Source organism: Bacillus sp. JZ39, from assembly GCF_053903145.1.
This window is the reverse complement of sequence record NZ_CP096389.1, coordinates 100001-1022746: the sequence shown is the minus strand read 5'-3', so window position 1 is coordinate 1022746 and position 922746 is coordinate 100001. Positions and strand designations below refer to the sequence as shown.

At 44.5% G+C, this 922746-nt stretch carries 872 protein-coding genes, 39 tRNA genes, 17 rRNA genes, 23 pseudogenes, 5 riboswitches and 3 other annotated features (2 of these 959 only partly in view); of the genes and pseudogenes, 279 read left to right on the top strand and 672 right to left on the bottom strand.

All coding sequences use genetic code 11. From position 1 onward, the window contains the following. The 6 genes from spaC to M1D65_RS05275 all read left to right on the top strand — a co-directional run. Nucleotides 1-141, top strand: the 3' end of a protein-coding gene (spaC, locus tag M1D65_RS05300) for a spore coat associated protein SpaC (protein ID WP_032725304.1). The gene continues 951 nt to the left of window position 1, outside the view; the window shows 141 of its 1092 coding nt (coding positions 952-1092); its start codon lies off the left edge, out of view; it ends in the stop codon at nt 139-141. After that, nucleotides 131-1492 (top strand): spore coat associated protein YheD, encoded by a 1362-nt coding sequence (yheD, locus tag M1D65_RS05295; RefSeq protein ID WP_077670572.1) that lies wholly within the window; start codon nt 131-133, stop codon nt 1490-1492. The genes spaC and yheD overlap by 11 nt, the downstream gene beginning before the upstream one ends. A gap of 149 nt (nt 1493-1641) precedes the next feature. Then, a complete protein-coding gene (locus tag M1D65_RS05290) occupies nt 1642-1860 on the top strand; it encodes a YheE family protein (RefSeq protein ID WP_010886462.1) in 219 nt (72 codons plus the stop codon). A gap of 209 nt (nt 1861-2069) precedes the next feature. Then, a complete protein-coding gene (gene sspB, locus M1D65_RS05285; protein WP_003233287.1) occupies nt 2070-2273 on the top strand; it encodes a beta type acid-soluble spore protein SspB in 204 nt (67 codons plus the stop codon). A 104-nt stretch (nt 2274-2377) separates the two neighbouring features. Beyond that, complete coding sequence (locus M1D65_RS05280; protein WP_003245136.1) at nt 2378-2503, top strand: hypothetical protein; 126 nt, start codon at nt 2378-2380, stop codon at nt 2501-2503. A 38-nt stretch (nt 2504-2541) separates the two neighbouring features. Further along, nucleotides 2542-3162, top strand: coding sequence for an SDR family oxidoreductase (locus M1D65_RS05275; protein WP_049140667.1), 621 nt, complete (start codon nt 2542-2544; stop codon nt 3160-3162). A gap of 49 nt (nt 3163-3211) precedes the next feature. Here the strand turns inward: M1D65_RS05275 and bmrD are convergent, their stop codons facing one another. From bmrD to M1D65_RS05260, 3 genes are all read right to left on the bottom strand, one after another. After that, nucleotides 3212-5233, bottom strand: a complete 2022-nt coding sequence (bmrD, locus tag M1D65_RS05270; RefSeq protein ID WP_128740161.1) for a multidrug resistance ABC transporter ATP-binding protein/permease BmrD — start codon at nt 5231-5233, stop codon at nt 3212-3214. Then, on the bottom strand, nt 5230-6987 hold the full coding sequence (bmrC, locus tag M1D65_RS05265; protein WP_128740160.1) for a multidrug ABC transporter ATP-binding protein BmrC: 1758 nt from the start codon (nt 6985-6987) through the stop codon (nt 5230-5232). Before bmrC ends, bmrD begins: the two co-directional genes overlap by 4 nt. A 119-nt stretch (nt 6988-7106) precedes the next feature. Continuing rightward, a complete protein-coding gene (locus tag M1D65_RS05260; RefSeq protein WP_010886461.1) occupies nt 7107-7268 on the bottom strand; it encodes a hypothetical protein in 162 nt (53 codons plus the stop codon). A 163-nt stretch (nt 7269-7431) separates the two neighbouring features. On the opposite strand from M1D65_RS05260, the gene M1D65_RS05255 reads away from it, so the two are divergent. Both M1D65_RS05255 and nhaC read left to right on the top strand, forming a co-directional pair. Further along, nucleotides 7432-7932: a universal stress protein gene (locus tag M1D65_RS05255; protein WP_015252456.1), complete on the top strand. Its 501-nt coding sequence runs from the start codon at nt 7432-7434 to the stop codon at nt 7930-7932. Nucleotides 7933-8058: 126 nt separating this feature from the next. Beyond that, complete coding sequence (gene nhaC, locus M1D65_RS05250) at nt 8059-9420, top strand: Na+/H+ antiporter NhaC (RefSeq protein ID WP_049140665.1); 1362 nt, start codon at nt 8059-8061, stop codon at nt 9418-9420. 42 nt (nt 9421-9462) lie between these two features. Here nhaC and dat read toward each other — a convergent pair whose 3' ends face one another. Continuing rightward, nucleotides 9463-10311, bottom strand: coding sequence for a D-amino-acid transaminase (dat, locus tag M1D65_RS05245; RefSeq protein WP_017695386.1), 849 nt, complete (start codon nt 10309-10311; stop codon nt 9463-9465). A gap of 284 nt (nt 10312-10595) precedes the next feature. Here dat and M1D65_RS05240 point away from each other — a divergent pair, with 284 nt between their 5' ends. Further along, the gene (locus M1D65_RS05240; RefSeq protein WP_064671180.1) at nt 10596-11444 is read left to right on the top strand and encodes a polysaccharide deacetylase family protein; all 849 of its coding nucleotides are present in this window, start codon (nt 10596-10598) and stop codon (nt 11442-11444) included. Nucleotides 11445-11467: 23 nt separating this feature from the next. On the opposite strand, the gene srtN is transcribed toward M1D65_RS05240, so the two are convergent. The 3 genes from srtN to M1D65_RS05225 form a co-directional block, all read right to left on the bottom strand. Beyond that, nucleotides 11468-12211: a sirtuin NAD-dependent deacetylase gene (gene srtN / locus M1D65_RS05235; protein ID WP_064671179.1), complete on the bottom strand. Its 744-nt coding sequence runs from the start codon at nt 12209-12211 to the stop codon at nt 11468-11470. Between the two features lie 69 nt (nt 12212-12280). Then, a complete protein-coding gene (gene mscY / locus M1D65_RS05230; protein WP_015383218.1) occupies nt 12281-13396 on the bottom strand; it encodes a small-conductance mechanosensitive channel protein MscY in 1116 nt (371 codons plus the stop codon). Nucleotides 13397-13544: 148 nt separating this feature from the next. Further along, nucleotides 13545-13652, bottom strand: coding sequence for a YhdX family protein (locus M1D65_RS05225; protein ID WP_009966908.1), 108 nt, complete (start codon nt 13650-13652; stop codon nt 13545-13547). A 233-nt stretch (nt 13653-13885) separates the two neighbouring features. Between M1D65_RS05225 and M1D65_RS05220 the strand changes: the two genes are divergently transcribed. From M1D65_RS05220 to crcB, 3 genes are read left to right on the top strand one after another with little or no spacing between them, the layout of a single operon-like run. Beyond that, nucleotides 13886-14617 (top strand): glycerophosphodiester phosphodiesterase, encoded by a 732-nt coding sequence (locus M1D65_RS05220; RefSeq protein WP_120027933.1) that lies wholly within the window; start codon nt 13886-13888, stop codon nt 14615-14617. Continuing rightward, the gene (locus M1D65_RS05215; protein WP_014479308.1) at nt 14604-14999 is read left to right on the top strand and encodes a fluoride efflux transporter FluC; all 396 of its coding nucleotides are present in this window, start codon (nt 14604-14606) and stop codon (nt 14997-14999) included. The genes M1D65_RS05220 and M1D65_RS05215 overlap by 14 nt, the downstream gene beginning before the upstream one ends. Continuing rightward, nucleotides 14996-15352: a fluoride efflux transporter CrcB gene (gene crcB / locus M1D65_RS05210; RefSeq protein ID WP_003233320.1), complete on the top strand. Its 357-nt coding sequence runs from the start codon at nt 14996-14998 to the stop codon at nt 15350-15352. The genes M1D65_RS05215 and crcB overlap by 4 nt, the downstream gene beginning before the upstream one ends. A 13-nt stretch (nt 15353-15365) precedes the next feature. Here crcB and M1D65_RS05205 read toward each other — a convergent pair whose 3' ends face one another. After that, nucleotides 15366-16751: a hemolysin family protein gene (locus tag M1D65_RS05205; RefSeq protein ID WP_120027932.1), complete on the bottom strand. Its 1386-nt coding sequence runs from the start codon at nt 16749-16751 to the stop codon at nt 15366-15368. Between the two features lie 326 nt (nt 16752-17077). Then, nucleotides 17078-18259, bottom strand: a complete 1182-nt coding sequence (locus M1D65_RS05200; protein WP_015383213.1) for a pyridoxal phosphate-dependent aminotransferase — start codon at nt 18257-18259, stop codon at nt 17078-17080. Between the two features lie 155 nt (nt 18260-18414). On the opposite strand from M1D65_RS05200, the gene cueR reads away from it, so the two are divergent. Together cueR and M1D65_RS05190 are read left to right on the top strand one after the other, a co-directional pair. Beyond that, nucleotides 18415-18846: a Cu(I)-responsive transcriptional regulator gene (gene cueR / locus M1D65_RS05195; RefSeq protein ID WP_010886460.1), complete on the top strand. Its 432-nt coding sequence runs from the start codon at nt 18415-18417 to the stop codon at nt 18844-18846. A gap of 60 nt (nt 18847-18906) precedes the next feature. After that, nucleotides 18907-20241, top strand: coding sequence for a hemolysin family protein (locus M1D65_RS05190; protein WP_009966903.1), 1335 nt, complete (start codon nt 18907-18909; stop codon nt 20239-20241). 67 nt (nt 20242-20308) lie between these two features. Here the strand turns inward: M1D65_RS05190 and M1D65_RS05185 are convergent, their stop codons facing one another. Continuing rightward, nucleotides 20309-20908: a 1-acylglycerol-3-phosphate O-acyltransferase gene (locus tag M1D65_RS05185; RefSeq protein WP_003233335.1), complete on the bottom strand. Its 600-nt coding sequence runs from the start codon at nt 20906-20908 to the stop codon at nt 20309-20311. Between the two features lie 391 nt (nt 20909-21299). Continuing rightward, nucleotides 21300-22295 carry an aldo/keto reductase AkrN gene (gene akrN, locus M1D65_RS05180; protein ID WP_003245422.1) on the bottom strand — a complete coding sequence of 332 codons (996 nt, stop codon included), beginning with the start codon at nt 22293-22295 and terminating at the stop codon, nt 21300-21302. 196 nt (nt 22296-22491) lie between these two features. Here akrN and sigM point away from each other — a divergent pair, with 196 nt between their 5' ends. From sigM to M1D65_RS05165, 3 genes are read left to right on the top strand one after another with little or no spacing between them, the layout of a single operon-like run. Beyond that, on the top strand, nt 22492-22983 hold the full coding sequence (gene sigM, locus M1D65_RS05175; RefSeq protein ID WP_003224177.1) for an RNA polymerase sigma factor SigM: 492 nt from the start codon (nt 22492-22494) through the stop codon (nt 22981-22983). Then, nucleotides 22973-24049, top strand: coding sequence for an anti-sigma factor (locus M1D65_RS05170; RefSeq protein ID WP_072175830.1), 1077 nt, complete (start codon nt 22973-22975; stop codon nt 24047-24049). Before sigM ends, M1D65_RS05170 begins: the two co-directional genes overlap by 11 nt. After that, nucleotides 24037-24327, top strand: a complete 291-nt coding sequence (locus M1D65_RS05165) for an anti-sigma-M factor (protein ID WP_003233341.1) — start codon at nt 24037-24039, stop codon at nt 24325-24327. Before M1D65_RS05170 ends, M1D65_RS05165 begins: the two co-directional genes overlap by 13 nt. Before the next feature lie 30 nt (nt 24328-24357). Here M1D65_RS05165 and M1D65_RS05160 read toward each other — a convergent pair whose 3' ends face one another. After that, nucleotides 24358-24786: a GNAT family N-acetyltransferase gene (locus M1D65_RS05160; protein WP_009966899.1), complete on the bottom strand. Its 429-nt coding sequence runs from the start codon at nt 24784-24786 to the stop codon at nt 24358-24360. Between the two features lie 109 nt (nt 24787-24895). On the opposite strand from M1D65_RS05160, the pseudogene pdxR (M1D65_RS05155) reads away from it, so the two are divergent. Continuing rightward, nucleotides 24896-26304 (top strand): annotated as a pseudogene (gene pdxR, locus M1D65_RS05155) (MocR-like pyridoxine biosynthesis transcription factor PdxR). Between the two features lie 34 nt (nt 26305-26338). Here the strand turns inward: pdxR (M1D65_RS05155) and M1D65_RS05150 are convergent. The 4 genes from M1D65_RS05150 to citA all read right to left on the bottom strand — a co-directional run bounded on the left by M1D65_RS05150 (nt 26339) and on the right by citA (nt 31502). Beyond that, complete coding sequence (locus tag M1D65_RS05150) at nt 26339-27694, bottom strand: sodium-dependent transporter (protein ID WP_003233348.1); 1356 nt, start codon at nt 27692-27694, stop codon at nt 26339-26341. Between the two features lie 118 nt (nt 27695-27812). Next, nucleotides 27813-29210, bottom strand: a complete 1398-nt coding sequence (gene bcaP, locus M1D65_RS05145) for a branched-chain amino acid transporter BcaP (protein WP_003233350.1) — start codon at nt 29208-29210, stop codon at nt 27813-27815. A gap of 248 nt (nt 29211-29458) precedes the next feature. Continuing rightward, nucleotides 29459-30328 carry an SDR family oxidoreductase gene (locus tag M1D65_RS05140; RefSeq protein WP_021479668.1) on the bottom strand — a complete coding sequence of 290 codons (870 nt, stop codon included), beginning with the start codon at nt 30326-30328 and terminating at the stop codon, nt 29459-29461. Between the two features lie 73 nt (nt 30329-30401). Then, entirely contained in the window at nt 30402-31502 is a 1101-nt protein-coding gene (gene citA, locus M1D65_RS05135; RefSeq protein WP_049140659.1) for a citrate synthase CitA, read from the bottom strand. A 108-nt stretch (nt 31503-31610) separates the two neighbouring features. Between citA and citR the strand changes: the two genes are divergently transcribed. Further along, a complete protein-coding gene (gene citR / locus M1D65_RS05130) occupies nt 31611-32486 on the top strand; it encodes a transcriptional regulator CitR (protein WP_003233357.1) in 876 nt (291 codons plus the stop codon). A 70-nt stretch (nt 32487-32556) separates the two neighbouring features. Here citR and lytE read toward each other — a convergent pair whose 3' ends face one another. Continuing rightward, the gene (lytE, locus tag M1D65_RS05125) at nt 32557-33561 is read right to left on the bottom strand and encodes a peptidoglycan endopeptidase LytE (protein WP_021479670.1); all 1005 of its coding nucleotides are present in this window, start codon (nt 33559-33561) and stop codon (nt 32557-32559) included. Nucleotides 33562-34090: 529 nt separating this feature from the next. On the opposite strand from lytE, the gene phoA reads away from it, so the two are divergent. Beyond that, nucleotides 34091-35476: an alkaline phosphatase PhoA gene (gene phoA / locus M1D65_RS05120; protein WP_085186388.1), complete on the top strand. Its 1386-nt coding sequence runs from the start codon at nt 34091-34093 to the stop codon at nt 35474-35476. A 29-nt stretch (nt 35477-35505) separates the two neighbouring features. Here phoA and spoVR read toward each other — a convergent pair whose 3' ends face one another. After that, nucleotides 35506-36912, bottom strand: coding sequence for a stage V sporulation protein SpoVR (gene spoVR, locus M1D65_RS05115; protein WP_014479295.1), 1407 nt, complete (start codon nt 36910-36912; stop codon nt 35506-35508). 162 nt (nt 36913-37074) lie between these two features. On the opposite strand from spoVR, the gene M1D65_RS05110 reads away from it, so the two are divergent. The 3 genes from M1D65_RS05110 (at nt 37075) to lytF (ending at nt 40762) form a co-directional block, all read left to right on the top strand. Then, nucleotides 37075-38601 (top strand): mechanosensitive ion channel, encoded by a 1527-nt coding sequence (locus M1D65_RS05110; RefSeq protein ID WP_038829249.1) that lies wholly within the window; start codon nt 37075-37077, stop codon nt 38599-38601. A gap of 106 nt (nt 38602-38707) precedes the next feature. Continuing rightward, complete coding sequence (nsrR, locus tag M1D65_RS05105; protein ID WP_014476271.1) at nt 38708-39148, top strand: nitric oxide-sensing transcriptional repressor NsrR; 441 nt, start codon at nt 38708-38710, stop codon at nt 39146-39148. Nucleotides 39149-39301: 153 nt separating this feature from the next. Further along, nucleotides 39302-40762, top strand: coding sequence for a peptidoglycan endopeptidase LytF (gene lytF, locus M1D65_RS05100; RefSeq protein ID WP_038829247.1), 1461 nt, complete (start codon nt 39302-39304; stop codon nt 40760-40762). A 41-nt stretch (nt 40763-40803) separates the two neighbouring features. Here lytF and M1D65_RS05095 read toward each other — a convergent pair whose 3' ends face one another. Next, a complete protein-coding gene (locus M1D65_RS05095) occupies nt 40804-41127 on the bottom strand; it encodes a YqzG/YhdC family protein (protein ID WP_014476269.1) in 324 nt (107 codons plus the stop codon). Between the two features lie 200 nt (nt 41128-41327). Here M1D65_RS05095 and M1D65_RS05090 point away from each other — a divergent pair, with 200 nt between their 5' ends. Next, nucleotides 41328-41570, top strand: a complete 243-nt coding sequence (locus M1D65_RS05090; protein WP_003233373.1) for a YhdB family protein — start codon at nt 41328-41330, stop codon at nt 41568-41570. Nucleotides 41571-41584: 14 nt separating this feature from the next. Here M1D65_RS05090 and yhdA read toward each other — a convergent pair whose 3' ends face one another. The 14 genes and pseudogenes from yhdA to M1D65_RS05020 form a co-directional block, all read right to left on the bottom strand. Then, entirely contained in the window at nt 41585-42109 is a 525-nt protein-coding gene (yhdA, locus tag M1D65_RS05085) for an FMN-dependent NADPH-azoreductase (RefSeq protein WP_038829245.1), read from the bottom strand. Then, a complete protein-coding gene (gene yhcZ, locus M1D65_RS05080) occupies nt 42106-42753 on the bottom strand; it encodes a two-component system response regulator YhcZ (protein ID WP_038829243.1) in 648 nt (215 codons plus the stop codon). The genes yhdA and yhcZ overlap by 4 nt, the downstream gene beginning before the upstream one ends. After that, entirely contained in the window at nt 42750-43889 is a 1140-nt protein-coding gene (gene yhcY / locus M1D65_RS05075; RefSeq protein WP_032721229.1) for a two-component system sensor histidine kinase YhcY, read from the bottom strand. The genes yhcZ and yhcY overlap by 4 nt, the downstream gene beginning before the upstream one ends. A 148-nt stretch (nt 43890-44037) precedes the next feature. After that, on the bottom strand, nt 44038-45783 hold the full coding sequence (gene pgcA, locus M1D65_RS05070; protein WP_032721227.1) for a phosphoglucomutase: 1746 nt from the start codon (nt 45781-45783) through the stop codon (nt 44038-44040). Nucleotides 45784-45914: 131 nt separating this feature from the next. Beyond that, nucleotides 45915-47582: a glycerol-3-phosphate dehydrogenase gene (gene glpD / locus M1D65_RS05065; RefSeq protein ID WP_128740148.1), complete on the bottom strand. Its 1668-nt coding sequence runs from the start codon at nt 47580-47582 to the stop codon at nt 45915-45917. A 140-nt stretch (nt 47583-47722) separates the two neighbouring features. Then, on the bottom strand, nt 47723-49213 hold the full coding sequence (glpK, locus tag M1D65_RS05060) for a glycerol kinase GlpK (RefSeq protein ID WP_003233384.1): 1491 nt from the start codon (nt 49211-49213) through the stop codon (nt 47723-47725). A gap of 18 nt (nt 49214-49231) precedes the next feature. Continuing rightward, nucleotides 49232-50056, bottom strand: coding sequence for a glycerol uptake facilitator protein GlpF (gene glpF, locus M1D65_RS05055; protein ID WP_003233386.1), 825 nt, complete (start codon nt 50054-50056; stop codon nt 49232-49234). A 178-nt stretch (nt 50057-50234) separates the two neighbouring features. Next, a complete protein-coding gene (gene glpP / locus M1D65_RS05050; protein ID WP_276353903.1) occupies nt 50235-50813 on the bottom strand; it encodes a glycerol uptake operon antiterminator GlpP in 579 nt (192 codons plus the stop codon). A gap of 27 nt (nt 50814-50840) precedes the next feature. After that, nucleotides 50841-52193 carry an aspartate aminotransferase family protein gene (locus M1D65_RS05045; RefSeq protein WP_003233390.1) on the bottom strand — a complete coding sequence of 451 codons (1353 nt, stop codon included), beginning with the start codon at nt 52191-52193 and terminating at the stop codon, nt 50841-50843. 145 nt (nt 52194-52338) lie between these two features. After that, a pseudogene (locus tag M1D65_RS05040) lies at nt 52339-52440 on the bottom strand (AEC family transporter); the annotation flags it as partial. 170 nt (nt 52441-52610) lie between these two features. Then, complete coding sequence (locus M1D65_RS05035; protein ID WP_032725279.1) at nt 52611-54152, bottom strand: bifunctional GNAT family N-acetyltransferase/carbon-nitrogen hydrolase family protein; 1542 nt, start codon at nt 54150-54152, stop codon at nt 52611-52613. 15 nt (nt 54153-54167) lie between these two features. After that, on the bottom strand, nt 54168-54830 hold the full coding sequence (locus tag M1D65_RS05030) for an HAD family hydrolase (RefSeq protein WP_033883027.1): 663 nt from the start codon (nt 54828-54830) through the stop codon (nt 54168-54170). A gap of 127 nt (nt 54831-54957) precedes the next feature. Next, nucleotides 54958-55380: a CBS domain-containing protein gene (locus M1D65_RS05025; protein ID WP_003245462.1), complete on the bottom strand. Its 423-nt coding sequence runs from the start codon at nt 55378-55380 to the stop codon at nt 54958-54960. Between the two features lie 136 nt (nt 55381-55516). Continuing rightward, nucleotides 55517-55912 carry a YhcU family protein gene (locus tag M1D65_RS05020; protein ID WP_003233401.1) on the bottom strand — a complete coding sequence of 132 codons (396 nt, stop codon included), beginning with the start codon at nt 55910-55912 and terminating at the stop codon, nt 55517-55519. A 110-nt stretch (nt 55913-56022) separates the two neighbouring features. Between M1D65_RS05020 and M1D65_RS05015 the strand changes: the two genes are divergently transcribed. Then, complete coding sequence (locus M1D65_RS05015) at nt 56023-56931, top strand: RluA family pseudouridine synthase (protein ID WP_003233404.1); 909 nt, start codon at nt 56023-56025, stop codon at nt 56929-56931. A 29-nt stretch (nt 56932-56960) separates the two neighbouring features. Here the strand turns inward: M1D65_RS05015 and srtA are convergent, their stop codons facing one another. Together srtA and yhcR are read right to left on the bottom strand one after the other, a co-directional pair. Then, nucleotides 56961-57557 (bottom strand): sortase SrtA, encoded by a 597-nt coding sequence (srtA, locus tag M1D65_RS05010; protein WP_003233407.1) that lies wholly within the window; start codon nt 57555-57557, stop codon nt 56961-56963. Beyond that, on the bottom strand, nt 57554-61207 hold the full coding sequence (gene yhcR / locus M1D65_RS05005; protein WP_456270800.1) for an endonuclease YhcR: 3654 nt from the start codon (nt 61205-61207) through the stop codon (nt 57554-57556). Before yhcR ends, srtA begins: the two co-directional genes overlap by 4 nt. Before the next feature lie 82 nt (nt 61208-61289). Between yhcR and M1D65_RS05000 the strand changes: the two genes are divergently transcribed. Continuing rightward, entirely contained in the window at nt 61290-61943 is a 654-nt protein-coding gene (locus tag M1D65_RS05000) for a spore coat protein (protein ID WP_009966881.1), read from the top strand. On the opposite strand, the gene M1D65_RS04995 is transcribed toward M1D65_RS05000, so the two are convergent. After that, nucleotides 61875-62843, bottom strand: a complete 969-nt coding sequence (locus M1D65_RS04995; protein WP_064671171.1) for a hypothetical protein — start codon at nt 62841-62843, stop codon at nt 61875-61877. The two genes, M1D65_RS05000 and M1D65_RS04995, sit on opposite strands and share 69 nt — an antisense overlap. A gap of 120 nt (nt 62844-62963) precedes the next feature. Beyond that, the gene (locus M1D65_RS04990) at nt 62964-63539 is read right to left on the bottom strand and encodes a YhcN/YlaJ family sporulation lipoprotein (RefSeq protein WP_038829230.1); all 576 of its coding nucleotides are present in this window, start codon (nt 63537-63539) and stop codon (nt 62964-62966) included. A gap of 149 nt (nt 63540-63688) precedes the next feature. Here M1D65_RS04990 and M1D65_RS04985 point away from each other — a divergent pair, with 149 nt between their 5' ends. Continuing rightward, nucleotides 63689-64135, top strand: coding sequence for a hypothetical protein (locus M1D65_RS04985; protein ID WP_064671170.1), 447 nt, complete (start codon nt 63689-63691; stop codon nt 64133-64135). 43 nt (nt 64136-64178) lie between these two features. On the opposite strand, the gene tcyP is transcribed toward M1D65_RS04985, so the two are convergent. Further along, nucleotides 64179-65570, bottom strand: a complete 1392-nt coding sequence (gene tcyP, locus M1D65_RS04980) for an L-cystine transporter TcyP (RefSeq protein ID WP_456270799.1) — start codon at nt 65568-65570, stop codon at nt 64179-64181. Nucleotides 65571-65742: 172 nt separating this feature from the next. On the opposite strand from tcyP, the gene dgcK reads away from it, so the two are divergent. Continuing rightward, entirely contained in the window at nt 65743-66822 is a 1080-nt protein-coding gene (gene dgcK, locus M1D65_RS04975; protein WP_021479688.1) for a diguanylate cyclase DgcK, read from the top strand. Between the two features lie 2 nt (nt 66823-66824). Here the strand turns inward: dgcK and M1D65_RS04970 are convergent, their stop codons facing one another. After that, entirely contained in the window at nt 66825-67655 is an 831-nt protein-coding gene (locus tag M1D65_RS04970; protein ID WP_072175845.1) for a MetQ/NlpA family ABC transporter substrate-binding protein, read from the bottom strand. Between the two features lie 435 nt (nt 67656-68090). On the opposite strand from M1D65_RS04970, the gene cspB reads away from it, so the two are divergent. Continuing rightward, complete coding sequence (gene cspB / locus M1D65_RS04965; RefSeq protein ID WP_003224086.1) at nt 68091-68294, top strand: cold shock-like protein CspB; 204 nt, start codon at nt 68091-68093, stop codon at nt 68292-68294. A gap of 91 nt (nt 68295-68385) precedes the next feature. Here the strand turns inward: cspB and M1D65_RS04960 are convergent, their stop codons facing one another. From M1D65_RS04960 to queG, 19 genes and pseudogenes are all read right to left on the bottom strand, one after another. Further along, nucleotides 68386-69327 carry an ABC transporter permease gene (locus M1D65_RS04960; RefSeq protein WP_273797442.1) on the bottom strand — a complete coding sequence of 314 codons (942 nt, stop codon included), beginning with the start codon at nt 69325-69327 and terminating at the stop codon, nt 68386-68388. Further along, the gene (locus M1D65_RS04955; protein WP_021479692.1) at nt 69320-70237 is read right to left on the bottom strand and encodes an ABC transporter ATP-binding protein; all 918 of its coding nucleotides are present in this window, start codon (nt 70235-70237) and stop codon (nt 69320-69322) included. Before M1D65_RS04955 ends, M1D65_RS04960 begins: the two co-directional genes overlap by 8 nt. Before the next feature lie 16 nt (nt 70238-70253). Then, nucleotides 70254-70952, bottom strand: coding sequence for an ABC transporter ATP-binding protein (locus M1D65_RS04950; RefSeq protein WP_015252494.1), 699 nt, complete (start codon nt 70950-70952; stop codon nt 70254-70256). Between the two features lies 1 nt (nt 70953). Then, nucleotides 70954-71319, bottom strand: a complete 366-nt coding sequence (locus M1D65_RS04945; protein ID WP_003233424.1) for a GntR family transcriptional regulator — start codon at nt 71317-71319, stop codon at nt 70954-70956. A 2-nt stretch (nt 71320-71321) separates the two neighbouring features. Next, complete coding sequence (locus M1D65_RS04940) at nt 71322-72083, bottom strand: hypothetical protein (RefSeq protein ID WP_038829220.1); 762 nt, start codon at nt 72081-72083, stop codon at nt 71322-71324. Between the two features lie 4 nt (nt 72084-72087). Next, nucleotides 72088-72244, bottom strand: a pseudogene (locus tag M1D65_RS04935) (hypothetical protein). After that, nucleotides 72244-72618: a hypothetical protein gene (locus M1D65_RS04930; protein WP_003233427.1), complete on the bottom strand. Its 375-nt coding sequence runs from the start codon at nt 72616-72618 to the stop codon at nt 72244-72246. Before M1D65_RS04930 ends, M1D65_RS04935 begins: the two are co-directional and overlap by 1 nt. A 12-nt stretch (nt 72619-72630) precedes the next feature. After that, complete coding sequence (locus tag M1D65_RS04925; protein ID WP_003233428.1) at nt 72631-73161, bottom strand: NAD(P)H-dependent oxidoreductase; 531 nt, start codon at nt 73159-73161, stop codon at nt 72631-72633. Nucleotides 73162-73183: 22 nt separating this feature from the next. Next, nucleotides 73184-74782, bottom strand: a complete 1599-nt coding sequence (locus tag M1D65_RS04920; RefSeq protein WP_003233429.1) for an MFS transporter — start codon at nt 74780-74782, stop codon at nt 73184-73186. Between the two features lie 40 nt (nt 74783-74822). Beyond that, on the bottom strand, nt 74823-75488 hold the full coding sequence (locus M1D65_RS04915) for an HlyD family efflux transporter periplasmic adaptor subunit (RefSeq protein ID WP_014476241.1): 666 nt from the start codon (nt 75486-75488) through the stop codon (nt 74823-74825). 35 nt (nt 75489-75523) lie between these two features. Continuing rightward, entirely contained in the window at nt 75524-75988 is a 465-nt protein-coding gene (locus M1D65_RS04910; protein ID WP_003233431.1) for a MarR family transcriptional regulator, read from the bottom strand. 159 nt (nt 75989-76147) lie between these two features. After that, entirely contained in the window at nt 76148-77326 is a 1179-nt protein-coding gene (yhbH, locus tag M1D65_RS04905; RefSeq protein ID WP_003233432.1) for a sporulation protein YhbH, read from the bottom strand. Nucleotides 77327-77505: 179 nt separating this feature from the next. Next, nucleotides 77506-79401 carry a serine/threonine protein kinase PrkA gene (gene prkA / locus M1D65_RS04900; protein ID WP_003239626.1) on the bottom strand — a complete coding sequence of 632 codons (1896 nt, stop codon included), beginning with the start codon at nt 79399-79401 and terminating at the stop codon, nt 77506-77508. Between the two features lie 348 nt (nt 79402-79749). Further along, the gene (locus M1D65_RS04895) at nt 79750-80457 is read right to left on the bottom strand and encodes a hypothetical protein (RefSeq protein ID WP_032725262.1); all 708 of its coding nucleotides are present in this window, start codon (nt 80455-80457) and stop codon (nt 79750-79752) included. A gap of 11 nt (nt 80458-80468) precedes the next feature. Then, nucleotides 80469-81182, bottom strand: a complete 714-nt coding sequence (locus M1D65_RS04890) for a bactofilin family protein (protein WP_021479697.1) — start codon at nt 81180-81182, stop codon at nt 80469-80471. Beyond that, nucleotides 81173-81814: a YhbD family protein gene (locus M1D65_RS04885; protein ID WP_003245603.1), complete on the bottom strand. Its 642-nt coding sequence runs from the start codon at nt 81812-81814 to the stop codon at nt 81173-81175. Before M1D65_RS04885 ends, M1D65_RS04890 begins: the two co-directional genes overlap by 10 nt. A gap of 125 nt (nt 81815-81939) precedes the next feature. Further along, nucleotides 81940-82422, bottom strand: coding sequence for a tRNA (uridine(34)/cytosine(34)/5-carboxymethylaminomethyluridine(34)-2'-O)-methyltransferase TrmL (trmL, locus tag M1D65_RS04880; protein WP_010886453.1), 483 nt, complete (start codon nt 82420-82422; stop codon nt 81940-81942). Between the two features lie 37 nt (nt 82423-82459). Then, complete coding sequence (locus M1D65_RS04875) at nt 82460-83395, bottom strand: amidase domain-containing protein (protein WP_015252502.1); 936 nt, start codon at nt 83393-83395, stop codon at nt 82460-82462. A gap of 66 nt (nt 83396-83461) precedes the next feature. Continuing rightward, entirely contained in the window at nt 83462-84622 is a 1161-nt protein-coding gene (queG, locus tag M1D65_RS04870) for a tRNA epoxyqueuosine(34) reductase QueG (RefSeq protein ID WP_029317521.1), read from the bottom strand. Nucleotides 84623-84704: 82 nt separating this feature from the next. On the opposite strand from queG, the gene M1D65_RS04865 reads away from it, so the two are divergent. Further along, a complete protein-coding gene (locus M1D65_RS04865) occupies nt 84705-85328 on the top strand; it encodes a B3/B4 domain-containing protein (RefSeq protein ID WP_064671167.1) in 624 nt (207 codons plus the stop codon). Nucleotides 85329-85418: 90 nt separating this feature from the next. Here M1D65_RS04865 and M1D65_RS04860 read toward each other — a convergent pair. Continuing rightward, a tRNA-Gly gene (locus M1D65_RS04860) sits at nt 85419-85492 on the bottom strand. A 193-nt stretch (nt 85493-85685) separates the two neighbouring features. Here M1D65_RS04860 and M1D65_RS04855 point away from each other — a divergent pair. After that, nucleotides 85686-85886: a helix-turn-helix transcriptional regulator gene (locus M1D65_RS04855; RefSeq protein WP_009966860.1), complete on the top strand. Its 201-nt coding sequence runs from the start codon at nt 85686-85688 to the stop codon at nt 85884-85886. Between the two features lies 1 nt (nt 85887). Further along, entirely contained in the window at nt 85888-86361 is a 474-nt protein-coding gene (locus M1D65_RS04850; protein WP_064671166.1) for a hypothetical protein, read from the top strand. A 17-nt stretch (nt 86362-86378) separates the two neighbouring features. On the opposite strand, the gene rpsN (M1D65_RS04845) is transcribed toward M1D65_RS04850, so the two are convergent. The 6 genes from rpsN (M1D65_RS04845) to M1D65_RS04820 form a co-directional block, all read right to left on the bottom strand. Next, nucleotides 86379-86648 carry a 30S ribosomal protein S14 gene (gene rpsN, locus M1D65_RS04845; protein WP_003233455.1) on the bottom strand — a complete coding sequence of 90 codons (270 nt, stop codon included), beginning with the start codon at nt 86646-86648 and terminating at the stop codon, nt 86379-86381. A gap of 111 nt (nt 86649-86759) precedes the next feature. Further along, nucleotides 86760-87296 (bottom strand): hypothetical protein, encoded by a 537-nt coding sequence (locus tag M1D65_RS04840; RefSeq protein ID WP_064671443.1) that lies wholly within the window; start codon nt 87294-87296, stop codon nt 86760-86762. A 103-nt stretch (nt 87297-87399) separates the two neighbouring features. Beyond that, nucleotides 87400-88530, bottom strand: a complete 1131-nt coding sequence (ssuD, locus tag M1D65_RS04835) for an FMNH2-dependent alkanesulfonate monooxygenase (protein ID WP_049139582.1) — start codon at nt 88528-88530, stop codon at nt 87400-87402. 21 nt (nt 88531-88551) lie between these two features. Further along, nucleotides 88552-89382, bottom strand: a complete 831-nt coding sequence (locus M1D65_RS04830) for an ABC transporter permease (RefSeq protein ID WP_010886451.1) — start codon at nt 89380-89382, stop codon at nt 88552-88554. Continuing rightward, nucleotides 89379-90377, bottom strand: a complete 999-nt coding sequence (locus M1D65_RS04825) for an aliphatic sulfonate ABC transporter substrate-binding protein (RefSeq protein ID WP_029317518.1) — start codon at nt 90375-90377, stop codon at nt 89379-89381. The genes M1D65_RS04830 and M1D65_RS04825 overlap by 4 nt, the downstream gene beginning before the upstream one ends. Before the next feature lie 17 nt (nt 90378-90394). Further along, nucleotides 90395-91162, bottom strand: a complete 768-nt coding sequence (locus M1D65_RS04820; protein WP_021479704.1) for an ABC transporter ATP-binding protein — start codon at nt 91160-91162, stop codon at nt 90395-90397. Between the two features lie 406 nt (nt 91163-91568). On the opposite strand from M1D65_RS04820, the gene katA reads away from it, so the two are divergent. Further along, nucleotides 91569-93020, top strand: coding sequence for a catalase KatA (gene katA, locus M1D65_RS04815; RefSeq protein WP_014476225.1), 1452 nt, complete (start codon nt 91569-91571; stop codon nt 93018-93020). Between the two features lie 26 nt (nt 93021-93046). Here katA and senS read toward each other — a convergent pair whose 3' ends face one another. Further along, nucleotides 93047-93244, bottom strand: a complete 198-nt coding sequence (gene senS, locus M1D65_RS04810; RefSeq protein ID WP_003245192.1) for a transcriptional regulator SenS — start codon at nt 93242-93244, stop codon at nt 93047-93049. A 312-nt stretch (nt 93245-93556) separates the two neighbouring features. Between senS and M1D65_RS04805 the strand changes: the two are divergent. After that, nucleotides 93557-93727: pseudogene (locus M1D65_RS04805) on the top strand (BBE domain-containing protein); the annotation flags it as partial. A gap of 37 nt (nt 93728-93764) precedes the next feature. Here M1D65_RS04805 and thiC read toward each other — a convergent pair. Next, nucleotides 93765-95537 carry a phosphomethylpyrimidine synthase ThiC gene (thiC, locus tag M1D65_RS04800; protein ID WP_017697515.1) on the bottom strand — a complete coding sequence of 591 codons (1773 nt, stop codon included), beginning with the start codon at nt 95535-95537 and terminating at the stop codon, nt 93765-93767. A 132-nt stretch (nt 95538-95669) separates the two neighbouring features. After that, nucleotides 95670-95777: riboswitch (TPP riboswitch) on the bottom strand. A 69-nt stretch (nt 95778-95846) separates the two neighbouring features. Then, a complete protein-coding gene (locus M1D65_RS04795) occupies nt 95847-96539 on the bottom strand; it encodes a Type 1 glutamine amidotransferase-like domain-containing protein (RefSeq protein WP_032725255.1) in 693 nt (230 codons plus the stop codon). Nucleotides 96540-96580: 41 nt separating this feature from the next. Here M1D65_RS04795 and M1D65_RS04790 point away from each other — a divergent pair. Continuing rightward, nucleotides 96581-96852: pseudogene (locus M1D65_RS04790) on the top strand (spore coat protein). 84 nt (nt 96853-96936) lie between these two features. On the opposite strand, the gene M1D65_RS04785 reads toward M1D65_RS04790, so the two are convergent. Next, nucleotides 96937-97140, bottom strand: a complete 204-nt coding sequence (locus M1D65_RS04785) for a hypothetical protein (RefSeq protein ID WP_014479229.1) — start codon at nt 97138-97140, stop codon at nt 96937-96939. A gap of 141 nt (nt 97141-97281) precedes the next feature. Here M1D65_RS04785 and spo0M point away from each other — a divergent pair, with 141 nt between their 5' ends. After that, the gene (gene spo0M, locus M1D65_RS04780) at nt 97282-98058 is read left to right on the top strand and encodes a sporulation control protein Spo0M (protein ID WP_064671163.1); all 777 of its coding nucleotides are present in this window, start codon (nt 97282-97284) and stop codon (nt 98056-98058) included. Nucleotides 98059-98106: 48 nt separating this feature from the next. On the opposite strand, the gene M1D65_RS04775 is transcribed toward spo0M, so the two are convergent. From M1D65_RS04775 to M1D65_RS04680, 20 genes are all read right to left on the bottom strand, one after another. Next, nucleotides 98107-98188, bottom strand: a tRNA-Leu gene (locus tag M1D65_RS04775). A gap of 265 nt (nt 98189-98453) precedes the next feature. After that, nucleotides 98454-98542 (bottom strand) — tRNA-Leu (locus tag M1D65_RS04770). A gap of 7 nt (nt 98543-98549) precedes the next feature. Continuing rightward, nucleotides 98550-98620: transfer RNA gene (locus M1D65_RS04765), tRNA-Cys, on the bottom strand. 5 nt (nt 98621-98625) lie between these two features. Then, nucleotides 98626-98700, bottom strand: a tRNA-Gly gene (locus M1D65_RS04760). 49 nt (nt 98701-98749) lie between these two features. Further along, nucleotides 98750-98821, bottom strand: a tRNA-Gln gene (locus tag M1D65_RS04755). A gap of 9 nt (nt 98822-98830) precedes the next feature. Further along, nucleotides 98831-98906, bottom strand: a tRNA-His gene (locus tag M1D65_RS04750). A gap of 24 nt (nt 98907-98930) precedes the next feature. Next, nucleotides 98931-99004 (bottom strand) — tRNA-Trp (locus M1D65_RS04745). 5 nt (nt 99005-99009) lie between these two features. Further along, a tRNA-Tyr gene (locus tag M1D65_RS04740) sits at nt 99010-99094 on the bottom strand. A 22-nt stretch (nt 99095-99116) separates the two neighbouring features. Continuing rightward, a tRNA-Thr gene (locus tag M1D65_RS04735) sits at nt 99117-99189 on the bottom strand. 5 nt (nt 99190-99194) lie between these two features. Then, nucleotides 99195-99270 (bottom strand) — tRNA-Phe (locus M1D65_RS04730). Between the two features lie 12 nt (nt 99271-99282). After that, a tRNA-Asp gene (locus M1D65_RS04725) sits at nt 99283-99359 on the bottom strand. Nucleotides 99360-99370: 11 nt separating this feature from the next. Next, nucleotides 99371-99447 (bottom strand) — tRNA-Met (locus M1D65_RS04720). Nucleotides 99448-99456: 9 nt separating this feature from the next. Beyond that, a tRNA-Val gene (locus M1D65_RS04715) sits at nt 99457-99532 on the bottom strand. A gap of 9 nt (nt 99533-99541) precedes the next feature. Continuing rightward, a tRNA-Glu gene (locus M1D65_RS04710) sits at nt 99542-99613 on the bottom strand. A 34-nt stretch (nt 99614-99647) separates the two neighbouring features. Beyond that, nucleotides 99648-99739, bottom strand: a tRNA-Ser gene (locus M1D65_RS04705). A 5-nt stretch (nt 99740-99744) separates the two neighbouring features. Continuing rightward, nucleotides 99745-99819 (bottom strand) — tRNA-Asn (locus tag M1D65_RS04700). Nucleotides 99820-99828: 9 nt separating this feature from the next. Then, nucleotides 99829-99944 (bottom strand): 5S ribosomal RNA (rrf, locus tag M1D65_RS04695). A gap of 111 nt (nt 99945-100055) precedes the next feature. Continuing rightward, nucleotides 100056-102983, bottom strand: a 23S ribosomal RNA gene (locus tag M1D65_RS04690). A gap of 170 nt (nt 102984-103153) precedes the next feature. Further along, nucleotides 103154-104703, bottom strand: a 16S ribosomal RNA gene (locus M1D65_RS04685). The 16S, 23S and 5S rRNA genes sit together here with 16 tRNA genes alongside, the layout of an rRNA operon. A gap of 294 nt (nt 104704-104997) precedes the next feature. Further along, nucleotides 104998-105882, bottom strand: a complete 885-nt coding sequence (locus M1D65_RS04680; protein ID WP_015715543.1) for a nucleotidyltransferase-like protein — start codon at nt 105880-105882, stop codon at nt 104998-105000. Between the two features lie 207 nt (nt 105883-106089). Between M1D65_RS04680 and M1D65_RS04675 the strand changes: the two genes are divergently transcribed. Further along, a complete protein-coding gene (locus M1D65_RS04675) occupies nt 106090-106443 on the top strand; it encodes a YgzB family protein (RefSeq protein ID WP_014113119.1) in 354 nt (117 codons plus the stop codon). 34 nt (nt 106444-106477) lie between these two features. On the opposite strand, the gene perR is transcribed toward M1D65_RS04675, so the two are convergent. Then, complete coding sequence (gene perR, locus M1D65_RS04670; RefSeq protein WP_003223285.1) at nt 106478-106915, bottom strand: peroxide-responsive transcriptional repressor PerR; 438 nt, start codon at nt 106913-106915, stop codon at nt 106478-106480. Nucleotides 106916-107037: 122 nt separating this feature from the next. Then, on the bottom strand, nt 107038-107511 hold the full coding sequence (gene bcp / locus M1D65_RS04665; RefSeq protein WP_003233532.1) for a thioredoxin-dependent thiol peroxidase: 474 nt from the start codon (nt 107509-107511) through the stop codon (nt 107038-107040). A gap of 152 nt (nt 107512-107663) precedes the next feature. On the opposite strand from bcp, the gene M1D65_RS04660 reads away from it, so the two are divergent. Both M1D65_RS04660 and M1D65_RS04655 read left to right on the top strand, forming a co-directional pair. Continuing rightward, nucleotides 107664-108953, top strand: coding sequence for a glutamate-1-semialdehyde 2,1-aminomutase (locus M1D65_RS04660; protein ID WP_015715541.1), 1290 nt, complete (start codon nt 107664-107666; stop codon nt 108951-108953). 220 nt (nt 108954-109173) lie between these two features. Further along, on the top strand, nt 109174-110235 hold the full coding sequence (locus tag M1D65_RS04655) for an aromatic acid exporter family protein (RefSeq protein WP_003233537.1): 1062 nt from the start codon (nt 109174-109176) through the stop codon (nt 110233-110235). Between the two features lie 76 nt (nt 110236-110311). On the opposite strand, the gene M1D65_RS04650 is transcribed toward M1D65_RS04655, so the two are convergent. The 5 genes from M1D65_RS04650 to fabL all read right to left on the bottom strand — a co-directional run bounded on the left by M1D65_RS04650 (nt 110312) and on the right by fabL (nt 114323). Then, nucleotides 110312-112054, bottom strand: coding sequence for an ABC transporter ATP-binding protein (locus M1D65_RS04650; protein WP_009966836.1), 1743 nt, complete (start codon nt 112052-112054; stop codon nt 110312-110314). Between the two features lie 86 nt (nt 112055-112140). Next, nucleotides 112141-112671, bottom strand: a complete 531-nt coding sequence (ntdP, locus tag M1D65_RS04645; RefSeq protein WP_003223272.1) for a nucleoside tri-diphosphate phosphatase — start codon at nt 112669-112671, stop codon at nt 112141-112143. Between the two features lie 143 nt (nt 112672-112814). Beyond that, the gene (locus M1D65_RS04640; protein ID WP_031315502.1) at nt 112815-113075 is read right to left on the bottom strand and encodes a YgaB family protein; all 261 of its coding nucleotides are present in this window, start codon (nt 113073-113075) and stop codon (nt 112815-112817) included. 172 nt (nt 113076-113247) lie between these two features. Beyond that, a complete protein-coding gene (sspE, locus tag M1D65_RS04635; protein ID WP_014476214.1) occupies nt 113248-113502 on the bottom strand; it encodes a gamma type acid-soluble spore protein SspE in 255 nt (84 codons plus the stop codon). 68 nt (nt 113503-113570) lie between these two features. Further along, complete coding sequence (gene fabL / locus M1D65_RS04630; protein WP_003223262.1) at nt 113571-114323, bottom strand: enoyl-[acyl-carrier-protein] reductase FabL; 753 nt, start codon at nt 114321-114323, stop codon at nt 113571-113573. Nucleotides 114324-114404: 81 nt separating this feature from the next. Here fabL and M1D65_RS04625 point away from each other — a divergent pair, with 81 nt between their 5' ends. Then, nucleotides 114405-114629 (top strand): hypothetical protein, encoded by a 225-nt coding sequence (locus M1D65_RS04625; RefSeq protein WP_003233542.1) that lies wholly within the window; start codon nt 114405-114407, stop codon nt 114627-114629. A gap of 7 nt (nt 114630-114636) precedes the next feature. On the opposite strand, the gene mutY is transcribed toward M1D65_RS04625, so the two are convergent. Further along, nucleotides 114637-115746, bottom strand: a complete 1110-nt coding sequence (gene mutY, locus M1D65_RS04620; RefSeq protein WP_456270798.1) for an A/G-specific adenine glycosylase — start codon at nt 115744-115746, stop codon at nt 114637-114639. A gap of 215 nt (nt 115747-115961) precedes the next feature. Here mutY and M1D65_RS04615 point away from each other — a divergent pair, with 215 nt between their 5' ends. After that, nucleotides 115962-116945, top strand: coding sequence for a metal-dependent hydrolase (locus M1D65_RS04615; RefSeq protein ID WP_014476212.1), 984 nt, complete (start codon nt 115962-115964; stop codon nt 116943-116945). Here the strand turns inward: M1D65_RS04615 and M1D65_RS04610 are convergent. The 6 genes from M1D65_RS04610 to M1D65_RS04585 all read right to left on the bottom strand — a co-directional run bounded on the left by M1D65_RS04610 (nt 116938) and on the right by M1D65_RS04585 (nt 123011). After that, nucleotides 116938-119523, bottom strand: coding sequence for a YfhO family protein (locus M1D65_RS04610; RefSeq protein WP_064671932.1), 2586 nt, complete (start codon nt 119521-119523; stop codon nt 116938-116940). The genes M1D65_RS04615 and M1D65_RS04610 overlap by 8 nt on opposite strands. Before the next feature lie 71 nt (nt 119524-119594). After that, nucleotides 119595-120584 carry a glycosyltransferase family 2 protein gene (locus M1D65_RS04605; RefSeq protein ID WP_003244113.1) on the bottom strand — a complete coding sequence of 330 codons (990 nt, stop codon included), beginning with the start codon at nt 120582-120584 and terminating at the stop codon, nt 119595-119597. Nucleotides 120585-120814: 230 nt separating this feature from the next. Beyond that, nucleotides 120815-121675 (bottom strand): epoxide hydrolase EphM, encoded by an 861-nt coding sequence (ephM, locus tag M1D65_RS04600; RefSeq protein ID WP_014479220.1) that lies wholly within the window; start codon nt 121673-121675, stop codon nt 120815-120817. A gap of 1 nt (nt 121676) precedes the next feature. Next, nucleotides 121677-121994, bottom strand: a complete 318-nt coding sequence (spdL, locus tag M1D65_RS04595; protein WP_021481164.1) for an SdpC immunity protein SpdL — start codon at nt 121992-121994, stop codon at nt 121677-121679. Between the two features lie 84 nt (nt 121995-122078). Continuing rightward, nucleotides 122079-122597, bottom strand: a complete 519-nt coding sequence (locus tag M1D65_RS04590) for an SH3 domain-containing protein (protein WP_064671931.1) — start codon at nt 122595-122597, stop codon at nt 122079-122081. Between the two features lie 144 nt (nt 122598-122741). After that, nucleotides 122742-123011: a YfhJ family protein gene (locus M1D65_RS04585; protein ID WP_003243789.1), complete on the bottom strand. Its 270-nt coding sequence runs from the start codon at nt 123009-123011 to the stop codon at nt 122742-122744. Between the two features lie 124 nt (nt 123012-123135). Between M1D65_RS04585 and M1D65_RS04580 the strand changes: the two genes are divergently transcribed. Then, nucleotides 123136-123288, top strand: a complete 153-nt coding sequence (locus M1D65_RS04580) for a small, acid-soluble spore protein K (protein ID WP_003223241.1) — start codon at nt 123136-123138, stop codon at nt 123286-123288. A gap of 31 nt (nt 123289-123319) precedes the next feature. Here M1D65_RS04580 and M1D65_RS04575 read toward each other — a convergent pair whose 3' ends face one another. From M1D65_RS04575 to recX, 3 genes are all read right to left on the bottom strand, one after another. After that, nucleotides 123320-124513: an MFS transporter gene (locus M1D65_RS04575; RefSeq protein WP_080474520.1), complete on the bottom strand. Its 1194-nt coding sequence runs from the start codon at nt 124511-124513 to the stop codon at nt 123320-123322. A 142-nt stretch (nt 124514-124655) separates the two neighbouring features. Beyond that, nucleotides 124656-124970 carry a YfhH family protein gene (locus M1D65_RS04570; protein ID WP_003244592.1) on the bottom strand — a complete coding sequence of 105 codons (315 nt, stop codon included), beginning with the start codon at nt 124968-124970 and terminating at the stop codon, nt 124656-124658. A gap of 1 nt (nt 124971) precedes the next feature. Further along, entirely contained in the window at nt 124972-125766 is a 795-nt protein-coding gene (recX, locus tag M1D65_RS04565) for a recombination regulator RecX (RefSeq protein WP_308154101.1), read from the bottom strand. An 88-nt stretch (nt 125767-125854) separates the two neighbouring features. On the opposite strand from recX, the gene M1D65_RS04560 reads away from it, so the two are divergent. The 3 genes from M1D65_RS04560 (at nt 125855) to M1D65_RS04550 (ending at nt 127189) form a co-directional block, all read left to right on the top strand. Further along, nucleotides 125855-126766 (top strand): TIGR01777 family oxidoreductase, encoded by a 912-nt coding sequence (locus tag M1D65_RS04560; protein WP_456270797.1) that lies wholly within the window; start codon nt 125855-125857, stop codon nt 126764-126766. A gap of 54 nt (nt 126767-126820) precedes the next feature. Continuing rightward, a complete protein-coding gene (locus tag M1D65_RS04555; RefSeq protein WP_003223230.1) occupies nt 126821-126931 on the top strand; it encodes a YfhE family protein in 111 nt (36 codons plus the stop codon). Nucleotides 126932-126997: 66 nt separating this feature from the next. After that, nucleotides 126998-127189 carry a YfhD family protein gene (locus M1D65_RS04550; RefSeq protein WP_003233561.1) on the top strand — a complete coding sequence of 64 codons (192 nt, stop codon included), beginning with the start codon at nt 126998-127000 and terminating at the stop codon, nt 127187-127189. A 38-nt stretch (nt 127190-127227) separates the two neighbouring features. On the opposite strand, the gene M1D65_RS04545 is transcribed toward M1D65_RS04550, so the two are convergent. The 4 genes from M1D65_RS04545 to M1D65_RS04530 all read right to left on the bottom strand — a co-directional run bounded on the left by M1D65_RS04545 (nt 127228) and on the right by M1D65_RS04530 (nt 130925). After that, nucleotides 127228-127812: a nitroreductase family protein gene (locus M1D65_RS04545; protein ID WP_342412014.1), complete on the bottom strand. Its 585-nt coding sequence runs from the start codon at nt 127810-127812 to the stop codon at nt 127228-127230. An 87-nt stretch (nt 127813-127899) separates the two neighbouring features. Beyond that, nucleotides 127900-128781: a PhzF family phenazine biosynthesis isomerase gene (locus tag M1D65_RS04540; protein ID WP_125121377.1), complete on the bottom strand. Its 882-nt coding sequence runs from the start codon at nt 128779-128781 to the stop codon at nt 127900-127902. A 114-nt stretch (nt 128782-128895) separates the two neighbouring features. Next, nucleotides 128896-129927 (bottom strand): FecCD family ABC transporter permease, encoded by a 1032-nt coding sequence (locus M1D65_RS04535; protein WP_003233568.1) that lies wholly within the window; start codon nt 129925-129927, stop codon nt 128896-128898. Then, on the bottom strand, nt 129924-130925 hold the full coding sequence (locus M1D65_RS04530; protein WP_003233570.1) for a FecCD family ABC transporter permease: 1002 nt from the start codon (nt 130923-130925) through the stop codon (nt 129924-129926). The genes M1D65_RS04535 and M1D65_RS04530 overlap by 4 nt, the downstream gene beginning before the upstream one ends. A 130-nt stretch (nt 130926-131055) precedes the next feature. Here M1D65_RS04530 and M1D65_RS04525 point away from each other — a divergent pair, with 130 nt between their 5' ends. After that, nucleotides 131056-132033: an ABC transporter substrate-binding protein gene (locus tag M1D65_RS04525; RefSeq protein ID WP_014476203.1), complete on the top strand. Its 978-nt coding sequence runs from the start codon at nt 131056-131058 to the stop codon at nt 132031-132033. Between the two features lie 18 nt (nt 132034-132051). Here M1D65_RS04525 and mprF read toward each other — a convergent pair whose 3' ends face one another. After that, nucleotides 132052-134622, bottom strand: coding sequence for a bifunctional lysylphosphatidylglycerol flippase/synthetase MprF (gene mprF / locus M1D65_RS04520; protein WP_014476202.1), 2571 nt, complete (start codon nt 134620-134622; stop codon nt 132052-132054). A gap of 171 nt (nt 134623-134793) precedes the next feature. Between mprF and M1D65_RS04515 the strand changes: the two genes are divergently transcribed. Further along, nucleotides 134794-135276: a MarR family transcriptional regulator gene (locus M1D65_RS04515; RefSeq protein ID WP_003233577.1), complete on the top strand. Its 483-nt coding sequence runs from the start codon at nt 134794-134796 to the stop codon at nt 135274-135276. 111 nt (nt 135277-135387) lie between these two features. Then, entirely contained in the window at nt 135388-136944 is a 1557-nt protein-coding gene (locus M1D65_RS04510; RefSeq protein ID WP_434517706.1) for an MFS transporter, read from the top strand. Here the strand turns inward: M1D65_RS04510 and bstA are convergent. Then, nucleotides 136941-137477 carry a bacillithiol transferase BstA gene (gene bstA / locus M1D65_RS04505; protein WP_456270796.1) on the bottom strand — a complete coding sequence of 179 codons (537 nt, stop codon included), beginning with the start codon at nt 137475-137477 and terminating at the stop codon, nt 136941-136943. The genes M1D65_RS04510 and bstA overlap by 4 nt on opposite strands. A gap of 123 nt (nt 137478-137600) precedes the next feature. Here bstA and M1D65_RS04500 point away from each other — a divergent pair, with 123 nt between their 5' ends. Beyond that, on the top strand, nt 137601-138854 hold the full coding sequence (locus M1D65_RS04500) for an MFS transporter (RefSeq protein WP_128992550.1): 1254 nt from the start codon (nt 137601-137603) through the stop codon (nt 138852-138854). Next, nucleotides 138820-139437, top strand: coding sequence for a TetR/AcrR family transcriptional regulator (locus M1D65_RS04495; protein WP_042978133.1), 618 nt, complete (start codon nt 138820-138822; stop codon nt 139435-139437). Before M1D65_RS04500 ends, M1D65_RS04495 begins: the two co-directional genes overlap by 35 nt. A gap of 35 nt (nt 139438-139472) precedes the next feature. Here the strand turns inward: M1D65_RS04495 and M1D65_RS04490 are convergent, their stop codons facing one another. Both M1D65_RS04490 and estB read right to left on the bottom strand, forming a co-directional pair. After that, a complete protein-coding gene (locus M1D65_RS04490; RefSeq protein WP_029317461.1) occupies nt 139473-140561 on the bottom strand; it encodes an acyltransferase family protein in 1089 nt (362 codons plus the stop codon). 218 nt (nt 140562-140779) lie between these two features. Continuing rightward, entirely contained in the window at nt 140780-141412 is a 633-nt protein-coding gene (gene estB, locus M1D65_RS04485; protein ID WP_003243184.1) for an esterase EstB, read from the bottom strand. Between the two features lie 271 nt (nt 141413-141683). Between estB and padR the strand changes: the two genes are divergently transcribed. Continuing rightward, nucleotides 141684-142232: a transcriptional regulator PadR gene (gene padR, locus M1D65_RS04480; RefSeq protein ID WP_003233588.1), complete on the top strand. Its 549-nt coding sequence runs from the start codon at nt 141684-141686 to the stop codon at nt 142230-142232. A gap of 72 nt (nt 142233-142304) precedes the next feature. On the opposite strand, the gene lnrN is transcribed toward padR, so the two are convergent. The 12 genes from lnrN to glvA all read right to left on the bottom strand — a co-directional run bounded on the left by lnrN (nt 142305) and on the right by glvA (nt 156580). Beyond that, a complete protein-coding gene (gene lnrN, locus M1D65_RS04475; protein ID WP_038829492.1) occupies nt 142305-143462 on the bottom strand; it encodes a linearmycin resistance permease LnrN in 1158 nt (385 codons plus the stop codon). A 13-nt stretch (nt 143463-143475) separates the two neighbouring features. Beyond that, nucleotides 143476-144666 carry a linearmycin resistance permease LnrM gene (gene lnrM, locus M1D65_RS04470; protein WP_064671923.1) on the bottom strand — a complete coding sequence of 397 codons (1191 nt, stop codon included), beginning with the start codon at nt 144664-144666 and terminating at the stop codon, nt 143476-143478. Nucleotides 144667-144678: 12 nt separating this feature from the next. Continuing rightward, entirely contained in the window at nt 144679-145614 is a 936-nt protein-coding gene (gene lnrL, locus M1D65_RS04465) for a linearmycin resistance ATP-binding protein LnrL (RefSeq protein WP_064671922.1), read from the bottom strand. A gap of 142 nt (nt 145615-145756) precedes the next feature. Next, the gene (lnrK, locus tag M1D65_RS04460; RefSeq protein ID WP_032726622.1) at nt 145757-146419 is read right to left on the bottom strand and encodes a two-component system response regulator LnrK; all 663 of its coding nucleotides are present in this window, start codon (nt 146417-146419) and stop codon (nt 145757-145759) included. After that, entirely contained in the window at nt 146416-147618 is a 1203-nt protein-coding gene (locus M1D65_RS04455) for a sensor histidine kinase (protein ID WP_021481181.1), read from the bottom strand. Before M1D65_RS04455 ends, lnrK begins: the two co-directional genes overlap by 4 nt. A 117-nt stretch (nt 147619-147735) precedes the next feature. Further along, entirely contained in the window at nt 147736-148593 is an 858-nt protein-coding gene (catE, locus tag M1D65_RS04450; protein ID WP_064671921.1) for a catechol 2,3-dioxygenase, read from the bottom strand. 17 nt (nt 148594-148610) lie between these two features. Beyond that, a complete protein-coding gene (gene catD, locus M1D65_RS04445; protein WP_003244204.1) occupies nt 148611-149015 on the bottom strand; it encodes a DoxX family oxidoreductase CatD in 405 nt (134 codons plus the stop codon). Between the two features lie 153 nt (nt 149016-149168). Then, the gene (locus M1D65_RS04440) at nt 149169-150983 is read right to left on the bottom strand and encodes an ABC transporter ATP-binding protein (RefSeq protein WP_085187149.1); all 1815 of its coding nucleotides are present in this window, start codon (nt 150981-150983) and stop codon (nt 149169-149171) included. Next, complete coding sequence (locus M1D65_RS04435; protein ID WP_276354730.1) at nt 150977-152698, bottom strand: ABC transporter ATP-binding protein; 1722 nt, start codon at nt 152696-152698, stop codon at nt 150977-150979. The genes M1D65_RS04440 and M1D65_RS04435 overlap by 7 nt, the downstream gene beginning before the upstream one ends. A 105-nt stretch (nt 152699-152803) precedes the next feature. Next, the gene (malP, locus tag M1D65_RS04430) at nt 152804-154387 is read right to left on the bottom strand and encodes a PTS maltose transporter subunit IIBC (RefSeq protein ID WP_003233606.1); all 1584 of its coding nucleotides are present in this window, start codon (nt 154385-154387) and stop codon (nt 152804-152806) included. A 14-nt stretch (nt 154388-154401) separates the two neighbouring features. Next, the gene (glvR, locus tag M1D65_RS04425; protein WP_014476181.1) at nt 154402-155166 is read right to left on the bottom strand and encodes a MurR/RpiR family transcriptional regulator GlvR; all 765 of its coding nucleotides are present in this window, start codon (nt 155164-155166) and stop codon (nt 154402-154404) included. A gap of 64 nt (nt 155167-155230) precedes the next feature. After that, nucleotides 155231-156580 carry a maltose-6'-phosphate glucosidase gene (gene glvA, locus M1D65_RS04420; protein ID WP_021481187.1) on the bottom strand — a complete coding sequence of 450 codons (1350 nt, stop codon included), beginning with the start codon at nt 156578-156580 and terminating at the stop codon, nt 155231-155233. 354 nt (nt 156581-156934) lie between these two features. On the opposite strand from glvA, the gene M1D65_RS04415 reads away from it, so the two are divergent. The 11 genes from M1D65_RS04415 (at nt 156935) to M1D65_RS04365 (ending at nt 164295) form a co-directional block, all read left to right on the top strand. Beyond that, nucleotides 156935-157309 carry a YwqH-like family protein gene (locus tag M1D65_RS04415; protein WP_050496048.1) on the top strand — a complete coding sequence of 125 codons (375 nt, stop codon included), beginning with the start codon at nt 156935-156937 and terminating at the stop codon, nt 157307-157309. A gap of 15 nt (nt 157310-157324) precedes the next feature. Continuing rightward, nucleotides 157325-157603 carry a DUF5344 family protein gene (locus M1D65_RS04410; RefSeq protein ID WP_032726630.1) on the top strand — a complete coding sequence of 93 codons (279 nt, stop codon included), beginning with the start codon at nt 157325-157327 and terminating at the stop codon, nt 157601-157603. A 23-nt stretch (nt 157604-157626) separates the two neighbouring features. Beyond that, nucleotides 157627-159153, top strand: a complete 1527-nt coding sequence (locus M1D65_RS04405; protein WP_064671918.1) for a ribonuclease YeeF family protein — start codon at nt 157627-157629, stop codon at nt 159151-159153. A gap of 11 nt (nt 159154-159164) precedes the next feature. Continuing rightward, nucleotides 159165-159422, top strand: coding sequence for a hypothetical protein (locus tag M1D65_RS04400; RefSeq protein WP_032726631.1), 258 nt, complete (start codon nt 159165-159167; stop codon nt 159420-159422). A gap of 21 nt (nt 159423-159443) precedes the next feature. Further along, on the top strand, nt 159444-159698 hold the full coding sequence (locus M1D65_RS04395) for a DUF4176 domain-containing protein (protein WP_014476176.1): 255 nt from the start codon (nt 159444-159446) through the stop codon (nt 159696-159698). Between the two features lie 754 nt (nt 159699-160452). Continuing rightward, nucleotides 160453-160767, top strand: a complete 315-nt coding sequence (locus M1D65_RS04390; protein WP_003243177.1) for a WXG100 family type VII secretion target — start codon at nt 160453-160455, stop codon at nt 160765-160767. A gap of 5 nt (nt 160768-160772) precedes the next feature. Continuing rightward, nucleotides 160773-161996, top strand: coding sequence for a hypothetical protein (locus M1D65_RS04385; protein ID WP_014476173.1), 1224 nt, complete (start codon nt 160773-160775; stop codon nt 161994-161996). Between the two features lie 11 nt (nt 161997-162007). Continuing rightward, nucleotides 162008-162775 (top strand): hypothetical protein, encoded by a 768-nt coding sequence (locus tag M1D65_RS04380; RefSeq protein WP_003243767.1) that lies wholly within the window; start codon nt 162008-162010, stop codon nt 162773-162775. A gap of 31 nt (nt 162776-162806) precedes the next feature. After that, nucleotides 162807-163364 carry a YfjD family protein gene (locus M1D65_RS04375; RefSeq protein WP_003244496.1) on the top strand — a complete coding sequence of 186 codons (558 nt, stop codon included), beginning with the start codon at nt 162807-162809 and terminating at the stop codon, nt 163362-163364. 9 nt (nt 163365-163373) lie between these two features. After that, nucleotides 163374-163916 (top strand): YfjD family protein, encoded by a 543-nt coding sequence (locus M1D65_RS04370; RefSeq protein WP_456270795.1) that lies wholly within the window; start codon nt 163374-163376, stop codon nt 163914-163916. A 49-nt stretch (nt 163917-163965) separates the two neighbouring features. Next, entirely contained in the window at nt 163966-164295 is a 330-nt protein-coding gene (locus M1D65_RS04365) for a YnfA family protein (RefSeq protein WP_010886445.1), read from the top strand. A 35-nt stretch (nt 164296-164330) separates the two neighbouring features. Here the strand turns inward: M1D65_RS04365 and M1D65_RS04360 are convergent, their stop codons facing one another. The 12 genes from M1D65_RS04360 to M1D65_RS04305 form a co-directional block, all read right to left on the bottom strand. After that, the gene (locus M1D65_RS04360) at nt 164331-164510 is read right to left on the bottom strand and encodes a small acid-soluble spore protein H (protein ID WP_064671914.1); all 180 of its coding nucleotides are present in this window, start codon (nt 164508-164510) and stop codon (nt 164331-164333) included. Between the two features lie 53 nt (nt 164511-164563). Continuing rightward, complete coding sequence (acoR, locus tag M1D65_RS04355; protein ID WP_456270794.1) at nt 164564-166381, bottom strand: acetoin dehydrogenase operon transcriptional activator AcoR; 1818 nt, start codon at nt 166379-166381, stop codon at nt 164564-164566. Between the two features lie 116 nt (nt 166382-166497). After that, nucleotides 166498-167874 (bottom strand): acetoin dehydrogenase complex dihydrolipoyl dehydrogenase, encoded by a 1377-nt coding sequence (gene acoL / locus M1D65_RS04350; RefSeq protein WP_273797109.1) that lies wholly within the window; start codon nt 167872-167874, stop codon nt 166498-166500. Nucleotides 167875-167894: 20 nt separating this feature from the next. After that, complete coding sequence (acoC, locus tag M1D65_RS04345) at nt 167895-169091, bottom strand: acetoin dehydrogenase complex dihydrolipoyllysine-residue acetyltransferase (protein ID WP_456270793.1); 1197 nt, start codon at nt 169089-169091, stop codon at nt 167895-167897. 13 nt (nt 169092-169104) lie between these two features. Continuing rightward, nucleotides 169105-170133 carry an acetoin:2,6-dichlorophenolindophenol oxidoreductase subunit beta gene (gene acoB, locus M1D65_RS04340; protein WP_024572068.1) on the bottom strand — a complete coding sequence of 343 codons (1029 nt, stop codon included), beginning with the start codon at nt 170131-170133 and terminating at the stop codon, nt 169105-169107. A 3-nt stretch (nt 170134-170136) separates the two neighbouring features. Next, nucleotides 170137-171138: an acetoin:2,6-dichlorophenolindophenol oxidoreductase subunit alpha gene (acoA, locus tag M1D65_RS04335; RefSeq protein ID WP_015383114.1), complete on the bottom strand. Its 1002-nt coding sequence runs from the start codon at nt 171136-171138 to the stop codon at nt 170137-170139. A 230-nt stretch (nt 171139-171368) separates the two neighbouring features. Then, nucleotides 171369-172058, bottom strand: a complete 690-nt coding sequence (locus tag M1D65_RS04330) for a YfjL-like protein (protein ID WP_014479179.1) — start codon at nt 172056-172058, stop codon at nt 171369-171371. Nucleotides 172059-172087: 29 nt separating this feature from the next. Further along, complete coding sequence (locus M1D65_RS04325) at nt 172088-172540, bottom strand: DUF6884 domain-containing protein (RefSeq protein ID WP_134992008.1); 453 nt, start codon at nt 172538-172540, stop codon at nt 172088-172090. 195 nt (nt 172541-172735) lie between these two features. Next, nucleotides 172736-173713 (bottom strand): tRNA dihydrouridine synthase, encoded by a 978-nt coding sequence (locus tag M1D65_RS04320; RefSeq protein ID WP_015715509.1) that lies wholly within the window; start codon nt 173711-173713, stop codon nt 172736-172738. A gap of 728 nt (nt 173714-174441) precedes the next feature. After that, entirely contained in the window at nt 174442-174726 is a 285-nt protein-coding gene (locus M1D65_RS04315; protein WP_021481197.1) for a YfzA family protein, read from the bottom strand. Between the two features lie 622 nt (nt 174727-175348). Then, on the bottom strand, nt 175349-176749 hold the full coding sequence (gene rlmD, locus M1D65_RS04310) for a 23S rRNA (uracil(1939)-C(5))-methyltransferase RlmD (RefSeq protein ID WP_015252551.1): 1401 nt from the start codon (nt 176747-176749) through the stop codon (nt 175349-175351). Nucleotides 176750-176862: 113 nt separating this feature from the next. Beyond that, complete coding sequence (locus tag M1D65_RS04305) at nt 176863-177726, bottom strand: DNA-3-methyladenine glycosylase family protein (protein WP_014479176.1); 864 nt, start codon at nt 177724-177726, stop codon at nt 176863-176865. A 117-nt stretch (nt 177727-177843) separates the two neighbouring features. Here M1D65_RS04305 and corA point away from each other — a divergent pair, with 117 nt between their 5' ends. Both corA and M1D65_RS04295 read left to right on the top strand, forming a co-directional pair. After that, nucleotides 177844-178803 (top strand): magnesium/cobalt transporter CorA, encoded by a 960-nt coding sequence (gene corA, locus M1D65_RS04300; protein WP_003233650.1) that lies wholly within the window; start codon nt 177844-177846, stop codon nt 178801-178803. Between the two features lie 98 nt (nt 178804-178901). After that, complete coding sequence (locus M1D65_RS04295) at nt 178902-179762, top strand: NAD(P)-dependent oxidoreductase (RefSeq protein WP_456270792.1); 861 nt, start codon at nt 178902-178904, stop codon at nt 179760-179762. A gap of 37 nt (nt 179763-179799) precedes the next feature. Here the strand turns inward: M1D65_RS04295 and pdaA are convergent, their stop codons facing one another. Next, nucleotides 179800-180591 carry a delta-lactam-biosynthetic de-N-acetylase gene (pdaA, locus tag M1D65_RS04290; protein ID WP_064671909.1) on the bottom strand — a complete coding sequence of 264 codons (792 nt, stop codon included), beginning with the start codon at nt 180589-180591 and terminating at the stop codon, nt 179800-179802. Between the two features lie 100 nt (nt 180592-180691). Further along, the gene (locus M1D65_RS04285; RefSeq protein WP_003223132.1) at nt 180692-180877 is read right to left on the bottom strand and encodes an SE1561 family protein; all 186 of its coding nucleotides are present in this window, start codon (nt 180875-180877) and stop codon (nt 180692-180694) included. A gap of 144 nt (nt 180878-181021) precedes the next feature. On the opposite strand from M1D65_RS04285, the gene yfkAB reads away from it, so the two are divergent. Beyond that, nucleotides 181022-182143 (top strand): radical SAM/CxCxxxxC motif protein YfkAB, encoded by a 1122-nt coding sequence (gene yfkAB / locus M1D65_RS04280; RefSeq protein WP_003233655.1) that lies wholly within the window; start codon nt 181022-181024, stop codon nt 182141-182143. Next, complete coding sequence (gene mscC / locus M1D65_RS04275) at nt 182144-182986, top strand: mechanosensitive ion channel protein MscC (protein WP_010886444.1); 843 nt, start codon at nt 182144-182146, stop codon at nt 182984-182986. Between the two features lie 38 nt (nt 182987-183024). Here the strand turns inward: mscC and M1D65_RS04270 are convergent, their stop codons facing one another. Both M1D65_RS04270 and cax read right to left on the bottom strand, forming a co-directional pair. Then, nucleotides 183025-183819 (bottom strand): YfkD famly protein, encoded by a 795-nt coding sequence (locus M1D65_RS04270; protein WP_003233657.1) that lies wholly within the window; start codon nt 183817-183819, stop codon nt 183025-183027. A 70-nt stretch (nt 183820-183889) separates the two neighbouring features. Next, a complete protein-coding gene (gene cax / locus M1D65_RS04265; protein ID WP_003242902.1) occupies nt 183890-184945 on the bottom strand; it encodes a calcium/proton exchanger in 1056 nt (351 codons plus the stop codon). Between the two features lie 167 nt (nt 184946-185112). Between cax and M1D65_RS04260 the strand changes: the two genes are divergently transcribed. Beyond that, nucleotides 185113-186288, top strand: coding sequence for an MFS transporter (locus M1D65_RS04260; RefSeq protein ID WP_003243008.1), 1176 nt, complete (start codon nt 185113-185115; stop codon nt 186286-186288). 198 nt (nt 186289-186486) lie between these two features. Here M1D65_RS04260 and M1D65_RS04255 read toward each other — a convergent pair whose 3' ends face one another. Genes M1D65_RS04255 through yfkJ form a run of 3 tightly spaced genes read right to left on the bottom strand, consistent with a single transcriptional unit; the run spans nt 186487 to nt 188146 of the window. Next, nucleotides 186487-187314 carry a YihY family inner membrane protein gene (locus tag M1D65_RS04255; RefSeq protein ID WP_160244134.1) on the bottom strand — a complete coding sequence of 276 codons (828 nt, stop codon included), beginning with the start codon at nt 187312-187314 and terminating at the stop codon, nt 186487-186489. A 23-nt stretch (nt 187315-187337) separates the two neighbouring features. Next, a complete protein-coding gene (locus M1D65_RS04250) occupies nt 187338-187658 on the bottom strand; it encodes a hypothetical protein (protein WP_003233665.1) in 321 nt (106 codons plus the stop codon). A 17-nt stretch (nt 187659-187675) separates the two neighbouring features. Further along, a complete protein-coding gene (gene yfkJ / locus M1D65_RS04245; protein ID WP_019712686.1) occupies nt 187676-188146 on the bottom strand; it encodes a protein-tyrosine-phosphatase in 471 nt (156 codons plus the stop codon). 202 nt (nt 188147-188348) lie between these two features. Between yfkJ and M1D65_RS04240 the strand changes: the two genes are divergently transcribed. After that, nucleotides 188349-188564: a DUF1128 domain-containing protein gene (locus M1D65_RS04240; protein ID WP_003243712.1), complete on the top strand. Its 216-nt coding sequence runs from the start codon at nt 188349-188351 to the stop codon at nt 188562-188564. Between the two features lie 92 nt (nt 188565-188656). Beyond that, on the top strand, nt 188657-189847 hold the full coding sequence (locus M1D65_RS04235) for an MFS transporter (protein WP_103803346.1): 1191 nt from the start codon (nt 188657-188659) through the stop codon (nt 189845-189847). A 39-nt stretch (nt 189848-189886) separates the two neighbouring features. Here the strand turns inward: M1D65_RS04235 and yfkM are convergent, their stop codons facing one another. Then, nucleotides 189887-190405, bottom strand: a complete 519-nt coding sequence (gene yfkM / locus M1D65_RS04230; RefSeq protein ID WP_456270791.1) for a general stress protein 18 — start codon at nt 190403-190405, stop codon at nt 189887-189889. A gap of 242 nt (nt 190406-190647) precedes the next feature. Between yfkM and M1D65_RS04225 the strand changes: the two genes are divergently transcribed. Further along, a complete protein-coding gene (locus tag M1D65_RS04225; protein WP_456270790.1) occupies nt 190648-195036 on the top strand; it encodes a multifunctional 2',3'-cyclic-nucleotide 2'-phosphodiesterase/3'-nucleotidase/5'-nucleotidase in 4389 nt (1462 codons plus the stop codon). Nucleotides 195037-195072: 36 nt separating this feature from the next. Here M1D65_RS04225 and M1D65_RS04220 read toward each other — a convergent pair whose 3' ends face one another. The 4 genes from M1D65_RS04220 to treP form a co-directional block, all read right to left on the bottom strand. After that, on the bottom strand, nt 195073-195738 hold the full coding sequence (locus M1D65_RS04220) for an NAD(P)H-dependent oxidoreductase (protein ID WP_014476144.1): 666 nt from the start codon (nt 195736-195738) through the stop codon (nt 195073-195075). Between the two features lie 139 nt (nt 195739-195877). After that, nucleotides 195878-196594 (bottom strand): trehalose operon repressor, encoded by a 717-nt coding sequence (gene treR / locus M1D65_RS04215; protein WP_003233679.1) that lies wholly within the window; start codon nt 196592-196594, stop codon nt 195878-195880. A gap of 20 nt (nt 196595-196614) precedes the next feature. Continuing rightward, complete coding sequence (gene treC / locus M1D65_RS04210) at nt 196615-198300, bottom strand: alpha,alpha-phosphotrehalase (protein ID WP_049140621.1); 1686 nt, start codon at nt 198298-198300, stop codon at nt 196615-196617. Between the two features lie 70 nt (nt 198301-198370). Next, the gene (gene treP, locus M1D65_RS04205) at nt 198371-199783 is read right to left on the bottom strand and encodes a PTS system trehalose-specific EIIBC component (protein WP_003233682.1); all 1413 of its coding nucleotides are present in this window, start codon (nt 199781-199783) and stop codon (nt 198371-198373) included. A 188-nt stretch (nt 199784-199971) separates the two neighbouring features. Between treP and M1D65_RS04200 the strand changes: the two genes are divergently transcribed. From M1D65_RS04200 to M1D65_RS04185, 4 genes are read left to right on the top strand one after another with little or no spacing between them, the layout of a single operon-like run. Further along, complete coding sequence (locus tag M1D65_RS04200; RefSeq protein ID WP_038829526.1) at nt 199972-201513, top strand: spore germination protein; 1542 nt, start codon at nt 199972-199974, stop codon at nt 201511-201513. Then, complete coding sequence (locus M1D65_RS04195; RefSeq protein WP_021481206.1) at nt 201494-202648, top strand: Ger(x)C family spore germination protein; 1155 nt, start codon at nt 201494-201496, stop codon at nt 202646-202648. Before M1D65_RS04200 ends, M1D65_RS04195 begins: the two co-directional genes overlap by 20 nt. Before the next feature lie 15 nt (nt 202649-202663). Continuing rightward, nucleotides 202664-202864 carry a hypothetical protein gene (locus tag M1D65_RS04190; RefSeq protein ID WP_003233686.1) on the top strand — a complete coding sequence of 67 codons (201 nt, stop codon included), beginning with the start codon at nt 202664-202666 and terminating at the stop codon, nt 202862-202864. A gap of 23 nt (nt 202865-202887) precedes the next feature. Further along, entirely contained in the window at nt 202888-203964 is a 1077-nt protein-coding gene (locus M1D65_RS04185) for an endospore germination permease (protein ID WP_172861558.1), read from the top strand. Here M1D65_RS04185 and M1D65_RS04180 read toward each other — a convergent pair. The 3 genes from M1D65_RS04180 to M1D65_RS04170 form a co-directional block, all read right to left on the bottom strand. Continuing rightward, a complete protein-coding gene (locus M1D65_RS04180) occupies nt 203961-205376 on the bottom strand; it encodes an alanine/glycine:cation symporter family protein (RefSeq protein ID WP_015252561.1) in 1416 nt (471 codons plus the stop codon). The two genes, M1D65_RS04185 and M1D65_RS04180, sit on opposite strands and share 4 nt — an antisense overlap. A 124-nt stretch (nt 205377-205500) precedes the next feature. Next, nucleotides 205501-205893 carry a DnaJ family domain-containing protein gene (locus M1D65_RS04175; protein WP_411226289.1) on the bottom strand — a complete coding sequence of 131 codons (393 nt, stop codon included), beginning with the start codon at nt 205891-205893 and terminating at the stop codon, nt 205501-205503. 18 nt (nt 205894-205911) lie between these two features. Continuing rightward, nucleotides 205912-206049: a hypothetical protein gene (locus M1D65_RS04170; RefSeq protein WP_072557053.1), complete on the bottom strand. Its 138-nt coding sequence runs from the start codon at nt 206047-206049 to the stop codon at nt 205912-205914. A 100-nt stretch (nt 206050-206149) separates the two neighbouring features. Here M1D65_RS04170 and ltaS point away from each other — a divergent pair, with 100 nt between their 5' ends. Continuing rightward, nucleotides 206150-208099, top strand: coding sequence for a lipoteichoic acid synthase (gene ltaS / locus M1D65_RS04165; protein WP_003233694.1), 1950 nt, complete (start codon nt 206150-206152; stop codon nt 208097-208099). A 33-nt stretch (nt 208100-208132) separates the two neighbouring features. Here the strand turns inward: ltaS and nagE are convergent, their stop codons facing one another. Further along, entirely contained in the window at nt 208133-209491 is a 1359-nt protein-coding gene (gene nagE / locus M1D65_RS04160) for an N-acetylglucosamine-specific PTS transporter subunit IIBC (protein ID WP_456270789.1), read from the bottom strand. A gap of 171 nt (nt 209492-209662) precedes the next feature. Here nagE and map (M1D65_RS04155) point away from each other — a divergent pair, with 171 nt between their 5' ends. From map (M1D65_RS04155) to M1D65_RS04140, 4 genes are all read left to right on the top strand, one after another. Beyond that, on the top strand, nt 209663-210412 hold the full coding sequence (gene map / locus M1D65_RS04155; protein ID WP_003233698.1) for a type I methionyl aminopeptidase: 750 nt from the start codon (nt 209663-209665) through the stop codon (nt 210410-210412). Nucleotides 210413-210493: 81 nt separating this feature from the next. Continuing rightward, a complete protein-coding gene (locus M1D65_RS04150) occupies nt 210494-210808 on the top strand; it encodes a DUF3243 domain-containing protein (protein WP_003242951.1) in 315 nt (104 codons plus the stop codon). A gap of 106 nt (nt 210809-210914) precedes the next feature. Beyond that, a complete protein-coding gene (locus M1D65_RS04145; protein ID WP_003244572.1) occupies nt 210915-211070 on the top strand; it encodes a hypothetical protein in 156 nt (51 codons plus the stop codon). Nucleotides 211071-211226: 156 nt separating this feature from the next. Next, complete coding sequence (locus M1D65_RS04140; protein WP_003239885.1) at nt 211227-211364, top strand: YflJ family protein; 138 nt, start codon at nt 211227-211229, stop codon at nt 211362-211364. A gap of 40 nt (nt 211365-211404) precedes the next feature. Here the strand turns inward: M1D65_RS04140 and M1D65_RS04135 are convergent, their stop codons facing one another. Next, nucleotides 211405-212070 (bottom strand): MOSC domain-containing protein, encoded by a 666-nt coding sequence (locus M1D65_RS04135; protein WP_456270788.1) that lies wholly within the window; start codon nt 212068-212070, stop codon nt 211405-211407. Nucleotides 212071-212136: 66 nt separating this feature from the next. On the opposite strand from M1D65_RS04135, the gene M1D65_RS04130 reads away from it, so the two are divergent. After that, the gene (locus tag M1D65_RS04130; protein WP_003233709.1) at nt 212137-212412 is read left to right on the top strand and encodes an acylphosphatase; all 276 of its coding nucleotides are present in this window, start codon (nt 212137-212139) and stop codon (nt 212410-212412) included. Here M1D65_RS04130 and nosA read toward each other — a convergent pair. The 10 genes from nosA to M1D65_RS04080 all read right to left on the bottom strand — a co-directional run bounded on the left by nosA (nt 212403) and on the right by M1D65_RS04080 (nt 222692). After that, on the bottom strand, nt 212403-213494 hold the full coding sequence (gene nosA / locus M1D65_RS04125; RefSeq protein WP_070548708.1) for a nitric oxide synthase: 1092 nt from the start codon (nt 213492-213494) through the stop codon (nt 212403-212405). The two genes, M1D65_RS04130 and nosA, sit on opposite strands and share 10 nt — an antisense overlap. A gap of 118 nt (nt 213495-213612) precedes the next feature. Then, on the bottom strand, nt 213613-214407 hold the full coding sequence (locus tag M1D65_RS04120) for an MBL fold metallo-hydrolase (RefSeq protein WP_456270787.1): 795 nt from the start codon (nt 214405-214407) through the stop codon (nt 213613-213615). Between the two features lie 55 nt (nt 214408-214462). Further along, nucleotides 214463-215764 carry a citrate transporter CitM gene (citM, locus tag M1D65_RS04115; RefSeq protein WP_003242978.1) on the bottom strand — a complete coding sequence of 434 codons (1302 nt, stop codon included), beginning with the start codon at nt 215762-215764 and terminating at the stop codon, nt 214463-214465. Nucleotides 215765-215807: 43 nt separating this feature from the next. Beyond that, nucleotides 215808-215933, bottom strand: coding sequence for a hypothetical protein (locus M1D65_RS04110; protein ID WP_257475330.1), 126 nt, complete (start codon nt 215931-215933; stop codon nt 215808-215810). 26 nt (nt 215934-215959) lie between these two features. After that, nucleotides 215960-216919 (bottom strand): tripartite tricarboxylate transporter substrate binding protein, encoded by a 960-nt coding sequence (locus tag M1D65_RS04105; protein ID WP_456270786.1) that lies wholly within the window; start codon nt 216917-216919, stop codon nt 215960-215962. Nucleotides 216920-216921: 2 nt separating this feature from the next. Beyond that, the gene (citT, locus tag M1D65_RS04100) at nt 216922-217602 is read right to left on the bottom strand and encodes a two-component response regulator CitT (RefSeq protein WP_014479151.1); all 681 of its coding nucleotides are present in this window, start codon (nt 217600-217602) and stop codon (nt 216922-216924) included. Further along, entirely contained in the window at nt 217574-219202 is a 1629-nt protein-coding gene (gene yflR, locus M1D65_RS04095) for a two-component sensor histidine kinase CitS (RefSeq protein ID WP_064671899.1), read from the bottom strand. Before yflR ends, citT begins: the two co-directional genes overlap by 29 nt. Before the next feature lie 127 nt (nt 219203-219329). Continuing rightward, nucleotides 219330-220766 (bottom strand): anion permease, encoded by a 1437-nt coding sequence (locus M1D65_RS04090; RefSeq protein ID WP_015383080.1) that lies wholly within the window; start codon nt 220764-220766, stop codon nt 219330-219332. A gap of 126 nt (nt 220767-220892) precedes the next feature. After that, entirely contained in the window at nt 220893-222155 is a 1263-nt protein-coding gene (locus tag M1D65_RS04085; RefSeq protein ID WP_038829543.1) for a pectate lyase, read from the bottom strand. A 189-nt stretch (nt 222156-222344) separates the two neighbouring features. Continuing rightward, complete coding sequence (locus M1D65_RS04080) at nt 222345-222692, bottom strand: general stress protein (RefSeq protein ID WP_003233729.1); 348 nt, start codon at nt 222690-222692, stop codon at nt 222345-222347. A 243-nt stretch (nt 222693-222935) separates the two neighbouring features. Between M1D65_RS04080 and M1D65_RS04075 the strand changes: the two genes are divergently transcribed. The 6 genes from M1D65_RS04075 (at nt 222936) to M1D65_RS04050 (ending at nt 228369) form a co-directional block, all read left to right on the top strand. Further along, complete coding sequence (locus M1D65_RS04075; RefSeq protein WP_003233730.1) at nt 222936-223304, top strand: YfmB family protein; 369 nt, start codon at nt 222936-222938, stop codon at nt 223302-223304. 108 nt (nt 223305-223412) lie between these two features. Then, nucleotides 223413-224360: a Fe(3+)-citrate ABC transporter substrate-binding protein YfmC gene (yfmC, locus tag M1D65_RS04070; RefSeq protein ID WP_046160190.1), complete on the top strand. Its 948-nt coding sequence runs from the start codon at nt 223413-223415 to the stop codon at nt 224358-224360. Nucleotides 224361-224432: 72 nt separating this feature from the next. Beyond that, nucleotides 224433-225434 carry a Fe(3+) dicitrate ABC transporter permease FecD gene (gene fecD / locus M1D65_RS04065; protein WP_014476116.1) on the top strand — a complete coding sequence of 334 codons (1002 nt, stop codon included), beginning with the start codon at nt 224433-224435 and terminating at the stop codon, nt 225432-225434. Beyond that, a complete protein-coding gene (gene yfmE / locus M1D65_RS04060) occupies nt 225431-226432 on the top strand; it encodes a Fe(3+)-citrate ABC transporter permease YfmE (protein WP_069703760.1) in 1002 nt (333 codons plus the stop codon). The genes fecD and yfmE overlap by 4 nt, the downstream gene beginning before the upstream one ends. 12 nt (nt 226433-226444) lie before the next feature. After that, complete coding sequence (yfmF, locus tag M1D65_RS04055; RefSeq protein WP_003233737.1) at nt 226445-227245, top strand: Fe(3+)-citrate ABC transporter ATP-binding protein YfmF; 801 nt, start codon at nt 226445-226447, stop codon at nt 227243-227245. A gap of 104 nt (nt 227246-227349) precedes the next feature. Continuing rightward, a complete protein-coding gene (locus tag M1D65_RS04050; protein ID WP_038829549.1) occupies nt 227350-228369 on the top strand; it encodes an NADP-dependent oxidoreductase in 1020 nt (339 codons plus the stop codon). Nucleotides 228370-228421: 52 nt separating this feature from the next. Here M1D65_RS04050 and M1D65_RS04045 read toward each other — a convergent pair whose 3' ends face one another. Both M1D65_RS04045 and M1D65_RS04040 read right to left on the bottom strand, forming a co-directional pair. Then, nucleotides 228422-228868 carry a GNAT family N-acetyltransferase gene (locus M1D65_RS04045; protein WP_021481220.1) on the bottom strand — a complete coding sequence of 149 codons (447 nt, stop codon included), beginning with the start codon at nt 228866-228868 and terminating at the stop codon, nt 228422-228424. Nucleotides 228869-228936: 68 nt separating this feature from the next. Continuing rightward, nucleotides 228937-230067: a DEAD/DEAH box helicase gene (locus tag M1D65_RS04040; RefSeq protein ID WP_032726670.1), complete on the bottom strand. Its 1131-nt coding sequence runs from the start codon at nt 230065-230067 to the stop codon at nt 228937-228939. Nucleotides 230068-230239: 172 nt separating this feature from the next. Between M1D65_RS04040 and M1D65_RS04035 the strand changes: the two genes are divergently transcribed. After that, the gene (locus tag M1D65_RS04035; RefSeq protein ID WP_456270785.1) at nt 230240-231796 is read left to right on the top strand and encodes an ABC-F family ATP-binding cassette domain-containing protein; all 1557 of its coding nucleotides are present in this window, start codon (nt 230240-230242) and stop codon (nt 231794-231796) included. A gap of 109 nt (nt 231797-231905) precedes the next feature. On the opposite strand, the pseudogene M1D65_RS04030 reads toward M1D65_RS04035, so the two are convergent. Further along, nucleotides 231906-232059 (bottom strand): annotated as a pseudogene (locus M1D65_RS04030) (hypothetical protein). Nucleotides 232060-232090: 31 nt separating this feature from the next. Here M1D65_RS04030 and M1D65_RS04025 point away from each other — a divergent pair. Continuing rightward, nucleotides 232091-232215, top strand: a pseudogene (locus tag M1D65_RS04025) (GNAT family N-acetyltransferase); the annotation flags it as partial. A gap of 36 nt (nt 232216-232251) precedes the next feature. On the opposite strand, the gene M1D65_RS04020 reads toward M1D65_RS04025, so the two are convergent. The 6 genes from M1D65_RS04020 to yfmT all read right to left on the bottom strand — a co-directional run bounded on the left by M1D65_RS04020 (nt 232252) and on the right by yfmT (nt 238978). Next, complete coding sequence (locus M1D65_RS04020; RefSeq protein WP_003233759.1) at nt 232252-233442, bottom strand: MFS transporter; 1191 nt, start codon at nt 233440-233442, stop codon at nt 232252-232254. Between the two features lie 65 nt (nt 233443-233507). Continuing rightward, entirely contained in the window at nt 233508-233930 is a 423-nt protein-coding gene (locus tag M1D65_RS04015; protein ID WP_133953933.1) for a MerR family transcriptional regulator, read from the bottom strand. A 124-nt stretch (nt 233931-234054) separates the two neighbouring features. Continuing rightward, nucleotides 234055-234501, bottom strand: coding sequence for a YfmQ family protein (locus tag M1D65_RS04010; RefSeq protein WP_032726672.1), 447 nt, complete (start codon nt 234499-234501; stop codon nt 234055-234057). A gap of 122 nt (nt 234502-234623) precedes the next feature. After that, entirely contained in the window at nt 234624-236513 is a 1890-nt protein-coding gene (locus M1D65_RS04005; RefSeq protein WP_456270784.1) for an ABC-F family ATP-binding cassette domain-containing protein, read from the bottom strand. 133 nt (nt 236514-236646) lie between these two features. Next, entirely contained in the window at nt 236647-237051 is a 405-nt protein-coding gene (locus M1D65_RS04000; RefSeq protein ID WP_369888597.1) for a methyl-accepting chemotaxis protein, read from the bottom strand. A 469-nt stretch (nt 237052-237520) separates the two neighbouring features. Further along, the gene (gene yfmT / locus M1D65_RS03995) at nt 237521-238978 is read right to left on the bottom strand and encodes a benzaldehyde dehydrogenase (protein ID WP_456270783.1); all 1458 of its coding nucleotides are present in this window, start codon (nt 238976-238978) and stop codon (nt 237521-237523) included. A gap of 249 nt (nt 238979-239227) precedes the next feature. Between yfmT and M1D65_RS03990 the strand changes: the two genes are divergently transcribed. The 3 genes from M1D65_RS03990 (at nt 239228) to M1D65_RS03980 (ending at nt 242753) form a co-directional block, all read left to right on the top strand. Next, on the top strand, nt 239228-240613 hold the full coding sequence (locus M1D65_RS03990) for an amino acid permease (RefSeq protein WP_003233771.1): 1386 nt from the start codon (nt 239228-239230) through the stop codon (nt 240611-240613). A gap of 91 nt (nt 240614-240704) precedes the next feature. Beyond that, nucleotides 240705-241412, top strand: coding sequence for a YjjG family noncanonical pyrimidine nucleotidase (locus M1D65_RS03985; protein ID WP_101501751.1), 708 nt, complete (start codon nt 240705-240707; stop codon nt 241410-241412). A 111-nt stretch (nt 241413-241523) separates the two neighbouring features. Beyond that, nucleotides 241524-242753, top strand: a complete 1230-nt coding sequence (locus M1D65_RS03980) for an MFS transporter (protein WP_014479139.1) — start codon at nt 241524-241526, stop codon at nt 242751-242753. 29 nt (nt 242754-242782) lie between these two features. On the opposite strand, the gene M1D65_RS03975 is transcribed toward M1D65_RS03980, so the two are convergent. The 7 genes from M1D65_RS03975 to cypD form a co-directional block, all read right to left on the bottom strand. Next, entirely contained in the window at nt 242783-243718 is a 936-nt protein-coding gene (locus tag M1D65_RS03975) for a putative nucleotide-diphospho-sugar transferase (protein ID WP_015252589.1), read from the bottom strand. Further along, nucleotides 243719-244897: a glycosyltransferase family 2 protein gene (locus M1D65_RS03970; RefSeq protein WP_456270782.1), complete on the bottom strand. Its 1179-nt coding sequence runs from the start codon at nt 244895-244897 to the stop codon at nt 243719-243721. It abuts the gene before it with no gap. A 28-nt stretch (nt 244898-244925) separates the two neighbouring features. Next, entirely contained in the window at nt 244926-245837 is a 912-nt protein-coding gene (locus M1D65_RS03965) for a putative nucleotide-diphospho-sugar transferase (protein ID WP_021481234.1), read from the bottom strand. A 23-nt stretch (nt 245838-245860) separates the two neighbouring features. After that, on the bottom strand, nt 245861-246829 hold the full coding sequence (locus M1D65_RS03960) for a GDP-mannose 4,6-dehydratase (RefSeq protein ID WP_003233783.1): 969 nt from the start codon (nt 246827-246829) through the stop codon (nt 245861-245863). A gap of 6 nt (nt 246830-246835) precedes the next feature. Next, nucleotides 246836-247600: a glucose-1-phosphate cytidylyltransferase gene (locus M1D65_RS03955; RefSeq protein WP_064671890.1), complete on the bottom strand. Its 765-nt coding sequence runs from the start codon at nt 247598-247600 to the stop codon at nt 246836-246838. 237 nt (nt 247601-247837) lie between these two features. Next, nucleotides 247838-249757, bottom strand: coding sequence for a lipoteichoic acid synthase LtaS1 (ltaS1, locus tag M1D65_RS03950; RefSeq protein ID WP_031315513.1), 1920 nt, complete (start codon nt 249755-249757; stop codon nt 247838-247840). Nucleotides 249758-250203: 446 nt separating this feature from the next. Next, nucleotides 250204-253389: a bifunctional P-450/NADPH--P450 reductase gene (cypD, locus tag M1D65_RS03945; RefSeq protein WP_446015328.1), complete on the bottom strand. Its 3186-nt coding sequence runs from the start codon at nt 253387-253389 to the stop codon at nt 250204-250206. A 149-nt stretch (nt 253390-253538) separates the two neighbouring features. Here cypD and M1D65_RS03940 point away from each other — a divergent pair, with 149 nt between their 5' ends. Beyond that, a complete protein-coding gene (locus M1D65_RS03940; RefSeq protein WP_124073305.1) occupies nt 253539-254609 on the top strand; it encodes a DUF3900 domain-containing protein in 1071 nt (356 codons plus the stop codon). Between the two features lie 212 nt (nt 254610-254821). Here M1D65_RS03940 and M1D65_RS03935 read toward each other — a convergent pair whose 3' ends face one another. Further along, nucleotides 254822-255928 (bottom strand): restriction endonuclease, encoded by a 1107-nt coding sequence (locus tag M1D65_RS03935; RefSeq protein ID WP_080480836.1) that lies wholly within the window; start codon nt 255926-255928, stop codon nt 254822-254824. A 246-nt stretch (nt 255929-256174) separates the two neighbouring features. Next, on the bottom strand, nt 256175-257284 hold the full coding sequence (locus tag M1D65_RS03930; protein WP_124048439.1) for an FAD-dependent oxidoreductase: 1110 nt from the start codon (nt 257282-257284) through the stop codon (nt 256175-256177). 162 nt (nt 257285-257446) lie between these two features. Between M1D65_RS03930 and yetL the strand changes: the two genes are divergently transcribed. After that, entirely contained in the window at nt 257447-257950 is a 504-nt protein-coding gene (gene yetL, locus M1D65_RS03925; protein WP_446015326.1) for a transcriptional regulator YetL, read from the top strand. Nucleotides 257951-257973: 23 nt separating this feature from the next. Here yetL and M1D65_RS03920 read toward each other — a convergent pair. From M1D65_RS03920 to M1D65_RS03905, 4 genes and pseudogenes are all read right to left on the bottom strand, one after another. Next, a pseudogene (locus tag M1D65_RS03920) lies at nt 257974-258965 on the bottom strand (DMT family transporter). Continuing rightward, a complete protein-coding gene (locus M1D65_RS03915) occupies nt 258965-259609 on the bottom strand; it encodes a Bax inhibitor-1/YccA family protein (protein ID WP_003244397.1) in 645 nt (214 codons plus the stop codon). The pseudogene M1D65_RS03920 and the gene M1D65_RS03915 overlap by 1 nt, the downstream one beginning before the upstream one ends. 109 nt (nt 259610-259718) lie before the next feature. Next, the gene (locus M1D65_RS03910) at nt 259719-259886 is read right to left on the bottom strand and encodes a YezD family protein (RefSeq protein ID WP_003244522.1); all 168 of its coding nucleotides are present in this window, start codon (nt 259884-259886) and stop codon (nt 259719-259721) included. Nucleotides 259887-260040: 154 nt separating this feature from the next. After that, complete coding sequence (locus tag M1D65_RS03905) at nt 260041-260913, bottom strand: STAS domain-containing protein (RefSeq protein ID WP_029317447.1); 873 nt, start codon at nt 260911-260913, stop codon at nt 260041-260043. 197 nt (nt 260914-261110) lie between these two features. On the opposite strand from M1D65_RS03905, the gene M1D65_RS03900 reads away from it, so the two are divergent. The 3 genes from M1D65_RS03900 to hmoA all read left to right on the top strand — a co-directional run bounded on the left by M1D65_RS03900 (nt 261111) and on the right by hmoA (nt 262537). Continuing rightward, entirely contained in the window at nt 261111-261653 is a 543-nt protein-coding gene (locus tag M1D65_RS03900; RefSeq protein WP_031315514.1) for a hypothetical protein, read from the top strand. A gap of 91 nt (nt 261654-261744) precedes the next feature. Further along, nucleotides 261745-262107: a VOC family protein gene (locus M1D65_RS03895; protein ID WP_213419651.1), complete on the top strand. Its 363-nt coding sequence runs from the start codon at nt 261745-261747 to the stop codon at nt 262105-262107. A gap of 103 nt (nt 262108-262210) precedes the next feature. Continuing rightward, on the top strand, nt 262211-262537 hold the full coding sequence (gene hmoA, locus M1D65_RS03890; RefSeq protein WP_003243958.1) for a heme-degrading oxygenase HmoA: 327 nt from the start codon (nt 262211-262213) through the stop codon (nt 262535-262537). A 36-nt stretch (nt 262538-262573) separates the two neighbouring features. Here hmoA and M1D65_RS03885 read toward each other — a convergent pair whose 3' ends face one another. From M1D65_RS03885 to M1D65_RS03710, 36 genes are all read right to left on the bottom strand, one after another. Continuing rightward, nucleotides 262574-263269 carry a DUF421 domain-containing protein gene (locus M1D65_RS03885; protein ID WP_032726686.1) on the bottom strand — a complete coding sequence of 232 codons (696 nt, stop codon included), beginning with the start codon at nt 263267-263269 and terminating at the stop codon, nt 262574-262576. A gap of 74 nt (nt 263270-263343) precedes the next feature. Next, complete coding sequence (gene lplD, locus M1D65_RS03880) at nt 263344-264684, bottom strand: alpha-galacturonidase LplD (protein ID WP_161619323.1); 1341 nt, start codon at nt 264682-264684, stop codon at nt 263344-263346. A gap of 8 nt (nt 264685-264692) precedes the next feature. Next, complete coding sequence (locus M1D65_RS03875; protein ID WP_003242715.1) at nt 264693-265580, bottom strand: carbohydrate ABC transporter permease; 888 nt, start codon at nt 265578-265580, stop codon at nt 264693-264695. Between the two features lie 13 nt (nt 265581-265593). Further along, on the bottom strand, nt 265594-266550 hold the full coding sequence (locus M1D65_RS03870) for an ABC transporter permease (RefSeq protein WP_003233808.1): 957 nt from the start codon (nt 266548-266550) through the stop codon (nt 265594-265596). A gap of 54 nt (nt 266551-266604) precedes the next feature. Then, on the bottom strand, nt 266605-268113 hold the full coding sequence (locus M1D65_RS03865; RefSeq protein ID WP_041851200.1) for an extracellular solute-binding protein: 1509 nt from the start codon (nt 268111-268113) through the stop codon (nt 266605-266607). A 121-nt stretch (nt 268114-268234) separates the two neighbouring features. Next, complete coding sequence (locus M1D65_RS03860; protein WP_213419653.1) at nt 268235-270808, bottom strand: exo-rhamnogalacturonan lyase family protein; 2574 nt, start codon at nt 270806-270808, stop codon at nt 268235-268237. A gap of 43 nt (nt 270809-270851) precedes the next feature. Then, a complete protein-coding gene (yesZ, locus tag M1D65_RS03855; protein ID WP_064671882.1) occupies nt 270852-272843 on the bottom strand; it encodes a beta-galactosidase YesZ in 1992 nt (663 codons plus the stop codon). 7 nt (nt 272844-272850) lie between these two features. Further along, nucleotides 272851-273504 carry a rhamnogalacturonan acetylesterase gene (locus M1D65_RS03850; RefSeq protein ID WP_161619319.1) on the bottom strand — a complete coding sequence of 218 codons (654 nt, stop codon included), beginning with the start codon at nt 273502-273504 and terminating at the stop codon, nt 272851-272853. Between the two features lie 156 nt (nt 273505-273660). Next, complete coding sequence (gene rhgX, locus M1D65_RS03845) at nt 273661-275499, bottom strand: rhamnogalacturonan exolyase (RefSeq protein ID WP_064671881.1); 1839 nt, start codon at nt 275497-275499, stop codon at nt 273661-273663. A 45-nt stretch (nt 275500-275544) separates the two neighbouring features. Then, nucleotides 275545-277389 carry a rhamnogalacturonan lyase gene (gene rhgW / locus M1D65_RS03840; protein WP_064671880.1) on the bottom strand — a complete coding sequence of 615 codons (1845 nt, stop codon included), beginning with the start codon at nt 277387-277389 and terminating at the stop codon, nt 275545-275547. A 138-nt stretch (nt 277390-277527) separates the two neighbouring features. Beyond that, the gene (locus M1D65_RS03835) at nt 277528-278154 is read right to left on the bottom strand and encodes a YesL family protein (RefSeq protein WP_047182244.1); all 627 of its coding nucleotides are present in this window, start codon (nt 278152-278154) and stop codon (nt 277528-277530) included. Beyond that, complete coding sequence (locus M1D65_RS03830) at nt 278151-278813, bottom strand: YesU family protein (RefSeq protein WP_124073316.1); 663 nt, start codon at nt 278811-278813, stop codon at nt 278151-278153. The genes M1D65_RS03835 and M1D65_RS03830 overlap by 4 nt, the downstream gene beginning before the upstream one ends. Then, complete coding sequence (rhgT, locus tag M1D65_RS03825) at nt 278806-279504, bottom strand: rhamnogalacturonan acetylesterase (protein WP_124073317.1); 699 nt, start codon at nt 279502-279504, stop codon at nt 278806-278808. Before rhgT ends, M1D65_RS03830 begins: the two co-directional genes overlap by 8 nt. Nucleotides 279505-279517: 13 nt before the next feature. Continuing rightward, nucleotides 279518-281803, bottom strand: a complete 2286-nt coding sequence (gene yesS, locus M1D65_RS03820) for a transcriptional regulator YesS (RefSeq protein WP_456270781.1) — start codon at nt 281801-281803, stop codon at nt 279518-279520. Between the two features lie 22 nt (nt 281804-281825). Further along, nucleotides 281826-282860, bottom strand: coding sequence for a rhamnogalacturonyl hydrolase YesR (gene yesR / locus M1D65_RS03815; protein ID WP_032677444.1), 1035 nt, complete (start codon nt 282858-282860; stop codon nt 281826-281828). 15 nt (nt 282861-282875) lie between these two features. Beyond that, nucleotides 282876-283766 carry a carbohydrate ABC transporter permease gene (locus M1D65_RS03810; RefSeq protein WP_015252615.1) on the bottom strand — a complete coding sequence of 297 codons (891 nt, stop codon included), beginning with the start codon at nt 283764-283766 and terminating at the stop codon, nt 282876-282878. Between the two features lie 3 nt (nt 283767-283769). Beyond that, on the bottom strand, nt 283770-284699 hold the full coding sequence (locus M1D65_RS03805; protein WP_003233835.1) for a carbohydrate ABC transporter permease: 930 nt from the start codon (nt 284697-284699) through the stop codon (nt 283770-283772). After that, on the bottom strand, nt 284696-285979 hold the full coding sequence (locus M1D65_RS03800) for an ABC transporter substrate-binding protein (protein WP_456270780.1): 1284 nt from the start codon (nt 285977-285979) through the stop codon (nt 284696-284698). The genes M1D65_RS03805 and M1D65_RS03800 overlap by 4 nt, the downstream gene beginning before the upstream one ends. Before the next feature lie 103 nt (nt 285980-286082). After that, nucleotides 286083-287189 carry a two-component system response regulator YesN gene (gene yesN / locus M1D65_RS03795; protein WP_032726697.1) on the bottom strand — a complete coding sequence of 369 codons (1107 nt, stop codon included), beginning with the start codon at nt 287187-287189 and terminating at the stop codon, nt 286083-286085. Then, complete coding sequence (gene yesM / locus M1D65_RS03790) at nt 287189-288922, bottom strand: two-component system sensor histidine kinase YesM (protein ID WP_019712808.1); 1734 nt, start codon at nt 288920-288922, stop codon at nt 287189-287191. The genes yesN and yesM overlap by 1 nt, the downstream gene beginning before the upstream one ends. Next, on the bottom strand, nt 288919-289548 hold the full coding sequence (locus tag M1D65_RS03785; RefSeq protein WP_019712807.1) for a YesL family protein: 630 nt from the start codon (nt 289546-289548) through the stop codon (nt 288919-288921). Before M1D65_RS03785 ends, yesM begins: the two co-directional genes overlap by 4 nt. A 114-nt stretch (nt 289549-289662) precedes the next feature. Further along, nucleotides 289663-289965, bottom strand: coding sequence for a YesK-like family protein (locus M1D65_RS03780; protein ID WP_029878379.1), 303 nt, complete (start codon nt 289963-289965; stop codon nt 289663-289665). 22 nt (nt 289966-289987) lie between these two features. After that, nucleotides 289988-290530, bottom strand: coding sequence for a GNAT family N-acetyltransferase (locus M1D65_RS03775; protein ID WP_064671876.1), 543 nt, complete (start codon nt 290528-290530; stop codon nt 289988-289990). A gap of 124 nt (nt 290531-290654) precedes the next feature. Then, entirely contained in the window at nt 290655-291224 is a 570-nt protein-coding gene (cotJC, locus tag M1D65_RS03770; RefSeq protein ID WP_003233850.1) for a spore coat protein CotJC, read from the bottom strand. Nucleotides 291225-291238: 14 nt separating this feature from the next. After that, on the bottom strand, nt 291239-291502 hold the full coding sequence (gene cotJB / locus M1D65_RS03765; protein WP_003219491.1) for a spore coat protein CotJB: 264 nt from the start codon (nt 291500-291502) through the stop codon (nt 291239-291241). Then, on the bottom strand, nt 291486-291734 hold the full coding sequence (cotJA, locus tag M1D65_RS03760) for a spore coat-associated protein CotJA (protein WP_003219489.1): 249 nt from the start codon (nt 291732-291734) through the stop codon (nt 291486-291488). Before cotJA ends, cotJB begins: the two co-directional genes overlap by 17 nt. Before the next feature lie 146 nt (nt 291735-291880). Continuing rightward, the gene (locus M1D65_RS03755) at nt 291881-292729 is read right to left on the bottom strand and encodes an NmrA family NAD(P)-binding protein (RefSeq protein WP_021481271.1); all 849 of its coding nucleotides are present in this window, start codon (nt 292727-292729) and stop codon (nt 291881-291883) included. Beyond that, nucleotides 292726-293169, bottom strand: coding sequence for a nuclear transport factor 2 family protein (locus M1D65_RS03750; protein ID WP_038828344.1), 444 nt, complete (start codon nt 293167-293169; stop codon nt 292726-292728). The genes M1D65_RS03755 and M1D65_RS03750 overlap by 4 nt, the downstream gene beginning before the upstream one ends. A 79-nt stretch (nt 293170-293248) precedes the next feature. Further along, nucleotides 293249-293833 carry a TetR/AcrR family transcriptional regulator gene (locus tag M1D65_RS03745; RefSeq protein ID WP_064671875.1) on the bottom strand — a complete coding sequence of 195 codons (585 nt, stop codon included), beginning with the start codon at nt 293831-293833 and terminating at the stop codon, nt 293249-293251. A gap of 113 nt (nt 293834-293946) precedes the next feature. Further along, on the bottom strand, nt 293947-294375 hold the full coding sequence (locus tag M1D65_RS03740; RefSeq protein WP_064671874.1) for a hypothetical protein: 429 nt from the start codon (nt 294373-294375) through the stop codon (nt 293947-293949). Between the two features lie 133 nt (nt 294376-294508). Continuing rightward, nucleotides 294509-295228, bottom strand: coding sequence for a YebC/PmpR family DNA-binding transcriptional regulator (locus tag M1D65_RS03735; RefSeq protein WP_003233863.1), 720 nt, complete (start codon nt 295226-295228; stop codon nt 294509-294511). Nucleotides 295229-295385: 157 nt separating this feature from the next. Further along, the gene (phrH, locus tag M1D65_RS03730) at nt 295386-295559 is read right to left on the bottom strand and encodes a phosphatase RapH inhibitor PhrH (protein WP_038828348.1); all 174 of its coding nucleotides are present in this window, start codon (nt 295557-295559) and stop codon (nt 295386-295388) included. Beyond that, nucleotides 295549-296679 carry a response regulator aspartate phosphatase RapH gene (gene rapH, locus M1D65_RS03725; protein ID WP_064671873.1) on the bottom strand — a complete coding sequence of 377 codons (1131 nt, stop codon included), beginning with the start codon at nt 296677-296679 and terminating at the stop codon, nt 295549-295551. The genes phrH and rapH overlap by 11 nt, the downstream gene beginning before the upstream one ends. Nucleotides 296680-296826: 147 nt before the next feature. Beyond that, complete coding sequence (locus M1D65_RS03720; RefSeq protein ID WP_064671872.1) at nt 296827-297987, bottom strand: lysozyme inhibitor LprI family protein; 1161 nt, start codon at nt 297985-297987, stop codon at nt 296827-296829. Between the two features lie 155 nt (nt 297988-298142). Next, nucleotides 298143-299063: a DUF5655 domain-containing protein gene (locus M1D65_RS03715; protein ID WP_064671871.1), complete on the bottom strand. Its 921-nt coding sequence runs from the start codon at nt 299061-299063 to the stop codon at nt 298143-298145. Between the two features lie 12 nt (nt 299064-299075). Then, the gene (locus M1D65_RS03710) at nt 299076-299414 is read right to left on the bottom strand and encodes a hypothetical protein (protein WP_456270779.1); all 339 of its coding nucleotides are present in this window, start codon (nt 299412-299414) and stop codon (nt 299076-299078) included. A gap of 166 nt (nt 299415-299580) precedes the next feature. Here M1D65_RS03710 and M1D65_RS03705 point away from each other — a divergent pair, with 166 nt between their 5' ends. From M1D65_RS03705 to M1D65_RS03680, 6 genes and pseudogenes are all read left to right on the top strand, one after another. Then, complete coding sequence (locus tag M1D65_RS03705) at nt 299581-301590, top strand: T7SS effector LXG polymorphic toxin (protein ID WP_456270778.1); 2010 nt, start codon at nt 299581-299583, stop codon at nt 301588-301590. Nucleotides 301591-301596: 6 nt separating this feature from the next. After that, a complete protein-coding gene (locus M1D65_RS03700) occupies nt 301597-302085 on the top strand; it encodes an immunity protein YezG family protein (RefSeq protein ID WP_064671935.1) in 489 nt (162 codons plus the stop codon). Nucleotides 302086-302101: 16 nt separating this feature from the next. Then, nucleotides 302102-302563, top strand: coding sequence for an antitoxin YezG family protein (locus M1D65_RS03695; RefSeq protein ID WP_064671869.1), 462 nt, complete (start codon nt 302102-302104; stop codon nt 302561-302563). A 34-nt stretch (nt 302564-302597) separates the two neighbouring features. Further along, a pseudogene (locus M1D65_RS03690) lies at nt 302598-303069 on the top strand (antitoxin YezG family protein). Nucleotides 303070-303162: 93 nt separating this feature from the next. Beyond that, on the top strand, nt 303163-303627 hold the full coding sequence (locus M1D65_RS03685) for a TIGR01741 family protein (protein ID WP_080474521.1): 465 nt from the start codon (nt 303163-303165) through the stop codon (nt 303625-303627). Nucleotides 303628-303663: 36 nt separating this feature from the next. After that, nucleotides 303664-304107 (top strand): annotated as a pseudogene (locus M1D65_RS03680) (immunity protein YezG family protein). A gap of 287 nt (nt 304108-304394) precedes the next feature. Here the strand turns inward: M1D65_RS03680 and M1D65_RS03675 are convergent. From M1D65_RS03675 to srfP, 5 genes are all read right to left on the bottom strand, one after another. Continuing rightward, entirely contained in the window at nt 304395-305114 is a 720-nt protein-coding gene (locus M1D65_RS03675; RefSeq protein WP_064671866.1) for a hypothetical protein, read from the bottom strand. A gap of 163 nt (nt 305115-305277) precedes the next feature. Further along, nucleotides 305278-306711, bottom strand: a complete 1434-nt coding sequence (locus M1D65_RS03670; protein WP_064671865.1) for a hypothetical protein — start codon at nt 306709-306711, stop codon at nt 305278-305280. Between the two features lie 605 nt (nt 306712-307316). Beyond that, a complete protein-coding gene (rlmD, locus tag M1D65_RS03665; RefSeq protein ID WP_456270777.1) occupies nt 307317-308699 on the bottom strand; it encodes a 23S rRNA (uracil(1939)-C(5))-methyltransferase RlmD in 1383 nt (460 codons plus the stop codon). A gap of 55 nt (nt 308700-308754) precedes the next feature. Further along, complete coding sequence (locus M1D65_RS03660) at nt 308755-309666, bottom strand: diacylglycerol kinase (protein ID WP_003233894.1); 912 nt, start codon at nt 309664-309666, stop codon at nt 308755-308757. Between the two features lie 151 nt (nt 309667-309817). Further along, entirely contained in the window at nt 309818-312976 is a 3159-nt protein-coding gene (gene srfP, locus M1D65_RS03655; RefSeq protein WP_456270868.1) for a surfactin resistance protein SrfP, read from the bottom strand. Nucleotides 312977-313107: 131 nt separating this feature from the next. Between srfP and M1D65_RS03650 the strand changes: the two are divergent. After that, nucleotides 313108-313978, top strand: a pseudogene (locus tag M1D65_RS03650) (TetR/AcrR family transcriptional regulator). Nucleotides 313979-313992: 14 nt separating this feature from the next. Here the strand turns inward: M1D65_RS03650 and gatB are convergent. Genes gatB through gatC form a run of 3 tightly spaced genes read right to left on the bottom strand, consistent with a single transcriptional unit; the run spans nt 313993 to nt 317200 of the window. After that, complete coding sequence (gene gatB, locus M1D65_RS03645) at nt 313993-315423, bottom strand: Asp-tRNA(Asn)/Glu-tRNA(Gln) amidotransferase subunit GatB (RefSeq protein WP_003219444.1); 1431 nt, start codon at nt 315421-315423, stop codon at nt 313993-313995. Nucleotides 315424-315436: 13 nt separating this feature from the next. Further along, nucleotides 315437-316894, bottom strand: a complete 1458-nt coding sequence (gatA, locus tag M1D65_RS03640) for an Asp-tRNA(Asn)/Glu-tRNA(Gln) amidotransferase subunit GatA (protein ID WP_003242878.1) — start codon at nt 316892-316894, stop codon at nt 315437-315439. 15 nt (nt 316895-316909) lie between these two features. Continuing rightward, nucleotides 316910-317200 carry an Asp-tRNA(Asn)/Glu-tRNA(Gln) amidotransferase subunit GatC gene (gene gatC, locus M1D65_RS03635; RefSeq protein WP_003219442.1) on the bottom strand — a complete coding sequence of 97 codons (291 nt, stop codon included), beginning with the start codon at nt 317198-317200 and terminating at the stop codon, nt 316910-316912. A 413-nt stretch (nt 317201-317613) separates the two neighbouring features. Between gatC and opuE the strand changes: the two genes are divergently transcribed. Together opuE and M1D65_RS03625 are read left to right on the top strand one after the other, a co-directional pair. Continuing rightward, on the top strand, nt 317614-319092 hold the full coding sequence (gene opuE, locus M1D65_RS03630) for a proline transporter OpuE (RefSeq protein WP_003233905.1): 1479 nt from the start codon (nt 317614-317616) through the stop codon (nt 319090-319092). A 106-nt stretch (nt 319093-319198) separates the two neighbouring features. Continuing rightward, nucleotides 319199-319897, top strand: coding sequence for an MgtC/SapB family protein (locus M1D65_RS03625; RefSeq protein ID WP_010886431.1), 699 nt, complete (start codon nt 319199-319201; stop codon nt 319895-319897). 37 nt (nt 319898-319934) lie between these two features. On the opposite strand, the gene M1D65_RS03620 is transcribed toward M1D65_RS03625, so the two are convergent. From M1D65_RS03620 to pcrB, 5 genes are all read right to left on the bottom strand, one after another. After that, nucleotides 319935-320945, bottom strand: coding sequence for a phosphotransferase enzyme family protein (locus M1D65_RS03620; protein WP_080474515.1), 1011 nt, complete (start codon nt 320943-320945; stop codon nt 319935-319937). Between the two features lie 160 nt (nt 320946-321105). Then, nucleotides 321106-322296 (bottom strand): CamS family sex pheromone protein, encoded by a 1191-nt coding sequence (locus M1D65_RS03615; RefSeq protein ID WP_003242795.1) that lies wholly within the window; start codon nt 322294-322296, stop codon nt 321106-321108. A 15-nt stretch (nt 322297-322311) separates the two neighbouring features. Continuing rightward, the gene (gene ligA / locus M1D65_RS03610; RefSeq protein ID WP_021481294.1) at nt 322312-324318 is read right to left on the bottom strand and encodes an NAD-dependent DNA ligase LigA; all 2007 of its coding nucleotides are present in this window, start codon (nt 324316-324318) and stop codon (nt 322312-322314) included. A gap of 23 nt (nt 324319-324341) precedes the next feature. Further along, nucleotides 324342-326561, bottom strand: a complete 2220-nt coding sequence (pcrA, locus tag M1D65_RS03605; protein WP_015715450.1) for a DNA helicase PcrA — start codon at nt 326559-326561, stop codon at nt 324342-324344. 61 nt (nt 326562-326622) lie between these two features. Beyond that, nucleotides 326623-327309: a heptaprenylglyceryl phosphate synthase gene (pcrB, locus tag M1D65_RS03600; protein ID WP_003233922.1), complete on the bottom strand. Its 687-nt coding sequence runs from the start codon at nt 327307-327309 to the stop codon at nt 326623-326625. A gap of 264 nt (nt 327310-327573) precedes the next feature. Between pcrB and M1D65_RS03595 the strand changes: the two genes are divergently transcribed. Continuing rightward, nucleotides 327574-329151, top strand: a complete 1578-nt coding sequence (locus M1D65_RS03595; RefSeq protein WP_064671860.1) for an FMN-binding glutamate synthase family protein — start codon at nt 327574-327576, stop codon at nt 329149-329151. A gap of 37 nt (nt 329152-329188) precedes the next feature. On the opposite strand, the gene M1D65_RS03590 is transcribed toward M1D65_RS03595, so the two are convergent. From M1D65_RS03590 to M1D65_RS03580, 3 genes are read right to left on the bottom strand one after another with little or no spacing between them, the layout of a single operon-like run. Next, nucleotides 329189-329503 carry a YerC/YecD family TrpR-related protein gene (locus tag M1D65_RS03590; protein WP_003219429.1) on the bottom strand — a complete coding sequence of 105 codons (315 nt, stop codon included), beginning with the start codon at nt 329501-329503 and terminating at the stop codon, nt 329189-329191. A 2-nt stretch (nt 329504-329505) separates the two neighbouring features. Beyond that, nucleotides 329506-330501, bottom strand: a complete 996-nt coding sequence (locus M1D65_RS03585; protein WP_064671859.1) for a DUF3048 domain-containing protein — start codon at nt 330499-330501, stop codon at nt 329506-329508. Nucleotides 330502-330527: 26 nt separating this feature from the next. Continuing rightward, nucleotides 330528-332270, bottom strand: coding sequence for an adenine deaminase (locus M1D65_RS03580; protein ID WP_064671858.1), 1743 nt, complete (start codon nt 332268-332270; stop codon nt 330528-330530). A 128-nt stretch (nt 332271-332398) separates the two neighbouring features. Here M1D65_RS03580 and M1D65_RS03575 point away from each other — a divergent pair, with 128 nt between their 5' ends. Continuing rightward, nucleotides 332399-332626 (top strand): YgaP family membrane protein, encoded by a 228-nt coding sequence (locus M1D65_RS03575; RefSeq protein ID WP_456270776.1) that lies wholly within the window; start codon nt 332399-332401, stop codon nt 332624-332626. Between the two features lie 14 nt (nt 332627-332640). Here the strand turns inward: M1D65_RS03575 and M1D65_RS03570 are convergent. Continuing rightward, nucleotides 332641-333916, bottom strand: a pseudogene (locus tag M1D65_RS03570) (APC family permease). Nucleotides 333917-334059: 143 nt separating this feature from the next. On the opposite strand from M1D65_RS03570, the gene M1D65_RS03565 reads away from it, so the two are divergent. Further along, complete coding sequence (locus tag M1D65_RS03565; RefSeq protein ID WP_456270775.1) at nt 334060-334479, top strand: Lrp/AsnC family transcriptional regulator; 420 nt, start codon at nt 334060-334062, stop codon at nt 334477-334479. 40 nt (nt 334480-334519) lie between these two features. On the opposite strand, the gene purD is transcribed toward M1D65_RS03565, so the two are convergent. The 24 genes from purD to mneS all read right to left on the bottom strand — a co-directional run bounded on the left by purD (nt 334520) and on the right by mneS (nt 360867). Further along, entirely contained in the window at nt 334520-335788 is a 1269-nt protein-coding gene (purD, locus tag M1D65_RS03560) for a phosphoribosylamine--glycine ligase (RefSeq protein WP_456270774.1), read from the bottom strand. A 15-nt stretch (nt 335789-335803) separates the two neighbouring features. Beyond that, nucleotides 335804-337342: a bifunctional phosphoribosylaminoimidazolecarboxamide formyltransferase/IMP cyclohydrolase gene (purH, locus tag M1D65_RS03555; RefSeq protein WP_003233940.1), complete on the bottom strand. Its 1539-nt coding sequence runs from the start codon at nt 337340-337342 to the stop codon at nt 335804-335806. Further along, nucleotides 337339-337926 carry a phosphoribosylglycinamide formyltransferase gene (gene purN, locus M1D65_RS03550; RefSeq protein WP_411263170.1) on the bottom strand — a complete coding sequence of 196 codons (588 nt, stop codon included), beginning with the start codon at nt 337924-337926 and terminating at the stop codon, nt 337339-337341. Before purN ends, purH begins: the two co-directional genes overlap by 4 nt. After that, a complete protein-coding gene (gene purM, locus M1D65_RS03545; RefSeq protein WP_021481302.1) occupies nt 337923-338963 on the bottom strand; it encodes a phosphoribosylformylglycinamidine cyclo-ligase in 1041 nt (346 codons plus the stop codon). Before purM ends, purN begins: the two co-directional genes overlap by 4 nt. Nucleotides 338964-339063: 100 nt before the next feature. After that, complete coding sequence (gene purF, locus M1D65_RS03540; RefSeq protein WP_003233947.1) at nt 339064-340494, bottom strand: amidophosphoribosyltransferase; 1431 nt, start codon at nt 340492-340494, stop codon at nt 339064-339066. Further along, complete coding sequence (gene purL, locus M1D65_RS03535) at nt 340470-342698, bottom strand: phosphoribosylformylglycinamidine synthase subunit PurL (protein ID WP_411263169.1); 2229 nt, start codon at nt 342696-342698, stop codon at nt 340470-340472. Before purL ends, purF begins: the two co-directional genes overlap by 25 nt. Beyond that, entirely contained in the window at nt 342682-343365 is a 684-nt protein-coding gene (gene purQ, locus M1D65_RS03530) for a phosphoribosylformylglycinamidine synthase subunit PurQ (RefSeq protein WP_003243954.1), read from the bottom strand. The genes purL and purQ overlap by 17 nt, the downstream gene beginning before the upstream one ends. Next, complete coding sequence (gene purS / locus M1D65_RS03525) at nt 343362-343616, bottom strand: phosphoribosylformylglycinamidine synthase subunit PurS (RefSeq protein ID WP_003219409.1); 255 nt, start codon at nt 343614-343616, stop codon at nt 343362-343364. The genes purQ and purS overlap by 4 nt, the downstream gene beginning before the upstream one ends. Beyond that, a complete protein-coding gene (purC, locus tag M1D65_RS03520) occupies nt 343609-344334 on the bottom strand; it encodes a phosphoribosylaminoimidazolesuccinocarboxamide synthase (RefSeq protein ID WP_456270773.1) in 726 nt (241 codons plus the stop codon). Before purC ends, purS begins: the two co-directional genes overlap by 8 nt. 73 nt (nt 344335-344407) lie before the next feature. Beyond that, nucleotides 344408-345703 (bottom strand): adenylosuccinate lyase, encoded by a 1296-nt coding sequence (gene purB / locus M1D65_RS03515; RefSeq protein ID WP_456270772.1) that lies wholly within the window; start codon nt 345701-345703, stop codon nt 344408-344410. Then, a complete protein-coding gene (purK, locus tag M1D65_RS03510; RefSeq protein ID WP_456270771.1) occupies nt 345700-346842 on the bottom strand; it encodes a 5-(carboxyamino)imidazole ribonucleotide synthase in 1143 nt (380 codons plus the stop codon). Before purK ends, purB begins: the two co-directional genes overlap by 4 nt. After that, nucleotides 346835-347323: a 5-(carboxyamino)imidazole ribonucleotide mutase gene (gene purE, locus M1D65_RS03505; RefSeq protein WP_003244134.1), complete on the bottom strand. Its 489-nt coding sequence runs from the start codon at nt 347321-347323 to the stop codon at nt 346835-346837. The genes purK and purE overlap by 8 nt, the downstream gene beginning before the upstream one ends. A gap of 141 nt (nt 347324-347464) precedes the next feature. Then, nucleotides 347465-347566, bottom strand: a riboswitch (purine riboswitch). Nucleotides 347567-347645: 79 nt separating this feature from the next. Further along, nucleotides 347646-347843, bottom strand: coding sequence for an NETI motif-containing protein (locus tag M1D65_RS03500; protein WP_003219403.1), 198 nt, complete (start codon nt 347841-347843; stop codon nt 347646-347648). Next, a complete protein-coding gene (locus M1D65_RS03495) occupies nt 347843-348397 on the bottom strand; it encodes a DUF2179 domain-containing protein (RefSeq protein ID WP_015482896.1) in 555 nt (184 codons plus the stop codon). The genes M1D65_RS03500 and M1D65_RS03495 overlap by 1 nt, the downstream gene beginning before the upstream one ends. Before the next feature lie 213 nt (nt 348398-348610). After that, nucleotides 348611-348778, bottom strand: a complete 168-nt coding sequence (locus M1D65_RS03490) for a Fur-regulated basic protein FbpA (protein ID WP_003244066.1) — start codon at nt 348776-348778, stop codon at nt 348611-348613. Nucleotides 348779-348936: 158 nt separating this feature from the next. Then, nucleotides 348937-349740: a hypothetical protein gene (locus M1D65_RS03485; protein WP_014476025.1), complete on the bottom strand. Its 804-nt coding sequence runs from the start codon at nt 349738-349740 to the stop codon at nt 348937-348939. 210 nt (nt 349741-349950) lie between these two features. Next, on the bottom strand, nt 349951-351273 hold the full coding sequence (gene pbuG, locus M1D65_RS03480) for a hypoxanthine/guanine permease PbuG (protein WP_069837337.1): 1323 nt from the start codon (nt 351271-351273) through the stop codon (nt 349951-349953). Between the two features lie 135 nt (nt 351274-351408). Next, nucleotides 351409-351510: riboswitch (purine riboswitch) on the bottom strand. Nucleotides 351511-351657: 147 nt separating this feature from the next. Further along, nucleotides 351658-353124 (bottom strand): DUF4179 domain-containing protein, encoded by a 1467-nt coding sequence (locus M1D65_RS03475; RefSeq protein WP_308154147.1) that lies wholly within the window; start codon nt 353122-353124, stop codon nt 351658-351660. Beyond that, entirely contained in the window at nt 353106-353639 is a 534-nt protein-coding gene (locus M1D65_RS03470) for a sigma-70 family RNA polymerase sigma factor (protein WP_017695646.1), read from the bottom strand. Before M1D65_RS03470 ends, M1D65_RS03475 begins: the two co-directional genes overlap by 19 nt. A gap of 107 nt (nt 353640-353746) precedes the next feature. After that, on the bottom strand, nt 353747-355288 hold the full coding sequence (guaA, locus tag M1D65_RS03465; RefSeq protein WP_003233970.1) for a glutamine-hydrolyzing GMP synthase: 1542 nt from the start codon (nt 355286-355288) through the stop codon (nt 353747-353749). Nucleotides 355289-355450: 162 nt separating this feature from the next. Next, nucleotides 355451-357664 (bottom strand): DUF4129 domain-containing transglutaminase family protein, encoded by a 2214-nt coding sequence (locus M1D65_RS03460; RefSeq protein WP_064671852.1) that lies wholly within the window; start codon nt 357662-357664, stop codon nt 355451-355453. A 21-nt stretch (nt 357665-357685) separates the two neighbouring features. Then, nucleotides 357686-358882, bottom strand: coding sequence for a DUF58 domain-containing protein (locus M1D65_RS03455; RefSeq protein ID WP_456270770.1), 1197 nt, complete (start codon nt 358880-358882; stop codon nt 357686-357688). Further along, nucleotides 358882-359844 (bottom strand): AAA family ATPase, encoded by a 963-nt coding sequence (locus M1D65_RS03450; protein ID WP_064671850.1) that lies wholly within the window; start codon nt 359842-359844, stop codon nt 358882-358884. The genes M1D65_RS03455 and M1D65_RS03450 overlap by 1 nt, the downstream gene beginning before the upstream one ends. A gap of 150 nt (nt 359845-359994) precedes the next feature. Further along, the gene (gene mneS, locus M1D65_RS03445; protein WP_015382984.1) at nt 359995-360867 is read right to left on the bottom strand and encodes a manganese transporter MneS; all 873 of its coding nucleotides are present in this window, start codon (nt 360865-360867) and stop codon (nt 359995-359997) included. Between the two features lie 73 nt (nt 360868-360940). Between mneS and M1D65_RS03440 the strand changes: the two genes are divergently transcribed. From M1D65_RS03440 to M1D65_RS03410, 7 genes are all read left to right on the top strand, one after another. Then, nucleotides 360941-361228: a hypothetical protein gene (locus M1D65_RS03440; RefSeq protein WP_064671848.1), complete on the top strand. Its 288-nt coding sequence runs from the start codon at nt 360941-360943 to the stop codon at nt 361226-361228. Between the two features lie 37 nt (nt 361229-361265). After that, a complete protein-coding gene (gene gabP / locus M1D65_RS03435) occupies nt 361266-362675 on the top strand; it encodes a GABA permease (RefSeq protein WP_014479049.1) in 1410 nt (469 codons plus the stop codon). Nucleotides 362676-362826: 151 nt separating this feature from the next. Beyond that, complete coding sequence (gene cotA / locus M1D65_RS03430; protein WP_029317398.1) at nt 362827-364368, top strand: outer spore coat copper-dependent laccase CotA; 1542 nt, start codon at nt 362827-362829, stop codon at nt 364366-364368. Between the two features lie 98 nt (nt 364369-364466). Further along, complete coding sequence (locus M1D65_RS03425) at nt 364467-365453, top strand: DUF4003 domain-containing protein (protein WP_456270769.1); 987 nt, start codon at nt 364467-364469, stop codon at nt 365451-365453. A 12-nt stretch (nt 365454-365465) separates the two neighbouring features. Then, on the top strand, nt 365466-366281 hold the full coding sequence (locus tag M1D65_RS03420) for an alpha/beta fold hydrolase (protein ID WP_038827716.1): 816 nt from the start codon (nt 365466-365468) through the stop codon (nt 366279-366281). 82 nt (nt 366282-366363) lie between these two features. Then, complete coding sequence (locus M1D65_RS03415; RefSeq protein ID WP_003234008.1) at nt 366364-366573, top strand: cold-shock protein; 210 nt, start codon at nt 366364-366366, stop codon at nt 366571-366573. Between the two features lie 189 nt (nt 366574-366762). Next, nucleotides 366763-366921, top strand: coding sequence for a hypothetical protein (locus M1D65_RS03410; RefSeq protein ID WP_015382979.1), 159 nt, complete (start codon nt 366763-366765; stop codon nt 366919-366921). 33 nt (nt 366922-366954) lie between these two features. Here M1D65_RS03410 and M1D65_RS03405 read toward each other — a convergent pair whose 3' ends face one another. Together M1D65_RS03405 and walM are read right to left on the bottom strand one after the other, a co-directional pair. Continuing rightward, nucleotides 366955-368001: a PD40 domain-containing protein gene (locus M1D65_RS03405; protein WP_032726739.1), complete on the bottom strand. Its 1047-nt coding sequence runs from the start codon at nt 367999-368001 to the stop codon at nt 366955-366957. Nucleotides 368002-368066: 65 nt separating this feature from the next. After that, entirely contained in the window at nt 368067-368438 is a 372-nt protein-coding gene (gene walM, locus M1D65_RS03400; protein WP_003234013.1) for a cell wall metabolism protein WalM, read from the bottom strand. A gap of 437 nt (nt 368439-368875) precedes the next feature. Here walM and bdhA point away from each other — a divergent pair, with 437 nt between their 5' ends. Then, nucleotides 368876-369916: a (R,R)-butanediol dehydrogenase gene (bdhA, locus tag M1D65_RS03395; RefSeq protein WP_003234015.1), complete on the top strand. Its 1041-nt coding sequence runs from the start codon at nt 368876-368878 to the stop codon at nt 369914-369916. Between the two features lie 47 nt (nt 369917-369963). On the opposite strand, the gene iolT is transcribed toward bdhA, so the two are convergent. Then, nucleotides 369964-371385, bottom strand: a complete 1422-nt coding sequence (gene iolT, locus M1D65_RS03390) for a myo-inositol transporter IolT (RefSeq protein ID WP_021481323.1) — start codon at nt 371383-371385, stop codon at nt 369964-369966. Nucleotides 371386-371969: 584 nt separating this feature from the next. Here iolT and M1D65_RS03385 point away from each other — a divergent pair. Then, complete coding sequence (locus tag M1D65_RS03385) at nt 371970-372995, top strand: potassium channel family protein (protein ID WP_456270768.1); 1026 nt, start codon at nt 371970-371972, stop codon at nt 372993-372995. Between the two features lie 47 nt (nt 372996-373042). On the opposite strand, the gene M1D65_RS03380 is transcribed toward M1D65_RS03385, so the two are convergent. The 7 genes from M1D65_RS03380 to gutB form a co-directional block, all read right to left on the bottom strand. After that, a complete protein-coding gene (locus M1D65_RS03380; RefSeq protein ID WP_370957232.1) occupies nt 373043-374014 on the bottom strand; it encodes an SPFH domain-containing protein in 972 nt (323 codons plus the stop codon). A gap of 30 nt (nt 374015-374044) precedes the next feature. After that, nucleotides 374045-374809, bottom strand: a complete 765-nt coding sequence (locus tag M1D65_RS03375; protein ID WP_456270767.1) for a TPM domain-containing protein — start codon at nt 374807-374809, stop codon at nt 374045-374047. After that, nucleotides 374809-375834, bottom strand: coding sequence for a TFIIB-type zinc ribbon-containing protein (locus M1D65_RS03370; RefSeq protein ID WP_032726741.1), 1026 nt, complete (start codon nt 375832-375834; stop codon nt 374809-374811). Before M1D65_RS03370 ends, M1D65_RS03375 begins: the two co-directional genes overlap by 1 nt. Nucleotides 375835-375899: 65 nt before the next feature. Then, nucleotides 375900-376583, bottom strand: coding sequence for a PspA/IM30 family protein (locus tag M1D65_RS03365; protein ID WP_072173431.1), 684 nt, complete (start codon nt 376581-376583; stop codon nt 375900-375902). Between the two features lie 195 nt (nt 376584-376778). Continuing rightward, entirely contained in the window at nt 376779-377741 is a 963-nt protein-coding gene (locus M1D65_RS03360; protein ID WP_064671843.1) for a carbohydrate kinase family protein, read from the bottom strand. A 94-nt stretch (nt 377742-377835) separates the two neighbouring features. Then, nucleotides 377836-379227, bottom strand: a complete 1392-nt coding sequence (locus M1D65_RS03355) for an MFS transporter (RefSeq protein ID WP_456270867.1) — start codon at nt 379225-379227, stop codon at nt 377836-377838. Between the two features lie 73 nt (nt 379228-379300). After that, nucleotides 379301-380362 (bottom strand): sorbitol dehydrogenase, encoded by a 1062-nt coding sequence (gene gutB, locus M1D65_RS03350; protein ID WP_038827707.1) that lies wholly within the window; start codon nt 380360-380362, stop codon nt 379301-379303. A 201-nt stretch (nt 380363-380563) separates the two neighbouring features. On the opposite strand from gutB, the gene gutR reads away from it, so the two are divergent. Both gutR and M1D65_RS03340 read left to right on the top strand, forming a co-directional pair. Continuing rightward, nucleotides 380564-383065 carry a glucitol operon transcriptional regulator GutR gene (gene gutR / locus M1D65_RS03345; protein ID WP_446015293.1) on the top strand — a complete coding sequence of 834 codons (2502 nt, stop codon included), beginning with the start codon at nt 380564-380566 and terminating at the stop codon, nt 383063-383065. 209 nt (nt 383066-383274) lie between these two features. Next, nucleotides 383275-383697: a very short patch repair endonuclease gene (locus tag M1D65_RS03340; RefSeq protein WP_064671841.1), complete on the top strand. Its 423-nt coding sequence runs from the start codon at nt 383275-383277 to the stop codon at nt 383695-383697. A gap of 21 nt (nt 383698-383718) precedes the next feature. Here the strand turns inward: M1D65_RS03340 and M1D65_RS03335 are convergent, their stop codons facing one another. Further along, on the bottom strand, nt 383719-384912 hold the full coding sequence (locus M1D65_RS03335; RefSeq protein ID WP_064671840.1) for a DNA cytosine methyltransferase: 1194 nt from the start codon (nt 384910-384912) through the stop codon (nt 383719-383721). A gap of 450 nt (nt 384913-385362) precedes the next feature. Here M1D65_RS03335 and M1D65_RS03330 point away from each other — a divergent pair, with 450 nt between their 5' ends. The 3 genes from M1D65_RS03330 to M1D65_RS03320 are packed head-to-tail and all read left to right on the top strand — an operon-like array spanning nt 385363 to nt 387931. After that, nucleotides 385363-385902, top strand: a complete 540-nt coding sequence (locus M1D65_RS03330) for a hypothetical protein (protein WP_064671839.1) — start codon at nt 385363-385365, stop codon at nt 385900-385902. Then, entirely contained in the window at nt 385895-387505 is a 1611-nt protein-coding gene (locus tag M1D65_RS03325; protein WP_064671838.1) for an AlwI family type II restriction endonuclease, read from the top strand. The genes M1D65_RS03330 and M1D65_RS03325 overlap by 8 nt, the downstream gene beginning before the upstream one ends. Nucleotides 387506-387538: 33 nt before the next feature. Further along, a complete protein-coding gene (locus M1D65_RS03320; RefSeq protein WP_154818087.1) occupies nt 387539-387931 on the top strand; it encodes a hypothetical protein in 393 nt (130 codons plus the stop codon). Between the two features lie 399 nt (nt 387932-388330). On the opposite strand, the gene M1D65_RS03315 is transcribed toward M1D65_RS03320, so the two are convergent. From M1D65_RS03315 to M1D65_RS03305, 3 genes are read right to left on the bottom strand one after another with little or no spacing between them, the layout of a single operon-like run. Beyond that, entirely contained in the window at nt 388331-388777 is a 447-nt protein-coding gene (locus M1D65_RS03315; protein WP_064671837.1) for a DUF6339 family protein, read from the bottom strand. Then, on the bottom strand, nt 388774-388929 hold the full coding sequence (locus M1D65_RS03310; protein ID WP_350223104.1) for a DUF6339 family protein: 156 nt from the start codon (nt 388927-388929) through the stop codon (nt 388774-388776). Before M1D65_RS03310 ends, M1D65_RS03315 begins: the two co-directional genes overlap by 4 nt. Next, on the bottom strand, nt 388919-389608 hold the full coding sequence (locus M1D65_RS03305) for a BA5345 family protein (RefSeq protein WP_456270766.1): 690 nt from the start codon (nt 389606-389608) through the stop codon (nt 388919-388921). Before M1D65_RS03305 ends, M1D65_RS03310 begins: the two co-directional genes overlap by 11 nt. Before the next feature lie 494 nt (nt 389609-390102). Here M1D65_RS03305 and M1D65_RS03300 point away from each other — a divergent pair, with 494 nt between their 5' ends. Further along, the gene (locus M1D65_RS03300) at nt 390103-390276 is read left to right on the top strand and encodes an IS3 family transposase (RefSeq protein ID WP_080474514.1); all 174 of its coding nucleotides are present in this window, start codon (nt 390103-390105) and stop codon (nt 390274-390276) included. 490 nt (nt 390277-390766) lie between these two features. Here M1D65_RS03300 and M1D65_RS03295 read toward each other — a convergent pair whose 3' ends face one another. Both M1D65_RS03295 and M1D65_RS03290 read right to left on the bottom strand, forming a co-directional pair. Then, a complete protein-coding gene (locus tag M1D65_RS03295) occupies nt 390767-391768 on the bottom strand; it encodes a PD-(D/E)XK motif protein (protein ID WP_064671835.1) in 1002 nt (333 codons plus the stop codon). Continuing rightward, the gene (locus M1D65_RS03290; RefSeq protein ID WP_064671834.1) at nt 391768-394443 is read right to left on the bottom strand and encodes a Z1 domain-containing protein; all 2676 of its coding nucleotides are present in this window, start codon (nt 394441-394443) and stop codon (nt 391768-391770) included. Before M1D65_RS03290 ends, M1D65_RS03295 begins: the two co-directional genes overlap by 1 nt. 357 nt (nt 394444-394800) lie before the next feature. On the opposite strand from M1D65_RS03290, the gene M1D65_RS03285 reads away from it, so the two are divergent. Then, entirely contained in the window at nt 394801-395145 is a 345-nt protein-coding gene (locus M1D65_RS03285) for a hypothetical protein (protein ID WP_080474513.1), read from the top strand. A gap of 315 nt (nt 395146-395460) precedes the next feature. Continuing rightward, the gene (locus M1D65_RS03280) at nt 395461-395676 is read left to right on the top strand and encodes a tyrosine-type recombinase/integrase (protein ID WP_064671833.1); all 216 of its coding nucleotides are present in this window, start codon (nt 395461-395463) and stop codon (nt 395674-395676) included. A gap of 113 nt (nt 395677-395789) precedes the next feature. Here the strand turns inward: M1D65_RS03280 and groL are convergent, their stop codons facing one another. Together groL and groES are read right to left on the bottom strand one after the other, a co-directional pair. After that, complete coding sequence (groL, locus tag M1D65_RS03275; RefSeq protein ID WP_041336750.1) at nt 395790-397424, bottom strand: chaperonin GroEL; 1635 nt, start codon at nt 397422-397424, stop codon at nt 395790-395792. A 46-nt stretch (nt 397425-397470) separates the two neighbouring features. Further along, entirely contained in the window at nt 397471-397755 is a 285-nt protein-coding gene (groES, locus tag M1D65_RS03270; RefSeq protein ID WP_003155970.1) for a co-chaperone GroES, read from the bottom strand. A gap of 238 nt (nt 397756-397993) precedes the next feature. On the opposite strand from groES, the gene M1D65_RS03265 reads away from it, so the two are divergent. Next, nucleotides 397994-398728 carry a CPBP family intramembrane glutamic endopeptidase gene (locus tag M1D65_RS03265; protein WP_064671832.1) on the top strand — a complete coding sequence of 245 codons (735 nt, stop codon included), beginning with the start codon at nt 397994-397996 and terminating at the stop codon, nt 398726-398728. Then, nucleotides 398725-398916, top strand: coding sequence for a YdiK family protein (locus M1D65_RS03260; protein ID WP_003225680.1), 192 nt, complete (start codon nt 398725-398727; stop codon nt 398914-398916). Before M1D65_RS03265 ends, M1D65_RS03260 begins: the two co-directional genes overlap by 4 nt. A 37-nt stretch (nt 398917-398953) precedes the next feature. Here M1D65_RS03260 and tatC (M1D65_RS03255) read toward each other — a convergent pair whose 3' ends face one another. The 4 genes from tatC (M1D65_RS03255) to moaC are packed head-to-tail and all read right to left on the bottom strand — an operon-like array spanning nt 398954 to nt 401076. Then, entirely contained in the window at nt 398954-399718 is a 765-nt protein-coding gene (gene tatC, locus M1D65_RS03255) for a twin-arginine translocase subunit TatC (RefSeq protein ID WP_015252680.1), read from the bottom strand. Nucleotides 399719-399724: 6 nt separating this feature from the next. Next, the gene (gene tatAY / locus M1D65_RS03250) at nt 399725-399898 is read right to left on the bottom strand and encodes a sec-independent protein translocase protein TatAY (RefSeq protein WP_003234072.1); all 174 of its coding nucleotides are present in this window, start codon (nt 399896-399898) and stop codon (nt 399725-399727) included. A gap of 21 nt (nt 399899-399919) precedes the next feature. Further along, nucleotides 399920-400567 (bottom strand): redox-sensing transcriptional repressor Rex, encoded by a 648-nt coding sequence (locus M1D65_RS03245; RefSeq protein WP_003234073.1) that lies wholly within the window; start codon nt 400565-400567, stop codon nt 399920-399922. Further along, on the bottom strand, nt 400564-401076 hold the full coding sequence (gene moaC, locus M1D65_RS03240) for a cyclic pyranopterin monophosphate synthase MoaC (RefSeq protein ID WP_064671831.1): 513 nt from the start codon (nt 401074-401076) through the stop codon (nt 400564-400566). Before moaC ends, M1D65_RS03245 begins: the two co-directional genes overlap by 4 nt. 125 nt (nt 401077-401201) lie before the next feature. On the opposite strand from moaC, the gene M1D65_RS03235 reads away from it, so the two are divergent. Next, a complete protein-coding gene (locus M1D65_RS03235; RefSeq protein WP_087614378.1) occupies nt 401202-403130 on the top strand; it encodes an ABC-F family ATP-binding cassette domain-containing protein in 1929 nt (642 codons plus the stop codon). Between the two features lie 230 nt (nt 403131-403360). Here M1D65_RS03235 and tsaD read toward each other — a convergent pair whose 3' ends face one another. From tsaD to M1D65_RS03175, 12 genes are all read right to left on the bottom strand, one after another. Continuing rightward, nucleotides 403361-404401, bottom strand: coding sequence for a tRNA (adenosine(37)-N6)-threonylcarbamoyltransferase complex transferase subunit TsaD (gene tsaD / locus M1D65_RS03230; protein WP_032726747.1), 1041 nt, complete (start codon nt 404399-404401; stop codon nt 403361-403363). Then, a complete protein-coding gene (gene rimI, locus M1D65_RS03225) occupies nt 404394-404849 on the bottom strand; it encodes a ribosomal protein S18-alanine N-acetyltransferase (protein ID WP_276354898.1) in 456 nt (151 codons plus the stop codon). Before rimI ends, tsaD begins: the two co-directional genes overlap by 8 nt. Before the next feature lie 9 nt (nt 404850-404858). Beyond that, a complete protein-coding gene (gene tsaB, locus M1D65_RS03220; protein WP_124073349.1) occupies nt 404859-405548 on the bottom strand; it encodes a tRNA (adenosine(37)-N6)-threonylcarbamoyltransferase complex dimerization subunit type 1 TsaB in 690 nt (229 codons plus the stop codon). Further along, a complete protein-coding gene (tsaE, locus tag M1D65_RS03215; protein WP_021481343.1) occupies nt 405529-406005 on the bottom strand; it encodes a tRNA (adenosine(37)-N6)-threonylcarbamoyltransferase complex ATPase subunit type 1 TsaE in 477 nt (158 codons plus the stop codon). The genes tsaB and tsaE overlap by 20 nt, the downstream gene beginning before the upstream one ends. 14 nt (nt 406006-406019) lie before the next feature. Further along, entirely contained in the window at nt 406020-406997 is a 978-nt protein-coding gene (gene thiL / locus M1D65_RS03210) for a thiamine-phosphate kinase (protein ID WP_077671586.1), read from the bottom strand. Between the two features lie 181 nt (nt 406998-407178). Further along, nucleotides 407179-407255 (bottom strand) — tRNA-Asp (locus M1D65_RS03205). A gap of 60 nt (nt 407256-407315) precedes the next feature. Next, nucleotides 407316-407392, bottom strand: a tRNA-Met gene (locus M1D65_RS03200). A 14-nt stretch (nt 407393-407406) separates the two neighbouring features. Continuing rightward, nucleotides 407407-407522: ribosomal RNA gene (rrf, locus tag M1D65_RS03195) — 5S ribosomal RNA — on the bottom strand. 54 nt (nt 407523-407576) lie between these two features. Beyond that, a 23S ribosomal RNA gene (locus tag M1D65_RS03190) occupies nt 407577-410504 on the bottom strand. A 170-nt stretch (nt 410505-410674) separates the two neighbouring features. Further along, a 16S ribosomal RNA gene (locus M1D65_RS03185) occupies nt 410675-412224 on the bottom strand. Between the two features lie 160 nt (nt 412225-412384). Then, nucleotides 412385-412458 (bottom strand) — tRNA-Gly (locus M1D65_RS03180). A 13-nt stretch (nt 412459-412471) separates the two neighbouring features. Beyond that, nucleotides 412472-412548 (bottom strand) — tRNA-Arg (locus tag M1D65_RS03175). A 326-nt stretch (nt 412549-412874) separates the two neighbouring features. Here M1D65_RS03175 and M1D65_RS03170 point away from each other — a divergent pair. After that, entirely contained in the window at nt 412875-413729 is an 855-nt protein-coding gene (locus tag M1D65_RS03170) for a manganese catalase family protein (RefSeq protein ID WP_014475997.1), read from the top strand. A gap of 58 nt (nt 413730-413787) precedes the next feature. Here the strand turns inward: M1D65_RS03170 and gmuG are convergent, their stop codons facing one another. The 8 genes from gmuG to M1D65_RS03130 all read right to left on the bottom strand — a co-directional run bounded on the left by gmuG (nt 413788) and on the right by M1D65_RS03130 (nt 421034). Further along, nucleotides 413788-414876 (bottom strand): mannan endo-1,4-beta-mannosidase, encoded by a 1089-nt coding sequence (gene gmuG / locus M1D65_RS03165; protein WP_456270765.1) that lies wholly within the window; start codon nt 414874-414876, stop codon nt 413788-413790. Between the two features lie 18 nt (nt 414877-414894). Beyond that, on the bottom strand, nt 414895-415842 hold the full coding sequence (gene manA / locus M1D65_RS03160) for a mannose-6-phosphate isomerase, class I (protein WP_456270764.1): 948 nt from the start codon (nt 415840-415842) through the stop codon (nt 414895-414897). Then, nucleotides 415839-416738 carry a fructokinase GmuE gene (gene gmuE, locus M1D65_RS03155; protein ID WP_120027839.1) on the bottom strand — a complete coding sequence of 300 codons (900 nt, stop codon included), beginning with the start codon at nt 416736-416738 and terminating at the stop codon, nt 415839-415841. Before gmuE ends, manA begins: the two co-directional genes overlap by 4 nt. A gap of 28 nt (nt 416739-416766) precedes the next feature. Next, nucleotides 416767-417480: a transcriptional regulator GmuR gene (gene gmuR, locus M1D65_RS03150; RefSeq protein WP_144453520.1), complete on the bottom strand. Its 714-nt coding sequence runs from the start codon at nt 417478-417480 to the stop codon at nt 416767-416769. A gap of 148 nt (nt 417481-417628) precedes the next feature. Continuing rightward, nucleotides 417629-419026 carry a 6-phospho-beta-glucosidase GmuD gene (gene gmuD, locus M1D65_RS03145; RefSeq protein ID WP_456270763.1) on the bottom strand — a complete coding sequence of 466 codons (1398 nt, stop codon included), beginning with the start codon at nt 419024-419026 and terminating at the stop codon, nt 417629-417631. A 17-nt stretch (nt 419027-419043) separates the two neighbouring features. Beyond that, entirely contained in the window at nt 419044-420372 is a 1329-nt protein-coding gene (gene celB / locus M1D65_RS03140) for a PTS cellobiose transporter subunit IIC (protein ID WP_003244271.1), read from the bottom strand. 18 nt (nt 420373-420390) lie between these two features. Next, nucleotides 420391-420723 (bottom strand): PTS lactose/cellobiose transporter subunit IIA, encoded by a 333-nt coding sequence (locus M1D65_RS03135; RefSeq protein ID WP_021481624.1) that lies wholly within the window; start codon nt 420721-420723, stop codon nt 420391-420393. Further along, nucleotides 420723-421034 carry a PTS sugar transporter subunit IIB gene (locus M1D65_RS03130; protein WP_014112863.1) on the bottom strand — a complete coding sequence of 104 codons (312 nt, stop codon included), beginning with the start codon at nt 421032-421034 and terminating at the stop codon, nt 420723-420725. The genes M1D65_RS03135 and M1D65_RS03130 overlap by 1 nt, the downstream gene beginning before the upstream one ends. A gap of 176 nt (nt 421035-421210) precedes the next feature. After that, nucleotides 421211-421310, top strand: a riboswitch (purine riboswitch). Nucleotides 421311-421365: 55 nt separating this feature from the next. On the opposite strand from M1D65_RS03130, the gene pbuE reads away from it, so the two are divergent. Then, entirely contained in the window at nt 421366-422532 is a 1167-nt protein-coding gene (gene pbuE, locus M1D65_RS03125) for a purine transporter PbuE (protein ID WP_003234105.1), read from the top strand. Nucleotides 422533-422547: 15 nt separating this feature from the next. Here pbuE and M1D65_RS03120 read toward each other — a convergent pair whose 3' ends face one another. After that, nucleotides 422548-423165 (bottom strand): YdhK family protein, encoded by a 618-nt coding sequence (locus M1D65_RS03120; RefSeq protein WP_080474531.1) that lies wholly within the window; start codon nt 423163-423165, stop codon nt 422548-422550. A gap of 142 nt (nt 423166-423307) precedes the next feature. Then, on the bottom strand, nt 423308-424285 hold the full coding sequence (locus M1D65_RS03115; RefSeq protein ID WP_021481627.1) for an HD domain-containing protein: 978 nt from the start codon (nt 424283-424285) through the stop codon (nt 423308-423310). A gap of 82 nt (nt 424286-424367) precedes the next feature. On the opposite strand from M1D65_RS03115, the gene M1D65_RS03110 reads away from it, so the two are divergent. Together M1D65_RS03110 and M1D65_RS03105 are read left to right on the top strand one after the other, a co-directional pair. Next, a complete protein-coding gene (locus M1D65_RS03110; protein ID WP_080474526.1) occupies nt 424368-424850 on the top strand; it encodes a GNAT family N-acetyltransferase in 483 nt (160 codons plus the stop codon). Nucleotides 424851-424868: 18 nt separating this feature from the next. Further along, nucleotides 424869-425363, top strand: a complete 495-nt coding sequence (locus M1D65_RS03105) for a YdhH/YoaO family protein (protein WP_064672004.1) — start codon at nt 424869-424871, stop codon at nt 425361-425363. A 75-nt stretch (nt 425364-425438) separates the two neighbouring features. On the opposite strand, the gene fra is transcribed toward M1D65_RS03105, so the two are convergent. Next, complete coding sequence (gene fra / locus M1D65_RS03100; protein ID WP_064672003.1) at nt 425439-425810, bottom strand: iron chaperone frataxin; 372 nt, start codon at nt 425808-425810, stop codon at nt 425439-425441. A gap of 358 nt (nt 425811-426168) precedes the next feature. Between fra and phoB the strand changes: the two genes are divergently transcribed. After that, entirely contained in the window at nt 426169-427557 is a 1389-nt protein-coding gene (gene phoB / locus M1D65_RS03095) for an alkaline phosphatase PhoB (protein ID WP_017695992.1), read from the top strand. A gap of 65 nt (nt 427558-427622) precedes the next feature. Beyond that, nucleotides 427623-428333, top strand: coding sequence for a membrane lipoprotein lipid attachment site-containing protein (locus M1D65_RS03090; RefSeq protein ID WP_064672001.1), 711 nt, complete (start codon nt 427623-427625; stop codon nt 428331-428333). A gap of 39 nt (nt 428334-428372) precedes the next feature. On the opposite strand, the gene M1D65_RS03085 is transcribed toward M1D65_RS03090, so the two are convergent. From M1D65_RS03085 to M1D65_RS03075, 3 genes are all read right to left on the bottom strand, one after another. Beyond that, on the bottom strand, nt 428373-429560 hold the full coding sequence (locus M1D65_RS03085; RefSeq protein WP_003234124.1) for a macrolide family glycosyltransferase: 1188 nt from the start codon (nt 429558-429560) through the stop codon (nt 428373-428375). 161 nt (nt 429561-429721) lie between these two features. Next, complete coding sequence (locus M1D65_RS03080; RefSeq protein ID WP_064672000.1) at nt 429722-430984, bottom strand: glycoside hydrolase family 18 protein; 1263 nt, start codon at nt 430982-430984, stop codon at nt 429722-429724. A gap of 126 nt (nt 430985-431110) precedes the next feature. After that, complete coding sequence (locus M1D65_RS03075) at nt 431111-431785, bottom strand: GntR family transcriptional regulator (RefSeq protein WP_038828168.1); 675 nt, start codon at nt 431783-431785, stop codon at nt 431111-431113. 248 nt (nt 431786-432033) lie between these two features. Between M1D65_RS03075 and M1D65_RS03070 the strand changes: the two genes are divergently transcribed. Beyond that, a complete protein-coding gene (locus tag M1D65_RS03070) occupies nt 432034-432771 on the top strand; it encodes a sulfite exporter TauE/SafE family protein (RefSeq protein WP_015252701.1) in 738 nt (245 codons plus the stop codon). A gap of 35 nt (nt 432772-432806) precedes the next feature. Here the strand turns inward: M1D65_RS03070 and M1D65_RS03065 are convergent, their stop codons facing one another. Continuing rightward, entirely contained in the window at nt 432807-434015 is a 1209-nt protein-coding gene (locus M1D65_RS03065; protein ID WP_014475975.1) for an MFS transporter, read from the bottom strand. Between the two features lie 310 nt (nt 434016-434325). Here M1D65_RS03065 and M1D65_RS03060 point away from each other — a divergent pair, with 310 nt between their 5' ends. Next, entirely contained in the window at nt 434326-434820 is a 495-nt protein-coding gene (locus M1D65_RS03060; RefSeq protein ID WP_015252703.1) for a MarR family transcriptional regulator, read from the top strand. Nucleotides 434821-434835: 15 nt separating this feature from the next. After that, the gene (locus M1D65_RS03055) at nt 434836-435465 is read left to right on the top strand and encodes a nitroreductase family protein (protein ID WP_069703796.1); all 630 of its coding nucleotides are present in this window, start codon (nt 434836-434838) and stop codon (nt 435463-435465) included. Between the two features lie 131 nt (nt 435466-435596). Here the strand turns inward: M1D65_RS03055 and M1D65_RS03050 are convergent, their stop codons facing one another. Together M1D65_RS03050 and M1D65_RS03045 are read right to left on the bottom strand one after the other, a co-directional pair. After that, nucleotides 435597-438269 carry an MMPL family transporter gene (locus tag M1D65_RS03050; RefSeq protein WP_032727125.1) on the bottom strand — a complete coding sequence of 891 codons (2673 nt, stop codon included), beginning with the start codon at nt 438267-438269 and terminating at the stop codon, nt 435597-435599. Next, a complete protein-coding gene (locus M1D65_RS03045; RefSeq protein ID WP_021481637.1) occupies nt 438266-438724 on the bottom strand; it encodes a MarR family transcriptional regulator in 459 nt (152 codons plus the stop codon). The genes M1D65_RS03050 and M1D65_RS03045 overlap by 4 nt, the downstream gene beginning before the upstream one ends. A 168-nt stretch (nt 438725-438892) precedes the next feature. On the opposite strand from M1D65_RS03045, the gene dinB reads away from it, so the two are divergent. From dinB to vmlR, 3 genes are all read left to right on the top strand, one after another. Further along, nucleotides 438893-439411 (top strand): damage-inducible protein DinB, encoded by a 519-nt coding sequence (gene dinB, locus M1D65_RS03040; RefSeq protein WP_456270762.1) that lies wholly within the window; start codon nt 438893-438895, stop codon nt 439409-439411. A gap of 171 nt (nt 439412-439582) precedes the next feature. Beyond that, nucleotides 439583-440959 carry an amino acid permease gene (locus tag M1D65_RS03035; RefSeq protein ID WP_014475969.1) on the top strand — a complete coding sequence of 459 codons (1377 nt, stop codon included), beginning with the start codon at nt 439583-439585 and terminating at the stop codon, nt 440957-440959. A gap of 319 nt (nt 440960-441278) precedes the next feature. Next, entirely contained in the window at nt 441279-442925 is a 1647-nt protein-coding gene (vmlR, locus tag M1D65_RS03030) for an ABC-F type ribosomal protection protein VmlR (RefSeq protein ID WP_101501904.1), read from the top strand. A 160-nt stretch (nt 442926-443085) separates the two neighbouring features. Here vmlR and M1D65_RS03025 read toward each other — a convergent pair whose 3' ends face one another. The 3 genes from M1D65_RS03025 to M1D65_RS03015 form a co-directional block, all read right to left on the bottom strand. Next, the gene (locus M1D65_RS03025) at nt 443086-443559 is read right to left on the bottom strand and encodes a GNAT family N-acetyltransferase (protein WP_077671252.1); all 474 of its coding nucleotides are present in this window, start codon (nt 443557-443559) and stop codon (nt 443086-443088) included. A gap of 162 nt (nt 443560-443721) precedes the next feature. Continuing rightward, nucleotides 443722-444066, bottom strand: coding sequence for a DoxX family protein (locus M1D65_RS03020; RefSeq protein WP_077671253.1), 345 nt, complete (start codon nt 444064-444066; stop codon nt 443722-443724). Next, complete coding sequence (locus M1D65_RS03015) at nt 444063-444662, bottom strand: TetR/AcrR family transcriptional regulator (protein ID WP_015382890.1); 600 nt, start codon at nt 444660-444662, stop codon at nt 444063-444065. The genes M1D65_RS03020 and M1D65_RS03015 overlap by 4 nt, the downstream gene beginning before the upstream one ends. Nucleotides 444663-445018: 356 nt before the next feature. Here M1D65_RS03015 and M1D65_RS03010 point away from each other — a divergent pair, with 356 nt between their 5' ends. Genes M1D65_RS03010 through cotP form a run of 3 tightly spaced genes read left to right on the top strand, consistent with a single transcriptional unit; the run spans nt 445019 to nt 445991 of the window. Next, nucleotides 445019-445291 carry a spore germination protein gene (locus M1D65_RS03010; RefSeq protein ID WP_038827544.1) on the top strand — a complete coding sequence of 91 codons (273 nt, stop codon included), beginning with the start codon at nt 445019-445021 and terminating at the stop codon, nt 445289-445291. Between the two features lie 13 nt (nt 445292-445304). Beyond that, nucleotides 445305-445547 (top strand): spore germination protein, encoded by a 243-nt coding sequence (locus M1D65_RS03005; protein ID WP_014475957.1) that lies wholly within the window; start codon nt 445305-445307, stop codon nt 445545-445547. Between the two features lie 12 nt (nt 445548-445559). Beyond that, the gene (cotP, locus tag M1D65_RS03000; RefSeq protein ID WP_021481645.1) at nt 445560-445991 is read left to right on the top strand and encodes a spore coat protein CotP; all 432 of its coding nucleotides are present in this window, start codon (nt 445560-445562) and stop codon (nt 445989-445991) included. A gap of 14 nt (nt 445992-446005) precedes the next feature. On the opposite strand, the gene M1D65_RS02995 is transcribed toward cotP, so the two are convergent. After that, complete coding sequence (locus M1D65_RS02995) at nt 446006-446713, bottom strand: DUF421 domain-containing protein (protein WP_014478990.1); 708 nt, start codon at nt 446711-446713, stop codon at nt 446006-446008. A gap of 206 nt (nt 446714-446919) precedes the next feature. Between M1D65_RS02995 and M1D65_RS02990 the strand changes: the two genes are divergently transcribed. The 4 genes from M1D65_RS02990 to M1D65_RS02975 all read left to right on the top strand — a co-directional run bounded on the left by M1D65_RS02990 (nt 446920) and on the right by M1D65_RS02975 (nt 448625). Beyond that, nucleotides 446920-447504 carry a DUF421 domain-containing protein gene (locus M1D65_RS02990; protein WP_276354673.1) on the top strand — a complete coding sequence of 195 codons (585 nt, stop codon included), beginning with the start codon at nt 446920-446922 and terminating at the stop codon, nt 447502-447504. Between the two features lie 123 nt (nt 447505-447627). Next, complete coding sequence (locus M1D65_RS02985) at nt 447628-447858, top strand: spore germination protein (RefSeq protein ID WP_217001203.1); 231 nt, start codon at nt 447628-447630, stop codon at nt 447856-447858. 32 nt (nt 447859-447890) lie between these two features. Beyond that, the gene (locus M1D65_RS02980) at nt 447891-448184 is read left to right on the top strand and encodes a hypothetical protein (RefSeq protein WP_009969672.1); all 294 of its coding nucleotides are present in this window, start codon (nt 447891-447893) and stop codon (nt 448182-448184) included. Between the two features lie 204 nt (nt 448185-448388). Then, nucleotides 448389-448625, top strand: coding sequence for a spore germination protein (locus M1D65_RS02975; protein WP_125121444.1), 237 nt, complete (start codon nt 448389-448391; stop codon nt 448623-448625). Between the two features lie 51 nt (nt 448626-448676). On the opposite strand, the gene M1D65_RS02970 is transcribed toward M1D65_RS02975, so the two are convergent. The 4 genes from M1D65_RS02970 to M1D65_RS02955 form a co-directional block, all read right to left on the bottom strand. Further along, nucleotides 448677-449015, bottom strand: a complete 339-nt coding sequence (locus M1D65_RS02970) for a thioredoxin family protein (RefSeq protein ID WP_014475948.1) — start codon at nt 449013-449015, stop codon at nt 448677-448679. 186 nt (nt 449016-449201) lie between these two features. After that, nucleotides 449202-449591 (bottom strand): DoxX family protein, encoded by a 390-nt coding sequence (locus M1D65_RS02965; RefSeq protein ID WP_014475946.1) that lies wholly within the window; start codon nt 449589-449591, stop codon nt 449202-449204. A 98-nt stretch (nt 449592-449689) separates the two neighbouring features. Next, the gene (locus M1D65_RS02960) at nt 449690-450628 is read right to left on the bottom strand and encodes a ring-cleaving dioxygenase (RefSeq protein WP_077671256.1); all 939 of its coding nucleotides are present in this window, start codon (nt 450626-450628) and stop codon (nt 449690-449692) included. 14 nt (nt 450629-450642) lie between these two features. Then, nucleotides 450643-451263, bottom strand: a complete 621-nt coding sequence (locus tag M1D65_RS02955; RefSeq protein ID WP_122895065.1) for a nitroreductase family protein — start codon at nt 451261-451263, stop codon at nt 450643-450645. Nucleotides 451264-451738: 475 nt separating this feature from the next. Here M1D65_RS02955 and mneP point away from each other — a divergent pair, with 475 nt between their 5' ends. The 3 genes from mneP to M1D65_RS02940 all read left to right on the top strand — a co-directional run bounded on the left by mneP (nt 451739) and on the right by M1D65_RS02940 (nt 454337). After that, entirely contained in the window at nt 451739-452632 is an 894-nt protein-coding gene (gene mneP, locus M1D65_RS02950) for a manganese transporter MneP (protein ID WP_038428417.1), read from the top strand. Nucleotides 452633-452745: 113 nt separating this feature from the next. Then, nucleotides 452746-453558: a MerR family transcriptional regulator gene (locus M1D65_RS02945; protein ID WP_430630113.1), complete on the top strand. Its 813-nt coding sequence runs from the start codon at nt 452746-452748 to the stop codon at nt 453556-453558. A gap of 89 nt (nt 453559-453647) precedes the next feature. Beyond that, a complete protein-coding gene (locus M1D65_RS02940; protein WP_015252719.1) occupies nt 453648-454337 on the top strand; it encodes a DUF554 domain-containing protein in 690 nt (229 codons plus the stop codon). 57 nt (nt 454338-454394) lie between these two features. Here M1D65_RS02940 and M1D65_RS02935 read toward each other — a convergent pair whose 3' ends face one another. The 3 genes from M1D65_RS02935 to ydfH form a co-directional block, all read right to left on the bottom strand. Continuing rightward, a complete protein-coding gene (locus M1D65_RS02935) occupies nt 454395-456566 on the bottom strand; it encodes an MMPL family transporter (protein WP_430630114.1) in 2172 nt (723 codons plus the stop codon). Between the two features lie 115 nt (nt 456567-456681). After that, nucleotides 456682-457323: a two-component system response regulator YdfI gene (gene ydfI, locus M1D65_RS02930; RefSeq protein ID WP_003244318.1), complete on the bottom strand. Its 642-nt coding sequence runs from the start codon at nt 457321-457323 to the stop codon at nt 456682-456684. After that, a complete protein-coding gene (gene ydfH, locus M1D65_RS02925) occupies nt 457316-458539 on the bottom strand; it encodes a two-component system sensor histidine kinase YdfH (protein ID WP_103803982.1) in 1224 nt (407 codons plus the stop codon). The genes ydfI and ydfH overlap by 8 nt, the downstream gene beginning before the upstream one ends. Before the next feature lie 267 nt (nt 458540-458806). Between ydfH and M1D65_RS02920 the strand changes: the two genes are divergently transcribed. The 3 genes from M1D65_RS02920 (at nt 458807) to M1D65_RS02910 (ending at nt 459655) form a co-directional block, all read left to right on the top strand. Beyond that, complete coding sequence (locus tag M1D65_RS02920; protein ID WP_014478971.1) at nt 458807-458950, top strand: hypothetical protein; 144 nt, start codon at nt 458807-458809, stop codon at nt 458948-458950. After that, the gene (locus M1D65_RS02915; protein WP_010886421.1) at nt 458947-459126 is read left to right on the top strand and encodes a hypothetical protein; all 180 of its coding nucleotides are present in this window, start codon (nt 458947-458949) and stop codon (nt 459124-459126) included. Before M1D65_RS02920 ends, M1D65_RS02915 begins: the two co-directional genes overlap by 4 nt. 85 nt (nt 459127-459211) lie before the next feature. Further along, on the top strand, nt 459212-459655 hold the full coding sequence (locus tag M1D65_RS02910; RefSeq protein ID WP_430630115.1) for a carboxymuconolactone decarboxylase family protein: 444 nt from the start codon (nt 459212-459214) through the stop codon (nt 459653-459655). Between the two features lie 67 nt (nt 459656-459722). Here the strand turns inward: M1D65_RS02910 and M1D65_RS02905 are convergent, their stop codons facing one another. After that, nucleotides 459723-460403 carry an ArsR/SmtB family transcription factor gene (locus M1D65_RS02905; protein WP_014478969.1) on the bottom strand — a complete coding sequence of 227 codons (681 nt, stop codon included), beginning with the start codon at nt 460401-460403 and terminating at the stop codon, nt 459723-459725. An 89-nt stretch (nt 460404-460492) separates the two neighbouring features. On the opposite strand from M1D65_RS02905, the gene M1D65_RS02900 reads away from it, so the two are divergent. Then, the gene (locus M1D65_RS02900) at nt 460493-461116 is read left to right on the top strand and encodes a flavin reductase family protein (protein ID WP_029725823.1); all 624 of its coding nucleotides are present in this window, start codon (nt 460493-460495) and stop codon (nt 461114-461116) included. A 117-nt stretch (nt 461117-461233) separates the two neighbouring features. Here the strand turns inward: M1D65_RS02900 and M1D65_RS02895 are convergent, their stop codons facing one another. Further along, complete coding sequence (locus M1D65_RS02895; RefSeq protein ID WP_446015283.1) at nt 461234-462682, bottom strand: aminotransferase-like domain-containing protein; 1449 nt, start codon at nt 462680-462682, stop codon at nt 461234-461236. A 132-nt stretch (nt 462683-462814) separates the two neighbouring features. Between M1D65_RS02895 and M1D65_RS02890 the strand changes: the two genes are divergently transcribed. The 6 genes from M1D65_RS02890 to M1D65_RS02865 all read left to right on the top strand — a co-directional run bounded on the left by M1D65_RS02890 (nt 462815) and on the right by M1D65_RS02865 (nt 469354). Continuing rightward, nucleotides 462815-463717, top strand: coding sequence for a DMT family transporter (locus M1D65_RS02890; protein WP_125121446.1), 903 nt, complete (start codon nt 462815-462817; stop codon nt 463715-463717). Between the two features lie 243 nt (nt 463718-463960). Further along, nucleotides 463961-464662 carry a response regulator transcription factor gene (locus M1D65_RS02885; protein ID WP_031315634.1) on the top strand — a complete coding sequence of 234 codons (702 nt, stop codon included), beginning with the start codon at nt 463961-463963 and terminating at the stop codon, nt 464660-464662. A gap of 3 nt (nt 464663-464665) precedes the next feature. After that, complete coding sequence (locus M1D65_RS02880; RefSeq protein ID WP_038827559.1) at nt 464666-466114, top strand: HAMP domain-containing sensor histidine kinase; 1449 nt, start codon at nt 464666-464668, stop codon at nt 466112-466114. Continuing rightward, nucleotides 466111-467250 (top strand): hypothetical protein, encoded by a 1140-nt coding sequence (locus M1D65_RS02875; RefSeq protein WP_021481660.1) that lies wholly within the window; start codon nt 466111-466113, stop codon nt 467248-467250. Before M1D65_RS02880 ends, M1D65_RS02875 begins: the two co-directional genes overlap by 4 nt. Before the next feature lie 234 nt (nt 467251-467484). Beyond that, complete coding sequence (locus tag M1D65_RS02870) at nt 467485-468312, top strand: polysaccharide deacetylase family protein (RefSeq protein WP_031315635.1); 828 nt, start codon at nt 467485-467487, stop codon at nt 468310-468312. 154 nt (nt 468313-468466) lie between these two features. Further along, nucleotides 468467-469354 (top strand): LCP family glycopolymer transferase, encoded by an 888-nt coding sequence (locus M1D65_RS02865; protein ID WP_077671268.1) that lies wholly within the window; start codon nt 468467-468469, stop codon nt 469352-469354. 69 nt (nt 469355-469423) lie between these two features. Here M1D65_RS02865 and M1D65_RS02860 read toward each other — a convergent pair whose 3' ends face one another. The 5 genes and pseudogenes from M1D65_RS02860 to M1D65_RS02840 all read right to left on the bottom strand — a co-directional run bounded on the left by M1D65_RS02860 (nt 469424) and on the right by M1D65_RS02840 (nt 473817). Then, on the bottom strand, nt 469424-470215 hold the full coding sequence (locus M1D65_RS02860) for a GNAT family N-acetyltransferase (protein WP_080474523.1): 792 nt from the start codon (nt 470213-470215) through the stop codon (nt 469424-469426). Between the two features lie 195 nt (nt 470216-470410). Then, nucleotides 470411-470656: pseudogene (locus M1D65_RS02855) on the bottom strand (hypothetical protein). Between the two features lie 58 nt (nt 470657-470714). Next, nucleotides 470715-472022 carry an arsenical efflux pump membrane protein ArsB gene (locus M1D65_RS02850; protein WP_021481665.1) on the bottom strand — a complete coding sequence of 436 codons (1308 nt, stop codon included), beginning with the start codon at nt 472020-472022 and terminating at the stop codon, nt 470715-470717. A gap of 12 nt (nt 472023-472034) precedes the next feature. Continuing rightward, nucleotides 472035-472370, bottom strand: a complete 336-nt coding sequence (aseR, locus tag M1D65_RS02845) for a metal-responsive transcriptional regulator AseR (RefSeq protein WP_014478961.1) — start codon at nt 472368-472370, stop codon at nt 472035-472037. 574 nt (nt 472371-472944) lie between these two features. Beyond that, entirely contained in the window at nt 472945-473817 is an 873-nt protein-coding gene (locus M1D65_RS02840) for a YitT family protein (protein ID WP_021481667.1), read from the bottom strand. Nucleotides 473818-474071: 254 nt separating this feature from the next. Here M1D65_RS02840 and M1D65_RS02835 point away from each other — a divergent pair, with 254 nt between their 5' ends. Both M1D65_RS02835 and M1D65_RS02830 read left to right on the top strand, forming a co-directional pair. Further along, nucleotides 474072-474401 carry a winged helix-turn-helix transcriptional regulator gene (locus tag M1D65_RS02835; protein WP_049140453.1) on the top strand — a complete coding sequence of 110 codons (330 nt, stop codon included), beginning with the start codon at nt 474072-474074 and terminating at the stop codon, nt 474399-474401. A gap of 82 nt (nt 474402-474483) precedes the next feature. Further along, nucleotides 474484-475056 carry an alpha/beta hydrolase gene (locus M1D65_RS02830; RefSeq protein WP_031315637.1) on the top strand — a complete coding sequence of 191 codons (573 nt, stop codon included), beginning with the start codon at nt 474484-474486 and terminating at the stop codon, nt 475054-475056. Between the two features lie 52 nt (nt 475057-475108). Here the strand turns inward: M1D65_RS02830 and M1D65_RS02825 are convergent, their stop codons facing one another. After that, nucleotides 475109-475534 carry a MaoC family dehydratase gene (locus M1D65_RS02825; protein ID WP_048654930.1) on the bottom strand — a complete coding sequence of 142 codons (426 nt, stop codon included), beginning with the start codon at nt 475532-475534 and terminating at the stop codon, nt 475109-475111. Between the two features lie 195 nt (nt 475535-475729). After that, nucleotides 475730-477121, bottom strand: a complete 1392-nt coding sequence (pdxR, locus tag M1D65_RS02820; RefSeq protein WP_456270866.1) for a MocR-like pyridoxine biosynthesis transcription factor PdxR — start codon at nt 477119-477121, stop codon at nt 475730-475732. Nucleotides 477122-477275: 154 nt separating this feature from the next. Here pdxR (M1D65_RS02820) and M1D65_RS02815 point away from each other — a divergent pair, with 154 nt between their 5' ends. Both M1D65_RS02815 and M1D65_RS02810 read left to right on the top strand, forming a co-directional pair. Continuing rightward, complete coding sequence (locus M1D65_RS02815) at nt 477276-478139, top strand: DMT family transporter (protein WP_456270761.1); 864 nt, start codon at nt 477276-477278, stop codon at nt 478137-478139. A gap of 421 nt (nt 478140-478560) precedes the next feature. Next, entirely contained in the window at nt 478561-479220 is a 660-nt protein-coding gene (locus M1D65_RS02810) for a hypothetical protein (RefSeq protein WP_120027820.1), read from the top strand. 360 nt (nt 479221-479580) lie between these two features. Here M1D65_RS02810 and M1D65_RS02805 read toward each other — a convergent pair whose 3' ends face one another. The 4 genes from M1D65_RS02805 to M1D65_RS02790 form a co-directional block, all read right to left on the bottom strand. After that, on the bottom strand, nt 479581-480174 hold the full coding sequence (locus M1D65_RS02805) for a YdeI/OmpD-associated family protein (protein WP_021481674.1): 594 nt from the start codon (nt 480172-480174) through the stop codon (nt 479581-479583). A gap of 235 nt (nt 480175-480409) precedes the next feature. Then, a complete protein-coding gene (locus tag M1D65_RS02800) occupies nt 480410-480784 on the bottom strand; it encodes a hypothetical protein (RefSeq protein WP_032727150.1) in 375 nt (124 codons plus the stop codon). A gap of 230 nt (nt 480785-481014) precedes the next feature. Then, on the bottom strand, nt 481015-482307 hold the full coding sequence (locus M1D65_RS02795; protein ID WP_124048524.1) for an MFS transporter: 1293 nt from the start codon (nt 482305-482307) through the stop codon (nt 481015-481017). A 109-nt stretch (nt 482308-482416) separates the two neighbouring features. Next, the gene (locus M1D65_RS02790) at nt 482417-483805 is read right to left on the bottom strand and encodes an aminotransferase-like domain-containing protein (protein WP_124073373.1); all 1389 of its coding nucleotides are present in this window, start codon (nt 483803-483805) and stop codon (nt 482417-482419) included. 226 nt (nt 483806-484031) lie between these two features. On the opposite strand from M1D65_RS02790, the gene M1D65_RS02785 reads away from it, so the two are divergent. Continuing rightward, the gene (locus M1D65_RS02785) at nt 484032-484904 is read left to right on the top strand and encodes an AraC family transcriptional regulator (RefSeq protein ID WP_103803471.1); all 873 of its coding nucleotides are present in this window, start codon (nt 484032-484034) and stop codon (nt 484902-484904) included. A 152-nt stretch (nt 484905-485056) separates the two neighbouring features. Here M1D65_RS02785 and M1D65_RS02780 read toward each other — a convergent pair whose 3' ends face one another. Then, on the bottom strand, nt 485057-486016 hold the full coding sequence (locus M1D65_RS02780) for a DMT family transporter (RefSeq protein ID WP_277709273.1): 960 nt from the start codon (nt 486014-486016) through the stop codon (nt 485057-485059). 112 nt (nt 486017-486128) lie between these two features. Between M1D65_RS02780 and M1D65_RS02775 the strand changes: the two genes are divergently transcribed. The 3 genes and pseudogenes from M1D65_RS02775 to M1D65_RS02765 all read left to right on the top strand — a co-directional run bounded on the left by M1D65_RS02775 (nt 486129) and on the right by M1D65_RS02765 (nt 488465). Further along, nucleotides 486129-487010: an AraC family transcriptional regulator gene (locus M1D65_RS02775; protein ID WP_326153847.1), complete on the top strand. Its 882-nt coding sequence runs from the start codon at nt 486129-486131 to the stop codon at nt 487008-487010. 71 nt (nt 487011-487081) lie between these two features. Then, nucleotides 487082-487351, top strand: a pseudogene (locus M1D65_RS02770) (DMT family transporter); the annotation flags it as partial. A gap of 652 nt (nt 487352-488003) precedes the next feature. Then, complete coding sequence (locus M1D65_RS02765) at nt 488004-488465, top strand: CarD family transcriptional regulator (RefSeq protein WP_031315640.1); 462 nt, start codon at nt 488004-488006, stop codon at nt 488463-488465. Nucleotides 488466-489147: 682 nt separating this feature from the next. Here M1D65_RS02765 and cspC read toward each other — a convergent pair. Continuing rightward, on the bottom strand, nt 489148-489348 hold the full coding sequence (gene cspC, locus M1D65_RS02760; RefSeq protein WP_003234247.1) for a cold shock protein CspC: 201 nt from the start codon (nt 489346-489348) through the stop codon (nt 489148-489150). A gap of 410 nt (nt 489349-489758) precedes the next feature. Further along, on the bottom strand, nt 489759-489884 hold the full coding sequence (locus tag M1D65_RS02755) for a molecular chaperone TorD family protein (RefSeq protein ID WP_226465865.1): 126 nt from the start codon (nt 489882-489884) through the stop codon (nt 489759-489761). Between the two features lie 172 nt (nt 489885-490056). On the opposite strand from M1D65_RS02755, the gene M1D65_RS02750 reads away from it, so the two are divergent. Further along, the gene (locus M1D65_RS02750; protein ID WP_151870406.1) at nt 490057-491085 is read left to right on the top strand and encodes a fatty acid desaturase; all 1029 of its coding nucleotides are present in this window, start codon (nt 490057-490059) and stop codon (nt 491083-491085) included. A 429-nt stretch (nt 491086-491514) separates the two neighbouring features. On the opposite strand, the gene M1D65_RS02745 is transcribed toward M1D65_RS02750, so the two are convergent. Next, complete coding sequence (locus M1D65_RS02745) at nt 491515-491868, bottom strand: DUF2178 domain-containing protein (protein ID WP_456270760.1); 354 nt, start codon at nt 491866-491868, stop codon at nt 491515-491517. After that, nucleotides 491865-492098, bottom strand: coding sequence for a helix-turn-helix transcriptional regulator (locus M1D65_RS02740; RefSeq protein WP_446015240.1), 234 nt, complete (start codon nt 492096-492098; stop codon nt 491865-491867). The genes M1D65_RS02745 and M1D65_RS02740 overlap by 4 nt, the downstream gene beginning before the upstream one ends. A gap of 206 nt (nt 492099-492304) precedes the next feature. Here M1D65_RS02740 and M1D65_RS02735 point away from each other — a divergent pair, with 206 nt between their 5' ends. Further along, the gene (locus M1D65_RS02735; RefSeq protein WP_164971893.1) at nt 492305-492442 is read left to right on the top strand and encodes a hypothetical protein; all 138 of its coding nucleotides are present in this window, start codon (nt 492305-492307) and stop codon (nt 492440-492442) included. A gap of 385 nt (nt 492443-492827) precedes the next feature. On the opposite strand, the gene M1D65_RS02730 is transcribed toward M1D65_RS02735, so the two are convergent. From M1D65_RS02730 to M1D65_RS02710, 5 genes and pseudogenes are all read right to left on the bottom strand, one after another. Further along, nucleotides 492828-493400 carry a class D sortase gene (locus tag M1D65_RS02730; protein WP_049140442.1) on the bottom strand — a complete coding sequence of 191 codons (573 nt, stop codon included), beginning with the start codon at nt 493398-493400 and terminating at the stop codon, nt 492828-492830. 6 nt (nt 493401-493406) lie between these two features. Then, nucleotides 493407-496988 (bottom strand): annotated as a pseudogene (locus M1D65_RS02725) (isopeptide-forming domain-containing fimbrial protein); the annotation flags it as partial. 934 nt (nt 496989-497922) lie between these two features. Next, complete coding sequence (locus M1D65_RS02720; protein WP_003234253.1) at nt 497923-499233, bottom strand: MFS transporter; 1311 nt, start codon at nt 499231-499233, stop codon at nt 497923-497925. Nucleotides 499234-499426: 193 nt separating this feature from the next. Next, a complete protein-coding gene (locus M1D65_RS02715; protein WP_003234254.1) occupies nt 499427-500191 on the bottom strand; it encodes an MBL fold metallo-hydrolase in 765 nt (254 codons plus the stop codon). 552 nt (nt 500192-500743) lie between these two features. Beyond that, entirely contained in the window at nt 500744-501286 is a 543-nt protein-coding gene (locus tag M1D65_RS02710; RefSeq protein ID WP_003234256.1) for a cysteine hydrolase family protein, read from the bottom strand. Nucleotides 501287-501400: 114 nt separating this feature from the next. Here M1D65_RS02710 and lrpB point away from each other — a divergent pair, with 114 nt between their 5' ends. Next, nucleotides 501401-501850, top strand: a complete 450-nt coding sequence (gene lrpB / locus M1D65_RS02705) for a transcriptional regulator LrpB (protein ID WP_032727157.1) — start codon at nt 501401-501403, stop codon at nt 501848-501850. Between the two features lie 122 nt (nt 501851-501972). Here lrpB and lrpA read toward each other — a convergent pair whose 3' ends face one another. Beyond that, a complete protein-coding gene (lrpA, locus tag M1D65_RS02700; RefSeq protein ID WP_003246601.1) occupies nt 501973-502383 on the bottom strand; it encodes a transcriptional regulator LrpA in 411 nt (136 codons plus the stop codon). A 259-nt stretch (nt 502384-502642) separates the two neighbouring features. On the opposite strand from lrpA, the pseudogene M1D65_RS02695 reads away from it, so the two are divergent. Then, nucleotides 502643-503661, top strand: a pseudogene (locus M1D65_RS02695) (LLM class flavin-dependent oxidoreductase). 306 nt (nt 503662-503967) lie between these two features. Here M1D65_RS02695 and M1D65_RS02690 read toward each other — a convergent pair. The 8 genes from M1D65_RS02690 to M1D65_RS02655 form a co-directional block, all read right to left on the bottom strand. Then, nucleotides 503968-504051: transfer RNA gene (locus M1D65_RS02690), tRNA-Leu, on the bottom strand. A gap of 81 nt (nt 504052-504132) precedes the next feature. Continuing rightward, nucleotides 504133-504214: transfer RNA gene (locus M1D65_RS02685), tRNA-Leu, on the bottom strand. 11 nt (nt 504215-504225) lie between these two features. Further along, nucleotides 504226-504301: transfer RNA gene (locus M1D65_RS02680), tRNA-Lys, on the bottom strand. Nucleotides 504302-504327: 26 nt separating this feature from the next. Beyond that, nucleotides 504328-504402: transfer RNA gene (locus tag M1D65_RS02675), tRNA-Gln, on the bottom strand. Between the two features lie 11 nt (nt 504403-504413). Further along, nucleotides 504414-504485, bottom strand: a tRNA-Glu gene (locus tag M1D65_RS02670). 29 nt (nt 504486-504514) lie between these two features. Next, nucleotides 504515-504605: transfer RNA gene (locus M1D65_RS02665), tRNA-Ser, on the bottom strand. 4 nt (nt 504606-504609) lie between these two features. Continuing rightward, a tRNA-Asn gene (locus tag M1D65_RS02660) sits at nt 504610-504684 on the bottom strand. Between the two features lie 122 nt (nt 504685-504806). Beyond that, entirely contained in the window at nt 504807-505259 is a 453-nt protein-coding gene (locus M1D65_RS02655; RefSeq protein ID WP_003234309.1) for a SprT family protein, read from the bottom strand. A 103-nt stretch (nt 505260-505362) separates the two neighbouring features. On the opposite strand from M1D65_RS02655, the gene cmpA reads away from it, so the two are divergent. Next, entirely contained in the window at nt 505363-505476 is a 114-nt protein-coding gene (gene cmpA, locus M1D65_RS02650) for a cortex morphogenetic protein CmpA (protein WP_003225207.1), read from the top strand. Between the two features lie 9 nt (nt 505477-505485). On the opposite strand, the gene M1D65_RS02645 is transcribed toward cmpA, so the two are convergent. The 19 genes from M1D65_RS02645 to acpS form a co-directional block, all read right to left on the bottom strand. Then, on the bottom strand, nt 505486-507645 hold the full coding sequence (locus tag M1D65_RS02645; protein ID WP_456270759.1) for a Tex family protein: 2160 nt from the start codon (nt 507643-507645) through the stop codon (nt 505486-505488). 93 nt (nt 507646-507738) lie between these two features. Then, nucleotides 507739-508182, bottom strand: coding sequence for a MarR family winged helix-turn-helix transcriptional regulator (locus tag M1D65_RS02640; RefSeq protein WP_014475883.1), 444 nt, complete (start codon nt 508180-508182; stop codon nt 507739-507741). Then, entirely contained in the window at nt 508166-508606 is a 441-nt protein-coding gene (locus M1D65_RS02635) for an EVE domain-containing protein (RefSeq protein ID WP_003246529.1), read from the bottom strand. The genes M1D65_RS02640 and M1D65_RS02635 overlap by 17 nt, the downstream gene beginning before the upstream one ends. Next, the gene (locus tag M1D65_RS02630; protein WP_228394539.1) at nt 508603-508839 is read right to left on the bottom strand and encodes a hypothetical protein; all 237 of its coding nucleotides are present in this window, start codon (nt 508837-508839) and stop codon (nt 508603-508605) included. The genes M1D65_RS02635 and M1D65_RS02630 overlap by 4 nt, the downstream gene beginning before the upstream one ends. Then, nucleotides 508790-508951: a hypothetical protein gene (locus M1D65_RS02625; protein WP_003246653.1), complete on the bottom strand. Its 162-nt coding sequence runs from the start codon at nt 508949-508951 to the stop codon at nt 508790-508792. The genes M1D65_RS02630 and M1D65_RS02625 overlap by 50 nt, the downstream gene beginning before the upstream one ends. Beyond that, complete coding sequence (locus M1D65_RS02620; protein ID WP_120027795.1) at nt 508912-509028, bottom strand: hypothetical protein; 117 nt, start codon at nt 509026-509028, stop codon at nt 508912-508914. Before M1D65_RS02620 ends, M1D65_RS02625 begins: the two co-directional genes overlap by 40 nt. 110 nt (nt 509029-509138) lie before the next feature. Further along, nucleotides 509139-509744 (bottom strand): phosphoserine phosphatase RsbX, encoded by a 606-nt coding sequence (gene rsbX, locus M1D65_RS02615; RefSeq protein WP_456270758.1) that lies wholly within the window; start codon nt 509742-509744, stop codon nt 509139-509141. Then, on the bottom strand, nt 509744-510532 hold the full coding sequence (gene sigB, locus M1D65_RS02610) for an RNA polymerase sigma factor SigB (RefSeq protein ID WP_003246715.1): 789 nt from the start codon (nt 510530-510532) through the stop codon (nt 509744-509746). Before sigB ends, rsbX begins: the two co-directional genes overlap by 1 nt. Next, the gene (gene rsbW / locus M1D65_RS02605; protein ID WP_021481702.1) at nt 510498-510980 is read right to left on the bottom strand and encodes an anti-sigma B factor RsbW; all 483 of its coding nucleotides are present in this window, start codon (nt 510978-510980) and stop codon (nt 510498-510500) included. Before rsbW ends, sigB begins: the two co-directional genes overlap by 35 nt. Beyond that, entirely contained in the window at nt 510977-511306 is a 330-nt protein-coding gene (rsbV, locus tag M1D65_RS02600) for an anti-sigma factor antagonist RsbV (protein WP_014475877.1), read from the bottom strand. Before rsbV ends, rsbW begins: the two co-directional genes overlap by 4 nt. Before the next feature lie 68 nt (nt 511307-511374). Then, nucleotides 511375-512382 carry a phosphoserine phosphatase RsbU gene (gene rsbU, locus M1D65_RS02595; protein WP_456270757.1) on the bottom strand — a complete coding sequence of 336 codons (1008 nt, stop codon included), beginning with the start codon at nt 512380-512382 and terminating at the stop codon, nt 511375-511377. Nucleotides 512383-512393: 11 nt separating this feature from the next. Continuing rightward, nucleotides 512394-512795 carry a serine/threonine-protein kinase RsbT gene (rsbT, locus tag M1D65_RS02590; protein ID WP_003225192.1) on the bottom strand — a complete coding sequence of 134 codons (402 nt, stop codon included), beginning with the start codon at nt 512793-512795 and terminating at the stop codon, nt 512394-512396. 3 nt (nt 512796-512798) lie between these two features. Next, nucleotides 512799-513164, bottom strand: a complete 366-nt coding sequence (gene rsbS, locus M1D65_RS02585) for an RsbT antagonist protein RsbS (protein ID WP_003225190.1) — start codon at nt 513162-513164, stop codon at nt 512799-512801. 4 nt (nt 513165-513168) lie between these two features. Continuing rightward, nucleotides 513169-513993 (bottom strand): RsbT co-antagonist protein RsbRA, encoded by an 825-nt coding sequence (rsbRA, locus tag M1D65_RS02580; RefSeq protein ID WP_009966610.1) that lies wholly within the window; start codon nt 513991-513993, stop codon nt 513169-513171. Nucleotides 513994-514108: 115 nt separating this feature from the next. After that, on the bottom strand, nt 514109-514459 hold the full coding sequence (gene ndoA, locus M1D65_RS02575) for a type II toxin-antitoxin system endoribonuclease NdoA (RefSeq protein ID WP_003156187.1): 351 nt from the start codon (nt 514457-514459) through the stop codon (nt 514109-514111). 4 nt (nt 514460-514463) lie between these two features. Continuing rightward, complete coding sequence (gene endB, locus M1D65_RS02570) at nt 514464-514745, bottom strand: type II toxin-antitoxin system antitoxin EndoAI (protein ID WP_003225183.1); 282 nt, start codon at nt 514743-514745, stop codon at nt 514464-514466. Nucleotides 514746-514860: 115 nt separating this feature from the next. Continuing rightward, nucleotides 514861-516030, bottom strand: a complete 1170-nt coding sequence (gene alr, locus M1D65_RS02565; RefSeq protein WP_015252766.1) for an alanine racemase — start codon at nt 516028-516030, stop codon at nt 514861-514863. Nucleotides 516031-516144: 114 nt separating this feature from the next. After that, nucleotides 516145-517161 carry a LolA family protein gene (locus M1D65_RS02560; RefSeq protein ID WP_003234282.1) on the bottom strand — a complete coding sequence of 339 codons (1017 nt, stop codon included), beginning with the start codon at nt 517159-517161 and terminating at the stop codon, nt 516145-516147. Nucleotides 517162-517326: 165 nt separating this feature from the next. Continuing rightward, complete coding sequence (gene acpS / locus M1D65_RS02555) at nt 517327-517692, bottom strand: holo-ACP synthase (RefSeq protein ID WP_015252768.1); 366 nt, start codon at nt 517690-517692, stop codon at nt 517327-517329. 94 nt (nt 517693-517786) lie between these two features. On the opposite strand from acpS, the gene M1D65_RS02550 reads away from it, so the two are divergent. After that, nucleotides 517787-518386 carry a rhomboid family intramembrane serine protease gene (locus tag M1D65_RS02550; RefSeq protein WP_041850724.1) on the top strand — a complete coding sequence of 200 codons (600 nt, stop codon included), beginning with the start codon at nt 517787-517789 and terminating at the stop codon, nt 518384-518386. Here M1D65_RS02550 and M1D65_RS02545 read toward each other — a convergent pair. The 5 genes from M1D65_RS02545 to M1D65_RS02525 form a co-directional block, all read right to left on the bottom strand. Further along, nucleotides 518383-519861 carry a PH domain-containing protein gene (locus M1D65_RS02545; protein ID WP_038827771.1) on the bottom strand — a complete coding sequence of 493 codons (1479 nt, stop codon included), beginning with the start codon at nt 519859-519861 and terminating at the stop codon, nt 518383-518385. The two genes, M1D65_RS02550 and M1D65_RS02545, sit on opposite strands and share 4 nt — an antisense overlap. After that, nucleotides 519851-520330 carry a PH domain-containing protein gene (locus M1D65_RS02540; protein ID WP_003234318.1) on the bottom strand — a complete coding sequence of 160 codons (480 nt, stop codon included), beginning with the start codon at nt 520328-520330 and terminating at the stop codon, nt 519851-519853. The genes M1D65_RS02545 and M1D65_RS02540 overlap by 11 nt, the downstream gene beginning before the upstream one ends. 172 nt (nt 520331-520502) lie before the next feature. Next, entirely contained in the window at nt 520503-521987 is a 1485-nt protein-coding gene (gene cshA, locus M1D65_RS02535; RefSeq protein WP_070548594.1) for a degradosome RNA helicase CshA, read from the bottom strand. Between the two features lie 399 nt (nt 521988-522386). Then, complete coding sequence (locus tag M1D65_RS02530; protein WP_411263215.1) at nt 522387-523760, bottom strand: UDP-N-acetylmuramoyl-tripeptide--D-alanyl-D-alanine ligase; 1374 nt, start codon at nt 523758-523760, stop codon at nt 522387-522389. Between the two features lie 71 nt (nt 523761-523831). Continuing rightward, nucleotides 523832-524917, bottom strand: coding sequence for a D-alanine--D-alanine ligase (locus M1D65_RS02525; protein ID WP_041850722.1), 1086 nt, complete (start codon nt 524915-524917; stop codon nt 523832-523834). 153 nt (nt 524918-525070) lie between these two features. On the opposite strand from M1D65_RS02525, the gene M1D65_RS02520 reads away from it, so the two are divergent. Continuing rightward, a complete protein-coding gene (locus M1D65_RS02520; RefSeq protein ID WP_003234326.1) occupies nt 525071-525391 on the top strand; it encodes a thioredoxin family protein in 321 nt (106 codons plus the stop codon). A 14-nt stretch (nt 525392-525405) separates the two neighbouring features. Here M1D65_RS02520 and M1D65_RS02515 read toward each other — a convergent pair whose 3' ends face one another. Next, entirely contained in the window at nt 525406-526278 is an 873-nt protein-coding gene (locus M1D65_RS02515; RefSeq protein WP_014475869.1) for a cation diffusion facilitator family transporter, read from the bottom strand. A 247-nt stretch (nt 526279-526525) separates the two neighbouring features. On the opposite strand from M1D65_RS02515, the gene M1D65_RS02510 reads away from it, so the two are divergent. Then, nucleotides 526526-526690, top strand: a complete 165-nt coding sequence (locus M1D65_RS02510; RefSeq protein WP_014478893.1) for a Fur-regulated basic protein FbpA — start codon at nt 526526-526528, stop codon at nt 526688-526690. After that, complete coding sequence (gene fbpB / locus M1D65_RS02505) at nt 526644-526823, top strand: Fur-regulated basic protein FbpB (protein ID WP_072592579.1); 180 nt, start codon at nt 526644-526646, stop codon at nt 526821-526823. Before M1D65_RS02510 ends, fbpB begins: the two co-directional genes overlap by 47 nt. 23 nt (nt 526824-526846) lie before the next feature. Here fbpB and M1D65_RS02500 read toward each other — a convergent pair whose 3' ends face one another. From M1D65_RS02500 to dctS, 8 genes are all read right to left on the bottom strand, one after another. Further along, a complete protein-coding gene (locus M1D65_RS02500; RefSeq protein WP_015715274.1) occupies nt 526847-527992 on the bottom strand; it encodes an acyl-CoA dehydrogenase family protein in 1146 nt (381 codons plus the stop codon). A 127-nt stretch (nt 527993-528119) separates the two neighbouring features. Then, entirely contained in the window at nt 528120-528455 is a 336-nt protein-coding gene (locus M1D65_RS02495; protein WP_456270756.1) for a hypothetical protein, read from the bottom strand. 94 nt (nt 528456-528549) lie between these two features. Then, entirely contained in the window at nt 528550-529290 is a 741-nt protein-coding gene (locus M1D65_RS02490; RefSeq protein WP_231573535.1) for an ABC transporter permease, read from the bottom strand. Nucleotides 529291-529309: 19 nt separating this feature from the next. Continuing rightward, a complete protein-coding gene (locus M1D65_RS02485; protein WP_021481708.1) occupies nt 529310-530236 on the bottom strand; it encodes an ABC transporter ATP-binding protein in 927 nt (308 codons plus the stop codon). Nucleotides 530237-530507: 271 nt separating this feature from the next. Next, on the bottom strand, nt 530508-531560 hold the full coding sequence (locus tag M1D65_RS02480) for an AI-2E family transporter (protein ID WP_038827763.1): 1053 nt from the start codon (nt 531558-531560) through the stop codon (nt 530508-530510). 147 nt (nt 531561-531707) lie between these two features. Further along, entirely contained in the window at nt 531708-532973 is a 1266-nt protein-coding gene (gene dctP, locus M1D65_RS02475) for a C4-dicarboxylate transporter DctP (protein ID WP_064671969.1), read from the bottom strand. A 120-nt stretch (nt 532974-533093) separates the two neighbouring features. Beyond that, nucleotides 533094-533774, bottom strand: coding sequence for a two-component system response regulator DctR (dctR, locus tag M1D65_RS02470; protein WP_064671968.1), 681 nt, complete (start codon nt 533772-533774; stop codon nt 533094-533096). Further along, nucleotides 533764-535371 (bottom strand): two-component system sensor histidine kinase DctS, encoded by a 1608-nt coding sequence (gene dctS / locus M1D65_RS02465; protein WP_003234348.1) that lies wholly within the window; start codon nt 535369-535371, stop codon nt 533764-533766. The genes dctR and dctS overlap by 11 nt, the downstream gene beginning before the upstream one ends. Nucleotides 535372-535440: 69 nt before the next feature. Here dctS and dctB point away from each other — a divergent pair, with 69 nt between their 5' ends. Beyond that, nucleotides 535441-536493: a C4-dicarboxylate TRAP transporter substrate-binding protein DctB gene (gene dctB, locus M1D65_RS02460; protein WP_003234350.1), complete on the top strand. Its 1053-nt coding sequence runs from the start codon at nt 535441-535443 to the stop codon at nt 536491-536493. Nucleotides 536494-536577: 84 nt separating this feature from the next. After that, entirely contained in the window at nt 536578-537399 is an 822-nt protein-coding gene (locus tag M1D65_RS02455) for a manganese catalase family protein (RefSeq protein ID WP_015715268.1), read from the top strand. 36 nt (nt 537400-537435) lie between these two features. Here the strand turns inward: M1D65_RS02455 and M1D65_RS02450 are convergent, their stop codons facing one another. The 4 genes from M1D65_RS02450 to M1D65_RS02435 form a co-directional block, all read right to left on the bottom strand. Then, nucleotides 537436-537795 (bottom strand): YdbC family protein, encoded by a 360-nt coding sequence (locus tag M1D65_RS02450; protein WP_456270755.1) that lies wholly within the window; start codon nt 537793-537795, stop codon nt 537436-537438. After that, on the bottom strand, nt 537789-538130 hold the full coding sequence (locus tag M1D65_RS02445) for a cupin domain-containing protein (protein WP_326153853.1): 342 nt from the start codon (nt 538128-538130) through the stop codon (nt 537789-537791). Before M1D65_RS02445 ends, M1D65_RS02450 begins: the two co-directional genes overlap by 7 nt. 130 nt (nt 538131-538260) lie before the next feature. Further along, complete coding sequence (gene gsiB, locus M1D65_RS02440; RefSeq protein WP_003246542.1) at nt 538261-538632, bottom strand: glucose starvation-inducible protein GsiB; 372 nt, start codon at nt 538630-538632, stop codon at nt 538261-538263. Between the two features lie 128 nt (nt 538633-538760). Then, nucleotides 538761-539579 carry an EcsC family protein gene (locus tag M1D65_RS02435; protein ID WP_456270754.1) on the bottom strand — a complete coding sequence of 273 codons (819 nt, stop codon included), beginning with the start codon at nt 539577-539579 and terminating at the stop codon, nt 538761-538763. Between the two features lie 117 nt (nt 539580-539696). On the opposite strand from M1D65_RS02435, the gene M1D65_RS02430 reads away from it, so the two are divergent. From M1D65_RS02430 to M1D65_RS02410, 5 genes are all read left to right on the top strand, one after another. Beyond that, complete coding sequence (locus M1D65_RS02430) at nt 539697-540149, top strand: DUF2188 domain-containing protein (RefSeq protein WP_003246574.1); 453 nt, start codon at nt 539697-539699, stop codon at nt 540147-540149. 77 nt (nt 540150-540226) lie between these two features. Further along, nucleotides 540227-540484, top strand: coding sequence for a GlsB/YeaQ/YmgE family stress response membrane protein (locus M1D65_RS02425; protein ID WP_003246519.1), 258 nt, complete (start codon nt 540227-540229; stop codon nt 540482-540484). A 229-nt stretch (nt 540485-540713) separates the two neighbouring features. Then, entirely contained in the window at nt 540714-541991 is a 1278-nt protein-coding gene (locus M1D65_RS02420) for an Nramp family divalent metal transporter (RefSeq protein ID WP_032680356.1), read from the top strand. Nucleotides 541992-542094: 103 nt separating this feature from the next. Beyond that, nucleotides 542095-542361, top strand: a complete 267-nt coding sequence (locus M1D65_RS02415) for a hypothetical protein (RefSeq protein WP_064671966.1) — start codon at nt 542095-542097, stop codon at nt 542359-542361. Nucleotides 542362-542389: 28 nt separating this feature from the next. Next, on the top strand, nt 542390-542527 hold the full coding sequence (locus M1D65_RS02410; RefSeq protein ID WP_064671965.1) for a hypothetical protein: 138 nt from the start codon (nt 542390-542392) through the stop codon (nt 542525-542527). A 56-nt stretch (nt 542528-542583) separates the two neighbouring features. Here M1D65_RS02410 and M1D65_RS02405 read toward each other — a convergent pair whose 3' ends face one another. The 10 genes from M1D65_RS02405 to lrpC form a co-directional block, all read right to left on the bottom strand. Further along, entirely contained in the window at nt 542584-544308 is a 1725-nt protein-coding gene (locus tag M1D65_RS02405; RefSeq protein ID WP_021481718.1) for a pyruvate oxidase, read from the bottom strand. A 66-nt stretch (nt 544309-544374) separates the two neighbouring features. Then, a complete protein-coding gene (gene mutT, locus M1D65_RS02400; RefSeq protein ID WP_172861431.1) occupies nt 544375-544824 on the bottom strand; it encodes an 8-oxo-dGTP diphosphatase MutT in 450 nt (149 codons plus the stop codon). Between the two features lie 58 nt (nt 544825-544882). Then, complete coding sequence (gene kimA, locus M1D65_RS02395) at nt 544883-546706, bottom strand: potassium transporter KimA (RefSeq protein WP_021481720.1); 1824 nt, start codon at nt 546704-546706, stop codon at nt 544883-544885. Between the two features lie 192 nt (nt 546707-546898). Beyond that, nucleotides 546899-547042: riboswitch (cyclic di-AMP (ydaO/yuaA leader) on the bottom strand. A gap of 135 nt (nt 547043-547177) precedes the next feature. Next, nucleotides 547178-549289, bottom strand: a complete 2112-nt coding sequence (locus tag M1D65_RS02390; protein ID WP_172861430.1) for a cellulose biosynthesis cyclic di-GMP-binding regulatory protein BcsB — start codon at nt 549287-549289, stop codon at nt 547178-547180. Between the two features lie 5 nt (nt 549290-549294). Then, nucleotides 549295-550557, bottom strand: coding sequence for a glycosyltransferase family 2 protein (locus tag M1D65_RS02385; RefSeq protein ID WP_014475851.1), 1263 nt, complete (start codon nt 550555-550557; stop codon nt 549295-549297). Further along, nucleotides 550550-552259: a DUF2334 domain-containing protein gene (locus tag M1D65_RS02380; RefSeq protein WP_456270865.1), complete on the bottom strand. Its 1710-nt coding sequence runs from the start codon at nt 552257-552259 to the stop codon at nt 550550-550552. The genes M1D65_RS02385 and M1D65_RS02380 overlap by 8 nt, the downstream gene beginning before the upstream one ends. Nucleotides 552260-552269: 10 nt before the next feature. Beyond that, nucleotides 552270-553121, bottom strand: a complete 852-nt coding sequence (gene epsK / locus M1D65_RS02375; RefSeq protein ID WP_120027786.1) for a cyclic-di-GMP receptor EpsK — start codon at nt 553119-553121, stop codon at nt 552270-552272. Beyond that, nucleotides 553102-554190 carry a hypothetical protein gene (locus M1D65_RS02370; protein WP_064671960.1) on the bottom strand — a complete coding sequence of 363 codons (1089 nt, stop codon included), beginning with the start codon at nt 554188-554190 and terminating at the stop codon, nt 553102-553104. The genes epsK and M1D65_RS02370 overlap by 20 nt, the downstream gene beginning before the upstream one ends. A 202-nt stretch (nt 554191-554392) precedes the next feature. Then, a complete protein-coding gene (locus M1D65_RS02365) occupies nt 554393-556576 on the bottom strand; it encodes a DNA topoisomerase III (protein WP_038827751.1) in 2184 nt (727 codons plus the stop codon). A gap of 64 nt (nt 556577-556640) precedes the next feature. Continuing rightward, nucleotides 556641-557075, bottom strand: coding sequence for a transcriptional regulator LrpC (gene lrpC, locus M1D65_RS02360; protein WP_003246585.1), 435 nt, complete (start codon nt 557073-557075; stop codon nt 556641-556643). Between the two features lie 184 nt (nt 557076-557259). Here lrpC and M1D65_RS02355 point away from each other — a divergent pair, with 184 nt between their 5' ends. Continuing rightward, nucleotides 557260-557550 (top strand): DUF3817 domain-containing protein, encoded by a 291-nt coding sequence (locus M1D65_RS02355; protein WP_014475846.1) that lies wholly within the window; start codon nt 557260-557262, stop codon nt 557548-557550. A gap of 46 nt (nt 557551-557596) precedes the next feature. Here M1D65_RS02355 and amj read toward each other — a convergent pair whose 3' ends face one another. The 5 genes from amj to M1D65_RS02330 form a co-directional block, all read right to left on the bottom strand. Further along, nucleotides 557597-558406, bottom strand: a complete 810-nt coding sequence (amj, locus tag M1D65_RS02350) for a lipid II flippase Amj (RefSeq protein ID WP_015715258.1) — start codon at nt 558404-558406, stop codon at nt 557597-557599. 507 nt (nt 558407-558913) lie between these two features. Further along, the gene (locus M1D65_RS02345) at nt 558914-559336 is read right to left on the bottom strand and encodes a pyridoxamine 5'-phosphate oxidase family protein (protein ID WP_014475844.1); all 423 of its coding nucleotides are present in this window, start codon (nt 559334-559336) and stop codon (nt 558914-558916) included. Nucleotides 559337-559413: 77 nt separating this feature from the next. Next, nucleotides 559414-559965, bottom strand: a complete 552-nt coding sequence (locus M1D65_RS02340) for a GNAT family N-acetyltransferase (protein WP_015715257.1) — start codon at nt 559963-559965, stop codon at nt 559414-559416. 86 nt (nt 559966-560051) lie between these two features. Beyond that, nucleotides 560052-560555: a D-lyxose ketol-isomerase gene (gene lyxE, locus M1D65_RS02335; protein WP_003234400.1), complete on the bottom strand. Its 504-nt coding sequence runs from the start codon at nt 560553-560555 to the stop codon at nt 560052-560054. Nucleotides 560556-560570: 15 nt separating this feature from the next. Further along, complete coding sequence (locus M1D65_RS02330; RefSeq protein WP_003234401.1) at nt 560571-561431, bottom strand: SDR family oxidoreductase; 861 nt, start codon at nt 561429-561431, stop codon at nt 560571-560573. 155 nt (nt 561432-561586) lie between these two features. Here M1D65_RS02330 and M1D65_RS02325 point away from each other — a divergent pair, with 155 nt between their 5' ends. Then, nucleotides 561587-562183 carry a class I SAM-dependent methyltransferase gene (locus tag M1D65_RS02325; RefSeq protein ID WP_021481730.1) on the top strand — a complete coding sequence of 199 codons (597 nt, stop codon included), beginning with the start codon at nt 561587-561589 and terminating at the stop codon, nt 562181-562183. 19 nt (nt 562184-562202) lie between these two features. Here M1D65_RS02325 and M1D65_RS02320 read toward each other — a convergent pair whose 3' ends face one another. The 4 genes from M1D65_RS02320 to pbpC all read right to left on the bottom strand — a co-directional run bounded on the left by M1D65_RS02320 (nt 562203) and on the right by pbpC (nt 569205). Then, nucleotides 562203-563714 carry a class I adenylate-forming enzyme family protein gene (locus tag M1D65_RS02320; RefSeq protein WP_163117837.1) on the bottom strand — a complete coding sequence of 504 codons (1512 nt, stop codon included), beginning with the start codon at nt 563712-563714 and terminating at the stop codon, nt 562203-562205. Nucleotides 563715-563925: 211 nt separating this feature from the next. Continuing rightward, the gene (gene mtlR, locus M1D65_RS02315) at nt 563926-566010 is read right to left on the bottom strand and encodes a mannitol operon transcriptional activator MtlR (RefSeq protein ID WP_369877777.1); all 2085 of its coding nucleotides are present in this window, start codon (nt 566008-566010) and stop codon (nt 563926-563928) included. A 185-nt stretch (nt 566011-566195) separates the two neighbouring features. Next, nucleotides 566196-567098: an aldo/keto reductase gene (locus tag M1D65_RS02310; RefSeq protein WP_032726507.1), complete on the bottom strand. Its 903-nt coding sequence runs from the start codon at nt 567096-567098 to the stop codon at nt 566196-566198. A 100-nt stretch (nt 567099-567198) separates the two neighbouring features. Beyond that, on the bottom strand, nt 567199-569205 hold the full coding sequence (gene pbpC, locus M1D65_RS02305; RefSeq protein WP_014478860.1) for a penicillin-binding protein 3: 2007 nt from the start codon (nt 569203-569205) through the stop codon (nt 567199-567201). A gap of 150 nt (nt 569206-569355) precedes the next feature. Here pbpC and M1D65_RS02300 point away from each other — a divergent pair, with 150 nt between their 5' ends. Next, nucleotides 569356-569643 (top strand): antibiotic biosynthesis monooxygenase family protein, encoded by a 288-nt coding sequence (locus M1D65_RS02300; protein WP_014478859.1) that lies wholly within the window; start codon nt 569356-569358, stop codon nt 569641-569643. Between the two features lie 5 nt (nt 569644-569648). Here the strand turns inward: M1D65_RS02300 and M1D65_RS02295 are convergent, their stop codons facing one another. The 9 genes from M1D65_RS02295 to M1D65_RS02255 form a co-directional block, all read right to left on the bottom strand. Continuing rightward, nucleotides 569649-569894 carry a YczI family protein gene (locus M1D65_RS02295; RefSeq protein ID WP_003240256.1) on the bottom strand — a complete coding sequence of 82 codons (246 nt, stop codon included), beginning with the start codon at nt 569892-569894 and terminating at the stop codon, nt 569649-569651. Between the two features lie 172 nt (nt 569895-570066). Beyond that, entirely contained in the window at nt 570067-570708 is a 642-nt protein-coding gene (lipC, locus tag M1D65_RS02290; RefSeq protein WP_087614303.1) for a spore germination lipase LipC, read from the bottom strand. Between the two features lie 63 nt (nt 570709-570771). Beyond that, the gene (locus tag M1D65_RS02285; RefSeq protein WP_014478857.1) at nt 570772-571524 is read right to left on the bottom strand and encodes an IclR family transcriptional regulator; all 753 of its coding nucleotides are present in this window, start codon (nt 571522-571524) and stop codon (nt 570772-570774) included. 15 nt (nt 571525-571539) lie between these two features. Continuing rightward, a complete protein-coding gene (gene pxpC / locus M1D65_RS02280) occupies nt 571540-572547 on the bottom strand; it encodes a 5-oxoprolinase subunit PxpC (protein WP_072175535.1) in 1008 nt (335 codons plus the stop codon). Nucleotides 572548-572549: 2 nt separating this feature from the next. Then, nucleotides 572550-573272, bottom strand: coding sequence for a 5-oxoprolinase subunit PxpB (gene pxpB, locus M1D65_RS02275; RefSeq protein ID WP_029317303.1), 723 nt, complete (start codon nt 573270-573272; stop codon nt 572550-572552). A gap of 44 nt (nt 573273-573316) precedes the next feature. Further along, entirely contained in the window at nt 573317-574090 is a 774-nt protein-coding gene (locus tag M1D65_RS02270; protein WP_172861434.1) for a putative hydro-lyase, read from the bottom strand. A 23-nt stretch (nt 574091-574113) separates the two neighbouring features. Continuing rightward, a complete protein-coding gene (locus M1D65_RS02265; protein WP_003234422.1) occupies nt 574114-575328 on the bottom strand; it encodes an NRAMP family divalent metal transporter in 1215 nt (404 codons plus the stop codon). A gap of 14 nt (nt 575329-575342) precedes the next feature. Then, nucleotides 575343-576116: a 5-oxoprolinase subunit PpxA gene (pxpA, locus tag M1D65_RS02260; protein ID WP_064671949.1), complete on the bottom strand. Its 774-nt coding sequence runs from the start codon at nt 576114-576116 to the stop codon at nt 575343-575345. 205 nt (nt 576117-576321) lie between these two features. After that, entirely contained in the window at nt 576322-577071 is a 750-nt protein-coding gene (locus M1D65_RS02255) for a phosphoglycolate phosphatase (protein ID WP_003234424.1), read from the bottom strand. Nucleotides 577072-577203: 132 nt separating this feature from the next. Here M1D65_RS02255 and M1D65_RS02250 point away from each other — a divergent pair, with 132 nt between their 5' ends. Then, the gene (locus M1D65_RS02250) at nt 577204-577368 is read left to right on the top strand and encodes a hypothetical protein (RefSeq protein WP_003234425.1); all 165 of its coding nucleotides are present in this window, start codon (nt 577204-577206) and stop codon (nt 577366-577368) included. Nucleotides 577369-577400: 32 nt separating this feature from the next. Here M1D65_RS02250 and M1D65_RS02245 read toward each other — a convergent pair whose 3' ends face one another. After that, on the bottom strand, nt 577401-577793 hold the full coding sequence (locus M1D65_RS02245) for a 3-hydroxyacyl-ACP dehydratase FabZ family protein (protein ID WP_161621351.1): 393 nt from the start codon (nt 577791-577793) through the stop codon (nt 577401-577403). A gap of 85 nt (nt 577794-577878) precedes the next feature. On the opposite strand from M1D65_RS02245, the gene M1D65_RS02240 reads away from it, so the two are divergent. Beyond that, a complete protein-coding gene (locus tag M1D65_RS02240) occupies nt 577879-578487 on the top strand; it encodes a dienelactone hydrolase family protein (RefSeq protein ID WP_031315645.1) in 609 nt (202 codons plus the stop codon). 68 nt (nt 578488-578555) lie between these two features. On the opposite strand, the gene sipU is transcribed toward M1D65_RS02240, so the two are convergent. The 6 genes from sipU to M1D65_RS02210 form a co-directional block, all read right to left on the bottom strand. After that, on the bottom strand, nt 578556-579119 hold the full coding sequence (gene sipU / locus M1D65_RS02235; RefSeq protein WP_021481743.1) for a signal peptidase I sipU: 564 nt from the start codon (nt 579117-579119) through the stop codon (nt 578556-578558). Between the two features lie 133 nt (nt 579120-579252). Further along, complete coding sequence (locus tag M1D65_RS02230; protein ID WP_003234436.1) at nt 579253-580317, bottom strand: tartrate dehydrogenase; 1065 nt, start codon at nt 580315-580317, stop codon at nt 579253-579255. An 89-nt stretch (nt 580318-580406) separates the two neighbouring features. After that, a complete protein-coding gene (locus tag M1D65_RS02225) occupies nt 580407-581528 on the bottom strand; it encodes a mannitol-1-phosphate 5-dehydrogenase (RefSeq protein WP_041850703.1) in 1122 nt (373 codons plus the stop codon). Nucleotide 581529: 1 nt separating this feature from the next. Beyond that, nucleotides 581530-581961 carry a PTS sugar transporter subunit IIA gene (locus M1D65_RS02220; protein WP_003246714.1) on the bottom strand — a complete coding sequence of 144 codons (432 nt, stop codon included), beginning with the start codon at nt 581959-581961 and terminating at the stop codon, nt 581530-581532. 24 nt (nt 581962-581985) lie between these two features. After that, the gene (locus M1D65_RS02215) at nt 581986-583422 is read right to left on the bottom strand and encodes a PTS mannitol transporter subunit IICB (RefSeq protein WP_041850702.1); all 1437 of its coding nucleotides are present in this window, start codon (nt 583420-583422) and stop codon (nt 581986-581988) included. 172 nt (nt 583423-583594) lie between these two features. Then, nucleotides 583595-583948: a hypothetical protein gene (locus M1D65_RS02210; protein ID WP_017696160.1), complete on the bottom strand. Its 354-nt coding sequence runs from the start codon at nt 583946-583948 to the stop codon at nt 583595-583597. Between the two features lie 164 nt (nt 583949-584112). Between M1D65_RS02210 and ycnK the strand changes: the two genes are divergently transcribed. From ycnK to M1D65_RS02195, 3 genes are read left to right on the top strand one after another with little or no spacing between them, the layout of a single operon-like run. Then, nucleotides 584113-584685, top strand: coding sequence for a copper uptake transcriptional regulator YcnK (gene ycnK, locus M1D65_RS02205; RefSeq protein ID WP_041850701.1), 573 nt, complete (start codon nt 584113-584115; stop codon nt 584683-584685). A 34-nt stretch (nt 584686-584719) separates the two neighbouring features. Beyond that, nucleotides 584720-586345, top strand: a complete 1626-nt coding sequence (gene ycnJ / locus M1D65_RS02200; RefSeq protein ID WP_153257389.1) for a copper transporter YcnJ — start codon at nt 584720-584722, stop codon at nt 586343-586345. A gap of 12 nt (nt 586346-586357) precedes the next feature. Continuing rightward, nucleotides 586358-586972: a YcnI family copper-binding membrane protein gene (locus M1D65_RS02195; protein ID WP_064671944.1), complete on the top strand. Its 615-nt coding sequence runs from the start codon at nt 586358-586360 to the stop codon at nt 586970-586972. Between the two features lie 43 nt (nt 586973-587015). Here the strand turns inward: M1D65_RS02195 and gdh are convergent, their stop codons facing one another. The 4 genes from gdh to gabT all read right to left on the bottom strand — a co-directional run bounded on the left by gdh (nt 587016) and on the right by gabT (nt 591573). Then, nucleotides 587016-587801, bottom strand: a complete 786-nt coding sequence (gene gdh / locus M1D65_RS02190; protein WP_032726518.1) for a glucose 1-dehydrogenase — start codon at nt 587799-587801, stop codon at nt 587016-587018. A 19-nt stretch (nt 587802-587820) separates the two neighbouring features. Next, a complete protein-coding gene (glcU, locus tag M1D65_RS02185) occupies nt 587821-588684 on the bottom strand; it encodes a glucose uptake protein GlcU (RefSeq protein WP_003234455.1) in 864 nt (287 codons plus the stop codon). A gap of 121 nt (nt 588685-588805) precedes the next feature. Beyond that, on the bottom strand, nt 588806-590194 hold the full coding sequence (gene gabD, locus M1D65_RS02180) for a succinate-semialdehyde dehydrogenase (protein WP_456270753.1): 1389 nt from the start codon (nt 590192-590194) through the stop codon (nt 588806-588808). Nucleotides 590195-590262: 68 nt separating this feature from the next. Next, entirely contained in the window at nt 590263-591573 is a 1311-nt protein-coding gene (gene gabT, locus M1D65_RS02175; protein ID WP_038828440.1) for a 4-aminobutyrate--2-oxoglutarate transaminase, read from the bottom strand. A 106-nt stretch (nt 591574-591679) separates the two neighbouring features. Between gabT and gabR the strand changes: the two genes are divergently transcribed. Beyond that, the gene (gabR, locus tag M1D65_RS02170; RefSeq protein WP_049141370.1) at nt 591680-593119 is read left to right on the top strand and encodes a MocR-like transcriptional regulator GabR; all 1440 of its coding nucleotides are present in this window, start codon (nt 591680-591682) and stop codon (nt 593117-593119) included. Between the two features lies 1 nt (nt 593120). On the opposite strand, the gene M1D65_RS02165 is transcribed toward gabR, so the two are convergent. Then, entirely contained in the window at nt 593121-593435 is a 315-nt protein-coding gene (locus M1D65_RS02165) for an ArsR/SmtB family transcription factor (protein WP_003234476.1), read from the bottom strand. 139 nt (nt 593436-593574) lie between these two features. Here M1D65_RS02165 and M1D65_RS02160 point away from each other — a divergent pair, with 139 nt between their 5' ends. The 4 genes from M1D65_RS02160 to M1D65_RS02145 all read left to right on the top strand — a co-directional run bounded on the left by M1D65_RS02160 (nt 593575) and on the right by M1D65_RS02145 (nt 597108). Continuing rightward, complete coding sequence (locus tag M1D65_RS02160; RefSeq protein WP_003234477.1) at nt 593575-593862, top strand: putative quinol monooxygenase; 288 nt, start codon at nt 593575-593577, stop codon at nt 593860-593862. Nucleotides 593863-593878: 16 nt separating this feature from the next. Then, complete coding sequence (gene nfsA, locus M1D65_RS02155) at nt 593879-594628, top strand: oxygen-insensitive NADPH nitroreductase (protein ID WP_032726528.1); 750 nt, start codon at nt 593879-593881, stop codon at nt 594626-594628. A gap of 163 nt (nt 594629-594791) precedes the next feature. After that, nucleotides 594792-595670, top strand: a complete 879-nt coding sequence (locus M1D65_RS02150) for a TetR/AcrR family transcriptional regulator (protein ID WP_003246592.1) — start codon at nt 594792-594794, stop codon at nt 595668-595670. A gap of 19 nt (nt 595671-595689) precedes the next feature. Then, nucleotides 595690-597108, top strand: a complete 1419-nt coding sequence (locus M1D65_RS02145) for an MDR family MFS transporter (protein WP_014478836.1) — start codon at nt 595690-595692, stop codon at nt 597106-597108. A gap of 46 nt (nt 597109-597154) precedes the next feature. Here M1D65_RS02145 and yclQ read toward each other — a convergent pair whose 3' ends face one another. Genes yclQ through yclN form a run of 4 tightly spaced genes read right to left on the bottom strand, consistent with a single transcriptional unit; the run spans nt 597155 to nt 600772 of the window. Then, complete coding sequence (yclQ, locus tag M1D65_RS02140) at nt 597155-598108, bottom strand: petrobactin ABC transporter substrate-binding protein YclQ (RefSeq protein ID WP_014478834.1); 954 nt, start codon at nt 598106-598108, stop codon at nt 597155-597157. A 21-nt stretch (nt 598109-598129) separates the two neighbouring features. Then, nucleotides 598130-598888, bottom strand: a complete 759-nt coding sequence (gene yclP / locus M1D65_RS02135; protein WP_014475806.1) for a petrobactin ABC transporter ATP-binding protein YclP — start codon at nt 598886-598888, stop codon at nt 598130-598132. Beyond that, a complete protein-coding gene (gene yclO / locus M1D65_RS02130) occupies nt 598882-599829 on the bottom strand; it encodes a petrobactin ABC transporter permease YclO (protein ID WP_014475805.1) in 948 nt (315 codons plus the stop codon). Before yclO ends, yclP begins: the two co-directional genes overlap by 7 nt. Beyond that, the gene (yclN, locus tag M1D65_RS02125) at nt 599822-600772 is read right to left on the bottom strand and encodes a petrobactin ABC transporter permease YclN (RefSeq protein WP_456270752.1); all 951 of its coding nucleotides are present in this window, start codon (nt 600770-600772) and stop codon (nt 599822-599824) included. The genes yclO and yclN overlap by 8 nt, the downstream gene beginning before the upstream one ends. A 384-nt stretch (nt 600773-601156) precedes the next feature. Here yclN and M1D65_RS02120 point away from each other — a divergent pair, with 384 nt between their 5' ends. The 3 genes from M1D65_RS02120 to M1D65_RS02110 all read left to right on the top strand — a co-directional run bounded on the left by M1D65_RS02120 (nt 601157) and on the right by M1D65_RS02110 (nt 602958). Then, the gene (locus tag M1D65_RS02120; RefSeq protein WP_021481755.1) at nt 601157-602521 is read left to right on the top strand and encodes an aspartate kinase; all 1365 of its coding nucleotides are present in this window, start codon (nt 601157-601159) and stop codon (nt 602519-602521) included. Between the two features lie 152 nt (nt 602522-602673). Next, the gene (locus tag M1D65_RS02115) at nt 602674-602787 is read left to right on the top strand and encodes a YjcZ family sporulation protein (protein ID WP_014478831.1); all 114 of its coding nucleotides are present in this window, start codon (nt 602674-602676) and stop codon (nt 602785-602787) included. A gap of 81 nt (nt 602788-602868) precedes the next feature. Further along, nucleotides 602869-602958 (top strand): YjcZ family sporulation protein, encoded by a 90-nt coding sequence (locus tag M1D65_RS02110; RefSeq protein ID WP_015482794.1) that lies wholly within the window; start codon nt 602869-602871, stop codon nt 602956-602958. Nucleotides 602959-603057: 99 nt separating this feature from the next. Here the strand turns inward: M1D65_RS02110 and phrC are convergent, their stop codons facing one another. The 4 genes from phrC to yclJ form a co-directional block, all read right to left on the bottom strand. Next, nucleotides 603058-603180 (bottom strand): phosphatase RapC inhibitor PhrC, encoded by a 123-nt coding sequence (gene phrC / locus M1D65_RS02105; protein ID WP_003224994.1) that lies wholly within the window; start codon nt 603178-603180, stop codon nt 603058-603060. Then, nucleotides 603164-604312, bottom strand: coding sequence for a response regulator aspartate phosphatase RapC (rapC, locus tag M1D65_RS02100; protein ID WP_014475800.1), 1149 nt, complete (start codon nt 604310-604312; stop codon nt 603164-603166). The genes phrC and rapC overlap by 17 nt, the downstream gene beginning before the upstream one ends. Nucleotides 604313-604474: 162 nt before the next feature. Next, on the bottom strand, nt 604475-605896 hold the full coding sequence (yclK, locus tag M1D65_RS02095) for a two-component system sensor histidine kinase YclK (protein ID WP_072173981.1): 1422 nt from the start codon (nt 605894-605896) through the stop codon (nt 604475-604477). After that, nucleotides 605883-606566 (bottom strand): two-component system response regulator YclJ, encoded by a 684-nt coding sequence (yclJ, locus tag M1D65_RS02090; RefSeq protein WP_015482792.1) that lies wholly within the window; start codon nt 606564-606566, stop codon nt 605883-605885. Before yclJ ends, yclK begins: the two co-directional genes overlap by 14 nt. A gap of 212 nt (nt 606567-606778) precedes the next feature. On the opposite strand from yclJ, the gene M1D65_RS02085 reads away from it, so the two are divergent. Both M1D65_RS02085 and M1D65_RS02080 read left to right on the top strand, forming a co-directional pair. Further along, nucleotides 606779-608239, top strand: coding sequence for an ABC transporter permease (locus tag M1D65_RS02085; protein WP_338732276.1), 1461 nt, complete (start codon nt 606779-606781; stop codon nt 608237-608239). 15 nt (nt 608240-608254) lie between these two features. Continuing rightward, nucleotides 608255-608935: an ABC transporter ATP-binding protein gene (locus M1D65_RS02080; protein WP_338732274.1), complete on the top strand. Its 681-nt coding sequence runs from the start codon at nt 608255-608257 to the stop codon at nt 608933-608935. Between the two features lie 104 nt (nt 608936-609039). Here M1D65_RS02080 and gerKB read toward each other — a convergent pair whose 3' ends face one another. The 3 genes from gerKB to gerKA are packed head-to-tail and all read right to left on the bottom strand — an operon-like array spanning nt 609040 to nt 613033. Beyond that, on the bottom strand, nt 609040-610161 hold the full coding sequence (gene gerKB, locus M1D65_RS02075; protein WP_161986457.1) for a spore germination protein GerKB: 1122 nt from the start codon (nt 610159-610161) through the stop codon (nt 609040-609042). Between the two features lie 24 nt (nt 610162-610185). Further along, complete coding sequence (gene gerKC / locus M1D65_RS02070; protein WP_021481760.1) at nt 610186-611409, bottom strand: spore germination protein GerKC; 1224 nt, start codon at nt 611407-611409, stop codon at nt 610186-610188. Further along, on the bottom strand, nt 611399-613033 hold the full coding sequence (gerKA, locus tag M1D65_RS02065) for a spore germination protein GerKA (protein ID WP_038828426.1): 1635 nt from the start codon (nt 613031-613033) through the stop codon (nt 611399-611401). Before gerKA ends, gerKC begins: the two co-directional genes overlap by 11 nt. 125 nt (nt 613034-613158) lie before the next feature. On the opposite strand from gerKA, the gene M1D65_RS02060 reads away from it, so the two are divergent. Beyond that, the gene (locus M1D65_RS02060) at nt 613159-613380 is read left to right on the top strand and encodes a hypothetical protein (RefSeq protein WP_014475793.1); all 222 of its coding nucleotides are present in this window, start codon (nt 613159-613161) and stop codon (nt 613378-613380) included. A 14-nt stretch (nt 613381-613394) separates the two neighbouring features. Here the strand turns inward: M1D65_RS02060 and M1D65_RS02055 are convergent, their stop codons facing one another. After that, nucleotides 613395-615149 carry a right-handed parallel beta-helix repeat-containing protein gene (locus tag M1D65_RS02055; protein WP_021481762.1) on the bottom strand — a complete coding sequence of 585 codons (1755 nt, stop codon included), beginning with the start codon at nt 615147-615149 and terminating at the stop codon, nt 613395-613397. 279 nt (nt 615150-615428) lie between these two features. Between M1D65_RS02055 and M1D65_RS02050 the strand changes: the two genes are divergently transcribed. Beyond that, nucleotides 615429-616907: a peptide MFS transporter gene (locus M1D65_RS02050; protein ID WP_003246610.1), complete on the top strand. Its 1479-nt coding sequence runs from the start codon at nt 615429-615431 to the stop codon at nt 616905-616907. Between the two features lie 40 nt (nt 616908-616947). Here M1D65_RS02050 and M1D65_RS02045 read toward each other — a convergent pair whose 3' ends face one another. From M1D65_RS02045 to M1D65_RS02025, 5 genes are all read right to left on the bottom strand, one after another. Then, the gene (locus M1D65_RS02045) at nt 616948-617793 is read right to left on the bottom strand and encodes an alpha/beta fold hydrolase (RefSeq protein ID WP_137200578.1); all 846 of its coding nucleotides are present in this window, start codon (nt 617791-617793) and stop codon (nt 616948-616950) included. Between the two features lie 65 nt (nt 617794-617858). Further along, on the bottom strand, nt 617859-618323 hold the full coding sequence (locus M1D65_RS02040; protein ID WP_456270751.1) for a pyridoxamine 5'-phosphate oxidase family protein: 465 nt from the start codon (nt 618321-618323) through the stop codon (nt 617859-617861). Then, a complete protein-coding gene (bsdD, locus tag M1D65_RS02035) occupies nt 618320-618547 on the bottom strand; it encodes a phenolic acid decarboxylase subunit BsdD (RefSeq protein WP_010886405.1) in 228 nt (75 codons plus the stop codon). Before bsdD ends, M1D65_RS02040 begins: the two co-directional genes overlap by 4 nt. A 16-nt stretch (nt 618548-618563) precedes the next feature. Further along, complete coding sequence (bsdC, locus tag M1D65_RS02030) at nt 618564-619985, bottom strand: phenolic acid decarboxylase BsdC (RefSeq protein ID WP_003234529.1); 1422 nt, start codon at nt 619983-619985, stop codon at nt 618564-618566. Between the two features lie 2 nt (nt 619986-619987). After that, the gene (locus tag M1D65_RS02025; RefSeq protein ID WP_014478815.1) at nt 619988-620602 is read right to left on the bottom strand and encodes a non-oxidative hydroxyarylic acid decarboxylases subunit B; all 615 of its coding nucleotides are present in this window, start codon (nt 620600-620602) and stop codon (nt 619988-619990) included. 89 nt (nt 620603-620691) lie between these two features. Here M1D65_RS02025 and bsdA point away from each other — a divergent pair, with 89 nt between their 5' ends. From bsdA to M1D65_RS01995, 6 genes are all read left to right on the top strand, one after another. Then, nucleotides 620692-621564, top strand: coding sequence for a transcriptional regulator BsdA (gene bsdA / locus M1D65_RS02020; RefSeq protein ID WP_003234533.1), 873 nt, complete (start codon nt 620692-620694; stop codon nt 621562-621564). 115 nt (nt 621565-621679) lie between these two features. After that, nucleotides 621680-622486 (top strand): cystine ABC transporter substrate-binding lipoprotein TcyA, encoded by an 807-nt coding sequence (gene tcyA, locus M1D65_RS02015; RefSeq protein ID WP_032726543.1) that lies wholly within the window; start codon nt 621680-621682, stop codon nt 622484-622486. Next, a complete protein-coding gene (gene tcyB / locus M1D65_RS02010; protein WP_003234541.1) occupies nt 622473-623177 on the top strand; it encodes a cystine ABC transporter permease TcyB in 705 nt (234 codons plus the stop codon). Before tcyA ends, tcyB begins: the two co-directional genes overlap by 14 nt. Before the next feature lie 13 nt (nt 623178-623190). Next, nucleotides 623191-623934, top strand: a complete 744-nt coding sequence (tcyC, locus tag M1D65_RS02005) for a cystine ABC transporter ATP-binding protein TcyC (protein ID WP_003234543.1) — start codon at nt 623191-623193, stop codon at nt 623932-623934. Between the two features lie 320 nt (nt 623935-624254). After that, nucleotides 624255-624902 (top strand): YczE/YyaS/YitT family protein, encoded by a 648-nt coding sequence (locus tag M1D65_RS02000; RefSeq protein WP_014475783.1) that lies wholly within the window; start codon nt 624255-624257, stop codon nt 624900-624902. 104 nt (nt 624903-625006) lie between these two features. Continuing rightward, a complete protein-coding gene (locus M1D65_RS01995; RefSeq protein ID WP_003234549.1) occupies nt 625007-625681 on the top strand; it encodes a 4'-phosphopantetheinyl transferase in 675 nt (224 codons plus the stop codon). Here M1D65_RS01995 and M1D65_RS01990 read toward each other — a convergent pair. Then, nucleotides 625676-627010 (bottom strand): aminotransferase-like domain-containing protein, encoded by a 1335-nt coding sequence (locus tag M1D65_RS01990; RefSeq protein WP_141949516.1) that lies wholly within the window; start codon nt 627008-627010, stop codon nt 625676-625678. The genes M1D65_RS01995 and M1D65_RS01990 overlap by 6 nt on opposite strands. A 123-nt stretch (nt 627011-627133) precedes the next feature. On the opposite strand from M1D65_RS01990, the gene M1D65_RS01985 reads away from it, so the two are divergent. Both M1D65_RS01985 and M1D65_RS01980 read left to right on the top strand, forming a co-directional pair. Further along, nucleotides 627134-628072 (top strand): DMT family transporter, encoded by a 939-nt coding sequence (locus M1D65_RS01985; RefSeq protein ID WP_163117823.1) that lies wholly within the window; start codon nt 627134-627136, stop codon nt 628070-628072. Nucleotides 628073-628125: 53 nt separating this feature from the next. Then, on the top strand, nt 628126-628683 hold the full coding sequence (locus M1D65_RS01980) for a YcxB family protein (RefSeq protein ID WP_163117822.1): 558 nt from the start codon (nt 628126-628128) through the stop codon (nt 628681-628683). Nucleotides 628684-628697: 14 nt separating this feature from the next. Here the strand turns inward: M1D65_RS01980 and M1D65_RS01975 are convergent, their stop codons facing one another. The 6 genes from M1D65_RS01975 to hxlR form a co-directional block, all read right to left on the bottom strand. Then, on the bottom strand, nt 628698-629924 hold the full coding sequence (locus M1D65_RS01975) for an MFS transporter (RefSeq protein ID WP_277709249.1): 1227 nt from the start codon (nt 629922-629924) through the stop codon (nt 628698-628700). A gap of 101 nt (nt 629925-630025) precedes the next feature. Next, nucleotides 630026-630754, bottom strand: a complete 729-nt coding sequence (gene srfAD, locus M1D65_RS01970; RefSeq protein ID WP_003234568.1) for a surfactin biosynthesis thioesterase SrfAD — start codon at nt 630752-630754, stop codon at nt 630026-630028. A gap of 28 nt (nt 630755-630782) precedes the next feature. After that, the gene (srfAC, locus tag M1D65_RS01965) at nt 630783-634610 is read right to left on the bottom strand and encodes a surfactin non-ribosomal peptide synthetase SrfAC (RefSeq protein WP_277709248.1); all 3828 of its coding nucleotides are present in this window, start codon (nt 634608-634610) and stop codon (nt 630783-630785) included. Between the two features lie 36 nt (nt 634611-634646). Then, nucleotides 634647-645398 carry a surfactin non-ribosomal peptide synthetase SrfAB gene (srfAB, locus tag M1D65_RS01960; RefSeq protein WP_456270750.1) on the bottom strand — a complete coding sequence of 3584 codons (10752 nt, stop codon included), beginning with the start codon at nt 645396-645398 and terminating at the stop codon, nt 634647-634649. A gap of 12 nt (nt 645399-645410) precedes the next feature. Next, nucleotides 645411-656174, bottom strand: a complete 10764-nt coding sequence (gene srfAA, locus M1D65_RS01955) for a surfactin non-ribosomal peptide synthetase SrfAA (protein WP_456270749.1) — start codon at nt 656172-656174, stop codon at nt 645411-645413. A 575-nt stretch (nt 656175-656749) separates the two neighbouring features. Then, entirely contained in the window at nt 656750-657112 is a 363-nt protein-coding gene (hxlR, locus tag M1D65_RS01950) for a transcriptional activator HxlR (protein WP_003246265.1), read from the bottom strand. 231 nt (nt 657113-657343) lie between these two features. Between hxlR and hxlA the strand changes: the two genes are divergently transcribed. The 5 genes from hxlA (at nt 657344) to nin (ending at nt 661413) form a co-directional block, all read left to right on the top strand. Then, nucleotides 657344-657976 carry a 3-hexulose-6-phosphate synthase gene (gene hxlA, locus M1D65_RS01945; RefSeq protein ID WP_021481819.1) on the top strand — a complete coding sequence of 211 codons (633 nt, stop codon included), beginning with the start codon at nt 657344-657346 and terminating at the stop codon, nt 657974-657976. 5 nt (nt 657977-657981) lie between these two features. Continuing rightward, the gene (gene hxlB, locus M1D65_RS01940) at nt 657982-658539 is read left to right on the top strand and encodes a 6-phospho-3-hexuloisomerase (protein WP_021481820.1); all 558 of its coding nucleotides are present in this window, start codon (nt 657982-657984) and stop codon (nt 658537-658539) included. 110 nt (nt 658540-658649) lie between these two features. After that, the gene (gene tlpC / locus M1D65_RS01935; protein ID WP_103803501.1) at nt 658650-660371 is read left to right on the top strand and encodes a methyl-accepting chemotaxis protein TlpC; all 1722 of its coding nucleotides are present in this window, start codon (nt 658650-658652) and stop codon (nt 660369-660371) included. A 167-nt stretch (nt 660372-660538) separates the two neighbouring features. Continuing rightward, nucleotides 660539-660988 (top strand): DNA-entry nuclease, encoded by a 450-nt coding sequence (gene nucA / locus M1D65_RS01930; RefSeq protein WP_070548532.1) that lies wholly within the window; start codon nt 660539-660541, stop codon nt 660986-660988. Nucleotides 660989-661014: 26 nt separating this feature from the next. Beyond that, nucleotides 661015-661413, top strand: a complete 399-nt coding sequence (gene nin / locus M1D65_RS01925; RefSeq protein ID WP_021481824.1) for a DNA-entry nuclease inhibitor — start codon at nt 661015-661017, stop codon at nt 661411-661413. Between the two features lie 36 nt (nt 661414-661449). Here the strand turns inward: nin and bglC are convergent, their stop codons facing one another. The 4 genes and pseudogenes from bglC to M1D65_RS01905 all read right to left on the bottom strand — a co-directional run bounded on the left by bglC (nt 661450) and on the right by M1D65_RS01905 (nt 664112). Further along, complete coding sequence (gene bglC / locus M1D65_RS01920; protein ID WP_038828490.1) at nt 661450-662883, bottom strand: 6-phospho-beta-glucosidase; 1434 nt, start codon at nt 662881-662883, stop codon at nt 661450-661452. Nucleotides 662884-663036: 153 nt separating this feature from the next. After that, the gene (locus M1D65_RS01915; protein WP_032724908.1) at nt 663037-663369 is read right to left on the bottom strand and encodes a YckD family protein; all 333 of its coding nucleotides are present in this window, start codon (nt 663367-663369) and stop codon (nt 663037-663039) included. 80 nt (nt 663370-663449) lie between these two features. Then, nucleotides 663450-663875: pseudogene (locus M1D65_RS01910) on the bottom strand (RDD family protein). A 48-nt stretch (nt 663876-663923) separates the two neighbouring features. Next, nucleotides 663924-664112: pseudogene (locus tag M1D65_RS01905) on the bottom strand (hypothetical protein). Nucleotides 664113-664273: 161 nt separating this feature from the next. Here M1D65_RS01905 and M1D65_RS01900 point away from each other — a divergent pair. Further along, nucleotides 664274-665137, top strand: coding sequence for a transporter substrate-binding domain-containing protein (locus M1D65_RS01900; RefSeq protein ID WP_072173917.1), 864 nt, complete (start codon nt 664274-664276; stop codon nt 665135-665137). Between the two features lie 9 nt (nt 665138-665146). Continuing rightward, nucleotides 665147-665827 (top strand): amino acid ABC transporter permease, encoded by a 681-nt coding sequence (locus tag M1D65_RS01895; protein WP_003234624.1) that lies wholly within the window; start codon nt 665147-665149, stop codon nt 665825-665827. Between the two features lie 48 nt (nt 665828-665875). On the opposite strand, the gene zinU is transcribed toward M1D65_RS01895, so the two are convergent. From zinU to M1D65_RS01870, 5 genes and pseudogenes are all read right to left on the bottom strand, one after another. Beyond that, nucleotides 665876-667069 (bottom strand): zinc metallochaperone ZinU, encoded by a 1194-nt coding sequence (zinU, locus tag M1D65_RS01890; protein WP_033883103.1) that lies wholly within the window; start codon nt 667067-667069, stop codon nt 665876-665878. Between the two features lie 27 nt (nt 667070-667096). Next, nucleotides 667097-667243: pseudogene (locus M1D65_RS01885) on the bottom strand (hypothetical protein). A gap of 256 nt (nt 667244-667499) precedes the next feature. Then, nucleotides 667500-668084 (bottom strand): L,D-transpeptidase, encoded by a 585-nt coding sequence (locus tag M1D65_RS01880; RefSeq protein WP_072173916.1) that lies wholly within the window; start codon nt 668082-668084, stop codon nt 667500-667502. Further along, nucleotides 668081-668995, bottom strand: coding sequence for a GTP cyclohydrolase FolE2 (gene folE2, locus M1D65_RS01875; protein ID WP_072173915.1), 915 nt, complete (start codon nt 668993-668995; stop codon nt 668081-668083). Before folE2 ends, M1D65_RS01880 begins: the two co-directional genes overlap by 4 nt. Nucleotides 668996-669111: 116 nt before the next feature. Further along, entirely contained in the window at nt 669112-670317 is a 1206-nt protein-coding gene (locus M1D65_RS01870) for an MFS transporter (protein WP_038828500.1), read from the bottom strand. 179 nt (nt 670318-670496) lie between these two features. On the opposite strand from M1D65_RS01870, the gene nasB reads away from it, so the two are divergent. The 5 genes from nasB (at nt 670497) to cobA (ending at nt 679353) form a co-directional block, all read left to right on the top strand. After that, nucleotides 670497-672812: an assimilatory nitrate reductase electron transfer subunit NasB gene (nasB, locus tag M1D65_RS01865; RefSeq protein ID WP_456270748.1), complete on the top strand. Its 2316-nt coding sequence runs from the start codon at nt 670497-670499 to the stop codon at nt 672810-672812. Nucleotides 672813-672818: 6 nt separating this feature from the next. Beyond that, nucleotides 672819-674951 (top strand): assimilatory nitrate reductase catalytic subunit NasC, encoded by a 2133-nt coding sequence (gene nasC, locus M1D65_RS01860; RefSeq protein ID WP_032724898.1) that lies wholly within the window; start codon nt 672819-672821, stop codon nt 674949-674951. Nucleotides 674952-675071: 120 nt separating this feature from the next. Continuing rightward, nucleotides 675072-677489 (top strand): NADPH-nitrite reductase, encoded by a 2418-nt coding sequence (gene nasD / locus M1D65_RS01855; protein ID WP_103803503.1) that lies wholly within the window; start codon nt 675072-675074, stop codon nt 677487-677489. 31 nt (nt 677490-677520) lie between these two features. Further along, nucleotides 677521-677841 (top strand): nitrite reductase small subunit NirD, encoded by a 321-nt coding sequence (gene nirD / locus M1D65_RS01850; RefSeq protein WP_003246252.1) that lies wholly within the window; start codon nt 677521-677523, stop codon nt 677839-677841. A gap of 60 nt (nt 677842-677901) precedes the next feature. Next, a complete protein-coding gene (gene cobA, locus M1D65_RS01845; protein WP_456270747.1) occupies nt 677902-679353 on the top strand; it encodes a uroporphyrinogen-III C-methyltransferase in 1452 nt (483 codons plus the stop codon). 31 nt (nt 679354-679384) lie between these two features. Here cobA and ffoR read toward each other — a convergent pair whose 3' ends face one another. Further along, complete coding sequence (gene ffoR / locus M1D65_RS01840; RefSeq protein WP_456270746.1) at nt 679385-680395, bottom strand: ferredoxin--NADP(+) reductase; 1011 nt, start codon at nt 680393-680395, stop codon at nt 679385-679387. A 159-nt stretch (nt 680396-680554) separates the two neighbouring features. Here ffoR and M1D65_RS01835 point away from each other — a divergent pair, with 159 nt between their 5' ends. From M1D65_RS01835 to M1D65_RS01825, 3 genes are all read left to right on the top strand, one after another. Then, entirely contained in the window at nt 680555-681409 is an 855-nt protein-coding gene (locus tag M1D65_RS01835; RefSeq protein WP_456270745.1) for an alpha/beta fold hydrolase, read from the top strand. 99 nt (nt 681410-681508) lie between these two features. Next, nucleotides 681509-682393, top strand: coding sequence for a permease (locus M1D65_RS01830; RefSeq protein WP_010886400.1), 885 nt, complete (start codon nt 681509-681511; stop codon nt 682391-682393). 4 nt (nt 682394-682397) lie between these two features. Then, nucleotides 682398-683255, top strand: a complete 858-nt coding sequence (locus M1D65_RS01825; protein ID WP_003234649.1) for a TIGR03943 family putative permease subunit — start codon at nt 682398-682400, stop codon at nt 683253-683255. Nucleotides 683256-683291: 36 nt separating this feature from the next. Here M1D65_RS01825 and putR read toward each other — a convergent pair whose 3' ends face one another. From putR to M1D65_RS01790, 7 genes are all read right to left on the bottom strand, one after another. Beyond that, the gene (gene putR, locus M1D65_RS01820) at nt 683292-684527 is read right to left on the bottom strand and encodes a proline utilization transcriptional regulator PutR (protein WP_003234651.1); all 1236 of its coding nucleotides are present in this window, start codon (nt 684525-684527) and stop codon (nt 683292-683294) included. 152 nt (nt 684528-684679) lie between these two features. Further along, the gene (putP, locus tag M1D65_RS01815) at nt 684680-686101 is read right to left on the bottom strand and encodes a sodium/proline symporter PutP (protein ID WP_010886399.1); all 1422 of its coding nucleotides are present in this window, start codon (nt 686099-686101) and stop codon (nt 684680-684682) included. 123 nt (nt 686102-686224) lie between these two features. Beyond that, nucleotides 686225-687772 (bottom strand): L-glutamate gamma-semialdehyde dehydrogenase, encoded by a 1548-nt coding sequence (gene pruA, locus M1D65_RS01810; protein WP_003234655.1) that lies wholly within the window; start codon nt 687770-687772, stop codon nt 686225-686227. Nucleotides 687773-687788: 16 nt separating this feature from the next. Beyond that, nucleotides 687789-688700 carry a proline dehydrogenase PutB gene (gene putB / locus M1D65_RS01805; RefSeq protein WP_003246421.1) on the bottom strand — a complete coding sequence of 304 codons (912 nt, stop codon included), beginning with the start codon at nt 688698-688700 and terminating at the stop codon, nt 687789-687791. A gap of 189 nt (nt 688701-688889) precedes the next feature. Beyond that, nucleotides 688890-689672 carry a nucleotidyltransferase domain-containing protein gene (locus M1D65_RS01800; RefSeq protein WP_456270744.1) on the bottom strand — a complete coding sequence of 261 codons (783 nt, stop codon included), beginning with the start codon at nt 689670-689672 and terminating at the stop codon, nt 688890-688892. Nucleotides 689673-689757: 85 nt separating this feature from the next. Beyond that, the gene (gene cah, locus M1D65_RS01795; RefSeq protein ID WP_021481842.1) at nt 689758-690714 is read right to left on the bottom strand and encodes a cephalosporin C deacetylase; all 957 of its coding nucleotides are present in this window, start codon (nt 690712-690714) and stop codon (nt 689758-689760) included. 71 nt (nt 690715-690785) lie between these two features. Continuing rightward, complete coding sequence (locus M1D65_RS01790) at nt 690786-691760, bottom strand: LysR family transcriptional regulator (protein ID WP_021481843.1); 975 nt, start codon at nt 691758-691760, stop codon at nt 690786-690788. 117 nt (nt 691761-691877) lie between these two features. Here M1D65_RS01790 and M1D65_RS01785 point away from each other — a divergent pair, with 117 nt between their 5' ends. Beyond that, complete coding sequence (locus M1D65_RS01785; protein WP_021481844.1) at nt 691878-692639, top strand: class I SAM-dependent methyltransferase; 762 nt, start codon at nt 691878-691880, stop codon at nt 692637-692639. 27 nt (nt 692640-692666) lie between these two features. Here M1D65_RS01785 and M1D65_RS01780 read toward each other — a convergent pair whose 3' ends face one another. Beyond that, complete coding sequence (locus M1D65_RS01780) at nt 692667-693227, bottom strand: shikimate kinase (RefSeq protein WP_003246473.1); 561 nt, start codon at nt 693225-693227, stop codon at nt 692667-692669. A gap of 277 nt (nt 693228-693504) precedes the next feature. Here M1D65_RS01780 and tmrB point away from each other — a divergent pair, with 277 nt between their 5' ends. Beyond that, nucleotides 693505-694098 carry a tunicamycin resistance ATP-binding TmrB gene (tmrB, locus tag M1D65_RS01775; protein ID WP_038828516.1) on the top strand — a complete coding sequence of 198 codons (594 nt, stop codon included), beginning with the start codon at nt 693505-693507 and terminating at the stop codon, nt 694096-694098. 49 nt (nt 694099-694147) lie between these two features. On the opposite strand, the gene nadE is transcribed toward tmrB, so the two are convergent. Together nadE and M1D65_RS01765 are read right to left on the bottom strand one after the other, a co-directional pair. Beyond that, entirely contained in the window at nt 694148-694966 is an 819-nt protein-coding gene (nadE, locus tag M1D65_RS01770; RefSeq protein WP_003246440.1) for an ammonia-dependent NAD(+) synthetase, read from the bottom strand. A gap of 129 nt (nt 694967-695095) precedes the next feature. Continuing rightward, on the bottom strand, nt 695096-695692 hold the full coding sequence (locus tag M1D65_RS01765) for a DUF1989 domain-containing protein (RefSeq protein WP_456270743.1): 597 nt from the start codon (nt 695690-695692) through the stop codon (nt 695096-695098). 129 nt (nt 695693-695821) lie between these two features. Between M1D65_RS01765 and M1D65_RS01760 the strand changes: the two genes are divergently transcribed. Next, entirely contained in the window at nt 695822-697162 is a 1341-nt protein-coding gene (locus M1D65_RS01760) for an amino acid permease (RefSeq protein WP_021481846.1), read from the top strand. 1 nt (nt 697163) lies between these two features. Here M1D65_RS01760 and M1D65_RS01755 read toward each other — a convergent pair whose 3' ends face one another. The 3 genes from M1D65_RS01755 to M1D65_RS01745 form a co-directional block, all read right to left on the bottom strand. Continuing rightward, the gene (locus M1D65_RS01755) at nt 697164-697922 is read right to left on the bottom strand and encodes a YqcI/YcgG family protein (RefSeq protein WP_124073434.1); all 759 of its coding nucleotides are present in this window, start codon (nt 697920-697922) and stop codon (nt 697164-697166) included. 71 nt (nt 697923-697993) lie between these two features. Further along, nucleotides 697994-698623, bottom strand: a complete 630-nt coding sequence (locus tag M1D65_RS01750; RefSeq protein ID WP_003246469.1) for a LysE family translocator — start codon at nt 698621-698623, stop codon at nt 697994-697996. Nucleotides 698624-698696: 73 nt separating this feature from the next. After that, entirely contained in the window at nt 698697-699161 is a 465-nt protein-coding gene (locus M1D65_RS01745; protein ID WP_014475735.1) for a MarR family transcriptional regulator, read from the bottom strand. A 112-nt stretch (nt 699162-699273) separates the two neighbouring features. On the opposite strand from M1D65_RS01745, the gene bmr3 reads away from it, so the two are divergent. After that, complete coding sequence (gene bmr3, locus M1D65_RS01740; protein WP_032724880.1) at nt 699274-700812, top strand: multidrug efflux MFS transporter Bmr3; 1539 nt, start codon at nt 699274-699276, stop codon at nt 700810-700812. A 43-nt stretch (nt 700813-700855) separates the two neighbouring features. Here the strand turns inward: bmr3 and M1D65_RS01735 are convergent, their stop codons facing one another. The 5 genes and pseudogenes from M1D65_RS01735 to M1D65_RS01715 all read right to left on the bottom strand — a co-directional run bounded on the left by M1D65_RS01735 (nt 700856) and on the right by M1D65_RS01715 (nt 707933). Continuing rightward, nucleotides 700856-702481: an L-lactate permease gene (locus tag M1D65_RS01735; RefSeq protein ID WP_032724877.1), complete on the bottom strand. Its 1626-nt coding sequence runs from the start codon at nt 702479-702481 to the stop codon at nt 700856-700858. Nucleotides 702482-702512: 31 nt separating this feature from the next. After that, complete coding sequence (locus M1D65_RS01730) at nt 702513-703478, bottom strand: L-lactate dehydrogenase (RefSeq protein WP_014478761.1); 966 nt, start codon at nt 703476-703478, stop codon at nt 702513-702515. Between the two features lie 176 nt (nt 703479-703654). Continuing rightward, nucleotides 703655-705634 carry an alpha-amylase gene (amyE, locus tag M1D65_RS01725; protein ID WP_038828525.1) on the bottom strand — a complete coding sequence of 660 codons (1980 nt, stop codon included), beginning with the start codon at nt 705632-705634 and terminating at the stop codon, nt 703655-703657. 148 nt (nt 705635-705782) lie between these two features. Then, a pseudogene (locus tag M1D65_RS01720) lies at nt 705783-706384 on the bottom strand (DUF6773 family protein). A 115-nt stretch (nt 706385-706499) separates the two neighbouring features. Then, nucleotides 706500-707933, bottom strand: a complete 1434-nt coding sequence (locus tag M1D65_RS01715) for a YfcC family protein (protein WP_119898978.1) — start codon at nt 707931-707933, stop codon at nt 706500-706502. A 148-nt stretch (nt 707934-708081) separates the two neighbouring features. Between M1D65_RS01715 and M1D65_RS01710 the strand changes: the two genes are divergently transcribed. Continuing rightward, nucleotides 708082-709233: a M20 peptidase aminoacylase family protein gene (locus tag M1D65_RS01710; RefSeq protein ID WP_456270742.1), complete on the top strand. Its 1152-nt coding sequence runs from the start codon at nt 708082-708084 to the stop codon at nt 709231-709233. Nucleotides 709234-709271: 38 nt separating this feature from the next. Here M1D65_RS01710 and opuAC read toward each other — a convergent pair whose 3' ends face one another. The 3 genes from opuAC to opuAA are packed head-to-tail and all read right to left on the bottom strand — an operon-like array spanning nt 709272 to nt 712259. Further along, nucleotides 709272-710153: a glycine/proline betaine ABC transporter substrate-binding protein OpuAC gene (gene opuAC, locus M1D65_RS01705; RefSeq protein WP_003246462.1), complete on the bottom strand. Its 882-nt coding sequence runs from the start codon at nt 710151-710153 to the stop codon at nt 709272-709274. After that, nucleotides 710153-711001: a glycine/proline betaine ABC transporter permease subunit OpuAB gene (opuAB, locus tag M1D65_RS01700; RefSeq protein WP_003234703.1), complete on the bottom strand. Its 849-nt coding sequence runs from the start codon at nt 710999-711001 to the stop codon at nt 710153-710155. Before opuAB ends, opuAC begins: the two co-directional genes overlap by 1 nt. Before the next feature lies 1 nt (nt 711002). Beyond that, on the bottom strand, nt 711003-712259 hold the full coding sequence (gene opuAA / locus M1D65_RS01695) for a glycine/proline betaine ABC transporter ATP-binding protein OpuAA (protein WP_003246301.1): 1257 nt from the start codon (nt 712257-712259) through the stop codon (nt 711003-711005). A 289-nt stretch (nt 712260-712548) separates the two neighbouring features. Between opuAA and M1D65_RS01690 the strand changes: the two genes are divergently transcribed. Together M1D65_RS01690 and M1D65_RS01685 are read left to right on the top strand one after the other, a co-directional pair. Further along, nucleotides 712549-712851 (top strand): ArsR/SmtB family transcription factor, encoded by a 303-nt coding sequence (locus M1D65_RS01690; RefSeq protein WP_010886398.1) that lies wholly within the window; start codon nt 712549-712551, stop codon nt 712849-712851. Nucleotides 712852-712919: 68 nt separating this feature from the next. Next, nucleotides 712920-714092, top strand: a complete 1173-nt coding sequence (locus M1D65_RS01685; protein WP_456270741.1) for an MFS transporter — start codon at nt 712920-712922, stop codon at nt 714090-714092. Between the two features lie 286 nt (nt 714093-714378). On the opposite strand, the gene niaP is transcribed toward M1D65_RS01685, so the two are convergent. The 7 genes from niaP to M1D65_RS01650 all read right to left on the bottom strand — a co-directional run bounded on the left by niaP (nt 714379) and on the right by M1D65_RS01650 (nt 721147). Further along, the gene (niaP, locus tag M1D65_RS01680; RefSeq protein WP_015715206.1) at nt 714379-715581 is read right to left on the bottom strand and encodes a niacin permease NiaP; all 1203 of its coding nucleotides are present in this window, start codon (nt 715579-715581) and stop codon (nt 714379-714381) included. Nucleotides 715582-715702: 121 nt separating this feature from the next. Beyond that, the gene (locus M1D65_RS01675; protein WP_003234715.1) at nt 715703-716794 is read right to left on the bottom strand and encodes a toxic anion resistance protein; all 1092 of its coding nucleotides are present in this window, start codon (nt 716792-716794) and stop codon (nt 715703-715705) included. A 15-nt stretch (nt 716795-716809) separates the two neighbouring features. Then, complete coding sequence (locus M1D65_RS01670; RefSeq protein WP_456270864.1) at nt 716810-718423, bottom strand: YceG family protein; 1614 nt, start codon at nt 718421-718423, stop codon at nt 716810-716812. A gap of 83 nt (nt 718424-718506) precedes the next feature. Next, on the bottom strand, nt 718507-719280 hold the full coding sequence (locus M1D65_RS01665; RefSeq protein ID WP_003246458.1) for a TerC family protein: 774 nt from the start codon (nt 719278-719280) through the stop codon (nt 718507-718509). Nucleotides 719281-719331: 51 nt separating this feature from the next. After that, nucleotides 719332-719910, bottom strand: coding sequence for a TerD family protein (locus M1D65_RS01660; RefSeq protein ID WP_003241242.1), 579 nt, complete (start codon nt 719908-719910; stop codon nt 719332-719334). Nucleotides 719911-719944: 34 nt separating this feature from the next. After that, nucleotides 719945-720526, bottom strand: a complete 582-nt coding sequence (locus tag M1D65_RS01655) for a TerD family protein (protein ID WP_003234723.1) — start codon at nt 720524-720526, stop codon at nt 719945-719947. A 21-nt stretch (nt 720527-720547) separates the two neighbouring features. Continuing rightward, entirely contained in the window at nt 720548-721147 is a 600-nt protein-coding gene (locus M1D65_RS01650; RefSeq protein WP_003234725.1) for a TerD family protein, read from the bottom strand. A gap of 283 nt (nt 721148-721430) precedes the next feature. On the opposite strand from M1D65_RS01650, the gene M1D65_RS01645 reads away from it, so the two are divergent. Then, entirely contained in the window at nt 721431-722426 is a 996-nt protein-coding gene (locus M1D65_RS01645) for an LLM class flavin-dependent oxidoreductase (RefSeq protein ID WP_456270740.1), read from the top strand. 37 nt (nt 722427-722463) lie between these two features. Here M1D65_RS01645 and znuB read toward each other — a convergent pair whose 3' ends face one another. The 6 genes from znuB to rapJ form a co-directional block, all read right to left on the bottom strand. Then, nucleotides 722464-723306 carry a zinc ABC transporter permease ZnuB gene (gene znuB, locus M1D65_RS01640; RefSeq protein ID WP_003246340.1) on the bottom strand — a complete coding sequence of 281 codons (843 nt, stop codon included), beginning with the start codon at nt 723304-723306 and terminating at the stop codon, nt 722464-722466. Further along, nucleotides 723264-723959, bottom strand: a complete 696-nt coding sequence (gene znuC / locus M1D65_RS01635; RefSeq protein ID WP_014475714.1) for a zinc ABC transporter ATP-binding protein ZnuC — start codon at nt 723957-723959, stop codon at nt 723264-723266. The genes znuB and znuC overlap by 43 nt, the downstream gene beginning before the upstream one ends. 54 nt (nt 723960-724013) lie before the next feature. Next, nucleotides 724014-724973 carry a metal ABC transporter substrate-binding protein gene (locus M1D65_RS01630; RefSeq protein WP_003234733.1) on the bottom strand — a complete coding sequence of 320 codons (960 nt, stop codon included), beginning with the start codon at nt 724971-724973 and terminating at the stop codon, nt 724014-724016. 187 nt (nt 724974-725160) lie between these two features. Continuing rightward, nucleotides 725161-726846, bottom strand: coding sequence for an alpha-glucosidase (locus M1D65_RS01625; RefSeq protein ID WP_456270739.1), 1686 nt, complete (start codon nt 726844-726846; stop codon nt 725161-725163). Between the two features lie 24 nt (nt 726847-726870). Next, nucleotides 726871-727647 carry an SDR family oxidoreductase gene (locus M1D65_RS01620; RefSeq protein WP_003234739.1) on the bottom strand — a complete coding sequence of 259 codons (777 nt, stop codon included), beginning with the start codon at nt 727645-727647 and terminating at the stop codon, nt 726871-726873. Nucleotides 727648-727754: 107 nt separating this feature from the next. Continuing rightward, entirely contained in the window at nt 727755-728876 is a 1122-nt protein-coding gene (rapJ, locus tag M1D65_RS01615; protein WP_003234740.1) for a response regulator aspartate phosphatase RapJ, read from the bottom strand. 122 nt (nt 728877-728998) lie between these two features. On the opposite strand from rapJ, the gene cwlK reads away from it, so the two are divergent. Next, nucleotides 728999-729502 carry a peptidoglycan L-alanyl-D-glutamate endopeptidase CwlK gene (gene cwlK / locus M1D65_RS01610; RefSeq protein WP_021481861.1) on the top strand — a complete coding sequence of 168 codons (504 nt, stop codon included), beginning with the start codon at nt 728999-729001 and terminating at the stop codon, nt 729500-729502. A 7-nt stretch (nt 729503-729509) separates the two neighbouring features. On the opposite strand, the gene M1D65_RS01605 is transcribed toward cwlK, so the two are convergent. Both M1D65_RS01605 and M1D65_RS01600 read right to left on the bottom strand, forming a co-directional pair. Continuing rightward, nucleotides 729510-730871, bottom strand: coding sequence for a YcdB/YcdC domain-containing protein (locus M1D65_RS01605; protein WP_456270738.1), 1362 nt, complete (start codon nt 730869-730871; stop codon nt 729510-729512). Nucleotides 730872-731057: 186 nt separating this feature from the next. Beyond that, nucleotides 731058-732473, bottom strand: a complete 1416-nt coding sequence (locus tag M1D65_RS01600; protein WP_456270737.1) for a YcdB/YcdC domain-containing protein — start codon at nt 732471-732473, stop codon at nt 731058-731060. A 173-nt stretch (nt 732474-732646) separates the two neighbouring features. On the opposite strand from M1D65_RS01600, the gene M1D65_RS01595 reads away from it, so the two are divergent. Both M1D65_RS01595 and M1D65_RS01590 read left to right on the top strand, forming a co-directional pair. Then, entirely contained in the window at nt 732647-732799 is a 153-nt protein-coding gene (locus M1D65_RS01595; RefSeq protein WP_021481864.1) for a hypothetical protein, read from the top strand. Continuing rightward, nucleotides 732800-733864 (top strand): DUF4352 domain-containing protein, encoded by a 1065-nt coding sequence (locus M1D65_RS01590; RefSeq protein WP_003234750.1) that lies wholly within the window; start codon nt 732800-732802, stop codon nt 733862-733864. Between the two features lie 39 nt (nt 733865-733903). Here the strand turns inward: M1D65_RS01590 and M1D65_RS01585 are convergent, their stop codons facing one another. The 3 genes from M1D65_RS01585 to natA all read right to left on the bottom strand — a co-directional run bounded on the left by M1D65_RS01585 (nt 733904) and on the right by natA (nt 736873). Then, nucleotides 733904-734836 (bottom strand): aldo/keto reductase, encoded by a 933-nt coding sequence (locus M1D65_RS01585; protein WP_456270736.1) that lies wholly within the window; start codon nt 734834-734836, stop codon nt 733904-733906. A 135-nt stretch (nt 734837-734971) separates the two neighbouring features. After that, entirely contained in the window at nt 734972-736132 is a 1161-nt protein-coding gene (natB, locus tag M1D65_RS01580; RefSeq protein ID WP_072173729.1) for a sodium ABC transporter permease NatB, read from the bottom strand. Continuing rightward, entirely contained in the window at nt 736133-736873 is a 741-nt protein-coding gene (natA, locus tag M1D65_RS01575; protein WP_015252894.1) for a sodium ABC transporter ATP-binding protein NatA, read from the bottom strand. 143 nt (nt 736874-737016) lie between these two features. Here natA and natR point away from each other — a divergent pair, with 143 nt between their 5' ends. Next, the gene (natR, locus tag M1D65_RS01570; RefSeq protein WP_116316155.1) at nt 737017-737718 is read left to right on the top strand and encodes a two-component system response regulator NatR; all 702 of its coding nucleotides are present in this window, start codon (nt 737017-737019) and stop codon (nt 737716-737718) included. A 12-nt stretch (nt 737719-737730) separates the two neighbouring features. Further along, nucleotides 737731-738687 carry a two-component system sensor histidine kinase NatK gene (gene natK / locus M1D65_RS01565; RefSeq protein ID WP_088325262.1) on the top strand — a complete coding sequence of 319 codons (957 nt, stop codon included), beginning with the start codon at nt 737731-737733 and terminating at the stop codon, nt 738685-738687. Nucleotides 738688-738726: 39 nt separating this feature from the next. Here the strand turns inward: natK and M1D65_RS01560 are convergent, their stop codons facing one another. Beyond that, nucleotides 738727-739803: a helix-turn-helix domain-containing protein gene (locus M1D65_RS01560; protein WP_003234762.1), complete on the bottom strand. Its 1077-nt coding sequence runs from the start codon at nt 739801-739803 to the stop codon at nt 738727-738729. 234 nt (nt 739804-740037) lie between these two features. On the opposite strand from M1D65_RS01560, the gene M1D65_RS01555 reads away from it, so the two are divergent. Continuing rightward, nucleotides 740038-740421 (top strand): RDD family protein, encoded by a 384-nt coding sequence (locus tag M1D65_RS01555; RefSeq protein ID WP_015482755.1) that lies wholly within the window; start codon nt 740038-740040, stop codon nt 740419-740421. 37 nt (nt 740422-740458) lie between these two features. Here M1D65_RS01555 and lipA read toward each other — a convergent pair whose 3' ends face one another. Both lipA and ansZ read right to left on the bottom strand, forming a co-directional pair. Further along, nucleotides 740459-741097, bottom strand: a complete 639-nt coding sequence (lipA, locus tag M1D65_RS01550; RefSeq protein WP_014478727.1) for a lipase LipA — start codon at nt 741095-741097, stop codon at nt 740459-740461. Between the two features lie 160 nt (nt 741098-741257). Then, the gene (ansZ, locus tag M1D65_RS01545; protein ID WP_456270735.1) at nt 741258-742385 is read right to left on the bottom strand and encodes an asparaginase AnsZ; all 1128 of its coding nucleotides are present in this window, start codon (nt 742383-742385) and stop codon (nt 741258-741260) included. Between the two features lie 216 nt (nt 742386-742601). Here ansZ and lmrA point away from each other — a divergent pair, with 216 nt between their 5' ends. Both lmrA and lmr(B) read left to right on the top strand, forming a co-directional pair. After that, nucleotides 742602-743168, top strand: a complete 567-nt coding sequence (gene lmrA, locus M1D65_RS01540) for a transcriptional regulator LmrA (protein WP_103803523.1) — start codon at nt 742602-742604, stop codon at nt 743166-743168. Nucleotides 743169-743206: 38 nt separating this feature from the next. Then, on the top strand, nt 743207-744646 hold the full coding sequence (lmr(B), locus tag M1D65_RS01535; RefSeq protein WP_003234772.1) for a lincomycin efflux MFS transporter Lmr(B): 1440 nt from the start codon (nt 743207-743209) through the stop codon (nt 744644-744646). 41 nt (nt 744647-744687) lie between these two features. Here lmr(B) and M1D65_RS01530 read toward each other — a convergent pair whose 3' ends face one another. Beyond that, nucleotides 744688-745800 (bottom strand): aminotransferase class V-fold PLP-dependent enzyme, encoded by a 1113-nt coding sequence (locus tag M1D65_RS01530; protein WP_015715189.1) that lies wholly within the window; start codon nt 745798-745800, stop codon nt 744688-744690. Nucleotides 745801-745878: 78 nt separating this feature from the next. On the opposite strand from M1D65_RS01530, the gene pcp reads away from it, so the two are divergent. Continuing rightward, nucleotides 745879-746526 carry a pyroglutamyl-peptidase I gene (gene pcp, locus M1D65_RS01525; protein WP_070548470.1) on the top strand — a complete coding sequence of 216 codons (648 nt, stop codon included), beginning with the start codon at nt 745879-745881 and terminating at the stop codon, nt 746524-746526. On the opposite strand, the gene tatC (M1D65_RS01520) is transcribed toward pcp, so the two are convergent. The 6 genes from tatC (M1D65_RS01520) to cwlJ all read right to left on the bottom strand — a co-directional run bounded on the left by tatC (M1D65_RS01520) (nt 746523) and on the right by cwlJ (nt 750828). Next, nucleotides 746523-747251: a twin-arginine translocase subunit TatC gene (gene tatC / locus M1D65_RS01520; RefSeq protein WP_003234779.1), complete on the bottom strand. Its 729-nt coding sequence runs from the start codon at nt 747249-747251 to the stop codon at nt 746523-746525. The two genes, pcp and tatC (M1D65_RS01520), sit on opposite strands and share 4 nt — an antisense overlap. A gap of 60 nt (nt 747252-747311) precedes the next feature. Then, a complete protein-coding gene (gene tatAD / locus M1D65_RS01515; protein ID WP_449237462.1) occupies nt 747312-747524 on the bottom strand; it encodes a sec-independent protein translocase protein TatAD in 213 nt (70 codons plus the stop codon). Nucleotides 747525-747536: 12 nt separating this feature from the next. Continuing rightward, complete coding sequence (phoD, locus tag M1D65_RS01510) at nt 747537-749288, bottom strand: alkaline phosphatase PhoD (protein WP_032724845.1); 1752 nt, start codon at nt 749286-749288, stop codon at nt 747537-747539. An 18-nt stretch (nt 749289-749306) separates the two neighbouring features. Next, nucleotides 749307-749483, bottom strand: coding sequence for a hypothetical protein (locus M1D65_RS01505; protein WP_003234785.1), 177 nt, complete (start codon nt 749481-749483; stop codon nt 749307-749309). Between the two features lie 79 nt (nt 749484-749562). Further along, complete coding sequence (locus tag M1D65_RS01500) at nt 749563-750294, bottom strand: vWA domain-containing protein (protein ID WP_031315684.1); 732 nt, start codon at nt 750292-750294, stop codon at nt 749563-749565. A 105-nt stretch (nt 750295-750399) separates the two neighbouring features. Then, nucleotides 750400-750828, bottom strand: a complete 429-nt coding sequence (gene cwlJ / locus M1D65_RS01495) for a cell wall hydrolase CwlJ (RefSeq protein ID WP_015715185.1) — start codon at nt 750826-750828, stop codon at nt 750400-750402. A gap of 313 nt (nt 750829-751141) precedes the next feature. Between cwlJ and M1D65_RS01490 the strand changes: the two genes are divergently transcribed. Together M1D65_RS01490 and M1D65_RS01485 are read left to right on the top strand one after the other, a co-directional pair. Then, entirely contained in the window at nt 751142-751528 is a 387-nt protein-coding gene (locus M1D65_RS01490; RefSeq protein WP_003246313.1) for a YndM family protein, read from the top strand. Further along, entirely contained in the window at nt 751488-751622 is a 135-nt protein-coding gene (locus M1D65_RS01485) for a hypothetical protein (RefSeq protein ID WP_119122840.1), read from the top strand. Before M1D65_RS01490 ends, M1D65_RS01485 begins: the two co-directional genes overlap by 41 nt. Here the strand turns inward: M1D65_RS01485 and M1D65_RS01480 are convergent. From M1D65_RS01480 to glnK, 15 genes are all read right to left on the bottom strand, one after another. After that, on the bottom strand, nt 751583-752269 hold the full coding sequence (locus tag M1D65_RS01480) for an ABC transporter permease (RefSeq protein ID WP_072173741.1): 687 nt from the start codon (nt 752267-752269) through the stop codon (nt 751583-751585). The two genes, M1D65_RS01485 and M1D65_RS01480, sit on opposite strands and share 40 nt — an antisense overlap. Before the next feature lie 18 nt (nt 752270-752287). After that, the gene (locus tag M1D65_RS01475) at nt 752288-753211 is read right to left on the bottom strand and encodes an ABC transporter ATP-binding protein (protein WP_003234797.1); all 924 of its coding nucleotides are present in this window, start codon (nt 753209-753211) and stop codon (nt 752288-752290) included. Between the two features lie 91 nt (nt 753212-753302). Continuing rightward, nucleotides 753303-754238: a two-component system sensor histidine kinase YcbM gene (gene ycbM / locus M1D65_RS01470; protein WP_456270734.1), complete on the bottom strand. Its 936-nt coding sequence runs from the start codon at nt 754236-754238 to the stop codon at nt 753303-753305. Between the two features lies 1 nt (nt 754239). Further along, nucleotides 754240-754920: a two-component system response regulator YcbL gene (gene ycbL, locus M1D65_RS01465; RefSeq protein ID WP_076458515.1), complete on the bottom strand. Its 681-nt coding sequence runs from the start codon at nt 754918-754920 to the stop codon at nt 754240-754242. A 96-nt stretch (nt 754921-755016) separates the two neighbouring features. Further along, entirely contained in the window at nt 755017-755955 is a 939-nt protein-coding gene (locus M1D65_RS01460) for a DMT family transporter (protein ID WP_456270733.1), read from the bottom strand. Nucleotides 755956-755975: 20 nt separating this feature from the next. Beyond that, on the bottom strand, nt 755976-756137 hold the full coding sequence (rtpA, locus tag M1D65_RS01455) for an anti-TRAP regulator (RefSeq protein ID WP_003234807.1): 162 nt from the start codon (nt 756135-756137) through the stop codon (nt 755976-755978). A 97-nt stretch (nt 756138-756234) separates the two neighbouring features. After that, nucleotides 756235-756482: a binding site (T-box leader), on the bottom strand. Nucleotides 756483-756538: 56 nt separating this feature from the next. Beyond that, entirely contained in the window at nt 756539-757459 is a 921-nt protein-coding gene (gene mphK / locus M1D65_RS01450) for a macrolide 2'-phosphotransferase MphK (RefSeq protein ID WP_049140296.1), read from the bottom strand. Nucleotides 757460-757735: 276 nt separating this feature from the next. Continuing rightward, a complete protein-coding gene (gene garD, locus M1D65_RS01445) occupies nt 757736-759268 on the bottom strand; it encodes a galactarate dehydratase (protein ID WP_217018693.1) in 1533 nt (510 codons plus the stop codon). Between the two features lie 90 nt (nt 759269-759358). After that, on the bottom strand, nt 759359-760060 hold the full coding sequence (locus M1D65_RS01440; protein ID WP_003234813.1) for a FadR/GntR family transcriptional regulator: 702 nt from the start codon (nt 760058-760060) through the stop codon (nt 759359-759361). A 69-nt stretch (nt 760061-760129) separates the two neighbouring features. Then, entirely contained in the window at nt 760130-761497 is a 1368-nt protein-coding gene (gudD, locus tag M1D65_RS01435) for a glucarate dehydratase (protein ID WP_032724840.1), read from the bottom strand. 36 nt (nt 761498-761533) lie between these two features. Next, nucleotides 761534-762901 (bottom strand): glucarate transporter GudP, encoded by a 1368-nt coding sequence (gudP, locus tag M1D65_RS01430; RefSeq protein ID WP_003234818.1) that lies wholly within the window; start codon nt 762899-762901, stop codon nt 761534-761536. 84 nt (nt 762902-762985) lie between these two features. Beyond that, nucleotides 762986-764452, bottom strand: coding sequence for an alpha-ketoglutaric semialdehyde dehydrogenase GucD (gene gucD, locus M1D65_RS01425; RefSeq protein WP_456270320.1), 1467 nt, complete (start codon nt 764450-764452; stop codon nt 762986-762988). Nucleotides 764453-764481: 29 nt separating this feature from the next. Further along, the gene (gene kdgD, locus M1D65_RS01420) at nt 764482-765408 is read right to left on the bottom strand and encodes a 5-dehydro-4-deoxyglucarate dehydratase (RefSeq protein WP_003246372.1); all 927 of its coding nucleotides are present in this window, start codon (nt 765406-765408) and stop codon (nt 764482-764484) included. Nucleotides 765409-765635: 227 nt separating this feature from the next. Further along, entirely contained in the window at nt 765636-766580 is a 945-nt protein-coding gene (gene glnL / locus M1D65_RS01415; RefSeq protein ID WP_085186686.1) for a glutamine utilization two-component system response regulator GlnL, read from the bottom strand. Nucleotides 766581-766590: 10 nt separating this feature from the next. Beyond that, entirely contained in the window at nt 766591-767823 is a 1233-nt protein-coding gene (gene glnK / locus M1D65_RS01410; RefSeq protein ID WP_072692859.1) for a two-component system sensor histidine kinase GlnK, read from the bottom strand. A gap of 301 nt (nt 767824-768124) precedes the next feature. On the opposite strand from glnK, the gene M1D65_RS01405 reads away from it, so the two are divergent. From M1D65_RS01405 to mmuP, 4 genes are all read left to right on the top strand, one after another. Then, the gene (locus M1D65_RS01405; protein ID WP_021481886.1) at nt 768125-769108 is read left to right on the top strand and encodes a glutaminase; all 984 of its coding nucleotides are present in this window, start codon (nt 768125-768127) and stop codon (nt 769106-769108) included. Between the two features lie 22 nt (nt 769109-769130). Further along, nucleotides 769131-770567 (top strand): alanine/glycine:cation symporter family protein, encoded by a 1437-nt coding sequence (locus M1D65_RS01400; protein WP_021481887.1) that lies wholly within the window; start codon nt 769131-769133, stop codon nt 770565-770567. Between the two features lie 128 nt (nt 770568-770695). Further along, nucleotides 770696-771643 carry a homocysteine S-methyltransferase gene (gene mmuM / locus M1D65_RS01395; RefSeq protein WP_456270732.1) on the top strand — a complete coding sequence of 316 codons (948 nt, stop codon included), beginning with the start codon at nt 770696-770698 and terminating at the stop codon, nt 771641-771643. A 119-nt stretch (nt 771644-771762) separates the two neighbouring features. Further along, nucleotides 771763-773175, top strand: coding sequence for an S-methylmethionine permease (gene mmuP, locus M1D65_RS01390; protein ID WP_064672057.1), 1413 nt, complete (start codon nt 771763-771765; stop codon nt 773173-773175). Nucleotides 773176-773211: 36 nt separating this feature from the next. Here mmuP and M1D65_RS01385 read toward each other — a convergent pair whose 3' ends face one another. From M1D65_RS01385 to gamR, 3 genes are all read right to left on the bottom strand, one after another. Then, nucleotides 773212-774282, bottom strand: a complete 1071-nt coding sequence (locus tag M1D65_RS01385) for a branched-chain amino acid aminotransferase (protein WP_019712566.1) — start codon at nt 774280-774282, stop codon at nt 773212-773214. Between the two features lie 209 nt (nt 774283-774491). Then, the gene (locus tag M1D65_RS01380; protein ID WP_064672058.1) at nt 774492-774767 is read right to left on the bottom strand and encodes a DUF1648 domain-containing protein; all 276 of its coding nucleotides are present in this window, start codon (nt 774765-774767) and stop codon (nt 774492-774494) included. A gap of 33 nt (nt 774768-774800) precedes the next feature. Further along, entirely contained in the window at nt 774801-775508 is a 708-nt protein-coding gene (gene gamR / locus M1D65_RS01375) for a transcriptional regulator GamR (protein WP_003234841.1), read from the bottom strand. A 218-nt stretch (nt 775509-775726) separates the two neighbouring features. On the opposite strand from gamR, the gene nagB reads away from it, so the two are divergent. The 3 genes from nagB (at nt 775727) to gltP (ending at nt 779781) form a co-directional block, all read left to right on the top strand. Next, complete coding sequence (nagB, locus tag M1D65_RS01370; RefSeq protein WP_153257208.1) at nt 775727-776476, top strand: glucosamine-6-phosphate deaminase; 750 nt, start codon at nt 775727-775729, stop codon at nt 776474-776476. A gap of 20 nt (nt 776477-776496) precedes the next feature. After that, nucleotides 776497-778392, top strand: coding sequence for a glucose-specific PTS transporter subunit IIBC (ptsG, locus tag M1D65_RS01365; protein WP_456270731.1), 1896 nt, complete (start codon nt 776497-776499; stop codon nt 778390-778392). Between the two features lie 144 nt (nt 778393-778536). After that, entirely contained in the window at nt 778537-779781 is a 1245-nt protein-coding gene (gene gltP / locus M1D65_RS01360) for a glutamate-aspartate/proton symporter GltP (RefSeq protein ID WP_014478694.1), read from the top strand. Between the two features lie 35 nt (nt 779782-779816). Here gltP and trhO read toward each other — a convergent pair whose 3' ends face one another. From trhO to purT, 10 genes and pseudogenes are all read right to left on the bottom strand, one after another. Then, complete coding sequence (gene trhO / locus M1D65_RS01355; RefSeq protein ID WP_032724818.1) at nt 779817-780785, bottom strand: oxygen-dependent tRNA uridine(34) hydroxylase TrhO; 969 nt, start codon at nt 780783-780785, stop codon at nt 779817-779819. 248 nt (nt 780786-781033) lie between these two features. Further along, a pseudogene (locus tag M1D65_RS01350) lies at nt 781034-781126 on the bottom strand (hypothetical protein); the annotation flags it as partial. An 86-nt stretch (nt 781127-781212) separates the two neighbouring features. Further along, a complete protein-coding gene (locus M1D65_RS01345) occupies nt 781213-781491 on the bottom strand; it encodes a hypothetical protein (RefSeq protein WP_021481898.1) in 279 nt (92 codons plus the stop codon). Between the two features lie 54 nt (nt 781492-781545). After that, complete coding sequence (locus tag M1D65_RS01340) at nt 781546-782337, bottom strand: phosphatidylserine decarboxylase (RefSeq protein ID WP_003234858.1); 792 nt, start codon at nt 782335-782337, stop codon at nt 781546-781548. Beyond that, complete coding sequence (locus M1D65_RS01335; RefSeq protein ID WP_003234861.1) at nt 782330-782818, bottom strand: DedA family protein; 489 nt, start codon at nt 782816-782818, stop codon at nt 782330-782332. The genes M1D65_RS01340 and M1D65_RS01335 overlap by 8 nt, the downstream gene beginning before the upstream one ends. After that, nucleotides 782809-783342 (bottom strand): CDP-diacylglycerol--serine O-phosphatidyltransferase, encoded by a 534-nt coding sequence (pssA, locus tag M1D65_RS01330; protein WP_038827915.1) that lies wholly within the window; start codon nt 783340-783342, stop codon nt 782809-782811. Before pssA ends, M1D65_RS01335 begins: the two co-directional genes overlap by 10 nt. 195 nt (nt 783343-783537) lie before the next feature. Continuing rightward, nucleotides 783538-784428: an enantioselective carboxylesterase CesB gene (gene cesB, locus M1D65_RS01325; RefSeq protein ID WP_021481900.1), complete on the bottom strand. Its 891-nt coding sequence runs from the start codon at nt 784426-784428 to the stop codon at nt 783538-783540. A 171-nt stretch (nt 784429-784599) separates the two neighbouring features. After that, a complete protein-coding gene (locus M1D65_RS01320) occupies nt 784600-784998 on the bottom strand; it encodes a YbfJ family protein (RefSeq protein WP_064672061.1) in 399 nt (132 codons plus the stop codon). Then, nucleotides 784961-785902 (bottom strand): extracellular metalloprotease Mpr, encoded by a 942-nt coding sequence (gene mpr / locus M1D65_RS01315; protein ID WP_015252930.1) that lies wholly within the window; start codon nt 785900-785902, stop codon nt 784961-784963. Before mpr ends, M1D65_RS01320 begins: the two co-directional genes overlap by 38 nt. Nucleotides 785903-786045: 143 nt before the next feature. Further along, complete coding sequence (purT, locus tag M1D65_RS01310) at nt 786046-787200, bottom strand: phosphoribosylglycinamide formyltransferase 2 (RefSeq protein ID WP_103803533.1); 1155 nt, start codon at nt 787198-787200, stop codon at nt 786046-786048. A 372-nt stretch (nt 787201-787572) separates the two neighbouring features. Here purT and M1D65_RS01305 point away from each other — a divergent pair, with 372 nt between their 5' ends. The 4 genes from M1D65_RS01305 to M1D65_RS01290 all read left to right on the top strand — a co-directional run bounded on the left by M1D65_RS01305 (nt 787573) and on the right by M1D65_RS01290 (nt 792549). Beyond that, nucleotides 787573-789615: a T7SS effector LXG polymorphic toxin gene (locus tag M1D65_RS01305; protein WP_456270730.1), complete on the top strand. Its 2043-nt coding sequence runs from the start codon at nt 787573-787575 to the stop codon at nt 789613-789615. Between the two features lie 12 nt (nt 789616-789627). Further along, entirely contained in the window at nt 789628-790653 is a 1026-nt protein-coding gene (locus M1D65_RS01300; RefSeq protein WP_015252933.1) for an ADP-ribosylglycohydrolase family protein, read from the top strand. A 151-nt stretch (nt 790654-790804) separates the two neighbouring features. After that, nucleotides 790805-791632 carry an AraC family ligand binding domain-containing protein gene (locus tag M1D65_RS01295; RefSeq protein WP_003246321.1) on the top strand — a complete coding sequence of 276 codons (828 nt, stop codon included), beginning with the start codon at nt 790805-790807 and terminating at the stop codon, nt 791630-791632. Next, entirely contained in the window at nt 791629-792549 is a 921-nt protein-coding gene (locus tag M1D65_RS01290; RefSeq protein ID WP_124048568.1) for a DMT family transporter, read from the top strand. The genes M1D65_RS01295 and M1D65_RS01290 overlap by 4 nt, the downstream gene beginning before the upstream one ends. 259 nt (nt 792550-792808) lie before the next feature. On the opposite strand, the gene M1D65_RS01285 is transcribed toward M1D65_RS01290, so the two are convergent. The 3 genes from M1D65_RS01285 to M1D65_RS01275 form a co-directional block, all read right to left on the bottom strand. Continuing rightward, entirely contained in the window at nt 792809-794059 is a 1251-nt protein-coding gene (locus M1D65_RS01285) for an MFS transporter (protein ID WP_021481911.1), read from the bottom strand. Then, the gene (locus M1D65_RS01280) at nt 794056-794973 is read right to left on the bottom strand and encodes a bifunctional helix-turn-helix transcriptional regulator/GNAT family N-acetyltransferase (RefSeq protein ID WP_021481912.1); all 918 of its coding nucleotides are present in this window, start codon (nt 794971-794973) and stop codon (nt 794056-794058) included. Before M1D65_RS01280 ends, M1D65_RS01285 begins: the two co-directional genes overlap by 4 nt. Before the next feature lie 91 nt (nt 794974-795064). Beyond that, the gene (locus tag M1D65_RS01275) at nt 795065-795313 is read right to left on the bottom strand and encodes a YbeF family protein (protein ID WP_015715167.1); all 249 of its coding nucleotides are present in this window, start codon (nt 795311-795313) and stop codon (nt 795065-795067) included. Nucleotides 795314-795609: 296 nt separating this feature from the next. Here M1D65_RS01275 and glpT point away from each other — a divergent pair, with 296 nt between their 5' ends. Both glpT and M1D65_RS01265 read left to right on the top strand, forming a co-directional pair. After that, a complete protein-coding gene (gene glpT / locus M1D65_RS01270; protein WP_003246460.1) occupies nt 795610-796944 on the top strand; it encodes a glycerol-3-phosphate transporter in 1335 nt (444 codons plus the stop codon). A gap of 98 nt (nt 796945-797042) precedes the next feature. Beyond that, entirely contained in the window at nt 797043-797930 is an 888-nt protein-coding gene (locus M1D65_RS01265) for a glycerophosphodiester phosphodiesterase (RefSeq protein WP_456270729.1), read from the top strand. 54 nt (nt 797931-797984) lie between these two features. On the opposite strand, the gene M1D65_RS01260 is transcribed toward M1D65_RS01265, so the two are convergent. Together M1D65_RS01260 and M1D65_RS01255 are read right to left on the bottom strand one after the other, a co-directional pair. Further along, on the bottom strand, nt 797985-799865 hold the full coding sequence (locus M1D65_RS01260; RefSeq protein WP_456270728.1) for a glycosyltransferase family 2 protein: 1881 nt from the start codon (nt 799863-799865) through the stop codon (nt 797985-797987). Between the two features lie 304 nt (nt 799866-800169). Further along, entirely contained in the window at nt 800170-801789 is a 1620-nt protein-coding gene (locus tag M1D65_RS01255) for an APC family permease (protein WP_456270727.1), read from the bottom strand. Nucleotides 801790-802057: 268 nt separating this feature from the next. Here M1D65_RS01255 and M1D65_RS01250 point away from each other — a divergent pair, with 268 nt between their 5' ends. Beyond that, a complete protein-coding gene (locus tag M1D65_RS01250) occupies nt 802058-802318 on the top strand; it encodes a hypothetical protein (RefSeq protein ID WP_003234883.1) in 261 nt (86 codons plus the stop codon). 40 nt (nt 802319-802358) lie between these two features. Here M1D65_RS01250 and cypC read toward each other — a convergent pair whose 3' ends face one another. Then, on the bottom strand, nt 802359-803612 hold the full coding sequence (gene cypC / locus M1D65_RS01245; RefSeq protein WP_021481914.1) for a fatty-acid peroxygenase: 1254 nt from the start codon (nt 803610-803612) through the stop codon (nt 802359-802361). 172 nt (nt 803613-803784) lie between these two features. Here cypC and blaOXA point away from each other — a divergent pair, with 172 nt between their 5' ends. Next, entirely contained in the window at nt 803785-804588 is an 804-nt protein-coding gene (blaOXA, locus tag M1D65_RS01240) for a class D beta-lactamase (RefSeq protein WP_456270726.1), read from the top strand. 26 nt (nt 804589-804614) lie between these two features. On the opposite strand, the gene M1D65_RS01235 is transcribed toward blaOXA, so the two are convergent. The 4 genes from M1D65_RS01235 to M1D65_RS01220 form a co-directional block, all read right to left on the bottom strand. Then, nucleotides 804615-804806, bottom strand: a complete 192-nt coding sequence (locus M1D65_RS01235; protein WP_003234886.1) for a DUF5370 family protein — start codon at nt 804804-804806, stop codon at nt 804615-804617. 16 nt (nt 804807-804822) lie between these two features. Continuing rightward, nucleotides 804823-805071, bottom strand: a complete 249-nt coding sequence (gene csgA, locus M1D65_RS01230; protein ID WP_003234887.1) for a sigma-G-dependent sporulation-specific acid-soluble spore protein CsgA — start codon at nt 805069-805071, stop codon at nt 804823-804825. Between the two features lie 111 nt (nt 805072-805182). Continuing rightward, nucleotides 805183-806571, bottom strand: a complete 1389-nt coding sequence (locus M1D65_RS01225) for an amino acid permease (RefSeq protein WP_064672072.1) — start codon at nt 806569-806571, stop codon at nt 805183-805185. Nucleotides 806572-806879: 308 nt separating this feature from the next. Continuing rightward, nucleotides 806880-808064 (bottom strand): DUF4885 domain-containing protein, encoded by a 1185-nt coding sequence (locus M1D65_RS01220; RefSeq protein ID WP_326153899.1) that lies wholly within the window; start codon nt 808062-808064, stop codon nt 806880-806882. A gap of 131 nt (nt 808065-808195) precedes the next feature. Here M1D65_RS01220 and M1D65_RS01215 point away from each other — a divergent pair, with 131 nt between their 5' ends. Next, entirely contained in the window at nt 808196-809053 is an 858-nt protein-coding gene (locus tag M1D65_RS01215) for a hypothetical protein (protein ID WP_326153900.1), read from the top strand. Nucleotides 809054-809138: 85 nt separating this feature from the next. Then, a complete protein-coding gene (locus M1D65_RS01210; RefSeq protein ID WP_017694962.1) occupies nt 809139-809909 on the top strand; it encodes a serine/threonine protein kinase in 771 nt (256 codons plus the stop codon). Here the strand turns inward: M1D65_RS01210 and M1D65_RS01205 are convergent. The 11 genes from M1D65_RS01205 to M1D65_RS01155 form a co-directional block, all read right to left on the bottom strand. Continuing rightward, the gene (locus tag M1D65_RS01205) at nt 809894-810157 is read right to left on the bottom strand and encodes a hypothetical protein (protein WP_124073472.1); all 264 of its coding nucleotides are present in this window, start codon (nt 810155-810157) and stop codon (nt 809894-809896) included. The genes M1D65_RS01210 and M1D65_RS01205 overlap by 16 nt on opposite strands. Nucleotides 810158-810295: 138 nt before the next feature. Next, nucleotides 810296-810637, bottom strand: coding sequence for a hypothetical protein (locus tag M1D65_RS01200; RefSeq protein WP_038827944.1), 342 nt, complete (start codon nt 810635-810637; stop codon nt 810296-810298). Nucleotides 810638-810845: 208 nt separating this feature from the next. Continuing rightward, nucleotides 810846-812018, bottom strand: coding sequence for an MFS transporter (locus tag M1D65_RS01195; RefSeq protein WP_021481923.1), 1173 nt, complete (start codon nt 812016-812018; stop codon nt 810846-810848). Between the two features lie 126 nt (nt 812019-812144). Then, nucleotides 812145-812447: an ArsR/SmtB family transcription factor gene (locus M1D65_RS01190; protein WP_003234907.1), complete on the bottom strand. Its 303-nt coding sequence runs from the start codon at nt 812445-812447 to the stop codon at nt 812145-812147. Nucleotides 812448-812917: 470 nt separating this feature from the next. Continuing rightward, a complete protein-coding gene (locus M1D65_RS01185; RefSeq protein WP_003246482.1) occupies nt 812918-813292 on the bottom strand; it encodes a DUF2294 domain-containing protein in 375 nt (124 codons plus the stop codon). Nucleotides 813293-813349: 57 nt separating this feature from the next. After that, nucleotides 813350-813640 carry a DUF6407 family protein gene (locus M1D65_RS01180; protein WP_015252954.1) on the bottom strand — a complete coding sequence of 97 codons (291 nt, stop codon included), beginning with the start codon at nt 813638-813640 and terminating at the stop codon, nt 813350-813352. A 60-nt stretch (nt 813641-813700) separates the two neighbouring features. Beyond that, nucleotides 813701-814231, bottom strand: a complete 531-nt coding sequence (locus M1D65_RS01175) for a carbonic anhydrase (protein WP_128441301.1) — start codon at nt 814229-814231, stop codon at nt 813701-813703. A 76-nt stretch (nt 814232-814307) separates the two neighbouring features. After that, the gene (locus M1D65_RS01170; RefSeq protein ID WP_456270725.1) at nt 814308-816923 is read right to left on the bottom strand and encodes a DUF2309 domain-containing protein; all 2616 of its coding nucleotides are present in this window, start codon (nt 816921-816923) and stop codon (nt 814308-814310) included. A gap of 14 nt (nt 816924-816937) precedes the next feature. Continuing rightward, complete coding sequence (locus M1D65_RS01165; protein WP_072173700.1) at nt 816938-818455, bottom strand: NADH dehydrogenase subunit 5; 1518 nt, start codon at nt 818453-818455, stop codon at nt 816938-816940. 518 nt (nt 818456-818973) lie between these two features. Next, on the bottom strand, nt 818974-819516 hold the full coding sequence (adaB, locus tag M1D65_RS01160) for a methylated-DNA--[protein]-cysteine S-methyltransferase (RefSeq protein ID WP_032724778.1): 543 nt from the start codon (nt 819514-819516) through the stop codon (nt 818974-818976). Beyond that, nucleotides 819500-820138, bottom strand: a complete 639-nt coding sequence (locus M1D65_RS01155; RefSeq protein WP_163182445.1) for a bifunctional transcriptional activator/DNA repair enzyme AdaA — start codon at nt 820136-820138, stop codon at nt 819500-819502. Before M1D65_RS01155 ends, adaB begins: the two co-directional genes overlap by 17 nt. Before the next feature lie 272 nt (nt 820139-820410). Here M1D65_RS01155 and alkA point away from each other — a divergent pair, with 272 nt between their 5' ends. Then, nucleotides 820411-821322 carry a DNA-3-methyladenine glycosidase II gene (gene alkA, locus M1D65_RS01150; RefSeq protein ID WP_032724774.1) on the top strand — a complete coding sequence of 304 codons (912 nt, stop codon included), beginning with the start codon at nt 820411-820413 and terminating at the stop codon, nt 821320-821322. 265 nt (nt 821323-821587) lie between these two features. On the opposite strand, the gene M1D65_RS01145 is transcribed toward alkA, so the two are convergent. The 12 genes from M1D65_RS01145 to M1D65_RS01090 form a co-directional block, all read right to left on the bottom strand. Continuing rightward, nucleotides 821588-821728 carry a hypothetical protein gene (locus M1D65_RS01145; protein WP_124073479.1) on the bottom strand — a complete coding sequence of 47 codons (141 nt, stop codon included), beginning with the start codon at nt 821726-821728 and terminating at the stop codon, nt 821588-821590. A gap of 46 nt (nt 821729-821774) precedes the next feature. Beyond that, nucleotides 821775-823577, bottom strand: coding sequence for a glutamine--fructose-6-phosphate transaminase (isomerizing) (gene glmS / locus M1D65_RS01140; RefSeq protein WP_015252962.1), 1803 nt, complete (start codon nt 823575-823577; stop codon nt 821775-821777). Nucleotides 823578-824010: 433 nt separating this feature from the next. Continuing rightward, entirely contained in the window at nt 824011-825357 is a 1347-nt protein-coding gene (glmM, locus tag M1D65_RS01135) for a phosphoglucosamine mutase (RefSeq protein WP_326153903.1), read from the bottom strand. Between the two features lie 18 nt (nt 825358-825375). After that, on the bottom strand, nt 825376-826830 hold the full coding sequence (gene cdaR / locus M1D65_RS01130; RefSeq protein ID WP_064672083.1) for a CdaA regulatory protein CdaR: 1455 nt from the start codon (nt 826828-826830) through the stop codon (nt 825376-825378). Then, nucleotides 826823-827644 carry a diadenylate cyclase CdaA gene (gene cdaA / locus M1D65_RS01125; protein ID WP_003223651.1) on the bottom strand — a complete coding sequence of 274 codons (822 nt, stop codon included), beginning with the start codon at nt 827642-827644 and terminating at the stop codon, nt 826823-826825. Before cdaA ends, cdaR begins: the two co-directional genes overlap by 8 nt. A 160-nt stretch (nt 827645-827804) precedes the next feature. Further along, nucleotides 827805-828431, bottom strand: coding sequence for an anti-sigma-W factor RsiW (gene rsiW / locus M1D65_RS01120; RefSeq protein WP_029317269.1), 627 nt, complete (start codon nt 828429-828431; stop codon nt 827805-827807). 13 nt (nt 828432-828444) lie between these two features. Then, complete coding sequence (sigW, locus tag M1D65_RS01115; protein WP_003223646.1) at nt 828445-829008, bottom strand: RNA polymerase sigma factor SigW; 564 nt, start codon at nt 829006-829008, stop codon at nt 828445-828447. Between the two features lie 230 nt (nt 829009-829238). Continuing rightward, nucleotides 829239-829310, bottom strand: a tRNA-Gln gene (locus M1D65_RS01110). Between the two features lie 4 nt (nt 829311-829314). Beyond that, nucleotides 829315-829399, bottom strand: a tRNA-Tyr gene (locus M1D65_RS01105). Nucleotides 829400-829421: 22 nt separating this feature from the next. Further along, a tRNA-Thr gene (locus M1D65_RS01100) sits at nt 829422-829494 on the bottom strand. 4 nt (nt 829495-829498) lie between these two features. After that, a tRNA-Val gene (locus tag M1D65_RS01095) sits at nt 829499-829574 on the bottom strand. Between the two features lie 3 nt (nt 829575-829577). Next, nucleotides 829578-829652 (bottom strand) — tRNA-Glu (locus M1D65_RS01090). Between the two features lie 179 nt (nt 829653-829831). On the opposite strand from M1D65_RS01090, the gene M1D65_RS01085 reads away from it, so the two are divergent. From M1D65_RS01085 to M1D65_RS01025, 13 genes are all read left to right on the top strand, one after another. Then, complete coding sequence (locus tag M1D65_RS01085; RefSeq protein ID WP_021481932.1) at nt 829832-830287, top strand: DUF523 domain-containing protein; 456 nt, start codon at nt 829832-829834, stop codon at nt 830285-830287. Between the two features lie 12 nt (nt 830288-830299). Next, the gene (locus M1D65_RS01080; RefSeq protein WP_014475628.1) at nt 830300-830782 is read left to right on the top strand and encodes a GNAT family N-acetyltransferase; all 483 of its coding nucleotides are present in this window, start codon (nt 830300-830302) and stop codon (nt 830780-830782) included. Nucleotides 830783-830893: 111 nt separating this feature from the next. After that, complete coding sequence (gene murQ, locus M1D65_RS01075; protein ID WP_041850631.1) at nt 830894-831808, top strand: N-acetylmuramic acid 6-phosphate etherase; 915 nt, start codon at nt 830894-830896, stop codon at nt 831806-831808. A 16-nt stretch (nt 831809-831824) separates the two neighbouring features. Then, the gene (locus M1D65_RS01070; protein ID WP_041850630.1) at nt 831825-832676 is read left to right on the top strand and encodes a MurR/RpiR family transcriptional regulator; all 852 of its coding nucleotides are present in this window, start codon (nt 831825-831827) and stop codon (nt 832674-832676) included. A gap of 25 nt (nt 832677-832701) precedes the next feature. Then, nucleotides 832702-834069, top strand: a complete 1368-nt coding sequence (locus M1D65_RS01065; protein WP_014478646.1) for a PTS transporter subunit EIIC — start codon at nt 832702-832704, stop codon at nt 834067-834069. Nucleotides 834070-834125: 56 nt separating this feature from the next. After that, nucleotides 834126-835451 (top strand): N-acetylmuramoyl-L-alanine amidase, encoded by a 1326-nt coding sequence (gene amiE / locus M1D65_RS01060; protein ID WP_456270724.1) that lies wholly within the window; start codon nt 834126-834128, stop codon nt 835449-835451. A 27-nt stretch (nt 835452-835478) separates the two neighbouring features. Continuing rightward, a complete protein-coding gene (gene nagZ / locus M1D65_RS01055; protein ID WP_085187800.1) occupies nt 835479-837407 on the top strand; it encodes a beta-N-acetylhexosaminidase in 1929 nt (642 codons plus the stop codon). 13 nt (nt 837408-837420) lie between these two features. Continuing rightward, nucleotides 837421-838665 carry an exo-beta-N-acetylmuramidase NamZ family protein gene (locus M1D65_RS01050; protein ID WP_456270723.1) on the top strand — a complete coding sequence of 415 codons (1245 nt, stop codon included), beginning with the start codon at nt 837421-837423 and terminating at the stop codon, nt 838663-838665. 190 nt (nt 838666-838855) lie between these two features. Next, on the top strand, nt 838856-840445 hold the full coding sequence (gene btr / locus M1D65_RS01045; RefSeq protein WP_124073483.1) for a bacillibactin transport transcriptional regulator Btr: 1590 nt from the start codon (nt 838856-838858) through the stop codon (nt 840443-840445). A 90-nt stretch (nt 840446-840535) separates the two neighbouring features. Then, nucleotides 840536-841489, top strand: a complete 954-nt coding sequence (feuA, locus tag M1D65_RS01040; protein ID WP_064671155.1) for an iron ABC transporter substrate-binding protein FeuA — start codon at nt 840536-840538, stop codon at nt 841487-841489. Between the two features lie 18 nt (nt 841490-841507). Further along, nucleotides 841508-842512, top strand: coding sequence for a FecCD family ABC transporter permease (locus M1D65_RS01035; protein ID WP_015715127.1), 1005 nt, complete (start codon nt 841508-841510; stop codon nt 842510-842512). Further along, nucleotides 842505-843515: an iron ABC transporter permease FeuC gene (feuC, locus tag M1D65_RS01030; RefSeq protein WP_003234980.1), complete on the top strand. Its 1011-nt coding sequence runs from the start codon at nt 842505-842507 to the stop codon at nt 843513-843515. Before M1D65_RS01035 ends, feuC begins: the two co-directional genes overlap by 8 nt. After that, a complete protein-coding gene (locus M1D65_RS01025; protein WP_041850625.1) occupies nt 843512-844264 on the top strand; it encodes an alpha/beta hydrolase in 753 nt (250 codons plus the stop codon). Before feuC ends, M1D65_RS01025 begins: the two co-directional genes overlap by 4 nt. Before the next feature lie 8 nt (nt 844265-844272). Here M1D65_RS01025 and M1D65_RS01020 read toward each other — a convergent pair whose 3' ends face one another. From M1D65_RS01020 to M1D65_RS00940, 17 genes are all read right to left on the bottom strand, one after another. Further along, the gene (locus tag M1D65_RS01020; RefSeq protein ID WP_080474448.1) at nt 844273-845193 is read right to left on the bottom strand and encodes a bile acid:sodium symporter family protein; all 921 of its coding nucleotides are present in this window, start codon (nt 845191-845193) and stop codon (nt 844273-844275) included. Nucleotides 845194-845338: 145 nt separating this feature from the next. Continuing rightward, on the bottom strand, nt 845339-846775 hold the full coding sequence (locus M1D65_RS01015; RefSeq protein ID WP_064671157.1) for a SulP family inorganic anion transporter: 1437 nt from the start codon (nt 846773-846775) through the stop codon (nt 845339-845341). A 557-nt stretch (nt 846776-847332) separates the two neighbouring features. After that, a 5S ribosomal RNA gene (gene rrf, locus M1D65_RS01010) occupies nt 847333-847448 on the bottom strand. Between the two features lie 55 nt (nt 847449-847503). After that, a 23S ribosomal RNA gene (locus M1D65_RS01005) occupies nt 847504-850431 on the bottom strand. A 170-nt stretch (nt 850432-850601) separates the two neighbouring features. After that, nucleotides 850602-852151, bottom strand: a 16S ribosomal RNA gene (locus M1D65_RS01000). 187 nt (nt 852152-852338) lie between these two features. Further along, nucleotides 852339-852454, bottom strand: a 5S ribosomal RNA gene (rrf, locus tag M1D65_RS00995). Nucleotides 852455-852509: 55 nt separating this feature from the next. Further along, nucleotides 852510-855438: ribosomal RNA gene (locus M1D65_RS00990) — 23S ribosomal RNA — on the bottom strand. A 170-nt stretch (nt 855439-855608) separates the two neighbouring features. Then, a 16S ribosomal RNA gene (locus M1D65_RS00985) occupies nt 855609-857162 on the bottom strand. A 172-nt stretch (nt 857163-857334) separates the two neighbouring features. Then, a tRNA-Ala gene (locus M1D65_RS00980) sits at nt 857335-857410 on the bottom strand. Nucleotides 857411-857417: 7 nt separating this feature from the next. Next, nucleotides 857418-857494: transfer RNA gene (locus tag M1D65_RS00975), tRNA-Pro, on the bottom strand. Nucleotides 857495-857521: 27 nt separating this feature from the next. Beyond that, nucleotides 857522-857598, bottom strand: a tRNA-Arg gene (locus M1D65_RS00970). 31 nt (nt 857599-857629) lie between these two features. Further along, a tRNA-Gly gene (locus M1D65_RS00965) sits at nt 857630-857704 on the bottom strand. 60 nt (nt 857705-857764) lie between these two features. Next, nucleotides 857765-857837: transfer RNA gene (locus tag M1D65_RS00960), tRNA-Thr, on the bottom strand. Between the two features lie 2 nt (nt 857838-857839). Continuing rightward, nucleotides 857840-857914: transfer RNA gene (locus M1D65_RS00955), tRNA-Asn, on the bottom strand. A 45-nt stretch (nt 857915-857959) separates the two neighbouring features. Further along, nucleotides 857960-858075: ribosomal RNA gene (rrf, locus tag M1D65_RS00950) — 5S ribosomal RNA — on the bottom strand. Between the two features lie 55 nt (nt 858076-858130). After that, a 23S ribosomal RNA gene (locus tag M1D65_RS00945) occupies nt 858131-861058 on the bottom strand. A 170-nt stretch (nt 861059-861228) separates the two neighbouring features. Beyond that, a 16S ribosomal RNA gene (locus M1D65_RS00940) occupies nt 861229-862778 on the bottom strand. Nucleotides 862779-863127: 349 nt separating this feature from the next. Here M1D65_RS00940 and pdaB point away from each other — a divergent pair. Next, nucleotides 863128-863892, top strand: a complete 765-nt coding sequence (pdaB, locus tag M1D65_RS00935) for a polysaccharide deacetylase family sporulation protein PdaB (RefSeq protein ID WP_070548379.1) — start codon at nt 863128-863130, stop codon at nt 863890-863892. Here the strand turns inward: pdaB and kbaA are convergent, their stop codons facing one another. Further along, nucleotides 863893-864489: a KinB-signaling pathway activation protein gene (kbaA, locus tag M1D65_RS00930; RefSeq protein WP_004399693.1), complete on the bottom strand. Its 597-nt coding sequence runs from the start codon at nt 864487-864489 to the stop codon at nt 863893-863895. Nucleotides 864490-864598: 109 nt separating this feature from the next. On the opposite strand from kbaA, the gene gerD reads away from it, so the two are divergent. Then, complete coding sequence (gerD, locus tag M1D65_RS00925) at nt 864599-865156, top strand: spore germination lipoprotein GerD (RefSeq protein WP_003235126.1); 558 nt, start codon at nt 864599-864601, stop codon at nt 865154-865156. 35 nt (nt 865157-865191) lie between these two features. Here the strand turns inward: gerD and salA are convergent, their stop codons facing one another. The 75 genes and pseudogenes from salA to M1D65_RS00550 all read right to left on the bottom strand — a co-directional run. Beyond that, complete coding sequence (salA, locus tag M1D65_RS00920; protein ID WP_003235124.1) at nt 865192-866250, bottom strand: iron-sulfur carrier protein/transcriptional regulator SalA; 1059 nt, start codon at nt 866248-866250, stop codon at nt 865192-865194. Nucleotides 866251-866345: 95 nt separating this feature from the next. After that, nucleotides 866346-867059 (bottom strand): N-acetylmuramoyl-L-alanine amidase CwlD, encoded by a 714-nt coding sequence (cwlD, locus tag M1D65_RS00915; RefSeq protein ID WP_015252979.1) that lies wholly within the window; start codon nt 867057-867059, stop codon nt 866346-866348. Nucleotides 867060-867118: 59 nt separating this feature from the next. Beyond that, nucleotides 867119-867562 (bottom strand): YbaK family protein, encoded by a 444-nt coding sequence (locus M1D65_RS00910; protein ID WP_003235118.1) that lies wholly within the window; start codon nt 867560-867562, stop codon nt 867119-867121. 185 nt (nt 867563-867747) lie between these two features. Beyond that, a complete protein-coding gene (locus M1D65_RS00905; RefSeq protein ID WP_072173580.1) occupies nt 867748-868515 on the bottom strand; it encodes a class I SAM-dependent methyltransferase in 768 nt (255 codons plus the stop codon). A gap of 459 nt (nt 868516-868974) precedes the next feature. Next, nucleotides 868975-869367: a 30S ribosomal protein S9 gene (gene rpsI / locus M1D65_RS00900; protein WP_004399691.1), complete on the bottom strand. Its 393-nt coding sequence runs from the start codon at nt 869365-869367 to the stop codon at nt 868975-868977. 20 nt (nt 869368-869387) lie between these two features. Continuing rightward, nucleotides 869388-869825 (bottom strand): 50S ribosomal protein L13, encoded by a 438-nt coding sequence (gene rplM, locus M1D65_RS00895; protein WP_003241966.1) that lies wholly within the window; start codon nt 869823-869825, stop codon nt 869388-869390. Nucleotides 869826-869986: 161 nt separating this feature from the next. Next, on the bottom strand, nt 869987-870730 hold the full coding sequence (gene truA, locus M1D65_RS00890) for a tRNA pseudouridine(38-40) synthase TruA (RefSeq protein WP_004399657.1): 744 nt from the start codon (nt 870728-870730) through the stop codon (nt 869987-869989). Between the two features lie 9 nt (nt 870731-870739). Continuing rightward, entirely contained in the window at nt 870740-871537 is a 798-nt protein-coding gene (locus M1D65_RS00885; RefSeq protein ID WP_004399656.1) for an energy-coupling factor transporter transmembrane component T family protein, read from the bottom strand. Beyond that, complete coding sequence (locus M1D65_RS00880) at nt 871534-872403, bottom strand: energy-coupling factor ABC transporter ATP-binding protein (RefSeq protein WP_123374470.1); 870 nt, start codon at nt 872401-872403, stop codon at nt 871534-871536. Before M1D65_RS00880 ends, M1D65_RS00885 begins: the two co-directional genes overlap by 4 nt. Continuing rightward, nucleotides 872379-873224, bottom strand: a complete 846-nt coding sequence (locus M1D65_RS00875) for an energy-coupling factor ABC transporter ATP-binding protein (RefSeq protein WP_004399689.1) — start codon at nt 873222-873224, stop codon at nt 872379-872381. Before M1D65_RS00875 ends, M1D65_RS00880 begins: the two co-directional genes overlap by 25 nt. Before the next feature lie 127 nt (nt 873225-873351). Then, entirely contained in the window at nt 873352-873714 is a 363-nt protein-coding gene (rplQ, locus tag M1D65_RS00870) for a 50S ribosomal protein L17 (RefSeq protein ID WP_003225836.1), read from the bottom strand. A gap of 77 nt (nt 873715-873791) precedes the next feature. Continuing rightward, the gene (locus M1D65_RS00865; protein WP_003225835.1) at nt 873792-874736 is read right to left on the bottom strand and encodes a DNA-directed RNA polymerase subunit alpha; all 945 of its coding nucleotides are present in this window, start codon (nt 874734-874736) and stop codon (nt 873792-873794) included. A 176-nt stretch (nt 874737-874912) separates the two neighbouring features. Then, complete coding sequence (rpsK, locus tag M1D65_RS00860) at nt 874913-875308, bottom strand: 30S ribosomal protein S11 (protein WP_009966385.1); 396 nt, start codon at nt 875306-875308, stop codon at nt 874913-874915. 20 nt (nt 875309-875328) lie between these two features. Then, the gene (gene rpsM / locus M1D65_RS00855; protein WP_003235095.1) at nt 875329-875694 is read right to left on the bottom strand and encodes a 30S ribosomal protein S13; all 366 of its coding nucleotides are present in this window, start codon (nt 875692-875694) and stop codon (nt 875329-875331) included. Nucleotides 875695-875716: 22 nt separating this feature from the next. Next, nucleotides 875717-875830: a 50S ribosomal protein L36 gene (gene rpmJ / locus M1D65_RS00850; RefSeq protein WP_003156543.1), complete on the bottom strand. Its 114-nt coding sequence runs from the start codon at nt 875828-875830 to the stop codon at nt 875717-875719. A gap of 33 nt (nt 875831-875863) precedes the next feature. Then, entirely contained in the window at nt 875864-876082 is a 219-nt protein-coding gene (gene infA / locus M1D65_RS00845) for a translation initiation factor IF-1 (RefSeq protein WP_003156508.1), read from the bottom strand. Then, nucleotides 876060-876328 (bottom strand): annotated as a pseudogene (locus tag M1D65_RS00840) (ribosome-binding protein ybzG). The gene infA and the pseudogene M1D65_RS00840 overlap by 23 nt, the downstream one beginning before the upstream one ends. Nucleotides 876329-876393: 65 nt before the next feature. Continuing rightward, nucleotides 876394-877140, bottom strand: a complete 747-nt coding sequence (gene map / locus M1D65_RS00835; protein WP_003225828.1) for a type I methionyl aminopeptidase — start codon at nt 877138-877140, stop codon at nt 876394-876396. Further along, complete coding sequence (locus M1D65_RS00830; protein WP_003241987.1) at nt 877137-877790, bottom strand: adenylate kinase; 654 nt, start codon at nt 877788-877790, stop codon at nt 877137-877139. Before M1D65_RS00830 ends, map (M1D65_RS00835) begins: the two co-directional genes overlap by 4 nt. 54 nt (nt 877791-877844) lie before the next feature. After that, nucleotides 877845-879140: a preprotein translocase subunit SecY gene (gene secY / locus M1D65_RS00825; protein WP_004399662.1), complete on the bottom strand. Its 1296-nt coding sequence runs from the start codon at nt 879138-879140 to the stop codon at nt 877845-877847. A 1-nt stretch (nt 879141) separates the two neighbouring features. After that, nucleotides 879142-879582 carry a 50S ribosomal protein L15 gene (rplO, locus tag M1D65_RS00820; RefSeq protein ID WP_003225819.1) on the bottom strand — a complete coding sequence of 147 codons (441 nt, stop codon included), beginning with the start codon at nt 879580-879582 and terminating at the stop codon, nt 879142-879144. Nucleotides 879583-879612: 30 nt separating this feature from the next. Then, nucleotides 879613-879792 carry a 50S ribosomal protein L30 gene (gene rpmD, locus M1D65_RS00815; protein WP_003156497.1) on the bottom strand — a complete coding sequence of 60 codons (180 nt, stop codon included), beginning with the start codon at nt 879790-879792 and terminating at the stop codon, nt 879613-879615. Between the two features lie 13 nt (nt 879793-879805). Then, nucleotides 879806-880306 carry a 30S ribosomal protein S5 gene (gene rpsE, locus M1D65_RS00810; RefSeq protein WP_003328273.1) on the bottom strand — a complete coding sequence of 167 codons (501 nt, stop codon included), beginning with the start codon at nt 880304-880306 and terminating at the stop codon, nt 879806-879808. A 24-nt stretch (nt 880307-880330) separates the two neighbouring features. Continuing rightward, a complete protein-coding gene (gene rplR, locus M1D65_RS00805; protein ID WP_003225816.1) occupies nt 880331-880693 on the bottom strand; it encodes a 50S ribosomal protein L18 in 363 nt (120 codons plus the stop codon). Between the two features lie 32 nt (nt 880694-880725). Then, nucleotides 880726-881265 carry a 50S ribosomal protein L6 gene (gene rplF, locus M1D65_RS00800; protein WP_004399690.1) on the bottom strand — a complete coding sequence of 180 codons (540 nt, stop codon included), beginning with the start codon at nt 881263-881265 and terminating at the stop codon, nt 880726-880728. Between the two features lie 29 nt (nt 881266-881294). Further along, entirely contained in the window at nt 881295-881693 is a 399-nt protein-coding gene (rpsH, locus tag M1D65_RS00795) for a 30S ribosomal protein S8 (RefSeq protein WP_003241998.1), read from the bottom strand. A gap of 31 nt (nt 881694-881724) precedes the next feature. After that, on the bottom strand, nt 881725-881910 hold the full coding sequence (gene rpsN, locus M1D65_RS00790; protein WP_003156488.1) for a 30S ribosomal protein S14: 186 nt from the start codon (nt 881908-881910) through the stop codon (nt 881725-881727). A 22-nt stretch (nt 881911-881932) separates the two neighbouring features. Beyond that, nucleotides 881933-882472 (bottom strand): 50S ribosomal protein L5, encoded by a 540-nt coding sequence (gene rplE / locus M1D65_RS00785; protein ID WP_003225809.1) that lies wholly within the window; start codon nt 882470-882472, stop codon nt 881933-881935. Between the two features lie 26 nt (nt 882473-882498). Then, nucleotides 882499-882810, bottom strand: a complete 312-nt coding sequence (rplX, locus tag M1D65_RS00780; protein ID WP_003156486.1) for a 50S ribosomal protein L24 — start codon at nt 882808-882810, stop codon at nt 882499-882501. Between the two features lie 36 nt (nt 882811-882846). Then, entirely contained in the window at nt 882847-883215 is a 369-nt protein-coding gene (rplN, locus tag M1D65_RS00775; RefSeq protein ID WP_003225805.1) for a 50S ribosomal protein L14, read from the bottom strand. Nucleotides 883216-883255: 40 nt separating this feature from the next. After that, nucleotides 883256-883519: a 30S ribosomal protein S17 gene (rpsQ, locus tag M1D65_RS00770; protein ID WP_003225804.1), complete on the bottom strand. Its 264-nt coding sequence runs from the start codon at nt 883517-883519 to the stop codon at nt 883256-883258. A 22-nt stretch (nt 883520-883541) separates the two neighbouring features. Beyond that, nucleotides 883542-883742 (bottom strand): 50S ribosomal protein L29, encoded by a 201-nt coding sequence (rpmC, locus tag M1D65_RS00765; RefSeq protein ID WP_003156482.1) that lies wholly within the window; start codon nt 883740-883742, stop codon nt 883542-883544. Further along, complete coding sequence (gene rplP / locus M1D65_RS00760) at nt 883732-884166, bottom strand: 50S ribosomal protein L16 (protein WP_003225801.1); 435 nt, start codon at nt 884164-884166, stop codon at nt 883732-883734. The genes rpmC and rplP overlap by 11 nt, the downstream gene beginning before the upstream one ends. Nucleotide 884167: 1 nt before the next feature. Then, a complete protein-coding gene (gene rpsC, locus M1D65_RS00755) occupies nt 884168-884824 on the bottom strand; it encodes a 30S ribosomal protein S3 (protein ID WP_003242001.1) in 657 nt (218 codons plus the stop codon). A gap of 3 nt (nt 884825-884827) precedes the next feature. Next, nucleotides 884828-885169 (bottom strand): 50S ribosomal protein L22, encoded by a 342-nt coding sequence (gene rplV, locus M1D65_RS00750; protein WP_003156475.1) that lies wholly within the window; start codon nt 885167-885169, stop codon nt 884828-884830. Between the two features lie 16 nt (nt 885170-885185). Further along, a complete protein-coding gene (gene rpsS, locus M1D65_RS00745; RefSeq protein WP_003156472.1) occupies nt 885186-885464 on the bottom strand; it encodes a 30S ribosomal protein S19 in 279 nt (92 codons plus the stop codon). Between the two features lie 57 nt (nt 885465-885521). Then, nucleotides 885522-886355 (bottom strand): 50S ribosomal protein L2, encoded by an 834-nt coding sequence (gene rplB / locus M1D65_RS00740; RefSeq protein WP_003225795.1) that lies wholly within the window; start codon nt 886353-886355, stop codon nt 885522-885524. 31 nt (nt 886356-886386) lie between these two features. Beyond that, a complete protein-coding gene (gene rplW / locus M1D65_RS00735) occupies nt 886387-886674 on the bottom strand; it encodes a 50S ribosomal protein L23 (protein WP_003156467.1) in 288 nt (95 codons plus the stop codon). Then, nucleotides 886674-887297: a 50S ribosomal protein L4 gene (gene rplD, locus M1D65_RS00730; protein WP_003225792.1), complete on the bottom strand. Its 624-nt coding sequence runs from the start codon at nt 887295-887297 to the stop codon at nt 886674-886676. The genes rplW and rplD overlap by 1 nt, the downstream gene beginning before the upstream one ends. Before the next feature lie 27 nt (nt 887298-887324). Continuing rightward, a complete protein-coding gene (rplC, locus tag M1D65_RS00725; RefSeq protein WP_004399671.1) occupies nt 887325-887954 on the bottom strand; it encodes a 50S ribosomal protein L3 in 630 nt (209 codons plus the stop codon). Nucleotides 887955-887993: 39 nt separating this feature from the next. Then, a complete protein-coding gene (gene rpsJ, locus M1D65_RS00720; RefSeq protein ID WP_003156464.1) occupies nt 887994-888302 on the bottom strand; it encodes a 30S ribosomal protein S10 in 309 nt (102 codons plus the stop codon). Between the two features lie 236 nt (nt 888303-888538). Beyond that, nucleotides 888539-889495: an alpha/beta fold hydrolase gene (locus M1D65_RS00715; protein WP_456270722.1), complete on the bottom strand. Its 957-nt coding sequence runs from the start codon at nt 889493-889495 to the stop codon at nt 888539-888541. A 98-nt stretch (nt 889496-889593) separates the two neighbouring features. Continuing rightward, nucleotides 889594-890784, bottom strand: coding sequence for an elongation factor Tu (tuf, locus tag M1D65_RS00710; RefSeq protein WP_003235058.1), 1191 nt, complete (start codon nt 890782-890784; stop codon nt 889594-889596). A gap of 119 nt (nt 890785-890903) precedes the next feature. Continuing rightward, nucleotides 890904-892982 (bottom strand): elongation factor G, encoded by a 2079-nt coding sequence (gene fusA, locus M1D65_RS00705; protein ID WP_003235056.1) that lies wholly within the window; start codon nt 892980-892982, stop codon nt 890904-890906. 53 nt (nt 892983-893035) lie between these two features. After that, entirely contained in the window at nt 893036-893506 is a 471-nt protein-coding gene (gene rpsG / locus M1D65_RS00700; protein ID WP_003225784.1) for a 30S ribosomal protein S7, read from the bottom strand. Between the two features lie 41 nt (nt 893507-893547). Further along, nucleotides 893548-893965 (bottom strand): annotated as a pseudogene (gene rpsL, locus M1D65_RS00695) (30S ribosomal protein S12). 113 nt (nt 893966-894078) lie between these two features. Continuing rightward, nucleotides 894079-894327, bottom strand: a complete 249-nt coding sequence (locus tag M1D65_RS00690) for a 50S ribosomal protein L7ae-like protein (RefSeq protein WP_003225778.1) — start codon at nt 894325-894327, stop codon at nt 894079-894081. Between the two features lie 178 nt (nt 894328-894505). Next, nucleotides 894506-898105 (bottom strand): DNA-directed RNA polymerase subunit beta', encoded by a 3600-nt coding sequence (rpoC, locus tag M1D65_RS00685; protein WP_004399688.1) that lies wholly within the window; start codon nt 898103-898105, stop codon nt 894506-894508. 61 nt (nt 898106-898166) lie between these two features. After that, nucleotides 898167-901748: a DNA-directed RNA polymerase subunit beta gene (gene rpoB / locus M1D65_RS00680; RefSeq protein WP_009966326.1), complete on the bottom strand. Its 3582-nt coding sequence runs from the start codon at nt 901746-901748 to the stop codon at nt 898167-898169. A gap of 245 nt (nt 901749-901993) precedes the next feature. Beyond that, entirely contained in the window at nt 901994-902599 is a 606-nt protein-coding gene (locus M1D65_RS00675) for a class I SAM-dependent methyltransferase (RefSeq protein ID WP_003235045.1), read from the bottom strand. Between the two features lie 89 nt (nt 902600-902688). Further along, nucleotides 902689-903060 (bottom strand): 50S ribosomal protein L7/L12, encoded by a 372-nt coding sequence (gene rplL, locus M1D65_RS00670; RefSeq protein WP_003156436.1) that lies wholly within the window; start codon nt 903058-903060, stop codon nt 902689-902691. 45 nt (nt 903061-903105) lie between these two features. Then, nucleotides 903106-903606 (bottom strand): 50S ribosomal protein L10, encoded by a 501-nt coding sequence (gene rplJ, locus M1D65_RS00665; protein ID WP_003235042.1) that lies wholly within the window; start codon nt 903604-903606, stop codon nt 903106-903108. Between the two features lie 65 nt (nt 903607-903671). Next, nucleotides 903672-903812 (bottom strand) — a sequence feature (ribosomal protein L10 leader region). A gap of 45 nt (nt 903813-903857) precedes the next feature. Next, nucleotides 903858-904556: a 50S ribosomal protein L1 gene (gene rplA, locus M1D65_RS00660; protein WP_003235040.1), complete on the bottom strand. Its 699-nt coding sequence runs from the start codon at nt 904554-904556 to the stop codon at nt 903858-903860. Between the two features lie 94 nt (nt 904557-904650). After that, a complete protein-coding gene (gene rplK / locus M1D65_RS00655; protein WP_003156430.1) occupies nt 904651-905076 on the bottom strand; it encodes a 50S ribosomal protein L11 in 426 nt (141 codons plus the stop codon). Between the two features lie 167 nt (nt 905077-905243). Beyond that, complete coding sequence (gene nusG / locus M1D65_RS00650; RefSeq protein WP_003225764.1) at nt 905244-905777, bottom strand: transcription termination/antitermination protein NusG; 534 nt, start codon at nt 905775-905777, stop codon at nt 905244-905246. A 178-nt stretch (nt 905778-905955) separates the two neighbouring features. Next, nucleotides 905956-906135 (bottom strand): preprotein translocase subunit SecE, encoded by a 180-nt coding sequence (secE, locus tag M1D65_RS00645; protein WP_004399676.1) that lies wholly within the window; start codon nt 906133-906135, stop codon nt 905956-905958. Between the two features lie 33 nt (nt 906136-906168). Next, nucleotides 906169-906318, bottom strand: coding sequence for a 50S ribosomal protein L33 (rpmG, locus tag M1D65_RS00640; protein ID WP_003156421.1), 150 nt, complete (start codon nt 906316-906318; stop codon nt 906169-906171). Between the two features lie 92 nt (nt 906319-906410). Beyond that, nucleotides 906411-907067, bottom strand: a complete 657-nt coding sequence (gene sigH, locus M1D65_RS00635) for an RNA polymerase sporulation sigma factor SigH (RefSeq protein ID WP_003225758.1) — start codon at nt 907065-907067, stop codon at nt 906411-906413. A gap of 62 nt (nt 907068-907129) precedes the next feature. After that, the gene (gene rae1 / locus M1D65_RS00630; protein WP_003235032.1) at nt 907130-907642 is read right to left on the bottom strand and encodes a ribosome-dependent mRNA decay endonuclease Rae1/YacP; all 513 of its coding nucleotides are present in this window, start codon (nt 907640-907642) and stop codon (nt 907130-907132) included. Nucleotides 907643-907648: 6 nt separating this feature from the next. Then, on the bottom strand, nt 907649-908398 hold the full coding sequence (rlmB, locus tag M1D65_RS00625; protein ID WP_014475598.1) for a 23S rRNA (guanosine(2251)-2'-O)-methyltransferase RlmB: 750 nt from the start codon (nt 908396-908398) through the stop codon (nt 907649-907651). Beyond that, nucleotides 908382-908813, bottom strand: coding sequence for a mini-ribonuclease 3 (locus M1D65_RS00620; protein WP_014475597.1), 432 nt, complete (start codon nt 908811-908813; stop codon nt 908382-908384). Before M1D65_RS00620 ends, rlmB begins: the two co-directional genes overlap by 17 nt. A gap of 3 nt (nt 908814-908816) precedes the next feature. Beyond that, on the bottom strand, nt 908817-910217 hold the full coding sequence (cysS, locus tag M1D65_RS00615) for a cysteine--tRNA ligase (RefSeq protein ID WP_038427269.1): 1401 nt from the start codon (nt 910215-910217) through the stop codon (nt 908817-908819). After that, the gene (gene cysE / locus M1D65_RS00610) at nt 910214-910867 is read right to left on the bottom strand and encodes a serine O-acetyltransferase (protein ID WP_003225749.1); all 654 of its coding nucleotides are present in this window, start codon (nt 910865-910867) and stop codon (nt 910214-910216) included. Before cysE ends, cysS begins: the two co-directional genes overlap by 4 nt. A gap of 68 nt (nt 910868-910935) precedes the next feature. Next, nucleotides 910936-911166: a binding site (T-box leader), on the bottom strand. Nucleotides 911167-911168: 2 nt separating this feature from the next. Next, nucleotides 911169-912620: a glutamate--tRNA ligase gene (gltX, locus tag M1D65_RS00605; RefSeq protein ID WP_014478617.1), complete on the bottom strand. Its 1452-nt coding sequence runs from the start codon at nt 912618-912620 to the stop codon at nt 911169-911171. Between the two features lie 90 nt (nt 912621-912710). Beyond that, a complete protein-coding gene (ispF, locus tag M1D65_RS00600) occupies nt 912711-913187 on the bottom strand; it encodes a 2-C-methyl-D-erythritol 2,4-cyclodiphosphate synthase (protein WP_014475594.1) in 477 nt (158 codons plus the stop codon). Beyond that, complete coding sequence (ispD, locus tag M1D65_RS00595; RefSeq protein ID WP_124073490.1) at nt 913180-913878, bottom strand: 2-C-methyl-D-erythritol 4-phosphate cytidylyltransferase; 699 nt, start codon at nt 913876-913878, stop codon at nt 913180-913182. The genes ispF and ispD overlap by 8 nt, the downstream gene beginning before the upstream one ends. Before the next feature lie 14 nt (nt 913879-913892). Further along, nucleotides 913893-914993, bottom strand: coding sequence for a PIN/TRAM domain-containing protein (locus tag M1D65_RS00590; protein WP_003235014.1), 1101 nt, complete (start codon nt 914991-914993; stop codon nt 913893-913895). 115 nt (nt 914994-915108) lie between these two features. Beyond that, nucleotides 915109-916191 (bottom strand): DNA integrity scanning diadenylate cyclase DisA, encoded by a 1083-nt coding sequence (disA, locus tag M1D65_RS00585; RefSeq protein WP_003225736.1) that lies wholly within the window; start codon nt 916189-916191, stop codon nt 915109-915111. Between the two features lie 3 nt (nt 916192-916194). Further along, nucleotides 916195-917571 carry a DNA repair protein RadA gene (gene radA, locus M1D65_RS00580; RefSeq protein ID WP_014475593.1) on the bottom strand — a complete coding sequence of 459 codons (1377 nt, stop codon included), beginning with the start codon at nt 917569-917571 and terminating at the stop codon, nt 916195-916197. Between the two features lie 91 nt (nt 917572-917662). Further along, nucleotides 917663-920095: an ATP-dependent protease ATP-binding subunit ClpC gene (gene clpC / locus M1D65_RS00575; protein WP_014475592.1), complete on the bottom strand. Its 2433-nt coding sequence runs from the start codon at nt 920093-920095 to the stop codon at nt 917663-917665. After that, entirely contained in the window at nt 920092-921183 is a 1092-nt protein-coding gene (locus M1D65_RS00570) for a protein arginine kinase (protein ID WP_003235007.1), read from the bottom strand. Before M1D65_RS00570 ends, clpC begins: the two co-directional genes overlap by 4 nt. Next, nucleotides 921183-921740, bottom strand: coding sequence for a protein-arginine kinase activator protein McsA (gene mcsA, locus M1D65_RS00565; protein ID WP_015252993.1), 558 nt, complete (start codon nt 921738-921740; stop codon nt 921183-921185). Before mcsA ends, M1D65_RS00570 begins: the two co-directional genes overlap by 1 nt. Nucleotides 921741-921753: 13 nt before the next feature. Then, nucleotides 921754-922218 (bottom strand): transcriptional regulator CtsR, encoded by a 465-nt coding sequence (ctsR, locus tag M1D65_RS00560; protein ID WP_003225724.1) that lies wholly within the window; start codon nt 922216-922218, stop codon nt 921754-921756. 240 nt (nt 922219-922458) lie between these two features. After that, nucleotides 922459-922574: ribosomal RNA gene (gene rrf / locus M1D65_RS00555) — 5S ribosomal RNA — on the bottom strand. 55 nt (nt 922575-922629) lie between these two features. Beyond that, nucleotides 922630-922746 (bottom strand): 23S ribosomal RNA (locus M1D65_RS00550) (it continues 2811 nt past the right edge of the window).

Here is a 922746-nt window from a genome sequence, read left to right as displayed (position 1 = left end):
ATCAATTCCAAACCAGGCAGGAAGTCAATCCTGCGTGTCTCTCCCGAGCAAAAAGAACAGCTGTACACTTGTCCCCTAAAGCGCTGCCAATATCTGTTTTCTGAGCAAAGCCAGAAAGGAGTTCTTCCGCGTGAATCCTAAACGGTTTTTGATCGGCATAGACAAAACCAGTGAAAACACCCTGTTTCTGCCCTCTTCGCTGAAGCGAGACGGACTTTTGCATGCCGCATTCGGAACGAAGGTTGTCAGATGCCACGTTGCTTACAGACGGCATCTGGAACAAACCGTGCTGCTCTCTGAAAATCTGTTTCATGAGCTTTTGCTCCCCCACCGAAGCAGGGCTGATATACTGATTCATGATCATACAGTGCATATCGGGCCGTTAGTCGGCATCTTTACGGCAGGGTTTACTGTATCTCTTGAACGTCCATTTAAGGATCGTTCCCTCTTTTTTTCAAAGCTAGTCACGTTACACGAGCAAGCCGGAGGCTACTGCTTCGTTTTTGGCGCGCACCAAATCAATTGGGAGGAAGGAACGATTGAAGGGCTCCTTTACAGGGAAAACGGCTGGGAGAAAAAAATCGTTCCATTGCCGAACGTCGTTTATGACCGTTTGCCGAACCGAAAAATTGAAGATTCACTCCTCTTGCAACATACAAAAAAGAGGCTGATCGATGAATATCAGATCCCATGGTTTAATAAAACGTTTTTCAATAAATGGAACGTTCATCAATTGCTCGAAAAAGATCCAAGAACGGCACCCTTTTTGCCTAGATCCGAGCTGACACCGTCTGTGGAGCTGATTGATGAGCTCTGTGGCGCATACAAAAAAATCTATATCAAACCAGCAAATGGAGCACTCGGCACCGGCATTTATCAGCTGACAAGAACAGATGATGGCCTGACGGTAAAGCATACGAATGACGCCAAAACATTTACTTCGATTGATTATTCCGATGCCGCCTCATTCCTTGCAGAATTTCAAAAACAGCACAACCCGTCCGACTTTCTCATTCAGCAAGGTGTTGATCTAATCGAATTTCAAGGCAAACCAGCGGATTTCCGTGTCCATACCAATAAAAATAGAAAAGGAAAATGGACAGTGACAGCAATCGCCGTAAAAATTTCCGGAAAGAACAGCATTACAACACATCTTTCTAACGGCGGCACTGTAAAGACACTTGCGGAAGTATACGATGATCCCGCTGAAAGAGTTGAGGTCATAAAAAAGCTTTCTGCAGCGGCACTGACGGCAAGCCATGTCCTTCATGATCATATCGAGGGGTTTATCGGGGAGATTGGTTTCGATTTTGGCATTGATCAGAACGGTAAAGTATGGATGTTTGAAGCGAATTCGCGCCCAGGCCGAAGCATTTTTTCTCATCCAAATTTGCATCATGTTGATTCTCTTACAAAACGAAGAAGCTTTGAATACGCGTCATATTTATCTGAGAAGGCAATCACATCTCCTGAAGCATTGTGGCCTTCGTAACCTGTCCGCTTTTTTAATAAAGCGGGCTTATCTTTATCCAAAGCTGGGACAATCTGCATATTAAGGCCTCTTCAATGATGTTCTGAAACAATGATACAATGAACATAAGCCGTTTTTATTTAGGTCAATTGATACCAAATGTAAGGAGCGTGGCCGTAATGATTTCTCATTTCAGCTGGAAACCTTTGTTCCCAAAAGAAAAGCTGCCCGGATGGAAAATTTCATTTTATTATAAAGGGACCCATTATGAAGGCATCTATCATAAGAGCGGTGAGATTGAATGGGGAGACTTGTTTCCCGCCCGCGCTGACGAGCCTGCTCTTACAAACGAGATACATGAACTGATGCTTTTTCATATTTATGACTAGCTTAGCCTAAACGGCTAAGCTTTTTTTGCTTTCTCAAGATTTACCACACAATTCTCCGCATGAGTTTCCGGCCATTTTAACATAATACGTAGTAACAAGCCGGCAAAGCATTGGGTTACGCCGAGGCGGCAGTGACACCCGAGAAGGGTTCACAGATTGGTGCAACTCCAGTTAACCCAACCATACTAAATAAAAAGGAGATTTTACACATGGCTAACCAAAACTCTTCAAATGACTTACTAGTTCCTGGCGCAGCTCAGGCTATCGATCAAATGAAACTTGAAATCGCTTCTGAATTCGGCGTTAACCTTGGAGCGGACACAACTTCTCGCGCTAACGGTTCTGTTGGAGGAGAAATCACAAAACGTTTAGTATCTTTCGCTCAGCAGCAAATGGGCGGCAGAGTTCAATAACAATTCAATATATGGCTATAGAGGGCGCGGTTTCCGCGCTCTCTTTATTTTGTCACCCTTTTTTCCTGCTCCACATATCCTAGAAAAAAAGGGAGGGAATCGGGGTGTCATTCATCACCATTGTGAATTGGGAGCTGGTTCAATTCGTAAGTGTATCCATGATTCATGAATATGTTTCCCATCGTTCTGTTTATTTGTACAGGTATTCTTTCCCGCGCTGTTCAAACTGAGAACATCCTTTTATAATGAAAGGCGAGGAGGTTTTTTGATGAAAATCGCTTTATTAGGAGCCAGCGGCCGCGTCGGACAAGCCTTTTTAACACAAGCTGCAGCAGATGAAAGATTTGATATTTTCGCTCTGATCAGATCTCAACATGCTGATCTTCCCCTTTCAAAAGACAGAACCATCATGGGGAACGCCCGCCGCTTAGAAGATGTGAAAAAAATAATGGAGAATGCTGAAATCGTGATCAGCTGTCTAGGCACAGATGGTGATGATACCTTGTCAACTGCTATGGCACACATTCTCTCCGCTATGGAGGAACAGCATATCAAACGGCTTATTACGATCGGCACCGCAGGGATCCTAGATTCCCGATATGAACCGGGAAAATACCGGTTTGAAACAAATGAATCGAAACGAAAGCAGACCCGCGCAGCCAAGGAGCATGCAAAAGTATACGAAATGCTTAAAGAATCATCATTAGACTGGACAATCATCTGCCCCACTTACCTCCCGGACGGAACAGCAACCGGCGTTTATCGTACGGAGCGTAACGTTTTGCCTGAGGGCGGCACAAGCATTTCGGTCGGCGATACTGCGGACTTTTTATATCGTGAGCTTGTTACAGGTAAGTATGTCGGATACCGTGTCGGACTGGCTTATTGACTACATAAACCAAAAACCCAAAACACGATTGTTTTGGGTTTTTAGAGCGTTATGCAATGGAATGTTTCTGTCCCTTTTGCAGTTCATACATTTGATAATATTGGCCTTCTAATGCCATCAGTTCCTCGTGGTTCCCTCTCTCAACAATTTCTCCTTTATCAAGAACCAAAATCTGATCAGCATTTCTGATTGTTGAAAGCCGGTGAGCGATGACGAAGGTGGTGCGTCCTTGTTTGACGACATCAAGCGCCTTCTGGATCACGGCCTCTGTCTCTGTATCAATATGCGCCGTTGCCTCATCTAAAATCAAGATCGCGGGATCAAACGCCAAAGCTCTAGCGAAAGAAATTAACTGCCGCTCTCCAGAGGATAGCGTGCTGCCTTTTTCAATCACGGGCTCATTAATGCCCTTCGGAAGCTTCTTAAGAAGAGGCTCAGCACCGACTTGCCGCAGTGCATTTTTTATTTCTTCTTCAGTCATTCTTTCGTCATCCAGACTTACGTTAGATCCGATTGTACCCGAGAATAAGTACGGGTCCTGAAGCACAATGCCCATATGGGATCTGAGTTCCTGTCTTGACATGTTGTAAATGCTTTTTCCATCAATTAAGACATCACCTTTTTGCGCATCATAAAAACGAAACAGCAGATTCAAAATCGAGCTTTTTCCTGATCCGGTATGGCCGACGAGCGCTACGGTTTCGCCTTTTTGCGCAGTAAAGGAAATATGCTTTAATACCTCTTCACCTTCTTGATACGCAAATGACACATCACGAAATTCAACCCGCCCCAGCGCGCGCTCCTTCGCCGGTTCACCCGCTTCTTCCGTATTCTTTTCTTCAAGCAGTTCAAAAACACGCCCGGCGGAGACCCTTGCAAGCTCCAGCTTTGAAAACTGATTGACGATGCCTGTGATCGGCTGAAATAACCGGTTCAAATAATCGACAAACGCGTACAGCACACCGATAGAAACAATCCCGGCCGCATTCAGGCTCGCACCGCCAAAATGCCAGATCAGACAGACGAACGCAAGATTGCGGATGACATTGACCAAATTATGGGACATTAAGGAGTTTAAATTCAGCATCCTGTTTTGGAAATAAAAATGTGATTCATTTAATTCATCAAATTCTCTCATTGTTTCCTTTTGATGGCGGAAAGCCTGAATAATGGTCATGCCTTGAATTGACTCATTCATTTTTGCGTTAATGTCACTGTTGATCGAGCGGATTTTTTGGTTGTAATATGACGCATATCTCCGGTATATGACAGACCACAGCCAGATAATCGGCACAATTGCCAGACATACAAACGCAAGCTTCACATCAAGCAGAAACAAAGCCGTGAATATCCCAAACATATAGATTCCGCTTGTCACAAATGTTGAAAGCACTGTGACATATAAATCCCTGATAGCCTCCGTATCATTGGTAATCCGCGCAACGACTTTTCCGGCCGGAAGGTTGTCAAAATAGCGAATCGGCATACTCTGTATGTGCGAAAACACGTCCTGCCTCATCTTTTGAATAATCCGATTGGCGCTCATCTGCAGCAGATAATGCTGTCCGTATTGAAAGAATACCGAAAACACAAGCAAGCCCCCATACAGGCAGATCAGAAACACCATTCCCTTTATTTCCGGCTGATAGAACTGGAAAAGTTCCTGCTTAGTCAGCTTTTCGGCAGCATATGCCCGGCTCTTGTCTCCGTTTGTGATCGTCAGCTTCCCGTCAGAAACCGTTCTATTCCCGTCGAAGCTGACAGCCTGATCAACAAAATAGAACGCCATTCCCACTTGATAAATATGCGCTTCTTTTGCTTTTGAAACAGGCTCCTGCAACCGGTCCTCTCTGACATATGAGACGCCGTGAAACTGAACGGCATTTTTATCTTTTTCCGCAGCTTCATACCATGTTTTCTCAATGCCGAGGATATGGTCGTCTATCATTTTTTTGCCAATAAAGGGCCCAGTCAGTTCTGCACCGACGGCAACAGTTAGCAAAAGGACGGCTGTGATCAGCAATTTTCGATAAAGAAGTGCGTATCTCCATAACGTTTTTCCTATTTTCATGCCCCTGCTCCCCCTTCTTCCGCAGTGAACAGCTGCTGTCTTTCATATTGTTCCCGGTACCACCCATTAATGGCCAGCAGTTCTTGATGCGTGCCTCTCTCAGCAATGACGCCGCCGTCCATCACAAGGATCAGGTCAGCGTGCTCTACCGCGGATAATCGGTGTGTCAAAATAAATGTCGTTTTTCCTTTGCGGTTTTCTCTGATGTTCTTGATAATTGCAGCCTCTGTTTTGGCATCTACAGCGGAAAGTGAATCATCCAGAATCAAGATTTCCGGATTCGCCATGAGTGCTCTCGCAATCGAAATTCTTTGTTTCTGCCCGCCTGACAGTGCCACGCCTTTTTCACCGACCATTGTCTCCAGACCGGACGGAAGCATGTGCAAATCTTTTTCAAAATGTGCTTCGGCAATGGCTTGCTGAACCTCTTTATCAGTTGCATCCTGTTTTCCGTATAAAATATTTTCTTTTACAGTCCGTGAAAACAGTAAATGATCCTGAGGCACATATCCGATCCATCCGCGGAGACGGTCAAGAGGGATTTGCTGAATCGGTACGCCTGAAAATGTAATGCTCCCTTCACCTGGAGGATACTGGCGCAAAAGCTGCTTAATAATTGTCGTTTTTCCGCTCCCGGTTTTACCTGCAATCCCGACAGTCTGCCCTTTTCGCACCGTAAATGAAATATCCTGAAGATTGTCACTTGTTGAGCTTGGATATGTAAAGCTGACATGACTGAAAACGATATCTCCAGGCTCTTTAAGATCAGCGGGCTGTTTTGGATCTGTCACATCCGTTTCATAAGAAAGAGTTTCATTTACCCGGTCTAATGACGCATTGCCGCGCTGCATCACGTTAATGAGTTCACCGATTGCAAACATCGGCCAAATCATCATGCCGAGATAAACGTTAAAGGACACTAACTCTCCAAGCGTCAGCTCGTTCCGGAATACAAGAAACGCTCCGTAGCCGAGCCCAATCAGATAGCTTGCGCCGACAAGCAGTTTCACCGTCGGCTCAAACAGTGAATCAATAAAAGCCACTTTCATATTTTTCTGATAAACATCAGCGGTCATTTCATTAAACCGGCGAACATCGTTTGTTTCCTGAACATACGCGCGAATCACCCGCACGCCTGAAACAGATTCCAGCACTCTGTCATTCAGCGCCCCGAACGCGTTTTGGGCCTCAGTAAACCGCTCATGAATTTTACTTCCATATAGACTGATTGCAATCGCCATGACTGGAAGCGGGATAATGGCGGCAAAGGTCAGCTTCCAGCTGATCAAAAACCCCATTGTCAAAAAGATCGTCATCATAAACATCGTAGAATCAACTAACGTCAAGATGCCAAACCCTGTGGTTAAACTGACGGCCTGAAGATCATTTGTCCCTCGTGCCATTAAATCGCCTGTTCGGTTTTTTTCATAAAACGGCGGCGACATAGTCAGCAAATGCCCCATCAGCTTCGTACGAAGAATTTTCTCCATCAGATTCGCTCCGCCAAACAGCTGATGCATCCAAAAATAAGACATGATATACACGGCCGCCGTCAGCACAAAAAAGATACCGATATAAAACAGCAGCCCTTCCGCAGTAAATGCCCCTGCTTTCATATCATCTATGGCGTTCCCCAAGAGCTTAGGCGGAAACATTTCAATGACATTGACTGCTAATAAAAGGACAATCGCAATCGTATAGCGCAGCCAGTACGCCTTAAAAAACCAGCCAAGCTTTTTCAAAACTGAAAACATCTATCCCCATCTCCTCATCAGCCGCCTTCTATTTTTTCCTTGCAGCTTTTTTCATCCAATTTGGCACGAACAGCCCTCGCCTCTGTATTGGTCTTCACATCCCATACACCTGTCTTTCCTTAGATTTTGTATATAAAAAAGGCATGAAGCGTCAGCTCCATGCCTTTTTTAACCGATATGTTACGCACAGCGCTTTTCAGCGCGCGGTCCGACCTAAAAAACCGTTCACGAAAACAGAACAAAAGGTTTGCCGCGCCAATATGAAACTGTTTGATAAACACGCAAATTCCTTGGCATAGCAAACCCTCCTTCCATTCTGATTTCATCTTTTTATCATCATATAAACAAAACCTTTTATTGTCAATCATTACTTGAATAGGAAAAGGTTAATGGTGCTCAAATTCGGGTAGTAGTGTTGTAAGACGCTTTGAAAGGGTGAGAAGGATGTTCCATGCTGACCGTATCATTGTTGCGTTTGACGGAAGTGAAAATAGTAAGAAAGCGCTTCAGACAGCCATTGATCTTGCTAAAACCGTAAATGCCGCTATTACCGTCGCCCATTCACATGATATGAAAGACAATCAGACCGTCATCGACCCGCCCAGACCCGCAGCTGAGGCAAGCTATATCAGCGGAGGCATGACAAGTGTTCCTGATCCGCTGATATCGGATGTAACATCACCTGAGCCAATGATCTATGAAGACCGTACGGAAGAAGTCATCGCCGAAGCAAGAATGATGCTGAATGAACAGCAGGCAGATGGAGATATCGATATATTAGAAGGCGATCCGGCTGAATCAATTATCGAGCATGCAAACCGCATTTCTGCCGATATGATCGTAACCGGAAGCAGAGACCAAAACAGGCTGAAAAAGCTAATATTCGGAAGTGTAAGTGAAAAGCTTTCAGCGAAATCGGATATACCCGTCCTGATTGTAAAGTGAGCACGCCCTGTGCTCACTTCTTTTATATTCATAATTGTGAAAAAACATAGATTTTCGTTTTTTTCTGTTATAATGCTTTCGTGCCCAAAAGCACAAAAGCATTAAAGATAAATATGGGGTGTTATTTTGGATTCTCAAAAAAAGCTGACGTTTCCGTTAGCCGTCGGTTTATTTATATTGATGTTATGCATTATTATTTCTTGCTTATTCTTGCTTCATGTAGAACCTCATATCCCGCTGTTTTTAAGTGTTGTCATGCTTTCAGCAGCAGCTTTATGGTTTGGATTTTCCTGGAAGAGTATTGAAAAAGGGATTGTAGACGGGATCAAAAACGGCGTACAGCCGATTATTGTTCTAGCGCTGATCGGCATCTTAATCGGCGCCTGGATGTACAGCGGCGCAATACCGACTGTGACAGTTTATGCCCTATCCTTTATTGAACCAAGCCACCTTCTGTTGACTGCTTTGTTTTCATGTATGATCATCAGCACACTTGTTGGCTCAAGCCTGACAACTGTAAGCACAATCGGAGTAGCGCTGATCGGCGTGGCGAGCGCGGCTAGCGTTCCGCTTGAATGGACAGCAGGCGCAGTCATATGCGGCGCTTGTTTTGGGGATAAAATGTCGCCGATGTCGGACACAACCAACTTTGCAGCCGGGATAGGCGAAATACCGATCTTTGAACACATTCGCCATATGATGGGCACAACCATTCCAGCTTTGCTCATCACTGTCGTTCTGTTTTACTTTCTCGGTTCATCAGTGTCAGCGGACGCTGCTTCAACCGAGAATATTCAGCAGGTCATAACCGGAATAAAAGATGCCGCAAACGTGACACCGTGGGCCCTTCTTTCTCCGCTCTTAGTCGTTTTGCTGGCAATAAAACGGGTATCAGTAATCCCCGTTCTGACTGCCGGAATTATTTCCTCGGGAATTTTGACTGCTATTTTTGTACCCGACAGCAGCCTGCAGGCGTTTATGACAGCTTTACAAAATGGCACAACTTTCGAAACTGACAATGAGGCAGCCGCTAAAATTATTAACAGAGGCGGACTGCAATCCATGATGGGCTCTGTCTCTCTCATTATGATTGCTTTTGCACTCGGCGGATTGATGGAGAAAATCGGATTGATTTCTGCACTATTGGAAGGCGTCATGAAAGGCATCCGCTCAAAAGGCCGTCTTGTTGCAGCAACTGTCTGCTCAAGCATCGGCGTCAACTTGGCAACGGGCGAACAGTATTTATCGATATTAATACCGGGACAATCATTTAAATCTTTATATGACAAACGAAACATCCAGCGAAAATTTCTGACAAGATCATTAGAGGACGGCGGAACATTAATTAACCCATTGATTCCTTGGGGCGTCAGCGGCGCATTTATGGCGAGCGCACTTGGTGTTCCAGTCATAGACTACATCCCGTTTACGTTCTTCCTCTATATATCGCCAATGATCTCCATTTTGATTGGATTTGTTAAAAAATAAAAAGAGCCCCGCTGTAAAAAGCGGGCTCTTTTCTTCGTTCATTTATGAAATGCTAGCAGCCTGTTGAATGCTTTCTTGAAAAGCAGCCTGAAGCTGTTTGGTCACCGGTCCGGGTTTCCCGCTTCCGACCGATTGTCCATCGAGCGTCACAACCGGAATAATTTCTGCCGTCGTTGACGAAATAAAGATCTCTTCCGCCTGTTTCAACTCTTCTTCACTGACAGGAGTCTCATCCAGTTTAATCCCATTCTTCTCAATCAGTCCTAAAATATTCATCCGTGTAATTCCATTGAGAATGAGCCGGTTAGCCGGATGTGTTCGCACCGTGCCGTTGATAACGGCATAAACGTTAGAGGATGTACCCTCCGTAACAACGCCGTCCCTAAGCAAAATGGCTTCAAATGCTCCCGCTTCATAGGCCCTTTGCTTCGTCATGACATTATACAGTAAATTCAGACTTTTGATATCACATCTTAACCAGCGAAGATCCTCATCTGTAATGGCCGCCACTCCGTATGCCTGCTCTTGCTCCGGTTTTTTCACCGTAAACGTATAAGCAGTAGTCTGCGGCTCGAGGCCGGCTTCATACTGGTGTTTTCGAGGGGCCACACCTCTTGTTGTCTGAATGTATACCGCTCCCTCACTGACCGCATTTTCCTGTACAAGCTTTTGCAGGTCCCACTCGAGATCTTCTATACTGAATGGCAGTGAAATTCCGATTTCAGCAGCACTTCTGAAAAAACGCTCTGCATGCTCACGTAAGCCGAACAATACTCCTTTGTACACCCTGATCACTTCATAGATGCCGTCACCAAACTGATAACCGCGATCTTCCAAATCGATTGATGCTTCACTGCGCCCAATCAGCCGGCCATTGACTAAAACCTTCATAAAAGCCCTCCCTTTTCGAGATGTCCCTGATGTCATTCAAGCTGTCATTGTCACTAATTCTACCATATTGGACAAGCTGAAAAACAGAAAGATCAAGAGATCTATAGCGGAAAGGAGTTTATTTTTTCCTTAAAATCTGACATTTCGACAAATTTTCTATGTGCTTTCCAGTTTTATTCCTGTATACTTGACTGGTAATACATAGGTTGTAAACATAAGGCATCTTCATAAGCTGCCTGCTGTACAGCATTATGTAGAGATTTTATGCCAATGGAGAGATTGTTATGCGACAAACGAGAGGAGAGGCTTCTCCTTCTGCAGTTTCGCTTGCTTTTAAATTTGCAAGTTTAGCAGTTTTATGTGTGCTGCTTTTGCTTATGGTGATTTTGGGTTATTCTAACAGTTTAACGAAAGCAAAGGAAGTCACTGTCACAACTAACGGACAGCTTCGAGATGAGAAGGAAAGCCTTAAGCTGAAAAACGACTCCCCCGATCTGCTGATAAAACATCTGCAGACAAAGCAGGACATGGGAGATAAAACGGTTTACTTAACCTTCGATGACGGCCCGTCAGCCTTTACAAACCGCTTGCTCGATGTGCTGAAAAGCGCTGATGTAAAAGCGACGTTTTTTATGCTGTCACCGCGGATGAACGAATTCAAACAAGCTGTGAAAAGAGCAGAAAAGGAAGGCCACGCACTCGGTTTACATGGCGTTACCCACAATAACAGATTGTTCTATCAAACACCGACATCTCCGCTAAAAGAAATGCAGGAGGCGCGTGACACGCTGCAGGACATTACAGGATATAAAACCGCTCTTGTCAGAACGCCATACGGAAGCAAGCCGTCACTAACCCCCTCACAAATCCGCAATCTTGAGAAAGACGGTTTTGTGTACTGGGATTGGACGATTGACAGCATGGACTGGAAATACCGAAATTCAAAGTATGTGACGGCCGTGTTAGAGCAGCTTGAAAATATGGAACACAGCTCTTCAGGCCGCCCGAATGTGATTCTCATGCATGATCTTCCCGCTACCGTAAACGCGCTGCCGGTACTAATCAATAAATTAAAAGAAAAAGGCTATTCCTTCGGAGTGTTAGAGGACACAATGGTTCCTGTTCATGAATAAAAAAGTGAGGCGCATAAGGCGGCTCACTTTTTTATGCCCAAACTTCGGGCAAACTCACCGATTTTTTGATGGATGACCATGTCAAACAAGCTGTCGCAATACGTTGGTTCAAGGTTTATGATGACTTTCTTCATGCCGGGAATCAGACTTGCATCCTCAGGCACAAATCTAGCCGGAGCCACTTCGAGAGACGTGCCGATAACCAATAAAAGATCTGCTTGATCCAGCTTTTCATAAAGGGTGTCAAAGTGCATGACGGCGTCGCCAAAGAGAACAACATCGGTTTTTAATACCGTTCCGCAAATGTCCCCATTGTTTCCGGCCGACGTGCACTCCGGCACCTCCCGCTCCAGCAAATGGGGAAGATCATATCGGGCGCCGCATGCCGGACAAGCTGCTGTCTGGATAGAACCATGCAGTTCGTATACATGCCTGCTCCCCGCTTTTTTATGAAGACCGTCAATGTTTTGCGTGAAAATATCGACCTGCTTCCCTTGCTTCTCCAGCTCAGCTAAAAGCAAGTGTCCTTCATTCGGTTCAAAGCTGCCGCTCATTTTCATCTGGAACAATTCTTTGAATTTGGGCCAAAACAGACGCGGATGACTTAAAAAATAATCAAGGCTCATCGCTTCCATTCTTGAGGCATCTTCCGTCCAAATGCCCCCTGCTGAACGAAAGTCGGGAATCCCTGATTCTGTGCTCATTCCCGCTCCGGTCAGCACAACAATTCGCTGTGCTTCATGTAGAATATTTTTGAATGCTTCCAACTCAACACCGCCTTTTTCTCTTATTTTACCATGAAAAAGACTCCGCCTCTGTCAGACGAAGTCTCTCTTTTAAGCCCGTTCCTTTTCCTCTTTATTTAGATTCACCTGGAATGGGTCGCTTTCGTGCTTTTGCTTGACAACAACCATTTGGCCGGGATATGCAAACTGGACACCTTCTGCACCTAAAATCTCAATAATTTTATAGTTGATATCCTCTCTAATATTAAGGTTTTCAGCCCAAACCGTCGTTTTTGTATAGAAGTTAAAAAATAAATTGTAGTAGCTGTCGGCAAACGTATCAAAGTTGACCATGATTGTTTCATTATCAACGCCCTCATGCTCTAAGAGCATTGTTCTGAGAGAATGAATGGAGCGTTCAAGGTTCTCAATCGGCGTAGCGTAGGACACATGGATGGAAAACGTAATCTGGCGTTTGGTCATTCTTGTCCAGTTCGTGATCGCTTCCATCGACAGCGTAGAGTTCGGCACCGTTACAAGCGCCCCCTGTGCTGTTCTGAATCTCGTGCTCCTAAAGGTAATATCCTCGACTGATCCTGTTACTGTCGACGTCTCCACCCAGTCACCAATTGTAAACGGCTTTTCAGTAATAATAATAATACCGCCGAAGAAGTTGCTGATGGTATCCTTCGCGGCAAGCGCAAAAGCCAGCCCGCCAAGACCTAGGCCCGCTACAAATCCGTTGACATCATAATTGAATTCCTGAGCGATCACACTGACACTGAGCGCAATGATCACAAAACGGAGCAATTTGGATAAAAACGGGGCCAGAATGTCATCCATGTCAAGCTCAAAGCGCTGATTCACCTTATGGAAGATAAACGACGATGTTGCGGTCAAATTACAAAGACCCCAGCACAAGAGCGCCACAATCAGTGAGCGGTATATTTTGCTGATGACCGGCATTTGCTCATCTAAAAACGGTGAATACCGGATCGCTAAAAACAGCCCAAGGGCAACAAAAAACCATCTGGCCGGTTTATCAAACGCCAGAACCACCTGTTTAAAAATTTCTGTTTTCGGCCGGTTTGTCAAATTAAAAAGCAGGTTAAAGAAATATCTTGTGAATAATTTTCTAAGTATAAGAAACACCAGCAAAATCGCCAAGCTGATGCCGATTTGAATGATGATATCAAGCGTAAAATACTGCTGCAGATAATCCGGCATGACTGTCTCCCCTCTATCCCAATCAATTGTTTATTATACTAAAATATTCGTAAGGATGTTCATTTAAATGTCTTTTGCAGCACAAAACCCCGGCGAAACGCCGGGGTCATTTCTCAATTCATCTATCAGCCAGATTCAATAGGGACAGTCACTTACCTTTTTTCGTTTGTGTCTGATCAAGGAGAGTTGCTTTTTGCATTTCAGCATCCGTTTCGGCTTTAATTCTTTCCTCCACTCTGATTCTCCCTTTTCCCATGATCTCGCCTCCTTTTTTGCTATTATAAAGGATCATATTTTGTTGTGAACATGTCGAAAGACCTAATTTTCTGACGAAATGTGTTCTGATACGCTGAGTGTCTTTTTTTAGTTATACGCATTCCTCAGCCCGGACCATTCCGATATGGCAGAAAAAATTCACCAGTTTGTATCGCGGTGCATATATGGATTTGATACAATAACAGAAATGCCCATACGAGGAGCTGACTTAGCTTGTACATCATTGCCCATCGCGGAGCATCCGGCTACGCTCCGGAAAATACGATTGCCGCATTTGACCTTGCGGTGAAAATGAATGCAGATATGATCGAACTGGATGTCCAGCTTACAAAAGACAGGCAGATTGTTGTGATACACGATGACAGGGTTGACCGAACAACAAACGGATCGGGCTTTGTTAAGGATTTTACCTTGGAGGAATTGCAAAAACTCGATGCAGGAAGCTGGTACGGTCCCGCTTTTCAAGGAGAGCGTATTCCGACCCTGGAAGCGGTGCTCAAGCGCTACCACAAAAAAATCGGCCTTTTAATTGAACTAAAAGGCCATCCGTCTCAAGTCAGAATTGAAGAAGAGGTAGGACAGCTATTAGGGCAATTTTCTTTTTCTATCAATAATATTGTTCAATCCTTTCAGTTCCGCTCCGTCCAAAGGTTCCGCGAGCTTTATCCTTCGATTCCGACAGCGGTCATTACAAGGCCCAACTTTGGCATGCTGTCCAGAAATCAGATGAAGGCCTTCCGCTCTTTTGCAAACTATGTCAATATAAAACACACACGGCTCAACCGTCTGATGATCGGCTCCGTCCATAAAAATGGCTTAAACATATTTGCATGGACTGTCAACAATCAAAAGACAGCGGCAAAATTACAAGCCATGGGCGTGGACGGCATCGTTACAGATTACCCGGATTTCATCATAAAGGATGGCAAACATGAAAATATATAGCGCGGTTTTTATCGGAGGCGCGCTTGGCGCCTGCCTCCGATACGGATTAAACTTATGGATACACACCGGTCAGTTCCCGGCGGCAACCTGGCTGGAAAATGCGGCAGGCAGCCTTCTATTAGGCATTTTGACCGGATTTTTTATGATCGGGGCAAAACGGCCTCTGCTGTCGGCTTTTTTAGGCACCGGCTTTTGCGGAGGCTTCACAACAATGTCCACGTTTTCTAAGGAAACGGTGATGCTTTTGCAAGGACAACCCTCATTGGCTCTTTTATATGTGGCAGCCTCATTGATATCAGGGATCATATTTGCACTGATTGGTGTTTTTGCGGGACGGCGCATAGCAGGCATTCAGCAAAGAAAGGGGCTGCAGGAAAGATGACACTAGCGGGTATTTTCATAGGGGGCGGACTTGGCGCAATGCTTCGGTTCTGGCTTGGCAATGTCATAACCGCCAAAACCAAAGGTCTGAGCCTGCCCATTGGCATACTGACAGTCAATATTCTCGGAGCTCTCGGGCTCGGAATATTTACAGGACTTCACGTTGCAAATGCTTCGGTCTCGCTTATCATCGGCACGGGGTTTTTTGGCGCCTTTACGACCTTTTCCACCTTCAGCGTTGAAAGTATTCAACTCCTTATGGCCAAACGTGTAATAGAAAGCATCTTGTACATCGCCCTGACACTTTGCGGGTCGCTTTTGGCATTTTGGTGCGGCTGGACAATCACAATATAAAAAAACCTTGAGCTTATTTCTCGCTCAAGGTTGCACTGTTCAGCATCACAGGCTCAGGCAGCGGCAGCTTGTGGTGCGCCATAATCCCGGTTGTGTTGCTGGCTTCTTCTTTTATATCGATTTGCTTGATTAATCGGCCGTCCATCTTCAGCACCTTTATCGTATATGAACCGATGCGAATGGATTCACCAGCCTCAATATCGATGTTTTCTTTTAATATCAGCCCGCCGATCGTATCGACGTCTTCTTGAATCGATGCGCCAAGAAGGCTGTTCACCTGATCGATCCGAACCTTTCCATCCATCACATAATGGCCGTCGCCAAGCTTTTGGATCAGCGGCTGTTCATCTTCATCAAATTCATCTCTGATCTCTCCGACAATTTCCTCAAGAATATCCTCTGTCGTCACAAGTCCCGAGGTTCCTCCGTATTCATCCGACAATATAGCCATATGAATGCGCTCGCGCTGCATTTTAATCAGCAAGTCATGAACCGGGATCGTTTCAATCACTTCGATGACCGGCCTCACATACGGATGGATCGTCATCTTCATTCGTTCTTCTTCTGTCATAAACAGCAAATCAGAAAACAAATGCTTCGTATTGACCAAACCGATCACACTGTCTTTGTCTCCATCTGTGACTGGCCAGCGCGTGTATTTTTCCTTCAGCATGACTTCAAGCATCTCGGCCATCGTCATCTCAGTTGACACAGCAGCCATTTCCTTCCGCGGTATCATAATCTCTTTGGCGATCCGATTATCAAATTCAAAAATCTTATTCACATATTTATATTCAGACGGATTAATCTCTCCGTTTTTTAAACTCTCAGATAACAGCATCCTGAGTTCTTCCTCAGAATGGGAACCATCATGTTCTGACGCAGGCTTCAAACCGAACATCCCGCATAAAAGCCGCGCCGATCCATTGAGGATCCAAATAAACGGAAACAGGAGCAAATAGAATAAACGCAAAGGGCCCGCTATCAGTAAAGTCAGCTGTTCTGCCTTTTGAATCGCGACCGTTTTCGGGGCCAGTTCACCAACAACAACGTGCAGGAACGTGATCAAGCCGTACGCGACTGCAAAAGAGGCTGCATGTGAAACCGAGTCCGGCAAGCCGAGCGGTTCAAACAATGGATGCAGCAGCCGTTCAAAGGCCGGTTCACCCAGTACGCCAAGCCCGATTGATGTCAATGTAATGCCCAGCTGGGATGCGGATAAATATTCATCCAAATCTGTAATGACACGCCTTGCGAGTATCGCCCGTTTGTTTCCTTCTGTGATAAGCTGATCTATTCTGGATCTCCTTACTCTAACAATCGCAAACTCGCTTGCAACGAAAAACGCGGTTAAAGCAATGAGCACGCCAATTAAAATCAGACTGTCAATATCGTCCATTTAACCCTATCCTCTCAACAAAGGATAAGGAGTCACCTCCTGATATAATCATTTTTCCTTAACATTGAGGTACGCGGTGTATTGTTGCCTAAGCAGAGGGCCCCATCATACCACCTCCAAAAGTCAAAGTTTGATTATAAATTGTATATTTTATTGTAACACAACTCATTCCAAAAATGATTTTTAATTTTTAGACTTTTATCATGAAGAAAGCCTTAACTGCATGCCTGCTTGTCAATTCTGCGCCTGTCTGGATTGGAAGAGGAAGGATTTTGCGGATATAAAAAGAAAACAGCCTTGAAAACTGTTTTCTTTTCTTTGACTTCTTAAGCAAAATCTTTATATAAAGAAATGAAAATGTCCCGTGAGTTTTTAATCTGCTCGATCGGCACACTGAAGGATAATCGGAAATGCCCGCTCATTCCAAAACCGCTGCTCGGCACAATTAATAATTTGTATTTTTGGGCGGCATGCACGCAAAATGCAACTTCATCTTCAATCGGCGATTTTGGAAAAACAAAGAAACCTCCCTTTGGCATTTCAAATTCAAAACCGGCTTCTTTTAAAATGTCTACCATTAAATCCCGGCGCTCTTTATAAGCGCTCGCGTCTACTCTTAAATCATCCATTCGTGCCACAGCCCGCTGCATCATGACAGGGGCATTCACAAATCCAAGCGTTCGATTACAATACACAAAAGCGTTGATCAAAAGGTCCGCATCCGGCATTCGGCTGTCCAATCCGATATACCCGAGCCGCTCCCCGGCTATGCCGAGATCTTTACTGAATGAGCTGGCCAATATCACACGATGGTACGATTGAAACGGATTTGCCAGCTCTTCATCATAGATTAATTGACTGTACGGTTCATCAAACAGCACATAAATCGTCTGGCCGCTCTTCTCTTCTATTTCTTTTAATAAAGCGCCTAAATCGTCTATATTTTTCTGGCTGAGAACCGTGCCTGTGGGGTTATGCGGTGTATTGAGAATCAGCCCTTTCGTCTGTGGAGTGATCGATTGCCTTACCGCTTCAATGTCGATCTCAAACCGGCTTGTCAACGGGCAGCTGACGGCCTTTCCCCCGTAGTTCTCAATATACAACTTATATTCGGCAAAATAAGGTGCGAGAATAATGACCTCTTCCCCAGGGTTTACGATGCTTTTTAACGCAACATTCAAAGCGCCTCCCGCACCCACCGTCATGACGATACGCTCCGCTGAGAAATCAGCTTCAAAACGCGACCCCAGAAATTGCGCGACTTTTTCTCTCGCTGCAGGAAGCCCTTGATTTTGTATGTATCCGTGGCTGCCTTTTTCAGCTTCCTCTATTAACGCTCTCTTAAAAGCTTCAGGCGGTTCAACAATCGGGTTGCCGAGTGAAAAATCAAATACCTGGTCTTCCCCGAACTCCTTCTTCAGCCTTGCACCTTCATCAAACAGCTTGCGAATCCATGATCCTTTATTTAAATTTTCTTCAACTTCCCGGGATAACCCAGCCAATTTCATCTGTCCCTTCCGCATATAAAAATTTGAAAATTCTATCTTCCTATGTTACTTCAATCAGATGATGAATTCCACAACTTCCAATTCCGGTCTAAAAAAACAATAAACTTGTGCAAGACACCGTTCATATATTAAACTATTCTCATAACTATAACGTGATGGTTGGGAGGGATATAGATGGGGCTGAGACTTATCGCATCAGTGAACTAGCGGCACTCGCCGGAGTAACGAAACGGACAGTTGATTATTATACGAATCTCGGTCTGCTTACGCCGGCCAGATCCTGTTCAAATTACCGTTACTACGACGAAAATGCACTCAAACGACTTATATTTATTGTAGATTGCAAGAAGCAGCGATTGGCCCTGTCCGATATTAAAGATCGACTGGAGAACCAGTTTCCCTCTTCAGCTAAACTTGATGATGAAATTGGAAATCTGGCATTAGAAATTGATCATATGAATCAAAACATCTCCGGAATCTTGCATCGGTTTGAACGGCTGAAGCCCGAGGATCGTGACAAGCTGAAAAGCAAACTCCCGCCTGAAAAGCTCGCCGTGTTCCAATCATTTATGCTGCTGTTAAGTTAAAACCATTTTATCTAACAGGAGGTGTTACCTTCATTCTCATTGCTAGAGTGAAGGTTCTAATTGGACATAGTGAATTTGATTTTAGTTGCTGTTTTAATCGCCCTGACGGCATTTTTCGTGGCATCTGAGTTTGCCATTATCAGAATCAGAGGCTCACGGATCGATCAGCTGATCGCGGAAGGAAATAAAGCAGCAATAGCCGTAAAAAAAGTGACCACGCATCTTGATGAATATTTATCTGCGTGTCAGCTCGGAATTACATTGACTTCCATCGGATTAGGGGTTTTAGGTGAATCAACGATCGAAAGGCTGCTTCACCCGCTTTTCGTCCAAATGAACGTTCCAGGTTCCCTTTCACATGTCATATCGTTTATTTTTGCGTATGCCATTATCACGTTCTTACACGTTGTTGTCGGAGAACTTGCACCTAAAACAGTCGCTATCCAAAAGGCGGAAGCAGTGTCTATGCTGTTTGCGAAACCGCTGATTTGGTTTTACCGCATCGCGTTCCCATTCATTTGGCTTTTGAACAATTCCGCACGGTTATTGACCAAAGCATTTGGCCTGGAGACCGTTTCAGAAAACGAACTGGCTCACTCAGAAGAAGAGCTGCGAATCATTTTGTCTGAAAGCTATAAAAGCGGTGAAATCAACCAATCAGAGTTTAAATATGTGAATAAAATCTTTGAATTTGACGACAGGCTCGCGAAAGAAATTATGATTCCGCGGACCGAAATTGTCAGCCTTCCGCATGATATCAAGATTTCTGAAATGATGGACATCATTCAGATTGAAAAATATACCCGCTACCCTGTGGAAGAGGGCGATAAAGATAACATTATCGGGGTTATTAACATTAAAGAAGTGCTGACCGCCTGCATCAGCGGTGAGGTATCTGTTGATTCCACCATTTCTCAATTCGTCAACCCTATCATTCATGTCATTGAATCTGCGCCGATCCAAGACCTGCTTGTCAAAATGCAAAAAGAGAGGGTCCACATGGCCATTTTGTCTGATGAATACGGCGGTACTGCCGGGCTTGTGACGGTTGAGGACATCATTGAGGAAATTGTCGGTGAAATCCGCGACGAATTTGATATTGATGAAATTAGCGAAATCCGCAAAATCGGCGAAGGCCATTATATTCTTGACGGAAAAGTGTTAATTGACCAAGTAAACGACCTGCTAGGCATTCATTTAGAGAACGAAGAAGTCGACACAATCGGCGGCTGGTTCCTTACTCAAAAATACGATGTTGAAAAAGATGATTCCATCATCGAAGAAGGCTGCGAATTCATCATTAATGAAATTGACGGCCACCACGTCGCATATATTGAAGTGAAAAAGCTTCAAGAAGAAGAACTTCTGGAGACAGCTAACCAGCAGGAAGCATAATAAGAAAAGCACCTTGTATAAGGTGCTTTTCTTATTTTCACAGTTCAGGGCAATCTCTCAGAACGCCTTATAGCTGATCAAGCTTATTCTCTAGTTCTTTAATCCGCTGATTCAAAGCCTCTGTCATTGCTGCAAGTCTTTCCTTTGAAGGCAGGTGGGCAAAATCAGCCTGGTGAAGAGGCTCACCGATAATCAGCTTCATTTTTCCTTTTTTGAATAATTCTTTTCCGCTTGAAGGGCCCTGATATGCAGCGGGGACAAGCGGCGCTTTCCCCATTTGCGCAATCGTCACCGCACCTCTTTTCAAAGGCACATCCTCAGAGGTTCTTGTTCCGCTTGGGAAGATACCGACGATCTCTCCTTCTTTCAGCAGCTTAATCGGCGTTTTAATACTGCTTGGCCCGGGATTTTCCCGATCTACCGGAAAGGCATGAATTTTCTTCAGAAACGAACCGATCCATTTATTTTGAAAAAGCTCTTTTTTCGCCATGTAGTGTATTTGATAAGGAAGAATCCCGACTCCGAGTGTAATCACATCAACCCAGCCGGAATGTGTACACGCGATGACAAAACCTGAATCGGCCGGAAGGTTTTCTTTGTTATACACCTTCACTCCTCCGCGAAGAGAAAGAATAACTTTTAAAGCATTTGCACAAAACTTATACATATCGCACTTCCTTTGTCGTAATCAATGATTCTTTCTGTCATCTATTATAACAACATTTTTTATTACCTGGTACTAATTTTTAAGATTTCTCCCGTTAAAACGCCAAAAAGCTGAGGATTCGCCCTCAGCTTTTAGATTGTTGATAAAATCATAAAATGGTTTTCATTTTATGTTTTTGTCATCTATTCAGCGTGATTGAAAATCCTTGAGTCTAGGAAAGGCTAGCATGGAGCAGACTTTCACAGGATGTGATGACAGCGGTGTTTGAGCAGGACGCCTAAGCATTTAGCCGCTGTTTCTTCATCATTCGTGAGCACCGACGCGTAGGCCTGACAACGAATGCGAGGGTTTGTCGACACGCTGAAAGCTGAGGATTCGCCCTCAGCTTTTGTTATATTTCCTCTCTGGTCGGCGGGGCCATAAACTCCGGTCCGACAGGGTCTGATATCGTATTTTCCAATATAGTATTGATATCTTTCTGATCTTCACTGTTCAACGTCCAGCCTGTAATCTCAGATAGGGCCTCAAGCTGCCCAGGCTTTCTTGCTCCCCAAAGAGCGATATCCGCTCCCGGCTGATCTAAGATCCATCTGACAGCCAAGTGAATCACTGATTTTCCATAACGTGTCTTCGCCAGCTTATCCAATTGATTCACAGCAGAAAGATACTCTTTAAAGCGGGGCTTCTGGAATTTTGGATCGTGATTACGCAGATCATCGCCCTCAAATGTATATTCTTCAGTCATTTTGCCTGTTAACAGCCCTCTGCATAAACTGCCGTATAATAATGTTGTTATCTTGTTATCTTTCGCATAAGGAAGGACACTCTCTTCCATCTCTCTTTCAAACAGATTATATGGAGGCTGAATCGTATGGAGAGGTGCGACGGCGCGAAATGTATCCATTTGCTCAATTGAAAAATTGCTGACGCCAATCGCCCGGATTTTTCCCGCATCATATAATTCCTTCATGACTTCAGCCGTTTCTTCAATTGGCACAAGCGGATCGGGCCAATGCACCTGATAAAGATCAATATAGTCTGTTTGAAGCCGCTTCAAAGAATTCTCAACTTCCTCTACAATTCTCGCTCTGTTCGCATGGCGGAACAGCTGGTTGTTCTTCCAGTCCAGAGCCGTTTTCGTTGCGAGAATCACCTGGTCTCTTTTGCCGTACTCTTTGATTGCCTTTCCGACGATTTCCTCGGACTGCCCGAAGCCGTAAGCCGGCGCGGTGTCAATCAGTGTAATCCCCTGATCAAGAGCGGCGCGGATTGTTTCAATCGATGTTTTTTCGTCAGTGCCTCCCCACATCGTTCCGCCAATGGCCCATGTGCCGAGGCCGATTCTGGAGGCTTCTATTCCTGTATCTGCTATACTGGTATATTCCATTGTGCCACTCCTTCACTTTTTCACTATCTTTTCCCCTCTGGAAAAAATGTTAAACATTTCTCCGCACTATCTTTTGGGGCCATTTTTGGGTACTATATAGTAATGGTGTTTGATTAGGTATAAAAAAGCCGTTTGCATGTAATGTGCAACTTTAAACCTTTCTTATGCGTGTATAACATAGAGGGGAGAAAAGGCAGTGACGATCGATGAAATTTACCAAATGTACATGAATGATGTTTACAGGTTCCTGCTCTCCATGACAAAAGACAAGCATCTTGCTGAAGACTTGCTGCAGGAAACCTTTATGCGGGCATACATACACATTCACTCCTATGATCACAGCAAAGTAAAGCCCTGGCTTTTTCAAGTGGCGCGAAACGCCTTCATTGATTACGTCAGAAAGCATAAGAAAGAAGTAACCATTTCTGATGACTTAATCGGAAGCCTCTTTCAAAATGCTGTTCAAAGTCCTGCCCATCAGGTAGAGATAAAGGAAGTGCTGACTGGTTATATGTCCGAGCTCCCCGATAATTATCGGGAGGCCTTAACGCTATATTATTTAAAAGAGTTAAACTACAAAGAAGCATCCCATATTATGAATATTTCAGAGGCGAATTTTAAAAGTGTTTTATTTCGTGCCAGACAGCGGCTGAAAGCACTTTATAATAGAGGTGTTAATGATGAATGAAGAATTTAAAAAGCGTTTTGATCAATATAAAAATGGGGAAATGAGCGACCAGGAAATGACTGCATTTGAGGAAGAACTTGAGAAGCTCGAAGTATATCAGGAACTGATTGACAGCGAACTAGAGGACGATAACGATTGGGATCTCAGCATCAGTCCTGAAAAACAAAAAGCGATTTTAGCCTACGGCAAACGCAAGTCTTATTTGCGAATTTCTGTGCTTGCCGTCATTTCGACATTGATGATTTTGCCGCTTTGTACGCTGGGAAGCTACCTCTATTACGGAATGGGTGGGAAACACAGCACCGGCAATGAGTTTATGGAAACTGCCGCAGTCACTGTAGCCCTGACCATGCCGAATGTTCTTGTTGATACTTCCGGACTGAAAAGCCAAGTGAAGCTATTTGGAATGAATACGGAATTCCCGCTGCAAAAGCAGATTGGCACGAAGACGGCTGCCGTAGGGAATGAACGGGTTGAAATGTTTTATAACAAAGTAAAAGCGCCGGCAGTAAACTACTATGACTTAGAAGTGAATAAAACCGGCCATTACTTTACACATCCTTCAAACAAGTCTGAACAAACGACCGCAAAAGCAGAAAAAACGTTAAGCACATTGCCTGAAGGAACGGTATCAGAGGTCTACCTTTCATATGACCGTGCATATCCGACAAAAGACGTGTATAACAAATTCAAAGGCTATGATGTGAGCTTTTTGTGGAACGCAATCGAAACAGAGAAAAACACAAATAAGACAGCTTCCACAGAACCTCTTGGCTATCCTGGAAAGGATTCAAAGTTCTTGGCCGCCCTTAATACAAAAGGCAAGTCGAATGGCGATCAGTTTATCAACGCCCTAAAATTCATGTCCAAACACGAAAAATGGGCTCAGGTCATTTCAAAACGGAAAGACCTGAATGTAGATAAACGATTAGATTATGTAGAGAAAAACGGTGTCAATGTATACGGTTCGGTCGTTACAGGGCCAACCAAGGAAATCCAGCGCATGCTGAAAAATAAATCTGTAAAATCAGCGAATGTCGGCGAGGTGGAATTATGGAACTGGTAAGAATTTTTAAAGAACACAATGTATTCGGCTGGATCTCTGTCGGGACAGCGGTTCTGTCCCTGCTGTTGCTGAATTTGGCCATTATCAGCAACGTCACGTTTTATTCCTATCAAATGCTTCCGTTCGCCATGGCTGCCGTTCCGTTCGGCGTTGTTGAACTCTTCATCAAGAGAGGGCGCACAGGTCCAGGCCTGCTCGGCGTCATCCTTAATCTCTTTGTGATTATTTGTGTGTATACCATTGTATCTGTAGATACGAATTTACAGTTTGGCTTTTAAAAAAGACGCCTTTTCAGGCGTCTTTTTTCGTTATACCGGTTTTCGGAACAAATAACTTTCTATAGTAAAACCCATTTTATCTGTATAAAATCGATGTGCGTCTTTACGCTGCAGGCCAGATGAAAGACTGACAAAACCGAGTCCGGCTTTTCTCGCCCAGTCTGAGGCATAATCCAAAAGCATTTTGCCGTATCCCTTTGATCGGCAAGGTGCCGTTGTAACAAGATCCGCAATCCACAAGTGCTCTCCTTTATGAATGGAAACTCTCGGCAGAGCCCCGCACAGCGCTCTGATTGCTGTATTTTCATATAAGGCAAACAGCATATACGATTCTTTCTGCACACAGGCTTCAAGCCTTTGTAAATACGTCTCTATATCCAGTTCTGTTCTCAATTCACTCATAATCGGATACGACTCAGCCCATTCTTCTTTCGAGGTTAATTGTTTCATATGGATCATCTTCTCAATCCCCTTTCCTTTCGTTACAATGATCATAGCTAATAAATGGCATTTGCCAAATAGCCAATATCAGAAAAAATGACCATGCCAGCTACAAAGGAGACATGAGATGGATATTACGCCGTTTCTTGATAAAAAGAGCAAAACACCGCTGTATGAACAGCTTTATACCTTTTTTAAACAAGAAATTTCACATGCGCGAATCACAAAGGGAACAAGACTTCCGTCAAAACGCAGGCTCTCCAGCTTGCTCGATGTCAGCACGGCAACTATAGAACGAGCTTATGAGCAATTAACTGCTGAGGGCTATGTCAAAAGCAAGCCGAAAATCGGCTGGTTCGCGGCGGAAGTAGAACCAGGATTCCCGACAGCTCCTGACCATTTTCAGCAGTCTGTACAGCCGGGATTACATCAAAAAAACGCACCTGCTATTGACTTCCATCAGGGCAGCGTTGATCCGACCCTCTTTCCCTTTAACGCATGGAGAAAAAGCATAGTAAAAAGTCTTAATCGCTATTCCGGATCGTTTCACACCTCTGGCGACCCTCAAGGAGAATACGAACTCAGGCACATGATTGCCCGATTCGTCAGGCTGTCTCGGGGAGTAAATTGTGAACCCGGCCAGATTATCATCGGCGCAGGAACCACCGTGCTTCTGCAAATTCTTTGCCTTTCGCTAAAGCCAGGTACAAAAATCGGCTTTGAAGAACCGGGCTTTCACCGTTCAAGAAGGATGTTTGAAGCAAATCACATGGATGTCACTCCGATTTGTTCTGATGCAGAAGGCGTCCTGCCGGATGAGCTCTACCGTCAGAATCCTTATCTCATGTATACGACTCCTTCGCATCAGTTTCCGATTGGGACCATTATGACGATTACCCGCAGACAGGAGCTGCTGGCATGGGCGGCAGAAACAAATTCATTCATTATAGAAGATGATTACGATGGAGAATTTCGCTACAGCGGCCATCCCATTCCGTCTTTACAGGGTCTTGATCCGAATGGCAGAGTCATATATCTGGGCACTTTTTCAAAGTCACTTCTGCCTTCCTTGGGCTCAGCTTCATGATTGTGCCCCCTGAACTCATGGAACCGATCCAAAACAATGCTCAGTTAATGAAGCAGACCGTTTCTGCCCACTCGCAATTGGCACTGGCAGACTTCATCGAAACCGGAGAGTGGCAAAAACACATAAATAGAATGAGAAGCTTATACCGAAAAAAACACGCTATCCTGTTAGAAGCCATTCGCTCTGAACTGGGAAACACCGTTGAGATTCTCGGTAAGAACTCGGGGCTTCACATTCTGCTGCGCCTTTTGTTTCCAGCAAGTGAGGAAGAAGCAATACAAGCAGCCGCAGACCACGGTGTAACTATCTATCCCGTGTCTCCCTCATATAAAGAACAGACGCCTTTTGCTTCTGTCTTAATCGGTTATGGCGGTTTGTCAGAAGAGGACATCAGGCTCGGCATCCAAAAACTGAAAACGGCATGGGCACCGTTGATATCATCTTATTAAATAAAAAACAGGCCCCGGAAACGGAGCCTGTTTTTTAAAATGATAAAATTCCGATTAAATTTAAGAACACGATAATAATGGCAAGCGGCACGATAAAACGAAGCAAATAAAACCACGTGTAAAAGAATGCTTTACCTGCATTTGATCCATTTCGCATTTCAGCCAAGAGTTCGCTTTTCGAAATTTTCAGCGGGATAAATAGAGAAATTAACAGAGCGCCTGAAGGCATCAAAACATTGCTGACGGTAAAATCGGCAATATCAAAAAATGTTTTGCCAAATAGGTGCACATCACTCAATACGCCATAAGACAAGCAGCATGGGATTCCGACCAAAAAGATCAAAAGCCCGCTCGTCCATGACAGCTTTTTTCTCTTCTTTTCGTCCCCTTTTCCGATTGTGGCAACGATAATTTCAACCATCGAAAATGCTGAGGTTAAGGCTGCAAATAAAAATGCAACGAGAAAGCCGATAAAAAACAACGTGCCGAACGGAAGCTGTTCAAAAACGGCCGGAAGCACTGTAAACAGCAGTGTCGGTCCTTCATTTGGCTGAAAACCGAATGAGAAAACCGCCGGAAAAATAGCCAAACCTGCCAAGAGTGTCACAATGATATTCATCAAGACAATGGAGGCTGCCGAACGAGGGATATTTTGTGTTTTCGGCAAATAGGAGCTGTAGGTCACCATCACCGAAACCCCCAGTGTTAACGTAAAGAAGGCCTGTCCCAGCGCGAATAATATGGATTCCGGAGTCAAATCGCCGAAATGAGGCACAAGCAGAAACTTTACGCCTTCCATTGCACCATTAAGCGTAAGAGACCGAAGAACGAGCAGAATAAACAATAAAAACAAAATCGGCATCATCACCGCGCTTACCCGTTCAATCCCTTTTTGAACCCCTCTTGCGACAACGATGACAGTAAGTACCATAAAGACAAGCTGAGCCGCGAGCGTCTGCACCGGATTTTGGATAATAGAAGCAAAAAGAGCGCCATACTGTGCTTGAGAAAGCCCGGACAGTGATCCTGACGCTGTTTTCACGATATACAGCAAAATCCATCCCCCGATTACACTGTAAAACGACAGCACTAAGAAACACGCGGCTACGCCGATCCACCCTGTAAGAAACCAAGCTGATCGCGGCGCTTCTTTTTTATATGCATCAATGGCATTCGTCTGGTTCCGTCTTCCAAAAATAAATTCCCCCACCAAAAGCGGATAGCCTAAGAGGATGGTAAATAACACGAAGATAAGAAAAAAGGCTCCTCCCCCATTGGTCCCCGCTACGTAAGGGAACTTCCAAATCGCGCCCAAGCCGATAGCCGAGCCGGCCGCTGCCATGACGAAACCGATTTTCGAAGCCCATTGGACTGGTTTTTGCTCAGACAATAAACGTCACTTCCTTTCCAGCCTATATTATCTCTTATTTTTGTCTTCATTTCTATAGATTCATTTGCCAAGAACAGAAAAGAGAGCGGCCTGTATGGCCGCTCTCTTTATCAAAAGGTTATTGATTTAATTTTGAATGCTTTCTTGAATACAGGAAATAGATTACCAAGCCGATTAACAGCCACACTAGGAAGCGAACAATCGTCACCCACCCCAGATTTAAAATCAAGAACAGGCAGAACAGAATCGCCAGGCCTGGGATAAACGGAACTCCCGGGCATTTAAAGGCTCTCGGAAGATCCGGTTGCTTCTTTCTCAAAACGATAACTGCCACAGAAATCAGTACAAATGCCGACAGCGTCCCGATGTTCACCAGCTTTGCAAGTTCATCCAGCGGAACAAGTGAGCCGAGAAGCGCCGACATCGTTCCGAAAAACCAAGTGGCTACATAAGGTGTTTTGTGCTTTGGATGCACTTTAGAAAGTGAGCCCGGCACAAGCCCGTCACGCGACATGGCAAACATGACGCGTGTCTGCCCGTAAAGCATGACGAGCATAACTGTTGTCATTCCCAGCACGGCGCCAATATCAATGATGCCTGCCACCCAATTTTGCCCTGCGCTTTGAAGAACTAGAGAAACCGGATGATCCACACCCGCAAATTGAGCAAACGGGATAACCCCAGTCATGATCGCTGATACGGTGACATATAAAATCGTGCAAACCAATAAAGAGAAAATAATGCCTTTAGGCAGATCCTTCGCGGGATTTTTCGTTTCTTCCGCAGCAGAGGATACAGCGTCAAATCCGATAAAAGCAAAGAATACGAGCGCCGCTGCACTGAACACGCCGCCAAAGCCCATTGGCATAAACGGCTGCCAGTTGTGCGGCTTCACGTAAACGGCTGCCACCGCGATAAACAGCAGAACAACCAGTATCTTCAAGATAACCATGATATTGTTGACTCTTTTTGATTCTTTGATGCCTAAATAAAGCAAATATGTGATCGCCATTACAATGACGAATGCAGGAAGATTAAACAGGGTAAAGGTGCCTTTCACTGCGCCCGGTGCCGCTGTTAAAGCAACCGGAAGATGAATGCCGAGCCCTGATAAAAACGATTGGAAATAACCAGACCAGCCGACCGACACTGCACTTACCGCCAGCATGTATTCTAAAATTAAATCCCACCCGATAATAAAGGCCATAAGCTCTCCCAATGTCGCATAAGTGAATGTATACACCGAACCTGAAACAGGCACACTTGACGCAAATTCCGCGTAAGACAGGGCGGCGAATAAACAAGCCAGCGCCGCCACAACAAATGAAATCGTCAGCCCGGGACCGGCCGTGACTGCACCTGTTCCCGTCAGAACAAAAATCCCTGTGCCAATAATGGCGCCGATTCCAAGCAACGTTAAATCAAATGCCCCTAATTCTCTTTTTAAAGACTTTTCACCGCTCGTCGCAGCGATTAAATCCTGAATGCTTTTCTTCCTAAAAACGCTCCCTTTCATTCCCCTTCAACTCCCGATCATCTATTTTTATATATTTTATTTGAATTTTCTGAATTTATGAGCAACAATGGTCATTTTTCTTTTTTTCTACTATATTTGTACTGGTCGCGAATCATTCCTTTCTCCTACTCAATATTATATATAAAATTGCAAAAATGAAAACAAAATTGTTAGAAAAATCGACAAATTTTTTATTTTTAATTTTTTACCGCACAAAAAAACCAGCTCTAGAGCTGGTTTTTCGTTGATTACGTTGAAATAAAACGGCCGCCATTCACATGAATGGTCTGCCCTGTCATATAGGAAGATTCGTCAGACGCCAGCAGAACATAGGCGCCTGCATGCTCAACCGGCTGTCCCGGTCTTCCCATTGGGGTATCCAAGCCGTGCTGTTTCACTTTTTCCTCAGGGAATGTCGCCGGAATAAGCGGTGTCCAAATCGGACCGGGCGCCACCGCATTCACTCTGATGCCTTTATCTGCAAGCGACTTCGCCATGGAACGCGTAAAGGAGACAATCGCACCCTTTGTGCTGGAATAATCAATTAACGCCGTATCCCCTTCATAAGCGGTAATCGATGTCGTATTAATAATGGCACTCCCCTCTTCCAGGTGAGGCAAAGCTTTCTTCGTCATATGAAACATGGAAAAAATATTTGTGCGAAAGGTTTTTTCCAGCTGTTCTGTTGAAATATTAAGAATGCTGTCCTGCGGATGCTGTTCAGCGGCGTTATTCACTAAGATATCAAGTTTACCAAAATGGTCCACTGTTTGCTGCACAGCTTGTTCACAATGGTTCTCGTCCCCGACATCTCCCGGGATAAGCAGGCAGCGGACATTCTCCTTTTCGATCCGTTTACGTGTTTCCTCTGCGTCCGAATGCTCGTCTAAGTATAGAATGGAGATATCAGCCCCCTCTTTAGCAAAGGCAATAGCTGCTGCTCTCCCTATTCCGCTGTCGCCTCCAGTAATGATCGCGACTTTTCCTTTCAGTTTTCCGCTTCCTCGATAATCCTCGTCCTCTGACAGCGGCAGCGGGTTCATTTTTGATTCAATGCCCGGCTGTCTGTCCTGATGCTGCGGTTCTTGTCCTTCTGTTTGTCTGTCCATTGGGTTCACATTCATCACTCCTAGACATGTGGTTGATACTGAACGTTACCACACGACAGAAATGAATAAACGCCAAAATATGTTATGAAAGAACTTCCTCGGGAATGGCACCGGTATATTTCGCTGACGGGCGGAAAATCATGTTGTTTTCTGCCTGTTCCAGCACATGGGCGCACCACCCTACCATTCGGCTTGCTGAAAAGGTCGGAGTAAACAATTCATCGTCAAAATCGATGGCCTTCATCACTGCAGCCGCGTAAAATTCAACATTTGTGTACAGCTTTCGTCCCGGTTTGTAGATTTCAAGCAAACGAATCGCTTCTGCTTCTACATGCAGCGCAAGATCAAGATCACGGTCATTGCCGGCCACCTCTTCTGCTTTCTGTCTTAAAGCTTCTGCCCGCGGGTCTTTTGTTTTGTACACCCTGTGGCCGAATCCCATCAAGCGCTCTCCTTTTTCGAGTTTTTCTTTCAGATATGCTTCAGCATGTTCTTTTTCTCCAATGTCTTCAAGCATTTTTGTCACCGCAGAAGGAGCGCCTCCGTGCAGCGGACCTTTCATCGTGCCGAGAGCAGACGTGACGGCTGACACTAAATCACTCTCTGTTGATAACGTGACTCGTGCCGAAAAAGTGGATGCGTTCATGCCGTGCTCCATGGCCAGAATCATATAGGTTTCAAGCGCTTTCTTTTTTGCCTCTGAAGGCTGTTCACCTGTGAGCATATAATAGTAGTTTTCGACATGTCCGTACTGGGAAGAAGGTGCAATTGCTTGTTCACCGCGCGTCCATCTTTTTCTGTATGCAATGATAGAAGGCGTGATTGCAACCAGCCGGATTGCTTCCTCTGTTTTCGGATGGAATGTGTACGTATTTTCCCCCAATGCTGAAACAACCGTTCTCAGCACCGACATATCGTCCATGTTGTTTGGCAGTGATTGAATCAAGCGCTCAATGTGTTCCGGAAGATTCCGTTCCGCAGCCAGCTTATCTTTAAATACCTGCAATTCTTCAGTTGAAGGCAGTTTTCCAAATAAAATCAAATAAGCCGCTTCTTCAAAGCTATGATTCAGTGCGATGTCTTTTGCATGATGTCCTCTGTAAATCAGACGCCCTTTTTCACCATCAATATGGCTGATGGATGTTTCTACACATGTAATTCCCTTTAATCCGTAATGTACCATTTGTATTCCCCCTATCCTTTTCTGTTATTATAGTAAATATAATATTTAAAAAATAATGAATATTTTAAAGGGAATTAATTAAAAATATTAATCAGAGGGAGAATAGAAATGGATTTCAAATGGCTTCACACCTTTGTGACCGCTGCAAAATATGAAAACTTCCGAAAAACGGCGGAAACGCTTTTCTTATCTCAGCCCACTGTGACCGTACATATCAAGCAATTAGAAAAAGAAATCAGCTGCAAGCTGTTCGAGCGTAAAGGCAGGCAAATCCAGCTGACTGATGAAGGCAGGGCGTATTTGCCGTATGCGCTCAGGCTTCTTGATGATTATGAAAACAGCATGGCAGAACTTCACAGAGTGAGACAAGGCTACTCTCAAACCTTACAGCTCGCGGTTTCTCCGCTTATTGCAGATACTGTGCTTCCTTCTGTCATGAAACGGTACACAGCAATGAATACGGAAACAGAAATGGCGGTTACGATTTTCGAATCAGCGGAAATCGCGTCACTGATTAAAGCCGGGGAAGCAGATATCGGACTAAGCTGTTTAAAGGTACAGTCTTCTTCTTTAAGCTGCCACTGCTTATACAAAGACCCTGTCGTCCTTGTTGCCCCGCCCGATAAGCGTTTCATAGAAGACAACGAAATTGATGCCAAAGAGGTGCTCGAACAATACCTGCTTTTGACCCACAATCATCCTGATTACTGGGACGACTTGCTCCGTCAAGTCAGAATGACATTTCCATTTGTGAGAACAATGAAGGTCACTCAAACACATATAACGAAACGGTTTATCAAGGAAGGACTCGGAGTTTCATTTCTGCCTTTATCTACAGTAAAGCGTGAGTTAGCAGAGAAACAGATGATCAGAATTCCTTATCAGTCTGTACAGCTGCCCTATGCCGGCGCTTACGCGATTGCCCTTTATGAAAATAAGAAAGAAAAAAAATTCTTGGATTTTTTATCACATTTTCATTTTTAGGAGCAACCAAAACGCCTGTGCTCCGTCTAATGAAAAAAACCCGTTCCAATGAACGGGTTTTCTCTAAAAATTAGAATCTTTTCGCACCGAGGTAACGAGGCTTCCAGTAGCTGTTGTTCAGACTGCTGATTTGTACGCCGTCTGATCCTGCATGAATGAAACTGTTGTTTCCAATGTAAATCCCCATGTGAGAAGGGCCGGATTTATATGTTGTGAAGAAGACGAAATCACCAACAGACGGGCTGGCAATGCTCTTCATAGAACTCCAGTATCCTGCAGTGCTTGTTCTGCCCACACTTGTTTGTTTATTCAGTACGTACCAAATGAATCCGCTGCAGTCAAAGCCGGAAGTTGTCGTTCCGCCCCATTTATATGGCGTTCCGACTAACGCTTTTGCATCAGAAACCAGTTTGCTCACATTAAGTGATGTAGATGACGTTTTGCTGCTTGAAGATGATGAAGATGAAGCAGGTTTTGAGCTGCTTGTGCTTGTTCCTTTCACCTTCAATACTTGGTTGACATAGATTACATCTGATTTTAAGCCGTTTAAGCTTTTTAATTTGCTAACCGTAGTACCATATTTGCTCGCAATTTTAGAAAGGCTGTCTCCGCTCTTCACTTTATAAGTAGAAGTGGAAGACGATGACACTTTTGATGAGCTGGAGCTGCTTGAACTAGTTGAACCTTTCAGTTTCAGGACTTGTCCAACACGAAGCAAATCTGATTTTAAGCCATTCAGCTTCTTCAGTTCATTGATTGTCATGCCGTATTTTTTTGAAATTTTCCAAAGGCTGTCCCCGCTCTTTACTTTGTATGTAGAAGAAGAGGTAGAAGAACTGCTGCTTTTTGAACTTGTAGATTTGCCGTTAATCGATAAAGTTTGTCCCACATAAATAATGTCTGAACGAAGGTGGTTCTCTGATTTAATTTTACTGATCGTTGTGTCGTATTTTCTTGAAAGATCCCATAACGTGTCGCCTTTTTTCACCTTAATGCTTTGTGCAGATGCCGCTCCTGCAAATAACGTCGATCCTAAAACAACTGCTGTCGTAGCTGTAATGATTTGCTTTTTCATATTTTCCTCCCCAAATGTTAACTCTCTATATATGTATCTCTTTTTTTAAATTAATCTTATTGATTTCTATTATAAGGATAGATTCCCATCAGAAATAGTCTTGACTTCATGTGACAAATTTCTTAATTATTCGTTCTAAAAAAAAGTTTTTAAGGGTATTAAATATTTCATTTTCGTTGCAAAGGTGACAAAAAACGAGTGCTTTTGTCATGTTTTATGGGATGTTTTTCAACATAAAGGAAATAAATGAAAAACTTTCGGGGTCGGCTCATATATCGGAAAAATGAGTGATAAAGAATATTCGAGGAGAGCTGTGGTTATCCGCAGTTTTTTTATTTAAACAAACATATCATGCAAAGACAGAGAGGTAAAGATTTTTCTGAAAAATGAATGCTTTACATCAAATAAGGCAAGATAACGAAAAGCGTTTTTTCATTTCCTTACAAGGCTTTACTTATTGTTTACATGATCAGCAGCCGCATTTAACAAAATTTCCCTAACATGATAAACGGAATACATTAAAGGAGGCATGAAAAAAATGAGTTTGTTTCAAAATATGAAATCAAAACTTCTGCCAATCGCCGCTGTTTCTGTCCTTACAGCTGGAATCTTTGCCGGAGCTGAGCTTCAGCAAACAGAAAAGGCCAGCGCCAAAAAACAAGACAAAGCTGAGATCAGAAATGTCATTGTGATGATAGGCGACGGCATGGGGACGCCTTACATAAGAGCCTACCGTTCCATGAAAAATAACGGTGACACACCGAATAACCCGAAGTTAACAGAATTTGACCGGAACCTGACAGGCATGATGATGACGCATCCGGATGACCCTGACTATAATATTACAGATTCAGCAGCAGCCGGAACAGCATTAGCGACAGGCGTTAAGACATATAACAATGCAATTGGCGTCGATAAAAACGGAAAAAAAGTGAAATCTGTACTTGAAGAGGCCAAACAGCAAGGCAAGTCAACAGGGCTTGTCGCCACGTCTGAAATTAACCACGCCACTCCAGCCGCATATGGCGCCCACAATGAATCACGGAAAAACATGGACCAAATCGCCAACAGCTATATGGATGACAAAATAAAAGGCAAACATAAAATAGACGTGCTGCTCGGCGGCGGAAAATCTTATTTTAACCGCAAGGACAGAAACTTGACAAAGGAATTCAAACAAGCCGGCTACAGCTATGTGACAACTAAACAAGCATTGAAAAAAAATAAAGATCAGCAGGTGCTCGGGCTTTTCGCAGATGGAGGGCTTGCTAAAGCGCTCGACCGTGACAGTAAAACACCGTCTCTCAAAGACATGACGGTTTCAGCAATTGATCGCCTGAACCAAAATAAAAAAGGATTTTTCTTGATGGTCGAAGGGAGCCAGATTGACTGGGCGGCCCATGACAATGATACAGTAGGAGCCATGAGCGAGGTTAAAGATTTTGAACAGGCCTATAAAGCCGCGATTGAATTTGCGAAAAAAGACAAACATACACTTGTGATTGCAACTGCTGACCATACAACCGGCGGCTTTACCATTGGCGCAAACGGGGAAAAGAATTGGCACGCAGAACCGATTCTCTCCGCTAAGAAAACACCTGAATTCATGGCCAAAAAAATCAGTGAAGGCAAGCCGGTTAAAGATGTGCTCGCCCGCTATGGCAATCTGAAAGTCACATCTGAAGAAATCAAAAGCGTTGAAGCAGCTGCACAGGCTGACAAAAGCAAAGGGGCCTACAAAGCCATCATCAAGATTTTTAATACTCGCTCCAACAGCGGATGGACGAGTACCGATCATACCGGCGAAGAAGTACCGGTATACGCGTACGGCCCCGGAAAAGAAAAATTCCGCGGATTGATTAACAATACGGACCAGGCAAACATCATATTTAAGATTTTAAAAACTGGAAAATAAAAAGGATGCAGAACGCTGCATCCTCTTTTTTATAAATATCTGCGGTGAACACCTTTTCCGTCGTACGAAAACATGACTTCCTTATCCTCAAGCACAGACTCAATGTGCACGCTTCTTCCCCAAAGCTGGAATAAATAAGGAAGCACCTTCTCCAAATATTTCAAATCTAACTCTATTCCTTCATACCAATGCTTAATATAGAGCTCGTTATTTTTCATATAATCGCCGTCGTTTACTGTCAAATATGGAAAACCGCCATTTACCCGCATGCTTACGAGCTGGTCGCGCACCGACTTCCACTGTTTATCGATGATTTTATAATCTCGGCCCTGTTTTTGAAATAAATAAAGATCCTCGCGCATGACTAATTCTTTGGTTAAATAATTGCGGATGAAAGAGATATCGGATTCAATCTCCCTGACCTCAAACATTTTCTCCCGGCCGGAGTCAGGCTGCACGCCCATTTTCTTCATTTCCTCCGTCGGGTTGTTGTACCTCTCCTCAATGTCTTCAAATATTTTCAGCCCTAAATAATAAGGATTAATACCTGTTTTGGACGGCTGAACGACACCTGCATTCAGCTTGGCGAACTCGATCGCTTCATCAGAGGTTAAATCAAGCTCACGTATAATTCGCTGGTGCCAATAGGAAGCCCAGCCCTCATTCATAATCTTGGTTTCCAGCTGAGGCCAGAAATAAAGCATTTCCTCTCTCATCATCGTTAATATATCACGCTGCCATGGCTCCAGCTCCCGGGAATGCTCCTCGATAAAAAGCAGGATATCTTTTTCAGGCCGCGGCGGGAACGGTTTTTTCGATTTTTTCACTTGTTTTTTCGGTTTCTTTTCATCCAAAGACCATAGATCATCGTAAGGCGTGGCTGCCTCTTCAATCTCCTCTTCCTCATCATCCACACTCCATTGAAGCTTTGGTCGGACCAACGACGGATCGATATGCTCCTGAATCGAAAGGATCGCATCTAAAAAAGATTCCACTTCTTTTATCCCGTGAACCTGTTCATAGTGTTTTATCCGTTCAGCTGTTGCCGCCATGCTTTCCACCATATCGCGCTTCGTGTTTTGGAAACGGCAGTTGTTTTTGAAGAAATCGCAATGGGCAAGAACGTGTGCGACAATCAATTTATTTTGGATCAGTGAGTTGCTGTCCAGTAAAAAAGCGTAGCATGGATCTGAGTTAATGACCAGCTCATAGATCTTACTTAACCCTAGATCATAGTGCAGCTTCATCTTATGAAACTGCTTGCCGAAGCTCCAGTGGCTGAATCTTGTCGGCATCCCGTACGCGCCAAATGTATAAATAATTTCAGCCGGGCAGATTTCATATCTCATCGGGTAGAAATCAAGGCCGAATCCTTTTGCAATTTCGGTAATTTCCTCAATTGCCCGCTGTAATCCCTTCTTCTCCTCCGCGTTCAACCGAATCCCCCCTACTTGGACTTATCTATAATGTATGAGCCCGCCATACAAAAGATGATAGTCTCACTCGGGCAAGAAAAAATTCCCCCGGCACATTCATCTGTTTGCTTATTGGATCAGTGGGTAAACACACACCATACTACGAAAAAGGAGCGATACCAATTGAATGTAGCAGACGTGCTTTCTTCTTATCTCAGTAAGCTGCCAAACGTAATCATTGCTTTACTCGTCTTATTAATCGGCTGGGCTATTGCTAAAATCATTGAAAAAGCGGTATACAAAGGACTCAGCAAAACAAAAATCGACGACAAGCTCTTTGCTGGGAAAAAGCCTTCACGCTATTCCTCAGAAAAAGTGATAAGCAAGGTCGTTTATTTTATCGCACTGATCATCGTCTTTATTTTATTCTTTAACATTTTGCACCTGACAACAGTGGCATCGCCGTTTGTCAGTATGCTTTCGGCGATTGCAGCTGCGATCCCAAGCGTGCTGAAAGCCGGACTCATTCTGCTGTTAGGATGGGCTGCAGCCTCTGTTTTGAGCTTCCTTGTCAAAAAAATCGGGATGAAGCTGAACACGAGTGACAAACTGCGCAAGTGGAATTTGGTGTCTGAAGGAAAAGATATTCACCAGGCTGTCAATACCGCTTCACAAATTGTCTTTTATCTCGTGCTGCTTGTTTTTCTGCCAGGGGTCTTATCTTCTTTGAAAATCAGCGGCATTTCAGGTCCTTTTACAAATATGATGGAAAGCGTGCTCGCTTTTCTGCCGAAATTATTTGCAGCGGCGCTTATCGTATTAATCGGCTGGCTTGTTGCCCGCCTTGTCCGTGATATCATTACGAATTTCCTTGCAAGCATCGGCACGGAAAGATTCGCGGCACGTATGGGTTTATCAATTTACTTAAAAGACACAAGCCTTTCAGCAGTCATCGGAACAATCGCTTATGTGCTCATTATGATTCCGGTGGTCATTTCAGCGCTTGATCAGCTGGATGTCGCCGGCATTTCAAAACCAGCTGTCTCTATGCTGAATACGATTTTAAACATGCTTCCGAACATCATGATTGCCATCGTGCTTGTATTAGCGGGTATCTGGGCAGGAAAATGGGTGAAATCCATGGTGTCCGGACTGCTCCATCGCGCAGGCTTTGATTCTGTCTTAGGGAAAATGGGCATGGAAGCCGGAACGCCTGCAAAGCTGTCCTTGTCTCAAGTTGTCGGTATGATTGCGCAAATCATTGTCATTCTGCTCTTTACAGCTGAGGCGCTTCAAATTGTTCGGCTGCACTTCCTCGTAGAAATTGCCACCGGCATCATCGCGTATCTGCCGAATGTCCTTGTCGCAGTATTCATTCTCGGACTCGGCCTTTACGCAGGAGAATTGGTGAGAAAAGTGCTCTCAAGCATGATAAAAGGCCAGGAATTCAAGTCTTTAGCGCCTATTGCTAAATATACGATTATCGCACTTGCTTTCTTTATGGCCCTGGATCAGCTTGGTGTCGCTGCGACAATCGTCAATTCCGCGTTCATCATCGTACTTAGCGGCTTCGCACTTGCTTTTGGTTTATCCTTCGGCCTTGGCGGTAAGGATTTTGCATCACGTTATCTGTCTACATTTGAACGCAAAATGCAAAACACAGAAATCGAAAAAAACCGTAAAAACCAAAATCCGCCGAATGACATGTAAGCAAAAAACATGCACCCAGCTGGGTGCATGTTTTTTAATTCCTTTTTTTTCATTTTTCAATCGATTATGATAAGATATAGAAAATGTCTTATTCTGAGGTCTTATTATGAAGTTAACCAATTATACAGATTATTCATTAAGAGTGTTGATTTTTCTGGCTGCAGAGCGTCCCGGAGAACTTTCAAATATAAAACAGATTGCCGAAACGTATTCTATTTCAAAAAATCATCTCATGAAAGTCATATACAGGCTCGGCCAGCTCGGCTACGTAGAAACGATACGCGGACGGGGCGGCGGCATACGATTAGGCATGGACCCTGAAGACATCAACATCGGTGAGGTTGTCAGAAAAACGGAGGACGATTTTAATATTGTTGAATGTTTTGATGCGAACAAGAATCTCTGCGTTATTTCCCCGGTGTGCGGCTTAAAACATGTGCTGAATGAAGCGCTTTTGGCCTACCTCGCAGTTTTAGACAGATACACACTGCGCGACCTCGTCAAAAACAAAGAAGATATCATGAAGCTTTTAAAAATGAAGGAATGAATCAAGATTCCTTCTTTTTTTTATGCCCTTTTTCCCCCTTATTGTTAAGATAATATGGCTAATTTTATAAAAAGGCAAAACGATGAGACAAATGTGCCGATATAAAAAAGAAACAGCAAATGCAAAATCATTGGGGGAAAAAGGAGAGCTAAGATGAAAAAGAAATTAGCAGCAGGGCTGACAGCATCTGCGATTGTCGGCACAACTTTAGTAGTGACACCAGCTGAAGCAGCAACGATTAAGGTCAAAAGCGGAGATTCTTTATGGAAACTGGCCCAAACCTATAACACAAGTGTGGCGGCCCTCACATCCGCCAATCATCTTTCGACTACTGTTCTGTCGATCGGCCAGACGCTTACTATTCCAGGCAGCAAATCCAGCACTTCTTCATCTACTTCAAGCTCAACAACCAAGAAGAGCGGAAGTTCTGTTTACACAGTGAAAAGCGGAGATTCACTTTGGCTGATCGCAAATGAGTTTAAAATGACGGTGCAGGAACTGAAAAAATTAAACGGACTAAGCAGCGATTTAATTCGTGCTGGGCAGAAATTAAAGGTGTCCGGTACTGTTTCTTCAAGTTCCAGTACAAAAAGCAGTTCCAATAAGAGTTCAAGCTCAAGTTCAAAAAGCAGTTCTAATAAGAGTTCAAGTTCTTCATCTTCTACGGGAACATATAAGGTGCAGCTTGGAGATTCACTTTGGAAAATTGCAAACAAAGTCAATATGTCCATCGCTGAATTGAAGGTCTTGAACAACTTAAAATCAGACACCATTTACGTGAATCAGGTGTTGAAAACAAAATCAAGCGGCTCTGATACGTCTTCTAAAGACAATTCATCCAAATCGAACCAAACTTCAGCAACAACTAAATATACCGTTAAAAGCGGTGATTCACTTTGGAAAATCGCAAATAACTATAACCTGACTGTACAGCAAATCCGAAATATCAACAATCTGAAATCAGATGTGCTTTACGTTGGACAAGTATTGAAGCTGACAGGTAAAGCATCTTCAGGCTCTTCATCATCGTCGTCTTCTTCGTCAAATGCAAGCTCCGGCACGACGACTACATACACGGTGAAAAGCGGTGATTCCTTATGGGTGATTGCACAAAAATTTAATGTAACAGCTCAGCAGATTCGTGAGAAAAACAATTTAAAAACGGATGTCTTGCAGGTTGGCCAAAAGCTGGTCATTTCCGGAAAAGCTTCATCATCGTCTTCATCCGGTTCTTCAAACACCACCAGCTCAACGAGTGCGAAGATTAACACAATGATTTCGGCCGCTAAAGCGCAGCTTGGGGTTCCGTATCGCTGGGGAGGCACGACACCGTCCGGGTTTGACTGCAGCGGATTCATTTACTATGTACTGAACAAAGTCACATCCGTATCTAGATTAACGGCAGCGGGATATTGGAACACAATGAAATCAGTTAGCCAGCCTGCTGTCGGAGATTTCGTTTTCTTTACAACATATAAAGCCGGCCCTTCCCACGTCGGAATTTACCTAGGCAACGGGGAATTCATAAATGCCAACGATTCCGGAGTTGTCATTTCCAATATGAATAACTCTTACTGGAAACAGCGCTATCTCGGTGCAAAACGATATTTCTAAAAACAGAAACTGTGCGGCCTTAACGGCTGTACAGTTTTTTATTAGAGCCTAAAGACGTTGATGCTGATCATATGATTTGTCACCGGATGAAAATAGACTTCGGCCCGAACAGAAAAAGTGTCATCTTTTTGTCTGACTGTCACCCGAAAGACATCTTTCGTCTGCTGATCATTCACCTCTGTACGCCCCATATAAGCATAATCAGAAAATGAAGCACCCTTATATTCATCCTGAATTTTGCTCCAGGCAAGCTGTTCCCACTTTTGAACGGACTCGTTTGTGTCCGTTGAATGACCTTTTGCAGCCATTGACACGATAATCAATCCGCAAAAAAGAAGCGCAATGGTATACGGCAGAGATTTCATTTTTTCAGTCTCCTGTACCCAGAATATGTTCCCTCATAGGTTTACCAAAAGCGATATCTTCATTCAGGCATTTTGATTTTATGTCTCCCTCATATTGCTACCCCTTTACTGACGCAGACGGCAAGTTTTGCCCCGTCAATAACAGAGGATGCGGCATAAACTAATCATGAACTTCTCACCCAAGAAAGGAGAAGCGATTCATGGATTATGCCGATTACGATAAAGCGCTTTATTACACCCATCGTTCTCAATGGGATAATTTATTAATTTTAATGGTGCGTACAGAGGACGATTTGTTATCAAAACGAATTGAGCATTTTCTGCATGCGTATCATTTTGAACAGGATTACGCCGTTTTAGAAAAGATGCTGTATTCCCTTCTCCGTTATATTGATCATGCCACTGAGCTGACTTATGAAGATCAAATAGCCCTTCTCACATAAACAAATCCCGGCGTTTAGACGCCGGGATTTCCTGTTTTTGCGAACATGCTGAGTTCTTCGACAAGCTCTTTTATGCTTTCCTTAATGTTTTCAGCCACTGTAGCATTTTCAACATCAATATGCACCGGATCAAGCACCAGCTGCTTTGGGATGACATTGGCGTAGACACCCCGCATCACAGTTCTCATATTGTTCAGCGCATTGATGCCGCCTTTTCCGCCTCCCGCTACTGCCAATAATGCAACGGGCTTATATTTGAATTGTTCGTTGCTTAGAAAATCCAAGGCATTTTTTAAAGCGCCGCTCATGCCGCTGTGATATTCAGGCGATAATAATACAATCGCATCCGCTTTTGTAACGCGTTGCTTAAGCTCCTGTACCTTCAACAGTTCAGATTGATCCGCTTCACCGTTAAAAACCGGCAATACAAACTCGCTTAGATCAATCAAATCCGTGTGATACAGAGCTGCAATATAGGATGCTGCAATTCTTGTTCTGCCATGTTTTCTAGGCGTGCCATTTATGACTAACATGTTCATTTTAAGATCTCTCCATTCAGGTTATATTTCACTGCGAAAAGCGCTGCTTGCGTGCGATCGGCCACTTCAAGTTTTGCTAAAAGATTCGATACATGGGTTTTTACTGTTTTTTCTGAAATAAACAAGGCTGCTGCGATTTCTTTATTGCTTTTCCCGTTCGCTATTTCAGTCAGAACGTCTTTTTCCCTTCTTGTTAATTGATAGTATTTTTCTTTTTCCGGGTCGTGCTGATTTTTCATATGTGTCAGCACATGGGGCATAATAGCTGTAGAAAGCTTGTATTCGCCAGCATGCACTTGTCTTAGTGTTTTCACCAATTCCTCGGGCTCCGTATCCTTTAATTGATACGCCTTCGCGCCTGCCTGAAGCGCGGGGATGACGTGCTCCTGATCAGAGTAGCTCGTCAGCACAATGATATTCGTATCCGGAAATTGCTGTATTGCTTTTTTAATGGCTTGAATGCCGTCCATCTCGGGCATAGACAGATCCATTAGCACAAGATCCGGCTTTGTCTCTTCGATGACACGGAGAGCTTCTATTCCAGTTGCAGCTTCTCCGACAACTTCAATATCATCCTGGGTGGCAAAGAAAAAACGCAGACCCTTTCTGACAACATGATGATCATCAGCAATGACAATTTTCATACCGCCCCTCCTTTTCGGCTTGTTAGCGGAAGCCTGATGGACAGCTTTGTTCCAGTTCCAAGCGCTGACTCAATCCAAAACTTAGCTCCGGCTTTTTCCGCTCGTTCTTTCATACCCTTGATGCCAAGTGAAGGCAGATCGGCATGGGCTTCATAGCGAAATCCTGCCCCATGATCGATGATATCCAGCTCCGCATGGCACAAAGAAGCAGTCAGACTAACATACGCCGTATCCGTTCCGGCATGCTTTTTGCAGTTATTTAAAGCTTCCTGTACGACACGCCATAGCATATGCTCCTGCTCATCAGTCAGAACAGGACAGCCTTTTTGTGTAAAAATGATCTTCAATCCAATGAGCGCACCATAGCTTTTAATGGCTTCAGCCAACCCTTTTTCCAATCCTCCGGGGCGAAGCTGCCAAATTAACGCTTTCATTTCTGCGAGCGCGTCCTGTGATAGGTTTTGGATGAAATCAATCATCTGCTGTAAATTTTCATCTTTTGTTAGTGTCTTCGCAGCTTTGGCAGTTAAACTGACGGAAAACAGCATTTGATTGACTGAATCGTGAAGCTCCTGAGCGAGGCGGTTACGCTCCATTAAAAGAGCATTTTTTTGTTGATATTCAGAAAGCCTCATACGCTGGATTGCCGTTCCGATCTGAAAGGCGACAGACTCGAGTAAATGCAGCTCTTCCTCATCAAACATGGTTTTTCCGGCCGCCGCTACATTTAACAATCCGAATCTTCTGTCCCCGTCTTCTAAAGGCACAGTTGCATGATGCGTAATCCCTTCTGTGTCAAAACAATGCAGGTTTTCTGCTGATTCGATGCGTTTGCAGTTCATGATATTTGCAGCCTTTCTAAGCCCTCCGTTATTGAATTTCGTCAGGCAGTAACACTCCCCTTCGCACATCAGCACTTTTTCCTTACGGCTTAAAGCCGGGGGCAGATAAGCGTCGGCCGCTAACGTATAAGACCCATCTTCTTCGATCAGAAAAATCCATCCGGATTGAAGGTTTGTCAGACTCAGCAACTCTTTTAAAACCTCATCCAGTGTTGCTTTGATATCGTGCCCTTGATTTAAGGTTTCCGCAATCGTTTTCAGCGTTTTTAATTTTTCCATCCTCGTTTTGCTCACGTTTCTCACTCCGGCATTGATCTTGTATTTAAGATTATACCAGTTTTTTGTATTTCATTACTTCACTGATGGGATGATTTTCTTTCAGACTTTTGGATGAGAAAAAGAAAAAGCTGGATCATTTACAATGACCCAGCTCATACTTGAATTATTTTGCCGTCGACTCAACAATTTCATCAACCGTCTTCATTACATCTTCAGAAAGGACGGCAAGTCGCTTTTCACTGTCTTCCAAAGATGACCCTTTTACGGCGAAATAAAATTTCACCTTCGGCTCAGTTCCAGAAGGACGAAGACAGAACCAAGACCCGTCTTCCAGGAAGTATTTCAGTACATTTGATTTTGGCAAGTCGATAGCTTCTTCTTTGTTTTCAGTCAGAAGCGTCCGTTTGCTTACAGCGTAATCTTCTGCTGTGACAACCTGTTTGCCCGCCATTTTCTGCGGCGGATTTTGTCTGAAGGAAGCAAGAATCGCTTCAATTTGCTCTGCTCCTTGTTTGCCTTTCAGCGTCAGGGATTTCAGCCCTTCACGATAAAAACCATACTCGTTAAAGAGATTGATGAGCGCCTCATACAAAGACATTCCCAGTTTTTTATAGAACGCGCAAACTTCAACTGCCAAAAGCGCAGCCTGAATGGCGTCCTTATCGCGGGCAAAATCCCCGATTAAATAACCGTAGCTCTCTTCATAACCGAATTGGAAGGTATACTGGCCTGATGCCTCGTATTCCTTAATCTTTTCACCGATAAACTTAAAGCCTGTCAGCGTATCAATCGTATCAAGGCCGAATGAAGAAGCTACAGCACGGCCGATTTCGCTTGTGACGATCGTTTTGAGAACAACACCATTATCAGGCAGGATGCCTTGTTTTTTCTTTTCAGAAAGAAGGTAATGAAGCAGCAGCGCTCCGGTTTGGTTTCCTGTCAGCACTGTATATTTGCCTTGATCGTTTTTCACCGCGATGCCGAGGCGGTCAGCATCAGGATCTGTCGCGATGAGAATATCTGCATTCTGCTCCTCCCCAAGCTTAATGGCATATTCGAATGCCGCATGCTCTTCCGGGTTCGGCGATGTAACAGTGGAGAAGTTTGAATCCGGCAGTTCCTGTTCTTTGACAACCGTTACATTTTTGTAGCCGAGTGCTTCAAGTCCGCGTCTGACCGGTTTATTTGCAGTTCCATGCAACGGTGTGAAAACAACCTTTACATCTACTTCTTCCGATAATTCAGGATGTACAGAAATCGACGTCAGTTTTTCTGTATAAACTTTATCAATATCTTCACCGATGATTTTGATTAAGCCTTTTTCTTTTAACTTATTTTCTTCGTCCACTGTGATCGTCAGCTCATTTTCAATCGCGTTTACCTGCTCAATGACGATGTCCGCTTCCTTTGGAGGCAGCTGGCCGCCATCATCCCCGTATACTTTGTAGCCGTTATATTCAGGCGGGTTATGGCTTGCCGTTACCACAATTCCCCCATAAGCGTTCAGCTGTCTGACAGCGAATGACAGCTCTGGCGTCGGGCGAAGCTCATCAAACACGTATGTTTGAATGCCTTGTGTCGCAAGTGTTTTTGCCGCTTCCATCGCGAACTCCGGAGATTTATGGCGGGAATCATAAGCAATGACAACGCCCCGTTTTTTCGCTTCCTCACCTTGCTTCGAGATGTATGCCGCAAACCCGGCCGATGCTTTGCGCACAGTGTAAATATTCATCCGATTTGTCCCGGCGCCGATTTCCCCGCGCATTCCGCCGGTACCGAATTCAAGGTCTTTATAGAAACAGTCCTCAAGGGCCTGTTCATCCCCCTCTAATTCAATAAGGCGCTCTTTTAATTCCGGATCTAAATGTTCTGTCTGTTTCCAGCGTTCATAGCTCTTTCTCCAAGTCATATTCGTCCTCCTATGTATCAGCTTATGCCATTATTTTATATGAAGCGGGTGCCTCTGTCACTTGATAACCTGAGATCTGGCCCTTTCGGCACGTAAAAAGAAATAACGGGCTGCAGACAGCCCGTTATGATTTATTGCTCAAGCGGTACGACCGCATCGTGTAAAAGCTTGTTGAGGTTTTCTGTATGTTTGTTTTTCGCCTGCTCATCCCATTGGAATCGCTCGCTCATAAAATCAATAACGGCATCTTTATATGTTCTTACCCAATTGATATCAAAAAATAAACGTCCCGTTCTGCGGACAAAGAAGTCAGCAGGGGTTGCAGTCATCTCTTCTTCTATACTGTATTCTGCCTCAGCAAGAATATGAACCGGAATGTTGCGTTTCGCGGCCTCATCTTTCAGCGCTTCTACCCGGTCAAAGACGCGATCTACGTTAGAGCCGTATCTGATCGCAAGCTGTTTTGCGTCTTTTTCTGATAAACCAGCTGCAATTCCTTCTTTTGTTTTCGCGGTAACGAAGGACATAAGATTTTTCGAACCGCCGACGTGCCCGCCAGAGATTGGCATGTTTTTCGTTTTACATGGTCCAAAATCCTTTTCGCCCTCTTCTTTTAAGCGATCACGGACAAGATCAACGATGTGCTCCGCCATTTTTCTGTATCCAGTCAGTTTTCCGCCGGCAATGGTGATCAGACCTGAGTCAGATGTCCAAATCTCGTCTTTCCGTGAAATTTCAGAAGGATCTTTGCCTTCTTCATGAATCAGCGGACGCAGCCCCGCCCAGCTGGATTCGATGTCATTCACAGTAATATTCAGTTCCGGGAACATGTAATTGATTGATTTGATGACATAATCACGATCCTCCGTTGTCATCCGCGGATGCTCCAGCGCCTCTTTGTAAACAGTGTCTGTTGTTCCCACGTATGTTTTGCCTTCACGAGGAATCGCAAATACCATCCGGCCATCAGGTGTATCGAAATATACAGCCTGTTTCAGCGGAAAGACAGACTGGTCAAATACAAGGTGAATGCCTTTTGTATGCTGCAAATGCTTTCCGTTTTTCGAATGGTCTTTTTCTCTGAGCTGATCGACCCAAGGGCCTGTAGCATTGACAATTTTTTTCGCATACACTTTATATTCTTTCTTTGTCAGCACATCTTCAATTAATACGCCGACGGCTTTGCCTTTTTCGTAAAGAAGCTCCTTCACTTTGGAGTAATTCACAGGCTCTGCCCCGAATTTCACCGCTTCCTTCATGACTTCGATGGTCAGTCTCGCATCGTCAGTGCGGTATTCCACATAGTACCCGCCGCCTTTTAAGCCGTCTTTTTTCACCAAAGGCTCTTTTTGCAGCGTTTCTTTTGCTGAAAGCATGCTTCTTCGTTCTGACTTTTTCACACCTGCAAGGAAGTCATAAACTCTTAACCCGATAGATGTTGTAAATGAACCGAATGTGCCGCCTTTATGAAACGGAAGCAGCATCCATTCCGGTGTAGTGACATGCGGGCCGTTTTCATACACAATCGCCCGCTCTTTTCCTACCTCAGCGACCATTTTCACTTCAAATTGTTTTAAATAGCGCAAGCCGCCATGTACCAGCTTCGTTGATCGGCTTGATGTTCCCGCCGCAAAGTCCTGCATTTCGCTTAGTGCGACCTTCATTCCCCTTGATGCCGCGTCAAGAGCTGTTCCGGCTCCTGTAATTCCTCCTCCGATAATAAATAGGTCATATGTTTTTTTCGTCATGTCTGTCAGCATGCGATCTCTTTCAAGACTTGAAAATTGATGTTTCATCATTACGTTTCCTCCTTGTTGTCACGGTAAATAGAAAAAGAGACCACAACAGCCAAAGTGCATGCTTACACTTTGGTGCTGTGGTCTCTCCTCATCTCAGGACCGTTCTTATTAACTTGTAATCATTATACCATAGTATTACTTTATTTGAAAGCCATAGCTGCTTTTACGGCTTTTTGCCAGCCTTTATACAGCTCATTTCGTTTTTCTTCTTCTAATTCAGGTTCAAACCGTTTATCCAGATTCCACTGGTTCGCGATTTCAGAACGGTCCTTCCAGAATCCCACAGCGATACCTGCCAAATAAGCCGCGCCAAGTGCAGTCGTTTCATTAATTTCCGGGCGCTCCACAGGAACATTCAACAGGTCTCCTTGGAACTGCATTAGGAAATTGTTTTTTACAGCTCCTCCGTCTACACGAAGCGTCTTTAATGAAATGTTTGAATCTGCTTCCATTGCGTCAAGCACATCTTTGGTCTGATAAGCCAATGACTCCAGTGTCGCACGGATAAAGTGCTCTTTTGTTGTCCCTCTTGTCAGGCCGAAAACCGAACCGCGCACATCGCTGTCCCAGTAAGGCGTTCCCAGTCCGACAAAGGCCGGAACGACATATACGCCGTCAGTTGAATCCACTTTCTCTGCATAAGATTCGCTAAGCGAAGAGTCCTGGAACATTCTCAATCCGTCTCTAAGCCACTGGATGGCAGAGCCAGCGACAAAAATGCTTCCTTCTAACGCATAGTTCACTTTTCCGTCAATGCCCCAAGCAATTGTTGTCAAAAGCCCATGTTCGGACTTAATTGCTTTTTCCCCGGTATTCATCAGCATGAAACATCCTGTGCCGTAAGTGTTTTTCCCCATGCCTTCTTCAAAGCATGCCTGGCCGAACAATGCGGACTGCTGGTCGCCTGCCGCTCCAGCAATCGGGATATTTTTTCCGAAGAAGTGATAATCAACAGTCTCCGCATACACATGAGAGGACGGCTTCACTTCAGGGAGCATGGATTTCGGTACGCCTAGAATGTCGAGCAGTTCATCGTCCCATTTTAAATCGTAAATATTAAACATCAGTGTTCTTGAGGCATTGGAGTAATCGGTCACATGCGCTTTTCCGCCTGACATTTTCCAAATGAGCCACGTATCAATCGTTCCAAACAGCAGCTCGCCTTTTTCCGCTTTTTCTCTTGCGCCTTCCACATTGTCTAAAATCCACTTCACCTTCGTGCCGGAGAAGTATGGATCGATTAAAAGCCCAGTTTTTTCTCTGAATTTATCATTATATCCTTTTTCACGAAGTTCCTCACAAATGCCGGACGTCTGTCTGGACTGCCAAACGATTGCATTATAGACAGGACTTCCTGTATCTTTATCCCACACAACCGTCGTCTCGCGCTGGTTCGTGATGCCGATGCCGGCAATTTGAGAAGCGCTGATTCCTGATTCAGAGATGACTGAGGCGATAACCGCAAGGACAGAGCCCCAAATTTCATTGGCATTATGCTCAACCCAGCCAGGATGCGGGAAGTATTGTGTAAATTCCTTTTGAGCAGAGTGGACAATTTTGCCTTCTTTATTAAACAGAATCGCTCTTGAACTTGTCGTCCCCTGATCTAAGGATAAAATGTACGTTTCCATAAGATGTCTCCCCTTTGATTAAATATATTTAGAATTTGATAATGTTTTAGCAGAATGTGATTTCGTATAAACATAGAGTCCTAACAATACCACAACCAATATAACGCTTACAATCCAGAAGCTGCTTGTGATGTGCCCTTTAAATGCAGCGTTGTAAAATACGCCGCCGAATGATCCGCCTAAAATCGGGCCGACTACCGGAACCCATGCGTATTTCCAGTTTGATGAGCCCTTCCCCGGAATCGGAAGAAAAGCGTGGGCTATCCGCGGACCTAAGTCACGTGCAGGATTGATAGCATAGCCGGTGGTGCCTCCCAGAGAAATACCGATTGCTACAATGAGGAAACCGACGATTAAAGGATTAAGTCCTTCTGTAAATTGATTTGCCCCAATGGCCAAGATTCCAAGTACAAGGACAAATGTCCCAATCACTTCGCTTAAAACGTTTGCAAATGTATGCGGAATGCTGGGCCCTGTTGAGAAAACACCCAGCTTGGCAGCGGGATCATCCGTTGACTTCCAGTGCGGGAGGTAATGCAGATAAATAATCACCGCACCGATGATCGCTCCGATCATTTGCGCCGCAATATAAACCGGAACCTCTTTCCAAGGAAAATCTCCTACAAATGCAAGCGCTATCGTTAGCGCCGGATTCAAATGGGCACCGCTGATGCCGCCAACCGCGTATGCCGCCATGGCAACACCCAATCCCCATCCAAATACAACAACAATCCAGCCAGACTGGAATGAAAGCGATTTCTTTAAATTGACACCTGCACAAACACCTGCACCAAAAATGATAAGCAGCATCGTACCGATGACTTCTCCCCAAAATGCTGTCATAGCACATTCCTCCTAAAGTCACGATTAAAAAGCATGATAGAGAAGAAGAGAATAAAAAAACCACAACAAACCGCTTTACGGGTGCATAAACATTTGCCGTAAAGAGCTGCTGTGGTCTCCGAGTTCTCCATCACAATGTATTAACCTAGTGCAATTGTATCAGTGCATGAAAGCGGTGTCAATCACTTTCCGTCAAAAAGTTTTCATATTTTTTCCACAATTTGGTATTAGACGTTGTGACAGCTACAGCCCCCGCTTTCAATGCCTGCTCTACATCCTCTTCCTTACGGATGAAACCCCCGGCAAAGATGGGAATCCCTGTTTTCTCTTTTATTTCCTGAATGAGTGACGGAACGATGCCGGGAAGCACTTCGATGAAGTCAGGCTTATGCTTGCCGATAAACTCCATGCTTTTCTCCATCGCGCTTGTATCAAGCAAAAACAGGCGCTGAATGGCATAAATTTTCTTCTGCTTCGCTTTGGCAATCACGTTCGATCTTGTGGAAATAATCCCAGCGGGCTTGATATCCTGACATATAAATTCCGCACCGTATTCGTCATGCTTAATCCCTTGAATGAGATCGACGTGCACCATCATGTTCTTTCCGTGCTTTTGCGCTTCTTTGATCACGCCCTTCAGCTGCCCGAGATGAATATCAAGAATAACACCGTAAGAGAACGAACTGCTCAAAAACTCATCAAATTGCTTCATATTGCGAATAGCCGGTAAGATCGGCTGGTTGTGAAAACTCATCATGTGCTCCTTTAATAAATCACTTTTATATTATATCGTTTGAAAGCTTTCTTTCACCGTTTTCACGATAAAGGAAAGGTCCTCTTCTGTCAGGCAAAATGGCGGCGCAAGCTGGATGACATTGTTGTAGCCGGCGACTGTATCGCCGTTTTTGCCGATGATCAGCCCTTTTTCTTTGCACGCCGCAACCACTTGGTTTACTTTGGCTGCATCAGCCGGCTCTTTAGTCAATTTATCTTTGACGAGTTCGATTCCGATCAGCAGCCCTTTTCCTCTAACATCCCCGACTGCCGGGTGTTCTCTCAGAGCTTGGAGCTCACCTAAAAGCTTTGCTCCAAGATCGCGGGATCGCTGAATCAGCTGTTCGTCCTCCATAATTTGCAGGTTTTTCAACGCCAAGGCACAGGCAGCCGGGCTTCCGCCGAACGTGTTCACGTGGCGGAAACGGTCATAAGGAGCTTCCCCCTGATACGCTTCGAAAATGTCCCGTTTCACAGCAGTCGCTGACAATGGCAGATACGCGCTTGTGATTCCCTTTGCCATCGTAATGATATCAGGCTTCACACCGTAGTGCATAAACCCGAACGGCTCGCCTGTCCGTCCAAACCCGCAGATCACTTCATCGCAAATCAAAAGGGCTCCGTGGCGCCGGCAAATGTCCTCCACCTTTTTCATATATCCGTCCGGCGGCATTAGGATGCCTCCGCCTGTAATGATGGGCTCCATAATGACCCCGGCAATCGTTTCGCTTAATTCCCATGTCATGATGCGGTCGATTTCATTTGCGCTTTCAAGCGTGTCTGCATCATCAGGATTCCGGTATATATCTGGCGGAGCTGCATGCAGAAATCCTTGGCTCAAAGGCTCGTATTTATATTTCCGCTGCGCCTGTCCGGTAGCTGAGAGCGCTCCCAATGTATTGCCGTGGTATGCCCGATATCTTGAGATGAATTTATAACGGCTGTGGTCGCCGTTTTGCAGATGGTACTGGCGGGCAATTTTAAAAGCAGTTTCGTTTGCTTCCGATCCGCTGTTGGAAAAAAAAATAACATAATCGCCGCCAAGCCATTCATTCAGCTTTTCCGCCAGTTGAATTGCGGGTGCGTGACTTTGCGTTAACGGGTAGTAAGGCAGCTCCTTTAGTTGCTCATAGGCAGCCTCCGCAAGCTCCTTTCTGCCGTAACCAATGTTGACGCACCACAAACCGGACATCGCATCCAAATAGCGGCGTCCGTCTATGTCGGTTACCCAGGCCCCCTCGGCCTTCTGGGCTATCAGGCTGTCCGCTTGATGCGCTCCCTTCATGGCATGCCACACAAATTGCTCATCTTTTTGCTTTAATCCCTGATTTTGCTGAATGTTTTCCATCCCCATCATCTCCATTTCATTAGCGTTCCCTATAATGCCAATTCAATTGAAACAGACCTTCTCTTTATGTGATGTCTTGGTGATGATTTCCCTGCCTTCAATATAAAGCCAGACCGGGTCAGAGTCAATAAACCGCGTAAATAATAAAACATCCCCTTTCTCAAGAAGAAAGAGGATGCAGCTTCCAAAGCAAAACAGGCAAAGTGACAATGCTTAGGATCGTACTGATAAAGGTCGCACTCGAAACAACTTGGACAGCCATTGCAATAGCAATGGAAGCCTAGCCGATTTCTGTATGATATAGGAAATGGCGAAAATACAGAAACTCCATAAGGCTCCTCCACTATACAATTTACTTTTTTTAAAGAAAGCACCTAAACAATTCCGCTTTTGTTTTAAAAAACCCGCCAATTCAGGCGGGTTTTTTGGGGATTATTTTTTATATTGAATATGATAAATATCACGCCGTCTGTCTTTTAGCTGGCGCACTGTACCGTTTTGGCGCTGTCTTCTGAGAATTTCCAGGTCAACATCGCCGATGACGACCATTTCAATATTCGGGTTTGTTTCGCCGACAATGCCGTCTCGGGCGAATTCAAAATCAGACGGGGCAAAGATGCCTGACTGGGCGTATTGGATATCCATGTTTTCCGTTTGCGGAAGGTTTCCGACCGTTCCAGAGATAACCGTATAAATTTGATTTTCAACCGCTCTAGCCTGCGAACAGTATCTGACACGCAGATAGCCTTGACGGTCTTCTGTACAAAATGGCGTAAAGATGATTTTGGCTCCTTTATCAGCCGCAATCCGGGCAAGCTCAGGAAATTCAATGTCATAACAGATCTGGATCGCGATTTTCCCGCAGTCCGTATCAAACACGCGAACCTGGTCTCCTGCGCTGATCCCCCACCATTTGCGTTCATTCGGCGTAATATGGAGTTTGTATTGCTTCTCGATCGTTCCGTCCCGTCTGAACAGGTAAGCGATATTATAGATCTTGCCTTCCTCTTCGACGAAATGAGATCCGCCGATAATGTTGACGTTATACTTCACAGCCAAGTCAGTAAACAGGCTGATGTAATCTTCTGTATACTCGGTAATTCTCTGCACCGCCAAGCTCGGTGACCGTTCCTCAAGGAAGGACATCAGCTGGGTTGTGAAAATTTCCGGGAACACCGCAAAATCAGATCTTGCGTCTGAAGCAACATCGACATAGTATTCTACTTGATTCGCAAATTCCTCAAAGGAATAAATTTTCTTCATTTCGTATTGGATCACACAAATTCTAACAGGGAACGCCGATTTATAATAGCGTTTTGTCTGCTGAGGTAGATAATCGACATTATTCCATTCCATCAGCGTCGCATACTTGATCGAAGCTGTATCATCCGGGAGATAGTTCGGGTTAATTCGCATAAGGGTAAAGCCGTTCATCAGCTGAAAAGAAAGAACCGGATCGTAAATTTGGTGGCGTGTCACCTGTTCAACATACTCTCTCGCTGTCATTTCCTCTGCATATTTGTGATAGTTTGGAATCCGTCCGCCTATGATGATACTTTTCAGGTTTAAGCGTCTGGCTAAGTCCTTTCTCGCCTCGTACAAACGGTGGCCAATCTTCATTCGTCTGTACTTCGGGTCCACCATGACTTCAATTCCATACATATTCAAGCCGTCTGGATTATGGTTGGTGATATAACCGTCATCTGTAATGTCCTGCCATGTATGACGGTCATCATATTCATCAAAGTTAATCAGGAGACTTGAGCACGAACCGATAATTTCACCTTCGAATTCTGCACAAAACTGCCCTTCTGGAAAATGCTCCAAATGGCTGATTAAATGCTCCCGCTTCCAAGGCTCCATTCCTGGAAAGCAGTCCTTTTGAAGATCGATAATCTTGTCGATGTCTTTCTCTTCGATATTGCGGATCACCATTTTCTTTTCAAACCGGGTCAAATCTAATTTCTCAGACAACCTACTCGCTCCTTTCTAGTTTTGTGAGTTCAGATGATCAAGCAATAGGGCGAGCTCCATCTCCGCCATTGATTCAAGCCTGTGATCATAGTCTTCAAACATCAAGGTACCCGTTACTTTATTCGGGACAATGACACACTTCATGCCTGCACGTTTCGCAGCAATCGAACCATTGACAGAATCCTCAAACGCGAGACATTCCGCTGGCGATACCCCGAGGTTCTTTGCCGCCAATAAATAGAGTTCAGGATTCGGCTTCACCTCTTCCACATCATCAGCCGTTTGAATAACTTCAAAATCATCAAACAGGCCGATTTGCTTCAAATGGCCGGACACCCATTTATAATCAGAGCTGGAGGCAAGGCCTACTTTTAAGCCTAAATCCTTTGCCGCATTCAAATACGCTTCGACACCAGGTCTCGCTTTTTCTGTTTCCATGCGTTTGGCGAACCGCTCTCTTCTCAATTTTGTGAGCTCTTCATGGTTCAGCTTTTTCCCGATCTGCTCTTCTAAATAGTCAAAAGGCCGGAATCCCGCAGCAGTTCCGATGACCTTCCCCCAGACAGATAGCGGCAGCACTGAGCCGTGCTCTTCAAATATTTCCTGAAGAACCTCATATTCGTGTGTTTCTGTATCTAGAATAAGCCCGTCAAAATCAAAAATTAACGCTTTAATCACTGGGTACAACTCCTTTAGTCCGAATTGAGACATATGTATACACTCAACTATACCCCGAAACAAGTCTGCTTTCAAAAAGTAAGGTTTTATGTGAAGAAAGAGCCTGCACACTGCAAGCTCTTTCTTATTAATGAATGTTTTGGTGAGAAATGTTTGTCAGCGCTGATCCCGCAGACTCGTTCGACATCTGATTGACTGCCAGGTCTCCAAGCGCAACGATCCCGACTAGATTGTTTTGATCTACAATAGGAAGGCGGCGGATTTGGTGCTGGGCCATCAGCTGCGACGCGTCTTCCAGACTCATATTAGGGTTTCCTGATACGAGTTCTGTTGACATCACTTCTGAAACGGGTGTCTGGCCATCACGGCCCTGAGCTGTAGTTCTTAATGCAATGTCACGGTCAGTCAGCATTCCTTTTAAAACACCTTGCTCTACAACGGGGATCGCCCCGACGTTATGCTGTTTCATTAGAGAAGCCGCTTCCTGAATCGTTTGATTCGGAGAAACGGTTGCCACCTGCGTTGTCATTGTATCTTTAACTGAACTCATTGTCAGCACCCCTTTCAATCATTAGTATGTTCAGACACGAGCCGTTTAAAAAGGGAGTTAGAGGAAAGGTTTTATGATATGATTTCTCTGATACAAAAAGAGCTTTTCTAAAAATAGAAAAGCCCTTGCCGCATGATTATATCAGCCTTCTTTGACCGAAAAAGGCTTTGTTAGTCTTCTTTTGAAAGTCAGAAAAAGCAAACGGAAAATAAATCCCAAAATCATTCAGCATCTTGCTGTTTTTTTCAAAAATCGCCTGATCACTCAAATCAGAGTGCGGCGAAGGCTTGGTCAGGATAATATGTATCATTTGCAGACAAGCCATAATTTGAAATGCTTCTTTTAATGTTCCTTGGTAATAATGGTTATTTAAAGACAGAACGCCTTTCTTTTTAAAGCGCTGAATGTCCAGTTCGGAGAAATAAAGAGGAAATACATCATGGATCAGCTCCATAGACAGCTCCTTGATAAAGCTCTCCTGTTCTGCAGTTGCTGCGTTCACAATTCTCACGTCAATCACCTTTCTTGCCATCGAATATCCTAAGTCTTACTCAAGAATAGCACAGAAAAAAACGCGAAAGCTAAGGTAAGTGTTTCCTATGAGAAACAGCAGCCTTCCGCTTCGAAAAGGAGCCATTTAACATGAACCAAAAAGGCAGAGGGCTTGAGATCCTCATCAATGAAAAACAGGACGGCCAATGGCTGTTTTCCGTACTCAAAACAGCGCTCAAAGCTTCTAAACCAGTGATACAAGACTGGATGTCCCATCAACAGATAAAGGTCAATCACGAATCCGTCTTAAACAATATGATTGTAAAAAAGGGAGACCGCGTGTTCATTGATCTTCAGGAAAGTGAAGCATCTTCGGTCATTCCGGAGTATGGCGAGCTTGATATTTTATATGAGGACAATCATATGCTCATCGTCAATAAACCCGCTGGCATCGCGACGCATCCGAATGAGGATGGGCAAACCGGCACACTGGCTAATTTGATCGCTTATCATTATCAGATAAATGGCGAAACATGTAAGGTGCGCCACGTCCATCGTCTTGATCAGGATACATCTGGCGCTATCGTTTTTGCCAAGCATCGTTTGGCACACGCCATCTTAGACCAGCAGTTAGAGAAAAAGACGCTGAAGCGTACGTATACCGCCATCGCTGAAGGTAAGCTACGGACGAAAAAAGGGACAATTAATTCACCAATCGGCAGAGACCGATCACACCCGACAAGACGCCGGGTTTCACCAGGCGGGCAAACAGCCGTCACTCATTTCAAGGTAATGGCCAGCAATGCGAAAGAACGGCTGTCGCTCGTTGAATTAGAGCTGGAAACAGGCAGAACACACCAAATCCGTGTTCATCTGGCGAGCCTCGGCCATCCGTTGACAGGAGACTCGCTTTACGGAGGCGGGAGCAAGCTGCTAAACAGGCAGGCACTGCACGCCAATAAAGTACAAGCGGTTCACCCGATAACAGACGAGCTCATAGTTGCTGAAGCCCCTTTCCCTGCTGATATGAAAAACCTTTGTCGCACATATTTTTCATGAAGAAAAGCCGCAGGCACTGCCTCGGCTTTTTAAGTCACTCGTTTTCCATATATAATATAGCGCTTCGGGGCATTTCCGACGTATGAAAACGGATAACAGGTCGTCAGAATCAGCTCTTCCTTTTCATGCTGGAGCGTGATAATAGATGTGTCATCCTTATCGACAATTTTTGTTTTTACAATTTCATATGTGAATTCTCCATATGACAGGAGAATGCGGAGCCGATCCCCCTTTTCCAGCTCTCCCGTCCGGCGAAACACGGTATCCCGATGCCCCGACAGCACAATTTGTCCGTTTTCATCAGGATAATAGCTGTCCTTGTAATGCCCGACACCTTTTTCTAAATCATCAGCATCAGTGCCCTCCACGATCGGAAGCTCTGCATTGATTTTCGGTATTTCCAAAATGCCGCTCGCTTGGCCGGTCTCAGGCTTAAATGATGCTTTGTTCTTTGCTTGATCTGTGCTATTTTTCGTCCCCAAAAGTTCCTGCGGCTTTTCAGCCGCCAGTTTTGCTTCTTTTAATGTCTGTTCTGTTTTCATATTCGTATCGATCAATTTAAAGCCTCCATAGCCTGCGATCAATAGGCCGGCAGCAATGATGAATAGTGGAATAACTTTTTTCACGTTCTGGAGGCGCTCCTTTTTCTTCTGACATATAGATAAGTTCCTGACAATGTCACCGCCGCACCGATTACGATAAAGTTATAGTAGTTTGCTGATGTATCTGGAAGCGGATGCTCAGACCCGCTTTCCCCGCCATCGTTTCGTAACGGCAATGTGCTGATGCTATTAGCAGTATCAGCGTTTTTTGTGTTGTTGATTGGTATTTCATTGAATCTCGAAATGGCTGAAGGCGGCAGCTGATGAACCGGTGCTGTTCCCGGAGTTTCTTTTATATCAGGCAAATCTTCACCTGGCCTTGGATCCTCTTTAATCGGATCCTCCGTCACCGGATCATCTCCAGGCTCTTCCGTAATAGGGTCTTCTGTTACAGGGTCTTCAATATCACTGGCTTCAGCAAGCTTAATTCTTCCCTCTTTTGTATACGCAATTGGCTCATCAAAACTTTTCACGTACTCAACTGTCGCTTCCAAATCCTCAGGCCCTGTCACCGGATTTTTTCCCAGCAGTCCGATTGGCTGATATTTGGTCCCTGTCGCCGTCGCCATAAAGTTGTTGACAGTCAATGTATATGTGGCATCGGGCTGGATCTCGGTGCCATCTGCCATTTTTAAATCAACTGCTTTTCCGGTTTCTTTATCCCACGTATACGTAAACCCGCTGATGCTGTAGTCAGGCCCAAAAACCGGCGAGATTTGAGCATTGATAATCTCTCTTAAATCTTTTCCTTTAATCTCAAGCTTCGTTAACACATTTCCAAATGGCTGAATATTGTAAAGATCTCCCCACGTAATTGGGCCCTTCTTCAGCGCTTCACGTATGCCGCCGCCATTCATAAGGGCAAAATCCGTTTTCATGGCAGTTCTCATACCATCCGCAATCAGGTTTCCAAGAGGTGTATCGCCGTCATTTGAATACCCCCCTTCCATATCAACAGCGGCTTCGCCGACTACCTCGCTGATAATCGGTTCCGCAATTGTTTCGTATTTCTTTAAAATGTCTGACTCGCTGACATCCGGTTCGATTTTACTTTGATCAACATATACGATTTCCGCGGACTTTTTGACAATGTCTTTTGTCGTTTTATCGATCTCTACATCAACGACACCTATCGCTTTTCCATATTCAAACGCTTGAACAATCAGTTTTCCATTCACTTCACCGTTAACAACCTGATGATTATGCGCGGCAAAAATCACGTCAATTTCAGAATCTGTTTTGTTTGCAAGATCAGCGGACTCACCGGTAATGGCGTTGCCGTTTTGTTCAGCTGACATATGTGCGAGAACCGCGATGGCCTTCACGCCTTTTTTCTTCAGCTCTTTGGCCGCCTTATTCACCGCTGTTGCTTCATCTGTAAACTCGATATTTTTTATTCCTTCAGGCATAACCATGCCAGCTGCCGACTGTGTGACAACTCCGATAAAAGCAACGGGTACGCCCTCCACATTTATGATGTCATAAGCCGGCAAAAAGGGCTCTCCAGTTGATTTCATTTTACAATTGGCACATACAAGGGGAAAGTTCTGTCCATCATATCCGCTTGTGCCTTTCGGATGATCACCGCCATTTAAGATCCTCAGCAGTTCATCCGTGCCTTCATCAAATTCGTGGTTTCCCACGGTTCCGACATCAAATCCGATGTCCTCCATCAGTTCTACAGTCGGTTCATCCTGAAGAAGAGAGGAAACTGGAGAGCTTCCGCCGATCATATCTCCTGCGTGCACAATCAGCGAGTTTTTCTTTTCAGCCTTTTTTTCTTTTAAATATGCGGCGGCATAATCCATGCGTCCAAACGTGCCGTCTACAGTTCCATTTCCATCAAGATCAAGCTCATATTGCTGATCGATTTTGCCATGCAAATCATTCATGCTGAGAATTCTAAGCGGCACATGTTCTTGAGGTGCCGTTTGCCTTTTTTTATATCCCGCGCTCTCCGCTTCACTTGCTGAAGCGAAGAAAATTCTGTTTTCCACAGCTACCTTCTTCCAGTCAGCTGGCTTCACATATGTTTTATTCGACGAATCCCCTACATATCTTGTCAAGCCTTTCCCTTGCTCTCTGGCTCTGAATTCAAACGGCATTTCCATGAGCGGGTCGTTTTCATTCCAGATTCCTTTTTGGTCTTTTTTTGCAGCGGCTACTGCGGCCTGAAACTGCTGGTAATCCTCTTCATTGTCAACCGGCCAAATAAAATACGTCGGAGCATATCCATTTTTCACAAGCTCTAAGTTCACGTTTGATCCTGATTCGGTTATGACTTGTCCGAGAAGTCTGCCATAGCTGTCCTTGGCTTCACTTCCGACCTTGACAGTAATTTTATCACCTGGGGACAGAACCGTTTTTAGATAGTCAGATGCTTTTTTGCCAAATCTTAATTGATTTTCATCTGCGTCATTTTTTGGTGTGTGATATGTTTCGGGTGTATCTACATTTACAAACCGGATTTTTGTCGTTCCAAGCACCGGAGATTTGAGATGAATGGTATCGCCGTCAACGACCCGGTCAACAATCCCTTCATATTCTCCCTCCGCAGACGGAGGTGCGGGCTGCTCTTCAAGCAGCTTCAGGTCAGCCGATTTTCGCGGAAGCAGCTGAAAGGTTTGGTATCTGCTTAACACACCGGTAAAGTCATACCATTTGCCCTCATCAAGCTCGTTTATCACCCCTGTTTCATTCATAACCCGGAGCGTCATTGCATGATGGTCGTCATCAATCATTGTTACATTGTAACCGCCGCCGGCAGGAGAACTTGGAATTGAGGAAACAAAAGCGGTTAGTTTTACAAGGCGTCCTTCATACTGATCACCTAGGCTGCCGTTAATAAGTTCATTGATTGTTAAGTGTTTGGGGGCGGGGAGGGATTGGTTTGACTGGTTGATTTTGATGCCTGATGAGCTTGGAACGATTTCTTTCAGCCCCTGGTAAGACGCGATTTTCCCTGTCACCGTGACATCCATACCCTCTTTTAATTCGGGAAATTGTTCAGGGGATGGCGAATAAATGTTAATGCCTCCGGTTTCATCTTGCAAAAAGGTCGACAGCTTCCCGCCTCCGATTGCGTTTTGATCAGCTGTAATGATCCCTTTTATCGTTACTTCTTCATTCAGCCTTCCCCGGGCTTCATTTATGGTCACTGGCTGTTCAGCCGGCGGAGTTTTCGTGTCATCGGTTACGTTCATCGACTGAACGTTTTTAAGTCCTGTCGTGTTAAAGTAATTTTCAAGCTTTCCTTGAACCGTTATCTTTTTCCCAAGAAGAAGCGGATTGGTTTGCAGCCCAAATTGGCTTCTGAAGGCGGAGGGGATTTGCACAGGAAGGATGTGATCAGGCGATGTCTCGTTTTTACGGTCTGCCAGCGCGACATTATAATCATTTGAAAAAGGACTTGTCAGCTTATAATGCTGCGGGGAAACAGCCTGGCCGACTGCATATCCTTCGATAAGCGCCTGTCCTTCTTTTTGCTGTATTGCCTTCTCAATCGATATAGGCTGTTGCGGTTCAGCTGCCTTTACAGCTTCGAACGTGTACATTACATTTAAGAACATTAATGCCGTGAACAACACAATATGCAGAATACGCCTCATCATATTTCCTCCCTTATACACATAATGACAATGACTTTGTCTGTCTATCATTTCGACAGACAGCATATAATTCCTTTCAGGCTTCTGCATAATAAGCGGCAGACTGACACAAAATACAGCTGATCTGAAAAAAAAGGAGGAATTCGGTTTGGATCAGTTCAATCAGCAGCAGCAATCCCAAATGAACAAAGGTATTCCTGGCAAACCGCATAAAAACCATGGCGGACATGAAATGTTTGATATGCATGAGGTGCTTTCCGGAACACTTACTGTGCTTGATCAGTTTATGATGCTGAGACAATTCTGTAAGGATCAAGAATTATTAAACATCCTTGATCGTCAACATCAATTCATCACATCTCAATACAATATAACTGCAGAATGCTTCAAAACAGGAAGCGAACCTTCACAAAAAACAGCAACTTATATGATGAAGGAAGACAACCAGACTGTTTACGGCATGCAGCCGTCACAGCCTAAAAAACCTGTTCAATCCATGAATGATATTGATGACAGCATCATCAGCCGACAAATGCTTTGCGCGATTAAAGCACAAGCTTCTATGCTGACGATGGCTTCTCTGGAAATGACAAATCCGGCCGTAAGACGCGTACTGTCTGCGCAAATTCAGGAGTATGTTGAAATGGCATTTGAAATTTTCCTATACCAAAACAAACACGGCTATTACCAGGTTCCTCAGCTTGATGCGCAGGATATGGAACAGCTGAGAAATTCATTCGCCCCTGCCCAAGGACAAATGCCTCCGACACAAGGCGGAATGGGCCAGCAAGGACTTCACTAATAACAAAGGCATTGGATAGATACTATCCAATGCCGCACTGTTTTTTTCGAATTTTTTCTTGAAATCTTTTTCAAATTGATCAAGACTTTCCTTTGTTGCTGATTTAAACCCTTTTTCAAAGTCCCCTTTTCTTGCTGTTTCCTTAATCATTTCTGAAATAATGTCTTTCCCATATTTGTCCGTCAGCTCATCGATCATATAAAAGCTTTGCAAATAGACATCAGTGTCATATTCGGCTCTGGCTTCCTGCCAGTCTCGATCAGTCTGCAAACGGTCAAAGGGCACGACAGAAAACGTGATCGGATCTATGAGCAATTCATAGTTCGCAATCCACTCGCTTAACCCTTCATGAAACCATAACGGAAACTCATCGGGATCCGTCTCAAGCTCCTTCAATTTCTGATGAAACGCATGGTGCGAGTATTCATGAATCAACAATCTCTGGTACAAATAAACCGCTACCTCGTCCCCTTCTAACAGTTTCTTTTTCTCTTCAGGCAACAGTCCAATCAACTGCTCCCGCTCAGAATAAAAACCAACTACATCCAATAAACCGGAGTAAACCTCCATCTGTTTTTCATTAGGAAAAAAAATAATGTCAATAGGCTTTTGATTCGAATCTCCAATCATAATCTGATTAATACTGACCGCATATTCAAGCGTTTCTTTCGTCAATGGCAGTAGGGGCTTTTCCTTAGAAGTGTAATAAATATCGGCCTGTTTGAATGACTCTTTCTTCATGTGCTTCGTCACTTGTTCTTTTGTTATTCCAGATGCCTGACCTGGAAAAGACAGGATATACATCGCGCTTGATACGATGGCTGAGCTTACAGCCAGCATCACAAGGACTCCGCACAGGAATAGAGCGGATGCCGCACGCTTTCCTATGCCATCCCGCAAACGTCTCCCTCCCTGAGCCGGTCCGTCTTGTACCTTTTTATTTTTACTCTATGCAGCCTGAGTTCGCAGTGTGTCATTAACGCAAAGAAAAAGCCGCACAAATTGTGCGGCTTTTTTTATTTATTCAGCGTTAGGGAATACGCGCTGTACAGTTTGTGTAAATTCATCAAATAATCCGGCGATTGGGTCACCATTTTGAATGCGCTTTCCATATCCTTGCATACGCTCTACAAAATCAGGGTTAGCTGAAACGTAAACATTATCAATGTTTTTGTCAGTAGATCTTACCTTTTTGGCTATTTTTTTCTTCAAATTGTCTTCTACTGCACCTTTATTTCCATTAGTTAAAACGACTGCAACGTAAGCTTGATTTCCAGCAACAATGACATCGGCATGTTTTACTTCTTTTAGGTCTGTTACTTTATCAGCTGCTTCATCAGCAACCTCGAGTTTCCGGTCGTTGTTATTATCGTCATTTACACGATTGTTATTGTTATTGACATTATCAGTAACATTGTTGTCAACATTATCCCGGTTGTTTACATTGCGCATATCGTCATTGGCCGGATTTCGATAATTTACATTTCTTACATCATTATTATCACGTCTGCCCTCACCTTGGTCGGCCACACCGCAGCCAGTCATAAGCAAAGGGATAAGAAGCACAGACGCAAGGACTTGTTTTTTTCCAAGCATGTGAATTCCTCCTTTATCACTTTACGTATAGGTTTTTCTAACTGGCTTTAATTATGCATGCAAATCTGGAGGAAATGCTTTCCCGGGAAATATAACGGTTAATTTGTCTAATGAGGGGGAAAATATGAATACATTGCAAAGGAGGGATCATGTTGTTCAACCAGCGAAGAGGAATCAGCCCCACAGCATTGATCATAGGATCAACTATGCTTATTGCTGCATTATCACCTCAGATCCGCCACAGAATCAGCGGGTTTATCACAGGACAAATGAACAGACGAAATTCAGAAAATAACACGTTCGATGCTTCTAATGTAGGAAACATAGTCAAACAAGCATTTGGCGGCGGCAGCGGTGATAACCAGGACCGTTCGCAGCATCAAAGCCAGCGGCAAAATGGCCGTCAGCACCAGCACGCAGGACAGCAGCAACCACAGCATCAGCATACACAGTCTCAAACTAGGCAAACTGAGACTGCCGCGAAAAAAAGACAGCCGCATTATGCTGAACCCATCCATTTTGAACAAAGCGCAATGAATGTCATGGACGACAACACGATGATGGAAATGCTGGAGGACTTAGAACCCGGCCGTTAAAAAAACGTGTAATCCTTGTTTGGGGATTACACGTTTTCATATGTTACGCTTCTTCAGCTTCAATCACTCTGGATTGATCATGAAATGCCCCTTGATCAATTTCCTTTGTGACCTTACTTGTAATAAGACCGGATGTCATGCTTCCGCTGACATTCAAAGCAGTACGCCCCATGTCGATTAACGGTTCAATTGAGATTAACAAACCAGCGAGCGCGACAGGCATGTTTAATGATGATAAAACAAGAAGCGCCGCGAATGTGGCTCCGCCGCCGACTCCGGCAACACCGAAGGAGCTGATGGCAACGACTGCGATAACAGTGATAATAAACACCGGGTCAAATGGATTTTGGCCAACAGTCGGAGCAATCATCATCGCCAGCATCGCAGGATAAATGCCGGCACATCCATTTTGGCCGATCGAAAGACCGAACGAACCGGCAAAGTTTGCGATTCCCTCCGGTACACCCATGCTTCTCTGTGTTTTAATATTCAGCGGTAAAGCACCTGCGCTAGACCTTGACGTAAATGCAAATACAAGTACAGGCACCGCTTTTTTCAAATAAATCACCGGATTCAAGCCACTGAACGTCAGCAGCAGCAAATGAATGATAAACATAGTGATTAACGCGGCATATGAAGCAATCACGAACATGCCCAGTTTTAAAATGCTGTCAAGATCACTCGTGGCAATCGTTTTTGTCATGATGGCCAGCACCCCATAAGGCGTCAGTCTCAAAATGAGTGTGACAACACGCATAACAATGGCATAAACGGCATCAACCAGTTTTTTAAATGTTTCTGCCTGTTCCGGCTGTTTGTGTTTTACGCCGAGGAATGCCACTCCAAGGAAAGCGGCAAAAATAACGACAGCGATCGTTGAAGTCGGTCTAGCTCCCGTGAAATCTAAAAACGGGTTTCCAGGCAGCAGTTCAACAATCTGCTGCGGCAGCGTTTTCGCTGTCATATCCTCTGATTTCTGCTGAAGCTCCTGTCCCCGTGAAAGCTCTGTACTTCCTTGGTCAACCTGAATCGCCTGCAGATCAAATGAAAGTGCGGACGCGATACCGACAGCTGCAGCAACAGCTGTTGTTGCTACTAAAATCCCGATAATCAAACCGCTGATTTTTCCAAGACTTTTTGTCAGCTTCAGCTTTGTAAATGCGCCGAGAATCGAAATAAAGACGAGCGGCATAACAACCATCTGAAGCAATTTGACATATCCGCCCCCGGCAATATTAAACCAGTCGGCTGTTTGAATGACTATATTAGAAGTCGGGCCGTAAATCAGCTGAAGCGCAAATCCGAATACAATTCCCAGCCCCAGCGCAGTAAATACACGTTTAGAGAAGGAAACATGTTTTTTCTGCATAACAAAGAGCCCTAAGATAAGTAAAAATAAAATAAATACATGTAATACAACCAGTAAAGTCTCCAAAGCAGGTAAACTCTCCCTTCGAATTTTCTCATTTACTATATTACACTAATTCCGATGGGTCAAGTGCGAATTATTTTAACTTATCAATTCAAGTAAAAAAACCTTATATAATGCCTTTTTTGTTCTTTTCTTTCCCTTCCATCTTTAGTACCTTATATAAGGGTGATAATATTTGCTGAAAGAACTGTTTGTAAATTTGACCATTTTAATCACATTTAATTATCTCTTCACCCACCTGTTTAAAGAAAGGCTAGTACATAAAAAAGACAGCATATCCTTTCAAGCTGTTAAAGGACTGGCCTGCGGTTTGCTCGGGGTTATTCTGATGGTTTTTGGATTTACCTATCAGCATTCAATTATTGATCTTCGAAATATCCCTATTATGATTGCCGCTCTTTATGGAGGCTGGGTTTCAACGGCAACGGCCCTGGCCATGATCACTGCAGGCCGCTTGCTGATTACGATGAACACATCTGCACTATACTCGGTTATTATCATTTGTATCGCTGCCATTCCGTCACTCATTGTTTCTAGAAGAAAAAAAGTTCAACTAAAACATGCTTTCTATCTTTTAATAATCACAAATAGCTTGATCTCCTTTTCCTTTTATTTTCTTATAGATTTACATTCATACGAACTTCATTTGTATTTTTGGATCATATCAATAGCGGGCGGCATGCTCAGTTTATATATTATTGATCATGAAACAAATGCACATCTTCTTTTTAAACAATATAAGTTTCAGGCGCACTTTGACTTTTTAACAGGCGTGTATAACCGAAGAAAGTTTGAAGAAACCACAAAAGCTCTGTATCAGCAGGCGGCCGATACCCCGCATTTTCAATTTGCACTGATTTATATGGATATCGATCATTTTAAGACCATCAATGACCAATATGGCCATCATGAAGGAGATCAGGTGCTCAAAGAGCTGGGGTTACGTCTGAAGCAGAGCATCCGAAATACAGATCCTGCCGCTCGGATCGGCGGTGAAGAATTTGCCGTTCTCCTGCCGAACTGTTCTCTTGATAAAGCAGCCCGAATCGCTGAACGGATCAGGAGCGCTGTAAGCGATGCACCGATTGTATTAACAAACGGCGAAGAGCTTTCAGTTACGATATCACTAGGAGCCGCTCATTACCCCAATAATACGGAACAGCCAGGATCCTTGCCCATTCTTGCCGATCAAATGCTTTACAAAGCGAAAGAAACGGGACGGAACAGAGTGTGTTTTTCAGAAAAAAAAGAATGAATTCAATGTTCGAATTCATTCTTCCAATCTGAAAGACGTTTCAAAGGCAGAAAAGCCGGGACAAGATCTCCCTGATATTCTTTTTCTATAAATGCCGCTGTATCATCAGCTTGATAAAGCTCAAGAATGGTTTGCAGCGCTTCCCGGTCTTGATCCTCCGCTCTGACAACAATCAAATTCATCTCTTCCTCAGACATGAGTCCGCCGCTCTTTAGCGTATGCTTTTTCGGGTTCAGGCCCGCTTTTTTTGCTTCTGATGGTTTCATGACAAACACGTCGGCACCGCTCACTGCATCCTGTTGCCGGACAGCTTTTAATTTCAGGTGTCTCGGATTATCTTTAATCATATCAACTGAACCTGTTCCGTTAAATCCGTTTTTCAGCGTTAGCAAACCCGCTTCCTGGAGCACCGTAAGCGCCCTGCCAAAATCGAACGCTTTATCCGGAACAGAAACGATAGCTCCTCGCGGTATATCTTGGATTCGGTCATATCGTTTTGAATAAATGCCCATAGGCGTTATGTATGTCGTCCCGAGCGGCGTCAAATTAAGTTTGTATTTTTGGGTGAACGACTGAAAATATGAAATGGTTTGAAAGGCGTTGGCATCAATTTCTTTGTTAGCAAGTGCGATATCAGACTCCGCATAATCAGAAAAAGGGATCAGCTGAATATCCAGCCCTGCCTCTTCAGCCTTTTGAGCAATATAGTTCCATATTGCCCCGTCAGACTCAGCAATCCCGATTTTTATCGATTCATGTTCTGCAGACGGTGAACATGCAGTAAATGAAACGAGAAGAACAAGGACGAAACTGCATATAAGCCACTTTTTCATTGTGACCATACTCCTATCTATGTATTAGAGCATGCAAGCAATATCAGACATAAAAATCATACGCTCTCTTAGTTGATAAACGTTGTCATTTGTAATATTGATTAACTTTTACCTTACTCATATCCAATAAGGTTGTCAATTCCTATTACTTATCTTCCCAAAATGAAGGAATACTAAGGCAAACGTATGATCACATATCGAGAAAGCAGATGAATTTCCGCAAATAAATATCAAATTGAAAAATAAATATGGTATTTTCCGAAAAAAGTTTCAATAAGCAGTTGTTTTTTCTGAAGATTACTGGTAGAGTAAAGGTAATTATTTTTGTTCGAACTATCTTTAAGAAGAAAGTTTTGTAAGAGTTTTCGTCTTGAAAGTTTGTTAAGAGCAAGAATAGTGAATTTAAGCGTTATGATCGCTTTAGGAGGAAATTTCATGTTAGAAGGTAAAGTAAAATGGTTCAACTCTGAAAAAGGTTTCGGATTCATCGAAGTAGAAGGTCAAGACGATGTATTCGTTCATTTCTCTGCTATTCAAGGCGAAGGCTTCAAAACTTTAGAAGAAGGCCAAGCTGTTTCTTTTGAAATCGTTGAAGGAAACCGCGGACCACAAGCTGCTAACGTTACTAAAGAAGCGTAAGCATAAATTGATATGAAAAACTGCAGGTGCAAACCTGCAGTTTTTATTTTGACAAAAAAGCTGTTTTGCTTATGCAAAACAGCTTTCTTTATTAGTTTGCAATATCCCGCTTCATGAAGATTCCGAAAGCAAGCAACAAGAAGATGATAAAGTAGATCGCCAGCATGACGATAGAAAACGTCATAGTCATCCCTTTTATTAACGGTGTGCCATCCACATACTGAGTCAAGTCGACATTAGCAAACAATATATACTTTGCCCAGTCAAATTTCGCTGCAATAAATGCAGTTGCAGTCGTACCGGCAACCAACAAGAAGATGGAAAAACCAACCGCAAGAGAGCTGTTTCTGAATACCGCAGACAGCATAAATGCCATCGTCGCCACCATTAAAGCCGAGACGGATTCAGAAAGATACGTTGTGGCCAAATGCCCTATCATGTTTTGCTCAATGACATGGCCATCCTTATAGATTAAATGAATATTCGCGGCGATTTCACCACCCGTCCCGAAGAAGATCAACCCTAATAAAGTAGAACCGATAAATAAAATCAACAGCAACAGGAGCCCAAACAGGAGAACTGTAATATATTTGGACATCAAAATTTGAAAACGGCTGAGCGGCCGAATCATTAATAGCTTAATCGTTCCCCAATTAAATTCGTTCGCGACAATTCCGGCCGCGATGATAATAGTAAACAGACCGGTAAGGATGGTAAAGTTTGCTGAATCCGTTACATAAGACCATACCGTATAGCCCGTGTCACTAGGGATATTATGCTCGATGCGATAGTCGTTGAGTGTGATTGTTTCTTTATACCCATCTTTCAGTGAAGGATCTTCTTTGATTTCTTTCTTTAATTCGGCGTTTTGTGCTTGAAGTTCTTGTTTCCAATGGGAATTTGATTCACCAGCAGAAAAATGATTCGCCAAAAATGCAAATCCAACCATTGTCAGCCCCAGAATTCCGATCATCACCCATGTTCCGGCACGGCTGAAAATTTTGAGCCACTCATTATAAATCAAATTAAGCATGCTGAACCTCCTCTTTTGTTTCACCTGTCATTTCTAAGAAACGGTCCTCTAATGATTTTGTTATGACCTTAACCTCATAAATACGGATTTGCTGCATCACCAGCAATTCAATAACCGCAGGGACTTCGTCTTTAGCCAGTTTGATTTCTACACCATTTGTCTTACTCAGCAAATCGTACTGATTTAAAACAGCAGCGGCTTCATTCGGCTGCTCAACCTGGAAGAAATATGTATCGTTCTCATCAATGTTTTCATCTTTTACATTTTGAATATCGATCAGCTTTCCTTTTTGCAGAATCGCAATTCGATCACACATCAGTTCCATTTCTGACAGCAGGTGGCTTGAAACGATGACAGCCATTCCTCTTTCTCGGGTCAGCTTCTTTAAATGATCTCTGATTTCTCTGATCCCCGCCGGATCAAGGCCGTTTGTCGGTTCATCCAAAATCAGCACTTTCGGATCGTGCAGAAGGCATTGTGCCAAGCCAAGACGCTGTCTCATCCCCAGAGAATATGTTTTCACCTTGTCGTGGATTCTGTCTGTTAAACCGACCAGTTCAACAACTTCATCAATTTTTTCCTTCGTGACACCCTTGACCATCCTTGCGTATTGCTGGAGATTTTTATATCCGCTCAAAAATTTATACAGCTCGGGATTCTCAACGATCGCTCCAATATGCTTAATCGCCTTGGCATATTCTTTCGTAATTGATTGGCCGCAAATGAGGACATCACCTTTCGACAGCTTCATTAACCCCACCATCATCCGGATGGTTGTCGTTTTCCCCGCTCCGTTTGGTCCCAAAAAACCGAATACCTCGCCTTCACGAATCGTAAAACTGAGATCATCAATGATCGTTCGGCCTCTGATGTTTTTAGTCACGTTTTTCAATTCCAACACTGTTTTCATCATATTCCTCCTCTTTCTAGCAAACTTCCATTTTTGATTTAAACCATTGCAACACAGACATGCCTTCCTGTTCACGAATATCTTCTACTTCACGCTGCGCAACTTTTTCTCCATTGGCGAGGATGATTACTTCGTCTAACAAAGTCTCAATTTCATCAATTTCATGTGTCGCGATCACGACAATCTGCTGCTCAAAATCAATGTACGACACAAGGCTGTTTACGATGGAATCCCTGACCATCGGATCAAGCCCGGAAAAAGGTTCATCAAGCAAGATGACGTCTGCCCGTCTCGCTAAAGCAAGAACGATTTTCAGCCGGCCCCGATTTCCTTTTGATAGCTTTTTGATCTTTTTTTCCGGATTCAGCTGCATCTCATTCAATAGCTTATAAGCCTGTTCTGTTTGAAAATCAGGAAACTGCGACTGATAAAAATTCACCATATCTTTAACAGTGAAATGCGGATAAAACATATCAAGCTCAGTAAGATAAGCCGTTTGACGCACCATTTCTCTCGTAACCTGCTCTTCATCAACTTTCACAAATCCTGAAGTCGGAAACAGAAGGCCAGCCATCATTTTCAGGGTCGTTGACTTGCCGCTGCCGTTCGGTCCGATCAGGCCATAAATCCGTCCGGATGATAGGGTGATTGACACATCATTGACGGCCGTATGGCGGCCGTATTTTTTTGATACATGTTCTAGCTTGATTTCCATTTTAGCCTCCCTCTGTGAATGTTTTAATCCCTTCTAACATTTCCTCTTTCGTTAGCCCTAGCTCTTTCATTTGCTTGACAAAGCCTTCCAGCACCTCTCGTGTCAGCTTGTCTTTCAGCTCGTCTACGATTTCTGCTTTTTCCGCAATAAACGTCCCTTGACCTCTTCTTGTCTCCACAATACCCAGCCTTTCCATCTCACTGTACGTTCTTTGAATTGTATTGGGATTTACCTTAGTTTGAATCGCCATTTCTCTTACTGAAGGAAGCTTGTCTCCTGGGAGCAGCTCCTTCCTGACCAGCCTATAAAAGATCTGATCAGCGATCTGCAGATAAATCGGTTTCGAGGATTGGAATTGATTGTCCATATTTACACCTCTACTTTACGATCAAGCAGTTTTGAAGCCATGATGAGCAGCAAGAACGTGATGACTATAGCAATAGGAAACCCTAGCACAGACAGATGGATAGGTTTTAGTTCCAATCTCCAAACATTGTGGAAGTGGAAATCAAAATTGCAATAGACTGTTACAGGCCAGAAATGCTTTTGAGATTCAACCAAAGGGCTTATGATGTATTCATCGAAGAATAACCACACTGCAACCAACAGAACCATCGCAGCCCACCGCATTCCGCGCCAATTTCTGAGAGAGTGAAAAACAGTCCAAAATACAATGACTGTTACTGACATATCTAACGAAGAAATAAGCCCATACATATTCAGCAAAGCCACTGTACTCGTTATATCAACTTGATGCTCCAGCAGATTTTTTACAGAGAGCATATGATACATCCATATGCCATAGGCTGTTAATGCCAACTGAATCACAAATTGATAGAGCAAAGATGCTGCCAATTTAGAAGAAAACAGCCATAAGCCGCCATTTGGATTGTACAGCCAAAGCTGTGATTTCCCTTCCTTGCGAAGGTGATAAAACACAAAAACAGGAGATAAGAAAAGCAGAAAAAAAGCAACTGCAACAAAAAAACCAAAAATGACTAGAGGTTCTTTCGTGCGAGAAGCTATAATATGGCCTGTTCCCAATAAGAAAATGATTCCGCATATCCATACTAGCAGCCACATTCTTGAAAGCTTGATATCTTTCTTTAATAAACCTAAAAAAGAATTCATGTCTTTACCTCCCGGAAAAAATCCTCGGTGTATGAGTAACATAGTACACTAGATCAAGATGGAATACAACATATTCCATGGATTTATTTGATAAAAACATAATTGATGGAAACAGCAAAAAAGGCAAACCCGCCATGAGTAAACGGATTTGCCTTTTTCATTACTTTTTCTTATTTTTCATAGAGAGCAGCGCATCACGATAGCTGCGGTCCTGCATTTTGTCACTTTCCTCAGTGACCTCTTCTTCTGCATGAACTTCATCAGAATGCTTAAACTTTTGCAGCGCCTGCCTGTAAATATCATCACCCATTGTGTCACGCTTCTCTTTTGGAGAATCGTTTTTGACAACGGATGGCGTATGCTCGGCAGCCCTTGCTTCAGCAGGGTAATGCGCTTCGTTTTTTTCCTCTTCTGGAGGTGCGATTCTATCGGTTGCTTCTTGCTTCTCAGGTCCAGGTGAGGCGTTGCGGACGTTAAATGTAATAAGGGCCGCAATGACAATGACAGCAGCAATTATTGCTATAATAATGGCCATTTCAACCTCTCCTTACTGTCCTGCTGTTAGGTTTCCTGTGACTTGGCTGACACGTCTTCCCAACGCGCGTCCAAGCTGAATACCTTCCTCAGACATTAACTCATCACTGTCTACCGGACAAGTGACACCTGCTCCGTAATAAGAGCCATAAAGTGCGTTTTCAGGCACGTTGCCAGGCAGTCCGACAACAATCATGCCTTGGTGGAACATCGGCGTGATTAAATTGTGCATTGTCATTTCCAAGCCACCGTGTGTTGTTGCCGTTGTGCAGAAGACAGCACCGACTTTGTTGATCAGCTCGCCTTCAGCCCACAAGTAGCCAAGTCTGTCGATCCAAGTTTTAAGACCGGAGCTGATTGTTCCGAAATGCCCTGGGCATCCCCAAATAATCGCATCCATATCTTTAAGCTTGCGGATATCAGCCTGGTCTACATGGTCGATGAACACTTCAGCCGCGTCGTTTTCTCGCGCGCCTTCAGCAATTGCTTCTGCAAGCACTTTAGTATGTTCGCCTTCACTATCATACACTACATAAATTTTCATTCAGGAAACCTCCCTGTACAGATTAAGATTCCTTAGCTTCTTTTGGAGCAGGAAGTAATGAAAGCTCCTCTTTTTTCTTCTTACGCAATTTATCTTTTCTGACGTCACGCAGGAAGATACTTAAAATCAAACCTGCTACACAGAATAAGGTTGCCCACATAAAGGCATCATTTATCCCCATGACATTGGAATCGAGTGACGCGTGTTTATAAATATGTGAGTACACATATGTTTTCGCCGTATCATAAGACACATTCATATTCACCATTAAATTCGAAACTGCATTTTGGAACGCATGGAGGAAGTTCGGGTCCGCCGTGCTTGTTTTATCTGCAATTTGTGAATAATGGAATGTCGTCCGGTTTGTATAAATCGTCGTAATTAAACTTGTTCCGATTGATCCGCTGATTTGGCGAAGCGTGTTGCTCATCGCCGTTCCGTGGCTGTTCAGACGGGCAGGAAGCTGGTTCATCCCGGCTGTCATGACTGGCATCATTAAGAGAGACATACCAAATGCACGAATTGAATAGATCAGCATGATGTGTGTATATGGTGTATCAATTGTCAATTGCGTGTATTGATATGTTGTTACCACTGTCACGAGAAGCCCGATAATCGCAAGCGGTCTCGGTCCGAATTTATCGAACAAAATACCTGAGATCGGTGACATAATCAGCATAACGATCGCACCCGGAAGCAGAAGCAGACCGGATTGAAGCGCCGTAAAGCCGACCAGGTTTTGCAGATAGATCGGTAAAAGGAACATACCAGTGTAAAGTGCCACTGTAATAATGATATTAATGACACTCGAGAGTGAGAAAATGTCATATTTAAACACTCTGAAATCAAGCATCGGATCATCATGACGCAATTGCTGAACAACAAAAGCAACAATTGCAATGGCTCCGATAATAACTGTAGACAATACAATCGGGTCGGTCCAGCCGTCAGACCCGGCTTCACTGACTCCGTATAATAAGGAGGCGAATCCGACAATCGAGAGGATTGCGCCAAGAGTATCGAGTTTGATTTTTTGCGGCTCCACCATATTTTTAAAGATGAAGAAAGCCACAATGATAACAATTGCGCCGATCGGCACAAGTCCGTAAAACATAATGCGCCATGTATAATGCTCAATAATCCACCCGGAAAGAGTCGGGCCGACCGCTGGAGCAAACATCATCGCTAGCCCGAAAATCCCCATTCCTTTCCCCCTGCTTTCAGGCGGGAAAATTAACAGAATGGTTGTCATAACGAGCGGCTGCAAGATACCTCCGCCCACGGCCTGAATCAAACGGCCGATCAGCATTGTAGAGAAGTTAGGTGCGATACCGCAGACTAACGTACCGAGCGTAAAACAAAACATCGCGACGAGAAAGAGACTCCGCTGGCCAAATCGTGTAATCAGGAAAGCAGATAACGGAATCAATACACCGTTAACAAGCATGTAACCTGTTGTCAGCCACTGAATCGTCGTTGCACTTACGCCAAATTCAGTCATTAAGTGCGGCATTGCAACATTAAGCAGTGTTTGGTTTAGAATTGCCAAAAATAAACCCGCCATTAGCACAATCAGCAATGACATAGGGTTTTTTGCATTTTTTTCTTTGCCTGTAGCCATCTAAGACAACCTCCTTTCATGGTTTGATGACTGATCTGTTTTACTCAGAAATTTTAACAGATGCATTCATTCCAGGAAGCACCTTATCAGATGGGTTTTTGATTGAAATTTTCACAGGAATTTTTTGTGTTACTTTTGTGTAGTTTCCGCTTGAATTTGTAGAAGGAAGCATATCAAAAGTTGAGTTAGTCGCATAACCAATTTCTTCTACAGTACCGTCAAATGTAGTATCAGGATCTCCGTCAACTACTACGTCTACACTATTTCCTACTTCAATATCCGCAATATCTGTTTCTTTAATATTTGCTGTGATGTATAGGTTGTCCATGTCAATCGTTTGTGCAATTGTTGTACCAGCTTGTACGGTTTGTCCGTTTTTCACTTCGTTTTTCACAATTGTTCCATCCATAATGGATTTTACGTCAACAGTTTGTTCGCCTTTGATTTTTGCAACTGTGTCGCCTTTTTTCACTGTTTTTCCTTCGTCCAGATCCCAGTCAGATACTTTACCTGCTGCTGGAGCAGTAATAGCAGCCATATCGCCCGCTACTTTTGCTTCATCTGTTTTTACGTAGTTTGTGCTTTGATAATAGTAGTAAGCACCTCCAGCTATAATTGCAAGAACAACAATCAAACCGATAATGTTGGTCAGAATTAAACGTCCTCTGTTCATTTTGTTTTCTCCTTTCGTTTCATCCTCTATCATTTTGCGGAAAGCTGGTGAAAATATGTGAGAAGTTTTTAATTACCGCTTTTTTCTGAACAGCCTTCAGCAAGCTTCGTTAAGCTTCCGGCTAGTTTGCGCAAATACTGCAGCTGGGAGGTATCAAGCTTTTGGTACAAGCCGGCACCCATTTTTGCATATTGCACAGCGGCTTTTTCTATCAGTTCTTCCCCCTCTTCGGTTAACTGAATCATGACGATACGGCGGTCATCCGGACTGTCATATCGATTCATCAATTGGCGCTTATACAGAATATCTGTCATCCGCGTCACAGAAGCAGGCTTAAGATCAAGCGACATTGCCAGCTTGCTTAGCGGGGTGCTTCCGCTTTGATGAATTTTAAACATCAGCAAATATTGAAGGACTGTAATATCAAAAGGCTCAAGCACAATCTCCAATATCTTCTTCTGTTTTTTATATATCGCCCGAGACGTATCGAAGAGCTGTTCAAAAGTGAGCAAAGCACGTTCTGATTCAGTCAACTCCTTTTCACCTCATTCCTCAATAATAGTTCACAAGATAAAATATTAATAAATGAAAGAAGATTTGTCAAAGGAAAAATTTCTTTTTCTCCCGTATTTTTTTCGCAAGCGTTTTCTTGCTTTTATTAAATAAAAAAAAGCCCTGAAATGGGCTTTTCATTACGAAAATTGATGGCTTACACCAGACTCTTCATTTCTGAAAAAGTTCTTTAGAGCCTGAAAAACATCAGATTTCTGTTTTAAAATATAGTACTTAAATTTCTCATCTTTTACATTTTTATATGCAGACATTAACGTTGAATGCCTGTTGTACTGATTGACCTCGCCGTAACAGAATAGATTGGCCTTCTTCATAATATCATTGACCAGTTTCACACAGCGCGCGTTATCAGATGTCAGGTTGTCACCGTCAGAAAAATGAAACGGGTAGATGTTATAGCGGGCGGGATTATACTTTTCATCAATAAGCTCAAGCGACTTCCGATATACGGAAGAACAAATTGTTCCGCCGCTTTCTCCCTTTGAGAAAAAATCCTCCTCCGAGACCACTCTTGCTTCTGTATGATGGGCAATAAATTCAATTTCCACAGTCTCGTATTTTGTCCGCAAAAAACGGGTCATCCAGAAAAAGAAGCTTCTGGCCATGTATTTTTCCCAAACCCCCATACTGCCGCTTGTATCCATCATGGCTAAAACGACGGCTTTTGATTCGGGCTTTGTGATGTCATTCCACGTCTTATATTTCAGGTCCTCCGGATAAATTGGGTAGAACGACGGTTTTCCTGACATTGCGTTTCGTTTAAAGGCTGACATCATCGTTCTTTTCTTATCAATATTACCGGTTAACCCTGTTTTACGGATATCATTAAACTCGATATCTGTATGAATGATATTGTCCCGCTCTTTTTGCTGGAGATTCGGAAGCTCTAATTCTTTAAAAAGCGCTTCTTCTAAATCCATTAATGAAACTTCCGCTTCATAATAATCCTCGCCTGCCTGATCACCGGCACCCTGCCCTTTTCCAGGCCCTTGTTTTTTGTCTGATCCATCCCGGGCCACAACATCTCCAACCTGGCTCTCGCCGTCTCCTTGCCCTACATGTTTATTTTTATCATAGTTATAACGGATTTTATACTCATCAAGTGAACGGATTGGGATCTTCACTACATCTTTTCCATTAGACATAATAATGCTTTCCTCAGTTACGAGGTCCGGAAGATTGTTTTTGATCGCTTCCTGCACTTTTTTCTGGTGGCGCTGCTGGTCATCGAAGCCTTTGCGATGGAGGGACCAGTTTTCCTCAGAAATCAAAAAATGGCCGCTGTCATTTTGGGACATGAATTCCCCTCCTTAACCATTTGTGGTCGTGATACATACGTATTCCGGCTTGTGCCAGATTATGAAACAAGTCTTTTGAAAAGATTTATATTCATCATATGCACATATGCACGTTTAATTGACAAACTATTTAGAAAATGGGACAAAATAACCCGCCCTATTCGGACGGGTCACGTTGCTTATCGGTTCAGCAGGCTGCCGACATATTTCAGCAGCTCATTGGCGCTCGTCGAGTTGTAGCCGTGCTCATCAATTAAACGGGCCACGACTTCATTTACCTTTTTCAGCTGCTGCTCATCCGGCGTTTTTGTTGAGGTCGTAATTTTAACGACATCCTTCAGATCAGCAAACAGCTTTTTCTGAATAGCTTCACGCAGTCTTTCATGGGAATTGTAATCAAACCGCTTGCCTTTTCTCGCATAGGCCGAGATGCGGATTAAAATTTCTTCGCGGAACGCTTTTTTGGCGTTTTCCGAAATGCCGATCTGCTCTTCGATGGATCTCATCAGCTTTTCGTCAGGGTTCATTTCCTCTCCTGTCAAAGGATCACGAAGCTTATTTTTATTGCAATAAGCCTCTACGTTATCGAGGTAATTGTCCATAAGTGTTTTTGCTGATTCTTCATACGAATACACAAACGCTTTTTGAACTTCCTTTTTCGCAATGTCGTCATATTCCTTGCGAGCGGCAGAAATAAAATTCAAATACCGCTCTCTGTCCTCGCTTGAAATTGATGGGTGCTGATCAAGACCTTCTTTTAAGGAACGAAGGACATCGAGAGAATTAATCGATTCCATATTTTTTCTGATAATCGTTGAAGAAATCCGGTTGATCACGTACCGCGGATCAATGCCGCTCATACCTTCATCATTATATTCTTTTTTCATATCCTCAACGTCGACAGAATTATATCCTTCCACACTTTCTCCATCATACAGTCTCATTTTCTTGACCAGATCAATATCCGACCGCTTCGGCTCTTTTAACCGGGTAAGGATTGAGAACATCGCGGCGACCTTCAACGTATGCGGGGCAATATGAACATCCGCCACATCGCTTTCTGCGATCATTTTTTCATAAATTCTCTCTTCCTCAGACACTTTTAAATTATAAGGAACCGGCATCACAATGATTCTTGAGTGCAGGGCTTCATTCTTTTTATTAGAAATAAATGAGCGATACTCCGTTTCATTCGTGTGAGCCACGATCAGCTCATCAGCAGAAATTAACGCAAACCGCCCAGCTTTAAAATTCCCTTCCTGTGTCAAGGAAAGCAAATGCCAGAGAAATTTCTCATCACATTTCAGCATCTCCTGAAACTCCATCATCCCGCGGTTCGCTTTATTCAGCTCTCCGTCAAACCGGTAAGCGCGCGGATCCGATTCTGAACCGTACTCGGCGATTGTTGAGAAATCAATACTCCCCGTCAAATCGGCAATATCCTGAGATTTCGGATCAGAGGGACTGAATGTTCCAATTCCCGTACGCTTATCTTCTGAAAAGAAGATGCGCTCCACCTTCACATCCTCAATTCTTCCTCCGTACTCTTCCTCCAGCCTCATGACATTTAAAGGAGAAAGACTTCCTTCTATTCTAATGCCGTATTCCCTGTAAAAGTCATCGCGTAAATGATGGGGGATTAAATGTAGAGGGTCCTCGTGCATCGGGCAGCCTTTAATCGCATATACAGCGCCATTATCTGTCAGCGTGTACGCTTCGAGACCTTTTTTAAGCATCGTGACCAGCGTGGATTTACCGCCGCTCACAGGCCCCATCAGCAATAGAATCCGCTTTCTGACATCTAGACGTTTGGCAGCCGGATGAAAATACTCTTCCACAAGACGCTCCAGAGATTCTTCAAGCCCGAACAGCTCGCGGTCAAAAAAACTGTACTTCTTGCGTCCGTCAATCTCCTCTATCCCGCTGTCTTTTATCATATTAAAAACTCGAGAATGAGCAGATTGCGCGACCATCGGATTTTCTTTAATAATCTCCAAATAATCGGCGAAAGTTCCTTCCCATTTCAGCCGCTGCTCTTCCTCTCTGTACTGTTCAATTTTCTTTAATATATCCATAAGGACCTCCTCTATCATGTTTGATACACTATGCAAATAAGGTACTTTGATACAATCTATGCCGCCATCTCGTGATACATGCTTTGGTTTCTTAAAAATAAAGATACTTATACATCGTTGACAAGGCAGACTGCGACCGTTCATAATAAAGAAAAATACAGAATCATCCAGACTCGGACAGCACGGAAAAATTGAAGAGGGGGAGAGACGGTGAAAACAATCATCATGATGGGTGTCATTGTCACTTTTTTAGTATCAATTTTTACCGCAGGATACGATAGCAAGCCTGGAAAAGAATAAAAAAGGGTGCTCCTGAAAGAGCACCTTTTTGTATAACAGAACAATGTTTTACAGTTTTGTTTTTTCTTTGATCTGTGAATGCGGATCGCACTCACATTTGTTTTCGTACTCAATCGTTCCGATGCTGCATCCCGGCCCGATGATCACTTCTTTTCCCCTGACAACTGCCGCTTCGGTATTCTCCAAATAAACCCGATCTCCTTCTATGACATCGGCGATCAGCTTCCCTTTCTTCCGGCTAAAAAAACTCGCGCGTCTTTTCACTGTAATTGTTGTTCCGCCGATTTCCTGCACATGGCTTATATCATGGCTCAATCTCAGCTTGATCTCACCCGAATTTAATAACCCCGATACATCAACACAGCCTGTGACATGGAACATTTCTGTTTCACAATCACCTATTACGCTAAGCTTCCCTTTCACATCGCAGGATTCTCCAGTCATATTCCCGCCAATTTCAGTCTGGCCTTTCAGATTGAATCGATCAAATTGAAGTGAGCCGCTGACTTTCATTGTCCCATATATATTGATTTTGCCGGCTGTCAGATCGCCTTTACATTCACTTTCTCCGAGCACACGCAGCCGCTCAGTCTCTGCTTTTCCGAGAAAAAGGCCCGTTCCGTATATGCGGCAGCCTACAGCAGACAGCCCTTCTCCAACTACACCTTCTCCTTTGATGCTGACATTATGATACGCGCCTCCTGCGGCATGCCCAGCGCCATATAATTTTAAATTTCCCAGTTTTGTTGTCTCCATTACGATCCTCCTTACAACTTTGTGGATGTTTCAACCGACGCGCTTGGATCACAGGTATAGTCCCCACTGTATTCGACGGTTTCAATCTGGCAATCCGGGCCGATGACCACTTTATTTCCGCGCACGGTTTTCGCCTTTGTATTTGTCAATTCAATCACGTCACCTTCGATCAGCTCTGCTGTTAGAACAGGCTGCGGCATCAATCTGAGCAATGTCAGCATTCCTTTTCTGCAGGTCACTTGAAGATGGCGGCAGCCGATCTCCCGCACATAGCTTTCCCCTGCAGAAAGCTTAATGATCACCTGGTCTGCATTTAAAAGCCCGCTGATTTTGCATTTCCCTTCTGATTGAAAGGTTTCTGTTTCACAATCTGCTTCCATGACAGCTTTTCCGCTAATGTCAATGCCATCAGCCTTGACAGTGCCGCCAAATGTTGATGATCCAGCGATTTTCAATTGTTTTGCAGATACCTCTCCTTGAATAAAACCAGTGCCATTCATCCGGATAGATTCTGCTTCAACGTCTCCATGTATCTTTCCTGAACCGCTGATGGTTACCGCTTTCGCTTTGACGCTGCCGTCGGCTTTTCCGTTTCCATTAAAAGAAAAAGTGTCACACTCCACGTCCCCGGCCACTGTCCCGCTGCCATTAATCTCAACAGATTGAAATGTTCCTCCCTTTGAACTTCCTGACCCGTTTATCACCAGCTTTTCCACTACATCCATTGATGGCCCTCCTGCATAAATGTTGTTTTTAATTCCTCTGAAGCTTTTAATAAATCTACCCGTTCCACAACCTTTACGGATGATTCAAACAAAATGCTGTCCGCCGCAGCCGCTATAAAACAAGTTGTGACACCGAGCTTGCGGAGCACAATCAGCTCCGTCTGTTTTTCAATCTCTTCAGTATCATGCTTCTTTAATACCTCTGCAGCCATTTTTGCTTCTGCAAGGCTGACATTTCCAGACTGCAGCAGGCCCTCAAGCACAAACAGCGAAAGCAAATCGCTGGATGAAAAAACCGGACTTCCTCCGTCTTCTGAATAGGCTTCAAGAGCAGGCCTTGAAACCAAACCTTTATGAAGCAATTCATCAGCGGTCATGCTGACATCCTTCATTTTCGGCGACAGCATTTCCCTCATTTCATCCAAAGACAAATTTTCTTTCATCTTTTGAATCATTGATATACGTTTTAAAATCTCCTCTCTCGGAAAAAACGTCTCTTGCCCTGTAAATGTGGATTTACGAATAAACCATTCCTCAGGTATTAAGTTTTTCCGCTTCCATCGATACAGCTGACCGTATGAAATCGATGTTCTTTCAAGTAATTCTTTTTTAGAGATTAATTGTTCTTCCATAAGTCCAGCTCCTTTGATGGGTACATTGTAACATAACACTGTTACGTTGTTAAGCCCAAAAACGAAACAAAGCATTTCAACATCCGCAAAAAAACCCGCCCATCATCGATGAGCGGGTTTTTTCACTATTTTAAATCACGGTAATTTTGCTGGCGCAGCGCTTCATAAACAAGAATCGCGGCAGTATTGGACAGATTTAACGATCTGACGTGCTCTGTCATCGGAAGACGCAGGCAGCGGTCCATATTATTTTGAATTAAATCTTTTGGCAAACCGCTTGTTTCTCTTCCGAACACGAAGAAATAATCCTCGTCAAGATCAGTGTAATCAAATGATGTATGAGGCTGCTGGCCAAATTTTGTAATAAAGAAAAACTTGCCTTTTTTATATGCCTCAAACAATTCTTCTAACGAATCATGATACACAACGTTAACAAACTCCCAATAATCGAGTCCGGCACGCTTCAGCATTTTATCATCCGTTGAAAAGCCGAGCGGACGAATCAGGTGTAGCGTTGTATTGGTTGCTGCACAAGTACGTGCAATATTCCCTGTGTTAGCGGGAATTTCTGGTTGATATAAAACGACATGTAATGCCACAATGTTCACCTCTGTTTTTCTTATCCGCCCATCATTATAACATTAATTACTCTTTTGTCGTATCATCAACGATATGAAAAAAGGCATATCGTATTGACGGCGTGTATGCCGTAGAATCCTCATATGACCAATACCTCATCCGGCTGTCATAGGTCTGGGCGTTGACAAGCGGCATATTGCCTTTGTCCTTTGCCACGACAATCGTTGTATGATTAAACCGGCCGTCTCCTTCGAAGTCATAGCAAATCACATCGCCCGGCATCAGTTCTTCCGCTGATTTCACCCGCACCGCACGCAGTCCGGCCTTTGAATTCGACAAATACATTTTCATAGAGTGAGCCACCGTCCAGCTGTAGCTCCATGAGCTTTGTTTCATCCACCAGCCTGATCCCCTGTTCGGATGACCGCGCATCGGCGCGCCTCCTGCATGAAGACACTGAGAAATAAAATTTGTACAGTTATCGCTGAAATTTTTATAAGCAGGATTGCGCTTGTTCCAAAATTTCTCGGCATATTGGACAGCGCCGAGACGATCGTATTGAAAAGCCCTGCCAAACGCTTCTCTTTCCTCTTCAGCTTCAGAATAGTCAATAATACTGGTCCCTTCATGAAATCCAGCCGGCTTTTTCGCAATTTCCTGATCACTAATCAAAATGTGATCATACAGGAAAGCCATTCGCTCCTCTATGTGCTCTTCTATATACAAGCTGTCATCTTGTTCCTTACACACGTATTCGTAATGGATGGTATACGAAAGGCAGGTCGTTCCGTCATCCTCAACCCGCACATGATTAATCACGGCCTTTGCTTTCGCTTTTATGATGTCAACTTTACGTTTTTCCAGAAGCTTTTTCTTACGCTCCATGACTTTAAGGTCTCCGACTTGAGACTCCTGTCTCATAGCATGCCCGTTAACCAGAAAGCCCAGCCGCTCCTCCGCTAATTGTTCTAAAATGTGCTTCAAGCTCACCCCACCCGCCATACTTTTTTATAGAGAAAAAACACTTGGATGATCTCAAGTGTTTTTTCCTTCTGCTCTATACGTATGTCAGGACAAGCCTTGTTTAGTCATGCCTGAAGCTTTTAGCAACTCAATTCCTTTTTCAATTTCCAGCTTTGCCTCTTCATCCTTCTCTTTTTCCAGCGCTTTTTCAAGCTCTTCCGCGTATGCGGGGTCTCCGATTTTTCCGATTGCCCATGCGGCTGTCCCCCTGATGACAGGACGCGGATCCTTATGCATCAGTTCCGCCAATTCAGGCAGTGCGGAAGCATCCTTAAAATGCGCTAGCGCGAGAATGGCGTTTCGCTGAATCGGTTTTTTCCCGCGCCAAGAACCTGAGACATGCCCGAATTTCTCCTTAAATTCCCGATTGCTGATGGTCAAAAGCGGCTTCAATAACGGTTTGGCAATCTCAGGATCAGGCTCCATTTCCGGATGAAGATGAAAATCCTTCCCTTTATTGAGAGGGCATACCGTTTGGCACGTATCGCACCCGTACAGGCGGTTTCCGATTTTTGTCCGGAATTCATCAGGTAAAAATCCTTTTGTCTGGGTTAGAAAAGAGATGCAGCGCTGCGCATTAAGCTGCCCGGGATTAACCAGGGCTCCCGTCGGACAGGCATCCAAGCATTTCGTGCAGGACCCGCACATATCTTCAATCGGCACATCAGGCTCAAAAGGGATATTTGTGATCATTTCCGCCAAATACACATAAGAGCCATACTCGGGTGTTGTGATCATACAGTTTTTCGCACTGAATCCAATTCCGGCACGTTCCGCAACGGCGCGATCAGACAATTCACCTGTATCAACCATTGACTTCGTTCTGATATCCTCATGCTTGCTTTTTAGAAAATCCTCCAGCAGATCAAGCTTTTCCCTCAACACATCATGATAGTCTTTTCCCCAGGAAGCTCTGCAAAAAATGCCCCTGCGCTCAGTTCTCGTGCTTCTCGGCGCATCCTTCATTCTGGAAGGATATGCGAGAGCAATTGCAACTATAGATTTCGCTTTCGGCAAAAGAAGCTTCGGCGTCACCCTTTTTTCGATATCCGGCTCTTCAAAGCCGGAGAGATAGCCGAGTGATTCTTGAAGAATCAAACGGTCTTTTAAACTGTCAAAAGTATCAGCGGTCGTAAAACCAATCTTGTCCACGCCAATGCTTTTCGCGTATTCAATTAATTCTTCTTTGAGCTGATAAACGTTCATGTTTTGCACAGCCTCCTTTCTTTGTGATAAAACGATACAGCGTTTATAATAGGTTGATATCACGTAACTGGAGTGAATGCTAGTGAATATCAAACTTGATTCTGTTATTACTGAACGTGCGGCCGGCTTACATGCAGCTGCTGTCATTTATGAGAATATCGAAGTCGGCTCCTCACCGCAAATGCTGAAAGGCAGACTCCGCCTGTTTCAAGAATCCTTGTTTTTCGACTATGCGGACGGCGGTATATCCGATGAATCCTTCGTCAAGGAATGGCAGGAACTCTTTAAACAGCTTAACCCTTCATTTGAGGGAGAAACAACCCCAATGGAGGACATGCTGGTCCCGATATCCAAGGAACAATTCATGGAAAGTAAAGACTCGGCCCATGACACAATCGATTTTTTCGCATTAAAATATTCTCTGCCTATTATGATTTATGATGCCGGAAAGCTTCATGAGCCGGTCCGGATCTCATTGGGAGAAAAAGAAAACATATTGCTTTTCTCTGATGAAAACGGTATTTTTGGCGATTTCAAAAACAGCGTCAACCACTATCCCGTTTCAAACGAGACTAAGAATATGCTGCAAATCATTTTTTTCCCGCCATCGATTGAGAAAAGCAGCTCTGTTAACCTCTTATCATCATTAACGAAAATGTTTGAACAAATTCACGGCGGCACCCATACAGTACATTGGCTTACGTAAAAGAACACGAATACCGTGTTCTTTTTTACATAAAAAAACGCAATACTTCGTTTATCTGAGAAACGAAACACTGCGTTAATAACGTATGTATGGAGCGGGTGATGAGAATCGAACTCACGACATCAGCTTGGAAGGCTGAGGTTTTACCACTAAACTACACCCGCATTTGTGGTTGTCAGCAACAGTACCGCTCTGACTTTTTTTATATTACATGTTTATTTATTTTTCGTCAAGGGAATATAAAAATTTTGTCGAAAAAAAGTTATCTTTTTGTAAAGTTGTTAAGTTCCATTTACATAATGTTAAGTATACTATACAATATAATCAATCGAGATTGTGAAGGGGACAGACGTCATGATGAAAAATAAAGTAAAAGAGCTGAGGGCACGCTTCGGCTATTCTCAGGAAAAACTCGGAGAAACGGTCGGCGTCACAAGACAGACTGTGGCTGCTATCGAAAAAGGCGATTATGTTCCCTCACTGCTGTTAGCACTGAAAATCTGCAAAGCCTTCTCCATGAAAATGGAGGATGTCTTTTGGTTAGAGGAGGAAAACTAAGATGAGCATGAAAACAAAAGCAGCTTTTCACCTTGTGTTATTTGGCCTTGCATGCTGGACGCTGATTGCATACTTTGAAGCCTCAGAAGGCATAGCATCTTTTTTCGGCACAAAGAGCGGCGGGATGGTATTTGAATTAAACCTCACCCCCTTTATTCTGTTTGTTGCGGCGTCTGCGGTTTATTTGTACTTACAGAAAAAAAGCCGCCCTGCCAGAAAGCAGCTTCTTCTGCCTGATGAGTTTGAAGAGCAGGATGAAAGAGAGCAGATGATGACGGCAAAAGCATGTCGCGCGTCATATATCGCTGTCTACTTCTCGCTGCCTGCCGCAGCGGTTCTTCTCATTTTTTATCCGCTATTTCAATCGCGTATTCCGTTTTTCCCTATTATTATTGTGTTTATCATCATGATCATCCAGCACCTTTCCTACGTCATCTCTTTCAAGAAAAACGAAAAAAACTCCGGCGCGCTGTAATCGGCCGGATTTTTTTCTTACCAGCTTGCTTTTTTCACACCGGGAATCTGGCCTTTATGGGCCAGCTCCCTGAAAGCGATTCTGGACATTTTAAACTTCCTCATATATGCTCTCGGGCGCCCCGTTACCATGCAGCGGTTGTGAAGCCTTCCCGGTGCTGAATCTCTTGGCAGCTTGCTGAGTGCCTCGTAATCTCCTTTTTCCTTCAACTCGCGTCTAATACCAGCGTATTGCTCAACAAGCTGTTGGCGTTTTAACTCTTTTGCCACTTTTGATTTTTTAGCCAAGTCACATAGCCTCCCTTTAAATCGAAATTGTTACGATTTAAAATGTATCATGCACCATTCAAAAAAGCAAGCATACCGCTTTGTAAAACAGACGGCTTGAAGCCGCCCACTCTAATGATGCAATTCCACATAATACAGTAACGCATCTTGATGCTTAATGAGCTCTTTTTTATGTTCAGAGGTGTGCATTGTCTCGTCAGTCCCTCTAATACTGCTGCCGATCAAAGCAGGCTTCTCGAAAGTAATCGGTTCCGGCGATGAAATATTCTGAGTCATTTCCTGTGTTGTGCTATCGTCGCGTTTCACCGATGAATCAGCCGCTATATTTCCCTGTTTATCCACAATGCCAAAATGAAGGGTGGTATGTTTATTCTTTCCTTCCCCCTCTTCATTCTCAAAATAAACAAATTGTATGGTATCGGGTTTTTCCTCTGAATAATCTGCACGAACCGGTCCAAACCTCTCAACAAGCTTTCCCTTTTGATAATGTTCGATGTACATGTCAGCTGAAGAAATACCTTCACCGATATTGACGGCTTCGGCAGTGAATGCCTGTGAAGCTGCGACATCCATTCTGTTTTTTTCAAGATCTGATATGTCCGCCGCTTTGATTTCCATCTGTTTTGAATGTCCGCATGCAGACAGCATAGCTATGAGGCAAATGACTGCCGCGCTTCTCAATGTTTTCAGAAAAAAAGCCCCCTTTTTTTGAATATCATACCATGTTCGGGGGGCTGTATTTTAGTTAAACTCATGCATTTTTCTCTTTGACAAAATAAGTGTTTCCTACCGCTTCTCCCCTTTTGTTCTGAAGCTTTCTCGTCCGATCATTTTCAAACGGCAAAAGCGGAAATACAAGCTCTGCAAAATAATACGCTTCTTCTAAATGCGGATAGCCGGAGAATATAAACGATTCTATGCCGAGTGCCTGGTACTCCGCTATCCGGTCGGCAATCGTCTGCGGATCACCGACAAGAGCTGTTCCTGCCCCTCCTCTGACCAGGCCGATCCCCGCCCACAGATTCGGGCTGATTTCAAGCTTCGTCCGATCGCCTTGATGAAGGACGGCCATCCGCTGCTGGCCTGAAGAGTCGTAACGGCTCAAAGCTGCCTGCGCTTTGGCAATGGTGTCATCATCCAAGTGGCTGATCAAGCGCTCTGCCGCTTCCCATGCCTCTTGTTCAGTTTCACGGGCAATGACATGCAGCCTAATGCCAAATCGAACGGATCTCCCTTCTTTTGCCGCTTGCTTTTTGACTCTTTCTATCTTTTCTTTTACTTGTTCAGGCGGCTCACCCCATGTCAAGTACACGTCTGTATGCTTTGCGGCAGCTTCAATCCCAGCCTGTGACGAACCACCGAAATAGATGGGCGGATGCGGCTCTTGCTGCGGCGGGAAAAGCAGATTGCTGTTTTCCACTTTTATATGCTTTCCTTCATAGGAAACCGTTTCTCCCTGCAAAAGGCTCCGCCAAACGGTTAAAAATTCGTCTGTTGCTTCATAGCGCTCATCATGGCTGATAAACAGGCCATCGCCTGCCAGCTCATACGGATCGCCCCCAGCCACAACGTTGATCAGCAGCCGGCCGTCTGAAATGCGGTCTAGGGTGGACGTCATTCTGGCTGCCAGAGAAGGCTGCATTAAACCAGGTCTTACCGCGACTAAAAACTTTAAGTCCTTTGTTTCTCCTGCCAGTGCCGACGCTGTAAGCCACGGGTCCTCGCACGATCTTCCCGTCGGCAGAAGAACTCCTGTATATCCCAGCCTGTCTGCCGCCTGCGCGACTTGTTTAAAGTAAAGATGATCCGCAGTCCGTCCATCACTTTCAGATCCTAAATATCTCGCGTCTCCATGAGTCGGTATAAACCAAAGAATTTCCATATTCATCTCCCCTTATATCTTTTATCCTTCGTAGCTGTTTCTCCACTTTAACAGCTTTCGTTCAAGCAGCCTGACGAAGGAATCCGTCAGCTTTCCAACCACTGCAAAAATGATAATCCCTGCAAAGACTTTATTCGTTTGTGAAAACTGTCTCGCATCCATGATCATATAGCCGACTCCCGAGCTTGAGCCCATCAGCTCTGCCACAACGAGCCCGAGCCATGCAATGCCGAGCGATAAGCGAATGCCTAGCAATATATTGGGCAGGGCTGCCGGCAATATCACTTTGGATATCTGCTGATGCCATTTAAATTCAAGCACCCGGGCGACTTCAAACAGCTTCGCGTCAACCCCGCGGATGCCGTTAAACGTATTGATATAGACAGGAAAGAAGGCACCGAGCGCAATCAGCAAAATTTTAGATACTTCGTCAAATCCGAACCATAAAATAAACAGCGGCGTGACGGCCAGATGAGGTACGGTTCTAAGCATTTGCAACGACGGATCAAGATACAGCTCCGTCCGTTTGGAAAATCCGGCCAAAATCCCGATCATCAATCCAAGCCCCGCGCCAAGCAAAAAACCAAGCGCCGCCCGATAAATGCTGATTTGCAGATGGCCGAACAGTTCGCCGGACAAAATAAGCTCCTTAAAGGTCAGAACAATCGTAACAGGTGTAGGCAGCACTGTAGCGGACACAACCCCCAGCCCGCCGATGACCTGCCAGATGGCAATGATGACAGCGGGCAGTAAAAGCCCCTTCATCCAGCCGTATCTCTTCCTTCCGGGCTTTTTTCGCACCGCTTCCGCATTCGTTTTGGGCAGCGAGCCCGCAGCCTCTGCTTTCATCATTGATCACCTCCTGAGGAATGTTCCTTTAATGCTTTTTTGATAAAAGTGTTATCGACAACATCCTTCACATCAATCTTCTTATCTATCGCCTTTGTTCGAAATTGAAAATCTGCTGTTTCCTGCTGCGCTTTCACAATGTCGTCACTGATGACCTCATTCAGAGGTTCAGTATTTTTCAGCACATTTTCGACGACCTTTTTATCGAGATCTTTAATGTCAGAATACAAGTCCGCTGCTTCATCCAGATGTTCCTTTTGCCATACAACGGCTTTATTAAACACCTTCAGAAAACGGACCACTTCGTCTGGATGCTCTTCTGAAAACTTTGTTCTTACTAAAGTAAAACCCGGTGAATATAAATCTGTGCTTTCTCCGTTCACAAGGATTTTTGCTCCGTGTTTCATTGTTTCTAAGGACAAGTACGGCTCCCAAATGGACCAGGCATCAACAGATCCGTTTTCAAATGCGGAAGCTGCTTCATCAGGCTGAAGCTGAATAATTGTCACATCATTAGCTGACAACCCCACTTGATCAAGCGCTTTATACAAAAAATCAAACCCGCTGCTGCCTTTAGCGACTGCAATTTTCTTCCCCTTTAAGTCCTTAACGTCTTGAATGCCGCTGTTTCGATTGACAAGGATGCCGTTTGCTTTCAAGCCGTCCTGAGACAAACCGATTTCTTTAAAGTCAATGCCTGCCGCCTGTCCAGCGATCACAGGCGAATTACCGACTTGAGAAAAATCAAGTTTGTCTGCCGCAAGGCCTTCAAATTGGGGCGGACCGCTTTGAAACTCCACCCATTTCACTTTGATGCCTTCTTTTTCAAATGCATCTTCGAACCAGCCTTTTTCTTTTGCGATCAAAAGCGGGCTTAAGCTTTGCTGAATACCAATACGAATTTCCTTCAATTGTTTGTGGTCACCGCTGGCTCCATTTGCTCCACAGCCTGCGAGCAGAAAAATAACGGCAACCAATACAATGAGTCCTTTTTTCATTTCCGCTTCCGCCCTTTCTATATCCCTGATCCTTCTGCGTACTCCAAATCTTCTGTTTTCTCGAATTCCGACAGCACTCTCTGTCTGATCGCTTGGAAATCCGGAGTCGTCCGGTTCCGCGGATACGCCAGGTGAATGGGCATCAGCTTATGGATTTTCCCCGGTTTGGCCTTAAGGATCGCAAGCTCATTTCCTAAATAAACAGATTCATCTATATCATGAGTCACGAGAATCATCGTTGTTTTTTTCCTCCTCCATATATCCAGCAGCACGTCCTGCAGGTGTTTTCTTGTAAAAGCGTCGAGTGCACCAAACGGTTCATCTAAAAGCAGCACCTCAGGCTCCCGCAGAAGGGCCCGGGCGATGGCTACTCTTTGTGACATGCCGCCTGACAGCTCGCGCGGATATGCTTTTTCCGATCCTTTCAATCTGACAATCTCGATCAGTTCATCCACCTTTTGTTTGACTTTTGGGTCCTTCAAATTCAAGTCGGCTGCAATATTCTGCTCAACAGTCAGCCAAGGAAAGAGGCGGTGTTCCTGAAAAATAAATCCTTGCTGAATACCCGGAGCTGTTACGCTGCGGCCGTTAATTTCCACACTCCCGTCATATTCAGAATCAAGCCCTGCAATAATCTTTAACAGGGTGCTTTTTCCACACCCGCTCGGTCCGATAAGCGTTAGAAATTCGCCTGGTGCGATTGATAATTCTATGTTCTCTAAGACCGTGTTTTTGCGGCCCTCTTGAACAAATGCCTTTTCTTTGATGCTGATGGTCACAGCCACTTTTATCCCTCTCTTTCTGCCAACCCTGCCTTCAAAAAAACAAAAAGGCCCCCATCTCTGTTCTTGTAGAGATGAGAGCCTTCGGCGGTCCGATCAGCTGCCCAATTGTTTTTTTGTTTGAATAACATGTTAATTCAAATTATTCCGATATGTCAACTCTTTTTTAAATACGATTTTTGATATCCTTGTTTATCACTTACTCTGCTTGTTTCGCAAATAGAGAAGGAAAAATTATTTCTCCAAAAATTATTAAGTGTCATAAAAAGCTGTTACAACAAGGTTTTTCAACAATTTCGATACTAGATATCGATTAATAGAGATAACTATTTTATAATAATTATAAAATAATATTGACTTTTTACTTAGAGATGATATTATGTTCTTATAAATTCCAAGAGGTGATAACATGAGTTCAAATAAACTGACAACTAGCTGGGGCGCTCCGGTTGGAGATAATCAAAACTCAATGACTGCCGGTTCTCGCGGACCAACTTTAATTCAAGATGTACATTTACTCGAAAAATTGGCCCATTTCAACCGAGAACGTGTTCCTGAACGTGTTGTTCACGCCAAAGGAGCAGGCGCACACGGATATTTTGAAGTGACAAACGACGTAACAAAATACACGAAAGCCGCTTTCCTTTCTGAAGTCGGCAAACGCACACCGTTGTTCATCCGTTTCTCAACAGTTGCCGGTGAACTTGGCTCTGCTGACACAGTTCGCGATCCGCGCGGATTTGCTGTTAAATTTTATACTGAAGAAGGAAACTACGACATCGTCGGCAACAATACGCCTGTATTCTTTATCCGCGATGCGATTAAGTTCCCTGATTTTATCCATACACAAAAAAGAGATCCAAAAACACATCTAAAAAACCCTACGGCTGTATGGGATTTCTGGTCACTTTCACCAGAGTCACTTCACCAAGTGACAATCCTGATGTCTGACCGCGGAATTCCTGCAACACTTCGCCACATGCACGGCTTCGGAAGCCATACATTCAAATGGACAAATGCCGAAGGTGAAGGCGTATGGATTAAATATCACTTTAAAACAGAACAAGGCGTGAAAAACCTTGATGTCAATACGGCAGCAAAAATTGCCGGTGAAAACCCTGATTACCATACAGAAGACCTTTTCAACGCAATCGAAAACGGTGATTATCCTGCATGGAAACTATATGTGCAAATCATGCCTTTAGAAGATGCAAATACGTATCGTTTCGATCCGTTTGATGTCACAAAAGTTTGGTCTCAAAAAGACTACCCGTTAATCGAGGTCGGACGCATGGTTCTAGACAGAAATCCGGAAAACTACTTTGCAGAGGTAGAACAAGCGACATTTTCACCTGGAACACTCGTGCCTGGTATTGATGTTTCTCCTGATAAAATGCTTCAAGGCCGACTTTTTGCTTATCATGATGCACACCGCTACCGTGTCGGTGCAAACCATCAAGCGCTGCCAATCAACCGCGCACGCAACAAAGTAAACAATTATCAGCGTGATGGGCAAATGCGTTTTGATGATAACGGCGGCGGATCTGTGTATTACGAGCCTAACAGCTTCGGCGGTCCGAAAGAGTCACCTGAAGATAAGCAAGCAGCATATCCGGTACAAGGTATCGCTGACAGCGTAAGCTACGATCACAACGATCACTACACTCAAGCCGGTGATCTGTATCGTTTAATGAGTGAAGATGAACGTACCCGCCTTGTTGAAAATATCGTTAATGCTATGAAGCCGGTAGAAAAAGAAGAAATCAAGCTGCGCCAAATCGAGCACTTCTACAAAGCGGATCCTGAATACGGAAAACGCGTGGCAGAAGGCCTTGGATTGCCGATTAAAAAAGATGCTTAATGTAGAAATGCAAAAACCCGCTGTAGTCAGCGGGTTTTTTTATATTTAGTTACACATTGCGTATGCTTCTCATCAATCTTCATATAAATTTCTTCCATGAGTTCCGCGCTGTTTATAATCTCTCGTTTGTTTTTTTCAATCAGCAGCTCAAGCGGCAAAATCTGATTCCCGTAGGTTTTTCGCTTCCTGAATCGTTTTCTCCCCTTTTCTTTTTTGACTCCCATCAATAATCCCTCCTTTTTCATACAAAAAAGGCCCTTATCTAAAAGATAAGAGCCTTCGGTGTCCCGATCAGCGCGATAAATTTGAAAAATTTGTACTGACCATGTTAATTCATACAATACCGACCTGTCAACTATTTTTTGAGGGTATTGATACTATATCAGATTGCATCCCCGCTTTTTCCTTATACATTCTTATCCCCTGACGCATAAGCTAGAGAAACTAGAATACGAGAGAAAGAGATGTGGGTGTGTGGAAAAGACAAAATTGACCGGACGTATCGTGACACGGGATGATCCGGACTTTCGAGTTAAACGATGGGAGACTACGTAAATTGGCCAGATATCAAAATCAGAAACTGGCCAAGAACATATTACGGCGAAAACGTTGAACGACTCCGCCGTGTCAAAACGAAATATGATCCAGAAAATGTTTTCCGCTTTGAACAGAGTATTCCTCCGCTTCGACGCTCTCTGTTTTTCTAAAAAAATGAAGATGGAGCATTCTCCATCTTCATCTTATTTATTGATATAAATTGCTTCCCGTATCGACAAACTCTTTTGCTTTTTCTTTTAATCCTTTATTTATGGCTTCTGCTTCACTGAGATCGTTTTTCTTCGCATAATCCCGAATATCCTGTGAAATTCTCATGCTGCAAAATTTCGGACCGCACATGGAACAAAAGTGAGCGGTTTTTGCTCCTTCAGCAGGCAGGGTTTCATCATGGTATTCAAGGGCTCTCTCCGGATCAAGAGATAAATTAAACTGATCCCGCCAGCGGAATTCAAAACGGGCTTTCGATAACGCATCATCCCGGATTTGCGCTCCGGGATGCCCTTTTGCAAGGTCCGCAGCGTGCGCAGCGATCTTATATGTAATGACTCCTTCACGAACATCATCACGGTTTGGCAGCCCCAAATGCTCCTTCGGCGTTACATAACAAAGCATTGCTGTCCCATACCAACCGATCATCGCCGCTCCGATCGCTGAAGTAATATGGTCATATCCCGGCGCAATATCCGTTGTCAACGGCCCCAATGTGTAAAAAGGCGCTTCTTTACAAATGTCCATTTGTTTATCGACGTTCTCTTTGATTTTATGCATCGGAACATGTCCAGGACCCTCAATCATCACCTGAACATCATGCTTCCAGGCAATTTGCGTCAGCTCTCCAAGCGTCTCTAATTCAGCAAACTGCGCTTCGTCATTGGCATCAGCAATTGATCCGGGACGCAAACCATCCCCAAGTGAGAAAGCAATATCATACATTTTCATAATCTCACATATTTCTTCAAAATGTGTGTATAAAAAGCTTTCTTGATGATGAGCCAGACACCACTGCGCCATAATCGCTCCCCCGCGTGACACAATACCAGTTGTCCGTTTGGCAGTCAGCGGTACATACCTAAGCAAAACACCCGCGTGAATCGTAAAATAATCCACTCCCTGCTCTGCCTGCTCGATTAGCGTATCACGATAAATCTCCCACGTTAAATCCTCCGCTACGCCGTTTACTTTTTCAAGCGCCTGATAAATCGGAACAGTTCCCACAGGCACGGGGCAATTGCGGATAATCCATTCACGCGTCGTATGAATATCTTTTCCGGTAGAGAGATCCATCATCGTATCCGCTCCCCAGCGGATGGCCCACGTCATTTTTTCCACTTCTTCTTCAATGGATGACGTAACCGCTGAATTCCCGATATTCGCATTAATCTTCACATGAAAATTCCGGCCGATAATCATTGGCTCACTTTCAGGGTGATTAATGTTTGAAGGAATAATCGCCCGGCCGCTGGCTACCTCGTCTCTGACGAATTCAGGAGACACATGCTCACGAATGGCGATAAATTCCATCTCAGGTGTAATGATCCCCTTTTTTGCATAGTGCATTTGTGTGACATTTTGACCTGCCTTCGCCCTCAGCGGTTTCCGCTTTAATCCTGGGTAGCTTACGTTTGGATTTGCTTTTTTATAACCGTTATCTTCTGGTTTTATAGCCCGACCTTCATACTCTTCCACGTCACCGCGCTCTGTGATCCATTTTTGGCGGAGCGGCTTTAATCCTTCTTGAATATTAATGGTTACTTCAGGGTCCGTATACGGTCCGCTTGTATCATAGACACGCACAGGCGCGTTTTCCTCTTCGCCGAACGATCCCGTCGTCGGACTCAATAGGATCTCCCTCATCGGCACTTGGATGTCCGAAGAAGAACCCTCCACGTATACCTTCTTGCTGCCTGAAAAACTTGACATAATGGAAATGTTGGCTTGCTGCACTGAATTGTTTTGCATTACTTTTCCTTCCCCTCTCTACGTTTGAAAGGACAAAATCAAGCCCATAACCAGCACAAAAAACCGGATTCATATAAATGAACCCGGTTACAGTCAGAAAGAAACATATTATTGCCCAGCAAGACAATAACAAAAACAATTCCTCTACTTCCCCACGCTGGTACGAACCAGATCAGGTCCAAAGGGTTAAGAAGCTTACCTTCTCTCTCAGCCCGAAAGCGGGCACCCCCAGTAACTATTGATTTCGCACTCATCTTATCATAAAATCAATCTGAAAAAAAGAGGAATATAGATAATATTCAGCCAATTTCACCCTAAATATTTGACCGGCAACGGGATTTCAGCTATTTCATGTTCAGCCATCATCACCCGATATGCCTTTCCTTCCGACCTTGAACTCACAGTCTGAAACAGCTGATCATTTATGAAATGGAGAGCAGCCCCATCATCCGCTGCATAGCCACTGCATAAGAACTTGTTAGATATCAGCTGGTGGTATGCCGGTCTCCGATCCTTTTCCCCGTCATAATGGGGACAAAAGCTCCCTTGCAAAAAACCTAAACTTTTCAAACTTGTCAGCGGTCCGGCTGAATCCGTCACCCCTTCTTCAAACCAGCAGATCGCACCGGCACTTAATCCAGCTAAAACCACACCGTTCTTCCATGCTTCCCTAAGAATCTGGTCAAGCCCCCACTCTTTCCATAACACAAGTAAATTCCGCGTATTTCCCCCGCCAACATAAATCACGTCCATTTCCATAACAAAAGAAGTTAAATCTGTTGATGGCGGCTTAAACAAAGATAAGTGAGACGGCACACAATCCAGTGTTTGAAATGCATGATAAAACCGCTGAATATAGTTTTGGGAATCTCCGCTCGCCGTCGGCAAAAAACAAATACGAGGCTGCTCTCGTTTTGATTGATTGAGGATATATTGATCGAGGGACAAATTATCCGGCTCCATCGAAAAACCCCCGCCCCCCATCGCAATAATCTGCTTCATCATCACACCCCCCAACAAAATTTGTTGCTTATTATAGCATTTTGTATAGAAGCAAGAAACAAAGCCAAATACTTTCTTATCAGAGCTGCTAAAAAAACAAAGGGGGTGGTTTCCCATTGAACAAAGTCTTTGTCCCAAAGATATTCTTGATTTGTTAACAACAATAAAAACCAGCATTAACAAATACACTGTCGCAATAACAGAAGCCGAAAATCCCCACATCAGAAGAGCATTGCATGATCAATTAGATACAGCTGTGTATCTCCATGATGAACTGTCAGATTTTCTGTTAGAAAAGGGGTGGCTCGGGTGAGCAATTTCAAATCGATTCACTTTTATCTTGTAGCAAAAACCACAAAAAGAGACGGGATCTCAAAGATGAGATGCCGTCTCTTTTTTATTGCTCCACTCTTCTTAAAGCCTCATTTACCGTTTCTTTTATAAACGCGTCTTCACCGCTTAATCGGTCTAAACTGAGATCGCCGTTTCTCAGCCTTTCGGAAATATTGTTTATATCCTCCTCTACTGTGATTTGCAGCTCACCTGCCAAAAACATTCTGTGTAATTCATCTGCAACCAAACTTTCTTTATTCACTTCCATCCACTCCTTTATTTTCAATATTATTCTTAGTCTGTCCCTAGGCCGAGACGAATAATAGGAAAAAAGTATGAATCAAACGAATCTTTTTTCCTCCTTCTTGCGTATATCTGTTGAGAAAAAAGAAAAAGGGGAAGATCTAACATGTCATTTTTTAAGAAACTTGCGGCAAGTGCCGGAATTGGAGCTGCAAAAGTAGATACAATTTTAGAAAAAGACGCATATTTTCCAGGAGAAGAAGTACAGGGAACGGTACATGTCAAAGGCGGAAAAATCGCTCAGGACATCCGTTATATCGATTTACAGCTTAGCACACGGTATGTCATTGTAAAAGACGATGAAGAGCACCGGAAATACGCTACAATTCATTCTTTCCGGGTCACTGGTTCATTTACCATACAGCCTGGTGAAGAGCATCAATTTCCGTTCACATTCACTCTGCCTCTAGATACGCCGATGACTGTAGGGAAAGTAGAGGTTGCCGTGGTGACAGACCTTGACATTCAAGGCGGTATCGATAAATCCGATCATGACCGCATTTTCGTTGAAGCGCACCCTTGGATTGAAAATGTGCTGGAAGCAATCGAAAACCTGGGCTTCCGTCTTAACGAAGCAGACTGTGAACAAGCGCCCTACTTCCAGCGTCGTCTTCCGTTCGTTCAAGAATTCGAATTCGTTCCGACTTCCGGATATTATCGTCAGATGCTTGATGAATTAGAACTCATTTTCCTTTTAGACGAAGACGGTTTGGAAATCATTTTCGAAGTCGACCGCAGAGCAAGAGGACTCCGAGGGTGGCTGGAAGAGATGTATAATGACGAAGAACAGCTTGTACGCGTCCGTTTCAGCCAATCAGAGCTTGAAGATACAGAAGAGCTAGAAGAGGTGCTAGAAGAGATCCTAGACCAATACGCTGAGTAAGCATAAAAAATAAAAACCCGTTTCTGTTAAGAAACGGGTTTTTCAGTATACCGGTGGTCGGGGTCGAACCGACACTCCAGAAGGAACACGATTTTGAGTCGTGCGCGTCTGCCAATTCCGCCACACCGGCAAGTTTTACGTCGTATCTAACCGACGAATATAAATATATCATGGATCTCATAAAGTGTCAACGTATTTCAAAAAAGTTTTTTTGGAAATATAAAATAAAAGTGTTGAAAGACTAGCTATACAGCCGCTTTATAATAGGCCTCGAAACTTAACTTGTTATGATAAATCAAAGCATTAAAAAAATGATCTACTTATGTAGATCATTAATATGATTAGTTATAATGATAAAACACAAACACCAATTCAACTTACCATGTAAGTAAAATTGGTGCCGAGGGCCGGACTTGAACCGGCACGGTAGTCACCTACCGCAGGATTTTAAGTCCTGTGTGTCTGCCAATTCCACCACCCCGGCAATAAGAAGGCGACACCCGGATTCGAACCGGGGATAAAGGTTTTGCAGACCTCTGCCTTACCACTTGGCTATGCCGCCGTAATTGGAGCGGAAGACGGGATTCGAACCCGCGACCCCCACCTTGGCAAGGTGGTGTTCTACCACTGAACTACTTCCGCATTTTAAATGGACTTAATACATTATATGCAGTTGATATAAAAAGTGAGACTGGGCTAGCTGGATTCGAACCAACGCATGACGGAGTCAAAGTCCGTTGCCTTACCGCTTGGCTATAGCCCAATGATAATATGGGGCGATTGATGGGAATCGAACCCACGAGTGCCAGAGCCACAATCTGGTGCGTTAACCACTTCGCCACAACCGCCATAATCTCAAGATGTCATAAATTTGGCAGGGGCAGTAGGAATCGAACCCACACCGGAGGTTTTGGAGACCTCTGTTCTACCGTTAAACTATGCCCCTATAAATGGTGGAGGGGGGCAGATTCGAACTGCCGAACCCTGAGGGAGCGGATTTACAGTCCGCCGCGTTTAGCCACTTCGCTACCCCTCCACATTAAATTTTGAAAAAACAGTGCCGGCAAGAGGACTTGAACCCCCAACCTACTGATTACAAGTCAGTTGCTCTACCAATTGAGCTACACCGGCATAGGTGGTGGCTCGGGACGGAATCGAACCGCCGACACACGGATTTTCAGTCCGTTGCTCTACCAACTGAGCTACCGAGCCTAAGTATTTAAATGGCGGTCCGGACGGGACTCGAACCCGCGACCTCCTGCGTGACAGGCAGGCATTCTAACCAACTGAACTACCGGACCATTTTAAAATTTGGTTGCGGGGGCAGGATTTGAACCTGCGACCTTCGGGTTATGAGCCCGACGAGCTACCGAACTGCTCCACCCCGCGATGATATAATGGTGGAGGATGACGGGCTCGAACCGCCGACCCTCTGCTTGTAAGGCAGATGCTCTCCCAGCTGAGCTAATCCTCCATCATATAATGACCCGTACGGGATTCGAACCCGTGTTACCGCCGTGAAAGGGCGGTGTCTTAACCGCTTGACCAACGGGCCCAGACTTTCAATTGTAATTATGTATAAGTATAAGTGGCGGAGAGCAAGGGATTCGAACCCTTGAGACGGAGTTGACCGCCTACACGATTTCCAATCGTGCTCCTTCGACCACTCGGACAGCTCTCCAATAATGGCTCCGCAGGTAGGATTCGAACCTACGACCGATCGGTTAACAGCCGATAGCTCTACCACTGAGCTACTGCGGAATGAAGTCTGCCTGGCGATGTCCTACTCTCACAGGGGGAAACCCCCGACTACCATCGGCGCTGAAGAGCTTAACTTCCGTGTTCGGCATGGGAACGGGTGTGACCTCTTCGCCATCATCACCAGACAATTTCAGTGACATTTAACATTATACTATGTATTCTTGAGAAAAACAAGTGTTTTTTTGAAAAAACTTATTCTCTCAAAACTAGATAACAGGTGTGACATCATTCAAAATGTGGTTAAGTCCTCGATCGATTAGTATCTGTCAGCTCCATGTGTCGCCACACTTCCACCTCAGACCTATCAACCTGATCATCTTTCAGGGATCTTACTTCCTTGCGGAATGGGAAATCTCATCTTGAGGGGGGCTTCATGCTTAGATGCTTTCAGCACTTATCCCGTCCGCACATAGCTACCCAGCGATGCCCTTGGCAGAACAACTGGTACACCAGCGGTGCGTCCATCCCGGTCCTCTCGTACTAAGGACAGCTCCTCTCAAATTTCCTGCGCCCGCGACGGATAGGGACCGAACTGTCTCACGACGTTCTGAACCCAGCTCGCGTACCGCTTTAATGGGCGAACAGCCCAACCCTTGGGACCGACTACAGCCCCAGGATGCGATGAGCCGACATCGAGGTGCCAAACCTCCCCGTCGATGTGGACTCTTGGGGGAGATAAGCCTGTTATCCCCGGGGTAGCTTTTATCCGTTGAGCGATGGCCCTTCCATGCGGAACCACCGGATCACTAAGCCCGACTTTCGTCCCTGCTCGACTTGTAGGTCTCGCAGTCAAGCTCCCTTGTGCCTTTACACTCTGCGAATGATTTCCAACCATTCTGAGGGAACCTTTGGGCGCCTCCGTTACCTTTTAGGAGGCGACCGCCCCAGTCAAACTGCCCACCTGACACTGTCTCCCCGCCCGATAAGGGCGGCGGGTTAGAAGGTCAATACAGCCAGGGTAGTATCCCACCGATGCCTCCACCGAAGCTGGCGCTCCGGTTTCCAAGGCTCCTACCTATCCTGTACAAGCTGTACCAACATTCAATATCAGGCTGCAGTAAAGCTCCACGGGGTCTTTCCGTCCTGTCGCGGGTAACCTGCATCTTCACAGGTACTATAATTTCACCGAGTCTCTCGTTGAGACAGTGCCCAGATCGTTGCGCCTTTCGTGCGGGTCGGAACTTACCCGACAAGGAATTTCGCTACCTTAGGACCGTTATAGTTACGGCCGCCGTTTACTGGGGCTTCAATTCGCACCTTCGCTTACGCTAAGCGCTCCTCTTAACCTTCCAGCACCGGGCAGGCGTCAGCCCCTATACTTCGCCTTACGGCTTCGCAGAGACCTGTGTTTTTGCTAAACAGTCGCCTGGGCCTATTCACTGCGGCTCTCTCGGGCTTGCACCCTAACAGAGCACCCCTTCTCCCGAAGTTACGGGGTCATTTTGCCGAGTTCCTTAACGAGAGTTCTCTCGATCACCTTAGGATTCTCTCCTCGCCTACCTGTGTCGGTTTGCGGTACGGGCACCTCTCACCTCGCTAGAGGCTTTTCTTGGCAGTGTGGAATCAGGAACTTCGCTACTATATTTCGCTCGCCATCACAGCTCAGCCTTATGGGAAACGGATTTGCCTATTTCCCAGCCTAACTGCTTGGACGCGGATATCCAATACCGCGCTTACCCTATCCTCCTGCGTCCCCCCATTGCTCAAATGGTGAGGAGGTGGTACAGGAATATCAACCTGTTGTCCATCGCCTACGCCTTTCGGCCTCGGCTTAGGTCCCGACTAACCCTGAGCGGACGAGCCTTCCTCAGGAAACCTTAGGCATTCGGTGGAGGGGATTCTCACCCCTCTTTCGCTACTCATACCGGCATTCTCACTTCTAAGCGCTCCACCAGTCCTTCCGGTCTGGCTTCACAGCCCTTAGAACGCTCTCCTACCACTGTTCGAAGAACAGTCCGCAGCTTCGGTGATACGTTTAGCCCCGGTACATTTTCGGCGCAGAGTCACTCGACCAGTGAGCTATTACGCACTCTTTAAATGGTGGCTGCTTCTAAGCCAACATCCTGGTTGTCTAAGCAACTCCACATCCTTTTCCACTTAACGTATACTTTGGGACCTTAGCTGGCGGTCTGGGCTGTTTCCCTTTCGACTACGGATCTTATCACTCGCAGTCTGACTCCCAAGGATAAGTCATTGGCATTCGGAGTTTGACTGAATTCGGTAACCCGGTAGGGGCCCCTAGTCCAATCAGTGCTCTACCTCCAAGACTCTTACCTTGAGGCTAGCCCTAAAGCTATTTCGGAGAGAACCAGCTATCTCCAGGTTCGATTGGCATTTCACCCCTACCCACACCTCATCCCCGCACTTTTCAACGTGCGTGGGTTCGGGCCTCCATTCAGTGTTACCTGAACTTCACCCTGGACATGGGTAGATCACCTGGTTTCGGGTCTACGACCACGTACTCATGCGCCCTATTCAGACTCGCTTTCGCTGCGGCTCCGCATCTTCTGCTTAACCTTGCACGGGATCGTAACTCGCCGGTTCATTCTACAAAAGGCACGCCATCACCCGTTAACGGGCTCTGACTACTTGTAGGCACACGGTTTCAGGATCTCTTTCACTCCCCTTCCGGGGTGCTTTTCACCTTTCCCTCACGGTACTGGTTCACTATCGGTCACTAGGGAGTATTTAGCCTTGGGAGATGGTCCTCCCGGATTCCGACGGAATTTCACGTGTTCCGCCGTACTCAGGATCCACTCAGGAGAGAACGAAGTTTTGACTACAGGGCTGTTACCTCCTATGGCGGGCCTTTCCAGACCTCTTCATCTACCTCGTTCCTTTGTAACTCCGTACAGAGTGTCCTACAACCCCAAGAGGCAAGCCTCTTGGTTTGGGCTAATCCCGTTTCGCTCGCCGCTACTCAGGGAATCGCATTTGCTTTCTCTTCCTCCGGGTACTTAGATGTTTCAGTTCCCCGGGTCTGCCTTCTCATATCCTATGAATTCAGATATGGATACCACTCCATTACGAGTGGTGGGTTTCCCCATTCGGAAATCTCCGGATCAAAGCTTGCTTACAGCTCCCCGAAGCATATCGGTGTTCGTCCCGTCCTTCATCGGCTCCTAGTGCCAAGGCATCCACCGTGCGCCCTTTCTAACTTAACCGTTAAAAAGAATCACTATGTGATATCTTGTGTTACTAATTGAATGTGATGTCTACTGTTATCTAGTTTTCAAAGAACACGTTTCGAAGGAATGATCCTTCAAAACTAAACAAGACAGGGAACGTTCTGTTTATAAGACCCAAGGTCTTATATTCCGTATAATATCCTTAGAAAGGAGGTGATCCAGCCGCACCTTCCGATACGGCTACCTTGTTACGACTTCACCCCAATCATCTGTCCCACCTTCGGCGGCTGGCTCCTAAAAGGTTACCTCACCGACTTCGGGTGTTACAAACTCTCGTGGTGTGACGGGCGGTGTGTACAAGGCCCGGGAACGTATTCACCGCGGCATGCTGATCCGCGATTACTAGCGATTCCAGCTTCACGCAGTCGAGTTGCAGACTGCGATCCGAACTGAGAACAGATTTGTGGGATTGGCTTAACCTCGCGGTTTCGCTGCCCTTTGTTCTGTCCATTGTAGCACGTGTGTAGCCCAGGTCATAAGGGGCATGATGATTTGACGTCATCCCCACCTTCCTCCGGTTTGTCACCGGCAGTCACCTTAGAGTGCCCAACTGAATGCTGGCAACTAAGATCAAGGGTTGCGCTCGTTGCGGGACTTAACCCAACATCTCACGACACGAGCTGACGACAACCATGCACCACCTGTCACTCTGCCCCCGAAGGGGACGTCCTATCTCTAGGATTGTCAGAGGATGTCAAGACCTGGTAAGGTTCTTCGCGTTGCTTCGAATTAAACCACATGCTCCACCGCTTGTGCGGGCCCCCGTCAATTCCTTTGAGTTTCAGTCTTGCGACCGTACTCCCCAGGCGGAGTGCTTAATGCGTTAGCTGCAGCACTAAGGGGCGGAAACCCCCTAACACTTAGCACTCATCGTTTACGGCGTGGACTACCAGGGTATCTAATCCTGTTCGCTCCCCACGCTTTCGCTCCTCAGCGTCAGTTACAGACCAGAGAGTCGCCTTCGCCACTGGTGTTCCTCCACATCTCTACGCATTTCACCGCTACACGTGGAATTCCACTCTCCTCTTCTGCACTCAAGTTCCCCAGTTTCCAATGACCCTCCCCGGTTGAGCCGGGGACTTTCACATCAGACTTAAGAAACCGCCTGCGAGCCCTTTACGCCCAATAATTCCGGACAACGCTTGCCACCTACGTATTACCGCGGCTGCTGGCACGTAGTTAGCCGTGGCTTTCTGGTTAGGTACCGTCAAGGTACCGCCCTATTCGAACGGTACTTGTTCTTCCCTAACAACAGAGCTTTACGATCCGAAAACCTTCATCACTCACGCGGCGTTGCTCCGTCAGACTTTCGTCCATTGCGGAAGATTCCCTACTGCTGCCTCCCGTAGGAGTCTGGGCCGTGTCTCAGTCCCAGTGTGGCCGATCACCCTCTCAGGTCGGCTACGCATCGTTGCCTTGGTGAGCCATTACCTCACCAACTAGCTAATGCGCCGCGGGTCCATCTGTAAGTGGTAGCCGAAGCCACCTTTTATGTTTGAACCATGCGGTTCAAACAACCATCCGGTATTAGCCCCGGTTTCCCGGAGTTATCCCAGTCTTACAGGCAGGTTACCCACGTGTTACTCACCCGTCCGCCGCTAACATCAGGGAGCAAGCTCCCATCTGTCCGCTCGACTTGCATGTATTAGGCACGCCGCCAGCGTTCGTCCTGAGCCAGGATCAAACTCTCCGATAAATGGATCACAGGTTAGGTTCACCGCTTCCTGCGGCGACACCTGTGTGACCTGCGTCGTGCAGGCCCTAGTTTGACTGACTACGCACATCGCTGTGCGATTTTTTTAAAAACTGAATTAACAGGTACGTTTTGTCTTGTTTAGTTTTCAAAGATCATTTTCACTTCTTGTTGAAGCGACTTTATTAATATAACATTTTGACTTTCTTTTGTCAAATGTTTTTTTGATTTATTTTCCCGCCGCTGTGAGCTTGTTTTCTCAGAAGCGCATCAGCGACGTTTAATAATATAACACGGTCAAGAATCAGAGTCAACACCTTTTTTAAAAGAATATCCTCGGTGATAGACAGCCTGTCCTTTCGTTTCTATCTGACAGACGTTGATAAGTCCCTTTTCTGTCAAGTAATCAAGCATAACGCCAAGATCTTGGGTAAAGTGCTTTAGGTCATGATGTTGAAGAAGCTCACCGAATTGCCAAATGTCTTTTTCTTTCATTACTTCGAAAAGATGCGCCGAACCGATCTCGGCTTTGGAATGGATGAGAAAATCATTTGCTAAGAATAATAATTCAAGTCTTTTTTCCAGGCTCTCGTGACTTTCAATCAGCTCGGAATATAACTTGTACACTTGCGGCTCCATCTGGCGCACTTGGCTCCACACCGTGGTTTCGGGATGGAATCCTCTGTCGATTACTTCAATACGTGCTAAATGATGCAGCGCATGAACAACGGCGTTGTAGGCATCTAAAAATTGATTGGCTTCAAAAAAAGCTTTCCCTTCAACATACCTTCTGATTAATTTGCCGTATTCGAGTCCGATCTTCAGTTTACGTTCGGCAAACGGAAATGTATTCAGCCTGTCAATCAGTTCAACTACGTATTCATTACGGTCAAACAAAACTCTGCCATTTACAATCCAATCTATGATTCTTCTATTTGTTCCGAGCAAAATCCATTCTTGAATCTGAGAATCTGTTACCACATGCAAAGAAGCTGTTTGATGATCAAATTCATAATGCTTTATAAAAACTGGATCATCAGCATCCTTTACAATTACCAGCAAAGCTGCATCAAAGTTATCTGTTAAGGAAGATGTTTTGTTTCTTCTCTCAATCATAATGACAGCCAATGTATTGGGGTGACTTGCTCTTTCTTGGTAAATTGGACGGAGAAGATTTTCCATCACTATTCCTCCAATGCAATTGTTCAAATTTTTTTATTCTCTATTTGATTCAATTCTATGGTTAAAACGAAATTCCTTTTTTCTAAACACATTGAACTATTATAAACAATTTCACAGTAAGTCTCCATAAGTAAATTCCAATTCAACCGAAAACATGAAGAAAATCCCATCGAGTTTGTGCTATAGTTAAATCAGAGGGGGATGGACATGGCGAAATACTCCAGCAAAATTAATAAAATCAGAACATTTGCGTTAAGTTTGGTTTTCGTTGGGTTTATCATTATGTACATCGGGATCTTTTTCAAAGAGTCAGTTTTGCTATCTAGTTTGTTTATGATACTTGGACTTTTATCCATCGGTCTCAGCACGGTTGTTTACTTTTGGATCGGAATGCTTTCGACCAAAGCGGTTCGCGTCATTTGTCCGGGCTGTGAAAAAGAGACAAAGGTTTTAGGAAGAGTCGATATGTGCATGCATTGCCGAGAGCCGCTGACTTTAGATAAGGGATTAGAAGGAAAAGAATTTGATGAGTCTTATAATAAAAAGAAAATGTCGAAATAAAATAAGCTGACCGTTTCGTGCGGTCAGCTTATTTTTAATGATTTTCTTTTTTCGAACACTCTTGGCAGACGCCGTAAATTTCTAAACGGTGGTGGCTTACCTTGAAGCCCGTGACGTGGGCAGCGAGCTGTTCCACTTCATCAAGGCCCGGGTAGTGGAAGTCCACAATTTTACCGCAGTTTTCGCAAATCGCGTGATAGTGATCAGATGTCACAAAATCGAATCTGCTGGAAGCATCACCGTATGTGAGCTCTTTTACCAAACCTGATTCCCGGAACACACGCAAATTGTTATATACTGTCGCTACGCTCATGTTAGGAAATTTCCCTTCCAGAGCTTTATATATATCGTCCGCTGTTGGATGAGCCATAGAGTTAACGAGATATTCCAGAATCGCATGACGTTGAGGAGTAATGCGAACTCCGGTTTCCTTCAACGTTTCTAAGGCTTCTTTTAGTTCATGTGCAGCCATCCGTCATGCACCTCTCTTCTAAAAAAAATTCTTACATTGTAATGTTTATAATTAGTGTAACTCTTTCTACGATAATTTGTCAATTGATATCAGGGTAAAAGTAAGCATAGGCTCATAGAGACTTACTTTTCCGACATATCTTTGAGGGTTTGAAGCGCTTCGGCTACATGGTCCTTTACTTTTACTTTTCTCCATTCTTTAATGAGCCGGCCTTCTTTATCAATTAAAAAAGTGGAACGCTCGATTCCCATATACTCTTTTCCGAAGTTTTTCTTCAGCTTCCACACATCAAACGCTTCCGCCAGCTTATGCTCGTCATCAACAAGAAGCAGAAATGGAAGGTTATGCTTCTCTTTAAATTTTCCGTGTTTTTCCTGGCTGTCCGGGCTGACGCCGATAATGACGGCATCCAGTTCGGCGAAGCTTTCGTGACTGTCCCGAAAATCGCATGCTTCAGTTGTACATCCCGGTGTCATGTCCTTTGGATAAAAATAAAGCACGATGTACTTTCCTTTATAATCCGATAATTTTACTGTTTCCCCATGATCGCCTTTTAACTCAAGATCAGGCGCTTTTTGTCCGATTTCTATAGTCATTACGTTACCTCCGGATGTTTTTTTATTAAGCGTATCCAATTCTTGTCCAGATTACAACCATCTCAGCTGAATCTGAAGCCCGAAGCCATTGTTCTTGTTCGGAAGCATGCTACAATAGAAAGGACGCATGGAGATATAGGAGGTTTTTATTCTTGCATACAAAATCAATTGAACTTCACAATGAGGCATTACAGCACATTGTCGGCGGTGTAAACAGCCCGTCTAGATCATATAAAGCAGTCGGCGGCGGTTCTCCTGTTGCAATGGAGAAAGCAAGCGGCGCTTATTTTTGGGATGTGGACGGCAACAAATACATCGATTATTTAGCGGCGTACGGTCCGATTATTACAGGACATGCCCACCCGCATATTACAGAAGCGATTAAAAAAGCGGCAGAGAACGGTGTATTGTATGGAACACCAACGAAACACGAGGTTACATTTGCAAAGATGCTCAAAGAAGCCATTCCCGCTATGGACAAAGTAAGATTCGTCAATTCGGGTACAGAAGCCGTTATGACGACCATCCGCGTGGCTCGCGCATATACAGGCCGGACAAAAATCATTAAATTTGCGGGCTGTTATCACGGGCATTCGGACCTTGTGCTTGTCGCCGCAGGCTCCGGCCCGTCTACTCTCGGCACACCAGACTCAGCCGGTGTACCGAAAAGCATTGCAAACGAAGTGATCACAGTACCATTTAATGATATCGATAGCTATAAAGCGGCTCTTGATAAATGGGGCAGTGAAATCGCGGCAGTTCTCGTTGAACCGATTGTCGGCAACTTCGGTATCGTCGAGCCGAAAGAGGGCTTCTTAGAAAAAGTAAATGAATTGACACATAATGCAGGCGCTCTCGTTATTTACGATGAAGTCATTACGGCTTTCCGCTTTATGTATGGCGGCGCGCAGGATCTCTTACAGGTGAAACCAGATTTAACAGCACTCGGGAAAATTATCGGCGGCGGACTTCCGATTGGCGCCTATGGCGGCAAACAAGAAATCATGGAGCAGGTAGCTCCGCTAGGGCCTGCTTATCAGGCAGGAACAATGGCAGGGAACCCCGCTTCCATCCTATCAGGCATCGCTTGTCTGGAAGTGCTCAAAGAAAAAGGCGTGTATGAAAAGCTTGATCACCTTGGCGCTATGCTTGAGGAAGGCATTTTGAAGCACGCAGAAACACACGGCATCACCATTACGGTCAACCGGTTAAAAGGTGCGCTCACGGTATACTTCTCTGATGAGAAAGTGGAAAATTACGAGCAGGCTGAACGGAGTGACGGAGAAACATTCGCTACGTTTTTCAAGCTGATGCTGGAACGCGGAATTAATTTAGCACCTTCTAAGTATGAAGCTTGGTTTATTACCACAGCACATACAGAGCAGGATATTAAAGACACGCTTGCAGCGGTCGAGGATGCATTTAAACATCTAAAAAACTAGAATCAAATACCTTGAACAGGAGCTTTGAGCTCCTGTTTTTTTTATGGAATCAAACAGCGTGTAAGATTTTGGTCTTTTTCTAGAAAAATAGCTTGAATATTTGTATCGATCCCTGTATATTACTTAATTGTTTAGCAAATAAACTAACCGGGAATTTTAAGGATTAGCCCATTTGCTATGTCACACAATTTACTATAGAAAGGAATGCACGCACAAACCAATGAAACTTGGTGCCCGCATTTTCAAAACCGGGATTGCGATTACACTTGCCCTTTATTTGGCTTCGTGGATCGGGCTTCCCGCGCCGATTTTCGCTGGAATTGCAGCGATATTTGCGATCCAGCCGTCGATTTACCGCTCTTTTCTCATTATTATTGACCAGGTTCAAGCAAATATCATCGGAGCTGTGATTGCCACAGTGTTCGGCCTTATTTTCGGACCCAGCCCGATTATGATCGGGTTAACAGCAGTTATTGTCATTACAATCATGCTGAAACTTAAAATTGAACATACAATTTCAATTGCTCTTGTAACAGTCATTGCGATATTAGAATCTGCCGGTGACGACTTTTTAATGTTCGCGCTGATCAGAACAAGCACAGTCATCTTAGGGGTGCTTTCTTCCTTTATCGTCAACCTTGTGTTTTTGCCTCCTAAGTACGAAACAAAGCTGATTCATAATACCGTCGAAAACACCGAAGAAATTATGAAGTGGATCAGATTGTCCATGCGGCAGTCGACAGAGCATTCGATTTTGAAAGAGGATATTGAAAAACTGAAAGAAAAAATGATCAAGCTTGATCAGACATATCTTCTATATAAAGAAGAAAGAAGTTACTTTAAGAAAACGACTTATGTGAAATCAAGAAAGCTTGTCCTGTTCAGACAGGCCATTATTACTGCAAATCGGGCGCTTGATACATTGAAGAAGCTGCATCGTCTGGAAAACGAGATCTATCATATGCCGGAAGAGTTTCAGGAAACATTGACTGAAGAACTTGATTACCTGCTTTACTGGCACGAACGGATTTTGATGAGGTTTGTCGGAAAAATCAAGCCGCATGATGACGCGGTTGAAGAAGGCATCCGGTATAAGCAGCTTTTAACAAAGTCATTTTTAAAAAATCAGCAGAATACGGATGAGGAGCTTATTGATTACAACATGCTCAATATTATGGCAAGCGCCGTGGAATATCGCGAGCAGCTTGAACATTTAGAAACACTTATCACAAGTTTTCAAACGTATCATCCGAAAGACTGCGAAATAGAAACAGAAGAGTAACCCGGTTAAACAGCCGGGTTTTTTTATATACAAAAAAATCTTATATCCTTCGTTAAAAGGATATAAGATTGATGTTTTAGTTCAAATTTTGAATGGTAAATAAGTGCTTGTATTGGCTCTCATAGTCCATGAGTTCATCATGGGTTCCGATTTCAATGATTGTCCCGTTTTCCATGACAACAATCTTATCCGCATGGGTGATTGTCGATAAACGGTGGGCGACAACAAAAGTTGTTCTATCCTTCGCCAGTTTGTCCATCGCTTCTTGAATGTAATGCTCACTTTCCAAATCCAGAGCTGATGTAGCTTCATCTAAAATGAGGAGCGGCGGATTTTTCAGGAATACCCGCGCAATTGAGATCCGCTGCTTTTGTCCGCCTGAAAGCTTAACGCCTCGTTCCCCCACCCGGGTCTCATATCCTTCTGGAAAACTCATGATAAATTCATGGGCATTTGCAGCTTTGGCGGCTTCGATTATCTCTTCAAGTGTGGCATCAGGCTTGCCGATCGCGATATTTTCCCGAATCGTTTCACTAAATAAAAAGGTATCCTGAAGCACCATACCAACCTGGTTGCGAAGGCTTCTTGCTTCATAATCGCGAATATCCGTCCCATCAATCAGCAGTCTGCCGCTTGTTACATCATAAAATCTTGGGATCAGGCTGACGAGCGTTGATTTTCCTCCTCCGCTCATGCCGACGAGAGCTACAGTTTCTCCTCTATTTACTTTTAAGGATACATCATGAAGAATATTTTCTTTGTCCTTCTCATATTGAAACGAAACGTTTTGAAACTCCACTCCTCCGCGAATCTGATCGGCCTTTATCGCATTTGGTTTGTCAGTGAGTTCGTAGGGCTCGTCAATAAATTCAAATACCCTGTCCATTGATGCGATTGACTGTGTCAAAGTTGTAGAGGAATTGATCAGCCTTCTAACAGGGTTGTACATTCTGTCAATATATCCGACAAACGCGACCATTGTTCCGACTGTCAGCGGTCCATTAATGACAAAATACCCGGCGCACGCTATGACGATGAGCGGCGCCAAATCTGTAATGGTATTAACGACCGCAAAGGTTTTGGCGTTCCAATTCGTGTGGCGGATGGCTTTATCTAAGAAATGCCCGTTTTTCTCATTAAATTGAGCCTGTTCATGATCTTCTATCGCAAAGCTTCTGATGACAGGCATGCCTTGAATGCGTTCGTGCAAATGCCCCTGCACTTGAGCAAGAGCCTGTGAGCGCTCCCTTGTCAGCTTTCGTAAACGGCCGTAAAAATACTTCACTGATATTCCGTATAATGGGAATAATACGATAGAGATCAGCGTTAATTTAACGTCCAGTGTGAGCATGATCGAGATTACAATCAAAATCGTCAGCATATCGAGCCATATATTCATCAGCCCTGTGATAACGAAATCCTTTGTTTGTTCTACATCATTAATCACTCGGGAAATGACTTCTCCTGTTCTTGTATTCGCGTAAAAACGCAGGCTCAGTTTTTGTATATGGTCAAACAGCTTAGCTCTTATGTCATAAAGCACCTTGCTGGCAGTCCACTGGGCAAAATATTGCCGGTAATATTCAACAGGCGGGCGCAAAATTAAAAATAAGGCGAACATGATCGCCATAATCGTGAACAATGACGTTGTTTTGTCACTAGCCGTGCCGCCTCCTTGAATAATGTCGTCAACTACGTACTTCAGAAGCAATGGGAGAGCAAGCGGAATGGAGAATTTTACGATCCCGATTAACACTGTAACGAAAATTTGCTTCTTATAAGGTTTGACGAATTGCATGTAGCGTTTCATAACCCCCACGTTGATTCCCCCTCTCTCTTTATCATGATGTGTGTGAGCCCATGTGAAAAACCTGTTGTACCCCGCAACAGGTTTTTACGTAACCATTATTTTGTGTAGCGCAAATACCGTTCATACCACATATCGACAAACTCGGGCGCAAACGGTCCCTGACGCTGGTGAATCCAATGGAGCAGCGTATTTAAGTAGTCTCTTAAAATACTGTCGATTTCTTTTGGATAATTCATGGCTTTCCGATGATCATCATATTCGTCTTCATCGAGAATATTGTAGGTCATGTCAGGAAAAACCTTAACATCTAAGTCATAATCAATATATTTAATTGCTTCGCCATCATAGGCAAACGGAGAACTGATGTTGCAATAATAATGAACCCCGTCTTCCCTCAGCATCCCGATGACATTAAACCATTGTCTTGCGTGAAAATAACAGATTGCGGGCTCTCTGGTTATCCATGTCCGGCCGTCTGATTCGGTTACCATCGTCCGGTCATTGGCTCCGATGACACACATTTCTGTACTTTTTAAGATTGTTGTCTCATTCCAAATTCTATGAATCAGCCCGTTGTGCTTATAGCTGTGAATTTGAATGGTTTCTCCTTCCTTGGGATAGCCCATATTTCTCCCCTACTTTCTATAAAGCCCTACAGTTAGTATGTCCAAATTTGCTTACCGACAACGTCTTTTACCTATTATAACGTTACAAATTGAAAAATGAAAATAAAAGAGCCATTCCGGCCGGGGAATGGCACATTCCTGCACTACACAAAGGAAGACGGCTTTTCTGAGCTGCGATATGAACGAATGACCTGCTCTGTCTGCTTTTGAAACATATCCTGTATATCGGCAAGGTGTTTCCGTTTTACCGCAATTTCAGCCTGAATCCCACGCAGCTTTGCATCCCTTTCCAAATGCCGGAGTTCCGCCTCAATTTGTTTGCAGCGGTCGAGCTCTGATTGGAGATCGAGAAGCTTATCCATCGTTTTCATCTGTTCACTTACCAGCTTTTCAAATTCCGTCATCGGTTCCTCCTTCAGCCTGATGAAAGTATAAACATTTCCTCCTTTAATCATTTCGATCTCCATAAAGCAAACCCTTTGACTCATTCTGTAGACCTTCCACAAGTTTTGTCGTTTTTCAAACAGAAAAAAGCACTTCCACCCGAAGATGAAGTGCTTTTTTCTGTTTCAGTGATTAGCTGTTTTGTTGTTTGTTTTGTTCAGCAGATTGGTTTTGCTGTCTTACCTGCTGTACGTCAGTTTCACTAGCGAATTCAGTGCCGAATTGACCTTGTTGGCCAGCTGATTGCTGGTTTTGTTTTCTGACTTGCTGAGCGTTTGTTTCGCTAGCAAATTCAGTGCCAAATTGACCTTGACCAGCAGCTGATTGTTGGTTTTGTTTTCTAACTTGTTGAGCGTTTGTTTTGCTGAAGTTATTTGAGTTAGCCATTGTTATCACCTCCACGGTCATTAGAATGTGCAGGTGATCGTATAGCTATTCCTCTTTTTTAAAAATTTTTAAACGAGCAGTGAGCGTCCGCCGTCAACGATAATTGTCTGTCCGCGGATCATGTCAGCCTTGGAAGACACTAGAAACTCCACAGTATCAACCATGTCTTTAATTTCGACCATGCGTCCCGCCGGCGTATTTTGGCGCGCATCCTCAAGCAGATCTTCTCTATTCGGGAAGTGCTTCAGCGCATCTGTGTCGATCGCTCCGCCTGAAACAGCATTGACGATAATTTGTTTTGGTGAAAGCTCAACGGCAAGATAACGGGTTAAAGCCTCTAACGCTGCTTTTGATACACCGACCGTGGTGTAGTTTTCAAGATAGCGGATAGAGCCTAATGAACTGATGCTGACAATATGTCCGCCACCGTTCTTCTCCATTAGCTTGGCAGCTTCCTGAGCGCAGAAAAGCAATGCTTTCGCATTAATGTTCATCGTCCAGTCCCAGTGTGTTTCTTCTAATTCCATAACAGGTCTTAGTACTCCTGATGCGGCATTATTGACAAAAACATCAAGTCTGCCGAACGTTTCATCAATTTGCTGAAACATTTCTTTGATTTTTGCAGGCTGTCCTACGTTTGCTTTTACGACAAGCACTTTAACGCCAAGCTTTTCGATTTCTTCCGCTGTTTCTAATGCTGCTTTTTTGCTGCGTGCATAGTTAATGACGATGTTATAGCCGTTCTCAGCAAGTCTGATCGCGGCCGCTTTTCCGACACCGCGGCTGCTTCCTGTTACGAGTGCACATTTATTTTGTTCCATTTTTCCTCATCTCCTTGTAGCGTATAGTTCTTTTATTTCCACAAACAATAATGGCAAGAACTTTAAAGGGGGTCTTCTGTTATGTATGTCGGACGTGATATGAGCGAATTGAACATGGTTTCCAAAAAAGATTGGAAGAACAGTGAACTCGCTTATTTCCATCATGCCTTTCAGCAAATTATGCCTTATTTGAACGAAGAAGGCCAATCAAAATACCGGGAATTAACGCAAGAAATTGAAGCGCGCGGCGGAATGAAGCGCAATGAAGCGGACTACAGCCACGGCACGCGCGTCTCTTACGATTAAGAATGGTTTACGGAGCAACCGAGATGGCGGCTGCTTCTACTGCCATCTTCCAGATTTTTTGATGTGACACCGGGAACGCAAATTGTTCGAGCTCTTCTTTCGTTACTTTTTTCAGCTCGCTGGTATCCGACACTTGTTTTACTTTACCGAAAAACACTGAAATATTCCATACCAGGTGGGTGAAAACATGCTCGACTACACCTTGCAGATCACTGATATCAGCTTGTATGCCATATTCGTTTTCTAAGAAAGCAATGAGCTGTTCACGCTCAGTTTTGATCCCTTTTTGTGTTTCAAGATTAGGGAATTCCCACAGGTTGGCGAGCAAACCTTTAGACGGCCGTTTGTGGATATACACTTGTCCGTCTTCATCAGTCAGTACGATCGCGGCCATGGTTTTGATCCCGGGCTTTTTCTTTTTGCTTTTTACCGGAAGCTCCCGTTCAGTGCCTTCTTCAAATGCTGAGCAATGCTGCTGAACCGGGCATAGTAGGCATGAGGGTGATTTTGGCGTGCAAATCAAGGCTCCAAGCTCCATCAAGCCCTGATTAAATTCAGATGGTTTTTCTTTGGAAATAAAAGCTCGTATGGCGTCTTCAAAGATCGTTCTTGTTTTTGGTTTGGCAATATCATCCCAAATAGAAAGAATTCTGGACATGACACGCATCACATTTCCGTCAACCGCGGGAATGGGTTTATTGTAGGCAATGCTGAGCACCGCTCCCTTTGTATAAGGGCCGACGCCTTTTAACCCGCCAAAATCTTTCTCGTCTGGAGGGACAATGCCGCCGTATTCCTGTTTCACTTCTTTTACCGCGCTTTGCAGGTTTCTGACTCGCGAATAATAGCCGAGCCCTTCCCATGCTTTCAGCACCTTTTCTTCATCAGCATCAGCGAGCGCTTCCACTGTCGGGAATTGTTCCACAAACCGCAGAAAGTAAGGAATCACTGTCTCTACTCTCGTTTGCTGCAGCATCACTTCAGATACCCATACCTTATAAGGATCTTGGTCCTCTCTCCACGGCAGAACGCGCTGCTCTCGTTCAAACCATGAGATTAAATCATCGCGAAATTGCTGTATGTCTTTTTGTTTTAATTTGTCTTCAAGTACGTTCATATGTGTTTCTCCCCAGTCTTTCGCGCCCCGCTTTTCTTTAGACTGTTTTTTGTTGTACACTAAGGGCACAGTACGATAATATGTTACATTAAATAGTAATAAAGAAAAAGCGGAAACATATGAGAACGATTGAATCAGTTTAAAAATTGGGTATATGAAAATGGGGAATTTCTTACAAAGTGAATGTGCAGGATCATCCTGCAAGGAGGTCACCTATGGATACGGGCACACATGTCGTTATGGGCATCGCACTGGGCGGTATTGCGACGCTTGATCCTGTTGTCGGATCAGATCCGGCAATGGCTCACGCTGTTATGATCGCAACGCTTGCGGGCTCTCAGGCTCCGGATATTGATACTGTGTTAAAGCTTAAAAACAATGCTGTTTATATAAGGAATCACAGAGGATTTACCCATTCAATTCCCGCCGTTTTGTTTTGGTCTGTCATCATCCCGGCGATTCTGTATTTATTTTATCCTCAGGCCGATTTTCTGCACCTGTGGCTGTGGACACTGCTGGCAGTCGTTCTGCATGTCTTTGTTGATATATTCAACGCCTATGGAACACAAGCCATTCGTCCGTTTTCGAAAAAATGGGTTGCGCTCGGGCTGATTAATACGTTTGATCCGTTTATTTTTATCAGCCATCTAGCAGCTATCGCGATTTGGTATGCAGGCGGGAGTCCCGGCATCACGTTTCTCAGCTTATATATCATATTGGCAGGCTATTACTTGGTGCGCCTGATCATGCAGCTGAGAATTAAACGGAAGCTTCATGAGATGATTCATGATGAGATCGAAAGCATTATTATTTCTCCAACGATGAAATTCAGGCAATGGCGAATCGCAGTGACGACAGCACATGCTTTCTATGTAGGAAGAAGCATGGAAGGACATGTCGTGATTCTGGATACATTTAATCGGGTGCCTGTTCCTGAAACCGATGTAATGCATGCGGCAAAGCAGGATGATAACATCGCGGCGTTTCTGTCCTTTTCTCCGGTTTACCGGTGGGAAGTGGATACGTTTAAAGATCATTATGAGGTGAGATTTATCGACCTGCGTTATCGGAGCAAAGGCCATTATCCGTTTGTCGCAATTGTTCATATCGGCCATGATCTCACGATTCGTTCGTCTTATACGGGATGGATATTCAGCGAAGAAAAACTTCAGAAAAAATTAAAGCTCGGCTCTATATAGAGCCGGGCTTTTTACGTCTTATATAGAAAACAGCAAGCAGCAGACTGACGAGAGATATGATCGCCGATATTTTGAAGTATGGCGGATAGTAAGTCAGCTCAATGTGATTGTCTCCCTTTTGCGCCTTGAAGCCTATAAAAGCATAATCAGCTTTTTCGATCTTCTGTGTTTTTCCATTGATCTTCAGCTCCCAGCCTTTTTCATATGGGATCGGAAGCATGATGTACTGGTCTTTTGACAGATGATAGGCAAAGGTCAGTCGATTTTTGTTCCAATTCAGTTTGTCTGCTTTCTCTGTTTTATTTTGCATTACAACGTTTTTCAGCGTTTGGTAATTTTCTTCATAGAGCGCTATGTTTCTCAGCTCATAGGTTCCTTTCGGAAGATTGATTGAGATATGGCGTGATTTAGGCACTCTTACCGTTATATTATTTACTCCGGTTTTATATATCGATTTGTTCGATTTCCTTGTTGTGACATAATCATTTACCTTTAACGTAAATCCTTTGTCTTTTGCTTTGCTTTTCAAATAAAAGCTGACATAGTAGTCTCCCGGAGCAGATGATGGCTGTTTCGGGGTGATGATCAGTTCTCCTCCGTTTTCTCCAGTTACGGTTAGCAGCCCCTTTTGATACTGGGCTTGTTTTGCGGTGATGTCCGACTTGGTGATCAAATTGGACGGTTTTGGTGTCTGCTCCGTTTTTCCTGATGGATCTTTTAATATGATTCCTTTCAGCATCGCCTGTTCTTTCGCAAGAGCGGGCAATCGGTCCAGCTCACTTTCGCTGTATATGGCATCCGCTGTTTTGACGAATGGAAGCATGTACTGATTCTCATAAACTGCATAATGCTCTGTTTCTAAATGCTTTTTGAAGCCGTACGGAACGCTGGCTTCGTTCGTTTTTTCGGTCATATAATATTTGCCGTAAAGCAGGCTGTATAAATTCGCCCTGTCTCCCAATGACGCGTAACGGCTGACGCTTTCCCTGCCCATATCGATGCTTAAATCATTCCAATAGAAGGCCAGCAGATCTTTGTTTAAAATGCTGGAATAGGCGCTGAAGCCATTAAACCCGTAAATGATTGGCGTATTATTGCGGACCCCGTTCATCCAGTCGATTCTCATGAGCGGATCATCGTTTTCCTTCTGTAAACGTCTGATGAGCTCAGATGATTCCCGCCCTCTGTATTCCTCACTTGTAAGATATTCTTTTGTCACACTATCCAAATCGCCGCCTTCTGAGAGCGCGTATTTTTGATAGGAGTTGGCGACAAACAGCGAAGAAAGAATGATTATACCGTACACAGCCATTTTTGCCCGTTTTTTCGCAAAAGCTGCAGCAAACAAGGCTGCGATTGTCATGAGTAAGAGCAATAGAATACTTTCATTCGCAGGCTTCCATATATCGAGCTTATACCTTTGAATATGATACAAGTAAAGAAGCAGGACGACAGCTGCGGCCGGGAGCAGTTCTTTCCGTTTCAATTCAGACAGCTGTGACAAACCAGCCGCAGCTGCTCCCGCAATGGTAAAGGCCAGAACATATTCAAACCGGTTTTGCGGGGCGGAAAAACCGTTAAAGACGCTTGCCGCATACGGACTGAAATGAAACAGAATAAACAGCAGGCTCAACCCGGCAAAGAGACGAAACACACGGTTTTTGTAAAAAGAAATCATAAACAAAAACAGCAGAAAAGCGGCCGGCACAATGATGATCCGGCTCGAAAATAAGATATTATCATCGAAATTGAGCCACTCTATTTTCTGGCTGTATGGAGGGCGCAGGTTGTTTAAAAAACCGTATACTACCGGCACAAACGCCGCCGCACTGATGCCAAAAGAAATGAAGCCTGAAACGAGAAATAATCTGATTTGAATCCATCTTTTCTCTTCATGTGGTTCCAAACGGATCAGCCATCTGAACAGCACATAGATTCCGATGAATATAAGGTTTATGTATGCAAAGTAAAAGTTATTGATTAACGTCAGCGAACACGCAACGATAAACCACGCCGGACGCCGCTCTCTAATAATTTTTTCTGCGCCAAGCACAAGCAGCGGAAGCCAAACCATTGTATCGGTGAAAAATTCCCAATACGCTTCGTGACGGAAATAAATAATTGAGACGCCGTATAACACAGCTCCCGTGAACGATGCCGCCCTGTGCTTGAGAAGATAATGAAAAACAGAAGCGGACGTGAAGATGATCAAGCTCAATTTGAAAATACTGATAAAAACAGCTGACTCAGCCCAAAAAAGCGTATCCGCTTCTCCGATCAGCTGGACGGCTTGAAGCATCCAAACAGCGGCGGACACAGCAAGAAAAAGAAAAGACGCAGAAAAATAATAGCCGAGCTGACTGAATGTGCCGCCGCCAAGTCCGAATGAATAATTGTAGAAAAAATTCCCGTGTGTATATTGGTCAAATAATAATTTTTTAAATACGATCATTTGCGCAAGCCCGTCACCCGGACCTGTCATATACCTGCCTTCCGCCCATTCTTTCACAAAAAAAGCGTGTGCCAGAACGGACACCAGCAAACTGGCCGCATAGATCATGATATGTTTTCTTTTCATATGAATTCTCCAGTCTTGCTTTTAAGATAATAGACACGCAAAAAAAGCACTGCCAATGGCGCTTGGTATTTTCAGTGCATTTTTGTCAGACGCCGCATGCTTTTTAATTCGTTCGTTTCAGGCAGGTCTTTGTTCGGGATATTCGCTTCTTTGATCAAATAATGCGGGCGTTTTTTTGTTTCATAATAGATTCGGCCGATATATTCACCTATAATTCCAAGGCTTAACAGCTGTACTCCGCCGAGAAATAACACTGCTGAGATAATGGTGAAATACCCAGGCACAGAAATACCGTTAGTCAGAATTTTAACGAATGTGGCAATGATATAAATGATGGAAAGCAGCAGGATGAAAATGCCTGTATAAAAACATAATCTCAGCGGCTTATGATTAAATGAAACGACGCCGTCCATGCCGTAATTAAACAGACTGCTGAACGACCATTTGGAGGTGCCGTTTTTTCGTTCGACATTTTCATAAAATACAATTTTCTGATCAAAGCCAATCCAGCAAAAAAGACCTTTTGAGAAGCGATTTCCTTCGCTCAGCTTCAAAAGTGCATTCACAGCTTGGCGGCTTAACAATCTGAAGTCACCCACACCGTCACGCAAATCGACTTCCACCGCTTTATTAATGAACTTGTAATACATAGATGATAAGAGTGAGCGGACAAAGCTGTCCCCTTTTCTGTTCCTTTGGGCAATGACTTGATCATACCCTTCTTCGTAGCCTTTGATAAATTCCTTCAGCAAATATGTCGGATGCTGCAGATCGGCATCCATTACAATAACCGCCTCGCCCTGAACATGCTCAAAGCCCGCCAAAATTGCGGCTTCTTTTCCAAAGTTTCGAGAAAAAGATATATATTTTACCCGGCTGCACGTCGCTGCCAAGTCTTTGATCTGCTGAAGCGTGTCATCAACACTTCCGTCGTTTATGAAGAATATTTCATAGTCATAATGAATGTTTTTAAATTCCTTTTTTAAAGATTCATGAATGAGTTTGACATTATACCCTTCATTGTAAGACGGGATAATAATCGAGATTAATCCTTGCTTCATTAAGGCACCTTCTTTTTTTATTCTTTTTAAGTATTGCCTTAGGGGAGTTTTACACAAATCTTCAGTAAGGCTATTCCTTTTTTTAAAGTCGTTTAAACCTGTTTTTTGTTACAATTTTATGGTGACATTCATGATTTTTAATGTTATTTTGTCATGTTTAAAACAGACTATGAAAAAAACGCACAGAAAAAGTCTGCCATTATGACAGACGGATGGAGAGAAATTTTGGCTTATTGGTTCTTAAGATATTCCAAAATCAGCTGATTGACGATGGCTGGCTTTTCGTGGTTAATCCAATGGGAAGCTTCATCAACAAAGATGAGATGTCCATTCGGGCAATGCCTTTCCGTCTCTTTCGCAAGCTTTCTGCTCAAAAAGCGGTCTTCCATTCCCCAGATCATTCGGTAAGGTACTGTTTCGTAAGAGGGTTTCTCTGCCAAGCTTCCTTTTCTGAGGGCTCTGTACCAGTTCAGCATAGCTGTCAGCGCGCCCGGCTGTTTCCACGCTTCTTTGTACCTGCTGACATCCTCGGATGTAAAAAGCGCAGGACGGTCGGATAATCCAATCGCTTTGTCTAATGTTTCATAATCATTTTCCCTTAGTGATGCCTCCGGTATATCGGGGAGCTGGAAGTATGCGATATACGAGCTTTTCAGCCATTGCGGCGGATAAAGCGGCGTTACGGTTTTCATGACGTGCGGGTGCGGGATATTGATCGCGATCAGTTTTTCAAGATATTCCGGGCGTGTGGAGGCCAAATGCCATGCAACAGCCCCTCCCCAGTCATGCCCGATGACAATTGCTTTTTCATCAGTGAATTGCGTAATAAGCCCGATGATATCATCTCTTAATGTATCAATCCGATACGAATCAATTCCTTCCGGTTTGTCACTGAGATTGTAGCCCCGCTGATCAGGAGCAATGACCCGGTAACCCGCATCAACAAGCGGTTTGATTTGATTTTTCCAGCCGTACCAAAACTCAGGAAATCCATGGAGCAGGACAATTAACGGGCCGTCTTCCGGTCCTGCGGCTGCAACGTGGAGCGTGATTCCGTTCGTATTGACAAACTGGCATTTAACTCCGTCCACTTCAATCTCCTCCTTGACTGTGCGTCATGATTTTCAGCCTTTTCTCCGTTAGCATAAATGTTATGACACAGGCGGCAATCAGCAGGATAAGCTGAAGAATAATCAAGTTTGATCCCAGCAGCAAACCCATTCCCGCAATCACCAAGCCTGACAGGATCATTAATGATGCACTGTAACGGTTCGCTTCATTCCATAATCTTTGATCTGACATTGAGCGTCTCGTTCTGTATCCATACACACTGTTGATCGATTTGGGAGGAAACAGTTTGATCAGTATGCCCGCAATGATCATAAGCCCTCCGCCGACTAAACCCGTCATATCATCATCTCCTTTCTCATTGTTACGTGCAGAAAGAAGAAATGTTTCATGCATAGGCAAAAAGACAAGCCTCGGCCTGCCTTTTTATCGCATTTGTAAATCCTTTGTGTGAATATAGCCTTTAACTCCGCCATAATCCACGAACGCCCAAGTGAAGTCAAATCCGCCGTTTTCACTGAATCCCCACCCAAGTATTGTCACCTCTGTTCCAGATGGGAGCTGTTTAGCTTTTCCATTTTCGGGCGTCGGTGCATAGAAGGCTGTCTGTTTCATTGTTTTCGCTTGGCTTGCGGTTTTCATTAAAAAGTGGGTTGAAATATACGCTTTTTTTCCTTTGAAATGAATTTGAGCCCAATCGGCATTTACAAATCCATAGACTTTTACTTCTTGTTCTGATGATACAGTGCCGAGAATGTCACCTTTATGATTTGGCTCAGTCCGGACATTCAGCTTTCCTGTTTTTATGATGTAAGAATCGGATGATGGCATGCTGACAGATATGTCGTGAAGGGGCGCAGCTTTTGCTGCGGGAGCGGAATGAAGTGCTGTCAAACCCAGTCCTGCGGCAGCTGTTAAAGCGAGCATTACTTGTTTCTTTTTCATATAAAGCTCCTCCTCGCATTTTGACAAGATATTAGTGGTATTCCCTGATTGACAGGCTGGTGAAACATGTTTTGTTTATGATTTCTTCCTTTTAAGGTAATTTTAAGAAAATGAAAAAACCTGCCGGTCGTTAACGGCAGGTTTTTAGTGCAAAAGGCCTCTGCTTTGATTTAAGTAATCATTCACGTCGTTACGGGAGCTTTGAAAAAGGTGGAGCTGGCCGCCATAGTTTTCAATCCATTGTGTGACGATTTTTTCAGTCATTTTTTCACCTTGATAGGCGTGTCCGGCTTTTGCATAGGTTGCTTCGAAATCGCTCCATAACAATTCCACCCACGTTTTTGCCTGTATATAGCTGATCATCTCGTTCTTTTCCAGAAGCAGATTAGTCAGTTTCTCAATGTACATATTCATGTGTGCAGTCTCCTTTCTTCAGGAAAAAAATAACGCTTTATTACGTGGTGTTCTCCATATACTAACCTTACGTCTTCATCTGGAAAGACGCAACTTTTTGATCTCGAACCTAGGGGGATATGACATGGTCCGAAATAAAGAAAAAGGATTTCCTTACGAAAACGAAAACAAATTTCAGGGTGAACCGAGAGCAAAGGACGACTATGCTTCAAAGCGTGCTGACGGATCTATCAATCAGCATCCTCAAGAAAGAATGAGAGCCTCAGGCAAACGGTAAAGAAGAACAGCTGCATACACTGCAGCTGTTTTTACCCTTTATTGACTTGATATTCGTAGACGCTCTTCTTTTCTGATAAGTGTGCGAAGGTAGAAAGCACAAGTCCGCATGCAGTCATAAGCGCACCTCCTGCAAACAGCCAGGAATAAGAGCCTGTTCCGTTTAAAATCATTCCGCCGATCCATGCACCAAGGGCATTGGCAAGGTTAAATGCTGATACGCTGACAGCTGCGGCAATGGTTGTGCCGCCCTCAGATGAGGAAATGACCTTTGTTTGCAGAAGAGGCGGCGTGCCGAATGCGCATGCCCCGAATAGGAACGTTGCCACAATGGCTGCAGCCGGGTAAATGGCGATGTAAGGAAATACAGCCAGAACACCGATTAAACCGATCATTACGCCGATCATCGTCCGAGTCAGCAAAGGCAGCGGTACTTTTCCAGCAAAGAAATTCCCGGCAACGCCTCCCAATCCATACGCAAAGAGAGCACCTGTAATGCCAACCGTGCTGAATCCGGCTGAATGCCTTAAAATGGGTTCGATAAAGGTGTAGGCGATAAAGACACCGGAATAGCCTAAAATGGTAATCGCGAAGGAAAACAGCACTTGTTTGTGTTTAAAAACCCCCCACTCATTCATAAGCATTGGGATCACTTTTGGTTTTCTGTTCGGCACGGCAGCCATAAGGCCTAAAAATCCGATGACACCAAGAGCCGTAATGATGGAAAACACCGCTCTCCAATTCAGGACATCTCCGAGATAAGAGCCGAATGGAACACCAACCATTAGAGCCACTGTCAGTCCGCCGTTCATTGAAGCAGCAGCTGCAGCACGCTTTTCCGGCGGAACCATTTCACTTGCGAATACCATGGCAATCGCGAAGAAAGCGCCGTGAATGGACGCAGATAAAATTCTTGAAATGGCCAATACCGCAAAATTCGGCGCCAGTGCGCTCATCAGGTTTGAAAGGATAAATATCGCCATAAGCCCAAGAAGCACAGGCTTTCTCGGAAGCTTGACGGAAATGATGGTGACGAGCGGCCCTGTCAAACAAACGCTTGCCGCATAAGCCGTGACAAGAAGCCCTGCGGATGAAACCTGTATATGAAAGTCATTGGCAATCGACGTCAAAATACCCATCACCGCGTATTCTGTATAGCCGATTGAAAATGTACAAATCATAAGAACAAATATAATAAATTTTACAGATGGGTTTTTGATACTCAACGTCATCGCCTCCTTTGATTTTAAAAAACAACGAGTTTCATCTTAAAAGATTTTTCAAGTGAATTCAATGATTTTTTCTTTAAGAATTCGTGTGAATGTGCTGCAAACAAAAAGAGGCTGATCATCAGCCTCCTGTTACGCTTTATTCTTTTTCTTGCAATACTGAGATTGGCAGCGCTTCTTCTTGCTGAGGGGAAGAGGTTCTGTATCCCCATGCGAAAACGCCATTTAAATAACTGATGGTAAACTCGTCCTCAGTGTTTTCCACACGATATGTTTCTCCCGGTGAGTAATCTTCCGGGTTCAGCAAATATGCTTTTGCCATCGTAATTTTCCGTTCGAGCACTGCCAGTTCGTTTATGATTCCATGCTGTTCGGCTTTTCTTGCTTTTTCAGAAAGTAATGCGATTTCGGTATTGAGTTCGTGCGGTGTCATTTGACTGTATCGTTTCTCCATTTCAGTACTCCTCTTCCTGCAGTAATTGCTCGATTAAATCGAGTGAGAATCCTTTGCGGAATAAAAATTGTCTGACCTTCATGGCGCTTTCATATGAGCCGTCATAGCGGTATTTTCTAAACGCTTTTTCCGCGTGAAGGCGCAGCGCTTCTTTCTCTGTGTCTTCATCATTTTCATATTCAATCTGATCCATCGCCGCGCTGATAACATCAAATGAGAAGCCCTTGCGCTGAAGCTGCAGCTGGGCGCGCTGTTTGAGTTCTTTCGTCGAAAGCTTTTTATCTTTTTTGAGAAGCTTTTCAACATGCTTGACCGCTTCTCTTATCTGATCTTCAAAGGAAAAGGAACTTAGCGCCTCCTTAATTGTATCGTCATCAATTCCCTTCGCTCTTAGCTCTCTGAACAAAACATCAGGGCCTTTTCCGTTTGTTTTTTTGTGAGTGCTGACATAGGCTGCGGCAAATTCCTGGTCGTTTAAGTACTTGTAATCGTTAAGCCTATGGATGACTTCCGCAATGACGGGGGGCGAGGTTTCTTTTTTCTTTAAGTGGTCCTCGACCTCTTTCGTCGACCGCATTCGATAGGATAAAAAGTCAAGCGCACGGTTGAAGCCTTTCTTCACTTCATCGCCGTATTGAATCTCAATGATGTCAAGATCATCGAGTTCTTTTCCCTTCTTGAGCTCAAATTTCACGAGCACATCCGCGTCCACACTGAAGGCGTATTTATCATCCAGAAAAATATTGAAGCGTTCCGTATTCTTTTTTTGCGTTGATATTTTTGTAATAAACGGCATCTTAATCTCCCTTCTCAGGCCTGAAACGCGTTTTCTTTTATTACAATGAGGTAAAGTATATTTATTAGAACGATGAGGAGAGATGTTCATGAATATCGCAATGACGGGCGGAACCGGTTTTCTCGGCCAGCATCTGACAGGCGTTCTTACCCGCCAGGGACACCATGTTTATATTTTATCAAGAAACGCAAGGGAAACTGAACAAAAAAATATGACATATGTCCAATGGCTGACGGAAGGAGCCGCCCCGGAGCAGGAACTTACTCATATTGATGTCTGGATAAACCTTGCGGGAAAATCGATTTTTGGCCGCTGGACAGAAAAAACGAAGCAGCACATTCTCTCCAGCCGTATCAATGCGACGCGTGAAGTGCAGCGGCTTATTCAGAAACAGAAGGAGAAGCCGAAGACATTGATCCAAGCCAGTGCCGTGGGCATTTACGGCACAAGCCTTGAGAAAACTTTCACAGAGGATTCTGCAACGTCAGATGAGGATTTTCTCAGCCATACTGCACACCTGTGGGAAAAGGAAGGACAGCATATTGAAGCGATGGGTATCCGGACAGTTTATGCGAGATTTGGCGTGATGCTTGGAGAAAAAGGCGCTTTACCGCTTATGGTTCTCCCCTATAAGTTTCTGGCCGGCGGAACGATTGGAACGGGAAGGCAGTGGCTGTCATGGATTCATGTCGAGGATGCGGCCCAGTTGATCCGATATGCGGTGGAAAACGCCGGCATCTCAGGCCCAATGAATGTCACCGCGCCCAATCCTGTGGACATGAAGCAATTCGGAAAAGCGATTGCACGGGTGAAGCACCGCCCGCACTGGCTCCCCGTCCCGGAATTCTTTTTATCAAAAGCATTGGGTGAAATGAGTCTTTTGATTGTGAAAGGACAGCGCGCTCTTCCTAAAAAAGCGATAACCTCTGGATTTCGTTTTACATATTCGGATCTTGAATTTGCACTCTCACAGCTGATAGCGGACCGAAAGACTGTATAAAAACAGCAGGAAGCGTCAACCTTAAGAATAACATGGTTGAAGGAGGTCCTTTTTATGGAAAAAAAGAGGGAGAAGCACCAGCAAGGCGCCAACCTGAAAAAAATGCAGGAAGTTCTTTATTCAGGCGAATTTAAAAAAGCGGAAAAAGCTGCTAAGCGGAAGTAGGAATACATAGCCCCTTAAAACCAAATACTATCTTTGTTTGATATCACTTTTTAGGGGGAATTTGATATGGGCAGAAATCATATCCACAAAAACCGTGATAAAAACAAACAAAAGCTTCCACAAGTTCCCGATGCATTAAAAAGGGAAACTGACGGCGTTTACGAAGAATATTCAACCGAGCTTGCTGATGCAGATGACCGCGAAGCGCAAGAGCGTGCGAAAGCAGCCGACAACAGAGCGAAAAAGAAATCTCGTTAATGAAAAACCCCTTGTCTCCGTTTGAGACAAGGGGTTTTTTACATTTCAGTGAACCGGTCGCGGATCGGTGTGCGTTTTTTCACTTCCGGCGCCTCGTCAGGATAACCTGTTTGTATGATGGCGGCGAAACGCTCATTATCATGCAAACCAAAGGCCTGATGGACTTCTTTGTCATAAAGGATTTTTCCGCTTTTCCAAACCATGCCGATTCCTTTTTCCCAAGCAAGAAGCTGAAGATTTTGAATCAACGAGCTTGTTGCCGCAAAATCGTCGTCCCGCGCTCTTTCGTTTTCATCTTCCTGAAACACGACGAGGAGAAATCCCGGAACGCGCCCAAGTGTGTTTTTGAAATTTTGAAGCTTTTCCTCTGTCATATCCGGCTTGGATTTCATAGAGAACGCTGCAAATGTATTGATGAGGTTCGCTTTACCTGTCTCACTGGAAACGTAAATAAATCTCCATGGCTCTGTCACTCTGTGATTTGGCGCATATTTTGCCGTTTCAAGCATGTCAAGAATGACTGCTGAAGGTACTGGCTCTTGTTTAAACTTTCGAATTGATCTTCTGCTGCGTATGATGTCCCGCAGTACTGAATGCTGATGTATTTGTTCGGTTTGAGGCATACCGTCTCACCTTCCTATGCAATTGAAAATGATTATCATTTCATAATGATAACGGAAAGTGCATCTTTTTGTAAACCATCATCCGTATTAGATTTTAAGAATACGGGTTTCTGAGTAAACGGCTGTTCCTGTCATGTTCACTTTCACATGGCCGCCGGCTTCGTTCATTTCGATCTCCACTTTTCCGTCTTTTCCAATTTCCTGCCCTTGTTCAATGATAAATTTATGCTGCTCGGCATTGCCATAATGTTTCATATAAGCCCCCATCACGCCGGATGCTGTGCCGGTCACGGGGTCTTCAATCGTTCCCGAATACGGGGATGAAAAGTGGCGTCCGTGCAGGTCGCTGTCGGGATGAACGGTTTCAAAGGTAAACGGATGGACTGAAGCTTTTGGCAGATCAATTAGCACTTCCGGAAATTGTTTGTTATCTGGCACCATTTTTTTGGAAGCCTCCAATGATTTAAGCGGAACGATGGCTGTCCATATGCCAGTGCTGCCAAACACAATCGGAAGGTCTTCATGAAAATCCTCTTCGGTGATACCCAGTGCGTCCGCAAGTTTTCTCCGATCGCCTGTAAATGGTTTGAATTGCGGAGAGGCCTGTTCAAGCGTGATATGAATACGGCCATCTTTTTCAGAAATCTTCACAGGCAGGATACCCGCTTTCGTTTGGATGCTGTACGTTTTACCGCTCTCCAGCATTCCTTTCTCACATAATGCGTAAAGAGACGCAACTGTCGCATGACCGCACAAATTCATTTCGTGTCCAGGTGTAAAGTAACGGAGTTCAAGATCGGCCGACTCGCTTTTTCGGATAAAGGAGGTTTCTGAATACCCGGCACGCTCAGCTATGATCTGCATCTCGTCTTCCGTATAAACGTCTCCCCGCAAAACGACGCCTGCGGGGTTTCCTTTGCCGGGACTGCTTGTAAATGCTTCATATTTTAATACCTCTGCTTCTTTCATTCATCTGCCGCCCTTTCTTTATCAATGTCTCTGTCAGTATAGCAAAAATAATTACGAATCTTCAGTCATTATCAAAAAAACCCATTTTCTTTTTTAAGAAAATGGGTGTAACGATCAAGAATTTCTTGTTTTATAGAGCAAATAAATAAAATAAGGTGCGCCGATAGCCGCTGTAAAGACGCCGGCCGGCACTTCCACCGGAGCAAATAAGGTTCTGCCGACGATATCAGCTGTTAAAACGAGCAGAGCTCCAATAAGTGCCGACGCTGGGAGCAGCGCGCCATAAGATGAGCCGACAAGCCGTCTTGCAATATGGGGCGCCATCAGCCCGACAAAACCGATTGTGCCGGCAACTGAAACTGCACAACCAGTAAGAGCCGTACTCAAAAGTAGCAAGAAAAAACGATTTCGCTGCACAGCGCTTCCTGCACCCGCCGCAATATCTTCACCCAGCACCTGTATATTCATATTTTTTAGCGCGACAAAACAAATGAATAAGAGAATGACAGATAAGATAATAGCTATTTTTACATGCTGCCAGTTTGACCCATAAACTGACCCAGTGATATATACATTGGCTTGTGATGCCCGGTAAATCGGGCCTTTGATCATCAACAGGGTAGTCATCGCCTGCGCCGACATTGAAAATCCGATTCCGATAAGCACCAGCCGAAATGTGGAGGCGCCATTTTTGTATGCCAGTAAATAGACGATGAGCCCGACAGCCGATGCGCCGATAAATGCGGCTGCTGGAAGCCATGACAGACTGATCGTAAGTGAACTGCTGCGGTCTGAGAAGAACATCATTAAAAGCACGACCGCTACCGCCGCTCCTCCTGTTATTCCGATAATATCCGGAGATGCGAGAGGGTTTCTGACGAGCCCCTGCAATATCGCGCCTGCCGCTGCCAAGCAGACACCGGCGCATAAAGCCGTCAAAATTCTTGGCATGCGGAACGACATGATCATCAGTTCATCCAGCTTGGAACCTGCACCAAAGAATGTTTTTGCTACATCCCAGGGAGGAATAAACCTTTGTCCGAGACCTGCGCTTATGATGAGTACAGCAGCTGTTAACCCCAGTAAAATTAAAAAGACGATCCATGCTTTCTTTTCAGCCGCAGTAACGCCAAAACGAAGTTTCATAGCTTCGCCCCCCTTCTTGCGATGTACACAAACACAGGCATTCCGATGATGGCGGTCATGACCCCGACAGGAACCTCCTGAGGCATAATGATATATCGCGCACCGATATCCGCGCAAACAAGCAAAATGGCACCCAAAACAGCGGAAAATGGCAGAACCCAGCGATAATCATTACCAACGACAAAGCGGGCAAAATGCGGAATAATGATGCCGATAAAAGAAATCGGCCCGGCAATGGCGACAGCGGACCCTGCAAGCATGACAACACAAAGCGCCATCACAAATTTCAGCAGGCCTGTTTTTTGGCCGAGTCCTTTTGCCACATCTTCTCCCATAACGAGGAGATTAATTTTTTGGCCGAGAAAGAAGCAGATTACCAGCGCTGCCGCTGCATATGGAAACATCGTCATCAACAGATCCAGACTCCGGCCCTGCACAGAGCCAGTCAGCCAAAAAAGCACCTGGGCAAGCTCGAGTTCGTTGACAGACAGCAAGCCCTGTGTCAGAGAAGAAAACATGGCTGCCATGGCAGCTCCCGCCAGCGTCAGTTTGATTGGCGTCAGCCCTTCCCTCCCAAGCGAGCCTGCTGCATAGACGATCGCGGCGGTAAATGCTGCCCCCAGAAACGAGCTCCATACTAATGCCTGAGGTGACTGAATATGCAGAAAAAACGATCCGGCAACAATAAAAAAACCTGCACCGGCGTTAATCCCGAAAATCCCCGGTGACGCAAGCGGATTTTTTGTGAGCGCCTGCATGAGAGCGCCCGCGGCTGCAAGCGAGGCGCCGACGACTGTCGCAACCAAAGCGCGCGGAAGCCTGACATCCTTGATGATGACATGCTCATTTGTTCCGTTGAAGGAAGTAAACGCCTGATAGACCTGTCTCCATGACGTACCTGTATAGCCGTACACGACGCTTGCGCAGACAGCCGCCAGTAAAATGAAAATCAGACATACTAACACAATCCATTTTGAAGATGCCTTTTTGCAGATCATGATCTAATTCTCCTAGTTATTTACTATGTAATGTTTGTTTTTGAGAATAATCCTCAATTAGGGATTGACACTCTTAACACTGCTTATTATGATCTAAATGATAATGAATTTCAATATTGGGAGGAAAAAGATGAAAAAGCATATCAGCATGCTATTCGTATTTTTAATGGCCGTTATGGTACTTTCTGCCTGTAATAGTTCAGAAAGTTCAAGCAACAGCGAGGGGTCAAGCAGCAAAACAAGAACGGTCAAACATGCAATGGGGACATCAGACAACATTCCCGCCAATCCAAAACGGATTGTTGTTTTAACTAATGAAGGAACAGAGGCGCTCTTAGCGCTTGGCATTAAGCCGGTCGGAGCCGTAAAGTCATGGAAGGGCGACCCGTGGTATGACTATCTGAAAGATGACATGAAAGGTGTTAAAAACGTCGGTCTTGAAACGGAACCGAATGTGGAAGCCATCGCAGAATTAAAGCCTGATTTGATTATTGGAAACAAAGTGCGCCAGGAAAAAATTTATGATCAGTTAAATGCGATTGCGCCGACTGTTTTTGCTGAATCTTTGGCCGGGAACTGGAAGGATAACCTGACTCTATACGCCAACGCGGTGAATAAGGCGGACAAAGGCAAGGAAGTCATTGCCGATTTTGATAAACGTGTTTCTGATTTAAAAAACAAGCTGGGCGACCAGACAAACAAAACCGTTTCAGTCGTACGCTTTTTATCCGGTGAATCAAGAATCTATTATACCGATTCATTCTCAGGGATTATTTTAGACCAGCTTGGCTTCAAACGCCCTGAAAAACAAGTAGAACTGTTCAAGAAACAAAAGGACCAATTTACGTTCTCAACTGACAGTAAAGAATCTATTCCTGATATGGATGCTGATGTGCTGTTTTATTTCACTTATAAAGCCGATAATGCAAAGGAAAATGAAAAATGGGCCAATCAGTGGACAAGCAGTTCACTATGGAAAAACCTAAAGGCCGTGAAATCAGGTAATGCGCATGAAGTCGATGACGTCGTATGGACAACCGCAGGCGGAATTAAAGCCGCAAACTACCTGCTTGATGATATTGAAACCTACTTCTTAAAAACGAAATAAAAAAAAGACTCCGTCTTATTAGACGGAGTCTTTTTTGCTTTTGCCAATCAGACGTGTAACGAGGAACATGGTAACAGAAAGAGATCTGTTTTTCCGATACGCTAAGTATTTCCCTCGCCACTCCGGTTTGTATTTTTCTTTAAAGGCTCTTAGGCCGCTGAAGCTGTACATGTATCTGACATTATTAAAAATGACAGCGGCAAACCTTTCGGACCAGAAGGATGTAAAGGCAGTGCCGACATTAGCCAAGGGTGCCATCCCCATATTAAATGACGTGCAGCCCTCTTCCTTTGCCCATAAAAACATACGGATAAACAATGCGTCCATAATGCCATTTGGAGCGTCGCCGCGATAGCGCATTAGGTCAACCGATATCTCTCCCTCCTGGTACATCGGCATGACATTTGCGAATGCAACGATCTCTCCTTCTGCATTTTTCATATAGGCGATCGGCGCTTTCTGTAAATAGGAAGGATCAAAAAATCCGAGCGAGAATCCCTTCTCCTTTTTCGAGCCGAGCCATTCGTCTGAGATTTGCTTCAGCTCCTCCAAAAACGCATCAGAAAATGGGGGATGATCCACATGGAAAGTATACTCCTCCCGCTCAAAGCGGTTATTGATTGCCCGAAGGCCAGCTTTTTTCTTCCCAGTCAAGGTGAATGTATTTAAATCTACATATGCTTCCTCGCCAAGTTTAAAGAAGTTGTAGCCAAAATCGTGATACAGCGCCATGTCCTCTCGTTCAATTTGATAGAACAAAACACTGAATCCCTTCTGATGCGCTTCGTTCAGAAATTCTTCCAGCACGAGCGGGAATGATTCTCTTTGGCCAGACGGATCGCCGAGCACGACCAGCCTTCTGGCGATTTTCCCGAATAGAAGCAGTGCATTCCCATCACTGGAAAAATAAAACCGCTTATCTCCAAGAAAACCAAGATGGCTCAGCGCGTTGCCGCCTTTTTCATTGAGAAACGCAGCAAGACGCTCAGGGTCAGCTTTCTCTCCGATCGGTTTCGTTCTCTTATGATAGACCACTGTAAATATCAAGAAGAACAGCGGCACAATAATGATCGCCATGATGGTTGCATGTGTAATATGCGAGGTGCTGTGGACGAAATATTCGTGACGCAGCACCTTCTTCATCCGGTCCCAAATAAAGCCCGCGATCAGATTGTAGTTAAAGAGCGCCACAGTAAACAGCGCCACAGCGAATATCAATTGTCCCAGTGTATAGGATGCCTGTTCGCGGACAAATTGTTTTTTCAATAGCACAAGCAATACGATAATCATCGGCAGTACGAATATCGCGCTGATGTTAAGCCCTTTTAAAAAGCTGAACACAAAGCCGCCGACAAGCGCTGTAATGGCCATCGTATAGGAACGTTTTGTCCGTTTATAAAGCTCGATCGGCAAAATTAGCAGAATGAGCGCTGAGCTTAAGGACAGGCCGTTGAACAGCAAAAGCGCCGGGCGCGGAATGTGCGGTATAACCGTCAGCCTGTCAATCGGCAAGGAAACAGAGGCCAAGACAATCAGACCTGCTACGAACACAATAAGGGAAAGCGAGCCTTGCAAAATTCTCACTAATACCGCACGCTGAACAACAAGCAGAACGTTTGTCGTCTCAATTGCCGGTGCGATGCGCGGGTTCGTTTCGAGCCGCTTCATTGTATTTTCCGTCAGGTCGCCGGCGGCAAAGAACAGTCCCAAGATAAATGGGATAAATGAGTAGGCGAGCCTGTACAACACAATAGAAGTAACGATGGCCTCCTGATGATAGCCAAGCTGCTCCATCCCCAGCAAAAATAAAAGGTCAAACGAGCCGAAGCCGCCCGGCACGAGGCTGATCATTCCTCCGATCGCCGCAATGACGAACACCCCGAACACATACCTGATATCTGCATGAATGCCCATAGCGAACAAAGCAAAATAGATGACGATCCCGGCCATGAGCCATTCAACAACTGAAGCTCCAATATATGCGAAAATCGGATTTTTCACTTTATCCGCATTCTCTTCGTCCCCAGCTTTGCGGTCTTTTATTTTGGACACCGCCAAAGACAGCGGCAATATCAGCGCAAAACCGATAACGACCGCCCATAGCCAAGGCTTTTCATGAATCACTTCATCCACTGGCAGCACTCTCGCAGCGACGAAAATGCTGAAAACAGATAATCCGAGCAGCATAGATGATGTGAGCCAGGCGATTCCTTTCACGAGTGCCTTATGGTCTTTCGTATGCTCCTTATAGAACATCATTCTTAACCCGACGCCGGCTAAACCGCCGAAGCCCAGCACATTATTAAATGAATTGGCGATCCAGGAAACCCTGAATACTTTTCCGTTTGTGATCGATAGACGCAGTGAGTATTTCAGGACGTAATCATACAGCGACATGGCCGCAACAGCCAGCAAGCCGATCAACACAAGCATGAATAAGTCCGTTCGTTCCAGTCCGTTGATGACCATGAGCGTACGTTTGAAAGACAGATTTGTCAGTTCTTTTTTCGATTGATAAATAACAAATAGCAAAACAGCAATAGGAAAAACGATTTTTAATATTGATAAAGCATTCTTTTTAATCAGCAATGGTCTCTCCAATCATATTCTAGTTCGATCCTCTCCCCCAATAATCTCCAACTCATTATACACTACCGTTATTTTTCGGACAAAGTCCCGCATGCGGTTTCTGCTCACTTTCTTTCAGGAGTGAAAATCGAGTAATATGGTAAGAGGAGTGAATGATGAGGAAGTGATGAAATGGAATATAATTTACACGATACAACAGTATTAAACGAAAACATTCTTTCATCGGAGGAACGGGAAATATGGGTGCTCTATATGAAAGTCTTAACTTCCGCCGGGCTCGGTGATGTGTCCGAGTGGATGAAGCTGGATATGAGCATGCCGCAAATGAAGGTGCTGATGCTATTAAACAACCATGGAACATTGAAAGTGAGCGACATTGCTGAAAAAATGGGGGCTTCCCTGTCCAATACAACTGGGCTGCTTGACCGGCTTGAAAAATCAGGATTTGTCAAACGCTCACATTCTGAAGAGGACCGCCGCTCTGTAGTTGTTCAGTTGACAGAGAATGCGAAAAAGATTTTCCGGGGTTTGTATGAAAAAGGCCACCTGAAATTGAAGCGTTCATTAGAGCTGCTGTCCCCTGAAGAAAAGCAGGCTGTTTCCGAAGGGCTGTCTATCCTTTCAAGAGCATTAGAGAAAGCGAAAAAAGAATAAATCTGTAAGTCTGTCATCCGCAAACTGCGGGAGCAGGCTTTTTTTATTTGACATTTAGTTCATTTAAAATGAATAATATACTTTGAATGAATAAAAAAGGGGTTGATGAATATGTCTGAAGCATTAACAGAGCAGAAAGGCCAAAAGTGGGCGATCAGCCTGTTTACGATTGGTGTATTTATGGCTGCGCTAGATAACGGAATTATTTCAGCTGCCTTAACAACGATAAACGAGTCGTTTTCCGTTTCTCCTTCCTGGGGATCATGGGGCATTACCCTTTATACGCTTGGTCTTAGCGTCAGTGTGCCAATCGTCGGAAAGCTTTCCGACCGCTACGGCAGAAAAAAACTCTTTCTCATTGAGGTTTGCCTGTTCGGACTTGGTTCTTTGCTTGTTGCTTTGAGCCAAAGCTTCCCGCTCTTTCTGATATCGCGGCTGATTCAGGCGCTTGGAGGCGGCGGGATTTTCATCATCGGCAGCTCTCACATTCTCGCGACTCTCCCAAAGGAAAAACAGGGGAAGGCCCTTGGGCTGCTTGGCGCAATGAACGGGATGGCCGCTGTGCTAGGGCCAAATATCGGAAGCTTTCTGCTTGATTGGACCGGGTCTTGGCATTGGCTATTTTTGATTAATTTGCCGATTGCCGTGCTATTGGTTGTTTTCGGCGCATACTTTATCGCGGAAACAAAAGCACCTGAAGCTAAGCGCCTCGACACGGCCGGAATCTTCCTTCTATCCCTGTCGATTTTAGCCGTGATGTACGGCATGACGAACCTTGACGGGGCAAATCTCTTACACAGCTTGGGGAATCCGGAGGTTTATGGATGTATTATTTTTGGCATACTTTGTTTTGCAGCGCTTATCTCGTATGAAAAGAGAGTTGAAATGCGAGGAGGCGATCCCATTTTGGCGTATTCTCTGCTGCGAAACCATATGTTTCAGCGCACGCTTATCATCGGTTTGTTATCCGGGGGGCTCTTGGCGGCAGTCATTTTTATCCCGTCATATGTCGAGCAGTATTTGGGTGTCCCTGCCGCAAAAGCAGGCTATTGGATGACACCGCTTGCGTTGGCTTCCGGAATCGGCGCTTGGCTTGGCGGAGCGCTTACCGACAAAAAAGGTCCTGTAAAAACCGTTATTCTTTCGGGAATCATCTCATGTGCGGGGTTTGCTTTATTTCCGCTCTGGGTGACGGAAAAATGGGAGTTTGTGATCGCAAGTGTGGCAGCTGGGATCGGTTTTGGCTTTCTGTTAGGCGCTCCGCTGAACGTCCTTGTATCAGAAGCGGCAAAAACAAATAAGGGTACAGCTCTTGGCACGCTTTCATTAGTAAGGCAAATTGGACTGACCTTGGCGCCTACTCTTTATGCAGGTTTTATCACAGCCGGGTTTGACCAAATAGGTGATGAGATCAGCAGCCGCTTATCGGACAGCGGATATTCAGAAAAGGCGATGCAGATGATTCCGGAGATCGACAGTTCTGATGTTTCTTCTTTACAAGAACAAATCGAACGCATTCCCGTTCCTGAAGTCAAAACCGCGATAAGCGACGCCATTCATGCGAGTGTCGCCAGCGGCTATGATCATTTATATGCAGCGGCTGCTGTGATCTCACTTCTGGTGATTGCTGCTATCAGTATTCCGGCTTTCCGCCGGCAAAAGCGTTAAGACCACCCCATCCGTCTGGAAAGCTCCGTAATATGAGCGATATGGTGATGTGAGTGCCAGACATACAGGCCGAGCGCGTTCTCCAGGGTAATGATCTCCTTTGTATCAGGGTGATAAAATCCGCGCTTAAATTGCTGATCCGTCAGGGTGCGGAGCAGAGCCGTCCATCTTCCGTGAAGCTCCTGCAAAAGCGAAAGTGAGCCGCTCGGATCTGCCGTTTTCGAGTCTTTTAGCTCCGACCATGCTTTTTCATCATACGGACGGATAGCCGGTGTCTCTTCCGTCAAGCTCAATTTAAAACGAATATAGCTGTTCATATGACTGTCAGCCAGATGATGAATAACTTGCCGAACGGTCCATCCACCGTCCCGGTACGGTGTGTCAAGCTGGCTGTCCGTCATGCCCTCTACAGCTTGCTTCAATTTTGCCGGCACTTCTTCAAGCACTTGAATCCATTTATCTTTTTGCTCCTTCGATATGGATTCCATCGGCTTGTATTCTCCTATTGGGTAGCTTAGATTGACTGATGTCATGCATGTTCTCCCTTCTATTCAAGCTTCACCTTTATTTTACAAGAAAAAGATTGTGTATTGCGTCTTTTTCCCATACAATAAAAACGACACTCGTGTCATTTTTATTATTTAGGAGGATGAATCATGGAAAAACCGTTGTTTTGCACTCAAAAAGGGCTGATGACACTGTTAGCCTCGCAAACCATTTCTTCACTTGGAGACTGGCTTCACATTTTGGCCGTGCTAACCTTAGCCGCTTTTCAGCTGGATGCTTCACCATTAGATATGTCGCTTTTAATGATGTCATTTGCTTTGCCTGTCATTGTACTTGGACCTGTATCGGGCCTACTCGCCGACCGTTTTGACAGAAAAACGATTATGTTTCTATCTGAAATCGGCCGTGCCCTCACTGTTATCAGCTGCGTTTATGTCAGTGAGCTTTGGCAGCTTTACGTATTGCTATCCGTTCAGAGCTGTTTTTCTTCACTTTTTTTACCTGCTAAAAACGGAAAGCTTAAGGAATTGGCTCCGGAAGCACACATTCAGCAGGCCGTTTCCGTCAGCAGCATCATTGATAACAGCTCAAAAATCTTCGGCCCTGCCCTTGGCGGCACGCTGATCGCTGCTTTCTCGATACACTCTGTTTTTTATATAAACGCCGGCGCCTTCTTTCTTTCCGCTGTCATTTTGTTTTTCCTTCCCAGAGATGCTTTTTTACAAAAAGCCAATACACCTCAAGAAAAAACATCAGCACTTACTTCTATCAAGGAAGGCCTTCAGTTTTTGAAACGGATGCCGCTTCTATTAACAGGCTTACTCACAGCTTGCGTCGTTCTCTTTGTTTTGCAGATTGGTGATTCCCAAGCGATTATTCTTATCCGCTCCTTTTCAGGAGCTCCGCCCGAGCTTGCAGGCTGGTGCATGGCCGTCAGCGGAGCCGGGATGCTCCTTACAGCGGCCATTACCGGCAGACGGCGAATCACTTCTTATTTGCTTTATTTCTCAGCTGGAACCCTTCTTCTTGGACTAGCAACTGGAGGTGCGCCATTCCTAAGCGGTATGGGAATTGCCGGCATCACTCTCTTTATATTTGCTTTTTTCATCATGGGGGCGGCTTTCGGCCTCGTCCATATTCCATTTCAGATTCTCGTGCAAACAACAGTGCCTGTCGATTACAGCGGTAGGGTGTTCGGCGCTATTCAGAGTGCGACAACCCTCGCCTCTATCCTCGGCATGGCGGGCGGGGGCGTGCTGGCGGAATGGATCGGTGTATCACTTGCTTTTCTTGTCTGTGGCTGCTTGCTGATCATGATTGGGTTGATTACACTTATAGGTAAGAAAATTGCAGAAAGCAGGCGATATCTTGTCACCAAAAGTAACAAAGGAGCACAAGGATAAACGACAGGCAAAGATTTTAGAGGCTGCCAAAACGGTTTTTAAACGTAAAGGATTCGAATTAACGACGATGAAGGACGTTGTAGAAGAGTCAGGTTTCAGCCGGGGCGGTGTCTATCTTTATTTTTCAAGCACTGAGGAGATGTTTCGCCGCATTATTGAAACAGGGCTGGATGAAGGACTCCGAAAGCTTGATAAATCAGCTGAACACCAAAGTGTTTGGTCCGCCATTTCAATCTATTTGGATGAACTGACTGAGGGCCTGCGTGATGTAGCAGATACGCTGGCGCCGGTGCAATTTGAATATTTAGTGACAGCTTGGCGGAATGAGGAACGTAGACAGTATTTGGAGAAAAGGTATGATCTTTTTGTGGAAAGATTTTCAAAGCTATTGCAAAAAGGGATCGATCAGGGAGAGTTTCAGCCGCTTCAGCCTCTTGCGACTATCGCCAAGTTTTTCCTCAATATGAATGACGGCATCATTCAAAACGCCCTGTATTTCGATGAAGAAAAAGCTGATGTATCTGGACTTGCTGAGTCTGCAAAACTATATTTAAAAACAGTTCTGCAAGCGGATGAGAAGTAAAGAAACGCGGCAGGAGCCCTCCTGCCGCTTGTTTTTCACCCTGCGTGATCACGCACTTCGACTGTTACCTTCTTCTGTTTTGGCTGATAAATTTTCCCCACAAATAAATACCCGTATTTGAATTTATTCAGTGCCCACGAGGTCAGAATCGGGCCGGCTGTACACACGGCAAACAGCAGGAGAACAGCCGGTACGGCAGGAATTTCGGGCATATTCAAAAGCAACACGTAGCCTATAATCATAAAATAGGCATGAAGCAGATAAATCGAAAAGGAATAGTTGCTGATAAACATCATGATTTTCGGCACATGCTTCATTTTGGAAAACAAGTGAAAACACAGGAAAATCATGCTTGTTGAATACAGCATGATATCAGGCCGCTTCGAGCTGATCATGCCGATTTCACCGACATAAGAAACAGTGACAACCAGCGCCCCAGAAGCAATTGCAGCGCCGTACACCACCCAGCGGTATTGGTTCAGCAGCGCTAAAAAACGCTTGTATTCTTTTCCGCAATAGTAGGCTAGACAAAAGTAGAAAAGCCAGCCTGCGAACGGAACCCAGAAGAACGGAAATGCCCCTCCCTCTTCAGAAGCAGGAGCCGGGCTGGCTGCGGAGAAATAGCCTAAATAAGCGGCTGTCACCACAAATGAGATAGACAGCACCCATTTCGGCGATGCTTTTTTCAAATACTCATGAAACATCATATGCAGCATGTAAAATTGAAAGATGACGAGAATGAAGTATCCGATAAAGTTTCCTAAGAATACGTTCTCCAGATATTTTTGCACAAACGCGAGAAAGGTTACCTCTCCCCCCATCGCACTGGTCATCAGCAGCGCATCGATGGCCGCGATAAATAGAAAAGGAACAAAAATCACTTTTCCCCGCTTCTTTAAAAAACCGTCAGGCACCCCATCAGGATAAGAACGGGCCAGTAAAAATTCAGAGATGAAAATAAAAGCGGGCGTGCTGAACATCAGGAGTGTTCGGAAAGAATCAACAGTGTGAGAAATATCTGCAAGAGCTTCTGCCTGAAGCATCAGGACCATTGAAATGATATGGAGCAAGACGACACTTAAGCACGAAATGCAGCGGATCATAAAAATTTCTTTAATTTGCATAACAGCGCTCCTTTTATTTCAAATTGATAGAAATCGATGGTTGTACCTTAACATGTCCGCTCTATTTGAAAAAGTGCCTGATGTCATAAATTGACGTATGCATGATAGACTAAGGTCATAAACCCCTCTGGCTTATTGGTGTATCTTTCTCAGACGAGATTGCTAGAAAAATGCAAAAAACCTGCCGTAACGGAGACTGCAGGTTTTTTATGAAGATATTAATTTGTATTGAGGCCTCCGCCATTCAGCCCTTCTTTGATATAGCCGTTCACTTGGCTATTAGAGAGCAAGCCAATATGACCGATGCCATAAAGCTGGATGTTTCGCGCTCCTTGTAACCGAGACAAGCTATTGATTACAATTTGATCATTGAGACTGTAAATAGATGTATAGAGGATCTTTTGATTAGGATCTGTACCCGGCAGCGCCGTTGATGACACTAAACCATTAGCCCCTCCAAGCGTTACGACATTTTGAATCTTATTGCCCCCGCCTAAATATTTAATATAGTACAGCGTATTGGCGCCTCCCATACTATGAGCCACAATATCTACTTTTTTTGCCCCCGTCTCTTTTAAAACACGGTCAACATATGAAGCAAGCTGCGGGCCGTTATTTAGGTTATTTCCTGTTTTATCATAAAAATCAATTGCGTACAGTTTGTTGCTTTGCCAGCCTTGAGAAATTAAGTAGTTTTTAATAGCGAAAAAGTTGTATGATGCGCCACTTATTCCATGAACAAGAACGACAGGATTATGTACTGATTCAGCTTTTGCGCCAGACGGCGGAGCGGCTAAAACAGATAGAATCAGCGATAAACAAATAATGAATGCCATAAGTACTTTTTTCACGTTTATTCCCCCTTAAAATGTTGATACCACCAATTTCCTATCATACATAAAAAATCAATATGGTTAATATTTTTTCTGAAAATTAAATTTAAATTTCTTTTATATGATGGAGATAAATCGGATACCTTCTGACAAACCTTTTATCTTCATTTCCAAAGAGCCCGGTTGTGTTCCCTTCCTCCCTTTTCTATAATAAGGGGAATAGGCAGTTAGAATCACAGTTGAGCACCGGCTCATCTGTTTTGCGAAACAGCCAGACACGGAGGATAGCATGAGAGTATTAAAATACGCCATATTAGGGCTTTTGCGAAAAGGCGAATTGAGTGGATACGATATTACGAGTTATTTTAAAGAGGAGCTCGGCCAGTTTTGGAGCGCCAAGCACAGCCAGATTTACCCTGAGCTCAAAAAGCTGACGGATGAAGGATTTATCACGTTCCGGACAACGATTCAGGGCACAAAGCTGGAGAAAAAGATGTACACCCTGACAGACAGCGGAAAGCAGGAACTTCATGACTGGCTGATCCGCCACCAGCCGATACCCGAGACGGTGAAGGATGAATTTATGCTGAAGGCTTATTTCATTTCTTGTCTATCGCGCCAGGAGGCTTCTGATTTGTTCAAAGACCAGCTGCAAAAACGCCAGGCCAAGCTTTCTGACTTACAGGGAAGCTATGAAAAGCTTATGGCTTCAGCAGAGCCGATGTCATTTTCTTCACCGGACTTCGGCCACTATCTTGTGCTGACGAAAGCGCTGGAGCGGGAGAAAAATTACGTTTCTTGGCTGGAATCAATTTTAGCTATGATAGATAAGGATTAACCGCAGTTCAGGCTGCACCCATACGAATGTACCTACATGCAAAAAAACATCTGCCTAAACGGCAGATGTTTTTTAGGCTCGGAGCGCTTTCAGCCCCGCTGCGAAAGTGATTGCTGCAAAAGCAAGCAAGATGCCGCAGATTCCGAGAATATCTGTGACGCGGGCACCGTTAGCGATAATCTCTGTCAGCCCGCTCATCGCCCACTTTTGCGGAAGAAATTCAGCGATGGATTGCATAAATTTCGGTTCAATGTCGATCGGCCAATACATCCCGCTCACCATACATGTTGCGATGACGAACAAGTTACCGAACGCAAGCTGCTGTTCTGGCGTTCTGACATTGGCCGCAATCATCAATCCAATGCCGACAACGGTCAGCAGAAAAAGCGACACCAACACCATAACCGCAGCCGGATTCCCCCAGTTGATGCCAAACAGCCAATGGGTTGCGAGAAGCAATATGCCAAATTGAATCCAGCCAATGACAAAGAAGGACAGCACATACCCAGCACCGATTTCGGCTCGGCTGACAGAGGCTGTAAGCAATCTGGACCATACGCCGTTTTTTCTTGCTTCTAAAATGGTTCCAGCCGCTCCCATCATGGTCAGCATGACAAACAGGATGGAAAACCCTGCTGCTCTGGAGGCTGTGTCACTTGCTTCCGCACCCTCTTTTTTATCACTGAGCGTCTGTCGTGTTACAGCCGGAACTGTATCTTCATGTTTTTTGGCGAAAACGGTTTTATACGCAGCCTTCCAGTTCTCTCCAGCTGTCTGCGATGCCGTTTTTGCCGCGGTCACCTGAATATTGAGCGTTGCCAATGTGCTTTCTGCATATTGTTTGACCATCGGCGCTTCCGACAGCTCAGGGCCGTGACGGAAAATCAGTTCAGGATGTTTGTCTTTTTCCAGCTGTGTCTGGAACGAGCGGGAAATGACGATGATCCCGGCAATTTTCTTTTGTTTCAGCTTTTCTGACGCTTTGCTTTCAGACATGTTTTCGAATACATACATATCATCGTGTGCCTTCAGCTGCCGAATATAATGCTGTGAGAGAATCGTATCGTCCTGATCAACGATTGCAAGCCGCACCTTATCATCATTGCCGCTGAGCATACTCCCAAATACAAAGGTAAGCAAAAGCGGGGCAGCAAACATGATCAAATAGTTCTGTGGCTTCTTAAAAATGAGAGAAAGCTCAATGCCGCAAATGGCTAGAATTTTTTTCACCTTTTGTACCTCCTTATCTTGTATGAAGCCGTCTGATACCAATTACAAGTGAACAAAAGCCGATCGCCGCAAAAAGAAGCACAGGCTTTTGAAGGTCAGCCCAGCCTCCCCCTTCCATTAAAGAAAGAAAGCCGTCAAGCGCCCAGCGATTTGGCACCGCTTTGGATACAGACTGCAAGACGTCCGGAAATTGGTACAGCGGCAGCATGGACCCGCCGAGAACCGCAAGCAATTGAATGCCGAAGCCGCCTATCGCATCTGCAGTTTTCATATCGCTGATGCACGACGCAAGCAGCATTGAAATACCAGATACAGCTGCGGCGTAAGAAAGCCCGAGTACACTCACGAACAGCAGATTACCGCCCCAGTCCACACCAAATACATTGATTGTGACGATCAGAAATATGAAAAATTGTATGATGGCAAACAGATACGTCCCAAGCCATTTTCCGAAGAGAATGACGGATTTTTGCGCAGGCGTCATCAGCATTCTGGCAAGCGTCTCCGTATCCTTTTCCTGTAAAAATGATTTCGCCCCGACTGTGATATGAAACAGCATAAACATGCAAAGCATTGCCGCCGAATAGTATTGAAAACTGGTAACGGCTTTGCTGCCCACAGATTTTTCCGCAATAGTCAGCTTGTCACCTGTTTCTTTTTCTAGCGTCTTTGCCAGCTTTTCTGCAAACTGTGCAGGGTCAAGTTTTCCTTGCTGTACAGCTTCCGTTTTGCTGATGTAGTCCATTGAGGCTGACGCGGCTTCCTTTACCGCTTTATATTGCTCTATAAATGAGCTTGCAGCTGTTTCAATGATGGAACTTTTCAATGTTTGATCAGGAGCGGCATTAACAACAGCTGAGGTTTTGCCGGCTTCCCAATGGTTCGGGATAACGATGCCTACATCGATTTTCTTTTCATCAATCAGTTTTTTCATCTTGTCTTTGCTGCCGGCTTTTGTGGCCTTTATCGACTTCATTTTTTTGAGAACATCTTTTGTAAACATGTTTGCTGCATCTGACTGGTCTGATTGAATGTAGCCGACTTTGATGTCATCAATCCGGCTGCCTCCGTCAACAACTGATCCGAGCGCTGCCCCTAAAATACACGTTAGGATCAGCGGCATTAGGATAAGCATCATAAACCCTTTTCTGTCCGTGATTCTGATTTTGACATCTTTCCATGCGATCCATATGCTTTTTTTCATTGCCGTCCCTCCTCAATCCCGCAACGTGCGGCCGGTCAGATTCAGAAACAGGCGCTCCAGATTCGGTTCCTGCACCTGAAGGGACAGCAGGTTTATATGATGAGCAGCAGCTTCAGCAAGCAGGCTGGTGACGACTTTCTCATGATGAGCCACAGAAATGTCAATTTTGAGCTCTAATTCATGTACTGTTACATCATTCACATGGGCCAGAGATCGGATCGCCACAAGAAACGCTTCATTGATCCCGCTGACCGTGAGCTGAATGATGGTATCGCCCCCAAGGCGGCTGCACAAATCAGTTTTTGTGCCAATCGCAATCATTTCCCCCTGATCAATTATCCCGATCCTGTCGCATAAAAACTCAACTTCTTCCATGTAATGACTCGTATAGATCACCGTCATGCCCGTTTCGTTGAGCTGTTTAACCGTTTCTAAAATGTGATTTCTCGATTGAGGGTCAATACCGACAGTCGGCTCATCCATAATCAGCAGCTCGGGCTTATGCATTAAAGCCGCACCGATGTTGATTCTTCGTTTCATTCCCCCGGAGAATGTTTCAATCTTATCTTTAGCCCGCTCAGTCAGACCGACATATTCAAGGACCTCTGCCGATCTTTTTTTGGCCTCACCATGCGTAAGTCCGTACATTTTCCCCCAAAACATAAGATTCTCATGAGCCGTCAGCGTCGGATATAATGCAATTTCCTGCGGAACAATGCCGATTTTTTGTTTCGCTTTGGCCGTTTCTTTTCCGATGACATAGCCGCCCACCGTGATGTTCCCGCTGTCATGCGGCACAAGGCCGGAAATCATCGAGATGGTTGTGGACTTCCCCGCACCGTTTGGCCCGAGCAGACCGAACGACTCCCCCTTTTGGAGGGAAAAAGAAATGCCTTTCACGATTGTTTTTTTCCCATATGCCTTTTTGATATTTTCTGCTTGCAGCACGTCGTCTCACTCCTTTTTTGATCCATTGCCATTGTAGAAGAAAGAAAGGCGTGCGGCATGTAGCGGCAGATAGAACATAGGGCATGAAAAAAAGGCCTGTAAAAGGCCTTTTCAGAGAAGCGTATATGCAAAACGTCATATGTCAAAAGACAGATACACCATATCTGACCGAGTAAATGGCGGCTTGGGTTCTGTCCCTGACAGCCAGCTTACTGATAATATTTGAAACGTGGTTTTTGACTGTGCCTTCTGTAATGTAAAGCTTTTCGGCAATTTCTTTGTTATTCAGCCCGTATCCCAGCTCAGCCAGAACTTCGATTTCGCGCTCGGTCAGGCCGAGCAGCTCCTTAGGTTTTTCTATCTCATTTATTCCTTTCAGTTGTTTTTCACGCTTCCATTCATTCAGCATTTGGGCAGTCAATTCCGGCGGAAGCACCATTCCGCCAGAATGAACAGTCATCACCGCTTTTACAATCGTATCTGCCGACATATCCTTCAGCAGGTACCCGCTTGCTCCTTCTTCAAGCGCTTCAGCAATCAGCGCTGAATCCTTAAAGGTTGTCAGCATCAAAACCTTTACGCCGGGCAGCGAGCTTGTGATTAATTTTGTTCCCTCCACCCCGTTGGAAACCGGCATGCGGATGTCCATTAATACGATATCCGGCTCCAGCTCTTTCGCCTTTTCGAATGCTTCCTGTCCGTTTCGCGCCGTTGCGATCACATCGAGCTCTTCTCGGAGCTGGAGCAGGGATGCCAGCCCTTCTCTGACGATATCCTGATCGTCGGTAATGATGATCTTAATCATGATAAACTCTCCTTTTGCTGCACGGGCCTGAAGCTCCATTTTTTATTGGCAAGTGAAAATTCTGCATTCACAGTAAATCCTTGATCCTGTTCGCTTTCAAAGCGGATCATTCCGCCATGTTCCGCTGCCCGCTTTTTCATATTCAAGAGACCAAAACCAAGTGCTGCCTCGGGATTGCCTTTGCCGTCATCCTTAATGACAAGGCTGATGCTGTCCGTTGTGCAGGCAAGCTGTATCGAACAGGCTGTGGCGCCGCCGTGCCGTTTGGCATTGGTCAGTGCTTCCTGCACCGTTCTGATCAGGGTCGGATGGAGAGACAGCGGGATGATTGCTGGATCACCGCTGACCGCAAATTCTGTTGTGACTCCTGCATTTTTGCAAAAGTCCTCTGTCAGCTGTTTCAGCGATTCGATTAGCGAAGGATCGTTTTCAGTTTGCAGAGTGCGTACTGATAAGCGGACATCATCAAGCGCTTCACGGGCAAGTGTTTCACAGACACCTACTGTCTCATCCGCTTTTTGGCTGTCTCTTTTTTGCCATTCACGCAAAAGCTGCAGCTGGACAAGAAGGGCCGTCATTTTATGCCCCACTGTATCATGGATTTCCCGCGCCATTCTGTTCCGCTCGTAAATGGCAGTCAGCTCTTCAACTTGCTTCGCATATAAATGGAGCTCCTGATGTGCGGCAGACAGCGCCAGATGGGACTCCGTCAGTTCCTGAAACTGCTGTTTTGCCGTATCCTGAGCCTCCAACAGCTTGCGGATTAATTTGCCCACGACACCGCAGAAGACAACGAATGTCATGCTGATGCAATGATCCATCACATATTCATCACCAAGCATATGATATGTGCGTAATAGAACAATCAGCCACATCATAAAACAAAAACACAGGACAGACCATACCGTTTTTCGGTCAAATCCCTTCAGAAAAAAGGTAACAGCAACCGGGCTGAGCAATGTAATATATAAACCTGTACCCGGAAACATGAAACCGAACGAAAAGCCAACTGCAATATCAATTAGACAAAAAATAATTGCATATTTCTGTACCCTTAATAAGAGATGATTTGCTAAGAATACACTCGCACCGCCAGCGATGAACAAATACTCAAACCAGCTGTCATCCTCTACAAGAAAAAAATAAACCGAACAGCTTACCATTAAGGTGAAAATCCTAGTAAAAAAAAGAGCCTTCACGCTCATCACTCCCGATGCCCAATTCCCTTCTTATCATACCTGCCTGAGGGCATTTTTGACAGGAGTTTCTGGAAAATAAAAAATCCCTCTGCCGTTTTTTCGGCAAGGGGATTGCAGTTAAATCACAAATGTAATATAGGCGCCGGAAACAGGGTCTTTCACACGAAAACTGTTTTCCGTCTCTTCAATCGAATACCCGGCATGTTTGACTCGGTTCGCCACTAAAACCAGCTCCTCTTGGTGAGGCAGGACAACAGTGTAATAGTCTAGTCCGCTGGCATTTGTCGGTTTAGGCGGCGCATTTCTTCCCGCCCAAATGTTTAAGCCGATATGATGGTGGTACCCCCCGGCTGAAACGAAGAGGGCGGACATGCCCGCATAGTTTCCGACAATGTCAAAGCCCAGTACATCTGTATAAAACGCCTTTGCTTCTTTCAAATCACTGACATGCAGATGAATGTGTCCGATGATTGTATCGTTCGGAAGCGATGTTTTCCGCTCATCTCCTGCCTCTTCCAGAAGGCCCTCAATGTCAACAGCGGTTGTCGTCATGACATAGTTTCCTTCCAGATCACGCTGCCACGTGCTGCGGGGGCGGTCAGCATACATTTCAATGCCGTTTCCGTCAGGATCAGACAGGTAGAGCGCTTCGCTGACAGCATGGTCCCCATGTCCGATAGCAATGCCGTGTTCAATCAAGCGGGCGAGCGCGATCCCAAGTTCCTTCCTGTCCGGAAGAAGAATCGCAAAGTGATAAAGGCCTGTCACAGACCGTTCAGGCAAGACGACAGCGCTCGGATTTTCTTCAAGAATAAGCAGTACGCGTTTCCCGTCAGCCGTTAATTCAGCTTGGCGATCCGTCTTTTTTAAGACTTGAAAACCGATGACGTTACAGTAGAACTGAAGCGAACGCTCCAGACTGCGAATTGTGAGTTTGGCATAGCCAATGTGTGTATCCTCATGAATGCTGGTCATGCTGCATGCCTCTTTTCTTATGCTGAAACGTTTCCGTTCTTTTTTCCTTTAAACACAAATGGGTCCAGCGCCAGGAATCGACTTCCAGTAAGCGCCAGGTGAATGGATGTCAAAAGCAGAAGGTAATCAAATTCTGCATTGCCCATGAATGGCGCTTTCAGCTTAACAGTGATGATGGCGCCGATCAGTGTAAGAGCGAACAGTACACCGACAATACGTGTAGCCAATCCGAAGAAGACCAGCACTCCGCCAATGAGTTCAATCGCTGCGATGACATACGCCATAAAGCTTGGAAGGCCTATGCTGCCGAAAAATTGGATGGTGCCCTCCATTCCCTGAAACTTTGATAAACCGTGAACAAAAAAGATAATACCTGTAATAACTCTTAAAAGTAATGTGCCAATTTCAAATGATTTATTCATTTTATCCTCCTTGATAAATGTTATCACTTACTTAATGTAAGCTAGTATATATACATAACTTGTTTACGTCAAGTAATTTTGTTACATTTTACGAAAATGAAATAAAAGTACTATAAATCTGTAACAAAAAAGACCTCTGTGCAGGACAAAGGTCTATTTCTCAAATTGGCTTTCATATAAGTCACCGTAAAATCCTTTTTGCCGAATCAGCTCGTCATGGCTGCCTTTTTCAATCATTTCACCGTCTTTTAGCACCACAATCTGGTCCGCTCTTTGAATGGTGTTCAGCCTGTGGGCAATGATGACGCTTGTTCTTCCTTCCATTAAACGGGCGAGCGCTTCTTGAATGTTGACTTCTGTTACGGTATCAATGTTGCTTGTCGCTTCATCCAAAATGAGAAGAACCGGATCGGCAAGCACCGCCCGCGCTATAGAAATCAACTGCTTCTGTCCTTGACTGATGCCCGAACCGTTTTGCGTCAGCACGGTGTCATACCCTTTTGGTAGCCTTTCAATAAAACTATGGGCATTCGCTGTTTTTGCAGCGGCTTCGACTTCCTGATCAGAAGCATCGAGCCTGCCATAGCGAATGTTTTCTCTGATCGTTCCCTGAAATAAGAAAGAATCCTGAAGAACAAACCCCATGTTTTTTCTGAGGCTTGCTCTAGTAAGGGTTTTAATATCTGTACCGTCGATTAAAATTTTTCCTTCGTTAGGCTCGTAAAAACGGGCGAGAAGGTTAGTGACGGTTGTCTTCCCCGCCCCCGTCGGCCCGACAAACGCGATGGACTGCCCGGCAGGCACGGTAAACTGTAAATGCTTCAGCGTCTGCTGCCCTTTATCGTAACCGAAGGACACATCCCGGAATTCAATGCTGCCTGTTTGGATGGGCTGATGCACGGCGTTCTTTTCATCCTCGCGCTCTTCTTTTTCATCAAGCACGTCAAACACCCGTTCAGCGCCGGCGATTGCGGACAGCATCGTATTAAACTGGTTGGCCAGATCGTTTAAAGGGCGTGTAAATTGTCTTGAATACTCGGCAAAGACGACGATGGAGCCGATCGAGATCCAGCCTTTCAGCGCAAACAAACCGCCGATTGCCGCTATCATTGTAAAGCTTAAGTTATTCAAAGAGTTCATGACCTTCGGGATAAACCCGGAAATCGTCTGCGCCCAAAAGCCCGACGTCTTGAGTGCAGCGTTTTTTTCGAGAAATTCAGCAGTAATCTGCTTCTCACGTGAATATGCTTTGATGACCTTTGCGCCTGAAACAGATTCCTCAATATACCCATTCAGATCACCAAGGTTTTTCTGCTGTTCTTTAAACAGCTTTCCCGTTCGGTTGGTGATCCATTTCAGGCTCGCTGCCATCACCGGAATAATGGTCAGCGTAATCAATGTAAGGAGCGGGCTCATGTACAGCATCACCGCAATCGTCCCGACAAAGGTGATCACGCTTGACAAAATTTGAATGACTGACGTGTTTAAGGTAGAACTGACATTTTCGATGTCATTCGTCACCCGGCTCATCAGCTCGCCGTGCCGCTGTTTATCAAAAAATGGAATCGGCAGCTCATGCAGATGGGTGAACAATTCGCTTCTCATTCTGAAAACCGTGCCCTGCGAGATCGTAATCATCCAATAGTTTTGAAACCAAAGCGACAGGGACTGAATGATATAGATAGCGAGCAGAAGAAGCAAAACGGGAATCAAGCCGCTGACCGTTTTCCCGACGATAAAATGGTCAATGGCCTTTCCGATCACAAAGGGGCCAAGGAGCCCGAATATCGCGCTGATGACAACCATCAGCATGACAAGTATGAGCAGTCCTTTTCTTTCAGCCAAGTAAGACCAGATTCGTCTCAGTGTGCCCTTTGTATCCTTTGCTTTCGCCCGCTTTTTCGCGCCTTCTTTTTTGTCAATTGGCAGTTTGGGATATTGGAAAGGCTTGCGGATGTCTTTTAGCATGACTCGCTCCCCTCCCTTCCGAATTGTGACTCGTAAATGCGCTTGTATAACTGAGATGCAGAAAGCAGCTCACTATGAGTGCCTTTTTCAATCAGTTCGCCGTCCTCAAGCAGCAAAATCTGATCAGCTTTCATCGCCGTGGTTATTTTTTGTGTAATGATCAAAGTTGTGCAATGGTATGTGCTGATTGCTTCAAGCAGCTTCGCCTCCGTTTGCAGATCAAGCGCGCTTGTGCTGTCATCTAATAGAAGGATAGCCGGTTTTCGAATCAGTGCCCGCGCAATGGAAATTCGCTGTTTTTGGCCGCCGGACAGGTTGACGCCTCTTTGCCCCAAAACTGTGTCATATCCATTTGGGAGCTTCAAAATCGTTTCATGAATTTGCGCATGTTTGGCCGCATCCATTATTTCATCTAGTGAAGCATTTTCTTTGCCCCAAGCGATGTTTTCTTTGATTGTGCCGGAAAACAAGAGGACTTCCTGAGGTACATATCCAATTTGCCTGCGCAGCCCTTCAGCCGGAAAATCTTGAACCGGCTTTTTATCTATGTAAATGCGGCCTGAATCCGGCTGATAAAGCCGCGGAATGAGCTGAAAAAGCGTGGACTTGCCCGAGCCCGTCGCACCGAGAATCGCGATCGTTTCTCTTGGTTTTACAGAAAATGAGACATCCCTGAGCGCTTCTCTGTCCATTTCAGGATAGCGAAAGGATACATGCTGAAACTCAATCCGTCCTGACAAACGATCAGATATGATGCCTTCCTCCCGCTCATCGCCTTCTGTTTCAAGCACCTCGCCGATTCTATCCCCTGAAGCTTTCGCCCTGGTGAAAATCATAATCAAAAATGGAAACATCGAAAGCGCGCCTGTAATTCGTGTTGCGTAGTTAATTATCGCAACAACATCGCCAACCTGAGTGCTTCCGCTCGTGATACTGTAGGACCCCGCCCACAAAATCAAAAGGATGCAGAGATTCATCAAAAGCATCAGTACAGGCATCGTGAATTCCACAAGCTGAAAGGCCGAAACCGTTTTTTCCATCAGCCTTGTGTTGGCTTTGATAAATCGTTTGACTTCGTGGCTGCCGCGAAGCAGCGCTTTGATCAGCTTGATTGCAATTAAATTTTCCTGCATGATAGTGTTCACTTGATCCAGCCTTTTCTGCACTGAGCGGAACAGTGCCCCGCCTTTCCTTAATACCCATAGCAAAAACAAGATCAGGATCGGAATGGTCACAAGCAGAAAAAAGCCGAGTTTCACATTAACGGCAAGCGATAGCACAATGCCGCCTGCAATCATTAAGGGAGCCCGCAGCATAAACCGCAAACTCATAAAAATCATATTTTGAACCTGTGTGACGTCGTTTGTCAGCCTTGTGATATAAGAAGAGGACGAAAACTGTCCAAATGTGGAATAGGAGAAGGACTGGATTTTTTGAAAAAGCACTTTTCTCGTATCATAGGAAAAGCTTTGGCTGACATGGGCGGCATAAAAGGAATTCAGCATCCCCGCCGCAAAGGATAACACGGTCAGCCCGATCATGACCGCGCCCCATATCCATACATGCCGCAGATCTTGCTTCAATATCCCATCGTCGATGATTTTTGCAATCAATAAAGGCTGCATCAGTTCAACTGCAAGCTCCGTCAACATAAGAATCAGAGCAATTCCCGCCAGCAATGAATATGGTTTTAAAAACGACAAAGCCTTTTGCATGTAAAAGCCTCCAAACCCCTTTTTACTCGATTGTCTCTTTCTTTACTTTACTATGGCGGTCTTTTTGACGGCAAACGAAAACCCTCCCGAAAAGGAGGGCTGTCTTTATTGATTCAATATTTTTTCCACACGCTCCCGCATCTGCGGTACGCTTAATCCGATAATTACCTGAAACGCCTTCCCGTTCCTGACAACGCCGTGTGCGCCAAGCGCGCGGAATACGCTGTCGGGTTCAACCTTTGTTTCATCCTTGACACTGACTCTGAGGCGGGTGGCGCAGTTTGTGACTTCAGTGATGTTGTCTTTTCCGCCCAGCGCTTCAATATACAGAAAAGCGGTGTCATCAGCAGTTTCAGCAGCAGAGGCCGTTTCATCCTTGTTTTTTCTTTCTCTGTATTCCTTTTTCGAATACAGCTTTGTTTCCTGCTGTTCATCCTTTTCCCGTCCTGGTGTAGCGATATTGAATTTGAGGATTAAAAATCTGAAGACGAAAAAATAAATTGCTGTAAACGAGAGCCCGATCAAAATTTGATACACATATGTCATACCGTGGCTGCCAAAGAGCGGAATCCAGTTCAAGGTCACCGCCTCAATCAGTCCGCCTCCCATATTTCCGACGACGCCGGCCATATACATAACTGTCGACATTGTGGCGGCAAGCACGGCGTGAACCGCAAATAAGAAAGGTGAAATGAATAAGAACGTAAACTCAATTGGCTCTGTAATACCGGCGACAATCGCTGTCAGTGTGACAGGAATCAGCAGCCCTGCGACGAGTTTTTTCTTTTCCTTTTTGGCTGTCACATAAAAAGCCAGGGCGATACCCGGAATACCGAAGATTTTCGAGTTGCCGTGAAGCGCGAATCCGCCTTGCGGAAAGAGCTCCTTCAGCGGTTTGGCGCTTTGCGAATATTCGCCGAGATGCTGTGCCCAATACGTGACGATCCCGCCTTCCGCTACAGCCGGGCCATAAATAAACGGCGTGTAAATAAAGTGATGAAGGCCGGTCGGAATTAAAATCCGTTCCAAAAACGTGTATATCCAAACGCCCACCGCCCCAGAAGCAACCAGGAAGCTTTGAAGCGAGCCGATTCCCGATTGAACCATCGGCCAAATATAAGACACAGCCAAGGCAATTGGGATCATAATAAAGAAGGAAATCATCACGATATATGTTGAGCCTTGAAAGATGCCGAGAAAATCGGGCAGTTTTTTATCAAAATAGCGATTATGCAAAAAGACGACAATTGAAGAAATAAAGATCGCTCCGATAATGTTGGTATCGAGCGTTTTTATGCCCGCAATCATCGTTAACCCGCTCGTTCCGCCGACCTCTTGATTCATGTCGACGCCAAATGCTCCTCCCCATACCGTCAATATCGCGCTGACAAAATAGTTGAATGTCAGGTAGACAGTAAGCGCTTCCAAACAAGCGCGTGCCTGAGCTTTCTTCGCCAAAGCAACCGGGATGCCAATGGCGAATAAGAGCGGCATTTGGTTAAAGACAGTCCAGCCGCCCTGCTCAATGATATACCAGCACTGATACCAAAAACCGTCAGGATCGGCGAGCGGTCCCATGAGGGTTTTATTTTTAAAGAGCGTGCTGATACCGACGATAATGCCGGCGAACGCGAATAATAAAACAGGCACAAACATCGCGCTTCCAAAGCGCTGAATTTTTTGCATCATACCAGAACCCCCTGCTACTCATTGTCATTTTTTTCTGCCTCTTTGTAATCAACATATGCGCGGAACAATGCTTCGCCAACGAGAAAAAACGGTGCAAAAGCGACAATTTCCGTTTTATCGCTTAATGTCACAGGTTTGCTTGTCGCATAAAGATTATGCGGAGTCAGCTGGGCGAGGACATTGTTTTTTAAATTCGTAATGGAAATAAAGGGAATACCCTTTGCAGAAAGCATTCTTGCCTGAGGAATCAGCTCCGGTGTTTCTCCGGAAAGAGAAATGATGATAAACAGATCGTTCACTTTAAAATCCCCGCGCATCAGATTAAATTCATTCGTGTCTTCAATCAAAATAAGATAGCGATGACGCGGAATAAACATTCTTTGCAGGTCGCGGGCGCATATCTTTTGCGCATTTCCAGAACCGTAGACGAAAATGCGGTCAGCTTCATCAATCAGCTGGCACATGTCCGTCATGTCCTTTGTCCTTAAGAACTTCAAATTTGCTTCAATATCATCAAGCAGCTTTTCAAAACTCATACTCTCGCCTTCTTCCGGCTGATCTTCCCACTTTAAAAAGACGCGAAATTCACTGTAGCCACTGAAACCGAGCTTTTGGGCAAGCCGTAAAATTGAGGAACGCGATACACTGCAAGCTTTGGCCAGCGCGTCGATTCCAAGGTGATAGCATGTGTGCTTATGATTCAATATATATTTTAAAATATGAAAATCGTTGTCATTCAATTTGCTGTAGTGCTGATTGATCAGTTCTTCGAGCTGCATATCAGATCCCCCCATTTTCTTTCTATTATATACAATTACAGATTCGAAAATGGGGGAATTTCAGTTATGATATACGGGTCGGGCTTTGATCAAGCTCAGGCCAGAAGTCTTTGTTGGCCTCCATTAAATCCTCGAGAATGAGTCTTGCCACACGCGCGTTCGGCACTGTTTTTGACAAAATTAGCGCCTGCCACAGCTTTTGGAACGATTTCTCCGCCCATGCTTCAACAGTCAGCTTCTCAACGGATACCTGCTGCTCCATAAGCCCTTTTTGGAATTGCGGAATGGTGCCGACGGTAATCGGTTCAGGCCCATTTGAGCCGACAATGCATGGCACCTCGACCATCGCAGTCGGGTCAAAGTTCGCAATTGCGCCGTTATTTTCAACGATCAACAGCATTCTTTCACCTGTGTTGTAGGCAATCGCCCGGGCAAGATCAACGATATATGATGCGTGGTCATCGATTTTGATTTCGCTGTTTTCCGTGGACTGCTCACGTGTAATCATGTCACATTGGCTGAAAATAAAAGCTTCGCGACCTTCCATCACTTCATTTGCCCGCGTATGATTCGGATTTGATTTTTTCACCATATCATCCGGGAACAAATAATATTGCAAATACGTATTCGGCAGTGTGTCAGGATCTGCGGCCTGCACGTCACGCGCTTTGGCGAATGTGTCATTCCAGCTCGCCTCCACCGCTTCAGCCTCTGTTTTCGGAATATAGCCGTATTGAGATACATGCTCCTTCAGCTTCGGCATTAAATCGTTGCCCTCTTGATCCTGAATTGATGTCCACCAGCCGAAGTGATTTAATCCGTAATAGCGGACCTTCATTTCTTTTCTTGAAGCTAAGCCAAGAATTTGCGCCATCCGGTCTTCGATCCCAACCGGCATATCACAGATATTGAGAATTTTAGAATTCGGTCTAAGGCGTCTCGTAGCTTCAGCCACAATCGCCGCCGGATTGGAATAATTGAGCATCCAAGCATCAGGCGAGTATTTTTCCATGTAATCTAATATCTCAAGCACACCGCCGATCGAACGCATACCGTATGCGATCCCGCCCGGCCCGCATGTCTCCTGGCCGACAACTCCGTACTTTAACGGAATTTGCTCATCAAGCGCACGCATCGCGTATTTCCCTACTCTGATGTGCGCCATAACAAAATCGACATCTGTAAAAGCTTCTTCCGGGTCAGTCGTCGCTTCAAATTCAATATCCGGCGCTTTTTCTCTGATAAAAACGTCGCAGGCGCCTGCAATGCGATCCTGTCTTTCCTTATCATTATCATACAGCTTCAGCTTTCTGATCGGAAACTCCTCCAAATGGTCCAAGAGCATGAGTACGATCCCTGGAGTGAAAGTGCTCCCTCCGCCCGCTATTACGATTGAGAATGATTTTTTCTTCATATGACGACCTCCTTGATAACGTTTACAATTCCATTTATACCATGAGATAGCCCGTCCCGTAACACGTTTGGCGCACTTAGGTCATTTGATCAACTTTAGTGTTTTTTCCCATAGAGCGGGAAATTTCTCATTTGCAGGGAATCCTTACAATAGGTAAAAACAACTGATCTAATAGGCCTATTCATACTTAACACCTCCATTAATTTAAAACCAACATAACAAAGAAATCATTATATAATCTATATTTCCTATTTATCCATTACATACCATCATGTAACATTAGGAAAGTCTCCCTTTTGTTTTTAATAACGGTTCAAAAGAATTACATATTATGTGACAATGAGGTGTTTACAGTTGTTTGGTGAAATGTTGGGATTATCCTTTGTAAAAACACAACTAAGTTTAAAAAAGGAGAATTTAGAAGATCTCAAAGCTTGCAAAACTAACTTGACAAATATCCAGCAAGAATTTTTGGAGTCAAAAAATAAAATAACTGAGCCATCTCTGTCCTCGGATACATGGCAGGGAAGTTTAGCAAATAAATTCGAACTTATTCGAGACGAGATACACTCAGAATATCAAGATTTAAAAGGTAAACAATTAGATGAGGTTATAACTAAAATTGAAGACAAAATTAATACATTAATTGATGATATAGATGGGTTGAAAAATCAGATCACTTCTATTGAAAAAGAAATAGAAAAACAAAAAAATAAAAATTCACACTGATAAGGAAGAGTTTGTATGGGCAATGAAATAAAATTTGATTTACCTGAAGTTGAAAAAGCAATTACAAAATTAAAAAATGCAACTGAAGTTATTAAAGTATCTATTCCTACTAATTTAACAGACCACAATAACCTTGATGTCACAAAGAAACTGAATGTGCTGAATAACAAATTAAATAAACTGGCTGAGAAATATGCTTCTTCCTTAAACAAACAAATCTCACAAACAGAACAATTAGTTAGGTCTATGCAAGAAACAGATGAAGTGCTTTCCAAATCAATAACTAATAAATAATGTAAAGAAGGAAGGAACGTTGTTTGAAAACTCTTGATGTACATTCATTTCTCATCTCTATAGACAAGACCATAAAACAATTAGATAAACAAGCTGAGAAATTAACAGATGTAATTAAAAGTACACAAGGAATTGCATCATTAGATGATTCCCTTAAAGGAGAGGGCGGAACTGCGATTCGAACATTTTTTAGTGAATGCCACACTCCCTTTCTTCTTTTTTATTCTTGTGTAATCAGTGATTATAAAGAAGTATTAAATAAAATAAAGAGTGCATTATATTCATTAGAACCAACAAACACAGGTTTTATTTCGCAAAGTTTTTTAGAGAATGATTTGAATAATGGGTTAACAGCTACTAAGAGATCAATAACATCTCTAACAGATAAAGCAAATGAGGAGATTGAAAAAGTTAAACACATTGTAAGTCTCAAAGATTTGAATGACGAAAATTTTGTAGAAAAAATAAAAAAGGCTGAAAGTAATATAGACGAAACATTGGAACATCTATATACCTTTGATCGTGAAAACACTAGTTCTCTAGATTCAATCGATCAAGATATCACCACAATGGAAGATTATTTAAAACAACTTGATGCAAAATACGGTGGTCCTCGAATTGAAATTAATAATTATATAAGTGGCTCAGTACTAAAACCCGAATTTAGCAACGATTCACTGAAAAGTAATAATAGTTATACCCCTTTTAACAATGCACAACTAGATAAAGACTCTCCGATGTGTAAAATGTTAGATAAAATTAATGCTAAAGATGAGCAAGAAATTATCGAATTTTTCGGTATTTCAAATTCAGATGATCCTTCGATAGGAACTAAGAACATCGGTTCAAAGAGCGAAGCAGATCATGGTATTAATAAAAATAAAAGTGATGATGAAGGCATTACTCAAAAAATATATAACACTTTTGATGCCATTAACAATTTAAAGTATGCTAAGAATAAAGAAATTAACGGAGCTATTTATAAAGGTTTCGGTAATGGATATGCCAATATAGATATAAGCAATCAAAAAGTAAATTTTAAAGCTGGCGCAAGTCTCATAGATACAAATAGTGCATATAAGGAAGAAAAGTTAGAATCTAAAGAATTATTCTTTAGAATGGCTGAAGGTAATATAGAAGTGTCATTACCATATTTACAAAGTTTTACGGACTCTTTTTTATCTGGTGAGATGATTGGCGGTGCAGCAGAAGCTAATATAATTAATGCAAACTTTGACCATAAAAAATCTCCAGCCTTATTTAAGGTTAAAATTGGTCATGGTGAAACAAAAGCTGGCATTGAAAATTACTCGGTTGGTATAGGAGCATCAGCAAGTATTGCTGATGCAGAGCTTACCATACATCCATTTAATTGGTTCGGCTATGAACCACTTGAAGAGTGGTTTGGAATTGAATATGATCCCTATTTTGGGGTAACTGCATCTATTGGCAGCGTCGGGGTAGAAGTGAAGACAGGTCTTGAAAATGAACTTTATGCTGCAGAAGGTATTGGTTTAGGGATAAAATTTGGAGCAGAAAAAGATGACTAGGAGGTATATAAATGAGTGAAAAAAATGGGTTTTTACCAAAAAAAATTAATGAAGCACTATTAATAGGTTCTATTTTTCCAGTTCCTTTCGGTATCTTTAGTTTATTCATGCTATATTGGTTAATTGATAGTGAAACCCCTCAGGAAGTAATATATTTAATTACTTTTATTATTTCAGTATTCACTTTTCTTATACCTTTATGCTTACATATTTTCAGAAAAAAATTCTGGTTAAAAAAACATCCACACCTGCTTAAGAAAAAAAATTAATATAGAAAGAGTGAGAAATTAATGTCTAATACATTGCTGCCTATCGGTAGTGTGGTGAAAATTTTAAATGTACGAAAAACTGTAATGATTTATGGGAGAAATCAGCTTCAAACTTCTTCACAAAAAAAGTACGATTATGTTTCAGTTCCTTATCCAGAAGGTAATATCAATGAAAATTATAATTTGTTCTTCAATCACGATATGATAGAAGAAGTTCTTTTTGAGGGATATCAAACACAAGAAGAAAAAGCTTTTCAAGAAACTTTTAAAGGCTAATAAAATGGACTATTTAATAGTACGATTTTGGAAAAAGTATAAAAAACCATTCATTTTACTATATTATCTGTTTTTCATGATTTGTATGACATTAATTACTTTTATGCTTCCTGGCATCCAAATCGGTATAAGGATCGTTTTACTTTTTTTATTGTATTTGATTACTACTGTAACAATCTATACAGGTTATAGAGTTACCAATAAGATGCTTTTAAAAGAACAAGGAGATAGACAATGAAAAACACTTGGAATACATATAAGAAAAAAATCTTTTTAATTCTCTATTTGCTTCCTATGATTGGCATGACACTCGGGATCTCAGCAGTCCCCGACATGACATTAAAACAAAAATTGATTTTACTGGTAATTATGTATGTGATGAGTGGCTTGTTTATATTCTTTGTTTATTTAGCAATAAATAAGATTATAAAATCTATTTTTAATGATTAGTAAGCAATACGCAATTTGTTTAGAGCCTATTTTAGGCTCTTTTTTATATACGGTTACCTCGAAAACATTCGTCTTCCAAACGTAGAAACTCCTAATATTAAGTTGACTCCCTCTTACAGGTTCCTTTCTTTACCTTTTTTGTAATCTTAAAGTCTCACCAACTGTGAATTTTAAGTGAATATACGCCCTTCCAATTCTTATGAAAAGGTTCTTTTGTACGATTCGGATACATGCCGAATTATTTATAATCATTTATATAAAACATCCAATTGTGCGTGAATTTAGAAAAGGCAGGGGACAAAAGTTGGACTCATATAAAGTCATTGAGCTGGCAAACAAGTATAGTGCGGCCGCAGAAGAGGTCAGAAGCTCCAAAATGCTGCTTGAATCCCGGTTATCTGCATTGGGAGATGCTTGGCAGGGCAAAGCAAGAGATTCGTTTGACCAGGATTTCGAGGAAACAAAAGCCGCCTACGATCAATTCGAACAGGAGCTGCTTGAAACAAGCCAAGAGCTGAAGGCTGCCGCTGTCAAAATAGAAGAACGAAAAGCTGAAATTGCCAGAATGGAAGAACTGGAGCGTAAAGCAAGAGAGGAAAGACATAAACTCGGGAGGTGAACGGTGTGTCAGGAAACATTGCAGTTGATCCGGATAAGCTCGAACAGCTTGCAAATGATGTAGTCACTGAATTAACTGATATGGAAAACAAATATAAGGACCTGCATGTGGAGCTGGGGCAGATGATTTTGCAATGCGATCCCCGCTACAGCAGCTGTTTTTCCGGAGTGGGCGATGCGTGGAGCTCAGGAAAAGCGCTCGTCACTAAGCTAAGTGACAATGAGATTTTCATCAGAAAAACGGGCGATAAATTTGTGGAACAAGATGATATTTTGCGAAAGCTCTACAATGCCTACGACAAATACGGTACGTTGACAAGCTTAACCGCCCTTATGCTGACGCAGGGAAAATATTACGGATTAGGGCTTACGAAATTTGTGAAACAGCCAAGCGGCTTGCATACAGCACAGCACTCAAAACTGCTCTTGGATATTTCCAGGGCCGTTGACAGCTCACGTTATCAAAAAGCGGCAAGAGTGCTTTTGAATCCTAAATATTTGTTGAAAAAGACAAACCGTCCTTTTTCAGATTTGGTACATAAAAAGTTTACAAAATACTTCCCTCAGGACACGGTGGATTTTTCAAACAGCGTCAGAAGCTACACAAAAGGATTTCTTAATGAAGCCGGCGTACGCTCCACTTTGAAGGATGTGGGAAAAACGGGCTTGAGATTCGCGAAAGGAAATGCCATTACCGCCACACTGATTACCGGTGCAACCGAAACATTCGGAGCAGGCGTGAAAATTGCTGAAAATTATGCAAAATACCAGGACAAACCCGAAGTTCTCAAGCGTGAAAACGCCAAGGCCGTCGGTAATGCTGTGAATAATACGATTTTTGTTGCCGGCGGTGCGACAGCTGGTGCTGTCATCGGCGGTGCAATCGGAAGCTTTGCAGGACCTGTGGGTACTGTCCTTCTTGGGGCAGCAGGTTCATACATTGGCGGAGTCGTCGGAGAACAAATCGCCAAATATACAGCCGGTTTTGCTGAAAAAGCAGCCTTAAAGCTGAAAGAACCGATCCATGCTGTCGTTGATACAGCCAAAAAAGGGCTGGAATCAGCCGGCAAAGTCGTCAAATCAGTGAATGACGGCATAGATGCGGCGAATAAATCGATACATAAAGGGATAGACAGCGCGAAAAAAGGAATGGAAAAAGCAAAGAAAACAGCGGATTCGCTCATACACGGCGCAACCCATTTCCTTAAAGGGAAATTTTCATTTGGATAGGAGAATAAACAATGAAGCAGTTTACAATTAGCATAGAAGAACTCTTATTTTGCTTTTACAGCGAAGGGTTTTTTGAACAGGGGATGGCCTTGAAGCAGGCCTATTTTCCGGAAATAGAAGATGAACAGCTCGGCGCTTTGTTCGAAGCAGCTTGCCGCTCACTCTTAGCTAAGGATGCAGCGGAATATCGGAACCATCAATATCGGTTAAAGGACGAGTACTGTCCGTTTATCCATGTATTAAACGACGCTGACTATACAGTGAAGCTTTCTAAATTTAACGGGCAAGGCGCCGAACAGAATGTGTCCTGCCATGTATCAAAATTCGGCACCTACTCTCACGAACTCCTTTTTGATGAACAAGTCCATCGCATTACAAAAATGGAATCAAGTGAAGGGTTACTTGCTAAGACAGATGAGTTTTTACATATAATAGATACAGAGGATAAAAGAGAATCGATTGTGACATTGACATCAAATGAATTTGAAAAACTCTTGGAGGGCGCTTCAGACAACCCTTCATATCTAAAAGAGTTCCTTGAAAAACATGACCACCAAGAGGACGTTACCCGATTTGCAAATGATCTGGCTTTGCGGAAAGGGAAAATGGATACACTTATGCGTCTGGCATATGGCAAAGATAACACTCCTGAAGTGGCTGACATGGCATTTGTCCTGCCGGGGGCCCACCATACTTGGCTTGTCACAGGCATCACCCAGAATGAATTTTCTATCCTCCCTGCTCATAAGGATGTTGTAAATCAAATCATTTCAAAATGATAAGAATTGAATTAACAAAAGGAGAAAAGCATTGAAAAACCAAGAAATCATTGAAGTCAAAAGCAAAATGTTCCTGAGAATATGGGCTTTTGTCGGATCTGCCGGTATGGGATTAGCATGTTTGTGGCTCTTTTATATGGGTATTACGTTTCAAACGAAATATTACCTATTAGCCATTCCTGCTGGCTTTCTGTTCACCTTGTTTTGTTTATATTTATTTATCATCTTCTTTCCGGCTTTCACCCCGCGGGGAAATACCATTTTTCGCATCAAGACAGGAAAAAATGGAGAAGTGTTCACTGACAAAGTGTCTGTTACGTTTACTGATATAAAGAAAATTGAGATGAGCCGCCATAAATTTAGTCTAAAAGGAATTTTCCAAGAAGATATATTGATCCAAACCGTTGATCAGAAGACCATTCGCATTCCCACTTGGAACATCATTCCGAATCCGTTGTTTTTCGAAGCGGTTGAACGCTATATCCTTCCCCATCTGAATGAAGAGGCGAAAAGCAATTGGATCGGACAGTTTACAGACATCCAACGCAGTGCGTATTTGAAGGAATTTGAGAATCATCCGAAGCTTTAGGGGCAGCACATGATTGAAGTAAAAAGCATGATGTTTCTAAGGGCTTGGCTGTTCCTCGCTACAGGGGGCGCCTTTATTGTGGGCGTCTGGCTGGTGTCTGAAGCTCTCACGTTTGAATCTAAATATGCCCTGCTTTATTTGGGCGGCGGATTACTGGCGATGATTTATGGATTGATCACATTCTTTATGGCTTTTCCTGCGTTCACAAGCCGTGGAAATGTCATTTTCAGCATAAAGACCGGACCTAGTGGAGAAATCTTCTCGAGAAAGCGCAGCGTGCTGTTTTCCGAGGTGAAGCGGCTTTATATGGGACGCCATCAATACAGTTTGAAAGGGATCTTTTTTGAGGATATTATCATCGAGAAAACAGACGGCAAAATCGTTCGCATCCCGACCTGGAACATCATCGCGAATCCGCTGTTTTTCGAAGCGGTTGAACGCTATATCCTTCCCCATTTGAATGAAGAGGCTCAAAACAATTGGATCAGCCGATTTACAGAGGTTCAGCGAAAAGCGTATTTGAAGGAATTTGAGAATCATCCGAAGCTTTAAAAGCTCTCCTCCTCTATAATGAAAGATAAATGCAAATTGAGGAGTGCTCATGATGCTGATTACCATTCTTTTATTTCTCGCGGCAGGGCTTGCCGAAATTGGCGGCGGATATCTGGTTTGGCTATGGCTGAGAGAGGCAAAGCCAGCCGGCTACGGAATCGCCGGGGCGCTGATCCTCATTGTATACGGCATTCTTCCGACGTTTCAGTCCTTCCCATCTTTCGGCCGTGTATACGCCGCTTATGGCGGAGTATTCATCGTGCTTGCGGTCCTGTGGGGATGGCTTGTTGACCGGAAAACACCTGATCTGTATGACTGGATCGGCGCATTCATTTGTCTCATCGGTGTCTGTGTTATTTTATTTGCGCCGCGCGGATAACAAAATGGCCTGCTTATGAAGCGGGCCATTTTTGTTTAATCCTCTTTTAAGCTGTTCAGCTGCACTTCATGCTCCTCTTGCGGTTCGTCAAGCGGATAAATTCTTGCTGTTCCGTTTTCTTCATTCACGTGCTGAATGTATATAGGAACGCCGTTGTATGTTACTTTTTTCATATCGGGAGATTCTACAATTTCTTTCGCCCTTTGAATATTCATCGTAACACCCTCCTTCAATACATAACGTTTCCATTTCCTGAAGGAAGTATGCTTTATGATTCAGCGGACAAGTTGAATTTTTTCAGGCGTTTGTAGAAAGTGCTACGGGGGATCCCGCTGATTTTTGCGGCTTGAGAGACGTTTCCTTTTGCTGATTCAAGCGCTTTGATCATCATATCCTTTTGGATTTGCTCACGAAAGGTAAGCACGCCGGCAGCAGCCGGCTTTTTTTCTGCAGAGCTGGCCGGCAATCCAGCGGCTTCCAGTAAAGCGGGTAGCGGTTCATCCCTCAGCCGGCCGTCCGGAAATCTGATAGAAAGACGTTCAAACACATTAAACAGCTCACGGATATTCCCCGGCCACTTCCATTGCTTCAGCACATTACAAAAATCAGAAGGAAGTTCGCCTGGCCAATGATTCTTCTGTTTGTAGTGCTCTAAGAGGTCCGGGATATCCTCGGTGCGATCGCGTAATGGAGGGAGTTCAATTGGATAGACATGAAGACGGTAAAACAAGTCCTCTCTGATTTTTCCGTTTTCGGCAAGCTCGCGTAAATCACAATGTGTGGCGGCAATAACTCTGATATCAACCGGAATTTCTTTCGTCCCGCCGATTGGCGTTATCTTACGTTCCTGAAGCACTCGTAAAAGCGCAACCTGCATCGAGTGGGAAATTTCTCCGATTTCATCTAAAAATAATGTGCCTTGATTCGCTTTTTGAAAGGCGCCCTTATAGCCATTTCGTTTCGCTCCCGTAAAAGCGCCCTCTGCATATCCGAACAGTTCGCTTTCAATCAAATCAGACGGAATCGCTCCGCAATTGACAGCAACAAACGGACCGTGACGTCTCTCACTGTTCTCATGAAGCGCGCGAGCCGCGACTTCCTTTCCCGTACCAGTTTCGCCCGACAAACAGACCGTTGCATCTGCCGCAGCTGCACGTTCAAGGTTCATCAGCATCGCTTGCGATCGGCCGCTTTTCCCGATCACTCCATTGAATCGAAACACCTTCTTTTTCTTATGTTCCGAAAGATAAAAACAAGTGCCGCCATCTCCTATGGTGACAGCTTTTTCGATTGAGTAGCCCCGTTCCTTCAACTCATACAGGTGCCGGCCCTGCCAATCAGGCATTGAGGTTCGAATCGGTATGCTCGCACTGATGATGTGCTGCTTGTTATTGCATAGCACCATCGGCACACTGGATGCAGCCCTCTCTCCAAAACGGCTGATCAGCTCGAGCTCTTTCTCACGGCTTTTAGCTGCGAGTTCCCGTTCAGCTGCATAGGCGATCGCAGTGGCAATACCGAGCATATGAGGATGAGCGCCTGCCGCCGGACACGATATGTCAATCACACCCGCAAGGCTGCCATCCTCATGGTGAATCGGAGCGGCTGAACAGTTCCAAAGATGGGAAGCAATGGAGTAATGCTCTGATCCTTGTATCGCAACCGGCTCGCTAATGTGGAGTGCCGTGCCAATCGCATTTGTTCCGACAGCCGTTTCCGTCCAGCATGCCCCTTCGACAAAGTTGATGCGTTTGGCTTCATAGAGCGCGCGGGAATGGCCGTCCAATGCCAAAACAACACCGTCTGAATCAATTAACAGCGCCATCATTTCCATTTCTTTTATGGCAGGCAGCAGTTTTTCGAGGTAAGGCTTTGCGGTCGTCAAGAAGAATGAATGTTTTTTTGACTGCTGATCCAGCTCCGTTTGCTGTAAAACCTTCGGGCCTTTTTCTAAATATGGATTGACCTCAGCTTTTTTGCAGCGATGCCATGACTCGGCAATCCGTTTTCTTAATCGGGCTTCGTCAAGCACACCGTCTTTCACAAAACGTTTCCAGGTTTGCAAATCGTTTGGGACCGAATTCATTTCCTTGATCGCTCCTCCCTTACACGCCGTTTTCATCTATTGTAGGGGAAAAATAAAGCGCTTTCAACAATAAAAAAAGCAGGCGCCTTATATCCATGCGCCTGCTTTTTCCTTTATTATGCATGTACTGCAAGCCCGATCGTGCTTAACAGCGCCTCATGCAATGTTTCCGATAAAGTCGGATGCGCGGCGATAAAATGCTCCGCCATATCTGCCGTCATCTCACCATTCATGATCGCTGCCGCTTGGCCGATGAGCTCGGTTACGTCCGGGCCAATCATCGAGACACCTACGATTTCGCCGAATTCCGGTTCAGCCACGATTTTGACCTTTCCTTCCGCTTGCTGTTTAATGAGTGCCTTGCCGTTTGCGGAAAAAGGAAATTCGCCAATTTTCACATCGCCGTATATGCTTCTTGCCTGACGTTCTGTCATTCCGATACAAGCGATTTCCGGGGACGTATAGATGCAGCGCGGCACATGTTTCTCATTGATTTTGACATCCCTTCCGGAAGCATGAGAAGCAGCGATGATGCCCTCATGAAAAGCGGCATGCGCCAGCTGAATGCCCCCTATAGCATCTCCGCACGCGTAAATATGAGGCACGTTCGTCTGCATGTGCCCATTCACCGGAATGCCCTTTGGAGAAAAATCAACTCCGGCCTGTTCCAGCTGCAATCCGTCAAGACGGGGTTTTCTGCCGATCGCCACTAGCACATAATCGGCCTTCGTTTTAAACTCTCGCTGACCGCTTTTCCATATTGCCGTTTTGGCCGTTTGATCCACCCGCCCTAATCTGGATGAAGTATGCACTTCGACACCGTCTTCCTCAAGTTTCTCCTGAAAGAGACGGGCAATATCTTCATCTTCAGCCGGGATCAGCTGGTCCGCTGTTTCAATGATGGTCACCTTCGATCCCAATCTGGCGAACAGCCCTGCATACTCACACCCGATGACACCGCCGCCGACAATGACTAGTGAAGACGGAATCTCGGAAAGAGAAAGCGCGTCTTTGCTGTCGATGATCCATTCGCCGTCAAACGGGGCAAAAGGCAGCTCGATTGGCTCTGACCCGGAGGCAATCAATACTTGGTCCGCCTCTCTGATTTCTTTTCCGTTTTCTCCTTCGATCAAGAGCTTTCTTTCAGAAAGAAAGGAGGCTGTTCCCTTTACAACCTGTATTTGATTTTTCTTCATTAGGTACTGAACGCCTTGGACAAGCTGACTGACAACCTGTTGTTTTCGGCTTTGCATTTTACTCCAATCGACTGATATTGCACCTGCCGGAAGTTCAATTCCAAAGCTGTCGGCATGCTTGATTTTATCAAGAACGTTTGCGCTTTCTAACAAAGACTTTGTCGGGATGCAGCCTTCATTCAGGCAGGTTCCCCCAAGCTTGCCTTTGTCAATGAGCAGCACGTTTCTGCCCTGCTGTGCCGCGGAGACCGCAGCCGCATAGCCTGCAGGTCCGCCGCCGATAATGGCTAATGTCATGTCGTTTTCACCTGCTTTTCTTATAAAATTAATGCTGCGGGTTCTTCCAAATATGTTTTCATCGCCTTCAGGAATGCAGCGGCTGGGGCGCCGTCACACGCTCTGTGATCAAATGTCAGGCTGAGCGGCAGGATCGTGCTTCTGACGATCTCCTCCCCTTGATACACCGGCGTGTCATAGCTTGCTCCGATGCCGAGAATGCCTGTTTCCGGCGGATTTAGTATCGGTGTGAAATGCTCAACTCCAAACGCGCCAAGGTTTGTAATGGAGAAGGTAGAGCCTTGCAGTTCTTCGCTTCCCGCACGTCCCTCGCGTGCTTTTTTGGCATTTTCTGAGATGGATTGAGCCAGTTCAATCAGCGATAGCTTTTCAGCATTGCGGATGACAGGCACCACTAAGCCATTTTCCAAGGCTACAGCCATACCAAGGTGCACATGGGGATGTGTGATGATGCGCTCATTTTGATAAAAGCTGTTCAGCACAGGGTGAGCTTGCAGAGCGAGAACGGCGGCTCTTGAGACAAAATGAGTGATCGTCAGTTTTGTGCCGTATCTCTCTCCCGCAGTTGGTGAAAGCTGTTTTTGAAGAGTGGCAAGCTTGGTGATGTCAGCTTTCATCGTGATCGTCAGCTGCGCGCTGTTTGCCAAGCTTTCCTGCATTCGGGCAGCGATGACCTTTCTCATGCCTGTCACCGGGATTTCCTGCGCTTTCTGCTCCGACACAGGCTTTGCCTGATCTTTTTTCTGTTCAGCAAGGGCCTTTGTCACGTCATCCTTCACGATTCGTCCGCCTGGTCCAGTTCCTTTCAGCTGTTTTAGGTCTAATCCTGCTTTTTCTGCTATTTTCCTGGCGACTGGAGATATTTTCATTCGATCTTTTTTGGAGGCTGCGGGTTTGTTTTCTTGTTTGACGGGCTGGATGGCTTGCGGCACACTGTCTTCAGCAACAGGCGCGCTCGCCTCTTCCTGCACCGACTCATTGGCGTCCCCGATATAGCAGATTGCTGTGCCGGGCGGAACCTCTTCTCCCTCTTTCACTTTGATATCGATCAGCGTTCCTTTTTCAGGCGCTTCGATCTCCATTTCAATTTTCTCCGATTGAATGCTGGCAATGCTTTCTCCCTTTTCAACCGGGTCGCCTACTTTTTTATTCCATATCGATACTTCCCCTTGTTTCATAGCCATTCCCAATTTTGGCATCACTACTTTTACCGCCATTTGTGTCCCCCCTTTAATTCATTGCCGGCTCGCCAAGCAATTCAAGCGTGACGCTGACAATTTTATCTGGTGTCGGCAAATATTGATCTTCAAGCACTGGTGAAAACGGAACCGGTGTATGCGGCGCTGTAATCCGTTTAATCGGCGCATCAAGCAAATCAAAGCCCTTGTCAGCGACAATCGCAGCAATATCCGTGGCAATGCTGCATCGCGGATTGGCTTCATCAATGATGATCAGCCGGTTTGTTTTTTCTAACGATGTGAAAATCGCATCCTCATCCAGAGGGGACAGACTGCGCGGATCAAGGACCTCGGCTTCGATGCCCCTCTCTGAAAGCTGTGCAGCCGCTTCAAGCGCAGTATTGACCTGCTTGCCGACTGCAAAGAGCGTAACATCATTGCCCTCGCGTTTGATGTCCGCCTTTCCGAGCGGAATTGTATAATAATCTTCCGGCACCTCGCCCTTCATGTTGTAGGACGTTTTGTCTTCAAAGAAGAACACCGGATCATTATCTTCTATTGCTGCAAGCAGAAGACCTTTGGCATCATACGGATTGGATGGAACAACTGTCTTCAGTCCAGGGATGCTCGTGAAAAGGCCATACAGCGCTTGTGAATGCTGGGCAGCGGCCCGGAACCCTGCTCCGTATGTGGTGCGGACGGTAATCGGCACTTGCGCTTTTCCGCCGAACATGTAACGGAATTTCGCCCCTTGGTTGATCACCTGGTCAAAGCACGTGCCGATAAAATCGTTAAACATCAGCTCGGCAATCGGTCTCAAACCGGTTGATGCCGCAGCCATAGCCGCACCCATATAGCCCGCCTCAGAAATCGGTGTGTCCAGCACTCTTGTACGCCCGAATTCCTGTACGAGCCCCTTTGTGACCCCTAATACACCGCCCCATGCTTCATCATCCTGCAAATGATCGACAGCCGCTCCCCCGGCGACATCCTCACCGATCAAAAGCACATTTTCATCTCTTCTCATCGCAAGCTTCATTGCTTCATTGATCGCGTCTGACATGCTTATGACTCTCGCCATCTCTTACATTCCTCCTTTTTCATATGACACGTACACATCTGTCAGCAGCTCCGAATCTTTTGGATATGGGCTGTCTTCGCTGAACGAAACGGCTTTTTCAATCGATTCGCTGACACGCTGTTCAATGTCTGACAGCTTATTAGCATCTGTTTCTTTTAAAAGGTAGTTTTTAAAACCTTGAATGGCATCTTTTTCTTCAAGGTGCTCAACTCTTTCATCCTTCGTTTTATAGGTCTGGGCATCTCCTTCGAAATGGCCGTAGTTTCTGTAGGTCATACATTCAATCAAAGACGGGCCGCCGCCGTTTCTTGCTCTTTCTATCGCTTCCTCGGCTGCCTGGTAAACTGCTAAAATATCTTTGCCGTCAACTGTAACCCCCGGCATGTTATAAGCAGCCGCCCGATCGGCGATTGAATCACAGGCTGATGCGTACTCAAATGGGGTGGCTTCGCCATAGCCGTTATTTTCGGCGACAAACACGACAGGAAGGTTCCATACAGCCGCTAAATTCAGCCCTTCGTGGAAGGTGCCTTGGTTATTTGCCCCGTCTCCGAAAAAGCAAACGCTTACATTTTTAGTCTGTTTATATTTAGCCGTGAGCGCTGATCCGCATGCGAGCGTAAAGCCGCCCCCGACGATTCCATTTGCGCCTAACATGCCTTTATCAAGATCCGCAATGTGCATAGAACCACCCTTGCCTTTGCACAATCCGGTCGCTTTTCCGAAAATTTCCGCCATCATGCCGTCCAAATCACAGCCTTTGGCGATACAATGTCCATGTCCCCTGTGGGTGCTTGTAATGCTGTCGCCATCATGTAAATGAGCGCACACCCCTACAGCCACAGCTTCCTCACCGGCATATAAATGAACGAATCCGGGAAGCACTCCCTGGGCGAACAGTTCATGCACTTTGTCTTCAAAGCCCCTGATCTCCAGCATCTTTTGGTACATCCACAGCGCTTTTTCCTCAGTTAATGATAAGCCTTCTCGTTTTAACAATTCCATTTTGTGCGCCTCCTTCTATTTAGGGTTCACCATTATAAATGCAAGAAGTGTGCCAGTCTTTTGAGCCCGTAAAACCAGTCTTCTCGTCTTCACTTTGGAGACAGTTTGAGACGTGTGTCTCGTTTTGTCTCAAACTGATTCATTTGTCTCGTTTTACAGCATGCAAAAAAAGACCGGATATCACCCGGCCTTTGACAATGATCGACGTATTTATTTCCTTGGAAATCTTTTTAACTTCCTAGTTCCTCTGCATCGTTTGACTGAGTAGCTGCTTTTGAAAGAAAATCAATTGAATATTTGACATATCCAATACCGCCGACCCCGTCCTTCTGCATACAGTCTATCGTGCCGTTTGAGTATGTATATCCCTTTTCATTAAGCGTTTTTCTGACCGTTTCCGCCATCTTTGCGGCATCTGTTTTTGATAACCCGCTGGCGTCTAACTGAATCGTCATGCTCATAGGCGCTTTTTCAGCCAGCTGTTTGTTCCATTTTGTATCTAACGTGAACTGTCCGTTTTCAATACTCAAAGCAGCATCAGCTTTTATAAGTCGAGGAACCGCTTTTTTCAGATCTGCTTCGATTGCCTTCGTTGCTTCTTCATTTACATGTTTTGATACTGATTCGGTATACGCTTCTTCAATTCCATCGCACGTTACTTTAGGATGCAGAAATCCCTTCGTACACATTGGGTAGCGATGAGATTGGGAGGTTGCTTCGAATACATATTCAGAGGTTTTAGCGTTATATACCCCATTCGTGATCTTGATTTCTTTCTTAGGATAGGTTTGTTTCACATAAGAGACTAGCTTCTGTTCTGCAGCATTTTTCGAAAATGGATCACCGAACCATACATGATAGATATATAGTCCGCATCCGAATAATGCAATGGCAAGCAAGCCAAACACAAGTTTTTTCATGTTCACACTCTTTTCTTCATATGTATGTGCTACAGTTCATGCTTTTCTTCAACAGCCCGGTTCAGCGCTTGGAGCATATAGCCTATGCCTTTGTAAGATGATAGCGGCCAGCTGATATGCTGGTGTTCTCCGATGACGGCGTTTAGAACGCTTCGATATTTTTTTCCGCCAAGCATGACTAGCTCTTCGATATCAGAAAAGCCTTTTTCGTGAAATTGGCGGCTCAGCTCGTCCGCTGTCATGATTTCCGGATGACCGGTGCCAAAAGTGACATCGTAATTTCCCGAAACGAGATCATTAGGGCGAAGAAAGCCATGCTTCGCCGACAAAGTCACCCACTCATCGAAAAATGCTTTCGCATACCGCTCGCACGCCTGATGAAACGGGCTGAGATAAGCGTCCTCTGCTCTTACCGGCCCGGCATCAGGCTGGACGTCCCAGATTTTTTTCTTGCCGCAGGGGATGATGCATAGCCGTTTCATTTTTCTCTCCCCCTTTATAAGATATCTCCACTAAATATACCATTATTTTCTTACAATAAATTAGAGAAAAGACAGGCTGAGTAAAAGCTTCGTACAAAAAAGACCCGGATTTACCGAAAATCCAGGTTTATTTTAGTCAAGAATGGTGTAAAAATCCCTTTATTTTGTTAGCCTTTTTTGAATCAAGCACTGCAGTTACTCTATCCCATCAAGATACTTTCTCTCAAAGTCGTCGAGCAATGCACGCACTTCATCTGTTGACTTTGTGTTCATGCATTGATTTCTTAATTCACTTGCCCCTCGGAACCCGCGGAGATAAATTTTAAAAAAGCGAGGAAGAGGCTTGTACGGACGGGCTTCTAATGCTGAATATTTATCATGAAGATCCAGATGCAGCCTTAAGAGATCAAGCAATTCCTTGCTGCTATGCTCTTTCGGCTCCTTTTCAAAGGCAAATGGATTTGTAAAAATACCACGCCCAATCATAATTCCATCAACACCGTATTGTTCAGCAAGTTTCAAGCCAGTTTGGCGGTCAGGGATATCCCCGTTTATTGTTAACAATGTATCTGGTGCCACCTCGTCACGAAGTTTCTTAATCTCCGGGATGAGTTCCCAATGCGCATCTACTTTGCTCATTTCTGCTCTTGTGCGCAGATGAATAGAAAGATTGGCAATATCCTGTTTCAAAATGTGTGTCAGCCACTCGCGCCATTCGTCTACATCCGTGAAACCAAGTCTTGTTTTTACGCTTACGGGCAATCCCCCTGCTTTTGCTGCTTGTATTAACTCTGCTGCAACTTCCGGCCGGCGGATAAGACCGCTTCCCTTACCGTTCTGTGTCACATTAGGCACAGGACAGCCCATATTGATATCTAGTCCTTTAAATCCTAACTCTGCCATGCCAATACTCATTTTACGGAAGTTTTCAGGCTTATCTCCCCATATATGGGCCACAATTGGCTGTTCATCCTCTGTAAAAGTCAAACGGCCGCGCACGCTATCCTTCCCATCCGGGTGGCAATAGCTCTCTGAGTTTGTGAACTCTGTAAAAAACACATCCGGTCTGCCTGCTTCACTTACTACATGCCGGAAAACAACATCTGTCACATCTTCCATTGGTGCCAGTACAAAAAATGGCCGTGGTAATTCACGCCAGAAATTTTCTGTCATAACAAAAATCAAATCCTTTCATTAGGGGATACGGCTATACCTGTATCTCAATATTAAAAAACTGACCATGCTTCTTTTCGCATGCGAAAGCATTTCTTATCAATCTATAGTAAATTTTGAACATTTCACGTGGGATGATTATCTACCCTATTTTTTATATTGTGGTTAACTGGCGCTGACCTTCGTCTTTCTTAGTGGCCTTACTTTTGAACTTTTTGGATAAAAAGGATTCCAACCTAAATAGAATATCATATGAGTTCTCCATATTACCAACGCAAAATAATTGCCCTGTTATTGAAGATAAGATATTTAACACTACACCATATCCGTATCTCTATATCATATTTGCGGAAAAACTAATAGAGATAAAGCAAATTGAGTTGGGGGTGGTATAACTGAGTACTCAAGAGAATGAAAAAACCTCTACTTAAGCTGCTAACACTTGTGAATCACATGGAGTAAAGAGGATGAGAAGAGAAAATAAATCCTTATTTAAAAGAATTCAAGAACTTCAATCTGAATCATTTGGGATTTGCTCATGATTTAGAAAATAACCAACGCAGCAAGTGGCAACCTACTATATATTTGTATAGGGTTATAATTCGGTAATCCTGATCCAGAACCAATAAAATAGACTGCTGACTAAATGTCGCAGTCTTCACTCATAAGATAATTAAGAAAGTGTTCATTTTCTTTCATCATTAAATAAGGCATCAGAAGTTATTGCTTTAATTTCGAATATCCTTTGTTATCCCTGTAATTATTTGTATAATAGTGAAAACTCCCAAGAAAACAGTAATAATATTAAACCATGGATTATCATAGAATGAAAGATATGTTTGAAAGAAATCTAGTTCAACTATGTTTGCTGGGAATCCATTCATTTCTCTATACTTAGGACCCCATCCCGTTAATTCTACAAAATTAAAATAAAGCTGAGATACTAAAAATGCCAAAAATGTTTGAAACCAACTTCTTTTATATAACGGTCGTTTTTTATATACTTTATCCATTTAGTTATCCATTTCCTTCTCTGCAATACTTTTTAGCCAAGTGTCAATCTAAAATCATTATATTATGTAGCATGATTGTCGCAATAATTACTTATTAAAGGTATAACCACTGTAGGTATTACTGTAATAGTTGTTATCGTCTCGGCACTATTATTTAATTGTTGTAGTGCTCATACGTTATTCATTTTAAAATGGGGTTGGCCATCATTTTCACCTCTTTCATTTAATTACAATGTTTCAACTTTTTACATCGAATGACTCTTGAAATGATATACGCCATACCTTTCCTTATATTCCTATAATCAATATTTCACACGTAATAACTGCAAGTCAATATATATTTTTACAAATTATGAAAATATATCTATTATTTTACATCATTCTACTCATGTATTTTAAACATACTGGAAGGAAATTTCTCCGGTTAAATAACGCTGTTTTTCACCCGCTTTTCAACACGTTTTTTCAATTCTTTTCGCCAGTTAAAATAAAGATCTCCGAGAATGAGAAGGAAGATAAAATTGGGGAAAGACAGTTAGGACAAGGGCTGCGCACGAAAAAGACCCGGAAATCGGAATTGTTTATTTTACCGAAATCCAGGTCTTATTAGGTATTGTTTATTTTAGTTAGACGATTTCAATACAAGTCTCGCCACTGCTTCAACATGCGCCGTCTGCGGAAACATATCGACAGGCTGAATATAGTCCACGCGATAGTCCTTCGACAGCGTCTGCAAATCCTTCGCAAGCGTGGATGGATTGCAGGAAACGTAGACGAAGCGTTTCGGTTTGACTTTTTTGATCGTGTCCAGGAACGTGCTGTCACAGCCCGTTCTTGGCGGGTCTACAATGACGACGTCCGGGCGGAAGCCTTCTTTCGTCCATTTCGGGAGCCAGTGTTCGGCTGTTCCTGTTACATATGTGGCATTTGCCATGCCGTGTTTTTTGGCGTTTTTCTTAGCATCGTCAATTGATTCCTTGATGACGTCCATGCCGCGGACTTCCTTTGCTCCGTCCGCCACCCACATGCCGATAGTGCCGACGCCGCAATACGCATCAACGACTTTTTCTTTACCGGTCAGCTGCGCCGCTTTTTTCACTTCATCATACAGCTTGACGGTCTGTTCCGGGTTGAGCTGGAAGAAAGCGCGGGCGCTTAATTCAAAAGATACGTCGCCGAGCACTTCTTGAATTACTGTTTTTCCGGCGAGCGGTTTTGTTTTCTCACCGAAAATCACTGAAGTTTTCGCACCATTTACATTCTGAATAATGGATTTGACCTCTGGCAATCGCTTTTGAATCGCTTTGACGATTTCTTCCTTGTGCGGAAGCGTTTCTTTTGCGGTTACAAGCACGACCTGCACTTCGCCTGTTTCAAAGCCGACTCTCGTCACGATCGTGCGAACGTCGCCTTTTCGTTTTCTTTCATTATAAACAGACACATTGAAGTCCTCTAAAATGCGGCGGACGATGCCTGTTGTTTTGTTCGTTGCCGGATGCTGAACGATACAGTCTTTAATCGGAACGATGTCATGAGAATCAAGGCCGTATAAGCCGGCGATGATGCTGCCGCTTTGCGAGCGCCCGATCTGGAATTGGCTTTTATTGCGGTAATTCCACGGGTTGTCCATGCCAATCGTTTCTTTGATTTCCATATTTTCAACTTTAAACTTCGTATGGCGTTCAAGAGACTGAATGACGATATCGCGTTTTTCCCGAAGCTGCTGGCTGTATGCAAGGTGCTGAAGCTGACAGCCGCCGCATTGTTCATAAACAGGGCAAGGCGGTGCCACCCGGTGCTCAGATGCCTTGCGGATTTTCTTAATGCGGCCCTCCGAAAACTTCGGCTGGACCTTTGTAGCCTGCACAACAACTTCTTCGCCAGGAAGCGCGCCGGGCACGAAGACGACTTTTTTCTTAAAATAGCCGACACCTTCTCCGTTAATGCCGAGACGCTTAATCGTCAGCGGAAAAGTTTGTCCGACCTTCAGTTCGACGGGCGCCTGTTTCTTTTGTTGGTTCACGTTGTTCTCTCCGTTTCTATATAAAGCTTTCTGCAGATGGCAGAAAGTGAAATGGTTTTTTCACATCTTTCTAGTATAACACGTTTGCAGGATTTCCTTCATTGTCAGATGAATTATTCTATACTCCTCCACAAATATAAAGACGCATAGCTTAAATAAGGCTCCCACTCCTTGCTCATCGCCAGCATGACATCCTTTGCCGGCTTATCGTCCAGCTGAAAGTGGCGTTTGATGGCATTCTGGAGGCCGATATCGGCAAGCGGGAATAAATTGGGACGGCCAAGTCCGAACATGAGGATATTTTGCACGGTCCACGGGCCGATACCCCTAATTTTGATCAGTTTCTTCATAATGTCTTCATCCGCCATATGCGGCAGCTCTGACAAGCTGAGTGTGCCTTCTGCGATCATCCTTGATGTATCAATGGTGTATTCCGCTTTTCTCATGCTGAATTGCAGATCACGCAGATCCTGATAATCGAGTTCTGCAATCGTTTCCGGCTTTGGGTAGCACCACACGCCATCCTTCTGCTCGCCAAACGCATGAACAAACCGTTCTGTTAGCGTGTAAGCGAAGGAAAGATTGAGCTGCTGGTGGATAATGCATTTCATCATGCAGTTGTACACGCTGTAGTCCAGAACAAGCGGAGTCCCTGCATGCTCTTCAAAAATAGCGGACAGGCTCGTTTTTGAAAAATGATCCAGAACGTGCTGCAAATGATTTTCCCATTGAAAAATCCGCTTGATTTCCTTCATCATTTCTCCCTGATCCGTTTCCCCGCTGACGAGGAACTCAGGATCGCCCGCATGTCCTAACGCTTGTACCTTTACAATACATACGTCCCCCGCTTGATTTCTGATTGGCACACGGACTTCCCTCGCCTCTCGATCAACAGCATTGAGGGGGTCTAAAGACAGCCTGTCCAGCACGCGGTCAAAATGATACGGAGGCGTGACAGATACTTTTTCCTTCCACATGAGATCCACCCTTTTTCCGTTTTTGTTCAGTATAACATGCCGCTTGAATTAGGCAGAGAGTACCGTATACTTTTCTCATAAAGACCGCATGATATAATGGCAGGTGGAGGGTTGTTTATGATCAACATTACCGCAATCACAACAGAGCATCAGCTGCTGAAAAATATACCGATCGAACGAGTGGAACAGCCTGATATTGCATGGTACTGGGTTGATTTTTACGGCCCGGAGGATACGGAAACGGCGTTATTGAGAGATTTTTTTCATTTTCACCCGCTTGCCATTGAGGATTGCTTCCAGCATATGCAGCGGCCGAAGCTTGACCATTATGACGGCTATCGTTTTTACGTGATTCATGCGCTGAATAAGGAAACACTTGAGACGGAGGAAGTCGATATCTTTCAAGGCGAAAAATTTGTCGTCACCTTTCATTTACACGAAACGCCCGGTATCGCTAAAGTCCGGGAGCGTTTGTATGCTTCACCGGATATATTGAAAAAAGGGCCCGGGCATATTTCTTATATGATCATGGATCAGCTTGTTGATGAATATTTTCCTCTCGTGTATAAAATTGAAGACCGGCTGAATGAAATTGAAGAAAGCCGTCCCCACAAAACGTATGGAACGCTGATGAACGAGGTGTTTGATCTCAGAACAGACCTATTGCATTTGAGACGGACGATTATCCCGATGCGTGATTTGCTCTACCGGATTTTAAGCCTTGACCATGTGAAAGAGCAGCGGGAAACGAAAGCCTACTTCAGTGACATATACGATCATTTGTTAAAGTTGTCTGAAATTGTGGAATCCAACCGTGACATGACGTCCGACTTGCGTGACAGCTACGTGACGCTAAACTCAAACCGGATGAATGCGATTATGATGACACTGACGATCGTATCAACCATTTTCATCCCGCTCACCTTTATTGCCGGTGTATACGGTATGAACTTCGACTTTATGCCGGAGCTGCATTGGAAATACGGATATTTCGCTGTACTTGGCCTGATGGCCGCGCTTGTGATTGGAATGCTGATTTGGTTTGTACATAAAGGATGGTTCAATATTTTTAAATGAGGACAGCGAGCAGCTGTTCTTTTTTGTTGTAAGCCGATCGCTATGCATATTCTGTTCATATTGTTTATAATGGAAAAAATATTCAGGGAGTGATCAGATTGAAAATTGCTGTCATCGGACTCGGCAATATGGGACAGCCCATTGCCCGAAATGTTCTTCAAGCAGGCTACGAATTGACTGTCTATAACCGGACGAAACAAAAGACAGAAGACCTTGTCACAAAAGGCGCACAGGCAGCTGATACGCCGCGGCTGGCGGCAAAGTCCGCTGATATTGTCATTACTATGCTTGCAGATGATGATTCTGTCAGCGCCGTGACATTCGGAGAAGACGGGCTGCTTGAAGGATTAGCAGAGAACGGCATTCACATCTCGATGAGCACAATCAGTGTTGAGTTCTCAGAAAAGCTCGCAGCAGCTCATGCAGAGAAAGGACAATTTTTTCTCGCCGCTCCTGTTCTTGGCAGACCGGATGCCGCAGCCAAAGCCGCGCTCCGTATCATAACAGCCGGACCGGCGGAAGCAAAGCAAGCTGCCAAGCCTCTGCTCGACAGCCTGAGCCAGCAGGTATTTGACGTCGGCGAAGAAAGCAAGACGGCAAATGCAGCCAAAATCAGCATCAATTTCTTGCTTGTGTCCATGCTGGAGGCGTTATCTGAATCCTTTTTAATGATGGAGAAATACGGCTTAGAACAAAAACAATTTTTAGAAATCGCCAGCGCGCTCTTTGGTTCTCCAGTCTATCAAAATTACGGAACCATTATGGCCGAGCAGAAATTTGAGCCGGCCGGCTTCAAAATGTCTTTAGGGCTGAAGGATACCAACCTGGCACTCGCCGCCGCAAAACAGGTTTCTGCAAATCTTCCTCTTGCCGAGCTGGCCAAGAGCCATTTTGAAAGCGGGATTGAGAAAGGCTTTGGGGATCTGGACTGGGCCGCACTGATTAAATGTATAAAATAATAAAAAGCCTCTCCGTTTAAGGAGAGGTTTTTCTCTTTTACAAAGACGGCAGCCTCATTTCTTTATCAAACATCAGATCATCAATGCTTTTAAAAGTGTAGCCCTGTTTTTTCAGATCTGTAATCGCATCATCCAGCGCTTCTGCATTGTCCCTCGATACGGTGTGAAGCAGGTAAATGGCTCCCGGGTGCGCCTGCTTGATCATATGATCGTAGGCATATTTCTTTCCCTTTTGGTTGTTGATTTTCCAATCAACAAAAGCGACCGACCAGAAAACGGTTTGATAGCCGAGGCGTTTCGTTTCTTTCAGTACGTACTCACTGAACACGCCGCGCGGCGGACGCAAGTACAGATTGTCCTGCTTTCCCGTAATTTTATAAACCTCTTCGTTGACTGAATCAAGTTCATCCTGAATCTGATCAGCTGTTTTTGTCGTTAAATCCGGATGGTGAAAGGAATGGTTGCCGATAATATGGCCCTCATCTGACATACGTTTGATTAGCTGAGGCTGGTCCTTTACGAAATGCCCGGTGACAAAAAACGTTCCTGTTACGCGATGTTTTTTTAAGACATCAAGCACTTTTGGCGTATAGCCATTTTCATATCCGTTATCAAACGTTAAGTAAATCGTTTTTTCCTTTGTATTCCCTAAATAAAACGCGTCATATTTTTCAATTAAACTGTTCAGCTGCTTCCCGGCATCTGGCGGCTGATGATTGACACTTCGTTTAAAGCCCCAATTAATCGGCTCATTCGGCACCGCTTCCGCCTGTGCTGCACCTCCGGCAAGCAATACGGCGGCGCAGCATATTGAACACATCCACTTCATGGCCAGCGCTCCTTCTGCATTTTTTCTTATTTTACAGATAGGGGCTTTGTTTTATACTGTTGCTTTATGCCAATAAAAAAACCGCGGCGGGCGCGCGGTTTTATTCCCAATCTTTTTTAAAACGTTCGTATTTGGCTTCCAGGTCATCAAGCATGCTGATAAGCCTGTCTATATCTTCAACGTCGGTTGCTTCAGGGTCTAATGAATCGATGACGTTCATAAACATGTCAAGTCTGTTCTTTAAATAATCAATCTGCTGATCTTTATTGTTTACGGCGTTCCCCATTCTGTTCCTCCATTCATTTTTTATTATGGTAGCTCATTTTTTGCCGTTTTTCAATCGCCGCGCTACTTGCGATCTTGGCAAATCAGGTCTAAAATTAACTGTTGGCAGCGTTAGTATGCCCATTTATAAAGGAGTTAGATAGTCATGACACAAAACACGAAGCTGCGTCCGATTACGCCCGAGTTTGACCCTTGGGAAGCCTATATGGATGTTGACCAATACGGAGACATGCAGCTGACAAACGTTGAATTCACAACGACGACACTGTGCAATATGAGATGCGAGCATTGTGCTGTAGGCTATACATTGCAGCCTAAAGACCCGAATGCTCTGCCAATAGATCTTCTGTTAAAACGGCTGGAGGAAATCCCGCGCCTCAGATCCATCAGCATCACAGGCGGAGAGCCGATGCTTTCGTTGAAATCAGTAAAAGAATATGTTGTTCCTTTATTGAAATATGCCCATGAACGGGGTGTGCGGACACAAATTAATTCAAATCTGACCCTCGACATCGAGCGGTACGAATGGATCATTCCGTATCTCGATGTGCTACATATTTCTCATAACTGGGGTACAGTTGAAGATTTTGCTGAAATCGGCTTTGCCATGATGGACAGAAAACCGACCTTCGAACAGCGCGCGCGCTATTTTGAAAAAATGATCGAAAACAGCCGCACGCTCGTGGATGCCGGAGTAATGGTATCTGCGGAAACGATGCTGAACAAACGAACTCTTCCGCATATTGAGCATATTCACCGCCAAATCACAGAAGATATGAAATGTCAGCGTCACGAGGTCCACCCAATGTATCCAAGCGATTTCGCAAGCGCTCTTGAATCCCTCAGCCTGAAAGAAATGAGACAGGCCATTCACCGCTTGCTGGATATTCGTGATGAAAATACGTGGATGCTGTTCGGAACGCTGCCGTTTTATGCCTGCAGTCCGGACGAAGACGACCAAAAGCTGCTTCGCCGGCTTCGCGCGGCGAAAAACGTCACAGTGCGAAATGACCCTGACGGCCGATCCCGCCTGAATGTGAACATTTTCGATGGAAACATTATCGTGACCGATTTCGGTGATACCCCGCCGCTTGGCAACATTCAGACGGACAGCCTCCCTTCCGCCTATGAAAAGTGGAGAGAGACCAAGCTTGCGAAGGAACTAAGTTGCCACTGCCCGAATGTCCGGTGCCTCGGACCGAATGTTCTTGTCAAAAACAGTTATTATCAGGATACAGACTTCACAAAACGTCAAGCCAGGAGTTAGATGCGGATGAAAGAAACACTTACGGAGATTTTTCAAAATAAAATCGTCGATATTCTCCTCGTTGCCGTTATCCTTTGGATCGGTGTCTTTATCATCAACCGGCTGGTACAGCTATTTTTTAAACGGACGGATTTTATTGAAGAAAAAAAGGAAAAAACGATTGAAAGCCTTGTCCGTTCTGTCACCCAGTATACGGCGACAATTGGTTTTATCTTTTATGTTATTTCTTTATTTGTGCATGATTTCGGCAAGATATTGGCCGGGGCGGGCGTAGCAGGTATCGTGATCGGTTTTGGCGCCCAATCGCTGATCAAAGATGTGCTGGCTGGTGTGTTCTTAATATATGAACGCCAGCTGCACAAAGGCGATTATGTCACCGTCAACAACTTGTTCAACGGAACAGTGGAGGAAATCGGCCTCCGCTCGCTGCAAATCCGGGAATGGAGCGGGAAGCTGCTCACCATCAGCAACGGCGAGGTCAGACAAATAGAGAACTATAATATTGATTTTATGCGGATTACCGAATCCTTTCTTATCAGCTTTAAAGAAGATCCGGACCGCGTGTACAGCGTGTTGGAAGAGGCATGTGACATGCTGAATGAAGAGCTTCGTGATTCATTGAAGCGGGATGAATTCGGCAATCCGACAGAACCATTTCAAATCCACGGCATCACCGCATTGAATAAAATCAATCGCGGCGTCGAATTTACGGTTAAAGGCATGGTGAAAGATGATGATTATTTCAGTGCCAGCCTTGCAGTAAGACGGGTTCTCGTTCGCCAGCTCTACCAAAACAATGTGCAAATGCTTGAGGAAGCGGTCCGAATTGAGAGAACCCAATAAACAAAAAAACTGATTCCGAGTTGGAATCAGTTTTTTATTTATCTTGGCAGTGAGGAAAGCTGAAAGCCAAATGTGACATGATCTTGAACCGGAATCCACGCGCCGATGCCCTGTGACGTGACATTTTTCACGACGAGTTTTCGTTTATTTCCTTTCAGCACTAAGTACACTTCTCCGTAAGTCACTTTTCCTTTTTCATTCACAGCCGGTGCATATGCATGTAAATAACCGATTTTTTTAGGAGCGACTTTATAAATCTGATCCCGTTTTGTGCCAGCCCCAATGACCGTCTCAAATGCAAGCGGAAGGTTCGTTTTCTTCATTGCTTTTTGCATCATCATGCTTTTGACATCTTCAGCATTTGGAACTTTAGCTGTCAGGCCGCCCTTCACTCTGTACTGCTGTTCCTGGGCATAATGCATTTCAGCCGTTTCTTTCCCGCCGCGGTTATCCGCACGGTTTGTATTGATTTTTTTATATTCCCAGTTTGCGACTGTTTCATTTGATTCATAGCCTAGCGCCCATTTCCCGAGAAATATTGTCGCCCGGTACCCTACTGCAAGCGGTGTGCCGGATATGTTGGATTCATTCAGCATTTTGATGAGATGCGGATTTTCAATCTTCACCTCAGAATGATCGAGCAATTCCTTTGCCAGCTTGCTCGGCTGAAGCATTGGCTGATCCTGTGAAGCATTCGGATACGTGTTTTCCTTTGAAATGCTTGCGACAGAATTAGGAACCTTAAACTGCTTTTTCGCGTGGATGGGCTGAACGCCGAAAAAACTAAAGAATAACAACACGATAAGTGTGGAATGAAATAGCTTTTTCATCATATCACTCTTTCTATGGCATTTTCCCTTAGTCTTTTCATCCCGCTTTGTTGTTATCCATTATTTTTTCAGGTTAAAGAAGGAAAAAGCCGATCGCCATAATGACATATGCAGCAAGCAGTGTCGCACCTTCAAACCAGTTGGAATCCCCGTCATTCGAAATCGCGATCATCAAGAGAACCGCTGATACCATCGCGACGAGCTCAGGCAATGTAAAAACAAGCGGCATGCTTGTCGGAAAAAAGATAGAACAGATGACGAGAACCGGTGCGACAAACATAGCGATCTGCAGCGTAGAGCCGACTGCAATTTCAACCGCAATGTCCATTTTATTTTTGAAGGCCATAATAATCGCTGACGCGTGCTCCGCCGCATTTCCTACAATCGCCACGATGATGACCCCGATAAACAGCTCGCTCCACCCGAACTGTTCAGCAACCGAGTGAAAGGTATGTACCAGGTTTTCGGATATGTATGCAACCACAATCGTTGCCGCAAACAAGACAATCGTCGCAACCTTCCCTGACCATTCCGGCTCTTCCTCTTCTTCAGTCTGAGCGGCATTATTCGGCTGATAAACGCCCCGATGCGTGACAAGTTTAAAGTACAGCGCCGCCACATACAACAGAATCATAATGATGCTGATGCCGATGCTTAAATTGAGCTTGCTGGCGTTTCCCATACCAACAGAGAATACCTCCGGAATCACAAAGGCGACAATGATGGCAAAAATCAGAAGCCCGGAGTTATGGCGGGCATCATGGATATTAAATTCCTGCCGCTTATATTTTAAACCGCCGACAAAAAACGATAGGCCCGCTACCAGCAGCAGGTTCCCCAGCACTGAACCGGTTAAAGAGGCAAGCACGATTCCTGTCAGGCCTTCTTTTAATGCAAAAAGGGAAATAATCAGCTCCACCGCATTCCCGAAGGTTGCATTCAACAAACCGCCGATACGCGGTCCTGCAATGATGGACAGTGATTCTGTCGCCCTCCCCATATAGCTTGCAAGCGCGATAATCGTCACGCAATAAACGGCAAATAGAACCGCGGAAGGCCAATGCATCAAACTGCCAATCACAGAAAGCGGAACACCGGCCGCCACTAAAATAAAAAAGATACGATTCATGGTGAAATAGCTCCTTTTTTATGACTTGTTTTATTTTTATTCTTCACAAAAACCTTCATGATTACACGAGGGCAAATGTTTAGCTTGATATAGGCTTTTTTCAGGTTGCCTGCTTTTGGAAAACATTGTACGATCAACATAGATTCCACATAAGGAGAACTGACACGATGTCACGATTTCATTTCTTTATCCTTGTCTTGCTCGTATCCATTTCCGGGTTTTCACAAGGCATGCTGCTGCCTGTCATTTCAATCATTTTTGAAACAAATGGAGAATCCGCTGCTATCAACGGCCTGCACGCGACCGGGCTGTATATCGGTGTGCTTTTGGCTTCGCCGTTTATGGAAGCGCCGCTCAGAAAGCTCGGGTTCAAGCCGCTGATCGTCATGGGCGGAAGCATTGTCATTTTAAGCTTATTCGGATTTATTTGGCTTCAGTCAGTTTGGGTCTGGTTCCTGCTTCGCCTGTTCATTGGAATCGGCGACCACATGCTTCACTTTTCTACGCAAACGTGGGTGACCTCCATGTCATCAAAACAAAATCGCGGAAGAAACCTGTCTATTTACGGGCTTTCCTTTGGCCTTGGCTTTGCCGCAGGCCCGTTCATGGTGCCGCTTGTCAAGCTGAGTCCGTCGCTTCCTTTTATCGTGTCCGGCTGCATCAGTCTGTTTGCGTGGCTTTTTGTTTTCTTTCTACAAAATGCATACCCGGAAACCAGTCCTCATGAAACCAAATCAGACAATAGTTTCAGGCGATTTTATCAGGCCATGCTGTTTGGGTGGGTTGCCTTTATGCCTACATTTGGCTATGGCTTTTTGGAAACGGCGCTGAACGGAAGCTTTCCGGTGTACGCGCTCCGTTTGGGGATATCAGTAGACGCAGTAGCGATCATCCTTCCCGCATTTGCGATTGGAAGCATTATTTTTCAGTTTCCGCTCGGCATCCTCAGCGATAAATACGGCAGGCGGAATGTGCTGCTGGTGATTTTACTGACTGGGGCTCTTTGCTTTTTCATCGCCGGTGTATTTCCTTCGCCTTACGTGATCGGCGGCTGCTTTTTTATTGCGGGAATGGCAGTCGGATCAACCTTTACACTTGGCATCAGCTATATGACAGATCTTCTTCCGCCTCATCTCCTGCCGGCGGGAAACCTGCTTTGCGGCATTACATTCAGTCTCGGCAGCATCCTCGGTCCGGTTGCCGGCGGCTGGTATATGCAGACATTTGAAAGCGCAAACTTGTTCTACTTCATTACGCTCACGCTTAGCGCTGTGTGGCTGGCCCTTGTGCTGGGCAAACCGAAAAGCTGGTCACCGGCTGAAACCTATTCTTCATCTTCTTAATCAAAAAGCCTCCCGACATCATGTCAGGAGGCTTTTATGCTAATGGTAGCCGTTTTGTCCGTTGGCGCTTCCGCTTGTTTTATGGCTCGATTTGCTTTTCGAATTTTGTTTGTTATGGCTTCCGCCTTTTTTCGTATGCTTGGTCATCACGATATCCCCCCGACTTCTTTTTGAACCGAAGTTCGTTTATAGGGTGCGCTAATGGTAGGGATTTTCATCAGGAAGCTTTTTACGTTTATGTAAAAGAGCGTTGATTTCTCCGCCTAGGATAATTAAAATGCCGCTCAAGTAAAACCAAATCATCAGAACGATGATTCCCCCGATGCTCCCGTAAGTGGCGCTATAGTTCGCAAACGTGCTGACGTAAAATGAAAACAATGTGCTGACAACGATCCAGCCGATGGTCGCAAAGACCGCACCCGGCATGACAAACCGGAGAGACAGCTTTTTGTTCGGCGCAATCACATACAGCGCGGAAAAAACAATCAAAAGCACAAGCGGGCTGACACCCCAGCGAATGGCGGCCCAGACGGATAAAAACAGATCCGACGCGCCGACAAAGTCAGAAGCGAGCCTTCCAACCTCCCGGCCAAATACCGGCAGAAGCAAAGCCACTAAAATCGTAAATACCATGGCAATCGTCAAAAAAATAGAGGTTAGACGAACAATGATAAAAGAGCGGTTTTCTTCCACATCATACGCGTGGTTCAGCGACCGGACGATCGCGTTCATTCCATTAGACGCAGACCATAATGCGGCGATAATCCCGAATGACAGCAAACCGCCATTTCGATTATTTAAGGTTTGATGGGTAATGGATTCAACGAGAGACATCGCACTGGCGGGAGCATATTGTTCTATGACTCCTAAAACATCATCGGTAGAAAGCGGAAGATACGCGGTGAGCGTCAGCATAAAAATCAAAAACGGAAACAGTGACAATAGAAAAAAATACGCCAGCTCCGCTGATTTACTTTGTCCTTCATGAAGGGTATATCTGCTGAAAAGCTCTTTCAAAAAACTCATGTCGTCTCACCTCGCATGTTTGATCATTTTTTTGAAAAATGCTCTTTCGTTTCTTGCACGAGTTCCATCACTTGCGGCGTTGTTTTCTTCAGCTCTTTCACCTGCTGGTTCACAAAGTCGACTTCCTTTGAAAGCGTTTGGGCGAGCTTTTTGGCCTCATCCACTTTTGTGATAACAGTGTTTTTTAACAGCTCCGGATTGCTTTTATACAGTGAAAGTTTATGCTTGCATGTCAGCCATCTCATGCCGCACGCCTGTCTTGTCGGCTTATGGAGCAGTGATAACGCCGCGCCTGCCGCAGCTCCGAGAAATATCCCTTTCAGCATTAAACGTTCGTTGTTCATGCAAATTCTCCTTTCACTCACAATTGTTTTTCTTTTTGAATAGACGCAAGCAGATGCTCACAGCCCGATTTGATTAATTGGCAGACTTCTTCAAAATTCCCTGTGTAGTAAGGATCGGGAACGTCGGCAAGATCTGAATCTTCAACATAGTCCAAAAGCCTTTTGATATGTGAGGTGTTTTTAAATCCCGCCATGCTTCTGAGACTTCCGATATTTTCTGCATCCATTGCAATGATGTAATCAAAATCGGCCAGATCCTGTTCGCTGACTTGACGCGCCAGCATGCCATCAAAGCTGATTCCTTCTCTGCGCAATATCTCCTGCGTTCCCTCATGCGGCGGATTGCCGATGTGCCAGCCGCCGATTCCCGCTGAGTCCGCCTTGATTTTCTCCTCTAATCCTTTTTTGGCTGCAAGGTCCCGAAAAATCGCTTCCGCCATCGGAGACCGGCAAATGTTTCCTAAACAAACAAATAACACGCTTATCATATTGTCCAACCTCCCTATTCTTTGCCCCTATTTCTCTAAAAAGAAACCTTCATGACTATCTTAGTAGGATGTTCATTTTCTTTTCAACTGATGTCTTCACTTTTTTGGAATGAACAGCCTGCTTTTAGAATAGGTTTTTTTTCTGATGGAATTCTGTTAGAATAAAACATACCTATATTGCGCATAGAAAGGATGGAACCCTTTGTCCAGCCCAAATACAGAAACATTAACTCAAATGATTGAAGAGATTTCCCAAAAGCTGAACATGCTGAACGTCGGCGTAATCAAAGCGGAGGATTTCAGTGATGAGAAGATTGAAGACCTCACGTACCTTCACAGAATGGTGATGAAAAAAGAATCATTCAGCCCAAGTGAAATGCAGGCGATTGCTCAAGAATTAGCCTCGCTTCGTAAATAATGGAGACTGGCCGGAAACTCGGCGAGTCTTTTTTATCATTTCCCCAAACCAAAACAGCAAAGTGTTCGAATAAGATTTGAAGGAGTACAAGCATGCAAACGACATCTATCAAAACAGCATCCGGAATGTATATCAACTACTTCTTTCTGGGGATGGTCAACATCATTCTCGCATCCAATATGTCTTCATTAACAAAACAGTGGAATACCGATCCGACCGGCATCAGTTATGTCATTGCCGCTATCGGGTTTGGCAAACTGCTGACATACGGCATTTCCGGAGTTCTATCAGATAAAATCGGCAGAAAGCCGCTTGTTGTCGCTTCTGCGGGAATTATGGCCGTCTTTTTAGTCGGTATTCCTTTATCACCGAGCTATGAGCTGGCGTTTGTGTTCGCCTTATTAGCCGGAGTCGCAAATTCAGCGATGGATGCCGGAACATATCCGGCCCTAACCGAGCTCTTTCCGTCTGCTTCCGGTTCGGCGAATGTCTTGGTCAAAGCCTTTATGTCTGTCGGGGCCGCACTTTTGCCGCTTTTGATTACATTTTTATCAGACCACAGCATGTTTTACGGATTTGCTTTTTATCTGCCGGCAGCGGTCTATCTCCTGAATATTATTTATTTATCAACGCTTTCGTTTCCTAAAAAACATAAGAAACCAACTAATAGCGGCCAACAGGAATCTCCTGTTTTCTTGTCTGAACCCGTTTTTCAGAAGGAAGGCACCGCACTGATTATCATCGGTTTTACATCCACGGCTTTATTTACGGTTTCTCAAATCTGGCTCCCGAGCTACGCGCAAAAGGCAGCCGGTTTAGCTGAATCAGCATCTGTACAATTGCTGAGCTATTATAGTATAGGATCTCTGGCATCTGTTTTATTATTAGCCGTTTTGCTGAACAGATGGGTCAAACCTGTCTTCATAACGCTCTTATATCCTATTATTACTTTATGTACGCTCGCAGTCATGCTGACCGTTCACATCCCAGTTGTGCTGGACATCACTGCCTTTTTCTTAGGCTTTTCAACTGCGGGTGTGTTTCAAATTACCATTACGTTAATGACAGAGCTTTTCTGGAAGCGAAAAGGAACCGTTACCGGTATTGTAGCGACCGCTTCAAGTCTTGCATCGATTCTGCTGCCGATTGCAACAGGGCTTATCGCAAAAGCGGGGGGCATCGCTCATATTTTCATATTCGACTTCGGCATTGCGGTCATCGGAACGGCTGCAGCTGTTTTCTTGTATTACAGGTACAAGAAACTGACAGGTGCTCAAGCCTAAGCAACAAAAAAACGGACGCCCAAGAGCGTCCGTTTTTTCTTATTTCTCAAGCAATGCCAATGACTCGCGGTTAAATGCCGGTATATCGTCCGGTGTGCGGCTAGTGACCAATTGATCCTGGCAAACAACCACTTCCTTGTCCACAACGTCGGCACCGGCGTTTTCCATGTCAACACGAATGGACGTATAGCCCGTCGCTTTTCGGCCGTCGAGCGCTTTCGCATTGATTAAAAGCTGCGGGCCGTGGCAAATGGCGAATACCGGTTTTTTGTCAGTCATAAACGCTTTTGTAAATTGGACGAAACGATCGTCAGCGCGAAGCTGGTCTGGTGAAAATCCTCCAGGAATCAAAAGCGCATCAAAGTCTGAAGGATTTACGTCGTCAATGGACGCGTCAACCGTCACTTCCGCTGTTCCCTGCTTGCCTTTTACTGTTTTTCCTTTTTCATTTTCGATGACAGTCAGTTCATGTCCCGCTTCTTTAAAAGCTTTCGCAGGCTCAGTGTACTCGCTGTCCTCAAAATAATCTGTTAAAACCACTGCAATTTTTTTCCCCATGATTCATAACCTCCCGCTTTATATGTCTACATAAAACACTCTACCCCAGCCACACTATAATAAACATTCCGCGATTGTGACAAACGATAAGCATAAATACCCAGTATTTGTCGCTTGATACTGCTACATAATACTCATTTTTCTCCCTTTTACAATAATCATAAAGAAACACCTACAAATAGTTACAAAATATTCTTACAATAGGAGCTGTAACACAAATTTCGTTGAAAGGTGGAGAACTGGTGAGAATACAGAAAAGACGAACACACGTCGAAAACATTCTCCGTATTCTTTTGCCCCCAATTATGATACTTAGCCTAATCCTCCCAACACCACCCATTCATGCAGAAGAAAGCGCGGATCCTCAGGTGCATCTGAGTATTTTGGCTACGACTGATATTCATGCCAACATGATGGATTACGATTACTACAGCGACAAAGAAACGGCGGATTTCGGTCTGGCGAGAACAGCGCAATTGATCCAAAAGCACCGCGAGCAAAACCCTAACACCCTGCTTGTGGATAACGGCGACTTGATTCAAGGGAATCCGCTGGGTGAATACGCGGTGAAATATCAAAAAGACGACATTATCTCCGGCACGAAAACCCATCCGATTATCAGCGTCATGAATGCGCTGAAATACGACGCCGGAACGCTTGGCAATCATGAATTCAACTACGGGCTCGACTTTCTCGACGGCACAATCAAAGGAGCCGATTTCCCGATTGTAAATGCCAACGTCAAAACAACTAGCGGTAAAAACCGTTATACGCCGTATGTGATTAATGAAAAAAACCTCATTGATGAAAACGGTAATGAGCAGAAAGTAAAAGTCGGTTACATAGGCTTTGTCCCGCCGCAAATCATGACATGGGACAAAAAGAATCTCGAGGGGCAGGTTCAGGTGCAGGATATCGTAGAATCCGCCAATGAAACGATCCCGAAAATGAAGGCGGAAGGCGCAGATGTCATTATTGCCCTCGCCCACACCGGCATTGAAAAGCAGTCACAATCATCAGGTGCAGAAAACGCCGTGTTTGACCTTGCCACCAAAACGAAAGGCATTGACGCGATTATCTCGGGCCATCAGCACGGACTCTTTCCTTCCGCCGAGTATGCGGGTGTTGCTCAGTTCAATGTGGAAAAGGGAACAATAAACGGCATTCCTGTCGTCATGCCAAGCAGCTGGGGCAAATATTTAGGCGTGATTGACCTCAAGCTTGAAAAGGCGGACGGCTCATGGAAGGTAGCAGATTCCAAAGGAAGTATTGAATCTATTGCTGGCAACATCACATCAAGAAACGAGACCGTTACAAACACCATTCAGCAAACACACCAAAACACACTGGAGTATGTCCGAAAGCCAGTCGGCAAAACCGAAGCAGATATTAACAGCTTCTTTGCACAGGTCAAAGATGATCCTTCCATTCAGATCGTGACTGACGCGCAAAAATGGTATGCCCAAAAAGAAATGAAGGATACTGAGTACAAGGACCTTCCAATTTTGTCTGCGGGGGCGCCGTTTAAAGCAGGCGGCAGAAACGGAGCCAATTACTATACAAACATTCCAGCCGGAGATCTTGCGATTAAAAATGTCGGTGACTTGTACCTTTACGATAATACTGTTCAAATCGTCAAGCTGACAGGCAGCGAAGTGAAGGACTGGCTGGAGATGTCAGCAGGCCAATTCAACCAAATTGATCCAGCCAAAGGCGGCGATCAGGCCTTGCTGAACGAGAATTTCCGCTCCTATAATTTTGACGTGATTGACGGTGTCACATATCAGGTCGATGTGACAAAACCGGCTAAATACAATGAGAACGGAAAAGTGATCAATGCGGATTCATCCCGGATCATCAACCTTTCCTATGAAGGCAAGCCGATCAGCCCAAGCCAGGAATTTCTCGTAGTCACCAATAACTATCGTGCGTCCGGAGGCGGCGGGTTCCCTCATCTGACAAGCGATAAAATTGTCCACGGCTCTGCGGTTGAAAATAGGCAGGTGCTGATGGATTACATTATTGAACAAAAAACAGTCAATCCAAAGGCAGACAACAACTGGTCAATCGCGCCTGTTTCCGGCACGAATCTGACGTTTGAATCCTCGCTTTTGGCCAAGCCATTTGCCGATAAAGCAGACGACGTCGCTTATGTAGGCAAGTCTGCGAATGAAGGCTATGGTGTGTATAAGCTGCAATTCGATGATGATTCAAATCCAGATCCTCCTAAAGACGGACTGTGGGACCTGACCGTCATGCACACCAATGATACGCACGCACATCTCGATGATGCAGCGAGACGAATGACGAAAATCAACGAAGTACGCAGCGAAACAAATCACAACATTCTCCTTGATGCGGGAGATGTGTTTTCCGGCGATCTGTATTTTACTAAATGGAACGGTTTGGCCGATCTGAAAATGATGAACATGATGGGCTATGACGCCATGACCTTCGGAAATCATGAATTTGATAAAGGCCCGACAGTGCTTTCTGATTTTCTAAGCGGAAACAGCGCAACCGTTGATCCGGCGAACCGCTATCACTTTGAAGCGCCGGAATTTCCGATTGTCAGCGCAAACGTAGATGTGTCAAATGAGCCCAAACTGAAATCATTTGTCAAAAAGCCGCAAACCTTTACGGCAGGTGAAAAGAAAGAGGCCGGCATCCATCCTTACATTCTGTTAGACGTTGACGGGGAGAAAGTCGCCGTATTCGGCCTGACAACGGAAGATACGGCCACCACATCAAGCCCGGGCAAAAGCATCGTATTCAATGATGCCTTTGAAACAGCACAAAACACCGTCAAAGCGATTCAGGAAGAAGAACAGGTAAATAAAATTATTGCTTTAACCCATATCGGTCATAACCGTGATCTTGAGCTAGCCAAAAAAGTAAAAGGCATTGACTTGATCATCGGCGGACACACTCACACCCTCGTTGACAAAATGGAGGTCGTAAACAGCGAAGAACCGACGATCGTGGCGCAGGCAAAAGAATACGGCCAATTCTTGGGGCGCGTTGATGTCGCGTTTGATGAAAATGGCGTTGTGCAAACAGACAAATCAAATCTGAGCGTGCTGCCAATTGATGAGCATACAGAAGAAAACGCAGAAGCAAAACAAGAGCTTGATCAGTTCAAAAGTGAATTAGAAGACGTGAAAAATGAAAAAGTCGGCTATACGGATGTGGCGCTTGACGGCCAGCGTGAGCATGTGCGCACGAAGGAAACAAATCTCGGAAACTTCATTGCGGACGGTATGCTGGCAAAAGCGAAAGAAGCAGCCGGCGCCAGAATAGCGATAACAAATGGCGGCGGCATCAGAGCCGGCATTGACAAAGGGGATATCACACTCGGCGATGTGCTCAACGTGATGCCGTTCGGCAATACGCTTTACGTGGCCGATTTAACCGGAAAACAAATTAAAGAAGCCCTTGAACAAGGCCTAAGCAATGTGGAAAATGGCGGCGGCGCTTTCCCTCAGGTGGCCGGAATCGAATATACCTTTACATTAAACAACAAACCTGGACACCGTGTGTTAGAAGTGAAAATTGAATCGCCTAACGGAGACAAAGTTGCTATAAATACGGATGATACCTACCGCGTGGCAACAAATAATTTTGTCGGTGCCGGAGGAGACGGATACTCTGTCTTTACAGAAGCCTCCCATGGTGAAGACCTTGGCTACGTTGATTATGAGATTTTCACCGAACAGCTGAAAAAACTAGAAAACAAGGTCTCTCCTAAGCTTGAAGGACGGATCAAAGAAGTATTCCTGCCGACAAAGCAGGAGGACGGCAGCTGGACACTTGATGAAGACAAATTTGCGATTTACGCTAAAAATGCCAACACGCCGTTTGTCTATTATGGAACACATGAAGGATCTCAAGAGAAGCCTATCAATCTTAAAATGAAAAAAGATCAGGTCAAACTTTTGAAAGAAAGAGAATCAGATCCTTCATTGACGGTGTTCAACTACTGGTACAGCATGAAGATGCCAATGGCGAACCTTAAATCAGCAGACACTGCAATCGGAATCAAGTCGACGGGAGAATTGGATGTGTCACTGGCAGATGTATATGACTTTACAGTGAAGCAAAAAGGAAAAGAAATAAAATCATTCAAGGAGCCCGTTCAGCTTTCGCTTCGCATGTTTGATATTGAAGAAGCCCATAACCCTGCCATTTACCACGTCGACAGGAAAAAGAAAGCTTTCACAAAGACAGATCACGGATCAGTCGACGATGATATGGTGACAGGATATACAAACCACTTCAGCGAATACACGATCTTAAATTCCGGAGAGAACAACAAACCGCCTGCATTCCCGTCAGATCAACCGACAGGCGGTGATGACGGCAATCATGGCGGCGGCTCCGACAAACCAGGCGGAAAACAGCCAACTGACGGAAACGGAGGAAATGATACGCCTCCCGGCACTCAACCGACTAACGGCTCTGGAGGAAACGGTTCGGGCGGATCAGGAACAGACGGTCCGGCTGGCGGCCTGCTTCCGGACACAGCCACATCCATGTACTCGGTCCTGTTGGCCGGATTTCTGATCAGCGCACTCGGAACGGCAATGTACTTACATCAGAGGAGAAAACAGAATAGAGCGAATCAGGCATAAAAAAGAGCTGCTCGCTAAGCGAGCAGCTTTCTTTATTTAAACCCACTTCACAACATCTTCAACAGCAGATCTTGTTTTCGGACGAGGGTCTCTCACTCGGTAGCCAAATGCCACCATCACAGAAATATCGAAGCTTCCGTTTTCCAGAAGGCCTTCTTCTTCAAGAATACGGTGAATGTGATCGTACTGGAAGCCTTCTATCGGGCAGGAATCAACACCGATTTGCGCAGCGGCAGTCATCATGTTGCCAAGCGCGATATAGGTTTGTTTTGATGCCCAGTCAAACAATGTTCTGTCACTTTCAAGCAAATGCAAATCGTTTTTCTGGAATTCTTCTGTTTTGCTTAAATAGCCTTCGTACACGTCTTGCGGCATTTGTTTTACTTCTTTTAAATGACGTTTGATGTAGTCCGCATTATATTTGATATCCTTCGCTGTACGCGCAAGAATCAGGACGAAATGGCTTGCGGTCGGCAGCTGCTTTTGCGCGCCCCATGTGTATTCACGAAGCTTCTCGCGGAACTCCGGATTTTGGACGACGACAAATTTCCAAGGCTCAAGGCCGAGTGAGCTCGGAGACAGTCTTCCTGTTTCTAAAATAAATTCAAAATCGCTGTCTGACACTTTTTTATTCGGGTCAAATTCCTTAGTCGCATGCCTGAAATTGTATGCATCCAGAATTTGTTTCTTTAGATCTGCCATGTAAAACACCTCTCCTTTAGGTTACTCTCATCTCTATTGTAGCCATTATGATAAAAAGTAAAAGTACGCACATTTTTGTTGGATAGTATCAATTTTGATACCAAACAAAAAAGCGCGCTGCCGCAGGCAGGCGCCTCTCTCATTTCCCCCGCCGCGCAAAATCAACAAATCGGAATTTGTCGAGACGGTGTCTGCTTTCCGTATATTGAAACAAACTGGTATCCTCCAAAAAGACGTAGTTTCTCACCACGACCATATGGTCATAGCCGCGTAAATCGAGCAGCTCTCTGTCCTCGTCCGTACACGGCTCGGCGACAATTTCTTTTTGGGCGTAACTGATCGAAAGACCGAGCTCTCCTTCTATATATTCATATATGGAGTTTTCACAAATTTCTTTCGTCAAGTGAGGGACATGCTTTCTGAAAAAGTAATCCTTGTCCAAAATCACATGTTCCCCGTCAATCTTTCTAGACCTGATGACTTCCCAGATGTCGTCATCCAGATTGGCCCGGAGCTGTTTTTGGATCAGCTCTGACGGAGGCTCCAGCCCGAATTTGTGTACAGTTGTTTTCGTTTCTTTGCCAAGCGTTTGCGCGAGCTCCTTGAAGCTGACAAGGCCCGAAACGGGAAACTGCATTTTTTCACGATTGAGCACGACGGAGCCTTTTCCCCTGATTTTCTGGATATAACCGTTTTGCGCGAGCATATGAAGCGCCTTTCGGACCGTTTCTCTTGATGTACCGTACTGTGCGGTCAACTCATGTTCAGACGGAAGAATCTCCTCCGCTTTCCATCGGCCGCCTTCAATTTGCTGTGCGATGTCTTTATAAATTGTGATGAATTTATTCACCTTCATTATGGACCACCCAGCTTAGTTTAACACGGTTTCGTTAAACGATAAACAATGGACTCATACGGGCGAAGCGTCATGTTCTGAAGCCCTTCCCTTGCTTCATCGTTCGTCAACAGCACCTCTGCCTTCCATTCGTCAGGCGCTAAAGAGTCCGGCAGTGTAAAGGCCGCCTCTGTCCCGTAAAAATTATTGATCACGAGCAGCTTTTCATTGCTGCCGTGTCTGAGATACGCAAAAATGTTCGGGTCATCCTTTGCGATTATCTCATACGTACCCTCTGTCACAATGTCATACATTTTGCGAATCTGAATCAATTTTTGATAATGGTAAAACACCGAATTCTGATCCCTCAGCGCCGCTTCAGCATTGATTTCCCGGTAATTTCCTGCAACCGGTATCCATGGTGTGCCCGTTGTAAAACCGCCATTCTCCGTAGCATCCCACTGAACGGGGGTTCTGGAATTGTCACGGGATTTCGCCTGTAAAATGGCTGTAATCTCTTGATCAGCCATTCCTTTTTCCTTAAAGGCGTGATACATGTTCAGCGATTCGACATCCCGATAGGAGCTTATGTCAGTAAACTTCGGATTCGTCATCCCCAGCTCCTCGCCCTGATAAATATAAGGCGTGCCCTGCATCATATGAATGGCCGTAGCAAGCATTTTCGCCGATTTCACCCTATATGCGCCATCATCTCCATATCTTGATACAACGCGCGGCTGATCATGATTGCACCAGAACAGAGCGTTCCATCCCCCTCCTGCGTGCATCCCCGTTTGCCAGTCGGATAGGATCTCCTTCAGCTTCAAAAAGTCAAACGGCGCCAAGGCCCATTTTTCGCCGTTAGGATAGTCAACCTTGAGATGATGGAAGCTGAATGTCATATCAAGTTCTTTATTGTCAGGATTCGTATACCGGATACAGTGGTCTACGGTTGTTGAAGACATCTCACCGACCGTCATGCTGTCGTAATGCGAAAACACCTTTTCGTTCATTTCATGCAGAAATTCGTGTACCCGCGGCCCGTCAGTGTAAAAAGAGCGGCCGTCGCCTTCCTCCGCATTCGGAAAGCGCTGATCTTTAGAAATCAGGTTGATGACATCAAGCCTAAAGCCGTCTATTCCCTTTTCAAACCAAAAATGCATCATGTCATAGACATGCTTTCTGACCTCTTCATTTTCCCAATTCAAATCAGCCTGCGTCACATCAAACAGATGCAAATAGTATTGGCCTGATGCTTCGTCAAGCTCCCATGCCGAGCCGCCGAATTTCGATTCCCAGTTCGTCGGAACAGAACCGTTTTCCTGCGGGTCTTTCCATATATAAAAATCACGGTACGGGCTGTCTATTGAAGAGATCGCCTCGCGAAACCATTTGTGCTCTGTTGACGTATGATTGACAACAAGATCCATGACGACTTTCAGGTCTCTTTTATGTGCTTCGGACACTAGCCGCTCAAAATCCTCCATCGTTCCGTATTCAGGATAAATCGAGTAATAATCACGAATATCGTACCCATTATCATGTTGCGGAGAATCATAAATCGGCGTCAGCCAAAGCACATCCACCTGAAGTGTTTTTAAGTAATCAAGCTTTTCAATAATGCCGTTCAGATCGCCGACACCGTTTCCTGTCGTATCGTTAAAGCTTTTCGGATAAATTTGATAAACCACAGCTTTTTTCCACCATGGCGTTTGTTCTGTTTTCATCTGTTTCCACCACCATATTTAAATTGAAAACGGGAAAAGGGAACGTTCAACACGTCCCGCTCCCCATTTGTTATTTATGTTTGAATCTCGCATACGCGTATGTTCCGGCAAACGGCACGATCAATACAATAGCCATCCCGATTGCAAACGCGCCCCAGTACTGGCTCATGATTGAGAAAATCCCCGGCACACCGCCGACACCGACGGAGCTTGCCAGCACACCTTGAGAAGAAATATACATTCCGGCCAGGCCAGAGCTGACCATTGCAATGATAAACGGAAATCTGTATCGCAGATTCACCCCAAAGATGGCAGGCTCTGTAATGCCAAGATAAGCAGAAATCCCTGATGTGAGGGAGAGGCCTTTTTGTTTCTCATCCTTCACGATAAACATCATGGCCAGAGCGGCCGAACCTTGTGCGATATTAGAAAGCGCCAGCATCGGCCATAAAAAGGTGCCGCCGAGCTTTGAACCGATGAGCTGCAGGTCGACTGCAAGAAACGTGTGATGCATACCGGTAATCACGAGCGCTGAGTAGAAACCGCCATATAACAGACCGCCCAGTGCGGCAAAAGAACCAAACACCGAGATAAGCCCTGAAGTCAGTACATTACCGATCGCAAATGTAATCGGGCCGATAATGATAAAAGAGGCAAATCCTGTTAAGAGAAGCGTAATTGGTGCGACAACGAGCAGCTGTATGCCCTCAGGTGTGCGTTTTGTTAAAAATACCTCAATCTTCGCCAGCATATAAGAAGCAAGCAAAATTGGGAGCACCTGGCCCTGATAGCCGACTTTCTGCACCTCTAGGCCGAATAGATTCCATACCGGGATCTCTCCGCTTTGTTCTGCCGCGCCATATCCCCACGCATTCAGCAAATCAGGATGCACGAGCATAACCCCGAGCACAATGCCGAGAAGCGGATTGCCGCCGAACCGCTTGACGGCAGACCATCCGATTAACGCAGGCAAAAACGTAAAGGCCGTGCCTGCAATCAGGTTAATCATATTAGCAAGATCCGCCCACTGCGGATAAACCTGCACAATCGATTTTGTGCTGAAGAAAATGCCTTCCGCCGTTAAAATGTTATTGATCCCCATTAAAAGACCCGCCGTGACAATCGCAGGCAATATTGGAATAAAAATGTCTGCAAGCGTTTTCACAGCACGCTGCAAAGGATTCATATTTTTTTCTGAGGCCTTTTTCACTTCATCCTTTGTTGACTCGCCAATTCCCGTTTCCTTGACCAGTTCAGCATATACTTTGTTGACAGTTCCCTGGCCGATTACGACCTGAAACTGTCCGTTTGTCGAGAATGATCCCTTTACCACATCAATTTGATCAAGCATCTCTTGGTCAACCTTGCTTTCATCTATTAAAGCAAAACGCAAACGTGTAACACAATGAGTTGCCGCTGCAATATTTTCAGCACCGCCGACTGCTTCGACAATCTGACGTGCCGATTTGTTCAGTTCCCCCATGCCAACCCCTCCGTATCCGTTTTTATAACTTGTATATACAACTTATAATCATATTGTATTCCTGTATATACAGGTAGTCAACACTTTTTTATAGCGCTTTCATCCTAGTCTGGAATATATGAAACAGACAAGGTTACCCTAAAAGTCACAAGCACTTATTGTGACATTAAAAAGCAGGGTGAGTCTCTATGAATAAACGCGACAAAGCGCTTCAGCTCATCAAAGAGCTTGAAGACAATCAGGACAGGCCGATCTCTCCCAATTTGAAGGAAAACCTCGATAATCTGACCTTATTAACAGAAGACTGCTCAGACATCGTATTTAGACAATTTGACTTTGGAAACGGGCTGTGCGGATTTATTGTTTATATCGAAGGAATTGTAAAATCTGAACATATTCAGGATCACGCCCTCCGCCCTTTCTTAATGCATTTGACGGATCAAATAGATGAACATGAAGAGGCGCTGCAAAATACTCTATCAATTTCAAGTGTTGCAATAGAAACGAGTATGAGCAAAGTGGCTGCATCCATCATTGAGGGGAACGCGGTTTTATTTGCCGACGGGCACTCAAAAGGCCTGATCTTAAATATAAAAGGCGGACAAAGAAGAAGCATTGAAGAGCCGATAACAGAATCGACCATCAGAGGGTCAAGAGAGGGCTTCACAGAAAGCCTCAGGGTCAATACCGCTCTTGTGCGGTTTCGCGTCAAAACGTTTCAGCTTAAAATGATCTCATTTAAAATCGGCACAAAAACCAAAACAGATGTTGTCTTGGCCTATATTGACGGGCTTGCCGATCCAAAGGTCATTGACAAAGCAAAAAAAAGAATCAAAAAGATAAAGATTGATGCTGTCTTAGAAAGCGGATATATTGAAGAATTTATCGAAGACGACACGTACTCGCCATTCCCCCAGCTGCAATACACAGAAAGGCCGGACACCGTCGCCGCCCAGCTTCTCGAAGGCCGATTTGCCATTTTCACAGATAATACGCCCTTTGTCTTAACAGGCCCGATTACGTTTTGGCAGCTTATGCAGGCCAGTGAAGATTACTATGAGCGTTATTTGATGTCTAACTTAATCCGCTGGCTTCGCTATATGTTTTTATTCGTTGCTTTATATTTGCCGGCTATTTATGTTGCCGTTATTACATACCATCAGGACTTAATGCCGACAAACTTAATGTTCAGTGTGGCCTCCGCGCGTGAACCGATTCCTTTCCCCGCCATCATAGAAGCATTGATTATGGAAATTTCTTTTGAGGCTCTCCGTGAGGCGGGAGTGCGCCTGCCGAAAACCATCGGCCAGACCGTCAGTATTCTCGGGGCCCTAGTCATTGGGACAGCCGCTGTTGAAGCGGGAATTGTGTCTGCCCCCATGGTGATCATCGTATCGTTAACAGGGATCGCGTCATTTACAATTCCGCGGTTTAACTTAGCTATCTCCATCAGGATGCTTCGTTTCCCGCTTATGTTTTTGGCAAGTATTTTTGGGATATTCGGCATTATGCTCGGCACGATTATCTTAGTGCTTCATTTATGCAAGCTGCAATCTTTCGGCATTCCTTATTTATCCGGGATTTCTCCGTTTAAACGAGATGAAGTAAAAGATATTTTTGTCAGGGCGCCTTGGTGGACGATGACCAGAAGGCCGGGCACGTATTCGCGCGGCAACGGACAGAAGGGAGCGAAAAGAGAGGACCCAAAAGATGAAGAAAACAATATATAAGTGTGTTTTGCCGCTTCTCATTTGTATCCTTCTAACGGGGTGCTGGGACCGGACAGAAATCAATGACATTGCATTTGTTGTCAGCTCAGCCATTGATAAGAAAAAAGATCAGTATCGAGTGGCCATGCAGATTCCCTTGGTCGGTCAATTAGGCGGACAAACAGGGGGCGGCGGCGGAACTGCCGGTTCAAAAACATGGTATGTTGATTCAGCTTCCGGCACTACGATCAGAGAAGCGAACAACAAGCTGCAAACCTCCTTGTCACGGACAATCAATACGTCCCACAGACGTACAGTCATTATTGGAGAGGATATGGCGAGAGACGGCGTTGCCCCAGTCTTTGATATTTTAACGCGAAATCCGCAGAACAGATTAACGGCGCTCATTTTAGTCAGCCGGGGAGAAGCGCGGGACATTTTAAACACCGATGTTCAGCTTGAACAGTTTCCGGCGGAAATGATTCGGGAGCTGGCCATTATCGCAACGAGCCGCCCCGTTTTCTTAAGCAGATTCATGTCTGATCTAGTAGAAATAGGCAGTGATCCGTATGCACCGGTCATCTCTGCATCTAAAACAAAACCTGGAGGGAAAGGCAAATCTAATTTGAAAATTGACGGGCTTGCGATCTTTAAAAAGGACAGATTGATGGATATTTTCAAAGATGAACACATGACAGCAGCCCTGATGTTGCTTAATCAAGCCCGCCAGCCAGAATTCATAGTAGACCTGCCGAATCAAATGGGACAAGCATCCATTCAGCTTCAAAAGTCCAATTCATCCTTTCATGCCGCTGAAAAAAACGGAAAGCTGTCAATGACAATCGAGATCAGAGCCAAAGGAATTATTATGGAAAACCAATCAACCTATGAGACGAGAGAAACTGACCAGTATTACATCATTCAAAAAGCATTAAACAGAACCATAAAGAAGGACGTGATCAGCACCGTTCATCGTTTGCAAAAGCTAAAGGCGGACCCGGCCGGCTTTCAAGACAGGACCATCAGAAGCACGGCAACCACGAAGAATCTGCTGAAAAAGGAATGGGAAGAGGTATATAAGGATATGGAGGTTCACGTCGTCCCAATTGTGACGATTGAGCAGGGCGGTGTCCTATACAAAACGATCAGCCATTAATGGAGGTGCGTCAGCATGATCAGCTATATCGTACAGACATTGATTGTGTGCATTGCCATATACGCATATGAATGGAAGAATTTTCGTTCCGCTAACAATCTAACAAAATGGGCCTTCAGCCTGCTAATTGCAGGAAGTGCTTTTCTATGGATTTATATGAGAGTGAATCCCCTGCTTCCGCGGCTGGGGCACCTGTTTAAATATATTCCGTTTTGAACATGACAGAAAGGATGTGCTTTATGGACAAGACCTCTGCATACCAAGGATTATTTTTCGGAGCTCTGTATACGTTAGCGGTCGGATTAAAGCATGCTCCGATTCTCATGATCGAATCAGCAAAACAAAATGCCTGGCACAGCTACATCCTCGGCGTTGTCATCGTGATTCCGGCACTCTGGCTGATGCATAGGCTGATGAAAAAGCATCAGGATAAAAATATCTATCAGCTGCTGAGCGATTCCTCACCAATCGCAGGCCGGATTATCATTTTACTGTTTTCTTTGTATTTCCTGTTAATCAATGCTCATGATATACGTTTTTTCATCAATTTGATTAACATTTTATTTCTCCCGAGAACACCAATGGCTGTTCTTGGCGGTGTTATTATCTTTGTGGCGATCTGTATTGCCAGAGAGGGAAAAGAAACATTGACCAGAATGGCGCAGATATTCCTATTTCCATTCGGCATCCTGGTCTTGTTCCTTCCATTTACGCTGGCCACACAAATTGAGCTTCAAAACTTGACGCCTGTTTTTGAAGGTCTAATCCCATATCTTCAATCAGGCTATTACGCGTTTGGGACAATGGGGGAATTGATTATCCTTCCGCTTCTCTTCTCAAACCGGAGCGTCCCGCTAAAATACACCATTTCCGCGATACTGCTGGGCGCTTTATTGCTGGCCGTGATGTTATTTTCTTCAATTTCTGTCTTTGGTCCCAACCTGACATCTACTTTCTTTGATCCTGCTTATATGGTCATCAGGCAGATCCGCATTACGGATTTTCTGGATCGCTCAGACCTGATCATCGCGGCCTTTTGGATTCCGGTCATTATGGTGAAGATAGCAGGTTCCCTATATATCGTGGTATACGGCCTTTCGTTTTTACACTCAAAAATCGACCCGAAAGCCATGTATACACCAATCGGCATGTTCTCAGTCGTATGCAGCTTTTGGTTCTTTTTAAATACAAATCAGCTAATCGACTTTAACAGAATCAAACCAATCATTAATGTAGTGATTTCTCTTTTGCTGCCTTTACTCATTTATTTGATCATAAAAAGCAAAGCGTTGTTCGGCGCCAAAGCAAAGCACTAGGAGTTTTTAGCTTCTTTTGTTTGATAAACAGGATTCTGTTTTGTTTTTCTTATATCTTTCAGGTAGTACTGTTCAGATGTAAAGAATTCGGTGTACAGCGCTTTTACCTTTCTGCTCAATAACAACAGCGCAATCACATTTGGGACGAGAATAAAAGCCAATGCTAAGTCCAAAAAGCCCCAAATGGCTTTTGCTCCGCCTGCGGCACCTATGATAATAGCCGCTAAATAAACGAATTTAATCACGTGTCCTGCCAGCCGCCCGAACAGAAATTCAGCTTGCTTTACGCCGTAAAAAATGACAACCATAATGGTTGATACGACAAAGAAGACTAGGGAAACCGAAACGAAGTACCCTCCGCCAGAACCGAAATAATGCTGAAATGCAGCCGTCGTCAGTGCTGCCGGGTCAATTGAGGCGTTCTTCCCTGTCCAGACACCAGATGCAAGAACGACAAAAGCGGTGGTCGTGCAGATGATCAAGGTGTCAATGACAATGCCGATCACAGACCAAAACCCTTGCCGCACAGGATGATCAGTCATTGCTGCCGCATGTGCAATCGGGGCTGTTCCCATTCCGGCTTCATTAGAATAAAGCCCGCGGGCAAATCCCCAGCGAACGGTTTCCGCCAACGCAGCACCTGCGAACCCTCCAACTGCTGAAGAAGAGGTAAACGCATTTGAAAAAACGAGAGAGAAAAACGCCGGCACTGATGATAGATTCATGAGAACAATCAGGAGACCGGCTCCCGCGTATGCCCCTGCCATAAGAGGTACGACAAACTCTGTTACTTTTCCGATCCGCTTTACCCCTCCTATCACCACTAAGCCGATCAAAAATGCAATTCCGATTCCTGCGTATATTTTATTGAAAGAAAACGTCTCGGCAAGCGAGACTGAAACCGAATTTCCCTGAACCATAATGCTCGGGATCAGCTCCACAATCAGCGCAACAGAGAAGAATACGCCGAGCCATTTCATGCGGAGCCCTTTTGTTATGTAATACATCGGTCCCCCGACGTATTCACCCTGCTCATTTTTTTCTCTGTAATGAACAGCAAGAACACTTTCAGAAAACTTAATCGCCATGGCAAATAAGGCAATAAGCCACATCCAAAAAACCGCTCCTGGTCCTCCAAACATAATAGCGGCGGGCACACCGACAATGTTCGCTGCACCGATCGTTGAACTGAGGGCTGAGGTCAATGCCTGAAGCGGTGTGACTGTGCCCTCTCCCTTCGGTTTTTTTCCTACGCTGCCGATTGTCTGTTTGAAAATGTATAAAGGATAGCGAAATTGAAAACCTTTCAGCAAAATAGTGAAATACAACCCCGTCCCCGTCAGCAGGATGATTAGCGGCGGACCCCACAGCCAATCAGATATATGCTCTATCCATACTAATAGTCGTTCCATCCCATCACCCTTTTTTCGTTTATGGGTCATTTCCCATAGATGGAAAAACATAAACCTTTTGACATAGAACTTGGACCATAAAAAGGATGGCTTTTAACAAACGCCATCCTGCAGACAAGACAAATCAGCTGGAAGAAGGTCTGTTTCGTCCAAGCCGGTCATATACTTTATTCTTATAAAAAGCGGATGCTGGCTTTGAAAACATGCCTTTTTTGTCGACAAGCTTATCAAGCAGCAATTGTTTTTCAGATTTTTTTCTGATTAATTGCTCGCGTTCTTTTTCGTCATAGCACTTTTCGATTAAATGGTCGATGGTCATAAGCTCTTTTTTGAGCGCGCCCTCGTCCTCTGCCATTCCCGCGTTTTTCAAAATACGATAGCCCATGCGCAGCGATTCCGGCAAGTGTGCCGCGTCATCCTTCGGCAGCGGCTTTCCCATTCCCAGGAGGTTTTGAAAATCCCCGTCTTTGATGGCGCGCTTAATTTTATCTTCAGACACAATATGGGAAAAATCCATCATTTCACCTCTTTTTATCTATACCTTATATTTTATCATACAATTCTCAATGTACCATTTTATTCCTTTATTTCTAGAAAGATACCTTGTTTTACATTTGGTAATATCAAAGCGAAACGTTGATTCGACGGCGTTTTTCGCCACTTTCTCCATCATACGATTTTCACTTTTCTAATCTGCTGATTCGTGTTATATTGGATACGTTCGTTTTTTCTATCGTTTCGCTCGAACTGGATCGGAAAAAAGGAGTGTAACAATGAAAACATTTATAAAAGAAAGAGGACTGGCCTTCTTCTTAATCGCGGTCGTCCTGTTATGGATCAAAACGTATGTCGGTTATGTCCTGAACTTCAACTTGGGAATAGACAACACGATACAAAAAATATTGCTTTTTGTGAATCCTCTTAGCTCAAGCTTGTTCTTTCTTGGCTTTGGACTCTTGTTCAAGAAAAAATTACAGCAGACAGCCATTATAGTGATTCATTTTTTAATGTCTTTTTTACTGTACGCAAACATTGTGTACTACAGATTTTTCAATGATTTTATTACAATTCCGGTCATTATGCAGGCTAAAACAAACGGCGGCCAACTCGGTGACAGCGCATTTTCGCTGATGAGACCGACTGACGCCTTTTACTTTATCGATACGATCATCCTGATCATCTTGGCGATCAAAGTAAACAAGCCTGCCGAAACGTCAAGCAAAAAATCGTTCCGAATTATTTTTGCGTCTTCAATTCTTGTGTTCTTGATCAACCTGGCAGTTGCGGAATCAGACCGTCCTGAATTGCTGACAAGATCATTCGACCGGAACTATCTTGTGAAATACTTGGGAACATACAATTTCACGATTTATGACGCTGTACAGAATATCAAGTCCAACAGCCAGCGCGCGCTTGCCGATTCCAGCGACGTGACGGAAGTGGAAAACTACATGAAAGCCAATTACGATGTGCCGAATAACGTGTATTTCGGCAAAGCGGAAGGAAAAAACGTCATTTACGTTTCACTTGAATCTTTGCAGTCATTTATTATCGACTATAAAATTGACGGCAAAGAAGTGACACCGTTCTTAAATAAACTGGCACATGATAACGAAACGTTCTACTTTGATAACTTTTTCCACCAAACGGGACAAGGTAAAACATCTGATGCTGAATTTATGATGGAAAACTCTCTGTACCCGCTGGCTCAAGGTTCAGTTTTCGTAAACAAAGCACAAAACACGCTGCAATCCGTTCCGGCGATTCTGAAGTCTAAGAATTACACATCTGCTACTTTCCACGGGAACACGCAGACGTTCTGGAACCGTAACGAAATGTACAAAGCGGAAGGCATTGATAAATTCTTTGATTCTGCTTACTATGACATGAACGAAGAAAACACGAAAAACTACGGCATGAAAGACAAACCGTTCTTCAAAGAATCAATGCCGCTGCTGGAAAGCCTGCCGCAGCCGTTCTATACGAAGTTCATTACCCTGTCTAACCACTTCCCATTCGGAATGGATGAGGGGGATACAGACTTCCCGGCTGGAGACTTTGGTGACTCTGTCGTCGATAACTACTTCCAGTCAGCCCATTACCTTGATCAGTCCATTGAACAATTCTTCAATGATCTGAAAAAAGACGGGTTATATGATAAATCGATTATTGTGATGTACGGAGACCACTACGGCATCTCTGAAAACCACAATAAAGCGATGGCAAAAGTGCTTGGCAAGGATGAAATCACTGATTACGACAACGCCCAGCTTCAACGGGTGCCGCTCTTTATCCACGCTGCCGGCGTGAAGGGCGAGAAAGTTCATAAATATGCCGGAGACGTTGATGTGGCTCCTACCATTCTGCATCTGCTCGGAGTGGATACGAAGGACTATCTGATGTCCGGGTCTGATATTTTATCGAAAGAACACCGTGAAGTGATTCCGTTCCGAAACGGAGACTTTATTTCACCGAAGTACACGAAAATATCCGGTAAGTATTACGACACGAAAACCGGAAAAGAACTCGATGAATCCGAAGTCGACAAGTCAGAAGACTCGCTCGTCAAGAAGGAACTTGAAATGTCCGATAAAATCATAAACGGAGACCTGCTGCGGTTCTACGAGCCGAAAGGTTTTAAGAAGGTGAATCCTTCTGATTATGATTACACAAAACATGACGAAGATTCTTCCGAAACGTCAAAGGATAACGAAGATAAATAAGAAAAAGCGGAGAGGTTGCCCTCTCCGCTTTTTTTATTTGACAGCAGCCCTCAATTCTTCCGCCGCAAATTCCACATTCGGGCCAATAATGACTTGAACCGATTGCCCGCCTGATTTGACAACCCCTTTTGCGCCTGCTTTCTTTAGTAGCGCTTCATCCACCAAAGCGGTATCCTTCACAGTCAGTCGCAGCCTTGTGGCGCAATGATCAATGGTTTGAAGGTTTTCTTTTCCGCCGAGCCCTTTCAGCATGATGTTTTCATTTACATCCTGAACAGTATTTTCATCCAGCACTTCATCTACATCATCGTCTTCCCGTCCAGGCGTTTTTAAATTCAAAGCCTTAATCAGTACATAAAACACGATAAAGTATACTGCCGCATAGCATATACCTAACAAAAGCAGAAGCAGCGGTTTTTCTGCGATTCCATAGCTGAGCACATAATCGATAGCTCCAGCTGAAAAAGAAAAGCCTGAACGGATGCCGAGCCAGTTGACGATAAATAAAGATAACCCGGTTAAGACCGCGTGAACAGCGTATAAAAGCGGAGATAAAAACATAAATGCAAACTCAATCGGCTCCGTAATCCCTGTGATAAACGCTGTTAAAGCAAATCCAATCATCATTCCAGCCGTCGCTTTCCGTTTAGACGGCTTCGCAGTCACAACCATAGCCAGACACGCCGCCGGAAGACCGAACATCATGATTGGGAAGAATCCGGTCATATATGTGCCCGCTGTCGGATCTTTCGCGAAAAAGCGCGCCAGATCCCCTGTCACTCCGTTATATTCTCCAAATTGGAACCAGAAAATATTGTTCAGCACATGGTGAAGGCCAAGCGGAATTAACAGCCTGTTGAATAGGCCGAATATGCCTGCCCCGATGCCGCCGAGCCCGAGCATCCACTCTCCAAACGAGTTTATACACGATTGAATCGGCGGCCAGACGACTCCGAATATGCCCGCTAAAATGATCGTAATAATGGCTGTTATAATCGGCACAAGCCGTCTGCCACTGAAGAACCCGAGATATTCAGGCAGCTTGGTATCCTTGAAGCGGTTATAGGTGTAACCGGCAATTAAACCGGCAATAATTCCCCCAAACACCGCCATGTTATTTGTTTTATCAATTGTCTTTGTTGCCGCGTCAAGCATCAGATACGATATCGCCCCTGATAAACCCGCGGCCCCATTGCTGTCTTTTGAAATGCCGATGGCAATTCCGATCGCAAAAATAAGCGGCAGATGATCAAAAACCGCCGTCCCCGCCTGATAGACAAACGGGATATTAAATACATCCTCTCTGCCAAGCGCAAGGATAATTCCAACCGCAGGCAGAACCGCAATCGGGAGCATAAATGACTTCCCGAGTTTTTGTAAAAATGAAAGCATACCCATCCCCCTCATACCCTTTTTTTTCAAATATACCATATAAGATATCTAGTGATCTATACCAATTTTCCCGGGGGTATTTCTTTTTTCCCAGGTCCGGGTGTTTCCTATTTTTAAGACAGTTGTGGTAAGCTTAATCTAGATTATTTAAAAAGAAAGCGGGAATGACAGATGATTGTAACAAACGATCAAGAATTAGAAGGCCTGAAAAAAATCGGAAGAATCGTCGCGCTTGCGCGTGAAGAAATGAAGCGGAAGGCAGAGCCCGGCATGAGCACAAAAGACCTTGACCTTATCGGAAAAGCTGTGCTTGATGAGCACGGCGCCGTTTCAGCTCCTGAGAAGGAATACGATTTTCCAGGTGTGACATGCATCAGCGTAAATGATGAAGTGGCTCACGGCATACCAAGCACATCCAAAATTTTAAAAGCAGGGGACCTTGTCAACATCGACATCTCCGCTGAATTTGGCGGCTTCTATTCCGACACAGGCATCTCATTTGTGCTCGGTGAAGGAGAAGAACGCCTTCATAAGCTTTGCCAATGCGCGGAAAACGCATTTCAAAAGGGGCTTCAGCAGGCAAAAGCGGGCAAGCGCCAAAACCAGATCGGAAGAGCCGTTTATCATGAAGCACGCTCTCAAGGCTTTACCGTCATCAAAACCCTGACCGGCCACGGAATCGGCCGAAGCCTGCATGAAGCGCCGAACCACATCATGAACTATTATGATCCGTTTGATAACGCACTGTTCAAAAATGGCACAGTCATCGCGCTTGAACCGTTTATTTCAACGAAAGCAGAAACGATTGTTGAAGCTGGAGACGGCTGGACGTTCAAGACGCCGGATAAAAGCATGGTTGCCCAAGTTGAACACACGATCGTCATCACAAAAGATGAACCGATTATCCTGACGAAACTGTAAAACACATTCCGGGCTTCCGGCAGGTTTAACCTCCTCCAATAGCAGGTAAAACATCATTATTCTGCACGAGGAGGTCTTGCAATGAACAGAGATCAAGAAAAAATCCAAATTGAAAACGAAATGAACGCGATGCATGGCACAATAAAAGAAGACATTTTAAAAGACTTTGAGGAATTTAAAGGCTACTTGAAAAAACAAGTCAACCGAGGCAAAAAGCTGGGATTGGATGACGGCAAGCTTGTAAAAAGCGCTGCGATCCTGGGAGACTACCTCGCAAAGCATGAAGAGCCGCAAAACGGTGAAGAAATGCTGCTGCAAGAGCTTTGGAGCGTTGCAGACGAAGATGAGAAAGAACATTTGGCACAGCTTCTGGTCAAATTGGTTGATAAACAATAAAACATGAGCCGGGCGATATGCGCCCGGCTTTCTTGATATTGTCACAGCCCGGCTCTTTCAGATATGCTACACTACTATTATGTCTGTGAAAGGAGCCTTTATCTGCATGTGGTTTATTATTTTCGGCATCATTTTTTTCATTGAAGGCATCATTATGACCGTTTACGGCGTTAAGAAAAAAAACGGGATGCTCACATATATCGGCATTGTTTTCGCCATTATGACATTTGGCGTTGTCATGATCAAACTAACCGGCCATTAAATCATATTCGGCTTTTGCTCCGCATATACATACAGAAGAACATTCGTACATCTAGTGCGAAAGGCTCAGTTTTCCCCGCATCTCTTTTCAGCATCTTTTTATAGATGTTACAATGCCAATCGTTTCGAAATCAGATAGGGAAAGGAGTTTTCTGACATGCATTACGGCAGTAAAGGCTGGTATGTGGCAGAACTAAAAAAGCAGGGGATCACGCACCATGAGGGAAGAAAGCTTCAAAGCTATAAAACCTATTTTCTTGCCAACCTGCTTGAAACAAAGAAAAAACAATCTTAAATATGGCAAAGCCGCGCACGTTGATATGCGCGGCTTTTTTCTATTCAACCGGCAGCAGCCTGTCCTTTTTTTTCATAAAGGACGCTCTCCAGCTTTCCGATAGTGCAGCCTCACTTAAAATCAGTTCTATGGCGGTGAGATTTTTTGCATCATGGTAGTTGATGCGGTTGGCGAACTGGACGGAGATGCCCTTCTCTCCTCTGGACAGCAATTCAAGGTTCGCGCCGGGAGACACCCTGCCCTCCTCCAGCACGCGAAAATAAAACCCTGTATAGCCGGTTTGCTGGACCTTCAGCACCATTTCTTTTACACCAAACTTTTTCGCCAGCTTTACACACGGCTGGCGCGGCTGGCTGACCTGAACAACAGCTTCATCAAGCCTGAACACATCCCCGATGCAAACATTCTCCTCAGTCAGGCCCGCGACCGTCAAATTTTCTCCAAATGCGGCATTTGACAGCGGTCTTGAGAGGAACTCTTCCCAAAACGGATAATGCTCCGCCGGGTAGACACAGACAGCCTTATCAGGTCCGCCGTGGTTGACGAGGTCCGCCTGTCCGTCTCCTTCAAAATTCTCCCGATACAGTATGACGGCTGATTCAGCCGGCCGCTTCATGATGCCGGTTTCGATTTTCTTTCCGTCATATTCAAGCGTCTGCGGTTTTCCCAGATTAAGAGAAAGAACTGAATAGCGCTCTGGTTTCATACAAACACATCCCCTTTACAGGTTGTAAAATGATTGATTATCATAAAAAGAAAAGGTGGTTTTTACATGCTTCAATACCGAATCATTGTAAACGGCCGGGTTCAAGGTGTGGGCTTTCGCTATTTTGTTCAAATGGAAGCTGATAAGCGAAAACTGGCCGGCTGGGTCAAAAACCGTGATGACGGGCGTGTCGAGATTTTGGCAGAGGGTCCGGAAAACGCCCTGCAATCGTTTGTTGAGGCTGTAAAGAACGGAAGCCCTTTCTCAAAGGTTACCGACATCTCTGTGACTGAATCCCGCAGCCTTGAAGGCCATCATCGATTTTCTATTGTTTACTCATAAGGCTTATCTTGATAAAAATAGTTCGGCTTAACGATTGAGTTATCATAGGAGCGGTGGAAGATATGAGTGGCAGCGGGTGAAATTGGCGGAATCAGCCACGTCCAGTCTCCCGTCAGCTTTCTGCCCGCTTCTTCCTCCTGTTCTTCAAACCGTTTAAACTGGCTTGCCGCTGTATGATGGTCAACGATGCTGACACCCTGCTTTTTATACGAGTGCAGCACAGCTTTATTCAATTCAACTAGCGCTTGATCCTTCCATAAATCCGTATTGTAATCAGCGGCGATGCCGATCACGGACGCTACTTTTTTCAGCTTGTCGTACCGCTTTTCATCTGCGAGGTTTCTCGCTCCGATCTCCGTGCCCATATACCAGCCGTTAAATGGCGCGGCATTATAATGAATGCCCCCGACCTCAAGCTTCATATCAGAGATGATAGGCACGCCGTACCACTTCAGCTCCAAATCAGAAAACGCCTCGATGTCCGGATGTATGATTGGAACCTCGATCACAAGTGAACGCGGCAGCTCATACCAGACAGGCTGTTCGTCTCCTTTCATGCGAAAAATGAGCGGCAGCAGGTCAAAATCCGTTCGCTCTCCGTGCCAGCCGAGCTCTTCGCAGGCTGCTGTCAGTGAACAGGAAGCCGGGTCACCGATTCTTTCTCCGTCTGACTCATATCCAGCGTACCGGATCAGCTGATGATTCCAGATCTCGACTTGCTTTTCACCCTTCTCTTCCGGAGGGAAAATCGTAATGGTCGGTCTGATTTTGCCGTTATTGGTGGCGGTTTCAATATGGTGAAAGAGGGCGTCACGCACTTCCTCCTTCGTCCGGACGTCTCGTCTGTCAATAACATTCAGCGAATTCCAGAACAATCTGCCGATGCAGCGGTTGCTGTTTCTCCAAGCCATTTTCGCTCCGTGCTCCAGCTCTTCCTTCGTATGTACATAGCTTCCGGTCAGGTCAATTTCGCTTTTAATGTCCTCGAGACGGTCTTTCACTTCCTCCTCCTTTCCCAATTCCTGATAGCATGCGGCAATAAACGCTTTCGCTTCGTTCCAGAGTATTTCTTTTTCTTCCAACAAACTCTCCCCTTCACATCACTTCATGCTTTTCATTGTATCGTTTTTAAGCGGCAAGACAAATGATTTTTCTGCAACTTCCTGGAAAACAATAAAAAACACCCGCGTAATGCGGGTGTCAAATAGACGATAATCGATTTGCCAATTCAGTTAAGTCACTTCGAAAGTTTTTGCCGGTCATCGGTATGCCGTGCCCGGTCAATAACGCTTCCGGTTCAAGACCGGCCAGCTTCAGAATGGACTCAGCGGCCGTCTCTGTGTCAGGCGTGAAATAAGCCGGCGGACCGTGAAGCTCCTGTTTTTGTATCAAGACGTCAGCCATTTTCTCCTGTTCCACTGTAATAACAGCATCACCTGCCACAAGCACGCGGCCGTCATCGCGGAATAACGAAATATGGCCCGGCGTGTGTCCTGGTGTCGCAATCCACATCCACTCGTCAAGAAAAGGGACTGAACCGTCTTCCGGCAGTGCCTGGACATGTGAGGAAATATCGATGGAGTGCCGCGGAAACAGCGGCGACAGCTTGGCGACCAGCCCGCTCTTGCTGTCAGGACGAGCCGGAGGATAATCCTCTTTACCTGTTACATAGGGCATTTCCCGAGAATGGACATAAACAGGCACATCCCAATGCTCAAGGATCTCTTCGATTGCCCCAATATGGTCAAAGTGCCCGTGTGTGAGGATAATCGCCTTCAGCTGAAACCCTTCACCGAATCTTTGTTTGGCTTCATTGACAATCATGCCGGCTGATTGAGGCATGCCGGCATCAATTAAAACAAATGAGTGAGGTTCAGAAGGCAGCTGAATAAAATAGGCATTCGCAATTTGCACAGTCAGGCCGTGCACCCCTTTTGCCGCTTCGAACCCCGTTCCGCTTCTGACTGAAGTCAGCGGCATATAAGGATCACTCATAATGACACCTCCGGAATGTTATATGCCGTTAGTGTGTGTCATTACGCCTGAATTATCATACGGAAATAGAGATCGCACCGATCAATAGAGCGATAGCCGTCATGACGATCACTGCGAGAACCGCCCATTTCAATGCGAATTTTTGATGGTCATCAATAGAAACTCCGACGAGTCCGACAAGCAAATGAGTGGATGGCACAAGCGGACTCAGCATATGAATCGGCTGGCCGATAATAGAGGCTCTGGCAATTTCCACTTTATCCACACCGTATGCGACAGCTGTTTCTGATAAAATCGGCAGCACCCCGTAGAAATACGCGTCATTCGGCATCAAAAATGTGAAAATACCGCTTGTTAAGGCAACAATCGCTGGGATCAATCCGCCCATTTGTTCCGGTATCATGGACACGAGTGAGATCGCCATTTCATCAACCATTTTCGTGCCTGTCAAAATCCCCGTGAACACCCCCGCGGCAAAAATCATTGAACCGATAGCCAGCACGTTGCTGGAATGCGCCGCGATGCGCTGTCTCTGATGCTCGAGATTGGGATAATTCACAATCAGTGCAATACAAAACGCAATGACAAACAGTACGGTTAAACTGACTTTACCCGATACTAAACATCCTATTAAAGAAAGCGTTAACAATAAATTGAACCACCAAAGCTTCGGCCGCTTCCACTCATCTTCAACCGCTGCCGCCGGTTCATTGGCATTAGCTGGCTGTTTCAGTTCAATCACACCAAGGCGCTTTCGTTCCGCTTTTCCAAGCACATACGCAACCGCCACCATACAAAGCATCCCGCTTGCAATGACAGGAATCATCGGCCCTGTTAGCTCAGCTGGATCAACTCCCAGCGCACTCGCCGCCCTCGGCGTCGCACCGCCCCATGGAATCGTGTTCATGATTCCCATGCCGACTCCCGCGATTCCTGCCAAGATAATTGGCCGGATGCCTAGCAGCAAATAGAGCGGAAGCATGGCGCTTGTCGTAATCATGTACGTTGTCGAGCCATCTCCGTCCAAGGCGACGAGCATTGTAAGAACCGCTGTCCCGACAACAATTTTTAAAGGGTCTCCTTTGACCATGCTTAAAATTTTGCCAACCATTGGATCAAACAGGCCTGTATCAATCATAATTCCAAAATATAAGATCGCAAACATAATCATGACCGCAGTCGGCGCGACTTGCTGAATCCCCGAAATCATCATGTCCCCAACTTCAGTAAATCCAAATCCGGCGATAAGCGCAAACACAATCGGCGTCAAAACTAATGCTGTTAAAACAGAAAGCCGTTTTGTCATGATCAATGCCATAAACACAAGCATCATGAGAAAGCCTAAGATTGCTAACACATCCATTCCCCCTTAAATGAATCCGCTTACATTTTTTTCTCCCTTACTCCCCTTTTTGTCTTACCTTTTTGCCATCGTATGGGAAAACCAACCGCAAGTAAATAATTTGGTTTTTTTGTATTTTTAATTTTTTAAAACCGTTTTGTTCTTTTTGATCAATTTTCGGCATGAAAAAAATCCCGGGATGCCGGGATCTTAATTTCCTGTCATGATGCTTTGATAAAAAGCAGATTGCTCTTCTAAAAACCGTTTCGTTTCCCTGCTGTTCAAATAAAAGCTTTCCCAGTCCTGTTCGTTTATTTTCCGCTTCCATTCAGGTGAGGAGGTGACCTTCTTTAGCGCTTGATCCCAGTAAGAAATCTCTTCCTCAGACATATTTTTCGGGCCCAAAATCCCTCTCCAATGAGAAAAAACAAACGGGATTCCCTGCTCCTTCCACGTCGGTACATTTGGAAAACCGGGAAGTCTTTTATCAGACGTTACAGCGGCTAACGTGATATCGCCGTTTCGTTCATATGGTTTCGCTTCAGAAAGTGTCATGGAAGCCGCTTCTATCTCATGTCTGATCAGCGCCTGAATGAGCTGTTCGCTGCTGTCATACTGTGAGAATTGAATGTCAAACGGGTCAATGCCGTACATATCTGCCGCTCTGACGAACGAGAGCTGATCATCATTGCCAAACCCCGGGGCAAAGCCGATTCTCACCTTGCCGGGATGCATGTTGATCTCATACAGCACATCCTTGCCATTTGTTAACGCTGATCCTTTTGGCAATGCAACCGTCTGCCATTCCTTGGAGAGAATGGCGAGCGGCGTAAAATCGGACATTTTTAATTTGCTTTGCCCGAGAAGATCATTGCTCAATATTAGGCTGGACGTCATGCTGATGGTTTGTTTGCTGCTTTTGTTGACATATTTCCAGCCTTTCTCTCCCCCGCCGCCGGATTTATAGACGATATGAACATCTCCCTTCACGATCTGCTTCTGCCTCAAAACTGATTGGATCGCCTGCGCTGTGACATCCCAGCCGCCAGAAGGTTCGGCAGGGACGACAATTTCTATCGGCCCGTCCGGCAGGCGCGGCGCAGCCGCCTGCCTGATATCACCCTGCATAAAGATCAATAGAATAATCAATAGGATTATAGATTTTTTCATATCTAATCCGCCGCCAAATAATATTTTCTCTCCGGCCTGCCGATAATCCCGTATTCAAGCTCGGCTCTTGCTTCTTCCTTTGACACAAGGTACTCGGCATAACGGCGGGCAGTTGTTCGTGACGCCCCCATTTTTTCCCCAAGTTCCTCCGCTGTCAATCCTTCTGACGCAGTCTGAAGCGCTTCCTTAATTTTTCGCAGTGTAATCGAATTAATGCCAGTCGGCAAATCCTCTGCCGGCAAAGCTGTCTTCACACTGTTCCCAAAAATATGGTCGATCATGGATTGGCTGACCTCCGGCTGAGACATGAGCAGCTTCCTTTTTTCTTTATACTGAAGCAGCACCTGCCTGAACTTGTCAGCCGTTACGGGTTTGATCAAATAGTGGGCAATTCCTGCTCTTAGCGCTTCCTGCAAATGCCGGGTTTCTGTTGCCGCTGTGATAATCATAATGTCCACTTCAGGAAATCGGCTTCGTATATCAGGAATCAACGCGGTCCCAAGCTCGTCCGGCATATAAATATCCAGCAGAAGCAAATCAACCTTGTGTTCCTTCAAAAGCGCCAATGTCTCTTTTGCGTTAGCCGCCTTGCCGATAATCTTGAATCCATCAAGCTGTTTAATCAATCTCTCATGGATTTGCGCAACTCGAAAATCATCCTCCGCAATCGCGATGTGAATCAAATGGATTCCCCCTTTGTTTCTCCTTCGGTATAAACACAGTGAATACCGCCCCGCCAGTTTTTTGATTCGCCAGTTCGATCCAGCCGCCCAGTTCACGCACTGAGTCTTTCACATTGGCCAGACCGTAGCCTCTCCTCATCCCCTTTGAAGAATAGCCTCTCTCAAACACAGCTTCTATTTTCTCTGGCGGCACACCGGGCCCTGTGTCTGATACTTCAATGACAATGTCATGGCCCATATCCGTGATAAAAAACAAAACTTCCTTCACGCTTTGCTCCGCTACAGCTTCGAAAGCGTTATCAATTAAATTGCCAATAATCGTAATAAGATGGGACAAGCCGATATGTGCAGGAAGAGGCGCGAGTGAGCTGTTCTCATCAATCACCAGCTTGACCTTCTTTTCCGATGCCTTGCTTATTTTCCCTAACAAAATGGCCTGCACCTGCTGCGAATGAATGTTATGGAATAAAAGATCATGCTGTTCATTTTGCATCGCATATTCCTCTTTAATCAGATCAATGGCTTCATCATACTCCCCAAGTTCAAGCAGCCCTAAAATCGCATAAAGCTTATTTGAAAATTCATGAGTCTGCGCCCTGAGATCCTCAGAATATTTGCGAACCTCTGTCAATGTGTCGATCAGTTTCTTCAGCTCTGTTTTCTCCCTGAAGCTGACGACAATCCCATACGCCTGCCCGCCTTGATTCATCACTTTCGTATTGATAATAAACACTTGATCGTTGACGCTTACCTCCTGGTTCGGCAGCATTTCTCCTTGTTCAAGCACAGACATCAGCCCTGCTCCCGGCATGACGTCATCTATAGGAAGATGGATCACAGGCTCGGGCAGCTTCAGCATCTCGGCCGCCGATACGTTCATCATGGTGACGACGCCTTCACGATTGGTGGCAATAATCCCTTCTCGAATCGCGAAAAGCATTGCGTTTCTCTCACGATATAGAGCCGCGATCTCATGCGGCTCAAGCCCAAGCGTATCCTTTCTGATGCTTTTCGCCAGCACGGCGGCGCCAATAAATCCGAGCAGCAGTACAAGCACAGCAATCACACTCAAATTTCTCAAATGCTTTTTGATGCTTTGCTCTGTCTCCGTTTGCAGAAAATCAACAGACACGCTGCCGATCACTTGGCTGTATCCCTTCTGTTCTTTTATGATCGGCGCGCTTCCTCTGATCACTCTTCGTCCATCCGCTTTTGTTTCAGAAACATGCGAACCACCAAACAAAATTTCTCTGCTGCGCTCCAGTTTCTTTAATCCGCTTTTTCCAGAGGCGCTGCGAATGTCTCCTTTTTCGTCCAAAACATAAATGGCAAACGCGCCAGTCTGTTCTTTCATTTGTTCAATGACCTCTTGCGTCTCAGCCGCATGTCCGCCTTTTCTCTCAATGAGCTCTTTAACCGGCGGCATATAGGAAATGGTTCTCGCCGTTTGAACCGCCAGCTGCTCTGCCTGTCTCCGTTCTCCCTGTGTATGCTGAACGGCTAACGTAATGGTCAGCACACCAATGACAAAGACCAGCAGAGCCGCAATCAGCCCCATTATTTTTGTTTGCAGGGAAAAATGGAACCGCTTTTTCACCACAGCACCAGCCGTCCTTTCTACCTAGATCATACCATTTTTCACAGGCAATTTTCTCATTTTTCAAAATCCGTTTTCTTGCGAAGGAGTGAAAATAAGAAAAAGGCAGACCGCGTCTGCCTTTTTCTTTCTACCATATTCCTAGTACTTTCCACCATAATCCGCCGATCACAAGCCATACGATGATATGAACAATCGACAGAATAAATCCGATGGACCACCATTTGCCTTGTGGGATGTAGCCTGCTCCGAAGAAGACCGGAGCCGCTCCAGAACCGTAGTGAGTCGTTGACCCGAACAGGTTACTGATGAACGCGAGGCTCAGCGCTGCTAAAAGCGGCGGTGCGCCCGCTGCCACGACGACAGCCAAAAATGCTGAATACATCGCACTGATGTGGGCTGTCGCACTTGCAAAGAAATAGTGAGAGTAATAATACACAACAATTAAAATGATGAATGCCACAATCCAAGAGAACCCTGATACGGATGATTTCATGGCATTACTGAACCAAGACACCATGCCTAATTCATTCAAGAAGTTGGCGAGCATGACAAGCGCCGCAAACCAAGTGAGCGTATCCCAAGCGCCCTGTTCTTTCTTGATATCATCCCAAGTCAGAACTTGTGATAATAAGAGAACGGACAAACCGATCAATGCGGTTGTGGTTGCGTCGATGTTGAAGCTGCCGCCAAAAATCCACAGCACAAGCACCAAAAGAAACACGATAACCATGGAAAGCTCTGATTTTTTGAACGGTCCCATTTCTTTCAGTTTTTCTGTTGCGATTTTCGCCGCATCCGGTGTTTCTTTGATTTCCGGCGGATACAGCTTGTAAATCACAAGCGGCGTGATGATTAAGCTTACAAGTCCCGGTACAATCGCGGCAATTGCCCAGCTTGTCCATGTTAAGTCCACCCCTGCGACATCATGGGCCAGCTTGGCAATCAGCGGGTTCGCCGCCATCGCTGTCAGGAACATAGCAGATGTGATCAGATTCCCCTGAAAACCGGTTTTTAATAAGAATGCACCGATTTTTCTCTCTGTTCCATTTGCCGGGCTTGATCCGAATGTTTCGGATAATGATCTGATAATAGGAAATATAATGCCTCCTGCACGCGCCGTATTACTTGGAATAGCAGGTGAAAGTATTAAATCACTGAATAGCAGTGAATAAGAAAGTCCAAGGGTTTTTTTCCCGAATTTCTGAACGAATACATACGAAATTCTAGCACCGAGCCCGGTTTTGATAAATCCCCGGGAAATAAAGAATGCGATAACGATAAGCCAAATGGTCTTATTCCCGAATCCGCTTAATGTATCCTCAATTGATAGTGTTCCAGTTAGTGCAGTAACCGCCAATGCAAAAATTGCAATTGCACCCATTGGCAAGGGCTTGGAGATAAAGCCGATAATTGTTGCGACAAAAATCGCAAACAAATGCCAAGCTTTAGGTTCAAGTCCGGACGGAGCGGGAATAAACCAGATGATTAGTCCCACAGCGACAGTAATAAGCAATGGAACAAGCTTTACTGCTGACTGTTTTCCTGCGTCTTTTTCTGAAGCCATAAATAGGTCTCCTCCTATATACTTGTTTTCCGATCCCCTTTTCCATTCTACTCCTTAACTAAGTTAATAAACATTTTAATTAATTAAAAAACACAAAGGTTAGCACCCTTTGTGTTTTTCACTTTCTTAATTTAATTTACCCGCACCCGCTTGATTTATGACATTTGATTTCACATTAGCAGAAGCATCAATCGATCCATGCAGAGACGGCGTCCAGCCGACAGAAGAGCTCAGCCCGTTTGCAGCCGATGCGTTGATCTGTGTGCCGTTCAGCAACGTGCCGGAGTCATATAAAGCCGTTCCCCCGCTGAATACGCTGATCGTTTTAGCAGCTGACAGTCCCGGTACGTCAATGACATTGTTTTGGGCATAGATTTTAGATGACTTTCCGATTCCCCATGCATAGCTGAAAGGATAACTTGAAGAGCTTGTGCTTCCTTCATAATAGTTGTTGTATACGTGCACTTGCCCGAAACGGACTCTCGGCGCGCGCTGGACAATATTTTTATAGCGGTTATGATGGAGCGTAATTTTTAATTTGCCGTCATCGGAGGTTTTGCTGTCACTTGATCCGAAAATGGAGCTTTTATCATGATCGTGATAATAGTTGTAGGACATCGTGATATAGTTAGCGCCGTTGGACGCATCCGTTTGGCCGTCATGGTGCTGATATTTTCTTCCATAATATTTCGGTGATGTGCTGTCCGGACGCGAACCGTCGTTAAATGTACAGTGATCAATCCAGATGTGTGTGCCGCCGTTTATCGTGATGTTGTCGTATTGTGAGTTCCAGTTTCCTGAGCTTCCGTCAGTCGGATCCCATTGCGGAAAATAATCATAGGCATCCTGGAATTCAATGTTGCGAATAATGACGTTATCACTCTTGATTTGGAAGTTTCCTCCCACGACTTTAGCGTTAGTCCCTGAACCGACGATCGTCGTGTTTGCAGGGATATCCACCATAACCCGTGCTTTTTGGTTTTTCTGAGAGCGTGCTCTCGCTTCTTCTTGTGTTCCCGACGGCTCTTTTTTGCCCCATGTGCTAGGATCATAGGCTTTCAAATATTTGTCCAAATCATACTCCGGATCTTTATAGTCATTTAGACCAAGCGGCTTCAGATTGTCATCTACGTTCATGTCAATCGTTCCCTTGATATAAATGATTTTTGGCGTTGTGTTCGTTTCCTTCCCTAATGCCGAGACAAGCTGGTTTCTGTTGCTGACGGTATACACATTTGAGGACGATGCTTTTGCCCCGCCTGTCGTGCCGGTCGAGTACGCGCCCCAGCCATCATTGGATCCCAACGTCTGGTGGCCTAAATCAGCTGCGTTCACGCCAGCTGGAGTCAATCCTAAAAACAAAGCCGTAGCTAACATCACTTTTTTCATCCACTATGTACCCCCATTTTCTATTTTGTGAGATTTTATTCCAATTTATCACAAAAATATAATAGCAAATTGAGGGACATTCAGAACCGAAAATGTTCCGCTATCCTATTGCGGCATTCTGCAAAATGCCACCGCAAAGACCGCAAAAAAACCAAAAGGCCGTCATAGCCTTTTGGTTTTTTCCTTGCTTTATGCCCAAGCTTTCACTTTTTCGTTATCTGTCACAAAGAGAAGTACTTTTCCTTCATCTAAGCGTTTTTCAAATTGAGCGGCTTCATCTTCAGAAAAACCGATTTCGTGAATTTTATTGCGGAGCTCATCTCCTTTTTTATTGAAGATATTTCCCACCGCGTGCTTGAAACCTGTTTCTTTGGCTCCGATCGTATTAGCATTCGTGTTGTCTGCCAGGCGTTCCGTTCTGTCATCGTCGTGAGCTAAGACGTATACATCCTCTTTCGCAACACCCATTTTCTGTAATTCCTCTACATCCTTCATGAGCTGTTCGTCATTTGTATACTCTTTTACAACTGGTTTCATGTCGATATTCCTCCTTCATGTTTTCTATATTTCTTTCATACCCGATCGTCTGTACCTGAAACAGATTCCAGAACATTAAAGAGAAAAACAGGAGGAATGGTAGTAGCTATTTGTTTTCCGTCCATGGTAAAGTGATAGGAACGGGACTTATTTTCAGAAAAATCAAAATTAAAGAGAAGCCGCTGCACGGAGCACACGACCATGAAACGCTGCCTTTATCCGTACGAGCAGGAGGTATGTCTAATGCAATACTTTTCACCAGAACAGCAATACAATGCTTGGATTGTGAGTGATTTAGTCAAACAGATTTTCCATAAGCGTGCCGGATGTTCACCAGGAATTCACGAGCTTGCGGTTTTTGCCGAGGAACATTTTCATATCGATATCGACTTTGTTTTCTCGATTATCATGAATATCGGCGACATTGAATTTGCACTAACAGATGAAATAGAAAAGAAATTGTCCGGTTATCTCAGCACTCTCCTTCCTTATGTCACTGCTGATATGTTCGAAACCTCTAAAGCCAACGCCCATGCGTTTTTGTCTCGAAGACACGGTAACGCTGCATACCACTTATTTGTGTCTGATGATGCTTTCATGAGAAAGCAGTAAAAACGCAGCTTTCTTTACTAAAAAAATATTGACATGATAAGCCATGCTATTATAGTGTTACATGTGATAATGATTCTCATTACTAAATCTGAAAAAAGGAAGAATGACATGCGCACCTATTCTAACAAGTTGATTGCCATCATGAGTGTTTTATTGCTCGCCTGCCTCATTGTATCTGGCTGTTCATCAAGCCAGAATAACAACGGAAGCGGCAAAAGCGAGTCTAAGGATTCCAGAGTGATCCATGACGAAGAAGGAAAAACGACAGTAAGCGGCACACCTAAGCGGGTGGTTGTGCTTGAGCTTTCATTCTTGGATGCCGTTCGCAATCTCGGCATTACGCCGGTGGGCATAGCCGATGACAACAAAAAAGATATGATTAAAAAGCTTGTCGGCAGCTCCATTGATTACACATCTGTAGGCACACGCAGCGAACCCAATCTTGAGGTTATCAGTTCCTTGAAGCCTGATTTAATCATCGCTGACGCTGAGCGCCATAAAAACATTTATAAACAGCTGAAACAAATCGCTCCGACGATTGAATTAAAAAGCCGTGAAGCGACATATGACGAAACGATCGACAGCTTTACGACCATTGCTAAAGCATTAAATAAAGAAGATGAAGGAAAAGAAAAGCTTGCCGAGCACAAAAAAGTCATCAACGATCTAAAAGCCGAACTTCCGAAAGATGAAAACCGCAACATCGTTCTCGGCGTTGCAAGAGCGGATTCCTTCCAGCTTCATACATCATCATCCTATGACGGAGAAATCTTTAAAATGCTCGGCTTTACACACGCCGTGAAGTCAGATAACGCCTATCAAGAGGTCAGCCTCGAGCAATTGAGCAAAATCGATCCTGATATTTTGTTCATCTCAGCCAACGAAGGCAAAACCATTGTAGACGAGTGGAAAACGAACCCGCTCTGGAAAAATCTCAAAGCGGTGAAAAATGGACAAGTCTATGATGCGGACCGTGACACTTGGACAAGATTCAGAGGCATCAAGTCTAGTGAAACAAGCGCCAAAGATGTGCTTAAAAAAGTGTATAATAAATAGGACAAATGAGAAGCGAGGGGAAATCCTTGCTTCTTCGTTTTTGCAACCAGACGCAGTAAGGAAGTGAGACTGTTGTATCATTCAGCCAAACGGCGCTCATCATCAAGACTGATGATGTTCATCATTGCACTGATTATTTTTATATTTGGGCTTGGGCTGAATCTTTCAGTAGGAGCCTCAGACATCGGCATCATAGATTCATTGAAATATCTTTTTGTATGGGACGGTTCAAAGGAACAGCTCATCATCTCTACTCTTCGCCTTCCCCGCACTTTAATCGGCGTTTTTGTCGGCGCCAGCCTAGCTGTAGCAGGGGCGCTGATGCAGGCTATGACCAGAAATCCTCTGGCTTCACCCCAAATTTTCGGTGTGAATGCGGGTGCATCGCTTTTTGTCGTTGCTTCTCTCGTCATTCTGCCGGCATCGCCCTATTCATCTGTTATATTCGCTTTTGCGGGTGCGGCAGCAGGCGGCGCGATTGTGTATATGATTGCCTCATCCGGCGGAATGACGCCTGTTAAGCTGGCGCTGTCAGGAATGGCCGTGCATTTGTTCCTCTCCTCTATGACACAGGCCATCATTATTTTAAATGAGTCAGGTGAGGATGTTCTGTACTGGATGACAGGCGCAATCGACGGCAGCAACTGGCAGGATGTCATAACCATCGCTCCGTTTTCTGTCATTGGCATCGGGCTTGCCCTCGTATTTTCCGGTTCTGTTTCTGTTCTCGGTCTCGGAGACGAAACAGCAAAAGGGCTTGGACAAAATATGAACGGCATCCGGATTCTGATCAGTTTGATTATTTTAATCCTTTCCGGCGCTTCCGTAGCCGTCGCCGGGCCGATTGGCTTTGTCGGGCTGCTCGTCCCGCATATTGTCCGCAAGCTGATCGGAGAACATTATCAATACGTGCTTCCGTTTTCGGCACTGTTCGGTGCCATTTTGCTGGTGTACGCAGATGTACTGGCCAGATGGATTGCATTTCCTTATGAATCACCGGTCGGCATTGTCACCGCGATTATCGGAACGCCGTTTTTCTTATATTTGGCAAGGAAAGGGCGAAACCTGAAATGAAGAAAACAACCAGAAAACAAAAACGCCCCTTACTGGCGATACTCATATTGGCCGTGATTTTAATCGTTCTGTCCGTCATCAGCATTGGAATCGGTGCATTATACATTTCACCTGATGCGGTAGTGACGAATCTGCTGGGACTGGATCATTCCTTTGAATTTATCATCCAGCAATATCGCCTTCCCCGCATTATATTAGCGATTTTGGCCGGTGCTGGACTTGCCGCTGCCGGAGCGATTTTACAGGGTGTGATCCGAAATCCGCTCGCTTCCCCGGACGTTGTCGGCATTTCAAAAGGCTCCGGACTTGCGGCGATGGCTGTGATTCTCATCTTTCCTGAGTCGCCGGTATACGTGCTTCCGTTCTCCGCATTTGCCGGAGCCGCCATTATTGCTGTACTATTATTAATGATAGCCCGAAAAAAGAGCATTCAGCCCTCTTCACTGGCTTTATCAGGCATTGCTTTAGGCGCGGTCTGCCACGCCGGAATGCAATATATGATGGTAAAGTTTCCAGGCGACGTGAATGCTGCACTCATTTGGCTGACAGGAAGCCTCTGGGGAAGAAACTGGGAAGAAGTCAACCTGCTTGCGCCATGGCTTTTGATTCTTTTTCCGATCGTCTGCATACTCATACCGAAGCTGGATCTTATGTCACTCGGGGATGAGCTTGCACAGGGTCTCGGAGAAAACGCAAACCGGCTGAGATTCATCCTGATTTTCACCGCGGTGGCGCTGGCGGGAAGCTGTGTAGCCGTCGTCGGCTCAATCGGTTTTATCGGCTTGCTTGCTCCGCATATCGCCAGACGGCTTACCGGAGAAAAAGCTAAATATTTACTGCCTGCATCGGCATTGATTGGTGCTATTATATTATTAATTGCAGATACGTTAGGGCGCGGCATCATGCCTCCGGTTGAAATACCTGCCGGAATACTGACAGCCGTGATCGGCGCGCCTTATTTCTTATATTTATTAAAATTCGAAGCGAGGAAACAGTAGGGAGAGGATACCATGGGAAAACTGGCTGCAGACCAGCTCACTCTTTCATATGACAGTACAGTGATTATTGACGGAGTCGACTTAAAGATAGAAGAAGGAAAAATCACTGCGCTCATCGGCGCTAATGGCTGCGGTAAATCAACAATCCTCAAATCGCTCGCCAGGCTGATGGCCCCGAAAAGCGGTACAGTGCTACTAGAAGGAAAAGACATCCACCGCCAGCCATCAAAAGAAGTCGCAAAAAAACTGGCCATTCTTCCACAATCTCCTCAGGCCCCTGAAGGATTGACGGTAGAGGAATTATGCTATTTTGGCAGACATCCTCACAAAAAGCTGTTATCCAAGCATACCCAAGAGGATCATGACATGGTAGAGTGGGCGCTGGAAGCAACGGGCATGATTGAACTGAAGGATCGGACGCTGGATGCCCTCTCAGGCGGCCAAAGACAAAGAGCCTGGATTTCAATGGCACTTGCGCAAGGCACTGATTTGCTTTTGCTTGATGAGCCGACCACGTATTTAGACATCTCACACCAGATTGAAGTGCTTGAACTGCTGAAAAAGCTGAACCGCGACCATGGCCGCACCGTTGTCATGGTGCTCCATGATTTAAACCAAGCCGCTCAATATGCTGACTATCTAATCAGTGTGCTGGACGGAAAAATATACAACGCCGGAACACCGGAAGATGTGTTCACCCAGCCATTTTTCCGTGAAGTCTTCGGCTTGGAATGCTGCATCATGAGAAGCCCGATCGACCAGAAGCCAATGTGCCTGCCGACGGGACTGTGCCCGAAATTACGGGCGAAATGAAAAGGAGAGGAGCCCCCTCTCCTTTTTTGTATGCCAGCTTACCTTTTGTATTTCCTCTCCTGTCCATGTTACAGTGGTGTCAACCAAGTGATAGGAGGATGAAAATGACAGCATCTCAGCAGCAAATTCAATTAGCAAGACGTCCACAAGGTATTCCTGTTCATGAAGACTTTCGCTTTGAAACCATTCCGGTTCCTGAACCCCAGCAAGGGGAAGTGCTTGTCAAAACGCTTTATGTTTCGGTTGACCCTTATATGCGCGGCCGTATGCAGGATACGAAGTCATATGTTGAGCCGTTCGCCTTGGATGAAGCGCTTTCTGGCGGGGTTATCGCTGAAGTCGTGTCAGACGGCGACCAATTGAAAAAAGGCGATATCGTCATCGGAAATCTCAGCTGGCAGGAATTTTCCGCTGTGAGCGAGTCTGCCTTGCGAAAAATTGATACAAGCCTTGCTCCCGCTTCGGCCTATCTCGGCATTTTGGGAATGACCGGCTTAACAGCATACTTCGGATTGCTGGACATCGGACGCCCGAAGGAAGGCGAAACCGTGGTTGTCTCCGGAGCTGCGGGAGCCGTCGGTTCAACAGTCGGGCAAATTGCCAAAATCAAAGGCGCGCGAGTTGTCGGTATCGCGGGTTCTGATGAAAAAATCGACTATTTAAAACAGGAGCTTCAGTTTGACGAAGCCATCAATTACAAAACAGCGGATGATATCCAAAAAGCGCTTCAAAACGCTTGTCCTGACGGTGTCGATGTGTATTTTGACAATGTCGGCGGACCGATTTCAGACGCGGTGATGAATCTGCTCAATGAATTTGCCCGCATTCCGGTGTGCGGCGCCATTTCTTCCTATAACGCAGAAAGCGAAGCAGATGACATGGGCCCTCGTGTCCAATCAAAACTCATTAAAACGAAGTCGCTGATGCAAGGCTTTATCGTAAGCGACTACTCCGATCGTTTTTCTGAGGGAGCAAAACAGCTGGCCGAATGGCTGAAGGCTGGTAAACTCCATTACGAGGAAACCATCACAGAAGGCTTCGAAAACATTCCTGACGCGTTTCTCGGTTTATTTAAGGGAGAAAATAAAGGGAAACAGCTGATCAAGGTCAGTGATCCGAGCTGAATGAAGATGAAAACGGGAGGGCTTTTTGCCCTCCTTTTATGTTTCGATGAGATCAGCTGCGAAGAATCAGCGTAAGAAAACCATCTTCATCAGGTTCTGTATCTTCCAAAGTGAATCCTGCTGCTTGAAAGCAAGCTAAACTGATTCGATTGTCTTCTTCAATGCATGCCACCCATTCCCGCACGCTAGTAAAATCAGGTTCGGTCATCAGCTTTTGCAATATCCGTTTTCCGTACCCTTGAAGCCGGTACAAAGGATTGACGATCAATCCAATATATGTCCGCTTCTCCCCGAACTCAATAACGACCATCCCTGCCGGCAGCTGTCCATCATACGCCATGATGACAGTATCGTGTTTATCTTTATTTACTCGTGCATACCACTCATCTAATGGCAGCATCCCATCCATTCTCCGTCTGGTATCCTCATTCTCAAACCAGCTTTCAAGAATTTTCAGCTCTGACTCCTTCACTGCTTGAAACCTGTCTATTGAAACCACCTTCCCACCCCCTGCGCGAAACTTTTTCTATTATTTTACAACAAAAAAAGGGCTTTTCGCCCTTCTTTTTATTTCGTCTTCAGTTTTCCGCCTGCATACACAGCTTCACTCAGCTCAACACCAAGCTTCTTCGCCATTTTTTTCAGCTTAGATTCCTCCAATTTTGTCACAAGGCTCAGCACGTTGCCTTCTTTTCCGGCCCGGCCTGTTCGTCCTGATCTGTGGACATAGCCATCTTCATCTGGAATATCAGCATGAATCACGTATGGCAGGTTTTCAATGTCTAAACCGCGTGCGGCAATGTCAGTCGCCAATAAAAGAGGAAACTCTCCGTCTTCGAATGCGGCAATGATTTTTGCCCGCTCCATTTTTTTCGCTTCACTGTGCAAAACGCCGAGTTCAACGTGGTGATATGCCAGTTTTTCCGCATATACACTCAGGTTGCCAATGTCTCTCACAAATACGAGTGCCTGCATGCCTTCAAGTCTAGACAGCTTTTGTAGCAGCTTCACTTTGTCGCGCTGGTCGCAAATCAGGTATTGATGTTTCACTTTCCCTGCCTCCGCCTTGCTTCGCTGCACCTTCAACACCTCAGGCTCTTGCGCCAATTCGCGGAGCACATCCTCTGTTTCCTTTTTAAGCGTGGCAGAGAAACATAGAAGCTGGCGGTCTCTTAATGTCGTTTTAATAATTTGTTTGATCGTCTCGCGATGCTCCGGCAGGATAAGCTGATCCGCTTCATCAAGTACAATCGTTTTCACTTCATGCATTTTGAGTTTCTTTGCTTTAATCAGTTCAAATACCCTGCCTGGCGTGCCGACAATGATATGCGGATGTTTCTTTAGCTTTTCGACCTGCTTCTTCACATTCGCCCCGCCGATTAAGGAAGCCGCGCGCAGCTCTGAGCCCGCTTTCCAATCCTGAATCACCTGAAAAATCTGCATCACCAGCTCACGGGAAGGCGCTAAAATCACCGCCTGCGGATGCTTTTGCTCTGGTTTGATCCGCTCCAAGACCGGCAGCGCATACGCCAGCGTCTTGCCTGTGCCTGTCGGCGATTCCGCGATGACATCCTTTCCGTCCATGATCAGCTGGGCTGCCTGCTCTTGAACAGGGGTTGGCGTTTGAAAGCCGGAAGCATTCCAATTCTCTTGTATAAATGATTGTGCATTATGTAAAAATGGCCAAGTTTGCGTCATTTTGTTCTCCTCAATTCCTGAAATCTATTCCATAGTATCTCAAAACCTCGCCCGGAACGCAATTTTTCTTTTTCTTTCCTATACCTTTCAACATTCCGAATCCTCCTTTATAATCAAAAGGGTGAATATTACACGCCAATTGTGCGTGTTTGATAACGATAGAGGTGTAAACATGAGTATTTTATCTGTAAAGGATTTAAGCCACGGCTTCGGGGACCGGGCCATTTTTAATAACGTTTCCTTCCGCCTGTTAAAAGGCGAGCACGTCGGCTTGATCGGCGCAAACGGTGAAGGAAAATCAACCTTCATGAATATTATTACCGGAAAGCTTGAACCTGATGAGGGAAAAGTCGAATGGTCAAAAAATGTCCGTGTCGGCTATCTGGATCAGCATACCGTGCTGGAAAAAGGAAAATCCATTCGAGACGTCCTGAAAGACGCGTTCCATTATTTATTTGCGATGGAAGAGGAAATGAACGAGATTTACAACAAAATGGGCGAGGCTGATCCCGATGAGCTCGAGAAGCTGCTTGAAGAAGTCGGCGTCATTCAAGACGCGCTGACAAACAATGATTTTTATGTCATTGATTCCAAGGTGGAAGAAATCGCCCGCGGTCTCGGTTTGAGCGATATCGGTTTAGAGCGAGATGTCACCGATTTGAGCGGCGGACAGCGCACAAAGGTCCTTCTCGCTAAGCTGCTCCTTGAAAAGCCGGAAATTCTGCTTCTCGATGAGCCGACCAACTATCTTGATGAACAGCATATTGAATGGCTGAAACGCTACCTGCAGGAATACGAGAACGCGTTCATCCTGATTTCCCACGATATTCCGTTCTTGAATAGTGTCATCAACCTGATTTATCACGTTGAAAATCAAGAGCTGACACGCTATGTCGGCGACTACCATCAGTTTATGGAAGTCTACGAGGTGAAGAAACAACAGCTTGAAGCGGCCTATAAAAAGCAGCAGCAGGAAGTCGCAGAGCTGAAGGATTTCGTCGCCCGCAACAAAGCGCGCGTCAGCACGAGAAACATGGCGATGTCCCGCCAAAAGAAACTCGATAAGATGGATATGATCGAGCTTGCGGCAGAAAAGCCAAAGCCGGAATTCCACTTTAAGCCGGCGAGAACGTCAGGCAAGCTGATTTTTGAAACAAAGGATCTCGTGATCGGTTACGATTCCCCGCTGTCCCGTCCGCTCAACCTCCGCATGGAGCGCGGCCAAAAAATGGCCCTTTACGGCGCAAACGGGATCGGAAAAACGACGTTGCTGAAAAGTTTGCTTGGCGAAATCCAGCCGCTCGAAGGCTCTGTAGAACGCGGTGAGCACATCTATACCGGCTATTTCGAGCAAGAGGTCAAGGAAACAAACAACAATACGTGCATCGAAGAAGTATGGAGCGAATTCCCTTCTTATACGCAGTATGAAATCCGTGCCGCTTTGGCAAAATGCGGACTGACGACAAAGCATATCGAAAGCCGCGTCTCCGTATTAAGCGGAGGCGAAAAAGCGAAAGTCAGATTGTGCAAGCTAATCAACTCAGAAACAAACCTGCTGGTGCTCGATGAGCCGACAAACCACTTGGATGTCGATGCCAAGGAAGAGCTCAAGCGCGCCCTGAAAGAATATAAAGGCTCCATTCTGCTCATTTCCCACGAGCCAGACTTTTATATGGATATTGCGACAGAAACGTGGAACTGCGAGTCTTGGACGACGAAAGTGCTTTAATTTATAAAAAAACCCGCCTGCTAAAGGGCGGGTTTTTTACTGCCATTTATTCTGAACGACTCTCAAAAGCTCTCTGTCTTTTAAAATGGAGATGTGAATTCATCAAGTGTCAGCTCTCTTTTGGCAGACAGCTCAAAATCCTCCTCATCTGTCCAAGCGGTAAACCACTCGGGCGAAAAGCTGTTTTTCATGACGCTGTGTATGTAATGATAGAGCACCTGTAAACACTTCTGATCATATTCATCAGGCTTTGCCTTATCCATGGCAAACGTCCCCTCTACAGCATGAACCATCAACGGAGTTAAAAAAATCTCACTGAATGTCCTGGAAACAAACGAAAAGAAATCTTAAAAAAGGAGAAATTGCTTTCTTACGGAAATTACTACAATACGGTAGTAATGGGAAGATTCCACGATTAAAAAAAGACACTGCATCTGTGGCAGTGTCTTTCGTTATTAATGCCCCGCCTTAATTCCAGCAAGATGTTTACGTCCCATGAGAAGGACAAGCATGCCGACAAAAACGACGATTCCGCCTACTGTATATGGTGTGCTTGCAGTAAAGTGTTCTGACAGCATTCCTGCAATCCACGGAGCGAGCGCGCCGCCGATGAAGCGGACTGAGCTGTAGGCTGAAGACGCGATTGAACGTTCAACCGGCGCAGAACCCATCACAGCGGTTGTCATGATCGTATTCACCATACCGAGGACAGCACCGGCGACAACGATACATGTAATAATCAAAGTCTGATGGTCTGTCCAGATCCCCATAATAACGAGAATGGCCGCAAAGGCGATAAAGAGAACGACGAGCGAACGCACTGTGCCCAGCGCTTTGTGCACGAGCGGCGCCGTAAAGACTGACGTAATCGCCAGCAGAAGGCCCCAGCCGAAGAAGACATATCCAAGACCGTGTTCATCTAAATCCAGAACGAACGGAGAATAAGCAAGCAAAATAAAAAATCCAAAGTTGTATAAGAATGCCGATACCGCCATTGTTAAAAGGCCTTTATATTTTAGCGCCTTCATCGCATCAAACACACCGACGCGTTTCGCCGGTTTCGGCAATTTCGGAAGCATGAAAGAAATCGCGATTAACGCAATAAACATCAGGACAGATACTCCGAAAAACGGTGCGCGCCATGAAATGCTTCCAAGCTCTCCGCCTGCAAGCGGCCCGACGGAAATCCCGAGACCGAGCGCAGCCTCATACAAAATAATCGCTTGGGCGCTTCCTCCGACTGATACACCAACGATGACCGCAAGCGCTGTTGAAATAAACAAAGCATTCCCTAATCCCCAGCCGCCGCGATAGCCGACTAACTGAGCGATTGAGCTTGAGCTGCCGCCAAGCCCCGCAAACACAATAATAAAAATAAGTCCGAGAATTAATGTCCATTTCGCGCCGATGCGGCTGGAAATGGCTCCTGAGAAAAACATCATAAATCCGGTTACAAGCAAATAACTTGTAAACAAGAGTGATACTTCACTAGGTGAAGCATGTAGTTGTGCGGCAATGGCCGGAAGAATTGGATCGACCAGCCCGATTCCCATAAAGGAAATCACACAGGCAAATGCGACAGCCCATACCGCTTTTGGCTGGCTGAGCAAGCCTGTTTTCTGATTCACTTGTGTTGTCTTATCCATTTGACCTGACCTCCATCTTTATTCCATTAAAAGAAACGCTACAAAAATAGCGTTTAACAAACTTTTCATTCGATTGATTGAATGGCGCGTTCCGCTTTGCCTTTCATGCCTTGCAGGCGTTCTTTAAAGCTTTGGAATGTGCGGATTTTCTTATCAATCAAACTCAGCTGGTGATTCAGGGTTTCCTGAATTTCCTCCAGTTTTTCTTTCCGTTCCTTAGGATCCAGTGACAACAAATACCCCTCTTTGTTTAACTCTAGCTGGCGGCTGGTTTCCATGAAATGCTGAAGCTCCTGAAGGGAAAAACCGAGCACCTCTTTTGTGCTGATGACTTTCTCAAGCTCCTCCATATCATCCTCTGAATAAAGCCTTACGCCGCCGTCTGTCCGTTTCGGCGCCGGAATCAAGCCGATTTCTTCATAAAACCGGATGGTCCGCTTTGTCAGTCCGCTTCTTTTGGCCACTTGATCAATCTTCATCCATTCCAAGGTAAATCCCCCTTCGCCGTTTCTGTTACCATTATACACCTTTTGAACCTTAACGTAAACGTTAAGTTTTAAAAAACAATAAAAAAGACGAGTAGCATACAGCACCCGTCTTTCACTTTCCTGTTTAAGCTAAACTTCCCGCCACTGACAGAGACTCTTTTTGAAGGCTTTCAGAAAGCACTCGATACGCGATCACTTTCTTCTTGTACTGTTTCACGACGTCGATATGGTCGTCGTAGCGGTACACGAACAGCTTCACGTCTCTTTTTCCTTTTTTTGTATCTATCACCAGCGGCGTGCCGCCGTTTTCCGGATGTAAATAACGCTCTTCATCACCTGGATAGATATAATATTTCTCCAGGAAGACAGCTTCGTTAAATTGATCAATCACTTTCTGCTTCTCTGTACCCTCGAGACGTTTTCCATCTAGAGAGAGACTCGCATTTTCGCCACTCAGCTTGGCGTGCACTTCAAATTTGCTGAGCAGCCATTCTATGACGCCTGTAGGAAGACAGGTTAATACGATTTTCACCAGACTCATGAGAATTAACATCACGATCGCCCATGTCATACTTCATCATCTCCGTTAGTTTTCCATGTGCCGCTGACACACAATTTTATCCTAACATAAGCAGGCCGGTTCGTTTTTGTCCATTATGTGAAAAAAAGCGCGGCCTGCTGCGGCCACGCTTTTTAGCTTTCCAGTTCTTCGATCATGAGGGACAATTCTGTCCAGCGGTCCATCGCAGCCTCAAGCTCTTCAGCAGTTTTCGCCTGCTCGGCCATCAGCTCTTGGATTTTGCCAAAATCACTGCCTGCTGCGGCGATGTCAGCTTCGAGCTGTTCATGCTTTTCTTCCAGCTGGGCAATTTTATCTTCGATGCCGTCCCATTCCAGCTGGTCTTTGTAAGAAAGCTTTTTCCGTTTTTTCTTCGGCTCGGCTTCAGCCGATTTTTCCTCAGCTGCCGGTTTTGGGGCCGCTTTTTTCGCTTTTGACTCCTCCATATAGTCGCTGTAGGAGCCTTGAAAGCGGGAAATGACACCATTTCCTTCAAATACAATCAAACGGTCGACGACGCGGTCAAGGAAATAGCGGTCATGGGATACGGTGATGACGACGCCAGGGAACTGGTCAATATAATCCTCAAGAACGCTTAATGTTTCAGTATCCAAATCGTTCGTCGGCTCATCGAGAAACAGGACATTCGGCTCCTGCATGAGAACCTGAAGCAAGTATAAACGGCGTTTTTCCCCGCCGGACAGCTTGCGGATATACGTCTGCTGCATCGAACGCGGGAAGAGGAAACGCTCGAGCATTTGTTCAGCTGTAATCATATCGCCATCTGCCGTTTTTACGACCTCCGCCGTTTCTTTTATATAGTCAATGACCTTTAACTCACCGTTCATTTCACTATGATCCTGAGTATAGTAGCCGATTCTGACCGTCTGTCCGATCGTAATATCGCCTCCGTCCGGCGTATGACGGCCGGCAAGGGCATTTAACAGCGTTGTTTTCCCGATGCCGTTCGGCCCGATGATCCCGATCCGTTCACCTGGTATGACAAGTTCATTAAAACGGTCGACGAGCATGCGGCCGTCATAAGCGATCATGACGTTCTCCGCTTCAATAACCTGTTTTCCGAGACGGTGCGAGCCAATGGCGAAATCGAGTGAACCTGATGACTGAGGGCCTTTCTGCTCTTTAAGCGACTCTACCCGGTCAATTCTCGCCTTTTGTTTTGTGGAGCGGGCTTTCGCTCCCCGTCTGAGCCAAGCCAGCTCGCGGCGCAGCAGGTTTTGCCGCTTCGTTTCCTTTTGCTCAGCCTGCGCTTCCCGTTCCGCGCGTTTTTCTAAAAACACTTCATAGTTGCCTTTGTACGTGTAGAGGCTGCCTCTTTCAAGCTCATAAATGCGGTTGGTGACACGGTTTAAGAAATATCTATCGTGCGTCACCAGCATGACGGCGCCGGGATATTGGCTTAAATACCCTTCAAGCCACTCAATCGTTTCATTATCCAAATGGTTTGTCGGCTCGTCCAAAATGAGCAGATCAGCGGGCTGAATCAAGTTTTTGGCAATGGCTACCCGTTTTTTCTGGCCGCCTGAGAGCTCATTGACCGGTTTTGTTACGTCGTTGACGCCCAGCTTAGACAATACGGTTTTTGCCAAGGTGTTTGCATCCCATGCATTGTTTGCGTCCATTTTCGCTTGTGCTGCCAGCAGGTGTTTCTGGCGCTGTTCATTTTCGGGATCTTTCCCCAGTTCATACAGCGCTTTTTCATATTCACGCAAGGTTTTCATCACAGCCGATTCACCGGAATAGATATGCTCCAGCACTGTTTGCCCCGCAGGCAGCTCCGGGTCTTGATGAAGAAATTCGACCTGCACGCTTCCGGATTTCGTGATTTCTCCTTCTTCGATAGATTCCAAGCCGGCAATCACTTTCAGCAGCGTTGATTTTCCTGTTCCGTTCGGCCCGATTAATCCGATTCTCTCATTCTCTTCAATATGAAAGGAGATATGGTCAAATAATGTTTTATCTCCGTATGTTTTATAAAGATTTTCCGCTTTTAATATGCTCATGGTTCCTATCAATCCTCACGTAAGTTCATGTGTACATTTTAAATCAGCCGCTGGAATAAAACTAGTAAAACGTCAGACAAATTTCATGGAAATGCAGGATAGAAAAAGACCGGGGACATTTGTCCCCGGTCTCTTACTCTTCCTCAAGCGCTTTTTCGGCCATTTTTGCAAGATGCTGTGCGCTTCCTGAAATCTCCTGCATTGTGGCGGAAATTTGTTCAACAGCAGCGGCTTGTCCGTCTGTATGCTGGTTAATCGACTCAATGGATTCCTCCAGCCCTTTCAGCAGGCTGTGGATTTTTTTCGTAATCTGGTCAATTTGGCCGACATTTTCTTTTGAATGCGTTGCTAGCTTTCTGATCTCATCTGCGACGACAGAGAAGCCTTTTCCGGACTCCCCTGCTCTTGCCGCTTCGATCGCGGCGTTCAAGCCGAGCAGATTGCTTTGGTCAGAGATGCCTTTAACAGTTACTGAAATATCGGCGATTTCACCGGCGCTTTCGCTTACTTTTTTCGCCTGAGAGGAAATGCCCGACATTTGAGTTGAAAACCCGTTAATTGATTCAGAAATGTCGGAAATAGCCGCGGCTGTTTGTTCAACGACAGCTGATAAGCTTTCCGCGACATCATGCAGCTTTGACGACTCCTCAAGGCTCGTTCCGAGGCCGACGCCTCCAATGACTCTTCCATTCTCGTCGTGCAGCGGGATGGCACGCGCGATCAATGGGAAGCCGAACAATTCTTTCGGAACCATGCTCGTCTTCTTCTGATTGCTTCGGATGGCATCTGTGATGATATCCCCTTCCTGCAGCGGATCGCCGGCTTTTACGTTCAGCGAAAAGGTTTTGGCCGGTATATTCACGAGCAGTTTTTCCGTATCATAAATGCCGATTGTAATATCATCCTGAACCAGGCTGTTTAAATAAGGGGCTACTTTGATAAATGCGTCCAGAATATCTGCGGTTTCTTTTTCCGTATTTATGGTCAATTCCATTCACTCCTTTTCATTAATAAGGGAAGCTGCGTTTTTCGTGCTGGACCGAGATCCATTTCAGCGTTGTAAATTCTTCGAGGCTCCACTCACCGTTTAAACGGCCGAGGCCTGATTGCTTTTCACCGCCGAAGGCTACATTCGGTTCATCATTGATGGTCGTGTCATTGACGTGAATCATGCCTGTTTCAATGCGTTTCGCAAAAGCCACGCCGCGCTCAAGATTTGACGTATGTACGGCACCGCTCAAGCCAAACGGGGTTTCGTTTGCGATATCCACCGCTTCGTCTTCTGAATCAAACTTCATAAAGGAGACGACTGGTCCGAACAGCTCTTCCTTGGCAATGCTCATGAACGGTTTGACGTCTTTTAAGATCGTAGGTTCCACGATCGTCCCGTTAAATCCGCCAAGCTTCACTGGTACAGCGCCTTCTTCAATTGCTTTCTCAACAGTCTTCATCAGCCCGTCCGTCTGTCTGCTGTTGATTAATGGCCCGATAATCGTATCAGGATCCATTGGGTCGCCGACTTTCAGCGATTCCACTTTTGCCTGGTACAGCTCAAGGAACTTGTCATAAATAGAAGAATGAACAAGCACGCGGTTGGCTGACATGCAAATCTGTCCTTGATGTGTAAATCGGCTGAACACCGCCGCATTGACCGCATATTCTATATCTGCATCCTCAAGTACGATGAAGGCGCTGTTTCCGCCAAGCTCAAGAAGCGGCTTTTTAAAATGCTTCATCGCAAGCTGTCCGATGTAGCTGCCGACTTTCGTAGAACCGGTAAATGAGATGATCCGCGGCACTGGATGCTCAACAAAGCTGTCTCCGATTTCTGCAATGTCTGTGACAACAACATTCAGCAGCCCCGCTGGAATTCCCGCGTTCTCAAAAATTTTCGCGATCAATGTTCCGCCGCAAATCGGCGTTTCCTCATGCGGCTTTAGCACAACGCCATTGCCGGCTCCGAGTGCAGGCGCCACTGATTTCATAGATAAAAAGAATGGGAAGTTAAACGGGCTGATGACACCGACAACGCCTGCCGGCACGCGATATAATCTGTTTTCCTTGCCATCTATTGTGGACGGAAGAATTTTCCCCTCCATGCGGATTGGGAACGTTGCCGCTTCTTTCATGATGTTTTTGACAAGTCCTATTTCAAAAGCCGCTTTGAGCCTTGTACCGCCTAGCTCCTCCATAATCAAATAAATAATGGCTTCTTCATTTTCTTCAATATACGTGACGGCTTTTTCTAAAATGGTTCTTTTCTCAAACGGATTGACCGCATCCCATTTTTTCTTTGCCAGCGCCGCTGCCCGATACGCTTCATCTACATCGTCAGCAGTCGCTTTACGGAATGTTGTGAATGTTTTTTGAGTATAAGGATTTTTGTTTTCCAATACATTTGGGCTGCTGCCCTCCTGCCATTTCCCGCCGATAAACTGTTTATTCAACTCTTCATATTGAAACATGGTCAGCATCTCCTTTATAACCGCAAATCAAAATATGGGCGAATCTATTTTTTCTATCGGTTCATCTTGCATAAAATTGAATATACGATTAGTAAAAATTACTATCCTATGATACGACAACGCTGTTTCGCTTCTATCATTTAAAGCAGAAAAATATTTTATTGACTGCGTCAAATTTCGACAATATAATACAACAAGAACTGTATATAATGATTAGAATATTTTGAATATTTACAGGAGGAACTTTTGATGAGTTCATTATTTAGAAAAAAACCGCTTGAAACATTGAGTGCGCAGAGCAAGTCAAAAAGCCTTGCCCGTACGTTAAGCGCATTTGATTTAACCTTGCTCGGTATCGGTTGTGTCATCGGTACAGGGATTTTTGTCATTACAGGAACAGTGGCAGCGACCGGTGCAGGTCCCGCCCTCATCATATCGTTTATTTTAGCGGGGCTCGCCTGTGCGCTGGCTGCTTTCTGTTATGCTGAGTTTTCGTCTTCCATTCCGATTTCGGGAAGCGTGTACTCCTACTCATACGTGACACTTGGAGAGCTGCTCGCCTTTTTGATCGGATGGGATCTCATGCTTGAATATGTCATTGCACTGTCGGCGGTTGCCACCGGCTGGTCTTCATACTTTCAATCACTGCTTGCCGGCTTCAATCTTCATATTCCGGCTGCACTGACAGGAGCGCCGGGAAGCACGGCGGGCGCCGTATTTAACCTTCCGGCTGCGGTGATCATTCTCCTCATCACTGCGATTGTCAGCAGAGGCGTCAAGGAAAGCACACGCTTTAACAACGTCATCGTACTGATGAAAATCGCGATCATATTATTGTTCATTATTGTCGGCATCGGCTATGTGAAACCGGATAACTGGTCTCCTTTTATGCCTTTCGGGATGAAAGGCGTCATACTTAGCGCCGCCACTGTATTCTTCGCGTACCTTGGGTTTGACGCGGTTTCTAACGCTTCAGAGGAAGTGAAAAATCCGCAAAAAAACATGCCCGTCGGCATTATTTCAGCTCTAGCCGTCTGTACGGTTCTGTACATCGCGGTATCGCTTGTGCTGACAGGCATGATGCCTTATGCCAAATTGAATGTCGGAGATCCTGTATCCTTTGCGCTGAAATTCGTCGGACAGGACGCTGTTGCCGGAATTATTTCTGTCGGTGCGATTATCGGGATTACGACGGTGATGCTCGCTTTGCTGTACGCTCAGGTTCGTTTGACATTTGCCATGAGCAGAGACGGCCTTCTGCCTGGATTGTTCGCAAAGGTTCATCCGTCATTTAAAACCCCGTTCCGCAACACATGGCTGACAGGGATCGTTGCAGCGGGAATCGCCGGCTTTATTAACCTCGGAACGCTGGCCCATCTGGTGAACATGGGAACACTTGCCGCGTTTACGGTCATATCTATTGCTGTCATTGTGCTAAGAAAGAAACATCCTGAAATCAAGGCGTCCTTCAGAGTGCCGTTCGTTCCGGTTGTGCCGATTATCAGCGCAGGCATCTGCCTTTGGTTCATGTACAGCCTTCCCGGCGTCACATGGCTTTCATTTGTCATCTGGATCGCTGTCGGAACACTGGTTTACTTCCTATATTCGAGAAAACACAGCTTATTAAACAAATAATCTCTTTTCAGCCGGCGGTGCCTCACCCGCCGGCTTTTTCCTTTTTTTATGTGCTATACTTTGAATACATATGAGAAAGGGAGACACACAGATGAAACGATACCGCACTTTATTATTTGATGTAGATGATACCATCCTTGATTTTCAAGCGGCAGAAGCTTTAGCCCTGCGTTTGCTGTTTGAAGATCAGAACATTCCTTTAACAAATGACATGAAGGCGCAGTATAAAACCATCAATCAAGGTCTCTGGAGAGCCTTTGAAGAAGGTAAGATGACACGGGATGAAGTCGTAAACACACGTTTCTCCGCTTTGCTTAAAGAATACGGCTATGAGACTGACGGAACCAAACTTGAGCAAAAATACCGCCGCTTTCTTGAAGAAGGACATCAGCTTATTGACGGTGCATTTGATCTCATCTCAAATCTGCAGCAACAGTTTGATTTGTACATCGTGACAAACGGCGTGTCTCACACACAATATAAGCGTCTCCGTGATTCAGGATTATGTCCATTCTTCAAGGACATTTTCGTTTCTGAAGACACAGGCTTCCAAAAGCCGATGAAGGAATATTTCGATTACGTATTTGAACGGATTCCTCAATTTTCAGCAGAGCACACATTAATCATTGGGGATTCACTGACTGCTGATATCAAAGGCGGACAGCTCGCCGGACTTGACACTTGTTGGATGAACCCTGACATGAAGCCGAATGTGCCAGAGATCATACCAACCTATGAGATTCGTAAGCTTGAAGAGCTATATCACATTTTGAATATCGAAAATACCGTCAGCTCCTAATCAGGCTGACGGTATTTCTTTCATAAGAATCTTTTTTCCTCTTGATAAATTCTTCACCTTATGAATAATATGGTGGTATGCTTTGGTTATATATGTAAGGAGGAGACTCAATTGGCTATCGCCGCCCCGTTAAAAGAAAAAACAGTTCAAAAACCAGGCACCACGGTGTATCCGATTTTGATTATTATCGGAATTTGCCATATGCTCAACGATTCGCTTCAGGCTGTGATTCCGGCCATGTTCCCTATTTTGGAACGCTCCATGAGCCTGACGTTTACACAGCTCGGCATCATCGCTTTCACATTAAACATGGTGTCATCCGTCATGCAGCCTGTTGTCGGCTGGTATACCGATAAACGGCCGCGGCCGTATGCGCTGCCAGTCGGTTTGACCGCCAGCATGCTTGGCATTTTGGGCCTTGCATTTGCCCCGTCATTCATAACGATCTTATGCTGTGTGTTTTTCATTGGATTAGGCTCGGCCATTTTTCATCCGGAGGGCTCCCGTGTGGCGTATATGGCCGCCGGCACAAAACGCGGGCTCGCCCAGTCGATTTATCAGGTGGGCGGAAACTCAGGCCAGGCGATGGCGCCGCTGATCACCGCGCTGATCCTTGTACCGCTCGGGCAATTCGGCGCTGTTTGGTTCACGCTTGTCGCCGCGCTTGCTGTTTTGTTTCTCATGTATATTGCGAAATGGTACGCCTCACGTCTCGGCAGCCTTGCCCAGAAATCAGGCAAACAAAAGAAAACGGCTGAAAACACGGCCATCACCAAATCTGTTGTATCTGCTCTTATTATTATTATATTTCTCATTTTTGCTCGTTCTTGGTATACGAGTGCGATCGGCAACTTTTACACGTTTTACGCGATGGATACCTATCACGTAAGCATTCAGCAGGCACAAAGCTATATTTTTGTCTTCTTGCTGTTCGGCGCAATCGGCACGTTTCTCGGCGGCCCGCTTGCAGACCGTTTTGGAAAACGCTTCGTTATCCTCGGTTCGCTGTTATGCTCGGCGCCGCTGGCGATTGTGCTGCCATTTGCCGGCCCGGTTCTCGCCTATGGCGTGCTCGCATTGATTGGCTTGGTTCTGATGTCGAGCTTTTCTGTAACGGTCGTCTACGCACAGGAGCTAGTTCCTGGAAAAATCGGCACAATGTCCGGTTTAACCGTCGGGCTTGCCTTCGGGATGGGCGCAATCGGCGCTGTGGCGCTGGGCGCTCTGATTGACGCCGCGGGACTGACCCCGACGATGATCGCCATTGCCTTTCTCCCTGTTCTCGGCATCCTTGCCTTCCTATTGCCGAGTGACCAGAAGCTGAGAGAATGGCATAGCTGAAAAAACCCCTGCCAGGCGGCAGGGGTTTTTTAATCCAGCTGGATAAAATGAGTGTCAGGCACTGCGTGCTTCGGGATAAAGCCATCCGCAAAGTCCGGAAACGCCGACTGTATTTCATCAATCCATCTTTTCAGATTTAATATATACGGCATATAAATCATCTCAATTGTCGCTTCATCTTCAATCCGGTAGTACCAGCAAAGATTAAACTCTTTTTCTGTCACCAGTGTAAACCCAGAGAAATGATAGAAAATCAGCGGCGTTTCATCTATATACACGCGGCCGTCCTTTTGCCCGACCTTATAGTTTTCGATATTCCAAAGCGCTGTATTGGCTCCTATTGATTTGACAACATGAACACCTTTAAACTGCTCCGGCCATTTCTCCACATATCTTTGATCGCCATATGTCTTTCGTTCCGTATCCATTTCGACCGTGCAAAATTCAATACAGTCCTGTCTCCACTGCCACACCGCTTCATATGCTTCCTTTGTATTACCGGCACCGACAAAGCCTGTATTAAAGCGTCCGGTTCGGTCGTAGTAGGACATGAAGCGCGGCGAATTACGATGATCAGTCAAATACAGAGACGCCGTTGGGTTTTCTGCAAAAATACGTGCCGGATCAGAAAAGAAAAATAGATCCGTATCCATATGGGCAAAGTATTCAGCGTCATCCCACTTGCTCATCACATGAAACAAAAAGGCGGGCTTTAACGTCCAGCAATATTCATGAAACGTTCTGTTGCTTTTCGCTTTCAGCAGCTCCGGGTCTTCCATTTCATGCAGCTGCACAAACGTTACATGCTCCCATGGCACGTGCTGAAGCAATTCATACGCTTTCTGGTCGACACACAGCACATATAAATGAAAATCATCGCAATGCTCATGGAGAGAATGAATCATAGGCATGAGCTTAAAGATATGTGTTCTTGACACTATCGTTGAAAAATGAAATGTACTCACTTATACCACATCCAATGATCTAAGATCCACGTGCAGCAAATCGTTGACAAGCGCATACAGTGCGTTGGCAAAATCGTTCACACCTAGCTTTTTCTTCGCTTTTGGCAGAAGCTTGCGGACCGTTTGTAAATCAAAGCTTTTCGCCGTCACCCTTGGGGATTTCTTTCGCCAATCCGGATCAATGTTGCGCTCTTTAACAACATGTAGCAGCTCAAGAAACAGATTCAGCAGCATATCATATTTCTGTGATTCCAGCAGCTTTTGAATATCAGCCATGATTCTGTTCGTCATGTCAGGCGGGAACGGCCCATTAAAAGCGAGATGAACGTCTAAGGAGCGGATGTTATTGTATTTATCGCACATATAGGCAATGTTTGCCCGAATATCGTCTACAGACTTACAATTGCTTGGATGTTCCTGATGAACACTGACAATATCGCGGCGAAGCCTGAAGGTCAATCCGGCCTGATGAAGCCTGATCCCGAGGTCATAATCCTCAAACCCGTACCGCACAATGCCTTCATCAAATAAACCGAGGTCAACCACATGCTTGCGTTTCACAGAGGAATTATTCGTGATAAAAAAGCGCCATGGCATATGATAGCCTTTCAAGTCATCGCCGTACTCATCTAAAATCTTCTTGAGCACGTCTATAAAGTCGGTGTCAAGGTCAAAGCTATTATCAAGAAAGCTTCCGTTTTTGATGTCCGCTTCCTCCAGCAGCTTTTGTTTGTCTTTCTTCGGCATTTCACCTGTGAGCTTTGCGAGCTGTTCCTTATGTTCTTCTTCAAACCGTTCATAGTAAAAACTGTAGATCCGTTTCCAAAACAACCCGCACACGACGAGATTCTCTTCGTTCTCATGGGCTTTAATATGTTTTGCCACAAGGTCCTTTACCGCAAGCATATCGCTGTCATGGAAAATCAGGATGTCTCCTCTGGCATTGCGAAGCGCCTGATTTCGTCCGTACGCAATGCCCCTGTTTTCTTTAATCCGTGTAAAGATCAGCGGAAAATCCGCTTGAAATGACTCAAGCATCGAGAGCGTCCCGTCCTCAGAGCCATTGTCCGCTACAATGACTTCGAATTCTTCATCGCACTCCTGCTGGTTTAATGACAGAAGGCTGTTGTAAAGGCGCTCCTTTGAATTATATGCAGGAATAATAACGCTTGCTTTCACTTCATTTTCACTTCCTGTATTTACTCATTTATTTGTTGTCATCTTTTGAAGCAAAACCGTTAAATTCAGGGTCTAACGTTTTCATGTGCTGAATGATATGCGGCAGTGTCTCTTGATACAGTTCATGCACAAACGGCAGATCTGTGCGGGTTGTTTCATGAATCTGTTTGATTTCATTGATGCTGACGATTCGGTATCCGCTGAAATGATAAAAGATCAGCGGACTGCCATCCTCCAGCACGATCCGGCCATCTTTCCAGGAAAACGTATGCTGCCCATAATTCCAATGCCCGATGTTCACGCCGGGTGTTGTAATGTCACACACATTCGGAAACAGCTCAGACATATAATCCAAATAGCCCTGATCACCGAATTTTCCTTCACCCGGTGCATTTTTGCATTCCTCAAGACAGCGTTCCTTCCACCACTCCAAGCAATCCGTGCCTGCATCATCATGCTTGAAGCTGATAAACCCGGAATTATATCTGCCTAAAAGACGCTGCAGCATGTCAATCTGCTCTTTCTCAAAAGAAGGGATTACAATATCCCCCCGTGAAAGCAGCACCGAGCAGTCCGGCTGGTTTTCAAAAATCGGCGATGGATCTGCATAGAAAAAGAGATCCCCGTCAATATACGTCACACGCTCCAGCCCGGGATTGCTGTTCAGCACAGCTTGCAGAAAGATCGGCTTCATCGTCCAGCAATACTCACTTTGATCTCTAGTTTCCTTCAGCTTCAATAGCAATTCATTTTCAAGAGCGGCCACCGGCACAAGGTTCAGCTGCTTCATCTTCAGCTTCTGTAACACGCGGTGCGTATCTTCATCCATGCAAAGTATAAAAATGGGACTGTCTTGATCAACTAGCTCTAACGACTTAAACAAAGCGACTGCCTGATATAATCTTCCTTTTGATAAAACGGTGCAATACGCGCTGGTCACAGTCTTGTTCACCTCGTTTCACATTACTTTTTGAAGAATTCCGTATACCACTCAATCGTTTTTTCAAGTCCCTCATCAATGGTGTAGGCCGGTGTCCAATTCAGCAGCTTTCTTGCTTTTTCCGCGGATAAATATTGATGTTTGATTTCATTGCTTCCCTGATTCAGCACCTTAGGTTTCAGATTACTGTTCATTTTCTTTAATATTTTCTCTACCAGTTCAAGTACGGTCAGCTGGATCTCATTGCTGAAGTTAAAGGCCTCTCCGGCAAGATTGTTTTCTTCCATTTTTTCTGCAAGAAGCAGATAAGCCTGAACGGCGTCTTCAATATAGAAATAGTCCCGTACAAATGTGCCGTCGCTTCGGATTTCCGGCGCTTCCCCGTTCAGCACAAGCTGAATCGTCTGAGGAATGATGCGATTGAAGTTCAAATCTCCGCCGCCGTATAAGTTTCCACAGCGCGTAATGCAGACCGGAAGCCCGTACGTGTGAAAATAGGTGTGGCTGATCAGATCTGCACAGCTTTTTGAGACGTCGTACGGGTGCTTGCCTTGCAGCGGCATATTTTCATCGTATGGAAGGTTTTCTTGATCGCCGTAAGCTTTATCACTTGAAGCGACAATGACCCGCTTAATTAACGGATGCTTGCGGCAGGCTTCGAGAATATTCCAGGTGCCGAGGATATTCGCTTCAAAGGTAGAAATCGGGTTGCGGTTTGCCACGCCGACAATCGCTTGTGCAGCGAGATGAAAGACAGTGTCGATCTCATACTCGCCAAGCGCGCGTTCAATCACAGCCAAGTCCTCAAGAGAGCCCCGCACGATGTTCATTTTCTTGATATGTTCTCCCTGATAAAGATTGGATTGAGGCACATGATCTCTGACAAGCCCCGTAACATTTGCGCCCTGATCGATCAGCTCTTTCACCAAATAGCTTCCTAAAAGACCTGTGCATCCCGTGACAAATACGTTTTTATTTTTCCAGAAACTCAAATCGATTCACCATACCTTCCATACTTGTTGTCCTTGATTCCACATTTTGTTGACTTCTAAGAGATTTTTATACGTATCGATGGCCGTCCAAAATCCATAATGGCGGTACACAGCAAGCTCCCCGTCTTTGGCAAGGTTCTTCAGCGGTTCATCTTCGAACATCGCGTCCCCGTCCTTCGGCAAATACTCGAAAACCTTTGGACTGAGAACGAAGAATCCGCCGTTGATGATTCCGTCACTTGATGTCTTCTCAGAAAATGTTTTCGCCATGCCGTCCTCAACCGTCAAGGTGCCAAACTGCGAGACTTTGTCAATGCCGGTGACAGTCGCGGCAGCACCTTTTGTCTGATGATAGCTGATGAGATGGAAAAGATTGATATTGGCCAGCCCGTCCCCATAGGTGAGCAGAAATGTTTCATCACCGATATAGTCTTTCGCCTGCAAGATTCTTCCGGCTGTCAGCGTATCTTCCCCAGTCTCCAAAAACGTAATTTTCCACGTTTCAGGCTGCCCCAGGATCTGTACCTCTCCCGTAGAGCTGTCGAGTGTCAGGCTGTTGTGCTTCCATTCATAGTCGAGAAAGTATTCCTTGATTTTTTCTCCTTTATAGCCCAACAGCAGAATAAACTCGTTTACTCCGTAGTACTGATAAATTTTCATAATATGCCATAGAATCGGTTTGCCGCCTATCATGGCGAGCGGTTTAGGAATGTCATTCGTGACTTCACTCATTCTCGTTCCTTTTCCGCCGCAGAGAATGACCGCTTTCATCTCTACCCCTCATCTCTATGAATATTGAGTTCGAAACCTGGTACATCTTCACAATCTATCAAGGCATTTCCCCGATAATTTGTCCGATTTCAATACCGGTTTCAAAATCTACTGTAATGATATGAGAGAAAGCCAGCCTTGGTGACCAAATGGAATCTATTTTTTCAAGTTGGTTGTATAACCAAAAAAAAGAGCCTTGAGCGAAGGCAATGCGCCCGCTCAAGGCTCTTTTTCATCTTATTTGATTTCTTTCTCCTTGCCGTAATGATAGTCAGACGGATCAACGGCTTTGAAATCATTTAGTTTATGGAACCTCAGCAAGTCTTTGTACAGGACACTGTCTGAAAGGCTCAGCTGCTGGTTCACTCTTGTTTTCAGATTCTTCGTTTCTTCATTCGCTTTCAGTTTTTCACCAGTCTTCGTATCATAAATGACATTGTCGACTGATGTGTACTTCGGCGTTACGAAGTCTCCGTTTCTGAATGCCACTGTATCGTCGTGGTCTTTAGAGAATAAGTCAGTACCAAAGTTGATGTATTTCTGAGAATCAATTCCTTCTAAGTGCAGAAGTGTCGGCATGACGTCAATTTCGCCGCCATACGTATGGTTCACTCCGCCTTTTTTGCCAGGAACGCGGATCATCAGCGGCACACGCTGGTTCTGTGCGTTTTGATAATCTGTGATCTCTTTTCCAAGAATCTCTTTCATCGCTCGGTTATGGTTTTCAGAAATACCGTTATGGTCACCGTAAATCATGATGACTGAGTTGTCATACAGGCCGGCTTCCTTCAGCTCCTTGAAGAATTGCTCAAGCGCTTCGTCAAGGTAACGCGCTGTCTGGAAGTAGCTGTCAACTGTGTTATCGCCTGTTGTCGCTTTTTTAAGAGACGCGTCTTTTTCATCAAGGTTAAACGGATAATGGTTTGTCAATGTAATCAAATGCGCATAAAATGGCTGTTTAAGAGATTCAAGCTTTGGAATCGATTCTGTAAAGAACGGCTTATCCTTAAGCCCCATATTAATCACATTTTCATCTGACATATCATACGTGCTTGCGTCGAAGAACTTGTCATATCCGATATGTTTGTAAATCTGGTCACGGTTCCAGAACGATTTGTAATCACCATGCAGGACGGCGCTTGTATAGCCTTCCTTCTGGTCTAAAATCGCAGGAAGCGACTGGTAGGTGTTTTCGCCTTTCGTCACAAACGCGGAGCCTTCAGGAAGACCGAAGATCGAGTTATCCATTGTCAGCTCGGCATCAGATGTTTTTCCCTGGCCTGTCTGATGGAAGAAGTTATCAAAATACGTCACATCTTCCCCGCCGTGCGCAAGTTTATTTAAGAAAGGCGTCACCTCTTCACCGTTTAGCTTGTAGTCAATCAGGAATGACTGGAAGCTTTCGAGGTGAATTTTAATGATATTTTTGCCTTTGGCAGAGCCGAAGTACTCGGCGTTCGGTTTCGCATAATGAGACGTCGTGTAATTCTCGACGCTTGTTAAATCATCGCTGCTTGCATAGGCCCGTTGCGTTTCTGTTTGAGCCGTCTGTACACCGTCATAAATGGTGTAGTTGTATAAACCTAAATATTTCACAATATAATTGCGGTCAAACGTTCTTGTCAACAGCTGCGGACGGTCTTTTTCCGCATAGTGCAGGTTGATGAAAAACAGTGCGATCCCAGAAAGGATCACTAAAGACGCAAAGCGTTTTTTCATTTTGTATTCTTTTAATTCAGGTCTCCAGATCAATACCGCAATCAAAATGATAATATCTAAGAAATAGAAAATATCATGACCGGCCATGATACTGAAAATCCCGTCTCCCATGTTTCCAACGTTTCCGGACTGTTTAATGTTCGGGAACGTCAAGAAATCGTCAAAGAAACGATAGAATAAAATATTTGCATATAACACAAATGTCATCAAGAAATCGATAATCAGCATAATAATGGCTGATTTACGCCCTTTCGCCAGCAAAGCCAGTCCTAAAAAGAAGACGGCGCTTGAGAATGGGTTAAATATCAGGAGGATCTCCTGAGTTGTGCCTTTTACCCCAAGATTAAACTCAGTCTTGTAGGATAAATACGTTTTTGCCCAAAACAGTATAACAGCCAGCACAAAAAAGCTAAGTTTGTAAGAAAAAAGTTTCTTCATGGCAACCTCTACTTTCTTAAACACTTTAAGTTCTTCATTCATATTTACCTGCTCTTTATATCCTGCCTTCCAATTCCTTCTTTCCAAACAAAATCAAGGCATCACACAACAAGAAATACACCGCGGCAAGCCGGAATATTTATGTTTCGCACCATATCATTTTTATTACAACCATTTGGAAACCAATCACTGGACGAAAGAAACCTTCATTTCGTTTCACATTTTTTTCTCGGAAATAAAAAAAGGATTTCTTTTGTCATGTGTGCCTTTGAAAAAAGAAATAGATACCGAGTATAAGAATAACATAAACTAGCAAAAACGAAAAATAGGTTTTGCAGACAGCCCGCCCTTCCGGCGGACTGAAGTTATTGTATGCATCAATGTTTAGCGCGATCACTATTTTTTCTAAAGGGCAAAAAAGACTGGATGTCTCCAGTCTTCTTTATCTATATCCCTGCCCAGACATCCTTAGCGTACATACCGGTATCCTGCAGATGTCTCAGCCAGTTTTGCGCTTCTTGCTCCCCGGTGCCATGAACAGACTGATACGCCTTTTGCAGTGCCGCCTCCACATCCGGGGCCATTTTGCTGCCGTCACCGCATACATAAAGCCTGCCTCCGTGGTCAAGGATCGATATTAACGTTTCTGCATGGTCAGCCATGACATGCTGGACATACGTTTTCGGCATGCCTTCTTTGCGGGAAAAGGCTGTGTGGACAGTGACAATTCCGTCTCTTTTAAAATGCTCAAGCTCATCGCGGTATATAAAATCACGATCGTTTCTGCATCCAAAATAGAGATGAGCTTCACCGAGCGTTTTCCCCTCCCGCTTTAAAACTTCGCGGGCTTGAAGGAAACCGCGGAATGGCGCGACTCCTGTGCCTGGTCCGACCATAATGATTGGCGTTTCAGGGTCTTCTGGAAGCTGAAACCGGGATTCCGGTGTGCGGACAAACATCACGAGATCATCTCCGGCTTGGCGCTCAGCTAAATCATTTGAAGCCACGCCCCTGTATTCGCCACGGCCGCTCCACGCAGGGCCGCGCACGACACCGACTGTGATCGATGCTTGCCGCGGATTCACTCTTGGAGAGCTTGAAATTGAATAATATCTCGGTTTTAACGGCCGTAAAAGCTCTAAAAATCGTTCAAACGGCATGTCGCACGCTTCATACTTTTCAAGCAGATCCAGCATGGAAATTCGTTTTTTCAATATTTGCTCCTGATAAACACCCTCTGCTGACAGTTCTTCTAATTCGCGCCTATGCGGCGGACACTCTGTAAATGCCGCCAGTTCACGTATTTGCGCTCTTGTGGCTGCTTCCTGCACCTCGACGCTGTAGCTGAGAAGATCATGCAGGCTGACAGGACGGCCCAATGGCAGATGCCCCGCACTGCGGCCGCTTGCCGACAATGTCACTTGGTCGGTTCCCTTCAGGCCGAATCTGTGGAGAATCCGGCTGACATTGGTTTGGCTGTTTTTTGGCAATACGCCAAGATGGTCGCCCTCTTGATATTCAACATCCGGCGGCAATGCAATTTCGATATGGCGAGTGCTTCGATCGCTGTCTGCGGACTGGAGTTCACGATTTTCGGCAATGGATGCGTGAGAAGCTTCGTACGATCTAGCGAGCGGAGACTCGCCCAGCCCTCTGACAAACTGAAGGCTCAGCGTGCTTCGTTCCTTATCAGCGTTTTCATTAAGCTCAAGTCCGAATGCTTTGATGGCGTCCGCCCACATGCTTTTTTTCCACTCGTCAAACTGCCCTTCAAAATCACCGCTGACATCTCCTTCCCCGCGCCCAGAAAACCGAGTCGCACCTTTTTCTGCAAGCTGCTCATCAATGAATCTCGGCACGTATTGATACGTGCTCGCCCAGTTGTGGTCGCCGCAGCCAAATACCGCGTAATGGACGCCCTCAAGCTCACCCGGTTTGATTTCTTGAAGCCACTGCACGAACTGTCCGGCATTGCTTGGCGGTTTTCCATTATAAGACGAGGTCACAATGACAACCGCTCCCTCTTTCGGCAGCTTTCCAATCCGGTCGTTCAGAGGTGCTGTCTCTGTCCTTACGCCGTGAAGACTGGCAGTATCAGCAAGCTCCCGGGCGACGCCTTCTGCAGTGCCAGTATCTGAGCCGTACAGCACGAGAAGCGGGCGGTTGTTAAGACCGATGACCGATGCGCCCTTTGCTTCCGTTTTCTCCTTTTGCTCATAAGGCGCGGCTTTTTCATCTGCCTGAGCGTCCGCATGAATGGCTTCCTGATGACGACTTTGAACCCTAATGTGAAAATCGCCCGGCTTAAGTGTTAAGGTTTGTTTGATATCAAGCTCATAATTCTCATGATCAATCAATGTGAAATATTTTAGAATCATGCCTAACACAAGTGTGGCTTCATGAAGGGCAAACTGCATGCCGATACAGGCCCGTTGTCCATTTCCGAATGGTTTGTACGCATGATGAGGCACTTGGTCCTGATGCTCAAACCGTTCCGGCCGGAATTCTTCTGCGTCCTTTCCCCAAGCGTCTCGATCACGATGAAGCTGCGGAATCAGCACAGAAATTCTGTCATTCGTCGTGATCGGAAATTTTCCGCCAATGACTGTGTCTTCTTTTGGATAAAGGCTGAAAGCCGGAGCTGTCGGCCATAAGCGCAGTGATTCATTTAAAATCATCCGTATGTATTTAAGCTCCAGCACTTGTTTATAGGTCGGCGCTGCATCTGTCAGCACCCGATCGACCTCTTCATACGCCTTTTTCAGTTTGTCAGGGTGCTTCAATAAAAAGTAGGTCGCAAAGGAAAGCAGGCCGCTCGTTGTTTCATGGCCGGCAATCAAAAACGTAATAATTTGAAAGCGGATATTTTCGTCGTCGAGCTTTTCACCCGTTTCCGGATCTTCCACATTCAGCATGCGGGCAAGCAAATCTTTTTCATCCTGGTCTCCATTCGCCCTGCGCTCTGCAATAATGCTGTCGACTAAAGAAAACATCGTTTGAATATCATGGCGGAATTGCCGCTTTGTTCTGACCATAAGCTTATCTTGAACATCAAGCCGCTGCATTTGATGCATCGCTTCATCAAGCGCCCGCACCATGCTGTTGATAAACGGGTGGGGCGTTTCTCTGTAGTAACTGTTAAAGCGGTAGTTAAACCCGCATAGCCCAATGGTGTCGAGCGTCAGCCGGGTCATATCTCCCGGGACATCGACTGCTTCATTCGGGTTGAGCCTTGCCCATTTTTGAATGAGCTGAACAGCGATATCGACCATTTTTTCATGATAGTCCTTCATGGCCCGCTGGCTGAACGTCGGCATCAGAATGTTGTGCGCTTTTCTCCAGTTAGGCTCATGCGTCCAGCTTGTAAACAATCCGTCACCGGAAAATGCGCGAACCTTTTCCAAGGCGCCTTCAATGCTTTTATCAAACCGTTCTTCATCACAAACCTCTTTCACCAATTCGTGGCCGGACACTACAATGGTCGTGCCCGCGGGTGTATGGATTTGAAAAATCGGGCCCTGTTCTTCCGCCAGTTTGATCAGCGAAAGCGTCGGCTTGTCTTTATGGATTAAAGGCAAATTGCCGAGCGGCCCAAACGTCTTCGGCTGAGGAATCGGGCTTGTTTCCTTCATCGAACCATTCCTTTCCGTATGAGATGCCTTCTATTTGACTACATTTCCCTTTCATGGTCATGATTATTCCGTTCTCCCAATTGACGCATGATTGCTGTTTTTTCTATACTTGAGAAGCTGTACAATACGCGAATAAGGTGAGTTTATATATGGATTTTGAAATTCGGTTTTTATCCTTTTATGTCATACAGGTGGAAGGCAAAGATGAGCAGGCGAACAAGCAGTTCAAGCACTTCCAGACCCTTGATACGGGCGAATTTGAAGAAAGCGAGCTGAAGGACTTTCTCGACGGGGAACTGAAAAAAATCGTCAAACGGAAAGCAGACCGCCATCCGCAGTCCGAGCAGGTGCCGACGAAAATCGGCCATTTTATCGTCGAGCCCGGCCACGAGCTTGATTCCAACCCAAACTACAACATGTTCAACCGCGCGCGTCTGGCGGAAACAAAAGAAGACTTCAATGAGCTGAGCGAGCAGTTCGTCCGCACGTACCTTGACACAAGCGCGGTTCGCGGCGGCGTGTTTCTCGTCGCTTCGGCCGTGCCGAGAAAATACTTTGACGAGTCATTTGTCTTCATTATGAAATGTGATTTTGAGCCGAAGGTCGCCCGCATCTCTGACGCGTCTTCTCTCATTAAAAAAGTCGAAATGGCGATCACGACAAAAAACATGAAAAGCATCCAATATCCATACATGCCCGAGGAAGGAATGGTCGAGGAAGGCGAGCTGAAAATCCACCAGGCCTCGCACGCCCGCTATTTTGAGGACTTTCTGAAATTCGTCGAGTACGGCGAATCGATGCCGGAAATCATGAAAAACCAGGTCATGAACATGGTGCAGGAGCACGTCTACGAGACATTTGAAGACAACAGCGAAGAGCTCAAGCAGTTCGAGCACGACATTGAAATTTGGGAAGCAAGCGAAAAACGGGAAATCCAAGAGCGCCTCGACACCCATCAAGTGATCGAAGCCTCCGCCCAAATCATCGAGCACACGCCAGAGGCTCAGCTGAAAATGAAAGTCGGAGAAACAGAGATTAAAGGATTGCTAGCGGATTTTGGCGATTCCATTCATCTCGCCAAAGTAAACGGTCGCTATGTCGCGCTGATTGAAGCCGAGACGATTTCGTTTGAGAAAGGCAGTTCGCCGGTGGAGTTTTATAAGCCTGAGGGTTTGAGGGAGATTGTAGAAAGAATAAGCAAAAAAAATTTAGGAGATTGATACTAAACAGAACATTATGAGTATATCTTTACATTGAGCAATCTTGATGTGGATCACGGATTTTGTTTTTAGGAAAGGTATTACAATTCGTAAGTTTAAATGAGATTGTCACAAATAAAGAAGGAGTTTGAAAAAACTGGGCTCCTTCTTTATGTCGGATTCGATTCAATTAAATAAAGTAAATGCTTATATTAGCAAACTAATAGAAATCTTTATTCCTCGTCAAAATAACTAAAATCAATTTTCTTCACAAAAAACTTTTCTTTAATATTAACTCCAATATCATAATCAATCATAAGTTTTGCAAGAGTCTCACCGTCAATAAGAACAATTTTCTTGCTTTGCAATCGTTCTGCATACTCGATTGCATTTTTCGTAAAGTATGAAGTTGTAATAAAAACTCCCTTCTTAGCTCCCATATCATCAAGTGCACCAGAGAAACTTTGAACCAATTCTCTTCCAATAGGGTTATCCCAACGTTTCGCTTGGAGATATATATTATCTAATCCTAATTTATCTTCTTTTATAATACCGTCAATTCCGCCGTCATTTGTTTTACCGGTAATTTTACCGTCACCATAACCCATAGCTACTAGTAATTCAACAATAATGTATTCAAGTTTTTTCCAATGGGCTTTTTTAATTTTTTGAATAATTGATTTTGCCAGTTCTTTTCTAATATCATCAAACTTTTCTGTCATTACTTCAAATGGATCTTTTACTTCCTCCATATCTTCAATTTCTTCTTGAATTTCATTACGATTATCGTTTATCAATGATAACCCTTCTTGGGTAATTTGGTAGGTTGATTGACTTATTTCCTCTATGTAATTGGATTTTTTTAATCCATACCTTACTTGTCTTATCCTAGTTATAAAAATAGAATCTTTACTATTCTCGTAAGAACGCGATCTTTGTTCTTCGGTTAACATAAAATATTTAGTTAACTCCTCGTTTATATAGCTTGAAGTGTAGGGCTTTTTGTCTCTAATTACAAGCAAAAAGGGAATCATAATGTCTCTTGATAAGGGTATATCATTCGGGTTAGAATTTACATTCTTAGTTATTTCATTAACTTCGTAAATATCCTTAGGCAGTCCTTTTTCTACGATTAATTTTAAAATTTCCTTTTGAGTTAGACCACTTTCACTGAGCTGTTTTATAATTTTTAAAACCTTTATTGAACTTTCATTATATAAAATACTATTTCCATTCTTAGTTTGTGGAATATAGTCACTAAAGTAATTAATCCACCTTCTCCCGCCACTCTCTGACCAACCGACAGCTTCTGACAACTTTCTTTTTGATATTAAATTCAACGTTATAGCCCCCTACAATCCCTGAATTTCAACATTTTTAAAGTTAATCCTTCTAAGTATAACGAACACGTCAGTGCGTGTTTGTAACACAGTACATCTATAGTTTACTTAAAGCTTAGATATTATTTCATATGATAAATTTTGTAATCTTACATGAATTATACTACAATTTAAAAAATAGTTTATATACTAATTAGTTATAGAAGAAAATATAAAAGCCCAGAAAGTTATCTGGACTTTTCCTATTTAATACCCTTCCCTCAACACCGCATAGCACTCCCCAATCAGTTCTTCCGCTCCCGGCTCTCCTTTCAGCCCGCGGCGGACGATTTCCGATGATAGGTTCTGGACTTTGAGCGCTCGTGGGGCTCTTCTTTTGTAGTATGCCTGTAATGCTGTTTCGTGGTCGGCGTGGTTTTGGAGTTCTTCGGCGAGGGCGATGGCATCCTCGATCGCCATTGCCGCTCCTTGCGCCAGGGTCGGCGCGCCGGCGTGAGCAGCGTCTCCTCCGATGACAACGCGGCCTTTGTGCCATGGCTCCTGCACGGCGACCTGCTCCAGTTTGTTAAAGATGACAGGATGCTGTTTTGACATGTGCTTTGTGACAAAATCCAGCCCCCGAAAACCAGAAAGAATCTCTTTTACTCTATCAAACCGGGTATCTTCCTCATCCCAGTAATCGCTCGTGCAAGGCTGGAGGACGAAGACATAGCCAGCGTGTTCCGCCAATGGCACCACCCCGATTTGTGTGTCTCCGCTTCTATACATGAATGTTGCGTCCTTAAATGTAAAGTCAGGAAGTTCGATATAAAAGCGCCACGCTCCCATGCCGAGATGCTCTTTTTCCGTCTCCTTTTGCAGCATTATATCGCGAATAGCAGAGTGAATGCCGTCAAAGCCCGCCAGAATGTCAGCCTGCATCTTTTCCCCATCTTCATATACGGCAGTGACCGATTCAGCTGTTTCTTCATAGGCGACAATCTTTTTCCCCCACTTGATGTCTACACCCGCCGCCTCGGCATGCTTCATGAGAATGTCATTTAACGTTTTGCGCAGGATATTATTGCGTCCCGGAAGTGAATCGTCTAAAAAGGATTCACTGACTTGAAACAGCAAATTCCCCTGTTCATCAAACGTTTTAAACCATTCTGTTTGAAAGCCGTGCTTACAGCACTCTTCGAATACGCCCAGTTCTTTCAACACCGCCAGTGCGTTTTGCGGCTGAAGAATCCCCGCACCTGTTTTTCGGTTTTCTGAAGCCGCTTCACATAAGGTGACGGAAAACCCTGCCTTACGGAGAGAAATAGCCGCTGACAAGCCGCCGATTCCGCCTCCTGCTATTAACATATGTTTCATATAAATAACCACCTTTTCAGCTCTATATGTATTAGTTAGGCGCCTAACTATATTACCTTACTATGTCCCAAGAAAAGCTGTCAATCATCTCCAAGCCAAGTTGCGTTATGGTTTTCCCTCCTTTATAATCGTCTCACAACGAATGTACGGGAGCTACTTGCGATGGAATTAAAACATTTACCGAAATATAAGCATATAACAGAGCACGCCGAAACGTATGCCAATATTGACGCCGGCTCTCTTGAATTGTTTTTATCTCTATTTGATATTTCAAAAAAAATGAATCATGTGATGGAGCATTACTTTGCTGGCCGAGGGCTTTCAGAAGGAAAATTCAAAATCCTGATGCTGCTCTTTGATGCCAAGGATCATAGGTTAAGTCCGACAGAGCTTGCCAAGCGGTCAAATGTCACGAAAGCAACAATTACAGGCCTGCTGGACGGGCTGGCGAGAGACGGTTTTGTCAGCCGCAGGCATCACACAGAGGATAAACGAAAAATCAGCATTGAACTGACAACGGAAGGCAAAGCACGCCTTGAGCAATTTCTGCCCGGCCATTTCAGCAAAATCTCCGCGGTGATGGAAAACTACAGCGATGAGGAAAAAGACATGTTCGTGAAGATGCTTGGTGATCTTTTTGAAAAGCTAAGCGTGTTTAAAGACTAAAAAACCCGTCCGACCAGGACAGGCTACAGCGTCTTTTCTTCTGCAGCCGGATACGTATCCGGCTGTTTTTTCTTTATAACCGTAACAAATATGCCGCTGATGACACATGCAATGCCGATCAAATGCACAAGCTCAAACGGCTCCTTCAATATCACACCTGATAAAATGACAGCGGAAACCGGAAGAACGGATGTGAAAATGCCAGACACCCCAGCCGGCACCTTCGTCACCCCGCTATACCATAAGTAAAACGCCAAAACAGTGACAAAAAGCGCGTAATACAGCACATACGACCAATCCAAAACAGTCGGCACGCTGAAATCAAATGAAGAGGCCTCAAACAAAGCAAACGGGAGAAAAAACAGGAAGCCGAAGAGCGATACGAAGGTCGAAATTGCCAGTGCCGAAATATGCGGAGATAGCAGCTTAGCCATCAATGTAAACAACGCTTCGCCAATGACTGCAGCAATGATCAGCATGTTCCCGAATAAGGCGTGCGGCATCCCGTCTTGGCTCCCCGCACCAAACAGATTAATCGCCATTACGCCGCAAACCGCCAGCAAAATGCTGATCAGCGTCTTTTTCTCAATTTTTTCTCTCAGCAGGAAAAAGGATAAAATACCGATCACCATGGGGGTTGTGCTTGTCAAAATGCCGCTTTCCGTTCCCGTAGTATATTGAACCCCATACAGCAGGCAAATACTGAACAAAAACACGCCTGTGAATGATTGCACCAGCAATACGAACACATCTTTTTTCGTCAAAGCCGGAAATCCTTTTTCAATGCAAAACAGCAGCGTCAGCAATACGATAGAGGCCAGCAAAAAACGCAGTCCCGAGGATAGAAAAACCGGAATGCGCTCGACCATCAGTTTGCCGACGACGACCGAGCTGCCGACAATCGCCATGGCTGCCATCAAGGAGACATAAGCGCCCATTTGTTTTTTCATCACAACATCACCTGCCTTTTTATGTATGACGAAAAGCGCCTATCCAATGACAGGCGCTCTCTGATTAATCATCACTGCTCAAAATGCCGAAGAAACGAAGCAGGTTGATGAACAAGTTGATAAAATCAAGGTACAGCGATAATGCCATAACGGGAATTAAGTCCTCCGTAATGTGGCGGTGTTTGATTTGGTTCAAATCATACAAAATGTAAAGGGAAAAGACGATGGTTCCGATCACGGAATACGCCATCATCGCCGCTGAGTTTAACGGGCTGAAAATGTTGAAAATCCCTACCACTGCGAGTGCGAGCACCGCAACCAGCAGAAACGACCACAGGAAGGATAAATCCTTCTTCATTTTTGCGCCGATTGTGCCTAAGACGGCAAAAATGACAAATGTAGAACCAAAGGCTTCGAGCACGACATAGGCGCCGGCGATGGAAGCGTAATGGCTGACGATCGGAAATAAGGTAATGCCGGAAACGAACGCGAATGTATATACAAACGCATACCCGACCGCTTTTCTTCTGCGCATCCAGAAGGCCAGAATAATCATCGCCACTTCAAGAATAGAAAGCGGCAGCATCAAAGCGACAGGAACAAATTGGCCGATAAAAAGGCCGACAGTCGCGATCAGCAATGTGAAGACAAAGACTGTCAAAATGCGTTGCATGATCGATTGCTTACTCTCGTGAACCGTAGCTTGCATGTCAAAAATCCTCCTAAAAAATGATCTTAAAGGTCTATTATATAAAAATTGGATGAAATATGTATATGTTTTAAGGAGAATTTAATGAAAACAAACGCCCTTTACATTATCATTTTGATTCTTTCCTTTTCAGCGAAAAACGGTGCTTTTCTATTTTCTCAATTTGGGTAATCTGAGAATCATGAACCGTAATCTGAACGGTGCCGAAATCGAGTGTTTCCAGCGAGCTGATGATTTTTTCAATCACTTCCGGATCAATCGTTGATTTTGAAACCAAAAGACCTTCCCCCCTGTTGAATAGGTTTTAATTCACAGTATTCTTATAAGAATTATAATATTATGTTTTTTTCGATAAATCAATGGTGATTTCTGTTCAAATCAAAAAGGCATATGATCACCCGGTGACGGACAATCATATGCCTGGAAACTTCCTATTTGTTTTCTTCCAATTCCTCAACAATACAGCGGACACCCATGTTTTCTAATGCCTGCTTCAGCGTGCCGTACGTTTCATATTCACTAAAATCAAGCCCCAATTGAATCGATGTTTGGGCCACATCCGGGCGAATCCCTGAAAATACGGCTTTGACGCCTAATAAGAAAAGTGTTTTAGACAGGTTGTACAATTGCTGAGCCACCATGGTATCCACAATCGGAACACCCGAAAGATCAACGACGAGGCTTGTGATTTTTCTCTCGACACAGCGGACCGGCACTGTTTCTAAAATGACCTGTGCCCGTTTTGTATCAATGGAGCCGATAAGCGGCAATATCCCGATTCCATCGGCAATGGAAATAACCGGGCAGCCAAGCTCTGAGATCAATTCCTGCTGAGATGTGAGCCTCATCAGCATGAATTTTTGGTACTGCTCGGAGAATTCAATAATCAGCTTATCGAACGACTGATTCACAATGCGGTTCCATCGGTCTGCATCCTCATTTGTCACAATCTCCTGATTCTCTTTTATAAATGTGACGACTGCGTCCCAGAATGAAATTCTTGAATTGGATATGGCTTCTACGACCTCATGAACTTGAACATCCTGCTCTACCCTGTTTTTCGCAACGTTTTGCGCCCATTTTGTCATGTTTTCTTGAAAATCGGTTTGATCCTCCAGAAATGCGCTTGCGATTGTTATATTGGTAAATGTATGCTGCTCGGTTAAAAGTGTTTTCGTTTCTTCACTTAAATGGCTGGCGGAATATAGCTCGCCTTTTAGCTGGCAACGCAAACTGAACCATTTCTCAGTAATATCCGCAGTGTTGTCTATGATATATTGATATAATAATTGATCGATATTCACGGTCTGTCTCCTTTTTCGTAATAGAAGCACTTTCATTATAAAATGATAAATCGGAATTGTGAATAAGACTAGAGAAAAATCAAATGATTCTGCTCTCTGAGAGCATTCCTGCTTCATATCCTTAGGCGAATGCACCAATAAGAGTCCGCCCGCATAAACTGCAATGTACAGTTTACAATGAGAAAGGACGTTATCACATGTATTATGTTGATCCTTATATGTTTGCGGGGCATTTTTATGAGCCTTGGCCTGCTTTTGAATATGAATACCGATATCCATGGCCTGGCATTGGCAGCGGCGCTGTTCCGGGCTTCGGCGGCGGCTCCGGCCCTGGCATTGGCGGTGGCGCTGTTCCAGGCTTTGGCGGCGGCTCCGGCCCTGGTATTGGCGGTGGCGCTGTTCCAGGCTTTGGCGGCGGCTCCGGCCCTGGTATTGGCAGCGGTGCCAGCCCAGGCTTCGGCGGTGCGCCGCAGGGACCTCCTCCTTCCCAAATACCAGCGAAACCCCCAAAACCGCAGGGTTCTCAAGGAGCCGTTTTGTTAGTTGAACCAATCACCATTCGTCCTTGCCTTTTCCGATTTACCTATGTTTGGTTAACCAATGGCCGCTCATTTTGGTTTTACCCGATCATTCTTGGCAGAAGATCCGTCGGCGGCTTTTATTGGGATTCCTCACGTCGCCGCTGGGTTTATTTCGCCTTAGATACAAATCACATCGATGTTGTAAGCTGCTCATTTTAAAAATCAGCCGGTTTCCCGGCTGATTTTTTTATGTTACTTCGGCCGTAAACAGGTTATAGTATTATTATCTTTTCAACTTGGAGGTTTCCCTATGATCAAACAAATTGGCACTGTTGCTGTATATGTCGAGGACCAGCAGAAAGCGAAGCAATTTTGGACAGAGAAGGTAGGCTTTGATATTGCAGCGGACCACCCAATGGGACCTGAAGCAAGCTGGCTGGAGGTTGCGCCAAAAGGGGCCGAGACTCGTTTAGTCATTTACCCGAAAACCATGATGAAAGGCTCAGAGCAAATGAAGGCTTCTATTGTGTTTCAATGCGAAGACATCTTTGGTACATACGAGAAAATGAAGACAAACGGTGTAGAATTTCTCGGTGAGCCCAATCAAATGGAGTGGGGCACCTTCGTTCAATTTAAGGACGAAGACGGAAATGTGTTTTTATTAAAAGAATAAACTGTTGCGCACGGCGGTTCGATTCCGTCCTGCGCTTTCTTTGACATTGAGAATGAATTTCATTTACAATTATTCATATGTGAGAATGATTGGAGTGAGACAAATGTTTGTACAGTTGAGAAAAATGACGGTTAAAGAAGGCTTTGCAGATAAAGTTATAGAACGTTTCAGCGCTGAAGGAATCATTGAAAAACAAGAAGGTTTAATTGATGTGACAGTGCTTGAGAAAAATGTGCGCCGCGGTGATGAAGAAGTTGTTGTCATGATTCGCTGGGAATCAGAGGATCACTGGAAGCAATGGGAAAAAAGCGATGCGCATATCGCCGGCCATAAAGCAAACAAAGGCAAACCAAAGCCTGACTATCTGATCAGCACTGAAGTGAGCATGTACCATGTACGTGCTGTCAAACAAGGGACATACAATCAATAAAAAGCTTGCGCCTTGCTGCAAGCTTTTTTTTAAGAGTCATGTTGATCTGCTTTGTTCGTACGTTACAGTATACAGCGGCTTATTTTTATGCCATTCTGCAAATAACACGTCCTCTGTCTTATCAATGTTCTTCTTTTTCAATTCTTGTTTCAGCCACTGTTCATCCACACCTGCTTCCTTCAAATTATCCCGCACAATCTCTCCATCTATGATTAACGTGATCGGCAGAGAAACGGACTTCGAAGGAATCTGCAAATCCTTATTTGTCGGTTTGTCAAAGTCTGATTTTGGAAGCACGCTGACCATCCCGTTTGTTTCCAAAATCGCATATTCTACTTCTTGGATGGAAAAACTCCCCGCTTGCCTCAATAGGCTTTGCAGCTGGTTAATGTCTATCTTATTTTTCTTCATTACTTTATATTGAAGCTCTCCTTTGCGGATGACGATATTCGGCTCACCCTCCAAGAACTTTCGCGATGATTTCATTTTTTGCGTGATAAATTCAATAACATAAATCAGCACGCCCCACAGCAGCGAAGCAAAAATGATTTCTTTGATTTTGATATCATGATCGTAGACGGCATTTCCGACCAATTCTCCTAAAATTAAAGCAGAAATAAAGTCAAACGGCGTAATTTGAGAAAATTGGGTTTTCCCGAGAAGCTTTAAGATAATAAATAAAATGCCTAAACCGCAGACCAATTCTACCGCAACACTTAAATAATCTCCCATATTGATAGCACCTACTTCTTGATTATACTATCAGTATGGTCAATGGTTTCTTTTCTAAACCGGAAAAGCTCCGCTCAACGTTGCATGGTGCATTGGAGCATGTCATTGAAAAGCTGCTCTGCATCACTGCGGTCAATCCTGACAAGCGGGTCATTGAGGAAAGCTTGAAACGCGAGGCCAGTATCCTTTGTTAGACCTGCTTCCGACACTGCCTCTTGATTGGATATATGCCTAGCCGCCAGCATTTCCACACCTTTCGGAAGCGCTCCGGAAAAAATCGGCTGGACACGGTTCCTTGTGATGAATGCGTTTGTTTCGACAATGGCTTGTATAGGAAGGTTTGAGACCTGGCCTTGATTCGGCATATTTACATTTGTGACGAGTTCACCCAATCCGAGAAGAGCCGCTATGATGTTCACGCCTTCTTCTCCCGAAGCTTTCTCAGCAACGCCCCGTTGTTGCACGATCAACCGTTCTGTTTCTTGTCGTTTCTCAGCTCTGTCTTTTTTTCTGAATGATATAGGTGTGAGATGAAATTTCCATACTTCAGGCTGTTTGAGGTATGGGCCGGGAAGAAACTCTGCCAGATGCCTGTCTCCTGCAGCAGGGATGGCGCCATACGTTTCAAATAAATTAAACGCAACACGGTGTGCCGAACAAAAGACGCTGTCCCTCCAGCTTTCCGCCTCCAGCTCATATCCTGATTCCCCATAGTGCGCGCTGAATTCACGGAATATAGGCAGCAGGTCAATATGGCGGTAAGAGGCTTTTGTGATCCATGTAAAATGGTTAATGCCGAGCACATTAACGCGGATATCCTCACGCCGCGGCACCTCTATCCCCAGCCTTTCCGTGACCATTTCCGCCAATAGCTTTTGCGTCCCGAATACCTCGTGGCAGCAGCCAATCGCTTTGATTCCGGGAAACACTTTATACAGCACTCTTGTACAGACAGACATCGGGTTTGTATAATTAATGACCCATGATTCAGGTGCGTAGTCTCTTATTGCCCGGGCAATTTCCGCAAATATCGGCACAGCACGCAAGCCCCTGATGATCCCTCCAGGCCCGACAGTATCACCTACAGACTGATAAATACCGCAGCGCTCAGGCAAGTGGACATCGACTTCCATATCATCCAGTGATCCCGGCAAAATGGAAATAATGACGATATCAGCGGCTGATAACGCCTTTTTCAAAGTAGAAACAGCCTCATATCTCCATCTGCCGTTCCCGCTGTGATTGCCGATCACTTCATTTTTCTGAGCGGCTTCAAAATCAAGATCATAGAGCGCCACCGTGCCTGACATCCGTTCATCAATCGACAAATCACTCATCAGGCTTCTGGCCCAGCCTTGGGACCCCCCGCCGATATAGGCAATCTTAATCTGATCTAATGTACTGATATGAAACACTCCCTTTCTCAGCCTTTCACCGAACCGATCAGCATTCCTTTTGCAAAGTGTTTTTGTAAAAATGGATAGACCGCCAAAATCGGCAGCGTCGCAATGACAATGACAGCGAGTTTAATTCCCTGCTCCGGCGGAACTGCATTTTGCATCGTATCACCATTGGTCGCCGTTAAATCCGATAAAATTGTGACTTGGCGAAGCACCATTTGCAGCGGCCATTTTGCACTGTCATTGATATATAAGAGAGCGTGGAAGAAATCATTCCAAATCCCGACCGCATAAAACAGCGCAAAGGTCGCAATAACTGGCTTTGACAGTGGCAGGGCGATCCGCCAGAAGACGCCGATTTCGGAACAGCCGTCAATTTTTGCTGATTCCTCCAGCTCGCGCGGCAGCTGCTGAAAGAAGTTTTTGATAATAATAAGGTTGAACGGATTAATCGCCATCGGCAGAATCAATGCCCAATACGTATCCAAAAGGCCAAGTGATTTTACGACAAGGTACGTCGGAATCATGCCGCCTGAAAACAGCATGGAGAAAATCACCAGATTCAACAGCAGATTCCGTCCCTTCACATGCCGCTTCGCCAGCGGATATGCCATCGTGAAGGTGAAAAACAGCTGTACAGCCGTCCCGACCACCGTGATGAAGATGGACACACCCATGCTTCGAAGGAACGTTGGTGTCGAAAACACATACTTGTAAGCATCAAGTGTAAAGGTTTTCGGGAAAATAAAGAAGCTCCGCTGGGCGAGTTCCGCTTCTGTCGCAAAGGAACCGGCGATAATATATAAAAACGGCAAAATGGTAATCGCGCCGACACCGCCGAGAAACAGAATGTTGCAGACGTCAAACACCCGTCCGGCTTTGGTGTTGTGCATCGTGTGAATTTCAGCCATACCTCTCCCTCCTCTAAAACAATCCTTCCTGATCAAACTTTTTCGCAATGTAATTGGCTCCAAAAATCAAGATAATCCCGACAACTGATTTAAACAAACCGACCGCCGTGCTGTAGCTATACGCCCCTTGGGTAATCCCCATCATATACACATACGTGTCGAAGATGTCAGCCACACTGCGGTTGAGTGAGTTCGTCATCAAATACACCTGTTCAAAGCCAAGATTCAAAAAGCTGCCGATTCTTAAAATCAACAAAACGATAATGGTGCTTCTGATCGCCGGCAGCGTAATATGCCACATTCTCCTGAACCGCCCCGCTCCGTCCATGATGGCCGCTTCATACTGCTCTTGATCAACCGTAGCAAGCGCTGCCAAAAATAGAATCGTTCCCCAGCCTGTTTCCTTCCAAATGCTTTGCATCACAATCATCGGCCGGAACCAGTCTGCATCCGACAAGAAAGAAATCTGCTCACCTGTCAGGCTCATGATCATTTTGTTGATCACACCTGTATCGACAGTAAAGAAAACGAAGGTGATGCTGACCACAATTGTCCATGATACAAAATGGGGTACGTAAATGAAGGTTTGGATACATCTTTTATACACGGCCTTTCTTACCTCATTCAAAAGCAGGGCTAAAATGAGAGGCGCGGGAAAGGCAAACAAAAGATCCAGGCTCGCCAGCATGAGGGTGTTGCGCAGCAGCCGGAAAAAATCCGGATTCATAAAAAAGTCTTTGAAATAATCAAAGCCGACCCATTCGCTTTTCCAGAAGCCGAGATATGGCGAGTAGTCTTTAAAAGCGATCAGCACGCCCCACATCGGCAAGTATTTAAAAATCAAAAAATAAAGCAGACCGGGAATAAGAAGAAGATAAAGCCATTTGTCCCGTTTGAGCGCAGCCATCCAGCTGATGCCTTTTCCAGCGGTAAGAACAGGTGAATCTCCCTTCTTCGGCACTGTTTCCATATCTGTTCTCCTTTCGTGTTACCGGGGCGCCCGCCGAAAGGCAGGCGCATCGGTTTATTTTGACGATTGGTACAATTTGTTCAAGTCCTTCATCAGGTCATTGCCGCCGCTTTTTTTCCAAAGCTCCACTGCATCAGCGAACCCTTTTTCATCAATTTCTCCAATGATAAATTGTGTTCTCGCGTCGAGGATGATGTTGTCAAGCTGGGCTCCTTTTTGGGTATAGACATCAGATACAAGCGACTCAGCCGGGTTAAAGACGGCTATTTTTTCTCCTTCGGTTATGATGTCCTTACGATGCTGGAAGAGCTTGGTTTTCTGGTCTTCGATGTAATACTCGCTTTTCGGAATCGACATGCTGAACTGTGCCAAGCCTTCATGCTCATACAGGAGAGATTTGTTATTTTTTTCAAGTGAAGTGAATACGCCGTCCTTGAGCTCGTAATTGCGGCCCTTCACTCCGTTGTTCGTGAGAATCTGCGCTTCCTTATCATTCATCTTATCGAGGAAGGACAGCACCTCTTTCAGCTCTTTTTCAGTTTTGACGCTTGATTTTGGTATCGTGATCATGCCTGAATAACCAGATGTCGGGAAAGTGCGCTTGCCATTCGGTCCCTCAAGCGAGCCGACGATATCAATGATATCCTTGTTCGACTCATCCGCCTCCTCCATCGCGCTTTGGATTTGAGACGCTCTTGAGCCTGTATCAACGATGACACCCGCTTTTCCTTTTACAACCGGATCATTCCACTTCGCAGAATCCATGACAGCAAAATCCTTATTGATCAATCCCTCATCATAGAGCTTTTTAAAAAACGTGAGCGCATTCATGTATTCCTTCGTTGTAAAATCTGGAATCAGCTTTCCGTTTTCAACACCGTAGCGGTTCGGAGCGCCGAACCAGATTTGCAGAACATCCCATGGGCTTCCGTTGCCGAGTCCCATCCATTTCGGCACGACCATGCCGTACGTATCATCCTTGCCGTTTCCGTCAGGATCTTTTTCCTTAAAGGCTTTCAGCACTTCATAGAAATCATCAAGCGTTTCCGGCATATCCAGACCGACATTTTTCAGCCAGTCGGTTCTGATGATCATACACGCCCTGATCAGATCCCTCGTTCTGTAGATTCCGTACACCTCGCCGTTCACCGAGCTGTTCTTCAAAATCTTTTCATCTGCCTGGCTTAAATTCTTGTAGTCTTTTAAATAAGGAGACAGTTCCCAAAACGCCCCTGCTTTGACAGACTTGATAAAGCCGGCTGACTTATCTTTAATGACAATCGCGTGAGGCATCTCTCCTGAAGCCATGACGATGTTGAATTTGTCGTTGTAGGATGAATCAGGCACCCATGTGACCTTAATCTCTTTGCCTGTGTATTTTTCGAGCGCTTTTAATGAAGGGCTTTTATCACTCGGGCTTTCCGGCGATAAAAGCGGCGCCATAATTTTGATCGTATCTTTCGAACCGCTTGCTGAATTGGATGTTTCCGAATGGCTGCATCCGGCGATCACCATGGCAGCAAGCGGCAAGGCCATCCATTTTTTTCGCATTCTTATTTTCATGTTGCGTAAGTCCCCCTTTTTTCAATTTGCATTTCCCCTTTGCTCCTCTCAATATAAAGCGCTTACATAAATTCTTGCAATCTTCATTTTTTGCACCATTTCTCCTATGAAATTCCGGCTGTTATCCTTTTTTGCCCGATGTTTCTTTTTTTGCCGGAAGGGAATCTCCGATCAGTTCCAGCGCCGCTATGACATTTAAACACCATTGAGAGACAGTGTTCGTTGTCACCCATGGAAGCTCCTCTAGCTGCATCCATGTCTCGATGCGCTCCGGTTTGATCGGAAGCGGCGTATGGCTGAGCTTATCTTCTAGCAAAAGATTCCACGCTTTGGCGGCGAGATGAGGATCTTGTTTTTTTCTTGCGGCGTAGGCTGTCATACCGGCGGCGAACATCGGCCAGTGAAAATGCCCGTCATGAAGAGCGGCTCCGCTTTTTTTTCGTTTTTCCTCATCACTGAGTGTGTAAAATTCGCCGAATTCACTCAGCATATCCTCCCATTCCCAGTCATCAAGAAGCTCAGCCAGCTCCATCCACACTTGCGGCGCGCCGAAGGCAATGATCATATGATATCCGCCCGCAATGCCGTCTCCCATATGATGAAGCATCGAGGTCGCCGGATCATATTCAAATGTCGGACCAGATAATAAGCGGAGCGGCAGCCGCTTCAGACAGTTGATTCCCGTTTCGATTTTTTTGCGATATTCCGGATTTTCGGTCCGCTCCCATTCCGCCAGCCAGTTCGAGCAAAACGCCGCCCAGTCCGGTCCCGTTCTGGCGTGAGTCGGGTGCTTGCCTTTCTCGTAAAAAGCGCGCATCGGATCGGTTTTGACGAGGGCATAATCGGCATCCTTCACTTCTGTCAAAAGATCTCCCGTCCGCTCATCACCCGTCAGATAATAATAGAATTTATAAAGCCCGGCCATGCTGATTCTCGCTTCCTTGCAGCCGCATCCCCAGTGCACAACGTTATGCCGTGAACCAAGCCCGGCGTATTCACCGAGGTGAAAGCTGTCCGTTTCGCTCGTATGGCGGGTCATGGCTTCTGCCATGCGAAAGATATCCTCTCTGCCTGAGCGGAAAAACGCCTGCCACAGCCATAGGGTCGGAACGAGCTCATTGTTTTGCCATGCGTATCCGCCGAGATCGTACCGCCACATATGCCGAATCGGGTCATACGTATGCATGACATCGCCATAATGCCAAAAACCGTACCATCTGCGTTGCTCTACTTCCTTTTTATAAAACAGAAAGGCCGCATCAAGCTGTTCTTCCAGCTCTTTTTTGAGCGGATGGGATGTGTCAATGATGCTCCATACCCCGAGTGCTTTTGATTCGTAATAGACGTCCGGCTCGCATACAATGAGCGGCGGCGCCTGCCATTTGTCAGCCAGCGCATTGAGGACTTCGTCAGACGGCATGTGCGAAAAGCACGCCAGGCTGATTTCATTTGTGTTCGCAATGCCTGTCGGATCAGAGCGCATTTCATCAAAGCCTTCATACGCGCTGGCCACGTGGGTGTTTCCTGTATAATGCCGCAAATCCATCGCTTCGCCGTCCGGAGGCCAAAGCCAGATAGTCATTTTGGGGCGGCTGCCGGCAAGACCTGTGATTTCCAGTGCTGAAGGATATTTCTCAAAGAAATACCGCAGGCCGAGAGCCACACCGCCATTTTTTCCACCCGCATAGCAGAGCCCCTTCGCCCGGCTGCCATGCAGCATTCCAACCCACGCATAATCTTTTCCGGTCCGTTTTGACAGGCTGTAATGATCGCTGGAATCTTGCACGAGCTTGACATCGTCCCAAACCGCATTCTGTGTGCCATGTGCAAACCATTCCTTATGCTCTTCATCTGGAGACAGCATTTCGCCATTGATTTGTTTTTCATAAAGCGGATATCGTTCATTGAATTTACGTGTGCCAAACAGCTGGGCGGGTTCTTTATACATCCCTTTCTCTCCCGCAAAGCGGAAATGGCGGTTGTACGGCTCTCCCTCCAAAAAAAGGGCAAATTCGATGCCGAGCCCCTTTATGAATTCTTGTTTACCGCTCCTGTCAATCAGCTGCGTGTGCACAAGGCCGATCTCAGACAGCCCGGCATAAAACGTCAATCGGATGACAAACGGCAGCCATTCCTCATTCGTTTTATGGAGCACATGCACTCCCTCGATTTTGACTACTGCTTTGACAGGACCACTCTGCTCAATCGCCGCCCGTTTGATAAAGCTGACAGACCTTTCATGCAAAAGAACCGTTTCCGCCGCCGACTCCTTTCTCGTTTCTCTTATCGCAACGAGCCTCCCGCCTGCGGCGATCGGCTTTCCGTTGATCTGCAATGATTGAATGAAATCAGATCCTGTTTTATGAATGGTACAAACGAGTGCTCCTGTATTCACTTGGATGTCATGCTCTGCCTCATGAATGCTGAGCGATTCAGTTGGCTGCGGCACTTCTCTTTTGCGAACTGTAAAGCTTTGGTTTTCCTGACCGCCAAACACCGCCGCGTGCTTCGTCCACTTGATGCTCCCATCCGGCCAATAGGCCGACGGTTCGCTTTGCACATATCGCGTTTCCGCGTTTTCATTCATAAGCGCCAGACGGTCTCCTTTTTTTAATTCTCCTTTTTTCCATGGCACGCCCCACGTCACGCCGCTTGTCAACTTTGGCTGTTCTGATAACCATTTGATCTTTTTCATCGGCCTCTCCCTCCATAGAAAAAAGCTGATTCGATGCAAAGAATCAGCTGTGATTGTCAAATTGAATCACACGGTATTCATGCGGTCCGACTGCCAGTCTCCCCGCTTTGGTCAAACAGTTCGTCAACAAATCCATTCCCGCTTCCGGCAATGTCACGCTCCCGCCTTTTCCATCCATATTCACAACGATCCACACAAGGCCGTTTTCGCCTATACGCGGGGCAACGATCGTGCCGGGTGTCACATCCGACCGGCTGGAAATAACAGCTTCCTCCGCATAATGCCTGACGAGCGCTTCCAGCATCGCATCCCCTTCTTTTCCGGATGGAAGCGAGCCCAGCATGACAATTTTCCCCTCGCCGTAATTCCGTTCCGTCAGAAAAGCATGGCCCGCCCCCGGTCCTGCTTCAACCGTGCCAAGGGTGTTTCCGCTCTCTGTGTCAAACACCGCGCTCCACAGTCCGAGCGGCGCCGTGATGCCAAACGCTTTTCCTGTATTCACGTTCTCATTCATCGGAAAGGTAAAAAGTGTTTTGATCCCTGACGTTTTCTCAAGTTCGCCAAGTCCGCAATCGGTATGAATGGTATGCTCACATGTGCGCCCTCCTGTCAGCGGCCCGGTGATCCAGATGCCGCCCGCTTCAGCGAATGCCGAAGCTTTTTTGATAAATTCAGAAGACAAATACGGCACAAATGGCGTAAACAGCAAGCGATAGCCGTCCAGTGGAGCGCCTTCCGGAATAAGGTCACGATGAATCCCCGTGTTGAGAATACGTTCATAAAAATGCGTCACAAGCGAACGATGCCGGAGTCCCCGGTGAGGCTCAGTTTTAATAAATGCTTTTGCTCTGTCAGAGTAAGTCATCGCCGCCTCGGCTTGAACGGGTTCAGTCGATAGAATAATAGGCTCGATTTCCTTTCTTGCCCGCTCAACCGCCAGCACATTTTGATAGCCGATGGTGGGTTCGCCCCAGGCACTGAGAACCGAACCGTGGGAAATCTCGCTACCTGAACGCTGCTGTCGCCATAGCCAGTAGCAAAATCCCTGGCTCCCTAAGGCGTAGGACGATACGGCTTCGGCCTGCAAATACCCGTCTGCGTGCGGGTAAGCGGAGCTTTCAAGCGAGGCGGCATACGACGGACTCGTTTCCAAAATCCAAAACGGGCGTCCCTGTTTCAGATTTCTCCATAAATCACAGTTCAATAAAAAGGCAGAGGCGTTTTCCTGCGAAGCGTACGTGTCATAGGAGGCAAAATCGAGATTCTGAAACATTCGTTCATTGTCCACGCTGAACATGACTGATCCGTTATGCGTGATCGGCGCATCTGAATAGCAGCGGATGATTTTGGCCTGTTCATCCGCAAACGAAGCGATCATCTCCATCGAAAACAGCTGATACATAGTGCGTAGAGAGGCATGATGCAGAAACGGGGCCGGTCCCGGCTGCGGGACTTGCTCAAACGTCTGATAGGTCTCGCTCCACACATCGGTTCCCCAAGCTTCATTCAAGCGCTCAATTACCCCGTAGCGATTTTTGAGCCAGTCATGCCATAGGCGCAAGCATGTCTCACACATGCATTCTGCAACATGGCATTTAAACTCATTGTCTAGCTGCCATCCGATCAGCCCCGGGAGCCGGCCAAGCTCCTTGGCGATGGCTGTGGTGATGATGGCGGCTTTTTTTCGGAAATACGGGTTGTTCGTACAGGCATGCTGACGGGAGCCATGCCCCATGATCTCTCTTTTTTCATTGGCATGCATGCGTTCGGGCCGGCCATGTGAGAACCAAATCGGCGGGGTAGGCGTCGGCGTGCACATAATCGTTTCGATCCCGCTATCATACAGCCGGGTGATGATTTCTTTGAAAAAACCGACGTCAATTTTTCCTTCTTCAGGTTCCATGACAGACCAGGCAAATTCGCCGATCCGCACAACATTTACGCCAACTTCACGCATGATGTCAATGTCCTGCTGAATCGTCTCTTCATCCCATAATTCCGGATAATAGCAAGCGCCATGATACAGTTTTCTCATCACATTTTCACCTTTCTTTGATGATCGATTCTGTCAATGGCAGGCCGAGCTCCTTTATGCCTTTTGCCACAAGTTTCGCCATTTCATTTGCGCCTTTTTTTGTAAAATGCGTGTAATCGTTAATCCCTTCTGAAATCATAAAATAGGTGTATACTTTTTCCTCGCCCTTCTCAGTAAAGAAAGCAAGGCTTTTCTCCATCAGATCAATGAGCTGGACATTCTCCTCTTCAGCCGTCTGCTTCATGGCAATGCAGTAATCTGGAAAATCGTTCAAAAACACGCCATTTTCGAAATGAAAGCGGGCTACGGGGGTAATGAGAAGCGGATGGGCGCCTTTTTCCCGCGCGCCTGCGATATACTGCTTTAAATATTGTTTATAAGTAGTGTAGGGCTCGGTGTAGCGCTCCGGCTTATTTTTCGACGCGTCATTATGGCCCATCTGCACGAACAGCCAATCATCCGGCTCAATCACATCAAGGATCGCCTGAAGCCTGCCCTCTTCGACAAATGTCTTCGAGCTTCTTCCCCCGATCGCTCTGTTGATCACCTGAATATGCTCCGGCAGATGCGAGCCGAGAAACTGCCCCCAGCCCCCTTGATTTGTGCTGTCTCCATACGTTTGAACAGTCGAATCGCCGGCAAGATAAATATGATTTGCCATTTTTCATTCCCCCTCGTTTTTTATACAGCTTCCATCACGGATAGCTCTTCCCTTGAAAAAACCGGTGCGTACAGCGCTTGAGCATTGGTTCGTCCTGCCCGTTCGTTAATCATCTCGTCGTAGCGTTCAGCCTTTGCGTCTTATCCCTTATTCCTCTTATAGCGGCGCCTCCGCTTTGCTTCCCGCTATGTACAGGACGGGCTTCGGCGGTTTTTTCATTCCCGTTCCGAGGTAAAAGCTCGTGTGCGGCGGCTGGTTGTAGGCGGTATTCTGCCAGGCGATGCCGAGCCTGTAAACCGGATCATGCATCAGCGTGTAAAAGCGGTGGCGGGTGAGATGTGTCGTTGTATAGATACGGAGCGCGCTGCTGTCTTCCGTTCTCCATATCACTTCTTCCCGCCAGTCTCCAAACAGGTTGGCCTGAAGAACCGGGTTTCCTTTCGTGCCGTTGTTAGACAGCACGCCGGCCGGCTGAAATATCGTCTTCAGACAGCCGTTTTCAGCATCCCATTTTTCGATCTTTGGCCTGCCAATCGTTCCGTCCCAGTCATGATCAAGCAGTTCTCTGACCAAATCACCGTCCCACCAGATGGCGAAATTGGCTGAAGCGGGTGCTTTGTCGCTGATTTTTTCGCCTTTGCTCGTAAAAAGCCCATACGACATGCCATCATTGCCCGGCGGATCAATTCCCCAGACGAGCGATCCTTTGTAGCTTGGGTCAATATGAGCCGCCATGCCCCGGCCAACGTCAGTTCCAGCATGGACGCCCCATAATATCTCACCGGTTCCGGCATCTCGCAGTGACAGTCCGTACGGCTTCGTGGCATCCTCATGCACCTGGAACACTTCAAGCCCTTTTCGTGACGGGTCCAGATCCCCTACATGCATCGCGTCTCCGTGCCCGAGCCCCGTTGAGTACAGGCCGGTTCCGTCATGATCGACAGCCATTGCGCCGTATATGATTTCATCTTTTCCGTCTCCGTCGATATCCGCCACGCTTAAGCTGTGGTTCCCCTGTCCTGCGTACGCTTCATGTCCCGGCTGGTTGGAGTCAAATACCCAGCGTTTTTTGAGCCTTCCGTTTCTGAAATCGTATGCCACGAGCACGGCTCTCGTATAGTAGCCGCGCGCCATTACAAGGCTCGGCCGCTCCCCATCCAAATAAGCGATCCCGGCGAGAAAACGGTCCATCCGGTTTCCATAGCCGTCTCCCCAATCCTCCAGCTTGCCGCGGGGCGGTTCATATTCCACGGTCGTGAGCGCCTCACCGGTTTCTCCTTTAAACACCGTCAAATATTCCGGACCGGACAAAATTCTGCCCTGTTCGTTTCTAAAATCGGCATGCTCATCACCGATGATATGTCCTTTCCCGTCTGTTGTGCCGTCAGCTGTTTTCATGGCGATTTCTGCTTTTCCGTCACCATCCAGGTCATACACCATAAATTGCGTGTAATGAGCACCCGCCCTGATGTTTCTGCCGAGGTTGATGCGCCACAAAAAGGTGCCGTCCAGTTTATAGGCATCTATGAGCACCTCCCCGGTATAACCGTCATGAGCGTTGTCTTTTGAATTGGATGGGTCCCACTTCAGGATCATTTCATATTCTCCATCCCCGTCTACATCCCCGACACTGGCATCATTGGCTCTGTAAGTGTACGGCTTTCCGTCCGGCGTCACACCGCCTTCCGGTCTGGCAAGCGGAACCTCCAGAACATTTTCCTGCCAAACACGAGCTTCCTTGGAAAGCTTTTCTTCCCGTCCTTTATTGACAGCCGCCACTTGATAAACAGAGTCAGCCGTTCCGTTTTGATCGAGAAAATTAGTGCTTTCAGCGATTGGATCGCGGGTGATCCGCTTTCCATCCCGATAAAGGTGAAAAGCCGTCGTCTCATGATCTGTTCCGAGAAAACGCCAGCTGACAAACACGCCCTGATCTGTCTTTACCGCAATCAAACCTCTGGTCAAGTATTCCATTTGCCTCTTTTTTGGTTTCATTTGATGGGAACGGGCTGCGCGCAGCCCGTTCCTTCCCCCTTTCAGTTAAGGCGTATACATATTTGGTTTTGGCTGTTCCGCCATGCCGTCTCCTAAAAAGAAGCTTGTGTGCGGCGGCTGGTTATAGGCGACATTTTGCCAGGCGATGCCAAGCCGGTACACCGGATCGTGCATCAACGTATACAGCCTGTGCTCAGTCGGAATGGTCGTCGTGTAAATGCGCAGAGCACTGCTGTCCTCCGTTCTCCACACGACATCCTCGCGCCAGTCACCGAGCAGATCAGCCTGAAGCGCCGGTGTTGCTTTTGTGCCGTTGTTAGCCGCTGCGCCTGATGCAGTCAGCACATTTTTCGATACGCCGTTTTGATAATCCCACTTATCAATTCGGTTGCTGTCCAGCTGTTCCCGGAGCAGATCGCCGTCCCACCAGATGCCGAAGTTGGTCGAGGACGGAACCCCGCTTCCAATTTTGACCCCTTTCGCTGAGTAGAGAGAACCGTTTGCCCACACTTCCTGTCCCGGATAACGCGGGTCAATATCAGCAGCCATTCCCCGGCCTACATCCTTGCCGGCATAAACGCCCCAAAGGATTTTTCCGGTTGCAGCATCCCGGAAAGATAAGCCGTATTTTGCATTTTTGTCCTCATGAACTTGAAACACCTCAAGCCCCGGCCGGCCCGGATCAAGATCTCCTGTATGGAGGGCATCCCCATGGCCTAAGCCGGTCGAGTACATGCCTTTCCCGTCATGATCAACAGCCATTGAGCCGAAAATAATCTCATCTTTTCCATCCCCGTCAACGTCCGCGATGCTCAGGTTGTGATTCCCCTGTCCGGCAAACGCTTCATTTCCTGACTTTGAGGAGTCCAGCGTCCAAAGCTTTGACAGCTTTCCATCCCTGAAGTTATAGGCAACTAGCATGGTTTTAGCGTAATACCCTCTGGTCATGATCAGGCTCGGCCGCTGTCCATCAAGGTAGGCAATGCCGGCGAGAAAACGGTCAACACGGTTGCCGTAGCTGTCTCCCCAATCCGACACATTGCCGCGCGCCGGTTCAAAATTTGCGGTGACAAGCTCTTTCCCGGTTGAACCTTGAAACACAGTGAGATATTCAGGGCCTGAAAGCACACGCCCCTGTTCATTTCTGTAATCTGCATTGGCATCTCCAATTACTTTGCCCGTGCCGTCTTTTGTCCCGTCTGCCGTTTTCATTGCCACTTCCGCTTTTCCGTCACCATCAAGGTCATACACCATAAACTGGGTGTAGTGCGCGCCCGCTCTGATGTTTTTGCCGAGATTGATCCGCCATAACTTTGTGCCGTCCAGTTTATACGCGTCAACCAGCACGTCACCCGTATAGCCATCCTGTGAATTGTCTTTTGAGTTAGACGGGTCCCATTTTAGGATCAGCTCGTATTGCCCGTCACCATCCACATCGCCAACACTTGCGTCATTAGCGCTGTACGTGTAACCTTCACCCTTTGGCGTCGTGCCGCCAGCCGGTTTATCCAGCGGAACGGAATGATACGGCTGCGCCCATACGGAGGCTTTTTCAGAAGCCGGCTGTTCGGTACCGTTTACAACAGCCCGGACCGTATACGTCGAACCCGCCGATCCATTTTTATCCACATAGTTCGTGGTTTTGACAGGCGCAGCATTCAGTTTTTGCCCGTCTCTGTACACATTGAACAAAACAGATGCGTTTTCGGTTCCAAGAAACCGCCAGCTGACAAAAATGCCCCCGTCCGTCTTGACCGCTACAAGCCCCCGGTTCAGCGCTTCCATCTGCCGCGCTGCCCCTTCAGCTTTCACAGGACATACAGAGGTTCCCATCACCAACAAGACCAGCAACGTAACAGCGGTAAACATGCGTTTCCTTCGTGTAATCATCAGACAGCTCCTTCTCATTTATCTGTAAGCGCTTACTTAAATTGGATTTTATGCGCTGTGTGAGCTGTCTTCAATTTCACTTTTTTGCATCTGCCTATTTCGGACACTGCACTTTTTTGCGTATTTGTCACTTTTTTGTTACCCGGCTTGATGGTGCTGGGCCTCCGTCTTTTGAAATCCCCTAAGAGCAAAAAACATCAACACAAGCCCAAATAAACACGGGCCGTAAAATGGGATCAGGCCAGGAAGCGTATAAAGCAAATAAAGGACAAATCCGCACCCGATCAGCATACAGCCAGTTGTCAGCGGTCTCATGGCGCCAAACAGCAGTGCCTGCGGAATATATTTGCGAAGCGGGAGCTGGTAATGCACATAAAGGGGAAACACATACATCAGCGCGATGATATACAAAAGCCCTGCAAGCAGCGTGCAGCTTGTTACTGCAAAGGACAGCCAATTCGTACTGGCAGAAAAATAATGATAGTTGGCAGACAATATGAGCAAAAGAGCCGAAAACGCCAATCCGATCGCATTAACCTTGAGAAACTCTTTTTTATAGGTATCGAGAAATAAAGGAAATATCGGGACATCCTTTTGCCCCATCAGCCATTTCCTTATAACGGCACACATCGCGGCTGTGCTCGGCGCCCATCCGAAAAGAACGCCGCCCAAAAGTGTAAACAACAGCCACAGCCCGTTGAGCCATGCTATTTTCACCACCGCTTCGCAGCCTGCATAAAGCGCATCCGTTACAGTCGTCTTCATCTTCTCACCGCTTGATGTACGGCAAAATCCCTGTAAGCTGCTTTCATGGGGGCCATCTGCCGGAACCCGATTTTTCCTTTTGTTAACACAGGCCCATATGTGCTGCCGTCGTCCATCCACTCAAGAATGGGCAGATCATTGATTGAAAAGTGCACATAGCCTTTGTCTTTGATCAGCTTCATACGATACGGAGAATCAGCGTCGTCTGGAGAAGGCAGCGGATCGGCCCCCATTGCGGCGAGGTGGAAACCGCGGCTTTTTCTTAAATTGCAGGTGCGGAACGCTCTTTCCTCCGGGTATTTTCTGCGGAAATACGACAGGTGGAGCGCATTGATGTCCCCCGAATGATACTCGGGGTATTTTCCCGTTCTTTTCTGGAGACTTGGATCAAACAAATCCTCGCCTCCCATTCCCGCAGCAGAAAAAAACAGCATACACAATCCCGGCTGCTCGATCGGGGAGAAGTCCCATGTCACAATGATGCCGTCTGGAAAGGTTTCCGGACACCAAAAGACAAAGTGCGCTTCGTCCTGAACATGTGACAGGTGCAAGCTGTGATCGTCAAATGAGATCTGTCCGCCTCCCTCCATCCGCCAGTCCTTCACATCGCTTTTAGACCGGAGCGGATTGCGATACAGGCAAGCGCCTTCCTTATACATGTTCTTTTCCCTCCCGGCTCACAAGGTGGTCCTTAAGCGGAAGTCCGAGCTCTTCAATGCCTTCTGCCACAAGCTTGGCAACCTCCACTGCACCTTCTTCCGAAAAATGCGTATTGTCCTCAATGCCGTCCGGGTAATTCGGATGTTCATTCGGCTGAAACCAAACGAACAATCGCTTCGACTCCTCCGGCCCGTATGCTTCATACAGCACCTTTGTTTTCGCAAGCAGATCAATCACAGGTACATCGAGCTCCTTCGCCAGTGCTTTCATCGCATCGGGATACTCACCGAGGGAATGCTCGATTCGTCCGTTTTCATCAAAGCGGCGGCGCTGCACCGATGTGACGAACACAGGATGCGCGCCCTTTTCGCGTGCCGTATCTGCAAACAAGGTAAGAAACTGCTGAAATGTGGAGTACGGCTTCGTCCCCCGCGGTTTTTGGTCATTGTGGCCGAATTGAATCAACAAATAATCGCCTTGTGTGATGCGTTCGGCAATTGCTTGAAGCCTTCCTTCCTCCACAAAAGAATTGGTGCTCGCTCCTCCTTTGGCATGATTGTGCACCACTACCTCTTCAGAAAACAATTGCCCGAATACCTGCCCCCACCCCGCCATCGGCGCTTCATGAGGCGGGCAGTCACTCACAGTGGAATCCCCCGCTAAAAATACTTGAATTGGTTTCTTCATCACATGTTCTCTCCTTTCACGGCGTTTCCTGATACATTTGCCTGAAGACACCCGGCGGCATGCCGACCTGTTTTTTAAAAATCCGGTTAAAGTAATTGTGGCGGTAGCCGACTTCTTCTGACACGTCATGAATTTTTTTATTCGTATTGACCAGCAGTTCTTTCGCCTTTTCGATTCTGATCTGGGTCACATAATCGATAAAATTAATGCCGGTCACTTGCTTAAATGCCTTGCTTAACGTATATGAATTCATGCCAAGCGCATCGGCACAGCTTTCCAATGAAATATCCGCCATATACTGTTCGTGAATCATCGCAATCACACGTTCTGCCAGCTGCTTTTGCTGTCTGTTTTTTCTGCCCTCAAGCTTGGAAAGGTAAGGCGTCACCACTGCATCCATCAACCAGGCCGCCGCTTCATTAGGTTCGCGCAATTCTGAAATATCAAGAAACGGATTCCGATGCTGAAATAGTTCGCTGGGATTGAGCCCGGAATGCAAAATATCCTCCTGAATGCGGGAAAACAGCTGAATCAGGGCGGAGTGCACATGCCTGTCTATAGCCGCCTTTTCCGCCAGTTCCTCCATGCATACACGAATCAGTTCCTCGGCCTCCTGTTTTCTTTCCAGCCGGATAGCCTGAACAATTTGTTTTTCCAGTTCAAAAGGGTAATAAGGAGCGAACTGCTCATCCTGAGGGAAGTCGGCCTGCAAATCAATGACCTGATTCCGGTTGGCAAACTGCCTGCAGGATTTGCCGCTTTTCACATTCTGAAATAAAGAAGGAATTTCCGTGACACGCTCCGTCTCGCTGCTCAATGTCGAGGTCAGGCATAGTCCGGTTACATCCCCAAATTGGCGTGCCAGCTCCGTTATATACGCCTTCAGATCAGAGCTGTTTGTTTTCATCACAAGAACGGTGATAGAAAGCCGGCCGATATCAAGTATGGAGAGCTGAAAAACGCGTTTATCCGCCAATTCCTCAGCGATATTAGTCAGTGTAAACACAGCGAGCTGTTCATCATCGCAACAGAAGATGCTTTTTTCACAGCGGAGTCCTGTCAATTGAAGATCCAGCACATGAAACACGTTTTCGCCGATGTTCCAGCCGGCCTCCTCCATCCGAGATCTGAGACTGTCCTCGTTGTCATAGTAAAAATCCCCCTGCAAGAGGTGCTGCAAAAAACTCTTTTTCATATGGGGCGTCTGCCGCAGGAGCTGCTCTTGGAGCTTCCGGCTTTCAAGGGATAGATCCTGCCATCTCTTTTCAATCCACTTGAATTCATCCTGCCCGGACGCCTGCCATACTTTCTTCTCTCCTCCGGTAAACAAGCCAAGCAAATGCTGAATGGGACGATAGATTTTTTTTGATGCATACCATGTCATGCATACCGCCAAACCGATGCAAATGACCAGCATCACGATGATCACTTTTGATAAAAACACCATCGGCGCTGTAATAGCTGAAAGAGGCGCTGCTGACATAAAGGTCCATTGCTGATGCATCCGGTTCATTTCTCCAAAGGAGACAGAATACACCTTGCCTTCCCATTCCAACTGAAAATGGCCGTTCTCAGCAGGCTGTTTTTTTATCTCTTGAAGTAAAGTCTTTTCAAAATCTTTTTCCCCTTCATGAAACAGCACCTCTTGATTTTGATCTAAAAGTAGCGCACTGCCATCAGGATAGGGGGACAAGCTTTGCAGGATTGATTCCATTTCTTTCGGATCAACCGCCAGCATGATCGCGCCGAACGGTTTCTCCGCCGCGCCCGGAATGAGCTGGATCAGCATCGCTTGGTTTCCCGACCGTTTCCAATAAATGCTGCGGTCTGAGGCAAGCAGCGAGCGATACTTGCGAAGCGCCTCCTGTTCTGTCAAAGCGCTGTATTCAGGGCTCAGCACAAGTGGCCGGGGGCTGTTCAGAAAGATGGAAGCCTGCTCGATCAGCGGCTGCTGGTCCCGCAAAAGAAACAGTTTTTTCGTTAATTGATAGGAGAACGTAAAGTCTTTCTCCAAATCCCTCTCGGCCAATCCATTCATCAGTGAAGAATCGTAGGCCATCTGGGTGAGTGCCAGTTCAAGCACTCCCAGCTTCTCATCCATTCGGCTGACCTCACGCGCCACCTGTGTTTCATGCGATCTCTGCAGCTCTTTCTCCACCTTGTCGATCGAAAGAAAGTAGATTGCGCCGCCAGTCAGCAATCCGGGAATACAGGCAATCAGCAAAATGAAGACAAAGTTTCTTTTGAAATACGTTCCCTTCCAGCGAGAAACCCGTTCCTTCTGTTGAGGCTGTTTTTTCATCCCTTTCCCCCCGCCGCTGTCTTTACTGATACACGCGTTTTTTCGTTTTCAAAACATCAGCAAGAAACGTCAGCGCAAGTCCCTGCCCCCATCCTTGTATTCGTTTGTAAGGCACCTGTTTGTATCCTTCGGCATTTTTCATGACGGCTGTCCCGGCCGATACCCTGCTGACCCGTCCGTCCTCTTCCACTGCATCCAAAATGGCGGCAAGCGATTTCTGCACATATTTTGTATACAGCTTTCCGCTCGACATCAGAGCAGAAGCAATACCCGCTGATGCCGAAACCTCCAGATAAGAATCCGGATCATCCAAAATCGTATGCCACAGCCCTGATTCATCCTGAAGCCGGACAAGCGCGCTCAGCTGGTCTCTGAGCGATCCGTCGATGATCATAAAGGAAGGATGTGTCACCTCAATGAGCGGGAGCGCCTTTGCCATCGTGAGTGCCGCCCAGCCGTTCGCCCTGCCCCAATAAATCCCCGACAGATGATTTTGCGCTTTGTTGTCCCAGGCGTGGTAGTACAAATTCGTGACAGGGTCCTGTAGCACATCCTCATGTCCGTGAAACTGGCGCAGGCCGTCTTCAAAATAATCCTCACGCTCCATGACCCGCCCAATTCTCAGCATAAACAGCCCAGCCATCATCAGCGTATCCGCCCATGCCTGCTCAGGAAACACATATTCTGCCGCATTCACCGTATGCTGAAGGATCCCCTCGCCAAAGCGCGGCGCCTTATGCAGCACATATTCCGCCATCTCGGCCGCTGTTTCCAAATACACGTCATCACCCGTCACCTTGTGGAGGAACAAAAGCGTATGCCCGATGGAAACTCCGTTGATTGAAAGCGGCGGCAGCCCATCCTCCAGCTGTTCATCCACCCACGTTTTTAACAGATTGATATATTCCTCGTTTTCCGTCGCTTCATAGGCCTCCGCCACGCCGTAAAACGCGACGCCGCCCGGCCAATCCCACGCAAAATCCATCTGAAATGTCCGTTTCACGATCCGGTCAATAACCGACGTCACCTTTTCTTCATCAAAGATAAGCTGTGCCATCTGCAACACTCCTTTTTATTTTAATCCGGTCGTACTGATGCCCTGAACGATATATTTCTGAAACAAAAAGAAAACAAGAATCACAGGCAATAACGAGACGGCTGACATGGCAAACATCGCGCCCCAGTTCGAAGCCGACTCTGTATCGAGAAAAAGCTTCAGCGCAAGTGAAACAGGGTAAAGCTCCGGCTTATTCAAATACAAGAGCGGCTGAATCAGCTCCTCCCACTTCCAATAGAAGGAGAAAATCGCAGACGTCGCAAGCGCGGGGGCAATCAGCGGGAGAATGATCCGCCAAAAGCAGGCAAAGCGTCCGCATCCGTCGATTCGCGCGGCTTCATCCAGCTCCTCGGGAATCGTCCGGATAAACTGGATCATCAGAAAGATAAAAAACGCATGCCCGAAAAATTGCGGAACGACAATTGGTTTAAAGGAATTCAGCCAGTCTAATTTCGCAAACATAATATACTGCGGAATCATCAACACTTCATGAGGCAGCATTAACGTCCCCATCATGCACGCAAACCAAAATTTTTTTCCCTTAAACGGAATACGCGCAAATCCGTACGCAATGACAGCCGATGACAGGACGGCACCGATTGTTGACAGTCCGACAATGATCGCCGAGTTTTTAATAAACGTCAGAAACGGCTGTCCCGCGATACCCTTCCACCCTTCAGCATAGTTACTGAGAATAAAAGGGTCGGGAATGAGAGAATGTGAGGTTGTAAAAATACTGGCGCTTTCTTTAAACGAGCTGACAAACAGCCAAATGACCGGGTACAGCAGTAACACCGCCAGCGTTGCCGTAAAAACATGGAACAGTATGCGTTTGGGACTGACGCGACCGGCTTTTTTTCTTTCTAAAACCGGGGCTTTTCTGACAGGCTCGTTGACCGGCTCCATCCGTCATTCCTCCTTTGACTCGTAATGAACCCAATATGATGATGTTTTAAACAATATGAGCGTAATCAGCCCGACAATGACAAGCATGACCCACGCCATCGCCGATGCGTAGCCCATTTGAAAATAGTTAAACGCACGCTGGAACAAATAGAGCGAATAGAGAAGTGTCCCGTCAAGCGGCCCGCCCTCGCCCTTCGAAATGATATAGGCAGGTGTAAATGTCATAAAAGCAGAAATCGTCTGCATCACTAGGTTAAAGAAAATAATCGGTGTAAGAATCGGAAGCGTGATCTTGAAGAAACGCTGCACCCGATTTGCCCCATCCACACTTGCCGCTTCCAAATACGAAGACGGAATGTTTTTCAGCCCGGCCAAAAAAATCAGCATTGACGACCCGAACTGCCAGACGGACAGCAGAATCAATGTCCACAGCGCACTTGTCGGATTCTGGTACCAAAGAATTTTTTGATCAATCCCGACAAAAAACAGCAGCGCATTGATGACCCCGTCATTGCCAAAAATATTGCGCCACATAATCGCCACGGCGACGCTCCCGCCGATGATCGAAGGCAGATAAAAGAGCGTTCTGTAAATGGCCGTTCCTTTTGCTGCATTGTTTAAAATGACAGCGATAAAAAGCGCGAAGCCGAGGCGGAGCGGAACCCCGGCAAGCACATACGTAAACGTCACCTTCAGAGACTGCCAATACTTTTCGTCACCCGTAAACATTTCCTTAAAGTTGTCGAGCCCGATCCATTTCGGCGCCGTAAACAAGTCATAACTCGTGAAGGACAGAAACAGGGACGCCCCCATCGGAATCACCGTAAAGCATAGGAACCCGATGATAAACGGAGAAATAAAAGCATATCCCGCCAGATTGTCTTTTCTAATACTCCGGCTTTTTTTCATTGCGTCAGCCCCATTTCCCGTCAATTATTCCTCTCTAATATCTCATTGGCCTTTTTCCGGAACGTTTTGGCGGCTTTTTCCGGCGATACCTTCTGATACAGAATCTGATCTGACGTATCCTTCAGCAGCTTGATGACCTCCGCGCTTCCCACAGGCTCTGGCGGATCGGCTTTGCTGATGTTTTTTGACGCGGTTTCTACATACTCCACGATGTTGGTTTCTTCCTCATTCAGCTTCGGTTTAATCGCATCCGCCACCTTGTCGGAGACTGGAACGCCTCGCTCGCCTTTAATCAGCTGGTTCGCTTCCTCATTATTCACGAAGAAATTAATAAATTTCGCTGCCTCTTTTTTATGCTCAGAGCTTTTCGGAATGGAAAACAGCATACTCGGCTTCAATGTCAGCGCCTTTTCCTTCATTTGCTTCGGCGGCAGATAGAGAGACAGCGGCGAGTCTGTCAGCCGGGCAAAGCCCAAATATTGATTGGAGTAGTTCCATGTAATCGCTGATTTGCCTTTGACGATAAAATCGTCTTCCATCCCTTTAATCTGTGCGCTTTCATCAGGTGTTGGGGACGTTTTCGCTTTCACCAGCCTCAGCTGCCGCTCAAAGTAATCGACAAACAGCTGATCATCTTGATACGCGAGGCCAGTGCCGTCTTCTTTATAAAAGCGCTCACCCTTTGTGCGCAAATAATAAGGGAAGAAAATATCAGGCGGATGCATTCCGTTGGAACCGTAGACACCGGCTTTTTCCTGAAGATCATACGCCAGCTTCTCGTAATCCTCCCACGTCCAGTTTTCCTGATTGATAGACACACCGGCTTTTTTCAGCAAATCATCATTCGCAATCACAGACAGCACGTTGACACCTAGCGTAAATCCATAAAGCTTATTGTCGATTTTTCCGCCCGACAGCATATTCTCGTCGATTGAACTGACGTCAATCGTCCCATCCTTTGTATACGGCGTTAAATCTTCCAGCTGGTTCTTCTTTCCGTATTGGGCTAAGTAAGCGGTATCCATTTGAATGACATCAGGAAGCTGGCCGGCGGCAGACATGGGCGCAAGCTTTTTCCAGTAGTCATCCCAGTTCGCAAATTCCGCTTCAATATGGACGTGCGGATTCTTTTTCTCGTAAAGTTCAATTACCTTTGTCGTATAATCATGCCTTGGCTGCCCGCCCCACCACGCGATTCTGAGCGTAATGTCTTCTTTTTTCCCCGAGGCCTCTTCGCCCACAGAACACCCGCTGAAAATAAAGACACAGACAAGCGATAACAGAACGTAACAAATCTTCTTCAAACCAATCCCCCCTTTAATGTAAGTGCTTACATTTTATTTTAAAGCGTTCGGATAGGGCGAAACACTCAAAAAACAGTGGCGAAAGTCAAAAAAACAGAGATGGCTATCCTGCGGAAGCGCCTCCCTGTTTTCTTCTGAATTCTGACGGTGTCAGACCGGTATATTTTTTAAAAACAAGACTGAAATACTTCGGATTATCGCCAAATCCGATTTCTTCAGCAATTTCTGATACACTCGCGTCCCGCCTCATTTTCATCTGTTTCATCGCATGTTCAAGACGCACTCGTGTAACATATTGGGAAAATTTCTCGCCTGTTTCCTGCTTAAATAACTTCCCGAGATAATCAGGATTCATAAACAGCATATCCTTCGCCGCCCATTTTAAGGACAGATTCGGATTTCCGAGCTCGTCGGCAATGAGCCTGATCATTTTTGAAATCACTGCGCTCCCGTGCAGGTCACCAGACGCTTCGGCTGTGTCACGAAACAGCTGCCCCGCGTTCCGGAGTTCTCCCGCCTGACTGATGGCCATCTTGCGGTCCGCAAAAACCTCCGCCGCCTTTTCAGTGGCGTTCTCCACTACGGCGAGCACGGTCCATTCTCCGCTGCTGCTAACCGCTGTCAGTGCCGACCCGAGTGCCTCTCTGGCTGTGGCATCAATAGATTGTTCCCCTTTTAAGATCAAGAGGCGGATCTTTTTTCCGGCAAGTGAAGGCGGCGGAGACAGCTGGGCCACACCGGCGATCAAGCCTTCCAAGTATTGATCAGCTGCAAAGGAACGGATATGGTCCAGCTCGTGTTTCAGATGGGCTGTTTTCTTTTTGTGCACATCTTGCCGCTTCAGCTCAGCAATGATTTCCTCCAGCGAGCTGATAATCTGCTGTTCATTGCAGGGTTTCAGCAAATAATGCTTCACCCCATATTTCATGGCTTCCTTTGCGTACTCAAACTCTCCAAACCCGGACAGGACGATAAATTGCACCGACGGACTGATGGCTGACACCTTTTTGATCAACTCAAGCCCGTCCATGCCGGGCATTTTGACGTCTGTGATGACGATATGCGGCTGCTTATGTACAATCTTTTCATATGCTTCATGTCCGTTCTGCGCTTTACCGATCAATGAGGCGCCAAGCGACTCCCACTCAATGATTCCCGCCATTCCTTCAAGGATAATCCTCTCATCATCAGCCAGCAGTATTTTATACATCACACCACCTCATTTCGACACGGTATTGTGATCACAATCCTCGTCCCCTTTTCATGCTCACTATGAATCCGCAAGCCGTATGGCTCTCCGAATGTCAGGCTGATGCGCTCGCGAATATTCCAAAGTCCGATTCCTCTTCCGCCCGTTGATTCAAGAATCCGTCCATCCATGCCAGGACCGTTATCTTCGACCGTAATACAGACACATTCCTTCGCCTTTTTCGCCTGAATCCGGATGGCGCACGGTCTTGTAAAGGGTTCAAGCGCGTATTGAATCGCATTTTCCGCAAGCGGCTGGAGCGTCAGTTTCGGAATGAGGCAATGCTTCACCTCATCGTCAATATCCAACGTGAAATTCAGGCGCTCTTCAAATCGAAATCGCTGAATGGTCATATAGTGACGTAAAATGTCCGCCTCCTCCTGAATGGTCACGATATCCTTTTTCATATGTATGCTGTTTCTCAGAAGAAAACCGAGCGATTCCACCATTTTTGAGATTTGCTTTTGCTGATTCGCCTTGGCCAGCCAATTGATGGACTCGAGCGTGTTATATAAAAAATGCGGATTGATCTGGGCTTGCAGTGCTTTCAATTCGGTTTCTTTAATAATGAGCTGTTTTTCCACATTTTCTTCCATCAGCTCATTAATCCGTTTCATCATGACAGTGAAATGGCGGTTCAGCATGCCGGCCTCATCCTGTGTATGTTCCGGCAGAGAAAGCGACACACCTGCTTCAATACCGCCGTGCTGTACCGATTTCATCGCGGTCACAAGCTGTTCAATCGGCTCCGTGATGCTGTTGGCGATTTTCCTTCCGAAAAGCAAAACCACACAGAAAAAGAGGAGAAAGCATGTGCCGATCACTGTTTTCATAAAGGAAATTTTCGCGAACATCTGATCAAAGGGGATAACGTTATAGTAGCTCCAATTTTGGTAGGATGATTGAAGATAAGAAATAAAGTAACGTTTGCCATTCTTTTTTATCAAGTCATAACCGGGGTGCTTCAGCGTCTCTTTTGCTGCCTCAGGAACATGCGCTGATGCATGTGCCGTATACACCAAATTCCCGCCTTGGTCGGCAATCATAATGTCTCCGACTGAATCGCCCCAATCCTTCGGCACATCACGAATCATTTGTTTTACATTGACTTGGATCAGCACCATGCCCAAGCCGTTCAGACTCAGCTGGTGATATGACCTGATCTGCCGTGCTGAAATCAGGACAGGATCTGACCCGCCGAGCGTCATCCAAAGATTTCTTCCATTTTTCGCTTTCGCTCGCTTAAATACCTCTTCCTGCTCCTGCTGCAAAAGATCTGAAGAACTGCTTCCGGCTGAATACTCTGAGCCGCGGGCATCAATCAAATGAATGGAATCGATGTACTTTTCATCACTGGCATATCCCGCAAGCTGATCCCAAAGCTCCTGCTTCATTTGATATTGATCATACGTATCATCCCGATTTTGCATGCTCAGGATGCGCTGAATCTGTTCGTCTGTAATGATTTCATATGACACATCCTCTATCTTCTTCAGCTCGTCTTCGATCCTTTCAGAAGACATGCGAAGCACCTCCGAGGACTTGCGGTAAATCTGCTCATCATACACATGAAAGGCATACTGGACCCCGCTGTATACAAATAGAAAGGATACGGCCATAATCAACGATAGAAACACAAACAGCTTATCCTTAATCTTCATCCGCCTGTACCAGCCAGCAACTCTTTTCTTCATGCCGCCTTTTCTTTCTCCTGCCGCTGATCCATTGACCGAAACGCTTTAAAGGACAGCTTCGTTAAGATCAGGCTGAGTAAACTCCCGCTGAAAAACAATAGAAACGTGACATGAAACAGAACGAGACAAAGCACACCGACAGCGCCCGCTGCCATCAAAAGTGTCACCGCCGGACGGCTGAAAGCAATCAAAAAGCTGATGCTCAGCACCTCTCTGATTTTTACGTCAAAATGAGAAAATACCGGGAACACATACAGCACAACAAACGCGAAAATCAAACTAATGCTCAGGAATACATTGACGAGCACAGGCTGGTCCATCTGAGCCGCTATCCGCATATCCGCAAACAGAAACAGGGCAGCCGTCACAACGATAAGCCCGAGGATCTGTGATGCCCGCCATTCCTTTTTAAACGTCCGAAAAAAGACAGAAAACACCGGGGCATCTGTATTCCCCTTCGCCCATTCTCTCGCCACTGTAAACATCGCGGCAGTAGCGGGCATCAGCCCAAACACAACCAGGCCTGCAAGAGAAAACAAAATCCAAAGCACATTCAAATAGGCCAGTCTCATCACCCACGTACAAAAACGATTCAGCCCATTTGTCACACTGTGTATCATCAACATCACCTTCCTGCTTTGGAAAACGCTTTCATTTTAAAGTAATATGTATTTCTCCTTTCGAAAGAAAATTCCTGCCGGTCTGTGAAAATTTCGACATGATGAGAGACGGCAGCAGCCTTATCTTTTCCTGTAACGCCGGATGGCCTTATCGATCAAATATCCGGCAATGGCTCCGAAAATGACATTGAATCCAAGCATTCCGAGCGCAGCCCCTTCCCAGCCGCGTACATACACGAGGCTGTACCAGATCGCAAACACACCAAGGACGATCAGCCCGGCCAACATCCATTCCGGCCGACTTTTGTCAGGAAATCTCATCCGCATCAAAACGGATACGCCAGCAAACAGACAAGCCGTCACAATCCCTGTCACAAATAATATTGGCCACACATCGCCTGCCCTCCCTTTTAGAAAAGACAAAAAAGCCCCCTGCAAAGGACGCTTATTCTGCCGTAATCTCTTTCTCAAACAAATGATATCCGGACGCATCAGCACCCATGAATTCATATCCCATACGCCGATAAAAGGAATGCAGGGCGTCGCTATCAGCGACACAGTCAAGCCGGATCCGCGTTTTTTCCGGAAAGTGTATGCCCGTCTCCGCCCACTGAAGGACGCGGGCTCCTAGCCCCTGTCCCGCAAACCGGCGGCTTACTGCGAGGCGATGCAAATAAATGGACTCCTCATGCCCATCGTCTCCCCAAAGCGTCCGGTCCCACTCGCTCGGTTCAGGCAGCAGCATCACGACAGCCGCAAGCTCATCATCTTTTTTAAACACAAACGCATGTCCCTTTTCAATTGACCCCGTAATATCATGTATATCTTGCCCTTTCAGAAGTCCGCTCCATTGGTTAGAACCCCGATCCCGGAGCCATTCAGCTGTTCGGACGAGCAACCCGGTAATCGATTCTGCATCCTCATAGACGGCCGGACACGCGTAAAATCCATCTGCAATCGTTTCGTTCTCAATCTTAAAAGCTGACATAAAGGCCTCCCAATCAAAAAGTAAGCTTGCACACACACCTTGATTATAATGCAGACCAAACTGCAAAAACAGACCATTTTCTCTGTATGTAAAAGGGTGTATGAAAGAGAGGCCAATCTGCCTATTAGAAAATCTTCTTTTTATCCCGTTCTTCTTTTAAAATTTCAACCGCTTCTCTGAAGCGCATAGAGTGTACGATTTCACGCTCTCGCAAAAAACGCAGGGAGTCGTTTAAATCAGGATCATCCGAAATATCAATCAGCCATTGATACGTCGCCCGCGCCTTTTCTTCTGCGGCAATATCTTCGTATAAATCGGCAATCGGATCGCCCTTCGCTTGGATATAGCTCGCGGTAAACGGCACGCCCGCCGCATTATGATAAAAAAGCGCGCTGTCGTGATTGACGTAATGATCGCCAAGCCCAGCTTCACGCAGCTGCTCCGGTGTGGCGTCTTTCGTCAACTTATAGACCATGGTCGCAATCATTTCCAAATGGGCAAACTCCTCCGTGCCGATATCTGTTAAAAGGCCGATGACCTTATCAGGAATCGTATAACGCTGGTTCAAATACCGGAGAGCTGCGGCCAGCTCGCCGTCCGCTCCGCCATACTGCTCAATCAAATACTTCGCCAGCGTCGGGTTGCACGTACTGACCTTGACAGGGTATTGCAGCTTCTTTTCATACACCCACATTCAGGCATTCCTCCTTATACTTGCCACGGCCATGGCCCTTTTCCCCAATCCCAATCCTTGCCCGCGGGGCTGTTGCCGAACTGCAGAAGCGGTCCGTAAGAGGATTCGAACTGTCTTTTTAAGTGCCTTGAATAGCCGGAATATTGATTGAATTGCTTCAGCGCATCTTCATCATGAGGATGTGTATTTAAATAAAGACTCAGCTCAACAAGCACAAAATCAGCAGCCTGTATTTGCTCAAGCTGACGATAATATTCGGCGTCAACCTTTTTTGCCATGTGCGTCTCCCCCTCGATAAGGGTTTTCATAAAAATCATAGAGATCCTTCCAAAGGGTGCCTTTCCTCAAAGCCTCCATCGGCGAAAACTGCTCCATGTGCTCAGGCTGAAAGGTCATATAAAGGTTAGGGGGCGTTCTGTAATATTTCTTCCCTATGGGCGGACAGGGATCAAAACGGCTGTGAAAGGGCGTATATGATTTGACAGGCGTAAACGGCTGCATATCCTTCATTCCGGCTCCTCCTTTCTCAAAAACAATGACCTTAATAGGTATGAGGCAGGAGGCATGATTATGACTAAAACACGACTTAGCTTTTTCAATAAGAAGACCTTCGGAAGCGCCGAAGGTCTTTCTAGACTATTTAGTCCAAAATGAGATCAGTGTTTCCAATATGCAGCATGAGCAGCCGCAAACTCTGACAGCGAACGAGGTTCTTTTCCCGTCACACGCTTCACTGTATCCGTTACCCGATGTTCCGCACCATGGCTGATTGCCTCATCAAGCTTCGCCATAAAATGGGCATAATCCGCGGGCAAACCTCCTGCCTCCATTTTATGCTGCAGCTCGGAACGAGAAATGCTGACATGCTCCACCCGGCGTCCCGCCGCAGCTCCAATGATCTCCGCCGCTTCGGCATAGCTCAGCGCCTCGGGACCTGTCAGAATATGATGTGTTTGATGAGGAACATCATCAATCAAAGCCCTGACGGCTGTTTCTGCGATGTCATCAGCGTCAATAAACCCAAGTTTTCCTTCACCCGAAGCCGTTGTGATGCGGCCCTCCGTTTGAATAGACATGCGATGCTGGACATTGATGAAATTTTGCATAAAGTATGAGGGCCGCAGCACCGTCCATTCAGGAAACTCGCGCACTGCCTGGTGAAGCGCGCCAAACACGGGACCGTTCTCGGAGACAACAGACGCACTTTGCATCACTACCCGCTTTGCGCCGAGACGCTTTGCTTCCTTTAAAAAGGGAAGCACATAGGGAGCCGGATCAAGTACACCGACCGGAGCAACAAGATAGATGTCTTTTACCTGTTCTAGAGCAGGCGTAAAACTGGAGGCATCCTTCCAATCAAAATACACATGCTCCGCACTTGCAAGCGCGCCCTTTTTTCGGCTTGCAATACGCACTCTGTATCCCAGCTTTATTAAACGGCTGGCGATTCGGCTGCCGACTGTGCCAGTCCCGCCCGTGATTAAAATCGGATTCTGTTTCATCATTTCCCACTCTCCTCTGTTTGCAAAAATGATCCTCCAAAGGCCTCTTTTACAACAAGCGGATTCCAATAATCCCTATAACGCACAATGCGGCCGTCTCTCATTTCGATGACACTGATATAGCTTTGGCGATAAGGCAGTCCAGTCTCAATCACATGGCCGTCACATTGAAACTCCGCAATCACCGTATTCGAGTCTGCTGAACGGTACACTGTCGGAGTGGTAAATGAAGAAAGATGGATCTGCTTAGGATAATCCTTAATATAGTTGTAAATGGCCGCTTTTCCTTCTATTCTTTTTGGTGATCCCTCCGGCGCATAAGGAAACTCAAATACAGCATTCTCATCCCAAAGCTCCATCCAGCTCTTCATGTCCTTCTCAAGCATATAAGCCATAAACTTTCTCAATGTTTCACATGCTTTTTCAAATTCATTCATCAACATTCATCATCACCTCTTTTTTTATTTTCAGACCATTCAGTCCGAAAAATACACACATGGGCAAAGCATTCTTTACCACATGTTAATCAAGCACTGATAAACTCACGTCAACATGGTCCTTAAGACGATCCATATCTGCCGTCACTTTTGCAATAAATGTCAGTGACAGCCTGCTCTGATTCAGGTACCGGGCGAGCGCAGATATATCATGATCTTCGCCATTCAATTCTCCTTGATCCTTCGCCCTTAAAAGCGCCTGATAAAAAGCGTCCTCAAGCTGCTTGGATTGTCTGTCAAAATACCGGGCAAGCTCAGGGTCATGCGGGATCTGTTCAATCGCACTGTTCATAATGTAGCACGCCTTCGCCCGTTCCGGATCCCTCAGGGCATTGACACCTTCCTGAAAAATATCACGAATGGCTTCCTTTACAGATCCTGGCGCTTCAAGCCTTTCCATAACTGCAGCGTTTTTCCCTTCAAGATACGATTTCACCGCGGACAAAAACAAATCACGCTTCGTGCCATACGTATCATACAAGCTCTGGCGCGCAATGCCTAAATGAGAGAGCAGACCCTGAAGAGACGTTCCTTCGTAGCCATACTCTCCAAAAACCTCTATCGCCCTGTGAAGAACAAGTGCCGTATCAAATTCTTTATTCCTCCCCAAAAAACGATCACCTCCTGAAACAAATGTTACCAGTTTCCAGACTGAACAGTCAAGAAAAAAGATAAAAAACACTCTTGATCTGCAAGAGTGTCCTCTTTATACCATCATCTTCTTTATTTATAACCGTCTTTTCCCCAGTGGCCCATATGGTGGTGATGGTGGCCATAATGACCATCATGATGGTGGTGATAATTATCCTTTCCAACATGGTGATGATGGTGATGAAGATTATCTTTTCCATCATGATGATGGTGATAATAGTGGTGATGGCCATCATTTTCATGGTGCATGTTCGGATAATTTACAGTTCCCGGAGAGCCTCCATAGCCGCCGCTTGGGTAACCGCCGGATCCTCCGTATCCTCCGTACGTTCCATATCCCGGATAGCCGCCAACACCTCCATGTATGCCGTGATCTGGGTAGCCTCCATACATGCCAAAGCCCGGGTGGCCTCCATACATGCCATAACCCGGGTGGCCAATACCAAAGCCCTGATAATGACCAAAACCAGGTCCGCCATACATATGTCTTGTATCAGTCATATTCACTCTCTCCTTCACATAGGTTACAGTCCAGAGTATGAGAATATCTTATAGATCGTATAGGCGGCCGCCTACAGACAGCTAAAACAATTTCCAGGACAAAAAAAGCAGGCCATAACAGCCTGCTCACTCCTTACTCACCTAAATCAACGTTATGATATACCTGTTGAACATCTTCCAAATCTTCTAATGCATCAATCAATTTTTCAAACTGTTCCTTTGCATCATCCGGAAGCGTTACTTCACTTTGCGCAAGCATTGTCAGCTCCGCTACTGTAAATTCCTCGACACCCGCGTTTTTAAACGCCTCTTGCACCGCATGGAATTGATCAGGCTCAGCATATACGATCACGCTGTCATCCTCTTCTAAAATGTCACGTACATCAACATCCGCTTCCATCAGGATTTCAAGCGCTTCGTCAGCAGTTTTGCCTTCCACACCGATTACAGCCGTCGCGTCAAACATGTAAGCAACAGATCCGCTCACACCCATGTTTCCGCCGTTTTTCCCGAACGCCGCACGCACTTCCGGCGCCGTACGGTTTACATTATTCGTCAGCGCATCAACGATAATCATTGATCCGTTCGGCCCGAAGCCCTCATAACGAAGCTCATCGTAATTCTCTTCCGCTCCGCCCTTCGCCTTCTCGATCGCACGTTCAATGATGTTTTTCGGCACGCTGTAAGTCTTCGCACGCTCAAGCACAACCTTCAGCGCCTGGTTGGATTCCGGATCAGGCTCGCCCTGTTTCGCCGCCACATAAATCTCACGGCCAAACTTCGCATAAATTCGACTCGTATTTGCGTCCTTAGACGCCTTCTTCTCTTTAATATTGTTCCACTTACGGCCCATGATGTTCCACTCTCTTTCATATATATCAATCTAAATACTGTTATTCACTTTATCCATTATACCTCAAATGGTTTGGTTGTTTCGAGTGTCTTGCGTTAGAAATAGAAGGAATGCCGCTGTGGAAAATGGAACGTCTTCCGTAAAGCAAGAAAAAGCCCTAGCTAAGGGCTTTCTTCTGATCACTAAGTTTGTAAGGGGAATGATCGATATACGTCGTATTTCGATCTGTTGTTTCCTTAAATCCGCCGGAGTTTGTCAGGAATGGAAACGACATGCTTCCGAAAACTAGAGTAACAGCCAGGCACATCATCACTTTTTTCTTAATAGGCATATAAACACTCTCCTTTTAGAATATCTTCTTGGGCTTTCAGCACTTTCCGATAAAACGCAGCGGCTTGTTCAAAGTGACAGCTGCTTTCAAAAACAGCGGCAGCACTCCGGGCACATGCTTCAATGTAAGCGTGCAGGTTCTTTTTTTCGAAATAGCTTAAAAGATCATGAATTTTTCGTTCGTCAACAGTCTCCTTGTACACGGCCTGCAAGAACAGAAACAATTCTTTATAAAATTTGTGAGAACGTGCTGTGATATGGTCTAATCCTTCCTCTATGAACTGAAACGCCTTCTGTGTTTGGCCCGCTTTACATAATGTCCAGCTTAATCCAAACAAGACTTTCGGAAGCAGATCAGGCACTTTCTCTCTGCTTACTTTCGCCGCTTTTTGGAAATGTTCTACAGCCATCTGATCGTCTCCTGATCTGTCATAGCTGTTTGCAATGTTCAATAGAGAAATGGCGATAAACCGATCGTTTTGAATGTCCGTTGCCAATTTGAGCGCCGTCTCTAAATGCGGGAGCGCTTTATCATAATGTTTGAAATCATCATAATTGCCGGCGATCACAAACAAGCTTTGTATCGTTCTAATGCTGTATAGGGGATTGTTTTGATAAATGTCTAAGGCTTGAAGAATATGATGCATCGACACATGGGTTTGCTTCATGTGATAATACGCTTCGGCCACTTTAAAATGGAATTCCGCTTTCTCAATTTCATCTGACACAAACGGCAGTTCTTTCTCCGCCTCGCGATAATACCCGATGGCTTCAACATATTCTTTTTGATCAAATTCATACATGCCGCGGAAAAACAAAGAGTAATATTTCAAAAGGCCTGTGAGTTTTTTCTGAGGGGTCTCAATCGTTTCAAGAAGCTCTGTCACTGTAGGGCGATTCCCGTATGTTTGTCCCGGCTCCAAATAATCAAGCATCAGCTGGTGACGAAAACACATCAGAGAATAATAGATCAGCAAATCCTGGTCTTCTTCCATCTGCTGAATGTCCTGCTCCACCTCCGCTTTCAGAACCTCAGCATCCGGAACACTGAACTGGCGAATCATTTTATACCATTCATTAATCTTAACACCAACACGCGAAGACGGTATGGCTTGACTCAACGGCTTCCCTCCTTCTCTATGAGATATGTCATATTCTATCAATCCCAAATTTTGAAAACAATACAGAAGGAAGAAATTGCTTTTTCATCCTGTCAATTTGTTTTTTTCATAAAAAAGAACCCTTTATGCAAGGGTCCCATGTCAATCTTATTTCAAATACGTATTCACCAGCTCGTAACAGCGCTCTTTCGTCTGTTTGGCAAGCTCTTCTGTTTGGACGACTCGGGATAATGAACCGCCGCCCTCCTCATCATATCGTTTCTGGGCCGCAGCATCCCTATCCTTCACCCATTGGCGCTGTTTCACTTTTAATGCCGCCATGTCTGAAGCAGGAAGCTGTTTTTGCAGCACGCCGTATATCTCGTTCAGCAATCCGTCCCACATTTGATAGTTGTAACCGTAATCCTCAATCATCTGATAATCACTTTGATAGTCATTGTGCTTTTCTTTCTGTTCTGTCGCTGACAATTTGGCAACATAATCTGCTTTTGTGCTTCCCGTTGTCTGCTCACTGCTCTGTGTATCCGCTGTATCGGGCGATGCGGTTTCCGCAGTCTTCTGAGCTGTCTCTTGCTCCGGGGCCTCAGTCTCGTTTTCATTATCACTTACCAGACTGGTATCCTTTGAGCTGATCGCTGCCTTTCTTTCCCCATTTGAACTTTTCACATTGAAAAGATAAGCTGTTCCGCCAGCAGCCTTCGATTCATAGGACTTCACAAATTCCGCCGTTTCACCGTTTCTAGACAGAATCGTTTTCGCTTCTTCTTTTGTCAGCTTGATATCATCCCCTTGAAGCGACTTACTGTCCCATTTGTTGATCTTCCAATCGCCATCTTCCTTCACCAATTCAAACGTCCATAACGTGCCCATATTGTTTAACTCTGTTGCCGGGTCTATTGATGAAGCCTCTATCTTATTCTTGTTCTGTTCATAAGTAAAACGCACATCGAAATCAGTGCCGGGGTGAAAAGGAGCATCACACTCGCAAAAGTACTCTCCGGCCAAATCCTTTAAGGTCTGATCTGCAAACGTTTCTGTTGCATAAGGCAGCACACTAGGCCGTAGCTTGTTGAAATCCGCCTTGTTTGCCGTGCTCCAGCCGTTTTCTTTTCCCGCTTTATCAAATGCATTAAAGATCGAATCAATATCGTTTTTCAAAGCTGATTTTACTTCCTGCTCCGTCAGCTTCGCAACGCTCGCCTTCTTCACGGCTTGCTTTTCTTGATCCTTATCAGAAGCTCCGCTATCAGAACACGCCGATAATAGGAATAAAATAGATAAAAGCAGCGCACCCAATTTATAACTCATTGTCTCTTCTCACCCTTCTGTTCTCTCATGGTAGCTTTCTCATTTTATAGGTCTTTTGTCGGTTTGTACATTTCATTTTTACAGACACTGAAAGGGACTGAAATGAATTCTTCTTTAGCATGCCACAATAAAAAAGAACTTCTCAATGGAAGTTCTCACTTATTTTTCTCATAGGATTGTTTGATCAATCCCATGATATATTCAATGTGTTCATCATCTTTTATGAAAATCTCATAGTCGCCATTTCCCCAGTGGCCGGTCTCAGAGACATCGCGCATTCTGTCCTCGGGATCATGCAATTCTCCCTTTTTCATATTCACCCACAGCTTAAGTCCGCTTTTTAAAAGAAGAATGTCAGTGAAATTTCGCTTATTTGATGTAAACGCAATATAAAGCTTTGTCGGTTTGATTGAAATATGATCGTCCAAATTAAAAATGAATTCCTTTAGCTGCTGATAAAGCTCTATGATGTCAAACGGTTTATCTGCAAGATGATCCTCTTCAGAAAACACTTTAATTTCTTTGCTGACCTCTTGAATGGTCTCACTTTGCTGCGAAATGGTCTTAATCGACTCGGAGACGCCATCAGCCTTCATTTGATTCAACTGGATCAGATCATTTTCGTACCTTTTAATCTCCCACAATTCAATTGGCAGATCTTTAAAATGGATCGATTGCTTTTGATACACTGTAAATACAGGTGAGATAAAAATGACCTTCGACTGCGACCAGTCTACATCATCCCGCTTTAACGGAAGATCATGATTTTCATTGTACTCAAGAATGAAATCTGCTTTATGATTGAGCATTGCCGCTAAGTAGGCGTAGCCCTGATCAACAACACTGAAGTTTTTCGTATTTTTATACTCGATAATCACAAAAGATTTCGTCTCAGCATCAAACGCTAACGTATCAATGCGGAAATTACTGATTCTGAATTCAGATTTCACAAACCCTAGCCCCAACATTTGCTGAAGATTGGCTTCACATAAATCCTGAATCTCTTTTTCTTTTTTAAACGGTTTCTCGCGAATATCTTCGATTTGATTTTGATTGTTTACTTTATAGAGATACATGCTGGACCCCTTTTATTTTACTAGTTCCATTAAGGTTTCTAAGGATAGACTCGAAACCGGATTTTGCGTTTTTGTTTTCAGCGTACCGCCAATCAAATAAGAATAGTCTCGGCACTCTGCCAATTGAAACCGGACTCTATCGTTCGTTTTAGTGATTTTGGCTGGTTCATCAGATTCCCAAGCGTCAACGATCTTGTAAACATTTAAAATCACACCGCTCCGAACAACAATTGCCCGTTTACATTCCTTTGCTCTGGACAATTTCATATCCCAGTTCCCGCAAGCGCGGTTCGTTAGCGTGTCACCTTTTTGAATATCCTTGATCTTTATGATTAAGAAGTCTTTATCCAAATGAGCTCTTCCCCTTTTTATTGATCTATCATCATCTTATCAAAACCATGCACTTAGACACATGCCAAATGACTCATTTTTCCACCAAAACACGTTCTCACCCCCACCCTCATCCCGCCCCGTGGTAAAATTTTGATATTGAGTGAACAAAAGAAGGGAAATGGTCATGAAAGTATTTGAAGCGAAAACACTGCTTTCGGAAGCGACAGACCGTGCAAAAGAGTACAAAGAACTAAGAACGCAAATGGTCAACTTGAGAAAAGCGTTAAAAAGTGTCGCTGATCTCAGTGACAGCGAATTTTCAGGAAAAGGCGCCAGCAACATCAAAGCCTTCTATCACGACCACGTCGGCGTCACCGACCAATGGATCGACTACATCGACATGAAAATCGCATTTTTCAACAGCATCGCCGGAGCCGCCGAAGACAAAGGCCTCTCAGACGCATACATCGAAGAGTCCTTCCTGGAGCACGAACTGGCAAATGCCCATAAAAAATCAAAATCCATCATGTCCGAACAGAAAAAAGCGATGAAAGACATCCTGAACGATATCGACGACATCCTCCCGCTCGACCTGTTTTCAACAGAAACCTTCAAAGACGAGCTGGCCGATGCCAACGATAAACGCAAAAAAACACTGGAAAAATTGGACGCCTTGGACGAAGACCTGCAGACTGAATACGCCCTGTCAGAACCAAACGAACAATTCATCAAATCCGACTTCCAAAAGCTCCAAGAAGCAACGGGCAAAGGCAAAAACGCCACACCCATCCACTACAACGCCAAGGCGTACCGTGAGAGTGACATACATAAGAAAAAGGGCGACATTGAAAAGCGGACTGAGGCTTACTTGAAGATTAAGAAAGAGGAAGCGAAGAAACGCGAGATTGAAAAGCTGAAAGAAAGACTGAAAAACTATGATTATGCGGATGCCGATGAATTCTACTCAATGGCAAAGACGATTGGCTATGAAAATCTGACAGCAGAACAGCAGAGATACTTCACCCAAATTGAAAACACGCGTGAGCTTGAAGCAGGCTTCAAAGGGGTTGCCGTCGGCCTTTATGATTCCGGAAAAGACGCGGTAGTAGGCCTATGGGATATGGTCACAGATCCGGGCGGAACTGTTGAAGCGATTACAGGAGCTGTGGCTCACCCGATCAAAACGTATGAAGCCATTTCAGCAGCAATCGAAGAATCGTATCAAAAAGACATGGTGAATGGCGACACCTACTCAAGAGCAAGATGGGTGTCATATGCGGTTGGCACGGTTGTCACATCAATTGTCGGCACAAAAGGTGTTGGCGCCGTCTCTAAAACAGGCACAGCTGCCAAAGTGACGACCAAAGTCAAAACAGCAGCAAGCAAATCAGCAACAGCCCAAAAAGCCATAACGGTCTCAAAACAAACCGTTGATCACGTCAAACAAAAAGTAAACAAAGGCATAGAAGTATCAAAAAAACACGTCAAAACCAAGTTAAATCAAATCGGAGATCTCACACTTGCGGATATTCTCCCCTATCATCCCCGTCACGATTTAGTGCCGGCAGGCGTTCCTTACAACGCAGTCAACGGGGTCACACTTAAAGAGGGACTGCAAAAATTCGCCAAGGTCATCCTTCCGAAACCATACGGAACGTCATCAAGCGGAAGAAGAACTCCAGCGCCACATGTACCGCCGGTAACCGTCAAATACGGCGAACATTATGCGAAATGGAGCAGAAAGAAAGTATTGAAACCGAATGTCGAATATAAAACAAAAGAGGGCTACACATACAATACAGACAACTATGGTAGAATTACAAAAGTTGAAGCTGATTTACAATTAGGAGAAGCAAAACGAAATCAATATGCGCAATCAAACGCTGGTAAGCCTCAAGATCGATTACCTGATGACGATGGCGGGCATTTGATAGGATCACAATTCAGAGGTTCTGGAGAACTAGATAACTTAGTTGCTCAAAATAGCCAAATTAACCGTTCTGGCGGAGAATGGTACAAAATGGAGACCGAATGGGCGGCGGCTCTAAAAGAGGAACCACCGAGGAAAGTCTCAGTAAGAATTCGACCGAAATATTTAGGAGACTCTCTAAGACCAGACTCTTTTGAGGTTATTTACAGAATTGAAGGCAAAGGATTATTTAAGAAATTTATAAAAAATCAAGCTGGAGGTTGATTCTTGTTGGAAAATGAATTAAATGCATTATATAGAAGCATCGCTGAAACCGTTAACGAAATGATACCAGAACCATGGGAGAAATTTTTGTTCTATGCTCAGGTTTCAGAGACAGGCGGAGGCACTTACTTTTTTTATAATTCTCAAAATGAACCTAATCATTTTAAGTACAGTCTTGAAATTCCGTTTCAATTTGATATTGACGAAAATGAATTCGATCAGTATGAGATGGAATTATTTAAACTAAGCGAAAAAATGAGAGATGTTTTCAAAAATCATGATCAAGAATTATTTTATTCCTTCACTCTTAGCCTAGAGAGATCAGGAAAATTAACTGTCAACTTTGATTATACAGATTGGTTTAAGACTGATTATAGTTTCAGTGATCAGCTCATCATCTGGAAATTTAAATATTTAGGGGAAGAACCTAAGGATCCATCATTACAAAAATTAATTAAAAAATATTTAGAAGAATATCCTGAAAATCCAATTTAATAAAGTTGGGTTAATGATGTTAGAAAGCACTTATCTACAAATAACTGATGTCATAGGAAAAATAATTCCTGCTGATTGGAGTAAAATTGTTCTTTATGCCGAAATACTAGACGGCTCCAGAGAAGTGTATTTTTTCTTTCAAACACCAGAAAACGATGAATATATATACTCTCACGACATTCCAGAACAATTTCAAGTCAGTAAAAAGATTTATACCGAACTATTAATAGATCTTCAAGAGTTATTTAAACAGTTACACAATGAGTTTAAAGAAAATAATCCTGAAGCATGGACAAATTTGACACTGAATCTTGAAAGCAATGGAACGTTCTCAATTGATTATGATTATGAAGATGTTATTGAATCTACTTTGGACGAATACCAAAGACAAATGATTTGGGAGTACAATAACTTGGGTATTTTCCCTGAAGACGAAGAGGATAAAGAATTTGTTAAGGATTATTTAAATATTAAATAATGCCATCAACAATTCAAAGTTAAAGGTTAATTTAATGGAAACTGTAAAAATAGGTGAACTATATCAAAAGATTGCTGAATATCTAAATGAAATGACCCATCTCAATGGGAAAAGATAGTTTTATATGCTGAAATACTTGATGACTCAGCAGATATATACTTTTATTTTACAACATCAAATAATAGTGATTATTTTTATATTCTCATAATATACCTGAACAATTTAATGTAAGCGAAGAGAGTTACGATCAACTGCTAATTGAACTTCAAGAGATATTTGAAGAACTAAAAGAAGAATTTAAACTAGGCAACCAAGATATTTGGACAAATCTCACTTTAAAATTAGAAAACACCGGAAAGATTTCAATTGATTATAATTATGATGATGTTTTATCGTCTGAACTTGATGACCTTCAAAGACGAGATGTTTGGAAATATCAAAATTTAGGGATATTGCCTAAAGATGAGGACGATAAAGAATTTGTAATAAACTACTTCGGTCTATAAATCAAAAAAATGGCTCAGCCCTTCTCTGCTGGGCTATTTTTGATAACTAAGATTTCTCAACGATTGAAGGTGAAAAGATTGGAAACTAAAAAAATGCAAGATTTGTATCAGCTTATTAGTCAGAAATTAAATGACATCATACCTTGTGAATGGACAAAAATTTATCTTTATACAGAAGTATTAAATGACTCTATCATGGTTCTCTTTCACTTCAAGACACCAGAAAAACATCAACTTATTTATTCACAAGATATACCTGCCCAATACAACGTAAGTAAAGATGTCTTCAAAACTTTATTAAGAGAAATCCGAGAACTTTTTGAGGAATTAAGAGTTGAGCACAAAAATAATATTGATCAGGTTTGGACTAACCTTACATTGACATTGGAGAGCAATGGTCAATTACAACTAGATTATAATGATGACGATATTTTGGCAACTGAGTTAGATGGGTATCAAAGAATTGCATTATGGGAGTACAAAACTCTTGGTATTTTGCCTAAAGACGAGGATGATAAAGAATTTTTAATTAGCTACCTAAATCTAAATTTGAAATAGTTCTTGAAAACTGGAGGTTAGCATGGAAACAGAAAAATGGGTGAATTATATCAACAGATAGCAGAAGCATTAACGAAATCATTCCTTCCAAATGGGAAAAAGTCATTCTTTATGCAGAAATACTCGACGATTCTTCTGAGGTTTTCTTTTATTTCAATCCTCCGCAAAGTGAGGATTATATCTATTCTCATAATATCCATGAACATTTTCATGTTAGTGAGGACATTTATGATGATTTATTATTACAATTACTTGACTCATTTGAGGAATTACAAGATGAGTTCAAAGAAAATAACCAAGATGTCTGGACGAACTTGACACTTCAGCCAGAGATAAACGAAAAGTTATCAATAGAATACGATTACGAGGATGTTTTACATTCTCAATACACAATCTCTCAACGGAAACAAATTTGGGTTTATGAACACTTAGGGATCTATTCTAAATGAGGAGTCTGCAAAAACTTTTTTAGAACAGTAACTACAGTCTTAAAATTGTTTTAAATACATCGATCCCATTCCTAAAGCAAAGAGAATAACATAATAACCAATTTAGTTATTCTAATAAGACTTAAACTACTGAAAACGAAAAGCTGTAAATAATACTTCTCTTTAAATATTTCCTTCCATACTACTAACATTCTCCCCTACCCAGTGTTGAATAATTGAAATTAATATAGTTCCTTTTTTATAGGGATCGTTCTCTACTTTTTAAAATCTTATAAATTACTATTATAAGCCCCTATAAACAGAGAATTATTCTTCTATTCAACAATCTTCTTTATCGGTTATACCTGGTCTTTTTTTAAATAATAGAGTTTTTTTATACATTTCATTTAATTTTAACTGTTTTTCTTTGCTTATTTTAGTTGATATAAATGACATGAGTGTAACTACAATTGTTAATGTAACTCCCAATAACAACGTGATAAAGGAAATATCGTTATCAAATAATAAATTAACTTGATTATCCTTTGTGTAAATTAGAGCGAAACTTAAACCAATAGTTACTGTCATTGCCATAACTGATGTTGGTACAAATAAAGATAATTTATTAGTATTTATGTATGTATTTCGTCCCACTTTCTTTTCTTCTTTCTTTTTAAAATCTTCTCTTTCAATTTTTATTATCATCTTCTCTAGACTCTCTGATATACTAATTTTTTTATCAATAGCTATAAAGTTAGTATCAAAAACTTCTCTTATAAGATCCTCAAGATTTTCCTTTATACTATTCATATCTTGTAGTTTAACATTATATTTTCTAGATAATGACGATAATAATGAATTGAGTATCTTTAAGGAGGGAAGCTCTCCTTCTGAAATGGAGAGTATTAATAAGCTTATCATTTCCTTATTACTTTGATGTACTTTTTTTAAGTAGTCTTTTTTACTTATTTTATTAAAAATAAAATTAGTCATAAAAAATACAAATAAACCACTTATTATTCCACCTCCAATACCAACAAACCATGGATTTTCCCACATATTAACACACCCTTACTACCGATAATATCTTACCATTTTTTCTTCTATATTAAAGTCTAATTGAACAGTATAGCTAATGAATTAGCTTTTCAATACGTATAAAGAAGTCTTAAATGCTTTTAAGACTTCTTTATATAAGTTATATGTCAAAATGTAGTTGTATTTATTTAATGTTAGAAGCTGAAGGCTTATCATAAATTGCGTCAATAACAAAAACATCTATAAATTTACCTAACTCTTCACTTAATTTCTTTGCTTCTCCTTTAAGACCACTAATTTTTTTGTACTCTTCTTCTTTTTGTACAATTACAACATAGTAGCCAATTTGAATATCTTCACTATCTAGATACTGGGGTAATTGATTTAGCAAACCTTGTTTTAATTTAGAACTACTTGCCCTTTTTACCTCAATTAATACTCTATCTTGGTGTCCATTTGAAAATTTGAAGTCTACAGGGCCTCTTCCTTGATTGACTTCCCTAGAAAAATCAATATTATTCGCCTTACAGTGTTCCTTAACTAATCCAAAGAATAATAATTGAGAAGCTTCTTCTCTTTTTGGTGTTAGAGGTGTTTCATTCCACAATAGTTTATAACCTGAATTGTTAATTATAAACGAATTGAAGCTTTCGATAAGTAATTTAACTAAGGCAGCTAATTCAACATGATCGTTAGGAATTGGCAGTTCTATAGGTTTCATTTGTTGAATTTTTTGAGATTGTTCATACCATTTATAAATTCCACTTGGATCCTTATCTATATCGTAGGGTAATGAAACTTTACTTTCTACATAATTCACATACCTTTCCAAAAAGTCAACCCTATTTGAAGCAACCTTAATAATGTCTTCTTTATTTATTTTACTTTTGATTTCAAAATTAAAATCAGTTCTCAAGGTTTCATTTTCATTCGACCAAGCCCAATCAAGGAACCCATCTGCGTTAATACTAGGAAGCTCTCTTAAAATACTTTCAGGTACTAATAAAATGGGTTTGTTATTAGTTGGATTTAAAGGAAGAGAAACAATATTATGTTCCCATCTCTTAAATTCAAAATTAAATCTTGAATTTTTAACCCTAAATTGCTTAAGTGGTATGACATGTTTAGCGCAAATATCTTGAGTAAACGCAATCAATTCTTCTTTAATAATATTTGCACAAATATCGCTTATTCTATCACGTCCAATACCTTTCTCGAGTATCCCAATTTCTTCAAAATGATTAATCTCTTTAATTCCAACTCTAATAGATTTTATTAGTGCTGCAGCTATAGAGTGAGAAAAACCCTCACCACCACCTGAACCCCCAGTACTTTTATTGGTATAACCTAGACAAATTTCCTCAACCTCTGGAAAAGTAAGCATTGATATTAATTTTTTGTAATATAAGCTTGAAGGCACTCCACTACTCTTTGCCGCCAATATAAATGCCTCATTAAAAAAATGAATTACTTTAGAATGTGCATTTTTAAAGTGTTCTTCTGAAGAACTAAATAGCAGAAAAGGATCAATAAATAATTTAGTGTCCACATCTAAAATAGGATCAAACCATATTTCATCTTGACTCTTTATTACACTATACAGTTCAGAAAAAAGCATTTGTTAACTCCCTTACAAAAGTAATATAATTCCTAAATTCATCATACCACAAAAATCTGTATAATCTGACATAAATAGTTATAGTGTTGCAGAACGAATTAACCATTAGTTCCTATTGTTTGTTCTATGGATAAAATAGTATTATGTTCTAATTAATAACCGCAGCCCTCGTTCTCTCTGCACCTCATTTTTTAAACTTAACTTCTACATCTATTATTAATGAACATAACTTTGAAAGGATAGGCTATGTACTTGCTAAGATCGGGGAGCTGTTAAAAATCGGTGGCTCATCAGGGGTTATTCAAGAAAGTTTAAGTTCACTGAAAAGCTGGTTCAGGAACAAATTTAATTTAAGGAGGACGCAGTAAAAAGTTCATTAACGAGGAGATATCTAAACCTGATTATAAAGTAGCGATAAAAAAGAGGATGGCAGAAAGTTACGAAACAAGTGAAATTTCTGCCATCATAGAACAACTTAAAAGTTTTTACAGTTCAATAAGTTAGCATCCAAATGCCATTTACATTTTATTGATAAACTCAGCAATAGCAAACAAAGATGTTAAGATCTACTATAAATTTGTACAGGTTGAGGGGTTATAATTCCCTCAATCATTTTTTAAAACTAACTTTGATACACACTCCACATGATTCGTATGCGGAAACATATCCACAGGCTGCACTTCGCGCGTCGCATACCCGCCATCCTCAAGCACCCGCAGGTCTCTCGCAAGCGTGCCAGGATTACAGGACACATACACCACCCGCTTAGGCTTCATCTCCACAATCGTCCGCAGGAGGGCTTCGTCGCAGCCTTTTCTTGGCGGGTCGACGACTAGCGTATCAGCCGTGATGCCTTCTTCATACCATTTTGGAATCACGGTTTCCGCTTCACCGACCGCGAACTCAGCGTTTGTGATGCCGTTTAATGCTGCGTTTCGTTTCGCATCCTCAATCGCTTCCGGCACAATCTCTACACCGTACACTTTTTTCGCCTGCTTCGCCAGGAAGAGAGAAATCGTGCCGATGCCGCAGTAGGCGTCGATGACGGTTTCTTCCCCTTGAAGCTCCGCGTACTCCAGCGCTTTGTCGTAGAGCACTTTTGTTTGCTCCGGGTTAACCTGATAAAACGATCTGGCGGAGATGGCGAATTTGACGTCTCCGATGAGGTCGTAGATGTATTCTTCACCCCAGATGACGTTTGTTTCATTTCCGAAGATGACGTTTGTTTTGTTTGGGTTGATGTTTTGCACAATTGATTTGACGTGCGGGAACGCTGCTGTGATGTCTTCGATGATCTTCGCTTTGTGCGGGAAGTCGTTCGTTCTTGTGATGAAGACGATCATCATTTCGCCCGTCACGACGCCGTATCTGACCATGATGTGGCGGAGCCAGCCTTTGTGGCGTTCTTCGTTGTAGGCTTTGACACCGTATGTGGCACAAATGTCTTTGACGGCTTGGACGGCTTCGTCGTTTTTGGATTGCTGGATCAGGCAGGCGCTCATGTCGATGATGTCATGGCTTCTTTGCTGATAGAATCCCGCGACGAGTCCGCCTTCCCGTTCTCCTACCGGCACCTGTGCTTTGTTTCTGTAGTTCCACGGGTCTTCCATGCCGAGTGTCGGGTGCACGGTGACTTTTGAAAGGTCCAGCTTGCCGATGCGTTCTAAGACGTCTTTGACTTGTTTCTGTTTAAACAGGAGCTGGCCTTCGTAGGTCATGTGCTGAAGCTGACAGCCTCCGCATTGCTTGTAAATCGGGCATGGGGCGTCCGTTCTATGCGGGCTTTCTTCCTTCAGCTCAATCAGACGGCCGAAGGCGAACCCTTTTTTGACGCGTGTCACTTTGATCTGGGCTTTTTCCTCCGGAAGGGCGTTCGGCACGAAGATCGGAAAGCCTTGGACCTTTGCGACACCCGCTCCTTCGTGCGTCAAATCCTCAAATGTCACGTCATAGTATTCGTTTTTTTCTACTGGGGGTTTCATTTTCATGTATGTTCACCTCTTGTTTTAAGCGAAAGAAAAACTTGGCTTACAAAGCCAAGTTTTAGTCATCCAGCTGTTCCGCTTTCTCCTTCGGCATGACGACGTGAATGTGTCGATACAGATTCACGAATTCGCCCGGCAGCATGCCGCCGTACTCGCCGTCCAGGTTCAGCTGCATCTTTTCTGATACATTGACTTTCACGCGGTTCGCTTTTGTATAAATAATGTGCTGGTCGTTGATGTGTTCGCCGCGAAGCGCCATCGTTGCGACCCTGATAAATTCAGCAAGGTTTGCCTTCTTTAGTATCATCAAATCAAACATGCCGTCATTCAGGCTGGAATCCGGCGCGAGCTTTTCAAACCCGCCGACGGAGTTTGTCAGCGTGACCAAAAACAGCATGATTTCACCTTGAAACAGCTTGCCGTCATATTCAATCTCGACTTCTGTCGGACGAAGTGAAGGCAGCATTTCCATTCCTTTTAAATAATAAGCAAGCTGGCCTAGCATTGTTTTGAGTTTGCTTGGCACGTCGTACGTCAGCTCCGTCAGACGGCCCCCTCCGGCGATATTGATAAAATACTGGCCGTTGACCTGTCCGATATCAATCGGGCGGGCAACGCCGTTAATGACAGTATCTGCCGCTTTTAAAATATCCTCGCGCGGAATGCCGAGCGCTCTGGCGAAGTCGTTCGTTGTGCCGACAGGAATCACGCCGAGTGTCGGACGGTTGTCTAAAGGCGCAAGCCCGTTGACGACCTCGTTGATCGTTCCGTCTCCGCCTGCCGCAATGATCAGGTCAAACTCACGCAATGCCGCTTCCTTGGCAGCGTGTGTAGCGTCTCCTGCGCATGTCGTTGCATGGGTGGAGGTTTCATAGCCGGCTTGTTCAAATTTTTGCAGGACCTGGGCAAGATGCTTTTTAAAGATCTCCCGTCCTGAAGTCGGATTGTATATTATGCGTGCACGTTTCATTATCTCATCATCCTACTTAAGAGTATCCGATCCATTTTTACACTAACAACCTTTAATTATACTATGAGTTAAAAAAATCGCAACAAAATGTACATAATCTTACAGGTGAAAACGCACAAAAGCCCCAGCAGAGCTGAGGCTTTTTGTTTTTTTACTCTTCTTCCGTTCCCGGTTTTTTCTTGCGGAACTTCGCCAATACTTCATATACGATTGGCACGATCAAGAGCGTCAGAAGCGTTGAACTGATTAAACCGCCGATAACCGTGACGCCGAGTCCTTTTGAAATGACCTGGCTTCCGCCTTCGAAGCCGAGCGCTAATGGAATCAAGGCGCCGATTGTCGCAATGGCTGTCATCAGGATCGGACGGAGTCGTGTAGAGCCGGCTTCCAGAAGCGCTTCTCTCGTAGACAAGCCTTCCGCTTCCTTATGAATCACGCGGTCAATTAAGACAATCGCATTCGTCACAACGATACCGATCAGCATAAGCATACCGATCATTGCGTTCAGGCTGATCGTTTCACCTGATACGTAAAGTCCAACCAGGGCACCGATGATTGTGAACGGCAATGAGAACAGGATCGCAAATGGCGCTAATGCTCCGCCGAAGGTAATCACGAGCACAAGGTAAACGATCGCTATTGCTGCCAGCATCGCTAAACCGAGCTTCGTGAAGGAATCAGCGATATCCGCTGATACACCGCCTGTGTCAATCGATACGTTATCAGGATGGTCTAGCTTATCGATTTTCTTCTGTACAGCAGCTGATACGGCTGTGACGTTGTCAGATGTAACCTCACCTGTGACATCCGCATAGACTTTTCCGTCACGTTTTGACACGGTATCTGATGTTGATCCTTCTTTCACTTTTGCCACATCGCCGATTTTGACTTCCTGGCCAGTCGCGGAAGTGATCTTTTTATTCTCTAAATCTTTCACACTCTTATACTCGTCTTTTTCTGTCTTAATGTTCACATCAAGCTCTTTGCCGTCTTTTTTCACGGTGGTGAGCGGTTCTTGCGATGTTTGTGACATTAAGGCCTGAGAAATTTGAGACGCAGTTAAACCGAGTTTACTTAGTTTTTCTTGGTCAGCGACAAATGTGTACTCATCATATGTGCTGGAAAGGCCTGAGTTTACGTTTTTCAGATCCTTTTCATCTTTCATGATTTTTTCAATGTCTTTGACCGTGTCTTTAATATCGTTTTCTGAATCGCCATACACATAGTATGTTAATTCGTTGTTATTGCCTGAAGAGCTGAAGTCCTGTGACTTCCATTCTCCGCGGTCAGATTGCTTTTGGATTTCCTTCAGAACGTTATCTTTTTCTTTATCAAAGTCAGGTGTGTCGCTTTCATATTTGATATAGAATAACGCGCCGTTAGAATCTCCTCCGGCAAGCGGGCTGCCAGAGCCTAATGAATACTGAACCGTATCGACATGCTTGCGGTCAAGCAGGATTTTTTCCGCTTTTTCAGCTTCATTTTCGGCTTCTTTTTTCGTTTCACCCGGTTCTGGGCTGTATGTGAGCTGCATCGTTTTTTCTTCCTCGGACGGCAGGTAGCTGGCACCGATTAACGGTACAAGGAACAAGCTTCCAAGGAGCATCAGAACAGCGATGATAGACGTGATCCATTTGTGGCTCAGCGCCCAGTTCAATACTTTTTTATAGATGTTTGCAAGTCTGCCAGGTTTGTGTTCTTTCGCTTTAATAGGCGCACCGGTTAATGATTTTTTGAACAGGCTGTGTGCGAGCATCGGCACAAGCGTGATTGAAATCACCAGGGATGCGGCAAGCGCAAAAACAATCGTTAAGGCAAACGGAATAAACAATTCACCGATTTGTCCGCCAACAAGTGCGAGCGGCAGGAATACCGCGATTGTCACGATCGTCGATGACATGATCGGTTTAAACATTTCCTTCGTCGCTTCACGAACCAAGGCTTTTCCGCGGAGCGGCTCGTCTTTGAGTCTCATTCGGCGATAAATGTTCTCGATCACAACGATGGAGTCATCGACCACACGTCCGATGGCAACAGTCATTGCGCCGAGCGTCATAATATTCAATGTGATATCAAGCTGCTGCAGCACAAGGAGTGCGATCAGTAATGATAATGGAATTGAAACTACCGAAATTAATGTTGATTTGATATCTCTTAAGAATAAGAGAATAATCACAATCGCAAAAATAGCACCGAAGATGGCTTTGCTTAACATCGTGTCAACTGACTGTGTGATCGGCTCCGCCATGTCGAGAGTTGCGCTGTAATTGAAGCCTTTATGGTCTTCTTTGAACTTCTTCAGCTCAGCTTTGACATTGTCGGCAACCTCTACCGTATTCGCATCGTTTGCTTTGACGATGTTGATGCCGATGCTGTCTTTGCCATTTGTGCGTGAAACGGATTCAGCTTTTTTCACATCTTTAATTGTAGCAATGTCAGAAAGCTTGACCGTAGGCACTGCTGTGCTTGCGCTTTGCTGCGCCTGTGCTGCCGCTTGTGCGCTTTGGGCTGCCTGTGCACTCTGCGCCGCCGCTTGAGATGCTGAACTGCTGCCTGCACTTGAAGCTGATGCCGTCGGGATTCTCATATTCTTCAAATCTTTAATTGTTTCAATATCGCCGCTGACGACGACAGATTTTTCTTCATTTCCGAATGTGTACAATCCAAGCGGAGTTGTCACATCTGAACCTTGAATCACTTTCTTCACAGTATCTTCATCAAGGCCGTATTCCTTCAGTTTGTCTTCTTTGAAAGAGAATTCAACCTCTTCCACCTGCTGGCCCGATACTTGGACGGACGCAACGCCTTCTATGCCTTCAAGCTTAGAAACGAGGCTGTCCTCCACTTTTTTCGTCAGCTCTTGCAGGTTATCTTTATCACTGGACACACTTAACGTCAGAATCGGGAATGAGTTCAAGCTGTAGCGTGAAATCTCCGGATCCTTCGCGTCGTCAGGCAGGCTGACATTTTCTAACGCTTCAGCTGCTTCTGTTTTCGCTTTGTCCATATCTTTCTCATAATCATATTCAATCATGACCGACGATGCGTTTTCATAGGACGTCGACGTCACAACGCTGACACCGTCCAAGTTCTGCACGGCTTGTTCAACCGGTTTGGTCACTTCATCAGCCACTTGGCTTGGTGTCGCACCCGGATATGTCGTGCTGATCGTCAAGTAAGGCATATTCACGTCAGGAATAGACTCTTGCTTCATATTCATACCCGCATACAAGCCGGCTGCCGTTACAATAATCGTCATCAGCCATACGGCGAATTTGTTTTTCAGAACGAAATTAATAACGTGGTTCATCATATCCTCCATTACATTTTTTATTGACTGACTGGTCATTCTATATAATACTAAACGTTATAACGCAACAACGTCAACTCATATACCAGAAAATTTTACTAAATTTTTCAAGGATTAAGGGGAAGCACGTCATGAATGAAAAAAAAGAGAGAATCATAAAAACCAGCATTCGTTTATTTGCGAAAAAAGGATTCGCAGCTACGACGATCCAAGAAATCGCCAGTGAATGCGGCATTTCGAAGGGCGCTTTTTATTTGCACTTCAAATCGAAAGAAGCGCTGCTGTTATCTGCCTGTGAATATTATATCGGTATGTCTATGAACAAAATGAAAAATATAGAAGAAGATCTTGCTGGAAAGCCGCCTAAAGAAGTTTTGAAAAAACAAATTGGCGCTCAATTTGAGGATTTTCGTGATCATAAAGATTTTATCGTACTTTTGCTTACCGAAAATATCATTCCGGAAAATCAAGAAATCAAGCAATACTTTTACAAAGTAACCATGGAGACGGATAAGCTGTACCGGAACGCCTTGCTGTCGTCCTATGGAAAAGGAATCGAGCCGTACGTCGCAGATCTGTCCATCATGGCAAGAGGCATCGTGCATTCCTATATGAATGTGATGGTATTTAACAGTGAGCTTAATATCGGTGCAGAAGAAATCTCAGCCTTTATCATCGAGAGACTGGATGATCTTGTACAGGGGCTGAGCCGCTCAGCACTCAATCCGATTGTGCCAAAAGACATTTTCAACCCGATGCCTGCGGGGAAAGACCAGCTGCTTGAGGACATTCAGAAAGTGAAAGAAAACAGCACGCTGCCCGAGGATATCACCGTGTCACTTGATGTTATCGAGGAAGAATTGACTCAGGATAAACCGCGCAAGCCGATTATTAAAGGCATGCTGTCCAATTTGACCGGAACCAACGACAAAGAAGTTGAAAGGCTTCGGGCCCTCATCTCTGTCTTTATCTCAATTTGACCATAAAAAAAGCAGCCTCTAAGGGCTGCTTTTTTATTAGCGTTTTTTAATTTCTTCAAGCAGAATTTTGTTGACCATCGGCGGGTTGGCTTGTCCTTTGGACGCTTTCATAATCTGTCCGACTAGGAAGCCGATCGCGCGGTCTTTTCCGTTTTTAAAGTCTTCGATTGATTGAGGATTGTTGTCAAGCGCCTCAGTGACAAGCTTCAGAAGCACGCCTTCGTCAGAAATCTGAACAAGGCCTTTCTCTTTCACAATCTTCTCAGCGTCGCCGCCTTTTTCAATCAATTCTTTAAACACTTTCTTCGCGATCTTAGAAGAAATGGTGCCTTTTTCAATCAATTTGATCATGCCGGCAAGGCCTTCAGGTGTCAGGGCAACGTCGGCAAGCTCTTTTTGTTCTGCGTTTAGGTAAGCTGACACTTCACCCATCAGCCAGTTAGACGCTTGTTTGGCTTCAGCGCCTTTTTGAACGGTTTCTTCGAAGAAATCAGCCATTTCTTTTGTCAGCGTCAGAACCATCGCGTCATATGCAGGCAAGCCAAGCTCTTCGATATAACGCTTGCGGCGCTCATCCGGAAGCTCAGGAATGCTTGCTTTTACGCGTTCCTTCCATTCATCATCAATGTAGAGCTCGACTAGATCTGGCTCTGGGAAGTAACGGTAGTCGTCAGATCCCTCTTTGACACGCATAAGAATGGTTTTCTTCGTTGCTTCATCATAACGGCGAGTTTCTTGCTGGATGACGCCGCCCGAAAGAAGAACCTGCTCCTGGCGTTTTTCTTCATGCTCAAGGCCTTTTTGAACAAACGCAAAGGAGTTCAAGTTTTTCAATTCTGTTTTTGTGCCGAATTCCTCTTGGCCGATCGGACGAAGAGAGATATTGGCGTCACAGCGAAGTGAGCCTTCTTCCATTTTACAGTCAGAAACGCCTGTATATTGGATGATGGATTTCAGCTTTTCAAGATACGCGTACGCTTCTTCCGGCGTGCGGATGTCCGGCTCTGATACGATCTCAACAAGCGGCGTTCCTTGACGGTTGAAGTCAACAAGAGAATAGCCGTCGCCTGTATGCGTCAGCTTTCCGGCATCCTCTTCAAGGTGAAGGCGCGTGATGCCGATGCGTTTTGTTTTGCCGCCGACTTCAATTTCGATCCAGCCGTTTTCGCCGATTGGCTTATCAAATTGAGAAATCTGATACGCTTTCGGGTTGTCAGGATAGAAATAGTTTTTGCGGTCAAACTTCGTATCCGTTGCGATCTCACAGTTGAGCGCCATAGCGGCTTTCATTGCGAATTCAACGGCTTCTTTGTTCAGGACAGGCAGGACGCCCGGGTATCCGAGGTCAATGACGCTTGTCTGCGTATTCGCCTCCGCGCCGAATGGCGTTGGAGAGCTTGAGAAAATTTTTGATTTTGTTTTTAACTCAACGTGGACTTCAAGTCCGATTACCGTTTCAAAGTTCAATTCTTTTCACCCCTTACAGTTCAGGTTTTGCTTTATGATGGTCTGTCGCTTGTTCAAATGCATGAGCAACGCGGTATACAGTGCTTTCATCAAAGTGTTTTCCGATGATTTGCAGGCCGAGCGGAAGTCCGTCTGCTAATCCGCATGGCACGCTGATTCCCGGTACGCCGGCAAGGTTGACCGGAATCGTTAAGATATCGTTTGCGTACATTGTGAGCGGATCCTTCGTGTTTTCACCGATTTTAAACGCAGGTGTCGGTGTAGTCGGTCCAACAATAACATCATATTTTTCAAATACGTCTTCGAAATCCTTCTTAATCAACGTACGCACTTTTTGCGCTTTTTTGTAGTACGCATCGTAGTAGCCTGAGCTTAAAGCAAACGTTCCAAGCATGATGCGGCGTTTGACTTCATTTCCAAAACCTTCAGCGCGCGTTTGCTTGTAAAGGTCGATCAGGTTATCCGCGTTGTCTGTGCGGTAGCCGTAGCGGATGCCGTCAAAGCGTGCAAGGTTCGCTGACGCTTCAGAAGATGACAGCAGGTAATATGTCGCAAGCGCGTATTTACTGTGCGGAAGAGACACTTCTTCCCATGTAGCGCCGAGACCTTCAAGGACTTTCAGCGCTGCCAAGACAGATTCTCTCGCTTCTTTGCCGACACCTTCACCAAGGTATTCTTTCGGAACGGCGATTTTCAGTCCTTTGATGTCGCCAGTTAATGAAGAAAGAAAATCAGGCACGTCCACATTTGCACTCGTGGAGTCCATTTTATCTACGCCGGAAATCGCTTGAAGTAAAAACGCGTTATCCTCAACCGTACGTGTAATCGGTCCGATTTGGTCTAATGAAGACGCAAATGCGACCAGTCCGTAACGAGATACACGTCCGTATGTAGGTTTTAATCCGACAACGCCGCAGAAAGAAGCCGGCTGACGGATGGAGCCGCCTGTGTCAGATCCAAGAGAAAACGGAACTTCTCCCGCAGCAACCGCAGCCGCAGATCCGCCGCTTGAACCGCCGGGAACTGTATCCAGGTTCCAAGGATTTTTCGTCAGCTTGTAAGCAGAGTTTTCGGTAGATGACCCCATGGCGAATTCGTCCATGTTCAGTTTTCCGATTGTGACCGCTTCAGCGTCTTGAAGGCGCTGAACGACAGTAGCGTCATAGATCGGATCAAAGTTTTCGAGAATTTTGCTGGAGCATGTTGTGCGCAGCCCTTTTGTTACGATATTATCTTTTACGCCGATCGGCATACCGAAAAGAAGACCGTGCTCAGAACGCCCGTCAACCGCCTCATCAAGCTCCTTCGCGTATGCCCGTGCTCTTTCTTCATCTAATGCCAAAAAGGCTTGTACCTTATCATCAACCGCTTGGATGCGTTTATAAGATTCATCAACCAGATCAGAAATCTTAATCTCTTTTTTATGTATGAGCTGTTTTAATTCTGTGATTTTATGATCAAATAATGACATTCTTGTGTCCCTCCTTTAGTCCAGAATTGATGGCACACGAATATAGCCGTCTTTATGGTCAGGCGCATTTTTCATGACATCCTCAACCGGAAGACCTTTACCCGCTTCATCTTCTCTCATGACATTTTTCATTTTCAGCACGTGAGTTGTAGGCTCCACATTGTCTGTGTTAACCTCATTAAGCTCCTCAGCAAATGAAATGATACTGTCGAGCTGTTCAGTGAACATTTTTGCTTCTTCTTCAGTAATCGCAAGTCTTGCAAGGTGCGCAACGTGCTTTACTTCTTCTATTGAAATTCGTGACATATGATCCACCTCCACATATTTCTCCGTTAAGTCATATAATACTGATCATATCAAAAACAAGCCCTTTAAAGCAACAAAACGCCTTGAGACAGGCCTGTGTTTTCGAAACAATACCCTATATATTTTATACTAAAATGAGGAGAAGGAGAAACGAAATATTTTTCTGAATATTTTTACTTTAATTATTTTTTGAAAGCGTTTTATTCTTTATTCCCTTCTAGGTTTGCAACGGTATTTCCAGCTTATGATCAATGTTTCATCGCTTGAATGGCCGGGAATACTTTGTTAGGTTAAGTTACCAAGTGCACCCGCAAAAGAATTTCTTTTGTTTTGCACTTACGCCAGGCTGCTTAACTGGCACCATCAATTTGAGAGGTGATGCAACATTATTAGAAATGAAGAGAGGGTAAAACGTGAGTATTGAAATTATTATATCTTTAGGAATTTACTTTATTGCCATGCTGTTAATCGGCTGGTATGCATTCAAGAAAACCACTGACATCAATGATTACATGCTTGGAGGAAGAGGCCTCGGACCATTCGTTACTGCTTTGTCTGCCGGCGCGGCCGATATGAGCGGATGGATGCTGATGGGTGTTCCCGGCGCGATGTTTGCGACAGGGCTGTCCACCTTATGGCTTGCTTTAGGTCTTACAATCGGGGCGTACTCAAATTACTTGCTGCTGGCTCCAAGGCTGCGTGCTTATACGGAAGCGGCGGATGATGCGATTACGATTCCTGATTTCTTTGATAAACGATTCCAGCATTCTTCATCACTGCTGAAAATCGTATCTGCATTGATCATCATGATCTTTTTCACATTGTATACCTCTTCCGGTATGGTATCTGGCGGACGGCTGTTTGAATCTGCTTTTGGTGCGGATTACAAATTAGGCTTGTTTCTGACCACCGCAGTTGTAGTATTATACACACTGTTTGGCGGTTTCCTTGCTGTCAGTCTGACTGACTTCGTGCAGGGTGCGATCATGTTTGCAGCACTAGTGCTTGTGCCGATCGTTGCTTTTACCCATGTGGGCGGCGTTGCTCCGACTCTCCATGAAATCGGCGCTGTTAACCCACACTTATTGGATATTTTTAAAGGCGCGAGCGTCATTAGCATTATTTCCTATTTAGCCTGGGGCTTGGGCTACTACGGCCAGCCTCATATCATCGTCCGATTTATGGCGATCAAAAACATTAAAGATTTGAAGCCTGCACGCCGAATCGGCATGAGCTGGATGATCATTACAGTTCTAGGTTCCGTGCTGACGGGTTTAATCGGTGTTGCATACGCCCATAAATTCGGAGTTGCTGTAAAAGATCCGGAGATGATTTTCATTATCTTCTCTAAAATCTTGTTCCACCCATTAATTACAGGGTTCTTATTGTCAGCTATTTTGGCTGCCATCATGAGTTCGATTTCCTCACAGCTCTTGGTTACAGCAAGTGCTGTAACAGAGGATTTATACCGGTCATTTTTCAGACGAAAAGCTTCTGATAAAGAATTGGTCATGATCGGGCGATTGTCCGTCTTAGTCATTGCCGTTATCGCGGTACTCTTGTCATTGAACCCGAACAGCACCATTCTTGATTTGGTCGGATACGCTTGGGCCGGCTTCGGTTCAGCTTTCGGACCTGCGATTCTGCTCAGTCTGTATTGGAAGCGAATGAACGAATGGGGCGCGCTTGCTGCCATGATTGTCGGGGCTGCGACCGTGTTGATCTGGATTACAACCGGCCTGGCAAAATCAACCGGTGTGTACGAAATCATCCCTGGGTTTATTCTCAGTATGATTGCCGGCATCATTGTCAGCATGATCACAAAACGTCCTGCAAAAGCCTCTTACCGATTATTCGGTGTCATGGAAAAGCTGTTAAAACGCAAAAAGTAAGCAATAAGCCATCAAGCGCAGCTTGGTGGCTTTTGTGCCCTTGTTTTGCTATAAATACTGTGAGAAAATCATATTTATTTAAAAACACCATAGAGAAGGGGGAAGTTTGCTGTTGAGCTGGTATATTGATCCTGATATTTTATTGAAATTGGGCATTGCCACATTGATTGGCATGGTCATCGGGCTTGAACGCGAATTAAAAAATAAGCCGCTCGGATTAAAAACCTGTATTGTCATCGCAGTCAGCTCATGCATGCTGACGATCGTCAGTATTAATGCGGCATATCATTTCCCTAAATACTACCGCATCATGATGGATCCGCTTCGTCTGCCGGCACAAATCATCTCCGGCGTCGGGTTTATCGGCGCCGGTGTCATCCTGCGAAAAAGCAATGATGTCATTTCCGGCCTGACGACATCGGCCATGATCTGGGGGGCAGCGGGGCTCGGGCTTGCTACGGGAGCCGGTTTTTATAAAGAAGCGTTTGCCAGTCTTCTGTTCATCCTGATCAGCGTGGAGTTTCTCCCATGGGTGGTCAGAAAAATCGGCCCCGACCGCCTGCAGGAAAAAGACATCCGCATCAGAATGTCACTTTCTGATAAAGACAAAATGACAGAGATTTTAAAAGAAATGAAAAGAAGAGATATCAAAGCACACTCCGTTCGGATCGACGACCTAGGCGAAAAGGATTTTCCAATTATGGAAGTGAAGGTCCGCGTCCATAAAAACAGATACACGACCGACGTCTACTATGACATTAAAGCCATTGAAGGCGTAGTCGGCGTGAAGTGTGATACATTATAAAAGCCAATGGGACTGGAATCCCATTGGCTTTTTCTATCTACACCAGTGCTGAAAAATCAAATGCTGTAATCGGCGTGCCATTCTCTATATCTCTTCTGAAACCGGCCAGCATTTCTTTTTCCTCTTCTCCTATTGTGTTAAGGTCAAACATCTGATGCAGCAATCCGTAAATCAGCATATGGCGAAGGCGGAGGAAATCAGGTATTATCATCAGCCATGCAGGGTCAAGCTCATTTTCCTCCCAGTACCCTTTCATAAAATGCGTCATAAATTCTTCTGTAAACGCAGCTTTATCATCATATAGCACAACAGGATACCACAGGACATTGTAGAGAAGAATGCTAATATCGTTAACAAACCAGTTGTAGCCGATATCATCAAAATCAAATGCCGTGATTTTGCCATGATCCCAGTTAAAATTGCCATGGTGCAGATCCGCATGCACCAAGCCGTAGCTGTCCTGGCTTTTCGGGAGCCTCCGCAGTTCATTCATCAAAGAATCGGCTTGCTGAAACACCTTTATCTGATCTTCAGGCACATATTTTCTCAGCTTTAATTGCTCCTCTTCATCCCATTCCTGTCTTTTGAAAGCGGGATTGCTCAATTTGTAGCTTTTTGTCAGGCTGTGCATGCTGCCTGTGTATCTGCCAAGCTCATAAAATAGCGTTTCATTCCAGTCCGATTCATCCACTTTTTGCCCCGGCGCTTTCTCATACACTCTCAATAAAAATGACCCGCCGTTTCCGTCCGGCACTGCTTCTACGTCTTTTCCGTTCAGCGACGGGAGCGGTTTGGCTACTGAAATTCCCCCTATTGCAAGGTGACGGAGCCATTCCATCTCTCCCATTATATAATCAGAAGATCTCCGAATCGTATGGGTAATCTTTAAAATATAAGGTTGATTGTCTTTCATACATTCATATACATAGTTTTCCGCATCAGCCAGAAAACGCACCTGATCTTTTGAGAAACCGTATCTCGCTGCAGCTTCTGCCAAAACCTGCTCTTCCTCAAATATTTTTTTGATATCTTTATGCATGTCTAACATCCTTTCATTGCTATAGATTTGATAATGATTGTTTTCACACGATTTCCAGCATCAACATACCTCCCCTTGATTTGTGTTTCGGCAGAAGCGAAAATCATTTCCCTTTTCCTGTTAATTGTAACATAAAAACCCTTGGCCAATATGGCACAAGGGTTTTCTATCAGTCATAAATGTGAACAGTCGGCTCTTTATCTCCAGCATTGCGGATAATGACCGCTTCCTGTCCGTCTGAGGACGTGATATTGACTTCGACATCAACTGAGCTCTTAGAGTAGTAGTCCATCACTTCACCCGTTAAGAACTGGGTAAACGCGACAACTTCACTTTTTCCGTAGAATTGCATTGGTATGTCAATCTTCATTTTCTTCATTTCATCATTTTCATACAGCGCTGTACCGACTACGCCTGTATAGTTCGGGAAATATTCTTCAATTGAGTTTTTGAACCGCTTAAAGACCTCGGTGTCATCCGGGTATTTTTCTGCTGTGGTTGTATCCGCCGGATAGAATACATATTTTTCATTAATGTCATCCCAATTTGAGATATCAGTAGAGCCTGCTTTGACCTCTGTTTTGGCGATGAAGTTCCCCGGCACAATCGATGTTTTTGACGCCTGCTTGTAGAGTGCGACGGTAATCGGCACATTCTTCAAGTTATCTTTTTTACGGAGGCGGTTAATAACCTCCTGTGCAATTTTTTCTCCCTGCTGGCGGAGCGTGCTGTCCTTAATCTCCACTTCTTTTTGCGGGTCTCCAGTTTTTTCACGATAGTAATACACGGAGTTTAACGCCAGTCCGATCATTACGCCGCCAAGCTGGATAGAATTCTTATCTTTTCTGACTAAATAATCGTGCTCAAGCATGGATGCTAAATAAATCGGGCTGCTTTCGTTCTTTTCTTCTGTTGAACCAGAGCTCGGGAGCGCTGGGTTCAAGCCTTCATTTTTGAAGTTTTTATCTTCTTTTTCGGCTTTTTTCAAATCAGAGCCCGTTTTTTTCCGTGCCAGCCAGCTTAATACTGTATCCTCATCTAAATATTGTCCTTCTTGGAACAGATAATCGTCAGTCGAGAAAGAATCTTGGGCAAGACGCATCAGCCCTGTTTCAAACTCGTCAATGTCCAGCCTAGTGTTCAGCTGTTCCGTTGTTAAGCCGCGCGCTTTGCCTGCCTTAAACGGCAGCACCATTTTGTAATAGGAGTCAGAGATATTATATTTCGGGACAATCGCTTTTTCTGACGATTTCGCCGTCTTTTGCGTAATCTCTTCCTCCTTCTCCCCCCCAAAACCTGACGAGCAGGCAGACAGCATTAATACTGCCGCCGTTGCCGCCAATGCCAACGTCTTTTTCAATAGAAAACACTCCTCTTATTTCTTTAGCTCTCCCATTAACTGTTCTTCATTCCACACTTCAATGTTCAGCTCTTGTGCTTTTGTCAGCTTGCTTCCCGCCGCTTCTCCGGCGATGACTAAGTCTGTGTTTTTGCTGACGCTTCCAGTCAGCTTTCCGCCCAGCGCTTCGATTTGCGCTTTGGCTTCGTTTCTTGACAGCTCTTCCAGCTTTCCTGTCAGAACAATTGTTTTACCGGCAAAGTAAGAGTCGCTGTCCTCTGCTTTTACTTTTTTCGGGCCTTTGTAGAGCGTGTTTACGCCCAGCTCCTGAAGTTCATTCAAGAGTTCAAGCATTTCTTCTTTATGAAAATAGGTGATCACAGCATCAGCCATTTTTTCACCGACTTCATCTACCGCGAGAAGTTCCTCTTTAGAGGCTTTTTTCAGGTTCTCCAAGCTTTCAAAATGCATGGCAAGCGTTTTTGCGGCCTTTGATCCGATAAAACGGATGCCAAGCCCAAACAGCAGGCGCTCTAACGAATTTTCTTTTGATTTTTGGATGGAGCTGATCAGGTTTTCAGTGGACTTTTCGCCCATGCGCTCGAGCTGGATGACTCGTTCCTTCGTCAGCTTATATAAATCTGCCACATTGCGGACAAGGTTTTCCTCAAACAGCTGTGTGATCACTCGTTCGCCGAGCCCATCAATGTTCATGGCATTGCGGGAAACGAAATGGATCAGCCCTTCCCGGATTTGCGCCGGACATTCAGGGTTAATGCAGCGAAGCGCCACTTCTCCTTCGATCCGGACGAGCTCACTGCCGCATTCAGGACATTCCGTCGGCATACTGAATTCCTTTTCTTCTCCTGTGCGCTGTTCAACGAGGACATTCACAACTTCCGGGATGATATCGCCCGCTTTTTTGACGACAACCTTATCCAAAATCCGAATGTCCTTCTCTTTAATTAAATCTTCGTTATGAAGGGATGCTCTTGAGACCGTTGTGCCGGCAACTTTTACCGGCTCAAGAATCGCGGTCGGCGTGATCACACCCGTTCTGCCGACATTTAATTCGATATCGAGAAGCTTCGTCACGACCTCTTCAGCAGGAAACTTATACGCGATGGCCCAGCGCGGGCTTTTCGCCGTAAAACCGAGCTCCTCCTGCTGATCGAGGGAATCGACTTTAATGACAATGCCGTCTATTTCGTACGGCAGGTCCGCGCGCTTCGCCTGAAGCTCATCGATTAGCGTAATGACTTCTTCTATGTCGCCGCATTTTTTTCGTTCCTGATTCGTTTTAAATCCGAGTTCGTCGAGAAAATCAAGCCCTTGGCTTTGCGTCTCTACACCCATCTCGTCAAGCTCCGCTATACTGTAGACGAAGATATCGAGGTTTCGTTTCGCTGCAATTTTCGGATCGAGCTGCCTGAGAGATCCCGCCGCGGCATTTCGCGGATTGGCGAACGGCTCTTCCTCATTTTTAATCCGTTCCTCATTGAGTGCTTCAAACGAACGCTTCGGCATATACGCCTCGCCGCGCACTTCGATCGACAGCTCACGGTTCATTTTGAGGGGGATATTGCGAATCGTCTTCAGATTCTCCGTAATATCCTCTCCCGTCGTTCCGTCACCTCGGGTGGCTCCTCTGACAAAATAGCCGTCTTCATAACGGAGAGAAACAGCAAGACCGTCTATTTTCAGCTCCACATTATACGCCACATCGTCACCGACGGCTTGGCGCACACGGCGGTCGAAATCACGAAGATCATCAGCATTAAAGGCGTTGCCCAGACTGAGCATCGGTGTGCCGTGGGTGACTTTCTGAAACGCTTCAAGCACGGCTCCGCCGACGCGCTGCGTAGGAGAGTCAGGCGTTCTGAGGTCTGGGTGCTCCTCCTCGATCGCAATCAGCTCCTGCATCAATCTGTCGTATTCGGCATCTGGGACGCTCGGTTCATCTAGGGTGTAATATTCATAGCTATACTTGTTGATGGTGCGGCGCAGTTCTTCTGCCCGCTGCTTCGCTGTTTCTTTGTCCATCTGCTTCTTCCTTTCCTCTTCGATTACTGCTTTTCAATAGGAGCAAATGCTGCTAACAGGCGTTTCACGCCAACAGGGCTCGGGAAGGCAATATCGAGCTCCGTCCCTTCTCCTTCGCCTTTCACGCTGACGACAGTTCCTGTTCCCCATTTTTTATGGCCCGCCTTATCTCCGACTGCCCAGTTTAAGGTGTCGCCGCCTGTTTTGCTGGCGTAGGATACGGGGCGTGAAACAGGGCCGCGTCTCGGCTGCATTTTTCTCGCAGACGTCGCTCTCGTTTCTTTTTTCTCATTTAGGTTTTCCAATAAATCATCCGGTATTTCAGCAATGAAGCGAGATTCCGGGTTCATATTTGTCCGGCCAAACAAGGTGCGCATTTTAGCATTGGTCAGATAAAGCTCCTGTTCAGCCCTTGTAATCCCAACGTACGCAAGGCGGCGTTCTTCTTCCATTTCCGCTTCCTCCATGAGTGAACGGCTATGCGGGAAGACGCCTTCTTCAAGCCCCATCAAGAAAACAACCGGGAACTCCAGTCCTTTCGCGGCGTGCAGTGTCATCAGGGTGATCGCATCCTTGCCGCCTGACTCTTCCTCCTTCTGATCGAGCTGATCAATATCTGCGATTAACGCCAAGTCTGTCAGGAACGCAACGAGTGTCTTGTCTTCACTTTTCTGTTCAAAGTTTTTCGTAACAGACAGGAACTCGTCGATATTTTCTAAACGGCTTTGGGCTTCGATCGATTTCTCAGCCTTCAGCATTTCTCTGTATTCCGTCTTATCAAGAATTTCTTCTGTCAGCTCTGTAATGGATAAGTAATCCTGCATATTGGTCAGGTTTTCAATCATCTGTCTAAAGCTGTCAAGCGCGTTTGCCGCTTTGGCACTGACGCCGATAAAATCAACCTGCTGAATCGCTTGGAAAAAGGACAAGCCGTTTATGGCCGCATACGAAGCGATTTTTTCAAGTGATGTCGCGCCGACTCCGCGCTTCGGCACATTGACAATGCGCGTGAAACTGATATCGTCATCCGGATTGGATACGAGGCGCAGGTACGCAAGAATGTCTTTAATTTCTTTTCTGTCATAGAACTTTGTGCCGCCGACAATGTTATAGTTCAAACCCGCTTTGAGAAGCGTTTCCTCAATCACACGGGACTGCGCGTTTGTCCGGTATAAAATGGCGATATCCGACAGCTTCCGCTTGCCTGTGCTGTGAAGCTGATGAATTTTGCCGGCCACAAACTGTCCTTCACCGAACTCATTATCACCGCGATAATAGGAAATCTTGATGCCTTCATCGTTTTCCGTCCACAAATTTTTCGGTTTGCGGTTAGAGTTGTTTTTAATGACCTCGTTAGCCGCGCGCAAAATCCGTTTCGTTGAACGATAGTTTTGTTCTAGCAAAATCACGCTTGCATTCGGATAATCTTTTTCAAATGAAAGAATGTTGGTGATATCCGCGCCGCGCCATCTGTAGATTGACTGATCAGAATCCCCCACAACGCAAAGGTTCTGGAAACGCTCGGCAAGCTGCTTAACGAGCATGTATTGCGCCCTGTTCGTATCCTGATACTCATCAACGTGGATGTACTGGAATTTGCGCTGATAAAATTCAAGCACTTCAGGCACTCTGTCAAACAGTTTAATCGTCGTCATAATTAAATCGTCGAAATCGAGCGACTGGTTTTTCAATAGCTTCTTCTGATAATCAGCATATACATCGCTGACCACCTGATCGTAGTAGCCGCCAGCAGCTTTAGAGAATTCCTCCGGTTCGGTCAATTCGTTTTTTGCACTGCTGATCGTGCCGAGGATGCTTCTCGGGTCAAACTTCTTCGGATCAAGATTGCGCTCCTTCAAAATCCCCTTGATCACTGAAAGCTGGTCCGCCGTATCAAGAATGGAGAAATTTCGGTTGATCCCAATCCGGTCGATATCTCTGCGCAAGATCCGCACGCACATACTGTGGAATGTGGAAATCCAGATATCGTCCGCGCCGGGTCCAAGGATGCTTTCTACACGTTCTTTCATTTCGCGTGCCGCTTTATTTGTAAATGTGATCGCCAGAATGTTCCACGGCGCCACATGCTTTTCTGCCATTAAATAAGCAATTCTGTGTGTCAGGACACGCGTCTTTCCGCTTCCCGCTCCCGCCATCAGCAAAAGGGGCCCGTCCGTTGTTTTGACTGCTTCCTGCTGAACGGGGTTTAAACCGCTTAGTAATTGATTGCTAATATAATTCAAAATTTGTTCACCCGCCTATACAAAACATATGTTCTATCATAAACCAAATCCGTACAATTTACTACTCGCCTTTCACAGCCGCTACTGTTTTCAAAGCCCTGTCAAAATCTTCATACACAGCATTGCCTACAACGATCACGTCCGCATGCTCTGCGTACTGCTTGGCCGTTTCCGCATCCTTGATGCCGCCGCCGTAAAACAAGGTGGACGTTTCCAATACAGCCTTCGTTTTCTTGACAGCTTCTATGTCTCCAAGCACGCCGCTGTATTCTAAATAAAAAATCGGCAGTTGCAGCAGCTCCGACACACGCGCATAGGCGACAATATCATCCATATTCAGATCGGCGTCCGCTTCAGTCAGTGCCGCGGCTTTGCAATCTGGATTTGCGATGCAGTAGCCCTCCGCCACGATTTCTTCCATAGACATCAGTTCTCCGTATTCCTTCATGGCTTTCTGGTGCATTCCGACAATCCAATCCGCGTTTTTGCTGTTTAATACACTCGGAATAAAATATAAGTCAAAGCCGGGAACGATCGCTTCAATCGCTGATACCTCAAGGACACACGGCACCAAAAACCGTCTTACCTTAGACATCATCCGCAGGACATTATCCTCTGTCACACCATCACTGCCTCCGATAATGACCGCATCCGTTCCTGATTCGCAAAGAATCTCCAGCTGTTCGTCAGGCAAATCTTTATTTGGATCGAGTTTAAAGACATGCTTCCACTCTGTTACATCGTACACGTCATACGTTCCTCCATTCGTTTGTTACCATTTAAACATTATAACAAATTCACATAGCGCGGAAAAACGGAAAAAGCCGTTAATCTCGTTATTCACTGAAAAAGGTGTTTTGATTCTATTTTCATAAAAAAAGAGAGCATAGGGCAGTACCTGCATGGTGAGTCCTGTATCGGCAGGAGCACACATTTTTCACCAAATTCCTTCTGCTATTGTTTGGAAAGTGTTCAACTGTGGAAATGGTTACATAAAAAGGGAGGCTGAGAGATGGAAACCATCATAATAGCACTCATCGCATTTATCATTGGGATCATCGCTATCCCGATCGTCTTGTTTGCCTGGATCTACATAAAGGATGAAAAACAGCAGGAGCACTCAATTCTTCGCAACTATCCCGTCATCGGAAGGTTTCGGTATATCCTTGAAAAAATCGGGCCGGAGCTCAGACAGTATTTATACAGCAATGACAATGAGGAGCAGCCTTTTTCACGAAAGGAATATGAGCAAACCGTCATCTCCGGCAAATACAAAAGCAGAATGATGGGCTTTGGATCTGTAAGAGATTTTGATAAACCTGGCTATTATATCCGTAACGCTATGTTTCCAAAACAAAGGGAAGAAATGCACGTAAATCAAACGCCAAAAATTGAAACCCAAATCTATAAAATGGATGCTGACAATCTATTCAAACGCAAGGAGCATGCCGAACATATCAAGGCAGACCCGTATTTTCTCCATCCTGATGATGTACAGGTGATTGGCGAGCATACATGCGAGAAGCCATTTTATGTGAAGGGCTTAGTCGGCCAGTCCGCCATGAGCTACGGTTCTCTTGGAGAACGGGCTGTTACGGCGCTCTCAAAAGGGCTCCATCAGGCAGGCGGCACCTGGATGAATACAGGTGAAGGAGGATTGTCTGAGTATCACTTAAAGGGTGGCGCCGATATCATTTGCCAAATCGGACCGGGCCTATTCGGCGTGCGCAAAAGAAACGGGGAATTTTCGTGGGAGGAATTTAAAAGAAAAAGCAGGATTGGCCAAATTAAAGCGTTTGAGCTAAAGCTGGCACAAGGAGCGAAAACCCGCGGCGGCCATGTGGACGGCGCCAAAGTATCAGAGGAAGTGGCAGATATTCGGAATGTCGAACCTGGAAAGTCGATTGACAGCCCGAACCGCTTTTATGAATTCTCAAACCCTCCTGAAATGCTCGACTTTATTGAAAAACTTAGAGATGTCGGACAAAAGCCAGTCGGCATCAAACTGGTCGCAGGGCATCCTGAAGAATTGCATGAGCTTTTCTCTCATATGCAGAAAAGCGGAAAGCATCCGGATTTTATCACGATCGACGGAAGTGAAGGCGGTACCGGAGCTTCCTTTTACGAGCTCGCGGATACAGTCGGCCTTCCGATTATGACAGCGTTGCCTATTGTTGACACGCTTCTTAAACAGTACGGCTTGCGCAGCCAGCTGAAAATCTTTGCTTCCGGAAAGCTCCTGACTCCTGATAAAATCGCGGTCGCCTTAGCCCTCGGCGCTGACTTTGTCAACATCGCACGCGGCATGATGTTTTCCGTTGGCTGCATCCGCGCTCTCGTCTGCCACACCAACACCTGTCCGGCAGGTGTGGCGACGACAGATCCGAAATTGCAAAAAGCACTGAGCGTTGAGGAAAAACAGCATCGTGTCTGCAACTACGTTATTTCATTGCGCGAGGGACTATTTAACCTCGCAGCCGCAGCAGGGATTAATTCGCCGATTCACTTTTCCAAGGAGCATGTTGTCTATCGGAAAGAGGATGGCAGTATCATCGATATCGACAACCTGATCCATCAATTTGTTTCATAAAGAAACCGCCCTTGCCGAACGGCAGGGCGGTTCTATGTTATTTTGAAGAAGACTCAGTTTCCGTTTCCTTCACACGGTCAAGCGCCATTTCATAAGCGTCATTTCCGTAATTTAAGCAGCGTTTCACACGGGAAATCGTAGCCGTGGAAGCGCCTGTTTCTGTTTCAATCTTATGATACGTGTTTCCTTCGCGAAGCATGCGCGCCACTTCAAGGCGCTGAGCCAGCGATTGAATTTCGTTAATTGTGCATAGATCATCGAAGAATCGGTAACATTCCTCCAGGTCTTTCAGCGATAAGATCGAGTTAAATAACTGGTCCAGCTCTTTGCCGCGTAATTTATCGATTTGCATCGTTACACACCTTCTCCTTTACTAATGGAAGCCGCATCAAGATCAGGTACGATATTGATCCAAGTCTTTCCTGGCACAAACGGAAGCCACTTGCCGTCTTTTACCGGCACAATTCTGCCATTCACTTGTTTCCAGTCTGTTTCAATGACGTTTCCGTGCTGAAACAACAGACCTTTTCCTCCTGATTCCAAGTCGATGTCCCGCCTTCCATCTTGATCAATAATATGATGGCTGGCTTCAACAATGAAAATATTTTGCATTGCAACCAGCTTTCCGGTTTCCCGGTCTGTCGTTATGACACCATCAGAGCTTCTTGTATAAGATTCAGCTTTTTTATCATAGTTGTATTCGACAAGATTTGTAACGTTATTTGTTCCATAATCTACCCGAACATTGTAAGATTCATTTGCAGGTTTTGCATCTGATGTTTGAAACAGCAGCGGATTTGTTTCCTGCTTCAGCTTATAACCCTTTTGTTCTGCCGCCTTTTTTATGTAATCATAAGACGTATAGGAATTGTGGGGCGGTTTGCTGAAATCAGCTCTCCAAAATAAGCTTCCGTCAAAATCTAATCCGTTCATATAATCGGCAGCTCCGGATTCCAGCTGCTTTTTGGCGCCGGGACTCCAGCCGTGATGGACAAATATGCTGTCAAAGCCATTGCTGAGAGTGACGAAATATTCCCGCGCGCTCCGCACAGGTCCGACAGTTTCAGGCATCTGGCTTTGGAAAATGGCCAGAAATCTTGTGATTTGCCCTTCGGCTAGCGCTTCTATGACAATGTCGGCTTTAGACAGACCCGACTGTGGCCTCGCCTTCGGGTGATTGTTCACCACAACAGCAACAGGCCGGCGTTCAGTCACCTTCTGTTCACTCTTTAGCCCCGTTAAAGGAGCTTTCAGCTTCTTTGCAGTATCCGGGACAGCATCCTTCTGCTGGCAGGATACCAGCAGAAAAAACACGAAACACAGCGCGCAAACTGTCATCCATTTTTTCATATGTCGGCTCCCTGCTCTTTTATATTTTAACGCATTATCGATGGAAAGAGTACAGTTTTTTTCATGACGTCGAAGATTCCTCTTGGCGTAATGCGTATATACGGAAGGTGCGTACTTTGCAAAAAGAGCAGCGTATAGATAGGATCGCAAAACTCATAGCCTCTTTCAGTCAAAAGATCTCTCAGCTTCTGTTCCTTCTCAAGCACGACTTCATATGCTTCCGAAGAGGCGCAGCCGCACAGCGCAAGCGGGATTTCATGCAGAATGTTTCCGTTCTCCGCTAAAACAATTCCTCCTCCGATTTCTTTCATGCGGGCAAAAGCGAGCAGCATATCCGCTTTATTTTTTCCAATCGCGACAATGTCGCCCGTCGTCGTAAAGGAGCTTACAAATCCCTGCACGCTTGAGGCAAACCCTTTTATCATCGTATTGACGCGCCATTTCCCGTGTCTGTCGAGCATCGTCAAATAACTTTCATCATGGTCAAACGAGAGCTGTTCCATCGAATTGTCGATCTCAATCATATACGGCTCCATAATGACCGCATTCCGCATTTTCACGCCCATCGGCATAGAAAACTGCAAGTCATCCATCGTCATATCATATGAAAGCTCAAGCGGGACAAGACCGCCTTTGTGCCAGTCCGTCTTTGTAAACGCCTTCAAATCACAGCCGTCTTCACGCAGAATGGTCCCTTTTGACAGAACAGTCACGGGATTCGGATTTAACGGATCTTCCAATATGTTCAGCGATGCCAGTCTACCCGGTCCGACAACTCCTAAATAATCATCCATTTGGTAATACTTTGCGATATTAAATGATGCCATATTGTAGGCATCGATTGCAGGTACGCCTTCTTCTAAAGCGATGCGAATCAGCTCGTTTGTCATGCCGCCTTTATAGAAATTCGGGGTTGCGCCATCTGTCGTGTAAAAGAAGTGGTCATAATAACGGAAGCCCTTCTCATGCAGCTCTTGCAAGATTTTTCTTACATCGGGGCGAATGGAAGAGTTCCGAAGGGAAACATAATAGCCCAGTTCCAGCCTTCTCATCACTTCATCACCTGTCATCGCTTCATGATCACAATCCGCACCGAACAGCTTCATTTTTGTAAGCGTTTTATCAGATGCGCCGGGAAAATGCCCTTCAATGCGTTTTCGCTGTTTCTTTGTAGCTTGCATGCAGTGGAGCATTAAATCATCACCATCTACCAAGCGAGGCCATCCGGTCATTTCTCCGCCTTGAATCACATCCGGATGTTCAATCCACTGTTTTCTGACGTCAAATGGAAGGACGTGGTCCTCGTTCAGAACCTCGGTCTGGAGATCATAGCGTGACCACCAAAAATACTGGACAGGCTGCTTTTTGAGTTCATTCAAAATCGTAAGCGCTTTCTTTTTTCCGCTTTGCAAAAGCAAAAATAAGTTATCATTCACGAATGTCGTTGTTCCGTATTGAGACACATATTCCGCCAGTGTTTGGGGATTATATATTTGAAAAGGATGTGCGTGCGGTTCAATATAACCTGGCACAATGTATTTTCCTTCACAATCAATCGTATGAATTTCTTCGGCTCTATTCGGAAGTTCATGACCCACATAAACAATGCGGTCCTGATAAATCCAAATGTTTTTTTTCAGCCATTGTTTTACATATGGATTTAAGACGAGAGCATTCCGTAAAAGGAGCGTTGGAAGCAGCTTTGAGTCTACAACATCAACCTGTGCCCTGATGTCTTTGTTTTTCCAGTTAAAGGTGCGTTCGGACATTCACATACTCTCCTTTACATGTATTAGACTCATGGTATCACATCCTTCCTCATCACGCACGATAAAAACGTTACAAATTTTTGAAGGTTCGGTTAAAAAACTTTTTTAAGTAAAAGGAGCGGATTTCCTTGAAGCCAAACATCAGTCTCATCAATGCCGTGTTCAGAATCGCCTGCGGATTGACGATTATGTCAGCCGCCAGTGCAAAGTTTACGAAAAAACCTTGGTGCAGAATGCATCTCTTTTACATCTTTATGGGGGCCATGAAAGCGGGTTCGGGAATCTTGCGCTTCTGTCCTGTGATCTACATGTTTCAACACAGTGATTCTGGAAATAACGAGCATCAAAACGGATAAATGGAAAAGCTTGATCACAAAACGTGATCAAGCTTTTTTTTTATGCCCACCCTTTGTTTTCATATAGAAATATCCTGCAGCTGCCAGCACTGCCGGATAAAGCAGTGCCCAGCCGCTGAATGAATAAATCACCGCGCACGCCGCAAATGCCCCGAGCGCCATCCACCAGCCTATATCTCTCCTGCCCAGCAGTTTCAGTGCTGCCGCCATTGTACATATGTAAGATGCGATAAAAGCCGCGCTCGGCCCTTTCAACAGAGTCGTCAAATCGATTTGAAACAGGCCATGCGCCGCAAGCACTAAGCCAAACACTGCGGCCATCGCTGTCAAAACGCGAATAGGCGTACGTTTTGTCGCACTGAGTTTTCCAAAAAATACGGGTATGTGCCCCTCTCTCGCCAATGCGTACACCATTCTTGAAAAACCAGCAATATTGGCATGGATGGTGGCGAATGTAATAAACAGCGCTAAACATACCGTAACATATACACCGCTTTCCCCTGCTCCTTTTGAGATGAGCATGGCAAGCGAGGCAATTTCTCCATTCTCTCCGTATGAATGAGTTCCCACCGTCACAAATGACAGCAAGATATACAGCCCCGCCACACAAGACGCTGCCAAAAACAAGCTGAGCGGGATATCTTTTTCAGGGCGATGAAACTCCTCAGCCAATGGGGTAATCATTTCCCAGCCTACAAAAGAGAAAAAAATCATAACAGAAACAGATCCCGCGGCAGACCAGCCATGCGGAAGAAACGGTTTGAATTCTGCTATCGTGACGTGTGGCAATGACACAGCAATAGAAGTGACAAGCAGAAATACAATGACACATATAACGAGTGTACTGATGTTTGCTGATAGTTGAATCCCTTTCATATGAAGCAAAATAGATATAGCCAGCATACAACCAGCAATCGATGTAACCTGCCAATCGGCCGCCTCTGTGACGTAACTGACGTAATGCGCGCCAGTCAAAGCGATGATGGGAACGCCGATCGGAACGGACCCTAACATGATCCAGCCCAAAATAGCCCCGGCTTTTTTCTGAAAGGCCAGCTGCACATAAGCAGTGATTCCTCCCGCACTAGGCGCAATTTTCACAAGCCGTGCCAGCGTGCCGACGAGAAGAAAAGATAAAAAAGACATGAATACCCAGACAAATAAAGAAGCCGGACCGGCCGTATCCGCGGTAACAGACGGCAAAATTAATATCCCGCATCCTAAAACCGCCCCAATCGTTAACGCCGTCCCTTGTATCCAAGTAATAGAGCGCTGTAATTCTGGCAACATGATGCCTCCTCTCTGATTGATGGCTTTATTATAGAAAAAATAAGACGGCATCCATATGCTACAATGAAGGTAAGTCAACAGCATTGCCTTATGATCAAAGGAATTTTCATTCATTCGCCTAAATATGTAAAGGAGCCGGACAAATGGACGATACAGACCTTCAGATTCTCTCGCATTTGCAGCGAAACGGCAGATTAACGATGGTTGAGCTGGGAAAGCTTGTCGGACTCAGTTCGCCAAGCGCGGCGGAGCGTGTCAGGAAGCTTGAAGACAAAGGAGTGATTACCGGGTACATTGCGAATATCTGTTACGAAAAACTAAACAAGCATGTCACCGCTTTTATTCTCATGGAGCCAAAAAGCTGTAAGCACTACGCCGCCTTTGCAACATCGCATCCTGATGTAGCAGAAAATCACCGCATCACAGGGATGTACAGCTATGTGACAAAGGTCGTGACTGAATCGGTACATACGCTTGAGGATTTTATTGACGCCTCGATGGCCCATGGAAAACCAACCACACTCGTTGTGCTTTCTTCTTCCAGCTGCCATCCCGCTTTTTGATAACAAAAAAACCCGCAGCTAATCTGCGGGTTTTCCTCAGTTATTTTTGAGCAGCCTTTAAAGCGCGTGCCCCAATGTCTTTTCTGAAAAAGAGTCCCGGTTTGAAAATTTCATCAACCGCTTTGTACACTCGGTCTCTAGCCGCTTCATACGATTCATCAAAAGCTGTCACATTGGCGACGCGCCCCCCGTTTGTAACGAACTCTCCGCCTTCTGCTTTCGTTCCGGCATGGAAGACCACGACCTGCTCAGTTTCCGCAGCAAGGCTGCCGATCGGCGTGCCTTTTGCGTAGCTTTCCGGATATCCTTCAGAAGCAAGCACCACACTAACAACAGCGGTATCCTTCCATCTTAAGTCAACTTCCTTATCATCTAAAAGATCAAGAAGCACCTGTACCAGATCAGATTCCATGCGCGGAAGCACGACCTGTGTTTCCGGATCGCCGAAACGGGCATTAAATTCAATGACCTTCGAGCCGTTTTCAGTAAGCATCAATCCAGCGTACAAAACGCCAGTGAAGGAACGGCCTTCTTGTACCATTGCTTTTGCGGCCGGCTTCACGATCGTTTCTACAGCATGGCGAACCGTTTCTTCCGAAATTTGCGGAACTGGAGAGTAAGCGCCCATTCCGCCCGTATTCGGGCCTTTGTCTCCGTCAAACGCACGCTTGTGATCTTGGGCAATCACCATTGGATACACCTTTTCCCCTTTGACAAAGGCCATCAGAGAAAATTCTTCACCAGAAAGATATTCTTCAATGACAACGGACGCGCTCGCATCACCGAACTTTTCATCTTCAAGAAAGTCATGCAGACATGCAATTGCTTCTTCCTCTGTCATAGCCACAGTAACGCCTTTTCCAGCTGCAAGTCCATCTGCTTTGATCACAATCGGAGCACCTTTTTCCAGCACATATGCCTTCGCCTCATCAAAGGATGTAAACGTGTCGTATTCTGCAGTCGGAATGTCGTATTTCTTCATTAAATCCTTAGCGAACTGTTTGCTTCCTTCGATGATCGCCGCGGCTTTTGACGGGCCGAACACGCGCAGACCCGCTTTTTCAAATTCATCCACCAGACCTTCAATTAAAGGAACCTCAGGGCCGACAATGGTTAGGCCGACCTGGTTTTCTTTTGCAAACGAGACAAGCCCTGCGTGGTCGCTTTCCTCAATGTTTACAAGCTGTGCGGAAGCTTCCATGCCGTCATTTCCAGGAGCTGCAAATACATTCTCGACGAGACTGCTTTGCGCTGCCTTCCACGCCAGCGTATGTTCTCTTCCGCCTTTGCCGATAATTAATACATTCACGTCGTTTTCATCCCCTTAATGTTTGAAGTGTCTGATGCCGGTGAATACCATGGCAATGCCGTATTCATCCGCTTTTTTGATGGAATCCTCGTCACGCACAGATCCCCCCGGCTGAATGATAGCCGTAACGCCCGCTTTTGCTGCTTCTTCAACAGTATCCGGCATTGGGAAAAATGCGTCAGATCCGAGCGCACTGCCTTTCGCTTTTTCCCCTGCTTGCTCGATTGCGATTTTTGCCGATCCGACGCGGTTCATTTGGCCTGCTCCCACGCCGACTGTCATGTTGTCCTTCGCGAGAACAATCGCATTTGATTTCACATGCTTCACGACTTTCCAAGCAAGCTTCAAGTCTTCCCACTCTTGCTCGTTCGGCTCTCTTTTTGTCGGAATGCTAATCTCAGCATCATCAAAGCCGTGCATATCTAAATCTTGAATCAATAGCCCGCCTTGAACGGATGTCAGCTGTTTTTCCTTTTGAACAGCAGCAGATACGTCAAGCGTCAGCAGGCGGAGATTTTTCTTCGCAGTCAGGACGTCGAGCGCTTCTTGGCTGAATGAAGGCGCAATGATGATTTCTAAGAAAATGTTATGAAGCGCTTCGGCAGTTGTCTTGTCCACTTCACGGTTCAACGCGATAATGCCGCCGAAGATAGATGTTTTATCCGCTTCAAACGCTCTGTCAAACGCTTCGGCGATCGTTTTTCCTGTTCCCACGCCGCACGGGTTCATATGCTTCACGGCAACCGCAGCCGGTTCAGTGAATTCACGAACGATTTGAACTGCCGCATCCGCGTCTTTAATGTTGTTGTAAGAAAGCTCTTTTCCGTGAAGCTGTTCTGCTTGCGCAATGGAGCCTTTGACAGGAAGAGCTGTTTGATAGAAAGTTGCTTCCTGATGCGGGTTTTCTCCATAGCGAAGCGATTGTTTTTTCTCAAATGTCACAGTGAATTGCTCTGGTTCTTTTTCACCGACAACATTTGTCAGATAGTCAGCGATCAGTGCATCATATGCCGCAGTATGACGGAATACCTTTGCCGCGAGCTCGCGTTTTTTCTGAAGAGATACGCTGCCTTCTTCTTTGATTTGATTTAGCACTGGGCTGTAATCGGCCGGATCGACGATAACCGTGACATCCTGATGGTTCTTTGATGCCGCACGCAGCATGCCAGGTCCGCCGATGTCGATATTTTCAATCGCTTCTTCATACGTGACGTCTTCTTTAGAAATCGTTTCTTTAAATGGATAGAGGTTGACGACAACGAGGTCAATCGGCTGAATCCCGTGTTCATTGATCTGCGCCATATGCTCTTCATTGCCGCGAACCGCCAGAAGGCCGCCGTGAATATTCGGGTGTAGGGTTTTTAACCGGCCGTCCATAATTTCAGGGAAGCCTGTCACTTCAGAAATTCCGATCACATCCACACCGTTTTCTTGAAGAAGCTTTTTCGTTCCGCCTGTGGAGATGACTTCAACGCCAAGCTCTGTCAGTTCTTTTACGAAAGGAACGAGATTTGTTTTATCTGAAACACTGATTAACGCACGTTTAATGGTCATGCCTTTTCACCTCTGTTATTTAATCCTAATAGCTGTTTAATCACACTCGGATACCATTTATGCTCAAGCTTGTGAATCCGCTGTTCGATTGTTTCCAATGTATCATGTTCATCAATTTCGATTGCCTTTTGAGCGATGATCGGACCTGTATCCATTCCTTCATCGACATAATGCACGGTGATTCCGGCCACCTTCACACCCGCCCGGTATGCCTGTCCGACTGCGTCGATTCCAGGAAACGCCGGAAGAAGCGACGGGTGAATGTTAATGATTTTTCCTCCATATGCTTGAAGGAGCGTATCACCGATCAGCCTCATATAGCCGGCAAGAACAATCAATTCAACCTCGTGAAGACGAAGCTGTTCAATGATGGCTTGTTCAAATGCAGCCTTGTTTTCATAAGACTTGGGCTCAAATGTAAAGGAAGGAATATGGAATGCTTCCGCCCGTTCGATGACTTTCGCCTGCGGTTTGTCGCAAACGAGGAGCGCTGCTGACGCATCCCAGTTCTCCTCCTTCAAACGCGTGACGATGGCTTCGAAGTTTGAACCGTTTCCTGATGCAAATACCGCAAACTTTTTCATGAAAGTGCCGCACCGCCGAATGTGACGCCTTCACCTTTTTTCACACGCCCGATTAAATAGGCTTTTTCGCCATGGCTTTCAAGCGTTCCGATCACATCTGTCAGATGCTCTTCTTTGACAGCCAAAACAAAACCAATACCCATATTAAAGACGTTGAACATGTCTTCTTCCTTTAGCTGGCCGTACTCTTGCAAGAAAGAGAAAATCGGCGGGATCGGCCATGAGCCATGATCAATTTCCGCACTTAAGCCTTCCGGAAGCATACGCGGAATATTTTCAATAAATCCTCCGCCTGTCACGTGCGCCATGCCGTCGATTTTTCCGCTTTTGACCGCGGCAAGCACAGGCTTCACGTAAATCCTTGTCGGTTCAAGCAATTCCTCGCCAAGCGGGCGTTCAAACGGCTCATATGTTGTATCAAGGTCCAGCTCCGCATCATCCAGAAGCACTTTTCTGACAAGGGAAAAGCCATTGCTGTGAAGGCCGCTGGAGCTGAGGCCGATCAACAGATGGCCCTCTTCGATGTTTTCTCCAGTCACGATTTCGTCCTTTTCTGCCACTCCGACTGAGAAACCGGCAATATCGTATTCATCAGCTGTATAGAGTCCTGGCATTTCAGCCGTTTCACCGCCGACTAAGGCTGAACCTGACTGCTCACAGCCTTCCGCAACACCTTGTACAATCTGTTCAATTTTCACTGGGTCCGCTTTGCCGACCGCTAAATAATCGAGGAAAAACAGCGGCTCTGCACCTTGTGCCAGCACGTCATTGACACACATTGCAACAGCGTCCACGCCAATCGTGTCATGCTTATCCATGGAAAAAGCGAGCTTTAATTTTGTGCCGACACCGTCCGTTCCCGAAATGAGAACTGGTTTTTGATAAGAAAGCTCAGACAGGTCAAACATGCCGCCAAAACCGCCAAGGCTGCCCATAACACCAAGCCGTTTCGTGCGCTCCACGTGTTTTTTCATTCGTTTTACAGCTTCATATCCGGCTTCGATGTCAACTCCTGCGTTTTTATATGCTTCAGACATCCTATTCACTCCTTTAAGGCGCTTTTCAAAATATCTCCCCGAAAGAGGGCAGAAAGAGAAAGGCAGCCGAACTGCGCTGCCTTTATGTCATTTTCAAGTTTTATTTGGTTAATACTGCTTCTTTTACGTGAGGAAGCACTGTATCCTGGTAAATTTCAGTCGGATATTTTCCTGTAAAGCAAGCGAGACACTGTCCGCAATTCGAGTCATCGTATTTTCTGCCGATGCCTTTCAGCAGCCCTTCCACACTCAAAAATGAGAGGGTATCGGCTCCGATTTCCTGACGGATTTCTTCAACAGAATGCGAAGACGCGATTAATTCTTCATGTGTGGAAGTATCAATGCCGTAAAAGCACGGATGAGCGATCGGCGGTGAACTGATTTTCACATGCACCTCTGTCGCACCCGCTTCTCTAAGCATCGTGACAATCCGGCGGCTAGTTGTTCCGCGTACGATAGAGTCATCCACCATCACGACGCGTTTGCCTTCTACAACCCCGCGCACCGCAGACAGCTTCATTCTGACGCCTTGCTCACGCAGAGCCTGGGACGGCTGAATAAACGTTCTGCCAACATAGCGGTTTTTGATTAAACCGAGCTCATACGGAATGCCTGTTGCCTCTGCATAGCCGATCGCCGCAGAAATACTGGAATCCGGAACCCCGGTTACGACGTCAGCTTCAACTGCGGATTCCTGAGCCAGCATTTTTCCAAGGTTTTTACGGGCACTGTGTACGTTAATACCGTCAATATTGCTGTCTGGTCTGGAGAAATAAATGTACTCCATGCTGCAAATGGAACGGTTGATATTCATGGAAAAACGCTCTGATTTCATTCCTTCATCATTAATGATCAGCATTTCTCCCGGCTCTACCTCGCGAAGGTACGTTGCGCCGACGACGTCAAATGCGCATGTTTCTGATGCGACCACATAAGCGTCGCCCATCATGCCGATGGATAGCGGTCTCAGCCCGTTTGGATCAAGTGCGACAATCATTTCTGTTTCGGTCATGATCAGGAACGCGTAGGCGCCTTTCAGCATAGAAAGCGAGTTTTTAATTTGGTCCTTCAGCGTGAAATGTCCGCTTCTTTTGATCAGGTGAGCCAAAACCTCTGTATCCGAAGAGGTTTGAAAAATGCTCCCTTGATTTTCGAGCTGCTGCTTCAGCTGAGTGGCGTTGACAAGGTTTCCGTTATGAGCAAGCGCCAGGCTGCCGTTGTTTTGGGAACGGAAGAGGAGCGGCTGAACATTTTCGTATCCGCCGCCTCCAGCCGTTGCGTACCGAACGTGCCCGATAGCGCCTTTTCCCTTTACTTTGCTGAGTTCGCCATTTTGAAATACTTCAGTGATCAGCCCTTGGCCTTTGTGCGCCGTCAGCTTTTCACCGTCAGTCGCTACGATGCCCGCACCCTCCTGTCCTCGGTGCTGAAGGCTGTGGAGACCGTAATACGTGATCTGCGGGGCTTCTTCATGTCCCCAAATCCCAAAAACGCCGCATTCTTCATTTAAGCCTTTGATTTCAGCAAGCATGGGATAGCTCCTTTCCATACGCGTTCAAGCTCTTTCGTTTGCGCATGAATCATTTGTTGTCCGTCTTGGTTTTGAATCGCCAGAATTCCGTCAGCTGTTACCTCACCAATATGAACCGCATCTTTGATAGTTGCTTCAAACGCAGCTTGATGTTCTTTTTTCACTGAAACGACGAAGCGGGATTGAGATTCAGAGAATAATAATGCCGCTTCCCCTTCTACAGTCACATTAGCGCCAAGGTTTTCCGTCGTCATGACACTTTCCGCAATCGCTACGCCTAAGCCGCCTTCAGACACATCATGCGCAGATTGAACGAAGCCTTTTTTAATCGCGTCAAGCAGTGCTTTTTGACGAGACAGCTCTACATCAAGATCGATTTGCGGCGCTTTGCCGTAAATACGGCCTTCTGTCATTTTTTGCAGCTCGCTTCCGGCAAACTCTGGTTTTGTTTCACCGATCACATATACGAGATCTCCCGCTTGTTTGAAATGCTGTGTTGTAATGTGTGCTGTATCTTCAATTAAGCCAACCATGCCGATAACTGGTGTCGGATAGATCGCCGTGCCGTTTGATTCGTTATAAAGCGATACGTTACCGCCGATAACCGGTGTGCTGAGAACATTGCACGCTTCGCTTATGCCGTCTGCCGCTTTTTCGATCTGCCAGAAGATTTCCGGCTTCTCCGGGTTTCCGAAGTTAAGGTTATCTGTGACCGCAAGCGGTTCTGCGCCTGAGCAAATGATGTTGCGCGCTGCTTCAGCGACAGCAATTTTCCCTCCGACTTCAGGATCAAGATAGAGATAACGCGCGTTACAGTCTGTCGTCATCGCCAGCGCCTTTTTCGTTCCGCGGATTCTGAGAACACCAGCATCAGACCCAGGAGCGACAACTGTATTCGTGCGCACCATGTAGTCATACTGATCATAAACCCACTCTTTACTCGCAATCGTCGGCTGCTGAAGAAGGGCCTTCAGCGTTTCATTCGCATCTTCAATTTGCGGAGCCGGAACGTCCGTTTCCAAAAACTCGCGATAATAAGCAGGCTCTTGAGAAGGCTTATGGTAAACCGGTGCTTCTTCTGCCAAGGCATCAACAGGCAGCTCGCACACAACCTCTCCTTTGTGTGTCAGGCGAAGCATTTTATCATCTGTCACATGTCCGACAGAAACCGCTTCAAGATCATACTTGTCAAAAATATCGATGATTTCCTGCTCACGTCCGCGCTCAATAACCAAAAGCATCCGTTCTTGTGATTCAGAAAGCATCATTTCATACGCGGTCATGCCTGTTTCTCGCTGAGGAATCAGGTCAAGGTTCATTTCAATACCAGAACCAGCTTTACTTGCCATTTCTGCACTTGAGCTTGTTAAACCGGCAGCTCCCATATCCTGAATGCCGACTAAGGCGTCGCATTGGATGACTTCCAGACATGCTTCAAGCAAAAGCTTCTCCATAAACGGATCGCCGACTTGGACAGCAGAACGCTTTTCTTCAGACGAGTCTGACATTTCTTCAGAAGCAAACGTAGCGCCGTGGATGCCGTCACGCCCTGTTTTCGCTCCTACGTACATTACTGTGTTGCCGACACCCTTCGCCTGGCCTTTTTTGATGTCTTCATGGTTGATTAAACCGACGCACATGGCGTTGACGAGCGGATTTCCTTCATAGCTGCTGTCAAACTGCACTTCTCCGCCGACTGTCGGGATGCCGATACAGTTGCCGTATCCGGCGATACCCGCTACTACTTCTTCAAACAAGTACTTCACGCGTGGTGAAGTCAGTTCACCAAATCGAAGAGAGTTCAATACAGCGATTGGGCGTGCACCCATTGAGAATACATCACGGATAATTCCGCCTACGCCAGTCGCAGCGCCTTGGTAAGGCTCGAGAGCTGATGGGTGGTTATGTGATTCAATTTTGAACACAACCGCTTGGTTATCACCGATATCAACGATTCCGGCGCCTTCCCCCGGCCCCTGCAGCACACGCTCGCCGCTTGTCGGGAATTTACGCAGAATCGGCTTTGAGTTTTTATAGCTGCAATGCTCAGACCACATGACAGAAAAAATTCCGATTTCTGTGTAGTTCGGCAATCTTCCAAGAATGGATTCTATCAATGCAAACTCATCATCACTGACACCCATTTGCTGATACAGTTTCTCTTCTTTTATTTGTTCTTTACTTGGTTCAAGCAGTAGTGACATGAGTTTCCCTCCAATTTTTCACGATAGACTGGAACAATTTAAGACCGTCGGCGCTTCCAAGCAGTTCATCGACCGCGCGCTCAGGGTGAGGCATCATGCCTAATACATTGCCTTTCTCATTCACGACACCGGCAATGTCGCTGACACTTCCATTAATATTAGAGCCGTATGTGAAAGCAATTTGATTGTTTTCCTTTAATGTAGCAAGCGTCTCGTCATCACAGTAGAAATTCCCTTCACCATGGGCAACCGGGATTGTAATCGATTCTCCCTTTTCGTAGGAAGCTGTGAATAAGGTTTCGTCGTTCTGAACAATCAATTCAACCGGACGGCAAATGAACTTCAGATCTTTGTTGCGTCTCATTGCGCCTGGCAGCAGCCCAAGCTCCTGTAAAATCTGGAATCCGTTACAGACGCCAAGAACAGGTTTTCCTTCAGCCGCTGCTTGTTTGACAGCTGGCATAATATTCGCAAATCGGGCGATGGCGCCGCATCTTAAGTAATCGCCGTAAGAAAATCCTCCCGGAATTAACACGCCGTCGAAGCCGTCAAGACTTGTTTCCTCATGCCAGACGTATTCCACTTCATGGCCGAGCTCATCCTTTACAGCATGATACATATCGATATCACAGTTGGAGCCGGGTAACACAATCACCGCAAATTTCACTGTGCGACTACCTCCTCAACCTCGTATCTGTAATCTTCAATCACTGTGTTCGCAAGAAGTTTTTCGCACATTTCTTTCACTAGCACGTCAAGATCACGGTCAGATTTTTCAATGGTAAGCTCCATGTATTTCCCGATGCGCACATCTTGAACTTCGTTATAAGTCATACTGTGCAAGGCATGCTGGACAGCGCTCCCTTGTGGATCTAGTACACTTTCTTTTAAGCTGACATAAACTTTTACTTTATACATGATGAATGCCTCCCAGTCTTTTGAAAATCTCTTCGTATGCGTCGGTTAAGCTCCCCAGATTGCGTCTGAATAAATCTTTATCCAGCTTTTCGTTCGTTTCTTTATCCCACAAGCGGCATGTGTCAGGAGAAATTTCATCCGCCAAAAGCACTTGCCCTTCTGCATCTAAACCGAATTCAAGCTTGAAATCAATTAATCTGACATGACAATCGTCGAAGATGCTTTGAAGCTCTTCATTTACTATTTTTGTAATGGACTTAATGGTTTCTACCTGCTCAGGAGTCGCCGCCTTCAAAAGCCAAATATGATCTTCTGTGATGAGCGGATCACCCAGCGCGTCATCCTTGTAGTAAAACTCGATAATCGGCTGCTCAAGCTCCGTGCCTTCTGGAATGCCGAGACGTTTGGACATGCTTCCTGCCACAACATTTCTGACGACGACTTCAAGCGGCACAATCGTTACCTTTTTAATGAGCTGTTCCGTTTCCGAAATGCGCTCGATAAAATGATTGTTAATGCCCTTTGCATGAAGGTGTTTGAAAATTAAGCTTGAAATCTCGTTATTTAAGCGCCCTTTCCCGCTGATTTCTGCTTTTTTCTCGCCGTTAAAGGCAGTGGCGGAGTCTTTATACACGACATACAGCGTGTTTTCGTCATCGGTTTTGTAGATCTTTTTTGCTTTTCCTTCGTATAAAAGTTCATTCTTCACAATATTCACGGAAGGCCTCCTAACCCGAATGTTGGGAATTTTCAAACTGCGGCGGCTTAGAAGAAGCCGCTAAAAGCTTCTTCTATGCTAAACCTAAACGTTCAAAGATCAGATCAACATTTTTCAGATGGTAATTGTAATCAAAGCAGTCAGCAATTTTTTCTGGAGAAAGACGTGACGTGATTTTCTCTTCCGCTTCCACAAGTTCGCGGAACGGCACTTGTTTTTCCCACGCTTCCATTGCTTTCGGCTGAACAGTATCATAGGCTTCTTCACGAGTCAGGCCTGTGTCAATCAAAGCAAGCAGCACACGCTGAGAATAGATAAGGCCGAGAGTGCGGTCCATGTTGCGCTTCATGTTTTCCGGGAAGACCGTTAAGTTCTTCACGATGTTGGAGAAGCGGTTCAGCATGTAGTTCAGCGCAATTGTCGCATCCGGAAGAATAATTCGTTCTGCTGAAGAATGAGAAATATCGCGCTCATGCCATAATGGAACATTTTCGTAAGCTGTCATCATGTAGCCGCGGATTACGCGCGCCATGCCTGTCATGTTTTCAGAGCCAATCGGATTTCGTTTATGCGGCATTGCAGATGAACCCTTTTGCCCTTTCGCGAAAAATTCCTCTACTTCACGTGTTTCACTCTTTTGCAGTCCACGGATTTCCACAGCGAATTTCTCGATGCTTGTCGCAATCAAAGCAAGTGTTGCCATATAGTCAGCATGGCGGTCACGCTGAAGGGTTTGAGTGGAAATCGGTGCTGCTTTCAATCCGAGCTTCTCACAGACATATTGTTCAACAAATGGATCAATGTTCGCATATGTGCCGACAGCGCCAGAAATCTTTCCAACCTCGATGCCTGCTTTCGCTTGTTTGAAGCGCTCAAGATTACGTTTCATTTCTTCATGCCAAAGCGCAAGTTTTAAGCCGAAAGTTGTAGGCTCAGCGTGTACGCCGTGCGTGCGCCCCATCATGACTGTGTATTTATGTTCTTTCGCTTTTTCTTTAATAATGTCAACAAATCTCTCAAGATCCTTGAGCAAAATATCGTTTGCCTGTTTTAATAAGTAGGAAAGAGCCGTATCAACAACGTCAGTTGACGTTAATCCGTAGTGCACCCATTTTCTTTCTTTGCCCAGTGATTCGGAAACGGCGCGCGTAAAAGCGACAACGTCATGGCGCGTGTCCTGTTCGATTTCTAAAATGCGGTTGATGTCAAATGATGCGTTCTCACGCATAACTTTTACATCTTCTTTCGGAATGACGCCAAGCTCCGCCCACGCTTCACAGGCAAGAATCTCTACCTCCAGCCATGCTTGAAATCTGTTTTCATCCGTCCAAATCGCGGACATTTCAGGTCTTGAATAACGTTCGATCATTCTGCTTGTCCTCCATCTCTATTCATCCATTTATTTGTGATCTCCTGAATCCATTCGTCTTCAGGCTGCTTCATAAATGTAATATGCCCCATTTTGCGGCCTTTTTTGATTTCATGTTTTCCGTATATATATAGCTTTGCCTCTTTTAAAAGCTCCGGGTCTTCCTCAACAAGCTTCACTTCATCGCCGAGAAGATTCACCATCATGCCCGGCTTCAGCAAATCTGTCTTCCCAAGCGGAAGCCCGCATACCGCTCTGATATGCTGCTCATACTGGCTCGTCTCGCAAAGATCCAGCGTATAATGCCCAGAATTGTGCGGTCTTGGCGCCAGTTCATTGACCAAAAGCTCTCCGTCCTCTGTCAGGAACATCTCAACAGCAAGCGGTCCAACAAGGTTAAGCTCATCTGCAAGCTTAACTGCGAGATCAGCAGCCTTCTGCTGAATCCCTTTCTCTACCCGTGCGGGCACGATGCTTTTGAAAAGAATATTGTTGTGGTGAATGTTTTCAGCTGTCGGAAATGTTGAAATTTCACCGTTTACCGATCTGACGACGATCACCGACAGTTCCATTTCAAAAGAAACCCAGCTTTCAAGAATGCAAGTTCCGTGTTCTAACAGACCGGCTGCCTGCTCCATTTGCGCCTCTTCTTTTATCACAAATTGGCCTTTGCCGTCGTACCCGCCGCGGCATGTCTTCAGAACTGCGGGTAACCCGAGCTCTTGTACCGCCTGTTTCAATTCATTCTTTGTTTTGACGATGCTGTACGGTGCGACTTCACAGCCCGCGGATTGAATTGCTTTTTTCTCTGTTTCACGGTTTTGGGTAATGAGCAGCAGCTCACTTCCTTGCGGGAGATACGCATGATCTTTCAGCCAATGCAGCGCATCATAGTCGATGTTTTCAAACTCATATGTGATGATATCGCTGATTTCAGCCAATTTTCGAATCGCTTCACGGTCATTATAATGAGCGGTAATTTCGACATCCGCAACCTGCCCGCACGGCGAATCTTTCACCGGATCAACGACCGCGACTTTATACCCCATTTGTTTGGCGGACACAGCCATCATTTTCCCAAGCTGGCCGCCGCCGATAATGCCGATTACAGCTCCCGGATAGATGATTTGTTTAGACAAGCTGATCACTGCTTTCTAACACTGTCTGTTTTGTATTTTCTCTTCTCTCATCCAGCTTACGGGCAAGGTCTTCGTCAAATGCTGACAAAATTTGCGCCGCTAACAGGCCTGCGTTCACAGCACCCGCTTTGCCGATGGATGTTGTCGCAACAGGCACGCCTCCAGGCATTTGGACGATGGAAAGAAGTGAATCCATTCCGTTCAGCGCCTTGGACTGAACCGGAACTCCAATGACTGGCAGTGTTGTTTTCGCAGCCGTCATCCCTGGCAGATGCGCCGCTCCTCCGGCCCCGGCAATAATCACCTTGATGCCTCTTTCTCTAGCAGTTTCAGCATATTCAAACATGAAATCAGGCGTCCGGTGAGCGGAAACGACCTTTTTTTCGTACGGAACATTGAGTTCGTCAAGTATGTCGCATGCGTGTTTCATTGTCTCCCAATCGGAAGTGCTTCCCATGATGATTCCTACTAGCGGCTGCATTCTGTTCCCCACCTTCTAATGCTTTTGTTTTCAGAAAATAAAAAATACCCGCTCTGCATTGCACTTATGAGGAAGCAATACAAACCGGGCATGGTACATGTATCGTCAGTCGTTCGCTTCTGCGATATATCCATGTCAGTTTTATCGATCACTTTCCTGCATAGTCCGGCAATTTACGGTTGCCGGGTAGAAACTTATGGGCCATATTCCCAAGATTATATGAGGTCGTGTTTTGATTTCATGTTTATCTTAACAACGGACATGGATAATGTCAACGATATTATCGAACGATACAAAAATTCATTCTACTAATGTTCGTGTTTTAGATCAATTTCCCTTCAAATACGATTTTTTTCCCGCACGGAACGATCTGAATTGACCCATTTTCCTTTTTTTCCATAAAAATAGGCTCTTCCATTCGCCTTACAGGCAGATATCCTTCTTCTTTCATTTGCTGAAGCACCGCATCAATCGTTTGCTGCTCTGTCACTTCAAACTTTTTCTTCTTCGGCTTTGCCATTATTCTTTAATTCTCCTCTTCTTCACCGCTTTGACCCAGAAGCCGCCGTGGATTGTTTTTGGTTCGTACGCAATAATAAAGGCTTTTGAATCAAGTGTTTTAATCGTATCATATAGCTGGAGTTCATATTTTCTCGGCGTCAGGATCTGAAGGGCTGTGCGGTCGCCTTCAAGCCCGCCTGCCACCCAATTTGTCACGCCGTAGCCTTTTTCACGGAGCTGCTTCGGAAGATCAAGATCGAGCTCCTTCGTAATCACATTGACCATAATATAGCCAAGCGCCAATTTTTCTTCTATTTTCATGCCGACAATGACGCCTAGACCGTAACCGAGCGCGTACGCGATCACATTTTGAATCTGGTCTAAGTTATCGAGCACCAGACTCAGCCCTGTCACATAAACCAGTATTTCAATCGTACTGATGCCGGCCGCTAAATAACGCTGTCCTTTCAGCGTTAAAATCATTCTTATCGTAAAAAATGACACATAGACAATATTAATAATGAGAATTATGAGAACCATGGCTATCCCATTTGATAAGATGGTTTGCATCATTTTATTCATCCCCCTACTCTTCAGCTTGCACAAAGCATTCATATTCTACTAGAGAAATGAGCCGTTTACAATCAGCTTCGCCCGTAAGTTTAAGCAAAATATTTCGACATGCTTTTATGTGTTGAACAGTAGTAGTTTACCCTCTTTCTCGCCTTTTCAAAATCAAAACAAAAAAGCCCGCTTTTCAGCAGACTCACCTCTTTATATCTATTGTCAGATCTCTTTTTTCATTTTCTGAAGGGACTTGTATTCTTTCTCAAGCTCACTCAGCGTGTAGTCAGCAAGCTGTTCCCCTCTTCCTTGATAAAATTCCGAGAGCAGTAATTTGGTTTTTAAAAATTGCTTCTTTTGGTTAATTGCTCGGCGAAGCACATCAGCCATGTCCATCATCCTCCTTAAACATAAAGGTTTTTGCGCTGGACGTTTTCAGCATTTTCCCCATCATACACGGGTTAATCCTACAAATCAACTATGTTTTTTAGATATATTTGTAAAAAGTGTGACATAAAAAAACCGGCTAGGATTAGCCGGTTTTTTCATTAAAGCGGAATCAGCGACGCCGTAAAATATTCAGAAATAAACGGCCAAGTCACTGCCGTAAACAGCAGCGCTATCGCAACCACTGCAAATACACAATAGATATAATCAATTGGTGCATCTTGTGCCGCCTGGTACACACGCTGTACATACAGCGCGATGATAAAAAAGATGGAAAACAAGATCAGCACCGTAAACAGTACTGTCAGCATTGGGATATTTACGATCGCAAAGATCAGCCAAAGGATTGAAACAGCAATTATCGGTACAAGCAATGAACCCAATACGGCAGCTGCTTCTCTGAACGTCACCTTCTGCTTCATCATATAGCGGGAGACAGCCCATATAGCAAAGACCATTACCGCGAAAAAGATCAGCAAATACACAAGAACAACTAAAAACCCGTCATAGAAAGCATGATGGCGTTCTCCGAAACCGAGCGGCCGATTCCAGCTTGCCTTTAACTGAAACCAATTCCCAATTGAAAAAATGATACTGAATATAAGCATTGAAATCAGACCGTACTTATAATGAGAAAAACCATCCGTTACGACAGTTTTCGCCGGAGATTTTAAAATCGAGAACGCAAATCCGCAATATCTGTTGATGGCTGCCCAAACAGACGCAAGCTTGTCTTTAACAGTTGATTCACCGCGTTCCTGGCGCGGTTTCTGCTTTTGTTTTTGCTTCTGCTTGCTTTGCCGGCTCGCCTTTCTGGACATTCTCGATAGCGGTTCTTCATCTGCATCTATTCTTTCACTCTGGTTAATTTCTTCTTCAAACGTTTCTTTTCTTTCTTCCGTCATGTCAGCAACTCCTATCAAAAAAATACGGCGGAATACCATTCAGCAAGAAAATAAAACACTTATATAAGGTACCGAAGCCTTCCTGAACAGTCAAGTCATTTCCATTTAAGTAAAGCATGGCGGCACATCTACATGACGGTATATCGTATGAAATGGTTTTATCTTTTGCAACAAAAAAACCAGCTGCCTGTGCAGCTGGTTTTTCATTCCTTATTTTAAGAAGATAAAGTACAGGATAAATACGATAAACAGCCCGTACATGATTGGATGAACCTCTTTGGCTTTTCCTTTGCACACCATTGTAATCGGATAGAAAATAAACCCGATGGCAATACCAGTCGCAATGCTGTACGTTAACGGCATCATGATCATGGTAAGGAAAGCAGGAACGGCCACTTCGAACTTATCCCAAGCGATTTTGCCAAGCGGCGCCACCATCAATGCACCAACAATAATAAGCGCCGGCGCTGTTACATTTGACGTAACGACTGATAGGAGCGGAGAGAAAAACGTAGCCAGTAAAAAGAGAATCCCTGTTACAATTGCGGCAAATCCTGAACGGGCACCCGCAGCGACACCTGAGCTTGATTCCACATAAGAAGTTGTTGTAGACGTACCAAGCACGGCACCGATCACAATAGAAGATGAATCAGCTAAAAGCGCACGGCCCGCACGCGGCAATTTGTTTTCCTTCATTAAACCAGCTTGTGTCGCCACAGCAACAAGTGTACCAGCTGTATCAAAAAATCCGACAAACAAGAATGTTAAAATAACGATCAGCATTTGTACAGAGAAAATATCCGGGAGGTGAATCCACGCTTGTCCGAAAGTCGGCGCAAGGCTTGGCACACTGCCGACAATTTGAGTCGGAACCGGAACCAAACCGAAAATCATGCCGGCTACCGCTGTTAATAACATCCCGATAAACACGCCTGCGTTCACGCGAAGCACCATTAAAATAACCGTGACAATCACACCGAAAATCGTTAACAGCACAGGACCGCTGTGAATGTTTCCGATCGTGACGAGCGTAGAAGGATTTGCAGTAATGATTCCTGAGCCTTGCAAACCAACGAATGTAATAAACAGGCCGATCCCCGCACCGACTGCCAATTTCAGCTCAGGCGGAATGGCGTTGATGATTTTTTCACGAAAACCTGTTAAAGAAAGAGCAACGAAAATAAGACCTGAAATAAAAACACCAGACAAAGCTGCCTGCCATGAAATACCCATACCAAGGACAACAGAAAACGCAAAAAACGCGTTCAGCCCCATACCCGGCGCGATGGCAATCGGATATCTCGCTATTAATCCCATTAAGATACAGCCTGCTGCAGACGCCAGCGCTGTCGCCGTAAAGACCGCACCCTGGTCAATTCTCAGCGCCTCCGGAAAATCTTTCACGCTGTCCAAAGCAAGCGTAATCGGATTGACGAACAAAATATATGCCATAGATAAAAAAGTCGTTAATCCGCCAATGATTTCATTGCGATAGCTGGTGCCCAGCTCATCAAACTGAAAATACTTTTTCAAGCTATTTGACTCCCTTCACTCTTTGCTATTTATTCTGTCCTGAAAACGCCAAATAAAAAGCGCCCCAATACATTTTGGGACGCTTGACTACAGACGGATTTCAGTTTGAATAAATAAACGTGTTTTATTTATATCAAACGAAAGAAATGTTTACGTAGTCAAGCCATTTACGGTAGCTTGGTAGAGACTTGCGAGCCATATTCCCGCGATTATACGAATTCATCTTATTTGATTTCTGTGTCTATTGTACCAACTTCATTTTGAAATGACAATATAAAAAACGAACATTACTTATTAAAAAAATTGGTTTATTCGTCTATTGACTAAATTGGTAACAATGATAAAAACCGTATGTATGGCAACATACGGCTTTTCAACTTATGATTATTTTTTTTCGGTAGGCTGACTCACCTGATGCACTGGTACAGTAAACGAGAATGGCTTTAGTTGAATCAGGTCATTTAAAACGCCTTTATCAATATACAGACCGTATTCATTAAACTCAAAATGCTTTAAAGACAGCTTATCAAGATAAGCGTCATCCAGTTCAAAAGTTGATACCATTTCGGCTGTGTCCATATTCTTCACTTCAGCTTTATTCCATTTCAAATAATAGCCTTCTTCATAATAAGCCATTGGATCAGACCATGATTGCATTTTTTTCATATCACCAAGGCCAATCATTTCACCTATATTCACTAAGTCATCTTTTGACATATTTGAAGTATCAACTCCAGTGAAACGGTAATGAACCAATACTTCCCTCCCCTCTTGTTTAATGTTATTGATTTCTATCCCTATGTTTTGATGCTTTGTTTCCGAAAGACGATACGGCATCTCTGCATTTAGAGGGACGATTTCACTGCCCTCAGCCTCAGATCTAATATCTGCAATTAATGTTAGCTTTTTCGCTTTTGGATTGATTGGTGATTCTAACTGTGTTTGTCCTTTTGCTCTTACCGTTCTCTCGTTTACCTTTATGCGATCTCCAAGTTCGATGTTTGATGCTGACATCTCATATGTGTTTCCTAAATCATCTTTAACTTCGTTAATTTCAACCGTATCATGCTTTGCTATGCCTTGATAATCGATTGTAAATTGAAGGACAGATCCAAGTTTCCCGTTTTCCACTTGAATATTGGAAAATTGATAACGATTATGATAAGCCGATATAACTTTTGAGCTTTCTAAATAACCCGCATTCTTTTTGGTAATAGGCAGTTTGAATCTCCAATTTCCCTGTATTTCATTGATATGAGTAATTACAAAGGGCACGGTTTCCCCATTTTTTATTTCAGTACCATTTGTATAAATCCTTAATTGTCCTGCGTATTGCTTGTTATTTAATTTTTTAAGCATTAAGGAATCGTAGTTGATTGAAAAGTTGTCGCTATAACTCGTTTCGTCGACATCATACATGATCTCTTTTTCATCAGAGTGGAAGTTATCAACAGTGAAGTTATAAACAAGCTGTCCGGCATCGTAATAGGAACTGTTTACAGAAACAGTGATTCCCCTGGACTCTGCTTTTTCATTTAAAGCTGTGACCAAATTGCTTTTAAACAATGATAGACCAACTTTATCTTGAAAATCCTTATAAATTTGTCCGACAATGGGTATGCTTCCCATCGCTTTGTTTACAGAGGGAAGAAAAAGACCAGATGATAAATACAAAATACATACCACAGCAGCAATAGCCATTCCATTTGTAATAGTTCGTGCCCATTTAAAACGGCGCCTTGTGTTACTTTCATTTTCAGCACGAACGACAGCTTGATGTATTGCCTTTTTGAGTGCTTTCTTTGGCACTGCTATGTCATCATACATCTGCTTCACTTGGTGTTTGTCCATTTGTTTTGATCCTCCTTTTCCAGCTCCTGTTTCAATGCTTTTCTCGCTCTATGTAAATGGGTTTTAATTGTGCCTTCTGCCATACCTGTTTGTTCAGCTATCATTGATATTGAATAATCTTGAAAATAATAGAGCTGAATCGTGAGCTGAACATGTTCATCAAGTAAATCAATCGCATTTCGCAAGTCTATGTATTCCTCAATATTTGCTTGATTAGTTCCAGCATCATGATGTTTCTCAAACGGAACCAAATCTCCTTTCTTTTTATTCATGGCAAAAATGGTATGAATCAATATTCGAGTAAGCCACGTTAAAAAATACTTTGGCTCTTTTAGTTTTTCTATACTGATAAAAGCTTTATAAGCTGTTTCCTGTACAGCATCAAGTGCATCTTCTTTATTTCTTAAATAGAGATAAGCTGTTTTATATAAAGTCTCCTGATGTGCCAGCATAAGCTTTTCAAAGGCCCGAGCATTTCCTTTTCTCGCCTTTGTAATCAATCTTTCTTCCTTCACCTTATCCACCTCCTATGTTGTTAGATACGAAAACTGTCGAAACGGTTTCAAAAAGTTAACAAAAAAAACGCCCCTTTTGAAAGGGACGTTTTTCCTTTGTTATTTACTTATTCCCACTCAATCGTCGCAGGCGGCTTACTTGTAATATCGTACACCACGCGGTTAATGTGCTTCACTTCGTTTACGATACGTGTCGAAATGACTTCAAGCACATCCCACGGGATACGCGCCCAGTCAGATGTCATGCCGTCGATTGATGTAACGGCGCGGATTCCGATTGTGTAATCATATGTTCTTGCGTCACCCATAACACCAACGCTGCGGATGTCAGGAAGAACAGTGAAGTATTGCCAGATATCACGCTCTAAGCCGTGATTTGCAATTTCTTCACGCAAGATTGCATCTGATTCACGAACGATTTCCAGTTTTTCTTCTGTTACTTCGCCAAGAACACGGATTCCGAGGCCCGGTCCTGGGAACGGCTGACGCCATACGATTTCATCTGGAATGCCGAGCTCTGTGCCAAGCGCGCGCACTTCGTCTTTGAAGAGCGTGTTTAACGGCTCGATCAGCTCAAACTGCATGTCTTCAGGAAGTCCGCCGACATTGTGGTGAGATTTGATCGTTTGCGCCGTTGCTGTACCGCTCTCGATGATATCTGTGTAAAGCGTACCTTGTGCAAGGTAGTCGATGCCTTTGAGCTTGTCCGCTTCATCATCAAACACGTAAATGAATTCATTACCGATGATTTTGCGTTTTTGTTCAGGATCAGAAACGCCTTTTAGTTTGTTTAAGAATCGATCTTTTGCGTCTACTTTAATCACATTCATGTTAAAGCCTTCGCTGAATGTTTTCATAACACCCTCAGCTTCGCCTTTACGGAGAAGACCATGGTCTACAAAGATACAAGTCAGCTGGTCGCCGATCGCTTTATGAATCAAAACAGCAACAACAGAGGAATCAACGCCGCCGCTTAGCGCGCAAAGAACCTGTTTGTCTCCGACCGTTTCACGGATTTTTTGCATTTCGATTTCGATAAAGTTCTCCATTGACCATTCGCCTTCGCATTCGCAAACACCGAATACAAAGTTTTTCAGAAGATCATTGCCGTATTCAGAGTGGCGCACTTCCGGGTGGAACTGAACGCCGTACCATTTTTTGTCCGCTTTGCTCATTGCTGAGTTAGGGCAGTGATGGCTTGTCGCGTCAACAGTGAAGCCTTCAGGAACTTCTACAACCAAATCACCGTGGCTCATCCAAACCACTTGTTCATTTGGAAGATCTTTGAACAAATCAGGTGTGCCTTCGATGCGGATATTTGCTTTTCCGTATTCACGCTGGCTTGCTGCTTCAACTTTACCGCCAAGGTAATGAGTCATCAACTGCATGCCGTAGCAAATTCCCAAAACAGGAATATCAAGCTCGAAGATTTTCTCGTCACAGCGGAAAGAGTTTTCATCATACACACTGTTTGGACCGCCGGATAAAATAATTCCTTTTGGATTCATTTTTTTAATTTCTTCAGCCGTCAATGTATGTGGATGCAGCTCGCTGTAAACACCGAATTCACGGATACGGCGTGTAATCAGCTGGTTATACTGACTGCCGAAATCAAGGACAAGAATCATTTCATTCACTAACTTTGTCATGGTTGTCACCTAATCTCCTCTAAGTTTTTTGACACAGAAAAAAACGAGGACAGATATGAAGCTCGCTCCGCCCTCTTTGGCAAGGCCGTTTGCCGGAGTCAGGCCAACTCGCTCCCAGACTCCGATAATATTCACTAATTCTAACAACACGTTGATAAGCGGTCAAGACCATCTTCTTTTAATTAAATTTTCCCATAACTCTCTGGAATCATTCCAAAGCGCTGAAGAATCTTCATTTCTGTAAAGCGCCCTTTCATAGCTTAATGTCAGCTTTGACATGTCTTCTATGTCGTATTTTTCATCGATTCGTTTTGCATAATCACGCAGCGTTTCACTGCCTCGTTTCGGCAGCCCTTTTCTCTTCAGTTGTTTCAGCAGCGCGTCATATGCCTCAAAAAACGCGTGCTGATCGCTGCGCCGCTTCAATTTCCTCACGGCGAAAACAGGAATCCATAACGAGCGGAAAACATACAGCAATACAGCTGCCACCAGGAGGACTGCAAGAACCGCAAGCGCTGCATACAAGCCCGCACCGGCATTGGTATGTGAAGCGGACGGCTTTTTAGAAACAGCTGGCTCCCGTTTTTCCTTTTGTTTTTCTTCTTTTTGCGGCTGTTTTTTCTCTTCTTTCTGTTTCTCTTGTGCTTTCTTCGGCGAGCTGCTGTTATCGCTGCCGGAGTCCTTTGTGTCAGAAGAAGTAAATTCAGCCGGATTTGTAAACCCTTTAGTCGGCTCAAATGTAACCCAGCCCTGTTCCGGGAAATACACCTCTACCCAGGAATGGGCATTGTTATTTGTCACTTCATAAATGCTGCCATTTTTGTTCCCTGCTTCTTTGTATTCGCCGGACGTATAACCCTTTACCCAGCGGGCCGGAATGCCGGCCGAGCGCAAGAGCACCACCATGGCGGAAGAAAAGTTATCACAATAACCCATTTTCGTTTCAAAGAGAAATTGATCGACATAATCTTCATCATTCTTAGGAATGGTCACGTTTTCTGTTTCATAGGTGAACGCATTTGACCCTAAATAGTCCTCAACCGCTTTCACCTTATCAAACATATTGTCGTGATCCTGAGTCAGTTTGATCGCAAGGGTTCTCACCCGCTCTGGCAGTGAATCTGGAAGCTGCATGTAGCGATCGCTGAATGTGTACTCCTCACTGTTTTTTCTCACTTTTACCTTTCTCAGTTCATCCAGCTTATAGACCGGGGAATTGTACGTTACAGTATAATTCCCCATATTTCTGATTTCACCGGCTTGTTCACTGATCGGAGAAATTTGCTCCGTGTTGCCGTTCATTTCAAGTGAGACAGCCTGCTTTGGCTGAATGGTTTCCGCACCAATCGGATACATCAAATGGTTATACCCGTAGTGCTTATCGACTTTTACACGGACGGTGCGGCGCTCTGTCGCAACCTTATGGTCAAACCACAGATTTTCAACTTTTCCATTGCTAAGCTGATACGACATGCCTGTGTCTGTTTCAATCCAGCCTTTTCCGGTATACGTGTCCTTCGTTTCCACACGGAAATACGTACGCTCTTTTCCCTGCCATGTAAAAACAGGTGTAGCATCCTGCTGGAACGGGCCGCCGAGTGATTCATCATGATTCCCGTATCCGATTTTGCTTTCCCCTGCAGACACGCGGTCTTGATGAGTGATTTTTTTAAGAAAAGGCACCGGATCAGGCCAGGCCGGCTCTGATTTTGGAGCGGCGAGTCCGAATCCCGTTGCAGCCAAAACCAATACAGATAAAGGAAGAAACCATTTCAGGACAGATGTTTTTGGCAGTGTGATTCTTTCCATCAGCTTAATGCGTTCCAAGTATAAAAGGCCCAGCATAAAGAAGCCGATCAGCACGATACGGATGACGGCAAAAGTGGCATCATATGGCGTAAAGGTATCAAGAATCGTAATATACGCTACTGTCATCAAAAAGAAAAACAAAATTCTTCTCTGGTAAATCACCCAATAATGCAGGAGATAGACCAGCAGCCACAGCAGCACAAAAAACAGCAGGGTCCGAAATGAAGGGATCATGTCATTCCATTGCCCTGATTGAATCAGCGTGATATTCAGATAGACATCCTGCAAAAAAGAGCTGACCCAGCTCAAGTCGAATATAGATCCTTGATAAAACAGGATGTGTATCGAGATCAATGTAAATATGACACAAAAAGGAACGGTGACAAACCACCTCATCCTGAAAAAAGTCAGCAGAAACGTCAAGCCGATAAAGACACTAAAAAAGCCTGTATGTTTCGTTTCAGTAAAACTGTCAAGCGGCCTGAGCCACTCCCACAGCAATAAAAAAGCCAGAAAATAAAATAACAGCAAGCTCAAACGGCTTCCCTTGTGATCATCGTGCGGCATGTGAACCAGTCACCTCTCTTTCTAAACAACACGCGAAACTCGCCCGCCCCTCATGACCCGAACTCTGATTTGGCGTTTCATCATGCGTTCAATTATGACATTTTCAGCTTGAGAGAGCTCAGCATCTTTCTCTTTTGCCAGTATCACCGTAACCCGGCCGCCTCCTATTTCTGCGAGGTGCAGCATATCTTCCGTTAACTGTCCCGTGACAACAACTTGATCAGCTTGGCGAACAGATGGCTTTCCCAGCTCTTCCCGTGCATATCGGCTTATCGGGTCTGCCGCATCACAATGAGCGATGGCTAAATGCCGAAGCATGTGCTTAAAATGCTGATCCCCTTCCTGAATAGGGAAAATGTTTTTTTCCTTTCCGATGGAAGCCAAGCCAGCGCCCTCGCCGTTTTTTAAAACAGAATGAAGAATCGAAGCTGTCACTGAAACGACCTCTTCGAATGCGTCTGAGGAAAAACGGTCCATCAGCAGAAACAGATTTTTGCTGCGAGAAGGCTCAAATTCCTTCGTCATCAGCTGGCTCCGCCGTGCAGATGTCTTCCAATCTAACGCAGCAAACCGGTCTCCCGGCTGATAAATCCGCACACTTGCTGCGACTGAGGAATGGTGCTCATGAATTGGAGAAGAACCGCTTACACCGTCTTCCTGATGCCTCTCATTCACCTGATAGGAAAAACGCTGATAGAATGGATAAACAAACAGGGTATCATCCAGCTCAAAAAATGCAGTTTTTTCAATCAAGCCAAGAACATCCCCGGTTCGCACCCTGACAGAATGAAAGTGATGCTCTCCGCGCGGTACCCGAGCTAATTCATACGACATCGTTATGCTCCGTTTAAACCAAGGAAAAACGAGCCGTTTGGCCGCGGCTCCGTCTCGATTTAATGACTCGATACCTTCTGGCAGGCAATCTTCAATCACCATATACATCAGGGGAAATGGCAGCTTTCTTCTCAGCGTAACCGTTACGCCCAGCCTGTCCCCCGCATGCAATTGTGTTTTATCCATTTGCCTTGAAGCCTGAAAAGAACGGAGCGGATACAAGGCCAACAGCCCGGCATACAAGACAAAAGGGAGAAACGCGTAAAACAAAAACCAGCTGACAAAGCCGCCCTGAAACATCGCATAAGAAAAAACAGCAGCCGTCAATAAAGTTAATATAATCAGCTTCCAACCATATACGAGCCATTGCCATTTCTTATTCATCAGCGGACCGACGACCTTTGAACCGGCACCTTCACAGCTGACATGATCTCCCTTACGATCGCTTCTGCCTGAATCCCTTCAAATTTTGCCTCAGGATGAAGCATCATCCGGTGCGGCAGCGTGAAAGGAGCTAAATATTGAATATCATCCGGTATGACATAGTCGCGATGATGCAGCAGCGCGTATGCCTGTGCCGCTTTCATGAGGGCGATTGAGCCGCGCGGACTGACGCCTAATTGAACAGAAGGATGCTGTCTCGTTTTCTGCACAATTTCAACGATATATTCCTTAATGCTGTCATCAGCACGGACATTTTGCACTTCCCTCTGTAAAAAGATGAAGTCTTCTTTTGCAATAACCGGCTCAAGCGTCTCAATCGGATGGCTTTTTTCCTGAAGAGATAAGACGTCAAGCTCTTCATTAAAGGACGGATAACCCATCCGAAGTTTGAATAAAAACCGGTCAAGCTGGGCTTCCGGCAAAGGATAGGTTCCTTCATATTCGACCGGGTTTTGCGTTGCCATCACAAAAAACGGATCGGCAAGCTGCATCGTATGGCCATCTACCGTGACGCTCCCCTCTTCCATCGCTTCGAGCAAAGCCGACTGTGTCTTCGGAGAGGTACGGTTGATTTCATCGGCCAGCACGATATTTCCCATAATCGGGCCGGGACGATATTCAAATTCCATCGTTTTCGCATTATAGATAGATACCCCTGTTACATCAGATGGCAGCAAATCCGGAGTGAATTGGATTCTTTTGAAATCAGCGCCGATTGACTTTGCCAGCGCGCGGACCATCATCGTTTTTCCGACTCCGGGTACATCCTCAAGCAGCACATGCCCTTTGGCAAGAAGGGCTGCTAAGCTGAGTATGGCGATGTCTCGTTTTCCAACCATTACTCTATTAATATGTTCAACTGCTTTCCCCAGCAAAGGATGCAGGTCTTCTTGATATGCCATTCTTTTCCTCCTAATCATCTACAAAATTCATCATAATGTAACCTAACTTTACCACAAAAAGCAATCTGTATAAAAAAACGATTCTAGCAAATTGTTTCCAATAAAGCTGGCCAAAACACACAAAAAAGCTTCCTGTGGCAGGAAGCTCAATTATTTGTGTTCTAAAGGCTCCATATGAACATGCGAATAATCAATCGCATGCTCCTCCTTCATTCTCCGCTCAATTTCATTGGCTATATCGTGGCTTTCCGTAATATTTAAATCTGCCGATACCTCAACCACCACATCAACATGAACCGTACTGCCCAAGTATCTTGCTTTTATGTCTTTTAAACGGCTCACACCGGAGATTTTTTCGATTGTCTGTTTATAAGCGGAAATGTCCTTTATGTCGAATCCATCTGTCAAAGAGTGAGATGACTCTTTAAAGATATCCCATGCGGTCTTGCAAATAAGCAGACCGATCACAAACGCAGTGACCGTATCAATCCAAGCAAGATGGAATTGAGCAGCTACAATGCCGATAAATGTGCCGATACTGACGAATGCGTCTGATTTATTATCAGCAGCCGCAGCAAGGAGCGCCTGGCTCTTCACCTTTTTGGCCAGCCTTTTATTGTACCGGTAAACGATCAGCATCAGGACTGCCCCGCCCGCTGCCGTCCAAGCCGCAATCATATCCGGCGTCTCTTGTTTAGCAGAAAAAATAGATTCTCCGGCGCTGAACAGCACTTGCAGGCCGACAACCATCATAATAAACGATGCGATAAGCGATGCAATCGTTTCCGCTCGAAAGTGGCCGTATGGATGATCTTCGTCAGGAGGCTTTTGAGAGATGCGCAGGCCAATCAGCACAGCAACAGAAGCAATAATGTCAGTTGTGTTATTTAATCCGTCTGCCGTAAGTGCTTCCGAGTGAAAAAGATAACCGATGATCAGTTTAATTGCGGAAAGAACTAGATACGCGGCAATGCTGACCAGCGCTCCGGATTCTCCCTTTTTCAGTTCATCATATCTCTCCATACAAAACCTCCTCCCCGCTCACATTTTCCTATTATTATCTTACAAAGCTGATCCGCAGTGGGTCTACAGAAACATGATTCACCCGCCACAGAAAAATAGTGACGATGGAACACTTTTTCTCTCATCCAATTTATTTGCTCCGCCAAAAAGCCCATCAGATCCAATAATACCAGCACTTCTCGCATTCTATCGAATTGTAAATAGTACACAAAATCACACAGCAAATAAAAAACGAAACATTTTTTCCACACATTCGCTGAAAGCGCAAACAAAACACTACAAATTTGAAATAAGCTGGTATATTTTCTTACACGAATTTTCGACAAACTGTATATTTATGATAGAGTTTCAATTATCATAATATTCAGTAATGATTGCATTTTAAAAGGAGGTAACTTATGAACCAGTCTCAATCAGGATTAAAAAAGGAATTAAAGACCCGCCATATGACAATGATTTCGATTGCCGGTGTAATCGGAGCCGGCCTATTTGTAGGCAGCGGTTCAGTGATTCACTCGACCGGTCCGGGTGCCGTTGTTTCTTACGCGTTAGCCGGATTATTGGTGATTTTTATTATGAGAATGCTCGGTGAGATGTCTGCCGTAAACCCGACGAGCGGATCGTTTTCTCAATACGCTCACGACGCCATCGGACCGTGGGCAGGATTTACAATCGGCTGGCTGTACTGGTTTTTCTGGGTGATCGTCATCGCGATCGAAGCCATTGCCGGTGCTGGCATTATTCAATACTGGTTCCATGATATTCCGCTGTGGCTGACAAGTTTGATCTTGACCATTGTGCTCACCCTGACAAACGTCTACTCCGTTAAGTCTTTCGGTGAGTTTGAATATTGGTTCTCCCTCATTAAAGTTGTGACTATCATTGCTTTTCTAATCGTTGGTTTTGCCTTTATTTTTGGCTTTGCACCGGGCAGTGAGCCAGTCGGTTTTTCGAATCTTACAGGCAAAGGCGGATTTTTCCCGGAGGGCATCAGCTCCGTATTGCTCGGCATTGTCGTTGTCATCTTCTCTTTTATGGGAACTGAAATCGTTGCCATTGCAGCAGGGGAAACATCCAACCCGATCGAATCTGTGACAAAAGCCACCAGATCCGTTGTATGGCGCATCATCGTCTTTTACGTGGGCTCAATCGCCATTGTCGTGGCGCTGTTGCCATGGAATTCAGCAAATATTTTAGAAAGCCCTTTCGTCGCTGTACTTGAGCATATAGGAGTGCCCGCAGCCGCACAGATTATGAACTTTATCGTCCTCACAGCCGTACTCTCTTGCCTGAATTCAGGTTTGTACACCACATCCAGAATGCTGTATTCACTTGCAGAAAGAAACGAAGCGCCGCGCCGTTTTATGAAATTGAGCAAAAAAGGCGTTCCCGTACAAGCCATTGTGGCCGGGACATTTTTCTCTTATATCGCGGTCGTAATGAACTATTTTTCACCGGATACCGTCTTTTTATTCTTAGTCAACTCATCAGGCGCAATCGCTTTACTCGTCTATCTTGTCATCGCAGTTTCCCAGCTGAAAATGCGGAAAAAACTCGAAAAAACAAACCCAGAAGCATTGAAGATCAAAATGTGGCTCTTCCCTTTCCTAACCTACTTGACCATCCTCGCCATTTGCGGAATTTTAGTGTCCATGGCGTTTATTGATTCCATGAGAGACGAGCTGCTGCTGACAGGCGTCATCACGGGAATCGTTCTGATTTCTTACCTTGTGTTCAGAAAACGCAAGGTGAGCGAGAAAGCGGCTGCCAACCCAGTCACACAGCAGCAGCCCGATATCCTGCCTTAATGCTGATCAAATCCTAAACGGCCTGCCGTTTAGGATTTAGTTATTTTCTTCTTCGGGCGGGCTGCAGCACGAAGATTTTTTGTAACCATCACGTCCTTATTGTCATTAACTATAGTACCAATTTGGAAAATTTAGATAAGGACAGATGAAAATGACACTTGAAAAATTTGTGGATGCTCTCCCAATCCCAGATACACTAAAGCCAGTACAGCAATCAAAAGAAAAAACATACTACGAAGTCACCATGGAGGAATGCACCCATCAGCTCCATCGCGATCTCCCTCCAACCCGCCTGTGGGGCTACAACGGCTTATTTCCGGGGCCGACCATTGAGGTTAAAAGAAATGAAAACGTATATGTAAAATGGATGAATAACCTACCTTCCACGCATTTCCTTCCGATTGATCACACCATTCATCACAGTGACAGCCAGCATGAAGAGCCCGAGGTAAAGACTGTTGTTCATTTACACGGCGGCGTCACGCCAGATGACAGTGACGGGTATCCCGAGGCTTGGTTTTCCAAAGACTTTGAACAAACAGGACCTTATTTCAAAAGAGAGGTTTATCATTATCCAAACCAGCAGCGCGGGGCTATATTGTGGTATCACGATCACGCCATGGCGCTCACCAGGCTAAATGTCTATGCCGGACTTGTCGGTGCTTATATCATTCATGACCCAAAGGAAAAACGCTTAAAACTGCCTTCAGACGAATACGATGTGCCGCTTCTTATCACAGACCGCACGATCAATGAGGACGGTTCTTTGTTTTATCCGAGCGCACCGGAAAACCCTTCTCCGTCACTGCCTAATCCTTCAATCGTTCCGGCTTTTTGCGGAGAAACCATACTCGTCAACGGGAAGGTATGGCCATACTTGGAGGTCGAGCCAAGGAAATACCGATTCCGTGTCATCAACGCCTCCAATACAAGAACCTATAATCTGTCACTCGATAATGGCGGAGAGTTTATTCAGGTTGGTTCAGATGGAGGGCTCCTGCCGCGATCTGTTAAACTGAATTCTTTCAGCCTTGCGCCTGCTGAACGTTATGATATCATCATTGACTTCACAGCATATGAAGGAGAATCGATCATTTTGGCAAACAGCGCGGGCTGCGGCGGTGACGTCAATCCTGAAACAGATGCGAATATCATGCAATTCAGAGTCACAAAACCATTGGCACAAAAAGACGAAAGCAGAAAGCCGAAGTACCTCGCCTCATACCCTTCGGTACAGCATGAAAGAATACAAAACATCAGAACGTTAAAACTGGCAGGCACCCAGGACGAATACGGCAGACCCGTCCTTCTGCTTAATAACAAACGCTGGCACGATCCCGTCACAGAAGCACCAAAAGTCGGCACTACTGAAATATGGTCCATTATCAACCCGACACGCGGAACACATCCGATCCACCTGCATCTAGTCTCCTTCCGTGTATTAGACCGGCGGCCGTTTGATATCGCCCGTTATCAAGAAAGCGGGGAATTGTCCTATACCGGTCCGGCTGTCCCGCCGCCGCCAAGTGAAAAGGGCTGGAAAGACACCATTCAAGCGCATGCAGGTGAAGTCCTGAGAATCGCGGCGACATTCGGTCCGTACAGCGGACGATACGTATGGCATTGCCATATTCTAGAGCATGAAGACTATGACATGATGAGACCGATGGATATAACAGATCCCCATAAATAATCCGACAAACTTGCCTCTAGCAGGCAAGTTTTTTCTTTATGAAACCTTTGGCCCTATTTATCGTATTACGTAAAAACAGCAAAAAGGAGCTGCTTTTTATGCTGACACACAACCTACATGAAAAAATAAAGCAATACATTTCCATTTATGCTGAATTAAAATCAAAATTAAAATGGAAAGTTTCACACGATCAGATATTAATGCTCATTTCTTCTGCATATATTGTGAATAAAAGAGAGTTTGATTTTCAGCGCTTTTATGATTTGAGCAGCTATATCAAATCAAACATCGGCAGCTTCTCAACACTCAATTCACACCACCGCTTTACTGCTGCATCTATTCTGGACATTCATTTTCAGCATGAGGCAAAACAAACATTTCATACTTTTATCGATGTATACAATGAAATGGTGAAGCTAGGATATAAGCGGGATATGTTCACATACCTTTCCGCTCTGATCTTGCTCACCGGCAAATCTGAAACGACAAACCAAAAAGAACAGATGAACATGGGGCTAGCAGTTTATCAGCAGATGAAGAAAAATCATTATTTCCTCACTTCAACTCAGAATGTTCCGCTTGCCGTACTGCTTGGAGAAAACGGAGAAGGTTTGCAGGCGCTACAGAAGGCGGAAACATGCTATCAGCTGCTGGCAGCCAACGGCTTTAAAAAAGGACAGTACTTACATCAGGTCAGCCATATTCTGGCCTTGCAAAGTGAAAAAGAGCCCGAAATGCTTGTTTCAGCTTGCAAACAGATATATCAATCAATCACTGATGTCAAAAAACCAAAGGATTATCATTATCCAGACCTTGCTCTCCTCACATTTCTGGAAGAGCCAGATATCAAAACCGTTTTGTGCATCACTGACGAATTAAACCAGGAAAAAGCTTTTAAATGGCAAAAGGAAATGAATTTTAAAATTGCTGTCAGCCTCTATCTCAGTGAGCATATGGAGAAAAATCTGCTGATGGAATCAGGACTATACACCGCTATTGAAACAGCCATTCAAGCGCAGCAGGCAGCCGTGACAGCTGCCATCATCAGCTCAACAGCAGCCAGCCATATTCATGATGGAAACTAAAGGAGGAGAAACATGCCATACATCACATTAGAAGATCAGACACGCCTTTACTATGAAACACACGGGAGCGGGACGCCGATCCTGTTTATACATGGGGTGCTGATGAGCGGACAATTTTTCCACAAACAATTTTCGGCGCTTTCTGCCAATTATCAATGTATTCGTCTTGATCTTAGAGGACACGGCGAATCTGACAAAGTGCTTCACGGCCACACCATTTCCCAATATGCCCGTGACATAAGGGAATTTCTAAATGCAATGGAGCTTGACCATGTCATTCTTGCCGGCTGGTCAATGGGCGCTTTTGTCGTATGGGATTATCTCAATCAATTTGGGAATGATAACATTCAAGCCGCTGTGATCATCGATCAATCCGCTTCCGACTATCAATGGGAGGGCTGGGAACACGGTCCATTTGATTTTGACGGCTTAAAAACAGCGATGCACGCCATTCAAACTGACCCGCTGCCTTTCTACGAAAGCTTCATCCAGAATATGTTCGCAGAACCGCCTGCCGAGACCGAAACAGAATGGATGCTGGCAGAAATCCTCAAACAGCCGGCTGCCATTTCTAGCACGATTTTATTTAACCAAACGGCCGCTGATTACCGGGGCACCCTCCAAAACATCAATGTGCCGACATTGCTGTGCTTCGGGGAAGACAAGAAATTTTTCTCTACAGCAGCTGGGGAACACTTGCGCAGCAATATTCCAAACGCGACACTCGTTACCTTTCCTAAAAGCAGCCATTGCCCGTTTTTAGAAGAGCCAGATGCTTTTAACAGCACACTCCTCTCCTTTTTAGATGGGGTTATTGGAAAGTCATAAAGAAAAAGGAATTAGGAGATTAGGGAAAAGTATGAGACAATAAGAAGTGTGCAGTAAAATACATGAGGGAAGAAGTGACTTTATGTCTTACTATAACAAACGAAATCAAGAACCGCTGCCAAAAGAAGATGTGAGTACTTGGGAATGCACAAAAGAAGACTGTAATGGCTGGACCCGAAAAAACTTCGCCAGCAGTGATACGCCATTGTGCCCTTTATGCGGAAGTAAAATGGTCGACGGCATCCGTTCATTAGTGAATCTCCAAAACAACAGCCAAACGAAAACAAGCTAGTTCTTCCCTATAACAAATGCAGTCTCCTGCAAGCAAACAAACCCCGAACGGAGACAAAATTCTATATTTCAGAATAAAAGCCTCTCATTGCAAGAGGCCAAATACGAAGAAAGAAGCCCAAAACTGTAAACGTTTAGGGCTTTTTTGTCTGTTTTAATGGTATAATATGGATATAAGAGGAGGGATAACGTGATCTCAAACCAGCAGCAAAAAGACTTGAAAAAAAGAGCTGCGTTCAAAAAGCTGAATGTTGCAATGAACTTCTATGTTGAACTTCTGTTTTTGTCGGTCCCTCTGATTCATATCTTTAAATGGCTCGGATCATTAGCCCTGCACCTCATCCATTAAAAAAGCCACTCAGCTCATGCCGAGTGGTCTTTATTAGTTAATCACAGAAAAGCTGTTGATGATGCCGTTCGGATTTTCCCATACTTTTTTGAAGGTCTTATTTTCAAGGCTATAGGAATAAATCGTCCGCACCTTAGCTTCACGCCCTGTTTCGTCCTTCAGCTTTTTAGCCCCCTTGGCTTCGGCAAGAAAATAAATGTTCTTCCCATCCTTAGAAAACTGAGGCTGTGCGTCAATTAACAGCTTAAATGATTTCTGATTTGAGATGATGCTTTCATATTTTTTCGTATCCGCATTGAGCATTTGAATAGAAGCGGTTTGCTCCGTTCCTTTTTGCGTATATGATGTGAATAAAATACGTTTATCATCATCAGAAACAGCAATATCGCTGATAAATTGGTTCAGGCTTTTCAGCTCATTAAATTTATGTTGACGGCCTTCCGCAAAATGAATCGTTGTCGGTTCAGGGTCGATGCCCTTTTCGTTTGCTTCATCTGTTTTCTTGTAGTCTTCTTCTACAGAATAATGAAGCAATGCAAATGAATCGTTTTTTTGGTTATAAAAGAAGCTGCTGACGGTGTTATCCTGATCATTAGCGGCAGGATAAAGATTTTTGTACTTTTTCGTTTTCAGATCAAAAGCGGCGATCCGAAAATTGCTTTCGTCCGCTTTTCCTAAGCGGAAATAGATGGTTGAACGGTCCTTTGATAAAAACAAACTGTCCGCACTCTCCGCGCCTTTATAAAGCACCGTCTTTTTATTAGACTTTAGATCCAGTTTAAAAAGCCTCATTTCATTCTGTTCATTATTGCCCGTATAATAGAGCACCTGCTGTTTTTGATCCAAGGCAAATGCCGGATAGCTGGTCAGCTTCTCCTCATGGATCACCTTGTCATTTTCATAATACTTTGTCAGCAGATCCGTATCTGTAATTGAAACCAGCAGCTCATCACCGCTTTCGGTATTGACTGAAACATCAGCAGCCTTCTCATGGCCTTTATCCTTTGCCACATAAAACGCAACCCCCGCGCCAGCTGCCGCTATTATCACTGCTAACAATAATATGATTCTTTTTTTCATCTTTTATCTCCACCAATAGAAAAAGCAAGAATGTGACTTCTTGCTTTCCAGATTATATATGTACATTAATAGCTGTAATGCCCCGCTACTTTACCTTTGCTTAATGGATATCCAAGCGCTTTAAACGCTTTAGGGCTAACATCCAGCACTGCATTAGGCATTCTGCCAACATCATTTTTATAAACCGTAATCACTTTTTTAGGCTTCGCTTTTGCATAAGCTCTGATTTTTGTCCCGTTTCTAGGAACATCAAATCCGATTTTGGTCGCACAATCCCAATGTCCAAGTTTCTTACCTGAAGAGCCTTTTTTCCCGACTCCATTATACCAAGTAATATTTCCGTTCACATGTTTCGCACTGGCATCTGATGAAAAACTAAAAGCTCCCAAAGTACTTCCTACTAAGATAAAAGCGGCTAAAATGACTTTCTTCAACATTTCGTCCCCCTGTTTGTTAACATCTAGGAAGATTATACACGATCAACCAGCTATTTTTTATTTCAATATCCTTACAGTAATGTTACAAAGTCAAAAAAGTTACCTCTGTTAAATTAAACCATGGAAGATTATCCTATTATAATAGCAGTATTAGCGTTATAATTATTGATAGAGTAGTTGTCGCATTCAATATGAACGAACCATTACCGTATTGTTCAAACCAAATTCATAGCTATGTAAACGATTGATACTCTCATATAAAGAAAAAAGAGTGTGCGAGACCCTTTTTTCTTCAAAGTTTCTTTTTTCAAAAAAACGTAGATTATATTATATAAAAATTTCATTTCTTTTTTGGTTTTAAAAATGGCGATTTTGTGAACAGTTCATATTGACCGGTGCGGAATTACTCACATCAAAAGCTATAGGAGTGGTAATCCATGAAGGCAGCAAGATGGCATAACCAAAAGGATATCCGTATTGAACATATCGAAGAGCCAAAAACGGAGCCGGGAAAAGTAAAGATCAAAGTCAAATGGTGCGGCATCTGCGGAAGTGATTTACACGAATATCTGGGCGGCCCGATCTTTATTCCGGTTGACAAACCGCACCCATTAACAAATGAAACGGCACCTGTCACAATGGGGCATGAATTCTCCGGTGAAGTTGTCGAAGTCGGAGAAGGCGTTGAAAATTATAAAGTTGGAGACCGCGTTGTAGTCGAGCCGATTTTTGCTACACACGGCCACCAAGGCGCCTACAACCTTGATGAACAAATGGGATTCCTCGGCTTAGCCGGCGGAGGCGGCGGTTTCTCTGAATACGTCTCTGTAGATGAAGAGCTTTTGTTCAAACTTCCTGATGAATTATCATATGAACAAGGCGCGCTCGTTGAACCTTCTGCAGTTGCTCTATACGCTGTCCGCTCAAGCAAACTCAAAGCAGGCGACAAAGCGGCTGTATTCGGCTGCGGCCCGATCGGACTTCTTGTCATTGAAGCGCTGAAGGCTGCCGGTGCAACTGATATTTACGCTGTTGAGCTTTCTCCTGAACGCCAGCAAAAAGCTGAGGAGCTTGGCGCGATCATCGTTGATCCGTCTAAAACAGACGATGTAGTCGCTGAGATTGCAGAACGTACAGGAGGCGGTGTTGACGTAGCATTCGAAGTCACGGGTGTCCCAGTGGTGTTACGACAAGCCATCCAGTCCACTACAATTGCCGGTGAAACCGTCATCGTCAGCATTTGGGAAAAAGGTGCTGAAATCCATCCGAACGATATCGTAATCAAAGAACGTACAGTAAAAGGAATTATCGGATACCGCGACATCTTCCCGGCTGTATTGTCATTAATGAAAGAAGGCTATTTCTCAGCCGACAAACTCGTAACGAAAAAAATCGTACTAGATGATTTGATCGAGGAAGGCTTCGGGGCTCTTATTAAAGAGAAAAGCCAAGTCAAAATCCTTGTCAGACCTAACTAATTTGAAACCAAAAAGAATCCGCACTCGGGTGCGGATTCTTTTTTTAATTATCCAATCACTTCAGCCCCAGAATCCTTCTTTGCCCCGCCGTGATCATAAGCGCGGAAGTTTTCCTCCAGTTGCTCAAGCGAAAGCCCTTTCGTTTCCGGCAAAAACCTCTTCACAAACAAGACAGAGCAAATTCCTAATCCAACGAAGATAAAGAACGTTGTGGACAGCCCGATGGCTGCCAGCAATATTGGAAACGTGAAACTGACTGCAAAATTCACCATCCACAGACAGAATACCGTAACACCCATTCCCAGTCCGCGAAGGCGAAGCGGGAAAATTTCAGATAGCATCAGCCAAGTCACTGGTGAAATGGCGCCCTGCTGAAAAGCAAGAAATGTGACCGTTAATGACAGGACTACATACGGAAGTGCCGGTGATCCTTCAAGTACAAGTGAGAATATCCCGATTAGCAATAACGCTGTTGTCGTACCGATCAAGCCTGTCATCAGCATCGGCCGGCGCCCCACTCTTCCCAGCAGCCAGATTCCGACGAATGTTGCCAATACCGAAATCACACCATTCGCAATATTTCCGATTAAAGCGGCTTCCGTTTGGAAACCGGAATTTCTTAGAATTTCAGTCCCATAATACATAATCGAATTCACACCTGTAATTTGCTGTACAATCGCAATCCCTAATCCAATAAACACAATACGGCGCACCCATGGGACTGAAAGATCTTTAAACGTCGCTTTTTCAAGCTGATCTTCTTTTTTGAAAGCGAATTCAATTTCTTGCAGCTCAGCTGCTGCCCGTTTTTCATCCCTGATTTTTTTCAATACACGTAAAGCATCTTCTTTTCTTCCTTTAGAAACAAGCCAGCGGGGACTCTCGGGCATTCTGATCATGCCGAAAAACAGGAACAAGGCTGGAAGTGACGCAATGACCAGCATAAACCTCCACACATGGGAGTTGTCTCCCATTGTTGTTCCAAGGATCGCATTAAAAACAAAGGCCAAAAGCTGTCCTGATACAATCATCAATTCGTTCTGCGTCACCATCCGTCCCCTGCTTTCCACAGGAGACATCTCTGCTAAATAGGCAGGCACCGTTACGGATGCACCCCCAACCGCAATACCGAGCACAAAACGGGAAATAATCATGACCGTAACATTTGGTGCAAACGTACACCCGATCGTTGAAATAAAAAATATAACAGCGAGGAACAAAATATTTTTGCGGCGGCCGTTAAAATCAGACATCCTGCCGCCAAACACAGCACCCAGTGCCGCTCCAAAAAGAAGTGAACTGGTGACAAGACCCTCTGTGAAGGCATTGAGATTAAGCTGATCCGGCTCTCCCATATACGGCAAAGCTCCATTGAGCACACCGGTATCATAGCCAAAAAGAAGCCCGCCGAAAGTGGAGACTAAAATAATTGTACGTAAAAATGACATTTGATTGCCTTGTTTATTCATACTGTTTCCCCCAGTCTTTTTCAAAATGCGTATGTCAAAAACTTATTCCAGGGCTGCTGCCTTCCTCACATTTCGTAAGCAGGCTTCAGAAAATAGTTGTTCATGTTTTTATCCAATAACCTCATAACCTTCCCTTCTTCTTAGCATGTCAATCCCGATGGAAGCGATTTCATTTCTCATTAAAAGAACAATGGTCATTTCTTTGTGCATAACCTCGTTCATTTGGTATTTATTAGTCACTTAATAGTTCAATTGTAGTGATGTTATAGTGACATTTTTGTTATATCTGATATTATCATAATTATAAAAACGCTTTCAGTCAATATAAATTTCTGAAAATTTTTTACTCTATAAAAGGAAAATCACCAATTCAAGGGGAAAATGAATGTTTTTCTTCATGAAAATGTGTGAATCAAGTCAAAAATCCTGTGATTTTCTGTTCATATCGAAAAATGAGTAAGTGTTGGGTAACTCCCACCTATTTTTCTCTGTAAAATCAAACATTCGTTCAATTGTTTCAGACTCAGGATAAAAGGAAATAGAGAAGAAAATAAAAGAAGGCTGACTTAAGGGAGGCAACCAAAATGAATGAGGGTTATATCATTACAGGCCTTTTATTATTGACAGCGGGGATGATTGATTTTTTATGGACCACGTTATGGTTAGAGAGCGGTGCCGGCCCGATCACAAGATGCCTGTCTGCCTGGCTGTGGAAGGGCTGCCGCAAAATCAGCGGTGACCACGCAAAGGTTCTAAGTATGGCTGGTCCTCTGCTGTTATGCCTGACGTTAGTGATATGGATCAGTCTATTTTGGAGCGGGTGGGTTTTGATTTACTCGAGTGACCCTCACTCACTTATGGAATCTCAATCAAAAGAACCGGCTTCCTGGTCAGACCGAATTTATTTTTCCGGCTATGTCATGTTTACATTAGGAAATGGCGACCTCGCTCCGAACGGAGGCCTATGGAAGCTTGTCACGATTATTGAAACAGCTCAAGGACTGCTTACCATCACGTTTTCTGTCACGTATTTGATTTCCGTCTTGAGTGCGGTTAATCAAAAACGCTCCTTTGCCCAAAGTGTATTAAGTCTAGGGCATGACGGAACAGAAATCGTCCATAATGCATGGAATGGCAAAGATTTTCACGACATTGATTTTCTTCTTGTCGCTGCCTCATCAGAGCTGGGAAAGCTGACCGCTCAGCATAACGCCTTCCCCATCCTTCATTTTTACCACAGTACGCAGCATCAGGAATCATCCATTATAGCTGTTGCTGTATTGGATGAGGCTCTAACCATTTTCAAATACGGAATTCCTGAACAATATCAGCCGAATCAGCTTCATATCAAAGAAGCGCGCTCAAGTATCAAAAACTACCTGGATACCGTTCATACTGCCTATATCCATCCTGCAGAACAAGCGCCGCCGGAACCAGACATCTCAAAGCTTCAACAATCAGGCATACCGGCTTTATCAAAGCAAACATTTCAAATTGCCGTCAATTCAATAAAGGAACGTCGTCAATTGCTGCTGGGAATTATCCAAGCGGGTGCTCGAAAATGGCCTGTTCAGGAGCAAGCAATAGGTAACGCTTATTCTCCTAAATAAAAAAGTCCGGAATGTCTGATCACTCCGGACTTTTCACTGTATGAGTCTTATACAAGTTTCTGGCCGCAATTCGGACAAAAATTGGCTTCGCCCGTTTTTGTTCCGCAGTTTGGACAGAAATTCGGTTTGCTTCCGCTGCCAGTTGACTGTGGGCCTGATGACTGTGCCTGCTGTTTTTGATTCATTTGGTTCATCATCTGATTGGCCATATTCATTCCCATCATCATTCCAGCCATATCCGAAGCCGCTCCGCCTCCGCTCATCTTTCCGGATGCCATTCCATCCGTCATTGATATTTGCTGGTATCTGTTCACATCCCCAACCATACCGTAGGAAGCGTTCTTTGTAATCATATCTTGAACCTCTTGAGGGTAATTAAAGCTCATGATTTGAAAACCAGTGACCGTCATCCCGTCGCTTATTAATTGCATATCTAAGTCCTCTTGAATTCCCTTGGCAATATCAAAAGCGTTTGCTTGAAGATTAAACATATCTTTCCCTTCTCTTGTGATCCACTTCATGAGAAGCTGATCCAGAATAGAAATGATACGGGTTTTAATATCCTCTACAAAATATTGATCTTTCACGCCAGCGATTTTATCAATCAGGCTGATATAGTCCTGCACCTTGAAATTAAATGTGCCGTTTGCGCGAATGGGCATCCCGCCTGGCATTCCCGCTGCCGGAATATTTATCGCCTGTTTTGTTCCCCATCTTACGGTAAATTCCTTCGTATTGACAAACAGCACCTCAGCTCGCATGCCGCTGTTAAAGCCAAACTTAAAGCCCTTTAACGTTGAAAGGAATGGAATAATTTCTGATTCAATATCATAATCGCCATCATCTTGAAAGACTCCTTCAACCCGCCCATTGTTCAAAAAGACAGCATCCTGTCCGGGACGAATGATTAAACGGCTCCCTTTTTTGATTTCACGATTGTTCCATTTATAAAAAATCATATCATCTCTAAATTCTTCCCACTCTACTACATTCGCTAATTGATTTCTGAAAAACGACATTACGCCTCTCCCTTTCTCTATTTCTTACATTTAAAAACTGCCCCGGCTCCCACTGTATGACGTGCCGCCTTTCGTAACACCGCCATCGCTGCCGCTGTCTTTATCTGATGGTTTTCTTTCTCTTGTTACAGTCGTTCTAATATAAGTGTCGTATTGATCAATCACATCAGACGTACGCTGATCCATATATGTATTTCCATTAACCGTTACTTTGCCGCCTGCATGATAAAGCATGATTGAAACCGCAATTCCCCCGACTGCGATGGCAGCAATCAGCTGAAACCACCATGTAAAGAATATGTTGTCGGGGTTTACTCCCGGTTTTATGCCCATATCTTTATAGGAAAGCTGAATATATGTCTCAAAAGCTTCAAAATAATTTTCATTGGATAAATCAGATGAAATCGTATTTCTGATGCTATTGAGCCTGCTGTTGTCCAAATACTGTTCGGCTTTTTTGAAGCCTGCGATAAACACTTCTCTGTTTGTCATATCAATCGTCAGAATAGCTGTACTGCCTTTTCCGTAACGATCATAAAAATTGCCGGTATAGTCTGCAATATCTTCACCGTTTGTGCTTTTGGTCGTAATAATGATGAAATCAGTGTCTCTCTTTGCACCCAGCTCTGCCGAGAGAGATTCAAGTTTTCCGATCTCCGCTTTTGACAATAGATGAGCGCGATCGTACACATGCTGCTGCGATTCAGAGGCTCTTGCCGCTTCGATACCCAGTAAAGGCATCATGATGAAAACAGCCATCACAACAAAGATCGCTTTCCCAAAAAATCCACGCATCAAAATCCGCCTCCCATCATCAATGAGACGAGCTTCAACGCAAGAAATGTCCCGCCTGCTATTCCGCTAAACCATGCTGCCACTTTTCCTCGACTGATCGGCGGCTTTCCAACAACCTTTCCTGTTTGCCCGTTCATCGCAAAGATATGCTCCGCTCTTTCATAATCGTAACTGACCATCCAAACAGGAAGCAAAACGTAAAAGCTGTTCACGTTTTTCGTGTGAATATGTTTTTCCCTCACATTGACTGACGTATATCCGGAAAAAGTAGAATGGATGTATGAATCTATATAACTGCTGATTTTCTCTTTTGCCCTCGGAAAAAGCTCCTCATCGGTATAATTGTACTTTTCCGCAATATAACCGGCCAAATATGCCGTTTGAAAGTCCTTCAGCTCTTCGTATGAATAAGGCTCCAATTTGTCCATTAATTCGTCTTTCATTTTTTCAGAGGCATCGACAGGGATTTTCAAATAATCGAGATTGATATCACGAAACGCTTCAAAGTGCTCTGTTTCCGTGCAAATATAATCCCCTTCTTCATACCGGTGGACCCTGGTACAGTTTGCTCTCACCTGTACTTCACTATTTAAATCAAACATCCAAAACGGAATATACATGCCGGTGATGCTTTTAATGCGATCGGCAGACATGAAACCTCTTGGTGTCAGAAGGCCTTTTTTGCACCACTTTCGAAATGCCTGCTCCGCTTCTTGCTTGCTGATTGTAAATGGAATGACCTTCGCCGGTGCCAAATGTCCCGATAAGCGATCGGCAAGTATTGCAGCACCCCCGCAGAAGCTGCACGTCGTTGCTGTCGTTTCAGCTTCCGTGATCAAAACGGCACCGCAGTTTTCACATTGATATTCTTTTGCTTCATCATCAGAAAACCGTGCCGCAATGTTTTCTTTCGGAAGGCTTTCAATATTGTCCTGTCTTCCGCAGCTGCTGCAGGATAACGAGCCGGTTTCACTGTCAAATGCCATATCACTGCCGCAGTTCGGACACTTATAAGATATTATCATTACCGTTCCCTCTCACATCTTATGATAAAATGACGCCGCAGCCGAAAGCTGCGGCCTCCTATGTATTACTTATCGAGCATCATTTTCGCTTTTAACGCCGCAAGTTCATCATCAACCTGGCTTGAACCGCCAGTGTCATACTTTGCAGTCAGATCAGCCATATCATCCTGCGGAGCGCTGTTCAGTTCAGCCATTGCATTGGCCTGATCAAGTGCCTTATTTACTTTGTCCTCCATTCGGCCGAATGCAGACATTGATTGGCTTGTACTTGAAACAGAAGCGCCCAGTTTGTTCATTCTTTCTTGCGTTTTCGCTACTGCCCACTTCGCCTTGATCATATTTTTACGTGCTTCCAGCTCTCCAATGTCAGATACCAATTTGTCATGCATCTTTCTCATCTGTGCGGCATTGGTTGCAGCAATTTGATTCGCCGCCTGCAGCTCAGAAAGCTTTGACTCCAAAGATGTTTTTCTTTCAAGAAATTTTCTCGCATCGCTCTCATTCCCGGCTTGCAGCGCCTTCATTGCATAGCTTTCCATCTTTTCCATATCCGCCTGGCATTCGTGATATTCTCTTTTTGCTCTCTGCTCCTCGGCCATAACAGCTGCTGTTTCTGCCTTAACCTTAGCCAAATCGCTATTCATATTTCTTAAATATTGATCTACCATTTTCTCCGGATTTTCAGCCTTGTCCAATAAAGCATTGATATTCGCAGACATAATATCTTTAAATCTTCCAATTATACTCATTATATCGATCCTCCTAAAGCTAATTCGGTAACCCTTGTTACATATACTATCTATTATCGTTAAAAGTTTCACTTTTTTAATAAAAAATGACATTTCAAACGAAAAATATACAACTTTTTACCCGAACAAAAATGTAAGCAATAAAAAAAGATGCCTCCAAAAGTCCAAAGACTTTCAAGAAACATCTTCAATGATTTACAAAGAAACTTCGATCTCATCCAAGCTCGGCAGTGCATCAATCGCTCCAATTTTAGTGCACACAAGAGCTCCGACCTTATTTGCAAACGCCACAATCTCACGCAGTTTCACAAAATCTGTTTCTACAGATTGAATCTGATCCGTGTTTGCCAATTGATATAAAGCCGCACCGACAAAAGCATCTCCCGCCCCTGTTGAGTCAATTGATGTCACAGGAATGCTTGGAATGATTTCACGGTCTTTTCCATTGGAAAGAAGCGTTCCGCTTTTCCCAAGTGTCACAGCGACAATGTTGGCTCCGATCTCATGAAGGATCGCAACTCCCTTTTCATGATCCTTCACACCGCTTATAATCTCAAGCTCCTCGTCACTGACTTTCACAAAATCACTTACAGCGATCGCTTTTTTCGCAACACTTACAAACTCTGAGACTCTTCCCCTCCATAAATCTTCACGGTAGTTAGGGTCAAACGAAATAAACTGTCCATTGTCTTTCGCAATCGACATCAGCCGTAAATAGGCTGAGCAAAACGGATCCGATAACAGTGCCGTCGCAGAGCCGAAATGAAGAATTTTCGCTTCGTTTAGTTTTTCCTGGTCAATATCCTCCAGCGTAAACAAAGCGTCCGCGCCTCTATTAAAAACAAAGTCACGCTCTCCATTTTGTTTTAATGAAACAAAAGCAAGCGTTGTAGGCGCTTTCTCATCCATCACCAGCATAGAGGTATCGACATGTACAGCGTCCAATGTTTGCTTCAGAAAATACCCAAACGGATCCTTTCCTACTTTTCCGCTGAAAGCGGCGTCTCCGCCCAGCTTGGCAATTGCTGCCGACACATTCGCCGGTGCCCCGCCGGCACTTTTCAGGAATTGGCGCCCTTCCATTAAATCAACGTCAACATCGGTACAAAAGAAATCAATCAACAATTCCCCAATACAAACTACAGAATGACTACGCATATTATCACACTCATTTATAAAGTCTAGATTACAGTCTCAGTATATTACTTTCTGCCATAAATACAACATTGAATATTAAAAATTTTACATATATTTATCTCGCAGACCTTTGCTCCAGCTCAGAGATGATGTGTTTATATCTTTTTTCCGTTAAAGGATAGAAGGCGATAAGAATAATAGAAAGCAAAATGAAAAATCCCGGAATCAAAGCATTCATATTTTTAATCGCATTCAATGACGCAATTGTCTGGTCTGTATTCGCCACATACCCGGCGATTCCTAAATAAATGGCCGAAAATGACCCGGCTAACGCCACACCCAGCTTATTGATAAAGCTCATGCTCGAAATCACCACACCATCCGCGCGAATTCCGGTTTTCCATTCCGCATAATCGACACAATCCGCAACCATTCCCCAAGCAAGCGTATTTAAAGGCGTTGTGAAAAATCCCGAAGCGAAAAGCCAAATGAAAATGAGTGGAATTGAAGAATACGGCGTAAAATGCAGGCCGGCATAAGAAATAAGCGATAGAGCTGCCGTGATGATCATGACTTGTTTTCTGCCCCACTTCTCAGAAAAGAAAGGAATAAACAAATTACTGATCAGCGCTGCCCCGAAAAATAAAACGGTGCCCATAAACACGAACTCTTTATGGTTGACGTTATACGTAAAATAATACACCATCGTGCTGAGCTTAATATTAAACCCGATCGCAAAAGCCAAAAATGATGAAATTAACATAAGCAAGGGTTTATTTCGGAATAAAACGGATAACGTCTTTTTGATCCCTTGTTTTTTTCTCTTTTTAGGCTGAATTCGCTCCCGTACAGTAAAGAAACTAAATAGATTCAAAACGATGCTGACAGCCGCATAGATGAGCGCCGTCATCTGAAATCCAAACGCCTGATCCTCTCCTCCGATAGCAGTTGCAAGCGGTGTCGCACAGGAAATGGATAAAAGAATGCCGATATACACCAAAATCATCCGGGTTGTTGTCAGAACCGTTCGTTCCTCCACAGAATTCGTCATCCGCCCCGTTAAGCTGTTCACCGGGATCGTTTGCATACTAAAGGACATCCCAAGCAAAATATAGGTGATGTACGCATATACCATATTCCCCGTCTCTCCGAAATGAGGCGTCGTGAAGCATAAGAACGTGAATAGCGCAAAAGGAAATGCCACCCACAGCAAATATGGCCTTGCTTTTCCCCACCTTGTATTCGTTTTATCTAAAATCAATCCCATGATCGGGTCAAAAATAGCATCCAGCACACGCACAACAAGAAACAAAGTTGCGATCACCGCAGGCTGAATGCCGCCGACGTCTGTATAATAGAATAATAAGTATGCGTTTACAAACTGAAAGATAATATTATACGACATATCGCCGAATCCATAACCGATTCGTTCAAACCAGGACAGTCCGGTACTGGATTTTGACTGATGCTTCACTTTCATTGCCATTACTTTTTCTGTTTCAATCATCATTTCCCACCCCAAGAATCCGTTTTCATTTCCAGTAAACAAGAGGGAGAATACGAAGATCCTCCCTGTTCACTCAGCGATTTGGATACACCATCACTTTTAAACATTCATTCTTAAATTGAAGCGCCCGCTCCATCGCATCTTGCGTCTGCTCCAGCGAATATTGGTCCGTTACTAGATGCTTCGTGTCCACAATGCCTGAAGCAAGAAATTCGATTCCCTTTGGATACGTATTGGCATAACGGAAGATCCCGTAAATATCAATCTCATTATCCGCAATAAACGGCACGTTGAGCGGAATCTCGTTCTGTGAAGGCAAACCGACAATCGCCAATTTTCCGCCCCGGCGCACAGAAGCCAGTGCGGATTGCAATGCCGCTGGATTCCCTGCTGTTTCCCAAGCAACATCAACGCCTCTATCATTCGTGATCGTTTTAATCTCTTCAAGTGTATCCTGTTCACGTATATTAATAATGTGAGTCGCTCCCATTTTTTTCGCAGCTTCTAACCGCAGCGGCTCTAAGTCGGTGACAATGATTGTGCCTGCCCCAAATGCTTTAGCTGCGGCAACAGCCATTAACCCAACAGGGCCCATCCCCATAATCGCAATCGTTGATCCGGGCTGTAGCTTCGTTCTGGCCGCCGCATGGATGCCGACAGAAAACGGCTCGATCAAAGCAGCATCTTCATAAGAAAGTGAGTCTGGGATTAAAAAAACAAAGTCCTGACGCATTTTAATATATTGGACAAACGCGCCGTCTACCGGCGGTGTAGCCAAAAACTGTACATCCGGGCAAAGATTATAGCGCCCTTCTTTGCACGCTTCACAGCGTCCGCACGTAACACCCGGTTCTACAGCGACGCGGTCTCCCACCTTGAATTGATCGACAGATGATCCGACAGCGGCAATTTCACCCGCACATTCATGCCCAAGGATAAATGGTTTTTCCACAACATAGTTGCCTATTCGGCCATTTGTATAGTAATGCAGATCAGATCCGCAAATTCCGACAGCCATCACCTTAATCAACACTTCATCATGATTGATATCAGGCACAGGCAATGTTTCAATTTTGATCTCTCTTGTGTTGTGCATAACAGCCGCTTTCATGTTTTGAGGTACTGTGTGAGTCATTTGGCAAGTTCCTTTCTTTAGAAAATAAAATGTAAGTGCATACATTTTTGTTTTCTCTGTTACTGCCCCCATTTTATCTGCTTTTCAACACGTTCAACAGCCTTTCCTGCTGTATAAAAGGACAGCGGCACTGTACTTTTATTTTTTCATATACAAAAAACGCTGGATTGATAAAATAGTACTAATAGGAGGTGCAGGCTTATGGCTGAACTTGAAAACCGAAAACAATTTGCACAACTGCTGGCACCTGGCGTCAAAACGCTAAAACTTCATCCTGATTATAAAGTCAGAAGGAAAAAGAACGAAAAAACAGGACAGTCTTACATAGATAAAATCGCACTCCAGCTGGGAGTCTCCCCAAACACGATCAAAAGCTGGATCGGACAGATGGGGGCAAACTACATTCCCGGAAGAATCGACGACGGAAAACTGTTCGGAATGATCTGGATCATTCTCGAAAAGACCGACTTGGATATCGAGTGGTTGACCGACTTGCTGGAAGCCACCACTATCCCAGTCATCAAACCCGCATTGCCTGTATGGGCAGCATCCTGTTTGAAAAAAGCGAAAATACTTCGAAAAGACGGATTATTCGGGGCTCCGAGTGAAGGCGAAATTGAAAATGTAGTAAAACGGCTGTTTCATGACAGACCCGGCCATGAAACGAATGCGCTTACAGAACAGCCTATCACTCATAATTTACCCTCACGCTGGTCCGGACGCTTTATCGGGCGCAGCTTTGATATGGAAGCAATACGGCAATGGATGCTTTCTCCGTCACCAGTCTGTTTAATCACCGGCTGGGCCGGCATGGGAAAAACCACAATCGCTCTTGAAGCCGCCTATTCCTGTGTCGATGATACTTCAGATTGGCCGGCGTTCAACAGTATCATTTGGGTCAGCGCCGATTGGAAAGGATTGAGCTTTAGCGATTTTTTAAATACGATCGCCTATCAGCTCGGGCGCACAGAACAAATCGATAAATCAATCAATGAAAAACGGTTCGTCGTCCGCAATGCGTTAGCTAATTACACTAGAGAAAAACCGATCCTGCTGATCGTTGACAGCATTGATACTGCAGAACGTGACATTCATGAATTTATCACCAGCCTTCCGCAAGGCGTGAAAGTTCTCCTCACAGCGCGGGAAAACGTAAAGCAAACCTATCGGGAAAGCTTCGGAGAAATGACAGCTATTCAGCTGAGCGGCCTTGACCAAACAGATGCCTTGGATTTTTTTCAGCAAGAAGTGCACCGATGCTTACAAACATGCAACATTCAAAATAAACGGGAAAAGCTGGAGCAGCTGTTACATCTATCATCTGACCTGAAAAACGAATTCATTTCAGCGACTGCCGGAAACCCGAAAGCCATGGCACTCAGCATTGCCTATATGTCAGACGATGACATCCCCGCTCAGCAGCTGATTCATGAGCTTGGAAAAGCAGGCTACTCACTGCTGGAATTGTTTGAATTCCTCTTTGGCCGCACCTGGGATAGATGCAATGAAGATACGCGAAAGCTATGGCAGACGCTTTGCTTTTTCAGCAAGCCGCCAGATGAGAAAAGCCTGGCTGCAGCAGCCGGATTAGTCGCCCGCCGTTTTCATTACGCTATGGAACAAATGCGGTCATATGCGCTGATTCAGCCGGAACGAAGCCAAGGCAGGACACAATACTTAGCGCACCAAACCGTTGTCGCTTACGGAGAACAGCACTTGTCCGAACAGCACGAATATGAAAAAGAAGCCCGCAATCGCTGGGCGCACTATTATGTTGATTATACCGAAACCCATTTAAAGCGGGAACAGCCCAACTCTATCTATTGGAGCTACCTGCTGGGACGGAACTTAGATCATATGAAACAAGAATGGCCAAACATCTTAAAGGTCATCCAATGGGCAAGTGAAACTGAACAAAAAGAAATCCTAATCGAACTCATCACCCGCATCAGCCATTTTCTAAGCAGAATCAACCTGCCCCTGCGTATCGAATACGGATGCAAAGCCGCCGACGCCGCCCATCAATTAGGCAAACACACACGAGAAGCGTACTTCCGAATCGACACAGCAGGCTGGGCTCTGATGGAAGTCAATGATTTAGACAGGGCCTTACAGCAAATTGAAGCCGGGCTGGGGATTCTGGAACAATCAGACGCTCACTATGCCTATGATCTAAAGGTTTGGGGACACGCACTCAAAGCAAGGCTTTTTTTAAAAGACGGGCAACAGGAAAATGCAGAGACCATTTTAAACGAAATCGAAAATCAACCGATTTCCCCTACCATTCAACACAGAGTTCTATTGGTTCGCGGTGACTTAAGCTTTGCGAGAGGTCATCATGAAGAAGCCATTCAATTATACGAAGCGGCAAATGAAATCAGCTCCACGTACGGCGGCGAAAAAACGATAGAAGCCTATTTCAATCTGGGTGTCGCTTACGTGAAATGTGGTCAATTTGAGAAAGCGGAAGAAGCTTTTGAGCAAATGCTCTATGACAAACATAACGCCAATCAGGTTGAACTGATCTACTATCACTACGGAATGGCGCAGCTGTTGTACCGTAAAGGAGAGAAAACGAAAGCGATGGAAGCTAATCAGAAGGCGCTTCGTTTGATTGATTCGTGGGAGCCTGCGATTGGGATTCGGGGAGAGGTGGAACGATTGGATATGGTGATTGAAGGGTATAACGAAAACACATTTTAATTATCATGGTGTAAGGTCTATCTTGCAACGAACGATCTCGCTAATTTCTTTTTAAACAAAAAACCAATCTAAATCGATTTTTTTGCGATTTTCACTTTAAAAAGTAATTATCATAAGTCCTGCTTTACATATAGTCTTGTAAGGCAAAATTTTTAGACCTCTACACTCCTTGAATTTTAAGGAAATATTCATATAGGGAGGTGTGTACTATGGCTGACAATATGACTCCGGAGCAACGTCGGAAAAATATGCAGTCTATACGGTCACAGTCAAAACTAGAAAACAGAGTTTCTAAAGAACTATGGCATAGAGGCCTTCGCTTCCGCAAAAATGATAATTCCCTGTTCGGAAAACCTGACATTTCTATAAAAAGGTATAAAATAGTTATCTTTATTGATTCGTGTTTCTGGCACGGATGCGAAGTGCACGGCAATCGGCCGAAAAGTAACCAGGAATATTGGGATAAAAAGCTTGAGAGGAACAGGAACCGCGATGAAGAAGTAAGGAGTTATTACGAAGAGCATGGCTGGAATTTTAAGCGGATCTGGGAACACGAATTTAAGGCGGATTTCAAAAAAGTGGTTGATGAGATTGAAAGGTTTATCAAACAAGCGAAAAAGACGGCACCTTAGTAAAGGCGCCGCCTTATATACTTATATCTTCAGTACTATTTGGGTTTCTGTTTCTTTTTGTTGCTGTTCTTTCACATTTTCGATTTCATCGATTGTTACTTTTCTCTGGCCACGGAGATTTTCAAGCTGAAGCTTTCTTGCCGGCTCTACCCATTCATATTCAATCCCTGCGAACGACTTTAAGATAGCTTCAAATACGACCTGCGCACCTTTAACGGGAACAGCCATGCCAATCTGCTTTCTAACAGCTTCTTTGCTTCCTTGGAATACAAAGTCGTCCGGAAATGTCTGCAGACGAGCGCGTTCTCGATTTGTCAGAGCACGGAGTTCCTCCCAGTGATACATATGAGTCCCTCCACCACCACTGCCAGTTACAGTGTAAGCTGGGCGTTCAGGATCAAGCCGTTTGTAAATTGAGCTTAAACGCGCTCCTTTTACATTCAGCTGAAGCTCCTCGGGAATTCCTGCATACCACGCATTTTCACCGGGCGGAATGTAACTCAGCATTTCCTGCACTTTTTTTGTATGCTTCGGCATTTCATGGTTCGGTGCATCTTTAGGGATCGGAGGCTCTGTAATTGCCTGTTTAGACGTCACATAGTCTGTTGATGCCAGTGTAGTCGGTGCCGGCACTCTAAATTTAACACCTTTTGCTGTCCAGTCATTTCTGATGCCAACAATAATAATGCGATGTCTTGCCTGTGGGACACCATACTCTTCAAATTTATATAGATGAGGCGTCAACTTGTATCCACATTCTTCAAGCTCTGTTAGTATCTTAATAAAGGCTTTTCCTTCATTGGCGCTTTGAAGCCCCCCCACATTCTCTGCCACAAAAAATTTCGGCTGATACTTTTCCAGCACTTTGACCCCATACGAATAAAGAGGACCGTATGTACCGTTCAATCCCTGCTTTTCACCGACATTGCTGTAATCATTACACGGGAATCCGAACGCAAAGCAGTCGATTTCTTCAAGCACTGTTTTATCACCGATCGGAAGCTGTTCAACCGGACAACAGTGAACAGACTGATCTTCTATATTCCCACAAATGTTGTAGCGGAACGTGCTACACGCATTAGGATCATAGTCATTTGCCCACACATGCTCTATCCGCCATTCTTTACCCGTGTCAGGATGCACAAAACCTGCCAATTTAGCACCAAGACTAAGTCCACCGGGACCATTGAACAGTTCTCCTTTTTTAAAAATCATATTAAAACCCCTCTTCATTTCACCTATATTCAACGTTTATACGAAAATATGTTCTTGCATACTTGTACGCTAATTAGTTTACACGTTTTCCTCAAAAAAAAGAAGCCCCATGGCTGATTTTTAAATAATGTCTTTTTGATACAAGTGGTTATTCCTTATTTGTAATATGAAGTAGTTAATTTCAGGCTGTCTGAAATTTAAATATATCTTTATTGATAATGTTTCCAATGTGTACATTGTCCTTGTTTTTGATGTTCTGTACAAAAATTACTGCCGGAATCGATTGATTTATTTGTTATAATATTCAACATCCCTCTAGGCAGATGGCAAAAAGTGACGGATTATTCAATAAATTTATCCAACGGCAAAATAATTCGTAACCGAATTATTTTGCCGTTGGATTGTTCTGTAAAGTAGTAAATAAGTTAAGTAATAAGCAGGTGATAACTAGTGTCTAAGGAATCAAAAGATACTTCTCTAAGCAGTTTAAAAGGTCTAATTGAAATGTATTTAAGTTCACAACTCCTTTTTCAAGAGATATTCACTCCATTAAAGAAGACTATGAAAGATAGTGAAATAAACAGCCTCCTCTCGGAAAAATCCGGAAAAGGACTGAATTCTATATATCGTGATAAGAATACGGGTGTTGTCTTTAGCGCAGTAATGTTTCTCCGCTATTGGAAGGCGTTTCTAGAAATCCATCAAGAAAGGGGGTTGGATAAGAACACCCTGCCCAATCTAGAAGATCTAACTGCAAAATATAAACAAAGCATTGATGCAATATCATTCGTTGAAGATGCAGAAAATTTGGAAAGCGCGATTCATACCTATTTCCCTCTTATTGTGGAGATCGTTCTCTTTTATGAAAAACATCCGCTTTCCTCTGAGAAGTTATCTAAGCGAGAGGTTCTTGAAACATTGAAAGAGAGAAAAGATATTCAGGATGCACTGAGAACAGAAAGAGCAAGGAGGATGACGAAGGTTGACTGAACGAAAAGTATGGTTTATTACAAGGCCGGAACGGGATCCACATTTCCATGCAGATGCAGTAAAAGCGCTGGCAGAAGCTACAGAAAATTTTACTATAAAATGGCTGGGAAACAGGGAAGCACATAAACATTATGAAAAAGTGCTAGCCTCAAGAGGGTTAAAGCGAAATAATATAAGCAATGATGGCTCGGGAGGTCGTACCTGGTGCGCCATGTTAAAAACATTTGCCTACTGCTACATAGACGGCGAAGGTCTAGTTAAACCAACAAAATCGGGAAAAGCACTTATCAATGGCACTAAAGAGTACGAAAATGTAAAAAAACAAATTTTGACACTCCAGATCCCCAATGCCTATTTCATGGAAGCAGGATTCCGTCCCAAATTTGAAGCAGGATTCCGTATCCGTCCTGCCAGATTTTTAATTAAACTGGTACAACGTCCAGATTTACAATATCATCTTACAAAGGAGGAAATCACCTACTTTGTTTTGACTGCACAGCATGACAAACAGTTGGATGAGGTGGCTGCACGGATTATTGCGTACCGCAATGCCGGCCAGGATGAGCAGCGTTTGATGAAACAGGAGGTTGCAGTAGAATATGACCACCGTGCCCGAAATGACAACGCAGCAAGGGATTATTATCAAGCTCATTCAGATGTGGCGCATACATTTATGCTTCTGTGCGAATATACAGCGCTTGTTGATTATCAACGCGGCGAGGCAGTATTAAAGACCGATCCCACTTTAGTGGGGGAAGCACAGAACGTGCTTAGCTATTACGACAGCCGTTACCCTTTTAATGCACGATATCTAATTTCAGTAGAACGTATGGCTCAGAACAGCGGTCTTGATGTAGACAGCTACAAAGCAAGTAATTTTGGCGTAGTAAAGCCTGCTAGCAATCATGGAAAGATTCAGGGGAAAATCGAGGCCATTTTAAACGATATTCCCAACTCAACGGAGTTGACTAGAGAAGAGCTCCTTCCCTATTTTCTGCCATCATTTGGGCCGCGTGATGCCCAGAAAGTTGTAGATGTACTTCGTTTTCAAGTACGCGAAATGGGTAGCGTACCAGAAGCGTTTGTAGAAAAATACTTGGGTGAGCTGACGCCAGCAGAGTTTGAAAAGGAAACGCTGAAAATTTTTGAGGCAATTGGCTTTGAAGCAGTATACCAGCCAAAAGTTGACGGAAAGAAAACGGAGATTGAAATTCTACTTATACACGAAGACAAATGCGGCATTATTGACACAAAGCATTATCCAAGCAGCTTTGTGCTAACGCAAAACCTAGCCAACTATATGGCATCAGAGTATATTCCAAATTACCTTCAATTCGAAAATAGACAACTGTTTTTTTACGGATACGTTACATCAAGCAAGTTTTCTGGACAAAAGAAACTCAAATCGATCACCACTTTAAGCAGCCAGCTGGTTGAAAGAGAAATCGAGGGCTTTATGATGACACGAGAAGTCTTAATCGGCTTTCTGGATTACTGTATTGAGAATGAACTATCAAAAAAAGAGCGAGTAGAGCTGTTTTTGGCAAGAATTAAAAATAAGGGATTCAGCGACCTTCAAGTATTTTTAACAAACAAAAATTAGACTTAATTTATGATGAAAAAGGGAGGTTTTTTCGTGCCAAAACCTGGAGATACTTTCACTACAACATTAAAGCGAGCTCATTTAGAATGGGGCTCTCACAGGCATACAAATACAAGAGGGACTGTATATGGAGAAGGCTATTTACATATTCCAAGACAGGAAGCAATGTCATTAGGCATCTATAACAGCAATTGTTCAGGTGCCAATATTATTTACACATGCAATTCGGCGGATGGGTTTCTGCAGAATGCATCTCTCAAAGCCTCTGGATGCAGCACAGCAGGCGATATTTATGCTAAACAATTTCAAGGAAACGGAAATCTTCAGCTAATTGGACAATGGTTCCGCCATGTAAATGCGCAAGTAGGCGACCAAGTTAAAATTACGTGGATTAGTCAAACCGAAATTGAGATAGAGTTAATTTAATATAACGTGGTTAATTCAACTGCCGGTCGACTGATGTTGCCTTTAAGAATCAATAAGGAATACAGGAGGGCACTTACCAGGGAACAAGTGACCTATTTATTTGAAAACAGTTATTTGGTAGCAGATAAACAATAAATATACAAACAGCTGGTTAAAAACTATATTTGATGCCATATAGGACAGTACCGACATGTTCAAGTTCTGTTTGATCTACCGAAATCGCTCAGCTTGCTATACGTTTCTACCGCCTTTTCAGTTCAAATGGTCATCAAGCTGGTTAAAATGAAGAACAATACCTTTCACCGACTGGGTTACAGTGTACCCATGCAATACACATATTCTATAAAACCCCGGAATAATTTCGTAAAAAATTAGCTATTCAGTCAATGACAAGAGTAGCTATTCCGTTTCATAGGCACCTTGCTCTTCGGATTTGGTTATACTTACATTCTGCAAGAAAAGTGCTATTTTTATATGCTTCTTGGGATATATTGAGTAATTACCACAGATAAAAAAACTATTTAATAATAACTTATAAACTCCTAGTCTATAGTTTAGGAGTTTATAAGCTTCTTTTTTGACCAGTCTTTTCTTTGCTCTTTGTTCCTTTTCTAAATAAGACGGCCAATTTTTAATAAGTTCCTCTACAACTAACTTCATTTCTTCATCATTTAATGCTGTTAAAACCGTAACACCTCCCCGAAAATTAAGATAGATTGCCGCATAGCGTATAAAAGTTCGCCTTGAAAACTTCTTTTCTGAACCCTCCTGCATCCTCTGAAGCGTTCGTAAAACGATTCTAACAGCATTTTTATTTCTTAAAATGTTCGGCGACTCTGCAATCATTCTAGATACATCTTGATCCTGTTCTGAAGCATGATCTTCGTTAATTCATAAGGATCTTCAATATCTGGGTCATGTGTTATATATCCGAACCACCAAAGCCCTGCTAAAAGTATAAGATTAAAAATTATTATCGATGAGCGACTATTCTTCATCTGAATCTTCCTTCTTATCATCCTTTCTCTCATCAGCCTCTATTATGTCTCGCATTAAATAATTAAATTGCAGAAAACTATTTTTATTCTGAATGTAATAATTATACGCAACAGACCAAAAGCCAATAGAAAAAAAGACAAGAGTGACAATAAAGTAATTGTTATCCAAAAGAGCAGCACGACTTGGGGTAGTACAAAAAAAGAATACAAACCCCATAGACATTGATAATGCAGAAGCGCCCAACCCATGAATTCTTGATGTTCTATTATTAAAATACTCACTCCTTCTTACCAGATCTTTGTATGATAAGTCCTTTTTGTTAGAGACTACTGTCATAAGATGATCAAAATGTGCTTCAATGGCATTCCAAAGTTCCAAGTTGCTTTTATCTCCTAAACTATTTTCCAATTCTGGTATTCCTTTAGCAGAAACAAAAATAGTTTTATTCTTTATTACTCGCCATTTTAATGCAAAATATACCTGATAAAACACATATCCTAAAGGCACACCTAAGGCAACAAAAAAAGCCGCTATCCCTGCTACCACAGCTGGATTAGTAAAAGAATTCATAAGTTTAATAATATTAAAATTAGTAACTGTTAATTTAAAAAGCAAAAATGTAACGAAAAATAACCAACCTGGTATACCCCATCTAACTATTTGAAATTCAGAGTTCATCACTTAGTCACCTCTACCATTCATCATACAATAAAAGGCCGAGTCCTCCTCCTTAATATTTTACTCATTTCCCAGATTATTTCCACTTCGTTTGTATATTCTAAACACTCTCCATATGAAAATGAATCGTTTATACTTGTTTGAACAGATAAATTAAGGTCACGTACACTTGACCTGGCGAGTATGACCTGACTCCTTCCTCCCTTGACCGGTGGATTCAACAGGATGAAACGCCCGGTTCCTTCAAAGAAAAAGACAATCGTTCCCTTGAACAGCAGAAGCTTTTAAAATTGCGCATTGAAAATAATTAGCTGCTGATGGAGAATGATATTTTAAAGCAAATAGCCAGGGACTCGGGATGAAAGTAAATGTCAGCAAGAAAACCAAGACAAATACTCGGTAACAGCAATGGCGACTTCCTGCAAATTTCCCGAAATACGTACTATAATGAACAAAAGAGTGCCAATCAGAAGACGATGTAACCAGCGCAATCAATCGAGATTTTTAAACAAAACCGGTACGCCTACGGCATTCGCAAAATCCAGGTAGAACTGAAGAAACACGGGCTTATGGTATCCAGACGTCGAATCGGTCACATTATGAACGAGCGGGCACTTGTTTCGTATTATACGGTAGCCAGTTCAAACCGCAAATACACCATGCAATGAGTCTGCTCAGGCAAATGAATTGAAACGAGAGTTTCAATAGGAAGAAGCGAAAAAAGTGATCGTAGCGATTTAACATACGTCAACGTCAAATTAAATGTCATTACGTATGAATCTTTGTCGATCTTTTTAATCGAAATCACCGGGTCCAGCACCGGTTTGCATAAAGACGCGAACTTAGTCGTACGGGCTTTTGCGTCCATTCAAGATGATCTGTGCGACATCCAGCTGTTTCATACAGATCGTGTAGCGAGTTCAAAAACCAGCTGACCGATGAAACATTAGTTGCTTTCAACATTAGACGATCTCTGAGTAGGCTGTCCATATAATAATGCCGTGGCGGAAGCCACGTTCAAAATCATTAAAACGGAGTTTGTTCGTCAGATGAGGTATGATTTAGTGCTGACAATCCATTTTCACCCTTTAGACTGCACCGGATGCCGGGCACCCATTAAAGATCCTCTTCCTTTAGAAGAGGATCTAATTAATATGTTCAATAACTTATACTTTCCAACTGCCAGTCCTTTGGTGAACCACATAAAAAATAACTCGTACAATTATTTAGATTTAGATCGTAATGAATATTTTGTACACCCTGAGGAACACCATTTTTAAGGTCATTTAAAGTAAGTCTTGGAAATCCTTCACTTACTAAATACATACGTTCATCGACAATACTAAAGCAGAAATCTTCATATTCTGATTCATATTCTGGTAAATAACCAGATTCCATAATTTTGTTTTCAAACTCTAGTAGTAAGGTTACATTATCTGAAAGGGTATTTTGAATGTTTCTTATCAAAAAAGGAAGAGAGTATTTTGACCTCATATCACTTCTTATTCGCAAACTATAAAAGAAAAGGTTTTCACTCATGGGTATTTCCAGTTGATTTAAGCCGTTTATCTTATGAACATGTCCTGCCATAGATGAGGTTGTTTTTACTTCAACTGAAAAGTTATTACTCTCAAAATCATATCTATTTCTATTTGGACCAAACCAAGTTAAAATTTGATCTTTTCCTTTTGGTAATAACCAGTTTTTCAAGAACCATAGTTCCCCAAATAATCCCTTTATTTCATTTTCACTTAAAATCGGTTTCAATCCTCTGAGCCAGAATTTCCGCCACTTATTAAGCGTAGTACTAACTGCTGAAGAAGGGCTGTCGCCTTCTTTAAGCCTGTTACAAATTTCATTTGCTATAACATTGAACAAGTTATTATTATCTTTTTGGATGCAACACACATCCAAGTATGCGCGAATTGGTTGATCATCAATTTTTAGATCCCGACCATACACCAAAATTCCTCTACTTTTATTATCCTTAATTGCCTCTGATATATCATTTAAAGGTAGAAGTATATGTCGGTATCCAACATGGTCAGATGCGAGTATTAAACTGGATCCATAATTAATACGGTGAACATTTAATTTTCCATAATCAGGGACAAAAGCTTCAACTTCAATCCATGATTCTTCAGTAACAATAGTTTGCATTATTGGATTCCCACCCCTACAGAACCTGTAATGTACTCTTGAGCATCGCTACTTTCGGAAGGAGGGAAAATAAAAGCTAATCCGATAATGTGCTCACCCTCTTCTGGATTCTCAAAAATTGCAGTTCGGGAATCACTTTCTATTGTTCGAGGATCATGGCCAGAGTATTTGCTTATTGGATATATTAACAAAACTCCCTGTTGAGGTGAGCGAAGTTTTCTTAATTCCTCTCCAAGCGTTACTTTTTCTTCTTCATTATGTTCTTTACCTTTTAATCGTTTTTTAATTTCATTAACTTGTTCTTTTGGTAGTCTAATTTCATCATCACCGGCAGACATGATAGTTCCTAAAGAAGAGCTGTTTATTCTCAATGTACGCTGAATTAAATTGACCTGCTGATCTGGTACTCCAAGATCTATTGTTCCTAATTGGTCACTTTTTATTTTTCTTCCCATTACCACCACAGTCCAGTTGTTTAACTCCGGCTCATCCAATTGATTCATGCGGGTGATATAATTTGAAATTGCATCAGTTCTGACGGTAGTAGCATCTGGATCTGTATTATATACCTCCAGGTAATCAAGAACAGCTTGTGAATCAATATTATCCCATATTAGTTCGTCTTCTCCTGGATTACCTAAGCTTCGCAGAAAACTCTTGGTACTTTCCAAGTTGTTTTGTAAGAGTTCAATATCATCAAACGGAAATACAGTCGTTTCTGACACCTGATCTTGGTAAGAAACATGAACAGATTGAGCTGCTCGCATCTTGGGCGGACTTGTTACTAGCATGCCAGGGTGTTGGCGGATTCTCACACCTAGTTGAAGAGGAGTACGGCCTTCACGTTCATATTTAGCTATATCCCTTCTAAGATGTTCCTCAACGTCTACTAGAGCTCTGAATTTTCTTTCCAAAGAGAGAGTAGTGTATATTCTAGTGAGATCTACATAACCGTTTCTGTAACCAAACCATCTCCCCATTTGCATCAATGTGTCGTATGCGTAACCGTTACTTAAACGGACAAAGTAACTTATCAATAGACCTTCTAGTGTAAGACCTCGTGATAAACGATTACCGCCTATAACTATTGCTTTTAAATCTGGTTCAACTTCATAATTGATTACATCAGTGGAGTGACTATGCAGCTGACGTATTTTCACTTTTTCAAGAAAAACTGAAATATCATTTATAATTTTACTAAAAGGAATGTCATACTGGGCATTCATTTTGTTTGTTAACGTGCGAAACTCCTTATCCCACCTTGTTTTTAACAAACCAATTAACTTCCCTTGTTTTCTGTTATATCTCCATTCTTCCTGAATCGATGTTAACATTCCATCAACTAAAGCGGCTAATTTTTCCTGAATTGATGTGCGGTAACTAGTGTGAATTAACATTGAGGCAGGTTCATTTCCTTGACCTCTACTAATTCTCGCTGCTCCGGCTAGGATGAAGTCATAAATAGCATTTACCAGGCTTTCTGGTATACTAGGGGTGAAAGTTTCCACTTCTGCTCTGGTAGCCGGCACCAATTGTGAAACATCACTTTTATTTACATGGTAAATAATATCTAATCCTAGACTGTTAGAGTCGCCGAATATCTCTTTAGCACCATAATAACCATGAGGACGGGGAAGTGACATTATAAAAGAACTTGGATATAAATCCTCTCCCGAAACGCGATCATGAGCTCTATGATCTATTAAAACATTCGCAAAAGGGGTAGCAGTATAAGCTATAAAAGCTTTTTTATTAAACAAGCTTACTATCTGTCTAATATAATTATTAATTGCGCTAGGTGATTCTTGTTCGGTTTCATTATTAGGATCTACATCATAGGGCCGGTTCCCACCAGTATTAACCGATGCTTGATCAGCTTCATCGTCTACAATTAGGCAGGGAATTTCACTTAGTGTTTCTTTGTCAGCGCGACTCAACCAGCCTAACAATCGGTCAAGTATACTACCGTGTTTTTTCACTACTATTAGAATAGGCTTATCTCCATTTAATATTGTTGGATTCAAATGTCCAGGATTAAAATCGCCTCTAGTTAAATCCGCCTTGGTTAAAGTAACCCACTCTTTATCTCTTGGTGGCTTCCCTACACCAACTTGTAAATCATTTGAAATACCGACTAATTCCTTATCTAAACGTGTTTGTGTCTGAAAACGAAGAGAGTTATGCATTCCAGTAAGTACAATTATTAACTTGTAACCTGCATCGGCTGCCTTTGCAATTAGGCCAGTGTAATTAGCAGTTTTTCCACTTTGAACATATCCCACAACGAGCCCCTTAGTGGTAAACGAAGGACAATTTATTGGGTCTTCCATTTGTTCTAGAATTTTATCAGTTGATCGATCTATTTGACGCACTACGGAATCTAGTGACCATTGTTTTTTATCTATTAAATATTCTCTAAGAGTAGGCCAATAATACCATTCTGCCCTATCGACCATTGGTAACCATTCAACATGTTTCCTATTAGGATCTATTATCATATTAGGATCAACTGCAGTAGTTGGTCGTTCCTTTTTGAAAGCTTCCTTAATCTTTATGGCAAGATCACAGTTTATAGCAGGTATGCTTTCAATTGCCTCTTCAACTGAACATTCAAAACTATCCATGTAAGTTCTAATAATCCTCATGTACTTATCTAATTCATTTGTAGAATACATACTTACCTCCTAAATTTTAATACTGTCACACTTACATATTTTACTAAATTTTTTTGACAAATAATACAATGAAATTTTTAATGCTTTATCTAAAGCAAATTGAACAAACAAATTCAAATAACGTCAGCGATCAGACATTATTGCTACAAAATTTTGATTTTAAAAATATATTCAAAAAAACGCAATTATAGTAGCCGCTCGCCTTATAGAACTTCAAAAAGACAACGGAACTTTAATTAATGAGTCTGACATGCCCTTTGAAACCTTTGCAAAAGATTGGCTGAAGACATATAGTCGAAGCGGAGTAAAAAAATAAGCAACGTACGCGCCGCCCGTGAGAAGGAGATGAAGCATTTTATGGTTGTGTGGGGATCATATCCGATTAGTAAAATTACAAAGAAAATGTATGAAGAGCGCGTATTAGAGCTGAATGAGAAATATATCCACAATTATATAGGAGGTATTCATGTCTGCGGTCGTATGATTTTCCGAAAGGCCAAAACTCAAGGGATGATTAAAACAAATCCAACCGAAGATTTTCAATTACCTAGGAAGCAACAAAGTATAGATGATATGGAAAAGAAACGAGAGGAGATTTTCTTTTTTGAAAAAGAGGACTTAGCTCACTTTCTAAAGCTCACACAAACTAATGGGTTAGAAATGGTAATCTGGTCTTCACAGTACTTGCTTATACTGGTCTAAGAATTGGTGAACTCCTTGCTTTAAACTGGACAGATTTCAGCGATGAACTAGGTTCGATCCGTATCACAAAGACCCTTTACAATCCAAACATTCATATTAAGAAATACCAGCTGCTAACACCTAAAACAAAAGGATCTGTCCGTACCATCCGAATTGATGAAATATTTGTCGGTCTTCTTAGAAAGTAAAAAATTTATTAGAATGAAACTAAGTTGAGAACAGGTTGGTTTATCAGGATTCAAGTTTTTTTGCGCGGAAAGATGGCCATCCGCAATTTAGAAAAGTTATTGAACCAGGCTCAAACGGTTGCTCAAAATGGCCGGGATCGAGAAGAATATCACTCCTCATTCTTTCAGAAACACCCATACCTCTTTATTAATTGAAGCAGGAGTTGGCATTAAAGAGATCCAGCAACGGTTAGGCCATTCAGATATAAATACTGCAATGAATATTTACGCTCATATGACCGCCAATTCAGAAGAAAAGGCCTCCCATCAGTTCAGTGAACTGATGAAAGACCTTCTCTTGTAATTGGCTCTTTTGTTGTCATGCTTTGCCTAATTGTAAGAAAGGAGGACAAAGCCGAGAACAATAATCCCTCTAATACGGTTAAGGTGTGATATATAAAGGTTGATATCCCTTTATTACATCATGCCGCCCATACCGCCCATGCCGCCCATGTCAGGCATTCCTGCGCCGCCAGCGTTTTCTTCTGGCTTGTCAGCGACAACGGCTTCAGTTGTTAAGAACATTGCAGCTACAGACGCAGCGTTTTGAAGAGCTGAGCGTGTAACTTTCGTTGGGTCAACGATACCTTTTTCGATCATGTTTACCCATTCGCCAGTTGCAGCGTTGAAGCCTACGCCGATTTCTTCGTTTTTGAGACGCTCAACGATGACAGATCCTTCAAGACCAGCGTTGTGTGCGATTTGACGGATTGGCTCTTCAAGCGCGCGAAGCACGATGTTGATACCTGTTTGAGCATCGCCTTCAGCTTCAACTGCAGCGACTTTGTTATATACGTTTACAAGCGCTGTACCACCACCGGATACGATGCCTTCTTCAACAGCTGCGCGAGTTGAGTTCAGGGCGTCTTCGATGCGAAGTTTACGCTCTTTCAGCTCAGTTTCAGTCGCAGCGCCGACTTTGATGACAGCTACGCCGCCAGCAAGTTTAGCAAGACGCTCTTGTAATTTTTCTCTGTCGAATTCAGAAGTTGTTTCTTCCACTTGAGCGCGGATTTGAGTCACGCGGGCAGAAATTTTGTCTGTTTCGCCAGCGCCTTCAACGATTGTTGTGTTTTCTTTAGTAACGACAACTTTAGAAGCGCGTCCCAATTGAGCGATTTGAGTAGATTTCAGGTCAAGGCCAAGATCTTCTGTGATGACTTCTCCGCCAGTAAGGACAGCGATGTCTTCAAGCATTGCTTTACGGCGGTCACCGAAGCCAGGAGCTTTAACAGCCACTGCATTGAATGTGCCGCGAAGTTTGTTCACAACAAGTGTTGCAAGTGCTTCGCCTTCAACATCCTCAGCGATCAGAAGCAATGGTTTGCCTTGCTGAACAACCTGCTCAAGCACAGGAAGGATTTCTTGAATGTTTGTGATTTTTTTGTCTGTGATTAAGATGTAAGGATTGTCAAGAACCGCTTCCATCTTATCAGAGTCAGTTACCATGTAAGGAGACGCATATCCGCGGTCGAATTGCATACCTTCAACAACTTCAAGCTCAGTTGTGAAGCCTTTAGACTCTTCGATTGTGATAACGCCGTCGTTTCCTACGCGCTCCATTGCTTCAGCGATAAGGCTTCCGACTTCCTCATCAGCAGCAGAGATCGCAGCAACCTGAGCGATAGACTCTTTGCCTTCGATTGGCTTAGAAATTTCTTTTAAGTTTTCGATCGCAACCGCTACAGCTTGTTCCATCCCTTTACGCACGCCTACAGGGTTAGCGCCTGCTGTTACGTTTTTAAGGCCTTCACGGATCATTGCTTGTGCAAGAACTGTTGCAGTTGTTGTACCGTCACCGGCAACGTCGTTTGTTTTGCTGGCTACTTCAGCAACAAGCTTCGCACCCATGTTTTCAAACGCATCTTCAAGCTCGATTTCTTTAGCGATTGTTACACCGTCATTTGTGATTAACGGAGAACCGAATTTTTTCTCTAGAACCACGTTGCGTCCTTTTGGTCCTAAAGTTACTTTAACAGCATCAGCAAGTGCATCGACACCGCGAAGCATTGCGCGGCGAGCTTCTTCACTAAACTTAATTTCTTTTGCCATGTTTACAAGACCTCCTCAAATGTTTTAAATATTGTTTATTTAAGAATTAGCCGATAACAGCTAAAATGTCGCTTTCACGTAAGATTAAGTATTCAGTACCTTCGTATTTCACTTCAGTACCTGCGTATTTTGAGAAGATAATGCGGTCGCCCTCTTTTACTTCTAAAGCAACGCGCTCTCCGCTTTCTAACACGCGACCTGAACCAGCTGCCACGATTTTGCCTTCTTGCGGTTTTTCTTTTGCAGAATCCGGCAACACAATTCCGCTGGCAGTTTTTTCTTCAGATTCTACGAGTTCAATGACAACGCGATCACCTAATGGCTTTAACAATGTAATAACCTCCTCAATAGTATGAATATGTAATTTTAGCACTCAGCACTAAAGAGTGCTAACACAATTCTTATAATAAAGAATCTCCCTTCCAATTTCAAGTGATAAGATAAAAAATTTTTCACGCTTACATCATTCTTTTCCGCTCCCTTTTCCGTTAGCTTTTTCACCCCCGTACCGATTATGTTACAATAGCTGTAGATGAACGAAACCCACTTAACAAAGGAGTACATACCATTTGAGAAAACAGTATTGGTTTATTATTTTGACATATATCATCATGCAGTTTTCCGCATTAATCGCGATTCCCTTGTTATTTAAATTCGGTTATGCCGGAGGACAGCCTACAAATGAAAATATGCTGCATGCACAAGGATTATGGTCCGTCATCAGCTTTATCGCCTGTCTCGTTGTTGTTCTGCTGATTCTGAGAACCGTTCCGAAAGAAACGCTGCGAAACGGACAGAAGGACTCAATCGGACTTTCTATCCTTTGGGCGATAGCCGGTTTTTTCATTGCCCTTTTCTCTCAAGGAATAGCAGGCTCTATTGAATATTATGTATTTGGGATCGGAAGAGAATCAGAAAATACACAAGCGATTCTGGATGTCATTCAGGCAGTCCCGCTCATGATTATCGTTTCTTCCATCGTCGGGCCTATATTAGAAGAAATCATCTTCAGAAAAATCATTTTCGGCGCGCTGTACGAAAAAACGAATTTCTTTTTCGCAGGTCTGATCAGCTCGGTTATTTTCGGTATTGTTCACGCTGATTTGAAGCATCTTCTTCTATATACAGCAATGGGCTTTACCTTTGCATTTTTATATGCGAGAACAAAACGGATATGGGTGCCGATTTTCGCCCATTTAATGATGAATACATTCGTCGTCATCATGCAGCTTGAGCCTGTTCGGAATTACCTTGAACAGCAGAGCACACAAATGCAATTGATTATTGGAGGATTATTTTTATGAGAAACCCGGTAGTTTGGGGAATGATCTACTTTGCCGTAGGATGCATCTTTACTTATCTTGCCGCAAGCTCGCCAGGCAGCATGTGGTCATTTTACTCCATCCTGCTGATGGTGTTCGCCGCTTACAACATCAGCATTTCTTTTAAGATGTTCGCCTTTTCATTTAAAATCAAAAAGAATCAGAAATAAAGAAAATCCATTTCTCGCATGAGAAATGGATTTTTTATTATTGCCCCGAAGACACGTCCTGATCGGCTGCACTGCTTTTCTGCGCTTTCCGATAGGCGGCCTTCGATATCAGAATACTGATTTCATATAAAATCAAAAGCGGGACTGTAACCATCATATGGGACAGAAGCTCAGGCGGTGTAATCAAGGCTGCGATCACCAGCAGCGTAAAATACGCATACTTTCTGATTTTCGCCAAAAACATCGGTGTCACAATTCCGAGCCTGGTCAAAAACATGAGGATGACCGGCATTTGGAACAGCAGTCCAAACGGAATCGTCAGCTGCAGAAGAAAATGAAAATATTCATTAATTCCGATCACCTGATTGACATTCAAGTCCTGAGAAATTCGCTTCATAAAATCAACAACAAAAGGAAATAAAATATAATATGAAAAAGATAAGCCCGCTAAAAACAGCAAAATAGAGATCGGAATGTAGCTGAGCGTTACTTTGCGCTCTTTCTCATAGAGGCCCGGGCTCACAAAAGCCCAAAGCTGATAAAGAATAACCGGCGAGGTCAAGACTATGCCGATGATAAATGCAAATTGCATAAACACATAAAGCGGGTCTGTCAGGTTGAACGCGTTAAGCGTAAGCTGCTTCGCTTCATCTGTTTCTTGCAGGTACACAATAATCGGCTTTGCTAAAAAAAATCCAGCAATAAAGAAAACGACAAACGCCAGCGCTACAATCAGCAACCGTTTTCGAAGCTCAGCAATATGCTCCAGCAGCGACATTTGATTCACTTTCATTCGTGTCATCCTAACTTACTGATCTTCTTTCTTTTTTTCCTCTTCATCACTCGTTAATCCTTTAGTAGCGTTTTTGAATTCACGAAGTGTGTCTCCCGCTGCTTTCCCCAATTCAGGCAGCTTTTTGGGACCGAAGATAATCAGAGCAACGATTGCGATAACAGCAAGGCTTCCAGGACCGATCGGCATATTTGGGCTCCTCCTTTCCCTCTATTCGATTTCCTCTAAAACTGAATAATGCTTCAAAAAATAAACCAGTGACTGAAGCTCAACTGCTAAATCTATATGATGAATTCGAATGTGTTCCGGCACATTCAAACGGGCCGGCGTAAAATTAAGGATTCCCTTGATTCCTAATGCGACCAATCTGTCTGTAATGGATTGGGCGGCAACTGCTGGCACTGTAAGAATGGCAACTGATTCATCTTTTACGTGTTGTTCAAGGTCATCAAGGTTATAGACGGGCACGCCGCCTACCTCAGTTCCTATTTTACTCTCATTTATATCAAAAGCCATAGAAATTTTTGTGTTATTGTTTTTTGTGAAATTATAGTGAAGAAATGCCGTTCCCAAGTTCCCGACACCAATCAAGATGACGTCTGTCATCTCATCCTGATCAAGCGTTTTTCGGAAAAAAGACAGCAAATAATCCACATTATATCCGTATCCTTTTTTGCCAAGAGCTCCAAAATAGGAAAAATCCCTCCGAATCGTGGCAGAATCAACCTTTACGGCATCACTGAGTTCAGCGGATGATACACGCTGTTTTCCTGACGCATGCAGATTCTTTAAAAAGCGATAGTAAAGCGGCAGCCGTTTCGCCGTCGCCTGCGGAATTTTTGATTGATCCTTATTCATTTTTGGTCCTCCAAATTATACTCGGATAGTTCTCTTTTAAAGTCACCGTTTTTCCCGCCTGTCTTCTCCAGCAAGAAAGTAGTGCCGATGACCATCCCCTTATCAAGGGCCTTGCACATATCGTAAACGGTAAGAGCGCACACCGATGCAGAAGTGAGCGCTTCCATTTCCACACCTGTACTCCCTTTCGTTTTGACCTGTGCTTTTATATGAAGTATAACTTCTGCTTCTTTTATTTTCCAGTCAAACGATATATCTACCCCGCTCAATGAAAGCGGATGGCACATCGGAATGATATTCGACGTTTGCTTTGCGGCCATAATGCCTGCCACCTGTGCGACAGCCAGTACATCTCCTTTGCCGATATCGTGACTCTGTATTTTCTCGTACACCTCATTCTTCATGTGTACGCTTGAAACAGCCGCCGCAGTACGGACAGTCGAAGATTTTTCGCTAATATCCACCATCTGGGCTCTGCCCTGTTCATTAAAATGAGAAAATCCATTCATATTAAAACGCTCCTTAAACAGATCATACACTATTTTCTTCTCTATGTCTTATATGGCCAATGTATTGTTTGCTGACTTCTGGTTCATAAGCTACACTTAACTTATTATAGCAGAGGTGAAATAATATGATGATCTTACAAATTAATCAGCTGTCCAAATCGTTTGGTGCTGATACTATTTTAAACAATATAAAGCTGGAAGTCAGAAATCGTGATCGCATCGCCATTGTAGGAAGAAATGGCGCCGGAAAATCCACGCTCCTTAAAATTATCGCAGGCCAGCTTTCGTATGAGAAGGGCGAAATTATTAAACCGAAAGATATTACAATGGGATATCTCGCCCAGCATACTGGCTTGGATTCTAAGCTTACCATAAAAGAAGAGCTGCTGACTGTTTTTGACCACTTAAAAGCAATGGAAAAGGAAATGCGGGCTATGGAAGAAAAAATGGCGGCAGCTGCCCCGGGTGAATTAGAAAGCATCATGAAAACCTACGACCGCCTTCAGCAGGAATTCAAAGATAAAGGCGGCTATCAATATGAAGCGGATGTTAGATCTGTGCTGCATGGTCTCGGCTTCAGCCATTTTGACGATTCTACACAGGTTCAAAGCCTCAGCGGAGGCCAGAAAACAAGACTGGCTTTAGGTAAGCTTCTGTTAACACAGCCTGATTTGCTCATTCTCGATGAGCCGACAAACCATCTGGATATTGATACGCTTACCTGGCTTGAACATTATTTGCAAGGCTATTCAGGCGCCATTCTCATCGTTTCGCATGACCGCTACTTTTTGGACAAAGTAGTAAACCAGGTATACGAGGTATCAAGAGCAGAAAGCAAAAAGTATCACGGCAACTACAGCGCTTATCTCGACCAAAAAGCGGCGCAGTATGAAAAAGATCTGAAAATGTATGAAAAGCAGCAGGACGAGATTGCAAAGCTGCAGGACTTCGTAGATCGAAATCTGGCGAGAGCCTCTACCACCAAAAGGGCGCAAAGCCGCAGAAAGCAGCTTGAGCGAATGGATGTCATGTCAAAACCGCTTGGCGATGAAAAATCCGCAAACTTTCATTTTGATATTACAAAACAGAGCGGAAATGAAGTCCTTCGTGTTCAGGATCTCACAATCAGCTATGAAAACCAGCCGCCGCTTTTAACAGAAGTGTCATTCATGCTCACAAGAGGAGAAAGCGCTGCGCTTGTCGGCCCTAACGGAATAGGTAAATCGACATTGCTGAAAACATTAATAGACACCCTAAAACCAGATCAGGGAACAATTTCTTACGGCTCAAATGTCAGTGTCGGCTATTATGACCAGGAACAGGCTGAGCTGACTTCCTCTAAACGTGTCCTTGATGAGCTGTGGGACGAGTACCCCGGGCTCCCAGAAAAAGAAATCAGAACGTGTCTCGGAAATTTCTTATTCTCCGGAGATGATGTGCTGAAACCAGTTCATTCACTGAGCGGAGGAGAAAAAGCAAGATTGGCTCTAGCTAAGCTGATGCTTCAAAAAGCCAACTTTCTCATCCTTGATGAACCGACGAACCATCTGGATTTAGACAGCAAAGAAGTTCTCGAAAACGCGCTGATTGATTATCCAGGCACACTGTTATTTGTCTCACATGACAGATATTTTATTAACAGAATCGCCACAAGAGTATTGGAGCTTTCTTCAAGCCATATAGAGGAGTATCTGGGAGATTACGATTATTATACAGAGAAAAAAACAGAGCAGCTTGAATTGGAGAAAATAAATCAGCAAGAGGAAACTGAAAAAACGCCAGCTACAGTGAAGTCTGACTCCAAACGTTCCTACGAGGAAGAAAAAGAATGGAAAAAGAAAGAGCGCCAACGACTCCGTCGGATTGAAGAAATTGAAACCACTGTTCAAACCATTGAAGAAAACATCAGCCGCAATGATGAATTGCTATGTGACCCTGAAGTCTATCAGGATCATGAAAAAGTACAAGCTATCCATGCAGACAATGAGAAGCTCAATCAGGAGCTGGAATCTCTTTTGTCCGAATGGGAAGAACTATCCACAGAAGAAGATTAAAAAAGTCAAGCACCTCTTTTTAGAGGTGCTTTTTATCCACAGAACATACCCTAATAAGCAAAACAAAGTAAGCGCTTTATACACAATATCCACAAAATATTCTGAATTTATCAACTTTATCAACAGCGACTTCAGCCCTTTATCCATCTATATCTCTATAATTACTCACAGACATGTGGATAAATTGTGAATTATCTGTTAATAACAAACATATAAAAAGTCTCACGCTATTATCTCGTGAGACTTTGATAAGAAGTCAATTCAAGGCCGGGCTGGCCATTCATATCATATGCACCGCGAATTCCTTTTTCAAAAGCAATTGTACCAGCAGCAGCAATCATCGCAGCATTATCCGTGCATAAAGCTAATGGAGGAATGACAAGCGTAATCCCTTCATGCTGGGCAAATTCCTTTTCTAATGCATCTCTGAGGCCTCTGTTTGCAGCTACTCCTCCGGCTAAAAGGACCTGTTTGACATCATATTCCTTTGCCGCGCGCGCCGTTTTGGTGACCAAGACATCGATCACACTATTTTGGAAACTGGCAGACAAATCTTCCGGAGCAATCTCTTGCCCTTTTTGGGATGCATTATGAAGCGTATTGATCACCGCAGACTTCAATCCGCTAAAGCTGAAGTTGTAAGAGCCTTCTTCAAGCCATGCGCGAGGAAGCGGAATATTGTCATTCCCTTTTTCAGCTAGCTTGTCAATTTGCGGTCCACCCGGATATGGCAATCCCATCGTCCGCGCCACTTTGTCGTAGGCTTCTCCTGCCGCATCATCAAGGGTTTCCCCAATGACTTCAAATGATCCATGTTCCTTCATATAAACCAGTTCTGTATGGCCTCCTGAAACGACCAATGCCAGTGCCGGGAACACGATGTCTTCTACAAGACGGTTCGCATATATATGACCGGCTATATGATGAACGCCTACTAACGGAATGTTATGGGCAAAGCTCAATGCTTTAGCGGCATTCACTCCGATAAGAAGCGCTCCCACCAGTCCCGGACCTTCTGTTACTGCAATCGCATCAATATCACTATACGTCATGCCAGCTTTGCGAAACGCCTCTTCTATAACCAAAGTGATTTGTTCAACATGATGTCTTGAAGCAATTTCCGGCACAACACCTCCGAAGCGCTTATGGCTTTCAATTTGAGAGGCTACTACGTTTGAAATGATCTCTTTCCCGTTTTTCACAATAGCTGCAGCAGTCTCATCACAGCTTGTTTCAATTCCTAATACGTACATGTCTTTTTGCTCACTCATTTATCGTCACCCACATAATTAACGCATCTTCCCCGTTATCAGTATAATAGTTCTTTCTTATTCCGCCGGGCTGCATCCCGAATTTCTTATATAAGCCTTGAGCAGGATGATTCGAAACCCTCACTTCAAGCGAAAGCCGCCTTGCGTCTTTTTCTTTGCACAGTTCAACAGCTGAGCGAAAAAGCGTTTCTCCTAAAGACTGGCTGCGATACTCTGGTTTTATCGCTATATTTGTAATCTGGGCATCATCCATCACAATCCAAATCCCGCAATACCCAACAACATGGCCGTCCTTTTCAATCACGAGATAATGAGCATATGGATTTTCCAGCAGCTCATGATAAAACGAATCCTTCGTCCAAGGAGACGTAAAGGAGGATGCTTCGATTTCGTATACGTGATCTATATCGTCAAGCCGCATATTTCTGACCGCTGCTTTTGTTTTCATCCTATCACCCTACTTTTGACTTTCAATCCATTTCGCTTCAGCTTCTGCCAGCCGCAAGTAATCCGGGACAAGCCCATGAACATCAGCTGCTTCCTTTTCCTTCCCGAGAAAAGCCAATTCTGAAGGACGCGGGTTATGCTGGGCAGCAGTTCCAATGAATCCTTTTGTTCTAAGAACATCCTTTATCATCTGCTTGTGAATAGAAGTGTCGTGACCTAAAAACAAAACAGGGCGATCCTTTTCTTTTAGCATCTCCAGCCAATCTGCCAGCATCACATTTTGATCTGGAACAACTTGCTCTAAAAGTCCATTTTTATATTGATACAGACCTGTGTACACCTGTCCCCGTCTAGCATCAAAGATTGGGCTGATCAGACCGTCAAAATGCCGGCCATTTGCCGCAAGCGTCTCAAGACTTGATACAGCACTTATTGGAATGTCTAAAGACCAGGCAAGTGTTTTGGCCAACGTCACACCTATTCTTACTCCTGTGTATGAACCAGGGCCTTTTGCAACGACAATTTTAGAAAGGTCCTGCGGTGCCATATCACAATCATTCAGCAATGAATGAACGGCAGGCATCGCTCTTACAGAGTGGTTCTTTTTCAGATATGTAATGTATTCTGCTATAATAGTGTCTTCTCGAAGCAGCGCAATGCCCAATGTATAATTTGATGTATCAATTGCTAATATTGTCATGTCTACTTAACTCCTCACAAAGCATTTCATACCGATTCCCGACAGCAGTAAAGGTAATTTCCCGCTCATCATCACCAGCTCTTTTGATGACAATTTGCAGTCGCTCCTGTGGCAGCTGTTCTTCAATTAAATGAGCCCATTCAACGAGACAGACACCTTGTCCGTGAAAATATTCATCAAGTCCCAAATCTTCACTTTCATCTTCCATTCTATACACATCCATATGATAAAGAGGAAGTAAGCCATCGTTATATTCTTTTATAATTGTAAAAGTCGGACTGTTTACAACACGTGTAATTCCCAGCCCTTCTGCAAAACCTTTCGTAAAAGTCGTTTTTCCTGCACCTAAATCGCCCTCTAATGTCAGGACGTCTCCCGGTTTAGCAAACGATGCCGTCAGCTTGGCAATTGCTTTTGTTTCTTCTGGATTTACAGTTCTCCATTTTAATTGCTTCACACGAGTCACCCGTCTTATTTAAAATGATTATATCCCTTTTTCTCTAAGATCATTGATGTTTGATCTGTTTTTAGGATCACTTTAGATTTTGTTTTTTCCCTGACATGGCCAATCTTTGTAATGGGAAGTTGACGTGCTGCGCACTGCTGCTTCAACACTTCCCACTCCTCTTTTGAAACCGTCCCTGTCAGCTCAAAATCCTCACCGCCAAACAAAGCCCATTCTTTCCAGTTAGGATGAAGCTTAGGTAAATCAGAATGAATTGGAAGCATGCTTTCATCAATTTCAATTGAAACACAGCTGGCTTCTGCAATCTCGTTCAGTTCACTAGCCAATCCGTCACTAACATCATTTAAAGCTGCCCGTTTAAGACTCGAGCATAATCTGCCGACACTTACTCTTGGCTCAGGCCGTTTATGCCTGTGGATAAAGTAATCCGTGTCAATAGAAGAATTTTGAGGATGAGTCTCCTCTAATAATAAAGAAAGTCCTGCTGCAGAAGAACCGATTTCACCGGTTACAAACACAATATCATTCGGTTTTGCTAAGCTGCGCAAACAGGCCTGTCCCTTTTCAATTTCACCGATCACAGTGACTGTAACGACTAATTTGTCAGCGGTAGAAACTGTATCGCCGCCAATCAGATCCATATGATATAGTTTCGCCAGTTCATTCATTCCTTCATACATCGCCTTGATTTCAGATTCAGTCCATTTTGAAGGTACCGCAAGTGATACCAGATAAAATTTCGGAATGCCTCCCATCGCGGCAATATCACTTATATTAACGGCTAACGCCTTATACCCGATATCTTCAGGTGAGGAATAGTGTAATTTGAAGTGCACGTCTTCTACCATAGTATCAACACAAACAATTTCCTGAACGCCGTGTTTCGCAGTGTAGAGCGCTGCATCATCACCTATTCCTACATCAACGGAAGAATGGTGAATGGTCCGCGGAGTAATGCTATGTATCAAATCAAATTCATCCATGAACCAAAATCTCCTTTCAACCCTGCTTATGCCTATATGTGCTCTTCCTAGTTTATCGAATTTTGCTGAAATATCCAAGATGTTCCCGATATAAAGAAAGCTTGGCTATGACACCAAGCAGAAGATATAGTAAAAGAAAACACAAAAAAAAACGAAAACATGATCGTTTCGTTTACATTAATGGCGGTCCGGACGGGACTCGAACCCGCGACCTCCTGCGTGACAGGCAGGCATTCTAACCAACTGAACTACCGGACCATATTTGTATAGGATTATTTTGGTTGCACCCTTAGGGCACTCCTTATTTAATCATATATTTGGTTGCGGGGGCAGGATTTGAACCTGCGACCTTCGGGTTATGAGCCCGACGAGCTACCGAACTGCTCCACCCCGCGATGATAAAAGTAATGCTTGGCGGCGTCCTACTCTCACAGGGGGAAACCCCCGACTACCATCGGCGCTGAAGAGCTTAACTTCCGTGTTCGGCATGGGAACGGGTGTGACCTCTTCGCTATCGCCACCAAACAAATTGAGAGTGTTCTCTCAAAACTAGATAACAGGTGTGACATCATTCAAAATATGGTTAAGTCCTCGATCGATTAGTATCTGTCAGCTCCATGTGTCGCCACACTTCCACCTCAGACCTATCAACCTGATCATCTTTCAGGGATCTTACTTCCTTGCGGAATGGGAAATCTCATCTTGAGGGGGGCTTCATGCTTAGATGCTTTCAGCACTTATCCCGTCCGCACATAGCTACCCAGCGATGCCCTTGGCAGAACAACTGGTACACCAGCGGTGCGTCCATCCCGGTCCTCTCGTACTAAGGACAGCTCCTCTCAAATTTCCTGCGCCCGCGACGGATAGGGACCGAACTGTCTCACGACGTTCTGAACCCAGCTCGCGTACCGCTTTAATGGGCGAACAGCCCAACCCTTGGGACCGACTACAGCCCCAGGATGCGATGAGCCGACATCGAGGTGCCAAACCTCCCCGTCGATGTGGACTCTTGGGGGAGATAAGCCTGTTATCCCCGGGGTAGCTTTTATCCGTTGAGCGATGGCCCTTCCATGCGGAACCACCGGATCACTAAGCCCGACTTTCGTCCCTGCTCGACTTGTAGGTCTCGCAGTCAAGCTCCCTTGTGCCTTTACACTCTGCGAATGATTTCCAACCATTCTGAGGGAACCTTTGGGCGCCTCCGTTACCTTTTAGGAGGCGACCGCCCCAGTCAAACTGCCCACCTGACACTGTCTCCCCGCCCGATAAGGGCGGCGGGTTAGAAGGTCAATACAGCCAGGGTAGTATCCCACCGATGCCTCCACCGAAGCTGGCGCTCCGGTTTCCAAGGCTCCTACCTATCCTGTACAAGCTGTACCAACATTCAATATCAGGCTGCAGTAAAGCTCCACGGGGTCTTTCCGTCCTGTCGCGGGTAACCTGCATCTTCACAGGTACTATAATTTCACCGAGTCTCTCGTTGAGACAGTGCCCAGATCGTTGCGCCTTTCGTGCGGGTCGGAACTTACCCGACAAGGAATTTCGCTACCTTAGGACCGTTATAGTTACGGCCGCCGTTTACTGGGGCTTCAATTCGCACCTTCGCTTACGCTAAGCGCTCCTCTTAACCTTCCAGCACCGGGCAGGCGTCAGCCCCTATACTTCGCCTTACGGCTTCGCAGAGACCTGTGTTTTTGCTAAACAGTCGCCTGGGCCTATTCACTGCGGCTCTCTCGGGCTTGCACCCTAACAGAGCACCCCTTCTCCCGAAGTTACGGGGTCATTTTGCCGAGTTCCTTAACGAGAGTTCTCTCGATCACCTTAGGATTCTCTCCTCGCCTACCTGTGTCGGTTTGCGGTACGGGCACCTCTCACCTCGCTAGAGGCTTTTCTTGGCAGTGTGGAATCAGGAACTTCGCTACTATATTTCGCTCGCCATCACAGCTCAGCCTTATGGGAAACGGATTTGCCTATTTCCCAGCCTAACTGCTTGGACGCGGATATCCAATACCGCGCTTACCCTATCCTCCTGCGTCCCCCCATTGCTCAAATGGTGAGGAGGTGGTACAGGAATATCAACCTGTTGTCCATCGCCTACGCCTTTCGGCCTCGGCTTAGGTCCCGACTAACCCTGAGCGGACGAGCCTTCCTCAGGAAACCTTAGGCATTCGGTGGAGGGGATTCTCACCCCTCTTTCGCTACTCATACCGGCATTCTCACTTCTAAGCGCTCCACCAGTCCTTCCGGTCTGGCTTCACAGCCCTTAGAACGCTCTCCTACCACTGTTCGAAGAACAGTCCGCAGCTTCGGTGATACGTTTAGCCCCGGTACATTTTCGGCGCAGAGTCACTCGACCAGTGAGCTATTACGCACTCTTTAAATGGTGGCTGCTTCTAAGCCAACATCCTGGTTGTCTAAGCAACTCCACATCCTTTTCCACTTAACGTATACTTTGGGACCTTAGCTGGCGGTCTGGGCTGTTTCCCTTTCGACTACGGATCTTATCACTCGCAGTCTGACTCCCAAGGATAAGTCATTGGCATTCGGAGTTTGACTGAATTCGGTAACCCGGTAGGGGCCCCTAGTCCAATCAGTGCTCTACCTCCAAGACTCTTACCTTGAGGCTAGCCCTAAAGCTATTTCGGAGAGAACCAGCTATCTCCAGGTTCGATTGGCATTTCACCCCTACCCACACCTCATCCCCGCACTTTTCAACGTGCGTGGGTTCGGGCCTCCATTCAGTGTTACCTGAACTTCACCCTGGACATGGGTAGATCACCTGGTTTCGGGTCTACGACCACGTACTCATGCGCCCTATTCAGACTCGCTTTCGCTGCGGCTCCGCATCTTCTGCTTAACCTTGCACGGGATCGTAACTCGCCGGTTCATTCTACAAAAGGCACGCCATCACCCGTTAACGGGCTCTGACTACTTGTAGGCACACGGTTTCAGGATCTCTTTCACTCCCCTTCCGGGGTGCTTTTCACCTTTCCCTCACGGTACTGGTTCACTATCGGTCACTAGGGAGTATTTAGCCTTGGGAGATGGTCCTCCCGGATTCCGACGGAATTTCACGTGTTCCGCCGTACTCAGGATCCACTCAGGAGAGAACGAAGTTTTGACTACAGGGCTGTTACCTCCTATGGCGGGCCTTTCCAGACCTCTTCATCTACCTCGTTCTTTTGTAACTCCGTACAGAGTGTCCTACAACCCCAAGAGGCAAGCCTCTTGGTTTGGGCTAATCCCGTTTCGCTCGCCGCTACTCAGGGAATCGCATTTGCTTTCTCTTCCTCCGGGTACTTAGATGTTTCAGTTCCCCGGGTCTGCCTTCTCATATCCTATGAATTCAGATATGGATACCACTCCATTACGAGTGGTGGGTTTCCCCATTCGGAAATCTCCGGATCAAAGCTTGCTTACAGCTCCCCGAAGCATATCGGTGTTCGTCCCGTCCTTCATCGGCTCCTAGTGCCAAGGCATCCACCGTGCGCCCTTTCTAACTTAACCGTTAAAAAGAATCACTATGTGATATCTTGTATTACTAATTGAATGTGATGTCTACTGTTATCTAGTTTTCAAAGAACACGTTTCGAAGGAATGATCCTTCAAAACTAAACAAGACAGGGAACGTTCTGTTTATAAGACCCAAGGTCTTATATTCCGTATAATATCCTTAGAAAGGAGGTGATCCAGCCGCACCTTCCGATACGGCTACCTTGTTACGACTTCACCCCAATCATCTGTCCCACCTTCGGCGGCTGGCTCCTAAAAGGTTACCTCACCGACTTCGGGTGTTACAAACTCTCGTGGTGTGACGGGCGGTGTGTACAAGGCCCGGGAACGTATTCACCGCGGCATGCTGATCCGCGATTACTAGCGATTCCAGCTTCACGCAGTCGAGTTGCAGACTGCGATCCGAACTGAGAACAGATTTGTGGGATTGGCTTAACCTCGCGGTTTCGCTGCCCTTTGTTCTGTCCATTGTAGCACGTGTGTAGCCCAGGTCATAAGGGGCATGATGATTTGACGTCATCCCCACCTTCCTCCGGTTTGTCACCGGCAGTCACCTTAGAGTGCCCAACTGAATGCTGGCAACTAAGATCAAGGGTTGCGCTCGTTGCGGGACTTAACCCAACATCTCACGACACGAGCTGACGACAACCATGCACCACCTGTCACTCTGCCCCCGAAGGGGACGTCCTATCTCTAGGATTGTCAGAGGATGTCAAGACCTGGTAAGGTTCTTCGCGTTGCTTCGAATTAAACCACATGCTCCACCGCTTGTGCGGGCCCCCGTCAATTCCTTTGAGTTTCAGTCTTGCGACCGTACTCCCCAGGCGGAGTGCTTAATGCGTTAGCTGCAGCACTAAGGGGCGGAAACCCCCTAACACTTAGCACTCATCGTTTACGGCGTGGACTACCAGGGTATCTAATCCTGTTCGCTCCCCACGCTTTCGCTCCTCAGCGTCAGTTACAGACCAGAGAGTCGCCTTCGCCACTGGTGTTCCTCCACATCTCTACGCATTTCACCGCTACACGTGGAATTCCACTCTCCTCTTCTGCACTCAAGTTCCCCAGTTTCCAATGACCCTCCCCGGTTGAGCCGGGGGCTTTCACATCAGACTTAAGAAACCGCCTGCGAGCCCTTTACGCCCAATAATTCCGGACAACGCTTGCCACCTACGTATTACCGCGGCTGCTGGCACGTAGTTAGCCGTGGCTTTCTGGTTAGGTACCGTCAAGGTACCGCCCTATTCGAACGGTACTTGTTCTTCCCTAACAACAGAGCTTTACGATCCGAAAACCTTCATCACTCACGCGGCGTTGCTCCGTCAGACTTTCGTCCATTGCGGAAGATTCCCTACTGCTGCCTCCCGTAGGAGTCTGGGCCGTGTCTCAGTCCCAGTGTGGCCGATCACCCTCTCAGGTCGGCTACGCATCGTTGCCTTGGTGAGCCGTTACCTCACCAACTAGCTAATGCGCCGCAGGTCCATCTGTAAGTGGTAGCCGAAGCCACCTTTTATGTTTGAACCATGCGGTTCAAACAACCATCCGGTATTAGCCCCGGTTTCCCGGAGTTATCCCAGTCTTACAGGCAGGTTACCCACGTGTTACTCACCCGTCCGCCGCTAACATCAGGGAGCAAGCTCCCATCTGTCCGCTCGACTTGCATGTATTAGGCACGCCGCCAGCGTTCGTCCTGAGCCAGGATCAAACTCTCCGATAAATGGATCACAGGTTAAGTTCACCGCATCCCGCGGTGACACCTGTGTGACCTGCGTCGTGCAGGCCCTAGTTTGACTGACTACGCACATCGCTGTGCGATTTTTAAAAACGAATTTACAGGTACGTTTTGTCTTGTTTAGTTTTCAAAGATCATTCAATAATGGAGCGGGTGATGAGAATCGAACTCACGACATCAGCTTGGAAGGCTGAGGTTTTACCACTAAACTACACCCGCGTGGTATCTTAAATGGCGCGCCCGAGAGGAGTCGAACCCCTAACCTTTTGATCCGTAGTCAAACGCTCTATCCAATTGAGCTACGGGCGCTTATCAAGCGACTTAACTATCATACTATCATTTGATGGTGAAGTCAAGAAGTTTTTTAAAAATGTTTTTTCGAATCTTTTTCAATTCGACTTTTCTTATTATACACATTTTTAAAATCTTGTAAACACCTTAGAAAAACTTTTTTTGTTTTTCGTTTTGTTTCACGCTGTTCATCAGCGACGTTTAATAATATACCATGCCTGTTTTATTTGGTCAACACTTTTTCTGTATTTTTTATTCTCTTCTTTCACCCCTTCTCATGTATATATTTTATCTCATCTTACAAATAATATAAGAAAATCTCTTAAGAAGAAATGAGGCGTGTTATGTATTACTACAAAGAGGAACTGATTAATATCATTAAACCGGACAAACCAGACCCGGCAGCTGCTAAGGTCCTGCAGGAGATATTAGGCGGTCATTACGGAGAAATGCGTACAATGATGCAGTTTTTTTTCCAAAGCTCTAATTTCAGAGGAAAGCAGAAACAGTATCGCGATCTGCTTCGCGGCATTTTTTTAGAGGAAATTGCCCACGTTGAACTGGTTCAAAACACAATCAATGCTTTATTAGATGAATCAGGCGGTGAAGGTGTCGGCAGTCAAGGTGCAGATCAAGCACCACTTAATGAAGCTGTTAAACATGCTAATCCTCATCATTATATTATTGGTGCGCAAAGTTCCCTTCCTGTTGATGCAGGAGGCAATCCGTGGAACGGGTCGTGGGTGTATAACCACGGAAACTTAATTACTGACCTGCTGGATAACCTGCTTCTTGAGTCGACAGGTGTGCTGCAAAAAACAAGAATTTATGAGATGAGCTCTAATCAGACGTTCCGCGAAACACTTGCTTTTCTGATTGTACGCGACAATGCTCACCAGAATGCATTCGCAAAAGCGCTCGAGACATTGGGCGTTGAGTGGGCGAAGCTCCTCCCTGTACCGAATTATGACATTAATAAATATCCTGAGTGCAGAAAGTATGTCGAATTAGGCTACCATAATGCACAGTTTAACTTTAGGTTGGATGAAACGAGAATCAGTGAAATCTATCAAGGGAAATCTCCAAGCCGAAATGGCGGAGAGTTGCAAGTAATAGATCCTCCGGCAGGGTTTCCCGTACCAGTGCTTCCTGAAATACCGAATGAACACAGTCCTGGGTTAGGCGATATGAATGCTTAATCCAGTGGGAAGGTGCTCAAGAAACTTCTTGAGCACCTTCTTATTGTACATTACTGATTCATTCAACGATTGGCGTTAAAGAATCACCATTCCATATTTCTCCCTTGTTGAGTGTCCAGCTGTCATGATATAAAGCTGAAGCACCCTTGTTTACTGCTGGGCTCCATTCATCATTCCATGCCAGAAAGTAAATGGTTTTAGGATATTTTTGTTTTATTGCATTGATGAACAGGCTGTAATCGAAGCTGCCGTTTGCTGTTTGCGGGCCGACTTCTGTAAAAGCAAATGGTTTATTAAGCGTTGTTAGCTGATCGTATCCATTGATCGAGTAGGCATCTTGAAAATACGCATCTAATCCGACAATATCCACGTAAGACGCGCCCGGGTAAAAATCAGTTTTAAAATCTCGGTTGGCGTCGGGAGAGTAAACCCAAATCAAATGATCAAGTCCTCTTGTGTCGGTCATATAATGATAGATTTTCTTGTAGAGCTGTTTATATAGAGAGATTCTTTCATTATCCTTTTGGTTATATGATGTAAGTCCCCACCAAAACCATTCGCCGTTCATTTCATGCAGCGGCCTGAACAGAACAGGCACACCTTGGTTCTTCAGCTCTTGAAGTCCGTCAGCAATTTTGCTGAGCATGGCATTTAGCCGCTTTCCTTCTGCTGTTGAAGAATCTAGTATTTTTTTATACTGATCGTTTGTAATCGGTGTTTTAAAATGCCCTGACTGAAAAGCAGGGTTCGCCAGGTGCAAACTAATTTGCGGAATTCCGCCATTTTTCCAATACGAAATTAAATCACCGTTGCAGCTTACATCTATTGAATCTTCAATTTTAGCTGTTTCAAGCCACCCTCTGGCATAATCGCAGCCGTAAATAGCAGGCGATTGCCCGGTGGCGCTTCGGATTCTATCAGCCTCAGCCATAGAAAATGTGTCATGACTGTAACCTCCGAACGCTCCGGAAAGGACTCTGTTTTCCGTTCGGTTCGGCAGGTGCGCAAGCCAGTTCATCACTGCTTTTGTTGTCTGCTGGGCATTAGGATTCACAGGCGACACAGTATGCGCTTCAATTGGTTTTGCTAAAACAGCAGACGCAAGTAAAAATAAAATGAGCAAAGAGATCGTATGTTTCTTAAACAAATGCAACTCCCCCATTCATTAAGGATGAGATATCATGAATTCACATGTTCCTTCTATTGAAAACTCGCCAAAATGCGCAGGCAAGACAAAGTGTGAGCCTGCATTGCATTCATACTGAATACCATTATTTATGATTCGTCCTGATCCGCTCAGAACACTCCCCAGCAAATAGGTTTGATGTGAAGGAAAAGCAGCTCGGCCGCTAATCTTCCATTTGTACACTGAGAAATAATCTGATTGCACATAAACAATGATCTCAGCGTTACCAACTTCTTTTACTTCCGGTGTATGCACTTTATCGATATGCGGTATCGTTATGACTTCCATGGCTTTTTCTGTATGAAGAGTTCTTTTTTGGCCCTGGTCATTACAGCGGTCATAATCGTATACGCGATACGTTGTATCAGAGTTTTGCTGGATTTCAAGGACAAAGGTTCCCTCACATAAAGCATGGAGTGTACCGCTTGGCACATAAAAGAAATCTCCGGGCTTGATTTTGATTCGCCTCAGCAGCCCGTTCCAATCACCGCTTTCTATTCGTTGTTTGAATTCCTCCTTTGTGCTTGCGTGATGTCCCAAAATCAGTTCGGCGTCATCTTTGCAATCAATGATATACCAGCACTCCGTTTTACCAAGGTCGCCATTTTCATGCAGTTTTGCATAATCATCATCAGGATGGACTTGCACGGAGAGATCCATATTGGCGTCCAGCAGCTTTACCAGCAGCGGAAACACCTTCCTATCTGGAAAACCGAAAATCTCTGGATGATCTTGCCATACTTGATCTAGTGTCTTTCCTGCCAGCGGGCCGTTCTTTACAGCCGACGGGCCATGGGCATGGGCAGAAACGGCCCAGCACTCACCTGTTTTTTGTGAGGGTATTGCGTAGCCAAAAGCGTCACGAAGCTTCGTCCCTCCCCATAGTCTTTCTTTAAAGACAGGCTCTAAAAATAAAGGATGCGTCATGATCGCACCTCCCCGGATGCTGCCTCTGCTTGTAAGGCCTGGTGCGCCAAAACTAGCGTGCCGATGATTCCGGCGTTAGAGCCTAAAAGTGGAGGTACAATATAATCACTTATATCATCTGACAATTCAGAAAAATCTAAGTAGTTGTTCATGATTTTCGGTACATATTGATAGATATAAGAAAACACTTGTTTCTGTTGCATGACGCCGCCGCCAAGAATGATTTTTTTAGGTGCAAGGATCAAAATATACTGAGCCAGTGCTTGGGCAATATAGTACCCTTCCAGTTCCCAGACTTGTGCTATATCTGATAAATCCGCGGCTTTTTTTCCCCAGCGCGCTTCAATGGCGGGACCGGAAGCCAAGCCTTCAAAGCAATCTCCATGATAAGGACACTTCCCTTGGTATGCGTCATCCGGGTGCCTCCGGATATAAATATGGCCCATCTCTGGGTGCGACAGCCCCTGAAGGAGCCTGCCCCCTACAATTGCGCCCGCACCGATGCCAGTACCAATCGTTATATACAGGCAGCTGTCGAGACCCTTCGCTTCACCGAAAAGAAATTCACCCAGCGCCGCAGCGTTGACATCTGTACTAAATCCGACTGGGATTTTCATTTCGTTCTTAACGGTTTGCAAAAAGGGGTAGTGTCTCCAGCCCGCTTTCGGCGTGGCCATAATGGTACCGTATGTTTGACTGGTTTTATCGTTATCAACGGGACCAAAGGAACCGATGCCGATTGCCTGTAATGAAAATTGGCGAAAATATTGAATTACTTTCTCTATCGTTTCATCCGGCATCTTTGTGGGGAATTCTATTCGGTCAATGATCGTTCCATCTTCCTTACCGACAGCACAAACAATCTTTGTGCCGCCTGCTTCAATACCGCCAAGCATGCAGATGGCCTCCTTGTTGTCTCCGCAATCAGCGCCGTATGTTTACAGAAGTCACAACAAACTTGTCATGCCGATGACGTGAAAAGGAATATTCAAATGGAATGCCGTTATCTAAGAAGCCCACATGTTCCACTTCAAGAATTGGATCATCCTGTTTACAGCCCAGATGCTGCTGGTCAATATGATCAGATTTGCAGGCTCTGATTTTCCGATGCGTTCCGGCGATTTTGAGCTGCAGCACATTTGTAATATGATTGTAGATCGAATCATGAAGGACATCGTCATTAATGCCCGGTATTAAATGAGTCGGCATATATGTTTTTTCTAATACATAGGGTTCACCTTCTACAATTCGCAGCCGAACGACATAATAAACCGGTGTTTTCTGATCAATAGACAAATGGGCGGCCACTTCCTCAGTGGGAAATTGCACTTCAAACTGAATGACCTTGCTTTGGATTTTTTTATCTTTCAGCAAGTTGGTCAATCCGAGAATCTCATTGCTGACTACATGTACATGGTCATCCTGTATTGCAGATTGAATAATAAACGTGCCATGGCCTCGTTTTCTAAACAACAGACCCTCGGCAACTAAATTATCCAAGGCTCTCTTCATCGTCATGCGGCTTGAGTTAAATTCTTTTGCAAGAGATACTTCATCAGGAATGGGCTGATCGATCGGATATACGTTATTTTTAATTCTATTTCTCATTTCATTTGCAATAATTTCGTATTTATTCATTGGCATCCTCCGGCAGCTGTTAGAGTCTGATATCACATAAGCTTTTACGGATATCATAAGTTCTTTTCCCTATTTCATCAATGTTGCGGATTTTCATCATCTCTATTCGTTATGATGATTGCCGGAAGATCTTGACCTTTAGGAAAATCTAAAAACCGCTATGCTCAGCAACTGTTTTGAACCATTTTCCGCTCTTTTTGACGGTTCTTTCTCCGTCTTTCTCAAGATTGACTGATACAAATCCGTATCGGTTTTTATAGGCATTTGTCCAAGACCAGTTGTCCATGAACGTCCATAAGTGATAGCCTTTTACGTTCGAGCCTTCCTGTATGGCGCGGTGAATCCATTTGAGGTGCTCTTTTATAAATTCAATCCGGTAATCATCTTGAATGATGCCTTGTTCATCCCTGAATCGCTCTTCACCTTCAACCCCCATACCGTTTTCAGAGATAAAACACTCGATGTTGCCGTAGTTTTCTTTTAAATTAATCAAAATATCATAAACGCCTTTTTCATAGATCTCCCAGCCGCGATGCGGATTCATTTTGCGGCCCGGCATGACGTAGGAATCAAAATACCTGTCAGGCAAAAAAGGAGCGTCGGGATTCGGAAGATGTTCTTTCGCTTTCACACGTCTCGGCTGGTAATAATTCACTCCCAACAGGTCAACCGTGTTCTTTTTGATGATGTCAAGATCTTCAGCGTTGTAATCTGGCATAAAGCCTTCATGCTTCAAAATGTCAACCAGCTCTTTGGGAAATTCGCCTTTGACAGATGGGTCTAAAAAAGATCTGTTAAAAAACGCGTCTGCGATTTCCCCGGCTTTTACATCCGCCGGATGGCTGCTTCTCGGGTATGAAGGGGTCAAATTTAAGATGATACCGATTTTTCCGTCCTGCTCCATCTCCCTGTAAGCCTGAATGGCGCGGGCACTTGATAACATCGTATGAAATCCAACTTGGACGGCCTCTTTAAAGTCGACCTTGTTTGGATAATGAAAATCATATAAGTAGCCGCCTTCTACGGGAACGATTGGTTCATTATGCGTGAACCATTTTTTCACCCGGCCGCCAAACAAACGGAAGCACGTTCTCGCATAGTTTTCATACGCGTCAACCGTCTCTCTGTTGACCCAGCCGCCGATTTTTTGAAGCGCCATCGGCATATCGAAATGAAACAAATTGACAAATGGTTCAATTCCGTTAGCGATCAACTCATCAATGACATTGTTATAGAAATTTGCGGCTTTATCGTTGATCTCGCCCGTTCCGTTTGGTATTAAACGTGACCAGGAAATCGACATCCGGAACGAGTTGTGGCCAAGCTCCTTCATCAGCCTGATATCTTCTTTATAGTTGTCGTAAAATTGGGATGTGTCTGCGGGTCCGACATGATCAAAAAAACGATGCGGTTCTTTTTCAAACCAATAATCCCATATATTCTGGCCTTTTCCGTCTCTGTCGGCGGCACCCTCCGTTTGTGTTGCTGAAGCGGATGATCCCCACCAAAAACCCTTTGGAAAACGATATTGTTCTGTTTGTGCCAAGTCTCTCTCCCCTTATGTCACATTTTTATGCTGTTATCATTTTGCTGAGCAGCTGTCTCCTGCACAGCCTGTTCTTTTTCTTTTGCCAGATTTAATTTATCCATTGCTTTTAGGAACGGAAACCAGATCACGAAGACAATCAGCAGATTGATAAGCTGCATCACGCCCCCCATGATTGAGTTCGTCGCCATGATACCATTAATGAATAATGGAACCGTCCACGGCACTGTCACACCAGTCGGAGGCGGAACGAGCCCTGCTGACATAGCCAGATAGGTGACGAGCGTAACAACCATCGGTGCCAGCACCCAAGGCACAATAATGATCGGATTCATGACAATCGGAAGCCCGAAGATAATCGGTTCGTTGACGTTAAAAATACCGGGAGCGAGGCCAAGTTTTGATACTTGCTTCATCTGCCTGCTTTTCATGAATATGAGAATGGTAAACACAATCGCAAGCGTCATCCCGGTTCCGCCCATCCCTACTGTATAAATCTCCATAAACGGTTTTGAAATAATATGAGGGATTTCTTTTCCCGCCGTGTAAGCAGAAAGGTTTTCTACCTGCAGTGTATTCCAAATCGGGTCCATCACGGAGTTGATAATGATCTGTCCATGCAGTCCGAAAAACCAAAGAATTTGAATGAAAAACACGGCAATAAGCGTTGGAATGATACCGCTTCCAAGTCCGACAAGCGGAGCCTGAATTGCGTGATAAATGACGTCGTGCATATTTGTTTTAAAAAACAGAGTCACCATTACGTTAATCAGCAAAAATACGGTCAATGTGATAAAAGCCGGAATAAGTGCGGCGAATGATTTTGCTACAGCAGGCGGAACGCCGGCTGGCATTTTGATTGTCAGGTTTTTTTGAACGATTCTTCTGTAGATTTCTCCAGAAAGAAATGCCGTAATCATCCCAAGAAACATCCCTTTTGCACCGAGACGATCTACCGGGATAACCCCTGTAATGGCATCTCCTGTTTCTGGCTGAATGATAAATGGCGTTAAGAGCAAAAAGGAAACCAAAGCGATCGCTCCGCCAAATACAGCTTCGACCTGATAGCTTTTTGACAGGTAATAGCCTATCCCGAACACAACAAAGACAGACATAATGCCCATTGTCGCCGTGGAGGCAATGCCGAAATGAGACTGAAACGACGTAAGCATTGAGGCGTTCATGATTTTGTTTAGAAACGGCAAATTCGTTAACACGACAAAAATGGACCCGAATATCGTCAGCGGGAAAGCCAGCATAAATGCATCACGCAGTACTTGCAAATAGCGGTTATTGTTTAACCTCCCTGCAATTGGAACAAGGAATTGGCTGATTTTCTCGAACACCCTATCCACCCCGATTATTTATAGATTCTTGGTTTTAAAGAGATCAAGCATCTCTTTCACTAATTCTTTCATGGATAATGTTGACATCAGATGATCCTCTGCATGCATAAGCAGCAATGAGAAAGCTTGTGCTTCTCCGCCGGATTCCTTCTGTATCATTTGAAAGTGAATGTCATGGGCCGCGGATAAATCCTGCTCAGCCTTGGCAATGAGGGCATCCGCCTCATCCTTGTTCCCTTCTTTGTAGGCGCGCAGTGATTGTATGATGCAGCTGCGGGCATTGCCGCTGTGCAGGATAAGCTGAAAACTGATTTGTTCGTCTGTTAAGTTCGTGATTTTCACCTGTTCCATTATTGATTCTCCATTAAGGACAATGCCTGCTCATACGCTTTTTTCCCATCTGCCATTCCGTAGGCCATCATGTCAATGACTTCAACCCGAATGTTGTATTGATCCGCTTCTTTTTGGAGTTCGCTTTTCAGAAAGCTCATTTGCGGACCGATCAAAACGGCATCCGCTTTTCTCATGTCTTCTTTTGCTTTATCCTGGCCAACAGCCCAAATCTCTGCTTCCTCACCGATAGACTGTGCGTATTCCTTCATTTTTGTCACCAATAAACTGGTAGACATTCCTGAGCTGCACGCGAGTAATATTTTTTTCAACTGCTATCCCCCCTTGTGATTAAAACGCTTACATGGATTATTATAGTCATTTATTTTTAAATGTCTATACTTTTATAAAATAAATATAATCATACACTTGTCCGGTTCATCACTTTGTAAATTTTTCTATGGAAGATTCATTCATAATGTGGTACACTCATCAACGGAAACGAATCAATTAAATAGCTATTATCACTTGTATAACCTCAATAATATGGTTTGAGGGTGTCTACCAGGAACCGTAAAATCCTGATTACAAAATTTGTTTATGACATTTTTTGTAATCAGGATTTTTTTTATTTATCAAAACATTTAAGTAAAGGAGTTTGTTATGAATTTCAAAGTTTTCCTGCTTGCAGCTTCTACGATTGCAGTCGGATTGGTTGAGTTAATTGTGGGGGGGATTCTTCCTCAGATCGCAAATGATTTAGACATTTCCATTGTTTCAGCCGGACAGCTGATCAGTGTGTTTGCGCTGGGATATGCAGTATCTGGGCCGCTGCTTTTGGCATTGACTGCGAAGATTGAGCGGAAGCGCTTATATCTAATTGCTTTATTTGTTTTCTTCCTTAGCAATCTTGTCGCCTATTTCAGCCCTAATTTCGCCACATTGATGGTATCTAGGGTATTGGCAGCAATGAGTACAGGGCTGATTGTTGTGCTTTCTTTAACAATTGCCCCGAAAATTGTAGCGCCTGAATACAGAGCCCGCGCAATCGGAATTATTTTTATGGGTTTCAGCTCTGCTATCGCATTAGGCGTGCCGCTCGGAATCTTAATCAGCGATTCCTTCGGGTGGCGGATTTTGTTCCTTGGCATCGGCCTGTTGGCGCTGATCTCCATGCTGATTATTTCAATTTTCTTTGAAAGAATACCGGCGGAGAAAATGATTCCTTTCCGGGAACAGCTCAAGACGATCGGTAATCTGAAAATCGCGAGTTCACACCTCGTCACGATGTTTACATTAGCTGGCCACTACACGCTTTACGCTTACTTTGCACCGTTTTTAGAAGAGACTCTTCACCTGAGCTCTTTCTGGGTCAGCATTTGTTATTTCCTTTTCGGGATATCTGCTGTATGCGGAGGCCCTTTCGGAGGAGCGCTATCTGACCGGCTTGGTTCCTTTAAGAGCATTTTGCTGGTGACGGGTTCCTTTGCCATCATTATGTTCTTACTGCCGCTGTCTACATCGTCTATGATTTTCTTTTTGCCTGTCATGGTGATTTGGGGTCTTCTGAGCTGGAGCCTCGCCCCGGCTCAGCAAAGCTATTTAATTGAAATTGCACCTGATTCGTCTGACATTCAGCAAAGCTTTAACACGTCGGCCCTCCAAGTCGGAATTGCCCTTGGCTCAGCCATTGGCGGTGTTGTTTTGGATCAGACGGGTACTGTAGTGTCAACAGCATGGTGCGGCGGGTCAATTGTGATCATCGCTGTCCTGTTTGCTTTCATTTCTTTAACAAGACCTGTTCAAACAGCAAAAAAATCCTCCTTGTAAAAGGAGGATTTTTTATTATTTAGCTGAAAGCTCATCTTCTGTGACCCATTTGTGGTTTTTCACTTTTTCGCCGCTCGTTGTCGATGTATAGTCAACCATGTATACAGTTGTTTTTTCTGCCGAGTCGATCTCGGCTGTTGCTCCTTTCATGCCTTTCATATGAGAAGCCTCTAAAATCACCTGATCTCCGGGCTGTAACGTTTTATCTCCAGCATCTTTGATTTCTTCTTGGATCACCCATTTGTGATGATCCACACGCTGTCCCCCATTAGTCGGAGTATAAGAAACAACATACGCCGTTGTATCATAGGCGCCTGTTACCGTAGCTTCGGCACCTTTCATGCCTTTCATATGGGAAGTATTGATGGTTACCTGGCTGCCTACTTTGTATTTCGGATTTTTAGATTCCTGTAATCCCTCTGGAACGTCAGCTGATCCAGAATGGTCCATCTCTTCATGTGTTGAGGAGTCTGAATGATTGTCATGTGTGCTTTGTTTCGTACTGTTGTTATTGCCGCATGCTGATAAAACTAAAACAAGAGATAACATCAGAATTCCCAGTGCATTTTTAGAGATTTTCATGTTCATTCTCCTTTGCTTCATTTTTTTCCTGTAACTTTTGCCCGAAGACAATGAAAACATGCCCTCTCGATAATACTATACCCCCGAATGGTATGTAAATACGCTGATATTCTCATAAAGCGTTCCCGCAGTTTGTCCTATTCCCCTTTGTTTGCAAAGCCAAACATGAAAAAAGGCCGCTGTCAGGCGGCATTTACTGATTTAAGATTTTTATATACACACCTTTTTTTGCTTTTTGATAAGCGGCCTCACCCATTTTCCTCACCTTTTCAGAAGCATCTGAGGATTTGATCCATTCGCCATCAAGAAAAATGGATGGATCGATTAGGCGCATTTTCTTCTTTTGATGGAAATCGTACTGGATGTCATCTTCTATTACTTGTATGCCGGGATGAATAGATGTAAGCAAGCTCAGGACTTCTTCATTTTTTGATGCACGCAGGATGTTCAGTACCTCTTGGTCCGTTTTCAGGAGGTCCTCTGCGGATATGACATCATGCCGCAGCGCTGCCTTCAATGCTCGCGCTAAATATTCATATCCATATACATTCACAGGATTCAAAAAGAAATCAATCACTTCCTTGTAGTACACACTGACAAACCATTCGGCAGCTTCAATACTATCAGGAAACATCCTTCCGTTTCTCACAATAAGATGATCCAAAAAGGTTTGCGCTTCGTGCAGGCTAATGTGTCCATATCGGTACATATCACGCAGCGTATAGTCTGTCCGATCAGCACACAGCTCCGGTGCGGGCTGTTCGAGCAATGTCCACCTTGAATCGTCAGATAAAAGTTCTTCAGTATGATAGCCGTGTTTTTGTAAAATGTCCGGGATTTCAGAGTGAACAATGACTTGTTGAAAGATGTTTTCATGATAGTCTTCTGCTTGATTTTCAAAGACAACGTCGACCACATGAGAAAAAGCTGTGTGTGATACGTCGTGGAGCAGACCCGCAATCTGTTCTTCTATCGTTCCTCCGAGCTTTTTGATGAGGAGCATTACGCCGATGGAGTGCTCATACCTGGTCACATTCCACCTTCGATTGACTAAAAAGCTTGCTCCGCCTTGATAGATCCCTTTTAATCTTTGCACAGGAGCGCTTTTGATAAGCTCTTCCAGTACTCCATCTATATGGTGGTGCCCGTAAATAACATCGCTGATTTCCATGCCGTCACCTCAATATCTATTTTTTTTGTTATATATTGTTTATATTGATAGTACATATGCAATCTTTCAATAGAGGAGTGTTATGATGATCATCATCCCAAACAATGAGATAGCGAAACATATGTTGACCGATTTTTTTGCCAAGCAATGGGGTACACCCGAGATGGTGATTTCCAGCGGCATTTTTCGGTGTGATGAATTAGATGGATTTGCCGCAGTAAATGAAAGCGGCGAAATCATTGGCTGTATTACATACTTGATAGATGGGAAAGATTGTGAAATTATTTCATTAGATAGTATGATTGAAAATAAAGGAATCGGCACAGCTTTACTTCAGCAGGTTGAAGAGACGGCTAAATATGCACATTGTCAACGAATAAAGCTTATCACAACGAATGATAATGTAGATGCGATGGCGTTTTATCAAAAGAGAGGCTATCAATTCGCTGCAGTGTTTCCGAACGCAGTTGAAAAAGCACGCCGACTCAAGCCGGAGATTCCCGAGGTGGCTGAAAACGACATTTTGATTCGGGATGAAATTCTATTTTCGAAGGTAATTGATTAAACGAATAGGAGTCTTTTTATGTCCAGTCATTATAAATACCCTCTCATTTTCACGGCATTCCTATTAATCGCTTTCTGCTTGATCTTTTTTTCCTATCACCTGATTCATCATGTTCGTTTGGAGTATCCGAATTGGCAGGGAGAAAGCAAAGACCAGAATTGGGAAGCTGTTTTCAAAAAAAATGAAGATGCACCGAATGAATACAGCAGCAAACTTTATTGGATCGGTGATACAATTGAAATAGACAACACTTATTTGGACCTGATTGTAAAAAAGGATGATGAAATTCTGCTGAGTTCTGACACGGAAATCCCGATGCATGATTATGCTGGAGGCACTTTTTCTGATGGAAGCGCAAAAGAAAAGTCCGTTTCTTTTTTAGAGCGGTTAGATGAACATGAGCTTGAAGGCCATGATATTACGATTGAAGTGAAATGGAAACAAGGTAATCATTATTCTGCGAGCCAGCTTACGCTCAATGAAAAGACCTTGTTTGAAGAAAAGCAGCAATAGATGATCAAAACGAAAAATAGACAAATGAAAAGGTGTAACATATTTTATACAGCTCATATGTTATGCCTTTTTCCTTCATTTTCGCCAAAAAGTGGAGCAGTCTGCCTTATCCCGAATATTAAACTCAATCATTTTCTCAAGTAGCGTGTAATCAACTGGACCGTTCCAAGGGATACGTATCAGCTGCTCGGTGTAGTCATATCCTGCCTTCACAATATCATCCTCTACGTGCGCTATCGTTACTTTTTCAGGAGCGACAGCTAAATGCTTTTTAGAAACACTAAAGCCAATAATAAATGTACCGTGATCCGTAAACATCGGTTGGTTCCATTTTATTTCTGTATGTAAATTTGGATATTTATTTTTTATCCAAGTTAACACCTCTTCCGTTCTTTCTCGGTGGAACGGGTCATCAATCCCCGCTAAATACTCAGAAAAAACGTCCATGTTGTTCCCTCCTAAAATAAAATGATGCCACTCCATATGAACTGCTCAGACATGTGCTTACACAATACCTCTTCCAACATAATACTTAATTGTTCAAGATGTAAGCGGGTTGTTTCTATGCGACTATAGCAGATTTCAGTCCGCCTATCCACGGCCATTATCTATTCCTCCAATTTATTTCTTTAGTACTATCACTCTTTCCTTCTAAAACTTCTCATAAAAGAATAACCATTATTTAAGGGTGCCAGTTCATTATTCTTGTAAATCCAATCTTTAAAATCCATTAATACTAGCTTAACAGTTTAAAAATATAATTGGGTTGTCATTGAGATTCATCTATATTTAGGAGGTTATCCAGTTGAAAAAATTCCCGAAGAAATTACTGCCTATCGCGGTTTTATCATCAATTGCGTTCAGCAGCTTAGCCAGCGGCAGTGTGCCTGAAGCCAGCGCCCAGGAAAAGAAAAAGGGGAACCACGACGAAATTAAGAATGTTATTGTTCTGATTGGTGATGGTATGGGTGTGTCTTATACGTCTGCTTATCGATACTTAAAGGATAATAAAAAGACAAAAGTTGTGGAGCCTACGGCTTTTGATCAGTATCTTGTCGGCCAGCAAACAACTTACCCCGATGATCCTGAACAAAATGTAACGGATTCTGCAGCGGCGGCAACGGCTATGTCTGCGGGAATTAAAACATACAATAATGCCATAGCGGTGGATAACGACGGATCAGAAGCCAAAACGGTGCTTGAAGCTGCGAAAGAAAAAGGAAAAGCAACAGGACTTGTGGCCACTTCAGAAATTACACACGCCACTCCGGCCTCTTTCGGTTCACACGACCACAGCCGAAAAAATATGAACTCAATTGCGGATGATTATTTTGATGAGATGGTCAACGGCAAGCACAAAATTGATGTCCTTCTAGGCGGAGGAAAGAGCAATTTTGACCGTAAGGACCGTAATTTGATCAAGGAATTCAAAAAAGCGGGATACAGCTATGTGGATAACCGCAAGGACATGCTGAAAAACAAAGACAGCCAAGTTCTTGGCCTATTCGCTGACGGCGGCCTGCCTAAAAAGATTGACCGGACGAAGGATGTTCCATCACTTAAAGACATGACAAACACAGCCATAAAAAAATTAAACAAGGATAAAGACGGATTCTTCCTCATGGTGGAAGGCAGCCAAATTGACTGGGCGGGCCATGACAATGATATCGTCGGCGCCATGAGCGAGATGGAAGACTTCGAACAAGCTTATAAGGCGGCTATTGATTTCGCTAAAAAAGACAAGCACACATTGGTTGTCGCAACGGCTGACCACTCAACCGGCGGATATTCCATCGGTGCGGACGGCATCTACAATTGGTTCAGTGAACCCATTAAAGCCGCAAAGCGCACACCAGACTTTATGGCAGAAAAGATCGCTGACGGCGCGGATGTTGAAAAAACGTTGAAAACATATATCGATCAAAAAAAATTGGCTTTAACAAAAGCCGAAATTCAATCTGTTGAAGAAGCGGCAAAATCGAAGGAAGTACTGGATATCGATAACGCAATCGAGAACATCTTTAACAAACGCTCTCACACTGGATGGACAACAGGCGGACATACCGGTGAAGATGTTCCCGTCTATGCATACGGTCCGTCTAGTGAGACATTTGCCGGCCAAATCGACAATACAGAAATCGCCAAAAATGTCTTCAAGGCTTTACAATACAACATTAAGATTAACGATAAGTAAAAGAATACAAGGTGTCCCGTTGCTTGTATGAAGTAACGGGATCTCTTTTTAATGGAGGAATCATCATGAGAAGAATTCTTTCAATTTTCGTTTTTGCTATCATGCTTGCGGGCTGCTCATCAAACGCCAGTACTGAAAAACAGCATGCAGGCGGGGAGAAAACAGTAAAAGCTGAGCCGCAAAGCACTTCATCCCAGAAGGACAGCACAGATAATTATCAGCCTAATTCCCAGGTAACTGATGACCGGTCATTGCTTAAGGTCGGCCAAACGTTTTCAGATGATAAAGGAAAAGCTGTCTTAAAAGATATCAAACAAGTGAACAAAACCTATAAGATTGGCGACGTGGAGTTAACAGTAAAAGAAATGAAGCTGATCCACTTGCGCCCGGACTACAGCATGATTGATTACTTTCATGAGTTAACACACGATGAAGAGTTTGATTTTGTTAAGGTTTTCGTTGATATCAAGAACACCTCTTCAAAAAAAGTAAATGTTGCGCCGATTGCATTGATGAAAACAAATACGGGCGAAACCTTTGATTGGAACAAAGATATTTATCTTGAAGAGTTAAACGGTGAATTGGAAGGCGGGGCCGAAAAGTCCGGAAATCTCGGCTTTATTGTGAACGCATCAAGCGGCCATGCTCATGATAAGGCCGCGGATGCGGAGAAGAAAACAAAAGAGATCAAGTGGATCGAAATCACGACAAGTGACGTCTTTGACCATAACCATAAGAAAACCAGTGATGCTCAAAAAATCAAAATCAAGTTTTAAATGAAGAACTCCCCGTACAAGGTACGGGAGTTCTTTTTCTTATTTGTTTTTTTGGCGAATCAACTCATCAATCCGCTCCATCACTTCTTCCATGTCCATACATTCTTTGAAGCTTTGATTGATTTTTTTAATGCCTGCCGTATACTGATCGTTGCGCAAAACCTCATCTACGGCCTGTTTTAATATTTGGGCATTGACTTCATCTTTAGAGATGACATAGCCTGCATGGAGTTCAGAGAGACGCTGCGCCACCATCGGCTGATCCTTGTCATGAGGCATGACAACCAGTGGCACGCTGAAATGAATCCCTTCGTTTACGCTGTTCATTCCGCCGTGTGTAATGAAAACATCCGATTGCTCCAGCACTTCCAGCTGAGGGACATACGGAGCAATGATAAAGTTTTCCGGCGCCTGCTTTAATTTGGTCAGGTCCGCTTTTTCTCCGGCAGCGATGACGACTTTTCCGTTAAAGCCTGAAAATGCATCAATACAAAGGTTGAAGAAATCCTCTGTATGATCCAGTACAGTCCCCATTGAAATATAAATGACCTTCTCATCTTTTAGCTGTTCAATCGGGAAATCTGTTTTTTCCGCTCTCTTTGGAAAGCTCGGCCCGATAAACAGACATTCATCCCCGAAACGATCACTTTCTGGCTGAAAATAACGGCTTGTATACACTACGTTCAATTCCCCTTTATTGTTCATGAATTGAACCAGGTTTTTCGGGGCAACACCGTACGTTTCTTTCATTTTTGCCAAAAGATCTTCGCACTCTTGATCCAATTCAAGCGGCGCTCCAGACTCCGGATGCAGCGGCAGGATTTTCAGGTGCTCCTCGCCAAACAGGAAAGACGCCGATGAAGAGACCCCTGGAATATCTAAGTAATCCCTCACCAATTCCCCCGCGCCGAATTTATCATAATAAACAAAATCAAATTGAATGCTCTTAGATAAGTCTTTGACAATCTGTAAAATGTCCAATGACGTTTTGATATGGATTTTCACGAAATCAAGAATGCCATTGGGCGAACCGACATGAATAGGTGTCGTTCGCAGCAGATCCCGGTGAAGATGGACCGTTGCTCCCGCTGCTTCTAATCGTTTTTTATATTTTTCAGTGGATATATAATGGACATCATATCCCTTATCGGAAAACGCTTTTGTAATGCCTAAAGTAGGATTCACATGGCCTTCCGCAGGAAAATTCAAAATCAATACTGTCTTCATGTAGACAACTCCCTCTCAAATCGTATTCTGACTCTTTGTTTGATCAGACTACTACTAATCGTAAAATGGGAACACAACCCATGCAAGGTACAAATGAATGAACTATTCTGCTGCTCTGGACTTAATCAAAAAAAAAGACACCCCAGCTGTGGTGTCTTTTTTTATACTTTTCTGATCGTAAAAAATTTCCGCAGAAGCCATGGGCCCGGTGTAAAGCCCAGCGTTAACTGCCAAGCGCCAATAGCCTGCAATCTGTATTCACGGACGATCTGCATCTTCCGGCTCATGCTTCTGACATCCTCAAACCATACCTCATGCGTCCGTCCCTGCTGATCACTGTACCGGAAAAACGGTGATTGATATTCGGCTGAATATTGTATCGGAGCTTGGTACCTCATCGCTCTTTCGATTGCGTTTTGATTTGAAATCGCTGAAGCAACTGTGCCCGGCTGGTACGGTATGATCCAGTCGTACCCGTAGAGCGGGACTCCGATAATGATTTTTCTGCTCGGCACCTGCGCAATCGTAAACTCAATGGTTCTCCTTATTTCAGTAATCGGCGCTACAGGACCCGGCTCACTTCCGGCATGATGCCAATCATAAGCCATGATAAACATATAATTGACAACCGCTCCTATCCCCCCGTAATCGTAGCCCCTCAGCCATGGGATATTATCACTTGTTTTTGCAGGAACAGCTATCGTCAGCACATACCCTCCCGCCTGAAGTCGATCTCTCAGCTGGCGTAAAAATCCAGTGAAAAGATCGCGATCCGCGGCGCTCACCTGCTCAAAATCGATTGTGACACCGCCATATCCCCTTGTGGAAACTAAGTCATAAATGTTGTTGACCAGATTGGTTCTCGCTGTCGGATTGTTTAGCACTTGGTGAACAATCTCCGTACTGAAGCCTCCTGATGTAAGGTTCGTTATTGTTGCCAGCGGCGTGACTCGTCTTTGCCAAGTTGTCTCAATAGCGGCCGCATCATTCAATTGGTTTGCAATGTCGCCGTTCGGTGCAATATGGTATTCGAAAATTGAAATCGAAGACGAGTATGGCGCATAATCATTGATTAATTCTCGATCGAGGTCTGGGTTTCGGAGCACATAAAAACTTAACGTTCCCGCAATGTAATTTGAGATCGAAGGAATCGTTATTTTTGCTCCCGCTTGTAAAGCATTTGGGTTGATGCCCGGATTGGCGGCTCGCAGTCGCTCTAATGGCACAAACGCTTTGGCTGCAATGGCGGTAAGCGTATCTCCAGGCTGGACTGTATATACATAAAGAGGGATAAGCAGAGCCTGCCCCGGCACGATATTCGTTTCATCTAAACCATTCACACCCCGTATTTGATCAACAGAAGCACCGTATCTTCTGCCTATCGAAAACAAAGAATCACCAGGCCCGACGATATGGATAAACATGTTTAACCCCCATTATTCGTTAGTCAAACCATCATAAAATCTTATTAACGGGGCCTCTTAGATATGTGGTGAATACATAAAAAAATACCAAGGGTTCTGCTCCCCCTTGGTACCGGATCATAGAAATCAATTCTCTTTACCTTCTTCAAGCACATGCTTCAAATGCTCACAGTCATGATTGAAATGAGCCAGTACATGTTGTTTGGCTGCTTCTTTGTTTTTCTTTTTCACTTCTTCAAATATCCTGCGGTGCTCACTCAGTATCGTTTCTGCACGGTGGTCGCCGGTATAATTAAGGATTCTGCAAAAATGAATCAGATCATTTACATGCTCAAGCAAATTTTTCAAATGTCTGTTATGGCTGAAATCAACCAGCAGCTCATGAAATTTTTGGTTTAAACGAATGATTTCCGTATCTTCCGTGCCGTTGTGAATCGCCTTCTCTGTTTCTTCAAGCTGTTTTTGGAGTATGGTCAGCTCTTCTTCGTCCGCTTCATCTATGACTAATTCGACTGCCAGCTGCTCCAGCGGAATTCTGATTTTATAAATCTCATCTACATCTTTTGCCGTTAATGACGTGATCGAAAACCCATTTCGGTCATCTGCTTTTAACAAACCATCTTTCTCAAGCAATCGCATGGCTTCCCTTATCGGAGAGCGGCTGACGCCAAAGCTTTTCGCCAGCTGTGTTTCGTTTATCCGTTCCCCAGGCTTAAAAGTCCCGTTAAAGATCATTTTTTTTAGCTGGTTATAAAATTGCAGGTAGTAGGGAGTCGGCTTATCTAATTTAAAATCGTCCATATATAATACCTCTTTTGAATATATTCAAGGGCTTTTCTTCATCAAAATCATATAACAGATGGTAATGGGAAGCAACAAACTGCCTTGTCAGATCCCTGAATTTGAGGTACGATATGTTTGCTGAACGACGGTCGACGGACTACTGGCAACTGAAAAAACGTCGTGTTTTTCTTCGTCAATAGGACACCATACCTCCGCCAGAATAGCGCACGTTTACATTTTTATATCTTTTCAATGGAGGAAAAAATATGCTCATTATTCTTGTTATGTTTCTTCTAGGAATTATTTTAGGTTTTATTGGCGCCGGTGGAGCCGGCTTTGTCATTGCCCTTTTAACGCTTCTTTTCCATATCCCGATTCATACGGCTTTAGGCACTTCACTTGCCGGCATGGCTTTTACAAGCTTATCAGGGGCATACAGCCACTATCGCGAGGGCAACATTCAAATGAAAATCGGCTTAATAGTCGGAGGCTTTGCTGCAGTTGGCTCATTTTTCGGCGCCAAGCTGACATCTTTTATTCCGGCTGATTTGCTTCATTATTTGACGGCTGGAATGTTATTTTTATCAGCAATTCTCATTTTAATCAGATTATTTATTTTAAAAGAGAAGGCTCAAGTGAATCAAAGCACTCTTTCAACGTATACGAGAGCGGTCATCTTAGGAATTGTAGCCGGCGTTCTTTCCGGCACATTCGGCATTGGGTCGGCACCTTTTATTCAAATTGGTTTAATGATTATGCTGAATCTGTCCATTCGCCATTCTGTCGGAACGACGATGCTTGTGATCATCCCTCTGGCTGTAGGTGGAGGCATCGGATATATCACAGAAGGTTTTGTTGATTACGTTTTGCTTGTCAAAGTTCTGGTAGGGACAATGTGCGGTGCCTATGTAGGCGCGAAATTCACCAACCTCATGCCAAAGGTGGTTTTGAAATCAGCCATCTTTTTGACTCCGGCGATTGCAGGCCTGCTGTTGTTATTCTAAATAAAACAAAAAACCTGACGTCATGTCAGGTTTTTTTATGAATTCTGCCCTACTCGTTCTTTCGTTAATCCAAAAAACGCCAGTGAGCCGATGACAGCTGTTACAAACATGATGGCTCCCATCGGAACGGCTGTTGTCTCATTAATGCCTACAAGCGGTGACACGATTGAACCGAGGAGCAGCGGGAGCATCCCAAGCAGCGCACTTGCACTTCCGGCGCGGTGCCCCTGCTTTTCCATGGCCAAGGTAAACGTGCTGGTCAGAACCATGCCGATCGTAATCATGTAAATGAAAATGGATATGACTAATGTAGCAAGAGGACCGTGAATCATGGTCATGGTTAATAGCACAGCCGTCGCAATCATAGCCGTAATGACCGCTATACGAAGCAGGCTTTTTTCATGAATGATTCCGCCAAAGCGTCCGATGATAAAGCTGCCCGATATAATCGCCAGCCCGTTAATGCCAAAAAGAATACTAAATACCTGCGGAGACACCCCGTAGATATCCTGGTATACAAAAGGCGTACCAGACACATATGCAAAGCTTCCCCCGTGAATAAATCCGACAGTTAACGCGTACCCCATAAAGGACCGATCCTTCAGCAGGCTGCCCATCGTTTTGACGGATGTTCCGATTGAGCTTGGAATCCGTTTTTCCGGCGGAAGCGTTTCTTTTAACCTCAATGCAATCAGAAGAACTAGTAAAAATCCGATGATCATGAGAACGTGAAAAATTGTATGCCACGTTGCGAACGGCAAAAGCAAAATGGCACCGCCTGTCATAGGCGCAACCATTGGCGCCACCGCGGTAATAACCATTAACAGCGAGAAAAATTTAGAAAGCTCTCTTCCGGTAAACACATCGCGGACGATTGCGCGAGACAGCACAAGCCCTGCAGAAGCAGTGAAGCCCTGTAAAAAACGCGCAGCCACTAAAGTTGTTATATTGGGCGACAGTGCACAAAACAGAGAAGATAACGCAAATAAAAAGATACAGATTAATAGCGGTTTTCGTCTTCCCTGCGCATCGCTGACCGGCCCGACAATCAGCTGGCCGATCGTAAGCCCGACCAGACAGGCTGTTAAACTTAACTGAACAAGTGAAGCACTTGCTGATAAATCTTCCGCGATTTCAGGAAAACTTGGCAAATACATATCTATATTAAGCGGGCCCAATATAGCAAGCATGCCGAGCAGAAACGCTAGTGCCAAGCGTTCTTTTCCAGTTGGATTGTGCAGCATGTTATCAAACCTTCCCTTCAACCTAGTCCCTTATATAATGGATGTCAGCTCCAACTATGGATTGAAGCTGTGAAACATTTGTATATTGTATCATAACTTTCAGCCTGTGAAAGCCGCTTGAGCATGGGCTCGGCAAAGTGATATTCCGAACACCTATAAATGGGAATGATGCAGGGAATCATCGTGACCAGCATCATCTGAAGAAGCGGCCAGCTTTTTATCTAAGTTCTAGCCTAGCGAATTTTATACGCTGGGAGGTTTTTCTAGAGTGCAAATGGCTTGCAAGATGAAATCAATCGTTGTATATTAATTGACGTGTCAATCATTGATATATCAATTAATAGTTTTGACAGGAAAGAAGGGATGGGTTTTGGCGTCATTTTGTTCAGAGGAAGCCGAGATTTTATATCAGCTGCAAGGCGTGAACAAGGTGATTGGCGTGAAGTTCGAGGCATGCACGGGCATCAGCCAATCTCGTTTGGAATTGCTGACATTGCTTTATCATGCAGATGAGATCAGTCAAAGCGACCTTCAAAAGAAAGTAAATATCGATAGCGCAGCCGTTACCAGACACCTGAAACAGCTGGAAGCCAAAGGCATGGTATCAAGGCGGCGCAAGCCTGAGGACAACCGCATCACCCTTGTTCGGTTAACAGACCAAGGAAGAGAGCGAATTGAGTCTTCTAAGAAGGAAAAGGAGCGTTTCATGAAGGAAATGCTCGCAAATGTAAGCGCAGAAGAACGCCGCCTGCTCATTGATGTGCTGGCGCGCATGCGAAACAATATAAATAATATCGAAGCTTAAGAGGAGTGTATCAACATGATCAAAACAAACGATTTTATGGAAATTATGAAAGGCCGCCGTTCGATTCGCAACTATGATCCGGCAGTAAAAATCAGCAAAGAAGAAATGACAGAGATCTTAGAGGAAGCAACAACTGCCCCATCTTCTGTTAACGCGCAGCCATGGCGTTTTCTTATCATTGACAGCCCGGAAGGAAAAGAAAAGCTCGCACCGCTTGCCAGCTTTAACCAAACACAGGTCACAACATCATCTGCTGTCATCGCTGTATTTGCAGACATGAACAATGCAGACTACTTAGAAGAAATCTATTCAAAAGCCGTGGAACTTGGTTACATGCCGCAGGAGGTCAAAGACAGACAAATCGCTGCGCTGACCGCACATTTTGAAAAGCTTCCGGCACAGGTCAACCGTGAAACGATCCTGATTGACGGAGGTCTCGTTTCCATGCAGCTGATGCTGACTGCACGCGCGCATGGCTACGATACAAACCCGATCGGCGGATACGATAAAGAAAACATCGCGGAAACCTTCGGATTAGATAAAGAACGTTATGTACCGGTTATGCTACTTTCTATCGGAAAAGCAGCAGACGAAGGCTATGCTTCCTACCGTCTGCCGATTGATACAATTGCAGAATGGAAATAAAACAAAGAGCCCGGGAATGTTTTCCGGGCTCTTTGTTTTTAAGTACAGCCGCCGTTTGATCGTCTGACCTTTTTTGGGTAACACGTCTAAAGTTAGTCGTTTAGTCATGAAAAAAGAGTGATGACCATTCATCACTCTTCTCTCGAATATTCTTTTCCTTTCTTCCTGCCGAACGGCCACCAGTTTCCTTCTCCAAAGGTTGCAATGATTGCCGGGATGAAGAGCGGAAGTATGACAAGGCCGTAAAGCAAGAGCCCGATGATGATAACACTTGCCACCTGCATCAGTGTATTGACACCTGAAGGCATCATCGCCGCGAACGTACCGGCCAATATAATGGCAGCTGTAATAATGACAGATCCCATTTTGCTCATTGACCTGACGACACCTTGCTCAATGCCAAGGTGCACCTCTTCCTTAAATCGATCCAGCAAGAAGATCGAATAATCTACCCCTAACGCGATCAAGATGACAAAGCTGAAGAATGGCACTGCCCAGCTGACACCCGCGTTTCCTAAGCCGTTTACAAAAATTAATTCTGTTATGGATATCGACGTATAGTACGTCAGCAGCAATGACGCGATCATATAAATCGGCATGATCATTGAGCGGAACAAAATGGTTAACACGATAAACAGGCCTATAATCATAATCACCATTGTTCTGGAGAAGTCCGTTGTGGACAGCTCCTTTAAGTCCGCATTCATACTCGTGACCCCGCCGTATACGATCTGTGCATCCTCCAAAGGAGTGCCGTCAACTTCGTTTGCGACAGCTTTTTTGATTTGGTTTATTGTCGTAATAGCTTGTTCTGAGTACGGATTTGAATCCAGAACGACACTTAATTGAACACCTTTGCCGTCTGCAAAGGAATACTGGTCAATTGACTTCTTAAAGTCTTTGTCCTTCATTACTTGATCAGGAATGAATATGCCTGTATCTCTTACAGTTGGACTTTTGCTCATGTCCTCTAACATATCACTGGAAGCTGTAATACCGTCAGAGACTTTCGTCAGGCCCTGATTTGCGCTCCTCACGCCTTCGGACAGCTTCTTCAGGCTTTCTGTCAGCGTTCCGGCTTGTGCCTGCTGGCCTGAGAGCTGCTGGTTCGCTTGTTCAAGACCGGTTTGAATCTGGCCAAGCTGTCCGCTGATTGCCGTAAGCTGCTGCACGGTCTGTGCGGTATTGCCGGTTTGGGAAATCTGTTTGCTCACGAGCTGCAGCTGCTGATTGATTTTGCCCAAGCCATCTGCCGCATCGCCCAGTGAACCGCCAGACCCTCCATTTGAGGCCGAGCCGGTTTGCCCTGCCATTTGATTCAGTCCGTTTTCTATATCCGTTAATCCGCTTTGGACATCGGCAATCCCTTTCACCGTCTTATCCAGCCCGTCTGAAACCGATCCTAGCTGGTTATCAATATATAAATCTTTGATTTTTTCACCAGTCGGCTGCGTAATGGTCATAACAGAGTCAACATGATCAACTTTCTCGATCGCTTTGCTGATATTTCCTAGATAAGGGATTGTATCAGCTGTTGTAAGATCTTTGTCTCCTTTTACGACAACATTGATCGGGAACGCTTTTCCTTCCCCGAATCCATCCTTAATGGCCTCGAGAGCTTTTATAGATTTATAATCGCTGCTGATTTCCGCAGTTGAGTCGAATGAAATCTGGTCATCATAGGTCAAGATGAACGGAAGCGTAATCACCACCGTGATGACAATGAACAGAAACGGACGCGCAACGGAGTGTCTGCCGAGAAACGCCCATAGTTTGTTATCACTATGTGACAGCACTTTCTTAGAAGGCCAGAATAATTTTTCACCCAGCGTCACCATAAATAATGGCAGCAGTGTGTAGAGGATGATCATTAAAATTCCCACACCGACTGCTACCCCTACTGCGGATTGGAAAATCGCAAACTTCGCAAATCCTAAGGCGGAAAATCCGATTAATACCGCGAATCCGCTGATAAATAAGGTTTTTCCCCCTGTGCGGTAAGCGATAAGCGCCGCTTCTTTTTTATCATGCCCGTTTGCCAATTCTTCACGGAATCGTGTAAGAAGCAGTATGCAGTAATCTGTTCCAATGCCGAACAGGATCGCGACTAAGAAGGTTTGCGTAAACGTCGAGATTGGAAAATCAACATTGTATACAAGGATGCCCAGTATGGATTGACTGATCAGATAAGAAAAACCGACAACCACAATCGGGATAAAAGGCGTCACAACAGATCGGAACACGATCAACAGTAAACCGATGATCAGGCAGACTGTAATCACTTCCGTTTTCTTAAGCCCTTCCTCTGAGCTGTGAGCGAAATCCTGGTTGATAAGGGAAGCTCCTGTAATATATGCGGTCAAATCATCAGGAACGATTTGATAAATCTCGTCCGCAATTTTTTCCGCCTTTTTATCAGAACCTGTAATCGTGACAGGCATGAGAACGGTTTTCTTGTCTTTCGACATCAACTGGTCTTTGACTTCTTTTTCCGCTGACAGAGGAGATGTTACCTCTTCTACACCGTCGATCTTTTTAATTTTATCGATCATTATCCGAAGCTGATTCTCTGTTTCTTTCTTTAGAGCATGGTCTAATGTAAAGACGACACTGATCGAATTATTGTCTTCTCCCGCTTGTTTTAAAATGGCGTTTGCTCTTTCTGAAACGGCATCAGCGGGAAGCTGGGCCTGCCCCTTTTGATTGGCCAGCTCCGTTAAGTTCGGAGAAAACAAACTCAAAACGACGGTAAGTGCTAATACTATGGCTGCAATTGCCCACTTGAATTTGATGATTGCTCTCATTCGGCAGAATCTCCTCCTTTAAATTTGCTTTTTAAAATGGTGAATATCTCGATGATGGAATGTAAGTGTTCCTCATCTATATCATCGATCAGCGGTTTGAGCGCGTTAAAGATGGCAGAATCTAATTCTTCTAGTATGTGTTCACCACTGGGTGTAATGTTAATAAGCTTAGAGCGCCTATCACTTTTTTCCGGACAGTCGCCCCATTGAACCAATCCCTTTTCGAGCAGCTTTTTCAGTCTGTTAGAGATCGCGCTCTTATGTACATTTTGGTACATGGCCAGGCTGCCGGGAGATGTTGGGCCCTTGACTTTTAAAATTTTCAACAGGTCTGCCTGTTCCCTTGAGATATGCTTGAAGACATCCTGATTGATTTCACGATGCACAAATTCTGTCCCTTCAAGCAGGACTTCCACAAACAGGTTTATCGCCTGACATAGCTTTTGTTCATTCAATATCTTCCCCTCCTCATTATAGTTTACCCCGCTAAACTTTATGTTCAATGTCAATTAGTTTATTCCCCTAAACTATATATGTCAACAAATTTTATTCACGAGCACTCTACATAAGAACGCACGTTCGTGTATAATGGAAGCTATACACACGAAAGGGGGAATTTTAACATGTCAGATTTGGCATTCAAATTGTATGAATATAACGTCTGGGCCAATCAACAAATATTCAACCGATTAAAAGAGCTTCCAAAAGAGGTATACCATCAAGAAATTCAAAGCGTGTTTCCGTCAATATCCCATGTATTGTCTCATGTTTATCTTTCTGATCTCGGCTGGATTGAAGTGTTTTCCGGCAATAACTTGAGCGATGCTTTGGCTTTAGCTGAACAGCTTAAAGAACAGACAGAGGCTAAAGAAATAGAGGAAATGGAAGACCTTTTTCTGAGGTTATCCGAGCGCTATATACTATTTTTACAGCAAAAAGAACAGCTCAATAAGCCACTCCAGATTCAAAATCCCTCAAGCGGAATCATGAAAACAACTGTTTCCGAACTGCTTCCCCACGTTGTCAACCACGGGACATACCACCGCGGCAATATCACAGCAATGCTGCGGCAGGCAGGCTACGCATCCGCACCGACAGATTACGGGCTCTACCTGTTTATGAAAAAAACTGAAAAAGCATAAAAAAGCGGCTCCCTAAATGGAGCCGCTTTTTTCGGGAAATAGTCCAAATCACATTAAAATTCTTTTCATCAATCCTTTTTTAGTAAAAAAGATAGAAATTTTAGTGTTATAATAATCATTAAAAATAGATTGCTGACTCAATAAACAATTTTCAATGGAGGAACACATAAAGTGACAGACGACATGACGAAAGACAATATAAATCAGCAAACGTTGCAGAGAGGCTTGAAAAACAGGCATATCCAGCTCATCGCCATCGGCGGAGCCATTGGGACAGGCTTATTTCTCGGCTCGGGCAAATCGATTCATTTTGCCGGACCTTCGATTTTATTTGCTTATATGATCACAGGGATCATTTGCTTTTTAATTATGAGATCGCTGGGTGAACTGCTGTTATCAAACTTGAACTATCACTCTTTTGTGGATTTTGTACAAGACTACCTAGGCGATATGGCAGCATTTATCACCGGCTGGACATATTGGTTCTGCTGGATTTCCATTGCGATGGCTGATCTGACAGCAGTCGGGCTCTACACTCAATATTGGCTCCCGGGTGTGCCGCAATGGGTGCCTGGCTTAATCGCTCTAATTATTTTACTGATTATGAACCTGGCGACAGTCAAGCTGTTTGGAGAATTAGAATTTTGGTTTGCTTTGATTAAAGTCATTGCCATTTTGGCGTTAATCGTCATTGGCCTTGTGATGATTTTCAAAGGCTTTTCCACAAGCTCAGGAGTGTCCAGCTTCACAAATCTCTGGAGCCACGGAGGCCTGTTCCCGAATGGCATGCACGGGTTTATCCTCTCGTTCCAGATGGTTGTGTTTGCTTTTGTCGGCATTGAGCTTGTCGGGCTTACAGCCGGTGAAACAGAAAACCCTGAAAAAGTAATCCCTAAGGCGATCAACAATATCCCTGTCCGTGTGCTGCTTTTTTATATCGGGGCTCTTCTCGTGATTATGAGCATCTATCCTTGGGATGTCATCAATCCCAGCGAAAGCCCATTCGTACAAGTATTTGTCGCTGTTGGCATCGTCGGGGCTGCAAGTATTATCAACTTTGTTGTGTTGACATCCGCTGCTTCAGCATGCAACAGCGCTGTATTCAGTACAAGCCGTATGGTCTATTCCCTGGCGAAAGATCACAATGCGCCTGAGTCAATGGCGAAACTGACTCAGCGTAAAGTGCCTAGAAATGCTTTATTCTTTTCGGCTATCGTGATTTTAATAGGTGTTACGTTAAACTACATCATGCCAGAAGGCGTATTCACCCTGATCACAAGCATTTCAACCGTATGCTTTATCTACATTTGGGGGATTACGGTCATCTGCCATATGAAATACCGCAAAACAAGACCTGAATTAGCGAAAACAAACAAGTTTAAGCTTCCGCTTTATCCGTTTACAAATTACCTGATTCTTGCGTTCCTGGCGTTTGTTCTGGTTGTGCTGGCACTGGCACAGGACACTCGTGTTTCCTTATTTGTCACACCGGTTTGGTTTATTTTGCTGATTGTGATTTATAAAGTGAGAAAAGCGAAGCATCAATAACACTCGAAACTCCTGCCTCAAAAATGAGAGCAGGGGTTTTTTTGATGAAAATGACCTTTGCTTTTGAATTTGAAGATATGCTATAGTGTTTGTAATCAAAACAAGAAGGGATGATGGGTGGACAATGATTAACTAATCTTATTTTTACCGTTTGAAATCAATATTTCAAATCAAAAAATAGGATTAGTCTGCCCATTTTCTATATATACGACACTGCTATTTATAAAAAATAGCTTATTTGATCATGCACAGGCACGGCTAATCCTTCCAACACATTTGGGAGGATTTTTTTATTCTCCCTTTAAAGCGAGGGATATGGATGAAAGAGATCGTAACATTAACAAACGTTAGCTATGAAGTAAAGGATCAAACTGTTTTTAAACATGTAAACGCCAGTGTTCAGCAAGGAGATATCATTGGGATTATCGGAAAAAACGGCGCTGGGAAATCTACGTTGCTGCACCTCATTCACAATGACTTAGCCCCTGCACAGGGTCAAATCCTTCGGAAGGATATAAAACTGGCTTTGGTTGAACAGGAAACCGCGGCGTATTCCTTTGCGGATCAGACACCTGCCGAAAAGAAGTTACTGGAGAAATGGCATGTGCCTCTTCGTGATTTTCATCAGTTAAGCGGCGGTGAAAAACTGAAAGCGCGGCTGGCGAAAGGACTATCAGAGGATGCAGATCTGCTGCTGTTAGATGAACCGACAAACCATCTTGATGAAAAAAGCTTGCAATTTCTCATCCAACATCTGAAACATTATAGCGGCACTGTGATTCTCGTTTCTCACGATCGATATTTTTTAGACGAAGCCGCAACAAAAATATGGTCGCTTGAGAATCAGACGCTGATTGAATTCAAAGGGAATTACTCCGGGTATATGAAGTTCCGGGAGAAGAAAAGACTCACCCAGCAGCGTGAATATGAAAAGCAGCAAAAAATGGTTGAACGGATTGAAGCACAAATGAATGAGCTCGCTTCTTGGTCGGAAAAAGCCCATGCTCAATCGACGAAAAAGGAAGGGTTTAAAGAATATCACCGGGTAAAAGCGAAGCGTACGGATGCCCAGATAAAATCCAAGCAGAAGCGGCTTGAAAAAGAGCTGGAAAAAGCAAAGGCGGAACCCGTTACCCCAGAATATACAGTCCGCTTTTCAATCGATACAACCCACAAAACAGGAAAACGTTTTTTAGAAGTTCAGAATGTAACAAAAGCGTTTGGAGAAAGGACCCTCTTTAAAAACGCAAACTTTACGATTCAGCACGGCGAAAAGGTTGCGATCATAGGCCCCAATGGCAGCGGAAAAACGACATTGCTGAATATCATTCTTGGACAGGAAACAGCAGGAGGAAGCGTATGGGTGTCGCCGTCCGCAAACATCGGCTATTTAACGCAGGAGGTGTTTGATTTGCCTTTAGAACAAACACCGGAAGAGTTATTTGAGAATGAAACATTCAAAGCAAGGGGGCACGTTCAAAATCTGATGAGGCACTTAGGTTTTACAGCCGCCCAATGGACTGAACCGATCAAGCATATGAGTATGGGTGAGCGTGTAAAGATCAAGCTGATGGCCTATATTCTGGAGGAAAAAGACGTGCTGATTTTAGATGAGCCGACAAACCATCTCGACCTGCCGTCACGCGAACAGCTGGAAGAAACACTGTCACAATACAGCGGCACATTGCTGGCGGTTTCACATGACCGATACTTTCTCGAAAAAACAACAAACAGTAAACTCGTCATCTCAAACAACGGCATCGAAAAGCAGTTAAATGACGCCGCTCCTTCAGAAAGAAATGAGCGGGAAGAGCTTCGCTTAAAGCTTGAGACAGAAAGACAAGAAGTGCTGGGAAAACTCAGTTTTATGACGCCAAATGATAAAGGGTATAAGGAGCTTGATCAGGCTTTCAATGAGCTTACGAAACGAATAAAAGAGCTGGATCATCAAGACAAAAAAGACTGAGGGAGAAAGTTCAAGCGGCATTGAAAAGGACAACAGCTGTTGTCCTTTTTCTTTATATGTTCAAGCCTTCCAATGACATTAATGTTTCTAATGATGACTTATAGTACCCTGCCACTGCTTCCAGATAGGCATGTTGTGTTTGGGTAACGTAAGCAACTTTTCAGCACAGCTGTTTCCGCATACGAATATTGGTCATGGCATAGCCCATCTTCTGATAAAGATAGACGGCTGTCTCGTTGTGTGCAAACACATGAAGGGCCAGCCTTTCCGCACCAAGCTCTCTTGCTTTTTCATCAAGCGTTTGAAGCGCCAATTGAGCAAGTCCTTTTCCGCGAAAGGCTTCATACAATCCAAAGGAATAGATAAACGCTTCCTTTTGCGGATGAAACGGATCAGCATACAGCCAGAGCCAGCCCATTCTTTCTCCTTTGTCATTTGTGATGTTCCAAAAATAATGATTGCTGCTGTCTCGCCCATTCGGAATCATGTTCTCATATGCCTGCTCCGATTTCTCAAATGCCTCTTTTTCCGTCCAAGTTCCTGACGTTGTGTTTTGTTTCGCATAATTTTGCACGGACATCCCGCGAAAGGTTTCGAACTCTTCCTCAGTCATGTCTTCCAAAGTGAATGCCATCCTGTATTCCTCCTTTATAAAAAAAGCCCAGCTGATGCCGGACGAATAATGCAGAAATGGATCTCTATTTTAATGATTCAGTTAATTCCTGGACTTTCTATTATTCGATAAGAAAAGGAGATTTCCTGCAAATGGGCTTGTTCTTAAACATTAGTGTAAAGCTTACGTGTAACTCCCCATGATGATCATGATAGAAACAATCAAACAGATCATCGCTGGTATCGCCATGATGACCGATTGTCTTGCTCGAAACATATGCGCATGAATGGCTCCCGTCATGAGAACGACAAACAGAACACCTGCTCCAATCGCTGCATACCGATTCCAAATTCCCGCTGTCATAGCAAGTGCCCCGGCTATTTCAAGAATGCCGGTAACAGTCAGAAACCATAATGGATATTGATAATGCCGCCAATGCTCAACTTGAAAGGGAACACGGCTTACCTTTATGATGCCTCCCGCAAACATAAAAACTGCCAAACTGACTTTCATCATAATAGATATCATCTTACGTCATTCCCTTTCGGAAGCATCCCGTATATTAAAAGATTCACAACCTCTGCTGCGAGGCTTGCCGGATCTTTGATTCCGGTTAACAAAAATGAATCGGTTAAATGTTCAATCATGCCGACCAAACACTCAGCGACAGTTTCCATATCCAGTTCAGAGTGAAAATAGCCAAGCCGCTGTTCTGCTTCTAAGTTCTCTTTCAAAACCATCGCCAAGTCTTTTTTCATTTGTTTTGCTTCCGGGTTGAGAAAAAAGCCGATCTTGGTTAAATCCTTGTCCTCAGCCAAAAATTGAAAAACAGTCTCGACAGCTAGCAGTACCCGTTTTGATACATCCTCCGTGTTTAATCCGTTTTCCAGAAGAAGTGACTCTGTCAGCTTTCTGACTCGAGAGTGAAAATCGGTTATTAACTCGGCAAAGATGGCTTCTTTGCTTTGAAAGTACAGGTAAAATGAAGGCTGCGTGAACCCAGCTTTTTTCACAATTTCACTTACCTTCGCGTCATGGAATCCCCGAATCGAAAATTCATTAGCGGCAGCTTTGAGTAACCGTTTCCGGCTTTCTTCTCCTTTACGTCCTTTTTTGCTTTTCAACGAGGACCACCCCCAAAAATAATACTCGAAAGTAATGTTACTCACGAGTATTATTTCATGGCATTAGCTTCATTGTCAATGATTTCAAACTGATCCTGTTTGCCAGCTTCCTTTATAAAAGGGTCTCATGTATTTCGAATAACTGAATCAATTCATTGATTACTATATTCAATGGCTTTTCATTCAACTGATAAGTATTTGCCAAATAGATTGACATTCAGGCTGTGACAAACTTTATTCTTTTTTCTAACGAGCATCACTCCAGGGCCAGATAGAGTTTTGCCCGCAAATGCAAGGAACAATTGGGTGCAGCAACGCATAATGTACTGTACAGAATGATGGAAGGGTGTGATGGGATGCCGTCTACAATAATCAACCTATATTATTTAAAGATCAACAGCATTTCGGGCAATGGTTCAATTACAATAGGTGAAGCCGCGCATAACAGCCATACCGCAAATAATAAATCTCAAGGGATCAACTCCTCTTTCGGTGATACATCACCTGCAGAATCAATCATGGAAAACTTCTTAAATGATCCTGATGTCAACGATCAGACAGAACTCGGAAACTCTGATAATACCACTATGAATGCTCCTCAGCTTCCAGTACCGCCAATTTTAGATTAAAAGGAGTTTCGCTATGCCATACCAAATTAACATCGCAAATATTAAGGTGAACGGCGTCACACAAAACGGAAATATTGATGTCGGTCCAACCGTACACAACAGCCATACAGCGAACAGCAAATACTTTGGGGCAAACTTTTCTCTAGGGGATTTTTCGCCTTCTTCTTCTCTTTTAAATACTGGGAACCTCGATACTGATATCAGTGATCAAGACCAAATTGGAAACCCTTCTGCACCGATTTCAAACCAAATTTAAGGAGGATCCTAGATGGATCTCGAAAAAATGAGAAAGTGGCTTGAGATTACAAATGAATATAAGCAAAATGACTTTTGGACAAATGTGCTCAAGTATAAAGCCCCGGAACAATTTTTTAATACCAACACCTATACGCTCGTTTACGACTTTTATCAAGATGAAGAAGATAATTTTATCATTGTGGAAATGCCCGGTGTGTATGAGGAAGAATTAACGATCCGCTTACTATCTAAAACCCAGCTGCTGATCAAAGGAACGATCACGCCTGTTTTTCCAGCCGAAATGGAAGTGCTGCGTGAACGGTATTACGGAGAAATTGAGCGAATCATTCAGCTTCCCGAGGCCACTGAATCTCATTTGTTACAGATTCAGCTGTTAAACGGGCTTCTGCACATTTCGTACCCAAGACAAGTTGAAACCATTGCGTTCAATAAGGGACTTTAAGATTGATTGTTCCTTCATTCCTTATCCATAGGGACTGATATATGGTCTTTATATTGATCCACATAAATATCCCCATTACCCAGCAGCACTGCGTACACGGTCTCTTTCACCTTTATGTCTCTTTTTCGCAATTCCTCCAAAAGCCAGGATTCCGTCAAACGATTCTGCTTTAAATTATTCTCAATGATTTCTCCGTCCATAATAAGCTCTATCGGAAGCCTGTGTTCTTGGTTTACCGCAATCATTAAATCCTGTTTGGTCACATGCCGGAATTGCGGTTTTCTTAACACAGTCAGCTGACCATTCGTTTCAAGAATGGCAAAAAGAACTTCTTCGATATTAAATATTTCTTTTTCCCGTAATTGCTGATTTAAATAATCAAGCGTGTAACGCATTTTCCTCATATTTGATTCAAGTATCTTCCCGTTTTGAATCAGCACTGTTGGATCTCCGGCAAAAAATTTCCTCAGCTTCCTGTTCTTTATTGACAGAAACGAAATTAGAAAAATGGTTAGCACAAAAATACTAAACGAAATGGCCATATTGTGCGGTTTTATTGAAGTATTGTAAGCTAATCCGGCAGCAATCGCCCCTAGTGTGATCGCCGCAATAAAATCAAAAATCGTCATTTGAGAAATTGTCTGTTTGCCTAAAATTCGTTCTGCGATTAACAGCAAGCCAAAGCTGGCAACCGTTCTAATGACAACTTCAAGTTCAATCATCTTATGGCGCTCCCCGCTTCCCAGATTGTTTCGGTCAAAAAACTCCTGCTGCTATCATTGTTTGGCTTAATATATCCATCTATACCCAAAATATTGTTTGGTTTAGGACAGAATGAAAAACTGCCTTTCGGATATATTAAATTGCGATTGGCCGAAGAAAAGCCAATCCCATGACAAATCTAATTCATCATTGGTCAGGTGGTAGCATGAATTTCACTTGGGAATCTCTTGTTCTCATTGTAGCCGGAGTCATTTTGCTGAGAGTTTCAGGAATGAAATCAATCGCACAAATGACTTCAACTCAAACGGTTGTCATGATTTCAATCGGAACTATTATCGTGCAGCCAATCATCAAGTACAGCCTTTTCAAAACATTAATTGCGGCGGCAATTTTCACAATAACACTCATCGTAATAGAATGGATCCAAATGAGATCGAACTTCATTGAAAAGATGTTGACCGGAAAAGCAAAAGTTGTTATTGAAAACGGACAGCTTCATATCGAAAACTTAAAGAAGATGAGACTTACAGTTGATCAGCTTGAAATGCAGCTACGGCTTCACGGCGTTACGGCTATACAAGATGTCAAAATTGCGACATTAGAGGCAAACGGGCAATTAGGAATAGAATTAACTGATGACGCCAAACCTTTAACTGTCAGGGATCTAAAAAAACTCATTCACCCGAATTTCATTAATAAGGACGGACAAGCCCATTTGTCTAGCAATCAGAATATTTTTGATGAAATTGGCAAAAAGAATAAAAAAAACATCCCTAAAAAACTGCATTAACAAAAGGCACTTGGAGAATTTTGCAGGTTTTTGTCTCTCACTGAATGTTTTTGCCGTTTTGTTTAAGCAATTGCTGCTCACACACCATATTGTATAAACAGTCATAACGGAGAGGAGAGATGAATGATGAAATTCCCAGTTTATATCCATTCGATATCCGGAAACAGCGTTTTTAATAACGGTTTTGCATTCTCCATCAGCCCTTTCTCTGTTTCTAAAGAGACAGATGGTTCCGGAGGGAATAATACAGGTTTGGTTTTTGAATCCAATTCTTTAAGCCAAACAAGCTCCGCCAATCAAGCCCTACATGTTACAAATGCGGTCCAAGAACTGCTTTCCAAGCTTTTAGCGTAAACATAAGAAATGAACACTTCATGAGGTGCCGTATGGCTTTTCCAATTATTCACACAAACTTTTGGGATGCTGTGATAGCTGTTCCAATCATCATATTGATAACCCAAATCCTCAAAATATTATTGAAAATCCCCAAAACTTTTGTACCGTCAGTTGCCTTAATAACAGGCCTTGTCATTTCTGTTTTCATAAGCCATCGACACAGCCTCTTTTCTGGCGTATTTATGGGCTGGTTTTATGGCTACGCTGCTATAGGTTCCTACTCATCATTAAAAACGACCATTCTATCCTTTAGGCAAACGAAAAACGATACATCAAATTCATAGATGACATATAACGATCTGCCGCCTCTTTATCAGGCGGCTTTATTTCTGCTGATAGGTTGATCACCTTCAAAAGAGACTCATTCACTCGCTATTATTTTTACCATTATGTTGATGCAATGATATAAAAACGCAATATCATAGAAGTAAATAGACTGCCAGCGTCCTCTATGACGGCTACTTCTGAGTGAAAGGAGTTTTTGAAGCATGCGATCTCAAATCAACATCTCAAATCTCACGATAAATGGAATGACACAAAACGCCAATACAGATATCGGACAAAACTTGCAAAACAGCCATACTGCGAACAGCAAAAATTACGGTGTCAATTTCACATTAGGAGATTACTCTCCTTCTCATTCAATTATTATTTCAGCAAGTTGTGATAATGATACAAGTGATCAAGGGCAGGTTGATAACCCTTCTTCGCCTCGTGAAGAATAAATTGATGCAAAAAAAAGAACTCATTTGAGTTCTTTTTTTTGCCTTATTTCTTTATTCGCCTTCATATAATCGATAAACCCTTTTCAGCTTTTGTTCAAGCTGTTCAAAATGAACAAAACGGGCTTCTCTTAGAAACTCAGTCCCATCAATGAACAAAAGAAGCACAGGAACGGTGAAAACTGAAAATCGGCCGGCGACCTCTGCTACATCGTCAGCATTGATATGCGCCAATTTGATGTTTGGAAACTGATCCAATACTATTCTGAGCTGGGGCAGAACTGCGTGACATACTGTACAGCCAGGCCTTGATATATAAATAAAACTGAATTTGTGCTGTTTGATAAAATTTTCTATAGAATCTAATGAATGTAATTCTGTCATCTCTTTCATCCATTTACTCCTTCAAATAGGTCTGTTTTTCATGACCAAGCTCATCAATACGTATCATTCACTATACAGATTTTTATTTATGATATCAGCTTTTTTGCCTTGCAGAGTACCTGCAATCTTGCCGGAAAATGTAAAAACAAAAGAACAGTTACTGACAAGCAGCAACTGTTCTTACATACTTTCTTATTAAAAATGCAAAGCGTAAGCTCCTGAACCGATGAGTGCAACCCCTACGGAAACTGCAATGAGCACCAGGTTATATTCAAAACCTCCCGCGCCATTCGCAAAACCTTTCGCTCCATGGACTTTTACGATGGCACCTAACATAATGATCGTTATGATAGCAGCTCCAAGCGGGAGGAATACGCCTAAAATAAATAGAATTCCGCTTACTAACTCCCCAAGACCTGATAGAGCGGCCGCAACGTTTCCTGGTTTCACCCCAATTGACTCGAACCATTGTCCGGTTCCTTTAATCCCGTATCCGCCAAACCAGCCAAATAATTTTTGTGTGCCATAAAACAAAAACACCACACCAATCATTATACGAATAAGCAACAGTCCTGCATCTTCCATTTGTATCTCTCCTCATCTTTGATTTTATCTAATTCTTTGCTGACGGTATCCAGCAATCATCAATTGAATATATGTTTCTTTATTTTTTATGTGTCAAATCAATCTAACTCTCTTACTTCAAACGGCAGCAGCCCTTGTTCAATTTGTGTGCGATGCGGTTCATATTGCACAGGCAGCATCAGTTTTTTGCCCATTGTATCCTGTGTTTCATCATGTGCAAAGCCCGGGGGATCAGTTGCGATTTCAAACAGGATTTCCCCATGTTCCCTGAAGTAAATGGCATTAAAATAGTTTCTATCCCGAACAGGAGTTACACCATATCCGTGGGAAGCAATATATCTTTGCCAATCTAACTGATCTTCATCATCGTTAGCCCGCCAAGCGATGTGATGCACCGTTCCGGCCCCCATTTGCCCGCGGCCAATAGGCGTTAACTTAAGGTCAATCACATTTCCGATATCACCGGCGGAACGATAACGAACGAAGTCCCCTTCTTTGCCGACTCGCTCCAGCCCCATGATGTTTTCTAAAAGGTCAGCGGTTTTGTCAGGCTGCGCTGATAATAGGGTTGCACCCCCAAAACCTTTAATGGCAACATCGGGCGTTACTTCTCCGAAAGTCCACGTATTAGCCTCTCCTTCTTCTCTTTCCACGATTTCTAAGTGCAGTCCATGAGGATCATCAAATTCTACATATTGTTCCCCAAAGCGCTCGATTTTGGTGTATGGAACGTTGAACTTTTCTAGTCTCTTTTCCCAAAATGCCATAGCCCCTTTCGGCACGACATACGAAGTCACACCAACTTGACCGTCTCCAATGACGCCTTGGCGGGCTCCGGCCCACGGAAAGAAGGTAATGATTGTTCCCGGCTTCCCGCCTTCATTCCCAAAATAAAGATGATACGTACCTGGGTCATCAAAATTGACAGTTTGCTTGACCAAACGAAGCCCAAGCACTCCTGCGTAGAAATCTGTGTTCTCTTGAGGGTGACCGACAATCGCTGTAATATGATGAATTCCCATCGTTTTTTTAGCCATTTTTATCCGCTCCTTTACATATACTCAACAAACTCATTCACAGGCTTCCGGTAGCCGCGCGGTCTTCTGCTCTCTGTTTTTTCTTTTCCAATCGTAATCATCATGACAACCTCAAATTGGTCGTCTATGTTCAAAATCCGTTTTACGGCTTCCGCATCAAAGCCGATCATCGGGCAGGTATCCCAGCCTTTTTCCTTAGCACTCAGCATAAACATCATCGCAGAAAGTGAAGCATTCCTTATCGCCTCATCTCTCTTAAATTGTTCTCCCCTGTTTTCATAAAACGAAACGGTGTCGTGCACCATGTGGTCATACTCTTGCTTATTTAATATCCCCAATACCTTTAAACCTTCATAGATATCAGCCGCTTGTTGATATGCCTGCTTATCCCCTAATACCAAGAGAACCGCAGAAGAGCTAACCACTTTAAATTGTCCGTTTGCGGCCTGCTTCAGTTTTTCTTTTACGTCCTGGTCAAGAACCGTCACATATTTTGTATGCTGCAAATTAAAAGCCGATGGCGCCAATGCAACCAATTCAAACATTTCATTGAGGTCTTCTTTTGTGATTGGATGACCTGAAAGAAAATTGCTTGCAGATCGTCTTTCATTGACTAACTGTATAAATTCAGCCATTATGATACACTCCCTTTTATCTCGAATTCGAGATATTATATTATAAAAAATCCATATTGAATATTGTGTAAAAGAAATGACAACGAGTGAACACTTACAGTTACGCTTGATCACTGATCTTTTCAATCAAATATCTCGAATTAAAATATCTTGAATATGAGATAATAGTAAAATACAGATCTTCTCATGTCAATAGGTTTTTAACAATCAGGTGGAAATTTTTCACTGACGGCAGTATTTAATGGCGAATCATCACTGTTGTTACATAAGAACTCATTTGTTTGCTGTATGACCTTTTTAGCATAGCTCCAACTTTTTTTCTGTCACCTTATTTATTAGTAAACAGGAAACAACGTTGCTATAGACCCACTCGAAATTGAATTGGTATGATAAACAAAGTGATTACACAGGAAAGGATACGGAGAGCGTATATAGAGCACTCCTATTTTTTTGTGCAGTTTTATAGGAGGAAAAAATGGCAAGTGAAAGAGAACAAATAAGCAGAAAAGTTGCTTTGATTGCATTGATCGCCAATCTGATCTTAATGGCAGGAAAGGTCTTTTTTGGGCTGGCAGGCGATAGTGAAGCCGTGTTTGCAGACGGAATACATTCCGCGGCAGATGTCGTTGCTTCGATTGCAGTCTTGGCAGTGATCGGAATTTCCAATAAACCGCCCGATCAAGACCATCCTTTTGGTCACGGAAAAGCTGAAGTCATTAGTGAGGCGATTGTAGGAATTATCTTAGTGATCGTATCCGTTTATATCCTCATAGAAGCGATTCTGTCCTTTGTTAAAGGGCCAAGCGTTCCCCAATACAGCGCATTGTTTGCGGCTCTGATTTCGTACGTGGCTAAGGAAATCTTATATCGTTATTCTATAAAGCAAGGGGAAAAATGGAACAGCAAAGCAATTATAGCGATTGCGTACGATCACAAAGGCGATATCGTTGCCTCTCTTGCCGCTTTTATCGGCGTCCTGTTGGCTATCATCGGAAACACCCGCGGATGGCCCTATCTGTTGTACGCCGATGCCATTGCCAGTGCAATCGTTGCTTACCTCATTTTTAAGATTTCAATGGAATTAATCAGGCCGTCTGTTGATGTGCTCATGGAAAAGAGTGTTGACCCCGAGCTGATAGAGGAATATAAAGCTGTTATTTTTCAATGTGATCAAGTAAAACGAATTGATAGAATCCGCGCGCGAGAACATGGCCACTATAAATTGCTTGATGTCCGTTTATCTTTGGATCATGATTTGACAATTAAGCAGGGACACGATATTGCCCGCGAAATTCGAAATGAAATCAAAAGACAGTTTTCAGATGTAGAAGAAGTGCTCATCCATGTGAATCCTTATTTCGAAGAATGAAAAGCTCCTTTTTAGAAGGAGTTTTTTCTTTATGCTGCAAACTTTACCTTTAGTACTCGCCGTACTATATAATGTGGATGTATATCAATCATAGGGACAGAAAGGTTGTTAGAATGAAGGAATTTTTTTCGATTGGAGAAGTGTCAAAGTTATTCAATGTGAAAATCTCTGCTCTTCGGTATTATGATGACATCGGCCTTTTGAAACCGGAATATAAAGATGAGCAAACGAACTATAGATATTATTCTACCCAACAGTTTGAGCGGCTGGATACCATCAAGTATTTGAGGGCCCTAGGCCTGCCAATCAATAAGCTTCTTGATTTTTATAACTCTCAAAATACAAACACTCTTCTTCATTTACTAAAAAGCCAGCAGGCTGAAATTGATCGCAAAAAGAAAGAATTGGAACGCATTGAACGAAAGATCTCCCGGCGCATCACGCATATAGAAGATGCCGTTAACATGCCGTTACATCAAATTTCAAAAATCAAACTTCCCGCAATGCGTGTGGCTTACTTGCAGCATGAATATGTTCTCGGCCATGATATCGAACATTCGTTAGCTGAATTGAGAACCCACCTGAATGTAAACGAAGATATATTCATAGGCAAGATCGGTTTATCCATTTCTGCAGCAAATGTGAGGGCAAAACAGTTTGACAAATATTCCAGTATATTTATGATTCTTGAAGATGAAAATGAAAAAACTTCTTCAGAAATCATCTTTCCTTCAAGAGAATATCTGCAAATTCGGTTTAAAGGGTCACATCCAGAAGCCGAACCATACTACAAAAAATTACTGGCATATATGAAAGAACATCATTATGAGGTAGCAGGGGACTCAATCGAAATCACACTCATTGATTATGGCATTACGAATAACCTAGATAATTACGTGACTGAAATCCTGCTGCCCATCAAATAATCTCATGAATATGTTTTGATCTCCCTTGACTCTCTACTAACTAGAGGGTTTATTTTTTATGCAGGAATGATTTTTGGAGGAGAAAGCTTATGTTTGGAACGATTTTTAACACAGTGATGATCATTGCAGGAAGCATAATCGGGGGGATATTCAAAAAAGGCATTAAAGATGAATACCAGGATATTTTGATGCAGGCAATGGGATTCGCTGCAGTCGCGCTGGGGATCAACGCCATTACACAGCATTTGCCTGATAGTAAATACCCCATTCTATTCATCGTGAGTTTAGCCATTGGAGGTTTGCTAGGCCAGATCATCAATTTAGAATTACGATTCAACAAGCTGGTGAACAAATTTTCTAAAAGCAATTTAGCAGAGGGCTTATCAACTGCGGTCTTATTATTTTGTATAGGTTCGCTGTCAATATTAGGCCCTGTTGAAGCTGCTTTGCATGGAGATTATACATACCTTCTGACAAACGGGATGTTAGATGGGATCACCTCCATTGTGCTCGCTTCAACTTTTGGTTTTGGAATAGCGGCTGCTGCCATTGTATTATTTGCCTGGCAGGGCTCCATTTATTTATTTGCTAAAGTAATGGAGAGCGCAATCAATACAGACCTTATTAATGAAATCACCATTGTGGGAGGCATACTCATCCTCAGTTCAGGTCTAAGCATTCTTGGAATCAAGAAGTTCAAAACATTGAATTTGCTGCCTTCCCTCTTGATCCCTCCTGTTGTGATTTTTGTGATTCATGCATTTGGATTGCGGTTTTAATGCTATTACTTTAACTATTTAACAAAAAAGCAGATCATAAAAGATCTGCTTTTTCTATTACATGATTTGCTTCTTTTGTTCATGATCTATTTCTGGCTGTATTTCCTTTGTCAGTTGATGCCCTTCTATATCCACGTTCGGAATAATCTTGTCTAACCATTTCGGCAAATACCAGGCTGCATTCCCCATCAGCTTCATGACACTTGGAATCAGTGTCATTCTTACAATAAATGCATCAAAGAGCACACCAAAGGAAAGTGCTAATCCGTTGGCTTTAATAGAAGCTTCGCCGGCAAAGATAAATCCTGCAAAAACGAAGATCATGATCAAGCCGGCTGCTGTAACAACAGGACCACTGTGTTTTAATCCAGCCTGAATGGCTTGTACTGGATTCTTTGTTTTTACATATTCTTCACGCATTCTGCTGACAAGGAATACTTGATAATCCATGGCTAACCCGAACAGAATCCCAATAGATAAAATCGGCAGGAACGCGAGTATCGGCCCTCTTTCAGGTATTTTGAAAAAGTCGATGAGATTCCCGTCTTGCAAGACAAATACACAAATCCCAAGAGTGGCTGTCATCGTCAACATGAAACCTGCAACAGCAACAAGCGGCACAAGCAGCGAACGGAAAACGATGGTCAGCAATACAAACGCAAATCCAACAATAAGTACAGCAAACACCGGTATCGCATCATTCAGGCGATCTGAAATGTCAATATTCACTGCAGTCGACCCAGTAACAAGCAAATCTACTCCGTTTTTATCTGACAAACTGCGTACATCGTGTACCAAATCTTTCGTTGTGACATCATTTGGACCTGTTTCCGGAACGACCGTAATGATGGCAAAGTTCCCTTCTTTATTAGGCATTGCAGGGGTGACACTTGCTACATGGTCTAAACCCTTTATTTCTTTCACTGCATCTGCGAAAGCCTCCGCCTTATTTTCTGTAGCATTTGTGGCATCCGCTACGATTGTTAATTGGCCATTAAATCCTTCTCCAAAGCCTTCGGCAAGCAAGTCATATGCCCGGCGATCCGGATTATCCTTAGCTTTCATCCCAGCATCAGGCAAGCCCAGTTCCAAATGCATAGATGGGATACTAATGACGATCAAAATCAGAATGCTGCATACACTTAGCATGATAGGATTTTTGGTGACAAAGCGTCCCCAGACATTTGTTTCAGTGCTTTGTTTTTCTATTTTCTTGTTTGATTTCGGAATCATCCGCTTCCCTGCAATCGATAAGACCGCAGGCACAAGTGTGATGGAAGCCAAGACAGCCATCAGTACACTAAGCCCTGCTGTCAGCCCCATCGCAGACATAAAGGGAATGTTAACAACAGTCAATCCGCAAAGTGCAACGATAACAGTAAGTCCGGCAAAAACGACTGCGCTTCCCGCTGTTCCCACGGCTCTCGCAATTGATTCATTCTTTTGTATGCCCTCGCCTAAAAACTGGCGGTGTTTCATAAAAATAAATAAAGCATAATCAATACCAACAGCAAGGCCAATCATTCCGGCTAATGAAAGACTGACGGAAGCAATATCAAATACTTGTGTCCCAATCAAAACCAGTCCAATACTTACACCTAAACCAATCAGTGCAGTTAAAATCGGCAAACCTGCTATTAATAAAGAACCGAATGTAATGGCTAAAACGACAAAAGCCAAGATAATGCCGACAATTTCAGAGACACCGCCTATCTCCATCTCGGCTCCCGGTACATCTCCGCTTAGCTCAGTTTGCAATCCTTCATCATCAGCCATTTTCAAACTGTCTTTTAAGTGTTTGATAGAGTAATCCTTTATATCATCTGCTGATGATTTATACTTGATATCAGCATAGGCAACTGTGCCATCTTTCGCGATTGTCCCTGTCACAAAAGGACTTGCAATCGAGTCAACAGAATCATCTTTACTGATTTCTTTGAGCGTATCTTCTATTGCTTTTTTTGCTGGCTTCCCAGTAAGTTTCTCCCCATCACCAGCACCGAAAATAACCCGTATGCTCCCTTTATCAGGACCGTGAGGAAATTCTTTTTGAATCACATCCATCGCTTTTTCCGAAGGTGTGTCAGGTATGGACATATCCTCAGAAAAACTTGGTTTCAAGGTGACTGCAAGGCCTATCGCAGCAACTAACACAACGATCCACGCACATATTGCTTTTATGCGATTGCGAGCAACCCATCCTCCTAATGTATATAACATTTTTGACATGATAATCTCCTTTCAACACATTGCTTGATCACATTCTTTCTCATTGTAGTTGACAATGAAATGAAAAAAACGTACATTCGGGCATGTACGTTTGGGCAATTTTCAAATATGCAGTTTAGTTGTCTATTGTCAGAATACCTTTTTGCATGGCAATCGTTACTGCCTCAGTTCTTGAATTCGCGCCTAATTTATTGTAAATGGACGTTAATCTGGACTTTACTGTTCGCTCAGAGACGCCCAAATCAAAGGCAATCGCTTTGCTTTTAAGACCTTTAGCAATTGCTTTTAGAACAATGACTTCCTTTTCTGTCAGCTGCGTCTCATTGCGCTGCTTTTTCATCCGCTCAAATTGGATTTCTTGCAGACGTTTGAGGATATCAGGCTGCAACAGCACATTTCCTCTGATCGCTGCATCCATTGTGTGAAAAAGGGTTTCTGAACTCGTATCCTTTAACAGATATCCTTTCGCTCCTAATTCAATTCCTTCGATCATTAAGTGATCTTCATTATATGTAGTCAAAATAATGATGGGGGTATCGTGTTTTTCTTTTATTTGTTTAATGGCCTCTAACCCGCTCATCTCCGGCATATACAAATCCATCAGAATGATATCCGGTTCTAATTCATCTGCAAGACGGACTGCGACTTTTCCATTTTCCGCCTCTCCTATAATGGTGTATTGATCATTCGTTTCAATTAAAAGCTTCAGACCTTCCCTCACGACAAGATGGTCATCAACGATTAAAACCTTATTCATCTTGCATCTCTCCCTGAATTGGTACAGTGATCTCAATTTGTGTTCCTTTCAATTTTGTACTCTTGATATTGAATTGGCCATTTATTGCCCTGACGCGTTCTTGTATGCCAAGAAGCCCATAATGTCCTCTCTTTTTCTTTCCTTTTTCAACATCAAATCCCTTGCCGTTATCCTTAACTGTTAAATGGAGCCTTCCCTTTTCATCATCCCAAATGGATATCCAGATTGTTTTCGCCTCAGCATGCTTTGCCGCATTCGTCATGCATTCTCCAATGATGTAATAACAGTTTTCAGCTGTACGCACATCCAGCACCTGGTGCAATCTGTAATCTAATAAACAAGCCATGCCTGTCGACTCTATAAAATGATCCATTAGCGAGGTAATTCTTTCTTTTAAAACACCGATTTCTTCTGATTTGCTGCGGAGATCGTCAATAGCTGAACGTGCATCAGCTAATGTGCTTTTCACTCTTTTCATCGATTGTTGTATGATTTCCTTCGCTCTCTCTGTGTTGCCTTTGGCGAGATGAACATGAATCGCATCCAGCTGCATATTTAAACTGACAAGACCTTGAGCAAGCGTATCGTGTAAGTCTCGGGCCATCCGCTGTCTTTCGTTCTGCAGCGTCAGCTGTTCTACCTGCTGATGAGCCAGCTCCAGCCTTTCAAGAGTCAATTGAGCTTTTATTTTTTCATCGACTTGGGCAAAAAATGTTGCAGCATAAGTGATGATGACAATCATGATTGGCCCAGCAATAACAATAAAATGCAAAACTTCACCTTTATGAAGGTGAAACGCCGAATTTATGACCAGCAGCAGCAATAGATAAAGAATGGGAATCGTCCTTCTTCTGTCTGCCATTCCTATAATCTGTCCAATCAAAAATGCATAAAGGCCAATGATGACCAGCATAAGGTAGCCAGTCATGAGATTAGCAAGTGTAAAGGTGATCAAACCTTGTATCACAAAATACAGAACCACCCTTTTCTTAACCCAGCGATATGAGTGCCAATGAAGCAAAGCAAAAATGGCGATTAATATGGTAAACGCATAAAGCAATAAAATGGACCAGCCCCCAGAAACAAATTGCAGCACGATAGAGGCTATATAGATCATGAGAATAAAAGCCAAGCCCGGCACTCTGAGTGCAAGCATGTTTAATGCCCGCCTATCATGTGAGTAATATTTATCTTTGAAAGGATTCCTTATAAGCAAACCTTATCCCCTTCCTTTACCTGTTTCACCGTATAGAGATTCATGACAATCGAACCCATACTTCAACGTGCAAACATACATGTATCCAATCATTTTATAGGAAGAGAAGGAACACAACAATATCAGGTGCAGGGAAACATTAGAGTTTCCAACAAGTGATCATTGCCCAAACGTACATGAACGTTCTGCCTCTATGTACGTTTTATCTTTTCAAATTTACCTTTAAAATCATAAGGAACTTACTATTCATTGAAGGAATGATCATCATTGAAATCGATTGATCTCACAATTTTATCATTAAAGAGAAAAGGAATCCGGACTGAGAAGGTATTAAAAAATCAGAACCCTGATCGATTAAGCCATATGACAGACAAAAATGCGCAACCAAAAAGCAAGGAAAAAGAGGATTGAACATGTATTGGTTTCTAGGTGCTTTATTATATTTTCTGATCGGTACTTATATATTCATTAGAGTCACTAGAGACAGCCAATCAGGCTCATGGATACTGCTTGCATTAGCAGCTCCACTCATCATTGCTGGCTACCCTTATTTTTATTCAAAGAAACTTCTTTCCAAAAGACGGTGAAACAGCTGTCATTCAAACCGCACATTGGTAAAATGATCAATACCGGGATACAATCTAGGTATTCTATGGAAAGGAGTCTTGCCTTATGAGTCAAAGAGTGTCCTACTATGAGATTGCACCTGAAGGTATGAAAATTATGATGGATATGGAGAAATACACGAAACAATCCTCAATTAACCGAACGACGAGAGAACTAATCAAAATCAGAGTCTCTCAAATGAACGGCTGTGCCTTCTGCATAGATATGCATACGTCCGATGCCCGCAAAATGGGAGAAACTGAACAGCGAATTTACTGTTTACATGCTTGGAATGAATGTGACTTTTACTCACCTGAAGAGAAAGCGGCTCTCGAACTATCTGAACACATCACGCTCATTCCATCTAAAAGGGTTCCTGATGAGCTATATCATCGGGTGCGGGAACATTATGATGAGAAACAATATGTTGACCTTGTTCTCATCATTAATCAAATAAACAGTTGGAACCGCATCTCGATTGCAATGGGGAATCGAGATGATTCAAAATAAGAAGAAGGAGTAAGATTAGAACAAATCTTACTCCTTCTCCTGGATATCGTGCCTTCGCTTCAACATCCTAAATCTTCACGTTTAGGTGCTTTTCAAACGCGATTTTCCCGCTTTGTGTAATCCTAATCGCTCTCGTTTTAGGCATACGAACGATCCACTCTTCTTCTAACATGCGCACCAATAGGGCGTTTCCTAATGCTCCTGCAATATGATGCTGCCGTTCACTCCAATCCAAACAGCAGCGGGCAAAGGCTCTCCTCTTATTCCGTTGTTGCTCTTCATTGATGCCTAACTTTGAAAAGAATAAAGCACCCTCTGAAGTCACCTCAAAGTTTAAATCAACTTTTTTTAACATCCCCTGCTCAACTAATGAATGTGCCATTTGCACGCCCACATAACCTGCCAAATGATCATAACAGGTACGGGCGAAATGCAAGTCCTTTTTCTCTTTTGACTCTTTTAAAGATTTGACTTTTGCTTTAGGCGCAATATGAAGCAATTGTTCGATCACATTTGCAGCATCTGAGTCAGACAATCTGTAATACCGATGTCTCCCATGCTTCTCTACGCTAATCAGCTTTGCTTCAAGCAATTTATTCAGGTGAAAACTGGCGGTTTGAGGTTTAATGTTAGCGAGATATGCAAGCTCTCCCGCAGGGTGTATCCTGCCATCCATCAGACTGAGAAGAATGGAAGAACGCGAGGGATCTGATAGCAACGAAGAGATTTTTGCAATATTAGGATTCATGATTTTCCTCCTTACATTCATATTTCGATGATAGTTGAAATGTTAATCCTTTACAATATAAATGTAAGCGTGACAAGGAGGAAAAAACGTTGGACATCAAAAAACAAGACACTCGTCGATTTAAGGAAATCAAACCCAAGATCATGTATTATGGTACCTCGACATTTCTTCTAACCACATTGAATGAGGATGGAACCACTAATATTAGTCCTATGTCTTCTTCTTGGGCTCTTGGACATTATATAATCCTTGGAGTAGGACTGGGAGGAAAAGCCATCGACAATTTGGAAAGACACAAAGAATGTGTCATAAACTTGCCTGGCCCGGAATTATGGGAAAACATTGAAAGAATTTCATCTTATAGCGGAAAAAAGAGTATACCGCCTTTAAAGAAGCAGCTCGGATTTACATATAAAAAAGAAAAATACGAGGCAGCAGGGTTAACGCCTTTACAATCAAAAACAGTATCACCAACACGAATTAAAGAATGCCCTATCCAAATCGAAGCCGAAGTGAAACACATTCGGCTTCCAGAATATGAATCGTCATTCGCAATTGTAGAGACGCAGGCACTACATTTTCATGCCGAGGAAAGTATCATTCTGGACGAAAACCATATCAACCCTTCCAAATGGAGCCCGCTTATCTATAATTTCAGACACTACTTTGGTTTAGGAAGAGAAGTCGGAAAGACTTTTCGTTCAGAGACATGATCATTTTAAGACCGAACCATGATTTGGTCTATTCTAGTAACCCTTGTTATTATCAGATCAAGCGATCATTAGGCTTGATCTCTTTTTTAGTGAAACATCCATTTAAGGATATAAAAGTTACCTGCTTGCTAATTCTTTTATCATTAAACCCAACTCATAAATCCCCTTTTGAAGGTCTTCAAGAGATGCATAAGCATATGATAAGCGAATATAATTCCCTTTTTCCTGAGCATAGATACTGCCGAGATTGAGCAGAATCCCTTTTGATAAGGCTTTAGTATAAAGTAATTTCATTGATATGGAAGGCAATATTTTTATCCAGACAAAAAACCCTCCTTTTGGGATATTCCATGTCGCCACATCTTTCAAATGAGTTTCTATAGCACTCAAGACCAATTCTCTTCTCACCTTTAATTGCTGCCTAACCTTTTCTACATGCTGCTGGTAGTGGCCGGAAGTAAACCACTCTGCCGCTACTCTCTGGGATAGCGAACTGGATCCGTAATCTGTTTGCATTTTAATGTCAGATAAACGTTCAATCACCGGTTCCGGTCCGACGATCCATCCAATCCTCAAACCTGGGCTTAATGTTTTCGATAAACTTCCTATGTACAGTACGTGTCCATTTTTATCAATTGTTTTAATAGGATATGGCGGAATTTCATCGATCCATAACTCACGATAAATGTCATCTTCAATAATAGGAAGCTGTGTATTCTCACTTACTGCCAGGATCTCTTCACGCCGCTTTTTAGACATAAGAATACCAGTCGGATTGTGAAAACATGGATTTGTATATAAGATAGCCCTTCCCCGCTCTCCTCTTGTTAAATGAACATTTTCAGGCAAAAGTCCTTCATTATCCATAGGAAGTCCAGTCAGCTTCATACCAGCTGATTGAAATACGTGTAATGAATAAAGGTAGGAGGGCTGATCAAGATAAACGGTTGATCCTCTTTGTAACAGCCCCATTGATGTCAGCTGCAAGGCTTGCAACGCTCCTGAGACAATCAGAATGGAAGAAGATGAGACGTTGATTCCAATGGTTTTTAAATAGTTGCTTAATGCCTCCCTCAAAGGTAAGTAACCTTTTGGCTCTTCATAACCGAATGCCTCCATGTGATGAGATACCCTCCCCATCATCTCTTTCATAACAGCCAAAGGAAAAATCTCAGCTGAAAGTTCACCTTTACTGAGCTGTATAAGGTCTGTATTTGATTCTGATTGATTGATCTCTTGAACGATTTTTCGGCTTGGCATCTGAATGCCAGAGGTGACATATTGATCCCAATCGGGAGCAGAATTCTTAGCCATCAGTGTCCATGTGTTGTTGATAACAACTGTGCCTTTCCCCATTGTGCCTTCTATTAGCCCATCGGCCATCAATTCCTCTAAGGCTGTAATCACTGTGCTCCGGTTTACCTGAAAATCTTTTGCAAGCGTGCGCTGGCTTGGAATCTTGCTTCCAATCGGCCACTCGCCATTTCCTATTTTCTCTTTAATAAAATGAACGATTTGTCTGTACTTAGGGAGCTTTTTCATCTTTTTTTCTTCTGGAAAGCTCATAGAATCGGTCTCCTTAAAATAAATTGGTTGGGTCAAAATCCGTTTAACTGGTTGAAGCCATATCACCAAATCTTTATTAATATAAAAACACATTAAATAACTGGTTGGTTTTTGTAAAGAGGAGTGGGAAATATGCAAAAGAAAACAGTTCAATTGATAACCTCAAACAGTCTGATGATCTGTTTATGGGCATCTGCTTTTCCGGGAATTCGCGCAGGACTAGAAGGGTACACACCAGAACACCTTGCTTTATTTCGTTTGTTAATCGGCTCTATGGCATTATTGCTTTTTGCTGTTTTGACTCAGATGCGCCTACCCGACTTGAAAGACATTCCTGCCATTTTTCTTTTAGGGTTTTTAGGATTTGCACTCTATCACATTTTGCTGAACATCGGTGAAAAAACAGTTAGTGCCGGAGTTGCAAGCTTACTCGTTACTACGGCACCGATCTTCTCAGCCATGCTATCCCGCCTGTTTTATAAAGAGCATTTTGGATTTACGAAATGGCTTGGCTCTATGATCAGTTTATTGGGTGTATTATTGATTACATTTGGGGCGGGAGACTTTACATATTCAATGAGCGGTATCTTGGTCATCCTGCTGGCAGCATTTTCGGAGAGTATTTATTTCGTTTTTCAAGCCCGCTATATAAAAAAATATGGTTTTATTCCATTCGTTACATTCACCATTTGGGGCGGAACAATACCTATGCTTGTGTTTCTGCCAGGCTTAGGCGAAGAGATGATGAACGCTTCAATAAGCGCAACTTTGTCTATCGTTTACTTAGGATTATTGCCGACGGTTATTCCTTACTTCGCACTAGCATATGTCACTTCACTCGTCGGTGCTTCAGAAGCAACCCTTTCACTTTATGTTACACCGGCTTTAGCCTTGATCATATCTTGGCTCTGGATCGGCGAGATACCCACATTGATCTCTCTGCTAGGCGGAGTGGTTACAGTTGGCGGGGTATGTTTTACCTATTTAACACCCAATAAAATCAAACGATATGGAAACGCTCTTATACATAAATAAAGAAGATACCCGCATCTCTTTTTAATAAGCTCATTTATCAATTAAAATTGTTTACCATAGTCCTCTAATCCAACGATAGCTCAATTCCCCCGATTTTGTTGACGATGGTGAAAATATATCCAATTATAGTTTGATCTGAAGTTCTGAATAACCGCTATTAAAAAGGATGCTATAATGAGTGATATTGCAGACTCTAAGATAGATATATTCAATTTAATCATGAAACAGGGAATGAATGAAATAATGGATAAAACGAAAATACTTATTATTGAAGATGATGGAGCAATAGCAGATCTGCTTTCATACGGGCTTACGCAGGAAGGTTTTCAAACATGTACTGAATCTAACGGAACTTTAGGGATGAAACAGCTAGACCAATTTAAACCCGATCTTCTGCTGCTTGATTGGATGCTGCCAGATTGCAGCGGATTGGATATCTGTAAAAAAGTGACCCAACGCTATAATATCCCTATACTTATGATCACCGCAAAGTCAGATATCACTGATAAAGTCCTTGGGTTGGAATTTGGGGCTGACGATTATATTACAAAGCCATTTGACTTGCGTGAAGTTATCGCCAGAATTCGTACAATACTCAGGCGTCTTGAACAAGCTAACCACGTGAATGATCGAGGATCGTCTAATGAGGATCACATTCAATTAAAAAATATTGTGATGATCCCAGACGAAAGAATAGTAAAAAAAGATGGGATCATTGTTGATTTGACTCCTAAAGAATTTGATCTGCTTAAGACATTGATTGACCATCGTGGAAAAATCTTTACACGTTCAGAGCTGTTGGAATTCGTTTGGGGCTACGATTTTGCCGGGGATACACGTACGGTAGATACTCATATCCAAAGACTCCGTAAAAAACTGGATGCAAGCGACCTCATTAAAACAGTGTTTGGCATTGGATATAAATTCGAGAAGCAGGAGGAGTAGAGAGTGTTACGGACGATCAAGGGTAAATTTATTATTGGTTTTTTTCTGATTTTTTCTCTCTCTTTCCTAGTGCTCAATCAAACGGTCAAAAGTGTCATTTGGTCAAGCAATGAAAAAATTGTGACCTCAGATTTAATAGACTTAAAAAAAAACAGCATCATGTATATCAATCAAGCATTTTTAATCAATCATTATAAAAACAATGAACTATACTTCGGCGATATGGCCGATGAAATAGTGGATAGTTTAACTCATTCAACAGGAAGCAATGTAGGCGTTTATACCGTAGATGGCACTTTGTTGTCTTCTTCTAATAAAACAGTGTTTTCGCAAGGCATTGACGAGGACCTAGCAAAAGCAATTAACGGAAAAAATGCTTATCATATCACCTATGATCGAAATCAAGCACAGGTGTTTTTTTCTTATCCAGTTGTCATTGATGGTGCAAAAGTTGGCATATTGCGTTTTTCTAAAGATTTTAATTTGCTTTACAAACAAAGCGGAGAGATTTTAAATATTATTTTTTATATCGCTCTTGCGATATTTGTGGCGGCGTTTCTTTTCTCTTATATACTCTCCAGACACATCACGATTCCAATCGTCAAGCTGACAGAGGCCACCTCAGAAGTCAAAAAGGGAAAGCTGGATGTGGATATCCATTTTTCTAGAAAAGATGAAATTGGCCAGCTTACGGTTAATTTCAATGATATGATCACCAGAATTAGGGATCAAATTTCAACTATCGAAAAAGATCGGGACAGGTTAAAGGAACTTAATGAACAGGAAAAACGTTTTTTTGACAATATGACCCATGAACTGAAAACACCTCTGACTTCTATTCAAGGCTATGCTGAAATCATAAAACAAAAAGGGGAATCAGATCAGGCGTTTTTTGATAAAGGAATGAATCATATTGTTGAAGAAAGCCGGCGTCTGCACAATTTGGTTATAAAACTTCTTGAGGTATCTAGAGAAACCTCTAAAGAACAATTCGATAGAATTGATGCAGGAACGATTTTGAAAGATGTATGCGAATCTATGAAATTTCGTGCAGAACGATATAAAAAGAAGATCACCTATGAGATAGAAGACAGTCTCTATGTGTATGGTCAAAAGAATAGAGTGCGCCAACTCTTTATTAATCTTTTGGACAATGCGATCAAATACAGTTTATCTCATTCTGAAATCATGATTCAGGCTAAAGTTACGGGAGATCAGGTTCTTTTTATGTTCAAAAATCCAAGTGATCCATATGACGACAACCAATACACAAAAGTGTTTCAGCCTTTTTATTCAATAAACCAAAAGGTGACGGAAGAAGGAAGTTTAGGGTTGGGGTTAAGCATAGTTAAAACAATTGTCGAAAAACATGGAGGAACAATCAAGATGTTCTACGAAGAAAACCATACAATCATCACTATTGAACTAGCTTACATGAAGGTTGAGAACTGATCATGAAGAACAAACGGTTTATTATATTGTCAGGGATATTATTGATTTCCTTGATTTTTGTATCCAGTTATAATATGGGCAAGCGATCTGAAACCATTATCATTCCAAACAAGGAAGAGAGCCAGATTGATGACGATCAGAAGTCGGACTCCTTTCAGGTGAAGAAGATATATCGCCTCCCTCAAGCTGACCAGTTGCTTGGCTGGTCTTCATCAAACTCTGTAGTTGGTTTTTTCAAAGGAAATGACACAACGGAAGGTAAAGCGCAGCATCTTCAGAATGTCTCCTATCCTTTTGAAAAACCTGAAACTCTGCAGAGCATTGACCGCAATACTTCCAACCTTAAGTTGTCTCCCGACGGGAAAAGTATCGCCGGATTAACGATGTCATCAAATAAGATAACACTAAATCTAATATCACTGACGAACAGAAACAAAAAGGAAGTAGCCAGCTTTTCTTCTAGCAAGGATGCCTTTGTACAGGATATTTCATGGTCAAATAATAGCAAATACATTTGTTATCTTGTCATTGACACGGCAAAAAGTGACCAGACTGCGGTCAATGTATTCAACATAGATTCCGGAACCCTCAAAACGTATCCATTGAAGAATGTTGATGAAAAGGATTCGCTTACGGCAGTTTCCATTTCAGATGATGGACGTAGTTTGCTGCTAACCATGTTACAAGGGCAACAATATCGCATTATGACGGGGACCATCAGCGGTGACAGCATCACTATTCAAAATAAGCGGCAGATTAGCCCCTATGGTGAACCTGTTTGGTTAAACAATGACCAATTTGTATTTTTAGGTATCGGAGAAACCTTATACGAATACGACCTCAGAAACAGTGAGCTCTCTGTTCTGCTCGAAAATGTAGCTGTTTTTACCATATCTAATGATCGAAAGAAGATCGCTTACTCTTTATATGACAAGGACAATACTTATGCAGGAAAGCTGCAAGGGAAAAATGTCCTCTACGCAGAACCTATATACCACGGCACCAGCCCATCAGAAATATATTGGAGTCCAGATGGCAGCAACCTGCTCGTTTATGAACAAAACCGGTATATTTCTATGGAAAACTCATCAGCCCGATTTTTTGACGATCGCTCTTATATCATATCCTTCAAGTAAACCTTATTTCTATTGAAATAAGGTTTTTTCTTATACCTGCAAGATATTACATAACAATGATTCCTTCATTTGTTGACATTATGTTTACAAGTTGATCAAACTTCTGCGATAACTCTCATCTATATTAAAAGAGCATCATTTTTACCGGGCTTTGTCTCCATTGGTCCTTCTAATTTATGTGACTCGTTCGCGAGAAAACTAGTTTTGATATCTACAATTGAGGAGTTGGAAAAAGTGTCAAATTCACCAAGAAGGGATCGTAAGTTGAATCAAATAGGAAAAATAGGTTTTGGGATATTGATTATTCTAGGTGTAACGTTACTATGCATTTCCTGGAAGGCACTTGCCGGCCCAAAGCAGGAACCAATAAAAGAAAGTACAAACGCTTCTGAGCAGGCGCATATAGAAACACACAAAAATTCAGCACAGAAAAAAGAACAAAAAAAACCTGCTGAAATCGGGAAGGTCGTTTATTTAACATTTGATGACGGACCAAACCCTGCTGCTTCAGAGAAAATTATGGATTTGCTTCATAAATACAATGCAAAGGGAACGTTTTTTATGTTAAAACCAAATATCGAGCGAAATCCTAATATTGTGAGAAAAATGGCGGAAAACGGTCATTCTGTTGGGTCTCACGGCGTGACGCACCAGGTTTCCGAAATCTATAAATCCCCTGAAAGCTTTGCTGCAGAAATGAACGATACATTGGACTACATTAAAGAAACAACCAAAGTCAACACGCATTTAATAAGAGCACCTTACGGGTCAAAGCCTTACATTACTGGCCCTTTTAGAGATGTTGTGGAGCGTGATCATTTTAACCTGTGGGATTGGACAGTTGACTCAGAGGACTGGAAGTACACTCATGGAGAGTTTGTTAAGAGTGTCATTCAGCAAGTCAAAACCCTTGAAGGAAAAGAGCCGCTTATTGTATTAATGCATGAAAAGCCGACTACCGCGGCGTATTTGGAACAATTATTAAAATATTTCCGGGAAAGCGGATACGAAATGAAAGCAATTCATGATTCAATCAAACCGGTACAATTCAGATTCAATTGAAGTATATATTTAAAGTATCTTTTATGAACTACAAAATATCACGAAGATAAAAGAATTATTTATTAGAGAACCGTTAAGAACCAGTACAACATATAAATATTCAACTTGATCAGGAAGGAATTTGATAGTGAAAATTGGGAGAAGGAAACTGAAAATGCAGAGTATTTTATTGTTTGTTCTAGCCCTCTTGTTAACCATTGGAGGCCTGACCTGCTATAGCATTTACCGAAACGTAGCAAAATCGGTCAACCATATGTATGAACCTCTGCAAAGAGATTCTAAGCAACAAGATGCTAGTCTTGGGCATGATCCTATATCGATTCTTTTGCTGGGAGTAGATGAACGCCCCGGTGATAAAGGACGACCTGATTCGATGATCGTACTGACTTTAAATCCAGAGACGAAAACATCGACGATGGTAAGTATACCGCGTGATACCAGAGTATTTATGCGATCAAAGAATACCAATATTAAAATGAATGCAGCATATACTTACGAGGGTATTGAAGGTGCCGTTCAAACCGTTGAACAATTTTTAAACATCCCAATCAATTATTATATCAAAGTCAATATGGAAGGGTTTAAAGATATTGTAGATGAGATTGGCGGAATCACAGTGAATAATGATTTCCCTTTTACCCTTGAAGGGGTGCATATACCAAAAGGGGAACAGCACCTGGATGGAAAGGTTGCCCTTAAATACGCACGGATGAGAAAAGAAGATCCTCGCGGTGATTTTGGGCGGCAGAAGCGGCAGCGAGAAATCATTAACCAAATTATTCACGAAGGAGCACAATTAAAATCATTAAAAAACTATCAAGGAATTTTGGCTGCCTTAGAAAAAAATATACAAACAAACTTAACACTTGATAAAATGATTGATATTCAACGCTCTTATAAAGAAGCCGTTCAACATGTCAAACAGATCGAAATAAAAGGTGAGGATAAAAAGATAGATCACTTATGGTATCATGTTGTAACTGATGAAACGAGAAAGGACTTATCGAAGAAACTTCGCCAGCAATTAAATCTAGATTCTTAATAAAATAAAAACCGGTATTCACCAACCGCTTACTCATGTAAAGAGAAGAGTTCTTGCCTCTTCTCTTTTTTATGATTTCCCGGAATAAAAAAGAGAGTATTCGATTATTTTCTTAAACCCTAGTTTAGCTGCTAATGCAATGGACGAATTGTTGCAGATATCACAATCCCAGCTAGGAACAATCCCATTTTCCATACAAAACGCTATAAACCTATTTGCTACGCAATAAGCTAACCCCAGTCCTCTATATTCTTCAAGTGTATAGATATCCATTTCCGCTCGATTATGCCCTAAAAATATAGAAGTACACTCACTTACTACATGATTGCCATGTAATACGGCAAATCCAAAACCTTTTGAAGCAAACTGTGAGACAGAATCCCAATACTCCTCATAATACGCGCTGTTAAACGCTGTGCTGTGTGAAATGATGTCTTCGTCTATTCTTTTCAATACAAGACCCTTTGGCAGTTGTAAAGTCCTTTTGGAATATTTTGGTTGATAAGAAAATGCAGCTCTTCTCATTTGGTTTAAGTCATCTTTCAGTATGGGTTTCAGTACGCTATCCCATGTATCACTGGAAGAAAACAAGGTAAATCGTTTTGATGATTTCACTTGTTCTTCATAATATCCTGCAATGAAATCATGAAAATCCCGATTCCCTTGGTCTCCCGCAATAAAATAAATGCCTGATTCAGTTCCTATAAAAAACGATTTAGGAAAGGTTTGATCATCTGCATAAACAGCTCCCGGAATGGTTTGGTCTAATATTGAATAGACAAATGTGGGACAATATTTGTCATCAAACATTGTTTTTAAGCTACTATACTTTTCTTTTGTTAATTCCTGCAAAACAGACAACTCCTTTAAAACACCGTCTTCTTCTTGATTCTGTTCACAAAATCAATTTTCCTCTGTCACTAGCTAAATAACTTCCCTGTTACGAATCTCAGACAAATAAAAAACAAAAACAGGTGTCTGCACTCAGCCCGCAGACACCTGTTGAACAACACATTGCATTATATAACCCAAGAAAACGCTGAGTATATCGATTCTTTATTTCCCAGTTACAGCAAACTGTTTTAAACGGTCACCAATTTCAGCACGGACCCTTTGAAAACACTTCTTCTGTTCCGTGTGCTTTTGCCGGATCATCAAATTTATCCGATGTTTGATTTGAAATATCAATCCCTGCTTCTTTCATTGCTTTGACAGCACTCGATGTCATCCATGAGCTTCGATTCCTGCGCTGTACACATTCCACTTGTCCCCAAGGTATTTTCTCCCCCACCCTTCAGCCATTTGGCTGCGGCAAGAGTTACCAGTGCATTGTTTTCCTTGATATAGTGACCTTGTCCTTTTAGAAACAAGAATGGATTATCAGCAGCCAAATATACAGGCCGACAAGTGTGATCAATAAAGTGGGTATCGTGAGGATAATTCCTGTTTTAAAATACGTGCCCCAGGAAATTTTCATACCTTTGTGCGAAAGAACATGAAGCCATAATAATGTCGCCAAGGAACCAATCGGTGTTATTTTAGGTCCTAAATCTGAACCGATCACATTTGCATAAATAAGCGCTTCTCTCATCATCCCATGTGTATCTGTACTGGCAATAGCCAATGCGTCAATCATAACAGTCGGCAAGTTATTCATAATGGAAGAAAGAATCGCCGCAATAAAGCCCATTCCAATTGTCCCAGCAAACAATCCTTGATCAGCTGCGGCTTGAATCACATCTGAAAGGACATCCGTTAATCCGGCATTTCGGACACCATACACAACAACGTACATGCCAATTGAAAAGAATACGATAGCCCATGGCGCCTCTTTCATCACTTTCTTTGTATGGACGGCCGGACTCTTTTGCGCAGCGATTAAGAAAATGATCGCAATGCTGCCCGCTACCACTGATACAGGGATAGAAAAAAATTCACTTGCAAAATATCCAATTAACAGCAGCCCTAAGATATACCATGACAGTCTGAACATGTTTTGATCTTTAATTGCTTCAACAGGTTTTTTAACCTCAGTCAGATCATAGCGTTTTGGTATGCTTTTTCTAAAGAAAAGGTAAAGTACAATGATGCTCGCCAGCAGCGAAAACAAGTACGGGACAACCATTCTGGATGCATAATCAATAAACGTAATATGAAAATAGTCCGCTGAAACAATGTTGACCAAATTGCTCACTACTAAAGGAAGCGAAGTGGTATCCGCAATAAATCCGCTGGCAATGATAAAAGGAAAAACTAATTTTTCATTAAAATGTAATGCTCTGACCATCGCTAATACGATTGGTGTCAATATAAGAGCTGCACCGTCATTTGCAAATAACGCGGCGACAATAGCTCCTAATAGAGATACATAAACGAACATCCGCACACCGTTTCCTTTTGCAGCCTTAGCCATATGAAGCGCTGCCCATTCAAAGAAACCGATATTATCAAGAATTAACGATATCAGTATGATGGCCACAAAAGCCAAGGTCGCATTCCAAACAATCCCTGTCACAGTTAACACATCATGAAAATTGACAACACCTGCTATTAGAGCTAAAACTGCGCCTCCACAGGCTGACCACCCTATAGATAAATTTTTCGGCTGCCATATGACCAATACTAGAGTTAATAAAAAGATGAATACTGCCAAAATCATTGATGTCAATCTAATGCCTCCTTACTGGCAACACGCTTGAGTTTTCTTTTGTTTGATATGGTTTAACAATTCATCCTCCTGATCGATTTGATGTAAGATCAATTGCAATGTATCAAACTCAGGACAGGAACCATTTATTGAATAATAACGCCATTGGCCTCTTCTGTCCTCATTCACAAAACCTGCGTTTCTTAATTTCCGCAAATGCTGGCTTATGGCGGGCTGGCTCATTTCGAACATATCAACCAATTGACAGACACAATATTCTTTTTCAAGAAATAATCTCATCATTATAAGCCTAGTTTGATCACTAAGTGTTTTCAAACAACGAGTCATCGCCGCAACATCAATCGTCATATGAGCTCCTCCTTCCCAAATCAATATATAAGCAAATCATTATATACACGCCAAATGATTCTACATTCCCCTTTACGTTTCCATATGTAGCGCTCCGTATATCTTAAGGATCAAAACTACGAAACGAAAACCTGAGTAGCTCCCCGCGTTACCTTAGCGCCACCGTCATTATATAAACTTTTATTTATATAAACAATCCCTTATATTTGGAACATCAAATATGTTTGATTCAATTAATATCAATCTCTTTATTTTCCTTTACCCATTGTACATTGAACCGAGTACGGCAATATAGCTTGTGTTTGCTTTTGGTTTTTGGCAGGAAGGATGGCCAGGACAACACTTATGGCGGACAAAGCATTTCATTCCCAAATCAGTAACTGAAATGGATATCGGACAGGAAAGCATAATACAATCAGCAATCAGCAAAATACAAAAAATACCAAGGGTTTTGATACCCTTGGTATTTATGATTGAGACCTTCACCGGTTATTCACCCACAAGCCTCAAAAAAGTGTTTTTGATTAAATTACCCGCGGCATGTCAGTTACGGTTAAAAAGGTCATTCTATTTTTTAGTGATGATTAAGATTTCTAAAATTGCTGCCCTTCACTTCAGCTACGTCATATACGGTGACAAAGGCGGATTTATCAATATCATTAATAATTTCCTTTAGTTTGGTTTCTTCTAAACGGTTGATGACACATGTGATTTCTTTAAATTTCTCGTGGGAAAAACCCCCGTAAGCTTCTTTATATGTGGCGCTTCGGCCTAATTGATCACGTATTGTCTCTACCATTAATTCTGGTTGGGTTGTAATAATTTGAAAGGTTTTAGAGCCGCTTAAGCCTTCCTCCACAACATGAATCACTTTGGATGCAATGTAGTAAGCAATGACTGAAAGCAATGCCCCTTGTAAGCCAAATACTGTGGAAACAAAAATAAACACAAATAGGTTTAAGAATAGAATGAGATCGCTCGTTCCGAAGGGCAGTTTTCGGGATAGCAGCACAGCAAGCATGTCAATACCATCTAATGCGCCGCCATTACGCAGCGCCAGCCCCATTCCAAATCCAAGGATAATCCCGCCGACAACGGTAATTAACAGGGTATCTCCTTCTATGATTGCGGGTGTGTGGTGGAAAAAGCTTGTCCCCGCGGCAAGCGATACGATTCCGATAATTGATAATAATGCAAAGCTTTTCCCTATTTGCTTATATCCTAACCAGACAAATGGAATGTTGATCACAGCAATCAAAATCCCCAGCGGCAAGTTGAATAGCTGTGAACCAACGATGCTCAGACCCGTCACCCCTCCATCAGATACACTGTTTGGAATGAGCACTGTTTCTAGTCCATACGCCGCTATGATTCCTCCAATGATAACCATGATGATTTGGAAAATCATTTTCGCTTTAAATTTCTTATGTTTTTTGGTTGTATTCATACCATTCCTCATTTCTCAAATATTTCGTTATATTTAAATATACCATAATAGATATTTTCAGCTAAAAACATGCGTTTTTTTAAATAAAGTAATTAACAGTAAGGTAACCCTCTTTGACTTAGAACATTCATGTACCGTATCGCCTGTTGAGCAAGCGGCCCCTTTCACTTCAGATCGTGAATCGCCCTCAAACTTCAACACCGAAAATCCTAATTTATTCTGATATGATACTTAAAAAAGGAGGTTTGATTACAATGAATAACCTGTGCCGCAGTAAACAAGCCCCATTTGAATACACCTTATCTCTTATAGGGGGCAAATGGAAAATGAGAATCCTCTATGAGTTAGGGTGTGAAAAAACGATGAGATACGGCGAGCTGAAAAGGGCTATGCCCTTCATCACCCATAAAATGTTAAGCGCACAGCTTAAGGAATTGCAAACTGACGGCCTTATTCATCGGACTGAGGTTTCTCAAACCCCACTGAAAGTAGAGTATTCGTTATCTGACAGAGGGCGATCTTTGTACCCCCTCATAGATGAAATGTGTAAGTGGGGAATGGCACAAGGAATGCCTCATATGTAAAACTACTTACAAAAAAGTGCGTACTTGTTTCCCATTGAGAGGAATTTTATACTGAATGAAAATGCTTCGTGTGGAGGAAAAAATGACAAAACAAGTCTATATCATTCATGGCTACGGAGCCTCCTCAACAAATCATTGGTTCCCTTGGCTGAAAAAACGCCTGCTCGCAGATGGGGTCAAAGCAGACATTTTAAACATGCCTAATCCGCTCCAGCCAAGACTTGAGGATTGGCTGGATACACTCTCTTTATATCAGCACACTTTACATGAAAATACGTATTTGGTTGCGCACAGCTTAGGTTGCCCCGCCATTTTGAGATTTTTGGAACATCTTCAATTACGAAAACAGCTTGGCGGAATCATACTTGTTTCCGGCTTTGCCAAATCATTGCCCACTTTAAAGATGTTAGATGAATTTACACAGGGATCGTTTGATCATCAAACAATCATTGAGTCCGCGAAGCACCGTGCTGTCATTGCTTCTAAGGACGACCAAATTGTGCCTTTTTCATTCAGCAAGGATCTGGCACAACAAATTGATGCTGCGTTATATGAAGTTCAGCACGGAGGTCATTTTCTAGAAGATGAGGGATTTACTTCTTTGCCTATTGTTTATGATGTTTTAACCTCTTATTTTTCAAAGGAAACTCGCTAACATCTTTCACCCATCTGCTTCAATCGAGCCCGCGAAAAGCGGGCTTTCTGAGTTATCGTTTCATCAATACGGATAACTCACCTTCAAACACTTTTACTTCTTTTTGATTATAAGTAGATAACAATACTGTGAGTATTCCCAATTCATTTCTCTTTGGCTGCTTATCAAGAACCTCAACAATTGTAAACAATTCATCATCCGGATATACGGGTTTTATGAATGTCATATGATTCATCTCTGTTCCGGCTATAATATCGTCTCCATAGAGACCTTCTTCAATCCAAAGTTTAAAAGATATGGCCAGTGTTTGTATGCCGGAAGCGATAATTCCATTAAATCTGCCTTTACTCGCTTTTTCTTCATCTACATGCATATACTGAGGGTCAAATTCACCCGCAAACCGCATAATATCATCTTTTGTTACTTTTAATGATTTTGTTTTGAAGACCTGGCCAATTGTAAACTCATCTAACTTCATTCTTACACCTCTATTTTTTCAATTGTCTATTTTGTTTATTTTAGCACTGTGATGAGCAAATAAAAAATTCTGTTTTTCGCTAAACAGACATATCGTGGGCTGGACTGCTGGCACTCATCATATACTTAAAAAATATTGAACAGCTCTCAACACTTAGTTCCGTCACTTGGCCGTTTTGCTAAACTGAAAGCTCCCTCATATCTTCCAGGCAGCCTTCAGTTTTTTTATGCCTTCTCTTATGTCGGATTCAGAAACCCCTGCAAACCCGAGCGAGACCGTTTTTGTAGGAGGATGATTTTGATAAGAAAGAGAAACAGGATAAATTTTTACTCCATGTTTTTTCGCCTTCTCAATTAACTCTTTTTCACCAAATGGCAAATAAACGTCAAGTAAGATACGAAGCCCAGAGTTTTCTCCGCGGATTCTGACATGCTCTCCTAATTCCCTTTGCACTGCCTCTAATACAATGGCTCTTTTTTTGCGGTAAAGTTTTCTCATTCTGTTGATGTGTTTTTGCCACTCTCCATTTTTTATAAATTCAGCTAGGGTTAGCTGACTGTGGCAGGACACTGTTTGCTTATATAAGGACGTGATTTCATGCCCCTTTTTTAAAAGAGGTGAAGGAAGAATCATATAGCTGATACGCAGCGAGGGCAAAAGAGACTTAGAAAAAGTGCCCATATAAATGACACGGTTATGCTGATCAAGCCCTTGAAGAGAAGGAACCGGCTGTCCTGTGTACCTAAATTCCCCGTCATAATCATCCTCTATGATAAAGGATTGATTTTCGGCCGCCCATTTGAGCAGCTGAATTCTTCTGTTTATTGTCATTATGGTTCCCAGCGTAAATTGATGGGAAGGTGTGACATATACAAGGTTTGGCTGCTGTTCTTTGACCTTCTGTATACAGATTCCTTCATCATCGACTGGTATAGGAACAATATTCATGCGGTTGGCTTCAAAAATCTTGCGTGCTCTTGGATAACCAGGATCCTCATACCCTATAGAAATATTCGGCTCAAAAACTTGGCACAAGATTTGCAGCAGAATAGGGTTCCCGGCTCCTATAATCACTTGTTCAGGGCCGCAATGAACCCCCCGAGATTGATACAGGTACTCTGCAATGAGTGTTCTCAGCTCAAACTCTCCTAAAACATGTCCCGGCCGATAAAGCTCGTGTCCATATTGGTCTAAGCTATTGACCATGCTTTTTCGCCATGCGGAAAAAGGGAAGTAAGAAGAATCTACATTCCCATAATGAAAATCAATCCATTGTTTATTTTCTTCTGCTTCTTGTTGGATGGGTGTTGTGCTTGGCATTCTATCATAAGCAAAATCAGAATCATGATAATCAGCAAACCACCCGCTTCTTGGCTTGCTCACAATATAGCCCTCAGCAGCGAGCTGTTCATAGGCACGTTCTACAGTCGTTTGGCTGATGGAAAGCTGATTCGCCAAGAGTCTTTTTGAAGGAAGCTTCATTCCTTTTTGAATACGGCCCCGATGCATATTTTCTTTAAAATACCGATAAAGCTGCTGATAAAGCGGACTATCCAGATTTCTATTCAAAAAAGGCGTGATATCCATTTGCACGTTGTTCTCCTAACTGGTATGCATTTTTTTATGAAAACTGGCCGTTTAAAAAAGGCCAATTCCAGTTTATAGTCATTGTAATCCTTAGCTGCTGGTTTTGTTAAGAAAATACAGACAATGAACAAGAAAGATATGTGGAGTGATTATAATGAACAAAACAACAAATGGCTGGATAAATGGTTTTATAGGCGTACTCATTTTCAGCGGCTCGCTGCCTGCGACCCGTTTGGCTGTGTCAGACTTCGATCCGTTATTTCTCACCGTATGCCGCGCTGCGATAGCTGGTGTACTGGCGGGAGGTCTCCTTCTCATCTTCCGGCAGCAGCATCCTTCCAAAAGAGACCTCATTTCATTATTAGTGGTAGCGTTTGGCGTAGTGATTGGTTTCCCGTTGCTGACAGCTTTAGCGCTTCAGCATGTCACTTCCGCACACGCCATTGTCTTCATTGGACTTCTTCCACTCGCAACGGCGGTCTTCGGCGTACTGCGCGGGGGTGAACGCCCTCGGCCCGTCTTCTGGATTTTCTCAACCGTTGGCAGCTTGTTAGTAGCAGGTTTCGCCCTCATTCAGGGGGGAGGTTCATCCCCGCTTGGCGACGCGTACATGCTGGCTTCTATTGTCGTATGCGGTCTCGGTTATGCAGAAGGGGCAAGGCTTTCACGGCGTCTGGGGAATTGGCAGGTGATCTCATGGGCACTCGTTCTGTCGCTTCCTCTTATGCTGCCATTGTCGTTCTTTTTTACGCCGGACTCATGGTCAGCGATCGGCGTTCCCGCACTGCTCAGTCTTGCATATGTATCCTTATTCAGCATGCTGATCGGCTTTGTGTTCTGGTATCGAGGTCTTGCCCAAGGCGGAATTGCGGCGGTTGGGCAGCTCCAGCTTCTCCAGCCTTTTTTTGGACTGCTGCTTGCCTCAGTGATTCTGCACGAGAAAGTGGGCTGGGCACTCGTAGCAGTAAATATCGCCGTTATCATGTGCGTTGCAGCTGCACGGCGATTTGCAAAGTAAGGCAGACCTTTATCGTAAACTTCAAAAATGCATGAGGGTATAAAAATACCAAGGGCCAGCAACCCTTGGTATTTTGCACGCGATCGAGCAAACTTGAGTCTCCCGCTTAGACATATAAGTCAACACCCATTTACCTGCCGCCATTATCAAATCCTCTCTAATAAATCTCCCACTTTTTCTGCCATGACACGAGGCGGATAAGGCATTTCGTTTTTGTTTGCATTTATATCCCACTTTACATTCAATACCTGAAGAAAAAGGGGCAAAACTTCTTAAGAATTCTTAAGTTTTCGCGATGCTATTCAAGATCGTTTCCTCTTCTTAAACAGTTTTCAATATCATCCTATCTATTCCATGGTAATATTTAGATACATAAACTTATATATGAAGCTGACCTGAATTAATAGAGAGGAATGAAAAAATGAAGAAACGCAGAAAGATATGTTATTGCAATACTGCCCTGCTGCTTATGATTTTGCTTGCTGGATGTACGGACAGTAAGGATGGAGAAGCACAACAACCTTCAAATCAAGCTTCTGCTGTACAATCTGACGAAAAACACACTGAGCCTGAAGAGAGCACCAAAATACGCAAGGATGAAGCGGAGCCAATAACAGAATCAGAAGAATCCGCAACAAAAGCTGCAAATGATACCTCTTCAGCAGAAGAGAAAAGCAAAGAAGACAATGTATTGGCAGCATACTCTTCGGAAAAAATCGAATATGCCAGAGTTTGGCTTCAACTCGGACCTAATCAAGAGATAGATGAATTAAATGTTCGACATATTTCGGCTGGCGAGCCAATTAATCCTAATGATGATACAAGTGCCAGCTATCCAGAAGATGTAACCCAGTTAGCAGGTTCTCGTTTAGTGGATGGATCAGTCACTTATCATGGCAATGGGGATGGCACGATTCATGTATATAATGTGCCTTTACGCTGGGATTCTGCTGATGATGTAGAAAAAGGTGTCATGCGGGAAGTGACTGAGAGTATCATAAAAAACAGAAAAACAGTGTACGTTGATACAGGCGACGATGAAAAAATCAAGCGGCTCATTGATATCATGATGATTCATTAATCAGTATTCGTTTGTCTGCACCTGACTAAATACAATGGTTAATAAGGAAATAAGATATATTAATATAAAAACAAAGTTTGAAGTGCAGTAACTTGCTGAAAAATCTTCCGGTTCTATTAGTTCTCCTATCAGTTGGAGGCATTCTAAATGTGATGAGCCGTACCGATGAGCTATTTCTAGGTGTTGCATTAATATTTTATAGCGCTGCTAGTGGCATACAATGTTAATCTAAAGAAGCATTTCAGCAGTAAGTGAATGTTGTCCTAAGAAAAACAAGCATCTTACTATGCTTGTTTTTCTTCTATAGAAAGGATCTTATTACGCTATGATGCTATTCCTTTAGCCTGAACCTTGGCGTGCCTAATCCTTTAATCCCTTTCCATCGAGAATTTTTTGCACATATTTTTCGACTCTCGATTCTCGGGTTTTGGATTGTTTGGCTTGAGAAAAATAAAGAGTGTACGCTCTTTGCCGTCCCGGGGTCAATGCTTCAAAAGCAGTTTTCAAGGCAGGGATTTCATCGAATTTATTTTGAAGTTCTTCAGGAATGTTCAATTCAATATTTTTGTTAACTTCCACTTTCAAACCGGCTTTTTCAACTTCAATGGCTTCGTGAATATAGGCTTTCAAAATGTTTTCTAGCTCATTTATTTCCTGAACATTTGTAAACCGAATCTGGCGCGCCGCCTGTACATTCTCCGTTTGTTGAATGAGAATTCCATGGGCATCCTGTAATAGGGCACCTTTGTGAAACAGAAGCGCACAATATTCTTTAAACCCATGTATTAAAACGACATTTTTATTATTGTATGTGTAACAAGGATGCATCCACTTAAAATCTTCAGTCAGCTCACAGTCAAGAATGATGGTTCTCAACTTCTCAAATTCTTCCTTCCACTTTTTCGCTTTACTTAAAAATTCATCAACCTTCGGATTCGTTCTGCTATTTGTCATGAAGGAATTCCTCTCTTTCCAAGCTTTTTACATTTACGTGAATTGACAATAATGAAGTCCAGTTTTATTTTTGACATCTCGGTATTTATTTTATTCTTCTCTAGGTTCCTTCTCTTATTATTCAATAGATTAAGCTTAAAGTAGGGATGATGCAACAAAAAAAAAGAAGGCCCACAAGCCTTCTCTTTTTGTATAATTATTTCACTGACAATCTGAAAAAATAACAATTCGATGATTATATATCTTTTTTATTCTTGCCAATGCATAAGGTTACGGCAACACTAGCTATACTGACTAAAGTTCCTGCAATAGAAACTAAAATTGTCAAAAAGCCATTGGGAATAAGAAAACCAATTGGAATGAGCCCCAGAAAAGTGAAAACGATAAAACATTGGTATACACCAGATATTATTCTTACAACCAAATTGCCAAAAAAGGACATGACTAATGGAGGGATAAATAAAAATACAACGATTCCAATTGAGATCATCAAGATAATAGGTTCATCAAATGAGATGACATGATCTCCAGGCGACTCTTTAGCAGCCGCTAAAACAACAACGATAGACATCATTAGTGTAACAAAAACAAGAGAAAACCTTTTTAACAACGTTATGACTCCTTTACCTAAAGCGAGTAATCCTGCCTTTTTCAAATCCGATAACCATTTTATGTGATTCAATTAAAGAATATGCAGTGAGTGACATAGCTATAAGGAATCCTGTTCAAATCTTTATAATAGATTTAATGGAGCAACTATAGTTCGTTAGAATATTAGATGCTGCAATATACTTTATCTAACAATATAACAAATTAATGTAAATTAAACAATCCTACCCTTTAGCGGCCCCTAGACCATACCACCACCGGAATGAGTAATAAGGACAAAATCCCTCCAATAAGTGATAATGCGAGGTAACTTGAACCTGCCACAATCATTCCAGATAATGCTCCGCCAGCAGCTCCTGACAACGCAATCAGAACATCCACTGTCCCCTGCGTTTTAGCTCGTGTGGCAGTATCAGTTGAATCTACAATAAGGGCAGTCCCGCTGATCAAACCAAAATTCCACCCTAATCCCAGTAAAGAAAGAGCAATGACGAGAAGAACCATAGAATCTCCCGGAGCAAATGCTGCTATTACACCTGCCAAAAGCAACGTTGTTCCAGAGGAAATAGCCATTGCGGTACGTCCCAACCTATCTACAAGAACACCTGTAACCAGTGAAGGGAGATACATAGCACCTATATGAAAACCAATAACAAGACCGACTGCACCCAAGTCATGCCCATGATGTCTCATATGAACCGGTGTCATTGTCATAATAGCTACCATTACTATTTGGGTAAGAACCATAACCGTTGCCCCAACGATTATCCCTTTTTTGTTTTCTGTATGCTCAGTTGCCGCCAAATGTCCTTTATCACCAGGCTCTTCATTTGCCGCTTCTATTGTTCTTGCTATAACTAATGGATCTGGACGAAGCATAATGAAAAGGACCACACCTGCTAACATATATGCTGCTGCGGCTAAAATGAAAGGGCCAGCAAGTGATGGAACACCAATAGAAAGAGCGAAATCCCCCATCACATTCACTAAGCTTGGACCTGCCACTGCGCCAAATGTAGTAAAAACCATGGTTATACTAACAGCAGTCGCTCGCTGCTTATGATTTGCTAAGTCTGTACCTGCATAACGGGCCTGTAAATTAGTGGCTGTACCTGCACCGTAAATAAGCAACGAAATAAATAACAAGAAAATACTATTTATGATTGCTGCCATAATAACGCCTATTGCTCCAAGTCCGCCAATCATAAAGCCAGCTGAAAGACCTGTTCGACGGCCATAACGTTGAGAAAGTCTTCCAACAATTAATGCAGATCCTGCTGACCCTAAAGTAAACAAAGCAGAAGGAAGACCAGCAAACGCATCAGTGCCAAGCATTTGCTGTGCAATAAGCGCACCGACAGTCACTCCTGCCGCCAGCCCCGCACCGCCAAAAATTTGTGAGATACTCACAACGAATAGTGTACGCTTGTATAACGATTTTTGTTTTTCTGGTGAACTGATGTAGCTTTGTAATGAAGCAGTTTGAACATCTATTGCTTTTACGCTGTCCTTGTCTAACATCATCTGACCTTCCTTTCTAAAAGCCAATTTTGTATAAACCTCCCTCTAGATGTGGATCATCATAACACGCACAAAAAAGCCATACAATGTCATAATTGTATGGCAAACAATATTAGGTAAGATCGTCTAGCAAACGTCTCAGGATCATTAATCCTTGTTCAAGCTCTTCAAGTGTTTTTGGTGCACAGACAGAAACCCTTACAGCCCTTTCAGGACAACTATTGCCTACTACAAAGCGTTCAGCCGCATACACTTGCACGCCATGTCGAGCAGCCAACTCTTCAAATTGAGCGCCAGTTATTTTACCGGGTAACATCAACCAACGAAAAATGCCTGTTTCAACACCTAAACATGTATATCCCGCAACATATCGGTTTACGATTTGATTTCTGCGAATGGTTTGTTCACGATGACTCTCAATTAAGACTTCAAATTGATTTGATACAATCGTGCGAGCAGTAAGTTCAGCTAATAGCGGGGAAACGGTTATATTTAAATTATAAAGCGCCTTTGATATTGGCTCCTTATATTGTCTCGGCACTGCTACATAAGCCAAACGCAGGCCTGGCGCTAACGATTTTGATAAACTTGCAATATGAATAACCTGTTGCGGTGCGAATGAGGCGAGTGCCGGAAGCGGCTTTTTGCTAAGAAGATGGTACGATGCATCCTCAATAACAAACAGATTATATTTCTTTGCAATGTCTGCAACCATTCTTCGATTCTCAACAGACATAAAGGAAGTCGTCGGATTATGATAATCCGGGATTAAATACAAACCTTTAATATTTTCGTTTTTACACGCATATTCAAGTGACTCCGGACTCATTTCATCGTTCTCTGATTTTATCGGTACGATTTGCACACTAAGCAATGATGCAACAGTTTTTAATCCAGGGTACGTATGATGGTCAACTCCGATGCGATCTCCAGGCTTACAAAGACTCGCCAAAGTCGCAGCAATCGCATTTTGCCCTCCATTTGCAAATAAAATGTGATCAACGGATGTTTCAAATCCGCCTCTTTGGATGAGCTTTACAGCTGCATCTTTTTGCCAAAGGCTTTCACCTGCCCGGCCATAGCTAAACCATTTTTCATAATCCTCCTCATGAACCATGTTTTTTAGTTGGTATAACAAGGGCTCATATGAAGCGTGATCTGGAAGTATTGCTCCCATTTCAATTAAATGTGTCGGCTTAGTATCCTCAAGTAAATACGCATTCGACAACGCATCATACGATACAAATGTGCCGCTCCCTACAGTCGCACTCAGCAGCCCTTTTAACTCACACACTTTAAATGCTTTTGAAATCGTACTCACATTTAAATCTAGATAATCGGCCAATTCTCGCTGTGGAGGAAGTTTTGTTCCAGGTAATAAAACTCCGTTTAAAATATCCTGTTCCAATTGCCCTGCAAGTGCTTTATAAATAGGCTTTTCAGCTTTATCAATCGATGGCTTCCAGCTCATCGGATAGTTTTCAAAAGAATTGATAGGCATGATACGCATCCTTTTTCACTCAATTATATGAATGTGCTGCTTATAAGACAATTATAATTATCTTTTATTGATGCCTTTTTATGAACAGCATGCTTCAATAAAACCTGTACAAATACAAGTGAATCACTTACTTTATTTCATATAAGTCATCCTGCAAAACTGTGCACAGAATGTCGGATAAATACATTTCACTCCTGTTATTCTTTGGTTAAAGGAGGCCAAATAAATGGATTTGCTTAAAAGTATGAATAGGGCGTTAAAGTATATTGAAGAAAACCTCACTAACGATATTGATTTTCAAGAGGCAGCAAAGCTTGCTTTCTGCTCTGAATATCATTTTAAAAGGATGTTTTCCTTCCTTTCAGGTATTTCATTATCGGAATATATTCGTCGCAGACGTCTTACTCTTGCAGCTTTTGAACTGAAAGACAGCAATGTAAAAGTGATTGATATTGCAATAAAGTACGGTTATAACTCACCAGATTCTTTTGCACGGGCATTCCAAAATTTACATGGCATAAACCCATCACAAGCCAGACTTAATGGCCATTCCCTTAAAGCTTATCCACGAATGACCTTCCAGCTAACAATTAAAGGAGGAAATGAAATGAACTACCGTATTGAAGAAAAAGAGGCATTTCGCATCGTTGGCATTAAAAAAAGAGTTCCTATTATTTTCAAAGGAATTAATCCGGAAATTGCATCTATGTGGGAAAGTTTAGATGAAAAAGCAATAAATAAACTAAAAGAGCTATCTAATGTAGCACCATCAGGCCTCATTAGTGCATCCACGAATTTTTCTGAAGGTCGGACAGAGGAAAACGGAGAGCTCGATCACTATATTGGCGCAGCCACAACGAAACGGTGTCCAGATAACTTCTCACGGCTTGAAGTTCCTGCCTCAACATGGGCTGTATTCGAATCAATCGGGCCATTTCCGGATACACTGCAAGAAGTATGGGGACGCATTTATTCCGAATGGTTTCCATCGTCAAATTACGAACAAATAGAAGGTCCAGAAATATTGTGGAACGAGCATAAGGATGTAACATCACCATCTTTTAAAAGTGAAATTTGGATACCAATTACAAAAAAGTAATACGTTTTTCGATCAGAGAAGAAAAATTGAAGGTTCTTGAAGAAAAAATACCTAGGGCGTCAAAACCCTTGGTATTTTTGATACTGCCGAGAGGGCTCAAACTCCACCAGTGTTTTTCATTGCCGGACCGGTCATGTAAGCAAAAAAAGCCCCTATATATCCCGATTTGCATGATTCCTAATCTGTAATATCGACTTTTCACTCTGCATAGAAGGCTCTTTATTTAAAGCCAATATTAAAGTTATCCCTATAATACAAATAGCACCAATCCATTGAAAAGAACCAAATGGCGCTTTTAACCAAACGACAGTTGTTACAACAGCGGATAGAGGTTCTAAACTGCCTAATAGGCTTGTTTCTTTGGGAGAAAGGCTTTCCAAGCTTTTTATGAAGAACCAGAACGCAATCATTGTTCCAAATAATATCACAAATAAAATATATGCATACGCCTCAGCAGTTAATCGTTGAAAATCCAGTTGCCATGGCGGATGGATAAAACCCAATGCAAAACCGCCAATAATCATAGCCCAACCTACAACGACAAGAGAATCAAATTTATTTAATAAACCAACGGCATACAAAGTATAAAAAGCTGCCGCGAATCCTGATAAAACTCCCCATACTACTGCAGCTGCCGGCACTGAAAGTTGAGACATTGAACCATTTGTTAACAAAAAAAAGCAACCCACTAAAGCAAGCACAACAGTAATGATATCTTGTTTGGTAAGAACCGTTTGTTTTCGCAAAAGCGTGTAGATAATGACGATTACTGGGGATAAATATTGCAATAATGTAGCAACGGCAGCATTCCCATGTTGAATGGATGCCATATATGTGTACTGCACAGCTAGCATTCCCAATAGGCCAAAGATTAGGAGCTGGCCAGCCGACGCTTTGTGTTTCCACACCTCAATAACCTGGGAACGATCCTTTCTGAACAATTGCAGCATTAAAAGTAACATTCCAGCCGTAAGCAAGCGTGTCGTTACAAGCCAATTGACATCAATTTGATATTCTTGAAAAAGCTTTTTGGCTACTGTGCCTCCAATTCCCCAACATGTCGCCCCTGTTATAACATAGAACAATCCCATTTTTCTATTGGAAGTAATCATACATGACTCCTCACTAATAAATATAATAATAGTGTTATAATAAATACAAAACATGATAAAAAATACTCAAATTGAATGAAAAAATATAAATATATTGAGGTGAGAAGTCAGAATGAAGAATTTTGCGATCGATCAAAATTTAAAAGAATTAACAGAGCACCGAACGGTAGAATTACCGGTTGCCTGTTACAAGACAAGGATCAATCAAAATATAAATGGCTATATTCCGCTTCATTGGCATGATGAAATCCAATTTGTTTTGATACTAAAAGGAATAGCTCTCTTTCAAATAAATGAAGAAAAAATAGAGGTTCACGAAGGGGATGGATTATTTATCAATAGTGGCTGCCTGCACATGGCCGAAGAAAAGGAAGGCTCGGATTGTACGTATATTTGCTTGAATGTGTCACCCCATTTCGTTTTATCTCAGGAACTGTATTCAAGCTATGTTCAGCCCTATATGTTTTCAACCAATTTGTCCTATTTATTTTTGGATGGAAATCAACAGTGGGCAAAAAATATTCTAGATGCTGTTAAAAAAATAAATCAATTGATTCAACAAAAGACATCGCTCTATGAGATTGACATTACGATGCAATTAACGTTAATGTGGAAAAACCTGGTCGTTAATGGTTTTCAATTAGAGTACGATCAATCTGAAATGATAAAAAGTCATCGAATGAAACAAATGTTAAACTGGATCCATCTCCATTATGCTGAAAAAATCACATTAGAGGACATTGCAAAAGCTGGCCAACTGAGCCGTTCTGAGTGCTGCCGTTATTTTAAACGAATGCTGAATAAGACGCCATTACGTTATGTAATGGATTATAGAATTCAAAAAAGCTTATTATTACTGCAACACCCTGAATCCAATGTGACAGAAGTGTCTTATCAAGTTGGATTTAACAGTACCAGTTATTTCATAAGTAAATTTCAACAAGCGATGAATATGACGCCATTATCATACAAAAAAATTCATATGAGACATTAATTCATAAGGTTTATTCTATTAATAAATGGAGTCCCTGTTAATGATACTCCCCTAGCACGATTTTTACGCCACAACTGCATGACCCTAAAATTCTAGGTGGTCTTTTGTATTTGGGAATTGTTTCAACTGCTTGTGCTTTTTTATTGTGGAACCGTGGCTTACAATTATTAAATGCTTCAAGTGGAGGCCTCTTTTTCTTTTTTCAGCCTCTGGTTGGAACCTTACTCGGATGGATTTTGCTTGGAGAACAAATAGGCGGGACATTTTGGATAGGTTCGTTTTTAATTCTTAGCGGTGTTTTATTAGTCATTAAAGAGAAAGAAAAAGAAGTGAATTCATAACAAAAAAAAGCAAACTATTTTATATAGTTTGCTTTTCAATTAACCTTGTTCTTTCCCCTTTACTTCTTTTTGTTCTGGTCTTCATTTATAATCTCTCCTTTCTTTATTTTTCTTCTCACCTCAATACCCATTTGAAGGTTGTCAATTTCCCTGATAATAATGCCAATCTCGGTGGCAAAATGTTCAATATCCACAAACCTTTTTCTGTTCGCAAGATAAGTGAAAATGCATCATTAAGTAAGTGGGCCGTTATCCATATCAAATTTGAGAACGATCGATAAAGAAATTAGAACTTAATCATGTGCTTTAAATATTTTTAGCTGACATTTCACAAATATCGTTCCTTCTTATTTCTACTCAAATCATTTCTGTGATGTCGTTGAGCCAAGTCATGAATTCCTAAAGGAAATGGAATAACCCATTTTCAATGAAAAACTGATCTATGTTAATTAGTCGAAGTTTTAGGATATACACGGATCAATTGACCTTTTCCTTGATTGGAAATCCGTCACGTTCCCTATTGTTTTTCTCGATCTGTTTTTTAAAAAAGTTATTGACATCAAAAATTCGATCATGTTATTATTAAAATTTTGATATTACACCTCCACATATGGTAATCTTAAGAAGGTTACCATATATGGAGGTGGATGATATGTTTCAAATTGGCGATAACATTGTTTATCCAATGCACGGAGCAGGTATAATTGAAGCCATAGAAGAAAAAGAATTCTTAGAGGAAAAACAACAGTATTATGTCATAAGAATGTCAATCAGTAATATGACAGTTATGATTCCAACGCGTAAAATATTGAGTTCGAATATACGACCAGTTACCGATATACTTGCATTAAAACACATTATGCACATTTTTCAGCATGGAGAATCAGATAGGTTACTGCCATGGAAGCAAAGGTATAAAATAAACACGGACAAAATAAAAACGGGTGAAATACAAGAAGGCGCTGAAGTTGTACGTGATTTAATGCGTATGAAGAAAGAAAAAGCACTTAATGCAAGCGAAAAAAAAATGCTGGATAATGCATATGAATTTTTGATTAGTGAACTGGAAGTAATTAAAGGAATCACTGAAAAACAAATAAAAAGTTTCTGTTAGATAGTGTATTTCATCCCTAAAGATATTTCGGAATATTATGATGAAAAGCAAAACTTCTCCAACTTATGTTTAGAACATTAACGACCTCTTTTGTTATTCCTACATTCTAATCCATTTTTATTATTTACATTTCTTCTGCGAAGATTGAAGTTTCACCAAAAAACTCAATAAAATAGTCACTTGTTTTTAGTATCCTGATTCACACTGGCACGGACAAGGAGCCGTAAGGATGGAAGAGAGGTAGGGCTTTCATTGTTTTAGGTATCTCTAAGTGATTATTCCAGGAGAAAAAACAATCGATCTCCTCAATTATCTTTAAGAATTTCTGATATCCACTGCGACATTGAATAATAATTGTTTATCTTCTTTTCATACAAGAGATATGCGAGTTGGTAACATCTAGATGAAACCATTTTTATAATTCATCTAATCTTACTTAAAGTAACGAACGTGAAAAAAGAAAGAGTTATATTTGAACAAAACATTAAATAATTTATATACATTCCGCATATTGTCAATCCAGTATGTTATACTGTAAACAAACCTTTGAAGTTTTAAATCTTTTTCTATACCTTGTAGCATCTCCCTACTCGAACGTTGAGTAGGGTTTTTTATTGAGTATGATATAGACATAAAAAAACAGGCCCTATATAAAGAGCCTGTTTGTATAAACGATTGAAGATTAAGCTTTTTGAACGTTAGCAGCTTGAGCTCCACGAGCACCTTGCTCAACGTCAAACGATACTTTTTGACCTTCGTCTAAAGATTTGAATCCGTCACTTTGGATTGCAGAAAAGTGTACGAATACATCGTCTCCATTTTCGCGTTCGATAAAACCAAAACCTTTTTCTGCATTAAACCATTTAACTGTACCTTGTTCCATTTTTGTTGCCTCCTAGTGTGTAACCACACAGTATATACTATCCTTGCCCAAAGTATCATCAAGACGAAAAGTCAATCTTCATACTATCCTTTACACCGAACAAAAATAATTCTTCTTTATTATATCAGGAATCGGAAATAACTGCAAATTATATTTCCGATTTATTCATGGCATTATTTGTTAAACATGTGTATACCAGCGCAGAATAAGAGGCCTATTAAAAACTTTGGTTTGAAAACAACGTGAAAAATGAACCACGAGTGTCTTTCTTTAACTTAATAGTACTTCATTAATGAATAGCTCAGCTGTTTCTTGTTCAAGAGCAAGATAATCTTTTAAAAGCAGGGCTGTTCACTTGTAAAACTTTGTTTCTGCAGATGTTTCCAAACAGTCACTCATGGATATACCCATTACTTCATTCCTTTTTTCCTCAAACAATCAATGTTCACGGTCAAATAAATCGATCCCCATGGGGGAGCATTGAGAGAGTTTGACCCAATAAAGTGCTGGGTATAATCTTCATACGCCTTTTGTATCCCGGCTGACTCTGCTAATAATAAACTGGAAATCAGTTTATTATTTCCAATAATTTTACAGGTGAATGGGAAGAATACTTATCATATATGGGGTGTATCACGTTGGACCTCCAAAGGCTATAAACCGTTTTCTACACTTAGAAGATCACCAGGGAAGGGGAAACTTTTGAATATGAAAGAACAAAACCTAAGGACTTTGAGAAAACTGGTTACACCTTATGAAAAGTCCGATTTACACAAAAGCATTTGTCAAATCATTAACACATTGGTACCATTTTTCCTATTATGGTGTTTGGCATATAAGAGCTTGTCGATTTCTTATTTCCTTACGTTAGCGATTTCTGTTGTTGCGGCAGGTTTTTTAGTGAGAACCTTCATCATCTTTCATGATTGCTGCCACTATTCCTTTTTTAAGAACAGAAAGGCGAATCGAATCCTTGGAACATTAACAGGAATTCTGACTCTGCATCCTTTTGATCATTGGGCACACGACCATTCTGTCCATCATGCGACAAGCAGCAATCTGGACAAACGCGGTACAGGCGATATTTGGATACTGACGGTTGAGGAATATAAGAAAGGCTCAACTAAGACAAAAATAATGTACCGATTGTACAGAAATCCGTTTGTTATGTTTATTATTGGGCCGATTTACGTTTTCGGGATTGCCAATCGTTTTAATCGAAAAGGGGCAAAACGCAAAGAACGGATGAATACGTATGTAACGAACCTGGGGATCGTCGCTTTGGCAGCACTTTTATGTTGGGCTATTGGCTGGCAAAACTTCCTGCTGGTTCAGGTACCGATTTTTATGATATCAGGCTCTCTCGGAATTTGGATGTTTTATATTCAGCATACGTTTGAGGATTCTTATTTTGAAGAAGATGAGCATTGGGAATATGTAAAAGCAGCAGTTGAAGGAAGCTCTTTTTATAAGCTTCCAAAAGTCATGCAGTGGCTAACAGGCAATATCGGTTTTCATCATGTTCATCATTTAAGCCCGAGAGTCCCAAACTATAAGCTTGAAAAAGTGCATAACAACACTGAACCATTGCAAAACGTTCCGACCATTACACTGGCTACAAGCCTTAAGTCGTTAAAGTTCCGCCTATGGGATGAAGAAGGCAAAAAATTTGTTGGTTTTAGCCACTTAAAAAAAGCTTCTAAAAGCCAAGTATCGGCGCGGCTAACAACGGATTAAAATAAACTCCCCATAATCGCAGAATAAAAGTGCAGACTCGCGCAACGATGTTGTGCAGAGGTCAGCACTTTTTTAGTGAACTCCACAATGCGGTACATTTGTTGCCGTATTTTCCGCAAAAAATAACACCAAAGATGGTTAAGCCCTTGGTATTATTGGGATGCGGTCGAGAGAACTTGAACCTTTACGGTTTATTCACCCCACTGGGCCCTCAACATGGTAAATTCATATCACTGGTTATGAAAGCTTATTTTCATTACATTCTACATCATCTCTAACGGTTTGTATGAATTGTGGTTAATAATTGGCGAGCAAAAAACCCCCATACTTTCCCACATCTCCAAATCTCATTATAAAATGATTTCATATTCGTTCCCTCTCCTAAAACAATTAAAACTACAGAGACACTATCTTTCTCGGTAATTGAATTCACAAAAAATCTTTTTTATATCGAACGGCTAGATAGATTGCTGAAGCGAAGAATGCAATAGAATACTTAAATAAGAAGAAAACTTGCCACATATATTCTTTTGGGAAAACCAAGTCGCACAAAATTAGTGCATATAACATACAGAAGCAACCTTTTAAAGCGATTTGGTTTGTTCTTTCGTCAGTCTTACCCATTTTTTTAGTAAATACGATTGTCAGAATCAATCCAACTACAAGCAATATAAATCCGCTGCCAATGAGAATACTCCAATTTCCCGGAGAATGTTCAGCCCAGGACTTTAAAGGAGAAAAAATAGCGTTAGTGATCGTATCTGTGATCGAATTCATTTTCATTTTTGATCATTTCCTTTCTCATAAGTAAAAATCTCGTTTACATCCACATTAAAAAATTTGGCAATTCGAAAAGCTAACAGCAGAGTCGGAACATAATTTCCTTTCTCCATTACAAAGATGGTTTGTTTGGAAACCCCGACTTTCTTTGCTAATTCTTGCTGAGACAATCTGGCAAGTACACGATATTCATAAACCTTATTTGAGATCGAATCACCAAAATCTTTCTTCATGACCATCACCTCTTGAACCAAATTATAAACTCACCTTATATAAAAGTAAAGTAAACTTATAGAAAAATATAAAATACTTTTATGTTTACTAAGATTACTTTGATTTAATCATGAACCAGAATGCAGAAAGAACCTGACGAAATTCATGATTCCGTCAGGTTCACTTATCGATCTGGTGTAATTTGTGGTTCTTGGCGGTACATTTTATGATATTCAGTGATGCAACAGGTGATCAATTTCCAAAAACAACAGTAAACGGTTCTGATGGTGCAAACCGAACAACAATTCTTGGTTACCACTCTGAAGGGGCAGAAGTTGTGGACACAATTGATGTTTACGAATAGCTAAATCCAAATAAACAGAAAATCACTAGTAATTTAAATTAGTTGGCTTACTGAAGGTAAGTAGGCAGTTTGAGGGCAGTAGACAATTTTAAAAATAAGCACAAAAAATACCAAAGGTCTACAACCCTTGGTATCATTGATGCAGCCGAGCGAACTTGAACTTTACGGGTTATTCACCCACTAGGCCCTCAACATAGTAAATCCATATCACTGGTTATGAAAGCTTATTTTCATTACACACTTTATACTCATTTGCCATCAATTCTATGGTTTTATCAATTCTGGTTAAAAAGTGACCTGCTTTTTCTTATATCGATTAAGAATTTTAATCTCTTCCTTATTATAAAAAGGCTGACGAAAATGATCGTCAGCCTAATCTTTGTTCTCATATCCGTTTTCCATAAATGATATACCGTTTCGGCGCATTACCGATATATGAAAAGGGATAACAAGTTGTAAGTATAAGCTCCTCTTTATCATGCTGCAGCGTAATAATAGACTTATCTGTTTTGTCCACAATTTTTGTTTTGTCTATTTCATATGAAAAACTTCCATATGGCAGCTTAACCTTTAATTGATCACCTTTTTTCAGTTCTCCCGTTCGACGGAAGACGGTATCCCGATGACCTGATAGAACAATCTGCCCGTTTTCATCTGGATAATAACTGCCTTTGTAGTGGCCGACTCCTTTTTCCAAATCATCCGCATCGGTTCCCTCTACAATCGGAAGCTCGGCGTTGATCTTTGGAATCTCCAGAATGCCAACCGCCTCCCCGAACTTAGGCTTAAATCCTTCTTTATCTGAGCCTGCATTTTTTCCAGAAGGGCTCTTTAGTGCAAGTTTTGCCTCATCTAAAGTTTGTTCTGTTTTATGACTGATGTCCATCACTTCCCAGATCCCGTAACCTATAAAAACGAGTCCAGCAATAATGATGCATATAGGAAGGTATTTCTTCATGCAACATCAGGCATTTCTTTTTCTTCTAAAGTACCAGAGTGCAGTTCCTGCTACTAACAATACCAAACCAACAAGGATCAGATTATACGTATTTGTTGCTGTATTTGGAAGTTCATTTCCTGTGTCACTTCCCTGATCTTTAGTTGTAGGCTCAGTTTGGATTGGCTTTTCTGGATTGCTAGTGTTGGTTGGATTACTAGGCTTGCTTGGTTTTCCAGGTACCTCTGGTTTGTCAGATACAGGGTCCTTCTGTTGGACTGTAATGTCTGCTTCAGGCTTATCCGGCTTATCAATACTGCTGCCTTCGACAGTTGCCACGTTTTTAATCGTTTTGCCTTCATATCCGGACTCAATTTTCGCTTGGAATGTCACACTCCGCCACTCAGTGTCAGTGACATCGCCAAAGTTAGCAATAATCTTGCCGTCTTTGATTGTTGCTTCTCCACCATTGCTCGCTTTCAAGCTGCCTTCGACATACTTCAATCCGGCTGGAAGTTTATCTGAAATAACCAGATTCTCTACTTTACCATCGGATACTGTGTTCCGGGTCTTAATCGTATAAACAACAGTATCGCCTACTTCGTATTTCTTTTTGTCTGTGTCGAGGTTCTTCGCTGTCTTTTCAGATTCTAAAACAGGAATTCGCGGATATACTTTCACTTCATGGCTCGGTTTATCAGGAGTCGTGATATTGTCACTGCTGATGTTTGCAGTGTTGACGATATCTTTTCCTGCTTGACCAGACTTCACTTTTGCTTCAAATGTCACAGAGTGCCACTTCGTATCGGTCACATTGCCAAACTCTCCTGACGTCTTACCGTCGGCATAATATCCATGATCATCGTCTTGCTCATCACTTACTGCTGTACCATCCACTTTCAATGTCCCTGCAACATATTCTAATCCTTCCGGAAGAGAATCCGAGATGACAAGATTTTTGACAAGGCTGTCATCAACCGTGTTTCGGGTTTGGATTGTGTAAAGAAGCGTGTCGCCCGATTCCGGATGGTCCGCATCTTTATTTCCATCAGCTTTTTCCTTAATGGAGGCTGTTTTCTTTGATTCTAGTTTCGGATCCTTAGGATCAATTTTGATACTTGTTTCAGGCTTGTCCGGTAAATCGATATTGCTGCCGTCAACGGCTGCCACGTTTTTAATCGTTTTTTCCGCATATCCGGACTCAATTTTCGCTTGGAATGTCACAGTCCGCCACTCAGTGTCAGTGACGTCGCCAAAGTTAGCAGCAACCTTGCCGTCCTTGACTGTTGCTTCCCCCCCATTGCTTGCTTTTAAGCTGCCATCTACATATGATAAACCAGCTGGAAGCTCATCTGAAATCACAAGATTTTCTAAGGTACTTTCCGTTATTTTATTACGTGCCTTAATGGTGTAGACTACAGTGTCTCCTACTTCATATTTTTCTTTGGCCGAGTCAAAATTCTTCGCCGTTTTTTCTGATTCTAAAACAGGATCACGCGGATATACTTTGACCTCGTTACTAGGTTTGTTAGGAATGTCGACATTATCACCGCTGATATTCGCAGTGTTGACAATGTCTTTACCTGCTTGGCCCGTTTTCACTTTCACTTCAAACGTGACATTATGCCATTCCATGTCAGTGACTTCACCGAAATCTCCTACAATTTTGCCGTCTGCGTAGTGACCTTGGTCATCGCCTTCTGAGTCACTTACCGCAGTGCCGTCTACTTTTAATGTTTCTGGGACATACTCCAGCCCTTCAGGAATTGCATCTGAAATGACGAGATTTTTTACTAGACTGTCTTCAGAAATATTTCGAGTCTGAATTTTGTAGAGAAGTGTATCCCCCACCTCAGGATGATCTGCATCAGTATTACCTTCACCTTTTTCCTGAATAGAAGATGTTTTCTTTGACTCTAGTTCAGGATTTCGCGGATACACTTTGACTTCTTGTTTTGGTTTATCCGGAGTATCAATATTGTCCCCTGTCACGCTTGCTGTGTTAACAATATCCTTACCCGATTGCCCCGGCTGCACCTTGGCTTCAAATGTCACAGCATGCCATTTCGTATCGCTTACATTTCCAAATTCGCCTGTAGCTTTTCCGTCGACGTAATGCCCATGATCATCATCATTGGTATCACTTACTCCAGTACCATCTACTTTTAATGTTCCTGGAACATATTCCAATCCTTCCGGAAGAGTATCCGAGATCACAAGATTTTTCACAAGACTGTTTTCAACCGTATTTCGAGTCTGAATAGTGTAAAGCAGTGTGTCTCCCACTTCTGGATGATCAGCATCCTTATTTCCTGCTGCTTTTTCTTTCAGATCCGCAGTTTTTTTCGACTCTAGTGATGGAGGGTTATAATTAACATGAATTGTGATTGTCGTTTCTGTCGTCCCACCATACCCATCATCAACAATAATCGTAAATGAATCGTCACCAGAATAGTCTTTATCAGGTGTATAGGTCCACGTCCCGTCATCATTTACTTTAATCGTCCCATGGCTTGGTTTCTTACCTTCTTTATAGGTTAAACTATCACCATCTGGATCTGACCCGCTTACTTCTCCGGAGACCGGTGTATTTACCGTCGTAGTCTTTGAATCATCCGGGGCGGTTGGTGGCTTGTTTCCAGCTGGAATTGTGCCGGAATCATTTGCACAGCCATTGGATGCCGATATTGTAATGTCTTTAGAATGATCAGCATTTTTCAATATCGCATGAATTTTCCCATCTGCATCAGAAACTAAACTTGTTACGGCTTCTCCGTTAGGTCCAGTTAACTCTCCGCTAGAAGCAGTAAAAGAATCAAGTGGTGCCCCCTGAACCGGATTACCTAATGGATCAAGCAACGTTACCGTAACATTATATCCCCCTTGCTGATTTGACTGATCAGTCGTTACCTTTACAGTGCTAGGCGCTTGTTTATAATCATTTTGTGGATTGAGCGTCTCAATAGGATTGTAATGGTTTACAAAGTACCAGTTATAGATATCATGAGTCTCATAATTTGGAGATCCTGTTGACCCAGTAAAACCAGCATAAAAAGGTTTTCCATTAAATACAGTACCAAGATCTATACCACTTACATCTAAAATTTGTTTAGAACTTGCCCTATCCGGTGATGTACCGAGACGAACCTGAACATTCTTAGTTAGACCATCATAATCGATCCACGTATAATACTGGGTTCCGTTAGATAAAACGTAGTTTGTACCATTAGCTGTATTATATTGATCTAAGTCTGTATACCATCCAGCTTTGTTTACTGGATCGCCATTTTCTGCAAGTCCGATATAGTTTGCAGAAGGATCGCCATAACCTGTGTTTAGGAATGTGTCATATTTAATAGTAAAACTCGGTTTAATTCCATAAAACGCTAGGCTTCCTCCATTAGTTAGTGAGCTGGTTGTATCACCCTGTATGGTAAAAGTTAACCCGTCACTTGGACCTTTAGGGCCAGGATTACTCATTTTAAACGAAAAGGCTGTGCTAAATGAATAATTGTCTTTCGGACAAATCTCATTTTTGTTAATAGCTGCCCCAGCTTGTGTTTCAGATGCTGGTGTTAGCCGTATAAAATCAGTCCCATTGGGAACTTCTGCAGAACCATTTAAATAAAACAATTGATTTGCAGTATCAGTGGAAAATCCATCATATTTCATGGTTAGCCACTTACTATCTGAAGTAACAGCCTTTGCCTTTTTAACTGTGCTAGGCAAGACAGTAAACAGGTTACTTACGATTAATAATATGATTGCTAACAACATGAAGCATTTCCTGAATTGCTGCTTGTAAGACTTAGATAAAAAAGCTTTCCTCATAACCCCACCCCAAATACCATTTTTAAAAGAAGTTTACATTTACAAAATCGGTTTCTGAATCTGGGCAAAAAGCCCTCTCTCTGAACTTCACTCTCGTTCTTTATATGGTCCCCCTCTCTTTTTTCTAAATATATAAAATAAGTACATCTTTTACAATGTGACAAAATATTCATATATTTGTCATAAAATAAGGTTGAATTACAAAAAACATGAAGTATTTGTCGTAATTTGTAAAGGGTAAATAGTCCTTTATTGTTTAAATCTGTTTGAATCTCTTTTTATAAAGTTTTGTGCATATAACTCTCATAAAGGTAAATCGTAATTTGTTAAAAAGTAGGAGGTAAGACACAAAAACCATTATAATCATGTAGAAAAGTTTGATCACTATGGTGCAAAAACAAAAGAAGATACCAATATAATTTGGTATCTTCTTTGTTAGTTCGAGTCCCTCAACCTAATAAAAACATATCATGGTTTACAAAAGCTTTTATTCAAAGCGTCTGTTTATTTTATTTATACCTATTTTCATCATTTTTCACGAATTCTGGGCACAAGATGGGCACTATTTTTAGACTGTCAACGAACAACTAAATAATTGTGTAGTTATATACATGCCACTAATGCCATATCAACTCCTTACTATAATAAATAGAAAAAGGAGGTTCCGGTAAAGTAATGTCTACTTAGGTTCTTCAAAGACAGTTATATAAGCTTATGCTTTTTCCTGAATCCTTCTAAAATACCAAATAACTACTGGAATGAGTAACAATGATAAAACGGCTCCAGAAATTGATAGTATTGTATAACTAGAATGTGCAACAACCATTCCTGACAAGGCTCCACCTGCTGCTCCTGATAGTGCTAATAAAACATCGAATGTTCCCTGTGTTTTTGCACGTAGAGATGGATGTGTTGAATCTATAATAAGGGCAGTTCCCGTTAGTAAACCAAAGTTCCAACCTACCCCTAGTAATACTAGTGCTAGGATTAGCAATGATAATGAGTCTGCCGGTGCAATAGCTGCCACCAACCCAGCGGCAAGAAGTGTGGCACCTGAAGCAATAGCCATAGTTGTGCGACCAAACTTATCTACTAATAAACCAGTCAATGGTGAAGGAAGATACATCGCTGCAATATGGAGTCCTATAACTAATCCCACTTCGCTTAAACCATGACCGTGATGACCCATGTGAACCGGTGTCATTGTCATAATAGCTGTCATGATTAGTTGAGCTAAAATCATAATGACAGCTCCTACCATTATTCCTTTTTTGTCTATAGCAGGATTTTTTAGACTTCCTCCTATTTGTACTTTATCGTCTTTTTTCTCAGCATTCGCAATAGCTGTTGATACAAACAGCGGATCTGGACGAAGAAAAATTAAGAGAATAATTCCAGCAATTATAAAAGCTGCTCCTGACATAATAAACGGACCAGCTAAATTGGGAACACCAATTGAATCTGCAAATTCCCCCATTGTATTAACTAAGTTAGGACCTACTACAGCTCCTAAAGTAGTAGAAACTAAGGCCATACTTGCAGCAGTTGCCCGTTGTTTCTCATTTGCAAGGTCTGTCCCAGCATACCGAACTTGAAGATTAGAAGCCATACCTGCTCCATAAATAAGAAGAGAAACAAATAATAGGGCAACGCTGTTAATTAAAGCCGCGATTATCACACCTATAGCACCTAATCCGCCTATAAGGAAACCACCTGCAAGTCCAGCTCTGCGACCAAAACGTTGTGAGGATGCTCCTATAAGCAGGGCAGCTACGGCAGATCCAAAAGTAAAGAGGGCAGTTGGAATTCCTGCTACATTTTCCGATCCTATCATATCTTGTGCAAGAAGCGCCCCAACTGTTATCCCAGCTCCAAGTCCTGCTCCCCCAAATATTTGTGAAAAAATCAAGATTTTTAATGTTTTTTTATAAAGTTGGTTTTGTTTTTCTGGTGAATCAATATAACCTTGTAACCAAAGAGGCTGCTGTGTTGATATATTTGTATCTTTTTTTGTCATTACCATGAATTCTACCTCCTAACGACACATCTTTGTTGCTTTTCAAGTTTTTTTGTCATCATTGGAACATTCCATTTTTGTTATTCCGTATATTTAGGATTTTCGATATATTTAAAATTTAAAATATTCATTATTAGAAGAAGCTCATGATTAGTTTTTATAATTATGAGCTTCTTCTATTTATTTGTCGGTGTTCATATTAAAATGTGTAAGACTCGCCATCTTCTGGCACTAAAATATTACTTGAGAATCCTTTTTCTTTACTAAAGTTTTTTAATTCTTCTCTAGATAGTGTCCAATGGTTAACAGCTTCCATATGAACAGATATAATCTTAGCATGAGGAGCAGCCTTGTGAACTTCATAGATGTCTTCTTTTCCCATGATGAGTGAACCTAAATCTAATCTTTGATTGTCTCCACCATTAACCACAATGATTTCTGGTTGATGTGTATGAATCTCGTCTTCGATAGCATCATACCAAACTGTATCCCCAGCTACATATAAAACTTTTTCACTTGGGTGCTTGAATACTAATCCACAAACATCACCCATTAAGTTTAATAACTCTTCCCCTCTGCCATGTTCACCTTTTGTTTTTACTAATTGGATCCCTTCAAAAACAGTGTCTTGATGTAGCACTTCTACATTTTTGAAACCACTTGCTTTTACTTCTTTTGCATCTGCTTCATTTTGAACAAACATTTTGATGTTTTTTGGCAATACGTTTTTTGCCACATCATCAAAGTGATCTAGGTGTAGATGAGTAACAATTACCGCATCTACGCCATCCAGAATGTTATCAATTGATGTTGGCAAACTCACCAAAGGATTAAATAAATCTTGTCTGATCGTTTCAGGGAAAGTAGCGTACGTACCTTTCTCTGCTAACATAGGATCTATCAAAAATTTTTTATTTGCGTATTTTACAACAATTGTTGCATTTCGAATTTGTGTAATATTCATATTTACAACTCACTTTCTTTTTTTATTTGTCTTAGATCGACAGAGTTAAGTGTATAATATCAGCAGCGTTCGAATACATAGATAAAAAAAAGTGTTTTAACTCTTTGACTTTATTTTCGAAAGGAATTAACGTTCAAATAGATCAAACAGATAAAAAATTATAGAGAAATTATGTATAATAGCCGAATTCAATGAAAGATCTGGGAGAGAGTACATTTAACATGCCCATCAGCTACAGCTAGAGTAGAGAAATTAGAAGAGAATGGAGTTATTGAGGGATCTAACATTAAAGTAAATCAAGCAATTAGGTGCTTTATGTAAACCTTCATCAATATCTATATTTATGGCAAAAACAATCCCTGTACATGGTCTTACTATGGATCAAAAACAGGACATCTTGATCTTTTATCAGATGGGAATAATGATACTGAAAAACAATAAAAGATAATGAATAAAGGATGTCCAGAAGTATTTTTCTGAACATCCTTTTTTAAGTTGTTGAATCATCTTTCTTGTGAAAAGAAAGACGTTATGTTCGCGCAGGAAATTCTTTTATTTTAAAAATGCCTCTGTGGTTTTTACTGTTGCATAGACACCATTTAATGCGGCCATAAATGCGTAATGGACATGCTCAGCAGGAACGATTTTATCTTCAATTTGCAATGTTGTTGTTGCGCAAGCATCTTCTACCACTTGGCATACATAACCATGTTCAACTGCAGAACGAACTGTTGCATCAATACACATATGGGACATCATACCGCAAACAACTAATTCTTTAACCCCTTCTTCTTGTAGCTTTCCATTTAAATCTGTATTGAAAAAGCTATTCGGCATATGTTTTACAATGACTGTCTCTTTCTCTAATGGACGTACTGACTCATGAATTTCGACACCTTCTGTATTTGGATGGAAAAAATGAGCGATGTTACCTTCTGTGATATGCTGTACATGAAAGACAGGTGCGCCTGTGTTTCTAAAGTGTGAAAGTAGTTTAGCCGCATTTTGTGCTGCTTTCTCTGGGTTTGTTAAAGCCATCTTCCCATTTGGAAAGTAATCATTTTGAATATCAATCACTAATAAAGCTGTTGTCATTTTTTCACCTCTTAAAATTTTTATACTGTATAAGGATATATAATTTCCATTGAATTTTCGATGGTCTCATGAAATACTATTATGTAAAACTTTTTCACTGTGAAAGGAGTTACTATGCAAATTGATTCAATTGATTTTCAAATTCTCCAATTATTAAATAAAAATGCTCGGATACAATGGAAAGAAATCGGTGAAAAAATTCATATGACAGGACAAGCGGTAGGCAATCGCATCAAAAAAATGGAGGATAACGGTATCATTAAAGCATATTCGATTGTGGTTGATGAATTGAAGATGGGGTTTTCTTTTACAGCCTTTGTCTTCTTTTTCATGAATGCATATACGCATGATGATTTATTGAAATTTATTGCTACTCGTAATGAAATTAGCGAAGCTCATCGTATTTCGGGAGATGCATGTTATCTTCTGAAGGTAACGGTTCATTCACAAGAAGTTTTAAATCACCTTCTGAATGATTTATTGAAGTATGGAAACTATCAGCTTTATTTGTCTATTAAGGAAGTAAAAAAGCATTATAATACTTCATTAATGTCTGATGAATAATGCGCTTGTTATTATAATGTATAAAAAGGCCCCAGCTTGGTAAATTCCATATCCAACCTAGGGCTTTTTTAGAGCATATATATCATGTTATATGACCGCACATCTCCGTTTTATAAAGTTAACTATTTACCAATAACAATCGACACTTTATAGTTTGCATGTTTATTTAAGTCATTTAAAAATTGATCTAATACCTCGTTTGAAGGAAATTTACATTCAAGCAAATAGCAACCGTCTCCACTAACTTTATAATTGTTTATTACATAGTTATCTTGTGTTTCTATAAAAGCTAAATAGGGTTGATGATGGATTTTTTCGATATAAATATTAAGAAAAGCATGTATAGAGAAGCCTAATTTCACTTGATTCACTTCGATACTACATCCTTTTATTATGCCATTGTCTATTAACTTTACTACTCTTGATGCGGTTGCTGGTGCAGTGAGATGTACTTTTTCCCCTAATTTTTTCATTGTAAGGCGACTATTTTTAGACAGCTCATCAAGTATTTTTTTATCTATTTCATCAATCATTTTCTTGTATCCTTTCTGAAAAATAAGATGTATTTTACATATTTTGTTCACTGAACATTTTTTTATGTTTGCTTAAAACTTTAAAAATAAAGTGAAATTGTGAAATAACTTTATTTTGCCTATGTATTGATCGTTTGAGAAAGTATATATTTATTTGCATGCAAATCAAAGAGGAATGGACACCATTTAATATGAAACAATTTTTCAAAATGTTTTTTCCATTGATCTTGTATAAGTTCATTATTTTAGAGGTGAAATTATGAAAAAATTTGATATATCTGTTTTTTCAGTTGCTCCATTAAGACAAGGAGAAACAATGAAACAAGGGATTGATTCTGCAGTGTCATTAGCTAAAGCTGTAGATAATATGGGCTATAAACGGATTTGGTTTGCAGAGCATCATAATCACGACGCTTATGCAAGTGCAGCAACCGTATCAATTGTACAACATATATTAGCAAATACAAAAGACATTCGCGTAGGTTCAGGGGGTATTATGTTGCCAAATCATTCCCCATTAATCGTAGCGGAGCAATTTGGAACACTTGAAACATTATATCCAAATCGTGTAGATTTGGCATTAGGACGCGCACCCGGAACGGATCAAAAAACGGCCGATGTGATTCGTCGTTCCAACCATAATGGAGTGTTTTTCTTTGAAAGAGAAGTAAATGATATTTTGCGTTTTGTCGGGGATAAGAGTGTACAGGGTGAGGTTCGCGCTTATCCGGGTATTGGAACGCATGTGCCTGTTTTTGTGTTAGGATCCTCAACGGATTCAGCGGAAATTGCTGCAAAGCTTGGTTTACCCTATGCATTTGGCGCTCAATTTTCCCCCATTCGATGGAAGAAGCGCTCTCTATTTATCGAGAAAATTTCCAACCGTCTTCTTATTTACAAGAACCTTATGTGATCGCTTGCATTAATGTGATTGCAGCAGAATCTATAGACGAGGAATCTTTTATTTCTGCAAGTCATTTGCAGGTGTATATTGATATTTATACAAATAATTTAAGTAAGCTTATTCCACCCACTGAAAACTTCCTAGAATCGTTATCACAGTTTGAATTAGAAATTCTCCACAGTCGACTGGGGTATACAATCATGGGTGATCGAGAAACAATTCGTCGCGAACTAATTGATTTCCAACAAATGTATCACGCAGATGAATTAATTGTGTTATCTAATATTTACGAATTGAGCAAGGAAATTCAGTCGTACGAGATTTTAAAACAGGTTGTGGATGAGTTGTTTAAAAAAAGAATGGAGCAACTTTAGAAATCGAGTCAGTTGTATTAGCTTATGTTCTCCTCAAGCGCGATTGTTAAACAAGAAAGAAAAGGGTGATACATATTAATCATGTATAATATGTATCACCCTTTAGTTTTTTGAACGAATAGGACATGGTTCGTTTCTTTTACAATGAACGGATATCTTTTTCCTAATAAACAGAAGGAACTGCCGACCGTTTGGATGATTACTTTAAGTAACTGGTGAGTTTTGGTGAGCAACTCTTCTCTCATAGCCGTATTTCCGCACAAAAAAATAATACCAAAGGTGGTTAAACCCTTGGTATTATTGAGATGCGGCCGAGAGGACTTGAACCTCCACGGGTTATTCACCCACTAGGCCCTCAACCTAGCGCGTCTGCCATTCCGCCACGACCGCGTGATCATTAAATTGTGTTTGTGCTGGTTTAGTAGGCTCTTAACCTAGTAAAACCGATTTGCGTGCACTTTGTAAATAAAGTGCGGGTGAAGGGACTCGAACCCCCACGTCGTAAGACACTAGATCCTAAGTCTAGCGCGTCTGCCAATTCCGCCACACCCGCAAAAAGACAAATGGTGAGCCATGAAGGACTCGAACCTTCGACCCTCTGATTAAAAGTCAGATGCTCTACCAACTGAGCTAATGGCTCTTACTATTAGATTTCAAAAATAAAAATGGCTGGGCTAGCTGGATTCGAACCAACGCATGACGGAGTCAAAGTCCGTTGCCTTACCGCTTGGCTATAGCCCAACGAAATGGAATGACCCGTACGGGATTCGAACCCGTGTTACCGCCGTGAAAGGGCGGTGTCTTAACCGCTTGACCAACGGGCCGATGGTTGAGAACTTATATCGAAATCTTATGGCGGAGAAGGAGGGATTTGAACCCTCGCGCCGCTTACGCGACCTACACCCTTAGCAGGGGCGCCTCTTCAGCCACTTGAGTACTTCTCCAATATGGCTCCACAGGCAGGATTCGAACCTGCGACCGATCGGTTAACAGCCGATAGCTCTACCACTGAGCTACTGTGGAATAATGAGACAAGACTTATTATATCAGCCTTGATTTGCAGTGTCAAGAGGTAAATGTTTTTATTTATCTCTCGTGACGACTTTTATAATGTAACATAGGCTTGCCATATTCGTCAACCTTTTTCACGAAAAAATTCTTTTTATTTTTCCGCGGCATTTTCCGCATCTGTATCTGTCAGGGTTCATGGCGCGCTTCTTTATATACTGTTGGCCGCAGGCCGTACAGATATACATATAAGTTTTTTTGTTTTCCGCTTTTTTCTTAAGGGGTGTACAGAACCTCGGCGCGTTGACCTGCTGCAATAGCATTCTAAAATCTCTGTCTCTGTGCTTGTACCCTTTTCCTTCAAGGTGGAGATGATAATGGCAGAGCTCGTGCTTGATGATGCCGATCAGCTCCTCCCTGCCGTGTTCAATCAGATATTTTCTGTTCAATTCAATGTTATGAGAGGTTAACAGGTACCTTCCGCCCGTGGTTTTAAGCCTGTCATTAAAAAGCGCCTGATGGCGGAACGGCTTTTTAAAATATGTTTTAGAAATATCCTCTGTCAGCTTTTGAAGCTCTATATTATCCATAGTGCACCTCACTTAAAAAACATTGAACGGGACAATTCACCGTTCGCATACAATATGGTAATCACCGTCCCTCTTATGATAAAAGCTGAGGAGGAATGAGCCTATGCCAAATTGGCTTAAAAAGCAGATGCAAAAAGCGTTCCTTGAAAAAGATAATTACCAAATTAAACTGCTGAATCAATGCTGGTATTTCTATAGGAAAAAACACTGCTCGTAAGCAGTGCTTTTATTTTACCATAGACAGCGATACTCTGCCTTTTTGTACATCTACGCCGTCAACCCAAACTGTCACAATATCGCCGACAGATACGACATCAAGAGGATGCTTGACGAATTGATTGCTCAATTTTGAGATATGCACAAGCCCGTCTTGTTTGACTCCGATATCAACAAACGCTCCAAAGTCCACTACATTGCGCACGGTGCCCTGCAGTTCCATTCCCTCTTTCAAATCTTCCAGCTGAAGGACGTCTGTTTTCAGCAAAGGCTTAGGCACCTCATCGCGCGGATCGCGTTCCGGCCTTGTCAGCTGTTCACAAATGTCTTTCAGAGTGATTTCGCCGATTCCCAGCTCTTTTGCCGTTTCAGAAAGCGCCAGCTGATTGATTTTGTCCTTCAATTCCGCCGTGCCGATATGTTCTGTTGAAAGTCCGAGTTTTTTCAGAAGCGCTTTTGTTTCTTTATAGCTTTCCGGGTGAATGCCTGTTCTATCCAAAGGCTCTGTCCCTTCCTGCACTCTTAAGAAACCGATACATTGCTCATAGGTTTTCGCACCGAGCCTTGGGATGTCCTTCAGTTCTTTTCGATTTGAAAACTTTCCGATTTCCTCACGTTTTTTGACAACGTTGCCTGCTACAGACTTCGATAATCCCGCTACATACTGAAGCAGCGCGGCGGAGGCTGTGTTGACGTTTACTCCCACCTGGTTTACGACCGTTTCGACTACAAACCGCAGAGATTCATTTAAGCGTTTTTGGCTGACGTCATGCTGATACTGTCCGACACCAACAGACTTCGGATCGATTTTAACGAGCTCCGCAAGCGGGTCTTGAAGTCTTCGCGCAATAGACACGGCACTGCGCTCTTCAACCTTAAGGTCAGGGAATTCTTCTCGGGCCAGCTCTGAAGCCGAATAGACGCTTGCACCCGCTTCATTGACGATCACATAATAAATTTTGCGCGGCATGTCTTTCAGTACATTGACGATGAATTGTTCTGTTTCTCTGGATGCTGTGCCGTTTCCGATCGCCACCATCTCGACTTGATACTGCTCAAGAATCTTTTTCACTTTTTCATGGGCTTCTTTTGTTTTGTTGACTGGCGCATGCGGATAGATCACATCAATTTCCAAGACTTTTCCAGTCTCATCTGACACAGCGAGCTTACAGCCGGTTCGAAAGGCTGGGTCAACACCGAGAACGGTTTTGCCTTTCATCGGCGGCTGCAAAAGAAGTTTTCTCAAGTTCTCTGAGAAAATATGAATCGCCTGTTCATCAGCTTTTTCTGAGAGCTCTTTCCTGATTTCACGCTCGATTGCCGGCTGGATCAGCCTTTTATAGCTGTCTTCAATTGTCTCCTGCAAAATCTCTTTTACGGATGTTGAGCGATTTTTAATGATTTGTTTTTCTAAATACGCCTTAATGTGATCCGCAGGCGGTTCGATTGACACCTTTAAAATATCTTCTTTTTCGCCGCGGTTCATTGCCAGTACCCTATGCGGAACGACTTTTGCAATTGGCTCTTCATACTCGTAATACATTTCATACACATTTTTCTCATCGGTGTCTGCCGACTTTCCGGTTGCGGACTTAATGGTTCCTCTTTTGAAGGTTTCCTGGCGAATCCACTTTCTGAAGGTCGGCTCGTCTGAAATTTGTTCCGCAATAATGTGCTTGGCGCCTTCAATCGCTTCTTCTCGTGTGAACACTTCTTTTTCTTCGCTGATGTATTGGTCTGCTGTTGCTGCCAGACGATCATCTTGGGGAAGTGTCAGGATATAGTCGGCAAGCGGCTCAAGGCCTTTGCTTTTGGCGACTGTCGCCTTTGTTTTACGTTTTTGTTTATAAGGGCGGTAAAGGTCTTCCACTTCCTGAAGCTTCACCGATTGCTCGATTTTACGTTTTAGATCATCTGTCAGTTTATCCTGCTCTGCAATCAGCCTGATGACTTCTTCTTTTCGCTGATTCAGGTTTTGTATGTATTGCCAGCGTTCAGAAATCGTCTGAATCTGAACCTCATCCATTGAACCCGTCTGCTCTTTTCGATACCGGGCAATAAACGGGACTGTATTGCCGTCCTCAAGCAGGCGGATGACACTTTCAACGTGTTTTTGTGATAAACTTATTTCTTTCGCAATTTGCTGTTTTAAAAGGGCTGACGTTTCCATGTAACCAAAGCCTCCAATTTTGTCGTTCTGTCTCTAGTGTATCAAAAACCGAAAAAAACACATAAAAAAAGACAGCTGACGCTGCCCGTATCTTTACTCATGTTTCAATAGTTCCTGTAATCCGCTCAGAAAATTCTCTTTTTTCATCGCAGCTGCAAAGAAGGCTTGATCAATCTTCTCAACAATTGGCAAAGCCGCTGTTACTTTTTCTCCTCCTGTTTCTGTAAGAGACAGGAGAACCTCTCTTTTATCTTGGGGATTTTTGCTTCTTTCGATAAATCCTTTTTTCTCAAGCGTCCGCACAACCTCCGAAACCATCATGATATTGGTCTGGCTGAAGCTTGCAAGTTTTTTTTGCGTGACGGTTTCTCCGTGAGCAATCATATACTTGCACGAGGTCAGCAGAACAAATTGAACGTGGGTCAGGTCAAACTCAGCCAATGCTTTTCCCACTTTCCTCTGCCAGCTTTGCGTGGCCTGCCATAATAAAAAGCCCGGGCTTGTGTTCGGACCGCTAAATTTAGAGTGCCATTCCACTTATGTTAACTCCCATCGCTTGTGCTATTGTCAAAAAATCTTTTTTGCTTATTTCAAAGTGTCCTCTGCGAAATAAAAAGCCAAGATGCTTGGTTTCCTGAACGAATTCAAGCTTTGATTTAATGTCGTAAAAACCGATTTTATGGCATGGATAATAGTCTATATCTAATCGGTATGGAATAAAATTCGGAGCCATTTGATACGGATAGATGTTTCCGCTTTTTACTTTGCCGATCGCAGTAAAGCTTCGCAGCAGTTTGCCGTCTGGATATGCGTCTCTCGGAGAATAATAAATCAGCCAATCTCCCTCTTTCATTTTGGCGAGCGGGGCTTTTTTTCCATGGCACAGCTGTGCAAAACCGCCGGCAGCGCCTTTTAATACATGCTGCTCTGACACAACGCCGATCCAATAATTTGTGTTCATTTTATCACTCCTCCGCAAAGGTGAACAAGCCTGCTGACAGCCGTCGGCATGTCTTTAGACAGTTCAGTCCCAATGATTTCTCCCCACTTTTTTGCTTCAGCGCCTTCTAATACAATTCCATATGTGATACACAAATCTTCTTTTTGCTTTTGAAGCACGTGAAAAAACTCCATTTTTACATTGCTATGCGGGCATGTTGACCATGACAGAAAACGCCCGATGTTTCTCCACATGCTCAAGCCATAAGAGAATTGTTTTTCCTTGCAGAAGCAATGTTCCTTCCGTTCCATTTTGAAATTGTCCTTTCAAAGAATCTGATGCAATACCCGTCTCCCATTGATCCATTGTTTCTGTTTCCTGATAACAGTTCCAGGTTTTCCCACATCCGCATCAGCTATCGCTGTGTATTCATAATTCCACATCCATAAGCTCCCAGAATGATAAGTTCACTTATTAATTATAATAAGCGCACTTATTAATAGTCAACCGCAAAAAAAAAGAAGCCGGATGTCCAGCTTCTTTTTCTGGTTTTTTAGGACAGCTGTCCGAGAATATAGGTCAGGTCATCTTTTCTCGATGTCGTATACATTTTCATTTTCAGCGAATTCGATATTTCTTCTACCGATTGGCCTTTTTTTAAATGGGAGCGGATATCAGGTACGTTGAGTCCATCTGTATGTATAATGAACTTTGAACCCTTTTCATAGGTGGCGGTGTGCGTTTTGTATTTTTGCGGCTTGCCTGATAAATAGCCCGAAATCGGCAGAGGATAAAAGCTTTCACCAGACGGGGAATGCAGAATAAACCGTACATTTCCGACAGAGCAGTACGTAAACTGCCTTTGCTCAAAATTGATTTTCAGGATAGATGCTGTAGCGCCTCTTTTGTTTTTCATCGCCTGATTACAGCGTTCGATAATTGTTTCTACGTCTTCACTCGCATAGTTTTCCACTAAGTCTTTGATGGCTGCAGAGGATTCGTTAGCAAGTGATCCGCTTCCCAGTCCGTCAGCAACCGCGCAAATTAACTCCTTATCATCAGCTTTCATAAAAAAGCTGTCACCGCAAATCGATTTCCCTTCTTTATTCAGTTGATATACTAGAGTTTGAATATGCTCATTTTCTTCAACCTGGATCATTACATTAACTCCATCGAGGGATCTTCAATCAAGGCCTCTCTGAGCTTCTTCACAGCTTTGCGCTGCAAGCGCGAGACGTGCATTTGAGATATACCGAGAATGTCCCCAGTTTCTTTTTGGCTTTTGTTTTGAATATACGTAAGGTCTATGATTTGTTTTTCACGATCTGAAAGGACATGAAGCACGCTTTGCAGCATCAATTGCTGGTTGACCCGCTCATATCCGTCCTCCTGTGATCCGACGATATCAAGAATCGTGACGGTGCTTCCGTCCGAATCCGCTTCAATGCTGTGGTCAACGGATAAGGCTTGGTAGCTTTTGCCCATTTCCATCGTTTCAAGAACCTCTTCTTCAGAAACATCGAGGAATTCGGCAATCTCTTCTACTTTCGGCGATCTTTGTGTTTCAGTGGTCAGCTGATCAACCGCCATTTTGATTCTTGGACCCAGTTCTTTAATTCGTCTCGGCACATGAACGCTCCATGTTTTATCTCTGAGGAAACGTTTAATTTCACCGATGATTGTCGGAATTGCAAAAGCTTCAAACGATTTGCCGACAACAGGATCGTATCGCTTAATCGCGCCTAGCAGCCCGATCATGCCGACCTGGCGGAGATCCTCGTGGAAGCTTTTGCCTTTTGAATATTTTTTCGCAAGCATGTCAACCAGATTTGTATACACCCGCACAAGCGTTTCCTGCGCCTGTTCATCTTGCTTTGTTTGGTAATCGCTTATGAGCCGATCGACTTCATCTTTAGTTAGTTTCGTAGTTTTTGATGGTTGTGTCATGATCAACTCGCTCCCCATTTAAATACTTTGTCATCGCTACGGTGACGCCGGAGTGGTTTTGCACTCTGACTTCATCCATGAGCGTTTCCATTAAATATAGACCGAGCCCTCCTTCTGATAATTGATCAACTGTGTGCGAAGGTGTGTACGGCCCTAGATCCTGCTGCTTTTGATCAAAGTCAAAGCTGTCTCCTTCATCCGCCACAATAATCTCTAAACGGTCTTCAAACACACCGAATCGTATTGACACTTCCCCAGTTTTATCTTCTTTGTAAGCGTGCTGAACCGCATTTGTGCACGCTTCACTGACTGCGATTTTCAAATCTTCAATTTCATCGTACGTATAGCCCATTCTGCTTGCGACCCCTGATAGCGTCAGTCTTATAATTCCAACATATTCAGGTTGGGCCGGCACTTTCATTTCGATGTAATCAACATTATTCTTCATTGCACTCCACCTTCTGACTTTGCAGAAATATCAATGATGTCCTTCAAGCCTGTAATGTCAAACAGTCGGATCAGCCGGTCAGAAAGATTTTCAAGTTTCAGCGACCCGCCTTGTTTTTTCACCATTTTAAAGGTCCCTACAAAAACGCCCAATCCGGTACTGTCCATGTAGCTGACATCTTTCAGGCAAATTCTTAAGTCAGCTCCTTGTTCTGCCAGAGGAACGAGCTTCTCTCTGAGCACCGGGGCTGAGTATACATCAATTTCTCCTGCAATGTTTACTTGTATATCATTCTCGTTTTGCTTCACATCAACATTTATATTCATTCGTATCACCTCAAATTTTCCTTCAAATCACTAATCACTAGTTGCTTTATACCCTCGTCTGGCAGACGTTAAACCTTTCTCCGCAAAACAATTAACGTAAAATCATCGTGAAGCTGAAAATCCTGCAATTTGAGGAGGCTGTCATAAATGTTTTTGACCATTTCCTGCGCGGAGGAACACATATGTTCCTCAATGAGCTTCTGCAGATCAGGACGCTCCAAGAAACCGTTTTCCGTTTTGCATTCTGTGACGCCATCAGAAAATAAAACAATCATATCGCCCTTTTCCAGATGCTGATCGAATTGTTTGTAGTCATAGTCCTGTGAGATGCCGAGAACGAGTCCTTTGGCCTCTAAATCGTAAAACGTGTTGTCCTTTTGAGAATAATAGAATCCCGGTTCATGTCCCGCTGAAGCATATGTAAATTGATGATTGTCCATATTGTAATTCGCATAAAACATCGTAATAAACATACTGGCATCAACGTTTTGTTCAACAACACGATTCAAATTTTTCAGCACTTGAGAAGGGTGTATGCCCGTTTCCGGCAAAGAGTCCATCGCGTATTTAATCATGGACATGCATAAAGCCGCTGGAATGCCTTTTCCGATCACGTCCGCGATTGCGATATTGATGGATTCCTTGTCTTTGACAAAATGGTAGTAATCACCGCTCATCTGTTTAGCGGGAACACTGATGGCGCCGATATCCAGCGCTTCCTCCTGAGGAACTTTAGTTCCGAGCAGCGTCTGCTGGACATTTGCCGCGATTTCAATTTCTGATTTGATTTCCTGCTGTATCCCTCTAAGGGTTTGATGCTCCTGATAAGCCATTCCATAACCAATCATGACTTCTATTAAAAAATCCAGCGAATGAAACACATCTTCCGGGAGACTTGGATACAGCTCCTTCAGCACTTTTCTGTGAATGCTGATGATTTCTTCCGGAGGAATTTGGTGCTCGATTGTTTTTCGGCTGAATTTTTGGGCTTGATATAAAGATGTTTCTGTTAATTCGGCTATATATCGGCTAAGCAGCTGATGATACCGCTGCTCAATAACCTCCCTAAAATCCACGTTCTTACCTCCTACCGAAGCCATTTGATGGCTTGTATCTCTGTTCCTTCCCCCGCTACGGAATTTAAGCTGAATTCATCCATCAGCCTTTTGACCCCGGGAAGTCCCGCACCAAGTCCTCCAGACGTTGAAAACCCGTCTTCCATGACTTTTCGGATATCAGGAATTCCCGGCCCTTGGTCTTCCGCTATGATTTTCAGGCCTTTTTTTCCTCTGTCTGCGACCTGTTCAATTCCAATCTGCCCTTTGCCGGCATATAAATAAATATTCCTGGCTAATTCTGAAATAGCCGTTGTAATTCTAGCCTGGTCTACCGTGCCGAAACCCAGTTCTTTCGCAACGTTTCGTCCCAGCTGTCTGGCGGCCACAATATCCCATTCTGTCATGATTTTTACACAGGATTGGTCGTTCATTCGCTATTCCCCCAATTCCCGCTTCAATGTCTCAAGCCCCTGCTCTAAGTCGAGCGCAGTTTCGATTTCCTCAAGCGCGATTCCAAGTTCAATCAGCGTCACTGCCACAGCGGGCTGAATGCCGGTCAAGACGACTTTAGCCCCCATTAACTTAGACATTGTAATGACGTCGCCCAGCACTTTCGCGATAAATGAATCAATCATATCCACAGATGTCAGGTCAATGACGACTCCGTTAGCACCTGTTTCGTATATTTTATTTAATAAGTCTTCTTGAAAAGTTAATGCTGTCTGGTCATCAAGTTCCCATTGAATGGATACTAATAAGCAATTATACAGTTTCAAGATCGGGATTTTCGGATGTCTCAAAATGTTATTCCCCCAATGAAACGATTTTTCGATCCGTCATTTCCAATGCTGTTTGAATTCCTTTTTGCAGGGTATTCTTAGTTATAACTTGGGATAAATCAATCCCCAGGTTGACGATTGTTTGAGCAATTTCCGGACGGATTCCGGCCAGCAGGCATTTTGCTCCGACAAGCCTTACAGCTTCTGATGCCTGAATAATATGATGGGCAACCATCGTATCGACGACAGGGACACCTGTAATGTCAATCAGCACGACTTGGGAACGGTGTTTGACGACGCCATTAAGAAGGTTTTCCATAATTCGTTTCGCGCGTTCGGTATCAATTGTTCCGACAAGAGGCATCACAGTGATATTTTCAAACACCGGGATAAGCGGGGCAGACAGCTCTTGCAGTGCGATTTTTTGCAGAGATACTGTTTTTTCCCATGAGATTGAGTATTGATTAAAAATTTCTGTGTTAATCGGGCTGAAAAAGCGGTCAATCTGCCAGATTAATTCCGTGCTCTCTTGATCTGGCAATCTCTTATCATTCATTTTCGTGTAGAGACGCTTCCAGAATTCAGCAAGCGCAGTAGCCAAAAACTTCATAGACAGTCCGATTTGGACTGCTCGAAGCGCCAGTTCGCTGATTTGGCTTTCAGCAGCGTTTTCGTCCTTAACAGACAGCAGCAGAATGTCGATATATTCTTTAGATATATTTTCATACACTTGGTCAGTCAGCTGATAGGATTCTTGCTCGCTTAATTCTTTTAGTGTGTCAGTCCACAATTGGAGCAGTTCATTTTGATTTTCGGCAATGAACTGGTATACAGTCTGGTTCGACATCAAATTCGCTTACCTCCCAATAAAAAACAACATATTTTTTTCGTTATTTCACTATTATATCGTTTATGTTTTTTGAAAACAAAAAAAGTTGCTCTATTTGAGCAACCTGCAAATATGTCTAAAAATCAATGAGTGCCAAACTGATTTGTAAGGCTTCATCAACCTTATCCATCATTTCATCATCCAGATGAGTAATCTTATCCGTTAACCTTTGCTTGTCAATCGTCCGAATTTGCTCCAGCAAAATAACGGAATCTCTTTCAAAACCGTAGCGTTTTGCATCGATTTCGACGTGGGTTGGTAATTTCGCTTTCTGTATTTGTGCTGTTATGGCTGCAACAATAGCAGTTGGGCTGAAGCGATTTCCGATGTCATTTTGGATCACTAAAACCGGGCGCACCCCGCCTTGCTCTGAGCCAACAACAGGAGATAAATCAGCAAAATAAACATCGCCGCGTTTCACAATCAAATGATTATCCTCCGCTGACTAAGCGCTCAACTGTCGTTTCAGCCTCGCACTCCGCAAAGTGAGCCTCAGAAGAAATATTCAGGTTGATTTTCGCCATTTCCATATAGCCGCGTCTCATCAAATCACGGTTGTGACGAGTTGTTCGTTCGCTGACATACGCTCTCACTGCTTGTGATATCAGTTCGTTTCTGCTTCGTTTCTCCCGCATCGCTACACCATCCAATTCAGCTACTAGGTTTTCGGGCAAGCTGATTTTCATTTCGGTTCTTGCGCTGGATTCAGACAAAAAACATACACCTCCACCAAACTTACGGATACGACTCTTTTATCCATCCAGTGATAATGATACCATTATTCACTCTTCAAGCAAAGCTGTTTTATGAATTCTCCATTTAGGTAAGTTAATTGCTTGTATTTACCTGCAATAAAGGATTTCTTACTTCCATTATACTCCCATTTTCCAAAAACATACGGGGAACACGGGAACTTATTGTACAGGCCACCTCATAGTTAATGGTTTCGAGCCTTCCTGCAATCTCATCCATGGAAATATATTCATCCCCCTGCCGGCCTATTAATGTGACTTTTGTGCCCGGCGGATATTCCTGATCCAGCTCCACCATAAATTGGTCCATGCAAATTCGGCCGGCAATTTTCAGGCGTTTTCCCTTCACAAGGATGTCAGTCCCTTTCAATTTTCGGAGCCACCCATCCGCATAGCCTACAGGCACCGTCCCGATCCATGTATCTTTTTCTGCTGTGTACTCGGCTCCGTAGCTGACGCTCTCGCCTTTTCTGATCAGTTTGACATGCGACAGCGTCGAATGCAGGGTAAATGCCGGACGCAGCTGAAACGGTATCTCGTCCGAAATGTCAGCAGACGGGCGAAGGCCATACATGCCGATGCCGAATCTGACTGCATTAAAAAAGCCTTTTTTCAGCCGGAGTCCGGCGGCGCTGTTCGCGCAGTGGACCATCAGATTCTTTAACGGCAGCGGAGCAATCAGCTCTTTAAAACGCTCAAACTGCATTAAGAAATAGCCTCTTTCTTTTTCATCCGCTGTCGCAAAATGGGTAAATACCCCTTTGCACTTTAAACGAGGGTTGCGGTCAAGAATGGCCATCACGTTCTGAACTTCTTCCTCTGTTTTTACACCAAGTCTGTTCATCCCCGTATCGACCTTCAGATGAAAATGAAGAGAACCTTTTTTCGTGTGGCGGGCTGCCTCCTGAAGCCATTCAACAGAATAACCTGTTAAGGTCACGTCATACTCAGCAGCAATTGCAACATACTCCGGGGGAACCGCGCCAAGCACCAATATAGGCGCCTTCAATCCCTTTTTGCGCAGTGAAATCGCTTCATCCAAAATGGCCACGGCCAAGCATGAAGCACCTGCGTCAAGAGCAGCCTTTGCTGTTTCTGCATCACCATGCCCGTAGGCGTTTGCTTTCACAACTGCCATCAAGTGGACATGTTCACCGATATGTTTTTTCATATTGCTGACATTTTCCTTTATCGCGGACAAGTCAATTTCCGCCCACGTATCTCTGTAAAAAGGTTTTGTGCTCATTACGACACTTCCTAGCTTTTATTCAATATCATTTACATATCATACTAAAATTAAAGGCTAAAGGGAAACGATGTCTAACGAAAAAAAGGCCAAATCATGTTTGGCCTTTGGCGGTTATTTCGATGATTGTCCCTGCATGCTTTTCGCTACTGTCACCATTTCCTCTTTAGAAAGATCTTTAGAAGAGAGAAGGTAATCTACGCCGTCATATGTCCATGATAATGATGCATCCGACAGGGCGCCGATAGTGTAGCCGAGATTTACCGGTTCGCCGTTCAGCGTAACGGAGGAGGAAGCCTTGGCAATCTGGGCTTTTTCCTGAATTAACGTAAATGATTTTTCTCCTCCGTACGTCATGATGATGCGCTTCCCGTCTTCAGTAGATATATCTTTTTCTTCAAGCAGCTTGACGCCAAGCGGCAGTTCCAGCGGCGTTTTGACCGCAAATGTATCGGAAGGCTTCGCGCTTGTGGCGACATCCATTTGAGAAAGAGTCATATTTTTCTTTTCGTCAAATGATTCTTTATCAAATTGTTTATTAAATTCAAAGCTGCTGAATTCTACTTTGACCATCACTTTCCGGTCAGTATCCATCACTTTGACAGATGACGGGCTCATATCTTTTTTGTTAAATGTGATTTCTTGCGTGGGCAGCATTTTGTTATGCTGATAGTTTGTTTTTGTTTCAAATACGTATTTCTTTTCTTTCGCTGTGAAAACTGCATCCGAATCGTTTTGAACATCCTTTACGAGCGATTCAAACAGATAAACCTGGCTGCTGTTGTTCGGCCAATCGCTTTGAAATCTGAAGCTCTTATTTAAAGACGGCGTGAGAACGAATACTCCGTTTTCATTTCGTAAAATGACTTGGTTTTGGTCCTTTTTCGGATTTTCTAAATAAACCCTGTACAGAGACGGCTTTTTGTGCCAGATTTCCACATTGTATACTTGAGGCTCACTCCCTGTCTCGATGGTCATTTTCGCTTTTGCTTTGTACGAGGTGTATTCTTTCGCCTTTTCATCTAACCCGGCCACAATATCTTGCTGTGTTTTTTGCCCGCAGGCAGAAAGAATAAGAACAGCAAGCAGTCCCGTTAAAAGCAAAACAAAGCTTTTTCTCACCTTTTTCAACCCCTTTTTCTCAATTGATGTAAAAGGAAGAAATCGCTTGTTTGACTTTAACGGTACGCTCGGTACACGTTTAGGCAGAACAGATGCGTACCATAAAAGCCTCAAACAACTTGTCTCCCTTAATGCACTATCAAATATATGAGTGGGGTTTCCCTAATATGCAGACTAGCTTGACAACCTTTCAATCACAACCTGCGCGGCAGCGTATTCTTTTGTATGAGTGATCGATACGTGAACGGCGGCCTGGCTCAGTTTCGTACAAATGATATAGGGCTTGCCATTTTGGTCTTTCCTAATTTCAATGTCCTGAAAGCTGAGCTGCCTCCCAATGCCGGTGCCAAATGCTTTCGAGAAAGCTTCTTTTGCCGCGAATCTGCCCGCGAGAAATTCGATTTTTCTTTTCTCTGAAAGCTCATAGTATTGGTCAAGCTCGCTTCGCGTCAAAATCCGCTCGGCAAACCTTTTCTGGCGCCCAGCCATAGAGGCGATCCGTTTAAGCTCGGTAATGTCCAGCCCAATGCCGTAAATCATGTATGATAACCTCCTTTGCGTACGTACTATTTAAATGGTTTGTCTCATAAACGTGTTACTATAGATATACCAAAATGAAGAAAAGGGGCTCGGAATGTTTATACGGACTGAAAATTTTCAAACATTTATCAGGCTTTACCCCGTTGTCACCTTTATATTGGCTTTGCAAGCTGTTCTCTGGCTGTTTTTTTCACTTCCTGCCCATTCAGTCGTGTTATGGAGGGATACCGTCACAGGCTATAATCTAGGTGTCGCAAACGGTGAATGGTGGCGGCTTATCACACCGATTTTGCTGCACGCCGGTTTCACACATCTGCTGTTTAATTCCATGTCCATCTTTTTATTTGCCCCGGCTTTGGAACGCATGCTGGGAAAAGCGCGTTTCCTTCTTGTATACGCCGGCTCCGGCATCATCGGCAATATTGGCACTTATGTTACAGAGCCGCTTGATTACGTGCATGTCGGGGCTTCAGGCGCCATTTTCGGGCTATTTGGCGTATACCTGTTTATGGTTCTTTTTCGCAATGAGTTAATTGGGCAGGAGCATTCCAAAATGATCATCACACTGCTCGCATTTGCCATTCTCATGTCGTTTATCAACTCCAATATTAACATGATGGCCCATTTGTTTGGACTATGCGGCGGGTTTCTTCTTTCGTTTTTATGCGTGCAAAAAAAAGAGCGGCGGTATTAACCGTCCGCTTTTTCATATGAGTACCACTTTAAAATGAAGGCTGCATCCTCTTCACCTACGTCCCTCACCGTTAACTCTTCCATATGGCTCGATGATTTCACCGAAGTAGAAATGGTATACAAGCGGCCTTTCTTTTGGAAATAGGATTGGCTGAACTTGCAGACCTGCATTCGTTTTTTCAGTACAATGGCGGTTGTTCTGCCTATAAATCTAGACGTCAGCTGAAGACGGTCCCCGTTGATCGTCCATGCAGCCTCTTTATACGCGAGATAGCCGAAGAGCAATTCTATCGGCAGCAGGATCACTGACAGATAGCCCCATGGCTGAAAGAAGATACATAACGGGATGATCAAAAAGAGTGAAAAAATGACAGAACGGAACAAATAGCGTTTCAACGCGCGCCGCGGCAGGCGGCGGCAGTTTTCTTCCAGCGTATATTCCGGCGTAAATGTTCGGAGCATGTGCGGAAGCTTTTTTTTATGAATCATTGGAAAGAGAATGGTCAAAGCGCCTTCTTCTTTTTCCCGGTCGCCGCCTCCTGCGCTGACGATGGACACCGTTACAAATCCGAAAAGCTGGCGAATGATATTTTCTTTGATTTTAATGGCTTGTATTTTTCGCAGCGGAATCGTGACTTGATGTTTTTCAATAATTCCCCTTGAAATCACCAGTTCCTGTTCTTTTTTTATGATTTGAAAGTTTGCGTATCTAAACATCATGCCCGCGATGCTGAAAATCCAGGCGATAAATAAACCGATAAAAATGAGTACCGCGTAAATACCAATACTGGCGTGCTGAAGGAAGGAAAATTTATCGAATAACCAATCCATCGGCAGCACTTCATCAAGCTGGGAAATAAGTGCAAATACAGCGGAGATAATGACTCCGATTCCGCCGGAGGTAGAAGCGGCCATGAGCAATTCTTTCGCGTTCATGCGATAGTGCTCTTGCACCTCAACGGACGGATCCAACTCCTCTTCAGCTTCAAGCCGTTCTTCATCAAGTTCTTCTCGTCTTTGCGCTTTTTTCTTAAAGACAGCTTCTTTGATGCGTTCGGCTTCTTCAACAGAAATAGCAGAAAGGACGGCTTCTGCCTCTTTGCCTCCGCCTGCTGTTTCAATTTGCAGCTTCACAAGCTTAAAGATTTGCTGGACAAGGCCCGCGCTCGTATTCATTGTTTGAATCCGATCAATCGATATGTATCGTTTTTTCGTAACAAATAAGCCTTCTTCAATTCTAAATTCATCATCTTCAATTCGATAGGTAAACCTTCTCCATTTGATGATGCTTGCCGCTACAAGCCAGATGAACAGCACACCGAGCGCAATAGCCCCGTAAAAACGGACAGTATGGTTTGAATTGACAATATACACAAAAAAGAATGGCAGAATGATATTTTTTATCGTTTGAATAATGGTATGGCATAAATTCAAAATGACTGCTGCCGGGTGCAGGCGTTTCGGTTCAGACATCATCGTCAGTCACCCTCGCCAGACGGGAAATGGAGTCTCTCAGCCGATCCGCTTCCTCCATCTCTAAAGCGGGGATCGAATGAACGGTCGCGGCCGTGGAAATTTTCACCGTTGCCAGGTTGTATTTTTTTAATAATGGCCCTTGTGACGTATCGACGTGCTGAACTCTGACCATCGGAACAATCACACGTGTCACCACAAAAATACCTGACTGAATATCTATTTCATGTTCATGGACTTCATATCGCCACACCTTATGACGGACCTTCGGAATGATAAAGACCGTCACAATCGATCCCAGCAGCCAAACAGCGCCGAGCACGCCGCTGATCCAGTAAGGCCAATGAAAATAATAGCTTAACACTGCAACTGCAATGACAATAAGTAAGCAAACAGCGGATATGATGATCTCTTGAAGTCGCCAAACCTTTAATCCGTCTGGACTGATTTGGTTTTTTGGCTGCTCTCTCAAAAATACCTACCTCCCTTTTTTTCGTCGTTATTTATACGTCTCTTTTACAGAAAGGTTTCATTCTTAAGCATACAGAGAAAAATGGCTTCCGTCAGCTGAAAGTTTGCTGAATAACAAATCGCGAACATAAAAAAGCCCAAAACATCATGTTTTGGGCTCTGAATCGATCAAATTAGTAAGATTTTTTCTGGCGTCTGTCACTTGAAGAACGGCGATCGTTTGAACGCTTTTTGTCATAGGAAGAACGGTTGTTGCTTTTCCCTTTTCCGCCGCGGTAGCCGCCGCCTTGACCGTCTCTGCGTTTAGAAGAGCGCTGGTTCTTGTAGCGTTTGCTGACCATCGGCGCTTCGTCTGTTAAGCGAACCGGTGTGTCGTCTGGCTCTTTTGTAGCCATTTTGATAGCCGCCGCAACCACTGTTACTGCATCATGATCTTCAAGCAGCTCAGCTGCCGCTGTCATGTAGAAGTTCAGGTTGTTTTCACTGATTGTTGTGCGAAGACGTTCAACAGTAACCTGTTGCTGGCCTTCTAACGCTTCATCAAGTGTAGGCTCCTTCATGCGGTCCATTTTGCGTTTTGTTGTTTGTTCAATTGCGCGAAGCATGCTTTTCTCACGCGGTGTAATGAACGTCATCGCCATACCTGTTTTTCCTGCACGGCCCGTTCTTCCGATACGGTGAACGTAGCTTTCAGGATCTTGAGGCACGTCGAAGTTGTATACGTGTGTAACACCTGAGATATCAAGTCCGCGAGCGGCAACATCAGTTGCGACTAGAACTTCGATTGCGCCTTCTTTAAATTTACGAAGCGCAACCATACGTTTCGCCTGCGTTAAGTCACCGTGAATTCCTTCAGCTGCATATCCGCGAAGGTTCAGGGCTTCTGCCAGCTCATCGACACGGCGTTTTGTACGTCCGAATACGATCGCAAGCTCAGGAGACTGAATGTCAAGAAGGCGAGTCAGTGTATCGAATTTTTTGCGTTCTTGCACTTCCAAATAGAACTGCTGAATGTTAGAAACCGTCATTTCTTTCGCTTTTACTTTTACGTGTTCCGGCTCAGTCATAAAGCGCTCTGCAATGCGTTTGATCGGCGCAGGCATTGTGGCAGAGAACAGAAGTGTCTGATGCTCGCTAGGCACGTTTGAAAGGATAGATTCAATATCGTCAATGAATCCCATGTTCAGCATTTCATCCGCTTCATCCATTACAACGGTATTTACGTTGTTTAAACGAATTGTGCGGCGGTTGATGTGGTCAAGAAGACGGCCAGGTGTTCCGACAATAATATTCGGATTCTTCTTTAACGCCCGGATTTGCCGTCCAATATCCTGTCCGCCGTAAATAGGAAGAACCTTCGCACGTTTATCTTGTCCGATTTTATACAATTCTTCAGATACTTGAATGGCTAATTCACGGGTTGGCGCGATTACGATTGCTTGAATATTAGGAGACTCGGGGTTAATTTTTTCAACAAGGGGTATACCAAACGCAGCTGTTTTACCTGTACCTGTTTGCGCTTGTCCAATGACGTCTTTATTTGAAAGTCCGAGCGGTATCGTTTGTGCCTGAATCGGTGTTGCTTCTTCAAATCCCATACGATTAATTGCTTTCATGAGATCAGAACTTAAATTAAAATCTTGAAACGTTATAGTCAAATTATTCAAACTCCTTCTAATTGCTGTTTCAGTAATGTCGTGATTTACCACTTATAAAACTGCCCTTTAGACAAGAAGGACAGGATCCATCCGTATACAAAGCCCGAATTACTTTAAGTTTTATCTTACCATTACACTATTTGTTTTTCAATAAGATGAGAAGCAGATCGGCATCTCGAATATGCCGGCTGCTGCTCCATCCGCTCCCAAGAATCCAGCGGAGAACTTCGGGTCACGATGAAAAGTCCGGACGAATATGTTCGTATCGCGAAATAACCTATATATATTGTATCATAGCCGTAGCCGGCCAGATATACATAATTTTCGGCCGGCATACATTAGTGTTTGCATATCATGTTATTTTATGATGCAATATGTGTTTTTTCGCAAAATATTTTCTTATGAAAGCGGGCTCTCTATTAAATCTTTAACGATTTCTTCAAGCTTCATACCTCTGGACGCTTTGAATAAAATCAAATCGCCTTTTGATGCGTTTTCCTTCACAGCTTGGAGGAGATCTTTTTTCTCAGTGTAATGGCTGACGCGGTCTTTCTCAAAGTGTTTCAGGGCGCCTTCCGCGATAAAAGCTCCCAGTTTTCCGTACGTAAAGACGCGGTCAATTTTATCAGGGCTGATCACAGCGCCGCACTCTTTATGGAACGTTTCTTCAAGATCGCCGAGCTCAAGCATATCACCGAGCACGAGCATTTTTTTGCCGTAGCCTTCAAGGCTTTCTGTCAATTGAATTGCAGCTTTCATGGAAGTCGGGCTCGCATTATAAGCGTCATTGATTATCGAAAGGCCGCTGTCTGTTTTGATGAGTTCAAGTCTCATACCGGTTACCTTTAGGCCGCTCAGTCCTTTTGCCGCATCCTCAGGCGCGATGCCAAAATAAGCCCCTGCAGCAATCGCTGCCATGGCGTTCATCACATTGTGCTTGCCGAGTATCGGAATAAAAAACGTGTTTTCTATCCCTTTGATTGTAAAATGGGTTCCTTCCTCACTCTGGCTGACATCCTGAAGCTGATAATCATTATGCGTTCCCGTACCGTACGTTTTCGTCTGGCAGCTGTATGCATTTTGAAGGAGCGGCTCGTCCCCGATATAAATCAGCACTCCGTCTTCTTTAAGCCCGTTAATGATTTCAAGCTTCGCCTCCGCGATGCCCTCTCTAGAGCCGAGGTCTTGCATATGCGATTCGCCGATATTCGTAATCACTGCCGCATCCGGGTTTGCCAGGCGGCTCAAGAGGTCAATTTCTCCTTTGGCGCTCATTCCCATCTCCAATACGGCGATCTCCGTATTTTCAGGCATCGCTAAAACTGTCAGCGGCAAACCGATATGATTATTGAAGTTTCCTCCAGTTTTGTGGACACGGTACTGGGTCCCCAGTACGGCGTGAATCATATCTTTTGTTGTCGTTTTGCCATTGCTTCCGGTTACTCCGATGACACGCGTGCCAAGCTCCTGCAAATAGGCTTTTGCAAGTTGCTGAAGTGCAGTAAGGGTATCGTCCACTAAAATGACGGCGTGATTCTCGGGCGGATTTGGTACTGACCGATCCCAAAGAACAGCCGCTACACCAGCTTCAAAAGCCTGCTCCACAAAAGAGTGGCCGTCAAAACGTTCCCCTTTCAGCGGAATGAAGAGCTGATGTTGTTCCAGTTTTCTTGTATCGGTTGCCACTCCATGAATGACTGTTTGTTCATATTGCGGATTTGTTAGTGTGCCTTTAACCATTTCGGCAATGTTTTTTACTGTTCGCTTAATCAAGTAAGGTCCCTCTCTTTCTTTTGTATATACGGGAAAAAACACTGCCCTTTTACCGGCAGTGTCCTTCTTCATTAGAATGTATGCTTAATCAATTGTTTTTCAGCGTGGCGTTCTTTTGCAAGCTCCACAAGCTGTTCAATCAGGTCAGCATATTCCACTCCGGCTTCTTTCCAGAGCAGCGGGAACATGCTGAAAGGTGTAAAGCCAGGCATTGTGTTGACTTCATTGATCAGAACTTCGCCGTCAGCTGTCAGGAAAAAGTCCGCTCTGACGAGTCCTGAACCGTCGATCGCTTTAAACGCTTTGATCGCCATATCACTGATTGTAGCGTATTCCTCATCGGTCACAATTGCCGGAATCATAAGATCAGTATCTCCATCCTCATATTTCGCTTTGTAATCGTAGAAATCTGTCTTCGGTGCGATTTCTCCCACAACAGAGCATTTAGGATCGTCATTTCCAAGAACGCCGATTTCGATCTCGCGGCCGTTAATTCCTTCTTCAACGACGACTTTGCGGTCATATTGGAAAGCAAGCTCAAACGCTTTTTGCAGTTCTTCACGGTTTCGGCATTTGCTGATTCCGACACTTGAGCCGAGGTTCGCCGGTTTTACGAAGCAAGGGTAGCCTAATTCCTGTTCAACCTCCTCACAGCTTTCTTTCGGAGAACGAGTCCAGTCTTTCTTAAGGAAAGCTGCGTATTTAGCCTGAGCAAGGCCGGCCTGAGCAAATAAATGTTTCATGACAACTTTATCCATGCCAGCTGAGGAAGCAAGCACTCCGTTGCCGACATAAGGAATGTTCAACAGCTCGAGCATTCCCTGGATCGTACCGTCTTCTCCGTTCGGTCCGTGGAGGAGCGGGAATACGACGTCGATGGCTTCATTTTGCTGTGACGCTTCCTGCGGAAACATCTCCTGGTTCAGGGCAGCTGGAGAAAAAGCATTGCCTCCTTGCTCAAATTGAAGCATTTTCACGTTTGAAACAGGCTCAGTTAAACGGGCGCCTCTAACCCATTCGCCTTTTTCTGTTATATAAATCGGATGTATATCAAACTTCTCAGTATTTAGCGCTTTGATTACAGCCAGAGCCGTCTGCAGGGAAACATTATGTTCTGCCGACTTTCCTCCGTACACTAATCCTAGACTTGTTTTCAATGGATACTCCCCCCACTACAATTCATCTTTACTATCTTATCATTTTCACCGGAAAATGATCTAATTATTTTTGGGCATGCTGATGTTGAATGCATTTGTATGTAATTCCTTTTTATTTTATATTAAAATGGCATTGAAAAGGAGATGTGACATATGAAAAAAATCACAACAAACGAACAATTTAATGAACTGATTCAATCCGATAAAGAAATCATTGTAAAGTTTTATGCTGATTGGTGCCCAGACTGCACACGCATGAATATGTTCATCGGCGATATTTTGGAAGAATACAATCAAAACGATTGGTATGAGCTGAATAAGGACGAGCTTCCTGACCTGGCTGAAAAATACCAAGTAATGGGCATTCCCAGCCTGCTTATTTTCAAGAACGGTGAAAAAACAGCTCACCTTCACAGCGCCAATGCCAAAACGCCTGAAGAAGTGACTGAATTTTTATCTGAACATATAAGCTAATTCGTTAAACAGCCTTATTTTATGTCGTCAGGCTCTACATGAACATGAACATGAGTGACATCGTGTTCATGTTTTATTTTGTCTTCTACTTCATCCGCCACTCCATGGCCTTCTTCTACTGTAAGCTTCGGATCAACCGTAATGACCATCTCGATATGAACTGTACTGCCTAAATACCTCGCTTTCACATCCTTTAGGCGATGCACATTTTCGATCCTGCCGACGGTCTGTTTGTAAGGCTCAAGATCTTTTAAATGGAAGCCGTCTGTTAAGGAATGTGAAGCGTCTTTAAAGATATCCCACGCTGTTTTGCAAATGATGATGCCGATGATAAAAGCCGTTACCGGATCAATCCACGGCAGCTTCAGCTGGGACGAAAAAACTCCGATAAACGCGCCGGCACTTACAAAAGCGTCTGACCTGCTGTCCTTTGCCGCTGCCATCAGGGCAGAGCTTTTAATGGACGCTGCCAGCCTTTTGTTATATAAATAGATGCCATACATAAACACAGCACTGCCTAACGCCGTCCATGCCGCGATAAGATTTGGCGTTTCCGTTGTGCCGCCCGCAATCGCTTTTCCTCCGCCGATTAACACTTCAATGCCGACTGCCATCATAATAAAAGACGCAACAAGAGACGAAATTGTTTCAGCCCGATAATGGCCGTATGGATGATCGCTGTCAGCCGGTCTTTGAGAAATCCGCAATCCTATCAGCACTGCTACTGACGCAACAATATCTGTTCCATTATTTAACCCGTCTGCTCTCAGCGCTTCAGAATGATATAGAATCCCGATAACTAGCTTTACAACAGCAAGGATGACATATGCAAAAATATTGAGGAGCGCCCCTTTTTCTCCCTTTTTCAGATTTTCTGTCCGCTCCATTGAATACCACTCTCCATTCTATTACATAGTATGGTTCAAAACATGAAAAATAGCAGGGTGCGTTCAATGAAGCGGAATATTTCGACAGCAAATTATTGCCCGGGAAACTTTTTGTCGATTTGTTGAATATTTGTAAATTGGAGAAAGAATAGGACTCTTTTCATCTTTACAGGCTATTGCGGACATTGTATACTGAAGTTAATTGATAATGATTATCAATATCGATCGATTGGAGGTTGGTGACACAATGACACCTCAGTCTGCAGAAATCAGAAAAAAACAGCTCATTCATCTGTTAATACAGAATGGTATATACAAAAAGTCAAAGCGTCATCTGTATGAATTGTCGCTGACGGAGTTAGAAAGTGAATACAACCATGTCAGGAGGGCGCCGGAGCATGCCGAAGCGTAAAGTGAAAACTTACCAACAGCTGATCCAGGAAAACAAAGAGGCGATTATGGGCAATCCAAAGCTGATGAACGTTATTTATGACAGGATCGACCGCAAGCATCAAAAAAATCTGCAAGAGCAAAACAATACATAAAAAGAGCCGGTAAGGCTCTTTTTTTATGACTCAAATGCTTCAGCTGCCAGCTTGTGTATCACGGCGTCATCCATCGGCGGGTTGTGAAGACCGGCGCGCACATCACGGTAATAGCGCTGAAGCGGGTTGGTTCGTTCCAGGCTTTTGGCCCCGACAATTCTCATCGCTTTATCAACAACAGACAGCGCAGCGTTTGTGACGATATGCTTCGCCGCACCGAGCTCGCTTGTCAAGTGTGGACGCCGCTCCGGATCGTCATACAATTGAGCGATATGGAAAAGAAAGTGTCTGGCATTGAGCAGTTCAAGCTCCATTTCGCCTGTTCTTTGCTGTACGGCCGGGACATTCTTGATCGGTCCATTCAAGCTGTTTGGAGAATACTCAGATGCAAATTGCACTGCATAGTCACGAGCAGCTTGAGCCACACCAAGATAAATCGCAGGAATGTGAAGCAGCCAGCCATTCGGCTTAGCTCCACGAGGCCCTTGAAGCAGTTCCACCAGCTTATTCTCATCAAGCATTACTTCGTTCAGTACAAGGTCATGGCTCCCAGTCGCCCGCATCGCCATCATATCCCACGTTTCTTCAATCGACAAGCCGGGATCATCTTTATGAATGAGAAACACGCCTGTTGTTTGTTTGTCTTCAATCCATGCGGTTACTAAAAAATAATCCAGAGCTTGTGACATCGTCGTAAAGGTTTTTCTCCCGTTCACTGCCCATTTGCCATCCTTTTTGACGGCGTGTGTACCGGGACGCCCTCCTCTTGTCGGGCTTCCGGTTTTCGCTTCAGTCGCCGCCCTGTTAATGACGGCTCCGTTTTGGACTTCCTTGGCAACAAATGCAAATACGTCTTCATCCCAGCTGTTGCCTTCTCCAAGCTCCCCGATCACGCTCAAATGCCAGCCGATGCTAAGAGCCGTCGGAGCATCTCCCCGTGCAAGCCGTTCTTGAAACAGGAGCATATCGTAAACAGAAATGCCCCCTCCGCCATGAGATGCCGGCAATGTTAATGCTGTATACCCAGCATCACGCAGTTTTTGTATTTTCTCTGCAGGAAAACGTCCCTGTTCGTCATCTTCAGCAGCTGTTTGCTGAAATTCATCCGCAATCCGTCCGATTTTCTCCATCCATTGCCGCTGTTGATCGTTTTGTATAAATAATGACATCCGGCAGCCCCCCAGTTTTAATTCCGATAAATTTAATATGTATTATAGATTTCCTGCCATTTTTCCGCAACTGTTAACCTTTTGCCCAGTATAGAAAAACACGCCGTTCCCCAAGGGAACAGCGCGATTACACAGGATTTGCATCCCGGTCTTGTTTCATGCCGAGATAAATCAGCATATATGTCAGGTAACCCATCGTCATCACCAGGCCGCCAAAGAAAAAGTTTGAGAAAATCGGCTCTTCAAAAGCGGTCACTGCGGCCAACACAATCCAGCTGGCATACAGATAGATGATAAAATAGCGGATGCCCGTCTTCATTTTATATATCATGTACAGTCCCACGAGAGAAAACAACCCAAGCGCGAGCCTGAAATAAACAAGATGTTCAAACTGAAACATGAATGACACAAATGAGAATCCAAGCAGCAATACGATCGGTAAAGCGGTAATAAAGTTCCTCAATCGAGACACCTCCGTCAGTACCTTTAGTATAAACCAAAATATCAAATGATATTGATTTACGTGAGCTTTTTCACAAAAATGTCATTCCTTGCCTTTAGACCCGAACATCCCGTTTACAGAAGCACCACCAGCCAACAACGATGAAGAATATGGCATGTATGATGAGAATTCCAATTGAAAACAATGGCGTCATGCCTGAAAACAACGCTGTCTCTCCGCTTCTGTATTGCGTAAAGTCAGTGTTCGCAAAAAGCAAAAAGCTGCCCCACTTGTTTTCAAACAACTTCATGAGCTGAACAAGTGTACTCGCTCCGTATAAAACGACAAAAGAAACAACAACTGCTACCGCGCTGTTGCGGAACAGCGAAGAACAAAGCAGCCCGAATAATCCCATCATTACAGCTTCAAGCCAGTTTGACCCGATCAGCGCCAAGGTGTTGACCAGCAATGTCTTTGATTCCGCAGTCACCGATGTGCCAAAAAACACGAGACCGAATAATAATGCCAGAATGTAGTATGCCAGATACAAATAGAAGCTGACCATCACGACTGTGATTAATTTTGACCAAAAGACCTTTTGGCGTTTAACCGGACGAATGAGCAAAAATTTGATCGTCTTTTTATCAAATTCCATCGAAACAATTGTTGCTGCAATTACGATCGTTAAAGCCTGCAGCAAAATGTTCAGGCTCGGTGTATACGATAAATAGCCGATGAAGTTTTCATCTGTTCCGGCACTGATGACAATCCGTTTAATGATCAAAGCCATGAAGAATTGAAAGACAGCCATCAGGATAAGGGAAACCAAAGTGACCTTCCGATTAAAAAGTTTCATATGTTCATTCCAAATTAATTTAGACAAGCTCTTCTCCCTCCTCTTGATGAGCGGTCGTCGCTTTTATAAATTCGTCTTCCAGTGATTGCGTGTAAGGCGTAATGGAAAATACATTCAGATCTTGTCCGACAAGTGATCGGTTCAGCTCCGGTATGTTTTCTTTTGCCACATCAACTACAATCGTCCCGTCTTGGCTCTCAGCTTGATATTGATTGCCTGTCAGCCAATTGAGCGCTTTTTCTTGCGGCTGCACTTCTATAATTGCTTTTTCTGTGGTTTGATCAGTTCCTTGTAAGCTGACTTCCGCTTTGATCTCACCTTTTTGAATGATGATGACACGGTCGCACAAGTCTTCAACCTCGCGCAATAAATGAGTGGCAAACAGGACAGCTGTTCCTTCCATTTCTGCGAGTTCCTTAATATGATCGCGAAAATCCTTCATCCCCGCAGGATCGAGGCCGTTTGTCGGTTCATCTAGAATGAGAAGCTTCGGCCGGTGAAGAATTGCCTGGGCGATTCCCAGACGCTGGCGCATCCCAAGGGAATAGGTTTTCACCTTATCATGAATCGCTGACGTCAGCCCGACACGTTCCACCACTTCATCAAGCCGTTCATCCGCTATTTTTTTGTGCATATTCGCAAAGTGCTTGAGGTTTTCCCAGCCTGTCAGGTACGGATAGAACTCAGGGTTCTCAACAATTGCTCCAACCGCTTCCATCGCTTTTTCAAACTCTGTATCATGCTGGAATCCGCTTATTGTCACGCTTCCGCTGTTTTGTTTCAGCAGCCCGACGATAATACGGATGAGTGTTGTTTTTCCGGAACCATTTGGACCGAGAAGGCCGATGATTTCACCCTCCATGACGTCCATGCTGATCTGTTTTAAAATCTGTTTAGACCCAATCTTTTTATCGAGGCCTTCAATATGTAAAATCGGCTCAGCCATAAAGCCTTCCTCCTTTTTCGACAAAAAATAAACAGTGCCCAACATTAGGCACTGTTTGTATTATAGCATTTGTTGCTTCCAAATGTTTGGTTAAACCGATGATGAGCGTTTACTCCGACTGTTTGTTCTTTTCAGTTTCTGTAATGATGACAGGCATTGTCACCTGTTGTGTTCACCACTGTGCGAAGCAATGCCAAGCTCCGATTCCGAGTCTTAATTCCATGCCCTGAACAGGCAGGCCGGCAGATCGAGGCACACTCATTATTCGATTTTAAACTTTATCGCTATTCTCTCGGGGTCCTTTAGACCTATCTTCCTTGTTGGTGACATCCAGAATATCAAGGAGAAACACAAAGATCGGAATCCCGATAATTAAACCCCAAATGCCGAAAAAGTGTTCAGAGAAAATGAGTACTGTGAAGGTGAAAAAGATTGGCAGCTCTGTTTTCGCCGACATCAGCTTCGGATTTAAGAAATATGTTTCGATCGCATGAATGGCGAATATGACAAGGACAATGTAGAGCACATACATTCCACCGCCAGTGCTGTAGGCGATAATGCTGAGCGGAATCAGGGAAATGACGACGCCTGCTACAGGGATCAATCCAAGGAAGAACACCATAATCGAAAGCCCAAACAGCTGCGGAAAATGCATAATCCAAAGCGCGATAAACGTCAGAATACAGTTGACGAGCGCAATGATAAATTGAGCCTCGAGCACCTTGCCGAACGTTCTTGCAAATTTGCTTCCGAAAAAAGCAATCTCCTCATAAAAGACCCTAAGTTTGCTCGTTTTAAATTTCGCCATGAATTCAGAAAGCCGTTTTTTCTCAAATAAGAAAAACATGCTAAGAATGAGCGCCATCACGACCTGCAAGCCGAATGTGCTGATATCGGCCAGATACGTATACACTACATTGAAGCCCTCTTTGACATATGAACTGATGTTAATATCTCCGAAGACACTGGTGATCTCATCAAAGAAAGGGATGCTGTCAGGATGATACGCAATATGTTTAATCTGCTTTACCAGCTGCTGGATCTGCGCCGCGACGACCGGATAAAACACAAAGCCCCCGACTGTAAGCAGCACAGCCAGCAACATGTAAAGAAACGTAATGACAACCCGCTGGCTCACGCGGAAGAACTGGCTTACAAACTGCCGCACGACAAGCTCCAAACGATCCATTAGAAATGTGAAAATGAAGGTAAGCAATATTAAGTTGATCATGCTCTTAAATAGATATAACACACCAGTTAACACGACAAAGATGGAGAAACGCCTTACTCCCGGGTGCTGAAAAAATTTAACTAAAGCGGCCATTTATACACTCCTGTTAGGACAAACGTCCTTCATTCAATATAGTATCCATTTGTAAATTATATAACAAAAAAATGCTGAGGTCTCTGTCCTTACCTTAATAATTCTTAAACAATTAAAAAAACGGCCCCATGGATGGGCCGTTTTTTTTCAGACTGCTGTTTTCATTTTTTTCATGCCTTCAACAGCCTCTACGCTTTTTGCTTCATCAAATTCATTTTCGCTTTTGGCAACAATGATCGTGGCGATTCCGTTTCCGATCAGGTTCACAATGGCTCTTCCTTCACTCATGAAACGGTCGACCCCGAGCAGGAGTGCAAGCCCCTCCAGCGGAATGACCTGCAGCGCTGACAGCGTTGAGGCAAGGACGATAAATCCGCTTCCCGTCACACCTGCCGCTCCCTTCGATGTCAGCATCAGAACGAGGATAATCGTAATTTGCTGGCCGATGCTGAGGTCTACTCCAAACACCTGTGCCAAAAAGACAGTCGCCATTGATAAATAAATGGATGTGCCGTCGAGGTTAAACGAATAGCCCGTCGGAATAACAAGCCCGACAACGGATTTGGAACAGCCGTAGCGCTCCATTTTATCCATCATACGCGGAAGCACCGATTCGGAAGAGCTTGTGCCAAGCACGATCAAAAGCTCATCCTTAATGAAGCGAAGGTAATTCCACAGGCTGAATCCGTAAAGCTTGCAGATGATATTTAAAGCAACAAATACGAACAGGAACATCGTAATATAAACAGACATCATTAAGCTTGCCAGCGGTTTGATGGAATCGAGCCCGAAGTGTCCGATTGTATACGCCATCGCCCCGAATGCCCCGATTGGCGCGGCACGCATAATGTAGCCGATAATTTTGAAAAAAACGTGAGAAACCTTGTCGAAGAAATCAATGACGCTTTTTCCTTTTTCGCCTAATGCCGCAAGACCCACTCCGAAAAGAATAGAAAAGAATAAGACCTGCAAAATGTCCCCTTTTGCGAAGGCATCAACCATGTTGGACGGAACAATGTGTGTAATAAATTCAATCCAGTCGATTCCCTGACCGCCATTTTGCGTGTATTGTGATACATCTCCTTTTTCAAGCTTGCTGTAATCAAGACCCGCACCCGGCTTCATAATATTGACGACAAATAAACCGATAATGAGTGCGAGGGTGGTGACAACCTCGAAATAGATAAACGCTTTTCCCCCTACTTTTCCAACCTTCTTCATATCGCCCATTTTTGCAATCCCGAGAACGATTGTGAAGAAAATGATTGGTGCGATCACCATTTTAACAGCGTTGATAAATGTATCGCCAAGCGGTTTCATTTCTTTGCCGACATTCGGCCAGACCAGCCCGACAATGACCCCGATGATGACCGCGGTTATGACCTGAACTGTTAAATTTTTAAACAGTTTCATATCCTTCATCCCCCTGTCCTATTCGCCTTTTGTGTCTTTCTTACTAGAATGATAGCGTTTTCATACAGTCTGGGGAAGTTTATGATCATAACGGACATTTTGGTCTTTTTGGTCTCAGGTTTATCCTTTTAACACGTAGCGGTTGACCGGCCGGCCGACTCCGCCGTATTGAACGTCCAATTTGATGATCCCGGTTTTTTCTAAGTAATCAAGATATCGTCTGGCTGTCACTCTGGCGATGCCGAGCGCCTTGGCAACCTCTTCAGCAGAAAGGGATGCGGTTTGCTGTTTCAAAAAAGCAGTGACTTCATTCATCGTGAAGTGATTCAACCCTTTCGGCAGATCCTGTACGGCCTGCTGCGGAATATTCAGGATCGCATCGAGCTGTTCCTGGGACAGCGTATCATTCGCTTCGATTTTTTGTTTATATTGCTTGTACTTTTCGAGCGCCTGTCTCATTCGCTCAAGCTTAAACGGCTTTAAGATATAGTCAACCGCCCCGTTTTGCAGCATGAGTGAGATCGTTTTCTTGTCTTTTGCAGCGGAGACGACAATGACATCCACTTCAAGCTTTTGCTTTCTGATCTCCTGCAAGGTCTTGATGCCGTCTTTTTTCGGCATGTACACATCGAGAATGACGAGATCCGGCTGTTCTTCTTTAATCAGCTTCATGCCTTCCTCTCCGTTTCCTGCCGTTGCACAGACAGTAACGCCTTTAACAGTTGTAATGAAATCCTTATTGACCTCTTGAACCATCGGATCGTCTTCAATGAGCAGAACCTTCCATTCTTTACGAGCCATGCTGTGCTTCCTCCCCCTTCATTGGAAAAACGATAGAAAAAGATGTCCCCTGCCCCGCATGTGAATCAACTTCTATCGTGCCCGATCCTTTGTCTATGATTTGTTTCACTAAATACAGGCCATAGCCTGTGCCGCCAGTTTTATTGACCGTAAAACCTTTGTCATAAAGGCGAGGCATATGTGTCGGTTCAATTCCGCAGCCGTTATCTTCTATTAAAATAGCAAGGATATCATCTGTTTGTTCGATACTAATGTCAATTCGTTTGTCTTCAGATTGAACGGTTTCAAATGAGCCGAAGGCATTTTCAATCAGATTCCCCAAAAGCACGACAATATCATGCTGATCAACATGCTCGGGAAATTGCTGAAGACTGCTGTTTTCATCTATATGAACAGCAATGCCGAGCTCTCTTCCCCTTCTGATTTTACTTAATAGAAGGCCTGCCGCAGCGTCATTTTGAATCGAGCGGTGCAGAAATTCAGTCACATTTTCCTGCTCAGTTGACGCCTGGAATGCAAGCTGCAAGGCTTTTTCAGATTTCCCCAGCTGGATGAGACCGGCGATCGTGTGCAGCTTATTCATATGCTCATGGTTTTGGACACGGAGCGCCTCCACAAAGTTTCTGACACCAGTCAATTCCTCTGCCATCTTGGCCGCTTCCGTTCTGTCCTGAAAAATCGCAACGGCGCCGATCACTTTTTTCTTCATGACGATCGGAATTCTGCTGCTCATGATCACCTTACCGCTGACACGAATTTCTTCATTATAAACCGCTTTGTTCCGCTCCACGATTTCGGGCAGGCGCGAATCCTTGAGAACCTCCCAAATCACCTTGCCGATTAGATCCCCCTGCACTTCAAAGATCTGTTTCGCTTTTTCATTGAAGATCGTAATGACGAGACGATTGTCAATAGCGATCACCCCTTCATTCATCGAGTGAAACGTCGCTGTCCGTTCTTCATACATTCGGACAATCTCATGGGGTTCAAGCTGAAACATTTGTTTTTTGATATGGCGGGCCAGCAAAAAGGAACCAGCAAGGCCAAAGCCGAGTGTCAGCACAACGATGAAGGCGATATCACGCTTTAAATGAAGCAGGATGTCAGCGATCCCCGGCAGCGTTTTTCCGACAAGCACCACGCCTATTTGGTTCAGGTCTTGATCCTTTACCGGATAAAAAGCGCGAACCGCCGTGCCGATCTCGCCCTTTGCTTCAGAGAAATAAATGTGCTCCGCAAAAGCTGCCTCCTCGTCTGCACCTTCTGATTTCTTGCCAATGCTTGTGCTGACAGGATGCGTATATCGGATGTGATTCATATCCATGACGACAATATAGTCTGCTTCATTAATCATCCTGATTTCTTCAACCGCATGGCGAACCGCTTCTGTTTGTTTTTTTCGCGCCAAGGCTTCTTTCACTTCTGTCATCTCTGACACCGTCCGGGCCGTATTCATCAGCCGCTTTTTCAGCTCCCGCTCCTCTGTATGCTGAATGTTGCCGATGAGCACAATGCCGCCGATCAAAAAGGAGAAAATGACGAGTATATAGGATAAGATCGTGATTTTCCAACGGATTGAGAGCTTCTTTTTGTTCATCAGCTTCTCCTTTCAGGTCTTTACGAATGTCATAGCCCCCATTATCCTTAACATAGGGGAGGGCTTTTCATGAAGAGTTTGCTTGCATGTCTCGCACTGATGATCGCTGGAATTGCAACCGCTTTATTTATCGGATTCCATGATCATACCGGCAATAAAAAGATTGTTTATGATGACGACCAGGAAGGCCTGCAGGATCAAATCGTGTTTAAATTCAGCCACGTGGTTGCTGAAAATACGCCAAAAGGGCTGGCCGCCAATAAATTCGCTGATCTGGTGAACGAAAAATCAGGCGGAAAAATAAAAATAGAAGTATTTCCGAATGGAAGCCTGTACTCGGACATTGAAGAAATTGAAGCATTGCAAAACGGCGATGTTCAATTTATCGCCCCCTCCACATCGAAGCTCGGCATGCTCTCGCCTGAATGGGGAGTGCTGGATCTGCCGTATGCATTTACAGATTACAACGCCGTCAAAAAAGGGCTGAACGGAAGCATCGGCACACAGCTGTTTGATTCTCTAAAGAAAAACCAATTGAAAGGATTGGCCTATTGGACGAACGGCTTTAAGCAAATCACAACAAATCAAGGGCCGGTCAAAACACCGGATGACTTAAAAGGGCAGGATCTGCGCATTATGCAAAGCGATGTGATTGAGGATCAGTTCAAGCTGCTTGGCGCAACACCTCATCAGGAATCCTTCAATTCTACCTTTCAGCTGTTAGAAAACAATGTAGTCGATGGCGAAGAAAATACAATTTCAAACATCTATTCTAAAAAATTTTATAATGTTCAGGACTATTTGACAATAAGCAGCCACGGTTATCTCGGCTACGCTGTCATGACTGATGAACACTTCTGGAAGGCGCAAACACCAGAAACAAGACGCATTTTGACTGAAGCGATGAAGGAGACAACGGAGTGGAATGAAACGTATGCCGAACAAATGAACAAGGAGCAGCTGGAAGAAATCAAAAAGAATTCTGCTATACATATTTATGAGCTGTCAGATAAAGAGAAACAAGAATGGATGAAGCGTCTTGACCCTGTTTACCGGCAGTATGAGCCCATCTTTGGCCGGGAGCTGATCCGGGAACTGTTGGAGCTGCGAAAAGATTCATAGTTCCCATCTCGATACGCTGTTTTTCGTTTATCTTTCTATCGATCGGAAATATAAAAAGAGATAAACGAAAAAGGAGATGGGTACATGTTTAAGCACACAAAAATGCTGCAGCATCCTGCTAAACCAGATCGTCCAGATCCATTATTCGCTAAAAAAATGCAAGAAATTTTAGGCGGGCAATTCGGAGAAATTTCAGTTGCCATGCAGTACTTATTTCAAGGCTGGAACACAAGAGGAAATGAAAAATACAAGGACTTGCTGATGGATACTGCAACTGAGGAGCTCGGGCATGTTGAAATGATCGCAACGATGATTGCCAGACTTCTTGAGGATGCCCCTCTTGATCAGCAGGAAAAAGCTGCTGAAGATCCGGTCATCGGCTCCATCCTAGGCGGCATGAACCCTCACCATGCGATTGTATCAGGACTTGGCGCCATGCCGGAAAGCAGTACAGGCGTACCTTGGAGCGGCGGTTATATCGTAGCAAGCGGAAACCTGTTGGCAGACTTCCGCGCCAACCTGAATGCGGAATCTCAGGGCCGTCTGCAGGTCGCACGCCTGTTTGAAATGACGGATGACAAAGGCGTCAAAGATATGCTCAGCTTCCTGCTGGCGCGTGACACGATGCACCAGAACCAATGGCTTGCCGCCATTAAAGAATTAGAAGCACAGGAAGGTCCGGTTGTGCCGGGTACATTCCCGAAAGCGCTCGAAAAACAAGAGTTCTCACATCAGCTTATCAATTTCTCTGAAGGCGAAGAAAGCGCCGAGCAAAACTGGCTGAATGAAAAAGCGCCGGACGGAGAAGCCTTTGAATATGTGAAAGAAGCAAAAACGTTTGGAGAAAAACCGGAGTTAAAACCAGCACCGCCTTTTGTTCATAATACACTTCCGGGACGCGAGTAAAGAGACAAGCCCAAAACATGATGTTTTGGGCTTTGATTATGCCTTCAGAACCGTCCAGTCTGGTTCGTACCGGATATCAGGGTTATGCAACAGATCGTGTACGAACGGTTTATCCTCTTCGTACACCGTCACCTCTATCGAAAGAATTACAGCCTTCTGATCGTTTTCCTCGTATATGCTGTCATGTTCGTTCTCCATAAAATGATCATAGGCTTCTCTGTTTTCCCATACACTGATGATTTCTGCGGTGAGCGGCTCGTCTATCGTTTTTCGCCAGCCGCCGGCCTGTTTGATAAAGCCGCTTATATACGATAATGCTCCCCACTGTAACTGCGCTTTTGCAAATGCTTCAGCGTTTGTAGCGTCTACTTCACATATCATCTTTTTGATTAGCATGGCTGCTCCTCTATGAGGACGGTTTCGGCTTGTTTATGCTCCACACAGAGATTTACCGTTCTGACGTAAGAGCGTGTGCGGTGAACCGTGCCTTTCGGGATCAGCAGGCTGTCATTTGCTTTGAGCACCGCGGTTTCTTTGTCCTTAAAATCGATCAGCAGCTCCCCTTCAAGAACAATAAACAATTCGTCTGAGTCAGGGTGATGGTGCCAGTCATATTCTCCCGTAAACACCGCAAGGCGCACGCAGTGGTCGTTGACCTCTGAGATTGAAAAATTGGCGTGCTTTTCTTTGACTTCATTTGCGATGGCGAGCAAGTTTTGCATCTTGGACATTAGCGAAAACCCCTTTTTCACTTATTGTATCGCAATAGCGGCATAAATTGAGAAGATTCCAAAAAAAGCGATCCAGCTGATGTGCCGGATCGCTTTTTTATTTACAGGTTGTCTGCCTTTATGCTTTTGATTAGTCGTTGTTGCGGGCGTTTCCGCCTTTTGAGCCAATTTCTTGGTAGAATTCTTTATCATGATTTTTGCTTGTTGCCTCTCCGCCTTTTCGGCCGATTTCTTGATAGAATTCTTTATCATGATTTTCGCTAGTGGCTTCTCCGCCTTTTTCACCGATTTCTTGATAGAACTCTTTGTCATGGTTCTTGCTAGTGGCTTCTCCGCCTTTTTCGCCGATTTCTTGATAGAATTCTTTGTCATGGTTTTTGCTAGTGGCTTCTCCGCCTTTTTGACCAATCTCTTGATAGAATTCTTTGTCATGGTTCTTGCTTGTTGTTTCTCCGCCTTTTCTACCTGCTTCTTCTCTGCTCATTTTGTTATTGTCTGCCATTTTGAATTCCTCCTTTAATTGGTGTTGGTTGTTGTATTCCCGCTCACAATTCTTTTAAACAAACAAAACACATTGGGTATGTTTCCACTAAAAAAAGCAGGCGGATCGCGGTGTCCGTCTGCTTTCTGCTATTCCATCTCTCGTTCTGTTTCTTTCAGTCGTTCAAGAATGCGCCTCTTTTTGTACAGCATCATGCCTGTCTCGGTAATGTCGTTTAATGTTGAGCGATTGGCAGCGGCGCCAAAAACCATTCCGGCAACCGGCACCATCTGGAAAAGTTTTTTCCAGCCAAACGTGTCTCGATAGCCCAAAACGACTTCTCGCCAGCCTTGGATTTGAGAAGCGACATTCTTATATGTACGGTCTTGATCGTAGTGTTTTAATTCCTGCAAAATCGATCTTTTGCCGACAACATCAGCCGACGTCAGCTGCAGGCATTTCACAATGAAGACGCGTTCTTTTTTCTCCTTTGGGTCATAGCCGTATGCGACTGCGATATCCTGTAATGTTTTTAGTGATAAGCCAAGCACTGCCGGAATGTCTGCCGCCAGCGTAAACACGCCGCCCACACCGGTTGTCGCGCCTTGAACGGTTGCTGCGTTGGTTCTGTTTTTGCCCATTCCTTCCGCAATTTCATCCATGACAGGAAGAGGAGCTTTCCGGATGTCCTCCAGCGATTCAAAGATCTCCTCCGGCAGTCTCTTTTGAAACATCCTGATAATCTGTTTTTCAGATGTCAGGTACTGTCCGCCTGTTTGAACAAAGCTGCCGACCTCATCCAAGAGCTTGCCGATCTTTTTCTGGATGAATTCCGGTGTCAGCTTGTCCAGCAGCTGAAACGGGAGACGGCTGAGCTTTTCCCAAAACCAGACTTTTTGCTGATCTTTTTCCCATTTCTCTATCTCTTTTAATTGCTGATGTAAGTCTTCTTTTCGTTCTGTTGGCACCCAATCCGCACTTCCCTTCCGTTTTTTCTACTATATAGTATACCTTCATTTTTTCGGATGCGTTTTTATTTTTCACCTGCGGGTACCATTTTTATAAAAGGAAAAGGAGTGATGGACATGCCTTGGTCGATGAAGGATTATCCTGCTTCATTAAAAAACCTTGAGAAGCCGGTGAGAAAAAAGGCGATAGACATTGCGAATGCGATGATTGATGAAGGCTATGAGGAAGGGCGCGCGATTCCAATTGCGACAAGCAAAGCGAAGGAATGGGCGGAAAACGCCTCTACAGATGAAATTGATGATTTCCTGACGCATGATGATGAGACAGAACGCGATGCTGATCCAAGCAGCGGCAGCGGCCCCGAGCTCATGAACAAAGCAGAACATGTTATTAAGCATAAAAAAGGCTGGGCAGTCAAAGCCGAGGGCGCCAAACGCGTGTCTGAAATCAAGGATACAAAGAAAGAAGCGATTGAACGGGCAAAGGAAATCGCGGCGCATAAAGGCACTGAGGTCATTGTTCATTTAGCTGACGGCAGTGTGCAGAGAAAGATTAAAACAGGATCATAAAGGAATATGCTTTTAAGTGTTTCGAAATGATCAGTAGCGGTTATTGATTGGTAAATCATTTATGAGAGGTGATCATGATGCTTAGCTTTTTGGTTTCATTAGTTGTTGCTATTGTTATCGGATTAATTGGGAGCGCCATTGTAGGAAACCGGCTGCCGGGAGGAATTTTCGGCTCTATGATTGCCGGGCTGATCGGCGCTTGGATTGGGCACGGACTTCTTGGCACATGGGGACCGAGCCTCGCCGGCTTTGCTATTTTCCCGGCCATCATCGGGGCAGCCATCTTCGTATTCTTGCTGGGCCTTATATTCCGCGGGCTGCGGAAGGAAGCCTAGACTCATTAGATACAGAAGGCATCGTTTCGAACTGAAACGGTGTCTTTTTATATGGGACCTTATCTCGAATCCCTACATATCATGTTACATAACAGGGAAAAATTCAGAAGTGTATTTTGAACATTTTCGGTTGACAAGAAACCGGGATGGTCATATGATGTAGATAAAATAATTTGCCTCAAGGAAACTCTTTGTTGTACGGCAAAAACAAACAGAATTCAGGTGAGACATGATGAACAAGGACATCACAGCACAATCTCCCCGTTCCAAAGCCGTCCAAGATGCGCTTGACGGGAAAATCAGAGGATTCAGAGGGCTGCTCCCTTTTCTCGGCCCTGCTTTTATAGCAGCCATTGCCTATATTGATCCCGGCAACTTCGCAACGAATATTTCGGCGGGTTCTAAATACGGATATATGCTCTTATGGGTGATCTTATTTTCTAATATCATGGCCCTTTTAATTCAATCCCTATCCGCCAAACTCGGTATTGCGACAGGCAAAAATTTGCCTGAGGTTGCCCGTGAAGAATTCCCGAAGCCTGTCTCGATCGGATTGTGGATTCAGGGCGAGCTGGTCATTATCGCTACTGATCTGGCGGAATTTATCGGAGCGGCTCTGGGACTGTATTTGCTGTTCGGCATTCCGATGCTTGAAGCGTCTATTATAGCTGCGATCGGTTCTTTCGCGATATTGGAGCTTCAGCGCCGCGGTTATCGCTCACTTGAAGCCGGTATTGCCGGTATGCTGTTTGTGGTCGTGATCGCCTTTGCGCTGCAAACCTTTTTCGCAAAACCTGATGCCGTGTCAGTGATGAAGGGCCTTTTTGTCCCGGCGTTTCATGGCACCGACAGTGTGCTTCTTGCAGCGGGTATTCTTGGCGCAACTGTTATGCCGCACGCCATTTATTTACACTCTGCCCTTACACAGCGGCGGGTGGTTGGCAAAACTGATGCAGAACGGAAAAAAATCTTTAGGTTTGAATTTATTGATATTTTAATAGCGATGCTGATTGCAGGGGCTATTAATGCAAGTATGCTGATTGTGGCTGCCGCATTATTCTTCAAAAACGGCCTGTTTGTTGAGGATCTCGACGTCGCATTTCAGCAATTCGGACATCTTGTCAGCCCTATGTCTGCGGCTTTGTTCGGGATCGGGCTGCTCGTTGCCGGTCTATCCAGTTCGTCTGTCGGCACACTTTCAGGCGACGTGATTATGCAAGGATTTATCAACTACCGCATTCCGCTGTATGTACGGCGTTTTATCACGATCATTCCGCCGATCTTGATCATCGCGTCAGGTGTTAATCCGACGACCGCTCTCGTACTGAGCCAGGTCGTGCTGTCCTTCGGGATCGCCTTTGCCCTCATTCCGCTTATTATGTTTACAAGCAATAAACGGATCATGGGATCTCTGATCAACGCCAAATGGGTCACAGTGGTGTCTTGGCTGATTGCTGTATTGATCGTTGCTTTGAATGTGTTTTTAATTGTAGATACGTTTCGATAAAAAAACCGGCTTCTAAAGCCGGTTTTTATTTTTTCGCAAAAGCTCATTGATACCCTTTTTGACAGAAATTTGTTATGATAGAAGAAAAATCGGAGTTTTGATGATGTCAGTATTTATTTTGTTTTATTTGTGGATTGTTCCTATTGTCATCGGCATTATATGTTCTGTCGCTGCCTATAAATCCAAGGGGAAAATGAGAGTCGCGCCCGGCATTGCCATGATCGTGCTCAGTGTCATTTCCTTGATCACCGCGTTTACAGCCGGACACACAAATTTTCACGTGTTTATCGGTGGCATGTTTTTATTCGGCACCTTCTTGGTCGGTTCTGCTTTTCCTTTCTTTTTCGGGCTGAAGAAAAAAGAGAAATAACCCTATACTGAGAAGAGCTCTGTAAGATTTGATAAGAATAAGCATGCAAGGACAAATGCATCTTCCTTTGAAACAAGATGCATTTGCCCTTTTGTCTGTTTCGAGTATGGCGAAATCAGTTCCTAATACATACACCGATCATTTTATGAATTCAAACATGTTATAGCTGAAAATACGTTTGTTTCCAACAAAAAACAGAGGCCTTTTGGGGCCTCTGTTTTTTTAGAATAACCGTTTCAAACTTTTCTTCAGTGACGGCATTTCAAATTTTTGGTTTTCGAAGAAGTTTTTCAGCATGTACTTGCTAAAGCCTTTCGCCTGCCCGTAGGTGATTTTGCCAGGAAGCGGCGGTTCGTTTCCAATCATGACATCCACAACAACAGGTTGGTCAGAGTGCAGCGCCTCATGGAATGCCGGCGCAAGCTCTTCCGCTTTAGTCACTTTGATGCCCTTTGCTCCGCAGCTTTCTGCAAATGCGGCATAGTCGACATTTTGAAGTTTTGTGACATAGTCGATATTGCCTTTGACCTGCTGCTCGTACTCAATCATGCCAAGATTTTCGTTGTTTAAAATGACGACTGTGATCGGGAGCTTATATTTGACAGCGGTCGGAAGATCCTGCATGACCATGGAAAATCCCCCGTCACCACAGACGGCGATCGCCTGGCGTTCCGGTTCGGACAAGCTTGCGGCGATCGCTCCCGGCAGGCCGCAGCCCATTGTCGCAAGCCAGCTGGAGACGATGAAATCCTGGTTCGCGTTCATTTTGAAATGACGCGCCATCCAGACTGTCACAGTGCCGACATCGACAGAGAGCACCGCATCATCGGCTGCCGCTTCCTGAAGACGGGCCACGACCTGCTGAGGTTTAAGCGGTGTTGTTGCCTCTGTCTCATCTTTTTCAATTTCGTTCCACCAATGCTGCATATGTTCTGTGCAGGCATTCAGGAATCTTCTGTCTTCCTTGCGTTCAATATACTCTGTCAATTCGCGCAGACCGAGAGCCGAATCGCAGACAAGGCCCGCTGTCACCGGATACCGTTTTCCGATTTTTGCCGGGTCTGAATCGAGCTGGATTGCCGGCGTGTCATCAGGCAAATAATCACGGTACGGGAATGATGTTCCGAGCATGATTAATAAATCACATTCCTCCATTGCCTCGTAAGCCGGCTTTGTTCCGATCTGCCCGAGGTTGCCGAGAAAATGCGGGTGCTTATCGGGAACGACACCTTTTGCCGGGAGTGTAACAACGATCGGAGCGGCGGCTTTGTCCGCAAATTCTAAGAGCTCCCGTTTCGCCTTTTTCATTCCCTGCCCTGCCAGGATAATCGGTTTCTTAGCGTTATTAATATATTGGGCGCAGGTGACGAGCTGTTCTTTTTTCGGTTCAAGGTTCCCTTCAATATACACCGGTGAAGTATACACGGGTTCCCGTTTGATTTTCTCCGCAAACAAATCATCTGACACGCTCAATACCGCAACGCCTTTTTTGCTGTAGGCGGTCCTGATCGCCTGATTTAAGAGATCCGGAAGTGATTCTGCGCTATGTACCTCTCTGTTGAACACAGCCACGTCCTCAAACATTTGCTCCAGCTTAATCTCCTGGAAATAGTCCCGTCCGACTTCGCCAGAAGAAACCTGTCCTGCAATCGCCAGCACAGGGGCGCCGTCCGCTTTTGCATCATATAAACCATTTAATAAGTGCACCGCTCCCGGCCCTGCGATTGACAGACAGACTCCGATCTTGCCGGTGAGTTTTGCTTCAGCTGCGGCTGCCAGTGCCGCTACCTCTTCGTGGCGGGTTTGAATGAACTTCAGTTGATTTCTTTCGTGTCTTAATTCTTCAATAAACTCATTTATACTGTCTCCGGGGATGCCGTATACATGATCAACTCCCCATTGCTCAAGCAGCTCTGTCATTACTTGTCCTGCAGTTTTATGTGCCATAACGTATCCTCCTTTTTCCTTTTTTCAATACCACAGGAGAAAGGCTTTAAAACCCGGAGACCTGAATCACTTGCCAAGTCTTCTTTTCAACAGGTCGATCGCCGCGAGCAACCCTCTATCCTTAACGGTGACATTTACATCTTGAGCGCCGTTCTTGAAATCATTGATCTGCCTTTTTCGATTCGGCACCATAAAAAGCGGCAAACGCCCCGGGGAAACCCACTTTAATCCCGCTGTCTCTGTGCCGTCAGCCACTGCTTGTCCGCCTGTTATGCTTCCGAAAAACTTATGCTGTTCATCTTGAAACTTTGGCCTTTGGTAAACACCTATTTTCGCAGAAAGCGCTGCATTGTATCCCGTTTCTTCCAATACCTCCCGCACTGCCGCTTCCTCAGCCGATTCCCCGGGATCAACCTTGCCGCCCGGCAAATCCCATAGAGGGACATCTTTTCGTTTCACCAGCAGAATTTGCTGACTTTCGTTCAATACGATCACAAAAGCACCTTGTGTATACACCGCCATACCTCCTTTTCCCGCAAAAAAGGACCAAGGTAATTCCCTTGGTCCTAGAGCTTTACTTTTTAAAATGATACGGCAGTGTGGCAACCATTATGTCCTTTTTCCAGAACAGCCGGACTCTGAGGAGGAAGGCCGATTGGTTGTGAAGGATGGTGTGCCAGCGTTTTTTCGTTATAAATTGCGGAAACAGCACCATAACGGAAAACTGCTCCTTCTTCGCTTTTGCCTCAACTGTTTCCAAAAACTTATCAAACGGATGGACAAGGCTTCTGTACGAGGAGTGAAGCGTAACGAGACGCACGCCGTTATTAAGCTCTTCCCAGCGTTTTTCGAATTTCTTTTCCTGTTCTCTGTCAAATGACACGTGAACGGCGATCACTTGATCGGACAGTGATTTCGCATAGTGAATCGATTTTTGCACGACGGTGGTGACACCGGCCACAGGCACAATCACAACGGTGCCTTTGATTTCTTCCGGCTCTTTGTCTACGATGCGAAGCTGTTCACCAACCGCTGTATAGTGATTTTTAATCGCAAAAAACAGCAAAACGACGATAGGCATAAAGATTAACACAGGCCATACGACATTAAACTTCGTCACAAACAGAATGGATAGAACCATAAACGATATCAGAGCACCGCAGGAGTTGATCAGCATTTTTCCGATCCAGCCTTTTGGTTTTTGCTTGATCCATTTCATGCACATGCCGGTTTGTGAAAGCGTAAATGGAATAAATACGCCCACAGCATATAACGGGATTAAGTGCTCCGTCTGTCCTCCGAATAAGATAATGAGAACAATGGAGGCAAAGCCTAAAAAGATAATCCCATTTGAGAAGCCTAAGCGGTCGCCCCTGACTGTAAACATTCGCGGCATATACTGGTCTCTCGCCAGGTTGAAGGCAAGCTGCGGGAAGGCTGAAAATCCCGTATTTGCCGCAAGAACCAAAATAAGCGATGTGACACCTTGGATGACATAGTAGAACACATTCCGTCCGAAGGTTTCGGACGCAATTTGTGAAACCACTGTTTCATCAGGCTTCGGCGCCGTACCATACCCGTACGCGAGCACCGTGATGCCGGAGAACAGAATCGCCAGCAAAATCCCCATCATCGCAAGCGTTCTTGCCGCGTTTCGCGCAGGCGGGTTTTTGAATGCAGGAATCGCGTTAGAAATGGCCTCAACCCCGGTCAACGCTGAGCATCCGGAGGAAAAAGCCTTAAGCAGCAAAAACAGCGTAATGCCGGCTACAGGTGTGCCCAGCGGTGTATGATGGGCTGGCTGGTCTATTTGTCCTGTCATAAGTTTAAACAACCCGACTGCAATGAGAACCAAAAGCGCCACCACAAACAGATAAACCGGGTAGGCAAGAATGGATGCCGATTCCGAAAGACCGCGCAGGTTCAAAATCATAATCACTAACACGAGAAAAATAGCGATCGGCACATGATAATCATGCAATGCAGGAAAGGCTGACGTGATGGCGTCCGTGCCTGCGGAAATACTTACCGCTACTGTTAAAATATAATCAACAAGCAATGAACCGCCCGCAATCAATCCCGGTTTTTCACCGAGATTTTCTTTAGAAACGATATACGCCCCGCCGCCCTGCGGATAAGCGTAAATAATTTGCCTGTATGAAAGAATCAGTGCGAGCAGTAATATGAGAACGCCAACCGCAATCGGAATGGAGTACCAAAATGCGGCAGCACTGATTGTTGCCAAAATGATTAGAATTTGTTCTGTCCCATATGCAACAGATGACAGCGCATCTGAGGAAAGCATAGCCAAGGCTTTTAATTTCGTCAGTTTTTGCTCTCCAGCTGCTTGGGATTTTAGTGGTTTCCCAATCAAAAAACGTTTGATTGAATGATACATCGATGTCTTCCCCTTTTAATTTCTCATTTTTCAATTAAAACAATAAAACATCAGTGTCTTGCTCTCACATGTTGTTGATAGTCCTTTCTGCTATGATGTCTCTGTATGCGATTTGCATTCAAAAATGAACAACAAAAAACACAGAGGCAAACGGATGCCCCTGTGCCATAACATCGAACACAGGTTTCATTCATCTCCTCTCACGAACGCTTACGAGGTTAGCTGACGGATTCGGGCATATGAGAGTTAGCCCTACCTAAAAAGGATTCACCCCAACGGCAAAAAGCCGTTCTATTGGGTCCCCCGCTCTGATTTCAGATTAAGCGATTTGTTTTCTAAAAGAGATCATACTCCCGTTCCCGCACGTTGTAAAGAGGCTTATTGGCTGAGAGAAAAAAATAAAATGACAGGTTCCACAAATGGAATTTACTTACCAAAAATAAAAAAACAGAGGCTAAAATCGCCTCTGTTTTATTCTGTATCTGTCTTTCTTTTTCTGCGTCTTACGGCAATCCAAATGAACACTGCCGCAATCACCATAATGAGTGCCAGCACACCAATATACATCCATTTCTGGCTATGATCCTGTGTTAGTTGTTCTGCATCGGAACTGTTTGTTTCCGATTTGAGCTGCTGGTGGTTTGTAAACACCTGCTGGCTGTTTGTTTCATTAAGGACGGTTGCTGACTCATCGTTGCTGTTCAGATAACTGATGATCTCTTTTGTGACAGCCGCGCCATCTCCTTTTAACGGTGCAAAGACAGCCATTGTATAGCGTGAATCCCAAACCGATGCTTGGGTAAATACCACTTGTTTTGTCGTCTCATTCAGCATCTCGAAACCAGATACATCAAACGATCCGTTCTTTTCCTGCGGCACAAGCAGATCTGATGATTTCTCCTTCAGAAGAGAAAATTGATTGATCCCTCCTATGAAAATGAGGTTTCGTCCTTTCGCATCATTTGCTGTAACGTCAGATGATTTCTTTACCGTATATGAATGCTGTGCTTCGCTGCCAAAGGATTCCGTCACGAGAGAAAGCTCCTCTAGCTTCGATTGGCTTACGGTGTCAGGAAGCACGATTAACGTTGTTTGATCCTGGTTTCCGGCGTAAGGCAGCGGCCACTCTTGAAAATCCGCTGACGGAGACATGCCTTTGATGGCGTATGATAATGTACTGTTTTTATCGATAAAAACCCACTTTTCTTCATCAGTGGTGTTGCAAGGGTTGTTTTCCTTTAAACCGGTCGTGACGAACTGAATATCAATGTAGCGGTTTTTTTGCAGCAGCTTAGGGTCCACTTTCACTGTGACATGATAGAATCCGTTTTTATCTTCTTTTCCTAATTCATCAAGCCGGACCGAGTGCGGCTGGCCGTTGATCATCACTTTCAGTTCTGCGGCCTGAGAGGCTGACTCGTTTTCAGCCGTTGAGGCTTGAATCGTTTCAGACTTTTTCAGTTTAAGCGACAGCTTCGCCAATTGGTTTTCATCTAAAACAGCCGAAGCCGGATAAAAATAATGTGCTGAAGATGTTTTGTCGGCTCCAATTGTGATATCGCCCGCTCCAAAATTCTCAAGGGTCAGCTTATCGCTTTCTTTTTTTTCAGTCTGCTGAAGCTTGCTGATTGAAAGTGTATCGCCGCTGAGCTGGCCTGTATATGTCTGATCTGTCATCACGCTGATTTTTTTAGTGAGCGCGTCCTCGGACGCCGCTTGCGCAAACAGAACCGGCTGCTGTTTGCCCTCTGCTTTCAGCACCCGCTCCGCAAGCAGAAGGTTTTCTCCTTTTGCCTGTAGCCCGGCTTGTTTCAACAGGTTTTTCACTTTGCCGTTCCAATGCTTGTCCACGCCGATAACAATCGTCGGCTTATCGATTTTTTTCAGTTCAGATTCCGTGACATACGCAATACTGACACTGCTGTCCACCGTTTTCAAATAGCCTTCTGTTTTAACAGCAGCTTCTATTTCTGCTGAACTTGGGTGATCCGGAATGACGATGGCTGTTTCTTCCGCTGTATTTCCAGATTGGGCGAAAGGATACGGATAATGGTCCAGCGACGTTCCCTTCGCTTCACTGCTGTCAGCAAGTGTCAGCCGGCTGTCCGGATAAATTTTGATCCAGTTGCCTGATGTATCCTGTCTGACGCACACGCCCTCTTTCATTACGCCGTAGAATTTCAACGATACGTTGTGATAGCCTTGCGCAGACTGGCTTTTATTCAAATTCAGCTTCACTGTTTTCCGTTTGGAATCACCATCAAGCTTTAACGTCTTGACCGGTTCATCATCAATGATAGCCGTTAACGATGATGGAGAAATTAAAAGATTTGATGCCTCGTATTCGATTACCAATTGCTGATTGCCTGAAGAAGCGCCTGCCGGGATCTGATACGTCAGCTCTGCGCTGTCTTTTGATCCATACAGTGTAATCAGCTCGCTTGTAAGCACCTGCTGTTTGGCTTGTTCTTGGCTGCTTTTCCCGAGGAGCGAACCGCTGACCTGTACGTCTTTGGCAAGAGCCGTTTGTCCAGTCATCGCCAGCAGCATGAAGCTTGTGAGAAAAATCATTATTTGTTTCAAAAAGGTCACCCGCTTTTATGTTGATTGTATCGTTCTGTCTTGTACCATTTGACCTCTTGCTTGAATAAACGGTGCTTGATTTCTACAAATAAAGAGTAGATAACAAGCACAATCCATGCCTGCGAGTATGTGAAGTACATGAGAAATACGATAAAAAAGTTTTGCTTGTTCATTTCTGTTTTTTCAATGCTCAACGTAATCATGACCTCTGTCATAAATAAGAAAAATGCCAAAATCCAGAGAATCATTGCCAAAAATCCAACCGATAAATGCAAATCATAAAACAAATTCACAACAAAAATCGTATTCGACATGATCACGCCAAAGAAAAACAGGAAGTACGTAAAGAAAAAATAAAACAAATCAAAGATAATCCGTTTTCGTTTCAGCTTAAAAAACTGCGCCAAAAATTTGAGCACGACATATTGATTGCCGCGCGCCCATCGGGTGCGCTGGCGCCACCATACCTTCCATGTTTCAGGTTCCTGCTCCCACGTGATGGCGGCAGGGAAAAAGCGGATGTGATAGCCGAGATTATATACCCGGATGGTCAGTTCAGTGTCCTCAGCGAGCGCTTTGTCATCCCAGCCTCCGAGCTTTTCGATAATGCTTCTGCGGATCGCGAAGTTGGTGCCTGGGATCGTGGCGATTTTGAACCACTTCCATCTGCCTCCCTGGGCCATCCACTGAAAACAGATCGTTTCGATATTAATAAACCTCGTCAGCAGCGTCTTCGCTGCATTGATGACGCGGAATTTCCCTACCACGGCGCCTGCCTTTTCGTCATTCATCAGGCCGAGCACGAGGTAATACACGGCCATTTTCTCAGGCGTGTTGTCGGCGTCATACACACAGATCACATCGCCGTTTGATTCGGCAAAACCTGAGTTAAGTGCAGAGGATTTTCCTTTTCCTGCATTTGGCGGCTTCGTAATCACCATTTTGATAAAATCGTATTTCTCGGAAAATTCATTGACGATATCACCCGTCCGGTCTGATGAATTATCGTTAACGACGATAATCTCCAGCCGGTCCTTCGGATAATAAAGGTTGACCATGGCCTTCAGCGTCTGCCGAATCACAACCTCTTCGTTATGCGCCGGGATAAGGACGCTGACCTTCGGCAGTTCCTTCATGTTTTCTCTCCACTTTGGGATATTCCGTTCGAAGGTCATATAGTGGCGAAACCCGCCCTGCATGAGGAACATGTGGTAGAGAAGCATAACCCATATTAAACTTAGCGAGATAAAGAACAGCGTATTACCCAAGGCTTCTTCTCTCCTTAAAAATTCGTTTTTTCAATGTGGCTCTCAAGTAAAACGTATAACTGACAAACATGATGACAAATAAGAGCACAACAGCGGAGAGAATCCATAACGCCTTTTCCAGAGGGGTTTGCCGGTGATGATCGAAAAACTCGTCAATGGGGCTTACACCGTTTTTCACCTGAATCGTTCCGTCACCGCTTGTATGAATTTCCACTTTGTCTGTTTTGACGGTTTGTTTCGTTTTCTTTAAATCAAGCCATTCACTGTCTGGAATGCGTTCCATCTGATCAACCAGCTCAGGCAGATATTTCATCCCAAGGTACGGGTGATAAAATCCTCCGGCTACTCCGCCTTCAAAATCAATCATCTGGGAGATGCGCTCCTCCATCTCACCGAGCGGGTTTTGCTTTGATGTGTCGACAAAGCCGATCGTTTCCGGATAAAGCGTCATTCCGTGCAACATCGAAGGAGCAGTCACAAACGGAGGTGCACCGGATGTTTTCCATGTTGTGCTGCTGAGCTGGACCTGGCCGAAAATGCTTGTAAAATACTGCGAGGCGATTTGATAGCCATATTCGGACATCGTGTAATGCGGCGCTTCAAACGCCAGCGGGTAAAGACCCGATGATGTCAAATCCTCAATGGCACGCGTCAGTTTTTGTTTTGTATACGTTTCTTCCTTTTCCCGAAATGGTTCAAGATAGCTGTGATAGGCTTGTTCGTTCGGGAAGTCCTGTTCTTTCTCCAAAATGGATGGGGGGTCTTCGGCATTTCCGGATGTAATCGGCTGATCCGCCTTTGCATCCCAAAATTCAAATCCCTCTCCTGTTTCACTGTAGCGATAAGCGTGAGTATAGCCGTGAACTATGATACTGCCGCCCATGCTTTGCAGCTTCTTCAGCACCTTGACCATCTTCGGTTGATCAGACAAATACACTTTGTCGCCTGTTTCCGGATTCAAGTAAACCGGAATGACCGCCAGGATAAAAGGAATATGCCGCTTATGCAGGTATGTACCGGCTTGAAGCAGCAGTTTTTCATCAGACATCGGGCTGATATCCTCGAGACGCAAATACAATAACGTCGTCCCCGCCTTCTCTCCGAAAGCTTCTCTGAGCTGTTTCGCCACGATCAAATTGTCATTTAACAAATTTGTTAATCCAATGTACACATTCCCTTTTTTTGTTTTCCATATAAAAGAATGCGTTGTGCCTTCATCCGCTTTGAAGGTGTAAAGCGCCGTTCCTTTCAGGCCTGATACACTCAGCACGTTAAGCCCGCTTTCCAGAGACACATCGGCCTTTTCTGACCTGCTGTGAACCTGAAACACATTTTCTTTGCGGGCTAATGAAAGCCCAGAAAATTGGCTGATTTGGCCTGCGTTATAGCCAATGGCGACAACCGGTTTTTTTACGCCGCTGATAAGAGACAGCAATTTTTTGCTGAGCTTTCTTTTCGTTTGGCCGTAATAAATCACATGGTCTTTCCCTTTGAAATCCGACGCTTCAACGTCTGAATCTTTTTTGACTGTCACATGGGATGTAAAGTGGCCCGCAAGCAAATCGAGCATTTTGACTTGTGACGACTCTTTGCCGTCCAAGGTTGAGTAGATGATGAGAATGCCGGCATCCTGATCTTTCGCTTGCGCAGAAACGGGAAAAGACGCAATAGCTGAAAATAGAAGCATCATGACGCATAGCAATGTGATTCCTTTATAGTTCATTCATCATCATCTCGTTTTCCAGTTCTTCTAAAAATTGATCAGCTGTTTGGATATCGTTGCGGTAGGGCAAATAGCAAACGTGGAACGTAAGCGACACATACTTTCCATTTTCCAGCTGATATGTATCCAATTGTTTCTTCAGCTTGGTCAGAACGGCCGGCATATGTTCAGCAGGCGTGTGCGTCAGCACGATCCCGATACGCTCGTCAGAGGGACGGAATTTCTTATCCGTTTCCCGAACGCTTGTCCTGATTTGCTGACCGACATATTGGAAGAGGCGGTCCGTTTCTTTTTCACCATACAAAGACTTAAACTCTTTGAAATAATGCATATGGAGCAGCAAAAACACAAAAGAATTGCCATAGCGCTCCGCCCGCTTGATTTCTTCTGAAAGTTCCAGCTTCATCCTTTGCTTGTTATCAAAACCGGTCACTCTGTCAACAGCAACAAAGCTTTTGATTTCGGATTGAAGCCGTGTCATTGAGCGCCGAAGCTCTGCCGTAATATCGTGGATTCGTCCAGAAATAAAAGAAAACAGCAAAAGCGCGATTCCCCACACGACAAGCATTCGCAGCCCTTCCTCAGCCGGAAAGAGCGATGTCTGTCCAGTCTGGAAAAACATCATTAAGGTGCCGAGAACAAAGAGTACGATTAAGGTCACTGCCAGCGCGTAAATCGGGCCGAACCAGATGCCTGCGGCGATGACGACAAATGTGATGCAAAGGATCAGAGCACCTTCCGCTTGCTGGGCTGACACATAATAAATAAACAGAGACAGGGCCGCGATGAGCCCTGAAAAATAAGCAAATAATTTTTGTGATTCACTGAATGATATTTTCATTAAAAAGCTTCCTTTCGGCTAACAGCGGCAGCAGATTGTCAAATGAATGCGTCTGAGTGCCGCTCATATAGCCTCCATAATACGATTTCACCGGATCATGAATTTCAAAGTCATTCATTCTGTCATATATGGCTTTGATGACAGAACTGTTTTCATGCTGTTTTGTCAAAAACAATACGGCTAATGCATATACGGATGGAGACTCATATTGGACGGCAGGCTCCTTCGTATCTGCCGAATACCGCCCGTACAGCTTTCCGTTTTTCTGAAATTCCTGCTTGATCCAGTCCGCTAAAACAGATGCTTTTTCATCCCCTTCCGGCAAATGCCAAGCAGTGTAAAGCTGATCAATCAGGTTGATTTCACTGTCGTATGTGTATTCCTTCGTCTCCGAGCTGTATGTTTTCGGCAGAAAGCCATTTTTTAAAGGAGCTGAATAGAGAACATTGGCATTCCGCTGTTCTGTGTCTTCGTCTATGATTCCATTCTTCTTTAAGACAGCTAAGGCGTCAGGCATGACGTATGAAAGCGTCACATCCTTTGAAGCGGCCTGTGAGTCGTAATAGTCTGTAAATAACCCATTGTTCATATTGTATGTCTTCAAAGACGTGCCGATATCCCTAGCCGTTTGCGCGTAGTCGCTGCGGCCCCATTTTGCGGCGGCTTGGTCAAGAGACAGCATAATTCTCATATCATCTATCAGCGCATTCGTCCCGCTCGCTTGGCCATTTTGAATCTTCCACGTCACCAAGTGATTGCTCATCAGAAATGAATCAGTCAGATGCTGATATTGATCCTGGAAATGCGGTGCGTCATTTTTGCTGAGCAGAAACTCCATCCACAGGCCGAGAGATTCCGACAAGTAAGAAGGCTGGTCTGAAAAATCGGTTTTGATCAGCCCTTGGTCATTCATTAAATTGTGATAGATGAAATATTCCGCCGGCTGGAGCGGGCTGACTTTCACTTCTGTCGCCGACTGATTTTGGGTCTTGTTTCCAGCTTCAGCACACCCTGCGGAAAGTCCGATAGATAAGAAGAATAAGATGACAGCAATTAGTACATGCCTCACAGGCAAATCCCCCTTTGTCGCCTGAAGCAAATCAGACGCTCACAAATAGTTATAGACGAAAATATGACTGCCACGTTACAAAGTACATTTACTATAAAAGAAAAAAATGCAGATTGCTAGCTTTTTTTTCCCTTTTTGGACATTAAAAAAACAGGACCTAAGTCCAATAGAAAAACCTGTGCGATATGCACAGGTTTTTTTATTATTTATCCAAACCAAGTTTTTTCAGCTGTTCTGCCAGCGCGTTGTTAATCGGCTCATCTTTATTTTGTTTTTTCATATAAGAGGATACGTCCCGTTTGGTAGCACGCGCTTTGTCTTTGTTTTTTCGTTTTTCAAATACAGAGAGCTTTTCACGGTGACCGCACACACACGCAAAGGTTTGGCCCTCGCCTTGGCCGCGAAGCTCCATTCTTTTATGGCAGTTCGGGCAGCGTGCGTTTGTTTTTCGGGCAATCGTTTTTCTGCTTCCGCATTCACGATCTTGGCACACGAGCATCGTCCCGCGTTTGCCGTTTACTTTCAGCATCATTTTGCCGCATTCCGGACATGCCGTTCCCGTGATATTGTCATGTCGGAAGGTTTGGCTGCTGTTTTTGATTTCTTTTACCGTTTGGTGAGCGTAAGCCTTCATATCTTTAATAAAAACAGCCGATTTCAATTTGCCGGCCGCGATCGCAGACAGCTTTTGCTCCCATTCTGCTGTTAAGGCCGGTGATTTCAGATCCTCCGGAACAAGCTGCAGGAGCTGTTTTCCTTTAGATGTGATAAAAATATCTTGGCCTTTTTTCTCGATTAAAAAGCTGTTGAACAGTTTTTCAATAATGTCGGCACGCGTTGCCACCGTGCCGAGGCCGCCTGTTTCTCCAAGCGTTTTGACGAGGTCTTTTTCTTCTCCCTGCATAAATGCGCTTGGGTTTTCCATCGCTGACAGCAAGGTCCCTTCGTTAAAGCGGGCAGGCGGCTTCGTTTGGCCGCTTGTTTCCGTTAACGTGCGGACGGCAAGTGTGTCGCCTTTTTGAAGCGCAGGAAGGGTCTGGTCTCTATCATCCTCCTGCTCATCATCCTCATCCGCCATATCATAAACGGCTTTCCACCCTTGCGACTGCACGGTTTTGCCTTTCGCCGTAAAGGTTTCTCCGCCGATTTCTGCGATGACCTTTGTTTCCTCATATTCGAATGCAGGCATTAATACAGCCAGGAAACGTTTCGCAATCAGGTCATACAGCTTTCGTTCTTTATCACTCAGGCTGCTGAGAACGAGCGGCTCTTCGGTCGGGATAATCGCGTGGTGGTCTGACACCTTCGCGTCATTGACATATCCTTTATGAGATTTAATGCCGCGTTTTTTAATTTGGCTGACATACTGGGCATACGGTTTTACTTCCATGCCTTCCAGACGGTCTTTTAACGTCGGGACGATGTCACTGGATAAAAATCTAGAGTCCGTCCGCGGATATGTGACGAGCTTATGCTGCTCATATAGCTTTTGCAGGACAGAAAGCGTTTCTTTAGCAGAAAAACCGAAGCGCTTGTGGGCGTCACGCTGCAGCTCCGTTAAATCATAAAGCGCAGGCGCAAAGCTTTTTTTCGCTGTTTTTTTCAGCTCAGCTACGACCGCTTGCTTTCCTTGGAGATTTTTTAGCAGACGGCTTGTTACATCTTGATTGAACGTTCTCGTCTGCTTTGATTTCTTATCCTGCCACGTCAGCGTCATTCCGTCGACTGCAGCACGTATGCCGTAATACGGAACGGGCGTAAACGCTTGAATGTCTGCCTCGCGCTTTGCAATCATGGCAAGCGTCGGAGTCTGCACACGCCCGCATGAGAGCTGGGCATTGAATTTTGTGGTAAGTGCACGGGTGGCGTTGATCCCCACAATCCAATCCGCTTCCGCTCTGGCGACGGCAGAATGGTACAGGTTTTCATATTCTTTGCCGCTGCGCAGCTTTTGAAAACCTTCCTTGATCGCTTTATCCGTCACAGATGAAATCCACAGCCGCTTGATTGGTTTTCGGACATTCGCTTTCTCAATGATCCAGCGCGCAACAAGCTCACCTTCCCGGCCTGCGTCAGTCGCGATGACAATCTGATTGACGTCTTTACGGGTAAGCTGGGATTTGACTGCATTGAACTGCTTTCCGGTTTTTTTTATTACCACAAGCTTTAAGGGTTCTGGGATAATCGGCAGATCCTCTAGGCGCCATGATTGAAATTCTTTTCCGTAGCCTTCTGGATCAGCAAGCGTCACCAAATGGCCTAAAGCCCAGGTCACAATATATTGATCGCCTTCGAGATAACCGTTTCCTTTTTTATGGCACTTCAGCACCCGGGCTAAATCACGGCCGACTGAAGGTTTTTCAGCTAATACAACTGTTTTTGACATGCTTGATCACTTCTCTTTCTTTCGCGCTCATCCTGTTATTATAACAGACTTCACGCGGCACTCTCTAACCGCGCCCGTTTTTCGTGTCAATTTCTGAGAAAATGACGTGAGTGACGGTTTGCGCATAGGGCGATGTTTTGTTAATGAAGTCTTCTACCGCTTCGAGGCTTTCGGCATTGATTTTCAGCATATAGCAGGCTGCACCCGCAATCCGGTAGCAAAATTCAATATTCGGCAATGTTTGAATATAGCTTTTGAACCGCTCGTAATCCGCGTTTTTAACGGTTGCTTCTACAATGCAGGAAACGGGAAGCCCCAGTTTTTTCTGGTCGACCTCCAGCGTGTATTGCTTGATGATGCCAAACGATTCAAGCTGCCTTACCCGTTCTGTCACAGATGGAGGCGACAGCTTAATTTTTCTGCCTAATTCCCTCATCGACAAACGGCTGTCCTTCTTCAGCTCCTCAATGATATTCAGATCAATCTGGTCAAGTTTCATTTCAACATCCTTCTTTTTTGATTTTGTACACATTATCTCGGGTATTTTTGTAAATGACAAGTACAGTTCCCTAGAAAAGGCATGTAAAAATGAATGTTTTCCGAACATTTTTTGAAAGCTGTCATATGCCCCTCCGGATTGTTTATAGTATAAAATGAAAACGTGTCCACAAGGAGGGCGATTTATGCTGCACACGCCGATTGGAAGACTTCGCACGATGGGTTTTATTGAAGGAATGTCACTCTTAATCCTGTTGTTCATCGCTATGCCGCTTAAATATTGGGCAGGCCTTCCGCTTGCGGTGACAATTGTCGGTTCGGTTCACGGCGGGTTGTTCATTTTGTATTTGCTTGTCTTGGCTTATGCAACCTTCTCTGTCAAATGGCCGCTGAAATGGTCAGCTGCCGGCTTCATCGCCGCTTTCGTCCCATTCGGAAATTTTTTGTACGACCGCGGATTAAGGAAATATAAATAAGGGAACGCAAAAAAAAGGCTGGATTTTTATGATCCAGCCTTTTTTATTAAAACCACTTTGTCAGCCACGCGATATAGTAGGCCCCCGGAATAAACATGAGCTGGGCGAGGAGTGTGCCCGCCACCCTTGATGTGACCATTGTGACAGAGGTCCATTTTAAATAGAGATAGCTTCGTTTTCCTTTTGCCACATCATCAGCAAGAACGGATACTTTAGGATCAACAAAAATGGCCAGCAGCATCGTCGCAATTCCGTTGATCAAACCCGAAGCCATGACGGCTGTCGTACTGCGCTCCGGCGCCAGAAGGCCTGCGTATAAAGCCGAAAGCACGCCAATCGTATAAATCGATGTAATCAGCATGTTGATGACAAACAAACGCTTCGGAATCAAGCGCATATGAAATCCTTTTACATATGAAATAGACGGCAGACGCAAATAGGAAAGGGCATTTTTGAATCCTTGTTTCGAGAATCCCTTTCGGAAAACTTGAAAAACGGAGCCGCCGCCGCCCGCCAAGTGAATAATCGCCCGTGAAAAAAGAGCAACAAAAGACGGGAGCAGGATAATGCCCAAAATGGTGCCGACTGTCGATCCGAAAATTAAAAAGCGGAACTGCTCCCCTACAATCGCCAGTGCGTTTTTTCCAGCATCATCAATTAAATGCCCGGTAAAGGGCTGCTGCACCATGTTCGACATTCTGGACACGATGACCATGACATTAAACAGGGAAAGCGCGGACGCAATAAATCCAACGCGGGCCCCGGAAAGCCTTGTAGCATAGGCTAAGGTTTCTATCGAGTGAATCAGCAATAAAAAACAAAAAATAAAAAGTACTTGTGTTGTAATGACATGCACGTTATTCTTCCTCCAATTTCATCCTAGAGATAAGACTGGAAAGAAGACAAGGAGGTTTCAGTACGATGTGTTTTTTGCAATAAAAAAACCGTCCGGCGTACGCCGGGCGGTTTGTCTTATTCTTTTCTATACGCAAATAAAGATTATATCATCCGCCAAGTCAGGCGGGTTAGATTCATAAAGCATTGTTCCGAAGAATCATTCTGGAAAGTAAACACCATGGAAATTTCTTGAACACAAGACAACGAAAGCCCTACCTCTCAATCGTCACTGCGGCTCCGAAGCCGCGCCGGTGTGAATTGTAAAACAAAAAAGTCTTTTTTCCATCTCATCGTTAGGGGCGATTTGTTATGAAGGAAAAGAATAAGGGCAGCTGGTTATGCTGCTTGGGAAGCGGTAAGCTTCTCTCTCAAAACAGAAAAAAGAAGTTTACTTTCTTTTTTATTTGCTTATTTTTCTTACTAGCTATTCATAATAACATATCGCCCCTGAAAACACAATTATTATTTACAGGTCTAGTGAGACCGGTGTTTTCTCCCCGGCATTCATTAATCTGATATCCTCCGGTTCAATTTCAAGAATCACCAGATTCGGATCATCCTTGCCGTCAAACCAGCGCTCTAATTTGGAACTCCATATTTTGTCCTTGAGTTCTGCCGAATTGTTAATTTTGGCTTTTCCGGCAACTTCGACATATGCGTCGCCAAACCCTTCACAATCATAGCCTAATAAAATGTGGACATTGGGGTTGTTCTCAATTTCTTCCGCTTTATGAGTTTCCTTGCTTGTCGGTGTGTAAATCGTCAGCCCGTCATGGAAAAAAGTCATGTAGCGGGAATGCGGTTTGCCCTTTTGAACTGTTGCGAGCGAACCTACTTTATGGTGATCTAGAACATCAAGCACTTTTTGTTTAATGTCTTGCTGATTCATCTCTAATCACTCCTTTTTAACGTCTCCGCTGTTACTTTTCCACATCCGGGGAAGATTTAAACAAGAAAGTGTGCTCTTTATTTTTCACCTTCCCATTCACGCTTTAACAGACTGTAGTAGACGAGGTCGTGATGCATGCCGTTTACGTATAAGCCGTCCCGTGCCCTGCCTTCCTCTAGAAACCCGAGCCGCTCCGGAACCGCTCTGCTTTTTTCGTTTCCGACAGCCGCACAGATCGCCACACGATTCAGCTCAAGCTCTTCAAAAGCATACGTAATGAGTTTTCGGCAGGCAGCTGTAATAATGCCTTTCCCTTCAAATTCTTTGGCAATCCAATATCCGATTTCCGCCTTGCGATTCACTTGATCAAGGTTATGCAGGCTGATCATGCCGCATAGGCTGCCGTCATAAAGGAGCCCCGCCTCAATTCCGTTCAGGTCGGCATACTGGCGCCGCCAATCTGGAATGATGGTTTCTCGGTACGTTTCAGCGCTGCTTGGATTTTCCGCAAAAAACAGCCACTTGCCAAGCCGCTGCTGATTTTGGATAATGAGTTCGGCCAGCCGCTCCGCATCCTTCGGCTCCAATAATCGGATGGTGATTTGCTCATTTACCTTGCAAGTGAACATTGCCTCGCCCTCTTTCCTTTTTTACCCATTATAGCGATGATTCTATTTTTTTCAATACAAAAAAGGATGGGCTGTTAAGCCCATCCTTATATTCGTGGATCGGTAAAGATATCATGTTTATCCGTGCTCGTCGATGACATCTCCGTCACGACGGCACCTTCTTCCCCGGCCTGGAACCAATGCTTTGTATTTGGTGGAATCGTGTATTGCCCGCCCGGTTCTAGCTCAATTTCGTGCCAAACCGTATAGTGTTCTCTGTCTTCCTGAGGAGGGAGAACTTTTGGAAGTGGCGTTTTTTCTCCTTCTACGTAAAGATACACTTTTCCGTAGCGGCAGCGGAAGGTCTCCTGCTTACCTTCCTGGCCGTCGACCGGCGGATGGCGGTGTTCCGGGCAAGTCTGTCCCGGAAACAGCACCAATTCCTTTGAACAATAACGGTCTGTATTGACGTAGACGAAGAGCTGGAGCCCGACTTTTCTTTCTTTTCCTAAGCCGTAATCCATCAGCTGGATTTGGTCTACTTCCTCGTCCGTTAATACAATCCCTGCTTTTTGATAGTAGCTGTTCACTTCTTCTTTCGTGATGCCCATATGTCTCACTCCCTCTTATGTCGTCACAAAGTTTCCGCCGTTGACATGCAGGGTCTGTCCTGTCATGTAAGAGGACTCATCTGATGCCAGGAGCACATAACAGCCGACGTGCTCAACAGGCTGTCCAGGACGGCCCATCGGCGTATCTTGCCCAAATTGAGCAACTGTTTCTTCAGGGAACGTAGCTGGGATTAGTGGCGTCCAGATTGGACCCGGCGCGACTGCATTTACACGGATGCCATCTTTAACAAGCGCCTGCGCCATTGTTCTTGTAAAGGCGTTGATCGCCCCTTTTGTCGCTGTATAATCAATCAGTGTCGGGTTCCCTACGTACGGGTTGATGGATGTCGTATTGATGATGGCGCTGCCCGGTTTCAGGTAATCAATTGCTTTTTTAGTCAAATAAAATTGAGAATAAAAGTTTGTTTTGAATGTGCGGTGAAGCTGTTCGCTCGTAATATCTTTGATGCTTTCCTTCGGATGCTGTTCACCTGCATTGTTGACAAGGATGTCAAGGCCGCCTAGTTCCTTGACCGTTTTTTCAACCGCTTCATTGCAGAATTCCTCTTCACCTACATCACCAGCAATCAGCAGGCATTTTACGCCTTCTTGTTCAACACGTTTCTTCGTCTTCTCAGCGTCTTCATGCTCATCCTTATACACAATGGCGATGTCAGCGCCTTCCTTTGCGTAAGCGACGGAAACCGCGCGTCCGATCCCGCTGTCGCCGCCTGTAATAAGAGCTACTTTTCCTTTTAATTTGTCTGCTCCTTTATAATCCTCGTACTCATACACCGGACTTGGATTCATTTCGCTTTCAATTCCCGGCTGGCGACTTTGAGTTTGTGCCGGCAGTTCTTTTGGATAATTTGCCATGATGATTCTCCTCCTTTGTTTTCATGTCTATTTGTTGTGTACCTCACACACTCTTTGGATAAACATGGCTTGGCACCTTCGCATTGCTTTATCAGAAAAATGTTTCACATGGAACGCTGGGAGGAAATTAACTCAAAAAGGGGGTTGGTTGCTGAATGATTAACATGCTTTCTAGAAGATTCAGCAGGCCAAAGGGCGTCATCGGCATGATTGCCGGGTACATCATGGCTGCTGAAAATCAAACACTGAATCAGTGGACAATCAATCAGCTGGGTATCACGCGCGGGGACAGCATTTTAGAAGTCGGGTTTGGCCCGGGATACTGCATGCAGCAGATGCTGAAACGGGAGAAGGATGTTCATCTTCATGGGATTGATGTGTCAGAGGCCATGCTGAAGCTGGCCGCCCGCAGAGTGAAACCAAAGGGCGTACGCCTGATACAAGGAAGCATCGAGACATTTCCTCTCCCCGCCTCGTTTTATGATAAAGTGATTTCCGTTAACAACTACACCATTTGGAATGACCAAACAAAAGGCATGAAACAGATTTATCGGGCATTAAAGCCAGGCGGCAAAGCAGCCATTACGATGCAGCCGCGGGAAGCGGATGCCAGTCCTGAGAAAACCAAATCATTTGGAAGAGAGATGATTGCTGACTTTAAAGCAGCCGGCTTCGAAGACATTGATATAGAATTTAAGAACATTAAGCCTGAGCTTTCCGTCTGTGCAACTGCAAAGAAGCCCGCCACATAAAGTGGACGGGCTTCTTCTTTTATGAATGTACAGCCTGATTGCGCAGGACGTCTTTTTTCACCTTGCCAAGGTTGTTTTTCGGCAGTTCGTTAACAAATTCAACTTCAGGTATTTTGTAAGCGGACAGGCGTTCTTTACAAAATGCGATGACATCCTCTTCCGTGATGCGCTGGCCGCCATTTTTCACGATAAAAGCTTTCGGTTTTTCACCGTAAAGCGGGTCTGGAATACCGACCACAGCCGTTTCAAGGATTCCCGGGATCTGCTGGATAACTTCTTCAACCTGATCAGGATAGACGTTATCGCCTCCGTAAATAATGACATCCTTGTAGCGTCCCGTGATGAAAATAAAGCCATCTTCATCTACATATCCTGAATCTCCGGTTCTAAACCATCCATTTTGCAGCACTTTCGCTGTTGCTTCAGGATTGTCTTCATAGCCTTTAAATAAGAATGGAGTATGAACAACGATTTCGCCGATTTGTCCTTGAGGAAGTTCTTCTCCAGTCAGAGGATCTTCCACTTTGACTTTAACACCTGCCACAGGTTTTCCTGCAGATGCCGCTTTATCCATTCCCATATCAGGCGTCCATGTGCTGATGCCCCAAGCCTCAGTACTTCCATAGCCATGCGCAAGCGGAATGCCAATATCAAGATAGCGGCGGATTAGGCTGCTCGGCACTTTTGTTCCGCCTGTCATTAAAATAACAAGCGAAGATAAGTCAGTTTGGTGCGTTTCCCACGCCTCAAGCAAATACGTGTAGAACACAGGAAGAGCCATCACGGTCTGAATTTTCTCTTCTTCAATGACCTTCAGCATGTGAACAGGATCTTGATCCTTTGTAAACACAAAGGTTGTTTCTGCAAACGTTCCAAGCATGATGCAAATGAGCGCACTCGTATGATAAATCGGATGGCACGCGAGAAAACGAAGGCCCTTCATGCGTGCTATTGAGCTGTTGGATTTTTTAACGTATCTGTATATGCCGCCATGTGTAATCATGCATCTTTTCGGGTTACCCGTTGTTCCAGATGTAAACATCAGAAGTGCTGTATCATCAGGGGAAACCATTTCCGTCTCTGGCAAATGATCAGGACCTGCAAACAGCGCTTCAAATTCAGCAGATGTTTCGTAAGCTGTTCCTGTTTCCATTGTTACACACAGTGAGGACAATTCAGGAAGAACTTCATCCAGTGTCTCTTTAAACTCCGCTCCGTAAAACATTGCTTTCGGTTCACTTGCTTTTAAAATGCCTGTCATTTCATATGGTTTCAGCTGCCAGCTGACAGGTACGACAACAGCACCTATTTCAAGTGCGGCGAACATAACTGTTGAGGCGGGATGGCCGTTTTTGCAAAGCAATGCAACACGGTCGCCCTTTTGAATTCCTTTTTGAAGCATGGCATTCGCCAGCTGATTAATCCGTTTACGGTAACCTTTATATGTCAGTGTATGGTCTCCGCTTTTTACAGCCTCTATTTCTTCGCTATTCGGCATGTCATGCAGAATCAGATGCTGTAATGTTTCCATATCGTCATCTCCTATATTCTCTTGAATCTTCAATAATTTGTTAGATTTTCTTCCTTACCTCACCCATTTTAACCCAAAAAAGATAACTTGTAAAACTATTTCATTTTGGAATTATTCCAATACTGAATGATAAAATAGTCCCACATTTTCTTATTTTGTTCCCCATCCACAGAAAAACACACGCCAAATTTTTGACGTGTGCCATGCAGGTTTACAGTATGTTTTTTTCTTTCATCCATGTGAAAAATATGCGGTTTAACCGCTGATACAATTCTTGTTCTCCTTCTTCCTGAAACCCCGCCATGCTTTCTCCGCTCTCGATAATTGCCGAGCTGATCGCGCTTAAAATCTCCGAGCCTTCAGCAGATAATGAGTTAGGCGCCATCATGACGAGAATGCGTGTCATCCTGAGGGTATTTCCGTCCATGCCATCCACTTCATAGGAGGTGCTGAGATCAAACATTTTGAAAAAAGGCAGGACGATTTCATCATTTTTGAGATGATAAAGCGCCATGTTTGTTCCGGGGATTCCCAATCCTCCTTGTTTCTCCCGCTCAGCCAGGCAAACCGCGGCTTTTTCCGGATCACGGATCAGGCCATCTTTCTTCAGCTGTTGAAAAAGCTCTAGCAGAAGCATGCTATGGTCCGGGTTTGTTTTGAGTGGAGCTAGCGTAAAATGGCGCAGAACATCTTGGATAACCTCCATATACCGCCCTATGCTTTCCGCCGCCTCTAGCATGTCAGGTACATCAGCTTGCTGCGCCTCTTCCTTCGGGCTTCTTTTTTTGTTAAGAATAAGGGGAATCTTCCGCTTGATATACTGCTTAACCTGGTTTGCGTCTTCCTCATTTAATAGCGGGCTGACCATGATGTAATCAATGTTTTCATAAGGAATCGGTACAGTGGACACAATCATATCATAGGCTTGAACATCCTTCCCCTTTAGCTCGATCAGAGATGACATATCAAACGATTCAATTTCCGGCAGCTCTTTTTTCAGTCTGGAGGCAAGCATTTTCGAGGAGCCGATCCCGCTTGAGCAGACGACAAGCGCTTTCACTTTTGCTTCTTCTTTTTTGATTTCAAGAGCCGAGCCAAAGTGAAGAACGATAAAAGCGATTTCATCATCAGAAAAGGACATGCCCGGAAAATACTTTTCGACGCCTTCTTCGATCGCCATATAAAGCAGAAAATAATCGCGCTTGATCTGTTCCTTCATCGGATTGTATATCTCAATATTTTCTTTTATGCGGCTGACGGCCGGCTCCAAATGGGCAATCAAGCCTTCATATAAAGAGTAGTTTTTCGTCAGATCCATTCTGATTTTGTCTGAAATAAAAGCAATGAGCCGCTTTGTTTGCAGGGCTGTTTCCAGCTCAATTTCCTGCGCTTTGTATTCTGTTTTGTATTTTCGATTGGCGCTTCGAAGATGGATTGTAATATAGCCGACCTCCGCCTCTGGAATCGTCACGCCGAAGGCACGTTCAAGCTCGCCCGCGATTTCAAGAGCGGAGCTGTATTCCTTCGCATTCTTCAGTTCCTCAAGCTCATTTTGCTCCATGGTGATAGTTTCCCCAAGCTTAATTCGTTCGATCGCATACGTCAGATGGACGACGAGCGCTATATAGGAGCTGTCGGACAATGAAAAAGCGATTTTTTCTTTGAGCTGAAATAAGATGCGCTCCATTTTTAACAGCTCGCCTTTGCTGACAACCCCGAACATTTTCTCTGAAGAATCGGTTTTTCCTTTGATGTTTAATTCAACCGCTTCCAAAAACATTTGGATGTCGAGACGGTTCACAATCAAGTTGCCGACAATTTTCCGTTTCGCATTCTCCGGCCCTATGAGCTGGATGCCAAAACCTCTTTTGCGGATCAGTGTCAGTCCGAAGGGAGAAATCCACTTCTCGAGCTCATCTAAGTCATAGCTGACCGTGGCATTCGTCACCTGGAGATCATGAGCAAGCGTGTACAGTTTGACGGGCTCCTGAGACTCTAATAACGAACAAAGAATGAGCAGTTTCCGTTCGTCGGCGCTGTATTCATGCTGTTCATATGATAAATCAGTAAGCAGCTTTTGTTTATCTTCGGGACTTCCCACTGCTTTCAACCCTTTACCGGGCTGTTTATCTAACGTAAGCCCCACGGTTTCCATCAGCGGTTTAATTGATTTGAGTTCCCTGTGAATGGTTCTCGTGCTGACTTGCATCAGCTCAGCAAGCTCAGTTACTGTTATATATCTGTTTTGTAATAATAAGTGCTTTAACAGCTTTTGTTCTCTGGCAGTCATATACATAAAAAAGACCTCCTAGACTATCTTGATGTGCGGATGAAGTCGCAAGGAGATGCAGTAGAGGATATAGAGAGGTTTCCCTTTAATATAAAACGCTTTCAAGAAAGAATCAATCACTTATAAATGGTAATTTGGCACTATGCGGTGTGACAATATTGAAAAAGCATCAGCTGGTAAGCTGATGCTTTTTATGGAATATCGTAACCCTGTACGGCTGTAAAAATGCGGAACCATTGATCCTGGTCAAGCTTGTATGACAACGCATTTATCGCGGCGGAAATCCGCTCACGCTTTCCGCTTCCGACAATCGGCATGATGCCGGCCGGATGCGTGAACAGCCATGCGTACATGACCTCGTCCAATGAAGCAGCGCCGATTTCCCCTTGGACGGATTCAAGCGCCGTGCGGACACGCTGGTCTTTATCCGTGTTTCCAGTGAATACTTTGCCGCCTGCCAGAGGCGACCAAGCCATCGGCGGAATCCGTTTTTCCTGGCACAGGTTCAAAGTGCCGTCGAGCACATTTTCTAATTCATAAGCGGAAAGCTCAATCTGGTTGGTCACAAGCTTCTCGGGCAAATACGATTCCAGCATTCGATACTGGTGATCTTTAAAATTTGAAACGCCAAAGTACCTGACCTTGCCAGAGCATTTCAAGGCCTGAAACGCCTCTGCTACCCCCTCCGGATCCATGAGCGGGTCCGGTCTGTGAATCAACAGCACATCGATATAATCCGTCCTAAGGTTCATAAGCGATTGCTCAACGGATGCCAAAATATGCGATTTGCTTGTGTTATAATGATGCGATCTGTGAGCAGGCCGTTCAGGCGATTCAAGAACGATACCGCATTTTGTGACCAGCTCTATGTTTTCTCTTAATCCAGGCGAAAGGGCAAGGGCGTTTCCAAACAGCTTTTCGCACGTATAGCCTCCATAAATATCCGCATGATCAAAGGTCGTGATGCCGTGATCGATACACCATTCAATGAGGCTCAGAAGTTCAGCATCTGAATAGTTCCATTCATTCAGCCGCCAAAGCCCGTGTATGACTCTTGAAAATTGAAGATCCTCCGCCAATTGAATACGCTGCATGCAAAATCCCTCTTTTCTTTGTATAAACCGGGTTTTGCCCCTTACTAGTTCATTCGGCCTCAGATCCCCTTTTTCCTTTCGCTCCTTTTAAAAAGACATTTTAATTCGATTGAAATTGCTTTTTCGCTTTCTCAACGACATAGTGGCTGCCGCCGCGGTCCTGCACATTTTGGATCATCATGGCGACAAGCAGGTCTTTGTTTTTGTAATCGTAGCCGACAAACCAGCCATTTTCCGTGCCGTCTTTATCATCTTTTGATGTTTTCAGCTCGGCTGTTCCTGTTTTCCCGGCCACTGTGATTCCTTTCACGACAGGCTGATACGCTGATCCGCGCTCATCTTCCACAACGCCTTTCAGACCTTTTGTAATGTCTGCTGCTCCTTCCTTGGTGACCACTTGCTTGTGCCAAACATCAGCTGTTTGTGAATCTTTTTTGATCAGCGTCGGTTTGACAAGGTCTCCATTGTCAACAAATGGCGTGTAAGCAGTTGCCAAGTGAAGCGGAGACATTTGCATTTGCCCTTGTCCGTAGCCTGTATCCGCAAGCAAAATGTCTGAATCAAGCTTGTCATTTGCAATAGACGATTTCTGGATCGGGAATTCGTACGGAACGTCCTCTGAAAAACCGAATGTTTTTAAGCCTTTTGTGAAGGTGTCCGCTCCCATATCAAGCGCATTCTGGGCAAAATAAATATTGTCTGACGTAATAAGGGCGTTTTCCAAATCGACTTGTTGAAGTCTCTCAGACACACGTGTCACTGAATAGCCGCCCCAGCTCGAATCTTTTTGCCACTCCTTGCCTTTGATTGTTTTCTTCTCATCGGCTTTAAGGGTGCCGTTTTTGATTCCAATAGCAGCCGCAATCGGTTTAATGGTAGAACCTGGCGCGTATGTCTTATTGAATTTCGCTGAAAACGGATTGTTTTTATCTTTGTTTAGCTTTTTCCATTCCTTATCGCTCCAGCCGAAAATAAATCCGTTTGGATCGTAGGAAGGCGCGCTGACAAGGGCGAGTGTTTCGCCTGTCTTCGGCTGCAGCGCGACTGCCGCCCCGCTGTCATCCTTCAGTTCATCATACAGCTTCGTTTGCGTTTTGATATCAATTGTGAGGTGAAGATCCTCGCCGTCCTTTGCTTTCTTTTCAGCGATGACTTCCCCGGTTTGCGGCACGTAGATTTTCCAGCCAGTTGTGCCTCTTAGCTTGTCTTCATACACATTTTCAAGTCCGGCGATACCGATGTTAGACGTATCGCTGTACGTTCCTTCTTTCTTTTTCTTCAGTTCTTCCGCTGTAATGGCGCGGACATAGCCTGTCAAATGGGCTGTCTTTTCGCCATACGGATAGTAGCGGGAGCTGACATTCGTTCTTGTTACGCCTTGTAATGACGTCGCTTCTGAAACTAACTTCTCCTGGTCAGGCTTGACCTTTTTGAGCGGCACAAACGAATCGTCTTTTACCCAGCCTTGATCCAGCTTTTTCTTGATGTCGTCTTCAGTCAAATCAAGTTTTTTGGCGAGTTCTTTTATAACTTTCTCTTTTTTATCGCCAAGCTCTCCGGGAACAATTCCAATTTCCGGAACATCTGTATTGACAGCTAAACCTTTTCCATTTTTATCGTAAATTTGGCCTCGTTTCGGTTCAATGCTCATAATTTGCACGGTTTTGTCGTCAGCCAGCTGCTTGAAAATAAACGATGGGTCCCAATCTATATTCCATGACTCCTCGTCATCTGTTTTTTCTAATTTCAGCACAGCAGTATTCTTGAAGCTGACTTTGCCGGCATTTGTGTTCATGCTGACTTTATACGGGATATGTTTCATTGTCTTGTTGTCTTGATCGTCCTTATCTACTTCTCCCGCAGTGACTTTCAAATTTTTTACGCCGGCCTGCTCATAGATGGCTTTATACCTGTTGACGAAATCTTTTTTGGAGATTTCTTTTTTCACATCTTTAGTCAGGCTTTGATACATGTCATCGAATTGCTGATCGTTCCACTGTTTCACGAATGCTTCCATGCGATCCTCTGGTGAATCTGTTTTGGAGCATCCGATTAACCCAATCAATCCGACGCATAGAAATACTAGTAGAATACACTTTTTTAACATGACTTTCCCCTGCCTTCCACTTGTTATTTTCTCTTAATTGAATTGGTGCGTGCAAGATTTTTTTGAAAATGAAGGAAAAGTTCACCGATTTTGCAGAAATCTCCTATCGTTTGCTGTAGACTATTTGAAAAGACAGAAAGAAGGGATAGCATGGTCAGAGAGGCAGCAATGCTTCACATTAAAGAAGGCCTTGAACAAGAGTTTGAGGATGCATTCCGGCAAGCGGCGCCGATTATTTCCGGCATGAAGGGCTATATCACTCACTCGTTATCAAAATGCATGGAGGAAACGCATAAATATCTGCTTCTTGTGGAGTGGGAAACACTTGAGAACCATACGGAAGGCTTTCGCGGTTCTTCAGAGTATCAAGAGTGGAAAGCCTTGCTTCATCGATTCTATACCCCGTTCCCGACGGTCGAGCATTTTCAGGATGTGTAATAGATTTATATAATATGAAGTGTAAAACCGATAAGGGAGACAGACCATACAAAAACGGCGGTATAAATATTAAAAGCGCCTGAGCCGTCATTTTCTTTTTTGCGTTCTTCAAGCCCCTGCATAAACATGACCGCGCCAAGAAAGACGAGCATGACCGATTGGATAACAGAGGTGTGTTCCGTATAGTTAAAAGCAATAAGCGCCAGTATAATAATGATAACCGCAAAAGACATTTTAAAAATCCGAAACAAAAGGACCATCCTTCCTTATATACGAAATATTGAACGTTATGGCTATATTTGCCTACGTCCTCCATTATTCTAGCGCACTTTGTTTGTCTGTAGAACAGAAGACAGAGAATTTTAAGTTTCTTTTAATATTTCGATCACACATAAAAAACGCGCCTGTCATGAGGCGCGTTTTCTATGAAACTGATAATTCTTTATAGCCTAGCTTGTGAACGGCTTCAGCCATCGCTTGATAGCCTTTGCAGTTCGGATGGACACCGTCAAAGGACAGATATTCCCGCTCCTTGCCTTTGAAGATACTATAGGCATCTGCGATTTTGACATGGGGTGCTGATGCAAGTGTTTCTAAATGTGAATTAAAGGATGTGATCCATTTGCCGGCGATTTCAATGCCTGGAAACGGATTGTATAAGTTGAACACTCGGATGGCGTACGGGGAAGGATTTTCTCCTTTAATCTCGGCGATTTTGGCAATCATCTTTTCAAAATTCTCATGGCAATGGGCGGATACACGGCTGAAAATCGTTTCATCCTTAGAGGTTTGGTAGGCTAAGACCGAATCGATGAGATCGTTTCCGCACCCTGTGATCGTTATCATATCAGCATCTCGAATGCATTTTTGCACATAGGGATATGAGAGGAGTCCCAAAATCTCTTCTGTATTCAGGCCTGATCTGGCAAATATGTTTATTGCCGTTCTTGTTTTCAAGTCAGCTTCCATCATGTCCCCAAAACGCTGGACGAAGCCGGGTGAAAACAGCCCGGAGCCTCTCCCTGTCGTCAAGGAATCGCCCAGAGCTGTATATCGAAGCACCATGTTCTTTCCTCCACTCTTGAACGTCGATACGTTAATGTACGCAGCAGAGAAAAGATTGGCTACTTATGTATATCCTATTTTTCTTGAAATCTGTAAAGCGGCGTCCTTCACCTTTTCTGTTAAATAGGGCAGCCTGTCTTCTGTAAATCTCGCTTCAAAGCCTGCAATGCTAATGCCGGCTGCCACCTGACGCTTATGGTTAAAGATCGGGGCGCCGATCGCCGCCGTATAGTTTTCGAGCTCTGAATAGCTGACAGTATAGCCATTTTGCACAGAGGCATCAATCTCCTGAAGCAGTTTTTCGGGATCGGTAATCGTTCCGGAGCCAATCGAAATGAGCTCGGTTTGTTTGATGTATGCTTCGATTTCTTCACGGGGAAGAAAGGACAGAATGCTTCTGGCGCACGCTCCCGCGTATAGGGGGGAACGCCTGCCGATCGCCGTATACAGCCGCACAGTCTGTGTCCCTTCTATTTTCTCAACGTATATCGCTTCATTGCCGTCCCTCATGATCAACTGCACGGCCTCATCCACTTCCCGGCACAGCTCTTCCATCACCGGTTTCGCTATTTTTCTGATATCCAGCCTGTCAGCGACAAGCTGTCCGAATTCCAAAAACACCAATCCCAGCGAATAAGCGCCGGACGCATCCCGACTGAGGAACCCCATTTCCTCCAAGGAGCTGACCATCCGGTGAACAGAGGTCTTCGGCATTCCCGTCAGCGACACCAGTTCACTTAAGGTTAGGCTTGGTTTATGCAAAAACAAATTAAGCAGCGCCATAGATTTGACTACGGTTTTATTTTTATTCTGCATCATTCATCCCCTTTGCTATGTCAGCCATTCCATCTTCATTCTCGTTTTCAGTTCTTTTATATGCTGTTCCCGTTCTACCGCAAGCGCTTCTGCCTCCTGGAGGGACACAGGCTCAAACTGAACGTGCTCGCCCGGCATGATTTGGGAAACAATCGGAAGATCAGCGGATATGATGTGCGCGATCCTCGGATAGCCGCCAGTCGTCTGCCGGTCTGCAAGCAGGATAATCGGGTTGCCGTCAGGCGGCACCTGAACTGTTCCGAATGAAACCGCTTCCGACACCATCTCAAGCGGGGCCTTCAGTTCGAGCGGTTCTCCTTTGAGCCTGTAGCCCATACGGTCGGACTGCGGCGTGACACGAAATGCTTCTTCATAAAAACGCGTTTTTGATTCTTCTGTGAAAAAGGCAAATTGCTTTCCTTCCAGCACCCGAATGACGGGATTCTTCTTCAATGGCAGAAATCTGCCGCGGCTGACTGACCACTTCGGTGCTGCAAATCCCTGTTTTCCAAGCTGCGAACTTAAGCGGGTAAGGATGGTTTGCGAAAGAGCTGACATCTCTCCAATGTTCAGTTCATCTTCTTTTTGAAGCGCTCTGCCATGGAGTCCGCCAATGCTTCCTCTGACGTATGTGCTTTTACTTTCCATGACGGCAGGCACCTCAATGCCGCCAGCTGCCGCCAAATAAGCACGGCTGCCGAGTTTGCAGGGGCCAAAGCTGACCGTGCTGTTTTCCTTGATGAGCACAGGCTTCCATAAAGGCGCTTCCTCGTCATTAATACGCAGCGTGAAGTCCGCCCCTGTCACAGCAATCAGTGTCTGTTTTGAAAAATGAAACGACGGACCGGGCCCCATCATCGTTATTTCGAGACCTGCTTCATTTTCGCCGTTTCCTATCAACAGATTGGCAATGCGCAGTGAAACCGTGTCCATAGCGCCGCTGGCCAGAACGCCGTATTTTTGGTAACCCGTTCTGCCTATATCCTGAACCGTTGTGAGCAGTCCGGGCTTTAATACTTTCATGCTCAATTGGACTCCTCCTTATAGGCGTGATAGTCTTTTTCTGAGATGCGAACGAATTTCACAGTATCTCCCGCCCGCAGCAATGTCGGCGGGTTTTCCTGCGGCCGGAAAAGAGCCAGCGGCGTTTTGCCGATCAGCTGCCAGCCGCCCGGCGTTGAAATCGGATAAACGCCTGTCTGCAATCCCGCAATACCGACCGAACCTGCGGGAATCGACGGTCTTGGCGATGATTTTCTCGGAGCTGCAATGCGTTTTGACATCCCGCCTAGAAAAGGAAAACCGGGCGCGAAGCCAAGCATATACACCACATATTCACCGTTTGTATGAATGTCGATTACTTCCTCCGGTGACAGTTGATTGATCTTCGCCACCTCTTCTAAATCCGGACCGAATTCACCGCCATAGCAAACGGGAATTTCTACAATACGGCGGTTGACCTCATAGTCTTCGGCTATTTCTACCAGCCGCTCTTCGACATCGCGCTTGACCTTCTCAAAAGGTGAGCTTATGCCTTGAGGCAAATGCTTGTACACTTCATACATATCATAAAATACGGTTAGACTTGTAAAAGCCGGGATACATTCAATGAATCCCGGAAATGGCTGTTCTTCTATATAAGCGGCCGCGGCATGGACAATGCCGTTGACCTGTTCATTGATTTCTTCTCCGAATCGGATCATCATTGCAGAATCACCGAGCTGTTCGATTTGATATCGTACAGTCATCTTTCTCACCTCTTTTATTTCTCGTTCATCAGGATGACGAGAGGTTACAGCACCGCAAGCGACTCGTCTCGAATATCTGTGATGAGCATATGCCCCGGCGCATGTGTGATGACCATTTCAGGCTTTACATTCATAGCCACGGCTTGCGGGGTCACCCCGCATGCCCAAAAAACAGGAACCTCGCCGTCACGAATGGGAACGGCATCTCCGAAATCCGGTTTCCCGAGATCGCGAATCCCGATTGCTCCCGGATTGCCAATATGGATCGGCCCTCCGTGCACAGCCGGAAAACGCGAGGTCACTTGTGCAGCACGTACAGCCAGCCGTTCAGGAACCGGCCTCATGCTGACAACCATCTGTCCGTGAAACGCCCCCGCCGGAACACAATCGATATTCGTTTTATACATCGAGACGTTTGTCCCCTCATCAATATGCCGGACAGCTATCCCATTATTGATCAGTGCCTGTTCAAAGGAGAAACTGCATCCGATCAGAAAGCCGACAAAATCGTCCTCCCAGTATGGCGTAATATCAGATACTTCTTCCGTTAGGATACCGCGCCTGTAAATACGGTATTTCGGAAAGTCAGTTCTGATATCAGCATCAGGCGCAGCCAGAGACGGCACAGGCGAACCTGCTTCAGTCACATCCAGCACGGGGCAGGGCTTTTGATTTCGCTGGCAAAACAGCAGAAAATCAAAAGCAGAGTCCTTTTTCAAAACCACAAGATTCGCTTGGGCGTAGCCGCCGGACATGCCTGCGGTCGGCCCGTTTATTGTCCCCTCTCGTATCAGGGCGCGTACATCCTTTGGCGCCATTTTGTTTAATTGCTCCACTTATATCAGCTCCACAATTGAGGAAGTTGTGTACATAACGTGTAGATTCCCATAACTGCCATTACAATCACTACAAGCGCGCCTGTGCTTGTCAGCCAAAGCGGATGTTTATAATCACCGACAATGTTTTTCTTGTAGGCGGCAACAAGCAGCGTTCCGAGCGCAATCGGCAGAATTAAGCCGTTCAGTGAACCGACAAGGACGAGGATCTTCGCAGGCTGGCCGATTGTGACAAAAGCTAACGTAGAAACCACAATAAATCCGATAATAATACCGCGTGAATTCTTTTCAATTTTTGGAGAAAAGGTTTTAAAAAATGAAACAGATGTATAGGCTGCTCCAATAACAGACGTAATCGCCGCAGACCACATGATCAATCCGAAAATTTTATAACCGACATTTCCAGCAGCCAGCTTGAAGACAGAAGCCGCCGGGTTGCTTTCATCGATGTGCAGGCCTTTCGATACAACGCCTAGAACCGCAAGAAAAAGAGCGATACGCATGACAGATGTAATTAAAATGCCGACAACCGAGCTCTTTGTCACCTGCGGAATGGATTCCTTTCCTTTAATTCCGGCATCAAGCAAACGGTGTCCTCCGGCAAATGTGATATAACCGCCGACGGTTCCGCCCACTAGGGTGACAATGGCAAATATGCTGATGTGTTCCGGGACGAATGTATTTGCGACTGCCTGTCCGACCGGAGGAGCTGTCGTCGCCGCAACGTAGACCGTTAAAATAATCATCACGAACCCCGCGATTTGCGTAAAACGGTCCATCGCTTTTCCTGCTTCCTTGATGACAAAAATCAAAATGGCGATAACGGCACTGATTAAAGCGCCTGTTTCAGGTGTAATGCCGAACAGCACCTGAAGTCCCAGCCCGGCCCCTCCGATATTCCCAATATTAAAAGCTAGTCCGCCAAGCACGACGAGAATGGCGATGAAATACCCCAGTCCGGGAAGCACCATATTCGCAATTTCCTGACCTCGTTTTCCAGAAACTGCGATGATGCGCCACACATTGGTTTGGGCGAAAATATCTAAAATAATAGAGATTAAGATGACAAAACCGAAGCTTGCTGCGAGTGTGTTTGTGAATGTTGCGGTTTGGGTGAGGAAACCCGGTCCGATTGCTGATGTCGCCATTAAAAAGGCGGCGCCCATCAACAATGACCAGCTGCCCGCTTTTTTTCCTGCTGTCTTTTTCTGCTGCTCCATCTATTGTTCCTCCTTTATGTTGACCTCTGTTCTGAAATAGCTGTCACTTCAATTTCAGCCGCTTTGAGCTGTTTTCTGATTTTTTGCGCAAATGTCAGCGCATGGGCTCCATCTCCATGAATGCAGACTGTATCTGCTTTTAATGACACATCATGTCCTTGCTGAGATTTGACCGCCCCTTCTTTCACCATTTTGATGACCTGGGTGACGGCGGCATCATCACTTTCAATGAGTGCGTCCGGCTGGGAGCGCGGTGTCAGCGTGCCGTCCGATTGGTATGTTCTGTCGGCGAACACTTCATTTGCGGTCTGAAGTCCGATCCGTTCTCCCGCTTTTACAAGCTCACTCTCAGCAAGACCGAAAAGAATCAGGCCTGGATCAATCTTATAGACAGCTTTCGCGATAGCATCCGACAGTTTTTGATCGACTGCCGCCATATTGTATAAAGCGCCATGCGGCTTGACGTGCTGCATGTGAAGTCCCTCTGCTTTTAAAAAGCCAGAGAGCGCGCCAATTTGATAAACGACAAGATCATACGCTTCCTCAGGAGAAATCGCCATATTGCGGCGCCCAAAACCGAGTAAATCCGGCAAACCCGGATGCGCACCGATTTTTACGCCTTTTTCCGCTGCAAGCGCGACGGTTTTTCGCATAACACTAGGATCTCCTGCATGAAATCCGCATGCGATATTCGCTGATGTCACATACTCTAAAATATCTTGGTCAAGACCTATCTTGTAGGCTCCGAAGCTTTCTCCTAAATCACAGTTTAAATCAATCTGAAACACAGAATCCCTCCTGCCAAAGCAAACGATATGCTTTATGTCATTTATTGTCCCGAAATTCGGAATGACTATTCCGAATTTTTGAACTTTATTTCATTATAAGTGAATCATATCAGTTTGTGAAATACTTTTGTCAGAAAACCTACCATGGTCCCAGAAGAAAACCTGCCAAACTAAAAAAGAGAGTCCATCTTAGGACTCTCTTTTTTTATAGTACCCAATGGCGAATCGCTTTAGCGACACCATCCTCAATATTTGTATCCGTGATATAATCAGCCGTTTCTTTTACGATGTCTTGCGCATTGCCCATTGCGACGCCAAGACCCGCTTCTTTGATCATCGCAATGTCATTAAGGCTGTCGCCCATCGCCATCACATTCTCCATTGTAAAGCCGAGTTTTTCCGTAACCTTGGCAAGGGCTGCAGCTTTGTTGATGCCAAGCGCGTTGACTTCAATGTTTGTCGGACTTGAATTTGTGATTTCGAGCTCTTTGTTTTTTCTCAGCTCCTCAAGCACTTCGTTTCGGATATCGTCATCCTCAATGTCAAAGCCGAATTTGAGCCATTCATGATCCGTAATGTTTTCCGGAAACTCGCCTCTCCATACTTTATTCACCGTAGAAGCCCAGAAATTAGTGTTGTGCTTATTCCGCAAATCCCACATCATTTGAATATGATCCGTATGAAGCAGCTTCCGTTCCACCAAATTAAAATTCGAATCCCAAATTTCACTGCCGTTTGCCGTGATTAGAAAGGATGACAGCTTTAGCGATTCCGCCAGCTCCCGGCACGTCATCAGCGTCCGGCCCGTGCTGATCACCACATACACACCTTTATCCTCCGCTTCACGAATGGCTTTGCGGTTTTCATCCGAGATCAGCTGCTCGTCGTTCAGCAGTGTACCATCCATATCAATTGCGATCAGCTTGATATCTACATCTTCTCTTTGAACAGACATATATGTACCTCTCTTTATCTTTTTGTTGTGCTTCTCTCTATTCTAATACATTATACCCAGCGGGACAAAAAAGCGATTTCCTATGTTTGAGGAGAATGGATAAGAGGAAAACAAACGGTGAGGTGATCAAACATGACAGAAAAAAAACAGCAAAACAAACCAAATGAAAACCCCGAGCACAACGACTTAACCGATCCGATTCCTAATGAAGAGCTGAAGGAAAATATGAATGATGAAAAACACAAACGCCAGCAAAGAGATAACTCTCAAAGCGAACGGGATTACGACACAAAATAGAACCCCTCACAAAATGTTGTGAAGGGTTTTTTTCATTTTTCAATATAGATGCCGATTTCAGCTTCAGCAACAGGCTGCTCTCCAACTGACGCCTTGGCATGTCCGAACACAAACCCGCGCCGATTGCGCTGGACTTCAAACGTAAGATCAAGCCGGTCACCAGGCACAGCTTCTCCCAGCTTTTCCGCTTTCTTCACCGAAGACAATAATCCCAAGCTGTTCTCATCTGTAATTCCTGTAAAAGCCGCGGTTTGCGCAAGCGCTTCAATCACAAGTGAAAACGGCATTTCTGTTTGCGTATCAGTAATAAACCAATCGTTCTCACTAATCAGCTTATAAGCTGCCGCATGTTTGCCGGGCTCGCTGTCCGTCACGCCATCAATAAACAAAAATGGATAGCGGTGAGGCAAAGATAATGAGTTCATTTTATATCTCCTTTTTTTGACCATTATATCTCAGCCTAAAGTGAAACGATAGGATATAATGGAAAAAACACAAAAGGAGGCCGTTATGTCCCCAAAACCGCTTGTCATTCTCGTACACGAAATATACGGTGTAAACAGCCATATGAAAAAGATGGGCCGGCTGATCAAAATGGCTGGATATGATGTGTTGACGCCCAACCTGCTCGGCGAGGATGAAGTCTACACACTGCAAGAAGAAAAAACGGCATACGAACAATTTACAAAACACGAACGGCTGAAAACGGGAGAAACCATCATCCAGAATTTGATCAGACAAAACGCCGGACGGCACATCTTTGTGATTGGATTCAGCGTGGGGGCTACTATCGCATGGAAATGCAGCAGTATGCCTGAGGTGAGCGGATCGGTTTGTTATTACGGTTCCCGGATACGCGACTCTCTTCATCACGTGCCAGCCTGCCCGGTCCTATTGTTTTTCCCTAATTATGAGCCGTCGTTTGACGTAGCGCTTCTTATCAAAAAACTGCGGGAAAAACAGCATACCCATCTTGAGATTTATCAATTCGATGCGCTTCACGGCTTCGCCAATCCTGATTCTGTTTATTTCAACAGGGCCCTTTTCTTCAAAACGCTCTCTATCATAAAAAACGGGGCGGAAAAACGGCTCCGCCCTGTTTCATCAGAAATTTTTTAATCGCTTACAGCGCTTTATTATCGCGTGTTTTGGTTCCGTACGTTCCATGTTCTTTGTTGCACTGAGTTTTATTTTGCCTGTCTCATCTCACCGAATGGATAAAAGACGAGAGATTCAGTACCGATGATATCGTCCTCAGAAGGCATGCCCATTCCGTTTCTGCTATCCAGTGAATTGAGACGGTTATCTCCCATCACAAAATATTTACCGGTAGGAACCTCAACCTCGAAGTCACCCGTTAAGGTTACACCCGACTCTTTGACCTCCTGTTTATATTCCTTTAAGTATGGTTCTTCCACCTTTTTATCATTTATGTATAGCTGATCATTTTTCATTTTAATGCTGTCACCAGGCAAACCGATTAAACGTTTGACAAATGAGCGGCCGCTCTTTTTGTCATGAATGACTATGATGTCGCCTCTGTGAAACCCGCCAGTCCATTTGACTGCTTTATCAACCAGTATTCTTTCTGAGTCTTTAAGCGTTGGGGCCATTGATGATCCTTCAATAAGAAAAGGCTTGTAAAACACCAATCTGATCGTAAAAATGAGAGCTGCGATCATAATGATACTGAGTATAACGATCGTTGTGATTTTTCTTTTTTTCTTTAACGTGATTGTTTTTGCATTCAACTTCCTTCACCCGATGCTTTCCTAATAATTCCAAATTATTATACAGCATTTGGATCTGCTTGGTTAGACTTTCGTGGAAATTTTCGTAAGGAAATGGACAGGCCCGGGCAGCCATCTGCCCCGGCCTGATTCATCAGAGCTTTCTTAAGCGCGAACAGATTTCATCAGTGACCTCAGCCGTTGTGCTTTGTCCCCCAATGTCGCGTGTTTTGATGCCGTCGGCAGTCACTTGCTCCATTACATCCAGAATTTTCGCCCCCAGCTCTTCCTCTCCGAAGTGGTCGAGCATCAGCTTCGCTGTCCAAATCTGGCCAATCGGATTGGCAAGGCCCTGTCCGGCAATGTCAGGAGCTGAGCCGTGAACCGGTTCAAACATGGACGGATATTTGCCGGATGGATTGATGTTCGCAGAAGGCGCAATGCCGATGCTTCCCATCAGGCTTGAGCTGATGTCGGTTAAAATATCACCGAACAAGTTGCTCGCCACAATGACATCAAACGTTTCCGGACGCGTCACAAAAAAAGCGGCCAGCGCATCAATATGCTGAGATGATGTTTCGATTCCGCTATAATCAGCGGCTGTCTGCTGAAAGACTTCATCCCAAAACGGCATCGCATGATAAATGCCGTTAGACTTTGTGGCGCTTGTCACATGGCTGCGCCGTTTTTTCGCCAATTCGAAGGCAAAGCGCATGACACGTTCTGTCGCTTTTCTCGTAAACACGGCATTCTGGATGGCGATTTCATCATCGCCTCTGTGAATGCGCCCGCCGACTTCACTGTATTCACCTTCACTGTTCTCGCGAATCACCACGAAGTCAAAATCATTTGGATGCAGAAGCGGCGACGTAATGCCTGCCATTTGTTTGGCGGGTCTCATATTAATGGAAAGCTCAAGCTCCCTCCGGATTTTCAGCAGCAGTCCCCATAACGATATATGATCGGGAACCAGCTTCGGATTTCCGACGGCTCCCAAAAAAACCGCTTCAAATTGAGTAAGCGTATGTATTCCATCTTCGGGCATCATTTTGCCGTGCTCCAAGTAATAATCACAGCTCCATGGAAAAGCCGTGAATGAGAATGACAAACCTCCGTGTACCTCAGCGGCTGTATGAAGCACTTTCTCAGCAGCCGCTACAACCTCTTTTCCTACTCCGTCTCCCGGTATTGCCGCAATCTCGAATTGTTTCATCGTCATTCTCCTTCCCTGTTTTCGTAAGCGCTTTCTATTATACTAGATTGCGAGATAGTAAAAAAAGCCCGTGACATTGTGTCACGGGTGATCGGTTATTGATTAAGTTTCTTTAAAATGATGGCGTGCAACGGTTCATGAGACTGAATGCCGCACACCTCTTGAAGTACGCCGCTGTATCCTTTTTCTTCAATCAGCGCTTGCAGTTCAACCGCTTCAGGATCACCGGTGAAATCGAAGCGCAGTGCTGCGGCAATTCCTTCCGCCAGTGCATTCGGTTCTTTTATTTTCTTTGCCGGGCCTACAAGTCTATCATTTTCTCCCAGTTTTCTGAGAGGTGACCTCGCTACGCGGGTCACATCGTCCGAAATGAAAGGATTTTCAAAGCGACCGATGATTTTTTTGATATATTGTTCGTGTTGAGTTTGCTTAAAGCCATACGATTTGACGAGATAGTCACCAGTTTCAAGCAGCGCCGAATGAACGACACGGCGGATTTCCGGATGATCGATTGCTTCTTTGACCGTCTTGAGTCCGCGCTGATAGCCGACATACGCTGTCACCGCGTGTCCGGTATTGACCGTAAACAGCTTCCGTTCGATGTACGGCGTTAAATCATCAACAAACAGTGCGCCGTTTATGACTGGTGTTTTCCCTTTAAAGCCTGATTCATCAATGACCCATTCGAAAAATGGTTCAACCGATACTTTCAGCGGGTCTTCATGATGCTGAATCGGGACGATCCGGTCAACGGCAGAATTCGGAAAACCTACCGTTTCACTGACGGATTTCTGCTCTGCTTCCGTTAAATGGCTGTATATCTCTTTCTTTAAGAAGCTGCTGCCGCCAATCATATTTTCGCAGGCAATGATATTCAGTGTGTCTGCAGTGTTTCTCCGTCTTAAACCTTCTGCGATAGATGGAGCAATCAGCTTCAGCACATTCGGGCCGACAGCTGTTGTGATGAGCGCCGCCTCATTCATCAGCCGGTACAGCTCTTCGGGCTGACTGCCGCTGTTAATCGCGCTGACCGGGCCAATGACCTCTGATGAACGTCCCTCTTCTGCCAGTTCTACTGTGTATTCTTTTTTTTCGTTGAGGAGGCTGACCATCGTGTCGTTTACATCCGCAAACACCACATCATAGCCGGAGTGGTGAAGCAGCGCGCCGATAAACCCTCTCCCAATATTCCCCGCACCGAAATGTAAGGCGATCATGTCAGTTCACCTCGTTGAAAATGGCAATCAAATCTTCTTCGCTTTTAGCGGAGATCAGGCGTTCAATGTTTTCTTCTTCTGAGCAGATAATGGCGATATTAGACAAAATGTCTAAATGCTCATTATTTTTACCAGCAATGCCGAATACCACTTTTGCCGTGTTGCCTTCTCCGTACTCAACGCCCTCTGGAATTTGTATGATTGAAATTCCAGAGTGAAGCACCTCGCTTTTCGCTTCTTCTGTGCCGTGTGGAATGGCAATGAAATTCCCCATAAACGTAGAAGACGTTTCTTCACGTTCAAACATTTTGCTAATGTAATCCTCTGTCACGTAGCCGTTGTCAATCAGCGTCTGGCCTGCCAATTTGATGGCCTCTTCTTTTGATGATACCGTTTGATTGAGTTTAATATTTTCCTTTGCGAGTACTTGCATGAGTATCACTCTCTTTCTATAAGATTACTTTTTCAGCTTTTCAATCAGCTCATCGTATTTCGGGCTGTTTAAGAAGTTATCCACTGATATGTGCGTCGCATTCGGCAGCTTTGCTTTCGCGCGGTCTGTTAAATCTTTGTGGGTGATGACAACATCCGCATCGCTTGGCAGATTGTTAATGGCCGTGTTGGTCACACTGATGTCAAGCTCCGCTTTTTTCACTTTGTTTCTTAAGATGGATGCCCCCATGGCACTTGATCCCATTCCCGCATCACACGCAAAGATAATTTTGTTCACGCTTTCAGGAGACAGCTCAGACGCTTCTTCTGCTTTGGCTTGTTCCGCCTCTAAAGCAGCTGCTGCTTGGCTTTTCTTCCCCTTCATGGACTGCATTTTTTCTGTTGCGGCAGCCAGGTCTTCTTCACTAGCTTTTGAGGATTTCAGGATCACTGCTGAAACGATGAACGATACAGCTGCAGCGACCAATACACCCGCCAATACGCCGAAATAACCTCCTCTTGGCGTCATTGCCATCAATGCGATAATGCTTCCCGGTGACGCTGCCGCGACAAGTCCGGCATTAAAGATCGTAAACGTTAAAAGTCCGCTTGCTCCGCCGGCAATGGCTGCGAGAATCAGGGCCGGTTTCATCAGAATGTACGGGAAGTAAATCTCGTGAATCCCTCCGAAGAAATGGATGATCGCCGCACCGGGAGCCGTTGATTTTGAAGATCCTTTGCCAAAGAACATGTACGCCAGCAAAATGCCGAGCCCCGGTCCAGGGTTTGCTTCTACTAAAAACAGAATTGATTTTCCTGTTTGGGATGCTTGCTCGATTCCGATCGGGCTTAAGATTCCATGGTTGATGGCGTTGTTGAGGAACAACACTTTCGCCGGTTCTACAAAAACACTGGCTACGGGCAGTAAATTAGCGTGTACAATGACTTCCACACCAGCCGCCAGCAATTTATTTAGCGTCAGGACAACCGGGCCGATGGCGTAAAACGCGAGAATCGTTAAAGCCGCGCCGACAATCCCTGCCGTAAAGTTGTTGATCAGCATTTCAAAGCCTTGTTTGACTTTATCCTTGAATAATTTATCAGTCTGTTTAATGAGGTATCCGCCAAGCGGACCCATAATCATTGCGCCTAAAAACATTGGAATATCCGATCCGACAATCACCCCAATTGCCGCTGTCGCTCCGACAACTCCGCCGCGGTGGTCGTAGATCATTTTTCCGCCTGTATACGCTATCAAAAGCGGCAATAAATACGTAATCATCGGGCTGACCAGCGTGTTCAGCTGTTCATTCGGAAACCATCCTGCCGGAATAAACAGCGCGGTAATGATACCCCACGCGATAAACGCGCCGATATTCGGCATGATCATTCCGCTCAAATAACTCCCAAAGCGCTGCACTTTCACTTTCATGCCGCCTTGCTGCTGTTCTTGCTGCTGCATATATAAACCCTCCCTGTTTTGTTTGTCGCTGTAAGATAAAAAAATATGTTCAGAGAATGATGCTTCCCTTTGACTCTATGTTAAAACGCTTACAGTCCCTATACAATCGAAAGTAAAGAGGACTTTGGCACATGACTGTGACAATTTTTTAAAAATAAAAAGGCTCCTGATATCAGGAGCCTTTTCTCTTTCCTCTATAAATAATGTTGCCGTTTTGAATCACGTACTTTGCGATCATTCGCTCACTCACAATAAAAACGGGATAGGCGCACACAAGCGCAAAAACAGCCATCGGCACGTGCTGTACAGCTGGCAGCACTGAGCCTGCCGCATTGCGGAGGAGCAACAAAAGATAAATAAGCAGCACGATGGCCGCTAATGATACCAGCATAATCGGAGCTGATACTTTATATTCATAAAGCCGTTCCCGGCAGTGTCCGCAGCGAAATTGACAAGGCACATTTGATGATCTGACCATATCGCCTGTCAAAGGTTTGCCGCAGTTCGGGCATGGTGTTTCTTTCATAGGGTATTCCTCACTTTCTATTCCATCTGTCTATTATACCAGAGTCCCTTCTGTTTCGTTTTGTTGCTGTTCAACACATTTTCACATTTTTTATCATCAGCTTACTTGTCTCTGTCTCTAAAATCCTCTACGCTTAAATAGATCTTAATGAAGAGGGTGTATGAATGCTTCCGATTAATAGACAGCAACACATACTGAAGTGGCTGAAAGAAGAAGGCTCGCTTAGAATTTCTGACATCAGCGCAAGGTTCGGCGTTTCGGAAATGACGGTATATAGAGATGTCAATCAGCTGGTTCAGTCAAATCAGGTCATTAAAACGGCCGGCGGCATCACGCTCCCCGCCCGAACACCTCAAACGGATCATATGTGCAGCTATTGTTTGAAGCCCGTCAATCAAGCTCATTCGGTTCAGCTGATTACGGTAAACCAAGACATTGAACAGCTATGCTGCGCACATTGCGCGTTTTTGCGTTACGCGGATAAAACGGAAGAGGTTTCACACTTGATTTGCAGAGATTTTCTGTTACAGACAACCGTCAGTGCCGGTTCGGCTTATTTCGTCGTAAATGCTGAATTAAACCTGCGCTGCTGCCAGCCGCAGGCCATTCCGTTTGCGACACTTGACCATGCCGAACGATTTCAAAAAGGATTCGGCGGAGCCGTCTGCACTTTCGACCAAGCACTGGAAGACATGCTTCAAGACCGAAAGAAACGCTGCACCTGCACCAAGAAATAACACAACACATACAGCGGAAGGTGGTGTCTGAGTGATGAAGCGAAACAGATGGTGGATCATCCTTCTGCTTTTTCTTGTTTTCCTGCCGAAAACAAGCTTTGCTCACGCCTATATTGTCAAATCTTCACCTGGGGAAAACAGCGAATTAAAAAACGCCCCTGCACAGGTGGAAATCGAATTTAATGAACCGGTTGAAGAAGGGTTTCATTACATTAAAGTCTATAATTCAAACGGCGACCGTGTGGATACGGACAAGACTGAAATCAAAAAAGATAATCATCACATCATGACAGTGAAGCTGAAAAAGAATCTGCCTCATGATGTGTACAGAGCGGAATGGAATGCCGTATCCGCGGACGGGCATCCGGTTTCCGGCGTCATCCCGTTCAGTATCGGGAAAGCGGATGGCGGATTCAGCAGCCAAAAAGCAGCCGATTCAGCGCTCAATCCGGGAACAGCAGCAGATCGCGCGATTCTGTATACAGCCCTATCTCTGTTTAGCGGAACGGTTTTCTTCCATCTTTTCTGGTATAAAGGGAAATCAGAACAGCTCGTCAAACGGACGAGACGTATCCTGACCGGCTCGATCGTAGCACTGGGGCTGGCGCTTTTGCTTCAGCTTCCGATTCAGACAAAAGCGAACGCAGGCGGCGGCTGGGGCAGCGCATTCCAGCCGGGCTACATCAGAGAAACACTGTTTGAGACAGCAGGCGGCTCCATTTGGATCATACAGGCCGCGCTGTTCGTGCTGCTCGCACTGTCTGTCATCCCTGCGATACGGAAAAACCGCTTTTCATCCTTTGGCTATTGGACAGCGCCGCTCATTTTCTTTTTCGGTCTCTTACTTGCCAAGGCGTTTACCGGGCATGCTGCTGTCGTTGAAGAAAAAACGGTCGGCATTTTGATGGATTTCCTTCATTTAACTTCCGCTTCCATCTGGGTCGGCGGAATAGCGGCACTCGTTTTGCTGCTCTCAAAAGAATGGAGGCAGCCTGACAAAACGCTCGCGTGGGAGACGGTCAGACGGTTCTCTCCATGGGCGCTCACTGCAGTCGGCGTCATTTTGTTTTCAGGCTTGCTCAATGGATTTTTCATCATTCGTTCAATGGATTCACTGTTCCATACAGCGTACGGCCAAGCTCTTTTAGTGAAAAGCGGGCTGTTTGTTTTCATGCTGGTCTTAGGTGCGATTCATTTTCTGCTTACCAGAAAGCAGCGCCGCACAGGAATCAGCCGAACGTTGAAAGCGGAGTGGGCAATCGGCATCGCTGTATTGATCACAGCGGCCGTGTTTACAAGCCTGCCAAGCCCGCCTGAGCCAGCGCCGGAACCGTTCTACCAAACCAAAGCGATTGAGAACGGACAAAGCGTTTCTCTCAGCATCAGCCCAAACCAGCCCGGAAAAAATGTTTTTGAGCTGCGTGTCACCGACCATAACGGAGATCCCGTGAAAAACATCCAGCAAATGACGTTAACCGTTTATAAAACAGGCCTGTCAGGCAGCGAAAACAAAAGCACCTTTACATTAGAAGAAAAAACAAAAGGCGTCTTCCAAGATCAAAACCTGTCGATTAATGAAAAAGGAAACTGGAAGATCAAAGTCCACGGCCTGACCGGCGACTTTAACGAAATCAATATCATGTTTACAAAGACCAATTAAGGAGTGTTTACGTTGTTGAAAAAAATCGCATTGACACTATGTCCGGCTATTGTCGGCTCCCTCTTATTCTTTACGGCCCCTGCCAGCGCGCATGTTTCTGTAAAACCGGCTGAGTCTGCTGCAGGCTCTTGGGAAACGTATACAATGAAGGTTCCTTCTGAGAAGAATCTGCCGACAACGAAGGTTGTCCTCAAAATGCCGAAGGATGTTGAATTCCAGCAATATGAGCCAATTCCGGGCTGGAAGGTTTCCACTCAAAAACATGATGACAAATCAGTGTCCGTGACATGGGAGGCGACTGACGGAGGCATTCAGGAAGGACAGTTCCAGCAGTTTACCTTTGTTGCCAAAAACCCTGACAAAGCGGAGGAAGCTGCTTGGGACGCATACCAATATTACAAAGACGGCAGCATTGTTGAGTGGACAGGTGACGAGGATGCCGATACACCTCATTCCATTACAAACATCACGTCTGCAAAACAAGTGACAGATGAGCACGGCGCCACGAAAACAAAAGACGATTCCGAAAACCCAGGTTCTTCAGCTCTAGACATTACAGCGATTGTGCTGTCTGCGGCTGCCATTATTTTATCTGTAGCAGCGCTTGTTAAGAAAAAGCCCGCCTAATAAAGAAAGCGATCCAGATGTCATGTCTGGGTCGCTTTTTTATTTAACCGCGTCCTGCCTGGAATGAAGGATATTGTGTCATGCCGCCGTCCGCGAATAACGTGATGCCTGTGACGTAGCTGGCTTCCTTCGAAGCAAGCCAGGCTGCCACTGCGGCGATCTCCTCCGGTTCGCCGATATATCCCATCGGGATCATGCTTTCTACATCTGCTTTCTGTTTAGGGTCAGCGAATTTTTCAGCATTGATTGGCGTATTGATCGCACCTGGCCCGATATTGTTCACGCGAATGCCCTTCGGCGCGTATTCCAACGCTAATGTTTCTGTCATCAGCTTTATCCCGCCTTTACTTGCCGCATAGTGGACAAATAACGGCCAAGGAATCACTTCGTGCACACTGGACATGTTAATGACATTTCCCTTGATATTGTTTTCTACGAAATATTTAATCGCTTCACGGCTTCCTAAAAAGGCACCCGTTAAGTTCGTGCCGATGACTTTATCCCAATCCTTGAGCGGCATTTCGTGAGATGGCACAGGATTTTCAAGACCAGCATTATTAATCATAATATCAAGTGTGCCGAACTCTTTAATTGCCGTTTGCACGATATTTTTTACATCTTCCTCTTTCGTGACATCTCCTTGGACGACAACAGCTTCACCGCCCGCCTTGATGACCTCTTCTTTTACCTCGTTCGGATCTTGTTTATTACTATAATAGTTGATAACCACTTTTGCCTGCTCCTTGCCGAAGCGAATGGCCATTGCCTTTCCGAGCCCTGAAGCAGCTCCTGTAATAGCGACGACTTTTCCTTTTAAATCCGGATACATATACATCTTCCTCCATTTGTTATGAATTTGTTTTGGCGATTCCCAAGAATACAGCGGCGGCAATAATCAGGATAATTCCGATCGCAATTGCTATAAGCTGGCGTTTCGTTTTCTTTTCACGCAGGATGAAAATACCGCCGAGCGTAGAAATGACAATTCCCATTTGTGAAAGGGAAAAGCTTGTTGCAACGCCGACTCGCGGCTGAGAAATAAACAAAAACATATTTCCGCCTGCCCAGATTAACCCTGGGAGAATATTTCTGATCGCATACTTGTTAAAGGGTTTGTGTCTATAGGTTAAAACTAACCCCCCGACCACCATGCCAATTGCCTGTGGCAGCAGCGCGGACCAGCCGGACACATTGAATAATCTAGCCACGACTACATAAACCAAATAACCAAGAGTCGAAACAAGGAGAATCAAAATGCCCTTTTTCAAATTGCTTGGCTCGCCCTCTTTTTTATCATTCTTATCTTCCAAGGACGTGAGAATGATTCCCACAATGATAAAGATCAAAGCGAGAACGCCAAGCGTAATCGCAATCGGTGTTGACCATTCGCGGAACACGATCACACCGAAAAGCGAGGTGGAAACGAGCTGCATTCCTGTGGAAATCGGCATTGTTTTCGACACGCCCATCAATTGAATGCTTTTCAGCTGGTTGGCCTGTCCAAGTGACCAAAATAAGCCGGATACGATTCCAACAATAAAAATGCGAAGTGACAGAACGGGCTGAACAAAAAAGTAAATAACGATAGAAACAATGAGTGCCCCGATCGTCGTTCCCAGTGTCTGGCTGTACGGCCCGCCGCCTAATTTCACATTGAAGAGAACAATGCTCCCCCAAAACAAAGCCGGGAGAAGAGCCAATAATAAATCCATTGTTGGGGAACCTTCTTTCAAAATGTATTTGCTGTTATTTTGGCTGGAATTGTTGTGATTATTCGCCGGAACACAAAAAGAGCTGCCGGAAAATCCGGCAGCTCTCAGGAGCGTGCATTCTTTATAAACCGATGGACAAATATTTTGTTTCAAGGTACGGCTCGATACCTTCTGAACCGCCTTCACGGCCAATGCCGCTTTCTTTCATTCCGCCGAATGGCGCTTGAACCGCTGACGGTCCGCCGTCATTCCAGCCGATAATGCCATACTCTAGATTCTCGGAAATATAGATGCCGCGGCGGTAGTTTTCTGTGAAGAAGTAAGCAGCCAAGCCATACGGTGTATCGTTGGCAAGCTGAATCGCTTCATCAATATCAGAAAACGTGACGATCGGGGCGACCGGGCCGAATGTTTCCTCATGCATGATGTTCATGGACGTATCGACATCGGTGAGCACTGTCGGATTCACAAAGTAGCACCCTTTGTCATCGTTTCGGTCATATGTGCCCCCAGCAATCACTTTCGCGCCTTTTTCAACCGCATCATCTATTTGGCTGACGATTTTTTCGAAGCCTCGTTTGTTGATGATCGGTCCGACATTGACGCCTTCCTCAAGTCCATTTCCGACTTTCAGCTTAGACACTTGCTCGCTCATTTTCGCAGCAAATTCATCTTTAATGGATTCATGAACGATCAGGCGGTTGGCACATACGCAGGTTTGGCCGGCGTTTCGGTATTTGGACGCCATCGCCTGTTCAACAGCAAGGTCAATGTCTGCATCTTCATCTACGATCAGCGGGGCGTGTCCGCCGAGTTCCATTGAGACGTGCTTCACGGTGTCCGCGCTGTTTTTCATAAGGATTTTCCCTACAGGTGTTGAGCCTGTGAACGTGATTTTGCGGATTTTCGGACTGCTTGTGAACACATTTCCGATTTCTTCTCCATCGCCGATTACAACCTGAAGAACATCCTTCGGAATGCCCGCTTCATATGCGAGGCGCGCTAGTTCATAAGCAGACAGCGGTGTGTCCGGCGCCGGCTTGATGATAAATGTACAGCCAGCGGCAAGAGCAGGCGCCGCTTTGCGTGTAATCATCGCATTCGGGAAATTCCAGGGCGTGATAGCAGCAACGGGGCCGACCGGCTGGCGTGTGACAACAATTCGTTTACCCGTTGTCGGGGCCGGGACCGTTCTTCCGTACACACGCTTCGCTTCCTCTGCGAACCATTCGATATAGCCTGCGCCGTAAAGCACTTCGCCAACTGCTTCCTTGTATGGTTTTCCGTTTTCCTTTGTAATTAAATCTGCAAGTTCTTCTTTATGTTCAACAATCAGCTCATACCATTTTTTCAAAAGAGACGCTCTTTCGTTCGCTGATGTTTTAGACCACGTTTTAAACGCTTGATGTGAACGTTCAATGGCTTCTTCTACTTCTTTGGCTGATTGCTGAGGAATCGTTTTGATCTCCTCGCCCGTAGCCGGGTTGTAGACCGTTAATTGATCTGGCATATTGAACATTCCTTTCTTTTCATGATTACTTAAAATGATAGCAGACCCAGCCGTTTTCTTTCCAATGATTAAGCTCGCAGGCCCGCCTCCAAGATGCTGAGCCCTTCATTTAATAGGCTGTCTGAGATGACGAGCGGTGTCAAAAAGCGGATGATATTACCGTTAATTCCCGCTGTCAGCAAAAGTAATCCGTTTTGATTAGCATAGGCCGCGATCGCTGCTGCTTTTGCCTTATCAGGCTCACGCGTGTCAGGATCCTTGACGATTTCGATTGCGGCCATCGCCCCGAGTCTGCGGATGTCACCGATGAACGGGAATTCTTGTTTCCACTCATACGCCTTGTCTTCAATGATTTTGCCAATTTCTTCAGATCGCTCATTCAGTCCTTCTTCTTCGATAATATCCAAGACTGCCAAAGCCGCCGCGCAGCCGAGCGGGCTGCCTGCATACGTGCCGCCCAGCTCCCCTGGCGCTGCCGCATCAAGCATTTCCGCACGCCCAATCACACCGCTTAATGGCAGGCCTGCCGCAAGCGATTTAGAAACCGTGATCAGATCGGGCACTACATCAAAGTGCTCAATTGCGAAATAAGTGCCAGTTCTGGCAAAGCCGGTTTGGATTTCATCAGCAACAAAAACAATGCCGTGTTCTTTGCAGAATGAAGCGACGTGCTGTACGAACCGTTTCGAAGGAATAATAAACCCGCCTTCTCCCTGCACTGGCTCCATCACGACACACGCCACCGTTTCAGGCGCCACTGAAGCGATAAAGAAATCATTGAACGCTTGGATCATCATGTCGTCATAGCTTTCATCATTCATGCCGGCCGGCTTCTGATAATAATAAGGGAACGGCGCTTGATAAACCTCTGGCGCAAAAGGCCCGAAACCGAATTTATAAGGTTTTACCTTGCTTGTCATGCTCATCGTCATATTCGTGCGTCCATGAAACCCGCGCGTAAATGAGACAACGCCTTGACGCTTTGTATACTTTCTGGCGATTTTCACGGCGTTTTCGACCGCTTCCGCCCCTGAGTTAAGAAAAATCGCTTTTTTCTCATGGCTGCCCGGCGCGATGCCGCACAGTTTTTCTGCTAATTCGATATAAGTCGGGTACATCATGACATTAAAACCAGGATGAATCAGCTCCTCCGCCTGCCGCTTCACAGCCTCAACCACCTTCGGATGCGAGTGTCCGACATTTAACGTGCCGATAGCGCCTGCAAAATCAATAAATCTCCGGCCGTCCAGATCGTACAGCTCGGCCCCTTCTCCTTTGACCGCCAGACTGCGGTTGCCGTTGCTCACACCTTTTGACACAAATTGATCCCGTTTTTGCTGCCATTGTGCAGTTGTGATGCTTACTGTTGTTTGACTCATGTGAATATCCCCCTGTCGGTATTTTCTTATCATTCTGACTTCTCTTTGGTATGATGAAAAGTACCAATTATAACTTTTTGATGGTATCAGAAGGAGAAACTACAAAATGGATATCACAATTACACTCGATCGTTCAGAGCAAGCCGATTATATCTATCAGCAAATTTATCAAAAGCTGAAAAAAGAAATCCTCAGCCGCAATCTGCTGCCTCACTCGAAGGTTCCCTCCAAGCGGGAGCTGGCTGAAAATCTCAAGGTCAGCGTAAATTCAGTGAATTCAGCCTATCAGCAGCTGCTGGCTGAAGGGTATTTGTACGCCATTGAACGAAAGGGTTTCTTCGTGGAGGAACTAGACATGTTTTCCGCCGAGGAGCACCCTCCATTTGCACTGCCGGATGATCTAAAAGAGATTCACATCGACCAGAGTGATTGGATATCGTTTTCACACATGAGTTCCGATACAGACCATTTTCCGATCAAAAGCTGGTTCCGCTGCGAGCAAAAAGCGGCCTCCCGCTCATACCGCACGCTCGGCGATATGTCACATCCGCAAGGGATATATGAAGTGAGAGCGGCCATTACCAGGCTCATTTCCCTGACGAGGGGTGTAAAATGCAGGCCAGAACAAATGATCATAGGGGCAGGCACACAGGTGCTCATGCAGCTGTTGACTGAGCTTTTACCCAAGGAAGCCGTGTATGCGATGGAGGAGCCTGGCTACAGACGCATGTATCAGCTTTTGAAGAATGCCGGAAAACAAGTCAAGACGATCATGCTGGATGAAAAGGGCATGTCGATTGCTGAAATCACCAGACAGCAGCCAGATGTGCTGGTGACCACCCCGTCGCATCAGTTTCCGTCCGGAACGATTATGCCTGTATCCAGAAGAATTCAGCTGCTGAACTGGGCAGCCGAGGAGCCGCGCCGATATATCATTGAGGACGATTATGATAGTGAATTCACATATGATGTAGACAGTATTCCGGCGCTGCAAAGCCTCGACCGTTTTCAAAATGTTATCTATATGGGAACCTTTTCAAAGTCCCTTCTCCCCGGCTTGCGGATCAGCTATATGGTGTTGCCGCCTGAGCTGTTGAGGATATACAAACAGCGGGGCTACGATCTGCAGACTTGCTCATCACTTACACAGCTCACCCTGCAGGAATTTATTGAGTCTGGTGAATATCAGAAGCATATAAAAAAAATGAAGCAGCATTATAAAGAAAAGAGAGAACGCCTGATCACCGCTTTAGAAGCAGAGTTCAGCGGAGAGGTTACCGTAAAAGGAGCAAATGCGGGGCTGCATTTTGTTACCGAATTTGATACCAGGCGCACCGAACAAGACATCCTGTCACATGCTGCCGGTCTGCAGCTTGAAATATTCGGAATGAGCCGATTTAACTTGAAGGAAAACAAGCGGCAAACGGGCAGGCCCGCTCTCATTATCGGCTTTGCACGGCTGAAGGAAGAAGATATTCAGGAGGGTGTGCAGCTGCTTTTCAAAGCGGTTTACGGACATAAAAAAATCCCCGTTACAGGGGATTGATTCACCAGCGGTCCTGGTCTACATTCAGCACGGCTTCAAGCAGGCCCGGAAATGCCTTTTCAAGGTCTTCAGCGCGAAGCGAATAATACCGGCGCTTTCCTTCTATCCGAACTTGAGCGATGCCTGATTCTCTCAAAACTTTAAAATGATGCGACAAAGTCGATTTGGCAACCTGCACATCTGCACAGGTGCTGCACGTTTTTTCTTTTGCTTCAGCTAATTGCTTGACGAGCTCTAAACGAAGCGGATCACTAAGTGCATGAAGAACCTTTGTCAGCTGCAATGTTTCTGTTTCTGGATGGTTTGGAATGTTCATGACACAAATGTATCATACAACAATTAGAATGACAATTTTACTATATAAGGGTTTTTCCTTTACCTTATTTAGAATACATGTTACATTTAGTTCGATGAAATTCGAACAATAAATTCGCATAACAACGGAGGAGATTTAAATGATCGTATTACAAGCTTACATCAAAGTAAAACCAGAAAAACGCGAGGAATTTTTGAGCGAGGCTCAATCACTTGTTCAGCATTCAAGAGCTGAGGAAGGCAACGCGCAATACGACCTATTCGAAAAAGTAGGCGAAGAAAATACATTTGTCATGCTTGAAAAATGGAAAGATGAAGCGGCAATGAAATTCCATAACGAAACTGCGCATTTCCAAGGGTTTGTCGCAAAAGGAAAAGAACTGCTGAGCGCTCCTCTTGATGTTGTCCGCACAGAGCTTAGCGAGTAAAGGAAGGGTGTCTCATATGAATGAAGTGATTAAATCTTTAACAGACCACCGCTCGATTCGCAGCTACACAGATGAGCCTGTAGCTCAGGAGCAATTGGACCAAATCATTGAAGCGGTGCAATCAGCCCCTTCTTCTATCAACGGACAGCAAGTGACTGTGATCACAGTCCAGGATAAAGAGCGCAAAAAGAAAATCTCCGAGCTGGCAGGCGGCCAGCCATGGATTGATCAAGCTCCTGTTTTCCTGCTGTTCTGCGCAGATTTCAACCGGGCCAAAATTGCGCTTGAAGATCTGCATGATTTCAAAATGGAAATCACAAATGGATTGGAATCTGTTCTTGTCGGCGCAGTAGACGCTGGTATTGCCCTCGGCACAGCAACAGCAGCGGCCGAGTCACTCGGACTTGGCACAGTTCCGATCGGTGCAGTTCGCGGAAACCCTCAAGAGCTGATCGAACTGCTTGAGCTTCCAAAATACGTGTTCCCTTTATCCGGCCTTGTCATTGGGCATCCTGCCGACCGTTCAGCGAAAAAACCGCGCTTGCCGCAGGAAGCTGTCAATCATCAGGAAACTTATTTGAATCAGGATGAGCTGACGTCTCACATTCAGGCATACGACAAACAGATGTCTGAATACATGAATAAACGGACAAACGGAAAAGAAACAAGAAACTGGTCACAGAGCATCGCTTCCTACTATGAGCGCCTGTACTATCCGCACATCCGTGAAATGCTTGAAAAACAAGGATTTAAAGTTGAAAAATAAGCTCTTATTCGGCCTGTCGGATTTTCCGGCAGGCCTTTCATTTACCCGGTTAAAATCCATTGACTTCTATTTTGTTTATCTGGTAAAATTTTTTCATTGTTACTCATTGGTTTTCTGTGAACCAATGGGTTTTCTAATGTTCAAGAAAGAAGGAAGCCATGAGATGCTTGATAAAAAAACAGATATCTTGTTAGCCGCGCGAAAGCTTTTTTCGGAAAAGGATTTTACGTCGGTTTCCATGCAGGCGATCGCAGAAGAATGTAAGATGTCAAAAGCTTCGATATATAAGCTGTTTCAATCTAAAGAAGATCTGCTTTTGGAGCTGCTGTCATTTAACCAGAAGCAAATGGTGGCCGCGGCCTCAAGACTTCAGGAAAATACCGCACTTACACCGGAGGAGCGTTTGACGCAAAAGGTCAAAATGGAACTGGAGGGCTTCAGGCGGAATCAGCAGTTTTTCAATATGCTGACCTACGGAAACCCCAAGCTGCACAATGACCGGGTCAAACAGCATATCCATCAGACCAGATCGACGATTATCTGCTGGCACCGCGATTCGCTGATCCAGGCGTATGGAGAAACCATTCTCCCGTTTGTGTGGGATTTGGTTATCATTCTTCACGGCATGATGCGTGAGTTTTTAATGCTGATCAAAATCGAGGAAAAACCGCTTGAGCTTGACCCGATCGCAGAGTTTATCATCAGCACCCTCAATCAGATTATCAAAAACAGGGAAACCCGCCAGTCTCTTCTTCCGCCCGAAGCCATCGAGCTTTATATTCATTCAGCATCCTCCTACAAGCCAAAGGATAAATCAGTCCTATTATCGGAAAGCCTGAAGGAATTACATAAAGGCATCTCTTCCCTGTCCGCCGCGGACTATGACGTAGATGAACTGACTTCCGCAGCCGCTATGCTGGAGGAAGAAGCGAAGAAGGAAGAACCCCGCGCTTTTTTACTCAAATCACTGATTGGCTATCTGGAACAAACCGGTGTTTTAACACAGCCCGTTTCCATGTTAAAAACACTGTTAATTACTTAGAGAAAAGAAGGGATATGTATTGAACACAAGTATTGAACAAAAACCTTTTAACCGTTCTGTCATTGTCGGCATTTTGTTAGCCGGAGCGTTTGTGGCAATTTTGAACCAGACATTGTTGATTACCGCACTTCCCCATATCATGAGGGATTTCAATGTCGATGCCAACCAAGCACAATGGCTGACCACATCATTTATGTTAACCAACGGGATTTTAATTCCGATTACCGCGTTTTTAATTGAGAAATTCACAAGCCGGGCGCTGCTCATCACAGCAATGAGCATTTTCACTGCCGGAACAGTCGTCGGAGCGTTCGCGCCGAACTTCCCGGTTCTGCTGACAGCGCGTATCATTCAAGCGGCTGGAGCCGGCATTATGATGCCGCTCATGCAGACTGTATTCCTGACAATCTTTCCGATTGAAAAGCGCGGCCAGGCTATGGGTATGGTCGGATTGGTCATCTCATTCGCGCCTGCGATCGGACCGACTCTTTCCGGATGGGCTGTCGAAGCTTTCTCTTGGAGATCATTGTTTTATATTATTCTTCCGTTTGCTGTGATTGATTTGATTCTTGCCAGCATCCTGATGAAAAACGTGACGACTTTAAGAAAAACACAGATTGATATTTTATCAGTCATCCTTTCAACATTTGGGTTCGGCGGCCTTCTGTACGGCTTCTCAAGCGTCGGCTCTTATGGCTGGTCCAGTTCAACCGTCTTGATTTCACTGCTGGTGGGTGTCATCGCGCTGCTCTTGTTTATCACAAGACAAATGAAGCTTGAAAAACCGATGCTGGAATTCCGCGTCTTCACGTTTGGCGTTTTCAGTTTAACAACACTGCTGGGAACCCTCGTCTTTGCATTATTGATCGGTACGGAAACCATCCTGCCGCTTTATACACAAAATGTCAGAGACGTCACAGCTTTTGATACAGGGCTTATGCTCCTTCCGGGAGCCGTTGTGATGGGCTTTATGTCGCCGATTATCGGCAGAATTTTTGACCGTGTCGGCGGAAGAGGGCTGGCGATTGCCGGTTTCTGCATCATCTTCCTGACATCTCTGCCGTTTATGCAGCTGACTGACCATACGTCACTCGCTTGGATTGTCGTTTTATACACCGTTCGTCTCTTAGGCACCGCCATGATCATGATGCCGGTGACAACAGCTGGAATCAACGCGCTGCCGCGCCACTTGATTCCGCATGGAACTGCGATGAACAACACGATTCGCCAAGTCGGCGGCTCGATCGGAACCGCACTATTGGTTTCCGTGATGAGCAACCAGGCGGCACATGCAGGCACGACAAATGTGAAGCATGCCGCCCTGCACGGCATGAACGCCGCTTTTATAGTGGCTGCCGTCATTGCACTTGTCGGCTTCCTTCTCTCATTCACATTAAAGAAACCTCAGCGCCCTGCCGAACAGCAGCCGGCACGCTGATTAACAAAAAAAGAGCCCCGCTATTTAGCGGAGGCTCTTTTTCGTTTTACTTTTCTAAACCGTCTTTCACTTCTTTGATCATTTGTGCCATAGACTCAAGACCGCCTCCTGATAAGTACCAAGTAGCAGAATCAAGGTAGACGACATGATCATTTTTCACTGCGTTTACATTTTTCACATAATCATTTTCAACGACTTGTTTAGTAGATGATGTTTCACCGATCGCTGTACCGCGGTCAATGACAAACAGGTAATCCGGGTTTGTTTTTGAAATGTACTCGTAAGAAACGCTTTGTCCGTGAGTAGACGCTTTGATGTTTTTATCAGCCGGTGTCACGCCGAACACGTCATGGATCAGGCCGTATCTTGATTTAGGACCGAATGCGCTGATCTTCCCGTCGTTCGCCATGATGACGAGACCGTTTTTGTTAAGCTTTTCAGCCGTTTTCTTTACATCTGCGATTGAATGATCGATTTTTGCGAGTTCATCCTTCACTTCATCTTCTTTATCGAAGATCTTACCGATTGTTTCTGCGTCAGACTTAAATGATTCCATATACTTCGCTGTGTCTACGCCAAGGTAAATTGTCGGCGCAATTTCAGAGAATTCTTTGTAAGACTCAGATTGTCTTCCTGAGATAATGATCAAGTCAGGGTCTAAATCTGCCACTTTCTCGAAGTCTGGCTCTTTTAAGCTTCCGACGTCAGCATATTTGTCATCCTTGAATTTGGACAGATATTTAGGAAGGGCTTGTTTCGGCAGTCCCGCTACTTTATCATCAAGACCAAGTTTATCTAGTGTATCTAAGCTTCCAAAGTCAAATACGACAACTTTTTTAGGGCTCTTCGGTACTTTTGTTCCGTTTTTGTCCAGCTGGTGTTTCACCGTGATTTGTTCTTCCTTAGAATCAGAACCTTTGCTGCTTGTGCTTTGGTTTCCGCATGCAGAAATCACAACTGCCGTCACCAAAGCGATGAATAGTAATGCGAACTTTTTCATGCTCTTCACCTCTTCTATATATTAAGAAAAATAGACACCTATTCTTTGATTATCAATCGTCTGAATCGGGATGGTCATATCGTAGATTTCCTCAAGCACTGATGTTTCTATCATTTCTTCAGGTGGTCCTTCTTTTACGATTCGGCCGTTTTTCAAAGCGACGATATGGTCAGAATAGACTGAAGCAAAATTGATATCGTGAATAACGATGACGATCGTTTTTCCAAGCTCCTCTACCAGCCGTTTCAGCAGTTTCATAATTTCAACTGAGTGTTTCATATCCAGATTGTTCAGCGGCTCATCCAGAAAAATATAATCTGTGTCCTGGGCAATGACCATGGCGATAAATGCCCTTTGGCACTGTCCGCCGCTCAGCTGATCCAAGTATTTGTCTTGAATGTCTTCCAGCTTCATATAGCTGAGCGCCTGGTTAATATGAACCCAGTCTTCCTCTGTCAGCCGGCCCTGTGAGTACGGAAACCTGCCAAAACTGACGAGGTCTTTGATCGTGAGCCTGATATTAATTTGGTTCGCCTGCTTCAAAATGCTCATTTTCTTGGCAAGCTCTTTGCTGTCACATGCTCCAATCTCTTGTCCGTCTATGTAAATCTCGCCGGAATCCTTTTTGATCAGGCGGCTCATGATAGACAGCAGCGTACTTTTGCCGGCGCCGTTAGGACCGATAAACGAGGTGATTTTGCCCTTTTGAATCGTGACTGACGTCTCTTCAAGAACAACTTTCCCGCCATATTGTTTGCTTACATTTCTGACCTCTACCATGATTTATTCTCCTTTAACAGCAAGTAGATAAAATAAATCCCGCCGGCAAAATTAATAATGACGCTCAGCGTCGTTGAGAAGGTAAACACTTTCTCAACCACAAACTGCCCTCCGACCAGCGCAATGATGCTGATGAAAACGGAGCCTGCGATTAAGTATGAATGCTTATATGTTTTCAGGAATTCTCTCGCCAGGTTGACGACCAGAAGGCCTAAAAACATAATCGGCCCGACTAGCGCTGTTGAAACAGAAACCAAAATCGCAACCACGATCAGCATCTGCTTCACCACTTTGTCGTAGTCAATGCCCAAATTCACGGCGTGCTCGCGTCCGAGCGACAGCACATCGAAAAATTTTGTAAAACGCCAGACATAAACGCCTGTCAGCAGGAAGATGATGAACGCGAGCCATAACAAATCCGTATTGATATTGTTAAAGCTGGCAAACATCTTGTCCTGCACAACTTGGAACTCGTTCGGATCAATCAGCATCTGCATAAAAGAAGACAGGCTGCTGAACAGCGTGCCAAACACGATTCCGATAAGCAGAAGGAAAAAGATATTTCTCCCCTCACCCTTGAACATGATCTGATACAAAACAAGAGAAAACAGTATCATCAGCAGAACAGAGATGATAAAGTTGATGTTTTTATTCATGATGACCATATTCGCAGAACCGAACAAAAAGATAATGCCAGTCTGAATCAGCATGTAGAGAGAATCAAGGCCCAAAATGCTCGGCGTCAGGATGCGGTTGTTCGTAATCGTTTGAAAGATCATGGTCGAAAACGCAATCGCTCCCCCCGTCAGCACAATGGCAGCGACTTTTTTGATTCGTCTCGGCAGGGTGTAATCCCAATTGCCTAAGTCATAAAACAAAAACAAGCCGATACATACAATGGCTAAAACAACGAGCAAAGCTATTTTCATCTGGTTACGCATAGGCTTTTCTCCTTAACAGCATAAACAGGAAAATGCCGCTGCCGATGATTCCGACCATCAGGCCAATCGAGATTTCATAAGGGAAGATAATGATTCTGCCCAGTATATCGCAAAACAGCACAAACACCGCTCCCAACAGCGCAGTATGCGGCAGGCTGCTCTTCAGATTGTCTCCTCTGTAAATCGATACAATATTCGGGATGATTAAACCGAGAAACGGCAGCATACCGACAGTCAAAATGACAAGGGACGTGATCAGGGACACGATAATGAGCCCGATGTTCACAACCCGTTTGTACTTCAGGCCGAGGTTGACAGAAAAGCTTTCACCCATACCGGCCAATGTGAATTTATCCGCATACACATAGGCAATGATGACGAGCGGAATACTCAGATAAAGAAGCTCGTATCTTCCTTTCACGACTAAAGAGAAGTCTCCCTGCAGCCATGATGACACATTCTGGATCAAGTCATATTTATATGCGATAAATGTCGCGATTGAACTGACGATATTCCCGAGCATTAAACCGACAAGCGGAATAAAGATGGTGTCGTTAAACTTGATTCTTTCAAGGATTTTCATAAACAGAAAATTTCCTGCAAGGGCAAAGACAAACGCGACCAGCATTTTGATTAAAGGACTGGCCGATGTAAACAGCAGCACGGAAATTAAAATGCCGAGCCGAGCCCAATCCATCGTGCCCGCCGTCGTCGGTGACACGAATTTGTTTCTGCTGATCTGCTGCATAATCAAACCGCAGATGCTCATGCTTAATCCCGCGATGACAATGCTGATCAATCGCGGCAAACGGCTTGCAAACAGCGTTGACGCCTCTTGTTTGCTTAAATCGAAGAGATCAAGCGGCGACAGATCTTCTACACCGATAAATACAGATGTGACTGCTAATATGATAAGTAGAATAAATAAGTAACGTAGCTTCATGCTGCCTCCTTACATCCTTACAGCAAAAAGAACGTATCTCCTACTCCGCAAGGACTCAAAACAATATGGCCATATAGTAATTGATTATCATTATCATTTACATATTACCATTTTTCTAGGGTTAGTCAATATTCTTTAAAAATATTAACCTAGTCATTTATCCATTTTACTAATCATTCTAACCATTTTCCATCACAAAACGTTAGGCTGTTTACCATATTTATCTTTATAACGCAGGTATACGGTCAGCAAACCTGACATTATTCCTCGTGGAAAATACAAATGTTCTCCCCATATAGAAATTCCCCCTTGATTTACAGTACTGAAAGAGAGATAATAAATACTAAATTTGTGTGAAAATTTTAAACATTAGGAGATGTAAACATGAAGGTCGTTAAATTCGGAGGCAGCTCACTTGCTTCAGGCGCCCAGCTTGACAAGGTGTTTCACATCGTTACCTCAGATCCGGCACGGAAAGCTGTAGTCGTTTCAGCTCCGGGAAAACGCTATGCCGAGGATACGAAAGTGACTGATCTCTTAATCGCATGTGCAGAACAATATTTGGCAACAGGCAGTGCACCTGAACTGGCGGAAGCAGTTGTGGAACGGTACGCTCTCATCGCCAATGAGCTTCAGCTAGGGCAAAGCATTATCGAAAAAATCAGAAATGATCTGTTTACGCTTTTAGAAGGAGATAAAAGCAATCCCGAGCAATACCTTGACGCAGTCAAGGCCAGCGGAGAGGATAACAATGCCAAGCTGATCGCCGCTTACTTCCGTTATAAAGGCGTCAAAGCGGAATATGTAAACCCGAAGGATGCTGGCCTCTTTGTGACAAATGAACCCGGCAACGCGCAAGTTCTTCCTGAATCCTATCAAAACCTCTATCGTCTTCGGGAACGTGACGGACTCATCATTTTTCCCGGTTTTTTCGGATTCAGCAAGGATGGCGATGTGATCACATTCTCACGGAGCGGTTCTGATATTACCGGTTCGATTCTTGCCAACGGACTACAAGCCGATTTGTACGAAAACTTTACAGACGTAGACGCTGTGTATTCTGTCAATCCGTCCTTCGTTGAGAATCCAAAGGAAATCAGCGAGCTGACATATAGAGAGATGCGGGAGCTGTCCTACGCGGGTTTTTCAGTGTTTCATGATGAAGCGCTCATTCCGGCATTCAGAGCGGGGATTCCTGTTCAGATCAAAAATACGAACAACCCCTCAGCCGAAGGCACCCGCGTCGTCAGCAAGCGGGATAACACAAACGGGCCTGTCGTCGGCATTGCCAGCGACACCGGTTTTTGCAGCATTTATATCAGCAAGTATCTCATGAACAGAGAAATCGGTTTTGGCCGCAGAGCCCTTCACATCCTGGAGGAGCATGGTTTGACGTATGAGCATGTTCCATCGGGAATCGATGACATGACAATCATTTTACGGCAGGGGCAAATGGATGCCGCCACTGAACGCAGCGTCATCAAACGGATCGAAGAGGATTTGCATGCCGATGAAGTCATCGTCGAGCATCATCTCGCCCTGATTATGGTTGTAGGGGAAGCGATGCGCCACAATGTCGGTACAACGGCAAGAGCCGCCAAAGCATTATCAGAGGCACAGGTGAATATCGAAATGATCAATCAGGGATCTTCTGAAGTGAGCATGATGTTTGGCGTAAAAGAAGCCGAAGAAAGAAAAGCCGTCCAAGCGTTATACCGGGAATTTTTCGCGGGCGTGCTGATCTCTTAATCGTACATAAATAGCGGGCGGCAGCGCCCGCTATTTTTTATATCACCTTCATATAGCCGAATTCTTCATTTTTTCTCTTGTCCACTATTATCCCTGCCAAATGGATCGGTTCAGCATATCTTATAGTATCCTTCATAGGGAGGTGAAACCTTATGTCAGGATACTCTAACGGCGGCGGTTACGGCGGCATCAGTTCTTTCGCTTTAATCGTTGTATTGTTTATTCTTTTAATTATCGTAGGGACTGCGTTTGTTGGCGGCTACTAAGCTGCTGACCGTCTCTGCGGAACCCTGTCCGCCACAGTTTTGCAGTATATGCTGAAGCAATCTCGCAAGGAGGTGCACAAAATGTCAGGTTACGGAACTTCTTTCGCTTTGATTGTTGTGTTATTTATCCTCTTGATCATTGTGGGAACTGCATTTGTAGGAGGCTACTAAATAAACGTAATCTCCATGAAGGCGGCACCGCAAGACTATGTCCTGCGGTGTTTTTTTGAAAAGAAAAACCCCTTCTCGCTAATGAGAAGGGGCTTGCTCTTACGTCATTCCTCTTTCTGTCACATGAAAGTCGAGTGCTTCCGCATTAGCAGAAACGCCAGCCGCTGTAAAAATCGCGGCTGCGGCCAAACAAATAACAAACAACTTAGATTTCAATTTCATACAAACCTTCACTCCTTTGTATTTGTTTTCTTGCCTCTTCAACTTGTAGAAAGTAGGAAGCAGACAGTTTAAACCATTTCTGTTCATAGTAATATTTTGCTACTTCTAGGGCTAAATCCTCTATATCAGCGTACATATTTTTATTTTTTAAGTACTGGAAACATCGTTCGATTCCTTCTTCATTGGGCTGATCCTGATATAGGGATTGCAAAAACTCGAATTTTACGGCATAGTCTGCATCGTCTGTTTCTTTAGCATATTCATAGCCCCGCTTGTGATATTCCGAAGCTTTATCATGTTTTCCCTGTTTATAATAAATCAGGGTGATTAAAAAATAGGCTTGCGGGAGAGAATTGACGATCCTGCTGCTTTCAAATGTGGAGACCGCTTTTTCAAAGTAATCAATGGCAGGGTCTAGAAGGTCTTGATTGTAATAGCATAACCCGAGATTGTAGTATGCTCTTCCAACCAGCTGGGCTTTTTGTTCTGCTTGGGCCATGTTGAGCGCCAATTTGAAATGGCGTGCGGCTTGTTCGAAATTTCTTTCATCCATCAGGTTGACCCCGAAGACGAAATGGCATTGAATGATTCTCACATTATAGGTTTCCTGCTCCACGTAAATTTCATAGGCGTTTTTTATATTAATCAATGAAAAATACGTTTGCTTCATATAATAATAAGCTTCCGCGATTTTAAAATAGAATTCAGCCCGTTCAATATGGTCTGCGACAAAGGAGAGCTTTTTCTCCGCCTGTTTATAGTATGTAATGGCAGAAATAAATTCCCGCTTATCAAATTCATACATCCCGCGAAAAAAATTCACGTAATAGTCGAGCAGCCCTTTGAGATCTGCCTGGTTGCTGTCAATGTTTCTTGATAATTCAGACAGGCTTGGCTGGTCTTCGATATTTAATTTCTCTAACGGCTCAAGATAATCCAGCATAAGCTGGTGCCGGAATTCCATTAGTGAATAATAAAGCAGCAAGTTGGAATCATGCTGCATGTGTTTCAGTTCCTGCTGGATTTCAGCTTTTAACACTTCGGCATCCGGCACGCTGAATGTCCGGATATATCTGTACCACTCGTTAATTTTTTGACCGACCGCTGAAGAAGGAATTACCCCGCTCTTCATTCCTTCACCCTCTCCCATCAAAAACTGTTTATGTCATATTTTATCATGTTTATAGACCGTCCCAACCCGAAAAACACGCAATCTTTGTTTTCGGGAGCACGCAATAAACCGAAGCGGTGTGCAAAAAAGGCGGATGCATCAGTTGATGCGCCGCCCTGTATGCTATTGCTGTTTTGCCGTTAAAGGAAGGCGGATGATGAACTTTGTGCCTTTCCCTTCTTCACTCTTGATTTCTACTGTGCCCTGGTGCATTTCAACGAGCTGCCTGACGATCGAGAGACCGAGTCCGTATTCACCGTATGCTGTGTTCGTTCTTGAAATATCTGCTTTATAGAATCGCTCCCAAATATGCTCAATATCCTCTTTTGGAATGCCAATACCCGTGTCTTCAATTTCAATAATCGTCTCTTTATAACCTTCCATTCCGCGCAGCCAAATGTCACCGTTTTGCGTAAATTGGATGCTGTTTTTCGTAATGTTGACGAGAATTTGAATGAACCGGTCATAATCGGCATGTACGATGACGTGATCCTCTACTTGGATCATCAGCTTGTTTTGTTTTTCTTCCGCCTGCTGCTGCAAGTGCTCTTTCACGATTTCAAACACCTCGATCAGAGGAACGTCTAGCTTGTTCAAGGTAATTTGCTGGGATCTGATTTTTTCATAATCCAGATTTTCTTTTACGAGCCGCAGCATGCGCTTCGTTTCCTCACTGATCAGCGAGAAGCATTTATCCTTTTTATCCTCAGGAATCGTATGGCTGTTCAACCCTTCAACCAAACCGTTGATCGTCGTCAGCGGTGTTTTTAATTCATGTGACACGTCAGCGATAAACTGCCTTCTCCGCTTCTCAAGGCGCTCGATTTCATCCCTTGACTGCTTTAGTTTTTTCGCCATGATATTAAAGTCAGAGGCCAGAACGCCGATTTCGTCCCCGTAGCTGTTTTCCAAATGGATGTCATAATCGCCGGAAGCCACTTTATCTGTCGCTTCTCTCAGCTTTTGAATCCGCTTGACATGGAATTTGGACAGAAGCCAACTCACGAGAATCGTAATCACAAGCGTGCTGATCACAGCGTAAAACATATAGAGGTTGACCTGATTGACCATCTGTTCAACACCGCTGATCGGAGAAATCAGCAGAACGGCGCCTTTAAATTCGTTCTGAACAAATATAGGCTGCGCCACAAGTGACACTTCATCATCAAAACGGCCATCTGCCCTGATCATGACAGTCTGCCCTTTTTTTAGCTTATTCCATTCTGATTTCTTCAGCTGTTCCCTTGGTGGGTGATGAAAGCCTTCAGGAAGAAAATAGGGCTGCTGCTCTTCATTAAAGATGATAAACTGCGTCTTTCTTGTGCTTAACATGTCCTGATAAGGATAGAGCCTGCGCATGTCCACCTGGCCGGCTTGGAATTCATTTGCAATCTGCACCGCATATGACGTCAATTCCTCTACTTTGTTCTGATAGGCAAATTCCTTCACAAAGTGGGAAAACAGAGAAATGATAATGACAAACGCTAAAATCAAAATGCTGATATGGCTTAGCAGCAGCTGATATAAATATTTAATCTTCATCAAATTTATACCCTACTCCCCACACAGTATACAGGAAAGGCTTGTCCTCGCTGGCAAGCTTTTTACGCAGCCGTTTGATATGAACGTCAACCGTTCGTTCATCTCCATAAAACTGATAGCCCCATACCTGCTCGAGCAGCTGTTCTCTGGAGAACACCTGCCGCGGATTTTGGACAAGGTAATAAAGCAGGTCGAATTCCTTCGGCGTGAGATTTTCTACAGGCTCTCCGTTTAATAATACTTCTCTCGTCTTCTTATTAATGGTAAAGCATTCTGATTCGATCATATCTTCATCAATAACCGCTTTGCCTGTCGCCTTGTATCTTCTGATGACGGCTTTGATGCGGGCAACCAATGTCAGCGGGCTGAACGGCTTTGTGACATAATCGTCCGCCCCCATCTCAAACCCGATGACCTGATCTGATTCAGTGTCTTTGGCAGTCAGCATGATAATCGGCACCGTGCTTGTCTCTCTTATTTTTCTGCAGATGGTCACGCCGTCCATAGATGGAAGCATGATATCCAAAATGATCAGATCCCAATTTTCTTCCGTAAAACGCTGGTACCCTTCTAACCCGTCATGAACGAATTCCGCTTCAAAACCTTCTTTAAAAAAGAACATCTCCGTCATCGTACATACACTAACATTATCTTCTATCATTAATATTTTCATTATATCCTCCGGTTGTTTTGATGCTTTTTTATATAATAGCACCATTTTAAACAGAAGGTTTTGCGTTTCACAATTGTTAGTTTTTATTTCATCAACTAGAAATAGATTGTTCATATTTTTTTCATACCTTTGGACTACTATTAATTTATCAGCAAGGGGACGCGCCCCAGAGGCGGTCTTATCAATAAAAATACCAATGCGGAGGAACATAAATGAACTTTATCAAACGGGCCTTTTGGAATATGAAGGCTAAAAAGGGAAAAACGTTATTGCAATTATTTGTGTTTACAGTCATATGTGTCTTTGTTCTATCAGGCCTCACCATCCAGTCGGCAGCACAAAAGTCAAGCGAACTGGCCAGACAGGAACTCGGCGGAAGCGTGACACTTCAGGTTGACCGCCAAAAGCAAATGGAAAAGCAGCAGGACAGCGGTGAAAAACGCAGCTTCGAATCAACACCGATCAAAGTGTCTGATGCGAATAAGCTTGCAGCGCTTGATCATGTGAAGAGCTACAATTACACCACATCAGCTTCAGCCAACGCGGGAAACTTTGATGCGATTGAAAGCTCTAGTTCAAGTGATTCCAGCTCCAGCAGTTCAAGCTCAAACGCTAAAAACAGCCAAGGCGGCGGACAAGGCGGACCGCAAATGGTTCAAGCCGATCTTTCTATTGAAGGTGTCATCAGCACAGCATTAGTTGATGATTTCTCTGAAGGGGATTCAAAAATCACAGACGGACGCGCGATTACAAAATCAGATGTCGGCAAAAAAGTAACAGTGATCAACGAAACATTAGCGGAAGAAAATGATTTGAGCGTTGGCGATTCGATCACAATTGAATCAGCAACAGATGAAGATACGACGGTAAAGCTGAAGATCGTCGGTATTTATAAAACAACATCTTCAGGTGATGGCCAAGCCCAAAATTTCTCTTTCTTAAATCCTTATAACAAGCTTTATACGCCTTACACAGCAACAGCGGCATTGAAAGGCGACGACTATAAAAATACGATTGACTCAGCTGTTTACTATATGGACGACGCGAAAAATATGGATACTTTCGTAAAAGCAGCGAAGAAAACATCAATTGACTTTGATACGTACACACTGAATACAAACGATCAGCTTTACCAGCAAATGGTCGGACCGATTGAAAATGTGGCTTCTTTCTCTAAAAACGTGGTGTATCTTGTATCAGTGGCAGGCGCCGTCATTCTTGGCCTGATTGTCATGATGTCAATCAGGGAGCGCAAATACGAAATGGGCGTGTTAATGGCCATCGGTGAAAAACGATGGAAATTGATTGGACAGTTCTTGACTGAAATTCTGATTGTGGCCGTTATCGCTATCGGCCTTGCATCTGTGACGGGAAATCTCGTCGCGAATCAGCTTGGAAATCAGCTTTTATCCCAGCAAATCAGTTCATCAACCGATTCAACGCAAACCGCAAGCGGACAAATGCCCGGCATCGGTGGCGGCATGGGCGGCAAAATGTTCGGCCACAGTTCATCAAACGTAGACGTTATCGATTCACTGAACGTCGCGGTTTCTATGAACGACATGCTTATTCTGGGCGGGATCGGCATCCTAATCGCAATCATTGCAACATTGCTGCCGTCAATTTCAGTACTGCGGCTTCATCCGAAAACGATATTGACAAAACAGGAATAGAAAGAGGCGGAACCTATGAGCTTATTACAATTTCAACAAGTCGGCTACTGGTATAAAGACAAAAGCCAGCCATTGTTTCAGGATATTAACATCAGCTTTCAAAAAGGAAAATTCTACACAATCGTCGGAACATCAGGGACGGGGAAAACCACTTTCCTGTCTCTGGCAGGCGGACTTGACGCACCAAAAGAAGGAAACATCCTTTACGACGGAAGAGCGGTTTCTAAAATCGGCTTAACCAATTTCAGAAATCAATATGTATCAATCGTCTTTCAGGCGTACAACCTGCTCCCGTATATGACGGCTTTGCAGAACGTCACAACCGCTATGGAAATCACAGGTTCTAAAGAAAAGAACAAAGAATCATATGCGCTTGACATGCTGCAGAAGGTTGGCATCAACGAAAAACAAGCCCGGCAAAAAGTGCTCACACTGAGCGGCGGACAGCAGCAGCGGGTATCAATTACAAGGGCTTTCTGCTGTGACACGAATCTTATCGTAGCCGATGAACCGACCGGAAACCTTGATGAGGACACATCAAAAGAGATCGTACGGCTCTTTCAAGATCTGGCACACAAGGAAAATAAATGTGTCATCATGGTGACGCACGATGAACAAATTGCAAAAGTGTCAGACATCAATATCAGACTTTCAAGAGGAAGCTTTACTGTGAAGGAAAACATCGCAGTCGTATAACAAAACGCGCCTCTGCCAGTGCAGACAGGGGCGCACCCTATATCCCCCTTTTATATAGAAGTGAACATAAAAAGAGCGGCGGCTGCATCCCCCCGCTCTTTTTATCATTTTTTTACTTCCGCCCCTTTTGACTTCTCTCTTCGTTTCTTTTTCCAAACAGCCACAATAAACAGAAAGAGCGGAAACAATAATTGAAAAGGCAAATGAATATACAGCGGCACCACTTTCAAGCCTTCGTTCAAGTGCTCTGAAAAGTTAGTCGCGATCGTTATAGAAAGGATTAAGATGCCCAATCCCATCGGATAAGCCAATTGAGAGGGGTTCTTTTCCTTAAAGAGCGTAGATGTCCCAACCACAGTGGCATATAAGTAGAGGCTAACCTTAAAGAAGCCGCCGATGATCAGCGCCAGCATAAAAAAGACATCGAGCCGGTCTAAAAATTCTTCGACCTTGATTGTCTGAATCGTACTTAAAAGCGGGAACTGGGATCTGAGTGTAAGATCAACATCAAGCACGCTGATATTAATCGCCACGGTGAGCGCCACAACCAATCCGCTAATAGCTATGGCAATCATCCCCATTTTTTTCACATCTTTTCTGTCATTCAGGTTAGGGAAAATCATCACAAATAAAACGACTTCGCCAAACGGAACGTACATGGTCTGAGTGAAAACTGAGTAAAGGACAGGAGAAATGCCGTCTGCCAAAACCGGTTTTAAGTTATGCGGGTCTATAGAACCTGAGACAACAATCAGCACGAGGCCGATCGCGCCCAGTAAATACATGGCTCCGAAAAGTAGCTCAGCCGCGCGGGCGAGCACTTCGATTCCTTTTCTTACAGCGTATATGCTAACTATCACTAATAAACCATTTACAATAATGATAGGTGTATCATGATAAGCAAATGTCAGCAGCATTTCTCCAAAGTCACGCAGGACCCTTGCGGCAATATAGGCAAAGTACAAAATATAGAGAAATGAAAACAGCCAGCTCAGCTTGGTTCCCAGCATATCATCCATATATTCTTTCGGAGAAGAATTGGGGTAACATTGATAAATTCCTTGATACAAATAGAAAAGAAACAAACCGGCCGCACACCCCAACAGAACTGCGATCCAAGCATCCCTGCCCGCCATTGATCCCGGTGTAATCAATAAGGAGCTGCCCAGCTCAAAAATGATAATCATGACAAACAGCTGCCTTATGCTTATTCTGGCTTTTTCCATCTGTCACTTCCCCTTTCTTCAGACCTAATCATCTTTAAACTGGTGTTTGATCGGATTGTTCCGCAATCCCGTCCTTCTGATATACGTCTCGGCCTTCACATCGATGGGCAGTTCGGGCAAATATTCTTTGTCCCATGTGTTCTTCATTTTCTCCCACTGCTCCGGATACTTTCTATATATCGTGTCACCAAAACCGACAAAATCTATCTTATTCTTCTTGATCATTTTCACAGTATGGCTGATTTCCTTTTCAAGCTCTTTGTTGAGCGCTTTTTCAATAGCGGCCAGCACCTTCGGATTAGACAATTGGAAAGGGTATTTGACAGCATCTATAATTCCTTCAACCGTCACTTTCACATGGATGTGCGGACGTCCGTTCCGCATATCAGGTACCAGCTTTGTATCTTGATGGGTTACCTGCAAGCTGACCGCATCTTTCGTCTTGCCCCAATCAGCATTAATAAACGTATGCTGGACCTTATTCATAAGCCAGACTGCCCCCACGCTTTCATCATCTTCAATCCAATACTTTAAATACCCAGCCTTATCAAAAACCGCCAAGCCGTCTGCCTGAAGAATGGCTTTCGGGTCAGTTGCCTGCGTGTTTTCCATGCTGACTCCTTTTTTATCATCGCCAATCATCAAATAACCCGGAATAATCGGTGCCCTTGTGTCGCTGGCAAGTGTTTTCAAAACGTCCTGAATATTGGTTTTGACCACCCGCCCGTATTGCGCCTCCGTGAAATCGAGGGTTTTATTGACTTTATTTGACGGAATTTTATCAATAGGCGTCAGGATTTTCACGATGTTTTCTGCTTTTGTTTTATGGGCAACGACGAAGGTCGCCGTTGTCCTGAATTCCGTGTCCCGGTCAAGATTGTCTAATACAAAATCCAGCCCTTCCTCTTTCGCCAGCTTTTCGCTGATTACGACTAGGTTGGTATGGGCAAAATAAAGCCGCCGCGATACCTTCATGGAGGCTTTTCTGAGTGCTTCCGTCAAATTGTCGCCTTCAATTGAATAGACAGATACAGGCGGCCTGTCCCCAGCACCGCCTCCCTGAAGCCCGCCGGCGACATTTCCAGGATTGATAATTTGAAGATGCAGCACGTAGTTGCCTTCGTTTGTCCGATCGATGCCAATCGCCGAGATAATCGCAAGATCTGTCAGTTCACGCTTATCCCAGCAGCCGGGCAGCACAATGACGCTCAAAAGCATAAGAACGGCTAATAGACATTTACGTACCATTCTGATCCCCTTCTTCCAAGTCTTTGTTCACCATTCCTCGTGAAGCGGCCGGCTCTGGGCGTTGATCCTTCCCCTGCCGCACCTTATCTTCCTTACTGATCGATTCCGGCCTTTTTTCATCAGCCCACCACGGAATCCGGAAAAGCGCGTCCTTTACACCTTGTGAAGAAAAGGGTGCAAGCGGCGACATATATGGAACGCCGAATGAACGAAGACTGCATAAGTGGACAAACATCATAATGATCCCTAAAATCAGCCCGTAAAAACCCATAACAGCTGAGGCAATAATAAAAATAAACCGAATAAGCCGGGCTGAAATCGCCATTGCAAACGCCGGTGTTGCGAAACTCGCAATCGCGGTGAGTGCCACGATAATGACCATTGCCGGAGAGACGATACCAGCCTGTACGGCAGCCTGGCCGATTACGAGCGCGCCTACGATTGACACTGCCGAGCCGACAACCCGGGGCAGCCTGACTCCCGCTTCCCTCAGAATCTCAAAAGCAACCTCCATCGTCAGCGCCTCCACAACAGCTGGAAACGGGACAATCTCCCGCTGGGCCGCAATGACCACTAACAGCTGAGTCGGTATCATTTCTTGATGAAACGTCGTGGCTGCCACGTATACAGCTGGTGCCACAAGCGAAATGAAAAAGACTAGAACACGAAGAATCCGTATGCTTGTCGCAATGTCAAAACGCGAATAATAATCCTCAACAGACTGAAAAAATTGGACAAATAAGGCCGGGGCAATAAGCACAAACGGTGTTCCGTCCACAATAATCGCGAATCTTCCTTCTAACAGATTTCCCGCTACAACATCAGGGCGTTCTGTATGATACATAGTCGGAAACGTCGTAAAGGTTTCATCTTCAATCAGCTGCTCAATATATCCAGATTCCAAAATACTGTCAATATCTATTTTTTCCAGGCGCTGCTTCACTTCCTTCAGCACCTTTTCATCACATATTCCTTGAATGTACATGAGGGCGATATCCGTATTCGTAACAGAACCTTTTTTCATTTTTTCAACCCATAAATTCGGATTTTTAATGTATCGCCGGATCATGGAAATATTGGTTTGCAGAGACTCTGTAAACCCTTGGCGCGGGCCGCGGAATGACACCTGGGTGCTCGGCTCTTGGATGGAGCGCTGCTCTCCCCCTTGAGTGCTGCAAATCAAAGCTTCATCATAGCCATCAGCAAAAATGAGCGCATTGCCAAGCATTAACTCGGAAAAAAGCTTGTCCCAGCTCTTTTCCGCTTTCACCCCGCCCAGCGGGAGCGTTTTTTCAAGAATTTGCTGGATCGCATGAGTATTCTGGATAGACTCATCCTGTACCAATGGGTCAATTAACGACTCATGGATCGTGTTATTATCGACCAGCCCAGCAATATAGATAACAGCTAGGTGGACATGATCCTGCTCCCCGATTTTAATCTCGCGAATGATGACGTCAGAGCTGCTTCCGACTTCCTTTTTCGTTTCCGCTATATTCTTGGCCAAACTTGGAGAAATGAGAACCGGCCTTTCTTTTTCTTGCTTCTGTTCCTGATTCTTTTCTTCTGTATTGCGCTTGTCTTTCGAACTTGTATTGTTCTTTCGCTTAGAAAATAAAGGCATACACAAATACCTTTCCTTGTCGTTTTCTCATATTCTTCCTTTTAAAATTGAGATTATGCATTAGGTTTAGATGCGGTATAACTTCTCCGCCAACGATAGACACTAAAAGCGGAGGATGATGAAGCATGAAGATATTGGGCGTGACAGGAGTTATATTAATTTGTTTATTAGCTATTTCTGTATTGATGGACATGCTTCAAGGGTTCAGTTTAACAAAAGCCATTTATAACAATATGTCCAGCTTTAAGATGACAACATTTGCGGAATGGGTCGTGCTTTTATTTTTTGTGTTAGTACTTGTGAGAGAAATGTACGTGATCTATAAATCGAAAAAAAAGAACCCCTAGAGGGGGCGCTTTTTTCAGACGATAATATTGCCGTCTATTGCATCACTGCTGTGTTTGTTGATAGTCCCTTTAAAAATGCGGTTGCCGATGATTTTGGAATTGGTTGACGTGTTTGTTTGAATAGCTGTCGCAGTGCCCGCGGAGAGGTTATTGATGGTGTTTCCTGAGATGATAGAGCCTGCAGAGCCATTGAGATAAATCACAATCGGATTCCCGGCTGTTCTGTTGACTGAAATGGTATTATCAAAAATCTCATGCACACCGGCGCTGATATAGATGGTGACCAAAAGCGGAGATCGCTCTAAGTGGTTGCCGATAATTGAGGTTTTTGCACTTGTGGAGCAGTAAATGGGGTAATTTTTAAACTCTTTAAATGTATTGTTTTTGATGATAGCGCCGGCATTGTTTGTAACGGAAACAGAATATGATTCCGGCACTGCTTCAAACGCGCCAGGATTCAGTGTATTCCCTTCAATCACCGCGTTCCCTTGAGCAATCCAAATGCCTCGGCTGAATTTTCTCAGGAGATTATCTTTAATGATCATGTTTCCGCCCGAAACGCTCACACCGTCAACGACTTGAATGAGACAGTTATTCAGAAAAGCGGTGTCATCTGAAAGCACTGCACGAAGACCGATGCTGCGCCTTGTTTCAGACAGTCCGTTTTGAATTTGGTTTCCGTCTACCTTTACGTCGGAGGACTGATAAACCAATATCCCTGTGTTTTCAAAGTTGCTGATTTTGTTGTTCGTCACAAGAACGCTCTTTCCCCTGACATCAATTCCAGTTGAAAATCCGGTAATGAGGTTGCCAGCGATCACTGCATCACTGGTCTCTTTTCCTTGTGATACACCGAGTCCGGTTATCCCGACTCTTGGCGCAGCCGCCGCGTCTTCAGGGCGTCTCAGAATATTGCCCTTGATCACTGTTTGCGTCCCATATCCGTAGCTGATTGTATTGTCTGAGTGATTTCCTTCTATTAAAATGCCATACCCGTTAAAATTGGTCACAGAACTTGAAACGTTTCCAACAAAGTGGTTATTGCGAATTGATACATTAATCGGTTCCTCATAATCAACGTCACCTTCGCCATATCCTTCAATGTCAATTCCGAATTTCGGGGCTGTTCCATTCCCCGTTCCGGCATCTTCAATCAAGCATTCCTCCACCGTGACCATGTCACATCCGGTAATGGAAATGTTATTTCTCCTTGACCGCCGAACCTCACAGCGGCGGATGATAATTTGCTCTGACGTTCGATAATCTTGATTGGTCTTTAATCCCCTTGGGCTGACTATGATCCCATCGCCGGTAAAATCAGAAATTTTCACATCATCAATGACAACATTCGAGCATCCTTCAATACATATGCCAAAGCCCCATTCATGGGTTGACCTTATCCCTGCCGAGGCATACGTATGCTCATCCCGTTCGCCGATAATTTGTCCCCCGGAAATGGTTATATTCTCTTGCTTGCCTACATAAAATGCGGAATAACCCCACGAACTATTCGGTATCACTTTCATGATACATTCGGGGTCCATCATAATCTCAAGGTTGCCGGGAACAATGATCCCCGCGTTTCGAAACCTCTGATTAAGATCTCCGCCAAGCGTTGCGTCTATTAAATATGTTCCCTTTGGAAACCAGACAGTATGATAGCCTTTCGAAACAGCTGTACTGAGGCACTGATTAATCCGTTCTGTCGAATCCGTTTTACCATCTCCAGGAACACCGAAATCCGCTGCATTTAATATGAATTCAGCCAATTGCGAGCCTCCTTCTCTATGATTACTATCATGTTACTCACAAAGGCCCGATCTGCTTGTACATTTCTCTAAAATTTTATTAAAAAAATATAAAGGAATAGTTGTGTAAGAAAATCTCACGATAAAAAGTTTAAAAATTAGGAGGAAATCACTATTTTTAGGTATTTATAATTTTTCCAATATGGAACTATTTGAAATGAGTATAAATTATATTGACACAAGTATTATATAAGAATATGATTTTTATAATACACTTTTTTTAGAAAGGGTTTGGCTGACATGGCTTCGATTGATAACGAAAGTATCATTAAAAGCGTCCCGCAAAAAGGGTTCTTTGGTCACCCGCGAGGACTATTTACACTATTTTTCACCGAATTTTGGGAGCGTTTCTCTTACTATGGAATGAGAGCAATCTTACTTTACTATTTGTATACAGAGACGGTAAACGGAGGGCTCGGCTTTGACAAGGGCACTGCGGTTGCCATTATGTCGATTTACGGATCACTCGTATACATGTCCACCATTATTGGCGGATGGCTCGCTGACCGGGTATTCGGTACCGCAAACACCGTGTTTTACGGCGGCATATTCATTATGTTCGGCCACATTGCACTCGCCTATCCGGGCAGTTCGATAGCATTCTATATCAGCATGGTGCTTATCATTGTCGGAACAGGCTTATTAAAACCAAACGTTTCAAGCGTAGTTGGGGATCTTTACACGAAAGAAGACCCGCGCCGCGACTCAGGTTTCAGTATTTTCTACATGGGGATTAACCTCGGTGGTTTACTCGCGCCGTTAATTGTCGGAACACTCGGACAGAAGTACAACTATCATCTCGGATTCGGAGCTGCCGCGGTCGGAATGCTTCTCGGACTTATCGTATTTGCTTTGACAAGAAAGAAAAACCTCGGGCTTGCAGGTTCCAATGTGCCGAATCCGCTGTCTAAAAAATCTGCAATTGGCACCGGAATCGGTGTTATCATTGTGGCGATCGCAGTGATTATCTCTGTACAAACAGGCGTGCTGACGATCAAACGTTTCATCGACCTTGTAAGTATTCTCGGTATTTTGATTCCTGTGATTTATTTCATCATCATGTTTACAAGCAAAAAAGCGGACAAAACAGAAAAATCCCGTCTTGCCGCTTACGTTCCTTTGTTTATCGGTGCTGTCATGTTCTGGGCCATTCAGGAACAGGGAGCGACCATTCTTGCGGTATACGCTGATGAACGCATAAGACTTTCATTGGGCGGATTCGAACTTCAGTCATCATGGTTCCAATCATTAAATCCATTGTTTGTTGTCATTTTTGCGCCAATATTCGCATGGCTCTGGATGAAGCTTGGCAAACGTCAGCCGTCTACACCAGTTAAATTCTCAATCGGAATTATTTTAGCCGGATTGTCATTTATCATTATGGTATTCCCTGCTATGCAAGGAAAAGAAGCACTCGTAAGCCCGCTTTGGCTCGTTCTCAGCTTCCTGCTTGTCGTGCTTGGAGAGCTGTGCCTGTCTCCAGTCGGTTTATCCGTGACAACGAAACTGGCACCAGCTGCCTTCTCTGCACAGACAATGAGTATGTGGTTTCTGACGAACGCAGCAGCCCAAGCGATCAATGCCCAAGTAGCCGGATTGTTTGATAAAATTCCTGAAACAATGTACTTCGGCACCATCGGTTTGATTTCTATCGTTCTTGGCGGCATTCTCCTGCTGCTCTCGCCGGTTATCAAACGCGCGATGAAAGGGGTCTTATAATCAGAAACAGCCCGCGGATTTTGATCTGCGGGCTGTTTTTTTATTGATCCAGCCATTTGCTGAAGCTTTGATCAAAGGCTTCCGGTTCTTCCAGCATCGGCTGATGGCCGCTCTTTTCAAAAATAACCTTATCCACATGGGGATATAAACCGTCAACAGCATCCCATAGCGCAACAGGCGCAACCAAATAATCATATCTCCCTAATCCGATATACACCGGCATACGAACATCAGCTAACCGCTGAATAAGATCAAGCCGGGCAAATGTTTTGCCCCATAATTCATCCATGATCGGCATATTCGTGAATACACCGTCCCATAAGGCCGCAGCATGCGGCCGCTCTTGATAAAAGCTTTTCGCTTCAGCGCGAATACACATGTGCACAAAGCGCCTTTTAGGATCTTTGTCGATGTCCTGCGGCAAATTCGCGATGTCTTTTTCAAAGCGTTTCTTTCTCTCAAGACTGGCTGTTTCCATGAAAAATGATTCGCTTTTCCGCTGTCTTTCTTCACTGTTATCAGGCGCAGTATTGAAGAGCGCCACCTTCCGAACTTGTTTGGGATATGTCCTGGCATACTCTAAAGCCATAAAAGCGTGCCCGGAATGTCCCAGAATAGTAACATCCTCAAGCTGAAGAAATGTTCTCATCCTTTCGATATCAGCCAAGACGGCATCAAGCCTCGAATCCTCCGCACGAAGCTCCCGCTTAGGCTTAGCAAATCCCCTATGGTCGACAAAGACCCATTGATATTTCTGTTTGATATCTGAGGAAAAAAGGCGCGGATAGTAAACCGCACTCCCGATCACAAGGATGGGTGCGCCCTCGCCCTCAATTCGATAAGCTAAATCAAAGCCGTCCGAGTGACAGATCCCCGCACGTTCCATTTCTCACGCCCCCTTTGTTTTCATTATATAAAAAAAGCCTGACGCATGGCGTCAGGCTATCGCTATTACCGCTTTAAATCTTCCAGGGTCTTTTCCCATCTGCTCAGCACCTCTTCAGGGCTGTGAAGCTGTATACGGACACCAGAAGTCAAATCAGCGTATTTCGCAACGTCCTCCTTCACTGAAACGATGCGGCAGGAAAAACGGTCTCTTTCATATTCGGCATCTTTCAAAGGCGGTAAAGGCGCGCATTCAAGCTTTACATAATAGGCCGCTCCCTTCCACCACGCCGTGAACTGTGCTTTTCCTGTGCGAAGGATGTTGGCCGAAGTCATTGTGTTTTTCCACAGAGCGATTCGGATATCAGTTCGGCTCAGCGCGATAATTTCACCCGCACTGATCATAGCGGCATGCGGCCAGCCATCCTCTGATACTGTTTGCAGAACGAAGGCCTCATGCTGCTTCTCATTCAGGCAGCTCCCGTCAAGCAGCTCAAAGAGACGGTCTGACATACAGTTCACGCGGATCAAGCCTTTCGTTCCGGCACCGCCGGAACTTCAATTGCTGTTTCTGTTTCCTTTGGATCAATTTTAAACGCTGGATTGTATTTTTCGGGATTTGTAATGCTTTCCGGTTCACAGGATCTCCATGTAAAAAAGCATGTTTGGCACTGATAAACTTCCCATGCGCCTTCTACAGGCGATTTGCTCATGACTTCTCCCTTTTTTGAGTCGCATCGAGGACATGTATGCATTTCGAACATCCTTTCCTTATTTATTCATTAAGTCCATTAGTTTTTGTTCCCATTCTTTCGTTGTTAGCGGAGAATCAAGCGGCTGTGAATAATGGCCTCTTGTTTCCGGCGCAACCGGTGTAGTGGCGTCGAGAATCATTTTGTGAGTGATTCCTGATGGATTGGATCCCGGATCAAGCGGCAGGACAGATAAGTCCGGAATGATGACCGCATCGTGTTTCGGATGCATTTTGGTCGAAAGCGCCCACATGACCTGCGGAAGGTTGAATGGATCGACATCCTCATCAACGACAATGACCATTTTGCAGTAGCCGAGTCCGTGCGGCGTTGTGAGTGCGCGCATGCCGACCGCTTTCGCAAATCCGCCATAGCGGGTTTTTGTGGAAACAATCGCGATTAAACCGTGTGTGTACATGGCGTTCACTGCCACAATTTCGTTCGGATACGCTTCTTTTAACTGCTGATAAAGCGGCACGCATGTGTTAATGCCGATCATGTAATCGCATTCTGTCCAAGGCATGCCTAAGTATAAATGTTCAAAGATCGGATTGTTTCTGTGATAGACGCGTTTAATTTTGATAATCGGCATGCTGCGTCCGCCGGAATAATGGCCTGTGAATTCACCAAACGGCCCTTCATATTCGCGCTCTCCGGCAATAATCTCACCTTCAAGCACCACTTCAGCGCCCCACGGAACATCAAGATCAGACAGCTTTGATTTGACGATGCGATATGGTTCGCCTTGAATCGCACCTGCCATTTCGTATTCTGATTGATCATAGAGAAGCGGAGTCGATGCCGCCGTTGTAATGACCGGCTCACAGCCGAGCGCAATGGTGACCGGAAGATTGATGCCGCGTTCTTCAGCTTGACGCAGATGGATTGCAATATCGTGCTGCGGGACAGGCTGAATGCCGAGGCGGTCTTTTCCTTTGACTTGCATTCTGTAAATGCCGACATTTTGTTTGCCGAAGTTGTCAGGGTCCTCAAGATCACGGGAAATAACACACGCTTTGTCTAGATAGTAGCCTCCGTCTCCTTGGTTTATTCTGAAAAGAGGCAGTATATCGAACAAATTGATATCTTCTGTGATTTCATTTTCATGAAATGGCGCTGTTTCCTCACGTTTGACCGGCATCGGAAATTGGTCATAACGCTTTGCGAATTCAAAAAACTGTTCTTTTACCGGTGTGTCTTTCGGCATGCCCAGCATCATTGCATGGTTTGGCCAAGAGCCGATGACATTCATCGCAATTCGTGCGTTATGATAGCCGTAAATGTTGTTAAATAAGAGCGCGGGGCTTTTATCGCCAAGATTGCTGGCTGCCCGTGCGGCGGCCCCTAAATCCGGTTCCGGCTTTACCTCTTCATTCACTGTAAGCAGCTGTCCTTCTTTTTCAAGGGCAGCGAGAAATTCTCTGAAATCTTGATAAGCCATGATCAAGCTCCTCCTTTTTGTTTTTCAATCCCATTCCAGCGCTTCGCTTCAGGAAGCCGAATGCCGAATTGGTCCAACGTTCTGAACACAATATGGTCAACCATTTCCTCTAAGCTGCTCGGCTGATTATAAAATGCCGGCATCGGAGGAAGAATGATGGTGCCCATTTTCGTAAGCGCTAGCATATTTTCGAGATGAATCTGGTTCAAAGGCGTCTCTCTCGTTAAGAGGACGAGTTTTTTTCTCTCCTTGAGCATGACATCCGCCGCACGTGTCAGCAGATTATCCGCCATGCCGGTGCGAATGCTTGCGAGAGATTTCATGCTGCACGGCGCAACAATCATTCCATCGGTATCAAACGACCCGCTTGAAATGGCTGCCGCCTGATCCTTATGTGAATAAGTGTATGTGGCCAGTTGTTCTACTTCTTGTAAGGTATAGCCTGTTTCATGTTTGATCGTGACGTTTGCCCAAGGAGACACAACGAGATGGGTTTCCACTCCGGCGGCCTTCAGCCACTGCAGCAGCCTGACCCCGAAAATGGCCCCTGTTGCCCCTGTCATTCCGACAACGAGTTTCACTTTGCCCCCTCCTTTACGCTTGAATTCTGCTTTCATTTCAATCATACTCCTGATATATCCATATGAAAAATATCTATTAAATCTATATTTAATACCTAAAAGGTATGATAAGGAGGCGCTTTCTTTTGGACATTCGCCAGCTTCGATACTTCATTACCATTGCCCAAGAACAGAAAATCACGTCCGCAGCCAAAAAGCTTCACATGGCGCAGCCGCCTTTAAGCAGGCAGCTCAAACAGCTGGAGGACGAACTTGGTGTTGTTCTGTTTGACCGGAACAAGAAAAAACAAATGACTCTTACATATGAAGGAGCTGTTTTTCTAAAAAGAGCAAAAGAGATTCTGCATAGGTTTGAAGATGCAGTCATTGAGGTACAGGAGCTGAAGGAGGAAGTAGCCGGCACACTTGCCGTGGGATCAACGATTTATTGCGCGGCTTTGATGCTTGAAAAAGTAACACAGATCAAAGAGAGATACCCCCATCTCACCTTTAATATTTGGGAAAATGAACCCGCGACACTGTTGGAACTGCTGGAAAGCCGGCAAATCGATGCGGCGGTCACGACAACACTGATCAAAAGTGACACGGTACAATTCAAACAGCTTGATGACATTCCATGTGTGCTCGTGCTTTCAGATGAAGCCGGATATCCGTGCGGAGACACCATTAAGATGGAGGACATTCCTTCATTTCCGCTGATCCTGCTGCGGCCTGTCAATGGAAAAGGCGTCTATAATCAGGTCATGAATGAATTTCATCGTTTGAATCTGGAGCCGCGCATTGTTTGTGAATGCCACGACTCTGCAACTTTGCTCAGCCTCGTGTCATCCGGATTCGGTGCGTCTATTTTGCCCGTCACAATGATTCCCGTTCATATGAGAAATCACGTTCACACCGTCCATATCGAAAATAATCCCTTCATTATGACACCGGCTGTCATGTGGAGAACGGACAGTTATTTGCCTAAACCGGCACAGCAATTTTTGGATTTATTTTAAAAGAATTTGCCTTATGAAAACCAATTACTTGACTCATACTAAAAAAAAGTTATCCTTTAGATTTGTAAGCTATTTTTTTATTTCAATAAAATCAACCAGAAAAGTGGGGAATAAGATGAAAAAAGCATTATTGGCTTTATTCATGGTCGTAAGTATTGCAGCTCTTGCAGCTTGCGGAGCAGGAAATGACAATCAGTCAAAAGATAATGCCAAAGATGGCGATCTTTGGGCTTCAATTAAGAAAAAAGGTGTGCTCACAGTCGGAACGGAAGGAACATATGAGCCGTTCACTTACCACGACAAAGACACTGATAAACTGACTGGCTATGATGTCGAAGTTATCACAGAAGTCGCAAAACGCCTCGGGCTTAAAGTGGACTTTAAGGAAACACAGTGGGACAGTATGTTTGCCGGCCTGAATTCCAAACGGTTTGACGTTGTTGCCAACCAAGTCGGAAAAACAGATCGTGAAGACAAATATGATTTCTCAGATAAATACACAACATCAAGAGCTGTTGTCGTAACGAAAAAAGACAACAACGATATTAAGTCTGAAAAAGACGTAAAAGGAAAAACGTCAGCTCAATCACTGACAAGCAACTACAACAAATTAGCTACAAATGCCGGCGCTAAAGTAGAAGGCGTTGAAGGTATGGCGCAGGCCCTTCAAATGATCCAGCAAGGCCGCGTCGATATGACATACAACGATAAGCTTGCCGTATTGAACTACTTAAAAACATCTGGCAATAAAAACGTGAAAATCGCGTTTGAAACAGGTGATCCTCAGTCAACATATTTCACGTTCCGTAAAGGAAGCGGCGAGGTTGTTGATCAAGTCAACAAAGCATTAAAAGAAATGAAAGAGGACGGGACTCTTTCTAAAATTTCTAAAAAATGGTTCGGCGAAGATGTTTCTAAATAATCTGCCGGCATTGACGCTTGGCACGGCGATCCCGTGGGATCTGGTGCAGCAGTCATTCTGGCCGATACTTTCAGGGGGAATCTACTATACGATTCCCCTTACGATTCTTTCCTTTATATTCGGAATGATCCTGGCGCTGATTACGGCGCTTGCCAGAATGTCGAAAGTGAGACCTTTGAGATGGGTGTTCAGTGTATACGTATCCGCAATACGCGGCACTCCTCTTCTCGTTCAATTGTTCATCATTTTCTATCTGTTCCCGGCCTTTAACGTCACATTAGATCCATTTCCAAGCGCAGTTATCGCCTTTTCATTAAACGTCGGCGCCTATGCATCTGAAATCATTCGGGCATCTATTTTATCCGTGCCGAAAGGGCAATGGGAAGCCGGCTACACAATTGGCATGACACATCAAAAAACGCTGTTCCGCGTCATTTTGCCGCAGGCGTTTCGTGTGTCGATCCCGCCATTATCCAATACCTTTATCAGCCTGATTAAAGATACATCCCTCGCCTCTCAAATTCTGGTCGCTGAGCTGTTCAGAAAAGCCCAGGAAATCGGCGCGCGGAATCTTGATCAAATTTTAGTGATCTATATTGAAGCAGCCTTTATTTATTGGATTATCTGCTTCCTGCTCTCACTCGTCCAGCATGTCATCGAACGGCGTCTTGACCGCTACGTGGCCAAATAAGGAGGTTCCGAGTATGCTTACCGTTAAAGGATTAAACAAATCATTCGGTGAAAATGAAATTTTAAAAAAGATAGATATGAAGATTGAAAAAGGAAAAGTCATCGCCATACTTGGGCCTTCAGGTTCAGGGAAAACGACGCTGCTTCGCTGCCTGAACGCTCTGGAGATCCCGAATCGCGGAGAGCTTGCATTTGATGATTTCTCCATCGATTTCTCCAAAAAGGTGAAACAGGCAGATATCCTAAAGCTTCGCCGAAAATCCGGAATGGTGTTTCAGGCGTATCACCTGTTCCCGCACCGCACAGCCCTCGAAAACGTGATGGAGGGCCCTATTCAGGTGCAAAAACGGAACAAAGAGGAAGTCAGAAAAGAAGCGATTCAGCTTCTTGATAAAGTCGGATTGAAGGACAAAATGGATTTATATCCGTTCCAGCTTTCCGGCGGCCAGCAGCAGCGCGTCGGCATCGCCCGCGCACTGGCGATTCAGCCTGAGCTCATGCTGTTTGACGAACCGACCTCAGCGCTTGATCCCGAGCTTGTCGGAGAGGTGCTGAAGGTTATCAAGGACTTGGCCAATGAAGGCTGGACCATGGTCGTCGTGACCCACGAAATCAAGTTCGCGCAGGAAGTTGCGGATGAAGTCATCTTCATCGACGGCGGCGTTATCGTGGAGCAAGGACCGCCGGAGCAAATTTTCTCTGCACCAAAAGAAGAACGGACACAGCGGTTCTTGAACCGGATTTTGAACCCGCTGTAATAAGAAAAACAGGGCGCCAGCGCCCTGTTTCAGATTATTGACAAAATCCTAAAACGATTTTCGTTTTAGGATTTTGTGATTTTCAGCGTGATTGAAAACCTTTGAAGTCTAGGAAGGGCGAGCATTGGAGCACAGCGAATGTTAAATTCGTGAGCACCGAAGCACAGGCCTGACAACGAATGCAAGGGTTTGCCAACACGCTGAAACAGGGCGCCCGCGGCGGCCCTGTTTTTTTGTTGATCCCCTTTCGCCTATTCCGCCCTTCTGTCAGATGTGCTACAATGACAATCGACTGATTTTTACGAAAGAAGGGACCTCACGTGAAGCAAGAACTTGTTCTGCGCTGGACATTTTATTTTGCCGGTTTGATCATTTTGGCTTTTGGTGTATCCCTGACGATAGAAGGAAAAGCACTCGGCATTAGTCCGTGGGATGCATTTCATTACAGCCTGTTTCAGCACTTCGGGCTTACCGTCGGCCAGTGGTCCATCATTATTGGAGCGCTCATCGTCGGATTCACGTCATTGTTTACGAGAGCTTGGCCGAAAATTGGTGCCCTCCTGAATATGGTGCTCATTGGTGTATTTATAGATTTTTTCAATTTCATTCTGCCTGCCCCCTCGACCTACACAGGCTCGATCATCGTCTTCTCTCTAGGCGTGGTGCTGATCGGTTACGGCGTCGGTGTTTATGTATCAGCAGGCCTTGGCGCGGGGCCGCGTGATTCACTGATGATGCTGATTACAGAAAAAACCGGCTGGAATGTGCAATGGGTGCGGAACGGCATGGAAATAACCATTTTGTTTGCGGCATGGGGCATGGGCGGGCCGATCGGTTTTGGCACCATTTTGACCGCCATCCTCACCGGACTTATTTTGCGCTTTTCATTGCCCCAGTCAATCCAGCTGCTGAATTATGCTGTGGCAAGGCGGACAGCCGCTGTGAAAGCATCTCCGCCTGTACACTAAAACAAAGCCGCCTTGGCTTTGTTTTTTTATTTTCTCCTCTATATGAGTCTTGTGGAAGTATGATAGGATGGTTTTGACAATCTTTTGCAGACGGAGGATCTAGAATGAAGATTTACGGAATTTATATGGACCGCCCGCTTTCACAGGAAGAAAATGAACGGTTCATGTCTTTCATATCACCTGAAAAACGGGAGAAATGCCGGAGATTTTATCATAAAGAAGATGCTCACCGCACCCTGCTGGGAGATGTGCTCGTTCGCTCAGTCATAAGCAGGCAGTATCAGTTGGACAAATCCGATATCCGCTTTAGCACGCAGGAATACGGGAAGCCGTGCATCCCTGATCTTCCCGACGCTCATTTCAATATTTCTCACTCCGGCCGCTGGGTCATTTGCGCGTTTGATTCACAGCCGATCGGCATAGATATCGAAAAAACGAAACCGATCAGTCTTGAGATCGCCAAGCGCTTCTTTTCAAAAACAGAGTACAGCGACCTTTTAGCAAAAGACAAGGACGAGCAGACAGACTATTTTTATCATCTATGGTCAATGAAAGAAAGCTTTATCAAACAGGAAGGCAAAGGCTTATCGCTTCCGCTTGATTCCTTTTCAGTGCGCCTGCACCAGGACGGACAAGTATCCATTGAGCTTCCGGACAGCCATTCCCCATGCTATATCAAAACGTATGAGGTCGATCCCGGCTACAAAATGGCTGTATGCGCCGCACACCCTGATTTCCCTGAGGATATCACAATGGTCTCGTACGAAGAGCTTCTATAAATGGCTCATCAACAGCTTGACACCGCGCTCAATATCTTCCGTTTTCACATTCGAAATATTGATTTTTAATAGATTTTCTTTCGGATAATCTGATAAATAATGACGGTCTATCGCCTCAAGGAGAACCCCTTGTTTTTTCAGTCTATGAATCACTCTTGAGGCGGGCAGATCCTGAGGAAGCACCAGATGGGTGTGCATACAGGGTGCCTGCCCGCTGGAGAACGTAAAGCGTCCGCTTCCCAGCTGCCTGTGAGTTCGAATGGCTTGATGTAGCCTCAGCGACCGCTCTTTATAAGAATCTCTGATTTTCTCCTTATGCCTGCCATACATACCGCTTTTCAGGTAAATCTCCAATGCCGCTTGAGAAATCATCGAACAGTCGATGTCGTTCAGTTTTTTGTACGCATAGAACGTGTCAGTCAGCGCTTCGGGCAAAACAGCCGCCCCCACGCGGAGGCCGGGGAACATCATTTTCGAGAAGCTTTTCAAATAGATGACATGTGAGGACAGATCATATGCGTACAGCGGATCTGCCTTTTTATTTTCCTCCAGATCACCGAGGTAATCATCCTCAACGAGATAGACATCATACGCTTCTGCCAGTCTCACAAGCTCCTGTTTATCACGCTCTGACAATGAGCACCCAAGCGGGTTATGGAAGCGCGGCATCGTATAAAAAAATTTAATCGATTCTGTTTGAAATAACCGCTCAACCTTGGCTATATCAAGCCCTTCTTCTGTTCGTTTCACCCCGATGGCGGGAATCCCAAGTGTCTCAAGCTGTTCGACCATCAAATGGTAGCCCGGCTGTTCAATGGCGATCTTCTCTTTCCCATTTGGGAACGGCATGGCACAAAGCAAGGATAACGCCTGCTGGACACCTGATGTAATGAAAATATGCCGTTCATCCGCAAATACCTGTTGAGTGGCCAAGAGCTTTTGGAGTACGCGGATGAGTGATGGAAGCCCCTTTGGCGTCCCATAAATAAACAAATCGTTTTTGTATGTATCAATCGCTTTGTTGATGCAGTGCTGAAAATCAAGATACGGAAACACATCTGGGTCCGGCGCAGATGTGGCAAAGTCGATGGGGCCAGGCTGCCCGCTTCTTGATTTCCCTGTCTTTTTCACAATATAATAGCCGCTTTTCGGAACAGAATAGATAAGGTGGCGCTTTTCCAGCTCCTGCAGCGCGCGGATCACTGTGCTTTTGCTGACTTGGTAGCGGGCGGACAGCTGACGGATAGATGGAAGCCTGTCTCCTTCTTGATAGGCGGTGCTTTGCATTATCTCCTCTATCCTCGTTAATAGACTCATATATTTCTCCATGCCTTCTCCCCCTGTTTTGTACCGGTACAGTTCATTGTTTTTCTCATTGTACCGTTCTGACCGCGGCCATACAATAAAGGGAGCGACCGGCGCTGCAATTCAGGTAAAGGAGCCCTTCCCATTATGGTTAAACATCAGCAAGCCCCCGCTTATATAGCGGCTATTTTATATTCGTTCATTATCGGTTTATCCTTTCTATTCGTAAAAATCGCACTGCAAACAGCAGAGCCGTTTGATATTTTGGCGCATCGGTTCACCATTGCGTTTGCTGCGGCCACTATACCGATCTTATTCGGCTGGGTAAAGCTATCAATCCGCATAAAGGACGTCATTGCCATTTTGCCGCTCGCCCTGCTGTATCCCGCGTTATTTTTCAGCTTTCAGGCATTCGGCCTTGTGTACTCGTCCTCCTCTGAAGCGGGAATTATTCAGGCAGCCATTCCGATTTTCACGATGGTCTTTGCCGCTTATGTTTTAAAGGAACGCCCAACGTGGACGCAAAAGGGGTTCACGGTTTTATCCGTTGCCGGCGTCATGTTTATTTTTGTGATGAAAGGCGTTGACGTGGAATCAGCCAGCTTAAAAGGGTCTTTGCTGATCCTATTGTCTGCTTTGTCTTCAGCGATGTACAATACTGCTGCCAGAAAAATGACGCAGCGGTTCAAGCTGACCGAGCTCACCTACATCATGTCAGCCATCGGCTTTGTCGTCTTCAACGCCATCGCCCTTGTGCGTCACGGAGTGGCGGGAACAGTCGGCACTTATTTTCTGCCGTTCCGGGAGCCCGGCTTCGTTCTCGCCATTGTGTATTTGGGCGTGCTGTCTTCACTTGTCACTTCATTTCTGTCTAACTATACGCTGTCGCGAATTGAGGCGTTTAAAATGAGTGCTTTTAATCATGTATCTACCATTGTGACGATGATTGCAGGAGTTGTGATTCTCAACGAAAGCCTGGTCTGGTATCATCTTGCCGGGGCTGTTTGTATTATGATTGGCGTGGTGGGGAGCAATATCAATCCGGAGAAAAAAACAAAGCGCCCTGGTATACCTGCAAAAAAATGAAAAATTATGCTAGACTGAAAGGAAAAACATGGTTAGAGGTGTAGGTTTACCGTATGATTCAATATGCTAGTGAAAGTATCAATCTTCCAGGAGAAATCGCTTTTAAGGATGTAAGAGAAATCTTTTTTTATCAAATCGCAAAAATATCATGCTTTTACTTTCTGTTGTTTTGCGCCATATTTGCTGCAGTTAACTTCATTAACGGATGGCCCCGTATCGTTTATGGCAGTGACGCGCTTAACTTGTTTATGAACAGTATGTTGATTATCGTGATGTCCGTTCTGTTTACACTGCTGCTCCTCCTGCTTCTATATGTGAAGTTTTCCAGAGCATACAAGAAGAACGAACGGATGAAATCTAAAAGAACATATACTCTGAACCAAGAAGGAATTCGTATATGTTCTAAAAAATATGACCTCATTTTCAATTGGGATGAAATCGCAGCTGTTTTCGAATATAAAAATATCTTCAGGGTCAATACATCAAGTGGCCAATATATTGCGATCCCAAAACGTTTTTTTCATTCCGAAGTGGAGATGAACAGATTCAAGGAGATTATCCTTAAAAATACTGAAACAAAAAAACTCAAATTTAAAAAGGATCAGCATTGACAGTGCTGATCCTTTTATATTGAATGGTGGGTTTCTTTTGCCTTCTGTTTATCTAAAAACGGCACCAGCTCTATTACAGCCGATAAACCCACAAACACGATGCACACAGCGACAATCAGCAAATAACCATGAGTCATGTCAAAAAACAAACCGCCCGCATACACGCTGAGAGCTCCGGCAACCTGATGGATAAAGAAATTGATGCCTAACAGCGATCCGATCAATCCTGTTTGATAGCTTTCCGAAATTGACGCCGCGGTCAGCGGGATCACGCCTGTGTAACTGAGCCCGAATAACAGGATAAACCCGAAGTACCAAAGGTCGCTTTGATGAATTCCGAGAATGGGAATGAGCAGGCAAATGAGGCTGAGCAGCCGAATGAAAAATAAGATGGATAGCATGATGCTTCTGCTGCCGAGGAGATCTGACAGCCAGCCCGCCAATAATCCGCCAATGATGATAAATGCCCCGAACGCGGCCATCATTCCGTTGACATGAGAGACATGCGCATCCTTCAGTATCGGGACGAGGTGAGCATCAATAATTCCCATTGTAAATCCGCAAGTAAACACGCCGAAGTACAGGATATGAATGAGGCGGGATTGCTTCATCACGTTCCAAAACCCCCGCCAATCATAAGATTTTTTCACAGACTCCGCTTGCGCATGCGGCGGGTGCTTCATCCCAAAGACGAGGAGCGGCAGCAGAACAGCCGCCATGACGATTCCCAAAATGGTATAGGTGCTCTGCCAGCCGGCATGATACGGAGCCGCAGCCCAAATGGGCGAGAGAAGCAGCAGGCCCGCAGAGTTGGCATTGGTCAAAATAGCAAGCGCCAGACCTTTGTGTATGTCAAACCAACGGCTGATGAAATACTGGGTCGTCACGCCGACCGCGCAGGAATAGCCGATTCCGCCAAGCACACCGTAAATGGCGGAAAACACATGAACATTCGGTGAATAAGGAAGCACCAAAAAGCTTGCGCTGATGCAGACAGCTCCAAGCGCCATAATTTTTCTGACACTGAAACGGTCGATAAAAAAACCGACAAAAAACTGGACGATGCCGGTTGTGATCATAAAAATGCTGACAGAAACCGAAATCAGCGACCTGTCGGCATGGAAGGCGTCTGCCATTGGCAGCATAAAAAATTGAAAGGAATTTCTGAATGAGTTCATTCCGATGGCGAAAACAAACGTAAACAGCAATACAAACCATTTCATCCTGGGAGACGTGCGCATGTTTCGACCTGCCTTTGTTTGAGTATTTCGACTATTATACCATGCAAAAATTGGCATTCAACACAAAAAAAAGCGGAACAGCCGAAGCTGTCCGCTTTTGATCACGGTTGAATGATCGGATGCTGATTCAAGATCGCAAAAATCCGTTCTGCGACTTCTTCCGTTTGTGACAGCAGGAACATGTGCCCGCCGTCAAATTGATGGAATGTGATGTCTTTTGCCCACTTCTTCCACCCTTCCGCATCTCGTATGCACTTTTTATCATCAAGCCCGTTAAAGACATGAACAGGCGACTGGATCTGGGCCAGATCGTAAAGCTCAAATTGTTCAAGAGCCCGGTAATCTGATCGGAAAGAAGGCAGGAAAAAGGACATGACCTCCTTATTTTCAACAAGCTCTGCGGGCATTCCGCCTAATTGGATAATATGATCGAGAAACTGATCATCAGGCAGGTGGGACACTTTCTTCCGCTGAATATGAGGCGGCTGGATTGCAGAAATGATAACCGCCTGCGGAAAGATGCCTTCACGCTCAAGCTTTTGCGCCAGCCTGAAGGTGATCATTCCGCCCATACTGTGTCCGAACAGCACAAACGGCCGATCAGGGCGAAGGTTCAGTTCTTGCTTGTACAAATCCGTCAGCTCTTCAAGATCCTCAATAGCTGACGTTTGATTCGTGCCGTGTCCCGGCGGCTCGGCAGCGAGCATCTCGCACTCCCCCTGCAAAAAAGCATGGAGAGGGCGAAACGACGCCGAGTAGCCGCCGGCAAACGGAAAACAGATGAGCTGTGTTTTTTCCGACGCATCAAATGATTTGAAGAGTTGGCTCATTGGCTGTCTCCTCCTTTCATCACTTCATTTATGAAACCGTTACGGTTTGTGTATTAAGAAATTCGAGCAAAATCCCGGCATTCCTATCTAGCGTTTCGCCCTGCAGCATTTCTGCGTGTGTTCCGAAGCCTCTTTTCACACGGTAAGCACCTGTTGTAGCTTCTTCCCATGATGCAAGCCATTCCGGCATGTCAAAATCAGCGCCGGAAGTCAACAGATCAATATCTGCTTTCACCTGGCCTGTGCTGATCAGGTTGACGTAGTATGAGTAAAAGGCATGTGTTTTTTGCTTGAGGCCTTGTTTGACGGCTTCGCTGTTGAGCGCTTCATTGTCCCGATTGACATTCATCAACGCTTCGACATCACTTTCAACCGTGCGTCCGTCCAGATCACTGACACCTTGTTTTTTATAGGAATCGACCATGATGATCCGCTGAACAATACGGCCTTGTTCCTCAAGCTTTTTCGCAGCTTCAAACGCCAGGCTGCATCCCGCTGAATATCCAAACAATGTTAAGGGCCCTTCCGGCTGCAGCTTCTGGATCAAATCCGCATAGCGGTCAAGCCGGTCTTCCTCCTCAATAAAATCAAAGGCGTACAGCTTGTATGACGGCAAGCGGCTGGACAGATTTTGGTACATAAGGCCATAGCCCAAGACCGGCGGGAATGCGAAAATGATCTGCTCCTGATCCTGATTCATTATCGTTACATCCTGCAAGCCATCAGGACCCCCGTTTTTCAAATACGCTGAAATGCCGGCGATCGTCGGCGCTTCAAACAAAAGCTTTACTGGAAGATCAATCCCGAGCTCTTTCTTGATGCGGGACGCGGCGGTCATGGCCTTCAAGGAATGCCCTCCGAGCGCAAAGAAATCGTCATGAATGCCAATTTGCTTTCTGCCGAGAACCTCAGACCATATTTGTGCGATTGTTTCTTCCATCTCGTTCCGCGGTCCAATCCATTCTTCCGCCAGCTGATCCTGATCAGGTTTTGGGAGCAGCCGTTTATTGACTTTCCCGTTCGTCGTTAAAGGAAGCTCATCCAAGAAGGTAAAGGTTTGCGGCACCATATAAGCAGGAAGCTGTTTTTTCAGGTGCGCCTTCACGTCCTCAGCTGAAAGCTGCGTTCGGTTCACAAGGTAGGCATTGATTGATGCATCGCCAGACTCATGGCGGTCCGCCACAACGACCGCATCTTTCACACCTGGGTATTCCTGCAGCTGCTTTTCGATTTCTTCAAGCTCAATCCGGTGTCCGCGTATTTTGACCTGGTCGTCAATACGGCCGGCGTATTCAATCGTTCCATCCGGCAGCCAGCGTGCTAAATCCCCTGTGCGGTAAAGCGTTTCTCCCGACTTGAACGGGTTCTTGATAAACTTTTCCTTCGTGAGGTCAGCACGATTTACATATCCTTTTGACACGCCCATTCCGCTGATGCACAGTTCACCGATCGCCCCGAATGGCTGGAGCTGGCTTTGCTCATTCAGAATATAAACACTGGCATTGCTGATCGGCTTTCCGATCGGCAATGAGGAGATGGAATCCGGCAGATCATGCACGACGTGAGCAGTCGCAAACACTGTTCCCTCAGTCGGCCCGTAGCAGTTAATCAGCTTGCCCGGCCCCATGACCCGCAGCGCTTTTCTGACATGAGGCACTGAGGCGCGCTCTCCGCCGAATAATATACAGCGTAGTCCCTTCATCCAATCCTCTCCCGCATCTGTGAGAAGATTAAATAGTGCGGTTGTCGCAAACATGACATTGACATTCTCTTGCAGGATCAGATCTGTGAGCCGTTCTGTATCAAGCAGCGTATGTTCATCTGCGATAATGAGCCGTGCCGCATTCAGCATAGAAGCATAGAAATCAAAAGTAAATGCGTCAAAGGCGTAATTCGAAACAGACAAGAACGTATCCTGATCAGAAAATGCCATGTAGTCTACATGCTTGACCAAACCCTGAATATTGGCATGAGTGGTGATATTGCCTTTTGGCTTTCCGGTTGTGCCGGACGTGTACATGATATATGCCGGATCATTAGGATCAATCGCGGTTGCAGGATCGCTTGCCTGTTCTTCAAACCGTGTTTGATCATCAATGAAGAGCGTTATGCCTGTATACGGCAGCTCAGCCGCTTGTTCTTTTATCTCCTGATGCGTCAGAAGACAGGCTGCCGCACTGTCAGCCAGCATATACGAGATTCGGTCCTCTGGCAGCTTCGGATCAACCGGCAGATAGGCTGCTCCCGCCTTTAATACACCGAGAATGCCGATCACCAATTCAAGTGAGCGCTTCGTGTACAGCGCTACAACAGAGCCTTTGCCCGCACCTTGTTTTTGCAGCCGGCGTGCAAGGCGGTTCGCTTCCTCATCTAATTTGCGATAAGACAGAGTCTGGCCGGAATACGTAAGCGCAGGTGCATCCGGATTGACGTTCACTGCTTCCTTGAACCAATCCGTCAGAGGCTTTGTTTCATGAGCTTGAGCCGGCGGGTTTAAGCCGGTTAGCAAAAATTCTCTCTCCCTGTCGTCAACGATGTTGATCGTGCTGACAGGCTGATCCGGATTCTGGATGAGCTGCTGAATTGCTGTGAGAAGCTGAGATTTCAAGCGCAGGATAAACGCCTCATCAAACACATTCTCATTATAGGCAAGCTTAATCAGCATCTCATCTCCAGGGGAAGCCATAAGGTTGAGATCATAATTCGACTTCTCAAAAACATGAACATCCACCATATCAAAGCCGTTTTCACTGCTTTCTTCATTTTTCGCATCCTGAAGCGGATAGTTCTCAAAAACAATGATGTGGTCAATCAGTTTCGGCTGATCGGCCTGGCTTTGGATGTCATAAAGCGGCACATATTGGTGCGGCTCAGACTGCAGCGATTGCTCCTGCAGCTGCTTGAGCAAGCCGTTAAATGTGATACCCTCAGACAGCTTCACACGTCTCGGGACAACGTTGATAAACAGCCCGACCATATGTTCAACGCCTTTGATTTCCGCGGGACGCCCTGAAACAACTGTACCGAAGGCCAAATCGCCAGACTGCTGATAGCGGCTGATCAATACGCTCCAGACTGCCTGCAGCGCCGTACTTAAAGTGGTATGCTGCGATTTTGCAAGCTCGGTAAAGGCCTTTGTTTCCGCCTCCGGCAGTGAAAAGAGCAGCTCTTTCGGCTCATAGCCGTCCTTTTGTTTCTTTCTTTGCTCCGCAAACGTCGTTTGTCCTTCAAAGTCCTCCAAGTACTCGCGCCAGTAGCGGAGCGATGCTTGTTTATCCTGCTTTTCAAGCCACTTGATGTAGTCTTTATACGGTTTGACGGGCGGCAGGCTGTACGGCTTTTGTTCGCGCAGAGCATTGTATACCTTAAATAGATCCTGTACGACGATGCCGAAGCACCATCCGTCCAAAATAATGTGGTGGTAGCTCCACACCCATTCAAAGCTTTCTTCAGCTTTCTTGAAAATGGCTGCCCGCATCGGAATATCCCGCGTCAAATCAAAACCCCTGATCTTATCCTGTTCTTTGTACTCATTGATTTTGGCTGTTTGCTCGCTGCCCGTTAAGTGTGTCAGATCGATTTCTTCTATATGGAACTGCCGTTTTTTCAATACGACTTGGACAGGTCTTTTTACTTTTTCGTGAATGAACACGGTACGAAATACATCGTACCGGTCCATGATCACATTCATGCTTTCTTCAAGACATTTGATATTCAAGCTGCCTTTTACTTTCATCGTGATTTGTTCAAGGTAAAAGCTTTGGCCGGGATTCAGGATGGCATGAAAAAGCATCCCTTCCTGCATCGGCGATAAGTAATACATATCTTGAACCTGATCCTTGCTAAATTGACTCATATGTTTCGCTCCCGCCTTCTGTAATTCCCTTGCGTTTTATTTTAAATTCTCCTCAAGCATGTCAAAGATATCTCCCATCTCGTCCATTTCAAGGTCGTCGGCGCTAAAGTCGCTTGGTGTGAATTCCTTGTCTTCTTTTTCCGTGCAATGGCGGATTAACATCAGGAGGTTTTCTTTAAACCGTTCCATTCGCTCTTCAATCGTGGCTCTTTTAAACTCCTTTTCATTGTAGGAGCAGGAAAGCACAAACCGGCCGTTTCTGATCATGCCGCTGAAGCTTAAAGCGTACAGCGCCTCTGATTCTCCGCTTACTTGGCGTCCCATATCGAAAGCGGACGGTTCAAAGAAATCGGTTTTGACTTCACTGTCGAATTGGCCCAAATAGTTGAAGCTGATCTCCGGTGTGAAGCCCTTTGTTTCCGCTGTTTCTGTGAAATAACGAAGAATGCCGTAGCCAACACCTTTGTCCGGAATGCGGCGCAGGTTTTCTTTGACTGTTTTGATCACAGCCGAGGCATCTGCGTCAGATATGTCGAGCACAACAGGGTATTGTGCCGTAAACCAGCCGACCGTTCTGGAGATATTCACATTCGGGATGATGTCCTCCCGGCCGTGTCCCTCAAGGTTAATGCCGATTTTGGCCCCCTCTGTCCATTCTTTCATTGTCAAACCGAGCGCGCTGAGAAGAATATCGTTGATTTCAGTTCCATATGGCTGATGAACATCTGTTAAAAGATGCTTCGTGTCTTCTTCCGTTAATTCACATAGGACGGATGATGTATCCTTGACGATCCGCTGCTCTGTTTCACAATCCTTCGGTAAAGGAGAAACCTGTTCAGCGGCAATTTGCGACCAGTATTCAGCCTGCTGTAAAAGATGCGCTGATTGGCTGAATGCCGCCAGTTCTTCCGCCCAGTCCTTGAAGGAGTTTGTTTTTTGCGGGAAGACAAGGCTCTCTTCTTTCTTAGCCTGCATGTAGCCTGAAGCAAAGTCTTCAAGCAAAATCCGCCATGACACACCGTCGACCACCAGATGATGTACAGCAATGAGCAGGTGATCTCCAGCTTCTGTGCGATATTGCTCCGCCTTTAGAAGCGGCCCGTTTTGCAGATCGAGACTGCTCTGCAGCTTGTTCGCGAGAATTTTAATCTGGCTTCTCAGCATCTCTTCATCGGAGCCGTACAGATCCACGATTTCGAAGCTGACCTTGCTCTCACTGATCGGTTGATACGCCTGAACGATGTCCCCGTTTTCCTCACGATAGACCATACGGAGCGCGTCATGATGCTCGATCAGCGCCTGCAATGTTTTCTCCACCCGTTCAGGATCAAAGCCCTTCTTGGCGTGAAGCATCACCGATTGGTTCCAGTGGTGCTTGTTCGTGAAGTTCTTTTCAAAGAACCAGCGCTGGATCGGCGTCAGGATGACTTCGCCCTCCACCGGGCCTTGGTCTGCCTGTTTGCCTTCGGCACGCTCTACGTACTGGGTGAGCTCTTCGATCGTCGGATGCTGGAAGAGATCTTTCATTTCCAGCTTCCAGCCGTGCTGATTCAAGCGGCTCGCCATTTGAATTCCTTTGATGGAATCTCCGCCAAGCGAGAAGAAATTGTCGGTGACACCGACTTCAGACATTCCAAGCACGTCCTGCCAGATGCCGGCAAGCAGCTCTTCCATGTCGGTCGTCGGCGCTTTGTATTCTCCGCTTCCCGCTTCGATGTCCGGCTCAGGCAAGGCTTTGCGGTCGACTTTGCCGTTTGCCGTAACCGGAAGCTCGTTCAGCGTCACCCAGAACGCCGGGATCATGTAATCCGGCAGGGTTTCCTTTAGTGTTGATTTTAGTGCTTCTATGTCAGCTGTTTCCGGTGTGACATACGCCGCGATTGCTGTATTGCCGCCTTTATCCTTGACAGCTGTCACTGCCGCATCCTGCACCTCAGAAAGCTGTGCGAGCTGGACTTCAATTTCTGAAAGCTCGATCCGGTAGCCGCGGACCTTGACCTGCTGGTCGATCCGGCCGATGTATTCGATGCCGCCGCCTGTCCACTTCACCAAATCGCCGGTGCGGTACATGCGCTCACCCGGCACAAACGGATCAGCGACAAACCGCTTCGCGGTTTCGTCTTCTCGATTCAGATAGCCTCGTGCCAGTCCGCGCCCCGCCACGCAAAGCTCTCCGGCTACGCCTTCCGGCTGCACCTGATTGCCCTCGCCGAGGATGTATACTCTCGTATTGGCAATGGCCCTTCCGATGGAAAGCGAGCCTTCCTCCGGATGGATTTCTGCGCTTGTGGCAACGACCGTATTTTCTGTCGGCCCGTAGTTGTTGACGAGTGTGTACGGCTTTTTCACTGCGCGCTTCAGCTTGTCTCCTCCGGTCAAGAGGACGCGAAGTGATGTGTTCTCAAGCTCCATGAACTGTTCCGCAAGCTGTGTCGGCAGGAACGTGATCGTTACGCCGTTCGTTTCAAAATAATCGTTCAGGCGGACGATATCGAGGCGGATCGCTTCATCAATGACGTGAAGCTCAGCGCCGATCGTCCAAGTCGGGAACATCTCCCAAATGGAAGCGTCGAACCCAAAGCCCGCGTACTTCGCACTGCGGTCCTCCGCTGTCATGCTGAACGCGTCGTGGTGCCAGAAGCACAGGTTCACAAGCGCATGGTGCTCGACCATGACACCCTTCGGCTGTCCGGTCGTTCCAGACGTGTAAATCATGTACGCCAAGTTCTCCGCGGTTACAGCGGTTTCTGGATTTCCCTCGTCGTTTTCATCAAGCGGCAGGCTTAGAATCGTGCGGCTTCCGTCGAGAAGAATGACATCTCCCGTATAGCTGTCCGGCACTGAAATGCCTTCCTGTTTCAAGAGAAGCTTCGCGCCGCTGTCCTGTAAAATATACTCAATCCGCTGATCCGGGTAGTCAGGATCAATCGGCACAAACGCCCCTCCGGCTTTCAAGACGCCGAGCACCGCGGCGGACATTTCAAGCGACGGCTTCGTGAGAATGCCGACGCGGTCATCCGGGCTGATGCCGCAGTCCATCAGAATCCGCGCGAGACGGTTTGCCTTCGCATTCAGCTCGCCGTACGTCCAAGACTGGCCGTTGTATGTGACAGCCGGGCGGTCTTTGTGGCGCTGGACAGTCTCTTCGAATAGCTGATGAACCGTTTTGTCTGTCGGCACAGGCAGCGATTTGCCCTTCCATGCCTCAAGAAGCGCTTGCTTTTCTGTCTCGGTGACGAGTGACAGGCTGGAAAGCGGCTGGTTCGGGTTATCCGCAACAGCCTTTAGTAGCCGCAGAACGTATTCGCTCCATTTTTCAGCTGTTTCTTTTGCGAACAGATCTGTCGCATATTCGAGCTGCAAGCCAATGCCATTTTCATCAGTAAATCCGCCCAGTGTCAGATCAAACTTAGAAGTTCCCTGATGAGCCTCATAAGGTGAAATGCTCAGATTTTGCAATGTAAGCTGTTCTTTATCAGGGTTTTCTGTCGTCACCATCACATTAAACAATGGGTTTCGGCTCATATCCCGAGGGAGATCAAGCTGATTAACCAGATCTTCAAACGGATACTCCTGATGCTCAAGCGCTGACAGGTTCGTCTGCTTTGCTTGCTCCAAAAGCTCCGCAAATGTTTGCTGTTCTTTCGCTTCCATTCTCAGGGCAAGTGTATTGACGAACATTCCCGGCATGTCCTGAACATCAGCATTCGTCCGGCCGGCAGTAACGGAGCCGATGACGATATCCCGCTGTCCGGAAATTTTGCTTAAAAAGACGTGGAAAACAGCATGAAGCACCATGTGCAAGGTCGTTCCGGTTTCCGCAAGCAGTTTTTCTACCGCCTTTGCCGTCTCACTTCCCGTACGGAAACGGATCGTATTTCCTTTAAAGCTTTGCACAGGCGGACGGGCGTAATCGAGCGGGAGATCAAGCTCTGGCAGCTCGCCTGAAAGAACTGACAGCCAGTACGCCTCATGCTCCTTCATCCGTTCTTTTTGCTCAGCTTCATTTTGCCAAACGGCGAAATCTTTATAATGAAGCGCCGGCTCCGGAAGCTGCTCTCCTTTGTAAAGCAGCGCCAATTCTTTTACAAAAATGCCTCTTGAGACGCCGTCTGCGATGATATGATGCATATCTAAAAGCAGCAAATGTTTTTTCGCTTCTATTCGAAGCAAAGCTGCGCGAATGAGCGGTGCGTCGTTTAAGTCGAATGGCCGGATAAATTCCTTAATCTTTTGGTCCGCTTCGTCTTCTTTGGCTTCAAACACATGAAGATCAACCTCCGCCTTCTCAATGATGCGCTGAACAGGCTCACCATTAGCTTCCATAAATGACGTCCGCAATGATTCGTGACGGTTCACAAGCTGATTGAGTGAATCGCGCAGGCACGAAATATCAAGCTCTCCTTCCATTAGAAGAACAGATGGCATGTTGTAGCTTATCGTCTGGCGGTCAAGCTGATTGAGCACGTACATCCGTTTCTGTGCGGATGACAATGGATACATATCCTGCTTGTCAGCCGGTTTGAGGACTTGATGGCCGCCTGAAACAGCAGACGCCTCCATATAAGCCGCCAGCTGGCGAACAGTCGGCTGCTCGAACAGTGCTTTAAGCGGTACGCTTTTCTCCAATTCCGCCTGAATGTTGGCAATCAGCATCATTCCTTTTAATGAATGGCCGCCTAAATCGAAAAAATTGTCGTCAATGCCGATGGCTTCTATGCCAAGCGTTTTCTGCCAAATGCGGCATAAACTTTCTTCAAGCGCTGTCTCCGGTGCGGCCAAGGCCTTGCCTCCGGATTGTGCCGCGTTAGGCTTCGGCAGAGCGTTTCTGTCGGTTTTTCCGTTTGCCGTCAGCGGAATCGCGTCAACCTGCACAAAGAAAGCAGGAATCATATGAGACGGCAGTGTTAGGGAAAGCTGGTACCGGAGCTCTGCTTTTTCAATATCTTGATCCGACGTATAATACGCGCAAAGCTCTTGAAGACCGCCCTCGGAAACCGCTAGTACAACCGCTTCTTGAATTCCGCTGAGGCTGAGCATGACCGTTTCAATTTCTTTCGGCTCAATGCGGTAGCCTCGGATTTTCACCTGATCATCAGCCCGGCCGATAAATGCAAGCGTACCGTCAGAAAGTCTTCGTACGACATCTCCGGTTTTGTACATGAGGCTTCCCGGCGAATATGGATTTTCTACAAATCTCTCGGCTGTCAGCTGAGGCCTGTTGAGATACCCTCTCGCAAGCCCCTGTCCCGTGATATAGAGCTGTCCGCTCGCTCCCGGCGGCACAAGCTTCAATGCTTCATTTAAGACAAGCACGCCGGCATTCGCAATCGGGCGTCCGATTGTCGGGCGTTTCGCAAATGCATCCGGCTCAGACAGATCAACCCGCCCGGCAATGGCGCCGATCGTTGCTTCTGTCGGGCCGTAGTGATTGATAAATTCGGTATGTCCATACATCTTACGGAAGGCGAGAACATCAGTCGGGATGATTTTTTCTCCTCCCAAGACGATCAAGCGCAAGGATTCAAAGTTCGCATCTTTTGCAAAACTGGCGGTGTTCACTATTGTATGGAACAGAGACGGTGTCAGCTTGATATATGTGATCCCATGCTCCTTGATATAGTGCGCTATTTCATCCGGCGCCGTATAGGTTTCCTTCTGGACGATATGGAGCTCGCCCCCGCCCAGAAGTACAGGGAACATGCTCGTATAGCCAAGGTCAAATGCGTAAGATGAAAGCAATACAGTCTTATCATTTTCCGTCAGGCTCGCCTCTTCACTAAACCAAGAGACATAGTTTGTCAGATTACGATGCTCAATCTGCACGCCCTTTGGCTTTCCGGTCGTACCGGACGTATAAATGACGTATGCAAGATTGCGAGACCCGGAAATGGATGATGGGCGCTCCTTGCTTTCATTTCTCCATTTACCGTCATCAAGGCTGACGATTGTCCCTTCATATTGCCCAATAGCCGTCATGTTTCTTTCATTCACGACCGCAATTTTTGCTCCGCTGTCCTCTAATGAATAACGGATTCGTTCTTCAGGTGTATCAGGATCAATCGGAAGGAAAGCTGCCCCCGCCTTCATGACACCGAGAATCGATACCATGACTTCAGCTGACCGGTCCATAACAATCGCGACAATGTCTTCATTTCCGGCCCCTTGGGCACGAAGATGATGCGCCAGCTGGTTCGCCTGTTCATCAAGCTCGCGATAGGTCAGCAGATTTCCGCCAGCCTTCACCGCAGGATGGTCAGGTGTTTGCTGGGCCTGTTTTTCAAAAAGAGCGGCAAAGGTTGCTTCGGTAATTTGAGTCATATGTCTTTCTTCTAGCAAAGCAGCCGTTTCTGCAGATGAAAGCAGATCTACATCAGACAGCCGAACGTTCGGATTAGCCGCGGCCGCTTTGATGATATTGACAAAGTGGCGGCTCCAGCGGCGGATCGTCTCGTCCTTAAACAAGGCAGTCGCATAGTCAAAGCTTAGGCCGATATCCTCTTCACGCTCGACCGCCTCCAAGGAAAGATCAAATTTCGCAACATGATGAAGCATGGAATACGAGGAAATCTTCAAATCTCCTAATCTTAATGAAGGAATCTCCATATTCTGCATGTTGAACATCACGCTGAACAGCGGACTTCTGCTTGTATCCCTTGTAAGCGGAAGCTTTTCAATCAGCTCCTCAAGCGGATAGCTCTGGTGCTCGAATGCTTGAAGGCTGGCTGTTTTGACCTCTTCAAGAAATTGCGCGAAGGTTTTATCTCCCGCCGGTGCCGTTCTGAGTGCCACCGTGTTGACAAACATACCCGGCACACCTTGCAGATCAGGATGTGTTCTGCCAGCTGTCGGCGAGCCAACAATGATATCATCCTGTGACGCGTACTTGGAAAGGAGTACATTGAACGCCGCCAGCAAAAACATGTACATTGTCGTATCTGTTTCTGCCATGAGCGATTTGATTTGAGCCGTGATTTGCTTATCAAGCCCAAACATCACGCGCTCTCCCGCAAAGCTCCGTTCAGCTGGCCGCTCAAAATCCGCGGGAAGATCCAGTATTGGCAGTTCGCCTTTAAAGACATCGAGCCAGTATTCCTCATCTTTTTGATAATTAGTTTGTTCTTTGTGCCAAACTGCGTAATCTTTATAGTGAATTTGTGGCAGTTCCAGATCTGCGCCTTGATATATTTTGGCAAGATCACCGATTAGAATGCCTGTTGAACTTCCGTCAGTAATAATATGATGCATATCAATGAGCAGCAGGTGGCGTTTTTCTTCCAGCTGGACAAGCTTCGAACGGACGAGCGGCGCGCGGTTTAATTCAAACGGCTGAACAAATGCTTTGATTATCTCTTCCGCGTCTTCTTCCCGTCCCTTGGCAGCCGCCAGCTGGAACGATATGTTTTTATGAACGGTTTGCACAACCTCTCCGTCGATCATGTCAAACGATGTACGGAGGATTTCGTGCCGGTTGATTAATTGCTGAATCGCGTTTTCAAGCCGGTCTTTATCTACTTCTCCCTCCAGCAGAAGTACAGCGGGGACGTTGTAGCTTGTGTTTGCTTGTCCAAGCTGATTGAGGATATACATTCTCCGCTGGGCCGGGGATACAGGATAATGCTGCTGATAAGATGCTTGCCTGATCGGTTCAAACGTCTGCTCCTCCTTGCTTTCGTTCTCTTCCAAATACAGTGCCAGTTCTTGAATAGTCGGCTTTTCAAAAAGCACTTTTATCGGAACTTCCTTATGAAAATGCTCTTGAATTTTCGCCGTCATCATCATCGCTTTCAAAGAATGGCCGCCGATCATAAAGAAGTTATCGGTAACGCCTGCTCTGACGCCGAGTATTCCTTCCCAGATCTCCGCTAATTTCTTTTCACTCTCTGTTTCTGGTGCTGCGTATTCCGGCTGCACGGCTTCTGATTGCGGTGCAGGCAGTTCTTTTTTGTTGATTTTCCCGTTTGGCGTGAGCGGCAGACTGTCCATTTGAATCAGGTGGGCAGGGACCATATAGTCAGGCAAAGACTGAGACAGTGTTTTTCTCAGCTCGCTCACAGCCACTTCACGGTCCGCCGTAAAGTACGCGCAAATTTCATTTTCATCCGCTTTGTTCTTGCGGATGATCACCGCAGCCTCTGTCACATGCTCAGCCATGTTCAGTTTTGTTTCAATTTCGCCAAGCTCAATTCGGAAGCCGCGCACCTTCACTTGGTTGTCGATTCTGCCTAAAAATTCGATATTGCCGTCCGGCAGCCATCTTGCCAAGTCACCAGTGCGATAAATTCTCTCACCCGGTCTGAACGGATCTTCGAGAAATTGCTTCTCTGTCAGCTCAGGGAGATTGACATACCCACGCGCTACACCGATTCCGCCTACGCAAAGCTCACCAGGCGCGCCGATTGGCTGCAGGCATTGCTGCTCATCCAGGATGTAGGCAGTGGAATTACCGATCGGCTTCCCGATTGGGATAGAGCCGCCATACTCGCGGTCGATCAGAAAACTGGTTGAAAATGTCGTGTTTTCTGTCGGGCCGTATCCGTTCCACAATGAAAGCGACGGCGATGCTTGTTTTACTTTGCTGACAATATGCGGGACAAGGGCATCTCCGCCGATGATTAAATGGCGCAGTGTGCCGAACATACCCGCATCCTTTGCAGCAAGCTGGTTGAATAAAGGTGATGTCAGCCACATGGTTGTGATGCTTTGCTCACGCAGGAATGCAGCAAATTGTTTTGCATCAAGCAGCGTTTCTTTTTTGACTGGATAAAGCGCTGCGCCATTCAGCAGTGCGCCGAATACCTCAAACGTTCCGGCATCAAAGCTGACAGCTCCCGTTTGCGCCATGCGGTCCTCTTCAGTAACAGGAACGTACCCGGCATTTTTGACGAGGCGCAGAATGCTTTTATGTTCGATCATGACACCTTTCGGTTTGCCCGTTGAACCGGATGTGTACATGATGTACGCCAAATCAGACGGGGCGGATGGCAGGTTGAGATTGTCAGCCGCTTCACTCTCTTCAAAGCCTATGTCCAGTGTAAGAACCGGCACTTGCAGCTGATGTGCCTGCCCTGTATAAGAATTTCCGGTCAAAACCATTCGAACGGAGCTGTCCTCTGCCATGAAACGAAGACGATCCCCCGGAAGCGCTGGATCAAGCGGCACATATACGGCACCTGCTTTTAACACAGCCAGCATGCCGACAACGGTTTCTACTGAGCGATCGTTCATAATCGCTGCTGTTTCCCCTTTTTGAAGCCCATGTTCGACAAGCTTTCTCGCCAGACGGTTAGCCGTTGCATTCAGCTCGCGGTACGTCAGCTCGGTTCCTTCATATACGACGGCGGTGCTCGCCGGCGTCCGTTTCGCTTGCTCTTCAAACACTTGGTGAACAGCCATTCCTTCAGGGAGTTCGGCTTTCGTGCTGTTAAACACCTCGACAATTTGCCGCTGCTCTTCGTCTCCCACAAGCCCGTACTCACGCACAAAAGCGGCCGGCTGATCGACAGCTGCTTCCATCATGCGGGTAAGGTGCTCCGCTGTCCGTTCGATAAAAGCGGAATCAAAGGCGGCTCCGTTATATTTAATTTTGACGGTCCATGTTTTGCCTGGATACACAATCAGGTTGAAATCGAAGCTCGTTTGTTCAAATGCGCTTTCTACCTTAATCGAAAACCCGAGGCGGTCTTCCATGCTGCCGTTTTCAAGCTCTTGATCAAGCGGATAATTTTCAAACGCGACCAGATGGTTTAAGAGATTGCCATCAAGAGCTGAGCGTTTTTGAATCTCATAGAGCGGCACGTAATCGTAACGCTCTGCCTCTACTGCATGCTGCTGAACAGCTGTGAAAATATCAGCGAATGCAGCATCTCGTTCAACTTTCACCCGCACTGGAATGGTGTTGATAAACAGCCCCGCCATCGTTTCAATTCCGTTGATTTCAGACGGCCTTCCTGAGACGACCGTTCCGAAGACAACATCATCCGTAAAGTTGTATTTGCTGAGAACAATGCCCCAAACGGCCTGAAATAGGTTAGGCCCTGTCACTTGATGGAGATTTGCGGTTTGCTGAATACGGGCAACCAATGTTTCGTCCCATGTAAAGGAATATTCTTTATTGACGTATTCGTCTTTTTTTACAGGCAGGCGGCCCGGGAGCACGCTTGGCTGTTCAAAACCCGCCAAGCGCTCGCTCCAGTAGCTCTCCGCTTCTTCATTGTCCTGTTTTCCAAGCCACTTGATGTAATCGGAATAAGGCTTGCCCTGACCGTTTGCCGGTGTCCTGCCTGCTCTGAGCGCTTCATAGTTTTGGAACAGGCTTTTCATGAGGACGCCCATGCTCCAGCCGTCCATCATAATATGATGATTGCTCCAGACAAGATACAGCTGATCTGCATCAAGGCGGAAAACCGCTACCTTGAACAATATGTCTTTTGCCAGGTTAAAGCCTTGGCGCTGAACGTCTTGTTTGTAACGCTCAATGTGCTCTTTCTGGCGGTTCTCGTCTGCATGACTGATATCCTCATAATGCACCTTTGTTTTGCGTTCCGCTAACACGACCTGACGCGGTTTTTGCAGCTGCTGATGCACAAATACCGTACGGAGAATATCGTATGACCGAATCAGTTCATTGACGCTTTTCTCAAAGATTTCAAGATCAAAAGCGCCGTGAATCCCAAGCTCTAATTGTGTGAAGTACGAGGAAGAATGCGGATCAAGCATCGCATGATACAGCATTCCCTCCTGCATTGGTGTCAGTGCGTACACCTTTTGAATCGATTTTTTGCTCATATGCCACCTCTATTAGAAAATTTCCATTAATTTATCCAGCTCATCCAGCGTCAAATCGTCGTCACCAAGATCACTCGGGGTCAGTTCCGTTCCATCTTGAGATAGGCAATGTTCAATGATTCTGAGAAGATGCGCTTTAAAGCTGTCACTGAATGTTTGTACTGTTTTTTCATGAAATTCAAGAGAATGATAGGCCAGTGACATCGTCAGTTTTCCGTTTTCGATATATCCGACAACATCCAGCGCATTCGGTTTTTCTGTTTCAGGGCTTAATGACTGTCCTGATGGCAGCTCTGATCTCGTAAACAAACCTGCATCCGACATTTCGTCAAACTGACCTAAATAGTTGAAGCTGACATCCGGCTGAATCGAGAACGCCACATCTTCTTTATGTTCCGGTGCCGTCAGATAGCGCAGAATGCCGTATCCGACTCCCTTATTCGGCACATGTCTTATATCTTCTTTCATTTGCTTCAGCTGGTAGCCCAGGTCATCCGCATGCTTCATATCGAGCACCATTGGGTACATACTTGTAAACCAGCCGACTGTGCGGGAAATGGTCAGGTCTTCTATGATTTCTTCACGTCCGTGCCCCTCTAAATGAACATTTACTCGATCCTGACCCGTCCACTCCTTCATTGCCAATCCGAATGCCGTCAGCAAAATATCATTCATTTCTGTGTGATATGCCTCATGCACCTTTGTGGTGAGCTGTTCTGTCTCTTCAGCAGTCAGCGAGAATTCAATTGTCTTTGTATGTTTCATTCGCTGATCACCAGATTCGCGGTCTTTCGGAAGCTTTGCCGCAACAGCTTGTTCTTCAAGCTGTCTCCAATACTCTTTTTCTTTCAAAAAGGCTTTGGAGTTCGCGAAGTCTTGCAATCTCTCTGCATACTCTGCAAATGAATGTGTTTTCTGCGGGAGAACCGGTTCATTGCCTTGCTCAAGCTGTGTATATACTGCGGCGAAATCCTCCAGTAGAATCCGCCACGAGACGCCGTCAACCACTAAGTGGTGAATGGCGAGAAGCAAGTGGTCTCCGTCTTCCGCTTGGAACAAGCCTGCTTTTAACAAGCCGCCTTCCTGCAAGTCGATGCTGCTTTGCAAACGCTCTGCTTCTCTCTCTATACGGTCTTCGTAATCTGCAGCTTGGCCCTCAATCTGGATGACCTCCAATTGAGCGGAAGCAGCTTCAAGACCTCTGTTGTATTGAATGACGTCTTCCTGTCCCTCACGATAGACCATACGGAGCGCGTCATGATGCTCGATCAGCGCCTGCAATGTTTTCTCCACTCGTTCAGGATCAAAGCCCTTTTTGGCGTGAAGCATCACCGATTGGTTCCAGTGGTGCTTGTTCGTGAAGTTCTTTTCAAAGAACCAGCGCTGGATCGGCGTCAGGATGACTTCGCCCTCCACCGGGCCTTGGTCTGCCTGTTTGCCTTCGGCACGCTCTACGTACTGGGTGAGCTCTTCGATCGTCGGATGCTGGAAGAGATCTTTCATTTCCAGCTTCCAGCCGTGCTGATTCAAGCGGCTCGCCATTTGAATTCCTTTGATGGAATCTCCGCCAAGCGAGAAGAAATTGTCGGTGACACCGACTTCAGACATTCCAAGCACGTCCTGCCAGATGCCGGCAAGCAGCTCTTCCATGTCGGTCGTCGGCGCTTTGTATTCTCCGCTTCCCGCTTCGATGTCCGGCTCAGGCAAGGCTTTGCGGTCGACTTTGCCGTTTGCCGTAACCGGAAGCTCGTTCAGCGTCACCCAGAACGCCGGGATCATGTAATCCGGCAGGGTTTCCTTTAGTGTTGATTTTAGTGCTTCTATGTCAGCTGTTTCCGGTGTGACATACGCCGCGATTGCTGTATTGCCGCCTTTATCCTTGACAGCTGTCACTGCCGCATCCTGCACCTCAGAAAGCTGTGCGAGCTGGACTTCAATTTCTGAAAGCTCGATCCGGTAGCCGCGGACCTTGACCTGCTGGTCGATCCGGCCGATGTATTCGATGCCGCCGCCTGTCCACTTCACCAAATCGCCGGTGCGGTACATGCGCTCACCCGGCACAAACGGATCAGCGACAAACCGCTTCGCGGTTTCGTCTTCTCGATTCAGATAGCCTCGTGCCAGTCCGCGCCCCGCCACGCAAAGCTCTCCGGCTACGCCTTCCGGCTGCACCTGATTGCCCTCGCCGAGGATGTATACTCTCGTATTGGCAATGGCCCTTCCGATGGAAAGCGAGCCTTCCTCCGGATGGATTTCTGCGCTTGTGGCAACGACCGTATTTTCTGTCGGCCCGTAGTTGTTGACGAGTGTGTACGGCTTTTTCACTGCGCGCTTCAGCTTGTCTCCTCCGGTCAAGAGGACGCGAAGTGATGTGTTCTCAAGCTCCATGAACTGTTCCGCAAGCTGTGTCGGCAGGAACGTGATCGTTACGCCGTTCGTTTCAAAATAATCGTTCAGGCGGACGATATCGAGGCGGATCGCTTCATCAATGACGTGAAGCTCAGCGCCGATCGTCCAAGTCGGGAACATCTCCCAAATGGAAGCGTCGAACCCAAAGCCCGCGTACTTCGCACTGCGGTCCTCCGCTGTCATGCTGAACGCGTCGTGGTGCCAGAAGCACAGGTTCACAAGCGCATGGTGCTCGACCATGACACCCTTCGGCTGTCCGGTCGTTCCAGACGTGTAAATCATGTACGCCAAGTTCTCCGCGGTTACAGCCGTCTCTGGATTTCCCTCGTCGTTTTCATCAAGCGGCAGGCTTAGAATCGTGCGGCTTCCGTCGAGAAGAATGACATCTCCCGTATAGCTGTCCGGCACTGAAATGCCTTCCTGTTTCAAGAGGAGCTTCGCGCCGCTGTCCTGTAAAATATACTCAATCCGCTGATCCGGGTAGTCAGGATCAATCGGCACAAACGCCGCTCCGGCTTTCAAGACGCCGAGCACCGCGGCGGACATTTCAAGCGACGGCTTCGTGAGAACGCCGACGCGGTCTTCCGGGCTGATGCCGCAGTCCATCAAAATCCGTGCAAGACGGTTTGCCTTCGCATTCAGCTCGCCGTACGTCCAAGACTGGCCGTTGTATGTGACAGCCGGGCGGTCTTTGTGGCGCTGGACAGTCTCTTCGAATAGCTGATGAACCGTTTTGTCTGTCGGCACAGGCAGCGCTTTACCCTTCCATGCCTCAAGAAGCGCTTGCTTTTCTGTCTCTGTGACCAGTGACAGGCTGGAAAGCGGCTGGTTCGGGTTCCCAGTAACTGCATCTAAAAGCTCCATCCAATATTGCTTCCATCGTTCAATCGTTTCCTGCTTAAACAGAGCTGTATTGTATTCGAGTACGAATGTAAGCCCTCCGTCGGTTTCGTCAACCGTCAGCGTGAGGTCAAACTTGGCTGTTTTCCGTTCAAACGGATGCGGCTCAAGCTGAATCCCTTTCATTGTTAAATCCTTTATATTCGCATTTTGCATTGAAAAAACTGCATCGAATAACGGGTTTCTGCTTGTGTCACGCTGAACTTGAACATTTCCGATCAAATCCTCAAGCGGGTAATCCTGCGCATCAAAAGCGCTGAGTGCCGTTTCTTTCACTTCGTTAAGATAGTCAGCAAAGGTCTTTTCACCCTTCGGATACGTGCGAAGCGCCAATGTATTGACGAACATTCCGATGACGCGGCTGACGTCCGCTTGAGATCGTCCGGCCACAGGTGAACCGACGATGATATCGTCTTGCCCGCTAAGTTTTGATAAAAATGCACTGTATGAAGCCAGAAGCACCATGTAAAGCGTGGAATCCGTTTCTTTTGCAAGCCTGCGCAGAGCATCAGCTTTGCCTGCTTCTAATGAAAATGCAATGCGGTCTCCCTCAAATGTTTGAACGGCAGGCCGACTGTAATCAGTCGGAAGCGTCAGCACCGGCAGCTCTCCGTCCAGCTCCTTCAGCCAATGCTCTTCTTGCTTCTTGTAAAGCTCAGACTGAATGAACTGCTGCTGCCACACGGCATAATCCTTATATTGAATACGGAGCGGCTCAAGGGTTTCTCCGTCGTACAGCTTTGAAAGCTCCTCAATCAGCACACCGACAGATGCACCATCAGAAATAATATGATGCATATCGAACAGCAGCACATGCTCAGTGTCTGAATGCTTGATAAGCCCTATTCTGAACAGTGGAAGTTGGTCGATTTTGAAAGGCTTAATAAACTCAGAAACGATCCGCTCTGTCTCTTCTTCCGGGGCTTCGAAATAGGCTATCTCGCACTCAGCCTCTTCCCAGATCCGCTGCACCGTTTCTCCATCTTTTATTTCAAACGTGGTTCTCAAGGCTTCATGACGCTGCATTAACTGCTGCATGACGCTGTTAAGCCTTTCAACATCAAGCTCACCTGTCAGGCGCAGAACCGCCGGCATGTTATAGCTCGTTTGCGCATCCTCAAGCTGCTGAAGCACGTACATCCGTTTTTGCGGTGAAGAAACAGGATACGTATCTTGTTTCTCTGCCGGGCTGATACTTGCGGCTGTCCCTTTTTCAGCAGAGGCAATCACCTGTGCCAAGCCCTCAACCGTCGGTGATTGGAAGAGATCCTTGAGTGACAGCTCAACGCCCAGTTCCTGATGAACCAAGGCAAGCATCTTCATGCCTGCTAATGAATGTCCGCCAATGTCAAAGAAGTGGTCATAAACGCCGACTTGTTCTGCCTGAAGTACCTGTGCCCAAATGTCTGCGATTTTTTGTTCCGTTCCATTGCGTGGCGCAACATATGAAACACCTCTTGAAACGTTGGCATCAGGAATCTGCAGCGCTCTCCGGTCAATTTTTCCGTTCCCTGTCAGCGGCAGCTCGTCCATTTGGATAAACACCGCAGGAACCATATATGCCGGCAAGTCCTTCGCAGCATGCTCTCTCATCTCTTGTGATGAGATGTCTCCTTCTCCGACATAGTAAGCACACAACAGTTTATCTCCCGCTCCTTGATCAACGGCAAGCACAACACTTTCCTGAACACGATCATGGGTTTGCAGCTGATGTTCGATTTCTCCAAGCTCGATGCGCTGTCCGCGAATCTTCACCTGATGGTCGATTCGCCCGATAAATTCGATGTCGCCATTCGGCAGCCATCTCGCAAGGTCTCCCGTTTTATACATGCGTTCGCCGGATGTAAACGGATGGGGAACAAATTTCTCCTCAGTCAGTTCTGGACGGTTGTAATAGCCTTTCACGAGTCCTTCGCCGCTGACGCAAAGCTCTCCGGCAATCCCGGCAGGCTGCACGTGTCCCGTACGGTCAAGAATGTATACTTCCGTATTGCTAACCGGTTTTCCAATCGGAACAGACAGCGTGTGCTCCTCCAATTCATCAACCGGATGATACGTCGCGAAAACCGTGCTTTCAGACGGTCCATACATGTGAAGAAGCTTGCCCTTTCCAACCGTTTGCAAAGCTTTTCTGACATGCTCAACCGAAGCCCGTTCCCCGCCAAACATAATTTTGCGAAGCGTTGACAAGCATGCCGGATTCAAGTCTACAAGCAAGTGGAACAAAGCGGTTGTAATCATGAGAATACTGATGTTCTCCCGTTCAATGACGCGGGACAGGCGAGCCATGTCCAAAACGGTTTCCTTCGGTATCAGCACCAGCTTGGCTCCGTTTAACAAAGAGCCGAACATATCGAACATAAACGCGTCAAACACGTAATTGGAAAGACCGAGAATCGTATCCTGTTCTGTAATGCTGAGATAATTCGTTTCCTTCACCGTGCGGAGGATATTGGCATGTGTCACGATATTCCCCTTAGGTGTTCCAGTCGTTCCGGAAGTATACGTCAGGTTGGCCATTGCTGCAGAATCAAGAGGCAGTGCGAGATTTCGCGCATCGGCATGATAGCTTTCTTCCTCATCGGCTAGCACGATAACGCCCTTAAATTCCGCTTCTTCCGCCAAAGCCTTTAATTTCCTCTGAGTGAGAAGCACCTTTGCTCCGCTGTCACGGAAGAAATGCTGCATCCGCTGAATCGGATGTTCCGGATCGATCGGAACATAAGCCGAACCTGATTTTAATACTGCCAAGATCGACACAATCATATCCATTGACCGCTCGCATAAGACAGCCGCAGTTCTGCCTTCGCCAGCTCCAAGAGAAAGAATGCCGCGGGCTAAACGATTGGCCCGTTCATTCAGTTCACGATAAGTGAGTGATTCGCCTTCATATTGAAGCGCAGTGTGGTCTGGCGTATTCGCCGCTTGCTCCTCAAACAGCTGAACAATTGTTTTATCTTTCGGATAAGGTGTTCTGCCCGGGTTAAACTGCTGAATTTGCGAAGCGGCCTCCTCTTCAGAAAGAAGCTTATACTCAGAAATCGGCTTCTCTGGATCAGCCGCAGCATCTTCAAGCAAACGCGCAAAATGCGTAAGCAGCCTGTCTGCCGTGCTTTGTTTAAACAGCTTCGTGCTGTAATCCAAATCAAGCTCAATGCCTTCATCGGTTTCTCTCGCCTGCACCGTCAAATCAAATTTGGCAATCTTGAAATTGGTCTCATGAACAGACAAGGACAGATCGCCGACAGCCGGAATGCCCTCTGTCGCGTTTTGAAGGCTGAACATCGTGTCAAACAGCGGATGCCTGCTAACATCACGCGGGATGTTCAATTCTTCAACAAGCCACTCAAACGGATAGTCCTGATGAGAAAAGGCATTCAGCACCCGTTTGCGGACACGCGAGATCAATTGGGTAAACGTCTCATCCTGCTTCACCTCACTGCGAAGCGCAAGCGTATTGACGAACATCCCGATAATGCCATCTGTATCGGAGTGATTTCTACCCGCTGACGGCGTCCCGACAATGATGTCATCCTGCCCCGTATACTTTGACAAAAGCGTATAGTAAGCGGACAGCATCACCATATATAAAGTGGCGCCGTTTTGTTCAGCCAAACGATTGAGGCGATCCTTTACCCCCGCATCCAGCTTGATTGACACCCGATCCCCTTCAAAGCTTTGAACAGGCGGTCTTGGGTAATCGGACAGAAGCTGAAGCACCGGGAGCTCGCCTGCAAAGACTTCCTTCCAATAAGCCTGGTCCTTCTTGTACCCTTCAGCAGCCTGTCTGCTTTGCCATACAGCGTAGTCCTTATACTGGAGACGAAGTTCAGGAAGCTGTTCGCCTTTATAAAAGCGTGCTAACTCCTCCAGCATAATGCCAATCGATACACCGTCAGAAATCAAGTGGTGCATGTCAAACAGCAGCATATGACGGTTCTCTTCAAGCCCCAGCAAACCGATTCTGAACAGCGGAGCTTTCGCCAAATCAAATGTCCGAACGAATGAAGTCATAATTGCCTCATCTGAGCGGCCGCCTCTTTCAATCATTTCGATGTTGAAATCAACGCTATCGTGAATGTTCTGTCTCGGCGTGCTGTTTTCAAGAACAAATGACGTTCTCAAAGACTCGTGGCGTCGGATTAACCCCTGAAATGCGCGCTCCAGCTTTTGAATATCTAAAGGCCCTTCCAGAATTGCTGCCGCAGGCATGTTGTAGCCGACTCCTGCATCCTCGAATTGGCTGACGATATATGTTCGCTGCTGTGCCAATGAAAGCGGGTAATGCTCCTGTTTTTCAGCAGGTTCAATCACCGAAAATGCCCGGCTTTCTCTGTGATCAGCTTCCTCTGCAAGAGCCGCAATCGTCGGATGCTCAAACAAAAATTGAAGCGGAATCTCGATGCCTGTTTCCTTATGAATCTTTGTTAAAAGGGTCATGGCCTTCAATGAATGCCCGCCCGTTTCAAAGAAATTGTCAAAAATCCCCGCCTTCTCAACGTTCAGCACGTCCTGCCAAATGGCTGCGATTGCTTTTTCAGTCTCATTTCGCGGCGCTGTATAGGCAGTGCCGCTGACAGCCTTCACCTCTAGTGCAAACAGCTTGCGGCGGTCGACTTTGCCGCTTGGCGTAAGCGGAATTTCTGTCACTTCTGTAAAGTAAGCCGGCACCATATAGTCAGGAAGCTGTCTGGCCGCATGCTCCCTCAAACCGGCTGGCGCAAATTCGCTTCCAGGCTTCTGCACAACATATGCGCAAACCTCAAGATTTCCCTGTTCGTCAGGGCGTGCCAAAACAACGGCTTTTGCAACGTCTGGCGCCTGCTGAATCACGGCTTCAATTTCCCCAAGCTCAATCCGGTATCCGCGGACTTTGACCTGGTCGTCCTCTCTGCCTAAATATTCGATTGTTCCATCTGGAAGCCAGCGCACCACATCCCCGGTCCGGTACATGCGATCGCCCGGCACGAATGGATCTTGTAAAAACTTTTCTTCCGTTAATTCAGGCAAATGCAAATAGCCTCGGCCCACACCGTCTCCCGCGATATAAAGCTCGCCCGCCACGCCTTCAGGCTGCAGCCGGCCTTTTTGATCCAAAATATATAAGCGATTGTTCCCCAGCGCTTTCCCAATCGGCACATACGCTGATTGAACTGCACTCTCAGGGATAACCGGATGAACAGACGCGTCAACGCACGTTTCAGTCGGCCCGTACACATTGGTCAAACGCGGCGCTGTGCCGGCTTCTTTAAACAGCTTCAGCAGCTTGTCCGCAACAACAGATGACAGGCCTTCTCCTCCGATCAGCATGTGCTTCAGTTTTAGGCCTTCAAAATCGCCTGCTGCTGCCAGCATTTGCAAATGAGCAGGTGTTCCATCCGTCGCCTCAATGCTGTTTCTCCGATAATATGCAGCAAGGGCGGCCCCGTTCTTCACTGTTTTCTTCGGTACGATATAAAGGGTTTGTCCCAAAAGAAGCGACGCGAAGATCTGCTTCACTGACGCATCGAAGTGGAACGGCGCAAGCAATGCCATCCGCAGGGTTTGGCTGCCGCTTTGATAAATCGTCTGCTGCAGAGATTCAACCAAATGATGAACCTGGCGATGCTCGATCATAACGCCTTTCGGGCGTCCGGTTGTTCCCGATGTGTAAATAATGTAGGCAAGGTTCCGTGCGTTCACATCTGCATTCAGGCTTTCCTCTGCACCTTCCGCAATCGCCTGATCTAAGTCAACCAGCTCAGCATCGGCTTCAGGCGCCGCAACCTTCGATTCAGTCAGGATGAAGTCCGCCCCGCAGTCCTCCAAAATATATTGAATGCGCTCAGCAGGAAAACCCGGATCAATCGGCACATAGGCTCCGCCGGCTTTTAAAATCCCCATGATAGCTGTAATCATCCGTTCAGAACGTTCAATCAAAACCGCGACAGGACTGTCCGGGCCAACCCCTTTTTGTTTCAGCACATTGGCGATGCGTGCAGATTGCTCATGTAACGTTCGATAGGACAATGTACGACCTTCAAATACAACCGCTGGATGATCTGAAAGCTGCTCAGCCTTTTCTTGGAACAGTTCCGGGATCGTCATGTCCTTACGGTAGCTCACAGATTCACCGCCGGCCCTCGCAAGCAGCTTCTCTTTCTCCGCATCAGAAATCATCGTTAATTCATCAATTGTATGTTCTGGATGCGTTAACGCGTTCTCCAGCATCGTAATCATGCGCTCACAAATCATGTTGATTTCTTCACGTGAAAATAAATCAGTGCGGTAATCAAAATCGATGGTGAGTTTCCCAATATCCCATCGATCCTTCACATGGATCGAGACATCATTTAATCCGCTGCCGCTGAAAATCGGCTCAGTCAAAAAGGCAAGGTCCTCTTCTTTTTGCCACTGCATCACCTGATATTCAAGAGAAACAGTAAACAGCTTGGTCAGAGAGCTCTTTGTTTCACGCAAATCGTTGATCAGGAGATTATACGGGTACTTTTGGTGGCGGAGTGTCTTCATGAGATCCTTCATCCGGTCTTTGACAAATTCTGAAAAAGCCTGCCCGCCGTCAATGTTTGTCCGAAGCGGAACCGTAGAAACAAACATGCCAAGCATCTGCTTCTCTTTCGCATTTGTCCGGTTGCCCATAAAGGTTCCCGTCACAACATCATTCTGGCCGCTGACCCTGTACAAATAGGCGGCGAGCAGCGATTGAAATACCGAAAGAACACTGACTTTATTCGCCTCACAAAACGACAGAATCTGCTGATGAAGCGCTTCAGGCACATCTTTAGAGAACCTCTCAGCATCTAAACTTCCCCCTGCGGATGCATTCCGTTTCAGGGAAACAAGTTCAGGCACCGATTCAAATTGCTTGTTCCAAAACGCCTTGTCCTTTTCAAACCGCTTCGATTGAGCATATTCCTGTTCAGATAAAACATGATCGATAAATGAATGCGAGATTCCTTCTTTTGTCTCTGAGCCGCTGGCTAATTCTAAATAAATGTGCATGATCGCATTCCCGAGAATATTCATGGAGATACCATCAGAAATCACGTGATGAACATTTGCGTAAAACCACACTTCATTTTCCTTTATGGTGAACAAGGAAAAACGGAACAAATCACAATCGTATAGCGGCAAAGGTTTCTTCGTTTCCTCCCGGCTCCATTGTGAAATAAACTCTATCGCATTCGGATCTTCAGTAGTGTCAGTATGTTTTATATCAACAGGCCGATACTCGCTAATATATTGAACAGGCTCCCCGTTTTCATCTAGCCGCAAACGAAGGCGCATGGCGTCATTTCTGCGAATAAACTCTTGAATCGCCTGCTCAACAAGCACATAATCAATCGCATCAGCTGAAACCAGCTTACCAATCCCCGCAAGATTTGAAATGCTCGTGTGAGGATAAAATTTTTCTGTGTACCAAATTCGTTTTTGTGCATCCGTTAAAGGGTAAAAAGTTATTTCCATATTGTCATACCTCCCCTAATCTTTATAAGCAGTGAACATGTGCAACGCATTTTCTCTTTCTTATCCATATCAGCTTTTAATTCTTATGAACTAACAGCCGAAATAGCCCAAAGTACTACACTTAAAAAGCAGTACTTCCAAACAAAAAAACAGATTGCCGCTATAAAAACGGGCAGCCGTCAGTCAGCATTGCGGCGTTTAACATAAGCGGATAAAGACCGCAAGATCCCCTATCCTAATAGGAAACAATTTTGGCTATTTATTCATTGTTTTCAATATTTTTTATCTTACTACCGTTCACTTTAAATGAAAAAAATGTTTTTATCACCGAAAAATGGGTGAAAAGTTTCATGCGGGATGCCGAAAGATTCCAGTTTATTTACAGGGATATTTTTGCGGGATGCCGCAATCATTTCTACTAAACATTATTTACAGAAAAATAAAAATTTTTAAACCGAACTGCTGCGTTCAATCTTTTTTTATTGCTGACTGCAATTTACAATCTTTACATGACTATGTGTACCGCGCAAAAACCGAAAAAAAGGCAAAAAAAAGACACCCTTGCGAAGAGCGTCTTACAACGATTCTTTCATGACATTTTTGTCGATATCAATCAATTCCATATAGCCTTTCCCCCACTCATACATGGCTTCAAGAATAGGCATGAGGCTTTCTCCGTGCGGGGTCAGAGAATATTCAACCTTCGGCGGGACAACCGGATACACTTCCCTGTGAACAATCATATCCTGCTCAAGCTCTCTCAGCTGATTCACGAGGATCTTCTGCGTAATATCAGGAATCAATGTTTTTAATTCATTGAACCGTTTTGTGCCTTCTTTTCCTAAATGCCATAAAATGAGCATTTTCCATTTACCGCCAATCACTGCAAGCGTTAATTCCTTCTCACAATTAAACCTTTTGTCGTCCATCCGGCTCAATAGAATCCCCCCTTAGTAACCTTTTTGTATGTTAGATACGTATCATCACTTACTTACTTTTTTGCAGACTCTTTTTTCATTATACTCACTCATAAAATCAAGCGAAAGAAATCTGATTGCCTCTCCTCACAGTATCCTCCAAGTAACTTGTTGACTTCAAAGTGCCTACTTCTCAACAAAAGAGGGAACCTATAGAATGAACAATAATTCGAAAAAGGGAGTGGATCAACAATGGAATTACAGCTTGCATTAGACCTCGTCAACATTCCAGAAGCCATTGAGCTTGTCAAAGAGGTAGAACAATACATCGACGTAGTTGAAATCGGAACACCGGTCGTCATTAATGAAGGCCTAAGAGCCGTTAAAGAAATAAAAGAAGCATTTCCTCAATTGAAGGTTCTTGCAGACCTGAAAATCATGGATGCCGGAGGCTACGAAATTATGAAAGCGTCGGAAGCAGGCGCTGACATCATCACCGTTTTAGGGGCTACAGACGACGCAACGATTAAAGGCGCAGTAGAAGAAGCCAAAAAACAAAAGAAGAAAATTTTAGTGGACATGATTAACGTGAAAGATATCGAGTCCCGTGCGCAAGAAATTGACGCACTCGGTGTTGACTACATCTGCGTCCACACTGGCTATGATCTTCAAGCAGAGGGCAAGAACTCTTTCGAAGAATTAACGACAATCAAAAACACCGTAAAAAACGCAAAAACCGCAATCGCGGGCGGCATCAAACTTGATACACTACCAGAAGTGATCCAGCAAAAGCCTGACCTTGTCATTGTCGGGGGCGGAATTACAAGCGCAGCTGATAAGGCGGAAACAGCTTCAAAAATGAAGCAGCTGATTGCCCAAGGATAACTCCGATGAAAACGACTGAATACGTAGCGGAAATTCTCAATGAGTTACACCGTTCAGCAGCTTATATTTCTAATGAAGAGGCTGACCAGCTTGCCGATCACATTCTTTCATCCCACCAAATTTTCACTGCGGGTGCGGGGCGGTCTGGCCTGATGGCAAAATCCTTCGCGATGAGATTGATGCACATGGGCTTCAACGCCCATATTGTAGGTGAGATTCTCACTCCGCCGCTCGCCGAAGGAGATCTTGTTATTATCGGCTCAGGATCAGGCGAGACAAAAAGCTTGATTCATACCGCAGCAAAAGCAAAAAGCTTACACGGAATTGTTGCCGCTTTAACCATCAATCCGGAATCAAGCATCGGAAAACAAGCGGACCTCATCATCAGAATGCCTGGTTCTCCTAAAGACCAGTCAAACGGAAGCTATAAAACCATTCAGCCAATGGGATCATTATTTGAACAAACTTTGCTGCTCTTCTATGATGCAGTGATTTTAAAACTCATGGAGAAAAAAGCACTCGATTCTGAAACTATGTTCACTCACCACGCAAACCTTGAATAGCATCACACAACCGGCCTGAAAATCAGGCCGGTTTTATTTTTTTAAAAATAAAACTTTAAACCCAAAAACCCGATAAGTAATATGACCTATAAATCATAAAAGGAGGAATTATGTTGATAAAACGATTTAAGATGAAGCTAGGAACTAAAATTCTTTGCCTCGTTTTCGTGGTGATTCTTTTGTTTTCGGCATCAGTTGGCACTGTGATGCTTAAAGAAATTACAGAAAGCATGAAACAAATGGCAACTGAAAAAGCGAAAGGTGATCTCGCTTTAAGCAGCACTTATATTGATGATGTCATGTCAGGCGACTGGCAGGTGAAAAACAATAAGCTCTATAAAGGGCAAACACAAATCAATGGAAATGAAGATATTGTTGATCTGCTTGGTGAAAAAACAGGTGATACCATTACCATTTTCCAAGGCGATACTCGTGTTGCAACCAATGTCATGAAGAATGGCGAAAGAGCTGTCGGCACCCAGGCTTCTTCTGAAGTTATTGCCGCTGTTTTAAAGAAAGGAAAGCGTTTTTACGGACAAGCAGATGTAGCAGGTTCTTCTTATCAGACTGCATACATGCCGTTAAAAGATCAAAATGGGAACATCATCGGCATGCTGTATACCGGAGCTAATCAAAGTATTTTAGCATCACTTACACAATCACTTTTCACTCAATTCGCTATCGTTCTTGTTATCGTCATTATAGTATCAGTCATCCTTGTTTTGGTTTTCACCAGAAAAATCAACAAGCGGCTGAACGCTTTAAAAAGCGCCTTTGAAAGTGCCGGAAACGGAGATATGACAATAGAGGTGTCAGACAAAACCGGTGACGAGCTTTCAGAACTAAGCGTCTATTATAATAAGATGAGAATGAAGCTGAACGATACCATACAAACCGTACAACAATCAGCCCTTCAGCTTGCGTCAGCCTCTCAGCAGCTCTCAGCCGGAGCAGAGGAAACAAATCAAGCTTCAGAAAAAATCACAGAAGCTGTACAGCAGATTGCAAATGGAGCCCAAGATCAGATCACCCGAATTGAAAACAGTGAAAGCTCATTAAAACAAGCTTCAGCAGACATCCGGGATATTTCTGCAAATACTGCCGCTATCGCTGACAAAGGGCAGCTCGCGCAATCAAAAGCAGACATTGGACAAAAGGAAATTGCAAATGTACAGGCGCAAATGGATGCGATTCACCAGTCAATTCAGAAAAGCGGAGAAATCATACACCAGTTAGACGGCCGCTCTAAACAAATTGAGCAAATTTTATCGGTCATCACCCAAATTGCCGATCAGACAAACCTGCTTGCACTGAATGCAGCGATTGAAGCTGCCAGAGCCGGTGAACAAGGAAAAGGCTTTGCTGTTGTTGCTGATGAAGTACGTAAATTAGCGGAAGAGTCTCAACAGTCTGCGGGACAGATTTCAAAACTGATCATAGAAATACAAAAGGATATGAACCGGTCTGCAAGATCTGTTGAGCATGTGAAAACAGAAGCTGCAGAAGGAGTCACCATGATCCAGCGCACCAGAGATGCATTTAAGGAAATTGCAGCTGCAACAGGTGAAATCAGCGCCGAGATTAGTGATTTATCAGCATCTGTAACAAACATTTCAGCCAGTGCACATCATATAAATGATTCCTTTGCAGCCAATACGGCCGACATTAAAGAATCTACTAAAAATACCCGGCAAGCGGCTGCATTAACAGAGGAGCAATTTGCTGCAATGGAGGAGATTACCGCAGCTTCTGAAACACTTTCTCAATTAGCTGAGGAGCTTACCGGTATCATAAGCCAATTTAAAATGATTAATCAAGCCGAAAACGGCTGATGACTTACTATCATTATTGTAAATTGGCAATCGTATTTTGCTGAAAACAAATATTTCGATCTGCTAAAATTACGATTTCTGCAATAAACTGAGCGTAAAACATAAAATTTAAACCTTTACACCAAATGCTTTCTGGATTACTCTTGTGTCAGTTTTAAAAGCGGGAGGTGAACATCACGACGGACATCATAAAAACAATACTTCTCGTCATCGTCATCATAGCAGCTGCAGCTGTCGGCCTGATAAAAGGAGACTTTTTCTCAGCTGATCAAAAAACGTCTCAAACGAAAGAATATGATGAAACAATCGCCTTCCCATCTGACCGGTATCCCGAAACGGCCAAGCATATTAAGGATGCGATAAATGAGGGGCACTCAGAGGTGTGCACTATCGACAGAGACGGAGCTGAGGAACGCCGCGAGCAATCATTACAGGACGTACCTTCCAAAAAGGGGTATGACAGAGATGAATGGCCAATGGCCATGTGCAAAGAAGGCGGTGAGGGAGCTTCTGTAGAATACATTTCTCCCGCTGACAACCGCGGAGCAGGCTCTTGGGTCGGGCATCAGCTTACCGATTACCCAGACGGCACAAAGGTTTTATTCACAATTCAGTAAACAGTACATAGAGGAGGAACAGCACATTGATCAAATCATGGAAGCCGCAAGAACTTTCGATTTCATATCATCAATTTACTGTATTTCAAAAGGATTCTACACCTCCTGTAATGGATTGGACTGACGAAGCGATTGAAAAAGGATATGCTGCGGCAGACGGAGCCATTTCCTTTGAGGCACAGCGAAATACAAAGGCCTTTATTCTTTTGCGCCTGAACAGTTCAGAAACAGTAAACTCCTACGAAAAAAAAGTGACTGTTCCTTTTCATGTCACAGAAAACGGAATTCATATTGAAAGCATTATGTCTAAAAGACTGTCCTTTGATCTGCCTAAAGGAGACTATCAATTGACATGTTGGACTGTGCCGGCTGAAATGTCAGATTTGCACGCCGACACTTATATTATTGATGCTGTTTCTGTGTAATGAAAAACCCCTGAGAGAATAACTCTCAGGGACTCTTTATAAACTTTCTCCGTTTGTCTTGATGACATCTTGATACCAATAAAAGCTTTTTTTCTTCAAGCGTTTTAAATCGGATGTGCTTTCTTCATCACGATTGACATATACAAATCCGTATCTTTTTTGGTAGCCGTTCAGCCAGCTTAACAGATCAGTAAACGACCAGCTGCAATAGCCGATTAAATCGACACCGTCACTGATGGCTTGTCTGCATTGCTCAAGATGCGAACGCAAATAATCAATTCGATAATCATCCTGTACAGTGCCGTCCTCAACTTTATCAAATTCACCCAAACCGTTCTCTGTTATAAACACTGGAAGCTGATAGCGGCTTGTAATTCGGCGAAGACCGATACGCAGCCCAATTGGGTCAATTGTCCAATCCCAGTTGCTCGTTGTCAGATGCGGATTTTTTTTCGTTTTGAACACTCCGGGTATCCCCGTCTCCTGATTGGTTCCCTTTTGGCCTGTCGTATTCATTTTCCCTTCTGACACACCATCAAGCGGATTTCGTTCATAGGTGATCGTCTGATAATAATTGACACCTACAAAATCAGGCTTCCCTTTGGCGAGCAGGTCCATATCCTCTGCTTCAATTGTCGGCGCCCATCCCTGTTTTTCCAAGTAGCGGAATGGAATTTGCGGGTAGGTTCCCCAGCAATACATGTCAAGCCACCAATTGTTCGTAAATTCTTCGGCGTTTTCAAATGCCAGTATATCCTCTGGATGGCTTGATAAAGGGTAAGCCGGAGAATAAGCAAAGCTAGGACCTATTTTGCCTTCAGGCACATATTCTCTAAATGATTCGATGGCTTTTGCATTAGCCAGAAACGCAATATGGTTTGCTTCGTAAAATCGTTTTCTGTCTTTCACTCCAGGCGGATGCATGGCTGTAATAAATCCGTGATTAAAATTGTAGTTCTGTTCGTTTAACGTAACCCAATATTTCACCCTGTCTCCAAAACGTTTATAAAGAGTAATACAGTAGTGATTAAAATCCTCTATGATGTTTCTGGATTCAAACCCGCCGTATTCGTCCATAAGCGCTTGAGGCAAATCCCAGTGATATAAAGTCAGAACCGGCTCGATGTGATGAGAAAGCAATTCATCAATCAGTCTATCGTAAAACGCTAGACCTGCTTCATTGATCTCTCCTTTTCCTTTTGGAAAAACCCGTGGCCAGCTGACGGAAAATCGATACGCTTTTAACCCCATCTCAGCCATCAGAGCGACATCTTCTTTAAATCGGTGATAATGGTCAACCGCAATGTCGCCATTGGTTCCTTTAAACGTTTTGCCCGGTATTTTCGTAAACACATCCCAAACAGAAGGGCCTTTGCCATCTTCATTCCAAGCGCCTTCAATCTGGTACGCTGCAGAAGCAGAGCCCCACAAAAAATGTTTCGGAAAAGATTCTGGATGCCGGTGGATCATAGTGTTTATCACTCCTGAATTATTTGATAAACCTATCATAGGCTATGAAACGCGTTTCATATCAACTCGATGTTAGTCGCGGAACAGCTCAACTAATATTGCCTACCTGTAAATAACGCAAAAGCACCCAATTCCCATTGGATGCTTAAAATCTTAATGTCTTTTTTCAAATTTATGCGGATGAGGATGGTGCTTTGGAACAAAGCCGTTTTGTTTCATCATTTCAAAGTGTTTGTCCAAGTGATTTTTGATGTGTTCTCCTCTTTCTTTAGGCAGGACACCATATTGTACATACTTTGAGATCACGTCTTTGCGCTTTTTAAGAATCTCTGCTTCCAGTTGTTCAATCTCTTTCTTTTGCTGATCTGTCAGTGTAACATTTGCGGGAGGCTGCTGCTGTTTTTCAACGGCCTCAGCTGTACCGGTCAGAGAAATGACAGCCGCTGCAATGAACATTGTGATGATGTTGATGGTTATTCGTTTCATCCAGTTTATTCCTCCAATCTATTTTTCATATGTTTTGCTGCCTTGTATTTTTTATGCATAAAAATAAAAAGAGCGAACCATTATTCGCTCTTTCTAATCTCTTCGTCAGCATTAAGTTCTTCTTCACCTGGCGTCGCATAAGTGACATACGTTCCCGCGATTAAATCATGCAGGGTCCGTTTGTCTTCTCGTACGGCAATCAGAATCAGGCTGGCGATCAAGCCGAGTCCGAAGGTTATAACGTAAACCAGGCCGGCTACAATAACCCGTAAAAACATTGTTAACAAGCTGACTTGTGATCCGTCTTTTTTTACGATTCAGATTCCGCAGATTCTTTTTCCGATAAGGTAGCCGCGCCAAAACACCGGCAGCAAAATAGAGTACAGCAGAACAACTAAACTTATGAACATGCTGTCGTTTGGGTCTTTTCCTGTAATCAGCCAATAGATCAGCAAAAGCGGCACGGAGACTATAATGTAGTCTAACAATGCAGCTCCAAGTCTGATCCAAAATCAGGCTGGTTTGTAAATATTCATTTGACTCCCCATTATGGTTTAAATGTTTCCATTTTTTTCTCATCGAATATATCATATGCCTTAGGGGCATCAGCAAGACTTAAATTTAATCGGTTTCATGCCTCTTGACCATTTCTTCCGGTATTGGCATAGATGAGTGACGGGTCTGCTGCATCCTTCACTTTCACATGTGTTTCCTTGGTACGTCTGGCATTCATCCTTGGACAATTCCTTTTTTCATCACCTCTTCCCTTCATAGACGCTTTTAAACACCCACCCATGTCTTTTGTATACACAATTCGAACTTTTTGAAAACGCGATCAACATATTGCAACCCCTTATGTTCAATGCTATCTTTTTAGTTGATTAACAGATTGGGGGAACTATAGGTGAAATCATTCATGCATTCCAAAGCCGTTATATTCAGTTTCACAATGGCTTTCTTTCTTATATTGGCAGCCTGTTCGGGCAAAAATGAAGCCGATTCCAAGGATACAGGCTGGGAGCAGATTAAGGATAAAGGGAAAATCGTAGTCGCTACATCAGGCACGCTTTATCCCACTTCTTATCATGATACCGACTCTGGCTCCGATAAGCTGACAGGCTACGAGGTTGAAGTCGTTCGTGAAGCGGCAAAACGCCTGGGATTGAAGGTTGAGTTCAAGGAGATGGGCATTGACGGGATGCTGACAGCGGTGAACAGCGGACAGGTTGACGCAGCCGCGAATGACATCGATGTGACGAAGGACCGCGAGAAGAAGTTCGCATTTTCTACTCCATATAAATATTCATACGGCACGGCAATTGTCCGAAAAGACGATTTATCAGGGATTAAAACGCTTAAGGATTTAAAAGGGAAGAAAGCGGCTGGCGCGGCTACAACCGTCTACATGGAGGTCGCGAGAAAATACGGCGCCAAAGAAGTGATTTATGATAATGCGACGAATGAGCAATATTTAAAAGATGTTGCCAACGGACGCACTGACGTCATTTTAAACGACTATTACCTGCAGACACTTGCGCTCGCGGCATTCCCGGATCTCAACATTACAATTCATCCTGACATCAAGTACATGCCGAACAAACAGGCCCTTGTCATGAAAAAAAGCAATGCGGCACTTCAGAAAAAGATGAACGAAACATTGAAAGAGATGAGCAAGGATGGCTCTTTGACTAAACTGTCGAAACAATTCTTCAATAAAGCAGATGTATCAAAAAAAATTGATGCCGACGTTCAGGACGTTGATTTGTAATCGGACGCCATGATCAATAGCATTCAATGGGAATATATTTTCAACACGAAGCTGGCTATTGAATCGTTCCCTTATGTCATAAAAGGCATTGGGTATACACTGCTCATCTCTTTTGTAAGCATGTTTGCGGGAACTGTGATCGGCCTGTTCATATCACTCGCCAGAATGTCAAAGCTTGCTTTGTTAAGATGGCCGGCGAAGCTCTATATCTCATTTATGCGGGGCGTTCCGATTTTGGTGATTTTGTTTATCCTTTATTTCGGGTTTCCTTATATCGGCATTGAATTTTCCGCTGTCACGGCTGCTTTAATCGGCTTTAGCCTAAACAGCGCCGCCTACATTGCGGAAATTAACCGGTCAGCCATTTCATCCGTCGAAAAAGGACAGTGGGAAGCCGCATCCTCGCTGGGTCTTTCCTATTGGCAGACGATGAGGGGCATCATTTTGCCGCAATCGATACGTATTGCGCTGCCTCCGCTTGCCAATGTATTGCTCGACTTAATCAAGGCATCTTCTCTCGCTGCGATGATTACAGTACCGGAATTGCTCCAGCATGCGAAAATTATCGGGGGCAGAGAGTTTGATTATATGACCATGTATATTCTGACCGCTCTCATTTATTGGGCCATCTGCTCCATTGCCGCGGTCTTTCAGAATATCCTTGAGAAAAAATACGCTCATTATGTTTAAACAAACGTTTCATTAAAAAAAGCCGCTCCCCAGGGGACGGCTTTTTTTCTATTGATTCAGCTTCCATTTAAACGGGTCCTCAAACAGCGACCAGTCGGAATCAAATTCATATTCAGTCAGCAGGCATTGATCAAGCTCTTTCGTAATCGTTTCTTCATCCAGGTCAGTTCCGATAAAAACTAGCTGTGTTAGGCGGTCGCCGAACTCCGGGTCCCACTCCTCCAGGATTTCCGGCTCCTGCTGCTTGACTTGCTCCTGCTCAAGCTTCGGCAGCGCCGCCACCCAATAAGATACAGGCTCAATCGTAACCGACGGACCTGCTTGCGACATCAGCAAAGCAAGGTTGTTATGAGATGCGCACCAGACGATTCCTTTGGCACGTACCACGTTCTTTGGCATTTGATCCAACCAACGGTAAAATCGTGTAGAATGAAACGGCAAACGTCTCTTATATACAAATGAAGAGATACCGTATTCTTCTGTTTCCGGGGTGTGTTCCGCATGGCCTGCCGTCAGCTCTTGAATCCAGCCGGCCGATCCGCTCGCTTCCTCGAAGTTAAATAACCCTGTATGCAAAATCTCCTGCGGTTTTACATTTCCTTTGACGGAACGAATGAACCTGGCTCTTGGCTGCAGTTTACGAAGAACGTTTTCAAGCTGTTCGAGCTCTTGCTCGCTGACCAAATCACATTTATTTAAGATCAGTACATCGCAAAACTCAATTTGATCGATCAAGAGGTCGGCGATTTCTCTTTCATCCTCTTCCCCCAATGCTTCTTTGCGGTCCAGAAGGCTTTCGCCTGACTGATAATCATGCCAAAAACGGTTGGCATCAACCACCGTCACCATCGTATCCAGCTGACAAAATTTTGTAAGATCGATTCCCATCTCTTCATCGATATAAGAGAAAGTCTGGGCCACCGGGATCGGTTCGCTGATTCCTGTCGATTCGATGACGATATAATCAAACCGTCCGTCTTTTGCCAGCTTCTCAACTTCAATTAATAAGTCTTCGCGAAGCGTGCAGCAAATGCAGCCGTTTGACATTTCCACAAGCTTTTCATCTGTTCTGGAAAGGCCCCCTTCCTGCTTAACCAAGCCCGCGTCAATGTTCACCTCGCTCATATCGTTTACGATAACCGCTATTTTCAAGCCTTCGCGATTTTGCAGAATGCTGTTCAGCAATGTTGTTTTTCCCGCACCTAGATAACCGCTCAGTACGGTAACCGGAATTTTTTTCATAATAGTGCCTCCATTAAAATAGAATGATTACGATTTAAATTGAATACTTCGCCGTATGTACAATGGTGTAGAGCAGCTTTTCGCGCTCTTTTCTCGCTCCACCCGATTTCTAAATCAGTAAAGGCTCCAACCGCGTTTAATCCTTTTTCCCCATCGCAAATCCTTGCCGACAATCGGAAAACAGCAGCTTCATAGGGCAATTGCTCCACTTGCGTTGCTGAACCGATGGAAAGCGCAAATATCTCATCAGAAAGTAGCTTGGGTTTCGTTTCCAGTTTTCAAGAGACGCTTCATGGGGATCAATGACAGCAAGATCCTTAGCCTTTCCGCTTTTCACAGATACAGCCAATGATAAGCCCTTTATCTCAAAACGTAATTGTTACGATTTAAATTGTATGGTCTTTTTTCCTTTTTGTCAACGGTTTTCAATTCAGCTGATCACCACTTTTGTATGTTCAGGGATATTTTCATATACCCATTTCGCATCTGGAATGGTCAGCCTGATACATCCGTGAGATGCTTTCGTTCCTAGTTTTTCTGCTTCCGTTTTGATGACTTTTTGATCCTTAGTCATTGGCACACTATGAAATAAAAATTCACCGTGATTTTTCCATGATACCCAGTATTTTGCGCCTTCCTGGTATCCTTCGGAGAAAAACCATTCTCCCCGTTCAGGCTCTACATAAAAGGTGCCCTTTGGCGTAGCATCATCTTTTGTTTGATCAAGACCAGAAGAGATCATCATTGTATAGATGGTGTTGCTTCCTTCCTTGATGTAAGCCTTCTGCTCCTTCACATTCACATCAATCCAGACATGCTTCTGTTTAATATCCGGGTATTCTCCGCCCGAAGGCTTTGTCCAATCAATGCTTGTTTTTGCTGTTTTTCGAACGTCCGTTATGTTTTTGACCGTTTTCTTTGTATTGATACTTGCGTGTTCTTCTGCATGGTCGGAGCAGGCTGACAGCAGGCTGGCTGGCATAAGAACTGCAATAATGAATAATGAGAGTTTCATATTTTATCCACTTCCTTCGAAAAACACAGCTTCGCATAGGCATCGTGGAGATGGATCGATTCTTCATTGCGGCATTCAATCTCAAAGGCAGACACCCATTCAAGCTCAAACAAATCTGCAGCAATCAGCCGGGCGAGATCCTCAACAAACCTCGGATTTTCATAGGCCGTTTCTGTCACGGCTTTTTCATCAGGCCGCTTCAATACCGGATACAGTCTCGCAGAAGCATTTGATTCTGCGGCGTGAAGCAAATCAGCTTTAACATCACTTGGCAGCGATGCGGCCGGATGAATATCCGCCCAAATGCTGACCGTTCCCCTCTGATTATGGGCACTGTATTCGCTGATTTCCTTGGAGCAAGGGCACAGAGTCGTTACTTTTGCTGAGATGCCGGCACGCTGTTTAAACGGCTGATCTTTGCGATAGGTGACAGACATGAATATATCAGCATGCATCAAACCCGCTTTCTCAAGCTTCGGGCTTTTCCGTTCGAAAAACCACGGAAACCTCACTTCAACTGTGGCAGATGATATGTCCATGTTTTCTGCAAGCTCTTTCGTAAATTGCTGAAGAGAGGAAAATGAGAGAACCCAGCCGTTTTGATGATAGACTTGCAGCAGCTCTGTTAACCGGCTCATATTAGTCCCCTTCTGATTTCTCGGCAAATTACAAGTCATTGTAAAGTTCGCAGCCGTTGTTTGCTCGGCAGGCATCATGGCAGAAGTGATTGTGACTGGATGGGACACATTAGCGACACCTACATGCTGAATGTCAAAAAAATAATCCTTCCTGATATTTTGCAGGTCCTTCATTTTCTCTTTTTCCACTGGTTTCTCGCCTTTGATCGGACTGACCGATCCAAAGTATTGAAGACGCTCCGTTTTTTTCGGGAGCAGCGTATGTTGATTCATTCAGAAAACTCCTCTCATTAACAAATCGTAATAATTACTATTTATTTTGATCGGTTCGCTGTTGAAAATCAAGAGAAAATAAAAAAGACACGCACAAATGCGTGTCCGTCAAAATCCTATACATCCGCCGGACTGCTTTCCGCGCTCCAGCTTTTCCGCCAGTAATAGCCTGCGGCAAGCACAAGTGCAAACGCCAGCAGCACGATACAGGAAAACGTGATAAAACCGATAGCATATGTGCCTGTCATCTGTTTGAGAGATCCTAAGATGTTCGGCAGGAAAAACCCTCCGATTCCTCCGGCCGCACCGACGATTCCCGTCACCATGCCAATTTCTTTGCGAAAACGCTGCGGCACGAGCTGGAATACTGCGCCGTTTCCCATTCCGAGCCCCATCATTCCGACAAACAATAGAACAATAACCATTGAGAGAGATGGCAGGCTGCTGACTCCGGCCATACACAGTGCCACGATGACAAACAGTACAGAAAGAACTTTCGTGCCGCCGACACGATCCGAAATCAAGCCCCCGACAGGCCGGAAAAAGCTCCCCGCCGCTACACATAATGTAACGAAGTCGCCCGCGTGAATTTTTGACAGCTGGTATTGATCAACAAAGAAAATAGATAAAAAGCTTGAGAGCCCGACAAATCCGCCAAATGTGACGCTGTACAGCAGGCAGAAAAACCATGTTTCCTTTTGCCCGAACACATGCAGATAGCTTTTGAGCGGCTGCGGAGCCGGCTGTGCAGGAGAATCCTTTGCCATGGATACAAAAAGAATAAAGACGATCAATAATGGAATTAGCGCAATTCCCATGACAATGTGCCAGCCGAACTGCTCTGCCAGACGAGGGCCAAACAGGGTTGCAAACAACGTGCCGCTGTTCCCCGCTCCGGCAATCCCCATCGCAAGTCCCTGCAAATGAGGCGGATACCAGCGGCTGGCCATAGGCAGCGCTACAGCAAAGCTTGCCCCCGCCACGCCAAGCAGAATCCCGATGGCATACAGCTCAGTCAGGGAACGGCCGCCGAATGTCCCCCAAAGCAGCGGAATCATCGTCACCAGCATCCCGATCACTGCCGTTTTTTTCGGTCCGATTCTGTCCGTTAAAATACCAAGAATGATACGAAACACTGATCCAGATAAAATCGGCACAGCTACGACAAGCCCTTTCTCAAAAGGAGACAGGCCAAAATCCTGAGAAATATAAACACCCAGCGCCCCTAGCATAACCCATATCATAAAACTGACATCAAAGTATAAAAAGGAACAGAGCAAAGTGAGTGGATGACCGCTAGTTTTCAGTTCCGACAGCTTCATAAGATTCCCCTTTCTAGACCCTCATTATTTTACATTTTCTGAATCAAGGATATAGGACCATTATTTTCTGGAAAAGACATGTGTAAGTTTTTGTGACACGTTTAATGCGTTAACAGTGCATTGTGACATAATTTTTAATAGGAGAAAACTTACGAGCTTCGCCAAAGGAGGTCTGATACATGAAGAAACAAAGATTGGTGTTAGCGGGAAACGGCATGGCCGGAATCCGCTGTATTGAAGAAGTATTAAAGCTGAATCATCACATGTTTGAGATTGTCATTTTCGGAACCGAGCCGCATCCCAATTACAATCGCATTCTCTTATCCTCTGTATTGCAGGGTGAAGCGTCACTCGATGATATTACACTGAACAGCAAGGATTGGTACGACAAGCACGGGATCACGCTTTACACAGGCGAAACGGTTATTCAGATTGATACAGATCAGCAGCAGGTCATCACAGATCGGAAACGCACTCTGTCGTATGACAAATTAATAGTGGCAACAGGTTCCTCCCCTCATATTCTCCCTATCCCCGGGGCAGACAAAAAAGGTGTCTATGGATTTCGGACAATAGAAGACTGCCAAGCGCTGATGAAGATGGCTCAGCACTTTCAAAAGGCTGCGGTAATCGGAGCCGGCTTATTAGGACTGGAAGCTGCAGTCGGTTTACAGCATCTCGGTATGGATGTCAGCGTCATTCACCACTCCGCCGGCATTATGCAAAAACAGCTCGATCAAACAGCGGCGCGGCTGCTGCAAACAGAGCTGGAACAAAAAGGCCTAACCTTTCTTCTGGAGAAAGACACCGTCTCCATTTCCGGCGCCACCAAGGCAGACCGAATCCATTTTAAAGATGGCTCTTCATTAAAAGCAGACTTGATTGTGATGGCGGCCGGCGTCAGACCGAATATTGAATTAGCTGTATCCGCTGGAATCAAAGTGAACCGCGGGATCATCGTGAATGACTTCATGCAGACAAGCGAACCGAATATCTACGCCGTTGGTGAATGCGCCGAACATAACGGAACGGTGTACGGATTGGTGGCACCGCTTTATGAGCAGGGAAAAGCTCTCGCCAGTCATATTTGCGGCGTTCCATGTGAGGAATATCAAGGCTCAGCATCATCTGCGGCTTTAAAAATAGCTGGAATCGATGTGTGGTCAGCAGGAAAGATCCAAGAGGATGAACGCACGACGAGCATCAAAATCTACGACGAACAAGCAGGCGTTTATAAAAAAGCGCTTTTTGTAGATGACAAACTGGCCGGTGTTATTTTATTCGGAGACACCCGTGACAAGCAGCGGCTTCTCGACAGCCTGCTTAAACAACGAGACATCTCCATTGTCAAAAAGCAGATCATCGAACCGGAGACAAGCGGCCCTTTATTAGAATCCATGCCTTCCAGTGAAACGATTTGCCAATGCAACACAGTGACGAAAGGCGCGATTGAAGACGCGGTGCACACGAATAGCTTAACAACTGTTGAGGAAGTCAAGCACTGCACCAAAGCCACTGGGTCCTGCGGAGGATGCAAACCGCTCGTTGAAGACCTTTTGAGATACATGACCAACAGCGAATATACGAAGCCCGCCGGCACACCTTCGTTTTGCAGCTGTACTGATTTTACAGAAGACGACATCATCGCTGAGCTTCAGCGCAGGCCATTCACTAATCCGGCAGAAGTGATGGACCAGCTTGACTGGAGAACAAAAAAAGGATGCAGTACTTGTGTTCCTGCGATTCAATACTATCTGGAAATGCTGTACCCCGGGTTTGTCCAGCCTGAGCCAGCCACTGAAGAGACATGCATCCTGATTCCGCAAATGTACGGCGGGCGGACAAACGCGGAGCAGCTAAGAACCATCGCCAACATCATTGAGGCATACAGCATTCCCGACGTATCCATCACTCACGGCCAAAGGCTGAAGCTTTCCGGGATCAAGCCTGCGGATCTCCCGAACATAAAAAAAGACCTGAAGATGCCCGTTTACACTAATGAACACCGACACGCGCTGCAAAGCATCAAAGCATGTACATGCGGGCAAAATCGATCGATTCAGCAGCTGGCAGCCCAAATCGAAAGACAACTTGAGACGCTTCCCTTACCCGCTCCCATTTCTATCAGCTTATCATGTGAAACAGACTGCACCGATGCCGCCCTGCAAGATGTCGGCGCAATTCGGACACAAGCTGGCTGGGACATTTACATCGGAGGCGTCCGGGGAACTCATGCCCGTTCAGGAGCTCTGTTTTGCGTGACTGAGAACGAAGACAGCACTGCCGGCATGATCAAAGGACTGATCCAGTATTATCGGGAAACGGCTCATTACTTAGAAGCTGTTCATCAGTGGATAGACCGTCTCGGGATCGTTCATATCAGAGAAGTGCTATTCGAAGAAGACCTAAGGGCACAGCTGCTGGAAAGCCTCCAAACAGATCTGTCACTGATTCAAAACCCGACTGTAGAGACGGGTGCATATAAGAAAGGATGAGGCATTTTGACTGAACGACTGCTTAGATATTTCCGTGATAAACAGCAAGACGTCCAATCAGAAAAAACATATGACACTCAATGCCCGTTTTGCAGCATGCAGTGCAAAATGCAGCTCGTGGAACAAACCATCGTCACGCGCAAAAAGTACACTGCGATCGGGATTGATAATCCTACAACACAGGGTCGGCTATGCATGAAGGGCATGAACGCCCACCAGCATGCCCTGAACTCCTCCCGCATCACCCGGCCGCTGCTGAAGAAAAACGGCGAGTTTATGCCTGTTTCCTGGGAAGAAGCACTGAATTACATTAAAGACCAAGTGACAATGATCCAAGCAGAACACGGCCATGACGCCATGGCGGTATACGGAAGCGCCTCGATTACAAATGAAGAGGCGTATTTGTTAGGGAAATTCGCACGGGTAGGCTTACAGACAAAATACATCGACTACAACGGGAGACTTTGTATGTCCGCAGCAGCCACCGCAGCCAACCAAACTTTCGGCGCGGACAGAGGCTTAACGAATCCCTTATCAGACATTCCCCACACCCGTGTGATCATTCTGGCCGGCACCAATATCGCGGAGTGTCAGCCTACGATTATGCCGTATTTTGAAAAAGCGAAAGAAAACGGAGCTTACATCATTGCCATTGATCCCCGTGAAACAGCGACAACGAAAATCGCCGATCTTCATTTGAAAATCAAACCCGGCACAGACGCCGCTCTTGCCAACGGTCTCGTCAAAATCATCATCGACGAACAGCTCGCAAACGAAGATTTTATTCAATCACGAACAAATGGATTCGAAGAGCTGAAGCAGCATACTGACTCGTTGGACCTGAATGACATCGCCGAACAGACGAGTGTCCCCCTGGTGGATATAAGAAAAGCTGCTGTAAAGTTTGCCAAGGAAACGTCCGGCATGCTGTTTACAGCCCGCGGGATTGAACAGCAAACCGATGGCACAGCGGCTGTGAAAGGCTTCTTAAACATGGTGCTGATCACAGGAAAAATCGGCAAGCCTTACTCAGGTTACGGGGCGATCACCGGACAAGGCAACGGGCAAGGTGCAAGAGAGCATGGCCAAAAAGCCGATCAGCTTCCGGGCTATCGATCTATTGAAAACGAACAACACCGGGCACATGTTGCGAAAGTGTGGGGAATCCATCAGGATGATCTGCCGCGAAAAGGTGTCTCAGCCTATGAAATGATGGAAAAAATCAATGACGGCGACATCAAAGGATTGTTCCTCATGTGCTCCAATCCTGCTGTCTCCAGCCCAAATGCGAATCTCGTGAAAAAGGCTTTAAGGAAACTGACATTCTTTGTTGCAATCGATTTGTTTATTTCTGAGACTGCGAAATACGCAGATGTGATTTTACCTGCCTCCTCTTACTTAGAAGATGAAGGCACCATGACAAATGTAGAAGGACGCGTGACATTAAGAGAAGCAAGCCGGCCATGCCCCGGCGAAGCAAAGCATGATTGGCAGATCATTTGTGATCTCGCATCCGCTCTCGGCAAGGGCCGCTACTTTTCTTATACGTCAGCGGAGGATATTTTTAATGAATTGAGAGAAGCGAGCCGAGGCGGGATTGCCGATTATTCAGGCATCTCATACGACAGGCTCAGACGTGAAGGCGGCATTCATTGGCCGTGTCCGGAATCTGATCATCCCGGAACTGGGCGCTTGTTTACAGAATCATTTGCTCATCCGGATCAAAAAGCGGCATTAAGTGTGATTCCAAACGAACCACCTGTTCCAAAAGAGAAGCCGACAGCCGATTATCCGCTTTATTTAACGACAGGCAGAGTCATGTCTCACTACTTAACAGGCGTCCAAACAAGAAAAAGCGCCGCCCTTGCCGCGAGACATTTTGAATCGTTTATGGAAATCCATCCGCAAACAGCAGCGACCTACAATATCGAGGACCGTGTACTGGTAAAAATAGAATCGCCGCGGGGAAGCATCACCGTCCGCAGCAAATTATCAGAACAAATCAGAAAAGATACTGTTTTTGTTCCCATCCATTGGGCAGACGCTCAAAATGTGAATGATTTAATCGGGGAAGCCTTAGATCCAGCCTGTAAAATGCCCGGTTTTAAGGTATGCGCCGTCCGAATCAGACCTATTTAAATTTTTCATAAAATTTTTAGAACTTTTCGTATATTTTGTTACATTTTATAACATGTATCTTAAATATTCCTTTTTGCTGTGCTACGCTGGAAAAAACATTGATAAGGAGCGGATCATCTGATGGGAAAAAAACAGCTAGTTCTTGTTGGTAATGGAATGGCCGGGGTAAGGGCCATTGAAGAGATACTGAGTGTTGCTAAAGACGAGTTTCAGATCACAATTTTCGGTGCCGAACCGCATCCCAATTACAACCGAATCCTTTTGTCAAAAGTGCTTCAAGGCGATACAGATATTAAAGATATTACGTTAAACGATTGGGACTGGTACGAAGAAAACAACATTCAATTGTATACAAATGAAACAGTCATCAAAGTGGACACGGAAAACAAAACAGTCATCACAGATGCAGACAGAATCCAGCCTTACGATGAATTGATCTTGGCGACAGGCTCGGTCCCTTTTATCCTTCCGATTCCGGGCGCAGACAAAAAAGGCGTCACAGCTTTCCGGGACATAAAAGATACAGACACAATGCTCGCCGCGTCAAAACAATATAAAAAAGCTGCCGTCATCGGCGGAGGACTTCTTGGTTTGGAAGCCGCTCGCGGACTGCTGAATCTTGGCATGGACGTGTCCGTCATCCACCTTGCCCCATTCCTGATGGAGCGCCAGCTTGATGCAACGGCAGGACGCCTGCTGCAAAACGAGTTAGAAAAACAAGGTATGACCTTTTTACTTGAAAAGCAAACAGAAGAAATTGTCGGTGATGACCGTGTCGAAGGCCTTCGCTTCAAAGATGGCACAAGCATTGAAGCTGATTTAGTCGTCATGGCTGTCGGCATCCGTCCGAATACAACACTCGGCGCCGAGAGCGGCATTCCGGTTAACCGCGGCATCATCGTCAACGATTATATGCAGACTAAAATCCCGCACATTTACGCGGTCGGCGAATGTGCCGAGCACCGAGGAATCGCCTACGGACTTGTGGCACCGCTCTATGAACAGGCAAAAGTGCTGGCGAAGCATATTTGCGGCATCGAAACAAAACCGTATGAGGGCTCCGTTCTCTCCACACAGTTAAAGGTATCAGGCGTCGAGGTTTTCTCTGCCGGTGACTTTAACGAATCAGAAGAGAAAAAAGCGATTAAAGTCTTCGATGAGCAGGACGGCATCTATAAAAAAATCGTCCTGAGAGGCAATCAAATAGTCGGTGCTGTTTTATTCGGCGACAGCAGCGAAGGCAACCGCCTGTTTTCTATGATTCAAAAAGAAGCCGATATCTCTGAAACCTCAAAAATATCAATCTTACAGCCTCTCGACCAACAAGCAGGCACAAGCATAACCGCAGCGATGAGCGACGATGAAATCATCTGCGGCTGTAACGGCGTGTCAAAAGGTGCGATTATTCAAGCCATACAGGAAAAGGGCTGCTCGTCAACGGACGAGATCAAAGCATGCACCGGCGCATCCCGCTCATGCGGAGGCTGTAAGCCACTCGTAGAAGAAATCCTCCAGCATACGCTCGGATCAGACTTTGATGCGTCAGCGCAAAAAGAATCCATTTGCGGCTGCACCACATTGTCGAGAGATGAAGTCGTAGAAGAAATCAAAGCCAAAGGGCTGTCACATACAAGAGAAGTCATGAATGTGCTCGGCTGGAAAACGCCAGAAGGCTGTTCCAAATGCCGGCCCGCTCTGAACTACTACTTAGGCATGATCAATCCAACCAAATACGAGGATGACCGGACATCCCGCTTTGTTAATGAACGAATGCACGCCAATATTCAAAAAGACGGAACATACTCAGTCGTTCCTCGGATGTACGGCGGCGTGACCAACTCCACAGATTTGCGCAAGATCGCCGATGTCGTTGACAAATATGAGATCCCGCTCGTGAAAATGACAGGCGGCCAGCGAATTGATCTTATCGGCGTGAAAAAAGAAGACCTTCCGAAGGTATGGGAAGATCTTGATATGCCGTCGGGCTACGCGTACGGAAAAACACTCCGCACAGTGAAAACTTGTGTAGGCGAGCAATTCTGCCGCTTCGGCACACAAGACTCCATGGCACTGGGCATTGCGCTTGAGAAAAAATTCGAAGGGCTAAACACACCGCACAAAGTCAAAATGGCCGTGTCTGCATGCCCGCGAAACTGTGCGGAATCCGGCATTAAGGACCTTGGCGTTGTCGGCATCGACGGAGGCTGGGAGCTTTATGTCGGCGGAAACGGCGGAACCCACTTGCGTGCCGGCGATTTGCTGATGAAGGTGAAAACAAATGAAGAAGTCTTAGAATACGCAGGCGCTTACCTGCAATATTACAGGGAAACCGCAAACTATCTGGAGCGTACGTCCGCATGGCTTGAGCGCGTCGGTTTATCCCATGTCCAATCCGTGTTAAACGATCCGGAAAAGCGGCAGGAGCTGAACGACCGAATGAATGAAACACTCTCTGTCCACAAGGATCCGTGGAAAGACTTTTTAGAGGATAAACAAACCTCGAAAGAATTATTTGAAAATGTCGTGACCACATCATAATGACAAAAACAATCATTGAGGAGGAATGGGCATGGTAAACAAAGACGTAACAAAAGTATGTATCGGAAAAATTGAAGAATTGCCTGAACAATTAGGCAAAACAGTGTATATTGAAGATAAGGAGCTCGCGGTTTTCAAGCTTTCAGACGGAAGCATCCGCGCCATCGAAAACCGCTGTCCGCATAAAGGCGGCGTCCTGGCAGAAGGCATCGTCAGCGGTCAATATGTTTTCTGCCCGATGCACGACTGGAAAATTTCCTTAGAAGACGGAATCGTCCAAGAACCTGACCACGGATGCGTCAAAACATATGAAACGCTGATCGAAGGAGAACATGTTTATCTCGTATATTGATCAAAAGACCGGATCACTTTTCTAGTGGTCCTTCATTTTTTACAGTGACGGAAGGATGACATGATCATGAAGAACGGAATCGTATATTTCGTGGGAGCCGGACCCGGCGACCCAGGCCTGCTCACCATCAAAGGAAAACAGGCGCTCGAGGAAGCAGATGTGATCTTATATGACCGGCTCGCCAACCCGAAGCTGCTCGAATTTGCATCACCGGACTGCCAGTTTATTTATTGCGGAAAACTGCCAAACCGCCATTTTATGAAACAAAAAGAAATTAACGCCCTGCTGGTTGAAAAAGCATTAAATGGGTTAACCGTCGTTCGCTTGAAGGGCGGAGATCCGAGCGTATTCGGCAGAGTCGGCGAGGAAGCAGATGCTCTTCATGAGCACGGCATTCGCTATGAAATGGTGCCGGGAATCACCTCTGGAATTGCAGCGCCGCTATATGCGGGCATCCCCGTCACGCATCGGGATTTCGCATCGTCTTTTGCCATGATTACAGCGCATGATAAATCATTAAAAGGCACGCCGAACCTTGACTGGGAAGGGCTTGCACGAAGCGTACAAACCCTTGTTTTTTACATGGGTGTCAAGAACTTGTCTTATATTTGCCAGCAGCTTATTTCATACGGGAAATCACCTTCTGTCCCTGTCATTGTCATCCAATGGGGAACGTGGGGCCGCCAGCGGAGTGTGAAAGGAACGCTTGAGAACATCCAGCAAAAAGTGCAGGAACACCAGATTACAAACCCTGCGATTATCGTCATCGGAGACATCGTCAACTTTCAAACACACAGCTGGTTTGAAAGCAAACCGCTCATCGGACGGCATTTGATGGTTGTGACTCATGGCGAAGATGAAGACCCGCTTGCAGACAAGCTGCGCGATTTCGGCGCCGATGTCATCGAGTGGCCGAAATGGCGGACCGAAAACATGCCTGTCAATGAAGACATTCTTCGAAAGATTGGCACCTTTGAAGACGTTTTTTTCACATCGCGCCGGGCGGTTTGTGAATTTTTCAGAGCACTGGCTTCTCAGAAAATCGACATCCGCCAGCTGACAGCGAAACTGAGTGCAGCATCTGAACAAGCAAAGACGGAGCTTGAAAAACGGGGGTTTCTTGTCACCGCCATTCAGCCTGATTCAGAGAAATGTCTTGTTGTCGGGAGCCGCCATGCAGTGGAAAACATGCAAAAACATGAATCCTGTTCGTTTTATATCACTCATGAAAACGTCATAGATGACCGGTTCACCCACATGATTCAGCGTACCATCAGTGAATCCCCGCTGCACATGGTCATTTGCCCGAACAAGCTGTCCGTTCAGCAATTGATCAATGGTGGCGAACAAATTGGCATTTCGCCGGAATTGTCAGCAAGCCGGCCTCCTATCGTCTGTATAGGCGATGACTCAGCTGCCGAGGCTTATGGATTCACAGCCGTACAAGAACAGGATGAATTGCTAGCTTTCATTCAGAATCAACAGACGCAAAAAAAGCTCCTTCACAGCTGATGGCTGGCAGCCCTTTCCCCCAAGGGCTGTTTTATTTATGTACCAATTTTTTGTGATGGGTTGAATACATCGCCATATTCTCAGCCTTAGGATCCAAATAAGCCTTAGCGCTGTTGACTGCTGTCGGGCCTTCGGTAAAGCCGCCGGCAATCAATCTCAGCTTGCTTTCATAAAAAGCCGCGTCGCCCGCCACAAACACGCCCGGAAGATTCGTTCGCATATGTCTGTCAGCTTTCACCCTGCCTTCTTCAATCTCCAGTCCCCACTCCTTCATCGGCCCGAGATCAATTTTGAACCCATGATTGATGATCAGCTCATCAATTTCTATGTCTTCCCTCTGGCTAGACTCAGTATGACAAACGGTCACGCTTTTGATGCGCTCTTTATCTCCGTTCAACTGCTCCAGCCGATAAGGAGTAAGCACCCGCACCGATGATTGCTTCATTTTCGTCACGCTGCTTTCCATTCCGCCGAATTCCTCACGCCGATGAACGACAGTCACAGACGCCGCAATCGGTTCAAGCTCATTAGCCCAATCGACCGCAGTATCTCCGCCGCCTGATATCACCACGCGCTTATCTTTAAACGCATCGAGCTTTTCCACTCCATAATGAAGATTTTTGCCCGCATATCGGGCCGCATCCTCGCTGTCAAACTCATTGACCTCAAGTGTACCCATGCCGCAAGCCAAAATCACAGTTCTTGTATAGTGCTTTTCCCCTTCAGAACCCGTCAGAACAATGGTGCCTTCATCTAGGCGTTCAAACCCGGTCACACGCTGATTCAATACGATATCAGGATCAAACGTTGCCGCCTGCACCTTCAGCTGCTCGATCAGCTGCTTTCCCGCAATCCCCGGTATGCCGCCGATATCGCGAATGATTTTCTCAGGAAAGAATAAAGACACCTTCCCTCCGAGCTTCGGCAAAAATTCGATTACCTTTGTTTTCAGCTCCCGCATCCCGCAGTAAAAAGCAGTAAACAGCCCAATCGGCCCCCCGCCTATAATCGTAACGTCATATACCTCTTGATTCTCAGCCATCCGTCCTGCCTCCCGTTCACATCTATATCAAAATTTTAATTGAGAATGAATATCAATACAAAGTATATCATATTCAAGGGCCTTTGTTTATTCATTTCTTCACCTTGTGATCAATTGTTGAAAACCCTATAATAGGCAAAAAACAAATGGGAGTAACAGATGAAAAGACGAGTCGAAACGATCACCTTCGAAGGACATACACTAGAATATTCAGTGGCTGGAAAGGGTGCCCCCATCCTTATCATGCATGGCGGGCATTCAAATTGTTACGAGGAATTCGGATACACAGCGTTGATTGAGCAAGGGTATTCCATCATTACGCCTTCAAGGCCTGGCTATGGACGGACGTCAAAAGAAATTGGAAAAAGTCTTGCCAATGCATGCCGTTTCTATGTGAAATTATTAAATCATTTACAAATCGAGAGTGTCCATGTGATCGCCATCTCAGCAGGAGGGCCGAGCGGCATATGCTTTGCCTCACATTATCCGGAAAGAGTAAATACATTGACCCTGCAATCCGCGGTCACCAAAGAGTGGCTCACCCCAAAAGACACTGAATATAAATTGGGGAGAATTCTCTTCCGCCCGCCGGTGGAAAAGTGGATATGGAAGCTGATTTCTTCCTTGAATAACGCTTTCCCGCGTTTGATGTTTCGAGCTATGAGCCCCCAATTCAGCACGCTTCCGTTTCAGCGAATCAAGTCCTTGATGAATGAAAAAGACATAGAAGCATTTCGGAAAATGAACAGCCGGCAGCGCTCGGGTGAAGGATTTCTGATTGACTTGTCACAAACCGCCGCTGTCTCTTTAAAAGACCTGCAAGCCATCATATGTCCCGTGCTGATTATGCAAAGTGTTTATGATGGATTGGTTGACTTGTCACATGCACATCATGCAAAAGAGCACATTCGTGGCGCTGTTCTCTGTTTGCTTCACTCGTGGGGACACCTGATTTGGCTCGGAAAAGAAGCTGCAGAAACAGACAGTATCCTACTCGGTTTTTTGGAATCCTAACCAAAGTGAAACGATCCTTTCCCTTCCTCCGTCAAACAAGCAGTGCCTTTTTTTCTGGTATCATAAGAAAGGCAGCTTAACATGAGCGGAGGTTTTATTGTGACAGCACAATCATCTTTTCTTCAGCTGAATTCTATTTTTATCAGCATTTTAATAGAAGCCATTCCGTTTATTCTGATTGGCGTCATACTTTCCGGAATCATTCAAATGTTTGTTTCTGAAGAAATGATTGCAAGAATCATGCCGAAAAACCGTTTTCTCGCCGTTTTATTCGGTGCGCTGGCCGGCGTTTTATTTCCCGCCTGCGAATGCGGCATCATCCCGATTACGAGGCGGCTTCTGTTAAAGGGAGTTCCTCTGCATGCGGGCGTTGCTTTCATGCTGACCGCGCCTATCATTAATCCTATCGTTTTATTTTCTACTTATATTGCGTTCGGGAATAGATGGAGCGTGGTCTTTTACAGAGGCGGACTGGCTCTCGCCGTTTCGCTGATCATCGGGGTCATTTTATCCTATCAATTTAAGGATAACCAGCTTTTAAAGCCTGATGAACCCGGGCACCACCATCATCATCACGGCACCTTGCTCCAAAAACTGGGCGGGACCTTGCGGCATGCCATTGATGAATTTTTCTCCGTGGGGAAATATTTAATCATCGGCGCCTTTATCGCAGCCGCTATGCAGACGTATGTCAAAACATCCACTCTGCTTGCGATCGGGCAGAATGATGTATCCTCTTCCCTCGTGATGATGGGTCTGGCGTTTGTCCTGTCGCTTTGTTCAGAAGTTGATGCGTTCATCGCGTCTTCCTTCAGCAGCACATTTTCATTAGGATCGTTAATCGCCTTTCTCGTCTTTGGCGCAATGGTGGATATTAAGAATCTATTGATGATGCTTGCGGCCTTCAAAAAACGATTTGTTTTCCTGCTGATTACATACATTGTCGTGATTGTTTTAGCGGGATCACTACTGGTAAAGGGGTGATTGGATGTTTCGTTTATTGGTGCTGATGGGATTTACGTTTTTCTTTTATCATCTGCATGCCTCAGGAAATCTAACAAAATATATCAATATGAAATATGCCTATCTATCCTTTATTGCGATCTTCCTGCTGGCCATTCTGACCGCCGTCCAAGCATATCTATTTATCAAGTCGCCTGAAAAAAGCGGGCATCACCATGACCATGATTGCGGGTGCGGCCATGATCACGAGCATGACCATGAACAAAACAAGCCATTTTATCAGCGTTATTTGATTTATGTTGTTTTTCTTTTTCCTTTGGTGTCAGGCATCTTCTTCCCGATTGCAACGCTTGACTCATCCATAGTCAAAACAAAAGGATTCTCGTTTAAGGCGATGGAGAGCGGAGATCACTACTCCCAAACACAGTATTTGCGGCCTGATGCCAGCCTTTATTACGCGCAAGACAGCTATGACAAACAAATGAAACAGCTGTTTAATAAGTATTCCAGCAAAAAAGAGATTTCTCTGACCGATGACGATTTCCTAAAAGGAATGGAAACCATCTATAACTATCCGGGTGAATTTCTCGGACGGACGATAGAATTCCATGGATTTGCTTACAAAGGAAACGCAATTAACAAAAATCAGTTGTTCGTATTAAGGTTTGGCATCATTCACTGTATCGCTGATTCCGGCGTGTACGGGATGCTTGTGGAATTTCCGAAGGACATGGACATTAAGGATGATGAATGGATTCACATTAAGGGCACTCTGGCCTCAGAGTATTACCAGCCATTCAAGTCAACTCTCCCTGTCGTCAAAGTAACTGACTGGAATACCATTAAAAAACCTGATGATCCGTATGTTTACAGAGGATTTTAAGTGAAGACGAAACCAGTACAAGTACTGGTTTCTTTTTTATTTCTTTTTCATCAGCATCAAATCGAGATAGAGCTGGCACCGCGTTCTGAAATCGCTTAAATCGATCGACGTCATCTCAGTAATCTGTTTGATGCGGTAATTCAATGTATTTTGGTGAATAAACAGCTGTTCTGCCGCTGGTTTTGTTTTGCAGTTGTTGAGGAGATAGATTTCCAAGGTTTTGAGCAGCTCAGTGCTGCTTTCTTCGTCTTTCGCTTTTAATAAAGCTAAATCTTTATTCTCGTATTCTAAAAATTCATTTTTCTGTTCGATGCTTTCTAAATAACGGTAAATGCCGAGTTTGGCATATTCATATGGAATGTTTTCCTGATTGCCGGTGATTTCTGCGGCTTTGATGACTTCAAGTGCTTCTGTGTAGCTCTTGCCAAGTTTTAATAGGTGATTATATTCGTTTCCGATACCGATATAAATAGGGGTAGGTATTTTTTGAAAGTGAAAATGTGTTAACAGCTTGTTAATAAATTCAGAAGCTGCTGAGGAGACGGAGCTTTTTTGGGAAAAACTCGCTACGACGATGACAATGTTTGATTCGATCGTTAAGACATGACTGACCTTATCCCGTAAATTCAGGTACGACCTGATATTTTCCTTTAAATCCTCAACCGCTTCCCCATCCCCATTTGCGGCGTGCAGGATCACAACTGAAAACATGGAAGGCAGCACGGTGTTGATCCTTTCAGCTTCCCGTCTGAGTTCCTTCTCAGAGGTAAATTGCTGATAGATCGCCCGTTTGATGAGATCCTCTGCTTTTTCTTCCTTTTCCTGTTTCAATTTATTCGTTTTATAAATGATTTTCCCGACATGGAAGGAGGTCTCGTACAAAAAGTCGAGCTCTTCATCCGTCAGATTTTGGTCCAGCTCCTGAATCCAGATGTAGCCCATGACTTCCCCTTTGTGCTTTGCACTCACGACCACCCTCTGGTTTAACCCAATGCTTTCAATTTTATTGACGCGAAAAGGCTCAGGCTCTGTTTTCAATTTTTCAATAATTCCGTCCTTCAGAAACCTCTCAAAAATCTGGACCGGACACTTTTTCGAAAAAATAGTCTGCTGGTTGGCAGAATCAAAATGGTTAATATAGTAAGAATTATAGGCTAACAAAAAGAAATCCGCGCTTTCCAGTATCACTGGCTTTTGCAGCTCATAGCTAATAAAATCAATCAGCTTATCAACATCTGAAAATGAAAAAACTCTCTCTAAAAGCTCTTCCATACCTTTTTCTCCTATACTTTTTTTACTTTAATCATATCCATACGGGGTCTTTTTGTATAGAAAAAAATACGTTTGTTTCCAAAAGAAAAAAATGGCCGCTTAAAAGGAGAAAAGAGGAAAAAGGGACAGCCCCTTCCTCCTCCTTTCGATCTTTATTGTGACATTGTATCTTGGTAGTCGTTGAACTGGTCTGTGACAGCTTGTGACGGAGCCTGCGTCAATATGCTGACAAAAAAGACAGATAATAGACTCGCAGCAAAACCAGGTATCATTTCATACAGAAAGTCCGAAAGACCGGCATTCGCCCAAATGATTACAGTCGCTGCTCCCACAATCATGCCGGCGAGTGCCCCCCATTTGGTCATTCGTTTCCAAAACAGACTGAGCAGTACAACCGGCCCGAATGATGCACCGAAGCCCGCCCACGCGTAGCTGACCAATCCAAGGATGGTGTTATTTTTCTCCCAAGCCAGAACCAACGCGACAATTGAAACAGCCAGAACAGCCAGACGGCCTAAAAACACCAGTTCTTTATCTGAAGCTGAGCGTCTGAACATCGACTTATACAAATCTTCTACCAGAGAGCTTGATGTCACAAGCAGCTGGGAAGAAATTGTACTCATAATCGCGGCCAAAATCGCTGAAATCAGAAAACCCGTGATAATCGGATGGAACAAGATATTCCCTAACTGAATAAAAATCGTCTCAGGGTCCTTCAGTGTCATGCCCCGCTGATGGTAATAAGCGATTCCGCCCAAACCGGTCAGCACTGCGCCTACTGCAGACAAAATCATCCAGCCCATCCCGATTCTGCGCGCTCTTTTGATCTCTTTGACAGACGTGATCGCCATAAAACGCACAATAATATGCGGCTGGCCAAAGTATCCCAGCCCCCAGGCAAACAAAGAAATAATGCCAAGGACGCTCGTTCCTTTGAAAATATTAAACATATCAGGATCTACAGAGCGGATTTCAGCAACTGTATCACCTGCTCCTCCCGTGTGGAAAAACGTAACGATCGGCACAAGAATGAGTGCGGCAAACATAATAATCCCCTGAACAAAATCTGTCCAGCTGACTGCCAAAAAGCCGCCAAACAGGGTGTATGCCACAACAACACCCGTCACAATCCACAGGCCGGTGTGATAATCCATCCCCAAGATGCTGTTGAATAAGACGCCGCCGGACACCATTCCGGACGATACATAAAACGTGAAAAAGACTAAAATGACAATTCCTGAAAACAGTCTGAGAAGCTTTGTTTGATCTCCGAAGCGATTTTCCAGGAATCCGGGAATTGTAATGGAATTCCCCGCTTTTTCAGTATAGGTTCTCAGCCGCGGTGCGACGTAAAGCCAGTTCGCCCACGCTCCAAGGCAAAGTCCGATGACGATCCAAGCGCCGCTCAGACCAGTAGAAAACATGGCGCCCGGAAGCCCCATTAGCAGCCAGCCGCTCATATCGGCAGCGCCGGCACTGAGAGCAGTTACTGCCGGACCCAAAGAGCGTCCTCCCAGCATGTAATCCGTCAGATTCGACGTACGCTTGTAAGCAAAGTAGCCGATTAGCAGCATTCCCGCCATATAAATACAAATCGAAATAATCAGCTGTGTGTTTTCTATGGCACTTCCTCCTCTTTTTTATAGTATATGGATGAAATGGACACCCCCGCAGGGAGGATGCCCATTTAGTCCCGCTTAGAACATTTCACTGATTGTTTTTGCTTGCATATGCAGAGCCAAGTAATCCGGCCCGCCTGCTTTTGAATCCGTTCCCGACATTTTGAAGCCGCCAAACGGATGGTAGCCGACGATAGCACCTGTACAGTTGCGGTTGAAGTATAGGTTTCCGACATGGAATTCCTGTTTCGCACGCTCGATGTGCTTGCGGTTGTTTGTGATCACCGCGCCTGTCAAACCATATTCAGTATTGTTTGCCACTTCTAAAGCTTCATCAAAGTCTGACACTTTACAAAATGCAACGACAGGTCCGAAAATTTCTTCCTGCATGAGTCTTGCTTTCGGATCAAGGTCAGCGAAGATCGTCGGTTTGATGAAGTATCCTTTCGAATCATCACCAGTACCGCCGCTTACTAAACGCCCTTCCTGTTTTCCGATCTCAATATAGCTCATAATTTTATCATAAGAACCTTGGTCAATGACAGGTCCCATATAAACATCTGCACTGTCAGGTTTAGCTGTTACTTTTGATTCCGTAATTTCAATGACACGCTCTAATACTTGATCATACACTTTTTCATGAACTACTGCACGTGAACCTGCAGAGCATTTTTGTCCCGCAAAGCCGAATGCTGAAGTAAAGATTGATTGAGCCGCTAATTCAATGTCCGCATCCTCATCAACAACAACCGTATCTTTCCCGCCCATTTCAGCGATGACACGCTTTAAATGCTGCTGGCCCGGCTGAACCTTCGCCGCGCGTTCGAAAATTCTCGTACCAACTTCTCTTGATCCCGTAAATGTGATAAGGCTTGTTTTCGGATGGTCAACAAGATAGTCGCCTACTTCCGCTCCGCTTCCCGGAACAAAGTTGACTACGCCTTTTGGCAATCCGGACTCTTCAAGCACCTCAACAAATTTTGCTGCAATAACAGGTGTAGCACTCGCAGGTTTCAGAACCACTGTGTTTCCAGTAACGATCGGCGCCACTGTTGTGCCTGCCATGATCGCAAACAAGAAGTTCCAAGGCGGGATAACGACTGTCACTCCAGTCGGCGTGTATACATATTGGTTTTTCTCGCCTTCACGGCTGTTGACCGGTTTGCCTTTTGCCAGTTCGATCATTTGGCGTGCATAATACTCCATGAAGTCAATCGCTTCAGCCGTATCGGCATCCGCCTCGTTCCAAGGCTTTCCTGCTTCTTTCACAAGCAAAGCTGAGAATTCATGTTTTCTTCTGCGGACTTTGGCAGCAGCGCGGAACAGGACAGCCGCTCTCTCTTCAGGAGACGTATATCTCCACTCTTCAAATGCTTTTGCAGCCGCTTGAATCGCTTGCTCAGCGTGCTCTTGAGACGCTTTTGACACTCGGCCGACGACTTCTTCTTTATCAGCCGGGTTGATTGAAACGATTTTCGCTTCCGTTTCCACTCTCTCGCCGTTAATGACAAGCGGATAGTCTTTTCCTAAATATTCGCTTACTGTCGCAAGCGCTTTTTTAAACGCTTCCACGTTGTTTTGATCTTGGAAATTTGTGAATGGCTCGTGTTTGTAAGGTGTTGTCATGATAATCTCTCCTTTTTTACTTCTTTGTCATTCCTTTGAAAGCAAATGCAATGTTTGACGGACGTTCTGCAAGGCGTCTCATAAAATAGCCGTACCAATCCTCGCCGTATGGCAGGTAGACTCTCATGTTATAACCTTCTTTTACGAGGCTGAGCTGGGTTTGCGACCGCATGCCGTACAGCATCTGAAATTCAAACTTGTCATTGGCAATGCCATGTTCCTTGGCAAGCTGCTTTGTAAAGTCGATCATTTTGTCGTCATGTGTGGCAATCGCTGTATAGTGACCGTTTAAGAGCTGCTTTCGGATGATTTTTTTGTAATTTTCATCGACATCGCTTTTCTCCGGGAAAGCTACTTTTTCTGATTCTTTATAAGCTCCTTTTACAAGGCGAAGGAACGGGTTTAAAGAATCCAAATCGTCAATGTCTTTTTCCGTCCGGTACAGATAGGCTTGCAGCACTGTGCTCACATGCTCGTATTTCTTTCTGAAATCTTTGAAAATATCAAGCGTTTTCTGGCATCTGACTTCGTCCTCCATGTCAATGGTGACCATGATTTTATGTTTCTCGGCCGTCTGAAGGATTTTTGTCATATTTTCATACACCAAATCCATATCTATATCCAAACCTAAAGACGTCATTTTTAAAGAAACGTGTGAGTTCAGCTCCTGATCCGCGATGGTCGCAATGGTTTGAATGCACTCTTCCGTACGCTCCCGTGCGACCTCGGCGCTGTTCACAAACTCGCCTAAATGATCGACAGTAACTGACAGGCCTTGGCTGTTAAGCTGTCGAATGGTCGGGATTGAACTGTTAAAGTCATTCCCGCCGATAATTTTACCCGCTGCTACCCGGCTTCCCCAGTTCCTCGCCATTTTATTGAGAAAGCCGCTTTTGGATAAAAATAAGAAAAAATCTCTTGTGATCACTTCCAACCTCAACACCCCGCAATCTAAGAAGTATTTGTATGAGTTTATTGTAAATGGACAAAACAGGCGTTCACAATATTCTCAAAATACAAAGATTCTGATTATTTTTGTGGATTTGCCACAATCAGATAGTTAGAAAGTCGGGGGGGATTCTGTCGAATAAAGCAGAAAAGGAAGCGACAAAAAACATCAGCTTCCTCCATCCTTCCACACTTCTTCAACCGTATTCAAAAGCAAACGGTTCAACTCAGGTGTCATATCTTTTTTCTCTGCCTTCAGTTCTTTTGCCGCTTCCATGATTCTTTCGATTTCCGTTTCAATGAATTGGTGAATAACATCGATTCTTGCTTCGAGGTCAAGCTCTTCCCCTCTTCTTTTCCGTTCAAGCAAGGTTTCCATTTCAGCCTTCAGTTCGGGTTCAGCAACAAGTTCATTCATCAAAACAGTAAAGTCCATTGGCGGAATGGTTCCGTGCTTTTCAATCCATTGGCAGGCCAAAATAGGCCGAAGAACGTAGAAGTACTTTTTAATTTTGACCTCTTGTCCTTGTAGATAATCCTTGACGTTCCTTCTCGCCATATTGATATAGTGATACACGCTTACTTCAGGCTTAAATGCCTCCGTCCGCAGTTTTCTTAACTGCTCTGCGGTCGTAAATGCTTCATAATACACAATGTCTGAGGACAGCCATTCGAGGAGCGGAGGGTTTGACTTTTTGAAAAGCCGAAGCGTTTTTCTCAGCTCCCAGCCGCTGATATCCAGCAAATCGTGAATCGGTTCCTCAATGACATCACGCTCCTGCTCAATTGAAAAATACCACTCCTTTTTCGGCACATAAATAAAGCGGACGTCGTAATCACTATCCTGCGAGGGAAATCCCCATGCGCGGCTTCCTGACTCGACGGCATACACGATTTTAACTCCGTATGACTGCTCGATCCGTTTTAATTCATCAATGATTCTTTGTTTCATATCTATTCGTCTCCAGTCTGTTCTCATTCCGGCAGTTTGCAGAAAAAAACCGCCTGATGATATGCGCGGCGGCTTTTCACATTTATCAGCCTTTAAGATGCTGCTTAAAAAAAGCAAGTTTTTCCGTTTGAAAAGCAGGGATATACTCATGTCCGAAGTAGCGGTACACCTTCAGCTCTTTCTCTGTTTCCAAATGATTGTAGGCGGCAAACACGGTGGACGGCGGCGTGACCTTGTCAATCAGGCCGATTGACATCAGGACAGGCACCTTCACTCGGTCAGCGAGATTCATAATATCGAAATATGAAAGTGTCTTCATCGCCTGCACTTCTGTTTCCGGGCTGCCATTTCTTCTGAAGAAGGAATTGATTTCAAGGTACGGCTGTTCAAGCGCCACATCAATGGCCCGTTCGAAGTTGCTTAAATAAGGATAATCGGCAACCGCGGCTTTTGGAATGTCTGACAGCGCTGCTGCGGCAATGGTTAAACCTCCGCCTTGGCTTCCTCCTGTCACACCGATCCTTGTTTCATCAACCTCGTCGAAGCTGCTGATGACCTCAAGCGCGCGGACGGCGTCCAAATAAACACCGCGGTAATAGTATGTATCTTCATCCAGAATTCCTTTCGTCATCCAGCCCAAAGCGTGACCGTGCGGTGAAATACTCGTATCCTCGCTGCTCTGCTGGCCGCGGACAAGCATGCCGAATGCGGCGTAGCCATGGAGTGCCCAGTTTACCATTTCATGAATCTCACCATCATAGCTTGCATTGTAGCCATGATATTTCACGATCGCCGGATGCGGGCCTTCCTTGTCAGGCACCGCGTACCATCCGGTAATGCGGGCGTTTTCGAAGCTTTTATATGTGAGACGGTACACTTTTACTCCGTCAGCAGGATAGTCAACCGGCTGTAAATCAGGTTCTGCTTGGACTTTTGCAAGTTCCTCCAAAGACAATTTCCAAAACTCAGAAAAATCTTTCGGTGCTGTTTTTTCAGGCTTATATGTTTGCAATTGGTCGAGCGGCAGATCGAATAGTTGCATTTCCGATTATTCCCCTTTGTTTTATAAGATATAGTTTGTATTCCTATACTACCACGTTTCGGCTTTGTTTTCTAAATATTTTCATCTTTGTTTCCCAGACAGCCTTCATCAAACGTTTGTTTAAGACTTTCCCGGCTTAGTTCCATAAAGGCCCGGGCGGTCAGACTGACATAGCGGTTCTTTAAAAAGACGAAGACGAGGGTTCGTGATGGCGCGGATTGAATCGATAAATAGATCACACCCGGATCTTTATCCCTTCTGACCATATTCGGCGCCATTGTCACACCTAATCCGTTAGCCACAAGAGATTGGGCGGTTTCAATATGGCTTGTCTTAAAGGCGGCATTCGGCTTAAAGCCGCTTTCCGCACAGAGATCGAGAACTGTCCTGCGAAAGCCGAAGCCTTCTTTTAACAGAATAAATGGCACGTTCCTTACCATGTCAAGCGGCACACACGGCTGGTGTCCCTCATCTTCTTCCAGCGCTTTCTCAATCAGCGCGACCATTTCCGGCGGCATCCACCTTTGTTTTTCCTTCGGCACCGCGAGAACAATCGGTTCCGTGAGCAAGGGTATAATGGAGAGCCGTTCATCCTCGATCGGCAAGGATAAAACAGAAAGGTCAACTTCTCCCTTTGCCGTCATCTCCTCTAATGAAACCGGATCTTTTTCAACAAGCTGAACCTCCACATGAGGATAGCGCGCCAAAAACTGCTTCAGCAGCGGAGGAAAGAGATATCTCCCTGTTACAGCAGGAATCCCGATGGATAATTTATGACCGATTCCCTGTGATCGCTCCTGCATTTCCCGAAGCAAATCATCTCTGGAACGAATGATGTCCTCGGCTTTTTCAATGAAACGCCTGCCGTGGGGTGTCAGTGTAACAGAGCCATGAGATCTGTGAAAAAGGGTAAGCCCCAGCTCAGCCTCAAGCTTTTTGATTTGCTGGCTGAGAGACGGCTGTGCGATATGAAGATGTTCCGCCGCCTTTGTAAAGCTTTGGCGCCGGGCAATTTCCGCTGCATATTCCATCACTTTAATATCCATTTCAGCCTCCATAGGTTGAACCTATCGTTTTCATCATTTTTATATCTTGGACGAATCATAACAGAAATTGCTAACATAATCCATATCATCATTTACGAAAAGAAGGAGCTGGTTCAAATGACAAATGAAACACCGTTTTCTAAAAACGCCGAGATGTATCGGGATGAAAAGGTATTTGCCGAGGGGGAAGATTTGGGGTTGATGATCAAAACAGCGGAATGCCGGGCAGAGCATCGGGTGCTGGATATCGGAGCGGGCGCCGGCCATACGGCCCTGGCATTTTCTCCTTATGTACAGGAGTGCATCGGTGTTGATGCGACGAAAGAGATGGTTGAGGTTGCGTCCTCCTTCGCGCAAGAAAAAGGAGCTGAAAACGTACGCTTTCAGCAAGGAACGGCAGAGTCACTCCCCTTCCCCGACGATTCATTTGACATCATCACCTGCCGATACGCAGCCCACCATTTTTCAGATGTCCGCAAAGCTGTCAGAGAGGTTGCACGCGTACTAAAACAGGACGGACGTTTTCTCTTAGTTGATCATTACGCGCCTGAAGATCCCGTTCTTGATGAGTTTGTCAATCATTTGAACCGGCTTCGAGACCCTTCCCATGTTCGTGAAAGCTCATTATCAGAATGGCAGGCGATGTTCAGCGCCAATCAACTGGCCTATCAAGACATCCAAAAGTGGAATTTGCCGATTCAATACGATAGCTGGATCAAACGAGGCGGAACCCCCGCTGACCGAGAAAAACAAATCATTACCCACTTGAATCACGCATCAGACGAAGCACGCGACACGTTCTGTATTACATTGAACCAAAACGGACAGCCCATCTCCTTTTGTTTAAAAGCGATTTTGATACAAGGGATAAAACGATAAAAAAAGCCGTGCGCTGCGCACGGCTTTTTACATCGGCTGATAAAGATCCCAGCCAATTTTTAATGTCTCAACAATGTAATCGGCAACCTCTTCCGGGGAAAGGTTGTCTGTTGCCACTTTTGAATTGTGCTTGTCATAAATGACTTTTCTTTCGTTAAACAGCTGTTCCATTTCATCCATTGAACGGTTATGCAGTACAGGGCGGCTTTCGATCAATAAATCCGCGCGCTGCTTCCAGTTCTCCCATGACAGGTCCAGATGAAGCACGAGACAGTTTTCCAGACAGCAATTCCTGATTTCTTCTTGTTTAAAAGATCCCCCGCCCAGAGATACGATTTTGAATCGTTTATGATGGCAGATGTCTAAAATATATTCCTTCTCCGTTTTCCGGAAAAAGTCTTCTCCCTTTTTCTCAAATATCTCAGGAATTGACATATTGAAATCCTTTTCGATCTGCTGGTCAATATCAATAAAATCTCTATATAATTTTTTAGCGACCAATTGGCCGATTGTTGTTTTTCCTACACCCATGAATCCGATCAGGACGATATTTCTTTCTCTTACTGGGATGGCTCGTTTAGCGTTCATCTTCGGCGAAATCCTCCTAAGGAATGAAATTTTATATTCATTATATGCTTATTTAGCGAATATTTATATAGATACCGGCTTTACCGGTCAAGCTTATAGTGCGCTTTGTTGTTTAGCCATTTTTGCCTGAATGACATTCATTGTACAACATTTCCCCAGGTATTTTAATACTTCGACGCAAAAAAGCATTAAAACCTTCCGCCTTTATTGTTTTTCCAGCTGACTCTTCGATGGAAGGGTCTTTTTCTGTATGATAAATAGGAAGGGATAAATGGCGATGATCATTTGGATAAACGGGGCATTCGGTTCCGGAAAAACACAAACAGCCTTCGAACTGCACAGAAGGCTGAACCCATCTTACGTGTATGATCCCGAGAAATTGGGTTTTGCGCTGCGCTCCATGGTGCCGCAGGAGATCGCAAAGGACGATTTTCAAAGCTATCCTTTATGGCGGGCGTTCAATTACAGTTTGCTAGCTTCTCTGACAGATACATACCGCGGCATCATTATTGTGCCTATGACGATTGTACATCCTGAATACTTCAATGAGATCATCGGCAGGCTCAGACAGGAAGGCAGGATCGTTCACCACTTTACACTAATGGCTTCAAAGGAAACCTTGTTAAAAAGGCTGCGCACCAGAGCAGAAGGAAAAAACTCATGGGCCGCCAAACAAATTGACCGCTGCGTTGAAGGTTTATCATCACCCATTTTTGAGGACCACATTCAAACAGACAACCTGTCGATTCAGGATGTGGCAGAGAACATTGCCGCGAGAGCCGAACTCCCATTAGATCCTGATACGAGAGGCAGCCTCCGAAGGTTCACCGACAGATTAATGGTAAAGCTGAATCATATCCGCATCAAATAAAGCTCCTGTACACGACAAAAGCCCGCTCCGAGAGCGGGCTTTCTTCAACTTATTTCCACCAGTCATCAAACATAGACGCCGGAACCTGGCGTTTATGTTCAGTCATGCTGTAGCGTTTTTCCAGCGCTTCTGATACTTTCGCTGATACTTCTTTTCCTTCGAGATAATCGTCAATCTCGTCGTAGGAAATGCCAAGCTCTGTTTCATCCGACTGCTGCGGTTTTTCGTCGAGCAGATCGGCAGTCGGCTCTTTTAAGTATAAGCGTTCCGGTGCACCCAGCTCTTTCAGCAGGGTTCTTCCCTGGCGCTTCGTCAAGCCTGTCAGCGGCAGGAGGTCTGCTCCGCCGTCACCGTACTTCGTAAAGAAACCAGTCACTGCTTCAGCAGCATGGTCTGTTCCTAACACAAGAAGGCCTTCCTGGCCGCCGATCGCGTATTGCGCGATCATTCTTGTTCTTGCTTTTACGTTTCCTTTATTAAAGTCAGTCAGCTGATCGCCTGTTTCCTGCTGATACTGATCAGAAAAAGCGCTGACTGTTGATTTAATATCAAACTTCCATGATTTATCCGGCTTAATAAACTTCAAAGCAAGCTGGGCATCGTCTTCATCCTGCTGTGTGCCATGCGGAAGACGGACCGCGATAAATTGAGCGTCTCCGCCCTCCTCGCGAATGCTCTCCACCGCAAGCTGAGCGAGTCTTCCCGCAAGTGTTGAATCCTGGCCGCCGCTGATTCCCAATACAAAGCCTTTAGCACCAGTTTTCTTTACATATTGTTTTAAAAAATTGACTCGGTCCTCAATTTCTTGCTTTGGATCAATTGAGGGCTTCACATGTAACTCACGCATAATCTTTTCCTGCATGCTCATCCCAATCATTCCTCCTGTACATTTTCCCTTGTTACTGATCATTTCCCCAAATCAATGAAAATGAATCATGACTGTTATGTATCCCTATTAAATATAGCACAGGTCTTCATTCACAGTGAACAAGAGAGATCAGCTGACTTCAACCCGTATGGATGTCACACTGTCGCCATTGCATTTCCCTTTTTCAATCGGGCAGGAAGAAAACGCGACAATTAAATCCATCTCCGCTCTGAGCCTTACATAATCTCCGGCATTCGAAAGCGGCGTTTCCACAGACAGATTCCCTTTCTCATCAAGGACAGTATTCATAAAAATCGCAAATGGGTAATGCATGTGAGGCTTCGGTACGCCAAACTGCTCAAGCGCACGGTTCATATTGTCATAGCACGTATCCTGAAACTCATCCTTTTGCTTCCCATATAAGAGCCTGTTCATATCAGGACGGCAGGCGGGCAGCAGCAGATCATGCTTGCCGACCGTATCTTCAATCAGGGTTAACATCGGCTTATACAGGTTGGAGTAGAGATGGTCGTTGACCTTCACATAAATGGAGTGATTGGCGTCTATCGTCGCTCCCTGATCAAGGTGTTCATAAAAATCCTTGGCATGGTATGCGACAAAATCAGCCACCTGCTGCCCTTCTACATCAACCACCTTTAAAATCTGCCCCTTTTTCAGCTTCAGCCCTAGCCCTTTTTTCGGCTCCACAATATATTGCTGTGTCATTGGTTTGCTCCTTTTTTCATTAGTATGAGCGTCCGCTTCCTTCTCCATGTAAAAAGAGGCAAAAATCCGATGTATATAAGCTTCGGACAGATCACAATCTAACCTTAGATAAAAGGGGTTGAATAAATAATGAGCCAAACAAAAAAAGACCAGCCAAAAGGGAATCTGGCTTGGTGGCAGCTGTCACTGATCGGAGTCGGCTGCACGATTGGAACAGGCTTCTTTCTCGGTTCCAGCATCGCAATTGTAAAAAGCGGTTTTTCCGTTCTCCTTTCATTTCTGATCGCAGGGATCGGTACGTATTTTGTCTTTGAACAGCTCGCCAAGCTGTCGGCGAAGCAGCCGGAAAAAGGTTCGTTTTGTGCGTATGCCCGAAAAGCATTCGGCAAATGGGCAGGCTTCAGCAACGGCTGGGTGTACTGGTCATCAGAAATGCTGATTACCGGAAGCCAGCTGACAGCCATTTCGCTCTTTACGAAGCATTGGTTTCCTCAAGTGCCGCTATGGGTGTTTGCCTCAATCTACGCAGTACTGGGGCTCCTTATTATTTTCACCGGCCTGTCCGTCTTTGAAAAAACAGAAAACGTGCTGGCAGTCATTAAAACAGCTGCTATTTTTATGTTTATTGTCATTGCCATCCTGGCTTTATGCGGTATCCTGTCCGGCGGAAATCATGGCATACATGTTCCAAATAAGACGAGTGAGTTTTTCCCATACGGCGCCATGGGGCTGTGGACAGGTTTAATCTACGCGTTTTACGCTTTTGGCGGAATTGAGGTCATGGGGCTGATGGCGGTTCACTTAAAAAAACCTGAGGAAGCGTCAAAATCAGGGAAACTGATGCTGGCGACGCTGGCGATTATTTATATCATTTCAATCGGGCTTGCTCTGCTTTTGGTTCCGTTACACGCGTTTACTGAACAGGACAGTCCGTTCATTACGTCATTAAAAGGATATAACCTTGAGATCATCCTTGATATATTTAACGGAATTTTCATCATCGCAGGGTTCTCGACTCTTGTCGCTTCGCTATTTGCGGTTACGACATTGCTTTGTACAATGGCTGATGACGGCGACGCGCCGAAATGCTTTACTCTAAAGGAAGGCAAAAAAATATGCTGGCCGGCACTTGGGCTGACGTTTGCGGGGCTTGTCCTCTCCATTATTCTGTCGTTAGTGCTGCCTAAAAACATTTATGAGCATATGACAACAGCTGCGGGGCTTATGCTTTTATACACTTGGCTGTTTATCCTGTTCTCCAGCAAAAAGCTGACTGATCCCGAGGGCATGGGAAAAACGCAAATTTATTTAGCGATGGTTCTGATTGCTGCAGCTGTGTCCGGTACATTGTTTGAAAAATCAAGCCGGCCCGGTTTTTTCGTCAGCATAGGTTTTCTCGTGATTATCGCCATCGTTACCATGATCTATCAAAAAAAGCAGGGTCATAAAGATCGCCCTGCCAGTCCTTGATTTATTTCATTTTGTTGAACATGTTCTTTAAATAAGAAAACGGGCACTTCGATACCTGTTTTTCGTCATCACGGAGGAAATACTGCTTCCATTCACGATTATCTTTTCCTCCGTACCAGCCTAATTGCGGGTGAATCGGAGCCTGATCATAGGCCTCTAAACGAGATCGGATCAGCCTGCTCATGTTACGGCCAAATGCAGTAGATCCATTTAGGTCATCAAACACCCACCTTGGCTGAAACGTGATCATAAAAAAAGGAAAGCTCCGGCTTCTTCTTGCCTCGTGCCCCGGTGTAGCGCACAGAATGAAATACGGCTCGCCGTCAAAACAAAACTCCCATTTATAATGCTCAGGATCGGCCGGAATGTCTTCCGGCCATTCTTTTTCGTCTTGATGACTCAGTCTATTTAAAAAGCGCCAAAACAGCTCTTCATACGCTTCAATCGAATAATGCTCCGCCAAATCTTCCGGTGTATCAAACAACACAACGAGGGATGCGTATTTTCCCGTGTCCCGCGATATCTTGCCGTACTCCGCAAGCAACGGAGCCAGTTCCTCCGCTGTACGGTTTTCCCGCGGATCTCCGGCAAAAGCAATCCGAAGCTGATCAGTCAGAAACGCCTGGCGTCCGGGAATGCACGGAAACGTATCCGCGTCGTCCGCCAGAGTTTCTGCCAGCAGCTCAAAAGCGATTCTTTGCCATTCAGGAAGCTCTTCCTGAATACGTTCCAGAAAACTTTTGGTGTAAATCCCATTCACCTTGATCCACCTCCAGTATCATCTGGATACTATATTAAAACTGGAAGCGGCAGGTGACTGTCCTTCATGAATCAGCCCAATAACTGTTTGATGCCCTGATAACCAAAGTAAAAGCCAAACACAAGGAGGGATACACCGGCGATTCCAGTCAATCCTCTCAATAGCTTTTCATGAAGCAGGTTTCTGAACGTACTGGCTGTGATAGCCATGCAGAAATCCCAGATTAAAATGCCGATCATGATGCCGGAGCTATAGATTAGAAGCTGATTCATATTGTAGGCCTCTGCTGTTTTCGCAAGAATGCTTCCGTAAATTCCAAGCCAAAAAAGGATGCTCAATGGGTTTGACAATGAAATGAGAAAACCCGATGCGAATGTTTTCCTGTATGACGGTTTCCCCCGCGAGCTTCGCACATCCATCGGTTCTCTGACGTTTTTCAGCGTTTCAATTCCGGTATAGGTCAGGACAAAAAAGCCGAACAGCCACAAAAACGTTTTCACAAATGGAGCGGTCAAGAACTGCGACAACCCGAAATAGATAAAAAGCATGTACAGCCCATCCGCTGTCATGGCGCCTAAACCGAAAATCCATGCATGCCAAAAACCGTTTTTAATTCCTTTGTCTATTTGCGCCGCATTCACTGGCCCCACAGGCGCAGACAAGGACAGTCCCAGCACAATATAGCTCAAAAAAATGTTCACCGGCCCGTACTCCCTTCTCTTATGTAACTTGTACAATTTATTCGGGAACGGGCCAAGCTATGCACAAATTCACTTACTGTTTCAGACGTTCAAGCTCTTCCTCCATAATATCGGCGGCTTTGCCTACAAAACTAAAAATGAGTTCCAGCTCCTCTTCCGTATATTCGCGGCACAACTCCATCGTCGACTCAGACAAAGGACGGAACAAATCCTTTATATGTTTTTTCGAAGCAGTCAAAGGGACGATTACGACTCTCCTGCGATCGTTCGGGTCCTTTTCACGAGCCACATACCCCGCTTTTTCCAGCCGGTCAACAAGCGCCGTGACGGAACCCGTGCTGAGGCCGGTTTTTTTTCCCAGCTCTCCGGCCGTCATCGGCCCTGCTTCATTTAAAATGTCAGCTGATTTCAAATCGGTAGGAAACAGACCGAGAGCTTGAGCGGCTGCCTGATGGAACAGAACCGTTCTTGTGCCCAGTTTTCGAAAAAGCTGAACAGCAGTCTTTTCCAACTCACTTCTGGAATTTCTTGTTGACAACTGACAGTCCTCCCTATAAAATCGAGTTTATCTTGATAATCGAGATATTCAACGATCAAACTATTATCATGATATCAGAACTTACATAGAAAAGTAAGAGGAGGTAGAACAAATGGACACAACAACAGCAAAACAGGCTTCCACCAAATTTGTGGTCCTCGGTCTCCTGCTGGGCATCTTGATGTCTGCAATGGACAATACGATTGTTGCCACCGCGATGGGCAATATCGTAGCCGATCTTGGAAGCTTCGATAAATTTGCCTGGGTGACGGCATCCTATATGGTGGCGGTTATGGCTGGCATGCCGATTTACGGCAAGCTTTCCGATATGTACGGCCGAAAACGTTTTTTCCTGTTTGGACTTATTTTTTTCTTAATCGGTTCGGCTTTATGCGGGATTGCCCAGACGATGAATCAGCTGATCATCTTCCGGGCCATTCAAGGGATCGGAGGCGGCGCGCTCCTGCCGATTGCCTTTACCATTATCTTTGATTTGTTTCCGCCGGAAAAACGCGGAAAAATGTCCGGCATGTTCGGTGCTGTATTTGGATTATCAAGTGTTCTTGGTCCGCTCTTAGGCGCGATCATTACAGATTCGATCAGCTGGCACTGGGTGTTTTACATCAATGTGCCGATCGGCGCATTGTCATTGTTTTTCATTATTCGCTACTACAAAGAATCTCTGGAGCACAGAAAGCAGAAAATAGACTGGGGCGGCGCGATTACCTTAGTCGTATCCATTGTATGCCTGATGTTCGCCCTTGAGCTTGGCGGCAAAACATACGATTGGAACTCCATTCAGATCATCGGGCTGTTTATTGTATTCGCCGTTTTCTTCATTGCCTTTTTTATTGTGGAGAGAAAAGCAGAAGAGCCGATTATTTCTTTCTGGATGTTTAAGAACCGCTTGTTTGCCACAGCGCAGATTCTCGCTTTTTTGTATGGCGGAACATTTATTATTTTAGCGGTATTTATTCCGATTTTCGTTCAGGCGGTCTACGGCAGCTCGGCGACAAGCGCGGGCTTCATTCTGACGCCGATGATGATTGGATCAGTCATCGGAAGCATGATCGGCGGAATCTTCCAAACGAAGGCAAGCTTCCGCAATTTGATGCTGATATCTGTTATAGCTTTCTTTATCGGTATGCTGCTTCTTTCCAATATGACGCCTGACACAGCAAGGGTATGGCTGACAGTCTTTATGATGATTTCAGGCTTTGGTGTAGGCTTTAACTTCTCCCTGCTGCCGGCGGCATCGATGAATGATCTTGAACCTCGCTTTCGGGGAACGGCAAACTCTACAAATTCATTTTTGCGATCATTTGGCATGACCTTAGGCGTCACCATTTTCGGAACGGTGCAAACAAACGTATTCACGAACAAGCTGACCGACGCCTTCAGCGGGATGAAAGGCTCAGCGGGATCAGGCGCTGCGCAAAATATAGGCGACCCGCAGGAGATATTCCAAGCGGGAACACGTTCCCAGATTCCTGATGCGATCCTGAATCGCATTATTGACGCGATGTCATCAAGTATCACGTATGTCTTTTTGCTCGCTTTGATTCCAATTGTCCTCGCGGCGGTTACCATTTTATTTATGGGAAAAGCCAGAGTGAAAACAACAGCCGAAATGACAAAGAAAGCAAATTAACATAAAAAAGCAGTACATGCTGGGCATGTACTGCTTTTTTATATTACACTCCAAATCTTGCAAGAATAAACGTCCATATACAAATGATCAATAACAGAATCAGGCTGTACGCCACTGTCCTTTTAAACAGTTTAGATTCCTTGCCTGTTTGGCCTACCGCTGCGGCAGCGATGGCGATAGATTGAGGAGAAACAAGTTTCGCCATGACACCGCCCGCCGTATTTGCGGCTAACAGCAAGTCTGAACCCGCACCGATTTGCGCTCCGGTGACAACCTGCAAATGGCCGAACAAAGCATTATTGCTGACAACAGAACCGGTGATGAACACGCCAATCCAGCCAAGAACAGGACTGACAAACGGGAACAGGTCTCCTGTTTTCGCCAATGCTAACCCAATTGAAGAGCTGAGCCCTGCGAAGTTGGCCAGATTGGCAAACCCCATCACGAAGCAGATCGTCATAATCGGCACCCACAGCTCTTTTCCTGTCTCCTTCAGGGAAGCAAAGGCATCCCGGGAGGAGAACTTTTTGCTGAACAGCCCTGTCACGATGACCGCCGCTAAAATCGCTGTACCAGTCGCTGACAGCAGATCAACTTTAAAGACTGCATCTAACGGCATGGCAGATGGCGCAATCGGCGGCATTTTCATAATTTGCTGATGCAGAAAAGGCATTTTGAACAGGAGCGTTGATTGATATAACAGCCCGCCTTCTTGGAAAAGCGCTTTGAAGGCTGGAAGGCTCCAGATGGTGATCGCCGCAGTTAAAATGTAGAAAGGAGACCACGCTTTCGCAATGTCAACGGCACGGTATGCCTTTTTCTCACCAGCATCGCCGGCCCCTTCCTCGCGGTAAATCTCTTTCGGCTGCCATTTGCGGAGGAAGAGGGCAAGCCCGCCCATGCTGAATAAGGCCGCCAAAATGTTTGCTAATTCCGGCCCGAGCACCGCCATTGTCAGTGTCTGAACCGCTGTATACCCACCGCTCACAACCAGAAGAGCGGGCCATGTCTGTTTGATTCCTTTCATTCGGTCTAATAAGAATACAAGCAGGAATGGTATTAAAAATGAGATCATCGGCAGTGTCCACATTAATGTCCGTGACAGCTCAAGAGCAGACAAATCACCAATCTGCGCCCCTGTGATGACAGGAATCCCAATCGCCCCAAAGGCTCCGGAGGCGGCGTTTGCAATCAAGCAGAGCGCCGCCGCTTTCAACGGTTTAAAACCAAGTTCGACGAGCAGCGCCGCACTAATCGCAATCGGAACACCAAAACCAGCCGCGCCTTCTAAAAACGCATTAAAACAAAAACCAATTAATAATAGCTGTAATCGTTGGTCAGGCGAAATGCCGGCAATGCTGGACCGAATAATGGTAAATTTCCCGGTTTTCACTGCGATTTTATACAGCCACACCGCCATCAGGACGATGTAGCCAATAGGCCACAGCCCGCTCCCGATTCCTAACAAAACAGAAGAAATCGCTTTTTCAACCGGCATATGAAATGCCCAAACGGAGACGAAGAAACTGACGGCTAGGGTAAGAAATGCCGCAAGAATGCCTTTCATTTTCAAAACAGTTAAAGCCAAAAGAAAAAAGAGAATCGGAGTGAGCGCCACAAGTGCGCTCACATACTCGTTTCCAAACGGATCATACAACTGCTCCCACATTGACAATCAGCCCTTTACTCTAAAGTTGCGGTTAGTTGACTTTTTGTTCTGCAAAATGAGGTTTTAAAATGTTTTTAAGGACGCCGGCGCTGTGAAGGAACTGTTCTTTTTCTTTCTCATTTAAGTTCAGCTCAGTGATACCCGCGATCCCTCCGCGGTTCACGACAGCCGGCACACCGATGTACACGTCATCTGCACCGTATTGCCCGTCCAAATATGTGCTGACAGTTAATATGCTGTTTTCATTATGAAGAATGGCTTTTGTAATGCGAGCAAGACTCATCGCAACCCCATAATAAGTCGCGCCTTTTTTCTCAATGATATGGTAAGCTGCGTTTTTCACATCATCTACAATTTGGTCCAGCTCCTCTTGTTTGTACGCATCGTTTTTCTCAACGAGTTCACTGACCGGCACACCGCCGACATTCGCATGGCTCCAAACAGGAAGCTCTGTGTCGCCGTGCTCTCCGATAATATGTGCGTGCACGTTTTGAGGCGCTGCGCCAAAGTATTCGCTCAGCATGAAACGGAATCTCGCAGAATCTAGTGTTGTGCCGCTTCCGATCACCCGCTCTTTTGGCAGGCCGCTGAATTTCCATGTTGCGTAAGTCAGGATATCAACCGGATTTGTCGCGATTAAGAAAATACCGTCAAATCCGCTCGCCATGACTTCACTAACGATGCCTTTGAAAATCTTCAAGTTCTTTTCTACTAATTCAAGGCGTGTCTCACCAGGTTTTTGGTTTGCTCCGGCGCAAATGCAGACAATATCAGCATCCTTGCAGTCTTCATATGTTCCGTAAGATGTTTTGACCGGTTGTGGCGCAAACGCCTTTCCGTGGTTTAAATCCATCACATCGCCCATTGCTTTTTCTTTATTTACATCAATGACCACAAGCTCATCTGTGATCCCTTGGTTAATTAACGCAAATGCATAACTGCTTCCAACAAAACCCGCTCCGATTAAAGCTACTTTATTTACATGTTTGTTCATCATTAATCATCCTTCCAGGGTATGTTTCTCTTTGATGTCTTTTTATTTGTGAAGTATTTCACATTTATATTGTGCAATACTTCACAAACTTTTGCAAGAGAAAAGTTTTGTCTGATTTATGAACAAAAAAGAAACCATCATTGATGGTTTCTTTCGGTAAGTCCCGTCTAGCATTGCCCTCAATGAGGAAGAGAACCGCTTAAGCCCGAGTCATTATATAAACCATTTTGCACGTAATCAAAGCCAGGCTGATTCTGACCGGGCACTTGGGCGCTGCCATTATTAAAAATCACTTTGGCGTTGGTTGTATCCGTGTCCGCAGGCAGCGTCAGCGTGTAAATTCCATCTGCATTTTTAGTCATTGGTTTTCCAGGCCAAGATCCGGTCAATTCAATTGCCCGGCTCCCATCATGTTTATAGATATAAGCATTTACCTGGCTCCAATGATTCGGATTTTGATAGCCGATGGTTTTGGCCGAAGCTGGATCTCTTTTAACAAAACTGTATTCCTCGGTCCTCGTTACACCATCACTGTTCGTTCCTTTTAACATGATGGTGTATGTTTTGCCAAATGGATCTCCTTTTCCGATTGTGAATTGATCTCCATCCTTAAACGCCGTCTCTGGTCCATTATTGATTTGATAAACGGCTTTTGTTGTATTCGCATCTGCACGCAAGGTAATCGTCAGTTGATCATTGAAAGAATGTGTTACACCTGTTTTGTAATTCTCAAGGAAAACATGAGGCGCTTTTGCAATATCATCAGGATAAAGCACAGCCACAGACCTGGCATTGATCGTGCCTGTCAGTTTACCATCATTCACTTGAAATGAACCTGCCCCAGCTTTATTGTCATACCTGCCATCAGGCAATTTTGTTGGCGTATTGATAGAAACAGAGGATGAACCTGCATTTGCCAGCACAACGCCATGTGAGCCGCGCTGATTCATAAATATCTGGTTGTTTCCATTTGGGTTCGAGAGCTCCTCAGGCTGTCCAGCCATCACATTGTGAAATCTATTGACCGCAGTGATAGCCTGATCTTCAAATAAAGCACTCCCGCGATCGCCTATTTGGCTTTTCCCCGGGAATCTCACACCATTTCCGCCTCCCTCAGGTCTGGAAAAGAAAAGAGGCGTACTGCCTGAACGAGAAGCTATCACCGCCCAGCCTAAACGGATATCATCATCGCTCATCCATGTCGACTCTTCATCATCATTGGCATACGTATCATGCGACTCTACCCATGTCACTAGCTTGTCCGCAGACACATCAGATGCATAGTGGGAGATATTCGACACGCCCAGATTACGATTCTTTAAAGCGGACCTTATGGAATGCCCATAGTTAGACGCTGTCACATTCATATAATTCGCATATGAAGCATCTCTGGAGGCACTATCCTGCAGGATTTCTCCGTATTGGAACTCTGCAGATGTATTTGTGATATTCGGCCAAAATTGACTGCCGTAACTGCCATCATCCGGAAGCTCTATATGTTTGGCGGCATCAAATCGAAATCCATCTGCCCCGTCATTCAATGCTCTTTCTAAGAACCGTTTCAAATAGGACTGTACTTGTGTATTTTGTGTATTCCAGTCATACAGCCCGAGCAATGAATTCTGCGTGACATCCCATCGATCCGACCAGTTTTTAATTTGTGTGTTTCCATGTGTCCAGTTTGGAATACTCTTAATCTCATTGGAAATCGCGGCATAGTCACTGGTGGTATGATTGATGACAGCGTCAACAATGACCTTTATGCCATATTCTTCAGCGGCTGCACACATTTCTTTAAATTCTTGTTCAGTTCCTAAGTAACGGTTGCCAATTTGGTACGATGTCGGCTGATAGAGCCAGTACCAGTTCGACATGCTTTTATTTCCTTGGTTCCCTTCCTTGACTTGGTTAATCGGAGACGTCTGAATCGCTGTATATCCTGCATCATGAATATCCTTCATATTGTGTTTTAACGTATTGAACGACCAATTCCAAGCATGAAGAATGGTTCCGCTTTTGATCGACGGTGCTGTCAGCTCATTCGATTTGTTCGCCGTTTCAGCACTCGCAGCCGCCGGTCCTGCCAGAACCAAATGAAACAGCAATAAAAATCCAGCGAATAACGGCAGTAAAGAGGTTTTGAATCGTTTTGCAAACATTCTTGACACTCCTTATTTGATTTTTTGAAGACTTACTTCGGAGTCAAAAATCCCTCTTACTTCATTCTTCCGCTTCCTCCTTTCAAACTGATGTGAAGACTGGATAATTTTGTTAACGCTTACATTTTAAATTATCACAATCACTCTATCAAAACAACTTGGCAGAGTGAATACAAATCAATGTTCCTATAAAAAAGCTGCCCGAAACTGTGAACGCTTCCCTCGCTTTCCAAACAAAAAAAAGAAACCATCTATTTTTCAAGATGATTTCTTTTTTACTTCTTCTTTTACAGCTCTTCTGTAAGCCAGCTTCACAATCACATACCGAAGCAGAAACAGAACGCCGCCGCAGACGATAAAAAGAAGAATCATTTTCAGCCAAGCGAAGAATGTATGGGGAATCCCCCTGTCGTACATCGTAAGCACCACTACCGCAAAGGCGACCGCAATTGATTCTATTCGCTGCTGCTTCACCCGTTTTTGCAGTTCTTCTTTGGTGTCTATTCTCGGCATGAGCATTCCGGATGCCGCAGCCCTGATGCAGTAATATAAGATAATGATGAACAAAAACACAAGGCTTGCAGCCCATTCTTTAAACGGAAATTCAAACATAATGCCGCGGATGATCACATCAAGCAGCGCAAATGCTCCCGCTATCATCCCAATCTCCGACCAGATTTTTTGTTCTTTTTCTTTTACTCTCTTATTTTTCCCATTCACGCCTGAAAGTCTATTACGCAGATTATTCATGACCTTCCTCCCGCACTTTTACGAATGGCTTATGGCTTACATGTTACAATAACAGCCTGCGCTTCTGCAATGAATAACTCAAAAGCCCGCCGTACAAGCCGGCGGGCAGCAATCGTTAAAACGGCCCCCAATTGATCATGACGCCGATCACGATAAAGACAAGCCCGATCAAGAACCAAATCAGAGCAAGCGGCACCATAAACCGCAGCCACTTGACATACGGAATACCGCTGGCGGCAAGCACCGCCATGAGAACGCCGGATGTCGGGTTCACACAGTTGACGACCCCTTCTCCAAGCATAACCGCCTCAACCGCAACCTGTCTCGTGATTCCCATCAAATCAGCGAGCGGCGCTAGGATTGGAATAAATACAACGGCTTCGCCAGAACCTGAAGAGATGAGAAAATGAAGCAGCGCACTGGCGATATACATGCCGATTGCCCCGGCAATCGGGCTGAATCCGTCCAAAAGTGAAGCCAAAGCATTGACGACAGTATCGAGAAGCTTTCCATTTTCAAGGATAACGGAAATGCTTCGTGCCATCCCGACAATCAGCGCCCCGTATACAAGACTTTGGCAGCCCGTAATGAAGGTTTTGGCAATATCGTTCGCCGCAAGTCCGCCTATTAAACCGGCAAGGACAGAAATAAAAATAAATGTCGCAGCCATTTGGGAATCTGACCAGCCAAGCTTCAAAGCGCCGTATAAAAATCCGACAAGTGAGAGTCCCGCCACAGCCAAAATCAGCTTATGGCGAACGGTAAACGGCACTGACTGATCTTCTTCTTTACCGGCTTCGCCCATTCCTGCCGCAGGGAACCAATCTGTTCCTAACACACTGGCATCTTTTGATTTTTTTAATTTTCTCGTATACAAATAGATATAAATAATAGAAGACAGCAAAAAGCATATGTATATCACAACTCGCAGGCCGATTCCTGAGAAAAGAGGGAGCTCCGCGATTGATTGTGATAAACCGAGCGGTGACGGTGATAATATGGTGGAGTTAAATCCAGCGTAGCAGCCGATGTATATAACAGCGGCTCCCGCGACTGCGTCCCATTTTAAGGATCGTGCCACAATGAGGCCGATGGGGATAAAACCGATAACTGAATTCACGACAATCCCGGTTGTTCCGAGAATGGAGAACAATGCGCCGACAATACAAATAAATAATAATTGCTTTGTGCGGAACTTGCTGATGACATTGTAAATCAGTCCGTTGATGGCTCCCGTTTTTTCTAAAATGGCAATGGTGCCGCCTGTGAATAAAATCAGAAAGATGATGGGCGCTGATCCAACCATTCCATCCTGTAGAGAAGTAAAAAAGCTGATCAAGCTGACCGGAGACTGTTCAATTGAATGATAGCTTCCCGGCACCGCAGTCGTAATATCTCCCTTTGTTACGCGGTCAAATTCTCCCGCCGGCACAACATATGAAGCAACGGCGCAAATGAAAGCAATGATAAATAAGAGGACATAGGCGTCAGGCATTTTAAATGTCGTTCGTTTTTTCTTAGGCTGAGTTTCGGCTGCTGGCATACTCATGTTCGATCCATCCCCTCTGTTTGAATATATTCATTATTCTGAAAAGTTGCAATATGTGCTATATTATATACAGCCTATCTTCCTGTTTCAATATAAATAAAGTAAAGAAGGTAAAAATTCATTCTGATAGAAGGAGGTATTTCTAACCATGCAAAAGCTTTCAGAAGACATGAAACAAACCATTATGGACATCTTCGAGCATCTGCACGCGAACCCTGAAGTCAGCTGGAAGGAATATGAGACAACTTCATTTTTGAAACAAAAGCTTGAGGATTTAGGGTGCCGGACGCGCACGTTTTCAGACTGCACCGGGGTTGTCGGTGAAATCGGCTCAGGCTCACCTGTTGTAGCGGTACGCGCTGATATTGACGCGCTGTGGCAGGAGGTTAACGGCACATTTCGCGCCAACCATTCCTGCGGACACGATTCACATATGACAATGGCATTGGGCACGTTAATGCTGCTCAAAAAACAACCTGAGCTTCCGAAGGGCACAATCCGTTTTATCTTTCAGCCGGCAGAAGAAAAAGGCGGCGGCGCCTTGAAAATGATAGAAGAAGGCGTGCTTGATGATATCGACTATTTGTATGGCGTTCACGTCCGTCCGATTCAGGAAACACAGAACGGCCGCTGCGCTCCGTCTATTCTGCACGGATCAAGCCAGCACATTGAGGGAACGATCATCGGGGAAGAGGCTCATGGCGCCCGTCCGCACCTCGGGAAAAACAGCATTGAAATTGCGGCATTTCTTGTACATAAGCTCGGACTCATTCATATTGACCCGCAAATCCCGCATACCGTCAAAATGACAAAACTTCAAGCCGGCGGTGAAAGCTCTAACATCATTCCAGGAAAAGCATCGTTCAGCCTTGATTTGCGCGCACAGACCAATGAAGCCATGGAGGCGTTAATCGCCGAAACAGAAAGAGCCTGTGAAGCGGCCGCCGCCGCATTCAGCGCCAAAATCGAGCTGCAAAAAGAACACAGCCTTCCTGCGGCAACACAAAACAAAGAAGCTGAAGCGATCATGGCAGAAGCCATTACAGATATCATCGGGGCTGAGCGGCTTGATGACCCGCTTGTCACCAACGGCGGAGAGGATTTCCATTTTTACGCCGTGAAGGTGCCGAATCTGAAAACAACGATGCTCGGACTAGGCTGCGGGCTCCAGCCGGGGCTCCATCATCCGCACATGACCTTTGACAGAAACGCGATGTTTACCGGCATTCATATTTTAGCGAACGCCGTGCTCAAAACATTTCAGAAGGCGGAATCACTTGCTGCCGCTAACGCTTCTTAACGCAAAAAAAGCAGCCTGTAGCCAGGCTGCTTTTTTCATTACTTCTTCAAATCTTCAATTGAGTTGACATTTTTCATATATTGAGGAACAACAAGCCCCATCTTCACACCAGTCATACTGGTGCCAATATCATCATATTTGCCTTTATATTTAGCGGCGTATGCTTTATGGGTATTCGGCAGCCATGCGGAAAGGGATGCATCCGCACTTCCCGTCGCAATTGCAGTCCACATCGGCCCAGCCTCTACCTGAGTAAGTGTTACCTCATAGCCCAAGTCTTCTAAGACTTTGCCTATGACGTTTGTACTTGCAATCTCACTGTCCCACGCCACATAGGCGAGGTTGATTTTGTCTCCCTTCACCTTTTGAACGCCTTTTGTCCATTCGGCAATCTGATCCTTGTGTTTATTGACGTACTCAGCAGCAACTTTGGCAGGTTTCTCGCCTTCTTCCACCTTGATCATGATTTCGCCCATTTCGTCCTGCGTCCATTTAAACTGGCTCAGAAGCTTTGCGGCATTCGGCTGCTCTTTGCTGAAGCCTTTGCGTGTGATCGTATGGATTTCCTCTGCGCTGCCATAAGATTGTTTCGGATCATCGAGATATTTCAGCTTATATCTGGAGAACATCCAGTGCGGTGTCCATCCTGTAATGATAATCGGTTTCTTACGGTCGTATGACTTTTTAAGCGTAGCGGTCATCGCAGCACTTGACGCTGAAATCAATGTCCAGTCATTCAGGTCATAATCCTTCATCGCTTTGTCAGTCAGGGACATAATCCCTGAACCGGGGTCAATCCCGATGATGGTCTTATTCACTTGTTCTGCTGCGGATGCATTTTCATCGTTTTCTGAACCGCAAGCCGCAAGTGAGAGCGCCAGCATGGCGGAAACGCCGATGCCGATGATTTTTTTAAGCATCAGGCATTCCCCCTGCTTTTCTTCTTCACTTTAATATTTTGAGTAATACGGTCCAGGGTAATGGCAACGATAACGATGGCGATACCGGCCTCTACTCCGACCCCGGTTTTCAGCTGTGTAACGGCACTGTATACTTCAGAACCAAGTCCCGGTGCACCGACCATTGCGGCGATAACAACCATTGATAACGCAAGCATGATGCTCTGGTTAATTCCGGCCAAAATCGTTTTTGTCGCAAGCGGAAGCTGAACTTTAAACAAACGCTGAGCTGTTGTAGAACCGAATGCCTCAGTCGCTTCAATCAAATCCGCCGGCACTTGTTTAATACCGAGAACAGTCATGCGGATTGTCGGCGGCATCGCGAAGATAACAGATGCAACAACACCCGGCACAACACCGATGTTAAAGAAGAAAATCGCCGGCAATAGATATACGAAAGCAGGCATTGTCTGCATTAAATCAAGAATTGGCGTTACAATACGGCGAACCGTTTCTTTCTGAGACGCCCAAATTCCGATCGGAACCCCGACCACAATCGAAATAATCACAGATGTCAAAACAAGCGCCAATGTTTGCAGCATTGGGTCCCAATATCCTAAATAATCGATCAGGAGGAATCCAATCAACGTAAATAACGCAATTCCCCTTGTACTGATCCACCACGCAAGTGCGGCGAAAATAATCGTTAACAAAATAGATGGAATAAATCCAAGACCGGTGACAATTCCATTTACAAAAGCGGCCAATCCGTTAGCGATTCCGTCGAAGAATCCGCCAAACGTCATCGTAATCCAGTCAACAAAACGGTCAATAATATCTGCTAAAGGTATTCTAGGCAGTCTATCCATCTTATTTCACCTCCTGTGCAGAAGGATCTTGTGTTTGTTCGTTAGTGCCTTCAGCATTGATATACTCGTTATTGCCGGCAAGTGCGCCAATCAGCGCGCCTCTTACGACAATTCCTTTCATTCTTTGCTTCTCATCCACAACCGCAATTGGAATATTCGCATCGGACACAACGTCAAAAATCTCAGTCAGATACGTATTCTCTGGTACAGTCGTAAATTCTGTATTCAAGATGTCTTGAAGTGACAAATCAGACTCAGCCGCTTTTTTCGCATCAGACGCATAGATAACACCTAACAATTTCTTTTGTTTATCCACTGCATAAATTGAAGAAATTCCAAGGTTTTTCATCAGTGTCAATGCTACGCGAGGCCCTTTATCAATCCGCACTGTTTCAGCGCGTTTCATAATGTGGCCTGCTGTGAGGACTTTAGACAAATCAACATCTTCGACGAATTTCTCAACATATTCGTTAGATGGATTCATCAGGATTTCTTCAGGCGTGCCGATTTGAACGATGTTGCCGTCCTTCATTAGGACAATCCTGTCGCCGATCCGCAACGCTTCGTCCAAGTCATGCGTAATAAAGATAATTGTTTTTCCGACATTATCGTGAAGATCAAGAAGCTCATCCTGCATATCTTTACGAATCAGTGGATCGAGCGCACTGAACGCTTCGTCCATCAGAAGGATGTCCGGATCATTTGTCAACGCGCGGGCAAGGCCGACACGCTGCTGCATCCCGCCGGAAAGCTGGTCTGGATATTGGTGTTCAAATCCTTCCAGTCCAACGAGCTTAAGAGACTCAAGCGCTTTTTGCTGCCGCTCTTGTTTGTCTACACCTTGAAGTTCCAGTCCGTATTCTGTGTTTTCAAGTATCGTTCTGTGCGGGAACAGAGCGAACTTTTGGAAGACCATGCTGATTTTCTTCCGGCGGACTTCCCGGAGCTGGTCTTTAGACATATTTGTTATCATGTCACCATCAATGTAAATATTTCCGGCAGTCGGTTCAATAAGCCGGTTTAACATCCGTACTAAAGTTGATTTACCGCTCCCTGATAGACCCATGATGACAAATATCTCACCATCATATACTTCAAAATCTGCCTGATTAACACCAACGGTTGATCCGGTTGCTTTCAGGATCTCTTTTTTTGTCTTTCCGTTGGCAAGCATTTGAACTGCCTTCTTTGTTTGTTTCCCAAAAATCTTAGAGACTTTCTCGACTTTTATCTTAATTGGTTTCTCATCTACACTCATATTTTCCCTCCATATTAAGCAATCTTTATTACCGTAACATTTATGTAACTTCCCACACAAACAGCATATTCTCTTTTATTCTGTACCATTTCTTTATAAACATCCATGTGACCACATGATCTTATTTATGCTTCTAAATGCTCTGTAATCCTCCTATATGATTGTATTTTACGGGTGATTTTTCTCCTATCTTTATTTGAAAACGCTTTTATTGGAATTGAATTCCTCCTTCCTCTTATGACTTCCTGCTCCTTTACTGGAAAAATAAGTTGCTTTTCCAACACCCATTATGTATTATAGTTTCATGACTATGAAACAATCAGATGATCAAATCAGAGCGCAAATTTTTAAAGCACTGTCTGATGAATCAAGGCTTGCCATTATTCGTACGCTTTATGTCAGCGGAAAAGAACTCAGCTGCGGTGAAGTAGGTGAAAAGTGCAATATTGTCAAAACCACGGCATCTTATCATTTTAAAACGCTGCGTGAAGCGGGATTGACGGCAACCCGGAAAGATTCGCGGACAAAATACGTCAGTCTGCGTGAAGACACATTTCAAACTTACCTGCCTGGCTTTTTGGAAACCCTCTAACAAAGGGTTTTCTCTATACATATCTGTTTCATAGTTTCAAAGTTATAAAACAATAGGAGTGATAAAATTTGAATCGCATTTGGCTTTTCTTCAGTGTCATGTTTGTCATTGGCACGGATACCTTTTTGCTTTCGCCGCTTCTCCCCCTTTTACAGAATCAGTTTCATGTCTCTACTGATTTGTCAGGCTGGATGGTCAGCGCTTATGCACTCGGTTATGCGCTCTTCGCTTTCATTGCAGGCCCAATCTCAGACCGGCTGAACAGGAAAACAGTCATGCTGTGGGGACTTGCAGGCTTTATCCTATCCACGTTTTTATGCGGCATCGCTCCCTCTTTTGCCGCCATGTGCCTGTTCCGTTTTGCCGCAGGCGTTAGCGCTGCGTTTGTGACGCCTCAAATTTGGGCATCCATCCCAGTCATTGTCCGGCCTTCTCAGATCATAAAAGGCATGGGGATTGCGACAGCAGGTTTGGCCGCTTCACAAATGCTCGGACTTCCTATTGGAGGGTTTCTCGCTTCCTTTACATGGCATACGCCATTTTTCGTTTTGTCAGCGTGCTCGCTTATTCTACTATTGATCCTGGCGGTTGTCATGCCTGATATCCGGCCTTCTGAACCATTGGCGTGCCCATCAATTGTCAACCCCTATCGGGAGCTTTTTTCATTGCCGAAAACATCGGTTATTCTGCTTGCCTATTTTCTGTTTCAAACCGGAAACTTCGCATCGTTCAGCTTTCTGGGTACTTGGCTTTCCGCGGATTATCATTTAACCGTGTCACAAATTGGCGCAGCTATGCTTGTACTCGGACTGGGAAATATGCTCGGGAGCCTTATCGGCAGCCGGGTTTCAGAAAAGCTGGGCATGTTTAAAACACTGATCAGCGGGATGCTGCTAATGGGCGCTCTCTATTTCGCTCTTCCGTTCTTTCCAAACTTGTTTTTAGTAGAAGCCAGCTTTTTTCTCACGTTTTTTACAGCTGGCATCATCTTTCCGTTAATGATGGGTGTCTTTCAATCCATTGCACCAAATGCGCGAGGCACCATCGCTTCCCTTTCCAATGCCGCTATGTATGCCGGAACCACTGTCGGTACAAGTATTGCAGGTTTTTTATATCAAAGCACACAGCATTTCGGAGCTGTCACAGGATTTACTGCCATTCTGTTCATACTTTCTATGACGCTCTACCAGACAATTAGTAAAACCGGGAAACGCCAATCCGCAGCCCGGGCGCAATTGTAAAAAAAGCACCTCATTCAAGAGGTGCCTCAGATTGTTGACAAAATCCTAAAATGGTTTTCATTTTAGGATTTTGTCATCTTTTCAGCGTGATTGAAAACCCTTGAAGTCTAGGAAGGACGAGCATAGGAGCGGACATTCACAGGATGTGATGACGACGGCGTTTAGGCAGGACGCCTGAGAATTTAGCCGTTGATCCACTTCGCATTGAGCACCGAAGCGCAGTCCTGACAACGAATGCGAGGGTTTGTCGACACGCTGAAAGCACCTCTTTTAAGAGGTGCTTTTCCTATTCTAGCTCAGTTTGTTTCGTTTCTTTCCCCATAATCAAAATACAAGCAACCGCGAGTAAGATTGCAATGCAAAAGATTGAAAAGATGACCGAAAACGAAATATGACGGGCTGCGAGCGTTCCGACGAGCAAAGGCCCGAAGATGCCGCCGATTCTTCCAAACGCTGCTGTCGTTCCTGAACCTGTTGCTCGAATCGCAGTCGGGTATTGCTCCGGGGTATAAGCATACAACACGCCCCATGCACCGAGATTGAAAAACGATAACAGCATTCCAGCCGTAAGCAGAAGACTTAAGGAATCCGCCGTTCCGAAGAAATAGGCGCTTCCTGCTGTGCCAATCAAGTAAACGACGAGTATCCACTTCCGGCCCGCTTTTTCAATCAGCCATGCGGCAGAGAAATAGCCAGGTAGCTGAGCAAGCGTCATCAGCAGGACATATTCAAAGCTTTGAATCATGCTGAAGCCTTTCAGCAGCATGACACTCGGGAGCCATAGGAACATGCCGTAATAAGAAAACACCACACAGAACCAAACGATCGACAGCATCACCGTCGGCCGTATATACTGTCTTGCCCAGACGCTTTTTACATTCTCCCACACCGACCTCTTTTTGGCAGAAAGCGATTCATATTTCGGCGAATCAGGCAGACTCGTCCGCAGGTACAGCGCATAAAAAGCAGTCAGCGCAGTTAACAGAAGGGCAGCCTGCCAGCCGAAGCTTGGTATCACAAAGTAAGAAATCAAGGCCGCTGCGAGCCAGCCAACGGCCCAAAAGCTTTCCAAAAGCACAATCACTCTGCCCCGCTTTTCAGGCACAACCGCTTCCGAAACGAGTGTTGAAGCGACTGGAAGCTCGCCGCCAAGTCCCATACCAATCACGAAACGAAGGATTAGAAATGCCGATAAGCTCGTCACAAAAGCGGAAATGCCGCTTCCGATGGAAAAGCATAAAAGGGTGATGATGAACACTTTTTTGCGGCCGATTCGATCAGCAAGCAAACCAAACAAAAACGCACCCGCAGCCATGCCGATGGAATTGACGCTTCCGATCCATTTCATTTCTTCGGGCGACAGATTCCACTCTACATGGAGCGCGGCGATAATAAACGATAATATTCCGACATCCATTGCATCAAACAGCCACCCCAAACCGGCGACGCCCAGCAGTTTACGCTGGGATATAGGCTGTTGTTTTCCCATTGCCAACACCTCTGATATGCAAAATGATTACCGTTTAAGTTTACACCTGTCTTTACACATTGTCATTAACTAAATGATGTAATTGAAAAACCCCGCTTATGTTCCACAAGCGGGGTTTTTATTATTGCTGCAATGCTGCTTTTTTAATATTATCCTGAAGCTGTGCAATTCGTCTCGCGCCGTCTTCGCGGAGGCGCTTGTTTTCTTCTTCGATTTGTTTTGTTTCCTGCATGCCGCTGACAATCGTGTTCCAAGACGATTCGATCGTTTCAATATCTATGCTCGGTCTGCCGGCCATTCTGGCAATTTCAACACTTTGGCTCGAGATGTTTTCAGCATTTCGTTTCAGCATCTCGTTTGTCCGGCGGTCAAGCTCGCTCATGGAATCAGCCACAAGCTTTTGCCGCTTTACCGTAACAGCCTGAATAATGCCGTTTTTGAAAATCGGAATGGTAATGATAAACGCGGAGTTGATTTTCCCGATCAGCTTTGCATTTCCTCGCTGCAGAAGACGGATTTGAGGTGCAGTTTGAAGCGCCACCATCCGTGCCATATCCAGATCATACACCCGTTCCTCAAGCGCCTGAATGCCGTTGCGCAACGTATCGAGCTGCATTTGCGCCAGCTGGTTCCCGCTTGCCGCTTTTTCCTCATATGAAGGAAGGATCGACTGCATCTCTTCCAGTTTCATCTGCCCAGCAACGACGTATTTTTCAAGCTCCATATAGTATTTGATATTGTTTTCATACATTTCATCGAGCGTGTAGTTCGTCTTCGTCATCTCATCTTTGTATTTTGAAATCTCAACGTGGATTTTTTCAATCTCTCCGCCAAGCGTCTGATACTTTTTAAAGATTTTTTCAATCATGCTGCCGCCGCGTTTGAAAATTTTCGCCATTAATCCCTTTGGCTCATCGAAATCATTTTTGTCGAAGCGGTCCATGATTTTCCCAAGCTGAGTCAGCATTGTGCCGGAGTCTGTCACGCTTGTTGTTTTCATCATCCCTAAGATGCGGTCAGAGAACTTGGATATTTCAACGGCCGGCTCCTTGCCGTACTCAAGCAGCTCCATTTGGTTTTTGACGTCAATTTGTTGAGCAAGCCGCTTCACTTCTGGTTCCTGACGGAGCTGAAGACGGATATCGTCAGCTTTTTGCTGGGAAATCTCTTCATTTTTATCGAGAACAAGCGGATTTTGATTTTCTGTTGTCATGCTTTTCTTCTCTCCTTATTTTTGGGTAATGGTTCTGAAGAGCCTTTTCACAAGCGAAGGCTCTTTGTAGTCCTGCTGAAACACCATGTCATCCAGCCAGTGGATATCATACTGGTCCTCTTCAATAAACTGCTCAATATCTTGGTGTCCGGGCGGATTATAAATGATGATATCGATTCCGATTTCATTCAGGAACAGCAGGGCGGCAGCATCCGAACGCGCGAGTCCGCCGCTCATTTCCGTATGATATAAAACGAGTTTCGGAACGGTTTGCGCATAGTCGAACATTTGAATCAATTTCAGCAGATTAGCAGGCAGGTTTGTTGTTTGTTTAAACAAATAGATTTGAACATCCTTGACTTGTTCCTGATGCAAAGCCTTAAGCCGCGGGTGCCTGCACATTCTCGAAATCGTTTTGGCAATGGCAGTCTGAACGCCTGCCGGCAGCTGTTTGTACTGCCACACATTGCTTGCCATCAGCTTGTCCGGATCAATGTTCCCTTCTTGATCAAGTGCGTGGCTGTAGTGAAATTGATAGTTCGACTTTATTTCTTCTGTAAATGGAAAGCTTCTGACCATTTCTGTTTCCTGATAATCCGCTAGAGTATGAAGCCTGTTCCAATATTCCTTATTGTCTTTCGACACGCCCATAATTTTGGCGAATACATTCGGAATCTCAATGGAATGTTTATCAGCTTTGAAATTCGGCCGAATAAAGGCGCGTTCTTTCGTGATTAAAAACAATTCATCATAGGTCGTTTTCAGCGTAACGGACACCGGTGTGTGATCTCTGAACTGCCACGGCTTATACAGCATGGATTCCTCGTGATTCAGCACATGTTCAATTTCCTTTGTTGAGCGGTAAGCCACTGTTGATTTCCGGTCTGGTTTTTCTTTCGGAAACGGCTGAAGCTCCGAAACATCCGGGAGCTTTTCCGTAAAACCGAGCTCCTGCTTCGGGTCGACAAGCGCCAGCTGATCCGTTCCCGCCGGATGGAACAGTAGTACATCACAGCCGACTAGCATCAGATAATATAAGAAATAGAGCTGGCTTTTCGTCGCATCTCCATACCAAACAACCTTCGGCATCTCCCGCTCTATATCGGTTTTTTCCAGCCAAGGATTCAGATGGTTTAAGGAAAACTTCGAGACATCAAGCAGCACTCTGCGAAAATCAGGATGATTCAGCCCCTTTTCATGACTGTCCGCAAAGGTCTGTAAAAGCGTCATCAGCGCTTTTCTTAAATGGCGGTGCATCAGGGGATTTGAGTGCTTCGCAATCAGCTTTTCCCCGTCCAGAAAGGCTACAAAGCGGCTGACTGACAGCCCTTTTTCTTTCTGATTGATGGAATGAATATGCTGAAGCTTTTGAAATGTTTCCGGTTCGATTGTTTTATCGAGCGTTTCACTCAAAATCGTTATGCGGTCGTTTACAGACAGCTCATATAGCTCGTTATAGTAGTCCGTCTCATCAATAGGCGTGCCCAATATCTGACCGGCAAGACGGGAAAAAGAAAGGCCTTCTGCAGTTTCATAGTGATCCCGCTCCGGCAATGGCTGAAACAGCAGGCTTTTCCAATCGCCATCAGCCGGAAGTGCTTTATGAATGGTTAGTTCTTCTTGTCTCATCATATCCTCCTTTCCGGTTTGTCATTGAACGATATTTCGGTAACAAAAAAGGAAGGACATTGAACCTCCCTCCTTGTTTTGTTTTATTCTTCTTTTGAAGCGGCTGTTTGTTCGCGCACCTGCTTTTGTTTATTGATGTAGTGAATGATCAATGTTACCGCAAATGCAGCGATAATGATAATGAAGAATACAGAGTGCGGCATTTCGTAATGGAAAGCGCTCCCCGCCATTTTCAGCGCGATAATGCCGATTAACACGAATGCTGTGTTTTCCAGCTCAGGAATTTTATCAATCAGCACAAGGAACACTTTTGCCACTGTACGCATCATTAAAATACCAAGCATACCGCCGATCAGAAGCACCCATACTTTTTCAGATACTGCAAACGCGGCTAGGATGCTGTCCACAGAGAAGGCAAGATCCATTAATTCTACTGAAATGACAGTCGCCCAGAAGATCCCGAACGTGCGGACCATCCAAGAGTTTTTCTTCATGCCGTCCGCTTCCTCTTCTTTTTCGCCTATCCAGAAGTGCTTAATGACGAGCCAAGCCAGGTAAAGCGCGCCAAGCACCTTGATCCACCAGAATTTAATGAGAAGCATACCGAGCCCGATGAAAATAAACCTGAAAATATAAGCTCCAAACAAACCATACGTTAACGCTTTTTTCCGCTGTTTTTCCGGCAGGTGTTTAACCATGACCGCAAGAACAAGCGCGTTATCGGCCGATAAAAGGCCTTCCAGAACAACAAGGGAACCGATCAAACCCCAAGAAACAGGATCAGTCAGAACTTCCCCCCACATTTTCCAATCGAAAAATGAAGCATACGTAGACAAAATATGATGTAAAAAGTCCAAGTTTTTTCCTCCTATTAATTTGAAACGGTGACTTCTCTATTTGTCACTCGCTTACACTTGCAAACCGTAATTCCGGCACAATGCAGCCAGCCCGCCGGAAAATCCGCTGCCGATCGCATTGAATTTCCACTCGCCGCCGTGTCTGTAAAGCTCACAAACGACAACAGCTGTTTCAATGGAGAAGTCTTCTCCTAAATCGAAGCGAAGAAGCTCATTCTGCGTTTCTTCATCCACAACGCGGACAAACGCATTGGAAACTTGTCCAAAGTTTTGGCTGCGTGCTTCAGCGTCGTGAATGGTCACTGTGATGCCGATTTTCTCAATGTGAGCCGGGATTTTTGAGAAATCAACGATAATCTGCTCATCATCTCCGTCGCCCTCACCCGTGCGGTTGTCACCCGTATGGATGACACCGCCGCTCGGATGTTCAAGGTTATTATAGAAGACGAAATCGAGATCATTTACGCAGTTATCATGCGCATCAACTAAAAAGGCCGAAGCATCCAGGTCAAAATCGTGTCCGCCGGAGTACTTGTTTGTATCCCAGCCTAAGCCGATCACCGCTTTTGTCAGTCCCGGATTTGTTTTTGTTAAATCAATGCGCTGTCCTTTTGATAATTGAATAGCCATACTGCCTCTCTCCTTTCTGCTCTTCGTATTTGTCTTAACCGACTTGCAAACCGTAGTCTGTTGCAATGCGGGCAAGGCCGCCTTGGTAGCCTGAGCCGATTGCGGAGAATTTCCACTCGCCGTTATGTCTGTAAAGCTCCCCTGCAATGATTGCCGTTTCAATAGAGAAATCTTCTGCAAGATCGTAACGGATGAGCTCTTCATTTGTTTCTTCATTTACGATGCGGACAAACGCGTTTGATACTTGTCCAAAGTTTTGGCTGCGCGCTTCTGCATCGTGAATGGTAATAACAAATGAGATTTTATCAATGTTTGCCGGTACAGCGCTGAGATTTACTTTTACATTCTCATCGTCGCCTTCGCCAGCACCAGTCAGGTTGTCGCCTGAATGAACGACTGAACCGTTGCCGCCTTCAAGCTGGTTGTAGAAAATAAAGTCGTTTGGTGACGCGCATTTGCCTGCGGCGTCTAACAGAAACACACTTGAGTCAAGATCAAAGTCGTGCCCGCCGTCATACTTGTTCGTATCCCAGCCTAAACCGACAACAACCTTTGAAAGACCCGGATTTGTTTTTGTTAAATCTACTTTTTGTCCTTTTGCCAATGAAATTGTCATGTTTCATCCACTCCTTTTCTTTTATACGTATCGGCTGATAATATCTTCTAATCTCGTATCGTTTGTGCCTTCACCAATCGCCGCAAACTTCCACTCACTGCCGCTGCGGTAGATTTCTGCTGTAATCAGGCTTGTTCTGCCGGCGTAATTGTCTCTCAAATTGTACTTGAGCATTTCCTCGTGATTAGATTGATCAACTACGCGGATAAACGCATTTTGAATCATGCCGAAATCTTGTTTTCTTCTGACACAATCGTAAATGTTCACTACAAATACAAGCTTATCGATGTTTCCAGGCACTTTATCTAAATCTATCATAATTTGCTCGTCATCGCCCGCACCGTCACCCGTCAGGTTGTCGCCTGTATGCTGTACACCGCCGCAGCGGCTTTTCAGGTTGCCGAAATAAATCAGGTTTTTCTTATCAGTGAATTTTCCGTTTTCCAGCATCAGCACTGAAGCGTCACAGTCGATATTCGGACCGCCTCCGCCAAGCAGTTTGCTGAAGAATCCTCCGCCTGAGGACACTGGGTCCCAGCCGAGACCGACCATCAATTTTGACAGACCGGCTTTTCCTTTTGTTAAATCAATTCGTTGACCTTTTTCTAAAGAAATTGCCACACGATTCACTCCTACTCATCGAAATGTGAAGATAGTCACATTTATTTTTACGCTCACAAGGAAAATAAGCCGTAAATTACTAATATATACGTTTGTTATTATATCAAAGTTTCGTAAAAGTTAAGAATAATTGACGAAAAACCTCGAAAAAAAACTTCCATATTTGATATATGATTTGCAAATGCTATAAAGTGCGCTTCTTAAACAAACCATTTGACGCGGGCAAGTCATTTTGCCTATTCTGGTGTCACCATCTAAAAACAGACAGAAAGGAAGCGGCCTTTTGATTCATTTAAGCATACTTGATCAGGCACCTGTTTCTAAAGGAGAGAGCCCTGTGACAACTCTTCAGCATTCGGTTGAGCTTGCTCGATTTAGCGAAGAGTGGGGCTATAAGCGTTATTGGTTTGCCGAGCATCACAGCACGAAAGGACTGGCAAGCACAGCCCCTGAAATCATGATCGCCCGCATCGCAGCACAGACAAACACCATTCGTGTCGGATCAGGCGGCGTGCTTCTGCCCCAATACAGCCCATTTAAAGTTGCTGAAACCTTTCGCCAGCTTGAGGCCCTGTATCCAAACCGGATTGACCTCGGCGTCGGTCGTTCCCCCGGCGGCACGACAAAAACCAGGCTTGCATTAACGGACGGGGTGAAAAAAAGCTTAACCGAATTTAACAGACAGCTGCAGGATGTCTCTTATTTTCTAACAGATTCCCTTCCTCCCGACCATCCGTATGCCGGAATCAAAGCGGCGCCCCTTATTGGTACGGCACCCGAGCTATGGGTGCTCGGTCTTGGTGAAAACAGCGCAAGACGCGCGGCGCACCATGGGATTGGATATGTATTTGGGCATTTCATTAATCCCGAGCGAGGAGAAAATGCATTCCGCATCTACCGGGAAAGCTTTCGGCCCTCAGCCCATTTTTCGAATCCATCCGCACTGTTTACGATTTTTGTCATTTGCGCAAAAACAGATGAAGAGGCAGAAGAACTCGCATTAAGCCAGGATTTGTGGCTTCTTCGCGTCGGAAAAGGCTTGGACAGCCGCGTGCCAAGCATCGAGGAAGCGAAAGCCCATCTCTATACATCGTCCGATAAAAAACTCATAGAAGAAAACAGAAAGCGGATGGTGATCGGTTCTCCAACCACTGTCAAACAACAGCTGTTAGACCTCACAGGCCGCTACGAAACAAATGAAATCATGGTTCTGTGCAATGTGTTTGATTTTGAGGCGAAAAAGGAATCTTATGAGCGCCTTGCCGGATTGTTTCTATAAAAAAAGCAGTTTTCCCTAGGGAAAACTGCTTTTCATGTTATCGGCTTCTTTTTTTGCGCTGAGCTTCTTTTTTGATAAACGTCCAAACTCCCTGAACTGCAAATCCGATTAATAGCAAAACGATCAATAGCAGGGTAATAGACGGACCTGGCGGCGTCCCGAGCTGATAGGATGATGTCAGTCCCGTAAATACGCTGAATAATGAAATGAGTATGGCTGTAATGAAAACCATGTTAAAGCCTTTTGCAATTCTGATGGCGAATGCTGCCGGCAATACGAGCAGGGCCGATACAAGAAGGACCCCGATGATCGGAATAATGACTGAAATCGCAAGGCCTGTGACAATACTGAATGACAACGAGAGAACGTTTGTATTGATTCCCGATGTTTTGGCTGTTGCTTCATCAAACGTCAGCAGGTAGAGCGGCCTTCTCAGTACGATAAAATAAAGCAGGATCAGCAGTGTGATAATACTGATAATATAGACCTGCTGCTGGTTTACTGTCACAAGCGATCCAAATAGGTATTGATCGATGCTCATATTGGCTGTGCCTTTGGAAAGGCTGATTAAAAACATCGCGAAGGACAAACCAGCTGCCATTAAGATGGCAATGGACACTTCTGAATAAGTCCGATACGCCCGCCGCATGTATTCAATTCCGATCGCGCCGATGGTCACGACGACTATGCTTGCTGCGGTTATATTGGTGCTGAGAAAAAAGCCGATGGCAACACCTGACAATGAGATATGTGAAAGTGTGTCAGCCATTAAGGCCTGTCTTCTGAGAACGAGATACACTCCTAGTATCGGAGCCATGACGGCGATCATGCCGCCTGCTAGAAAAGCTCGTCGCATGAATTCCAAGTCAAACATTTCCATCCGCCTTTTTCTCCTCTCTCTAATCGAATCACTTTATCTAAAAATTGCTGTACTTCGTTTTGTTCGTGAGTAACCATCACAACTGTGCGATTGTGATTTTTCACGAGGTGATGCATAAATTCGTAAAATCCTTTTCTGCTGTCGTAATCAACAGCTGTCGTCGGTTCGTCCAGCATCAGCAGATCCGGGTTGCTGGCGAGCATTCTGGCGATACAGATTTTCTGTTTCTGTCCGCCTGATAAATCACCGATTTTACGATGGCGGAGCTCCCACATTTCCACCATTTTCAGTGCTTTTTCTACTTCAAGATGATCTTCTTCATTTAAACGTTTAAACCATTTCCCTTTTGTATAGCGGCCTGACTGAACAAGCTCCAGCACCGTGCTCGGAAAGCCGGCATTAAATGAAGAAATTTGCTGCGGGACGTACCCTATGGTCAGGCGTTTCCCTTCTGTATTCCTTTTACTGATCGTCACTGTGCCTTCCCACGGTTTCAGCATGCCGAGCATTACCTTTATGAGCGTCGATTTAGAGGCGCCGTTTGGTCCAGTGATGCCGACGAACTCACCGCTTTCAATATCAAGTGATACTTTATCTAAAACAGGCGTATGGGAATAGCCGAAAACGATATCTTTCAATGAGACGAGATTCATGTTAATCTTCCTTTCTCACAAAGAAATAGTGTGCACCCTCCGGCGCACACTATCTTATGATTTAACCAATAGTGAATCTTTCAGGGCATCGAGGTTTTGTTTCATAATGTCGATATACCCTAAACCTTTATCCTGTTCTTCTTTGCTCAAGCCTTCCAGTGTATTCAGCACTTCTGTCTTCGCGCCGATTTCACTGGCGAGCGTATCTGCGACCTTTGAGGATGCAATTTCTTCAAAGTAAATGACTTTTACATTATGTTCTTTGGCATATGTTTTCAGCTTTGCCAAGCTGGCTGCGCTCGGTTCTTGGTCAGGTGAAAGCCCTGCAATCGGAACCTGCTTCAAGCCGTATTCTTTTGCCAGATAGCCAAAAGCTGTATGCTGCGTGATAAATTCTTTTTTCTCCGCTTTTTTTGCGGTTGTACGATATAGTTTATCAAGATCCTGCAGTTTTGCAATATATTCTTTACTATTTTTCTCATAGTATTCTTTGTTATCCGGGTCCTGCTTCACGATTTGCGCCGTAATATTTTTAACTTCCTTCTGGGCCAGAACAGGGCTAAGCCATACGTGAGGGTCCATTGCATGACTGTGCTCATGCTCCCCATGATCATGCTCTTCGTGTTCTTCTTCAGAGCCTTCCATTAAATCAATGCCTTTGCTTGCATTAACGAAAACGGCATGGCCTTGGCCCATGCTTTTTTCAGCTGACGGAACCCATGTCTCCATGTATTCACTATTATAAACGAACAAATCAGCATCCTGAATGTTGGCAATGTCTTTCGGCGTCGGTTCCCAATCATGCGGTTCAACGGAAGATGGGATTAACAGATCCACATCGCCTTTGTCTTTTACAATTTGTTTTGTGAATTCATACATCGGGTAGAACGTTGTGACAACGTGCAGTTTATCACCCTTTGAATCCGCCGACCCTTTTGTTGATGAGTTACCGCATGCTGCAACTAATAAAAAGCACGCTGCAATCACAAACAAACCGCTCCATTTTTTAAACATATCGTATATCCCCTCTTTTTCAGTAACTTTAAATCAAAATGATAACGATTTTGTAATCCTATATCATAATAAACCGAAGTCATTACGTTTTGCAAGAATAAATTTCATTTTCATTTATTCTTCCCGCCTGCAGAGCGAATATATGTACAAAAAAAACCCGGCTAAAAATGCCGGGCTACTTCAATCATTAGTTTGTTTTGTCCAGAAGATAGACCCTGCTCTCATAAGGCCGGAACACCATTTCGTCAGCAAGATCATCGTTGTTATAATTGCTGAGAAGCAGAGAGACCTGAGCTTTGCCGCAGTTCTTAGGCCACTGAAAAACAGCCTGCTCTTTTGAAAAATTATTGACCGACAAAAGCTGCTGTTTACTGTTTTCTCTCATGTATACAAACAACTGCGGATCGTCCAGAAGCAAAAGATCAAAGCTCCCTTTCATGAGGTCAGCGTACTGCTTTCTCAGGCTGATCAGCTTTTTGTAATAGTTTAAGACAGAATCAGGATCTCCCTGCGCTTCCTCCACATTGATTGCGGTGAAGTTCGGATTGACCTTCAGCCAAGGCGTGCCGTCAGTAAATCCGGCATTTTTGCCGCTGTTCCACTGCATCGGGGTCCGGGCGTGATCCCGGCTTTTGGCTAAGATCGATCTCATCACATCATTTGGATCATAGCCTTTTTCAAACACCCGTTTATGATACATATTGATCGTTTGGATATCTTTGTAGTCTTCAATCCGGGTAAACGGCGCGTTTGTCATCCCGATTTCTTCTCCCTGATAAATATACGGCGTGCCGTTCATAAAATAAAGTACGGCTGCCAGCATTTTCGCTGATGCTTTGCGGTATTCCCCATCGTCTCCGAATCTGGACACAATCCGGGGCTGGTCGTGGTTGCACCAAAACAATGTATTCCAGCCTTGATGCTCAAGCTTCTTTTGCCATTTTGTCAAAACCGATTTTAAATCAGAAAGCTCAAGGGGCTTCAAATCCCAATGTTCTTTTCCGGGCTGCTGATCAAGCTCCATATGCTGAAAGTGAAAAATCATATTCAGCTCATGCTTATCTGTTCCCGTATATTTCAGGCCTTCTTCCGGTGTGACACTGCCGACCTCTCCGACAGACATGACATCATATTGGGAAAACACTTCATCTGTCATTTCTTTTAAATAGTCATGGATTCGTTCGCCATTTGGCTGAAAGGGCTTCGGCTCTGCCTGCTGATTGATATAGTCCTCATACGAAGGAAGATATTCTTTCTTAGAAATGAGATGGAGCTGATCAATTCGCAAACCGTCGACCCCTTTATCGAGCCAAAATTTCATCATGTCATACACCGCCTGGCGAACTTCGGGATTTTCCCAGTTTAAATCAGCTTGTTTGACGGCATTCATATGGAGATAGTATTCTCCGGTGTGCTCCTCGTATTGCCAGACCGGGCAGCCATAGTCTGACAGCCAGTCTGTCGGCGGGCCGTTCTTTGTGCCGGGACGCCAATAATAATAGCTGCGGTATTTGCTGTTTTTGTACAGCTCCGCTTCTTTAAACCACGGATGCTCGACCGAGGTGTGATTTAACACAAAGTCCATCACCAGCTTTAATCCCCGCTGATGCACCTGGTCCAGCAGCTCGTGAAAATCGTCCATTGTTCCGTAAGAATCCATAATCGCCTTATGGTTTGTCACATCATAGCCGTAATCAACATTCGGAGAAGGATAGATCGGGCAAATCCAAATCACATCTGCCCCGAGTTCCTTTATGTAGTCAAGACGGGAAATAATCCCCCGCAAGTCCCCAATTCCGTCTCCATTGCTGTCCTGAAAGCTTCTCGGGTAAATTTGGTACACCACTGCATCCTTCCACCAGTCCGTTTTCATCCCGCAATCCCCCTGTTTTGTCTTCTATTCAAGCTGAGATGGATAAAGTGTCATTCCGCCGTCGACGAAAAGTGTTGCGCCGGTCACATAGCTTGCTTCCTCAGATACGAGCCAAGCTGCTGCTGCCGCCACTTCTTCAGGCTTTCCGAAGGCCTTCATCGGGATTTTTTTCAATTGTTTTTGCCTGCTCTCTTCCTTTTTCGTATCAACATTTGATTCTGTGGCAATGGTGCCGGGTGCTATCGCATTGACGCGGATTCCCTTATCCGCATAATTGAGCGCCAGCGTTTCCGTCATCATCTTGATGCCGCCTTTGGATGTGGAATACTGAACGTTGACAGGGCGCGGAATCTGCTGATGAACACTTGAGATATTCAGCACATTGCCCTTGATATTGTTTTTCATCATGTGGTTAAGTGCTGCTTTCGCTCCCAGAAAGGTTCCGGTAACATTGACATCAATCACTCTCTGCCAATCTTCAAGACTCATCTCATGCGGCATCGCCTCAACGCCGTTAAAACCGGAGTTGTTTACCATTACATCGAGCGTGCCGAAATGCTCTAATGCTGTGTCCAAGAGCGCCTGAATCCCCTCTTCTTTTGACACGTCCGCCTCAACTGCGACGGCTTTCCCCCCGTTCTGCTTAATGATTTCCAAGGTTTCATCGGCTCCAGACGGGTCGCTGTGGTAGTTTACAACAACATTCATTTTCTCCTGTCCGAACCGTTCCGCAATGGCTTTCCCGATTCCTTTTGAAGACCCTGTCACAATCGCTGTTTTTCCGGTTAAATCTTTGTACATACTTGATGTCCTCCTCTGATTTCTCACTATGCAGTGGAAAATACCCTGTTTTTCCGAGTTGAAAACAGCACAAAAAAAGCAGAGAATCTGTAGTTCTCTGCCATTTCCTATTGAAAACGCTGCTCGGCAAGCTTCTTTTTAATATTCATCAGCCTGCGGTAAAAGAAAGCGGCGGACTCGTAATGTTCCAGCTGATTGAAACGTTCCGCTGTATCATGCAGCAGATCTTCGGCGTCTGCAAGAAGCTGCCTGGATTCCAGCAGGTCAAAGCATTCTGTAAGCACGTTCAGGTCACCGTTTCCAAGATACAGCTCATGAATGAGGCGGAATTTCGTCAAGTACATGTCATCCTCCCATTCAGCCGCGCTCTTTATCCCGCGGTCATACGCCTCTACTGCTTTGTCGTATTTTCCCTCTTTACAGTAGATATGGGTCAGTGAAAATACAGCTTGAACAGCTTGCTGAAAGTTGTGCTCCTCAAAAATGGCGGCGGCTGTTTTGAAATAGCCCTCCGCTTCTTTGTAATCACCCAGACTGTACTTACAGTGTCCGACATTATAATAGGCAGCGGCGATCATGTACGCTTCTTCAAGCTGCCTGGCATGATCTAAAGCGCTGCACAAGTGGGTCAGTGCTTTTTCATGATGATACACATCGGTCAAATTTCCGGCGATGATAAATTCACACTGAACCCGGCGGCGACCGTACAGTTCATATTTCGTATAGATATCAAGCGCCTGGCTCGCATAATTCATGGAAAAATACGTTTGTTTAATGTGATAATACACTTCTGCGACTTTAAAAAGAAACTCAGCTTTTTCGATCTCATCCTCGACATACTCGAGCTTTTCCTCGGCATGTTTATAATGGTCAATCGCTAATATGAAATTTTTCTGCTTGAATTCGTACATTCCTCTGAAATAATAAAAGTAATATTCCAATAAGCCCGTGAGTTTTTGCTGATTGCTTTCAATTTCGTTCAGCATATCAGAGAACGGAGGCTTGGTGTCGCTGTCTTTCACCGGCATCAGCTTATCAAGCATGATTCGATGCCGGAATTCCATCAAAGAAAAATATAAAAGCAAGTCCTGGTTCTCTTCCATATCTTCTAAATCGTATTCAATCTCCTGCTTTAACGCTTCTGCTTGATCTGCTTCAAATGCGCGAATGAGCTTGTACCATTCATTCAGCTTTACTGCTACTTCTTCTGATGGAATCTTTGCTCTCATCGGTCTGCCTCCTTCCTCCTGCTACTATTTATGTTATATTTTATCATAGCTGTTCGCTTTTAGAGAGAGTCAATCACTTAAAAGCGTTAACATTCAGCACATCTTGAGAAAGTGAGACCGATATGAAGTTACCAGCAAAAACATTTGTTATCTTATGTATTCTATTTCTTCTAGATCTTTGTTTTAGTTATATTCGGCATGAATGGCATTCTCAAAACGCCTTGCAGGACATGCCTGTCCCCTCGGATCTTCATCCGATTGTGAAGCAGAATGCCGATGCACTCAAAGCCGCTGCAGCGAATAAAGGCATTAACGTCGTCATTACTGAAGGATTCAGGTCCTTTAAGGAACAAGATGAATTATATAAACAGGGACGTACAAAAAAAGGGAATATTGTCACCTATGCAAGAGGAGGGGAATCGTATCATAACTATGGTTTAGCGATTGATTTCGCCCTTCAAAAAAAGGATGGAAGCATCATATGGGATATGGAATATGACGGCAATCAAAACGAAAAATCAGATTGGCTGGAGGTTGTCGAGATCGCTAAGACACTCGGTTTCGAATGGGGCGGGGATTGGAAACGATTCAAGGACTACCCCCACTTGGAGATGATTCCTAACTAGACACCCCTCACAGCCTTTTCTTTTTCCTTATGTGCGCATCAATATAGGAAGGGTAAACCGGCTTATAGACAAGTTTGCAGTGCTGGTCACTGCCTGCTGTAAAATCGGGCTGCCATTCCAGCTTCACATCAAAAGCGGCTAAAAATGCTTCTCTCGCTTCTTCAGCGGAAACATCCGGCCTGTGATTTATCGCTTCCAATTGTTCAGGTTCAATATCAGGCGCCATAAAAGCGTCAATCAACCCAGTTTCCGGATTGACAATGATGCGGGCAGCGCCGAACCGCAGCGGCACTCCTTTATACCAGACAGAAAAATGGTTGCGGACTCTCCCTCTTTCATCAATTCGGACGGGATTCACCCTGAAAAACTCAGCCGCTCTCGGATAGAGGGCATACAAAAATTGAAGCGCTATCTCTTGGCATTCTTCCGTGGAGCATTGGCGGTTGTTCTGCCGCTCCATAAAAGAAAGCGCTGCTTTTAATTTTCCGGTTCTTTTATCCGTCTTCATTTTGATTGTGTTTTTATTTCTCGTTTCAAAATAGCTTACTATGCTTAAATCCTTACGCTCCGGCGCAGCGCCCCTGCGCCATGTGCTTCCAATTTGTTCTCCAAAGTCTCTTTCACTGACTTTCTGCATATCAGAGGTAAAACCCAGCAAGGCAAATATATCAACTTCTTCCTTGTTCTGAAGCGGCGGCAGTGGCGCCGTGTTTTCTATTCTTTCATCTGCGATATGCTGGTCGGGCACAATTTCGTCTACATCTGCGGGATAGCTGTATCCCGGGAGAATCGGTTCATAAACAAGCCTTGGTTCCTGTTCGCCATCAATGACATCGTACATCAGCTCAAAAGACATTGTGTTTAAGTAATGGGACACAACCTTCTCTTTTGCTACAAATTCCGTCGGAACTTCGGCTTTATACCCTTCCCCGTAATATAGAAAGTGGACAATCTGACCGCTTCGTGTCATATCAATTAAAAAACCTGAATTGGGAATCGGAAGCCCCAGCTCCATTTTGGTATAGACAAACCGGATGTGCTGCCCCCGTTCTTCCTTGCCTTGAAAATGAAAATTCATAAATGTACCGGGATGATTGGCAGCGGCAAACTGAAGAGCCGTCAGCTTCAGCTCGGCATCTGGAAGTTGTTTGTCTGTCTCGGAGCGGACAGTTGTTGAAAAGGTGAGCAAAGCGCCGTCATTTCTAAGTTCAACTGTAATGTGCTTTTCCGGATCTTTAGGGTCCTTCCAGATAAAATATGCCTGCCCGTTCTTCTTTTGCTTTTGGTCGTAATCTTCTATCTCAAGCTCATAATGCGTCGGTACATTTCCGATCTCCTGCGCCTTCTTTTTCAGCTGTTTATTAACCAATGAAGTCATCCCTTTCAAAGAGTCTACGACAAAGAGAATCCTGTTTATTATATAAAAAGACCTTTCTTCTTTTAAAGTGAAGAAAGGTCCTTTTCTATTATTGTCATTGTTTTTCGAGATTCTTTCTGTTACTTTCATCACATACTCTCTTCTATATCTGAGGCAATTGCATGACTTTTGGCTGTTTCACCATATGCTGAAGACAGGCTCTCCTGTATGTGCATCGATAAAACGCGGATACACCGGCTTATAGACGAGCCGGTAGCTGTGTTCTTCATCATCCCCGTACTCTCTTTCCCAGCCAAGCTCAACTTTAAAATGCTGCCAAAAGATAGACTTGGCTTGTTCAACTGAAATAGCCGGCACAGGATCAATGGTTGCCAGCTTATTTGGGTCAATATCCGGTCCCATATAAACGGTGATATACCCTGTCTGGCGGCTGACACAAATTTTGATCTGCCCAAATCGGATCGGAACCCCGTGACAATGCGCTTCAAATGTAAAACCAGCGACTGCGTTTTCTTCTTCATCCTTTTCATCGTATCTGATCCTAAAATATTGATCGGCATTCGGAAATAAAGCAAACAGAAAGCGAAGCGCGATTTTTTCGCACTCTGCCAAAGTTACTGTCAGCGGCCCTTTTTCCTCCATAAATGACATGACGCCTTCGAGTTTTCCGGTTTCTTTGTTATAGATGGTTTTCAGCACTTGATGAGTCCGTCCCTTAAACCAGCTGTCCATGCTTTTATCCGCCGGCTGATACACAGGGTCATCCGGATTCCGCCAAACGATTCCGATTCTCCCATCTCCCAAATCCGCTTCCCGCTCTTTGACAAACCCATTTTCAATACCAATCATGCTGTCAGGATCGGCCTTTTCGTGGATGCCCTCGAATAAAGGGAGAGGAAAGCTCTCCGGCTCCCTGTAATCATCATCAACCCCTCCTTGTTCTTCTTGAACCAAATCCGCAGGTACGGTAATCGCCCTACATTCAGGCTCATACACCAAATGCGGCTGATCATCTCCGTTTTTGTAAGCAGAACGATGGAGAACCTCAAACAAAAGGTCGAACTCCACGTCCTTCTTGATAAAGGCAAGTGCCTCTTCAACATCCGCGACCCTCTTTGGCTTGATGATGCTGCCCGCTTCGCCGTAATAGCGGAAGTAAACGATCTCACCTGATAAGGAAACATCAGCCATAAATCCGCTCATGGGGAGAGGAAGCCCAGCCTCCATTTGAACATATGAAAATCTCACTTTATCGCCGTATGCACGGTCATTTTCTTCACGAACAAAGGCAGAGAGTGCCCCCGGATGATGAGTCTCGACAAATTGGCGTATGATATCCTCTAGTTTCTCCTCAGACAGCCTTTCTCCGCTTTCAGGCTCAATATCACGGGAAAGGGATTCCAGCTCCCCGTCCGGTCCAAGTTCCACGATAATGCCGATATTCTCATCCTGAGGATCTGTCCAACAAAAACAGACTCTTTTGTCATCACCGCCATAATCTTCAATTTCCAGTTTTAAGTGTGTCGGCACCCGGCCGATTTCCAGTGCTTTTTGTTTCAGTCCCTCTTTCTTCACAAAGGCAGCCCCTTTCATCCTTCTTAAGTTCCCTCCAACTAATTAAAAAGTAATAGTCTAAAATACACAGTTTTCTGAGTTTACCAGTTTTACCAGAACATTTTTCACCAAAAATAGGATGATGAACCTATTCAATATAAAAGCTAATAATCTTAAAATTAATTCCGTTGTAACTTTTTATAGGTCCATTCATGACAAAGGAGGGCGGAGTTTCCAGAAAATCCGGTGAAAACCGTGAGAAAAGAACTGATTTTTTTGGTTATATGATGCTAATCCATTCAAAAAGATCCATTTCTCAAAGACAAAAGACTCCCTTTCCTAAACCATTTGAGGAGGAAAAATGAATGTTTCAGAAAAAAACGTACGCTGTTTTCCTAATTCTTCTGCTGATGATGTTTACAGCTGCTTGTTCCGGCAGCAAAACAAGCGCGGAGAAGAAAGAATCAGAAACAGAAAAAAGCTCAGATATAGCTCAAGTCAAAATCAAGGATGTCTCTTACACACTTCCGTCTAAATATGATAAGTCCACTTCAGATGACCAGCTTGTGTTAAAAGTCAATGTCGCGGTGAAAAACACAGGAAAAGACCCGCTGAATGTAGACAGTATGGATTTCACATTGTATCAAGGTGATACCAAAATGTCTGACACAGACCCTGAAGACTATAGCGAAAAGCTTCAAGGCAGCACGATTAACGCTGACAAATCCGTTGAAGGAAATCTTTTCTTCGTTGTAGATAAAGGCAAGCAATACGAGCTCAACTATACGCCGGAATCTTACGGTGATAAAAAGCCAAAATCAGTTACTTTTAAAATTGACGGAAAAGACAAAAAAATTCTGGCGACGGCAGATAAGCTCCAAGATTCTGCAAAAGCGTTATCAGCTTATGTTGATGTCCTTCTTTTCGGCAAAGATAACGCCGATTTCGAAAAAATCACCGGCGCTAACAAAAATGAAATTGTAAATGATTTTAATGAATCAGCCAAAGACGGTTATCTCTCAGCTTCCGGCCTTTCCAGCACATATGCGGACAGCAAAGCGCTTGATAATATCGTGAACGGCATTAAAGAGGGATTAAGCAAAAACTCTTCCATTCAAGCAAAAACGACTTCAATCTCTAAAGACGAAGCAATTGTTGAAGCCACAGTTAAACCTGTAGATGCATCTTCTCTTTCAGACCGTATCGAAGACAAAGTGAAAGACTACTACAGTAAAAACTCTAGTGCCAGCTATGAAGAGGCAGTGAAATACGCGCTTCAAGTCTACCCTGAGGAATTTAAAAAGCTTGGACCTGCTTCATCTGAAAAAACAGTCGAAGTAAAAATGAAGAAAAATGACATCGACCAATGGCAGCTTGATATGGATGATTACAGAGCAGCAGAATTAGTCGAAGCATTCATCAAAGAATAAAACACCAAAAGGAAATAGCCTCGGAGGCTATTTCCTTTTTTATTTGAAAATGTCGCTGATGAAATTCACTTCATCTTTGGTGAGTTCAATGTTCAGGGTTTTCAGGTTATCCTGTAATTGCTCAGGTCGTTTAGCTCCTGGAATAATGACATCAATCGCCGGTCTCGTTAACAGCCACGCCAAGGCGACATGTGCCGTATCCGCTTGTTTTTCCTCCGCTACTGCTTTCAGCTTATTTACTTTTTTGAGATTGTGGATAAACGTTTCACCCTGAAATTGAGGTTTATCCTTTCTGAAATCATCAAAGACTGTGTCTTGCGTGAATTTTCCTGTCAGCAGTCCGGACGCAAGCGGAAAGTAAGGAATAAAGGAGATGCCTTGTTTTTCACAGTATGGAAGAAGCTCTTTCTCGGCATCACGCTGTATGAGAGAATATTCGGCCTGGAAGACCTCCAAATAGCCGTCAGCATTAAAATCCTGCAATTGCTGATAATCGAGGTTCGAAGCGCCGATCGCTTTGATTTTCCCCTCATCCTTCAGCTCTTTCAAAGTGCCCGCCACTTCAGCGAGAGGTGTTTTTCCATCCGGAAAGTGAACATAATACAAATCAATGTAATCTGTTTTCAGCCGCTTCAGGCTCTTCTCCACCTCGCTGCGAAGAAACTCCCGGCTATTGTCTAATTCAATGCTGCCGTTCACTTCTTTATGAGCTCCTTTGGTGGCGATGATGAGCTCATTCCGTACGCCGCGTTCCTGTACGACTTCGCCTATTAATTCTTCAGATCGCCCCAATCCATATATAAAGGCGGTATCGATAAAGTTGACGCCGCCATCCAATGCCGTGCGCACTAAATCCTTCCCTGTTTCATCATTTAGATTTGGAAATAGATTATGCCCGCCGACCGCATTCGCGCCGAATCCGATCCGCTTCACCTTCAGCTTCGTTTTGCCGAGTGTACGTGTTTGATCCATTGTTCCTTCTCCTTTGAAACCAATTTTGATGAAAAATAGTGCAGGGTCACTTTTTGTATTAGATATCCTTTTTCTATTTTCCTTCTTTTTTCAGGATATACAAAAAGGAGAAAGTGTATTTCTCCTTTCGCAAGTTTATTTTGGAAGAACCCATTTGTCTTTCAGGAAGCAGGCTCTGGCTAGTAAAAAGAAGATGGCGATGAGCACGGCGATGGTTCCTGACGTAGACAAAATGGCAGCCGGGTCAACCATCCCGAATAAAAGCTGTTTAAATAACGCATGCAGGTTCAGAAACGGGATGAGAAAGTATGATAAGTCAAATTGGTTCGGTGCCTTGCTGAAGATGAAAAACATCGGGAACACAGGCAGAAAGACGACGAGAGACATATAACTTTGCGCTTCTTTTACCGAGCTGGACATGATGCTGATGAAAAGCTCCATCGCAGATATCAGCAATGCAGAGAGCACAATGATTAAGGCTGAAGCGCCGATTACACTCCACATATGATCTCCCAGCTGGAAGGCCGTTTTTAAATTTTCGGTAAATAACACGGTGGACAAAATCAAAAACACCAAAGCCAATACACCTGAAGCCACGGCAAAAGTGGAAACCGCAAGCCACTTGCCGACCAGCACTTTGTTTCTGCTGACTGGCGTTAATAGCAGCGCCTCGATTGACTTCCGGTCCTTTTCACCGGCCATGATATCAAGAGCGATCGGCATTGCGCCGGAAACAATGGAAGTCAGAATCAGCATGGGCAGAATGGCGGAAAGCATAATAGCGGAAGTCCCTTTCTCCTCATCCGCTTCCTTTTGCTGAATCGTAAACGGCTGGATCACCGATTGATCAATATGCTTATTTGTTAAACGTTGCTGCACAATTTCATTTTTGTACTGATCTAAGGCAGACTGCACAAGCTGCATGGCATTTGACGACCCTTGATCGATTGAATTGCCGTAAACATCAATCTTAAAAGGTGTCATGCTGTTGACATATGAGTCGAACTCTTTCGGGACGTTCAGATAGGCATCTGCTTTTCCTTCATCAACTGCCTCTTCAGGCTTTGCAAATGTTTTTACGCTGATTTCGTCAATCTCATTAAGCTTGCTTTCCAGTGCGGGCGGAAGCGAATGGCCGACAGCCAGCGTGTACTGCTCCCCTTTGTCGGACAGCATGCTTTCATAAAAGAAGACAAGTCCAAGCATCATAATCATCGGCACTAAGATTGTGAGTAAAATCGTTTTTCTGTCGCGCAAAGCGTCGATCATTTCTTTTTTATAAATATGGCTCAGCATTTAAGAAATCCCCCTGACAAGCTTAGACATAAAGATGTAATTCAAATCCTCACTGCGCTCGCTCTCGTATAGTGATTCAAGCGCCCCCCGGTAAATCACCTCTCCGCTGTGAATCATGATGACACTGTCACAGAGCGCCTGCACTTCCTCCATAATGTGGCTGGAGAAAAGAATCGTTTTTTGTTCTCTTTTCAGCTGCTGTATAAATTCGCGGAAGATGTTGCTTGACGTAATATCAAGCCCAGTTGTCGGCTCATCAAATAAAATGATGTCCGGATCGTGAATCAGCGCTCTGGCAATGGCGACTTTCTGCCTCATGCCTTTCGAAAACCCGCCCACTCTCCGGTTCATATAATCGCGCATGCCGAACCTTTTCGATAAATCTTCTATTCTTGCTTTGATCTCGTGGCGGTTCAGCCCATACAGCCTGCCGAAGTATTGGAGATTTTCTTTAGCGGTCATCCTGTCGTAAAGCCCGGTTTCTCCTCCGAATAAGACACCGATTCTTTTTTTGACTTCAGCCGGCTGCTTGACCGTGTCAAAGCCGTCTACTGTGATTACACCCTGTGATGGTTCAAGCAAGGAAGCAATCATTCTCAGCATCGTTGTTTTGCCGGCACCGTTTTCTCCGAGAATGCCGACGACTTCTCCTTTTTCAATTGTTAAGCTTACATCTCGCACCGCTTTGACTACTTTTTTCTTATCCTGAAACCTGCGGCTGCAATCGGTCAGTGTAATCATGTCACAATCTCCCTTATCTTTATTTCTAGTAATGACTATATAAGAAAAGCTGGATTAGTTGGATAAAGTTGTCGCGAAGAGTTCTTTTTATGTCGCGAAATGGGATAGAATAAAGATGATTCTATGTAACTAGGGGAATGATAATGGTAAAAGTCGGACTTGTAGATGATTATCGAGTAGATTTAGAGAAGCTGGAAGCGATCGTGTCAAGAATGCAGGACGTCGAAATTGTCTTTTCCACCGATTCAGCGGAGGAAGCCTACAGGCGGGTAAAGAATGGAGACATTGATCTGCTGCTTGCCGATATCGAGATGCCCCATATATCTGGCTACGAGCTTGCTGATTTGATCAAATCCCATTCACTTGATGTGGATGTGATTTTTGTTACCGGCCACGGCGGTTATGCGGTTCACGCCTTTGACCTGAACGTCCATGATTATATTATGAAGCCGTACTATGCCGACCGTCTGGCCGCTTCCTTCGACCGGTACTTGAAAAAGAAAACGGAAACGAGTTTGAATGGGCGTATATTGATAAAGCAAAAGTCTGAAATGCACGTCCTGCAAAAGAAGGATATTATTTTCGCAGAACGGACGGGACGTTCGACGACGATTGTGACAACCGCCGAAGAGGTGCAAACGTATCAAACATTAAATGATATTAAAGGCGACCTGCCCGAAAAAGATTTTCTTCGTTCGCATCGTTCCTTTATTATCAACATTCATTACATAAAGCATTTTTCCGCTTATACCAAGCATTCATTCACAGTTTCCTTTGAGGGAACGTCTAAAAAAGCGATGATCACCAAGCAGCAGCTTGATTATTTTCAAAACTACTACTTTTGAGGAGTTCAGAACGTGATTACCCTTTTTCAATGTCTTTATCTGGTTTTATTTAGTTTCATATGTTATCAGGGAGCTGCTGCTTTTTCACACAGCACAGCCGCCTCTTGGCTCACCGCTGTTTTAGGCGCAGCTGCTGCAGGATTGTACATTTGGAATACGAATCGGGTGTGGAAACACTGTTCCTCAGGGCTTTGTGCATGGATTGCCGTGATTCAAGTGATGTCGGCGGGAGTGGTGCTGATCGGCACAGACATCATGCAGGCATTATGTGTAATCGTAATATTTGCAGGGTGTGAAGGGCTCCGTATCGGACAGTCTGCTTTGCAGGCAAGGCTTTCTGATCAAATTGATAAGCTGACTCAAGCTGAACAGCACGCCAATCAAATGCTGATTGATGTGAGAAGCCGGAATCATGACACAATGAAACATATCACTGCAATCAAATCAGCTCAGCCCAAGGCAGATACACAAGCATATATTCAAAACTGGGCGGATCAATACAGTCAATATGACCGATTTTTGAAGGGAGAGAACGCGTACGTTGCAGGGGTGCTTTATGATTTTTTAGAAAAAGCCCGCGCCTCGAATGTGAGTGTTTCGCTGCATATTCATACACCGCTTTCTTCCCTTCCGTTTTCGCCTGCTGATCAGGTCAGCTTGGTCGGCAACATATTAGAAAATGCGCTCGACAGCGCGGCGGAGGCCCGAGAAAAAGCAGAGATTAAACTGGAGACTTCACTGCGCAGCGGACTTTATGTACTGACTTGTGAAAACAGCACTCCCGGGATGGACCCAAAAGTGCTCGATACAATCTATCAATCGTTTGGCCGCTCAACGAAAAACGGCGCTCATGAAGGCATGGGCACATATATCATTCAAAAACTGGTGAAGAGCGCTTTTGGCAGGCTGGATTTTACCTACCGCCACCCCATCTTCCGGTTAGAAATCAAAATTCCGTTTCAGAAATAAAAAAACCTTGAAAAGCCCGGCTTTTCAAGGTTTTTTTCATTATGAGGATAACGCTTGTGCAAAACGATCTGCTTCATCTTGCAGCGTGCTTTCAATTTCTTTGTAACGGCTGGAAATCGTTGATGCACTAACTCCGTATTTTTTCGCCAGTTTAGCTTGAGAAACGGACGCGCCGTTGAGAGAAATCGCGTTTACATAATATTCAACTGCCGCCGCAAAAGCTTCCGGCTTTCTGATGACAGGTGATTTTTTCTCGCAGAATGTTTTCCAGATGTCAATAACAGCTGGGATCAATTCAGTCGGATACTCTTCCCCGCTCATGCCTTCTTCAATAGCCGCAGCGGTTTCTTTCTCCAAGTCGTTTGCCCACTCAACAGTGCTTACTTCCGCTTTCTCTGCTTGTGGCTCTTCATCTTTCTCAGCTAACAACGCGAACAGAACGTTGTTGAATTCCTGCTTCATGAAGTCCTCCGGCGTTTTGCCTTCCTTCACAGCGGCATCCGCATATTTCTTCACCTTGCTGATCAGCGCTTCTGTTCTCTTCACCGGGAAGATCGTGAACTGCATGAAGAATTCTGCTTTTTCCGCTTCGTGGATTGGGTATCCAAGAATCAGGCTTCCCACTGGAGGAAGGTCTTGATTGCTGGCGTCCATTTCCACTTCGAATTGTTTTGCCGTAATAACATCTTCAAAGTGAATGATGCCTTCCTTCAGGTCCTTCAGCAGCAATAAAGCAGGCGTCATGCTCTGCCATGATTCTACGATCTCACGCGTTTTCGGACGAGTGATCGAATCGCCTTTTTTCTGAAGGTACTCTTCGAAGATTGTCTTCTCACCAGCAAGCGGGTGGAAGAAGATTCCCCAGATTCCTAAGTTAAATACGCTGATGTCTTTCGTCTGTCTGTCCATAGCAGAAAGAAAATCATGCTGGTTGATAAAGCCTGAAATGCTTTCTCTATGTACTGTGAAGGCATACTCCACTAAGTCTTCCTGAATTTGTTTCGCTTCTTTTGCCGCTAGTTCCGCCGGGAAGTCGACAACTTTACTTCCGCAGCATTTTTTATATTTCTTGCCGCTGCCGCATGGGCAAGGGGCATTTCGTTTCACTTTTCCCACAATAAACCCTCCGAATTCTGTTGTAACTTTTCTATTTTAACAAAAATAACTTCTGAGGGCTTGGTTTCGGGCTAAAAAAGAATTTGGTAATGTGATAAGCTGGCTGATTATGCCAATTTACCTATGACTTTTTCACCAACTTTTGTGATTTAAGGCTTATCACCTATTCCCACTTTAGGCCCTTCTTTTTTACAATCATTAGGTATTTATTTAACATTTTAAGGAGTGTTTCTATTGGAACTAGCTGGTTTCATGCTGCGCGCCTGCGCTCTTGTACTTGATGTAATCATTGCCGCAGCAGTGATTTTGGCAGCCGGATTTACGTTTGGCGATGGGTCCGCCGGTGTCATTATTGTCGCCATATTGATGCTGATTGTGTATCCTTTGCTGATGCCGCTGACAAATTGGAAGGGCACACTGGGCAAAAAAATCATCGGGCTGCAAATCGTGAGGGACGAAACACACGAGAAAATTTCTTTCCTACAGGCGATTGTCCGTTACATCATAGCGTGGGTGCATGTATTCTCCCGCCTGATCTATTTGACAGCCGCATTTACGAAGAAAAAACAAACCGTTCATGATATGGCGGCGAAAACCATTGTGCTAAAAGCAGAATAACCTTGAAGAATAGGACTCTTCAAGGTTATTTATCTCATTAGTTTGTATTCTGGCCCCCGCCGTTCAGCCCTTCTTTAATCAGGCTGTTGACTTGGCTGCTGTACAGAAGGCCGATGTGTCCAACGCCATGGATTTGAACGTTTCTCGCACCATCTAATCTTGATAAATAATTCATGACAATCATATCGGCACTGCTGTAAATAGATGTGTATAAAATCTTTTGATTTGGATCTGTTCCCGGAAGCGCCTTGCCTGTCGTCAAACGGTTCGCGCCGCCAAGCGTCACGACGTTTGCAACTTTATTTCCGCCGTCCAGATTTTTTATGTAGTAAAGTGTGTTCGCGCCCCCCATACTGTGAGCGACAATATCCACTTTTTTCGCACCCGTTTCATCTAAAACCTTTTGCACAAATCGTGATAATACCGGGCCATTGTTATAATTTGTGCCTGTCTTGTCCCAAAAATCAACTGCATACAGCTTGTCCCGCGACCAGCCCTGAGATACGAGATAGCTCTTAATTCCCGCAAAATTGAATGATGCCCCTCCAATGCCGTGAACCATAACGACTGGATTGTGTTCAGCGGCTTTTGCTGACGGCTGCAACGCAAACAGCGATGTAACAGACAGCATCAAAATTGTTACAAGTGCAACGATCCTTCTTTTTACAAATTTCATAATATCCTCCTTTTTTTGTAACAAATTCTCCAATTATATTACGTTACCAAATTAATTAAGTAAAGGGTAATTTTGGCTTATTTTTAAAGAAATTTTAAGATTCAGAGGTCATTATTGGTCCTAAAAAGCCAAAAAAAGAAGGCTTATTGCCTTCTTTTCTTCAATACTCATTGAAATAAGCTTGGATTTTTTGAGGATCATTTGTTTTGGTAAGCGCAAGCATCAGCAACATCCGTGCTTTTTGGGGGTTTAAAGAGTTCGATGCCAGCAGGTCCTTTTCCGCATAGTCTTGGTTTGGTGTGACGACACCATTTCCCGTGCGGGTAGAGCGCACCACTGTAACGCCTTTTTTGACTGCGCTGTCCGCCCCTTTTTCGGCTGCATCAGATAAAGACCCGTTCCCAGAACCGGCAAATACAATCCCCTTTGCTCCGGCTTTTACAGCAGCGTCAAACAGGTAGCTTCCGTCATTTTGGTATCCATAGATAATGTCAACCTGCGGCAGCTCATCAAGATTAGAAACCGAGAAATCCGTGTCCTTCGTATGCTTACGGGTAATCTCATTATTAAAATAGATATCATCTGCAATTGTTCCGACGAAGCCCATTTCTTCTGATTTAAATGTATCTGTTGTAGTTGTGTTTGTTTTGGTGACATATCGGGCTGAGGCAATCCGGTCGTTAAGAACAACAAGCGTCCCTTTCCCTTTTGCCTCAGGGGCACCTGCCACTTTCACTGCATTGTACAGGTTAGAAGGCCCATCAGCGCTGATGGTTGTGGAAGGTCTCATCGAACCGACAATAACAACCGGTTTATCACTTTTCACGGTAAGATTCAAAAAATAAGCGGTTTCCTCCAATGTATCTGTTCCATGAGTCACGACGATTCCGTCTACATCATCTGAAGCGAGCAAGTGGTTGATGCGTTTCGCCAGCTTCAGCAATATTTTATTATCAATATTTGTGCTGCCGACGTTAACAATCTGCTCGCCGCTGACGTTTGCAATGTCTTTCATTTCTGGAACTGCCTCGATCAGTGATTCAACGCCGACAACACCTGCTTTATATTCAGTCGTTGAGGTTTTCGATTGATCGGCACCAGCTATCGTGCCTCCTGTCGCTAAAATTCTAATGTTTGGCAGACCTTTTTTTTCAGAGGCAGAAGCCGAAGAGACTTTTTGTGTCTGCGTTTTTTCTTTCGGGGATTCTTTTGTTTCAGGAGAATGTGAACATCCGGTAAAAACAAACAATAGTGCGGTAAAAAGTACGAGCATTCGTTGTTTTTTCATCTATTTCTCTCCTTACATCCATATGATGATTAATCATTGAACATTTTATCTATTCAGTCAAAAGATCAGTCAGCTTTTCTCTCAGTATTTTTTGTTGTCATATCCTTCTTTTTTTGTCTTTTCATACAATGAATTTTTCTTGACAATTGATGATTGAATCAAGATAATAGACCAGTCACTATATTTTTGATTGCAATTCAGTAAGGTGGGAATGTTATGAGTTATGGAGATTCCCGTGAGAAAATCCTTTCGGCAGCTACCCAGCTTTTTCAGCTGCAAGGGTATTACGGCACGGGGCTGAACCAGATTATAAAGGAAAGCGGTGCGCCTAAAGGCTCTCTTTACTACCACTTTCCCGGGGGTAAAGAACAGCTTGCGATCGAAGCCGTAAATGAGATGAAGGAGTATATCCGTCAGAAAATCGCGGACTGCATGGAAGCCTGCACCGACCCAGCGGAAGGCATTCAAGCCTTTTTGAAGGAGCTCTCCTGCCAGTTTTCATGTACGGAAGACATTGAAGGCTTGCCTGTGGGCTTGCTAGCGGCTGAGACGTCATTGAAAAGCGAACCGTTGCGCGAAGCCTGTCATGAAGCCTACAAAGAATGGGCCTCTGTATATGAGGAAAAACTGCGGCAGACTGGCTGCAGCGAGAGCCGTGCAAAAGAAGCCAGCACTGTGGTTAACGCGATGATTGAAGGCGGTATTCTTTTATCTTTGACGGCAAAAAACAGTACGCCGCTCCTTCATATCTCCAGCTGCATTCCTGACCTGCTGAAGAGATAAAAAAACGACATCCTACATGCAGTTGATAGAGAGGGGAAATGATTTTGGAAACAACAGCTAAAGCATCTCAGCAATACAAAGTGATGCCGATTATGATTTCCTTGCTGTTGGCCGGTTTTATCGGCATGTTCAGTGAAACAGCACTGAATATTGCGTTAACCGACCTTATGAAGGAATTGAACATTACAGCGGCAACCGTCCAATGGTTAACGACGGGCTACCTGCTTGTACTCGGTATCCTTGTTCCTGTTTCAGGACTGCTGTTACAGTGGTTCACAACAAGACAGCTTTTTACCGTGTCACTAATCTTTTCAATTATAGGAACCTTGATCGCGGCGCTTGCGCCGAGCTTCTCGTTTTTATTAGCAGCAAGGATCGTTCAGGCACTTGGAACCGGTCTTTTACTGCCCCTAATGTTTAACACAATCTTGGTGATTTTCCCGCCTCATAAACGGGGCGCCGCAATGGGAACGATCGGTCTTGTCATTATGTTCGCGCCCGCCATCGGCCCAACTTTCTCAGGATTGGTTCTGGAGCACCTCAACTGGCACTGGATTTTCTGGATCTCTCTTCCATTCCTTGTGCTGGCGCTTGTGTTCGGTATCGCATATATGCAGAATGTATCTGAAACGACAAAGCCGAAAATCGATGTATTGTCTATCATCCTGTCGACGATTGGCTTCGGCGGCATTGTGTTCGGATTCAGCAACGCGGGTGAAGGCTCCGGGGGATGGTCCAGCCCGACTGTTATCGTGTCGCTGATTGTCGGCGTTGTCGGCCTTATCCTATTTTCAATCCGCCAGCTGACAATGAAGCAGCCGATGATGAACCTCCGTGCGTTCAAATACCCGATGTTTATTTTGGGTGTGATCATGGTGTTCATTTGTATGATGGTCATTCTGTCATCTATGCTGCTTCTGCCGATGTATCTGCAAGGCGGCTTAGTCCTGACTGCATTTGCATCTGGTCTTGTTCTCTTGCCGGGCGGTATTTTAAATGGATTTATGTCCCCTGTTACAGGCCGCTTGTTCGATAAATACGGGCCGAAATGGCTTGTCATTCCGGGATTTGTGATTGTCACAGTTGTACTATGGTTCTTCTCAAATGTAACGACCACTTCAACAGCTGTGCTGATTATCATCCTGCACACCTGCTTGATGATCGGGATTTCTATGATCATGATGCCTGCACAGACAAACGGTTTAAACCAACTGCCGCGTGAATTTTATCCAGACGGCACCGCCATTATGAACACGCTGCAGCAAATGGCCGGCGCTATCGGAACAGCGGTTGCGGTCAGCATTATGGCTGCAGGCCAGCATGATTATATGAGTACAGTTAAAAACCCTGCCGATCCGGCAGTCATCCCGCAAGCTTTGACAGCGGGTGTACAGCACGCATTTGTGTTTGCAATGATTGTTGCCATTATCGGTTTAATTGGCGCTTTCTTTATGAAGCGCGTGAAGGTAGATCATTAATATGAAAAGCCCCTGACTAATGTTCAGGGGCTTTTTTATGTTTACTTGTGGATCGTTTTCGCCGCGATTTCATCAATCGCGTGACGCATTTCCTCCTTCGTATTATAAAAATGGGGAGCGAGACGGATAACATTTTCCCGCGGCGCGCAAATCACTTTTTTCTTTTTCAGCAACGCCGCCGTTTCCGATGCCCGCTCATCCCGGATCGCAACCATGCCTGGCTGATCCCCACCTTGTGCCGCCGCCAGCTGCAGGCCTTTTTCAGCGGCATATTGAACTGCATCGGCACAGATCGTTTTCACATGATCCCTGATATGAGAAACCCCAATATGATTCAGCAGCGATAAAGCCGCTGCAGCTGCGTATACGCTGATAAAAGCTGGGGTGCCCGTTTGAAAACGGCGCGCGTCTTTTGCATAAGCCCCATCAAATCCGCTCTCTCTTCCGAACCAAGCTGATGCTTTCGGCTTCAGTGCGTCAGCCAGCTCCTTTCTCACATAAAGAAACGCCACACCCGGTATGCCGAGCAAATACTTCCGGGTGCCTGCTGCCAGCATATCTACGCCCCATTCCTTCACATCAATGGGAATATGCCCGGCTGATTGATAAGCATCTACAAACAATAAAGAGCCCTTTCTCTGAGAAATCTCGGCAATCGCTTTTATATCCTGAACATAGCCGTCACGATAATGAACGTGAGGAACACACGTCAGTACTGTTTCATCCGAAATATGCGTTTCATATTGTTCAAGCGGCAGCACGCCGTCTATTGATGGAATGACGGATACGGTATAATCGGAGTGTGCCTGCCAAACATGAGGCACCGCCGGAAAATCCATATCTGTATATACAACGTGCTTCTTTCCAAATGCAGTTAAGGACGATGCTACAGAAACCAGTGCATCAGAAACTGACGGCACAATCGCCACTTCATCCGGTTCAGCCCCGATCAGCTTTGCAAACTCGTTTCTCGCAAACTCTGTTTTTTCGATCGCTTCTTTCCAGTTCGTCCCCATATACAACAGGCTATCATGATAATCCTGGATCGCCCTTGATACAGGCTCTGCCAATGCGCTCTGAGAACAGCTGGCAAGCATCGTATGCGTCTGCAAGGTTGGGAATAAATGACGATACTGCTGCGGCAAATGCTCCATTATGATTCACTCCTTTACATTATTTTGATGAAAAACCCATAAATAAACAATAGAATAAAAGAAAAAGGAGATGGGAGAATGAGAAAAAAAGTGCTGATCACTGGCTTTGACCCTTTTGACAAAGAAACCGTCAATCCATCATGGGAAGCGGCGAAACGGCTTAATGGCTTCGAGACGGAAGAAGCCATAATTACAGCGGAACAAATTCCAACCGTCTTTAGATCCGCTCTGGGCACTCTGCGCCAAGCCATTCAAACACATCAGCCGGATATCGTAATTTGTGTCGGCCAAGCAGGAGGACGGATGCAGATTACACCGGAACGAGTGGCGATCAACCTTGCAGATGCGCGAATCCCCGATAACGAAGGACATCAGCCGATTGATGAAGAAATTTCTCCAGATGGGCCCGCCGCTTACTGGACAGGGCTTCCAGTGAAACGAATGACTGCTAAGATGAAGGAACATGGCATTCCAGCTGCGGTTTCCTACACAGCGGGGACCTTTGTATGCAACTATTTGTTCTACGGGTTAATGGATCACATTAGCCGGACATCCCCGCACATTCGCGGCGGTTTTATTCATATTCCTTACATTCCGCAGCAAACAATCGACAAAACAGCGCCGAGCCTCAGCCTGGACACGATTGTCCGGGCATTGAGAATCGCCGCTGTTACGGCCGCACAATATGATGAGGATGTGAAGTCACCGGGCGGTACACTGCACTAAGCGGCCGCCGCTGTTTCTTCCCTCAGCCTCTTTTTATAGACAAACGCCGATAGGGTGACACTCACTTCAAACAGGACAAGAAGCGGGATCATCACGAGAAAATCAGAAATAAAATCAGGCGGTGTAATCAATATGGACACGACAATCAGCAGAAAATAGGACAGCTTTCTCGCTTTGGCCAGTCTGTAAGGATTTAAGATACCCAGCCTTGTTAAAAACATCACCACCAAGGGCATCTCAAACAAGAAGCCGAACGGCAGGCTCAAATTCACCATAAACCTAAAGTAGCGGTCAGCCGTAAACATCGTTTCAAAGTGGCCGGAGGATAAATGAGTCAAAAAGCTGAGCACGATCGGAAACAAGACAAAGTATCCGAAGGAGATGCCCGCCAAAAACAACGCAAATAAACCTGGTATGTACATGAGCGTCACCTTGCGCTCCATTTTCGTCAGCGCTGGTGCAACGAAACGCCACAGCTGGTACGCGGCAACAGGGATAGAAGCCGCAATGGCACAAATGCCGGAAAGCATCATATACACCCAGAGGATTTCACTAGGCCCAAGCACAGCCAGCTTTCCATCCAAATCCCTGATTAGCCAGTCATAAATGTCCTGGACGAACAAAAAAGCCGTGATGAGAAATAGAAAAAATGCCGCGAGGGTGACGATAATCCGGCGGCGAAGCTCTTCTAAATGCCCGATCAGATGGGTTTCTTTTTTATCCATTCAAAAAAGCCCTCCCTTTCATAAAAAAAGAGGCAGACCCGGTGTCTGCCTCATCAGCATTCAGCCCGCGTTTTTGTCCTGCTTTACCGCTGTCAGCTCAGCTGATTTATCTTCTTTTTCATCACCAGACACAAGTGATTTTGTGGCGCTTTTAAATTCCAGCAGTGTCCGTCCGGCAGCACGCCCGATTTCCGGCAGCTTGGAAGGGCCAAAAATAATGAGGGCGATGACAAAGATCAGAATCAAGCCCGGTATTCCAATGTTTGAAAACATAATTTCCACTCCTTAATTCGTGATTTTTGCCCGCTTCTTAATCATTTGTTTTTCGTGGGCTTTGTTGTGCGCAAAGAAACGATCCTCTTCGACCTCATCGGATTGCTTCACCCCGCCTTGGATTGTTGTGGATGATACCTTTCTCAACCCAGTTTGGTCTTTCTGGTAAACGAATGAAGCCCTCGTGGAAATGGCTGCGCCCGGCTCGGTCACAAACGGCATCACCCGATAATCGGCTTTCCACTGGTGAGGCGTCACTGTACAGCGGACATATCCGCGATAGTCGTTAAAGAACTTGATGTGCGGATTTTCTTTTAAAATTTGGTCCGTATCCGCTCGCTTATCGGCTCCGTTTCCTCCGGAAGTGATCGAGGTTCCGACAAATTCGGCTCCGAATATTTTTGAACTTGTCTTCTCGAAATCGACATGCAAATTCGATGCCCAGCTTGCGTGTACATCACCTGTCAGTACGACAATATTATTCAGATTTTTGCTTTTAATGAAATTGATAACCCGTTCGCGCTGAGCCGGGTAGCCGTCCCACGAATCCATGCTGTAGATCGGGCTTGCGCTTGTCCCGAAATTCCACTTGGCAAAGAAAATCTGCTGCGCCAGCACATTCCAGTGGGCTGTCGAACTGCCCAAATTGTTGAAGAGCCACTGCTCCTGTTCTTTTCCAAGCAGGGTCCGATTCGGATTGCGCGATTCATCAGAAGGCGGCTTATTGCCGTCGTTATTGGCTTGGTCGTCCCTGTACTGGCGGGTATCAAGCACATTGAAGGACGCTAGGTTTCCGTACGTAAAGTGCCGGTACAGCTGCATATCTGGGCCATTCGGCAAAGAGGAAATGCGGAGCGGCATATGTTCATAGTATGCCTGGTATGCTGCCGCGCGGCGGAGCACGAATGCTTCAACCGACTGTCCTTTTTCAGGTATTTTATTGGCATAGTTGTTTTCAACTTCATGGTCATCCCAAGTTACAACCCAAGGGAATGCCGCATGTGCAGCTTTAAGATTGGCGTCAGAACGGTATTGAGCGTGACGGTTCCGATAGTCTTGCAGCGTAATGATTTCCGCACTGTTGTGCGTGCGGACATTACCTGTTTTTGATACATATTCATTTGGGCCGTATTCATATATGTAATCACCGAGATGGAAAACAAGATCAAGCTTTTCCTTTGCCATATGCTTGTAGGCCGTATAATATCCGTGCTCATATTGCTGGCAGGAAGCAAATGCAAAGGTCATTTGCGGCACATTGGCGCCAGGGGCAGGCAGTGTTTTTGTTTTTCCGACAGGGCTTAGTTCATGGCCGGTTTTGAAACGGTAATAGTACACTTTGTTTGGCTCAAGCCCGTCCGCTTCCACATGAACGGAATGGGCAAGACTCGGTTTAGCCATTTCAGTGCCTTTTCTTACGATTTTGCGGAAATGCTCATCCTTTGCGACCTCCCATTTGACAGGCACCGCTTGCTTCGGCATTCCTCCGCCGTTCAGCGGATCTGGTGCCAGGCGCGTCCAAAGCACGACACTGTCAGAAAGCGGATCACCTGACGCTACCCCTAATGTAAACGGATAGCTTGAGAATTTAGGCGCAGCATTTACTTCAAAGGCCCCAACCGACTGGGCAATCGTTAATCCAAGAGAAAGTCCTGCAATCTTCCCCGCTCCTTGAATAAATTTACGGCGGTCAAACGTATTGTTTTGAAAGCTTTCCTCTTTCAGTTTCTGTACCCATTCATCAAAACGACTGTCGTATGCCATTCAAGATCCCCTCTCTCCTCATTGATCGTCTCCATTATAGGAAATCATTGTTAAACGACTGTGAAGAAGTGTGAACCGATTGTAAGCGCTGAACATTAAAAACAGGTCTTCCCTCACAAGCCTGCCGCTGAAACATGCCGAAAGCTGGCTGAATGACGCGTTTTCTGCATATCCTGTCGTTTGCAAGCCGCCCATTCGGACTATTTTTCTTCACATGATCTTAAAAAAACAAAAACACCGAGCCATTTCGCAGAATGGCTCAGTGCCTTATCAGTTATTTCGAAAACAATCTGCTGAAAAAGCCCTTCTTTTTCGGCTTTTCAGCAGGAGGCTCTTGTTCTCTTACAATCCCTTTTTCCTTCGCTTCTTTCAGCCAAAATGGAAATTCAGCAAGCAGAGCATCATAAAGCTCATCATCAGAAATGCGGTCAATCTCTTCGATATGCAGGAAATTCGTGTTATCAATGACACGCCCTTCTAACGTATCCAGTTTATTGAGAAAATCAAAGTTTCCGTTTCCGATGCCGACAAACTGCCAGAACACCGGTTTATCAGAAGAAGCTTCAATTATCGGTTTGATTGACTTTTTACAGCCCCCGTCATTGATAAAAACAATGAAAGCAGGATACGAGCTCGGTTCCTCCGCAACATATTTGCGCAGCACGTCCTTCATGACTGGCGGCTCATCATTTCTGCCGAATTTATGCAAGCGGTCATTATTTAAAATTTCACGATCGACATAGCCCGAAAAATCCTTTTCTGAAACTGGCTTTAATCGGGAAAATTCATTATCATACACCCATACATCCAGCAAACCGTTATCATCAAACTGATCAGCCACTGCCAAAATCCGCTCCACCACATTTTGAACCGTCCCGTTTTTGTAGAGCGGTCTCATCGATCCCGTAATATCAAGAACCAGTCCGACACGAGCCGTCACCTTCGTTAACTGCTTTTTCTCCAGTACGATCTTTACACTTTTCTTTTGCAGGTCAATTGTTGCCATTCTGTCATCTCCGTCAGCTCTTTTTTCTTCGATTATCTCACAGGAATATTTTCCATTGCATCTTTTCAAAGAAAAACACCGTTCAACTTGAACGGTGTCCTGTCTCTAAAATGTGTTATATACATTTTCACACGTCTCCGCCGTCGGCTGATAAAAGCAGTGTGACTTAAATCTGGCCACAAACGGCTGGTTATACCACTGGGCTGGACAGTCCCCCTCCGGCCTGAAATACCATAAACTAAATTTTGCAGGCCAGCGCCTTTCACCATTAATCGACCGGCGTGCAAGGGCACGCTCGCTATCCCGCGCTCTTTGATAAAAATATCCATGAGTCACAGCCTCAAACGCGTGTGGCTGATAAATCATCTGCCTGATGGTGCGGAGGCCTTTAAAATCTGAGCAATTCGCCCGCAGCCGATTAATTCCAACGTTGCCGACAAGCAGCATCCCCTGCTTGCCTTCACCTTCCGCTTCCGCTCTGAGCAGCCTTGCCATCAAATCGACATCCGCACTCGTTGCTCTCACGACCGCCATCACGTCACCTCCCCTTGATCTCTTTTCATCATATTTCATTACTTCTGAAGTGATGACGGAGGGACAGGAGAAGTTTTTAAATTTATTCATCTAAAAACAGCAAACATAATGGGCTGTTGGGCATCAAAGCAGCGTCCGGTGCAGTACAAGCTTCACATTTCCGCTGTCGAAGCGCCGCAGCCTCAATTCCTGGATTCACATCATTGACCCCTCCCCAGCAGATTTGCACCCGCCTCCGAAAAAAAATAAGGTTTAACTTTTTACATTTGAGGAATTATACATAACAAATCAAATGACAAAAGGAGGAATTGTAATGACACATGTGAAAGCGCTCGCTATTAAAGGTATTATGACGATTATTGTGTTGTATCTGGTGCTTGGTCTGGGCTTTGGGTTCACGTTTGGTGATACGCTGCTAATGACGATTGTGTTAGGGGTTATTTCTTATTTGCTGGGCGATCTTTATGTATTGCCGAAATGGAATAATATGATTGCAACTTTGGCTGATTTTGGTTTGGCCTTTCTCGTGATCTGGCTGATGGGCATGCCGCTTTCTATGGGGATGACTGGCGGTGAAGTTGCATTGGCGGCTTTATTCGGCGCGATTGTCATGGCAATCGGTGAATATTGCTTCCATTTCTATATGATGAGCAAAGAGATTGGCAAGAAGCATTATCTTGAAACAAGAACAGACTCATAATGGAAAGGCCGGTGCTGACAGCATCGGCCTTTTATACATATTGGGCGCCTTTGTTTACGCATCCTGCTTGTCCGCATTCCTGATCGCCATGTAGGAAAAGAACAATCCGAATGCCGCTAACGATAACGGGATATACACAACAGATGAAATCGAGAAGCCCGGACTTGTTGAGCTGATGAGCATCACAATTACTACAGATGAAATGATGGTCGCCGGAACCGAGTGTCTACGCATCCCAAAAAAGATGGGAACTAAACTGGTTCCAGCGGCGCCAAAAGCGAAAACCGCCATTTTGACCGCCTGTTGAGAAATGATCTCGGAAGTAAGCTCTCCCGGTATGAAATGGTAGATCGAGTTCAGCCAAAAGAAACCGGCGGCTATGAGTATATTTGAAAGTAAAATCGTGATAAACGTCAGTCCGCCCGCGATCATGAGCTTAGCGGTGAGCAGCTTTTTACGGCTGATCGGGTACGTGAACATCACAAGAATGGTTTTGTTTTTATATTCCGAAATCACCAATTTTACGATCAGCACAGCGCCAAATACGATAAATACCGCTCTGACGAAGGTACCGATGATGAGGAATGCTTCATCCGTACTTTGGAACGAAACCCCGCCATCGGCTTTTTCGGAATAACTGATCAGCCACATAAAACCCATAATGATCACGTTGGCAATGATGGCGCCTCTGACATACCAGCCTATTTTCATTTTTCTTAATTCGATTCTGATCAAATTCATCAACGTTTCTCTCCTCCTTTACGCACTGATGCTATTGCCATTGATCAATTTGATAAAATAATCCTCCAGCGACGTATACTTTTTGTTCAATGATTCAATGTCTACATCATTTAAAATCAGCGCTTTGGATATAGCAGCCTGTGAGGCTTCGGCTTCGTAAATTCGGATTGTTTTCTCATTTAAAATTTTAAAGTTGGTTAATTGCAGATCTTTCTCAAGAACAAAGCAGGCCTTTGTCTGATTCGATGTAACAAGCTCGATGTATTCAGTGTTCTGGCCCCTGACATCCTCCATTGATACCTCTTCAAGCAGTCTGCCGTCCCGAATGACGCCGATTGTGTCCGCGATTTGTTCGATTTCACCCAGCAGGTGGCTTGAGATCAGCAGTGTCATCCCGTACTCTTTGCTCAGCACTTGAAACAATTGCCTGATTTTTTTAATGCCGAGAGGGTCAAGCCCATTCACCGGCTCATCCAGAATAAGCAGATCCGGCTTTGTAAGGATGGCACGCGCAATTCCAAGGCGCTGCTTCATCCCGAGGGAAAAGGTTTTGACGGGTTTTTTGTCGATTTGTTTTAAATTCACCATATCCAGCACTTCTTGTATGGCTTTTTTATTGTGGTATCCCATATATTCACAATGCAGATCTAAATTTTCTTCAGCTGTCAGGTTTTCATAAAAAATCGGATATTCAATCATGCTGCCGATGTTCCCCAGCACCTCATATGACGTGTGGGTGAACTTGTTCCCAAGAATGATGATTTCACCGCTTGTCGGTTTGACAAGGCTCGTCAGCATTTTCATGATGGTTGTTTTCCCCGCGCCGTTCGGGCCGAGAAAGCCATAGATTTCACCTTTTTTAATATGCATGCTGACATTGGATACGACCTCTATGCCCTGATACGTTTTGGTCAGCCCGTTTGTTTGTACGATATAAGTCAACTTTGTTTCTCCTTCCCTCTCTTTTCCTGTTTTCTATTGTAGCGGCGAGCCCTGTCATTTTTATTTCTCAAACCTTAAGAAATTCTTACGATTAATATGTCATGCGTTTCAATGTGATCGTAAATGCAGTCCGTTCGTACGGCTTGCTTTGGACGGATATGGTGCCTCCCATTTTTTCTGTAAGCCGTTTTGTGATGGTTAAACCCAGGCCGCTTCCTTGAAATGCTTTATTTCTGGATTCTTCCAGTGTGTACAGCCTCTCAAACACCCGCTGCTGATCGGTTTCACTAATCCCTTTTCCGCGATCCCATACGGTGATGGCGATGTTCCTCTCATCATAAGACAGCGTCATGCCGATTAACTTGCCGGCCGCGCCATATTGAATCGCATTGGATAATAGGTTTTGCAGGATTCTGTCCAGTGCCTCTTCATTCGCCTGCGCATACACCGGCGTATCCGGTATATCGATGGCTGCTTGAAAGCCTTTTGACTGAACAGCGTCATAATAGTGCAGGATATTTCGTTTGCATATGTCGTTCATATGTACTTTGGTGATCGGGATCTCTTTATCTTCAGATTCTAATTTCGCTAAATCAAAAAAGGAGTTGATCATCTGAATGAGTTCATTCGTTTTCTGGCGGAGCTTCCCCAGCAATCTTTCCCGCTCTTCGTCCGGCATGTTCGGGTCACTTTGAATGGCTTCGATATAACCGAGAATGACCGTTAACGGCGTTTTCAGGTCGTGCGACATATTGGTCAGCATCCGCTTCATGGATTGCTCTGTTTTGGCAAATTGGGCGCTGATCTGCTGACGATTCTCAACGATAAGATTGATGTTAACAAGCAAGCCTTTGAGCGCATGATCGTCTGTAGGAAGCAAAATTTGCTCTGCCGAATCCCGGCTGAGCATGTAGCTAAGCTGGTCAGCCGTGTAAGCCAGATTCCCGTCCCGCTTCTTTTTCATTATGAATTGAATCACATTCAGACATGCCAGAGCGATGACAGCGGCCACCCATAGCACTGTCATTCTAAAACTCTCCTAATTTATAACCGATGCCCCATAGCGTTTTAATATATTGAGGGGAGGAGGGGTCATCCTCAATCTTTTCTCTGAGCCGCCGCATATGTACGTTAATGATGTTCTGATCATCAAAGTACTCTTCATTCCAAACGGAACGGTAGATTTGTTCTTTCGTAAACACTTTTTTAGGATTTGATGCGAATAAGCACAGCAGCTGCCATTCTGTTGACGTCAGCTGGAGCGGTTCTCCGTTTTTCAAAACGGAAACATTGTCTATATCTATCGCAAGCTGGTGAATCCGGATCACCTTATTCACAGCCGGCTCCTCTGCCGAATATTGCGTTGCCCGCCGTATCGCGGCTTTTACTCTGGCTGTCAGCTCAATCATCGAAAACGGTTTGGCGATATAATCGTCCGCCCCAAAGCCCAGTCCCAATGCCTTGTCCACATCTCCATCTTTTGCCGAAATCATTAAGACCGGAACGTTGCTTTTTTCCCGGATGATTTTCAGAAAATCCATGCCGTTCAGCTTCGGGAGCATGATATCAAGGAGGACCAAATCGTATGAACCCTGCTGAAACAGCCGGATACCCTCTTCTCCGTCGAAAGCATGCACAATTCCAAAGCCTTCTTTTGTTAAATAATGATCCACCATTTCACTGATTGAGTGGTCGTCTTCTACAAGCAATATGCGCTGCATCTTCTCACCTAACCTTTACAAAATCAAAAAACACACACGTAATTACACTTATTGTAATTGAAAAACGTGTGTGTTTTATATAAATTATTCTTTTTTTCCTGTTTTCAGCTTCCTGTATTCCATGCCCGTAATGACAAAGAATACAGCAGTGCATCCAATGACTTGAATAAGCCGAAGCCGTTCACCGAGAAATAAAGCTCCATAGAAAATCGTCAGGACAGGCCCTGCCATTGAAATGGCGGCGGCTCGCTGTGCCCCGATTCGTCTTATGCCCTCAAGCATTAGCACAAATGGAATCACAGTGGTTACGACTGCAATTACCGCGAACAAACCATACATAGAAAGCGGATATGCTGCCATTGGCGTATTCATGCCAGCCGCCGATTTTATCCCTGTGTAAAGCATCATGGCAGCTCCAGCAGCTGTCATCCCGTATGCATTGAGACGGATCCCCCCGATTTGATGGACGAGATGCCCGGAAAGGACAAGATAACCAGCATAGACCGCCGAAGATAACAAAATGAATACAGCTCCAATCATATTCGCCTGGAAAAGCTCAGCATTCCAGCCGCCCAGCGCCAAGAAGAGCCCAAACATGACCGCCAGAACTGCGAAAAGGTCCTGAATTGAGGACATTTTCCGGTCACGACACGCGACGAATCCAAACACAAACAACGGATAGCTCATCAGCAATATACGTTCAACCATTGCGGATACATGGTTCAGCCCGATAAAATCAAGCAAGGGAGACAGAAAAAAACAAAACACTCCCGCGCCACAAGCCTTCCATAGGTCTCCTTTTTTCTTACCGTCTGGCATTGGAGGACGATATATTAAAAAAATCAGCCAAAACAGCGGAACAGCCAGCAGCTGCCTGTATAGCAGCACGGCATCTGGCTCAGCACCCATTTGGTATGCCCATTTTATCCAAATCGATTTAGACGCAAAACAAACTGTTCCGATCAGCAAAAAAATCGTACCTGCTGCGGCCTCACGAATCTTACTCTGCTCTTCTGCTCTCATCTCAGCTCAGCTTTTCTCCTTTACTTATTCAAATGCTTTTGGATAAAATCCAGAAGCGTATATCCTTGAGCAGTCAGAATAACACCTTTTCCGCTGCAGGCCGGGCAAGGTGTTCCTTCGATTTCTCCCGCTCTTTCACATTTAGGACATGCGACCTCAAGATCATCAGTTGCAATGACCATTTGATATCCTCCTTTCTAACTCATCTGCTATGCCACCACCAGCCATCGTCCATTGGCCGTCACCTCCTTTAAGAAACACAAAAAACCCCCGTCCTATGCAAAGGACGAGGGTCTCGCGGTACCACCTTTATTAACAGCTATACAGCCGTTCACTCTAAGTACAGAAAACCTATGTTTCGATACTCCTCTCTTGGTAACGGGGAGAGAAACCCGGCATCGCCTACTATCCGTTCAGCAAAGCAATTCAGAAGCCCATTCGGCATCAGGGGAGGATCGGTTCACACCTGCCACCGACTCTCTGAACCTCCATTCTGATGCGTACTTGCTCTTCCTCACGATTGTTGATCCGTTCTATTATTTGTAGAGTTTATAATACTCGGTTCATGAAACGAAGTCAATTCTTAATCCGATGTTACACCAAGTGCTTCCAGCGCCATATTGATGTGTCCCTCCTGCTGTGTTTGCAGAGCTAGCTTGGCGATTTCCACCGGATACGCCGCCTGCATCTCTGAAATGTGTTCCTGCATTTTTGCCCATATCCGGCCGCCTGCTTGATCATAGTATTCAAGCAAACGGGCAGTTTCTTTTTCTCCGAAAATGGTTTGATAAAGAACAAAATCCTTAGCTGGGTCAGCAACCTTCGCTTCTGTCCAATCCAGAAGTCCTGTGACACGTCCATTTTGATCGATAAGGATATGCGGCGGGTGGAGATCGCCGTGTATCAAAGAAGAGAAACCCGGCCAGTATGCATCATCATTTATCCACTTTTGCCATCTTTCCCAAAGCGTCGTAGATACGCCAAGCTTATTCTTCACATCAACCATAGAGTCTGCTGTCATTTGCCTGAAATCTTCTGGCCTTATCACTTCTATTCCGGATTGCCCAGCAGATATTTGATCCGTGCCATGTAATTCAGCCAGTATGTCGGCAAGTGTGCGGACAAAGTCGTCTGACGGCGGCTGATGATCCATATTCCATACATATTGCTTTTGTTCCAAGTCAATTCCAGCAGCCGGCGTTCCTTTTAACATGGGGTAAGCGATCAATTCCGGTGTATGAATTCTCCAATCCGGCACATCAGCAGTCAGATTCGCGCGGAGAAAGGCAAGCGTTATGCCTTCTGCAGATGCTCTTTCCACAACATCACTTCGCCGCGGTTTTCGCAGCACCCATGGCATACCTGTGTCGTCCTTGGCAAATACAACTTGAAAGTCCATTCCGGTTTCATTCAATTGCGCGTTCTCAGAATGAACCGTCAAACCTTGGCTGCGTGCAAGCCCGACAATCTCAGTGATAAGCTGTTTTTCGTTAAGGTTTGTCATCCCATTTCCCCTTTCTCATGCTCCGGCCTGCAGTAGAGAGAAGGGATGCTTGAAGGCACAAAAAAGGGCAGGCACGCCACCCTCTTTTTTGATAATCATGTAAGGGCTCATACATAGGCGGATTCATCCCGATTCTCCCGCTTTCAGGCGAGAGTTGTTCACTATTGAATTCGTGTCACTCGGAATCTCATGAATGCCATGCTGTAACCCCTCCGTTTCCTATACGCTGATTTTCATTTTACAGCATATTCCATCTCCCCGCTATAAAAACATGAATCAAGTCACTGGAGCAGGATTAAACAAGCACAAATCATTATGAAGACCCCAACGGTCTGCCCACGTTTGTTTGCGGCCGCTTGCCACATCCAAAATCGTCCTGAAGATTTCCCAGCCTACGTCTTCGATACTGGCCTCTCCTGTCGCGATTCGGCCGGCATTGATATCGATTAAATCAGCCCAATGCTCTGATAAGGAATGCCGAGTCGATACTTTCAGCACCGGCGCAGCAGCCAGGCCATATGGTGTTCCCCTCCCTGTCGTAAACACCTGCAGATTCATGCCCGCAGCCAGCTGCAGGGTGCCGCACACAAAATCGCTTGCCGGTGTCGCCGCGAACAGCAGGCCTTTTTGCTTTGCTCTTTCACCAGGGCCGAGCACGCCGGAGATGGGGCTTGTGCCTGATTTCGCTACCGAGCCTAACGCTTTTTCCACCACATTGGATAATCCGCCTTTTTTATTGCCTGGTGACGGGTTTGCGCTACGGTCTGCGTCTCCCCGCCGAAGATAGCTGTCATACCACTTCATCTCTTTGATCAGCGATTGTCCGACCTCTTCACTGACAGCCCGCGGCGTTAATAAATGAATGGCATCCCGCACCTCTGTCACTTCAGAAAACAAAACCGTTGCACCTGCGCGAACCAATAAATCAGCCGCATACCCCACGGCAGGGTTCGCCGTCACGCCGGAAAACGCATCACTGCCGCCGCATTGCAGGCCGATAACCAGATCCGAAACAGGGCATGACACCCGGGTTCTGCTGTTCAGCCTGATTAACCGTTCCTCCGCCATTTCCAAAATGGATTGAATCATCGCCGCAAAACCTCGGTGATCCTGGAGCGATAGAATGTCATCACCATTTTCGGAGGCAATTCTTTCCGGGAGGAGCTTTTCACATCCCAATCCGATTACCATTACTTCTCCGCCGAAGTTCGGATGCTTCGCAAGATTTTGAATCGTGCGGATCGGAATGACAGCGTCGGGCGCATTGATCGCCACGCCGCATCCGTATTGATGATGCAGCGGCACAACGTCATCGACATTTGGGTATTTCGGCAGCAGCTCTTCTTTTATTCGTTTGACTGCATAATCCAAAACGCCAACAACACATTGAACACTTGTCGTGATGCCGAGAATATTTTTTGTCCCCGTACTGCCATCCGCATTTCGATATCCTTCAAACGTATAGCCTTCAAGAGACGGCCGCGGCTGCGGCACTCTATTTGCAAGAGGAAGATCGTCTAACGCCGGAGGAGCGGGCATTCTCACGAGGTCTTCCCGTATCCAGCTCCCGCGTTTGATCGTCTCATCAGCAAATCCGATCACCTCTCCGTAACGCACGATCTCGTCCCCTTGATTGAGATCGGTGAGGGCCACCTTATGGCCTTGAGGAACATCCTCTTCAAGTACGAGCCCGCATGAGAAAACAGTGCCCTTTGGCAGTCCTCCATCATTTACAATAATCGCGGTGTTATCTATTTCATGCACTTTGATGTAAAGGCGGGCTTGGTTCTTCCTGAGGTTCATCGCCATATGAAAATCACTCCTCATATTTTAGTAAGCGTTTTCTAAATTGGTTTAAAAAAACCGCAGCTCTTACGTTTCAACTGCGGTTGCTCACCATTATTTTTCATCCATTCCTTTTAGAATTTTGTCACGGACAAATTTCAGATGCTCATACATGTGGTAATGTGCTTTGTACGGATCTCTTTTGGCAAGGGCGTCGTAGATTTTTTTGTGATATTCGACCGTTACATCTCTCTCCCTGTACGGAATTTGGCTGTCAATTTTCGCATGGGTGATCAGCAGGGACTGAATCATCCCTTCAACGACGGGGTTATTGGCGCTTAACGCAATAATTCGATGGAACTCTTTATCCGCTTCACCATAAAGATTGTCAGTGCTGTTGGCAATATCGTCGATCGTCTTCTGCAAACGCTGAAGCTCTTCCTCATTGATTTTTTCCGCGGCAATTGTCACGAGTCCGAGTTCTAGCGCCATCCGTGCTTCAATGATAGCCGGAAGATTATCAGTGGCCAAGGCAAGCATGACGGAAAACGGCTGCATGCCGATTTTATCGTTGAAATATGTGCCCCCTCGTGTTTTTCTCGTAATGACGCCCAGCGTTTCAAGTGAACTGAGTGCCTCCCGAAGCACCGGCCTGCTGACATGCAAAATGTCCATCAGTTCCATTTCTGTCGGCAATTTGTCTCCGGCCCTCAACTGTCCGCTCGATAATAAATGGACAATCCGTTCGATGACCTGCTTGGCTAATGTTTTCCGATTGACTGTATCGACTTTCAAATCCTCTAAACCTTCGTACACGAACAACTCTCCCTTCAGTTGTTCAATTGTAAGACAAAATAGCGGATATGACAATATTTACAATCAAACTTATCGCACAAGACACGGGCGCTTCCGGTCAAATTCCCAGTTGCTGATCAGAAACTGCATTGGGATCGCGTCATTCCGTGCGCCTAAATTCATTTTCCGATAGATCTCATGCGCTTTTTCCACTTGTTCCATATCAATATCGACGCCTAGTCCAGGCTTATCCGGCACCTTGACACAGCCAGAAGAAATCTCAAAAGGCTGTTTCGTTAATCGCTGCCCGTCCTGCCAGATCCAATGGGTATCAATCGCCGTGATCCGCCCCGGAGCCGCTGCTGCCACATGGGTAAACATCGCAAGGGAAATATCAAAGTGGTTGTTGGAATGCGAGCCCCATGTCAAACCCCAATCATGGCACATTTGCGCAACCCGCACCGACCCTTGCATCGTCCAAAAATGCGGATCAGCCAGCGGTATATCGACCGCGTGGAGCTGAATCGCGTGACCCATTTCCCGCCAGTCAGTCGCAATCATATTTGTCGCAGTCGGAAGCCCTGTCGCGCGGCGGAATTCAGCCATTACTTCACGAGCGGAGTAGCCATTCTCATCCCCGCACGGATCTTCCGCATACGCGAGCACATCTTGCTTTCCTTTGCATAATGCAATAGCTTCCTCTAATGACCATGCCCCGTTCGGATCAAGAGTGATCCTTGCCTCTGGAAAACGTTTCGATAATGCGGTAACAGCTTCGATTTCCTCTTCTCCCCGCAGCACCCCGCCTTTCAATTTGAAATCCTGAAAGCCATAGCGCTCCTGTGCGGATTCGGCAAGACGCACAATGGCCTCCGGAGTCAGCGCTTCCTCATGGCGCAGACGGAACCACGCACAATCTGACTGCTCATCGCTTTGATACGGCAAGGTCGTCCGCTTTCGGTCGCCGATATAAAAGAGGTAACCGAGCATTTTTACTTCATCACGCTGCTTCCCTTCGCCCAGCAAAGTCGCGACCGGTTCCTGAAGAAACTTTCCAAGCAAATCTAACAAAGCCGCTTCCAGTGCGGTGACGGCGTGCACAGTGGTGCGCAAATCAAACGTCTGGTTTCCTCGCCCTCCCCTGTCCTGATCGCCAAACTGCTTTCTGACCGTTTGCAATATCGCTTGGTACGCACCGATAGATTTTCCGACAACAAGCGGCTCTGACAGCTCCAGTGTGCGGCGAATATGCTCTCCGCCAGGCACCTCGCCGACTCCCTGATTTCCGCTGCTGTCCGTTAAGATTACGATATTCCGGGTAAAAAACGGGCTGTGCGCTCCGCTTAGATTCAGCAGCATGCTGTCATGTCCCGCAACAGGAATCACCTTCATTTCAGTAATTGAGGGAATATTCGATCTTTTCTCTTTTTGAACCTGCTCTTGTATCGGTGAACTCATGCATTTTCCTCCCTTTATAAAGCGCTTTCATAAATATTAGACAGGCAATGATTGATCGGGGTCTTGTTCTTGTTTCTTTAACACGACCCGTTTGATCGGCCCGACCAGCAGCAAATAGCTGAGGATCGCCGCAATCGCGTTAGCGCCGACAAACACAAGCGCGCCATTAAAAGATCCAGTGGCATTAACAATGTATCCGATAATAATCGGTGTTGTAATCGAGGCAATATTGCCGAAAGTGTTGAACAAACCGCCGCTTAATCCTGCACATTCTTTCGGAGACGTGTCCGACACGACAGCCCAGCCCAATGCGCCGAAGCCTTTTCCGAAAAACGCGAGCGACATAATAACAACGACAAGCCACGCTGAATCTGTATAGTTGCAGACAATCATACTGCAAGACAGCAGCATGCCGGCAATGATTGGCACTTTTCTTGCAAAGGTCAGTGAACGGCCTTTTTTGAGCAAGATGTCTGACACAATGCCCCCAAGGACGCCGCCGGCAAATCCGCACAGCGCCGGCAGGGAAGCGACAAACCCAGCTTCAAGAATAGACATGCCGCGGGCCTGAACCAAATATACCGGAAACCATGTGAGAAAGAAATAGGTGAGAGTCGTAATACAGTATTGCGCGATGTACACACCAATCAGCATGCGGTTCGTTAACAGCTGTTTGATATACGGCCATTTCGATTCTGTTTCTTGTTTGCTTTTACTGTCATCCATGGAAATCAGCCCGCCGCCCTGTTCGATGTACGCAAGCTCAGCTTCATTAACCTTCGGATGTTTTTTCGGTTCATACACCGTTTTTAGCCAGATGACAGCCAGAAGAATGCCTGCAATACCCATGACAACGAAAACGGAATGCCAGCCGAAAGAGTGGGTAAGCCAGCCCATTAAAGGAGAAAAAATGACGATTGCGAAGTATTGTGCTGAATTAAAAAAGGCTGAAGCTGTCCCGCGCTCGGAGCTTGGAAACCATGAGGCAACAACTCTGCCGTTTCCGGGAAATGAAGGCGCTTCTGATAAACCAACCAGAAAACGCAGTGCAAACAGCAGGATAATCGCTGTGCCGGCGGAGAAAAAGCCAATCGCCCCTTGCAGCAGCGTAAAAAACGACCAGAAAAAGATGCTTAACGCAATGATAGTCTTTGAACCAAAACGGTCCAGCAGCCAGCCGCCCGGAAGCTGTCCGATGACATAGGCCCAGCCAAAGGCAGAAAAGACATATCCCATGGCGACCGAGTCCAATCCCAAATCGTGCTGGACGGAATCTCCGGTGATGGAAAGCGTCGCTCGATCCGCGTAGTTAATAGAGGTCACAAGAAACAGCATAAACACGATAAACCAGCGCACGGACGTTTTTTTGCCCGCCGGTGTAACACTCGCAAAGTCTTTTTTCATAGTATCTTCTCCTTTTCAAAGTAGAGAATCATATGCTGGCTGTGATAAAGCTGGGAAAGAGACGCATGCCTCTTTCCAGCACCATTACGGCTTCACAAAAACGGTTTTGATCGCTGTGAAAAAGTCCTTCGCTGCCTCACCCTGTTCTCGGGAGTGGGAGCTCGACTGCTTCATGCCGCCAAAAGGCGCCTGCAGCTCAACACCTGCGCTTTCTGCATTGATCCGAACCAGTCCGGCATCGATTTCATCAATGAAAGAAAGCATTCGGCCGATGTTTTCCGTGAAGATGGATGCACTTAAACCGAACTTCACATCATTGGCAATGTTCAGCGCCTCCTCCATCGAGTCCACCCTGATCAAGGCGATCACCGGACCGAAGATTTCCTCCTGGGCAATTGTCATCTCAGATGTCACATTGTCAAAGATGGCAGGCTGAACATAATAGCCGTTTTGATACTTTCCGTTCTCCAGCTTTTCTCCTCCTATTAAAAGGGAAGCCCCCTCCTGTTTGCCTTTCTCAATGTATGACAGGCAGTTATCAAGCTGATTCTTGCTGGCAATCGGTCCCATCCAGACATCCTCTTTTAAGCTGTCTCCGATTGTAATATCTTTTGTACGCTGGAGCAGTTTTTCTTTAAAGCGCTCATAAATTCCGCTTTGTACAATGACACGGCTTGTCGCGGTGCATTTCTGGCCGGTTGAACGAAAGGCCCCCGTTATGACAGCTTCAGCCGCAGCTTCAAGGTCAGCGTCATCAACTACGATGACAGGGTTTTTGCCGCCCATCTCAAGCTGGTACTTGGCTCCCCTCGCTAAAGCGGCTTGCCCGATGATTTTTCCGACTTGATTTGAACCGGTAAACGTAACGGCGTTTACACCGTCATGCTCAGCAAGCCCCTGCCCGACAACAGAACCCGGGCCTGTCACCAAATTGATGACCCCTGCCGGGAGCCCCGCTTCCTCAAAGCAGGCAATGATCTTTGCGCATGTCACAGCTGTTTCTGTCGCCGGTTTGATGACAACGGTATTGCCGTATACCAATGCCGGCGCCATTTTCCAAATCGGAATCGCCACTGGGAAGTTCCACGGAGAAATCACGCCGACCACACCGAGCGGAACACGGGTGGTAAACATGAGCGCGTCTTTGTCAGTAGACGGAATGACGTCACCCGTTTTTCGCATGCCCTCTCCGGCGTAATAGCGCAGAATGGCAATCCCCCGGGCTGTTTCTCCCTTCGCTTCCGGCAATGTTTTACCCATTTCACGCGTTGCACAGGCGGCGATTTCCTCCAAGCGCTGCTCCATGATATCCGCTGTTTTGTATAAGTATTGGCCGCGCTCGGCACCCGTCAGCTTTCTCCAAGCCGTTTTGGCTTCATTGGCGGCGGCGACGGCACGTTCCACATCTTCAGCCGTTGAATTCTGTACATATCCGACAATATCATTCACATCGGCAGGGTTTTCGACCTTGACCATATCGCCTGATTGAGACTTAACCCACTCTCCGTTAATAAAGTTGAGGTACGTGTTTTGTTCCGTGATCACAGACATGCCCATTGCCCCTTTCGTGTTTTTTCTGGTCAAACCGTCGCGGCTTTTTTCGGAAAACGGTCAGCCGCCTGCTTCAAAATTGCTTCCAATTGCTGATAATGATCTTTTTCAACCGGGCCGACAGGCGGTCTGGCTGTATTCCTTACATTCAAACCCATGATTTCCATACCGGCTTTAATCAAGGATACGGCGTAGCCTTTTCGTTGTTTGCGAATGTCGTTGATCGGCAGAATCACATGCCGATAGAGTTCCTTCACAAGCTCGTCATTTCCGTTTTTCAATGCATCATAGAACATTCGCGAAATATGCGGGATATAATTTGAAATCGCTGAAGAGTAAGAGTGGAACCCGATCGGCAGATAAGCCGGCATCGTCACTTCAGCCATCGGCATTCCGTTGAGCCATCCTAAGCGGTCGCCGATCGTATAGACGAGGTTGATATTCAAATCCATATTTCCTACCCCGTCTTTGACACCGACAAGCTGTTCACATTCGGTCAGACGTTTGATCTGTTCAACAGAGAGAACTGCGTTATCGCGCTGATAAAGAATCGCGTTCAAGTCAGTGCTTTCAATAATCGTTTTCGCATACTGGTACAGCCCCTCCTGTTCGCCATGCACCAAATACGGAGGCAGAATCAAGTAGCCGTCGGCGCCTTTTTTCTCCGACAGCTGCGCCCAATCAAGCGCTGTGCTGAGGTTGCCGCCCACCCCCGTGTAGACCGGCACCTTTCCTCCGGCTGCCGAGACTGCGACTTCCACCATTTGCTCATATTCCTTCTGGCTGAGAGATTGGAATTCACCAGACCCGCAAGCGATAAAAATGGCTTCCAAGCCCTCATTCAGCAAAAACTCAATGTTTTGAAAAAGAGCTTCTTCCTCCAGTTTTCCTTGTGTGTTAAAAGGAGCAACCGGAAAACCTAAAATTCCAGCGGGTGCTTTTCTGATACGGCTCATCAACATAACCTCCTGTTATTTGTGTATACAGCCTCTATCTGTAAGCGCTTTTATTAATTTTTCTTTCACATCCGCTCCTTCCCCATATATCCTTTTGTTTAATTGTAAGACAAATAAACAATAAGTCAATATCTTTATTTTCTGATATTTTATAAAAAAGCGGAAAATCACTGTCCGGCCGGGATTCTGCGCAGCAAAAAAACAGCCTGGTCAGCCGGCTGTTTAGTTTATATCCTTCTTTGTTTCATCGTCTCATGCAAAAGCTTTGCTTCCAAAAAAAACACGTGGATGAATTTTTTCATATTTATTCTAGCAGGTGCAAGGGGTTTTGCATCCTTGGATTGGAGTTCTTTCATTTTCTGGCTGACAACCGGAAAATCAAAGAATTTCGATGCATAGGTTTCAAATTTTGGATTCGAAAAATCAGTTGTGCCCAATGAAGCAAAATGGTGCAGCGAATGAATAATCGCTCTGCGGATACGCTGCTCCGAGGCTTTCATTTCGCGATTGACTTCCGTCTGTGAGGCCCCTGCTCCCAGCTTCCGTACCGCTACTTGGGTGAATATTTGTTTTAGCGAAGGGCTTTGTTTTTCGTGCGGCTCGGATTGCTCGTGTTCTGCTAAATACTGCAGGACCGCCATGAGATCATGTGCGCCGCCTTCTCCCATCATGCCCAGCTCGGACAACAGGAATGTTCCTGCCTCTTTTAAACCGCTGTCACTCTTCTGCTGGGGACGCGCTTTCCGTTCAGTCCGATTGACAAGCCGGCTTAGAGAATGCTGAATGGCTCCAATCGAGTGTTCAAGCTCGATCCGCTCCTTCACCTTTTGGAGAACCGTGACAATTTCAATGCGGTTAATCGGCTTATGGATAAAATATTCGATGCCGAGCGAGTACGCTTCCCCGACCATTTCCTTCGCCTCCACTTGAGAGATCATTACAATTTTGCCGGAGTACGTATTCTGGATCTGACGAATCGTCTCAATGCCATCTCTTCCGGGCATTAACAGATCGATTAATAAAATATCAATCTGCTTAAATTGCAGCATATGCCCTTCCACTTGGCTTCCGTCGTCAGCTTCACCAGCAGCTTCCCCGAGATCTTCGTCCTCAATGATCTGCCTTAAAATTGACCGCACCGCACGGTCATCATCTGCAATAAAAAAACGCATAGCTTTCGGTTCACCCTTTCTGAATCAAATGCCGGACAGGCAGCCTGATGGCAAACACCACTCCCCGCTGCTGATTATCAAACGTGATATCCCCTTCTAGCTCTGTCACGATTTCCTTTACGTAGGAAAGTCCGATACCTGTAGAAGGCGTGCCAAATTCGTCATATTTTGAAGTAAAGCCCGGGTCAAACACAATGTCTCCGATTTTCTCGGAAATCCCGGGGCCATTGTCTTCCACCTGGAATTCTACCATACTCTCATTTGGCTTACGGAGCCTCAGGCTGACCATTCCCTCTTCATCCATAGCCTCTACCGCATTTGCTGTTAGATTATTAATGATCGAAAGCACGATAAATACGTGATATTCGTCATGCTCTCCCTCGATCGAGCAGTAAAAATCAATCTGCTTCCCTAGTGCTTCAGCGTACTTTTCATTCATTCGAATCACGAGCTGCAGCAAATCAGAAGCCCTCATATAATCTCTCAAACTCTCATTCGAAATCAGTTTTGAAAGCCCTGCGAATATCCGCTGGTTGTCCTTTTTCACTTCATGAATTTCTCCGGCCAGTCTCAGGATTCTGCCGCTCAGCTGAACATCCTTGCCCTTCATTTCCCGATAGAGCTGATACGAATCGTTTGTCACTTTCTCTGTCGTTTTCAATGTCTTTTTTAGGTGCACCGTTTCTTCATATAAATTGGAAACGATCATCAGCATGTGCTCGTGCTGCTGCCTTGTCTGTTTTTCTCTCGATTGTGTTTCATATAGCTTCAGCACACTATAAAAGCTCATCACAATAAATGTGTGAGAAATCGCAATCACCGCAATGTCAGTGATTTTCTCAGGCGTGACAACCGTATGAAAAATGAGAAATTGCACAGCCAGCTCGACACAATCTGACACAACTTCAATCATAAACCCAATGAAACCGAGCATAATCGGCCGTTCACGGAAACGATTGGCCTTTAATATGGAAAACAGACAGGCGTAAGTCATATAAAAGAAAAAGCCAGACGCTTGATCATACAGAATCGGAGTCAGTCCATTGTGTCCTCCGCCCCATAATTCCAGAAAGACGCGAAAGATGAAAACAGCCGCTCCAGTCAGAAAACCCGGCAACACAGCGGGCACATGCCGCAACAATGATAAAAAGAAGAAAAAAACCGGTGCCCCAAAGCTGACCCGGAATTCTTCATTGAGGGGATAAAATTTCAGTTCACCGGCCAGCGGCACCGTAATCAGCATGAGGGCCAATATATATCCGTCTTTTTCAATAAACCGTTCCAGTTTTATGTTGATCACATCCTCGCTTTTAATTTTGGGGAATCGGGAGAAAACCTGCAAATTGCTTTTGACCCAGAACATGAGGTTTTTATAAATCTTACTGCTTATTTTCAAAATGTTTTTGTCGTATTTTGTATGATTCTGTAGTCTCCATTATACAGTAATTATACCTTCCGCTATTATGAAAGCGTTTAACGCCCCTTTAGCCTTCGTTTTGATACACCTCAGTCCTTTAAGAAAAAAATCAGTGAGGAGGAATTCGATGAAAGAATTGATAAAAGAGCACCAGAAAGACATAAACACGGCGTTACAGCTTCATGATTGGGTTGAATACTATCGCCCTTTTGCCGCCAATGGACAAAGCGCAAACTATATCCCCGCTTTAGGAAAAGTCAATGATTCACAGCTCGGCATCTGTGTATTGGAGCCTGATGGAACGATGATACACGCCGGCGACTGGAACGTCTCTTTTACCCTGCAAAGCATTTCAAAAGTGATTAGCTTTATTGCCGCCTGCATGAGCCGCGGCATTCCCTATGTGCTTGACCGCGTAGATGTCGAGCCGACAGGTGACGCCTTTAATTCAATCATTCGGCTCGAAATCAACAAGCCGGGAAAGCCCTTCAATCCCATGATCAACGCGGGTGCCCTCACCATCGCTTCGATCCTTCCCGGAGAATCGGCATACGAAAAGCTCGAGTTTCTTTACTCGGTGATGGAAACTTTGATAGGAAAACGGCCAAGAATTCATGAAGAAGTATTCCGTTCTGAATGGGAAACCGCCCACCGCAACAGAGCGCTGGCCTACTATTTAAAAGAAACAAACTTTTTAGAAGCTGACGTAGAAGAAACACTTGAGGTGTACTTGAAGCAATGCGCTATGGAGAGCACCACAGAAGACATTGCGTTGATCGGCCTGATCCTTGCTCATGACGGGTATCATCCGATTCGACGCGAGCAGGTGATTCCAAAAGATGTGGCAAAATTGGCCAAGGCATTAATGCTGACGTGCGGCATGTACAACGCTTCAGGCAAATATGCGGCGTTTGTCGGCGTGCCGGCCAAAAGCGGCGTCTCCGGTGGCATCATGGCGCTGGTTCCTCCAAGTGCCAGAAGAGAACAGCCTTTTCAATCCGGATGCGGCATCGGCATTTACGGGCCTGCCATTGATGAATACGGCAACAGCCTCACTGGCGGTATGCTGCTGAAGCATATGGCGCAGGAGTGGGAGCTCAGCATTTTTTAAACATGAAAAAAGAGGTGATTGTATGCAGCAAATCCTGGAACATATCGTCGGTATTGCAAATGATCTTTTGTGGTCAAAGCTATTAATTGTTTTGCTCCTTTCTCTGGGAATCTATTTTACGTTCAGGCTTAAGTTTTTACAGGTTCGCATGCTGAAAGAAATGGTCAGGGTATTAAGAGAAGGTGCTGCTTCCCGGTCAAAAAACAGCATTTCTCCGTTTCAAGCCTTTTGCATCAGCATGGCGGCCCGTGTCGGAACGGGAAATATTACGGGCATTGCCATCGCCATTGCACTCGGCGGGCCCGGTGCAATCTTCTGGATGTGGATTATCGCTATTATCGGATCAGCATCCAGCTTTGTGGAAAGCACACTGGCTCAGATTTATAAAGTAAAAGATGTAAACGGCTTCCGCGGCGGGCCGGCGTATTACATGGAAAAAGGGCTGAACAAAAGGTGGATGGGCGCGCTGTTCGCTGTGTTAATCACCTTATCGTTCGGTATCGTCTTCAACTCGGTTCAATCCAATACAGTCAGCCTTGCCTTTGAAAACGCGTTTGGCACAAACCGCCTGACATTGGGACTCATTTTAATTGCTGTATTCGGCACGATTATTTTTGGCGGAGTCAAGCGCATTGCAAAGCTGGCTGAATCCATTGTCGTCGTATTGGCTGTCCTGTATATCGGAGTTGCGTTTTTCGTCATTTTCTCCAACATTACGCAGCTGCCAGGTGTGCTTGCGCTAATCGTGAAAAATGCGTTTGGTTTTGACCAGGCCGCCGGCGGGGCTTTGGGCGCGGCACTCATGCAAGGCGTCAGACGGGGAATCTTTTCAAACGAAGCGGGAATGGGAAGCGCACCGAATGCCGCTGCCACCGCCACAACAAGCCATCCCGTCAAACAGGGGCTGATCCAAGCTTTTGGTGTACTGACAGATACACTGGTCATTTGTACAAGCACCGCCTTTATCATCCTATTTTCGGATGCCTATCATACTCCGGGTCTGAGCGGAATCGCCTTGACACAAGCCTCCCTCAGCTCCCATGTCGGATCATGGGCATCAGGCTTTCTCGCGATTCTGATTTTGTTATTCGGATTCTGTGCTCTAATTGGAAACTATTATTATGGCGAAACCAATATCGGCTTTTTGAACAAAAGCAAAAAACTGATTTTTGTCTACCGTATCGGCGTGCTGGCAATGATCGTGTTTGGCTGTGTTGCCAAAGTCCAGCTCGTCTGGGATCTTGCTGATTTGTTCATGGGTTTGATGGTCGTCGTGAATTTAATCGCGATTTTCTTACTATCAAAGGTCGTTTTTACGGCGCTGAAAGACTATACACGCCAGAAGAAAGCAGGCAAGGATCCGGTCTTTTATAAAGATGTGCTCAAAAACCATAATGGCATTGAGTGCTGGCCGGTTTCAGACACAAAGACTGACACGCACAACAAACAAATATCATAAGAAAAGGGTGTTCAGACATATGGGCTGAACACCTTTCTCTTTTTGCGTTTATTGACAAACACGTAAGCCTCCATTACGATTTTCATATCTTTTTCAAAAAAATCTGAAAGAAGGCATCGGTACATTCTATGAATCCTATCCAACACATATTAGATACATACCCGCTTATTGTGCTAGACGGCGCCATGGCGACCGAGCTTGAACGCAAGGGCTGTAATTTGAATGACAGTCTGTGGTCGGCAAAAATCCTGATGGAAGAGCCAAATCTGATTAAACAAGTACATACTGATTATTTCGCGGCAGGCGCCGATTGTGCAATCACTGCCAGCTATCAGTCTACATTTGAAGGCTTTGCCGCACGCGGGCTGAGCGAAGCGGAAGCACGCCGGCTCATCGAGTTGTCCGTCAGCATCGCAGCTGAAGCACGTGATGAATTTTGGTCGCTTGAAGAGAACCGTTTGAATCGGCCAAAACCGATCATTGCGGCTTCTATAGGCCCTTATGGCGCTTATCTTGCAGACGGGTCTGAGTATCGCGGCAACTACGCAATATCAGAAGATGAACTGATTGAATTTCATCGCCCCCGGATGAAGGCGCTGATTGAAGCCGGAGCTGATGTTTTGGCATGCGAAACGATTCCGTGTCTGACTGAAGCCAAAGCGATTGTTCGGCTGTTGAAGGAATTTCCTGAAACGTATGCATGGATCAGCTTCAGTGCTAAAGACGGCCTGCATATCAGTGACGGAACACCTGCAGCTGACTGCGCATCATGGCTTGATGAACACCGCCAAATTGCAGCACTCGGCATCAACTGCACGCCGCTTCAGCATATCCCTTCCTTGATAGAGGAGTTAAAAAAGAACACGTCAAAACCGATCATTGTCTACCCGAATTCAGGTGAGCAATATGATCCGGAAACAAAAACATGGAACGGCGCAGCATGCGCAGAATCTTACGGGGCGAGCGCCCGCACCTGGCATGAAAAAGGAGCGAGGCTGATTGGCGGCTGCTGCCGGACAAAACCCGAAAATATTCAAGAATTTGCGGCTTGGGCCCGCTCTTTAAAAACAACTTGACTTATCGGAATAGTTTGTATATTCTAACTTAAAGCCGGTTCGCCGGAGTCTCGTGTCACTTTCTGACATGAGATTTTTTATTAGGAGGAAATAAATCGCTGATAGAAAGTTGGAAAAAGATGAACTCTGCCCACAACAAGAATGAGACAACCTTTCAGAGAAGTATGAAAAGCCGGCACCTCTTTATGCTTTCCTTGGGAGGTGTCATCGGAACCGGGCTGTTTTTAAGCTCAGGTTATACCATTCAGCAAGCAGGCCCGGCCGGAACGATACTCGCCTACTTAGTCGGTGCCGGCATCGTCTATCTGGTCATGCTCTGCCTCGGTGAGCTGTCAGTCGCCATGCCTGTGACCGGCGCCTTTCACACCTATGCAGCTAAATACATAGGGCCGGGCACCGGATTTACGGTCGCTTGGCTGTACTGGCTGACATGGACCGTGGCATTGGGATCAGAATTCACAGCAGCCGGCCTGTTAATGCAGCGCTGGTTTCCCCATACATCGGTTTGGATGTGGAGTGCCGTCTTTGCGCTGTTCATTTTCTTGCTTAACGCATTTTCGGTCAAGTTTTTCGCCGAAACAGAATTTTGGTTTTCCAGCATCAAAGTATTAGCCATTGTATTATTTATTCTTTTAGGCGGCTCTGCCATGTTCGGCATCATCCCGATCAAAGGCGGAGAAGCCGCTCCGATGCTGTCCAACTTCATGGCGGAAGGCGGGCTTTTTCCAAATGGATTTGTCCCGATTTTGATGACGATGCTGTCCGTTAATTTTGCCTTTTCGGGAACGGAACTAATCGGAATCGCAGCCGGTGAAAGCGTTGATCCTGACAAGACAATACCAAAAGCGATTAAAACAACGGTCTGGCGTCTCTCACTCTTCTTTGTCGGAACAATTTTTGTGCTGTCAGGGCTGATTCCGATTCAAGATGCAGATGTCATCAAAAGCCCGTTTGTCGCTGTCTTTGACAGAGTCGGTGTACCATACGCAGCCGATATCATGAACTTTGTTATCCTGACAGCGATCCTGTCAGCGGCTAATTCCGGACTCTACGCTTCTTCCCGGATGCTGTGGTCTTTATCAAAAGAAAAAACGCTTCATCCGACATTTGCAAAGCTGACGTCAAAAGGAACCCCTTTTAACGCGCTGGTGTTCAGCATGATCGGCGGCATTCTGTCGTTGCTGTCCAGCGTATTTGCGCCAGACACTGTATACGTTGTGCTCGTGTCGATTTCCGGTTTTGCCGTCGTTGTCGTGTGGATGGGAATCGCTGCTTCTCAATTCATGTTCAGAAAACGTTATATCGAAGCGGGAAACAAGGTTACTGATTTGAAATACAGAACCCCTTTGTATCCGTTCGTGCCGATTGCCGCGTTCCTGTTATGCCTGGCTTCCGTCGTTGGCATTGCCTTTGATCCGAATCAAAGAATCGCACTCTATTGCGGCGTTCCATTTATGGCCATTTGCTATGCAATATATTATGTAAAAAACCGCAAAAGCCAGCCGGCTGCTGATATGACTCATTCAAAATAAAAAGAACCTGCCTCCGGGCAGGTTCTTTTTCAGTTTTCACACTTCCACTGTCCAGTTAAACGGGCCTTTCACCTTGCCAAGCTGAATATCTGTTATCGTTTCATACAGCTTTTTCGAGAGGTCCCCGATTTGCCCGTCGCCTACAATCACCGTTTTTCCATGAATATTGAGTTCACCGACAGGCGTAACGACTGCTGCCGTGCCTGTGCCGAAGACCTCTGTCAATTCTCCGCGTGCAGAGGCCGCATACACCTCATCAATCGATATTCTCTCTTCACGAACCGGAATGCCCCAGCTTCGAATCAGTTCAATCGCAGACGCACGTGTCACCCCGCTTAAAATGCTTCCGCTTAAAGCAGGTGTGACAGCTTCCCCGTTTATGACGAAAAAGATGTTCATGCTCCCTACTTCTTCCACATATTTCTTTTCAATGGCGTCCAGCCACAACACCTGGTCATAGCCCAGCTCATTCGCTTTCCGCTGTGCCTGAAGACTGGCGGCATAGTTTCCAGCCGTTTTTGCAAATCCGACTCCGCCGTTGACCGCCCGCACATACTCATCTTCGACATAGATTCTAACCGGCTTCAGCTGATCGTCGCCATAATAGGAGCCGACAGGCGAAAGCACGATCATAAATGTATAGCTCCTGGATGCCTTCACACCGAGACTCGGTTCTGTGGCAATGACAAAAGGACGAATATACAGTGACGTTCCTTTTTTCTTTGGAACCCAATCTTTCTCAAGTTCAACTAATTGCGTCAATGCCTCAAGCACCAGCTCTTCGTCTAAAGGGGGCATGCTCATGCGCTCACACGATCTGTTCAGCCGTTTGATATTTTGATCCGGACGGAACAGGAGCACCCTGCCATCCTCTGTTCTGTATGCTTTTAACCCTTCAAAAACAGCCTGGCCGTAATGAAAAACAGATGAAGACGGATCAAGCGTAAGCGGTGCGTACGGCGCAATTCTCGGATGATGCCATCCAATCCCCTCTTCGTAGTCCATCACAAACATATAATCTGTAAAATATTGTCCAAACCCCAAGGAAGACGGGTCGGGCTTTTCCTTATAATATACAGTTTTTTCTCGTTCAATAAGCTTATTCAATCTAATCAGCACACCTTTCACATAATTGTTTAAATATTCAGTCTTTTTAAAGCTGCAAAAAGTATACAGCCTTTCCTTTAATAATACGCCGCTTCACACCTATAAATTTCAGAATATTCTTTAGGATCATCAGCTATTATACACCACATTCATTGTCAGATGAAGCTGAAATTAAAGAAAAACAGCCAGTTTTATTCTGGCTGTTTGATTTAGACCGCTAAACAAAGGACGACAATGTGGCAAATCAGCAAAATATACACTGCGAACACTAATTGCCAATTGATCTTCCGCGCCCATGCAAACACCACCATCAAAACAGGCAGCATCACAGTCCCCGCCAGCTTGTTAACCGTCAGATTCGGACTGTTCGCAACATCATAATGAATCGGCATCTGCGTCGGCAGAGAAGGGTAAAATACAATTGAAAGGATGAATGCAGCAATCACTGCTCCCCACAGCACTTTTCCATTCGTCAATAAAAACATAGAACCACCATTCCCTTCTTAAAACACATTGCTTTATGAATGATATGACTGTTCTACGGTGAATTTCGTTCGGTCTCCCCGGGTAATAATTTGCGCATATTCCACCACTTCTTCATTTTTATCATAGGTAAGGGATTCTGATAAAAACGCAGGCGCTCCGACATTGGTTAATAAGTGGCCGCTGATCGTTTCATCCGTTAAAATCGGTTCGATCGATTCCGTGCCCCTGCTGATTTCAATATTGTATTTTGTCCTTAACAATTCAAACAGCGAGCCGGTGCATTCCTCCTGCGCCAGCCCCGGTGCCGCCTTCCAGGGAATATATGAGGTATGATACTGCAAAGGTTCCCCCTCTGCGTATCTGACTCTGACAAGCTTGTTGACAGGTTCATTCTCTTTCATTTTCAAAAGCTCGGCAATGGAGTGATCGGCAGGAATCACCACAAGCTCAAGCACTTTTGATTCAGAACGAAGGCCTCTCATTTGTTCTGCAAAGCTCGTAATCTTATGCGGAATCGGCGTTTGTATTTTTGCCGCCGATACAAATGTCCCTTTTCCTTGAATTCTTTTAATATATCCCTCAAGCTCTAGCTGCTGCAGAGCCAGTCTCACAGTTGTTCTGCTGACATCATATTGTTCGCAAAACTCACTCTCTGTCGGCAGCTGATCATTCGCCTGATATTTGCCCGATTTAATTAACTCAATGATTTTAAACTTGATAACAGAATATAAAGCTGTCATTTCATTCTCCCCATTCTGTATGCAATCCGTTCTTTTTCATTGAGACCATAATACCATTTGCCATCCCAATATGAAAGATTTGTATCCTTCTTTTATAACAAATTTTCAGAAATTAATATTGACAGTTTAATAATGGTGGTGCTAAATTCGTAATGACAAGTATCATAAATTGGTCATAACAAATATGGTGCTTGTCTATCTCTTTGAGGGGGTGTCACATGAAGATTCTGATCGCCGAGCACTACGAAGAACTCTGTAAGTTAAGCGCTGCCATTATTAAAGAACAAATACAAGCTAAGAGAGATGCCGTTCTCGGCCTGGCAACAGGGAGCACACCGGTCGGCTTGTATAAGCAGTTGATTTCAGACTATCAGGCAGGCAAAATTGATTTTTCAAAGGTTACTACATTTAATTTGGATGAATACGCTGGTCTCTCTCCATCTCATCCGCAAAGTTATAACCACTTTATGCATGAGCATCTATTTCAGCATATCAATATGCAGCCTGATCATATTCATATCCCGCAAGGAGACAACCCGCAGCTTGAGGCGGAATGCAAAGTATACGAGGATCTCATCCGCCAAGCGGGAGGCATTGATGTCCAAATTCTCGGCATCGGCGCCAATGGCCATATCGGTTTTAATGAACCGGGATCTGATTTTGAAGACCGGACACGTGTTGTGAAGCTCTCGGAAAGCACGATACAGGCAAATGCCAGATTCTTCGGCGGCGATCCGGTGCTGGTGCCGAGACTCGCGATTTCAATGGGCATTAAAACCATCATGGAATTCAGCAAACATATTGTGCTTTTAGCAAGCGGCGAGGAAAAAGCAGACGCCATTCAAAAGATGGCTGAAGGTCCTGTCACGACAGAAGTACCAGCCTCCATTCTTCAAAAACACAATCATGTAACCGTTATCGCCGATTATAAAGCAGCTCAAAAATTAAAGAGTGCATCATTCTCATAACACAATAAAAGGAGACTGTCATGTTTAAAAAGGCATTTCAAATTCTGCAGCAGCTTGGCCGCGCGTTGATGACTCCGGTTGCCGTCCTGCCGGCAGCAGGTCTTTTGCTCCGTTTCGGAGACAAGGATTTACTGAACATTCCTATTATAAAGGATGCGGGCGGCGTTGTATTCGATAATCTCCCGCTGATTTTCGCCGTGGGGGTCGCGATCGGATTAGCCGGCGGAGAAGGTGTAGCCGGACTTGCCGCTGTCATCGGATACTTAATTTTAACCGTCACCCTCGACAATATGGGAAAATTACTCGGCCTTCAGCCTCCGTATGAAGGAGCCGAGCACCTGATTGATATGGGGGTTTTCGGAGGAATCATTATCGGGCTTCTCGCCGCCTATTTATATAAGCGGTTTTCATCAATCGAGCTGCATCCGGTCCTTGGATTTTTCTCTGGAAAACGCTTTGTCCCGATTATTACTTCCGTCAGTTCATTGGTGATCGGTGTCATTTTCTCATTCGTTTGGCCGCTGATCCAAAACGGAATTAACGCAGCCAGCAGTTTAATTGCCGATTCAACAGTCGGACTGTTCTTTTATGCAACGATCTATCGTTTGCTGATTCCTTTTGGCCTGCATCATATTTTTTATACGCCTTTCTATTTTATGATGGGAGAATACACAGACCCATCAACAGGCAACACCGTAACCGGCGACCTGACAAGGTTTTTCGCGGGAGACCCGACAGCCGGGCGCTTTATGATGGGGGATTTCCCTTACATGATTTTCTGTCTGCCGGCCGTTGCTCTTGCCATTATCCATACCGCGCGTCCGGAAAAGAAAAAAATGATCTCCGGCGTGATGATTTCTGCGGCGCTCACATCTATGCTGACCGGAATTACAGAACCGGTTGAGTTTTCTTTCTTGTTCGTTGCGCCCGTGCTCTATTTGATTAACTCTATTCTTGCCGGCGTCATCTTTGTCGTTTGTGATTTATTCCATGTCCGCCACGGCTATACGTTCTCAGGCGGCGGAATTGACTACGTCTTGAACTACGGACTGTCTACAAATGGCTGGGTTGTCATTCCTATCGGGATCGTGTTTGCTTTCATTTATTATTATTTGTTCCGATTTGCGATTCTGAAATGGAATTTGAAAACGCCCGGCCGTGAGACAGATGAAGACGGTCAGAATGAGGAGAAAGCTCCAGTTGCAAAAGACCAGCTTGCCTTTCACGTGCTGCAGGCCTTGGGCGGACAGCAAAATATCGCTAACCTGGATGCATGTATCACAAGGCTTCGTGTGACCGTTCATCAGCCAAGCCAAGTCAGCAAGGATGAATTAAAACGGCTTGGTGCAGTAGGTGTGCTGGAGGTCAACAACAACTTCCAGGCAATATTCGGAACCAAGTCCGATGCCTTAAAAGACGACATCAAAACAATCATGGCCGGAGGCGTCCCTGCCACCGCCGCCGCGCTGGACACGGTAACTGACAAACCGCAGAAGCCCGATTCCGGTGAGACCTTTATCTATCCGATTAAAGGAGAAACAGTCTCTTTAGGGGATGTGCCTGATCAAGTCTTTTCAGAAAAAATGATGGGCGAGGGATTTGCGATTATACCATCAGAAGGAAAAGTCGTTGCACCTGCGGACGGCGAGATCGTCTCGATTTTTCCGACAAAACACGCCATCGGCTTTATGAGCGCCGGCGGTACTGAAATCCTGATTCATGTCGGCGTTGATACCGTCAAACTGAATGGGGAAGGCTTTGAAGCACATGTCACAAGCGGACAAGCCGTCAAACAAGGCGAACTGCTTCTCACCTTTGATCTCGATTACATCAAGCAGCATGCCGCTTCAGCCATAACACCGGTTATTTTCACAAATACCTCTGAAGAAGATCTAAAGCACATTCAAATGAAGTAAAAAAGTCCCCCCTGCTGCGGGGGACTTTTTCGCCAACATAATGAAAGCGCTATCAAAATAAAATAACTTGAAAAAAGGTGTTTGCATTTGAATCACGAATGATATGAATATGCCTACATTCTATCGTTCTAAAGGGGGATTCATTTGAAAAAATTAATCGCGTTTCAAATTTTAATCGCTTTGGCTGTCGGCGCAGTGATCGGCCACTTTTTTCCTGATTTCGGGATGGCACTGAGACCTGTCGGAGATGGATTTATCCGCCTGATTAAAATGATTGTTGTGCCGATTGTGTTTTCTACCATTGTCATTGGAGCCGCAGGAAGCGGAAGCATGAAAAAAATGGGCAGTCTCGGCATCAAGACGATCATTTGGTTCGAAGTGATTACAACGTTGGTATTAGGGCTTGGACTTTTATTAGCGAATGTCTTAAAACCAGGTGTCGGGCTTGACCTCTCCCATTTGGCAAAAAAAGATATTCATGAACTTTCCGGCTACACAGACAAAGTTGTTGATTTCAAGCAAATGGTCCTGGATATTATCCCTACAAACATTATTGATGTCATGGCCAGAAATGATTTGCTTGCCGTTATTTTCTTCGCCATTTTATTTGGTGTCGCCGCAGCTGGTATCGGCAAAGCTTCTGAACCAGTAATGAAGTTTTTTGAATCTACAGCTCAGATTATGTTCAAGCTCACGCAAATCGTCATGGTCACTGCTCCTATCGGCGTGTTAGCCCTGATGGCTGCTTCTGTAGGCCAATATGGCATTGAACTCCTCCTCCCTATGTTTAAGCTGGTTGGCACCGTATTCCTTGGCCTGTTCCTGATCCTCTTTGTCCTCTTTCCGCTTGTCGGTCTCATCTTTCAGATTAAGTATTTCGAAGTATTGAAAATGATATGGGATCTGTTTTTAATTGCATTTTCCACCACCAGCACTGAAACCATTCTCCCTCAGCTGATGGATAGAATGGAGAAATACGGCTGTCCCAAACGAGTGGTATCATTTGTCGTTCCCTCCGGCTTGTCATTGAACTGTGACGGCTCCAGCTTATATTTATCGGTTTCTTGTATCTTTCTCGCACAGGCCTTTCAAGTAGACATGACATTGTCCCAGCAGCTGCTCATGATGCTTGTGCTTGTGATGACCAGTAAAGGCATTGCAGCTGTACCCTCAGGATCGCTTGTAGTTCTTCTGGCGACTGCCAATGCTGTAGGACTGCCGGCTGAAGGCGTTGCCATTATCGCGGGTGTTGACCGCGTCATGGACATGGCGAGAACAGGCGTGAACGTACCGGGACATGCGATCGCCTGTATCGTGGTATCAAAATGGGAAAAGGCCTTCCGCCAAAAAGAATGGGTTTCCGCAAACAGCCAAACTGAAAGCATATAGAAAAAAGAACACCTCAATCCGAGGTGTTCTTTTTATTATTCAGCAGCAGCGTGATCTCCTGTTTCAATCGCTGCCAGTCTTGCGTTTACTTCTTCTTCTGTCATATTATGCTCTTTCACATACAGGTTTCTTGGGTTCGTGCGGCATTCGTGGCTGCAGCTGCGCATATATTTATACTCATTTTCCGGTGTGCATATCATTTTTTTATTGCAAGATGGATTTGCGCAGTTCACATAACGCTCACACGGTTCTCCTGTAAAGTAGTCCTTGCCGACAATCACATGCTCGACACGGTTGACAGGCACGCTGATTCTTTCATCAAATACGTAGCACTGGCCGTCCCAAAGCTTGCCTTGCACCTCTGGATCTTTTCCGTATGTCACGATTCCGCCGTCAAGCTGTGCTACATCTTCAAAGCCTTGCTTCACCAGCCATCCTGAGAACTTTTCACAGCGTACGCCGCCTGTACAGTACGTTAAAATCTTTTTGCCTTCAAGCATATCTTTGTGCTCTTCGATCCATTCAGGTAATTCGCGGAAGGCTTCGATGTCAGGACGGACCGCACCTCTGAAATGGCCAAGGTCATACTCGTAATCGTTACGCGCGTCGATGACAATTGTGTTTGGATCCTGCATCTTCTCATAAAATTCTGCAGGCTTCAAATGCTGGCCTGTTGTTTCGTTCGGATCGACATCATCTTCAAGACGAAGCGTTACAAGCTCTTTTTTATGGCGGACGAAGATTTTTTTGAAGGCATGGCCTTCTGCTTCATCAATTTTAAATACCATGTCCGCAAAACGAGGATCAGCTTTCATTGTTTCCATATATTTTTCAGTCTGTTCAACCGTACCTGATACCGTACCGTTAATTCCTTCAGAAGAAACAAGGATACGGCCTAACAAACCAAGCTCCTTACAAAAAGCCAGATGCTGCTCTCTAAACGCCTCTGGATCTTCAATCGGAACATATTTATAGTAAAGTAATACTCTGTATTGTTTTTCCATGTTTTAAACACCCTGTTCAATTATAGTTAGTTGCTATGCACACTCTTACTATATCATACAGGAAAATGCCGCAAAGATGAACAGATCCGCCCAGACTGATAAAAATATCCAAGCTCTTACAAACCTAAGCGGCACAAGGGTTTCTCACGGCACACAAGTATTTTCCATTCATTTACTAATCAATGTAGTTATCTGAAAACTATCAAACAAAAGGTGAACTCCACCTGTTATAGCACAGGGGACACCGCTCACTTGATAATGACTGACGGCGTGATATGCTCCAGCCAAATGACACCGTCATATTGTTCCTTAAGGATCATCTGCTCTTCTGTGAATCCCCAATTAGGTTCTCTAGTCATTACGAGATAGATATAGAAAAAGTTTCCTTTTCCTGCCAACAAAAAAAGCTTCTCTGTTGAAAGAAGCTTTAGCTGGATTCTCTCATCACCTGATGAAAGTAAAACCGATACGTATTTCGTAAAAATGTCTCAACCGGAAGCTGCACATCCGCTTGGTATTTGCTGATGATGAATGGAAACCGCTCGATTCCTTTTTCGCGCAAATTGTTCGCTTGTTCATCATCTATTGCCTTCTCTTGCAAAACCGCTTCAACGATCGGCCAGCATACTTCTCGCACTTGCCGCAGGACGGCTTCATCTCCGGTGTTCTGATAATCTGTAATCCAGCTGATGATTTGTTTCTCCATGAATCTCACCTTTCTTCAAAAAAAGAGGCGCTGCGTTTATGCAAGCTCCTCTTCTTACTCTTCGTAACCTATCAGTTCTCCGACTTGGACTTCTTGGCCTTCTGCTAAATGGGCGGACGGCTGGAACGCGTCTTTTTCAAAAATCAAAATGACGGTTGAGCCAAATGAAAAGTATCCCAGCTCTTCGCCGATCTCCAATTCAGCACGGGTGCTCGTCTGCACGATAGAATTAATATTCATCGCGCCGACAGGAATCATCAGGACATTTCGGCTGCCGCTATTCAGCTCGTACACAAACCGATAATTTTTCGACAGCACATCTTTCCCGTATTTTAAGCCTAGTTGATTTACCGGGTATGAGCGATTTCCGAGCTCGGCCAGCTTTTGATACCTGCAGCTGATCGGAGAATGGAAACGGTGATAATGCCTCGGGCTTAGATACAGCACGACGAAGTATCCGCCGTTGTATTGATGGTCTGCGCTTTTACAGCCGGTGAGTTCAGCGAATGAGTAATCTTTTCCCTTCACCGTAAAGGTTTGATTCGGGTTGATGATTCCTACCGTCTGAACCACACCGTCAACAGGGCTGACCACCGCATGCGCCTCTTTTGACACAGGGCGCCGCTCCAGATTTATTTGTCGAATAAACAATTCAGACAGCGATCCGTAATCAGCAGCCGTACCGTCCACATCATCCCAATTCAGCCGAAAATGTTTTGAGAAAAGCGGAATGACCGGTTTGCTGATTTTTGACTCGCAAAATCCTTTAATCAGATAGGATGACAGACGATGATTCGTCAGCTCTATCAATGATCGATACAGAATCTTTACAGCCGTATTAAACATGAATAATCCCTATAACCCTTCCGATTGTAATAAAAACAAAGCACCATAAAAAGGCGCCGATTGCCGCAAACGCAACATACGTTTTCAGATCCATTTTGCCGATCCCCGAAAAGTAGCACGTCACATGTCTGACGCCGGGAATAAAATAACCTAAAATAAGAGAATATGGACCGTATTTCTTCATCCATTTTTCCACTTTCATCATTCTTTTTTCTTTTAAGCCGACCCACTTGCCGTACTTGTCGATAAACGGGCGTCCGGCTTTTCTGCCAATCATGTAGCTGATCAGCATACCTAACAAAGCCCCGACAAAACTAATCAATATCGAAAGCTCATAATTCAATACATCGGTATGCGTGAAATAGCCAACAACGGTCATCATCACTTCATCTGGAATCGGCAATCCTACAATTCCTAATACCAGCATCAAAAAAATAGCGAGATAACCGTAATCCGCTATGAGCTGCTGAACTAATTCCATCTCCCAGACTCCAGGTTTTCTGCCGCATGTTTTTTAAAATGAGGGAATTTTATTTTACTCACCATCAAATATGAAAGTCCGCAAGTGCCGATTGCCAGAAGGATCGGGTTATAGGTAAAGCTTAAAATAACGAGACACATGCCCGCAAACGGAATCGGCATACCGATAAACGTCGGGAGCTTGCTTTGTTCAATGTTAAATTTAGAGAGGCGAAGCATTCCGCAAATGCTGTACGTCAATGCGCATAAGATCCCGATAAATGGCAGGGTATACAACGCGACACTGTAAGCAAGCATAGCAGGAGCCACCCCAAACGTAACCAGATCGGCAAACGAATCCAGTTCTCTCCCCATATCAGAAACGGCATTCAGCTTACGAGCAGCCATCCCGTCAAAGAAATCAAGGAACATGCCTGTAAAAATAAAAAGCACTGCTGAATGAATGTTGTGATATAGCAAGGAATGAATCGCCAGCAATCCGCAAATGAAGTTTCCTATCGTAATCATACAGGGGATGTAATTCACAGTGTAACCAAACCTCCAATTGTAAAACCATCTATATTATTTGACGATAGTGATCGAATAGCGTTACAGGAAAAATTTTTCTCCAATAAGCATGATAACATAGAATGCTCCCAAAAAAAGCAGCATTCAAATTCTATTATTATACAACATTTGTTACCTTTTGAAAAATGAATGCCAATCTTTTCATGTTCCTTACTAGTTTATCCCCCCGCATAAAAAGGACAAGACGCGTTGATTGACGTACTCTGGCTGCTCCAGAGATAACAGATGTCCGGCGTTTCTTACGATTTCAGCCTGAATTCCCGGCACCAATACCGAAGCCCGCTCAAAGGCCATTTGCTGATGGTACATGACCTCGTGCTCACCGAACATCAGCAGTACCGGGACTTGTATCGATTTCAATTCCTGGTCTGTGAACACGTACGGAAAGCCGTTTTCTGTCGGCTTCAGGCTCCTTTGTTCATCCTTCCATTCCACGCCCGCCACAATTTGTCTTTGCAGTAAAGGATGCAGATCATAACTGTCGCCTGTGATCCACTTGATATATGATTCAGCTCCTCTTGCCCCTGTAAGCTCTGCAGCGTATTTATAGACATCCGGATGAAATGAAATAAACGCTTCAGCGGGACTCATAACAACCGCCCGCTCTACTCTTTCAGGCGCGCGGAGTAAGAAATTCACGATATGGGACCCGCCAAGCGAAAGGCCGGCCAGGTGTGCCGTCTCTAGTCCAAGAGAATCAAAGACATCTTTCATCCATTCTGCAAAATCAGCTCTCGTTTCCATGGCTGCTGATGGTATACTTTTATTTTTGTCTCCTATTATATCGACCGCATATGTACGAAATTGACGGCTCAACGCCGCGATATTCGGATACCACATTGCAGAGCTGAAAAGGCCCCCGTGAAGCAAAATGAGCGAAGGTGCGTCCTTTGGCCCACTTGCAATGATATGTGTTTTTCCAAAACGAGTAGAAACATAGAATGCTTCCGACTCAATCGGCCACAAAGAAAGGCTTTGATCATATGCCTGGTAAAAGCGCAGACCACTTTCAACCGCGGCAAACTGCATTGAATCTTGTATCATCTTCTTCTTTTTCCTCCGGGTTTGATTAATATAAAATAAAGGATAACGCCCCTTTTGTCTCGTAAGAAAAAATACCTATTTCTTATTATCTCACATAATAAATTTCCAGTATATAGTTTGGTTTCCTGTAATAAATAAAAAAAGGCAGTTCCCTTAAAATCAAGGAAACTGCTATTCTTTGAAGACTAATGGCATGGCATGATCTTTTTTATCCTCTGTTAACGAGATGTGATGGGTTACTGATGTTTCACCCTTCGTCAACGCGACTGAGTAATCGCCTTTTCTGCCGGTATCCCATTTGATATCTCCGTTTTTGTCTGTTTTACCGAGTATCTCGCCAATCTCTGTACTCGGCTCCCCGTCTGAGGCAGGCGCTTTGACAATCGTCACTTGAACCCCTTCGACCGGCAGCCCCTTAGCATCCTCCACATGAAGAGTGACAGGAATAGTCGTTTCTTTTGGAGAAGAATGCGTCTGCGAACTGCACCCGCATAAAAACAAAATAGACATGAATATGGCTAGTTTGCTGTATTTATTGATTTGCCCAATATTGAATATTGTTGAATACATCGTTCGTCACCCTTGTTCCCAAGTTATATGACGATCCTCCGTTCGTGTGAATGGCAATAGCTGTCTGCCCTGTATCACTGTAGTTTCGATAAACAGGCGAGCCGCTTTGGCAGCCGTACGTATCGGTTGTATAGGTCAGCTTATACGTTTCAGCGGAGCGAATCGGCTTTGTATCAGACCACATCGTGCCAAATGTTTTGTCACACGGGAATCCTGTCACTGACGAGGAAAGGCCCACGGGACTGCTGCTGTTTGTAGTCCGGTAGCCGTACCAGCCAACCGTGTTTCCAGGAGAACCGTTTAATTTAATAGCTCCGTAATCATAATTGGTGTCTTTGCTTTCCGTCCATCCTTTGACGGAGTAAAACATCGTGCCTGAATAAGTACCGTACGGGTATGACGAACCATTGCGGCCCGGCGCGGCGGTTATCGTCGAAGCCCATCCATGATCCTGGCTGTACACACAATGTCCAGCTGTGACGACTGTATTTGGATTGACTAAAAATCCGGTACATCCATAAGTGCTTGAAGTGTTGGGATACTTGATTGACAGTTGAACGGTTGCTCTATATGGAAAAGATGTCGTGCTGGAGATTCTGGTGCGTTCATCAGTTCCGATAATGCTCGAAGGCTGTAAGGTTTGAATGTTTTTCTCCAGTTCCGTTTGGCCGCCGTATAACGATTTACTTGTTTTTCCGGTTCCCTCATAAGGGGCAGAAACCTGTTCTGCTTTTGACGTTTGGTTTTTCGTAGCATCAGCTTCTTTACCGGTATTCGATACAGAAGTTTGCGGGTTCTCTGCCGCTTTTGCCGGTACGCCAAAAGATACCGCTGCTGCCAAAGCCAAACACAAAACCGTTAAGTAAGCGAACCATTGTTTTCTGAATCTTGGAACTAATTTCATTTTGTCATCTCCCTCCTTTAGTGTCAACCACCCGTAGGGATGGAAGACTTTTACATTATAATCAGGTTTCTGATTCTTATGATAAAACTTTTATGAAGGAAGAAAAAAACAGGCCTTGTACCATGACAAAGCCTGCTCAAACTCTATTTTATCGTTAGCTGGCCCAACGCTTTCTTTGCATTCTCTCTTGCCGTTTCAACTGTATCAGCAGCAGAAAGCGCAACTGCCATACGCCGTCCGGCTTTCGTTATCGGCTTTCCAAAGACGCGCACTTGAGTCTTTGGGACCGCCAGTGCGTTTTCCAATCCTTCAACAGTGTAATCCGCTAATTCTTCCGGCGCTTTTAGGGGCCTGCTGGCGCCAGGAGAAAGCTGTGTGATTTCTGTAATCGGAAAGCCGAGAATCGCCCGGACATGCAGCGCAAATTCTGACAAATTTTGCGTCACCAGCGTGACAAGACCTGTATCATGCGGACGAGGAGATACCTCACTGAAATATACCCTATCTTTCGCAAGGAACAACTCAACACCAAACAGACCGTATCCGCCAAGCTCATCCGTGATTGTTTTCGCAATATGCTTCGCTTCTTCTATTTGCTGCTCTGTCATATCATGCGGCTGCCATGATTCGATATAATCCCCGTCCTTTTGCACATGACCGATCGGCTCGCAAAATGTCGTACCGTTAACCGCACGTACGGTTAAGAGTGTGATTTCTGATTCGAATGGGATAAACTCCTCAACGATCACGCGGCCGTTTTTCACCCGTCCGCCTTCCATCGCCGTCTCCCAGCAGCTCTCTAAATCCGCTTCAGAGCGACAGATACTTTGGCCTTTTCCAGAAGAACTCATCAATGGTTTAACGACACAAGGAAAACCGATCTGTGCTGCCGCTTGTATAAATTCATCATATGTATTCGCAAATTCATAGCCAGCCGTCGCAAGTCCGAGCGTTTCTGCCGCAAGCCGTCTGATGCCTTCCCGATCCATCGTCAGCTTGGCGGCACGGGCATTTGGGATGACGTGAAATCCTTCCTCTTCAAGCTTCAGCAATTCATCCGTCGCGATCGCCTCCACCTCAGGCACAATCAAATCCGGCTTTTCTTTCTCAATGATGGCTCTGATCTGCTCGTGGTCCAGCATATCAACGACATAGCTATTATGCGCAACCTGCATCGCCGGAGCATGCTCGTAACTGTCAACTGCCACCGTCTGTACCCCAAGACGCTGGGCTTCAATCACTACCTCTTTACCTAACTCACCTGAACCTAACAATAAAACCTTCTTTGATTGATACATCTTTGCCCCTCCTATCTGTTCCAAACCATTATAACTGAAATATTTGAAAAATAAATTTTTGTTAAAAAAGATAAAATAAGAATTCATCACGAGTTGCATGATTAGAAGGCTTTCCACAAAAAAATGGCTGGCGAACTCCGCACATACCGTACAGTACCACCTGAAATCTTCAATATAAAAACTGAGATCTTGAAGCCACCAAGAATGGGTACGACAGCTGATTCCAGTAGATTTTATATCTGCGAGTAAAATGAATAATTAGAATCAGTAAAAAAGTACTGTTTTTCCTTGATTTCTCAGTTTGCACTCCTTTCCTAAATTCACCATGGTACCATATTTACAGGAAAATTCAGGCGAAAGGACATGTATTAAATGAAGATTCTTGAAGTAAGTACGATTTTAGAAACTGCCGAAACGCGCCTTAAAGCCTACCAAACATTGAGAGAGCACATGGCTACATTGAAAAAACAGTTCAAAAAGATGGCAAACTTGGATGATGCCATGACAGGCAAAGGAGCTAACGCAATTAAAGCCTTCTATAAGGAACAAGCGACAGGGGCGGATCTGTGGCTGGACCTCATTGACATGAGAATCGCTTTTTTCAAAAATATTCCATCCGCTATTGAAGCAGCAACATTTGATGACGATGCATATATCGAGGAATCTTATCTCAATAACGAACTGTATAATGGTCTAGTCAAAGCAGACGGTATTATAGAGGCACAGCAAAAAGAAATTAAATCAATTCTGAATTCTATTGATGACATTTTACCGCTGTCCCTCTTTGACAATTCCACAGTCACCGATAAACTGGATAAAGCAGATAAAAAACGAAAAAAAACGATTACACATCTGCATAACCTTGATGAGAAACTGAACAGTGATTACGAGGCCTCCGAAGTTGTAGAACATGAGGTTCGGGCATTTTTCGAAGCGCTGACCGGTGCCACCAGCAAAGGCGGAAGTACCAACCCAATAAGTTTTAATGCAAAAGCCTTTCACGAAACAGATGTTTATCAAAACAAAGCGGATATACACAAACAAGCTCAGCAGTTCATCAAAGCAAAAAAACAGGAAGAAATCGAGTATCTCAAGAAAAAACTCGACAAAACTACTGATCCTGATGAATACCTGAAAGTTGCAGAAAAGATTGGCACTGACAACCTGAGCGCTGAGCAATTACAATATTATTCAAGCATCGTTCAAATGAAAGCCCAGCAGCAAACAGGAAAAATGCTTGTCGAAGGAGGAAAAGGTGTAATTGTCGGGCTTTGGGATGCCGGAAAGGATATCGTTACCGGTGCATGCGACCTCGCAGTCGGTGCTTACGATCTTGCTATATGGTCGTATAGAGCACAGGGCAAGATGGGCATCGAAGAACAAGTCAAAGCCGGACAGGAACTCCAAAATATCATTTATAGCGCTCCCGAAACTTTTGAATACATGGTCGATTCATTTAAAAAATCTTGGAACGACAATATGGTTCATGGTGATGTCTATAGCCGCTCCCACTACATCACCTACGCAGTTGCTTCCCTTTTTGGCGCCAAGGGACTCGGAAAAGTGGCATCTGCAACAAAAGCAGGGAAATTCGTGACAAAGGAAACAAAGGCTTTTGTGAACGATCATAAATCTATAGCAAAGAACATTACTGAAAAAGCAAAACCTTATTTCAAATTGCCAAGTAACAATCAACTAGAATCTGCAATACAAGGAGTTGGGAACATTGAAAGCCCTATTCCGAAACTAGAGAAGGGTTTTGATAAGAAACTTGAAAACTTTGTCCAGATTAATAGCAGCGACCATAGCAAATCAGGTGGCGTAGGACCAAATGAAAATTCTAAAATTACACGTGATATTAAAACCGTAGAGGAAGCACACCAATGGGGGAGCAAGTATTATGACGATTGGATTAAATCATTAACCCCAAGTGAACAAGAAGCAATTAAGCAATATACTGGTGATGATTATAAAAAAATAAATGATTATCTAAGAGGAATTAGTGATTCTTTAGATGGCATTGATTTAGATACAATCTATAATATAAAGAATGGGTTGGATAAAGCGCGAGTTCCACACAATTTACAAGTTTATAGAGGAACAGACCTAAGACCTTTAGAGTCATTAATTGAAATTAACAAATATGGAGACATTAATGCTGAATCATTAATTGGAAAGATTTTCAGAGACAATGGTTTTGTTAGTACAGCAATTGTTAAGGAATCATCCTTTGATCACATGGAAGTCTCATGGGAAATAAATGTTCCAGCAGGAACCAATGCAGCCTATCTCGGAAAGATAAGCCACTTTCCTAATGAAGCTGAGTTACTTTTAAATTTTGGGCAAGAGATGGTTATTAAAAGCGCACATGTTGATAGCAACAATAAGTTACATATTATTTTAGACTTAATTTAAGTGGGTGAAAAAATGAGAGGCAGAAGAATGATAGATAGATGGGAAGATGACAATAAGAGCTTTCTTAAACTTAATATAAAAAACAAAGTTCTTCCAACAATATACGGTGGCATTATAGGAGATATGTTAGGAGTCCCTGTTGAATTCAAAAAAAGAGGAGATTTTCATGTGCAGGATATGGTAGGATACGGCACCTATAATCAACCTCCTGGAACCTGGTCTGACGATACATCTCTGACCTTGTGCCTGATGGAGAATATGATTGAAAAAGGGAACATAAATGATTTAATGCAGAAATTTAAACTGTATCAAGATGAAGGTTACTGGACGCCGTATGGTGAAATGTTTGACATTGGCAGGACGACCGTTGAAGCAATTACCCGATTTAGGAAAGGTGTTCTGCCAGAAAAATGCGGCGGTCAGTCAGAATTTGATAACGGAAATGGAGCATTAATGAGAATTTCACCATTAGTGTTTATTTTGCATAAGGAATTCGATTTTGTGAAAAAAGCAGAGATGATCAAGAAATACACTGAAATAACCCATGCCCATCCGCGTGCTATAGTTGGTTCCATTATTTATGTTGAACTATTACTAAGGCTATATTATAACAATTCAATTGATACATCTTTAAGAGAAGTGAAAGAGCTTTTCGACGAGAATTTCAAAAAAGAACATATATACCATAAAGAGTTAACACATTATAAAAGAATTTTTGAAAAAAGCTTTTTGAATACACCAAGAGAAGAAATTCGATCAGACGGGTATGTCGTTCATACTTTAGAAGCGGCAATTTGGTGTTTCGGCACTACATCTTCATTTACCGAGGCTGTACTAACAGCAGTGAACTTAGGAGAAGATACTGATACTGTAGCATCAATAACAGGATCGATAGCAGGAATGTATTATAAGCTAGATGGGATCCCAGGAGATTGGTTAGAAAAAATAGCTCGTAAGCAAGATGTTGATAAATTAATAGAAGAATTTTATCAGTATTGTGCAGATAAAGCGATTATCGAGCAATATGGGGATATTTAGATTTACGTTAAAATACTTAATCATACAAGGTAACGAAAGCAGACCAATAACGGTCTGCTTTCTCTATTCCTAAACAGCAACATCATACAAGAAATCCCCCAAAATCATGCTACACTTAATCCAAGACCACCACACCGACAGGAGGCATCCCATGCAAAATGAAACCCGCACACTGCAGCTTGACCCACACCTTCATATAGAAGCCTACCGTTTCAAGGGAATTATGCAAAAGTTCCCGAACCACTTTCACGATTATTATGTGATTGGATTTATTGAAAAAGGGCAACGGTATCTGGCCTGTCAGGATCAAGAATATATCATCAATCCAGGTGATCTTCTCCTCTTTAACCCTCGTGACACGCATAGCTGTGAACAGATTGACGGCCGGACGCTTGATTATCGGTGTATCAATGTCATGCCGGATATCATGGAGAAGGCGGTGAAAGAGATTACTGGCTCCGGGCATCTCCCTTATTTCTCCCAGCATGTGTTATTCCGCCATGAGCTGACAGCCAGCCTGCAGGAATTGCATATTTTGATATCCGAGGAAAAACAAGCTTTGCGTAAGGAGGAGCTGTTTCTTCATCTATTAGAGGAGCTGATCCGCCATTATTCAGATGTCACGTTCCTTAGCAGCGTTCCAGAACCATCAGACGAAGTCAAAATGGTTTGTGAATTTTTAGAAGAGCATTATGCCGAAAATGTCACACTCAATGATTTGAGTGAATTAACAGGCTGGAGCAAGTATCATTTATTGCGTTCATTTACAAAACAAAAAGGCATTACCCCTAATAGCTACATGGAAACAATCAGGATTAATCAAGCCAAAAAACTCCTTGAACAAGGAGTAAGACCGATTGATGCGGCATTTCAGACAGGATTCAGCGATCAGAGTCATATGACGAAGTTTTTTAAACGGCAGGTGGGGCTGACGCCGAAGCAATACATGAAGATTTTTGAAAAGGAGCTTCACAGATGAACATACAAAGAGAAACTTCGGGGCATATCGCAGCCATTGTGACCATTCTGATTTGGGGGACGACCTTTATTTCGACAAAAGTTCTGCTGGCTGACTTCTCTCCAATGGAAATATTATTTTATCGGTTTTTGATGGGCTTTATCGCTCTTATCCTCGTCCGTCCCAACATGATTCCGTTCAGAAATTGGCGGCAGGAGCTGTTGTTTGCCGGGGCTGGTTTATTTGGCGTAACCTTATACTTTCTATTAGAAAATATAGCTCTCACCTATACATACGCATCCAATGTCGGCATGATCGTGTCCATTATACCGATGATCACTGCGGTTTTGGCCCATTTTCTGCTCGAAGGCGAAAAACTGCGTCTGACTTTTTTGATTGGATTTGTCTCGGCACTGATCGGGCTTTTATTGATTACGTTTAACGGCAATGTGGTACTTCGTCTAAATCCGCTCGGAGACATCATGGCAGCCGGGGCTGCTCTCGTGTTTGGCGGATACTCGATATTCATGAAAAAATTAAGCGCCTACGAATACCACATCATCGAGCTGACACAGAGAGTATTTTTGTATGGCCTATTATTTATGGTTCCTGCTTTATTTTTGTTCGACTTCCATTTTGACCTAAGCCGATTTTCATCTGCTTCAAATATACTCAACATGCTTTTCTTAGGGATTGGCGCTTCGGCCCTGTGCTTCGCCACTTGGAATTACTCAGTCGGCGTGCTCGGAGCCGTCAAATCCAGTGCGTATATATACATGGTCCCGGTTATCACAATCGCCGCTTCCGTCCTGATCCTGCATGAAAACATGACATGGATCGCTCTTCTAGGAGGCGCCCTTACGCTTTTAGGCCTCTACATCTCGGAGATGAAACCGAAAGCGAAGCTGTTGGAGAACGAATGTAAAATGGATGCTTAATGTCTAAATTACAGTTTATGGGTAGACGACAGACATCTCACGCTGCGTTACAAATCAACTATTGTGAAAATATGTTAAATAATCTCAACTTCCCAATAGATGTTTGAGGTTTTACGCTAATATAATCGTTCAGAACGCTTCAAACAAAAATCCGAAAACGCCCGCATAGTCGGTATGATCGACTTCGTATTAGAACAAAAATACAAAAAAAGCATCTCTGAATAATCTCGAAATCAGAGATGCTTTCCCTTTGTCCTCATCACTTGTCTACCACAGCCGCACTGTCACGCGTGACCGCAGCTGGCTCCCTCAGCATCACATTCATTACGCTCGCAAGCACGAGCATTCCAATCGACAAATAAAAAGCCAGTGTATACTCACCCGTTACCGTATAGATGACGCCGGGCACATACGCACCTAGTGCCGATCCGATCTGATGGGCGAGTGACAGCCAGCCAATCATGAGGCCGATCGAGTAGTTTTGAAAGTACTGGGTGGCGAGCATTTGAGTCGGTGCTACCGTTGCAAAGTCCACTAATCCAAACAGAATCGCAAAGGCTAAAAGCAAGTAGGGCTCGTGGCTGTAAATAAGAATCACGATCGACAGCGCCCGCACCGCATATAAAAAGCACAGGATTTTCCGGCTGCTCCACCGGTCCGCTACAATTCCGGACAGCAAGATGCCAGCAATATTAAAGCCTGCCAGCAGACTGACAGCAGCACTCGTGACTGTCGTTGAAAAGCCATGATCATGAGAAAACGGAATCAAATGGGTATCCATCAACCCCACGGTCGTAAATCCACAGATCAAAAACGGAAAAATCAAGAACCAGAATTGCCTCATCCGAAACATCCCGGCCACTGAAAGAGCTGTTGTTTTGGGTGCTGTTTCTTTTTCTGATGCAGCCAGTCCGCCTATCGGCTCTGTATTCTTTTCTGAAGGATTGTTCCGCAGCATCAGCAGCGCAGCCGGAAAGACAATCAAGATTAACAGCAGTCCCAACACCACAACCGTCAGCTTCCAGCTAAACCAATGGATCAACATGAGTGAGCCGGGAACGAGAAGCATTTGCCCCGCGCCAAAGCCTGCTTCCATGATCCCAAAGGCTAGTCCCCGCTTTTTGCTGAACCAATTGACGACCAATACACTTGCCGCCACATTCGATGCTCCGCCAACTCCAAGCGAGACACCCAGCCCGTAAAGCAAAAACAGCTCCCAAGGCGAAGTCACAAGGTATGTTAAGAAAATGCTGACTCCTGTCAGTAACGCACTCCATGCCAAAACAGCCCGAGCACCCCATTTGTCCACAAGCCGCCCAATCACAGGCTGTGATATGCCATAAACAATAAAACTCATCGTCGAAATCAGCGAGATGGTGCTTCTATCCATTGAAAACTGCCGTTCCCACGGCTCCACAAACGCACCAAATGACAGCCGCACCCCCTGAACCGCCAATAAGATCAAGAAGGTGACGGAGACGATGACCCAAGCATAATGCAGTCTTTTCATGACAGCTCCAAATCCCACCGTTCTTCTGTCAGCTGCTGTCCCCATAATGGCGCTTCTTGTTTCACTTCACTTATCTTGAATCCAAATTTTTCATAGAGCGGACGAGCCTCAGCCATGGTACTCACCGTCCAAAGGAAAATGCGGTCAAACTTCATGTCTTGGCAGTATGCAACCAGATGCTCCAGCAATTGCGTGCCGAGCCCCCTGCCCCGAAAATCCGCATCAACAAGAAACCATCTGAGCTGGACTGTCTTTTCATCATGCTTGACCAACCCGACAGAGCCAGCAAATTTCCCGCCGCTTTCCGCAATCCATATTTTTTCGATGTCAGCGTCAAATGTCTCCTGAAGATAAGCTAAAAACGTGTCATCCCAACCGTGAGCCTCCGCGTAAAATTGTCTTTGTTTCTCAATAAGGAGTTGAAGATCCTCCGAAAGAAAATAATCTCTAATCGATATCTCTGATGTTCTGGCAGAAAGCGACTGTGAAAGGATCGCTTCAATCTCTGCCATCGCCTCGGCAAGCTTCTGCTGCTCCTTTTGGTTGATTTCCTTCAGCATCAGTTCCACTTGTTCATTGGCTTTCTCCTCCAGCTTTTTATAAATCGTTTTTCCTGTTTCTGTGACAAAAATATAATGGTGGCGAGCGTCATCTTTGCTCCTCTGTTTATAGATCAAATCTTCTTTTTCAAACTGCTTCACAATCCTGCTGACATATCCCCGGTCAAGCCCCAGTTTATCCTGAAGAGCTTTTGCCGTACAATTAGGCGTATTATAAATCTCAAATAAAATCCGTGTTTCTGTTAAGGAAAACGGGCTGTCGTAAATGTGCTCATTAAGGAAACCAAGGACGTTTGTATAAAATCGATTGAACTTTCTGAATTTTAATCCGACAGATGATTCTCTTGTTTTCAAATCAATCCCCACTTTCTAATATTGTTGACTAAGGCAATTATAATCATATATAGTTGCTTTAGTCAACGATATGTTAGAAAGTGAGGTCTTTTTAATTTCCTGATTCCTTCCTTTTCCTTACCACAATCAATGTGATATAGGATAAAGCCAGAGAAACCAAGCTATAGACAACAGCCCATCCCAAAAATGATTCATTAAAAATGGTAAAGGTGAGCACAAGAGAAATCACCAAACTAAGCATTGGCATCAGATACGGGTTTTTACAAATACAGGTCCCGACAATCGATAGCAGCATAATTCCTAACGGTAAAATAAAGAATGCGATATCTAATTCATCCACCTTTAAACAGCCTCCCTCCAGATTTTTATGTTACTAGTAAAAAAATATAATTGCATTTAGTAAAAGGATAATATTTACTTACCTAAGGCCCAATTTGAAAATTACCCGTTTACATTCGCTCCGGACTATGATAATTTAAGAAAGCGCTATCATGATAAGTTAATAGCTTGGATGGAGATGAGGAGAGCCAGGAATCCAACCCCTTTTGACAAGGGGTGTTTTCTGGCTCTTTTTGTTTTTCGGGAAAGGAGGCACGCCACACATCCAGCACAAACAGCAAAGGGGGATAATTATTAATGCTTAATATATTTAAACCGGCTCCTCATATTGAGAGACTGGATGATTCAAAGATGGATGCGGCATACAAACGGCTCAGACTGCAAGTATTCATTGGTATTTTCATTGGCTACGCAGGCTACTACCTGCTGCGGAAAAACTTTGCCTTTGCCATTCCTTATCTGCAGGAACAGGGATTTTCGAAAACAGAACTGGGTTTGGTGCTGGCCGCTGTGTCCATTGCGTACGGCTTCAGCAAATTCATCATGGGAATGGTGTCTGACCGCTGTAATCCGAGATATTTTCTGGCGACAGGCCTATTTTTATCAGCAATCGTTAATATTCTATTCGTTTCAATGCCTTGGGTGACTTCGAGCGTCACCATCATGTTTATTTTTATGTTTATCAACGGATGGTTTCAAGGAATGGGCTGGCCGCCATGCGGCAGGACGATGGCCCATTGGTTCTCCATAAGTGAACGCGGCACAAAAATGTCGATCTGGAATGTCGCCCATAACATAGGCGGCGGTATTCTTGCTCCGCTTGTCACTCTTGGGATCGCGATGTTCGTCACTTGGAAAAGCGTGTTTTTCTTCCCTGCCATCATCGCCATTATCATTTCATTTTTAATTGTTTTATTGGTTCGTGATACACCTCAATCCTGCGGACTCCCGCCAATTGAAGAGTATCGGAATGACTATCCAAAACACGCTTTTAAAAATCAGGAAAAAGAATTAACAACAAAAGAAATTCTTTTTCAATATGTGCTGAACAACAAATTTCTTTGGTACATCGCTTTTGCCAATGTATTTGTTTATTTCGTGCGATACGGCGTGGTTGACTGGGCGCCTACTTACTTAACAGAAGCCAAAGGCTTTTCTCCTGAAGACTCGCGCTGGTCGTATTTTCTTTACGAATACGCAGGCATACCGGGAACGATCTTGTGCGGCTGGATCAGTGACCGATTCTTCAAAAGCCGCCGGGCACCGGCAGGCGTTTTGTTTATGGCGGGTGTTTTCATTGCCGTATTGGTGTACTGGCTGAATCCGGCCGGCAATCCGCTCGTAGACAATATCGCCTTGATCAGCATTGGCTTCTTAATCTACGGACCTGTTATGCTGATCGGCCTGCAAGCGATTGATCTAGCACCGAAAAAAGCAGCCGGAACTGCAGCCGGTTTGACCGGATTTTTCGGATACATCGGCGGATCCGCCTTCGCAAACGCCATTATGGGCTTTGTCGTTGACCGTTTTAACTGGAACGGCGGCTTTATCATGCTGATCTCTTCCTGCATTCTTGCCATCGTCTTCTTGGCTTTGACGTGGAATACAGGAAAACGGGCGGAACACGTTTAAGAAAGAAACATAAAAGATTAATCATTTTCCAACACGCCGTTTACATCCGTTTTTTAATATGAAAGACAGGTAGTCTTTATTAACAAGGAGGAGAAATCATGAAAAAAAATAGAATACTAGCCTTAGTTGTTCTGTCGCTGGGCTTACTCGCATTTATGACAACGCCAGTGTCGGCAGCGTCAAAAGGAAACCTGCTGTCACCTGACCGTATCCTGACCGTCGCGCACAGAGGGGCTTCTGGATATGTGCCTGAGCACACGATTCTGTCTTACGAAACCGCTCAGAAAATGAAAGCAGATTATATTGAATTAGATCTGCAAATGACAAAAGACGGGAAATTGATTGTCATGCACGATGAAAAACTGGACCGTACCACAAACGGAACGGGCTGGGTGAAAGACCATACGCTCGCAGACATTAAGAAGCTTGACGCCGGTTCTTGGTTTAATGAAGCCTATCCGGAAAAAGCAAAGCCGCAGTACGTCGGCCTTAAAGTTCCTACATTAGAAGAGGTATTAGACCGTTTCGGAAAGCACGCGAACTACTACATTGAAACAAAATCGCCTGACACCTACCCAGGTATGGAAGAAAAACTAATCGCTTCTTTGCAGAAACATAAATTACTGGGGAAACATTCTAAGCCAGGCCAGGTGATCATTCAATCGTTCAGCAAAGAAAGCCTGATAAAAGTCCATCAATTACAGCCAAACCTGCCGACCGTTCAATTGTTGGAAGCCAAACAAATGGCGTCAATGACAGATGCTGCCCTGGAAGAAATCAAAACATACGCTGTCGGTGCGGGCCCGGATTATAAAGCTTTAAATCAAGAAAACGTCCGTATGATCCGCAGCCACGGCCTCCTGCTTCATCCTTACACAGTCAATAATGAAGCTGATATGCATCGCCTGCTTGACTTGGGAGTTACCGGGGTGTTTACGAATTACCCGGATGTGTTTCATTATGTGAAAAAATCCTATAAAAAGTAAAAAAAAGAGCTTTGAATCTCCTTGGATTCAAAGCTCTTTTGATTTGAAAATATATTAAATGAAAAGCCGTCTTAATTTATTTAGTACGCGTTTTATGATAGAGGGTCTTTCTTTATAATAAACTGGCACTCTTTTCTTATAGTGCCCTATCGCAATTTCTACATTCTTTTTTTGTCTCAGCTGCTTTAAATCACTCTTAGAGACTGCGAAGCGAAAGTGGCACAACTGTTCGCTGCCACTGGATTTCTGAAGTATAACTTCAGGTTCATAAGTAAGAAATTTTGAAAATATAAGTTGTAAGCGGGACGATTCATCCAAAGATACACTCGATGGCAAACTGAAATACCCTTTCACTTCAGAATTATTGTATGATAGTGAAAAATTTTGAATATCAAGCTCTTGAGTTTTTAATACAAAAGAAAGATTTCCCCATTTGGTTAAATAGGTAGACAATAATGTCCACTCTGTATGCTCTTTAGAAATAAATAAGGACTCCTTTAATAACACTGTTGGTTTTGCTCTCAATCTTACCGATTTCGTATAATCTTCGATCTTACTAATTAATCTTACATCCAATATGTCTCCTTCTTGGTTAAAACGGAAAAGGGACTGTATCGGGATAAAGGTATGAAAGTAGGTAACACGTTCCTTTTTCAAATAGTGGGACTCAATTTCTATTGGGTGGTGTTTTTCATAAATGTTTCTGAAGGCCGGTAATGTAATCCCTTCTTCTTGCTGACCTCTTAAAGAGATTTCAATAAATAAATTTTCGTTTGATGAATCAACGTGAGAATGATAACAAAATCCTTCCAGTAAAAGAGTGTTTTCTAAACGTTCTAATCTAGTTATTTCCCCTTCAAACTTATTAAGCCGATGAAAGGATATGGATTCATTTAACGCTAGTTCATAAGCCATTTTGGGTTTTGGATATACTTGTCCATGAAAAACCACCATATTGCCCGTATGTTTTTCCGCATACCAAAAGGCAATTAAATCCTCCATCTTACCTTTGTCAATCAACCGAATTAATAGCTTCTGCCTAGATGAAAATTGAGAGTAATAATCCAGATAATGATACTTATCAAGGACTTTCTTAAATGTATTGAATATATAAAGTTTGTCCTCTACTAAAAATGATCTTGAGATGAGCGCACTCAGTTCTACATCTAAAACTCTCTCCCAATATTGGTGAAAGACCATTAATTTCTTATCCTTGTCTAGTTCTAATGCTTCAATAGCAGCCAATGTCTCTTCAATTCTAAGCATGAAAAGTTTACCGGATAAAGGTTTTTTCGTTAGTTGGACTCTTCCAACGGTCTGATGATTCGTCAAATAATAGCATTCGTAATCTTTAACCAATGCAATTGAATTTGAATAGGCATATGCCTGAATGATAAACGGCTGGTCCTCTCCCAGAGAGAAATGTTCCGGAAAACGAATATTATGTTTTTTCAACAAATCAAGTTTGAATAATTTCTGAGCACTCGTTGTAAAAAGAGCGTTTGAACCAAAAAAAGAAAAACAGTCCGGGTTTCTCTTAAAAATTGAAACAGGCACGCCTCTATTGATCCCTTCATAACGTCCTATGACAATATCACTTTGATATTCAAGAATCTTTTCTTCCATTCTTTCCAAAGCTTCAATCCCTAAATAATCATCTCCATCAACAAAATAGATATAATCTCCTGTAGCAATATCTATTGCCTTATTTCTAGGTCGGCCAGGCGCTCCACTATTTTCTTGATGAATCACTTTTATGCAAGGATATTTACTCATATATTCATCTAATATAGCACCACTCTCATCGGTTGAACCGTCATTCACACAAATAATTTCAAGTCTGTCTTGTCCGATAGTTTGATTTAACACGCTATCCAAACATGTTTTTATTGAGTTTTGGTCATTATATACTGGTATTGCAACTGAAAATTTCATACCTTCCCCTATTCCTTTCGACGTACATATATATTTATCCTAAAAAACTCTTATTCACATTCAATAATTGGAATTAATGTAACAATAAAGAATTAATCATTTAACTAGACAATTTTACCACAAACCTATTTTTATACAGTATTTCCAGGAAGCATTTAAAGTAAATTTAAACAAACTTCATAAACACGGTTAGGAATGCTCCCGAAGATTAAACAATGAATCTGTTTTGAAGCCAGTTGTCGTGTGTTATTCAAGTAAACAGAAAAAACCTTGCGACAACTATCGCAAGGTTTTCTTCTATATTTTATTCTTTTCCGGCAGCAGCTTCTGACTGTCCATTAAGCAGCTGAGAATTTATCTCTTTCGCACCCTTTAAGTATTCTGTCTGGTAGCCGCTCTTCAGCGCCCACACATAGAATACAAGTGATACCATCGCAATCAGAACCATATCCCAGCCATAATGAATGACATTCAGGCCGCCGAATTTATCACTGCCCAAATAAGAAATGACCATCATGGCCAGCAGATAAAACACCATCCAGACGCCGGCTTTAAAATTCCGGCCAAACCCTTTCCATTTCGCCTTCGCCTGATAATAGAAATAAATCGGAAGACCGATCAGGATAATAAACAGAACCTGCCCTGTTAACGGCCAGCGCGCCCAATACAGCACCAGTGACGCAAAGATAAATCCAAGCGGCGCAATCACGTTTAAACCTTTTAAACGAAGAGGCCTGTACAGGTCTTTCCCCGTCCGTCTCAATGTCATGACTGTGATCGGGCCGGTGATATAAGAAATTAACGTAGCAACGGAAATAATTTCCGCTAATACGCCCCACCCTCTGAACAGGAACAAAAAGATGAACGACACAATCAAGTTAAAGAACATTGCTTGTCGCGGAACGCCGTAAATCGGATGAAGCTTCCCGAATATACTCGGCATGTATTTGTTTTTTTCCATTCCGTAAATCATTCGGGACGTTGTCGCCGTATACGTAATCCCTGTTCCAGACGGTGATACAAATGCATCCGCATATAACACAATAACTAGCCAGTTAATATTCAGCGCAATCGCCAGATCAGCAAAAGGAGAATTAAAATTCAGATGGCTCCAGCCGTGAGCAATATCAGAAGGATTCACAGCTCCAATGAAGGCGATCTGCAGCAGGACATAAATCACTGTCGCAACGAAAAGAGAGCCAACAACCGCAATCGGGATTGATTTCCCCGGGTTTTTTGCTTCACCCGCCATATTAATCGGGCTTTGGAAACCATTAAACGCAAAAACGATACCTGAAGTGGCAACCGCCGTCAGCACACTTGCCCAGCCATTCGGCGCAATGCTTTGACCGCCAGTAAAGTTTTCTCCGTGGAATCCGACAAACAGCAAAGCTCCAATCGTAAGACCCGGAATAATAATTTTAAAAATCGTAATTAATGAATTCGCTTTCGAAAATAGATTGACTGTCCAGTAGTTCAGCAGAAAATAAATGAGAAGCAATACAGAGGCAAACGCTAGTCCTTCCCCAGTCAGCGTTCCATTCTTCACCAAACCGCTTGTCCATTTCGCCCATTCCCAAGGCCAAGAACTCATATATTGAACGGAGGCCACCGCTTCAACCGGAATGACGGACACAATCGCAATCCAGTTGGCCCAGCCCGCAATAAAACCGATAAACGAACCGTGTGAATATTGCGTGTATTTGACCATTCCCCCCGCTTCAGGGAACATAGAACCTAGTTCACTATAAGAAAGAGCAATAAATAAAATGACGACCATTCCAATAACCCATGAAATAATAGCAGCTGGTCCTGCTATTTGAGCCGCACGCCAAGCCCCGAACAGCCAGCCTGAACCGATCATCGACCCGAGCCCGACCATCATGAGGGAAAACGTTCCCATTCTTCGATGCAATTGATTCATATCGTAAACACCTTTCATGTATGATGACATTCTCTTGCTAATTATATTATTATTCTGATTACTTTACTTTGTCAATATTTATCGAATTTTGACTGAAATCTATAATAAGTCAATGTATATTACCTTCCAATACAGGAATGAAGTCACTAGTTTCTTCTCAAATGGAATTTACTGTAAATTCCAATGATAAAAACACAATAGGTTTAGCTATTTCCAAAACGGGAATGATACAGGAAACACTATTCTTAAAATAGAAAGGAGTATCACCATGAAACAAAAGCTGTTACTTTCAGGTCTCGCTGTTTCAACTGTCGGCATCACTTCTTATCTATTAAAAGACCCGTCAAATCGCCAAAAGGCAAGGGAATTCATTCACAGCATGAAGATGAAAATAACAAAACAGCCCGATATGGAAACGTTCCCAGTTGATAAAGCCGGCCACCCGGACCCGCAAGATATCGAGGACAACAAAATGGTATCAGAAGGCTCCATGTATCCCGTCCAATACTACGATGAAAAAAAGAAGTAATCAAAAAGCTCTCTTCGATAAAGGAAGAGAGCTTTTTGATTTAACTTTTTCGTCTGATTCCGCTCATTACGAAGCCGCTTTCAGGCAATGACGGCATTCTGGCGAGACTGTAATGCAGTGATTGTTCCGGAACATCGTATTCAATCTGATGGACGAGGAAATCCAGGCTCGCTTTCATGACTTCAATTGTAATGCCTTCCCCTGGACAGCGGTGGCCTTTTTCGGCGTGTCCCCCGCCTTGAGGAATCATATCAAACGGATTTTCTTCCCGCTCCGCAAATCGTTCCGGCCGGAATTCATCGGGATGATCCCATAGACGAGGGTCGTGGTTCGTTCCATATACATCAAGCAGCACCGATGTGCCCTTCTTAAACTCACAGTTATTCCATACAAAATCTTTTTTGACAAGCGCCCCTAAAAACGGGCCGAACGGATAATATCTGCGGACCTCCTGCACAAACATTTCTCTTTCCCGGCTGTTTCCAGACCGCAGCCATTCCTTGTACTTCGGATGCTCATGAAGCGCCAAAGCTGAAAACACAAGAAAGTAAGAAATGGCGACAATAGGCCGGAGTACATTAATCAGCTCAATGGCTGCCATGCGGGAATCCAGCTGGCTTCCATCTTCTTGTGTGTGAAAAGCCATTTCATGCAGCGCTGTTCCGGGAGTCGTTTTCAGCAAGCCGGCACGAGCATCTTCAATCATGACTTCAATCCACTCTTCCGCACGCGGCCTTGCTCTTCTTCCCTTCCAATGCCGCGGTCCCACAGCACCGAACGCGTCGACCATGTCAATGAAGTCATCCGCTCTCTCTTTGACTTCCGTTTCCTTCAACGGAACACCTGCCCAATAGCACGCTACCCGGCACAGGATTTCTTTTGCTTCCTCAAATAACACAACCTCATCTGCCTTCTCCCATCTTGTGACTGCTGCTTTCCACTCCTCTGTCATCAACTCAGCCAAACGTTTTTGATGCGGCGGTGTCATCAATGACAGAAAAAGCATCTTCCGATGGATATGCGCGCTGCCATCCATTCCCTGAATCGCATTAACACCAAACAGCGATTTCTGCACCCGCTTAGGCAAAGCGTTCTGCCGCTGGAATCGATCCGTATCATAAAACACCTTCGCCGCCTCAGCGCCAGTCATGCAAATAAAGTTTTTTCCCAACAAACGGGCCTGAAACAGATCTGAATTGTAGCGCTCTGTTCTGTTTTTAATAAATAAATACCCTTCCTTCAGCAGCGTCAGACTGTTATCGAGACTTTTGTCATGTGGAATCTGCTCATTCATCCGCTTACCCTGCCTTCCTTTTTACCCTCTATTTTCACGTTATCTTCCGACTATAAACCCAGTAACAGTATTTGTTTGCAAAACCAAATTTAAGCGCTTTTTGATTATTTTTTAAAGGAAGAACAAACGAAAGAGAGAAAAGGTAGTTAATCAAAACAAAGGGGAGAACAAAATGAAAAAATGGATATATGTTGTGCTTGTGCTGAGTATTGCAGGGATCGGCGGCTTCTCCGTCCACGCAGCGTCATCTGCTCATGAAAAACACTTGAATGTCAGCAGAATGAATGTCGATGATGAATTCAAGGATACGGATGGAACCTTCATTCTTCACGATTTACAAAAGGAGCAGACATTTGTCTATAACAGAAAACGGGCAAATCAAAGACAAACTCCGCAATCCACCTTTAAAGTCGTGAACGCTTTAATCGGTTTGCAGGTCAAAGCTGCAAGAGATGAATACGATGTTAAACGATGGGACGGGGTCAAGCGTGAATTCGAATCATGGAACCGCGACCATACGCTTGGCTCGGCCATGCGCGAATCCGCAATCTGGTATTATCAGGCATTAGCGAGAGATATCGGCGAGGAAAGAATGAAAACATGGCTTCATACACTATCTTACGGCAACGAGGATATCAGCGGGGGAATCGACCAGTTTTGGCTGCAAAGCTCGCTCACAATATCTCCGCTGGAACAAGAAACTTTTTTGGAGAAACTGGCTAAAGAGGAGCTTCCATTTGACAAGCCGGTGATGAAAATCGTCAAGCGCATGATGATTCAAGAGGAAGGCGATCATTTCACGCTCTACGGGAAAACCGGAACTCGCCTGACTGATATGGGATTAGGATGGTTTGTCGGATTCATCAAAACAGAGCATGGCTCTTATGTCTTTGTCACCAATGTCGATGATTCCGGCACAAAAGCCAAAAACATCACCGTGGATATCCTGAAAAAGTATGGCCTGATCACATCCTAAATAAAAGAGCCCTGCACGGCAGGGCTCTAAATCTCATGCTCAAAACAATAATGATTCACAAGCTCTTCAATCAAATCATGATCGGGATATTCCCCGTTAAATTCAAATTCGATTTCTTCCACAAACTCTCCTTGATGGTACACATGGATGGCTCCGTTTTGACGGACAACGCTAAACTCCGGCTGAAATGTATATCCGCTTCGTTCAATTGCTCCCATTTCTTACCCGCCTTTCTCAAAGCAGTAATTCATACACCTCGTTTAATTCCTTGGCCCGTTTTTGATCCTGTTCATTCTGGGCATACTTAATTTCTTTTTCTAATACATGGTTCAAAAAAGACATTTCATTATCATCTAAGTCTTTTACAAATTCCTCTTCATTTGCATAACGCTTCGCCAGCATCTTCTTGCAAATACGCTGGCAGACTTCATTTTCTAGATGATTCGAGAGTGATTCGCGCAAATAACCGAGTGTAACATCCATTTCATGAACACCTTTCCTTCTGCTATCTTTACCCTATAGCTTGCTAAAATAGGGAAAATCCATACGCGAAAAATAAAAAAAGAGACATCCGTGAATGTCTCTTTTTTATCGTTATTCAGCTGCTTGTTCGCTTTTTGTCAAATTGGCCTGCGTGCGTTTGCCAATCCCAAACACATAATAACTAATGACCACAAGCGCTAAGAAAATTACGCCTACAATCAGAGAGATACGAGTATCATCGTTAAACCACATGCCAACCAGAACCATCAGCAAGAAAGCAATCGTCAAATAGTTAGTAAAAGGAGCAAACGGCATTTTGAATGGATGTTTATCTAATGCAGCACCCTTCGCTTTTCTGAATCCGATATGGCTGATCAAAATGATAAACCAAGGAATCATCCCTGGGAGCACGCTTGCGCTGTATACATAGACAAAGATCTTCGGCGGCGCGATATAGTTCAGTACAACACCGACAGCCAAACCGATCAGCACCGCAATTGTGCCATACAGCGGCACACCATTGCGTGAAATCTTCTTAAAGAATTTCGGTGCTTGTCCATTGACACCCAGTGTATACAGCATGCGGCCCGCGCTGAAAATACCGCTGTTACAGCCGGACATTGCAGCAGTAATCACGACAAAGTTAATAATGCCGGCCGCTGCCGTAATTCCGATTTTCGAGAACGTAGACACAAACGGACTTCCGAGTGAGTTGAGCTCATCCCAAGGATACACCGTCACGATCACAAAAATAGCACCAATGTAGAAAATCAAAATACGCCAGATAATACTTTGAATCGCACTTCTTAGCGTGTTTTGCGGGTCCTTCGCTTCACCCGCTGTAATTCCGATCAGCTCAACTCCTTGATAGGCCGCAATAACAAGAGACAGTGCAAAGAAGAAACCTGAGAAACCTCCTGCAAAGAAGCCCCCGTGAGACCACAAGTTCGACAAACCGATCGCATCTCCGCCGTTTCCAAAACCGAAGAAAATAATTCCGATTCCCGCAATAATCATCAAGATAATCGTCACGATTTTAATCATCGCAAACCAAAACTCAAATTCCCCAAACGACTTAACAGAAATTAAATTCGCCGCACCAAGAATCACCATTGCCACGATACCAGGTATCCAAGCAGGCAAATCCGGGAACCAATACTTCATATAAGAACCGACAGCGATAATTTCTGACATGCCGACGATAATCCACTGGAACCAGTTGCTCCATGCTGTTATATAACCTGCCATCGGATGAATATATTGATGGCCGAACGTCGCAAAAGAACCTGTGCTCGGCTCGACATACAGCATTTCACCCATCGCACGCATAATAAAAAAGATAAAAATTCCGCATATTGCATAAGCCAGAAGGACAGATGGGCCAGTCCATGAAATCGTGCTGGCAGAACCCATAAACAAGCCAACACCGATTGTACCGCCCAAGGCGATCATCTGAATATGGCGCGCGCCCAGGCCCCTCTTTAATTCTTTATTTGCCACTCCTCTTCCTCCTCCTAACATAAATGAGAAAACAGCAGACCTGCTTGCCTTCACATGAATCAGCGATAACAATCAGAAAATTCAAACTTAAAATTGTTATATAATCTCCTAAATTACTTATTTCATCATAATAAATTTCTCTGGAAAATACAATTGTTTTTTTCAGGTAAACACCTTTGTTCAGAGTTTTGAATCGTTCACTTCTTTTAAAATCTTTTATATAAAAATAATAAAATTATTTGAATATTTAAATTAATACACCCCTTAGATTCTCATAAAAAATAAGCTGTTCTACATGAACAGCTTACCTAATAATTCACACCCGTTTGACGCTTTAATGCTTCAAGCCACCCGGTATCTCCGGTCCCATAGCTCTTGCTTTGTCCCACATCTCTCAGAGATCCATTGCTGTAATCAATTGATAGGATGAAATCCAGAATGGCATTATACCCGGCTTCCGCGATTTTACTGAGCTCTGAACGATAGTAAGATATAGCATAAGAAGCCGTTTGTTTCTGCACTGGATCTTTTTCAAGTTCTTCTTTATAGACGTCTAATAAGTCACGTCCATCAGGCGTGACATACCGCCCATCAATCACTTCTAAATCCTTCAAATGGTAGCCTGTAACTTCATACATCTCACGAGCAGCCTGATACTTTTGATAGGCCTCTTCGGAAAATTGTGTTGAATCACTGCTTTGGCTTTTCATGATGTGCAAAAATAGCTCTTTGCTGTTGTCCCCAGATTGCAGTACTTGCTCAATCTGCTTAATCAGTGCCTGATCGTCTGACCCGCTTACCCGCACCTGATAGTCAATTGGTGTGATTGTAAACGTCAGCTCTGTCCCCTCTGGAATATGAATATGGTTTCGATTCAACAGCACTTGCAGCTGCTGGTTAACCTGTCCCCGCTGATACACCTTTTCATTCTCAGCTTCCACTTCCCCATGAAATGTGACATTCCGAAACGCAGCATCCTGGAGGTTATAGTTTTGCGCCTTGCCTTTGAATAACCATTCTGTTTCATTATCGTATGCGGCCTGTCTTTCTGCAGCTGACAGATCACTTCTGAAATAAGGAGACTTTGAATTTTGGTACTTATCCTTAATATAGCCTAAGGGATCAGGCTTTGATTTGTTTATCGCATTCATCCTGCTGTATTTTTCATCTAGTATTTTGATTCTGATATCACTCTCAGATTCATAGGGGTTTTGGCATTGAATCACTGTTTCTTCCCCTGTGTCTGTCACTGTTCGATCATTCGCTGATTGATACACTTTGCTGAATGTCCCGCTGTTTCCCGACACGCTGATTTTAGAATAATTGAACTGATTGATTCCCCCAGTTGAAGATTGTGACTTAAGCCTGCTGTATGCCTTTTCCAGAACTGCCGCTGGATTTTCAGTCGCATTCTCCCGTTTGGCAGGCGCATTCTTGCTCAATATGTTCTGTGCCATCAGCTGAGTGCGGATAAATTGCCGATTCAGACGCATTGAATTCCCTCCCGAGTATTCTCTCTTATTCTTTTTTATCGGTAAAGATAATGTATATATTAACCTCAAAAAACATTTATTTACACTTAAATCGTTATTATGTATGATGGAAATAAAAGGAGGTTGTTTGCATGGTGAAAAAATGGCTTATTCCATTCGCTGTTATGCTGTCTATCTTATCCACCTTTACGTATTCGGCATCAGCTATCGGAGTCACTGCTATCACAGGAAACAATTCATTTGATACCGCAATGCCGATCGGTTATTGGAAATATAAAAATATCGATACAACAATACTGGAAGCTGGACAAGATGAAGCCTATTTCACTTTTACGGCTAATAAGGGAGAAAAAGTATACGTGAGGAGTACATACCAGAGCGCGTATACAGGGATGAAAATTGAAATTTATGATAAGAATAGAATACCTGTTTCTCAAGGGACAGAAGTCATTAACCCTAATACGTTTTCTTCTTTTATTTATGCAAATGCAGACGCCCAAAACACGACAGATACCTTTTATGTGAAAGTGTCACGAGGCACCTATACCGGAAACATGTATTTTACACTTTCAATTGAAGACCGAATCAAATCAGGCAGCGGAACGTTCCAATTCAGCGGCGTTGCTGAAAATAAAGGAAATACAAGCCTTAACCCCTCAGGTTCTGACTCCAGCGTGATCAAGGTTGATTTAACAAACCAATCTGGGATACCGCGTGATGCCATTGTAACCAGAGTTCAGACAACCGCCACTCAAACACCAAGCCAGGGAAATACACGCCACCTGATCATGACGAGCGAAAACAACGAATGGCGCCGTGCTCTTGTAAACAGCTCGACTTCAGGGTCTTATGATATCTCTTTGTCAGATCAACTCAGTGTGGCAAAGGTATGGAGTTTTAAATATAATACATTAGCGACTGCCAGATCGACGATGAGCAATGTTAAAGCAAAAATAGATTATGAATACGACGTAACAAAGCAGTTTTAACTTATACCGAGCCGGTTATCCGGCTCTTTTTTATTCTCCGGCTAGAAGGTAAACTATAGTCAGTACAACCAAGGGAAGTGCAGACATGGCATTAAAACTTCTAAAAAAACTGCTATTTGACCGCCCTCTAAAGAACGGCGTTATCTTAAATCATCAATACAAAATCGAAGAGTGCCTCGGTATGGGAGGCTACGGTTTGGTTTATTTGTGCACCGATATCCTAACTCAAACACCTTATGTCTTAAAACAGCTTCGGCCGACAAAAGCGAAAAAGGAAAAAGAAAAAGTCCGGTTCCAGCAGGAAATAAAACTGCTCAATAGCATTCACCACCCGCAAATTCCGGGCTTCATAGATGAGTTCATCATAGACGGACAGGCTTATTATGTCATGCAGTTCATTGAGGGAGAGAATATAGAAGAATTATTATTTTTTCGAAAACAGCCGTTCACAGAGCTTATGGCATTACAACTGATTTCGCAGCTGCTTGAGATTATAGAATACCTGCATGATCGCCTTATCTTCCACAGCGACATCAGAACGCCTAATATCATCATCAATGACGGCAGGCTCTGCCTCATCGATTTCGGCCTTGCCAAACAATTGACTCCTGAAGAAATGGAGGAAATAAAGGTACGAAAACAGGATGACTTCTTCGATCTCGGAGAAACGCTGTTATTCCTGCTGTACTCTCAATATAAAGGAAAAAAGAAGAAAAACGGCACTTGGCTGGAGGAATTAACACTGACAAAGGAAGTAACCTTGCTGCTGAAAAGATTATTGGGCATTGAGGAAGAGTATCAGCACACCGCTTCCATTCGCGAGGATCTAAACCGGGCCATTCAATCGGTCACATAAAAAAACCCTTGTCCCAAAAGCGGAACAAGAACTTTTTTTGGATTAACTGCTGCTGTAGCTCCGGCGTTTGTAACGATGACTGCCGCCATAACGGTCGTAGTGTCTTCTTTTGCCCGAACTGCTGCTGTAGCTGTGATAATGTCTGCGCCGACTGCTGCTGTAATGCCGGTGTCTGCGATATCGGTCACTAGAACTGCTTGAGAGGTACTTAATCGTTTTGATGATTTTTTTAAACATATGCTGTTCACCCCATTTCTTTCTCCCTATTATATAAATTTTATAGGAGAAAGAAAAAGAATAGACGAGAATCTCTTATCTCAGCCTTCCAAGGAGAGAGCTTCCACTTAAATACAAAACGTAATTCAGCGGTATTCTTTCACACAAAGTCACCACAAAGCTTTTTTCTCTTCTTCCTGCTCGATAAACAGATAATTTTCAGGACGGGCCAAAACAGAAAAAAGTGCCAAAAGCAACTTCCAACCTCGAAGCGGACTTCCGCATCTAAACTTCAACACTTCTCCTTCCGCTAAAGTAAACCTCAAAGTTGGGCTTGTACACCAAGCAATCTTCACTTGAATAACATGCTCACCAGGCAGTAAATCAATTCGCAGCCTTCCTCCATCTTTGATAGTTCCCATCTCAGCCCCATCAATTAGCACTGAATACTCTCTCATTTTGTTGATGTACTGCGATGTCCTGCTCATTTCAATGTACGTCTTTTGATTCACGATGACACATCCTCAAAGTAATGATCTTACAGGCGAGAAGCGCTAGAACCCTTCCGCCATACCGTTATTTCCCTTCCTAGTATATTATAACTTGCTGTGCTTCAGCTCTCCGTCGGCAAAAATCCCTTTCAGCTTCAGTGTGCCTTCTACTTGAGCTTTTTAAAAAAACACCCGCTTGTATAACGAGCGGATGTTAGAACTTTCGAAATTATTGATTGATATCTTTTAGCGCTTGTTTCGGTTGCGAATTGAAAATCAGCAATGATGCAATAATGGCAATCATAACCCCTAACGCACCAACCCAGGTAATCGAGGCCAATGATACGTTTTCCACAAAAACCCCTCCTATACCTGCGCCGACCGCCATGGCGAATTGCATCATTGACTGATTCATGCTAAGCAAAACTCCTGACATTTCCGGTTCTATTGTAGCCAGGTGAAATTGCTGTGTCGGACCGGTGGACCATGCGGCAAACGACCATAATATGAGAATCACCAACACTCCGATATAGGAATGAGTAACAAGTGACAGAAGAATCAGTGTGACGATATGCAACGTCATCCCGCCAACGAGTGTAAAGGACACTCCCCATTTATCGGTGCTATATCCCCCAAACTTCGATCCAACCAAACTGGCAATTCCAAATATAAGCAAAACACCGCTGAGCAGCTTGCCATTTATACCTGAGATGTTCAAGAGATACGGTGACAAATAAGTGTAAGCAACAGAATATCCCCCGAGCCAGAAGAAAGTGATTGACAATCCCATAGCCACTTTCCGTTTTTTGAAAAGAGCAAGCTGTTGAAGCAAAGGCACAGGCTTATCCCCTTCAGTATGCGGAAGAGTAAAGAAAATAACGACCATCGCGATCAATCCCAACAAAGCAATGGCACCAAATACAGACTTCCAGCCTAATGCTACTGCTATCATTCTTCCAAGCGGAACACCTATGATTAAAGAAGCGGTAAATCCCATCACGACCGTAGCGATGGCACTGCCCTGCTTCCCTTCCGATGCAATCTTAGCGGCAATCGTTAATGCGGTGACAACAACCACACCTGCTCCCATCGCCATAATGATCCGCGCTGCAATAAACCATCCATAACCAGGCAGTACAAAAGCCAGGACATTACCGAACACAAACAAACCTAGGGCATACATCATCAATTTGCGTCTATCCATACTTGCTGTCAACGCCATAAGTACGGGTGTAGACAGAGCATATACAAGTGAGAAAATGGTAATGAGCTGGCCCGCGGCAGCTAAAGTGATCCCGAGAGTATGAGCAATTTGATCCAAAATTCCCGAAATGATGTACTCTGAGGTTCCAACTAAAAAGCTGACAATGGCTAAAATATAAATTTTCCAAGTGTTAGACATAAAACATTCACTCCTCAATTATTAATAAACATATCGCGAATTATCGATATGTTATTATAAAAAATAAACACATCGTAATATGTCGATATGTATGGTATAAAAATAAACATCTTTTGATGTTTATTTTTATATCTCTGTTTTAAGAAAGTCAGCAAGTTTCCCAATGGCTTCTTCATCTCTTTTGTAATACGTGTACTTTCCGATTCGCTCCGCCTTAATTAGGCCGGCTCTTAAAAGGATGGTAAGATATTGGGAAGCCGTCGATTGCGTCATTTTCAATTTGTCTGTGATTTGACTAACACATACCCCGATTGTGTTCATATCAATCCCTTCATGGGGTGCAAAATGACGATCCGGTTCCTTCAGCCATTGCAAAATTTGCAGCCTTGATTCATTTGATAAGGCTTTGAATACTTCAATTGGTTCCATATCGATTATTATATCGTTATATTTCGATATGTCAATCCGTTTTTTGGATATATTTAATTAAAGCTAATTCCGTGAAATGAAACTGAAGACAGCATATCAATTTTGTTCACCGCTTAAATTTATCATCAAGCTTTACGAAATTGGTCTCATAATCGTGTCACTAAACACTTGGGGGAACCCGGCAGGTGACAAGGATTTTTTCAAATATTGTTCAAGTGACTAATCACCAGCATCAAATTCATGTATTTAAAATAGATGTAAAAAAACATCCGCTCATAACAACAGCGGATGTTAGATCTTTCGACAGGAATAACAAGACAGTATACTATGAATTGACATCTCTTTATGTCCGCTTAGGATATGAATAAAAGTTATCAATGATGCCATAATTGTAAAACAAAAGAATCGGCAGTTCATTATGTTCAATTCACAACAAATTCCATACCGTCAAAACATTTATTTTCTTTAGATTATAAGATCTTTTCCAAATTTTTCTCTAGATCATTACATAATTTAAACACCATCACTCGTTCACCTGTCCGGGAGCTTAAATCAGTATGAAAACTTTTCACTTTTTCTCCGGTTATTTTTAAGATAATATCCTTAAGGCCTTCTATACCTGATTCGACTAACTCCGAACGAGTTTGTTTGATAGATAACATACCCTCTTTTGATCCACAAACTACATATTCAGCTGGTGTTAAAATCCCTTTTAAATTGACGATGATCATGTCCCGCAGTATATCAGTCTTAACAGATACAGACCCCCGCCCAAGATAATCCTTCTCCCATTGAGTAATGGACTTACTGATCTCTGATTCAATAGAACCCTTCGACTTTTTCATATCTAATACATCTCCTGAGCAAAAAAATTGGCATATTCTATTTGTGATTTCATCTCATTAATATTCTCTTACAACATATCCTTCATATACACCTTCAATATCCAAATCAGTTTTACCGTTTCTTGTGACCACTATCATTTTGGATAACATATTTTCTTCCATCATAGAGTGGACATGCAAAAATCGAACGTTTCCTGAATGGGTTTCCTCAACTTCTTCATAAGATTTTAGATGATAAAAATCAATTGCTTTTCTAATTAGTTTTTTCATACATTCCATATTTTCACGATCAAACGAGTTCATGTCCTCGATTGTTTTCGTGACAAAATCAGTTAAATTAGCGCTCATACAATCTCCTTAGAACTGCTTTCTCCATATATGGGTGCGTTTAGAAGTTGAACCTGTATTTCATCGTGACAAGCAATGATCAGGTAAGGCTTGACCTGTTTTAACATCAGGAACCTCCACGATTGAGGGTTTTCCATCATTATGATGAACGAATAAACCTCTAACTTTAACATATGACGGCACTAGGGGATGACGTCGAATCATATCAACACTTTTTTCAATGGTGTCACTGCTATTTTCATTTAGCCATTCATCGACCGTACCACCTAAAAATTCAGGCTTGCAATTTTGAAAGAGATAATCCAATGTTTGTATTTTATCTTTCATTGTTTCAAGTTGAGTTAGTCCATTACCTGCGGAAGTCTTCTTATCTTTTGTTCCTACTACAAAAATCTCCTCAACATCTTCCTGGTAAATCGCAAAAATAATAGACCTCATGATTTCTCCATAAGGATGTGAAATACTGGCACCATAGCTTTGTATAGTCAACATATTCTCTGCAGAAGTGTTAGTCGCTTCTTGTAAAATAGGCTCCAAACCGTTTTCAATATCCGTCAAAAATAATACTTTTTTATTTTGGTTTACATTCATACAGCACACCTCTTCCTTATGTTTATTATTTTTATTTTGAATAACAAATCCATTTGATAAATGCTTAGATTCATCATTACCAGCTTTCCCAACATCCTTCTGGATCAATATTAGCCAGTCGGACCCATCCATTTTGAACTTTTTGCAGAAATGCTGAGTCATGATTTAATAACCGTTCTACATATTCTCTAGGTGCTTGGATGAGTATCAATAAACGAAGAGGAGAATGATAGGCCTCGTGATCTGATTCCATGACCGATTGCCAAGGCAGTCCGGCTAACAAGTCGCTTGCATTCCCCTGCATAACGCCGAGACCTGCAGTAACGGTTTGAGTTGCTTTATTTCCGCTGCCATAATAATGAGGTGCTACCGTTGATGCGTAATATTGTAAATTAATCCATTGGGCTACAGTTCCAGGTCCTGCAATAATATTTGCTAGGAGTTCACCGCTTTCATCCTGCTTCCAATCATAATTATGGAGAAAGGCTCTGCCTTCCAAATCACAATCCTGAGTTAGTTCACGTTTACCGATAATAAAGGCGGCATTACGAGCCAGTCCCCATTCCGGACGTATCTCACTCCAATCTTCCGCAAATCGGTTTGCCTCAGCCTTCGGATTTTTTAGCTTCGATTGGAAATTCGGTAATTGGGCTAGACGTTCTGCGTTTACATGATGTCTCACTTTCGGCATAACGGCTTCAATTTGTTCAAATGCTTCTTGTGCAGCTTCGGAAAGCTCTGGTACATAAAGCCAATGTAATTCATCTACTGTTGTATTATGTTCAGCTGCTGCAAAAACCGTATCCTCAGGAATTTTAATTCCTTCAGCTAAAAGAGCTTCTCGTACCTCTGATAGATTACATAAAGCAGCTAAAACTCTTGCATTGAATCCACCGGCCGCTCCACCGCAGGCACCACAATCAAGGGCTGCAGAATAAGGATTATTAGTACTTTGACTGCCATGCCCGCAAATCACGACCAATGGTGCGATGTTCTCTGTTAACCCCATCATTTTTAATGCTTGGCGAGCATAGTTCACTTTTTCTTCATCAGTAAAACCCACAGGTATTTCTGCCTCTGTAGCATCATGATGAAGCGAGAGTTTTGTATCAGGTTTGCGTAACCAAGCCTCACGGAGATTACGAATGAAACGACCCGCCTTTCTTGGCACAAAGCTACGGGCTGCCATTTGCAGAGTAAGCCAAGGTCCGCTTAGCTCAGGCAGTAGTAAGCTCGAAAGCGCATTCTGCTTCATCGTTTTAAAGGTATGGCTTAAAGAATGAATTGCTTGCTTCCGTTGATTGTATTTTTTGAATACATCCTCATCTGCGAACTCTTTTATTTTATTTTGCGGTTTTTGTATGATCGGCAAGGAAGCATGACTGTGTTTACTGCCAAGTTCACAAGTTGCAATCGGCACCCCGAAGAAACCAGCAATACCAATCGTTTCAAACGGGCCTTCTTTTTCTAGTTGACGACGAAAAGGTTCTGATCGTACATCGATGCAGAATGCTAATTGAGCTAATGCAGATTTTTTACGGCCGGTTTCACGTTGTTTCGAGATAATCTTCTGGCTTAATCGATCAGTGTACGTTTGTTCCCAAGCTTCTAACCAAAGTTTCTTGCGAAGTTTCTCATCAAAGCTGTAGGCAAATGATAAATATTCGTTTTGTTCAATGGCCGTCATCTGTGACCATTCTTCTAATGTAAGCCCACCCCAATGAATCCAAGCTGCTATAAGGGGAGCAATTGAAATTGTTTTCTTAGATCGTTCATTAGTCAAAGGTAAGTATGGCTTTATAAGAGCCCACTCCATGGATATTCGAACCGCTAAATATTCTGTTAGGAGTGCATGTTCGTGGCTCGATTGTTGGGAGCGCCAAAGCATCATCCCTGCCCATCCAGGTAATGAAAGTAAATGACCTTCAAGATAAGTCTGGATTTCTGACTCTGGGATTTCTAGTGCGAATAAAGCTTTCTGTAAAGCCAAATGTGCCTCTTTCGGCCAACCCTTTACCCTTTCTCGCTGCTTTTTGCTAAGTGCTGGATCATATTGAATAAGATGCTGCCAAGCACGATAGAAACCTTCCTCACGATTAGGCATTGTCCAGCCTGCTTGAGAGTCATCAAGATATAATTTACTCCACTTAATGACATGATGATCTAGTATATTGACTAGCCTTTCACCATCTTGATTCTCTATATACGAACTTAGTGGTTGCATAAACACATTCTCGATATGATCCAATCCACTACATTCACCTACTAATTTCTCCAGCTCATGTGATGATAAAAGGTCGGAAGGCAGGGGATCTAACTTTAATGCAGCATGACAAAATCGCTCTGCCACGTCCCGTGGGATGTGATAAGAATGTGAATCAAGCCAACGCTGCAGCCCCATTTCCACAAAATCTTCATCAATCTCACCTTTATTCTTTGCTGAACGGATCATAGACGCACTAGGGTATATATCAACATCGCGAGTGTTTTTCAACCAACTTGCAACCTGATCAAAAGGTTGGTTTTCAAGTCCCATCCACGGATTACGTGCAGCAAATGTAGAAATAGGCCAAAGTGGCGCAATCACTCGGCTGGCAGATGTAATGAAAACGTTAAGATCCCTTCCTTGAACATCAATATCTGTATCTATCTTTTTTACATTATCTTTCGTTAATACGGATGTAATGCCCATCTCAGATTAGCTCCTTATGAAATATATTGTTTAAGGTAGTCTGGGTGACTCTCTACTGACTTTGGTTTTGCTTCACCTAATCGAACTAACCAAAGATAGAGCACCGCGAAAAAAACGGAAGAACGATAACGAGCAACCCATGTACCTAAAGCACTGCCAAATAATAAGAGACATACGACAATCATGACAGCTGACATTGGAGGTTGAACACTTTGAAAAATGGTTGTATGCAGCCACTTATAGAAAAGGTTATGAATGATAAAATATACGAGGGCTGCTCCTCCTAAAACAGTTAAGCCGGCAATTCGGCCAATTCGACCCTCTCCAAAAGCGACAAGCTGATTCCAAGAAACGGACAATGACCACCCTAAGATCAGCGCACTAATGAATTGATATCCCTCTCCAGGAGCAGCGAGCCAAAAAGCAACGCCTATTACTAAGGATAAAATCCGACCAGCCATGACCCATAAATAGGATGTTCTTTCATTAGTGCGAGCCGATACTTCATGACGCCCTACTGCTGAACCAGCTTGTAGAAACAACGTAGCTTTGAATAAACCATGTAAAATAAGATGAATAATGGCTGCTATATAGGCGCCTAATGCACACTGAATGAGCATAAACCCCATTTGTCCAATCGTGGAGCCTACTAACTGACGTTTATAATCAACCTGGACTAAACTAATTCCAGTTCCAATCAATACAGAAATGCTAGCAAGCAGAAGTAAGATAATCGAAGCGATACCACCATGAAATAGAGGTGAAAATCGAGTTAGTATTATTCCTCCTGCATTTACTAAACCTGCATGCATAATTGCAGAAACAGGGGTTGGAGCAACAATAGACTCAACCAACCATCTTTGGAACGGCCATTGAGCTGCAGGAATGATCACCGCCAGTACAATCAATAGCTGAATCCCTGTTCTCTCCCATTCTCCCAGCCCAGCTATACTTTCATTTGTTACAACCAATGATAACTGCCATTGACCTGTGGCATGAAAAAGCCACGTCATCGCAAAAAACAAAGAAAACCAACTTAACAAAAATAACCGTCCAGAAATTTTGGCTGCTTCACTAGCCACTTGCCAAGCACTGTTTAACCTAATAAGTAAGGTTAATCCAACAAGAGTCGCTCCCCAAAATAGAACCATCAAGCGGAGATCACCACTTAACCATGTCATTGAAGCAGCTCCTGTTGTGAAAGTAAAAAGCGTAAAATATTTTCGATAAGATCGATCCCCCATTAAGTAACGTACAGAAAAACGCTGAATGATGAATCCAATTGCAAGAACAAAGAAAGTCATTAAACAAGCTAAGGAATCTAAGTGCCAAGGGCCAACATTTCCACTCACACCACTATTGGCAAGAATCAGTAAGGAAACCAAAAGTGGTAAAGCCAAGATCCCAATATGAATGCGAACAAAACTCAAGGGTACTCGCGGATGTAAAAACAATAGTCCACTAATCCCAGAAGCCATAAGCATAATAAAAAATAATGTTAATAATGATGACAAACTCAGCGAAACTAACATTCTAAATTCTCCCTTTTTTAAAACTCATTATTGGTCAAAAGACCTTTCAATCAGATCATATTTGTCTATTATTTATTTCAATTTTTATTTATCTCTATTTTTTTCCAACAAAAAAGCCGACAACTTCAAAATTTCAATGATTATGTTAGATCATTGAATCCTGAAAATTGTCGGCTTCACTTCAACTAACTTCAGCGAAGTTTTTTGAAGAGCTACCTTATTATTGGTCTTTACTTTATGCTATGTTTAATTTCCTTTAATATAGTCCTGATTATCAAATAAATCGACTTATGTTTCTCTTCCTTTTTAGTTAGGATGCTTTTTCATCCTATCAATATTTAAAATGAAATATGAAAAGAATGCTAAAGGCCTACATATTTTAAAAGGAAAAATAAACATCGGCATCGATTATTAAGTTACGTATAAGATATGATAAATTTTAAAAGTTGTCAAGTTTATCAGTAAACTGGTCTTTACTTTCCTCTAAAATAATCCAACCCATTATAGATGATTCACTTTCAATGAGGAACATCCATTTCAGATGAAGCTCGCTTTTCCAGATCGAGGAGCAGTGTCTTCATTTCAAATCCGCCCCGATAGCCAGTTAATGAGCCATTCTTTCCTATTACACGATGGCACGGTACAGTAATTAATACCGGATTAGCCCCAATAGCCGCACCTACAGCACGAACAGCTGCTGGTTTATTTATATCATTTGCAATGTCGGAATAGGATTTCGTCTGTCCATAAGGAATTTCACAAAGTGCATTCCAGACGGCTATCTGAAATTGCGTACCGGCGTACTCAACTGGAACAGTAAAGTTTTTCCGCTTTCCTTCTAGATATTGAGTGATTTCAACGGCATAGGGTTCAAGCTTATCATCATCTTCAACAAGAAGACTTCCTGGAAAGCGTTTCTTAGCCCATTCGAACAATTCCTCGATTGGTTTGTTCTGTGAGCCTACAAACACAAGCCCCTTTAAAGTTGAAGCAATATAAAAATTCCAATCCTTGAACATTAATAAAGACCAATAAAGGGTTGCTTTATTCTTTGTTTCCATTGTACGTTTCCTCCATTTTACTCATTTGACGAAATTGTGCTGGTGTCTGTCCAGTTTTCTTTTTAAATAAAGTAATAAAATAAGGCGCGTTAGCCATACCCACACATGTAGCGATATCTCCAATCGCTTTATTTGTCTGAATCAAATACTTTTTAGCCGCGTGTACTCTAACTTGTTGTATATACTCAACCAGTGTAATGCCTTTAATTTTTTTAAATGTTCGATGCAGATGATACGGACTCCCATGACAAATATCTGCTAACGATTCTAGCGTTAATTTTTCTGAGAAATTTTTATCAATATATTCAGTAATTAAATCAACCCACTCGCGATCAGGCATTTTTTCATTAGTGGGCTTGCAACGTTTACAAGAGCGAAAATTTGCGCGGAGAGCTTGTTCTGCGTTTGGAAAAATACATACATTTTCTTTTTTCGGAACACGAGATTTACAGGATGGTTTACAGAATACCCCTGTCGACTTTACAGCGTAGAAAAATTGATTATTATACGTTGCATCATTATTTATAATTGCTTGCCACTTTTCATCTGTTATTATTTCTGCATCATTCAAAATTCTATGATCATGGCTCTCTTTATGTCCGTTATTGATATTATCCGGCATTTATCTCACCTGTCCTTACATGGCTCATCTAATTCATTTTGAATTAAATCCCAATTTAAATTTTCGACACGCGATTTTTATATCTTGGGCCATTTTTATCTACTCCCGTTTAACATTCTTGATAACTACACTATAACCTCATAAATAGAAAAAAATAAGATGGTTAGAATGTAATAGCAAGATAACAAAATGAGTAAAGATGATTATGTGATAAACTAATTTCAACCAGCGTGAGTTTTCTTATAATTATTTAAGATAAGGAGAAAGAAAAAGTGGCATGGCATGAAGTCAATGATGTTATTGTCATTACATTACCTGAAATTTTCGACATGAATGCTAACCTTGGCTACCTAACCAGGGAAAAAAATGAATGCATGTATGAAATAGAGAACAATATCATTACAAAAGTTATAGCCATTGGGGAAATTCGGTCCTTAGTGCAGGTAAGCGTAATCAATAATAAACAAATGATTGTTCAATTCCTAAACGATTCTAGACCTGTTGAGCAGTGGAAACGGGAAGAGATTGTAAAATATATTCATGAATGGTTTGATCTTGATAACGATTTAACTCCATTTTATGAAATGGCAAAAGCAGATCCATTACTTAAAATGCCTGCCCGAAAATTTTATGGGTTGCGAGTGATCGGCATTCCCGATTTATTTGAAGCTTTATGTTGGGGAGTTTTAGGGCAACAAATTAACTTAGCCTTCGCGTACTCCTTAAAGAAGCAATTTGTAGAAGCATTTGGCGATTCTATTGAATGGAATGGTAAAAAGTATTGGGTGTTCCCACCGTACGAGCGAATTGCACGGTTAACCCCTACCGACCTGGCAGATATTAAAATGACGGTAAAAAAAAGTGAATATATCATTGGAATAGCCAGATTAATGGCAAGTGGGGAATTATCGAGGGAAAAATTAATGAAAATGAACTTTAAAGATGCTGAAAAAAACTTAATTAAAATACGAGGAATCGGTCCTTGGACAGCCAATTATGTTCTAATGCGTTGCCTTAGGTTCCCGACAGCTTTTCCGATCGATGATGTGGGTCTAATTCGTTCGATAAAAATATTACGTAATATGAATCGAAAGCCTACGAAAGATGAAATCTTAGAAATATCGTTTTCATGGAAAACATGGGAGTCATACGCTACCTTTTATTTATGGCGTGTCCTTTACTGAATCATTTCAACTTAAACCGGAATGTACTCAATAAAAAAAGAATGAGCTTTAAAACCTAAGGCCTACAAGTACATTGTAAGTGCGACTTCTAGAATTCTTTGCCTTTATTAATTGACAATAAAAAAAAACGTTATCATTCCAATAGGCTCTCCGGTTTTCGGATTTCTAGCATGCTAAATTCCAACTGCTATCAAAAGCGTATCTTAATGAGGAACTGCTCTCTTATATCTGTATTAACATCAGAAAACTCAGTTAGGCAAAAGTCTTAATGCCTTTTAACCTGATTGACCGACCTTATGTGGAAACATCTTAAATCTATAGCCATGGCCGATCGATAGTCGGGTCCTGTACCATCAACTTCTTTAATCCATTTTTCCACTGTAGACGTTCTTTCTCTTTTGGACATAAAAACACCCCTTTAGATAATCTTATCCAAAGGGGTTAAACATTTATTACTCCACAGTAACACTCTTCGCAAGGTTACGCGGTTTATCAACATCACAGCCGCGATGCAGTGCAGCATAGTAAGCGATCAGCTGCAATGGAACAACAGATACCAACGGAGCAAGCGCTGGATTTACTTCCGGCAGTACGAATCTGTCATCCGCATCGTCTAGGCCTTTTAGTGAGATGATGCATGTGTTTGCTCCGCGAGCGGCAACTTCTTTGACGTTTCCGCGGATGCTTAGGTTTACGTGCTCTTGAGTTGCCAGTGCGAATACTGGTGTTCCTTGTTCGATCAAGGCAATCGTTCCGTGCTTTAGCTCACCGCCGGCAAAACCTTCTGCCTGGATGTAAGAAATCTCTTTCAGCTTCAGTGCGCCTTCGACACATACGAAGTAGTCAAGGCCGCGTCCGATGAAGAAAGCATTTCTGGATACAGTCAGGTATTCACGGGCGATCATTTCCATTTCGTCTTTCTGGTCGCATAGAGCTTCCATTGCGTTTGCAGCGATACCGAGTTCTTTGACGAGGTCAAATCCGATATCGATGCCGTTTTTGTCAGCAGCCACAGAAGCAAGAACCGCAAGAACTGCGATTTGTGCAGTGTATGCTTTCGTTGACGCAACAGCGATCTCAGGGCCTGCATGAAGCAGCAATGTATAGTCAGCTTCACGAGAAAGCGTTGATCCAGGTACGTTTGTGATTGTCAGGGCTTTGTGTCCGAGCGCTTTGACTTGAACGAGAACTGCGCGGCTGTCTGCTGTTTCTCCGCTTTGAGAAAGGAAAATGAAGAGCGGTTTCTTAGACAGAAGCGGCATGTTGTAGGAGAATTCACTCGCTACATGCACTTCAACCGGTACGTTTGCCCACATTTCAATATATTGTTTACCGACAAGTCCTGCATGGTAGCTGGTTCCGCAGCCAATGATATAGATGCGGTCCGCTTCCGCTACAGCGGCAGCGATATCGCCAGGCACAGACAGCTTGCCGTTTTCATCTTGATACGTTTGGATGATTTTGCGCATAACAACAGGCTGCTCATCCGTTTCTTTCAACATGTAGTGAGGGTACGTGCCTTTTTCGATATCACTGGCATCAAGCTCAGCAATATAAGACGCACGTGTAATCACGTCACCATCAAGGTTTTTGATGACAACTTGGTCATCAGTGACGATAACCATTTCTTTATCCATCAGCTCAACATATTCGTTGGTTACTTGAAGCATCGCCATCGCATCAGATGCTACGACGTTGAATGTATCTCCAAGACCTACTAATAGAGGGCTTTTGTTTTTCGCTACAAAAATCGTTTCTCTGTTGTCGTTATCGAATAAAGCAATTGCATAAGAGCCTTTTAACAGTGTAAGTGTTTTGCGGAACGCTTCTTCTGTCTCAAGTCCTCCATTGACGAATTGCTCGATTACTTGAACGACTACTTCTGTATCGGTGTCACTTTTGAGCTCTACATCTTGCAAATACTCTTGCTTCAGCTGAACATAGTTCTCGATCACGCCGTTATGAACAAGTGTAAAGCGGCCCAGTGCGCTTTGATGCGGGTGAGCGTTCAGATAGCTTGGTTCGCCGTGTGTAGCCCAGCGAGTATGCCCAATTCCGGCTTTCGCTTCTACATTGGCATCCACAACTTCACGAAGATCTGCAATGCGTCCTTTTTCTTTGAACACATGGATTCCCTGTTCGTTGGCAACAGCAATACCAGCAGAGTCATAACCGCGATACTCAAGCTTTTCTAACCCTTTTAATAAAATTTCCTTCGCATCAAGCTGACCGATATAACCTACGATTCCACACATATTTTTCTTCCTCCTAAGATTGTAAAAGGAGACGAAGAAAGTCAAATTTCAAGGGGACTTTCAATCGTCCCCTCCTACATGTTTTTTGGAAGATCATGTGATTTCTCTTTGTTCAAGGAGTCACCCCCTTGGTTTGAAGAAATCCTTACGGCTGTGATCTGCATACTCAGCCGGGAGGCATCCGCCGAAAATTCGATAACCTCCATCCTCGTCAACTAAGCCTTTTTCCGGGCGCTTAGTTCGGGCGCTATAATTATAGGTAAAGCAATAATCCCGTCTTCTTTTCCTATTGAGAAAATAAGAACAAGACAAGCTTGATTTTACAACATGTGGCATAAACGGTCAATTGTTTTTTAAACAACTTTGCCGTATGTCTCACAATTATCTTATGTAAACCTCGCTTGTCTTGTTCACTCTCTGATAATAGACTTCGTTACTCTAATCCCATTTCTGACCGGACGACTTCAACAATGCGATTGACATACTCATCGCACAGCTCTTTCGTCTTCGCTTCAGCCATGACACGGACGAGCGGTTCAGTTCCTGAAGGGCGCACCAAAATCCGGCCGTCGCCGTTCATTTCTTTTTCAACTTCAGAAATAACTGCTTTTACTTTTTCATTTTCTTCAACTTTATATTTATCAGTCACTCTCACATTGACTAACAGCTGCGGGAACTTCTGCATTTCAGCTGCAAGCTCTGACAGCGGCTTGCCTGTGGCTTTCAAAGTGTTCATCAGCATAATAGCAGACAATAATCCGTCCCCTGTCGTGTTGTAATCAAGGAAAATAAGATGTCCTGACTGCTCTCCGCCGACGTTGTAGCCGTCTTTTTTCATTGCTTCTACTACGTAGCGGTCGCCGACAGCTGTCTGTACGCTTTTGATGCCTTCTTTTTCGAGCGCCTTATAGAAGCCGAGGTTGCTCATCACGGTTGAAACCACTGTATCATCCTTTAAACGGCCCTCTGATTTCAGGTGTTTTGAGCATATGTACATGATTTGGTCGCCGTCTACAATATTTCCTTTTTCATCTACAGCAATCAGGCGGTCGCCGTCACCGTCGAACGCAAGACCGAGATCCGCGTTTTTCTCTTTGACAAACGCGCTGAGCGCTTGGGGATGAGTCGAACCGACGCCGTCATTAATGTTTAATCCGTTCGGGGAAGTCCCCATTGTAGAAACATCTGCATCTAAATCAGCAAACAGGTGTGTCGCCAAGGATGACGTTGCGCCATGGGCACAGTCCAATGCCACATGAATGCCTGTGAAATCTTCATCAGCTGTCTGTTTTAAGAATTGCAGATATTTTTGTCCGCCTTCAAAATAATCGTTTACAAGTCCAAGGTCTGCTCCGACAGGTCTTGGCAGCTTATCCTCAGGTTCGTCCATCAGGCGCTCAATTTCAGCCTCCTGTTCATCAGAAAGCTTAAATCCATCTCCCCCAAAGAATTTGATGCCGTTATCCTGCACTGGGTTATGAGAAGCGGAAATCATGACGCCCGCCTCTGCATCCATCGCTTTTGTCAAATAAGATACACCTGGTGTAGAAATGACACCCAGGCGCATGACTTCTGCGCCAATGGATAAAAGTCCGGCGACAAGGGCTCCCTCCAGCATATGGCCGGAGATGCGTGTATCGCGGCCTATCAGCACTTTTGGACGTTGTTTGTCTTTTGTCAGCACATAACCGCCGAAACGTCCGACTTTAAAGGCCAGCTCAGGTGTAAGCTCACTATTGGCGACACCTCTTACACCGTCTGTTCCAAAATACTTGCCCATTTTATAATCGCTCCTTTTTTATTCCGATGAGGATTGTGAATTAGCAGTGGATTCATCCTCATCCTGATCTTGGTTTTGATCTTTATTTTCGTCTTGGTTTTGATCGTTGCTGTTTTTATCAGTGTTCTTTGTATCTTCTTGCTGATTGTTCTTTTGATCATTTGTTTGTTTATCTGTGTCACCCTGGTTCCCTGATGTATTGCTGCTGTTATCATTCGTTGAAGTATTGCTTTTCTTAGACGTCAGCTTGATTTTGGCGTTTTTCCGCCCCAAGGACCAGGTTACATTCTGTGGCCCGTTCACTTCAAGCTTCACGCTATGCTCCCCGTCCTCTAAATCTGAAACATTCACATACAATTCAATATCTGATTTTTTCAGTTTTTTTATATTCGTGGGAGAGCCTTTAGCCGTTACATCTATCGCTTGTGATTCAGGATCAAGAAATTCAATGTTTTGTGAGCTGCTCAGCCCTACAGTCTTGATAGGGACATTCTCGAACTTCTGATCCGCTTCACTATCGACTTCTATATGCAAAGTCACCTTTGACGGTGAGATTTTTTTGACACCGTCAGGAAGCGGAATATCTGCCTCGATATCGGAATCCTTGTTAATTTTACTTAAATCTAAGCTGACGCCGTCAATAAATTCAAGAGAATCCAACACATCCTGTGAGCCGTAAACCGTTACCTCACTGGGGCTGGATTCAATATTGGCTATGCTGACACCGTCAGGAAGGCTTCCTGTCCGTTCAATTTTAAAGGGCACTTTTTTACTCGGGCTTGTCACCGGAACGGTAATCTTGATGACCGAGGGCTCCACGTCGACAGGAAGCGCGTTTCCGTCTTTATCATAGACAGTCACTTTCGCTTCCTTTTCAATCGTTTCATCTGCGTTTTCCAAATTCACTGAAGCTTTTACAAGAGAAATATTATCGATGACATTTTTCGATCCGGTAATCTGCACATTTTTCGGACTGACAATCGGCTGCTCCGGAGAATAGCCTTTTTTCATCTTGCTTTTGTTGTAGTACTCCACTTCTACGGGAAAACTTTTGGTCGTCCGTTCCTGAATGGTCACTGTCGTAACAGACGGATTAATTGAGATTGTCAGCCCATCCGACACGTTTTTGGCCTTAAGCTCAACCTTATGTGTGCCGGTTTTCAAATGTTCCATATCAGCATATATTTCAAAGTTTTTGGTCTGCCGAGCCTTTTTCACGGCGCTTGTCGAGCCTTTTATCGTGACATTAACCGTTTGCGGAACACCCGTCACGACGTAATTTTCATCATCATAATACGCTTTAACCGGAATATCAGTCAGAGTTGCTTCATCAGTTGTTGATGTCGGAAAGAAAGATTCACCCGGTTTTTTCGGAGTCGGTGCTTGGTTGCTGTTAACCGCTACATAAAGCAAGAGCGCGAAAAGCAGAGCAATGATTTTCACAGCCCAGCGGTTGTTTAAGAATTTATCCATTTTTCTTGCCCCTCCAATACCAGCGGTTAGAAGAAGTGTCTCTGGTGTTTTTCTTAAACTCGGCTTCAAGCATTTCTTTCAGCGCTTCTTCTGTAAGCTCTCTGTGAAGGTCGCCGTTCTTTGCCACACTGACGCCGCCGGTCTCTTCAGACACAATAATCGTCAAACTGTCTGTTACTTCACTGATACCGACAGCTGCTCTGTGCCGCGTGCCCAGTTCTTTTGAAATAAACGGGCTCTCAGAAAGCGGCAGATAACAGGCGGCCGCGGCAATTTCATTATTTTTCATAATCACCGCACCGTCATGAAGCGGGGTGTTTGGGATAAAAATATTGATCAGCAGCTCAGAGCTGACTTTGGCATTCAGTGGTATGCCGGTCTCAATATAATCCCCCATTCCAGTATCCCGCTCAATGGTCAGCAGGGCGCCTATACGGCGTTTCGCCATATAATTGATCGCTTTTGTAATGGCCTCAATCGTTTTCTGCTGCGCTTCTTCAACAGGCGTGCCGCTCCTCGAAAAAAAGCGGCCGCGGCCTAGCTGTTCAAGCGCTCTTCTCAGCTCAGGCTGAAAAATAATAATAATTGCTAAAAATCCCCATGTTATCGCTTGGTCCATCAGCCATTGAAGTGTGCTGAGGCCCAAATATTGGCTGGCCATACGAACAAGCACGATGACTACAATTCCTTTTAACAGCTGAACCGCTTTCGTGCCGCGTATCACCATAATCAATTTATATATCACATACCAAACAAGGAGAATATCAACGGCATTGCCGAGGTACTGCAAAAAAGGGATATCCTCAAAAGCCATTTCCTCGTCCTCCAAGATTTCAGTCATTTCGTATTTTGTGTTTTACGTGTTACGCATATGTACTTTACATAGCGAGCCCATTATACCACATTTCGATTTAGCAAGTGAAATGTGCCAGCCCTCTCAGCCCGCAAAAAAAGAGCAAAGCGGCTAACGCGCTTTACTCTTCTCCGTTCGGACTGAATGCATCGAGTACACTTTTCCCCGCAGACTTCATCTTGTACCATGTCCAATCGAATAATTGATTGATTTCTTCAATCTGACCGGTGACTTGTCCAGCAGAGGCCATATATTTTTCTCCGTTTACGACGGTTACATCCCCGTCTATTTTGCCTTTAATAATCAGCTTGCCGTTTTTGACAGTGACATCACCTTTGACCGTCTCACCTTCTGGCACGGTCACAGTATGGTTATGAACCACAAGATTCGGCTGCTTGGACACGCTGAAATTGTGGTCATTATGCCAGCTGTTAAAAAAACCCCCGCCCATCAAAATGATGAATACCGCAGCAGCTGCGATAACGGGATGGGATCTGAACCATCTTTTTACAGAAGCTCTTTTCTTCTCCTTAGGCAATTTTGCCATGACATTAGCGGTAAAATCCGCGGGGGCTTCGACATGCGATGTGCTCCGTACGAGCGCTATGGATTTCTCCATCTCGTAAAAATGCTTTCTGCATTTCTCGCATGTCTCCAGATGTTCATTTAATACGTGTTCATCTTTTGGAAGGATATCTCCATCAAGATGCATATGCATAAGCTGCACAATTTGTTCAGGACAGCTCATTTCATCACCCCACTTAAAGATCCCTTAATTGTTTTCTAAGAGCCTCTCTGCCTCTGTGAATCCGCGTTTTCACAGTCCCCACAGGAATGTTTAGAATCTCCCCGATTTCAATTAATGAGAGTTCGTCAATATACTTTAATACGATGACTGTTCTGTATTTGTCAGGAAGCTTTAAAATTTTCTGCTGTATCGTGTTTGAGAGCTCCAGCGACACAACTGCATCTTCAGGCAAAACACCATCTGCGGCGATTTGAGAATACATGGTCAAGCCTTCCGTACCAGCCACCTCTGCATCGAGGTAATAATCCGGCTTCTTTTTGCGAATGCGGTCAATGGTCAAATTGGTCGCGATTCGATAAAGCCAAGTTGAAAATTTCCGGTTAATATCAAAACTGTCGATATTAACGTACGCTCTGATGAAAGCTTCCTGTGCAATATCCTCCGCCTCATGCACATTGCCAAGCATACGGTAGCAAAGCTGATAAATTTTATCTTTGTAAATATCTACGATGTCCGCAAATGCATCCTGGTCGCCTTTTTTGACTTGTTTAATTCTTTTTTTAATCATCATTTCCATATTTATCTAACCTCTGCCTTCACCGGTCTGTATGTATACGAGCTTCGTTTCAAAAGGTTTCAATTTTTTTATAAAATAAGTTTATCAAATTTTTGGCAGGGTGTAGATGGTAATTCGTGAATAAACTACCTTAACATATTTTTAAAATTATTATACAGACTGAACAGTTAGAAGTTGGAATGATTTTTCCGAAAAGAAAAAAGACACCTTTTGATCAAAGGTGTCTGTGACTGGGCTAGCTGGATTCGAACCAACGCATGACGGAGTCAAAGTCCGTTGCCTTACCGCTTGGCTATAGCCCAATAATGGTGGAGGGGGGCAGATTCGAACTGCCGAACCCTGAGGGAGCGGATTTACAGTCCGCCGCGTTTAGCCACTTCGCTACCCCTCCACATAAAATTTTGAAAAAACAGTGCCGGCAAGAGGACTTGAACCCCCAACCTACTGATTACAAGTCAGTTGCTCTACCAATTGAGCTACACCGGCAAGATGGTGGAGGATGACGGGCTCGAACCGCCGACCCTCTGCTTGTAAGGCAGATGCTCTCCCAGCTGAGCTAATCCTCCAAATGGTGACCCGTACGGGATTCGAACCCGTGTTACCGCCGTGAAAGGGCGGTGTCTTAACCGCTTGACCAACGGGCCGTTGTGTTCTCGTCGAGCTGACAAAAGTTATTATATACAGGTCACCCCCTGTTTGTAAAGAGAAAAATTAAATTTTTTATTTTCAAACTTTTTAACTCCTTTTTTAACTGAAAAAGCCTCCCAACTAAAGCCATTTATTTTATGATAGAGACAAGCAAAGCAAGAGAGGAGAACCTAATATGATTCTAGTCAGTTCTTGCCTTGGAGGCATTGAATGCAGATATAACGGCTCTCACGCAGCGTCGGAGAAAATCAGAAAACTCGTCGATGAAAAGAAAGCAGTCATGGCTTGCCCTGAACTTCTCGGCGGCTTCTCTACCCCACGCGAACCCGCAGAAATCATAGGAGGCACCGGCGAGGATGTCCTCAATGGAACAGCGAAAATCGTGACAGCTTCAGGAGAAGACGTCACAGAACTATATATGGAAGGCGCCGCGAAAACATTGGCTTACGCAAAAGAAATCAACGCTTCTGCCGTCATATTAAAAGAAAACAGTCCATCTTGCGGAAGCGGTTTTATCTATAACGGCACATTCTCTGGCAAAAAAATCACCGGCAGCGGAGTAACCGCCGCACTGTTAAAACAAGCGGGCTACCGCGTCATTTCGGAAAACGAGCTTGACGACATATTGTAAGGAGGCCACCACATGACTCAAGACATTTCTTTATCCTTCTATAAGCCTGAACACTTGCCCGAGCTTCAATCATTCACGCTCACCAACGATGACAAACGCTTTACCTCCCTCCCGAAAGAGGTGCTGTCTCAGGCTCTGGGCATACAGGACCGATACCCGGTTGTCATCTTAAAAGACGACCTTCCAGTCGGTTTTTTCATTTTACATGCATCAAAAGAAACGCTTGCTTCCTATTCTAACAATCCATTTGCTTTACTGCTCAGCTCCCTGTCTTTAAACGCTGTGCATCACGGAAAAGGCTATGCGAAAAAAGCCATGCTTTTGCTTCCCGCTTTTGTGAGCGGATATTTTCCATGGTGCGACGAAATCATCTTGGCCGTCAATCATCTGAACATACGCGCAAAACACCTTTATATGAAAAGCGGGTTCCTTGATAAAGGACGGCGAAGAATCGGGCCGCTTGGAGAACAGTTGATCCTTCATCATTTCTTATAGTCTCTTAAGTGAAATAAAATTTCAAAAATTTAAAAACATAGTTGAAATATCATAACAGAAATGAATATACTGAATATTGAGATATATCATTTTAAAACAGGGGGCATCCTCATGTCAGAACCATTAAACCTTCACCGTCTCACAACGGAATCACGCAATAGCCAAACAGTTGAAATCCACAAAGCAAACACTCTTGGCATCCTCAAAATGATCAACAACGAAGATATGAAAGTCGCTGCAGCCGTTCAGGAGGTTCTCCCCGACATCAAAACAGCTGTAGACTGCGCATATGAATCGTTTCAAAATGGAGGCCGGCTCATATATACAGGCGCCGGCACAAGCGGCAGACTCGGCGTCATGGATGCTGTTGAATGTCCTCCTACCTACAGCGTAAGCCCTGATCAGGTCATCGGAATCATGGCTGGAGGCCCCAAAGCCTTTTTACAGGCAGCAGAGGGCATTGAAGACAGTGAAGAAGCAGGAGCTGAAGATTTAAGAAACATACAGCTCACTTCAAATGACACCGTCATTGCCATCGCAGCAAGCGGCCGCACACCGTACGCCGCAGGCGCCCTAAGATACGCCCGAAAAGTCGGAGCACACACCATCGCCCTTACTTGCAATGAAAACTCCGCCATCAGCAAGGATGCGGATCACAGTATTGAGGTTGTCGTCGGACCTGAGGCCATTACAGGATCAACACGTATGAAAGCCGCAACCGCTCATAAAATGATTCTAAACATGATATCTACCGCTGTAATGGTCAAAATCGGCAAGGTTTACGAAAACTTGATGGTAGACGTCAACGTCAGCAACAAAAAACTAAAAGAACGCGCCATCAGCATCATCCAAAGCCTTACAAACGCTTCATACGACACAGCAAGATACACTCTGGAACAAGCCGATCATCACGTCAAAACAGCAATCGTCATGCTCAAAACAAGCACAGATCAGAAACAAGCACAGACATTACTCGATGAAGCAAACGGTTTCATTGACAAAGCAATCGAACATTACCATCCATGATAAGGAGAGAACTAGAATGGCCACAGGCGGTTTAGCGATCATCCAATCAATGAAGCATAAGCTCCCTCCATCCGAGCGCAAACTTGCAGATTATATCCTAGCCCATCCCCACAAAGCAATCGAAAGCACGGTCAACGAAATCAGCGCCTTAGCCAATTCAAGTGACGCTGCCGTCATCAGGCTCTGCAAATCACTCGGTTTAAAAGGATTTCAAGATTTAAAAATGAGAGTAGCAGGCGATCTGGTAAAGCCTACGTTTCAGGGCTACCGGGATATTGTTCCCCACGAGCCGCTGCCCTCCATTTCCGAAAAAACGGCCGGCAATGCCATTCAAGCCATTCAGGATACTTCAGACCTGATGGACTACAAAGAGCTTGAACGAGCGGTTTCTCTGCTTCTCAAAGCTCATACCGTGCATTTTATCGGCCTCGGGGCTTCCGGCATTGTCGCCAAGGACGCCCAGCAAAAGTGGCTTCGCATTCATAAACAAGCAACCGCGTTTACAGACACTCATCTTGTGGCATCTTTAATCGCAAATGCAGATAAAGACGACATCGTATTCGCCATTTCGTTTTCAGGAGAGACACAAGAAATCGTTGAACTGTTCGCCATGGCTAAGGAAAAAGGCATCACAACGATCAGCCTCACACAATTCAGTCAGACATCCGTCTCCGCACTGGCTGATGTCCCTTTGTATACAGCCCATTCCAATGAAGCCTTGATTCGAAGTGCAGCCACTTCTTCCCGCCTCGCCCAGCTTTTTATAATTGATGTTTTGTTTTTAGGCATGGCGGCTGAGCAGTATGAAACGACAACCGGTTATATCGATAAAACGAGAGCAGCCATACAATCTATGAGAATAAAATAAGGCATCTTGAAGGGGAGGGGTTTTAATGAGCAAAGAAAATAACTACCATCATCTCGCACAGAAAATCCTTGAGCTATGCGGAGGAAAATCCAATATTTCTTCATATACGCATTGCATGACACGCCTGCGCATTACGCCTTACGATGAAAGCAAAGCAGATGCTCAGGGTTTAAGAAAGCTTGACGGCGTATTGGGGGTCGTTGAAGCTGAAACCTTACAAATTATCCTCGGCACAGGAGTTGTCAATCATGTTACAGCTGCTTTCTCAAAGCTCGTGTCAGCAGAAGAAGGTGCCGATGTCAAAGAAGCAGCGGCCAAAAAGAAAGCCGATATCAATCGAAAAAACGCCACTCCTTTTAAACTTTTCTTACGTAAAATTGCCAGCATTTTTATCCCTCTTATTCCCGCTCTAGTCGCTTCCGGTTTAATTACTGGGATTACCAAAGCAATTATTCAAGCAGGCTGGCTCTCTGCAGACTCACAAATTGCGGTTATCCTGACAGTCATCGGATCAGGGCTGTTCACTTATCTCGGCATTCTCGTCGGTATTAACGCTTCGAAAGAATTTGGCGGGACACCCGCACTTGGGGCTTTAGCCGGGATCTTGATTATCAATCCGGAGATCGCAAAAATCAGTTTATTTGGAGAAGAGCTTCTCCCGGGCAGGGGAGGTCTGATCGGCGTCCTTTTCGCAGCCATATTCATTGCTTACACCGAACAATTTATTCGCCGTTTTATTCCTCAATCACTCGATATCATTGTCACACCCACCGTTTCACTGTTAATCACCGGAATCGTAACGTATGTCGTATTTATGCCTTTAGGCGGATTCATTTCTGATGCTATTACATCCGGCCTACTGTCCATCCTGGACATCGGCGGCATCGCTGCGGGCTTTATTCTGGGCGCAACCTTCCTTCCTCTCGTCGTAACCGGACTGCATCAAGGCTTGACGCCTGTGCACATGGAACTGATCAATTCAATTGGCAATGATCCTCTGCTCCCTATTTTGGCTATGGGAGGTGCAGGACAGGTAGGCGCGGCCTTTGCCGTTTTCGTGAAGACGAAAAAAACAACACTGAGGAAAGCAATCGCCGGCGGGCTTCCATCGGGACTGCTCGGCATTGGTGAACCGCTTATTTTCGGAGTCACGCTGCCGCTTGGCCGTCCGTTTTTAACAGCATGTTTAGGAGCTGGAATCGGCGGCGCCTTTCAAGCTTATTTTCAAGTAGCCACCATTGCGATTGGTGTCTCCGGACTGCCGCTTTCCTTTCTAGTCCTGCCTTCGCAAATCATCCTGTATATCGTTGGGCTCTTTATTTCCTACGCGGCCGGCTTTTTATTGACCTATGCATTCGGATATAAAGATGAAATGGCTTCTCAGTTCGATTAAATTGTTTCTGTATTAGGGATAGTAAACGGGATAGAAGCACAGAAAGGGGCTAGCCTGTGAAAACAAAGACACTGTTCATATTCAGTGCCATTTTAACCCTATCGATATTTGCGCCAAATGAAACCTTCGCACAAACAGCAGACAACTTGATTGAGTCGAAAACCATAAATGCAGAAACTGCACAATTCTCGACGAAGAAGCTAAGGAAGGTAGATCAGATGATAGAACGGGATATTGCAGCAGGATTTCCAGGCGCCGTTCTTGTGGTGGTGAAGGATGGACGCATTATAAAAAAAGCAGCATACGGCTACAGTAAAAAGTACGAAGGGTCAGAACTGCTGCGCCGTCCGGCCAAAATGAAAACCCGCACGATGTTTGACTTAGCCTCAAATACAAAAATGTACGCAACAAATTTTGCATTGCAGCGCTTAGTCAGCCAAGGAAAACTTGACGTCTATGAAAAAGTTTCTGCATATTTGCCGGGTTTCAAGGATCAGCCGGGTGACCTCATAAAAGGAAAAGACAAGATACGTGTCATCGATGTCCTCCAGTACCAATCAGGGCTCCCATCAAGCTTTTACTTTTACACGCCGGAAAAAGCCGGCAAGTACTATTCCCAGGAACGGGACAAAACGATTGAATATTTGACGAAAATTCCGCTCGATTACCAAACTGGGACAAAGCACGTATACAGTGACATTGGATATATGCTACTCGGATGTATTGTCGAAAAACTCACCGGCAAACCGCTTGATGTCTACACGGAGCAAGAGCTCTACAAACCGCTCAGGCTGAAGCATACCTTGTACAATCCGCTGCAAAAGGGCTTTAAACCGAAACAGTTCGCAGCTACTGAACGCATGGGCAATACACGTGACGGCGTTATTCAATTCCCTAACATCCGCACAAACACGCTGCAAGGAGAGGTGCATGACGAAAAAGCGTTTTACTCAATGGATGGCGTGTCTGGGCATGCCGGATTGTTCTCAAATGCAGATGATATGGCCATACTGCTGCAAGTCATGTTAAACAAAGGTTCATACCGAAACATTTCTTTATTTGATCAGAAAACAGCCGACCTGTTTAAAGCACCTTCAGCAACAGACCCGACATTCGCTCTTGGCTGGAGGCGGAACGGAAGTAAAAGCATGGAATGGATGTTTGGCCCTCATGCCAGTGAAAATGCTTACGGGCATACCGGCTGGACAGGGACAGTTACAATTATTGATCCAGCATACAATTTAGGCATCGCATTGTTAACAAATAAAAAGCATACACCAGTTATTGATCCGGAAGAAAATCCAAACGTCTTTGAGGGTGATCAATTTGCAACAGGCAGTTATGGAAGTGTCATAACCGCGATTTATGAAGCGATGGAGTGAATGATTAGACGATAGGAGGAAGTTTCTATGAGACCTGTCTTTCCGCTTATCCTTTCAGCCGTTCTCTTTCTTTCATGCTTTTTCGGGGCCAGACAGACAGAAGCCTCTGCATCCAAACGTTCAATCGATGCCAATCAGATTGTCAATCGTATGTCGTTAGATGAAAAACTCGGCCAGATGCTGATGCCTGATTTTAGAAATTGGCAAAAGGAAGGCGAGTCCTCTCCGCAAGCCCTTACAGAAATGAATGATGAAGTCGCCAGCCTCGTCAAGAAATATCAATTCGGAGGCATCATCCTTTTTGCAGAAAATGTAAAAACAACAAAACAAACTGTCCAACTGACAGACGATTACCAAAAGGCAAGTCCAAAAATCCCGCTCATGCTGAGTATTGATCAGGAAGGCGGCATTGTAACGAGGTTAGGGGAGGGCACTAATTTCCCAGGGAATATGGCGCTGGGCGCAGCCAGAAGCAGAATCAATGCGTATCAGACCGGCAGCATCATCGGGAAAGAGCTCTCTGCCTTAGGCATCAATACAGATTTCAGCCCTGTCGTGGACATTAACAATAATCCCGATAATCCTGTAATCGGCGTACGGTCATTCAGCTCCAATCGAGAACTGACATCACGTCTCGGTTTATACACGATGAAAGGGTTGCAGCGGCAGGATATCGCGTCTGCCCTCAAACATTTCCCGGGACATGGAGACACGGACGTTGACAGCCATTATGGACTGCCGCTCGTCTCCCATGGCCAAGAACGGCTTCGTGAGGTCGAGCTTTATCCTTTTCAAAAAGCAATTGATGCTGGTGCTGATATGGTGATGACAGCCCATGTTCAGTTTCCCGCCTTTGATGACACCACTTACAAAAGCAAACTCGATGGATCGGACATTCTGGTTCCAGCTACACTTTCAAAAAAAGTGATGACAGGTCTTCTTCGTCAGGAAATGGGCTTTAATGGTGTGATCGTTACCGATGCACTCAATATGAAGGCAATCGCAGATCATTTCGGACAGGAAGAGGCTGTGGTCATGGCCGTAAAAGCTGGTGTCGATATTGCATTAATGCCAGCCTCAGTCACTTCAATGAAAGAAGAACAGAAATTCGCACGTGTTATTCAAGCTTTGAAAGAAGCCGTAAAAAACGGGGATATCCCTGAACAACAAATCAACAAATCAGTTGAAAGAATCATTTCCCTGAAAATAAAACGCGGCATGTATCCAGCGCGAAATGACGACAGTACAAACGAAAAAATAGCCAAAGCCCAAAAAATCGTAGGAAGCAAGCGTCACCTCAAAGCAGAGAAAAAAATAGCTGAAAAAGCAGTGACCGTATTAAAAAATGAACAGCACACTTTGCCGTTCAAGCCTAAAAAAGGCAGCCACATCTTAATTGTTGCACCTTACGAAGAACAAACTGCTTCAATCGAACAAACCATTCACGATCTCATCAAGCGAAAGAAAATCAAACCCGTATCTGTCGACAAAATGAATTTTGCCAACCAAGTATTTAATGCCGAGCATGCAAAACAAGTAAAAAAGGCTGATTATATCATAACCGGCTCCTATGTCGTCAAAAATGACCCTGTCGTCAACGACGGTGTCATCGACGACACAATATCAGATTCAAGCAAATGGGCCACCGTGTTTCCGAGAGCTGTCATGAAAGCCGCACTGCAGCACAACAAACCATTTGTCTTAATGAGCCTGCGCAACCCCTATGATGCAGCCAATTTCGAAGAAGCAAAGGCACTGATTGCAGTCTATGGCTTTAAAGGATACGCAAATGGCCGTTATCTTCAACCTAATATTCCGGCCGGAGTGATGGCGATTTTCGGCCAGGCAAAACCTAAAGGCACACTTCCAGTTGACATCCCATCAGTCACGAACCCGGGGGACACCCTTTATCCATATGGCTACGGATTAAATATCAAAACGGGAAAACCGCTTTAATAAGGAGGGACACATGAGAAAAACAATATTCGCTTTTCTGACAGGGCTCATGATGTTCGGAACGATAACCGCTGCCTCTGCTTCACCCGATTCAAAGAATCAAACGGCTAAAAAACCTAAAGTCCAAACTGGTATAGACACGCTCTTGCCAGACTATAAAAAACAGCTCAAGGGAAAACGTATCGGACTGATCACCAATCCAACCGGAGTAAACGCATCTCTGAAAAGCAGTGTCGATATCCTTTACGAGAACCCGGATATCAAACTGACAGCTTTATTCGGCCCTGAACACGGCGTCCGAGGTGACGCCCAGGCTGGAGACGAAGTAGGCTCTTACATTGACGAAAAAACCGGGGTTCCCGTATACAGCCTCTACGGAAAAACGAAAAAACCGACTCCAGAAATGCTGAAAAATGTCGATATTCTAATGTTTGACATTCAGGATGTCGGGACCCGTTTCTACACGTACATTTATACAATGGCATACGCAATGGAAGCCGCTAAAGAAAACGGCATTCCATTTATGGTGCTGGACCGTCCGAATCCCCAAGGCGGGAATCATATTGAAGGGCCAATCTTAGAACCTGAATACGCCTCATTTGTCGGATTGTATCCCATTCCATTGAAGCATGGGATGACGATAGGCGAATTGGCTTTACTGTTCAACAAAGAATTTGATATTGATGCCGATCTTACAGTGGTAAAAATGAAACACTGGAAACGAAAAATGGATTTTGACGATACCCGATTGCCTTTCGTCCTCCCTTCGCCTAACATGCCGACGGTGGAAAGCACATTTGTTTATCCTGCAACCGGGCTGATTGAAGGAACAAATATATCCGAAGGGCGAGGGACAACAAAACCATTCGAATTGATCGGAGCTCCATTTATCAAAAGCACAGAACTTGACGAAACATTAAACAGCCTCCATTTGCCGGGCGTAACATTTAGGGCAGCATCCTTCACACCGACGTTTTCTAAACATCAAGGAACGCTTTGCCACGGTGTGCAGCTCTATGTGACAGACAGAGATAAGTTTGAAGCCGTTAAAACAGGTCTTTCAGTCATTAAAACCATCCACGATCTCTATCCTGAGGATTTTGAGTTCCTCTCAACAGGTTCATTCGATAAACTGGCAGGCAACGGCTGGATCAGGACAAAAATTAAAAATGGAACTTCGATTGAGAACATCATAAACAGCTATGAAAAAACACTCCAACAATTCAGCAAAACAAGAAAAAAATATCTCATTTATTAGAACGTAAGCATCGTATGTTACACGTGTAACATATTCTTACCGAACGAAAGACCCTTACTTTTACACATAAGTAAGGGTTTTTTTCATACTAAAAAACCACCCGCTTTATATAGGAAAACTTTCTTTTATTTGGTACAATTTTTATTGAAAATGATTATCAATTAAAAGCCTCTGAAAAGGTGGTCTACTCGTGCAAAATGCAGTGATTTATCAACCGATACAAATTGAATATCTAAAAAAGACAAGTGATCTCTTCTCAGAACAGCAATTAGCCGATTCATTCGTGCTGATTTTTCATTTAAAAGGAAACGGCTATATTTCGATCGGAACAAACACCAATCCTCTGCAAAAAAAGACACTTTATGTTTGTCCGCCTAACGAGACCTTTGGCTTTACGCCGGCAGCCGATGGACATATAGATGCCTGTATGATCAGGCTTCAAAGCTATATCAAGGAAACCGGGCAAGATATTTTCACACCGTGCACAGAATCGGAATTAGCCAAACTGAAGCTTATGAATGTTTCACATATCGAAAATCTTGCCGTCCGGCTTCAAGAGCTTGCCGCACTATGGGATGAATCGTCTCAGCTTTCTCAGCTAAAATGTGTAATTGAAGTACAAAGCCTGATTTATGACCTTTTTACTGCCAGTTTATCTGATCAAACGGATACACATTCAGCAATCGAAAAAACAAAACACTATATCGAAACCCATGCCGATACAAAAATCACGCTTGCCCAGCTGTCGCAAATGGCAGGAATCAGTGCCAAACACTACAGTGAAAGCTTTAAAAAATGGACAGGACAGAGCGTAACAGAATTTATTACGAAAACACGAATCACAAAGGCAAAACGGCTCATGGCAAAATCAAACTGCAAATTGAAAGAAATTGCACACCAAACCGGTTATCAAGATGAATTTTATTTCAGCAGAATCTTTAAAAAACATACAGGCTGTTCACCTACAAGCTATATGAAAAAACGCCGAAAGAAAATCGCCGCATACGGAAGGGGCACAATGGGCCATCTCATCCCTCTTCACCACATACCTTTTGCGGCCGCTCTGCATCCGAAATGGACGTCTTACTACTATCAGCATTATTCGACAGATATACCCGTCCAGCTCAGTGCATACCGGTTTAATGAAAAGTGGGAAGAAAACCTGTACACGTTATCACAGGCAGAACCAGATGTGATTGTCAGCATGGATTCTATTTCTCCAGAAGAACAAGATCGCCTGAATCGCATCGCAGAAGTCATGTACCTTCCTTCAGAAGAAAGCTGGAGAACCCACTTTCTGCAAACTGCCTCATTTTTAAAGGAGGAGTCCGAAGCAGAAAAGTGGCTAGCGGATTATGACCAGCAGACAACAGCCGCCAAAAAAACGCTTCAGCACGTTCAAGGGCTGCGTTTTCTCTTTTTGAGGCTGCATAAGCAAAACTTCTATCTGGCACATAACCGAAGCGTCCGCGAAGTTTTCTTTGGGGATTTAGGATTCAGCTCGGCAACAACGGCTGACACACCTTCAGAACAAGCGATTTCGTTAGAAAATATCGCAAATTACCAAGCTGACTGTATGATGCTTTTTCTTTTTAAAGAGCCGGAGACCATAGCTTACTACCAGCAATTACAGCAGACAGAAGCATGGCAAAACCTAAGCGCGGTACAGAATAACCGTGTTTATCTTCTATCCCTTGATCCGTGGAATGAATACTCAGCTTGCGGGCACGAACGCATCGTTCAGCAAACTGTTTCTTTACTATCCGGAGATTATCCATGATAAATCAGGAATTTGTCCATGGTGTTATATCTGTTCATTCTCTATAATTCCAATTGATAATAGTTATCAATTGAACAGGGGGCTCTATAGATGAAAAATATATCTCTTACCTTATTAATCTTGCTTCTCGCGCTGACAGCGGCAGCTTGCGGCAGCAAAAATGAATCAACTGCCAGCAAGGCAAGCGGCACAGCATCTGAGAAAAAGAAAATTGAATACCTTGATAAAACATATGAAGTAACTGTACCGACAGACAAAATCGCCATTACGGGAAGCGTTGAATCAATGGAAGACGCGAAATTGCTTGACGTTCATCCGCAAGGCGCAATTTCATTCTCCGGCAAATTCCCTGATATGTTCAAAGACATCACTGATAAAGCCGAACCAACCGGAGAAAAAATGGAGCCAAATATTGAAAAGATTCTTGAAATGAAGCCAGATGTTATCCTAGCTTCAACAAAGTTTCCGGAAAAAACGCTGCAAAAAATCAGCACAGCAGGCACGACGATCCCAGTTTCTCATATCTCTTCAAACTGGAAGGAAAACATGATGCTGCTTGCCCAGCTGACTGGAAAAGAGAAAAAAGCTAAGAAAATTATTGCAGACTATGAACAGGATCTAAATGAAACAAAAACAAAAATCAATGATAAAGCGAAAGATTCAAAAGCGCTTGTCATCAGAATCAGACAAGGCAATATTTACATTTACCCTGAACAGGTGTATTTCAACTCCACACTATATGGTGATTTAGGCCTTAAGGCGCCGAATGAAGTAAAAGCTGCAAAAGCGCAAGAGCTGATTTCATTAGAAAAATTAAGTGAAATGAACCCAGACCATATTTTCGTCCAATTTTCTGATGATGAAAATGCAGACAAACCTGATGCCTTAAAAGATTTAGAGAAAAATCCAATCTGGAAAAGCCTTAAAGCAGTCAAAGAAGACCATGTGTATGTCAACTCAGTGGACCCTCTCGCACAAGGCGGCACAGCTTGGAGCAAAGTCCGTTTCCTGAAAGCGGCTGCTGAAAAATTGACACAAAACTAATTCAGAGTAGGTTTTTGTATGTATTCAAAACAGTGGACACGTATCATATTGATTACTTCTCCATTTGCTATAACGCTGTCGCTTTTGCTTTCAATCCTTTATGGGGCAAAGCATCTTAGCACAGATATTGTTTTTACATCTCTTATTCATTTCGATCCGGGAAACACAGACCATCAAATTATATGGCACTCCCGGATTCCAAGGGCTGCCGGCGCTCTGCTCATAGGGGCAGCCCTTGCTGTTTCTGGAGCGCTTATGCAGGGCATTACGCGCAATTATTTAGCTTCGCCATCCATTATGGGTGTTTCAGATGGTTCAGCGTTTATCATTACGCTTTGCATGGTTCTGCTCCCGCAATCATCTTCAATTGAAATGATGATATACTCTTTTATCGGCTCAGCGTTAGGAGCTGTGTTAGTATTCGGCCTTGCCGCCATGATGCCAAACGGATTTACCCCCGTGCAGCTCGCCATCATCGGCACAGTCACAAGCATGCTGCTCAGCAGCTTATCAGCGGCCATGTCGATTTATTTTCAAATTTCTCAGGATCTCAGTTTCTGGTACAGTGCCAGACTTCATCAAATGAGTCCAGATTTCCTGAAGCTTGCCGCTCCGTTTTTCCTGATTGGCATTATAATGGCCATTTCTCTCAGCAAAAAGGTAACCGCTGTATCATTAGGGGACGACATTTCTAAAAGCCTGGGGCAAAAGAAAAAAACCATTAAAATCATGGCGATGCTTTCCGTCATCATTCTAACCGGCAGTGCCGTAGCGCTGGCCGGAAAAATTGCGTTTGTCGGGTTGGTTGTTCCGCATATCACGAGATTTCTCGTCGGCTCTGATTACAGCAGGCTGATTCCGTGCTCCTGTATTTTGGGCGGAATCTTTTTAACCCTGTGTGATCTCGCAAGCAGATTTATCAACTATCCGTTTGAAACACCGATTGAGGTCGTAACATCCATTATCGGCGTACCTTTCTTCCTTTATTTAATTAAACGAAAAGGAGGGGAGCAAAATGGCTAAAAAATATGCATTGTTCATCGCTTTGATTCTGGTTGTCAGTTATTTCAGCTTAACGAGCGGATCATTTTCTGTTCGTCCTGCTGAGCTGCTCTCCACTCTTTTTCAAATCGACCCGAATCCGCAGTATGAAATTTTGTTGTTCGATTTAAGACTGCCGCGGGTTGTCATGGCTGCTATTATTGGACTCGGTCTTGGCATTGCAGGCGCTGTTATCCAGGCCATCACGAGAAACGGGCTTGCTGACCCTGGAATTCTCGGAATCAACGCAGGGGCAGGAGCCGGCATTGTAGCGTTTATGCTCTTATTCCAAGGCCAGAAGGAAGTGACATCCATAGCTGCAGCGATGGGAATGCCGCTCTTTGGATTGATAGGCGGGCTCATCGCGGCGATCCTGATTTACATATTTGCATGGCACAGAGGCAATTTAGATTCAGGAAGAATTATTCTGGTAGGGATTGCGATCAATTCAGGATTCAGCGCCCTGTCTTTGTTTTTATCTTTAAAAATGGACCCGCAAGACTATCAAATGGCCATGGTGTGGAAAAACGGAAGCATCTGGTCTGCCAACTGGACGTATATCACAGCCGTTCTCCCATGGATGCTGCTGTTTATACCGATTCTTATCGGCAAATCCCGCCTGCTCGACACCATTCGTTTTGATGAAGACACAGTCAGAAGCCTCGGCATTTCATCAAATAAAGAAAAAACCATCCTGCTCGTAGCCTGTGTAGCAATCATCAGCGCCTGTGTCTCCGTAGCGGGAAGCATGGCGTTTGTCGGCTTAATTGCTCCCCATATCTCACGGAGACTGGCTGGCGTCGAACATCGCTATATCCTGCCACTGAGCGGTTTAATCGGGATGCTTCTTGTGATAAGCGCAGACTTTGCCGGAAAACTGTTTTTTCAGCCCGCAGAAGTGCCCGCAGGCATCATTTTGGCGATCCTCGGAGTTCCTTATTTCTTATATCTGCTTTTCAAGCAAAAAAAGGGGGAGAATGCTTGAAAGGATCTCTTTCAGAACACAAAGCCGGCAACAGGAGGTTCACGCTGTACCTCCCTCCTTCCTACAGCACAGACAGCGGGGGATTTCCTGCTGTTTACGTGCAGGATGGCAGTTCTTTGTTCCAAAACCAAATCGAATTATTAGAAAACGCATTTCAACAGCGAAGGCTGCCTAAACTCGTGCTGATCGGTATCGAACCCGAAAACCGGCTAAATGAATACACACCTTGGCCGGCTGCATCACTCAGTGATCGGTTCACGGACTTCGGCGGAATGGGATATCACTATCTGTCTGATATAACGAACCAGTTCATTCCGCTAATCGAAGAAAACTGGAACGTCACCAGGGAACCGCAGTCAAGAGGAATGATCGGTGCCTCATTAGGCGGCCTCATCTCAATGTTCGCCATATTAAAATATCCGTCAATGTTCGGGAAAATAGGCTCTATATCAGGTTCATACTGGTACGAGAACGCAGCGGAAACCATTCATATAACTTCTTTAAAGCCCGGCACTGTACGTGTTTTCATGTCTGTCGGGAGTGAAGAAGGCCGTGAAAAACAATCCATTCAGCGACATATGCTTAAAAAAACAAAGCAAGTTCATCAAAGTCTAAAAGAAAAAGGCTTCACTGAAGACCAGTTGTATCTTTCAATTGAAAAAGGAGCGGTGCACCACCGCAAGTATTTCTGCAAACAGTTCATCAACGCGCTCGAATGGCTATACGGAAAAAACCGCTCAACCCTATGAGCGGTTTTTTATACTTTCTGCAACATTGGTTTTAATTCAAAACGATTCAGCATATAGCCAAACAAAGCAGCCAATATCTGCTGAAACAGCATGCCAATCACAACAGGAACGGCAACCTGAGACGGGAAGAACGTAACGGCAAGAACTGCGCCGGCACTAATATTCCTCATGCCTCCCGTAAATATAAGAGAGACTATTTCCTCTTGCCGCCTTTTCATCATTTTTCCGATCAGCCAAGCAGCGGCATAACCTGTTAACGCGATAAAGAATACCGTTACAGCTATTCCTGCAAATCTCAAATCAATGGATTTGAAATAAGGAGCAATGGCTGAACTGTTAATCGCAATCACTGCCATCAAGCAAAGCTTTGAAAAAGGCGACAGCGCACTGCTCAAAGACGAAGTTCTTTCTGGAGATGACATCTGATTAAACAGCATGCCCAGAAAAGAAGGAATCACGACCATTACAATCAGACCTTTCATCATTCCCCACACATCCATATGAACCTGAGCGCCGGCCAGCAATGAAAGACTCAGCGGTACGATTAGCGGTGACAGCACAGTATCAATTAAAATAATCGAAAGTGTCAAACCGACATTCCCTTTGTACATCGCTGCCCAAATCAAGCTTGTAATCCCCGTAGGAATCACAACAGCCAATGTTAAACCGGTAATCGTCAAAGGATCACCTTTAAATATAAGATGGCCGCTGCCCCAAGCAAAAAGCGGCATGAAAATATGAAGAACGAATAGTGCAAGAATCATAGGGAGAGGGTGAGACAATGCATGTCTCAAAGATTGAAAGTTCGCGCTTAAACTGCCTGCAAACGTAATAAAAGCAAAGATCCAAGGCACAGCCCATTCATACCCATTTAAAAACTGAGACAGCAGCACGCCCAGCACCACACTAGTCGGCGTTAACAGCGGCATAACCCTCCCCAATACACGGTTCAGCTTCTGAAGCATCATATGCAAGTCCCCTATTTAAAATTTCTCTTCTCTCTATTATATCAATGCTGCTTAAGTGTATGTTATATAAAAAAGCCCAGATCTCATTCATCTGGGCTTCTCTATTTTATGCCATCCGTTTCATTAGAGATTTACTCGCTTTATTCAAACCTTTTAACTCAGCTTCAATGCCTTGTTCCTTAAACTTCGCAACAATCTTATCAAGTGCGGCCACACCAGAATCGTCCCATACGTGAGCTTCAGTTAAGTCAATCACAACCCGCTCAATATCCTCTTGATATATAAACGCATTCGTAAGATCAGTCACTGACGCAAAAAAGATTTGCCCCTTCACTTGATACGTTCTAAGCTTTTGATCCTCTGCATGAGAAACGATTTTCAGCTTCGAGATTTTTGCTACAAAGAACACGGCACTTAAAAGAACACCGACAAATACACCCTTAGATAAGTCATCCGTCACAACAACCGTAACCACAGTCACAACCATGACAATCGAGTCCGTGAGCGGCGCTTTTTTGAGACCTTTTAAGGAAGACCAATCAAAAGTGCCGACAGACACCATAACCATTACAGCTACTAACGCCGCCATTGGGATTTTCACCACGACATGACTTAACACCGCAATTAAAAACATCAGAAAAGCACCGGCAACAAATGCTGACAAACGTCCGCGACCGCCCGCTTTTGTATTAATGACAGATTGTCCGATCATAGCGCAGCCTGCCATTCCGCCAAAGAATCCAGTCACGATATTCGCAATTCCCTGTCCGCGGCTCTCTTTATTTTTATCACTGTCCGTATCCGTCATTTCATCAATAATCTGCGCTGTCAGCAAAGATTCAAGCAACCCGACAAACGCTAAAGCAATTGAATAAGGAAAAATAATTTGCAGTGTTTCAAAGGTAAACGGAACATCAGGGATTAAGAAATGAGGCAATGAACTAGAAATATTGCCCATATCACCAACCGTCCGCACATCCACATGGAAAGTGACCGCAATAATTGTCATCACAATAATAGCAACAAGCGGAGACGGAACAGCAGTCGTAAATCTCGGCAGCACATAAATAATAACCAACGACCCGGCAAGCATCGCATACATGCTCCAAGAAGCACCTTCAAACTGGGGAAGCTGCGCAGAGAAGATAAGGATCGCCAGCGCATTCACAAACCCGATCATCACAGAACGCGGGATGAATTTCATTAATCTTGCAATTTTACTGATACCTAAAATCACCTGAATAATACCTGTCAAAATCGTAGCTGCAAATAAATACTGAAGCCCATGATCAGCAACCAGCGACACCATAACGACTGCCATTGAGCCTGTCGCAGCTGAAATCATGCCAGGTCTGCCGCCAAAAATAGAAATAATAATGGCTATACAAAATGACGCATAAAGACCGACCATCGGATCCACACCGGCTATAATAGAAAAGCCAATCGCTTCAGGAATTAATGCTAACGCAACTAAAATGCCAGCAAGAATGTCTTTTCGGATATTGCCGAACCATTGCTGTTTTAATGTAAAACTATTATTCAAATATAACGACTCCTTTTTAGTAAAATTAATCCGCACCATATCTATTGTATTGGGAGCTTTTTTTATTTTACGGGAGAAAATGAAAAGAAAAACGACCGGGGAAAACGGGGAAACGTTGAGTATATTGTATTGAGGCAAGGAGTTGTCATACAAAGAGTATCATAATAAATTTTTATCAATTACGCAAGATGAATGCTGAAGAAAAAAATGGCTTAAATATAGTCTGAGACATTTTATCATATCCGGATGAAACCAAGAATCGTTTTAATGACAGTAATATCTTTTCTCTCATTTGGCAACCCGAGCCGGTTTCCGAACAAACGACAGGCATGCTGCTCGCTGCCAATGGATTGGCGGCTCTATCCTGCCAATCGCAGTCGGATGGAGTCTGGATGAGTCTCCCGTACAACCTGCATTTTGATTATTTATGACTCTCATGTTGATCATGCTGGTGATTGTATTGGGATTCAAAAATATTAGTAAAATGGATACTAACGAAAGCAAATCGGCACAGATATAAAATAAAAAACCCAGCTCAATGAGCTGGGTTTAAGCTTGCTTGGCGGCGTCCTACTCTCACAGGGGGAAACCCCCGACTACCATCGGCGCTGAAGAGCTTAACTTCCGTGTTCGGTATGGGAACGGGTGTGACCTCTTCGCTATCGCCACCAAACAAATTGAGAGTGTTCTCTCAAAACTAGATAACAGGTGTGACATCATTCAAAAATATGGTTAAGTCCTCGATCGATTAGTATCTGTCAGCTCCATGTGTCGCCACACTTCCACCTCAGACCTATCAACCTGATCATCTTTCAGGGATCTTACTTCCTTGCGGAATGGGAAATCTCATCTTGAGGGGGGCTTCATGCTTAGATGCTTTCAGCACTTATCCCGTCCGCACATAGCTACCCAGCGATGCCCTTGGCAGAACAACTGGTACACCAGCGGTGCGTCCATCCCGGTCCTCTCGTACTAAGGACAGCTCCTCTCAAATTTCCTGCGCCCGCGACGGATAGGGACCGAACTGTCTCACGACGTTCTGAACCCAGCTCGCGTACCGCTTTAATGGGCGAACAGCCCAACCCTTGGGACCGACTACAGCCCCAGGATGCGATGAGCCGACATCGAGGTGCCAAACCTCCCCGTCGATGTGGACTCTTGGGGGAGATAAGCCTGTTATCCCCGGGGTAGCTTTTATCCGTTGAGCGATGGCCCTTCCATGCGGAACCACCGGATCACTAAGCCCGACTTTCGTCCCTGCTCGACTTGTAGGTCTCGCAGTCAAGCTCCCTTGTGCCTTTACACTCTGCGAATGATTTCCAACCATTCTGAGGGAACCTTTGGGCGCCTCCGTTACCTTTTAGGAGGCGACCGCCCCAGTCAAACTGCCCACCTGACACTGTCTCCCCGCCCGATAAGGGCGGCGGGTTAGAAGGTCAATACAGCCAGGGTAGTATCCCACCGATGCCTCCACCGAAGCTGGCGCTCCGGTTTCCAAGGCTCCTACCTATCCTGTACAAGCTGTACCAACATTCAATATCAGGCTGCAGTAAAGCTCCACGGGGTCTTTCCGTCCTGTCGCGGGTAACCTGCATCTTCACAGGTACTATAATTTCACCGAGTCTCTCGTTGAGACAGTGCCCAGATCGTTGCGCCTTTCGTGCGGGTCGGAACTTACCCGACAAGGAATTTCGCTACCTTAGGACCGTTATAGTTACGGCCGCCGTTTACTGGGGCTTCAATTCGCACCTTCGCTTACGCTAAGCGCTCCTCTTAACCTTCCAGCACCGGGCAGGCGTCAGCCCCTATACTTCGCCTTACGGCTTCGCAGAGACCTGTGTTTTTGCTAAACAGTCGCCTGGGCCTATTCACTGCGGCTCTCTCGGGCTTGCACCCTAACAGAGCACCCCTTCTCCCGAAGTTACGGGGTCATTTTGCCGAGTTCCTTAACGAGAGTTCTCTCGATCACCTTAGGATTCTCTCCTCGCCTACCTGTGTCGGTTTGCGGTACGGGCACCTCTCACCTCGCTAGAGGCTTTTCTTGGCAGTGTGGAATCAGGAACTTCGCTACTATATTTCGCTCGCCATCACAGCTCAGCCTTATGGGAAACGGATTTGCCTATTTCCCAGCCTAACTGCTTGGACGCGGATATCCAATACCGCGCTTACCCTATCCTCCTGCGTCCCCCCATTGCTCAAATGGTGAGGAGGTGGTACAGGAATATCAACCTGTTGTCCATCGCCTACGCCTTTCGGCCTCGGCTTAGGTCCCGACTAACCCTGAGCGGACGAGCCTTCCTCAGGAAACCTTAGGCATTCGGTGGAGGGGATTCTCACCCCTCTTTCGCTACTCATACCGGCATTCTCACTTCTAAGCGCTCCACCAGTCCTTCCGGTCTGGCTTCACAGCCCTTAGAACGCTCTCCTACCACTGTTCGAAGAACAGTCCGCAGCTTCGGTGATACGTTTAGCCCCGGTACATTTTCGGCGCAGAGTCACTCGACCAGTGAGCTATTACGCACTCTTTAAATGGTGGCTGCTTCTAAGCCAACATCCTGGTTGTCTAAGCAACTCCACATCCTTTTCCACTTAACGTATACTTTGGGACCTTAGCTGGCGGTCTGGGCTGTTTCCCTTTCGACTACGGATCTTATCACTCGCAGTCTGACTCCCAAGGATAAGTCATTGGCATTCGGAGTTTGACTGAATTCGGTAACCCGGTAGGGGCCCCTAGTCCAATCAGTGCTCTACCTCCAAGACTCTTACCTTGAGGCTAGCCCTAAAGCTATTTCGGAGAGAACCAGCTATCTCCAGGTTCGATTGGCATTTCACCCCTACCCACACCTCATCCCCGCACTTTTCAACGTGCGTGGGTTCGGGCCTCCATTCAGTGTTACCTGAACTTCACCCTGGACATGGGTAGATCACCTGGTTTCGGGTCTACGACCACGTACTCATGCGCCCTATTCAGACTCGCTTTCGCTGCGGCTCCGCATCTTCTGCTTAACCTTGCACGGGATCGTAACTCGCCGGTTCATTCTACAAAAGGCACGCCATCACCCGTTAACGGGCTCTGACTACTTGTAGGCACACGGTTTCAGGATCTCTTTCACTCCCCTTCCGGGGTGCTTTTCACCTTTCCCTCACGGTACTGGTTCACTATCGGTCACTAGGGAGTATTTAGCCTTGGGAGATGGTCCTCCCGGATTCCGACGGAATTTCACGTGTTCCGCCGTACTCAGGATCCACTCAGGAGAGAACGAAGTTTTGACTACAGGGCTGTTACCTCCTATGGCGGGCCTTTCCAGACCTCTTCATCTACCTCGTTCCTTTGTAACTCCGTACAGAGTGTCCTACAACCCCAAGAGGCAAGCCTCTTGGTTTGGGCTAATCCCGTTTCGCTCGCCGCTACTCAGGGAATCGCATTTGCTTTCTCTTCCTCCGGGTACTTAGATGTTTCAGTTCCCCGGGTCTGCCTTCTCATATCCTATGAATTCAGATATGGATACCACTCCATTACGAGTGGTGGGTTTCCCCATTCGGAAATCTCCGGATCAAAGCTTGCTTACAGCTCCCCGAAGCATATCGGTGTTCGTCCCGTCCTTCATCGGCTCCTAGTGCCAAGGCATCCACCGTGCGCCCTTTCTAACTTAACCGTTAAAAAGAATCACTATGTGATATCTTGTGTTACTAATTGAATGTGATGTCTACTGTTATCTAGTTTTCAAAGAACACGTTTCGAAGGAATGATCCTTCAAAACTAAACAAGACAGGGAACGTTCTGTTTATAAGACCCAAGGTCTTATATTCCGTATAATATCCTTAGAAAGGAGGTGATCCAGCCGCACCTTCCGATACGGCTACCTTGTTACGACTTCACCCCAATCATCTGTCCCACCTTCGGCGGCTGGCTCCTAAAAGGTTACCTCACCGACTTCGGGTGTTACAAACTCTCGTGGTGTGACGGGCGGTGTGTACAAGGCCCGGGAACGTATTCACCGCGGCATGCTGATCCGCGATTACTAGCGATTCCAGCTTCACGCAGTCGAGTTGCAGACTGCGATCCGAACTGAGAACAGATTTGTGGGATTGGCTTAACCTCGCGGTTTCGCTGCCCTTTGTTCTGTCCATTGTAGCACGTGTGTAGCCCAGGTCATAAGGGGCATGATGATTTGACGTCATCCCCACCTTCCTCCGGTTTGTCACCGGCAGTCACCTTAGAGTGCCCAACTGAATGCTGGCAACTAAGATCAAGGGTTGCGCTCGTTGCGGGACTTAACCCAACATCTCACGACACGAGCTGACGACAACCATGCACCACCTGTCACTCTGCCCCCGAAGGGGACGTCCTATCTCTAGGATTGTCAGAGGATGTCAAGACCTGGTAAGGTTCTTCGCGTTGCTTCGAATTAAACCACATGCTCCACCGCTTGTGCGGGCCCCCGTCAATTCCTTTGAGTTTCAGTCTTGCGACCGTACTCCCCAGGCGGAGTGCTTAATGCGTTAGCTGCAGCACTAAGGGGCGGAAACCCCCTAACACTTAGCACTCATCGTTTACGGCGTGGACTACCAGGGTATCTAATCCTGTTCGCTCCCCACGCTTTCGCTCCTCAGCGTCAGTTACAGACCAGAGAGTCGCCTTCGCCACTGGTGTTCCTCCACATCTCTACGCATTTCACCGCTACACGTGGAATTCCACTCTCCTCTTCTGCACTCAAGTTCCCCAGTTTCCAATGACCCTCCCCGGTTGAGCCGGGGGCTTTCACATCAGACTTAAGAAACCGCCTGCGAGCCCTTTACGCCCAATAATTCCGGACAACGCTTGCCACCTACGTATTACCGCGGCTGCTGGCACGTAGTTAGCCGTGGCTTTCTGGTTAGGTACCGTCAAGGTACCGCCCTATTCGAACGGTACTTGTTCTTCCCTAACAACAGAGCTTTACGATCCGAAAACCTTCATCACTCACGCGGCGTTGCTCCGTCAGACTTTCGTCCATTGCGGAAGATTCCCTACTGCTGCCTCCCGTAGGAGTCTGGGCCGTGTCTCAGTCCCAGTGTGGCCGATCACCCTCTCAGGTCGGCTACGCATCGTCGCCTTGGTGAGCCGTTACCTCACCAACTAGCTAATGCGCCGCGGGTCCATCTGTAAGTGGTAGCCGAAGCCACCTTTTATGTTTGAACCATGCGGTTCAAACAACCATCCGGTATTAGCCCCGGTTTCCCGGAGTTATCCCAGTCTTACAGGCAGGTTACCCACGTGTTACTCACCCGTCCGCCGCTAACATCAGGGAGCAAGCTCCCATCTGTCCGCTCGACTTGCATGTATTAGGCACGCCGCCAGCGTTCGTCCTGAGCCAGGATCAAACTCTCCGATAAAGTAGTTTGACTGACTACGCACATCGCTGTGCGATTTTTAAAAACTGAATTAACAGGTACGTTTTGTCTTGTTTAGTTTTCAAAGATCATTTTGTTTGTCCGCTTTGTTAAAGCAACTTTATTAGTATACAACGTCACTTCTTCAAAGTCAACAACTTTTTTTTAAAAATTACACTAACGTGCAATTGCTTGGCGGCGTCCTACTCTCACAGGGGGAAACCCCCGACTACCATCGGCGCTGAAGAGCTTAACTTCCGTGTTCGGTATGGGAACGGGTGTGACCTCTTCGCTATCGCCACCAAACAAATTGAGAGTGTTCTCTCAAAACTAGATAACAGGTGTGACATCATTCAAAAATATGGTTAAGTCCTCGATCGATTAGTATCTGTCAGCTCCATGTGTCGCCACACTTCCACCTCAGACCTATCAACCTGATCATCTTTCAGGGATCTTACTTCCTTGCGGAATGGGAAATCTCATCTTGAGGGGGGCTTCATGCTTAGATGCTTTCAGCACTTATCCCGTCCGCACATAGCTACCCAGCGATGCCCTTGGCAGAACAACTGGTACACCAGCGGTGCGTCCATCCCGGTCCTCTCGTACTAAGGACAGCTCCTCTCAAATTTCCTGCGCCCGCGACGGATAGGGACCGAACTGTCTCACGACGTTCTGAACCCAGCTCGCGTACCGCTTTAATGGGCGAACAGCCCAACCCTTGGGACCGACTACAGCCCCAGGATGCGATGAGCCGACATCGAGGTGCCAAACCTCCCCGTCGATGTGGACTCTTGGGGGAGATAAGCCTGTTATCCCCGGGGTAGCTTTTATCCGTTGAGCGATGGCCCTTCCATGCGGAACCACCGGATCACTAAGCCCGACTTTCGTCCCTGCTCGACTTGTAGGTCTCGCAGTCAAGCTCCCTTGTGCCTTTACACTCTGCGAATGATTTCCAACCATTCTGAGGGAACCTTTGGGCGCCTCCGTTACCTTTTAGGAGGCGACCGCCCCAGTCAAACTGCCCACCTGACACTGTCTCCCCGCCCGATAAGGGCGGCGGGTTAGAAGGTCAATACAGCCAGGGTAGTATCCCACCGATGCCTCCACCGAAGCTGGCGCTCCGGTTTCCAAGGCTCCTACCTATCCTGTACAAGCTGTACCAACATTCAATATCAGGCTGCAGTAAAGCTCCACGGGGTCTTTCCGTCCTGTCGCGGGTAACCTGCATCTTCACAGGTACTATAATTTCACCGAGTCTCTCGTTGAGACAGTGCCCAGATCGTTGCGCCTTTCGTGCGGGTCGGAACTTACCCGACAAGGAATTTCGCTACCTTAGGACCGTTATAGTTACGGCCGCCGTTTACTGGGGCTTCAATTCGCACCTTCGCTTACGCTAAGCGCTCCTCTTAACCTTCCAGCACCGGGCAGGCGTCAGCCCCTATACTTCGCCTTACGGCTTCGCAGAGACCTGTGTTTTTGCTAAACAGTCGCCTGGGCCTATTCACTGCGGCTCTCTCGGGCTTGCACCCTAACAGAGCACCCCTTCTCCCGAAGTTACGGGGTCATTTTGCCGAGTTCCTTAACGAGAGTTCTCTCGATCACCTTAGGATTCTCTCCTCGCCTACCTGTGTCGGTTTGCGGTACGGGCACCTCTCACCTCGCTAGAGGCTTTTCTTGGCAGTGTGGAATCAGGAACTTCGCTACTATATTTCGCTCGCCATCACAGCTCAGCCTTATGGGAAACGGATTTGCCTATTTCCCAGCCTAACTGCTTGGACGCGGATATCCAATACCGCGCTTACCCTATCCTCCTGCGTCCCCCCATTGCTCAAATGGTGAGGAGGTGGTACAGGAATATCAACCTGTTGTCCATCGCCTACGCCTTTCGGCCTCGGCTTAGGTCCCGACTAACCCTGAGCGGACGAGCCTTCCTCAGGAAACCTTAGGCATTCGGTGGAGGGGATTCTCACCCCTCTTTCGCTACTCATACCGGCATTCTCACTTCTAAGCGCTCCACCAGTCCTTCCGGTCTGGCTTCACAGCCCTTAGAACGCTCTCCTACCACTGTTCGAAGAACAGTCCGCAGCTTCGGTGATACGTTTAGCCCCGGTACATTTTCGGCGCAGAGTCACTCGACCAGTGAGCTATTACGCACTCTTTAAATGGTGGCTGCTTCTAAGCCAACATCCTGGTTGTCTAAGCAACTCCACATCCTTTTCCACTTAACGTATACTTTGGGACCTTAGCTGGCGGTCTGGGCTGTTTCCCTTTCGACTACGGATCTTATCACTCGCAGTCTGACTCCCAAGGATAAGTCATTGGCATTCGGAGTTTGACTGAATTCGGTAACCCGGTAGGGGCCCCTAGTCCAATCAGTGCTCTACCTCCAAGACTCTTACCTTGAGGCTAGCCCTAAAGCTATTTCGGAGAGAACCAGCTATCTCCAGGTTCGATTGGCATTTCACCCCTACCCACACCTCATCCCCGCACTTTTCAACGTGCGTGGGTTCGGGCCTCCATTCAGTGTTACCTGAACTTCACCCTGGACATGGGTAGATCACCTGGTTTCGGGTCTACGACCACGTACTCATGCGCCCTATTCAGACTCGCTTTCGCTGCGGCTCCGCATCTTCTGCTTAACCTTGCACGGGATCGTAACTCGCCGGTTCATTCTACAAAAGGCACGCCATCACCCGTTAACGGGCTCTGACTACTTGTAGGCACACGGTTTCAGGATCTCTTTCACTCCCCTTCCGGGGTGCTTTTCACCTTTCCCTCACGGTACTGGTTCACTATCGGTCACTAGGGAGTATTTAGCCTTGGGAGATGGTCCTCCCGGATTCCGACGGAATTTCACGTGTTCCGCCGTACTCAGGATCCACTCAGGAGAGAACGAAGTTTTGACTACAGGGCTGTTACCTCCTATGGCGGGCCTTTCCAGACCTCTTCATCTACCTCGTTCCTTTGTAACTCCGTACAGAGTGTCCTACAACCCCAAGAGGCAAGCCTCTTGGTTTGGGCTAATCCCGTTTCGCTCGCCGCTACTCAGGGAATCGCATTTGCTTTCTCTTCCTCGGGTACTTAGATGTTTCAGTTCCCCGGGTCTGCCTTCTCATATTCCTATGAATTTCAGATATGGATACCACTCCATTACGAGTGGTGGGTTTCCCCATTCGGAAATCTCCGGATCAAAGCTTGCTTACAGCTCCCCGAAGCATATCGGTGTTCGTCCCGTCCTTCATCGGCTCCTAGTGCCAAGGCATCCACCGTGCGCCCTTTCTAACTTAACCGTTAAAAAGAATCACTATGTGATATCTTGTGTTACTAATTGAATGTGATGTCTACTGTTATCTAGTTTTCAAAGAACACGTTTCGAAGGAATGATCCTTCAAAACTAAACAAGACAGGGAACGTTCTGTTTATAAGACCCAAGGTCTTATATTCCGTATAATATCCTTAGAAAGGAGGTGATCCAGCCGCACCTTCCGATACGGCTACCTTGTTACGACTTCACCCCAATCATCTGTCCCACCTTCGGCGGCTGGCTCCTAAAAGGTTACCTCACCGACTTCGGGTGTTACAAACTCTCGTGGTGTGACGGGCGGTGTGTACAAGGCCCGGAACGTATTCACCGCGGCATGCTGATCCGCGATTACTAGCGATTCCAGCTTCACGCAGTCGAGTTGCAGACTGCGATCCGAACTGAGAACAGATTTGTGGGATTGGCTTAACCTCGCGGTTTCGCTGCCCTTTGTTCTGTCCATTGTAGCACGTGTGTAGCCCAGGTCATAAGGGGCATGATGATTTGACGTCATCCCCACCTTCCTCCGGTTTGTCACCGGCAGTCACCTTAGAGTGCCCAACTGAATGCTGGCAACTAAGATCAAGGGTTGCGCTCGTTGCGGGACTTAACCCAACATCTCACGACACGAGCTGACGACAACCATGCACCACCTGTCACTCTGCCCCCGAAGGGGACGTCCTATCTCTAGGATTGTCAGAGGATGTCAAGACCTGGTAAGGTTCTTCGCGTTGCTTCGAATTAAACCACATGCTCCACCGCTTGTGCGGGCCCCCGTCAATTCCTTTGAGTTTCAGTCTTGCGACCGTACTCCCCAGGCGGAGTGCTTAATGCGTTAGCTGCAGCACTAAGGGGCGGAAACCCCCTAACACTTAGCACTCATCGTTTACGGCGTGGACTACCAGGGTATCTAATCCTGTTCGCTCCCCACGCTTTCGCTCCTCAGCGTCAGCTTACCAGTTACACAGAGAGTCGCCTTCGCCACTGGTGTTCCTCCACATCTCTACGCATTTCACCGCTACACGTGGAATTCCACTCTCCTCTTCTGGCACTCAAGTTCCCCAGTTTCCAATGACCCTCCCCGGTTGAGCCGGGGGCTTTCACATCAGACTTAAGAAACCGCCTGCGAGCCCTTTACGCCCAATAATTCCGGACAACGCTTGCCACCTACGTATTACCGCGGCTGCTGGCACGTAGTTAGCCGTGGCTTTCTGGTTAGGTACCGTCAGGTACCGCCCTATTCGAACGGTACTTGTTCTTCCCTAACAACAGAGCTTTACGATCCGAAAACCTTCATCACTCACGCGGCGTTGCTCCGTCAGACTTTCGTCCATTGCGGAAGATTCCCTACTGCTGCCTCCCGTAGGAGTCTGGGCCGTGTCTCAGTCCCAGTGTGGCCGATCACCCTCTCAGGTCGGCTACGCATCGTCGCCTTGGTGAGCCGTTACCTCACCAACTAGCTAATGCGCCGCGGGTCCATCTGTAAGTGGTAGCCGAAGCCACCTTTTATGTTTGAACCATGCGGTTCAAACAACCATCCGGTATTAGCCCCGGTTTCCCGGAGTTATCCCAGTCTTACAGGCAGGTTACCCACGTGTTACTCACCCGTCCGCCGCTAACATCAGGGAGCAAGCTCCCATCTGTCCGCTCGACTTGCATGTATTAGGCACGCCGCCAGCGTTCGTCCTGAGCCAGGATCAAACTCTCCGATAAAGTAGTTTGACTGACTACGCACATCGCTGTGCGATTTTTAAAAACTGAATTAACAGGTACGTTTTGTCTTGTTTAGTTTTCAAAGATCATTTTGTTTGTCCGCTTTGTTAAAGCAACTTTATTAGTATACAACGTCACTTCTTCAAAGTCAACAACTTTTTTAAAAAACTTTTGGTGGAGCCTAGCGGGATCGAACCGCTGACCTCCTGCGTGCAAAGCAGGCGCTCTCCCAGCTGAGCTAAGGCCCCATAAAAATGGTCGGGAAGACAGGATTCGAACCTGCGACCCCATGGTCCCAAACCATGTGCTCTACCAAGCTGAGCTACTTCCCGATTCCCTATCTATTCTATTAAAAGATATGGCGCGCCCGAGAGGAGTCGAACCCCTAACCTTTTGATCCGTAGTCAAACGCTCTATCCAATTGAGCTACGGGCGCAATTCAATTTACAATATCCCGTTGGGATAAATGGAGCGGAAGACGGGATTCGAACCCGCGACCCCCACCTTGGCAAGGTGGTGTTCTACCACTGAACTACTTCCGCATATCGCAATAAAAAAAGCTTTCTCCTTATGAGAAACCTTGGTAATAATACATTTAATAAAGCTTCCAAGCGGGCTCGAACCGCTGACCTCTTCCTTACCATGGAAGTGCTCTACCTGCTGAGCTATGGAAGCAATGGCTCCGCAGGTAGGATTCGAACCTACGACCGATCGGTTAACAGCCGATAGCTCTACCACTGAGCTACTGCGGAATAATATAAAGCTTCATAAACAAACATGGTAGAATTAATAAATCTGCTTGGCGGCGTCCTACTCTCACAGGGGGAAACCCCCGACTACCATCGGCGCTGAAGAGCTTAACTTCCGTGTTCGGTATGGGAACGGGTGTGACCTCTTCGCTATCGCCACCAAACAAATTGAGAGTGTTCTCTCAAAACTAGATAACAGGTGTGACATCATTCAAAAATATGGTTAAGTCCTCGATCGATTAGTATCTGTCAGCTCCATGTGTCGCCACACTTCCACCTCAGACCTATCAACCTGATCATCTTTCAGGGATCTTACTTCCTTGCGGAATGGGAAATCTCATCTTGAGGGGGGCTTCATGCTTAGATGCTTTCAGCACTTATCCCGTCCGCACATAGCTACCCAGCGATGCCCTTGGCAGAACAACTGGTACACCAGCGGTGCGTCCATCCCGGTCCTCTCGTACTAAGGACAGCTCCTCTCAAATTTCCTGCGCCCGCGACGGATAGGGACCGAACTGTCTCACGACGTTCTGAACCCAGCTCGCGTACCGCTTTAATGGGCGAACAGCCCAACCCTTGGGACCGACTACAGCCCCAGGATGCGATGAGCCGACATCGAGGTGCCAAACCTCCCCGTCGATGTGGACTCTTGGGGGAGATAAGCCTGTTATCCCCGGGGTAGCTTTTATCCGTTGAGCGATGGCCCTTCCATGCGGAACCACCGGATCACTAAGCCCGACTTTCGTCCCTGCTCGACTTGTAGGTCTCGCAGTCAAGCTCCCTTGTGCCTTTACACTCTGCGAATGATTTCCAACCATTCTGAGGGAACCTTTGGGCGCCTCCGTTACCTTTTAGGAGGCGACCGCCCCAGTCAAACTGCCCACCTGACACTGTCTCCCCGCCCGATAAGGGCGGCGGGTTAGAAGGTCAATACAGCCAGGGTAGTATCCCACCGATGCCTCCACCGAAGCTGGCGCTCCGGTTTCCAAGGCTCCTACCTATCCTGTACAAGCTGTACCAACATTCAATATCAGGCTGCAGTAAAGCTCCACGGGGTCTTTCCGTCCTGTCGCGGGTAACCTGCATCTTCACAGGTACTATAATTTCACCGAGTCTCTCGTTGAGACAGTGCCCAGATCGTTGCGCCTTTCGTGCGGGTCGGAACTTACCCGACAAGGAATTTCGCTACCTTAGGACCGTTATAGTTACGGCCGCCGTTTACTGGGGCTTCAATTCGCACCTTCGCTTACGCTAAGCGCTCCTCTTAACCTTCCAGCACCGGGCAGGCGTCAGCCCCTATACTTCGCCTTACGGCTTCGCAGAGACCTGTGTTTTTGCTAAACAGTCGCCTGGGCCTATTCACTGCGGCTCTCTCGGGCTTGCACCCTAACAGAGCACCCCTTCTCCCGAAGTTACGGGGTCATTTTGCCGAGTTCCTTAACGAGAGTTCTCTCGATCACCTTAGGATTCTCTCCTCGCCTACCTGTGTCGGTTTGCGGTACGGGCACCTCTCACCTCGCTAGAGGCTTTTCTTGGCAGTGTGGAATCAGGAACTTCGCTACTATATTTCGCTCGCCATCACAGCTCAGCCTTATGGGAAACGGATTTGCCTATTTCCCAGCCTAACTGCTTGGACGCGGATATCCAATACCGCGCTTACCCTATCCTCCTGCGTCCCCCCATTGCTCAAATGGTGAGGAGGTGGTACAGGAATATCAACCTGTTGTCCATCGCCTACGCCTTTCGGCCTCGGCTTAGGTCCCGACTAACCCTGAGCGGACGAGCCTTCCTCAGGAAACCTTAGGCATTCGGTGGAGGGGATTCTCACCCCTCTTTCGCTACTCATACCGGCATTCTCACTTCTAAGCGCTCCACCAGTCCTTCCGGTCTGGCTTCACAGCCCTTAGAACGCTCTCCTACCACTGTTCGAAGAACAGTCCGCAGCTTCGGTGATACGTTTAGCCCCGGTACATTTTCGGCGCAGAGTCACTCGACCAGTGAGCTATTACGCACTCTTTAAATGGTGGCTGCTTCTAAGCCAACATCCTGGTTGTCTAAGCAACTCCACATCCTTTTCCACTTAACGTATACTTTGGGACCTTAGCTGGCGGTCTGGGCTGTTTCCCTTTCGACTACGGATCTTATCACTCGCAGTCTGACTCCCAAGGATAAGTCATTGGCATTCGGAGTTTGACTGAATTCGGTAACCCGGTAGGGGCCCCTAGTCCAATCAGTGCTCTACCTCCAAGACTCTTACCTTGAGGCTAGCCCTAAAGCTATTTCGGAGAGAACCAGCTATCTCCAGGTTCGATTGGCATTTCACCCCTACCCACACCTCATCCCCGCACTTTTCAACGTGCGTGGGTTCGGGCCTCCATTCAGTGTTACCTGAACTTCACCCTGGACATGGGTAGATCACCTGGTTTCGGGTCTACGACCACGTACTCATGCGCCCTATTCAGACTCGCTTTCGCTGCGGCTCCGCATCTTCTGCTTAACCTTGCACGGGATCGTAACTCGCCGGTTCATTCTACAAAAGGCACGCCATCACCCGTTAACGGGCTCTGACTACTTGTAGGCACACGGTTTCAGGATCTCTTTCACTCCCCTTCCGGGGTGCTTTTCACCTTTCCCTCACGGTACTGGTTCACTATCGGTCACTAGGGAGTATTTAGCCTTGGGAGATGGTCCTCCCGGATTCCGACGGAATTTCACGTGTTCCGCCGTACTCAGGATCCACTCAGGAGAGAACGAAGTTTTGACTACAGGGCTGTTACCTCCTATGGCGGGCCTTTCCAGACCTCTTCATCTACCTCGTTCCTTTGTAACTCCGTACAGAGTGTCCTACAACCCCAAGAGGCAAGCCTCTTGGTTTGGGCTAATCCCGTTTCGCTCGCCGCTACTCAGGGAATCGCATTTGCTTTCTCTTCCTCCGGGTACTTAGATGTTTCAGTTCCCCGGGTCTGCCTTCTCATATCCTATGAATTCAGATATGGATACCACTCCATTACGAGTGGTGGGTTTCCCCATTCGGAAATCTCCGGATCAAAGCTTGCTTACAGCTCCCCGAAGCATATCGGTGTTCGTCCCGTCCTTCATCGGCTCCTAGTGCCAAGGCATCCACCGTGCGCCCTTTCTAACTTAACCGTTAAAAAGAATCACTATGTGATATCTTGTGTTACTAATTGAATGTGATGTCTACTGTTATCTAGTTTTCAAAGAACACGTTTCGAAGGAATGATCCTTCAAAACTAAACAAGACAGGGAACGTTCTGTTTATAAGACCCAAGGTCTTATATTCCGTATAATATCCTTAGAAAGGAGGTGATCCAGCCGCACCTTCCGATACGGCTACCTTGTTACGACTTCACCCCAATCATCTGTCCCACCTTCGGCGGCTGGCTCCTAAAAGGTTACCTCACCGACTTCGGGTGTTACAAACTCTCGTGGTGTGACGGGCGGTGTGTACAAGGCCCGGGAACGTATTCACCGCGGCATGCTGATCCGCGATTACTAGCGATTCCAGCTTCACGCAGTCGAGTTGCAGACTGCGATCCGAACTGAGAACAGATTTGTGGGATTGGCTTAACCTCGCGGTTTCGCTGCCCTTTGTTCTGTCCATTGTAGCACGTGTGTAGCCCAGGTCATAAGGGGCATGATGATTTGACGTCATCCCCACCTTCCTCCGGTTTGTCACCGGCAGTCACCTTAGAGTGCCCAACTGAATGCTGGCAACTAAGATCAAGGGTTGCGCTCGTTGCGGGACTTAACCCAACATCTCACGACACGAGCTGACGACAACCATGCACCACCTGTCACTCTGCCCCCGAAGGGGACGTCCTATCTCTAGGATTGTCAGAGGATGTCAAGACCTGGTAAGGTTCTTCGCGTTGCTTCGAATTAAACCACATGCTCCACCGCTTGTGCGGGCCCCCGTCAATTCCTTTGAGTTTCAGTCTTGCGACCGTACTCCCCAGGCGGAGTGCTTAATGCGTTAGCTGCAGCACTAAGGGGCGGAAACCCCCTAACACTTAGCACTCATCGTTTACGGCGTGGACTACCAGGGTATCTAATCCTGTTCGCTCCCCACGCTTTCGCTCCTCAGCGTCAGTTACAGACCAGAGAGTCGCCTTCGCCACTGGTGTTCCTCCACATCTCTACGCATTTCACCGCTACACGTGGAATTCCACTCTCCTCTTCTGCACTCAAGTTCCCCAGTTTCCAATGACCCTCCCCGGTTGAGCCGGGGGCTTTCACATCAGACTTAAGAAACCGCCTGCGAGCCCTTTACGCCCAATAATTCCGGACAACGCTTGCCACCTACGTATTACCGCGGCTGCTGGCACGTAGTTAGCCGTGGCTTTCTGGTTAGGTACCGTCAAGGTACCGCCCTATTCGAACGGTACTTGTTCTTCCCTAACAACAGAGCTTTACGATCCGAAAACCTTCATCACTCACGCGGCGTTGCTCCGTCAGACTTTCGTCCATTGCGGAAGATTCCCTACTGCTGCCTCCCGTAGGAGTCTGGGCCGTGTCTCAGTCCCAGTGTGGCCGATCACCCTCTCAGGTCGGCTACGCATCGTTGCCTTGGTGAGCCATTACCTCACCAACTAGCTAATGCGCCGCGGGTCCATCTGTAAGTGGTAGCCGAAGCCACCTTTTATGTTTGAACCATGCGGCTCAAACAACCATCCGGTATTAGCCCCGGTTTCCCGGAGTTATCCCAGTCTTACAGGCAGGTTACCCACGTGTTACTCACCCGTCCGCCGCTAACATCAGGGAGCAAGCTCCCATCTGTCCGCTCGACTTGCATGTATTAGGCACGCCGCCAGCGTTCGTCCTGAGCCAGGATCAAACTCTCCGATAAAGTAGTTTGACTGACTACGCACATCGCTGTGCGATTTTTAAAAACTGAATTAACAGGTACGTTTTGTCTTGTTTAGTTTTCAAAGATCATTACCGCCGCTTAACGAAGCAGCTTTATTACTATAACATTTAGCTTCTTTTAAGTCAATAATTTTTTTCAAAGTACTTAATGAAGCTTTTAGTTGATGTCAGCTGTTTATCAGCGACGAATAATAATATATCACGGATATTATCAAAAGGTCAACACCTAATTTAGGCTATGTGAAGAGACATTTTATCGGTTATATTCAATTGTCCATGCTCATAAGATGTAAAACAAGAATGATGGACAAGATAAGGAGGCATCATCAGTGAATCACTTCTATGTGTGGCACATTAAACGGGTAAAACAATTAATTATTATACTTATCGCCGCATTTGCAGCTGCCAGCTTTTTTTATATCCAAAGAGCTCTCCCGCTTCCCGTGTTTTCAACTGACACCGGACCTAAAGCCATTTATAAAGGAGAAACAGACTCTAAAGATATTTCACTTACTTTCGATATCAGCTGGGGTGATGAGAGAGCAGAACCGATACTTAATACTCTGAAAGCAAACGGGATTAAAAACGCAACGTTTTTCCTGTCCGCTTCTTGGGCAGAACGCCATCCCGACACAGTGGCCCGTATCGTAAAGGATGGACATCAAATTGGGAGCATGGGCTACGCTTATAAAAACTATGCCAATTTAGAGAGCAGCGAAATAAAAAAGGACATAGACCGTGCTCAAACAGCCTTTGAAAAGTTAGGGGTCAAAGACATACAGCTATTAAGACCCCCTACCGGCCAATTCAATAAGAATGTTCTAAAGGTCGCAAAGCAATACAATTATACAGTCGTTCATTACAGTGTGAACTCGCAAGACTGGACAAATCCTGGAGTTGAAAAAATCATCGACAATGTGACCAAGCAAGTTTCCGGTGGAGACATTATTCTTTTACATGCCTCCGATTCGGCAAAACAAACAGAAGAAGCGTTGCCCGATATCATCCATCAGCTGAAAGAAAAAGGATTAAAAAATGTAACCGTGGGTGATCTCATCGCAAATTCTGATGCCAAATCCGCAGAGGTAAAGTAATTACTTTGCTGCAAACTTCGGCAACATCAGCAATTGGAAGGCATTACATGCCATTAACGGAAAAAGCATTAAATAAAGCCAGTCCTCATCATTTACTCTTAATGCAGGGAACCATTCTAATGCGGTAATCACAACCATCAAAAACAACGATGACACAAATGTTTTCTTAGAGGACTGCTTTTGCTTTATATAAGCTGTAATCACTCCAAAGATCAATAAAAACACCGGTAACCACGCATACCCAGCCAGCGATTCTCCGCTCTCTCCAAAAAATAAAAAACGCACGTACATTAAATCAAAAGCAACAAACAGGATGAAAAACAACTGCAGCAAATTCCACAAAGAGGAGGACCTTAATATCTCAAGCGCAAACCGATGGACTGTTAAAAACACGAAAAAACCCATTTGGCTGATCACACTGAAAATCATGCCTACACCGATAAACCAAAATAAAACAGAGAAAATCTGTCCCGCTTCAAATGTCAGAAACAGCCCTCTATATTCTCCCCATTTTAAAGCAAAACCCACAATACTCGTGATAAGCGCCCCGACAGCTAAAATAGAAAAGAAAAAACGAACTAAACCACGGCTTTTCATTTCTTTATTCATCCCCTCAAAAATCGCGAACAGCGATATTTTGTTATGTATAATTCCAAACAGATGAATCATATTAAAGGTAAGACAAGTATGTGAAAGGAGCTTAAGCATGTCAAAAGCCAAAACGCTATTGATGAGCTGTTTTTTGTTATTATCTGTAACAGCTTGCGCTCCAAAAGACCAAGCAGCGGATATGGACTATGATCAGACCAAAAAAATGGTTGTTGATATATTAAAAACTGATGATGGAAAGAAAGCTATTAAGGAATTATTAAATGATGATGCCATGAATGAAGCGCTGGTGATTGACCAAGATGCAATTAAAGGAACAATAGAAAAAACACTCACATCTAAAAAAGGTGAAGAATTTTGGAAAAACATCTTTGAAGACACTGATTTTGCTGAGGGCTTTGCCAAAACTCTTCAGACAGAGCATGAAAAAGTGATTAAAAAGCTGATGAAGGATCCAGATTACCAGAAGATGCTGATGAGCGTTATGCAGGATCCCGGCATGGATAAAAAGTACAGCCAGCTGGCAAAAAGCCAAGAATTCCGCAGTTATTTAGAAGAGGTTATTAACGAAACACTTTCTAGTCCACTTTACAAAAAACAGTTCGAAGATGAACTGAAAAAAGCAGCAAAAGACACGGCCAAAGAAAGTGAATAAAGGGAAAGCCGGGATCTGGAATCCCGGTTCACCTTTTATACCTGCACTGACATTTTTGCATCTATTTTTTTTGCGATGTCCTGATATATTTCTCCGATTGGATGATTTTCGTCATAAACAGACGGAGCAAATTGGTCCTTATCCCAATCGGGCTGTTTCAATGGGATTCTGCCGAGTAAAGGCACGTTTAGTTCCTCAGCCAGTTTATCTCCTCCGCCTTTTCCAAACACATATTCTCTTTCCCCTGTCTTTGCACTTTCATAATAAGCCATGTTCTCTATGACACCCACGACCTCATGATCGGTTTTAATCGCCATAGAGCCCGCTCTGGCCGCGACAAAAGCAGCTGTCGGATGTGGCGTAGATACGATAATTTCTTTGCAGCTCGGAAGCATTGTATGTACATCGAGAGCAACGTCCCCTGTACCAGGCGGAAGATCAAGAACAATATAGTCTACTTCTCCCCACTCTACTTCATGGAAAAAGTTATTCAGCATTTTGCCGAGCATCGGCCCTCTCCATACGACCGGGGCATTTTCTTCTACGAAAAAGCCCATTGACATGACCTTTACTCCAAAGCGTTCAACAGGAAGAAGTTTCTCTCCTTCAATTGTTGGACGCACAGTGATACCCATCATGTCCGGCACACTGAACCCATAAATATCCGCATCAATTAAACCAACCTTTTTCCCTAGACGAGCCAGAGATATAGCTAGGTTTACTGACACAGTTGACTTGCCTACGCCGCCTTTTCCACTTGCTACAGCAAGAAAGACTGGCGGGTTATCCATATTTAATAATGTTTTTTTCTCAGCTGACGGCGCCCGGAATTTAGCAACCGTTTCTTCAGGCAGCTCTTCAAATCGAAGGCCGACTGTCTCAGCTCCTGCCCCTTTTAATACGTTTACGATCTCTTGCTGAATCTGCATTTGTTCTGCAGTTCCTGTTTTTGCAAGAGCGACTTTTACACTGATATGCCGTTTTTCAGGCTTTATTTTAATTTCCTTAACGGCATCCAATTCTCCCAGAGGTCTTTGAAGAAAAGGTTCGCGCATTTCTCCGACTAGTTTTCTTACTTCATCTTCTCTTATCATCGAACCTCACCCTTTTGTGTATTCGTTTACAATTATTATTATATCATACATAAATGGCGGGTGTCTTATGCTTAGAACCACAAGAAAACCCTCCATTACTCCGGAGGGTCTCCTTTTTCTGTGAAATATCGCAAAATGCCTTTATATATGGAAGATGCCACCTTGTCTTGATATTTCGGTTTACCGAGCAGCGTTGCTTCGTTTGGATTGGATAAAAATCCGACTTCTATAAGCGCCCCCGGTTTGGTGACGTTTTGCATTAAGTAGATACCATGAATCCGCTTTGCTTTCCGGGTTGTGTTTTCCAGATTTCTTCTCAGCTCATCTTGGATGTATTTTGCGACTTTCTCATTTTCCGCATATTTCCCGTAATAAAAGCTTTGGGCTCCGCTCCATTTTTGTGACGGAATCGCATTAAGATGAATGCTGATATAGAGCTCCGCCTCTGAATGGTTTATTAATTTGACTCGTTGTCTTAGATCCTCAGCTTTTCGTCGACTATAGCCTTTTGTTCCTTCTGGAGCGAGATCAGTATCACTTTCTCTGGTCATGATAACAAGCGCTCCTTGTTCTTGAAGATAATCCCTGACTCTAAAGGCCACTTCCAGGGTAACATCCTTCTCTAACAGCTTTCCGCCGACTGCTCCGCCGTCAGGCCCGCCATGACCTGGATCTAGATAAATGATTTTACCGCTCAAGGGCAGGCTCCACGGCTTCCAAGAGTCGTTATTGCTGAACTGATATTTGAACAGAAATAGTAATACGATGAAGCCTAGCAAAAAACTGAGCCATTTAAGCTTTTTCCTCATCCCTTCCCCTCCCGCTTGTCCGTTATTACATAACTATGGGACAGGGCCGGGAAATATGATTATCGCATGCGAAGCTTACACTGTTTTTCTCTTTGAACAAACCCCGCTGTCCACCAATCTTTAATGAACTTGCGTGCCGCTTCATAAACAGTGTTTTTATCAAATGTTGCGTATTGCTCGTGTATCCAATTATAGAGATAATCAAAAAACTCCATACGCAGCTCTTCTTCTTCTCTTGCAGAGCGGGCACTGATACTCTGCATGGATTCTCCGTAATAGCCGAATATCCCAAAACGCCCGCCTAACAAATAAGCTTCAATCGCAAAATCAATACAGCCTTCAGTAATAATATCTCGTTCATCATGTAAAAATGGAAATAATGGTTCCAAACAATCCTTAACAGACTGGATAATTTGTCTCAGAGAGAGTTCTTTGAGCAAGTTCTTTTCTAATTCAAAATCCTTTTGGCGTTTCACATCCATAAAAGACAGTACTTCTGCCATATAAATTCACTCTCCTTTTATCGATTATTTTGAGGTTTGGATAATGAAACAATGCCCGAATTCGGTTGGAAATTCGCCCAAATGAAGGTGTAAAATCGATAAAAAATCAACTTTCTGCAGGGTCAGGAACAAACGTTCTGTAATTAGTTATGAAAAAAGCAGCCCCTCTAACAGGTCGCTGCTTTTCATACTTTCACGCTTCTTGTTGCAGAATATGTATGGATATATTGGTCTAATACAAACCCGCCTTTATCTTCATAAAAACCAGTAACGATAAAACCGGCATCAATTTGGCCTTTGATTTGGTCTTCTAAGGAATGGCCGAATTCCAGAGCCTCATTATTTTCGATCAGTTTTTTCACTCTATGTTTCGGAAGATCTTCTGGGTCAGCATATGGAATGGAGTGTTTTACTTTTAAAACACCTTGCTGTTCTAATTCTGTATCAAACAGAAATACAACAGGATTGACAAAACCCGAGATTAGAACACCGTTCCTTTTCAACACACGGTGCGCTTCCTTCCATACCGGGAGGACATTCTCAACAAAAACATTGGCAACAGGATGTACAATGACATCAAATGATTCATCATTAAATACACTTAAATCGTCCATGCTTCCTTTGACAGTGTGTATCGTGAGACCATCTCGCTCAGCAACCATTCTATCCTGATTCAGCTGTTTTTCTGAGTTATCTAATACGGTGACATCCGCGCCTGCGGCTGCCAAAACTGGACCTTGCTGGCCGCCGCCTGATGCTAAACAGAGTACTTTCAGACCTTTGACCGGCGGAAACCAATCCTTCGGTACATCTTTCATTGGCGTTACCCTTATATCCCAATTGCCTTTTTTTGCTTGTTCGATAACCTGCTGCTCAGCAGCAACAGTCCATTCATTGCCTGTTTCTACTTTTTTATCCCAGGCTTTGCTATTATGAGCTACTAACGCATTCATGAATCTTCTCCTTACTTTAATGTATAGAGTATAACAAATATTTCTAGATTGATATCGCTTTCCCTTTGTATATTTAGAAAAAAGTTCATAAAAACGCAAAAAAATCACAAAGGAGATATGTGATTTATATCATCAGATTTACTTTTACTTCGTTACATAAGCCATTAGCAATGAGAGCTATTGTTTCTCCGGGTTAATCAGCAGTGAACTTTAACGGATGAGATACAGTGGTTAAATGGAACTGGGCTGGCGACATAACGATAATAAACATTGACCGAACTTCCAATTGAATAAAAATGAAAGCTATCATGATTTTTACAGTGAGACCGTTTATAAACAAACAATTTGTTTAACCCCGTCAAGCGTCCATTCAGTGTTATTTTTATGCGGAGCTGGCCACGTTATATTAAAAGAAAAAAGCTCCCAACCCAAGGTCGAGAGCTTTTTGAAAACGTAAAATTAACGTTTTGAGAACTGAGGTGCACGACGAGCGCCTTTAAGACCGTATTTTTTACGTTCTTTCATACGAGCGTCACGAGTCAGAAGACCTGCACGTTTAAGCGTTGTACGGTATTCTGGATCTGCTTCAAGCAAAGCACGAGCGATACCGTGACGGATTGCTCCAGCTTGACCAGATAAGCCGCCTCCATGTACGTTTACTAAAACATCATAAGTGCCAGCTGTTTCAGTCAAAGTTAATGGTTGTTTGATATCTTCGATTAAAGCTGCAGATGGGATATGTTCGCTGATTTCACGATTATTAACGACGATACGGCCTTCTCCTGGAACTAAACGCACACGCGCTACAGAGCTTTTACGACGGCCAGTACCGTAATATTGAACCTGTGCCAAATTGGTAACCTCCTTTTTAATTAACCGCGAAGTTCGTAAACTTCAGGTTTTTGTGCTTCGTGTGGATGCTCAGAACCACGGTATACGTTCAATTTTTTGAACATTTGACGACCTAGAGAACCTTTTGGAAGCATGCCTTTGATAGCAAGCTCAAGCATTTTCTCAGGGTAGTTTGTACGCATTTCAAGAGCAGTTCTTGATTTTAATCCGCCTGGATGTTGAGTGTGACGGTAGTAGATTTTGTCAGTTAACTTTTTACCAGTTAACTCGATTTTTTCAGCGTTGATGATGATCACATGATCTCCAGTATCAACGTGTGGTGTGTAAGTTGGTTTGTGTTTTCCGCGAAGGATAGCTGCAACTTCTGAAGAAAGACGACCTAAAGTCTTGCCAGCAGCATCAACAACTAACCACTTGCGTTCAATAGTACTTGCGTTAGCCATAGGTGTTGTACGCATTGAATTTCCCTCCTAAATGATCTGTCATTTTCAATAAACTTCGATTACGTTCTATTTCACAACACAATAAGTTCCGGGGCTTATCGTGGGGTTGAAATACATACCATATGATATCTTATAACTTTATGCAGACTCTGTCAAGAAAATATTATACACCTGGTTTAGTTGTCATAGTAAACGTTCCATAAATATAGCCCGTGCCCCGGCGCTGTGCGCCCTGCCGCTTCGCGATCCTTCGCTTCCAGCATGGATTTCACCTCATCGGGAGAAATTTTTCCAATACCTGCATCAAGCAAAGTACCCGCAATAATTCTGACCATATTATATAAGAAACCGCTGCCTGTGATCCGCATTTGCAGGCCGTCAGCCGTCTCAGTCCAATCAAGTTCGTATATCGTTCTTACCTTGTCCTGCACTTCTGTTTTAGCCGCGCAAAAGCTCGTAAAATCATGTGTCCCTATAAGATGCTTTGCCGCTTCTCTCATGTCCTGCACATTAAGGCGATATGAAAAATGGTAAGCGTAATGCCGTTTAAATACGTCCGGGTGTTTCTCCGTGTATACAAAGTAGCGATATTCTTTTTTGACTGCGCTAAATCGTGCATGGAACCCATCATCCGCAATTTCTGCCTGTTTGACTGCGATATCGTCCGGAAGCAGTGCATTTAAGGCATATGGCCATCTCTCAGCCGGGATAGACAGTGGAGTGTCAAAATGAATCACCTGTCCGGCTGCGTGAACCCCGCTGTCTGTTCTTCCAGACGAAACGACCGGAATTCTGTCTTTTGACTTATGCAGGACAGCCAAAGCCTTCTCCAGTTCATCCTGAACCGTTCTTTTGCCCGGCTGAACCTGATAACCGTTAAACAAATGTCCGTCATAAGAAATCGTGCATTTCAGTCTCATACAGCACCTCTAAGCCCTTAAGAAAAATAACAAAGCAGCTAATACAATTAAGCTGACAATGACAGAAGTGTCTTTTCCTGTCCATACAAGCTTTCTATATTTCGTACGTCCTTCTCCGCCTTGATAGCCTCTTGCTTCCATTGCCACCGCAAGCTCTTCGGCGCGTTTAAATGCGCTGACGAAGAGCGGGACAAGAAGCGGGACAATAGCCTTCACTCTTTCTTTGACAGGCCCGCTTGTAAAATCAACGCCTCGCGCCATCTGAGCCTTCATGATCTTATCTGTCTCCTCCATCAGTGTCGGAATAAACCGTAAAGAAATTGACATCATAAGAGCCAGCTCATGAACAGGAAGCTTTAATTTTTTCAATGGGTTCAGCAGCTGCTCCATTCCATCGGTAATCTCAATCGGTGTAGTCGTAAGCGTTAATAAAGTTGTGATTAAAATCAAATAGACGAATCTAAGAGAAATGAATATCCCCTGAACCAGACCGCCCTCATAGACTTTGAAAAAACCTATTTGAAAGATAATCGGTCCTTCATGTGTCATAAGGATATGAAGAAGGAACGTAAAAAGGACAATCCAGATGATTGGCTTCAGCCCTTTCATTAAAAAAGAGAAAGGAACTCTTGTTAAAGAAACGACGCCAATTGTAAATAAACCAAGCAACGCATATGTCTGAACATTATTGGCTAAGAATACAATGCAGACAAATAAAAAGATCGTGATCAGTTTTGTTCTGGGGTCAAGCCGGTGCACAAGTGAAGTCCCCGGTACATACTTGCCGATAATCATGCTGTCCATCATAAAGTCTTCTCCCCCTGAAAAAGAGCACGGATTTCAGCAGCGGCATCTTCGATTGTGAGCATAGGCTCATTAAATCTCACACCCAGTACAGCTTCAAGGTGTCTTTGGAATTTTATTGTTTCAGGAAGATCCAGCCCCCAGCCGGCCATCTCTTCACCCTTTAAAAACAGATCACGCGGACTGCCTGATGCTTGTATCGTTCCTTTATGCATAACAATTATTTCATCAGCGTATGCAGCTGCATCCTCCATGCTGTGTGTCACAAGGATCGTCGTCAGGTTCCCACGCTGATGAAGCTCATAAAACATATCCATAATCTCTTTTCGCCCTCTTGGGTCCAAACCTGCAGTCGGTTCATCCAGAACAAGCACTTCAGGATCCATTGCAAGTACGCCGGCAATTGCAACTCTGCGCATTTGTCCCCCGCTTAATTCAAAGGGTGACCTGTCCAAAAGCTCTTCTGATAAACCTACAAGCTGCAGCATCTCTCTCGCTTTTTGTTCAGCATCTTCTTTTTTAACACCAAAGTTCATCGGTCCGAATGAAATATCTTTAAGAACTGTTTCTTCAAATAATTGATGCTCAGGAAATTGGAAAACGATTCCGACTTTTTTACGAAGTTTTTTCAGATCTTTATTCTTTTTCCCTGCCTGAATGACAGTGCTGCCTAGTGATATCTGTCCCTTCGTCGGCTTCAGGAGACCATTTAGGTGCTGAAGAAGAGTGGACTTGCCAGAGCCTGTATGTCCGATAACGGCTACGTAGCTTCCTTCTTTAATCGATGCATTGATATCATACAGTGCTAGGCGCTCAAACGGCGTCTTCATCTGATAACGATGCTCTACATCTTTGATTGTAATGTCCACAGCTCTTTCACCAGCCCTTCCTGAGTCAAATGGTTTTCTTCCAAAGCCAGTCCATTTTCTCTTAAAAGCTGGCTAAGCTGGAATGAGAAGGGTAAATCAAGCCCGATTCGAACAAGTTCTTTATTCAATTTAAAAATCTCTTCAGGCGGCCCTTCAGCATATTTTTTACCGCCATTCATGACAATGATCCTGTCTGCTTTTGCTGCCTCATTCAGATCATGTGTAATGGATATGACAGTCGCCATGCCCTGCTCTTTTAAATGTCTTACCGTTTCAAGCACTTCTTCTCGCCCGATCGGATCAAGCATGGATGTTGCTTCATCTAAGATAATAATATCAGGACGTGCGGCAATAACCCCCGCAATCGCAACTCTCTGCTTTTGGCCTCCGGAGAGATGGTGCGGCTCTTGATCGAGAAAATCTTGCATATTCACCTGTTTTACTGCCCAGTCTACTCTCTCAATCATTTCTTCCCGCGGTACACCATTGTTTTCTAAACCAAAAGCCACATCATCGCGAACAGTCGTTCCGACAAATTGGTTATCCGGATTTTGAAAGACCATACCTATCTTCTTACGCACTTCCCAAACAGATTCCTCTGTCAATTGAATCCCGGCAACCTCAATGTCGCCTGATTCAGGAAGAATTAAACCATTCAATGCCCGGGCCAGTGTTGATTTCCCTGAACCGTTATGACCTACGATTGCAAGCCATTCACCCTCATACACCTGCAGGGAGACGCCGTCTAGTGCTCGTCTTTCTGCGTCCTTCCGATATCGAAATACGATATCCTCTACCGATATCAACTGATTTTGATTCATGGAAAACCGGCCTCCTCTCAGCTAATGCTCTGCTTTTCTCTCTATTAAAAGTTGCAGTATCTAAAAAAAGGGCATAGATCCAGTTAGAAACTGTCCCGCCCTTCTTTAGATACACAAAAATATGTGATTAAACCAATTCGATAATTGCCATTGGTGCTCCGTCACCACGGCGAGGACCAAGCTTCATAATACGTGTGTATCCGCCTTGGCGCTCCTCGTAACGAGTTGCAATGTCAGAGAATAATTTTTGAAGTGCATCTTGGTTATTTTCTTCGTTTGCAACCTCGTTGCGGATGTATGCAGCAGCTTGACGGCGAGCGTGAAGATCACCGCGTTTGCCAAGCGTGATCATTTTTTCAACTACAGAGCGAAGTTCTTTCGCACGTGTTTCAGTTGTTTCGATTCTTTCGTTGATGATCAAATCAGTTGTAAGATCACGAAGCATAGCTTTACGCTGTGCACTCGTACGTCCTAGTTTTCTGTATGACATGTGATGTCCCCTCCTTTATTGGAATGCTGTTTCTGAATAATAAACACACGAAAATCCTAGTTCACATGGGAAACTAGTCAATCGTCTTTGCGAAGTCCGAGTCCAAGTTCTTCTAGTTTCGCTTTCACTTCTTCAAGTGATTTGCGTCCTAGATTTCGAACTTTCATCATATCTTCTTCCGTCTTGTTCGCAAGCTCTTGAACCGTGTTAATACCCGCACGCTTTAAGCAGTTGTAAGAACGAACAGAAAGATCCAATTCTTCAATTGTCATTTCAAGAACTTTCTCTTTTTGATCTTCTTCTTTTTCAACCATGATTTCAGCATGTTGAGCTTCGTCAGTTAAACCAACGAATATATTAAGGTGTTCAGTTAAAATCTTTGAACCAAGCGCAATTGCTTCTTTCGGTCCAGTGCTTCCATCAGTCCAAACATCAAGTGTAAGTTTATCATAGTTTGCAACTTGGCCTACACGAGTGTTCTCTACCTGATAAGATACACGAGAAACTGGCGTATAGATAGAATCGATCGGAATCACGCCGATTGGCTGATCGTCTCTCTTGTTTGCGTCAGCAGGCGTATACCCACGTCCTCTTTGAGCAGTAAGGCGAACTCGGAAACTCGCATTCTCACCAAGAGTCGCGATATGAAGATCAGGATTTAAGATCTCTACATCACTATCGTGTGTAATATCAGCTGCCGTTACAGTTCCTTCACCCTGTACATCAATTTCTAGCGTCTTCTCTTCATCAGAGTAGATTTTCAATGCAAGCTTTTTAATGTGTAAGATAATCGTTGTAACATCTTCCACAACGCCTTCAATTGTCGAGAATTCGTGCAGTACACCATCTATCTGGATTGATGTTACAGCGGCACCAGGGAGTGAGGATAAGAGGATACGACGTAAGGAGTTACCCAGAGTTGTACCATATCCACGCTCAAGTGGCTCTACGACAAACTTACCAAATTTGGCATCGTCGCTGATTTCAACCGTTTCGATTTTTGGTTTTTCAATCTCGATCATTACTTAAAACCCTCCTTCAAAACGTCGAAACCTCGAATAGAATCATATGAGATTCCATCCGAAATTCCCCATTGTTTAGTCCCGTATGTGCTCAGGCAACGAGTCGGTGCATTCGTTTCATAAATAACTGTATCATAACCCATTATTGACAGGGACACAAAATCTATACAAACAAATTACACGCGGCGACGTTTTGGTGGACGGCATCCGTTATGAGGAACAGGAGTTACGTCTCTGATAGCAGTGACTTCTAGTCCAGCAGCTTGAAGTGCACGGATTGCAGCTTCACGGCCTGAACCAGGTCCTTTAACAGTAACCTCTAGAGTTTTAAGACCATGTTCGATTGAACCTTTAGCAGCTGTTTCTGCAGCCATTTGCGCAGCAAAAGGAGTAGATTTACGAGAACCTCTGAATCCTAAAGCTCCGGCACTAGACCAAGAAATAGCATTACCATGAGTGTCAGTGATCGTAACGATCGTGTTATTGAAAGTTGAACGAATATGAGCAATTCCAGACTCAATATTCTTTTTCACGCGACGTTTACGCGTGTTAGATTTACGAGCAGCAGCCATTGTTTAAGAACCTCCCTTACTTATTTTTTCTTGTTAGCTACAGTACGACGCGGACCTTTACGAGTACGCGCATTGTTTTTAGAGTTTTGTCCGCGAACAGGTAATCCTCTGCGATGACGGATTCCGCGGTAGCTTCCGATTTCGATCAGACGTTTGATATTAAGAGAAACTTCACGGCGAAGGTCACCTTCTACTTTCAGTTTGTCAATAATATCACGGATTTTACCAAGTTCTTCTTCAGTAAGATCGCGCACACGAGTATCTTCTGAAACTCCAGCTTCTTTTAAAACTTGCTGAGCCGTTGTGCGGCCAATTCCGAAGATGTATGTTAAAGAAATAACAACACGTTTGTCACGTGGGATATCTACACCAGCAATACGAGCCATTCTCTGGGCACCTCCTTATAAATTATCCTTGTTTTTGTTTATGCTTTGGATTTTCACAGATCACCATTACTTTTCCTTTTCTGCGAATAACTTTACATTTTTCGCAGATTGGTTTAACTGATGGTCTCACTTTCATGTGTTTCCAACCTCCTTCAGTTTCCGGAGTGCTTTATTTGTAACGGTACGTAATCCTGCCACGAGTTAAGTCATATGGAGATAATTCTACCGTAACTTTGTCTCCAGGTAAAATGCGAATGAAGTGCATGCGGATTTTACCAGATACATGAGCCAAAACAGTGTGGCCATTTTCAAGTTCAACTTTGAACATCGCGTTTGGCAGTGTTTCGACTATAGTACCTTCCACTTCAATTACATCGTCTTTCGCCATTCAAGTGTTCTCCCTTCTTCAAATCAGTAACTTGCTTTCTGACAAATTTCAAAAGAAGTTTGTCACACGCCCTGTTTCGTTTATACTGTTCTGAACTTCCGGAGATACGCAATCATAAAGGGTTAAATGATTGATATTCTTTTTCTTAGGAGAATGAAATGTACGCTTTTCTCCGTCTGCTGTTAGTACATTGATGATGGTTAAAATTCCAACGACAAGCAGCAAGATGAATTCGGTCTTGCCAATGTTCACCCAAGCTTTCTGCCCTATCAAGCTTGAAAAACATCTGTCTTCGGAATTATTTTCATCATCTAGACTCTCGTCAGTATATCAAAACCCGTTTCCGTAATCGCAATCGTATGTTCAAAATGAGCACACTTTTTCCCATCTACCGTTACAACCGTCCAGTTATCAGCCAATGTTTTCACGTAGCGGCTGCCAGCGTTCACCATAGGTTCAATAGCGAGAACCATGCCAGGTTTAAGCCGTGGTCCTTTGTTGGGCGGACCGTAATGAGGAATTTGCGGGTCCTCATGCAAGTCTTGACCAACACCATGTCCGACATACTCCCTAACAACTGAAAACTGCTCATTTTCGACATACGTTTGTATTGCGTGGGAAATATTCGACAAACGTTCACCTGGTTTTGCTTCCTGCAAGCCTTTATATAAAGACTCCTCTGTCACTTCCAGAAGTTTTTTGTCATCATCGCTGATGTTTCCTACCGGATATGTCCATGCAGAGTCACCATGATAACCATTTAATTTAGCACCGATATCAATACTGATGATGTCACCGTCCTTCAGCACCCTGCTGCCAGGTATGCCGTGAACGAGTTCTTCATTAACTGATACGCAAATGCTCCCGCGAAACCCATTATACCCCTTAAAAGATGGGATTGCACCCTGCTTCTTAATAAAACGTTCGGCAATTTGATCCAATTCTTTTGTCGAGATTCCTGGTTTAATGTGCTTTTTTAACTCTTCATGAGTTAAAGCCACGATTCGCCCTGCTTCCCGCATGATACCAAGTTCACGTGGGGTTTTACAGATAATCATTTTTTTAATCCTCCAAGAAGATCCTTCACATCTGCATAAACGTCTTGAATGTCCTGCTGGCCATTCACGTTTGCAAGATAACCTTTCTCTGAATAGAAATCGAGTAAAGGCTGAGTTTGCTTCATGTTTACCTCAAGCCGTTTAGAGACTGTTTCCTCATTATCATCTGCCCGTTGATAGAGTTCGCCTCCGTCTTTATCACAAATACCCGGCGTTTTCGGCGGATTAAAGACTAAATGATAGGTTGTGCCGCAAACACTGCAAATTCTGCGTCCAGTCAGACGTTCCATAAGAGCGTCTTTGTCGACTTCAATGTTAATGACATAATCAATCGGCTTGCCGTATTCCTCAAGAATTTCTTCAAGAGCTTCGGCTTGAGCGACTGTTCGCGGAAATCCGTCCAGAAGAAAACCTCTTTCACAATCATCTTTGCCAAGTCTCTCTTTTACAATTCCGATTGTGACTTCATCAGGTACGAGCTCTCCCTTATCAATATAAGATTTTGCTTCGAGTCCGAGTGGTGTTTCTTCTTTCATAGCAGCACGGAACATATCTCCTGTTGAGATATGAGGAATCCCATAATCCTCAACAATTCGTTCGCCCTGTGTGCCTTTACCGGCACCAGGAAGCCCCATTAAGACTAAGTTCATTCGGATTTCCCCCGTCCTCTCTTTATTAAGAGGGAATGGATAAATCCATTTCCTCTAGTTTTTCATAAATCCACGGTAGTTTCGTTTCACCAACTGGCTTTCTAGTTGTTTCATTGTCTCCAAGGCTACCCCGACAACAATTAACAAAGACGTTCCGCCAATTTGTGCACTTTGAGGCAATCCAGCGAATTGAATGAAAAAGATAGGAAGAATGGAAATCACGGCTAAGAATATAGAACCCACAAACGTAAGTCGATACAAAATGCTCGTAATTCTATCTTGAGTCATTTTCCCTGGACGAACCCCCGGGATATAGCCACCCTGTTTTTTAAGGTTATCAGCCATTTGTTCAGGGTTTACCTGTACAAAAGCATAAAAGTACGTAAAGGCAATAATCAACGCAACATATATCGCCATACCCACCGGATGCGTATTATCAAAGTTGTTTTGAATCCACTTTGTCACATCGTTTGTTCCAAAGAATGACGCGATCGTCCGCGGCGTTATCAAAAACGCAACCGCAAAGATTACCGGAATAACCCCTGCAGGATTCACTTTCAATGGAAGGTGTGTAGACTGACCTCCGCCAGCAGGTGAACGACCTGTGCCTTTAGCATATTGAATCGCAATTTTCCGTACGGCTTGCTGAATGAAAATAACTCCAACAATAACTGCTAAAATCGCAATCACAAGAAGTGCGACTTTCACAATATGAATAAACAACTGATCGTTGCTGCCGACAAATTGAGTCTCATATATTTGCCCAATTGTTTTTGGAATACTAGACACAATCCCCGCGAAGATAATGATCGATATTCCGTTGCCTACTCCATGAGAAGTAATTTGTTCCCCAAGCCACATTAAAAAGGCAGTTCCGCCAGTGAGCACTAAAGCAATGATAAGATATGTCGATACACCGGATTTTTCGATCAGCATACCGTTTGCCAGATTGTTAAATCCATATGACATACCTAATGCTTGGATGAAACCAAGCACAATCGTAAAGTACCTTGTGAACTGAGCTAATTTACGGCGGCCAACTTCACCTTGCTTAGACCACTCGGTAAACTTCGGTACAACATCCATCTGAAGCAGCTGAATGATGATCGAAGCCGTGATATAAGGAGTAATTCCCATTGCGAAAATGGAAAATTGGTAAAGCGCACCGCCGCCAAATGTATTAAGGAGATCAAAAACACCCATTTGAGACTGCGCCTGTAACGCTTCAGCGTTAACGTAAGGCACAGGAATAAACGCACCTATGCGAAAGACGATAAGCATGAGTAAAGTGAATATGATTTTATTCCTGATATCACTCACACGCATAAAGTTGGAGATTGTTTTAAACAAGTTAGATCACCTCAGCTGTACCGCCAGCAGCTTCAACAGCTTCTTTCGCAGAAGCAGAGAATTTATTGGCTTTTACAGTTAATTTTTTCTCTAATTTACCGTTGCCAAGAATCTTTACTCCTGCATTAAGTTTGCTAATAACACCAGTCTCTAGAAGAAGTTCAGGAGTGACTTCCGTTCCTTCTGCAAAACCGTTCAATTTGTCTAGGTTGACTACAGCGTATTCCTTGCGGTTGATGTTAGTGAAACCGCGTTTAGGAAGACGTTGGAATAAAGGCATTTGTCCCCCCTCGAATCCAGGGCGTACACCGCCGCCAGAACGAGCGTTTTGACCTTTGTGACCTTTACCAGCTGTTTTACCGTTGCCAGAACCAATACCACGACCTACGCGATTACGCGTTTTGCGTGAACCTTCTGAAGGTTTTAATTCATGAAGTTTCATTAGGACACCTCCTTATCCGATCAAATATTTTTATTGTTCTTTAACAGAAACTAAATGAGATACTTTATTAATCATACCACGGATCGCAGCGTTGTCTTCATGCACAACAGTTTGGTTTGTTTTCTTTAAACCAAGTGTTCTTACAGTAACGCGTTGGTCTTCCGGGCGACCGATTACACTTCGTTTGAGGGTAATTTCTAATTTAGCCATTAATGTTCCCTCCTTATCCTAACAGTTCTTCTACAGATTTTCCACGAAGCTTCGCAACGTCTTCAGCACGTTTAAGTTCACTTAAACCTTGAAGTGTTGCACGAATCATGTTGATCGGTGTGTTAGAACCTAAAGACTTAGAAAGGATATCAGCTACACCAGCTAGCTCAAGTACCGCACGTACAGGGCCTCCAGCGATAACTCCAGTACCTTCAGAAGCAGGTTTTAACAAGATGTTACCTGCACCGAAACGTCCGATGATTTCGTGTGGAATTGTAGTTCCAACCATTGGTACTTCAATCAAATTCTTTTTCGCATCTTCAACAGCTTTGCGGATCGCTTCTGGTACTTCTTGTGCTTTACCAGTACCGAATCCTACGTGTCCGTTTTTGTCACCGACAACGACTAGAGCTGCGAAGCGGAAACGACGACCACCTTTAACAACTTTCGCTACGCGGTTAACCGTAACTAAGCGTTCTTCTAACTCTAATTTGCTTGGGTCAATACGACGCATAATCATGTGTCCCTCCTTCTTTTATTAAAATTTAAGTCCAGCTTCACGAGCGGCATCAGCCAAAGCTTTTACACGTCCATGGTATAAGTATCCGCCACGGTCAAATACTACGTCAGAAATGCCTTTTTCAGCAGCGCGTTTTGCAACTAATTCTCCAACTTTAGTAGCAGCAGAAGTATCTCCAGTGCTTTCAACGTTCAAGTCTTTATCGAGAGTAGATGCACTAGCAAGTGTTACACCATTTACATCATCGATGATTTGAGCGTAAATGTGCTTGTTAGAACGGAAAACGTTCAGGCGCGGTCTTTCAGCAGTACCGGAAAGTTTAGCGCGAACACGAGCGTGTCTTTTAAGACGAGCAGCATTTTTGCTAGTTTTCGTAATCATCTAGGTCACTCCTTTCTTCACTTTAAGCGATCTTACTTAGCAGATTTACCTTCTTTACGGCGAACAACTTCACCTTCGTAGCGGATTCCTTTACCTTTGTAAGGCTCTGGAGAACGTACAGCGCGGATGTTAGCAGCAATAGCTCCTACACGTTCTTTGTCTGTACCTTTTACAACTACTTTTGTTTGAGAAGGAACTTCGATTTCGATGCCTTCTTCAGGAACGATCTCAACAGGATGAGAGTATCCAACGTTTAAAACAAGTTTATTTCCGGATTTAGAAGCACGGTAACCGACACCGACTAATTCCAAACCTCTTTCAAATCCTTTAGATACACCTTCAACCATGTTGCCAAGCAGACTGCGAGTCGTACCATGCAGGGCACGGTGCTCTTTTTGATCAGAAGGACGAGCGACTGTAAGCACATTGTCCTCTACTTTAATCTCCATATCAGGGTGAAACGTACGAGTTAATTCTCCTTTTGGTCCTTTCACAGCTACAGTGTTGTTATCATTTAACGTTACTGTAACATCAGAAGGAATCTCAAGTAGCTTCTTACCTACACGAGACATACCAAACACCTCCATTCATGTTAAACTTCTTACCAAACGTATGCTAGAACTTCTCCACCAGCTTGTTTTGCACGGGCTTCTTTGTCCGTTAAAACACCTTGTGATGTAGAAATAATCGCGATTCCAAGACCGTTAAGTACGCGAGGTACTTCATTAGATTTAGCATAAACACGCAAACCAGGCTTGCTGATTCTTTTAAGACCAGTGATAACGCGCTCGTTGTTTTGTCCGTATTTCAAGAAAACGCGGATGATACCTTGTTTGCTGTCTTCTACGAACTCAACGTCACGAATGAAACCTTCACGCTTTAAAATTTCAGCAATTTCTCTTTTCAATTTAGAAGCAGGAATTTCAAGCTTCTCATGACGTACCATGTTTGCATTGCGAATACGAGTTAGCATATCTGCAATTGGATCTGTCATAACCATTATATAATTACCTCCTTCCCTTTCTTGGGGATTACCAGCTGGCTTTTTTCACGCCAGGAATTTGTCCTTTATATGCAAGCTCACGGAAACAAATACGGCAAAGTTTAAATTTACGAATGACTGAATGCGGACGTCCGCAGCGTTCACAGCGTGTGTACTCTTGTACTTTAAACTTTGGTGTACGTTGTTGTTTCGCAATCATAGACTTTTTAGCCACGATTTCGCCTCCCTTTCATTGATTATTTCTGGAACGGCATACCTACTTGAGTTAATAGCTCACGAGCTTCTTCGTCAGTATTAGCAGTTGTTACGATAACGATGTCCATTCCGCGAACCTTTGTTACTTTATCGTAGTCAATTTCAGGGAAGATTAACTGTTCTTTGATACCAAGTGTGTAGTTACCGCGACCGTCGAAAGATTTTTTAGAAACCCCGCGGAAGTCACGTACACGTGGTAAAGATACAGAAATAAGTTTATCAAGGAAATCATACATGCGCTCTCCGCGAAGAGTTACTTTCGCACCGATAGGCATTCCCTCACGAAGACGGAATCCAGCAATTGATTTCTTCGCACGAGTAACGACAGGTTTTTGACCTGCGATAAACGTTAATTCTTCAACAGCACTGTCGATTGCTTTGGCGTTTTGAACAGCGTCACCAACACCCATGTTGATTACGATTTTTTCGATTTTAGGCACTTGCATGACTGAATCATAGTTGAACTTAGTCATTAAAGCAGGTGCAATTTCTTTATTGTACTTTTCTTTAAGGCGGTTCATGAGATAGACCTCCCTTCCTTTTAATACTATTTATCTAGAACTTGCCCAGATTTTTTTGCTACACGAACTTTTTTGCCATCTTCCACTTTGTATCCTACGCGAGTCACTTCACCTGTTTTAGGATCGAGCGGCATAACGTTTGATACATGAATTGGCGCCTCTTGATTAGAAATACCGCCTTGAGGGTTAGCTTGAGTTGGTTTAGAGTGTTTCTTTACCATGTTAACACCTTCAACTAAAACGCGGTCCTTTTTAGGGAAAGCAGCAAGGATTGTTCCTTGTTTGCCTTTATCTTTACCAGAGATAACCATAACTTTATCGCCTTTTTTTACATGCATCCTGATCGCACCTCCTTGAGTAAGGCATTTATTTCATTAGATAACTTCTGGAGCTAGAGAAACAATTTTCATAAAGTTGTTTTCACGCAATTCACGAGCAACTGGTCCGAAGATACGAGTTCCGCGTGGGCTCTTGTCGTCACGGATGATAACACAGGCATTCTCATCGAAGCTGATGTATGAACCGTCACTTCTGCGCGCTCCGCTTTTAGTGCGAACGATAACAGCTTTTACGACTTCACCTTTTTTGACAACGCCTCCTGGTGTTGCTTGTTTAACCGTGCAAACAATTACATCACCAATGTTAGCTGTTTTACGTCCAGAACCACCAAGAACTTTAATAGTAAGTACTTCACGTGCGCCAGAGTTGTCAGCTACTTTTAAACGAGTCTCTTGTTGAATCATTATTTGTTACCTCCCTTCGGAAAAAGAATTCCGAACTTTATTAGATAATAACAGCTTCTTCGACAACTTCAACTAGACGGAAACGCTTAGTTGCAGACAATGGACGAGTTTCCATGATCTTAACGATGTCACCGATTTTAGCTTGATTATTTTCATCATGTGCTTTGAATTTTTTTGAGTATTTTACGCGTTTACCGTAAAGTGTATGTTTTTTGTATGTCTCAACAACAACAGTAATGGTTTTATCCATTTTGTCAGAAACAACACGGCCTTGGTAAACTTTGCGTTGGTTACGTTCGCTCATGCTCACGACCTCCCCTCAGTGATTATTTATTAGCAGCAATTTCTCTTTCACGAATCACAGTTTTCATGCGCGCGATAGCTTTGCGCACTTCACGAATGCGAGCAGTATTTTCAAGTTGTCCTGTCGCTAATTGAAAGCGAAGATTGAAAAGTTCTTCTTTAAGAGACTTTACTTTTTGTTCAATTTCAGCAGTGGTAAGGTCACGAATTTCATTAGCTTTCATTTGATTCACCACCAATTTCTTCACGTTTTACGAACTTCGTTTTAATTGGCAATTTGTGAGATGCAAGGCGAAGCGCTTCACGAGCAACCTCTTCAGACACACCAGAAATTTCAAATAAAACTTTGCCCGGTTTTACAACAGCTACCCAACCTTCTGGAGCCCCTTTACCGGATCCCATACGTACCTCAAGTGGTTTAGCAGTGTAAGGTTTAGAAGGGAAAATTTTGATCCAAACTTTACCGCCACGTTTCATGTAACGAGTCATCGCAATACGTGCAGCTTCGATTTGACGGTTAGTAATCCAAGAAGCTTCTAGAGCTTGGATACCGAATTCTCCGAAATGTACTTCAGTACCGCCTTTCGCACGGCCACGCATTTTTCCGCGATGCTCTCTGCGATATTTAACGCGTTTTGGTAATAACATATTATTTTCCTCCTTCCTCAGTTTTCTTCTTAGTAGGAAGAACCTCTCCACGATAGATCCAGACTTTTACACCAAGCTTACCGTAAGTAGTATCAGCTTCAGATGTTGCATAGTCAATGTCCGCACGCAATGTGTGCAATGGAACAGTTCCTTCACTGTAGTATTCAGAACGAGCGATATCTGCACCGCCAAGACGACCAGAAACCATTGTTTTCACACCTTGTGCTCCAGCACGCATAGTACGTTGGATTTGTTGTTTCTGCGCACGGCGGAAAGAAACACGGTTTTCTAATTGACGAGCGATGTTGTCAGCAACTAGCTGTGCATCAAGATCTGCTCTTTTAATTTCAAGAATGTTAATGTGTACACGCTTGCCAGTAAGGCTGTTAAGGGCTTTGCGAAGTGCTTCGACTTCAGAACCGCCTTTACCGATAACCATACCAGGCTTAGCTGTGTGGATCGTAATGTTAACGCGGTTTGCTGCACGCTCGATTTCTACTTTAGAAACAGAAGCGTCAGAAAGGCGTTTGCTAATGTATTCACGAATTTTTAAATCTTCGTGCAGGAAGTCAGCGTAATCTTTACCAGCGTACCACTTAGATTCCCAATCACGAATGACTCCGATACGAAGACCGACTGGATTTACCTTTTGACCCACTACTTATCCCTCCTTCTTTTCTGATACAACGATTGTAATGTGGCTCGTACGTTTGTTAATTTGGCTCGCACGTCCCATAGCACGTGGGCGGAATCTTTTTAACGTAGGGCCTTCGTCAACGAATGCTTGAGAAATAACCAGGTTGTTAGCGTCCATTTCATAGTTATGCTCAGCATTTGCAATAGCGGATTTTAATACTTTCTCGATAATTGGAGAAGCAGCTCTTGGTGTAAGGTTCAAGATTGATACTGCCTCACCTACTTGCTTGCCTCGAATCAGGTCCATTACTAGACGTGCTTTACGAGGAGCAATACGGACTGTTCTTGCAACAGCTTTAGCTTGCATTTAAAAGCCTCCTCTCTTAGCGTCTTGTTTTTTTGTCATCACTAGCATGACCTTTGTACGTACGAGTTGGAGCGAATTCACCCAACTTGTGCCCTACCATATCTTCAGAGATGAATACAGGCACGTGTTTACGTCCGTCATAGACTGCGATTGTGTGACCAATAAACTGTGGGAAAATAGTAGAACGACGAGACCAAGTTTTTACGACTTGTTTCTTGTCTGTTTCATTTAATTTCTCGATTTTAGTCATCAAGTGTCCATCGACAAATGGTCCTTTTTTTAAGCTGCGAGCCATTTTGGAACCTCCCTTCGTGATTGCACTACGGTCCGAAAAGAACCGTAGACAACCCCGTTATTTATTTTTACGACGACGTACGATAAATTTATCGGATTTGTTCTTTTTCTTACGAGTCTTGAATCCAAGAGTTGGTTTGCCCCATGGAGACATTGGTGATTTACGTCCGATTGGCGCACGTCCTTCACCACCACCGTGTGGGTGATCGTTAGGGTTCATTACAGAACCACGAACAGTAGGACGGATGCCTTTCCAGCGAGAACGTCCAGCTTTACCAATGTTGATAAGTTCGTGCTGTTCGTTGCCTACTTGACCGATAGAAGCACGGCAAGCAGAAAGGATCATGCGAACTTCACCAGAGTTAAGACGTACAAGAACGTATTTACCTTCTTTACCAAGAACCTGAGCAGATGTACCAGCTGAACGTACAAGCTGTCCGCCTTTACCAGGTTTTAATTCAATGTTATGCACAACTGTACCAACAGGGATGTTGATAAGTGGAAGTGCATTACCTACTTTAATGTCAGCTTCAGGACCTGACATGATTTCAGTACCTACTTGAATTCCTTTAGGAGCAAGAATGTAACGTTTTTCTCCGTCTGCATAGTTGATTAGAGCGATGTTAGCTGAACGGTTTGGATCGTATTCAACTGTAGCAACGCGTCCAGGTATACCATCTTTATCGCGTTTGAAGTCGATAACACGGTATTGGCGTTTATGTCCGCCACCTTGGTGACGTACAGTCAATTTACCTTGGTTGTTACGTCCGCCTTTTTTGTGAAGGGGAGCAAGCAAGGATTTTTCCGGCTTGTCAGTCGTGATTTCAGCAAAATCTGAAGTTGTCATGCCACGACGTCCATTAGAGGTCGGTTTATACTTTTTAATCGCCATTTTGAATTTCCCTCCTTCTTTTTACAGATAATTAAGCTTCAAAAATTTCGATTTCTTTGCTGTCTGCAGTAAGTTTTACGATCGCTTTTCTGCGACGGCTAGTCATACCAGTGTAGCGTCCAACACGTTTTGATTTACCTTTGTAGTTCATGATGTTGACTTTGTCAACTTTCACTCCAAAGATGCTTTCAACCGCGTCTTTCACTTCTGTTTTGTTAGCTCTTACATCAACTTCAAAAGTATATTTCTTTTCAGTCATTAAATCAGCAGAACGTTCAGTAATGACGGGGCGCTTTAGAACATCACGAGGATCTTTCATTATGCAAGCACCTCCTCTACTTTTTCAACCGCTGCTTTTGTAATCAGAAGCTTCTCGTGGTTGACAACGTCTAAAACGTTGATTCCGTTAGCTTCAACAACAGTAACTCCAGGAATGTTACGAGCAGATAAAGCTACTGCTTCGTTTGCATCCGCAGTTACGATTAAAGCTTTTTTCTCAACAGATAATCCTTTAAGGATAGCTGCCATTTCTTTTGTTTTAGCCGTATCAAGAGTAAGATCTTCAAGAACGATGATATTGTTGTCGTTCACTTTAGAAGACAATACTGATTTGATTGCCAAGCGGCGAACTTTTTTAGGTAATTTATAAGAATAGCTGCGTGGTGTTGGGCCGAATACGACACCACCTCCGCGCCATTGCGGTGAACGGATTGAACCTTGACGGGCACGTCCAGTACCTTTTTGACGCCATGGTTTACGACCTCCGCCGCGTACTTCAGAACGATTTTTTACTTTGTGAGTTCCTTGACGTAAGGAAGCTCTTTGCATAAGAATAGCGTCGAATACAACACTCTCATTTGGTTCGATACCAAATACAGAAGCGTTTAATTCGATGTCACCAGCAGTAGAACCGTTTTGGTTGTATAATGCTACTTTTGGCATAATCAATTTCCTCCTTTCCTAAGAGAATTATTTAGATTTAACAGCACTTTTAACAGTGATTAAAGATTTCTTCGCACCAGGTACGTTACCTTTGATCAAAAGAAGATTGCGTTCTGCATCAACTTTTACGATTTCAAGGTTTTGAACAGTGATTTGCTCTCCGCCCATACGTCCAGGTAATAATTTACCTTTGAATACACGGTTAGGATCTACAGGTCCCATTGAACCAGGACGACGGTGGTAGCGTGAACCGTGAGACATAGGTCCGCGAGATTGTCCGTGGCGCTTGATCGCACCTTGGAAACCTTTACCTTTAGATACTCCTGTTACATCTACGATTTCTCCAGCAGAGAAAATTTCAACCTTGACTTCCTGACCAACTTCATACGCATCCATTTCCACTCCGCGTAATTCTTTAACGAAGCGCTTAGGAGCAGTTTCCGCTTTTGCAACGTGCCCTTTTTCAGGTTTGTTAGAAAGCTTTTCACGCTTGTCGTCAAAACCAAGCTGGATTGCTTCGTAACCGTCGTTTTCAGCTGTTTTCTTTTGAAGAACAACGTTTGGAGCAGCCTCGATAACAGTTACCGGAATAAGATCACCATTCTCAGCGAATACTTGCGTCATACCAATTTTTCTTCCTAAGATTCCTTTGGTCATTCGTCACACCTCCTATTAAGATCATTCTATATTTTAGAATTAAAGTTTAATTTCGATATCGACACCAGATGGTAAGTCTAATCGCATAAGAGCATCAACAGTTTGTGGTGTTGGGTTCACAATGTCGATTAAACGTTTATGTGTACGCATTTCAAATTGCTCACGAGAATCTTTGTATTTGTGCACCGCACGAAGGATTGTGTAAACTGATTTTTCAGTTGGCAACGGAATCGGACCAGATACGCTGGCACCAGAACGTTTTGCCGTTTCAACAATCTTCTCTGCAGATTGATCAAGGATTCTATGATCATATGCTTTCAAACGAATACGAATTTTTTGTTTTGCCATTATTTTCCCTCCTTTTCGCCTACATCACGTTAGACAGTTCTCCGTGAGAAAAACCTGAACACCTTGCCATGGCAAAGCGGCCGGGTGTGTCAGCAACCTCTCACTTCATCGCAGTCAAAGACCAACATACACCATTATACAGAAAATAGGCGCATGTTGCAAGACTTATTTAAAATATGCATGGTTTGCACACTTTTTTTATTATACAGGGGTTTTTCTTATTTATCAAGGATCTATCATAAATGGTGTCGTGCATGTCGACTTAATGTGTTCGCGAATAATGCCGGCTCCTCAATATGCGGGGTGTGAGCTGAGTTCTCAAATTGAAACCAGCGCTTTTCGGGTGCCTCAAGCACTTGATAATACTGTTTCGATATTTCAGCAGGAACAATTAAGTCATGTTTCCCTGAAATGAAAACACACGGTACTTTAATAGAAGGAACTGATGTAAAAGCATTAAACCGGTACAACTCACCAGTTAAATGTTTTTTACTGAAGCGCAATCCATTGAGGAAGCTGTGCATGTTCCGCACTCCATACTCATTGCCAGTAAGCATTTGAAATAATACAGCTAGAGATTGACGATGACGGCGAGTGAAGCCTCCCCTGCTTAGCTCGACACAAAACCGATAGATAAGGTGCTGGATATCCTGCTTCCAAGGCGGAGCACCAATGAAACGTGTGAGGAAAGATAATAAGCTGGCTTTTTTTGATTCAGAAATTTCACGAATATGTTGATAAGCAGTTGATTCTTCATCGTGGAGGTTAACAACCTGGCTGATTCCATAATACGCGTAAAATAAATCAGGACACTGCTGCAGCACATGAAGCGCCAGTATTGACCCCCACGAATGACCGGCTAGGTAAAGTTTTGATTTTGAAAAATGAGCTAAAAGCCATTGAGTGACTTGGATTGTATCTTTAATGAAGTGATCTATTGTCATAGAGTGATGCGAAATTCGCTTAGAATAAGAAAGCCCCGATCCTCTCTGATCCCAATGAACTACTGTAAAATACTGTTCCAGCTCTTTTTGATAATGTCTAACATATCCGATTTGCGGCGTTCCCGGCCCGCCATGTAAAAAAAGCAGCAATGGATTTTTCACATCAACTCCATTAATCATTAGCATTTGCTTTGTATTCCCAATGCTTAGTTCTTTCATGATTGCGATTGATTTCTTTTCAGGAATCATAAATATTAGCCCCTCGAATATGATAGATCCTATTATACAAGAAAAAGATAAGCAAACAAAAAACGAGACCCGCAGGGGTCTCGTTTAAAATCATACTATTACTCAGTGATTGTAGAAACAACGCCTGAACCAACAGTACGTCCGCCTTCACGAATAGAGAAACGAGTTCCTTCTTCGATAGCGATTGTAGAAATAAGTTCAACGTTCATTTCAGTGTTATCTCCAGGCATTACCATTTCTACGCCTTCTGGAAGATGGATGATACCAGTTACGTCAGTTGTACGGAAGTAGAACTGAGGACGGTAGTTAGAGAAGAATGGAGTATGACGTCCACCCTCTTCTTTAGAAAGAACGTAAACTTCAGCTTTGAATTTGCTGTGTGGAGTGATTGTACCTGGTTTAGCAAGTACTTGACCACGTTGGATTTCTTCACGAGATACACCGCGAAGAAGGGCACCAATGTTGTCACCAGCTTCAGCGTAATCAAGAAGCTTACGGAACATTTCAACACCTGTAACAGTTGTTTTCTTGTTCTCTTCTTGAAGACCGATGATTTCAACTTCGTCACCGACTTTAACTTGTCCGCGTTCTACACGGCCAGTAGCAACTGTACCACGACCAGTGATTGAGAATACGTCCTCAACTGGCATCATGAATGGTTTTTCAGTGTCGCGTTCTGGAGTTGGGATGTACTCATCAACCGCATCCATAAGTTCGAAGATTTTAGCTTCCCACTCAGCGTCTCCTTCAAGAGCTTTAAGAGCAGAACCTTTAACAACTGGTACATCATCACCAGGGAAGTCGTATTCGCTAAGAAGATCGCGAACTTCCATTTCAACTAGTTCAAGAAGCTCTTCGTCGTCTACCATGTCGCATTTGTTTAAGAATACAACGATGTATGGTACACCAACGTTTTTAGAAAGAAGGATGTGCTCACGAGTTTGTGGCATTGGGCCATCAGCAGCAGATACTACAAGGATAGCTCCGTCCATTTGAGCAGCACCAGTGATCATGTTTTTAACATAGTCAGCGTGTCCTGGGCAGTCAACGTGTGCATAGTGACGAGTTTCAGTTTCGTACTCAACGTGTGCAGTAGAGATTGTGATACCGCGCTCACGTTCTTCTGGAGCACCATCAATTTGATCGTACGCCATAGCTGTACCTTTACCAGATTTCTTATGAAGTACTGTTGTGATAGCAGCAGTTAAAGTTGTTTTACCATGGTCAACGTGTCCAATTGTACCAATATTGGCATGTGATTTGGAACGGTCGAATTTTTCTTTAGCCATTCTAAAATCCTCCTTAAGAGCTTTTAATTAGTAATGTATAGAGTGATAGGAAGTGAAAGAAAGCTTTCACTTCCTCATCTTACAATAGTAGTTATACTTGAGTTAAGCGGCAAAATCAATTATTCGCCTTTATTTTTTTTGATAATTTCTTCTGCGACGCTCTTCGGCACTTCTTCGTAGTGATCCATGTGCATAGTGAACGTACCGCGACCTTGCGTATTAGAACGAAGTGCAGTAGCGTAACCGAACATTTCAGCAAGAGGAACCATAGCGCGAACAACTTGAGCGTTACCGCGTGCTTCCATACCTTCTACGCGTCCGCGACGTGAAGTGATATCACCCATGATATCTCCCATGTATTCTTCTGGAATAACCACTTCTACTTTCATGATTGGTTCAAGAAGAACTGGGTTACATTTGCTGACTGCATTTTTCAATGCCATAGAAGCAGCAACTTTAAATGCCATTTCGTTTGAGTCAACATCATGGTAAGAACCGTCGAAAAGTTTAGCTTTAATGTCGATAAGCGGGAAGCCTGCTAGTACACCATTTTCAAGTGCATCTTCCAGACCTGCTTGAACAGCTGGGATGTATTCACGAGGAACGACCCCACCGACAATCGCATTTTCAAATTCAAAGCCAGCGCCTTCTTCGTTTGGTTCGAATTCGATCCAAACGTGTCCGAACTGACCACGTCCACCAGACTGACGTACGAATTTACCTTCAACTTTTGCACCGGTACGGAATGTTTCACGGTACGCAACTTGAGGAGCACCAACGTTGGCTTCTACTTTAAATTCGCGTTTCATACGGTCAACAATGATATCAAGGTGAAGTTCACCCATACCAGAGATGATCGTTTGGCCAGTTTCTGGGTTTGTTTGAGTACGGAATGTAGGATCTTCTTCAGCAAGTTTCGCTAAAGCGATACCCATTTTATCTTGGTCAGCTTTTGATTTAGGCTCAATAGCAACGTCGATAACTGGTTCTGGGAATTCCATTGACTCAAGGATAACAAGATCCTTCTCATCACATAGAGTATCTCCAGTAGTTGTATCTTTTAGACCTACAGCAGCTGCGATATCCCCTGCGTATACAGTAGAGATTTCTTCACGGCTGTTAGCGTGCATTTGAAGAATACGTCCAACACGCTCACGTTTGCCTTTAGTAGAGTTTTTCACGTATGAACCAGAATCAAGTGTTCCAGAGTACACACGGAAGAACGTCAACTTACCAACGTAAGGGTCAGTCATAACTTTAAATGCTAATGCAGAGAATGGCTCTTCGTCAGAAGAATGACGCTCAATCTCTTCATTTGTATCAGGACGTGTACCTTTGATTGCAGCAACGTCAGTTGGTGCAGGAAGGTAGTCAAGAACAGCATCAAGTACTAGTTGAACACCTTTGTTTTTGAAAGCAGAACCAACAAGAACAGGGTAGAATTCAACATTTAATGTACCTTTACGAATTCCTGCTTTTAACTCGTCAATTGTGATTTCTTCACCCTCAAGGTACTTATCCATAAGCTCTTCATCAAGCTCACATACAGCTTCAATAAGGCTGTTGCGAAGCTCTTCAGCTTGCTCTTTGTACTCTTCAGGGATTTCTTTTGCATCAGAACGAGTTCCGAGGTCATCTTCGTAGAAATACGCAACGTTTTCTACAAGGTCAATGATACCTTCGAAGTTATCTTCAGCACCGATCGGCAATTGAATTGCATGAGCGTTTGCTTGAAGACGGTCTCTTAAAGTTCCTACAGAGTAAAGGAAGTCTGCACCGATTTTGTCCATTTTGTTAACAAAAACGATACGCGGTACTCCATAAGTTGTTGCCTGACGCCAAACAGTTTCTGTTTGAGGCTCAACGCCTGATTGCGCGTCAAGTACAGCAACAGCACCATCAAGTACACGAAGAGAACGTTCAACTTCAACTGTGAAGTCTACGTGTCCTGGAGTATCGATGATGTTTACGCGGTATCCTTTCCACTGTGCAGTTGTCGCAGCGGAAGTGATTGTGATACCACGTTCTTGTTCCTGCTCCATCCAGTCCATTTGTGAAGCTCCTTCATGAGTTTCACCAATTTTGTGGATACGACCAGTATAGAACAAGATACGTTCTGTAGTTGTCGTTTTACCGGCATCGATGTGAGCCATGATACCGATATTACGAGTTTTTTCTAAGGAGAACTCTCTTGCCATTGGGTAATTTCTCCTTCCTTATTAGGAAATTGTGTTTTGTTAATCTATAAATCCTACCAGCGATAGTGAGCAAATGCTTTGTTTGCTTCAGCCATCTTATGAGTGTCTTCACGTTTCTTAACAGCAGCACCAGTGTTGTTAGCTGCGTCAAGGATTTCGTTAGCTAAACGCTCTTCCATCGTTTTTTCTCCGCGAAGACGAGCGTAGTTAACTAACCAGCGAAGTCCAAGAGTCGTACGACGTTCAGGACGAACTTCTACAGGAACTTGGTAGTTCGCACCACCTACACGGCGTGCTTTTACTTCAAGTACAGGCATGATGTTTTTCAATGCTTGTTCGAAAACCTCCATTGCATCATTGCCAGTACGTTCTTTAATGATATCGAATGACTTGTATAGGATTGTTTGAGACTTACCTTTTTTACCATCGATCATCATTTTGTTGATTAGACGAGATACAAGCTTAGAGTTGTAAATCGGATCAGGTAAAACATCTCTTTTGGCTACAGGACCTTTACGTGGCATCTGAATATCCTCCCTTCATCAATTATGCGTATTTTCGTATATTATTTTGCTTTAGGTTTTTTCGTACCGTATTTAGAACGGCCTTGTGCACGGTTTTCAACTCCAGCAGTATCAAGCGCACCACGAACGATGTGGTAACGTACCCCTGGTAAGTCTTTTACACGTCCGCCGCGGATAAGTACAACACTGTGCTCTTGTAGGTTGTGACCGATACCAGGAATGTAAGCAGTAACCTCGATTCCGTTAGTCAAACGAACACGAGCATATTTACGAAGTGCTGAGTTCGGTTTTTTTCGGTGTCATTGTACCAACACGAGTACATACCCCGCGTTTTTGTGGAGAAGATACGTTAGTGTGCTCTTTTTTAAAGCTGTTGTATCCTTTGTTAAGTGCAGGAGACTTTGAGTTTTCTACTTTACTCACGCGTCCTTTGCGAATTAGCTGATTAATTGTAGGCATGAATTTTTCCTCCCTTCATTACGTTTTATAACCCACATACCCAGGTGGTTCATCAAAAGGCAAAAAACAATGTCTTTACACAAGATGGAATCTTACGCAAAAACAAAAGTACGTTATAAAATAATGGCAACAGCGGCTGCTCCTACCTCAATTCCGCAGGCTTTGCCGAGCTTTTTCATGGATTCAACCATTGAGACAGAGATACCTTGATCTTCAGCAAGTGAAACAACACTTGACGTGAGTATCGGATCTGCGTCTTTTGCAACGACTACTTCCTTTACTGAACCTCGCTTTAGAGCTTTCACTGTTTGCTTCGTACCAATAATAATTGATTTGGCCTGTGATACTTTATCATAAGACATAAACATATCCTCCAAAGTAACAGGTTTATTTCGAGCACCTTGGTTATATTATCATTCTAGGAGACGAATGTCAACAAGGTATGACATTTTTTAGTTTCGTTCTTCTCATAGAGTGACTTTTTCATAAATATATCTGCTGAAAGACTGTTTTTGCAGTCTTTCAGCAGCATTAAATCAGTTATTCAACCGGGACCATATCGTCAGTCGGCTGAACATTTGATACTGGTTTTACTTTACGGTATTTCATCATTCCTGTACCAGCTGGAACAAGCTTACCGATGATAACATTCTCTTTCAAGCCGAGAAGCTCGTCACGCTTACCTTTGATCGCTGCATCTGTAAGGACACGTGTTGTTTCCTGGAAGGAAGCAGCAGATAAGAATGAATCAGTTTCAAGAGATGCTTTTGTAATACCGAGTAAGACAGGACGGCCTGTAGCAGGTCGATTGCCTTCAAGTAATACCTTTTTGTTCGCTTCAGTAAATTGGTGAATATCAAGCAATGTACCTGGAAGCACATCAGTGTCACCGGCATCAATTACGCGTACTTTGCGAAGCATCTGGCGAACCATTACTTCTACGTGTTTATCACCGATTTCAACACCCTGCATACGGTAAACCTTTTGAACCTCATGGAGAAGATACTCTTGAACAGTCGTCAGGTCAGTCACTTTAAGAAGTTCTTTCGGATCGATTGAACCTTCTGTCAGTACTTGGCCTCGAGTAATTTTATCTCCTTCCGCTACTTTCAGGCGGGAGTTGTAAGGTGCCGTATAAGAACGTGTTTCCACTGCGCCTTGAACCACAATTTCCTGTTGCTTATCACGAACTTCATTGATCTCAACGACTGTACCGTCGATTTCTGTAATTGTTGCCTGACCTTTCGGATTACGCGCTTCGAAAAGCTCTTGGATACGCGGAAGACCCTGTGTGATATCGTCTCCGGCAACCCCGCCTGTATGGAATGTACGCATTGTTAACTGTGTACCAGGCTCACCGATTGATTGGGCAGCAATGATTCCGACAGCTTCACCGACTTCAACATCGGAGCCAGTTGCAAGATTTCGGCCATAGCATCGTTTACATACACCATGAGGCGTATTACATGTGAAGGCAGAACGGATCCACACTTCTTCAATGCCGGCTTCGACAATCTCCAGTGCTTTATCTTCATCAATCAGTTCGTTTTCATTCACAAGCACTTCACCTGTTTCAGGGTGCTTCACTTGTTTTCTTGCAAAACGTCCGATTAAGCGTTCTTCTAAGCGCTCAATTGTTTCAGTTCCTTCTTTAAGAGGCTTAGCAAGAATGCCTCGGTCAGTTCCGCAATCAGTTTCACGAATGATAACATCCTGCGCAACGTCAACGAGACGGCGTGTAAGGTAACCTGAGTCAGCAGTTTTAAGAGCGGTATCGGCAAGACCTTTACGCGCACCGTGTGTGGAGATAAAGTACTCCAATACTGTCAGACCTTCACGGAAACTTGATTTGATCGGCAACTCAATGATACGTCCAGCCGGGTTGGCCATCAGGCCGCGCATTCCGGCAAGCTGCGTAAAGTTAGATGCGTTACCACGGGCACCAGAGTCACTCATCATGTAGATCGGGTTGAGTTCATCAAGTGATTTCATCAGTTTGCCTTGGATAACGTCTTTTGCAGCACTCCAGATAGAGATGACTCTCTCATAGCGTTCTTCTTCAGTGATAAGACCGCGGCGGAACTGCTTCATAACGTTGTCAACTTTGCTTTGCGCTTCCTCAAGAATTTCTTGTTTATCATCGAGTACGACGATGTCAGAAACCCCAACTGTAATACCAGCTTTAGTTGAATATTTGAAACCTAGGTTTTTCATGCGGTCAAGCATTTTAGACGTTTCCGTAATATGGAATCGTTTAAAGATTTCCGCGATGATTTTACCCAGAATGCCTTTTTTAAACGGCGCATTGATTGGCTGCTGTGCGATAACAGCTTTAACGTCAGCACCTTTTTCTAAGAAGAAACGGTCAGGTGTTTTCTCTTCAATGTTGCTCTTCGTTGGTTCATTCATGTAAGGGAATGATTCCGGAAGAATTTCATTGAAGACAAGCTTACCGACAGTTGTAATTAACAATTTTGAGCGCTGTTCTTCGGTAAATGTCACATTCTTAAGTGAGTTAGCTGCAACAGCTACTCTCGTATGAAGGTGAACATATCCGTTTTGATAAGCAAGAAGCGCTTCGTCTGTATTCTTGAAGACCATACCTTCACCGACAGCACCGGCACGCTCAAGTGTCAGGTAATAGTTACCTAGTACCATATCCTGAGACGGTGTTACAACCGGTTTACCATCTTTAGGGTTCAAGATGTTTTGAGCAGCAAGCATCAGGATGCGTGCTTCAGCTTGTGCTTCAGCAGATAATGGTACGTGAACCGCCATTTGGTCACCGTCAAAGTCAGCGTTGTAAGCTGTACATACGAGCGGGTGAAGACGGATTGCGCGTCCTTCAACAAGCGTTGGTTCAAACGCCTGGATACCTAATCTGTGAAGTGTAGGGGCACGGTTCAGCAGTACCGGATGCTCCTTAATAACTGATTCTAGTACATCCCAAACTTCAGGCTGTACGCGCTCAATTTTGCGTTTCGCACTCTTAATGTTGTGAGCAAGACCTTTTTCAACAAGTTCTTTCATAACGAAAGGTTTGAAAAGTTCAAGCGCCATTTCCTTCGGTAATCCGCATTGGTACATTTTCAAATGAGGACCAACAACGATTACAGAACGTCCGGAGTAATCGACACGTTTACCAAGAAGGTTTTGACGGAAACGGCCTTGCTTCCCTTTCAGCATGTGAGAAAGAGATTTTAACGGTCTGTTACCAGGGCCTGTTACAGGGCGTCCGCGGCGGCCGTTGTCAATTAAGGCATCGACAGCCTCTTGAAGCATACGCTTTTCGTTTTGAACGATGATGCTAGGCGCACCAAGGTCCAAAAGGCGTTTCAAACGATTGTTACGGTTGATGACACGACGATAAAGGTCATTCAAATCAGAAGTCGCAAAACGTCCGCCATCTAGCTGAACCATCGGTCTAAGCTCCGGAGGAATAACAGGAAGCACATCAAGGATCATCCAAGAAGGCTTGTTTCCTGAGTTACGAAAGGCTTCTAAAACTTCAAGACGTTTGATCGCACGAGTACGTCGTTGTCCTTGTGAAGTTTTCAGCTCTTCTTTTAACATATCAACTTCTTTGACAAGATCGATATCTTGAAGAAGTTTATGAATTGCTTCAGCACCCATAGATGCTTGGAATTTATTACCGTATTTATCAAGATAAGCACGGTATTCTTTCTCAGACAGAAGCTGTTTCTTTTCAAGCGGTGTATTCGCCGGATCAGTTACAACGTAAGAAGCAAAGTAAATGACTTCTTCTAAAGCACGAGGTGACATATCCAGCACAAGACCCATACGGCTTGGAATACCTTTGAAATACCAAATGTGGGAAACTGGGGCAGCCAGTTCAATGTGCCCCATTCTCTCACGACGGACTTTAGCCCGTGTTACTTCGACTCCGCAGCGGTCACAAACTACGCCTTTATAACGAACTCGCTTGTACTTCCCGCAATGACATTCCCAGTCCTTAGTAGGTCCGAAAATGCGTTCGCAGAATAGACCGTCCTTTTCAGGTTTTAACGTACGATAGTTTATCGTTTCAGGCTTTTTCACTTCACCAAAAGACCATGAACGGATTTTATCTGGTGAAGCAAGACCGATGTTCATATACTCAAAATTGTTCACATCTAGCAAGGGGCCTACCTCCCTTTTTATCTTCGGATTAACCGATGTCACTTGCCTTTATAACTAGAGATTATTCTTTTGTTACTACATCGCGTTCAACGTCTGCAGATGCTGTTTCTTCCGGCTCTTCATCACCTGATAATGCCAGGCCGTCAGCTTGTTTCGCATCTTCTTCGTCTTCTAAATCTCTCATTTCTATTTCTTCTTCATCACCAGAAAGGATTTTGACATCCATACCTAAGCTTTGAAGTTCTTTGATTAATACTTTGAATGATTCCGGAACACCTGGTTCAGGAACATTGTCGCCTTTAACGATGGCTTCGTATGTTTTCACACGTCCAACCACGTCATCAGACTTAACAGTCAGAATTTCTTGAAGAGTATAAGCCGCACCGTAAGCTTCAAGTGCCCAAACCTCCATCTCACCAAAACGCTGTCCGCCAAATTGCGCTTTACCGCCAAGAGGCTGCTGCGTAACAAGTGAGTAAGGACCTGTAGAGCGTGCATGAAGTTTATCGTCAACCATGTGAGCTAGTTTGATCATGTACATGATACCGACAGATACACGGTTATCAAACGGCTCTCCAGTACGTCCGTCGTAAAGCACTGTTTTGGCGTCACGAGACATGCCGGCTTCTTCAAGTGTTTCCCAGACATCCTCTTCTCGCGCTCCGTCAAATACAGGAGATGCAATGTGAATGCCAAGGTAACGAGCGGCCATACCCATGTGAAGTTCCAATACCTGCCCGATGTTCATACGTGATGGTACGCCCAGCGGGTTAAGCATGATATCAATTGGTGTGCCGTCAGGAAGGTAAGGCATATCCTCTTCAGGAAGAATCTTAGAGATAACACCTTTGTTACCGTGACGACCGGCCATTTTATCCCCTTCAGAAATCTTACGTTTCTGAACGATATATACGCGTACTAACTGGTTAACACCTGGAGGAAGTTCGTCTCCGTCTTCACGGTTGAAGACTTTAACGTCATGGATAATTCCGCCGCCGCCGTGAGGCACACGAAGAGAAGTATCACGAACCTCGCGGGCTTTCTCGCCAAAAATGGCGTGAAGAAGGCGTTCTTCTGCAGTCAGTTCAGTTACGCCTTTAGGCGTTACTTTACCAACAAGAAGATCTCCGTCTTTTACTTCTGCCCCAATACGGATGATTCCGCGGTCATCAAGATTGCGAAGCGCATCTTCACCGACGTTTGGAATATCGCGAGTGATTTCTTCAGGTCCAAGTTTCGTATCACGTGCTTCTGATTCGTATTCTTCAATGTGGATAGATGTATAAACATCATCCTTCACTAGGCGTTCACTCATGATGATGGCATCCTCATAGTTGTAGCCATCCCACGTCATGAAGCCGACCATTACGTTACGGCCAAGTGCAAGTTCACCAAGCTCCATAGAAGGACCGTCAGCAAGGATTTCTCCTTTTACCACTTCATCGCCGACACTTACGATCGGACGCTGGTTGTAGCACGTACCTTGGTTAGAGCGGACAAATTTCAGCAGGCTGTATTTATCCAGGTTTCCTTTTACTTTTTGACCGTCTACTTCTTCATAACGGCGAACCCAAACGTTTTTCGCTTCTACGCGTTCAACGATACCAGGGTGTTTACAAATAACAGCGGCACCAGAGTCTTTTCCTGATACGTATTCCATACCAGTTCCAACAAATGGAGCTTCCGGCTGCATCAAAGGCACAGCCTGACGCTGCATGTTCGCTCCCATGAGGGCACGGTTCGAGTCATCGTTTTCTAAGAACGGGATACATGCTGTCGCAGCAGATACAACCTGCTTAGGCGATACATCCATGTAGTCTACACGGTTTCTGGAAACAACAGTGTTCTCCCCGCGGAAACGAGCTACGATGCTGTCATCAATAAAGGCGCCTTCGTCATCAAGACGAGCATTCGCTTGAGCGACAACATAGTTATCCTCTTCATCAGCAGTTAAGTAATCGATTCTGCCCGTTACCTTCCCTGTTTCAGGGTCAACGCGGCGATATGGCGTTTCAATAAAGCCAAAACGGTTTACTTTTGCATAAGATGATAGTGAGTTGATCAAACCGATGTTCGGGCCCTCAGGCGTTTCAATCGGACACATACGGCCATAGTGGGAGTAGTGAACGTCACGCACTTCCATTCCAGCACGCTCACGTGTCAATCCGCCCGGTCCTAATGCTGACAGACGACGCTTGTGCGTTAATTCAGCAAGCGGGTTCGTCTGATCCATGAATTGAGAAAGCTGTGAGCTTCCAAAGAACTCTTTAATGGACGCAATAACAGGACGAATATTGATCAGCTGCTGAGGCGTAATTGTATTCGTATCTTGAATTGACATTCTCTCACGAACCACACGCTCCATACGGCTTAAACCGATACGGAATTGGTTCTGGAGAAGCTCGCCTACAGAGCGTAAACGGCGGTTTCCAAGATGATCGATATCATCTGTATCGCCTACTCCGTGCAGCAAGTTGAAGAAGTAGCTGATTGAAGAAATAATATCAGCAGGCGTGATGTTTTTAATCTCTTCTTCGATGTAAGCATTGCCGATTACATTAATAACCTGTTCTCCTTCTTGATCAGTCGGAGCAAAGATTTTAATTGATTGAAGAGTCACTTCATCTTCAACAACGCCGCCATTCGGATACAGCTTTCTAAAACCGATTCCGTTTTCTAAGTATGGCAGTACTTTATCAAGTGTTCTTCTATCAAGAATCTGGCCTTTTTCAGCAAGGATTTCTCCTGTTTCAGGATCAACAAGCGTTTCAGCAAGTCTCTGATTGAAGAGGCGATTCTTAATATGAAGTTTTTTATTAATTTTATAGCGTCCTACATTGGCAAGATCGTATCGTTTCGGATCAAAGAAACGAGAATCAAGCAAGCTTTTCGCATTTTCTACTGTAGGCGGCTCTCCAGGACGGAGACGCTCGTAAATTTCCAGCAACGCTTTGTCACTGTTTTCTGTGTTATCTTTATCAAGCGTATTTCGCAGGTATTCGTTTTCTCCTATGAGATCAAGAATCTCTTGATCGGAGCCGAAGCCGAGAGCACGCAAAAGAACCGTAACCGGCAACTTACGTGTGCGATCAATGCGGACATAAACAACATCTTTCGCATCAGTTTCGTATTCTAACCATGCGCCACGGTTTGGAATGACAGTTGCGGTAAAACCTTTTTTACCGTTTTTGTCTACTTTACCACTGAAATATACACTTGGAGACCGAACAAGCTGGGAAACAATAACACGTTCCGCACCGTTAATGATAAAAGTACCTGTATCTGTCATAATAGGGAAATCACCCATGAAGACATCTTGGTCTTTTACCTCTCCAGTTTCTTTGTTAATTAAACGAACCTTCACTCTTAGCGGAGCTGAGTAAGTCACATCACGTTCTTTTGATTCCTCTACAGGATATTTAGGCTCACCTAAACTATAATCAATGAACTCAAGAGAGAGGTTACCAGTGAAATCCTCAATTGGTGATATGTCTTGAAACATCTCTCTAAGACCCTCATCAAGAAACCACTGATAAGAAGAGGTTTGAATTTCAATGAGATTTGGTAATTCTAACACTTCGCTAATGCGAGCATAGCTTCTGCGCTGGCGGTGTCGTCCATACTGAACTAGTTGACCTGTCAACTGATTCACCCCTCAAATCATGCGTATTATATGTGTAATAAGCATTTCTTCCAAAGAAAGAAAATACTTTTACAAGACAAAAGAAAAAAGGGTTTCTAATTAAGAAAACCACATCCAAAAACAAATACCGATTTTATTAGCATTTCCATACTTGTATAATTTATACATAGATATTGACAATTCATCATATCAAGCAAAATATATACATTGGCATTTTACAATATTAACATAGTTAAAATACCGAGTCAAACTTTTTTTGCTTTTATGATATAATAGCCTTTCTTTTTTTGAACGACGGAAACTTCATCGAACAGTTCCTCGAGCTTTTCAATGGCAGAAGGCGCGCCTTGCTTTTTCTGTATGACGATCCACAATTCACCTGAAGCTTTTAAGTGTTCAGCGCTTTTCTCAAAGATAGCATGGACAACTTTTTTTCCGGCTCGGATTGGGGGATTTGTAAGAATAGAAGCAAATGTTTGAGCAGAATCAACGTTTGAAAACAAATCGCTTTGATAAATCTTAACGTTTGTTATTCCGTTCTGTTCCGCATTTTCATTTGATAGTTCTACGGCTCTCTCATTAACGTCAATCATGTGGATAGTCCGGTCTTTAAAGTCGCTGGCGAGCGATAAACCAATCGGGCCGTACCCGCAGCCTACATCCAAAATGCCACCCTCAACCTCAGGCTCTTCAAAAGAATCAATCAGCAGGCGGGAGCCGAAATCAACTTCTTTTTTAGAAAAAACCCCGCTGTCGCTGGTAAACGTGAAATCTTTATTCCGAAGCCTAAAAGACCAGGTTTGCTTGTTGCTTTTCACTGAAGGTTTTTCTGAATAATAGTGCTCACTCATTATTAGAACCTCCTTTTTTCATGGCTTAAAGAATGGCAAAGAAAAAGCTCGCCTCATAAAAGCGAGCTTCCCCTACAGGTAAGTGAAGATTACTTAACTTCTACAGAAGCGCCAACTTCTTCAAGTTTAGCTTTAAGCTCTTCAGCTTCTTCTTTAGCAATACCTTCTTTAAGTGGTTTTGGAGTGTTGTCAACAAGTTCTTTAGCTTCTTTCAAGCCAAGACCAGTGATTTCACGTACAACTTTGATAACTTTGATTTTTTGAGATCCTGCACCAGCAAGGATAAGATCGAATTCGCTTTGCTCTTCAGCAGCTCCGCCAGCAGCAGCTCCGCCAGCTACAGCTACAGGAGCAGCAGCAGTTACGCCAAATTCTTCTTCGATTGCTTTTACTAGGTCGTTCAATTCAAGTACAGTTGCTTCTTTAACGGAAGCAATGATTTCTTCGATATTTAAAGCCATTTGTAATTCCTCCATTTTGTTTTAATTTATGAAAAACTGATTAGATTAAGCGCCTTGTTCTTCCTTTTGTTCTGCCACAGCTTTTGCAGCAAGAGCAAGGTTGCGAACTGGAGCTTGAAGTACGCTAAGCAACATAGAAAGCAAGCCTTCGCGTGATGGAAGTTCAGCAAGAGCTTTCACTTCTTCAACAGTAGAAACTTTACCTTCGATAACGCCAGCTTTGATTTCAAGAGCTTCGTGATTTTTAGCGAAGTCATTAAGAACTTTAGCCGGAGCGACAACATCTTCAGTGCTGAATGCGATCGCGTTCGGTCCAGTTAAGAAATCATTCAAACCATTAAGCTCAGCTTGTTCAACCGCACGGCGAGTCATCGTATTTTTGTAAACTTTGAACTCAACGTTAGCTTCGCGAAGCTGTTTACGAAGTTCAGTTACTTCAGAAACGTTAAGTCCGCGATAGTCAACGATGATCGTTGATTTACTTTCTTTCAGTTTAGAAGCAATTTCTTCAACAACAACTTTTTTTGTTTCAATTGCGCTGCTCATGGTTACACCTCCTGTAGATTCTTGTGTAACACTTATACCGTTAGGTGATCACGACTGAGACGACGGATTCCATATAAAAAGCCTCCATGAGACATGGAGGCTGTATATACAAGCATACGTAACGTAATAGCTGTGATAATATACACCTCGGTAGGATAATTAAGCGGTTAGGCCCCTACTGTCTACGGTATAAATGATATTCTATTTTACAACATTTTGAATAATATCAGAATGTTGATGTCATGTCAATATTATTTTACGTTAAAAGTTGAAGAGTCTACTTTGACACCAGGTCCCATAGTAGAAGTTACAGCAACGTTTTTCACGTAAACGCCTTTAGCTGCAGCAGGTTTAGCTTTAAGGATTGTATCGTACATTGTTGTGAAGTTCTCAACAAGTTTTTCATCCTCGAAAGAAACTTTACCGATAGGAACATGAATGTTTCCAGCTTTATCAACGCGGTATTCAACTTTACCAGCTTTGATTTCGCCGATCGCTTTTTCAACTTCGAAAGTAACTGTACCAGTTTTAGGGTTTGGCATTAAACCTTTTGGTCCAAGTACACGACCGATTTTACCAACTTCACCCATCATGTCAGGTGTAGCTACGATAACATCGAAATCGAACCAGCCTTGTTGAATTTTGTTGATGTAGTCAGTATCGCCTACGAAATCTGCACCAGCAGCTTCAGCTTCTTTCGCTTTTTCGCCTTTTGCGAAAACGAGAACGCGCTGAGTTTTACCAGTTCCATTTGGAAGCACAACTGCTCCACGGATTTGCTGGTCGTTTTTACGAGGGTCAACCCCTAAACGGAAAGCCACTTCAACTGTAGCGTCGAATTTAGCTGTGTTTGTTTTTTTAACGAGAGCTACTGCTTCAGAGACGTCGTAAGCTTTAGAACGGTCTACAAGCTTAGCAGCTTCAACGTACTTTTTACCTTTTTTAGCCATTTTAAAATTTCCTCCTTATGTGGTTATAGCGGAATAACCTCCCACGAATAAGGGTTGCGAACTTGTTAAAACTCGCAACCCGACAAGAAACAAATTAATCCTCGATTACAATACCCATACTGCGGGCAGTACCTTCAACCATGCGCATTGCCGCTTCAACGTCTGCTGCGTTTAAGTCAGGCATTTTCGTTTCAGCGATTTCGCGTACTTTATCGCGCTTAACGGTTGCCACTTTATTACGGTTTGGTTCACCAGAACCAGACTCAATTCCAGCTGCTTTTTTAAGCAATACTGCAGCAGGTGGAGTTTTTGTAATAAATGTAAATGAACGGTCTTCGTAAACCGAAATTTCAACAGGAATGATTAAACCAGCTTGGTCAGCTGTACGAGCGTTAAACTCCTTACAGAATCCCATGATGTTAACACCGGCTTGACCAAGTGCAGGTCCAACTGGTGGTGCTGGGTTAGCTTTTCCAGCAGGAATTTGCAATTTTACAACTTTAACTACTTTTTTAGCCACGAGACACACCTCCTTAAGTCCGTGATGTGGTAATAGGGTAAACCCTCCCACTCAAGGTTTCATTCTTTATATGAATGACGAAATATCATGCTAGTTGCCTTGGATAAGTCCAAGACGTACCTTTGCTATATTATCATTTATATATAGCAATTTCAAGTTTTTTCACATTACAATTTATCGATTTGGGTAAATTCCAGCTCAACCGGCGTTTCACGGCCAAACATATTAACGAAAACTTTGACCTTGCTTTTATCATAATCAATCTCTTCAATTGATCCTGTAAAGTTAGCAAAAGGTCCGTCTATTACTTTCACTGTCTCTTTCAGTTCAAAGTCAATATCAGTTTTTCGTTCATCCATGCCCATTCTCTTCAGAATGGTTTCTGCTTCGCCCGGAAGAAGCGGCGTCGGTTTTGAACCTGACCCGGCAGATCCTACGAATCCAGTAACGCCCGGCGTGTTGCGGACAACATACCAAGAGTCGTCTGTCATTACAATTTCAACAAGCACATAACCAGGGAATACTTTCTTTTTCACGACTTTTTTCTTGCCGTTTTTGATATCTGTTTCTTCTTCTTCGGGTACGACTACACGGAAAATTTTATCCTGCATCCCCATTGATTCAACACGTTTTTCCAAGTTGGCTTTTACTTTATTCTCATAACCAGAGTACGTGTGAACAACATACCAATTCTTTTCCATTCTATTCAGGACTGTCCAGTCCTTCCCTCCCCGCATTTGGTTTTAGTGAATTACCATAACGCTTCAAAAAATAGGCGGCAAGCCTATGATAACTTTCATTTTAAGCCACAATAAAAAACCCGCTGAACGGGTTTTGGCAAGTAATATTATGATCTATTATAGCACGTATTGCTGATCATTATTCAACTATTAAACGAATTAATTGAGAAATTCCTGTGTCAAGGAGGGCAAAAAAGATAACAAAAAAGATAACTGTTGAAATTACCGTAATGGTATAACGCGTTAACTCTTTTCCTTTAGGCCAGCTTACCTTTTTCATTTCTTTCCCAACATCTTTAAAGAATTTCATAATACGCATGTAAAAGACCTCCACAATTTAAAAGCGCAAAAACTATTTTGTTTCAAGATGAGCTGTATGTGAATTGCAAGTACTGCAGTATTTCTTTACTTCTAATCGCTCAGCCGCTGATGCAGAGCTCTTCATTGTCGTATAATTACGGTTTCCGCATGTCTTGCATGCTAACGTAATCTTTTTTCTCATGTCATTACACCTTTTTCTAAATAGACATTAGTTCTTATCTTTAGTAACATATCATAGTCAGAAAAATACTGTCAATATAGCATAAATTGCTATTACAAACTGATTTCGCGAATTTCCAAGTACTTCTCCAGCTTGCGTTTCACACGCTGAAGGGCATTGTCGATCGATTTCACATGTCGGTTCAGTTCATCAGAAATCTCTTGGTAACTTCTCCCATCGAGATATAAGACGAGTACTTTTCTCTCTAAATCACTTAAAAGTTCTCCCATTTTCATTTCAATATCATCAAATTCTTCCTGATTAATGATCATTTCCTCAGGATTTAAGGTTTTCGCTCCTGAAATGACATCCAGCAGCGTTCGGTCTGATTCTTCATCAAAAATCGGTTTATCTAATGAGACGTAGGAATTCAAAGGAATGTGTTTCTGGCGAGTAGCTGTCTTTATTGCGGTAATAATTTGGCGGGTAATACATAATTCTGCGAAAGCTTTGAATGAGGTAAGCTTGTCCTCTTTGAAGTCACGAATAGACTTATAGAGGCCTATCATGCCTTCCTGAACAATATCCTCTCTGTCCGCCCCTATTAAGAAATAGGATCTTGCTTTTGCCCGAACAAAGTTTCGGTACTTCGTAATCAAGTAATCTAACGCATCACTGTCCCCAACATGAACCTTTTCAATGACCTGCTCGTCCTCCAACTGGCAAAACTGCTCTTTGTTGAATTTTCCCTTGTTGTTCTGTAGATTCACTCCGATCCCCCCGGCGCACGTAGATAGAAATATTATACAGTATTGGGCAAAAAAGCGTCAACTTAATCTAAGTCTCCCCGCCTCCACTTTTCAAACGTTTTCAAAACCTCTTCCGATAAAGCAATTTTACCCGCCGGCTTTTCGGAAGTGATTTTTCTTACCCGTCTCTCTATTCGCCTTTCAATCGTTTCTACCTCTCTCAAAAGCTCCCGGGCCGATTTCCGCAATGCCCCCTGTCCGAAAATCGCCCACTGCTCAGTATAGTCAGAGGTCGCAACGTGAATTTGAGTCGCAATATTATTCAAAGCCTGAGCGAGCTTTTCTATCCGCTCATCAGCCGTCTCATTTTCTTTTGTAAAAATTACTTCAACTCTATGGTTGGTCTGTTTTTTCTCAAGCCCTTTTACGAGATGCGCGTCAAAAACAACAATAACCCTGTTTCCTGTATACGATTGATATTCCGCCATTTTCTGAATCAGTACGTCTCTCGCCTCTTCAAAACTGTTCGCTTTTAAATCCTTCAGCTGCGGCCAGGCTCCAATCATGTTGTACCCGTCTACTAACAGGATATCCATGGGTCTTTATTCTCCCAGAGGGTTTCGTTTCCGGTAGACTTCATACATCAAAAGACCAGCCGCGACAGATGCATTTAGTGAAGTTACCTTTCCGGCCATCGGGAGTTTAATGAGAAAATCGCACTTTTCTTTCACAAGGCGGCCCATCCCTTTTCCTTCACTTCCGATGACTAGAGCCAAAGGCATATTGCCGTCCATATTACGGTAATCCTCACGCGCGGACGCATCCGTTCCGACAACCCAGATTCCCCGCTCTTTCATCTCTTCTAACGTCCGTGCCAAATTGGTGACTCTTGCTACAGGAATGTGCTCAATTGCTCCTGTTGAAGCTTTTGCCACTGTTGTTGTCAGCCCGACAGCTCTCCGTTTTGGAATGACGATGCCATGAGCGCCGACCGCATCTGCTGTCCTCATAATGGAACCAAGATTATGAGGGTCTTCAAGCTCGTCCAGAATGAGGAAGAAAGGCTGTTCATTTTTTTCTTCGGCTGCTTTATATAAATCGTCCAGTTCTGCATATTCATACGCTGCAACCTGTGCCACTACGCCCTGATGCTGTCCTGTCACCATTTGATCGAGTTTTTTTCTCGGGACGTATTGAATCGTGATTCCCTGCTTTTTGGCAAGCTCAATCACTTGCTGTGCTTGTCCCTTTACGGTGTTTTCCGCCATCCACAGCTTATACAGCTTCCGATCAGATTTTAACGTCTCGATCACTGCATTTTTCCCTATGACGTAATCATGTTGCTGACTCATTTGTTTTCCTCCCTGACGTCCCGAATTGTATAGCTTCGGCTACGAGCTGACTAAGTCGTTCCTCTTTTTTCTCTAGAAAAAGGTAGCCCAGAAGCGCTTCAAATGCTGTACTGTAGCGGTACGTCTGAACATCTGTATTTTTAGGTATTGTCCCTGACTTGGCATTTCTGCCTCTTTTCAGCACCGCTTCCTCTTCTTCCGTAAAAAATGATTGATTCTGCAGAAAAAATAGGATCTCAGCCTGTGACTTTGCTGAAACAATCCGGCTTGATTTCTTATGAAGATCATTTGGTTTGGTAAAGCCCTGCTTAAGCAGGTGATGCCTGACATACACTTCAAAAATGGCATCACCTATATAAGCAAGCGCAAGACCGTTAAGCTGCTTAGAATCTTTTATCGTATCAAATTCAAGCATCTGTTATTCTCCCCGTTTCCAGCGAGTGCCTTGAGCCGTATCTTCAAGAATGATATTCATGCTTTTCAGCTGGTCGCGGATCTGGTCTGACAATGCAAAATCGCGATTCCGGCGCGCTTCATTTCGCTTTTCGATTAAGTCTTCAATCTCTTGATCGAGAAGTTCCTGCTCACCCAACGAAAAACCGAGGACAGAAACAATACGGTCAAACATCTCGATAAACGCCGTAATTACATGATCAGCTGTATGGTCTTTCTGAAGATAGTAATTGGCGTGTTTCGCTAAGTCGAACAAGACAGAAATCGCATTCGCCGTATTAAAATCATCGTCCATCGCTTCTTCGAATGCATTGCGGTGTTCTTCAACTTTCTCAAGCCATTGATCGTCATCTTCCGTTAAATTCGTACTGCTGTTCAGACGGTGCTGAAGATTGCTGTACGCTGTTTTTAAACGGTTAAATGCGCTTTTCGTATTTTCTAGAAGTTCTTCTGAATAGTTAATCGGATGGCGATAATGAACAGATAGCATAAAGAATCTCAAAAGCTGCGGATCATGCTGTTTAATGATGTCATGCACAAGCACAAAGTTGCCCAGTGATTTTGACATTTTTTCATTATCAATATTGATATAGCCATTATGGAGCCAGTACTTCGCAAACGTTTTTCCTGTCAATGCCTCAGATTGCGCAATTTCGTTTTCATGGTGAGGGAATGTTAAATCCTGTCCGCCCGCATGGATATCAATCTGGTCACCCAGATACTTTTTCACCATTGCTGAGCATTCAATGTGCCAGCCCGGACGTCCTTTCCCCCAAGGGCTATCCCAAGAGATTTCTCCTTCTTTTGCCGCTTTCCACAATGCGAAATCAAGAGCATCTTCTTTTTTCTCGCCGACTCGGATGCGTGCACCTGATCTAAGTTCATCGATTGATTGCTGAGAAAGCTTTCCGTACCCTTCAAATGCTCTGGTTTTGAAATATACGTCACCTTCTGATTCATATGCGTAGCCCTTTTTCACGAGCTGATCTACGAATTCGATAATGGCATCCATGTTCTCCATTACTCGCGGATGAAGGTCGGCTTTTCGGCAGCCGAGCGCACCTACGTCTTCAAAGTATGCTTTAATAAAACGCTCTGAAATGGTGGGTACATCCTCACCGAGTTCATTTGCCGCTTTAATTAATTTATCGTCTACGTCTGTGAAGTTAGAGACATACTGCACATCATAGCCTTTATACTCTAAATAGTTTCGAACCGTATCGTAAACGATTGCCGGACGCGCGTTCCCGATATGAATATAATTGTAAACCGTGGGTCCGCATACATACATTTTCACTTTTCCCTCTTCAAGAGGAACAAACGTTTCCTTCTGTCTAGTCAATGTATTATAAAGTGTGATTGTCATTTTTGGTTGATCCTTTCTTTTCTGTCTTCAAGTTCTGCCTTCAGCTCTAAAATCTGCTGTTCCAAAGACTTAAAGCGGTCAGCAACTGGATCGGGCAAATCCTGATGGTTTAAATCGCGTCTTACTTTTTTGCCATTTTGTACAACGACCCGTCCAGGGATACCGACAACTGTTGAAAAATCAGGAACATCATGCAGCACTACTGAACCAGCCCCAATCTTTGAGCCTTCACCGACCGTAATAGAACCGAGCACTTTAGCACCTGTGGCTATCAATGCGTCATCTTTAATCGTTGGGTGCCTTTTTCCCTTTTCTTTCCCCGTTCCCCCGAGGGTAACCCCCTGAAAAACGGTTACGTTATTGCCGATTTCACATGTCTCCCCAATGACAACCCCCATGCCGTGGTCTATGAAAAATCTTCTCCCGATTGTAGCGCCGGGGTGGATTTCTATCCCGGTAAAAAATCGGCTTACTTGAGATATAAGGCGTGCAAGGAAATAAAATTTTCGTTTATATAAAGCATGTGCAATCCGATGCGCCCATATAGCATGTAAACCGGAATAAGTTAAAATCACTTCAAAATAGCTTCTTGCTGCGGGATCTTGATCGAACACAGTATCAATGTCTTCTTTGAGCATTCTAAAAAACACATGCTTCCCCCCGTTTCTCTATCTGATTTCCTCTACCCAATAAAAAAAGCGCCTCTGCATGTAAACATGACAGAGACGCTTTAACCGCGCGGTTCCACTCTGTTTGAAAAGCAGACTTCTGCTCTCCCAACTTCAGCCTGTAACGGCGGCGGCCGCCTTTGAATACTGGTTTCAAAAAACGTTCTTCAAAGGTCTTAAGGGCGCACTTCTAAAACCCGGCTCATGGATCTCTCTCAGCCAATGGAGATCCTTTCTGTAATGGCCTAAAGCTTTATACTCTTCCCTGTCAACAATCATTTATTTAGATATTTTTTAAACGCTGAATTGCAGTCTCTTTACCGATCAATTCAATTGATTGCGGCAGTTCCGGACCGTGAGTTTGCCCTGTTACAGCAACACGAATCGGCATAAACAGTTTTTTCCCTTTATGGCCAGTTTCTTTCTGCACTGCTTTGATCGATGCTTTGATGTTATCCGGAGTGAACTCCTCAAGCTCTTCAAGCTTCGCTGCGAATGTACTGAGCACTTCAGGAACCTGTTCTTCTTCCAGAACAGCTTTCGCTTCTTGATTATACTCGATCTCATCCGTAAAGAACAAATCAGTCAGCTCAACAATTTCCGCACCGTAGCTTAATTGCTCATGATACAGGGAAATCAGTTTACGAACCCACTCTTGTTCTTCAGCAGAAAGCTCAGTGCCAACTTTGCCCGCTTTTTGCAAATGCGGAAGCGTCAGTTCAACAACCTGATCAAGATCCAGCTTCTTCACATATTGGTTGTTAACCCATTTTAGCTTATGCATATCAAACAAAGCTGGTGATTTAGATAAACGATTTACATCAAAAATTTCAATAAACTGCTCTTTTGTGAAAAGCTCTTCTTCTCCAACCGGTGACCAGCCTAGCAGTCCGATAAAGTTGAACAGCGCTTCTGGCAAGTAGCCAAGCTCTTTGTACTGCTCGATGAATTGAATAATGGATTCATCACGTTTGCTGAGCTTTTTACGGCTTTCGTTTACGATCAGCGTCATGTGTCCGAACTGAGGAATATCCCACCCGAATGCTTGATAGATCATAATCTGTTTCGGTGTGTTAGAAATATGATCCTCACCGCGCAGCACGTGTGTCATTTTCATTAAGTAGTCATCAATCGCTACCGCGAAGTTATAAGTAGGCGTTCCGTCCTTTTTAACAATAACGAAGTCGCCGATGCCATCTGATTCAAAAGAAATTTCGCCTTTTACGATATCATTGAAGGCGATAATTTTTCCTTCCGGCACGCGGAAACGAATACTTGGTTTTCTGCCTTCAGCGATAAATTTCTCCTGTTCTTCCTGAGTCAGGTCTCTGTGTTTTCCGGAATAACGAGGCATTTCTCCGCGGGCAATCTGTTCTTCACGCTCTTTTTCAAGCTCTTCTTCCGTACAGTAACATTTATAAGCAAGCCCTTTTTCAAGAAGCTCTTCATAGTACACTTTATAGATATCGTTACGCTCGGACTGACGGTATGGGCCGTACTCTCCTCCGACATCCACACTCTCATCCCAGTCAATACCTAGCCACTTCAGATAATTCAGCTGGCTTTGTTCTCCGCCCTCAATATTGCGCTTTTTATCTGTATCCTCAACTCGAATGATAAACTTACCGCCTTGATTGCGGGCAAATAAATAATTAAAAAGCGCCGTTCTGGCATTTCCAATATGCAAATGTCCGGTTGGACTCGGTGCATAACGGACGCGTACTTCGTTTCCCATTTTCAAATACTTCCTTTCATGTCATGTATGGCCTCAGGCAAAAATGTATGAATCTATTCTACCACCAAATAGACCCGGCATCAAAACAAGTTAGCCTTTTTGTATCAGTACTGTCGCCTGAGCCGCTATTCCTTCCGCCCGGCCTGTAAATCCAAGCTTTTCTGTCGTTGTTGCTTTTACATTTACTTGAGAAACTTCTGCCTCAAGGCCTTCAGCAATTCTTTTTCTCATATCTTCTATGTACGGCAGCATCTTCGGCTTTTGCGCTATGATGGTGCAATCAATGTTCCCAAGGACATACCCCTTCTGTTTCACGATTCCCCAGACATGCTGAAGTAATTTGAAAGAATCTGCGTCCTTGAACTCGGGATCTGTGTCAGGAAAATGCTTGCCGATGTCTCCTTCACCCACAGCTCCCAGGCAGGCGTCAGCGACAGTATGCAGCAATACGTCTGCATCAGAATGGCCAAGCAGCCCTTTTTCGTACGGGATTTCAATTCCGCCAATAATGAGAGGACGGCCCTCAACTAATTGATGCACATCAAATCCTTGTCCAATTCTAAACATGTTTATTCCCACTTTCTGATTCCATGATAGCTTCAGCTGACGTCAAATCGTCTGGCGTCGTCAGCTTAATATTTGTATAGCTGCCTTCTACAACACGGACCGAACCGCCCTCCATCTGTTCAACGAGGCTGGCGTCATCCGTCCCTAAAAATCCCTTGCGCTCGGCCTCAGCGTGAGCCTTCATCAATAAAGAAAGACGAAAAGCTTGTGGCGTTTGGACAGCCCACAAGCTTGAACGTTCAATCGTCTCACTGACTTGTAAATCTTGAACGCGTTTAATCGTATCTTTTACCGGAACAGCAAGGATGGCCGCTCCTGTCTGTTCCGCCTCTGCGATCAGTTCGTCAATTTGTTCATGTTTTATAAATGGGCGGGCACCGTCATGTACAAGGACAATCTTTTCCTGCTTTACGGCTTTCAGCCCCTTATACACACTGTGCTGACGCTCATCTCCGCCTGCAACAAGCTCAATCGAAGTTTGAAACGGGTAATCGCACAGCAATTGCTGAAAGTGCTCCCGCTCCTGCTCGTTAATCACCAAGATGATTTTTTCGCACTGCCGGTGGCTGTCAAACACTCTTAACGTGTGTATGATCACCGGGTCTCCTTTCAGCTCAATGAACAGTTTATTTCTCCCTGCCTTCATCCGCTTTCCCTGACCGGCTGCAGGAATCACCACATCATAACTCATTGTTTTTTCTCCCTTTACAGCGCCTTCTCCAACAGCTTAGGCTTCGCAAAAATCATTCGTCCCGCTGCTGTCTGCAGCACACTTGTGACGAGTACATCAATATGCTTGCCGATATAATTGCGTCCTTCTTCAACGACAATCATCGTACCGTCATCCAAGTAGGCAACTCCCTGATTATGCTCTTTCCCGTCCTTAATGACCTGAACATTCATTTCCTCGCCAGGAAGCACAACAGGCTTGACCGCATTGGCAAGGTCATTAATGTTTAATACTGCTACCTTCTGAAGCTCGCACACTTTATTTAAATTAAAATCATTCGTCACAACGACCCCGGATGTCAGCTTAGCAAGTTTGACGAGCTTGCTGTCAACCTCCTGAATATCTTCAAAGTCGCCTTCGTAAATTTCAACTTCAATGTCTAATTCTTTCTGAATGCGGTTCAGGATATCAAGACCGCGGCGTCCTCTGTTTCGTTTTAAAACATCTGAAGAGTCTGCAATATGCTGCAATTCCTCAAGGACAAACTGCGGAATCACGATAACTCCCTCTAAAAAACCAGTCTGACAAATATCTGCTATTCTCCCATCAATAATAACACTAGTGTCCAAAATTTTCAGCTTCTTGTCTTGAACCTCATGTTCTTCATCAGCTGTTCCTTTTTTCTTTTGCATTCTGGCGGAAATGGAAAACAGGCTGATCAATTCATCCTTTTTCTTAAAGCCCACCTGGAAGCCGAGATAACCGAGGAAGAAAGCCAAAAATACAGGAATTATTGTGCTGAATATGCGGTAAGGTATATTGTCTAAAGGAATAACATTTACGATAAGATAAGCAATTATAAGTCCAAAAACTAAGCCAAGACTTCCAAATAACAAATCTGGAACCGGCGCTTTTAACAATGAATCCTCTATCCACTTCACCCAGTTCACAACGTATTCTGTACCCCATATACTGATGAGAAAAAAGATAATTGCTCCTATTGCCGCAGACGTATATGCGTTTGTTATTAAAGGTATGTCCTGTATATTTAACAGTACAAACAATTCAGGTATCAAAAATATACCAACAACGCCGCCAAAAATAATGAAGAACGCCTGAACTATTCGTTTTAACATACCCCCACCTCCTTTTTTAACATTTTAATTTCACAAAGTCTTATGCATCCTACGAATATCAGAATAAACAAAAACCAACATTAATATACCCGTATTCATAAGGTTTTAACCGAAATCACAGTTGTCTGTCTAAATAATGCTTCTCTTGCAGGCGTTTTAATCCTTTTTTGATTTTTTGGGCTCGTACTTCACCGATTCCCTCTACTTCATCTAATTCTTCTGCACTCGCCTCAATAATCCTTGGCAGGACTCCAAATGCTTCTACAACATTTTCAACAATCGGCATCGGAAGACGCGGTATCTTATTTAACAGCCTGTATCCTCTCGGCAATACATAATCATCAAGATTAGTAGAAGCAGGGTAACCGAGAAGCTTATACACAATGGAATCATCCAGCAGATCATAACTGGACATATCCTGCAGCTCCTTCAAGAGAACAAACGGATCTTTAATCTTTTCTTTTACATAGTCCTTAATAAATAAAGCGGCCTCTTCTTCCATATCCGTAATCAATTCAATGACTTGCAGTTTGATCAGATGCCCTTCTGTCCCCAGCTCTTTGATATACATATTAATTTCGTTTTTGATTCTCAGTACCATTTCATAACGATGCATGACAGACAAGACATCACTAAAGGTAACAAGTTCCTCAAACTCTAACGCGTTCAGTGCATTAATCGTTTTATCGAGGATTGTCTTATACTTTTCAAGTGTTTGAATGGCTTGGTTCGCCTTGGTTAAAATAAATCCTATGTCTTTTAGTGTATACTTCATGTTTTCCTGATATAACGTTATGACATTTCTTCTTTCAGAAATTGCGATCACAAGACAGCCAGTTTGCTTAGCTACTCTTTCGGCAGTTCTGTGCCGCATTCCTGTTTCTGATGAAGAAATTGTGGCATCCGGCATCAGCTGAGTATTCGCGTAGAGGATCTTTTGACCCGAATCACTTAAAATGATCGCTCCATCCATTTTAGCCAGCTCATATAAATGCGCCGGAGAAAAAGCCGTGTTTATGTGAAAGCCCCCGTCCACCACTTCTTTTACTTTATCATTATATCCAACAACAATCAGACCGCCTGTATTTGCTCTCAAGACGTTTTCCATCCCCGCTCTGAGCGGTGTACCCGGAGCAACAAACTGCAATATAGATGACAGGTCTAACTCGTGTTTCGCCCCTTTTTTCTCTTTTTCCATCTATTATCCTCCTAATGAAGTACGAAGCGCTTCTGCAACATTTGCTACTCCGATAACCTCAATCCCTTTTGGTTTTGTCCATCCATCCAGATTTGCCGCGGGTATGATCATGCGTTTAAAACCAAGCTTTGCCGCTTCTTTCACACGCTGTTCAATTCTTGAAACCCGCCGGACTTCTCCGGTTAATCCCACTTCTCCAATAAAACAATCTGCAGGATTTGGAGGTGTGTCTCTAAAGCTTGATGCGATACTAATCACAATCGCAAGATCAATTGCCGGTTCATCAAGCTTAACGCCGCCTGCCACTTTCAAATAAGCATCTTGATTTTGCAGCAGCAGCCCTACTCTTTTTTCTAACACAGCCATTAACAGAGAAACCCTGTTATGGTCTATTCCCGTTGCCATACGCCTTGGGTTGCCAAAGCTTGTTGGCGAGATGAGCGCCTGAATTTCAACAAGAATCGGTCTAGTGCCCTCCATAGAGGCAGTGATACTCGAGCCTGCGGAACCAGCAGAGCGTTCTTCTAAGAAAATTTCCGAAGGATTCAAAACCTCAGTGAGCCCCTCTTCCCGCATTTCGAAAATGCCCATTTCGTTTGTAGATCCGAAACGGTTTTTTACAGCCCGCAAAATACGGAAAGTATGGTGACGTTCTCCTTCAAAATATAAAACAGTGTCAACCATATGCTCCAACAGTCTCGGACCTGCAATAGACCCCTCTTTCGTCACGTGCCCTACGATAAAAATCGGAATACCTTTTGTTTTTGCAATTTTCATCAGCTCAGCGGTACATTCTCTGACCTGTGACACACTGCCTGGAGCCGATGTAATATCGCTTTGGTAAACCGTTTGAATAGAGTCAACAACGACAAACGCTGGATTCATCTCTTGTATAGCAGACGAAATATACTCCATATCGGTTTCAGATAAAACATGCAGTGACGGATTATTAATGCCAAGACGGTCTGCTCGCAGCTTCGTTTGCTTTACAGATTCTTCTCCCGAAATATACAGGACACTGTTTGATGAGCCTGATAATTGAGCGGAAACCTGCAGTAATAGCGTTGACTTTCCGATACCAGGATCACCGCCAATTAAAACGAGGGAGCCTTTAACGACACCTCCGCCGAGTACTCTGTTAAACTCGCCAAGCTGGGTTTTGACGCGGGGTTCTTCTGATGTTTCGATTGATGTAATAGGTGAAGGTTTCTGTACAGTTTGAACAGAATGAGAAAAAGCCGCTCTCCGATTGGCCGGTGCTTTTTTAATCATTTCTTCCACCATTGTATTCCAAGCACCGCAGCCCGGACATTTCCCCATCCATTTTGGAGACTCGTAGCCGCAGGATTGGCAGATGAATTTCGATTTTGTTTTAGCCATATATAGTGTAAGACCTCTCCCTTGTTCTATTTCTTGATATGAAAGTGAGGCATACACTTACATGCTGTATGCCTCATTTCCGTCTTCTATATTAATTCGTTTTAGCAGTCGTTTTTACGACAAATTCGCCATCTTCTACATCAAGAACAATATGCTGTCCTTTATGAATATTTCCTCTGAGGAGTTCTTCAGATAAACGATCCTCGACATGTTTTTGGATCGCTCTTCTTAACGGACGGGCACCGTATTCCAGGTCAACGCCCTCTTCCGCGACTTTCGCTTTTGCAGCATCTGTCAATTCGATAGAAAGATCTTGTTCTTTCAAACGTTTCGTTAATTGATCAGACATTAATGACACAATTTCAGTAAGATGTTTTTTCTCAAGTGAATGGAAGACAATGATTTCATCGATACGGTTGATGAACTCAGGTCTGAACGCTCGTTTCAATTCACCCATCACTTTATCTTTCATGTCTTTATGATTTTGAGTTTCATCCTGAACGTTAAAGCCGACATATTTATTGCGTTTCAGCTCACTTGCTCCGACGTTTGATGTCATGATCAGAATGGTATTGCGGAAATCGACTGTGCGTCCTTTAGAATCAGTCAATCGTCCGTCTTCAAGAACTTGCAGAAGGATATTGAAGACATCAGGGTGCGCTTTCTCGATCTCATCAAGAAGCACGACAGAGTAAGGTTTTCTTCTGACTTTCTCTGTCAATTGACCGCCTTCATCATATCCCACATATCCCGGAGGCGAACCAACAAGTCTTGAAGTTGAGTGTTTTTCCATGTATTCAGACATATCAATTCTGATCATGGATTCTTCATCGCCAAAAATGGATTCAGCAAGTGCTCGTGCAAGCTCTGTTTTACCTACACCTGTAGGGCCTAAGAAAATGAATGAGCCGATTGGGCGTTTAGGATCTTTCAATCCTGCTCTCGCACGTCTGACGGCTTTTGCAACAGCTACAACCGCTTCATCCTGGCCGATGACGCGGGAATGAAGAATGTTTTCCATATTGAGAAGCTTATCAGTTTCAGTTTGGGCGATTTTAGATACAGGCACACCGGTCCAGCTGGATACAACCATCGCAATATCATCCACAGTAACCTCTGAGTTTTCCTGCCCTTGCTTCTCTTTCCATGATTTCTTCGTATCCTCTACTTGCTCGCGCAGGCGTTGTTCAGTATCACGCAAGGAAGCAGCTTTTTCAAACTCTTGGCTTTGCACTGCCGCATCCTTCTCTTTACGAACCTCATCAAGCTTCTGCTCAAGCTCTTTTAAGTTAGGAGGCGTTGTAAATGAGCGCAGTCTCACCTTTGAACCTGCTTCATCGATCAAGTCAATTGCTTTATCCGGAAGGAAGCGGTCAGAAATATATCTGTCAGAAAGCTTAACCGCAGCTTCAATGGCATCATCAGTGATAGAAACGCGGTGGTGGGCTTCGTATCTGTCACGCAGACCTTGTAAAATTTGAATACTTTCATCTACAGATGGCTGATCAACCTGAATCGGCTGAAAACGGCGTTCCAGTGCTGCATCTTTTTCAATATATTTACGGTACTCATCAAGAGTCGTTGCACCAATACATTGGAGTTCGCCGCGAGCAAGTGAAGGTTTTAAAATATTAGATGCATCAATAGCACCTTCTGCTCCGCCTGCCCCGATTAATGTATGGAGCTCATCGATGAATAGAATGATATTTCCTGCCTGGCGAATTTCATCCATGACCTTCTTCAGGCGATCCTCAAATTCTCCGCGGTATTTTGTGCCGGCAACAACTGTTCCCATGTCTAATGTCATCACACGTTTATCACGCAAAATTTCGGGTACTTCATTATTGATAATTTGCTGTGCCAATCCTTCTGCGATAGCCGTTTTACCTACACCTGGTTCCCCAATGAGAACAGGGTTGTTTTTCGTTCTGCGGCTTAACACTTCAATGACACGCTGGATCTCCTTGCTTCTGCCGATTACAGGGTCAAGGCTGTCTTCCTTCGCAATAGCAGTTAAGTCTCTTGCCAAGCTGTCAAGCGTAGGCGTATTCGCATTGCTGTTTGTTCCTGCCGCTGATGATCCTGTTTCATTACTTCCTAGAAGCTGGAGCACCTGCTGTCTTGCTTTATTTAAGCTGACACCGAGATTATTCAGAACTCTCGCAGCAACACCTTCTCCTTCACGAATCAGACCAAGAAGAATATGTTCTGTTCCAACATAAGAATGACCGAGTTTTCTTGCCTCATCCATTGAAAGCTCAATGACTTTTTTAGCTCTAGGAGTATAATGAATCGTTTGAGACATTTCCTGCCCGCGCCCGATCAAACTTTCTACTTCTTTCTGAATTTTATCTGAACCGAGTCCAAGCGCTTGAAGAGCTTTAGCAGCAATGCCCTCTCCTTCTCTTACCAGTCCTAATAAAATATGCTCAGTGCCAATGTTATTATGACCTAACCGAAGTGCTTCTTCCTGTGCTAGCGCCAGTACTTTTTGAGCTCGTTCTGTAAATCTTCCAAACATCATATCGATTCATCCTCCTGTCTTTTCCCATTCATTTCTAAGTGAAGCCGTTCTCTGATGAGAGCCGCTCTTCGAATGTCCCTTTCGTTCGGACGCAAAGCGCCTCCCGAGTATTGCTGTAAAAATCCTGGCTGCGTCAAAATCATAAGTTCGTTAAGTATGTTGCTTGAAAGTCCTTTTATAATGCCTAGGTCTATGCCTAACCGAACATCTGAAAGGCACTTTGCAGTTTCTTTCGATTCTATCATCCGGCAATTAGACAAGACCCCATAAGACCGATATACCCGATCCTCAAGTTCGATTTTAGAAGTTTGATAAATCGCTTCTCGGGCAGATCGTTCTTGTTCAATCAACTGAGCAGCAACACTGTTAAGATCCTCTACAATATCCTGCTCTGACTTACCAAGCGTGATCTGATTTGAAATTTGAAAGATATTCCCTACTGCTTCGCTGCCTTCCCCATAAATTCCTCTAACAACTAAGCCTAATTGATTAATTGCCGGTATAATTCGATTTATTTGCCTAGTTAAAACTAGTGCCGGCAGATGCATCATGACCGAAGCCCTTAAACCTGTACCTACGTTTGTAGGACAGCTGGTTAAGTATCCTCTTTGCTCATTGAATGCATAATCAACTTTTTCTTCGATCCAGTCGTCGACCTGGTTTGCGGCTTTCATTGCTTCTAAAAGCTGAAATCCAGGGAAAAGACACTGAATTCTAATATGGTCCTCTTCATTTAGCATGACGCTTACTTCCTCATTTTCAGAAAGCAAACAGCCGCCAAAAGGAGACTCTGTCAGATTCGGACTGATTAGATGTTTTTCAACAAGTACACGCTTCTCTAAAGGCTGTGCATCATTCATTCTAATCAAAACAAATTTGCCGATTCCAGGAATTTCCTGCTCTGAAAACTGATCTTCAAATTGCTGTATGATGGATGAGGCTTCTTCATTGGAATACCGCGTAGGGAACCGAATATGCTCAAAGTTCCTTGCTAAACGTATGCGGCTGCTGAGTACAATGTCACTTTCAGGTCCTTTCTGCTTCATCCAACTGCTTAGTGCGTCCTGAATAAAATGCTTTAGCGACATTACTCCTGTTCCTCCTCACTATCTGTACTTTTGAGTGATTGTTCTAATGAACGAATTTGATCTCTTACATGAGCTGCATTTTCAAATTCTTCTTGATGGATTAAGGATTCTAATTCCTTTTTTAGCATATCAATCTGCCGTCTGACATGAAGATTGCCGCCTATTCGTTTCGGTATCTTACCTGCATGCACAGTGTTTCCGCTGTGCACTTTACGTAGGATTGGTGTAATGTTGCTATGAAATGTTTTGTAACATTCAGAACATCCAAAACGGCCAATTTTTCTGAATTGCTGAAAAGTCATTCCGCATTTCGGACAAGCAGATATTTGCTCCGAGTGACTGAACATTTGAGTTCCTGCATTTTGAAATGAAGAATCCATGTTCAGTAAACCCGAAAGTAAATTATGAATAGAGAAACCCTGATTTGCACTTATACCATATGAATCACTATTTTCTTTGGCACATTGTTCACAAATATGAACTTCTATTTTTTCTCCGTTAACAACCTTTGTAAAGTGAAAAGTGGCTGGTCTCTCGTGGCACTCTTGACAAATCAATCTTTTCACCTGCTTATTTTAATTTTAAAGAAGTCAGCATTGCCTTCATCATTCTCGCTCTTAATTCATCACGTTCAGGTAAGTCAATGTGTAAAACTGAGCGGTCCATTACGCTGACCATCATTTTTGCTTCTCTTTCTGAAATTACCTTGTCTTCTAATAGCCTTAAAATAATGTCATCAGAGGCTGCTTGAGACAAATGGGTATTAATTTGAGAAATAATATTATTGATCAGGACAACTTCATTGTTCATTTTAATTTTAATGATTCTGATGTAACCGCCGCCCCCGCGTTTGCTCTCAACAATATATCCTCTTTCGCTTGTAAATCTGGTGTTGATGACATAATTTATTTGGGAAGGAACGCATTGAAATTTATCTGCAATTTCACTTCGTTTAATCTCTAAAATTTCCTTGCCATTTTGATCTAACACTCGTTTTAAATATTGTTCAATGATGTCAGAAATATTATGTCCCACTCAACCCCCTCCTTTACTGACTTTGACTATATTTGACTATAATCTTACTATAAGCCGTTTCTCGAGAATTTTCAACTTTCTCGCTCTATCCTTTATTATTTCCATTTTCCCGGTCCACAAAACCTGATTGCTGATTTAAAATTCGGTATAAAGTTATTATATTATACAGTTAAGTGGAATTTTATGATACCAATAAACCAAAATACAAAAAACCCAGCTCAATGAGCTGGGTTTAAGCTTGCTTGGCGGCGTCCTACTCTCACAGGGGGAAACCCCCGACTACCATCGGCGCTGAAGAGCTTAACTTCCGTGTTCGGTATGGGAACGGGTGTGACCTCTTCGCTATCGCCACCAAACAAATTGAGAGTGTTCTCTCAAAACTAGATAACAGGTGTAACATCATTCAAAAATATGGTTAAGTCCTCGATCGATTAGTATCTGTCAGCTCCATGTGTCGCCACACTTCCACCTCAGACCTATCAACCTGATCATCTTTCAGGGATCTTACTTCCTTGCGGAATGGGAAAT

Bases quoted from the DNA above. Each gene is read 5' to 3' on its own strand.
- sspB (WP_003233287.1), top strand. From the start codon at position 2,070: ATGGCTAACCAAAACTCTTCAAATGACTTACTAGTTCCTGGCGCAGCT.
- M1D65_RS05275 (WP_049140667.1), top strand. From the start codon at position 2,542: ATGAAAATCGCTTTATTAGGAGCCAGCGGCCGCGTCGGACAAGCCTTT.
- bmrD (WP_128740161.1), bottom strand. From the start codon at position 5,233: ATGAAAATAGGAAAAACGTTATGGAGATACGCACTTCTTTATCGAAAA.
- bmrC (WP_128740160.1), bottom strand. From the start codon at position 6,987: ATGTTTTCAGTTTTGAAAAAGCTTGGCTGGTTTTTTAAGGCGTACTGG.
- M1D65_RS05255 (WP_015252456.1), top strand. From the start codon at position 7,432: ATGTTCCATGCTGACCGTATCATTGTTGCGTTTGACGGAAGTGAAAAT.
- dat (WP_017695386.1), bottom strand. From the start codon at position 10,311: ATGAAGGTTTTAGTCAATGGCCGGCTGATTGGGCGCAGTGAAGCATCA.
- M1D65_RS05240 (WP_064671180.1), top strand. From the start codon at position 10,596: ATGCGACAAACGAGAGGAGAGGCTTCTCCTTCTGCAGTTTCGCTTGCT.
- mscY (WP_015383218.1), bottom strand. From the start codon at position 13,396: ATGCCGGATTATCTGCAGCAGTATTTTACGCTTGATATCATCATTCAA.
- M1D65_RS05225 (WP_009966908.1), bottom strand. From the start codon at position 13,652: ATGGGAAAAGGGAGAATCAGAGTGGAGGAAAGAATTAAAGCCGAAACG.
- M1D65_RS05215 (WP_014479308.1), top strand. From the start codon at position 14,604: ATGAAAATATATAGCGCGGTTTTTATCGGAGGCGCGCTTGGCGCCTGC.
- crcB (WP_003233320.1), top strand. From the start codon at position 14,996: ATGACACTAGCGGGTATTTTCATAGGGGGCGGACTTGGCGCAATGCTT.
- M1D65_RS05205 (WP_120027932.1), bottom strand. From the start codon at position 16,751: ATGGACGATATTGACAGTCTGATTTTAATTGGCGTGCTCATTGCTTTA.
- M1D65_RS05200 (WP_015383213.1), bottom strand. From the start codon at position 18,259: ATGAAATTGGCTGGGTTATCCCGGGAAGTTGAAGAAAATTTAAATAAA.
- cueR (WP_010886460.1), top strand. From the start codon at position 18,415: ATGGTTGGGAGGGATATAGATGGGGCTGAGACTTATCGCATCAGTGAA.
- M1D65_RS05185 (WP_003233335.1), bottom strand. From the start codon at position 20,908: ATGTATAAGTTTTGTGCAAATGCTTTAAAAGTTATTCTTTCTCTTCGC.
- akrN (WP_003245422.1), bottom strand. From the start codon at position 22,295: ATGGAATATACCAGTATAGCAGATACAGGAATAGAAGCCTCCAGAATC.
- M1D65_RS05170 (WP_072175830.1), top strand. From the start codon at position 22,973: ATGATGAATGAAGAATTTAAAAAGCGTTTTGATCAATATAAAAATGGG.
- M1D65_RS05165 (WP_003233341.1), top strand. From the start codon at position 24,037: ATGGAACTGGTAAGAATTTTTAAAGAACACAATGTATTCGGCTGGATC.
- M1D65_RS05160 (WP_009966899.1), bottom strand. From the start codon at position 24,786: ATGATCCATATGAAACAATTAACCTCGAAAGAAGAATGGGCTGAGTCG.
- bcaP (WP_003233350.1), bottom strand. From the start codon at position 29,210: ATGAAAGGGAGCGTTTTTAGGAAGAAAAGCATTCAGGATTTAATCGCT.
- citA (WP_049140659.1), bottom strand. From the start codon at position 31,502: ATGGTACATTACGGATTAAAGGGAATTACATGTGTAGAAACATCCATC.
- citR (WP_003233357.1), top strand. From the start codon at position 31,611: ATGGATTTCAAATGGCTTCACACCTTTGTGACCGCTGCAAAATATGAA.
- lytE (WP_021479670.1), bottom strand. From the start codon at position 33,561: ATGAAAAAGCAAATCATTACAGCTACGACAGCAGTTGTTTTAGGATCG.
- phoA (WP_085186388.1), top strand. From the start codon at position 34,091: ATGAAAAAAATGAGTTTGTTTCAAAATATGAAATCAAAACTTCTGCCA.
- nsrR (WP_014476271.1), top strand. From the start codon at position 38,708: ATGAAGTTAACCAATTATACAGATTATTCATTAAGAGTGTTGATTTTT.
- lytF (WP_038829247.1), top strand. From the start codon at position 39,302: ATGAAAAAGAAATTAGCAGCAGGGCTGACAGCATCTGCGATTGTCGGC.
- M1D65_RS05095 (WP_014476269.1), bottom strand. From the start codon at position 41,127: ATGAAATCTCTGCCGTATACCATTGCGCTTCTTTTTTGCGGATTGATT.
- M1D65_RS05090 (WP_003233373.1), top strand. From the start codon at position 41,328: ATGGATTATGCCGATTACGATAAAGCGCTTTATTACACCCATCGTTCT.
- yhdA (WP_038829245.1), bottom strand. From the start codon at position 42,109: ATGAACATGTTAGTCATAAATGGCACGCCTAGAAAACATGGCAGAACA.
- yhcZ (WP_038829243.1), bottom strand. From the start codon at position 42,753: ATGAAAATTGTCATTGCTGATGATCATCATGTTGTCAGAAAGGGTCTG.
- pgcA (WP_032721227.1), bottom strand. From the start codon at position 45,783: ATGACTTGGAGAAAGAGCTATGAACGCTGGAAACAGACAGAACATTTA.
- glpD (WP_128740148.1), bottom strand. From the start codon at position 47,582: ATGATGAAACATCAATTTTCAAGTCTTGAAAGAGATCGCATGCTGACA.
- glpK (WP_003233384.1), bottom strand. From the start codon at position 49,213: ATGGAAACGTACATTTTATCCTTAGATCAGGGGACGACAAGTTCAAGA.
- glpF (WP_003233386.1), bottom strand. From the start codon at position 50,056: ATGACAGCATTTTGGGGAGAAGTCATCGGTACGATGCTGCTTATCATT.
- glpP (WP_276353903.1), bottom strand. From the start codon at position 50,813: ATGATGAGTTTTCACAACCAGCCGATCTTACCGGCTATTCGCAATATG.
- M1D65_RS05045 (WP_003233390.1), bottom strand. From the start codon at position 52,193: ATGGAGATGATGGGGATGGAAAACATTCAGCAAAATCAGGGATTAAAG.
- M1D65_RS05025 (WP_003245462.1), bottom strand. From the start codon at position 55,380: ATGAGTTCAGTTAAAGATACAATGACAACGCAGGTGGCAACCGTTTCT.
- M1D65_RS05020 (WP_003233401.1), bottom strand. From the start codon at position 55,912: ATGGCAAGAAAGGTGATTGACGTGAGAATTGTGAACGCAGCAACTGCA.
- M1D65_RS05015 (WP_003233404.1), top strand. From the start codon at position 56,023: ATGAACCAAAAAGGCAGAGGGCTTGAGATCCTCATCAATGAAAAACAG.
- yhcR (WP_456270800.1), bottom strand. From the start codon at position 61,207: ATGCTGTCTGTCGAAATGATAGACAGACAAAGTCATTGTCATTATGTG.
- M1D65_RS04990 (WP_038829230.1), bottom strand. From the start codon at position 63,539: ATGCTTGGAAAAAAACAAGTCCTTGCGTCTGTGCTTCTTATCCCTTTG.
- M1D65_RS04985 (WP_064671170.1), top strand. From the start codon at position 63,689: ATGTTGTTCAACCAGCGAAGAGGAATCAGCCCCACAGCATTGATCATA.
- M1D65_RS04970 (WP_072175845.1), bottom strand. From the start codon at position 67,655: ATGAAAAAGTGGCTTATATGCAGTTTCGTCCTTGTTCTTCTCGTTTCA.
- cspB (WP_003224086.1), top strand. From the start codon at position 68,091: ATGTTAGAAGGTAAAGTAAAATGGTTCAACTCTGAAAAAGGTTTCGGA.
- M1D65_RS04960 (WP_273797442.1), bottom strand. From the start codon at position 69,327: ATGCTTAATTTGATTTATAATGAGTGGCTCAAAATTTTCAGCCGTGCC.
- M1D65_RS04955 (WP_021479692.1), bottom strand. From the start codon at position 70,237: ATGAAAACAGTGTTGGAATTGAAAAACGTGACTAAAAACATCAGAGGC.
- M1D65_RS04950 (WP_015252494.1), bottom strand. From the start codon at position 70,952: ATGGAAATCAAGCTAGAACATGTATCAAAAAAATACGGCCGCCATACG.
- M1D65_RS04945 (WP_003233424.1), bottom strand. From the start codon at position 71,319: ATGGACAATCAATTCCAATCCTCGAAACCGATTTATCTGCAGATCGCT.
- M1D65_RS04940 (WP_038829220.1), bottom strand. From the start codon at position 72,083: ATGAATTCTTTTTTAGGTTTATTAAAGAAAGATATCAAGCTTTCAAGA.
- M1D65_RS04930 (WP_003233427.1), bottom strand. From the start codon at position 72,618: ATGGCCATTATTATAGCAATAATTGCTGCTGTCATTGTCATTGCGGCC.
- M1D65_RS04925 (WP_003233428.1), bottom strand. From the start codon at position 73,161: ATGAAAATTTATGTAGTGTATGATAGTGAAGGCGAACATACTAAAGTG.
- M1D65_RS04920 (WP_003233429.1), bottom strand. From the start codon at position 74,782: ATGGCTACAGGCAAAGAAAAAAATGCAAAAAACCCTATGTCATTGCTG.
- M1D65_RS04915 (WP_014476241.1), bottom strand. From the start codon at position 75,488: ATGATAGAGGATGAAACGAAAGGAGAAAACAAAATGAACAGAGGACGT.
- yhbH (WP_003233432.1), bottom strand. From the start codon at position 77,326: ATGTCCCAAAATGACAGCGGCCATTTTTTGATTTCTGAGGAAAACTGG.
- prkA (WP_003239626.1), bottom strand. From the start codon at position 79,401: ATGGATATATTAAAGAAAATTGAACAGTACAGAGAGGAAGAGCAGCGG.
- M1D65_RS04895 (WP_032725262.1), bottom strand. From the start codon at position 80,457: ATGGAGACAACAAAACTGGGAAATTTAAAATTATATGGCGCTGGGCAT.
- M1D65_RS04890 (WP_021479697.1), bottom strand. From the start codon at position 81,182: ATGGATGTAGTGGAAAAGCTGGTGATAAACGGGTCAGGAAGTTCAAAG.
- M1D65_RS04885 (WP_003245603.1), bottom strand. From the start codon at position 81,814: ATGGAAGAACAATTAATCTCTAAAAAAGAATTACTTGAAAGAACATCG.
- M1D65_RS04875 (WP_015252502.1), bottom strand. From the start codon at position 83,395: ATGGCGGGTGGGGTGAGCTTGAAGCACATTTTAGAACAATTAGCGGAG.
- queG (WP_029317521.1), bottom strand. From the start codon at position 84,622: ATGAACGTTTATCAGCTCAAAGAAGAATTAATTGAATACGCGAAAAGC.
- M1D65_RS04855 (WP_009966860.1), top strand. From the start codon at position 85,686: ATGAAAAATAAAGTAAAAGAGCTGAGGGCACGCTTCGGCTATTCTCAG.
- M1D65_RS04850 (WP_064671166.1), top strand. From the start codon at position 85,888: ATGAGCATGAAAACAAAAGCAGCTTTTCACCTTGTGTTATTTGGCCTT.
- M1D65_RS04840 (WP_064671443.1), bottom strand. From the start codon at position 87,296: ATGCTGTCTGCATGCGGACATTCAAAACAGATGGAAATCAAAGCGGCG.
- ssuD (WP_049139582.1), bottom strand. From the start codon at position 88,530: ATGGAAATTCTTTGGTTTATACCGACTCATGGAGACGCGAGATATTTA.
- M1D65_RS04830 (WP_010886451.1), bottom strand. From the start codon at position 89,382: ATGATGAAAGCAGAGGCTGCGGGCTCGCTGCCCAAAACGAATGCGGAA.
- M1D65_RS04825 (WP_029317518.1), bottom strand. From the start codon at position 90,377: ATGAAAAAAGGACTCATTGTATTGGTTGCCGTTATTTTTCTGCTCGCA.
- katA (WP_014476225.1), top strand. From the start codon at position 91,569: ATGAGTTCAAATAAACTGACAACTAGCTGGGGCGCTCCGGTTGGAGAT.
- senS (WP_003245192.1), bottom strand. From the start codon at position 93,244: ATGGGAGTCAAAAAAGAAAAGGGGAGAAAACGATTCAGGAAGCGAAAA.
- thiC (WP_017697515.1), bottom strand. From the start codon at position 95,537: ATGCAAAACAATTCAGTGCAGCAAGCCAACATTTCCATTATGTCAAGT.
- M1D65_RS04795 (WP_032725255.1), bottom strand. From the start codon at position 96,539: ATGAAGCAGATTATTGCGATGGGGGGCGGGGGTTTTTCGATGGAGCCG.
- M1D65_RS04785 (WP_014479229.1), bottom strand. From the start codon at position 97,140: ATGGAAGTGAATAAAGAAAGTTTGGTTGCAGATGAATTACACAGAATG.
- spo0M (WP_064671163.1), top strand. From the start codon at position 97,282: ATGTCATTTTTTAAGAAACTTGCGGCAAGTGCCGGAATTGGAGCTGCA.
- M1D65_RS04680 (WP_015715543.1), bottom strand. From the start codon at position 105,882: ATGGAAAATCTTCTCCGTCCAATTTACCAAGAAAGAGCAAGTCACCCC.
- M1D65_RS04675 (WP_014113119.1), top strand. From the start codon at position 106,090: ATGGCGAAATACTCCAGCAAAATTAATAAAATCAGAACATTTGCGTTA.
- perR (WP_003223285.1), bottom strand. From the start codon at position 106,915: ATGGCTGCACATGAACTAAAAGAAGCCTTAGAAACGTTGAAGGAAACC.
- bcp (WP_003233532.1), bottom strand. From the start codon at position 107,511: ATGACTATAGAAATCGGACAAAAAGCGCCTGATCTTGAGTTAAAAGGC.
- M1D65_RS04655 (WP_003233537.1), top strand. From the start codon at position 109,174: ATGAAACTTGGTGCCCGCATTTTCAAAACCGGGATTGCGATTACACTT.
- ntdP (WP_003223272.1), bottom strand. From the start codon at position 112,671: ATGGGCTATCCCAAGGAAGGAGAAACCATTCAAATTCACAGCTATAAG.
- M1D65_RS04640 (WP_031315502.1), bottom strand. From the start codon at position 113,075: ATGACGGAATTTGAAAAGCTGGTAAGTGAACAGATGAAAACGATGGAT.
- sspE (WP_014476214.1), bottom strand. From the start codon at position 113,502: ATGGCTAACTCAAATAACTTCAGCAAAACAAACGCTCAACAAGTTAGA.
- fabL (WP_003223262.1), bottom strand. From the start codon at position 114,323: ATGGAACAAAATAAATGTGCACTCGTAACAGGAAGCAGCCGCGGTGTC.
- M1D65_RS04625 (WP_003233542.1), top strand. From the start codon at position 114,405: ATGTATGTCGGACGTGATATGAGCGAATTGAACATGGTTTCCAAAAAA.
- mutY (WP_456270798.1), bottom strand. From the start codon at position 115,746: ATGAACGTACTTGAAGACAAATTAAAACAAAAAGACATACAGCAATTT.
- M1D65_RS04615 (WP_014476212.1), top strand. From the start codon at position 115,962: ATGGATACGGGCACACATGTCGTTATGGGCATCGCACTGGGCGGTATT.
- M1D65_RS04610 (WP_064671932.1), bottom strand. From the start codon at position 119,523: ATGAAAAGAAAACATATCATGATCTATGCGGCCAGTTTGCTGGTGTCC.
- M1D65_RS04605 (WP_003244113.1), bottom strand. From the start codon at position 120,584: ATGAAGCAAGGATTAATCTCGATTATTATCCCGTCTTACAATGAAGGG.
- spdL (WP_021481164.1), bottom strand. From the start codon at position 121,994: ATGACGGGTTTAGTCGGCGGAGGGCTTATGATCATTGCGGGCATACTG.
- M1D65_RS04590 (WP_064671931.1), bottom strand. From the start codon at position 122,597: ATGAAAAAGAAACAAGTAATGCTCGCTTTAACAGCTGCCGCAGGACTG.
- M1D65_RS04585 (WP_003243789.1), bottom strand. From the start codon at position 123,011: ATGAATATGTACATTGAGAAACTGACTAATCTGCTTCTGGAAAAGAAC.
- M1D65_RS04580 (WP_003223241.1), top strand. From the start codon at position 123,136: ATGGTCCGAAATAAAGAAAAAGGATTTCCTTACGAAAACGAAAACAAA.
- M1D65_RS04570 (WP_003244592.1), bottom strand. From the start codon at position 124,970: ATGGAGAAACGATACAGTCAAATGACACCGCACGAACTCAATACCGAA.
- recX (WP_308154101.1), bottom strand. From the start codon at position 125,766: ATGCCGTTTATTACAAAAATATCAACGCAAAAAAAGAATACGGAACGC.
- M1D65_RS04560 (WP_456270797.1), top strand. From the start codon at position 125,855: ATGAATATCGCAATGACGGGCGGAACCGGTTTTCTCGGCCAGCATCTG.
- M1D65_RS04555 (WP_003223230.1), top strand. From the start codon at position 126,821: ATGGAAAAAAAGAGGGAGAAGCACCAGCAAGGCGCCAACCTGAAAAAA.
- M1D65_RS04550 (WP_003233561.1), top strand. From the start codon at position 126,998: ATGGGCAGAAATCATATCCACAAAAACCGTGATAAAAACAAACAAAAG.
- M1D65_RS04545 (WP_342412014.1), bottom strand. From the start codon at position 127,812: ATGCCTCAAACCGAACAAATACATCAGCATTCAGTACTGCGGGACATC.
- M1D65_RS04540 (WP_125121377.1), bottom strand. From the start codon at position 128,781: ATGAAAGAAGCAGAGGTATTAAAATATGAAGCATTTACAAGCAGTCCC.
- M1D65_RS04535 (WP_003233568.1), bottom strand. From the start codon at position 129,927: ATGAAACTTCGTTTTGGCGTTACTGCGGCTGAAAAGAAAGCATGGATC.
- M1D65_RS04530 (WP_003233570.1), bottom strand. From the start codon at position 130,925: ATGATCTGCAAAAAGGCATCTTCAAAATGGATTGTGTTAGTATGTCTG.
- M1D65_RS04525 (WP_014476203.1), top strand. From the start codon at position 131,056: ATGAAAAAGCATATCAGCATGCTATTCGTATTTTTAATGGCCGTTATG.
- M1D65_RS04515 (WP_003233577.1), top strand. From the start codon at position 134,794: ATGGAATATAATTTACACGATACAACAGTATTAAACGAAAACATTCTT.
- M1D65_RS04510 (WP_434517706.1), top strand. From the start codon at position 135,388: ATGTCTGAAGCATTAACAGAGCAGAAAGGCCAAAAGTGGGCGATCAGC.
- bstA (WP_456270796.1), bottom strand. From the start codon at position 137,477: ATGACATCAGTCAATCTAAGCTACCCAATAGGAGAATACAAGCCGATG.
- M1D65_RS04500 (WP_128992550.1), top strand. From the start codon at position 137,601: ATGGAAAAACCGTTGTTTTGCACTCAAAAAGGGCTGATGACACTGTTA.
- M1D65_RS04490 (WP_029317461.1), bottom strand. From the start codon at position 140,561: ATGCAAATTAAAGAAATTTTTATGATCCGCTGCATTTCGTGCTTAAGT.
- padR (WP_003233588.1), top strand. From the start codon at position 141,684: ATGAGAGTATTAAAATACGCCATATTAGGGCTTTTGCGAAAAGGCGAA.
- lnrM (WP_064671923.1), bottom strand. From the start codon at position 144,666: ATGAAAAAAAGCATATGGATCGCATGGAAAGATGTCAAAATCAGAATC.
- lnrK (WP_032726622.1), bottom strand. From the start codon at position 146,419: ATGATTAAGATCATCATTACCGACGATCAGGATATCGTCAGAGAAGGG.
- catE (WP_064671921.1), bottom strand. From the start codon at position 148,593: ATGACCAGCATTCATGAGGATACACACATTGGCTATGCCAAACTCACA.
- catD (WP_003244204.1), bottom strand. From the start codon at position 149,015: ATGAATAAATCATTTGAAATTGGCACATTACTTTTAAGAGTTATTACA.
- M1D65_RS04440 (WP_085187149.1), bottom strand. From the start codon at position 150,983: ATGCTAAAAGACATCCGCAAGCCTTTCCAATATCCCAAACTGCCAATT.
- M1D65_RS04435 (WP_276354730.1), bottom strand. From the start codon at position 152,698: ATGCAAAAGGCTTTGTCGTTTTTAAAACCATATTCATTGCTGGCGGGA.
- malP (WP_003233606.1), bottom strand. From the start codon at position 154,387: ATGATGCAAAAAATTCAGCGCTTTGGAAGCGCGATGTTTGTGCCTGTT.
- glvR (WP_014476181.1), bottom strand. From the start codon at position 155,166: ATGCAGCTCGAAGAACTGATCAATCAGCACTACAGCAAATTGAATGAC.
- glvA (WP_021481187.1), bottom strand. From the start codon at position 156,580: ATGAAGAAAAAATCATTCTCAATCGTAATAGCGGGCGGAGGGAGCACT.
- M1D65_RS04410 (WP_032726630.1), top strand. From the start codon at position 157,325: ATGGGCAATGAAATAAAATTTGATTTACCTGAAGTTGAAAAAGCAATT.
- M1D65_RS04400 (WP_032726631.1), top strand. From the start codon at position 159,165: ATGAGTGAAAAAAATGGGTTTTTACCAAAAAAAATTAATGAAGCACTA.
- M1D65_RS04395 (WP_014476176.1), top strand. From the start codon at position 159,444: ATGTCTAATACATTGCTGCCTATCGGTAGTGTGGTGAAAATTTTAAAT.
- M1D65_RS04380 (WP_003243767.1), top strand. From the start codon at position 162,008: ATGAAGCAGTTTACAATTAGCATAGAAGAACTCTTATTTTGCTTTTAC.
- M1D65_RS04370 (WP_456270795.1), top strand. From the start codon at position 163,374: ATGATTGAAGTAAAAAGCATGATGTTTCTAAGGGCTTGGCTGTTCCTC.
- M1D65_RS04365 (WP_010886445.1), top strand. From the start codon at position 163,966: ATGATGCTGATTACCATTCTTTTATTTCTCGCGGCAGGGCTTGCCGAA.
- M1D65_RS04360 (WP_064671914.1), bottom strand. From the start codon at position 164,510: ATGAATATTCAAAGGGCGAAAGAAATTGTAGAATCTCCCGATATGAAA.
- acoR (WP_456270794.1), bottom strand. From the start codon at position 166,381: ATGAATTCGGTCCCAAACGATTTGCAAACCTGGAAACGTTTTGTGAAA.
- acoL (WP_273797109.1), bottom strand. From the start codon at position 167,874: ATGACATTAGCCATTATCGGCGGCGGACCTGCAGGCTATGCGGCTGCG.
- acoC (WP_456270793.1), bottom strand. From the start codon at position 169,091: ATGGCGGTAAAAGTAGTGATGCCAAAATTGGGAATGGCTATGAAACAA.
- acoB (WP_024572068.1), bottom strand. From the start codon at position 170,133: ATGGCGAGAGTCATAAGCATGTCAGACGCGATCAATGAAGCAATGAAG.
- acoA (WP_015383114.1), bottom strand. From the start codon at position 171,138: ATGGAATTGTTAAAACGAGAAGGCTTATCATTAACTGAGGAAAAAGCG.
- M1D65_RS04330 (WP_014479179.1), bottom strand. From the start codon at position 172,058: ATGAAAAAACTTGTGTTTGGCTTGCTTGCCATTGCATTATTCGGATGC.
- M1D65_RS04325 (WP_134992008.1), bottom strand. From the start codon at position 172,540: ATGAAACGGCTATGCATCATCCCCTGCGGCAAGAAAAAAATCTGGGAC.
- M1D65_RS04320 (WP_015715509.1), bottom strand. From the start codon at position 173,713: ATGACAGAAAATTTCTGGCGTGAATTACCACGGCCATTTTTTGTACTG.
- M1D65_RS04315 (WP_021481197.1), bottom strand. From the start codon at position 174,726: ATGGATAAAGTATATAAAAAACGACCGTTATATAAAAGAAGTTGGTTT.
- M1D65_RS04305 (WP_014479176.1), bottom strand. From the start codon at position 177,726: ATGTGGAAGGAAAAAGTATCTGTCACGCCTCCGTATCATTTTGACCGC.
- corA (WP_003233650.1), top strand. From the start codon at position 177,844: ATGATCAACATTACCGCAATCACAACAGAGCATCAGCTGCTGAAAAAT.
- pdaA (WP_064671909.1), bottom strand. From the start codon at position 180,591: ATGAAGTGGATGTGTTCAATATGCTGCGCCGCCGTATTGCTTGCCGGA.
- M1D65_RS04285 (WP_003223132.1), bottom strand. From the start codon at position 180,877: ATGGGGAACGCCGTAAACAATAAAGATCAGCAGATTGATTATTTAAAG.
- yfkAB (WP_003233655.1), top strand. From the start codon at position 181,022: ATGACACAAAACACGAAGCTGCGTCCGATTACGCCCGAGTTTGACCCT.
- mscC (WP_010886444.1), top strand. From the start codon at position 182,144: ATGCGGATGAAAGAAACACTTACGGAGATTTTTCAAAATAAAATCGTC.
- M1D65_RS04270 (WP_003233657.1), bottom strand. From the start codon at position 183,819: ATGATGAAAAAGCTATTTCATTCCACACTTATCGTGTTGTTATTCTTT.
- cax (WP_003242902.1), bottom strand. From the start codon at position 184,945: ATGAATCGTATCTTTTTTATTTTAGTGGCGGCCGGTGTTCCGCTTTCT.
- M1D65_RS04260 (WP_003243008.1), top strand. From the start codon at position 185,113: ATGTCACGATTTCATTTCTTTATCCTTGTCTTGCTCGTATCCATTTCC.
- M1D65_RS04255 (WP_160244134.1), bottom strand. From the start codon at position 187,314: ATGAGTTTTTTGAAAGAGCTTTTCAGCAGATATACCCTTCATGAAGGA.
- M1D65_RS04250 (WP_003233665.1), bottom strand. From the start codon at position 187,658: ATGAACAACGAACGTTTAATGCTGAAAGGGATATTTCTCGGAGCTGCG.
- yfkJ (WP_019712686.1), bottom strand. From the start codon at position 188,146: ATGATAAGCGTGTTATTTGTTTGTTTAGGAAACATTTGCCGGTCTCCG.
- M1D65_RS04235 (WP_103803346.1), top strand. From the start codon at position 188,657: ATGCAAACGACATCTATCAAAACAGCATCCGGAATGTATATCAACTAC.
- yfkM (WP_456270791.1), bottom strand. From the start codon at position 190,405: ATGGGGAAAAAAATTGCAGTGGTTTTAACAGATTATTTTGAGGACAGC.
- M1D65_RS04220 (WP_014476144.1), bottom strand. From the start codon at position 195,738: ATGGCAGATCTAAAGAAACAAATTCTGGATGCATACAATTTCAGGCAT.
- treR (WP_003233679.1), bottom strand. From the start codon at position 196,594: ATGAAGGTGAATAAATTCATCACAATTTATAAAGACATCGCACAGCAA.
- treC (WP_049140621.1), bottom strand. From the start codon at position 198,300: ATGAAAACAGAACAAACGCCATGGTGGAAAAAAGCTGTGGTTTATCAA.
- treP (WP_003233682.1), bottom strand. From the start codon at position 199,783: ATGGGGGAACTGAACAAATCGGCACGTCAGATTGTCGAAGCAGTCGGC.
- M1D65_RS04200 (WP_038829526.1), top strand. From the start codon at position 199,972: ATGAATAAACGCGACAAAGCGCTTCAGCTCATCAAAGAGCTTGAAGAC.
- M1D65_RS04195 (WP_021481206.1), top strand. From the start codon at position 201,494: ATGAAGAAAACAATATATAAGTGTGTTTTGCCGCTTCTCATTTGTATC.
- M1D65_RS04190 (WP_003233686.1), top strand. From the start codon at position 202,664: ATGATCAGCTATATCGTACAGACATTGATTGTGTGCATTGCCATATAC.
- M1D65_RS04185 (WP_172861558.1), top strand. From the start codon at position 202,888: ATGGACAAGACCTCTGCATACCAAGGATTATTTTTCGGAGCTCTGTAT.
- M1D65_RS04180 (WP_015252561.1), bottom strand. From the start codon at position 205,376: ATGGAACGACTATTAGTATGGATAGAGCATATATCTGATTGGCTGTGG.
- M1D65_RS04175 (WP_411226289.1), bottom strand. From the start codon at position 205,893: ATGGATTTTTCCCATATTGTGTCTGAAGATAAAATTAAGCGCGCCATC.
- M1D65_RS04170 (WP_072557053.1), bottom strand. From the start codon at position 206,049: ATGATGGAGAAAGTGGCGAAAAACGCCGTCGAATCAACGTTTCGCTTT.
- ltaS (WP_003233694.1), top strand. From the start codon at position 206,150: ATGAAAACATTTATAAAAGAAAGAGGACTGGCCTTCTTCTTAATCGCG.
- nagE (WP_456270789.1), bottom strand. From the start codon at position 209,491: ATGCTTTCATTTTTACAAAAACTCGGGAAGTCATTTATGCTCCCGATT.
- map (WP_003233698.1), top strand. From the start codon at position 209,663: ATGATTGTAACAAACGATCAAGAATTAGAAGGCCTGAAAAAAATCGGA.
- M1D65_RS04150 (WP_003242951.1), top strand. From the start codon at position 210,494: ATGAACAGAGATCAAGAAAAAATCCAAATTGAAAACGAAATGAACGCG.
- M1D65_RS04145 (WP_003244572.1), top strand. From the start codon at position 210,915: ATGTGGTTTATTATTTTCGGCATCATTTTTTTCATTGAAGGCATCATT.
- M1D65_RS04140 (WP_003239885.1), top strand. From the start codon at position 211,227: ATGCATTACGGCAGTAAAGGCTGGTATGTGGCAGAACTAAAAAAGCAG.
- M1D65_RS04135 (WP_456270788.1), bottom strand. From the start codon at position 212,070: ATGAAACCAGAGCGCTATTCAGTTCTTTCTCTTAATCTGGGAAAACCG.
- M1D65_RS04130 (WP_003233709.1), top strand. From the start codon at position 212,137: ATGCTTCAATACCGAATCATTGTAAACGGCCGGGTTCAAGGTGTGGGC.
- M1D65_RS04120 (WP_456270787.1), bottom strand. From the start codon at position 214,407: ATGAGTGATCCTTATATGCCGCTGACTTCAGTCAGAAGCGGAACGGGG.
- M1D65_RS04110 (WP_257475330.1), bottom strand. From the start codon at position 215,933: ATGCCGAAAATTGATCAAAAAGAACAAAACGGTTTTAAAAAATTAAAA.
- M1D65_RS04105 (WP_456270786.1), bottom strand. From the start codon at position 216,919: ATGAAAAAATCTATAATCCTATTGATTATTCTATTGATCTTTATGCAG.
- M1D65_RS04090 (WP_015383080.1), bottom strand. From the start codon at position 220,766: ATGGCTTCAGAAAAAGACGCAGGAAAACAGTCAGCAGTAAAGCTTGTT.
- M1D65_RS04085 (WP_038829543.1), bottom strand. From the start codon at position 222,155: ATGAAAAAAGTGATGTTAGCTACGGCTTTGTTTTTAGGATTGACTCCA.
- M1D65_RS04080 (WP_003233729.1), bottom strand. From the start codon at position 222,692: ATGAAACCAGTTGTAAAAGAGTATACAAATGACGAACAGCTCATGAAG.
- M1D65_RS04075 (WP_003233730.1), top strand. From the start codon at position 222,936: ATGCAATACTTTTCACCAGAACAGCAATACAATGCTTGGATTGTGAGT.
- yfmC (WP_046160190.1), top strand. From the start codon at position 223,413: ATGCGCACCTATTCTAACAAGTTGATTGCCATCATGAGTGTTTTATTG.
- yfmE (WP_069703760.1), top strand. From the start codon at position 225,431: ATGAAGAAAACAACCAGAAAACAAAAACGCCCCTTACTGGCGATACTC.
- yfmF (WP_003233737.1), top strand. From the start codon at position 226,445: ATGGGAAAACTGGCTGCAGACCAGCTCACTCTTTCATATGACAGTACA.
- M1D65_RS04050 (WP_038829549.1), top strand. From the start codon at position 227,350: ATGACAGCATCTCAGCAGCAAATTCAATTAGCAAGACGTCCACAAGGT.
- M1D65_RS04040 (WP_032726670.1), bottom strand. From the start codon at position 230,067: ATGACGCAAACTTGGCCATTTTTACATAATGCACAATCATTTATACAA.
- M1D65_RS04035 (WP_456270785.1), top strand. From the start codon at position 230,240: ATGAGTATTTTATCTGTAAAGGATTTAAGCCACGGCTTCGGGGACCGG.
- M1D65_RS04020 (WP_003233759.1), bottom strand. From the start codon at position 233,442: ATGGATAAGACAACACAAGTGAATCAGAAAACAGGCTTGCTCAGCCAG.
- M1D65_RS04010 (WP_032726672.1), bottom strand. From the start codon at position 234,501: ATGACATGGGCGATCGTGATGTTAATTCTCATGAGTCTGGTGAAAATC.
- M1D65_RS04005 (WP_456270784.1), bottom strand. From the start codon at position 236,513: ATGAGCATATTAAAAGCGGAAAATCTTTATAAAACATACGGAGATAAA.
- M1D65_RS04000 (WP_369888597.1), bottom strand. From the start codon at position 237,051: ATGTCGGGCATTTCCTCTCAGGCGAAAAAAGTAAGCGAAAGCGCCGGT.
- yfmT (WP_456270783.1), bottom strand. From the start codon at position 238,978: ATGTTTCAATATGAAGAGTTGAATAAACAGTTTATCGGCGGGAAATGG.
- M1D65_RS03990 (WP_003233771.1), top strand. From the start codon at position 239,228: ATGAGTTCATTATTTAGAAAAAAACCGCTTGAAACATTGAGTGCGCAG.
- M1D65_RS03985 (WP_101501751.1), top strand. From the start codon at position 240,705: ATGAAACGATACCGCACTTTATTATTTGATGTAGATGATACCATCCTT.
- M1D65_RS03955 (WP_064671890.1), bottom strand. From the start codon at position 247,600: ATGAAAGCGGTCATTCTCTGCGGCGGAAAAGGAACGAGAATGAGTGAA.
- ltaS1 (WP_031315513.1), bottom strand. From the start codon at position 249,757: ATGAAGAAACTTTTTTCTTACAAACTTAGCTTTTTTGTGCTGGCTGTT.
- cypD (WP_446015328.1), bottom strand. From the start codon at position 253,389: ATGAAGGAAACAAGCCCGATTCCTCAGCCGAAGACGTTTGGGCCGCTC.
- M1D65_RS03940 (WP_124073305.1), top strand. From the start codon at position 253,539: ATGGATTTTGAAATTCGGTTTTTATCCTTTTATGTCATACAGGTGGAA.
- M1D65_RS03930 (WP_124048439.1), bottom strand. From the start codon at position 257,284: ATGAAACATATGTTAATAGCAGGAGGCGGAATCGGCGGCTTGTCAGCG.
- yetL (WP_446015326.1), top strand. From the start codon at position 257,447: ATGGAATTAAAACATTTACCGAAATATAAGCATATAACAGAGCACGCC.
- M1D65_RS03915 (WP_003244397.1), bottom strand. From the start codon at position 259,609: ATGCAAGCTACGGTTCACGAGAGTAAGCAATCGATCATGCAACGCATT.
- M1D65_RS03900 (WP_031315514.1), top strand. From the start codon at position 261,111: ATGTATTATGTTGATCCTTATATGTTTGCGGGGCATTTTTATGAGCCT.
- M1D65_RS03895 (WP_213419651.1), top strand. From the start codon at position 261,745: ATGATCAAACAAATTGGCACTGTTGCTGTATATGTCGAGGACCAGCAG.
- hmoA (WP_003243958.1), top strand. From the start codon at position 262,211: ATGTTTGTACAGTTGAGAAAAATGACGGTTAAAGAAGGCTTTGCAGAT.
- M1D65_RS03885 (WP_032726686.1), bottom strand. From the start codon at position 263,269: ATGGGAGATTATTTAAGTGTTGCGGTAGAATTGGTCTGCGGTTTAGGC.
- M1D65_RS03875 (WP_003242715.1), bottom strand. From the start codon at position 265,580: ATGGCTGAAATTCACACGATGCACAACACCAAAGCCGGACGGGTGTTT.
- M1D65_RS03870 (WP_003233808.1), bottom strand. From the start codon at position 266,550: ATGGAAACAGTGCCGAAGAAGGGAGATTCACCTGTTCTTACCGCTGGA.
- M1D65_RS03865 (WP_041851200.1), bottom strand. From the start codon at position 268,113: ATGAAAATAAGAATGCGAAAAAAATGGATGGCCTTGCCGCTTGCTGCC.
- M1D65_RS03860 (WP_213419653.1), bottom strand. From the start codon at position 270,808: ATGAAAAAGATCAAATGGTTATCAGAACAGCCAAAGTTGACAAGCGGC.
- yesZ (WP_064671882.1), bottom strand. From the start codon at position 272,843: ATGAGAAAACTGTATCATGGCGCTTGCTATTATCCGGAATTATGGGAT.
- M1D65_RS03850 (WP_161619319.1), bottom strand. From the start codon at position 273,504: ATGGCAAATCATATTTATCTTGCCGGCGATTCGACTGTTCAAACGTAT.
- rhgX (WP_064671881.1), bottom strand. From the start codon at position 275,499: ATGAAACCAAAAAAGAGGCAAATGGAATACTTGACCAGAGGTTTGATT.
- rhgW (WP_064671880.1), bottom strand. From the start codon at position 277,389: ATGATTACACGAAGGAAACGCATGTTTACCGCTGTTACGTTGCTGGTC.
- M1D65_RS03835 (WP_047182244.1), bottom strand. From the start codon at position 278,154: ATGAAGACGACTGTAACGGATGCGCTTTATGCAGGCTGCGAAGCGGTG.
- M1D65_RS03830 (WP_124073316.1), bottom strand. From the start codon at position 278,813: ATGTATAAGGAAGGCGCTTGCCTGTATCGCAATCCGCTCCGGTCTAAA.
- yesS (WP_456270781.1), bottom strand. From the start codon at position 281,803: ATGAAAAAACAGCCTCAACAGAAGGAACGGGTTTCTCGCTGGAAGGGA.
- yesR (WP_032677444.1), bottom strand. From the start codon at position 282,860: ATGGCACAGCTTATCTTTGATGAAGAAAAGGTGACGTCGGTTATTGAC.
- M1D65_RS03810 (WP_015252615.1), bottom strand. From the start codon at position 283,766: ATGGAGCCGGTCAACGAGCCTGTCAGAAAAGCCCCGGTTTTAGAAAGA.
- yesN (WP_032726697.1), bottom strand. From the start codon at position 287,189: ATGTATAAAATACTGCTGGCTGATGATGAGAGGATTATCCTTGAAGGA.
- yesM (WP_019712808.1), bottom strand. From the start codon at position 288,922: ATGAAGAAAAGAGTTGCTGGCTGGTACAGGCGGATGAAGATTAAGGAT.
- M1D65_RS03785 (WP_019712807.1), bottom strand. From the start codon at position 289,548: ATGTTGATGATACACAGTGTGACAAATGGGCTGAATCGTTTTTGTACG.
- M1D65_RS03775 (WP_064671876.1), bottom strand. From the start codon at position 290,530: ATGTCAGCTTTTAAGATTGAGAACGAAACGATTGCAGATGGATTTTAC.
- cotJC (WP_003233850.1), bottom strand. From the start codon at position 291,224: ATGTGGGTGTATGAAAAGAAGCTGCAATACCCTGTCAAGGTCAGTACG.
- cotJB (WP_003219491.1), bottom strand. From the start codon at position 291,502: ATGGCAAAAAAGGTTGACGCCGAATATTATCGTCAGCTTGAGCAAATA.
- cotJA (WP_003219489.1), bottom strand. From the start codon at position 291,734: ATGAAGGATATGCAGCCGTTTACGCCTGTCAAATCATATACGCCCTTT.
- M1D65_RS03755 (WP_021481271.1), bottom strand. From the start codon at position 292,729: ATGATGAAACAGAATCCGATTTTAATCACGGGCGGGACTGGCACAGTC.
- M1D65_RS03750 (WP_038828344.1), bottom strand. From the start codon at position 293,169: ATGTTGATGAATGAATTTGAAAAAGCATGTGAAACATTGAGAAAGTTT.
- M1D65_RS03740 (WP_064671874.1), bottom strand. From the start codon at position 294,375: ATGACTGATACAAGACATATGTATGGCGGACCTGGTTTTGGTCATTAT.
- M1D65_RS03735 (WP_003233863.1), bottom strand. From the start codon at position 295,228: ATGGGCCGTAAGTGGAACAATATTAAAGAGAAGAAGGCGTCTAAGGAC.
- phrH (WP_038828348.1), bottom strand. From the start codon at position 295,559: ATGCCTATTAAGAAAAAAGTGATGATGTGCCTGGCTGTTACTCTAGTT.
- M1D65_RS03720 (WP_064671872.1), bottom strand. From the start codon at position 297,987: ATGAGTTATAAATTGGGTGCGCTGCTTTTATCTATTTTATTCCTATTA.
- M1D65_RS03715 (WP_064671871.1), bottom strand. From the start codon at position 299,063: ATGTATCTCTATAAAGTAAACAATCAAAATCAAATCGAAGATATTCGC.
- M1D65_RS03705 (WP_456270778.1), top strand. From the start codon at position 299,581: ATGAAAGTATTTGAAGCGAAAACACTGCTTTCGGAAGCGACAGACCGT.
- M1D65_RS03695 (WP_064671869.1), top strand. From the start codon at position 302,102: ATGTTAGAAAGCACTTATCTACAAATAACTGATGTCATAGGAAAAATA.
- M1D65_RS03685 (WP_080474521.1), top strand. From the start codon at position 303,163: ATGCAAGATTTGTATCAGCTTATTAGTCAGAAATTAAATGACATCATA.
- M1D65_RS03675 (WP_064671866.1), bottom strand. From the start codon at position 305,114: ATGTGGGAAAATCCATGGTTTGTTGGTATTGGAGGTGGAATAATAAGT.
- M1D65_RS03670 (WP_064671865.1), bottom strand. From the start codon at position 306,711: ATGCTTTTTTCTGAACTGTATAGTGTAATAAAGAGTCAAGATGAAATA.
- rlmD (WP_456270777.1), bottom strand. From the start codon at position 308,699: ATGAAAATGAAACCCCCAGTAGAAAAAAACGAATACTATGACGTGACA.
- M1D65_RS03660 (WP_003233894.1), bottom strand. From the start codon at position 309,666: ATGAAACGTGCACGCATAATATACAATCCGACTTCAGGACGGGAGATC.
- srfP (WP_456270868.1), bottom strand. From the start codon at position 312,976: ATGAACCACGTTATTAATTTCGTTCTGAAAAACAAATTCGCCGTATGG.
- gatA (WP_003242878.1), bottom strand. From the start codon at position 316,894: ATGTCATTATTTGATCATAAAATCACAGAATTAAAACAGCTCATACAT.
- gatC (WP_003219442.1), bottom strand. From the start codon at position 317,200: ATGTCACGAATTTCAATAGAAGAAGTAAAGCACGTTGCGCACCTTGCA.
- M1D65_RS03620 (WP_080474515.1), bottom strand. From the start codon at position 320,945: ATGTTAGACATGCATAAAGATATCAAAAAAATATTTGAGGAAGAGCAG.
- ligA (WP_021481294.1), bottom strand. From the start codon at position 324,318: ATGGACAAAGAAACAGCGAAGCAGCGGGCAGAAGAACTGCGCCGCACC.
- M1D65_RS03595 (WP_064671860.1), top strand. From the start codon at position 327,574: ATGGAAACCATCATAATAGCACTCATCGCATTTATCATTGGGATCATC.
- M1D65_RS03590 (WP_003219429.1), bottom strand. From the start codon at position 329,503: ATGCAAATCGATAAATTACGCGGCAAAGAGCTGGACCAGTTATTTAAC.
- M1D65_RS03585 (WP_064671859.1), bottom strand. From the start codon at position 330,501: ATGAAAAAATGGATGACAGTTTGCGCGCTGTGTTTCGTGTTTTTTCTG.
- M1D65_RS03580 (WP_064671858.1), bottom strand. From the start codon at position 332,270: ATGTCCGAACGCACCTTTAACTGGAAAAACAAAGACATCAGGGCACAG.
- M1D65_RS03565 (WP_456270775.1), top strand. From the start codon at position 334,060: ATGGACGATACAGACCTTCAGATTCTCTCGCATTTGCAGCGAAACGGC.
- purH (WP_003233940.1), bottom strand. From the start codon at position 337,342: ATGACCATTAAACGTGCGTTAATCAGTGTTTCAGATAAAACAAATCTC.
- purN (WP_411263170.1), bottom strand. From the start codon at position 337,926: ATGAAAAAGTTTGCGGTATTTGCATCAGGAAACGGTTCAAACTTCGAA.
- purM (WP_021481302.1), bottom strand. From the start codon at position 338,963: ATGTCTGAAGCATATAAAAACGCAGGAGTTGACATCGAAGCCGGATAT.
- purF (WP_003233947.1), bottom strand. From the start codon at position 340,494: ATGCTTGCTGAAATCAAAGGCTTAAATGAAGAATGCGGCGTTTTTGGG.
- purL (WP_411263169.1), bottom strand. From the start codon at position 342,698: ATGTCACTACTGCTTGAACCAAGTAAAGAACAAATAAAAGAAGAGAAA.
- purS (WP_003219409.1), bottom strand. From the start codon at position 343,616: ATGTATAAAGTAAAAGTTTATGTCAGCTTAAAAGAAAGTGTACTAGAT.
- purB (WP_456270772.1), bottom strand. From the start codon at position 345,703: ATGATCGAACGTTATTCAAGACCTGAAATGTCCGCGATTTGGACGGAT.
- purE (WP_003244134.1), bottom strand. From the start codon at position 347,323: ATGCAGCCGCTAGTAGGAATCATCATGGGAAGCACTTCCGATTGGGAG.
- M1D65_RS03500 (WP_003219403.1), bottom strand. From the start codon at position 347,843: ATGGCAAAGCCGAAGAAGAAAAAGTTTGAAGTGACAGAGCAGCAAACG.
- M1D65_RS03495 (WP_015482896.1), bottom strand. From the start codon at position 348,397: ATGATGCAAACCATCTTATCAAATGGGATAGCCATGGTTCTCATAATT.
- M1D65_RS03490 (WP_003244066.1), bottom strand. From the start codon at position 348,778: ATGGCTGATGTGCTTCGCCGAGCAATTAACCAAAAGAAGCAATTTTTA.
- M1D65_RS03485 (WP_014476025.1), bottom strand. From the start codon at position 349,740: ATGACGGAAGAAAGAAAAGAAACGTTTGAAGAAGAAATTAACCAGAGT.
- M1D65_RS03475 (WP_308154147.1), bottom strand. From the start codon at position 353,124: ATGGACAAACACCAAGTGAAGCAGATGTATGATGACATAGCAGTGCCA.
- guaA (WP_003233970.1), bottom strand. From the start codon at position 355,288: ATGACAAAGTTAGTGAATGAAATGATTCTTGTCCTTGATTTCGGCAGT.
- M1D65_RS03460 (WP_064671852.1), bottom strand. From the start codon at position 357,664: ATGCCGCACGATGATCACAAGGGAAGCCGTTTGAGCTTGCTGTTATTT.
- M1D65_RS03455 (WP_456270770.1), bottom strand. From the start codon at position 358,882: ATGAATAAGAAATGGCAATGGCTCGTATATGGTTGGAAGCTGATTATA.
- M1D65_RS03450 (WP_064671850.1), bottom strand. From the start codon at position 359,844: ATGGCATATCAAGAAGACCTGCATCCTTTGCTGGGGAAAGCAGTTGAA.
- mneS (WP_015382984.1), bottom strand. From the start codon at position 360,867: ATGGAGAGATATGATGAACTGAAAAAGGGAGAATCCGGAGCGCTGGTC.
- M1D65_RS03440 (WP_064671848.1), top strand. From the start codon at position 360,941: ATGATTCACCCGCCACAGAAAAATAGTGACGATGGAACACTTTTTCTC.
- gabP (WP_014479049.1), top strand. From the start codon at position 361,266: ATGAACCAGTCTCAATCAGGATTAAAAAAGGAATTAAAGACCCGCCAT.
- cotA (WP_029317398.1), top strand. From the start codon at position 362,827: ATGACACTTGAAAAATTTGTGGATGCTCTCCCAATCCCAGATACACTA.
- M1D65_RS03425 (WP_456270769.1), top strand. From the start codon at position 364,467: ATGCTGACACACAACCTACATGAAAAAATAAAGCAATACATTTCCATT.
- M1D65_RS03420 (WP_038827716.1), top strand. From the start codon at position 365,466: ATGCCATACATCACATTAGAAGATCAGACACGCCTTTACTATGAAACA.
- M1D65_RS03415 (WP_003234008.1), top strand. From the start codon at position 366,364: ATGTCTTACTATAACAAACGAAATCAAGAACCGCTGCCAAAAGAAGAT.
- M1D65_RS03405 (WP_032726739.1), bottom strand. From the start codon at position 368,001: ATGAAAAAAAGAATCATATTATTGTTAGCAGTGATAATAGCGGCAGCT.
- walM (WP_003234013.1), bottom strand. From the start codon at position 368,438: ATGTTGAAGAAAGTCATTTTAGCCGCTTTTATCTTAGTAGGAAGTACT.
- bdhA (WP_003234015.1), top strand. From the start codon at position 368,876: ATGAAGGCAGCAAGATGGCATAACCAAAAGGATATCCGTATTGAACAT.
- iolT (WP_021481323.1), bottom strand. From the start codon at position 371,385: ATGAATAAACAAGGCAATCAAATGTCATTTTTACGTACAATTATTTTA.
- M1D65_RS03385 (WP_456270768.1), top strand. From the start codon at position 371,970: ATGAATGAGGGTTATATCATTACAGGCCTTTTATTATTGACAGCGGGG.
- M1D65_RS03380 (WP_370957232.1), bottom strand. From the start codon at position 374,014: ATGTCGTTTTTCAGAAATCAATTAGCGAATGTAGTAGAGTGGGAAGAA.
- M1D65_RS03375 (WP_456270767.1), bottom strand. From the start codon at position 374,809: ATGCGTGGATTTTTTGGGAAAGCGATCTTTGTTGTGATGGCTGTTTTC.
- M1D65_RS03370 (WP_032726741.1), bottom strand. From the start codon at position 375,834: ATGATAATATCTTATAAGTGTCCGAACTGCGGCAGTGATATGGCATTT.
- M1D65_RS03365 (WP_072173431.1), bottom strand. From the start codon at position 376,583: ATGAGTATAATTGGAAGATTTAAAGATATTATGTCTGCGAATATCAAT.
- M1D65_RS03360 (WP_064671843.1), bottom strand. From the start codon at position 377,741: ATGCGTAGTCATTCTGTAGTTTGTATTGGGGAATTGTTGATTGATTTC.
- M1D65_RS03355 (WP_456270867.1), bottom strand. From the start codon at position 379,227: ATGATTGAAACAGAAAAAGTAATGGCAATGAAAGTGAAGCATCAGTCA.
- gutB (WP_038827707.1), bottom strand. From the start codon at position 380,362: ATGACTCACACAGTACCTCAAAACATGAAAGCGGCTGTTATGCACAAC.
- gutR (WP_446015293.1), top strand. From the start codon at position 380,564: ATGGCTGAACTTGAAAACCGAAAACAATTTGCACAACTGCTGGCACCT.
- M1D65_RS03340 (WP_064671841.1), top strand. From the start codon at position 383,275: ATGGCTGACAATATGACTCCGGAGCAACGTCGGAAAAATATGCAGTCT.
- M1D65_RS03335 (WP_064671840.1), bottom strand. From the start codon at position 384,912: ATGATTTTTAAAAAAGGAGAACTGTTCAATGGTCCCGGTGGACTTAGT.
- M1D65_RS03315 (WP_064671837.1), bottom strand. From the start codon at position 388,777: ATGATTGCAGAGTCGCCGAACATTTTAAGAAATAAAAATGCTGTTAGA.
- M1D65_RS03310 (WP_350223104.1), bottom strand. From the start codon at position 388,929: ATGAAGAATAGTCGCTCATCGATAATAATTTTTAATCTTATACTTTTA.
- M1D65_RS03305 (WP_456270766.1), bottom strand. From the start codon at position 389,608: ATGAACTCTGAATTTCAAATAGTTAGATGGGGTATACCAGGTTGGTTA.
- M1D65_RS03295 (WP_064671835.1), bottom strand. From the start codon at position 391,768: ATGCAAACTATTGTTACTGAAGAATCATGGATTGAAGTTGAAGCTTTT.
- M1D65_RS03290 (WP_064671834.1), bottom strand. From the start codon at position 394,443: ATGTATTCTACAAATGAATTAGATAAGTACATGAGGATTATTAGAACT.
- M1D65_RS03285 (WP_080474513.1), top strand. From the start codon at position 394,801: ATGGTTGTGTGGGGATCATATCCGATTAGTAAAATTACAAAGAAAATG.
- M1D65_RS03280 (WP_064671833.1), top strand. From the start codon at position 395,461: ATGGCCGGGATCGAGAAGAATATCACTCCTCATTCTTTCAGAAACACC.
- groL (WP_041336750.1), bottom strand. From the start codon at position 397,424: ATGGCAAAAGAAATTAAGTTTAGTGAAGAAGCTCGCCGCGCAATGCTT.
- M1D65_RS03260 (WP_003225680.1), top strand. From the start codon at position 398,725: ATGAGAAACCCGGTAGTTTGGGGAATGATCTACTTTGCCGTAGGATGC.
- tatC (WP_015252680.1), bottom strand. From the start codon at position 399,718: ATGACACGAATGAAAGTGAATCAAATGTCGCTGCTGGAGCATATTGCT.
- tatAY (WP_003234072.1), bottom strand. From the start codon at position 399,898: ATGCCGATCGGTCCTGGAAGCCTTGCTGTTATCGCAATCGTTGCTCTG.
- M1D65_RS03245 (WP_003234073.1), bottom strand. From the start codon at position 400,567: ATGAATAAGGATCAATCAAAAATTCCGCAGGCGACGGCGAAACGGCTG.
- moaC (WP_064671831.1), bottom strand. From the start codon at position 401,076: ATGAATGGATTTTCTCATTTTAATGAACAGGGCAGAGCCCAGATGGTG.
- M1D65_RS03235 (WP_087614378.1), top strand. From the start codon at position 401,202: ATGATGATCTTACAAATTAATCAGCTGTCCAAATCGTTTGGTGCTGAT.
- tsaD (WP_032726747.1), bottom strand. From the start codon at position 404,401: ATGAGTGAGCAAAAAGACATGTACGTATTAGGAATTGAAACAAGCTGT.
- rimI (WP_276354898.1), bottom strand. From the start codon at position 404,849: ATGAAAACAAAAGCAGCGGTCAGAAATATGCGGCTTGACGATATAGAT.
- tsaB (WP_124073349.1), bottom strand. From the start codon at position 405,548: ATGACAATATTAGCAATTGATACATCAAATTATACATTGGGCATTGCG.
- thiL (WP_077671586.1), bottom strand. From the start codon at position 406,997: ATGGATGAATTTGATTTGATACATAGCATTACTCCGCGGACCATTCAC.
- M1D65_RS03170 (WP_014475997.1), top strand. From the start codon at position 412,875: ATGTATTACTACAAAGAGGAACTGATTAATATCATTAAACCGGACAAA.
- manA (WP_456270764.1), bottom strand. From the start codon at position 415,842: ATGACGCATCCTTTATTTTTAGAGCCTGTCTTTAAAGAAAGACTATGG.
- gmuE (WP_120027839.1), bottom strand. From the start codon at position 416,738: ATGCTTGGCGGTATTGAAGCAGGCGGCACAAAGATTGTTTGTGCTGTC.
- gmuR (WP_144453520.1), bottom strand. From the start codon at position 417,480: ATGAATAAATACGAAATTATTGCAAATGAAATGAGAAATAGAATTAAA.
- M1D65_RS03135 (WP_021481624.1), bottom strand. From the start codon at position 420,723: ATGGAACAGGTGAAAATCACGAACTTAACAGACGAACAAATCAGTTTT.
- pbuE (WP_003234105.1), top strand. From the start codon at position 421,366: ATGAATTTCAAAGTTTTCCTGCTTGCAGCTTCTACGATTGCAGTCGGA.
- M1D65_RS03115 (WP_021481627.1), bottom strand. From the start codon at position 424,285: ATGGAAATCAGCGATGTTATTTACGGGCACCACCATATAGATGGAGTA.
- M1D65_RS03110 (WP_080474526.1), top strand. From the start codon at position 424,368: ATGATGATCATCATCCCAAACAATGAGATAGCGAAACATATGTTGACC.
- M1D65_RS03105 (WP_064672004.1), top strand. From the start codon at position 424,869: ATGTCCAGTCATTATAAATACCCTCTCATTTTCACGGCATTCCTATTA.
- fra (WP_064672003.1), bottom strand. From the start codon at position 425,810: ATGGACGTTTTTTCTGAGTATTTAGCGGGGATTGATGACCCGTTCCAC.
- M1D65_RS03090 (WP_064672001.1), top strand. From the start codon at position 427,623: ATGAGAAGAATTCTTTCAATTTTCGTTTTTGCTATCATGCTTGCGGGC.
- M1D65_RS03085 (WP_003234124.1), bottom strand. From the start codon at position 429,560: ATGAAGACAGTATTGATTTTGAATTTTCCTGCGGAAGGCCATGTGAAT.
- M1D65_RS03080 (WP_064672000.1), bottom strand. From the start codon at position 430,984: ATGTTTATCCATATCGTCGGGCCTGGTGATTCTTTGTTTTCGATAGGC.
- M1D65_RS03075 (WP_038828168.1), bottom strand. From the start codon at position 431,785: ATGGACGATTTTAAATTAGATAAGCCGACTCCCTACTACCTGCAATTT.
- M1D65_RS03070 (WP_015252701.1), top strand. From the start codon at position 432,034: ATGCTCATTATTCTTGTTATGTTTCTTCTAGGAATTATTTTAGGTTTT.
- M1D65_RS03065 (WP_014475975.1), bottom strand. From the start codon at position 434,015: ATGCTGCACAATCCAACTGGAAAAGAACGCTTGGCACTAGCGTTTCTG.
- M1D65_RS03055 (WP_069703796.1), top strand. From the start codon at position 434,836: ATGATCAAAACAAACGATTTTATGGAAATTATGAAAGGCCGCCGTTCG.
- M1D65_RS03050 (WP_032727125.1), bottom strand. From the start codon at position 438,269: ATGAGAGCAATCATCAAATTCAAGTGGGCAATTGCAGCCATAGTATTA.
- dinB (WP_456270762.1), top strand. From the start codon at position 438,893: ATGTCAGATTTGGCATTCAAATTGTATGAATATAACGTCTGGGCCAAT.
- vmlR (WP_101501904.1), top strand. From the start codon at position 441,279: ATGAAAGAGATCGTAACATTAACAAACGTTAGCTATGAAGTAAAGGAT.
- M1D65_RS03025 (WP_077671252.1), bottom strand. From the start codon at position 443,559: ATGGCATTCACTTTGGAAGACATGACTGAGGAAGAGTTCGAAACCTTT.
- M1D65_RS03020 (WP_077671253.1), bottom strand. From the start codon at position 444,066: ATGATATCTATTATGATGAAAGTCAGTTTGGCAGTTTTTATGTTTGCG.
- M1D65_RS03010 (WP_038827544.1), top strand. From the start codon at position 445,019: ATGCCGTCTACAATAATCAACCTATATTATTTAAAGATCAACAGCATT.
- M1D65_RS03005 (WP_014475957.1), top strand. From the start codon at position 445,305: ATGCCATACCAAATTAACATCGCAAATATTAAGGTGAACGGCGTCACA.
- cotP (WP_021481645.1), top strand. From the start codon at position 445,560: ATGGATCTCGAAAAAATGAGAAAGTGGCTTGAGATTACAAATGAATAT.
- M1D65_RS02995 (WP_014478990.1), bottom strand. From the start codon at position 446,713: ATGATTGAACTTGAAGTTGTCATTAGAACGGTTGCCAGCTTTGGCTTG.
- M1D65_RS02990 (WP_276354673.1), top strand. From the start codon at position 446,920: ATGAATTTCACTTGGGAATCTCTTGTTCTCATTGTAGCCGGAGTCATT.
- M1D65_RS02985 (WP_217001203.1), top strand. From the start codon at position 447,628: ATGATGAAATTCCCAGTTTATATCCATTCGATATCCGGAAACAGCGTT.
- M1D65_RS02980 (WP_009969672.1), top strand. From the start codon at position 447,891: ATGGCTTTTCCAATTATTCACACAAACTTTTGGGATGCTGTGATAGCT.
- M1D65_RS02975 (WP_125121444.1), top strand. From the start codon at position 448,389: ATGCGATCTCAAATCAACATCTCAAATCTCACGATAAATGGAATGACA.
- M1D65_RS02970 (WP_014475948.1), bottom strand. From the start codon at position 449,015: ATGAAAGAGATGACAGAATTACATTCATTAGATTCTATAGAAAATTTT.
- M1D65_RS02965 (WP_014475946.1), bottom strand. From the start codon at position 449,591: ATGGAAGATGCAGGACTGTTGCTTATTCGTATAATGATTGGTGTGGTG.
- M1D65_RS02960 (WP_077671256.1), bottom strand. From the start codon at position 450,628: ATGGCTAAAAAAACGATGGGAATTCATCATATTACAGCGATTGTCGGT.
- M1D65_RS02955 (WP_122895065.1), bottom strand. From the start codon at position 451,263: ATGGCTGAATTTATACAGTTAGTCAATGAAAGACGATCTGCAAGCAAT.
- mneP (WP_038428417.1), top strand. From the start codon at position 451,739: ATGGCAAGTGAAAGAGAACAAATAAGCAGAAAAGTTGCTTTGATTGCA.
- M1D65_RS02945 (WP_430630113.1), top strand. From the start codon at position 452,746: ATGAAGGAATTTTTTTCGATTGGAGAAGTGTCAAAGTTATTCAATGTG.
- M1D65_RS02940 (WP_015252719.1), top strand. From the start codon at position 453,648: ATGTTTGGAACGATTTTTAACACAGTGATGATCATTGCAGGAAGCATA.
- M1D65_RS02935 (WP_430630114.1), bottom strand. From the start codon at position 456,566: ATGTCAAAAATGTTATATACATTAGGAGGATGGGTTGCTCGCAATCGC.
- ydfI (WP_003244318.1), bottom strand. From the start codon at position 457,323: ATGAATAAGGTTTTAATCGTTGATGACCATCTTGTCGTGAGGGAAGGT.
- M1D65_RS02910 (WP_430630115.1), top strand. From the start codon at position 459,212: ATGAGTCAAAGAGTGTCCTACTATGAGATTGCACCTGAAGGTATGAAA.
- M1D65_RS02905 (WP_014478969.1), bottom strand. From the start codon at position 460,403: ATGAATCCTAATATTGCAAAAATCTCTTCGTTGCTATCAGATCCCTCG.
- M1D65_RS02895 (WP_446015283.1), bottom strand. From the start codon at position 462,682: ATGAGCTTTCCAGAAGAAAAAAAGATGAAAAAGCTCCCTAAGTACAGA.
- M1D65_RS02890 (WP_125121446.1), top strand. From the start codon at position 462,815: ATGCAAAAGAAAACAGTTCAATTGATAACCTCAAACAGTCTGATGATC.
- M1D65_RS02885 (WP_031315634.1), top strand. From the start codon at position 463,961: ATGGATAAAACGAAAATACTTATTATTGAAGATGATGGAGCAATAGCA.
- M1D65_RS02865 (WP_077671268.1), top strand. From the start codon at position 468,467: ATGCAGAGTATTTTATTGTTTGTTCTAGCCCTCTTGTTAACCATTGGA.
- aseR (WP_014478961.1), bottom strand. From the start codon at position 472,370: ATGACGATTGATGTTGCGGCGATGACTCGTTGTTTGAAAACACTTAGT.
- M1D65_RS02840 (WP_021481667.1), bottom strand. From the start codon at position 473,817: ATGAATACAACCAAAAAACATAAGAAATTTAAAGCGAAAATGATTTTC.
- M1D65_RS02835 (WP_049140453.1), top strand. From the start codon at position 474,072: ATGAATAACCTGTGCCGCAGTAAACAAGCCCCATTTGAATACACCTTA.
- M1D65_RS02830 (WP_031315637.1), top strand. From the start codon at position 474,484: ATGACAAAACAAGTCTATATCATTCATGGCTACGGAGCCTCCTCAACA.
- M1D65_RS02825 (WP_048654930.1), bottom strand. From the start codon at position 475,534: ATGAAGTTAGATGAGTTTACAATTGGCCAGGTCTTCAAAACAAAATCA.
- pdxR (WP_456270866.1), bottom strand. From the start codon at position 477,121: ATGGATATCACGCCTTTTTTGAATAGAAATCTGGATAGTCCGCTTTAT.
- M1D65_RS02815 (WP_456270761.1), top strand. From the start codon at position 477,276: ATGAACAAAACAACAAATGGCTGGATAAATGGTTTTATAGGCGTACTC.
- M1D65_RS02810 (WP_120027820.1), top strand. From the start codon at position 478,561: ATGAAGAAACGCAGAAAGATATGTTATTGCAATACTGCCCTGCTGCTT.
- M1D65_RS02805 (WP_021481674.1), bottom strand. From the start codon at position 480,174: ATGACAAATAGCAGAACGAATCCGAAGGTTGATGAATTTTTAAGTAAA.
- M1D65_RS02795 (WP_124048524.1), bottom strand. From the start codon at position 482,307: ATGATGTTAGACAAGGACAGCGTAAAAGCAATAGATGTTCAAACTGCT.
- M1D65_RS02790 (WP_124073373.1), bottom strand. From the start codon at position 483,805: ATGCCTATCAATTCTTTTGAAAACTATCCGATGAGCTGGAAGCCATCG.
- M1D65_RS02785 (WP_103803471.1), top strand. From the start codon at position 484,032: ATGGATTTGCTTAAAAGTATGAATAGGGCGTTAAAGTATATTGAAGAA.
- M1D65_RS02780 (WP_277709273.1), bottom strand. From the start codon at position 486,016: ATGATTACTTCCAATAGAAAAATGGGATTGTTCTATGTTATAACAGGG.
- M1D65_RS02775 (WP_326153847.1), top strand. From the start codon at position 486,129: ATGAAGAATTTTGCGATCGATCAAAATTTAAAAGAATTAACAGAGCAC.
- M1D65_RS02765 (WP_031315640.1), top strand. From the start codon at position 488,004: ATGTTTCAAATTGGCGATAACATTGTTTATCCAATGCACGGAGCAGGT.
- cspC (WP_003234247.1), bottom strand. From the start codon at position 489,348: ATGGAACAAGGTACAGTTAAATGGTTTAATGCAGAAAAAGGTTTTGGT.
- M1D65_RS02750 (WP_151870406.1), top strand. From the start codon at position 490,057: ATGAAAGAACAAAACCTAAGGACTTTGAGAAAACTGGTTACACCTTAT.
- M1D65_RS02745 (WP_456270760.1), bottom strand. From the start codon at position 491,868: ATGAAAATGAATTCGATCACAGATACGATCACTAACGCTATTTTTTCT.
- M1D65_RS02740 (WP_446015240.1), bottom strand. From the start codon at position 492,098: ATGAAGAAAGATTTTGGTGATTCGATCTCAAATAAGGTTTATGAATAT.
- M1D65_RS02735 (WP_164971893.1), top strand. From the start codon at position 492,305: ATGATATTCAGTGATGCAACAGGTGATCAATTTCCAAAAACAACAGTA.
- M1D65_RS02730 (WP_049140442.1), bottom strand. From the start codon at position 493,400: ATGAAGAAATACCTTCCTATATGCATCATTATTGCTGGACTCGTTTTT.
- M1D65_RS02720 (WP_003234253.1), bottom strand. From the start codon at position 499,233: ATGGTAATGACAAAAAAAGATACAAATATATCAACACAGCAGCCTCTT.
- M1D65_RS02715 (WP_003234254.1), bottom strand. From the start codon at position 500,191: ATGAATATTACACAAATTCGAAATGCAACAATTGTTGTAAAATACGCA.
- M1D65_RS02710 (WP_003234256.1), bottom strand. From the start codon at position 501,286: ATGACAACAGCTTTATTAGTGATTGATATTCAAAATGATTACTTTCCA.
- lrpB (WP_032727157.1), top strand. From the start codon at position 501,401: ATGCAAATTGATTCAATTGATTTTCAAATTCTCCAATTATTAAATAAA.
- lrpA (WP_003246601.1), bottom strand. From the start codon at position 502,383: ATGATTGATGAAATAGATAAAAAAATACTTGATGAGCTGTCTAAAAAT.
- M1D65_RS02655 (WP_003234309.1), bottom strand. From the start codon at position 505,259: ATGGATAATATAGAGCTTCAAAAGCTGACAGAGGATATTTCTAAAACA.
- cmpA (WP_003225207.1), top strand. From the start codon at position 505,363: ATGCCAAATTGGCTTAAAAAGCAGATGCAAAAAGCGTTCCTTGAAAAA.
- M1D65_RS02645 (WP_456270759.1), bottom strand. From the start codon at position 507,645: ATGGAAACGTCAGCCCTTTTAAAACAGCAAATTGCGAAAGAAATAAGT.
- M1D65_RS02635 (WP_003246529.1), bottom strand. From the start codon at position 508,606: ATGAACACAAATTATTGGATCGGCGTTGTGTCAGAGCAGCATGTATTA.
- M1D65_RS02630 (WP_228394539.1), bottom strand. From the start codon at position 508,839: ATGTGGAGAAACATCGGGCGTTTTCTGTCATGGTCAACATGCCCGCAT.
- M1D65_RS02625 (WP_003246653.1), bottom strand. From the start codon at position 508,951: ATGGATCAATGGGAGACGGGTATTGCATCAGATTCTTTGAAAGGACAA.
- M1D65_RS02620 (WP_120027795.1), bottom strand. From the start codon at position 509,028: ATGTGGAATTATGAATACACAGCGATAGCTGATGCGGATGTGGGAAAA.
- rsbX (WP_456270758.1), bottom strand. From the start codon at position 509,744: ATGATCCAGGTTGAAGAAAATGAGCATATTCAAACTCTAGTATATCAA.
- sigB (WP_003246715.1), bottom strand. From the start codon at position 510,532: ATGACACAACCATCAAAAACTACGAAACTAACTAAAGATGAAGTCGAT.
- rsbW (WP_021481702.1), bottom strand. From the start codon at position 510,980: ATGAAGAATAATGTTGATTACATCGAAATGAAAGTGCCGGCCCAACCT.
- rsbV (WP_014475877.1), bottom strand. From the start codon at position 511,306: ATGAATATAAATGTTGATGTGAAGCAAAACGAGAATGATATACAAGTA.
- rsbT (WP_003225192.1), bottom strand. From the start codon at position 512,795: ATGAACGACCAATCCTGTGTAAAAATCATGACAGAATGGGATATTGTG.
- alr (WP_015252766.1), bottom strand. From the start codon at position 516,030: ATGAGCACAAAACCTTTTTACAGAGATACGTGGGCGGAAATTGACTTG.
- acpS (WP_015252768.1), bottom strand. From the start codon at position 517,692: ATGATTTACGGCATTGGGCTGGACATTACCGAGCTTAAACGGATCGCC.
- M1D65_RS02550 (WP_041850724.1), top strand. From the start codon at position 517,787: ATGTTTATACGGACTGAAAATTTTCAAACATTTATCAGGCTTTACCCC.
- M1D65_RS02545 (WP_038827771.1), bottom strand. From the start codon at position 519,861: ATGATGTCTGAACCGAAACGCCTGCACCCGGCAGCAGTCATTTTGAAT.
- M1D65_RS02520 (WP_003234326.1), top strand. From the start codon at position 525,071: ATGAAAAAAATCACAACAAACGAACAATTTAATGAACTGATTCAATCC.
- M1D65_RS02515 (WP_014475869.1), bottom strand. From the start codon at position 526,278: ATGGAGCGGACAGAAAATCTGAAAAAGGGAGAAAAAGGGGCGCTCCTC.
- M1D65_RS02510 (WP_014478893.1), top strand. From the start codon at position 526,526: ATGACACCTCAGTCTGCAGAAATCAGAAAAAAACAGCTCATTCATCTG.
- M1D65_RS02500 (WP_015715274.1), bottom strand. From the start codon at position 527,992: ATGTCATTATTTATACAAAACGATCAACAGCGGCAATGGATGGAGAAA.
- M1D65_RS02490 (WP_231573535.1), bottom strand. From the start codon at position 529,290: ATGAAACTTTTTAATCGGAAGGTCACTTTGGTTTCCCTTATCCTGATG.
- M1D65_RS02485 (WP_021481708.1), bottom strand. From the start codon at position 530,236: ATGGCTGAGCCGATTTTACATATTGAAGGCCTCGATAAAAAGATTGGG.
- M1D65_RS02480 (WP_038827763.1), bottom strand. From the start codon at position 531,560: ATGGCCGCTTTAGTTAAATTTTTTCAGCACCCGGGAGTAAGGCGTTTC.
- dctP (WP_064671969.1), bottom strand. From the start codon at position 532,973: ATGAAACTGTTTAAAAATTTAACAGTTCAGGTCATAACCGCGGTCATC.
- dctR (WP_064671968.1), bottom strand. From the start codon at position 533,774: ATGGCTCGTAAAGAATGGAAGGTTCTGCTCATTGAAGACGATCCGATG.
- dctS (WP_003234348.1), bottom strand. From the start codon at position 535,371: ATGAACAAAAAGAAGCTCTCAATCCGTTGGAAAATCACGATCTTATCC.
- dctB (WP_003234350.1), top strand. From the start codon at position 535,441: ATGAAGAGTTTGCTTGCATGTCTCGCACTGATGATCGCTGGAATTGCA.
- M1D65_RS02455 (WP_015715268.1), top strand. From the start codon at position 536,578: ATGTTTAAGCACACAAAAATGCTGCAGCATCCTGCTAAACCAGATCGT.
- M1D65_RS02450 (WP_456270755.1), bottom strand. From the start codon at position 537,795: ATGCTAATCAAAAAGATGATATGTGAAGTAGACGCTACAAACGCTGAA.
- M1D65_RS02445 (WP_326153853.1), bottom strand. From the start codon at position 538,130: ATGTCCAAGATGCAAAACTTGCTCGCCATCGCAAATGAAGTCAAAGAA.
- gsiB (WP_003246542.1), bottom strand. From the start codon at position 538,632: ATGGCAGACAATAACAAAATGAGCAGAGAAGAAGCAGGTAGAAAAGGC.
- M1D65_RS02430 (WP_003246574.1), top strand. From the start codon at position 539,697: ATGCCTTGGTCGATGAAGGATTATCCTGCTTCATTAAAAAACCTTGAG.
- M1D65_RS02425 (WP_003246519.1), top strand. From the start codon at position 540,227: ATGCTTAGCTTTTTGGTTTCATTAGTTGTTGCTATTGTTATCGGATTA.
- M1D65_RS02420 (WP_032680356.1), top strand. From the start codon at position 540,714: ATGATGAACAAGGACATCACAGCACAATCTCCCCGTTCCAAAGCCGTC.
- M1D65_RS02415 (WP_064671966.1), top strand. From the start codon at position 542,095: ATGTCAGTATTTATTTTGTTTTATTTGTGGATTGTTCCTATTGTCATC.
- M1D65_RS02405 (WP_021481718.1), bottom strand. From the start codon at position 544,308: ATGGCACATAAAACTGCAGGACAAGTAATGACAGAGCTGCTTGAGCAA.
- kimA (WP_021481720.1), bottom strand. From the start codon at position 546,706: ATGTATCATTCAATCAAACGTTTTTTGATTGGGAAACCACTAAAATCC.
- epsK (WP_120027786.1), bottom strand. From the start codon at position 553,121: ATGAAAATATCATTCAGTGAATCACAAAAATTATTTGCTTATTTTTCA.
- M1D65_RS02365 (WP_038827751.1), bottom strand. From the start codon at position 556,576: ATGTCAAAAACAGTTGTATTAGCTGAAAAACCTTCAGTCGGCCGTGAT.
- lrpC (WP_003246585.1), bottom strand. From the start codon at position 557,075: ATGAAACTTGACCAGATTGATCTGAATATCATTGAGGAGCTGAAGAAG.
- M1D65_RS02355 (WP_014475846.1), top strand. From the start codon at position 557,260: ATGCTGCACACGCCGATTGGAAGACTTCGCACGATGGGTTTTATTGAA.
- M1D65_RS02345 (WP_014475844.1), bottom strand. From the start codon at position 559,336: ATGAATCAGCAAGACATTAAACAAAAAGTGCTTGATGTTCTAGATCAC.
- M1D65_RS02340 (WP_015715257.1), bottom strand. From the start codon at position 559,965: ATGTTCACTTGCAAGGTAAATGAGCAAATCACCATCCGATTATTGGAG.
- lyxE (WP_003234400.1), bottom strand. From the start codon at position 560,555: ATGGGCATCACGAAAGAAGAAGTGAACAGCTACTATCAAAAAGCAGGG.
- M1D65_RS02330 (WP_003234401.1), bottom strand. From the start codon at position 561,431: ATGGCAAATTATCCAAAAGAACTGCCGGCACAAACTCAAAGTCGCCAG.
- M1D65_RS02325 (WP_021481730.1), top strand. From the start codon at position 561,587: ATGATTAACATGCTTTCTAGAAGATTCAGCAGGCCAAAGGGCGTCATC.
- M1D65_RS02320 (WP_163117837.1), bottom strand. From the start codon at position 563,714: ATGGAAACATTACAGCATCTGATTCTGCATGACATGCCGAATAGCGAA.
- mtlR (WP_369877777.1), bottom strand. From the start codon at position 566,010: ATGTATATGACTGCCAGAGAACAAAAGCTGTTAAAGCACTTATTATTA.
- M1D65_RS02310 (WP_032726507.1), bottom strand. From the start codon at position 567,098: ATGCAGCGTATTCAATTGGCGGAGGATCTTCAATTTTCAAGAGTCATA.
- pbpC (WP_014478860.1), bottom strand. From the start codon at position 569,205: ATGTTAAAAAAGTGTATTCTACTAGTATTTCTATGCGTCGGATTGATT.
- M1D65_RS02300 (WP_014478859.1), top strand. From the start codon at position 569,356: ATGGTCAGAGAGGCAGCAATGCTTCACATTAAAGAAGGCCTTGAACAA.
- lipC (WP_087614303.1), bottom strand. From the start codon at position 570,708: ATGGTGCTTCGATATACAGCTCTGGGCGATTCCTTGACGACAGGGAGA.
- M1D65_RS02285 (WP_014478857.1), bottom strand. From the start codon at position 571,524: ATGCAGAATAAAAATAAAACCGTAGTCAAATCTATGGCGCTGCTTAAT.
- pxpC (WP_072175535.1), bottom strand. From the start codon at position 572,547: ATGAAAGTATTAAAGCCCGGACTGCTCACAACGGTTCAGGATATAGGC.
- pxpB (WP_029317303.1), bottom strand. From the start codon at position 573,272: ATGACTGTACGATATCAAATCGAACAGCTCGGTGATTCTGCAATGATG.
- M1D65_RS02270 (WP_172861434.1), bottom strand. From the start codon at position 574,090: ATGGCGCCAAAGGATGTACGCGCCCTGATACGAGAGGGGACAATAAAC.
- M1D65_RS02265 (WP_003234422.1), bottom strand. From the start codon at position 575,328: ATGGAGCAGCAGAAAAAGACAGCAGGAAAAAAAGCGGGCAGCTGGTCA.
- M1D65_RS02255 (WP_003234424.1), bottom strand. From the start codon at position 577,071: ATGTCTGTTCAAAGAGAAGATGTAGATATCAAGCTGATCGCAATTGAT.
- M1D65_RS02250 (WP_003234425.1), top strand. From the start codon at position 577,204: ATGACAGAAAAAAAACAGCAAAACAAACCAAATGAAAACCCCGAGCAC.
- M1D65_RS02245 (WP_161621351.1), bottom strand. From the start codon at position 577,793: ATGAACTCATTATCTTTGCCTCACCGCTATCCATTTTTGTTTATTGAT.
- M1D65_RS02240 (WP_031315645.1), top strand. From the start codon at position 577,879: ATGTCCCCAAAACCGCTTGTCATTCTCGTACACGAAATATACGGTGTA.
- M1D65_RS02230 (WP_003234436.1), bottom strand. From the start codon at position 580,317: ATGACGATGAAACAATTCGAGATTGCGGCAATACCGGGAGACGGAGTA.
- M1D65_RS02225 (WP_041850703.1), bottom strand. From the start codon at position 581,528: ATGATCGCCTTACATTTCGGTGCGGGGAATATTGGGAGAGGGTTTATC.
- M1D65_RS02220 (WP_003246714.1), bottom strand. From the start codon at position 581,961: ATGCAAGTACTCGCAAAGGAAAATATTAAACTCAATCAAACGGTATCA.
- M1D65_RS02215 (WP_041850702.1), bottom strand. From the start codon at position 583,422: ATGCAGCAGCAAGAACAGCAGCAAGGCGGCATGAAAGTGAAAGTGCAG.
- M1D65_RS02210 (WP_017696160.1), bottom strand. From the start codon at position 583,948: ATGAAAGAAACACCATGCCCGAACTGCGGCAAACCTTTGACAGGCGAT.
- ycnK (WP_041850701.1), top strand. From the start codon at position 584,113: ATGCTTCCGATTAATAGACAGCAACACATACTGAAGTGGCTGAAAGAA.
- ycnJ (WP_153257389.1), top strand. From the start codon at position 584,720: ATGAAGCGAAACAGATGGTGGATCATCCTTCTGCTTTTTCTTGTTTTC.
- gdh (WP_032726518.1), bottom strand. From the start codon at position 587,801: ATGTATCCGGATTTAAAAGGAAAAGTCGTCGCTATTACAGGAGCTGCT.
- glcU (WP_003234455.1), bottom strand. From the start codon at position 588,684: ATGGATTTATTATTGGCTCTTCTCCCGGCTTTGTTTTGGGGGAGCATT.
- gabD (WP_456270753.1), bottom strand. From the start codon at position 590,194: ATGCCAGATCAATTAACGGTCTACAACCCGGCTACGGGCGAGGAGATC.
- gabT (WP_038828440.1), bottom strand. From the start codon at position 591,573: ATGAGTCAAACAACAGTAAGCATCACAACTGCACAATGGCAGCAAAAA.
- gabR (WP_049141370.1), top strand. From the start codon at position 591,680: ATGGATATCACAATTACACTCGATCGTTCAGAGCAAGCCGATTATATC.
- M1D65_RS02165 (WP_003234476.1), bottom strand. From the start codon at position 593,435: ATGAACATTCCAAACCATCCAGAAACAGAAACATTGCAGCTGACAAAG.
- M1D65_RS02160 (WP_003234477.1), top strand. From the start codon at position 593,575: ATGATCGTATTACAAGCTTACATCAAAGTAAAACCAGAAAAACGCGAG.
- nfsA (WP_032726528.1), top strand. From the start codon at position 593,879: ATGAATGAAGTGATTAAATCTTTAACAGACCACCGCTCGATTCGCAGC.
- M1D65_RS02150 (WP_003246592.1), top strand. From the start codon at position 594,792: ATGCTTGATAAAAAAACAGATATCTTGTTAGCCGCGCGAAAGCTTTTT.
- yclQ (WP_014478834.1), bottom strand. From the start codon at position 598,108: ATGAAAAAGTTCGCATTACTATTCATCGCTTTGGTGACGGCAGTTGTG.
- yclP (WP_014475806.1), bottom strand. From the start codon at position 598,888: ATGGTAGAGGTCAGAAATGTAAGCAAACAATATGGCGGGAAAGTTGTT.
- yclO (WP_014475805.1), bottom strand. From the start codon at position 599,829: ATGCGTAACCAGATGAAAATAGCTTTGCTCGTTGTTTTAGCCATTGTA.
- yclN (WP_456270752.1), bottom strand. From the start codon at position 600,772: ATGAAGCTACGTTACTTATTTATTCTACTTATCATATTAGCAGTCACA.
- M1D65_RS02120 (WP_021481755.1), top strand. From the start codon at position 601,157: ATGAAGGTCGTTAAATTCGGAGGCAGCTCACTTGCTTCAGGCGCCCAG.
- M1D65_RS02115 (WP_014478831.1), top strand. From the start codon at position 602,674: ATGTCAGGATACTCTAACGGCGGCGGTTACGGCGGCATCAGTTCTTTC.
- M1D65_RS02110 (WP_015482794.1), top strand. From the start codon at position 602,869: ATGTCAGGTTACGGAACTTCTTTCGCTTTGATTGTTGTGTTATTTATC.
- phrC (WP_003224994.1), bottom strand. From the start codon at position 603,180: ATGAAATTGAAATCTAAGTTGTTTGTTATTTGTTTGGCCGCAGCCGCG.
- rapC (WP_014475800.1), bottom strand. From the start codon at position 604,312: ATGAAGAGCGGGGTAATTCCTTCTTCAGCGGTCGGTCAAAAAATTAAC.
- yclJ (WP_015482792.1), bottom strand. From the start codon at position 606,566: ATGAAAATATTAATGATAGAAGATAATGTTAGTGTATGTACGATGACG.
- M1D65_RS02085 (WP_338732276.1), top strand. From the start codon at position 606,779: ATGAACTTTATCAAACGGGCCTTTTGGAATATGAAGGCTAAAAAGGGA.
- M1D65_RS02080 (WP_338732274.1), top strand. From the start codon at position 608,255: ATGAGCTTATTACAATTTCAACAAGTCGGCTACTGGTATAAAGACAAA.
- gerKB (WP_161986457.1), bottom strand. From the start codon at position 610,161: ATGGAAAAAGCCAGAATAAGCATAAGGCAGCTGTTTGTCATGATTATC.
- gerKC (WP_021481760.1), bottom strand. From the start codon at position 611,409: ATGGTACGTAAATGTCTATTAGCCGTTCTTATGCTTTTGAGCGTCATT.
- gerKA (WP_038828426.1), bottom strand. From the start codon at position 613,033: ATGCCTTTATTTTCTAAGCGAAAGAACAATACAAGTTCGAAAGACAAG.
- M1D65_RS02060 (WP_014475793.1), top strand. From the start codon at position 613,159: ATGAAGATATTGGGCGTGACAGGAGTTATATTAATTTGTTTATTAGCT.
- M1D65_RS02050 (WP_003246610.1), top strand. From the start codon at position 615,429: ATGGCTTCGATTGATAACGAAAGTATCATTAAAAGCGTCCCGCAAAAA.
- M1D65_RS02045 (WP_137200578.1), bottom strand. From the start codon at position 617,793: ATGGAACGTGCGGGGATCTGTCACTCGGACGGCTTTGATTTAGCTTAT.
- bsdD (WP_010886405.1), bottom strand. From the start codon at position 618,547: ATGCATACATGTCCTCGATGCGACTCAAAAAAGGGAGAAGTCATGAGC.
- bsdC (WP_003234529.1), bottom strand. From the start codon at position 619,985: ATGGCTTATCAAGATTTCAGAGAATTTCTCGCTGCCCTTGAAAAAGAA.
- M1D65_RS02025 (WP_014478815.1), bottom strand. From the start codon at position 620,602: ATGAAAGCAGAATTCAAGCGTAAAGGAGGGGGCAAAGTGAAACTCGTT.
- tcyA (WP_032726543.1), top strand. From the start codon at position 621,680: ATGAAAAAAGCATTATTGGCTTTATTCATGGTCGTAAGTATTGCAGCT.
- tcyB (WP_003234541.1), top strand. From the start codon at position 622,473: ATGTTTCTAAATAATCTGCCGGCATTGACGCTTGGCACGGCGATCCCG.
- tcyC (WP_003234543.1), top strand. From the start codon at position 623,191: ATGCTTACCGTTAAAGGATTAAACAAATCATTCGGTGAAAATGAAATT.
- M1D65_RS01995 (WP_003234549.1), top strand. From the start codon at position 625,007: ATGAAGATTTACGGAATTTATATGGACCGCCCGCTTTCACAGGAAGAA.
- M1D65_RS01990 (WP_141949516.1), bottom strand. From the start codon at position 627,010: ATGGAGAAATATATGAGTCTATTAACGAGGATAGAGGAGATAATGCAA.
- M1D65_RS01985 (WP_163117823.1), top strand. From the start codon at position 627,134: ATGGTTAAACATCAGCAAGCCCCCGCTTATATAGCGGCTATTTTATAT.
- M1D65_RS01980 (WP_163117822.1), top strand. From the start codon at position 628,126: ATGATTCAATATGCTAGTGAAAGTATCAATCTTCCAGGAGAAATCGCT.
- M1D65_RS01975 (WP_277709249.1), bottom strand. From the start codon at position 629,924: ATGCGCACGTCTCCCAGGATGAAATGGTTTGTATTGCTGTTTACGTTT.
- srfAD (WP_003234568.1), bottom strand. From the start codon at position 630,754: ATGAGCCAACTCTTCAAATCATTTGATGCGTCGGAAAAAACACAGCTC.
- srfAC (WP_277709248.1), bottom strand. From the start codon at position 634,610: ATGAGTCAATTTAGCAAGGATCAGGTTCAAGATATGTATTACTTATCG.
- srfAB (WP_456270750.1), bottom strand. From the start codon at position 645,398: ATGAGCAAAAAATCGATTCAAAAGGTGTACGCACTGACACCAATGCAG.
- srfAA (WP_456270749.1), bottom strand. From the start codon at position 656,174: ATGGAAATAACTTTTTACCCTTTAACGGATGCACAAAAACGAATTTGG.
- hxlA (WP_021481819.1), top strand. From the start codon at position 657,344: ATGGAATTACAGCTTGCATTAGACCTCGTCAACATTCCAGAAGCCATT.
- hxlB (WP_021481820.1), top strand. From the start codon at position 657,982: ATGAAAACGACTGAATACGTAGCGGAAATTCTCAATGAGTTACACCGT.
- tlpC (WP_103803501.1), top strand. From the start codon at position 658,650: ATGTTGATAAAACGATTTAAGATGAAGCTAGGAACTAAAATTCTTTGC.
- bglC (WP_038828490.1), bottom strand. From the start codon at position 662,883: ATGATCCACCGGCATCCAGAATCTTTTCCGAAACATTTTTTGTGGGGC.
- M1D65_RS01915 (WP_032724908.1), bottom strand. From the start codon at position 663,369: ATGAAACGAATAACCATCAACATCATCACAATGTTCATTGCAGCGGCT.
- M1D65_RS01895 (WP_003234624.1), top strand. From the start codon at position 665,147: ATGATCAATAGCATTCAATGGGAATATATTTTCAACACGAAGCTGGCT.
- zinU (WP_033883103.1), bottom strand. From the start codon at position 667,069: ATGAAAAAAATTCCGGTTACCGTACTGAGCGGTTATCTAGGTGCGGGA.
- M1D65_RS01880 (WP_072173916.1), bottom strand. From the start codon at position 668,084: ATGAAACTCTCATTATTCATTATTGCAGTTCTTATGCCAGCCAGCCTG.
- folE2 (WP_072173915.1), bottom strand. From the start codon at position 668,995: ATGAATCAACATACGCTGCTCCCGAAAAAAACGGAGCGTCTTCAATAC.
- M1D65_RS01870 (WP_038828500.1), bottom strand. From the start codon at position 670,317: ATGAAGCTGTCGGAACTGAAAACTAGCGGTCATCCACTCACTTTGCTC.
- nasB (WP_456270748.1), top strand. From the start codon at position 670,497: ATGAAGAAACAAAGATTGGTGTTAGCGGGAAACGGCATGGCCGGAATC.
- nasD (WP_103803503.1), top strand. From the start codon at position 675,072: ATGGGAAAAAAACAGCTAGTTCTTGTTGGTAATGGAATGGCCGGGGTA.
- nirD (WP_003246252.1), top strand. From the start codon at position 677,521: ATGGTAAACAAAGACGTAACAAAAGTATGTATCGGAAAAATTGAAGAA.
- cobA (WP_456270747.1), top strand. From the start codon at position 677,902: ATGATCATGAAGAACGGAATCGTATATTTCGTGGGAGCCGGACCCGGC.
- ffoR (WP_456270746.1), bottom strand. From the start codon at position 680,395: ATGGCTGAGAATCAAGAGGTATATGACGTTACGATTATAGGCGGGGGG.
- M1D65_RS01835 (WP_456270745.1), top strand. From the start codon at position 680,555: ATGAAAAGACGAGTCGAAACGATCACCTTCGAAGGACATACACTAGAA.
- M1D65_RS01825 (WP_003234649.1), top strand. From the start codon at position 682,398: ATGTTTCGTTTATTGGTGCTGATGGGATTTACGTTTTTCTTTTATCAT.
- putR (WP_003234651.1), bottom strand. From the start codon at position 684,527: ATGGAAGAGCTTTTAGAGAGAGTTTTTTCATTTTCAGATGTTGATAAG.
- putP (WP_010886399.1), bottom strand. From the start codon at position 686,101: ATGCTGCTAATCGGCTACTTTGCTTACAAGCGTACGTCGAATCTGACG.
- pruA (WP_003234655.1), bottom strand. From the start codon at position 687,772: ATGACAACACCTTACAAACACGAGCCATTCACAAATTTCCAAGATCAA.
- M1D65_RS01800 (WP_456270744.1), bottom strand. From the start codon at position 689,672: ATGAAACAAAGAATCATTGATGAATTAAAACGGATCGAGCAGTCATAC.
- cah (WP_021481842.1), bottom strand. From the start codon at position 690,714: ATGCAACTATTCGATCTGCCGCTCGACCAATTGCAAACATATAAGCCT.
- M1D65_RS01790 (WP_021481843.1), bottom strand. From the start codon at position 691,760: ATGGATATTAAAGTGATGGAATATGCAGCGGAAATTGCCCGGCGCCAA.
- M1D65_RS01785 (WP_021481844.1), top strand. From the start codon at position 691,878: ATGACAAATGAAACACCGTTTTCTAAAAACGCCGAGATGTATCGGGAT.
- M1D65_RS01780 (WP_003246473.1), bottom strand. From the start codon at position 693,227: ATGAACGCTAAACGAGCCATCCCAGTAAGAGAAAGAAATATCGTCCTG.
- tmrB (WP_038828516.1), top strand. From the start codon at position 693,505: ATGATCATTTGGATAAACGGGGCATTCGGTTCCGGAAAAACACAAACA.
- nadE (WP_003246440.1), bottom strand. From the start codon at position 694,966: ATGAGCATGCAGGAAAAGATTATGCGTGAGTTACATGTGAAGCCCTCA.
- M1D65_RS01765 (WP_456270743.1), bottom strand. From the start codon at position 695,692: ATGACACAGCAATATATTGTGGAGCCGAAAAAAGGGCTAGGGCTGAAG.
- M1D65_RS01760 (WP_021481846.1), top strand. From the start codon at position 695,822: ATGAGCCAAACAAAAAAAGACCAGCCAAAAGGGAATCTGGCTTGGTGG.
- bmr3 (WP_032724880.1), top strand. From the start codon at position 699,274: ATGGACACAACAACAGCAAAACAGGCTTCCACCAAATTTGTGGTCCTC.
- M1D65_RS01735 (WP_032724877.1), bottom strand. From the start codon at position 702,481: ATGTGGGAGCAGTTGTATGATCCGTTTGGAAACGAGTATGTGAGCGCA.
- M1D65_RS01730 (WP_014478761.1), bottom strand. From the start codon at position 703,478: ATGATGAACAAACATGTAAATAAAGTAGCTTTAATCGGAGCGGGTTTT.
- amyE (WP_038828525.1), bottom strand. From the start codon at position 705,634: ATGTTTGCAAAACGATTCAAAACCTCTTTACTGCCGTTATTCGCTGGA.
- M1D65_RS01715 (WP_119898978.1), bottom strand. From the start codon at position 707,933: ATGAGTATGCCAGCAGCCGAAACTCAGCCTAAGAAAAAACGAACGACA.
- M1D65_RS01710 (WP_456270742.1), top strand. From the start codon at position 708,082: ATGCAAAAGCTTTCAGAAGACATGAAACAAACCATTATGGACATCTTC.
- opuAC (WP_003246462.1), bottom strand. From the start codon at position 710,153: ATGCTTAAAAAAATCATCGGCATCGGCGTTTCCGCCATGCTGGCGCTC.
- opuAB (WP_003234703.1), bottom strand. From the start codon at position 711,001: ATGGATAGACTGCCTAGAATACCTTTAGCAGATATTATTGACCGTTTT.
- opuAA (WP_003246301.1), bottom strand. From the start codon at position 712,259: ATGAGTGTAGATGAGAAACCAATTAAGATAAAAGTCGAGAAAGTCTCT.
- M1D65_RS01690 (WP_010886398.1), top strand. From the start codon at position 712,549: ATGTATTATAGTTTCATGACTATGAAACAATCAGATGATCAAATCAGA.
- niaP (WP_015715206.1), bottom strand. From the start codon at position 715,581: ATGGGAAAACAACAGCCTATATCCCAGCGTAAACTGCTGGGCGTCGCC.
- M1D65_RS01675 (WP_003234715.1), bottom strand. From the start codon at position 716,794: ATGACAACAGAAAATCAAAATCCGCTTGTTCTCGATAAAAATGAAGAG.
- M1D65_RS01670 (WP_456270864.1), bottom strand. From the start codon at position 718,423: ATGAGACAAGAAGAACTAACCATTCATAAAGCACTTCCGGCTGATGGC.
- M1D65_RS01660 (WP_003241242.1), bottom strand. From the start codon at position 719,910: ATGGCTATTCAATTATCAAAAGGACAGCGCATTGATTTAACAAAAACA.
- M1D65_RS01655 (WP_003234723.1), bottom strand. From the start codon at position 720,526: ATGACAATTTCATTGGCAAAAGGACAAAAAGTAGATTTAACAAAAACA.
- znuB (WP_003246340.1), bottom strand. From the start codon at position 723,306: ATGGAAATGTTTGACTTGGAATTCATGCGACGAGCTTTTCTAGCAGGC.
- znuC (WP_014475714.1), bottom strand. From the start codon at position 723,959: ATGAATCTCGTCTCATTGAAAGATATCGTTTTCGGCTATTCCCATACG.
- M1D65_RS01630 (WP_003234733.1), bottom strand. From the start codon at position 724,973: ATGTTTAAAAAATGGAGCGGTTTGTTTGTGATTGCAGCGTGCTTTTTA.
- M1D65_RS01625 (WP_456270739.1), bottom strand. From the start codon at position 726,846: ATGAAAACGGACTGGTGGAAGGATGCAGTGGTGTACCAAATTTACCCG.
- M1D65_RS01620 (WP_003234739.1), bottom strand. From the start codon at position 727,647: ATGTACAAAGATTTAACCGGAAAAACAGCGATTGTGACAGGGTCTTCA.
- rapJ (WP_003234740.1), bottom strand. From the start codon at position 728,876: ATGAGAGCAAAGATTCCATCAGAAGAAGTAGCAGTAAAGCTGAATGAA.
- cwlK (WP_021481861.1), top strand. From the start codon at position 728,999: ATGAAGTTACCAGCAAAAACATTTGTTATCTTATGTATTCTATTTCTT.
- M1D65_RS01600 (WP_456270737.1), bottom strand. From the start codon at position 732,473: ATGAAAGGGGCTGCCTTTGTGAAGAAAGAGGGACTGAAACAAAAAGCA.
- M1D65_RS01595 (WP_021481864.1), top strand. From the start codon at position 732,647: ATGACAAAGGAGGGCGGAGTTTCCAGAAAATCCGGTGAAAACCGTGAG.
- M1D65_RS01590 (WP_003234750.1), top strand. From the start codon at position 732,800: ATGTTTCAGAAAAAAACGTACGCTGTTTTCCTAATTCTTCTGCTGATG.
- M1D65_RS01585 (WP_456270736.1), bottom strand. From the start codon at position 734,836: ATGGATCAAACACGTACACTCGGCAAAACGAAGCTGAAGGTGAAGCGG.
- natB (WP_072173729.1), bottom strand. From the start codon at position 736,132: ATGCTGAGCCATATTTATAAAAAAGAAATGATCGACGCTTTGCGCGAC.
- natA (WP_015252894.1), bottom strand. From the start codon at position 736,873: ATGATTACACTGACCGATTGCAGCCGCAGGTTTCAGGATAAGAAAAAA.
- natR (WP_116316155.1), top strand. From the start codon at position 737,017: ATGGTAAAAGTCGGACTTGTAGATGATTATCGAGTAGATTTAGAGAAG.
- lipA (WP_014478727.1), bottom strand. From the start codon at position 741,097: ATGAAATTTGTAAAAAGAAGGATCGTTGCACTTGTAACAATTTTGATG.
- ansZ (WP_456270735.1), bottom strand. From the start codon at position 742,385: ATGAAAAAACAACGAATGCTCGTACTTTTTACCGCACTATTGTTTGTT.
- lmrA (WP_103803523.1), top strand. From the start codon at position 742,602: ATGAGTTATGGAGATTCCCGTGAGAAAATCCTTTCGGCAGCTACCCAG.
- M1D65_RS01530 (WP_015715189.1), bottom strand. From the start codon at position 745,800: ATGGAGCATTTGCCGCAGCAGTATCGTCATTTATTCCCAACCTTGCAG.
- pcp (WP_070548470.1), top strand. From the start codon at position 745,879: ATGAGAAAAAAAGTGCTGATCACTGGCTTTGACCCTTTTGACAAAGAA.
- tatC (WP_003234779.1), bottom strand. From the start codon at position 747,251: ATGGATAAAAAAGAAACCCATCTGATCGGGCATTTAGAAGAGCTTCGC.
- tatAD (WP_449237462.1), bottom strand. From the start codon at position 747,524: ATGTTTTCAAACATTGGAATACCGGGCTTGATTCTGATCTTTGTCATC.
- phoD (WP_032724845.1), bottom strand. From the start codon at position 749,288: ATGGCATACGACAGTCGTTTTGATGAATGGGTACAGAAACTGAAAGAG.
- M1D65_RS01505 (WP_003234785.1), bottom strand. From the start codon at position 749,483: ATGGGCGGCTTGCAAACGACAGGATATGCAGAAAACGCGTCATTCAGC.
- M1D65_RS01500 (WP_031315684.1), bottom strand. From the start codon at position 750,294: ATGGCAACAATTGACCTGCAAAAGAAAAGTGTAAAGATCGTACTGGAG.
- cwlJ (WP_015715185.1), bottom strand. From the start codon at position 750,828: ATGGCGGTCGTGAGAGCAACGAGTGCGGATGTCGATTTGATGGCAAGG.
- M1D65_RS01490 (WP_003246313.1), top strand. From the start codon at position 751,142: ATGACACATGTGAAAGCGCTCGCTATTAAAGGTATTATGACGATTATT.
- M1D65_RS01480 (WP_072173741.1), bottom strand. From the start codon at position 752,269: ATGAATTTGATCAGAATCGAATTAAGAAAAATGAAAATAGGCTGGTAT.
- ycbM (WP_456270734.1), bottom strand. From the start codon at position 754,238: ATGACAGTGCTATGGGTGGCCGCTGTCATCGCTCTGGCATGTCTGAAT.
- M1D65_RS01460 (WP_456270733.1), bottom strand. From the start codon at position 755,955: ATGAGAGCAGAAGAGCAGAGTAAGATTCGTGAGGCCGCAGCAGGTACG.
- rtpA (WP_003234807.1), bottom strand. From the start codon at position 756,137: ATGGTCATTGCAACTGATGATCTTGAGGTCGCATGTCCTAAATGTGAA.
- mphK (WP_049140296.1), bottom strand. From the start codon at position 757,459: ATGACAAACCTTAACGAAAAACAGCTTATCACTGAGATTGTCGGGCTT.
- garD (WP_217018693.1), bottom strand. From the start codon at position 759,268: ATGGCGATGAACCTCAGGAAGAACCAAGCCCGCCTTTACATCAAAGTG.
- gudD (WP_032724840.1), bottom strand. From the start codon at position 761,497: ATGAGTTCACCGATACAAGAGCAGGTTCAAAAAGAGAAAAGATCGAAT.
- gudP (WP_003234818.1), bottom strand. From the start codon at position 762,901: ATGAAAAAAGACTTTGCGAGTGTTACACCGGCGGGCAAAAAAACGTCC.
- gucD (WP_456270320.1), bottom strand. From the start codon at position 764,452: ATGTCTGTGATCACGGAACAAAACACGTACCTCAACTTTATTAACGGA.
- kdgD (WP_003246372.1), bottom strand. From the start codon at position 765,408: ATGAGCCGTATCAGAAAAGCACCCGCTGGAATTTTAGGTTTTCCGGTT.
- glnL (WP_085186686.1), bottom strand. From the start codon at position 766,580: ATGCGTTTTTTTATTGCAGATGATGACCGTGCGGTGCGGTCAATTTTA.
- glnK (WP_072692859.1), bottom strand. From the start codon at position 767,823: ATGCTGATTACGGTGCCGCTGGCCGGTGAACTGAAATTTTATCCCCTC.
- M1D65_RS01405 (WP_021481886.1), top strand. From the start codon at position 768,125: ATGAAAGAATTGATAAAAGAGCACCAGAAAGACATAAACACGGCGTTA.
- M1D65_RS01400 (WP_021481887.1), top strand. From the start codon at position 769,131: ATGCAGCAAATCCTGGAACATATCGTCGGTATTGCAAATGATCTTTTG.
- mmuM (WP_456270732.1), top strand. From the start codon at position 770,696: ATGAATCCTATCCAACACATATTAGATACATACCCGCTTATTGTGCTA.
- mmuP (WP_064672057.1), top strand. From the start codon at position 771,763: ATGAACTCTGCCCACAACAAGAATGAGACAACCTTTCAGAGAAGTATG.
- M1D65_RS01380 (WP_064672058.1), bottom strand. From the start codon at position 774,767: ATGTTTTTATTGACGAATGGAAAAGTGCTGTGGGGAGCAGTGATTGCT.
- gamR (WP_003234841.1), bottom strand. From the start codon at position 775,508: ATGACAGCTTTATATTCTGTTATCAAGTTTAAAATCATTGAGTTAATT.
- nagB (WP_153257208.1), top strand. From the start codon at position 775,727: ATGAAGATTCTGATCGCCGAGCACTACGAAGAACTCTGTAAGTTAAGC.
- ptsG (WP_456270731.1), top strand. From the start codon at position 776,497: ATGTTTAAAAAGGCATTTCAAATTCTGCAGCAGCTTGGCCGCGCGTTG.
- trhO (WP_032724818.1), bottom strand. From the start codon at position 780,785: ATGGAAAAACAATACAGAGTATTACTTTACTATAAATATGTTCCGATT.
- M1D65_RS01345 (WP_021481898.1), bottom strand. From the start codon at position 781,491: ATGGAGAAACAAATCATCAGCTGGATTACAGATTATCAGAACACCGGA.
- M1D65_RS01340 (WP_003234858.1), bottom strand. From the start codon at position 782,337: ATGTTTAATACGGCTGTAAAGATTCTGTATCGATCATTGATAGAGCTG.
- M1D65_RS01335 (WP_003234861.1), bottom strand. From the start codon at position 782,818: ATGGAATTAGTTCAGCAGCTCATAGCGGATTACGGTTATCTCGCTATT.
- cesB (WP_021481900.1), bottom strand. From the start codon at position 784,428: ATGATACAAGATTCAATGCAGTTTGCCGCGGTTGAAAGTGGTCTGCGC.
- M1D65_RS01320 (WP_064672061.1), bottom strand. From the start codon at position 784,998: ATGTATTCAACAATATTCAATATTGGGCAAATCAATAAATACAGCAAA.
- mpr (WP_015252930.1), bottom strand. From the start codon at position 785,902: ATGAAATTAGTTCCAAGATTCAGAAAACAATGGTTCGCTTACTTAACG.
- purT (WP_103803533.1), bottom strand. From the start codon at position 787,200: ATGTATCAATCAAAGAAGGTTTTATTGTTAGGTTCAGGTGAGTTAGGT.
- M1D65_RS01305 (WP_456270730.1), top strand. From the start codon at position 787,573: ATGAAGATTCTTGAAGTAAGTACGATTTTAGAAACTGCCGAAACGCGC.
- M1D65_RS01300 (WP_015252933.1), top strand. From the start codon at position 789,628: ATGAGAGGCAGAAGAATGATAGATAGATGGGAAGATGACAATAAGAGC.
- M1D65_RS01295 (WP_003246321.1), top strand. From the start codon at position 790,805: ATGCAAAATGAAACCCGCACACTGCAGCTTGACCCACACCTTCATATA.
- M1D65_RS01290 (WP_124048568.1), top strand. From the start codon at position 791,629: ATGAACATACAAAGAGAAACTTCGGGGCATATCGCAGCCATTGTGACC.
- M1D65_RS01285 (WP_021481911.1), bottom strand. From the start codon at position 794,059: ATGAAAAGACTGCATTATGCTTGGGTCATCGTCTCCGTCACCTTCTTG.
- glpT (WP_003246460.1), top strand. From the start codon at position 795,610: ATGCTTAATATATTTAAACCGGCTCCTCATATTGAGAGACTGGATGAT.
- M1D65_RS01265 (WP_456270729.1), top strand. From the start codon at position 797,043: ATGAAAAAAAATAGAATACTAGCCTTAGTTGTTCTGTCGCTGGGCTTA.
- M1D65_RS01260 (WP_456270728.1), bottom strand. From the start codon at position 799,865: ATGAAATTTTCAGTTGCAATACCAGTATATAATGACCAAAACTCAATA.
- M1D65_RS01255 (WP_456270727.1), bottom strand. From the start codon at position 801,789: ATGAATCAATTGCATCGAAGAATGGGAACGTTTTCCCTCATGATGGTC.
- M1D65_RS01250 (WP_003234883.1), top strand. From the start codon at position 802,058: ATGAAACAAAAGCTGTTACTTTCAGGTCTCGCTGTTTCAACTGTCGGC.
- cypC (WP_021481914.1), bottom strand. From the start codon at position 803,612: ATGAATGAGCAGATTCCACATGACAAAAGTCTCGATAACAGTCTGACG.
- blaOXA (WP_456270726.1), top strand. From the start codon at position 803,785: ATGAAAAAATGGATATATGTTGTGCTTGTGCTGAGTATTGCAGGGATC.
- M1D65_RS01235 (WP_003234886.1), bottom strand. From the start codon at position 804,806: ATGGGAGCAATTGAACGAAGCGGATATACATTTCAGCCGGAGTTTAGC.
- csgA (WP_003234887.1), bottom strand. From the start codon at position 805,071: ATGGATGTTACACTCGGTTATTTGCGCGAATCACTCTCGAATCATCTA.
- M1D65_RS01220 (WP_326153899.1), bottom strand. From the start codon at position 808,064: ATGCGTCTGAATCGGCAATTTATCCGCACTCAGCTGATGGCACAGAAC.
- M1D65_RS01215 (WP_326153900.1), top strand. From the start codon at position 808,196: ATGGTGAAAAAATGGCTTATTCCATTCGCTGTTATGCTGTCTATCTTA.
- M1D65_RS01210 (WP_017694962.1), top strand. From the start codon at position 809,139: ATGGCATTAAAACTTCTAAAAAAACTGCTATTTGACCGCCCTCTAAAG.
- M1D65_RS01195 (WP_021481923.1), bottom strand. From the start codon at position 812,018: ATGTCTAACACTTGGAAAATTTATATTTTAGCCATTGTCAGCTTTTTA.
- M1D65_RS01190 (WP_003234907.1), bottom strand. From the start codon at position 812,447: ATGGAACCAATTGAAGTATTCAAAGCCTTATCAAATGAATCAAGGCTG.
- M1D65_RS01185 (WP_003246482.1), bottom strand. From the start codon at position 813,292: ATGAAAAAGTCGAAGGGTTCTATTGAATCAGAGATCAGTAAGTCCATT.
- M1D65_RS01180 (WP_015252954.1), bottom strand. From the start codon at position 813,640: ATGAGCGCTAATTTAACTGATTTTGTCACGAAAACAATCGAGGACATG.
- M1D65_RS01175 (WP_128441301.1), bottom strand. From the start codon at position 814,231: ATGAATGTAAACCAAAATAAAAAAGTATTATTTTTGACGGATATTGAA.
- M1D65_RS01170 (WP_456270725.1), bottom strand. From the start codon at position 816,923: ATGGGCATTACATCCGTATTAACGAAAGATAATGTAAAAAAGATAGAT.
- M1D65_RS01165 (WP_072173700.1), bottom strand. From the start codon at position 818,455: ATGTTAGTTTCGCTGAGTTTGTCATCATTATTAACATTATTTTTTATT.
- adaB (WP_032724778.1), bottom strand. From the start codon at position 819,516: ATGGAAACAAAGAATAAAGCAACCCTTTATTGGTCTTTATTAATGTTC.
- M1D65_RS01155 (WP_163182445.1), bottom strand. From the start codon at position 820,138: ATGCCGGATAATATCAATAACGGACATAAAGAGAGCCATGATCATAGA.
- M1D65_RS01145 (WP_124073479.1), bottom strand. From the start codon at position 821,728: ATGTCCAAAAGAGAAAGAACGTCTACAGTGGAAAAATGGATTAAAGAA.
- glmS (WP_015252962.1), bottom strand. From the start codon at position 823,577: ATGTGTGGAATCGTAGGTTATATCGGTCAGCTTGATGCGAAGGAAATT.
- glmM (WP_326153903.1), bottom strand. From the start codon at position 825,357: ATGGGCAAGTATTTTGGAACAGACGGTGTAAGAGGTGTCGCCAATAGT.
- cdaR (WP_064672083.1), bottom strand. From the start codon at position 826,830: ATGGATAAATTCTTAAACAACCGCTGGGCTGTGAAAATCATTGCTCTG.
- cdaA (WP_003223651.1), bottom strand. From the start codon at position 827,644: ATGGCTTTTGAGGATATCCCTTTTTTGCAGTACCTCGGCAATGCCGTT.
- rsiW (WP_029317269.1), bottom strand. From the start codon at position 828,431: ATGAGCTGTCCTGAACAAATTGTGCAGCTTATGCATATGCATCTTGAT.
- sigW (WP_003223646.1), bottom strand. From the start codon at position 829,008: ATGGAAATGATGATTAAAAAAAGAATTAAACAAGTCAAAAAAGGCGAC.
- M1D65_RS01085 (WP_021481932.1), top strand. From the start codon at position 829,832: ATGATTCTAGTCAGTTCTTGCCTTGGAGGCATTGAATGCAGATATAAC.
- M1D65_RS01080 (WP_014475628.1), top strand. From the start codon at position 830,300: ATGACTCAAGACATTTCTTTATCCTTCTATAAGCCTGAACACTTGCCC.
- murQ (WP_041850631.1), top strand. From the start codon at position 830,894: ATGTCAGAACCATTAAACCTTCACCGTCTCACAACGGAATCACGCAAT.
- M1D65_RS01070 (WP_041850630.1), top strand. From the start codon at position 831,825: ATGGCCACAGGCGGTTTAGCGATCATCCAATCAATGAAGCATAAGCTC.
- M1D65_RS01065 (WP_014478646.1), top strand. From the start codon at position 832,702: ATGAGCAAAGAAAATAACTACCATCATCTCGCACAGAAAATCCTTGAG.
- nagZ (WP_085187800.1), top strand. From the start codon at position 835,479: ATGAGACCTGTCTTTCCGCTTATCCTTTCAGCCGTTCTCTTTCTTTCA.
- M1D65_RS01050 (WP_456270723.1), top strand. From the start codon at position 837,421: ATGAGAAAAACAATATTCGCTTTTCTGACAGGGCTCATGATGTTCGGA.
- feuA (WP_064671155.1), top strand. From the start codon at position 840,536: ATGAAAAATATATCTCTTACCTTATTAATCTTGCTTCTCGCGCTGACA.
- M1D65_RS01035 (WP_015715127.1), top strand. From the start codon at position 841,508: ATGTATTCAAAACAGTGGACACGTATCATATTGATTACTTCTCCATTT.
- feuC (WP_003234980.1), top strand. From the start codon at position 842,505: ATGGCTAAAAAATATGCATTGTTCATCGCTTTGATTCTGGTTGTCAGT.
- M1D65_RS01020 (WP_080474448.1), bottom strand. From the start codon at position 845,193: ATGCCGCTGTTAACGCCGACTAGTGTGGTGCTGGGCGTGCTGCTGTCT.
- kbaA (WP_004399693.1), bottom strand. From the start codon at position 864,489: ATGAAAAGCCGTGGTTTAGTTCGTTTTTTCTTTTCTATTTTAGCTGTC.
- gerD (WP_003235126.1), top strand. From the start codon at position 864,599: ATGTCAAAAGCCAAAACGCTATTGATGAGCTGTTTTTTGTTATTATCT.
- salA (WP_003235124.1), bottom strand. From the start codon at position 866,250: ATGATAAGAGAAGATGAAGTAAGAAAACTAGTCGGAGAAATGCGCGAA.
- cwlD (WP_015252979.1), bottom strand. From the start codon at position 867,059: ATGAGGAAAAAGCTTAAATGGCTCAGTTTTTTGCTAGGCTTCATCGTA.
- M1D65_RS00910 (WP_003235118.1), bottom strand. From the start codon at position 867,562: ATGGCAGAAGTACTGTCTTTTATGGATGTGAAACGCCAAAAGGATTTT.
- M1D65_RS00905 (WP_072173580.1), bottom strand. From the start codon at position 868,515: ATGAATGCGTTAGTAGCTCATAATAGCAAAGCCTGGGATAAAAAAGTA.
- rplM (WP_003241966.1), bottom strand. From the start codon at position 869,825: ATGCGTACAACACCTATGGCTAACGCAAGTACTATTGAACGCAAGTGG.
- truA (WP_004399657.1), bottom strand. From the start codon at position 870,730: ATGAGACTGAAATGCACGATTTCTTATGACGGACATTTGTTTAACGGT.
- M1D65_RS00885 (WP_004399656.1), bottom strand. From the start codon at position 871,537: ATGATGGACAGCATGATTATCGGCAAGTATGTACCGGGGACTTCACTT.
- M1D65_RS00875 (WP_004399689.1), bottom strand. From the start codon at position 873,224: ATGAATCAAAATCAGTTGATATCGGTAGAGGATATCGTATTTCGATAT.
- rplQ (WP_003225836.1), bottom strand. From the start codon at position 873,714: ATGTCATACAGAAAACTAGGACGTACGAGTGCACAGCGTAAAGCTATG.
- M1D65_RS00865 (WP_003225835.1), bottom strand. From the start codon at position 874,736: ATGATCGAGATTGAAAAACCAAAAATCGAAACGGTTGAAATCAGCGAC.
- rpsK (WP_009966385.1), bottom strand. From the start codon at position 875,308: ATGGCTGCTGCTCGTAAATCTAACACGCGTAAACGTCGCGTGAAAAAG.
- rpsM (WP_003235095.1), bottom strand. From the start codon at position 875,694: ATGGCTCGTATTGCTGGTGTAGATATCCCACGTGACAAACGTGTTGTT.
- rpmJ (WP_003156543.1), bottom strand. From the start codon at position 875,830: ATGAAAGTGAGACCATCAGTTAAACCAATCTGCGAAAAATGTAAAGTT.
- infA (WP_003156508.1), bottom strand. From the start codon at position 876,082: ATGGCGAAAGACGATGTAATTGAAGTGGAAGGTACTATAGTCGAAACA.
- map (WP_003225828.1), bottom strand. From the start codon at position 877,140: ATGATTATCTGTAAAACCCCACGTGAACTTGGTATCATGCGGGAAGCA.
- M1D65_RS00830 (WP_003241987.1), bottom strand. From the start codon at position 877,790: ATGAACTTAGTCTTAATGGGGCTTCCTGGTGCCGGTAAAGGCACACAG.
- rplO (WP_003225819.1), bottom strand. From the start codon at position 879,582: ATGAAACTTCATGAATTAAAACCTTCAGAAGGTTCACGCAAAACGCGT.
- rpmD (WP_003156497.1), bottom strand. From the start codon at position 879,792: ATGGCTAAATTAGAAATTACCCTCAAACGAAGTGTAATCGGTCGCCCG.
- rpsE (WP_003328273.1), bottom strand. From the start codon at position 880,306: ATGCGTCGTATTGACCCAAGCAAATTAGAGTTAGAAGAACGCTTAGTT.
- rplR (WP_003225816.1), bottom strand. From the start codon at position 880,693: ATGATTACGAAAACTAGCAAAAATGCTGCTCGTCTTAAAAGACACGCT.
- rplF (WP_004399690.1), bottom strand. From the start codon at position 881,265: ATGTCTCGTGTAGGTAAGAAGCTACTTGAGATTCCTTCTGATGTTACA.
- rpsH (WP_003241998.1), bottom strand. From the start codon at position 881,693: ATGGTTATGACAGATCCAATTGCAGATATGCTAACTCGTATTCGCAAT.
- rplE (WP_003225809.1), bottom strand. From the start codon at position 882,472: ATGAACCGCCTTAAAGAAAAGTACAATAAAGAAATTGCACCTGCTTTA.
- rplX (WP_003156486.1), bottom strand. From the start codon at position 882,810: ATGCATGTAAAAAAAGGCGATAAAGTTATGGTTATCTCTGGTAAAGAT.
- rplN (WP_003225805.1), bottom strand. From the start codon at position 883,215: ATGATTCAACAAGAGACTCGTTTAAAAGTAGCTGACAACTCTGGCGCA.
- rpsQ (WP_003225804.1), bottom strand. From the start codon at position 883,519: ATGAGCGAACGTAACCAACGCAAAGTTTACCAAGGCCGTGTTGTTTCT.
- rpmC (WP_003156482.1), bottom strand. From the start codon at position 883,742: ATGAAAGCTAATGAAATTCGTGACCTTACCACTGCTGAAATTGAACAA.
- rplP (WP_003225801.1), bottom strand. From the start codon at position 884,166: ATGTTATTACCAAAACGCGTTAAATATCGCAGAGAGCATCGCGGAAAA.
- rplV (WP_003156475.1), bottom strand. From the start codon at position 885,169: ATGCAAGCTAAAGCTGTTGCAAGAACAGTCCGTATTGCTCCTCGTAAA.
- rpsS (WP_003156472.1), bottom strand. From the start codon at position 885,464: ATGGCTCGCAGCTTAAAAAAAGGACCATTTGTCGATGGACACTTGATG.
- rplB (WP_003225795.1), bottom strand. From the start codon at position 886,355: ATGGCGATTAAAAAGTATAAACCGACCTCTAATGGACGTCGTGGCATG.
- rplW (WP_003156467.1), bottom strand. From the start codon at position 886,674: ATGAAAGATCCTCGTGATGTTCTAAAGCGCCCCGTCATTACTGAACGT.
- rplD (WP_003225792.1), bottom strand. From the start codon at position 887,297: ATGCCAAAAGTAGCATTATACAACCAAAACGGTTCTACTGCTGGTGAC.
- rplC (WP_004399671.1), bottom strand. From the start codon at position 887,954: ATGACCAAAGGAATCTTAGGAAGAAAAATTGGTATGACGCAAGTATTC.
- rpsJ (WP_003156464.1), bottom strand. From the start codon at position 888,302: ATGGCAAAACAAAAAATTCGTATTCGTTTGAAAGCATATGATCATAGA.
- M1D65_RS00715 (WP_456270722.1), bottom strand. From the start codon at position 889,495: ATGATTCCTGAAAAGAAATCAATCGCAATCATGAAAGAACTAAGCATT.
- tuf (WP_003235058.1), bottom strand. From the start codon at position 890,784: ATGGCTAAAGAAAAATTCGACCGTTCCAAATCACATGCCAATATTGGT.
- fusA (WP_003235056.1), bottom strand. From the start codon at position 892,982: ATGGCAAGAGAGTTCTCCTTAGAAAAAACTCGTAATATCGGTATCATG.
- rpsG (WP_003225784.1), bottom strand. From the start codon at position 893,506: ATGCCACGTAAAGGTCCTGTAGCCAAAAGAGATGTTTTACCTGATCCG.
- M1D65_RS00690 (WP_003225778.1), bottom strand. From the start codon at position 894,327: ATGTCTTATGATAAAGTATCACAGGCCAAATCAATTATTATTGGTACG.
- M1D65_RS00675 (WP_003235045.1), bottom strand. From the start codon at position 902,599: ATGAGTGAGCACTATTATTCAGAAAAACCTTCAGTGAAAAGCAACAAG.
- rplL (WP_003156436.1), bottom strand. From the start codon at position 903,060: ATGGCTTTAAATATCGAAGAAATCATTGCTTCCGTTAAAGAAGCAACT.
- rplJ (WP_003235042.1), bottom strand. From the start codon at position 903,606: ATGAGCAGCGCAATTGAAACAAAAAAAGTTGTTGTTGAAGAAATTGCT.
- rplA (WP_003235040.1), bottom strand. From the start codon at position 904,556: ATGGCTAAAAAAGGTAAAAAGTACGTTGAAGCTGCTAAGCTTGTAGAC.
- nusG (WP_003225764.1), bottom strand. From the start codon at position 905,777: ATGGAAAAGAATTGGTATGTTGTTCACACGTACTCTGGTTATGAGAAT.
- secE (WP_004399676.1), bottom strand. From the start codon at position 906,135: ATGCGTATTATGAAATTCTTTAAAGATGTTGGGAAAGAAATGAAAAAG.
- rpmG (WP_003156421.1), bottom strand. From the start codon at position 906,318: ATGAGAAAAAAGATTACGTTAGCATGCAAGACATGCGGAAACCGTAAT.
- rae1 (WP_003235032.1), bottom strand. From the start codon at position 907,642: ATGGATATCCTGTTAGTAGACGGGTACAACATGATTGGAGCCTGGCCG.
- rlmB (WP_014475598.1), bottom strand. From the start codon at position 908,398: ATGAGTCAGCAACATGATTACGTCATAGGGAAAAATGCAGTGATCGAG.
- M1D65_RS00620 (WP_014475597.1), bottom strand. From the start codon at position 908,813: ATGCTTGAATTTGATACGATAAAAGATTCTAAGCAGCTTAACGGTCTT.
- cysS (WP_038427269.1), bottom strand. From the start codon at position 910,217: ATGACAATCACACTTTATAATACATTGACTAGACAGAAGGAAACGTTT.
- gltX (WP_014478617.1), bottom strand. From the start codon at position 912,620: ATGGGAAACGAAGTACGCGTCCGTTATGCACCGAGTCCAACCGGACAT.
- ispF (WP_014475594.1), bottom strand. From the start codon at position 913,187: ATGTTTAGAATTGGACAAGGATTTGATGTGCATCAATTAGTTGAGGGC.
- ispD (WP_124073490.1), bottom strand. From the start codon at position 913,878: ATGAGTTATGATGTGGTGATTCCTGCAGCCGGTCAGGGAAAGCGGATG.
- M1D65_RS00590 (WP_003235014.1), bottom strand. From the start codon at position 914,993: ATGTTAAAACGAATAGTTCAGGCGTTCTTCATTATTTTTGGCGGCGTT.
- disA (WP_003225736.1), bottom strand. From the start codon at position 916,191: ATGGAAAAAGAGAAAAAAGGGGCGAAACACGAGTTAGACCTGTCATCT.
- radA (WP_014475593.1), bottom strand. From the start codon at position 917,571: ATGGCTAAAACAAAATCGAAATTCATCTGCCAATCCTGCGGCTACGAG.
- clpC (WP_014475592.1), bottom strand. From the start codon at position 920,095: ATGATGTTTGGAAGATTTACAGAACGAGCTCAAAAAGTACTGGCGCTA.
- M1D65_RS00570 (WP_003235007.1), bottom strand. From the start codon at position 921,183: ATGTCGCTAAAGCATTTTATTCAGGACGCACTAAGCAGTTGGATGAAG.